865 protein-coding genes, 15 tRNA genes, 1 other RNA gene, 1 pseudogene and 1 riboswitch (2 of these 883 cut by a window edge) are annotated in these 904865 nt (G+C 67.5%); of the genes and pseudogenes, 407 read left to right on the forward strand and 475 right to left on the reverse strand.

The features are described 5' to 3' along the window. Together LDO27_RS08620 and LDO27_RS08625 are read left to right on the forward strand one after the other, a co-directional pair. Positions 1 to 222, forward strand: partial view of a UvrD-helicase domain-containing protein gene (locus tag LDO27_RS08620; RefSeq protein ID WP_224041152.1) — the end only. Its footprint begins 939 nt before the window's first position; 222 of the gene's 1161 nt are visible here — the last part of the coding sequence; the start codon falls outside the window, past its left edge; it ends in the stop codon at positions 220 to 222. A gap of 3 nt (positions 223 to 225) precedes the next feature. After that, positions 226 to 1623, forward strand: coding sequence for a hypothetical protein (locus tag LDO27_RS08625; protein WP_224041153.1), 1398 nt, complete (start codon positions 226 to 228; stop codon positions 1621 to 1623). Between the two features lie 359 nt (positions 1624 to 1982). Here LDO27_RS08625 and LDO27_RS08630 read toward each other — a convergent pair whose 3' ends face one another. After that, a complete protein-coding gene (locus LDO27_RS08630; RefSeq protein WP_224041155.1) occupies positions 1983 to 2237 on the reverse strand; it encodes a uracil-DNA glycosylase family protein in 255 nt (84 codons plus the stop codon). A 177-nt stretch (positions 2238 to 2414) separates the two neighbouring features. Continuing rightward, positions 2415 to 2972 carry a DUF4130 domain-containing protein gene (locus LDO27_RS08635; RefSeq protein ID WP_224041157.1) on the reverse strand — a complete coding sequence of 186 codons (558 nt, stop codon included), beginning with the start codon at positions 2970 to 2972 and terminating at the stop codon, positions 2415 to 2417. Between the two features lie 559 nt (positions 2973 to 3531). On the opposite strand from LDO27_RS08635, the gene LDO27_RS08640 reads away from it, so the two are divergent. Next, a complete protein-coding gene (locus LDO27_RS08640) occupies positions 3532 to 4281 on the forward strand; it encodes a hypothetical protein (protein ID WP_224041159.1) in 750 nt (249 codons plus the stop codon). Between the two features lie 132 nt (positions 4282 to 4413). Here the strand turns inward: LDO27_RS08640 and LDO27_RS08645 are convergent, their stop codons facing one another. Together LDO27_RS08645 and LDO27_RS08650 are read right to left on the reverse strand one after the other, a co-directional pair. Continuing rightward, positions 4414 to 4983, reverse strand: coding sequence for a DUF1439 domain-containing protein (locus LDO27_RS08645; protein WP_224041160.1), 570 nt, complete (start codon positions 4981 to 4983; stop codon positions 4414 to 4416). Between the two features lie 100 nt (positions 4984 to 5083). After that, positions 5084 to 5287, reverse strand: a complete 204-nt coding sequence (locus LDO27_RS08650) for a SlyX family protein (protein ID WP_224041162.1) — start codon at positions 5285 to 5287, stop codon at positions 5084 to 5086. A gap of 436 nt (positions 5288 to 5723) precedes the next feature. Here LDO27_RS08650 and LDO27_RS08655 point away from each other — a divergent pair, with 436 nt between their 5' ends. Both LDO27_RS08655 and LDO27_RS08660 read left to right on the forward strand, forming a co-directional pair. Beyond that, positions 5724 to 6626, forward strand: coding sequence for a DMT family transporter (locus LDO27_RS08655; RefSeq protein WP_224041164.1), 903 nt, complete (start codon positions 5724 to 5726; stop codon positions 6624 to 6626). A gap of 241 nt (positions 6627 to 6867) precedes the next feature. Next, positions 6868 to 7797 carry an amino acid ABC transporter substrate-binding protein gene (locus LDO27_RS08660; RefSeq protein ID WP_224041166.1) on the forward strand — a complete coding sequence of 310 codons (930 nt, stop codon included), beginning with the start codon at positions 6868 to 6870 and terminating at the stop codon, positions 7795 to 7797. Between the two features lie 3 nt (positions 7798 to 7800). Here LDO27_RS08660 and LDO27_RS08665 read toward each other — a convergent pair whose 3' ends face one another. Next, the gene (locus LDO27_RS08665; protein WP_224041168.1) at positions 7801 to 8718 is read right to left on the reverse strand and encodes a LysR family transcriptional regulator; all 918 of its coding nucleotides are present in this window, start codon (positions 8716 to 8718) and stop codon (positions 7801 to 7803) included. A 103-nt stretch (positions 8719 to 8821) separates the two neighbouring features. On the opposite strand from LDO27_RS08665, the gene LDO27_RS08670 reads away from it, so the two are divergent. The 4 genes from LDO27_RS08670 to LDO27_RS08685 all read left to right on the forward strand — a co-directional run bounded on the left by LDO27_RS08670 (position 8822) and on the right by LDO27_RS08685 (position 12577). Then, positions 8822 to 9976: a DSD1 family PLP-dependent enzyme gene (locus LDO27_RS08670; protein WP_224041170.1), complete on the forward strand. Its 1155-nt coding sequence runs from the start codon at positions 8822 to 8824 to the stop codon at positions 9974 to 9976. Then, the gene (locus tag LDO27_RS08675) at positions 9966 to 10367 is read left to right on the forward strand and encodes a RidA family protein (RefSeq protein ID WP_224041172.1); all 402 of its coding nucleotides are present in this window, start codon (positions 9966 to 9968) and stop codon (positions 10365 to 10367) included. Before LDO27_RS08670 ends, LDO27_RS08675 begins: the two co-directional genes overlap by 11 nt. A 248-nt stretch (positions 10368 to 10615) precedes the next feature. Next, positions 10616 to 10822 carry a hypothetical protein gene (locus LDO27_RS08680; protein WP_222201127.1) on the forward strand — a complete coding sequence of 69 codons (207 nt, stop codon included), beginning with the start codon at positions 10616 to 10618 and terminating at the stop codon, positions 10820 to 10822. A gap of 69 nt (positions 10823 to 10891) precedes the next feature. Continuing rightward, on the forward strand, positions 10892 to 12577 hold the full coding sequence (locus tag LDO27_RS08685; protein WP_224041174.1) for a RecQ family ATP-dependent DNA helicase: 1686 nt from the start codon (positions 10892 to 10894) through the stop codon (positions 12575 to 12577). 28 nt (positions 12578 to 12605) lie between these two features. On the opposite strand, the gene serA is transcribed toward LDO27_RS08685, so the two are convergent. After that, entirely contained in the window at positions 12606 to 13811 is a 1206-nt protein-coding gene (gene serA / locus LDO27_RS08690) for a phosphoglycerate dehydrogenase (protein WP_222201128.1), read from the reverse strand. Positions 13812 to 14010: 199 nt separating this feature from the next. On the opposite strand from serA, the gene LDO27_RS08695 reads away from it, so the two are divergent. Continuing rightward, a complete protein-coding gene (locus tag LDO27_RS08695) occupies positions 14011 to 14349 on the forward strand; it encodes a hypothetical protein (RefSeq protein WP_224041176.1) in 339 nt (112 codons plus the stop codon). Between the two features lie 37 nt (positions 14350 to 14386). On the opposite strand, the gene LDO27_RS08700 is transcribed toward LDO27_RS08695, so the two are convergent. Beyond that, positions 14387 to 14857: a RidA family protein gene (locus tag LDO27_RS08700; protein WP_224041178.1), complete on the reverse strand. Its 471-nt coding sequence runs from the start codon at positions 14855 to 14857 to the stop codon at positions 14387 to 14389. 118 nt (positions 14858 to 14975) lie between these two features. Here LDO27_RS08700 and soxR point away from each other — a divergent pair, with 118 nt between their 5' ends. Next, positions 14976 to 15500 carry a redox-sensitive transcriptional activator SoxR gene (gene soxR / locus LDO27_RS08705; RefSeq protein ID WP_224041180.1) on the forward strand — a complete coding sequence of 175 codons (525 nt, stop codon included), beginning with the start codon at positions 14976 to 14978 and terminating at the stop codon, positions 15498 to 15500. 12 nt (positions 15501 to 15512) lie between these two features. On the opposite strand, the gene LDO27_RS08710 is transcribed toward soxR, so the two are convergent. From LDO27_RS08710 to LDO27_RS08730, 5 genes are all read right to left on the reverse strand, one after another. After that, positions 15513 to 17048: an MFS transporter gene (locus tag LDO27_RS08710; protein ID WP_224041182.1), complete on the reverse strand. Its 1536-nt coding sequence runs from the start codon at positions 17046 to 17048 to the stop codon at positions 15513 to 15515. 11 nt (positions 17049 to 17059) lie between these two features. After that, the gene (locus LDO27_RS08715; RefSeq protein WP_224041184.1) at positions 17060 to 18235 is read right to left on the reverse strand and encodes an HlyD family secretion protein; all 1176 of its coding nucleotides are present in this window, start codon (positions 18233 to 18235) and stop codon (positions 17060 to 17062) included. A gap of 10 nt (positions 18236 to 18245) precedes the next feature. Then, entirely contained in the window at positions 18246 to 20363 is a 2118-nt protein-coding gene (locus LDO27_RS08720; RefSeq protein WP_224041186.1) for an efflux transporter outer membrane subunit, read from the reverse strand. 270 nt (positions 20364 to 20633) lie between these two features. After that, positions 20634 to 26141, reverse strand: coding sequence for an AAA family ATPase (locus tag LDO27_RS08725; RefSeq protein WP_224041188.1), 5508 nt, complete (start codon positions 26139 to 26141; stop codon positions 20634 to 20636). 292 nt (positions 26142 to 26433) lie between these two features. Next, entirely contained in the window at positions 26434 to 27471 is a 1038-nt protein-coding gene (locus tag LDO27_RS08730; protein ID WP_224041190.1) for a LysR family transcriptional regulator, read from the reverse strand. Positions 27472 to 27809: 338 nt separating this feature from the next. Between LDO27_RS08730 and LDO27_RS08735 the strand changes: the two genes are divergently transcribed. Then, positions 27810 to 28181 (forward strand): response regulator transcription factor, encoded by a 372-nt coding sequence (locus LDO27_RS08735; protein WP_222201137.1) that lies wholly within the window; start codon positions 27810 to 27812, stop codon positions 28179 to 28181. A 36-nt stretch (positions 28182 to 28217) separates the two neighbouring features. Here the strand turns inward: LDO27_RS08735 and LDO27_RS08740 are convergent, their stop codons facing one another. Beyond that, positions 28218 to 28892, reverse strand: coding sequence for a response regulator transcription factor (locus tag LDO27_RS08740; RefSeq protein ID WP_224041192.1), 675 nt, complete (start codon positions 28890 to 28892; stop codon positions 28218 to 28220). 587 nt (positions 28893 to 29479) lie between these two features. On the opposite strand from LDO27_RS08740, the gene LDO27_RS08745 reads away from it, so the two are divergent. Beyond that, positions 29480 to 30685 carry an NAD(P)/FAD-dependent oxidoreductase gene (locus LDO27_RS08745; protein ID WP_224041194.1) on the forward strand — a complete coding sequence of 402 codons (1206 nt, stop codon included), beginning with the start codon at positions 29480 to 29482 and terminating at the stop codon, positions 30683 to 30685. A 206-nt stretch (positions 30686 to 30891) separates the two neighbouring features. After that, on the forward strand, positions 30892 to 31332 hold the full coding sequence (locus tag LDO27_RS08750) for a PAS domain-containing protein (RefSeq protein WP_224041196.1): 441 nt from the start codon (positions 30892 to 30894) through the stop codon (positions 31330 to 31332). 333 nt (positions 31333 to 31665) lie between these two features. Here the strand turns inward: LDO27_RS08750 and purL are convergent, their stop codons facing one another. The 3 genes from purL to LDO27_RS08765 all read right to left on the reverse strand — a co-directional run bounded on the left by purL (position 31666) and on the right by LDO27_RS08765 (position 40433). After that, the gene (gene purL / locus LDO27_RS08755; protein ID WP_224041198.1) at positions 31666 to 35712 is read right to left on the reverse strand and encodes a phosphoribosylformylglycinamidine synthase; all 4047 of its coding nucleotides are present in this window, start codon (positions 35710 to 35712) and stop codon (positions 31666 to 31668) included. 315 nt (positions 35713 to 36027) lie between these two features. After that, the gene (locus tag LDO27_RS08760; protein WP_224041200.1) at positions 36028 to 39678 is read right to left on the reverse strand and encodes a hydantoinase B/oxoprolinase family protein; all 3651 of its coding nucleotides are present in this window, start codon (positions 39676 to 39678) and stop codon (positions 36028 to 36030) included. A gap of 77 nt (positions 39679 to 39755) precedes the next feature. Beyond that, on the reverse strand, positions 39756 to 40433 hold the full coding sequence (locus LDO27_RS08765; RefSeq protein ID WP_222201143.1) for a winged helix DNA-binding protein: 678 nt from the start codon (positions 40431 to 40433) through the stop codon (positions 39756 to 39758). 370 nt (positions 40434 to 40803) lie between these two features. Here LDO27_RS08765 and LDO27_RS08770 point away from each other — a divergent pair, with 370 nt between their 5' ends. The 8 genes from LDO27_RS08770 to pgi all read left to right on the forward strand — a co-directional run bounded on the left by LDO27_RS08770 (position 40804) and on the right by pgi (position 50911). Continuing rightward, a complete protein-coding gene (locus LDO27_RS08770; protein ID WP_224042494.1) occupies positions 40804 to 42168 on the forward strand; it encodes an amidase in 1365 nt (454 codons plus the stop codon). 86 nt (positions 42169 to 42254) lie between these two features. Continuing rightward, positions 42255 to 43244: a TRAP transporter substrate-binding protein gene (locus LDO27_RS08775; protein ID WP_224041201.1), complete on the forward strand. Its 990-nt coding sequence runs from the start codon at positions 42255 to 42257 to the stop codon at positions 43242 to 43244. Between the two features lie 102 nt (positions 43245 to 43346). Further along, positions 43347 to 43859: a TRAP transporter small permease gene (locus tag LDO27_RS08780; RefSeq protein ID WP_222201145.1), complete on the forward strand. Its 513-nt coding sequence runs from the start codon at positions 43347 to 43349 to the stop codon at positions 43857 to 43859. A 16-nt stretch (positions 43860 to 43875) separates the two neighbouring features. Continuing rightward, complete coding sequence (locus tag LDO27_RS08785; RefSeq protein ID WP_224041203.1) at positions 43876 to 45174, forward strand: TRAP transporter large permease; 1299 nt, start codon at positions 43876 to 43878, stop codon at positions 45172 to 45174. 22 nt (positions 45175 to 45196) lie between these two features. Next, complete coding sequence (locus LDO27_RS08790; protein ID WP_224041205.1) at positions 45197 to 46483, forward strand: D-amino acid dehydrogenase; 1287 nt, start codon at positions 45197 to 45199, stop codon at positions 46481 to 46483. After that, positions 46480 to 48162 carry an NAD(P)H-hydrate dehydratase gene (locus LDO27_RS08795; RefSeq protein ID WP_224041207.1) on the forward strand — a complete coding sequence of 561 codons (1683 nt, stop codon included), beginning with the start codon at positions 46480 to 46482 and terminating at the stop codon, positions 48160 to 48162. Before LDO27_RS08790 ends, LDO27_RS08795 begins: the two co-directional genes overlap by 4 nt. Next, positions 48159 to 49115, forward strand: a complete 957-nt coding sequence (locus tag LDO27_RS08800; protein ID WP_224041209.1) for a DMT family transporter — start codon at positions 48159 to 48161, stop codon at positions 49113 to 49115. Before LDO27_RS08795 ends, LDO27_RS08800 begins: the two co-directional genes overlap by 4 nt. A 134-nt stretch (positions 49116 to 49249) precedes the next feature. Further along, complete coding sequence (gene pgi, locus LDO27_RS08805; RefSeq protein ID WP_224041211.1) at positions 49250 to 50911, forward strand: glucose-6-phosphate isomerase; 1662 nt, start codon at positions 49250 to 49252, stop codon at positions 50909 to 50911. Between the two features lie 14 nt (positions 50912 to 50925). On the opposite strand, the gene LDO27_RS08810 is transcribed toward pgi, so the two are convergent. Further along, on the reverse strand, positions 50926 to 51624 hold the full coding sequence (locus LDO27_RS08810) for an ABC transporter ATP-binding protein (protein WP_222201151.1): 699 nt from the start codon (positions 51622 to 51624) through the stop codon (positions 50926 to 50928). On the opposite strand from LDO27_RS08810, the gene LDO27_RS08815 reads away from it, so the two are divergent. Then, on the forward strand, positions 51623 to 52297 hold the full coding sequence (locus LDO27_RS08815) for an arylesterase (protein ID WP_290368807.1): 675 nt from the start codon (positions 51623 to 51625) through the stop codon (positions 52295 to 52297). The two genes, LDO27_RS08810 and LDO27_RS08815, sit on opposite strands and share 2 nt — an antisense overlap. A 55-nt stretch (positions 52298 to 52352) precedes the next feature. Here LDO27_RS08815 and LDO27_RS08820 read toward each other — a convergent pair whose 3' ends face one another. From LDO27_RS08820 to mnmC, 9 genes are all read right to left on the reverse strand, one after another. Further along, positions 52353 to 53558 carry an ankyrin repeat domain-containing protein gene (locus LDO27_RS08820; RefSeq protein ID WP_224041213.1) on the reverse strand — a complete coding sequence of 402 codons (1206 nt, stop codon included), beginning with the start codon at positions 53556 to 53558 and terminating at the stop codon, positions 52353 to 52355. A gap of 268 nt (positions 53559 to 53826) precedes the next feature. Beyond that, complete coding sequence (locus LDO27_RS08825; RefSeq protein WP_224041215.1) at positions 53827 to 55764, reverse strand: SurA N-terminal domain-containing protein; 1938 nt, start codon at positions 55762 to 55764, stop codon at positions 53827 to 53829. Positions 55765 to 55902: 138 nt separating this feature from the next. Next, a tRNA-Asp gene (locus tag LDO27_RS08830) sits at positions 55903 to 55979 on the reverse strand. Positions 55980 to 56051: 72 nt separating this feature from the next. Further along, positions 56052 to 56127: transfer RNA gene (locus LDO27_RS08835), tRNA-Val, on the reverse strand. 195 nt (positions 56128 to 56322) lie between these two features. After that, entirely contained in the window at positions 56323 to 58737 is a 2415-nt protein-coding gene (gene lon, locus LDO27_RS08840) for an endopeptidase La (RefSeq protein WP_224041217.1), read from the reverse strand. 244 nt (positions 58738 to 58981) lie between these two features. Further along, on the reverse strand, positions 58982 to 60256 hold the full coding sequence (gene clpX / locus LDO27_RS08845; RefSeq protein ID WP_222201156.1) for an ATP-dependent Clp protease ATP-binding subunit ClpX: 1275 nt from the start codon (positions 60254 to 60256) through the stop codon (positions 58982 to 58984). A gap of 240 nt (positions 60257 to 60496) precedes the next feature. After that, positions 60497 to 61147: an ATP-dependent Clp endopeptidase proteolytic subunit ClpP gene (clpP, locus tag LDO27_RS08850; RefSeq protein ID WP_222201157.1), complete on the reverse strand. Its 651-nt coding sequence runs from the start codon at positions 61145 to 61147 to the stop codon at positions 60497 to 60499. Between the two features lie 84 nt (positions 61148 to 61231). Continuing rightward, a complete protein-coding gene (gene tig, locus LDO27_RS08855) occupies positions 61232 to 62590 on the reverse strand; it encodes a trigger factor (RefSeq protein ID WP_222201158.1) in 1359 nt (452 codons plus the stop codon). 130 nt (positions 62591 to 62720) lie between these two features. Beyond that, positions 62721 to 64757, reverse strand: coding sequence for a bifunctional tRNA (5-methylaminomethyl-2-thiouridine)(34)-methyltransferase MnmD/FAD-dependent 5-carboxymethylaminomethyl-2-thiouridine(34) oxidoreductase MnmC (gene mnmC, locus LDO27_RS08860; protein WP_224041219.1), 2037 nt, complete (start codon positions 64755 to 64757; stop codon positions 62721 to 62723). Positions 64758 to 64956: 199 nt separating this feature from the next. On the opposite strand from mnmC, the gene LDO27_RS08865 reads away from it, so the two are divergent. Continuing rightward, a complete protein-coding gene (locus LDO27_RS08865) occupies positions 64957 to 65814 on the forward strand; it encodes a 23S rRNA (adenine(2030)-N(6))-methyltransferase RlmJ (protein ID WP_224041220.1) in 858 nt (285 codons plus the stop codon). 213 nt (positions 65815 to 66027) lie between these two features. Beyond that, positions 66028 to 66114: transfer RNA gene (locus LDO27_RS08870), tRNA-Leu, on the forward strand. Between the two features lie 56 nt (positions 66115 to 66170). Here the strand turns inward: LDO27_RS08870 and LDO27_RS08875 are convergent. After that, on the reverse strand, positions 66171 to 66479 hold the full coding sequence (locus tag LDO27_RS08875; protein WP_224041222.1) for a hypothetical protein: 309 nt from the start codon (positions 66477 to 66479) through the stop codon (positions 66171 to 66173). Positions 66480 to 67094: 615 nt separating this feature from the next. On the opposite strand from LDO27_RS08875, the gene LDO27_RS08880 reads away from it, so the two are divergent. The 7 genes from LDO27_RS08880 (at position 67095) to LDO27_RS08910 (ending at position 74470) form a co-directional block, all read left to right on the forward strand. Next, a complete protein-coding gene (locus LDO27_RS08880) occupies positions 67095 to 68672 on the forward strand; it encodes an ABC transporter substrate-binding protein (RefSeq protein WP_224042496.1) in 1578 nt (525 codons plus the stop codon). A 109-nt stretch (positions 68673 to 68781) separates the two neighbouring features. After that, positions 68782 to 69732 carry an ABC transporter permease gene (locus LDO27_RS08885; protein ID WP_224041224.1) on the forward strand — a complete coding sequence of 317 codons (951 nt, stop codon included), beginning with the start codon at positions 68782 to 68784 and terminating at the stop codon, positions 69730 to 69732. Positions 69733 to 69741: 9 nt separating this feature from the next. Then, entirely contained in the window at positions 69742 to 70629 is an 888-nt protein-coding gene (locus LDO27_RS08890; RefSeq protein WP_222201163.1) for an ABC transporter permease, read from the forward strand. 5 nt (positions 70630 to 70634) lie between these two features. Next, complete coding sequence (locus LDO27_RS08895) at positions 70635 to 71699, forward strand: ABC transporter ATP-binding protein (RefSeq protein ID WP_222201164.1); 1065 nt, start codon at positions 70635 to 70637, stop codon at positions 71697 to 71699. A gap of 37 nt (positions 71700 to 71736) precedes the next feature. Next, positions 71737 to 72717 (forward strand): ABC transporter ATP-binding protein, encoded by a 981-nt coding sequence (locus LDO27_RS08900; protein WP_224042498.1) that lies wholly within the window; start codon positions 71737 to 71739, stop codon positions 72715 to 72717. Between the two features lie 84 nt (positions 72718 to 72801). After that, positions 72802 to 73992, forward strand: coding sequence for an amidase (locus tag LDO27_RS08905; protein WP_224041226.1), 1191 nt, complete (start codon positions 72802 to 72804; stop codon positions 73990 to 73992). 67 nt (positions 73993 to 74059) lie between these two features. Continuing rightward, complete coding sequence (locus LDO27_RS08910) at positions 74060 to 74470, forward strand: DUF3830 family protein (protein WP_222201166.1); 411 nt, start codon at positions 74060 to 74062, stop codon at positions 74468 to 74470. 54 nt (positions 74471 to 74524) lie between these two features. Here the strand turns inward: LDO27_RS08910 and LDO27_RS08915 are convergent, their stop codons facing one another. Continuing rightward, positions 74525 to 77638 (reverse strand): efflux RND transporter permease subunit, encoded by a 3114-nt coding sequence (locus tag LDO27_RS08915; RefSeq protein WP_224041229.1) that lies wholly within the window; start codon positions 77636 to 77638, stop codon positions 74525 to 74527. 13 nt (positions 77639 to 77651) lie between these two features. After that, positions 77652 to 78821 (reverse strand): efflux RND transporter periplasmic adaptor subunit, encoded by a 1170-nt coding sequence (locus tag LDO27_RS08920; protein ID WP_224041230.1) that lies wholly within the window; start codon positions 78819 to 78821, stop codon positions 77652 to 77654. A 265-nt stretch (positions 78822 to 79086) separates the two neighbouring features. On the opposite strand from LDO27_RS08920, the gene hpnC reads away from it, so the two are divergent. The 4 genes from hpnC to LDO27_RS08940 all read left to right on the forward strand — a co-directional run bounded on the left by hpnC (position 79087) and on the right by LDO27_RS08940 (position 83542). Next, on the forward strand, positions 79087 to 79968 hold the full coding sequence (hpnC, locus tag LDO27_RS08925; RefSeq protein WP_224041232.1) for a squalene synthase HpnC: 882 nt from the start codon (positions 79087 to 79089) through the stop codon (positions 79966 to 79968). A gap of 65 nt (positions 79969 to 80033) precedes the next feature. Then, positions 80034 to 80870: a presqualene diphosphate synthase HpnD gene (gene hpnD / locus LDO27_RS08930; RefSeq protein WP_224041234.1), complete on the forward strand. Its 837-nt coding sequence runs from the start codon at positions 80034 to 80036 to the stop codon at positions 80868 to 80870. Beyond that, the gene (hpnE, locus tag LDO27_RS08935) at positions 80843 to 82237 is read left to right on the forward strand and encodes a hydroxysqualene dehydroxylase HpnE (RefSeq protein ID WP_224041236.1); all 1395 of its coding nucleotides are present in this window, start codon (positions 80843 to 80845) and stop codon (positions 82235 to 82237) included. The genes hpnD and hpnE overlap by 28 nt, the downstream gene beginning before the upstream one ends. Before the next feature lie 42 nt (positions 82238 to 82279). Beyond that, positions 82280 to 83542, forward strand: a complete 1263-nt coding sequence (locus LDO27_RS08940) for a Zn-dependent hydrolase (protein ID WP_224041239.1) — start codon at positions 82280 to 82282, stop codon at positions 83540 to 83542. Between the two features lie 46 nt (positions 83543 to 83588). On the opposite strand, the gene LDO27_RS08945 is transcribed toward LDO27_RS08940, so the two are convergent. After that, the gene (locus LDO27_RS08945; protein WP_224041241.1) at positions 83589 to 84143 is read right to left on the reverse strand and encodes a hypothetical protein; all 555 of its coding nucleotides are present in this window, start codon (positions 84141 to 84143) and stop codon (positions 83589 to 83591) included. A gap of 155 nt (positions 84144 to 84298) precedes the next feature. Here LDO27_RS08945 and ompR point away from each other — a divergent pair, with 155 nt between their 5' ends. The 5 genes from ompR (at position 84299) to LDO27_RS08970 (ending at position 88572) form a co-directional block, all read left to right on the forward strand. Continuing rightward, a complete protein-coding gene (ompR, locus tag LDO27_RS08950; RefSeq protein ID WP_006576352.1) occupies positions 84299 to 85021 on the forward strand; it encodes an osmolarity response regulator transcription factor OmpR in 723 nt (240 codons plus the stop codon). 15 nt (positions 85022 to 85036) lie between these two features. Continuing rightward, positions 85037 to 86395: an ATP-binding protein gene (locus LDO27_RS08955; RefSeq protein ID WP_222201173.1), complete on the forward strand. Its 1359-nt coding sequence runs from the start codon at positions 85037 to 85039 to the stop codon at positions 86393 to 86395. A 217-nt stretch (positions 86396 to 86612) separates the two neighbouring features. Continuing rightward, complete coding sequence (locus tag LDO27_RS08960) at positions 86613 to 87161, forward strand: peroxiredoxin (protein WP_222201174.1); 549 nt, start codon at positions 86613 to 86615, stop codon at positions 87159 to 87161. A 130-nt stretch (positions 87162 to 87291) separates the two neighbouring features. Beyond that, positions 87292 to 87813: a carboxymuconolactone decarboxylase family protein gene (locus LDO27_RS08965; RefSeq protein WP_222201175.1), complete on the forward strand. Its 522-nt coding sequence runs from the start codon at positions 87292 to 87294 to the stop codon at positions 87811 to 87813. A 174-nt stretch (positions 87814 to 87987) separates the two neighbouring features. Next, positions 87988 to 88572 (forward strand): GNAT family N-acetyltransferase, encoded by a 585-nt coding sequence (locus LDO27_RS08970; RefSeq protein ID WP_222201176.1) that lies wholly within the window; start codon positions 87988 to 87990, stop codon positions 88570 to 88572. A gap of 38 nt (positions 88573 to 88610) precedes the next feature. Here the strand turns inward: LDO27_RS08970 and ispF are convergent, their stop codons facing one another. After that, complete coding sequence (gene ispF, locus LDO27_RS08975; RefSeq protein ID WP_224041243.1) at positions 88611 to 89120, reverse strand: 2-C-methyl-D-erythritol 2,4-cyclodiphosphate synthase; 510 nt, start codon at positions 89118 to 89120, stop codon at positions 88611 to 88613. Beyond that, positions 89117 to 89902, reverse strand: a complete 786-nt coding sequence (gene ispD / locus LDO27_RS08980) for a 2-C-methyl-D-erythritol 4-phosphate cytidylyltransferase (RefSeq protein ID WP_377747205.1) — start codon at positions 89900 to 89902, stop codon at positions 89117 to 89119. Before ispD ends, ispF begins: the two co-directional genes overlap by 4 nt. A 265-nt stretch (positions 89903 to 90167) precedes the next feature. On the opposite strand from ispD, the gene mfd reads away from it, so the two are divergent. The 7 genes from mfd (at position 90168) to LDO27_RS09015 (ending at position 99898) form a co-directional block, all read left to right on the forward strand. Beyond that, positions 90168 to 93650 carry a transcription-repair coupling factor gene (mfd, locus tag LDO27_RS08985; RefSeq protein ID WP_224041247.1) on the forward strand — a complete coding sequence of 1161 codons (3483 nt, stop codon included), beginning with the start codon at positions 90168 to 90170 and terminating at the stop codon, positions 93648 to 93650. Between the two features lie 136 nt (positions 93651 to 93786). After that, positions 93787 to 95013 carry an acetylornithine deacetylase gene (gene argE / locus LDO27_RS08990; protein ID WP_222201180.1) on the forward strand — a complete coding sequence of 409 codons (1227 nt, stop codon included), beginning with the start codon at positions 93787 to 93789 and terminating at the stop codon, positions 95011 to 95013. Positions 95014 to 95150: 137 nt separating this feature from the next. Continuing rightward, a complete protein-coding gene (locus tag LDO27_RS08995; RefSeq protein ID WP_224041249.1) occupies positions 95151 to 96557 on the forward strand; it encodes an amidohydrolase in 1407 nt (468 codons plus the stop codon). 116 nt (positions 96558 to 96673) lie between these two features. After that, positions 96674 to 97528, forward strand: a complete 855-nt coding sequence (gene serB, locus LDO27_RS09000) for a phosphoserine phosphatase SerB (RefSeq protein WP_222201182.1) — start codon at positions 96674 to 96676, stop codon at positions 97526 to 97528. A gap of 105 nt (positions 97529 to 97633) precedes the next feature. Beyond that, positions 97634 to 97978 carry a hypothetical protein gene (locus LDO27_RS09005; RefSeq protein WP_222201183.1) on the forward strand — a complete coding sequence of 115 codons (345 nt, stop codon included), beginning with the start codon at positions 97634 to 97636 and terminating at the stop codon, positions 97976 to 97978. Positions 97979 to 97983: 5 nt separating this feature from the next. Continuing rightward, the gene (locus LDO27_RS09010) at positions 97984 to 98262 is read left to right on the forward strand and encodes a hypothetical protein (RefSeq protein ID WP_222202260.1); all 279 of its coding nucleotides are present in this window, start codon (positions 97984 to 97986) and stop codon (positions 98260 to 98262) included. Positions 98263 to 98272: 10 nt separating this feature from the next. Next, the gene (locus tag LDO27_RS09015; RefSeq protein ID WP_224041252.1) at positions 98273 to 99898 is read left to right on the forward strand and encodes a PepSY-associated TM helix domain-containing protein; all 1626 of its coding nucleotides are present in this window, start codon (positions 98273 to 98275) and stop codon (positions 99896 to 99898) included. Positions 99899 to 99952: 54 nt separating this feature from the next. On the opposite strand, the gene LDO27_RS09020 is transcribed toward LDO27_RS09015, so the two are convergent. The 9 genes from LDO27_RS09020 to phaC form a co-directional block, all read right to left on the reverse strand. Then, the gene (locus LDO27_RS09020; RefSeq protein WP_224042500.1) at positions 99953 to 101131 is read right to left on the reverse strand and encodes a cystathionine beta-lyase; all 1179 of its coding nucleotides are present in this window, start codon (positions 101129 to 101131) and stop codon (positions 99953 to 99955) included. A 209-nt stretch (positions 101132 to 101340) separates the two neighbouring features. Continuing rightward, positions 101341 to 102003, reverse strand: a complete 663-nt coding sequence (locus LDO27_RS09025) for a hypothetical protein (RefSeq protein ID WP_222201186.1) — start codon at positions 102001 to 102003, stop codon at positions 101341 to 101343. A gap of 2 nt (positions 102004 to 102005) precedes the next feature. Further along, positions 102006 to 103190 (reverse strand): beta-ketothiolase BktB, encoded by a 1185-nt coding sequence (bktB, locus tag LDO27_RS09030; protein ID WP_224041254.1) that lies wholly within the window; start codon positions 103188 to 103190, stop codon positions 102006 to 102008. Positions 103191 to 103291: 101 nt separating this feature from the next. Then, positions 103292 to 104671 carry a 30S ribosomal protein S12 methylthiotransferase RimO gene (gene rimO / locus LDO27_RS09035; RefSeq protein ID WP_222201188.1) on the reverse strand — a complete coding sequence of 460 codons (1380 nt, stop codon included), beginning with the start codon at positions 104669 to 104671 and terminating at the stop codon, positions 103292 to 103294. 182 nt (positions 104672 to 104853) lie between these two features. Then, positions 104854 to 105822, reverse strand: a complete 969-nt coding sequence (locus tag LDO27_RS09040; RefSeq protein ID WP_224041256.1) for a tRNA dihydrouridine synthase — start codon at positions 105820 to 105822, stop codon at positions 104854 to 104856. A 202-nt stretch (positions 105823 to 106024) separates the two neighbouring features. Further along, positions 106025 to 106579: a polyhydroxyalkanoate synthesis repressor PhaR gene (gene phaR / locus LDO27_RS09045; protein ID WP_222201190.1), complete on the reverse strand. Its 555-nt coding sequence runs from the start codon at positions 106577 to 106579 to the stop codon at positions 106025 to 106027. 424 nt (positions 106580 to 107003) lie between these two features. Further along, complete coding sequence (locus tag LDO27_RS09050) at positions 107004 to 107750, reverse strand: 3-ketoacyl-ACP reductase (RefSeq protein ID WP_222201191.1); 747 nt, start codon at positions 107748 to 107750, stop codon at positions 107004 to 107006. Between the two features lie 65 nt (positions 107751 to 107815). Then, the gene (locus LDO27_RS09055; RefSeq protein ID WP_222201192.1) at positions 107816 to 108997 is read right to left on the reverse strand and encodes an acetyl-CoA C-acetyltransferase; all 1182 of its coding nucleotides are present in this window, start codon (positions 108995 to 108997) and stop codon (positions 107816 to 107818) included. 229 nt (positions 108998 to 109226) lie between these two features. Continuing rightward, entirely contained in the window at positions 109227 to 111080 is a 1854-nt protein-coding gene (gene phaC / locus LDO27_RS09060; protein ID WP_224041258.1) for a class I poly(R)-hydroxyalkanoic acid synthase, read from the reverse strand. A 317-nt stretch (positions 111081 to 111397) separates the two neighbouring features. Between phaC and LDO27_RS09065 the strand changes: the two genes are divergently transcribed. Then, on the forward strand, positions 111398 to 111631 hold the full coding sequence (locus LDO27_RS09065) for a hypothetical protein (RefSeq protein WP_222202261.1): 234 nt from the start codon (positions 111398 to 111400) through the stop codon (positions 111629 to 111631). 4 nt (positions 111632 to 111635) lie between these two features. Here LDO27_RS09065 and pgeF read toward each other — a convergent pair whose 3' ends face one another. Further along, the gene (pgeF, locus tag LDO27_RS09070) at positions 111636 to 112445 is read right to left on the reverse strand and encodes a peptidoglycan editing factor PgeF (protein WP_224041260.1); all 810 of its coding nucleotides are present in this window, start codon (positions 112443 to 112445) and stop codon (positions 111636 to 111638) included. Further along, on the reverse strand, positions 112435 to 113625 hold the full coding sequence (locus LDO27_RS09075; protein ID WP_224041262.1) for an RluA family pseudouridine synthase: 1191 nt from the start codon (positions 113623 to 113625) through the stop codon (positions 112435 to 112437). The genes pgeF and LDO27_RS09075 overlap by 11 nt, the downstream gene beginning before the upstream one ends. Before the next feature lie 16 nt (positions 113626 to 113641). On the opposite strand from LDO27_RS09075, the gene LDO27_RS09080 reads away from it, so the two are divergent. Further along, on the forward strand, positions 113642 to 114472 hold the full coding sequence (locus tag LDO27_RS09080; RefSeq protein ID WP_222201196.1) for an outer membrane protein assembly factor BamD: 831 nt from the start codon (positions 113642 to 113644) through the stop codon (positions 114470 to 114472). Positions 114473 to 114573: 101 nt separating this feature from the next. Here the strand turns inward: LDO27_RS09080 and LDO27_RS09085 are convergent, their stop codons facing one another. The 3 genes from LDO27_RS09085 to LDO27_RS09095 form a co-directional block, all read right to left on the reverse strand. Beyond that, positions 114574 to 116847 (reverse strand): ATP-dependent DNA helicase, encoded by a 2274-nt coding sequence (locus LDO27_RS09085; protein WP_377746956.1) that lies wholly within the window; start codon positions 116845 to 116847, stop codon positions 114574 to 114576. A 75-nt stretch (positions 116848 to 116922) separates the two neighbouring features. After that, positions 116923 to 117126 carry a DUF465 domain-containing protein gene (locus LDO27_RS09090; RefSeq protein ID WP_222201198.1) on the reverse strand — a complete coding sequence of 68 codons (204 nt, stop codon included), beginning with the start codon at positions 117124 to 117126 and terminating at the stop codon, positions 116923 to 116925. 39 nt (positions 117127 to 117165) lie between these two features. After that, complete coding sequence (locus LDO27_RS09095) at positions 117166 to 117996, reverse strand: hypothetical protein (protein WP_222201199.1); 831 nt, start codon at positions 117994 to 117996, stop codon at positions 117166 to 117168. A gap of 117 nt (positions 117997 to 118113) precedes the next feature. Between LDO27_RS09095 and LDO27_RS09100 the strand changes: the two genes are divergently transcribed. Further along, positions 118114 to 120468, forward strand: coding sequence for a Tex family protein (locus tag LDO27_RS09100; protein WP_224041264.1), 2355 nt, complete (start codon positions 118114 to 118116; stop codon positions 120466 to 120468). A 77-nt stretch (positions 120469 to 120545) separates the two neighbouring features. Here LDO27_RS09100 and LDO27_RS09105 read toward each other — a convergent pair whose 3' ends face one another. The 4 genes from LDO27_RS09105 to LDO27_RS09120 form a co-directional block, all read right to left on the reverse strand. Next, on the reverse strand, positions 120546 to 121352 hold the full coding sequence (locus LDO27_RS09105; RefSeq protein ID WP_222201201.1) for a sterol desaturase family protein: 807 nt from the start codon (positions 121350 to 121352) through the stop codon (positions 120546 to 120548). A 162-nt stretch (positions 121353 to 121514) separates the two neighbouring features. Continuing rightward, positions 121515 to 122894 (reverse strand): MFS transporter, encoded by a 1380-nt coding sequence (locus tag LDO27_RS09110; RefSeq protein WP_224041266.1) that lies wholly within the window; start codon positions 122892 to 122894, stop codon positions 121515 to 121517. A gap of 157 nt (positions 122895 to 123051) precedes the next feature. Continuing rightward, positions 123052 to 124317: an iron-containing alcohol dehydrogenase gene (locus LDO27_RS09115; RefSeq protein WP_224041268.1), complete on the reverse strand. Its 1266-nt coding sequence runs from the start codon at positions 124315 to 124317 to the stop codon at positions 123052 to 123054. Next, on the reverse strand, positions 124314 to 125072 hold the full coding sequence (locus LDO27_RS09120; protein WP_224041270.1) for an alpha/beta fold hydrolase: 759 nt from the start codon (positions 125070 to 125072) through the stop codon (positions 124314 to 124316). The genes LDO27_RS09115 and LDO27_RS09120 overlap by 4 nt, the downstream gene beginning before the upstream one ends. A gap of 193 nt (positions 125073 to 125265) precedes the next feature. Between LDO27_RS09120 and LDO27_RS09125 the strand changes: the two genes are divergently transcribed. Next, on the forward strand, positions 125266 to 125979 hold the full coding sequence (locus LDO27_RS09125) for a GntR family transcriptional regulator (protein WP_222201205.1): 714 nt from the start codon (positions 125266 to 125268) through the stop codon (positions 125977 to 125979). 45 nt (positions 125980 to 126024) lie between these two features. Here LDO27_RS09125 and LDO27_RS09130 read toward each other — a convergent pair whose 3' ends face one another. The 8 genes from LDO27_RS09130 to LDO27_RS09165 all read right to left on the reverse strand — a co-directional run bounded on the left by LDO27_RS09130 (position 126025) and on the right by LDO27_RS09165 (position 135540). Continuing rightward, positions 126025 to 127923, reverse strand: a complete 1899-nt coding sequence (locus LDO27_RS09130) for a potassium transporter Kup (RefSeq protein ID WP_222201206.1) — start codon at positions 127921 to 127923, stop codon at positions 126025 to 126027. 265 nt (positions 127924 to 128188) lie between these two features. Then, positions 128189 to 128899 (reverse strand): ABC transporter ATP-binding protein, encoded by a 711-nt coding sequence (locus LDO27_RS09135; RefSeq protein WP_224041272.1) that lies wholly within the window; start codon positions 128897 to 128899, stop codon positions 128189 to 128191. Further along, positions 128896 to 129750, reverse strand: a complete 855-nt coding sequence (locus LDO27_RS09140) for an ABC transporter ATP-binding protein (protein ID WP_224041274.1) — start codon at positions 129748 to 129750, stop codon at positions 128896 to 128898. The genes LDO27_RS09135 and LDO27_RS09140 overlap by 4 nt, the downstream gene beginning before the upstream one ends. Further along, entirely contained in the window at positions 129747 to 130802 is a 1056-nt protein-coding gene (locus LDO27_RS09145) for a branched-chain amino acid ABC transporter permease (RefSeq protein ID WP_224041276.1), read from the reverse strand. Before LDO27_RS09145 ends, LDO27_RS09140 begins: the two co-directional genes overlap by 4 nt. 17 nt (positions 130803 to 130819) lie before the next feature. Next, positions 130820 to 131686 (reverse strand): branched-chain amino acid ABC transporter permease, encoded by an 867-nt coding sequence (locus LDO27_RS09150; protein ID WP_222201210.1) that lies wholly within the window; start codon positions 131684 to 131686, stop codon positions 130820 to 130822. Between the two features lie 84 nt (positions 131687 to 131770). After that, on the reverse strand, positions 131771 to 132958 hold the full coding sequence (locus tag LDO27_RS09155; protein ID WP_224041278.1) for an ABC transporter substrate-binding protein: 1188 nt from the start codon (positions 132956 to 132958) through the stop codon (positions 131771 to 131773). A gap of 84 nt (positions 132959 to 133042) precedes the next feature. Then, positions 133043 to 133876, reverse strand: a complete 834-nt coding sequence (locus tag LDO27_RS09160) for an alpha/beta fold hydrolase (protein ID WP_224042503.1) — start codon at positions 133874 to 133876, stop codon at positions 133043 to 133045. 14 nt (positions 133877 to 133890) lie between these two features. Then, positions 133891 to 135540, reverse strand: coding sequence for a benzoate-CoA ligase family protein (locus LDO27_RS09165; RefSeq protein ID WP_224041280.1), 1650 nt, complete (start codon positions 135538 to 135540; stop codon positions 133891 to 133893). 221 nt (positions 135541 to 135761) lie between these two features. Here LDO27_RS09165 and LDO27_RS09170 point away from each other — a divergent pair, with 221 nt between their 5' ends. The 10 genes from LDO27_RS09170 (at position 135762) to LDO27_RS09215 (ending at position 145232) form a co-directional block, all read left to right on the forward strand. Next, positions 135762 to 136730, forward strand: coding sequence for a helix-turn-helix transcriptional regulator (locus LDO27_RS09170; RefSeq protein ID WP_224041282.1), 969 nt, complete (start codon positions 135762 to 135764; stop codon positions 136728 to 136730). A gap of 112 nt (positions 136731 to 136842) precedes the next feature. Beyond that, a complete protein-coding gene (boxC, locus tag LDO27_RS09175; protein WP_224041284.1) occupies positions 136843 to 138615 on the forward strand; it encodes a 2,3-epoxybenzoyl-CoA dihydrolase in 1773 nt (590 codons plus the stop codon). Positions 138616 to 138661: 46 nt separating this feature from the next. Then, complete coding sequence (gene boxB / locus LDO27_RS09180; RefSeq protein ID WP_224041286.1) at positions 138662 to 140086, forward strand: benzoyl-CoA 2,3-epoxidase subunit BoxB; 1425 nt, start codon at positions 138662 to 138664, stop codon at positions 140084 to 140086. Positions 140087 to 140162: 76 nt separating this feature from the next. Continuing rightward, complete coding sequence (gene boxA, locus LDO27_RS09185) at positions 140163 to 141407, forward strand: benzoyl-CoA 2,3-epoxidase subunit BoxA (protein WP_224041288.1); 1245 nt, start codon at positions 140163 to 140165, stop codon at positions 141405 to 141407. A 94-nt stretch (positions 141408 to 141501) separates the two neighbouring features. Next, the gene (locus LDO27_RS09190; protein ID WP_224041290.1) at positions 141502 to 141891 is read left to right on the forward strand and encodes an MbcA/ParS/Xre antitoxin family protein; all 390 of its coding nucleotides are present in this window, start codon (positions 141502 to 141504) and stop codon (positions 141889 to 141891) included. Continuing rightward, a complete protein-coding gene (locus LDO27_RS09195; protein ID WP_224041292.1) occupies positions 141851 to 142603 on the forward strand; it encodes an RES family NAD+ phosphorylase in 753 nt (250 codons plus the stop codon). Before LDO27_RS09190 ends, LDO27_RS09195 begins: the two co-directional genes overlap by 41 nt. Before the next feature lie 72 nt (positions 142604 to 142675). Next, positions 142676 to 142752: transfer RNA gene (locus LDO27_RS09200), tRNA-Met, on the forward strand. Between the two features lie 167 nt (positions 142753 to 142919). Continuing rightward, on the forward strand, positions 142920 to 143504 hold the full coding sequence (locus LDO27_RS09205) for an NUDIX hydrolase (protein WP_224041293.1): 585 nt from the start codon (positions 142920 to 142922) through the stop codon (positions 143502 to 143504). 36 nt (positions 143505 to 143540) lie between these two features. Beyond that, entirely contained in the window at positions 143541 to 144284 is a 744-nt protein-coding gene (gene aat, locus LDO27_RS09210; RefSeq protein WP_224041294.1) for a leucyl/phenylalanyl-tRNA--protein transferase, read from the forward strand. 90 nt (positions 144285 to 144374) lie between these two features. Further along, positions 144375 to 145232 (forward strand): arginyltransferase, encoded by an 858-nt coding sequence (locus LDO27_RS09215; protein ID WP_224041295.1) that lies wholly within the window; start codon positions 144375 to 144377, stop codon positions 145230 to 145232. A gap of 18 nt (positions 145233 to 145250) precedes the next feature. Here the strand turns inward: LDO27_RS09215 and LDO27_RS09220 are convergent, their stop codons facing one another. Continuing rightward, the gene (locus LDO27_RS09220; RefSeq protein ID WP_222201221.1) at positions 145251 to 145988 is read right to left on the reverse strand and encodes a GntR family transcriptional regulator; all 738 of its coding nucleotides are present in this window, start codon (positions 145986 to 145988) and stop codon (positions 145251 to 145253) included. A 206-nt stretch (positions 145989 to 146194) separates the two neighbouring features. Between LDO27_RS09220 and LDO27_RS09225 the strand changes: the two genes are divergently transcribed. The 11 genes from LDO27_RS09225 to LDO27_RS09275 all read left to right on the forward strand — a co-directional run bounded on the left by LDO27_RS09225 (position 146195) and on the right by LDO27_RS09275 (position 160450). Further along, complete coding sequence (locus LDO27_RS09225) at positions 146195 to 147415, forward strand: pyridoxal-phosphate-dependent aminotransferase family protein (protein WP_222201222.1); 1221 nt, start codon at positions 146195 to 146197, stop codon at positions 147413 to 147415. A gap of 146 nt (positions 147416 to 147561) precedes the next feature. Next, the gene (locus tag LDO27_RS09230) at positions 147562 to 150612 is read left to right on the forward strand and encodes an FAD-binding and (Fe-S)-binding domain-containing protein (RefSeq protein ID WP_224041297.1); all 3051 of its coding nucleotides are present in this window, start codon (positions 147562 to 147564) and stop codon (positions 150610 to 150612) included. A gap of 243 nt (positions 150613 to 150855) precedes the next feature. Further along, positions 150856 to 151800 (forward strand): Bug family tripartite tricarboxylate transporter substrate binding protein, encoded by a 945-nt coding sequence (locus tag LDO27_RS09235; protein ID WP_224042505.1) that lies wholly within the window; start codon positions 150856 to 150858, stop codon positions 151798 to 151800. Positions 151801 to 151870: 70 nt separating this feature from the next. Further along, positions 151871 to 152377, forward strand: a complete 507-nt coding sequence (locus LDO27_RS09240; protein WP_222201225.1) for a tripartite tricarboxylate transporter TctB family protein — start codon at positions 151871 to 151873, stop codon at positions 152375 to 152377. 10 nt (positions 152378 to 152387) lie between these two features. Then, entirely contained in the window at positions 152388 to 153899 is a 1512-nt protein-coding gene (locus LDO27_RS09245; protein WP_222201226.1) for a tripartite tricarboxylate transporter permease, read from the forward strand. A 250-nt stretch (positions 153900 to 154149) separates the two neighbouring features. Beyond that, on the forward strand, positions 154150 to 155184 hold the full coding sequence (locus tag LDO27_RS09250; protein WP_222201227.1) for a quinone-dependent dihydroorotate dehydrogenase: 1035 nt from the start codon (positions 154150 to 154152) through the stop codon (positions 155182 to 155184). Positions 155185 to 155241: 57 nt separating this feature from the next. Next, positions 155242 to 156300 (forward strand): aldo/keto reductase, encoded by a 1059-nt coding sequence (locus tag LDO27_RS09255; protein WP_222201228.1) that lies wholly within the window; start codon positions 155242 to 155244, stop codon positions 156298 to 156300. Positions 156301 to 156447: 147 nt separating this feature from the next. Continuing rightward, on the forward strand, positions 156448 to 157419 hold the full coding sequence (locus LDO27_RS09260; protein ID WP_222201229.1) for an ABC transporter substrate-binding protein: 972 nt from the start codon (positions 156448 to 156450) through the stop codon (positions 157417 to 157419). A 135-nt stretch (positions 157420 to 157554) separates the two neighbouring features. Further along, the gene (locus tag LDO27_RS09265) at positions 157555 to 158448 is read left to right on the forward strand and encodes an ABC transporter permease (RefSeq protein ID WP_224041300.1); all 894 of its coding nucleotides are present in this window, start codon (positions 157555 to 157557) and stop codon (positions 158446 to 158448) included. Between the two features lies 1 nt (position 158449). Further along, on the forward strand, positions 158450 to 159244 hold the full coding sequence (locus LDO27_RS09270; protein ID WP_224041302.1) for an ABC transporter ATP-binding protein: 795 nt from the start codon (positions 158450 to 158452) through the stop codon (positions 159242 to 159244). A 231-nt stretch (positions 159245 to 159475) separates the two neighbouring features. Further along, complete coding sequence (locus LDO27_RS09275) at positions 159476 to 160450, forward strand: Rpn family recombination-promoting nuclease/putative transposase (protein WP_222201232.1); 975 nt, start codon at positions 159476 to 159478, stop codon at positions 160448 to 160450. Between the two features lie 40 nt (positions 160451 to 160490). Here the strand turns inward: LDO27_RS09275 and LDO27_RS09280 are convergent, their stop codons facing one another. From LDO27_RS09280 to LDO27_RS09290, 3 genes are read right to left on the reverse strand one after another with little or no spacing between them, the layout of a single operon-like run. Next, a complete protein-coding gene (locus tag LDO27_RS09280; RefSeq protein ID WP_224041304.1) occupies positions 160491 to 160769 on the reverse strand; it encodes a hypothetical protein in 279 nt (92 codons plus the stop codon). Beyond that, positions 160766 to 162178 carry a LutB/LldF family L-lactate oxidation iron-sulfur protein gene (locus LDO27_RS09285; RefSeq protein ID WP_222201234.1) on the reverse strand — a complete coding sequence of 471 codons (1413 nt, stop codon included), beginning with the start codon at positions 162176 to 162178 and terminating at the stop codon, positions 160766 to 160768. Before LDO27_RS09285 ends, LDO27_RS09280 begins: the two co-directional genes overlap by 4 nt. Positions 162179 to 162195: 17 nt before the next feature. Beyond that, complete coding sequence (locus LDO27_RS09290; protein WP_224041306.1) at positions 162196 to 162921, reverse strand: (Fe-S)-binding protein; 726 nt, start codon at positions 162919 to 162921, stop codon at positions 162196 to 162198. A gap of 244 nt (positions 162922 to 163165) precedes the next feature. On the opposite strand from LDO27_RS09290, the gene LDO27_RS09295 reads away from it, so the two are divergent. Further along, positions 163166 to 163951 carry an IclR family transcriptional regulator gene (locus LDO27_RS09295; RefSeq protein WP_222201236.1) on the forward strand — a complete coding sequence of 262 codons (786 nt, stop codon included), beginning with the start codon at positions 163166 to 163168 and terminating at the stop codon, positions 163949 to 163951. 154 nt (positions 163952 to 164105) lie between these two features. After that, positions 164106 to 165518: an FAD-binding oxidoreductase gene (locus LDO27_RS09300; RefSeq protein WP_224041307.1), complete on the forward strand. Its 1413-nt coding sequence runs from the start codon at positions 164106 to 164108 to the stop codon at positions 165516 to 165518. An 87-nt stretch (positions 165519 to 165605) separates the two neighbouring features. Here the strand turns inward: LDO27_RS09300 and pbpG are convergent, their stop codons facing one another. The 3 genes from pbpG to LDO27_RS09315 form a co-directional block, all read right to left on the reverse strand. After that, the gene (gene pbpG, locus LDO27_RS09305; protein WP_224041310.1) at positions 165606 to 166784 is read right to left on the reverse strand and encodes a D-alanyl-D-alanine endopeptidase; all 1179 of its coding nucleotides are present in this window, start codon (positions 166782 to 166784) and stop codon (positions 165606 to 165608) included. 315 nt (positions 166785 to 167099) lie between these two features. Then, on the reverse strand, positions 167100 to 167549 hold the full coding sequence (locus LDO27_RS09310; protein WP_224041311.1) for an acyl-CoA thioesterase: 450 nt from the start codon (positions 167547 to 167549) through the stop codon (positions 167100 to 167102). 44 nt (positions 167550 to 167593) lie between these two features. Beyond that, a complete protein-coding gene (locus tag LDO27_RS09315) occupies positions 167594 to 168505 on the reverse strand; it encodes a DMT family transporter (RefSeq protein WP_224041312.1) in 912 nt (303 codons plus the stop codon). Between the two features lie 426 nt (positions 168506 to 168931). On the opposite strand from LDO27_RS09315, the gene LDO27_RS09320 reads away from it, so the two are divergent. Further along, positions 168932 to 169510, forward strand: a complete 579-nt coding sequence (locus LDO27_RS09320; RefSeq protein WP_222201241.1) for a phasin family protein — start codon at positions 168932 to 168934, stop codon at positions 169508 to 169510. A gap of 238 nt (positions 169511 to 169748) precedes the next feature. On the opposite strand, the gene lpdA is transcribed toward LDO27_RS09320, so the two are convergent. The 3 genes from lpdA to aceE form a co-directional block, all read right to left on the reverse strand. Beyond that, positions 169749 to 171566: a dihydrolipoyl dehydrogenase gene (gene lpdA, locus LDO27_RS09325; protein ID WP_224041313.1), complete on the reverse strand. Its 1818-nt coding sequence runs from the start codon at positions 171564 to 171566 to the stop codon at positions 169749 to 169751. A gap of 64 nt (positions 171567 to 171630) precedes the next feature. Then, entirely contained in the window at positions 171631 to 173301 is a 1671-nt protein-coding gene (gene aceF, locus LDO27_RS09330) for a dihydrolipoyllysine-residue acetyltransferase (protein WP_224041314.1), read from the reverse strand. A 163-nt stretch (positions 173302 to 173464) separates the two neighbouring features. Next, on the reverse strand, positions 173465 to 176155 hold the full coding sequence (gene aceE, locus LDO27_RS09335; RefSeq protein ID WP_222201244.1) for a pyruvate dehydrogenase (acetyl-transferring), homodimeric type: 2691 nt from the start codon (positions 176153 to 176155) through the stop codon (positions 173465 to 173467). Between the two features lie 554 nt (positions 176156 to 176709). Between aceE and LDO27_RS09340 the strand changes: the two genes are divergently transcribed. The 6 genes from LDO27_RS09340 (at position 176710) to LDO27_RS09365 (ending at position 186338) form a co-directional block, all read left to right on the forward strand. Then, positions 176710 to 179214: a PAS domain S-box protein gene (locus LDO27_RS09340; protein ID WP_377747206.1), complete on the forward strand. Its 2505-nt coding sequence runs from the start codon at positions 176710 to 176712 to the stop codon at positions 179212 to 179214. A 136-nt stretch (positions 179215 to 179350) separates the two neighbouring features. Further along, complete coding sequence (locus tag LDO27_RS09345; protein ID WP_222201246.1) at positions 179351 to 179983, forward strand: response regulator transcription factor; 633 nt, start codon at positions 179351 to 179353, stop codon at positions 179981 to 179983. A gap of 252 nt (positions 179984 to 180235) precedes the next feature. Further along, on the forward strand, positions 180236 to 181087 hold the full coding sequence (gene folD / locus LDO27_RS09350; protein ID WP_222201247.1) for a bifunctional methylenetetrahydrofolate dehydrogenase/methenyltetrahydrofolate cyclohydrolase FolD: 852 nt from the start codon (positions 180236 to 180238) through the stop codon (positions 181085 to 181087). Between the two features lie 113 nt (positions 181088 to 181200). Further along, a complete protein-coding gene (locus LDO27_RS09355; protein WP_224041317.1) occupies positions 181201 to 183336 on the forward strand; it encodes a M3 family metallopeptidase in 2136 nt (711 codons plus the stop codon). 53 nt (positions 183337 to 183389) lie between these two features. After that, the gene (gene xth, locus LDO27_RS09360) at positions 183390 to 184187 is read left to right on the forward strand and encodes an exodeoxyribonuclease III (protein WP_222202265.1); all 798 of its coding nucleotides are present in this window, start codon (positions 183390 to 183392) and stop codon (positions 184185 to 184187) included. A 258-nt stretch (positions 184188 to 184445) separates the two neighbouring features. Then, a complete protein-coding gene (locus tag LDO27_RS09365) occupies positions 184446 to 186338 on the forward strand; it encodes a SulP family inorganic anion transporter (protein ID WP_377746980.1) in 1893 nt (630 codons plus the stop codon). Between the two features lie 102 nt (positions 186339 to 186440). On the opposite strand, the gene LDO27_RS09370 is transcribed toward LDO27_RS09365, so the two are convergent. Then, on the reverse strand, positions 186441 to 186704 hold the full coding sequence (locus tag LDO27_RS09370) for a DUF1488 family protein (RefSeq protein ID WP_222201249.1): 264 nt from the start codon (positions 186702 to 186704) through the stop codon (positions 186441 to 186443). A gap of 256 nt (positions 186705 to 186960) precedes the next feature. Between LDO27_RS09370 and LDO27_RS09375 the strand changes: the two genes are divergently transcribed. Then, positions 186961 to 187036: transfer RNA gene (locus LDO27_RS09375), tRNA-Lys, on the forward strand. A 66-nt stretch (positions 187037 to 187102) separates the two neighbouring features. Here the strand turns inward: LDO27_RS09375 and LDO27_RS09380 are convergent. Further along, positions 187103 to 188482 (reverse strand): 8-oxoguanine deaminase, encoded by a 1380-nt coding sequence (locus tag LDO27_RS09380; protein WP_224042508.1) that lies wholly within the window; start codon positions 188480 to 188482, stop codon positions 187103 to 187105. Between the two features lie 163 nt (positions 188483 to 188645). On the opposite strand from LDO27_RS09380, the gene LDO27_RS09385 reads away from it, so the two are divergent. From LDO27_RS09385 to LDO27_RS09450, 14 genes are all read left to right on the forward strand, one after another. Then, positions 188646 to 188721, forward strand: a tRNA-Lys gene (locus LDO27_RS09385). A 264-nt stretch (positions 188722 to 188985) separates the two neighbouring features. Then, positions 188986 to 189966, forward strand: coding sequence for a Bug family tripartite tricarboxylate transporter substrate binding protein (locus LDO27_RS09390; protein WP_222201250.1), 981 nt, complete (start codon positions 188986 to 188988; stop codon positions 189964 to 189966). 310 nt (positions 189967 to 190276) lie between these two features. Next, positions 190277 to 190609, forward strand: a complete 333-nt coding sequence (locus tag LDO27_RS09395; RefSeq protein ID WP_222201251.1) for a hypothetical protein — start codon at positions 190277 to 190279, stop codon at positions 190607 to 190609. Positions 190610 to 190852: 243 nt separating this feature from the next. Next, positions 190853 to 195730 carry an NAD-glutamate dehydrogenase gene (locus LDO27_RS09400; protein ID WP_224041319.1) on the forward strand — a complete coding sequence of 1626 codons (4878 nt, stop codon included), beginning with the start codon at positions 190853 to 190855 and terminating at the stop codon, positions 195728 to 195730. Between the two features lie 375 nt (positions 195731 to 196105). Next, on the forward strand, positions 196106 to 197776 hold the full coding sequence (locus LDO27_RS09405) for an FAD-dependent oxidoreductase (RefSeq protein ID WP_224041321.1): 1671 nt from the start codon (positions 196106 to 196108) through the stop codon (positions 197774 to 197776). 24 nt (positions 197777 to 197800) lie between these two features. Then, positions 197801 to 198736 carry an aldo/keto reductase gene (locus LDO27_RS09410; RefSeq protein ID WP_224041323.1) on the forward strand — a complete coding sequence of 312 codons (936 nt, stop codon included), beginning with the start codon at positions 197801 to 197803 and terminating at the stop codon, positions 198734 to 198736. A 332-nt stretch (positions 198737 to 199068) separates the two neighbouring features. Further along, positions 199069 to 199935: an IclR family transcriptional regulator gene (locus LDO27_RS09415; RefSeq protein ID WP_224041325.1), complete on the forward strand. Its 867-nt coding sequence runs from the start codon at positions 199069 to 199071 to the stop codon at positions 199933 to 199935. 3 nt (positions 199936 to 199938) lie between these two features. Continuing rightward, entirely contained in the window at positions 199939 to 200994 is a 1056-nt protein-coding gene (locus LDO27_RS09420) for a cyclase family protein (RefSeq protein ID WP_224041327.1), read from the forward strand. A 29-nt stretch (positions 200995 to 201023) separates the two neighbouring features. Beyond that, on the forward strand, positions 201024 to 202286 hold the full coding sequence (locus LDO27_RS09425) for an ABC transporter substrate-binding protein (protein WP_224041329.1): 1263 nt from the start codon (positions 201024 to 201026) through the stop codon (positions 202284 to 202286). 16 nt (positions 202287 to 202302) lie between these two features. Then, entirely contained in the window at positions 202303 to 203445 is a 1143-nt protein-coding gene (locus tag LDO27_RS09430) for a thiolase family protein (RefSeq protein WP_224041331.1), read from the forward strand. Next, positions 203442 to 203861, forward strand: coding sequence for a Zn-ribbon domain-containing OB-fold protein (locus LDO27_RS09435; RefSeq protein ID WP_224041333.1), 420 nt, complete (start codon positions 203442 to 203444; stop codon positions 203859 to 203861). Before LDO27_RS09430 ends, LDO27_RS09435 begins: the two co-directional genes overlap by 4 nt. 78 nt (positions 203862 to 203939) lie before the next feature. Then, positions 203940 to 204944 carry a tripartite tricarboxylate transporter substrate binding protein gene (locus LDO27_RS09440; RefSeq protein WP_224041335.1) on the forward strand — a complete coding sequence of 335 codons (1005 nt, stop codon included), beginning with the start codon at positions 203940 to 203942 and terminating at the stop codon, positions 204942 to 204944. Positions 204945 to 204976: 32 nt separating this feature from the next. Further along, complete coding sequence (locus LDO27_RS09445; protein ID WP_224041337.1) at positions 204977 to 207121, forward strand: acetate--CoA ligase family protein; 2145 nt, start codon at positions 204977 to 204979, stop codon at positions 207119 to 207121. A 243-nt stretch (positions 207122 to 207364) separates the two neighbouring features. Beyond that, positions 207365 to 207823 (forward strand): hypothetical protein, encoded by a 459-nt coding sequence (locus tag LDO27_RS09450; RefSeq protein ID WP_224041338.1) that lies wholly within the window; start codon positions 207365 to 207367, stop codon positions 207821 to 207823. 46 nt (positions 207824 to 207869) lie between these two features. Here LDO27_RS09450 and LDO27_RS09455 read toward each other — a convergent pair whose 3' ends face one another. Next, on the reverse strand, positions 207870 to 208154 hold the full coding sequence (locus LDO27_RS09455) for a hypothetical protein (RefSeq protein ID WP_224041339.1): 285 nt from the start codon (positions 208152 to 208154) through the stop codon (positions 207870 to 207872). A 232-nt stretch (positions 208155 to 208386) separates the two neighbouring features. Next, positions 208387 to 208584 carry a hypothetical protein gene (locus tag LDO27_RS09460; protein ID WP_224041340.1) on the reverse strand — a complete coding sequence of 66 codons (198 nt, stop codon included), beginning with the start codon at positions 208582 to 208584 and terminating at the stop codon, positions 208387 to 208389. Positions 208585 to 208783: 199 nt separating this feature from the next. On the opposite strand from LDO27_RS09460, the gene LDO27_RS09465 reads away from it, so the two are divergent. From LDO27_RS09465 to LDO27_RS09480, 4 genes are all read left to right on the forward strand, one after another. Continuing rightward, on the forward strand, positions 208784 to 209011 hold the full coding sequence (locus tag LDO27_RS09465) for a DUF2188 domain-containing protein (RefSeq protein WP_222201266.1): 228 nt from the start codon (positions 208784 to 208786) through the stop codon (positions 209009 to 209011). A gap of 301 nt (positions 209012 to 209312) precedes the next feature. Then, positions 209313 to 209591, forward strand: a complete 279-nt coding sequence (locus LDO27_RS09470; protein ID WP_222201267.1) for a hypothetical protein — start codon at positions 209313 to 209315, stop codon at positions 209589 to 209591. Between the two features lie 151 nt (positions 209592 to 209742). Continuing rightward, positions 209743 to 210138, forward strand: a complete 396-nt coding sequence (locus tag LDO27_RS09475; RefSeq protein ID WP_224041341.1) for a hypothetical protein — start codon at positions 209743 to 209745, stop codon at positions 210136 to 210138. 3 nt (positions 210139 to 210141) lie between these two features. Continuing rightward, positions 210142 to 210567 carry a YkvA family protein gene (locus tag LDO27_RS09480; protein ID WP_456064374.1) on the forward strand — a complete coding sequence of 142 codons (426 nt, stop codon included), beginning with the start codon at positions 210142 to 210144 and terminating at the stop codon, positions 210565 to 210567. Between the two features lie 13 nt (positions 210568 to 210580). On the opposite strand, the gene LDO27_RS09485 is transcribed toward LDO27_RS09480, so the two are convergent. The 21 genes from LDO27_RS09485 to LDO27_RS09585 form a co-directional block, all read right to left on the reverse strand. Next, the gene (locus LDO27_RS09485; protein ID WP_224041342.1) at positions 210581 to 211156 is read right to left on the reverse strand and encodes a DUF2514 family protein; all 576 of its coding nucleotides are present in this window, start codon (positions 211154 to 211156) and stop codon (positions 210581 to 210583) included. Positions 211157 to 211210: 54 nt separating this feature from the next. After that, complete coding sequence (locus LDO27_RS09490; protein ID WP_224041343.1) at positions 211211 to 211543, reverse strand: hypothetical protein; 333 nt, start codon at positions 211541 to 211543, stop codon at positions 211211 to 211213. Positions 211544 to 211567: 24 nt separating this feature from the next. Then, complete coding sequence (locus tag LDO27_RS09495) at positions 211568 to 212074, reverse strand: glycoside hydrolase family 24 protein (protein ID WP_224041344.1); 507 nt, start codon at positions 212072 to 212074, stop codon at positions 211568 to 211570. A gap of 156 nt (positions 212075 to 212230) precedes the next feature. Next, positions 212231 to 212701 carry a phage tail assembly chaperone gene (locus LDO27_RS25680; protein WP_377746992.1) on the reverse strand — a complete coding sequence of 157 codons (471 nt, stop codon included), beginning with the start codon at positions 212699 to 212701 and terminating at the stop codon, positions 212231 to 212233. After that, complete coding sequence (locus tag LDO27_RS09505; protein ID WP_224041346.1) at positions 212652 to 213551, reverse strand: gp53-like domain-containing protein; 900 nt, start codon at positions 213549 to 213551, stop codon at positions 212652 to 212654. The genes LDO27_RS25680 and LDO27_RS09505 overlap by 50 nt, the downstream gene beginning before the upstream one ends. Next, entirely contained in the window at positions 213551 to 214213 is a 663-nt protein-coding gene (locus tag LDO27_RS09510) for a DUF2612 domain-containing protein (RefSeq protein ID WP_224041347.1), read from the reverse strand. The genes LDO27_RS09505 and LDO27_RS09510 overlap by 1 nt, the downstream gene beginning before the upstream one ends. Further along, on the reverse strand, positions 214213 to 215664 hold the full coding sequence (locus LDO27_RS09515) for a baseplate J/gp47 family protein (RefSeq protein WP_224041348.1): 1452 nt from the start codon (positions 215662 to 215664) through the stop codon (positions 214213 to 214215). The genes LDO27_RS09510 and LDO27_RS09515 overlap by 1 nt, the downstream gene beginning before the upstream one ends. A 21-nt stretch (positions 215665 to 215685) precedes the next feature. After that, positions 215686 to 216045: a hypothetical protein gene (locus LDO27_RS09520; RefSeq protein ID WP_222201279.1), complete on the reverse strand. Its 360-nt coding sequence runs from the start codon at positions 216043 to 216045 to the stop codon at positions 215686 to 215688. Further along, positions 216042 to 216731, reverse strand: a complete 690-nt coding sequence (locus tag LDO27_RS09525) for a Gp138 family membrane-puncturing spike protein (RefSeq protein WP_224041349.1) — start codon at positions 216729 to 216731, stop codon at positions 216042 to 216044. The genes LDO27_RS09520 and LDO27_RS09525 overlap by 4 nt, the downstream gene beginning before the upstream one ends. Then, positions 216728 to 217639 (reverse strand): phage protein, encoded by a 912-nt coding sequence (locus LDO27_RS09530; RefSeq protein WP_224041350.1) that lies wholly within the window; start codon positions 217637 to 217639, stop codon positions 216728 to 216730. The genes LDO27_RS09525 and LDO27_RS09530 overlap by 4 nt, the downstream gene beginning before the upstream one ends. Beyond that, complete coding sequence (locus LDO27_RS09535; protein ID WP_222201282.1) at positions 217623 to 217958, reverse strand: phage baseplate plug family protein; 336 nt, start codon at positions 217956 to 217958, stop codon at positions 217623 to 217625. The genes LDO27_RS09530 and LDO27_RS09535 overlap by 17 nt, the downstream gene beginning before the upstream one ends. After that, positions 217958 to 218533, reverse strand: a complete 576-nt coding sequence (locus LDO27_RS09540; protein WP_224041351.1) for a phage baseplate protein — start codon at positions 218531 to 218533, stop codon at positions 217958 to 217960. Before LDO27_RS09540 ends, LDO27_RS09535 begins: the two co-directional genes overlap by 1 nt. Then, complete coding sequence (locus LDO27_RS09545) at positions 218530 to 220326, reverse strand: tape measure protein (RefSeq protein ID WP_224041352.1); 1797 nt, start codon at positions 220324 to 220326, stop codon at positions 218530 to 218532. Before LDO27_RS09545 ends, LDO27_RS09540 begins: the two co-directional genes overlap by 4 nt. After that, entirely contained in the window at positions 220323 to 220460 is a 138-nt protein-coding gene (locus LDO27_RS09550; protein WP_222201285.1) for a hypothetical protein, read from the reverse strand. The genes LDO27_RS09545 and LDO27_RS09550 overlap by 4 nt, the downstream gene beginning before the upstream one ends. Positions 220461 to 220474: 14 nt before the next feature. Beyond that, positions 220475 to 220966, reverse strand: a complete 492-nt coding sequence (locus LDO27_RS09555; RefSeq protein ID WP_224041353.1) for a phage tail assembly chaperone — start codon at positions 220964 to 220966, stop codon at positions 220475 to 220477. Beyond that, entirely contained in the window at positions 220963 to 221394 is a 432-nt protein-coding gene (locus tag LDO27_RS09560) for a phage structural protein (RefSeq protein ID WP_222201287.1), read from the reverse strand. Before LDO27_RS09560 ends, LDO27_RS09555 begins: the two co-directional genes overlap by 4 nt. A gap of 11 nt (positions 221395 to 221405) precedes the next feature. After that, positions 221406 to 222761 (reverse strand): DUF3383 family protein, encoded by a 1356-nt coding sequence (locus LDO27_RS09565; RefSeq protein ID WP_224041354.1) that lies wholly within the window; start codon positions 222759 to 222761, stop codon positions 221406 to 221408. 81 nt (positions 222762 to 222842) lie between these two features. Further along, entirely contained in the window at positions 222843 to 223319 is a 477-nt protein-coding gene (locus LDO27_RS09570) for a phage neck terminator protein (protein WP_224041355.1), read from the reverse strand. 337 nt (positions 223320 to 223656) lie between these two features. Further along, a complete protein-coding gene (locus tag LDO27_RS09575; RefSeq protein WP_224041356.1) occupies positions 223657 to 224286 on the reverse strand; it encodes a hypothetical protein in 630 nt (209 codons plus the stop codon). A 105-nt stretch (positions 224287 to 224391) separates the two neighbouring features. Continuing rightward, positions 224392 to 225786, reverse strand: a complete 1395-nt coding sequence (locus tag LDO27_RS09580; RefSeq protein ID WP_224041357.1) for a replicative DNA helicase — start codon at positions 225784 to 225786, stop codon at positions 224392 to 224394. Continuing rightward, positions 225783 to 226607, reverse strand: coding sequence for a YdaU family protein (locus LDO27_RS09585; RefSeq protein ID WP_224041358.1), 825 nt, complete (start codon positions 226605 to 226607; stop codon positions 225783 to 225785). Before LDO27_RS09585 ends, LDO27_RS09580 begins: the two co-directional genes overlap by 4 nt. Positions 226608 to 226871: 264 nt before the next feature. Between LDO27_RS09585 and LDO27_RS09590 the strand changes: the two genes are divergently transcribed. Both LDO27_RS09590 and LDO27_RS09595 read left to right on the forward strand, forming a co-directional pair. After that, positions 226872 to 227780, forward strand: coding sequence for a S24 family peptidase (locus tag LDO27_RS09590; protein ID WP_224041359.1), 909 nt, complete (start codon positions 226872 to 226874; stop codon positions 227778 to 227780). A 10-nt stretch (positions 227781 to 227790) separates the two neighbouring features. Next, the gene (locus LDO27_RS09595; protein WP_224041360.1) at positions 227791 to 228216 is read left to right on the forward strand and encodes a hypothetical protein; all 426 of its coding nucleotides are present in this window, start codon (positions 227791 to 227793) and stop codon (positions 228214 to 228216) included. Positions 228217 to 228569: 353 nt separating this feature from the next. Here the strand turns inward: LDO27_RS09595 and LDO27_RS09600 are convergent, their stop codons facing one another. The 5 genes from LDO27_RS09600 to LDO27_RS09620 are packed head-to-tail and all read right to left on the reverse strand — an operon-like array spanning position 228570 to position 230468. Then, positions 228570 to 229115 (reverse strand): DUF2514 family protein, encoded by a 546-nt coding sequence (locus tag LDO27_RS09600; protein ID WP_224041361.1) that lies wholly within the window; start codon positions 229113 to 229115, stop codon positions 228570 to 228572. After that, entirely contained in the window at positions 229112 to 229306 is a 195-nt protein-coding gene (locus LDO27_RS09605) for a hypothetical protein (RefSeq protein WP_224041362.1), read from the reverse strand. The genes LDO27_RS09600 and LDO27_RS09605 overlap by 4 nt, the downstream gene beginning before the upstream one ends. Beyond that, positions 229300 to 229683 (reverse strand): hypothetical protein, encoded by a 384-nt coding sequence (locus LDO27_RS09610; protein WP_224041363.1) that lies wholly within the window; start codon positions 229681 to 229683, stop codon positions 229300 to 229302. The genes LDO27_RS09605 and LDO27_RS09610 overlap by 7 nt, the downstream gene beginning before the upstream one ends. Before the next feature lie 56 nt (positions 229684 to 229739). Next, positions 229740 to 230072: a hypothetical protein gene (locus tag LDO27_RS09615; RefSeq protein ID WP_224041364.1), complete on the reverse strand. Its 333-nt coding sequence runs from the start codon at positions 230070 to 230072 to the stop codon at positions 229740 to 229742. A 21-nt stretch (positions 230073 to 230093) separates the two neighbouring features. Next, positions 230094 to 230468: a lysozyme family protein gene (locus LDO27_RS09620; RefSeq protein WP_224041365.1), complete on the reverse strand. Its 375-nt coding sequence runs from the start codon at positions 230466 to 230468 to the stop codon at positions 230094 to 230096. Positions 230469 to 230662: 194 nt separating this feature from the next. Between LDO27_RS09620 and LDO27_RS09625 the strand changes: the two genes are divergently transcribed. Then, positions 230663 to 232921, forward strand: coding sequence for a hypothetical protein (locus tag LDO27_RS09625; protein WP_224041366.1), 2259 nt, complete (start codon positions 230663 to 230665; stop codon positions 232919 to 232921). Here the strand turns inward: LDO27_RS09625 and LDO27_RS09630 are convergent. Next, positions 232878 to 233267, reverse strand: coding sequence for a tail fiber assembly protein (locus LDO27_RS09630; RefSeq protein ID WP_224041367.1), 390 nt, complete (start codon positions 233265 to 233267; stop codon positions 232878 to 232880). The two genes, LDO27_RS09625 and LDO27_RS09630, sit on opposite strands and share 44 nt — an antisense overlap. Before the next feature lie 393 nt (positions 233268 to 233660). On the opposite strand from LDO27_RS09630, the gene LDO27_RS09635 reads away from it, so the two are divergent. The 5 genes from LDO27_RS09635 (at position 233661) to LDO27_RS09655 (ending at position 236531) form a co-directional block, all read left to right on the forward strand. Continuing rightward, positions 233661 to 233924, forward strand: coding sequence for a hypothetical protein (locus LDO27_RS09635; protein WP_224041369.1), 264 nt, complete (start codon positions 233661 to 233663; stop codon positions 233922 to 233924). A 319-nt stretch (positions 233925 to 234243) separates the two neighbouring features. Beyond that, positions 234244 to 234885, forward strand: coding sequence for an SOS response-associated peptidase family protein (locus LDO27_RS09640; protein ID WP_224041371.1), 642 nt, complete (start codon positions 234244 to 234246; stop codon positions 234883 to 234885). Between the two features lie 92 nt (positions 234886 to 234977). Further along, positions 234978 to 235199 carry a DUF2188 domain-containing protein gene (locus tag LDO27_RS09645; protein ID WP_224041373.1) on the forward strand — a complete coding sequence of 74 codons (222 nt, stop codon included), beginning with the start codon at positions 234978 to 234980 and terminating at the stop codon, positions 235197 to 235199. A 35-nt stretch (positions 235200 to 235234) separates the two neighbouring features. Then, entirely contained in the window at positions 235235 to 235819 is a 585-nt protein-coding gene (locus LDO27_RS09650) for an ATP-dependent DNA ligase (protein ID WP_224041375.1), read from the forward strand. A gap of 55 nt (positions 235820 to 235874) precedes the next feature. Next, the gene (locus LDO27_RS09655) at positions 235875 to 236531 is read left to right on the forward strand and encodes a hypothetical protein (RefSeq protein ID WP_224041377.1); all 657 of its coding nucleotides are present in this window, start codon (positions 235875 to 235877) and stop codon (positions 236529 to 236531) included. 68 nt (positions 236532 to 236599) lie between these two features. Here LDO27_RS09655 and LDO27_RS09660 read toward each other — a convergent pair whose 3' ends face one another. The 4 genes from LDO27_RS09660 to LDO27_RS09675 all read right to left on the reverse strand — a co-directional run bounded on the left by LDO27_RS09660 (position 236600) and on the right by LDO27_RS09675 (position 238626). Further along, positions 236600 to 237145 (reverse strand): DUF2514 family protein, encoded by a 546-nt coding sequence (locus LDO27_RS09660; RefSeq protein ID WP_224041379.1) that lies wholly within the window; start codon positions 237143 to 237145, stop codon positions 236600 to 236602. A gap of 199 nt (positions 237146 to 237344) precedes the next feature. Then, on the reverse strand, positions 237345 to 237785 hold the full coding sequence (locus LDO27_RS09665) for a hypothetical protein (protein WP_224041381.1): 441 nt from the start codon (positions 237783 to 237785) through the stop codon (positions 237345 to 237347). Continuing rightward, a complete protein-coding gene (locus LDO27_RS09670; protein WP_224041383.1) occupies positions 237769 to 238125 on the reverse strand; it encodes a hypothetical protein in 357 nt (118 codons plus the stop codon). The genes LDO27_RS09665 and LDO27_RS09670 overlap by 17 nt, the downstream gene beginning before the upstream one ends. A gap of 6 nt (positions 238126 to 238131) precedes the next feature. After that, positions 238132 to 238626, reverse strand: coding sequence for a glycoside hydrolase family 24 protein (locus LDO27_RS09675; RefSeq protein ID WP_224041385.1), 495 nt, complete (start codon positions 238624 to 238626; stop codon positions 238132 to 238134). Between the two features lie 121 nt (positions 238627 to 238747). On the opposite strand from LDO27_RS09675, the gene LDO27_RS09680 reads away from it, so the two are divergent. Then, complete coding sequence (locus tag LDO27_RS09680) at positions 238748 to 240118, forward strand: class I SAM-dependent methyltransferase (protein WP_224041386.1); 1371 nt, start codon at positions 238748 to 238750, stop codon at positions 240116 to 240118. 204 nt (positions 240119 to 240322) lie between these two features. Here LDO27_RS09680 and LDO27_RS09685 read toward each other — a convergent pair whose 3' ends face one another. The 34 genes and pseudogenes from LDO27_RS09685 to LDO27_RS09850 all read right to left on the reverse strand — a co-directional run bounded on the left by LDO27_RS09685 (position 240323) and on the right by LDO27_RS09850 (position 263725). After that, entirely contained in the window at positions 240323 to 241321 is a 999-nt protein-coding gene (locus tag LDO27_RS09685) for a hypothetical protein (protein ID WP_224041388.1), read from the reverse strand. Beyond that, positions 241321 to 241914: a YmfQ family protein gene (locus LDO27_RS09690; protein WP_224041390.1), complete on the reverse strand. Its 594-nt coding sequence runs from the start codon at positions 241912 to 241914 to the stop codon at positions 241321 to 241323. Before LDO27_RS09690 ends, LDO27_RS09685 begins: the two co-directional genes overlap by 1 nt. Continuing rightward, entirely contained in the window at positions 241905 to 242951 is a 1047-nt protein-coding gene (locus LDO27_RS09695; protein ID WP_224041392.1) for a baseplate J/gp47 family protein, read from the reverse strand. The genes LDO27_RS09690 and LDO27_RS09695 overlap by 10 nt, the downstream gene beginning before the upstream one ends. Then, positions 242944 to 243381, reverse strand: a complete 438-nt coding sequence (locus tag LDO27_RS09700) for a phage GP46 family protein (RefSeq protein ID WP_224041394.1) — start codon at positions 243379 to 243381, stop codon at positions 242944 to 242946. The genes LDO27_RS09695 and LDO27_RS09700 overlap by 8 nt, the downstream gene beginning before the upstream one ends. 11 nt (positions 243382 to 243392) lie before the next feature. Further along, positions 243393 to 243938, reverse strand: coding sequence for a phage baseplate assembly protein V (locus LDO27_RS09705; RefSeq protein WP_224041396.1), 546 nt, complete (start codon positions 243936 to 243938; stop codon positions 243393 to 243395). After that, entirely contained in the window at positions 243938 to 245110 is a 1173-nt protein-coding gene (locus LDO27_RS09710; protein WP_224041398.1) for a phage baseplate assembly protein, read from the reverse strand. Before LDO27_RS09710 ends, LDO27_RS09705 begins: the two co-directional genes overlap by 1 nt. Then, a complete protein-coding gene (locus LDO27_RS09715; RefSeq protein WP_224041401.1) occupies positions 245107 to 246351 on the reverse strand; it encodes a DNA circularization protein in 1245 nt (414 codons plus the stop codon). The genes LDO27_RS09710 and LDO27_RS09715 overlap by 4 nt, the downstream gene beginning before the upstream one ends. 1 nt (position 246352) lies before the next feature. Further along, complete coding sequence (locus tag LDO27_RS09720) at positions 246353 to 248086, reverse strand: phage tail tape measure protein (RefSeq protein WP_224041403.1); 1734 nt, start codon at positions 248084 to 248086, stop codon at positions 246353 to 246355. 141 nt (positions 248087 to 248227) lie between these two features. Further along, positions 248228 to 248548 carry a phage tail assembly protein gene (locus LDO27_RS09725; protein ID WP_224041405.1) on the reverse strand — a complete coding sequence of 107 codons (321 nt, stop codon included), beginning with the start codon at positions 248546 to 248548 and terminating at the stop codon, positions 248228 to 248230. Then, the gene (locus tag LDO27_RS09730; protein ID WP_224041407.1) at positions 248545 to 248904 is read right to left on the reverse strand and encodes a phage tail tube protein; all 360 of its coding nucleotides are present in this window, start codon (positions 248902 to 248904) and stop codon (positions 248545 to 248547) included. Before LDO27_RS09730 ends, LDO27_RS09725 begins: the two co-directional genes overlap by 4 nt. Positions 248905 to 248914: 10 nt before the next feature. After that, a complete protein-coding gene (locus LDO27_RS09735) occupies positions 248915 to 250399 on the reverse strand; it encodes a phage tail sheath subtilisin-like domain-containing protein (RefSeq protein WP_224041409.1) in 1485 nt (494 codons plus the stop codon). Continuing rightward, a complete protein-coding gene (locus LDO27_RS09740) occupies positions 250396 to 250590 on the reverse strand; it encodes a DUF2635 domain-containing protein (protein WP_224041411.1) in 195 nt (64 codons plus the stop codon). The genes LDO27_RS09735 and LDO27_RS09740 overlap by 4 nt, the downstream gene beginning before the upstream one ends. 10 nt (positions 250591 to 250600) lie before the next feature. Further along, complete coding sequence (locus LDO27_RS09745; protein WP_224041413.1) at positions 250601 to 251221, reverse strand: phage tail terminator protein; 621 nt, start codon at positions 251219 to 251221, stop codon at positions 250601 to 250603. After that, positions 251218 to 251661, reverse strand: coding sequence for a hypothetical protein (locus LDO27_RS09750; protein WP_224041415.1), 444 nt, complete (start codon positions 251659 to 251661; stop codon positions 251218 to 251220). The genes LDO27_RS09745 and LDO27_RS09750 overlap by 4 nt, the downstream gene beginning before the upstream one ends. Then, on the reverse strand, positions 251658 to 252002 hold the full coding sequence (locus LDO27_RS09755) for a head-tail adaptor protein (RefSeq protein ID WP_224041417.1): 345 nt from the start codon (positions 252000 to 252002) through the stop codon (positions 251658 to 251660). Before LDO27_RS09755 ends, LDO27_RS09750 begins: the two co-directional genes overlap by 4 nt. Positions 252003 to 252004: 2 nt before the next feature. Continuing rightward, positions 252005 to 252307, reverse strand: a complete 303-nt coding sequence (locus LDO27_RS09760; protein ID WP_224041419.1) for a head-tail connector protein — start codon at positions 252305 to 252307, stop codon at positions 252005 to 252007. Beyond that, positions 252307 to 252528 carry a DUF7302 family protein gene (locus LDO27_RS09765; protein ID WP_224041421.1) on the reverse strand — a complete coding sequence of 74 codons (222 nt, stop codon included), beginning with the start codon at positions 252526 to 252528 and terminating at the stop codon, positions 252307 to 252309. Before LDO27_RS09765 ends, LDO27_RS09760 begins: the two co-directional genes overlap by 1 nt. A 41-nt stretch (positions 252529 to 252569) precedes the next feature. Further along, positions 252570 to 253775: a phage major capsid protein gene (locus tag LDO27_RS09770; protein ID WP_224041423.1), complete on the reverse strand. Its 1206-nt coding sequence runs from the start codon at positions 253773 to 253775 to the stop codon at positions 252570 to 252572. Beyond that, complete coding sequence (locus LDO27_RS09775) at positions 253772 to 254416, reverse strand: HK97 family phage prohead protease (RefSeq protein ID WP_224041425.1); 645 nt, start codon at positions 254414 to 254416, stop codon at positions 253772 to 253774. Before LDO27_RS09775 ends, LDO27_RS09770 begins: the two co-directional genes overlap by 4 nt. Beyond that, positions 254400 to 255611 (reverse strand): phage portal protein, encoded by a 1212-nt coding sequence (locus LDO27_RS09780; RefSeq protein WP_224041427.1) that lies wholly within the window; start codon positions 255609 to 255611, stop codon positions 254400 to 254402. The genes LDO27_RS09775 and LDO27_RS09780 overlap by 17 nt, the downstream gene beginning before the upstream one ends. A gap of 2 nt (positions 255612 to 255613) precedes the next feature. Then, positions 255614 to 257308, reverse strand: coding sequence for a terminase large subunit (locus LDO27_RS09785; RefSeq protein ID WP_224041429.1), 1695 nt, complete (start codon positions 257306 to 257308; stop codon positions 255614 to 255616). A 2-nt stretch (positions 257309 to 257310) separates the two neighbouring features. Next, positions 257311 to 257622, reverse strand: a complete 312-nt coding sequence (locus LDO27_RS09790; protein ID WP_224041431.1) for a hypothetical protein — start codon at positions 257620 to 257622, stop codon at positions 257311 to 257313. A gap of 526 nt (positions 257623 to 258148) precedes the next feature. Next, positions 258149 to 258394 (reverse strand): annotated as a pseudogene (locus tag LDO27_RS09795) (HNH endonuclease); the annotation flags it as partial. Positions 258395 to 258831: 437 nt separating this feature from the next. Continuing rightward, positions 258832 to 259233, reverse strand: coding sequence for a hypothetical protein (locus LDO27_RS09800; RefSeq protein WP_224041432.1), 402 nt, complete (start codon positions 259231 to 259233; stop codon positions 258832 to 258834). Positions 259234 to 259261: 28 nt separating this feature from the next. Next, positions 259262 to 259558, reverse strand: coding sequence for a nuclease domain-containing protein (locus LDO27_RS09805; protein ID WP_224041434.1), 297 nt, complete (start codon positions 259556 to 259558; stop codon positions 259262 to 259264). Next, the gene (locus tag LDO27_RS09810; protein ID WP_224041436.1) at positions 259555 to 259896 is read right to left on the reverse strand and encodes a hypothetical protein; all 342 of its coding nucleotides are present in this window, start codon (positions 259894 to 259896) and stop codon (positions 259555 to 259557) included. The genes LDO27_RS09805 and LDO27_RS09810 overlap by 4 nt, the downstream gene beginning before the upstream one ends. Further along, a complete protein-coding gene (locus LDO27_RS09815) occupies positions 259893 to 260090 on the reverse strand; it encodes a hypothetical protein (protein WP_224041438.1) in 198 nt (65 codons plus the stop codon). The genes LDO27_RS09810 and LDO27_RS09815 overlap by 4 nt, the downstream gene beginning before the upstream one ends. After that, positions 260087 to 260341 (reverse strand): EVE domain-containing protein, encoded by a 255-nt coding sequence (locus LDO27_RS09820; RefSeq protein ID WP_224041440.1) that lies wholly within the window; start codon positions 260339 to 260341, stop codon positions 260087 to 260089. Before LDO27_RS09820 ends, LDO27_RS09815 begins: the two co-directional genes overlap by 4 nt. A 131-nt stretch (positions 260342 to 260472) precedes the next feature. Beyond that, positions 260473 to 260970 (reverse strand): RusA family crossover junction endodeoxyribonuclease, encoded by a 498-nt coding sequence (locus tag LDO27_RS09825; protein ID WP_224041442.1) that lies wholly within the window; start codon positions 260968 to 260970, stop codon positions 260473 to 260475. Beyond that, positions 260967 to 261182 carry a hypothetical protein gene (locus tag LDO27_RS09830; protein ID WP_224041444.1) on the reverse strand — a complete coding sequence of 72 codons (216 nt, stop codon included), beginning with the start codon at positions 261180 to 261182 and terminating at the stop codon, positions 260967 to 260969. Before LDO27_RS09830 ends, LDO27_RS09825 begins: the two co-directional genes overlap by 4 nt. Beyond that, complete coding sequence (locus LDO27_RS09835; protein ID WP_224041446.1) at positions 261179 to 262021, reverse strand: ATP-binding protein; 843 nt, start codon at positions 262019 to 262021, stop codon at positions 261179 to 261181. The genes LDO27_RS09830 and LDO27_RS09835 overlap by 4 nt, the downstream gene beginning before the upstream one ends. Then, positions 261963 to 262790: a replication protein gene (locus LDO27_RS09840; protein WP_224041448.1), complete on the reverse strand. Its 828-nt coding sequence runs from the start codon at positions 262788 to 262790 to the stop codon at positions 261963 to 261965. Before LDO27_RS09840 ends, LDO27_RS09835 begins: the two co-directional genes overlap by 59 nt. A gap of 19 nt (positions 262791 to 262809) precedes the next feature. Next, positions 262810 to 263286, reverse strand: coding sequence for a phage regulatory CII family protein (locus LDO27_RS09845; RefSeq protein ID WP_224041450.1), 477 nt, complete (start codon positions 263284 to 263286; stop codon positions 262810 to 262812). A gap of 217 nt (positions 263287 to 263503) precedes the next feature. Beyond that, positions 263504 to 263725 (reverse strand): helix-turn-helix domain-containing protein, encoded by a 222-nt coding sequence (locus LDO27_RS09850; protein ID WP_224041451.1) that lies wholly within the window; start codon positions 263723 to 263725, stop codon positions 263504 to 263506. Between the two features lie 40 nt (positions 263726 to 263765). Here LDO27_RS09850 and LDO27_RS09855 point away from each other — a divergent pair, with 40 nt between their 5' ends. The 23 genes from LDO27_RS09855 (at position 263766) to LDO27_RS09960 (ending at position 275611) form a co-directional block, all read left to right on the forward strand. Continuing rightward, complete coding sequence (locus tag LDO27_RS09855) at positions 263766 to 264725, forward strand: LexA family transcriptional regulator (RefSeq protein WP_224041453.1); 960 nt, start codon at positions 263766 to 263768, stop codon at positions 264723 to 264725. A gap of 30 nt (positions 264726 to 264755) precedes the next feature. Beyond that, positions 264756 to 265079: a hypothetical protein gene (locus tag LDO27_RS09860; protein ID WP_224041455.1), complete on the forward strand. Its 324-nt coding sequence runs from the start codon at positions 264756 to 264758 to the stop codon at positions 265077 to 265079. Between the two features lie 11 nt (positions 265080 to 265090). After that, entirely contained in the window at positions 265091 to 265612 is a 522-nt protein-coding gene (locus LDO27_RS09865) for a hypothetical protein (protein ID WP_224041457.1), read from the forward strand. A gap of 132 nt (positions 265613 to 265744) precedes the next feature. Then, positions 265745 to 265927: a hypothetical protein gene (locus tag LDO27_RS09870; RefSeq protein WP_224041459.1), complete on the forward strand. Its 183-nt coding sequence runs from the start codon at positions 265745 to 265747 to the stop codon at positions 265925 to 265927. Positions 265928 to 265930: 3 nt separating this feature from the next. Then, positions 265931 to 266221 (forward strand): hypothetical protein, encoded by a 291-nt coding sequence (locus LDO27_RS09875; protein ID WP_224041460.1) that lies wholly within the window; start codon positions 265931 to 265933, stop codon positions 266219 to 266221. Between the two features lie 22 nt (positions 266222 to 266243). Then, positions 266244 to 266534 (forward strand): hypothetical protein, encoded by a 291-nt coding sequence (locus tag LDO27_RS09880; RefSeq protein WP_224041461.1) that lies wholly within the window; start codon positions 266244 to 266246, stop codon positions 266532 to 266534. Between the two features lie 27 nt (positions 266535 to 266561). Continuing rightward, positions 266562 to 266933 (forward strand): hypothetical protein, encoded by a 372-nt coding sequence (locus LDO27_RS09885; protein WP_224041462.1) that lies wholly within the window; start codon positions 266562 to 266564, stop codon positions 266931 to 266933. Next, complete coding sequence (locus LDO27_RS09890) at positions 266930 to 267124, forward strand: hypothetical protein (RefSeq protein WP_222203997.1); 195 nt, start codon at positions 266930 to 266932, stop codon at positions 267122 to 267124. Before LDO27_RS09885 ends, LDO27_RS09890 begins: the two co-directional genes overlap by 4 nt. After that, positions 267121 to 267294, forward strand: coding sequence for a hypothetical protein (locus LDO27_RS09895; protein WP_224041464.1), 174 nt, complete (start codon positions 267121 to 267123; stop codon positions 267292 to 267294). Before LDO27_RS09890 ends, LDO27_RS09895 begins: the two co-directional genes overlap by 4 nt. Before the next feature lie 102 nt (positions 267295 to 267396). Further along, positions 267397 to 267717, forward strand: coding sequence for a hypothetical protein (locus LDO27_RS09900; protein ID WP_224041466.1), 321 nt, complete (start codon positions 267397 to 267399; stop codon positions 267715 to 267717). Positions 267718 to 267719: 2 nt separating this feature from the next. Next, entirely contained in the window at positions 267720 to 267851 is a 132-nt protein-coding gene (locus LDO27_RS25580; RefSeq protein ID WP_290368812.1) for a hypothetical protein, read from the forward strand. A gap of 1 nt (position 267852) precedes the next feature. Continuing rightward, positions 267853 to 268104 (forward strand): hypothetical protein, encoded by a 252-nt coding sequence (locus LDO27_RS09905; RefSeq protein ID WP_224041467.1) that lies wholly within the window; start codon positions 267853 to 267855, stop codon positions 268102 to 268104. 235 nt (positions 268105 to 268339) lie between these two features. Then, positions 268340 to 269002, forward strand: coding sequence for an AAA family ATPase (locus LDO27_RS09910; protein ID WP_224041469.1), 663 nt, complete (start codon positions 268340 to 268342; stop codon positions 269000 to 269002). An 11-nt stretch (positions 269003 to 269013) separates the two neighbouring features. Beyond that, a complete protein-coding gene (locus LDO27_RS09915) occupies positions 269014 to 269643 on the forward strand; it encodes a hypothetical protein (RefSeq protein WP_224041471.1) in 630 nt (209 codons plus the stop codon). Positions 269644 to 269655: 12 nt separating this feature from the next. Beyond that, on the forward strand, positions 269656 to 270153 hold the full coding sequence (locus tag LDO27_RS09920) for a siphovirus Gp157 family protein (RefSeq protein WP_224041473.1): 498 nt from the start codon (positions 269656 to 269658) through the stop codon (positions 270151 to 270153). A 750-nt stretch (positions 270154 to 270903) separates the two neighbouring features. Further along, on the forward strand, positions 270904 to 271674 hold the full coding sequence (locus tag LDO27_RS09925) for a DNA cytosine methyltransferase (RefSeq protein ID WP_224041475.1): 771 nt from the start codon (positions 270904 to 270906) through the stop codon (positions 271672 to 271674). After that, positions 271671 to 272198, forward strand: a complete 528-nt coding sequence (locus tag LDO27_RS09930) for a hypothetical protein (protein ID WP_224041477.1) — start codon at positions 271671 to 271673, stop codon at positions 272196 to 272198. Before LDO27_RS09925 ends, LDO27_RS09930 begins: the two co-directional genes overlap by 4 nt. Continuing rightward, entirely contained in the window at positions 272198 to 272536 is a 339-nt protein-coding gene (locus LDO27_RS09935; RefSeq protein ID WP_224041479.1) for a hypothetical protein, read from the forward strand. Before LDO27_RS09930 ends, LDO27_RS09935 begins: the two co-directional genes overlap by 1 nt. Continuing rightward, entirely contained in the window at positions 272529 to 273419 is an 891-nt protein-coding gene (locus LDO27_RS09940; RefSeq protein ID WP_224041481.1) for a hypothetical protein, read from the forward strand. The genes LDO27_RS09935 and LDO27_RS09940 overlap by 8 nt, the downstream gene beginning before the upstream one ends. Beyond that, positions 273412 to 273807, forward strand: a complete 396-nt coding sequence (locus LDO27_RS09945; protein ID WP_224041483.1) for a hypothetical protein — start codon at positions 273412 to 273414, stop codon at positions 273805 to 273807. The genes LDO27_RS09940 and LDO27_RS09945 overlap by 8 nt, the downstream gene beginning before the upstream one ends. 4 nt (positions 273808 to 273811) lie before the next feature. Beyond that, positions 273812 to 274042: a hypothetical protein gene (locus LDO27_RS09950; protein ID WP_224041485.1), complete on the forward strand. Its 231-nt coding sequence runs from the start codon at positions 273812 to 273814 to the stop codon at positions 274040 to 274042. 250 nt (positions 274043 to 274292) lie between these two features. Then, entirely contained in the window at positions 274293 to 274517 is a 225-nt protein-coding gene (locus tag LDO27_RS09955; RefSeq protein ID WP_224041487.1) for a DUF4224 domain-containing protein, read from the forward strand. Continuing rightward, positions 274514 to 275611 carry a tyrosine-type recombinase/integrase gene (locus LDO27_RS09960; RefSeq protein ID WP_224041489.1) on the forward strand — a complete coding sequence of 366 codons (1098 nt, stop codon included), beginning with the start codon at positions 274514 to 274516 and terminating at the stop codon, positions 275609 to 275611. Before LDO27_RS09955 ends, LDO27_RS09960 begins: the two co-directional genes overlap by 4 nt. Here LDO27_RS09960 and LDO27_RS09965 read toward each other — a convergent pair. The 14 genes from LDO27_RS09965 to LDO27_RS10030 form a co-directional block, all read right to left on the reverse strand. Beyond that, on the reverse strand, positions 275597 to 276223 hold the full coding sequence (locus tag LDO27_RS09965; protein WP_224041491.1) for a hypothetical protein: 627 nt from the start codon (positions 276221 to 276223) through the stop codon (positions 275597 to 275599). The genes LDO27_RS09960 and LDO27_RS09965 overlap by 15 nt on opposite strands. Positions 276224 to 276316: 93 nt before the next feature. Then, positions 276317 to 276393 (reverse strand) — tRNA-Pro (locus LDO27_RS09970). 55 nt (positions 276394 to 276448) lie between these two features. Continuing rightward, positions 276449 to 276886, reverse strand: coding sequence for a MerR family transcriptional regulator (locus LDO27_RS09975; protein WP_222201293.1), 438 nt, complete (start codon positions 276884 to 276886; stop codon positions 276449 to 276451). Positions 276887 to 277030: 144 nt separating this feature from the next. Next, entirely contained in the window at positions 277031 to 277492 is a 462-nt protein-coding gene (locus LDO27_RS09980; protein ID WP_224041493.1) for an integration host factor subunit alpha, read from the reverse strand. A 122-nt stretch (positions 277493 to 277614) separates the two neighbouring features. Further along, positions 277615 to 280062 (reverse strand): phenylalanine--tRNA ligase subunit beta, encoded by a 2448-nt coding sequence (gene pheT / locus LDO27_RS09985; RefSeq protein ID WP_224041495.1) that lies wholly within the window; start codon positions 280060 to 280062, stop codon positions 277615 to 277617. Positions 280063 to 280163: 101 nt separating this feature from the next. Further along, complete coding sequence (pheS, locus tag LDO27_RS09990; protein WP_224041497.1) at positions 280164 to 281195, reverse strand: phenylalanine--tRNA ligase subunit alpha; 1032 nt, start codon at positions 281193 to 281195, stop codon at positions 280164 to 280166. Between the two features lie 172 nt (positions 281196 to 281367). Then, complete coding sequence (rplT, locus tag LDO27_RS09995; protein ID WP_008650487.1) at positions 281368 to 281724, reverse strand: 50S ribosomal protein L20; 357 nt, start codon at positions 281722 to 281724, stop codon at positions 281368 to 281370. A 28-nt stretch (positions 281725 to 281752) separates the two neighbouring features. Continuing rightward, entirely contained in the window at positions 281753 to 281950 is a 198-nt protein-coding gene (rpmI, locus tag LDO27_RS10000; protein ID WP_006575466.1) for a 50S ribosomal protein L35, read from the reverse strand. A gap of 160 nt (positions 281951 to 282110) precedes the next feature. Further along, the gene (gene infC / locus LDO27_RS10005) at positions 282111 to 282662 is read right to left on the reverse strand and encodes a translation initiation factor IF-3 (protein ID WP_224041498.1); all 552 of its coding nucleotides are present in this window, start codon (positions 282660 to 282662) and stop codon (positions 282111 to 282113) included. Positions 282663 to 282677: 15 nt separating this feature from the next. Beyond that, entirely contained in the window at positions 282678 to 284585 is a 1908-nt protein-coding gene (gene thrS, locus LDO27_RS10010; RefSeq protein WP_224041500.1) for a threonine--tRNA ligase, read from the reverse strand. A 402-nt stretch (positions 284586 to 284987) separates the two neighbouring features. Further along, positions 284988 to 285064, reverse strand: a tRNA-Val gene (locus LDO27_RS10015). Positions 285065 to 285085: 21 nt separating this feature from the next. Continuing rightward, positions 285086 to 287308, reverse strand: a complete 2223-nt coding sequence (locus tag LDO27_RS10020; protein ID WP_224041502.1) for a RelA/SpoT family protein — start codon at positions 287306 to 287308, stop codon at positions 285086 to 285088. Positions 287309 to 287321: 13 nt separating this feature from the next. Beyond that, positions 287322 to 287684: a RidA family protein gene (locus LDO27_RS10025; RefSeq protein ID WP_224041504.1), complete on the reverse strand. Its 363-nt coding sequence runs from the start codon at positions 287682 to 287684 to the stop codon at positions 287322 to 287324. 61 nt (positions 287685 to 287745) lie between these two features. Continuing rightward, a complete protein-coding gene (locus tag LDO27_RS10030; protein WP_222201300.1) occupies positions 287746 to 288633 on the reverse strand; it encodes an alpha/beta fold hydrolase in 888 nt (295 codons plus the stop codon). Positions 288634 to 288829: 196 nt separating this feature from the next. Between LDO27_RS10030 and LDO27_RS10035 the strand changes: the two genes are divergently transcribed. Further along, positions 288830 to 289606 carry a 3-hydroxybutyrate dehydrogenase gene (locus LDO27_RS10035; protein WP_224041506.1) on the forward strand — a complete coding sequence of 259 codons (777 nt, stop codon included), beginning with the start codon at positions 288830 to 288832 and terminating at the stop codon, positions 289604 to 289606. Positions 289607 to 289633: 27 nt separating this feature from the next. Beyond that, positions 289634 to 290098 carry a DUF411 domain-containing protein gene (locus LDO27_RS10040; protein WP_222201302.1) on the forward strand — a complete coding sequence of 155 codons (465 nt, stop codon included), beginning with the start codon at positions 289634 to 289636 and terminating at the stop codon, positions 290096 to 290098. A gap of 10 nt (positions 290099 to 290108) precedes the next feature. Here LDO27_RS10040 and LDO27_RS10045 read toward each other — a convergent pair whose 3' ends face one another. The 3 genes from LDO27_RS10045 to LDO27_RS10055 all read right to left on the reverse strand — a co-directional run bounded on the left by LDO27_RS10045 (position 290109) and on the right by LDO27_RS10055 (position 293883). Continuing rightward, the gene (locus LDO27_RS10045) at positions 290109 to 292262 is read right to left on the reverse strand and encodes an F-box protein (protein ID WP_224041508.1); all 2154 of its coding nucleotides are present in this window, start codon (positions 292260 to 292262) and stop codon (positions 290109 to 290111) included. Between the two features lie 263 nt (positions 292263 to 292525). Next, the gene (locus LDO27_RS10050; protein WP_224041509.1) at positions 292526 to 293164 is read right to left on the reverse strand and encodes a CoA transferase subunit B; all 639 of its coding nucleotides are present in this window, start codon (positions 293162 to 293164) and stop codon (positions 292526 to 292528) included. 11 nt (positions 293165 to 293175) lie between these two features. Next, on the reverse strand, positions 293176 to 293883 hold the full coding sequence (locus LDO27_RS10055) for a CoA transferase subunit A (protein WP_222201305.1): 708 nt from the start codon (positions 293881 to 293883) through the stop codon (positions 293176 to 293178). A gap of 237 nt (positions 293884 to 294120) precedes the next feature. On the opposite strand from LDO27_RS10055, the gene LDO27_RS10060 reads away from it, so the two are divergent. Then, complete coding sequence (locus tag LDO27_RS10060) at positions 294121 to 294666, forward strand: PAS and helix-turn-helix domain-containing protein (RefSeq protein WP_224041511.1); 546 nt, start codon at positions 294121 to 294123, stop codon at positions 294664 to 294666. A gap of 16 nt (positions 294667 to 294682) precedes the next feature. Here the strand turns inward: LDO27_RS10060 and LDO27_RS10065 are convergent, their stop codons facing one another. The 5 genes from LDO27_RS10065 to LDO27_RS10085 all read right to left on the reverse strand — a co-directional run bounded on the left by LDO27_RS10065 (position 294683) and on the right by LDO27_RS10085 (position 299298). Next, positions 294683 to 295084: an acyl-CoA thioesterase gene (locus LDO27_RS10065; RefSeq protein ID WP_222201307.1), complete on the reverse strand. Its 402-nt coding sequence runs from the start codon at positions 295082 to 295084 to the stop codon at positions 294683 to 294685. A gap of 100 nt (positions 295085 to 295184) precedes the next feature. Then, positions 295185 to 296213, reverse strand: a complete 1029-nt coding sequence (locus LDO27_RS10070; RefSeq protein WP_222201308.1) for a DctP family TRAP transporter solute-binding subunit — start codon at positions 296211 to 296213, stop codon at positions 295185 to 295187. 86 nt (positions 296214 to 296299) lie between these two features. Further along, positions 296300 to 297604, reverse strand: coding sequence for a TRAP transporter large permease (locus tag LDO27_RS10075; protein ID WP_222201309.1), 1305 nt, complete (start codon positions 297602 to 297604; stop codon positions 296300 to 296302). After that, the gene (locus tag LDO27_RS10080; protein WP_224041513.1) at positions 297601 to 298212 is read right to left on the reverse strand and encodes a TRAP transporter small permease; all 612 of its coding nucleotides are present in this window, start codon (positions 298210 to 298212) and stop codon (positions 297601 to 297603) included. Before LDO27_RS10080 ends, LDO27_RS10075 begins: the two co-directional genes overlap by 4 nt. Positions 298213 to 298512: 300 nt before the next feature. Further along, entirely contained in the window at positions 298513 to 299298 is a 786-nt protein-coding gene (locus LDO27_RS10085) for an SDR family oxidoreductase (RefSeq protein WP_222201311.1), read from the reverse strand. A 295-nt stretch (positions 299299 to 299593) separates the two neighbouring features. Here LDO27_RS10085 and LDO27_RS10090 point away from each other — a divergent pair, with 295 nt between their 5' ends. The 3 genes from LDO27_RS10090 to LDO27_RS10100 all read left to right on the forward strand — a co-directional run bounded on the left by LDO27_RS10090 (position 299594) and on the right by LDO27_RS10100 (position 304722). Next, positions 299594 to 301279, forward strand: coding sequence for an electron transfer flavoprotein-ubiquinone oxidoreductase (locus LDO27_RS10090; protein ID WP_224041515.1), 1686 nt, complete (start codon positions 299594 to 299596; stop codon positions 301277 to 301279). A gap of 244 nt (positions 301280 to 301523) precedes the next feature. Next, positions 301524 to 303452, forward strand: coding sequence for a hypothetical protein (locus tag LDO27_RS10095; RefSeq protein ID WP_224041517.1), 1929 nt, complete (start codon positions 301524 to 301526; stop codon positions 303450 to 303452). A gap of 277 nt (positions 303453 to 303729) precedes the next feature. After that, the gene (locus tag LDO27_RS10100; RefSeq protein ID WP_224041519.1) at positions 303730 to 304722 is read left to right on the forward strand and encodes a Bug family tripartite tricarboxylate transporter substrate binding protein; all 993 of its coding nucleotides are present in this window, start codon (positions 303730 to 303732) and stop codon (positions 304720 to 304722) included. A 10-nt stretch (positions 304723 to 304732) separates the two neighbouring features. Here the strand turns inward: LDO27_RS10100 and LDO27_RS10105 are convergent, their stop codons facing one another. Next, the gene (locus tag LDO27_RS10105) at positions 304733 to 305737 is read right to left on the reverse strand and encodes a LysR substrate-binding domain-containing protein (protein WP_224041521.1); all 1005 of its coding nucleotides are present in this window, start codon (positions 305735 to 305737) and stop codon (positions 304733 to 304735) included. Between the two features lie 163 nt (positions 305738 to 305900). On the opposite strand from LDO27_RS10105, the gene LDO27_RS10110 reads away from it, so the two are divergent. From LDO27_RS10110 to LDO27_RS10130, 5 genes are all read left to right on the forward strand, one after another. Next, a complete protein-coding gene (locus LDO27_RS10110) occupies positions 305901 to 306923 on the forward strand; it encodes a tripartite tricarboxylate transporter substrate binding protein (protein WP_224041523.1) in 1023 nt (340 codons plus the stop codon). A gap of 7 nt (positions 306924 to 306930) precedes the next feature. Then, positions 306931 to 308472, forward strand: a complete 1542-nt coding sequence (locus LDO27_RS10115; RefSeq protein ID WP_224041525.1) for a UxaA family hydrolase — start codon at positions 306931 to 306933, stop codon at positions 308470 to 308472. A 122-nt stretch (positions 308473 to 308594) separates the two neighbouring features. Then, entirely contained in the window at positions 308595 to 310106 is a 1512-nt protein-coding gene (locus tag LDO27_RS10120) for an NAD-dependent succinate-semialdehyde dehydrogenase (RefSeq protein WP_224041526.1), read from the forward strand. 45 nt (positions 310107 to 310151) lie between these two features. Then, entirely contained in the window at positions 310152 to 310955 is an 804-nt protein-coding gene (hpaI, locus tag LDO27_RS10125) for a 4-hydroxy-2-oxoheptanedioate aldolase (protein WP_224041527.1), read from the forward strand. Positions 310956 to 311032: 77 nt separating this feature from the next. Then, complete coding sequence (locus LDO27_RS10130; RefSeq protein ID WP_224042513.1) at positions 311033 to 312433, forward strand: FAD-binding oxidoreductase; 1401 nt, start codon at positions 311033 to 311035, stop codon at positions 312431 to 312433. Between the two features lie 53 nt (positions 312434 to 312486). Here LDO27_RS10130 and LDO27_RS10135 read toward each other — a convergent pair whose 3' ends face one another. Continuing rightward, complete coding sequence (locus LDO27_RS10135) at positions 312487 to 313347, reverse strand: flagellar brake protein (protein WP_222201319.1); 861 nt, start codon at positions 313345 to 313347, stop codon at positions 312487 to 312489. 229 nt (positions 313348 to 313576) lie between these two features. Between LDO27_RS10135 and LDO27_RS10140 the strand changes: the two genes are divergently transcribed. From LDO27_RS10140 to LDO27_RS10150, 3 genes are all read left to right on the forward strand, one after another. Continuing rightward, positions 313577 to 314263, forward strand: coding sequence for a FadR/GntR family transcriptional regulator (locus LDO27_RS10140; protein WP_224041528.1), 687 nt, complete (start codon positions 313577 to 313579; stop codon positions 314261 to 314263). Between the two features lie 57 nt (positions 314264 to 314320). After that, complete coding sequence (locus tag LDO27_RS10145; protein WP_224041529.1) at positions 314321 to 315418, forward strand: NAD(P)/FAD-dependent oxidoreductase; 1098 nt, start codon at positions 314321 to 314323, stop codon at positions 315416 to 315418. 103 nt (positions 315419 to 315521) lie between these two features. Further along, entirely contained in the window at positions 315522 to 315875 is a 354-nt protein-coding gene (locus tag LDO27_RS10150) for a nuclear transport factor 2 family protein (RefSeq protein WP_224041530.1), read from the forward strand. 56 nt (positions 315876 to 315931) lie between these two features. On the opposite strand, the gene LDO27_RS10155 is transcribed toward LDO27_RS10150, so the two are convergent. The 4 genes from LDO27_RS10155 to LDO27_RS10170 all read right to left on the reverse strand — a co-directional run bounded on the left by LDO27_RS10155 (position 315932) and on the right by LDO27_RS10170 (position 320925). After that, positions 315932 to 317137 (reverse strand): MFS transporter, encoded by a 1206-nt coding sequence (locus tag LDO27_RS10155; RefSeq protein ID WP_224041531.1) that lies wholly within the window; start codon positions 317135 to 317137, stop codon positions 315932 to 315934. A gap of 1 nt (position 317138) precedes the next feature. After that, entirely contained in the window at positions 317139 to 318251 is a 1113-nt protein-coding gene (gene aroC / locus LDO27_RS10160) for a chorismate synthase (RefSeq protein ID WP_224041532.1), read from the reverse strand. An 85-nt stretch (positions 318252 to 318336) separates the two neighbouring features. After that, complete coding sequence (locus LDO27_RS10165; RefSeq protein ID WP_224041533.1) at positions 318337 to 320235, reverse strand: MFS transporter; 1899 nt, start codon at positions 320233 to 320235, stop codon at positions 318337 to 318339. Positions 320236 to 320478: 243 nt separating this feature from the next. Continuing rightward, positions 320479 to 320925: a CBS domain-containing protein gene (locus LDO27_RS10170; RefSeq protein WP_222201326.1), complete on the reverse strand. Its 447-nt coding sequence runs from the start codon at positions 320923 to 320925 to the stop codon at positions 320479 to 320481. Positions 320926 to 321167: 242 nt separating this feature from the next. Between LDO27_RS10170 and LDO27_RS10175 the strand changes: the two genes are divergently transcribed. Beyond that, positions 321168 to 322490, forward strand: coding sequence for an O-acetylhomoserine aminocarboxypropyltransferase (locus tag LDO27_RS10175; protein ID WP_222201327.1), 1323 nt, complete (start codon positions 321168 to 321170; stop codon positions 322488 to 322490). Further along, entirely contained in the window at positions 322490 to 323323 is an 834-nt protein-coding gene (locus LDO27_RS10180; protein WP_224041535.1) for an alpha/beta fold hydrolase, read from the forward strand. The genes LDO27_RS10175 and LDO27_RS10180 overlap by 1 nt, the downstream gene beginning before the upstream one ends. A gap of 34 nt (positions 323324 to 323357) precedes the next feature. Here LDO27_RS10180 and LDO27_RS10185 read toward each other — a convergent pair whose 3' ends face one another. Beyond that, positions 323358 to 324731 (reverse strand): YihY family inner membrane protein, encoded by a 1374-nt coding sequence (locus LDO27_RS10185; RefSeq protein ID WP_222201329.1) that lies wholly within the window; start codon positions 324729 to 324731, stop codon positions 323358 to 323360. Positions 324732 to 324876: 145 nt separating this feature from the next. Between LDO27_RS10185 and wrbA the strand changes: the two genes are divergently transcribed. Genes wrbA through LDO27_RS10200 form a run of 3 tightly spaced genes read left to right on the forward strand, consistent with a single transcriptional unit; the run spans position 324877 to position 327372 of the window. Further along, positions 324877 to 325488, forward strand: a complete 612-nt coding sequence (wrbA, locus tag LDO27_RS10190) for an NAD(P)H:quinone oxidoreductase (protein WP_222201330.1) — start codon at positions 324877 to 324879, stop codon at positions 325486 to 325488. After that, on the forward strand, positions 325485 to 325901 hold the full coding sequence (locus tag LDO27_RS10195; RefSeq protein WP_224041537.1) for a DUF2069 domain-containing protein: 417 nt from the start codon (positions 325485 to 325487) through the stop codon (positions 325899 to 325901). Before wrbA ends, LDO27_RS10195 begins: the two co-directional genes overlap by 4 nt. Positions 325902 to 325920: 19 nt before the next feature. Next, positions 325921 to 327372: an FAD-binding oxidoreductase gene (locus LDO27_RS10200; protein WP_224041538.1), complete on the forward strand. Its 1452-nt coding sequence runs from the start codon at positions 325921 to 325923 to the stop codon at positions 327370 to 327372. A 33-nt stretch (positions 327373 to 327405) separates the two neighbouring features. On the opposite strand, the gene LDO27_RS10205 is transcribed toward LDO27_RS10200, so the two are convergent. After that, positions 327406 to 327627: a hypothetical protein gene (locus tag LDO27_RS10205; protein ID WP_224041540.1), complete on the reverse strand. Its 222-nt coding sequence runs from the start codon at positions 327625 to 327627 to the stop codon at positions 327406 to 327408. Between the two features lie 273 nt (positions 327628 to 327900). Here LDO27_RS10205 and LDO27_RS10210 point away from each other — a divergent pair, with 273 nt between their 5' ends. Continuing rightward, positions 327901 to 328125: a DUF3563 family protein gene (locus tag LDO27_RS10210; protein WP_224041542.1), complete on the forward strand. Its 225-nt coding sequence runs from the start codon at positions 327901 to 327903 to the stop codon at positions 328123 to 328125. A gap of 145 nt (positions 328126 to 328270) precedes the next feature. On the opposite strand, the gene LDO27_RS10215 is transcribed toward LDO27_RS10210, so the two are convergent. The 6 genes from LDO27_RS10215 to cysS all read right to left on the reverse strand — a co-directional run bounded on the left by LDO27_RS10215 (position 328271) and on the right by cysS (position 334830). Then, positions 328271 to 328364: transfer RNA gene (locus tag LDO27_RS10215), tRNA-Ser, on the reverse strand. A gap of 134 nt (positions 328365 to 328498) precedes the next feature. Further along, positions 328499 to 329749 carry an aspartate kinase gene (locus LDO27_RS10220; RefSeq protein ID WP_222201335.1) on the reverse strand — a complete coding sequence of 417 codons (1251 nt, stop codon included), beginning with the start codon at positions 329747 to 329749 and terminating at the stop codon, positions 328499 to 328501. A 101-nt stretch (positions 329750 to 329850) separates the two neighbouring features. Continuing rightward, positions 329851 to 331320, reverse strand: coding sequence for a tRNA lysidine(34) synthetase TilS (gene tilS / locus LDO27_RS10225; RefSeq protein ID WP_377747043.1), 1470 nt, complete (start codon positions 331318 to 331320; stop codon positions 329851 to 329853). After that, positions 331286 to 332257, reverse strand: a complete 972-nt coding sequence (locus tag LDO27_RS10230) for an acetyl-CoA carboxylase carboxyltransferase subunit alpha (protein WP_222201337.1) — start codon at positions 332255 to 332257, stop codon at positions 331286 to 331288. The genes tilS and LDO27_RS10230 overlap by 35 nt, the downstream gene beginning before the upstream one ends. 222 nt (positions 332258 to 332479) lie before the next feature. Further along, positions 332480 to 333442, reverse strand: a complete 963-nt coding sequence (locus tag LDO27_RS10235) for a DNA-3-methyladenine glycosylase family protein (protein WP_377747046.1) — start codon at positions 333440 to 333442, stop codon at positions 332480 to 332482. Beyond that, positions 333439 to 334830, reverse strand: coding sequence for a cysteine--tRNA ligase (gene cysS, locus LDO27_RS10240; RefSeq protein ID WP_224041548.1), 1392 nt, complete (start codon positions 334828 to 334830; stop codon positions 333439 to 333441). Before cysS ends, LDO27_RS10235 begins: the two co-directional genes overlap by 4 nt. Before the next feature lie 214 nt (positions 334831 to 335044). On the opposite strand from cysS, the gene LDO27_RS10245 reads away from it, so the two are divergent. The 5 genes from LDO27_RS10245 (at position 335045) to LDO27_RS10265 (ending at position 339151) form a co-directional block, all read left to right on the forward strand. Beyond that, positions 335045 to 335869, forward strand: a complete 825-nt coding sequence (locus LDO27_RS10245) for a tetratricopeptide repeat protein (protein ID WP_224041551.1) — start codon at positions 335045 to 335047, stop codon at positions 335867 to 335869. Positions 335870 to 335970: 101 nt separating this feature from the next. After that, a complete protein-coding gene (locus LDO27_RS10250; RefSeq protein WP_222202282.1) occupies positions 335971 to 336561 on the forward strand; it encodes a peptidylprolyl isomerase in 591 nt (196 codons plus the stop codon). A 14-nt stretch (positions 336562 to 336575) separates the two neighbouring features. Further along, positions 336576 to 337076 carry a peptidylprolyl isomerase gene (locus tag LDO27_RS10255; protein WP_222201341.1) on the forward strand — a complete coding sequence of 167 codons (501 nt, stop codon included), beginning with the start codon at positions 336576 to 336578 and terminating at the stop codon, positions 337074 to 337076. A gap of 90 nt (positions 337077 to 337166) precedes the next feature. Continuing rightward, positions 337167 to 337967 carry a UDP-2,3-diacylglucosamine diphosphatase gene (locus tag LDO27_RS10260; protein ID WP_224041553.1) on the forward strand — a complete coding sequence of 267 codons (801 nt, stop codon included), beginning with the start codon at positions 337167 to 337169 and terminating at the stop codon, positions 337965 to 337967. Positions 337968 to 338098: 131 nt separating this feature from the next. After that, a complete protein-coding gene (locus LDO27_RS10265) occupies positions 338099 to 339151 on the forward strand; it encodes a hypothetical protein (protein WP_224041555.1) in 1053 nt (350 codons plus the stop codon). A 23-nt stretch (positions 339152 to 339174) separates the two neighbouring features. Here LDO27_RS10265 and cysE read toward each other — a convergent pair whose 3' ends face one another. The 3 genes from cysE to LDO27_RS10280 all read right to left on the reverse strand — a co-directional run bounded on the left by cysE (position 339175) and on the right by LDO27_RS10280 (position 342144). After that, entirely contained in the window at positions 339175 to 339918 is a 744-nt protein-coding gene (gene cysE, locus LDO27_RS10270) for a serine O-acetyltransferase (RefSeq protein ID WP_222201344.1), read from the reverse strand. Between the two features lie 185 nt (positions 339919 to 340103). Further along, complete coding sequence (prpF, locus tag LDO27_RS10275) at positions 340104 to 341252, reverse strand: 2-methylaconitate cis-trans isomerase PrpF (protein WP_224041557.1); 1149 nt, start codon at positions 341250 to 341252, stop codon at positions 340104 to 340106. A gap of 4 nt (positions 341253 to 341256) precedes the next feature. Beyond that, positions 341257 to 342144 (reverse strand): RNA methyltransferase, encoded by an 888-nt coding sequence (locus LDO27_RS10280; RefSeq protein ID WP_377747050.1) that lies wholly within the window; start codon positions 342142 to 342144, stop codon positions 341257 to 341259. Between the two features lie 181 nt (positions 342145 to 342325). Here LDO27_RS10280 and LDO27_RS10285 point away from each other — a divergent pair, with 181 nt between their 5' ends. The 3 genes from LDO27_RS10285 to LDO27_RS10295 all read left to right on the forward strand — a co-directional run bounded on the left by LDO27_RS10285 (position 342326) and on the right by LDO27_RS10295 (position 346992). Then, positions 342326 to 343144, forward strand: a complete 819-nt coding sequence (locus LDO27_RS10285) for an inositol monophosphatase family protein (RefSeq protein ID WP_224041559.1) — start codon at positions 342326 to 342328, stop codon at positions 343142 to 343144. 144 nt (positions 343145 to 343288) lie between these two features. After that, complete coding sequence (mutS, locus tag LDO27_RS10290; protein WP_407647368.1) at positions 343289 to 345949, forward strand: DNA mismatch repair protein MutS; 2661 nt, start codon at positions 343289 to 343291, stop codon at positions 345947 to 345949. Continuing rightward, the gene (locus LDO27_RS10295) at positions 345946 to 346992 is read left to right on the forward strand and encodes a hypothetical protein (protein ID WP_224041561.1); all 1047 of its coding nucleotides are present in this window, start codon (positions 345946 to 345948) and stop codon (positions 346990 to 346992) included. Before mutS ends, LDO27_RS10295 begins: the two co-directional genes overlap by 4 nt. A gap of 73 nt (positions 346993 to 347065) precedes the next feature. Here LDO27_RS10295 and LDO27_RS10300 read toward each other — a convergent pair whose 3' ends face one another. Further along, positions 347066 to 347590, reverse strand: a complete 525-nt coding sequence (locus LDO27_RS10300) for an FKBP-type peptidyl-prolyl cis-trans isomerase (RefSeq protein ID WP_222201348.1) — start codon at positions 347588 to 347590, stop codon at positions 347066 to 347068. An 11-nt stretch (positions 347591 to 347601) separates the two neighbouring features. Here LDO27_RS10300 and LDO27_RS10305 point away from each other — a divergent pair, with 11 nt between their 5' ends. Next, on the forward strand, positions 347602 to 348822 hold the full coding sequence (locus LDO27_RS10305) for a ribosomal protein uL16 3-hydroxylase (protein ID WP_224041563.1): 1221 nt from the start codon (positions 347602 to 347604) through the stop codon (positions 348820 to 348822). 189 nt (positions 348823 to 349011) lie between these two features. Then, positions 349012 to 349263: a hypothetical protein gene (locus LDO27_RS10310; protein WP_224041565.1), complete on the forward strand. Its 252-nt coding sequence runs from the start codon at positions 349012 to 349014 to the stop codon at positions 349261 to 349263. 83 nt (positions 349264 to 349346) lie between these two features. Here the strand turns inward: LDO27_RS10310 and LDO27_RS10315 are convergent, their stop codons facing one another. The 8 genes from LDO27_RS10315 to LDO27_RS10350 form a co-directional block, all read right to left on the reverse strand. Continuing rightward, positions 349347 to 350135 carry an MBL fold metallo-hydrolase gene (locus tag LDO27_RS10315; RefSeq protein WP_224041568.1) on the reverse strand — a complete coding sequence of 263 codons (789 nt, stop codon included), beginning with the start codon at positions 350133 to 350135 and terminating at the stop codon, positions 349347 to 349349. Positions 350136 to 350211: 76 nt separating this feature from the next. Continuing rightward, a complete protein-coding gene (bamC, locus tag LDO27_RS10320) occupies positions 350212 to 351423 on the reverse strand; it encodes an outer membrane protein assembly factor BamC (protein ID WP_222201351.1) in 1212 nt (403 codons plus the stop codon). Positions 351424 to 351470: 47 nt separating this feature from the next. Beyond that, a complete protein-coding gene (gene dapA / locus LDO27_RS10325; protein ID WP_222201352.1) occupies positions 351471 to 352355 on the reverse strand; it encodes a 4-hydroxy-tetrahydrodipicolinate synthase in 885 nt (294 codons plus the stop codon). Between the two features lie 137 nt (positions 352356 to 352492). Beyond that, positions 352493 to 353089 carry a class I SAM-dependent methyltransferase gene (locus LDO27_RS10330; RefSeq protein WP_224041570.1) on the reverse strand — a complete coding sequence of 199 codons (597 nt, stop codon included), beginning with the start codon at positions 353087 to 353089 and terminating at the stop codon, positions 352493 to 352495. 16 nt (positions 353090 to 353105) lie between these two features. Continuing rightward, entirely contained in the window at positions 353106 to 354308 is a 1203-nt protein-coding gene (locus LDO27_RS10335; protein WP_224041572.1) for a tryptophan--tRNA ligase, read from the reverse strand. A 78-nt stretch (positions 354309 to 354386) separates the two neighbouring features. Continuing rightward, positions 354387 to 355052, reverse strand: coding sequence for a site-2 protease family protein (locus LDO27_RS10340; protein WP_222201355.1), 666 nt, complete (start codon positions 355050 to 355052; stop codon positions 354387 to 354389). Positions 355053 to 355140: 88 nt separating this feature from the next. Then, a complete protein-coding gene (locus LDO27_RS10345) occupies positions 355141 to 355764 on the reverse strand; it encodes an L-threonylcarbamoyladenylate synthase (RefSeq protein ID WP_222201356.1) in 624 nt (207 codons plus the stop codon). A gap of 39 nt (positions 355765 to 355803) precedes the next feature. Next, complete coding sequence (locus LDO27_RS10350) at positions 355804 to 356649, reverse strand: 3',5'-nucleoside bisphosphate phosphatase (RefSeq protein WP_222201357.1); 846 nt, start codon at positions 356647 to 356649, stop codon at positions 355804 to 355806. Positions 356650 to 356861: 212 nt separating this feature from the next. On the opposite strand from LDO27_RS10350, the gene LDO27_RS10355 reads away from it, so the two are divergent. Further along, positions 356862 to 357977 (forward strand): NAD(P)/FAD-dependent oxidoreductase, encoded by a 1116-nt coding sequence (locus tag LDO27_RS10355; RefSeq protein WP_224041574.1) that lies wholly within the window; start codon positions 356862 to 356864, stop codon positions 357975 to 357977. A gap of 27 nt (positions 357978 to 358004) precedes the next feature. Here LDO27_RS10355 and LDO27_RS10360 read toward each other — a convergent pair whose 3' ends face one another. Further along, on the reverse strand, positions 358005 to 358898 hold the full coding sequence (locus LDO27_RS10360) for an alpha/beta fold hydrolase (RefSeq protein ID WP_222201359.1): 894 nt from the start codon (positions 358896 to 358898) through the stop codon (positions 358005 to 358007). Between the two features lie 196 nt (positions 358899 to 359094). Between LDO27_RS10360 and LDO27_RS10365 the strand changes: the two genes are divergently transcribed. Then, positions 359095 to 360831 carry an acyl-CoA synthetase gene (locus LDO27_RS10365; RefSeq protein ID WP_224041576.1) on the forward strand — a complete coding sequence of 579 codons (1737 nt, stop codon included), beginning with the start codon at positions 359095 to 359097 and terminating at the stop codon, positions 360829 to 360831. A gap of 24 nt (positions 360832 to 360855) precedes the next feature. On the opposite strand, the gene LDO27_RS10370 is transcribed toward LDO27_RS10365, so the two are convergent. Further along, entirely contained in the window at positions 360856 to 361707 is an 852-nt protein-coding gene (locus LDO27_RS10370) for a ferritin-like domain-containing protein (protein WP_224041578.1), read from the reverse strand. Positions 361708 to 361824: 117 nt separating this feature from the next. Here LDO27_RS10370 and LDO27_RS10375 point away from each other — a divergent pair, with 117 nt between their 5' ends. The 3 genes from LDO27_RS10375 to LDO27_RS10385 all read left to right on the forward strand — a co-directional run bounded on the left by LDO27_RS10375 (position 361825) and on the right by LDO27_RS10385 (position 363980). Next, on the forward strand, positions 361825 to 362349 hold the full coding sequence (locus tag LDO27_RS10375) for a gamma carbonic anhydrase family protein (protein WP_222201362.1): 525 nt from the start codon (positions 361825 to 361827) through the stop codon (positions 362347 to 362349). A 52-nt stretch (positions 362350 to 362401) separates the two neighbouring features. Further along, positions 362402 to 363445: an Hsp33 family molecular chaperone HslO gene (hslO, locus tag LDO27_RS10380; protein ID WP_224041580.1), complete on the forward strand. Its 1044-nt coding sequence runs from the start codon at positions 362402 to 362404 to the stop codon at positions 363443 to 363445. A 106-nt stretch (positions 363446 to 363551) separates the two neighbouring features. Next, on the forward strand, positions 363552 to 363980 hold the full coding sequence (locus tag LDO27_RS10385; protein WP_224041582.1) for a hypothetical protein: 429 nt from the start codon (positions 363552 to 363554) through the stop codon (positions 363978 to 363980). A gap of 72 nt (positions 363981 to 364052) precedes the next feature. Here the strand turns inward: LDO27_RS10385 and ftsB are convergent, their stop codons facing one another. The 12 genes from ftsB to edd all read right to left on the reverse strand — a co-directional run bounded on the left by ftsB (position 364053) and on the right by edd (position 376996). Beyond that, positions 364053 to 364388: a cell division protein FtsB gene (gene ftsB / locus LDO27_RS10390; RefSeq protein ID WP_224041584.1), complete on the reverse strand. Its 336-nt coding sequence runs from the start codon at positions 364386 to 364388 to the stop codon at positions 364053 to 364055. A 98-nt stretch (positions 364389 to 364486) separates the two neighbouring features. Next, entirely contained in the window at positions 364487 to 365776 is a 1290-nt protein-coding gene (eno, locus tag LDO27_RS10395) for a phosphopyruvate hydratase (protein ID WP_222201366.1), read from the reverse strand. 153 nt (positions 365777 to 365929) lie between these two features. Beyond that, positions 365930 to 366220 (reverse strand): DUF1330 domain-containing protein, encoded by a 291-nt coding sequence (locus LDO27_RS10400; RefSeq protein WP_222201367.1) that lies wholly within the window; start codon positions 366218 to 366220, stop codon positions 365930 to 365932. Positions 366221 to 366325: 105 nt separating this feature from the next. Further along, positions 366326 to 367195 (reverse strand): 3-deoxy-8-phosphooctulonate synthase, encoded by an 870-nt coding sequence (gene kdsA / locus LDO27_RS10405; RefSeq protein WP_224041585.1) that lies wholly within the window; start codon positions 367193 to 367195, stop codon positions 366326 to 366328. 45 nt (positions 367196 to 367240) lie between these two features. Further along, positions 367241 to 368896: a CTP synthase gene (locus LDO27_RS10410; RefSeq protein WP_224041586.1), complete on the reverse strand. Its 1656-nt coding sequence runs from the start codon at positions 368894 to 368896 to the stop codon at positions 367241 to 367243. A gap of 205 nt (positions 368897 to 369101) precedes the next feature. Further along, entirely contained in the window at positions 369102 to 369911 is an 810-nt protein-coding gene (locus LDO27_RS10415) for an alpha/beta fold hydrolase (protein WP_224041588.1), read from the reverse strand. Positions 369912 to 369930: 19 nt separating this feature from the next. Then, on the reverse strand, positions 369931 to 370749 hold the full coding sequence (locus LDO27_RS10420) for a peptidase (protein ID WP_224041590.1): 819 nt from the start codon (positions 370747 to 370749) through the stop codon (positions 369931 to 369933). Between the two features lie 139 nt (positions 370750 to 370888). Then, the gene (locus LDO27_RS10425) at positions 370889 to 371713 is read right to left on the reverse strand and encodes a transglutaminase family protein (protein WP_224041592.1); all 825 of its coding nucleotides are present in this window, start codon (positions 371711 to 371713) and stop codon (positions 370889 to 370891) included. A gap of 84 nt (positions 371714 to 371797) precedes the next feature. After that, positions 371798 to 372751, reverse strand: coding sequence for an alpha-E domain-containing protein (locus tag LDO27_RS10430; protein WP_222201373.1), 954 nt, complete (start codon positions 372749 to 372751; stop codon positions 371798 to 371800). A 40-nt stretch (positions 372752 to 372791) separates the two neighbouring features. Continuing rightward, positions 372792 to 374267: a circularly permuted type 2 ATP-grasp protein gene (locus LDO27_RS10435; protein WP_222201374.1), complete on the reverse strand. Its 1476-nt coding sequence runs from the start codon at positions 374265 to 374267 to the stop codon at positions 372792 to 372794. A 215-nt stretch (positions 374268 to 374482) separates the two neighbouring features. Then, a complete protein-coding gene (locus tag LDO27_RS10440; RefSeq protein ID WP_224041594.1) occupies positions 374483 to 374989 on the reverse strand; it encodes a gluconokinase in 507 nt (168 codons plus the stop codon). A gap of 135 nt (positions 374990 to 375124) precedes the next feature. Further along, positions 375125 to 376996, reverse strand: coding sequence for a phosphogluconate dehydratase (gene edd / locus LDO27_RS10445; RefSeq protein WP_224041596.1), 1872 nt, complete (start codon positions 376994 to 376996; stop codon positions 375125 to 375127). A gap of 276 nt (positions 376997 to 377272) precedes the next feature. On the opposite strand from edd, the gene LDO27_RS10450 reads away from it, so the two are divergent. After that, on the forward strand, positions 377273 to 378229 hold the full coding sequence (locus tag LDO27_RS10450; RefSeq protein WP_224041598.1) for a MurR/RpiR family transcriptional regulator: 957 nt from the start codon (positions 377273 to 377275) through the stop codon (positions 378227 to 378229). Between the two features lie 49 nt (positions 378230 to 378278). Here the strand turns inward: LDO27_RS10450 and LDO27_RS10455 are convergent, their stop codons facing one another. The 4 genes from LDO27_RS10455 to LDO27_RS10470 form a co-directional block, all read right to left on the reverse strand. Beyond that, positions 378279 to 380759 (reverse strand): DNA internalization-related competence protein ComEC/Rec2, encoded by a 2481-nt coding sequence (locus LDO27_RS10455; protein WP_224041600.1) that lies wholly within the window; start codon positions 380757 to 380759, stop codon positions 378279 to 378281. A 143-nt stretch (positions 380760 to 380902) separates the two neighbouring features. Beyond that, positions 380903 to 381742, reverse strand: a complete 840-nt coding sequence (locus LDO27_RS10460; RefSeq protein WP_224041602.1) for a TatD family hydrolase — start codon at positions 381740 to 381742, stop codon at positions 380903 to 380905. A gap of 25 nt (positions 381743 to 381767) precedes the next feature. Further along, complete coding sequence (gene lolD / locus LDO27_RS10465) at positions 381768 to 382472, reverse strand: lipoprotein-releasing ABC transporter ATP-binding protein LolD (protein WP_377747207.1); 705 nt, start codon at positions 382470 to 382472, stop codon at positions 381768 to 381770. A 34-nt stretch (positions 382473 to 382506) separates the two neighbouring features. Next, entirely contained in the window at positions 382507 to 383757 is a 1251-nt protein-coding gene (locus LDO27_RS10470; RefSeq protein ID WP_222201381.1) for a lipoprotein-releasing ABC transporter permease subunit, read from the reverse strand. Between the two features lie 159 nt (positions 383758 to 383916). Here LDO27_RS10470 and LDO27_RS10475 point away from each other — a divergent pair, with 159 nt between their 5' ends. Both LDO27_RS10475 and recJ read left to right on the forward strand, forming a co-directional pair. Next, the gene (locus tag LDO27_RS10475) at positions 383917 to 385011 is read left to right on the forward strand and encodes a hypothetical protein (protein WP_224041606.1); all 1095 of its coding nucleotides are present in this window, start codon (positions 383917 to 383919) and stop codon (positions 385009 to 385011) included. Positions 385012 to 385062: 51 nt separating this feature from the next. Continuing rightward, a complete protein-coding gene (recJ, locus tag LDO27_RS10480) occupies positions 385063 to 386760 on the forward strand; it encodes a single-stranded-DNA-specific exonuclease RecJ (protein ID WP_222201383.1) in 1698 nt (565 codons plus the stop codon). 19 nt (positions 386761 to 386779) lie between these two features. On the opposite strand, the gene LDO27_RS10485 is transcribed toward recJ, so the two are convergent. Next, complete coding sequence (locus LDO27_RS10485) at positions 386780 to 387505, reverse strand: peptidoglycan DD-metalloendopeptidase family protein (protein ID WP_224041608.1); 726 nt, start codon at positions 387503 to 387505, stop codon at positions 386780 to 386782. 248 nt (positions 387506 to 387753) lie between these two features. Between LDO27_RS10485 and prfB the strand changes: the two genes are divergently transcribed. The 3 genes from prfB (at position 387754) to lysS (ending at position 391363) form a co-directional block, all read left to right on the forward strand. Continuing rightward, positions 387754 to 388858, forward strand: a protein-coding gene (gene prfB, locus LDO27_RS10490) for a peptide chain release factor 2 (RefSeq protein WP_224041610.1) whose coding sequence is annotated in 2 segments (ribosomal slippage) — positions 387754 to 387834 and positions 387836 to 388858 — 1104 coding nt in all. Because the reading frame shifts where the segments join, the coding sequence is not laid out codon by codon here. 78 nt (positions 388859 to 388936) lie between these two features. Further along, on the forward strand, positions 388937 to 389731 hold the full coding sequence (locus LDO27_RS10495) for an SDR family oxidoreductase (protein WP_224041612.1): 795 nt from the start codon (positions 388937 to 388939) through the stop codon (positions 389729 to 389731). 90 nt (positions 389732 to 389821) lie between these two features. Further along, positions 389822 to 391363 (forward strand): lysine--tRNA ligase, encoded by a 1542-nt coding sequence (gene lysS, locus LDO27_RS10500; protein ID WP_224041614.1) that lies wholly within the window; start codon positions 389822 to 389824, stop codon positions 391361 to 391363. Positions 391364 to 391367: 4 nt separating this feature from the next. On the opposite strand, the gene LDO27_RS10505 is transcribed toward lysS, so the two are convergent. Next, complete coding sequence (locus LDO27_RS10505) at positions 391368 to 392369, reverse strand: LysR substrate-binding domain-containing protein (RefSeq protein WP_224041616.1); 1002 nt, start codon at positions 392367 to 392369, stop codon at positions 391368 to 391370. A 127-nt stretch (positions 392370 to 392496) separates the two neighbouring features. Between LDO27_RS10505 and LDO27_RS10510 the strand changes: the two genes are divergently transcribed. The 4 genes from LDO27_RS10510 (at position 392497) to LDO27_RS10525 (ending at position 397635) form a co-directional block, all read left to right on the forward strand. Continuing rightward, a complete protein-coding gene (locus LDO27_RS10510) occupies positions 392497 to 393846 on the forward strand; it encodes a D-serine ammonia-lyase (RefSeq protein WP_224041618.1) in 1350 nt (449 codons plus the stop codon). A 34-nt stretch (positions 393847 to 393880) separates the two neighbouring features. Next, entirely contained in the window at positions 393881 to 394861 is a 981-nt protein-coding gene (locus LDO27_RS10515) for a Bug family tripartite tricarboxylate transporter substrate binding protein (RefSeq protein ID WP_377747208.1), read from the forward strand. A gap of 79 nt (positions 394862 to 394940) precedes the next feature. Beyond that, the gene (locus LDO27_RS10520; protein WP_224041620.1) at positions 394941 to 396470 is read left to right on the forward strand and encodes an amidase; all 1530 of its coding nucleotides are present in this window, start codon (positions 394941 to 394943) and stop codon (positions 396468 to 396470) included. A 13-nt stretch (positions 396471 to 396483) separates the two neighbouring features. Further along, on the forward strand, positions 396484 to 397635 hold the full coding sequence (locus LDO27_RS10525; protein WP_224041622.1) for an NAD(P)/FAD-dependent oxidoreductase: 1152 nt from the start codon (positions 396484 to 396486) through the stop codon (positions 397633 to 397635). 184 nt (positions 397636 to 397819) lie between these two features. On the opposite strand, the gene iscX is transcribed toward LDO27_RS10525, so the two are convergent. From iscX to LDO27_RS10575, 10 genes are all read right to left on the reverse strand, one after another. Further along, positions 397820 to 398014, reverse strand: a complete 195-nt coding sequence (gene iscX / locus LDO27_RS10530; RefSeq protein WP_222201391.1) for a Fe-S cluster assembly protein IscX — start codon at positions 398012 to 398014, stop codon at positions 397820 to 397822. Between the two features lie 27 nt (positions 398015 to 398041). Beyond that, entirely contained in the window at positions 398042 to 398380 is a 339-nt protein-coding gene (fdx, locus tag LDO27_RS10535) for an ISC system 2Fe-2S type ferredoxin (protein ID WP_224041624.1), read from the reverse strand. Between the two features lie 35 nt (positions 398381 to 398415). Continuing rightward, positions 398416 to 400281 (reverse strand): Fe-S protein assembly chaperone HscA, encoded by a 1866-nt coding sequence (gene hscA, locus LDO27_RS10540; protein ID WP_224041626.1) that lies wholly within the window; start codon positions 400279 to 400281, stop codon positions 398416 to 398418. 137 nt (positions 400282 to 400418) lie between these two features. After that, entirely contained in the window at positions 400419 to 400937 is a 519-nt protein-coding gene (gene hscB, locus LDO27_RS10545) for a Fe-S protein assembly co-chaperone HscB (RefSeq protein WP_224041628.1), read from the reverse strand. 58 nt (positions 400938 to 400995) lie between these two features. Further along, the gene (locus LDO27_RS10550; protein ID WP_224041630.1) at positions 400996 to 401274 is read right to left on the reverse strand and encodes a DUF3565 domain-containing protein; all 279 of its coding nucleotides are present in this window, start codon (positions 401272 to 401274) and stop codon (positions 400996 to 400998) included. 26 nt (positions 401275 to 401300) lie between these two features. Further along, on the reverse strand, positions 401301 to 401621 hold the full coding sequence (iscA, locus tag LDO27_RS10555; protein ID WP_222201396.1) for an iron-sulfur cluster assembly protein IscA: 321 nt from the start codon (positions 401619 to 401621) through the stop codon (positions 401301 to 401303). A gap of 22 nt (positions 401622 to 401643) precedes the next feature. After that, a complete protein-coding gene (iscU, locus tag LDO27_RS10560; RefSeq protein WP_222201397.1) occupies positions 401644 to 402048 on the reverse strand; it encodes a Fe-S cluster assembly scaffold IscU in 405 nt (134 codons plus the stop codon). Positions 402049 to 402097: 49 nt separating this feature from the next. Further along, positions 402098 to 403321, reverse strand: a complete 1224-nt coding sequence (locus tag LDO27_RS10565) for an IscS subfamily cysteine desulfurase (protein WP_290368827.1) — start codon at positions 403319 to 403321, stop codon at positions 402098 to 402100. Between the two features lie 62 nt (positions 403322 to 403383). Further along, positions 403384 to 403935: a Fe-S cluster assembly transcriptional regulator IscR gene (iscR, locus tag LDO27_RS10570; protein WP_222201399.1), complete on the reverse strand. Its 552-nt coding sequence runs from the start codon at positions 403933 to 403935 to the stop codon at positions 403384 to 403386. A 242-nt stretch (positions 403936 to 404177) separates the two neighbouring features. Further along, positions 404178 to 404678, reverse strand: a complete 501-nt coding sequence (locus LDO27_RS10575) for a low molecular weight protein-tyrosine-phosphatase (RefSeq protein ID WP_224041631.1) — start codon at positions 404676 to 404678, stop codon at positions 404178 to 404180. 228 nt (positions 404679 to 404906) lie between these two features. Here LDO27_RS10575 and LDO27_RS10580 point away from each other — a divergent pair, with 228 nt between their 5' ends. The 5 genes from LDO27_RS10580 to LDO27_RS10600 all read left to right on the forward strand — a co-directional run bounded on the left by LDO27_RS10580 (position 404907) and on the right by LDO27_RS10600 (position 407092). After that, the gene (locus LDO27_RS10580; RefSeq protein ID WP_224041633.1) at positions 404907 to 405170 is read left to right on the forward strand and encodes a hypothetical protein; all 264 of its coding nucleotides are present in this window, start codon (positions 404907 to 404909) and stop codon (positions 405168 to 405170) included. Positions 405171 to 405177: 7 nt separating this feature from the next. Next, positions 405178 to 405492, forward strand: a complete 315-nt coding sequence (locus LDO27_RS10585) for a hypothetical protein (protein WP_224041635.1) — start codon at positions 405178 to 405180, stop codon at positions 405490 to 405492. Positions 405493 to 405552: 60 nt separating this feature from the next. Continuing rightward, complete coding sequence (locus LDO27_RS10590; RefSeq protein WP_224041637.1) at positions 405553 to 405777, forward strand: DUF2188 domain-containing protein; 225 nt, start codon at positions 405553 to 405555, stop codon at positions 405775 to 405777. Positions 405778 to 405812: 35 nt separating this feature from the next. Continuing rightward, the gene (locus LDO27_RS10595) at positions 405813 to 406394 is read left to right on the forward strand and encodes an ATP-dependent DNA ligase (protein WP_224041639.1); all 582 of its coding nucleotides are present in this window, start codon (positions 405813 to 405815) and stop codon (positions 406392 to 406394) included. Between the two features lie 113 nt (positions 406395 to 406507). After that, positions 406508 to 407092 (forward strand): hypothetical protein, encoded by a 585-nt coding sequence (locus tag LDO27_RS10600; RefSeq protein WP_224041641.1) that lies wholly within the window; start codon positions 406508 to 406510, stop codon positions 407090 to 407092. A 251-nt stretch (positions 407093 to 407343) separates the two neighbouring features. Here the strand turns inward: LDO27_RS10600 and LDO27_RS10605 are convergent, their stop codons facing one another. The 5 genes from LDO27_RS10605 to LDO27_RS10625 are packed head-to-tail and all read right to left on the reverse strand — an operon-like array spanning position 407344 to position 409374. Further along, a complete protein-coding gene (locus LDO27_RS10605) occupies positions 407344 to 407889 on the reverse strand; it encodes a DUF2514 family protein (protein ID WP_224041642.1) in 546 nt (181 codons plus the stop codon). Further along, entirely contained in the window at positions 407886 to 408092 is a 207-nt protein-coding gene (locus tag LDO27_RS10610; RefSeq protein WP_224041644.1) for a hypothetical protein, read from the reverse strand. The genes LDO27_RS10605 and LDO27_RS10610 overlap by 4 nt, the downstream gene beginning before the upstream one ends. Beyond that, positions 408089 to 408529: a hypothetical protein gene (locus LDO27_RS10615; protein WP_224041645.1), complete on the reverse strand. Its 441-nt coding sequence runs from the start codon at positions 408527 to 408529 to the stop codon at positions 408089 to 408091. The genes LDO27_RS10610 and LDO27_RS10615 overlap by 4 nt, the downstream gene beginning before the upstream one ends. Then, positions 408513 to 408845 carry a hypothetical protein gene (locus LDO27_RS10620; RefSeq protein ID WP_224041647.1) on the reverse strand — a complete coding sequence of 111 codons (333 nt, stop codon included), beginning with the start codon at positions 408843 to 408845 and terminating at the stop codon, positions 408513 to 408515. The genes LDO27_RS10615 and LDO27_RS10620 overlap by 17 nt, the downstream gene beginning before the upstream one ends. Before the next feature lie 22 nt (positions 408846 to 408867). Beyond that, positions 408868 to 409374, reverse strand: coding sequence for a glycoside hydrolase family 24 protein (locus tag LDO27_RS10625; RefSeq protein WP_224041649.1), 507 nt, complete (start codon positions 409372 to 409374; stop codon positions 408868 to 408870). Positions 409375 to 409492: 118 nt separating this feature from the next. Between LDO27_RS10625 and LDO27_RS10630 the strand changes: the two genes are divergently transcribed. Beyond that, positions 409493 to 410851, forward strand: a complete 1359-nt coding sequence (locus LDO27_RS10630; protein WP_224041651.1) for a methyltransferase domain-containing protein — start codon at positions 409493 to 409495, stop codon at positions 410849 to 410851. Between the two features lie 30 nt (positions 410852 to 410881). On the opposite strand, the gene LDO27_RS10635 is transcribed toward LDO27_RS10630, so the two are convergent. The 38 genes from LDO27_RS10635 to LDO27_RS10815 all read right to left on the reverse strand — a co-directional run bounded on the left by LDO27_RS10635 (position 410882) and on the right by LDO27_RS10815 (position 437842). Further along, positions 410882 to 411292 carry a tail fiber assembly protein gene (locus LDO27_RS10635; protein WP_224041652.1) on the reverse strand — a complete coding sequence of 137 codons (411 nt, stop codon included), beginning with the start codon at positions 411290 to 411292 and terminating at the stop codon, positions 410882 to 410884. Position 411293: 1 nt separating this feature from the next. Further along, positions 411294 to 412181 (reverse strand): gp53-like domain-containing protein, encoded by an 888-nt coding sequence (locus LDO27_RS10640; RefSeq protein ID WP_224041654.1) that lies wholly within the window; start codon positions 412179 to 412181, stop codon positions 411294 to 411296. 1 nt (position 412182) lies between these two features. Then, positions 412183 to 412845 carry a DUF2612 domain-containing protein gene (locus tag LDO27_RS10645; RefSeq protein ID WP_224041656.1) on the reverse strand — a complete coding sequence of 221 codons (663 nt, stop codon included), beginning with the start codon at positions 412843 to 412845 and terminating at the stop codon, positions 412183 to 412185. Next, positions 412845 to 414296 carry a baseplate J/gp47 family protein gene (locus LDO27_RS10650; protein WP_224041658.1) on the reverse strand — a complete coding sequence of 484 codons (1452 nt, stop codon included), beginning with the start codon at positions 414294 to 414296 and terminating at the stop codon, positions 412845 to 412847. The genes LDO27_RS10645 and LDO27_RS10650 overlap by 1 nt, the downstream gene beginning before the upstream one ends. A gap of 1 nt (position 414297) precedes the next feature. Beyond that, the gene (locus tag LDO27_RS10655; RefSeq protein WP_224041660.1) at positions 414298 to 414672 is read right to left on the reverse strand and encodes a hypothetical protein; all 375 of its coding nucleotides are present in this window, start codon (positions 414670 to 414672) and stop codon (positions 414298 to 414300) included. Beyond that, complete coding sequence (locus LDO27_RS10660; RefSeq protein ID WP_224041662.1) at positions 414669 to 415346, reverse strand: Gp138 family membrane-puncturing spike protein; 678 nt, start codon at positions 415344 to 415346, stop codon at positions 414669 to 414671. Before LDO27_RS10660 ends, LDO27_RS10655 begins: the two co-directional genes overlap by 4 nt. After that, positions 415343 to 416254 (reverse strand): phage protein, encoded by a 912-nt coding sequence (locus tag LDO27_RS10665; protein ID WP_224041663.1) that lies wholly within the window; start codon positions 416252 to 416254, stop codon positions 415343 to 415345. The genes LDO27_RS10660 and LDO27_RS10665 overlap by 4 nt, the downstream gene beginning before the upstream one ends. Further along, positions 416238 to 416573 carry a phage baseplate plug family protein gene (locus LDO27_RS10670; protein WP_224041665.1) on the reverse strand — a complete coding sequence of 112 codons (336 nt, stop codon included), beginning with the start codon at positions 416571 to 416573 and terminating at the stop codon, positions 416238 to 416240. Before LDO27_RS10670 ends, LDO27_RS10665 begins: the two co-directional genes overlap by 17 nt. 6 nt (positions 416574 to 416579) lie before the next feature. Further along, positions 416580 to 417140: a phage baseplate protein gene (locus LDO27_RS10675; RefSeq protein WP_224041667.1), complete on the reverse strand. Its 561-nt coding sequence runs from the start codon at positions 417138 to 417140 to the stop codon at positions 416580 to 416582. Further along, the gene (locus LDO27_RS10680; protein WP_224041669.1) at positions 417137 to 419020 is read right to left on the reverse strand and encodes a tape measure protein; all 1884 of its coding nucleotides are present in this window, start codon (positions 419018 to 419020) and stop codon (positions 417137 to 417139) included. The genes LDO27_RS10675 and LDO27_RS10680 overlap by 4 nt, the downstream gene beginning before the upstream one ends. After that, positions 419017 to 419145: a hypothetical protein gene (locus LDO27_RS25585; RefSeq protein ID WP_290368814.1), complete on the reverse strand. Its 129-nt coding sequence runs from the start codon at positions 419143 to 419145 to the stop codon at positions 419017 to 419019. Before LDO27_RS25585 ends, LDO27_RS10680 begins: the two co-directional genes overlap by 4 nt. Positions 419146 to 419171: 26 nt before the next feature. Continuing rightward, positions 419172 to 419660, reverse strand: a complete 489-nt coding sequence (locus tag LDO27_RS10685) for a phage tail assembly chaperone (protein WP_224041671.1) — start codon at positions 419658 to 419660, stop codon at positions 419172 to 419174. After that, positions 419660 to 420085 carry a phage structural protein gene (locus LDO27_RS10690; RefSeq protein ID WP_224041673.1) on the reverse strand — a complete coding sequence of 142 codons (426 nt, stop codon included), beginning with the start codon at positions 420083 to 420085 and terminating at the stop codon, positions 419660 to 419662. The genes LDO27_RS10685 and LDO27_RS10690 overlap by 1 nt, the downstream gene beginning before the upstream one ends. Positions 420086 to 420100: 15 nt before the next feature. Beyond that, positions 420101 to 421456 (reverse strand): DUF3383 family protein, encoded by a 1356-nt coding sequence (locus LDO27_RS10695; protein WP_224041675.1) that lies wholly within the window; start codon positions 421454 to 421456, stop codon positions 420101 to 420103. Positions 421457 to 421483: 27 nt separating this feature from the next. Further along, entirely contained in the window at positions 421484 to 422011 is a 528-nt protein-coding gene (locus tag LDO27_RS10700) for a phage neck terminator protein (RefSeq protein ID WP_224041677.1), read from the reverse strand. Beyond that, complete coding sequence (locus tag LDO27_RS10705; RefSeq protein WP_224041679.1) at positions 422008 to 422370, reverse strand: hypothetical protein; 363 nt, start codon at positions 422368 to 422370, stop codon at positions 422008 to 422010. The genes LDO27_RS10700 and LDO27_RS10705 overlap by 4 nt, the downstream gene beginning before the upstream one ends. After that, entirely contained in the window at positions 422367 to 422822 is a 456-nt protein-coding gene (locus LDO27_RS10710; RefSeq protein ID WP_224041681.1) for a globin family protein, read from the reverse strand. Before LDO27_RS10710 ends, LDO27_RS10705 begins: the two co-directional genes overlap by 4 nt. Then, positions 422797 to 423189 carry a DUF4054 domain-containing protein gene (locus tag LDO27_RS10715; protein ID WP_224041683.1) on the reverse strand — a complete coding sequence of 131 codons (393 nt, stop codon included), beginning with the start codon at positions 423187 to 423189 and terminating at the stop codon, positions 422797 to 422799. The genes LDO27_RS10710 and LDO27_RS10715 overlap by 26 nt, the downstream gene beginning before the upstream one ends. Positions 423190 to 423191: 2 nt before the next feature. Next, a complete protein-coding gene (locus LDO27_RS10720; RefSeq protein WP_224041685.1) occupies positions 423192 to 423464 on the reverse strand; it encodes a HeH/LEM domain-containing protein in 273 nt (90 codons plus the stop codon). Then, entirely contained in the window at positions 423464 to 424426 is a 963-nt protein-coding gene (locus tag LDO27_RS10725) for a DUF2184 domain-containing protein (RefSeq protein ID WP_224041687.1), read from the reverse strand. The genes LDO27_RS10720 and LDO27_RS10725 overlap by 1 nt, the downstream gene beginning before the upstream one ends. 76 nt (positions 424427 to 424502) lie before the next feature. After that, positions 424503 to 424952 carry a structural cement protein Gp24 gene (locus tag LDO27_RS10730; protein WP_224041689.1) on the reverse strand — a complete coding sequence of 150 codons (450 nt, stop codon included), beginning with the start codon at positions 424950 to 424952 and terminating at the stop codon, positions 424503 to 424505. A 2-nt stretch (positions 424953 to 424954) separates the two neighbouring features. Next, the gene (locus LDO27_RS10735) at positions 424955 to 426022 is read right to left on the reverse strand and encodes a DUF2213 domain-containing protein (protein WP_224041691.1); all 1068 of its coding nucleotides are present in this window, start codon (positions 426020 to 426022) and stop codon (positions 424955 to 424957) included. Between the two features lie 10 nt (positions 426023 to 426032). Continuing rightward, positions 426033 to 426842: a phage minor head protein gene (locus LDO27_RS10740; RefSeq protein ID WP_224041693.1), complete on the reverse strand. Its 810-nt coding sequence runs from the start codon at positions 426840 to 426842 to the stop codon at positions 426033 to 426035. Beyond that, positions 426826 to 428103, reverse strand: coding sequence for a phage portal protein (locus tag LDO27_RS10745; RefSeq protein ID WP_224041695.1), 1278 nt, complete (start codon positions 428101 to 428103; stop codon positions 426826 to 426828). Before LDO27_RS10745 ends, LDO27_RS10740 begins: the two co-directional genes overlap by 17 nt. 5 nt (positions 428104 to 428108) lie before the next feature. Then, the gene (locus tag LDO27_RS10750; RefSeq protein ID WP_224041697.1) at positions 428109 to 429650 is read right to left on the reverse strand and encodes a terminase; all 1542 of its coding nucleotides are present in this window, start codon (positions 429648 to 429650) and stop codon (positions 428109 to 428111) included. After that, positions 429580 to 430113: a hypothetical protein gene (locus tag LDO27_RS10755; RefSeq protein WP_224041699.1), complete on the reverse strand. Its 534-nt coding sequence runs from the start codon at positions 430111 to 430113 to the stop codon at positions 429580 to 429582. The genes LDO27_RS10750 and LDO27_RS10755 overlap by 71 nt, the downstream gene beginning before the upstream one ends. 191 nt (positions 430114 to 430304) lie before the next feature. Continuing rightward, positions 430305 to 431012: a hypothetical protein gene (locus tag LDO27_RS10760; protein ID WP_224041701.1), complete on the reverse strand. Its 708-nt coding sequence runs from the start codon at positions 431010 to 431012 to the stop codon at positions 430305 to 430307. A gap of 154 nt (positions 431013 to 431166) precedes the next feature. After that, positions 431167 to 431826 (reverse strand): hypothetical protein, encoded by a 660-nt coding sequence (locus LDO27_RS10765; protein ID WP_224041703.1) that lies wholly within the window; start codon positions 431824 to 431826, stop codon positions 431167 to 431169. A 194-nt stretch (positions 431827 to 432020) separates the two neighbouring features. Beyond that, entirely contained in the window at positions 432021 to 432365 is a 345-nt protein-coding gene (locus tag LDO27_RS10770) for a hypothetical protein (RefSeq protein WP_224041705.1), read from the reverse strand. Continuing rightward, complete coding sequence (locus LDO27_RS10775; protein WP_224041707.1) at positions 432362 to 432781, reverse strand: recombination protein NinB; 420 nt, start codon at positions 432779 to 432781, stop codon at positions 432362 to 432364. Before LDO27_RS10775 ends, LDO27_RS10770 begins: the two co-directional genes overlap by 4 nt. Before the next feature lie 115 nt (positions 432782 to 432896). Then, positions 432897 to 433277 (reverse strand): hypothetical protein, encoded by a 381-nt coding sequence (locus tag LDO27_RS10780; protein WP_224041709.1) that lies wholly within the window; start codon positions 433275 to 433277, stop codon positions 432897 to 432899. Next, positions 433277 to 433837 carry a hypothetical protein gene (locus LDO27_RS10785; protein WP_224041711.1) on the reverse strand — a complete coding sequence of 187 codons (561 nt, stop codon included), beginning with the start codon at positions 433835 to 433837 and terminating at the stop codon, positions 433277 to 433279. The genes LDO27_RS10780 and LDO27_RS10785 overlap by 1 nt, the downstream gene beginning before the upstream one ends. A 9-nt stretch (positions 433838 to 433846) precedes the next feature. After that, positions 433847 to 435217, reverse strand: coding sequence for a replicative DNA helicase (dnaB, locus tag LDO27_RS10790; protein ID WP_224041713.1), 1371 nt, complete (start codon positions 435215 to 435217; stop codon positions 433847 to 433849). Further along, positions 435214 to 436242 (reverse strand): hypothetical protein, encoded by a 1029-nt coding sequence (locus LDO27_RS10795; protein ID WP_224041715.1) that lies wholly within the window; start codon positions 436240 to 436242, stop codon positions 435214 to 435216. The genes dnaB and LDO27_RS10795 overlap by 4 nt, the downstream gene beginning before the upstream one ends. Before the next feature lie 48 nt (positions 436243 to 436290). Next, positions 436291 to 436530: a hypothetical protein gene (locus tag LDO27_RS10800; RefSeq protein ID WP_224041717.1), complete on the reverse strand. Its 240-nt coding sequence runs from the start codon at positions 436528 to 436530 to the stop codon at positions 436291 to 436293. 108 nt (positions 436531 to 436638) lie between these two features. Beyond that, on the reverse strand, positions 436639 to 436800 hold the full coding sequence (locus LDO27_RS10805; RefSeq protein ID WP_224041720.1) for a hypothetical protein: 162 nt from the start codon (positions 436798 to 436800) through the stop codon (positions 436639 to 436641). Between the two features lie 22 nt (positions 436801 to 436822). Beyond that, positions 436823 to 437299 carry a hypothetical protein gene (locus LDO27_RS10810; protein WP_224041722.1) on the reverse strand — a complete coding sequence of 159 codons (477 nt, stop codon included), beginning with the start codon at positions 437297 to 437299 and terminating at the stop codon, positions 436823 to 436825. Positions 437300 to 437608: 309 nt separating this feature from the next. Continuing rightward, positions 437609 to 437842, reverse strand: coding sequence for a transcriptional regulator (locus LDO27_RS10815; RefSeq protein ID WP_224041723.1), 234 nt, complete (start codon positions 437840 to 437842; stop codon positions 437609 to 437611). Between the two features lie 22 nt (positions 437843 to 437864). On the opposite strand from LDO27_RS10815, the gene LDO27_RS10820 reads away from it, so the two are divergent. From LDO27_RS10820 to LDO27_RS10900, 18 genes are all read left to right on the forward strand, one after another. Then, a complete protein-coding gene (locus tag LDO27_RS10820) occupies positions 437865 to 438920 on the forward strand; it encodes an XRE family transcriptional regulator (RefSeq protein WP_224041725.1) in 1056 nt (351 codons plus the stop codon). 87 nt (positions 438921 to 439007) lie between these two features. Next, complete coding sequence (locus tag LDO27_RS10825) at positions 439008 to 439235, forward strand: hypothetical protein (RefSeq protein WP_224041727.1); 228 nt, start codon at positions 439008 to 439010, stop codon at positions 439233 to 439235. Beyond that, positions 439232 to 439534 (forward strand): hypothetical protein, encoded by a 303-nt coding sequence (locus LDO27_RS10830; RefSeq protein WP_224041729.1) that lies wholly within the window; start codon positions 439232 to 439234, stop codon positions 439532 to 439534. The genes LDO27_RS10825 and LDO27_RS10830 overlap by 4 nt, the downstream gene beginning before the upstream one ends. Before the next feature lie 168 nt (positions 439535 to 439702). Next, positions 439703 to 440017, forward strand: a complete 315-nt coding sequence (locus LDO27_RS10835) for a hypothetical protein (RefSeq protein ID WP_224041731.1) — start codon at positions 439703 to 439705, stop codon at positions 440015 to 440017. Beyond that, on the forward strand, positions 440014 to 440319 hold the full coding sequence (locus LDO27_RS10840) for a hypothetical protein (RefSeq protein WP_224041733.1): 306 nt from the start codon (positions 440014 to 440016) through the stop codon (positions 440317 to 440319). The genes LDO27_RS10835 and LDO27_RS10840 overlap by 4 nt, the downstream gene beginning before the upstream one ends. Positions 440320 to 440410: 91 nt before the next feature. Then, positions 440411 to 440632, forward strand: a complete 222-nt coding sequence (locus LDO27_RS10845; protein ID WP_224041735.1) for a hypothetical protein — start codon at positions 440411 to 440413, stop codon at positions 440630 to 440632. Then, on the forward strand, positions 440629 to 440751 hold the full coding sequence (locus tag LDO27_RS25590; protein WP_290368816.1) for a hypothetical protein: 123 nt from the start codon (positions 440629 to 440631) through the stop codon (positions 440749 to 440751). The genes LDO27_RS10845 and LDO27_RS25590 overlap by 4 nt, the downstream gene beginning before the upstream one ends. Next, positions 440748 to 440888, forward strand: a complete 141-nt coding sequence (locus tag LDO27_RS10850; protein ID WP_224041737.1) for a hypothetical protein — start codon at positions 440748 to 440750, stop codon at positions 440886 to 440888. The genes LDO27_RS25590 and LDO27_RS10850 overlap by 4 nt, the downstream gene beginning before the upstream one ends. A 25-nt stretch (positions 440889 to 440913) precedes the next feature. Then, positions 440914 to 441192 carry a KTSC domain-containing protein gene (locus LDO27_RS10855; RefSeq protein ID WP_224041739.1) on the forward strand — a complete coding sequence of 93 codons (279 nt, stop codon included), beginning with the start codon at positions 440914 to 440916 and terminating at the stop codon, positions 441190 to 441192. Positions 441193 to 441219: 27 nt separating this feature from the next. After that, positions 441220 to 442284 carry a hypothetical protein gene (locus LDO27_RS10860; RefSeq protein WP_224041741.1) on the forward strand — a complete coding sequence of 355 codons (1065 nt, stop codon included), beginning with the start codon at positions 441220 to 441222 and terminating at the stop codon, positions 442282 to 442284. Further along, the gene (locus LDO27_RS10865) at positions 442285 to 443877 is read left to right on the forward strand and encodes a YqaJ viral recombinase family protein (RefSeq protein WP_224041743.1); all 1593 of its coding nucleotides are present in this window, start codon (positions 442285 to 442287) and stop codon (positions 443875 to 443877) included. Between the two features lie 24 nt (positions 443878 to 443901). Beyond that, positions 443902 to 444402 (forward strand): hypothetical protein, encoded by a 501-nt coding sequence (locus LDO27_RS10870; RefSeq protein ID WP_224041744.1) that lies wholly within the window; start codon positions 443902 to 443904, stop codon positions 444400 to 444402. 4 nt (positions 444403 to 444406) lie between these two features. Then, positions 444407 to 444814 (forward strand): zinc-finger-containing protein, encoded by a 408-nt coding sequence (locus tag LDO27_RS10875; RefSeq protein WP_224041746.1) that lies wholly within the window; start codon positions 444407 to 444409, stop codon positions 444812 to 444814. Then, positions 444811 to 445143 carry a hypothetical protein gene (locus LDO27_RS10880; RefSeq protein ID WP_224041748.1) on the forward strand — a complete coding sequence of 111 codons (333 nt, stop codon included), beginning with the start codon at positions 444811 to 444813 and terminating at the stop codon, positions 445141 to 445143. The genes LDO27_RS10875 and LDO27_RS10880 overlap by 4 nt, the downstream gene beginning before the upstream one ends. 1 nt (position 445144) lies before the next feature. Continuing rightward, entirely contained in the window at positions 445145 to 445792 is a 648-nt protein-coding gene (locus tag LDO27_RS10885; protein WP_224041749.1) for a hypothetical protein, read from the forward strand. Beyond that, a complete protein-coding gene (locus LDO27_RS10890) occupies positions 445792 to 446220 on the forward strand; it encodes an HNH endonuclease (protein ID WP_224042519.1) in 429 nt (142 codons plus the stop codon). Before LDO27_RS10885 ends, LDO27_RS10890 begins: the two co-directional genes overlap by 1 nt. Continuing rightward, positions 446210 to 447310 (forward strand): Lar family restriction alleviation protein, encoded by a 1101-nt coding sequence (locus LDO27_RS10895; protein WP_224041751.1) that lies wholly within the window; start codon positions 446210 to 446212, stop codon positions 447308 to 447310. The genes LDO27_RS10890 and LDO27_RS10895 overlap by 11 nt, the downstream gene beginning before the upstream one ends. After that, positions 447307 to 449103, forward strand: coding sequence for a DNA cytosine methyltransferase (locus LDO27_RS10900; RefSeq protein ID WP_224041754.1), 1797 nt, complete (start codon positions 447307 to 447309; stop codon positions 449101 to 449103). Before LDO27_RS10895 ends, LDO27_RS10900 begins: the two co-directional genes overlap by 4 nt. Before the next feature lie 3 nt (positions 449104 to 449106). Here the strand turns inward: LDO27_RS10900 and LDO27_RS10905 are convergent, their stop codons facing one another. Continuing rightward, complete coding sequence (locus LDO27_RS10905) at positions 449107 to 449343, reverse strand: DUF6566 family protein (RefSeq protein WP_224041755.1); 237 nt, start codon at positions 449341 to 449343, stop codon at positions 449107 to 449109. Between the two features lie 31 nt (positions 449344 to 449374). Between LDO27_RS10905 and LDO27_RS10910 the strand changes: the two genes are divergently transcribed. The 4 genes from LDO27_RS10910 (at position 449375) to LDO27_RS10925 (ending at position 451688) form a co-directional block, all read left to right on the forward strand. Continuing rightward, the gene (locus LDO27_RS10910) at positions 449375 to 450043 is read left to right on the forward strand and encodes a hypothetical protein (RefSeq protein WP_224041757.1); all 669 of its coding nucleotides are present in this window, start codon (positions 449375 to 449377) and stop codon (positions 450041 to 450043) included. A gap of 20 nt (positions 450044 to 450063) precedes the next feature. Continuing rightward, positions 450064 to 450273, forward strand: coding sequence for a hypothetical protein (locus LDO27_RS10915; RefSeq protein ID WP_224041759.1), 210 nt, complete (start codon positions 450064 to 450066; stop codon positions 450271 to 450273). A gap of 135 nt (positions 450274 to 450408) precedes the next feature. Then, the gene (locus LDO27_RS10920) at positions 450409 to 450603 is read left to right on the forward strand and encodes an excisionase (protein WP_224041761.1); all 195 of its coding nucleotides are present in this window, start codon (positions 450409 to 450411) and stop codon (positions 450601 to 450603) included. A gap of 2 nt (positions 450604 to 450605) precedes the next feature. After that, positions 450606 to 451688, forward strand: a complete 1083-nt coding sequence (locus LDO27_RS10925) for a tyrosine-type recombinase/integrase (protein WP_224041763.1) — start codon at positions 450606 to 450608, stop codon at positions 451686 to 451688. A 126-nt stretch (positions 451689 to 451814) separates the two neighbouring features. Here the strand turns inward: LDO27_RS10925 and uvrB are convergent, their stop codons facing one another. Next, positions 451815 to 453899, reverse strand: coding sequence for an excinuclease ABC subunit UvrB (uvrB, locus tag LDO27_RS10930; protein WP_224041765.1), 2085 nt, complete (start codon positions 453897 to 453899; stop codon positions 451815 to 451817). Positions 453900 to 454050: 151 nt separating this feature from the next. Between uvrB and LDO27_RS10935 the strand changes: the two genes are divergently transcribed. Together LDO27_RS10935 and LDO27_RS10940 are read left to right on the forward strand one after the other, a co-directional pair. Beyond that, positions 454051 to 455247, forward strand: coding sequence for an amino acid aminotransferase (locus LDO27_RS10935; RefSeq protein WP_224041767.1), 1197 nt, complete (start codon positions 454051 to 454053; stop codon positions 455245 to 455247). Between the two features lie 193 nt (positions 455248 to 455440). Next, the gene (locus tag LDO27_RS10940) at positions 455441 to 456682 is read left to right on the forward strand and encodes a polyhydroxyalkanoate depolymerase (RefSeq protein ID WP_224041768.1); all 1242 of its coding nucleotides are present in this window, start codon (positions 455441 to 455443) and stop codon (positions 456680 to 456682) included. Between the two features lie 47 nt (positions 456683 to 456729). Here LDO27_RS10940 and LDO27_RS10945 read toward each other — a convergent pair whose 3' ends face one another. Next, a complete protein-coding gene (locus LDO27_RS10945) occupies positions 456730 to 457419 on the reverse strand; it encodes a TetR/AcrR family transcriptional regulator (protein WP_224041769.1) in 690 nt (229 codons plus the stop codon). A 229-nt stretch (positions 457420 to 457648) separates the two neighbouring features. Here LDO27_RS10945 and rsxB point away from each other — a divergent pair, with 229 nt between their 5' ends. Both rsxB and nth read left to right on the forward strand, forming a co-directional pair. Further along, the gene (gene rsxB, locus LDO27_RS10950; protein ID WP_224042521.1) at positions 457649 to 458479 is read left to right on the forward strand and encodes an electron transport complex subunit RsxB; all 831 of its coding nucleotides are present in this window, start codon (positions 457649 to 457651) and stop codon (positions 458477 to 458479) included. Further along, entirely contained in the window at positions 458476 to 459123 is a 648-nt protein-coding gene (gene nth / locus LDO27_RS10955; protein ID WP_224041770.1) for an endonuclease III, read from the forward strand. The genes rsxB and nth overlap by 4 nt, the downstream gene beginning before the upstream one ends. Positions 459124 to 459156: 33 nt before the next feature. Here the strand turns inward: nth and LDO27_RS10960 are convergent, their stop codons facing one another. Further along, entirely contained in the window at positions 459157 to 459744 is a 588-nt protein-coding gene (locus LDO27_RS10960; protein ID WP_222201406.1) for a malonic semialdehyde reductase, read from the reverse strand. 84 nt (positions 459745 to 459828) lie between these two features. Further along, the gene (locus LDO27_RS10965; RefSeq protein WP_224041771.1) at positions 459829 to 460761 is read right to left on the reverse strand and encodes a DMT family transporter; all 933 of its coding nucleotides are present in this window, start codon (positions 460759 to 460761) and stop codon (positions 459829 to 459831) included. Between the two features lie 136 nt (positions 460762 to 460897). Between LDO27_RS10965 and LDO27_RS10970 the strand changes: the two genes are divergently transcribed. Then, a complete protein-coding gene (locus tag LDO27_RS10970; protein ID WP_222202301.1) occupies positions 460898 to 461329 on the forward strand; it encodes a DUF1841 family protein in 432 nt (143 codons plus the stop codon). A 119-nt stretch (positions 461330 to 461448) separates the two neighbouring features. After that, entirely contained in the window at positions 461449 to 462759 is a 1311-nt protein-coding gene (locus tag LDO27_RS10975) for a phospholipase A (RefSeq protein WP_377747099.1), read from the forward strand. Between the two features lie 37 nt (positions 462760 to 462796). Here the strand turns inward: LDO27_RS10975 and LDO27_RS10980 are convergent, their stop codons facing one another. After that, positions 462797 to 463213, reverse strand: a complete 417-nt coding sequence (locus LDO27_RS10980; RefSeq protein ID WP_222201408.1) for a thioredoxin family protein — start codon at positions 463211 to 463213, stop codon at positions 462797 to 462799. An 82-nt stretch (positions 463214 to 463295) separates the two neighbouring features. Beyond that, complete coding sequence (grpE, locus tag LDO27_RS10985) at positions 463296 to 463853, reverse strand: nucleotide exchange factor GrpE (RefSeq protein WP_222201409.1); 558 nt, start codon at positions 463851 to 463853, stop codon at positions 463296 to 463298. Positions 463854 to 464141: 288 nt separating this feature from the next. On the opposite strand from grpE, the gene LDO27_RS10990 reads away from it, so the two are divergent. Further along, positions 464142 to 464306, forward strand: a complete 165-nt coding sequence (locus LDO27_RS10990; RefSeq protein WP_222201410.1) for a hypothetical protein — start codon at positions 464142 to 464144, stop codon at positions 464304 to 464306. A gap of 21 nt (positions 464307 to 464327) precedes the next feature. Here LDO27_RS10990 and LDO27_RS10995 read toward each other — a convergent pair whose 3' ends face one another. The 3 genes from LDO27_RS10995 to hrcA all read right to left on the reverse strand — a co-directional run bounded on the left by LDO27_RS10995 (position 464328) and on the right by hrcA (position 467021). After that, a complete protein-coding gene (locus LDO27_RS10995) occupies positions 464328 to 464723 on the reverse strand; it encodes an RNA-binding S4 domain-containing protein (protein ID WP_222201411.1) in 396 nt (131 codons plus the stop codon). A 19-nt stretch (positions 464724 to 464742) separates the two neighbouring features. Further along, a complete protein-coding gene (hemH, locus tag LDO27_RS11000) occupies positions 464743 to 465858 on the reverse strand; it encodes a ferrochelatase (protein ID WP_222201412.1) in 1116 nt (371 codons plus the stop codon). A gap of 134 nt (positions 465859 to 465992) precedes the next feature. After that, positions 465993 to 467021 carry a heat-inducible transcriptional repressor HrcA gene (gene hrcA, locus LDO27_RS11005; RefSeq protein WP_222201413.1) on the reverse strand — a complete coding sequence of 343 codons (1029 nt, stop codon included), beginning with the start codon at positions 467019 to 467021 and terminating at the stop codon, positions 465993 to 465995. Between the two features lie 111 nt (positions 467022 to 467132). On the opposite strand from hrcA, the gene LDO27_RS11010 reads away from it, so the two are divergent. The 4 genes from LDO27_RS11010 (at position 467133) to mprA (ending at position 472303) form a co-directional block, all read left to right on the forward strand. After that, on the forward strand, positions 467133 to 468050 hold the full coding sequence (locus LDO27_RS11010; RefSeq protein WP_222201414.1) for an NAD kinase: 918 nt from the start codon (positions 467133 to 467135) through the stop codon (positions 468048 to 468050). Positions 468051 to 468145: 95 nt separating this feature from the next. Then, positions 468146 to 469876, forward strand: coding sequence for a DNA repair protein RecN (recN, locus tag LDO27_RS11015; protein ID WP_224041772.1), 1731 nt, complete (start codon positions 468146 to 468148; stop codon positions 469874 to 469876). 68 nt (positions 469877 to 469944) lie between these two features. Then, entirely contained in the window at positions 469945 to 470412 is a 468-nt protein-coding gene (locus LDO27_RS11020) for a hypothetical protein (RefSeq protein ID WP_224041773.1), read from the forward strand. Between the two features lie 175 nt (positions 470413 to 470587). Then, positions 470588 to 472303 carry an MprA protease, GlyGly-CTERM protein-sorting domain-containing form gene (gene mprA / locus LDO27_RS11025; RefSeq protein ID WP_224041775.1) on the forward strand — a complete coding sequence of 572 codons (1716 nt, stop codon included), beginning with the start codon at positions 470588 to 470590 and terminating at the stop codon, positions 472301 to 472303. Between the two features lie 13 nt (positions 472304 to 472316). Here the strand turns inward: mprA and rrtA are convergent, their stop codons facing one another. After that, positions 472317 to 472958 (reverse strand): rhombosortase, encoded by a 642-nt coding sequence (gene rrtA, locus LDO27_RS11030; protein ID WP_377747104.1) that lies wholly within the window; start codon positions 472956 to 472958, stop codon positions 472317 to 472319. Next, positions 472948 to 475725 (reverse strand): bifunctional [glutamate--ammonia ligase]-adenylyl-L-tyrosine phosphorylase/[glutamate--ammonia-ligase] adenylyltransferase, encoded by a 2778-nt coding sequence (gene glnE, locus LDO27_RS11035; RefSeq protein WP_456064376.1) that lies wholly within the window; start codon positions 475723 to 475725, stop codon positions 472948 to 472950. The genes rrtA and glnE overlap by 11 nt, the downstream gene beginning before the upstream one ends. Before the next feature lie 237 nt (positions 475726 to 475962). Between glnE and LDO27_RS11040 the strand changes: the two genes are divergently transcribed. From LDO27_RS11040 to aroG, 4 genes are all read left to right on the forward strand, one after another. Next, positions 475963 to 480282: a YhdP family protein gene (locus tag LDO27_RS11040; RefSeq protein ID WP_224041778.1), complete on the forward strand. Its 4320-nt coding sequence runs from the start codon at positions 475963 to 475965 to the stop codon at positions 480280 to 480282. A gap of 86 nt (positions 480283 to 480368) precedes the next feature. Continuing rightward, complete coding sequence (locus LDO27_RS11045) at positions 480369 to 481211, forward strand: carbon-nitrogen hydrolase family protein (protein WP_224041780.1); 843 nt, start codon at positions 480369 to 480371, stop codon at positions 481209 to 481211. Positions 481212 to 481292: 81 nt separating this feature from the next. Further along, positions 481293 to 482753: a metalloprotease TldD gene (gene tldD / locus LDO27_RS11050; RefSeq protein WP_224041781.1), complete on the forward strand. Its 1461-nt coding sequence runs from the start codon at positions 481293 to 481295 to the stop codon at positions 482751 to 482753. A gap of 384 nt (positions 482754 to 483137) precedes the next feature. Next, positions 483138 to 484217, forward strand: coding sequence for a 3-deoxy-7-phosphoheptulonate synthase AroG (aroG, locus tag LDO27_RS11055; RefSeq protein ID WP_222201421.1), 1080 nt, complete (start codon positions 483138 to 483140; stop codon positions 484215 to 484217). A 6-nt stretch (positions 484218 to 484223) separates the two neighbouring features. Here the strand turns inward: aroG and LDO27_RS11060 are convergent, their stop codons facing one another. The 4 genes from LDO27_RS11060 to LDO27_RS11075 all read right to left on the reverse strand — a co-directional run bounded on the left by LDO27_RS11060 (position 484224) and on the right by LDO27_RS11075 (position 485731). After that, complete coding sequence (locus LDO27_RS11060) at positions 484224 to 484520, reverse strand: DUF2442 domain-containing protein (protein WP_224041783.1); 297 nt, start codon at positions 484518 to 484520, stop codon at positions 484224 to 484226. Between the two features lie 3 nt (positions 484521 to 484523). Further along, the gene (locus LDO27_RS11065) at positions 484524 to 484784 is read right to left on the reverse strand and encodes a DUF4160 domain-containing protein (protein ID WP_224041785.1); all 261 of its coding nucleotides are present in this window, start codon (positions 484782 to 484784) and stop codon (positions 484524 to 484526) included. Positions 484785 to 484970: 186 nt separating this feature from the next. Next, complete coding sequence (locus LDO27_RS11070; RefSeq protein ID WP_222201424.1) at positions 484971 to 485369, reverse strand: c-type cytochrome; 399 nt, start codon at positions 485367 to 485369, stop codon at positions 484971 to 484973. Positions 485370 to 485383: 14 nt separating this feature from the next. Beyond that, complete coding sequence (locus LDO27_RS11075) at positions 485384 to 485731, reverse strand: c-type cytochrome (RefSeq protein ID WP_222201425.1); 348 nt, start codon at positions 485729 to 485731, stop codon at positions 485384 to 485386. A 316-nt stretch (positions 485732 to 486047) separates the two neighbouring features. Between LDO27_RS11075 and LDO27_RS11080 the strand changes: the two genes are divergently transcribed. The 4 genes from LDO27_RS11080 to LDO27_RS11095 all read left to right on the forward strand — a co-directional run bounded on the left by LDO27_RS11080 (position 486048) and on the right by LDO27_RS11095 (position 491071). Beyond that, on the forward strand, positions 486048 to 486923 hold the full coding sequence (locus tag LDO27_RS11080) for an AAA family ATPase (protein WP_224041787.1): 876 nt from the start codon (positions 486048 to 486050) through the stop codon (positions 486921 to 486923). A 25-nt stretch (positions 486924 to 486948) separates the two neighbouring features. Continuing rightward, the gene (locus tag LDO27_RS11085; RefSeq protein WP_222201427.1) at positions 486949 to 487554 is read left to right on the forward strand and encodes a GNAT family N-acetyltransferase; all 606 of its coding nucleotides are present in this window, start codon (positions 486949 to 486951) and stop codon (positions 487552 to 487554) included. A gap of 44 nt (positions 487555 to 487598) precedes the next feature. Continuing rightward, a complete protein-coding gene (locus tag LDO27_RS11090) occupies positions 487599 to 488774 on the forward strand; it encodes a vWA domain-containing protein (RefSeq protein ID WP_224041789.1) in 1176 nt (391 codons plus the stop codon). 296 nt (positions 488775 to 489070) lie between these two features. Continuing rightward, on the forward strand, positions 489071 to 491071 hold the full coding sequence (locus tag LDO27_RS11095) for a BCCT family transporter (protein WP_224042524.1): 2001 nt from the start codon (positions 489071 to 489073) through the stop codon (positions 491069 to 491071). Between the two features lie 19 nt (positions 491072 to 491090). On the opposite strand, the gene gcvA is transcribed toward LDO27_RS11095, so the two are convergent. Next, complete coding sequence (gene gcvA / locus LDO27_RS11100) at positions 491091 to 491993, reverse strand: transcriptional regulator GcvA (RefSeq protein WP_224041791.1); 903 nt, start codon at positions 491991 to 491993, stop codon at positions 491091 to 491093. 203 nt (positions 491994 to 492196) lie between these two features. On the opposite strand from gcvA, the gene LDO27_RS11105 reads away from it, so the two are divergent. The 3 genes from LDO27_RS11105 to LDO27_RS11115 all read left to right on the forward strand — a co-directional run bounded on the left by LDO27_RS11105 (position 492197) and on the right by LDO27_RS11115 (position 495121). After that, the gene (locus LDO27_RS11105) at positions 492197 to 493183 is read left to right on the forward strand and encodes a tripartite tricarboxylate transporter substrate binding protein BugE (RefSeq protein WP_222201431.1); all 987 of its coding nucleotides are present in this window, start codon (positions 492197 to 492199) and stop codon (positions 493181 to 493183) included. Positions 493184 to 493196: 13 nt separating this feature from the next. Further along, positions 493197 to 494072, forward strand: coding sequence for an N-formylglutamate amidohydrolase (locus LDO27_RS11110; protein WP_224041793.1), 876 nt, complete (start codon positions 493197 to 493199; stop codon positions 494070 to 494072). A 242-nt stretch (positions 494073 to 494314) separates the two neighbouring features. Then, positions 494315 to 495121 (forward strand): BspC domain-containing protein, encoded by an 807-nt coding sequence (locus LDO27_RS11115; protein WP_224041795.1) that lies wholly within the window; start codon positions 494315 to 494317, stop codon positions 495119 to 495121. A gap of 36 nt (positions 495122 to 495157) precedes the next feature. On the opposite strand, the gene LDO27_RS11120 is transcribed toward LDO27_RS11115, so the two are convergent. After that, on the reverse strand, positions 495158 to 496303 hold the full coding sequence (locus LDO27_RS11120; RefSeq protein ID WP_224041797.1) for a M14 family metallopeptidase: 1146 nt from the start codon (positions 496301 to 496303) through the stop codon (positions 495158 to 495160). A 40-nt stretch (positions 496304 to 496343) separates the two neighbouring features. Further along, a complete protein-coding gene (gene yaaA, locus LDO27_RS11125; RefSeq protein WP_224041799.1) occupies positions 496344 to 497129 on the reverse strand; it encodes a peroxide stress protein YaaA in 786 nt (261 codons plus the stop codon). A 50-nt stretch (positions 497130 to 497179) separates the two neighbouring features. On the opposite strand from yaaA, the gene LDO27_RS11130 reads away from it, so the two are divergent. Continuing rightward, entirely contained in the window at positions 497180 to 497743 is a 564-nt protein-coding gene (locus LDO27_RS11130) for a putative toxin-antitoxin system toxin component, PIN family (RefSeq protein ID WP_224041801.1), read from the forward strand. A 59-nt stretch (positions 497744 to 497802) separates the two neighbouring features. Further along, positions 497803 to 498975, forward strand: a complete 1173-nt coding sequence (locus LDO27_RS11135) for a pyridoxal phosphate-dependent aminotransferase (RefSeq protein WP_224041803.1) — start codon at positions 497803 to 497805, stop codon at positions 498973 to 498975. A 33-nt stretch (positions 498976 to 499008) separates the two neighbouring features. Here LDO27_RS11135 and LDO27_RS11140 read toward each other — a convergent pair whose 3' ends face one another. Beyond that, positions 499009 to 499650, reverse strand: coding sequence for a glutathione S-transferase (locus LDO27_RS11140; protein WP_224041805.1), 642 nt, complete (start codon positions 499648 to 499650; stop codon positions 499009 to 499011). A 182-nt stretch (positions 499651 to 499832) separates the two neighbouring features. Here LDO27_RS11140 and LDO27_RS11145 point away from each other — a divergent pair, with 182 nt between their 5' ends. From LDO27_RS11145 to LDO27_RS11175, 7 genes are all read left to right on the forward strand, one after another. Next, a complete protein-coding gene (locus tag LDO27_RS11145) occupies positions 499833 to 501380 on the forward strand; it encodes a 3-hydroxyacyl-CoA dehydrogenase (RefSeq protein ID WP_224041807.1) in 1548 nt (515 codons plus the stop codon). Positions 501381 to 501427: 47 nt separating this feature from the next. Beyond that, positions 501428 to 502207 (forward strand): oxepin-CoA hydrolase, alternative type, encoded by a 780-nt coding sequence (locus LDO27_RS11150; RefSeq protein ID WP_224041809.1) that lies wholly within the window; start codon positions 501428 to 501430, stop codon positions 502205 to 502207. A gap of 60 nt (positions 502208 to 502267) precedes the next feature. Next, the gene (locus tag LDO27_RS11155) at positions 502268 to 503344 is read left to right on the forward strand and encodes a phosphotransferase (RefSeq protein ID WP_222201440.1); all 1077 of its coding nucleotides are present in this window, start codon (positions 502268 to 502270) and stop codon (positions 503342 to 503344) included. 239 nt (positions 503345 to 503583) lie between these two features. Beyond that, the gene (locus tag LDO27_RS11160) at positions 503584 to 504570 is read left to right on the forward strand and encodes a Bug family tripartite tricarboxylate transporter substrate binding protein (protein ID WP_222201441.1); all 987 of its coding nucleotides are present in this window, start codon (positions 503584 to 503586) and stop codon (positions 504568 to 504570) included. A gap of 119 nt (positions 504571 to 504689) precedes the next feature. Continuing rightward, positions 504690 to 504872, forward strand: coding sequence for an oxidoreductase-like domain-containing protein (locus LDO27_RS11165; RefSeq protein ID WP_224041810.1), 183 nt, complete (start codon positions 504690 to 504692; stop codon positions 504870 to 504872). A 17-nt stretch (positions 504873 to 504889) separates the two neighbouring features. After that, complete coding sequence (locus LDO27_RS11170) at positions 504890 to 505732, forward strand: NAD-dependent protein deacetylase (RefSeq protein ID WP_224041812.1); 843 nt, start codon at positions 504890 to 504892, stop codon at positions 505730 to 505732. A gap of 383 nt (positions 505733 to 506115) precedes the next feature. Beyond that, positions 506116 to 507684 (forward strand): OmpH family outer membrane protein, encoded by a 1569-nt coding sequence (locus tag LDO27_RS11175; RefSeq protein ID WP_224041814.1) that lies wholly within the window; start codon positions 506116 to 506118, stop codon positions 507682 to 507684. Positions 507685 to 507740: 56 nt separating this feature from the next. Here LDO27_RS11175 and LDO27_RS11180 read toward each other — a convergent pair whose 3' ends face one another. Beyond that, entirely contained in the window at positions 507741 to 508673 is a 933-nt protein-coding gene (locus tag LDO27_RS11180; protein ID WP_224041815.1) for a LysR family transcriptional regulator, read from the reverse strand. A 184-nt stretch (positions 508674 to 508857) separates the two neighbouring features. Between LDO27_RS11180 and LDO27_RS11185 the strand changes: the two genes are divergently transcribed. The 3 genes from LDO27_RS11185 to LDO27_RS11195 all read left to right on the forward strand — a co-directional run bounded on the left by LDO27_RS11185 (position 508858) and on the right by LDO27_RS11195 (position 512344). After that, positions 508858 to 510120 carry an acyl-CoA dehydrogenase family protein gene (locus tag LDO27_RS11185; protein WP_224041817.1) on the forward strand — a complete coding sequence of 421 codons (1263 nt, stop codon included), beginning with the start codon at positions 508858 to 508860 and terminating at the stop codon, positions 510118 to 510120. 149 nt (positions 510121 to 510269) lie between these two features. Next, positions 510270 to 510962, forward strand: coding sequence for a glutathione binding-like protein (locus LDO27_RS11190; protein ID WP_222201445.1), 693 nt, complete (start codon positions 510270 to 510272; stop codon positions 510960 to 510962). A gap of 938 nt (positions 510963 to 511900) precedes the next feature. Beyond that, positions 511901 to 512344 carry a helix-turn-helix domain-containing protein gene (locus LDO27_RS11195; RefSeq protein WP_222201446.1) on the forward strand — a complete coding sequence of 148 codons (444 nt, stop codon included), beginning with the start codon at positions 511901 to 511903 and terminating at the stop codon, positions 512342 to 512344. Between the two features lie 97 nt (positions 512345 to 512441). Here the strand turns inward: LDO27_RS11195 and ureG are convergent, their stop codons facing one another. The 42 genes from ureG to LDO27_RS11405 all read right to left on the reverse strand — a co-directional run bounded on the left by ureG (position 512442) and on the right by LDO27_RS11405 (position 555066). Then, positions 512442 to 513065 carry an urease accessory protein UreG gene (gene ureG / locus LDO27_RS11200; RefSeq protein ID WP_224041820.1) on the reverse strand — a complete coding sequence of 208 codons (624 nt, stop codon included), beginning with the start codon at positions 513063 to 513065 and terminating at the stop codon, positions 512442 to 512444. Positions 513066 to 513078: 13 nt separating this feature from the next. Beyond that, the gene (locus tag LDO27_RS11205; protein WP_224041821.1) at positions 513079 to 513771 is read right to left on the reverse strand and encodes an urease accessory protein UreF; all 693 of its coding nucleotides are present in this window, start codon (positions 513769 to 513771) and stop codon (positions 513079 to 513081) included. Positions 513772 to 514128: 357 nt separating this feature from the next. Then, positions 514129 to 514713 (reverse strand): urease accessory protein UreE, encoded by a 585-nt coding sequence (gene ureE / locus LDO27_RS11210; RefSeq protein WP_222201449.1) that lies wholly within the window; start codon positions 514711 to 514713, stop codon positions 514129 to 514131. A gap of 34 nt (positions 514714 to 514747) precedes the next feature. Beyond that, positions 514748 to 516466: an urease subunit alpha gene (gene ureC, locus LDO27_RS11215; protein ID WP_224041823.1), complete on the reverse strand. Its 1719-nt coding sequence runs from the start codon at positions 516464 to 516466 to the stop codon at positions 514748 to 514750. Further along, positions 516466 to 516771 (reverse strand): urease subunit beta, encoded by a 306-nt coding sequence (locus tag LDO27_RS11220; RefSeq protein WP_224041825.1) that lies wholly within the window; start codon positions 516769 to 516771, stop codon positions 516466 to 516468. Before LDO27_RS11220 ends, ureC begins: the two co-directional genes overlap by 1 nt. 80 nt (positions 516772 to 516851) lie before the next feature. After that, positions 516852 to 517472, reverse strand: coding sequence for a HupE/UreJ family protein (locus LDO27_RS11225; protein WP_224041827.1), 621 nt, complete (start codon positions 517470 to 517472; stop codon positions 516852 to 516854). A 72-nt stretch (positions 517473 to 517544) separates the two neighbouring features. Continuing rightward, positions 517545 to 517847, reverse strand: coding sequence for an urease subunit gamma (locus tag LDO27_RS11230; protein WP_224041829.1), 303 nt, complete (start codon positions 517845 to 517847; stop codon positions 517545 to 517547). Positions 517848 to 517893: 46 nt separating this feature from the next. Further along, positions 517894 to 518799 (reverse strand): urease accessory protein UreD, encoded by a 906-nt coding sequence (locus LDO27_RS11235; RefSeq protein ID WP_224041830.1) that lies wholly within the window; start codon positions 518797 to 518799, stop codon positions 517894 to 517896. Between the two features lie 14 nt (positions 518800 to 518813). Continuing rightward, positions 518814 to 519506 (reverse strand): urea ABC transporter ATP-binding subunit UrtE, encoded by a 693-nt coding sequence (urtE, locus tag LDO27_RS11240; RefSeq protein ID WP_222201454.1) that lies wholly within the window; start codon positions 519504 to 519506, stop codon positions 518814 to 518816. Positions 519507 to 519534: 28 nt separating this feature from the next. Continuing rightward, on the reverse strand, positions 519535 to 520383 hold the full coding sequence (gene urtD / locus LDO27_RS11245) for an urea ABC transporter ATP-binding protein UrtD (RefSeq protein WP_222201455.1): 849 nt from the start codon (positions 520381 to 520383) through the stop codon (positions 519535 to 519537). Continuing rightward, the gene (urtC, locus tag LDO27_RS11250) at positions 520380 to 521624 is read right to left on the reverse strand and encodes an urea ABC transporter permease subunit UrtC (protein ID WP_222202310.1); all 1245 of its coding nucleotides are present in this window, start codon (positions 521622 to 521624) and stop codon (positions 520380 to 520382) included. Before urtC ends, urtD begins: the two co-directional genes overlap by 4 nt. Continuing rightward, positions 521624 to 523261: an urea ABC transporter permease subunit UrtB gene (gene urtB, locus LDO27_RS11255; protein ID WP_222201456.1), complete on the reverse strand. Its 1638-nt coding sequence runs from the start codon at positions 523259 to 523261 to the stop codon at positions 521624 to 521626. Before urtB ends, urtC begins: the two co-directional genes overlap by 1 nt. 251 nt (positions 523262 to 523512) lie before the next feature. Continuing rightward, positions 523513 to 524769 (reverse strand): urea ABC transporter substrate-binding protein, encoded by a 1257-nt coding sequence (gene urtA / locus LDO27_RS11260; protein ID WP_222201457.1) that lies wholly within the window; start codon positions 524767 to 524769, stop codon positions 523513 to 523515. A 299-nt stretch (positions 524770 to 525068) separates the two neighbouring features. Beyond that, positions 525069 to 525548, reverse strand: coding sequence for a MaoC family dehydratase (locus LDO27_RS11265; RefSeq protein ID WP_222201458.1), 480 nt, complete (start codon positions 525546 to 525548; stop codon positions 525069 to 525071). A gap of 35 nt (positions 525549 to 525583) precedes the next feature. Further along, positions 525584 to 526036: a MaoC family dehydratase gene (locus tag LDO27_RS11270; protein ID WP_377747122.1), complete on the reverse strand. Its 453-nt coding sequence runs from the start codon at positions 526034 to 526036 to the stop codon at positions 525584 to 525586. 84 nt (positions 526037 to 526120) lie between these two features. Next, the gene (locus tag LDO27_RS11275; protein ID WP_224041832.1) at positions 526121 to 527239 is read right to left on the reverse strand and encodes an acyl-CoA dehydrogenase family protein; all 1119 of its coding nucleotides are present in this window, start codon (positions 527237 to 527239) and stop codon (positions 526121 to 526123) included. A gap of 22 nt (positions 527240 to 527261) precedes the next feature. Further along, positions 527262 to 528464, reverse strand: coding sequence for an acyl-CoA dehydrogenase family protein (locus tag LDO27_RS11280; protein WP_224041833.1), 1203 nt, complete (start codon positions 528462 to 528464; stop codon positions 527262 to 527264). A gap of 86 nt (positions 528465 to 528550) precedes the next feature. Next, a complete protein-coding gene (locus LDO27_RS11285) occupies positions 528551 to 529012 on the reverse strand; it encodes a DUF1178 family protein (protein ID WP_224041834.1) in 462 nt (153 codons plus the stop codon). A gap of 134 nt (positions 529013 to 529146) precedes the next feature. Then, a complete protein-coding gene (locus tag LDO27_RS11290; protein ID WP_224041836.1) occupies positions 529147 to 529776 on the reverse strand; it encodes an NUDIX domain-containing protein in 630 nt (209 codons plus the stop codon). A gap of 48 nt (positions 529777 to 529824) precedes the next feature. Continuing rightward, positions 529825 to 530133: a DUF2818 family protein gene (locus LDO27_RS11295; RefSeq protein WP_222201464.1), complete on the reverse strand. Its 309-nt coding sequence runs from the start codon at positions 530131 to 530133 to the stop codon at positions 529825 to 529827. A 17-nt stretch (positions 530134 to 530150) separates the two neighbouring features. Further along, a complete protein-coding gene (gene nuoN / locus LDO27_RS11300) occupies positions 530151 to 531626 on the reverse strand; it encodes an NADH-quinone oxidoreductase subunit NuoN (protein WP_222201465.1) in 1476 nt (491 codons plus the stop codon). 18 nt (positions 531627 to 531644) lie between these two features. After that, positions 531645 to 533111 carry an NADH-quinone oxidoreductase subunit M gene (locus LDO27_RS11305; protein ID WP_224041838.1) on the reverse strand — a complete coding sequence of 489 codons (1467 nt, stop codon included), beginning with the start codon at positions 533109 to 533111 and terminating at the stop codon, positions 531645 to 531647. Positions 533112 to 533123: 12 nt separating this feature from the next. Continuing rightward, the gene (nuoL, locus tag LDO27_RS11310; RefSeq protein WP_224041840.1) at positions 533124 to 535226 is read right to left on the reverse strand and encodes an NADH-quinone oxidoreductase subunit L; all 2103 of its coding nucleotides are present in this window, start codon (positions 535224 to 535226) and stop codon (positions 533124 to 533126) included. Positions 535227 to 535296: 70 nt separating this feature from the next. After that, the gene (gene nuoK, locus LDO27_RS11315) at positions 535297 to 535602 is read right to left on the reverse strand and encodes an NADH-quinone oxidoreductase subunit NuoK (protein ID WP_222201468.1); all 306 of its coding nucleotides are present in this window, start codon (positions 535600 to 535602) and stop codon (positions 535297 to 535299) included. Between the two features lie 15 nt (positions 535603 to 535617). After that, a complete protein-coding gene (locus LDO27_RS11320; protein ID WP_222201469.1) occupies positions 535618 to 536274 on the reverse strand; it encodes an NADH-quinone oxidoreductase subunit J in 657 nt (218 codons plus the stop codon). Between the two features lie 142 nt (positions 536275 to 536416). After that, on the reverse strand, positions 536417 to 536908 hold the full coding sequence (gene nuoI / locus LDO27_RS11325) for an NADH-quinone oxidoreductase subunit NuoI (protein WP_222201470.1): 492 nt from the start codon (positions 536906 to 536908) through the stop codon (positions 536417 to 536419). A gap of 74 nt (positions 536909 to 536982) precedes the next feature. Next, positions 536983 to 538047 carry an NADH-quinone oxidoreductase subunit NuoH gene (gene nuoH / locus LDO27_RS11330; RefSeq protein ID WP_222201471.1) on the reverse strand — a complete coding sequence of 355 codons (1065 nt, stop codon included), beginning with the start codon at positions 538045 to 538047 and terminating at the stop codon, positions 536983 to 536985. A gap of 18 nt (positions 538048 to 538065) precedes the next feature. Continuing rightward, the gene (gene nuoG, locus LDO27_RS11335) at positions 538066 to 540420 is read right to left on the reverse strand and encodes an NADH-quinone oxidoreductase subunit NuoG (protein ID WP_224041842.1); all 2355 of its coding nucleotides are present in this window, start codon (positions 540418 to 540420) and stop codon (positions 538066 to 538068) included. Between the two features lie 12 nt (positions 540421 to 540432). Beyond that, the gene (gene nuoF / locus LDO27_RS11340; RefSeq protein WP_222201473.1) at positions 540433 to 541728 is read right to left on the reverse strand and encodes an NADH-quinone oxidoreductase subunit NuoF; all 1296 of its coding nucleotides are present in this window, start codon (positions 541726 to 541728) and stop codon (positions 540433 to 540435) included. After that, positions 541725 to 542225, reverse strand: coding sequence for an NADH-quinone oxidoreductase subunit NuoE (nuoE, locus tag LDO27_RS11345; RefSeq protein WP_222201474.1), 501 nt, complete (start codon positions 542223 to 542225; stop codon positions 541725 to 541727). Before nuoE ends, nuoF begins: the two co-directional genes overlap by 4 nt. A gap of 197 nt (positions 542226 to 542422) precedes the next feature. Beyond that, positions 542423 to 543676 (reverse strand): NADH-quinone oxidoreductase subunit D, encoded by a 1254-nt coding sequence (locus LDO27_RS11350; protein WP_222201475.1) that lies wholly within the window; start codon positions 543674 to 543676, stop codon positions 542423 to 542425. A gap of 19 nt (positions 543677 to 543695) precedes the next feature. Further along, on the reverse strand, positions 543696 to 544295 hold the full coding sequence (locus LDO27_RS11355; protein ID WP_224041844.1) for an NADH-quinone oxidoreductase subunit C: 600 nt from the start codon (positions 544293 to 544295) through the stop codon (positions 543696 to 543698). Between the two features lies 1 nt (position 544296). Continuing rightward, entirely contained in the window at positions 544297 to 544779 is a 483-nt protein-coding gene (locus tag LDO27_RS11360; RefSeq protein WP_151023252.1) for a NuoB/complex I 20 kDa subunit family protein, read from the reverse strand. A gap of 6 nt (positions 544780 to 544785) precedes the next feature. Beyond that, positions 544786 to 545145 carry an NADH-quinone oxidoreductase subunit A gene (locus tag LDO27_RS11365; protein ID WP_222201477.1) on the reverse strand — a complete coding sequence of 120 codons (360 nt, stop codon included), beginning with the start codon at positions 545143 to 545145 and terminating at the stop codon, positions 544786 to 544788. Between the two features lie 168 nt (positions 545146 to 545313). Next, positions 545314 to 545398: transfer RNA gene (locus tag LDO27_RS11370), tRNA-Leu, on the reverse strand. A gap of 198 nt (positions 545399 to 545596) precedes the next feature. Then, positions 545597 to 545962 carry a preprotein translocase subunit SecG gene (secG, locus tag LDO27_RS11375; protein ID WP_222201478.1) on the reverse strand — a complete coding sequence of 122 codons (366 nt, stop codon included), beginning with the start codon at positions 545960 to 545962 and terminating at the stop codon, positions 545597 to 545599. Between the two features lie 45 nt (positions 545963 to 546007). After that, entirely contained in the window at positions 546008 to 546745 is a 738-nt protein-coding gene (gene tpiA, locus LDO27_RS11380; protein ID WP_224041846.1) for a triose-phosphate isomerase, read from the reverse strand. A gap of 97 nt (positions 546746 to 546842) precedes the next feature. Continuing rightward, positions 546843 to 547847: an NAD(P)H-quinone oxidoreductase gene (locus LDO27_RS11385; protein WP_224041848.1), complete on the reverse strand. Its 1005-nt coding sequence runs from the start codon at positions 547845 to 547847 to the stop codon at positions 546843 to 546845. Positions 547848 to 547998: 151 nt separating this feature from the next. After that, positions 547999 to 550191, reverse strand: a complete 2193-nt coding sequence (gene pnp / locus LDO27_RS11390) for a polyribonucleotide nucleotidyltransferase (protein ID WP_224041850.1) — start codon at positions 550189 to 550191, stop codon at positions 547999 to 548001. A gap of 413 nt (positions 550192 to 550604) precedes the next feature. Next, positions 550605 to 550874: a 30S ribosomal protein S15 gene (gene rpsO / locus LDO27_RS11395; protein WP_222201482.1), complete on the reverse strand. Its 270-nt coding sequence runs from the start codon at positions 550872 to 550874 to the stop codon at positions 550605 to 550607. Between the two features lie 163 nt (positions 550875 to 551037). Next, on the reverse strand, positions 551038 to 552282 hold the full coding sequence (locus tag LDO27_RS11400; protein ID WP_224041852.1) for a branched-chain amino acid ABC transporter substrate-binding protein: 1245 nt from the start codon (positions 552280 to 552282) through the stop codon (positions 551038 to 551040). Between the two features lie 75 nt (positions 552283 to 552357). Continuing rightward, positions 552358 to 555066: an NEL-type E3 ubiquitin ligase domain-containing protein gene (locus LDO27_RS11405; RefSeq protein ID WP_224041854.1), complete on the reverse strand. Its 2709-nt coding sequence runs from the start codon at positions 555064 to 555066 to the stop codon at positions 552358 to 552360. A 199-nt stretch (positions 555067 to 555265) separates the two neighbouring features. Between LDO27_RS11405 and LDO27_RS11410 the strand changes: the two genes are divergently transcribed. Beyond that, complete coding sequence (locus LDO27_RS11410; RefSeq protein ID WP_222201486.1) at positions 555266 to 555790, forward strand: hypothetical protein; 525 nt, start codon at positions 555266 to 555268, stop codon at positions 555788 to 555790. 88 nt (positions 555791 to 555878) lie between these two features. On the opposite strand, the gene LDO27_RS11415 is transcribed toward LDO27_RS11410, so the two are convergent. From LDO27_RS11415 to LDO27_RS11445, 7 genes are all read right to left on the reverse strand, one after another. Next, positions 555879 to 557417, reverse strand: coding sequence for a 2-isopropylmalate synthase (locus LDO27_RS11415; protein ID WP_222201487.1), 1539 nt, complete (start codon positions 557415 to 557417; stop codon positions 555879 to 555881). Positions 557418 to 557743: 326 nt separating this feature from the next. Further along, complete coding sequence (gene lysM, locus LDO27_RS11420; protein ID WP_224041856.1) at positions 557744 to 558259, reverse strand: peptidoglycan-binding protein LysM; 516 nt, start codon at positions 558257 to 558259, stop codon at positions 557744 to 557746. Between the two features lie 70 nt (positions 558260 to 558329). Further along, the gene (gene pssA, locus LDO27_RS11425; RefSeq protein WP_222201489.1) at positions 558330 to 559217 is read right to left on the reverse strand and encodes a CDP-diacylglycerol--serine O-phosphatidyltransferase; all 888 of its coding nucleotides are present in this window, start codon (positions 559215 to 559217) and stop codon (positions 558330 to 558332) included. A gap of 23 nt (positions 559218 to 559240) precedes the next feature. After that, complete coding sequence (locus LDO27_RS11430; RefSeq protein ID WP_222201490.1) at positions 559241 to 559885, reverse strand: phosphatidylserine decarboxylase; 645 nt, start codon at positions 559883 to 559885, stop codon at positions 559241 to 559243. Between the two features lie 203 nt (positions 559886 to 560088). Continuing rightward, positions 560089 to 561105, reverse strand: coding sequence for a ketol-acid reductoisomerase (gene ilvC, locus LDO27_RS11435; RefSeq protein WP_222201491.1), 1017 nt, complete (start codon positions 561103 to 561105; stop codon positions 560089 to 560091). A gap of 115 nt (positions 561106 to 561220) precedes the next feature. Beyond that, positions 561221 to 561712 (reverse strand): acetolactate synthase small subunit, encoded by a 492-nt coding sequence (gene ilvN / locus LDO27_RS11440; protein ID WP_222201492.1) that lies wholly within the window; start codon positions 561710 to 561712, stop codon positions 561221 to 561223. Beyond that, entirely contained in the window at positions 561712 to 563475 is a 1764-nt protein-coding gene (locus LDO27_RS11445; RefSeq protein ID WP_222201493.1) for an acetolactate synthase 3 catalytic subunit, read from the reverse strand. The genes ilvN and LDO27_RS11445 overlap by 1 nt, the downstream gene beginning before the upstream one ends. Before the next feature lie 362 nt (positions 563476 to 563837). Here LDO27_RS11445 and LDO27_RS11450 point away from each other — a divergent pair, with 362 nt between their 5' ends. The 12 genes from LDO27_RS11450 to LDO27_RS11505 all read left to right on the forward strand — a co-directional run bounded on the left by LDO27_RS11450 (position 563838) and on the right by LDO27_RS11505 (position 572438). Next, positions 563838 to 564401, forward strand: a complete 564-nt coding sequence (locus LDO27_RS11450; protein WP_224041858.1) for an RNA polymerase sigma factor — start codon at positions 563838 to 563840, stop codon at positions 564399 to 564401. Continuing rightward, a complete protein-coding gene (locus LDO27_RS11455; protein ID WP_222201495.1) occupies positions 564398 to 564829 on the forward strand; it encodes a DUF3619 family protein in 432 nt (143 codons plus the stop codon). Before LDO27_RS11450 ends, LDO27_RS11455 begins: the two co-directional genes overlap by 4 nt. Position 564830: 1 nt before the next feature. Then, positions 564831 to 565601 (forward strand): DUF3106 domain-containing protein, encoded by a 771-nt coding sequence (locus tag LDO27_RS11460; RefSeq protein WP_224041860.1) that lies wholly within the window; start codon positions 564831 to 564833, stop codon positions 565599 to 565601. A gap of 99 nt (positions 565602 to 565700) precedes the next feature. After that, positions 565701 to 566015: a type II toxin-antitoxin system Phd/YefM family antitoxin gene (locus tag LDO27_RS11465; RefSeq protein ID WP_222201497.1), complete on the forward strand. Its 315-nt coding sequence runs from the start codon at positions 565701 to 565703 to the stop codon at positions 566013 to 566015. Then, entirely contained in the window at positions 566012 to 566410 is a 399-nt protein-coding gene (locus LDO27_RS11470; RefSeq protein ID WP_224041861.1) for a type II toxin-antitoxin system VapC family toxin, read from the forward strand. Before LDO27_RS11465 ends, LDO27_RS11470 begins: the two co-directional genes overlap by 4 nt. A gap of 148 nt (positions 566411 to 566558) precedes the next feature. After that, a complete protein-coding gene (locus tag LDO27_RS11475) occupies positions 566559 to 567125 on the forward strand; it encodes an RDD family protein (RefSeq protein WP_222201499.1) in 567 nt (188 codons plus the stop codon). Further along, positions 567122 to 568114 (forward strand): alpha/beta fold hydrolase, encoded by a 993-nt coding sequence (locus LDO27_RS11480; RefSeq protein WP_224041863.1) that lies wholly within the window; start codon positions 567122 to 567124, stop codon positions 568112 to 568114. Before LDO27_RS11475 ends, LDO27_RS11480 begins: the two co-directional genes overlap by 4 nt. A 259-nt stretch (positions 568115 to 568373) precedes the next feature. Beyond that, positions 568374 to 569432 carry a UDP-2,3-diacylglucosamine diphosphatase gene (locus LDO27_RS11485; protein ID WP_224041865.1) on the forward strand — a complete coding sequence of 353 codons (1059 nt, stop codon included), beginning with the start codon at positions 568374 to 568376 and terminating at the stop codon, positions 569430 to 569432. Between the two features lie 75 nt (positions 569433 to 569507). Then, complete coding sequence (locus tag LDO27_RS11490) at positions 569508 to 570638, forward strand: glycosyltransferase family 4 protein (RefSeq protein WP_224041866.1); 1131 nt, start codon at positions 569508 to 569510, stop codon at positions 570636 to 570638. Then, positions 570571 to 571041: a diacylglycerol kinase gene (locus LDO27_RS11495; protein WP_222201503.1), complete on the forward strand. Its 471-nt coding sequence runs from the start codon at positions 570571 to 570573 to the stop codon at positions 571039 to 571041. Before LDO27_RS11490 ends, LDO27_RS11495 begins: the two co-directional genes overlap by 68 nt. 108 nt (positions 571042 to 571149) lie before the next feature. Next, on the forward strand, positions 571150 to 571857 hold the full coding sequence (locus LDO27_RS11500; RefSeq protein WP_222201504.1) for a TetR/AcrR family transcriptional regulator: 708 nt from the start codon (positions 571150 to 571152) through the stop codon (positions 571855 to 571857). After that, positions 571854 to 572438, forward strand: coding sequence for an LOG family protein (locus tag LDO27_RS11505; RefSeq protein ID WP_224041870.1), 585 nt, complete (start codon positions 571854 to 571856; stop codon positions 572436 to 572438). The genes LDO27_RS11500 and LDO27_RS11505 overlap by 4 nt, the downstream gene beginning before the upstream one ends. Before the next feature lie 36 nt (positions 572439 to 572474). Here the strand turns inward: LDO27_RS11505 and LDO27_RS11510 are convergent, their stop codons facing one another. The 5 genes from LDO27_RS11510 to LDO27_RS11530 all read right to left on the reverse strand — a co-directional run bounded on the left by LDO27_RS11510 (position 572475) and on the right by LDO27_RS11530 (position 578072). Beyond that, positions 572475 to 573083, reverse strand: a complete 609-nt coding sequence (locus LDO27_RS11510; protein ID WP_224041872.1) for a DUF924 family protein — start codon at positions 573081 to 573083, stop codon at positions 572475 to 572477. Then, a complete protein-coding gene (locus tag LDO27_RS11515) occupies positions 573070 to 573519 on the reverse strand; it encodes a group II truncated hemoglobin (protein WP_224041874.1) in 450 nt (149 codons plus the stop codon). Before LDO27_RS11515 ends, LDO27_RS11510 begins: the two co-directional genes overlap by 14 nt. A 44-nt stretch (positions 573520 to 573563) precedes the next feature. Beyond that, positions 573564 to 576158, reverse strand: coding sequence for an ABC transporter permease (locus tag LDO27_RS11520; protein ID WP_377747142.1), 2595 nt, complete (start codon positions 576156 to 576158; stop codon positions 573564 to 573566). Between the two features lie 34 nt (positions 576159 to 576192). Continuing rightward, positions 576193 to 576831 carry a DUF4126 domain-containing protein gene (locus LDO27_RS11525; RefSeq protein ID WP_224041876.1) on the reverse strand — a complete coding sequence of 213 codons (639 nt, stop codon included), beginning with the start codon at positions 576829 to 576831 and terminating at the stop codon, positions 576193 to 576195. Between the two features lie 143 nt (positions 576832 to 576974). Beyond that, positions 576975 to 578072, reverse strand: a complete 1098-nt coding sequence (locus tag LDO27_RS11530; protein ID WP_224041878.1) for a substrate-binding domain-containing protein — start codon at positions 578070 to 578072, stop codon at positions 576975 to 576977. 148 nt (positions 578073 to 578220) lie between these two features. Between LDO27_RS11530 and LDO27_RS11535 the strand changes: the two genes are divergently transcribed. Further along, positions 578221 to 579057 carry an extracellular solute-binding protein gene (locus LDO27_RS11535; RefSeq protein WP_224041880.1) on the forward strand — a complete coding sequence of 279 codons (837 nt, stop codon included), beginning with the start codon at positions 578221 to 578223 and terminating at the stop codon, positions 579055 to 579057. Positions 579058 to 579084: 27 nt separating this feature from the next. Here the strand turns inward: LDO27_RS11535 and LDO27_RS11540 are convergent, their stop codons facing one another. Beyond that, positions 579085 to 580047 (reverse strand): LysR substrate-binding domain-containing protein, encoded by a 963-nt coding sequence (locus tag LDO27_RS11540; RefSeq protein WP_222201511.1) that lies wholly within the window; start codon positions 580045 to 580047, stop codon positions 579085 to 579087. 234 nt (positions 580048 to 580281) lie between these two features. Between LDO27_RS11540 and xdhA the strand changes: the two genes are divergently transcribed. The 7 genes from xdhA to LDO27_RS11575 all read left to right on the forward strand — a co-directional run bounded on the left by xdhA (position 580282) and on the right by LDO27_RS11575 (position 589952). Further along, positions 580282 to 581811 (forward strand): xanthine dehydrogenase small subunit, encoded by a 1530-nt coding sequence (gene xdhA, locus LDO27_RS11545; protein ID WP_224041882.1) that lies wholly within the window; start codon positions 580282 to 580284, stop codon positions 581809 to 581811. Positions 581812 to 581826: 15 nt separating this feature from the next. Then, entirely contained in the window at positions 581827 to 584235 is a 2409-nt protein-coding gene (xdhB, locus tag LDO27_RS11550) for a xanthine dehydrogenase molybdopterin binding subunit (protein WP_224041884.1), read from the forward strand. A gap of 83 nt (positions 584236 to 584318) precedes the next feature. Next, complete coding sequence (gene xdhC / locus LDO27_RS11555) at positions 584319 to 585329, forward strand: xanthine dehydrogenase accessory protein XdhC (protein ID WP_224041886.1); 1011 nt, start codon at positions 584319 to 584321, stop codon at positions 585327 to 585329. 33 nt (positions 585330 to 585362) lie between these two features. Continuing rightward, positions 585363 to 586409: an adenosine deaminase gene (locus tag LDO27_RS11560; RefSeq protein ID WP_224041888.1), complete on the forward strand. Its 1047-nt coding sequence runs from the start codon at positions 585363 to 585365 to the stop codon at positions 586407 to 586409. Positions 586410 to 586436: 27 nt separating this feature from the next. After that, positions 586437 to 587783: a guanine deaminase gene (guaD, locus tag LDO27_RS11565; protein ID WP_224041890.1), complete on the forward strand. Its 1347-nt coding sequence runs from the start codon at positions 586437 to 586439 to the stop codon at positions 587781 to 587783. Between the two features lie 198 nt (positions 587784 to 587981). Next, the gene (locus tag LDO27_RS11570) at positions 587982 to 589091 is read left to right on the forward strand and encodes a fatty acid desaturase (RefSeq protein WP_224041892.1); all 1110 of its coding nucleotides are present in this window, start codon (positions 587982 to 587984) and stop codon (positions 589089 to 589091) included. A gap of 58 nt (positions 589092 to 589149) precedes the next feature. After that, positions 589150 to 589299: riboswitch (yybP-ykoY riboswitch) on the forward strand. A gap of 77 nt (positions 589300 to 589376) precedes the next feature. Then, on the forward strand, positions 589377 to 589952 hold the full coding sequence (locus tag LDO27_RS11575) for a TMEM165/GDT1 family protein (protein ID WP_222201518.1): 576 nt from the start codon (positions 589377 to 589379) through the stop codon (positions 589950 to 589952). Between the two features lie 21 nt (positions 589953 to 589973). Here LDO27_RS11575 and LDO27_RS11580 read toward each other — a convergent pair whose 3' ends face one another. The 4 genes from LDO27_RS11580 to uraH all read right to left on the reverse strand — a co-directional run bounded on the left by LDO27_RS11580 (position 589974) and on the right by uraH (position 593875). Next, entirely contained in the window at positions 589974 to 590300 is a 327-nt protein-coding gene (locus LDO27_RS11580; RefSeq protein ID WP_222201519.1) for a hypothetical protein, read from the reverse strand. Between the two features lie 96 nt (positions 590301 to 590396). Beyond that, positions 590397 to 591968 (reverse strand): M30 family zinc metallopeptidase, encoded by a 1572-nt coding sequence (locus LDO27_RS11585; protein ID WP_224041894.1) that lies wholly within the window; start codon positions 591966 to 591968, stop codon positions 590397 to 590399. A 317-nt stretch (positions 591969 to 592285) separates the two neighbouring features. Next, on the reverse strand, positions 592286 to 593491 hold the full coding sequence (locus LDO27_RS11590; RefSeq protein ID WP_224041896.1) for a urate hydroxylase PuuD: 1206 nt from the start codon (positions 593489 to 593491) through the stop codon (positions 592286 to 592288). Between the two features lie 30 nt (positions 593492 to 593521). Continuing rightward, positions 593522 to 593875, reverse strand: coding sequence for a hydroxyisourate hydrolase (gene uraH / locus LDO27_RS11595; protein WP_224041897.1), 354 nt, complete (start codon positions 593873 to 593875; stop codon positions 593522 to 593524). Positions 593876 to 594172: 297 nt separating this feature from the next. Here uraH and LDO27_RS11600 point away from each other — a divergent pair, with 297 nt between their 5' ends. From LDO27_RS11600 to LDO27_RS11625, 6 genes are all read left to right on the forward strand, one after another. Continuing rightward, a complete protein-coding gene (locus tag LDO27_RS11600; protein WP_222201523.1) occupies positions 594173 to 594928 on the forward strand; it encodes a GntR family transcriptional regulator in 756 nt (251 codons plus the stop codon). Between the two features lie 163 nt (positions 594929 to 595091). Beyond that, positions 595092 to 596498 carry a nucleobase:cation symporter-2 family protein gene (locus LDO27_RS11605; RefSeq protein ID WP_222201524.1) on the forward strand — a complete coding sequence of 469 codons (1407 nt, stop codon included), beginning with the start codon at positions 595092 to 595094 and terminating at the stop codon, positions 596496 to 596498. Positions 596499 to 596579: 81 nt separating this feature from the next. Continuing rightward, entirely contained in the window at positions 596580 to 597530 is a 951-nt protein-coding gene (gene puuE / locus LDO27_RS11610; RefSeq protein WP_224041899.1) for an allantoinase PuuE, read from the forward strand. Between the two features lie 15 nt (positions 597531 to 597545). Continuing rightward, entirely contained in the window at positions 597546 to 598070 is a 525-nt protein-coding gene (gene uraD / locus LDO27_RS11615; protein ID WP_222201526.1) for a 2-oxo-4-hydroxy-4-carboxy-5-ureidoimidazoline decarboxylase, read from the forward strand. 134 nt (positions 598071 to 598204) lie between these two features. Further along, positions 598205 to 599275, forward strand: coding sequence for a porin (locus LDO27_RS11620; RefSeq protein ID WP_222201527.1), 1071 nt, complete (start codon positions 598205 to 598207; stop codon positions 599273 to 599275). 304 nt (positions 599276 to 599579) lie between these two features. Beyond that, entirely contained in the window at positions 599580 to 599825 is a 246-nt protein-coding gene (locus tag LDO27_RS11625) for a hypothetical protein (RefSeq protein ID WP_222201528.1), read from the forward strand. Positions 599826 to 599934: 109 nt separating this feature from the next. On the opposite strand, the gene LDO27_RS11630 is transcribed toward LDO27_RS11625, so the two are convergent. Together LDO27_RS11630 and LDO27_RS11635 are read right to left on the reverse strand one after the other, a co-directional pair. Next, positions 599935 to 602256 (reverse strand): NADP-dependent malic enzyme, encoded by a 2322-nt coding sequence (locus LDO27_RS11630; protein WP_222201529.1) that lies wholly within the window; start codon positions 602254 to 602256, stop codon positions 599935 to 599937. Between the two features lie 307 nt (positions 602257 to 602563). Next, positions 602564 to 603274: a DUF4136 domain-containing protein gene (locus LDO27_RS11635; RefSeq protein ID WP_377747151.1), complete on the reverse strand. Its 711-nt coding sequence runs from the start codon at positions 603272 to 603274 to the stop codon at positions 602564 to 602566. Positions 603275 to 603466: 192 nt separating this feature from the next. Between LDO27_RS11635 and pepN the strand changes: the two genes are divergently transcribed. From pepN to LDO27_RS11670, 7 genes are all read left to right on the forward strand, one after another. Next, a complete protein-coding gene (gene pepN / locus LDO27_RS11640; RefSeq protein WP_224041902.1) occupies positions 603467 to 606157 on the forward strand; it encodes an aminopeptidase N in 2691 nt (896 codons plus the stop codon). Between the two features lie 85 nt (positions 606158 to 606242). Continuing rightward, positions 606243 to 607256 (forward strand): class 1 fructose-bisphosphatase, encoded by a 1014-nt coding sequence (locus LDO27_RS11645; RefSeq protein WP_222201532.1) that lies wholly within the window; start codon positions 606243 to 606245, stop codon positions 607254 to 607256. A gap of 130 nt (positions 607257 to 607386) precedes the next feature. Next, positions 607387 to 607809 (forward strand): hypothetical protein, encoded by a 423-nt coding sequence (locus LDO27_RS11650; RefSeq protein ID WP_224041904.1) that lies wholly within the window; start codon positions 607387 to 607389, stop codon positions 607807 to 607809. Between the two features lie 120 nt (positions 607810 to 607929). Continuing rightward, a tRNA-Thr gene (locus tag LDO27_RS11655) sits at positions 607930 to 608005 on the forward strand. A 222-nt stretch (positions 608006 to 608227) separates the two neighbouring features. Beyond that, positions 608228 to 609022 carry a DUF899 domain-containing protein gene (locus tag LDO27_RS11660; protein WP_224041906.1) on the forward strand — a complete coding sequence of 265 codons (795 nt, stop codon included), beginning with the start codon at positions 608228 to 608230 and terminating at the stop codon, positions 609020 to 609022. 98 nt (positions 609023 to 609120) lie between these two features. After that, positions 609121 to 609570, forward strand: a complete 450-nt coding sequence (locus LDO27_RS11665; protein ID WP_224041907.1) for a hypothetical protein — start codon at positions 609121 to 609123, stop codon at positions 609568 to 609570. 141 nt (positions 609571 to 609711) lie between these two features. Then, on the forward strand, positions 609712 to 610452 hold the full coding sequence (locus tag LDO27_RS11670) for a YoaK family protein (protein ID WP_377747155.1): 741 nt from the start codon (positions 609712 to 609714) through the stop codon (positions 610450 to 610452). A 48-nt stretch (positions 610453 to 610500) separates the two neighbouring features. Here LDO27_RS11670 and LDO27_RS11675 read toward each other — a convergent pair whose 3' ends face one another. Continuing rightward, positions 610501 to 612186 (reverse strand): DUF342 domain-containing protein, encoded by a 1686-nt coding sequence (locus LDO27_RS11675; RefSeq protein WP_224041908.1) that lies wholly within the window; start codon positions 612184 to 612186, stop codon positions 610501 to 610503. 318 nt (positions 612187 to 612504) lie between these two features. Between LDO27_RS11675 and LDO27_RS11680 the strand changes: the two genes are divergently transcribed. Continuing rightward, positions 612505 to 613359 carry a class I SAM-dependent methyltransferase gene (locus LDO27_RS11680; RefSeq protein ID WP_224041911.1) on the forward strand — a complete coding sequence of 285 codons (855 nt, stop codon included), beginning with the start codon at positions 612505 to 612507 and terminating at the stop codon, positions 613357 to 613359. Between the two features lie 27 nt (positions 613360 to 613386). On the opposite strand, the gene LDO27_RS11685 is transcribed toward LDO27_RS11680, so the two are convergent. Next, entirely contained in the window at positions 613387 to 613971 is a 585-nt protein-coding gene (locus LDO27_RS11685; protein ID WP_224041913.1) for a DUF1415 domain-containing protein, read from the reverse strand. A gap of 170 nt (positions 613972 to 614141) precedes the next feature. Here LDO27_RS11685 and LDO27_RS11690 point away from each other — a divergent pair, with 170 nt between their 5' ends. Continuing rightward, positions 614142 to 615410: a TIGR03862 family flavoprotein gene (locus LDO27_RS11690; protein WP_224041915.1), complete on the forward strand. Its 1269-nt coding sequence runs from the start codon at positions 614142 to 614144 to the stop codon at positions 615408 to 615410. A gap of 13 nt (positions 615411 to 615423) precedes the next feature. Here LDO27_RS11690 and LDO27_RS11695 read toward each other — a convergent pair whose 3' ends face one another. From LDO27_RS11695 to LDO27_RS11705, 3 genes are all read right to left on the reverse strand, one after another. Beyond that, positions 615424 to 617043: an NAD(P)/FAD-dependent oxidoreductase gene (locus LDO27_RS11695; RefSeq protein ID WP_224041917.1), complete on the reverse strand. Its 1620-nt coding sequence runs from the start codon at positions 617041 to 617043 to the stop codon at positions 615424 to 615426. A 114-nt stretch (positions 617044 to 617157) separates the two neighbouring features. After that, positions 617158 to 618132 carry a threo-3-hydroxy-L-aspartate ammonia-lyase gene (locus tag LDO27_RS11700; RefSeq protein WP_222201541.1) on the reverse strand — a complete coding sequence of 325 codons (975 nt, stop codon included), beginning with the start codon at positions 618130 to 618132 and terminating at the stop codon, positions 617158 to 617160. Further along, a complete protein-coding gene (locus LDO27_RS11705; protein WP_224041919.1) occupies positions 618129 to 618563 on the reverse strand; it encodes a hypothetical protein in 435 nt (144 codons plus the stop codon). The genes LDO27_RS11700 and LDO27_RS11705 overlap by 4 nt, the downstream gene beginning before the upstream one ends. Positions 618564 to 618739: 176 nt before the next feature. Here LDO27_RS11705 and LDO27_RS11710 point away from each other — a divergent pair, with 176 nt between their 5' ends. After that, the gene (locus LDO27_RS11710; protein WP_224041921.1) at positions 618740 to 620179 is read left to right on the forward strand and encodes an aminotransferase-like domain-containing protein; all 1440 of its coding nucleotides are present in this window, start codon (positions 618740 to 618742) and stop codon (positions 620177 to 620179) included. A 221-nt stretch (positions 620180 to 620400) separates the two neighbouring features. Further along, a complete protein-coding gene (locus LDO27_RS11715) occupies positions 620401 to 621876 on the forward strand; it encodes a sensor domain-containing diguanylate cyclase (protein ID WP_224041924.1) in 1476 nt (491 codons plus the stop codon). Positions 621877 to 621978: 102 nt separating this feature from the next. Here the strand turns inward: LDO27_RS11715 and lpxO are convergent, their stop codons facing one another. The 3 genes from lpxO to LDO27_RS11730 form a co-directional block, all read right to left on the reverse strand. Continuing rightward, positions 621979 to 622881 carry a lipid A hydroxylase LpxO gene (gene lpxO / locus LDO27_RS11720; protein WP_224041926.1) on the reverse strand — a complete coding sequence of 301 codons (903 nt, stop codon included), beginning with the start codon at positions 622879 to 622881 and terminating at the stop codon, positions 621979 to 621981. A gap of 158 nt (positions 622882 to 623039) precedes the next feature. After that, positions 623040 to 623474: a DoxX family protein gene (locus tag LDO27_RS11725; protein ID WP_290368821.1), complete on the reverse strand. Its 435-nt coding sequence runs from the start codon at positions 623472 to 623474 to the stop codon at positions 623040 to 623042. Between the two features lie 76 nt (positions 623475 to 623550). Then, the gene (locus LDO27_RS11730; RefSeq protein ID WP_224041928.1) at positions 623551 to 624147 is read right to left on the reverse strand and encodes an NADPH-dependent F420 reductase; all 597 of its coding nucleotides are present in this window, start codon (positions 624145 to 624147) and stop codon (positions 623551 to 623553) included. Between the two features lie 197 nt (positions 624148 to 624344). Between LDO27_RS11730 and LDO27_RS11735 the strand changes: the two genes are divergently transcribed. Next, a complete protein-coding gene (locus tag LDO27_RS11735) occupies positions 624345 to 625256 on the forward strand; it encodes a LysR family transcriptional regulator (RefSeq protein WP_224041930.1) in 912 nt (303 codons plus the stop codon). Between the two features lie 41 nt (positions 625257 to 625297). Here LDO27_RS11735 and LDO27_RS11740 read toward each other — a convergent pair whose 3' ends face one another. Beyond that, positions 625298 to 625612, reverse strand: coding sequence for a hypothetical protein (locus LDO27_RS11740; RefSeq protein WP_222201549.1), 315 nt, complete (start codon positions 625610 to 625612; stop codon positions 625298 to 625300). Positions 625613 to 625732: 120 nt separating this feature from the next. Further along, positions 625733 to 626185 carry a carboxymuconolactone decarboxylase family protein gene (locus tag LDO27_RS11745; RefSeq protein WP_222201550.1) on the reverse strand — a complete coding sequence of 151 codons (453 nt, stop codon included), beginning with the start codon at positions 626183 to 626185 and terminating at the stop codon, positions 625733 to 625735. 183 nt (positions 626186 to 626368) lie between these two features. On the opposite strand from LDO27_RS11745, the gene pdxR reads away from it, so the two are divergent. The 3 genes from pdxR (at position 626369) to LDO27_RS11760 (ending at position 628566) form a co-directional block, all read left to right on the forward strand. Then, positions 626369 to 627823, forward strand: a complete 1455-nt coding sequence (pdxR, locus tag LDO27_RS11750) for a MocR-like pyridoxine biosynthesis transcription factor PdxR (protein WP_224041932.1) — start codon at positions 626369 to 626371, stop codon at positions 627821 to 627823. Between the two features lie 128 nt (positions 627824 to 627951). After that, the gene (locus tag LDO27_RS11755) at positions 627952 to 628251 is read left to right on the forward strand and encodes a hypothetical protein (protein WP_222201552.1); all 300 of its coding nucleotides are present in this window, start codon (positions 627952 to 627954) and stop codon (positions 628249 to 628251) included. Between the two features lie 42 nt (positions 628252 to 628293). Then, positions 628294 to 628566 carry a hypothetical protein gene (locus tag LDO27_RS11760; protein WP_222201553.1) on the forward strand — a complete coding sequence of 91 codons (273 nt, stop codon included), beginning with the start codon at positions 628294 to 628296 and terminating at the stop codon, positions 628564 to 628566. A 116-nt stretch (positions 628567 to 628682) separates the two neighbouring features. On the opposite strand, the gene LDO27_RS11765 is transcribed toward LDO27_RS11760, so the two are convergent. The 3 genes from LDO27_RS11765 to LDO27_RS11775 all read right to left on the reverse strand — a co-directional run bounded on the left by LDO27_RS11765 (position 628683) and on the right by LDO27_RS11775 (position 629455). Continuing rightward, positions 628683 to 628759: transfer RNA gene (locus tag LDO27_RS11765), tRNA-Met, on the reverse strand. A 127-nt stretch (positions 628760 to 628886) separates the two neighbouring features. Beyond that, positions 628887 to 629177, reverse strand: a complete 291-nt coding sequence (locus tag LDO27_RS11770; RefSeq protein ID WP_224041934.1) for a hypothetical protein — start codon at positions 629175 to 629177, stop codon at positions 628887 to 628889. A gap of 201 nt (positions 629178 to 629378) precedes the next feature. Then, a tRNA-Arg gene (locus tag LDO27_RS11775) sits at positions 629379 to 629455 on the reverse strand. Positions 629456 to 629578: 123 nt separating this feature from the next. Between LDO27_RS11775 and greB the strand changes: the two genes are divergently transcribed. Further along, on the forward strand, positions 629579 to 630148 hold the full coding sequence (gene greB, locus LDO27_RS11780) for a transcription elongation factor GreB (protein WP_222201555.1): 570 nt from the start codon (positions 629579 to 629581) through the stop codon (positions 630146 to 630148). A gap of 26 nt (positions 630149 to 630174) precedes the next feature. Here the strand turns inward: greB and LDO27_RS11785 are convergent, their stop codons facing one another. The 4 genes from LDO27_RS11785 to LDO27_RS11800 all read right to left on the reverse strand — a co-directional run bounded on the left by LDO27_RS11785 (position 630175) and on the right by LDO27_RS11800 (position 634730). After that, positions 630175 to 632562 carry a RelA/SpoT family protein gene (locus LDO27_RS11785; RefSeq protein ID WP_224042530.1) on the reverse strand — a complete coding sequence of 796 codons (2388 nt, stop codon included), beginning with the start codon at positions 632560 to 632562 and terminating at the stop codon, positions 630175 to 630177. A 260-nt stretch (positions 632563 to 632822) separates the two neighbouring features. Further along, positions 632823 to 633026, reverse strand: coding sequence for a DNA-directed RNA polymerase subunit omega (gene rpoZ, locus LDO27_RS11790; protein WP_222201556.1), 204 nt, complete (start codon positions 633024 to 633026; stop codon positions 632823 to 632825). A gap of 80 nt (positions 633027 to 633106) precedes the next feature. Then, complete coding sequence (gmk, locus tag LDO27_RS11795; RefSeq protein WP_377747209.1) at positions 633107 to 633703, reverse strand: guanylate kinase; 597 nt, start codon at positions 633701 to 633703, stop codon at positions 633107 to 633109. Between the two features lie 91 nt (positions 633704 to 633794). Continuing rightward, positions 633795 to 634730: a YicC/YloC family endoribonuclease gene (locus LDO27_RS11800; RefSeq protein WP_224041938.1), complete on the reverse strand. Its 936-nt coding sequence runs from the start codon at positions 634728 to 634730 to the stop codon at positions 633795 to 633797. Positions 634731 to 635019: 289 nt separating this feature from the next. On the opposite strand from LDO27_RS11800, the gene LDO27_RS11805 reads away from it, so the two are divergent. The 5 genes from LDO27_RS11805 (at position 635020) to hemW (ending at position 639677) form a co-directional block, all read left to right on the forward strand. Further along, positions 635020 to 636072, forward strand: a complete 1053-nt coding sequence (locus tag LDO27_RS11805; protein ID WP_224041940.1) for a serine/threonine protein kinase — start codon at positions 635020 to 635022, stop codon at positions 636070 to 636072. A 15-nt stretch (positions 636073 to 636087) separates the two neighbouring features. Then, positions 636088 to 637002 carry a PP2C family protein-serine/threonine phosphatase gene (locus tag LDO27_RS11810; RefSeq protein ID WP_224041942.1) on the forward strand — a complete coding sequence of 305 codons (915 nt, stop codon included), beginning with the start codon at positions 636088 to 636090 and terminating at the stop codon, positions 637000 to 637002. 93 nt (positions 637003 to 637095) lie between these two features. Continuing rightward, complete coding sequence (gene rph / locus LDO27_RS11815) at positions 637096 to 637815, forward strand: ribonuclease PH (protein WP_224041944.1); 720 nt, start codon at positions 637096 to 637098, stop codon at positions 637813 to 637815. A 12-nt stretch (positions 637816 to 637827) separates the two neighbouring features. Next, a complete protein-coding gene (gene rdgB / locus LDO27_RS11820; RefSeq protein ID WP_222201562.1) occupies positions 637828 to 638442 on the forward strand; it encodes an RdgB/HAM1 family non-canonical purine NTP pyrophosphatase in 615 nt (204 codons plus the stop codon). After that, positions 638439 to 639677, forward strand: coding sequence for a radical SAM family heme chaperone HemW (hemW, locus tag LDO27_RS11825; RefSeq protein ID WP_222201563.1), 1239 nt, complete (start codon positions 638439 to 638441; stop codon positions 639675 to 639677). The genes rdgB and hemW overlap by 4 nt, the downstream gene beginning before the upstream one ends. Before the next feature lie 144 nt (positions 639678 to 639821). Here the strand turns inward: hemW and LDO27_RS11830 are convergent, their stop codons facing one another. Further along, positions 639822 to 640310: an outer membrane lipoprotein gene (locus tag LDO27_RS11830; RefSeq protein WP_222201564.1), complete on the reverse strand. Its 489-nt coding sequence runs from the start codon at positions 640308 to 640310 to the stop codon at positions 639822 to 639824. Between the two features lie 222 nt (positions 640311 to 640532). On the opposite strand from LDO27_RS11830, the gene LDO27_RS11835 reads away from it, so the two are divergent. Next, a tRNA-Ser gene (locus tag LDO27_RS11835) sits at positions 640533 to 640622 on the forward strand. Positions 640623 to 640731: 109 nt separating this feature from the next. Here LDO27_RS11835 and LDO27_RS11840 read toward each other — a convergent pair. Further along, positions 640732 to 641757, reverse strand: coding sequence for a Bug family tripartite tricarboxylate transporter substrate binding protein (locus LDO27_RS11840; RefSeq protein WP_377747167.1), 1026 nt, complete (start codon positions 641755 to 641757; stop codon positions 640732 to 640734). Positions 641758 to 641958: 201 nt separating this feature from the next. On the opposite strand from LDO27_RS11840, the gene LDO27_RS11845 reads away from it, so the two are divergent. The 3 genes from LDO27_RS11845 to LDO27_RS11855 all read left to right on the forward strand — a co-directional run bounded on the left by LDO27_RS11845 (position 641959) and on the right by LDO27_RS11855 (position 645430). Continuing rightward, entirely contained in the window at positions 641959 to 642702 is a 744-nt protein-coding gene (locus LDO27_RS11845) for a FadR/GntR family transcriptional regulator (protein ID WP_222201566.1), read from the forward strand. Between the two features lie 180 nt (positions 642703 to 642882). Beyond that, positions 642883 to 643794: a 5-dehydro-4-deoxyglucarate dehydratase gene (gene kdgD, locus LDO27_RS11850; protein WP_224041946.1), complete on the forward strand. Its 912-nt coding sequence runs from the start codon at positions 642883 to 642885 to the stop codon at positions 643792 to 643794. A 58-nt stretch (positions 643795 to 643852) separates the two neighbouring features. Continuing rightward, entirely contained in the window at positions 643853 to 645430 is a 1578-nt protein-coding gene (locus LDO27_RS11855; RefSeq protein WP_222201568.1) for an aldehyde dehydrogenase (NADP(+)), read from the forward strand. A gap of 99 nt (positions 645431 to 645529) precedes the next feature. Here the strand turns inward: LDO27_RS11855 and LDO27_RS11860 are convergent, their stop codons facing one another. The 4 genes from LDO27_RS11860 to LDO27_RS11875 form a co-directional block, all read right to left on the reverse strand. Next, positions 645530 to 646720, reverse strand: coding sequence for an osmoprotectant ABC transporter ATP-binding protein OsmV (locus LDO27_RS11860; RefSeq protein ID WP_222201569.1), 1191 nt, complete (start codon positions 646718 to 646720; stop codon positions 645530 to 645532). Then, positions 646717 to 647367, reverse strand: coding sequence for an ABC transporter permease (locus LDO27_RS11865; RefSeq protein WP_224041948.1), 651 nt, complete (start codon positions 647365 to 647367; stop codon positions 646717 to 646719). Before LDO27_RS11865 ends, LDO27_RS11860 begins: the two co-directional genes overlap by 4 nt. Before the next feature lie 10 nt (positions 647368 to 647377). Continuing rightward, a complete protein-coding gene (locus tag LDO27_RS11870; RefSeq protein WP_377747210.1) occupies positions 647378 to 648292 on the reverse strand; it encodes a glycine betaine ABC transporter substrate-binding protein in 915 nt (304 codons plus the stop codon). Between the two features lie 65 nt (positions 648293 to 648357). After that, complete coding sequence (locus tag LDO27_RS11875) at positions 648358 to 649074, reverse strand: ABC transporter permease (protein ID WP_222201572.1); 717 nt, start codon at positions 649072 to 649074, stop codon at positions 648358 to 648360. Positions 649075 to 649787: 713 nt separating this feature from the next. Here LDO27_RS11875 and LDO27_RS11880 point away from each other — a divergent pair. The 6 genes from LDO27_RS11880 to LDO27_RS11905 all read left to right on the forward strand — a co-directional run bounded on the left by LDO27_RS11880 (position 649788) and on the right by LDO27_RS11905 (position 656340). Then, on the forward strand, positions 649788 to 650726 hold the full coding sequence (locus LDO27_RS11880) for a pirin family protein (RefSeq protein WP_224041950.1): 939 nt from the start codon (positions 649788 to 649790) through the stop codon (positions 650724 to 650726). A 322-nt stretch (positions 650727 to 651048) separates the two neighbouring features. Beyond that, positions 651049 to 652635 (forward strand): ABC transporter ATP-binding protein, encoded by a 1587-nt coding sequence (locus LDO27_RS11885; protein WP_224041952.1) that lies wholly within the window; start codon positions 651049 to 651051, stop codon positions 652633 to 652635. Next, the gene (locus tag LDO27_RS11890) at positions 652628 to 653719 is read left to right on the forward strand and encodes an ABC transporter permease (protein WP_222201575.1); all 1092 of its coding nucleotides are present in this window, start codon (positions 652628 to 652630) and stop codon (positions 653717 to 653719) included. The genes LDO27_RS11885 and LDO27_RS11890 overlap by 8 nt, the downstream gene beginning before the upstream one ends. 16 nt (positions 653720 to 653735) lie before the next feature. Beyond that, complete coding sequence (locus LDO27_RS11895) at positions 653736 to 654656, forward strand: ABC transporter permease (RefSeq protein WP_224041955.1); 921 nt, start codon at positions 653736 to 653738, stop codon at positions 654654 to 654656. A gap of 97 nt (positions 654657 to 654753) precedes the next feature. Next, positions 654754 to 655896, forward strand: coding sequence for a BMP family ABC transporter substrate-binding protein (locus LDO27_RS11900; protein WP_224041957.1), 1143 nt, complete (start codon positions 654754 to 654756; stop codon positions 655894 to 655896). 150 nt (positions 655897 to 656046) lie between these two features. Further along, positions 656047 to 656340: a YkvA family protein gene (locus LDO27_RS11905; protein WP_222201578.1), complete on the forward strand. Its 294-nt coding sequence runs from the start codon at positions 656047 to 656049 to the stop codon at positions 656338 to 656340. Positions 656341 to 656397: 57 nt separating this feature from the next. Here LDO27_RS11905 and LDO27_RS11910 read toward each other — a convergent pair whose 3' ends face one another. From LDO27_RS11910 to LDO27_RS11925, 4 genes are read right to left on the reverse strand one after another with little or no spacing between them, the layout of a single operon-like run. Then, positions 656398 to 657372 carry a quinone oxidoreductase family protein gene (locus LDO27_RS11910; protein WP_222201579.1) on the reverse strand — a complete coding sequence of 325 codons (975 nt, stop codon included), beginning with the start codon at positions 657370 to 657372 and terminating at the stop codon, positions 656398 to 656400. 59 nt (positions 657373 to 657431) lie between these two features. Continuing rightward, complete coding sequence (locus tag LDO27_RS11915; protein ID WP_224041959.1) at positions 657432 to 657833, reverse strand: methylglyoxal synthase; 402 nt, start codon at positions 657831 to 657833, stop codon at positions 657432 to 657434. Positions 657834 to 657888: 55 nt separating this feature from the next. Then, entirely contained in the window at positions 657889 to 658677 is a 789-nt protein-coding gene (locus LDO27_RS11920) for an SDR family oxidoreductase (RefSeq protein ID WP_224041961.1), read from the reverse strand. A gap of 58 nt (positions 658678 to 658735) precedes the next feature. Further along, complete coding sequence (locus LDO27_RS11925; protein WP_224041963.1) at positions 658736 to 659683, reverse strand: DMT family transporter; 948 nt, start codon at positions 659681 to 659683, stop codon at positions 658736 to 658738. A gap of 357 nt (positions 659684 to 660040) precedes the next feature. Between LDO27_RS11925 and upp the strand changes: the two genes are divergently transcribed. Next, entirely contained in the window at positions 660041 to 660691 is a 651-nt protein-coding gene (gene upp / locus LDO27_RS11930) for a uracil phosphoribosyltransferase (RefSeq protein WP_222201583.1), read from the forward strand. Positions 660692 to 660864: 173 nt separating this feature from the next. Here the strand turns inward: upp and LDO27_RS11935 are convergent, their stop codons facing one another. Further along, the gene (locus tag LDO27_RS11935; RefSeq protein ID WP_222201584.1) at positions 660865 to 662385 is read right to left on the reverse strand and encodes a helicase HerA-like C-terminal domain-containing protein; all 1521 of its coding nucleotides are present in this window, start codon (positions 662383 to 662385) and stop codon (positions 660865 to 660867) included. Between the two features lie 310 nt (positions 662386 to 662695). Here LDO27_RS11935 and LDO27_RS11940 point away from each other — a divergent pair, with 310 nt between their 5' ends. From LDO27_RS11940 to LDO27_RS11980, 9 genes are all read left to right on the forward strand, one after another. Next, on the forward strand, positions 662696 to 663421 hold the full coding sequence (locus LDO27_RS11940) for a YebC/PmpR family DNA-binding transcriptional regulator (protein ID WP_224041965.1): 726 nt from the start codon (positions 662696 to 662698) through the stop codon (positions 663419 to 663421). A 105-nt stretch (positions 663422 to 663526) separates the two neighbouring features. Then, positions 663527 to 664795, forward strand: coding sequence for a phosphoribosylamine--glycine ligase (gene purD, locus LDO27_RS11945; protein ID WP_222201586.1), 1269 nt, complete (start codon positions 663527 to 663529; stop codon positions 664793 to 664795). 170 nt (positions 664796 to 664965) lie between these two features. Further along, positions 664966 to 665877 (forward strand): oxygen-dependent coproporphyrinogen oxidase, encoded by a 912-nt coding sequence (hemF, locus tag LDO27_RS11950; protein WP_224041967.1) that lies wholly within the window; start codon positions 664966 to 664968, stop codon positions 665875 to 665877. A gap of 11 nt (positions 665878 to 665888) precedes the next feature. Next, positions 665889 to 666605 carry a nicotinate-nucleotide adenylyltransferase gene (locus LDO27_RS11955; RefSeq protein WP_222201588.1) on the forward strand — a complete coding sequence of 239 codons (717 nt, stop codon included), beginning with the start codon at positions 665889 to 665891 and terminating at the stop codon, positions 666603 to 666605. 58 nt (positions 666606 to 666663) lie between these two features. Continuing rightward, the gene (gene rsfS / locus LDO27_RS11960) at positions 666664 to 667422 is read left to right on the forward strand and encodes a ribosome silencing factor (RefSeq protein WP_222201589.1); all 759 of its coding nucleotides are present in this window, start codon (positions 666664 to 666666) and stop codon (positions 667420 to 667422) included. 61 nt (positions 667423 to 667483) lie between these two features. Continuing rightward, positions 667484 to 667954: a 23S rRNA (pseudouridine(1915)-N(3))-methyltransferase RlmH gene (gene rlmH / locus LDO27_RS11965; protein ID WP_222201590.1), complete on the forward strand. Its 471-nt coding sequence runs from the start codon at positions 667484 to 667486 to the stop codon at positions 667952 to 667954. Between the two features lie 170 nt (positions 667955 to 668124). Further along, positions 668125 to 668727 (forward strand): Maf family protein, encoded by a 603-nt coding sequence (locus LDO27_RS11970; protein WP_222202318.1) that lies wholly within the window; start codon positions 668125 to 668127, stop codon positions 668725 to 668727. A gap of 16 nt (positions 668728 to 668743) precedes the next feature. Then, positions 668744 to 670207, forward strand: coding sequence for a ribonuclease G (gene rng / locus LDO27_RS11975; RefSeq protein WP_222201591.1), 1464 nt, complete (start codon positions 668744 to 668746; stop codon positions 670205 to 670207). A gap of 90 nt (positions 670208 to 670297) precedes the next feature. After that, positions 670298 to 670831, forward strand: coding sequence for a hypothetical protein (locus tag LDO27_RS11980; RefSeq protein ID WP_224041969.1), 534 nt, complete (start codon positions 670298 to 670300; stop codon positions 670829 to 670831). A 21-nt stretch (positions 670832 to 670852) separates the two neighbouring features. Here LDO27_RS11980 and LDO27_RS11985 read toward each other — a convergent pair whose 3' ends face one another. The 4 genes from LDO27_RS11985 to LDO27_RS12000 all read right to left on the reverse strand — a co-directional run bounded on the left by LDO27_RS11985 (position 670853) and on the right by LDO27_RS12000 (position 675066). Then, on the reverse strand, positions 670853 to 671200 hold the full coding sequence (locus tag LDO27_RS11985) for a hypothetical protein (protein ID WP_222201593.1): 348 nt from the start codon (positions 671198 to 671200) through the stop codon (positions 670853 to 670855). A gap of 111 nt (positions 671201 to 671311) precedes the next feature. Next, a complete protein-coding gene (locus tag LDO27_RS11990) occupies positions 671312 to 671932 on the reverse strand; it encodes a peroxidase-related enzyme (protein WP_224041971.1) in 621 nt (206 codons plus the stop codon). 120 nt (positions 671933 to 672052) lie between these two features. Then, positions 672053 to 673819, reverse strand: a complete 1767-nt coding sequence (gene msbA / locus LDO27_RS11995) for a lipid A export permease/ATP-binding protein MsbA (protein ID WP_222202320.1) — start codon at positions 673817 to 673819, stop codon at positions 672053 to 672055. Further along, positions 673810 to 675066 carry an O-antigen ligase family protein gene (locus LDO27_RS12000; protein ID WP_224041973.1) on the reverse strand — a complete coding sequence of 419 codons (1257 nt, stop codon included), beginning with the start codon at positions 675064 to 675066 and terminating at the stop codon, positions 673810 to 673812. Before LDO27_RS12000 ends, msbA begins: the two co-directional genes overlap by 10 nt. A gap of 10 nt (positions 675067 to 675076) precedes the next feature. Between LDO27_RS12000 and LDO27_RS12005 the strand changes: the two genes are divergently transcribed. Continuing rightward, positions 675077 to 675868 carry a glycosyltransferase family 2 protein gene (locus LDO27_RS12005; RefSeq protein ID WP_224041974.1) on the forward strand — a complete coding sequence of 264 codons (792 nt, stop codon included), beginning with the start codon at positions 675077 to 675079 and terminating at the stop codon, positions 675866 to 675868. On the opposite strand, the gene LDO27_RS12010 is transcribed toward LDO27_RS12005, so the two are convergent. Then, positions 675798 to 677003 carry a glycosyltransferase gene (locus LDO27_RS12010; protein ID WP_224041976.1) on the reverse strand — a complete coding sequence of 402 codons (1206 nt, stop codon included), beginning with the start codon at positions 677001 to 677003 and terminating at the stop codon, positions 675798 to 675800. The genes LDO27_RS12005 and LDO27_RS12010 overlap by 71 nt on opposite strands. A gap of 49 nt (positions 677004 to 677052) precedes the next feature. Beyond that, positions 677053 to 680565: a DNA polymerase III subunit alpha gene (gene dnaE / locus LDO27_RS12015; RefSeq protein WP_224041978.1), complete on the reverse strand. Its 3513-nt coding sequence runs from the start codon at positions 680563 to 680565 to the stop codon at positions 677053 to 677055. 191 nt (positions 680566 to 680756) lie between these two features. Here dnaE and LDO27_RS12020 point away from each other — a divergent pair, with 191 nt between their 5' ends. Continuing rightward, the gene (locus LDO27_RS12020; protein WP_224041980.1) at positions 680757 to 681605 is read left to right on the forward strand and encodes a sulfurtransferase; all 849 of its coding nucleotides are present in this window, start codon (positions 680757 to 680759) and stop codon (positions 681603 to 681605) included. An 18-nt stretch (positions 681606 to 681623) separates the two neighbouring features. Here LDO27_RS12020 and LDO27_RS12025 read toward each other — a convergent pair whose 3' ends face one another. The 5 genes from LDO27_RS12025 to rpsP all read right to left on the reverse strand — a co-directional run bounded on the left by LDO27_RS12025 (position 681624) and on the right by rpsP (position 684706). Beyond that, complete coding sequence (locus LDO27_RS12025; RefSeq protein WP_224041982.1) at positions 681624 to 682304, reverse strand: CoA pyrophosphatase; 681 nt, start codon at positions 682302 to 682304, stop codon at positions 681624 to 681626. Between the two features lie 130 nt (positions 682305 to 682434). After that, positions 682435 to 682830, reverse strand: a complete 396-nt coding sequence (gene rplS, locus LDO27_RS12030) for a 50S ribosomal protein L19 (protein ID WP_222201601.1) — start codon at positions 682828 to 682830, stop codon at positions 682435 to 682437. A gap of 70 nt (positions 682831 to 682900) precedes the next feature. Next, positions 682901 to 683683 carry a tRNA (guanosine(37)-N1)-methyltransferase TrmD gene (gene trmD, locus LDO27_RS12035; RefSeq protein ID WP_222201602.1) on the reverse strand — a complete coding sequence of 261 codons (783 nt, stop codon included), beginning with the start codon at positions 683681 to 683683 and terminating at the stop codon, positions 682901 to 682903. A gap of 22 nt (positions 683684 to 683705) precedes the next feature. Next, on the reverse strand, positions 683706 to 684389 hold the full coding sequence (gene rimM / locus LDO27_RS12040) for a ribosome maturation factor RimM (protein ID WP_377747181.1): 684 nt from the start codon (positions 684387 to 684389) through the stop codon (positions 683706 to 683708). A 62-nt stretch (positions 684390 to 684451) separates the two neighbouring features. After that, on the reverse strand, positions 684452 to 684706 hold the full coding sequence (gene rpsP / locus LDO27_RS12045) for a 30S ribosomal protein S16 (protein WP_222201603.1): 255 nt from the start codon (positions 684704 to 684706) through the stop codon (positions 684452 to 684454). A gap of 144 nt (positions 684707 to 684850) precedes the next feature. Between rpsP and LDO27_RS12050 the strand changes: the two genes are divergently transcribed. From LDO27_RS12050 to LDO27_RS12070, 5 genes are all read left to right on the forward strand, one after another. Then, positions 684851 to 685969, forward strand: coding sequence for a PQQ-dependent sugar dehydrogenase (locus LDO27_RS12050; protein WP_377747183.1), 1119 nt, complete (start codon positions 684851 to 684853; stop codon positions 685967 to 685969). A 163-nt stretch (positions 685970 to 686132) separates the two neighbouring features. Beyond that, positions 686133 to 686537, forward strand: a complete 405-nt coding sequence (locus LDO27_RS12055) for a hypothetical protein (protein ID WP_222201605.1) — start codon at positions 686133 to 686135, stop codon at positions 686535 to 686537. A gap of 233 nt (positions 686538 to 686770) precedes the next feature. After that, positions 686771 to 686926 carry a hypothetical protein gene (locus tag LDO27_RS12060; protein WP_222201606.1) on the forward strand — a complete coding sequence of 52 codons (156 nt, stop codon included), beginning with the start codon at positions 686771 to 686773 and terminating at the stop codon, positions 686924 to 686926. 253 nt (positions 686927 to 687179) lie between these two features. Then, positions 687180 to 687668, forward strand: a complete 489-nt coding sequence (locus tag LDO27_RS12065) for an NINE protein (protein ID WP_222201607.1) — start codon at positions 687180 to 687182, stop codon at positions 687666 to 687668. Between the two features lie 152 nt (positions 687669 to 687820). Next, positions 687821 to 688057 (forward strand): hypothetical protein, encoded by a 237-nt coding sequence (locus LDO27_RS12070; RefSeq protein WP_222201608.1) that lies wholly within the window; start codon positions 687821 to 687823, stop codon positions 688055 to 688057. A gap of 18 nt (positions 688058 to 688075) precedes the next feature. Here LDO27_RS12070 and phaZ read toward each other — a convergent pair whose 3' ends face one another. Continuing rightward, positions 688076 to 689311, reverse strand: coding sequence for a polyhydroxyalkanoate depolymerase (phaZ, locus tag LDO27_RS12075; protein ID WP_224041984.1), 1236 nt, complete (start codon positions 689309 to 689311; stop codon positions 688076 to 688078). A gap of 146 nt (positions 689312 to 689457) precedes the next feature. On the opposite strand from phaZ, the gene LDO27_RS12080 reads away from it, so the two are divergent. Continuing rightward, on the forward strand, positions 689458 to 690543 hold the full coding sequence (locus LDO27_RS12080; RefSeq protein ID WP_222201610.1) for a PA0069 family radical SAM protein: 1086 nt from the start codon (positions 689458 to 689460) through the stop codon (positions 690541 to 690543). 171 nt (positions 690544 to 690714) lie between these two features. Here LDO27_RS12080 and LDO27_RS12085 read toward each other — a convergent pair whose 3' ends face one another. Next, positions 690715 to 691431 (reverse strand): LuxR family transcriptional regulator, encoded by a 717-nt coding sequence (locus LDO27_RS12085; RefSeq protein ID WP_224041986.1) that lies wholly within the window; start codon positions 691429 to 691431, stop codon positions 690715 to 690717. 312 nt (positions 691432 to 691743) lie between these two features. On the opposite strand from LDO27_RS12085, the gene LDO27_RS12090 reads away from it, so the two are divergent. Next, complete coding sequence (locus tag LDO27_RS12090; RefSeq protein WP_222201612.1) at positions 691744 to 692790, forward strand: serine hydrolase; 1047 nt, start codon at positions 691744 to 691746, stop codon at positions 692788 to 692790. A 48-nt stretch (positions 692791 to 692838) separates the two neighbouring features. Here LDO27_RS12090 and LDO27_RS12095 read toward each other — a convergent pair whose 3' ends face one another. Next, positions 692839 to 693342, reverse strand: a complete 504-nt coding sequence (locus LDO27_RS12095) for an Lrp/AsnC ligand binding domain-containing protein (RefSeq protein WP_222201613.1) — start codon at positions 693340 to 693342, stop codon at positions 692839 to 692841. A gap of 108 nt (positions 693343 to 693450) precedes the next feature. Between LDO27_RS12095 and LDO27_RS12100 the strand changes: the two genes are divergently transcribed. Then, the gene (locus tag LDO27_RS12100) at positions 693451 to 694743 is read left to right on the forward strand and encodes a D-amino acid dehydrogenase (protein WP_224041988.1); all 1293 of its coding nucleotides are present in this window, start codon (positions 693451 to 693453) and stop codon (positions 694741 to 694743) included. Between the two features lie 85 nt (positions 694744 to 694828). Here LDO27_RS12100 and LDO27_RS12105 read toward each other — a convergent pair whose 3' ends face one another. The 8 genes from LDO27_RS12105 to LDO27_RS12140 form a co-directional block, all read right to left on the reverse strand. Further along, entirely contained in the window at positions 694829 to 696613 is a 1785-nt protein-coding gene (locus LDO27_RS12105; protein ID WP_224041990.1) for an acyl-CoA dehydrogenase, read from the reverse strand. A 103-nt stretch (positions 696614 to 696716) separates the two neighbouring features. After that, complete coding sequence (locus LDO27_RS12110; RefSeq protein ID WP_222201616.1) at positions 696717 to 697652, reverse strand: electron transfer flavoprotein subunit alpha/FixB family protein; 936 nt, start codon at positions 697650 to 697652, stop codon at positions 696717 to 696719. A gap of 18 nt (positions 697653 to 697670) precedes the next feature. Further along, positions 697671 to 698420, reverse strand: a complete 750-nt coding sequence (locus tag LDO27_RS12115; RefSeq protein WP_222201617.1) for an electron transfer flavoprotein subunit beta/FixA family protein — start codon at positions 698418 to 698420, stop codon at positions 697671 to 697673. Between the two features lie 221 nt (positions 698421 to 698641). After that, positions 698642 to 699439 carry a MetQ/NlpA family ABC transporter substrate-binding protein gene (locus tag LDO27_RS12120; protein WP_222201618.1) on the reverse strand — a complete coding sequence of 266 codons (798 nt, stop codon included), beginning with the start codon at positions 699437 to 699439 and terminating at the stop codon, positions 698642 to 698644. 86 nt (positions 699440 to 699525) lie between these two features. Continuing rightward, a complete protein-coding gene (locus tag LDO27_RS12125; protein WP_222201619.1) occupies positions 699526 to 700179 on the reverse strand; it encodes a methionine ABC transporter permease in 654 nt (217 codons plus the stop codon). Then, positions 700169 to 701203, reverse strand: coding sequence for a methionine ABC transporter ATP-binding protein (locus LDO27_RS12130; RefSeq protein WP_222201620.1), 1035 nt, complete (start codon positions 701201 to 701203; stop codon positions 700169 to 700171). Before LDO27_RS12130 ends, LDO27_RS12125 begins: the two co-directional genes overlap by 11 nt. 191 nt (positions 701204 to 701394) lie before the next feature. Next, positions 701395 to 702222: an enoyl-CoA hydratase gene (locus LDO27_RS12135; RefSeq protein ID WP_224041992.1), complete on the reverse strand. Its 828-nt coding sequence runs from the start codon at positions 702220 to 702222 to the stop codon at positions 701395 to 701397. Between the two features lie 10 nt (positions 702223 to 702232). Then, complete coding sequence (locus tag LDO27_RS12140) at positions 702233 to 703156, reverse strand: histone deacetylase family protein (RefSeq protein WP_222201621.1); 924 nt, start codon at positions 703154 to 703156, stop codon at positions 702233 to 702235. A gap of 119 nt (positions 703157 to 703275) precedes the next feature. On the opposite strand from LDO27_RS12140, the gene mltB reads away from it, so the two are divergent. Further along, complete coding sequence (gene mltB / locus LDO27_RS12145; protein WP_224041993.1) at positions 703276 to 704391, forward strand: lytic murein transglycosylase B; 1116 nt, start codon at positions 703276 to 703278, stop codon at positions 704389 to 704391. A gap of 79 nt (positions 704392 to 704470) precedes the next feature. On the opposite strand, the gene cysM is transcribed toward mltB, so the two are convergent. From cysM to cmk, 11 genes are all read right to left on the reverse strand, one after another. After that, positions 704471 to 705373, reverse strand: a complete 903-nt coding sequence (gene cysM, locus LDO27_RS12150; RefSeq protein WP_222201623.1) for a cysteine synthase CysM — start codon at positions 705371 to 705373, stop codon at positions 704471 to 704473. Positions 705374 to 705470: 97 nt separating this feature from the next. After that, on the reverse strand, positions 705471 to 706769 hold the full coding sequence (locus LDO27_RS12155; protein ID WP_222201624.1) for a solute carrier family 23 protein: 1299 nt from the start codon (positions 706767 to 706769) through the stop codon (positions 705471 to 705473). 140 nt (positions 706770 to 706909) lie between these two features. After that, positions 706910 to 707302: a ComEA family DNA-binding protein gene (locus LDO27_RS12160; RefSeq protein WP_224041996.1), complete on the reverse strand. Its 393-nt coding sequence runs from the start codon at positions 707300 to 707302 to the stop codon at positions 706910 to 706912. Positions 707303 to 707481: 179 nt separating this feature from the next. After that, positions 707482 to 708492: an ADP-glyceromanno-heptose 6-epimerase gene (rfaD, locus tag LDO27_RS12165; RefSeq protein WP_224041997.1), complete on the reverse strand. Its 1011-nt coding sequence runs from the start codon at positions 708490 to 708492 to the stop codon at positions 707482 to 707484. A gap of 28 nt (positions 708493 to 708520) precedes the next feature. Continuing rightward, positions 708521 to 709468 (reverse strand): D-glycero-beta-D-manno-heptose-7-phosphate kinase, encoded by a 948-nt coding sequence (gene rfaE1, locus LDO27_RS12170; protein WP_222201627.1) that lies wholly within the window; start codon positions 709466 to 709468, stop codon positions 708521 to 708523. A 54-nt stretch (positions 709469 to 709522) separates the two neighbouring features. Beyond that, a complete protein-coding gene (locus LDO27_RS12175) occupies positions 709523 to 710896 on the reverse strand; it encodes a UDP-glucose dehydrogenase family protein (RefSeq protein WP_224041999.1) in 1374 nt (457 codons plus the stop codon). Between the two features lie 67 nt (positions 710897 to 710963). Continuing rightward, complete coding sequence (gene lapB / locus LDO27_RS12180; protein WP_224042001.1) at positions 710964 to 712205, reverse strand: lipopolysaccharide assembly protein LapB; 1242 nt, start codon at positions 712203 to 712205, stop codon at positions 710964 to 710966. Positions 712206 to 712208: 3 nt separating this feature from the next. Continuing rightward, positions 712209 to 712532, reverse strand: coding sequence for a LapA family protein (locus LDO27_RS12185; RefSeq protein WP_222202327.1), 324 nt, complete (start codon positions 712530 to 712532; stop codon positions 712209 to 712211). Positions 712533 to 712733: 201 nt separating this feature from the next. After that, positions 712734 to 713192 (reverse strand): integration host factor subunit beta, encoded by a 459-nt coding sequence (locus LDO27_RS12190; RefSeq protein WP_222201630.1) that lies wholly within the window; start codon positions 713190 to 713192, stop codon positions 712734 to 712736. Positions 713193 to 713222: 30 nt separating this feature from the next. Then, positions 713223 to 714917, reverse strand: a complete 1695-nt coding sequence (gene rpsA, locus LDO27_RS12195; protein ID WP_222201631.1) for a 30S ribosomal protein S1 — start codon at positions 714915 to 714917, stop codon at positions 713223 to 713225. Positions 714918 to 715060: 143 nt separating this feature from the next. After that, positions 715061 to 715723, reverse strand: a complete 663-nt coding sequence (cmk, locus tag LDO27_RS12200) for a (d)CMP kinase (RefSeq protein WP_222201632.1) — start codon at positions 715721 to 715723, stop codon at positions 715061 to 715063. Between the two features lie 138 nt (positions 715724 to 715861). Here cmk and LDO27_RS12205 point away from each other — a divergent pair, with 138 nt between their 5' ends. Further along, positions 715862 to 716116, forward strand: a complete 255-nt coding sequence (locus tag LDO27_RS12205) for a DUF2061 domain-containing protein (protein WP_224042003.1) — start codon at positions 715862 to 715864, stop codon at positions 716114 to 716116. Between the two features lies 1 nt (position 716117). Here LDO27_RS12205 and aroA read toward each other — a convergent pair whose 3' ends face one another. From aroA to gyrA, 7 genes are all read right to left on the reverse strand, one after another. After that, positions 716118 to 717422 carry a 3-phosphoshikimate 1-carboxyvinyltransferase gene (gene aroA / locus LDO27_RS12210; RefSeq protein ID WP_224042005.1) on the reverse strand — a complete coding sequence of 435 codons (1305 nt, stop codon included), beginning with the start codon at positions 717420 to 717422 and terminating at the stop codon, positions 716118 to 716120. 71 nt (positions 717423 to 717493) lie between these two features. Next, positions 717494 to 718432, reverse strand: a complete 939-nt coding sequence (locus tag LDO27_RS12215; protein ID WP_224042007.1) for a prephenate dehydrogenase — start codon at positions 718430 to 718432, stop codon at positions 717494 to 717496. A gap of 109 nt (positions 718433 to 718541) precedes the next feature. Further along, positions 718542 to 719657: a histidinol-phosphate transaminase gene (gene hisC / locus LDO27_RS12220; RefSeq protein WP_224042009.1), complete on the reverse strand. Its 1116-nt coding sequence runs from the start codon at positions 719655 to 719657 to the stop codon at positions 718542 to 718544. 57 nt (positions 719658 to 719714) lie between these two features. Next, positions 719715 to 720866, reverse strand: coding sequence for a prephenate dehydratase (pheA, locus tag LDO27_RS12225; RefSeq protein ID WP_224042011.1), 1152 nt, complete (start codon positions 720864 to 720866; stop codon positions 719715 to 719717). Positions 720867 to 720980: 114 nt separating this feature from the next. After that, positions 720981 to 722135, reverse strand: a complete 1155-nt coding sequence (gene serC, locus LDO27_RS12230; RefSeq protein ID WP_222201637.1) for a 3-phosphoserine/phosphohydroxythreonine transaminase — start codon at positions 722133 to 722135, stop codon at positions 720981 to 720983. A 102-nt stretch (positions 722136 to 722237) separates the two neighbouring features. Further along, entirely contained in the window at positions 722238 to 722801 is a 564-nt protein-coding gene (locus LDO27_RS12235) for a DUF2059 domain-containing protein (RefSeq protein ID WP_222201638.1), read from the reverse strand. Positions 722802 to 722882: 81 nt separating this feature from the next. Next, positions 722883 to 725546, reverse strand: a complete 2664-nt coding sequence (gyrA, locus tag LDO27_RS12240; RefSeq protein ID WP_224042013.1) for a DNA gyrase subunit A — start codon at positions 725544 to 725546, stop codon at positions 722883 to 722885. 433 nt (positions 725547 to 725979) lie between these two features. Between gyrA and ompA the strand changes: the two genes are divergently transcribed. The 5 genes from ompA (at position 725980) to LDO27_RS12265 (ending at position 729174) form a co-directional block, all read left to right on the forward strand. After that, positions 725980 to 726639 (forward strand): outer membrane protein OmpA, encoded by a 660-nt coding sequence (ompA, locus tag LDO27_RS12245; protein WP_222201640.1) that lies wholly within the window; start codon positions 725980 to 725982, stop codon positions 726637 to 726639. A gap of 113 nt (positions 726640 to 726752) precedes the next feature. Beyond that, entirely contained in the window at positions 726753 to 727499 is a 747-nt protein-coding gene (gene ubiG, locus LDO27_RS12250; protein WP_377747211.1) for a bifunctional 2-polyprenyl-6-hydroxyphenol methylase/3-demethylubiquinol 3-O-methyltransferase UbiG, read from the forward strand. Between the two features lie 2 nt (positions 727500 to 727501). Continuing rightward, entirely contained in the window at positions 727502 to 728176 is a 675-nt protein-coding gene (gene gph / locus LDO27_RS12255) for a phosphoglycolate phosphatase (protein WP_224042018.1), read from the forward strand. Positions 728177 to 728244: 68 nt separating this feature from the next. Beyond that, positions 728245 to 728603: a transfer-messenger RNA gene (gene ssrA, locus LDO27_RS12260) on the forward strand. Between the two features lie 238 nt (positions 728604 to 728841). Beyond that, positions 728842 to 729174 (forward strand): hypothetical protein, encoded by a 333-nt coding sequence (locus tag LDO27_RS12265; RefSeq protein WP_222201642.1) that lies wholly within the window; start codon positions 728842 to 728844, stop codon positions 729172 to 729174. Between the two features lie 12 nt (positions 729175 to 729186). Here the strand turns inward: LDO27_RS12265 and LDO27_RS12270 are convergent, their stop codons facing one another. Together LDO27_RS12270 and LDO27_RS12275 are read right to left on the reverse strand one after the other, a co-directional pair. Next, complete coding sequence (locus LDO27_RS12270; RefSeq protein ID WP_222201643.1) at positions 729187 to 729669, reverse strand: cyanophycin metabolism-associated DUF1854 family protein; 483 nt, start codon at positions 729667 to 729669, stop codon at positions 729187 to 729189. 9 nt (positions 729670 to 729678) lie between these two features. Next, positions 729679 to 731985, reverse strand: coding sequence for a cyanophycin metabolism-associated ABC transporter (locus LDO27_RS12275; RefSeq protein WP_224042020.1), 2307 nt, complete (start codon positions 731983 to 731985; stop codon positions 729679 to 729681). Between the two features lie 279 nt (positions 731986 to 732264). Between LDO27_RS12275 and cphA (LDO27_RS12280) the strand changes: the two genes are divergently transcribed. Both cphA (LDO27_RS12280) and cphA (LDO27_RS12285) read left to right on the forward strand, forming a co-directional pair. Beyond that, entirely contained in the window at positions 732265 to 734913 is a 2649-nt protein-coding gene (gene cphA / locus LDO27_RS12280) for a cyanophycin synthetase (RefSeq protein ID WP_224042022.1), read from the forward strand. A 60-nt stretch (positions 734914 to 734973) separates the two neighbouring features. Continuing rightward, positions 734974 to 737547, forward strand: coding sequence for a cyanophycin synthetase (cphA, locus tag LDO27_RS12285; protein WP_224042024.1), 2574 nt, complete (start codon positions 734974 to 734976; stop codon positions 737545 to 737547). 57 nt (positions 737548 to 737604) lie between these two features. Here the strand turns inward: cphA (LDO27_RS12285) and LDO27_RS12290 are convergent, their stop codons facing one another. Beyond that, a complete protein-coding gene (locus tag LDO27_RS12290; RefSeq protein WP_224042026.1) occupies positions 737605 to 738264 on the reverse strand; it encodes an amino acid ABC transporter permease in 660 nt (219 codons plus the stop codon). Positions 738265 to 738437: 173 nt separating this feature from the next. Continuing rightward, positions 738438 to 739250: a transporter substrate-binding domain-containing protein gene (locus LDO27_RS12295; RefSeq protein ID WP_224042029.1), complete on the reverse strand. Its 813-nt coding sequence runs from the start codon at positions 739248 to 739250 to the stop codon at positions 738438 to 738440. Positions 739251 to 739556: 306 nt separating this feature from the next. Between LDO27_RS12295 and LDO27_RS12300 the strand changes: the two genes are divergently transcribed. Further along, the gene (locus tag LDO27_RS12300; RefSeq protein ID WP_222201649.1) at positions 739557 to 740879 is read left to right on the forward strand and encodes a hemolysin family protein; all 1323 of its coding nucleotides are present in this window, start codon (positions 739557 to 739559) and stop codon (positions 740877 to 740879) included. Positions 740880 to 740905: 26 nt separating this feature from the next. Here the strand turns inward: LDO27_RS12300 and LDO27_RS12305 are convergent, their stop codons facing one another. Then, complete coding sequence (locus tag LDO27_RS12305; RefSeq protein WP_224042030.1) at positions 740906 to 741940, reverse strand: phosphatase PAP2 family protein; 1035 nt, start codon at positions 741938 to 741940, stop codon at positions 740906 to 740908. Between the two features lie 10 nt (positions 741941 to 741950). Further along, the gene (locus LDO27_RS12310) at positions 741951 to 742805 is read right to left on the reverse strand and encodes a DUF1653 domain-containing protein (protein WP_224042032.1); all 855 of its coding nucleotides are present in this window, start codon (positions 742803 to 742805) and stop codon (positions 741951 to 741953) included. Positions 742806 to 742988: 183 nt separating this feature from the next. Here LDO27_RS12310 and LDO27_RS12315 point away from each other — a divergent pair, with 183 nt between their 5' ends. The 3 genes from LDO27_RS12315 to LDO27_RS12325 all read left to right on the forward strand — a co-directional run bounded on the left by LDO27_RS12315 (position 742989) and on the right by LDO27_RS12325 (position 747787). After that, complete coding sequence (locus LDO27_RS12315; RefSeq protein WP_224042034.1) at positions 742989 to 745187, forward strand: S8 family serine peptidase; 2199 nt, start codon at positions 742989 to 742991, stop codon at positions 745185 to 745187. Further along, positions 745184 to 746497 (forward strand): MBL fold metallo-hydrolase, encoded by a 1314-nt coding sequence (locus LDO27_RS12320; RefSeq protein ID WP_224042036.1) that lies wholly within the window; start codon positions 745184 to 745186, stop codon positions 746495 to 746497. The genes LDO27_RS12315 and LDO27_RS12320 overlap by 4 nt, the downstream gene beginning before the upstream one ends. A 123-nt stretch (positions 746498 to 746620) precedes the next feature. Next, the gene (locus LDO27_RS12325; protein ID WP_224042037.1) at positions 746621 to 747787 is read left to right on the forward strand and encodes an AAA family ATPase; all 1167 of its coding nucleotides are present in this window, start codon (positions 746621 to 746623) and stop codon (positions 747785 to 747787) included. Positions 747788 to 747884: 97 nt separating this feature from the next. On the opposite strand, the gene LDO27_RS12330 is transcribed toward LDO27_RS12325, so the two are convergent. The 4 genes from LDO27_RS12330 to LDO27_RS12345 all read right to left on the reverse strand — a co-directional run bounded on the left by LDO27_RS12330 (position 747885) and on the right by LDO27_RS12345 (position 752158). Then, positions 747885 to 747974, reverse strand: a tRNA-Ser gene (locus tag LDO27_RS12330). Between the two features lie 89 nt (positions 747975 to 748063). Next, complete coding sequence (serS, locus tag LDO27_RS12335; protein ID WP_222201654.1) at positions 748064 to 749368, reverse strand: serine--tRNA ligase; 1305 nt, start codon at positions 749366 to 749368, stop codon at positions 748064 to 748066. A 193-nt stretch (positions 749369 to 749561) separates the two neighbouring features. After that, the gene (locus tag LDO27_RS12340) at positions 749562 to 750905 is read right to left on the reverse strand and encodes a replication-associated recombination protein A (protein ID WP_224042039.1); all 1344 of its coding nucleotides are present in this window, start codon (positions 750903 to 750905) and stop codon (positions 749562 to 749564) included. Between the two features lie 107 nt (positions 750906 to 751012). Next, positions 751013 to 752158, reverse strand: a complete 1146-nt coding sequence (locus tag LDO27_RS12345) for an ABC transporter ATP-binding protein (protein ID WP_224042040.1) — start codon at positions 752156 to 752158, stop codon at positions 751013 to 751015. A 137-nt stretch (positions 752159 to 752295) separates the two neighbouring features. On the opposite strand from LDO27_RS12345, the gene LDO27_RS12350 reads away from it, so the two are divergent. Further along, positions 752296 to 753930, forward strand: a complete 1635-nt coding sequence (locus tag LDO27_RS12350) for an ABC transporter permease (RefSeq protein WP_224042042.1) — start codon at positions 752296 to 752298, stop codon at positions 753928 to 753930. 155 nt (positions 753931 to 754085) lie between these two features. Then, complete coding sequence (locus LDO27_RS12355) at positions 754086 to 754799, forward strand: hypothetical protein (protein WP_224042044.1); 714 nt, start codon at positions 754086 to 754088, stop codon at positions 754797 to 754799. A gap of 126 nt (positions 754800 to 754925) precedes the next feature. On the opposite strand, the gene LDO27_RS12360 is transcribed toward LDO27_RS12355, so the two are convergent. The 4 genes from LDO27_RS12360 to LDO27_RS12375 all read right to left on the reverse strand — a co-directional run bounded on the left by LDO27_RS12360 (position 754926) and on the right by LDO27_RS12375 (position 759660). Next, positions 754926 to 755972 (reverse strand): Fe(3+) ABC transporter substrate-binding protein, encoded by a 1047-nt coding sequence (locus tag LDO27_RS12360; protein WP_222201658.1) that lies wholly within the window; start codon positions 755970 to 755972, stop codon positions 754926 to 754928. A gap of 204 nt (positions 755973 to 756176) precedes the next feature. After that, on the reverse strand, positions 756177 to 756584 hold the full coding sequence (locus LDO27_RS12365) for a hypothetical protein (RefSeq protein ID WP_224042046.1): 408 nt from the start codon (positions 756582 to 756584) through the stop codon (positions 756177 to 756179). An 8-nt stretch (positions 756585 to 756592) separates the two neighbouring features. Next, a complete protein-coding gene (lolA, locus tag LDO27_RS12370; RefSeq protein ID WP_224042048.1) occupies positions 756593 to 757231 on the reverse strand; it encodes an outer membrane lipoprotein chaperone LolA in 639 nt (212 codons plus the stop codon). Positions 757232 to 757341: 110 nt separating this feature from the next. Then, positions 757342 to 759660: a DNA translocase FtsK gene (locus tag LDO27_RS12375; RefSeq protein ID WP_224042051.1), complete on the reverse strand. Its 2319-nt coding sequence runs from the start codon at positions 759658 to 759660 to the stop codon at positions 757342 to 757344. A 199-nt stretch (positions 759661 to 759859) separates the two neighbouring features. Here LDO27_RS12375 and trxB point away from each other — a divergent pair, with 199 nt between their 5' ends. From trxB to LDO27_RS12390, 3 genes are all read left to right on the forward strand, one after another. Continuing rightward, the gene (gene trxB / locus LDO27_RS12380; RefSeq protein WP_222201662.1) at positions 759860 to 760807 is read left to right on the forward strand and encodes a thioredoxin-disulfide reductase; all 948 of its coding nucleotides are present in this window, start codon (positions 759860 to 759862) and stop codon (positions 760805 to 760807) included. A gap of 110 nt (positions 760808 to 760917) precedes the next feature. Further along, on the forward strand, positions 760918 to 761610 hold the full coding sequence (locus LDO27_RS12385) for a Smr/MutS family protein (protein WP_222201663.1): 693 nt from the start codon (positions 760918 to 760920) through the stop codon (positions 761608 to 761610). Positions 761611 to 761619: 9 nt separating this feature from the next. Next, complete coding sequence (locus LDO27_RS12390) at positions 761620 to 762261, forward strand: trimeric intracellular cation channel family protein (RefSeq protein ID WP_224042053.1); 642 nt, start codon at positions 761620 to 761622, stop codon at positions 762259 to 762261. A gap of 41 nt (positions 762262 to 762302) precedes the next feature. Here the strand turns inward: LDO27_RS12390 and glnK are convergent, their stop codons facing one another. Together glnK and LDO27_RS12400 are read right to left on the reverse strand one after the other, a co-directional pair. Further along, entirely contained in the window at positions 762303 to 762641 is a 339-nt protein-coding gene (gene glnK / locus LDO27_RS12395) for a P-II family nitrogen regulator (protein ID WP_222201665.1), read from the reverse strand. 70 nt (positions 762642 to 762711) lie between these two features. Next, positions 762712 to 764760 (reverse strand): NAD(+) synthase, encoded by a 2049-nt coding sequence (locus tag LDO27_RS12400; RefSeq protein ID WP_224042055.1) that lies wholly within the window; start codon positions 764758 to 764760, stop codon positions 762712 to 762714. 180 nt (positions 764761 to 764940) lie between these two features. Here LDO27_RS12400 and LDO27_RS12405 point away from each other — a divergent pair, with 180 nt between their 5' ends. After that, positions 764941 to 766176: a GNAT family N-acetyltransferase gene (locus LDO27_RS12405; RefSeq protein WP_224042057.1), complete on the forward strand. Its 1236-nt coding sequence runs from the start codon at positions 764941 to 764943 to the stop codon at positions 766174 to 766176. A 126-nt stretch (positions 766177 to 766302) separates the two neighbouring features. Here the strand turns inward: LDO27_RS12405 and ppa are convergent, their stop codons facing one another. Then, positions 766303 to 766830 carry an inorganic diphosphatase gene (gene ppa, locus LDO27_RS12410; protein ID WP_222201668.1) on the reverse strand — a complete coding sequence of 176 codons (528 nt, stop codon included), beginning with the start codon at positions 766828 to 766830 and terminating at the stop codon, positions 766303 to 766305. Between the two features lie 130 nt (positions 766831 to 766960). Between ppa and LDO27_RS12415 the strand changes: the two genes are divergently transcribed. The 4 genes from LDO27_RS12415 (at position 766961) to LDO27_RS12430 (ending at position 770905) form a co-directional block, all read left to right on the forward strand. Further along, on the forward strand, positions 766961 to 768397 hold the full coding sequence (locus LDO27_RS12415) for an aldehyde dehydrogenase family protein (RefSeq protein ID WP_224042059.1): 1437 nt from the start codon (positions 766961 to 766963) through the stop codon (positions 768395 to 768397). Next, positions 768390 to 768632 carry a hypothetical protein gene (locus LDO27_RS12420; protein WP_222201670.1) on the forward strand — a complete coding sequence of 81 codons (243 nt, stop codon included), beginning with the start codon at positions 768390 to 768392 and terminating at the stop codon, positions 768630 to 768632. The genes LDO27_RS12415 and LDO27_RS12420 overlap by 8 nt, the downstream gene beginning before the upstream one ends. Positions 768633 to 768694: 62 nt before the next feature. Continuing rightward, a complete protein-coding gene (locus tag LDO27_RS12425; protein ID WP_222201671.1) occupies positions 768695 to 769453 on the forward strand; it encodes an SDR family oxidoreductase in 759 nt (252 codons plus the stop codon). A gap of 144 nt (positions 769454 to 769597) precedes the next feature. Further along, positions 769598 to 770905: an MFS transporter gene (locus LDO27_RS12430; protein WP_222201672.1), complete on the forward strand. Its 1308-nt coding sequence runs from the start codon at positions 769598 to 769600 to the stop codon at positions 770903 to 770905. A 48-nt stretch (positions 770906 to 770953) separates the two neighbouring features. On the opposite strand, the gene LDO27_RS12435 is transcribed toward LDO27_RS12430, so the two are convergent. From LDO27_RS12435 to LDO27_RS12460, 6 genes are all read right to left on the reverse strand, one after another. Next, positions 770954 to 776902, reverse strand: coding sequence for a hybrid sensor histidine kinase/response regulator (locus tag LDO27_RS12435; protein WP_224042061.1), 5949 nt, complete (start codon positions 776900 to 776902; stop codon positions 770954 to 770956). Between the two features lie 70 nt (positions 776903 to 776972). After that, positions 776973 to 779183: a methyl-accepting chemotaxis protein gene (locus LDO27_RS12440; protein ID WP_224042064.1), complete on the reverse strand. Its 2211-nt coding sequence runs from the start codon at positions 779181 to 779183 to the stop codon at positions 776973 to 776975. Between the two features lie 70 nt (positions 779184 to 779253). Further along, positions 779254 to 779850: a chemotaxis protein CheW gene (locus LDO27_RS12445; RefSeq protein WP_224042066.1), complete on the reverse strand. Its 597-nt coding sequence runs from the start codon at positions 779848 to 779850 to the stop codon at positions 779254 to 779256. A 46-nt stretch (positions 779851 to 779896) separates the two neighbouring features. Further along, a complete protein-coding gene (locus LDO27_RS12450; RefSeq protein ID WP_222201676.1) occupies positions 779897 to 780265 on the reverse strand; it encodes a response regulator in 369 nt (122 codons plus the stop codon). 70 nt (positions 780266 to 780335) lie between these two features. Continuing rightward, positions 780336 to 780812, reverse strand: a complete 477-nt coding sequence (locus LDO27_RS12455) for a response regulator (protein ID WP_224042068.1) — start codon at positions 780810 to 780812, stop codon at positions 780336 to 780338. 388 nt (positions 780813 to 781200) lie between these two features. Further along, positions 781201 to 781383, reverse strand: a complete 183-nt coding sequence (locus LDO27_RS12460) for a rubredoxin (protein ID WP_222201677.1) — start codon at positions 781381 to 781383, stop codon at positions 781201 to 781203. A gap of 214 nt (positions 781384 to 781597) precedes the next feature. Here LDO27_RS12460 and hemL point away from each other — a divergent pair, with 214 nt between their 5' ends. The 4 genes from hemL (at position 781598) to LDO27_RS12480 (ending at position 785021) form a co-directional block, all read left to right on the forward strand. Beyond that, positions 781598 to 782890, forward strand: coding sequence for a glutamate-1-semialdehyde 2,1-aminomutase (gene hemL, locus LDO27_RS12465; protein ID WP_222201678.1), 1293 nt, complete (start codon positions 781598 to 781600; stop codon positions 782888 to 782890). A 96-nt stretch (positions 782891 to 782986) separates the two neighbouring features. Continuing rightward, on the forward strand, positions 782987 to 783622 hold the full coding sequence (locus LDO27_RS12470; protein WP_222201679.1) for a LemA family protein: 636 nt from the start codon (positions 782987 to 782989) through the stop codon (positions 783620 to 783622). A gap of 14 nt (positions 783623 to 783636) precedes the next feature. After that, entirely contained in the window at positions 783637 to 784494 is an 858-nt protein-coding gene (locus tag LDO27_RS12475) for a TPM domain-containing protein (RefSeq protein ID WP_224042069.1), read from the forward strand. Positions 784495 to 784511: 17 nt separating this feature from the next. Continuing rightward, positions 784512 to 785021 (forward strand): TPM domain-containing protein, encoded by a 510-nt coding sequence (locus tag LDO27_RS12480; RefSeq protein WP_224042071.1) that lies wholly within the window; start codon positions 784512 to 784514, stop codon positions 785019 to 785021. Between the two features lie 21 nt (positions 785022 to 785042). On the opposite strand, the gene LDO27_RS12485 is transcribed toward LDO27_RS12480, so the two are convergent. Both LDO27_RS12485 and LDO27_RS12490 read right to left on the reverse strand, forming a co-directional pair. Then, entirely contained in the window at positions 785043 to 786134 is a 1092-nt protein-coding gene (locus LDO27_RS12485) for a M48 family metallopeptidase (RefSeq protein WP_224042538.1), read from the reverse strand. Positions 786135 to 786154: 20 nt separating this feature from the next. Next, positions 786155 to 787237, reverse strand: coding sequence for a YjgN family protein (locus LDO27_RS12490; RefSeq protein WP_377747186.1), 1083 nt, complete (start codon positions 787235 to 787237; stop codon positions 786155 to 786157). Between the two features lie 1459 nt (positions 787238 to 788696). Here LDO27_RS12490 and LDO27_RS12495 point away from each other — a divergent pair. Then, entirely contained in the window at positions 788697 to 789485 is a 789-nt protein-coding gene (locus tag LDO27_RS12495) for a metallophosphoesterase (RefSeq protein ID WP_222201683.1), read from the forward strand. A 119-nt stretch (positions 789486 to 789604) separates the two neighbouring features. On the opposite strand, the gene groL is transcribed toward LDO27_RS12495, so the two are convergent. Next, positions 789605 to 791248, reverse strand: coding sequence for a chaperonin GroEL (groL, locus tag LDO27_RS12500; RefSeq protein ID WP_222201684.1), 1644 nt, complete (start codon positions 791246 to 791248; stop codon positions 789605 to 789607). Positions 791249 to 791353: 105 nt separating this feature from the next. Next, positions 791354 to 791644 (reverse strand): co-chaperone GroES, encoded by a 291-nt coding sequence (gene groES / locus LDO27_RS12505; RefSeq protein WP_222201685.1) that lies wholly within the window; start codon positions 791642 to 791644, stop codon positions 791354 to 791356. Between the two features lie 263 nt (positions 791645 to 791907). Here groES and LDO27_RS12510 point away from each other — a divergent pair, with 263 nt between their 5' ends. Beyond that, a complete protein-coding gene (locus LDO27_RS12510) occupies positions 791908 to 792237 on the forward strand; it encodes an SMR family transporter (RefSeq protein ID WP_224042541.1) in 330 nt (109 codons plus the stop codon). Positions 792238 to 792351: 114 nt separating this feature from the next. Here LDO27_RS12510 and LDO27_RS12515 read toward each other — a convergent pair whose 3' ends face one another. The 3 genes from LDO27_RS12515 to LDO27_RS12525 all read right to left on the reverse strand — a co-directional run bounded on the left by LDO27_RS12515 (position 792352) and on the right by LDO27_RS12525 (position 795531). Next, positions 792352 to 792642 (reverse strand): winged helix-turn-helix domain-containing protein, encoded by a 291-nt coding sequence (locus LDO27_RS12515; RefSeq protein WP_222201686.1) that lies wholly within the window; start codon positions 792640 to 792642, stop codon positions 792352 to 792354. Between the two features lie 186 nt (positions 792643 to 792828). Further along, on the reverse strand, positions 792829 to 795057 hold the full coding sequence (locus LDO27_RS12520) for a xanthine dehydrogenase family protein molybdopterin-binding subunit (RefSeq protein ID WP_224042073.1): 2229 nt from the start codon (positions 795055 to 795057) through the stop codon (positions 792829 to 792831). 15 nt (positions 795058 to 795072) lie between these two features. Then, positions 795073 to 795531, reverse strand: coding sequence for a (2Fe-2S)-binding protein (locus LDO27_RS12525; protein ID WP_224042075.1), 459 nt, complete (start codon positions 795529 to 795531; stop codon positions 795073 to 795075). 187 nt (positions 795532 to 795718) lie between these two features. On the opposite strand from LDO27_RS12525, the gene LDO27_RS12530 reads away from it, so the two are divergent. Beyond that, positions 795719 to 796876: an acyltransferase family protein gene (locus LDO27_RS12530; protein ID WP_224042077.1), complete on the forward strand. Its 1158-nt coding sequence runs from the start codon at positions 795719 to 795721 to the stop codon at positions 796874 to 796876. Between the two features lie 13 nt (positions 796877 to 796889). Here the strand turns inward: LDO27_RS12530 and LDO27_RS12535 are convergent, their stop codons facing one another. After that, on the reverse strand, positions 796890 to 797795 hold the full coding sequence (locus LDO27_RS12535; RefSeq protein WP_224042079.1) for a c-type cytochrome: 906 nt from the start codon (positions 797793 to 797795) through the stop codon (positions 796890 to 796892). A gap of 83 nt (positions 797796 to 797878) precedes the next feature. Further along, positions 797879 to 798289, reverse strand: coding sequence for a hypothetical protein (locus tag LDO27_RS12540; protein ID WP_222201690.1), 411 nt, complete (start codon positions 798287 to 798289; stop codon positions 797879 to 797881). A gap of 414 nt (positions 798290 to 798703) precedes the next feature. Between LDO27_RS12540 and LDO27_RS12545 the strand changes: the two genes are divergently transcribed. From LDO27_RS12545 to LDO27_RS12560, 4 genes are all read left to right on the forward strand, one after another. After that, the gene (locus tag LDO27_RS12545) at positions 798704 to 802102 is read left to right on the forward strand and encodes a diguanylate cyclase (protein WP_224042081.1); all 3399 of its coding nucleotides are present in this window, start codon (positions 798704 to 798706) and stop codon (positions 802100 to 802102) included. Between the two features lie 302 nt (positions 802103 to 802404). After that, complete coding sequence (locus tag LDO27_RS12550) at positions 802405 to 803709, forward strand: dicarboxylate/amino acid:cation symporter (RefSeq protein WP_222201692.1); 1305 nt, start codon at positions 802405 to 802407, stop codon at positions 803707 to 803709. A gap of 130 nt (positions 803710 to 803839) precedes the next feature. After that, positions 803840 to 805726 carry a sensor histidine kinase gene (locus LDO27_RS12555; protein ID WP_224042083.1) on the forward strand — a complete coding sequence of 629 codons (1887 nt, stop codon included), beginning with the start codon at positions 803840 to 803842 and terminating at the stop codon, positions 805724 to 805726. Continuing rightward, the gene (locus LDO27_RS12560) at positions 805716 to 807035 is read left to right on the forward strand and encodes a sigma-54-dependent transcriptional regulator (RefSeq protein ID WP_224042084.1); all 1320 of its coding nucleotides are present in this window, start codon (positions 805716 to 805718) and stop codon (positions 807033 to 807035) included. The genes LDO27_RS12555 and LDO27_RS12560 overlap by 11 nt, the downstream gene beginning before the upstream one ends. 35 nt (positions 807036 to 807070) lie before the next feature. Here LDO27_RS12560 and LDO27_RS12565 read toward each other — a convergent pair whose 3' ends face one another. Continuing rightward, the gene (locus LDO27_RS12565; protein ID WP_377747188.1) at positions 807071 to 807577 is read right to left on the reverse strand and encodes a GDP-mannose mannosyl hydrolase; all 507 of its coding nucleotides are present in this window, start codon (positions 807575 to 807577) and stop codon (positions 807071 to 807073) included. A gap of 343 nt (positions 807578 to 807920) precedes the next feature. On the opposite strand from LDO27_RS12565, the gene LDO27_RS12570 reads away from it, so the two are divergent. Next, the gene (locus LDO27_RS12570; protein WP_222201695.1) at positions 807921 to 808535 is read left to right on the forward strand and encodes a helix-turn-helix domain-containing protein; all 615 of its coding nucleotides are present in this window, start codon (positions 807921 to 807923) and stop codon (positions 808533 to 808535) included. 35 nt (positions 808536 to 808570) lie between these two features. Here LDO27_RS12570 and LDO27_RS12575 read toward each other — a convergent pair whose 3' ends face one another. Together LDO27_RS12575 and LDO27_RS12580 are read right to left on the reverse strand one after the other, a co-directional pair. Beyond that, the gene (locus tag LDO27_RS12575; RefSeq protein WP_224042545.1) at positions 808571 to 809671 is read right to left on the reverse strand and encodes an ornithine cyclodeaminase; all 1101 of its coding nucleotides are present in this window, start codon (positions 809669 to 809671) and stop codon (positions 808571 to 808573) included. A 26-nt stretch (positions 809672 to 809697) separates the two neighbouring features. After that, positions 809698 to 810597 carry a dimethylarginine dimethylaminohydrolase family protein gene (locus tag LDO27_RS12580; protein WP_224042086.1) on the reverse strand — a complete coding sequence of 300 codons (900 nt, stop codon included), beginning with the start codon at positions 810595 to 810597 and terminating at the stop codon, positions 809698 to 809700. Between the two features lie 214 nt (positions 810598 to 810811). Here LDO27_RS12580 and LDO27_RS12585 point away from each other — a divergent pair, with 214 nt between their 5' ends. The 10 genes from LDO27_RS12585 (at position 810812) to LDO27_RS12630 (ending at position 821472) form a co-directional block, all read left to right on the forward strand. Beyond that, positions 810812 to 811234, forward strand: coding sequence for an Lrp/AsnC family transcriptional regulator (locus LDO27_RS12585; protein WP_222201697.1), 423 nt, complete (start codon positions 810812 to 810814; stop codon positions 811232 to 811234). Positions 811235 to 811385: 151 nt separating this feature from the next. Then, entirely contained in the window at positions 811386 to 812042 is a 657-nt protein-coding gene (locus LDO27_RS12590; RefSeq protein WP_222201698.1) for a paraquat-inducible protein A, read from the forward strand. Further along, positions 812039 to 812842, forward strand: coding sequence for a paraquat-inducible protein A (locus LDO27_RS12595; RefSeq protein WP_224042088.1), 804 nt, complete (start codon positions 812039 to 812041; stop codon positions 812840 to 812842). Before LDO27_RS12590 ends, LDO27_RS12595 begins: the two co-directional genes overlap by 4 nt. Beyond that, positions 812835 to 814469, forward strand: coding sequence for a PqiB family protein (locus tag LDO27_RS12600; RefSeq protein ID WP_224042091.1), 1635 nt, complete (start codon positions 812835 to 812837; stop codon positions 814467 to 814469). The genes LDO27_RS12595 and LDO27_RS12600 overlap by 8 nt, the downstream gene beginning before the upstream one ends. Further along, positions 814466 to 815104 (forward strand): PqiC family protein, encoded by a 639-nt coding sequence (locus LDO27_RS12605; RefSeq protein WP_224042093.1) that lies wholly within the window; start codon positions 814466 to 814468, stop codon positions 815102 to 815104. The genes LDO27_RS12600 and LDO27_RS12605 overlap by 4 nt, the downstream gene beginning before the upstream one ends. Positions 815105 to 815491: 387 nt before the next feature. After that, positions 815492 to 816394, forward strand: a complete 903-nt coding sequence (locus LDO27_RS12610) for an amidohydrolase family protein (protein ID WP_224042095.1) — start codon at positions 815492 to 815494, stop codon at positions 816392 to 816394. 55 nt (positions 816395 to 816449) lie between these two features. Beyond that, the gene (locus tag LDO27_RS12615; RefSeq protein ID WP_222201702.1) at positions 816450 to 817364 is read left to right on the forward strand and encodes an amidohydrolase family protein; all 915 of its coding nucleotides are present in this window, start codon (positions 816450 to 816452) and stop codon (positions 817362 to 817364) included. A gap of 125 nt (positions 817365 to 817489) precedes the next feature. Further along, positions 817490 to 818941 carry a UbiD family decarboxylase gene (locus LDO27_RS12620; protein ID WP_224042096.1) on the forward strand — a complete coding sequence of 484 codons (1452 nt, stop codon included), beginning with the start codon at positions 817490 to 817492 and terminating at the stop codon, positions 818939 to 818941. A 229-nt stretch (positions 818942 to 819170) separates the two neighbouring features. Next, positions 819171 to 820562, forward strand: a complete 1392-nt coding sequence (locus LDO27_RS12625) for a nucleobase:cation symporter-2 family protein (protein WP_224042097.1) — start codon at positions 819171 to 819173, stop codon at positions 820560 to 820562. Positions 820563 to 820569: 7 nt separating this feature from the next. After that, entirely contained in the window at positions 820570 to 821472 is a 903-nt protein-coding gene (locus tag LDO27_RS12630) for a LysR family transcriptional regulator (RefSeq protein ID WP_224042098.1), read from the forward strand. Here the strand turns inward: LDO27_RS12630 and LDO27_RS12635 are convergent. Beyond that, complete coding sequence (locus LDO27_RS12635) at positions 821469 to 822365, reverse strand: LysR family transcriptional regulator (RefSeq protein WP_224042546.1); 897 nt, start codon at positions 822363 to 822365, stop codon at positions 821469 to 821471. The two genes, LDO27_RS12630 and LDO27_RS12635, sit on opposite strands and share 4 nt — an antisense overlap. 216 nt (positions 822366 to 822581) lie before the next feature. On the opposite strand from LDO27_RS12635, the gene LDO27_RS12640 reads away from it, so the two are divergent. The 5 genes from LDO27_RS12640 to LDO27_RS12660 are packed head-to-tail and all read left to right on the forward strand — an operon-like array spanning position 822582 to position 827967. Then, the gene (locus LDO27_RS12640; protein WP_224042099.1) at positions 822582 to 823454 is read left to right on the forward strand and encodes an FAD binding domain-containing protein; all 873 of its coding nucleotides are present in this window, start codon (positions 822582 to 822584) and stop codon (positions 823452 to 823454) included. Continuing rightward, positions 823442 to 823933: a (2Fe-2S)-binding protein gene (locus LDO27_RS12645; protein ID WP_224042100.1), complete on the forward strand. Its 492-nt coding sequence runs from the start codon at positions 823442 to 823444 to the stop codon at positions 823931 to 823933. The genes LDO27_RS12640 and LDO27_RS12645 overlap by 13 nt, the downstream gene beginning before the upstream one ends. Beyond that, positions 823930 to 826206 (forward strand): xanthine dehydrogenase family protein molybdopterin-binding subunit, encoded by a 2277-nt coding sequence (locus LDO27_RS12650; protein WP_224042101.1) that lies wholly within the window; start codon positions 823930 to 823932, stop codon positions 826204 to 826206. Before LDO27_RS12645 ends, LDO27_RS12650 begins: the two co-directional genes overlap by 4 nt. Beyond that, the gene (locus LDO27_RS12655; RefSeq protein WP_224042102.1) at positions 826203 to 826790 is read left to right on the forward strand and encodes a UbiX family flavin prenyltransferase; all 588 of its coding nucleotides are present in this window, start codon (positions 826203 to 826205) and stop codon (positions 826788 to 826790) included. Before LDO27_RS12650 ends, LDO27_RS12655 begins: the two co-directional genes overlap by 4 nt. 52 nt (positions 826791 to 826842) lie before the next feature. After that, on the forward strand, positions 826843 to 827967 hold the full coding sequence (locus LDO27_RS12660) for a CobW family GTP-binding protein (RefSeq protein ID WP_224042103.1): 1125 nt from the start codon (positions 826843 to 826845) through the stop codon (positions 827965 to 827967). Positions 827968 to 827982: 15 nt separating this feature from the next. Here the strand turns inward: LDO27_RS12660 and LDO27_RS12665 are convergent, their stop codons facing one another. Beyond that, the gene (locus tag LDO27_RS12665; protein WP_222201711.1) at positions 827983 to 828981 is read right to left on the reverse strand and encodes a helix-turn-helix transcriptional regulator; all 999 of its coding nucleotides are present in this window, start codon (positions 828979 to 828981) and stop codon (positions 827983 to 827985) included. A 287-nt stretch (positions 828982 to 829268) separates the two neighbouring features. Here LDO27_RS12665 and LDO27_RS12670 point away from each other — a divergent pair, with 287 nt between their 5' ends. Together LDO27_RS12670 and LDO27_RS12675 are read left to right on the forward strand one after the other, a co-directional pair. Beyond that, positions 829269 to 830627, forward strand: a complete 1359-nt coding sequence (locus LDO27_RS12670; protein WP_222201712.1) for a nucleobase:cation symporter-2 family protein — start codon at positions 829269 to 829271, stop codon at positions 830625 to 830627. Between the two features lie 4 nt (positions 830628 to 830631). After that, the gene (locus LDO27_RS12675; protein ID WP_224042104.1) at positions 830632 to 832044 is read left to right on the forward strand and encodes an amidohydrolase family protein; all 1413 of its coding nucleotides are present in this window, start codon (positions 830632 to 830634) and stop codon (positions 832042 to 832044) included. A 20-nt stretch (positions 832045 to 832064) separates the two neighbouring features. Here LDO27_RS12675 and LDO27_RS12680 read toward each other — a convergent pair whose 3' ends face one another. The 4 genes from LDO27_RS12680 to LDO27_RS12695 form a co-directional block, all read right to left on the reverse strand. After that, positions 832065 to 832568: a nucleoside 2-deoxyribosyltransferase gene (locus LDO27_RS12680; RefSeq protein WP_224042105.1), complete on the reverse strand. Its 504-nt coding sequence runs from the start codon at positions 832566 to 832568 to the stop codon at positions 832065 to 832067. A gap of 87 nt (positions 832569 to 832655) precedes the next feature. Then, positions 832656 to 833633, reverse strand: coding sequence for a Bug family tripartite tricarboxylate transporter substrate binding protein (locus tag LDO27_RS12685; protein ID WP_224042106.1), 978 nt, complete (start codon positions 833631 to 833633; stop codon positions 832656 to 832658). 121 nt (positions 833634 to 833754) lie between these two features. Continuing rightward, entirely contained in the window at positions 833755 to 835527 is a 1773-nt protein-coding gene (gene araD, locus LDO27_RS12690) for an L-arabinonate dehydratase (RefSeq protein WP_224042107.1), read from the reverse strand. 5 nt (positions 835528 to 835532) lie between these two features. Then, positions 835533 to 836453: a dihydrodipicolinate synthase family protein gene (locus tag LDO27_RS12695; RefSeq protein WP_224042108.1), complete on the reverse strand. Its 921-nt coding sequence runs from the start codon at positions 836451 to 836453 to the stop codon at positions 835533 to 835535. A gap of 235 nt (positions 836454 to 836688) precedes the next feature. Between LDO27_RS12695 and LDO27_RS12700 the strand changes: the two genes are divergently transcribed. The 6 genes from LDO27_RS12700 to LDO27_RS12725 all read left to right on the forward strand — a co-directional run bounded on the left by LDO27_RS12700 (position 836689) and on the right by LDO27_RS12725 (position 841535). Then, positions 836689 to 837735: a LacI family DNA-binding transcriptional regulator gene (locus LDO27_RS12700; protein ID WP_224042109.1), complete on the forward strand. Its 1047-nt coding sequence runs from the start codon at positions 836689 to 836691 to the stop codon at positions 837733 to 837735. Between the two features lie 136 nt (positions 837736 to 837871). Continuing rightward, positions 837872 to 838813, forward strand: a complete 942-nt coding sequence (locus tag LDO27_RS12705) for a 2-hydroxyacid dehydrogenase (RefSeq protein WP_224042110.1) — start codon at positions 837872 to 837874, stop codon at positions 838811 to 838813. A gap of 141 nt (positions 838814 to 838954) precedes the next feature. Next, entirely contained in the window at positions 838955 to 839149 is a 195-nt protein-coding gene (locus LDO27_RS12710) for a DUF1059 domain-containing protein (RefSeq protein ID WP_222201745.1), read from the forward strand. A 240-nt stretch (positions 839150 to 839389) separates the two neighbouring features. Further along, a complete protein-coding gene (gene modA / locus LDO27_RS12715) occupies positions 839390 to 840148 on the forward strand; it encodes a molybdate ABC transporter substrate-binding protein (protein ID WP_224042111.1) in 759 nt (252 codons plus the stop codon). Between the two features lie 27 nt (positions 840149 to 840175). Then, positions 840176 to 840850, forward strand: a complete 675-nt coding sequence (gene modB / locus LDO27_RS12720) for a molybdate ABC transporter permease subunit (RefSeq protein WP_224042112.1) — start codon at positions 840176 to 840178, stop codon at positions 840848 to 840850. Between the two features lie 16 nt (positions 840851 to 840866). Next, positions 840867 to 841535 carry a sulfate/molybdate ABC transporter ATP-binding protein gene (locus tag LDO27_RS12725; protein ID WP_222201760.1) on the forward strand — a complete coding sequence of 223 codons (669 nt, stop codon included), beginning with the start codon at positions 840867 to 840869 and terminating at the stop codon, positions 841533 to 841535. 23 nt (positions 841536 to 841558) lie between these two features. Here the strand turns inward: LDO27_RS12725 and LDO27_RS12730 are convergent, their stop codons facing one another. Further along, the gene (locus tag LDO27_RS12730) at positions 841559 to 842392 is read right to left on the reverse strand and encodes a TOBE domain-containing protein (RefSeq protein WP_222201762.1); all 834 of its coding nucleotides are present in this window, start codon (positions 842390 to 842392) and stop codon (positions 841559 to 841561) included. A gap of 108 nt (positions 842393 to 842500) precedes the next feature. Continuing rightward, entirely contained in the window at positions 842501 to 843013 is a 513-nt protein-coding gene (locus tag LDO27_RS12735; protein WP_224042113.1) for an RNA recognition motif domain-containing protein, read from the reverse strand. Positions 843014 to 843220: 207 nt separating this feature from the next. Here LDO27_RS12735 and LDO27_RS12740 point away from each other — a divergent pair, with 207 nt between their 5' ends. The 4 genes from LDO27_RS12740 (at position 843221) to LDO27_RS12755 (ending at position 847253) form a co-directional block, all read left to right on the forward strand. Beyond that, positions 843221 to 844765 carry a DASS family sodium-coupled anion symporter gene (locus tag LDO27_RS12740; protein WP_224042114.1) on the forward strand — a complete coding sequence of 515 codons (1545 nt, stop codon included), beginning with the start codon at positions 843221 to 843223 and terminating at the stop codon, positions 844763 to 844765. A 13-nt stretch (positions 844766 to 844778) separates the two neighbouring features. Next, positions 844779 to 845759, forward strand: coding sequence for an Ldh family oxidoreductase (locus LDO27_RS12745; protein ID WP_224042115.1), 981 nt, complete (start codon positions 844779 to 844781; stop codon positions 845757 to 845759). A gap of 232 nt (positions 845760 to 845991) precedes the next feature. Continuing rightward, on the forward strand, positions 845992 to 846687 hold the full coding sequence (locus LDO27_RS12750) for a transglycosylase domain-containing protein (protein WP_224042116.1): 696 nt from the start codon (positions 845992 to 845994) through the stop codon (positions 846685 to 846687). A gap of 95 nt (positions 846688 to 846782) precedes the next feature. Then, positions 846783 to 847253 carry an MgtC/SapB family protein gene (locus LDO27_RS12755; protein WP_222201770.1) on the forward strand — a complete coding sequence of 157 codons (471 nt, stop codon included), beginning with the start codon at positions 846783 to 846785 and terminating at the stop codon, positions 847251 to 847253. Between the two features lie 46 nt (positions 847254 to 847299). On the opposite strand, the gene ppk2 is transcribed toward LDO27_RS12755, so the two are convergent. Then, positions 847300 to 848217, reverse strand: a complete 918-nt coding sequence (gene ppk2, locus LDO27_RS12760; RefSeq protein WP_224042117.1) for a polyphosphate kinase 2 — start codon at positions 848215 to 848217, stop codon at positions 847300 to 847302. Positions 848218 to 848349: 132 nt separating this feature from the next. Further along, on the reverse strand, positions 848350 to 848682 hold the full coding sequence (fdxA, locus tag LDO27_RS12765) for a ferredoxin FdxA (RefSeq protein WP_224042118.1): 333 nt from the start codon (positions 848680 to 848682) through the stop codon (positions 848350 to 848352). 438 nt (positions 848683 to 849120) lie between these two features. Here fdxA and LDO27_RS12770 point away from each other — a divergent pair, with 438 nt between their 5' ends. Continuing rightward, complete coding sequence (locus LDO27_RS12770; protein WP_224042119.1) at positions 849121 to 849588, forward strand: Rid family hydrolase; 468 nt, start codon at positions 849121 to 849123, stop codon at positions 849586 to 849588. A gap of 8 nt (positions 849589 to 849596) precedes the next feature. On the opposite strand, the gene LDO27_RS12775 is transcribed toward LDO27_RS12770, so the two are convergent. The 3 genes from LDO27_RS12775 to xseA all read right to left on the reverse strand — a co-directional run bounded on the left by LDO27_RS12775 (position 849597) and on the right by xseA (position 852814). Further along, positions 849597 to 850589 (reverse strand): LysR family transcriptional regulator, encoded by a 993-nt coding sequence (locus tag LDO27_RS12775; RefSeq protein WP_222201784.1) that lies wholly within the window; start codon positions 850587 to 850589, stop codon positions 849597 to 849599. Positions 850590 to 850728: 139 nt separating this feature from the next. Continuing rightward, positions 850729 to 851310, reverse strand: coding sequence for a superoxide dismutase (locus LDO27_RS12780; protein WP_222201786.1), 582 nt, complete (start codon positions 851308 to 851310; stop codon positions 850729 to 850731). A 118-nt stretch (positions 851311 to 851428) separates the two neighbouring features. Beyond that, positions 851429 to 852814, reverse strand: coding sequence for an exodeoxyribonuclease VII large subunit (xseA, locus tag LDO27_RS12785; protein ID WP_224042120.1), 1386 nt, complete (start codon positions 852812 to 852814; stop codon positions 851429 to 851431). 977 nt (positions 852815 to 853791) lie between these two features. Here xseA and LDO27_RS12790 point away from each other — a divergent pair. The 8 genes from LDO27_RS12790 to ggt all read left to right on the forward strand — a co-directional run bounded on the left by LDO27_RS12790 (position 853792) and on the right by ggt (position 861079). Beyond that, positions 853792 to 854412 (forward strand): MotA/TolQ/ExbB proton channel family protein, encoded by a 621-nt coding sequence (locus LDO27_RS12790; RefSeq protein WP_222201790.1) that lies wholly within the window; start codon positions 853792 to 853794, stop codon positions 854410 to 854412. Between the two features lie 7 nt (positions 854413 to 854419). After that, on the forward strand, positions 854420 to 854857 hold the full coding sequence (locus LDO27_RS12795) for an ExbD/TolR family protein (protein WP_224042121.1): 438 nt from the start codon (positions 854420 to 854422) through the stop codon (positions 854855 to 854857). Between the two features lie 144 nt (positions 854858 to 855001). After that, the gene (lpxK, locus tag LDO27_RS12800; protein ID WP_224042122.1) at positions 855002 to 856114 is read left to right on the forward strand and encodes a tetraacyldisaccharide 4'-kinase; all 1113 of its coding nucleotides are present in this window, start codon (positions 855002 to 855004) and stop codon (positions 856112 to 856114) included. After that, positions 856095 to 856301, forward strand: a complete 207-nt coding sequence (locus LDO27_RS12805; protein WP_222201796.1) for a Trm112 family protein — start codon at positions 856095 to 856097, stop codon at positions 856299 to 856301. The genes lpxK and LDO27_RS12805 overlap by 20 nt, the downstream gene beginning before the upstream one ends. Positions 856302 to 856319: 18 nt before the next feature. Next, positions 856320 to 857129 carry a 3-deoxy-manno-octulosonate cytidylyltransferase gene (kdsB, locus tag LDO27_RS12810; protein WP_224042123.1) on the forward strand — a complete coding sequence of 270 codons (810 nt, stop codon included), beginning with the start codon at positions 856320 to 856322 and terminating at the stop codon, positions 857127 to 857129. A 337-nt stretch (positions 857130 to 857466) separates the two neighbouring features. Beyond that, complete coding sequence (gene adk / locus LDO27_RS12815; RefSeq protein ID WP_224042124.1) at positions 857467 to 858132, forward strand: adenylate kinase; 666 nt, start codon at positions 857467 to 857469, stop codon at positions 858130 to 858132. Between the two features lie 194 nt (positions 858133 to 858326). Continuing rightward, positions 858327 to 859085, forward strand: a complete 759-nt coding sequence (locus LDO27_RS12820) for a 3-hydroxyacyl-CoA dehydrogenase (protein WP_224042125.1) — start codon at positions 858327 to 858329, stop codon at positions 859083 to 859085. Positions 859086 to 859180: 95 nt separating this feature from the next. Next, the gene (ggt, locus tag LDO27_RS12825) at positions 859181 to 861079 is read left to right on the forward strand and encodes a gamma-glutamyltransferase (RefSeq protein WP_222201805.1); all 1899 of its coding nucleotides are present in this window, start codon (positions 859181 to 859183) and stop codon (positions 861077 to 861079) included. A gap of 66 nt (positions 861080 to 861145) precedes the next feature. Here ggt and LDO27_RS12830 read toward each other — a convergent pair whose 3' ends face one another. Continuing rightward, positions 861146 to 862051, reverse strand: coding sequence for a LysR family transcriptional regulator (locus tag LDO27_RS12830; RefSeq protein ID WP_222201807.1), 906 nt, complete (start codon positions 862049 to 862051; stop codon positions 861146 to 861148). A 93-nt stretch (positions 862052 to 862144) separates the two neighbouring features. Here LDO27_RS12830 and LDO27_RS12835 point away from each other — a divergent pair, with 93 nt between their 5' ends. Further along, positions 862145 to 863167 (forward strand): bile acid:sodium symporter family protein, encoded by a 1023-nt coding sequence (locus LDO27_RS12835; protein WP_222201809.1) that lies wholly within the window; start codon positions 862145 to 862147, stop codon positions 863165 to 863167. Between the two features lie 82 nt (positions 863168 to 863249). Here LDO27_RS12835 and LDO27_RS12840 read toward each other — a convergent pair whose 3' ends face one another. Together LDO27_RS12840 and tsaE are read right to left on the reverse strand one after the other, a co-directional pair. Next, positions 863250 to 864764: an N-acetylmuramoyl-L-alanine amidase gene (locus LDO27_RS12840; protein ID WP_222201811.1), complete on the reverse strand. Its 1515-nt coding sequence runs from the start codon at positions 864762 to 864764 to the stop codon at positions 863250 to 863252. Next, positions 864758 to 865270 (reverse strand): tRNA (adenosine(37)-N6)-threonylcarbamoyltransferase complex ATPase subunit type 1 TsaE, encoded by a 513-nt coding sequence (gene tsaE, locus LDO27_RS12845; protein ID WP_222201813.1) that lies wholly within the window; start codon positions 865268 to 865270, stop codon positions 864758 to 864760. Before tsaE ends, LDO27_RS12840 begins: the two co-directional genes overlap by 7 nt. A 16-nt stretch (positions 865271 to 865286) precedes the next feature. Between tsaE and queG the strand changes: the two genes are divergently transcribed. After that, on the forward strand, positions 865287 to 866480 hold the full coding sequence (queG, locus tag LDO27_RS12850; RefSeq protein ID WP_224042126.1) for a tRNA epoxyqueuosine(34) reductase QueG: 1194 nt from the start codon (positions 865287 to 865289) through the stop codon (positions 866478 to 866480). Positions 866481 to 866497: 17 nt separating this feature from the next. Here queG and LDO27_RS12855 read toward each other — a convergent pair whose 3' ends face one another. Beyond that, positions 866498 to 867391 carry an AEC family transporter gene (locus tag LDO27_RS12855; RefSeq protein ID WP_224042127.1) on the reverse strand — a complete coding sequence of 298 codons (894 nt, stop codon included), beginning with the start codon at positions 867389 to 867391 and terminating at the stop codon, positions 866498 to 866500. A 259-nt stretch (positions 867392 to 867650) separates the two neighbouring features. Here LDO27_RS12855 and LDO27_RS12860 point away from each other — a divergent pair, with 259 nt between their 5' ends. The 6 genes from LDO27_RS12860 to plsY all read left to right on the forward strand — a co-directional run bounded on the left by LDO27_RS12860 (position 867651) and on the right by plsY (position 872033). Next, on the forward strand, positions 867651 to 868184 hold the full coding sequence (locus tag LDO27_RS12860) for a chalcone isomerase family protein (protein ID WP_224042547.1): 534 nt from the start codon (positions 867651 to 867653) through the stop codon (positions 868182 to 868184). A gap of 97 nt (positions 868185 to 868281) precedes the next feature. After that, the gene (locus LDO27_RS12865) at positions 868282 to 869250 is read left to right on the forward strand and encodes a tripartite tricarboxylate transporter substrate binding protein BugE (protein WP_222201821.1); all 969 of its coding nucleotides are present in this window, start codon (positions 868282 to 868284) and stop codon (positions 869248 to 869250) included. A gap of 141 nt (positions 869251 to 869391) precedes the next feature. After that, positions 869392 to 869871 (forward strand): methylated-DNA--[protein]-cysteine S-methyltransferase, encoded by a 480-nt coding sequence (locus tag LDO27_RS12870; protein ID WP_222201823.1) that lies wholly within the window; start codon positions 869392 to 869394, stop codon positions 869869 to 869871. Further along, positions 869868 to 870803, forward strand: coding sequence for a site-specific tyrosine recombinase XerD (gene xerD, locus LDO27_RS12875; protein WP_224042128.1), 936 nt, complete (start codon positions 869868 to 869870; stop codon positions 870801 to 870803). The genes LDO27_RS12870 and xerD overlap by 4 nt, the downstream gene beginning before the upstream one ends. 26 nt (positions 870804 to 870829) lie before the next feature. Continuing rightward, entirely contained in the window at positions 870830 to 871321 is a 492-nt protein-coding gene (gene ybaK, locus LDO27_RS12880) for a Cys-tRNA(Pro) deacylase (RefSeq protein WP_224042129.1), read from the forward strand. Between the two features lie 100 nt (positions 871322 to 871421). Next, positions 871422 to 872033, forward strand: a complete 612-nt coding sequence (plsY, locus tag LDO27_RS12885; protein ID WP_224042130.1) for a glycerol-3-phosphate 1-O-acyltransferase PlsY — start codon at positions 871422 to 871424, stop codon at positions 872031 to 872033. A gap of 30 nt (positions 872034 to 872063) precedes the next feature. Here the strand turns inward: plsY and LDO27_RS12890 are convergent, their stop codons facing one another. Together LDO27_RS12890 and LDO27_RS12895 are read right to left on the reverse strand one after the other, a co-directional pair. Continuing rightward, a complete protein-coding gene (locus LDO27_RS12890; protein WP_224042132.1) occupies positions 872064 to 873368 on the reverse strand; it encodes an ATP-binding protein in 1305 nt (434 codons plus the stop codon). Beyond that, a complete protein-coding gene (locus LDO27_RS12895) occupies positions 873365 to 874096 on the reverse strand; it encodes a response regulator (protein ID WP_222201834.1) in 732 nt (243 codons plus the stop codon). The genes LDO27_RS12890 and LDO27_RS12895 overlap by 4 nt, the downstream gene beginning before the upstream one ends. Before the next feature lie 294 nt (positions 874097 to 874390). On the opposite strand from LDO27_RS12895, the gene LDO27_RS12900 reads away from it, so the two are divergent. The 4 genes from LDO27_RS12900 to LDO27_RS12915 are packed head-to-tail and all read left to right on the forward strand — an operon-like array spanning position 874391 to position 883757. Beyond that, positions 874391 to 875800, forward strand: a complete 1410-nt coding sequence (locus tag LDO27_RS12900; protein WP_377747189.1) for an MdtA/MuxA family multidrug efflux RND transporter periplasmic adaptor subunit — start codon at positions 874391 to 874393, stop codon at positions 875798 to 875800. 9 nt (positions 875801 to 875809) lie between these two features. Further along, complete coding sequence (locus tag LDO27_RS12905) at positions 875810 to 878959, forward strand: MdtB/MuxB family multidrug efflux RND transporter permease subunit (RefSeq protein ID WP_224042133.1); 3150 nt, start codon at positions 875810 to 875812, stop codon at positions 878957 to 878959. Beyond that, positions 878959 to 882288, forward strand: coding sequence for an efflux RND transporter permease subunit (locus LDO27_RS12910; protein WP_224042549.1), 3330 nt, complete (start codon positions 878959 to 878961; stop codon positions 882286 to 882288). Before LDO27_RS12905 ends, LDO27_RS12910 begins: the two co-directional genes overlap by 1 nt. 8 nt (positions 882289 to 882296) lie before the next feature. Further along, positions 882297 to 883757, forward strand: a complete 1461-nt coding sequence (locus LDO27_RS12915) for an efflux transporter outer membrane subunit (protein WP_377747212.1) — start codon at positions 882297 to 882299, stop codon at positions 883755 to 883757. A gap of 11 nt (positions 883758 to 883768) precedes the next feature. On the opposite strand, the gene LDO27_RS12920 is transcribed toward LDO27_RS12915, so the two are convergent. After that, on the reverse strand, positions 883769 to 884695 hold the full coding sequence (locus LDO27_RS12920) for a LysR family transcriptional regulator (protein WP_222201842.1): 927 nt from the start codon (positions 884693 to 884695) through the stop codon (positions 883769 to 883771). Positions 884696 to 884830: 135 nt separating this feature from the next. On the opposite strand from LDO27_RS12920, the gene LDO27_RS12925 reads away from it, so the two are divergent. Next, complete coding sequence (locus tag LDO27_RS12925; protein ID WP_222201844.1) at positions 884831 to 885304, forward strand: PACE efflux transporter; 474 nt, start codon at positions 884831 to 884833, stop codon at positions 885302 to 885304. Positions 885305 to 885383: 79 nt separating this feature from the next. Here the strand turns inward: LDO27_RS12925 and LDO27_RS12930 are convergent, their stop codons facing one another. Beyond that, complete coding sequence (locus LDO27_RS12930; protein ID WP_222201846.1) at positions 885384 to 885593, reverse strand: glycine zipper 2TM domain-containing protein; 210 nt, start codon at positions 885591 to 885593, stop codon at positions 885384 to 885386. 202 nt (positions 885594 to 885795) lie between these two features. On the opposite strand from LDO27_RS12930, the gene LDO27_RS12935 reads away from it, so the two are divergent. After that, positions 885796 to 886521, forward strand: a complete 726-nt coding sequence (locus tag LDO27_RS12935; RefSeq protein ID WP_224042135.1) for a hypothetical protein — start codon at positions 885796 to 885798, stop codon at positions 886519 to 886521. A 21-nt stretch (positions 886522 to 886542) separates the two neighbouring features. On the opposite strand, the gene LDO27_RS12940 is transcribed toward LDO27_RS12935, so the two are convergent. Then, the gene (locus LDO27_RS12940; RefSeq protein ID WP_224042136.1) at positions 886543 to 889791 is read right to left on the reverse strand and encodes a hypothetical protein; all 3249 of its coding nucleotides are present in this window, start codon (positions 889789 to 889791) and stop codon (positions 886543 to 886545) included. A gap of 936 nt (positions 889792 to 890727) precedes the next feature. Between LDO27_RS12940 and dacB the strand changes: the two genes are divergently transcribed. Further along, positions 890728 to 892374: a D-alanyl-D-alanine carboxypeptidase/D-alanyl-D-alanine endopeptidase gene (dacB, locus tag LDO27_RS12945; protein WP_224042138.1), complete on the forward strand. Its 1647-nt coding sequence runs from the start codon at positions 890728 to 890730 to the stop codon at positions 892372 to 892374. A gap of 24 nt (positions 892375 to 892398) precedes the next feature. Here dacB and LDO27_RS12950 read toward each other — a convergent pair whose 3' ends face one another. The 10 genes from LDO27_RS12950 to LDO27_RS12995 all read right to left on the reverse strand — a co-directional run bounded on the left by LDO27_RS12950 (position 892399) and on the right by LDO27_RS12995 (position 902760). Next, positions 892399 to 893385, reverse strand: a complete 987-nt coding sequence (locus LDO27_RS12950; RefSeq protein ID WP_224042139.1) for an L-threonylcarbamoyladenylate synthase — start codon at positions 893383 to 893385, stop codon at positions 892399 to 892401. 41 nt (positions 893386 to 893426) lie between these two features. Beyond that, positions 893427 to 894671, reverse strand: coding sequence for a 5-(carboxyamino)imidazole ribonucleotide synthase (locus tag LDO27_RS12955; RefSeq protein ID WP_222201857.1), 1245 nt, complete (start codon positions 894669 to 894671; stop codon positions 893427 to 893429). 59 nt (positions 894672 to 894730) lie between these two features. Continuing rightward, positions 894731 to 895228, reverse strand: a complete 498-nt coding sequence (gene purE, locus LDO27_RS12960) for a 5-(carboxyamino)imidazole ribonucleotide mutase (protein ID WP_222201859.1) — start codon at positions 895226 to 895228, stop codon at positions 894731 to 894733. A gap of 58 nt (positions 895229 to 895286) precedes the next feature. Further along, positions 895287 to 896195: a phosphoribosylaminoimidazolesuccinocarboxamide synthase gene (locus LDO27_RS12965; protein WP_222201861.1), complete on the reverse strand. Its 909-nt coding sequence runs from the start codon at positions 896193 to 896195 to the stop codon at positions 895287 to 895289. A 172-nt stretch (positions 896196 to 896367) separates the two neighbouring features. Beyond that, the gene (fba, locus tag LDO27_RS12970; RefSeq protein ID WP_222201863.1) at positions 896368 to 897432 is read right to left on the reverse strand and encodes a class II fructose-bisphosphate aldolase; all 1065 of its coding nucleotides are present in this window, start codon (positions 897430 to 897432) and stop codon (positions 896368 to 896370) included. 86 nt (positions 897433 to 897518) lie between these two features. Beyond that, entirely contained in the window at positions 897519 to 898955 is a 1437-nt protein-coding gene (gene pyk / locus LDO27_RS12975) for a pyruvate kinase (RefSeq protein WP_222201865.1), read from the reverse strand. A gap of 82 nt (positions 898956 to 899037) precedes the next feature. Beyond that, positions 899038 to 900234 (reverse strand): phosphoglycerate kinase, encoded by a 1197-nt coding sequence (locus tag LDO27_RS12980; RefSeq protein WP_224042140.1) that lies wholly within the window; start codon positions 900232 to 900234, stop codon positions 899038 to 899040. Positions 900235 to 900387: 153 nt separating this feature from the next. Continuing rightward, positions 900388 to 900711 carry an AzlD domain-containing protein gene (locus LDO27_RS12985; RefSeq protein ID WP_222201869.1) on the reverse strand — a complete coding sequence of 108 codons (324 nt, stop codon included), beginning with the start codon at positions 900709 to 900711 and terminating at the stop codon, positions 900388 to 900390. Continuing rightward, the gene (locus LDO27_RS12990) at positions 900708 to 901571 is read right to left on the reverse strand and encodes an AzlC family ABC transporter permease (protein ID WP_224042141.1); all 864 of its coding nucleotides are present in this window, start codon (positions 901569 to 901571) and stop codon (positions 900708 to 900710) included. The genes LDO27_RS12985 and LDO27_RS12990 overlap by 4 nt, the downstream gene beginning before the upstream one ends. 199 nt (positions 901572 to 901770) lie before the next feature. Continuing rightward, a complete protein-coding gene (locus tag LDO27_RS12995; protein WP_222201873.1) occupies positions 901771 to 902760 on the reverse strand; it encodes a Bug family tripartite tricarboxylate transporter substrate binding protein in 990 nt (329 codons plus the stop codon). Between the two features lie 243 nt (positions 902761 to 903003). On the opposite strand from LDO27_RS12995, the gene LDO27_RS13000 reads away from it, so the two are divergent. From LDO27_RS13000 to waaF, 3 genes are all read left to right on the forward strand, one after another. Continuing rightward, the gene (locus LDO27_RS13000) at positions 903004 to 903924 is read left to right on the forward strand and encodes a branched-chain amino acid transaminase (protein ID WP_222201875.1); all 921 of its coding nucleotides are present in this window, start codon (positions 903004 to 903006) and stop codon (positions 903922 to 903924) included. A gap of 41 nt (positions 903925 to 903965) precedes the next feature. Further along, positions 903966 to 904160, forward strand: a complete 195-nt coding sequence (locus tag LDO27_RS13005; RefSeq protein ID WP_222201877.1) for a zinc-finger domain-containing protein — start codon at positions 903966 to 903968, stop codon at positions 904158 to 904160. A 163-nt stretch (positions 904161 to 904323) separates the two neighbouring features. Continuing rightward, on the forward strand, positions 904324 to 904865 hold the 5' portion of the coding sequence (gene waaF / locus LDO27_RS13010; RefSeq protein WP_224042142.1) for a lipopolysaccharide heptosyltransferase II. Its footprint extends 481 nt past the window's final position; 542 of the gene's 1023 nt are visible here — the first part of the coding sequence; it begins with the start codon at positions 904324 to 904326; the stop codon falls past the right edge of the window.

Genomic DNA, 904865 nt, shown 5'->3' on the forward strand with positions numbered 1-904865 from the left:
CATTCGTCAAAGGGAACAGAATTCCGCGCTGTTCATATGTTCGGGATTGAAGAGTTGGCTACGCCCGGCCTGCAGCGAACTCGTCTCAGCTATACAGGCGTGACGCGCGCCAAGACGTCCCTTAACGCGTACAGGTCCGCTGACACGACAGTGAAGTTGGAGCATGCGTTTGCAGAACCCGCAGCGTTCACCCTAGAAGATCTTCTCCCGGACACGGACTAATTCATGAGTATCAAAAATCTCACGTGGCGTCTGTTTGCCCGAGAAGAATTGTCGGACGCTTTGTTCGCGAATCGACCTCAATACGGGCTTTCTTTGGAACCCCCCAATCAGTTCCGCCTGGGATTGGACGCCATCGGCGTTGGATATGCAGAAGATAGATGGAATCGCAGCTACACACCGCCGGGCATGGTGTTGCTCGACGACGATTCTCAATCTGAAATTCTTTCTTGGCTGAGAGTTAATTCTCCTGAGATTTTCCCCCTAAGCCAGTTTGCACGTGTTTTGACATGGGCGGATTGGTCTGCGTTCGGTGAAAGCGCGTTTTACAAAGGCGATCCCAAAGAATTCGGTAGAGAGGACCGATGGGCGTCGCTCATCACTGGAGAAATTATCGCGCAGGGCGACACCGACATTGATCTGAGCAAATTACCGCTTTCGCGAGCTGCCGGCTGCTTCTCGACTGCGGTGGCTCGTACGCATCTCACGTACGGTTCAAAGGAGGCATTGGCCGTATGTATCCAACGTCTGAAGGCGTTGGAGTTGGACCAGCGGTTTGTGCGCCGGCATGTTTCGGTGAAAGACCTGGAGCCCGTTTGGACAGTCGCAAAACGGGCAGGACATCAGGTCTTTAGTCACGAGGAAGCAATCGACTTGGTCTTCCATGCGCTTCTTCGAGATGCCGGTTCTAGTTCACAACTCAACTACTTCTCACGTGCGCACAACCTGAATAGCGATTCCATCGAGGAGCGAGTTGTCGCGTTTAACGCGTTGATAGAAGAGTTGAAGAAGCAGCCGGCCGAAATACGATGCAGCTCGGCCTGCTCTTCGGTTCTTGCCGTGGCAGCATTCCTCGTGGGAAGAAGCACTTCGCACGAGTTCCTGGTCAGAAGGAACCTTGAAGCGTTCCCGTATGGTCCAATTTGGTTTGGACTTCTTGCCGGCCTCGTTGGCTCAGCCCACTGGGATGCGACGTGGGCACGCGCAGCAAAAGGCGTCGAAAGACAACTACGTAGCAAGTTTCGATGGGACGAGTCTGCCGGCTTTGACCTGTGCTGGACTGAGTATGCGTGGTACGCCTCTACGTTCGAAGATAGCTATTTTTCGGCCATTCCGAAGCTGGCGCAACGTGTTCTCTCAGTAGAGGTGGTACCCGGTGCGAGTTGCCAACTGCGCATGGCAGCTGGGCATAGCCCCACCGCGACAGAGTCCAGGGAAATGCCGGTGCCTGCCGAGCTCGCCGGGATCACCTCTCAGCAGACGCTAGACATCTTCGCTCAACTAATCAAGTTGGCGGCCAAGGCTGAGGCGCTCACCCGTGACGAACACCGCCAGGCTAAATTGTTCGAGACGGTTCCCGCTTCCCCACGGAGTCGCTCAAAGCGGACCAAAGGAAATATCTAGTTTTGGGTGCGCTCGAACTCCGCCAAGGCGCCGACATGGGTGTCGAAACGCCGCGAGCGGCGACTGGGGGGCCGAGGCACCGATTCGCCTTCAACGGGCACCAGACAGTCCGCAGCGGCCCATGCCCGTGTCGGCTGTACCTTTAAAGCCGGCCGTCGAATCCGCGACAGCCATGCTTTCGGATGACGGCTAAGAGCAGCGACATGGGGTCGCTGCACCGCAACGGCCGGCAGGAAACGCAATCAGGCAGACAGCTACGGTGGTGATGCGAAGGCGGCTTCGGGTGAGAAGTAGACGATCGAGGCGGTCTTTGAACGGTGTCCCCTCCCCGCTTTGCCATCCGAAAATACTGCTCACGATCAGATATCCTCTGCCGTCATTGCCAGCAAGTCAGCCCGCCCCACCGTATCGGCAATGGCTCCAGCCACGTCCTTCCGCCCAATCGCATCCCCCACCCTCAGCGCATACGAAGGATGCCAGGTAACAAGCACCCAAACGTTCCCAAGCCGAATCGGCGCGCCTATCGCCTTCCCCATATCAACCTTGCGCCCAACAATGGCCCGTAGCGCCGTGGCGCCCAACGCAACGATCACGGCCGGACGAACCTGCTTCATCTCCTCTTACAGCCAATGCGCACAAACCTCGACCTCAAGCTGCCCCCGGCGTCTTAAGCAATCGCCGCTTTCCGAGCCACCCAGTTAAAATGCTTAACCGCATTTGTGATAAAAACGACGCTGTCCCGCTGTACATCGGCCCGCCGAAACGCTTCGTCAAGAACCTGTCCAGCCGGACTAACGAAAACGTCCCCGGGCCCAATCCTCCTGATCACCAGGCTGTTCGCCCACCATCAAGATCCGCGCGCTTTCCGGGCCGCTGCCTGGAACGGGACGCGTAGCGTGGCGCCATAGCTCGCAGCGGCGGCACTGGTCCAGTGAGGAAGGCGGCGCCCGTTGCGGCAGTGCGCGTTCGGCGGGCACTGGCACCTGCCGGCCCGGCATGTCGCCGATCGCGCCGGCTTGTGTTGCCCGGCGGGCGCCGTGTCTTGCGTTGGCGATCATGCCGGGTATCAACGTCCCTTCGGGCAGTCCTTTCCAGAAGCGCCCTGGCATATGCTGCCGAAGCGCTGATTCGTTCAGCCGTGCGGGGTTGAAGATGTTCCGGTCGTACGCGAGCCATAGCGGCTCCACGCCGTCAGTGGCGTCGTTCGCTCTCAGCACCGCGGCGTCCTCGGGGGCGTTCGAGAAGCGCAGCGTTTGACCGTCCCACAGGGCCGCGCCATTGGGGGTTCCGATGGACCACGTCGATGTCCCCATGCGTCGCGCGAAATGTTCGGCCGCATAGAGCAGCACGTCGCGATCGGGCTCGTACTAGGCGATGTACTCGAGCAGGCCGGGCGGGCTTCGCCGTTGAAACCGCGCGTAGGATCATGTCGTGCCTGGCGCGCCGCACGGATTTCGCCATGGCGTGGAGCCGTGCGCCGTCTTCATCGGCGGCGGAAGCCACGGCACGATCGTCGTGGGCCCAGCGCCAGAGGACGCGGTACAACGAGGCCCAGCGTTGCGGCGAGCGGTATTGCGCGGCGTCCTGCAGAAGTGTGGCGAGATCTTTGGAGATGCGAATCTGGGGGCCATCTTCCGCTCCATTCGAGCGGGAAGCAGGCACCGGTCCATCCGATGAATCGGGCGCAGCGATGGAACAGTCCAGCGCCAATGGCGCCGTGGTGGGGTCGGCCATCCCATCGGCATCCACCCACGCCAAGGCTTTAACCGGAGATTCGATCGCCCTTGTTACACTACCAGTTATGGACTCGACAGTGCTGAGCAGCGTTTCGCCAAGGCTCTTCTGGCATTGCGTTATGCATATGTGTCGAGTTTATTGACACATATGCAACCTATACTTATTCTTCCCATGCAACTGCACTATGGAGTTCTGCCGTTTGGTAGCGAGCCGGATACGCTCCTGCTCGTCAGTATAGATCAAGACAGGGACAAAAAATGGCATGCCATTGGGAGCGCCTTCCCGCTATATCACAATGGGAAGGTCTATTTAATCACCGCGGGGCATGTAGTCGCGAAATTGTCCGGCTTTCCGATCTATGTTCTAAATAGCAAAGAAAAGAGCCTGATTTCCTTAAGAGACGCACAGGTCAGTGTCGTTCGCGAGCTTGATCTTGCCGTAGTTGAGTGTTCCCTGAACGATTTAGCTTCGTTATTCGGACGTTGCAACTGTGTCAAGGCAGACTACCGTGTTCCCCGCACTGGTGTTGGGAACAATGGGGATATCTACCAAGTCTATGGCTTCCCAAAATCCAAAAACAAAATTAGTCGCTCAAAAGGCTTTGGGCCGAATCTCTTCCGCGTTTCGCTAGGCGCCCCACGGCAATTACCCAAAAGATCCAAATTGGCGGGCTTACCAATTCCGATGATGTGTTTCGAAATCGATCCCGATCGCCTTTTTGATGATGAATTTAAACCGACGTTTCAACTTGGCAAATTTGAGGGACTTAGCGGCGGCCCGGTAATCAGACATGCCGCCGAAATCGATTCCGGAGCCGGTAGCTTGGTCGGTATGTTTGTTGAATGGCATTCAACTGAAAAAGTAGCCGTGGTAGTCCCGATTGCGCTCATTACCTCATGGATTGAGGCTTGGTGTCAGTAGCGCATGCCTCGATCTCCTTGCCTCAAGATAGAGAGCATCTGCGCAGTCTGACATGCAACAATAGTGAGATAACGGTCTCCGACGGGCGCGCCCCTCCCCTGAGCGATAAGTCACCTCACCAGTGTCTCGACCTCACTTCGTATCCACCTTCACCTTGATTCCGTCCGCCACAACGGTAATCTGCCCCGGCACCATTTCCTTCCCACCCACGCGCAGCTCTTCCGGCTTGAAGGTATGCAGCGGGTAATCTTTCAACACCTGCTGTGCCACTAACGTCCCAATCGCACTCATCTGCTGCCCATATTGCGAAGGCACGCCGCTGACATCCATCCGCTCAACGCTTGGGTTGTCCAGCAACACAGCACGCTTGACAGGGTCATACCGAATCCCACTATTGACCGCCAACGTCCCGCTGATCGGCGGCGCCGGCAGCAGCGTGTTGGTGACCACCGCATCCACCTGCGTAGTAATCCGATTGTTCGCCTCGTCCATCACCAGATGCGGATTCGATAGCTGGACGTCGAGCACTTGCGCATAACGCAGCTTGGTCGGAAACCGCTGCTCGACAACCGTCTGCAGTTCCTTGGTGGTGAAGGTGTATTCGCCGGTCCAGATGTTGTAGCCGGCAATGGCGCTGGCGGCGGTGACCGCCAGCGCAGTGGCGGCGACGATTTGGCGGGGTGTGTGCCAGCTAATGGGCATGCTTGTCCTTTCCCTGGTTCTCGCGGCCAATGGCGCCGCGTTGCTCCTGATGGGACCGGTGGCGACGGAGGGGCGTTCCCTCGGGGTCCGCGCGCGCGGCTCAGTAATGCGGTGGCAGCTCCTGCAGCGGATCGCCCTCCGCCCCACCCGCGCTGCCGGCACGCATCTGCTGATACAGCACCTGCATTTGCTCCTGCAGCAAATCAATCTGTTGCTGCTGCCGCGCGACCGTGGTGTTGAGTGTTTCGAGCAGGTCTTCCTGGAACGCTAGCTTGATTTCCAGTTCGGTCAGGCGGGATTCCATCGGGTTCTCCGGGTGCATCTGCGTAGTCATCTGTGTTGGCCGGGCATTGTACGGGACGCGGCACAGCGGTTCGCCGCTCTTGCGGTGTCTGAAATCTCGGTGTAGCCTGCGAACTCGTCCGCTGCCTCGCAGCCGACTCAACCGCCATCGATCATGACCCATTCCGCGCGCGCCGCCAGTTCGTTCCGTCCGACCTCCCGGGTCGGCACGGTGCCGCGCGTGCCGGTCTCTCTGCTTAGCCCACCTGTCTCTCCCCCGGCTGCTCCGCCGACCGTCGTGGTCGCTGCTGTAGCCCCGCCGCCGGCCGTCTTCGGCTGACGGTCCGCTTCCTTCGCGTCTCCAGCTAGTCCGGCGATCTTCGATCGCAGCTTTCGGCCGCCCGTGCCCTGTGCCGGCGTGCCTGCTGGAGCCCGTTTCTCCTTGACAGGTGCTTCTCATGCTATTCAACCGTTCCGTGTGGATCGCGCACGGCTCGACCTCGCTCTTCGTGCTGCTGTGGAGCAGTGGCGCGATCTTCGCCAAATGGGGGCTGGAATATGCCTCTGCCTTTGCCTTTCTGACCTTGCGTTTTGCGCTCGCCATGGCGGTGCTGCTGCTCATTGCCCGCTATCGGCGGCGTTGGCTGCCGGCGCCGGGCACGCGCTGGCGCGTCGCGGCCGTGGGTGTGCTGCTTAGCGGCGTCTATGCGATTACCTATCTGCTGGCGCTGGACCATGGGGTGACGCCCGGGGTGCTGGCCACGGTGCTGGGCGCCCAGCCCATCCTGACGCTGCTGCTGGTGGAGCGGCGGTTTTCGCTGGCCCGGCTCGGCGGCCTGGCGCTGGCGATGACGGGGCTGGTGCTGGTGGTCTACCACGGCATCGGGCTGGCGGGCATGCCGGTGTTGGGCATGCTGTTCGCGTTCGCGGCGCTGGCCAGCGTGACCGTCGGCGCCATCCTGCAAAAGGGCCTGCAACAGGCGCCGATGGATCTGCTGCCGCTGCAATACGGCATCGCGCTGGCGATGTGCCTGCTGCTGCTGCCCTTCCAGCCCGTGCATGTGGAATGGACCGGCGGTCTGCTCGTGCCGCTGGTCTGGATGGCGCTGGTGATCTCGGTCGGCGCGACGCTGCTGCTGTACCGGATGCTGCAAACCGGCAATCTGGTCAATGTCACGAGCCTGTTCTACCTGGTGCCCGCGGGCACGGCGGTGCTGGACTATCTGGTGCTGGACAATCGCCTGGGTGAGCTGACGCTGGCGGGCATGGCGGCGATCCTGGCCGGCGTGGCGCTGGTGTTTCGCACCGGCACGGCGCCCGCCGGGCAGGCCGGACAGGCCGCCGAACGCGCCGCTGAATAATCCGCCGAACAGGCGTAGCGGCCTTGACCGAACCCACCGGGACGGGCCGGCACGCGGTGTTGCGCGCCGGCCCTGCCCCACGCCCGGGCGGGTTGTCGCGCGCGGTGCTGCCATGGAACAATGCCCGCGGGTCGGTCAACCCGGCAGCACCGTACAACAGCGAAATACAACAGCGAAAAAACACGGGATGCGCCCCGCGCGGGCGCTCCTCGCCTTTCCACTTCTTGCACGGGGATGGTCCATGTTCGATTCGGGTTCGCGCCGCCGCCTGCCGGCTGGCCTGCATGCTGTCGTCGCTCTCCTCGCCTGCATCGGCCTTATCGCGGCCGCGCCAGCGCCGGCGCACGCCGCGTCGCCGGTGCTGCAACGGATCAAGGAAGCCGGTGCCATCCGCATTGCCCATCGCGAGAGTTCGGTGCCCTTCTCCTTCGTGGCCGACGGCAAGCCGGTCGGCTATGCCGTGGATCTCTGCCTGCGCGTTGCCGATGCGGTGCGGGCCGCGCTGAAGCAGCCCAACCTGAAAGTCGAATGGGTGCCGGTGACCCCGGCGAACCGGATTCCGGCCATCGTCGATGGCAAGGCCGACCTCGAATGCGGTTCGACCACCAACAACCGCGAGCGGCGCGAACAGGTGGCCTTCACCATTCCGCACTACATCGCGGGCAGCCGCATGCTGGTGAAGACCGCGTCGAACATCCACAAATGGTCGGACCTGAAGGGCAAGACGGCGGTCTCGACCACCGGCACCACCCCGCTGACAGTGTTGCGCACGCTGAACGAGGGCAACGCCATGCAGCTGAAGATCGTCGAGGCGAAGGACCATGCCGAGGCCTTCCGCATGGTCGAGCAAGGCAAGGCCGATGCCTTCGTGATGGACGACGTGCTGCTCTACGGCCTGCGCGCCAACGCCGGCAAGCCGGCTGACTATGCGATCACCGGCGACCTGCTGACGATCGAGCCGTACGCGATCATGCTGCCTAAGCACGATGCCGAGTTCAAGAAGCTGGTGGACCAGACGCTGATCAATGCGATCTACGACCAGGACACGCAGAAGCTGTACCGCAAGTGGTTCCAGTCGCCGATCCCGCCGCGCGGTGTCAATCTCGATATCCCGATGAGCTATCTGCTGCGGGATTCGTTCAAGTTCCCGAGCGACAAGGTCGCGGACTGACCATCAGTCCGCAGCCCCGTCGCTGTCCTGCAGAAACGCCAGCAGCGCCTGGACCCGCGGACTCCGGCCCTTTCTGGTCGGCACCAGCACGCTGACGGGCGCGCTGTCGAACTGCCAGCCGGGCAGCACGCGCACCAGCGCGCCGGCGCGGACCGCTTCCTTGACGTCCCACTCGGATCGCAGCACGAGGCCGAGCCCCTGCTCGGCCCACATCCTCGCCACGCTGCCGTCGTTGGTGGTGAAGGCCGGCGCCACGCGCACCGCATCGCGCGCGGCGGCGCGCTGGTCGCCTTCCACCGGCGCACGTCGGAAGTGCCAGAGCGTGGCGTCGTCATCGTTCTCGCGGATGCAGATGCAGGCGTGATCGAGCAGGTCGCGCGGCTCGCGGGGCGTGCCGCGCGCCTTCAGATATGCCTTGCTCGCGCATAGCCAGCGCTCGTTGGGCGCGAGCGTATGGGCGACCCAGGATGAATCGCGCACCTTGCCCACGTGCACCACCAGGTCGGAATCGTGGCGGTCTGGCCACGGGGTCTCGAGCAAGTTCAATTCGATCTGCAAACCCGGATGGCGCTTGGCGAAGCGCGCGAGCCGCGGCGCGATATGGCGGCGCCCGTAGCCGAACGGCGCAGCCACGCGGACCACGCCGGTCAGTCCGGCCTCGCCCGGCTGGAATGCTTCGGGCAGCGCCTCGATGCGCGCCAGGATGGCGGCGGCCTCCTGCGCGAAGCGCTCGCCCTCGGCGGTCAGGCTCAGCCTGCGCGCACTGCGCGTGGCCAGCGCCACGCCGAGCGCCGCCTCCAGCTTTTGCAGGCGCGCGGACAGGGCCGGCGGCGTGACGTTGAGCGAGCGCGCGGCCGCGCTGAGCGACGGCGCCTGGGCGAGCCGGTCGAGCAGGCGGAGGTCGTCGATCTGGATGCGCATCGTTAACCAAAACTTAATGATTTATACGGCCGCATTTAACCATGGATGTGGCTGGCTTCCCTATACTTCGGCCATCGCCATTCGTTCCCACAGTTTCCCCACCATGCCCGACCCTGCCACCACCGCCGATACGCTGGACACCCTGGACACCCCCGCCGCCATCGTCGATACCGCGCGCATGCAGCGCAATATCGACCGCATGCAGGCGCGCATGAACGCGCTCGGCGTCGCCTTCCGCCCGCACGCCAAGACCAGCAAGTCGCCCGCCGTGGTCCGCGCGCAGATCGCGGCCGGGGCGCGGGGCGTGACGGTGTCCACGCTGAAGGAGGCGGCCCGCTTCCATGCGGAAGGCATCGACGACATCCTGTACGCGGTGGGCATGGTGCCCGGCAAGCTGCCGCAGGCGCTGGCGCTGCGGCGCCAGGGCTGCGACCTGAAGATCATTACCGACAGCGTCGCGTCCGCCCAAGCCATCGTCGCCTTCGGCGCGGAGCATGGCGAACGATTCGAAGTGTGGATCGAGATCGATTCGGACGGACACCGTTCCGGCATCCGCCCGGACGAGCCCGCGCTGATCGAGGTCGGGCGCGTGCTGCACGACGGCGGCGCCCGGCTGGGCGGCGTGATGACGCACGCGGGGTCCAGCTACGACCTCGATACGCCCGAGGCCCTTGCCGCCATGGCCGAGCAGGAGCGCGCGGCCTGCGTCGAGGCGGCCGAGGCATTGCGCGCGGCGGGACTGCCCTGCCCCGTGGTCAGCGTGGGCTCGACGCCCACGGCGCTTTCCGCGGCGCGGCTCGATGGCGTGACCGAGGTGCGGGCCGGCGTCTATGTGTTCTTCGACCTGGTGATGCGCAATGTCGGCGTCTGCACCGAGGACGAACTGGCGCTCAGCGTGCTGACCACCGTGATCGGCCACCAGGCCGAGAAAGGCTGGGCCATCGTCGATGCGGGCTGGATGGCGATGAGCCGCGACCGCGGCACGCAGAAGCAGAAACAGGACTTCGGCTATGGCCAGGTTTGCGACCTCGACGGCCGCGTGCTGCCGGGCTATGTGCTCAGCGGCGCCAACCAGGAACATGGCATCCTGTCGCGCGAGGGCAGTCACGACGAAGCCATCGCCGAACGTTTCCCCGTGGGCACGCGCCTGCGGATCCTTCCCAACCACGCCTGTGCCACCGGCGCGCAGTTTCCCGAATATCACGCGCTGAATGCGGACGGCACGCTGGCAACCTGGAGCCGCTTCCATGGCTGGTGACACGACCCAAGGCGCGCCGCGCGCCGTCTCTCCCGACACCCTCGCCACGCCGGGCGGACACTACAGCCACGCGGTGGTGGCCAATGGCTTCGTCTACGTGTCCGGCCAGCTGCCGATCACGCACGAAGGCGCCAAGATGATCGACGCTACCTTCGAGCAGCAGACCGAACAGGTGCTCGCCAATGTGCGGCACGCGCTGGTCGCGGCGGGCAGCGATGTCGACAGGCTGGTGCAGGTGCGCGTGTATCTGGACGACATCGCCAACTGGCCGTCCTTCAACGGCATCTATGCCGCCTGGGCGGGCGATGCGCGCCCTGCGCGGGCCATCGTGCCGACTGGGCCACTGCATTTCGGGTTCAAGGTGGAGGTGGAAGCGGTGGCGGTGCTGTAGCTGGCGCGCCGGCCGCATGGCGGACAATTTTTCCTTTGGTTGGTAGGACTTACGGACGGACGCGTCTGGCAGGCGCCGTCCCGCCAGCCACCGGCAGGGGAAAAATGGGGCCGCCGCGAGGCGAATCGCGCTCCAAGGGCCGCCGTGCAGCGGACCTCGCGCATGGCAAGGATCTTGCAGAATTGGCTCAAACCATGGCCGCCGGCATCTTCTACGCCGCGCGACCATCGGGCAACAAGGAGCACGCCATGACGCAACCGAACCAGAACCAGCAAGACCCGGTGCAGGCCGCCGCAGAACGCGAGCAGGATCCCAAGGCCGCGCCGCAGGACACCGTCAAGGTGGAGAAGAAGGAAAGCACGAACGAGCAGCAGGAGGGCAAGCTGTCCGGGCCCGTCGTGCTGGCCAACGAGAAGAACGGCGGCGAAGGCGACGAGGACTCCGCCAGCGCTTAGCGCCACCCGCGCGCTCATTAGGCAAGGCTCCCCCAAGCCTTGCCAAACTTCCACGGAGCCGGCGAACCTTTGACGCTACCTAACGCCATCACGAAAACGCTCCGCGAGCGCTTCGATATCGCCGAACTGCGGCCGGGACAGGCGGACGTGATCGAAAGCGTCCTGCGCGGCCACGACACGCTGGCCGTGATGCCGACCGGCAGCGGCAAATCCCTGTGCTACCAGGTGCCATCCCTGTTTCTGGAGGGACTGACCGTGGTCATCTCTCCGCTGATCGCGCTGATGCAGGATCAGGCGGAGAAGCTGGACGAACTGGACATGGAGGCCGCGGTGGTCAACAGCGCGGTGGGCGACGCCGCGGCCGACGAGGCGCTGGACAGCCTCGCGCGCCGCGACGAGCGCATCATGCTGACGACGCCGGAGCAGTTGCAGGATCCGGAAGTGCTCGCCTCGATCCAGCGCAACCGCGTCGCGCTGCTGGTCGTGGACGAGGCGCACTGCATCTCGCAATGGGGCCATGACTTCCGGCCGGCCTATCTCGGCATTCCCGAGGTCATCCGCGCGCTGGGCCGCCCTCCCGTGCTGGCGCTGACCGCCACGGCCACCGACACGCTGATCCACGATATCGCCGCGCAGCTCCAGCTCGAATCGCTCTGCGTGATCAAGGCCGCGCTGTACCGGCCGAACCTGATCTACGCCGTCAGGCATGTGTCCGGGGACGCCGAACGGCTCGACAACGTGCGCACGCTGGTGGCGGCCGAGAGCGGTCCCGGCATCGTCTACACCGCCACGGTGCGCGAGGCCGAGCGCCTGCACGCGGCGCTGCGCGAGGCCGGCGAGAACGTGGCGCTCTATCACGGCAAGCGCACCGCGGCGCAGCGGCGCGAGAGCCAGTCGGCGTTCATGTCGGGTGAGTGCCGCGTGATGGTGGCCACCAATGCGTTCGGCATGGGCATCGACAAGGGCGATGTCCGCTTTATCGTCCATGCCCAGCTTCCCGGCAGCCTGGACGCCTACTACCAGGAAACGGGCCGCGCGGGACGCGACGGAGAGCCGGCGCATTGCACGCTGCTGCACGACGAGAAGGACAAGAACGTCCAGCAGTTCTTCCTGGCGAACCGCTATCCGTCGGCGGCCACGCTGGAGCAGATCGTCGGCGCCTTGCGCAAGTCGAGGACGGGCGAGACCCTGTCGATGGACGCCTTGCGGGAACACCTGCCAAGGGTGGGCGCGCGCAAGCTGCAGGTCGCCCTCAAGATGCTGTGCGACGCCGGGATTGCGGAGCGCGCCAAGACCGGCCACTACGCCCTGCGCGACGGCCATAGCCCTTCCGAGGCGGTCGCCACGATTGCCGGCCAGTACGAGGAGCGCGGCCAGAAGGACCGCGCCACGCTGGAGGCGATGCTGCGCTACGCGCGCAGCGGGCGCTGCCGCTGGTCGATGCTGCTGGAGTACTACGGCGAACCCGGCGGCCCGGAACGCTGTGGCACCTGCGACAGCTGCGTGCGCGCCGCCGAGGCGGCGGCGATGCCGGCACCGCCGCCGGAGCCCGACACCACTGGCCAAAGCCAGCGGCAGGCGCCCGCCTTTACCGAGGGCGACACGGTGCGCGCTCGCCGCCATGGCGTGGGCACCGTGGTGGCGGTGACGCGCGAGCGGGTGGACGTGCGCTTTCCCGATGGCGGCGTGCGGCGCTTCCTGCCCCGCTATCTGCGCCGGGAAGCGCCGGTCACGGACACGGCGGCGGCGGCCTGAAGACCGGCCGCCGGCACCGCCGGCGGCCTTACGACTGCCGCGTCAGCAGCCGCGAACGGATCAGGCCGGGTTCGCTTGCCAGCTGGCGCATGATGTCGTCCGACGGCACCTTGTCCACATCGGTCACCACATAGCCGGTCTCGCCGTGCGTCTGCAGATGCTGGCCGGCGATATTGACGCCGCCCTTGGCGAGAATCGTGTTCAGCGTCGCCAGCACGCCCGGCGTGTTGTTGTGCACGTTCAGCAGGCGCGCCGGGCAATGCAGCGGACCGGGATCGACCTCGGGAAAGTTGACCGCGCCCAGCGTATTGCCGGTGGTCAGGAAGCTGATCAGCTTGGCCGCCACCTCCGCGCCGATGCTTTCCTGCGCCTCCTCGGTGCTGCCGCCAACATGCGGCGTGAGCAGGACGTTGGGCAGGTTCTGCAGCTCGCTGACGAAGGGATCGGTATTGCGCTTGGGCTCCTCGGGGAACACGTCGATGGCCGCGCCGCCGAGCCGCCCCTCGCGCAGCGCCGCCGCCAGCGCGGCGATATCGACCACCGTGCCGCGCGAGGCATTGATCAGCATCGCGCCGCGCTTGAAGGCGGCCAGCGCCTTGGCGTCGATCATGTTGCGCGTGCGGGGCGTGGCGGGAACGTGCAGCGTCACCACATCGGCATCCGCCACGGCCTCGACCAGCGACCCGGCCACCTGGGCCGTGCCCAGCGACAACTTGGCCTGCACGTCGTAATACACCACACGCATGCCCATGGCTTCCGCCAGCACGCCCACCTGCTTGCCGATATTGCCGTAGCCAATGATCGCGATGGTCTTGCCGCGCGCCTCGAACGAGCCCGCCGCGCCCTTGGCCCACTGGCCGGCGTGCGCCAGCGCGTTCTTCTCGGGAATCCGGCGCATCAGCAGCACCGCCTCGCTGACCACCAGTTCGGCCACCGAGCGGGTATTGGAGAACGGCGCGTTGAATACCGGAATGCCGGCGGCGGTGGCCGCGGGCAGGTCGACCTGCGAGGTACCGATGCAGAAGCAGCCGATGCCGAGCACCTTGGCCGCCTGAATGTCCTCGGCGTGCAGGTGCGTGGCCGAGCGAATGCCGATCAGATCGTGGCTGGCCAGCGCCTCGCGCAGGGCGTCGCCGGTCAGCGCCCCGCTGCGGCGCTCCACGGCCACGCCCGCCTCGTCCAGGCGGCTGACCGCCGTGTTGCTGATGTTTTCGAGAAGAATTGCCCTGTTCATACGACTACCCCAATGTGATGCATGCGTGCCGAGCCCTACACTTTGGCACCTTCCGGCCGCCGGCGCACCAGCAACCTTGCTGGCGAAGTGGGTGTCGGCCCCGCCTCCGGGTCGGGAGCCGTGGGCCGTGTCAGACGACGCCCGATGGTGAGCCAAGTCTGCGCTTGCAATACTGCGCCCATAACAGGGAGGGCGCGCGATGATCGCCAACGATGGTTTTGTGAATGCAGGCCGGTCCGCCACGCGCGCGGACGCGGAATCCGCCGTACCGGGCCAAGCCCCCAAGGAGCGGCACCGCTGGGCCGCGAGCCACTGGTGGCAGGCTGGCGTCTATTGCAGCGGCCCGGCCATCTTCCTGTGGATCGCCGCGCGCCTGCCCGAAGACATGCTGGTCCATCTCTTCCGCGGCGGCCCGAACATGCCGGCGGTGCTGAACAACCTGGGCGATGCGCTGTTCTTCTGCGGCTGGGCCATCAGCGGCATCCTGCTGTGGGCCAGTTGCCGGTCCGCCGCTGCCAGGGGCAACACCGCTTCCTGATCCTGCCGCCGAGACCGCCGCGCTCGATCCGCGCGGTTCAGAGCGGCAGCACCGCGGTCGCCTCGATCTCGAACAGCATGCCGTCGAGCGCCAGCCGCGGCACCGGGATCAGCGTGCAGGCGGGCGGCTCCCAGTCGCCCCACATCTCGCGCAGCGCCGCGCCGAATATCTCCAGCTTCTCCATCGAATGGTCGACGACCAGCACGGTCAGCTTGGCCACGTCCGGCACGTCGGCGCCCCCGGCGCGCAGGGCGATCCGCATGTTCCACATGGCCTGCCGGACCTGCTCCGCGAAATCGGCGGGCAGATAGCCGTGCATGTTCTCTCCGCCCTGCCCCGCCGCGTACACGATACGGCCCGGCGTGGTGACTACGGCCACGTGCGAATAGCCGTTCGGCACCGGGTCATAGAGCGCAGGCGGATTGATGAAGCGCAGGACGTTGGCACTGGCGGACGCATGATGCGATCGAGTTGGCTGCGAGGGAAGGGATTGCTGCGATGGCTGCATTGGCACTCTCCGCGATAAGGGAGCCGCAGTATCAAACCTCAAGCGTGGTTAAGGTCAAGCATCACCCTGCCGCCGACGCTGGTACGATGGCGGCCAGCCACCCCGCCCCTGTCGACCCATGCCCTCCGCCAAGCCCACCGCATCCAAACCCTCCACCGCTCGCGCCCAACCGATGCTGACGGTCGGCGAAGTCGCGCAGCGCAGCGGCCTCGCCGTGTCCGCCCTGCATTTCTACGAAACCAAGGGTCTGATCCACAGCGCGCGCAGCGAGGGCAACCAGCGGCGCTATCCGCGCGCGGTGCTGCGCCGGCTCGCGGTCATCCGCGTCGCACAGCGCATGGGACTGCCGCTGGCCTTGATTGCCGACGCCCTGTCGCAGTTGCCCGAGGGCCGCGCGCCCACGGTCGCCGACTGGCGCCGATTGTCGGCGGCATGGAGAGCCGACCTGGACGAGCGTATCGAGACGCTGACACGGCTGCGCGACCAGCTCGATGGCTGCATCGGGTGCGGATGCCTGTCGTTGAAGGCCTGTCCGCTGCGCAATCCGCAGGATGCGCTCGCGGGCGATGGGCCGGGGCCGCATTTCAGCGCGGCCGCAGAGCCCCGGCGGCCGCGAGCCGCACGCCGCCCGACCGCAGGATGACCAGACCCGGGCTTACCGCATCGTCCGCTGGTACAGGCTGACCCCGATCGCCACCACGGCGACCGCGGCCAGCGCCCGGAAGTGCTCCAGGTTCGCCAGCAACGCCGCCTGCTGCGCCAGCACCTGCGCGATCTGCGCGGTGGCCAGTTCCGCGGCGCGGGCCGGATCGACCGACGCGGAGAACACGGCGGTGTAGCGCGCGTGAGCCTCCTGGAAGTTCGGGCTGCCGGCGCGCACCGCGCCGTGCAACAGCCCGTAGTGCGCGGTGGTCAGCCACTGCTGCCCGACCGTGGCGATGGTCACGCCGAGCGCCATGCCCAGTTGGCCCAGCATGTTCTTGGTCTGCTGCGCGTTCGAGAACACCGATTCGTCGTGCGCCATGCCTTGGAAGGTCTGCATCGCCGTGACGGGAATCAGCGTCATGATGAAGACGCCGTATAGCGCCAGCGGCGGCAGCACATGAAACCACGGGTCGGGCGCGGGCGGCAGCCGGCTGATCAGCCAGGCGGACGCCGCCAGCGCGAGGAAGCCGCCGACGAAGTATTTGCGCGGGCTGGGCCAGCGCGGCAGCAGCCGCGACATCGTCAGCCACGTGACCACGCCGGCCGCAAGCCCGAGCGCATAGAGATGGCCGGTGGCGGCCCACGAATGGCCAAGCGAGCGTTGCAGCATGACGGGGAGCAGGTAGCCGTTGGCGCCCAGCGTGATATAGCAGAAGGTGAACAGCGCCAGCCCGCTCAGATAGCGCCGCTCGACCATGCTGCGCAGCCGCAGCAGCGGCCGCGCGCTTCCCGCCTCCAGCCAGACGAATGCCAGGAGGCCCGCCGCGCCGACCACGGCACCCGCCACGAGCCACAGCCGGTTCGAGTAGAAGTCGTAGCACGAGCGCTGCAGCACGTACAGCAGCAGGAAGCTGCCCGTCGCCAGTGCGGCAAGCCGCAGTGGATGGGCCGCGGAGCGCCGGGCAGGCTCGACCCGGACGGCGGGCAACGCCTCGCAGGCCGGCAGCATCGCCAGCGCGAGCGCGGCCACTACCCAGAAGATCAGCGGCCAGCGGTCGGCCGTGACGATGATCGAGGCGAGCCATGGCGCGAGCGCCATGCCGCCGCACACGCCGGTGGCGAGCGCGACGATGCCGCGAAAGCGCGCGGGGCCGGGCGGAATCAGGTTCACCGCCAGACGCGACGAGGTCACCATCCCCGCGCAGCCCAGCGCCATGACCATGCGGCCGACGAGAAACGCCGCATGGTTCTCGGCATGCGCGCACACGACCGCGCCGCCCGCGGCCGCGGTCAGTGCGAGGCGGACATAGTTGCGCCAGCCGATGCGCTCGACCATCCAGCGTTGCAGCGCGATCATCACGACCGCCACGCTGGCGTAGGCCGCCGCCACGGTGCTGTATTCCTCGGGGCTGGCGCCGATCTCGCCCATGATCGGCAACGCGGCGAAGGCGACCATGCCGTTCTGCAGGAAGTCGAGCGTCGTCAGCGCGCCGATGGCCAGCAGCAGCACGCGCGGCGATGCGGAGGCGCTGGTTCTTGCGTCCATGGCCCCGGCGCTCACAGGTTGGCTTCGACGATGCGACGAACCATGTCGTCGACGCGCGCAAGCTCGTCGGCGAATACCGTGGTGCGGTAGTGCTGGCCAGCGGCATCCACCGCCACCAGCCGCTTGCCGTTGCGCTCGCGCGTGTCGACGGTGACCTTCATCGACAGTCCGATCTGCAGCGGATGGGCGGCGACCTGCGCCGGATCCAGGGCGATGCGCACCGGCACGCGCTGCACCACCTTGATCCAGTTCCCAGTGGCGTTCTGCGCCGGCAGCAGCGCGAAGGCGCTGCCCGTGCCGGCGTCCTGTCCGATGACGCGGCCGTGGTACAGCACGCGGCTGCCGTACAGGTCGCTGGTGAGCGTCACCGGCTGCCCCAGGCGGATATCGCGCAGCTGCGATTCCTTCAGGTTGGCCGTGACCCACAGGTGGTGCAGCGGCACCACCGACATCATGGGCACGCCGGCATTGACGCGCTGGCCGACCTGGACCGAACGCTTGGTGACCACGCCGCCCACCGGCGCGGGGATGCGCGTGCGCGACAACGCGACGCTGGCGTTGCGCACCGCCGCCGCGGCCGCCTGCACATCGGGATGCGATTCCACCGAGGTGCGCTCGACCATCGCCTGGTTGCGCCTGAGCTGTTCATTGGCCATGGCCAGCGCCGCCTTCGCGCTGCGCACCGCGTGCGTGGCGTGCACCATCTCCTCGCCGGAAATCGCACCGCTGGCCGCCAGCGCCGAGCGGCGGGCCATGTCCTGCTGGACCTTGGCCAGTTCCGCCGCGCGCAGCTCCACGTTGGCGCGGTCCTGTCCCGCGACGGCGAACTGGCCGCGCACCTGCCGCACCGTGCGCGCCAGCTGCGCCTGCGCGGCAACCAGGGCCAGCCTGGCATCGACGCCGTTCAGCTCGACCAGCAACTCGCCGGTTTCGACGAGGTCGGTGTTGTCGGCGAGGATGGCGGTGACGACGCCACCGACCTGGGGCGTCACCTGCACCACGTTGCCCTCCACGTAGGCGTCTTCGGTGGACACCCAGTGGCGCGCGTGGTGCAGCCAGTAGCCCGCGGCCGTGGCAAAGGCGACTGCGGCCGCGCTCGCCCCCAGCACGCGCCAGCGCCATGCGCGGCGCACGGCCTGCTCCATCGATGCATCGTCCGGCGATTCCGGTTGGCTGGTGGGGGTCATGACGGTCTCCTTATCGGCGCGCTGGCGCCGTGTCCGGCGTGGCGCTGGTGACGGTGGTGGCGTTGGCAGCGGTAGTGGCGTTGGCAGCGGTAGTGCCGGCTTCCCCGAAGCCGCCACCCAGGGCACGCACGAGTTCGAGATGCAACACACGCTCCTGGGTTTCGATCTCGATCAGCAGCTGCCTCTGCTGCAGCACCTGCCCTTCCGCGGACAGCACGCGCAGATAGTTGCCGATGCCTTCGCGATAGCGCGCCACGGCCATGTCGTAGGCCTGCTGCGTCAGTTGCAGCGCCTGGCGCTGTTCGCCGGCGCGCTCGCCGAGCCAGTGCAGCGACACGAGCTGGTTGACCACGTCGTGCAGCGCGGTGACCAGCGTGGCGTTGTACTGCTCCACCGCACCGTCGTATTCGGCCTGCCGGGCGCCGAGGTTGGCGCGCAGGCGCCCGCCGTCGAAGATCGGCAGCGTGATCGCCGGGCCGATGCCCAACGTGCGGCTGCCCGCGCCGAGCAGGTCGGACAGGCTCAGGCTTTGCAGGCCGGCGAAGGCCGTGATGCTGATGTTCGGATAGAACTGGGCCTTGGCCGCCTTGATGTCATGGCGGCTCGCCTCCACGCGCCAGCGCTGCGCGACCACATCGGGTCGGCGGCCGATCAGTTCGGCGGGCAGCGCAGCGGGCACCGCGACCGCATAGCCGCTGCGCAGGCGCGGACGCCCGATCCCGACGCCGGCATCCGGCCCCTTGCCGGCGAGCGCGGCGAGCTGGTTCCGCGTCAGCGCGATCAGTTCGCGGATGGCGCCGATGCGCTCGCGCGTGGCCGGCAAGGCCGCCTCGGCCTGCTTCATGTCGAGCCGCGAATCGAGCTGCGCCTCCACGCGGCGGCGCGTGAGATCCAGCGTGTTCTGGCGCTGGCGGTAGGTCTGCTCTGCCAGTTCGAGCTGCGCGTGCGCGGCGTCCAGTTTCAGGTAGGTGCGCACCACGGAGGTCGTCAGCATGAGTTCCGCGGCGTGGTAGTCCACCTCGACGGCGCGCGCGCGGTCCAGCGCGGCGTCGAACGTCGCCTGGTTTCTGCCCCAGAAGTCCAGCTCGTAGCCCAGGCCGAGCATCACGTCGCTGGACCATTTCCAGCTGCCCGCCAGCGGCCGCGATACGGGGCCGTTCTCGCTGTAGCGCTGGCGCGTGGTGCGCGCCAGCAGGTTGGCCTGCGGGTACAGCGACGCTTCCGCGCCGCCCGCCAGCGCGTCCGCCTGGCGCACCCGCGCCGCGGCAGCGCGCAGCGTGGGCTGCCCGGCCAGAGCGGTGCGCACCAGCCCGCTCAGTTGCGGGTCGCCGAAATCCTCCCACCATGCCTGCCGGGGCCAGGCCGCGGGCGATACCGGCGTGGCTGCGAGCGAGGCGCTGGCGCCGAGCTGGTTGGCATCGTCCATGACCGCCTGCGTCTCGAGTCCCTTCATGCTGGCGCAGCCGGCCAGCATGCAGGTGACGGCGAGAATGCCCGCGCGGCACGCCGGCATCCACTGTGCGCCATGGCCGAGCAGCGCGGAAACACCAAGGTGGCAGAGAGCGACGAGACAGGCGAGCATGCCATTCACCGGGGCGACTGACCGTTGCCCGTTGCGCGCGGCGCACGCGCCTTGATGATGTGGGGGTTCCACGCGGGCGCGCTCCCGCATCGCGCCCCCCTGCGCCCGCGCCAGCGCATACAGCGTCCGGATGCCCTCCCACGGATTGCGCAGGCACCGGCAAACCTGCTCGCTGCGCGCCACGCCGCGGACGCACCAGGTACAGAAGTGCTCGCAGTTGTTGGTCAGCAACTGGTACCGGTCCTCGCCCAGCCGCGATTTCGCCCGTTCCACCACTTGCGCGCCCGCATACCGCGCATCGGGCTCGTTCCGCACGCTGACGCCCCTGCCGGCCGCGAAACGGCGCAATGGCACGACTTCGACGGGGCGCCGCCGGGCCGAAGCGTCGAAGCCGCCGTAGTGGATGACCTGGCCGTGACCGGCATAGATGCCGTGATGCATATAGCCGTCCCGGCCGGTGACGATGTGGGCGCCGATCTGGATCATGCGTTCCAGGCGCGCCCACTGTGGCGAGTCCGCGAGGCTATCGAGAGTCAGGGTTTCCATGGCGTGCCACCGAGCTTGAATGTCATGTACGAATCCATGGACGCAGGAACGCCGTGCGCCGGACGGCGGCAAGACGGGCCCCTCCGGGGAGGCATTTCCCCCGGAACGGCGTTCACTGCTTGGCGATGGATTTACTGCGAGACCGAAGCGGCCATGACTGAAGGGTAGGTACGCGGGCGCCGCGAGACCATGCTACGGACGGTTCGCGCCGCCCCTACATAGAGTTCGCCGGGTCATACCCGCGTATAGGCGCACCCCTGCCGACTTTGCTTACGAACACCGCGCGGGATGAGCAGGCACGGTGAACTGCACGATCGCGCCGCACGGCTCGGCGGCGCTGGCCCACAGCCGCCCGCCATGGGCGTCGATGATCGACTGGCAGATCGACAGCCCCATGCCCAGGCCCGTCGACTTGGTGGTGCAGAACGGCGCGAAGGCGCGCGCCGATATCTCGGGCGCGAAGCCCGGCCCCGTGTCGCGCACGGCGACCAGCACGCAATCGCCCTCTTCCCGCGCGGTGCTGATGCACACCTCGCGCGGACCTCCATCGAGACCGCCCATGGCCTCCAGCGCATTGACGATGAGGTTCAGCAGCACCTGCTGCAGTTCGACCCGGTCGCCCTCGATGCAAGGCAGGCCGGGTGTCAGCCTCGTCTGCACGGCGGCGCCGCACCTGGCGGCCTCGCCACGGGTCAGTTCCACCACGTCCCGGATCGCCTCATTCAGGTCCACCGCCGCCTTCTGCGGTGGTTCCTTGCGGATGAGGCCGCGAATCCGGCCCAGCACGTCGCCCGCGCGATTGGCGTCCTTGACGATGCGCGCAAGGATCTCGCTGACCTCCTCCAGCTCGGGCGGCTGCGCCCGGAGCCAGCGCAGCGCCGCCTGCGCGTTGGTCACCGTCGCGGCGATGGGCTGGTTCACCTCGTGGGCAATGGAGGCGGTCAGCTGGCCCATGGTGGCGACGCGGTTGGCATGCGCGAGTTCCGCATGGACCTGCCGATAGCGCTGCTCGCCCTCGCGTACCTTCTGCTCCGCCTGCTTGCGCTCGGTCAGATCGAGCACGAACGCCACGCCCTCCATTCCGCTGCCCTCGAACGTGGCCAGGCCCACGATGACGGGCACCCGGCTGCCGTCCTTCCTGATGTACTCCTTCTCGAAGGGCCGGGCGTGGCCCGTGCGCACGGCCTCGAGCAGGGCCTGCTCGCTTTCCTGCAGCAGCTGCGGCGGCGTCAGGTCGGTCCAGCGCACGCGCCCCGAGACGAGATCCTCCCGCTCGTACCCGACCATGCGCAGGAACGCGTCGTTGGCCTCGACGATATCGCCGCCGGCGTTCCAGACGATGATGCCGATGATGTTGGCATCCACCAGGCGCCGGATCTTGCCCTCGCGTTCCGCCAGATCGCGGTACAGGCGCGCGTTTTCCAGCGAGCCGGCGGCCTGCGCCGCGACCAGCTTGAGCACGGCGATGCGGTTGGGGCTGAAGACGCGCGGGGCCAGGTTGTTCTCGAGATAGAGCGCGCCCGTGAGCTTGGCCTGGTGCAGCAGCGGCAGGCACAGCACCGAGCGCGCGCGGTGCTCGACCACATAGGGATCGGTGGCCGACGCGGGCTCGGCTGCGGCGTCGTCCAGGAACACCGTGTCGCGGGTGCGCAGCACGTGGTAGAGCACGCTCTCCGGCAGCATGGCGCCGGAGACGGGATCGTCGCGCAACCGCAGCTGCGCCGGCTCCGCCCCCGTTGTCGCCTCGGCGGCGATGCGCGGCTCGCCGCCGTCGGACAGGATCAGCAGGCCGCGTTCGGCCCCGGCCTGCTCCAGCGCGGTACGCATCACCATCTCGATCAGCTTGTCGAGCACCAGTTCGCCGGACGCGGCCTGCGAGACCTTCAGCACGGTGCCCAGGTCCAGTTGCTCGACCGGCGTCGCGATCGTGCTGGTCGGGCCGGGCATGGGGTCCACCGTGCGCAGATGCGGGTAGCGCTCCTCCAGCTGCCGCGCCTTGCCGTTGGCGCCCCAGCGCAGATAGCCGTAGCGCGCATCCTGCAGATAGACGCGCGCGATCTTGCGCATGCCGCGCCCCGCGTAGAAGAGCGACGCAAGCTCGTTGGCCAGCGCCTCCGTGTGGACGAAGGCGCTGTCCTGCGCCAGTTCGATGGCCTGCTCGTACAGTTCCCCGGCATCGAGCAGGCGGCCTTCGAGCCGTGCGATCTCGGCCCCCACCAGCGCGGCGCGGTCGCCGAAGTTGGCGGAGCAGTTGTCCGCCCAGACGCGCAGCTGCCGGTGATGTTCCGCCATGGCGGCGAGGTGCGGCGGCCACTGGCCCGCGTCGGCCGCATCGCAGCACGCCGCATGCGAGAGCGCCGCGTAGAAGTGATATTCGGCTTCCTCGAAGAAGGACGCCGAGGTCCACAGATAGGTCTGCGCCCTCGCCGCCGCGCGGATCGCAGACACGTGATCGCCGGCGAGATAGCAGGACTGCAGCTTCCTGGTCCAGTACCAGCACGCGGCCAGCGCGAGGTCGGGATTGGCGGCCAGATGCGCCTCGGTGCGCTGTTCGTCGAAGTGCCGGTCGTCCAGGCAGCCGAACCGGGGCGACAGGCCGCGCAGCATGCGCACCAGCGCCAGCTGTGTCGTCATGAACGTGATGACCAGGCCGAAGCGCATTTTCTCGGCATAGGCCAGGCCGCGCTCGGCCTCCACCTGCACGTCGGCCAGCGGCTCGCCGGCGAACAGCTGGTCCGAGACGAGGCTGTTCCCGGCGTAGGCCGCATACGGCAGGTCGCCGACACGGTCGGCCGCCGCGAAGGCGCGGCGCAGCAGTTCGCGGCAGGTGCGCACGGGCCGCATCCAGCGCACGACAAAGATCGAGAAGCACAGATAGGTCTTGGCCTCGAAGCGCTTGAGCCCGTGCCGGTCGACCAGTTCGCAGCCGACCTTGCCGAAGCGGTAGCCCGCCTGATAGTCGCCGAAGCGGCGTCCGGCCACCCGGCCGACATTGGCATACAGCACGCACGAGGCATCGCAGTTGCCCCGCTCCAGGCTCAGGCTCACTGCCTTGCAGACGGCCAGGCAGCCCAGGTTGGCGTCGGTCTGCAGCGCGGGCGCGAAGAACTTGCTCAGCGCCTCCACCGTCCACAGCGCCTCGGCATCCTCCATCATCGGCATATCGACCAGCGCTTCGATCTTGCGGTCGCCGAGCCTCGTCCAGATCAGGTCGTACTCGCGCCGCACCTCGTCGTCGCCCGGATGCGGCGACCAGTCGATGCCGACATGCCGCAGAAACGCCAGGCACACCGCCACCGCCCGATCGCTGCGGTCCTGCACCAGGAAGACGTCCAGGTGCAGGCACATGACCGTGGCCTTCTCGACCGTCGTGCGGGCGCGCGCCGACAGCGCGGCCAGCCGCTCGTCCGCGGCCGAAAGCTGCCCTGTCAGGAACTCGCATTCGGCCCGGTTCAACTCCAGCGCGAAGCGCAGGTCATGCCGGCGCTGCCAGCCGTCGTCCTCGAGCAGCGCCGTGCCCGCGACCAGATAGGTCAGCGCGGACGCATAGGCGCTCGACGCCTTGGCGCGCTGGCCGGCCAGCAGGTTGAATTCGGCCAGCTGATCGCGCTCGTCGCGGTCGGCAATCAGCGCCGAGCCGCGGTTGAGCTGGCCCGCGATCTCGAAGATCGCTTCCGTGCGTTGCTCCGGCAGCGTCCGCGCCGCCAGCAGGCGCCCGATGCGCAGGTGCGCCTGGGCGCGCGAGCCGTCCGGGATCAGCGAATAGGCGCCCTCGTGGACCCGGTCGTGCACGAAGGCATAGGCGCCCTCGCGGCGCGCGACCAGTTCCTGGCGGATGGCCTCCCACAAGGCGGCATGGACCTGCGCCTGCGGCATGTCCAGCACGGTCGCCAGATCGCCGATGCCGGCGACGTTGCCCAGGCACGCGAGCTGCTGCAACGCCTGCTGGGTCTCGGCCGGCAGGCGCGTCAGCTTGCCGGCCATCAGGTCCACCACGTTGTCCGTATAGCCCTTGGCCTCGATGCGCTCGCGCTCCCAGCACCACTGCCCCCGATCATGATCGAAGACGAGCAGGTTCTCGTCGACCAGCGCGTGCAGGAACTGGATCACGAAGAATGGATTGCCCGCGGTCTTGTCGTGCACCAGCTGCGCAAGCGGCGCGATGCGTTCCGGCGGGCAGTGCAGCGCTTCGGCCACTAGTTGCAGGATGTGCCCGCCCGCCAGCGGCGCAAGCGCGATGTCGTGGACCCTGACCCCGGCCTTGCGGATGGACCGCAGCTTGATGGTCAGCGGATGCGTAGCGTCGATCTCGTTGTCGCGGTAGGCGCCGATCAGCAACAGGTGCCGCAGGTCCGGGCCGGTGAGCAGGTCCTCCAGCAGGTCCAGCGTCGCGGCGTCCAGCCACTGCAGATCGTCGAGCAGCAGCGCCAGCGGGTGCTCGGGACGGGCGAACACCCCGATAAAGCGGCGGAATACCAGGAGGAAACGGCTCTGCGCCTGCTGGGGCTCCAGCACCGGCACCGGCGGCGGCTCGCCGATGATCAGCCGCAGTTCGGGAATCAGGTCGGTCATCAGCCGCGCATTGGGACCCAGCGCCTCGCGCAGTGCCTCGCGCCAGCGCGCCAGTTCGGTATCGCGCTTGCCCAGCAGCGGCCGCACCAGGCTCTGGAACGCCTGCACCAGCGTCGAATACGGAATGTCGCGCTTGTACTGGTCGAACTTGCCGGCGGCGAACAGCGCCCTCGGCGGCACCAGCACCTTGTGCAGTTCGTTGACCACCGACGACTTGCCCATGCCGGAATAGCCGGAGACCAGCACCAGCTCGGGCACGCCGCTGTCGACCACACGTTCGAACGCGGCCACCAGCGTGCCTACCTCGTCCTCGCGGCCGTAGAGCTTCTCGGGAATCAGCAGGCGGTCGCGCGTGCCGTGCTCGTCCAGCGCAAAACCCGCGATATGGCCGTCGCGCTGCCACTCGGCGAGGCAGCGCCGCAGGTCATGCTCGACGCCCCCGGCGGTCTGGTAGCGCTCCTCCGCCGTCTTGGCGAGCAGCTTCATGACGATGTGCGACAGGACGGGCGGCACGCTTGCCATCCGCACGGCCGGGGCCACCGGCATTCTCGCGATATGGCAGTGCACCCATTCCATCGGCTCGGTCGCGGCGAACGGCAGCGTGCCCGTCAGCATCTGGTACAGGGTGACACCGAAAGCGTAGAGATCGCTGCGCGAATCGATGGAGCGATTCATCCGGCCGGTCTGCTCGGGCGCCATATAGGCCAGCGTGCCGGCGATGGTCTCCGGCGCCTCCGGCGCCTGGCGCTCCCGCGGCAGCCGCGAGGCGAGGCCAAAGCCGGTGAGGCGCACCCGTCCGTCGGTGCAGTTGACGACGATATGGGAGGGCTTGAGATCCTTGTGGACCAGCCCTTGCTGATGCAGCTTGCCCAGCGCCGCGGCGATGCCGACGGCGAGGCGCAGCGCGTGGCCGGTTTCCATCGGCGTGCCGAGCAGCGCCGCGAGGGGCTCGCCGCCCACGTCCTCCAGCACCAGCAGCGTCCGGCCGCCTTCGCGCACCAGCGCCAGCGGCCGCACGGCCCATCCGCCATCGAGTTGGTCCTTCAGGCCGTACTCGTGGGCGAGGCGGTCCAGGCTCGCCGGCGGCGGTTGTTCGGCGGCAGTGTCCGCCAACAGTACGGGCTGGCCGCCGCCGTGGCCGGGATGGTGTCCGCGACTGAAGACGCGTTCGCCGTCGTCCCACAATATCTGCCGTGTCTGTCCCATGGGCGCCGCAACCCTATGCAGGTGGTCATCTGCCGCACGCTGCCATCGGATTGCCGCGCCGCTCCGGTGCCGGACCATCGAAATGTCCATACAAAGCGGGCGGGGAGAACTCCGAAAGCGATCGACAACACGGCATCTCCGCGATCACTGACGCTGCCGAAGCAGCAATCGGAGCATACACCCCGCGCGTGACGACGGCGCGGCGAAGCGACGCGGACGCGGCCCGATGCGGATAGCGATGCGGATAGCGATGCCGGCGCAAGCGGCGTGGGCGGTACACCCGGGAACAGATTCAGGCGGCCATCCTTTGCGCCGGAGCCTGCGGATCGTCCGGCTGGAACGCGCGCAGATCGCCGGGATCGCGCGCGCGGATCTGCTCGGTGACGAAGTCGATCAGGACGCGGATGCGCGCGGGCAGGTGCTGGCGGCACAGGTAGCAGATGTAGTGGGCCTGACCCTGCGGCGCGTATTGCGGCAGCGCCATGACCAGCTCGCCGCGCTCGATATGCTCGCGGATCTGGTACCCCGCCATCTGCGCGATGCCCCGCCCCTCCAGCACGGCGCGCAGGACGAGGTCGGCATCGTTGAAGCTGAGCCGCGCGGCGGGCAGGTACTTGCGCGGCTGCCCCTCGGCCTCGAACTCCCATTCCGCCACGCGGCCGCTGGCACCGCGCAGATTGATGCAGTCATGCTCGCTCAACGCGTCCAGCGTGGCCGGCAGCCCGTGCCTTTCCACGTAGGCGGGAGACGCGCAAAGCGCGACCGGCATCGGGACCAGGCGTTTGGCCACGATGCTCGAATCGGCGATGCTGCCGTTGCGGAAGGCGACATCGATCTGGTCGGCGGCGAAGTCCGCCGGGCGATCGTCCAGCACCAGATCGACCGCGATATCGGGATAAGCGTCGTGGAATCGGGACAGCAGCGGCGCTACCACCTTGCGGCCGAAATCGACAGTCGAGCCGATGCGCAGCTGGCCGCGCGGCGGGCCCTGGCGCAGGTCGCGCAGGTCGTTCATCGCGTCGACGATATGGGTCACGCCGCGATTGCAGTTCTCGAAGAAGCGCTCGCCCTCGCGCGTCAGCCGCGTTGCCCGCGTCGTGCGGAAGAACAGGCGCGTGCTCAGTTGCGCCTCCAGCTTCTGCACGTTGCGGCAGACTGCCGAACGGCCGATGCCCAGCCGCTCGGCCGCGCGCGAGAAGCTGCCCTCGGTGGCCACCGCCATGAATGCGACGATGCCCGTATAGCTTGCCGCGAAGCAGGACGACAGCGCGTCGGTCGGATACGGCAGGCCGACATGAAATCCGCGCGGCGATACAGGCGACTGGTGCATGGCTGGCTCCCACCTCGATAGGCCCATCCCGGCGACGCGAATGCGATCGCCCCGGACATGAGACAAGGGTAGGCCGACGTGCGCCACAAGACCATTCTACGAACCGATGGCGCCGCCCCTACCAACGCGTCGCGCGCCTATACGCAGGTATGACACGGAGCCCGCGGCGCGCCGCACGCGCGCAGGGAACCCCGGCGCGGCAAGCGCCGCCCGGACTATACGTTCGTATGATTCTCGGCCGCGGGTGCGAGGATTACGCTTGGTTCGTAGGCGCGGGCCGACGGACGCGAAGGCGTTCCAGGAGCCCGCCCGCATCCTTTGAAGCCGAGGCCCGTCTCTTGTGCTCCGCCGAAGTAGTCTCGATTGTCGATGACGACGAATCCATCCGCCTGGCGACGGGAAGCCTCGTGCGCTCGTGCGGCTGGCCGACCCGGCTGTTCGCGTCCGCGGACGAGTTCCTGGCCTCCGGCCTGGTCGGCCGGACTTCGTGCCTGATCTCCGACGTCATGATGCCCGGCATGTCGGGCGTCGCGATGCACGACCGCGTGCGCGCAATGGGCTACGCGCCGCCGACCATTTTCATCACCGCGTTTCCCGCGGCCGAGCTGAAGGCCAGGGCATTGGCCAATGGCGCGCTGGCCGTGCTGGACAAGCCGGTGGATCCCGACGCCATTGCCTACTGGCTGGCCATCGCGCTGAAGACGCCTTAGGCCGCCCCCGGCCCCGGCCCCGGCCCCGGTCCCGGCTCAGGACGATTTGCGCTGCTGCGGGACGATCCCCAGCGATTCCGATTTCCTGACAAGGTCCGCGACCGAGCGCGCGCCCATCTTCTTCATGACCTGGCCGCGGTGGATCTTGACCGTGATTTCGCTCAGATTCAGTTCCGAGGCGATTTGCTTGTTCATCAACCCCGCCACCACGTACCCCAGCACTTCGCGCTCGCGGCCGGTCAGCTGGTCGTACGCCGCGCGGACCTCCGCCAGCGACTGCTCCGCCGCAAGACGTTCGCCGTCACGCGCGAGCGCATTGGCCACCGCGTCGAGCATGTCCTGGTCGCGGAAGGGCTTGGCAAAGAAATCGACCGCACCGGCCTTCATCGCCTTGACGGTCATCGCGATGTCGCCATGCCCGGTCACGAACACGATCGGCATGCGCACGCCGCTTCTCGCGACCTGCTCCTGGAAGGCCAGCCCGCTCTCGCCGCGCAGCCGCACGTCGAGGATGAGGCAGCTCGGACCGTCGTGCCTGGGCAGGGCAAGGAATTCCTGCGACGACTCGAACGTCTCCACGCGCAGGCCCACCGAGCGCAGCAGCCCGCGCAGCGCCAGCCGCATCGACTCGTCGTCGTCGATCACATAGACCACGGGCTCCTTGCGCTCGCGTGCACTGCTGGCCGGCGTCGGATGCGTTTCGCGAAACATATGGGCTCCTTCCCGCGCGGTGGCGGTGTAGCCATTCTAGGCAAGATTTCGCCGGCGGCACATCGGCTTCTTCCTGAACGGGGCCCCGGCGCAAAGCCGACGGCTGCCTGCGGGATCGCCATGTGGGCAGTCTGTCGATCACGCCGAGGGCCAAGGAGGCGGCCGGGCGTTCCGCACGTGGCGCCCGGCGTCCCGTACCACTGCCTGCGGCAGGTCAGCAAGGCGGAGTTCGACAAGCATTGTTGCCCGGCGGGAAACGGTGAGTGAGCCGCCGCGCCACTACTCCGGCGTCCATGCAATACCTACCATGCCGACATGGCGATGCGTCGGGCGTGATGGACGACAACAGCGCAGTGCCCGCCGAAGGAGAGCAAACATGCCTCGTCTGGAACCGCTGTTCGTGTTGGCCGCCTGGCTGCTGCTGACGGTGGCCAACGCCGGTCTGGCCGTTGCCGTGGCGTTCAGCGGCGCCGTGTGAAGCGGACCATCGGCCAACGCCCGCCGCGCAGCGCAATTCGCTGCGTCTCATTCGCTGCCGCACGTTGGGGGCGGCGATTTTCCCCCTAGGTAGTCGTAAGGAAACCACCATGAAACGAAGGATCCTGATTGTCGGCGGCGGCTTCGCCGGCCTGTGGACGGCGCTCGGTGCGGCGCGCGTTCTGGATATGGAGCGCGCCAGCTCGCTGGTCGAGATCACCCTGGTGTCGCCACGGCCCGACCTTCACATTCGGCCGCGCCTGCATGAGCCGCGTCCCGAGCAGATGGCGGTGCCCCTGCGGCCCGTGCTCGACGCGGTCGGCGTGAAGTTCGTCGAAGGCACGGTCGACCGCATCCATCCCGGCGACCATTGCGTGGAGATCACCACGGCGGCCGGCGAGACGACTACGCTGGCCTACGACCGACTGGTGCTGACCAGCGGCAGCCAGCTCTTCCGCCCGCCGCTGCCGGGGCTCGCGCAGCACGCCTTCGCCGTGGACCAGCTCGACGATGCCGTGGCGCTGCGCGAGCATCTGGAGGGACTGGCGTCCCGGCCGGACACCGCCGCGCGCAATACCTTCGTCGTCGTGGGCGGCGGCTTCACCGGCCTGGAGGTCGCGACCGAGCTGCCCGGACGGCTGCGTGCCATCCTGGGCGACGACGTGCGCCCGCGCATCGTCGTCGTCGAACGCTCCGAGGCCATCGGTCCGGACCTCGGTCCCGGCCCGCGCCCGCAGATCCTGGAGGCGCTGGCCCACCTGGGCATCGAGACGCGCGTCGGCGCGGGCGTGGTGTCGGTCGATGCCGGCGGCGTGGTGACCGCGACCGGCGAACGTATCGACGCCGGCACGGTGATCTGGACGGGCGGCATGGTGGCCAGCCCGCTGACCGTGCAGGTCTCGCCGAACGTGGACCGCCAGGGCCGCCTGGAGGTGTCCGGCGACCTGCGCGTGGTGGGCGTCAAGGACGTGTTCGGCGCCGGCGACGTGGTGCGCGCGCTGACGGACGACGAAGGCCACTACTCGCTGATGTCGTGCCAGCACGCCCTCTTCATGGGCCGCTTCTCGGGCCATAACGTCGCCGCCGATCTGCTCGGCCTGCCCACGATGGAGTACCGCCAGCCGTTCTATGCCACGTGCCTGGACCTGGGCGAGTGGGGAGCCGTTTATACGGAAGGCTGGGATCGCCAGGTGCAACTGACGCACGCCGAGGGCAAGGCGCGCAAGATCCTGATCAACACGCAGTGGATCTACCCGCCCGCGCCGGAGCGCGCGCAGGCCCTCGAAGCGGGCAATCCGCAGCTGAGCTACACGTAAGGCGCGGGACGCCGCGGGCCATGGGCCGGCGGCGTCCCCATTGATTCACGCCGTGACATAATCGGGCGGCACTCAGTGCCGCCGCGCATGGCGGCCCGCACTGTCTTCCTCCTGCCATTGCCGGCACGCGCGAACCGCGCTACCGTGGTTGCCTGACCGGGCGCCGGCGAAAGCGCCGGCGCTATCCCATGGACAGGAGACCCCACATGCCAGCCCCCATCGACCATGCGCAACTGGTGGCCGCCATCGGCGACGCCATCGTGATCGCCGACCCGCAGGGCGCCATCACGCTATGGAACCCTGCCGCGGAACGGCTGTTCGGCTACACGCAGGAAGAAGCCCTCGGGCAATCGCTGGACCTGATCGTTCCGGAACGCCTGCGCGGGCGGCATTGGCAGGGCTACGACAAGACCATGGCAACCGGCAGCACACGCTACGGCAGCGAACTGCTGAAGGTGCCGGCCGTGGGCAAGGATGGCAAGGCGATGTCGATTGCGTTCACCGTGGCGCTGCTCAAGGATGGCAGCGGCGCGGTGACGGGGATCGTTGCGGTCATTCGCGACGAGACGGCGCGCTTTCAGGAGGAGCGGGCGTTGAAGAAACGGCTGGCGGAGTTGGAGGGGGTGGTGAACGCTGGCGGGGGTTAGGTGGTCGGTTTGCGGCGGCTGCGTCTGCTGCGGGCGGTCACCCTCACCCCCGCCCCTCTCCCGCTGGCGGGAGAGGGGAGAAGACCGTCGGCCCGTGCAAGTGCTGTCGGTCTGCTCCCCCTCCCCTCCCCCACCGGCGGGAGACGGGAGAAGACCGTCGGCATATCGAACACCCGCGGTTCGCTCCCCTCTCCCGCCAGCGGGAGAGGGGCCGGGGGTGAGGGGGACCGCCAGCCGAAGCCCCCGACTCATCCCAAGCCAGTACAAAAAAAAAAGCCCGCGCCAAAGCGCGGGCTTTCTCACGGGCCACCAAAGTGGCCCGCTGCGACACCATCACCCCACCCACTTCCGCGCATTCCTGAACATGCGCATCCACGGGCTGCCGCCATCGGGCAGCTGCTTCCAGCCGTCCGGCGCCCAGCTCATGGTCGCGGTGCGGAACACGCGCTCGGCGTGCGGCATCAGCACGGTGAAGCGGCCGTCGACGGTGGTCACCGAAGTGATGCCGTCCGGCGAGCCGTTCGGGTTCAGCGGGTATGTCTGCGTGACCGCGCCGTAGTTGTCGACGAAGCGCAGCGCCACGTCGACCTTCGACTTGTCGCCCTGCTGCGAGAAGTCCGCGAAGCCCTCGCCGTGGGCCACGGCGACCGGGATGCGGCTGCCTTCCATGCCCTGGAAGAAGATCGACGGGGACTGCTGCACTTCCACGGTGACGAAGCGGCCTTCGTACTGCTCCGACTGGTTGCGGGTGAACTTCGGCCATGCGCCCGCGCCCGGGATGATCGGGGCGAGGTTGCTCATCATCTGGCAGCCGTTGCACACGCCCAGCGCGAAGGTATCGGTGCGGTTGAAGAACGCGGCGAACTGCTCGGCCATCGCGGCATTGAACAGCACCGTCTTGGCCCAGCCCTCGCCGGCGCCCAGCACGTCGCCGTAGCTGAAGCCGCCGCATGCGACGAAGCCGGTGAAGTCGGCCAGGTTGGCGCGGCCGGCGATCAGGTCGCTCATATGCACGTCGTGCGTAGCGAAGCCGGCCAGGTCCATGCTGTACGCCATTTCGATCTGCGAGTTGACGCCCTGCTCGCGCAGGATGGCAACGCGCGGCCGTGCGCCCGTGGCGATATACGGCGCGGCGACGTTCTCGGCCGGATCGAAGGTCAGCACCGGCGAGATGCCGGGGTCGGCCGCGTCCAGCAGGCGGTCGTACTCGCTGTCGGCGCAGGCCGGGTTGTCGCGCAGGCGCGCGATGCGCCAGCTCACCTCGCTCCAGATGCGCTGCAGTTCGCCGCGCGGCGCGCCGAAGACCTTCTTCGCGTCGCGGTAGATCTCGATCTGGTCGGTCGTGTTGGGCTTGCCGATCACGTGGCTGCACGACGACAGGCCGGCCTCGCGCAGCGCGCCGAAGACGGCGTCGCGCTCGTCCAGGCGCACCTGGATCACCGCGCCCAGTTCCTCCGAGAACAGCGCGCGCAGCGTCTGGTCGTTGCGGCGTTCCGCGATCTGCTGGGCCCAATTCTTGGCGTCGCCGTAGTCCTGCTCGCCGGTCGGGTCCAGCGTCAGCATGTCGACGTTGAGGGATACGCCGCAATGGCCGGCGAAGGCCATTTCGGCCACGGTTGCCATCAGGCCGCCGTCGGAGCGGTCGTGATAGGCGAGCAGCTTGCCTTCGCGGTTCAGGCGCTGGATCGCGTTGAAGAAGTTGCGCAGCTCCACGGCGTTGTCGACGTCGGGCGCGCTGTCGCCCACCTGCTGCGTGACCTGAGCCAGGATGCTGCCGCCCATGCGGTTCTTGCCGCGGCCAAGATCGACTGCGATCAGCACGGTATCGCCGCGGTCCGTGCGCAACTGCGGCGTGAGGGTCTGGTTGACGTCATCGACAGCCGCGAACGCCGAGATGATCAGCGACACCGGCGCCACCACTTCCTTGGCCTCGGCGCCGTCCTGCCACTTGGTGCGCATCGACAGCGAATCCTTGCCCACCGGAATGCTGATGCCCAGCGCCGGGCACAGGTCCATGCCCACCGCGCGCACAGTGTCGTACAGCTTCGCGTCCTCGCCCTCGACGCCGCACGCGGCCATCCAGTTGGCCGACAGCTTGACCTTGCCCAGGTCCTTGACCGGGGCGGCCGCCAGGTTGGTCAGCGCCTCGCCGATGGCCATGCGGCCCGACGCGGGCGCGTCGATCACCGCCAGCGGCGTGCGCTCGCCCATCGTCATCGCCTCGCCCGCCGTGCCCTTGTAGTCGAGCGTGGTCACCGCCACGTCGGCCACCGGCACCTGCCACGGGCCGACGAACTGATCGCGGGCATTCATGCCGCCCACGGTACGGTCGCCGATGGTGATCAGGAACGACTTGCTGGCCACCGTAGGGTGGCGCAGCACGTTGCGCACGGCCTCGTCCAGCGAGACGCCGGTCACGTCGACGGCCGGCAGCGCCTGCGCGACGCGCTTGACGTCGCGATGCATGCGCGGCGGCTTGCCGAGCAGCACGTCCATCGGCATGTCGACGGCATAGTGCTCCTTCAGCGAGGCATCGACGCTGGCGTCGACCAGTTGCAGCTGCTTTTCCTCGGTGGCGATGCCCACCACGGCGAACGGCGCGCGCTCGCGCTCGCACATCGCCTGGAAGCGCGGGAAGCTGTCCGGCGCGATGGCCATGACATAGCGCTCCTGCGACTCGTTGCACCAGATTTCCGCCGGCGACAGGCCGGATTCTTCGAGGTGCACCTGGCGCAGGTCGAAGCGCGCGCCACGGCCCGCGCCGTCCACCAGCTCGGGGAAGGCATTGGAGATGCCGCCCGCGCCCACGTCGTGGATCGACAGGATGGGGTTCTCGTCGCCAAGCTGCCAGCACGCGTTGATGACTTCCTGAGCGCGGCGCTCCATTTCCGGGTTGCCGCGCTGGACGGAATCGAAGTCCAGGTCGGCGGTGTTGGTGCCGGTCGCCATCGAGCTCGCGGCGCCACCGCCCATGCCGATGCGCATGCCCGGGCCGCCCAGCTGGATCAGCAGCGCGCCGGCCGGCAGCGGGTCCTTGTGCGTGTGCTTGGCGTCGATATTGCCGATGCCGCCGGCGATCATGATGGGCTTGTGGTAGCCGCGCACCGTGCCGCCCACGTTCTGCTCGTAGACGCGGAAGTAGCCGCCCAGGTTGGCACGGCCGAATTCATTGTTGAAGGCCGCGCCACCGAGCGGGCCCTCGATCATGATCTGCAGCGGCGAGGCGATGCGGTCCGGCTTGCCGGTCACGCCCGGCTGTTCGGCCGCATTGCGATGGGCCATCGGCTGGGCCGCGTCGCGCGCGTTTTCCCACGGCTCGACGGCGTCGGGCAGCATCAGGTTCGACACGGTGAAGCCGGTCAGGCCCGCCTTGGGCTTGGCGCCACGGCCCGTCGCGCCCTCGTCGCGGATTTCGCCGCCGGCGCCGGTGGACGCGCCGGGGAACGGCGAGATCGCGGTCGGGTGGTTGTGCGTCTCCACCTTCATCAGCGTGTGGGTCAGCGCCTCGTGGCGGTCGTACTTCTGGTCGTCGCCGCGCGGGAACCAGCGCTCGGCCACATCGCCCTCCATCACGGCCGAGTTGTCCGAATAGGCGACGATGGAGCCCTGCGGATTGAGCTGGTGCGTGTTGCGGATCATCGCGAAGAGGGACTTGTCCTGCTCCTCGCCGTCGATGGTCCACGTGGCATTGAAGATCTTGTGGCGGCAGTGCTCGCTGTTGGCCTGCGCGAACATCATCAGTTCCACGTCGGTCGGATTGCGCTCCAGCTTCGCGTAGGCATCGACCAGATAGTCGATCTCGTCCTCCGACAGCGCCAGGCCCATGGCCACGTTGGCTTCGGCCAGCGCGGCGCGGCCACCCGTCAGGTCGATGAAGCGCAGCGGCTTGGCCGGCAGTTCCTCGAACAGGCCCGCGGCGGCGTCGCGGCTCGCGACCACCGTTTCGGTCATGCGGTCGAACAGGTGAGCGGCGACGGCCTCGCGCGTGGCGGCATCCAGCGTCTTGCGCCCGCGCAGCAGGCCCTTCTTGCAGACCACGGTGATCTCGACGCCCCGCTCGATCCGGTGCACGTGCGACAGGCCGCAGTTATGGGCGATGTCGGTGGCCTTGCTGGCCCACGGCGAAATCGTGCCGAAGCGCGGAATGACCACGAAGCGGTCGCCCTCGGGCTGCTCGGCGAACGGCGCGCCGTAGGTCAGCAGCGCGGCGATGCGGTCTTGGTCGGCCTTGTCCAGCGGCGTATCGGTATCGACGAAGTGCAGGAACTGGCCGTGCACGGACTCGATATCGGCGTCGATCTGTTTGAGGGCGGTGAGCAGGCGTTGCTGGCGGAAGGCGGAAAGCGCCAATGCGCCGGGGAAGCACGAGAAATGCGCCATGATCTGAGCGGTCGGGAGGCGAAGGAGGTGGGGCTGCAGCCGGCGGCCCCGCTTTTGGCGGGCCGCGCGGCGGAAAACCGCTATTGTACCTTGCCGGGGGCGGGGTTTTGCGGTGCCGCAATGGGGGTGGTTTGGCGGCTGGAGGATGGCGGGCGGTCACCCTCACCCCCGGCCCCTCTGCCGCTGGCGGGATAGGGGGAGCAAACCCTCAGCGCTTGGAGTCCCGACGGTGTTCTCCCCTCTCCCGCGCGCGGGAGAGGGGCGGGGGTGAGGGTGACCGCCCCCAAGGGCCGACCCCCTCAACCCACCAAGACATCACCCTTCCCCATACCCGCCGCCGCCGGGCGTCTCGATGACGAACACGTCATCCACCGCCATCTCCGTGCGGGCCACATGGTCCAGGGCCTCGACCCGCCCATCCGCCCGCACCACCAGATTGCGTCCCCGCTCGCCCGGCTCGCCGCCGGCCATGCCGAACGGCGCATGTACCCGGTTGTTCGACAGGATCGACGCCGTCATCGGCTCCAGGAAGCGCACCTTGCGAATGCCTCCGTTGCCGCCGCGCCAGCGCCCCGCCCCGCCCGAGCCCGGCCGGATCTCGTAGCTGTCCAGCCGTACCGGAAAGCGCCATTCCAGCACTTCGGGATCGGTGAGCCGGGAATTGGTCATATTGGTCTGCACCACATCGCAGCCATCGAAGCCATTGCCCGCCCCGCTGCCGCCCGAGATGGTCTCGTAGTACTGGTAGCGCTCGTTGCCGAACGTGAAGTTGTTCATCGTGCCCTGGCTGGCCGCGACCACGCCCAGCGCGCCGTACAGCGCGTTCGTGATGCAGCTCGACGTTTCCACGTTGCCCGACACCACCGAGGCCGGATAGCGCGGATTGAGCATCGACCCTTCGGGAATGATGACCTTCAGCGGCTTCAGGCAGCCCGCGTTCAGCGGAATGTCCTCGTTGACCAGCGTGCGGAAGACGTACAGCACCGCCGCCATGCACACCGCGCGCGGCGCGTTGAAGTTGTTGGGCAGCTGCGCCGAGGTGCCGGTGAAGTCGACCACCGCTTCGCGGCGCTCGCGGTCCACCGTGACGCGCACCACGATGTGCGCGCCGTTATCCAGCGGATAGCGGTATTCGCCGTCCTTCAGCGCGGTGATCACCCGCCGCACGGCTTCCTCGGCGTTGTCCTGCACATGGCCCATATAGGCGCGCACGACGTCCAGCCCGAACTGCGCCACCATCTTGCGCAGCTCCTCCACGCCCTTGGCGTTCGCCGCCACCTGCGCGCGCAGGTCGGCCATGTTCTGGTCGGCGTTGCGGGCGGGATAGCGCGCGCCCGCCAGTAGCGCCCGCATGCCGGCGTCGTCCAGCACGCCGCCGTCGACGAGGCGGAAGTTGTCGATCAGCACGCCCTCCTCCTCGACCACCGTCGAGTCCGGTGGCATCGAGCCCGGCGTGATGCCGCCGATATCCGCATGGTGGCCGCGCGAGCCGACATAGAACAGCACCTCGCGCCCGGCCTCGTCGAACACCGGCGTGATCACCGTCACATCGGGAAGGTGCGTGCCGCCGTTGTAAGGGTCGTTCAGCACGAACACGTCCCCGTCCTTCATCCGGCCGGCATTGCGCGCGATCACGGTCTTGATGCTCTCGCCCATCGAACCGAGGTGCACCGGCATGTGGGGCGCGTTGGCGATCAGGTTGCCGTCGGCATCGAAGATGGCGCAGGAGAAGTCCAGCCGCTCCTTGATATTGACCGAGTACGCGGTGTTCTGCAGCCGCAGGCCCATCTGCTCGGCGATGGACATGAACAGGTTGTTGAAGACTTCGAGCATCACCGGATCGGCCTGCGTGCCCAGCGCGCGGCGCTGCGGACGCGGCACCGCGCGCGTGAGCAGCAGATGGTCGCGCTCGGTCAGTTCGGCCTGCCAGCCGGGCTCGACCACGGTGGTGGCGTTCTGCTCGGCGATGATCGCCGGCCCCATCAGCCGGTCGCCCGGGCGCAGCGCGTCGCGGCGATAGAGCCCGGTATCGTGCCACTGGCCGCCGCTGAACATGCGGACCTGCTCGGTCGCGATCGGCCCGCCCACGCGTGGGGGCAGCGCTTCCGGCTTTTCCTCGGGCGCCTGCGCCACGCCCACCGCCTCCACCGAGACGGCCTCGGCCACCAGCGGCTTGCCGGGCATCAGGAAGGCATAGCGCTGGCGATAGGCCGCCTCGAATGCGCCGCGCATCGCATCCAGCGTGCCGAACGGCACGATCAGCGCCGAATCGGTGCCCTCGTAGCGCAGGTGCACGCGGCGGATCAGTTCGATGCGGCGCTCGTCCTCGCCCTGCTCCAGCAGCTCGTTGCGGGCCTCGGCGCACAGTTCGTCCAGGTGGCCGGCGAGCGCCGCCACTGCCGCGTCGTCCAGCCGCGCCTCGATGGCGCGCTCGCGCATCGCGGTGCGGTCGGCCAGCCCCATGCCGTAGGCCGACAGCACGCCGGCGAGCGGATGCACGAACACGGTCTGCATGCCCAGTGCATCGGCCACCAGGCAGGCGTGCTGGCCGCCCGCGCCGCCGAACGTGGTAAGCGTGTAGCCCGTCACGTCGTGGCCGCGCTGCACCGAGATCTGCTTGATGGCATTGGCCATGTTGCCGACCGCGATCTCGATGAAGCCCTCGGCCACCTGCTCCGGGCTGCGCCGGTCGCCCGTGGCCGCCGCGATATCGTCGGCCAGCGCGGCGAAGCGCTGCGCCACCGCGTCGTAGTCCAGCGTCGCATCCGCGCGCGGGCCGAACACCGCGGGGAAATGGCGCGGCTGGATCTTGCCCAGCATCACGTTGCAGTCGGTCACCGCCAGCGGGCCGCCGCGCCGATAGCTGGCAGGCCCGGGGTTCGCGCCGGCCGAGTCCGGCCCCACGCGATAGCGGCTGCCGTCGAAATGGAGGATGGAGCCGCCGCCCGCGGCCACCGTATGGATGCTCATCATCGGCGCGCGCATGCGCACGCCGGCCACGCTGGTTTCGAACACGCGCTCGAAGTCGTTCGGATGGCTGCCGTTGAAGTGAGACACATCGGTCGACGTGCCCCCCATGTCGAAGCCGATGATGCGGCCGAAGCCGGCGCGCTGCGACGAGCGCACCATGCCGACGATGCCGCCGGCCGGGCCGGACAGGATCGCGTCCTTGCCCTGGAAGCGGTGGGCGTCCGTGAGGCCCCCGCTGCTTTGCATGAACTGGAGGTTGACGCCGGGCATCTCGCGCGCCACCTGCTCGACATAGCGCCGCAGGATGGGCGAGAGGTAGGCATCGACCACCGTGGTATCGCCGCGCGAAACCAGCTTCATCAGCGGCGAGACCTCGTGCGACACCGATACCTGGGCGAAGCCCGTCTCGCGGGCGATGCGCGCCGCGGCGGCCTCGTGCGCGGTGTAGCGGTAGCCGTGCAGGAACACGATGGCCACCGCGCGGATGCCGCTGTCGAACACCTGCCGCATCTGCGCGCGCAGGGCCGCTTCGTCCAGCGGCTGCACGACATCGCCGTGCGCGCCGACGCGCTCGTCGACCTCCACCACCTCGCGGTACAACAGTTCGGGCAGCACGATATTCAGGTCGAACAGCCGCGGGCGGTTCTGGTAGGCGATGCGCAGCGCATCGCGAAAGCCCCGCGTGGTGAACAGCGCGGTGGGCTCGCCCTTGCGTTCGAGCAGCGCATTGGTGGCGACGGTGGTTCCCATCTTCACCACCTCGACCTGCGCCGGCGTCACCGGTTCGCCCGCCGCGAGGCCCAGCAGATGGCGGATGCCCGCCACCGCCGCGTCCGCGTATTGCTCGGGATTCTCCGACAGCAGCTTGTGCGTCGCGACCGTGCCGTCCGGCCGCAGCCCGACGATATCGGTGAAGGTGCCGCCCCGGTCGATCCAGAACTGCCAGCGGCGGGAATCGAAGGGAACGGCGGTGCGGGATGACGGCGACGACGACACTGGCACTCCTTGCGGGGAAATTGCGGTTTGGGGCGGTCGGGGGCGGTTGGGGCGGTTCGGGTGTTGCTGCGCGGGCGCTACAGCGACGTGGCCGAGCGCGCGGCCTGCTCGTAGAGACCGGTCAGCACGCGCAACAGCCGTGCCAGCTCGCCGATCTCCAGGTTCTCCGCGCTGCCCGCGGTGAAATTGTTGGTCAGGCACTGCTCGCGGATCTCGCGATAGCGCGCGCAGGCATCGGTACCTGCCGGCGTGGTCGCGTAGGTGGCTTCCTTGCCGACCCGCTCGCCTTCCACCAGCCCGAGGCCCTGCAGCTTCTTCAGCGAGTAGGTGACCAGGTGGGTGTCCTCGACATTGAGTACGAAGCAGATGTCCGCGAGCCGCTTGGCGCGGCCACGGTGGTTGACGTGGTGCAGCACCAGCACGTCGAGGAAGGTCAGGTCGCGCACGCCGGCCGCGCCCATGCAACGCACCACCCAGCGGCTGTAGGCGTTGTAGGCCGTGTTCAGGCCGAACTCGAACTCCGACAGTTCCGGGCTACGCTCGGACACCAGGTGCGCCGACGAGACGATGCTGGGACCCGTGCCGCGGGACGGGCCACCGCCCGCCCTGCCCGCACCGCCGGCATCGGCGGCGTTGGCCGCGCCGTGCTCGTCGACGGCGCTACCGGCCGTGCGCTCGGGCCGCGCCGCGGTACGGGCGCCGGGCGCGCGGGCGGCGAGGGAAGACGCGACGTCCGTCGCGGGCTTGCGGGCCATGGCAACACTCCTGGTTGGTCATCCGGTGGGCATCGCGACAGGCAACTAGGTAGTTCCCCGTATCCGCCGGCGATAGATTTAGCTTGACAGTTTATAAACAAATTATGAGCATGAACACCCAATAATTACACCTATTAACCGGGGGAGCTTTCGGTGAAATCTGCACGAATTACGCGCATGAAGCGCCGTGGCCGCACTGCGGCGGGGCATGCCCCCTTGCCAGGATGCAGGGCTTTCACCGTTGCGACCGCGGCATCGGCTGGCTAGACTCGATCCGGCCACCGCCGCGCCCATGCGTATGCCTTCCAACGCGTTCGCCCCGAAACCACTGGCGGTCCCGCATTCCTCGCCCTGAACGACGCCCATGTCCATGCTGCCCGATATCGAATCCCTGAACGAGACGCTGCGCCCCGGTTCGTCGCCCGCCGGCGCGACACGCGTCGCCGCGTCCCGCGCCGAGCTGATCGCGCGCATCGCGGACGCGGCGGCGCAGGGCAGCGCGGCATCGGTCTTTCTCGGGACGAGCTTCGACACGGCCGGCGCCACCGCCCGCGCGGCGGATGCGGCGGCAAGCGCCGGCAAGCCGCTGCATCCGCTTGCCGGGCTGCCGGTGTCGATCAAGGACCTGTACGACGTCGCCGGCGAAACCACGCGCGCGGCCTCGCCGGTGCGTGACGACGCGGCGCCCGCCGCCGCCGACGCTCCCGTCGTGGCGCGGCTGCGCGCGAGCGGCGCCGCGCTGGTGGGCCGCACCAACATGACCGAATTCGCGTTCTCCGGCGTCGGCATCAACCCGCATTTCGGCACGCCGGTCAATCCGGCCGATACGCAGGTGCAGCGCATCTGCGGCGGCTCGTCGTCCGGCGCCGCGGCCTCCGTCGCGCTGGGGCTGTCGGTGGCCGCGCTGGGCAGCGACACCGGCGGCTCGATCCGCATTCCGGCGGCGCTGTGCGGGCTGACCGGCTTCAAGCCGACCGCGCGGCGCGTGCCGCTGGCCGGCGCCTTTCCGCTGTCCTACTCGCTCGACACCGCCTGCGCGATGGCGCGTTCGGTGGCCGACTGCGTGCTGGTCGACGCCGTGATCGCCGATGCGCCGGTGGTGCCGGTGGTCAAGCCGGCCGGCGCGCTGCGCCTCGCGGTGCCGCGCCAGGCCGTGCTGGACGAGGTGGACGACAACGTGGCGCGTGCGTTCGATCTCGCGCTCGGCCGCCTGTCGGCCGCCGGCGTTCGCATCGAGCAGATCGATGTGCCGGAGCTGGACGAACTGCCCGCGATCAATGCCGCCGGCGGCCTCACCGCCTCCGAGGCCTACGCCATCCACCGCCACACGCTGCCCGCGCGCCGCGATCTGTACGATCCGCGCGTGGCCCGCCGCATCGAGCGCGGCGCGGCGATGAGCGCGGCCGACTATATCGACCTGGTGCGGGCGCGCGCCGCGTGGATCGCCCGCGTGGAGGCCCGCATCGCCGGCTTCGACGCCGTGGCCTGCCCCACCGTGCCGATGGTGGCCCCGGCCATCGCCCCGCTGCTGGCGGACGACGACCTGTTCCTGCGCACCAACACGCTGCTGCTGCGCAATACCTCGATCTTCAATTTCCTCGATGGCTGCTCGATTTCGCTGCCGTGCCACCAGCCCGGTGAGCTGCCGGTCGGCCTGATGCTCTCGCACGGCGCCATGCGCGACGCGCAGGTGCTGGGCACGGCAATTGCATTGGAAGCCATCGTGAAGCGTTGACGGGCGAACCCGCCCATCGGCGCGATCCGCAGACGAAGCACCAGGTCCGCACGGGCCAAAGACAGTAACGACGACGGGAGAATGAGATGCAACGGAAGGGAATGCTGAAATCGGCTTTGCTCGGCGGCCTGATGGCCTCGGCCTTCGCGCTGGCGCCACTGGCGCACGCACAGGTCAAGTGGGATCTGCCCACCGGATATCCGTCCAACAACCCCCACACGATCAACCTGGACCAGTTCGCCAAGGACGTCGGCACGGCCACGCAGGGCAAGCTGGTCATCACGCTGCATCCGAACGGCTCGCTGTTCAAGGCCAACGAGATCAAGCGCGCCGTGCAGAGCGACCAGGCCCAGATGGGCGAGGTGCTGATGTCGCTGCTGGAAAACGAGAACGCGCTGTTCGGCGTGGATGCCGTGCCGTTCCTCGCGACCGGGTTCGATGCCTCGCAGAAGCTGTGGCAAGCGCAGCGCCCGGTGCTGGAGCGCCTGCTCGACCGCCAGGGCATCAAGCTGCTGTACGCGGTGGCATGGCCGCCGCAGGGCATCTACGCCAAGAAGGAGCTCAAGTCGGGCGCCGACATGAAGGGCCTGAAATGGCGCGCCTATAACCCGGCCACCACGAAGATCGCCCAGGCCGTCGGCGCGCAGCCGATGACCATCCAGGCCGCCGAGCTGTCGCAGGCCCTGTCGACCGGCGTGGTGGACAGCTTCATGTCCTCGGGCGCGACCGGCGTCGACAGCAAGGTGTGGGAAAGCCTGACGCACTTCCACACCGTGGACGCGTGGCTGCCCAAGAACATGCTGATCGTCAACAAGCGCGAGTTCGAGAAGCTGGACAAGGCGACGCAGGACGCCGTGGTCAAGGCGGCCAAGGACGCCGAGACGCGCGGCTGGCAGCGCATGCGCGAATACACGCAGCAGTCGCTCGATACGCTGGCCAAGAACAAGATGACGGTGGTCAAGCCCAGCGCGCAGCTGCAGGCCGACATGAAGAAGGTTGGCGACGAGCTGCTGGCCGAATGGGAAAAGAAGGCCGGCGCCGACGGCAAGGAAATCATCGCCGCCTACCGCAAGTAAGCGACCGACCAGCGGCCCGCGAGGCGCCGCGCTTCCGGCACGGTGGCCGCGCGCCGCCGTGCCCCCGGGCCCGCCCGCGGGCCCGCTCCTATTCCTAGCACCATGATTTCACGCTTCCAGTGGTTGTATCAGGGGCTTGCCGTGCTGGCCGCCGTGTTCATCTGCCTGACGCTGGCGATCGAGATCGCCATCATCGTCGGGCGCTTCGCCAACTTCCAGATCGACGGCGCGGACGCGTACGCAGGTTATTTCATGGCCGCGGGGTCGTTCCTCGCACTGGCCGCCACCCTGCGCCAGGGGGACCATATCCGCGTGACGCTGTTCCTGCAGCGCCTGACCGGCAAGAGCCGCGTCTACGTGGAGATCTTCTGCCTGGCGGTGGCGACCTTCCTGACCGGGTACTTCGCGTACTACTCCGCCAAGCTGGTCTACGGCTCCTACACCTTCCACGATATTTCGCAGAACACCGACGCCACGCCATTGTGGATTCCGCAGCTGTCGATGGCGATCGGGCTGTTCGGCCTGTTCGTCGCGTTTGCCGAGGAATTCGTCTACGTCGTCCGCACCCGCCGCCTGGCGCGCGAGGAGACCGACGAGATGGCCCGTACCGAATAGCGCCTGGAGCCAGCACATGGACTTGTGGATTACGTTGTTCCTGATCGTCGCCATCTTCGCCATCCTCGGCGCGGGCGTATGGATCGGGATCGCCATCCTGGGCGTGGCCCTGGTGGCAATGGAGCTGTTCACCAACAAGGTGGGCGGCGATTCGCTGGCGCTGACTGTCTGGGGCTCGCTGTCGAGCTGGACGCTGACAGCCCTGCCGCTGTTTATCTGGATGGGAGAGATCCTGCTCAAATCCAGGCTGTCCGAAGGCATGTTCCGGGGCCTGGCGCCGTGGCTCCAGGGCCTGCCCGGCCGGCTGGTGCATGTGAACGTGATCGGCTGCACCATCTTCGCCGCGGTGTCGGGCTCCAGCGCCGCGACCTGCGCGACGATCGGCAAGATCTCGCTGCCCGAGCTGCGCAAGCGCGGCTATCCCGACGAAATGGCGATCGGCTCGCTGGCCGGCGCCGGCACGCTGGGACTGCTGATCCCGCCGTCCATCATCATGATTGTCTACGGCGTGACCGCCGACGTCTCCATCGGCAAGCTGTTCATCGGCGGCGTGCTGCCGGGCATCCTGCTCGCCGGCCTCTTCATGGGCTACGTGGTGTTCTGGGGCATGCGGAACCGCGATGCGATCCCGGTGCCCGAGGGCCGCCTGACGCTGCGCGAAAAGCTGAGCGAATCGCGCCATCTGATCCCGGTGATGCTGCTGATCGGCGCCGTGCTGGGCTCCATCTACGCCGGCATCGCCACTGCCACCGAGGCCGCCGCGCTCGGCGTGGTCGGCGCGCTGATCCTGGCGGCCTGCCAGCGCACGCTGTCGTGGGCGGCGTTCCGCGATTCGCTGATGTCGGCGACGCGCCTGTACTGCATGATCGCGCTGATCCTGGCCGGCTCGGCGTTCCTGACGCTGGCGATGGGCTTTATCGGCCTGCCGCGCCATCTGGCCGAATGGATCATCAGCCTGCAGCTCTCGCCGTTCATGCTGATCATCGCGCTGATGATCTTCTTCATCATCCTCGGCTGCTTCCTCGACGGCATCTCGATGGTGGTGCTGACCATGTCGGTGCTGCTGCCGACCATCCAGGCCGTCGGCATCGACCTGCTGTGGTTCGGCATCTTCGTCGTGCTGGTGGTGGAGATGGCGCAGATCACGCCGCCGGTGGGCTTCAACCTGTTCGTGCTGCAGGGCATGACCAAGTACAACATCAGCTATATCGCGAAGGCGGCCTTTCCGTTCTTCGTGCTGATGGTGGTGGCGGTCATGCTCATCTGGGCGTTCCCGGGCCTGGTCACCTATCTGCCCGCGCAGATGAAGATGTGAGGCGGCACATGGCGAGAATGCGATGCACGTGATCGTCATCGGCGCCGGCGTGATCGGCGTCTGCTCGGCCTGGTATCTGCGCGAGGCCGGCTTCGAGGTCACGGTCGTCGACCGGCGCAGCACGCCCGCGCAGGAATCGAGCTTCGGCAACGCGGGCGTGATCGCGCCCGGCTATGTCACGCCCTGGGCCGCCCCCGGCATGCCGGGCAAGGTGCTGCGCAACCTGTTCGCCGCGGAATCTCCGGTGCTGTTCCGGCCCAGCGCCGATCCGGCCATGTGGCGCTGGATCGCGCGCTGGCTCGGCGAGTGCCGGCTCGACCGGTATCGCGTCAACAAGCTGCGCATGCAGCGGGTGGCCTTCTACAGCCGCGCCTGCCTGCACGAACTGCGCGACCGGCTCGGCATCGAGTACGAGCAATCGCAGGGCTATCTGCAGCTGTTCCGCACCCAGCGCGACCTCGACATGGCGCAGCCCGCGCTGGCGCTGCTCAAGGAAAACAACGTGCCGCACCGGCTGGTCGATGCGGACGTGTGCCGCCGCATCGAACCGGGCCTGGCCACGGATACTCCGCTGGCCGGCGGCCTGCACCTGCCCGAGGACGAGTCGGGCAACTGCCCCACCTTCACGCGCAAGCTGCGGCAGCTGGCGGAAGCCGCGGGCGTGCGCTTCGTGATGGACGCGACCGTCACGCGCATCGCACCGGCGGCGGCAGGACTGACGGTCGAACTCGACCGCAACGGCACGCGCAGCAAGCTCGACGCCGAACGGGTCGTGGTGGCCGCCGGCGTGGCCAGCGCCGCGCTGCTGCGGCCGCTGGGCCTGCGCATTCCGCTCTACCCCGTCAAGGGCTATTCCGCGACGGTGCAGGTCCGCGACGAACTGCAGGCGCCGCTGGCGGCGTTGATGGACGAGAGCTACAAGGTGGCCATCACCCGCATGGGCAACCGGATGCGCATCGCCGGCACCGCCGAGTTGGGCTCGCGCAAGCTCGACCTGCGCCGCGCCGCCGTCAACACCTTGCTCAAGGTCGGACGCGACTGGTTTCCGGCGGCCGGCAACTACAATGAGGCGTCGCTGTGGGCCGGCGCGCGCCCGATGCTGCCCGACGGTCCGCCTCTGATCGGACCCACCGCGATCTCCGGTCTCTATCTGAACCTTGGACACGGGTCCACCGGCTGGGCCATGTCGTGCGGATCGGGCCGGATCTGTGCCGCGCAGATCGCGGCTGGCATCGGGTCCGGCAGCGGGCCCGAGATCGACATGGAAGGACTGACGCCGGCCCGCTATGGGCTCGGCCCTCGTCTATGACCAGTTCCCCGGGGCAAACGCCCCATGCCGCGGACACCGCCACCGCCTTCCCGACCATCCCCCCGACCGGCTGGCTGCCGCTCGACGCGGCAAGCCGCGCCGCCATCCCACTGTATGACGTCGCCACGATCCGGCGCATCGAAGCCGCCGCGCTCGCCAGCCTGCCCGCCTTCACGCTGATGTCGCGCGCGGGCGCCGCGGCGGCCGACTGGCTGGCGCGCCATGCCCCCGCCGGCCCGCTGCTGTTCGTGGCCGGTCCCGGCAACAACGGCGGCGACGCGGTCGTGGCAGCCACGCTGATGCATCGTGCCGGACGCACGGTACAGGTGTGGCTGGTTGGCGGACAGCCCGACCGCCTGCCCGCGGACGCGGCGCGCGCCTGGCGCGATGCCGTCGCGGCCGGCGTGCCGCTGCGCGTGGTGGCCGACAGCGAGCCGCCAGCGAGCCTTGCCTGGGAATACGCGGCCGTGGTGGATGGCCTGCTGGGCATTGGCCTGAATCGCCCCGCCAGCGGCATCCTCGGGGACTGGATCGGCCATCTCGCCGGGCTGGCGGCGAAAGGGCTGCCGGTCTTTGCGCTCGACATTCCAAGCGGACTGTTCGCGGACACCGGGGCCGGCGCGCCCGCGGTCCGCGCGGTGCGCACGCTGACATTCCTCGCCGCCAAGCCGGGCCTGCTCACGCGGGACGGCCGTGATTGCGCGGGCACCGTCGATATCGCCCCGCTCGGGCTCGACTATCCGCCGCGCGAGCCCGCCCCGGCGCGGGTCAGCGGGGCCGGCGACTTTATCGCGGACCTGCCCTACCGGCACCACGCCGCGCACAAGGGCACCCACGGCTCGCTGGCCGTGGTCGGCGGCAGCGCCGGCATGGCCGGGGCACCGCTGCTCGGCGCGCGGGCCGCCCTCCATCTCGGCGCGGGCCGCGTCCATGTCGCCTTCCTCGCGCAGCCGGCGCCGCTGCTCGACGCCGTGCATCCCGAACTGATGCTGCGCCCGCTGGACGACCTCGATGTCGGCGCCATGTCGGCGCTGGTGGCCGGGCCCGGCATGGGCACCGGGCCGGACAGCGCGGCCCGGCTGGCCGCCCTGCTTCGCACCATTGCCGGGCTGACCGCGCAGGGCAACAGCGCGCCCGCGCTGGTGTTCGATGCCGACGCGCTGAACCTGCTTGCCGCCGACGCCGTGCTCGCGCAGGCCGCCCGCGATGCCGGCGTGCCGATCGTGCTGACGCCGCATCCGCTCGAAGCGGCGCGCCTTGCGGGCTGCGGCGTGGGCGAGATCCAGCGCGACCGGCTGGCGGCCGCGCGTGCGCTCGCGGCCAGATGGCGGGCCGTGGTCGTGCTGAAAGGATCGGGCACCGTCATTGCGGAGCCCCCGGCATCGGGTCCGGCATCGGGCCATGCCGAGCCCCCGCCCGGCCTCTGGATCAATCCCACCGGCAACGCCGGCCTCGCCACGGCGGGCACCGGGGATGTGCTCGCCGGCATGATCGGCGCCCTGCTGGCTCAGGGCATGCCGCCATCGGCCGCGGCACGCGCGGCGGTATGGATCCATGGCCGCGCCGCCGAGCACCTGGTGCAGGCGGGCACCGGCCCGGCGGGACTGACGGCCAGCGAACTCTATCTGCCGGCGCGGGCCATCCTCAACGCGCTGATGCGAGGCGACTTGCAGACATGAAGCCGCCGGCCACTCCTGTTCCGACCGCACTGGCCGCCGGGCCGACGCGCCGCGACCTGCTCACCGGCATCGGCCTGCTGGTGCTGGGCCAGTGGATCCTGACCCTGCTCGACGCCACCGGCAAGACGCTGACCCAGCAGGGCCTGCCCGTGGTGGCGGTGGCCTGGATCCGCTATCTCGGCCACGTGGTGGCGATCTTCCTGCTGCTCGGACCGACCCGCTTCAAGGCGCAGAGCCGCCCCGCCCTCCCCGGCCTGCAATGGCTGCGCGGCGGCCTGATGCTGCTGTCCACGCTGGTGTTCTTCTCGGTGCTCAAGCTGATGCCGCTGGCGCAGGCCACCGCGCTGAACTTCTGCGCCCCGCTGTTCGTCGTGGCGCTGTCGCCCTGGCTGCTCGGCGAGCGGCCCAACGCCCACGCGCGGCTGAGCCGCTGGGGCGGCGTGCTGATCGGCTTCGCCGGCATGCTGGTGGTGGTGCGCCCGGGCGGGCAGCTCACGCCGCTGGGCGTGGGGCTTGGCCTGACATCGGCGCTGCTGTTCGCGCTGCTGCAGATGCTGACGCGGCGCGTGGCGGCCCACGATGCGCCGATGACCACGCTGATCCAGAGCGGCATCACCGGCGCGTGCCTGACCACGCTGCTGGTGCCGTTCTTCTGGTTCGAGGCAATGCCCACTGCCCTGCAATGCGCGCTGCTGCTGTCGGCGGGCATCACCGGCTCCGTGGGCCACTACTTCGTGATCCGCGCCTTCCAGTACGCGGATGCCTCGTTCCTCAGTCCATTCCTGTACCTGCAGATCATCTCGGCCACCACCGTCGGCTATCTGGCCTTCGGGCAGCTGCCCGACTGGACCACCGCGCTCGGCATTGCCGTGATCTGCGTGGGCGGGGTCTGCGTGGCGGGCGGCGAGTCGGTGATGCGTGCGGTAGCGCGCGCATTCCGGCGCGCTCCGTAGGCGCGGCCGCAAAGCAACCCAATGTCGGCGTCCATCCGATAGAGACAGCCTAAAGTGCCGGGCTATACTAGCGCGACGATGGTTAGCCAACGCGGCGCAAGGCCGCGGCACGACTGAGACCTACCCGACAGCGCATGCCCACTGATCTCCACGCCTGGCACACCCTGCAGCAACACCACAGCGCGATCCGCGATCAGCATCTGCGCGACTGGTTCGCCCAGGAGGGCGGCCCCGATACCGGCAGCGCCCGCGCGGCCCGCTTTACCCTCGAGGCCGCGGGCCTCGTACTCGATTACTCCAAGAACCGCATTACGGCGCAGACCATGGACCTGCTGGTGCGCCTCGCCGAGGAAGCCGGCCTGCAGCGACGCCGCGAGGCCATGTTCGCCGGCGAGCATATCAACGCCACGGAAGACCGCGCCGTACTCCACGTGGCGCTGCGCGCGGCGCCGGATGCCGGCTTCCAGGTCGACGGCAAGCCCGTCATGCCCGGCGTGCACGATGTGCTGGCGCGCATGCGCGAGTTCTCGCAGCGCGTGCGCGGGGGCGAATGGACAGGCCATAGCGGCAAGACCATCACCGATGTGGTCAACCTGGGCATCGGCGGCTCCGACCTGGGTCCGCGCATGGTGTGCCGCGCGCTGGCCCACCTGCCCACGGCCGCCACCGCCGGGGGCACGGCGCCCCGCGTGCATTTCGTGTCGAACGTGGACGGCACCGAGCTGGCGGAAACGCTGGCCGGGCTCGATCCCGACCGCACCCTCGTCATCGTCTGCTCCAAGACCTTCACCACGCTGGAAACCATGGCCAACGCGCACAGCACGCGGCAGTGGTTTCTCGACCGTGGCGTGCCGGAGTCCGAACTGGCCCGGCATTTCGTCGCGGTCTCGACCAACCTCGACGCCGTGCGCGCCTTCGGCATCGATCCGGCCAACATGTTCGAGTTCTGGGACTGGATCGGCGGGCGCTTCTCGTTGTGGTCCTCGGTCGGACTGTCGATCACGCTGGCGCTGGGCTTCGAGGCCTTCGCCGAGCTGCTGGCCGGCGGCCGGGACATGGACGAGCATTTCCGCACCGCCCCGCTGGACCGCAACATGCCCGTGGTGCTCGGCATGCTCGGCGTCTGGTATCGCAACTTCTTCGGCCTGCCGACCAGTTGCATGGCGCCTTACGCGACCTCACTCGAACTGTTCCCTGCCTTCCTGCAGCAGCTGGAAATGGAGAGCAACGGCAAGTCGGTGCGGCGTGACGGCTCGCCCGTGCGCACGCATACGTCGCCGGTGGTATGGGGCACGGCAGGCACCAACGGGCAACACGCGTACTTCCAGATGATCCACCAGGGCTCGCAGATCGTGCCGGTGGACTTCGTCGCGCCGCTGACGCCGCCGCGGGGCCTGCCCGGCCATCACGCCAAGCTGCTGGCCAACTGCTTCGCCCAGGCCGAGGCCCTGATGCGCGGGCGCACGGACGAGGAAGTGCGCGCGGCCGGCATCACCGACGAGGCCCGCATCCCGCATCTGCGCTTCGAGGGCAATCGACCCAGCAATACGATCCTGATGGAAGGCGTGACCGCCCGCGCGCTGGGGGCGCTGATCGCCCTGTACGAGCACCGCACGTTCGTGCAGGGCGTGGTGTGGGATATCAATTCGTTCGACCAGTGGGGTGTCGAACTCGGCAAGCTGCTGGCCAAGCCGATCGAGCAGGAACTGCGCGGCGGCGGTGGCGCCGCGCACGACGCCTCGACCAGCACGCTGATCGCCCGTGCGCGCGCCGCGCTGGGCGGCGGACAAGGCTGAAGCGACCGCCCGTACTACACCTCGGCGCCCATCCACTCGTCGCTGGCCACCTTGCCCGCGTCGATGGTCAGGATGCGGCCGCAGCGGGCCGCCACCGAGCGGTCATGCGTGACCAGCACCAGCGTCGAGCCGGCATCGCGGTTCAGTTCGAACATCAGCTCGATCACCGCCTCGCCGGTGGCCGTATCGAGGCTGCCGGTGGGCTCGTCCGCGAACAGCAGGTCGGGCCGGGCCACGAAGGCGCGCGCCAGCGCCACGCGCTGCTGCTCGCCGCCCGACAGCGTGCGGGGATAGTGCGACAGGCGCGCACCCAGCCCCACCCGCTCGAGCATGGCCTTGGCGCGCTCGCGCACCCCGTCGGTCTCGCCGCGCAGCTCCAGCGGCAGCATCACGTTCTCGATGGCGGTCAGGTGCCCCACCAGCTGGAACGACTGGAAGACGAAGCCCACGTGCCTGCCGCGCAGCGCGGCGCGCTGGTCCTCGGTCAGCTTGAAGATGTCGTGCCCGTGCAGCGATACGGTGCCCGTGGAGGGCAGGTCCAGGCCCGCGAGCAGGCCCAGCAGCGTCGATTTGCCCGAGCCGGATGCGCCGACGATGGCCAGGGTCTCGCCCGGCGTGACGGAAAAGCTGACGTCATGCAGAATCGTCAGCGAACCCGTCGCGTCGGCCACGGTCTTTCCCAAGGAGTCGACAGCAAGAATGGATGAAGACATGAGCAAACGTATCCGGTGCGGAATCTGGAAGAAAATGGCGAACGCCTGGCGCGGTCTGGTATTGACCGCGATTGTCGGCATGGCGTTCCCCGCGGCGGCCCAGGCGGCGCAGACCATCCTGGTGCTGGGCGACAGCCTGTCGGCGGAATACGGCATCGCGCGCGACGCGGGGTGGGTCAAGCTGCTGGAAAAGCGCCTGCGTGAAGAGCGGCTCGATTATAACGTCGTCAATGCGAGCATCAGCGGCGAAACCACGGTGGGCGGCAAGACACGCCTGCCCGACCTGCTCAAGCGCCACCGTCCCGCCATCGTGGTGGTCGAGCTGGGCGCCAACGACGCGCTGCGCGGACTGCCGCTGAAGACCACCGAAACCAATCTGCGCGGCATCGTCACCAGCGCCACCGACGCCAGGGCGCGCGTGCTGCTGGTGGGCATGCGCATCCCCCCCAACTACGGCCAGGACTACGCCGAGCGCTTCCACGGCCTGTACGGCAAGCTGGCCGAAGAATACCGGCTGCGGCTGGTGCCCTTCTTCCTCGACAAGGTCATCGAGAAGCCCGAGTGGTTCCAGCAGGACCGCATCCACCCGACGGCAGAGGCGCAGCGCACGCTGCTGGACAATGTGTGGCCGCAGCTGAAGCCGCTGCTGACGCCGGCGGCCAAGCGCGGCTGACGCAGCTGCCGCGTTGCGCGCAGGCGCAGGCGTCCGTAGGGACGACCAAGCGCCCCTACTGCACCAGGCAGCTTTCCCGCGACAGCCGGCGCGCCCCAGGATAGTGGGTGCGCCTCGTCGCGGCTCCCTGCGCGGCCAGCAGCATGGCCATCTGCTCGTCGCCGCGCTCCACCGCGATATCGAGCACGGTGCCGCCATTGGCATCGGCAGCGCACGCATCGGCGCCCAGCGCGAGCAGCAGGTGAACCAGCTCGCGGCTGCCGGCGGCCACCGCCAGCGGCATCGCCTCGCGCATCGTGCGCGCATCCAGCCTGCCGCTGTACTCCAGGACCGCAAAGGCGAGTTGCGGCGCGCCGTTTCGCAGCGCCGCCAGCAACGCCGCGCCAAGATCGGCGTCATGCCAGGCCGGACGACGGCGCGCCGCGAGAACCACCGCCATCGCCTCCGGCACCGCGCCCATCGCCGCCACGTGCAGCACGGTCTGCGGCCGCTCGAACCAGCGCGCGGGCGGACGGTGCGGCTGCGCGGGTTCGGCACCCCAGGCGATCAGCAGCCGTGTCACCGCGGCGCTGGTAAGCCCGCACATCAGCGCGGAGACCTTGATGCCGGTGCGCCGGCAGTGGCAGATCGCGTTGACCTCGGCGCCCCGCTCCAGCAGCCACGCCACCAGGTCGGCGCGGCCGGCCTCCGCCGCACGCATCAGCACCGTCATGCCGCGCCCGTCCGCCGCGTTGACCCCGCCCAGTTCCATCACGTGATGCGTCAGGGTGCGCAGGGCGCCGCCATCCAGCGCCTCCGCGTAACCCACCCAGCGCAGACCGCTGGGGCCCTGCCCCCAATCCTCGCAACGTTCGAGCAGGTGGATGTCGGCGATCAATCCGTCCACCACCGCGGCCGATCCGTAGCGGCGCGCGCATTCCAGCGCGCCGCGGCCCTGGCGGTCGGCGCGGTCCGCGAGCGCGAGGCCGCCGGCGGACAATAGCGCGCTGACCGTGTCCGGCTGACCGGGGGCCCGCGCGACCGCGAGATGCAGGGCGGTATTGCCATCGCCATTGGCGCGCAGCGGATCGGCTCCGGCTTGCAGCAGCGCGCGCACGAAGGCGGCGCTGGCGCCGGCATGCACGGCAAGATGCAACGCGCCATTGCCCTTTCCATCGACCGCGTGGGCCAGGCTTGGCACACGCGCAAGCAGCGTGCGCGCGCCGTCCTCGTCGCGGTCGGTCAGCGCCCTGGACAACGCCGGCAGCGGGTTGGTCGGCATGCCCTGACCGGCAGAGGGCGTTGGCGGATGTCCACTGATTCGCATGCGATCGGTTCCGTTTATTGCCGCGCCAGCGGCGGGAGCAGGCGGCCAGCCTAGCGAGCCGATCGTTCAGTGTCTGTTACGCGGATGGCACCAATGTAGGAAATGGGAGCGCGGGAGAAACCGGGCGGCCATGGAAAAACACCCCAGGGCGGGACCGAAGTCCCGCGCCTGGGGTGCCACGGGACGGCGCGTACCGCTTGCGCCGTCATGGTGCCGCGGCGGTTCAGCCCGCCGGCGCCTGCTCCGGCGTGGCGGCAGGCTTCAGGACCTCGACCTTCGACCGGTCCTTCAGGCTTTCGTAGTAGGCCTCCAGTTCGCTCTGACCGGCAAGCTGCGACAGTTGCTGCTGCTCCGCCTGGCGCTGCGCGGCATCGGTGGCGGCGGCAGGCTGGCTCACCTTGGCGATGCGGTAGATGGCATAGCCGTCGGCGCCGAGGTCCACGCCAACCATCGCCGGCAGCTTGGTCGCGTCGGCACGCATGATGGCCTCCACGGCCTTCGGCGCGACGCCATCGGCCTTGCTGCGCGACACGGTGGTCGACGCGCCGAACCGCTCGGCGTTCGCGTTCTGCTTCAGCGCGGCCAGGCGCGCCTCGCCATCCTTCCTGGCAAGCTCCGCGGCCTGCTGGGCGATATACGCAGTGCGCACCTTGTCCTTCACCTCGTCGAACTTGCGCACCGTGGCCGGACGATGTTCGACGATGCGCGCCGCCACCAGCGTGTTCGGGCCCACCTGCACCGCCTCGGTGTTGCGCTTGTTCTTGAGCGAGTCGTCGCTGAACAGCGCCGCCAGCACCTTCTCGTTGTTCAGCGGATTGCCGGCGCCCAGCGCGGGGTTGGGCTGGCGGGTCACGTTGTCGGCGGTCTGGATCACCAGCTTGAAGCGATCGGCGGCCGGCTTGAGGCTGTCGGGCTGCTCGTAGACGACGTTGCCGAACGCGTCCGCCGTTTCCGCGTACTTCTTGGCCGCCAGCTGTTTGCGCAGTTCGGCTTCCAGTTCCGTCTTCACGGCCTCGAGCGGCTGCGTTTCGGCGGCCTTGATGCCGGTCAGCTTGATGATGTGATAGCCGTAGTCGGTTTCGACCACATTGCTGATCTCGCCATCCTGGAGCGCGTACATCGCGTCCTCGAACGGCTTGACCAGCGCGCCGCGGCCCATGAAGCCCAGGTCGCCGCCCTTCTCCGCCGAGCCCGGATCCTGCGACTGCTTGCCCGCCACGTCGGCGAAGGTGTTGGGCTGCTTGCGCAGTTCCTCCAGCAGCTTCGTCGCCTTGTCCTTGGCTGCCTGGCGTTCCGCGGCCGGACCGTCCTTGGGCGCGGCGATCAGGATATGGCTGGCACGGCGCTGCTCCTCGGTGCGGAAGCGCGCGATATTGCTTTCGTAGTAGGACTTGAGTTCTTCCGGCGTGACGGAGGTGGTCGCGGCAAGGGCGTCGCCCGACAGCACCAGGTATTCGACCTTGGCCTGCTCGGGCACGGCGAAGTCGCGCTGATGGCTTTCGTAGTACGCCTTCAGCGCGGCCTCGTCGGCGTTGACCTTGCCGGCGAAGTCCGCCGGCTTGATGACCAGGCCCTGCACTTCACGCTGCTGGTCGCGCACGGCGATCAGGCGATCGAGCAGCGACTTCGGCATGAATGCCGTGGCGCCGACCGCCTGGCCCAGTTGCTGGGTAGCGAGGTCGAAGCGCATGCGCGCATCGAACTGCTCGGGCGTCATGCCCTGCGCGGCCAGCAGTTCCAGATAGGCCTTGTCGTCGATGCCGCCGTCCGCCTTGCGCGGCAGCTGCGCGATTGCCGGAATGCTGCTGATGGCCTCGTACAGCCGTTCGTTGGACACCGTCAGATGCTCGCGCTCGACTTCGGCGGCGACCACGCGTTGCAGGATCAGCTGGTCCAGCACGGCCTGGCGCGCCTGCGGACCCTCGAACTGGCGCGGATCGTAGCTCGCCCCCAGTACCTGCCGCATGCGCTCGGACTGGTCGCGCAGCACGTTGTCCACTTCGGTCACGGTGATGGTGCGGCCGTCGACCTTGGCGGCGTCGAGCGAGCTGTCCATGAAGCGCGAATAGCTTTCCACGCCGAAGAATACAAACGACGGGAAAACGAGCACCAGCAGGATCAGAAGCATCAGGCGCCGGTTATTGCGAACGAAATCAAGCATGCTGGGTGGGGAGAAGAATTGGTCCGGAGACAAACCACGGATTCTATCAGGCACGGCCAGTCCGGCACGAAATTCGGGGTCGTGAGGATGAGGGGGGAAGCGCAAACAAAAACGCCTGCTTGCGCAGGCGATTTTATTTGGCGGAGTGGACGGGACTCGAACCCGCGACCCCCGGCGTGACAGGCCGGTATTCTAACCGACTGAACTACCACTCCGATGTCGGCACGCTTCGGCCGGAATACGGCCATTCGACGATGCGGCGCCCGGGTGTTCGTTGCGATGGGGAGTGGTGGGTGCTGAGGGGTTCGAACCCCCGACCTACGCCTTGTAAGGGCGCCGCTCTACCAACTGAGCTAAGCACCCGCTCGACATCGCAGCACCTTGCAGGCTGCATCGCCGCGCACGTATCAGAGAAATTACTGCCGTTTGCGTTGCGAGGCCGCGATTGTAATACGGGCTTTGTCGGTTTGCCAAGGCACGAATTCGCGACCCGCAAAAAAAAAACCGCAGGGTGCGACCCCTGCGGTTTTGTGCGACCGGCCTGCGGACGCAGCGACCTCAATGATGAATCATCTCGGGTTGCGCAGCCTTGCCCTTGTCCGCCACTTCGGCGGGGCTGGCCACCTCTTCCGGCAGCGGCTCCGGCTTGCGCTCGAGCGCCAGTTCCAGCACCTTGTCGATCCAGCGGACCGGCACGATCTCGATGCTGTTCTTGACGTTGTCCGGGATCTCCGCGAGATCCTTGACGTTCTCTTCCGGGATCAGCACCAGCTTGATGCCACCACGGTGCGCCGCCAGCAGCTTTTCCTTCAGGCCGCCAATCGGAAGCACCTCGCCGCGCAGCGTGATCTCGCCGGTCATGGCCACATCGGCACGCACCGGAATGCCCGTCAGCACCGACACCAGCGCCGTGGTCATCGCGCCACCCGCGGACGGACCGTCCTTGGGCGTCGCGCCTTCCGGCACGTGGATGTGAATGTCGCGCTTCTCGAACATCTCGTCCGTGATCCCCAGCCGGCGAGCCCGCGAGCGGACCACCGAACGGGCGGCTTCGACCGACTCCTTCATCACGTCGCCCAGGGAACCGGTGCGGGTGATGTTGCCCTTGCCCGGCATGATCGCGGCTTCGATGGTCAGCAGATCGCCGCCCACCTCGGTCCAGGCCAGACCGGTCACCTGGCCCACCTGGTTTTCCTTGCCGGCCAGGCCGAAGTCGTACTTGCGCACGCCCAGGAATTTGTCCAGGTTTTCCGAGTCGACCGTGATGGTGCCGGTTTCCTTCTTCAGCAGCAGCAGCTTCACGACCTTGCGGGCGATCTTCGACACTTCCCGCTCCAGCGAGCGCACACCGGCCTCGCGGGTGTAGTAGCGGATGATGTCGCGGATCGCGGCTTCCGTCACCTCGATCTCCCCTGCCTTCAGACCGTTGTTGCGGATCTGCTTGGGCAGCAGGTAGCGCTGGGTGATGTTGACCTTCTCTTCTTCCGTGTAGCCGGACAGCCGGATGACTTCCATCCGGTCGAGCAGCGGCGGCGGAATGTTCAGCGAGTTCGACGTCGCCACGAACATCACGTCGGACAGATCGAAGTCCACCTCGATGTAGTGGTCCTGGAACGTGTGGTTCTGTTCCGGGTCCAGCACCTCGAGCAGCGCCGACGACGGATCGCCGCGGAAATCCATGCCCATCTTGTCGATTTCGTCGAGCAGGAAGAGCGGATTGCGCACGCCGACCTTGGCCAGGCTCTGCAGGATCTTGCCGGGCATCGAACCGATATAGGTCCGGCGGTGGCCGCGGATCTCGGCCTCGTCCCGCACGCCACCCAGTGCCATGCGCACGAACTTGCGGTTCGTCGCGCGCGCCACCGACTGGCCGAGCGAGGTCTTGCCGACCCCGGGAGGTCCGACCAGGCACAGGATCGGCGCCTTCACCTTGTCCACGCGCTGTTGCACCGCGAGGTACTCGAGAATGCGTTCCTTGACCTTCTCCAGACCATAGTGGTCTTCGTCCAGCACGCGCTCGGCGTTCGCCAGGTCATTGTTGACCTTGCTCTTCTTGCGCCACGGCAGGCCGACCAGCGTGTCGATGTAGTTCCGCACGACGGTGGCTTCAGCCGACATCGGCGACATCAGCTTGAGCTTCTTGAACTCGGCCTCGGCCTTCTTCTTGGCTTCCTTCGGCATGCGCGCAGCCTTGATGCGCTTGTCGAGCTCTTCCAGGTCCGCGCCTTCCTCGCCCTCGCCCAGTTCCTTCTGGATCGCCTTGACCTGCTCGTTCAGGTAGTACTCGCGCTGGCTCTTCTCCATCTGGCGCTTGACGCGGCCACGGATGCGCTTTTCCACCTGCAGGATGTCGATCTCGCCTTCCAGCTGCGACAGCAGGCTTTCCAGGCGCTCGGTCACGTTGACCATCTCCAGGATCTTCTGCTTCTGCTCGAGCTTGATCGGCAGATGCGCGGCGATGGTGTCCGCCAGGCGCCCAGGCTCGTCGATGCCCGACAGCGAGGTCAGGATCTCCGGCGGGATCTTCTTGTTCAGCTTTACGTATTGGTCGAACTGCGACACGATCGCGCGGCGCAGGGCCTCGGTCTCGGCGCTTTCGACAGGACCCGGAGGCACCGGCACGGCTTCGCACATGAAGTGCGAATCGTCCTCGGTGACCTCGCGAATGTTCGCGCGCTGCGTGCCTTCGACGAGAACCTTCACGGTGCCGTCGGGCAGCTTCAGCATTTGCAGGATATTGGCGATGCAGCCTACCTCGTAGAGGTCGTCGGCGGTGGGCTCGTCCTTAGCCGCCGTCTTTTGGGCCACAAGCATGATGCTTTTGCCCGACTCCATCGCAGTTTCAAGCGCCTTGATGGACTTCGGACGTCCCACGAACAGTGGGATCACCATGTGCGGAAACACCACCACGTCGCGCAAGGGCAACAGCGGGAGGCGAATCGGCTCAGCCGGGAGGAGTTGCGTTCCAGACATCAGTTTCCCCAGTCAGTCATTTAAGGCGTAAATTGGGCCGCGGGAACCGATTACAAGATACCTATGACCTCGGTTCCTGCGCCGGCCAGTGCTTCGGCCGACACTTGCAAACCCTGCGCAAACAGCATACCCGCGTTTCCTCCCCGTCGTCGGCCGAAATGAAGAAAAAAAGCCGCTCGCTTCTCGCGAACGGCCTCGGGACTTGGCTGCCGGCAGGCAATCGCCAACTACGCCGGCGTTCGCATCAGTTGGAGCCAGCCACTTTGGGCTGGTCCTCGTACATCAGCAAGGGCGGCGCGTCACCGGTGATGGTGCTCTCGTCGATGACGACTTTTTGCACGCCCTTGTAGTTTGGCAGTTCGTACATCACGTCCATCAGCGATTGCTCGAGGATGGACCGCAGGCCACGGGCGCCGGTCTTGCGCTTGATGGCCTTGCGCGCGATGGCCGACAGCGCGGCGGGACGGATTTCCAGCTCCACCCCTTCCATCGCCAGCAGCTTCTGGTATTGCTTGACCAGCGCGTTCTTGGGCTCGACCAGAATCTGCATCAGCGCGGCCTCGTCCAGCTTGGCGAGCGTGGCAACGACGGGCAGCCGGCCGATCAATTCCGGGATCAGACCGAACTTGATCAGGTCCTCGGGCTCGGTCTGCGGCAGCACCTCGCTGACATCGCGCTCTTCCTTGCTTTGCACCTGGGCTGCAAAACCAATGCCAGTCTTGTCGGAGCGCTGCATGATGACCTTCTCGAGACCATCGAACGCGCCACCGCAGATAAACAGGATGTTCGTCGTATCGACCTGCAGGAAGTCCTGGTTCGGATGCTTGCGTCCGCCCTGCGGCGGCACCGAGGCCATGGTGCCTTCCACCAGCTTCAGCAGCGCCTGCTGCACGCCCTCGCCCGATACGTCCCTCGTGATCGAAGGGTTATCCGACTTGCGGGAGATCTTGTCGATCTCATCGATATAGACGATGCCGCGCTGCGCCTTCTCGACTTCGTAGTTGCAGTTCTGCAGCAGCTTCTGGATGATGTTCTCGACGTCCTCGCCGACATAGCCGGCTTCGGTCAGCGTGGTCGCGTCCGCAATGACGAACGGCACGTTGAGCAGCCTGGCCAGCGTCTGCGCGAGCAGCGTCTTGCCCGAGCCGGTCGGGCCGATCAGCAGGATATTGCTCTTGGCGAGTTCGACATCGTCCTTCTTGCCCAGATGCTTCAGGCGCTTGTAGTGGTTGTACACCGCCACCGCCAGAATCTTCTTGGCCTGCTCCTGGCCGATCACGTACTGATCCAGGCTTTCCCGGATCTCCTGGGGTGTCGGCAGGTCGGATTTGGTGGCCGCCGGCGCGTCCTTGTCGGATGCCGCAGCCTCGTCGCGGATGATCTCGTTGCAGAGATCGATACACTCGTCGCAGATAAACACCGACGGGCCCGCGATAAGCTTCTTCACCTCGTGCTGGCTTTTGCCGCAGAACGAGCAATACAGAAGCTTCTCGCTGGATGAACCTTTTTTATCCGCCATAAGAATCAGTCACATTAAGCAGGGTGCGTGCCGCGACACAGAAAGGGCCACGGCGATACGCTTGAAACGCATCATACGCCAAAACCATTGGCGCGTCGGGCGGATACCCCGCCTGTGGGGCAAACGCAAAAACGAGGCGCGAGGCCTCGTTCGGGTGTAGGCTCGGTCGTTTGAGGCCGAATCGTTACCTGCGCGGGCAGCGCCCCCAGGGTGCAGGCACCTCGGAAGCGGCCCGTGCCATCAGCCGCGCTTGGCAATGACCTTGTCGATCAGGCCATAGTCGGCGGCCTGTTCGCCGCTCATGAAGTTGTCGCGATCGGTATCGCGGGCAATCTTCTCGACCGGCTGGCCGGTGACTTCCGACAGGATGCTGTTCAGGCGCTCGCGCAGGTACAGGATCTCGCGGGCCTGGATCTCGATATCGGAAGCCTGGCCACGGGCACCGCCCAGCGGCTGGTGAATCATGATGCGGGAGTTCGGCAGCGCGAAACGCTTGCCCTTGGACCCGGCGGCCAGCAGGAACGCGCCCATGCTGGCGGCCATGCCCATGCACAGCGTCGACACATCCGGCTTGATGAACTGCATGGTGTCGTAGACCGCGAGGCCGGCCGACACCGAACCACCCGGCGAATTGATATAGAGCGACACGTCCTTGTCGGGATTCTCGCTCTCCAGGAACAGCAACTGCGCCACGATCAGGTTGGCGGTCTGGTCGTTCACTTCGCCGACCATGAAGATCACTCGTTCCTTCAGCAGGCGCGAGTAGATGTCATAGGCGCGCTCGCCCCGACCGGACTGCTCGACCACCATCGGCACCAGCCCGAGCCCCTGGGTTTCCAGGGCCGAGGCCTGCGTGGTGGCGAGACGGTCAAGCAAATCATTGCGGGTCATGCAGGTTCTCCAGGGATTCGATGAGAGGCAGGCGGGCCGGGTGAGCGGTCCGGCCGGCGTTTGGATCGCCGGCCGTGGCTACATTCAGCCTTGCTGCTGGTTGTTGCCTTCCGCAGTCAGCTCCTCGAAGGACACGGACTTGTCCGTGACCTTGGCCTTGCCGCACACGAAATTTACCACGTTGTTTTCGAGCACGTAGGCCTCCATCTCGGCCAGGCGCTGCTGGTCGCCGTAGTACCAGCGCATGACTTCCTTCGGGTCCTCGTAGCTCTTGGCGAAGTCCTCGATTTCAGCCTTGATCTGCTCGGGCTTGGCTTCCAGGCCGTTCGCCTTGACGATCTCCGCCAGGATCAGGCCCAGCTTCACGCGGCGCTCCGCCTGCTGCGCGAACATCTCGGCCGGAATCGGCATGTCCTTCGCGTTCGGCATGCCACGCTGCTCGAGGTCGCGGCGAGCCATTTCCACCAGGCGTTCCTGGTCCTGCTCGATCAGCGACTTGGGCACGTCCAGCTCGCTAGCCTTGATCAGCGCTTCCATGACTTCGTCCTTCAGCATGGAATGCGTGCGGCGCTTGACCTCGCGCTCGAGGTTCTCGCGGATGTCGGCGCGCATCTTCTCGACGCTGCCGTCGGTGATGCCCAGCGACTTGGCGAACTCGTCGTTGACTTCAGGCAGGTGGGCCCACTCGACCTTCTTCAGCGTGATGGTGAACTCGGCGGTCTTGCCGGCCACTTCCTTGCCGTGATAGTCCTCGGGGAAAGCCAGCGGGAAGGTCTTGCTCTCGCCGACCTTCAGGCCCAGCGCGGCCTGCTCGAACTCGGGCAGCATGCGGCCTTCGCCCAGCACGAACGCGAAGTCCTCCGCCTTGCCGCCGGCGAATTCGACGCCGTCGATGCGGCCGACGAAGTCCAGCGTCACGCGGTCGCCGTTCTGCGCGGCGGCTTCGGCGCCGCCATCACCATGCTCGCCGGCTTCGCCGCGGGCGTGGTAGTGGACGCGTTGCTTGCGCAGGATGTCGATCGTCTTGTCGATCTCGGCGTCGCTGATCTCGGTCTTGGTGCGGGTCACTTCGGCCGCGGCCAGATCGCCGATCTTGACTTCCGGGTAGACCTCGAAGGTCGCGTCGAACGCGACTTCGTCGTCGGCCACGCCTTCGGTCTTCACTTCGAACTTCGGCTGGCCGGCAACCTTGACGTCCTGTTCCTTCGTGATGTCGAAGAACTTGCGGGCGGCCTTGTCGAAGCGCACTTCGAATTCCACCTGCTGGCCGTACTGCTTCTCGACCATCTTCATCGGCACCTTGCCGGGACGGAAGCCCGACATCTTCACCGTCTTCGACAGGCGAACCAGGCGCTCCTGCTTTTCTTTCTCGACCTCGGCCCGGGGAATGGCCAGGGTCACTTTGCGGTCCAGTTTGCCGAGGTTTTCGATCACATTCGACATGGTCGTCTATCCAATCCAGAAATGTTGTTGTGTTCGCCAGCGCGCTCCGCTTGCATGCACGGCTACCGGCACGCCGAGGCGCGAACGAACAGCTCCGCGCAAACGGAAAACGCGGATTATCGCACGATTTCTATTCCGTTCCGGCAGTTTTTGCCCCATCCGGCGGCGAGGCATCGCTGGCAGGCTCGTCCGCCCGGGCGGTGTCGCCATGCCGCAGTGCCCGCACCAGCAGGCGCGCGGGGTCGAGGGCATCGACCAGATCGCCTTCCAGCGGCAGCGGCTCCCCTTCGATGTGGCTCGCGACGAGCTCGGCGGCGATGGCTGCCCACGTCAGTCCGCGCGAGCCGAAAGCCAGCGCGGCATAGAGCCCCGGCTGGCGTGGCACGTCGCGAAAGCGCGCGCCGCGCAGCGCGACGGCATGGCGCAGCGCCTCGTCCTCGTCGGCCAGCGGCCCGACCCAGGGCAGGCGGTGATGCGATACGGTGCGCTCGCCGACATAGCCGTCGAGGGAGGCGGGATCGATGCGGTCCAGCGCCGGCGCAGTGTCCGGCAGCATGGCGGCGAGGCGCTCCAGGTTGGCCGCATGCACTTCCGCCCGCGCCTCCAGCGGTCCGTCCGGCTCTTCGTAGCTCGATCCGATGCGTGCGATGCCCTGCGCATCGGTGGGCAGCAGATAGCCGGCGCCAGTGACCACGCAGTCGGGCCACCGGCCGAGCGCATCGACGTGGGCCGGCAGCAAGGTGGTCAGCTGACCGCGCACGCGGCGCATCGTCAGGAAGCGTTGCGGCATCAGCCGTGCGGCTTCGTGCGCGTTGGCCAGCACGAGGACCGGCGCGCGGGCCAGCAAGGCCCCCGCCTCGTCCCGCGCGATCCACCCGTCGCCGTCGCGCTCGATGGCGTCGATGCGGCATCCGAAGCGAGCCCGGACTCGGTCGCCGGCCATTGCCAGTTGGGCGCCGCAGATATCGGGCGGCGCGACCCAGCCGCCTTGCCCGAACCACAGGCCGCCACGCGGTACGCCGGCGCCATGGATCGCCGCGGCCTCTTCCGCGTCCATCCAGCGCACGAATGGCGCGGGGAAACCGAGCGCGGTCAGCGCCACGCGCTGCAGTTCGCTCTCCGCGTCGTCGGCGCCGAGCTGCAGCACGCCGCATTCATTCCAGCCGACGGCATGGCCGGCCTCGGACAGTGCCTGCCAGACGCGGCGCGAATAGAGGTTGCCTGCCCGGGACAGGCGCGAGAGCAGGCTGTCGTCCGCCGAGACATGCGGATGCATGGCCGCGGCGCGGTGCGCGCTGGTGACACGGGCGGGACCGTCCTGCGCCTCGAACAGCGATACGGTCCACCCGCGCGCGGCCAGCCGCTCCGTGACGGCGCAGCCGGCGAGCCCCGCGCCCACCACGATGGCGTGCCGCTCGGGCCAGTTCGCCGCGGCCGGGGGCGGATGCCGCCGGCGCGCCCAGTCGGACGGAAAGCGCGCCACCGTCATGTCGCGCTTGCCGCCGAAACCGGGGGCCTTGGCGACCTCGAAGCCCGCCGACGCGAGGCCCCGGCGCACGAAGCCGGCCGCGGTATAGGTCGCCAGCGTCGCCCCGGGGCGCGCCAGCCGCGCCAGCCGCTTCATCACGGATGGCGCCCACATCTCGGCATTGCGCGCGGGCGAGAAGCCATCGAGATAGAACGCGTCGGCGCCCACCGCCAGCTTGGGAAGCAGCGTGTCGATATCGCCCAATGCCAGCGTGAGCACCACGGCGCCCTCTTCGAACGCCATCCGGTGCAGGCCGGGCAGCGGCAACGGCCACGCGGCCCGCAGCTGGGCAGCCATCGGGCCGAGTTCCGGCAGCGCGGCATGGATCGTGGCGAGGCCGTCGCGGGTAAAGGGATGCTTCTCGATGGAGACGAAGTGCAGGCGGCCGCAGCGCCGCGGATCGTCGCGCCATGCCTGCCAGGTCGCAAGAAAATTCAGGCCCTGTCCGAAGCCGGTCTCGACGATGACGAACTGCTCGCGCCCCTGCCATCGCCCCGGCAGGCCATTGCCGCCGAGAAAGACATGCCGTGCCTGCGCCAGCCCGCCTTCGACGCTGTGATAGACATCGTCGTAGCGCGGCGAATAGGGCGTGCCGTCGGGCGACAGCACCGGCTCGGCGGGTTCCAGGGCGCGGGACATGGGACTGCGTAGGGAGTGGATGCGCGACGGCGCCGCGGGCGTCACGGCGCTTCGAAAACAAGGGGAAAGCCGCGGCGGCCGGATGGTAGCATGGCGCCCTGCGCGCGCCAGCGGGCCGGATTACGGGCCGCTGCAAGCACGGTCCCCCGACGCCTTTCGATGGCCCCGGACCGCTGCGCCGCCCCATACCCACCCCGCCATGCTCAGCTACCGTCACGCCTTCCACGCCGGCAACCACGCCGATGTCCTCAAGCACGCCATTGTCGTCGACCTGCTCGACTACCTGACCCGCAAGGACAAGCCCTTCTGGTATATCGACACCCACGCCGGCGCGGGCCTCTACGCCCTGGACCACGCCTACGCCCGCAAGAAGTCGGAGTTCGAGACCGGCATCGCGCCGCTGTGGCAGGCCGCGGCACAGAAGCAGCCGCTGCCAGACCTGCTGACGGCTTACCTCGACCAGGTCCGTGAACTGAATCCGGACGGCAACCTGAAGCACTATCCCGGATCGCCCTGGCTGGCCTGGCAGATGCTGCGCGATGCGGACAGGCTGCGCCTGTTCGAGCTGCACAGCACCGAGATCCAGGTCCTGCGGGACAACTTCCGCGGCGCTGGTCGCAAGGTCATGCTGTACGACGGCGACGGCTTCACCGGCATCAAGGCCATCCTGCCGCCGCCCCCGCGCCGCGCGCTGGTGCTCATCGACCCGTCGTACGAGGACAAGGACGACTATGCCCGCGTGGTCCAGTGCGTGCAGGACGGGCTGCAGCGCTTCGCCACCGGCACCTACGCCGTCTGGTATCCCGAGGTGCAGCGGCGCGAGTCCGTGCAGCTGCCGGTGCAGCTCAAGAAGCTGCCGCTCAAGAGCTGGCTGCATGTGAGCCTGACCGTCAAGCACCCGGTGGCCGGTGGCCTGGGCCTGCACGGCAGCGGGATGTTCATCGTCAATCCCCACTGGACACTGCGCGCCTCCCTGGAGGCAGCGATGCCGAAACTGGTCGAACTGCTCGGCCAGGATGGCGGCGCGCGCTTCACGCTGGAATCGGTGGAGACCTGACAGCCGACAGCCCCGCTTCCCGCGCCGCAGTGCGGCTCCGGGCACACAGTGGGGCTGGATTTCCTGCGCCGGCTTGCGCTACAATCCGCAGCCTCGTTGCGCGGCATGGCACGACAGATCAAGGCGGGCAATCCAGCCGCCTTTTTTGTTTGCGCCATCGTCCACGGCGCGACGGGCACAGCGGCGTCCCGACCGGGACCGCCCGCAAGGACCGCGAGGGTGGCGAAATTGGTAGACGCACCAGGTTTAGGTCCTGACGCCAGCAATGGTGTAGGGGTTCGAGTCCCCTCCCTCGCACCAATCGACTTCCCGATTTCGACAGTATTCCGCGACCCGGCAGGGACCGCGCGGCCATCCTACGGCCGGATGACGATCTGCGGGCTCACCACGATGGCCGGTTCCGCTTCGTAGTACACGGCGCCCGGCGCATGGTGGTAGACCGGCGGACGCCCCTTGCACTTGCGCTCCTCCTTGTACTCCCCGTTGCCCTTCCACTTGCGCTCCACCTTGCAGGGGCCGTCCCAGTACTTTTCCTTGTAGTCGCCGCCCTTCTGCTTGTGGCCATAGCCGTGGCCCGACTCGTCCTTCCATGGGTCGGCATGGGCGGACAGCGCAAAGGCGCCCAGCAGGCAGGACAAGAGCACGGGGACTAGCTTGCGGGTCATGGAGATCTCCTTTGGCGGAAAGGTACCGCCCCCCGCCCGCGAGGCCTGTATCCGAGAAGTTACATGGGTAACACGCCGGTGCCGCCCGCTTCCCTACGTCGAGCGCATCGAAGCATGCCCCGTCGCCCATTCGCGCAGGGCGCCGTGCAACCGGGACGGCCAACCAGGGCCCGTTCCCGAATGATTGAAAGCGGGCGCTGCCGGGATCAGGCAGCGCAGCCGATGCGCCGATGCACCGCTCCCGCGACATCCGACGCGTCTTGGTGCGATGCCGGAGAGGGATTTCTCATCCTGGTGCAGCCCTCCCGCGGATGGTGCCGCGGTGGTCCTGGACACCGCTTGGTAGTGCTTCGTGGGCTTCCCGCAGTGACGTTTGATGCAAGGCCGTGTGGCACATCGCTTGCTTTAGTGTCTCCGACGTCCCTTCCCCACTCAGGAGCCATGCCAGTGAACCGCTTCGCCTCCGCTTTCGCCGCCGTTTCCGACCCGGTTACGACCGCCGCACCACACGCTGCAACCCCCTCCGCCGCGGCGCGTACGCGTGGCGCCCTTCAACGGCGCACGGCAGTGGGCGCGGCCGTTGCGCTCTCGCTGCTTGCGCTGCCCGGTGCCGCGATGGCGGAGAAGGTGCTGCGCATCGGCATGACCGCGGCGGACATCCCGCGCACGCTGGGCCAGCCCGATCAGGGCTTCGAGGGCAACCGCTTCTCGGGCATTCCGATGTACGACGGCCTGACGCAATGGGATCTGTCCAAGAGCAACGGTCCCAGCCTGCTGATTCCGGGCTTGGCTACCGAATGGAAGGTGGACGCCAGCGACAAGACGAAGTGGGTGTTCAAGCTGCGTCCCAACGTGAAGTTCCACGACGGCTCGCCGTTCAACGCCGACGCGGTGGTATGGAACGTGGGCAAGGTGCTGGACAAGACGGCCAAGCAGTTCGATCCCAGCCAGGTCGGCGTGACGGCCTCGCGCATGCCGACGCTGCGTTCCGCGAAGAAGATCGACGACCTGACCGTCGAGCTGGTCACCTCCGAGCCGGATTCCTTTCTGCCGTACAACCTGACCAACCTGTTCATGGCCTCGCCCACGCAGTGGGAGAAGAAGTTCGCCGCGGTGCCGGCTTCGGTCACCGATCCGGTCGAGCGCTCCAAGCAGGCGTGGGTGGCCTTCGCCGCCGATGCCGCCGGTACCGGTCCGTTCAAGATGAGCCGCTTCGTGGCGCGCGAGCGCCTGGAGGTGGTGAAGAACGCGCAGTACTGGGACAGCAAGCGGGTGCCGAAGATCGACAAGGTGGTGATGCAGCCGATGCCGGAAGCGAACGCGCGCACCGCCGCGCTGCTGTCGGGCCAGGTGGACTGGATCGAGGCGCCCGCGCCGGATGCGATCGCGCAGATCAAGAGCCGCGGCTTCGAGGTGTACTCGAACGCGCAGCCGCACATGTGGCCGTGGCAGCTGTCGTTCGCCCCGGGATCGCCGTGGCTGGACAAGCGCGTGCGCCAGGCCGCGAACCTCTGCGTGAACCGCTCCGGCCTGAAGACGCTGCTGGGCGGCTACATGGCCGAGGCGAAGGGCATCGTCGAAGCCGGCAATCCGTGGTGGGGCAATCCGAAGTTCGACATCAAGTACGACCCGGCCGGCGCGCGCAAGCTGATGCAGGAAGCGGGCTTCTCGGCGGCCAAGCCGGTCAAGGTCAAGGTGCAGGTGTCGGCGTCGGGCTCGGGCCAGATGCAACCGCTGCCGATGAACGAGTACGTGCAGCAGAACCTGAAGGAGTGCTTCATCGACGTCGACTTCGACGTGGTGGAGTGGAACACGCTGTTCACCAACTGGCGCATCGGGGCGAAGGATCCCAGCGCGCACGGCGCCAACGCCATCAATGTCAGCTTCGCGGCGATGGACCCGTTCTTCGCGATGGTGCGCTTCGTGAGCAGCAAGACGCAGCCGCCGGTGTCGAACAACTGGGGCTACTTCAGCAACCCCGAGTTCGACAAGCTGATCGAGACCGCGCGCACCTCCTTCGACGAAAAGGGCCGCGACGCCGCGCTGGCACGCCTGCACGCCCGCATCGTCGAGGAAGCGCCCTTCGTGCTGATCGCGCATGACGTGGGCCCGCGCGCGATCTCGAAGAAAGTCAAGGGCGTGGTGCAGCCGCAGAGCTGGTTCATCGACATCGCGACCATGTCGATGGACTGAGCGACGCGCTCGCGCCGCTCCCCGAGCCGCCGCACCGCGGAGCCGGGGGCGGGAGCCCCATCCGCTCCCGTCCCCGTCGACGCCCTCACAACGAGACGGGCCACCCACCATGTCCTACCTGCTTCGCCGCGCGCTCTACGCGCTGCCCATCCTGCTCGGGGTCGCGCTGCTGTGCTTCTCCCTCGTGCATATCGCCCCGGGCGATCCGCTGGTCTCGGTGTTGCCGCCCGATGCCTCCGAGGAATTGCGCCAGCAGCTCGCCGCGCTGTACGGCTTCGACAAACCCTTCGTCGAGCAATTCGTGCACTGGCTGACGCGTGCGCTGCACGGCGACCTGGGCACCTCGATCGCCACCAGCCGTCCCGTGATGCAGGAGGTCGGCACCGCGGTGATCAACTCGGTGCGGCTGGCCGCGGTGGCCACCGTGATCGGCTTCACCTTCGGCTGCCTGTTCGGCTTCGTCGCCGGTTATCTGCGCGATTCGGCCATCGACCGCGCCGCCTCCTTCCTGTCGGTGTTCGGCGTCAGCGTGCCGCACTACTGGCTGGGCATGGTGCTGGCCATCGTGTTCTCCGTGTTTCTCGGCTGGCTGCCGGCCACCGGCGCGGGTCCCGGCGGCTCCGGCGACTGGAGCTGGAACTGGGAACACATCCAGTACATGCTGCTGCCGGCCATCACCATGTCGGTGATTCCGATGGGCATCGTGGCGCGCACCATCCGCGCGCTGGTGGCCGAGATCCTGTCGAACGAATTCATCGTCGGCCTGAAGGCACGCGGGCTGTCCGACCTGGCGGTGTTCCGCCACGTGGTCAAGAACGTGGCGCCCACCGCGCTGTCGGTGATGGGCCTGCAACTGGGCTATCTGCTTGGCGGCTCCATCCTGATCGAGACCGTGTTCGCCTGGCCCGGCACCGGCTTCCTGCTGAACTCGGCGATTTTCCAGCGGGATTTCCCGCTGCTCCAGGGCACGATCCTGATCCTGGCGGTGTTCTTCGTGCTGCTCAACCTGACGGTCGATGCGTTGCAGACGCTGTTCGATCCCCGCATCCAGCGCAACTAGGAGCCCCCCATGGAAATGACGCTCGACAAGTCCGCCGCGCCCGTCGCGGTGGAGCGCTCGCCCGGCTACTGGTCCACCGTTGGCCGCCGGCTGCTGCGCAACAAGCTGGCGATGGCGGCCGCGCTGATTCTGCTGGCGCTGATCCTGCTCGCGATCTTCGCGCCGCTGCTGATGCCGGCCGATCCCTACGCCTCGTCGATCCTGAAGCGGCTCAAGCCCATCGGCACCGAGGGTTATCCGCTGGGCACCGACGAACTGGGGCGGGACATGCTGTCGCGGCTGATCCTCGGGGGACGGCTGTCGCTGTTCATGGGCATCACCCCGGTGCTGATCGCCTTCGTGCTGGGCAGCGCGCTGGGCATCGTGGCCGGCTACGCGGGCGGCTGGACCAACACGGTGATCATGCGCGTGGTCGACATCTTCTACGCCTTTCCGTCGGTGCTGCTGGCCATCGCGCTGTCCGGCACGCTGGGCGCCGGCGTGGGCAACGCGCTGCTGTCGCTGACCATCGTGTTCGTGCCGCAGATCGCGCGCGTGGCGGAAAGCGTGACCACGCAGGTGCGCAACCGTGAGTTCGTCGATGCGGCGCGCGCCTCGGGGGCCTCGTCGCTGACCATCGTGCGCGCCCATGTGCTGAACAATGTGCTGGGCCCCATCTTTGTGTATGCCACCGGGCTGATCTCGGTGTCGATGATCCTGGCCTCCGGCCTGTCCTTCCTCGGCCTCGGCGTCAAACCGCCCGAGCCGGAGTGGGGGCTGATGCTGAACACGCTGCGCACGGCGATCTACACGCAGCCGTGGGTGGCCGCGCTGCCCGGCGCGATGATCTTTCTCACGTCGATCTCCTTCAACCTGCTCGCCGACGGCATCCGCTCGGCGATGGAAATCAAGGACTGACGACCATGCCGCTTTCCATTCCGAATGCCGACCTGGGCGGGCCCGCGCAACCGCTGGTCATCGCGCGCAACCTGGTCAAGCACTTTCCCCTCAAGGGCAAGATCCCCGGCCGCCGCGCCGGCGCGGTGCGCGCGGTCGACGGCGTCAGCTTCGACGTGCTCAAAGGCGAGACCCTTGGCGTGGTGGGCGAGTCCGGCTGCGGCAAGTCGACTACAGCGCGGCTGCTGATGCAGCTGACCGCCCAGGACAGCGGCGAGCTGATCTTCGATGCGCAGGGCGTGGGCTCGGCGCAGTTGCCGCTCAAGCGCTTCCGCAGCCAGGTGCAGATGGTGTTCCAGGACAGCTATTCGTCGCTGAACCCGCGCCTGACCATCGAGGAGTCGATCGCGTTCACCGCCCGCGTGCACGGCATTTCCGCGCGCGAGGCCAGCGAACGTGCGCGCTACCTGCTGGCGCGGGTGGGGCTGGAGCCCGCGCGCTTCGCGGGCCGCTATCCGCACGAGCTCTCCGGCGGCCAGCGCCAGCGCGTCAACATCGCCCGCGCGCTGGTGCTGCGCCCGCGGCTGGTGATCCTGGACGAAGCGGTATCGGCGCTGGACAAGTCGGTGGAAGCGCAGGTGCTGAACCTGCTGCTGGACCTGAAGGCCGAGTTCGACCTGACCTATGTCTTCATCAGCCACGACCTGAACGTGATCCGCTACCTGTGCGACCGCGTGATGGTGATGTACCTCGGCAAGGTCGCGGAAATCGGCGATACCGAGTCGATCTACGCGGACCCGGCCCATCCCTACACCCGCGCGCTGCTCGCCTCGATGCCGTCGATGGACCCGGACCACCGCACCGCCGCGCCGCCGCTGGCGGGCGATCCGCCCAACCCCATCGATCCGCCCTCCGGTTGCAGCTTTCATCCCCGCTGCAGCCTGGCAGAGGCGGTGTGCGGCCGGCGCACGCCCACGCTGTCGGACGCGATGGCGGGACACCCCGTGGCCTGCCTGATGGCCGAGCCCGCCAGCGGCCATTCGCGGCCGCTGGTGCGACAGCCGGCCGCGGCCTTCGCCCACGCCAGCTGAGGAGCGCAACGTGACCGCATCCCCCAACCCCAACGCGATGGTCGCCGTGCGCGACCTGCATGTCGCATTCCAGGCCGGCGGCCGCACCATCCGCGCCGTCAACGGCGTGTCGCTCGAGGTCGCGCCCGGCGAAGCGCTGGCGCTGATCGGCGAGTCCGGCTCGGGCAAAAGCGTGACGCTGCGCGCGCTGATGCGACTGCATCCGCCCCGGCGCACCGCGATGACCGGCGAGATCCGCGTCGAAGGCGCGGACGTGATGCAGCTGGACCCGCGTGGACTGGCGAAACTGCGTGGCGGCACCATGGCCATGGTGTTCCAGGAGCCGCTGCTGGCGCTCGATCCCGTCTACACCATCGGGCAGCAGATCGTCGAGTGCATCCGCACCCATGCCCGCGTGTCCGCGGCCGAGGCGCGCAAGCGGGCCTTGCAGGCGCTGGAGGCCGTGCGCATTCCGAGCCCGGAGCGGCGGCTGGCCGCCTACCCGCACGAGTTGTCCGGCGGCATGCGCCAGCGCGCGATGATTGCCCTGGCGCTCAGCGCGCAGCCGAAGATCCTGCTGGCCGACGAGCCCACCACCGCGCTGGACGCCACCGTGCAGATCCAGGTGCTGATCCTGCTGCGCGAGCTGCAGCGCGCGCTCGGCCTGTCCATCGTGTTCGTCACGCACGATATCGGCGCGGCCGTCGAGATCGCGGACCGCGTGGCGGTCATGTACGGCGGCCGCATCGTCGAGGAAGGCCCGATCCGCACGATCCTGCGCGACGCGCGCCACCCGTACACCATCGCGCTGCTGCAAAGCCGTCAGCACGGCATGGACCGCGGACAGCGGCTGGTCGCCATTCCCGGATCGCCGCCCGACCTCGCCGCCCTGCCGCCGGGCTGCAGCTTCGCGCCGCGCTGCGCGCACGCGCGGGCGGAATGCCTGCAGGGCGTGCCGCCCGCCGTATCGGTCGGCGACGGGCATCGCGTCAGCTGCGTGCTGGCCACCGCGCCGGAAGCGGCGCGGGCGGTAGCCTGAGCACCGTGCGGGCGGCCCGCTCCCTCACGTAGACATGCCACCCTCCGGCCCCACGGGCCGGACCGCAAACCCCATAGGACTTCCATGCGCTTCGCCTCCCACCCTTCCCGCTCCTTCATGCCCTTCCCCGAGGCCGAGGTGGCACACGCCGCCACGGGCCCGCTGCAAGGGCTGAGCTTCGCCGTCAAGGATCTGTTCGACGTGGCGGGCTACCCCACCGGCGGCGGCAATCCGCATGTGCTGGCGATGTCGGGCATCAAGACATCGACCGCGCCGGCGGTGCAATGCCTGCTCGATGCCGGTGCCGCCTTCGTGGGCAAGACCCAGACCGACGAGCTGGCCTTCTCGATGAACGGCAAGAACGCGCATTACGGCTCGCCGGTCAACGGGGCCGCGCCGGAACGCATCTCCGGCGGCTCCTCGTCCGGCTCCGCCTCGGCAGTGTCGCACGGACTGTGCGACTTCGCGCTGGGCACCGACACCGGGGGCTCGGTGCGCGCGCCGGCCAGCCATTGCGGCCTGTTCGGCATCCGCCCCACGCATGCGCGCGTGTCGCTGGCGCAATGCATGGCGCTGTCCGACAGCCTGGATACCTGCGGCTACTTCGCGCGGGATATCGGCACCTTCGCCCGCGTTGCGGACGTGCTGCTCGGCGCGGACCCGCGCGCCCTGCCGGCCGCGCCGCGCCTGCTGCTGGCCGAGGACCTGTTCCGCCTGCCGACCGAGGGCGCGCGCGAGGCGCTGATGCCGGTGGTGGCAAGCATCGAGTCCGCGCTCGGCAAGGGCACCGTGGTGACCGCGGCGGATCGCCCGATGGACGATCTCTACTGGGCCTTCCGCTATGTGCAGGGCTGGGAGGCGTGGGTCAGCGACGGCGAGAAGATCGAGCAATACGGCTTGCAGCTCGGGCCGGATGTCGCCGCGCGCTTCGCCTTCTCCAAGGCGGTGACGGCCGGCCAGTATGCGGAGGCGACCGAGGTGCGGCGCGCCTTTACCGCGCACCTCGCCGCGCTGCTCGGCCACGACGGCGTGCTGCTGATGCCGACGATGCCCGATATCGCGCCGCGCTCGGACGCCGCGGGGCAGACGCTGGAGGACTATCGCAACCTGTCGGTGCAGATGCTGTGCCTGGCCGGCCTGTCCGGCTTTCCGCAGGTCAGCCTGCCGCTGGCCCGCCGCGACGGCGCGCCGCTCGGCGTGTCCCTGCTCGGTCCGGCCGGCAGCGACCGCAGCCTGATCGCGTTCGCCGAACGCGTGGTCGCCGCGGTATGCTGATCGTGCGCCCGCAGGGCCCGACGCGCCAATAGACGACAGACGACAAACAACAGACGACAGGACCTCCATGACCCGCATCCGTATCCAGGCCGGTGGCTACCAGTTCATCGCCGAAACCAACCCCGACGCGCCGAAAACCGTCGAGGCGTTCATGAAGCTGCTGCCCTACCGGGAAAAGCTGATCCACGTGCGCTGGAGCGGCGAGGGCTGCTGGATTCCGCTCGGCGAATTCCAGCTCGGCGTCGACTTCGAGAATCACACCAGCCATCCGTCGGTGGGCGACATCCTGTTCTATCCCGGCGGCTACAGCGAGACCGAGATCATCCTGGCCTATGGCAGCTGCTGCTTCGCCAGCAAGATGGGACAGCTGGCGGGGAACCACTTCCTGACCATCGTCGAAGGCAAGGAGAACCTGCGCGCGCTGGGCACCAAGGTGCTGTGGGAAGGCGCGCAGGAGGTCGAGTTTTCGTTGCTGTGAGGACTTGACGCGCCTGTTTGCTCCCTCTCCCGCCGGCGGCAGAGGGAGCAAACCTTACCGTGCCAACACGCCTTCGCCGCCTTCCGGCTTCTTCACGCGGAACCACGCCGCGTACAGCGCGGGCAGGAACAGCAGCGTCAGCACGGTGGCGATGATCAGGCCGCCCATGATGGCGACCGCCATCGGCCCCCAGAACACCGAACGCGATAGCGGGATCATGGCCAGCACCGCCGCGGCCGCCGTCAGGATGATCGGGCGGAAGCGCCGCACCGCGGCCTCGACGATGGCGTTCCAGGCCGGCACGCCATCGCGGATGTCCTGCTCGATCTGGTCCACCAGAATCACCGAATTGCGGATGATCATGCCGACCAGCGCCGTGATGCCAAGCTGCGCGACGAAGCCCATCGGCGCGTTGAGCAGCAGCAGCGTCGCGGCGGCGCCGATCAGGCCCAGCGGACCGGTCAGGAACACCATCACCGAGCGCGAGAAGCTGTGCAACTGCAGCATCAACAGCGTGAAGATGATGAACACGCACAGCGGCAACTGCGCCGCGATGGACGCCCCCGCCTTGCCGCTTTCCTCCTCGGCACCGGCCACCGTGATGCGGTAGCCGGGCGGCAACTGCGCGCGCAGCTTGTCGAGCTGCGGATTGATCTGCGCGGTCACGGTGGGCCCCTGGATGCCGTCCACCACGTCCGACTGCACGGTCACGCCGAAATCGCGGTTCTCGCGCCATACCATGCCGGGCTCCGAACGGATGCCGATGCGCGCGACCTGGGTGAGAGGCACAGTCCGCCCGCTGGCGGTCGGCACCTGCGCGTTGTTCAGGTCGGTCAGCGCATCGCGCTCTTCCTTCGGCGCACGCATCACGATATCGATCAGCTTGTCGCCGTCGCGGTACTGCGCCACGGGCGCGCCGGTCAATACGGTCTGCGTGACGCGGGCGATGGAGTTGGTGGTCACGCCCAGCGCGCGCGCCTTTTCCTGGTCGATGTCCAGCCGCAGTACCTTGACGTTCTCGTTCCAGTTGTCGTTGACGCCGACCGTATTGGGATTCGCGCTCATCACCGCCTTGACCTCGTCGGCGAGCTTGCGCACCGTCGCGGCGTCCGGGCCGATCACGCGGAACTGCACCGGATAGGGCACGGGCGGCCCGTTGGGCAACAGCTTGACGCGGCCGCGCAGATGCGGGAACTCGCTGGCGAGCAGCGCGATGATGCGCTGGCGCACCGGCTCGCGCAGTTCCACGTCGTTCGGCAACACGATGAATTGCGCGACGTTGCTCTGGGGGAAGATCTGGTCCAGCGGCAGATAGAAGCGCGGCGCGCCGGTACCGATAAAGGCGGTGACGCTGCCCACGTCGGCATCGCGGCGCAGCGCGGCCTCGAAGCGCTTTGCCTCCGCTTCCGTCTGCGCGAAGCTGGCGCCCTCCGGCAGCCACATTTCCACCATCAGCTCGGGGCGGCTCGAATCCGGGAAGAACTGCTTCTCCACGAAGCGGAAGGCGAAGATGCCGAGCGCGAAGGCGACCAGCGTGATGGCGATCACCGTCTTGCGCCAGGTCACGCACCAGTCCACCGCGCGGCGGAAGCGCGCGTAGAACGGCGTGTCGAACACCTCATGATGTCCCGCGTCGCCGGCCGGGCGTGTCTTGAGCAGCAGATAACCCAGGTAAGGCGTGAAATACACCGCCGCCAGCCACGACAGCACCAGCGCCAGCGCGGTTACCGCGAAGATGGCGAAGGTGTATTCGCCCACCGTGGACCGCGCCAGGCCCACCGGCAGGAAACCCGCCGCCGTGATCAGCGTGCCGGTCAGCATCGGCATCGCGGTGGACGTGTAGGCGAAGGTCGCCGCCTCCATCTTGGAGAAGCCCTCCTCCAGCTTGCGCACCATCATCTCGACCGCGATGATCGCGTCGTCCACCAGCAGCCCGAGCGCCACGATCAGCGCGCCCAGCGAAATCTTGTGCAGGCCGATGCCAAAGATGTTCATGAACAGGAACGTCACCGCGAGCACCAGCGGGATGGTCAGCGCCACCACCAGGCCGGGCCGGATATCGAGCCGCAGCGGTTTGGTGTGCAGGCCCAGCGAGACGAAGCTCACGCCCAGCACGATCACCACGGCCTCGATCAGCACGCGCACGAACTCGCCCACCGAGCGCTGCACCGCCTGCGGCTGGTCCTGGACCTGCTCCATCTCGATGCCGACGGGCAGCTGGTTGCGCAATACATTGACCCGCGCGCGCAGGTTCTCGCCCAGTTCGATGATGTCGCCGCCCTTGGCCATCGAGATACCGAGGCCGATCACGTCCTTGCCGTTGAAGCGCATGCGCGTCTGCGGCGGGTCGATATAGGCGCGGTAGACGTGAGCGATGTCACCCAGGCGGATATTGGCCGCTCCGTTGGGGCCGCGCAGCACCAGATGCTTCAGGTCGTCGACATTGGCGAACTGGCCGGAGACGCGCACCTGCACGTTGTCGGTCGGGGTCACCAGCACGCCGCTGCCCGTCAGGTTGTTCTGCTGGGCGATCTGGTCGGCGATGCCGTTGATGTCCAGACCCAGCTGCGCAAAGCGCGTCTGGTTGAACTCGATGTAGATCTTCTCGTCCTGCAGGCCCAGCATCGCCACCTTGGCGACCGAAGGCACGCGCAGCAGCTCCTGGCGCACCAGGTCGGCGTACTCGCGCAGTTCCTTGTAGGTGAAGCCGTCCGCCGACAGCGCGTAGATCGAGCCGTAGACATCGCCGAACTCGTCGTTGAAGAACGGGCCGCGGACACCGGCAGGCAACGTCGAGGCGATATCCCCCACCTTCTTGCGCACCGTGTACCAGATCTGCGCCGTGTCCTTGGCGGGCGACGAATCCGCCAGCTGGAAGATCACCGTGCTCTCGCCGGGCTTGGAGAAGCTGCGGATCTTGTCGGCATAGGGCACTTCCTGCAGCTGCCGCTCGATCTTGTCGGTGACCTGCACAGCGATCTGCTCGGCGGTGGCGCCGGGCCAGTACGCCTGCACGACCATCGCGCGGAAGGTAAACGGCGGGTCCTCGTCCTGGCCCAGCTGGAAGAAGGCCAGCAGGCCGGCGAGCAGCAGCACCACCAGCAGATAGCGCGTGAGCGCCTGGTGCTCCAGCGCCCAGCGCGACAGGTTGAATCGGGAATGCTCCATCGCCGGTGCCCCTTCAACCGCCCGGGGCGGAGGCCGCCACGGCTTGCATCGGCCGGACCTTCTGGCCGGGCTTGAGCAGATGCACGCCGGCGGTGACGATGGTCTGGCCGGGGGCCAGGCCCTGCGTCACCACGATGTCGTTGCCCTGCGGCTCGCCCAGGGTGACGGGCACGGGGCGCACACTGCCGGACTGCGCGTCGTAGACCCACACCTGGTTGCGCCCCTGCTCCTGCAGCAGCGCGGTCAGCGGCACGCGGATCGCCGGCGTGGCGCCGTTGCGCACGAAGGTCACCACGGCGGTCATGCCGATCTTCAGGTCGGCGGGCGGGTTCGGCACGGTGATGCGGGCGGCGTAGGTGCGCGTGACCGGATCGGCCGCGGGAGAGATTTCCCGCACGCGTCCCGGCATGACGCGGTCGGGCGCGGCCCAGGTGCGCACGGTCACGTCCGCAATGCCCCGCAGCTGGTCGACCTGGTCCTCGGGCACGCCGATCGCAACTTCCTTTTCGGCGGTCTGCGCGACGCGGATCACCGACTGGCCGGGCGAGACCACCTGCCCGACTTCTGCATCGACGGCGGTCACCACCCCGTCCGCATCCGCAAGCAGCACGCCGTAGCCGGTCTGGTTGGCCTGGGTGCGCAATGCGGCCTCGGCCTGCTTCACGCGCGCCTCGGCCGCCTCGTAGGTCGCGCGGCGGCGATGCTGCTCGGCGGCGCTGATGAAGCCCTTGGCGAACAGATCGTTGTAGCGCTTCAGGTCGGCTGCGGCGAGGTCGCGATCGGTGCGCGCCGATTCGAACTGGGCGCGCGAGCCGGCCTCGGCCAGGGTCAGGTCGGTGGGATCCAGCCGTGCCAGCGGCTGTCCCCGGCGCACGGTGGCGCCGACATCGACCAGGCGCGCCGCGATCTTGCCGCTGACGCGGAAGCCCAGCCGCGATTCGATGCGGGGCCGCACCTCGCCGGAATATTCCCAGGCGGTCTGGCCGCGGGCCGGTTCCAGCTGCATCAAGCGCACCGGCCGGATCACGGGCTCGGGCTCGGATGTCTTGCCGCACGCGGCGAGCAGACCGGCAAGCCCCGCGAAAGCGAGCGCGGCGACGGCGGCGGCGCCGGGCTGGCGGCGATACGGTACGGAATGGGCAATGGCGGCCGCGACTTCCGGCCCTGGGCGAGGCACTGGCATGGGTTGCATCTGTTCCGGTGAAACGGCATGGCGGGGCGCGGCCAAACAGCAGGACGGCAATAAATAACCGGCCGGTCAGCAATATATCGAGCCGCTCCGTGTGCGTCAAACGCGGCGCGACAAACGGCGGGCGTAACGGCATGGGCGGCGCTCCGAGAGCGCGGATCGACCCGTGGGCGGGCATGGCAGCCGGCGCCCAGGCGCCCCGGGACACGTTCGTCGTGTGGTTAAATGCTCGCCCATATTGCCCGCCCCTGCAGCCCCGATGCCCCAGCCCCAAGCGCCCGCCAGTGCGGCGACGCCGGAATTCAACGTCGACCACTACGAGAACTTCCCGGTGGCCAGCATCCTGCTGCCCCGCCGCTTGCGGCGATCGGTCGCGGTGATCTATCACTTCGCCCGCACCGCGGACGATCTGGCGGACGAAGGCGACGCCGCCCCCGCCGAACGCCTGGCCGCGCTGGCCGACATGGCGGCCGCGCTGGACCGCATCGGCGCCGGCGAGGATCCCGGCACACCGGCGATGCGCGCGCTGGCCGGCGTCATCGCCGAACACGCGCTGCCGCTGCCGCTGTTCCACGATCTGCTGGACGCCTTCCGGCAGGATGTGACCGTACACCGCCACCCCGACTGGGACAGCCTGCTGGACTACTCGCGCCGCTCGGCCAATCCGGTGGGCCGGCTGATGCTCCATCTGTACGGCGCGGTCAGCGCCCAGCGGCTGGCCCAGGCCGATGCGATCTGCACGGGCCTGCAACTGGCCAACTTCTGGCAGGACGTGGCGATCGACCACGCGCGGGGCCGCATCTACCTGCCTGCGGACGCGATGGCGCGCCACGGCGTGGACGAGGCCGCGCTGGCCGCGCTGGCCGCGCAGCGCTGCGACGCGCGCTGGATCGCGCTGATGCGGGAGCTGCAGATGCGCACGAGGGCGATGCTACAATCCGGCGCTTCGCTCGCGCTGACGCTGCCGCCCACGCTGGAGAAGCGCATCGGCTGGGAGCTGCGGCTGGTCGTCCAGGGCGGCCTGCGCATCCTCGAACGGATCGAGATGGCCGGCTTCGACGTCTTTCGCCACCGGCCCAAGCTCGGTCCCGCGGACTGGATCGTGATGCTGTGGCGCGCGGCGCGGATGCGGCGGCCCTGACGGCGGCGCCGCCACCGGTTTCCCAGCGCGAACGACCGCCCCCACCTACCGAGCCAGAGACCGGCGTGACGCCCGATCAGTACTGCCAAGACAAAGCGGCCCAGAGCGGCTCCAGTTTCTACTACAGCTTCCTGTTCCTGCCGCAGGAGCGGCGGCGCGCGATCACCGCGCTGTATGCCTGGTGCCGCGAGGTCGACGACGTCGTCGACGATAACCACGACACCGGCGTCGCGCAGCAGCAGCTGGCCTGGTGGCGCGCGGAACTGGCCAGGCTGTTCTCCGGCGCACCCACCCATCCCGTCACCCAGGCCCTGCAACCGCATCTGGCTCCGTGCGGCCTGACCCAGCCGATGATGGCCGAGGTCATCGACGGCATGGAAATGGACCTGACGCAGACGCGCTATCTGGACGAAATCGCGCTGGACCGCTACTGCCACTGCGTGGCCGGCGTGGTCGGCACCATGAGCGCGCGCATCTTCGGCTATACCGATCCGCGCACGCTCGAGTTCGCCGAGAAACTTGGGCTGTCCCTGCAGCGCGTCAATATCATCCGCGACGTTGGCGAGGATGCGCGCCGCGGGCGCATCTACCTGCCGGTCAATACGCTGCAGCGCTTCCAGGTTCCGGCGTCCGAGATCCTCAACGGCAAGCATTCGGAGCGCTTTGTCGCGCTGATGCGCTATCACGCGGACAAGGCGCGCGAACTGTATCGCGAGGCCCTGGCGCTGCTGCCGCGCGAAGACCGCCGGGCCCAGCGCGCGGGGCTGCTGATGGGGGCGATCTACCAGACGCTGCTCGACGAGATCGAAGCCAGCAACTTCGAAGTCCTGCACCAGCGCATCTCGCTCACACCGATGCGCAAGTTGTGGATCGCATGGAAGACGTGGATCCGCAACCGCTGATCCCCGGCACCGGCGGCAGCATCGGCATCGTCGGCGGCGGCTGGGCCGGCATGGCCGCCGCGCTGGAACTGGCGCAGGCGGGGCGGCACGTGCATGTGTTCGAGGCCGCGCCGGTGCTCGGCGGGCGCGCACGCCGCGTCGCGCGCGCGCATCCGCAGGTGGCGGGCGAGCTGGACAACGGCCAGCATCTGCTGCTCGGCGCCTACCGCCACACGCTGGCGCTGATGCGCCGCGCCGGCGTCGATCCCGACGTCGCCTTCCTGCGCCTGCCGCTGCAGATGGCCTATCCCGACGGCTGGACCCTCGAAGCCCCGCGCTGGCCGGCGCCGCTGCATCTGCTCGGCATGGGCCTGCGGGCGCGGGGCATCTCGTGGTCCGAGCGCGCCGCGCTGGCGCGCGTGCTGAGCGAAGTGCGCGCCGGCGAACGGGGTGCACGGCCGCAAACGGTGGCTGCCTGGCTATCGACCACGCCCTGCGCGCTGCGCGATCGCCTGTGGTATCCGCTGTGCGTCGCCGCGCTCAATACGCCGCCGGAACAGGCCGACGCCGCCGTGTTTCGCCGCGTGCTGCGCGACAGCGTGTTCGCAGCGCGCAGCGACAGCGATATGCTGGTGCCTCGCCTGGACCTGAGCCGCGTCTTTCCGGAGGCCGCCGCCAACGTCGTGCGGCAGGCCGGCGGCACGGTGGCGACCGGCGCCACGGTACGGGCCCTGTCGCGCGATGGCGCCCGTGGCCACGGCTGGGTCGTGCATACGGCGAGCGGCGCCACGCACGTCGACAGCGTCGTGATCGCCACTGCGCCGCGCCCCGCCGCGCGCCTGCTGGCGCCGCTGCGGGAACAGGCGAGCGCGCTCGCGCCGACGCTGGCCATGCTCGACGGCTTTGCCTACGCGCCCATCGTCACGCTGCACCTGAACGTCGGCGCGCTGCGGCTGCCCCGCCCTTTCCTCGCGCTGGACGCCGGCGCCCAGGCCCCCGCCCAGTTCGTGTTCGACCGCGCGGCGCTGGGCAACGGCGGCGCAGCGCACGACAATGTCTGGTCGGTGGTGATCAGCGCCGCCGATGCCGAGGGCGATCTCGAACAGCCCGAACTCGCGCGGCGGGTGCGCGCGCAACTGGCACGGCAGCTCGCGCCCTGCCTGCCGCAAGCCAATCGCCTCGCGCAGCCGCGCGGCGACTTCGTCATCGCGGAGCGCCACGCCACCTTCCGCTGCGTGCCGGGGCTGGCGCGCCCGCACAACCGCACCGGCGTTGCCGGCCTGCTGCTGGCCGGTGACTACACCGACGGTCCCTATCCGGCCACGCTGGAGGCGGCCATGCTGAGCGGCTCCGCCGCGGCCGCGCTGTGCATGCAAGCCGAGCCCTGATCCCGCCGCTCATCCCGCCAACCTTCACGGAAACACATTGCCATGACCGCCTCCGCCACCCTGGGCCAGCTCATTCTTGACCGGGCCGACGAACTCGCCCGCTTCTCCGACATGGAGAACGGGCTGACGTGCGCCTTCCTGACGCCGGCGCATCGCGCGGCCGCCGCGCAGCTGGCGCAATGGATGGAAGCGGCCGGCATGACCGTGCGCGTGGATGCCATCGGCAATGTCATCGGCCGCTATGCCGCGGACCCGGCCGCCGGCGACGATGCCCGCGTGCTGATGACCGGCTCGCATTTCGATACCGTGCGCAACGGCGGGCGCTATGACGGACGGCTCGGCATCCTGCTGCCCATCGCGGTAATCGGGGCGCTGAACGCGCAGGGCATTCGCCTGCCCTATCACTTCGAGGTGGTGGCGTTCGCCGAGGAGGAAGGGCTGCGCTTCAAGACCAGCTTCCTGGCCAGCAGCGTGCTGGCCGGCCGCTTCGATCCGGCGCTGCTGGAGCGCACCGATACGGAGGGCATCACCCTGCGCGAGGCATTGCACGCCTCCGGGCTGCCCGGCGCCGGCGGCCTCGACGCGCTGCGCGCGGGCGCCGTGGACCCGTCGCGCCTGCTGGGCTTCGTGGAGGTCCATATCGAACAGGGACCGGTGCTGCTGCATCATGGCCTGCCGCTGGGCGTGGTCACGCAGATCGCCGGCAGCAGCCGCTTCCAGGTGCGCGTGCAGGGGCTGGCCAGCCATGCCGGCACGACGCCGATGACGATGCGCAAGGACGCGGCGGCCGGCGCGGCGGAAATGGTGCTGCTGGTCGAGCGCCGCTGCGGCGCGGTGCCGACGCTGGTCGGGACCGTAGGGCAGCTGCAGGTGCCGGACGGATCGAGCAACGTCATTCCGGCCGCCTGCCAGTTCTCGATGGATATCCGCGCGGGAGAGGACGGCATCCGCGAAGCGGCGATCGCCGATATCGTCGCGGGCATCCACGAGATCGCCGCCAGGCGGGGCCTGACGGCCGAGGTGGAACGGGTGCCGCCGGTGAACAACGCGCCATGCGCACCCTGGCTGATGCAGCAGTTCGCGGCCGTGCTGACCAAGCGCGGACTGCCGGCTTTCGAACTGCCCTCGGGCGCCGGGCACGACGCGATGATGATGCATCGCATCACGGACGTGGCGATGCTCTTCGTGCGCTGCGGCAACGGCGGCATCAGCCACAACCCGCTCGAGACGATCACGGCGGAGGACGCGCAGCTGGCGGCGGAAGTGTTCGTGGATTTCCTGCGGCATTTCAGGCCAAAGGCCTGATAGCGGGGAGGCGCCGGCGCCCCGGACCCGCAAGGCAAGGGCCGGCTCAGCCGCCCTTGTACATTTCGCGGCCCAGATCCTGCAGGCTTTGCCGCAGCTTGCGGCGTTCGTCGGGCGACAGCTTGGAGCCATTCGCGGGACGCAGCGCGCGTTCGTTCGCTTCGCGCTGCTCGGCCCGGTGCCTGAGCGCGCGGGCACGCGCTTCACGGTGGGCCTGGCGATCGCGCTCGGCGCGCGACGGCGCGTCGGCCTTGCGGCCGGCATGGGCGCTCGGCCGGCCGTTGCCCTGCCGCAGGAATTCGATGCCAGGAGATTGCGCGGCCGCCGGGGTGGCGGCCAGGAGCAGCGCGATCGCGCTGCCGATGGTGGCGCCGACCGCGGCGGCGACCGCACCGCGCCGGATGCGCGAACGATGCTGCGAAAATGTCCCCGGGCGGTCGCTTTTGACTTTCATTGATAATGGCGTACTTGGGATGGCGTACCCTGCTTGAATATCCGCGCGCTTAATACCCGCGTCTGCCGGCTGGCCGGGGCGCGGATCCTGGCGGTCCGCCTGCGGCGACGTGGCGAAACCATCGTGCGCCCCCCAACATAACAGCATCGCCGCACTGCCCGAAAGGCCCTGTTTCGTGGCAAAAATCAGCGAGCCCGCAGTGTAAGCGGAGCCTTGCCGTACGCCGCCGCGCGACCAAGGTAAAGTGTGTAATTTTTTGTTAAGCCATTTTGAGCGAAAGCGTTAATCGCTAAGATACCGCCATGGAAAATACCAGCCACAAGATCCTCGTCGTAGACGACGATCCCCGTCTGCGCGACCTGCTGCGCCGCTATCTTGGCGAGCAGGGCTTTACGGTGCTGGTGGCGGAAAACGCCACCGCGATGAACAAGCTCTGGCTGCGCGAGCGCTTCGACCTGCTGGTGCTCGACCTGATGATGCCGGGCGAGGATGGACTGTCGATCTGCCGCCGGCTGCGCGGCGCCAACGACCAGACGCCCATCATCATGCTGACCGCCAAGGGCGAGGACGTCGACCGCATCGTCGGCCTGGAAATGGGCGCCGACGATTACCTGCCCAAACCCTTCAATCCGCGCGAACTGATCGCGCGCATCCATGCGGTGCTGCGCCGCAAGGGACCGGCCGAAGTGCCGGGCGCCCCGTCCGAAACGCCCGAGACCTTCGCCTTCGGCGACTTCGTGCTGAATCTGGCCACCCGCACGCTGACCAAGAACGACGAGGAAATCACGCTGACCACCGGCGAGTTCTCGGTGCTCAAGGTCTTCGCCCGCCACCCCCGCCAGCCGCTGTCGCGGGAGAAGCTGATGGAAATGGCCCGCGGCCGCGAATACGAGGTGTTCGACCGCAGCCTGGACGTACAGATTTCCCGTCTGCGCAAGCTGATCGAGCCGGACCCGGGCAACCCCCGCTTCATCCAGACCGTCTGGGGCCTGGGCTACGTCTTCATTCCCGACGGCGTGAAATAAGGCACGGCCGGCATCTTGGCGACCGTCATCCGCCGTACGGCGACGCGCTTTTTTGGTTCGCTGTTCTGGCGAACCTTCATGCTGATCGCCCTGCTGCTGGCGATCTCGCTCGGTATCTGGTTCCAGAGCTACCGTCTGTTCGAGCGCGCGCCGCGCGCGCAGCAGATCGCCATGCAGGTGGTGAGCGTGGTCAAGCTCACGCGCGCCGCCCTGCTCTATTCCGACCCCGCGCGCCGGCGCTTCCTGCTGCTGGACCTCGTGCAGAACGAAGGCATCAAGGTCTATCCGCGCGAGGAGGACGACGAGTTCACCGTGCCCGGTGCCAATCCGTTCCTGACGCCGCTCGTGCAGCAGGAGATCCGCGGCCGGCTGGGCGACGACACCGTTCTCGCCACCACGGTCAACGATATTCCCGGCGTGTGGGTCAGCTTCGAGATCGAGGGCGACGACTACTGGGTCGCCATCAGCCCCGAGCGCTTCGAGCGGGTCACCGGCGTGCAATGGCTGTGGTGGACGATCGCCGCACTGCTGCTGTCCATCATCGGCGCGGCCTTCATCACCTCGCGCGTCAACCGGCCGCTCAAGCGGCTCGCCGACGCAGCGCGCGCCATCGGCTCGGGCGGCGCCCCGCCACCGCTGCCGGAACACGGCGCCAGCGAAGTCGCGCAGGCCAACCACAGCTTCAATCAGATGGTGCGCGACCTGCGCCAGCTCGACGATGACCGGGCCGTGATGCTGGCCGGCATCTCGCACGACCTGCGCACCCCCCTGACGCGGCTGCGCCTGGAGACCGAGATGTCGCCGGCCGACGAGACGACGCGCGACGCGATGATCACCGACATCGAGCAGATGGACGCCATCATCGGCCAGTTCCTGAACTACGCCCGTCCCGCGCAGGAAAGCTTCGAGCCGGTCGACCTCTCCGCGCTGGTCAAGGACGCGGTGAGCGTCTATGCCGCGCACGACGACGTGCGCGTCAACGTACGCGCGGACGAACCGGTGATGGCGGTGGCCAACCGCATGGAGGTGCAGCGCATCCTGGACAACCTGGTGGAGAACGCGCGGCGCTATGCCAAGGGCGCCGAGTCCGGCATCGCCGAAGTCGAGATCACCACGCACAACGCCGACAAGGAAGCCGTGCTGTGCGTGGCCGACCACGGCGAGGGCGTCCCGGAGGCGCAATTGCCGCTGCTCACGCGTCCCTTCTATCGGCTGGACGATGCGCGCAGCGAGGCCAAGGGCGCCGGCCTCGGCATGTCGATCGTCAACCGGATCATGCAGCGCAACGGCGGGCGCCTGCTGCTGGCCAACCGCACGCCGCCGGACAGGGGCCTGGTGGTGAAAGCCTTCTTCCGCGCGCCCAAGAAGGCTTGAAAACGACGCGGTGCGCCGCACCATCATCACAGCGTCATCGGCCCGCTCTATATTGCCGCTGCGCTCGCGCGGCCGGCGCGCCTATCGGCCTCTTTGAGATTATCAATTAGCCCCGGGCGGCGGCTTGCTGCATACTTCCCCTTCGTTGCGCTGCCGCCTTTGGCGCCGCCATTGGCGCACCGCTTGCGTCTCTGTTCAACCGTATCAGGAGAAGTCTATGAAGACCGTTGGTGACAAGATCGAAGCCTTCCACGTCGTCGGTGTCAAGCCGGGTTTCAACAACCACGAAGAGAACGGCCAGTCGGCCTTCGAGGACATCACCGAAAAGTCGTTCGAAGGCAAGTGGAAGGTCATCTACTTCTACCCGAAGGACTTCACCTTCGTGTGCCCGACCGAAATCGTGGCCTTCGCCAAGCTGAACAACGACTTCGCCGACCGCGACGCGATCGTGCTGGGCGGCTCGTCGGACAACGAGTTCGTGAAGCTGGCATGGCGCCGTGAGCACAAGGACCTGGACAAGCTGAACCAGTGGCAATTCGCCGACACGACCGGTTCGCTGATCGACCAGCTCGGCGTGCGCGAAAAGGCTGCGGGCGTTGCACTGCGCGCCACCTTCATCGTCGATCCGGACAACGTGATCCAGCACGTGTCGGTGAACAACCTGAACGTCGGCCGCAACCCGGACGAAATCCTGCGCCTGCTGGACGGCCTGCAAACCGACGAGCTGTGCCCGTGCAACCGCGCTGTCGGCGGCGCCACGCTGTAAGGACTGCATGTCGATGCGCTGTGAGCGACTCCGTCGCGACACCAGCGCCGCGAAATGCGCGGAGGGCCCTGCCCTCCGCATCCAACCCGCGAACGCGGGTTTTTTGAGCCCAACGCGATAGGAGTTTTCGATGGAATTCATCAGCACGATCAAAAATCTTGTTCCCGACTACGCCAAGGACATCCGCCTGAACCTGGACGGCACCATCGCCCGCTCCTCGCTCGAAGGCAACGATGCGGTGGGCGTGGCCCTGGCCGCCGCCTTCGCCGCCAAGAGCAAGGTCATCGTCGATGCCATCCGCAACGCCGGCGTGCTGACCCCCGAGGAAGTGACCGCCGTGCAGACCGCCGCGGCGCTGATGGGCATGAACAACCTCTGGTACCCGTACGTGGAGATGGCCGGCGATCCGGATCTCGCGAGCCAGCCGGCCGGGCTGCGCATGAACGCCTACGCCACGCACGGCGGCGTCGACAAGCGCCGTTTCGAGATGTACGCGCTGGCCGCGTCCATCGTGGGCAAGTGCCACTTCTGCGTGAAGTCGCACTACCAGCTGCTGAAGAACGAGCAAGGCATGACCGCGCAGCAACTGCGCGACGTGGGCCGTATCGCCGCCGTGATCGGCGCGGCGGCCAATGTGATCGCGGCGGAGTAATGGCCGCCGGGTGACGGCCTGACCGTGGTCTGCTCCTTCTCCCGCCCGCGGGAGGGGGAGCAGCATGCCCCTGTTGTTATTTTTACCCGCCCACCGCTTCGTCGGCGTTTCACCGACTGTCTTTGTGCACCGTCCGGCCTACAATCGACTCAGGCCATTGCAAATCGGACGATCATGAGCACGCTGCCCTCGCCGACCTCCCCCCGCTTCCACTACCGTCTCGCGACGGCGTCCGACTGGGGCGACATCGCGACCGTCACACAGGAAGCCTACGGGCAATACGAGCTGGAAATCGTCGAGGACTGCCGCGCGTCGTTCCAGCGCGGCATGCAGTCCGTGCTGGCGACCAGCAACGTCAATATGGAATGGTGGGTCGCAGAGACCGGCCACGGCATCAGCGGCGCGGTGCTGTTCTGCCATCCCGGCGCGACGCTGCAGGCGCTGGACGGCAGCACCGTCACGCTGACGCAGCCGGAAGCGCGGCTGCTGTCGGTCAGCCCGCAGGCCCGCGGTCTGGGCCTGGGGCATACGCTGATGCAGATCTGCATCCAGCGCGCCCGCGATATCGGCGCCGAAGCGCTGGTCGTGCGGACCATGCCGGAGATGGCGGCGGCGAACCGGCTGTGCGAGCAGATGGGCTTCACCAAGCGCACCGTCGCCGGGGCGCGCTCGGGTCCGATGGAGCGCCTGAACGACTACGTCTACGTGATCACGCCCGAGCCCCGCACGGAGAACCCCACGCTGTCGTCCGTCGTCTAGCCGCTCGGGCGTGCGGCAGCCCCCGCCGGCCCGCCGCTTCAGTCCTGCGGCGCCACGATCGAGCCGCGCCACAGCAGCACCACGGCCTGCGCGACGATTCCTTCCTGTCGCCCCTCGAAGCCCAGCTTCTCGTTGGTCTTCGCCTTCACGTTGCAGCGCCTGGCGGGCATGCCCAAGTCCTCGGCCAGGTTGGCCACCATGGCCGGAATGTGAGGCGCCAGCTTCGGCGCCTGCGCGATCACGGTGGCATCGACATTCGCGACCTCGAAGCCCGCCTCCCGCACGCGCTTGACCGCCTCGCGCAGCAGCACCCGGCTGTCCGCGCCCGCGAACTGCGGATCGGTATCCGGGAAATGCCGGCCGATGTCGCCCAGCGCCGCGGCGCCGAACAGCGCGTCGGTCACCGCGTGCAAGAGCGCATCGGCATCCGAATGGCCGAGCAGTCCCCGGTCATGCGGTATCTCGACGCCGCCCAGCACCAGCTTGCGGCCCGGAACCAGCGCATGGACATCGTAGCCCTGGCCAACGCGAATATCGAAAGGGGTCATGGTGCGGTCTCTCCTGAGCGGCCCCGGCCCGCCCCGAGCAGCACTTCGGCCAGGGCAAAGTCTTCGGGGTAGGTTACCTTGAAGTTGCGCAGCGACCCGTTGACGAGCCGCGGCCGCAGGCCAAGCCGCTCGATCGCGCTGGCCTCGTCCGTGACGACGGCGCCGCTGGCGAGCGCGTCTTCCAGCGCCTGGCGCAGGACGCCAAGGCGGAACATCTGCGGCGTCTGGGCCTGCCACAGCCCTTCGCGCGGCACGGTGGCGCCGATGCGGGCCAGCACCGTGTCGCCGGTGCCATCGGCGCGCTTGAGGGTGTCGGGCACCGGCACGGCGAGAATGCCGCCGATGGCCGCTTCGTCGCCATCGCCTTCGACCGCGCGCACCAGCGTGTCGATCATCGATGGGGTCACGCCGGGCCTGGCGGCGTCATGCACCAGCACCCAGTCCCGGTCCGTCGCGCCGAGCTGCGCCAGGTGATGCAGGCCGTTGAGCACCGAGACATGGCGCGAGTCGCCGCCGACGAAGGCCGTGTCGAAACGCAGGCCGGCGAAGGACGCGGCGCCGAAGCGCGCTTCCAGCGGCATGTCGTCCGGCGCCAGCACCAGCGCGGTGGCGCTGATGGCCTCGCTCGCGGCGAAGGCGGCCAGCGCGTACCAGATCATCGGCCGGCCGGCCACGGTCTGGTACTGCTTGGGCAGGGGTCCGCCGGCGCGGCTGCCGGTGCCGGCACAGGGAATCAGGGCAAAGCGTCGATCGGACACGGGCGTGGGGGGGAAGGAAAAAATATCAGGCCGTGAGGCAACGGCGGCGCCGGCGCGCCAGAAGACGGCGGCCGGCCGCAAACTGGAGCGCATTCTATAATACGGCCCTTGCCCGCCGACAGGGCTTCCCGCGGGAAGCCCGCCCGGGCCAGCCGGAAGCCACGCAACCGCAGTGCAAGAACAACACGGGGAACCACGCAAGCCGGCATGCCGTCTTCCCGCCGTTCCTCCCAACGATACCCCGCCCGCGCCGCCGGCGGGGCGTCGTCGTTTTACAGACCGCCCTCTCATGCCCCAAGCACGCAACGACTCGCCGACCGCACCGCTGTCCTCGCTGTCCATCTCCCTGCCGCTGGTCAAGCCGGGCCAGCGCCATCTCGTCACCGGCCTGCATGGCTCGGCCGATGCGCTGGCGCTCGCGGCCTATGCCCGCGAGCACCGTGCGCGCGTGCCGATGCTGGCGGTGATGTGCGCCAACGCGATGGACGCGCAGCGGCTGGCCGAGGAAATTCCGTGGTTCGCGCCCGAACTGCGCGTGCGCGTGCTGCCCGACTGGGAAACGCTGCCCTACGACAGCTTCTCGCCGCACCAGGACCTGGTGTCGGAACGGCTGGCGACCCTGCACGATATCCACACGGGCCAATGCGACGTGATGCTGGTGCCGGCGCAGACCGCGCTGTACCGGCTGGCCCCACCGGCGTTCCTGGCGGCCTACACCTTCTTCTTCAAGCAGGGCGAGCGGCTGGACGAGGCCGCGCTGAAGGCGCAGTTCACGCTGGCCGGCTACGAGCACGTCAGCGCCGTGATGCGGCCCGGCGAGTACAGCGTGCGCGGCGGCCTGATCGACCTGTATCCGATGGGCTCGGCGCTGCCGTACCGCATCGACCTGTTCGGCGACGAGATCGAGACGATCCGCGCCTTCGATCCGGACACGCAGCGCAGCCTCTATCCGGTCAAGGAAGTGCGGCTGCTGCCCGGCCGCGAGTTTCCGCTGGACGACCCGGCGCGCACCGCCTTCCGCGGCCGCTGGCGCGAGGTCTTCGAGGGCGATCCGACCAAGTCGCCAATCTACAAGGACATCGGCAACGGCGTGCCGTCGGCCGGCATCGAGTACTACCTGCCGCTGTTCTTCGAGGCCGCCGCCACGCTGTTCGACTATCTGCCCGCGGACACGCAGCTCGCATACGTCGGCGCCGTGGACGAAGCCATCCGCCGCTTCTGGACCGATACGCAGCAGCGCTACAACTTCATGCGCCATGACCGCGAGCGGCCGCTGCTGCCGCCCGCGGACCTGTTCCTGTCGGAGGAACAGTTCTTCGCCGCCGCCAAGCCGATGGCGCGGCTGGTGCTGCAGCAGGGCCCGGCCAAGGCCGACGATGCGCAGGCCGCGCCCTTCTCCGCCACCCTGCCCGATGTCTCGGTCAACCGGCGCGCGGAAGATCCGCTGGTCAATCTGGAAGCGCTGCTGCTGCGCAAGGAGCTGCGCGTGCTGATGTGCGCCGACTCCGCCGGTCGCCGCGAGACTCTGCTGCAGCTGTTCAACGAGAGCGGACTGCGGCCCCATCCGGCCGACAACTTCGCCGCCTTCGTCGCCGGCGAAGCGCATTTCTCGATCTCGGTGGCGCCGCTGCAGAGCGGCTTCGTGCTGCCCGAGGCGGGCGTCGCCTTCGTGACCGAGGCCGAGCTGTACGCCGGTACCGCGCGCCGTTCGGGACGCCGCAAGCAGGAGCAGGCAAGCACCGTCGACGCCATGGTGCGCGACCTGGCCGAGCTGAAGATCGGCGATCCGGTGGTGCACAGCGAGCACGGCATCGGCCGCTACCAGGGACTGGTGACGCTGGACATGGGCCAGGGCGAGGAAGAATTCCTGCATCTGGACTATGACAAGGGCAGCAAGCTGTACGTGCCGGTGCACCAGCTGCACGTGATCTCACGCTACTCGGGCGCCGATCCCGAGACCGCGCCGCTGCACCACCTGGGCTCGGGCCAGTGGGACCGTGCCAAGCGGCGGGCCGCGCAGCAGATCCGCGATACCGCGGCGGAACTGCTGAACCTGTACGCGCGCCGCGCGCTGCGCCAGGGCCATGCGTTCGACCTGTCGCCGAAGGACTACGAGACCTTCGCCGAGAGCTTCGGCTTCGACGAAACGCCCGACCAGGCCGCCGCCATCGCCGCGGTGATCGCCGACATGACCTCCGGCAAGCCGATGGACCGGCTGGTCTGCGGCGACGTGGGTTTCGGCAAGACCGAGGTGGCGCTGCGCGCGGCCTTCGTCGCGGTGATGGGCGGCAAGCAGGTCGCCATGCTGGCCCCGACCACCCTGCTGGCCGAACAGCATTTCCAGACCCTGTCCGACCGCTTCGCGGAATGGCCGGTGCGCATCGTGGAGCTGTCGCGCTTCAAGACGAAGAAGGAAATCGAGGCGGCCATCAAGCAGATCAACGATGGCACGGTCGATATCGTGATCGGCACGCACAAGCTGCTGTCGGACGACGTCAAGTTCCAGCGCCTGGGGCTGGTCATCATCGACGAGGAGCACCGCTTCGGCGTGCGCCAGAAGGAGGCGCTGAAGACCCTGCGCGCCGAGGTGGACGTGCTCACGCTGACCGCCACGCCGATTCCCCGCACGCTGGGCATGGCGCTCGAAGGGCTGCGCGACTTCTCGGTGATCGCCACCGCGCCGCAGAAGCGCCTGGCCATCAAGACCTTCGTGCGGCGCGAGGAAGACGGCGTGCTGCGCGAGGCCATCCTGCGCGAGCTCAAGCGCGGCGGCCAGGTCTACTTCCTGCACAACGAGGTGGAGACCATCGAGAACAAGCGCGCGCGGCTGGCCGAGCTGGTACCGGAGGCGCGCATCGCGGTTGCCCATGGGCAGATGCACGAGCGCGAGCTGGAGCGCGTGATGCGCGACTTCGTGGCGCGGCGCGACAATATCCTGCTGTGCACCACGATCATCGAGACCGGCATCGACGTGCCAACCGCCAACACCATCCTGATCCACCGCGCCGACAAGTTCGGCCTCGCGCAGCTGCACCAGCTGCGCGGCCGGGTCGGCCGCTCGCATCACCAGGCCTATGCCTACATGCTGGTGAACGATGTCGATGGCCTGAGCAAGCAGGCGCAGCGCCGGCTCGAGGCGATCCAGCAGATGGAGGAACTGGGCTCGGGCTTCTACCTGGCCATGCACGACCTGGAGATCCGCGGCGCCGGCGAGGTGCTGGGCGACAAGCAGTCCGGCGAGATCCACGAGATCGGCTTCCAGCTCTATACCGACATGCTCAACGCCGCCGTCAAGTCGCTGAAGGCGGGCAAGGAGCCCGACCTGATGGCGCCGCTGTCGGTCACCACCGAAATCAACCTCGGCACCCCGGCGCTGCTGCCCAACGACTATTGCACCGACGTGCACGAGCGGCTGTCGCTGTACAAGCGGCTCGCGAACTGCGAATCCGCCGAGCGCGTGGACGATATCCAGGAAGAGCTGGTGGACCGCTTCGGCCGCCTGCCGGTGCAGGCGCAGGCGCTGATCGAGACGCACCGCCTGCGCATCGCCGCACTGCCGCTGGGCGTGCGCAAGATCGACGCGGGCGAGGCCACGATCAGCATGCAGTTCGTGCCCAACCCGCCCATCGACGCGATCAAGATCATCGACCTGGTGCAGAAGAACCGGCACATCAAGCTGGCCGGGCAGGACAAGCTGCGCATCGAGGCCAAGATGCCCGACGTGGCCGTGCGCGCGCAGACCATCAAGCATGCGCTGCGCCAGTTGGCTTGAAACTTGCCTCCCGGGACCGCGATGTCCCGTCCGCCCGCATGCCGCGCCCGCATGGACCGAACCTGCACCGCGGTGTAGCATCGGGCGATCCCGACGCCGGCCTTCGCCGGCTCTTGCACCCAACGCGGCCCCCTAGATGCAAGCCCAATCCCTGACCCCACCTCTCGTCAACGATACCGATGGCACCGCCTACGACAAGGGCAGCGCCGTCGACTGGACCCGCCGGCTCGTGGAGTACGACACCACCAGCCGCCATTCCAATCTCGGCCTGATCGAGACCGTGCGGGACCATTTCCTCGCCAAGGGTCTGCGTCCCCACCTGAGCTACAACCCCCAGGGCGACAAGGCCAATCTCTATGTCACCGTGCCGGCCGCCGATGGCGGCACGCAAGGCGGCATCGTGCTGTCCGGCCACACCGACGTGGTGCCGGTGGATGGCCAGAACTGGAGCACCGATCCGTTCAAGCCGGTAATCCGCGACGGCCGGCTGTACGGGCGCGGCACCTGCGACATGAAGGGCTTCATCGGCACCAGCCTCGCGCTGCTGCCCACGCTGCTGCAGGCGAAGCTGCGCGAGCCGGTGCACTACGCGCTGTCGTTCGACGAGGAGATCGGCTGCATGGGCGCGCCGTACATGCTGGCCGAGCTGCGCGAGCGCGGCGTGCGCCCGTCGGGCTGCATCGTGGGCGAGCCCACCAGCATGCGCGTGATCGTGGCCCACAAGGGCATCAATGCGTACCGCTGCTGCGTGCAGGGGCATGCCGCGCATTCCTCGCTGACCCCGCATGGCGTCAATGCCATCGAGTATGCGGCGCGGCTGATCTGCTTCATCCGCGACGTCGCCGACGAGTTCAAGGCCAACGGCCCCTACGACCAGGCCTTCGACGTACCCTTCACCACCGCCTCCACCGGCACGATCCAGGGCGGCATCGCGCTGAACACCATCCCGGCGCTGTGCGAGTTCGTCTTCGAATTCCGCAATCTGCCCGGCGTCGATCCCGAGGCCATCTTTTCCCGCATCCAGGCCTACGCCAACGATGTGCTGCTCCCCCGGATGCGGGCCGAGCACGCCGATGCCTCGCTGAGCCTGAGCAAGATCGCCGCCGCCCCGTCGCTGGACGCCGCCGAGCAGGATGCCATCACGCAACTGGTGCGAGCGCTGACCGGCGACAGCGCGATCAGCAAGGTGGCCTACGGCACCGAGGCGGGCCTGTTCCAGCGGGCCGGCATCCCGGCCGTCGTCTGCGGCCCCGGCGATATCCAGAACGCGCACAAGCCGGACGAGTTCGTCGCGCTCGATCAGCTGGCCGCCTGCGAGGCGTTCCTGCACAAGGTCGTGGACAGCCTGCGCGTCGACGCCTGATCCCTACAATCGAAATGGCCTGACGGCCGGTCCCGCACGGGGCCGGCCGGCATCACAAGGGGCACGCAGAGGCCCCCTGCGGCTTGCCGGCGACCACGGCAACGCCATTCCAAACCACATCCGAAGGAGGAGTCTTCATGGCTGTCAGCCATCGCCACATCCGTGCGCGCATCGCACCGTTGCCCGCCGCCATTTCCACGCTCGCGCTTGCCGCGGGCCTGCTGTGCGCGCCCACGCCCTGGTCGCCGGCTCACGCCCAGGCCCAGCCGCCGCTGCAGACCGGCGATGCCGCGCTGCAGGCGCAGATCGAGACCCGCGCCAAGGCCGCCGAAGCGCGGCTGATCGCCTGGCGGCGCGATATCCACCAGCATCCCGAGCTGGGCAACTACGAAACGCGCACCGCGAAACTGGTGGCCGACCATCTGAAAAAGCTCGGCATGGAGGTGAAGACCGGCGTCGCCAAGACCGGCGTGGTCGGCCTGCTCAAGGGCGGCAAGCCGGGTCCCGTGGTGGCGCTGCGCGCCGACATGGACGCGCTGCCGGTCAAGGAGCGTGTCGACGTGCCCTTCGCCTCGAAGGCCAAGGGCAAGTACCTGGGCAAGGAAGTCGACGTGATGCACGCCTGCGGGCACGACACCCACGTCGCGATCCTGATGGCGACCGCCGAGGTGCTGGCCGGCATGAAGGACCAGCTGCCGGGCAGCGTGAAGTTCATCTTCCAGCCGGCCGAGGAAAGCCCGGCCGACTTCGAGCCGGACGGCACGAACATCTGGGGCGCCAAGCAGATGGTCGCCGAGGGCGTGCTGGACAACCCCAAGGTCGACGCCATCTTCGGCCTGCATGTGAGCAGCGGCATCGAATCGGGCAAGCTGGCCTGGCGCAGCGGCCCGGCCATGGCGGCGGCGGACCAGTTCTGGATCGACGTCAAGGGCAGGCAAACGCATGGCGCCCGCCCGTGGGGCGGCATCGATCCCATCGTCGTCTCCTCGCAGATCGTGCTGGGCCTGCAGACCATCCAGAGCCGGCAGGTCAATGCGATGCTGGAGCCCTCCGTCATCACGGTAGGCACCATCCACGGTGGCAACCGCATGAACATCGTCCCGGAAAAGGTCGAGATGATGGGCACGGTGCGCACCTATGACGAGGGCATGAAGAAGGACATCCATGCGCGCATGAAGCGCACCACGGAGTCCATCGCCGCCAGCTCGGGGGCCGAGGCGACCTTCCGCGTGGTGGAGCTGTACAACGCCACCATCAACCAGCCGGCGCTGACCGAGAAGATGGCACCCACGCTCAAGCGCGTGGCGGGCGACGGCAATTGGATGCTGGCGCCCAAGGCCACCGCCTCGGAGGACTTCTCGTTCTACCAGGAGAAGGTGCCCGGCCTGTTCTTCAATCTGGGCGTCACCCCCAAGGGCACCGATGTCACCAAGGCCGCCTCGAACCACTCGCCGGAGTTCTACGTCGACGAGCCGGCGCTGATCAACGGCGTGCGGGCGCTGTCCAACCTGACCGTGGACTACATGACGATGGCGCAGCGCTGACGCGCCTGCCGCCGCCGGCGTGGCCCGCGGGGCCGCGGGCGTTTACAATACGGGGCTTTCCGCCCAGCGCGGCTCGTATTGCAGACGTCCGCGCCCCGCCTTCCTGCCACCACGCCATGCCCCTGATTCTCCAGAGCCCCGACCCGCTTTCCGCCGACGATCTCGCCGCCATCGGCACGCTTGCCCAGGCGGCGGAATTTTCCCGGCGTGGCGACACGGTCGCCGTTGCCGCGCGCTGCGCTCCGCTCGATGCGGCACTGCGCGAGACGCTGGACGGCTATTGCGGCCCGCGCCGTATCGACTGGGCCGTCGTGCCGGACGGCTGCAACCTGTCCGATTTCCGGCTGGTGGCGATGGATATGGATTCGACGCTGATCACGATCGAATGCATCGACGAGATCGCCGACTTCTGCGGCCTGAAGGCCGAGGTGTCCGCGATCACCGAGGCCGCGATGCGCGGCGAGATCACCGACTTCAACGAAAGCCTGCGCCGCCGCGTGGCCCTGCTCAAGGGGCTGGACGCCAGCGTGCTGGACCGCGTGTACGAGGAGCGCCTGCGGCTGTCGCCGGGCGCCGAGCGCATGCTGGCGGGCGCGCGCGAACTGGGCATGAAGACGCTGCTGGTATCCGGTGGCTTCGTGCATTTCACGGAGAAGCTCAAGGCCCGGCTGCAGTTGGACTTTACCCGGGCCAATACACTCGAGATCGTCGACGGCAAGCTGACCGGCCAGGTGGTCGGCGAGATCGTCAACGCCGACGTGAAGGCGCGCATGGTGCGGGAGACCTGCGAGGCCATCGGTGCCCGGCCCGACCAGGCCATCGTGATGGGCGACGGCTCCAACGACCTGAAGATGATGGCCATCGCCGGCCTGTCCGTCGCCTTCCGGGCCAAGCCGGTGGTGCGGGCCCAGGCGAGCGTCGCGTTCAACTTCGTCGGCCTGGACGGGCTGTTCGAACTGTTTCCGCGGTAAGTCGGGCCGATTGCGGAGCGATGTGCCGCCTACGGCACTGAATGCCTTGCGGGATAAAATGCGAATCATTATTATTATGGCCTTTGCAACCAACCGAAAGCCGCCATGCAAGGATTCGCCGTCGTTCTGGGGCTCGCGGCAGCCGCCTGCCTCTATCTAGCGGCGCCCAACCAGGTATGGGTGGCGCCCGGCACGGCCGCCCACGCGCGCCTGCAGGCGCTGGGCACCCGCGTGCTGTGCTGGCTCGCGCTGGGCCTGACCGTCGCCAGCTTCCTGCTGTGGAGCGGGGTCTTCGGCTGGGGTGTCGCCGTCGTCGCGACCCTGATCACTGTCACCACGGGCACCAGCCTGTGGCCCTTCGTCGGCACCTACGCCGATGTGCGGCGCCGCCGTGCCGGGCGCAACAAGCGCCACGATGGCGCCGATCGCGCTTCGGGAGCCCAGGCATGACCGGCATGGGCACCAAATGGCTCGCCGGCGCCCTGCTCGGCCTTCCGCTCGCGATGGCGGTATGCGCGCTGTCGATCCTGTGGCTGCCCGGCGGCTGGCAGACCGGCGCCGTGCTCGCGATCGCCGCGTCCCTGCCGCTGTGGGTCGCCATCATCAGCGCCAGCCTGCTGTTCCGCTCCAGCAGCGCCGCCTGGCTGTGGCTCGCCGCCGCCAACGTGGTCTGCTACCTGGCCCTGTGGGCACTGCGCCTGACCGGCGTGCCCGCCGCCGTGCCGGGCCTGTAAGGAGAACGACATGAAACCCGCAACGTTGCGCCTGTATCAGACCCTGCATACCTGGGTGGGCCTGATGGCCGGCTGGGCCCTGTTCATCGCGTTCTTCGCCGGCGCGATCACCGTGTTTCACGGCGAACTGCATGCCTGGCAGTCGCACGCACGGATCGAAGGCACCGCGCACGGCGCGCTCGACACGGATCCCGCCGCCATCGATCGCTTCGTCAGCAAGCTGGTCGCGACGCATCCCACCGCCGCCAACAGTGTCTACGTCGTGCTGCCGACCGAGGGCGAGCCCGACATGTCCGCCTACTGGCAGGACGCCACCTTCGAATGGCAGGCCATTACCGCGGACAAGCTCGCCGCGGGCGGCCAGCAGGACACGTCGTTCGACCACATCAAGGGCGAACTGGCCAACTTCATGAACACGCTGCACTACACGCTGGGCATTCCCGGCATGGGCGGCATGTACTTCATGGGGGCGATCTCGATCCTGTACGGGCTTGCGCTGGTATCCGGCGTGCTGCTGCACCTGCCGCGCCTGAAGAAGGACCTGTTCGCGGTCCGGCCCGGGCGCAACCTCAAGCGCTTCTGGATGGACGCGCACAACGTCATCGGCCTGTTCAGCCTCCCCTTCCACCTGGTCTTCGCGATCACCGGTGCCCTGTTCAGCGTGGCGCTCATCCTCGCCATGGCGTTCAACGTGATGGTGTTCGACGGCAAGCTCATGGACGCGATGCCGCAGATGACCAGCGCGGTGCCGGAAGTGAAGGCGGCCGGACGCCCGGCCGAGATGCTGCCCGCCGAGAAGCTGCTGGCCATCGCCCGCCAGGAAACGGACGAGCGCTTCAAGCCCCATTCGATCCGCTATCAGCGCATCGGCGACGCCAACGCCATGGCCGAGGTGCGCGGCAACAGCGAGCAGTCGCTGGGCGGCTTCGGCTCGATCGGCATCCATGCCGCGGCGGGCGAGCCCAATGCCGGCAAGGTCGTGGCCGACCAGACGGCGGGCGCGCGCGATATCAACCACGCGGTGAACTCGGCGCTGTACTCGCTGCACTTCGGCAATTTCGGCGAACTCGGCGTGAAGTTCGTCTACCTGCTGGCGGGCCTCGCCGGTGCGTTCCTGTTCTACTCGGGCAATCTGCTGTGGATCGAATCGCGCCGCCGCATTCGGCAGACCGAACAGCCGCGCGTGCACCGTCTGCTCGCCCAGGCCACCGTCGGGGTCTGCATCGGTTGCTGCATCGGCGTGTCGGCGGCCTTTATCGGCGCGCTGCTGTGGCCGGAGCGCTCGTCCGCCTACACGTACTTCCCGGTGTTCTTCGCGGCGCTCGCCTGGGCGCTGGTGCGCCCGCCGGTGCGCGCTGCCGTCGAGCTGCTGTACACGGCGGCCGTCGTGTCGGTGCTGGTGCCGGTGATGAATGCCATCGTCACGGGCGATCACCTGTGGCAGACCGTGTCGCAGGGCGAATGGGCGGTGGCGGGCTTCGACATCGGCGCCCTTGCCTTCGCGGCCGGCTATGTCGCGCTGGCGCGCGCCACGCTGCGCCGCGCGGCCAATGGGCCGGCGGAATCGGTCTGGGCCACGCCCGCCGCCCAGCGCCGTGCCGCCACGCGGCCGGTGACGGTGGCGGACCCGTCGTGATGGCGCGGGGCTGAGGCCCCGCTCTTTCCCGCTTCCCCCGACCGCGCGCCTCGCCTAACCAGCGAGGCGCGTTTCCATTGCGGCGCGCAGATCGGCGATCAGGTCGCGCGTATCCTCCAGGCCGATATAGAGCCGCACCAGCTCGCCGGCGTGCTGCCAGCCCGCGGGCGGCCACGTGCCCTGCGGACGCATCGTCTGCACGTGGTACGGCACCGCCAGGCTGCGCGCGCCGCCCCAGGACCAGCCAATGGCGAACAGCCGCAGCGCCTCGACGAAGGCGTCGACCTGCGCGCGGCTGTAGCGCTCGTGCAGGATGATGGCGAACAGGCCGCTGGCGCCGCTGAAGTCGCGGCGCCAGAACGCATGGCCCGGGCAGTCGGGCAGCGCGGGGTGCAGCACCCTCGCCACTTCGGGCCGCTGCGCCAGCCATTCGGCGACCTCGCGGGCGGCGCGGTCATGGGCGGCCAGCCGCACCGGCAGGCTCGGCAGCGAGCGCAGCACCAGGTAGCAGTCGTCGGCGGACACGCCCCAGCCCATCAGCATGCGGGCGCGCTTCAGGCGCGCATCGAGCGCGCTGTCGGCGGTCAGCACCGCGCCCATCAGCACGTCGCTGCCGCCGGACTGGTACTTGGTCAGCGCCTGCACCGAGATGTCGATGCCCTTGTCGAACGGGCGGAAATAGACGCCGGCCGACCAGGTGTTGTCGATGGCGGTCAGCACCCCGCGCGCCTTGGCCGCGGCCACGATGGCCTCGGTGTCGGCCACTTCCATCGTCACCGAACCGGGCGACTCCATCCAGATCAGCTTCGTGTTCGGATGGATCAGGGCGGCGATGCCGGCGCCGATCATCGGATCGTAGTAGCGCACCGTGATGCCGAAATCGCGCGCCAGCCACTCGGCATGGTCGCGGTTGGGACCGTACACGTTGTCGGGCACCAGCACGTCGTCGCCCGCCTTGACCGTGCCGAAGTACACCAGCGAGATCGCGGCGAGGCCCGAGGGCAGCAGAAGGGTATGGCGGGCGCCTTCGATCTGCGCCAGATGCTGGCACAGCGCCTCGCTGGTCGGCGTGGCGTGCAGGCCGTAGCGCCAGTAGGTGGTGCTCTTGTCGCCGTGGGCGCGCAGCTCGGCGAGGTTGCGGAACACCACGGTGGAGCCGCGGTGCGTGGGCGGGGAGAACGATGCGAAGCCGGGCGCGATGTCCAGCGGCGGCTGGACGGCCAGCGTCTGCAGGAAAGCGGGCTGGGCGGTATCGGGCGTGGCGGTATCGTCCTGCGCGGACCCGTTATCGCGAGTGGAGTCAGAGTGAGGGTGATCGGACACGGCGGATTCCTTGTCTGGCGTCTACGGTGGAATCGTCCGAGCTTACCAGCAAAGGTGCGCCTCCCGCCATGCCGCGCACGGCGGATGAAGGGGTCAGGCGTGAGCGGCCCTGGCGCGCCCTAGCGGCCGATGGAGATCGAGGAACGGGGCGCCGGCGGGGCGTAGGTGATGCCGCTGTTGGGCGTCATGTCGAAGGGCGGGATCACCAGCACGCCCAGCGGCCGGATCATGAACGGCAGCACGATGGCGGGATTGTACGGATCGGTCCATTGCCCGCGCACGATGCCGGCCGGATCGATATTGCCCTCCCAGTTGCCCGTGACGCGCGTGCCGTCGGCGGACTCCTCCATCAGGAACGCGCCGTTCTCGTACTCGCCCGCCAGCAGGCGCACGCCGGAGGACGTGCCCAGGCTGTATTCGCCATGCACGCTGTCGCGCTCGTTGGGCTTCGGGCCGATGCGCAGACGCACCGGCTGGTCGCCCAGCGTGCCCACGTAGACCGGCAGGTTGGCGTATTCCGGATGGGGAGACAGCAGCCGGGCACCGGCGGGACCGGTGGACAGCTGCGTGCCGGCGCGTCGCGCCTCGCCCTCGCGGATGGCGCCGTTGATGCCGAACCCTTCGCGCGGCTGCGCTGCCGCCCCGGCCGCGCCACCGGCGCCCGGCGCGGTCGACAGCACGTTGCCGGACTGCGCGGCGGCTGGCGTTGGCGCCAGCCCCGCCGCGGCCAGCACGGCGACGGCAGACACGGCGGCAAGCTGGCGAAGGGACGGCGCGGCCATGGTCAGATCCGCTCGAAGATGGCGGCGATGCCCTGCCCGCCACCGATGCACATCGTCACCAGGGCATAGCGGCCCTGCACGCGCTGCAGTTCGTGCAGCGCCTTGACCGTGATCAGCGCCCCGGTGGCGCCGATCGGGTGGCCGAGCGAAATGCCGGAGCCGTTGGGATTCACCTTGGCCGGGTCCAGCCCGAGCGACTTGGTGACGGCGCAGGCCTGCGCGGCGAAGGCCTCGTTGGCTTCGATCACGTCCAGGTCCGACACCGACAGCCCGGCACGCTCCAGGGCCTTGCGGGTGGCTGGCACGGGGCCGATGCCCATGGTCTTGGGGTCGACGCCGGCGTGCCCGTAGGACACCAGGCGCGCCAGCGGCTTCAGGCCGCGCTGCTCGGCCACGCCCTTTTCCATCAGCACCACGGCGGCAGCGGCGTCGTTCAGGCCCGAGGCATTGCCCGCGGTCACGGTGCCGTTCTCCTTGACGAAGACCGGCTTGAGCTTGGCCATGTCTTCGAGCGTGGCTTCGTGGCGCACGTGCTCGTCCGTGTCGAACACCACCTCGCCCTTGCGCGTCTTGAGGGTGACGGGAACGATCTGGTCCTTGAAGTAGCCGGCGCGGATGGCGGCCGACGCGCGGCGATGCGACTCCAGCGCGGTGGCGTCCTGCTGGGCGCGCGTGATGTCGTATTCGCGGGCCACGTTCTCGGCCGTCACGCCCATATGGATCGCGTGGAAGGGGTCGTGCAGCGCGCCGAGCATCATGTCGAGCAGCTTGGCGTCGCCCATGCGCGCGCCCCAGCGGGCCGCGGGCGCCAGATACGGCGCGCGGCTCATGCTTTCCGCGCCGCCGCCGATGGCCGCATCGGCATCGCCCAGCATCACCGTCTGTGCGGCGCTGATGATGGCCTGCAGGCCGGACCCGCACAGGCGGTTGACTGTCATCGCCGGCGCGTCGATGGACACGCCGCCTTCGATCGCGGCAACACGCGCCAGGTACATGTCGCGCGGCTCGGTCTGGATCACGTTGCCGAAAGCCACGTGGCCGACTTCATCGCCCTTCACCTGGGCCCGGGCCAGCGCCTCGCGCACGACCAGCGCGCCCATTTCCGTGGGCGACAAATCCTTCAGGCTGCCGCCAAAGGTCCCGATCGCGGTACGAACGCCGCTCACCACCACCACTTCGCGCGTCATGTCTGCCTCCATGAATTTGTGTTGCGGCGCACAGTATAGCGTCGCATCCGGCGCGTCGAACGGTCGTACTTTTACCTAATCCGGCGCGCCCGGCACCGCTCTCAGACCTCGCCCCACAGGTCGTGGCCGTCCGCGCCGGTGATCCGCACGGAGACGAAGTCGCCGGTGCGATAGCGCTGCGACGGCTTGGCGGGCGGGGCGATATAGACGAGGCCGTCGATTTCCGGCGCATCGGCGGCCGAGCGTCCGATGCCGCCGTCCTGGTTCACCTCGTCCACCAGCACCCGCAGGGTCTGGCCGACCTTGCGCTGCAGGCGGCGCGCGGAGACCGCCTCGGCCACCTCCATGAAGCGCGCGCGGCGCTCCTCGCGCACCTCGTCCGGCAAGGCGCCCGGCAGGTCGTTGGCGGTCGCGCCGTCCACCGGCGAATAGGCGAAGCAGCCCACGCGGTCGAGCTCGGCCTCGGCGATGAAGTCCAGCAGCGTCTGGAATTCGGCCTCGGTTTCGCCGGGGAAGCCGGCGATGAAGGTGCTGCGGATGGTCAGGTCCGGGCAGATGGCGCGCCAGGCGCGGATCCGCTCCATCGTCTTCTCCGCGTTCGCCGGGCGCTTCATGCGCTTGAGCACGTCCGGATGCGCGTGCTGCAGCGGCACGTCGAGGTACGGCAACACATGGCCCTGGTTCATCAGCGGGATGATCTCGTCCACGTGCGGATACGGGTAGACGTAGTGCAGGCGGACCCACGCGCCGTACTGGCTGGCCAGTTCGCCCAGCGCCGCAACCAGCTCGGTCATGCGCGTCTTCAGCGGTCGGCCGTTCCAGAAGCCGGTGCGGTACTTGACGTCCACGCCATAGGCGCTGGTGTCCTGGGAGATCACCAGCAGCTCCTTGACGCCGGACTTGAACAGGTTCTCCGCCTCCAGCATGACCTCCGCCACCGGGCGCGACACCAGATCGCCGCGCATCGACGGGATGATGCAGAACGAGCAGCGGTGGTTGCAGCCCTCGGAGATCTTCAGGTAGGCGTAGTGCTTGGGCGTGAGCTTGATGCCGGCGGCCGGCACCAGGTCGATGAAGGGATCGTGCGGCTTGGGCAGATGCGTATGCACGGCCTGCATCACTTCGCCCAGCGCGTGCGGACCGGTTACGGCCAGCACCTTGGGGTGGACCGAAGTCACGATATCGTTGCCCCCGGCGTCCTTCTTGGCGCCGAGGCAGCCGGTCACGATGACCTTGCCGTTCTCGTTCAGCGCCTCGCCGATGGCATCCAGGCTTTCCTGCACGGCCTCGTCGATAAAGCCGCAGGTATTGACCACCACGAGGTCCGCGCCGTCATAGGTGCCGCTGATGGCATACCCTTCGGCGCGCAACTGCGTGATGATCTGCTCCGAATCGACCAGGGCCTTGGGACAGCCCAGCGATACGAAGCCCACGCGCGGGCTTTGGTCTTTTTGAGTGGTGGATTCTGCAGGGTTTTTCACTGTGCTACCTGAATGTGGGGCGAGCGGGCGGGACATGGCCGCCCGTCGAAAGGCGAATCGCGTATTTTACCTGTCCGGGGCCGTTTGACGCTCGGGGTGTCTCATTTTGGGCGGAGTGGCTGCCGGGGCCGGTGAATCGCCTGCCGAAACCCTCGGCCGGCGAGGCACCGTGGACCAACGCCCTACCCGGCCGCCGCGCGTCCGCCCGGCAGTCCTTCCAGCACCCGCTCGATCTCCACGGAATCCTGCATCCGCCGGATCGCCGCATGCAGCTCGCCCGCCTGCGGCCACGTCCGCTTCAGGTAGCTCAGCCACAGCTTGACGCGCCCATGCTCATGGCAGGACGAGATGCGCGCGTGCAGCTTGGCAAGGTAGTCGGAGATCTGGCGCACCACCAGCGGCCATTCCCCGGCCGATGGCGTGGCGTCCATCGTGCCCCGGATACGCTGCGCGAGGAAAGGGTCCGAGACCGCGCCACGGCCGATCATCACATCCGCGCAGCCGCTGACCGAGCGGCAGCGCTCCCAGTCCGCGACTGTCCATACCTCGCCGTTGGCGATGACCGGCACATCGACCTCGGCGGCAATGCGCGCGATCCATTCCCAGTGCGCCGGCGGCCGATAGCCATGGTCGCGGGTGCGCGCATGCACCACCAGCGAGGCGGCGCCGCCCTCGGCCAGCGCGGTCGCGCAGTCGATGGCCAGCGACGTGTCCGAGACGCCCAGCCGCATCTTGGCGGTCACCGGGATGGGCGCGGGCACGGCCGCGCGCACGGCGGCGACGATGCGGTTCAGCAGTTCGGGATCGGTCAGCAGCATGGCCCCGCCGCCGTGGCGATTCACCACCTTGGCGGGACAGCCGAAGTTCAGGTCGATACCGTGCGGCGACAGGGCCGCGGCAAAGGCGGCATTGCGCGCCAGCCATTGCGGATCGCTGCCCAGCAGCTGGATGACCATCGGCGTGCCGCTGCGGGTAAAGCCGCCGTCGAGAACTTCCGGGGTATCGCGCTCGTAGACCCGCGCCGGCAACAGCGATCCGGTGATGCGGACGAACTCGGACACGCAGCCGTCATAGCCCCCCGTGCTGGTCAGCACGTCGCGCAGCACATAGTCCGCCAACCCTTCCATGGGGGCGAGAAACAGGCGGCTCATGGCCGACCCGCGCACGGCGGCGGAAAAACCAACGGCATAGGGGATGGACGCGGTGAAGGGCGAACGCGAAGCACGCCGGGCCGGCCGGCCCCGACCGGAAACGGCCGGGATCGCCGGAACGACCGCGATTCTACTCTGAAGGCCCGTGGGGGGCGGACCGATGATACCGGGCCACGGCGGGTGACCCGGCTGGCGCTACGCGTTACTTCTTCGTATTGTCCGGATTGAACGGAAACGTCCCGAACATATTCTTCGCCTGGCTCTGCATCTGTTCCTGCATCTGCACGAACAGGTTCTTGCTCTGCTCGATGTAGTTGCTCATCATGCCCTGCATCATCGGGGCCTGCATGTTCATGAACTGGGACCACATGTCAGGGCTGAACGCCTCGCCCGAATACAGGCCCTTGGAGTTCTCGGCGAGCTTGTTCTGGATATCGATGAAGGCCTGGATATTCTTTTCCAGGTAGGTACCCATCATGCCTTGCATGGCATGGCCGTAGAAGCGGATGATCTGCGACAGCATGGCGCTGGAGAACATCGGCACGCCGCCGGTTTCTTCTTCCAGAATGATCTGCAACAGGATGCTGCGGGTAAGCTCGTCGCCCGACTTGGCATCGATGACCTTGAATTCCTCCGAATCCATCACGAGCTGCTTGACGTCCGCCAGGGTGATATAGGTACTGGTCTGGGTGTCGTAGAGCCGGCGATTCGGATATTTCTTGATCAGTCGCTCAGCGCCTTTCTTGGTGGTGGCCATCGGTGCTCTGTCCTTATGTGGTGCGGTGACGCACGCTATTGCACTCTGCTGCATCGCACGCTGTGCGGTGCGCAAACCCCCAACGGCTCGCGTGGAAAGAGCCCCGCCGGCGTGGCAAGGCGGGGTTTCGTCGCGAGGCGTTGTTTCACGATGCGCTGCGATGCAGGCGGCCGTGGATTGACCGCCGTGGCAGGCTGGTTCGCGTATGCCCGATATTGGTGCCGCTCGGGCCGCTATCCTGATTCTATGCTCAACAAAGCACTGTGAAAAGCCGCGGGCCGCTAAGGAAAACCCGCAGCAATTTCGCTTCGCGCGGGCATGCCGGCAAAAGATTGGCGGGCCCGCAGGCCCGCCAGTCAGGGTCATGGCTCGCTTGTGCGACGCGCCGAACGCGCCGCAGCAAGCGCGGCATGCGCGCCCCGCGTCAGCCCATATGCAGGCCGCCGTTGAGCGAGAAGTCCGCGCCGGTCGCGAAGCCCGATTCCTCCGACGCCAGCCATGCGCAGATCGACGCAATCTCCTCGGGCTGCCCCAGGCGCTTGACCGGAATGGTCCCCACGATCTTGTCCAGCACGTCCTGGCGAATCGACTTGACCATGTCCGTGGCGATATAGCCCGGGGACACGGTATTGACCGTGACGTTCTTGGTGGCGACTTCCTGCGCCAGCGCCATGGTGAAGCCGTGCAGGCCCGCCTTGGCGGTCGAGTAGTTGGTCTGCCCGAACTGGCCCTTCTGGCCGTTGACCGACGAAATATTGACGATGCGGCCGAAGCCACGGTCGACCATGCCGTCGATGACCTGCTTGGTGACGTTGAACAGCGACGTCAGGTTGGTGTCGATCACCGCGTCCCAGTCCGCGCGCGTCATCTTGCGGAACACCACGTCGCGCGTGATGCCGGCATTGTTGATCAGCACGTCGATCTCGCCGACCTCGCTCTTGACCTTGTCGAAGGCCGCCTTGGTCGAATCCCAGTCGGCCACATTGCCCTCGGAGGCGATGAAGTCGAAGCCCAGGGCCTTCTGCTGCTCCAGCCACTTCTCGCGGCGCGGCGAATTGGGGCCGCAGCCCGCGATCACCGTGTAGCCTTCCTTGGCCAGGCGCTGGCAGATGGCGGTACCGATGCCGCCCATGCCGCCGGTCACGTATGCAATGCGCTGAGTCTTGGTCATATCCACTCCTTTGAGTCTTTGTTATAGACGCCGGCGCGGAGCCCCTCCAACGGCCGGCACACCCCTCATTGACGCTCGACCGCCAGCGCAACGCCCATGCCGCCGCCGATGCACAGCGACGCCAGGCCCTTCTTCGCCTCCCGGCGCTTCATTTCGTGCAGCAGGGTCACCAGAATGCGGCAGCCCGACGCGCCGATCGGGTGGCCAATGGCGATGGCCCCGCCGTTGACGTTCACCTTGGAGGTGTCCCAGCCCATCTGCTGGTGCACGGCCAGGGCCTGCGCGGCGAAGGCCTCGTTGATCTCCATCAGGTCCAGGTCGTCCACGCTCCAGCCCGCGCGCGACAGGCAGCGCTGGGACGCCGGCACGGGTCCCATGCCCATCACCTTCGGGTCCACGCCGGCATTGGCGTAGGCGCGGATCGTGGCGAGCGGCGTCAGCCCCAGTTCCTTCGCCTTGGCAGCGGACATCACGACCACCGCGGCGGCACCGTCGTTCAGGCCGGACGCGTTGGCCGCCGTGACGGTGCCCGCCTTGTCGAAGGCGGGCTTCAGGCCGGACATGCTGTCCAGCTTGGCGCCATGGCGCACGAACTCGTCCGTCGCGAATGCCACCGGGTCGCCCTTGCGCTGGGGAATCATCACCGGAACGATTTCCTCGTCGAAGCGCCCCGCCTTCTGCGCGGCTTCGGCCTTGTTTTGCGAGCCCACCGCGAATTCGTCCTGCGCCTCGCGCGTGATGCCGTACTCCTTGGCCACGTTTTCGGCAGTGATGCCCATGTGGTACTGGTTGTAGACGTCCCACAGGCCGTCGACGATCATCGTGTCGATCAGCTTGGCGTCCCCCATGCGGAAGCCGTCGCGCGAGCCCGGCAGCACGTGCGGCGCCGCGCTCATGTTCTCCTGGCCGCCGGCCACCACGATCTCGGCGTCGCCTGCCATGATGGCGTTGGCGGCCAGCATCACGGCCTTCAGGCCCGAGCCGCATACCTTGTTGATGGTCATGGCGGGCACCATGTGCGGCAGCCCTGCCTTGATCGAAGCCTGGCGGGCGGGGTTCTGCCCGGAGCCGGCGGTCAGTACCTGGCCCATCAGCACTTCGCTGACCTGTTCCGGCTTGACCCCGGCGCGCTCCAGCGCGGCCTTGATCACGATGGCGCCCAGCTCGGGCGCGGGAATCTTGGCCAGCGAGCCGCCGAACTTGCCGACCCCGGTGCGGGCGGCGGAAACGATGACGACGTCAGTCATTGCAATGTCCTTTCGAAAGAGTCTGGATGTTCGCTGAAGGTATCGATGCTTGGATCGTTATTCGGACGCGTGCCTGGATCAATTGCCCGCGCACCGTGTTTGGTACTGCGTTGCCCCGGTGTCGGCGCGAACGAGGCGGCCCGGAGTGGACAGCGATACGGAGGGCCGGGTTCCATCCGTCCAGCTCTGTGTGGGCCTGGCCGGAGGCGCGCCGCTCCCCGGCCGCGCCCTATGCCTTGGCCTTGACGTACCGTCCCGGCGCCGGCTCGATGACCGGGTAGCGCTTGCTGCCATATCCGGTCGGCGCGGCCTTCCTTGCACCGCCCTGCTTGCCCAGCCATGCCAGCCAGTCCGGCCACCAGCTGCCGGGCTGCTCCTGCGCCCCGCCGAACCACTCGTCCGCGGTGGGGGCGATGTCCTCGTTGATCCAGTGCGAGCGCTTGTTCTTTTTCGGGTGGTTGATGACGCCGGCGATATGGCCCGACGCGCCCAGCACGAAGCGCAGCTTGTTGTTCAACAGCGCGGTGGACGCATAGGCGGCCGTCCACGGCACGATATGGTCCTCGCGCGAGCCGTACACATAGGTCGGCACGTCGATGGCGCCCAGGTCCACCGGCGCGTCGCACACGGTCAGCTTGCCCGGCACCTTCAGTTCGTCCTGCAGGTAGGTGTGGCGCAGGTACCAGCAGTACCACGGCCCCGGCAGGTTGGTCGCGTCGCCGTTCCAGAACAGCAGGTCGAACGGCACCGGCGCCTTGCCCTTCAGATAGCTGTCGACCACGTAGTTCCACACGAGGTCGTTGGGGCGCAGCGACGAGAAGGTGTTGGCCAGCTCCAGACCGCGCAGCAGGGCCGGCGGAGCACCGGCGCCGCCGCCGATGGTGGCCTCGCGCAAGGCCACGTGCGCCTCGTCGACGAAGACATCCAGCACGCCGGTGTCCGAATAATCCAGCAGCGTGGTGAGCAGCGTCAGGCTGGCCACCGGGCGCTCGCCCCGCGCCGCGAGCACGGCGAGCGCCGTGGCCAGGATGGTGCCGCCGACGCAGAAGCCCAGCGCGTTGATCTGGTCCTGCCCGCTGATCTCGCGCGTGACCTCGATGGCGCGGATGGCGCCCTCGCCCACGTAGTCGTCCCAGGTACGCGCGGCCATCGACATATCCGGATTGCGCCACGAGATCATGAACACCGTGTGGCCCTGCTCGACGACGTACCGCACCAGCGAGCTCTCGGGCTGCAGGTCGAGGATGTAGTACTTGTTGATGCAGGGCGGCACCATCAACAGCGGACGGGCATGCACCTTGTCGGTCAGCGGCTTGTACTGTAGCAGTTGGAAGTACTCGTTCTCGTAGACCACCGCACCTTCGGTCACCGCCACGTTGCGGCCCACCTCGAAGGCGGACTCGTCGGTCTGCGAGATCTTGCCGCGCCCCATGTCCTCGAGCATATGCATCATGCCCGTGCGCAGCGATTCGCCGCCGGACTCGATCAGGCGCTTCTGCGCCTCGGGGTTGGTGGCGAGGAAGTTCGCCGGCGACATGGCCTCGACCCACTGGCTCACCGCGAAGCGGATGCGCTGGCGCGTCTTGGCATCGGCCTCCACCGCGTTGGCCATATCGTTCATGGCCCGGGCGTTGAGCAGGTAGAAAGCCGCGGCGAAGCGGTACGGCGCGTTGCTGCGCCAGGCCTCGCCGGCGAAGCGGCGGTCGGCGAGCGGCACGCCCTCGCCATTGCCGCCCTCGGCCATGCTGCGCCACAACTGCGTGAAGTCGTTCAGATAGCGCTGCTGGATTTCCGCCAGCTGCGCGGGCGCGATCTTGAGCCCTGCCAGCGGCGCGCCGCCAATCCCGTCGAATCCGGGAACGTTCGGTATGCCGGGGAAATTTGCCATGCTGCCGGGCATCGGCGCGATTGGCGGCATGGGCGGCATGCCGCCTTGCGCGGACGCACCGAAGGCCTGCGCGGCCGCCTGGGCCTGACGGGTCCATTCCAGCCATGTGGCTGGATCAAGTGGCCCCGGCGGAGTTGAAAACGGTTTGGACTTGTCTTCCCGAGCGGAAGCTGCCGCGCCTTTGCCGGTCGCCATGATGTTCGTCTCTCTGCCGTGTGTATATGCGGGCTGCCCATGGACACATTGCGTCGTGACCACGCAACCGTCTCGCCAAGGACAACCGGAAAACCCGCCGCGCTGACTCCCTCGGCTGGTGAGGTCATGCGGTATGCTTGCCCAACGCTATCGAATGGCGCCAGACAACGCAGGATTTACAACGTTCGAGACCATTGTTGCCTCGCTATGTCTGGCCTGTCAATGCGGAATCGCGCGCGAGGGGAAATCTGCCGCGAACGCCGCCCGGCGCGGCCCGCGCGCCGGCGGGCAGCATGCACGACAAGGATGAAACGAAGATGTATATCGTGGCGATCGGCTGGATCTACGTCGCGCTGATGATGGCCATTACCGAGCATACGGTGGTCGCCGGCGTGGCGACCTTCCTGTTCTACGGCGTGGCGCCCGTCGCCCTGCTGCTCTACATCATGGGCACCCGCGGCCGGCGCCGCCGCCGCGCGCAGCGCGAACGCGAGGCGGAGCAGGCGCGGGCCGCGGAGGAGGCGCTCGGCCCCGGGCCCGACCCGCGCTAAGGCCCTACGGCTGCAGCCAGATCAGGCTGGCCATGCGCCCCGTGGTGCCATCGCGCCGGTACGAATAGAACGATTCGGCCTCGGCCACGGTGCAGCGGTCGCCGCCGAAGACCTGCGTGCAGCCCGCACGGGCAAGGCGCGTGATGGCCAGCCGATAGATATCGGCGAGGTACTTACCTTTCGCGCCCGCGCGGAAGGCGAGCTCCACGGCCTCGCGTTCGCCTGGCAACGCCGCTTCGAGAAATGCCGCCCTTACTTCGGCGCCGACTTCGAAGGCGTCGGGACCGATGGCCGGTCCCAGCCAGGCCAGCCACTCACTGCCATTCCCGCCCGCGGCATGGACGGGCTGGCTCATGCGGTCCAGGGTGGCTTCGATCACGCCGGCGCACAGGCCGCGCCAGCCGGCATGCGCGACGCCGACCACGGTGCCGGCCCGGTCGCACAGCAAGACAGGCAGGCAGTCGGCCGTCATGACCGCGCAGACCTGCCCCGCCGCGCAGGCGATGCTGGCGTCCGCGCGCGGCGCGTCCCCAGCGGGAGCCGCACCGCCCGTATCCGCGGTGACCACCGCGCAGCCATGCACCTGCTCCAGCCACCGCGGCGACGATGGCAGCGCCTCGGCAAGCCGTGCACGATTGCTCGCCACCGCTTGCGCGTCGTCGCCCACATGCGTGCCGAGATTCAGGCCGCCGGGCCGTCCACCGGCGAGTCCATAGGGGCCGCCGCTGACGCCGCCCTGCCGCGTGGTCGACAACGCCCGCACCCGTGCGGGCGCCGGCCACGAAGGAACGATCCAGGCCGGATCAGCGTGCATCGGCGTCCTCCCCGTCGTCCCATTCCTCGTCGTCCCAGTCGTCTTCGTCGTCCGGCTCGGGCTCGCGATCGAAGTCGAGCGCGTCGATGAGCGCTTGCAGATCGGCCGGCGGCGGCGCCTCCCACGACAGGCTCTTGCCGCTGACCGGATGCACCAGGCCCAGCCGATAGGCATGCAGCGCCTGGCGCTCGAACGGCACCGGCAGCGGCGCCTTGATCGCAGGGCGCTGGCCGCGCCGGGTAGCGCGGTGGTAGACCGGGTCGCCCAGCAGCGGATGGCCGATGGACTCGAAGTGCACGCGGATCTGGTGAGTGCGCCCGGTCTCGAGCTGGCACATCACCATCGACACGCTGCCGCGCCCGAGCGGCACCACGCCCAGCGTGCGGAAATGCGTGCGCGAGGGCTTGCCGCTGGACGTATTGACGATGGCCATGCGCGTGCGCTCGCGCGGGTCGCGGCCGATCGGGGCATCGATGGTGCCTTCGTCCGGCGTCTCGCCCCAGACCAGCGCCAGATAGGTGCGCTTGACCGTGCGGGCCTGCAGCTGGCGAACCAGGTCGGTCTGCGCGGTCAGCGTGCGGGCCACGACCATCAGCCCCGAGGTCTCCTTGTCCAGCCGATGGACGATGCCGGCACGCGGCAGCGCGGCCGCCGCGGGATAGCGGTGCAGCAGCCCGTTGAGCACGGTGCCGCCCCAGTTGCCGGCCGCGGGATGGACGACCAGCCCGGCCGGCTTGTCGATCACCAGCAGCGCCGCGTCCTCGTGGATGACTTCCAGCGGCACGGGCTCCGGCGCGAACGCCAGCGATTCGGGCTCGGCCTGCGGCTGCACCTCGATCCGCTCGCCCATCTGCACCGCATCGCGGGCGCGGCGGACCTCGCCGTCCACGCGTACCGCGCCGCTCTCGATCCACTGCTGCAGGCGGCTTCGGGAGAATTCGCTCAGGACCCGCGCGAGCAGCTTGTCCAGGCGCTCTCCGTGGGAGGCGCTGTCGACTTCCAGCACCACGGGAACCATGTCATGGGGAACGGCTGGCGTGGCGACCTCGTCCACGAGCTCGTCGAATTCGTCGATATCCGCCTGAACGGGCGCCTGGCGCGCGGCCTCGCGTGCGATGCCCCGGGTAGAGGGGTCGGCCGCGGGATTTGGTGGGCTATAATGCTTGACGCTATTTTTCATCCGGATTACGTTGCCCATGCAATCGATGAGCATGAAGCGCGCTGATTGGCGCGCAAGAGTTGGAGCGATTCTGCTCGCGGGCGGCTGCCTCATGCTGTCGGCATGCGGCCTGCTGTCAGAACAACCCGACGAGACCGCGGGCTGGTCGGCGAACAAATTATATTCGGAAGCCAAGGATGCCCTGGACGGGGGCGACTATACCCGGGCCGTGAAGCTGTACGAAAAGCTCGAGGGCCGCTACCCCTTCGGCCGCTTCGCCCAGCAGGCGCAGATCGACAGCGCCTACGCCAGCTACAAGGACGGCGAGACCGCCGCGGCGCTTGCCTCGGTCGACCGCTTCATCCAGTTGCACCCGAATCACCCCAATGTCGATTACGCCTACTACCTGAAGGGGCTGATCAACTTCAACGACAACCTGGGCTGGCTCGGCCGCTTTTCCGGCCAGGATCTGAGCGAGCGCGACCCGAAGGCAGCCCGCGCCGCCTACGACGCGTTCAACACGCTGGTGACCCGCTACCCGGACAGCAAGTACACCCCGGACGCCACCGCCCGCATGCAGTACATCGTCAACTCGCTGGCCCTGCACGAGGTCCACGCGGCGCGCTACTACTACCGCCGCGGTGCCTACCTGGCCGCGGTGAACCGCGCACAGCAGGCGCTGAAGGACTATGACGGCGCGCCGGCCAACGAGGAAGCGCTGTACATCATGATCCGCTCGTACGACGCGCTCGGCATGAAGGACCTGCGCGACGATACCGCCCGCGTGATGGAGAAGAACTTCCCGGACAGCGACTTCGTCAAGTACGGCGCCCGCCGGAAGGAAAAGGCGTGGTGGAACGTATTCTGATGTGCGCCGGCTGCCGGATTCTCCCCGGCGCCTGACAAGCAAAAAGCCCGACTTCGGTCGGGCTTTTTGCTTCTCGCCTGCGGCCGCATGGCCTGCGGCGCTTATTCCGCCTCGGGCTCCCCTGCGGACGCTGGCGCCGGAGTGGCGCCGCCATTCAACTCCCGCAGGAACGACACCACCGTTTCGGCCTCGCGCGTCCGCTTGAACGGCGGCAGGCTCTGCCAGATCTGGCGGCCATAAGGCTTTTCCACCAGCCGCGTATCGCAAATCACCAGCACGCCACGGTCCGTCTCGGAGCGGATCAGGCGCCCCGCGCCCTGCTTCAGCGTGATCACGGCGTGCGGCAGCTGGTGCACGGCGAACGGGCTCAGGCCCTTTTTCTGCAGCACCTCCATGCGCGCGGCCAGCACGGGGTCGTCGGGCGGGGCGAACGGCAGTTTGTCGATGATGACCAGGGACAGCGCCTCCCCGCGCACGTCCACCCCCTCCCAGAAGCTCTGGCTGCCCACCAGCACCGCGTTGCCCAACTGGCGGAAGCGGTCCAGCAGCTCGGTGCGGCTGGCCTGCCCCTGCACCAGCAGGGGCAGCTCCAGAGCCCGCTCGGCGAAGGCGTCATAGAGCATATCCGCCGCGCGCTGCACCGCGCGCAGCGTGGTGCAAAGCACGAACGCGCGGCCGCCCGCCGCCTCGATCAGCGGCAGCGCGGTCTCGACCACGGCCTCGGTGAACTGCGGCGACTGCGGGGCCGGCAGATCGCGCGGCACATAGAGCAGGCCTTGGTTCGCATAGTCGAACGGGCTGGGCAGCGACAGCGAACGGTCCTTGTCCAGCCCGAGCTGCGCGGCGTAGTGCGCGAAATTGCCCTTGACCGACAAGGTGGCCGAGGTGAATACCCAGGCGCGCGGGTGGCCGGCGCGCTGGCGCGAGAAGATGGGGGCGATGGAAAGCGGCGTCCTGTGCAGCTGCACGGTATGCGAGAACACCTCGACCCAGCGCACGGTCTCGGCCACCGCGGGTGCGGCGGCGGCGGCCGTGGCGCTCTGCCCGGCGTCATCGCCGGCCCCGCCATCGGCGCCCACCAGGTCGTCGGGCACGGGTTCGGGCGCCGCCGTATCGGTGCGCCAGGCGGCAAGGCGCTGCTCGATCTCGACGGCGCGGCGATGGCACTGCTCCAGCGATTCCGCGCGTTCGGCCTGCGTTTCGAGCAACGCCACGAAGTCGCCCAGCGCCTTGTCCACGGCTTCGAGCGTCTCGAAGAACGGCTCGCGGATGCGCTTGTCGGCCTCGATCTGGCTGACGGCGAGCCGCACGTTTTCCTTGCCGAAGGCCAGGCGCAGATCGCGCGCGGCGCGCTCCAGCGGCGCCGCGATGCCGACCCAGTCGGCGGCATCGCGCGCATGCGACAGGCCTTCGGCGACGGTATCGCGCGCCAGTTCGAGCAACTGGCTGGTGGAGAGGCTGTCGCCGAAGAACAGCGTCGCGGTATCGGGAAGCTGGTGGGCCTCGTCGAAGATCACGGTGTTGGCGGCCGGCAGCAGTTCCGCCATGCCGGTATCGCGCAGCACCACGTCGGCGAAGAACAGGTGATGGTTGACCACCACCAGGTCGGCCTGCTGCGCTTCCTTGCGCGCGCGCATCACGAAGCAGTCCTTGTAGTGCGGGCATTCCGCGCCGAGGCAGTTGTCCCGCGTCGAGGTCACCAGTTGCCAGACCGGCGCGTTTTCCGGCACGGCCGACAGCTCGGCCTTGTCGCCCGACGTGGTGACCTTGGCGAAGCGCTGGATATCGCGCAGCCACGCCGCGTCCTGGCGCGACGCCAGGCGGGCGTTCACCTGCGCGCGTTCGAGGTGGTAGTGGCAGACGTAGTTGGCGCGGCCCTTGAGCAGCGCCACCGAGACCGGCACGTTGAGCGCCTTGCGCACGGTCGGGATGTCGCGCAGATAGAGCTGGTCCTGCAGGTTCTTGGTGCCGGTGGACAGGATCACCTTGCCGCCCCACAGCATCGCCGGTACCAGGTACGCGAAGGTCTTGCCGGTGCCGGTGCCCGCCTCGACGATCACCGTGTCGTTGTGCTCGATCGCACCGGACACCGCCTCGGCCATGCGCGCCTGCGCGTCGCGCGGGCGGTAGCCGGGAATGCCCTGCGCCAGCGTGCCGCTCGGGGCGAAGATCTTCGCGAGCTCGGCGGCATGGGCCGCCACGGTCGCCGCCGCGTCGGCGGATACGGGCGGCCGCACGGGCCCGGCCGCGCCGGCCGTCGGAGCCGCCGGGGCCGGCGCACTGGCGGGTGGCGCCGCGTCGGCGTCATGGGTGGCGCCGGTCGCGGCGGAAGTGAGTTCGGAGTCGGACAAGGGGGACTTTGTTGCGGACCGCATCGGGGCGGCCCGGGCGCTTGCGCGCTAAGGTGTAACGAACGAAGTGGGCGGTCCCGGGGCGGCGGGACGCGCGGCTCAGGCCGGCACGTCGGGCTCGACCTGCAGTTGCAGCAGCGTGATGGCGTCCTTGAGCTTGAGCCGGCGCTTCTTCAGCCGACGCAATTGCAGCTCGTCATGGGTGGGATCGGCCGACATGCGGTCGATCAGATAGTCCATGTCGCGGTGCTCGATCTGCAGTTCGATGATCTGCCGCTCCAGCGTATTCAAATTGTCATCCATAGGCCTTCCTCCATGGCCGTGCGCCCGGCGTTGCGGCGCTCAGAAGCCAAAGGGACGCGGCGACGAAGCCGAACCCTGGTTCTTCTCCTGCGCCTTGGCCTTGCGCTCCTCGACCGCCTTGCGGCGCTCCTCGGCTTCGCGTTGCTTGGCCTCGAATGCCCTGGCGTTCTCTTCGCGCTGCCGGGCCTGCTGCGCGCCCTGCTCCTGGGCCTGCCGCTTGCGCGCCTCGAACTCCGCCTGCTTCTGGTCGTATGCCGCCGCGTTCGCGGCGCGCTGCGGGGCGTCTGCCTGGCGCTGCGCATCGCGCAGCTGCTGCTCCTGCTGCTTGCGCTCGAACGCCTCGCGATTGGCCTGCTCCTCGGCCGCGCGCGTGGGCTGGCTGGCCTCGTACTCAGCGCGGCGGATGGCCTGCTCGCGGTCGCGGGTCTCGGCGCGGAACGCCCGTTCGGCATCGCCGACCTCGAGCTCGCGCTTGCGCAGCGTCGCCAGTTCGGCGCGCTGGATTTCCTTGGCGTCGTCGATGCAGCTGGTGACGAAGAACTTGCTGTAGCACGCGCGCTCGGCCACCGCGAAGCGGTAGTTGGTCCACGCGCGCGAATCCCGGATGGCCTTGCGCTCGGCCTCGAAGTCGCGCCCTTCGCCGGCGGCAGCGGCCAGGGGCGCGGCGGGCGCATCGCCCGGGGGCGCGGAGGCCTGGGCATGGGCCGGTGGAAGCGCGAGCAGCGCCAGCGCCATGGCGGCCGCCATCGCTACCACGCCCGCCAGGGCGCGCCGCGGGCGCTGGCCGGAGACCGGCGAAACCACGCCGGACACGGCGCGCGGGGGCGAAAAAGTGGCCGCGGCGGCGGCCTGGTGGGGCTGGGCGATCATGGCGCGATTCTAGCACTCGGGCATGGGCGCCGCCCCGCATGGCCGGCGGATCGTTGCCGATTTGGCGGGGCTGGCGCTTGTGGCAAAATGCCCCGCTTTCGACCGACCGTTTCCCCGATGTCCAACCTGCCTGCTTCCGTCACGCAAAAGATCGTTTCGCTCATCGCGGCCGAGCTGTCCGTCCAACCCCGCCAGGTAGCGGCGGCCATCGAGCTGCTCGACGAAGGCGCGACCGTGCCCTTCATCGCCCGCTACCGCAAGGAAGTGACCGGCAACCTCGACGATACGCACCTGCGCACGCTGGAAGAGCGGCTGCTGTATCTGCGCGACATGGAAGAGCGCCGCGCCGCGATCCTGGCCTCGATCGAGGAACAGGGCAAGCTGACGCCGGAGCTGCGCGCCGCGATCGAAGGCGCGGAAACCAAGCAGACGTTGGAAGACCTCTACCTGCCGTACAAGCCCAAGCGCCGCACGCGGGCGCAGATCGCGCGCGAATGCGGGCTGGAGCCGCTGGCCCAGGCGCTGCTGGCCGACCCCACGCTGGACCCGCAGGCCGAGGCGGCGAAGTTCGTCAACGGCAAGCCCACCGCGGACGGCGGCGTGCCCGACGTCAAGGCCGCGCTCGACGGCGCACGCGACATCCTCTCCGAGCAGTTCGGCGAGACCGCCGAGCTGCTGGGCAAGCTGCGCGAGCACCTGTGGTCCAACGGCGTCGTGACCTCGACCGTGATGGACGGCAAGGAAACCGCCGAGGAAGAGAAGTTCCGCGACTACTACGGCTACAGCGAAACCATCCGCACGATTCCGTCGCACCGCGCGCTCGCCCTGTTCCGCGGCCGCAATGCCGGCGTGCTGATGGTCAAGCTGGGCCTGGGCGAGGAGCAGGACGCGCTGGTGCCGCATCCGTGCGAGGCCATGATCGCCCGCCATGTCGGCATCCAGAACCTGAACCGCCCCGCCGACAAATGGCTCGGCGATGTGTGCCGCTGGTGCTGGCGCGTCAAGGTGCAACCGCACCTGGAGACGGAACTGCTGACCCAGCTGCGCGAGACGGCCGAGAGCGAGGCCATCAAGGTCTTCGGCCGCAATCTGCACGAACTGCTGCTCGCCGCGCCGGCCGGCCCCAAGTCGGTGATGGGCATCGACCCGGGCATCCGCACCGGCTGCAAGATCGCCGTGGTCGATGCCACCGGCAAGCTGCTCGATACCGCCACCATCTATCCGCACGAGCCGCGCCGCGACTGGAACGGCTCGCTCGCGACGCTGGCCCGGCTGGCGAAACAGCACAATGTGGCGCTGGTCTCGATCGGCAACGGCACCGCGAGCCGCGAGACCGACAAGCTGGTGCAGGACCTGATGCGCCAGGCGCCCGAGCTGAAGCTGACCAAGATCGTCGTCAGCGAAGCGGGCGCATCGGTCTACTCCGCGTCCGAGCTGGCGGCCAAGGAATTCCCGGAACTGGACGTGTCGCTGCGCGGCGCGGTGTCGATCGCGCGCCGGCTGCAGGACCCGCTGGCGGAACTGGTCAAGATCGATCCGAAGTCCATCGGCGTGGGCCAGTACCAGCACGACGTGAACCAGCGCGAGCTGGCGCGGGCGCTGGACGCGGTGGTGGAGGACTGCGTGAACGCGGTCGGCGTGGATGTGAACACCGCATCGGCGCCGCTGCTGGCGCGTGTCTCCGGCCTGAACAGCGTGCTGGCGCGCAATATCGTCGACTTCCGCGACGCCAACGGCGCCTTCCCCAACCGCGAGGCTCTGAAGAAGGTGCCGCGGCTCGGCGACAAGACCTTCGAGCAGGCGGCGGGCTTCCTGCGCATCAACACCGGCGACAATCCGCTCGACCGCTCGTCGGTCCACCCCGAGGCGTATCCGGTGGTCAAGCGCATCCTCGACCATATCAAGAAGGGCCTGACCGAGGTGATGGGCAACCGCGAGGCGCTGCGCGGCCTCTCGCCCGCGCAGTTCACCGACGAGGCCTTCGGCCTGCCCACGGTGCGCGACATCCTGTCCGAGCTCGAAAAGCCGGGCCGCGACCCGCGCCCCGAGTTCAAGACCGCGACGTTCCAGGAAGGCGTGGAGGACGTCAAGGACCTGCAACCCGGCATGGTGCTGGAGGGCGTGGTGACCAACGTGGCCGCCTTCGGCGCGTTCGTCGATATCGGCGTGCACCAGGACGGCCTCGTGCATATCTCCGCGCTGTCGAACAAGTTCGTCAAGGACGCGCACGAAGTGGTCAAGGCCGGCCAGATCGTCAAGGTCAAGGTGATGGAGGTGGACGTCAAGCGCAACCGCATCGGCCTGACCATGCGGCTCGACGACGAACCGGGACAGTCGCCGGCGCGCGCGCCCGGCGGCGACCGCGGGGCCAATGGCGGCGCGCGCGCCGGCAAGGGCTTCCAGGGTGGCGGCCGCCGCGAGCCGGAACCGGCCGGCGCGATGGCCGCGGCATTCGCCAAGCTCAAGCGCTGACGCGTCGGCGCCCAATGGCCGAAGGGCTGAGTCCTGCTCTCGCAGGCTCAGCCCTTCTTGCTTTCGGAACGGCGCGCTCAGGCCGCCATCGCGCGCCGCTCGTCGTCGGTCAGTTCCGGGCCATCGAGCGTGACGCGCGAATGGTCGTGGCGGAACTTGTTGATGATGGGCTTGAGCTCGTCCTTGACATGAGCCTCGCTATAGCCGTTGAACAGATGTCCCAGCAGGCCGCGGCGCAGGTCGCTGGTGCCCATGAACCAGTCCGCGATCGGGAACGTCAGGTTCATGTTGTACTTCATCATGATGCCCATGTTGTGGTGCGCGGTGTGATGGCGGCGGATGGTGTTGATGAAGGGCACGTTGCGCACGAACCAGTTGTCGTGCACGTGGCAGCAGTAGTGGAAGGTCTCGTAGACCAGGTACTGCGCCACCATGGTCATGAATACGATATAGCCGGCATTGGCATTGAAGATCACCGAAGCCAGGTAGCCGAGCGCCCCGCCCCCCACGCCGAGCGTGGCCAGCACGCGCCACGGAAAGAACACGATGCGGAATTCGCGCGTGGTGTCGATGGTCGGTTCCTCGTCGGTGAAGTACTGGTGATGCTGGCGCGTATGGCGCTCGTAGATGGCGCGCAGCGCGAACACGTCGACCTTGCGGTGCATCACATACCGGTGCATGAACCACTCGACGAAATTGCCGGCGAGGAACACCGGCAGCACCAGCGCCCACTCCCACGTCGGCGCCTGCAGACGGGTAATGGCGTAGTACAGCGCCGCGGCACCGACGCCGTAGATCACGACGATATGCAGCAGGCCGTTGTAGAGCGGGCTGATGTCGGCCTTGTACTGTTCCCGGAATTTGCGCTGGCGTTCGGTCATCATGGCGGTCTCCTGATTCTTGGTGATACGTAACTAATATATTAGTGGGATACAGCATGATGTCAAGGCACGATTTTGCCTTGGCGCGCCGCGCGCGCACCGCACGAAAGAGAAAGGCCCCTGGCAAGCCAGGGGCCTTTCATCGTTGGCGGGGAGCCATGCGGGCTAGTGCGAGACCTCTTCCAGCGACTTGCCCTTGGTCTCTACGCCGAGTACCAGCACCGCCACCGCCGCCACGCCGAACGACAGCGCGCCGAGCGTGAACACCCCGCCCTGCCCGGTGACCGGCAGCAGCACGCCGACCAGGAACGGCCCCGCGAGCGACCCGATGCGGCCGATCGACGACGCGAAGCCGGAGCCCGTGGCCCGGGAACGCGTCGGATACAGCTCGGGGGTGTAGGCATACAGCACGGACCACATGCCGAACATGAAGAACTGCATGCAGAGCCCCGCCGCGATCAGCTGCTCCACGGGCAGGCGCAGCGCCGCGGCCTGTCCGTAGGCGTAAGCGGCGACGGCGCTGCCGATCAGCATCAGCGCGCAGGTCGGCTTGCGCCCCCATTTCTCCAGCAGCCAGGCCGAGAACAGGAAGCCCGGGATGCCGGCCAGCGAGATGTAGATGGTGTACAGCACCGACTTGGTGACCTCGTAACCGGCCTGCTGCAGCAGCGCGCCCAGCCATGAGGTCAGGCCGTAGTAGCCCAGCAGCGCGAAGAACCACACGGCCCACAGCATCACGGTGCGCTTGGCGTACGGCCCGTGCCACAGCTCGGAGAACAGCGCCTTGCGCGGGCGGCGCGCCGACACGGGGAAGTCGTCGGCCACCGGAGGCAGCGGGCGTCCGCTGGCGCGCTGCACCCGCTTCTCGATGTCCGCCATGATGGCGTCGGCCTCGTTGCGGCGACCCACCTCCTCGAGCCAGCGCGGGCTTTCGGGAACGCGCTGCCGCACCACGAACACGAAGACCGCGGGCACGGCCAGCGCGATGAACATGCCGCGCCAGCCGATATGCGGCAACAGCACGTAGGTCAGCGCGCCGGCGGCGATAAAGCCGATGGGCCAGAACCCTTCGAGGATCGCCACATACTTGCCCCGGCTCTTCGCCGGCACGATCTCGGAAACCATCGACAGGCCGATGGGAAACTCCATGCCCATGCCGAAGCCGAGCAGCACGCGATAGAGCATCAGCGCGGTCACGCTGTCCGCCAGCCCGCACATGAGACTGCCCACGCCCCAGAAGATCATGCTGACCTGGAATACCGGCTTGCGTCCGAAGCGGTCGGCCAGCATGCCGGCGGAGGCGGCGCCCAGGAACATGCCGAGAAAGCTGGAACTGGCCAGCAGCCCCGCCTGCGCCGCCGTCAATCCGAACTCCGCCTTGATCGAGCCGAGCACGAACGTCATCAGGCCGAGATCCATCGAATCGAAGAACCATGCGGTGGCGATGATGCCGAACAACGTGCGCTGATAGCCCGTCATGGGCAATCGTTCCAGCCGGGCTGCGATCCCGGCGTCCAGCCTGAGGCTGCCTGCCGACATATCCATGCTTGTCTCCTGTAAGGGTATGACGGCTTCCCTGTCGGCCGCTTGCTAATATGTTAGTTGCATCGCAGAAGCATTCAAGTGATAAACATTACTCCCCGGGAAAACCCCGAAGATGCGATGCAGGGCCGAAGGCCCTGCCCCCTGCATCGCCTCCGGCTCATGCCGCGCGCCGGCCTTCCCCGCCGGCCCCGGCCAGCGTGCCGCCCCAGGCGTTGCGGATGATGGCGGCGTAGCGCGACGGAACGTCGGCCACAGGAAACGCCTTGGCCAGCCTCGCCACGCCCAGCGCGTCGGAGGTCAGGCGCGGCAGTTGCGCCTCGCCGATGCCGAATGCGGCCAGATCGCCGGGAATGCCGAGCTCCTCCACCAGCTCGCGGATCACGACCGGCAGCCGGCGCACGGCCAGCGCCTCGTCGGCGTCCGCGATGCCGAACAGCCGCGCGACGTCGAGCAGTTCGCCGTGGCGCTCATGGCGCAGCGCGTCCAGCACATACGGCAGCACCACCGCATTGGTACTGCCGTGGGACTGGTGCGTGATGCCGGCCACGCCGTAGGCGATGCCGTGCACCGCGTTCAGGCCCGCGCTTCCGTACGACAGGGCCGCATAGAGGCTGGCGTAGGCCATGCCGATGCGGGCCTCGGTATCGGCGCCGTCGCGGTAGACCCGCCGCAGAAAGGTCGCGCACAGCCGGATCGACTCGCGGGCGAACAGCATGGTCAGGCCATTGCGGCCGCTGTAGCCCGGGTCCGGGTTGCCGGCCCGGTCGCAGGCCGCTGAATCCTGCGTCAGGTACGACTCGACCGCATGCGTCAGAGCATCGATGCCCGCGTCCGCGGTGACGCGCGGCGGGCAGGTGTAGGTGAATTCCGGATCGATCACGGCGATCGCCGGGCGCAGCCGGTTGTCCATCACGGCGATCTTGGTGGCATTGGCCGGATCGACCAGAATCGCGCCCGGCGTGGCTTCCGATCCCGTGCCCGCCGTGGTGGGCAGCGCGACCAGGGGAAGGACCGGCGTGTCCCGGCCGATGCCCGCCGCGAAATCGCCGATCGGCCTGCCCGCGGGCAAGGTCAGGCACAGCGCCTTGGCCAGGTCGATATTGCTGCCGCCGCCGAGCGCGATGACATGGTCCGGTGTGCGGCCGCCGAGTTGCGCGCGCACCGCCGCGGTCGCCGCGTCGCACAGCGTGGTGGTCGGATCGGCCATGCCGCCGTCATGGACCAGCGTATCGATGTCCAGCGCGCGCGCCGCCGCCAGGTACTCGTCCACCCAAGGCGTCCGTCCGGTGAAGAAGGTATCGGTCACCAGCACACCCGTGCGGTATCCCAGCCGATGCAGCAGGGCGGGCAGCCCACCCCGCGTACCGGGACCGACGACGAGGCGCCCGGGGGCGCAGAAAAAGACCTGATCTTCGATTCTCATTGGGACTCCTGGTGGGCAATGGATCCGGCGCGAGCGACGGGGCACAGATGGGGAAGACGCGCGGCGAACGCCTCGGCGACCTGCCGGGTGTGGGTCGAAAGAATGCCGTGGCCCGCATCGGGCAGCATCGCCAGCGTCGCGTTGGGCAGGCCCGCCGCCAGCGTTCGCGCATGCGCGGCCGGGCAATCCTCGTCGCGCTCGCCATGCAGCACGAGCGCCGGCAAGGCAATGCGGGGCAGCAGTCCGCGCTGGTCGGTGCCGCGCAATGCCTGCCACGTCCATGCCACGGTGGTGTGGTCCGCGGCTTCCGCCAGTCCGAGCCTGCGCTCGCGCTCGGCGATCTCCCGCAACAGCACGGTCTCGTCGGTGGCACGGAACCACGCCACCGCATCCAGCCGGGGGGTGCCGGACAGCAGCGCAAGACCGCAGGGCGCGTGCAGTCGCGGCTCGCTCATGCAACGCGCGGCATAGGCGAGCGCGACGGATACGCCCATGCTCCATCCCGCCAGCACGAAGGGACGCCCGCCGGTCTCGGCATCGATCACGTCGCGGAGCATCCGGGCATAGCTGTCCAGCGTGCAGGCGTCACGCGCCGGCGGCGGCGGCGCGTTGCCCCGCCCCCACAGATTCGGCAGCACGAAGGTGCATTGGCTGCCCAAGGCCTGCGCCACCGGCATCCATGACGCGCGCGTGCCCTGGATCCCATGCAGCGCCACCACCATCACGGGCCCCTGCCCGGCACGTACGACGTCCATCATTGTCTCCTTGTCGCGCGCCCGCCGGGCGTGAGACGTTGCTGTCGCCTTCTGATATATTAGTTGAATAATAGCAGCAGGCGGCACGATGGCAATCAAGGAATCGGCGATGGTGGATGGGAGGCCGGATGGGCGGCCGGAGGCGGTGATGGCGTCATATACAATCGGTATTCCGCGCACTTCACCGAACGCAATGACTGGCAAGACGGCAATCCGCAGCAAGGCAGCCCGCGACGACACGGCCGACGAGACGCCCGGCCAGCGCGGACGATTGACCGACCTCGCGTACGAGCAGATCGAGGAAGCCATCATTACGCTGCGGCTGGCTCCGGGCTCGTCGCTCTCCGAATTGCAGCTGAGCGAGATGACCGGCATCGGCCGCACGCCGATCCGCGAAGCCATCCAGCGACTCGCCCGCGAACACCTGGTGGTCGTGCTGCCGCAACGCGGCCTGCTGGTGCCGCCGATCGACGTGGCGAAGCAACTGCGCCTGCTGGAGACGCGGCGTGAAGTCGAACGGCTGATCTGCCGCAGCGCGGCGCGCCGGGCCAATGCGGAGGAACGCGCCCACTTCAAGCGGCTGGCAACGGAATTCGCGCAGGCGGGCAAGAGCGGCGACGACGTGTCCTTCGTGCGCGCCGACCGCGAGTTCAACGAGCTATGCCTCGCGACGTGCCGCAACGAATTCGCCGAGGGCGCGATGCGGCTGATGCACGGGCTGTCGCGGCGCTTCTGGTACCTGCACTACAAGGAGGCGGCGGACCTGCCGCAGATGGCCAAGCTCCACGCCAATGTGGCCGCCGCCATCGCCAAAGGCGATATCGACGGTGCCGGCAAGGCGCTGGATGCCCTCCTCGACAATATCGAGGACTTCACCCGCGCCACGGTACTGGGCGACCGGCGCTGACCCGAGTGCGGGTGGGCGGCGCGACCCTGCGCGCCGCCAGGGAACTCAGATCTCGACCTTGGTGCCCAGCTCGACGACGCGGTTGGCCGGAATGCGGAAGAAGTCGGACGGCTTGGCGCCGTTCTGATGCATCCACGCGAACAGCGTCTCGCGCCACATCGACATCCCCGGCAGCTTGGACGGAATCACCGACTCACGGGCGATGAAGAACGACGTGTCCATCAACTCGAATTCCATGTCGAGCATGCGCTTGGACAACTCCAGCACGCGATGCACGTCCGGCGTTTCCTTGAAACCGTATTCGGACTTGAGGATAAAGGCCCCGCCGCCGAGATCCTGGCAGCTCAGGCGGTGTTCGTCGTCGACGTAGGGAACGTCGCGCGTGACGAAGTTGAGAAAGACCACCCGCTCGTGCAGCACGCGGTTGTGCTTCAGGTTGTGCAGCAGCGACACCGGCACGAACTCGGTGTTGCCCGTCAGGAACACCGCGGTGCCCTCCACGCGGTGCGGGGGATGCGACAGCAGGCCCGCCATGAACGGCTCCAGCGGAATGCCCTCCTCCAGGCTGCGCGCGCGCAGCAGCTTGCGCCCGCCGTGCCACGTCATCAGCAGGAAGAACGCGAAGCTGCCGAGCAGCAGCGGGAACCAGCCGCCCTCGGCGATCTTGAGCAGATTGGCCGAGAAGAACGCGAAGTCGATCAGCAGGAAGGCGCAGCCGGCGGACACGAAGGCGACCGGATGCCATTTCCAGACATTGCGCATCACCACGATGGCGAGGATGGTCGTGATGATCATCGTCGTGGTCACCGCGATGCCGTACGCCGCCGCCAGGTTCTCCGACTTGCGGAAGGCCAGCACCACGGCGACCACCATGGCCAGCAGCGCCCAGTTGATGACCGGCAGGTAGATCTGGCCCATCTCCGCCTCGGACGTGTAGCGGATGCGCATGCGCGGGATGAAGCCGAGCTGGATGGCCTGGCTGGTCAGCGAGAACGCGCCCGAGATCACCGCCTGGGAGGCGATCACCGCGGCGCAGGTCGCCAGCACCACCATCGGGATCAGCAGCGGCTCGGGCACCATCATGTAGAAGGGGTTGCGGGTCGCGTCCGGGTTGCCCAGCAGCATCGCGCCCTGGCCGAAGTAGTTCAGCATCAGGCACGGCATCACGATAAAGAACCAGGACAGGCGGATCGGCTTGGCGCCGAAGTGTCCCATGTCGATATAGAGCGCCTCGGCGCCCGTCAGGACGAGGAAGACCGCGCCCAGCACGATGAAGGCCTGCAGCGAATGTTCGTACAGGAACAGGATGCCGTAGTGCGGGCTGATCGCGCGCAGTATCTCCGGCGACAGCAGCAGATGGTAGATGCCCAGGCCGCCCAGCGAGATGAACCACATCAGCATGATGGGGCCGAACAGCTTGCCGACCGAGGAGGTGCCCCGGCGCTGCAGCAGGAACATCACCAGCAGGATGGTGAGCGTGATCGGGATCACGAAATGCGACAGCGCGGGCGTGGCGATCTCGATGCCTTCCACCGCCGAGAGTACCGAGATGGCGGGCGTGATCACCGCGTCGCCGTAGAACATGCACGCGCCGAAGATGCCCAGCATCATCAGCAGCTTGGCCCGGCGCGAGCGGGCCGCGGCGGTGCGCAGGGCCAGGGCCATCAGCGCCAGCACCCCGCCCTCGCCATCGTTGTCGGCCCGCATCACGAACACCACGTACTTGATGGAGACCACCACGATCATGGCCCAGAACAGCAGCGAGATGATCCCGTAGACCGCGTCGCTGCTGAACGGAATGCCGTGCTCGGCGCTGAAGCACTCCTTGAGCGCGTAGAGCGGGCTGGTGCCGATGTCGCCGAACACGACCCCGATCGCGCTGAGCATCAGCGTGCGCATGGTCGGGCTTTCGACGAAGTAGTGGCTGGTGGTGGGTTGTGTCATGGATAGCGCTGAGGGGATGCGGCGGGTTGCCGCATGCATGGCTTATTGCGATGCACAAACGGCCGCCATTCTAGTGGAAGTTCCGGCACCCAGTCACTCGGAAAGTCCGACACAGGAGGATTTTTGCGCCGTGGCAGCGTCGGGAAACGCAAAGGATGCGAGCGAAGGCGGCCGCGGTCAAGCCTGCCGTATGGTGTAGCCGGCGGCGCGCAGAGGCCGGACCCGGGGGTGTCGCCGCGCTGGATGAGTTTTTTGGATCACTTTTTCAGAGACCGAGATAGCGATCCAGCGCCGCCGGGCTCTCCCTCAGTTCGGCCGCGGCGCCGGTCATGACCACCAGCCCCTTTTCCAGCACCACCACGCGGTCCGCGTGCGCCAGCACGGCGCGGGCATTGCGGTCCACCACCACCGAAGCGATGCCGGTATCGCGCACCGCCGCGATCACGGCCCAGATCTCCCGCACGATGCGCGGGGCGAGCCCTTCGGTCGCCTCGTCCAGGATCAGGCAGTCCGGGTTCGTCATCAGCGCGCGGCCGATGGACAGCATCTGCTGTTCGCCGCCCGACAACTGCTGGCCGCCGTGGGACAACCGCTCCTTCAGGCGCGGAAAGAGATCGAGCACACGCGCCTCGTCCCAGTCGCGCCGGCCATTGCAGCCCTTGCGCGCCGCCATCAGCAGATTTTCCCGCACCGACAGGCTGGGAAAGATGCCGCGACCCTCCGGCACGTAGGCCACGCCCATGCGGGCGACCTCGTGCGGGCGCGCTTTGGACGCGTCGCGGCCGGCGACCGCGATGCGCCCCTCGCGCTGCGTGATATGGCCGAGCAGCGTGCGCAGCAGCGTGCTCTTGCCCATGCCGTTGCGTCCCAGCAGGCCCACCGTTTCGCCAGTGCCAACGCGGAAATCGACGCCGCGCAGCACATGGCTGGTGCCATACCAGGCATGGATGCCGGTCGCCTCGATCATGGCCGTCATGCCGCCCTCTCCTTGCAGGCGCGCGGGCGGGCCTCGCCCGCGCCGCCGGTATTGCCGCCGGTAGTACCGCCGGTATTGGCCCCGATGTCGCCCTCGGCCGTGCCGTCGTCCTCCCCCAGATAGGCCTGCTGGACCTCGCTGTTGGTGCGGATCGCGGCGGGATCGCCGGAGGCGATCACATTGCCGTTGACCATGACCGTGATGCGGTCCGCCACCGCGAAGACCGCCTCCATGTCGTGTTCGACCAGCAGGATGGCGTGCCCGTCCCGCAACGATTGCAGCAGGGCCAGCATGCGCGCCGATTCCTCGGCGCCCATGCCCGCCAGCGGCTCGTCCAGCAGCAGGGCCACCGGCTGCGTGGCCAGGCACATGGCGACCTCCAGCTGGCGCTTCTGCCCGTGGGACAGGGCCATGGCGGGCAGCGCCGCGCAGGCGGACAGGCCGGCCCGCTCCAGCGCCTCGTCGCCCAGCGCGCGGCTGGTGCGGCAGGCCTGGGCGCTCTCCCACAGGCGCCACGCGCGCTGCGCGCGCGATTGCGCGGCGAGGCGGCAGTTCTCGCGCACCGTCAGCGGCAGGAAGATGTTGTTGCGCTGGTAGCTGCGCCCCACCCCGGCTCGCGCCAGGCGCGGCTGCGACCAGCCGGTGACCTCGTCGCCGTGCAGGAACAGCTGGCCCTCGCTCGGTGGCAGTTCGCCGGACAGCATGTTGATCAGGGTGGACTTGCCCGCGCCGTTGGTGCCGATCACGGCGTGGATCTCATGCAGATGCAGCGCCAGGTCAACGTCGCCGACCGCCGTCAGTCCGCCGAAGCGGCGCGTGAGCCGGCGCGCGGCCAGTACGGGTTCGCTCATCGCAGCTCTCCCCCGGCATCTCGCGACGGTGCGCCACGATGGCGGCCCGGCGCGCGCATGCCGGCCGTCATGCCCCACAGGCCGACCAGTCCGCGCGGCAGCAGCGCCACCGCGACGATGATGAAGCCGCCCATCAGCAGTTGCCAGTGCTTGGTCATGGTGCTGAACCACTCCGCCAGCAGCACGAAGGAAAAGGCGCCGATCACCGCGCCGGCCAGGCTGCCAACGCCGCCCAGGATGACCATCAGCATCGCGTTGCCCGACTGGTGCCACGACGCGATCTCCGGATTGACGAAGCCGAACTGGATCGCATAGAAGAAGCCCGCCAGGCCGGCGAATCCGCCGCCAACCACGAACGCGCCGAGCTGGTAGCGGTAGGTGGCATAGCCGGCCGCGCGCATGCGCTGCTCGTTATGCTTGATGCCGACCAGCGCATGGCCGAAGCGCGAGCGCAGCACCATCGCGAGCCCGGCCACCGTGAGCGCCAGCGCGCAGAGCACCACCCAGTAGAAGTGCGTGGGATCGTTGATATCGAGCGGGCGGCCGTCGAAGAAGCCGAACTCGGGCCGGAAATAGATATAGGTGCCGTCGCTGCCGCCCGCGATATCGGTGTCATGGAAGATGAAGTACACCATCTGCGCGAACGCCAGCGTGACCATGATGAAGTAGATGCCGCGGGTGCGCAGCACCAGCATGCCCACCAGCAACGCCAGCAGCGCGGCCGCGCCCACCGCCGCGAGCAGCAGCAGCCAGCCGTTGCCCGGCCCCGCCTCGGGGGCCAGCATCGCGGTGACGTAGGCCGCCATCGCGAAATACGCGGCGTGGCCCAGGCTCACCAGTCCGCTGTAGCCGATCAGCAATTGCAGCGACAGCGCGAAGATCGCCATGATCATCACCTTGCTGAGCAGCTCGACATAGAACTTGTCGCTCTCCCCCGTCAGCAGCAACGGCACCCCGGCCAGCACCGCGAACGCCACCAGCCAGCCGATGGTGACGCCCCAGGCGCGGGTAAAGCCCGCCACCTCGCCAGTCCCCGCGCCGGCCGCGCGCATGCTCGTTTCCATAAGCCTCAACCCGCCTTGAACAGACCCTGCGGCTTCCACAGCAGGATCACCGCCATCAACAGATAGATCAGCACGCCCGCCGCCTCCTGCCAGAACACCTTGCCGAAGGTATCGACGAAGCCAAGCAGCAGCGCCGCCACCATCGCGCCCTTGACCGAACCGATGCCGCCGATCACCACCACCACGAAGCAGACGATCAGCACCTGGTTGCCCATGCCCGGATAGACGGAGGACACCGGCGCCGCGATCATGCCGGCCAGCACCGCCAGCGCCACGCCGAGCGCGAACACCAGCCGGTACAAGCCAGTGATATTGATGCCAAGCGACTGCACCATCTCGCGATTGGTCGCGCCCGCGCGGATCATCATGCCAAGCCGCGTGCGGCGGATCACCCAGTACATCGCCGCGGCCACCACCAGGCACACCGCCGAGATGAACAGGCGATAGACCGGATAGGTCATGTCGTTGCCGATCGGCAGCGCGCCGGCCAGCAGCGCGGGCACCGTCACACCGTGCACGTCGTCGCCCACCAGCAGGCTGCGTGTCTCCTCGAACACCAGGATCAGCCCATAGGTCATCAGCACCTGCTGCAGGTGGTCGCGCTCGTACAGGTAGCTGAAGAACAGCCACTCCAGCACATAGCCGAACGCGACCGCCAGCACGATGCCCAGCGGCAGCGCGATCAGCAGATTGCCGGTCATGCCGGCCAGCGTGAAGGCGAGGTAGGCGCCCAGCATGTAGAAGCTGCCATGGGCGAGATTGATCACGCCCATGATGCCGAAGATCAGCGTCAGGCCGCTGGCCACGAGAAACAGCAGCAGGCCGTACTGCACGCTGTTCAGGCACTGGATCAGGAAGGAAACGATATCCATGCGAAGCGAGGGAAACGGATCGTCGAAGCGCGAATCATCGCGGCGCGGGCACGCCGGCCGGAATGCCGGACCGGCGCGCCGGCATCACAGCCGGCAGCCGCGCGCCGGGTCGGCCAGCGCCTTCACGGCCACCGAGCTGACCTTGTTCTCGCGGCCCTCCACCTTGCGCAGGTAGAAGTCCTGCACCGGGTTATGCGCGCGCGACAGGGTGAACACGCCGCGCGGGCTGTCCACGCGGGTCGCCTCGATGGCCTTGATCACCTCGGTCTTCTTGCTCATGTCGCCCTTGACCGCGCTGGCGCCGGCCGCCAGCATCTGCGCGGCGTCGTAGCCCTGCACCGCGTACACGTCGGGCTGCAGCTTGAATGCCTTGGCGTAGGCCGCGCGGAAGTTCCTGTCGCGCGGGGTTTCCAGTCCGTCGGCGTAGTGCAGCGTGGTCTCGAGGCCCTGCGCGGCCGCCCCCTGCGCCTCCAGCGTGCCGTCGGTCAGGAAGCCCGACGCATAGAGCGGAATCTTGTCCTTCAGGCCGGCGGCGGCCCAGTCCTTGACGAACTTGACCGCCCCGCCGCCCGCGAAGAACACGAACACGGCGTCGGGCTTGAGCGATGCCACCTCGGTGATCAGCGCCTGGAATTCGACATTGGGGAACGGCAGCGTCAGTTCCTTCACCACCTTGCCGCCCTTGGCCTCGAAGGCCTCCTTGAAGCCCTTGACCGACTGCTCGCCGGCGGCGTACTTCCAGGTCAGCGTGACCACCTTCTTCATGCCCCGCCCCGCCACCACCTGGCCCATCGCGTAGCCGGGCTGCCAGTTCGAGAACGACGAGCGGAAGATGTTCGGCCCGCACAGCGGCCCGGTCGCCTCGTCGGCGCCCGCATTGGGAATGATCACCAGCGTGTTGTTTTCCTTGGCGACCTTGACGATGCCCATCTGCACGCCCGAATGCACCGTGCCGATCACCACGTCGACCTGGTCGCGCTTGATCAGCTTGGTCGCGTTCTCCGGCGCCTTGGCCGGATCGGACTCGTCGTCTACCTTGAAGAACTCGACCTCGCGCCCGCCCAGCTTGCCGCCCTGCTCCTGCACGTACATCCGGAAGCCGTTCTCGATGGCATTGCCCAGCGCCGCGTAGGTGCCGGTGTAGGGCAGCATGAAGCCGACCTTGATCTTCTGGGCCGCGGCGGTCTGGGCGCTGGCGGCGCCGGCCATGGCAAGCGAGGCGGCGGCGGCCAGGCAAACCGGCGCGAGGCTGCGCGGAATGAAGCGGTGCATGAGTGTCTCCTCTGGTGGTCAAGCGTTCTGCATCGTCCCGGCCCCCGCGCGTGGGGCCTGCGTGCGAGGCCGGACGGCGCTTGTTTATTGTGTGGCGCCAGTGTGGGCGGATACAAAGCGCACCACGGCGTCCGTCAACGGCCCGGGCTGGTCGCGATGCGGCGAATGCCCGCATCGCGCGAGTTTAAGCAAGGCCGTTTGGGGCGCATATCGCTGGATACCCTCGATCTGGGCCATGGTCCCGTACTCGTCGTCCTCGCCCTGCACGGCCAGCACGGGGCATTGCAGGCGCGGCAGCAGCGGCCGCAGGTCCCACTGCCGGAAGGCGGGATCGAGCCAGATGTCGTTCCAGCCCCAGAAGGCGGAATCGACATCGGCGTGGTAACGCGCCAGCCGGGTGCGCAGGTCGGTGTCGAGATAGGCGGCGCGGGTGGCTTCGATGCTGCGCACCGACACGTCCTCGACCACGATATGGGGCGCCAGCACCACGATGCCGGCCACCGCTTCGGGAAATTCGGCCGCATGGATCAGCGCGATGGAGCCGCCGTCGCTATGGCCCAGCAGCCAGGGCGCGCCGTGGCGGCGGCCCGGCCCGATCTCCAGCGCGTCGAACAGCGCCGGCAGCGCCTCGCCGGCCTGCCGGTGCATGAAATCGACGCCCCACTTTTCCTCGGGCGGCCGGGGCGTGGAGCGGCCATAGCCATAGCGTGACACCACCAGCCCGCGGAAGTCGCCGGCCTCGCACAGCGCCCGGGGGAAATCCCGCCACATGGCGACCGATCCGAGGCCCTCGTGCAGGAACACGAGCAGCGGGCGTCCGTCGCGCCGCGGGCGCAACCACTGGATTTCGTTGACGATGCGCCGGCCGTCGAAGGCGATTTCGACGAGCTCGATGGGTTCGGCCGGATGCGGCGGCATGGCGGCGGCCGCGCTCACATGGCCGCCGGTGCGGCCGAGGCGTCGGCCGGCGCTGCCGCGCCAGCCGTGCGCGCCTCCGAGCGGCCCGCTTCGCGCTGGCGCAGGCGGAACCGCTGGATCTTGCCGGTGGCGGTCTTGGGCAGTTCTGGCACGCATTCGATCTGTCGGGGATATTTATAGGGAGCAAGACGCGATTTGACGAAGGCCTGCAGTTCGGCGGCCATGCCCTCGTGCCACCGATGGTCCGGGCGCAGCACCACGAACGCCTTGGGCTTGACCAGTTCGTCGCCATCCGTCACGCCGATCACCGCGGCCTCCAGCACCGCGGGGTGCTGCGCCAGCGCGGCCTCGACCTCGAACGGCGAGACATAGATGCCGCCCACCTTCAGCATGTCGTCGCTGCGGCCGGCATAGACGTAGTAGCCGTCGGCGTCCCGCAGGTACTTGTCGCCGCTGCGCGTCCACTCGCCGACGAAGGTGTCGCGGGTCTTGTCGCGATTGCCCCAGTACATCAGCGCGGCGGACGGCCCCTTGATATAGAGATCGCCGATCTGCCCCGGCGCGCACGGCTGGCCGGTTTCGTCGAGCAGCTTGACCTCGTAGCCCGGCACCGGCTTGCCCGTGGTGCCGTAGCGCACGTCGCCCGGCCGGTTCGACAGGAAGATATGCAGCATTTCGGTGGAGCCGATGCCGTCGAGGATGTCGCAGCCGAAGCGCGCCTGGAAGCGCTCGCCAATATCGCGCGGCAGCGCCTCGCCGGCCGACGTGCAGACGCGCAGCGCCACGGCGTCCCGCTCGGGCAGATCGGGCGCGGCCAGCATGCCGGCGAACAGCGTCGGCACGCCGCAGAAAACCGTGGGCCGCCGGCCGGTCAGCCGCTGGAACACCGCCTGCGGCGTGGGACGCTCGGCCATCAGCACCGTGGTGGCGCCGACCGACAGCGGGAAGGTGAGCGCGTTGCCCAGCCCATAGGCGAAGAAGAGCTTGGCCGCGGAGAACACCACGTCGTCCTCGCGCAGGCCGAGCACCTGGCGGGCGTACAGGTCCGCGGTATGGAAGAGATTGCCGTGGGTGTGGACCGTGCCCTTGGGCCGGCCGGTGGAACCGGAGGAATAGAGCCAGAACGCCATGTCGTCGGGCCCGGTCGGCGCCACGCGCGCCAGCCTGCCGTCGCCGGCCGCCATCGCGGCCACGGTGTCGGCCTGTGCCGGCGGCTCGCCCGGCGCGGCCACGATCCAGAGCGGGGAGGCGGCCGCCTTGTCCGCGGCCTCGCGCAGCATCGGCAGCAGCGGGGCGGATACCACGACGGCCCGCGCGCCGCTGTGGGACAGCATATAGGCGTAGTCGTCGACGGTGAGCAGCGTATTGACGGCCACCGGTACCACGCCGGCCAGCAGGCAGCCGAGGAAGGCCACGGGGAAATCGACGGTATCGAGCGCGCACAGCAGCAGGCGTTCCTCGGCCCGCAATCCGCGCGCGTGAAGCGCGGCGGCGAAGCCGCGGCTGCGGGCGTCGAGCTCGGCGTAGCTGAGGCTGCCGGTGTCGTCCAGATAGGCGGGCTTGGCGCCGCGCCCGGCGTGCAGGTTGCGCGACAGCAGGTCGTCCGCCGCGTTGTAGCGAGCCGGCAGCACGGTAATCGCGCCGGCATCATTGGGGGCCGTCATGTCTCCACTCCTCGTCGCCGGTCGGGGCCGCGCGTGGCGCGCTGCGAGCCGGCTGTTATGCGGATGGCGTGTATCTCTTGTTTTGTCGATGCATTTTATTTCATATGACCTAATATGCAAGCACCGGAATGCACTATATGACACCACCACGTGGCGACCGTATAATGCCGCCTTCCTCGCCGCGGCTTGCCGCCTCGCCGCCCTGAAGCCCCACCATCCCCATGCGCCGCACCCCAGACACGCAGACCGTTCCGCCGACCCATGCCGACGATCCTTCCGCGCAGAGCGGCCCCGGCGCGCGCGCGCCGGCCGAGCGCGAGCCGCGCGACCCCTATCTGACCCAGCTCGGCGAGCGCATCCGCTCGCTGCGCGCGGCGCGCGGCATGTCGCGCAAGGATCTGGCGCGCGGCGCCGACGTCTCCGAGCGCTATCTCGCCAATCTGGAAACCGGCACCGGCAACGCCTCGGTGCTTCTGCTGCGGCACGTGGCGACGGCGCTGGACGTGCCGCTGCCCGTGGTGCTGGCCGAGGTGGACGGGCACAACGGCGCGCGCGCCTCGGAATTCGGCCAGCTCGTGCAGTGGCTCGCCCAGCTGCCACCCGCGGATCTGGCAAAGGTGCGCGACGCCTGCCGGCTCGCGCTGGCGCCGGCCGAGCCGCAAGTTGCCCGCCACCAGCGGCTCGCGCTGATCGGACTGCGCGGCGCCGGCAAGTCCACCCTGGGCCGCGCCTATGCGCAGGCGCACGGCCTGCCCTTCGTCGAACTGAACAGCGCCATCGAGCAGGAAGCCGGCGCCACGCTGTCGGAAATCCATTCGCTGTACGGACAGGCCGCTTACCGGCGCTACGAAATGCGCGCGCTCGAGCGCGTGCTGCGCGAGCACGACCGCCTGGTGCTGGCCACGCCGGGCAGCCTGGTGTCCGAACCGGGCACCTTCAACCTGCTGCTGGCCCATTGCTATACGGTCTGGGTGCGCACATCGCCCGAGGAGCACATGGCGCGCGTGGTGGCCCAGGGCGATATGCGGCCAATGCAGGGCAACCGCGAGGCCATGGACGACCTGCGCCGCATCCTGACCGCGCGCACGCCGCTGTATTCGCGCGCGGACGCCACCATCGACACCAGCGGCCAGGACGAGGCGGCCTCGCTGCAGACGCTGGAATCGCTGCTGGCCCAGCGAACGGCCTGATCCGCCCCGCGCGTTCCGGACACGCCGAACATCGGCATTGCACCAGCCGCCTCGCTGCACTATAGTTCATGTCAAACACCAAGACACACTATAGTGCAGCCAGGAGACCGCGATGCCCCCCACGGCCCAGACCGATCCGATCGCTCAACCCGCAGCGACCGCCCAGACCGGCGGCAACCACCCCGCCACCCCCGTCAGCCCTGTCACCCCGCGGCAACCCGCCGCCGCCACGCCGTCCGCGCGCGTCACGTTCGAGCGCCATCCGGACCAGTACCGTCACTGGCGCCTGAGCTTCGATGGCCCCGTCGCCACGCTGACCATGGACGTCGACGAAGACGGCGGACTGCGCGAGGGCTATGCGCTCAAGCTCAATTCCTACGACCTCGGCGTCGACATCGAACTGCACGACGCGATCCAGCGCATCCGCTTCGAGCATCCCGAAGTGCGCACGGTGGTACTGACCAGCGCCAAGGAGCGCATCTTCTGCTCCGGCGCCAACATCTTCATGCTCGGCAAGTCGTCGCACGCCTGGAAGGTCAACTTCTGCAAGTTCACCAACGAGACCCGCAACGGCATGGAGGACGCCAGCCGCCATTCGGGCCTGAAGTTCCTGGCCGCCTGCAACGGCACCACGGCCGGCGGCGGCTATGAGCTGGCGCTCGCCTGCGACGAGATCGTGCTGGTGGACGACCGCTCGTCCGCGGTCAGCCTGCCGGAGGTGCCGCTGCTGGGCGTGCTGCCCGGCACCGGCGGCCTGACCCGCCTGACCGACAAGCGCCGCGTGCGGCGCGACCATGCCGACATGTTCTGCACTACCACCGAAGGCGTGCGCGGCACCCGCGCAAAGGACTGGAGGCTGGTGGACGAGGTCGTCAAACCCGCGCGCTTCGCCGACCACGTGCGCGAGCGCGCCGCGGCGCTGGCGGCCGGCAGCGACCGGCCGGCGAACGAAGCCGGCGTGGCGCTGACGCCGCTGTCGCGCCGCGAAGAAAGCGGCGGCTGGCGCTACGACACGGTGCGCGTCCATCTGGACGCGGCGGCGCGCAAGGCCACCATCACGGTGTTCGGCCCCGGCAAGCACGAGCCCGGGGATCTGCAGGGCATCGTCGCGGCCGGCGCGCAGTGGTGGCCGCTGAAGATGGCGCGCGAGCTCGATGACGCCATCCTCGACCTGCGCACGAACCACCTCGACATCGGCATGTGGGTGCTCAAGACCGATGGCGTGCCGGCCCAGGTGCTCGCTTGCGACGCGGCGCTGCAGCAGCACGCCGACCACTGGTTCGTGCGCGAGACCATCGGCATGCTGCGGCGCACGCTGGCACGGCTGGACGTGTCCTCCCGCAGCCTGTTCGCGCTGATCGAGCCGGACTCGTGCTTCGCCGGCACGCTGCTGGAACTGGCGCTGGCCGCGGACCGCAGCTACATGCTGCATCTGCCCGACGCCCCGGACGACGCGCCGCGCGTGTTTGCCTCCGCCGCCAACTTCGGCTGGTATCCGATGCCCAGTGGCCAGACCAGGCTGCAGGCGCGTTTCTACGGCGAGTCCGCGCCCATCGAGGCCGTGCACGACCATATCGGCGCGCCGCTCGATGCGCTCACCGCCGACTCGCTCGGCCTGATCACCGCCGCGCCCGACGACATCGACTGGGAAGACGAGATCCGTCTCGCGCTGGAGGAGCGCGCCAGCCTGTCGCCCGACGCCCTCACCGGCATGGAGGCCAACTTGCGCTTCGGTCCCGGCGAAAGCATGGAGACCCGCATCTTCGGCCGCCTGTCGGCGTGGCAGAACTGGATTTTCTACCGGCCCAACGCGACCGGCGAGCACGGCGCGCTGAAGGTGTTCGGCACCGGCAACAAGGCGCGCTTCGACTGGGACCGCGTCTGAGCGCCCGGCACGGACAGCGCAGCACAGAACAGCACAGGAGACCAACGTGAGCATCGACTACAGCCAGAAGATTCCCAACAACGTCAATCTCTCGGACGACCGCGCGCTGCAGCGCGCCCTCGAACACTGGCAGCCCGCCTTCCTGGACTGGTGGCGCGAGATGGGACCCGAAGGCTCGAACGACTACGAGGTCTACCTGCGCACCGCCGTGTCGGTCGACCCGTCCGGCTGGGCTCATTTCGATCATGTGAAGATGCCCGACTACCGCTGGGGCATCTTCCTGCAGCCGGCCGACCCGGCGCGCCGCATCCATTTCGGCGAGCACCTGGGCGAACCGGCGTGGCAGGAAGTGCCCGGCGAGCACCGCGCCAATCTGCGCCGCATCATCGTGACGCAGGGCGATACGGAGCCCGCGTCGGTCGAGCAGCAGCGGCACCTGGGCATGACGTGCCCGTCGCTGTACGACCTGCGCAACCTGTTCCAGGTCAATGTCGAGGAAGGCCGCCACCTGTGGGCGATGGTGTACCTGCTGCACCGCTATTTCGGCCGCGATGGCCGCGAAGAGGCCGAGGCGCTGCTGGACCGCCGCTCGGGCGACGACGACAACCCGCGCATCCTCGGCGCGTTCAACGAACGCACGCCGGACTGGCTGTCGTTCTTCATGTTCACCTACTTCACCGACCGCGACGGCAAGTTCCAGCTCTCGGCGCTGGCCGAATCCGGCTTCGATCCGCTCGCCCGCACCACGCGCTTCATGCTGACCGAGGAAGCCCACCACATGTTCGTCGGCGAATCGGGCGTCTCGCGCGTGATCCAGCGCACGTGCCAGGTCATGCGCGAGCGCGACATCCAGGACCCGGCCGACGTGCGCGCGGCCGGCGCGATCGACCTGGAGACGATCCAGCGCTACCTGAACTTCCACTACAGCGTGACCATCGACCTGTTTGGCGCCGACCAGTCGTCGAACGCCGCGACCTTCTACAGCGCGGGCCTCAAGGGCCGCTTCGACGAGGGCAAGCGCGACGACGACCATGTGCTCAAGGGCCAGGTCTACCGCATCCTCGACGTCAAGGACGGCCGCCTCACCGAGCGCGAGGTGCCGATGCTCAACGCGCTGAACGAAGTGCTGCGCGACGACTACATCAAAGATTCGGTGGGCGGCATCGCGCGCTGGAACAAGGTCATCGAAAAGCACGGCATTCCGTTCCGGCTGACCGTGCCGCACAAGGCCTTCAACCGCAAGATCGGCTCGTTCGCGAACCTGCATGTGTCGCCCGAGGGCGAGCTGATCTCCGAAGCGGCGTGGAAGGAAAACGAGCGCCGCTGGCTGGCCACCGACGAGGACCGCGCCTTCGTCGCGTCGCTGATGGGCCGCGTGGTCGAGCCCGGCGCCTATGCGGGCTGGATCGCGCCGCCCGCGGTCGGTGTCAATCGCCAGCCGATGGACTTCCGCTACGTGCGCTTCAACTAGCATCGACGCATCACGAGACCGGCCGGCACAGAACGGCCATGCCCGCGCCAACGGCACGAACACAGGAGACCGCGAGATGGGCGCCCCCGACATCATCAAGCAGCATCTGATCGACCCGGAAATCTGCATCCGCTGCAACACGTGCGAGGACACGTGCCCGATCGATGCGATCACGCACGACGATCGCAACTACGTCGTCAAGGCAGACGTCTGCAATGCCTGCGGCGCCTGCCTGTCGCCCTGCCCCACCGGGGCCATCGACAACTGGCGCACCGTGCTGCGCGGCCAGGCCTATCCCATCGACGAGCAGCTGCTGTGGGACGAGCTGCCCGGCGAACTGCCGCTGCCCGACGCGGGCGCGCTGGCGGCCGACGCCGAGGCTGCGGACGGCGCTGCTGGCGCCAACGACACCGCGGCGCCGATCCAGCAGGTGCAGACCAGCACCCATACCTCTGCCAGGGCCCCGTGGTCCGCCGCCCATCCCTACCTGAACCTGCACACGGTGCGCGAGCCGCTGAGCGCCACCGTGGCCGGCAACTACCGGCTGACGGCGGAGGATGCGTCGAGCGACGTCCATCACATCGTGCTGGATTTCGGCAACCACTTCTTTCCGGTGCTGGAGGGCCAGTCCATCGGCATCCTGCCTCCGGGCACCGACGCCGCCGGCAAGCCGCACTACGTGCGCCTGTACTCGATCGCCAGCCCGCGCGACGGCGAGCGCCCCGGCTACAACAATCTCGCGCTGACGGTAAAGCGCGTCACCGCCGATCACGACGGCAAGCCGGTGCGCGGCGTCGCGTCCAATTTCCTGTGCGACCTGGCCAAGGGCGACACCGTGCAGGTGGTGGGCCCCTTCGGCAGCACGTTCCTGATGCCCAACCACGCGGCAGCCAGCGTGATGATGGTCTGCACCGGCACGGGGTCCGCACCCATGCGCGCCATGACGGAGCGCATGCGCCGCAACCTCGACCACTTTACGGGCCGCCGCCTGCTGTTCTTCGGCGCCCGCAACGCGCGCGAGTTGCCCTACTTCGGCCCGCTGATGAAGCTGCCCAAGTCGTTCCTCGACATCCACTTCGCCTTCTCGCGCGACCCCGGACAGCCACGGCGCTACGTGCAGGACGCCATTCGCGAGGCCGGTCCCGCGGTGCTCGCCTTGCTCGACGATCCCGACGCGCACATCTATGTCTGCGGCCTGAAGGGAATGGAAGACGGCGTGCTGGCCGCCTTCGCGGCCCTGTGCGAGGGCAGCGCCCGGCCATGGGCGGAGCGCGAGGCCGCGTTGAAGGCGGAAGGCCGCCTGCATATCGAAACTTATTAGCGGCGCCGCTGCCCCACTGGGCAGGTAAGCATCGTTTATTTCCCCTTGCGAAACGTGCGGCCTATAATGTTTCCCGAGAAACCGGAGTATGACGATGCAGATGAGTCAGGTTCCCGAACAGATCCCGGCCGGCAGCCCGGATCCTGGCGTCACGCTGACCAAGGCGGTCATGCGCGCCGCGGGGTTTCTGGGCATCAGCCAGGCGGCCGTCGCCAGCGTGCTGGGCATCAGCACGGCGTCCGTCTCGCGCATGGCCTCGGGGCACTATGTACTCGACGCCCACCGCAAGGAATGGGAGTTCGGCGTGCTGTTCGTGCGCCTGTTCCGCTCGCTGGATGCGATTCTTGGCCACGGCGAGCAGGCGCGCCTGTGGCTCTCCAATGACAATCTCGCGCTGGGCGGCAAGCCGCTCGAACTGATCCGCAGCACGGAAGGCTTGGTACGTGTCGTTCACTACCTGGACGCCACCCGCGGTCGCGTCTGAGCGCAGGCACTTCGCGCAAACGCTGTGGCGGGCCATCGAGGCCCAGCACGTCGTATCGACCATGCCCCTGGTCGATGGCCTGGAGGAACAGGCCGTGCTGGAAGCCGTGCTCGATGCCGGCAAGCCCGCGGTGCCTCCCGAAGCGCGCCACCTGCACTATCTGCTGTTCACCCCTTTTCGCTATCCGCCCTCGCCTTGGGGGTCGCGCTTCCGCGGCCCGCAGGACCCCGGCGTGTTCTATGGCGCCGACGAGATCCGCACGGCGTGCGCCGAACTGGGCTACTGGCGCTGGCGCTTTCTCGCCGACAGCCCTGCGCTGCCGCGCATCGACGCGCGTCCGCAGACGTTGTTCCAGGTAGATATCCGCACGGAGGGCGTAGCCCTCGACGCCGCGCCCTTCGCCGACGACGCGGCACACTGGACCCACCCGCACGACTACGAGGCTTGCCAGGCCTTCGCCCGGGTGGCGCGCGCCGCCGGCCTGGGCATGATCCGCTACCAGTCGGTGCGCGACCCGCTGCATGGGCCGTGTGCCGCCATCCTGTCGCCGCGTGCCTTCGTCCATCCGCGGCCGCTGGTCACCACGACCTGGATGCTGACGGTGCGTCCCGACCGCGTCATCTGGCAGCGCGACGATCTGCTGCAACGCGACAGCTTCGAATTCGACGCCGCGCCCTGGCGCGCCATGTCGTCCGCGCCAGGCGGCTCGTGAGGCAGTTGCCATCTTCCGCAGATAAGTGTTGCATTGCGAAAACACCTGCCCTATAATCACCTCTTCGACGGACGCGGGGTGGAGCAGTCTGGCAGCTCGTCGGGCTCATAACCCGAAGGTCGCAGGTTCAAATCCTGCCCCCGCAACCAACCGATCGATCGAAACACAAGCCCGCACTCGCGGGCTTTGTTTTTTTTGGCGCGGCCGTTCCCGCCCCGCCGACCTCCTCCTTCCGTAGCATCCCTTCCGCGCCCATCCACGCCGGTATCCCGCAAGCGCGGTGATAAACTCGCGCTATTCTCCCCGGACGGCCTCCATGAAATTCTGCTCGAACTGCGGCCAAGCGGTCGTGCTGCGCGTACCCGCCGGCGACAACCGCCCGCGTCATATGTGCGATCACTGCGGCACCATCCATTACGTCAATCCGCGCAACGTGGTCGGCACCATCCCGGTCTGGGAAGACAAGATCCTGCTGTGCAAGCGTGCCATCGAACCGCGCTACGGTTTCTGGACGCTGCCGGCCGGCTTCATGGAGATCGGCGAGACGACGGCGCAGGGCGCGGCGCGCGAGACGCTGGAGGAAGCCGGTGCCCGGGTCCGGATGGGCGAGCTGTACTCGATCCTCAACGTCCCGCACGTGCATCAGGTCCACCTGTTCTATCTCGCCACGCTGGAGGACATCGATTTCGCTCCCGGCGAGGAAAGCCTCGAAGTCAGGCTGGTGGAAGAAGCCGACGTGCCGTGGGACGAACTGGCCTTCCCCACCGTCATCCACACGCTGCGCTGCTTCTTCGCCGATCGTGCCGCTGGCCGGATCGCGGCGGGAGACTTCCGGCTGCATACGCTGGATATCGACAGGCCGATGCGGCCGCTGGAAGCCCGGGCCACCGTGGCCCCCTGACGCACTGACGCCGGACATGTCCCAGGCGCCGCGCGCATGATCACCTGGCTGGATCCGCACGATCCGTTTCCGCCCGTGGACCAGGCGCTCGGCAGCGACTCCGATGCGCCCGGCCTGCTGGCGGCAAGCCGCGAGCTGTCGCCCCAACGCCTGCTGCTGGCCTACCGCCAGGGCATCTTCCCCTGGTACGCCGAGGGCCAGCCCGTGCTGTGGTGGAGCACCGATCCCCGCATGGTGCTGGTGCCGGACGCACTGAAGGTCTCCACCACCTTCCGCAAGACCCTGAAGCGCGTGCTGCGCGACGACGACTGGGAAATCCGCGTGGACGACGATTTCGTCGAAGTGATGGAGACCTGCGCGGCGGCGCCGCGCGAGGGACAGCACGGCACCTGGATCACCGCCGACATCGTCGACGCCTATGCGGCCCTGCACCGCGGCGGCATGGCCCACTCCGTCGAGAGCTGGTATCGCGGCGAACGCGTGGGCGGCCTGTACGGGGTCGCGCTGGGCACGATGTTCTACGGCGAGTCGATGTTTGCCCAGCGCACCGACGCCTCCAAGATCGCGCTCGCGGCGCTCTGTGCATTCCTCGCCGGCCACGGCGTCGCGATGATAGACTGCCAGCAAGAAACCGATCACCTGGCTTCCCTGGGCGCGTCCCCCATCCCGCGCGCAGAGTTCGTCGGCCACGTGCGGGTCGCCGCGGCGCAGCCAGCCATCGTGCCGTGGCGGTTCGACAAATCGGTGCTGGAATGGTGGACGCGACCCCCCGCAACCTGAGCGCCGGTCGTGGCCCGCCCGGGCGCGGCGCAGCGCTGGCGCCCCCCGGGCCGGTGCGCGGCGCTTGCTTGACCTGGCAGCAGCAAACCCATGAGCAAGCTCAAGGAATTGCCCCTCTCAGCGCTGCAGTTCTATGCTACGGCGCCCTACGCTTGCAGCTATCTGGAAGGCCGCATGGCCCGCTCCCAGGTAGCCACTCCCGCTCACCTGATCAACGCCGACGTCTATTCGCGGCTGGTGCGCGCCGGCTTCCGGCGCAGCGGCATCTTCACCTACCGACCCTATTGCGACGAGTGCCACGCCTGCACGCCGTGCCGGCTGGCGGTCGACCTGTTCGAGCCGGACCGCAGCCAGCGCCGCGCCTGGAACAGGCACAGCCGGCTCCAGGCGCTGGTGGCGCCGCTGACGTACGTGGAGGAGCACTACGCGCTGTACCTGCGCTACCAGTCGATGCGACATGCCGGCGGCGGCATGGATCAGGACAGCCGCGATCAGTACGAGCAGTTCCTGCTGCAGAGCCGGGTCAATTCGCGGCTGGTGGAATTCCGCGAACCGCCGGGCTCGCCCGAGGCCGGACGGCTGCGCATGGTCAGCATGATCGACGTGCTCGATGACGGGCTGTCATCGGTCTACACGTTCTACGATCCCGAGGATCAGAAAGCCAGCTACGGCACCTACAACATCCTCTGGCAGATCGCCCAGACCCGGGAACTCGGGCTGCCCCATCTCTATCTCGGCTACTGGATCGCCCAGAGCCGCAAGATGGCCTACAAGGCGCGCTTCCAGCCGCTGCAGGTGCTCGTCGGCAATCAGTGGCGCCCCTTCAGCGCCGCGCTCGACGATGCCGCGCAGGCGCAGCCGTGCGGCAGCCGCCCCGAGTCAGCCACTGCCGTGCCGGTCGCGCCGGCCATGCCCGCCATCCCGCCCGCCGGCAAGCTCGAGACCTAGCCGCTTCGCGGCGCGTGCTCAGGCGTTCTGCGCCGGCTTGTCGTCGATCGGGTCGGGGTGGATCTGCAGCACCGTATCGCGCTTCTCCAGCAGGTGGCGCCGCAGGATGGCGCCCAGCGCCTTGCCGTCGCGGGCTTCCAGCGCACGGACCATTTCCTCGTGATCGTGCACCGCGCGATCCCACTTCTCCGTCTGGTGGTTGGAGCGAAAGCGCAGCGCCTTCAGGCGCCGGTTGATCGCCTGGTAAGTCTGGCGCAGCACCGTGTTGCGCGCGGCCGCGTTGATGCGGTCGTGGATCTCCTGGTTGCGGCTGTAGTAGCCCGGCAGATCGTTCTGCACGCGGCAGGCCAGCATCGCGTAATGCAGCGCCTTGATCTCGGCCAGCTCGGCCGGGGTGATGCGCTCGCAGGCCAGCTCCCCTGAGAAGGCTTCCAGGCCGCTCATCAGCTCGAAGGTTTCCCAGATCTCGGCCTCCGTCATGCGCGAGACGCTGGCGCCCCGGTTCGGGGAGATCTCGATCAGCCCCTCCGCGGCCAGCACCTTGAACGCCTCGCGCAGCGGGGTGCGCGAGATGCCCAGCTTTTCGCACAGCTCGCGCTCGTTGAGCTTGACGCCCTGCGCCAGCACGCCCTCCACGATGAACTTGCGCAGGTGCTCGACCACGGTGTCGTGCAGTCGCTGGCGCTCGACGCGCGGCAGCACCGCCGCCCCGGCGGCGACGGGCGGAACCACGCCGCCATCGAATGAATTTTGCATGCAAACGTCCTCAACCCTGGGATTGACCTTATTCTACTTCACGCCCGCGAGCTCGCGTGTGGCCGCTCGCTGCCCGGGTAAACACTGGCGTCCGCGGTGCAATTTCGCCTTTTTCGCATGCTCTCCCTCTGCTACAGTATTTTGCATTCAATATCCAAACGACCAAACGAGCGTCGTTTGCCGACCACAACGAGAGGGGACACTGCATGCTCACTTTGGACTTCCACCCTGCCGGCCGCCACTTCCTCCAGATTCCGGGGCCGAGCCCGGTGCCCGACCGCATCCTGCGCGCGATGAGCTATCCGACCATCGACCACCGCGGCCGCGAGTTCGGCGCGCTGGGCCGCAAGGTGCTGGCCGATATCAAGAAGATCTTCAAGACCGAGCATCCCGTCATCATCTATCCGGCCTCGGGCACCGGCGCCTGGGAAGCGGCGCTGAGCAACACGCTGAGCCCCGGCGACGCCGTGCTGATGTTCGAGACCGGCCACTTCGCCACGCTGTGGAAGAAGATGGCGGAATCGCTGGGCCTGAAGCCCGAGTTCCTCGGCCTGCCCGGCATCGAAGGCTGGCGCCGCGGCGTGCAGCCCGACATGATCGAAGCACGGCTGCGCGAAGACACCGGCCATGCGATCAAGGCCGTGTGCGTGGTCCATAACGAAACGTCGACCGGCGTCACCTCCAATATCGCGGCCGTGCGCCGCGCCATCGATGCCGCCGGCCATCCGGCGCTGCTGCTGGTCGACAGCATCTCCGGGCTGGGTTCGGCCGACTACCGCCACGATGAGTGGGGCGTGGACGTGACGGTCTCTGGCTCGCAGAAGGGCCTGATGCTGCCGCCGGGCATCAGCTTCAACGCGATCTCGCCCAAGGCCATCGCCGCCAGCAAGCAGGCGAAGCTGCCGCGCGCCTTCTGGGGCTGGGACGAGATCATCGAATCGAACAAGAACGGCTACTGGCCCTATACGCCCAGCACCAACCTGCTCTACGGCCTGTCCGAGGCGCTCGACATGATCCTCGGGGAAGGGCTCGACAACGTGTTCGCGCGGCACCAGCGCCTGGCCGAAGCCACCCGCCGCGCGGTCCGCGCCTGGGGCCTGGAGATCCAGTGCGCCGATCCCGCGGTGTACAGCCCGGTGCTGACGGGCGTGATGATGCCGGAGGGCGTCGACGCCGACGCGGTGCGCCAGCGCATCTACGAGCGCTTCGACATGTCGCTGGGCCAGGCGCTGGGCAAGATGCGCGGCAAGATGTTCCGCATCGGCCATCTCGGCGACTGCAACGACCTGACGCTGATGGCGACGCTCGCCGGCTGCGAGATGGGGCTGAAGATCTCCGGCGTGGCGCTGGCCGGCAGCGGCGTGACCGCCGCGATGGACTATCTGGCCTCGCACACCGATACGCCGGTGCTCAAGGCGGCTGCCTGACGCGCCATCCATCCGGCGCTCGGGCGTACGGGCAAGCGCCCGCCTCCGCCCCCAACGGCGCCCGTCCTTCTCGGGACAAGGGCGGCACCGTGCGGTTGTCCGCGGCGAATCCGCCGCGGCGATCTTCCCAGCTTCAGTAGAACACCATGACGAACTCATCCCCGAGCTTGCTGGTCAAGCCCATTCATCTGGTGCCCTCGCAAAGCGGGGCGTCGACGCCGCTGGCCACGCGGCTGCGCAAGGAACTGCGCGGCGATGTGTTCTTCGACCGTGCCGCGCGGGGCCGCTATGCCACCGACGCTTCGATCTACCAGATCATGCCCATCGGCGTGGCCGTGCCGCGCGACCAGGACGACCTGTTGCTGGCCCTGGAGATCGCCCGCGACCTCGGCGCGCCGGTGCTGGCGCGCGGTGCCGGCACCAGCCAGTGCGGCCAGACCGTGGGCGAGGCGCTGGTGATCGACAACAGCAAGTGGCTCAACAACGTGATCGCGTTCGATGCCCAGGCCCGCACGGTCACCGTCGAGCCCGGCATCGTGCTGGACCACCTGAACGCCTGGCTCAAGCCGCACGGCCTGTGGTTCCCGGTCGACGTCTCGACCAGCGCGCAATGCACGATCGGCGGCATGGCGGGCAACAACTCCTGCGGCTCCCGCTCGATCGAGTACGGCAACATGGTCCACAACGTGCTCGCCATCGACGCGGTGCTCGCCGACGGCACGCGCTGCCATTTCGGCTCGCTGAAGGCGCCGCCGAAGGACACCCGCGTGGAGGGCCTGCTGCACGGCCTGCGGCGCATCGCCACGCGCGAGAGCGACGAGATCCAGCGCAACGTGCCGAAGGTGCTGCGCCGGGTCGCCGGCTACAACATCGATCTGTTCGACTGCCAGAATCCGCGCGCCTATACCGACGACGGCTACGCCAACCTGTCGCACATCCTGGTCGGCTCCGAAGGCACGCTGGCCTACAGCCGGCAGATCACGCTCAAGCTCGCGCCCCTGCCCGAGCACAAGGTGCTGGGCGTGGTGAATTTCCCCACCTTCTACCAGGCGATGGCGATGACCCAGCACATCGTCAAGCTGCAGCCGGTGGCGGTGGAGCTGGTCGATCGCACCATGATCGACCTGTCGATGGAGAACCCGTCGTTCCGCCCCGTGATCGAGCGGGCGCTGACCGGCGAGCCGCAGGCCATCCTGCTGGTCGAGTTCGCGGGCGAAGACCATGCCGCGCTGCTGCGCCGCCTCGACGAGCTGGCCGAACTGATGGGCGACCTCGGCCTGCCGGGCTCGGTGGTCAAGATGGCCGACGCCAAGGCGCAGAAGGCGCTGTGGGATGTGCGCAAGGCCGGCCTGAACATCATGATGAGCATGAAGGGCGACGGCAAGCCGGTGTCCTTCATCGAGGACTGCGCGGTGCCGCTGGAGCATCTGGCCGAGTACACCCGCCGCCTCACCGAGGTCTTCCACAAGCACGAGACCGAGGGCACCTGGTATGCGCACGCGAGCGTCGGCACGCTGCACGTGCGTCCCATCCTCGACATGCGCCGCGACGGCGCGGTGCGCATGCGCGAGATCGCCGAGGAAGCCTCGGCGCTGGTGCGCGAGTACAAGGGCGCCTACTCCGGCGAGCATGGCGACGGCCTGTGCCGGGGCGAATGGGTGGCCTGGCAGTACGGTCCGCGCATCAATGCCGCCTTCGCGGAAATCAAGGCGCTGTTCGATCCCGACAACCGCTTCAACCCCGACAAGATCGTGCGCCCCCCGAAAATGGACGCGCGCGAGAACTTCCGCTTCGCTCCCGGCTACGAGGCCCTGCCCATCCGCCCCGCGCTGGACTGGTCCGCGTGGAACGTCAGGCGCGACCCGCTGACCGGCGAGGAGACCCCGCCCGGCACCGGCACGGACAGGACAGGCGGCCTCGCCGCCGCCGTCGAGATGTGCAACAACAACGGCCACTGCCGCAAGTTCGATGCGGGCACCATGTGCCCGAGCTATCGCGTGACCAAGGACGAGCAGCACCTGACGCGGGGGCGCGCCAACACGCTGCGGCTGGCGGTGTCGGGCCAGCTCGGCGAGGAGGGGCTGGCGAGCGAGGACGTCAAGGCGGTGCTGGACCTGTGCGTCTCCTGCAAGGGCTGCAAGCGCGACTGCCCCACCGGCGTCGACATGGCGAAGATGAAGATCGAGGCGCGCCACGCGTGGGCACAGCGGCACGGCACCACGCTGCGCGAGCGCATGGTGGCCTTCATGCCGCGCTACGCGCCCTTCGCCAGCCGCATGCCGGCGCTGTTCGCCCTGGCCGACAACATCCCGGGCGTCTCGGCGCTGGTCAAGCGCGCGCTGGGCTTCGCGCCGCAGCGGCCCCTGCCGCGCTTCCGCTCCGCGTTCCTGTCCAGCGTGAAGGCTCCGGCCACCACGGCGACGGCACAAGGCAAGGAAGTGCTGCTGTTCGTCGACACCTTCAGCAACTACATGGAACCCGAAAACGCCCAGGCCGCGCAGCAGGTGCTCGAGGCGGCGGGCTACACGGTGCACTTCAACACCCGCGCCGGCGAACGTCCGCTGTGCTGCGGCCGCACGCTGCTGGCCGCCGGGCTGGTCGACGAGGCGAAGCAGGAAGCCCGGCGGATGCTCGACGCCTTCCGGCCATATGTCGAGCGCGGCGTGCCGGTGGTCGGGCTGGAGCCCTCGTGCCTGCTGTCGCTGCGGGACGAGTTCCTCAACTACGGTTATGGCGACGAAGCGGCGCGGCTGTCGGCGAACGCCTTCCTGTTCGAGGAATTCCTGGTGCGCGAACACAAGGCCGGACGCCTCGCGCTGGACCTGAAGCCGCTCGCCACGGGCGAAGCGCTGGTGCACGGCCATTGCCACCAGAAAGCCTTCGATGCCTTTACCCCGGTGCAGACGGTGCTGGGCTGGATCCCCGGCCTGAAGGTCTCGCCGATCGAATCGTCGTGCTGCGGCATGGCGGGCAGCTTCGGCTACGAGGCCGAGCACTACGAGGCCTCGCGCGCGATGGCGGAGCTGTCGCTGCTGCCCGCGGTGCGCAAGCGCGCCGCCGGTGCGCTGGTGGTCGCGGATGGCACCAGCTGCCGCCACCAGATCCGCGACGGCGCCGATGCCGAACCGGTGCATGTCGCCCGCGTGCTGGCGACCTCGCTCTCGGGCGTCGGGCAGGCGGCCGGCGTCGATCCGTAGCGGCGGCGGCCCGAGCGGTTCAACGGTTTCTGCAGTTCGTGTTCACAAGGCGCCGGCGGGGCATCGCCCCCGGACAGAGCGCCAGAAACGCCCCTTCGCCTCGGCCGATGCGCCGCCCGAAGGGGAATATTCGGCCACGTGCCCCAAGGCATGGGCTTGGTGAGTATCCAAAGGAGACAGGCAATGCAACAGCAACACAAGACGTGGAAGACGCTGGCCATCGCGGTGGGCGCCAATGCCCTGATGAGCGCGGGTGCGCTGGCATGGGAGCCCACCAAGCCGGTGGAGCTGGTGGTGCCGTTCAGCGCGGGCGGCGCCTCCGACCAGATGGCGCGCTCGATCCAGGGCATCATCGCCAAGCACAAGCTGATGAGCCAGCCCATCATCGTCGTCAACAAGGCCGGCGCCAGCGGCGCCGAGGGGCTGATGGACACCAAGGCCTCGCAGGGCAATCCGCACAAGCTGCTGGTCACGTCCTCGGCCCTCTACACGGTGCCCATGGTCAGCCAGCTGCCCTTCAGCTGGCGCGACCTGACGCCGGTGGCGCTGGTGGCGCAGGACGAATTCGTGCTGTGGACCAACGCGGCATCGCCGTCCAAGACCGTCACCGAGTTCATCAACGCGGCTAAGGCCAACGCGGGCAAGGTCAAGATGGGTGGCACCAGCTCCAAGCGCGAGGACCAGATCATCACCACGCTGGTCCAGAAGAAGACCGGCACCAAGTTCATCTACGTGCCGTACAAGGGCGGCGGCGAGGCGGCCACCCAGCTCTCCGGCCAGCATATCGACGCCAACGTCAACAACCCCAGCGAATCGGTCAGCCAGTGGCGCGCGGGCGAACACCGCGCGCTGTGCGTGTTCGCGCCCGAACGCATGAGCTACACGGTCAAGGTCACGCAGCAGCAGAGCTGGCATGACGTGCCGACCTGCAAGGAACAGGGGCTGGACGTGCAATACCAGATGCTGCGCGTGTTCATGATGCCGGGCGGCGTGACGCCGGACCAGCAGAAGTACTACGTGGACCTGATGCAGAAGGTCGTGGCCACGCCCGAGTGGAAGGAATACCTCGAGAAGAACGCGCTGAAGAACGACTTCCTGGTCGGCAAGCCGCTCACCGACTTCCTGACCAAGGACGAGAACTCGCATCGCGACATCGTGCGGGAAGCCGGCTTCTCGGCCGCGCGCTGAACCGCTCGTCCCGCCGCGCCCGCATGACGGGCCGGCGGGCTTCCAAGGAACCTGCGCAGGAGACGTCTTCATGGACGCGAAGCATGACGAGGTATCCACCACCGGCGGCGTCTCCGTACGGACGGTGGAGATTGTGGTGGCCATCTGCCTGCTCTCGCTGGCGATGGTGGTGATCTGGAGCAACTACCGCATCGGCGCCGGCTGGGCGCCGGACGGCCCCGAGGCCGGCTATTTCCCGCTGCGCATCGGCGTGATCATCCTGGTCTGCAGCCTGGCGGTCGCATGGCAGGCATGGCGCACCAGCGAGCACGAGACGTTCGTCTCGTGGCAGCAGTTCAAGCAGGTGTGCGTCATCTTGCTGCCGCTGTCGGTCTATGTGGCACTGATCGGCTTCCTGGGCATCTACGTGGCCTCGGCCATCTTCATGACCGGCTTCATGATCGCCGTCGGCAAGGCCGCCTGGTGGCGCGCCGTGCTGATCGGGGTCGGTGTCAACGCGGTGCTGTTCTGGATCTTCGAGATCCAGTTCCGCGTGCCGCTGCCCAAGGGTCCGCTCGAAGCGGCCTTCGGCTACTAGGAGACACGCGATGGAAGAAATGAATGCCCTGATGGGCGGCTTCGCGGTGGCCATGTCCTGGCACAACGTCGGGCTGATGTTCGTCGGCATCCTGCTGGGCATCGTGGTCGGCGTGCTGCCCGGCCTGGGCGGACCGAACGGCGTGGCGATCCTGCTGCCGCTGACGTTCTCGATGGAGCCGACCTCGGCCATCATCATGCTGTCCTGCATCTACTGGGGCGCACTGTTCGGCGGGGCCATCACCTCGATCCTGTTCAATATCCCGGGCGAGGCGTGGTCGGTGGCCACCACGTTCGACGGCTATCCAATGGCCCAGCGCGGCGAGGCCGGCCGGGCGCTGACCTCGGCCTTCACCGGCTCGTGCCTGGGTGCGATGGCCGGCGTGCTGCTGATCACCTTCCTGGCGCCGCTGGTCGCCAAGTTCGCGCTGCGCTTCGGCCCGCCGGAGTTCTTCGCGGTCTACCTGCTCACCTTCTGCAGCTTCATCGGCATGGGCAAGGAATCCAAGCCCAAGATCCTGATCGCGATGTGCATCGGCTTCGCGCTGGCGGCCGTCGGCATGGACACCGTGTCCGGCACGCTGCGGATGACCTTCGGCTCGCACGAACTGCTGCGCGGCATCGACTTCCTGGTGGCGGTGATCGGCCTGTTCGGCATCAGCGAGATCCTGATGACGATGGAGGAAGGCGTGGCCTTCCGCGGCAAGCAGGCACGCATCGACCTGAAGGTGGTGATGAAGACCTGGGCCGAAATGCCCCGCTACTGGCTCACCGTGCTGCGCTCGTCGGTCATCGGCTGCTGGCTCGGCATCACGCCGGGCGGCGCGACCGCGGCTTCGTTCATGGGCTACGGCGTGGCCAAGCGCATGGGGCGCGACCCGGAGTCGTTCGGCAAGGGCAATGTGGAAGGGGTGATCGCGCCGGAAACGGCCGCGCACGCCGCCGGCACCAGCGCGCTGCTGCCGATGCTGGCGCTGGGCATTCCCGGCTCGGCCACCGCCGCGGTGCTGCTCGGCGGCCTGATGATCTGGGGCCTGCAGCCCGGCCCGCTGCTGTTCGCCGAACAGGGCCCGTTCGTGTGGGGCCTGATCGCCAGCATGTACCTGGGCAATATCGTCGGCCTGATCGTGGTGCTGTCGACGGTGCCGCTGTTCGCCGCGATCCTGCGCATTCCGTTCTCGATCATCGCCCCGCTGATCCTGGTGATCTGCGCCATCGGCGCGTACACCGTGCACGGCGCGCTGTTCGATGTGTGGCTGATGCTGGGCTTCGGCGTGATCGGCTACGTGCTCAAGAAGCTGGGCTATCCGCTGGCGCCGCTGGTGCTGGCGCTGGTGCTCGGCGACCGGGCCGAGGACGCCTTCCGGCAGACCATGCTGGTGTCCTCCGGCGCGCTCGACGTGTTCTGGTCCAACGGACTGGTCGGCACCATCATGGGCCTGGCGATCTTCGTGCTGGTGTGGCCGCTGCTGAGCGACCTGCGCACCCGCATGCGGGCACGGACCGAGCGGCGCGCGGCCTGAAGCCCGGCGCCTGACGGGCACGGGGAGAAGAACCCAGGGGAGCGGGAAGCAAGCCGCGGGACAACAGCGACGGCAGTGAGGACAGAGGCGCGGATTCCAGCGCCCGCGACTCGAAAGGGCACCAGCCGCTACAATGCCGGCTTGGCTGCGATGCCCTTTCGAGTCTTTTTTTGCCCTGCACGCGGATGCCGCGCGGTCCGTACCGCGCCTTCCCCGGGCCTGCCTTCCCCCGATCCCACTCCACGCCAACGTGTTCAACGCGCTCTATCCCCTGTTTCGCCCCGCCCTGTTCTCCATGGACGCGGAGGATGCCCACCATTTCACGCTGAACAACCTGCGCCGCGCACAGCGCCTGGGACTGGCGGGCTGCCTCGGCAACCGGATCGCCGAGGATCCCCGCACCGTGATGGGAATCCGCTTTCCCAACCCGGTGGGGCTCGCGGCGGGGCTGGACAAGGATGGCGCCTATATCGACGCGCTGGCCGCCTTCGGCTTCGGCTTTATCGAAGTGGGCACGGTCACCCCGCGCGCCCAGCCCGGCAACCCGCGTCCGCGCATGTTCCGGCTGCCCGAGGCCGATGCGCTGATCAACCGCATGGGCTTCAACAACGGCGGCGTGGATGCCTTCGTCGCCAACGTCACCGCTTCGCGCTGGAAAGCCGAGGGCGGCGTGCTGGGGCTGAATATCGGCAAGAACGCCGATACGCCGATCGAGCGCGCGGTGGACGACTACCTGTATTGCCTCGAACGCGTCTATCCCCACGCGAGCTATGTCACGGTCAATATTTCCTCGCCCAACACCAAGAACCTGCGGCAGCTGCAGGGCGCCAGCGAGCTGGACCATCTGCTGTCGACGCTGAAGACCGCCCAGCAGCGGCTGGCGGACCAGCACCGGCGCTACGTGCCGCTGGCGCTGAAGATCGCCCCGGACCTGGACGCCGACCAGATCGGCAATATCGGCGACGCGCTGGTGCGGCACGGCATCGACGGGGTGATCGCGACCAACACCACGATCTCGCGCGACGCGGTCAAGGGCCTGCGCCATGCCGAGGAAGCCGGCGGGCTGTCGGGTCGGCCGGTGTTCGAGGCGTCGACCCGCGTCGTCGAGGGCCTGCGCGCGGTGATCGGCGAGGCGCTGCCGATCATCGGCGTGGGCGGCATCTTCGGCGGTGCCGACGCCCGCGCCAAGATCGACGCCGGCGCGCAGCTGGTGCAGGTCTACAGCGGGCTGATCTACCGCGGCCCGGCGCTGGTCGCCGAATGCGCGGCCGCGCTGCGCCGCTGACCCACCGCCCCGTCGATCCGCACTTCCCTTCCACCACTCCTGGACGACAACCACACCATGGAAACCATCCGTCTCGGCCAAAGCGACCTGCAGGTCTCGCGCATCTGCCTCGGCACCATGACGTTCGGCGAACAGAACACCGAAGCCGAAGGCCACCAGCAGCTGGACTACGCCTTCTCGCGCGGCATCAATTTCATCGACACGGCCGAGATGTATCCGGTCAAGCCGCGCGCCGAGACGTATGGCCAGACCGAGCGCATCGTCGGCACCTGGCTCAAGCGGCAGCAGCGCGACCGCGTGGTGCTGGCCACCAAGGTCGCCGGCCCGGCCCGCATGCCGTGGATCCGCGACGGCGGCGACCTCACGCCGGCCAGCATCCGCGCCGCGGTGGACGATTCGCTGGCGCGCCTGCAGACGGACTATATCGACCTGTACCAGATCCACTGGCCCGCCCGCAACGCGCCGATCTTCGGCCAGAAGAGCTTCGATCCCGCCCGCGAGCGCGAATGCACCAGCATCCAGGCGCAGCTCGAAGCGATGGGCGAGCTGGTTCGCGCCGGCAAGATCCGCTACGTCGGCGTCTCGAACGAAACGCCCTGGGGCATCGCCGAGTTCGTCAAGCAGGCCGAACTGCACGGCCTGCCGCGCATCGCCACCGTGCAGAACCCGTACAACCTGGTGAACCGCAGCTTCGAGCAGGGGCTGGACGAGGCGTGCTTCCGCACCGACGTGAGCCTGCTCGTCTACAGCCCGCTCGCCTTCGGCCAGCTCACCGGCAAGTACCTCAAGGGCGACGCCGCCGAGCCGACCTTCGATACCGCCGCGACCGGGCGCCTGAACCGCTTCTCGCCCGACTGGAGCCCGCGCTACATGCGCGCGGACACGCTGCGCGCCTCGGCACAGTACGTCGCGCTGGCGCGCGAGGCCGGCATGTCGCCCGCCACGCTGGCCCTGGCGTGGTGCTATTCGCGCTGGTTCGCAGCCAGCACCATCGTTGGCGCGACCAGCGTCGAACAGCTGCGCGAGGACATCGACGCGTGGCAGGTGCGACTGCCGCAGGACGTGATCGACGGCATCGAACGCATTCACACCCGCATCAACAACCCCGCGCAGTAAGCCCCTCGGCGCGGCCGTTCGCCGCACGCCGGTCCGCACCGCAACAGTGCGGACCGGCGCCGGACAGTGGTATCCTCGCGGCCTTGCCGCCGCCCGCGATCACACCGGCCGGGGCACCGAGACCAACAAGTTGGGGGACATCCGACAATGAAATCGCTGAAGCCAACCACCAGGACCCTGCTGGCCGCCGCCGTCGCGCTGGCCACCACCTACGGCGCCGCCGTGCAGGCGCAGACCGTGAAGGTGCTGTCCATCGTCGACCACCCGGCGCTCGACGCCATCCGCGACGGCGTGCGCGCCGAACTGAAGTCGGCGGGCTACGACGCCGACAAGAACCTGAAGTGGGAGTACCAGAGCGCGCAGGGCAACACCGGCACCGCGGCGCAGATCGCCCGCAAGTTCGTCGGCGACCAGCCCAACGCCATCGTCGCCATCGCCACGCCCGCCGCGCAGGCCGTGGTGGCCGCCACCAAGAGCGTGCCGGTGGTCTACTCCGGCGTGACCGACCCGGTTGCGGCGCAACTGGTCAAGGGCTGGACGCCCAGCGGCACCAACGTGACCGGCGTCTCCGACAAGCTGCCGCTGGACAAGCAGATCGCCCTGATCAAGCGCGTCGTGCCCAAGGCCAAGACGGTCGGCATGGTCTACAACCCCGGCGAGGCCAACTCGGTCGTCGTGGTCAAGGAACTGAAGACGCTGCTGGCCAAGGAAGGCATGACGCTGAAGGAAGCCGCCGCGCCGCGCACGGTCGACATCGGACCGGCCGCCCGCAGCCTCGCCGGCAAGGTGGACGTGATCTACACCAATACCGACAACAACGTCGTGTCGGCCTACGAGGCGCTGGTCAAGGTGGCCAACGAATCGAAGCTGCCGCTGGTGGCGGCCGATACCGACAGCGTCAAGCGCGGCGCGATCGCGGCGCTGGGCATCAACTACGGCGATCTCGGCCATCAGACCGGCAAGCTCGTGGTGCGCATCCTGAAGGGCGAAAAGCCCGGTGCCATTGCTTCGGAAACCAGCGACAAGCTCGAGCTGTTCGTCAATCCGGGCGCCGCCGAGAAGCAGGGCGTGACCCTGTCGCAGGACCTGCTCAAGGACGCCAAGCAGGTCATCAAGTAAGTTGAACGGACGGGCTGCCGCGCGGCGGCCCGCCGCCGTCCGGCCGGCTCCGATCGCTCGCTGCGCGCGCCACCGGTCCGCCATGCCCCGGCGGCAGGACCGAACGCCGCCCCGCCCCAGCCACAGGATTTCCCCATGTCCCTCTTCTCCCTGATGGGCGCGCTAGAGATCGGGCTGATCTTCAGCCTCGTCGCGCTCGGGGTGCTGATTTCCTTCCGCATCCTCAACTTCCCCGACCTGACCGTCGATGGCAGCTTCCCGCTGGGCGGCGCCGTCGCCGCCACGCTGATCGCCGCGGGACAGGACCCGTTCCTGGCCACCGCCGTGGCCATCGTCGCGGGCTGCATCGCGGGCCTGATCACCGGCTGGCTCAATGTCCGGCTCAAGATCATGGATCTGCTGGCCAGCATCCTGATGATGATCGCGCTGTATTCGATCAACCTGCGCGTGATGGGCCGGCCCAATGTGCCGCTGATCACCGAGCCCACCATCTTCACCATCCTGCAGCCCGAATGGCTGCCCGACTATCTGCTGCGCCCCGCGCTGCTGCTCGTGGTGGTGATCGCCGCCAAGCTGGGGCTGGACTGGTTCTTCGCCTCGCAGCGCGGCCTCGCGATGCGCGCCACGGGCGCCAACCCGCGCATGGCCCGCTCGCAGGGCATCGCCACCGGCCGCGCCACGCTCGCCGGCATGGCGCTGTCGAACGGGCTGGTCGCGCTGGCCGGCGCGCTGTTCGCGCAGACCCAGGGCGGCGCGGATATCTCGATGGGCATCGGCACCATCGTGATCGGCCTGGCGGCCGTGATCATCGGCGAAACCATCCTGCCCGCGCGACGGCTGGTGCTGACCACGCTGGCCGTGGTGCTCGGCGCCATCCTCTACCGCTTCTTTATCGCGCTCGCGCTCAACAGCGACTTCATCGGGCTCAAGGCCCAGGACCTGAACCTGGTCACCGCCCTGCTGGTGACCGTGGCGCTGGTGCTGCCCGCCACGCGCAAGAAGCTGTTCGGCCGCAAGGGAGGTGCCTGACATGCTGCGCGCACAAGACCTGAAACTGACGTTCAATCCCGGCACGCCGATCGAGACGCGCGCGCTGCGCGGCCTGAGCCTGGAGATTCCCACGGGCCAGTTCGTCGCCGTGATCGGCTCCAACGGGGCCGGCAAATCGACGTTCCTGAACGCCGTCAGCGGCGACCAGATGGTGGACGCGGGCAGCATCACCATCGACGACACCGACGTAACGCGCCAGCCCGCATGGGATCGCGCCCACCTGGTGGCCCGCGTGTTCCAGGACCCAATGGCCGGCACCTGCGAGGCGCTGACCATCGAGGAGAACATGGCGCTGGCGATGGCGCGCGGCACCCGCCGCGGCTTCCGTCCGGCACTGAACCGGGCCTCGCGCGAGCTCTTCCGCGACAAGCTGCGCCTGCTGAACCTCGGCCTCGAAAACCGCCTCACCGACCGTATCGGACTGCTGTCGGGTGGCCAGCGCCAGGCCGTCAGCCTGCTGATGGCATCGCTGCAACCGTCGCGTATCCTGCTGCTGGACGAACACACCGCCGCGCTCGACCCCAAGACGGCGGCGTTCGTGCTGGAACTGACGGCCCGCATCGTCGAGGAAAGCCAGCTCACGACGATGATGGTCACCCACAGCATGCGGCAGGCGCTGGACTACGGCACCCGCACGGTGATGCTGCATCAGGGCCAGGTGGTGCTGGATGTATCGGGCGAGCAGCGCAAGGGGCTCGATGTGCCCGACCTGCTGCGCATGTTCGAGCAGACGCGGCACGAACAGCTGGATGACGATGCGCTGTTGCTGAGCTGATCTGAGCTGCCTCAGGCGTCGGCGCCTGGCGCCCGAAGGCCGAGTCCCCTCGCAGGGGCTCGGCCTTTTTCTTTGGCGGCCGGTCTCCGGTATCGGAGGCGCTGAAGTGCGTTCCAGATCCCGAATTCGATAGTGCGGCAACTTTGACGGAATACCGCGTGCGGAACCGCAGGCAACCTTGCGGCTTCGGTGCCTTACGCACCGCTCTCCCCACCCTTCTATCGCCAGCTCATGACCAACGAATGCGATGCCTCATACAAGCTGCTCTTCTCCACGCCCGAATTTGTCCGGGCACTGATACGAGGCTTTGTTCCTCACCCATGGGTGCAAAGTCTGAACTACGGGACGCTGGAAAAAGTGGCCTGCCACTACGTCACCGACGACCTGCGCCAGCGTGCCAGCGATGTGGTGTGGCGTGCGAAGGTGGGTGAAGAATGGATCTATCTGTACCTGCTGATCGAGTTCCAGAGCACCGTGGACCAACATATGGCGCTAAGGATGAACGGCTATCTCACCCTGCTTTACCAGGACCTGCTGCGCGCCTGCGAGGCGCCGCGCGACCGCCTGTTGCCACCGGTGCTGCCTATCGTCTTCTACACCGGAAACCGGAAATGGACGGCGGCCACCGATACCGCCGCGCTGATTGCGCAGATGCCCGACGTGGTCGCAAAATATCAGCCGCGGCTGTCGTATCTCCTGATCGACTGCAGCCAGTATCGGAAAGCCGATCTGCTGGAGATGAACAACCTCGTGGCTTGCGTCATCGGGCTCGAACATCCCGCCAGCGAGAAGATGTTCTCCCGGCTGATCTCTCAGCTGAGGCGGATGATCGGCAGCAACGTTCCGCTCAAGGAGATTGCAGTCCGCTGGCTTCGCGGCCTCGCTACACGGCAAAGCAGGGTTGCATCGGTACCACGTGTGTTGACGGATAAAGCGCTAACTGAACTGGGAGATTTCAAGATGACTTGGGCAGAATGCTTTGACGAGGCAAGACGGAAGTCCAGGCAGGCCGGCCTGCGCGAAGGCATCCGCGAAGGCATGCGCAAGGGTGAAGCCATGGCGTTGCGCAAGCTGCTGGTTCGCCGCTTCGGGGACTTGCCCCCGGAAATCGCGGGCCGGATCGATGCGGCCGCGCAAGAGCAGATCGACCGGTGGATGGACCGCGTGTTCTACTCGGACAGTCTGGCGGAGATCTTCCGCGACTGATGCGTCGCGGGGCTGGCTATGGCGGGCAATCGGTGTCCGCCTATTTCGCCTGCCCCGCCTTTCTTAGCCAGACGATCATCTGGTCGGTGATCGCGCTGGCGGAGAAGGAACAGCTGTCCTGAGCGAACACCGCGGACATCTGCAGACGACGCAGCAGGTCGTCCAGCGCCGCCCCGTAGGGAGGCGGCAGTACCAGCGACTCGGCGGCCTGGCGCCACGACTGGACGAAGCCGTTGGTGTCGACTCCGCCCGCGACATAGGCGTCCAGGCTCTCTTGCATGCGCGCAAGGATCGCGCCGTTGGATTGGGTATCGCTCATGGGCGGGCCCGCCTTTCCTTGTAGAGATCGCGGAAGGTCCGCCCGGCCGGCGCCGGCATGTCGCGCGTATCGGTCCACCCCTTGCCGGCCATCGGCAGCTTCGCAATCAGATTGTCGCCGCCCCCCATCCGCGCGAGCAGGCGGGCGCCGATCCGCGTCGCAAACGCGTACAGGCCCGGCCGCCTGGCGGCATAGGCCCATACGCTCAGGCCGAAGCGCTCGCCCCAGGGCCGCAGGCCCCGCTCCATCTGCTTCTCGCGCAGCTTGCGCAGCAGGTCGGACAGGGGAATGGACGCGGGGCAGACGCGATTGCACTCGCCGCACATCGTCGCCGCCTGCGGCAGGTCGATCGCATTGGACAGGCCCACATAGCTCGGCGTCAGCACGCTGCCCATCGGGCCGGGATAGACCCACCCATAGGCGTGGCCGCCAATCTTCTGGTACACCGGGCAGTGGTTCATGCACGCGCCGCAGCGGATGCAGCGCAGCATCTCCTGGAAGTCGCCGCCAATCAGTCCCGTGCGGCCGCCATCGACCAGCACGAAGTACATATGCTCGGGTCCATCGCGCTCGCCCTCGGCGCGCGGCCCCGTCAGCAGCGAGAAATAGTTCGAGATGGCCTGGCCCGTGGCCGAGCGCGGCAGCAGCCGCATCACGGTGGCGAGGTCCTCCAGCGTCGGCAGCACTTTCTCGATACCGGTCACGGCCACATGCACGCGCGGCATCACGGTGCACATGCCCTCGTTGCCCTCGTTGGTGACGACCGCCACCGAGCCTGTCTCGGCGATGATGAAGTTGCCGCCCGTCACCCCCATGTCCGCGGACAGGAACTCGGGCCGCAGCACCTCCCGCGCTTCGCGGGTCATGTCCGGGATTTCGGTAAGCCTGGGCTTGTGGTGGACCTTGGCGAACAGGTCGGCGATCTCTTCCTTGTCCTTGTGCACCACCGGGGCAATGATGTGCGAGGGGGGCTCGGCATCGTTGATCTGCAGGATGTACTCGCCCAGATCCGTTTCGACGCTCTGCACACCCATTTCGCCGAGCACCTGGTTCAGGCGCATTTCCTCGGTGACCATGGACTTGCTCTTGATCACCTTCTTCACGCCGTGCTTCTGCGCGATCTCGGCCACCAGCCGGGCGGCGTCGGCGGTGGTCTCCGCGAACAGCACCGTGGCGCCGCGCCGCGTGGCGTTCTCCTCGAAGGTGGCGAGCCACACGTCGAGGTTCTCCAGCGCGCGGTTGCGGCGCTCCTTCAGCGCTTCCCGCGTGGCGTCGAAATCGATGTCGCGAATCGCCTCGGCCCTGGCCGTGACGAATTTGGTGGACAGCTTCTTCAGGTTCTGCTGGAGGCGCTGGTCTGCCAGTTTCTGGCCGGCACGCGCCTTGAATTCCATGCTGTGTACTTGCATGTGGTTCCCTTCGGCGTTCAGGCGTCGCCCGCCAGCACCTGCGCGATATGCAGCACGCGCGTCTGCGTATCGCCGGTACGGCGCAGGCGGCCTTCGATATTGAGGATGCAGCCCAGATCGCCCAGCACGACGGCGTCCGCCCCGCTGGCCTTGATGTTGGCGCACTTCTCGTCGACGATCGCCGTCGAGATATTGCCGTACTTGACCGAGAACGTGCCGCCGAACCCGCAGCAGGCCTCGCAGTCCTTCATCTCCGTCAATTGCACGCCGGGCAAGCGCGACAGCAGCGCGCGGGGCTGCTGCTTGACGCCCAGTTCGCGCAGCCCCGAGCAGGAGTCGTGATAGGTCACATGACCGCTGAAGGCGGAGTCGACGGCCTCGATCTTCGCGACGTTGGCCAGGAAGTCGGTCAGCTCGAACACCCGCGCGCGCAGGCGCTCGAAACGGCCGTTGAGCTCCGGATCGTCGCGCAGCAGGTCGCCGTAGTGTCCGACGATCATGCCGCCGCAGGAGCCGGACGGCACCACGACGTAGTCGAACATCTCGAATTCGCGCAGGAATTTCTCCGCCAGATCGCGGGCCGCGGCGCGTTCGCCGGAGTTGTAGGCGGGCTGGCCGCAGCACGTCTGCGCCTCGGGGACCATCACCTCATAGCCGGCGTTCTCGAGCAGCTTCAGCACCGAGAAGCCAATCTCCGGACGCATGATGTCCACCAGGCATGTGACAAACAGACCAACTCGCATCGCTAACCTTTCCAGACCCAAACCCCGAGATTATGCGCCCGCCGCAACGCGTTCGCGGAATAAACGGCTCAGCCTGCGCATGAAATCGGCTAATGACCTGCGGGGCGCCCCGCAGGCTGGCTGTGTTCCAGCGCACGCAGCAAACGCGCTCGCCTGCCCCATCATGGCGTTTCAGCTATTGAAATTTTCACAATGCGAGATAGAATCAGGCAATCGCTTAATTTGCCGCACGGCAACATTTCCCATGGCAGAGGTAGAGAAGGAACCTGGCAAGACGTCGATCCAGGTCATCGAGCGCATGATGACGCTGCTCGATGCGCTGGCCGAACACGCCGATCCCGTCAGCCTGAAAGAGTTGTCGCAGTCCACCGGGCTGCATCCCTCCACGGCGCACCGCATCCTCAACGATATGGTGGCGTGCCGTTTCGTGGATCGCTCGGACCCCGGCAGCTACCGGCTCGGCATGCGGCTGCTGGAACTGGGCAACCTGGTCAAGGCGCGGCTGTCGGTGCGCGACGCGGCGCTGGCGCCGATGCGGGCCCTGCACCGCGTGACCGGCCAGACCGTAAACCTGTCGGTGCGCCAGGGCGACGAGATCGTCTATATCGAACGCGCCTACAGCGAGCGCTCGGGCATGCAGGTCGTGCGCGCCATCGGCGGCCGCGCGCCGCTGCATCTGACGTCGGTGGGCAAGCTGTTCCTCGCCGCCGATGAAGTGGCGCGGGTGCGCAACTACGCGACCCGCACGGGCCTCGCCGGCCATACCCGCACGTCGATCACCGAACTGACCAAGCTCGAACGCGAACTGAACTGGGTCCGCACCAACGGCTATGCGCGGGACAACGAAGAGCTGGAGCTGGGCGTGCGCTGCATCGCCGCCGGCATTTACGACGACTCGCGCCGGCTGGTGGCCGGCCTGTCGCTGTCCGCGCCGGCCGACCGGCTGCAGGACAGCTGGCTGCAGAACCTGAAGGACACCGCGCTGCAGATTTCGCGCGGCATGGGCTACAGCGCCGAACCCGGCGCCTGAGCGATCCGGCGCGCCCGCGTTGCGGGCGTCCCCTTCCCCGCTGGTGCGGGAATCCGCATTCTTTCCCTCACGGGCGCCGCTATGCGCGCCGCCAGCCCGGCCGGCCCGTGATCCGACAATCCCTGCCCGCGGCAGGTCTGCCACTCGATACATCATGCAAGCTTCCAATTTCCTCCCCCGCCTGGTCGAAGCCCTCGGACCCGACGTGGTCGCCACCGGCGCGGACGAAGTCGCTCCCTGGCTGTCCGACTGGCGGGGACTGTATCGCGGCAACGCCCAGGCGGTGGTGCGTCCGCGCACCACGGAAGAGGTGTCGCGCTGCCTGGCGCTGTGCCAGGAGGCCGCCGTGCCGGTGGTACCCCGCGGCGGCAACACCGGCCTGTGCGGCGGGGCCGCGCCGGACAGCAATACGGCCAACGTGGTGCTGAGCCTGGATCGCATGAACGCGATCCGCTCGATCGACACGATCGCCAACACCATGGTCGCCGAGGCGGGCTGCATTCTGGGCAATCTCCGGCGCGCGGCAGAGGACGCGGCGCGCCTGTTGCCGTTGAGCCTGGCGGCCGAGGACTCCTGCCAGATCGGCGGCAATCTGGCGACCAACGCCGGCGGCGTCAACGTCGTGCGCTACGGCATGACGCGCGAACTGGTGCTCGGCATCGAAGCCGTGCTGCCGAGCGGCGAGGTGTTCCATGGCCTGCGCACGCTGCGCAAGGACAATACCGGCTACGACCTGAAGCAGTTGCTGATCGGCTCCGAGGGCACGCTGGGCGTGATTACCGCCGCCGCGCTGCGGCTGTTCCCGCGCACCGACAAGCGCTGCGTGGTGCTGGCCGCGGTGGAGTCGCCCCGCCAGGCGCTGGAACTGTTCGAGCTGCTGTTTGCGCAGTGCGGCGCCCGCCTGCAGGCGTTCGAGTTCTTCACCGGCGATTGCCTGGACCTGGTCCTCGCCCACGCCGAGGGCGTGCAGGAACCCTTCGCGCAGCGCTATCCCGCCTACGTGCTGATGGAACTGGCCGACACGGCCGACGAGGCGGCGCTCAACGCGCTGCTGGAAGACGCCATGGGCCAGGCGCTGGAGCGCGAACTGTGCCTGGACGCAGCGGTGTCCGCGTCGATGGCGCAACTGCAGGGCATGTGGAAGCTGCGCGAGGAAATCTCCGAGGCGCAGCGCGCCGACGGTCCGCACCTGAAACACGATATTTCGCTGCCCATCGAGCAGATCCCGGCGTTCATGGCCTCCATGCAGACCCGACTGGAGCGTCTGGACCCGTCGATCCGGCCCTTCATCTTCGGCCACTTCGGTGACGGCAATCTGCACTACAACCTCTCGCGCCCGGCCAATGCCGAACGCGACTGGGCACAGGCGCACGGCGAGGCCGTCACGGCCGAGGTGCTCGACGAGGTCATGCGCTACGGCGGCAGCATCAGCGCGGAGCACGGCATCGGTCAGCTCAAGCGCGAGTACTTCCAGCGCTACAAGGACCCGCTGGAGCTGCGCATGATGGCCGGCATCAAACAGTTGCTGGACCCGGCCGGCATCATGAATCCGGGCAAGCTGCTGTAAGGGGCGGCGCGGAAAAGAAAAAAGCCCGGCAGTCCAGACTGCCGGGCTTTGTTGTCCCAGGTCGTTCCGCGCTTGCGCGCGTGGCGATCAGATGCCGCGCGCCTGCTGCGAAGTGAGCACGTAGTGCGGCGAGGCGGGACCTTGCGTCAGGTTGGGCGACGACGGAAACGGACGCGAGTCGTGCGACGGCGAATGTTCCAGCCAGTCCTTGACGCGGTTCGCATCGGCGAAGCGCGAGAGCTTGCCGGCCGAGTCCAGGAACACCATCACCACATTGCGGCCGTGCACCTTGGCCTGCATCACCAGGCACTGTCCCGCCTCGGAGATGAAGCCGGTCTTCTGCAGGCCGATTTCCCAGTTGCCGCCGCGCACCAGGCGATTGGTGCTGACGTAATGCTGGGTGCGGCCCAGCACGTTGACCTCATGCTCGGTCTGCGTCGAGAACGCCCGGATGATCGGGTTGCGGTAGGCGGCATTGACCATGCGCACCAGGTCCACCGCGCTCGACACGTTGCTGCTCGACAGGCCACTCGAATCGACGAAGTGGCTGTCGTTCATGCCGAGTTCGCGCGCCTTGCGGTTCATCGCCTGCACGAACGCCGGCAGACCGCCCGGATAGTGGCGGCCCAGCGCCGAGGCGGCGCGGTTCTCCGACGACATCAGCGCCAGCAGCAGCATCTCCTCGCGTGTCAGCTGGGTGCCGAAGCGCAGCCGCGAACCGCTGTGCTTCTCGGTGTCGCGATCTTCCTCGGTAATGGTCAACACCTCGTCCAGCGGCAGGCGCGCGTCCATCACCACCAGCGCCGTCATCAACTTGGTGATCGAGGCGATCGGCAGGACCGCGGCGGAATTCTTCTGGAACAGCACTTCGTTCGTGTTCTGGTCCATCACCAGGGCCACGCTGGAGCGCAGCGCCAGCGCGTCGGCGGTGTCGCGCAGCCCGAGGGCTTCACCCAGAGACGGCTTCGACGGCGCGAACGACGCGCGCACAGGCGCCGCGTGGCGGCTGGCCACCGCCTGGCGCTTGCCACCCTTCAACACGACGACCTTGCGGGACGACTTGGAGGAGGCCTTGGCCTCCTTCACGGATTTCTTTTGGACCTTTACGACCTTTTCGGTCTTTTTGCCGGCTTTTGCCGACGATTTCTTGGCTGCTTCAGCAGCCGGCGATGCCATCAGCGACACGGAGACCAGCATGGTCACCGCCATCGAGCGAAAGGGCATCGAGCCGAAGAATCTTGAGAATGGGGAATCAGACCGGGACATGATTCATTCAGCGCGCATCTGGAATGGCGCCAGTGTAGGAAAAAAAGAAATTGTTAGCAAGATTAATGACTTACGAAGCCTTATTAAAGTTCGCCTGTCAGTGCATTTCGTCATGCAAAAAATAAAGCGGCTAAATCACATTCCGATCTTGCGTCCCCTGAACGAGTCCGCGCCACCGAGGCGCTACCCGCTCCTTCGCCAGCTAACGGCGCAGCGGGGCAAAGCTGAAGTCGGGATTAGCCCTAACCCCTTGCTTCCGCGGGCCTCCAGGGTCAACGCGCGACCCCGCGGTTTGGTTCACCTGAGCGGCGCAGTTCATTCCGCCGCCTGCGCCTCTGCCACCAGAGGCATCAGCGCGCGCCGCAATGGCGCCGGCAACGGCACAGGGCGGCGCGAGTGCCGGTCCACATACACGTGGACGAAGTGCCCCTGCGCCGCGGCGGTCTGCTCGTCGTTGCGGAACAGCCCGACCTCATAGCGCACGCTCGTATTGCCGACGCGGGCGACGCGCAGACCGGCCACCACCGTATCGGGAAAGCTAAGCGAGCCAAAGTAGTTGCACTGCGTCTCGATCACCAGCCCGATGGTCTCGCCCGCCTCCGGGTCAAGCACGCCCTGCTCGATCAGATATCGATTCACCACCGTGTCGAAATAACTGTAGTAGACAACGTTGTTGACATGGCCATAGACGTCGTTGTCGGCCCAGCGTGTGGTGATTTTGTCGAAGTGTCGATAGGACGAGCGCGTGTCCGGTTGCTGTTTCATGGCGTCGGGTTTTCAAGAAAATGGGAACGAGGCGCCGGTCCGATTTACCGGCGCATTACGAGAGCCACACCGGCGACGGCAACCACCATGCCGAGCGCGGCCAACGGCGGAAACCGTTCGCCGAACAGCGCCCATGCCATCACGGCCGTCGTCGGCGGCGTCAGGTACATCAGGCTGGACACCTTGGTGGCCGCGCCCTTGCGGATCAGCAGGAACAGCAGGGAAATGGCGCCGATGGACAGCGCCAGGACGGACCACAGCAAAGCGCCGATCATCTCCGCGTTCCACTCGACCTGCCGCGTCTCGTACAGATACATGAAGGGCAGACAGGCCAGCGCCGCGGCTGCGAACTGAATCAGCGAGCCCATGCGCAGATCGAACATCGGGCAATACCGCTTCTGGTACAGGGTGCCGACGGTGATCGACAGGAGCGCGCCCAGCGTCAGCGCAAGGCCGATTGGGGAGGCGGCACCACCGGACATCTTGTTGGCGACCACCAGCGCAACGCCCGCGACGCCCAGCAGCAGGCCGGCCCACTGGGAGGCCACCAGCCGCTCGCCCATGCGGGCGGAAGCAAGCGCGGTCAGTACGGGCTGCATGCCGACGATCAGCGCGGTCATGCCGGCCGGCATCCCCAGCTTGATGGCTGCCCACACGCCGCCCAGATATCCGGCCTGGAGGAACAACCCCGCGATGGCGATGTGGCCGACTTGGCGCCAGTCCGTGCGGCCGGCGCGCCGCGGCAACGGCACGCGCGCCAGCGCGACGAAAGGCGCCATGACCACCAGCACGCCGGCGAAGCGCAGAAACAGAAAAGTCATCGGCTCGGCGTGGGGCATGCCGTACTTGGCCACGATAAAGCCGGTGCTCCATATCAGCACGAACAGCCAGGGCATCGACGCCAGCCAGAGCGCGCGGGCGCCAGTGGCGCGGACGGTGTGGCCGGGGGCCGTCATGCCGGGGCCCATGTGCCGGTGACGGCCGCGGCGACGTGTTCGCTAGTGGCGGGAAGGGGCATCATCTGGGATGGAGGAAAAGGACGGAAAGGACGGCCGCCGCGCCTTCGGGAGCGACCCGCGATACTAGCACTGGCGCACGATTCGCTTTGGCCGCCGCCCGGGAGTGCGCGCCAGATAACAGTTTGCGGTTTCTTGATGGGTGTTTACCCTGCTTTGTTTGTGCGATGCACAAAACCCCTTGACAGGCAAACTCAGGCCCCTAGAATAGGCCTTGTTGCGACGCACCATTCACCGTTTCGGTGACGCCGCAGACACCAATCACGCCTGGGCTTGGCTGACGCAACGATGGGAGACCACCGTCACGGCTTCGACATCTAGGCGGCTTAATTTGCTCGAACTCGACGTCATTCAATGGAGACTCGCATGTCCTTTACCCCGGAACAAGTTGCAGCGGCTCAAAAGGCCAACCTCGAAACCCTGTTCGGCCTGACCACCAAGGCGTTCGAAGGCGTCGAAAAGCTGGTCGAACTGAACCTGCAAGTCGTCAAGACCACCCTGGCGGAGAACGTTGATCACGCCAAGCGCGTGCTGTCCGCCAAGGACGCGCAGGAAGTCATGGCCCTGCAGGTTTCGCTGATCCAGCCGGCCGCCGAAAAGGCCGTGGCCTATAGCCGCCACATCTACGAAATCGCCGCCGACACGCAGTCGGAATTCACCCGCGTCGCCGAAGCTCAACTGTCGGAAAGCACGAAGAACGTGCAGTCGATGGTCGAGAACATGGCCAAGAACGCCCCCGCCGGTTCGGAATCGACCGTAGCGATCGTCAAGTCGGCCATCACCGCCGCCAACAACGCCTACGAATCGGTCCAGAAGGCGACCAAGCAAGCCGTGGAAATCGCCGAAACGAACTTCCAGGCTGCTGCCACCGCCGCCACCAGCGCCGCGCAACAAGCCAGCGCCCAGGCATCCCGCTCGACCCGCAAGGCCGCTCCCGCGGTCTGAAGGAAAGCGCGGTAAGGACGTCCCAAGGACGTCCTGCAATACCCGAAAGCCCGGCTCTGCCGGGCTTTTTCGTTTCCGCCGCGCCCTACCTGCAAGCGCGATTTCGTGCGCGCGGGTGGATCCTGGCGATTAATTGCATCCCTCTCCGCCCATGAACGGCAGCCAACAATGAGAAAGGCCCGCCGGACAGGCGGGCCTTCTCGTGGCGTTCCGGCTTGCCTCTCGGCAACCGCTCCGGTCAGCGCTTGCGCGGCGGCGGCACGTCCGTGCAGACGCCCTCGTAGATCTCCGCAGCCATGCCGATCGACTCGCCCAGCGTGGGATGCGGGTGGATGGTCTTGCCGATATCCACCGCGTCCGCGCCCATCTCGATCGCCAGGCATACCTCGCCGATCAGGTCGCCGGCATGCGTGCCGACGATGCCGCCCCCGATGATGCGGTGCGTCTCTTCGTCGAAGAGCAGCTTGGTGAAGCCCTCGTCGCGGCCGTTGGCGATGGCGCGGCCCGAGGCGGCCCACGGGAACACGCCCTTGCCGTACTTGATGCCCTCGGCCTTGCATTGCTCCTCGGTCAGGCCCGCCCAGGCCACTTCCGGATCGGTGTAGGCCACCGACGGAATCTGCTTCGCGTCGAAGTACGCCTTCTCGCCGTGCGCGGCTTCGGCCGCCACATGGCCCTCGTGCACGGCCTTGTGGGCGAGCATCGGCTGGCCGACGATATCGCCGATCGCAAAGATGTGCGGCACATTGGTGCGCATCTGCTTGTCGACCTCGATAAAGCCGCGGTCGGTCACCGCCACGCCTGCCTTCTCCGCGCCGATGCGCTTGCCGTTGGGCGCGCGGCCGACGGACACCAGCACCATGTCGTAGCGCTCCGCCTCGGCGGGCGCCTGCTCGCCTTCGAACCTGACATAGATGCCATCGGGCTTGGCTTCCACGCCCACGGTGCGGGTTTTCAGCATCACTTTGTTGAAGCGATGCTTGTTCATCTTCTCCCACACCTTGACGAGGTCGCGGTCCGCGCCCTGCATCAGGCCATCGAGCATTTCCACCACGTCGATGCTCGCGCCCAGCGTGCTGTACACCGTGGCCATTTCCAGGCCGATGATGCCGCCGCCGATGACCAGCAGTTTCTTGGGCACCTCGGGCAGTTCCAGCGCGCCGGTCGAATCGACGATGCGCGGGTCCTCCGGGATGAACGGCAGCTTCACCGCCTGGCTGCCGGCCGCGATGATCGCCTTCTCGAAGCGGATCACCGTCTTCTTGCCATTGGTGCCCTTGCCGTCGCCCTCGGTTTCCTGCACTTCCATGTGGTGCGGATCGAGGAAGGTGCCGATGCCGCGCACGACCTGCACCTTGCGGGCGCGGGCCATGCCGCCCAGGCCGCCGGTCAGCTTGCCGACCACCGATTCCTTGTACTTGCGCAGGCCGTCCAGATCGATCTTCGCTTCGCCGAAGACGATGCCGTGCGCGGCCAGCGCGCGGGCCTCGTCGATGACGGCGGCGTTGTGCAGCAGCGCCTTCGACGGAATGCAGCCCACGTTCAGGCAAACCCCGCCGAGCGACGCATAGCGCTCGACCAGCACGGTCTGCATGCCCAGGTCGGCGCTGCGGAAGGCGGCGGAGTAGCCGCCGGGGCCGGCGCCCAGCACGAGCATCTCGCACTGGATATCGGCGGCGCCGGCGTGCGTGGCCGCGGCCGGCGCGGCGGCCGGCGCGGGAGCCGGTGCGGGAGCCGGGGCAGCCGCGGCCGGAGCCGGAGCCGGCGCGGCGGCCGGAGCGGCAGCGGGGGCCGGCGCAGGGGCCGCGCTGGCGCCCTGCTGCGATTCCACGGTGCAGATCAGAGCGCCCTTGGCGACCTTGTCGCCGACCTTGACCGCCACCGCAACCACCTTGCCGGCGGCGCTCGACGGCACGTCCATGCTGGCCTTGTCGGATTCCAGCACGATCAGCGACTGTTCCTCCTCGACCGTATCGCCCGGCTTGACCAGTACCTCGATCACTTCCACCGCGTCGAAATCGCCGATATCCGGCACCTTGACTTCGATCACACTCATGCTTTGCTCCTCTGCCCGCGGCCGCCATCACTGGCCGCGGTGTCGTTGTTCGGGGGCCCGGCGCTTACAGCAGGATGCGGCGGAAGTCCGCCAGCAACTGCGCGAAGTAGGTGTTGAAGCGAGCCGCCTCGGCTCCGTCGAGCACGCGGTGATCCCACGACAGCGACAGCGGCAGCGTCAGGCGCGGCACGAACTGCTTGCCGTCCCACACGGGCTTCTGATACGACTTGCAGACGCCCATGATGGCCACTTCCGGCGCATTGATGATGGGCGTGAAGTACGTCCCGCCCAGGCCGCCCAGCGACGAGATCGAGAAGCAGCCGCCCTGCATCTGGTCGGGCTTGAGCTTGCCGTCGCGCGCCAGCTTGGCCAGTTCGCTCATTTCCTGCGCGATCTCGATCACGCCCTTCTTGTCGGCGTCCTTGATCACGGGCACGACCAGGCCATTCGGCGTGTCGGCGGCGAAGCCGATGTTGAAATACTTCTTCAGCACCAGATTGTCGCCGTCGAGCGAGGCGTTGAAGTTGGGGAATTTCTTCAGCGCGGCGACGGTGGCCTTGATCATGAAGGCCAGCATCGTGACCTTGACGCCCTGCTTCTCGTATTCCTTGTTCAGCTGCACACGGAAGGCTTCCAGCTCGGTGATGTCGGCCTCGTCGTGGTTCGTGACGTGGGGAATCATCACCCAGTTGCGGTGCAGGTTGGCGCCCGAGATCTTCTTGATGCGCGACAGGGGCTTGCTTTCCACCTCGCCGTAGCGGGTGAAATCCACCTTCGGCCAGGGCAGCAGATTCAGCTCGCCACCGCCCGCGGGTGTGCCGGCGGCCTGCGAGGGCGCGGCGGCCTGGCCGCTCATCACGCTCTTCACATAGCGCTGCACGTCGTCCTGCAGGATGCGGCCCTTGGGACCGGTGCCGGGCACGCGCGAGACATCCACGCCGAGATCGCGGGCGAACTTGCGGACCGAGGGGCTGGCATGCGCGGCCTTGCCCGTCACGCCGGCGGGCGCAGCGGCGGGCGCGGGTGCGGCCGTCGGAGCCGGAGCCGGCGCGGGTGCCTGGGCGGCGGCCGGCGCAGGCGCAGCAGCGGGCGCGGGTGCCGGTGCGGGTGCCGAAGCCGCCGGCGCGGCGCCGGCGCCTTCGAGCAGCAGGATCAGCGTGCCTTCGGCGACGTTGTCACCGACCTTGACCTTGATTTCCTTGACCACGCCCGCGGCGGGGGACGGCACGTCCATCGTGGCCTTGTCGGATTCCAGCGTGATCAGCGCATCCTCGGCGTTGACCGTATCGCCCGGCTTCACATGGATCTCGATCACCGGCACCCCGTCGTAGTCCCCGATATCGGGCACCTTGACCTCGACCGTGCCACCGCCGCCGGCGGCCGGCGCGCTGGCCGGCGCGGGTGCCGGTGCCGGGGCCGCAGCGGCGGGAGCCGGCGCGGGCGAAGGCGAAGGCGCCGGAGCGGCGGCCGGTGCGGGAGCGGGAGCGGCGGCGCCCGCCGGCTCCAGCATGACCAGCACCGAGCCCTCGGACACGTTGTCGCCCACCTTGATGCGGACTTCCTTGACGGTGCCGGCCTGCGGCGACGGCACGTCCATGGTCGCCTTGTCCGACTCCAGGGTCACCAGCGCGTCCTCCGCGTCGATGGTGTCGCCGGGCTTCACATGGACTTCGATGACCGGTACGGCGTCGTAGTCGCCGATATCCGGCACCTTGATTTCAATCGCTTGACTCATTCAGTGTCTCCTGGTCAGGCCGGCACGCGCACAAGAACGCCAGCGCCGAGAGTAACCTCGGCGCCCGCTTCTGTCACGCCGCCGCGCCGCGGACGCGCCGGGCAAGCCCGGGGCGCCCGGGCGCGGCATCGCCGCGCCTGGGGGTTCGCGCAGTGCAGCCGGATCAGACCGACATCGGGTTCGGCTTGTTGGGATCGAGGTTGTACTTCTTGATCGCCTCGGCGACCTTGTCGCGGCCGATCGCGCCCTCGTCGGCCAGCGCCTTCAGCGCGGCCAGCGTGACCCAATGGCGGTCCACCTCGAAGAAGTGACGCAGCTTCTCGCGGGTATCCGAGCGGCCGAAGCCGTCGGTGCCGAGCACCACGTAGCGGCGCGGCACGAAGGGACGGATCTGCTCGGCGAAGGCGCGCACGTAGTCGGTCGAGGCGATCACTGGACCGCGCACCGACTTCAGGCTCTTCGTCACGTGCGATTCGCGCGGCGTCTCGGTCGGGTGCAGCAGGTTCCAGCGCTCGGCGTCCTGGCCTTCGCGGGCCAGTTCCGTGAAGCTCGGGCAGCTCCACAGGTCCGATTCCACGCCCCAGTCCTTCTTCAGCAGCTCGGCCGCGGCGATCACCTCGCGGAAGATCGTGCCCGAGCCCAGCAGCTGCACGCGCGGCGCATTGCTGTTCTCCACGCCCTTGCGGAACGCGTACATGCCCTTGACGATGTCCTGCTCCACGCCAGCCGGCATGACCGGATGCTCGTAGTTCTCGTTCATCACGGTCAGGTAGTAGTAGACGTCCTGCTGCTCCGCGTACATGCGGCGCAGGCCGTCCTGCACGATCACCGCCAGCTCGTACTGGAAGGTCGGGTCGTACGAGATGCAGTTCGGGATCGCGGCATGGAACACGTGCGAATGGCCGTCCTCGTGCTGCAGGCCCTCGCCGTTCAGCGTCGTGCGGCCCGACGTGCCGCCCAGCAGGAAGCCGCGCGAGCGCATGTCGGCGGCGGCCCAGCACAGGTCGCCGATACGCTGGATGCCGAACATCGAGTAATAGATGTAGAACGGGATCATCTGCACGCCGTGCGTCGAATACGACGTGGCGGCCGCGATCCAGTCGCACATGGCGCCGGCTTCGTTGATGCCTTCCTGCAGGACCTGGCCCGTCTCCGACTCCTTGTAGAACATGAGCTGGTCATGGTCTTCGGGAACGTACTTCTGGCCTTGCTGGTTCCAGATGCCGATCTGGCGGAACAGGCCTTCCATGCCGAACGTGCGCGACTCGTCCGGCACGATGGGCACCACGTGCTTGCCGATCTGCTTGTCCTTGAGCAGCGTGTTCAGGATCCGCACGAACGCCATCGTGGTGGACACCTCGCGGCCCTCGCCGGTACCCTTGAGCAGCGCATCGAACGCGGACAGTTCGGGCACCTTCAGCGGCTCGGCCTTCTGGCGGCGGGTCGGCAGGTAGCCGCCCAGCTCCATGCGGCGGGCGCGCATGTATTCCAGTTCCTTCGAGCCTTCGGGGAAGGTGATGTACGGCACTTCCTCCAGCTTGTCGTCCGGCACCGGAATGTTGAACTGATCGCGGAAGCGGCGGATCGCCTCCACCGGCATCTTCTTCTGCTGGTGGCTGATGTTCATGGCCTGGCCGGCATCGCCCATGCCATAGCCCTTGATGGTCTTGGCCAGGATCAGCGTCGGCTGGCCCTTGTGCTCGCTGGCGGCCTTGTAGGCGGCGTAGATCTTGTGCGGATCGTGGCCGCCGCGGTTCAGGCGCCAGATGTCGTCGTCGGACCAGTCGGCGACCATGGCCTTCAGTTCCGGCGTATTGAAGAAGTGCTCGCGCACGTAGGCGCCGTCCTTGGCCTTGAAGGTCTGATATTCGCCGTCGACGGCTTCCATCATCCGCTTCATCAGCAGGCCCTTGGTGTCGCGCGCCAGCAGCTGGTCCCAGCGGCTGCCCCATACCACCTTGATGACGTTCCAGCCCGAGCCGCGGAATTCCGACTCCAGTTCCTGGATGATCTTGCCGTTGCCGCGCACCGGACCGTCCAGGCGCTGCAGGTTGCAGTTGATGACGAAGACCAGGTTGTCCAGCCGCTCGCGGCCGGCCATGCCGATCGCGCCCAGCGATTCCGGCTCGTCGGTCTCGCCGTCGCCGAGGAAGGCCCAGACCTTGCGCTCGCCGAGCTTGGCGATCAGGCCGCGGCTTTCCAGGTATTTCATGAAGCGGGCCTGATAGATCGCCATGATCGGGCCCAGGCCCATCGACACCGTCGGGAACTGCCAGAAGTCCGGCATCAGCCACGGGTGCGGATACGACGAGATGCCCTGGCCGTCCACTTCCTGGCGGAAATTGTCCAGCTGGTTCTCCGTCAGGCGGCCCAGCAGGAAGGCGCGCGAATACACGCCGGGGGCCGAGTGGCCCTGCACGAAGACCAGGTCGCCGCCGTGCTTGTCGGACGGGGCATGCCAGAAGTGGTTGTAGCCGACGTCGTAGAGGGTCGCGGCCGAGGCGTAGGACGAGATATGGCCGCCCACGTTGGTGTGCTTGTTGGCACGCAGCACCATCGCCATCGCGTTCCAGCGCGAATACGAGCGGATGCGGTGCTCGATGTCCTGGTCGCCGGGAATGCGCGCCTGCTGCTCCACCGGGATCGTATTGATATACGGCGTCTCGGCGTGGAAGGGTTGCGTCACGCCATTCACGCGCGCGTACTCGATCTGCTTGTCGATCAGGAAGGCGGCGCGTTCGCTGCCTTCGGCGCCAAGCACGCCCTGCAGGGCTTCAAGCCATTCCTGGGTTTCCTGGGGATCGGCATCGTTGGCGCCGGCTGCGCCGAGGATCTGCTCTGGTACGGCTGACATGACTGTCTCCTGTGAATTCCTGCACCGCAGCCACGCTCTGGCGTCGGGACGGGTGTGACGGTATGACTGGCGACGCGGCGCGGGGTGCCGGACATTTGGAGTCGGCCAGGGAAGGCCATCCCGGTCCGGGCCTGCGCTGCCGGCACCGTCCTGCTGGCGCAGGGATCGGCGGGCGCGGCTGTGCCGTCCGCGTTGTTGGGTCGCACCGATTCTATGGAAGCACATTGAGCGGCACAAGCGAAATTTTCAAATTGCGATATGGTTTGTCACCATATGAAATAATGCGGCGACGCACCAAAGCCGCCCCCGCCGCCGCCGATAACGCCCCGGGGACGGCACCGCGCCGGACGATCCACATTGGCGCTTACCCGGAGCGACGCGGTGCAGCAATCCCGCTACACTGTTCGGTCAGTCGTCAATACCCATCCATGCCGTTCCTTCAACGCCTTCTCAAGCGCCTGCCCGGGCTGCGCTCCGCGATTCTTCCCGCCACCGTTGCGGAGACATCCCGGTCCGCGAACGCCACGCATCCGACCCAGGGCGGCTCCGCGGCCATGGACGGCATCACGCCGCTGGACTCGCTCGACGGGCTGGGCGCCGGCGACGACGGCACCGGGGAGGAGGCGGCGGCCTTCAACGGCCCGCCGCGCGGCCTGTGGTGGCTGCGCTGGCGCAACCTGGTCGCGACCAGCTGGTTCATGTTCATCCCCCTGGTCGCGATCGTGCTGTTTACCGCGGCCATGGGCGTCATCCTGTGGTCGCTGCACGAGACGGAGCGCCAGCAGCAGCATGACGCGCTGTACCGCGACGCGGCATGGGCGCAGCAGCGCGTGCGGCTGTCCCTGCTGAGCAACCAGGATCAGCTTGCCTCGCTGGCGCGCGACATCGCCGCCGCGCAGCTGGACCAGAACGCCTACCGCACGGCCGCGCAGGAAATCCTGCGCGAGAACCCCGAGATCGTCTTCGTCAACTGGCTCGACGCCACGCGCCGCGCGCGCTGGTCGCTGCCCTCCACCTCCGAATTCGCCAGCCGGCTGCGCGAGACACAGGACCAGCCCCTCGAGCCCGAAGTGCTCGACACGTTCGATACCGCCCGCGAAACGCAGCGCGTGGTGTATTCCCGCCCCATCGTCAACGAGCGCGGCGACAGCTTCATGCTGCTGCAGGTGCCGATCGTGCGGGACAACGAATTTCTCGGCACGCTCGGCGCGCTCTACTCGATCAACGGCATCCTGACCCACCTGCTGCCGCCCGAGCTCACCGAGCGCTACCGCTTCTCGCTGATCGACAAGAACAACCAGCTGCGCGCCAGCACCTCGCTGCGCCCGGTGCCGGCCACCGCGCTGTCGTACGAAGTCCTGCTCGATCCGCCGGGGCACTCGCTGTCGCTGCGCGCCGATGCCTATCCGCCCGCGTCCAACCTGCCGAACAACATGCTGCTGTGGCTGGTGGTGGGGCTGTCGTGCTTCCTGCTGTGGAGCCTGTGGAGCATGTGGCGCCATACCAGCCGGCGCTCCGAGGCGCAGCGCGCGCTGCTGGCCGAGACCTCGTTCCGGCGCGCGATGGAAAACTCGATGCTGATCGGCCTGCGCGCGCTGAACCTGAATGGCCGCATCACCTATGTGAACCCCGCCTTCTGCCGCATGACCGGCTGGCAGGAGCACGAACTGGTGGGCCGCGTGCCGCCCTTCCCCTACTGGCCGCCCAACGACCAGCGCGAGATGCAGCGCCAGATCGACCTGACCCTGCAGGGCAAGTCGCCGGCCAGCGGCTACGAGATGCGCGTGATGCGCCGCGACGGCACCAGCTTCTTCGCCCGCATGTACGTCTCGCCGCTGATCGACAGCCGCGGCCGCCATACCGGCTGGATGAGCTCGATGACGGACATCACCGAGCCCAAGCGCGCCCGCGAGGAACTGGCCGCGGCGCACGACCGCTTCACCACCGTGCTGGAGAGCCTGGACGCCGCGGTGTCGGTGCTGGCCACCGACAAGCCCGAGCTGTTGTTCGCCAACCGCTACTACCGCCAACTGTTCGGCTGGGAGGCCGAGGGTCACCTGAAGCTGGCCGGCGGCGACGTCGACCAGGAACAGGTCACCAGCGACCACACCGACTTCGTCGACGCCTATGCCGGCCTGCCGGCCTCCGAGCTGATGCCCTATGCGTCGGACGCACGGGAGATCTTCGTGCCCGACATGCAGAAGTGGTTCGAAGTCCGGCGCCGCTATATCCAGTGGGTCGACGGCCACCTCGCGCAGATGCAGATCGCCACCGACATCACCGTGCGCAAGGCCGCCGAGGAAATGGCGCGCCAGCACGAGGAACGCCTGCAGTTCACCAGCCGCCTGACCACCATGGGCGAGATGGCCTCGTCGCTGGCGCACGAGCTGAACCAGCCGCTGGCCGCCATCAACAACTACTGCATGGGCGCGGTGGCACGGCTGCGCTCCGGCCGCAGCACGCCCGAGGACCTGGTTCCGATCCTGGAGAAGACTTCGGCGCAGGCGGTGCGGGCCGGCACCATCATCAGCCGCATCCGGGGTTTCGTGAAACGCAGCCAGCCGCAGCGGCGCGAGGCCTCGCTGCACGAGATCGTGGCCGACGCGGTGGGCCTGGCCGACCTGGAAGCGGCACGCCGCCGGGTGACCATCCTGACCCGGCTGCCCGCGCCCCCGCTGTCGCTTTACGTCGACCCCGTGCTGATCGAGCAGGTGCTGGTCAACCTGCTGAAGAACGCGGTGGAAGCCATGGCCGGGCTGCCGGCCATGCGCGCCACGGGCGTCGTCAGGCTGCACGCGCGCATCGAGCCCGGCGAACTCGGGCAGACCATCCGCATCGATGTGATCGACCAGGGCCCGGGCGTGGACGAGGACACCAAGGAGCGGCTGTTCGAGCCGTTCTTCAGCACCAAGTCCGACGGCATGGGCATGGGGCTGAATATCTGCCGCTCGATCATCGAATCGCACCAGGGCCGCCTGTGGGTCGAAAACAATGCCGACGGCATCGGCTGTACGTTTAAAATCCTGCTGCCGTTGCAGCCGGAGACGGCGGAACAGTAGGCCGCGCCCGGTTCGCCGGGCGGCCCCGATCACGATAGCCGCCACCGAGCGGCACCCGACCTTGGTGGCGTGCCCGCGGCGCGCGGACGCGGTTACACTAGCCGGGATTGCAGACGATGCAGCATCAGGAGACTTCATGACCGTAGCGCCGAACCCCACACCCAATCGCGGCGAAACCGTGTTCATCGTCGACGACGATGAAGCCATGCGCGACTCGCTGACCTGGCTGCTGGAGGGCAATGGCTACCAGGTGCGCAGTTTCGCCAGCGCAGAGCAGTTCCTGTCGGCCTACGACGCCAGCCAGGTGGCCTGCGTGATCCTCGACGTCCGGATGCCCGGCATGAGCGGCCCGGAACTGCAGGAACGGATGATCGCCGAGAACATCAACATCCCCATCGTCTTCATCACCGGCCACGGCGACGTGCCGATGGCGGTCTCCACGATGAAGAAGGGCGCGATCGACTTCATCGAGAAGCCGTTCGACGAGTCCGAACTGCGCGCACTGGTCGAGCGCATGCTGCAGAAAGCCCGGGTGGACCACTCCGCCGCCCGCGAGCAGCGCGCCGCCAAGGACCTGCTGGGCAAGCTGACCACGCGCGAGCAGCAGGTGCTGGAGCGTATCGTGGCCGGACGGCTGAACAAGCAGATCGCCGACGACCTCGGCATCTCGATCAAGACGGTGGAGGCGCACCGCGCCAACATCATGGAAAAGCTCAACGTCAACACCGTGGCGGACCTGCTGCGCCTCGCGCTGTCGCGCAACAGCTGACCGCAACGACCGCGGCGCCGCCCGGCGCCGCGGTGTGGGGCCGGCGCCCCGCGCCCCTTCCCGCGCCCCTTCCCGCGCCCCTTCCCGTTCCCTCGCCGCTCCCCGGCGGCGCCGTCACCTCCGGCGTACCCCGCCATCCATCGGGCGCCCTCCCCTTATAATCTGACCTTTCCGGGTAACGCCCCCGCCCCGCACCCCGCGCGACGGCGCCCGCCCGTGTCCATTCATTCGCCGCTTCCTTTCGCCTCGCTCATGTCCGCCCAACTCATCGACGGCAACGCCCTTGCCACCCAACTCCGCACCGAAGCCGCCCAGCGCGCCGCCCGCCTGACCGAGCGCGGCCACCAGCCCGGACTCGCCGTCGTCCTGGTCGGCGAAGACCCGGCCAGCCAGGTCTATGTGCGCAACAAGGTCAAGGCGTGCGAGGACAACGGCTTCCATTCGTCGCTGGACCGCTATCCGGCCGACCTGTCCGAAGCCGATCTGCTGGCGCGCATCGACGCGCTGAACCGCGACCCGAAGATCCACGGCATCCTGGTGCAGCTGCCGCTGCCCAAGCACATCGACAGCCACAAGGTGCTGGAAGCCATCGCGCCCGAGAAGGACGTGGACGGCTTCCACGTCGCCAACGCCGGCGCGCTGATGACCGGCGCCCCGCTGTTCCGCCCCTGCACGCCCTATGGCTGCATGAAGATGCTCGAATCGATCGACTATCCGCTGCGCGGCGCCCGCGCGGTCGTCGTCGGCGCCTCGAACATCGTGGGCAAGCCGATGGCCATGCTGCTGCTGCAGGCCGGCGCCACGGTGACCATCTGCAACAGCAAGACCCGCGACCTGGCCGCGCACACGCGCGAGGCCGACGTGATCGTGGCCGCCGTGGGCCGCCGCAACATCATCACCGCCGACATGGTCAAACCCGGCGCGGTGGTGATCGACGTCGGCATGAACCGCGACGACAACGGCAAGCTCTGCGGCGACGTCGATTTCCAGGGCGTGAAGGAAGTCGCCGGCTATATCACGCCGGTACCCGGCGGCGTGGGGCCGATGACCATCACCATGCTGCTGGTCAACACGCTGGAAGCCGCCGAACGCGCCGCGGGCTGAGCCGTTTTCCGGCACGCTCGCCGGAAAAGGACGCCAGCCACTGGAAAACCCGCCGGCCGCCCCGATGTGAACACCATTGGGCCTTTGTTTTGCGCCAGACAACCGAGATCGCCATGAACCAACCAGTCAACGCCGCCGCCGACGCCACCACCGCCACCGGTGCCAATCCGCTGCTGGACTTCACCGACCTGCCGCGCTTTGCCGACATCCGGCCCGAACATATCGGCCCGGCGCTCGATACGCTGCTGGCCGACGCCCAGCGCGCGGTCGCGCAGGTCGCCGACCCGGCCACGCCGATCTCCTGGGCCACCGTGGTCGACGTGCTCGAGGCCGGCACCGAGCGGCTGGGCCGCGCCTGGGGCGTGGTTGGCCATCTGAGCTCGGTCGCCGATACGCCGGCGCTGCGCCAGGCGCATGCGGACAACCTGCCGCGCATGACCGAGTTCTGGTCCTCGCTCGGCCAGAACCTGGCCCTCTACGAAAAGTACAAGGCCCTGGCCGACAGCCCTGAATACCAGACCCTGAGCGCGGCCCGCAAGCAATTGCTCGACAACGAGTTGCGCGGCTTCCGCCTCGGCGGCGCGGAGCTGCCCGAGGACAGCAAGCCGCGCTTCGCGGCGATCCAGGACGAACAGGCCCAGCTGTCCAAGGCCTTCTCCGACCACGTGCTGGACGCGACCAACGGCTACGCGCTCTATATCGAGGACGGCGCCCGTCTGGCGGGCCTGCCGCAGGACGCCATCGACGCCGCCCGCGAAGCCGCGCAGAAGGACGAGCGCGCCGGCTGGAAATTCACACTGCATTTTCCGTCGTACTTCCCGGTGGTGCAGTACGCCGACGACCGCGCGCTGCGCCAGACCCTTTACGAAGCGAACGTGACACGCGCGTCCGAGCTCGGTCCGCAACACAGTCAGGGCAAGCCGGAGTGGGACAACACCGCCAATATGCGCGAGCAACTGGCGCTGCGCCAGGAAGAAGCGCGGATGCTCGGCTACGCCACGTTCGGCGAAGTCTCGCTGGTGCCCAAGATGGCCGAATCGCCGGCCGAGGTGCTGCGCTTTCTGGACGAACTCGCCGCCAAGGCGCGCCCGTACGCGGAACGCGACTGGACCGAACTGCAGCGGTTCGCGGCCGAGGAGCTGGGCATCGCGGCGCTCGCGCCGTGGGACATTGCCTATGCCTCCGAGAAGCTGCGCGAGAAGCGCTATGCGTTCTCGGAAAACGAGGTCAAGCAATACTTCCCCGAGCCGCAGGTGCTCAAGGGCCTGTTCGGCGTGGTCGAGAAGCTGTTCTCGGTGCGCATCGAACCGGACCAGGCCCAGACGTGGCACAAGGACGTGCGCTTCTTCCGCGTGGTGTCCGCCGACGGCGAACTCAAGGCGCAGTTCTATATCGACCTGTATGCGCGCGAAGGCAAGCGCGGCGGCGCATGGATGGACGACGCGCGGGGCCGCAAGGAGCGTAGCGATGGCGCGGTGCAGACGCCGGTCGCCTACCTGACCTGCAACTTCTCGGCGCCGGTGGGCGACAAGCCGGCGCTGTTCACGCACGACGAGGTGATCACGCTGTTCCACGAGTTCGGCCATGGCCTGCACCATATGCTGACCCACGTGGGCGACCTGGGCGTGTCCGGCATCAACGGCGTCGAATGGGATGCGGTGGAGCTGCCGTCGCAGTTCATGGAGAACTTCTGCTGGGAATACGAGGTGCTGACGGGCATGACGGCCCATGTCGACTCCGGCGCGCCGCTGCCCCGGGCGCTGTTCGACAAGATGCTGGCCGCCAAGAATTTCCAGAACGGACTGATGACGCTGCGCCAGATCGTCTACTCCGCGTTCGACATGCACCTGCACACCGACTTCGACCCGCAGGGCGGAAAGTCGGTGCTCGACGTGTCCCGCGAGATCAACGACCGCGTCCACGTGATTCCGCAGCACCCGCTGTCGCGCTGGCCCAACACGTTCAGCCATATCTTCGCCGGCGGCTATGCGGCGGGCTACTACAGCTACAAGTGGGCCGAAGTACTGTCCGCCGACGTCTATGCCGCCTTCGAGGAAGCGGCGCAGCTCAGTGGCAGCGTGCTGGACAGCGAGACCGGGGCGCGCTTCCACCGCGAGATCCTGTCCGTCGGCGGCAGCCGCCCGGCCATGGAATCGTTCACCGCCTTCCGCGGCCGTCCGCCGCAGATCGACGCGCTGCTGCGGCATGGCGGCATGGCGGGCGGCGCGGCCGACGGGATGGCGGCATGACGGATCTGCTGAGCGGGCTGCCGCCCGCGCTGCCCGCGCTGGCGCCTGCGACGCTGCGCATCGCCACCTGGAACGTCAATTCGCTGAAGGTGCGGCTGGCCCATGTGCTGGACTGGCTGATCGCGCAGGAAAAGGCCGACACGCCGATCGACGCGCTGTGCCTGCAGGAGCTGAAGCTGCCGGAGGACAAGTATCCGCTGGCCGAGCTGGAGAGCGCGGGCTTTCACAGCGTCTATATCGGCCAGAAGACCTACAACGGCGTGGCCATCCTCGCGCGCAACACCACGATGCCGCCGGCGGCCGACGTGGTGCGCAACATCCCCGGCTTCGAGGACGAGCAGCAGCGCGTGGTGGCCGCCACCTACGGCGATGTGCGGCTGGTATGCGCATACTTCCCCAATGGGCAGGCGCTGGATTCGGACAAGTTCGCCTACAAGCTCAGGTGGCTCGAAGCGATGACTTCGTGGCTGCGCGAGGAACTGGCGCGCTACCCCAAGCTGGCCCTGCTGGGCGACTTCAATATCGCGCCCGACGATCGCGACGTGCACGACCCCGCGAAGTGGGAAGGCCAGAACCTGGTCTCGCCGGCCGAGCGGGCGGCGTTCCAGGGGCTGCTGGAGCTTGGTCTCGCCGATGGATTCCGGCTGTTCGAGCAGCCCGAGAAGGCGTTCTCGTGGTGGGACTACCGGATGCTCGCGTTTCGCCGCAACGCGGGCCTGCGCATCGACCATATCCTCTTGTCGGAGGCGCTGCGCCAGCGCTGCACCGGCTGCGTGATCGACCGCGAACCGCGCAAGTGGGAGCAGCCGTCGGACCATACGCCGGTGGTCGCGACCCTGCAGCTCGGCTGACATCCGCCCGGCCGCCGCGCGGCCGGGATCCGGCCGCAAGCGGGTGACGCATCGCGCGCCTGTCCTGCCCCACGGCGGCCGCATCGCTTATCATGCCGGTCAGAGCTTCTTACCGACGCCGGCGCCACGTAGTGCCGGCGCATCCATGCACGCTCCCGCCATGCACATCGTCTCGCCTTTCGCCCAGCGCCACCGCGCGCCGGCTCCCGCACGACCCTCTCCCGAAACGGCACCCGCCCGCGGCGCGGTAAGCGCGTGGTGACCCCGCCCGCAACCGCCGGCCGCTGGTCGCGCCTGCTGCCCGCCTGGCGCGATCGCGTCAATGCCGCGACGCTGCGCGCCGACCTGCTGGCCGGCCTGCTGGGCGCGGTGCTGGTGCTGCCGCAGGGCGTAGCGTTCGCGACGCTGGCCGGGCTGCCGCCGCAGTACGGCATCTATACCGCCGTGGTGCCTTGCATCGTGGCCGCGCTGTTCGGCTCCAGCTGGCATGTCATGTCCGGCCCGACCAACGCCAATTCGCTCGCGCTGTTCGCCATGCTGAGCCCCATCGCGCTGGCCGGCAGCCCCGAATACATCAACCTTGCGCTGGCGGTCACCGTGCTGGTCGGGCTGTTCCAGCTCGCGGTCGGCACGCTGCGGCTGGGCTCGCTCGCCAACTTCATTTCGCCGTCTGTGCTGCTCGGCTTTACCTGCGGCGCGGCCGCGCTGATCGCGCTGTACGCCCTCAAGGACCTGTTCGGCCTTGACGTGCCATCGGGCACTAGCGCCTTCGGCGTGCTGCTGCATCTGGCGCGCCACGTGGACACCATCCACTGGGGCGCGGTGGCGGTGGGCGCGGTGACGTTGATCGTTACCCTCGCCGTCAAGCGCATGTCCCGGCGGCTTCCCTTCATGCTGCTGGGGCTGCTTGCCGGTTATGCGGTCGCCCTGGCGCTCAATCACCTGGCCGGCGGGGGCGCGCACGTCGAGGTGATCGGCGCCATTCCGGCCGCCATTCCGCCGTTCCATGTGCCCGACATCGCGTGGCGCACCGTGCCGGACCTGCTGGGCATCGCTTCGGCCTTGACCATCGTCGCGCTGGGGCAATCGATCTCGATCGCCAAGGCCGTGGCGCTGCGCTCGGGGCAGCATATCGACGCCAACCGGGAATTCGTCGGCCAGGGCCTGAGCAATATCGCGGGCGGCTTCTTCTCGGCCTACGTCTCCTGCGGCTCGCTGAACCGTTCGATGCCGAACTTCGAGGCCGGGGCGCGCACGCCGCTGGCCAGCGTCTTCTCGGCGCTGCTGCTGGTTGCGCTGGTCGCGGTCAGCGCCCCGCTGCTGGCGCAGATCCCGCTGGCCGCGATCGCGGCCATGCTGCTGCTGGTGGCCTGGGGGCTGTTCGACTTCGCGCGGCTGCGCCGCATCGCAACGATCTCCCGCACCGAATTCGCCATCGCGCTGGGGACCTTCGTGGCCACGCTGGTGATCCGGCTCGAAATGGCCGTGCTGCTCGGAACCATCCTGTCGCTCGTGGCCTACCTGTACCGCACCGCGCGGCCTGCCGTGCGCAGCCTGGTGCCGGACGCGGACGATCCCGGCCGGCGCTTCACACCGCTGGACGAGCTGCGGCGCCCGCAGCCCGAATGCCCGCAACTGAAGCTGCTGCGCATGGAAGGCGCGATCTTCTTCGGCGCCGTGCAGCATGTCAGCGACCGCTTGCACGACGCACGCCGCGACCATCCCGGCCAGCTGCATCTGCTGGCGATGACCAAGAGCATGAACTTCATCGATCTGGCCGGCGCCGAGATGTGGGAGGCCGAACTGGCCGAGCGCCGCGCCGCGGGCGGCGACCTGTATTTCCACCGGCCGCGCACGCAGGTGCTGCAGACCTGGGACCAGACCGGCTTTGCCGACAAGCTCGGCCAGGACCATATCTTCTCCACCAAGCGGCAGGCGCTACACACCATCGTGCGCCGGCTCGATCCCGACATCTGCGCGCGCTGCAACGTGCGCATCTTCGAGGAATGCGCGACCCAGCCGGGCGGCGTGCTCGCGCCCGCCGGCACGGCCGAGGCGGGCACGGCGGACACGGGCGAGCGCGCGCCGGGCACGGCAACGGCAGTCGCGGCAAGGCGCGAGACGCAGACGGAGAATCAGGGTGGGAACTGAGGGTGGAGAAAAGCGGGTATCGAGGAGTGAGACGGAAGACGACGGACGGTGTAGCAAAAACGCCGGCATGAAACCGGCGCCAGATGCAGGCGATGCCTTGCCTTATACAGGCGCCACGTGGGCGCGTTTGACGACGACTGGTTGCTGCACGCCTTGTTCGATCAGGACCACCGCGGCGCGTTCGATCGTATCGCGGCCCGCGCGGAATGCTTCTTCGAGCGACAGCACCTGGTCGGCACTGAAACCTTCCCACAACGCCTCGCGTGTCACCACGCAGGTCACCGGCTGACCATCGACGATCGCGTGGAACAGCAGGCCTTCGTTGTTGATGTCGTAGCGCTCTTGCTCTTGGAATTTGATATCCATCGGTAAAGCCCTCCATTGCAAGTGATGGGGCATCCTAACATGGGTCGACCAAGTCGCGGCAATGCCCCGCACGCGGACCCGTCATCACCCTGACACTCCGGCGGTTCGCGAGTTCCCACGGCGCCCGTGGCCGGCGTAGCGCTCGCCACGGCATCGCGCCGGCAGCACCCGCGGACGGCTGGCGGTCTCTCTGCAGAAACGCGACCCGGCAACATTTGACAAAAAGAAAAACGATGCTAGAATCTCGGACTTCGTTGGGGCGTTAGCTCAGTTGGTAGAGCAGCGGACTCTTAATCCGTAGGTCGAGTGTTCGAGTCACTCACGCCCCACCAGCGAATTCGAAAGGCCGGAAGCAGAGATGCTTCCGGCCTTTTTCATTGCCATCTCGCCGCGCGGCTTCAGCGCGCCGCCTCGAACAACTCCCGCGCCAATTCCCGGTGCCGCACCAGCACCTGCGGCAGAGAGGCCGTCAGCAGTTCGCCAGCCCGCACTACCACCCGGCCGTTGATCACGCTGGTCGCGACCTTGCCGGGCGTGCAGAAGACCAGCGCCGCGACCGGGTCGTGGCCGGCGCCGGCATAGCCCACCGCGGACATGTCGAAGGCAACGAAGTCCGCCGACATGCCGGGGGCGAGGGCCCCGATATCGTCGCGGTTCAGCACCCGCGCCCCGCCCAGCGTGGCGATCTCCAGCGCCTCGCGCGCGCTCATCGCCGCCGGGCCGTAGCCGACCCGCTGCAGCAGCATGGCCTGGCGTACCTCCCCCAGCATGTGCGCGCCGTCGTTGGACGCGCTGCCGTCCACGCCCAGGCCGACCGGCACGCCGGCGTCGCGCATCGCGCGCACCGGCGCGATGCCGGACGCCAGCCGCATGTTCGAGCATGGGCAGTGGGCGACGCCGGTGCCGGTGCGCGCGAACAGCGCGATGCCCTCCTCGTCCAGCTTGACGCAGTGCGCGTGCCAGACGTCGTGCCCGACCCAGCCCAGGTCTTCGGCGTACTGCGCGGGCGTGAGGCCGAACGCCTCGCGCGAGTAAGCGACATCGTTGTCGTTCTCGGCCAGGTGTGTGTGCAGGGAGACGCCGTAGTGCCGCGCCAGCACGGCGGACTCCCGCATGAGGTCGCGCGAGACCGAGAACGGCGAGCAAGGCGCCAGCACGATGCGCAGCATCGCGTGGCGGGAATCGTCGTGGTACTGCTCGATCAGCCGCTGGCTGTCCGCCAGGATCGCGGCCTCGTCCTCCACCACGGAGTCGGGAGGCAGGCCGCCCTTGGCGCGACCCACGCTCATCGAGCCGCGCGCGGCATGGAAGCGCATGCCCATCCGGGCCGCGGCCTCGATCGAGTCGTCCAGGCGCGCGCCGTTGGGGTACAGGTACAGGTGATCGCTGGTGGTGGTGCAGCCGGACAGCATCAGCTCGGCCATCGCCGTGCTCGTCGACACGCGGATCATCTCCGGCGTCAGGTGCGACCACAGCAGATAGAGCCCATTGAGCCACGCGAACAGCTCCGCATCCTGGGCCGCGGGCACCGCGCGGGTCAGGCTCTGGTACATATGGTGGTGGGTATTGACCAGGCCGGGGATCACCACATGGCCGCGCATGTCCAGCACCTGCGCACTGCCGTCGTCCATCCTGCGCCGATATGCCTCGGGCAACTCGGCGGTCGGCCCCACCCAGGCGATCGCCGGTCCCTCCGCCACCAGCGCGCCGCCGGGTATCTCGCGGCGGGCCGCATCCATGGTCACGAGTACGTCGGCGTTGGTCACGATCAGCATCACGGTGCGGGTCTCCTGCGCGGTTGGGATGGAGGACATGGCGGACACGGCCGCCGGCATTGTAGGGCGCCGCCGCGCGCCGCGGTCCGTCCGCGGCGGCATACCGCCTATTGTGGCGGGGGGCTTGCATTCATACTGCGGGCTGGGTAGAATCGCGGTCTTCGTTGGGGCGTTAGCTCAGTTGGTAGAGCAGCGGACTCTTAATCCGTAGGTCGAGTGTTCGAGTCACTCACGCCCCACCAGCGAATTCGAAAAGCCGGAAGCAGAGATGCTTCCGGCTTTTTTTATTGGTGCTTCCGGTCCGGCGCGCAGCAACGTGCGGCGGCGCGCGCGGCGCGCCGCTTCCCGGGGAAGATACCGATAGCCCGCGCGCCGCTTTCCGGGTTGAATGCCATCCAGGCTTATCGCGAAACATAGTTCCGCATTCCGGAACGCGGTCGCCGGTCAAAGGCAGTCCGACCGTGTGCGATAACGCCCTATCAAAACAGCAGAAGATGGAGGCACCCTTGAAAGCAGTATTGAACGCGAGCGCAATGGCCGTGATGGCCCTGGCCGGTCTGACCCATGCCACGCTGTCGCATGCCCAGGCCTATCCCACCAAGCCGATCCGCCTGATCGTACCGTTCGCCGCGGGCGGCACCACGGACATCGTCGCGCGCGCCGTGTCGGACGCGCTGGGCCGCGAACTCGGACAGCCGGTGGTGGTGGAAAACCGCGGCGGTGGCGGCGGCGCGATCGGCGCCGACGCGCTGGCCAAGTCGGCCCCGGACGGCTACGCGCTGGGCATCGCGACCGTGAGCACGATGGCCACCAATCCGGCCACCAACCCGAAGAATCCCTACGACCCGCTCAAGGACTTCGCGCCGATCACCAACCTGGTCAACGTGCCTAACGTGCTGACCATCAATCCGCAGGTGCCGGCCAAGAACCTGAAGGAGTTCATCGCGCTGGTGAAGGCAACGCCGGGCAAGTACAGCTACGCGTCCGCCGGCAAGGGCAGCATCTCGCATCTGGACGGCGAGCTGTTCAAGCTCGTGACCAAGACCGACATGGTGCACGTGCCCTACCGCGGATCGGGTCCGGCACTGAACGACACGCTGGCCGGCCAGGTCAGCGGCCAGTTCGACAACCTGCCCTCGTCGATGCCGCATATCCAGGCGGGCAAGCTGCGCGCGCTGGCGGTGGCCGCGCCCAAGCGCGTCGAGGGCCTGCCCGATGTGCCGACCTTCGCCGAGGAAGGCCTGAAGGACGTCAACAACATGGCCTGGTACGGCCTGGTCGCGCCGGCCAACACCCCGCCGGCGATCGTCGCGAAGGTGCATGACGCCGCCGTGAAGGCGCTGAAGGATCCGAACGTGCAGCGCCGCCTGAAGGACAGCGGCAGCTATACCGACGGCAACACGCCGCAGCAGTTCGCCGCGCAGATCAAGCGCGAGCTGGAATTGCGCAAGAAGATCGCGGTCGAGCAGAACATCACGCTGGAATAAGCCTCCGGCGAGTCCAGTGGAAGGGCAGGCTGCGCGCCTGCCCTTTTTCTTTCCAGGTTGCCACCCGGCGGCTTTGCCCCCCACAAGCCCGCCAAGCAAGCCCGCCATACTGACCGCAGCGCGCGCGCATCGTCCCCGCAGCACGGCTTCTTGATCTGACGCAAGGCAGCATGGCGCCCGGACGGTTTGAATTCTGGAATGGAAAACTTTCACTACGGCGGGCGCGGCCACGGCGCTACAGTCGTAGCTTGTGCCATCCACCCAAGGACCGCGCGGCCATCGCGTGGTCTGCCAACCTGCGAGGACGACCATGCTCAAGACCACCCTGACCGCCGTGACCGCCGCCCTGGCCTTCGCCGCCGCCACCGGGGCGCATGCGCAGCGAAACCTGACCGACGGCGGCGACATTCACAGCGGCGCCCATAGCGGCAAGCCGGCGGACCCACACACCGATGGCGCGCGGGCCGGCAGGTTCGACCCGTACACGCAGGGAGCAAACCAGTCCACCCGCTCCGATCTGGCACCGGCGGGCAAGGCGCGCGACCCGTACACCGAGGGCGCCAGGGCCGGCAAACCCGATCCCTATACCGACGGGGCGAAGGCGGGCAAGGCCGACCCCTATACGGACGGCGCCAAGAAGTAAGACCGGCTCGTCCTTCCGTCCTTCCGCCCCTGCGGATTTGGCCTAAAGTAAGAGCGCGCACCGGCACCCCGGGCCGCGCGCCGGGCCTTCGCCGGACGCCGCGGGGCCGCTCGCCCCTCCCCCGCCCTTGCTCCATGGCCCGGGGGCAGCGGGGCGAGACAACGCCCACGCGGCAAGCAACTCGCGCCAGGCCCGCAAGCCGCCGGGCGCCACACCCGCCGGCCCGCCCAGGAAGGAGACATCATGGAAGCGGAGACGGTCGACAGAATGACGCGGCTGCTGGCCGAGCTGGTCGAGTACGCACGCGGGCGCCTGCCCTCCACCACCTTTGCCCTGGTCGAGCCCTTTCTGCGGCACTACTACGACCTGACCGATATCGAGGAACTGCAGCGCCGCGAGATCGCGGACCTGTATGGCGCGGTCATGGCGCACTGGCAGACGGCGCAGCGCTTCGTGTCCGGCACCGCCCGCGTGCGGGTCTACAACCCCGACCTGGAACAACACGGCTGGCATTCGGACCATACGGTGGTCGAGATCGCCAACGACGACATGCCCTTCCTGGTCGACTCCGTCACCATGGAGATCAACCGGCACGGGCTGTCGCTGCATTCCGCCATCCATCCGGTGTTCCGGGTCTGGCGCGGCGCCGACGGCGCCATTGCCAAGGTCGCCCTCGGCGATCTGGGCGCGCAGCAGGATGGCGCGTCGCGGCTCGAATCCTTTATCCACTTCGAGGTGGACCGCTGCGGCGATCCGGCCCTGCTGGAAGCCCTGCGCAACGACATCGCCCGGGTGCTGGGCGACGTCCGCGCCGCGGTGGAAGACTGGCCGACGATGCTGGACATCGCGCGGGAGAGCATCGCGGACATGCGGCGGGGCCCCGCCGCCGCCGATCCGGAGACGGCAGAAGCGTGCGCCTTCCTGCAATGGCTGGTCGATGACCACTTCTGTTTCCTGGGACACCGCGACTACGAACTGGTGCAGCAGGACGACCGCTTCCTGCTGCGCGGCGTCGAAGGCTCCGGCGCGGGGCTGCTGCGCGAGGCGCGCCGCCCGCCCGATGCCGAAGCGCTGACGCCGCTGCCCGCGGCCGCGACCGCCATCATCGAAGGGGCATCGCCCATCTTCCTGACCAAGGCCAATTCGCGCGCCACCGTGCACCGGCCAGGCTATCTGGACTACATCGGCATCAAGCTGACCGACGCCAACGGCAAGCTGTTCGGCGAGCGCCGCTTCGTGGGGCTCTACACCTCCACCGCCTACACGGTCTCCACGGCCGAGATTCCGCTGGTGCGGCGCAAATGCGCCAACATCCTCGCGCGCGCGGGCTTCCTGACCAAGGGGCATCTGTACAAGTCGCTGGTCACGATCCTGGAGCAATATCCGCGCGACGAGCTGTTCCAGGCCGACGAGGACCAGCTCTACGACATCGCCTTCGGCATCCTGCGCCTGCAGGAACACCAGCGCATCCGGCTGTTCGTGCGGCGCGACCGCTTCGACCGCTTCATCTCCTGCCTGGTGTTCGTGCCGCGCGACAAGTACAACACCGATCTGCGCCAGCGCATCCAGAAACTGCTGATGCAGGCGTTCCGCGGCACCAGCTGCGAATTCACGCCGCAGCTGTCCGAGTCGCCGCTGGCGCGCATCCAGCTCACCGTGCGCGGCGAGCCGGGCACCATGCCCGACGTCGACACGCGCGAACTGGAGGAGCGCATCGTCGCGGCCACGCGGCGCTGGCAGGACGATCTGGCCGAGGCGCTGCTCGACCAGTCCGGCGAGGAGGACGGCAACCGCCTGCTGCGCCGCTACAGCGAGTCCTTCCCTGCCGGGTATCGCGAAGACTATCCCGCGCGCACCGCGGTGCGGGACATTGCGCTGATGGAGCAGGCGCGGCAAGACCCGGGCGGTCTCGCGATGAACCTGTACCGGCCGATCGAGGCGCCGCCCGGGGCATTCCGCTTCAAGGTCTATCGCGCCGGAGAACCCATCGCACTGTCGTCCAGCCTGCCGATGCTCGAGCATCTGGGCGTGCGCGTGGACGAGGAGCGGCCCTATCGCATCGAGCCCGGCGGCGCCGGGCCGGTGTGGATCCACGACTTCGGGCTGGAGATGGCCGATGCCGTCCCGGGCCAGCACCATGCCGCGGAGACGGTGCCGGACATCGAGCGCGCCAAGGTCCTGTTCGAAAACGCCTTCGCGCTCGCCTGGAACGGCGAGATCGAAAACGACGGCCTGAACCGGCTCGTGCTCGGCGCCGGCATCGCCGCGCGCGATGTCACCATCCTGCGCGCCTATGCGAAGTATCTGCGCCAGGTCGGCTCGACCTTCAGCGATGCCTATATCGAGCGCGCGCTGACCGGCAACCCGGCCATCGCCGCCCAACTGGTGGCGTTGTTCGCCGCGCGTTTCGATCCCGCCGCCGATGCCGGCCGCGACGGTCGCTGCCAGCAGCTGCGCGAGGCCATCGCGGCCGCGCTCGAGCGCGTGCCCAACCTCGACGAGGATCGCATCCTGCGCCTGTTCCTCGGCGTTATCGACGCGACCACCCGCACCAACTATTTCCGCCGGGACGCCGGGCAGCCACGGCCCTGCCTGTCGTTCAAGCTGGACCCGTCGAAGGTGGCGGGCCTGCCCGAGCCGCGGCCGATGTTCGAGATCTGGGTCTATTCCCCGCGCGTCGAAGGCGTGCATCTGCGCGGCGGCCGCGTGGCGCGCGGCGGGCTGCGCTGGTCCGACCGGCGCGAGGACTTCCGCACCGAGGTGCTGGGGCTGATGAAGGCCCAGATGGTCAAGAACACCGTGATCGTGCCGGTGGGCTCCAAGGGCGGCTTCGTGGTCAAGCGTCCGCCACCGGCAAGCGAGCGCGACGCCTGGCTGGAGGAAGGCGTGGCTTGCTACCAGACCTTCCTGCGCGGCCTGCTCGACGTTACGGACAACCGCTCCCCGTCCGGCATCGTGCCGCCGCCGGACGTGGTGCGCCACGATGACGACGACCCCTATCTGGTGGTAGCGGCCGACAAGGGCACGGCGAGCTTCTCCGACTACGCCAACGCCATCTCGGCCGAGTACGGCTTCTGGCTGGAAGACGCCTTCGCCTCGGGCGGCTCGGTCGGCTACGACCACAAGAAGATGGCCATCACGGCGCGCGGCGCGTGGGAATCGGTCAAGCGCCATTTCCGCGAGATGGGCGTCGATATCCAGCGCACCGACTTCACCGTGGTGGGCATTGGCGACATGTCCGGCGACGTGTTCGGCAACGGCATGCTGCTGTCGCCCCATATCCGGCTGGTGGCGGCCTTCGACCACCGCCATGTCTTTCTCGATCCCTCGCCCGATCCCGCCGCGAGCCTGGCCGAGCGCCGGCGCCTGTTCGATCTTCCGCGCTCCAGCTGGGCCGACTACGACAGCGCGCTGATCTCGCCCGGCGGCGGCGTCTTTCCCCGCACCGCCAAGGTCATCGCGCTGACGCCGCAGGTGCAGGCGGCGCTGGGCACCGACGCCGCCGCGCTGTCCCCGGCCGAGCTGATCCACGCGATCCTGATGGCCCCGGTGGATCTGCTCTACAACGGCGGCATCGGCACGTACGTCAAGGCCAGCCACGAGACGCACCAGCAGGTCGGCGACCGTACCAACGACGCGGTGCGGGTCGATGGCGCGCAACTGCGGTGCAAGGTGGTCGGCGAAGGGGGGAACCTGGGCTTCACGCAACTGGGCCGCATCGAATACGCGCGCCAGGGCGGGCGCATCTATACCGATGCGATCGACAACTCGGCCGGCGTCGATTGCTCCGATCACGAGGTCAATATCAAGATCCTCCTGGGCCTGGTGGTGGCCGAAGGCGAGATGACCGGCAAGCAGCGCAACAAGCAGTTGGCCGAGATGACGGACGAGGTCGGCGAACTGGTGCTGCGCGACAACTACTACCAGACGCAGGCGCTGTCCACCGCCCGCCGGCTGGCTCCCGAGCTGCTCGATGCCGAGGGGCGCCTGATCCGCTGGCTCGAACGCGCGGGCCGGCTCAAGCGCGCCATCGAGTTCTTGCCCGCCGACGAGGACATCGCGCTGCGCAAGGCCGCCGGCGAAGGCCTCACCTCGCCCGAGCGCGCCGTGCTGCTGGCGTACAGCAAGATGTGGTTGTACGACGCGGTGCTCGATTCGGACCTGCCGGACGACCCGCTGGCGGCGCGGCTGCTGGCGGATTACTTTCCGCAGCCGCTGCGGGAGCGCCACGCCGGCGCCATGCAGCGCCATCCGCTGCGCCGCGAAATCGTCTCGACCCACCTGACCAATACGCTGGTCAACCGGATCGGGGCGACCTTCGTGCACCGGATGATGGAGGAAACCGACGCGCGGCCGGCGGACATCGTGCGCGCCTGCCTGGTGGCGCGCGACGTGTTCGGGCTGTCCGACCTGTGGGGCAGCATCGACCGGCTGGACAACCGCGTGCCGGACGAGGTGCAGGCGCGCATGTTCGGGGCGCTGGCGCGGCTGCTCGAAGGCGCCTGCCTGTGGCTGCTGCGCGAAGCCGCCAACGGCGGCGGCGCCGGCCCCTCCGCGGAGGACCGCGCGCGCTACACCGAGGCGGTACGGTGGCTGATGCCCGAGCTGCCCACCGTGCTCGGACCGGCGGAGGCGGCGGCGCTGGCCGAGCGCCGCCAGGCGCTGACCGGCGCCGGTGTGGACGATGCCCTGGCGCAGGCAGTGGCCGCCGGCGATCTGGCGGCGGCGGCGTTGGACATCGCCCAGGTGGCCGCCGGGTGCGGGCACGATCTGCCGGCGGTGGCGGGTGTGTATTTCGCGCTGGACACGCACCTGAGCCTGGGCTGGCTGCGCGAGCGGGCCATGGCGCTGCCCGCGGATACGCACTGGGACATGCTGGCGCGCACCACCGCACTGGACGACCTTGCCAGGCTCAAGCGCGCGCTGACCGTCAGCGTGCTGGCGCAGGCCGCCGACGCCGGTTCGCCGCCCCGCATGCTCGAGGCATGGTGCCGGCAACGCCAGGCATCGCTCGAGCGCTTCTCGCAACTGCTGGCCGAACTGCGGGCGGCGGGGGCGACCGGGCTGTCGATGCTGTCGGTGGCGATCCGCGACATCGGCTTGCTGGAACGGGCGGGCTGACCCCTCGTTGGGAGGGGGCGGTCCGTTTCGCGCGCCCCTCCCTGCCTGCGGGGCCACCCGCCATATTGCGCCCCGGGCCCCGATTTCCCGCACGGCTTCGTTCCACGGTGGCATCCGCGCGTATGCGGTCCTGCCCGCATACGTCAATTTTTCCGACAGCGGCGTCCCCGCGGCCGAACGTGCGTGCGCGACCGCACGGAATGCCGGGGGCCGCCCCCTTAGATTCGTGCGTGCCGGGGCAAGCGAGTCCACGCCCCAATGTCCAGCGACGTTGTGTGGGCCCTGCTCCCCCGGGGATGCCGCGCATCGTCCGCGTCTGTGGCGCCGCGCGGGGCAGGCGGCGGTCAGGCTTTGCACGATACCGGAGAGTTACCCATGGTCATGTGTTCCCCGTCGCGCGAGGCGACCCTGAGTGCGAGCGTCTGCATCGTCGGCTCGGGTCCGGCGGGCATTACCTGCGCCATGGAGCTGGCCAAGCGCGGCATCTCGGTGATCCTGGTGGAAAGCGGCGGCGACGGCTTCGAGAGCCAGGCACAGGAAATGTGCGATGCCGAGATCGTCGATCAACGCCGCCATGCTCCCATGCAGGACGCCGTGCGGCGCGCGTTCGGCGGCACCTCGTGGCTGTGGGGCGGACGCTGCCTGCCCTTCGATCCGATCGACTTCGAGCCGCGCGACTACGCCCCCGGCACCGCCTGGCCGATTTCCTACGACGACCTGCTGCCGTACTACGAGATTGCCTGCGACTACGCCAACTGCGGCCGCCCCGCGTTCTCGCTGGAACGGCTGGAGGCCGCAACCGCCCGGCGCGCCATTACCGGCAACTTCCAGGCAGGCGAGGTGATCGCCTCGGACCTCGAACGCTGGAGCGGCGAGCCCAACTTCGCGCGGCGCTACCGCAAGTGGTTCCAGACCAATCCGAACGCGCGGCTGCTGCTGGAGTCCACGTGCGTGGCCATCGACCCCATACCCGGCACCGATCGCATCGGCAGCATCGTGGTGGCGCGCGGAGACGCCCGCACGCGCATCCATGCCGACCGCTTCGTGCTCGCGTGCGGCGGGCTCGAAGTCACCCGGCTGCTGCTGAACGTCAACGAGCGCCACGCCAACCGGCTCGGCAACCGGGGCGGCCACCTCGGGCGCTACTACATGGGCCATATCTCCGGCAAGATCGCCAGCGTGCGCTTCCGGGCCGAGGCCAGGAAGACCGTCTACCACTTCGAGCGCGATCGCCAGGGCTTCTACGCACGGCGGCGCTTCACCGTGCCCGCGCAGGCGCAGCGCCAGCACCAGCTGCTGAACACCGCGATGTGGCTGGACAACCATCCGCCGGCGGACCCCGCGCACGGCAATGGCATCCTGTCTTTCGCCTACCTGGCGCTGTGCACACCCGGCATCAGCCGGCTGCTGACGGCGCCGGCCATCGCCAAGGCCGTGGCCAGCGCGCACGCCCGCAACGACCGCGGCGCGCATCTGCGCAACGTCGGCAAGGACCTGGCCAAGATCGCCACGTTCGTGCCACCCTTCGTCTATCGCCGCTATCTGGCGCGGCCGCGGCTGCCGGGATTCTTCCTGCCGAGCCCGAAGAACGTCTATGCGCTGCACTATCACGCCGAGCAGTTGCCGTCGGCGAACAGCCGCGTGACGCTCGCCGACGCCCGCGACCGCTACGGCATGCGGCGCCTGAAGGTGGATCTGCAATACCAGCGCGCCGACGCCGAGTCGGTGGTGCGCTGCCACGAGCTGCTGGACAAGCACCTGCGCACCATTGGCGCCGGGCAGCTCGACTACTGGTTTCCGGAGGACCAACGCATCGATGCCGCCATGGCGCAGGCCGCCGATGGCTTTCATCAGATCGGGACCGCCCGCATGGCGGAGGACTGGCGTGGTGGCGTGGTGGACAGGCAGTGCCGGGTGTTCGGCACCGACAATCTGTTCGTCGCCAGCAGCGCCGTCTTCCCCTCTTCGGGACAGGCAAACCCGACTCTCACCATCCTGGCCTTGTCTGTGCGCATCGCAGACCATATCGCGGAATCGCTGGCGTGATCCGCACCGAAAATGGAGTGTTGAATGTCATCCCGATTGGGCTTCGGCTGCGCCCCCATCCTGGGCAGGGTGGGCAAGAAGGAATCGTTGCGCGCGTTGAGCGCCGCATACGCACACGGCATCACGCATTTCGATGTGGCCCGCTCCTATGGCTTCGGAGAGGCCGAAGCCTTGTTGGGCGAGTTTCTGGCGGACAAGCGTGGCAACGTCACCATCACGACCAAGTTCGGCATCGTGCCGCCGCGCAACAGCACCGCATTGAGCCTGGCCAAGGGCTTTGCGCGCCGCTGCATCAAGCGCATGCCTGGCGGCAGAGCCATGGTGCATGCCGTCTCCAAGGCGGCGCTGTCGCAGCGCAACTACGACGTCGCCTACGCGCGCACCTGTCTGGAGGCGTCGCTCAGGCACCTGCGCGTGGAGCAGGTCGACTACTACCTGATCCACGAACCCCCCAAGCCGGATGAGCTGACCGAAGAACTGCAGCGTTTTCTCGAAGACATGCAGGCCGCCGGCAAGATCCGCAAGTGGGGGCTGACCGCGGACACGCGCGAGATGCTGGAAACGCCGGTGGCGCGCGACGCGCAGGTCGTGCTGCAGGAGGCCAACCTGAACGTGCTGGACAACCTCACGCTGGACACGCCCGGCGACAAGGTGCGCTTCCTGTCGCGGCCCTACGGCGGCGGACCGGAAAGCCTCGTGGCGAGCGCCGAGCAGCAGGCGGTCCGGCAGGCCGTGCAGATGCTGGGCCTGGACGACCTGAATCACCACGAGATCTCGATGTTCTTCGCGTTGAGCCTGGCGGGCGATTCGGGCAAGGTCATCGCCTCGATGTTCTCGGAGAACCATATCCGCGAGAATGTCGCGCTGGCCGAGCGCTATGTGAGCGCGGCGGACCAGGCGCGCCAGCTTGCTCCGGCTATTCTTCGCAACGCGCACAGCGGCCAGCGCCAGCTCGCCTGAGCGCGCCACGGCGGGCCGCGGCGGCCCACCGGCGCACCTGGCCGGCCTGGCCGGCATGTCGACTCGCGCGGCCGGCGCGAGGGCCGTTGCGCCGCGCATCGCGCGGAAACGCACGCCCATCGCCTCTGCTTTCAGGTAGCGGGCGCCACGCCGCATCGGCGGCCGACCCACATGGCGGTTCGCTACGGGCGCTTTCGGCGACCCCACCTTTCCTCCCTTCGGTTTTATCCCGCAAAACTTTGATGCGACGCAGAATGACGCGTCACGGTGTGCCGTCTATAACGGCATCTGCGGTTTTATCGCGCAAAACATCAAAGACGGAGACGGCACGGATGGCAGCCCCCGGTTCTTCCCTGCGCAAGGCCTGCCAATTGCTGCGGGCCTTGTCCGACCCGCGCAATACACGGCTCACCGATCTCGCGCTGGCGGCGGGCGTCGACAAGGCCTCCGCGCTGCGGCTGCTCGACACGCTGGCGAGCGAGGGGCTGGTCGAGCGCGACCCCGGCACCAAGGCGTACGCGCCGGGCCCCGAATGGCTGGTCTTGCGCGCCGCGACCGTGCGCCGCGTAGACCCGCGCCCGCTGGTGAGGCCCGCGCTGATCCGGCTGGCTCACGCGTTCGAGGACACCGCGATCCTCTCGGTGCCAAGCGGCTGGGAGTCCATCTGTCTCGAACTGCGGCTGGGCAGCTTCCCCATCCGCGCCAATTACCTGGATATCGGCAGCCGCCGCCCGCTGGGCGTGGGCGCGGGCAGCCTCGCGCTGCTGGCCGCGCTGCCCGACGCCGAAGTCGAGGCGGTGCTGGACTGCGTGGCGCCCGCGCTCAAGCGCTATCCGCGGCTGTCGCGCGCCGCCCTGCTGCGCCATGTCCAGGCCACGCGCGAGCGCGGCTACGCGGTGCTGCTCGACGTCGTGGTGGAGCGCATGGGCGGCATCGCGATCGCGCTGCCCGGCCCCGACGGGCGCGCGCTGGGTGCCATCAGCATCGCGGCGCTGAACGAACGCATCACCGAACGCGAGTCCGCCATGGCGCGCGCGCTGCGGCGCGAGGCCGACGGCGTGGCCGCCGCGCTCGCGGCGCTGTCCTGCGGGGAGCCGGCCGCCCCCGCGCGCGGCGCGCGCCGCTCCGCCATGGCCGCCGCCGCTACCGGGTCCGCAACCGCATCGATCCCGACCACAACGACACCCAAGGAGGCATGACGCATGCGCTGGCAACAACGTCCGGAAGGTTCCACCTGGGGCGACTTCGGCCCCGACGACCAACTCGGCCGGGTCAACCTGATCGGCCCCGAGCAGGTACTGAAGGGCGCCCGCGAGGTGCAGGCCGGGCTGAGCTTCTGCCTGTCGCTGCCGCTGGACTATCCGGGCGGCAACAAGCTCAATCCGCGCCGCCATCCGCCGGTGCTGCGCCCGACCTTCCGCGACGACCTGCCCTACGTCAACTTCCCGCTGGCCAAGGTCGATGCCGCGGCCACCGATGTCATCAGCGACGACCAGGTACTGCTCTCGCTGCAGTACTCGACGCAATGGGATTCGCTGGCCCACGTGGGCGCGCTGTTCGATGCCGATGGCGACGGCCGCGCCGAACGCGTCTACTACAACGGCTATCGCGCCAACGAGCATATCGTCGGCCCTGTGGACTACGCCGAGGACGATCACTTCGCCGCGCACGGCTGCGGCCACGAGCACAGCGAGGCGCGGGCGCTGGGCATCGAGAACTTCGCGGTCAAGGGCATGCAGGGGCGCGGCGTGCTGGTCGACCTGGCCCACGCGTTCGGCACCGACTTCCGCAATATCGGCTACGACGACCTGATGCGCGCGATGGAAGAACAACGCGTGGAGGTGGAACCCGGCGACATGCTGCTGCTGCGGACCGGCTTCGCCGAGGTGGTGCTGTCGATGCACCGCGAGCCGGACGAGGCCGTGCTGCACCACAGCTGCAGCGCGCTGGACGGGCGCGACGACAGGCTGCTGCAATGGATCACCGACGCCGGCATCGCCGCGCTGATCGCCGACAACTATGCGGTGGAGCGCTATCCGGCGCGGCCGGCGCCCGCGGGCACACAGGGCCACCCGCTGCTGCCGCTGCACCACCATTGCCTGTTCAAGCTGGGCCTGCCGCTGGGGGAGCTGTGGTATCTGCACGACCTCGCGCAATGGCTGCGCGAGCATGGCCGCACGCGTTTCATGCTCACCGCGCCCCCGCTGCGCCTGCCCGGCGCGGTAGGCTCGCCCGCCACCCCGATCGCCACCGTCTGAGCGGCGACGAACCACCGGAAGGAGACACCATGACTTCGAGCCCTACCCTGCAACGACCCGCTCTGCGCCACCGCCTCGCCCGCGGCCTGTGCCTCGGCGCCGCGCTGCTGTGCGCCACCGCGGCCGGCGCGCAGCCGAAGGCCGCCGCGGTATCCGACGACGTGGTCAAGTTCGGCCTGATCCTGGACATGAGCGGGCTGTACGCCGACGTGACCGGACGCGGCAGCGCCACCGCCGCGCAGATGGCGGTCGACGACTTCGGCGGCAAGGTACTGGGCAAGAAGATCGAGGTCGTGGTCGCCGATCACCAGAACAAGGCGGATATCGCGGCCAACAAGGCGCGCGAGTGGTTCGACACCGACCGTGTCGACGCCATTCTCGACGTGGCCGCGTCGGCCCCCGCGCTGGCGGTGCTGGAGGTGGCCAAGCAGAAGAACCGCATCGTGGTGTTCTCCGGCCCCGGCACCGAGCGGCTGACCAACGACCTGTGCACGCCCCTCTCGGTACACTACGCCTACGACACCTACGCGCTGGCCAATACCACGGCGCGCGCGATGGTGCAGCGTGGCGGCAAGACGTGGTACTTCCTGACCGCCGACTACGCATTCGGCCATACGCTGCAGGAGTCGGCCACCACGGTGGTCAACGAGACCGGCGGCAAGGTCCTCGGCGCCGCGCGCCATCCGATCAACGCCAGCGACTTCGCCTCCTACCTGCTGCAGGCCCAGGCCAGCAAGGCGCAGGTGGTGGGCCTGGCCAACGCGGGCGGCGACGCGGTGAACGCCATCAAGGCAGCGCACGAGTTCGGCCTGACGCGCAACAACACGCAGAAGCTCGCCGGCCTGCTGCTTTACATCAACGACATCCACGCGATCGGACTGAAGACCGCGGCAGGGCTGGTGCTGACCGAGGCGTTCTACTGGGACATGAACGACCAGACGCGCGCCTGGTCGCGCCGCTACTTCGAGAAGATCAAGAAGATGCCGAACATGAGCCAGGCCGGGGTGTATTCGTCGGTGATGCACTACCTGAAGGCGGTGCAGGCGGCGGGCACCGACGAGACCGCCGCGGTGATGAAGCAGATGAAGGCCATGCCGATCAACGACTTCTTCGCGCGCAACGGCCGCATCCGTGAAGATGGACGAATGATCCACGACATGTACCTGTTCGAGGTGAAGTCCCCGGCGGAGTCCAAGCAACCATGGGACTACTACAAGCTGCTGGCCACGGTACCCGGGGACCAGGCGTTCACCCCCGTGGCGAAATCCAAGTGCCCGCTGCTCAAGCGCTGACCGCCGGAACCCGCGCATGGCATCCATCGCTTATCTCCGCGGCACCGGCAATACGCGTTTCGGCCGCCTTCCGGGCAGCGCGCCGCTGCCGCTGATGGCCGAGGCCGCGGACGCCGCGCTGGCCGAAGCAGGCCTGGCGCGCGGCGACGTCGACGGCGTGCTGTGCGGGTACGCGACCACGCTGCCGCACCTGATGCTGGCAGACCTGTTCTGCGAGTACGCGTCCCTGTCGCCCGCCTATGCGCACGGCATGGCCGCGGGCGGCGCCACCGGCGGCGCGATGGCGATGCTCGCGCGCGAACTGGTGCGCGGCGGACGCTGCGCCAACGTGCTGGTGGTAGCGGGCGAGAACCGCCTGTCGGGCCAGAGCCGCGACCAGTCGATCCAGACGCTGGCGCAGGTCGGCGAGCCGCATGTGGAGGTGCCCAACGGCGCGTCGGTGCCCGCCTACTACGCGCTGCTCGCGTCGCGTTATCTGATGGAGGCCGGCATCGCGCGCGATGCGCTGGCCGACTTCGCCGTGCTGATGCGCGAGCATGCGCGCGGCCATCCCGACGCGCATCTGCGCGAGCCGCTCAACGCGCAGGACGCCCGCGCCGCCAAGCCGGTGGCCTCGCCGCTGCTGCTGTCGGACTGCTGCCCGATCTCGGACGGCGCGGTGGCGGTCGTCGTCTCGGCGCAGCCGGGGCCGGGCCGGCCCGTGCGCCTGGCGGGGGCCGGGCAGGCGCACCGTCACCAGCACCTGTGCGCGATGGACAGCGTGATGGTCACCGGTGCCGGCGAGGCCGCCGCGCGGGCGCTCGGCGAGGCCGGCCGCACGGTGGATCAGATGGACTACCTGGCGATCTACGACTCCTTCACCATCACGCTGGTGATGCTGCTCGAGGAGCTCGGCGTCGCGCCGCGCGGCCGTGCGCATGCGCGCCTGCTCGCCGGGGACTTCGCGCGCGATGGCGCGATGCCGCTGAACACGCACGGCGGCCTGCTCGCCTTCGGCCACTCGGGCGTGGCCGGCGGGCTGATGCATCTGGCCGAAGCCGCGCGCCAGCTCGCCGGACTCGCCGGCCCCCGCCAGGTGGCACCGCGCCGGCGCGCCCTCTTCCACGCGGACGGCGGCGTGCTGTCGTCCCATGTCAGCCTGGTACTGGAGGCCGAATGACGAGCACAGCAACGCATGGCACAGGCGCTACAGCGCCAGGTCCGGCGACCGATGCCGCGACCGGTACGCATCCCTACACCGCCGGCCTTGCCGCGGGGCGCGTGCGCTACCAGCACTGCGAGGCTTGTGGCGCATGGCAACCGCTCGAGCGTCACGCTTGCCGCGCGTGCGGCGCCACCCGGCTGGCGTGGCGCGATGCCGGCGGACTGGCCACGGTCTATGCCGTCACGGAAGTGGCGCGCGCGCCGACCGACGCCTTTCGCGCCCTGGCGCCGTACACGCTGGTGCTCGCCACGCTGGACGAAGGACCGCGCGTGATGGGCCACGGCGAGCCGGGCCTGGCCATCGGCGATCGCGTGCGCGCCGGCTTCATGCGGCATGGCGAAGACACCCTGCTGCGCTTCCTGCGCGAGTAGCCCGTCGCGACGCTTCCCCGGCCACGACGCGACGATGCGGCTGGCCGTCGCGCACGACCACAACAACGGAGACCCATCATGCAACCGAACTTTCCGCGTCGGCGGGCGGCGCTCGCCCTGACGATTCCCTGCCTCTGGCTTGCCGGCGCGGCTGCCGTGCTCAGTCCCGCGCCCGCACTCGGCCAGACATGGCCGGACAAGCCGATCAAGCTGGTGGTGCCCTACCCGCCGGGTGGCCCCACCGACATCGTGGCGCGCGTGGTCGGGCAGAAGCTGGGCGACCGGCTGGGCCAGCCCGTGGTGGTGGAGAACCGGCCCGGCGCCGGCGGCAATATCGGCGCCGAGGCGGTAGCCAAGGCCGCGCCGGACGGCTACACCCTGCTGGTGGCCACCACCGCGCACGCGATCAACATGACCCTGTTCCGCAAGCCCGGCTACGACACCCGCAAGGACTTCGCGCCGGTCAGCCTGCTGACCCGGGGGCCACTGGTGCTGGTGACGGCCCCGTCGACGCCCGCCTCGACGGTGGCGGAGCTGATCGCGCTGGCCAAGGCCAAACCCGGCGCCGTCACGTTCGCCAGCTCGGGCAACGGCCAGTCCACCCACCTTGCCGCCGAGCTGTTCAACACGATGGCCGGCATCCGCATGACGCACGTGCCGTACAAGGGCAGCGCTCCCGCGCTGACCGACGTGATGGGCGGCCAGGCCACCGTGATGTTCGACACCATGCTGTCGGCCATGCCGTTCGTGCGCGACGGCAAGCTCAAGGCCCTGGCGGTCACCGGCGCGAGCCGCTCGCCCGCCGCCCCCGACGTGCCCACCGTCGCGCAGTCGGGACTGGCGGGCTACGAGGCCACGGCATGGAACGCGCTGCTGGCGCCGGCCGGCACGCCGCCCGCGGTGCTCGATGCCGTCGGCCAGGCGCTCAAGACCGTGCTGGACGACGGCGACGTGCGCGCCAGGTTCGCCACGCAAGGCTTCGCCGCCGAATGGACTGCCCCGCCGGCCACCGCCCGCTTCCTTGGCGACGAGATCGACAAATGGGCCAGGGTCGTCAAGGCGTCCGGCGCTACCATCGACTGACCCGCCCGTTTCGCACCACAAGGATCTTCACCATGGAACCCACCCTGCAGGCGCTGCTCGCCCCGCGCTCCATCGCCGTGATCGGCGCGTCCGACCACATCCACAAGATCGGCGGCCGGCCCATCCACTACATGCTGAACCACGGCTACGCCGGCACCCTGTTCCCGGTCAATCCGCAACGCGACAGCATCCAGGGCCTGCCCGCCTATCCGTCGCTCGACGCGCTGCCGGCCGTGCCGGAACTGGCGATCATCGTCGTCGCGGGAGACGCCGCGGTGCAGGCCGTGCGCGATTGCGCGCGGCTCGGTGTGGCGGCCGCCATCGTGATCGCCTCCGGGTTCGGCGAAGCCGGCCCCGAGGGCAAGCGCCAACAGGACGAGATGGTGCGCGTGGCGGCCGCCGCGGGACTGCGGCTGGTCGGCCCGAACAGCCAGGGTCTGGCCAACTTCGGCAGCGGCACCATTGCCAGCTTCTCGACCATGTTCATCGAGGTGCCGCCGCGCGACGGCCCGGTGGCGGTGGTCAGCCAGAGCGGCGGGGTCAGCGCCATGGTCTATGGGCTGCTGCGCGGGCAAGGCATCGGCGTGCGGCACATGCATGCCACCGGCAACGAGGCCGACATCACCGTCAGCGAGCTCGCGCTCGCGGTCGCGCACGACGAGGACGTGCGGCTCATCCTGCTGTACCTGGAAAGCCTGACCGATCCCGCCGTGCTGGCCCTCGCCGCCGCCACCGCCCGCGCGCGCGGCGTCCCCATGGTCGCCGTCAAGGCCGGACGCACCGGCGCGGGACAGCGCGCCGCCGCCTCGCACACCGGCGCCATCGCCAACGAGGACCGCGCCGTGGACGCCTTCCTGCGGCACCACGGCATCTGGCGCGTGGATGACGCCCATGCGCTGGCACGCTGCGCCCCGCTGTACCTGCGCGGGTGGCGCGCGGGCGGCCGGCGCCTCGTGGTGGTCAGCAATTCGGGCGCGAGCTGCGTGATGGCGGCGGACGCGGCCGATGCGCGTGGCCTCTCGATGGCCGCGCTGTCGGACGCCACGCAGGCCGCGCTGGCCGAGCGCCTGCCCGGCTTCGCCGCCACGGCCAATCCGGTCGACGTGACGGCCGCCCTGCTGACCAACAGCGCGCTGTTCGGCGACGTGCTGCCCGTGGTGGCGCAGGACCCGTCCACCGACATGGTGCTGCTCGATATTCCGGTGGCGGGCATGGGTTACGACGTCGAGCGCTTCGCCCGCGATGCGGCATCGTTCGCCGATACCGCCGGCAAGCCCATCGCGGTGGCCGCCTGGCAGGACCTTGTCGCCGCGCCGTTCCGCGCGGCGGACGTGCCGACCTACGACAGCGCGGCCGATGCGCTGTCCGCCTTCAGCCAGCTCGTATCGCACCAGGCGCTGCTGGATCGGATACGGACGGAGCCGCCCGCGATGGCTTCGGCGGCGCCGTCGTCTTCAGAGTCCGCGCCGCGAAAGGCGCTCCGCGAGGAACTGGCCACGGCCACGCTGAGCGAGGCCGCCAGCCTCGCGCGGCTGGCGGAAGCCGGCGTGCCCGTGGTTGCGCACCGCCTCTGCCAGACGGCGGACGAAGCCGTGGCGGCGTGGCGCGAGCTCGGTGGCCCGGTGGCCGTCAAGGCCAGTTCCCCGCAGGTGCCGCACAAGAGCGAGCACGGGCTCGTGGCACTGCACTGCGACGATGCCGACACGGTGGCGCAGGCCTTCGACCGCCAGACCGCCATCCTGGCGGCGATGGGCGCCGACTGCGAAGGCGTGGTGGTCGCGCGCATGACGCGCGGGCAGCGCGAATGCATGGTCGGCGCGCATTGGGACCCCGTGTTCGGCCCCGTGGTGGTGGTCGGCGATGGCGGCAAGTACGTCGAGGTGTTGAACGACTCGGCGGTGCTGCTCGCGCCTTGCAGCGAGGACGCCGTCGTGCGCGAGCTTGCGGGCCTGCGCATCGCCCCGCTGCTGCGCGGCGTGCGGGGCGAGCCCGCCGTGGACATGGCCGCGCTGGCCCGCATCGCGGTACTCGTGGGGCGGCTGATGCACGACGCCGGCGGCGCCATCCGGGCAATCGACCTGAACCCGGTAATGCTGAGCGCCGATGGCGCTGTGGTGGTGGACGGTCTGATGGAAGTGTCCGCCGAGCTTGCGCTGGAGCACGGGGCGCGCGTCTGAGGGCGGACTCTACGTCCGGACGCGGCCGGCATCCCGGCGGTTACCCCGATCACTGCGCATCGGCGGTAGTTCTTTCCGGGGGTTGAAGAAATGGGAATCGCGATCCGGCGGGCGCGTGGCCGGTGAGCCGCGCCGGGTGGCCCCGGACCGTCCCACGGGCAGGGCAGGCCCCATGCCGGCGCCGTCGTCCGCGCTGGTATGGCGCTTGCCTTGTCCCGATGAGGTTCACCACCGGACACCACCATGAAAATCCTGAAATTCACCTTGCTTACCGCACTGGCAGCCGCCACCGCACTGACCACCATGGCCAAGGTCAGGCGACAGGCAGCCGCCGAAGGCACCGGTTCCGTGTCGGGCTATGACGACGGCATGGAGGACAGCATGGCGTCGGGCACCGGCTCGTCGGGCTCGTCCTCCCGCATGGCGGGCGGTACCTCCGGCGGCAGCTCGTCCAACATGTCCCCCGGCATGGCCTCGACGCCGGGTGGGGGCGCCTCGTCGCCCTCGAGCGTCACGGTCACCAATGCCGGCATGCCGCCGGGCGGCGCCAGCTCTCCCGTCGTCGCGGGAATCGGGGGCGAAGACGGCGAACCGGCCACCGCGGATGTCACCGAAACCAGCAGCGTCGACGAGCCGCGGCCCAATCTGCGCTCGGTAGGCACCTCGGGCAACTCGGGCGATACGGGCTCCCGCCAGTCGTGACGCGAGCGCACGGACGCCGGCAGCGCCCCGGGACGACCGATCGTTCCTAGCCGTCCGAAAACGGATCGATCGGCGTCCCGGCCGCGCTGGGCGCCTCGGTCAGGTCGAACTCGTCGCGCACCTTGTCCACCACCGCGCGGATGGCCCGCTCGTAGCCCGCGGCGTTGCCGAACGCCTTCATGTCCCAGTTACGGCCGCGCGCATCGCGGGGATGCGGCTCGGGCTCGGGCACGCGGATCCGCGCGCCATCCTCGGCAATGTCTTCGATCTTGTGAATGCGCCGGCTCACTTCGTCCTGCAAGGCGCGGCGATTGCGTTCGCGCTTGGCCATCGGGCGGTCCTATGGAGGGAAACGTGGCCGATGCTAGCATCGCGAGCCGCAGCGGTCGACGACCGCGAAGGGATCTTTACCCCACCCTCAGGTGGGTTACAAGCGCCGCCGAATATTGAATACTTCGACTCAGAGAGATTGACCCCTCTCTGACATTTCCCGACGGCGGCCTGCGTGGCCGCCATTTTTTTTGTGGGCTCTATTTCGGCTCACAGCCGTCGGCCAGAAATGATCAGCAGCGACCCTTCTTCGCCTGGCCCGGCGGGCAGAACGATTCATTGCCGTATTGATCGACCCGGCAATTTCCTTTCTTCGCCTGTCCCGGCGGACAGCCGGGACCGTCGCCGCGATAGCCGTCGTCATATGGGGCGACGACACAGCCGGTAAGCAGCACGCCGCAGGTCATGCAAAGGGCAATCAAGGTTTTCATCTTTCTGGAAGTGTGGGTTGCAATTCCGCGAGGGTATCCCGCCTTATTCATCCGTCCTGTAAGAAGTTGTGACGTCGCCATGCAAGCGATTAATCCTGTCAGACGCAGCCGGATAGCGGACGCAGTCCGTAAAGACCGAAAGTAGCAGTACCCAGCGTCATACGCGAAAGTCATAGCCAGGTAAATCACAGGAGGCGATATGTCACTACCCAATATCCACGTCGTTCCAACGGACAAGAATGGCTGGGCTGTCGAAGTCGAAGGAACGGATGGCGCCACCTCGCACTACCCTTCGCAGGAGGAAGCGATTGCCGCCGGCACCGAGAAGGCCAAGCAGGACCGCGTGGAGCTCTTTATCCACGGTCGCGACGGGCAGATCCGCGAGCGCAACAGCTTCGGCAACGATCCCGCGCGAAGCAAGGGATAGGATCGCGACGGGATACCGGTCCTCTCCGCGATGGCCGGCACGACGCCGTAGATGTCGCGACAACTTCCGCACGGAACGCCCGATAACGGGTTGTCGGGATGCTTCCGCAATGCGAGCAAATGGCGCACGGTGGTCCCATCGCGCCGTCGATGAACCCTATGTGTGACGGTTTTGGGTTCGGACTTGTGTTATCCGCGCCGCCGCACTTTCCCATCGCACCAGACCGTCCGAACATTGCGGGGCCTTGCGCATGCAGGGTGGGAGCGGTCGCCCGACCCTCCCCATTCCCACAGGAGGATGGATGAAACGCGATGCCGATCTCGAATATCAGATCCTTGTGACTCTCGAACGAGCCGGCGGTTACCACCTGTACTGCCCTCACCTGATGCTGCACGCACTCGACGGCACCCTGGTGTCGTACGAAGCGAAGCGCGGCCATCTCTACTTGCTCGCCGATCGTGGACTGGTTTCGGAAACCAAATCCAACCATTGGCGACTGACGGCCGCCGGGCATGAAGAACTGGCGCGGCTCAGAGGGTTCCTCGACACAAAATCTCCGGCGGACTGCACCGAACTGTAGTCGCGCTTTCACCCCGCCGCGTCGACGGCGGACCTGAGAACGCCCGCCCAGCCAAGGACTGCGCGGGCGTATTTTGTTTTGTACGCCCGACTGAAGGCACGGCGCACCGACGCCGTTATACTGTACATCCATACAGTATATAGCCCGTCACATGCATTCCCGCGGCAACGAACATCTCTGGGCAAAAGCGATCGCCGCCGGCGAAGTCGACGTCCCGCCGCCGGGACAGCGCTTCCGGGTGCCGCTGACATCCGTGGAAATGCGCGCGATGTATCAACGCAACCGAACGCCGGAAGTGCGTGCCCTGCTATGGGAAGTGGCACGGCTTCAAGCCATCGTTCGCCGCGCCAATCAGCTTGCCGCATGTTTTCCGCTCTACGACAACCACGCCACTGCTTCCTCGTTCCATATCATCCTGGAAGCGCTGCGGCGCGAATTGGCGGTGGAGCCCTGCGTTCACATTGAGGCCCCGGCCATTCCCGGCGCGTGGCCCGAGGAAATGGTCGACGCCATCGGGCCGGGCAGGCAGAACAAGCGCCGACGATGACAGATGAAGGACAATGGCCGCTCAGACCACGCCTTCCAAATAATGCCGCTGCTGGAACGAATCAAAGCCTGGGCGCGACGGCTCAAGCGCGAGATCATCACCCTCTATTTCGTCTGCCGGCATCCCGGTACGCCGTGGCCGGTGAAAGCGCTCGGGCTGATCGTCGTCGCCTATGCGCTCAGCCCTATCGACCTGATACCGGACTTCATTCCGGTCCTGGGATTTCTCGACGAAGCGATTTTGCTGCCGGGGCTGCTCTGGATCGGTGTCAGAGCGACACCGGGTGAGATACTGGCCGAGTGCCGGGCAAAAGCGCTGGAGCGCGATGCTGCACGCGCGCGCTTGCCGAAAAGCTATTTGGGGGCGGCCACTGTCCTTGTTGTCTGGACAGCCTCCGCGTATGCCCTGTGGTGGTGGTTACAGCAGTAAGTGCGGAAACGCGTCACTGCACCGGGCCATGGCCAGTCCACCTCAATGCCGAGCCCTCCGCATTCAAGGCATCGTATGCTCTTTCGCACGCCTGTCCGGCAATGCGGGCGGAATCGGCGTACTCAGCCAGGATTCCCGCTCGACGGTCAGCGCGGCCGAGCACGTCGGCAAGCATGCCGACGGGATCGGCGGTTGACGCGCCAGCTGTGGCAGGGGAGGAATGGCCGGCGCTGTGACCGGCGGCGACCAGCTGGGCAACTCGCTGGCGCAGCCGGTCAGCAGCAGCATGAGCGTCGCGAGCAGCCGTTCTGGCCGACTCGGCATCCTTTGTGGCCGCATGGGCAATCTCCGTCTGAGCCGCGAAGCGGCGTTGTTCTTCCAGGCGGACCTTGTCGATCGCGAGTGCCATCGCATAGGCCTGCTCGCCGCGCTCGGCCGCTTGCTGGGCCTCAAGCCGTTTGATCTCACTGTTTGCGCGCCAGCCGTTAGTAACCCACCCCGCGGCGAAACAGCCCACTGCGATGGCCAGTGCTGCAGCGGCCCGCCAGGGTATTTCACCCGCTCCGCGGGATAGGGCGGTTCTGATCATCTGTGCTCCCCACTGACGAGGCGCAGTCGCGGACCGGGCCGCCGGAAGGCGCCGTCACGGAACAGGTCCATCCAGCCGCTCCTTGAGATACCGCACTTCGGCGGTAAGCTCGGCGATCGTGCGCTTCAGGTCACCGATTTCACGAAGCAGATCGTTCCGCTCCTTGTAAGCGACATCCGCGCGCTGCTCGGCCGAGTCGGCCCGTGCCGAAGCCTTGTCCAATTGCTCGGACAGACGTTGGATGATGTCGATCTCCGCCTTGCTTTGCGCGACTTCGACCCTGTCGTTGCGCCACACCTGCCGGATCAACCAGGCAGCGCCGCCGACCGCGGCCATGATGGCTCCGATGGCACCGCTCGCTCCTCCTGGCATCCCCCAATCGTTCATATCGCCTCCGCGTGCCGATCCGCGCTACGGCCCGATGTCGGTACCGCCGAACGCAACGTACTTCTCAAGAAGGACCTCGAGCGTGTGTTCGCGCTGACCGTAGCCCGCGCCTGGAAGGCTGGCCCATTCGTGCCGGCACTTCGCCACGGCAATTCGGAATCGTCCCTGAACGAGATCGGGCAAGGCCCCACGGCGGACCACAAGATACGCCGCCACCTTGTCCTGGGACAGTGGCGAAAAATCTGTCACACCGCATGCGCGGCTCGCCCAATCCCAGGTGTCGGTGAGAATCTTTCCGGGAATCGCGGCCATGATCTGGTATCGGCCGGCAGCGTTGCTAAGGCCCCATTTCGTCACAACCGCACGACCTGGATGTTGCGTGTAGCCATGGAACAGCGCCCCCCCAACATTTACGTTGTATCCGTCATCGCTGCCACGTACAGTAGACGTGCCTTCACTGAAAGCTATTGTGTCTAAAAATGCCGCCATGCTTTTGCCGCCCGGAAGGCTTTCTGGTTTGGTAAAGGGCATTGGAAATCCTGCGGTTCAAATCTCATGGAAACGCAATAAGGCTTCCAACCTAAAAAAGGGAGGACCGCGATTGGAGCCCTGAATAGCCTTCGCCATCCGTCCTCCGTAGCTCCACCCGCCCCGCAACGGCGCACGGCAGATCGCGGCTCTCTCTTCCTACGCGAAAACAGTCGGAAAAGTCGATTGATCCGGAAACCCCGGTTGCAACGGCAAATCGCGAAGCGCCTGTCGATACGAAAGCAGTGCGGCAAACGATTCAGGCGTAAGAGTCGTCGTGCCACTATTGGCGAGTTGATCGCGGTGTCGCAACACGAGCCAGTCCGTCCGACTCAAAAGACGATTCCTACGCTCTCTGACTTCGTTGCTCAGTTCCGCAGTGACTGCCTCACTCGTCGGAGGTGCCGGCGGAACCAGCCTTAGATCTGCGACGCGATACTGTTGAGAGGCGATGCAGGTAAGCCATTCGTCATAAGTAATAGCGATGACGTTAGCACCTGCCGGTGGAGGACTGTCCTCGGAATCATAAAAGGCAGTGATTGAGCCAGTCTCGTCATATCCCGCAAATTTCATCCCCATATCAATGCCCCAATGCCCATACATTGATCTGGGCTGCAATGCGCGCGCCATTGCCAGGGGCGTATGCCGCCACGCCAATAGCAGACGGACCGAACGCACCGAGCGACGCTATCGCCGCGTTGCTGCCGTTGAAATTGTGATACGTCGCCACTGCATTGCGCATTGCGTTGGGGAATCGCACCGGAAACGTGAAGCTAACATCCGCCACTGCCGACGTGGTGATGCTTCCCCACTGCACGATCCACCCACCTGGGAGCTTCTGGTAGCCGTTGTTTCCGAGCACGGCATCGAACTGACCAAGAGATACCGCCTGATGGGTGCGCGTGGCCGGTGGCACCTGGGCCGCGCCACCCGTGGAAACAGTAAGCACCCAGGCCTCCTGATCGGCGCGCCAGACTGCCTGACAGCGGCCGCCAGCCACAATCTCGCCGCCTTGCAGCGCAGCGTGGGGACCCACGAGCGGCTTCGGCCCCAAACCGTTTACATTAAGAGTCGAGACCCCCGTGTTCCCAGTACGTGCCTTGAACCACAGGACCATCCCGTCCTTCAACAATGCGACTGCCGGACTGTAATCGACGACATATGCGTTAGCAGTGCCTGAATCGCTCGCGGCAACGGGTGCTGCAGATTGAATCATGCTGGCGATGCCACTGGTCAGGCCATCAGTCGTATCCGAAGCCAGCGCAAGATTTTCCGTTCCTGCAAGGTTGCGGATCTGCGCGAACAACCACGCCGCCTTCTGATCGTTCAACTGCTGCACGCGGTTGAACTGCTCCACCGATGGCGGCGTGGATCCGATGAAGGCCCAACCCTGCCTGTACTGGTTCTCGTCGATGGTCTCGATACCACCGTTCTGCGCCCACTGCGTCTCGAAGTTGTCGAAGAAATTCACGTCAGCCATCAAATTCCCCTTGTCATTACACCTGCACCAAATCCGTAGAATCCCTGCCCGGAAAAGCCAAAAGGCGTCTCGGACGAGCCCGTGATGATCTTCACGCCCACGCCAGCCGCCTTCGGTACCCAGCGGTACGGGTTGTTCATCAGCACGTCAGTCGGCCCCGGAATCTTGCTCACCCAAATGCGGATCCGTGCGTTGCCCGCATCCTCGACAATCACGCGGCTCACATCGAAGATCGGCTTCAGCGCCGCCGCGATCTCGGGTGCCGTGCCATGGCCGTTGTTGAGCGCGATCTTCCAGTAGAGCAACTTGCGGTATTCCGGATCCTGCAATGTCGTGGACCCCACCAGCGGCTTCTCGTATGCGCGCCGGATGCGTGCCTGCCCGAAACCGTTGATGGCGGGCTGACCGACGAAGCCAAAGAAGGCCGTGAAAATCGCCTCGTCGATGACTCGGGGGAGCCCCACGATCTCTCCGATCCCGTCCAGTTGCCGGCCCTCGGCGGCGTCGAGCCATCGCCTGTCGAAAAGGTCCCTGAGCGCTCCCTGGATGCCCTGCGCCGGCTTCAGCAGGGCGCGAACCAACGCCTCGAGTTTTGGTTTGCCTTCGAACTGGCTGAGCCAGCGACCCCATCCTGTACCCGGATGATCCTGTTCCAGATCCATCACGACACCTCGATGCGGGAGAGATCGAACTTGGCCACCTCGAAGTCCTGGATCGGGATGTTGGCCGCGGAAAAATCCGCCGGCTGCGGTTCGAACGCCGGGTCGGCGGAATGGGCGAACGTCAGATCCACATGGGCGATACCGGGCGTCGCGTAGATTGCGCTGTAGAAGCGCTGTTGCACCACGTCCTGCCCGATGCCCAGTGCCGTGCCGGCGGCTGCGATACCTTCGGCGACCTGGCGGAATCCGTCCGGCGGAAAGGGCTGCTCGCTTGCCGGCAGCAGCGTGAGGCGCGCACGCACCGATACGTACACCGGTATCGGACGGTCGAACCGCACGACGTGGCGGTCGCCGTCGTCGCTCAGCACCTCCACCGCAATGGCGCCGTGCGTGTCGATGCCTGCGGCCTTGACACGGTAGATCGCACCGCCGATTTCATCATCCAGCCCACCATCCACCACCACGTGAATGCTGTGAGGCGGTCGACCCATGGCGTCGGTCGTATCCGTGTCGTTCTGGAAATCCTTGATGGCCGAAATGCCGGCGACGCGGTCGCGCACATTCGGGCCGATGCTTGGCTTCGTCGCCGCTCCCAGGCGGAATAGTCCTGTGGGGTAACGAGCGCGCAAGGCCGCATCGTTCTCCGTGAGCCGGCCCAGCGAGGCGGCCTGCAGATTCGTCACCGACTCCCACCCCGTCACCGTCGACACGATGCCGTCGAGATCGCCGACCGCGGCTGCTTCCGCCATGGGATTCGCCGTCTGGGCGAGCACGGGAGAACCCACCCGGGACAACGATAGCGGGCCGCCGAGCCCCACCGCGAACGCCACCCTGCCGTCCGAAGTGACCCGCAGCGAGGCACCATCGCTGGCGACTTTCAAGCCCGACTGGCTGACCGCGCCCACCAGGCCCGAGAGAACTTCCGCAATGGTCGGTGCCGCGTCCGAGGCGAACGTGTAGTCGGCGCCGTCGATGGCCACGCGATAGGTCTGGTTGGCGATGACCTCCGGAACGATGACTACGTCCGCGGCTGCCGCCGGGGTGATGGTGACGTCCGCCGTCGTGATCCAGTTCGACTGCGTCGTGCGATGCCGGATCTGTGAGCCGGCCGGCACCATTGTGGAGGCCGTGCCGTAGCAGACGACATAGCAGCGCGACGGCTCGGCGGCCAGGCGAGTCACACCCGTGAACGACACCGCATTGTCGAGGGACGTACCCGAGGCGGACCCGGGATACATCGCCAGATACACGGCTTCCGCGAGCTCCCACAGGGCGGCTTCGCGCTCGGCGAACGTATCGATGAGCAAGCCGGTGATCGAGTTCGGACGGGTTTCCACCTCGCCGGCATAGCCGGCGTTGCGCAGCCGGTCGTTGAGGTCCTGCACCACTTCCTGCCGCAGTTCCGGCAGTCGAGGACGAACGAATCCCTCCGGGGTTACACCGTAGGCCATATTGCGATTCCTTTTTGTTGGCTAGAGAAGGTACCGTCGGGCTATCAGCCCCTCGTCGGTATCGGCCTCGAAAGCGAGCGCCAGCGCGCGGCCCTGGTGGTCGATCAGCAGCTCGAGCCGGCGCACGAACTTCACCCCGGCCACCGCGGTGATGCGCGCTCGAAAGATCGCTTCGATTCCGGCGCGATCCGGCGACTTGACGAGAACGCGTTCGAGGTAGGGAACGCCCACAGTGACATCGAGGAACCACTCCCCCAGAACCGTTTGCAGCGAAACCTTGATCTGTTGGGCAATGCGCTCCGCGCCTTCCAGGAGCGATGCGTCGCCAGCGCGGGAGAGATCGAGATCATGGTCCGCCGCCAGTGCGAGGTCGAATGTCATGCGTGGGGCTCCGAGGTTTGTCCGCCCATGCTGTCGGTGTGGCGATGGCCATCTTCCACCACGCTGTCCGAGCGAATGGTTCCTCCGGCGTGGTGGACGTCGCCACGGATCGTCGTGCCGGCGGCGCCTGCTTCGCCGCTCAGACCTTGCGCATAGGTGAGCAGTCCCTCCACGCGAACCGTCTGCCGGAATACCGACTTCATGTCGACCGTGAACACACCCGGGCCGGCAAGCGTGGCATCGCCCGAGGGCGACAGCTTCAGTGCGCAACTTCCGTACTCCACGCTGACATTGTCGATGTCCGCCCTTGCCGTTCCCGGGCGCAGCACGGGGGTCGCAAACGCGTCCGACAAGTCGAACTGGCGAGGGTCGTCCGGCGCGCCGTCAGACCCGGACAACCAGCTTTCCAGCGCCCTTTCCGAGAAAGACAGCTTGACGGGATCGCCCGCCTTCAGCGGCACGGTGATCAGAGCCAACGATCCCCGCACATCGCCCGCCGGCCAGCACACCGGCACCTGGACGATCTGTGGGGGCGCGAGGAACTGGCCGCTTGCCAGTTGCTTCGGCAGCGCGGGGCGCACCACCGCGCTGCTGCCGTCGTAGGAGACGATGACGCCTGGCAGCGTGGTATGGATGTCCGCCAGTTCCGTGGCGATGAGTCTGCGCAGTTCGGTGATATTCATCATCGATTGCTCCTGGGGGAGGCATTGACGTCGATCAGCTGGAGCTCGGTCTGCCACTGCCCATCTTCGGTATCGCCGGTATGGCGCAGGCTTTCGACACGGTAGAAGCCGTCTGCCAGCCGGCTGCGGAGCCTGATCAGGTCGCCCGGATTGACTTGCGGCACAAGCAGCGATTGCACACGCCAGCCATCGCGCTGCTGCCCGGCACTGGCCATCTCGCGATTGGCTTTGGCCTTCTGGTCGTTCGCCTTGTCCTTCTCGCTCGCAGCAGCGCGGCTTCGTTCGGGATATCCCACAAGACCGGACTCGGCCGCGAGCTCCACGGCTCGGCGCCGGGTCGTGCCGCGCTTCGGTACGATCTGCAGCGTCTGGTTCTGGATCGACCATTCCAGGCCAGTCCCTTGCACGACCTTGTGCAGGGCCTGGCGCGCGGGCCCGTAGAACGAAAATCCGTTCCGCCATATGCGGTCCGGTACGTCATGCGCCATGATCAGGGGCAGTCCCATCTGCTTCGCCAGATCGCGGATGATGGCGGCAGCCGAAACACCCGCCCCATAGCCGAGCGTCACCGCGGTATCGCGGATCTCGACGTAGCCATCGTGGACCTCGAGTTCCGTTACCACGTCGCTGCCTTCGAAGCGGGTGTGGGCACCGGTGATCGATCCCGCCGCCAGCAGCATGGGACCGCCTTCCTCGGCATATCCGGCATAGAGCAGGCAGCGAAGATCCGGCTGTTCGATGCGGCTGCGTGTAGCCGGGGCAAGGTTGTAGAGGCTGATCTTGTGGCCATTGGGTTGTTCCCCGGCATCCTTCGCAATCTCGAACTGGATGCGAATAGGTAGTGCGATCTCTACCCCTTGCCGGCCCGCCTGTCCGATCTGCAATCGATAGACTCTATTGAAGCGTGCCACTGGCCGACTCCTGCGCGGGGATATAGACAAGCGCCACGTCACCGGACGGGAGGTCCTCACGGCCGATGGTGTCTCGCAGATCCGGCGACACGGCCACCAAGTCACCCGCGGGCACATGAAGATGGCGGTATCGCTGCAGCAACGGCGTATCGGGTACCACGGCGATGCCATCGACGATCGCGTCGTTGTAGGCGTTTTCGATGGAGAGCGTCCACAGCTCCCCCTCGCTATTCCACGACAGGCGCAGGAAGAACGTCTCGTCGTCCAGGACGATCTCGGTCAGGCTGTCGTTGGCGTCCAGCACCGGTATTCTGAACATTACTTTCCCCTTTGCAGATATCTGGATGCCAGCGAACGCTCGGTCCCGCTGGGCTGCACGCCGTTGACCTTCCCCGCCTTGGTCTTCGTCGCTCCGGCCTTGCCTTTGGCACGTCCGGCCTGCGGCGACACCAGATCGGGTGGTATCTCGGCGGTGCGCAACGTGGCCTTGCGGATCTGGCGGAAATCGCAGGCGACCTGGTAGAAGTCGCCCTTGCCATCCCGGCTGATCTTGCAGGACTCCATCACCATGTCGGGATACGTATCGAGCCCGGTCACCACCGTGATTGCCGTGCGTTCGCGGTGCAAGGCTCGCAAGGCGTCCTTGGCGGTGATCAGCTTGCTGCGACCGCCTGCACCGAACAACGTCGTATCGGCGGCGGTGACCCAGCCGGTAATCGAGAGCCGCTCCGACTCCGATCGCACGTGGTCCGAGATCGGCGCGCCTTCCTCGACGGCATATTGGGTAGCCTGGCCGCTCAGCTCGGTGCTTTCGTCGATCAAGGCATCCAGCGTGATGGCGCCGATGCTGGTCCGCGCCACACCGGCCGCAAAGACTAGGGATACGAAGCTCATGGCATGGCCTCCACCATGGGGACGCCGATCGGTGCGGCCGGGGATCTCGTGTTCGACAACGCGCCGTCGATGCCGCGTTGCGTGGCTGCGGCCACGGCGGCCGGATTGGCGCTGGGTGCGTTCACCGTGACGCCGGCAATATTGTTCTGCACGTTCACCGTCCCTCCGGCTCCACCGGCCCGCTGCACATCGGCGGCGCCCACATTGAGCACGTTCCTTCCGATCCAGGAGGCGCCGGACTTCACCCATTCCGGCATCAGGTCCGTGAACATTGCCTTCGCCGCTTCCAGCTTCCCGGTGATCCATGTCGAGATGCTTTCGCCCACGCCCTGGATCCAGCCCACCATCGTTTTGTAGGCGGCCGCCGCGCCGGACACGATGCTCGCCCACGCTTGCTCGCCGGCCGCCTTGATGGCGTCCCAGTTCTGATAGATCGCGACACCCGCGGCCACCACCGCAGCCACCACTGCCGCGACAAGCAGCGCCGGCCAACCCACTACAGCCGCAAGGGCGGAGACGAGCATCCACCCCACCCGGAGCACCATGCCCAAGCCTCGGGCCGCAGAGAACACGCCTCGGCCCAGTGATTGCATGAAGCCCGCCACCCGCATGACAGGAGGCACCAGACCGGTGATCAACACGGCCATTGTGCCCAGCGTGCTCGCCCAGGGCGCCAGAGCCTGCGCCGAGCCGCCCAGTTGGTCCACCAGCCAGGCCATGCCGGCACGGATTGCGTCGACCGTTCCCTGCCATTCCTCGAACGGGCCGATCAGCGATCCCGTGACCGACGTCCCTCCACGCATCCAGACCAGGATGTCCTCACCGATCAGGTACACGCTTCCCAGCAGCGCCGCCATCCGGAGATAGGGCCACAGCGCACGCGCCGACGCGCCGCGAAGTGCGCCCATCGCCCGCTGCAGCAGCGTTGCGGATCCCGCCGCCCCATCGAGCGCCCTCTTGCCCTGCACCAGGCCCCATGAAGCGCCGGCAATCCCGAACGTGACCAGGACGCCGTGCAGATTGCGCGCCAGCAACTCGACTGCCCCGCCGAACAGCTCTGCCGCGCCGGTGAGCCGATTGAAGCCGTCGATCTCCTGCCCCATGGCGTTGGTCAGCACCGCCATGGCGCCGCCAAACGTCTGCGGCATCCGACCGAACTCGCCGTTGATCTGCTCCCCCTGCCGCAATAGCCCCTGGGCGAGCCGAGCGCTGGTCAGCTCGCCAGCATCCGCCAGACCACGGAGTTCCTCCACGCCGACCCCGAAGGCCTGCGCGATGGTCCGCGCAAGCCCCGGCGCCTGCTTGGCGATCGCGTCCACTCCAGCGCTGTCGAGCCGGCCGGACGCCAGCGCCTGACCCACTTGCTCTCCCGCGGCCTGACGCGCCGCGGGATCGCTGGCGCCCATTGCCGCCGCCTTGCCGATCAGCTCTGTCAGTTGCAGCGAGTCTCGCAGTTCAAGGCCCAGTCCCTTGGCTCCGCGCTGCACCAGGCCGAATACGGTCGCGGTGCCGGCGTACGCCTGCCGCGAACGCTGGGATATCTGAAAGATCTCGTCCAGCGCGGTGCGCTGTTGCTCCAGGTCGTTCGTCGCCAGGCCGACCCGCGTCCGCACCGCAGCCCATTCGTCCGCAATCTTTGCGGCGCCGATGACGGAGACGTTGGCGGCGATGCCGCGGGCAAGACCCGCCAGGACCTGATAACCCTTCGCGATCTGCCGCACCTGCCCGGCATTGCCGACGTGTTGGACGACCTGCAGTTGCAGGATCCCGATCACTTGAGAAACGTTTGTCATCTTCTTCCCGCCATGCTGTTGGCCGCCTTCTGCTGCGCGGCCTCCTGTGCATCCAACAGCGCGTTCAGTTTCAGGATGTCGACCAGGTCCACGCCGCCGGCCCTCACCTCACTCACGCTGACCAGCCCCGCCATGACGGGGCGCCAGATCACGAGTTCCGCTTCGAAGTCGCGCCGGAATCGGCCGACAGCGTCTCCGCGAGGCCTTGGACCGAGCCAAAACGGCCGGCCCAGCGCAGAAAAAAATCCGCGAAGTTCAAGCGGATGATCTGAAACATCAGCTCGAGGATGTCCCCGGCGTCGGAGAATGCGAGCGCACGCATCTCCTTGGTAAGCCTGGACTCGCGGCCATTGATCGAGACCGCGACGAACTCCGGATCCAGCAGCCGGTTCGCCCAGGCTTCCAGCGATGCGCCGTCGAGTTTGGCCGACAGTTCTCGAATCGCCTCCGCGACAGTGGCATCCTGCCCGGCATTGCCCCCGGTACCCGCGCCGCCGCCGAACGCACCCTCCAGCAGATGCCCTACCGCCGGAAGAATGTCCCGCTGCAGATCGCCAAAAATCCGCAGCGCGAGGAAGGGATCCATCTTGCGAATCATGAATTCGGCGTCGCCGATCGTGACGTTGGTCGCCCGGCTCATGCGGCATTCCCCCCGACGAAGAACGCGCTGTTGCCGGTTTCGATGGTCCACTCCCGGCTACCTACCTCGGCGCCGAACTCGGCGGTCGGATACTTCACCACCCAGGCCTCGGACGAAGTGAACACCGTGCGACCACGCAGATCCGCCACGGCGATCGGGAACAGGTTTCCGCCGCCACTGAGGCGGTCCGCTTGCAGCAGGGCCGAGAGCACATCGTTGCCGGCGCTGGTCTGCTGGAGCGTGATCTTGACGCGGCAACGGCGGTCGGACGACATGGCCCGCGCGACCTCGCCATCAGCGCCGACCACGGAGGTAACGCCGTCGCCGACCTCCTCGATACTGATAAAGGTGTCCGCGGCGAAGCCGCTCAGCGTCGCTGCACCGACGGTGACGTTGACACGCGACGGGTCATAGGTACGAGTTGTCATGGAAGCTCCTGTCAGAGGGCGTAGGTCAGATTGCCGCGGATCGTCACGGCATGGATGGCGCCAGCCAGGCGCGCGGTGAACGACACGTCGTTCAGTACGCGATTGGCCTTGTCGTTGAAAGGCACGTTGGCGGCCAGAGGGGCGCTGATGGTGTAGGAGGGAATCTTGCGTCCGTCTTCGCCCAACTCCTCCGGCGCGATGCCTCCGCGCGAAACGCCGAGGTCCAGCGCCTTGCGCATGGCCGTGGTGATGATCTGGATGCCGCCGTCCGTGTATGGCACCTTGCCGTTGGCATTGACGAGGGCGGACATGACGTTGATCTTCACCTGCTCTGCGAGCCAGTCGCGAAAACGGATCACGTCGATCCACTCGCCTGCGGCAACCTTGCCGCCTTGCGTGATCGCGAAATTCCGGAACGGCTCGAAGGTGTTGGCGTTCTTGTTGCGCGCGGCGATCGACTGCCCCTCGCCGAGGTTGTCGAACGAGATGCCGGCGAGGCGCAGATTGGCCCAGGTCTCGCCGCCGGGGTAAAAGGTAAAGCGGTTGCCGGCAACCGCTGACTCCAGCCATTCCGTGGCCGCGGCTGCGTGGTACCAGACCGCCGTACGGAAGAACTGCTTCTGCTGCAGCTTGGATGCCAGATCGGTTTCGGAGCCGCTATCGATGATTGCTGCCTGGCTCGACGACACCCCCATCAGCTTGGCATTCGACTCGACCCATTCCGCAGCCGCAAGGATGTCGGCTTCGGCCCGGCTGGCCAGAACAACCCCATACCAGTCGTCGTTCTCCGCGCGGCAGGCCGCGAGTGCCTCGACGATGGACTCGGTCGCCACCATTGGCTGCAACGCGAGGTTGCCCTTGAGGGCGACGGCGATCGCAGTACCTTGCACGTCGGCCGAGACGGTGAGGGTCGCTCCCACCGCCGTGGCGGTGGCGGGGGCGGCCGTCGCATTCAGCGCGGTTGCCAGTCCCTGCGCGATCGCGGTGACACTGTCCGCGGCCGTCGCGGCGTATGTCGCCGTGGCGCTCTGCGTCTTCCCGGCCGCGTCCTTCCACTGCAGCGTGATGTCATATGCGGATTCGGACGCCACGCTCACCGCCACATCGAAACTGTCGGCGGCTTGCCGACCGATGAAGCATCGGGAGATGGTCGGGATCTGCTTGAACACGTCGCGCACCGCCATGTACAGCGGCGATGCGCTCGACAGGCCCAGTTCGAGCAGCTCGTCGGCCGTCGTCACGGCCATTACGCGGCCCAGACCGAGCGCATGCGGGCCGACGATGAGCAAGTCGGAGAAGGACTGTTCCTTGATTGCGGTTGTGTTCAGGCTGATCTGAACGTTGACGATACGGTCGAGTGTTGCCATGCAAGGCTCCCCAAAGAAAAAAGCCGCCCGGGGGCGGCTTTGGTTTTTTCCATTCCACGATGCCGTGGACATGGTCCAGCGTCAGGGGCGTTCCCCCTCCGCTGTAGTTCCATCGGCGTTCACCGTCTCGATCAGGCCAACGTCCTCCTCGAGCATGACGGTGTAGCGAACGCCGACTTCAATCCGCGTGCGCGGTTCGAAGGTACCGTCATCGAGCAGCAGCGGTACCTGCTCCGCCTTCCCCACGGCGAAGACAGCCAGGTCCAGCGCATCGGCGCGCACCAGCGCCCTCTCCATCTGGAGGCGTTGGGTCAGCGTGTCCATGGCCTCCATGCCGTCGGCGCCCAGGTACGTCAGCTGAATCAGCGCATCGCGGTGACTGCTGGCGGCGCGCACCCCATTCGGCGCGACGGGCCCGAGATGCGGCGGTAAGCGGGTGGACTCCTGCAGCTTCAGCGCGATATAGGGCTTTGGCGGCGCTGCGTCCCGTTCGGCGAATATCACGGGCACTGCGGCCTCGTTCGCGATCAATTCGTAGATGGCCTGCTCGGGTGTCATGGTTCGGTCTTCGGTATAGCAAGGCATCGCACGGGACTGGTTCGGGCACAGTCCCCGCGTGCGTCGCAGGCGCGCCGCCACGCAGACAAGAAGCGCGGGCGCAAAAAAAGCCCGCACGACGACATCGTGCGAGCTTGTGTGAGCATCAACGGTAATGTGGGTACGTCGCGTCCAACCACCTCCCACCATTTCTTCGGGGCGCTGCGGAAGCGCACGCGGCGCAAACTGCTCGCGCCAGAAATGCAAAAGCCCCCAGCGGGCTGGGGGCTTCAGATACATTGACTGCGAGTCTGGAAGAAATATACAAGGCTTGTCGCAAAAGCGCAAGCACTTTTCGTTAGGCGTGGACCGCCTTCGGCAACTCGTAGTCCGTCGACTCCGCGACGAGGCCATGGGCGATAAACATGGGCTCCAGACGCGACAGCGCGAGATTCTCCAGCGCGCGGAAATTCGCATCCATCCATTTGGCGGCCCGGAAGATCTTGTCCTTGCTGACCTCGTACTTCTCGCCGAGGGCCCGCACCGTCAAACCCTCGCGCTGCTCCCTTGGCAGATAGTGACGAGCGGCAAGCTCCAGCAGCAGCGCACCGGACGTCAACCCCGAAGAGCGCCTGGCGTACAGCGCGAGGCGCTTGCAACCTTCCAGCTTCTCCGGACCGACGGCGAAGCGCGCCTGCACAGCCGCCATTTCCTGGCTGGGCAACCGGTCGCGCGCGGCAGCTGTCACCATGCTGCACTGGGCCCTCACCTCGTTCGGCGCAAGACCGTCGAAGTTGACGGTACCGCTGCCGCCGTTCTCGCGCAATCGCTGCAGCCACGCCAATTGCTGCCCCGTCGGCCGCTCGAGATCCTCGAGCAGGCGAACGAGCATGTTTCGGAACGGTTGTCCGTGCCGCGGGGGCATGGACAGGATCAGATAAGACACGCGTAGCGCTTGCTCGGTGCTTGTAAAGATGGCTTCAGTCATTGCTTGGTTTCCCGGTTGAGCTCTCATGGCTGTCCGTAATGTCTGCGCTTGCCGTTGGGCAGCGCCTGTCTTCTGATCGTGCGGCACGATCCTTCTCTTCGTCATTCACAGGTCGGCAACGATGTCGCGCCTGCGCGGTGCGAACCGCGCGCCGGCCTGTGGCAGCGGACCACTCCACTCTTCGAATGTCGTCACCGCGCCTCGATACCGCAGCGGCACGTCACCGAGCGCGCCGTTGCGCTGCTTGCGGATCATCACTTCTGCATAGCCCTTCAACGCCATGTCCGCGGGCTGGTACATCTCCGGGCGATGCACGAGCAGCACCACATCGGCGTCCTGCTCGATGTCGCCGGAGTCGCGCAGATCCGCCAGTTGCGGCCGTTTGTCGGGCCGTTCTTCGCTCTTGCGGCTCAACTGCGACAGCACGATGACGGCAGCGCCCAACTCCTTGGCCAACGCCTTCAGGCCCCGCGAATACGCGCCGATCTGTTGCGTGCGCTGCTTCTCCTCCCCGCCCGTCATCAGCCCGAGGTGGTCGACGATCAGCACGTCCAGGCCATGTCTGCGCTGGAAAGCCTTGGCCTTCATCCGGATATCGAGCAGCGTCAGCGACGGTGTGTCGTCCACCGCGAATCGGAGTCCCTCGATGGCGGCAAACGCGGACCGCATGCCCGTCAGCGCTTTCTCATCGTTGGCGTCCATGCGACCGAGCAAGGTGGACAGCGGCACCTCGCCGCGGCTCGCCACAGCGCGCGATACGATTTCCTGATCGGCCATTTCCATCGACAACAGCAACACGCTGTGGTCCGCAGCGAGGTTCAGGCCGATATTCGTCGTCAGTGCCGTCTTGCCCATCGACGGCCGCCCGGCAACGACGACCAGATTGCCGCGGCGCAGCCCTCCATTCAGCGCCTTGTCCAGGGGCGGCAGGCCCGTTCTCAACGGCGCTTCCCCCATGCCCGCGATACGATCGTCCACACTTCGTGCGAATGCCGGCAGCAAATCCCGCAGCATGCTGGGTTCCCTGCGTCCACCCGCCTCGGCCAGTTGAGACAACGTGGTCTGCGCATGGTCGAGCATCTCCGCACCCGTCATCGCGCTCGGCGACAGGACCGACTGTTGTAGGTTTTGCGCGGCGGCGAGTATTTCGCGCAACAGCGCGCGGTCTCGCACGGTTTGCGCATAGCGGGCAATGTTGGCGGTGCCCGGCGTGCTTTGCGCCAATTCGGTCAGGTACACGAGATCAGCGACGTCGGTCGTGCGGCCGCGTTCCCGCAGCCTCTCGAACACCGTCACGACGTCGGCGGACTTCCCCTCTGCGACGAGCCCGAGAATGCAGGCATGGATCTGCCGGTGATCCTGTCGATAGAAATGTTGCGGCTCAAGGCCAGCGGTGCGGTCGATGGCATCGTTGTCCAGCAGCAGGCCGCCCAATACAGCTTGCTCGGACTCCACGCCCCACAGAGCCCTCCCGAAGCCAGCGTGATCGATCTGCTTCATGCACTCTCCTGACCGTGGTAGCGGCCCTCCCGGATCTTCGCGAAATTCTCCGCCTTGACGATCCAGTCCAGGCTCGCAACGAAGGGCTTTCTGCCATCGGCAGCGCCGGTGCGGCCAGTCAGGAAATCCGACTCTGCGACATAACCGAACAGACGTCGCCAGTAGTCCAGATGCTGGCGCTTCGTGTCCTCGCTCCACCGGGCCCGGAGAGCCTGCGCACGCGCCGGCGTCCATTCGCGGATCCCGGGGCACATCGGCAACAGCTGGTGATACAGCGCGATGATCGCCTGATGCGGGCACGCTGGTCCGGCCTTCCGTACCGCCACACGGCAAACCATCCGGTCTCTGTCGGCGTCGCCGCCGGCGACCACCACGCCAGTGGTGGTTACGGTTTCTTCTGGATCATGGCTAGTGGCTGATGGCTGATGGCTAGGGTTTTCTTCGCTTTGCGATTCCTTACCGAAAGGAAACCCGATGGGTTCGCTTTCGCTTTCGCTTTCCCGGCGCTTGGGCCTGCCTCCCCGCTTGCCGTTGGCTCGATTCGCCTCGATTTGCGCGCTGGCCAGTTCGATTTCCCGCTCGCATCGCGCTTGTCTCCACGTTTCGCCCTCCAGCTGAAAGAACTCGGACAGAACCGCCTCCACAGCCTTGAGTTCCTCCTCCGCGCGCGCACCGATGAGGCGGGCCGCCTGACTCGCCGGTATGCCGCCTTCGCGCGTGTAGTAGACATCCATCAGCCGCGCATACACGCCGTGTTCGAGCAGCGAAAGATGGGCTGCGTCCTTGATGTAGTCGCCGATATGGCGTTTGTAAAAGTTCATGGACAGTTGCGAGCCACGGAATCCCCGTCCAGCCCGCCCTTCTTTGTTTCATCGCCCGTTGCATCTCGGCTGGCACCGGCGGCCAGCCTTGTTTGTGCCCCGTGTCGCTTCTGGTCCATCGTCTCGTTCAATCTCCACTCCGTTCTCGCGGAGCCACGGCTCCGGTCCGGCTCATTCTATTACCCACTAGGTAACATATCAACGGAAATTTGTTACCATTATGGTCTCTTTACCTTTTTGGTCCGGACAGGTCCAATGGCGCCCATGAAATCGATCAAGGAAATCCGCCGGGAGAAGCTGGCGGTCGCGATACGGGAGAAGTGCGAGGGCAACCAGTCGAGGGCCGCGGAAGCGCTGTGCTATTCCACGCCGTCCCTCGTGAATCGCTATCTCAGCGGGGCGAAGGACATCGGCGACCGAACGGCGCGGAAGATTGAAGAAACGTTTGGCTACCCAACCTACTGGATGGACTCGGGTGCCGCCCCGATGGTGGCAGACGACCAAGCGGCAGCAGTCGCCGCTCGCGTAGCGCATCTCTTCCAGACGACGGGTGCGAGTCCCGCGGCGATCGCGCAGTTGGTGCGACTACCGGTGAGCGACATCGAAGAGTGGCTACAGGGCTCCCGTAAGCCGACGCTGGACCAGGCCATCGCCATCCAGGAGCGGCACCGGATCAATGCTGTCTGGCTCGTGACAGGCAAGGGAGAGCCATCGCCCAGCATCGCGCATAACGATGACTGGAACCCCATCCGCATATCCCAGGACGCGTACAAGAAGATCGCGGTCGTCGCCATGGCACAACTCGGGGACAACGGCAATTTCTGCGACCTCGAGTATCCGGTCGGTCATGGCGACGGCTATTTGCACTTCATCAGCACCGACCCCGATGCCTACGGCCTGCGTTGCGCCGGCCAATCGATGGAGCCTCGTATCAAGGATGGCGAGTTTGTGGTCGTCGCGCCTAACCATCCCGTCACTAACGGAGACGAAGTCCTCGTGAAGGCGAAGGACGGGCGCGTCATGGTGAAGGTGCTCGGTTACGCCAGAGATGGTTATACGACCCTGCTGTCGGTGAACCAGACGCACAAGCCTATCCGGATCGTTTCCGCGGAGATCGAAAGGATGTCGTTCATCGAGGCCATCGTGAAGCCGTCCGCATGGAGACCGGACTGAATAGGCGGCGGTGGCCCGGCAACTTGATGTAAATCTCAACCCCGATCCGCGCCGGGCGCCAAGAAGCGGTTTTCTTGATGTATCCATCAAGACCACGGAACACTTCAAGACCCTTGCACCATTCGGGTGGCGCGATATACTGTACATCCATACAGTACTCGAAGCCTCTCCGATGCCCGCCACTTTTCCCACCAAGTCCGTCTCTCTCGAGATTCAGTTCTTCGGCGATCTCCGTGACGAATTCCACGTACCGTGCGACGCCGTCACCGTCCACACCAACACCATCACGGTAAAAGGCCCGCAGGCCTGGCGCCTCGCATCGGTAGGTTGGACGCCCGATTCACTGACGTTCCATTGCTATGATCAGAGACATCGTTTTCCGGTGGGACGACCGACGATCGTGGATGATCGGACTGCGCGGTTTCCGTTGTTGTGAGCAGCCATGCCGGCAACCTGCGGTGCTGATTGTCGAGTACACCAGCGTTCCGCATTGCCGCCTGCCTTGAATCGTCATGCATGTCGCTGCAGCGGACGCGGCAGAGTCGAGTCTTGAACCAATCAGGAAGGTAGTTGGCTTTGTCTGATGTTGGTTCGCGCAGTGATGCATGACGGATGGGCGTCGGCGCGACTTCGCAAACAGCGGAGCGCTTCGAATGCGGTCGTTCCGCATTCCCGGACGGCCGTAACCCATATGAGCCGGCACGGCGGCCCAGGCACAGCGGCAAAGCGGCAAAGCGGCTACAACGATCGAGAAGAAGAAGCCGCCTTGAGCCAACAGTGGTGCCTTTCCTACGGCGAGGCCGCGTTCAGGGAGTCGTAGGAGCGCTCGCAAGCTTGGCCGGCGATTCGGGCCCCGTCAGCATATTCAGCCAGGAGCCCCGCTCGACGGTCAGCGCGCTGGAGCACGTCGGCAAGCATTCCGACGGGACCGCCGGTTGCCGGGCCTGCGCCGGCAGGGCCGGAATCCTGGCCGGCTCGACTGGCGGCGACCAACTCGGCGACTCGGTTGCGCAGCCGATCAGCAGCAGCGCCAGCATCGCGGGCGTTGCGGCGCGCGCCCTCCAGTTCTTTAGCTGCAGCATTCGCTATCTCCATCTGCGCCGCGGTGCGGCGTTGCTCTTCCAGGCGCGCCGCGTCCACCGCTCTGACGTGCTCATCGGCCTGAACCCTGCGCTCTTCGGCCTGCTGAGCCACGAGCCGGTCGATCTGGCTGTCCTTGCGCCAACCGTTGACTGTCCATCCGATGCCGAACGCCAGCACCGCCACGCCGACGGCTGCGACAGCGCGCCACGGGACCGCAGCCGCGGCGGCCCGCATTGCATTGGTTGGGATCATCGTTCCCTCGTTGCGCAGTCCGCGTACATCGCGGCGGTCTTGTCGATGTGGGCCAGCATCGCCTTGCGCCCGGAGCCGCGCGGTAGCGTCGGCAGTGGCGGGCATGCGTAGCGCGCGGCCGGCGCCGCAGTAGGCTGGGTCGGTGGCGGCGGCGCCGGCGCGGCGCAGGCGGTCACCAGCACGGTCAGCATGAGCGCCCTCGTCGGCTGCCCTCCTGCAGCTTGCGTTTCGCTGCTTCGATGGCGCTGTTGGCCCGCGCCCGCTCGGCCGCCGTCAGCGGCGCCGGCGTGGTCGGCTTGCCCTGCGCCACGCGCTTGGCGGTCTGCGCGACCTCCGCGGACGAGACGGCTGCCTCTGCCGCAGCGCCGGCCGCCGCCGATGCCGTCTCGGCAATGGCGGTTATCTTCGGCGCCAGCGCCTGGAGCGTCAGGGCGTACGTGCGCTGCATGCGCTCGATCTCGGCCACGTGGTCCGCCCGCAGCTGTATCACCGCTTCCTGTGCCTGCCACTGCGCCAGCGCGTAGCCGCCCACAGCGCCGCCCATGGCCAACACCAGCACCAGAGTCAACGGTCTCCAGCATGTGGGCCACGCGGCGGAACACCGTGCGATGCCGGTCCAGCCAATCACGAAGCTTGTCCATCCAACCTCTCCTTGAGATACCGCACCTCGGCTGTCAGCTCGGCGATGGTGCGCTTCAGGTCTCCGATCTCGCGCAGCAAGTCGTTCCGCTCCTTGTAGGCGAGGTCCGCGCGCTGCTCCGCCAGGTCGGCCCTCCCGTTGGCCTTGTCAAGCAGGCCCTCCAGCCGCTGGATGATGTCGATCTCGGCCTTGCTCTGCGCGCCTTCGACCTTGTCGTTGCGCCACCCTTTGCGGATCAGCCATGCGCCCCCGCCGATGGCGGCTAGAATCGCCCCCACCGCCCCGCTCGCGCCCCCCGGCACCATCCACTCGTTCATGTCGAATCCTTCCGTTGGGCCTTACGGCTCGATGTCGGTACCGCCGAAGGCGAGGTACTTCTCGCGCAGCAGCTCGAGCCGGTGCTCGCGCTGTCCGCCGGCGTGAAGTCGAACACTTGGCATGCCCGGCTGGCCCAGTCCCACGTGTCGGTCCGGATCTTCCCGGGAATGGCGGCCATGATCTGGTACCGGCCGGCTGCGTCGCTCAGCCCCCAACGAGTGAGCACCGCGCGCCGGGTGGTGCTGGCCATAGCCGGCGAACAGCTCGCCCACGGTGACGTTGTAGCCATCGTCGCTGCCGGCAACCGTGGTTGTTCCTTCGCTGAAGCCAAGCATGTCAAGGAAGGCCGCCATGTTCTGGCCGCCGGGCAGTTGGTCGGAAGGTGTGCGTGGCATGGTGCTCTCCAGAAAGGAGAAAGCCCGCTCGCGGCGGGCTACGGACATAACAAGAAAGGGACGGTCTACTGGTGTGGCATCATGCCGCCGGACGTCCGGCGGACGACAGCGGCGCAATTACCTAGAAAATGGAAAATCATTCGTATCGGGGCCCCGCCACAGAGCCGAGGCAGGCGAAGCTGGCATTCATACTGATGCTCGTGACCGTGCCGATCATCTACGCGGCCAACTCGACGCTGATATTCGACGACCCGGGCCTGTATGAGCATTTCGGGAAACTGCTCGGTCAGGACGGGCCCACGCGAACGCTCATCACGCTGCTCTTCAACCGGGACCTGCATGAGGGCTACTCGGAATACCGCACGTATGGCCTCTCGAAGGTGTTCCATTTCCTGATCTGGACCATCATCGGCCCGACGACCTGGGTCTACAGTGCGCTCATCGGCCTCACACAGGCCGTCAGCGGCGCGTTCCTCTATCTGACGGCGCGGCGCCTGGGCTGCGACGCGGTACAGGCATTGCTTGTCGCGATCGTGTGGATCGCCTGCCCGTTCGCGGTCACCACGTGCTTCCACCACTATTCCTACCTGATCCTGCCTGTGCAGGCGACCATCGTCGCGGCGTTCTTGCTGCAGTGGTGGCTGTCCGCAAAGGTCCGTGGCCGTCTTCTCGGGTACATCGCTATCGCTGTCGTCTCCGCATCGATCAGCCTGATGGGCGAGGCACACATACCTCTGACGGCGGTAGTGGTGCTGGGGATAGCGGCAGCGTCGGGGGCTGGCCTTCGTCGGAAGGCGGCCGTCGCCGCCACGTTCCTAGTCTCGACGCTCGCCGCGCTCGCGCTCCACCATCGCGGCTGGCGCGGACCACATGCGCTCGAAGGCGCGAATCGCTTCAACGTGGCCAGCTTGGGCCCGGAAGCGCTTATCTATCGATCCCGTGAGTTCTGGTCTTCGGTGCTTCCGGGGGCGGGCGACCAGATCGGGCAGATACTCAGCTTCAGCGGCGCCTCAGCAATGGGCGCGGCGGTGTTCTTTGCGGTCTCGGTGTTGGCCATTGGAAGGCTCTCCCTCGCGTTACAGGCATCTGGCCCCACCAGCGGCGACGCGGGTAACGCGACGCCGCGTTGCAAAGCGCGCTTCGCATGGCTGGTGGCCGCCTGCGCGGTCGTGGCGGCATCGACCTTCGTCGTTCCATGGGCGCTCGCCCTCGTGGTCGGTCCATACGGTAGTTCGCTGCCAAGACGCTATGGCTATGTCCCGTACACCATCCTGACCATGGCGGCAGTGGCCATACTGAGCGCCCCGTATCTCCGAGCCCGCATGTCTTTGGCCCCTGCGCTCACCGCGGTCAGCTCTGCAGTGGCGCTCTACGCAACCCTCGTCCTCGTGTGCCTTCCTACCGTGCGGGCTCAGGATGGTAAGGTGTGGGCGCAACTGGATGATCGGGTCCGGGCGGACAAGGCCAGCTCCATCCTATTCGCGAACGCATGGCTTCCAAGTTCCGCCCCCGACTACGTGAGCGGCCATGACACTCCGGGACTGCGGGGCCCCAACTTTCCAATCGTCTTCGAGTCCCCTCTGATGAGCCTGTGGTGGCAGTCGCTCTATGCCAAGGCTCGATATGGCCTGACCGCGACCGGCGACGGCTACGGGCGAACAACGCCCCAGAATGTCAGCCTCACGGGAATGGTCCGGGGCGTCCATTTCCTCAATGCCGGAGCGATCGAGACGCCGAAGTCATCGTTGCTTGTGGCATTTGACCCGCGCCTCGTGCCGCCACATTGGCGCGATGGGCCAGCGCCACTGAAGCTACTGGGATTCGATGAGTTCCCGGGCGCCCACGGCACGTATGCCCGCACGGACACCGGATGGGCTGCTCGGAGGTTCGGTTCGAGCCTCGGTACCGTGACTATCGACGTGGGCGGCGTTGTGAACGACGTCGCTACCGCGGGCACCCTGCCCGATAAGCGTTGGGCCAATCCGGCGACTTTGCACGGGCCGGTTTCGAACTACGGCCTGGAGTCCGGAGAGGACCGTGTGTATCGCCCCAACCCCATGCCGCGAAGCTATCGCGACTACTACGAAACGAACCGGCACGGCGACTTCACCTATCGGCTGGATTTCTCCGACGCTAGTCCCAAGCTGGTGGCCATCGACTTCCTGGACTTCTGGTCCAGACGCAGCAACACCCGCGTCATTTCGGTCGATGTCATGCTCGACGAACAACTGGTCGTTCTCGGCCAGATCGACACGTCAACTCCGTCAGGAAATCAGCCGGTCACTGTGCAGTTTCTGACCCGCGACGCGAAGTCACTTCGCATCCATCTTCGCAAGGCCTTTCCGGAAAGCGACATCCCCTTGATCAGCGGAATTCGCGTCACCGCTTCTTCCGGCGAACCCGTCACCGCTATCGAGCCGGTGGAATCGGCCAAGATAGGTTTCCAGCAGTGATCTCCATCCGGTTAAGTGCGATCCTGCACTGCTTCCACGCCGTGAGCCTTGCCACCTCTTCTGCCGTTGCCTCGTCAAGATCCACTGCGTCCTGAAGCGGGGCAATGGCCAACGTCGCGGCGGCCATAAAAGGCCGCGCGCGTTGACTCGTTCTCGAGCAGGGTCGGAGCGATAATCGGAGGCGGCGAAAACTGTCCGTCCTCATAGCGCCACCATCCGGCCGGCATGGTTTCATGTCTGTCACGTCGATCCAGACAAGATCGGGATGAAACATCTCCGCGATGTTGCCTTCGGTGTGGAGCAATTCCACGACGATCCCTTGATCGATGCGTGCATAGGTCTTCATTTACGCATACTCCCAGACAACCACGATTACCGGTGCGCCAACGCCTCCAGGCGTACCGGTATCCGCTTGGGGCGCCGCCCCTAGTTAGAAATCTTCTAACTAACTGGCATAACCGCGCTGCCTGCGCAAAAGACAAAGCCCGCATAACCTTCCGATTATGCGGGCTTCAATTTGGTCGGGGCGAGAGGATTTGAACCTCCGACCACCTGCACCCCATGTACCTACGCATGTGCGGCAAAACAAGCACTTACGCCCTTTTGTCTAACTTGGCGCTTAATTTTTAAGCACGGTAGCACGCGGCTTTCCGGGCGATTTTGACATCAAGTTAGACACCTTCTTGACCACTCCGGTGTACCGAGGTACTGTATATTCATACAGTACTTACAAAGTTCCATGCCCGCCACCTTTCCTGCCCAGTCCGTCTTCCTCGAAGTCCAATATTTCGGTGACCTGCGCGACGAGTTCCGCGTCCCCTGCGAGGCCGTCACGATCGGCAACAGCACGATCACGGTCAAAGGGCCCCACGCCTGGAAGCTCGGTTCGGTGGGTTGGACGCCGGACTCATTGACGTTCCAATGCTATGACCAGAGCCACCGGTTTCCGGTTGGCCGGCCAGCGATCCTCGATGACAGGACCGCGCGTTTTCCCCTGCTTTGAGCCATGGGCAACAGCAAACTAGCCAATGGCTGCCAAGTGCCGACCGGGCCGGCACCTGACGCGGACGGACTTCTATCCCGGGTTCCGGGCCAGCACGTCGCGGAGGCCAGCCTGACCCTACCGGACCCAGCGCCAGGCCAGCACGCGGAAGCGGAGATAGACGCCGGCCATGTGGGACGGGTTCGGATCTTCTTCGAGGTCAAGACAGCCCGCCGCGGCAAGCACTCCCACCAGTTCTGGGCTGCGTACCGGGCCGAGCCGATACACGGCGGGTGGGATTCCGACGTGTCGTAGACTGGCAGCACCAAGGAGACAGGCCATGTGCGTGAACTACGTCCCGCTTCAGCGGAAGATCCTGCGCGACATCTTCGGTGTCGAACCGCCAGAATTCGACTGGAAGCCGGAGACCTGGCCGGACTACGCCGCTCCAATAGTCAGAGCAACGGAGTCGGGCCGGGAATGCGTGCTTGGGTCATTCAGCATGGTTCCGAAAGCGCGTATTGGCCCGGGCGTGAGGTACTACCCGACGGCTAACGCGCGGGCGGAGACCATGGGTAAACTCAGTTCATTCGCGAAATACTGGAAGGCCGGGCAACTATGCCTCATCCCCGCTACAGCGTTCTATGAACCGAACTATGAGAGCGGCAAAGCAGTTCGATGGAAGATCGGCTTGGCCGGATGGGAGCCATTCGCAATCGCTGGCCTATGGCGCTCATGGCCGGACGGCGCCGTGTCTTTCACAATGCCGACGCTCAACGCCGATAGCCATCCGCTGATGCGTCGGTTTCACAAGCCGGGCGACGAAAAGCGCGGCATCGTGGTACTGCCGCGGGAAAGCTGGGACGACTGGCTCACGTGCCGCGACTCTGAGGTCGCCCGCACGTTCCTCCGGCTGCTGCCACCCGAGCAATTGGTTGCTGAGCCGGCGCCGATACCGCCGCGCGTCAAGGCCGCGCCCTAGCAGGCCAGCGGGTTCCGGCTGCTGTCGGACGTGTCCCTATACCGCTCGAGCCGTCGTCACTCTACAAAGAATGAAACGACAAGGAGAGAACCATGGCTGGAAATGTCCACGTAGTACCGAAGGACAATGGTTGGGCAGTCGAGATCGAAGGCGGCGGAGGCCCCCTCGCACACTTTGAGAAGCAGGAAGACGCGATCGCCGAAGGAACGGAGCGCGCTCAGATGTACAAGGTCGAACTGCTCATCCACGGCCGGGACGGCAAGATCCGCGAGCGCAACAGCTTCGGGAACGACCCGCGCAACATCAAGGGGTAGCTGTGGCCGCCCCTACCCTGGCCGATCTGTCCCCCATGCTGCTTACGGAGCGCAAGACCATCCCGACCACCGGGGACTGGCTGTACGAAATCAAGTACGACGGCTACCGGCTACTCGCCGCCACCGGTGACCCGCAATTGCGATCGCGCAACGGCCACGTCGCAACCAAATGGTTTCCCGAGATCGCAGAAGCGATGGCGACTTTGGCGCCGGGCTGCATTCTGGATGGGGAGATCTGCGTGCTGGACGACATGGGCCGCCCCGACTTTGACCGGCTCCACAAGCGGGCTGCGCGCCGGGGCCGACCTGGCGGCTCGGATCCAGTGGTCTATTCCGTCTTCGACCTACTGGTATTGCACGGTGAAGACATCCGCGACCAGCCAGTTGAGGACCGGAAGGCCGCCTTGCAGGATGTTCTGGACTGTTGCACGTCGGTGCTGCTCTACGTGCAGGATGTGGACGACGGCCAGGGGCTGTACCAGCATGCCTTGGCCCTCGGGCTGGAAGGGATCGTGGGGAAGCGGCTGGGGAGCGTCTACAACTGCGGCAAGAGGTCGCCGGACTGGGTGAAGGTGAAGCGGCCGGGGGCTGTGCCGCCGGAGAGGTTTAAGCGCGCCTAGAACGTAGAGGTTCGTCGAGTTAGTATCGAGGTGAGCCCACAACAACCCGACAGAAATGGCACAAAAACTGAGGCGCGGCGCTAACGCAGACGCAAGCGGATCATACCAACCCATCATCCTTATAAAGAACGCAAAAGTCAATCCGGGAGCAAGAATCGACGGCGAGATATTTATTACCGGCTATGGCGCAATAAGCAGTGCGAAGTTAGCCGTGTATTCATCGCTGGGACTGTTCGTGGATGAGGCGTCCACATATAAATCCGGATTCGGTGAACGGCGGGATGGGGACCGCCTGCACATATTGCAGGGCCATCAAGAGACCCAAGGAGGTGGCAACGTTCTTATTCTTTTCGAGGCTGCGGTAGTGAGGGAGGACAGTATCATTGCGGACCCGTTTTCCGATTCCACTAGGGACCTAGTGATTTTTTCAGAGACGCGCGCGCCGCAGGCTCCGCTCTCATTCTCTTTAAAACTGCATGAGCGGTGCTCACCGGGTACGTATCAACTCGCGTTCGGTTTCACGTATTTTAACGGAACCGAGTGGTGTTCCGAACGAGAAGAAAAGCAATTCGTAGTGCGCAGTTTGATAGATCGTATCGATTGGCGTGCGGCGGCGTTATTCCTTACTGCGGCCGCAGTATCGATGGTTGCGGATTTGCCGGGCGCTATTATCAGCGTTTCAAGATTACTTCATCTCATTTTTCCTTTATAGGCTAGGAGCGAGAATCGCGTATATCGCCCGCGGACCATCGAATCGTGGCACCCGGACGTAGCCCGCCCCTATTGCAAGCTTGCGTTCAGGGAGTCGTAGGAACGCTCACAGGCCTGGCCGGCGATACGGGCTGCGTCAGCATATTGAGCCAATAGCCCCGCTCGACGGTCAGCGCGCTCGAGCACGTCGGCAAGCATTCCGATGGGATCGTCGGTTGTCGGGCCTGCGCCGGCAGAGCCGGAATCCTGGCCGGCTCGGCTGGCGGCGACCAGCTCGGCGACTCGGCTGCGCAGCCGCTCAGCAGCAGCGCCAGCATCGCTGGCGTCGCGGCGCGCGCCCTCCAGTTCTTCCGTTGCAGCATTCGCTATCTCCATCTGCGCCGCGGTACGGCGCTGTTCTTCCAGGCGCGCCGCGTCCACGGCTTTCAGCTGCGCATCGGCCTGTGCCCGGCGCTCCTCTGCCTGCTGAGCCACGAGCCGGTCGATCTGGCTCTCTTTGCGCCAACCGTTAACCGTCCATCCGATACCGAACGACAGCACCGCCAGGCCGACGGCGGCGACAGCGCGCCAAGGGACTGCAGCAGCAGCAGCTCGGATTGCAGTGGTCTGGATCATCGTTCCCTCGTTGCGCAGTCCGCGTACATCGTGGCGGTCTTGTCGATGTGAGCCAGCATCGCCTTCCGGCCGGCTCCCCGCTCGAGGATCGGCAGTGGCGGGCACGGCGCCGCCTGTGCGGCCGGCACGGCCATATGCTGGATAGTTGGGCTGGGAGGGGCGGCGCATCCGGCCAGAAGCATTGCCAGCATTATCATCTTCACCGCACGCCCTCCCTCAGCTTCCGATTCGCAGCCTCGATGGCACTGTTTGCCTTGGCCCGCTCCGCCTCCGTCAATGGGGTCGGTCCGCTCGCCTTACCCTGAGCGACGCGCTTGGCAGTCTGGGCCACTTCCGCCGAAGTCACGGCGGCCTCGGCGGCAGCGCCCGCCGCCTCCGATGCGGTCTGCGCAATGTCATTGATCTTCGGCACGAGGGCGCGCAGCGTGATGCCGTAGGTTTCCTGCATGCGCTCTATCTCCGCCAGGTGGTCGGCGCGCTGCTCAATCATGGCTTCACGAGCCTGCCACAGTGCAATGCTGTAACCGGCCACGCCACCGCCCACCGCAATCAGCAGCACAAGGGACACCGCCTCACAGAGATGAGCGGCGCGGAGGAATGCCGCCCGATTCCGCTCCACCCATTCACGAACCTTTGACATCAAGCCTCTCCTTCAAGAATCGGATCTCGGTCGTCAGTTCGGCCACCGTCCGCTTGAGGTCGCCGATCTCGCGCAGCAGGTCGTTGCGCTCCTTGTATGCCATGTCGGCGCGCTGCTCAGCGAGATCTGCGCGCGCATTGGCCTTGTCTAGCTGACCCTCGAGCCTCGCGATGATGTCGATTTCAGCCTGGCTTTGTGCGCCTTCGACACGATCGTTGCGCCATACCTTCCGGACGAACCAAATTGCCCCTCCGATCGCCGACACGATCAGGCCAATGGCGCCGCCAGTGCCCCCCGGCACACTGCTCCCGAGCTCGTCCAAAACAACCCCCTTTCCCATGTGGCCTTACGTCTCGACGCTCTCGCCGCCTTTAGCCAGATACACGGCCAGCAGCAGGTCTAGCGCTTGTTCATGTTGGCCGTATCCGGCGCCAGGTAGGCTGGCCCAGATGTTCTTGCACTTCCTGACCGCCTCACTGATGCGACCCGCCTCGATGTCTGGGATTGCGCGCCGCTCTTTGATCTGCTGTACCGCGATCGCGTCCTGACTTGCCGGCGAGAAATCCGGCAGGCGGAGCTGCTTCTTATAGGCGTCGTAGTAGCGCGACAGCAGTTGATAGCGGCCCGCCGCCGTCGAGCTGATTCCAAGGCGAGGCAGGCGCACCAGCTTGCGGGGATGGTCTGCATAGCCATCAAAGAGGCCGCCGCCTACCAACACGTCATAGCCTTGATCTTTGGTCCGTTGCAGACCGTTGTCCGTCCCTTCGCTGAACGCCAACATGTCGAGAAACGCCGCCATGTTTTTGCCGCCGGGCAGTAGATCGGGATGCGTGATTGGCATGGGCCTCCAGAAACAGAAGCCCGCACGAGGCGGGCATACGATCGGCCACTGCAAAAAAAAAGTGGCCTAGGGATTGCAAAGTAGAATGGTGCCTCGGAGCGCGATAGCCCAAAGGTCAAGAATGAATAAGAAGATCGAAGCAGCTTTGCCCATCCTGCGTTGTCCCAGAACCGGCACTCGGCTTTTCCACGAGGGCGCAGAACTCGTATCCGAAGCCGGGGAGCGCTACCCCATCGTGAACGGGAAGCCCATCCTGGTGCGGAACATTCAGGCGTTGCACACCACTCCCCCGCCGGTCGACATCGTGTCGCAGAACTTCACGCAGTTTCTACCGCACATGGAGTCACGCCGCATCGACGGGTTCAAGCTGCACCTCGGCTCGGGCAACGTTCCTTGCCGCGACGCTCATGTACTGTCCGTAGACATCCTTCCGACGCCGAACGCTGACCTCGTTGCAGAGGCTGAAGCTCTCCCGTTCGCGGACAACTCTCTGGCATGGGTTGAATCCGATGCGGTGTTCGAGCACCTCTACGACCCGATGGCGGCGATAGCGGAGGTCCGCCGCATACTGAAGCCTGGCGGCGCAATGCTCATCGACACGGCGTTCATGCAGAGCTATCACGGCTTCCCTGGCCACTACCTGAACATGACGCCACAGGCGGTGGAAACGCTTCTCGTCGATGACTTCGAATTGCTCGAATCACGAGTACCCTTCAAAGACCGCCCCTCATTGAACATCGAGGTCAGCATCCAACGGCTGATTGATGGGCTTCCGCTGGCCCACCGCCATGAGCTTCTTGGCATGCCGGTATCTCGCTTGCTAGCCGCGTTGCGCGACCTCAACACGGCCCGCACATGGTTCGATGCATCATCCGAGTACACGAATCGCTCGCTTGGTGCCGGCACCATGGTTATCGCTGCAAAGCCGAACGATTACGAGGCCCGACGAGCAGCAATCATAGAGAAAGTGGGCGCTGACCAGTTCGCAAGGATGAAGCGCCACTACTACGCCAGCCGTGTTGCCGTACAGCAGCGTCACCATGAAGCCGAGTTCTACCGACGCCGGAGCTTTGAAGTGGAGCCGAGCCGGTCCGACGATCACCCGCTACCCGATCTGTCGCAATGCCTCTATGCCGCAGCTGTCCGAGACTCGCTGGACCCTAGGGAATGGCAGTCGGCGATTGACCGGCTCTCCGCCCTTGATGCGCAACTCACAGAAATCCGCGACTTCTGGATCCGCAGCTATCTGCCTCTTGCGGAGGCTTCTGCGCGGATCGACGCAGCGTTCACTGATCCGATCGACACCATCCATAAGCTCAATGCCGACTTAGATGCTATGCGCGAATTGGTACAAAGACTAGAGTCCGGAAACGCTAAGCTGCGCCGCGAAAACCAAGATGCGCACCGCGCGCTCGAAGCCATGCGAACAAGCACGTCATGGCGTATCACGAAGCCACTGCGGGGAATCGTCACTCGCCTGAGGATACGATAGAGACTACCACCTGTCCCACGGCCACACGACGAGATGAGGCCCCGCGCGCTCGCAGGGCTCCCACTCCGCTCCGGTCCACTGCCATGCCCCCGGCTGAAGGGAAAAGTCTTCGTTCTCTTCTTGGCTGATATCACCAGGATCGTTTGCTTCCATATAGCCAAACGCCTTCAGTACGTTGGTTTCAGGGTTTCGGAATGAGCGCATTTAGCACCCTCCATTTGGAACGGTGTAGCCAAAGACGCCGATACTCGCGGCCCGAAGTGAAATGTTTGCGGAATTGGTCTCAGAGAACCACAAATAGAAGAGGTTCTGGCCGACGTTGGGAACTTCCCATGTGCCGCCACTAAGGCCGGTGGCGTTTGCCAGAGGAGTGGAGATCGGAATCGTCCACGAGTCCAACCCCGAGTCAACCCGCACGGCGAGGAAGGTCTGCGCACTACCGCTTCCGTTCGTATTCATTTGCCCCCCCGCACCAACTAACACAGTAAGCGCATTCGGCGGTACGCTCGTAGCAAGTGATACGGGCGTCTCGGTCGTAGCGGATCCGCTCGAAACAATGCCCGTGCTTACGTAGTAATGTGCGCATGCGCCACGATAACGCGTTTTCACCAGCTGCGAACCGGCGTTGAAGTACAGCGCGCCGATGTATGCCCAGTGGGTGTATCCGCTCGGCAACGTCGGACCGGTCGGTGGTGCGACGGTGCTTGCGATGGTCGCCAGTGCAGTACCGTTCCAGATGTAGTACAGGTGTAGCCACGTCGAGGGTGGAAATACTCCCACTTGGTCACGGCCGTTCGCTGCGGGCCCCGCGACCGCAACGTCGCAGGTCAACGTCGCTGCCGAATAAACGCTCGCCAAGTTGCCGCTTGCCGGAGCCCGCAGCACCACCCCCTGTGCCGAAATGTCGTACTTGGAATTCGGCGTCGCGGTGTTGTTGCTTCCAAGCAGGCCACGAACGCTTGGCAAAGCGACGGCTCCCCGGACGAGCTTCTGGATGGCCTGCAGTACCTGATCGCGCGAAGAACCATTGACGACGCCTCCAGTGGCCTCCACGACGTTTGCCAGTTCCTCCTGGACGTGGTCGAACCAGACATCCTCCAGATCCGTCGCCGGAATGCCAGAGACGGCATCCCCATTGGTAAAGCCGTCCTTGCCTGCCCCGAACTTGTCGATTACTCGGGTTGCAGTTGAAATGCGTCGCATCAGGTATCTCCGTATCCAATGAATAGAATCGTGTGAGCCGGCTTGTATTGCGCCAGCAGGCAGTAGAGGCCCGGGTCGCCCCATGAGGCGAGTGGTTCGTTACAGCGGCTGTTCGCCTTCATCCGGCGGACGTCCGCCTCGGCCGGAACATTGACGCGCCAGGCGTTCCGCCAGCCGCCTTGGTTTAGCGCTGAATTGCACTTGCTGTTGGCGCGGAAAGGTCGGAACTCCGTCACTGTCACGCCGGCATAGCCCATGGCATTCAGCAGCCCAGTGAAGAACGCCATCGACTGTCCGCCCTGGAACACAATGCGCTGCAGCAGCCGGCCTCGACGGTCCGCAATGGATGTAGCCGGCGTCAGGCACGGATCCGGCAAGCCAAACAGCGCCTCCCACTGCCCCAGCAGCTGCGTGGTCGTGCGCGGGTCCGCCTCATCCAGCAGGTCGTCTACCCTTGCATCGATGCGCGCCAGTTCCGTACCGACCGCGTCCATCTGCTTGACCGTGATCGCGTCCCTCCCGCGCGGCCAAGCCGGGCCACGAGGCAGGAGCCCGAGCAGGTGATCGAGATAATCGGCCTCCGTCAGAGCCATGTGATGCTCCCGAAGGTCGACATCTGGCCTGTCGAATTCGTGACGTTGGCTGCGGGAGATACCAACACGTGGTCATCCTCGCCGGCCGCGATACTGATCGCCTCACGGATATGGCTGATGAGAATCGTCTTGCCGGGGGCCGCTTCCCTGAGAAGGAGGTCTCGCAGTTCCGCTTCTACCGAAGCCTTTACTGCCAACGTGGGCGGCGTGAGCTGAATCTGGAAGTTGATGGGCGCCGCTATCGGGGCCACGACGTACAGCTCTGCCGTGACGGGCCGCACCGTGTCGATGTGGGCTTGGACTGCCGCCACCTCGGCAGCGTCCGGGATCATCGACGCATCGTTGTCGCGCACGAACCGGACGGTCACGGTTCCTGCCCCCATTTCCAACGGATAGACCCACGCACGCGTGACGCCCGGGACCTCCAGCGCCCACGCGATGTAATCGGATGCCGCGCCGCCGCTGGCAGGCTTGCGGATGCGCTCCAAGAACCGGGCGCGAAGTTCGTCGACTTGCTCGACGTCGGAGCCATTCGTCATCCCAGCAACGTCAACGACACCGACAGACTGGGCGCCGGCTATTGGGGACAGAAGCGACAGCGGCGTTCCGGGCAGTGCGTTGCCCGCAGCGCCAGCCTCGACGGCTTGCACCGGGATAACAGTCACACCGCCACCGATTGCGGTGTCCGCAACCACCCGGTACTCGACACCGTCCGCTCTGCGGAGCACGGCCTCAGCCGGGACAATGGTGCCCGCAATGCCGCTCGTCGACCAGGCACCCGCAGCGAACTCTGCGGGCTTCGGCTCGATACCCCAGATGGACGCCCACCGGACAAGGATCTCGTCATCCGCGGTGTCGTAGATGATCTGGTTGGCAATCCAATCCAGGTATCCATGCAATTCGTGCGAGGTGCCGGCCAGAACCCGCGCGATCACCTCGGAATCGGACCGGCGCAGTAGTTCGTCAGGCGTGAGCCGGGCCAGCATGTCAGCGCGAGTGCGCGATACCAGCTCCGTCAGCGTCGGTCGGCTAAACATTCAATTGGCTCCAGACATTTGCGAAACGCAGATCAAGCTGCGGCCCGTCTTGGCGATCAATCACGACGCGCATCGCGAGCACGTCGAGCCCTTGGCGCTCCGCCTCAACTGTGACGCGAGTCGCTACGCCGTCCTCAACCAGGTGCGCCAGGGCCTCACGGCCGTACTCGATGGCGCGCTGCACTGTGGCGTTCGTCAGCTTCTCGCGGGACAACAGCCACAGGCGGGAACCAATGCGATCGCCTTCCTGCTCGGCAACGTTGTCGCCCCACCAGCCCCATCGCTCACCCTCTATCGGGTCATCCGCCTCTGCACGGCGCCAGGTGAAAAGCGCCATGATCACGGCGCGCACCAGCGGGTTGGTGACCGCCAGCAAAGAAGATTCGACACCGTCGATCGTGATCGACATGTCGTCGGCGTAGCCCGGCATTCGTGCTCCTGTTAATCGGGTATGGGCCCACCACCGTGGCGGTGGCCGAGGAAGGACTTGCCGCCGATGTTGGCGTCGCCGGTGACGGTGATGTCGCCGTCTACCGTTAGCCCGCCCGCTGGTGTCGAGATGCCGTCCATCGCGGTGAGCCGGCCCTCCACGGTCATATCGCCATGGAGTCGCGTGTGTTCCGAATAGACGTGAATGCCGTCCGCCTTCAGAACCACCGCTTGCGACTTGTCGTCGTGAATGGCGACCTCACCCTCCTCGAGCCCGGTCATCCGGTAGCGCCGGTCTGCGCACACGATCACGATGCCGTGAGAGCGGTCACCGTCGAGGAACAGGGTCACGACCTCAGCGCCCTTCTTCGGGCAACTGGTAAATCCGTAGGGCTCGAAGTGTTCAAGCGTGCCTGGAACGTCGTCCGCCAGAAGCTGGACCTGAAGCCCTTGCATCTTTGCCGCGGCGTTGGCGAGAACGACCGTGCCGCGCACGACCATGTTCTGCAGGCGCTGCATCAGCGGCCTGGCCAGACGCGAGAACGTCCTGTCGTCCATCAGCGAGCCCCCTTCACTTCACTCCAGCCGCCGCCCTTTGTCTTCGGCGCGCTGTTGTTGACCTTGGGTGCTCGGCTGTCGGCCGGTCGCACGTCGCCCCACTCTGCAACCTTCTTGTCCTTGGCATCCTTTTTTGCGGCACCCTTGGCCGGGTTGTTGACGTACCCGTCGGGCGGCCCAACCTGGAGCAGGGAAACCATGCCCTGATCGCTCAGGCGGTAAGTGATCTGGGCGATCACGAACTGATCATCGAAGCCGATTACCGGGTCGGTCACCCGTACCAGTTGGTTGTGCCGCCAAAGCGAGCCGTCAGCCTGCCGCCACCCTTGGACGGTGTAGGTCGTGGCGATTGCCTTGGCACGGCGGTTTGCGCGCTCGTACTTCACCCGATCGGCCGCAGTCCCGCCATCGGCCTGTCCGCTGGCCTTGATCAGCATTACCCTGCGTCGGCGCACTGTCGCGTCCGTGATTACCGCGCTTTCTTCGGCTACCGCGGCGCCAAAGTCTTCATCATTGCCCGCGCGCTGGCCCTTGCAGATGTATTCACTGAATACCTCCTTGTAGTCCAGAGACGCATCGGCACCCAAAATGTTCTCGCCGTGGCGCAACGCCGTCGCGGCCGAGCCAGCCGAGCCCACATGGATAAAGACTAGCCGCCCTTCCGCGTCGTCGGTCGCGAGCAGCTGGCGCAGGCGCAGCAGGCGGTCAATGGATTCGAATACCGTCTCGCCCTGCTCAATGACGTGGGACAGCGGCTTTCCGGGCTCGACTTCGCTCGTTACCTTGATGCCGTAGGTCGACGCCAGATCCCGAGCGATTCGCTCGACCGTCGCGCCGCTCCAGCTTCCTGGCTTGTGCATAGCCGCGCAGTCGACGAGATCCTGCGTCTTGCTGCGGCCCTTCACGCCCACGGACACCTGCCGACCGTCGTAGCGGATCGGGGTCGCGTCCACGTAGCCGGTAAGAACCCGGTCTGATCCGATGAAGACCTCGCACACATCCCCGGGCCGGATGCGCCGTGGAACGTCCGTCTGCCCCGGCCAACGGTCGGTCACCGCTAGGGTGAAGTCTCGGACCTGCCGCTCGATGCCAGCCGTGATCTCGACCTCTTTCCACCCGCCGTAGTCCGTGCCGTTGACCCGCAGCTTGACCGCGTTGATGTTCTCCGTCATGCCGACAGCACCTTCAGAGGACGGGGGGCGAGGAAGCCCGGCCGGCGAACTCTGTTCAGCTCCACGATTTCCGCCTCGCGCGACACGTCTTCGAACCGGTCGTAGGCAAGCGCCAACGCTGGTGTCACGGCCACCGGCGTTACAGTGGTCAGCCTGGCGCTTCCGGCAACGCGCATCGTGACGTCGCGATGCACGTTGCCGCGCAGCACCTGCATTTCGCGATAGACGGGATCCGACGCGGTCAGGCTGGCCTCATCGAGCGTCGCGACAAGATCGTCTCGCACCTGGACAGCGTCGTCGTAGACCGGAAGCGGCATAGCCGCCGTCATCCCGGCAGCCTGTACGAGGGTCGCCCGCGCAAACAATTCGTTCAGCGCCGCGGCGTTGGCGTTGATACGCTGGCGACTGGGGCTGGTGCTTGCTGTCGGATTCTCGACCGTCCCGCCAGCGGCGGCCGTGTTGGCACGCTGCTGGAAAGTGCGGGCAAGGGCCGTCAACGCCTGAACCGACACCCTATTTCGCGCAGCGGCGCCGCCACCGCCGATCACCCCGGCGATGCTCTCGAAGATCGATTCACCGCGGGCGAACATCCCAAAGACGGCGGAGGCCAAGCCCGCGGTATCGGGCAGGAGCGATAGTGCTTGCGCCTTCAGGAAACCAAGGGGGTTCGCCAGCAGATTCGTCAGGTTGCCCGCGCCGTTCTCGACCAGGTCAAAACCCTCGTTCAGCATGGAGAGCGCGTCCAGAGACACGAATGACGCCACGCCATCGAGACTAAATTTGCTCATGAAGTCAGTCGTCGCAACCTCCTGCAGCGTGTCCGCCGACAGAAGCGTCTTAGCCCCCAGCGACTCCATCGCGGAGGGGAAAGCCAGTTCTCCGGACTCGACGAAGGACATCTGCACGGTGCACATCCCGCCGTGCGACATGCTGTGCGTTACGCGGGCAGGTTCCTTCAGCGAGACGGTCATCTCGCCATACCAGGGATGCACCAGAGTCCCCGGGCCGGCCTTCTCGAGGGCCTCTAGCAGCCGGTCGCGCTGCTCGATGTAGTCGTCACCTAGCAGAAAGCCGGTGATAGAGAACTCCCTGGCTGCCCGGCCAAGGTCCTCCGCATACGGCTTGTCACGCTGGGGGTACTCATGCACCTGAACACGACGACCAAACGCGCCGTCGTCGGCCTCGACCTCAAAGGCGACCCCGCGGAACGAGGCCGCCTGCATCTTCTCTTTCCAGGCCATGTTAGAAGCTCAGTGCGCTGCGATAGCCGACATCGGGATTCACGGCGAGGCCCGGTTGGTTCGTCCGGCCCGGATCCACGCGCATGCCTTCAGGCGCGCCCTCGAACCGCACGCGCAGTTCGCCATTCAAGCGCGCCGGCTGCTGAGGCCCCGTCAAGGCTCCCCGGTTAGCCAGCGGGCTACCCATAGACGCCGCTGCAGGATTTGGTGACGCGGGCTGGCGCGCCAACGCGCTAGCCCCCTGCGCCACAGGCGTCGAGTCGCCGGAGCCGAATACCTTGCCAACGAAGCCGCCGACAGCCCGGGCACCGTTCATGATCGGCTCGATGAACCCCTTGACGCGATCCCACAGCGACGAGAACCATGTAACGATCGGTTCCCAGTTCCGCACGATGATGCCCAGCGGGTGGAAGCTCATAAGCGCATCAGCCACGAAGCCTAGGAATCCAGTGAGGGTAGCGGACACCGAATTCCACAGCTCTGCGAGCCACGCGCTGATTGCGGACCAAGCCGCGACAAGGTTCGACCTCACGGATGCCCATAGCGCGGAGAACCAGGTGCTGATGCCACCCCAGTTGTCATAGATCAGGTATGCAGCCGTAGCGATGGCCGCCACGATCGCAAGGATCGGATTAGCCAGCATCGCCCGGCCCACCGCGATGATTGCCGTCCCGACCATCGACAGCGCTCCAATGAGCAGCGGCGCTACGTAGGTCGCCATGCGCGCGAAGACCATCACGAGCTGCACCGCGGAGGAAAGCGGCCCGGCAAGGATCAAAGCCCCGATGCCGATGAGGACGTTGCGCATGCCGCCCATGGCATCGACGAAGTCGGAGATCCCATCTACGACGCGCACAATCCCATTCCCGAGCCGCTCGAACCCACCCGAATCCACCCAGCCTTGAAACGCAGTAGCGAGGCGGGTGATGTACCCGCCGACCTTCTGCTGCAGCAGCACCTGATTCGCTGCGATCCAACTTTCCAACGCCTTCAGCGCAGGCATGATGGCGGGCGCAGCGAAGGCGAACATCTCGGCCGTCTGTGTCCGGTACTGGGCGCCGATCTCGCCCAAGGTCTCGTCCAGCTTGTCCAGCCGTTCGACGGAATCCGCGGAGAGCACCTTGCCCATCGTCTGCTGGGCGCTCAGCATCTCGATCAGCGCGTCCTTGCCGCCGGTGAGCGTGGGGAGTAGCTTGGCGCCTGTCTTCCCGAACGCTTCCATCGCCATCCGGGTGCGTAGGGCGTGGTTCTCGTTCGCTTCAAGCCCTGCCGCGAACTCCGGCAGAATCTCGGTGATGGAACGGATCTCGCCCTTGGCGTTGCGCAACGGGATGCGCAAGCGGGTCATGAGTTCGGCGAATCCCTTGTCCTTCCCTGCCGCGGCGTCAGCGATGCCCTTGTTGAACTTCACGATGGCGTCGTTCGCTGCCTCCGCCTCCAGACCACCGAGGCGGAATGCGCCCTGCAGCCGCTGCAGTTGCTCGGCCTGGACGCCGGTCACGTCGACCGCGTCCTGTACCGATGCGGAATACTGCATCGCCGAGCGGGCGGCATTCAGCGCGCCCCACCCTATGGCACCGAAGCTGATAGCGGTGGGGAGGCCGAAGCTGCCAACCAGTCCTCGGCTTGCGCTGCCCAAGTCCCGAAAGCTCTTGTGCGTGGCGTTGATGCCGCCCCGGACCGTCTTCAGCGTCGGAGAGATCTTGTCCACCGCGCTGAGAATGGCCTTGAGCATGAAGCTATCCGCCATCTTCGTTCCTCATGTTCTCTGCGATTCGCAGCGCTTGGGATTCATACAAATCCAGCCGCGACATGGGCAAGGCCAGTGCCGCGGCGGGGTCCAACTTCCAGAAGTAGGCAACGTCGAATACGCGCTCTACGAATCGCTCTCGGTCGAGATCGTCGTCGCCGCTTCCTCCTGACCGAAAAAACCCATGACGATTCCCTGCAGCTTCTGCAGGTCGGCCAGGCCAATCTGCTTGACGGACGACATGGGGATCTGGGCCAGCTTGGAAACGTAGCGGGCGACCACCTTGGGGCGAAGTTCGACGCCCTGGCCGCCGGTGTCACTCTGGACCACGATGTACGGATAGCCGATCTCCATCAGATCCTCGCCGCTCGGCTCGCGCAGTTCGATCTCGCGACGTTCTTCGCCGTGCGCGGTGATGGCCTTGCTCAGGGTGACAGTCACGCTCATTGCCAGATCCCCTTGGAGCCCTCGAATTCGAGGTCGATTTCGCCTTCCTCGCCCTTGATAGTCGGTTCACCGATCAAGTAGGCGCCGGACAGCGTGAATACCTTGCCGTTGGCAAGCTCGGCGGTGATGGTCATGTCCGAGCCTTCGCGCAGGGTCTCCAGCGGGAAGTCATTGGTAAAGAGTGCCGTGACCTTCAGCGACGGGGCGCGAGGCATCTCCTTGAAGCCCGCGACACCCTTCGTGCTCATCACGGTTTCCCGCGTGACATCGGCGGCGGAGATTTCCACGCCGCCCTTGATTTCGAGCTGGTCGCCGTCCGTCTTGACGAAGCAGGCGCCGGCAATGCGTTTTGCCATGTTGGACTCCTTAGTATTGCAGACGGAATTGCGCCAGGACTGCGAAGACGCGAAGCTGATTCACCAGATCGGGCGGCAGCAGGACGTTGAGGCGGTTCGGGTCGTTGGCATCACGCTCGACGATCAGGTTGGCGGCGAATGCCCGGGAGTTCTCGACCAGACCCTCGTCCTCCATGGCCGCGTACTGGGCCAGGAGCTCGCCGCGGATCACGCTCGGCGTCACGATGGCGGCCCCGGCGCCGAACTGGGTGCCGTCGTCGGCCAGCTTGTGACGCGGGTACTTGGTCGTGATCGCGTTGCGCAGCCGGCGCAGGATCGCGGCCAGTTGGTGCATCGTCTCGCTGTCCAGGTAGGACGGGTCAGGCTGGCCCCACAGATTCTTCTGGTAGGTCGTGATCGCCCGCTCGATGCGCACCACGCCGCCGGAGACGAAACTGGTCGCAATCCCGGACGACAGCAGGGTCTGTCGCTCGGCCTGGACGAAGCGGTTGCCTGCCGGCGCCGGCAGAATGCCAACCAGTTCTCCGGTCTGCGTCGGCCGGGCCGGATCGGCGTTGATGAACACCGCATTCCGGGCGCCATAGGCTGCCGCGTACTCCCAGACCGGGTTGGGCACCAGCGTTTCAAAGCCGGCCAGGGTGACGTGCTGATCGTTGCGCAGGACGCCAGCCGCCTGGAGGCCCGAGAACGTACCACGCTGGGCGCTGTAGACGTGGCCGTAGATCTGGCGGTTCCATGCCCACCGACCGCTCACATCGTTCATCGTGGTGCGCCACAGGTCCAGCGTGGTGGTGTCGCTGTACGGGTTCACGATGAAGTCGAACTCTTCGTCGCCCATCGCTGGGACGGCGGCCGTCAGGCTGGGCGCCGCCGTGCCACCCGACATGGCGGTCACGGCTACGGTCAGGCCGGCCGGCGTGCTCTCGCCACCGGCGGCACCGTAGTAGTTCATCTGCAGCAGCAGGTCATTGCCCAGCGCGCCCTTGTGGCGGGCGCTCAGCGTGACCGTACCGGTAGCCGCGGCCGCGGTCACGGGCAGTTCGACGTTGGCATTGACTGCAGCAGCGAGCGCAGTCGCCAGGGTGGCTGCGGTGTCGCCCGCGGCGACGCCGATCTGTACGCGCTGAGCGCCGATGTACGCATTCAGGGTGCCGGCCTTGGTGGCCGTGCCGGAGATGGCGAACGAGCCAGTCGCGGCGGCGCCTGCGCCGGGGTCGTCCATGGCGATGCACCACACCTCGCCGAAGGGATCGCCGAGCCGGTAGAGCTCGTGCATGCGGGCCAGCATCGAGCCGACGCCGAACAGCTCTTTCGCTTGGTCAGTCCGGGCCACCAGCTGCAGCGTGTCGGCCGGCGACGTGCCCGCAGCCAGCTTCTGGCCGACCAGCAAGGTCCGGTTCTGTTGCGAGAAGTAGCCAGCCTGGGAGTTGTCGACCTCCGCGTAGAACAGAGGCACCCGGACGTTCTGCGGGATGTTCGAGAATGGTACGGTCATTGTTTCGCTCCCTTCTTGGCGGGCGCAGGTTCGTCGAGATCGGCGATGCCGGGCTGCACTTCGACCACGTCGCCATCACGAAGGCGGCGCAGCCAGTATTGGGACGGTTCCACCGCGCGGCCTTCCGCGGGCAAATAGCCGCCCTTCTCCGGATCCGGGACTTCCCGGCCGGAGGCTGGTTTCACATGCATGGGTAACTCCTTAGGGTTGCGGCAGGTCGATCGTCAGGCCGGACTCAGCGCGCCCGTCCGGGCCCGGCGATCCGCCCGGGTAGGCGCTGGGATCGTCGGGATGATCTTGTTTCGGATGGTTGGGGTCCGCTGGGTCGATGGCGTCAACGGTTACGTCCAGTCCTTCCAGATAGGGCAACTCATCGTCGCGGACAGACTTAAACGTGTCTTCGTAGCCGATGTCGTACACCGCCTTGAACTCAAACTGGTAATAGAGCCGCGCCCGGTCCAAGTGGAGCAGTGAGCCGCCGTCGTACTCGATCTGGTCGTAGTCATCGCCCGGCTGCCAGCCCACCAGTGCTCGTACCAGAATCTTCCGCATGTCATGCACGGTCGTAACCGCCGCCTGGCCCCGTTCGTCAACCGCGTTGCTCAGGACCACCACCACAGCGAATGAGTCTTCCACCGTCTGCCGATGGCCGTTCGTGCTTTTGTTCGGATCAGGGTTCTCGTCCAGCGGAATCACGTACGCGGCGGGGACGAGCAGGTTTGCACCTTCTGGCAGCACCTGGAACTTGGCGGCGCCTGCTACCCGGTTCTGGAAGATTCCCGCGCGTTGGCGCAACTGCGTAATGACGGCGTTCAGGTTCATCGCGGAATCAGCGCGTTTTGCAGCGCCGCCCTCAACGCCACCTCTGCCACAGGCCGGCGACGGTTCAGTGCCTCGACCATATAATTCGCTCGCGGCTCAATCCGCCACCCGCTCGGGCCACCCCCCTTTCCGTTCGGATTCGGGCGGACACCGTACTGGAGGAAGGCGGGATAGAAGTCTTGTCCCATCTCGGGGGTCTTTTGCGGTGCAATACGCACCAGGAACCCGGGCCGACTCAGCTTGGATTTGATGCTTCGAGAGAGCGCGCCCGTATCTCGGCCGGGAAATTCGCCTGGTGCCGAAATGGCACGGCGAGCCACCAGCCGGCGGGCCTCCTTCTGGACGCCGCGGCCCTCGACACGCAGGGCCTTCCGGATCTGCTTGCGGTCAAAGTCGATGCGGGTGTGCCCGGACAGCCGGACGCTTAGGTCGTTGCTCATGCGATCTTCGCGAGCAGTTCGACGTCGAGAAGGACTGCTTCGCGCTCGCCCTGCCAGGCACTCGCACGGCGAACGCGGTAGCGCAAGCCTTCCGCATCGACGACATGCTCACCGGTGATTTCCGTCTCTGTCAGGCCCGGCCGCCGACGAATCGTCACACGGTGCGTCACGCCTTCGCCGGTCTGCTTGGCACCGTAGAAGATCGCCGCGCCGACCGGGACGATGCTTGCCCAAGCTGGAATACCCGGGCCAAACTCCTGTTCGATGGCGAACCCCGTGTCAGGTTGATCTTGCCAACGTCGGATGAGAACTCGACGGTTCAACTTCCCCGCTTGCAACATGGTCAGAACTTTTTCCGATACCACAGCAGCCGCTCGACGCCTTGGTCAACCTGCGCTGACGTGGCGCCGATAACTACAGATTCGCGGTTGGTGTACCAATGGCCCACCAGGAGCAGAATGGCCTGCTGCACATCCTTGGTCAGAAGCATCTCGTCCGGTGTCACAGGATCCGCATCGACAATCACCCGATCGCAATGCTGCTCAACATGAGCAATCGCCGCATCGACGTACCCTTGGATGAGGTCGTCATCGTCCGTGAAGTCAGGGTCCAGACGCAGTTGCTTCTTGACCAGTGCAAGGTCCATTACTTCGTCTCTTTTGCCGCAGCCGGCTTCGTGGCCTTGGGCTCGGCCTTTTCGGCTTCCGGCTGACGGCCTTTGAGCTCTTCGGCCAGGCCCTTTCCGATCAGCGCATGCGCATACTCAGGGTCAACGTCCTTGAATACCTGACCCGCCTTGACTTGCACGTTGCCAGACTTGAGTAAATCCGCGTCATCGCGGAACCCCCACACAATTCTGATGTTCATGTCAGTCTCCTCAGCGGGAGGGGTTGCCCCCTCCCCACCGGTTACACGGCGAAGGTGCCCTTGACGAAGGCGTAGGGCCGGCGCACTGCCAGGCCAAGGCGCTCTTCCACCAGGATGACGCGCTGGTTCTTCACGAAGTCGTCATTGATCATGCCGACCTTGACCGTAAAGGCCATGCGGTCATAGATCCGGGCGCCCTGCGCGAACGAGCCGACGACGAACTCACCGCCGGTGCTCGTGCCGTCGCCTTCGTCCATGCTGTCGGACGCGACAACCGGACGACCCCACAGTACCGGGGTAACCAGGCCCTGCAGGTTCGCGAACAAGTAGCGGTTCTCGCCGTCCTTCTGGAGCTCAATGTTCATCCAATCCAGTTCGGACATGACGACCGCATCGGCCGCCCGCTTCGACTGCTTGCGGACCTGGTAGATCGCCCGGCGAATCGTGTCGATCGCCGTGTCACCGGCTTTTGCCAGCGCAGCGTCGAAGGTCGTCGCTTGGGTCATGATGCCGTTCAGGTTGTTGCCGGTGCCCGATCCCTTCAGGATCTGGCCTTCCTCGGCCAGCTTGAGGTCGTAGCGCAGCAGTTCCTGGATGTAGCTGTAGAGCTGCGGCACGTCGTCCAGCGCTTCGTCCGTGACGGGCATCCATACGGCGATCTTCTTGATCGTGTCGGTCTTTGCCTCGAACGTGACGTTGCTTTGCGGCTTGGCGGCACCTTCCGCTACCATGCCAGCGCCCATGGTATGCAGAAGCTCGACGAAATAGCTGAAGCTGTTGCCGGCCGTCACGGGCGTGGTCGGGATCAGGTCGCGGATCAGCAGCTCTTGGCGCGGCTTGTCCTGGATGATCGGGTCATAGACCGGGGGTACGATGCCGGCGCTTGTCACCTTGGTTTCGGACATGGCCGCCATGTCGCCCTTTGTGATCTCGATCTCCGCTGCGATCTGCTTCTTTTCGATCAGAGCCTTGTAGTTGTCGTCGCTCTTGACGAAGTCGACGAAGCCCTTCTTCTCGCCGCCGGGGGTGCGCAGACGGACGCCCTTCTCCTCGAGCTTCTGGACTTGGTCGATGACCTTTTGCAGCTCGCCCTGTTGGTTTGCGATCTGGCTCTTGATCTCGCCAGTCACGCCCTCGCCCTTTTCCAGCTTTTCGACGACTGCGTCGTATTTTTGCTGCAGGCCGGCAAAGCCGTCTTTCAGTTGACGCTCCAGACCTTCGCGCATTTCTTTCACATCGGTGGTCATAGTGATGCTCCAAATTTCGTGGTGAACAGTTGAGAGATTTGTTTCAGCTCCTCCACGATCTCCGTGGCCTCACTACCACCGTCTCGGTGGAGTGCGGGATAGCCGAGCGAAGCGACTGCCGCCGCTTCCTTCTGCGAGAGTCCCATGCGATCTCGCAGGGCGCCCTCGAAAAGACGAATGTCCGATTTGACGCTCGTGACTTGCGCATCCGGGTTCATGCCAAAGGGGACGACAGACGCCTCCCAAAGCTCAGCCTCTTTGATGACCCGAACAGTCCGGCCGCCGCGCTCTTCATACGCCGCGGTGATGGTGTTAAATCCGATGGACATGCTGTCCAGCGTGCCGTCCTTCATCAGCTCGTATGCGTCGACCGCGTAGGACACCTTCAGATTGACGCGGCCCTTTACGAACAAGCCGTGGTCGTCTTGACGAAAATCAGCCGCACCGATCAAACGGGTCAGATCATGAAAAAGGGCCAGCTTGAGCTGGCCCTTTCGGGTGGTCTTAACCTTGGTAAAGGCGCCTGGAAGGATGATGTCGTCACCAAGGTCCACGTTGTTGAATGCCGAGGCGTAGCCCTCGAAATTGCCCGCATCGTCGACAGCCTTGATGTCGAACGGGACTTCAAGCTTGCTGAGCATTGGTCTGCATCTCCCATCGTGTCACCCGGTCGTACTCGTCGCCGTCAAGAAGCTCCAAGTTTTCCTTTGCCCTTACTTCATTGATCGCCATCCAGCCCGAGCCATTTGAGCCACCTAGAGCGGCCTGGTAATAGGCGGCGCGGCCCGCACTGTCCGCGCGCAGCAGCCCCTCCACGATGAACTCGACGTACATCGGTCCATCACCGAAAAGCTTGTCGTTGAGCTCGTCTTCGATTGCGTCGATGTACGGCTTGAGGCCGAATGTCACGAATCCGCTCTTCTGCTGCTCCAGGTTCGATCCCATGATGGAGGTCTTCCCCGCCCGATTCGCCAGCCAAAGGGGGACCCCCCAGATGCCGGCAAGGGCCTCTTCCTGGAACTGCTGCGACTCAATGAATTGACTGTCTTTCTGGCTCAGCCCGGCGGGGATGATGCTCGGCCCACCTTGGAGGACTGCCATCTTGCCAATGTCCTCGACGTCGCCCTGCCGGATGTCGGGAAACTTCGCCATGATCTGCTCTTGCTGCGCGGCGGTCAGGAACTCCTTGTAGACCACGTAGCCGCCAGTGAAGCCACCCTTGCGCATGAAGCGCGCCGACCAGTCCTGGCCGGCCTTTGCCAGTCCCATCGACTCGGCTTGGTATTCAACGGGCGACATGCCGATGATCCCGTCGCAACTAAACAGCTTGAAGTGCAGCATGTTCTCGGGCGAGACCGGAAAGCGATCGTTTCCGAGCGTGACCCAGTAGAGCAGATCCTCTTCCGTCTCGACATCCACGCAATCCGTCGCGACGGGTACAAGGCCAATAGGGTCGCCGCTTCCGTTGCGCTCGATCAGCGCGTAGCCGTTGCCACGCAACGCCATGTTCATCACTGCGGCCTTCAAAAAGTTCAGGCGCGTCATGAAGGGATTCGGCTTGCGCAGCAGGCGCGTGAATCTTGCGTTCTTGGACGGCGCTTTGTCTCGGCCGGTGCCCTCGTAGAGCTTCAACGGCAGACCAGCAACGGACTCGCTGAGAATCTTCAGGCAAGCCCAGACGATAGGGATCGTCGGTGCGTTCTCAGCCGTGATCCTTACCCCGGCTTGCGTGCGTTTCCCGCCGATAGCCATGTCGACTTCGACATAGTTCCCCGTGGCGGGATCGGTGTACCCGAACATGCGCCAGGTCAGGGGGTTGTACCAGCGAAACGCCATTTTTAGCCTATGAGTCCAAAGAATCCGCCAGTGAGGTACTGATCGATACTGCCTTGTGCAGCCGGGTTCAGTGCCATCAGCGAGACGGCACACAGAGCCGCCATAAGCGGGTCGATCTTTGCTTTGCCTGACGCTGCCTTGGTGATCAGGATCGCGTTGCCTTTGTCCTCAACGCGGGCATTACTGATGCACCACGCCATCAGGGGGCGACCGCCGTGCAACAGATCGCGGCCTGCAACCTTCCGTTCCGTGGTCTTAATCGCGCCGTTCAGTCGGTAGCCCTGCGAGATCGCGATGATCTGTTCCATGGTGATACCGCGCTCTTCGGTGATCAGTTCGTCGACGATGTCTCCGATACCAGCCGCATCGACCCCGATTCCCTTTTCCTTGGGGAGGAGGCCCGAATCCCGTACCCTGCAGATGACGTCGGCCACCGCGGTGACGTCTTCCCCAGGCTGCTCCATGATGGTCAGATCGCCTTCCTTCTCGAAGTCCAGTAGGCGGGGTGCGATCTCCTTGCGCCTATCGAAGACGATCTTGTGAGCCCAGGCATGGCACCAAAGCAGCCATTTGCCGGTTCCCCGCTCGCGGCCCAACACGGCCAAGCCCAGCAAGTCGTCCAGTCCACCGCCGTCGATACCGACGACCGCGACCTCTGACCGTGCAAGTAGGGAGTCCAGCGTGATGGAGGTATCCGCCGCGGCTTCCCAGAAGTCCGCACCGGCCCACCGGTCCGACCGAAGGTTCAGACCGATCTCGACATTCAGATGTTTGGCAAGGAACTGCTGCAGCGTTCCGTCCGTCTTGGACTGGTTCTTCCGCAGTTGGTCCTCGAGCCATTCCGCGCTCACTGAACGTCCGATGTTCGGGTTCGTGACGTAGAAGTTGGCGGGGTCCGTGTACGCCTTGCTCTTGAGCATGGCTTCCGGGAACTCGTAGAGAATCCCCAGCGTCTTGCAGTCATCTATCCGACCGTCTCGGACGGCGCGCCAGTAGTCCAGGCGCTCCTTGAACACCCCGGCAGGCGGGTCATCGCTCTGCGTGGTCAGGTAAATCACCCAGCCCTCATCACGAGACACCTGGCCGCCCAGCGCTTCCATAAACATGGATTCGGCATTGGATCGCTTGCCAAACAGCCAAAGTTCGTCGACAAGGACCTTCCCAGACTTCTTGCCAGACACCGTGTCAGTGTCTGCCGCGACAACCTTGAGGCTGTTCCGATTCAGCCGGTGCGTGATGGTGCGGACGTGGTCCTGGATGTGGAACAGGGCCTTTAGCTCGTCGTCCTCCCGGACCATTGCTGCGGCAGGCTTGAAGCTGTTATCCGCTACCTCCTTGGTCGGCGCTAGGATCAGGTGTTCCTCTTCCTCTCGCCAGCACAGGATCAGAGCGGTCAGCATGATTCCGGCCGCGATCGTGGATTTCGTGTTCTTCTTGCTGATGAGCAGACCGTATTCGCGGATCAGTTGCTTGCCGCTCTCGGCGTCGTAGCCACCGAATATGGCGGACACGAAGTCGAATACCCATTGTTCGCTGCATTCCCCGAAGGTCGGCTTGCCAGGCAAGTCGACCACGCGGAGCTGCTTGAAGATGGCAAGCGCCTGTTCGGCCTGTTCCCGGTAGATCGGCGCGGGGATGATGGACTCCCGCGCCACCAACCTGCGCTCCCAATCCGCGCAGGCGGTCGACCATTCCATGGCTAAACCTTCTTCCCGCCTGCGGCCACCAGCTTAGGAGGCGCCGCCGCGGCGAACCGGCTGGCAACTTGTTTGGCCGCCTCCTGCCGCTGATCCTTCTTGCCGCCCTCGCCAAGCTTCTGATGGGTGTACGGCAACATTGCCTTCGCCGCATCGACACGCATCTTGGCGTCGGTCGACACGTCGTTCATGACTGCCTTGAGAAACTTCAGCGGGTCGTCATAGGTTGCCGCGATAGCCAGGATGTCCGGCTCCTTCGGCGGACGGCCGGCTCCCGGACGGGCACCGCCGCTTCGTCCGGGCTTGCCTGCCATTTGAATTCCTTTTGAATGAGGGAAATTTTCCGCGCGTGGGAGGGCGAGTGGTCTAGAGCCTATGGTGGCCCTATGTTTTCACCCCCCCCGCCACAAAAAACGGCCCGTCTATGGGCCATTTTCGATCTAGTACACGCCGAGCTTGATGTCGGACTGCGCCGTACTTACAAGCGCATCTACCGCCGAACTGCCGAGGACGGTCTCAAAGTCCGTAGCGTTCTCATGGGTCACAGTGTAAGTAACCCCGTTTGCTCGTTGATTTGTTCCACGCAGAAATACGGCGACATCTGCGCCGTGCGACTGGTTTGGTACGACTACGACATCGTAATCCTTACCGTTGTGGGAGAACTGGCTGGCGACTCTACGCATCTCTTAGACCCCAAAAAGCTAGAAGGATGCCATATGTCGGAGGCAACATCGAATACAGCGGCCGGCTTCAACGCTGTTCCTCCCGCTGTTTGGCACCGCTGTGGTGCGATGCGCACAGGGACTGCCAATTGGCCCTGTCCCAGAACACATCTCTGTCCCCACGGTGCGGCACGATGTGGTCAACCACAGTAGCCACCGTCACGTACCCTTCCCGCTCGCAATAGACACACACGGGGTTGTCCCGTAGGAATGCCTCTCGTGCCTTCTGCCACCGGTAGTCATACCCCCGCTGCGAGGACGTCTGCCCACTGGCGCGCCACGATCCTGCCTCCATGGTCTGGACGCGGCTTGCTGATAACAGGGCAATGGGCCGCTTCAGGGTTGCGAGCTTCTGCCTCGCCATGGTCAGCGTAGAAAGAACGAAGCCCCGTCGAGCGTTAGCAGGACAGGGCTTCTAATAGCGGTGGTGAGCCGCCAGGTGGAGACGGTTGAGGGAGCCTTCCTTCCGCCCCGTGCTCAGGCCACCCGCGGTCAATGGCACGAATGCCTCCGCTGCCGGCTCCTGCGGTCCATGGCCTCCAAGGCGTTGCCATGCCACAGCGCATCTCTGCGCATTTCCCTCACGACTGCCGACTGGATTTGAACCAGTTCCCTCTTAGGGCTTGGGCTTTTGACCCGTGTCCGGGCTTTTGACCCGGCGAAACCCCAAGCGCTCTATCCGATGAGCTACGGCATACGTGAAGGAAAGCAAAAAGCCGGTGGATTTCTCCGACCGGCTTTCTTTGGGCGCACTGTCCCGGCACCTATTAAAGCAGCTTTCTTTTCGGTTTACAACTCTTGTCACGCGGCTTCTGTCATTCGTACAACACCAAGCAGCCGAAGGGGCGGGAGCATCGTTTCCTTGGCCGCCTGGTAGACCGCGTGTACCTCGGCTACCCGGGCGCTGCGCCATACCGCATGGTCCCGGTTCATCAGATGCAGATTCACCGCGACCCTATGCTCCTGGCTCATCCCGGTGAGAAGGCGATCGACGATCTCCCCGATCGAGGCATCCAGGCGCCGGTCTGCCTCTTCTCCCATATCGGCAGTTTCCTCCCACAGGTCTGTGGATCGAAACTCCCGGCATGACGAATCGGCGGACGGATACCACATGCCGCGCATCTCGGCGAAGGACTGGCGCTGCTGCCAGCGGTGCCAGGCTTGCAGCGCTTCCTCTACCTGCTGGCTCTCGTCTTGTGTCATGGTCCTTCCCTCCCTCGTTCCCCGTACATCAAATCAGCCCCTCTCGCGCTAGGATCCGGATTGACCGGATATGTCCGACCAGCCAGTCCAGATCGACCTCTTCCTTCGTCATGCCTGCCGGCCTCGGCCGCTGGCCGTCATAGACCGCGTCGCACGCAGTGCAGGCATACGCCCCGCAGATGTCGTCCGACTTGATGGCGCCGCCCTTCCCGCCTGCCTCGCCACGGTAGTGGCTCCAGATGGTCGTAGCTGGGTCGAAGGTGCAGACGCCCGGCAATCTCACTTGGCAGTCCTTACCGTTGGCGGACTTGCGGATCTTGCTCATAGCGTTTTGGCCTCCGCTCGCCGATTGGCCTCGATAGTCCGCCAAACTTCGATCTTTGCTTGGGCCGCAACCATCTGCCACCTCAGCACTTCCTCTGCCTCTACGGCTTCACGCAGGCCGCTCAGCAGCTCCGCGTACTCAGGATGCCGATAAGCCTCACGCTCCTGGGCCACAGACGAGGGGTAATCTGGCTCGGCCGCCTTCATCAGCATGGCCTTCTTAGTCTTCCGAAACTCCTCCAGATAGACGCGATCGGCCTTCGCCTTGGCGTAGTGCTTGGCGTTGTCCCGGATGAAGTCCAACGCCCTGAAGATGTTGATTTCGCTCGGGTCGCTCATGGCCGACCCGTTACAGCAAACGCCATGACGGCGAACGGCAGCATGACTACGAACGCCGCCGACCAGAACAGCAAGCGACCGCCGGCACAGGCCCATCCGAGAACGCGATCGGCGACTTGACGTATTTCGCAAGCCTTGCCGCATTCTTTGCGCTCAGCAGCCGAATTCTTGATATCTGCGTCAACTGGTTTCATGCCGCTTCCTCCAGGCTGTCGTCCATGTTCATGCTGTGGCGCTGGTACGGGAGATAGATGTCCACTACCCGCATTCCCCATACCTGCATCAGGTGGTGGGACTCCGGCTCTGCCTTACGCTCACGCCGCGGCACGAATCGCGGCTTCGGAACCCACTTCTCCATAGCCTCGCGGTCCACGCACTCCCACAGCACCGCGTTTGCCATACCGGCGACCCGCCGCGCTTTCACGATCTCACCGAACTGCTTCATGGCGGAGCTGATACCCGCGCGCGTCCCGCCAATCCGTTCAGCGAACTCCGGCGCGCATATCCTTTCCCCGCGAAGGAACGCTTCTCTGAGCAGTTCCCCTACGCTCTTGTCTCTGCTATCCATCTGTCCCCCTATGCCCTTTCCAGTGCCAGCTCTTCGGCCACCACCGACACGCCCGGAACTGCCGCGTATCGCTTCACCAGCCTGATTTCCACCGCCTGGGCGTCGTCCAGATAGACCACGCCGTTCATTCCGTCCTTGACCGCCTTGAGCACGTTGTCGGCGTCCGGCTTCTTCGTCGCCGCCACCAGACCGTCGATTGCCTGCGCCTGCTTGCGCTTCGACCAGCTCGCCGGAATCTGAAGCAAGATCGACACGCCAAGCCGGATGGGCCCTTGCATCGGGCCAGCGCCTTGCATCGCTTCCATGGCGGCCAGCTTCACGAGGTTTTCGTACTTGGCCGTCTTCTCCGGGGTGTACGTGCTAACGAATGCGCCGCGGCGAGCGAATCGCGCCCTGCCCTTTGCTACCGGCTGGCCGGGAACGGTGAAGGCGCAGTACCGAGCCGTATTGCCCTCCGGTACCGGGTCGCAGCAGGTGGCAATTTCGATGACTTCCTCAGCGGTCATGCAAGCCCCCCAACGAAAGCCTCCGTGTAGCGCGCAAGCGCTTGGCTTGGATGCCCAATCAAGGCGTGGACGTGGTTCTGCAGGATCACCCTTGTGATCCACACGCCGTCCTCCTTAATTTCCAGATCGAGAACGTCGATATTCCTGAATTCACGCCCTAGCGTGCATTCACGGTCATACGCCGAGACGCCGGCAAAGGAGAACTTGCTCATGCATGCCTCCGGTAGCTGGGCCAATCGAAGGCGATAAGCTTCCCGCCGCCTTCGCGGAGCCGGTCAAATGCCCGCTCCCCGATGAACGACGCCAGGGCATCCTTCGCCAAATTGCTGATCACGATGGTGGGCTTGAGGCGCTCATAGCGACCGTTGATGATTTCGAAGAGGTACATCTTCTCGGTGTCGCTACCGAACTGGACCCCCACCTCATCGAGGATCAGAAGGTCTGGCTGGATGAATCCTTTGATGACGTCGGATTCGGTGTCCACGGAGTCTTTCCGGTAGGTCTCTTTGATCGCCCGGACAGCGCCCATGACAGAGGTGAAAACAGGCGCCATGTCGCGCGCCATGATTGCGTGGGCTATGCCGATGGCAAGGTGTGTCTTGCCAGTTCCGACGCCACCGCAAAGGATCAGGCTGGCCCCCGTCTCGCACGCAAGTTCGAAGTTGTCTGCGTAGGCTGTGGCGACTTCCAGAGCTCGGCGCGCGCCTTCGCACTGGGGGACGAAGTTGGACAGCCGGCGCTCAGAGAAGCGCGGCGGGATAGCAGCTCGTCCAAGCAGTTGTTGGAACCGGCGATCCCGGAATTCCTGCGCCTGCTTCGCTTGGCGCTCTTCATCCTCACGCTTGATCTTTTCCGACTCGCAGAGTGGGCATGTCGAAGCCCCGAACGGATACAGCGTGCATTGGTATTCGCCGTGCTCGTCGCACACGCGAGGCTCACGCTTAATCTCTCCGGCACGGCCGGCAAGAAAAGATTTCACCGCAGCAAATCGTTCAGAAGGAGCCATCTGCGGCAACGCCTGCTCGGTAGTCTTGCTGTGCGAAGTTTCCATGACGGTCGATCCCATTTTTTGCACTCCGTGCCTTCACCTCAAACAACCCTTGCCAACTGTTCATCGTGCTTTGGTTCAACACCGCTTCAGGGTCCTGCCCACAACTTCGAAACTTCTCCAGCTCGCCTACCGCCAACCGCTTTGCGTACTCGGTCATCGGCTTCTTGATCCGCTTCCGCATGTCGAGGTACGCGGACCATGCCTCTTCAGGAACCCAATCCGGGGGCTGGTAGGCACAGTGTTTTTCTGTCTTTTGGTTGTCTTTTGGATGGTTGTCTTTTGTGGTTACTGATTCGGTAACCGGAGGGGTTACTGGTTCGGTAACCCTTTCGCTACCGATTCGGTAACTACTTACCGATTCAGTAACCGTTACTGAATCAGTAACCCCGGTTACTGATTCGGTAACCGGCACCCGCGCTTTCTGTGACGTCTGCGGGGTTACTGATTTGGTAACCCCGGACCACTCTTGATGGCACTTGTTGATGCCTAAAACGTGACCAAACCGACCGACCGAACGCGTCAGAATCCCCCGCCCTTCAAGCTCGCGAATAGCGACGCTCACGTGCGACTTTGCTATTCCGGTCATCGAGGCGATCTGGCTGAGACCAATGTCGTCGGACTTCTTGTTGAAGCCATAGGTCTTCCGAATGACGGCCATCGCGACAGCCCACTGACGAGACGTCATCCCGGCGCCCAACAGAGCGTCCATAAGCTCGTTGGCGATCCTGGTGAAGCCGTCTTCAAGCTGCGGTGTGGATTGCTCGCTCATCGCCTTGTCTTCGAAGCGCCTAGGCTTGCCCTTCAGTAGCGGCGCTGTGAATGGCCTTGATGCGGGCCTTCCATTCCATGACGCACTGGATGATCTTGTCGGACGCGGCATCGAGAACGGCGTAGTCGCCGCTGTCGATCATTCCGTCCGCATAGCGAGTGGTGAACTCGCTGAACATTTGCCCTTGATTGGTCAGCAGGTTTCCGGCGAGCTCAACCAACGCACCGTCGGACAGGTCGCCGAGCTGAGGCACCGGCACTGTGATGCGGCCACACGAAGCCGCCAGGGCGTCCGCAATGCGGTGGTCGCCCGTCAGAGCCGTGATGGCCGCGGCTTCCTTCAGCGTCAGCTTGTGGTGTTCTTGTGAAGGGTTTAGCTTGTTCTGCAGCACGTTCGCGCTCTTTATCCCCATACGTGCGCCCAGTGCAGGCACGCCGCCCGGGTAGTCGTGGGCCACGTGATAGGCGGCGTCTTCAACCTGCATCAGCGCGGTCAAGTCGATTTCGTGTGAACTGTGAGTCATTCTGTTTCTCCACCGTTTTTTCTAAGGCGCCGTTGGCTGATACTTCGCTCACACCAAAAACAACGCCGGGTCGCAACATGAAAACCGCTACTGCTCGTCCTTCTCTTCGCTGCCTGCGCTCTCTTGCACTTCCCGCCGGACGCTCCTGCCGTCCCCAACCTAGCGCCTTCCGGCATCAACGCTGCCGCTGCTAGGCGGATACGGCGGTACGCATCTCTGTCTGCGGCTGAGGAAAGAGGTCGGGACGTAACAACTTGATCGCGGACGGAATGCCGCGCTTCTTCCAGTTGCTCACCCGCTGAACACCACCGCGCGCCTTGTCGAAGCCGAGCAATTCGGCAACCTTCGACGACCCGCCGAGGCGGTCGATCGCAACTCGGTCTTCCATAACGTCCCCGCTTCGGATATCCATGCCTCAATTACACACCACGTTTAAGCAAAAGGCAAACGCCATGTTTATCAACAACGCGTTTACGTGTGAGACCATCGCGCGCATGCATGAAACGATGGTTCGCCTCTACGAGGCCGCACGGAAGCTGAAAGACCTGGAGACGCCTACCGACGTCGCGCGGGCGCTTAACCAATCCCAGCAGACGATCAACAATTGGGAGCGGCGTGGCATGTCTCGGGCCGGGATGATCGAGGCTCAGAAGCTCATCGGATGCAGCGCCACTTGGCTGCAGACGGGGCAGCCTCCTATGACAACCGATGTAGGTTCGGCAGCTGAAGCGGCCCCCTCGGGAGGCCCGGGGCTAAGTGAGCGGATTGAACTGATACTTGACGAAACGAAGGCTGAACAGGCGGCGCTTGCTAAGGCGGCCGGTGTGACGAAGACCACGGTCAGCCAATGGCTCAGCGGACAGATCAAGTCCATGAAGCTTGAGTACGCCGCCGGCATCCAAGACGCGTTCGGCTATAACGCTGTGTGGCTTGTCATGGGCAAGGGGCAGAAGCGTGTAGCCGTACAGAAAGACGATTTCCAACCAGAGCCAATCCAGGCAAGCAGGTACAGGAAGATTCCTGTAGTAGCCATGGCGCAGCTCGGCGACAACGGCCACTTCTGCGACCTTGAGTACCCCGTGGGGCACGGCGACGGCTATCTGCACTTCATCAGCAACGACCCCGACGCCTATGGGTTGCGCTGTGCCGGTGATTCCATGGAGCCGAGGATCAAGGAAGGCGAGTTTGTGGTCATTGCTCCAAACCACCCTGTGCAGAACGGCGACGAGGTACTGGTGAAATCCAAGGACGGGCGAGTCATGGTGAAAATACTGGGCTTCACCCGCGACGGCTACACGACCTTGCTGTCCGTCAATCAGACTCACAAGCCGATAAAGATCCCAGCCGGCGACATCGAAAAGGTCTCGTTTGTTGAGGCGATTGTGAAACCCTCTGCCTGGCGACCCGAGTAGATCCGCAACCAAACACCAAGGTGCAAACAGATGAACAATGAAGATGGCACTAACAATGCCAACTCACAGGACGACCCCGCGCAAGGGATTCTGGGGCTCACCAACGAGCAGATCCTTAGCTTTCTGGAAAGTGTAGGGAAAAATCACGTCTGCCCCTACTGTACGTCGGAAAAATGGACCCTCATCCGGGACGAAGACTTGGTCCTTGCCGTATTGGGACTAAAAAAGGACGGCACCTTCCCGGCCCCGCCTACCAACGTCCCTGTTGCTTTGGTAGGATGTGACGTTTGCGGTTACCTACGCCACCACGCTCTCGGAGTGATCAAACGATGGATCGACAAGAATCCAGGATAACTGAAGGTGGGATGGCTTACCTCGACCAGATACTGGGCAGAAGGCAGCAGCCCCGCCGGCAGCATGTGACCTATGGAAAGGAAGATCTCCTGACTTTCCACATTGACAGACCCTCTGTCCGCCCCCACCATTCCTCCATGGACCCCGTTAGCCGCCCAGAACTTGAAGCGAAACTCGAGGCCATCGAAGCCAGGATGGATGCCAGAGCTGCACGCATCGAAGGAAAAATCGATGCGTTTCTAGCTCAGATTGCGGAACGCGATAAACGCTTCGAAACATCATTGGCTGATCGGGATGCTCGTATTGCGCTGATCGCGCAGCAAGCGGCAGACTCTGCTTCGCGCGCGGATGATGCTGCGCAAAAGGCCACCGGGATAAAGCTCCATTTTTGGGCCTCCGTCGGTGCGCAGGTTGCCGCGGTCATCGCCATTTGCGTCGGAGCGTATTACGCCAACCAGCAAAGCGTGATCGGCATAGGTCAGTTGCTCCAAGGACAGCAGGCGGGCGCCACATCGCCGCCGACGTCCAAGTAGGCGTTCAACCAAACAACCCAGCCCGCCACACCGGCGGGCTTTTTTTCGCCCAAAATTAAACATTTTGTTTGACACGAATCTAAACGTGTTGTTTAATGAATCCATCGAGGCAGCAAACCGACGGAGCAAGCGATGGCCCACTACCTGGCACAGAACAGCACCCTTCGAGCGAACGGATTTCTGTACTGCTCGAACCCGGAGCGGACGGTGTTCCGCTGGATCGCTCCGGGTCTGCGCCGGTTCTTCTACCGCGACTGGATCGACACGACCCACATGAGCGACGCCGAGTTCTACGCGTTCGCCACCGCGGAGTAAGCCATGGGCAGCGCAATCAAGACCATCAGCCAAGAAGTCCGCGAGTTGATCGACGGACTGACCCCGGCTCAGCAGGAATCCCTGCTGGCCGAAATGCTGGAAGTGCTGGCGACCGACCCGAAGGAATACGCGAACGTCAACGACTACCGCGTGGACACGGTGGAAATGCTGGTCGATCTGCGGGACTCGTACGAGCGCCTTGCCGGCGATCAGATGGCGCAGTGGGACCGCGCACCCAAGCCCGTGACGCGCTTCACGCCGATTGCAGATCTGGCCGAGCGCCGGTTTGCCTGACCAACGCACAAGGGGAAGCAAGATGAAGAAATTCGCCGGCAACAAGCCGCTCATCGAAATCAAGCGCCAATGCGAAGCGGCGGGCATCGACTACAACGACACGCTGTACCGGCGGGGTGGGGACTACGTGGTCATCACCACGGTCAATGGCGATAACGACTCGGGCCAGGTCCTCTACAACACCGTCAACGGCAAGTTCTTCGGCACCACGCCGGACGGCATCCAGTTCGACAGCAGCAGCACCAAGCACGAGAACGAGCCGTGGTTTCAGGCGCTGCTGTCGTTCTTCTACGTCGTAAAGGCAGCCGCCTAACGCAACCCGCCCGCTACGGAGAAAACGATGAACACGACATTTAGCGAAGCCGGGCTGGCTCGCGTGCTGGAGGCGGTGAAGAAGGAGCCGGGGCATACGCCGGGGCCGTGGACCGCTCGCTACCACCGCAGGTACAGGCAATGGAACCTGTTCGACAGCACCGGCTGCGGTGAGGCGATCGCCATCGTTGAAAACGTCGCCTGTACGCGCAGCGATGAAGAAGTCGCGGCCAACGCCCGCCTGATCGCCGCCGCGCCTTGCGTAACCGATCAGTTGGCGAAGCAGATTGAACTCCACTGTTGCGCGTTGCGGCTTCTGAAGTGCGACGAAGAATTTATCGAAAGGCAGGTGGCAGACGCACGCGCCGCCATCGCCAAGGCAACGGGAGAGCAATCGTGACCAATGAACAAGCGGCAGCGCGCCAAGCCGCGCACATTGCCACCGCTGCCGAGGTCTTCCACGCGCTGGATGAACTGGTGCTGGCACTGGATAACACGAACTGGTCCTCGTGGCAGACGACAGCCGGCTTCAGCGCTCAGCTTGAGGTTGCTCGGCATGTAGTGGCCCGCGCCAAGGAGCAACAGCAATGACCTACACGATTGAGTGCGTACGCGGCGTTTGGGACGCCACATGGCGGTACCGCGTGAAGTTGTGGTCGAAGCGAATGACCTACACCGGGACCACCACGTACAAAAACCACCGCGATGCAGAGCGCGCGGCAAAGGCAGCCGGCGCCGTACCGAAGGAGCAACAGCAATGAGCCGCCGCGAGTTTTACCTAGCCCTCGCCTACCCGCTTACCGTCCTTGCAGCCATTGCCATCGTGGGCATCGCTGTGTGGGCCACCAAATAAGGAGAGACACATGGCACAGACCATTGAAATCAAAGGGCATGTGTATGCCCGCAAGGATTGGGACAACAAGCTGCAGTACGCGTTCTTTGACTTCAACCCGGAGAGCGATTGGTTCCCCGTATGCGAGCACACGATCAACGCGACGCAGGCCGACGACTTTGACCCACTCCTCGCGCAAATTCGGTCGCTGGAGCAACAGCGCGAGAGGCTCCGCGCCGAACTCGGCAAGCGCATCACCGAGATCAACGAACAGATCCAGTCGTTGCAGGCACTGCCGTTTGAGCAGCCCATCAGCGACGTGGACGGACTACCGGGTCACATCCCGTTTTGATCATGCTGCATCCCGACGATCCGATCTATATGCGCGTTCGACAAGAGCGCAACTGCCTGTGGCTGCGTCGCGTGACGTGGGCATGCATCGGCGTGCTGTTGGCTGTGGGCGTGAACCAGGCGATGGGAGGGTGAGGTGAAAGTTTGGATAACGAAATACGCGCTCTCTGTTGGGCTCTATCAGGCAGAGGCTGAGCGGTGCAGCAGCCGGATGATCGAGGTGAGGGACAGTTCTGTCGGGCTGCCCCAGTACTTCCATGGCGCCGAATGGCACGAAGACCGCGATGTGGCCGTGGCGCAGTGTGAAGCGATGCGGAACAAGAAGCTGGAATCGCTGCGCAAGCAAATCGCGAAGTTGGAGAAACTGACCTTCGGGGAACAAGCATGAACCTGTTCGAACGATTCGACGCAGCACACCCCCGGGCAGCCGAGGCGCTGGTGACGGTATTCCTGTTCGCTGTCGTGTGCCTGGGCAACTGGCTCGACGGGCCGATGGTGGCGTGACATGGACCCGGCTTACTGGCAACAAGTCGGCCAGTGGGAACAGGCCGAAATCATCGAACTGATGGAGTGGTACGAAGCACGCCGCGATCAGTTCAGCCAATCAGACGAGGAATCAGAAAATGAGCATCGCAACCATGATTATCGGAGAGAGCGGGACTGGCAAGAGCACCAGCCTGCGCAACCTTGACCCGGACGAAACGCTGCTGATCCAGGCAGTAAAGAAGCCCCTTCCCTTCCGATCTGCTGGCTGGAAGCCGGTAGTAAAGGGGCAAGGCGGGTCGGTCTACGTAACCGACAACAGCGCCAACATCGTCACGGCCATGCAGAAGACGAGCAAGGAGATCATCGTGATCGATGACTTCCAATACGTCCTCGCTAACGAGTTCATGCGCCGCGTCACGGACGTGGAGACGGGCAACGCGGCCTTCGCCAAGTACAACGAGATCGCACGCCATGCGTGGGATGTGCTGATGGCGGCTAGCTCCCTGCCCGACTACAAGCGGGTCTACATCCTGAGCCACACCAGCACCGACGACTTCGGCAAGACCAAGATCAAAACCATTGGGAAGCTGCTGGACGAAAAGATCGTCATGGAGGGGCTCGTAACCATCGTTCTGCGCACCGCGGTCCAGAACGGCGAATACACCGTCAGCACCAAGAACAACGGCCAAGACACCGTAAAGGCACCGCTTGGCCTCTTCGAATCCGACCACATCGAGAACGACCTCGCCATGGTGGATGCGGCAATTGCCGACTACTACGACCTCAAGCAAGTAGCGTAAGGAAATCAGACATGTATCAACTCGACAAGCAAGCCGCGATGAATGCCGATTCCACCGGAAAGTGGCTGACGGAAACTGGCAAGTACATCGGCAAGATCCTCTGCGCGGAGGATATCAAGGCGTCGTCCGGCACGCGCGGTATCGCCCTGACTCTGCAAGCTCAGGATGGCCGCGAGACTCGCCAGTTCATCTACACGGTGAAGACTGATGGAACGCAACTGTCCGGCTATGACCTCGTGATGGCCCTGATGACTTGCCTGAAGCTGCGCGATATCAAGCCGGTGACCGGCACGGTAAAGCGCTGGAACAAGGACACCCGCCAGGAATACCAAGAGCAGGCCACCGTCTTCCAGGAACTCGCGGGCAAGCCTATCGGCTTCCTGCTCCAGAAGACCGAGGAAGAGAGCCGCAAGAACCCGGGCGAAACCGCATGGACCGCAAAGCTGGTCGGCGTGTTCGAGGCTGGCACCGAACTGATGGCGTCCGAGATTCTGACCGGCAAGAAGCAACCGGAGGCACTGGCCCTGCGCGTCGCTCAGTTGGCGGACCGCCCGCTGAAGAAGCGCACGGGCACTACATCGGCACACGACTACGCGCCTGCCGGGGGCGACAGCTTCCAAGACGCGGATATCCCGTTCTGATAGGAGACGACCATGAGCGCCCTCACCCTCTACCAGATCAGCCAAGAGCATCGCGCGCTGGCCGAGAAGCTCCAAGACATGGACTTGGACGAGCAGACGATTGTCGACACGCTGGAAGCCGAATCCGGCCTCGTGGAGAAGTCGCAATCGGTGGCGTTCGTGGTCCGCAACCTCGAAGCCTTTGCCGATGCGATCAAGGCCGAAGCTGACGCGATGGCGGACCGTGCCAAGCGCGTGCGCAACCGGGCCGATGCCGTCCGCAAGTATCTGCACACCTGCATGAACCTCGCGGGCGTCCAGAAGATCGAGCACCCGCAATTCACGATCAGCGTGCGGAAGAACCCTGTCAGCGTCCAGATTGACGGCGTGGACCTGATCCCGAAGGACTACATGCGCGAGATCCCGGCCAAGTACGAACCGGACAAGAAGCTCATCAAGCAGGCCATCGAAGAAGGCTTTGCGGTGCCAGGCGCGAGCCTCACGCGCACCGAATCGCTCCAGATTAAGTGACTGCGACTTGCGGCTGCATCAATCCACCCCGGCAGGTGCGGCCGCCTTTTTACACGAGTGAGAAGTGGCGGCCTACTACAACGAGATTGAGCCATACGCAGCTCAGTGGCTGCGAAACCTGATAGCCGCCGGCCACATCGCGCCAGGCGACGTAGACACGAGGGATATTCGACCTATGCGAGTCCAAGGTCCGACGGAGGGTAGTTCATTCGGTCTAGCAGTCGATGGCACGTTGGACAAAGGACCCAAACCATTGTCGGCCACACCATATTTGCCGCAGACCTACGTTGCCCGAGCCTCTCATGGCCAGGCTTATGCGCAATCTCAGTCACGCGCGCCTCTCCGCATGCCTCGCAAGCGCGCGGCGCGTCCGGATTCAGGAAGTAGAAGCGGCGATTTTGGGTATCAGGCGGCAGCTTTTCTTTCGTGCGAGCGCGGTAGATCGCCTCCATTTTTGGCCGTCGCTCATGGAAGTTTCGTGCCGCCGCTGCGTTGCTTGCGCGCCGGCAATCATCCGAGCATAGCCACTTGTTGTGCTGGCCAGGACCGATCGGAAACAAAGCTCCGCAGACCCGGCAATTGTGCCCAGCCTCCCGTGGGAGTCCAGGATTCTTCTTGCGCCATCGGGCTTTGCATCGAGTTGAACAGTACTTCCTATGAGAGTGGGACCCTGGCAATTCGATTCCGCACTCGACGCAATGAGGCTGCAATTCGCTCATCCGCTCTCCACTTTTTTGCCACGGAACTCTAATGCAAAAGTGGGCTTACTACAACGAGATTGACCCGTTCGCAGCGCAGTGGATTCGGAACCTGATTGCTAAAGGCCATGTTGCCCCAGGCGTCGTTGATGAGAGGGATATAAGAGATGTTCGACCTGATGACGTCAGAGAGTTCGCTCAATGTCATTGGTTTGCGGGAGTTGCAGTCTGGTCCCATTCGCTCCGGCGTGCCGGTTGGAGCGACGATCGACCTGTTTGGACTGGTTCCTGTCCGTGCCAACCTTTCTCCGCGGCAGGCGCAGGACTTGGCTTTGCTGACGAGCGGCACCTTTGGCCGCACTGGCACCACCTCATCCGCGAGTGCCGCCCTGCAGTCGTCCTTGGAGAGCAGGTTGCGAGCAAGGACGCAGACCCTTGGATCGACCTTGTACACGATGACCTGGAAGCCTTGGGTTACGCCTTCGGGGCGGTCCCGTTCCCGTCTGCGAGCATCGGTGCGCCGCACATCCGAGACAGGCTCTACTGGGTGGCCCACGCCAACGACGCGCGACTGGAAGGACGGGGCGAGTGCCGGGGCCAACGTACCGTTGAACGGTCTCCTTGGTCGCGTGGCGTGGCTGTACGGGGACGGGACGGCCGCGAGCGGTTCATTGAACCCGGCATTCAGCCGCTGGCTCATGGGGCTCCCTCCCGAGTGGGACGACTGCGCGCCTATGGCAACGCGATCAACGCCGAAGCGGCGCGCGTCTGGATCGAATGCGTGATGGACTCGCTGGAACAACAACAAGGACAAACGACATGACCGAACAGGACAAGCAGGGAGCGGAGCCGGACCTGCGCAACGCCCCGCCCGCTGGACTCACGCCCCGCCAGAAGGAAATTCAGCGCCGTCAGTTTGCATCTGAGCAGCAGGGAGCGGAGCGCGAGGCGTTCAAGACGTGGTGGTGCGCCTCCGACGAGTACAACTACGCCCACACCGGCTCGGCCGCCTCAGCATGGGAAGCCGGACGCGCCGCCCTGCGCGCCGAGCAGCAGGGGCAGGAGCCGGAGGGGTACTTCGTTACCACGGATGACGGGCGCTGGATCGAAGCGGATAAGGGCGTGAACCGAGCACATACCACGCCGCTCTACACCCGCCCCGCCCCCGCATCGCAGCCGGTGGGCGAGGTGGCGCAGGCGGGGCTGTCGGACGTGGACAAGAAGCGCATCGCGCATAACGTGCACGTGCAATGCAGCCTCATCCCTGGCGCCACCTTTTACAACGCGGCCGACATAGCAATCGACGCCATCCTCGCCCGCTCCGGCCAACCCGCGCAGGAGGGGTAATGGAAGCCGCACGCCTTTCAGCCAAGCAAGTCGAGGACTGCCTCGCGCTAAATCCGTTCGATGGCGACTTCGGCTCGCCCGGCGACATGGTCTTTGCGGATCGCGTCTGCCTCGCGCGGAAGCCGGGCACGTGCAACGACTGTTTAGGCGCAATCAACGCAGGGGAACAGCAGCGCCGTCTCGACGCAAAGTTTGACGACACCATGCGGTCCTACCGCTGGTGCGCCCTCTGCTGCCACGCGATGGCGCTGAGCTGGCATGACAATGGTGCCGCCCTACAGGCGCGATGGATATTGCGCGCCCGCGCCAACCAACAGGAGGGCCGCGACAATGGCTGAGTTGAAATCCTGCCCGGAGTGCCGGGAGCCGACCCGCATCATCATGAACGGCACGGTCGAGATGTGCTCGCGCTGTGCGTGGGCGGCCGAAGTCCCGAACCGCGCCGCGCCGGCTGACAAGCAAGGCGGCGGGCTGACAGATGCGGAAGCCGGCACGCTGTTCCGCTCCACCGCTGCCAAACTCGGTGCAGATACCATGTGCAGCGACAAAACCGCAGGCGCCTTCGCCCGCGCCGTTCTCGCCCGCGTTGCGCCGAGCGACCAAATCGTAACGGCTTTGCAAGACATCAAAGAGAACGCTAGCAAATGGCATCCGTTGCACACCCCGCAGTCTAGCGAACAGCAGGCCGAGCGAGTTACTGACTGCTCCACCGCCGACTGCCAGTGCGATGAATGTTCTATCGGGCGCGGAGATTGGGCGCCAGTGAGCGAGCAGCCCGCCGAGGAAGCGCGCGGGGTGGTTCTTACGGCAGAGCAAGCAGCAGAGATTCACGACATCATGCGCGCGTGCCATCGGTGGCATGGGGGAGACAGCCATTCAAAGGAACGACGCGAGCGTGCTATGGCCCTACTCGCCGCGCCCGCCGCTGCGACGGCGCAGGACTATGAGGCAGTTCTGGCAGACCATCGCCGCCTTGTGCGCGAACTGGACGTGCTGTTGAACGGCGACGCGGCGGCGAAGCAAGCCAGCCTTTGCGACATCGTTGCTCAGGTGCGCCGGGGTGGGATCAAAGCCGCTACCGGGGCGCAGGGGCTGACGCCAGAACAGATTGCCATGGTCGCCGCGCCCTATATCCGTCCGGTGCAGCGCGGCATGTTTGCCCAAGACCTTGCGGCCGCCCTCGCCGCCTCGCAACCGCATGGAGGGAAGGAACGTGGGTGAGTTCGACCTGGAGGTATCCGAGCGCATTGCCGAACGCACGCGCGATCCGATCCTGCGCGCTGCAAATGCCCACATCCGCGACCTAGAAGCCGACCGCGACTCCTGGCGCGATCAAGCATCCGAGCGGCTGAAGGACTGGGTCGACATGCGCGTGCGGGCAGAGACGGCAGAACAACGCATCCGCGAGCTGGAGCAGGACGCGGCGCTGTTGGATTGGCTGGCCGCCCGATGTGCCCCGGGTCCAGGCGCGAAGGACTTGTTGGGGCGGCACGTCTACGTTCATTTCATGCGTTTCCCTGTCATCGAGTGTGAGGAAGGGGCGCCGCTGCGCGAAGCGATCACCGCCGCCATGGCCGCCAGCGCGAAGGGAGGGAAGGATGCAGGCTGACCAGATGCAAGCCGCCTTCGACGCGATCATGGGCGACCGGTCGATGCCGGACCAGAACGACCCGGGATACGACCGCTGGCTGTTCGACCGCGCCTACGCCGCTGGCATGGAGCGGGCAGCGGTGATCGCAATGGAGCAGGCGAAGCGCCAAGGAACGCTAGGCAGGATCTTGGCAGCCGAATCATGCGCCGCCGCTATCCGCGCCGAGATCAAGGAGACGACATGGACCAAGTAACCCGCAAGCGCATGCACAAGGGGCTGTGCAAGGCGTTCGATGACCTCACGGCCAATCTCGAGGGCACCACCCTAATGCCGGCCATGGCAATGCGCGCCCGATAGACGTGATCCACATCAACGGCGAGCCCTACGAGGTTCGCATGGTGCTGGCAACGCCGGATGACGAAGAGGATGAGGAAACGTAGTGGAGCAAGCAGCAAAACGCATCATCGAGACAACGCGCAAGCTATGGGGGTTGGGAGGATAGGATGGAATCGCTTACCTTGAGTCAGGAAGAGATCATCGAGGCGACCGGATACAGGCGTGCCGCGGAGCAGCTTCTGGCTTTGCAGAAGGCCGGCATTCCGGCTGATCGCCGGCCGGATGGCAGTGTTCGGGTCTGGCGGCATCACATCGCCGGCGTCGGCGCGCCAAAGCAGCAGAAGGCGCCACGTCGGCGTCCAGAGCTCGCATCAGATAGGAAGGCCGCATGATCGGTAGGAGAAAGAAGGCGTCTCCCCTGCCCGCCCGGGTCTATGAGAAGAACGGAGCGTGGTTCTTCGTGGACATTCGGCGGAAGTGGCACAAGCTGTGCCGGGTGAGCGAGGGGCTGACCGAACTGTACGCCCGCCTGGCAGCCTTCAGCCGGGATGCTGACGAGCGGCCGAAGGACACGATGCCGGACCTGGTGGACGCTTGGCTGCTAGCCAAGCTGCCCTCCTATGCCCCAAAGACGCAGGAGGAATACCGCCGCATGGCGACGTTCATCCGGTCGGAATTCGACCATCAGTGGCGGGTGGAGGACGTGGAGCCGAAGGACATCGCCCGGTTCTTGGACAAGCATTTTGACGGCAAGCCTAACGCCAGCAACAAGTACCGCGCCCTGCTGTCAGTCATGTTCACGTATGGGGTTCGAAAGGGCCTGCGCAATACGAACCCCGTCAGCGAGGTAGCCGGCGCGGCCGAGGGTAAGCGCGATCGCTACATCACGGATGCCGAGCTGGCCGCTGTCCGCGCTGCAGCCTTGGTCGGCAACGACGGCCGGCCTACCCCTTCAGGCGCGGCAATCGTCGCCTTGATCGACCTGGCGTATCAGACGGCACAGCGGATCGGGGATCTGCTGGCTCTGAACTGGTCGGATGTCAGCAACGAAGGGATCATGTTTCACCCCGCCAAGACGGTGAACAGCTCAGGGGTGCGGATGCTGGTGGAAACGACGCCCGACCTGCAGGCAACCTTGGACGGCGCAAAGGCCGGTAAGGTCAAGGCCATCGGGCCGGTCATTTGCACGCAGACCGGAGGACGCTTCACTTACAGCGGAGCGCAAACGGCATGGAAGCGTGCGTGCCTGCGAGCGCGGCAACAGTATGAGAAGGACTGCAAGAAGGAAGGGAAGGAGCCTAGCGACCGGCACCTAGTCGGAATGCACTTCCACGACTTGCGGGCGAAAGCTCTCACGGATAAACGGAGGCAGGAAGGCGCCGCGGCGGCCCAAGCTCTCGCCGGGCACACCACTGCGGAAATGACGGCGCACTATACAAAGGCACGGGAGATTGAGCGAGTGCGCCCTGTATCAAAGCTCCGTTGAAGTGGCTCGCCTCGCGGCGTCTGCTTCTTCCCTGTCAATGATCTCGACAACCTCGTGCAGAGACACAAGCGGCGACCAATTCCCTTGATTGACCGATTCAATAGGAAGACCGGCGTGCTTCCTCAAACGTGAGGCGGTATCGTAAACACGGAGTCCTAGTTCAGCGTATTTCCGGCGCCGTGGTCGAAAGTACTCAACGTAGTTTGGAGGAAACGCTACAAAGTCGGCAAGCACCCGCAGCTCCGCCTGTATTCCATCAATCTCATCGGGGAATCTCAGGATTTTATACAGCAGTTCCGTAGGCAACGCCTTCCACTCAACGTCAATATCCAGCGGTCTAAACACGGGTGCCGCCACAGTGGGCACGTGCTCGCCCGCATCTCTCCCTGCTGGCTGACCTTCCGCGGTCCCATCGTCGTGCGCAAGGTCGACGCAGGCGTTGAAAAGGCGGTCAAGATGAGATCCAACAATGATGCCCAGATACGTCAGATCCTGCTTCCTCTTCGACCTGCCTACAGCCCATTCCTTTACCGCTGTAAGGGACGTCCCTAACAGCACGCCGACGATGCCCGAAGTGGCAGAGATGACGGCTGATGTGGTTGCAGCTTCCATGCACGACAGTAACCAAAGGCGCGCAAGTTAGACAAACGCACTCAAGTTAGACAAAAGGCCTAGCGAGTAAAACCCGCTAGGCCTTCTATTTACTGGTCGGGGCGAGAGGATTTGAACCTCCGACCACCTGCACCCCATGCAGGTACGCTACCAGGCTGCGCTACGCCCCGAAGCAAAAGATTATATCAGAGAGATTTCCCAGATGACTAGTCGGTCGCGCGAATTTTAGTTCTCTCGCGCGATCTCCTTGAGTTGACTGAGGACGTGTTGGACCTCGACGAGTTCGTTGCGTAGCGAGGCCAGGTCGATGGACATGACGGGCGCTTCCGTCGCGGCCTCGGCAATGGGCTGTGCCTGTTCTATCTCGGCGGCGTGGGTGTGGCTGTGGTGGCGGCCTTCGTCGAGCCGGTTGCGTGCGCCGTTGATGGTGAAGCCCTGCTCGTACAGCAGGTCGCGGATGCGGCGGATCAGCAGGACTTCGTGATGCTGGTAGTACCGCCGGTTGCCGCGGCGCTTGACCGGTTTGAGCTGCGTGAATTCCTGCTCCCAGTACCGCAGCACATGTGGCTTGACGGCGCAAAGCTCGCTGACTTCACCGATGGTGAAGTAGCGCTTGGCGGGGATGGGCGGCAACGTAATGCGCTCGCTGGATTTTTCCGACATTCGGTGAACGGGCGGGCTTCAGGCCGTGCCGGCGGTTGGGTTGCCGCGCGCCGATGCGCGCGGGAACAGCAGGATACAGACAGGGAATTCCGGACGCAATCCAAAGCGCGTGGACTGCTGGCGATACCGCTGGCCGGACAGATATTAGCCGGCTAACGCGACACCGGGCATGACACTGCGGGCGTCCGCGACCGCGTCGCCGGCGAGGCCGGCACGTTCTTCAACCAGGCTCTTGAGCTTCTGGCTGGCGTGGAAAGTCACCACGCGGCGTGCGGTGATGGGGATGATCTCGCCGGTCTTGGGATTGCGGCCGGGACGCTGCGGTTTGTCGCGCAGTTGGAAATTGCCGAAGCCGGAGAGCTTGACGCTGTCGCCCTGCTCCAACGCTTCGCGGATCACGTCGAAGAAAGCTTCGACCATATCCTTGGATTCGCGCTTGTTGAGACCGACCTGGTCGAACAGCATTTCGGCGAGTTCGGCCTTGGTCAGCGTCGGGACCTCGTTGGCGCGCGGGTCGGGCGACTCGTCTACCGGAGAGGCCGCCCGCCGGTCGCCCGGTTCGTCCGAGGCTGCTGCGGTCATGAGAGTCGCGTGTCGATCGTTCATGTCTTCAGTCCGTCGATGCACCCGGATGCGATCCGGGTGTGCCGATGTCGTGTCGTGGCCGTATGGTGGTCTGTGGTGGTTTGCCGTCGCCGTGCCGCGGTCCCGTGTGCCGGACCGCTGGCTCACCCGCGCAGCCGGGCATCGAATGCCGCGGCCAGGGAATCGACCATGCAACGCACCGCGCTATCGACGGTTTCGTCCTGGAGGGTCGCCCCAGTATCTTGCAAGGTCAGGCGGAACGCAAGGCTTTTCTCGTCCGCGCCAATGGCCGTGGAAGCGGCCTTCGGACGGAATTCGTCGAACAGCACGAGGCTCTGTACGTAGCGTCCGGCGCCCTGTTTGTCGAGGGCCTGGCGCATCGTGTCGAGCATGTCCTGCACGCGTATCGATTGCTTCACCACTACCGCGAGATCGCGTACCGCGGCCGGGAATTTCGAGATCTCGGCATAGGAAGGCAAGCCCGTTTCGCGCAACGCCTGCAGGTCCAGTTCGAACACGACCGGCGCCTGCGGCAGCTCGTACGCCTGCAGCCAGCGAGGATGCAGTTCACCGATCACGCCGGCTTCCTTGCCGTCGATCAGCACCCTGGCGGCGCGTCCGGGGTGCAGCGCGGGATGCGCGACCGGCTCGAAGCGCGCGCTGCGCGGATGCAGCAGCGATTCCACATCGCCCTTGACGTCGAAGAAGTCGACAGCGCGGGTCGGGACGCCCCACTGCTCTTCGAGTGCGGGTCCGCAGGCAATGCCGGCCAGGCGCAGTGGCTGCTGATAGCCGGCGACGGTCAGGCCGCCGTCCGCTACGTTCGCGTCGCGCAGGAACACGCGGCCCGTTTCGAACAGGCGCACGCGCGCAGCCTTGCGGTTCAGGTTGTAGCGCACCTTGTCGACCAGTCCGCCGATCAGCGAGGATCGCATCACGGCCAACTGGCTGGCGATCGGGTTGAGCAGCCGGATCGGATTGTCGTTGCCGGCGAAGTCGCGCTCCCACTTCTCTTCGACGAAAGCGAAGTTGATGACTTCCTGGTAGTCGCGCGCGGCGGTGGCGTGCCGCAGCGCGTGCGCCGAGCGGCGTGCCTCGTCGGTCGGGCGCATCTCGCTTTGCGCGACCGGCGGGCGGGCCGGAATGCGTTCGAAGCCGTAGATGCGCGCGACTTCCTCGATCAGGTCTTCCTCGATCTCGATGTCGAAGCGATAGCTTGGCGGCGTGACCACGAACACCTCGCCGTCGGCGCCCTGCTCGCGGGTGAACGACAGGCCGAGCCGCTGGAACACGTCGGCGATCTCCGCGGGCGCCAGTTCGATGCCGAGCACGCGCTCGGCGCGCGCCACGCGCATGGACACCGGCTTGCGCTCGGGCAGGTTGACGATGTGATCGTCCACCGGACCGGCCTTGCCGCCGCAGATGTCGAGGATCAGGGCGGTGATGCGCTCGATATGCTCGACCGTGGTGGCGTAGTCCACGCCGCGCTCGAAGCGATGCGCAGCGTCGGTCGAGAAGTTGTAGCGGCGCGCGCGGCCCTGGATCGCCTCGGGCCACCAGAACGCGGCTTCGAGGTAGATGTCCGTGGTGTCGAGCGTGACGGCCGTGCTGTCGCCGCCCATGATGCCGGCAAGGCTTTCGATTTCCTTGTCGTCGGCGATCACGCCGACGGTCTCGTCGATCTCGATGGTATTGCCGTTCAGCAGCTTGAGCTGTTCGCCCTTGCGGCCCCAGCGCACATCGAGCCCGCCGTGGATCTTGTGCAGGTCGAACACGTGCGAGGGCCGGCCCAGTTCGAGCATCACGTAGTTCGAGATATCGACCAGCGCGGAGATGCTGCGCTGCCCGGAACGCTCGAGCCGCTGCACCATCCAGGCCGGCGTAGCCGCGCGCGCATTGACGCCGCGGATGATGCGGCCCGAGAACCGGCCGCACAGGTCGGGCGCCGACACCCTGACCGGCAGCTTGTCGTCCAGCAGCACCGGCACCGGCGGCATGGCCGGCACGTTCAGCGGCGCGCCGGTGAGTGCGGCCACTTCGCGGGCGACGCCATGGATCGACAGGCAGTCGGCCTTGTTGGGGGTCAGCTTGATCACGAAGACCTGGTCGTCGAGATCGAGATACTTGCGGATGTTTTCGCCTACCGGGGCATCCTCGGGCAGGATCAGCAGCCCGCCATGGTCCTCCGACAGCTTGAGCTCGCGCGCCGAGCACAGCATGCCGTGGCTTTCCACGCCGCGCAGCTTGCCGACCTTGATGCGGAAGGGCTCGCCGCCGGCCTCTGCGGGCGGCAGCTCGGCGCCGACCAGCGCGCAGGGCACCAGGATGCCGGCCTTGACGTTGGGCGCGCCGCAGACGATCTGCAGGGTCTCACCGGTGCCTGCGTCCACCGTGCAGACGTTGAGCCGGTCGGCATCCGGATGGCGCTCGGTGGACAGCACCCGCGCCACCACGATCTTGTCGAACGGCGGCGCCACCGGACCGACCTCTTCCACCTCCAGCCCAGCCATGGTGAGCCGGTGCGAAAGCGCGTCCGTGGAGATCTTGTCGGGATTGACGAAACTGCGAAGCCAGGATTCCGAGAATTGCATGACGCTTCTGATCCGGTAAGTATGCTGTGGGTCTGTAACGATGGCCGCGGCGCATGCCGCACGGCGGGTTCAGGCGAATGGGCGCGACAACGCGTGCGGCTTCAGGCGAACTGGCGCAGGAAGCGCACGTCGCCTTCGAAGAACAGGCGCAGGTCGTTGATGCCATAGCGCAGCATGGTCAGCCGCTCGAGGCCAGAGCCGAAGGCAAAGCCGATATAGCGCTCCGGATCCAGACCCATGTTGCGCAGCACGTTCGGGTGCACCTGCCCCGAGCCCGAGATCTCCAGCCAGCGGCCGCTGCCGAACGCCATGTCGATCTCGGCCGACGGTTCCGTGAACGGGAAGTACGACGGACGGAAGCGCACCTGGATATCGTCGCGCTCGAAGAACTTGCGCAGGAAATCCGTATAGACGCCCTTCAGGTCCGCGAAGCTTACGTTGTCGCCGATCCACAGGCCCTCGACCTGGTTGAACATCGGCGAATGCGTGGCATCGCTGTCCACGCGGTAGGTGCGGCCCGGGCAGATCACCTTGATCGGCGGCATCTCCCGGCCCTTGTACTTCTCCACATGCATGCGCGCATAGCGGACCTGCATCGGGCTGGTGTGGGTGCGCAACAGCAGCAGCTTGTCGTCGGCATCGCGGCCGTCGACGTAGAAGGTGTCCTGCATCGAGCGCGCCGGATGATTGTCCGGGTTGTTCAACGCGGTGAAGTTCATCCAGTCCGTCTCGATCTCGGGACCGTCGGCCACATCGAAGCCGATCGAGCCGAAGATCTGCTCGACGCGCTCCCACGTGCGCATCACCGGATGCAGGCTGCCTTTGGTCACGGCGCGGCCGGGCAACGTCACGTCGATGGCCTCGGCGGCCAGTCGCGCGTTCATCAGCGCATCGGCCAGCGCCTGGCGGCGCGCGTTCAGCGCGGCCTCGACCTGCTGCTTGGCCTGGTTGATGCGCGCGCCTTCGCTCTTGCGCGTCTCGGGATCGAGCTTGCCGAGGCTTTTCAGCAGTTCGGTGAGGGCGCCGGTCTTGCCCAGGAAGCGCGCCTTCTCGTTTTCGAGCGAGGCGTTGTCGTTGGCTGCGGCGAAGGCAGCCTGGGCGTCGGCGACGATTTGATCCAGATCCAGAGACATGGCGGCGGCGGGTGGAAGATTCTTGGCATCAGGGTCGTGCGCTGGGCAGGACCCGCAAATAAAAACGGGGCTCGGTGAGGAGCCCCGTTTCAACAGCCCCCGGAGGGGCCGCGGTCGACCTTGCGGTCGGTGCATGCGCCCAGCCGCGCTTCTCGCGCGGCCGGAGCCGGCATCAGGCAACGGTGGCTTTCACCTGGTTGACGATGGCGGCAAAGGCAGGCTTGTCGTGAATAGCCATGTCCGACAGCACCTTGCGGTCCAGCTCAATCGAAGCCTTCTTCAGGCCGTTCATGAACACGCTGTAGGTCATGCCATGCTCACGCGTTGCAGCGTTGATACGCGCAATCCAGAGCGCGCGGAACACGCGCTTCTTGTTGCGGCGATCGCGGTATGCGTACTGGCCAGCACGCATGACCGCCTGCTTGGCGATGCGGTAGACATTATTGCGACGGCCGCGGTAACCCTTGGCAGCGTCGATGACTTTCTTGTGGCGGGCCCGTGCAGTGACCCCACGTTTTACTCGAGGCATGTAATTCTCCTTTCGTTTTCGTCAGGGGTTATGCGTAGGGCATCATTGCGCGAACGGACTTCAGGTTCGTCTCATGGACGTCCTGAGTGCCACGCAGTTGACGCTTGTTCTTGGTGGTCTTCTTGGTCAGGATGTGACGCTTGAAGGCCTGGCCACGCTTGAACGAACCATTCGGACGCGCAGTAAAGCGCTTGGAAGCGCTTTTCTTGGTCTTCATCTTCGGCATGAAAAACTCCAGCTCTATGACATGCATGCAGGTGGACGGCTGTTCGCCGACGCTTGCAAGACCCGCATCCACTTGTTGTTGCGCGTAGCCGCGAGCGGCCCGCGCTGCTTTGCGTTCCGCACGCCCCGGTGGTCGCCACCGGGCCGCGCGTCGCGCAAAATTACTTCTTCTTCTTGGGTGCCAGCACCATCACCATCTGGCGGCCTTCCATCTTCGGCATCTGCTCGACCTGCGCGTATTCCTCGAGATCCGCCTTCAGGCGTTCGAGCACGCGCGCGCCGATTTCCTGGTGCGCCATTTCGCGGCCGCGGAAACGCAGCGTGATCTTGGTCTTGTCGCCGTCGTCGAGGAAGCGCTTCAGATTGCGCAGCTTGACGTTGTAGTCGCCGTCATCCGTACCCGGCCGGAATTTGACTTCCTTGACCTGGATGATCTTCTGCTTCAGCTTGGCGTCATGTGCCCGCTTGGCTTCCTCGTACTTGAACTTGCCGTAGTCCATGATGCGAACGACGGGCGGAGCCGCATTGGGTGCGATCTCCACGAGATCCAAGTCCTTGTCCTCAGCCATGCGCAAGGCGTCCATGAACTTGACGATGCCGAGCGGCTCATTGTCAACCCCGACCAGACGCACTTCGACGGCGCTGATCTCGCGGTTGATGCGGTGACCTTTGTCTGTAGCGATGTTTCGTACCTCAAGAAGACAAAAAAACAAGCCGTGCTTGACCCATCAGGCTTTGCTGGCAACGTCGTTCTGCAGACGTTCCACAAACGCGGAAACCGGCATCACGCCAAGATCCACGTTGCCACGGGCACGCACGGCCACTTGATTGGCATCCCGCTCCTTGTCCCCGACCACCAACAGGTAGGGAACCTTCTGGAGCGAATGCTCGCGGATTTTATACGTAATTTTCTCGTTACGCAAATCAGCTTTTGCTCTAAACCCTTGTTTTTGCAGCAGTTGCACGACGCCTTCGGCATATTCCGCCTGGGAGTCGGCGATGTTGAGCACGACGACCTGATCCGGCGCCAGCCAGGCGGGCAGCGCGCCGGCATGGTTCTCCAGCAGGATGCCGAGGAAGCGCTCGAAAGAGCCCAGAATGGCTCGGTGGAGCATGACCGGACGCTTGCGGGAGTTGTCCTCGGCGACGTAGTCGGCACCCAGGCGCTCCGGCAGCACCATGTCGAGCTGCAGCGTGCCGCATTGCCAGGAGCGGCCGATCGCGTCCTTGATGTGGTACTCGACCTTGGGACCGTAGAAGGCGCCCTCACCCGGCAGCTCTTCCCACTCCACGCCGCAGGCGCGCAGCGCCAGGCGCAGCCCCTCCTCGGCGTGGTCCCAGACCTCGTCCGAGCCGGCGCGCTGGGCCGGACGCAGGGACAGCTTGACCGACACGTCCTTGAAGCCGAAGTCGTCATAGACCGCGAACGCCAGTTCGTTGAACGCCTTGGCCTCGGCCATGATCTGCTCTTCCGTGCAGAAGATGTGCGCATCGTCCTGGACGAAGCCGCGCACGCGCATCAGGCCATGCAGCGCGCCCGACGGCTCGTTGCGGTGGCAGGAACCGAACTCGGCGAGACGCAGCGGCAGATCGCGGTACGAACGCAGCCCGTGGTTGAAGATCTGCACGTGGCCCGGGCAGTTCATCGGCTTGATCGCGTAGTCCCGCTTCTCGGACTCCGTGACGAACATGTTTTCCTTGTAGTTCTGCCAGTGGCCCGACTTTTCCCACAGCGAACGGTCCATGACCTGCGGCGTGCGCACTTCGCTGTAGCCGGCGTCCTTCAGCCGGACGCGCAGATACTGCTCGACGGCCTGCCAGATCTCCCAGCCCTTGGGATGCCAGAACACCATGCCCGGCGCCTCTTCCTGCAGATGGAACAGGTCCAGCAGCTTGCCGAGCTTGCGGTGATCGCGCTTTTCCGCTTCCTCCAGCATATGCAGGTAGGCGTCTTGGTCTTCCTTCTTCGCCCAGGCCGTGCCGTAGATGCGCTGGAGCATCTCGTTGTTCGCGTCGCCGCGCCAGTAGGCGCCGGCCACCTTCATCAGCTTGAAGACTTTAAGCTTGCCCGTGGACGGCACGTGCGGGCCGCGGCACAGGTCGACGAAGTTGCCTTCGCGATAGAGGCCGATTTCCTGGTCGGCCGGGATCGAGCCGATGATCTCGGCCTTGTACTTCTCGCCCATCGACTCGAACAGCTTCACCGCTTCGTCGCGGCTCCAGACCTCTCGCGTCACCTTCTCGTCCTTCTTGGCGAGCTCGGCCATCTTCTTCTCGATGGCGGCCAGATCCTCGGGCGTGAAGGGGCGCTTGTAGGCGAAGTCGTAGTAGAAGCCGTTGTCGATCACCGGCCCGATCGTCACCTGGGCTTCGGGATAGAGCTCCTTGACCGCATAGGCCAGCAAGTGCGCCGTGGAGTGGCGGATCACGTCGACGCCGTCGGCATCCTTGTCCGTCACGATGGCGAGCTGCGCATCGCGCTCGATCGTGTAGCTCGTGTCCACCAGCTTGCCATCGACCTTGCCGGCCAGCGCGGCCTTGGCCAGGCCCGAGCCGATGCTCTGCGCCACTTCGGCAACCGTCACCGGGCCGGGAAACTCGCGGCGGGAACCATCCGGCAGCGTGATTGCGATCATCTTGCACCTCATCAGGGTTCCGCCCCGCCGCCGAAGAGTCGGCCGGGCACGGGCGGATCAAACAGCATCTTGTGGCGCCGGCCGTCGCGTGCAGCGCGACAACCGGCAGCGGAAACATCACGGACGCCCACTTCGCGCGGGAGGCGAGGCGTGGGCGCACGGCAGCATAACAAGCGGCTGACAATCGACAGACGAAAAAAAACGCGGCCAAGGCCGCGTTTTTCCGAATTCAACCCGGGACATCCGGGACCGAAGGGCGCACCTCGACTACTGTCGCTTGTCAGCGGTAGTAGTTCGCGGTGTCATAACCATGGCGCCTTTCCGTTCCTTGCTGTGGGCTGAACTGAAACCGACAGCCCGGGTTGAACGTTACTGCTCTGATACGTCTTTACTGCAATTCGTTGGTAGGCTCGATTGGACTCGAACCAACGACCCCCACCATGTCAAGGTGGTGCTCTAACCAGCTGAGCTACGAGCCTAGCGAAGACGCGAGTATAGCATCACCTTCTTTTTGCCTGCAACACCCCCGACACATCTTTTATCAAACCGAGGGCGCGTTGCAGTTGCGTGGCCTCGCCCACCTCGGCGGTGAACTGCATGCGGGCCACGCCCTTGCTCGACAGCGTCTTGACTCCGGTCACATTGATCTTCTCGCGCGACAGCACTTCGGAGATGTCGCGCAGCAGGCCCTGGCGATCGACCGCCTCGACCTGGATGTCGACCGGATACACGGCGTCGCTCTTCTTGCCCCACTCGGTGTGGATGACTCGTTCCGGCGCGCGCGCGGACAGCTGCTGGAAGGTGTGGCACTGCCGGCGGTGGATCGATACGCCGCGCCCGCGCGTGACGAAGCCCACGATCTCGTCCGGCGGCGCGGGCTTGCAGCAGCGGGACATCTGCGTCATCAGCGAATCCACGCCCACCACCAGGACGCCGCTCTTGGCGCCGCGCGCCACGCTGGTCGCGCGGCTCTTCTTGGTGAACGCCTCTTCCTCGCTGACCTGCGGCGTGGCCTCGCCCTCGGGATGGCGCAGCGCATGCTCGACATGGCGCAGGCTGAACTCGTCCTTGGCCACCGCGGCGAACAGGTCGTCCGGGGTCTTGAAGCCCAGCCGCGCGGCAAGCGCGTCCAGGTTGACGGCCGTCTTGCCTTCGCGCTGCAGCGTCTTGTCGATCAGCGACCGGCCCTGCGCGATGGTTTCCGCGGAATCCATCGCGTTGAACCAGGCGCGCACCTTGGCCCGCGCCCGCGTGCTGGCCAGGTAGCTCAGTTCCGCGTTGAGCCAGTCCCGCGACGGCCCGCCCTGCTTGACCGCGACGATCTCGACGGTCTGTCCATTCTTGAGCGGGGTGTTCAGCGGCACCATGGCGCCGTCGACGCGGGCGCCGCGGCAGCGATGCCCCAGGTCGGTGTGCAGGTAGTACGCAAAGTCCAGCGGCGTCGCGCCCTGAGGCAGCGCCACCACGCGTGCCTGCGGCGTCAGCACATAGATGTGGTCGTCGATGGCCGCGTGCTTGAGCTGCTCCCACGGCGATTCGTCGTGCGCGACGGTGTGGTCGGCCTCGTCCTTCCACGCCAGCAGCTGGCGCAGCCAGGCGATCTTCTCGTCGTAGCTCTCGCTGGCCGCGAACTGGCCACTGTAGCCCTTGCTGCCCGCCTCCTTGTAGCGCCAGTGCGCGGCGATGCCGTACTCCGCGAAGTGGTGCATTTCCTGCGTGCGGATCTGGACTTCGAAGGCGCGGCCATCGTCCCCGATCACCACCGTGTGCAGCGACTTGTAGCCGTTGGCCTTGGGCCGCGAGATGTAGTCGTCGAACTCGCGCGGAATCGGCTGCCACACGTGGTGGACGATGCCGAGCACCGTATAGCAGTCCTTGATGTCGTCGACGATCACGCGAAACGCGCGCACGTCGTACAGGTCGGCGAAGTCCAGGTTCTTGCCGCGCATCTTTTTCCAGATGCTGTAGATATGCTTGGGGCGCCCGGTGACCTCGGCGCGGATGCCGGCGGCGGCAAGCTCGGACTGCAGCCGGGCGATGGCCTGCGCGATATAGCCCTCGCGCTCGATGCGCTTTTCGTCGAGCAGGCGCGCGATGCGCTTGTAGGTATCGGGCTCCTCGAAGCGGAACGCAAGGTCCTCGAGCTCCCACTTCATCTGCCAGATGCCCAGCCGGTTGGCCAGCGGCGCATAAATGTCCAGCGTCTCGCGCGCCACGCCGGGCAGCGGCGCGGTCTTGGTCTGCGCCATCCAGCGCAGCGTCTGCAGCCGCGACGCCAGCCTCACCAGCACCACGCGGATGTCCTGCGCAAACGCCAGCAGCATCTTGCGCAGCGCCTCGACCTGTTCGTGCCGGGCCTCGATCTGGCTTTTCGACGGTGCGGCAGGCTCGTCGCGATTGACCGCCATGGCGCCGATGCGCAGCAGCTGGCGCACCCCGCCCACGAGCCGCGTCACCTCCTCGCCGAAGCGGGGTTCGATTTCGGGCTCGGTGTCCGGCACGAAGGCGGCCAATGCGAACAGGGCCGCGGCGGCGCGCGCCGCGTCGTCGACGCGCAGCCCGTCGAGGATGCGCAGCATGCCCTCCGCATGCGAGAGCACCGTCTCCCCGGTGGGCAGGGTCGCGTCCTGTCCGCGCTCGCGCACGAAAGCCAGCGCCCGCTCGACCAGATCGGCGTCGGGCGTACCCGCCATCTGCCCCGTTACGTCCGTCGACGTCACCATGTCCAGGAACGCCTTACTTCTGCGCGGCGGTCACCACCACTTCGATCAGGTACTTGGGATTGGCCAGGCGCGCCTCGACCGTGGCGCGCGGCGGCGTGTTGCCCTGCGCCACCCACTCGTCCCACACCTCGTTCATGGCGCCGATCAGGTCGACGTCCTTGAGGAAGATCTGGCACGACAGGATGCGCGTCTTGTCGCTGCCGGCCTCGGCCAGGAGCCGATCGATGTGGCCCAGCACCTCGCGCGTCTGGCCGCGGATATCCGCTTCCGGATCGAGCTCGGGTACCTGGCCCGCCAGGTACACCACGCCGTTGTAGACGGCGTATTCGGACAGGCGCTTGCCCACGTGGGCGCGTTGGAGTTCTGCGTTGCTCATGCTGCCTTGTTCAGGTTGATACGGTAAGAAAGCTGCCGCGCGGTGCGGCCTCATGCGTGCCTCAGGCGCCGGTCCCCACGAAGAACTCGCGGGCAATGGCGACCTGCGACGGGTCGACGAAGGTGGGCGCGTGCCCCACGTCCGGAACCTCCACGGAGCGCACCTGCTTGCCGCGCGCGACCATTTCCGCCGTCGTTTCGCGCGTCAGCAGATCCGAATGCGCGCCGCGCACGACCAGCGTCGGCCCCGGAATGGCCTGGAACAGGTTCCACATCGCCGCCTCGCCGGCCGCCACCATGTCCGCCGTGGTTTCCCGAAACGGCACCGCCATGGCGGGATCGTAGTGCAGGCCCCACTCCAGCCCTTCGGCGCCCTGCACCGGCTTGAGGATGGCGCTGTTCAGCTCGCGCCATTGCTCCGGGGTATGGCGGCCGAACGAGGCGCCGATGGTCTGCAGGTAGGCGAGCCCTTCCTCGAAGGTCTTGAAGCGGACCGGCAGCCCCAGATAGGCACCGATGCGCTCGACCGCCGATGGCGCGATGCGCGGGCCCACGTCGTTGAGCAAAAGCTTGCGCACGGGGCTCTTGGGCAGGCCCGCGAGGCTCATGCCGATCAGGCCGCCCATCGAGGTGCCGAACCAGTCCACCTGCTCCACGCCCAGCCGCGCGATCAGCGTCACCATGTCCGCGACGTACTGGGGCACGACATAGCCGCGCGGATTGAGCAGCCAGTCGGAGCGCCCGCGCCCCACCACATCGGGACACACCACCCGGTATTCGCCGGACAGCGCGCGCGCCACCGTATCGAAATCGCGGCCCGTGCGGGTCAGGCCATGCACGCACATCAGCACGCGCGGATTGGCGGGGTCTCCCCACTCGTGGTACGCCATGCGGTGCAGACCCGCGGGGCTGATGCACTGGACGAAGCCGAGGCGCGGACTGGCGGACATCTTGAGGACTCCTGCGAAGCGGTGGGACGGGGTCGGAAGCGGTCCCCAGCGATGGCGGCCGGGGTTGGACAAGCCTCGATTGTACGCCGCGAAGGTTACAATGCCACTGCTCCCCAGGGTGCCCCACGGCACCGCATCCAGGCAATCCCACCGGGCACGCCGAACGCGCGGCCCACCCTTTCCGACGGAGGCATCCATGCTTAAAGGCAAGACGGCGCTGGTAACGGGCTCGACGAGCGGTATCGGTCTCGGCATCGCGCAGGCGCTGGCGGCGCAGGGCGCGAATATCATCGCCAACGGCTTCGGCGACGCCGAGGGCGCACAGCGCCAGATCGAGAGCGCCGGCACGGGCATCCGCGTGGGCTATCACGGCGCCGACATGAGCAAGGCCGCCGAGATCGAGGACATGATGCGCTATGCGGACAGCGAGTTCGGCGGCGCCGACATCCTGGTCAACAATGCCGGCATCCAGCATGTCGCCAACATCGAGGACTTTCCGGTCGAGCGCTGGGACGCGATCATCGCCATCAACCTGACCTCCGCCTTCCACACCACGCGCCTGGCCCTGCCCGGCATGCGCAGCAAGGACTGGGGCCGCATCATCAATATCGCGTCCGCGCACGGGCTGGTCGGCTCGGCGCAGAAATCCGCCTATGTCGCCGCCAAGCACGGCATCGTCGGCCTGACCAAGGTCACCGCGCTGGAGACCGCGCAGACCGGCATCACCGCCAATGCGATCTGCCCGGGATGGGTGCTGACACCGCTGGTGCAGAAGCAGGTCGAGGCGCGCGCCGCGCGCGAAGGCATCGCCGTGGAACAGGCCAAGCGGGAACTGGTGCTGGAAAAGCAGCCGTCGGGACAGTTCGTCACGCCCGAAGAGCTTGGCGCGCTGGCGGTGTTCCTGTCGGGCGAAGCCGCGCGGCAGGTGCGCGGCGCGATCTGGAACATGGACGGAGGATGGGTCGCGCAGTAATCCTGCCACCCCGCGGATCAATTCATCATGAAACGACGTAATTTCCTGGCGGCCGCCGGCGCGGCCCTGTTCGCCGGCCTCGGCACTGCCGCCCTTGCGCAGGCCGAGGCCGCCATCGTGGTCTACAAGAGCCCGACGTGCGGCTGCTGCGAGGCGTGGGTCAAGCATCTGCGCGACAACGGCTTCGCCGTCACCGTGCACGATGTCGAGGACACCGGCGTGCATCGCGCGCGGCTGGGCATGCCCGACCGCTTCGGCTCCTGCCATACCGGCCGCATCGCCGGCTATGCCATCGAGGGCCACGTGCCGGCGGCGGATATCCGCAAGCTGCTGGCCCAGCGGCCCAAGGCCGTGGGCCTCGCGGTGCCGGGCATGCCGGTCGGCTCGCCCGGCATGGAACAGGGTCCGCGCGCCGATCCGTTCGATGTACTGCTGGTGCGCGCTGATGGCGGAGCGCGGGTGTTTTCGAGCTACAACAAGCCGCGCGGCTGAAGAGCCGTTCTCAACCGCCCGACCTCGCGGCCGGATCGACGGCCACGAACACGGCCTGCAGGTACGCGCGGCGCTGGGCATGGAACGCCTGGAAAACCGCCTGCTCCTCGAGCTCGCAGGAACGCCACGCGGCGGTGGCAGCCTCCCGCCCCGCCGGGGCCACGGAAAACCGCTGCCGGTCCAGGCGGCGAAGCGGCAGCGTGCGCGTTCCCGCCTCGAGATCGGTGACCGCGGACATCAGCTCCCACCATGCCGTGTCCTCCTCGCCCGCGCTGCGCGCCGCGTCGAAGTGCGTGGCGTCTGCCAGGGCAAACAGGATCATGGGGGTAAACGGGACCATCGGAAGGTCGTCCATCCGATGGCGATGCCGTGCCGCATCGAGTTGTCGCGACATCCTCAGCACCCAGGCCCGCTCTTCGGAGGCTCTTGCTTTCTCTCCCAGCCCCACGAGCACATGCGCCCTGCGGACCAACGGCAGGTCTGCGAGGCACGCCTCCAGCTCACGCCGGCAGGCCGCCCTCTCCTGCTGCGGCAACCGCGCGATGGCGCCGCCCAGTTCCTTCAGCATTGCCGTTCTCTGCGCGGCGGGAAGCTCCTTGGCGGCCTGCACCAGCGTCCACCACTGATCCGCGGGACGTGCCCACGCAGGCAATGCGCAAAATTCCTCGGCAAGGGCCAGCAGCGGTTCTCCGCGCACGTGGGCCGGCAATTGCACGATCGCCAGCAACAAGGTCGCCCAGTGCGTGCAGGAAGCCGCGAGCCACTCTGCGCAGGCCGTCAGCAGCGCCGCGCGGATCGCGTCCGGGAATGGCGCCACCAGGCGCAATGCCTCGCGCAGGCTGGCCGCGTCGAGACTGCCCTCTTTCCCCCCCACTACGCTCAACCCCTCCAGCCACCGCTGCAGCGGTGCCAGCTGCGCCTGCGGCGGCGAGATCTCGCGAATCAGCGCCAGCGCCGATTTGCGCAACGCCTCCCAGGCCGGCCGGTCCGCATCCTCGTGCCTGTCCGGATTGAAGAACTCGTCCTCGAAGGCGTTCAGCAGCCGGGCGCGGGCGGCATCGTCCAGCTCGCGTATGTCCTCCAGGAACGACGACCACTCCGGCGCCTGCAACTCGAACCGGCGCAAGCTGATTGCCGATGCGCGAACAAAGATCGCGAGTTCCCGGCATGGCGTCACCACCTCGTTCAGGCGCGCCCGGATCCGGCCCGCGGCGGCGGGCGGCAAATCGTGCCTGACCAGGGCCGGCAGCAGCCGGGCCAGCAGACGGCCGGCTTCGTGGCCAGGGAAGCCGCGCGCGGCCTCGATCAGTGCATGCCAGATGTCCCACGCCGGGTCCTGGGGGTGCAGATGCTCCCAGTCGATCACCGCCGCCAGCCGCTCCAGCACGCGCAGCTGGCAGGGCAGCGGACTTCCGTCGGCACCGGTCAGGGTCTGCGCGCCGCGCAGCACGGCGCCGACCTGTTCCATGCGGGCGCCGGTATCGAACGCGAAGGCAACCTCCTCGAGCATTCGCGCCCTGGGCTTGGGCGCAAAGCGCGTTGCATAGCCGACCCAGAACTGCACTCTCGCATCGGTCAACGGCGCCTCCAGATGCCGACCCAGTTCCACGTGCCACTGCACCGCGTCCGGATGACTCGTTTCGAACATCGCGCCGACCAGCGCGTTCGCCCATTGGCGTATGGCGTCTTCGCACGGTCCCGTGGCGGTCCGGATGCCACGCACCGCCGCGAGCAGCGGCGTTGGCCGCAGATCCGGCGGCAGGCCGCCGATGCCCTGTAGCACCCACAGCAGGCATTCGCGGCGCAGTCCATTGTCGAATCCGTCGAGGCGCTTCGCCAGGGCATGCAGCACCACGGCTCGCGTGGACGGCGGCTCGAAGGCGATCGTGTCGAGCAACTGGCACACCTGCGTCTCCGATGCCGCCCACGCCGCCCATGCGATCAGCCGGTGCCGCCGGCAGTCCGGCGCCAGCAGGTTGCGCACGTTGCGATTCACCCGGGCGAACCGATGCCTGTCGTCGAAGCCGAGATGGCGGGCCACCTCGAGCTGCAACTCGTTCGGTAACCGCGCCATGTGGCTGGGCGGCCGGGCGTGCTGGTCAGCGCCCGGCGGCAACGGTGCACTGGCGGCGGACGGACCAGCCCCATGAATGAATCGCGGCATTCCCGATCTCCTGGTCGGCATGGCGGGTGGGCGCCGAAGCGCGGCTTTCCGCGCCTGAAGGACGCTTCCGGCCTCGGCGCCTCGTATGCGAGGACAAGCCTATTCGTGGGGATGCGGCAGTGCGATCCGGAAGACGCCGCGGCTTGAGAATCTGCGCAGGGTCGCGGAAAGCCGACCGGCCCCGGATCGCCAAACGAAAAAAGCCCCGCCGGCAATGGCGGGGCTTTCCCTGCGGCGCGAGGCCGCCAACGGGGCCGGTGCGCTCAGCGCAGCGGCACGCCGGTCTTGCTCTCGATTTCCTCGCGGCTCACGCCGGGCGCGGTCTCGACCAGCTTCAGACCCTCGGCCGTCACGTCCAGCACCCCCAGATCCGTGATGATGCGATCGACCACGCCCACGCCCGTCAGCGGCAGAGAGCACGACGGCAGGATCTTGATGTCCTCGCCGCCATCCTTGCGCTTGGCGGTATGTTCCATCAGCACGATCACGCGGCCCACGCCGGCGACCAGGTCCATCGCGCCACCCATGCCCTTGACCATCTTGCCCGGAATCATCCAGTTGGCCAGGTCGCCCTTCTCGCTGACTTGCATCGCGCCGAGGATGGCGAGGTTGATATGGCCGCCGCGGATCATCGCGAAGGAATCGGCCGAGGAAAAGATCGACGAGCCCGGCAGCGTCGTCACGGTCTGCTTGCCGGCATTGATCATGTCGGCATCCACCTCGTCTTCGGTCGGGAACGGGCCGATGCCCAGCAGGCCATTCTCGGACTGGAGCCAGACCTCCATGCCCTCGGGCACATGGTTGGCGACCAGGGTCGGCAGGCCGATGCCCAGGTTCACGTAGAAGCCGTCTTCCAGTTCGCTGGCGGCGCGCGCCGCCATCTCGTCACGTGTCCATGCCATGATCTGTCTCCTTAGCGGGCTGCCGCGGCACGCACGGTGCGCTGCTCGATGCGTTTTTCGGGGCTGGCGTTCAGCACGATACGCTGCACGAAGATGCCTGGCGTATGCACGTCGTCCGGATCGATCTCACCCGTTTCGACGATCTGCTCGACCTCGGCGATGGTGACCTTGCCGGCCATCGCACACATCGGGTTGAAGTTGCGCGCGGTGCGGCGGAACACCAGGTTGCCGGCCTTGTCGGCCTTGTAGGCCTTGACCAGCGCCACGTCGGCCGTCAGGGAGCGTTCCATCACGTACTGCTCGCCGTCGAAGTCGCGGATTTCCTTGCCCTCGGCCACGATGGTGCCGACGCCGGTCTTCGTGAAGAAGGCGGGGATGCCGGCGCCGCCGGCGCGCAGCTTCTCGGCCAGCGTGCCTTGCGGCGTGAATTCCAGCTCCAGCTCGCCGGCCAGGTACTGGCGTTCGAACTCCTTGTTCTCGCCCACGTAGGACGCGATCATCTTGCGGATCTGGCGGGTGGCCAGCAGCTGGCCCAGCCCGAAGCCGTCCACGCCGGCGTTGTTGGAAATGCAGGTGAGTCCCTTGACGCCGCTGTCGCGCAGGGCCGCGATCAGCGCTTCCGGAATGCCGCACAAGCCGAAGCCGCCGACGGCAAGCGTCTGCCCGTCGCGCACCACGCCCGCGAGCGCCTCCGCGGCACTGGCGTAGACCTTGTTCATGCTTATCTCCTTCCTCGATGGGTTCCCGATCCGGACGCCGCCGAAAGCGGCAGGCGATGCCGGGAAGCATTATGACGGCTCGGCGGGGAAGCCGATATCGCGCCAGCCGGCGCAACCGCCGACGGTACAATCGGCAGGACCGGGCACGATCAGGCACGTTCGCCGTCCGCCGGCCGCGCACGACAGCATACGCAAGCGCCGCGTAATGCGCCAATACGTAGAAATACATAAGGACTCATGCCAGCCATCGACTACCAGACCGCCTTCCAGATGGCGCCCGTCGGCCTTGTGCTGTCGCGCGAGCGGATCATCGAGGACTGCAATGAAGAGGTGTGCCGGATCTTCGGTGCCACGCGCGAGGCGCTGCTCGGGCAATCCTTCCAGGTCCTTTACCCCACCCCGGACGAGTTCGAGCGCACCGGGGCGCGCATCGTGCCCATCATGAACGCCAAGGGGCTGTACTCGGACGAACGCATCATGAAGCGGGCCGGCGGAGAACTGTTCTGGTGCCACGTCACGGGGCGGGCGCTGGACCGCAAGCGTCCGCTGGGCGCCGGCATCTGGACCTTCGAGGACCTGTCGCAGAAGCGCGCCGTCACGGCCGAGCTGACCGCGCGCGAACGGGACATCGCGGCGCAGCTGGTGGAGGGCAAGACCAGCAAGCAGATCGGCAAGCTGCTGGCGATCAGCCCGCGCACGGTGGATATCTATCGCGCGCGGCTGATGAAGAAATACGGGGCCAGTACCTCGGTGGACCTGGTGCAGCGGCTGATCCACCAGTAGGCCAGCGCGGCCGCGCTCAGCCGGCCATCAGCTGGCGCAGCGCATCGGGCAGCGGCACCGATTTCTCGGCCGCGAAGTCCGACCATACGACCTTGGCGCCGCCCCTGGCATAGAGCACGTCGGGCTGATCGACGCGGCGGATTTCCGCTTCGGTCTCGAAACTGCTGCGCCCGGGCTGGCCGGCATACAGCCGGATCTCGATATCGCCGGGATAGCGGAGCTGGCGCAGGAAGTCCATCCGCGCATTGATGATCACCGGTCCCTGCCCGTTCGCGTCTCGGCCGCTGCGGCCGACGGACTCGAACCACGAGATGCGCGCCTGCTCCAGATAGCGGAAATAGACGGTGTTGTTGACATGGCCCATGGCGTCCATGTCGCCCCAGCGGATGGGCATGCGCAGCGTGAAGACGTGTTGCATGGCGGCTCGCTCCGGAAATTCGGGACAAAAAAAGTGGCGCGTCGCGCCACCCTGACTGCGGCCAAGGCGCGGCCGAGCGGCCGCGCCCCGCACCCTTCGCTCAGCGCTTGGCGATGGCCGCCTCGGCCTTGCCGACCAGGTCGGCGCCGATCTGCTTCTTCCACTTGTCGTAGACCTTGACGGTCGCCTTGCGGAAGGCATCGTGTTCGGCCGGCGTGAGCTGGGTCACCTTGACGCCATGCGCCTCCATGTCCTTCCATGCCGGCGCGCCCGGCTCGACCAGTCCCTTGCGGGCCAGTGCGATCTCCTGCTTGCCGGCGTCGATGGCGGCCTGCTTGACGATCTCGCGGTCGGCCGGCGTCCAGCTCTCCCAGATCTGCTTGTTGACCACGAAGATCAGCGGGTCGGCGACATAGCCCCAGGTCGTCACGAACTTCTGGCCCACGGTGTAGAGCTTGGCGGCGGCGAACACCGACTGCGGGTTCTCCTGGCCATCGACCGCGCCGGAGGCCATCGCCGGCTGCGCATCGGCCCAGCTCATCTGCGTCGGGTTGGCACCCAGCGCGTTGAAGGTCTCGATATACAGCGGGGAGCCCACCACCCGCAGCTTCAGGCCCTTGAGGTCTTCCGGCTTGCGGATCTCGCGCTTGGAGTTCGACACCTCGCGGAAGCCGTTCTCGCCCCAGGCGAGCGGCACCACGCCGGCCTTCTCCAGCGTCGTGAACAGCGACTTGCCGACTTCGCCCTGCGTCAGCGCGTCCAGCGCCTTGTAGTCGGGCATCAGGAACGGCAGCGAGAACAGGTTCAGTTCCTTGACCTGCGGCGACCAGTTGATGGTCGAGCCGATCGCCATGTCGATCACGCCCTGGCGGATCGCGGAAAACTCGCGGGTCTGGTCGCCGGCCACCAGCGAGGTGCCCGGGTACAGCTTGATATTGATGCGGCCGTTGGTGCGCTGGCGCACCAGGTCGGCCCAGATCTCGCCGCCCTTGCCCCACGGGAAGGCGGGGCCCAGCACCAGCGACATCTTGTATTCGGCCTTGTAGGTCTGCGCCATCGCGCCGGCGGGCGCCAGGGCGGCGGCGGCCAGCGTGGCGGCCAGGGAAAGCATCAGGGCACGGCGTTTCATTGTCTTCGTTCTCCTCTTGCGGATCGTCGTTGTCGGACTTGTTGGTTTGGGTTCGTTTGGTGCTGGTGCAGGCCCTTGCGGGCCGGTCAGTAACCGAGCTTCTCGGGCAGCCACAACGCCAGCGGCGGATAGGCGAGCACCATCAGCATCGCGATGAACATGGCGAGCAGCATCCAGATTACCCACGGCACGGTCTGCTCCATGCGCACCCGGGCGATCCGGCACGACACCATCAGGTTGACCGCCAGCGGCGGCGTGAACTGGCCAAGTGCCACCTTCAGCGTCAGCACCACGCCGAACCAGACCGGATTCCACTGGAAGGCATTGGCGATGGGCAGCAGCAGCGGCACGAAGATCAGGAAGATGGAGATGCCGTCGAGGAACATGCCGACGGTCATCAGCAGCAGCACGATCAGCGCGAGCACGCCGTATTCGCCCAGCCCCGACGTGGCGATGGCCTGGGCCAGCGGATCGATCACGCCGAGCGTGGACAGCGCGTAAGCGAAGATGCCGGCCAGCGCGACCACCAGCAGGATCACCGCCGAGGTCTCGGCGGCTTCCTGGAAGATCACGAACAGGTCGCGCATGCCGATCGAGCGATAGACGACCATGCCGACGAACAGGCCATAGACCACCGCCACCACCGCGGCTTCGGTCGGCGTGAACCAGCCGGCACGCATGCCGCCGAGGATCAGGAACGGCGCGAACAGGCCCCAGGCCGCCTCGCGCAGGCTGCGCCAGAACGGCGGGCGCGGCAGGTCGGCCTCGATGGCGCCCATCCGGTGCCTGCGCGCGAGCCAGACGGCCGGCACGATCAGCGCCACGCCAGCGAGGATGCCGGGGATCATGCCGGCAGCGAACAGCGCCGGCACCGACGCGCCCGGCACCAGCACACTGTAGATGATGAAGGCAACCGAAGGGGGAATCAGGATATCGGTGGCGGCCGCGGCGCCGACCACGGCCGCGCTGTAGGCGCCCGGATAGCCGGCGCGCGACATCGCCGCGATCATCACGCCGCCCACGGCCGCCGCATTGGCCGGGCCCGAACCGGAGATGCCGCCGAGGAACATGGCGACCAGGATGGCCACCAGCGGCAGCATGCCCGGGCCGCGTCCGACCACGGCGATGGCGAACGTGACCAGCCGCTGCGCCACGCCGGAGCGATCGAAGATCGACCCCACCAGCACGAACATCGGGATGGCCAGCAGCGGATACTTGGCCAGGCCCGCGTAGAAATTCTGCGGCACGGCCAGCAGGCCGAACATCTGCGTATCGAGATTGGACAGGCCGATGGCGATCAGCCCGCCCAGGCCCAGCGCAACGCCGATCGGCACGCCGAGCAGCATCAGGCCAATGAAGACGACGAAGAGGACGATGGCGACCAGCGTCATGGCCGGCCTCCCGTGGTGGTGTCGCCGGCCACGCGCGCGGCATGCAGCGCCTTGAGCGCCCGCACGTTGCGCAGCGCCAGCGCCAGCGCCCGCAGCGAGATGCCCGCCGAGAGCACCGGCAGCCAGACCGAATACCACCAGCTTGGCACGCCGATGCCGGGAGTGGTCTCGCCGAAGGTGTATTCGTCCCACGTCACGCGCGCGCCGAGCACCGCCAGCGCGATGAACATCACCGCCACGGCCAGCGCCGACACGATGGCCAGGCGCTTCTGGCGCGCGGCGCTGCCACGTTCGAAGAAGTACTCGATACGGATATTGCGATCGCGCGCCACGGCGGCGCTGCCGGCGACCAGGGCCAGCACGATCATCAGGAAGACCGAGAACTCCTCGGTCCAGGCGAAGGACTCGTCGGTCAGGTAGCGCACCACCACGTTGGCGAACGTGATGGCCACCAGCAGCGCCATCACGATGACGCCGATCCAGTCCTCGATGCGCGGGCTGATCCTGAACTCGGCGTCCCGCGCCTCATCGGCGGCTTCGGGGATGACGGCCGAGTCGACCAGGTGTTGCGGCACGGCTTCGCGCCGTGGCTCCCGTTGTTGCTCCATTTGCCCGGCCTCCGGTCCGGTTCGCGCGTGCCGGCGTGCGGCCGCGTCGATTGTCGTTCTGTGCCACGCGCGAGGCGTGAAAATGCCAGTGAATTATGCCCAAGCTGGATGGGCGCGCACACCTCCATAACCCTGACGGGATGGCAGGCAAGGGAGATGGCGTAGCGCAATGGCCGGAAAGCCCGAGGGGACCGGATAAGCCCCGGGCCGAGACCCTGCCCCGCTTCTGACGGGGCAATGGCGGGCCAATTCGCGCGATTGGCGCGCTGCGGCGCCCTGTGGCGGACAGCGCGGCCCGCTTTATACCATACCGTCGTCGGCAGTGATCACGGCGCCGTTGATGAACTGCGACTGGTCGGAGGCGAGCAGCAGCAACAGGCCGTCGAGGTCTTCGGGCTTGCCCAGGCGCTTGCGCGGCAGCATCTGGATCAGCTTCTGGCCGGCGTCGCTTTCCCAGTGGTGATGGTTGATATCGGTGTCGATATAGCCGGGGCAGATCGCGTTGGTATTGATGCCGTGGCGGGCCCACTCCAGCGCCATCGCCTTGGTCATATGGACCACCGACGCCTTGCTCATGCAATAGACGCCGATCTGCGACAGCACCTTCAGGCCCGCCACCGAAGCGATATTGACGATGCGCGACTGCGGCAGCGGATTGCCGTTCTTCTCCGCGCCCTTGGCGCGGGCGATCATGCGCTTGGCCACTTCCTGCGCGACGAAGAAGGCGCCGCGCGTATTGGTGTCGAAGACGAAATCGAAGTCGTCGGGCGTCACCTCGGTGAGCCGCTGCGTGGTGGAGACGCCGGAGTTGTTGACCAGGATATCGATCGCGCCGGCCTCGGTCTCCGCATGGGCGACCGCGGAGCGGATGCTGTCGAAGTCGGTGACATCGAGCCGCACCACATGGGCGCTGCCGCCGTCGGCCTCGATTTCGGCGCGCAGCTCCTTGAGCCGCTCGGTACGGCGCGAGGCCAGCACCACCTTGGCGCCGGCCGCGGCCAGCACATGGGCGAAGCGCGTGCCCAGCCCGCTCGACGCGCCGGTGACCAGCGCGACCTTGCCTTCGAGATTGATCGACAAACCCATATTGACCTCTGCTTTGGAGAGGCGCGCCGCCCGGCTTCGGACCGCCCGCGCGCATGGCTCTCCGGGGAAAAACCGGCTACGAAAATCCGAAGCCAGCATATCAAAAAAAAGAACGAGCGTTCCAAAAAATGTCTTGCCTGAGGGTGTCGACTCCCGGACAATGCCGGAGATTCTAAGAACTCGGGCCACAAAGGGGAAGCACAAATTGCTTCGAACCCGCCCGGTTCGGCGGCAAAGAACACCGCATCTCCCACAATCGCTACCAAGCCAGAATACATAGAAGGGTTTAGAGACAATGGATCAGCAACAGCTCGTCGAGCAGTTCGGCCCCCGCGAATCCATGGAATACGATGTCGTCATCGTCGGCGGTGGTCCCGCCGGCCTGTCGACCGCCATCCGCCTGAAGCAGCTTGCCCAGGAAAAGGGCACCGAGGTCAATGTCTGCGTGCTGGAAAAAGGCTCGGAGCCGGGCGCGCACATTCTCTCGGGCGCGATCATGGACCCGCGCGCGCTGACCGAACTGCTGCCGAACTGGAAGGAACTGGGCGCGCCGCTGAACCAGCCCGTCACGGAAGACAAGTTCCTGTTCCTCGACGAGACGAAGTCCAAGAGCACCCCCAACGCCCTGCTGCCGGAGTGCTTCCATAACGAGGGCAACTACATCGTCAGCCTCTCGAACTTCGTGCGCTGGCTGGGCCAGCAGGCCGAGGCGCTGGGCGTCGAGATCTTCCCCGGCTTCCCGGCCGCCGAGGTGCTGTACAACGAGGACGGCTCGGTCAAGGGCGTGGCCACGGGCAATCTCGGCATCTCCAAGGAAGGGGAGCCCACCGACAACTTCCAGCTCGGCATGGAGCTGCACGCCAAGTACACGATCTTCGCCGAAGGCTCGCGCGGCCATCTGGGCCGCCAGCTGCTGGCCAAGTTCCAGTTGGAGGCCGGCAAGGACCCGCAGAGCTACGGCATCGGCCTGAAGGAGCTGTGGGAGATCGATCCGGCCAAGCATCAGCCCGGCCTGGTGGTGCACACCGCCGGCTGGCCGCTCGATCCGGCCACCTACGGCGGCTCGTTCCTCTATCACATGGAGGACAACAAGGTCGCGGTGGGCTTTGTGGTGGGCCTGGACTACACCAATCCGTGGCTGTCGCCGTTCGAGGAATTCCAGCGCTTCAAGACCCACCCCGAGATCCGCACGTACTTCGAGGGCGGCAAGCGCATTGGCTACGGCGCGCGCGCCATCACCGCGGGCGGCCTGCTGTCGCTGCCCAAGACCGTCTTCCCGGGCGGCGCGCTGGTCGGCTGCGACGCGGGCTACCTGAACGCCTCGCGCATCAAGGGCAGCCACGCCGCGATCAAGACCGGCATGCTGGCAGCCGAGGCCGCGTTCGACGCGCTGCAGGCGGGCCGCCAGCACGACGAACTGACCGCCTACCCGGCGGCCTTCGAGAACAGCTGGCTGTACAAGGAACTGCTGCAGGCAAAGAACTTCAAGCAGTGGTTCAAGAAGGGCCGCACCACCGCCACGCTGATGACCGGCATCGAGCAATGGCTGCTGCCCAAGCTCGGCATCCGCAATCCGCCGTGGACCCTGCATCGGGAAAAGGCCGACCACCTGTACTTGAAGCCGGCGGCGGAGTGCGAGCGCATCGCCTACCCGAAGCCCGATGGGAAGTTGACGTTCGACCGCCTGAGCTCGGTCTTCATCAGCAACACCAATCACGAGGAAAACCAGCCGGCCCACCTGACGCTGAAGGACCCGAGCGTGCCGGTGGAGATCAACTGGGACAAGTTCGCCGGCCCCGAGAGCCGTTACTGCCCGGCGGGCGTGTACGAGTTCGTGCAGAACGAGGAAGGCAAGGAGCGGCTGCAGATCAATGCCCAGAACTGCGTCCACTGCAAGACGTGCGATATCAAGGACCCGACGCAGAACATCGTGTGGGTGACGCCGGAAGGCGGCGGCGGGCCGAACTACGTCGGCATGTAAGCGCCACCGTCCCGCTCCCAAGGCACCGCTCGCGGTGCCTTTTTTATTGCACGGACCGGCCGTTGGCGCGCACGCAACAGTGTCCGCCTTTCCCCTCTTTTCTCCGTATTTGCCCGCGCGGGTGCCGTGCTACGCTTCGCGCCGACCCTGGTCAACGGGTGATCCCGGGTCGGTACTGCACGACGACGAGCGTCCGCGAAAAGGACGCCGCGCAACATCGAAGCGCTTCAGACGGGAGTGAGGGATGAGAACGATCCAGCAATGGTCGCTGGCCATGGCGATGGCCGGCGCAGTGGCGGGCTGCGGCGGCGACCGCGACAGGAATGAGCCGGCACCGGTGCCGCCGGAAACCGCGCCGGCGCAGCGCACCGTCGCGGTGCAGCCCCATCTGGGCTCGGTCGCGAACGCCCCTGTGTGGGTGACCAACCTCTCGGGCGTCCTGCTGGGACAGGGCACGGTCGGCAGCGATGGCCTGGCCGCGATCGTGCTCACGCCCCCCGCCAACACCGACCCTTGCGGCCCGGCCTTCATTACCGTGGGCGGCGCCGACTCGGCGACCTACTTCAACGAGGCCACCGGGCTGCGCGAGGCCCTGCCGTCGAGCTTCCGCATGCAGACGGTGGCGCCGGACGTATGCGGCATCCAGGCCCCGGTGTCGGTGTCGCCGCTGGACGAGATCGCGCTGGGACTGGCCAACGAGAAGGCCGTGCGCCTGCAGGAACTGCGCGCGCGGCAAGAGGAGGCGATGGCCGCGCACCGGGAGGAAGCCGCCGCGCTGCGCCAGCAGATCTCCGACCTGATCGCCCAGGTCATGGGCGAAAACCGTCTCGTGATCGCTGGCGTGCTCGGCCTGACGGGCGGCGCCGGCATGCTGGCGCCCACGCCGATCGGCGCGCCGGTGACCCACCTGCCCAGCACCGCCGCGGGCGAAGCCGCCGCGGTACTGCACGCCATGGCGCAGGCGCGCCAGAAGATGGCCAGGCTGTCGGCACCCCTGTCGAATTCCCCGATGGTACCCACGTCCATTTCCGAGTGGACCCCCAAACTGGTGGAAATGCAGGTCGCGCTGCTGATCCAGGCGATGCAGAGCCAGAACACGGGCACGGCGGACCGGCAGTCGCTGCTCGCCCTCGCCGGCCGTCTCGAGGCAGGGCAGTATCTGGCCAAGGCGGGGCCGAGCCTGGCCGCGGCGAATATCGGTTCCAGCATCAAGGGCATCGTGGACGATTCCAATGCGCTGATGCTGGCCACCATGGACAACCCGCCCGACCTCGCGGCCCGCGCCGCCGGCGCCGCGGCGCTGGAGCCGGTCGCCAGCATGGACCTGGGCGCGGTGATGCGGGGCGCGATGGCGCCGCTGCTGCTGCGCACGGAGCCGGCATCGCGGTGGGAGGCGGCGCTGGCACAGGGCCACGTCGAGTACACATGCGCCGTCGGCGCGCTGTCCCAAGGCAAGGTGGCCATCGACTATCTGGACATGGACAACAGCGGCACGCTGAACAACGGCGACCGCTTCGACATCGCCTATGACAACTGCCTGACGGCGGATCCGCTGGCGGGCCTGACGGTGGCCAGGCAGGGCACCATGCAGGTCGTCTACCACGCCGCCGACCCGGGCGCGCCGGTGCCTGACGTGCGCGGCCATGTCACGTTCGACGTGGTCTTCAACGCGCCGCATGCGGAAGGCACGATGCCGTCGATGCTGTTCGCCGCGCGCGGTTCGTGGATCGACCGGCTGGCCTTCGCCAATCCGGGCGACACGGGCACGCCGCTGACGCCGGGCGCTGCGCCGGCGGTCATGGTGCAGAGCTCGTACTTCGAGATCATGCAGGCCGGCAACTACATCATGACCCAGGGCATCTCGGCGCGGCTCGACACGACGCCGGGCTTCGGCGACGGCACGGGCGCGGCGGCGCTGGACGTGCGCGGCATGAGCGGCGGCGTGGTGTTCGACACGGCCACGCCGATGGTCTTCACCGCCACGCCGACGAGCGGCGCCACGCTGACCAGCGGCGGGCTCGAATACCATCGCGAGTTCGGCGTGCCGGGCAGCGGCACGCTCGGGATCGGCACGGCGGGCACGATTCGCACCGCTCTGACCGACAGCGCCGGCACGACGACCGTGCGGGCGCTGCCGTTGACGACGTTGTTGACGGCGTATCTGACGCGGTAAGCGCAGGTTGGTGGGATTGGGGGCGGTCACCCTCACCCCCGGCCCCTCTCCCGCATGCGGGAGAGGGGAGAACACCGAGAGCATTGGCAGCGCTGGTGGTTTGCTCCCGTCTCCCGCCAGCGGGAGAGGGGTCGGGGGTGAGGGTGACCGCCACCACGACGCAGGTCCTTCCCCCAACCAACACCGTCTGGAAAACCCGGGGTTAAATCGAACGGACACCCGCCGTACCATAGCCTCCACTAAAAAAACCACGCGCCCGGCGCGCACAGGAGGCAACATGGACCGTCGACAGTTTCTCGTCGCCGCGGGGGCCTCGGCCACCGCGGCCATTGCACCGCAGGCCTGGGCGCAGGCACCCGAATGGCCCGGCCGGGCGATCCGGATGGTGGTGGCCTATCCGCCCGGCGGCGGCACCGACGTGGTGGCGCGGCTGTTCGCCGACTACCTGGGCAAGGCCATCGGCCAGTCCGTGGTGGTGGAAAACAAGCCCGGCGGCGCCACCATTCCCGCGACGCAGGACGTGATCCGCGCGAAGCCGGACGGCCATACCCTGCTGGTCACGCTCGGTTCCTCCGCCACCTCGGGCGCCCATATCAACCGCGTTCCCTACGATCCGCTGACCGACCTGACGGCCCTGGCGGAGATCGGACGCGCGCCTGTCGTGTTCGTCGCCAACAAGGACGCGCCCTATTCCTCGCTGAAGGAACTGATCGCTTACTCGAAGGCCAATCCCACCAAGCCGATCCATTCGGCGTCCTACGGCCCCGGCACCTCGTCGCACTTCGGCCCGCTGCTGTTCAACCGCCTCGCCGGCACGCATCTGGAGCCGGTGCTGTACAAGGGCTCGGCGCCCGCCACCCAGGATCTGGTCGGCGGCGTGGTGCCGCTGATGATCGACGGGCTGACCACCGGCGTGCCGCTGTACCAGGCGGGCAAGACCAAGGTGCTGGCGACCACCATACCGGAGCGCTCGGACCTGGCGCCCGGCGCACCGACCTTCCGCGAACTGGGCTTTCCCGAGATGGAACGGCTGAGCGGCTACTTTGCGCTGTTCGGTCCCAAGGACATGCCCAAGGCAACCACCGATGCGGTGTCCGTCGCCGCGCGCAAGGTGCTGGCCGATCCCACCTATCACCAGCGCCTGGCCGGCATCGGCGTGCTGCCGCCCAAGGCCATCACGCCCGAGGCGTTCGCCGCGCAGATCAAGACCGACCATGCGCGCTGGGGCCAGTTCATCAAGGACATCGGCTTCAAGATCGAAGGCCAGTAGGACGCTGGCCTCAGGGGCGCGCCGTTTTGCGCGCCGGCGTCTTGCGCGGCGCCTTGCGCGCCGCCAACCGGGGCCGCCCCGCCACCACCTCCGCGGACGCGGCGCGAAGGCATTCGATCAGCTGCTCCGCGCTCGCGGTCAGGTGCCGCCCGCGCAGCGTGATGATGCCCAGCGGCGGCAGGCTGAGCGGCACGTCCAGGGCCAGCACCTCGAACATGCCCTCGCGCGCGAAATGCCGCCCCACCGATTCGGCGAGAAACCCCGCCGCACCGCGCTGCGTGACATAGCTGGACAGCGCCAGATACGACGAAGACTCCATCAGGTCGGCCGGGGGATGCACGCCGTGGCGGTAGAACTCCTGCTCGATCTTGACCCGCAGCGAGGCCCACGGCGGCGGCAGCACGCACGGCATCGCCGCGAGGTCGGCCCAGCCGGGCCGGGCCTTGCGCGCCAGCGGATGGCCGCGCCGGACCACCGCCACCATCGCCTCCTCGTAGAGCGGCTCGGTCAGCAGGTCCGGCGCCGCATAGCCCGGCTCCAGCCGCGCCACGATCACGTCCAGTTCGGCCAGCCGCAGCTTGGGCAGCAGATGGGTCAGGTCGCCCTCCTCCACCAGCACCGTGGCCTGCGCGGCGCGTTCCTTCAGCAGTCCGATCGCTCGCATCAGCAGCACCGGCAGCGCGGCCCCCATCGAGCCGATGCGCGTGCGCCCGGTGGCGCCGCTGGCCACCGCCTCGATCTCGTCGCGCGTGGTCTCGTACTGCGCCAGCACCGTGCGCGCGAAGCGCACCAGCGAATCGCCGGCCGGCGTGGGCTCGGTGCCGCGCGTCGAGCGCGTAAACAGCGTGAGCCCCAGCATCTTCTCCACTTCGGTCAGCACCTTGGAGACCGCGGGCTGGCTCACCGACAGAAATTCCGCGGTGCGCCCGAGGTGGCGGAATTCGTCCAGCGCCACCAGCAGCTGCAGATGGCGTAGCTTGATGTTGGAGCGCAGCGCGCGGTCGATATGGGCCATGCGGCAGTCTACCTAACCGAAAGGTTATGAAGCAATTCCCATCTTTGATTGGATTGTTATGTGGGCGCTGGCGACAATCCGGGCACGGCGGGCGACCCACGGCAACTCGCGTGCATCGCAGTACGTCCGCCCCACGATATCTATAACGATGCGAGGAAGACACATGACGCAACGATTCCCCACCGATGCGGGACGCCGCCGCTTTCTGATCGGCAGCGCGGCCACCGCCGCCGCGGCCGCCACCGGCACCGCTGGCCTGATGCTCCCGTTCTCCAGCCGCGCCGGCCAGTATCCCGAACGCCCCATCACGTTTATCTGCCCGTGGGCCGTCGGCGGCACCGCCGACCAGTCGATGCGCGCGCTGTGCCAGGTCGCCAGCGGCATCCTGAAGCAGTCCATCGTGGTGGAGAACCGCGCCGGCGCGTCGGGCATGATCGGCACCAAGGCGTTGGCGCGCGCCACGCCCGACGGCTACACCATCGGCCAGATCCCGATCTCGGTGACCCGCTTCTCGCAATTGGGCATGCTGCAACTGGACCCGCGCACCGAGCTGACCTATCTGGCACGCACCTCGGGCCAGACCTTCGGCATCGCGGTGCCCGCCGCGTCGCCCTACAAGACGCTGCGCGACGTGGTGGCCGCGGCCAAGGCCGACCCCGGCAAGCTGACCTATGGCCACGCGGGCATCGGTGGCGCCACGCATGTCGGCATGGAGGAATTCGCGCTGGCCGCCGGCATCAAGTTCAATGGCGTGGCCTACAAGGGCGGCGCCGCCGCGCTGCAGGACGTGCTGGCCGGACAGGTCGACATGCTGGCCGACTCCAGCTCGTGGGCCCCGCATGTGGAGGCCGGCAAGATGCGCCTGCTCGCGACCTGGGGCGAGCAGCGCACGCCGCGCTTCAAGGACACGCCGACGCTGAAGGAGCTGGGCTTCAACGTGGTGGTCGAAGCGCCCAACGGCATCGGCGCGCCCAAGGGGCTCGACCCCGCCGTGGAAAAGACGCTGCGCGACGCGTTCCGCGCCGCCGTGGCGAGCAACGAGTTCAGGCAGGTGGCGGCCCGCATCGACGCGCCGATCATGTACCTGGACGGTCCCGACTACAAGAAGTACGTCAGCACGGTCTACGACCAGGAAACTCAGCTGATCCAGCGCCTCAAGCTCAAAGAGATGCTGCAACAAGGTTGATGGCAACGTGAATCCGACTCCCGCGAACTCCGCGAATGCCGTAGTCCGGCTGCACCCCAACGACAACGTGGTGATCGCCAAGGGCGATCTGTCGCTTGGGCAGACCCTTCCCGAGCTGGCGCTGCGCGTGCGCGCGCAGGTGCCCGCCGGCCACAAGATCGCCGCCTGCGCCATCGCGGCCGGCACGCCGGTGCGCAAGTACGACACCGTGATCGGCGTCGCGGACCGCGATATCGCGCCGGGCGACCATGTGCACTCCCACAACCTGAAGCTGGTCGATTTCTATCGCGATCCGGCGTTCTGCCAGGACGTGCGCCCGGTCGACTACGTGCCCGAGGCCGAACGCGCGCGTTTCATGGGCTTCGTGCGCGAGGACGGGCGCGTGGGCACGCGCAACTTCATCGGCATCCTGTCGTCGGTGAACTGCTCGGCCACGGTCATCAAGCATATCGCCGCCCACTTCACGCCGGAGCGGCTGGCGGCCTATCCCAACGTCGACGGCGTGGTCGCGTTCGCGCAGACCAGCGGCTGCGGCATGTCCTCGCCCAGCGAGCACTTCGACGTGCTGCGCCGCACGCTGGCCGGCTATGCGCGCCATCCGAACCTCGCCGGCGCGCTGATCGTGGGGCTGGGCTGCGAGCGCAACCAGGTTGCCTCGCTGGTCGAATCGCAGGGCATGGTGCCGGGCGAGCGGCTGCGCACGCTGGTGATGCAGGATTCCGGCGGCACGCGCGAGACCATCGCCGCGGGCATCCGCGCGGTCGAGGCCATGCTGCCGGCGGCCAACGCGGCGGTGCGCCAGTCGGTGTCCGCCAGCCACCTGAAGATCGGCCTCGAATGCGGCGGCTCGGACGGCTTTTCCGCGATCACGGCCAACCCCGCGCTGGGCGCCGCGATGGACCTGCTGGTGCGCCACGGCGGCACCGCCATCCTGTCGGAAACCCCGGAGATCCACGGCGTGGAATTCATGCTCACGCGGCGTGCGGTAAGCCCCGAGGTGGGCCAGAAGCTGCTCGACCGGCTCGCCTGGTGGGAGCGCTACACCGCCGGCCAGAACGCGCAGTTCAACGGCGTGGTCGGCCACGGCAACCAGCAGGGCGGCCTGGCGAACATCTTCGAGAAGTCGCTGGGCTCCGCGATGAAGGGCGGCACCACGCCGCTGCAGGCCGTCTACGAATACGCCGAGCCGATCGACAAGCCGGGCTTCGTCTTCATGGATTCGCCGGGCTACGACCCGGTGGCCGCAACCGGGCAGATCGCCAGCGGCGCCAACCTGATCTGCTTCACGACGGGCCGCGGCTCGATGTTCGGCTCCAAGCCCGCGCCAACCATCAAGCTCGCGTCCAACACGCGCATGTACGAGAAGCTGCGCGACGACATGGACATCAACTGCGGCCTGGTGCTCGACGGCGCGCTGTCGATGGAGCAGATGGGGCAGCATATCTTCGACCATATCCTGCGCGCGGCCTCGGGCGAGCCGACCAGGAGCGAACTGCTCGGCCTGGGCGACCACGAGTTCGTGCCCTGGCATCTGGGCATCGTCAGCTGAGCGCGCCGTTCCACCTCGAGACCGGGCCATCGATGGCCCGGCCGGCATCCCTGCACGCTTTCATGCACGCCCCCATGTCCGCTTTCCAGTCCGCTTTCCAGTCCGCCTCCATGTCAGCCTCCATGTCCGCATCCCCGTCCGCTTCGACGCCCGCTCCCCCGGCCCTCACCCTCGCCAACCCCGCGCTGCTGCGCGCGCGGAACTTCATCGGCGCGCAATGGCGCGATGCCGGCCGGGGCGCTCGCATCGATGTCCTCGATCCCGCCACCGACACCGTGTTCGCCAGCGTGGCGGACAGCGATGCCGACGACGCCCGCGCCGCGGCGGACGCGGCCCACGCCGCGTTTCCCGGCTGGAGCGCGCGCCCGGCGCGCGAACGGGCGCAGGCGCTCAAGCGCTGGCATGCGCTGATGCTCGAGCATCGCGACGACCTCGCGCGCCTGATCTCCACCGAGCAGGGCAAGCCGCTGCACGAGGCCCGCGGCGAGGTGCTCTACGGCGCTTCCTACGTGGAATGGTTCGCCGAGGAAGCCACGCGCATCTGCGGCGATATCGTCGAGCCGGCCGTCACCGGCCGCAGCATGCTGGTGCTCAGGGAGCCGGTAGGGGTGGTGGCGGCGATCACGCCGTGGAATTTCCCGCTGGCGATGATCGCGCGCAAGATCGCGCCGGCGCTGGCCGCGGGCTGCACCGTGGTGGCCAAGCCGGCCGAGGACACGCCGCTGACCGCGCTCGCGCTCGTGTACCTGGCCGAGCTCGCCGGCATGCCGGCCGGCGTGCTCAATATCGTCACCGCCTCGCGCGCCAACACGCCCGCGGTCGTCGACGCGTGGCTTGCCGACAGCCGCGTGCGCAAGATCACCTTCACCGGTTCCACGCCGGTCGGCAAGCATCTGGCGCGCGAATCGGCAGGCACGCTCAAGAAGCTGTCGCTGGAACTGGGCGGCAACGCCCCCTTCATCGTGTTCGAGGACGCGGACCTGGATGCGGCCGTCGACGGCCTGATGGCGTCCAAGTTCCGCAATGGCGGCCAGACCTGCGTCTGCCCCAACCGCGTCTACGTGCACGAGGCCGTGCACGACGATTTCGTCGAACGGCTGGCGCGCCGCGTCGGCGCGCTGCGCGTGGGCCCCGCCACCGAGGAGAACGCGCAGATCGGCCCCATGATCAATGCGCGCGCGGTGGACAAGATCGCCCGCCATGTCGAGGATGCCGTCGCCCTCGGCGCGCGCATCGTGACCGGTGGCGAGCGGGTGCGCCGCGACGATGGGCCCAACTACTACGCGCCGACCGTGCTGATCGACGCGACGCCGGCCATGGCGCTGTCGTGCGAGGAAACCTTCGGCCCCGTCGCGCCGATCTTCCGCTTCCGGCACGAGGACGAGGTCGTCCGCGACGCCAACGACACGCCCTTCGGCCTGGCGGCCTACTTCTACTCCAACGACGTGCGCCGCATCTGGCGCGTCGCGCGGGCGCTGGAGACCGGCATCGTGGGCATCAACGAGGGCGCCATCGCGTCCGAGGCCGCGCCCTTCGGCGGCGTCAAGGAATCGGGCTATGGCCGCGAGGGCTCGCGCCACGGCCTCGACGATTACATGCACACCAAGTATCTTTGCCAGGGGCTGCTGGCGTGATGCCCGCCTGACCCCCATCGCCCTTCCCCTCCGACACCGAACACGATGCCCGCACAGAACCCTTTCAAGGCCGCGCTGGCCGCCCGCCAGGCGCAGATCGGCCTGTGGATGTCCATGGCCACGCCCTACCTTGCCGAGGTCTCGGCCACCGCCGGCTTCGACTGGCTGCTGATCGACGGCGAGCACGCGCCCAACGATCTGCGCGTCACGTTGCAGACCCTGCAGGCGGTGGCGCCCTACCGCTCCCATCCCGTCGTGCGCGCCGTGGCCGGCGACGTGCCGCTGATCAAGCAGCTGCTGGACATCGGCGCCACCACGCTGCTGGTGCCGATGGTCGATACCGCCGAGCAGGCCGCGACGCTGGTCAGTGCCATGCGCTATCCCCCGCGCGGCATCCGCGGCGTGGGCAGCGCGGTGGGCCGCGCCTCGCGCTGGAGCCAGCGCACCGACTATCTCGACGTGGCCGACGACGAAGTCTGCCTGCTGGTGCAGGCGGAGACGGTCACGGCGATGGACAACCTGGAGGCCATCTGCGCGGTCGACGGCGTCGATGGTGTCTTTATCGGCCCGGCGGATCTCGCCGCGTCGATGGGCCATCGCGGCCGGCCGGCCCATCCCGACGTGCAGGCCATGATCGAGCGCGCGATGGCGACCATCATCGCCAGCGGCAAGGCGGCCGGCACGCTGACGTCCGACCCCGCGCTGGCGCGACGCTACCTGGAGCTGGGCTGCACCTTCGTCGCCACCGGCGTGGACGTGCTGCTCTATGCGGGCGCCGCGCGCAAGCTGGCCGCCGACTTCCTCGGGGGCGAGCGGCCCGCCGCCACGCCGCCCTCCGCCGCGTACTGATGATCTCCAGCGACGATTCCCTCCAGCGACAAGCCATGCCTCGACCCCTTCCCGACGCCGACACCACCCTGAAGGCCATGCAGGCCATCGTCGGCGACAACGCCTGCCTCAGCGGCGAAGCGGATACCGCCGCCTTCGTCACCGACTACCGCCGCATCTACCGCGGCAAGGCCCGCACCGTGGTGCTGCCCTCCACCACCGAACAGGTCAGCCAGGTGCTGGCGTGGTGCCATGCGCACGATGTGCCCGTGGTGCCCCAGGGCGGCAATACCTCGCTGATGGGCGGCGCGGTGCCCGACGACAGCGGCGCCGCGGTGGTGATCAATCTGCGCCGCATGAACAAGGTGGTGGCCATCGACACCATCAACGACACCATGACGGTGGAGGCCGGGGTCACGCTGAACGCCGCGCGCACCGCCGCCGAGGCGGAGAACCGGCTGTTCCCGCTGCGCATCGGCTCGGAGGGCTCGTGCCAGATCGGCGGCAACCTGTCGACGAACGCGGGCGGCACCGCCGTGCTGCGCTACGGCAATATGCGCGACCTGGTGCTCGGCATCGAGGCCGTGCTGCCGGACGGTCGCGTCTATTCCTCGCTGCGCGGCCTGCGCAAGGACAATACCGGCTACGACCTCAAGCACCTGTTCGTCGGCGCCGAAGGCACGCTGGGCATCATCACCGGCGCGGTGCTCAAGCTGATGCCGCAGCCGCGCTCCAGCGCCGTCGCCTTTATCGCGGTGCACAGCCCGCAGGCGGCGGTGAAGCTGCTGAGCGAGGCCAAGCGCATGGCCGGCCCGGCGGTGACGGCGTTCGAGCTGATCTCCGCCCCGGCGCTGACGCTGGTGCTGGACTACCTGGGCAATGTCGCCTCACCGCTGCCCGACAGGCACGACTGGATGGTGCTGATCGAGCTGAGCTCGGGTTCGGACGCCGACACGCTGAATGCCAGCCTGATGGAGATCCTCGAAGCCGGCCTCGAAAGGGGCCTGGTGGTGGACGCGGCCGTGGCGTCGAGCCTGTCCGACGCCCAGACCTTCTGGCGCATCCGCGAGGAAATCTCGGACGCACAGACGCGCGAGGGCGGCAGCATCAAGTGCGATGTGTCGGTGCCGCTATCGCGCATCGCGGACTTCATCGAGAACGCCTCGGCGCGCGTGCTGGAGCGCGAGCCCGCCGCGCGCATGGTCATCTACGGCCATATGGGCGACGGCAATGTCCACTTCAATCCGCTGCGGCCGAAGGACCGCGCCGCCGCCGACTTCCTCGCGCAGTGGTACACGCCGATCTCGGAACTGGTGGACTCCATGGCCCATGCCGAGCATGGCTCCATCTCCGCCGAGCATGGCATCGGCGTGGCCAAGCGCGACGACCTGAAGCAATACAAGTCGCCGGTCGAGCTCGAAGTGATGTGGCAGATCAAGCGGGCGCTCGATCCGAAGAACCTGATGAATCCGGGACGGGTGCTGCCCCGGATCGACTGAGCGGCAGGGGGCCGGGCCGCGCGGCCTGCCCCTGCCCGTCCCGCGCCGCGCCGCTAGACGCGCATGCTGGCGCTCGCCAGCATCTGTTCGTAGATGAAGCACTGCAGCAGCGCGGCTTCCCTCTCCTCCAGCACATCGAAGGCCACGCCGAAAGCCGGAAACTCGGCATCGCCCTGGTCGGCGACCGCGCCGCGGGCCCACGCGTCCACCGTCAGCTCGCTGTCGCCGGCGGCGGTACGCAGGGAAAAACGCAGGCGCAGCGCCGCGCCGACCGGCGGCGCCGGAAAGGATGTATGGACCTGCGCCCCGCCCGCGCTCAGGTCGGACAACACCGCGAGCCGGCCCTTGCCTTCGGCGTCGTTCGGCTCCGCGGCCGGGTCGATGATGTAGGCGGCCAGGCGCGTCGGCACGCGGGCGCTGCGGCGCACCGGCAGTTGCTGCACCTGTTCCGGGGCCGACAGCACCAGGTAGCGGAACGGCGTGCGGCACACGGCGGTGACCGTGCAGCTGAAGCTCTGGATCGCCTGGCCGGAGAAGCCGCGCAGCAGCACCGTCTCCCCCGCCTGGAACTGGATCTCGCGTCCGCCCAGCTGCGGCCAGCTGACGAACAGGCCCTGGTCGATGAAGCCGATCAGCCGGCTGGCCGCGGCGCGGCCGACATCGTCGGGAGACTTGATCTGCAGGAGCGTGCCGACCTGCAGCCCGAGCGGCCCGGCCTTCGTGCGGCCGGACGCCTCCTCGCCCTCGGGTTCCGCGTCGGGCCGGCATACCGAGCCATGGCGGAACACCAGCGCCACGTCGCGTCCGTCGGGAATCACGCTGCCGCTGCCCAGCAGCAGGTTGCCCTCTCCATCGAGCAGGGACCAGGGCAGCGGCTGGCCCACGGGCAGGTCGTTTGGTGTCAGGGTAATCATGGCCTTCCGAATTGAAACGCCTTGGGGGCAAGGCGCGACGTTGGCTCCCCGGGGTTGTGTCGAACGTTGCGACGCAGTGGAAATCCATTTCTCTGCTCCCTGCTATCGGCGCGAAACGGCGAAGGTTTAACGCGAAGGTGGGGACACCCCACTTGACGGGGGCATGGGGCGGTCGGCACAATGCCGAAGCTGTCAGACAGCCTGACATATCCCCTGATTCCCTTTTACGTTGGAAACCCTCAGCCGCCCCTCCTCCCTGGCAAGCCGCATCGCGGACGCGCTGCGCGCCGATATCGCCGCGGGCCGCTTCACCGCGGGCGCCCGGCTGCCTGCCGAAACCGGACTGGCCACCGCCTTCGGCGTCAGCCGGCCGATCGTGCGCGAGGCCATCGCGCAGTTGAAGGCCGATGGCGTGCTGGTCACGCGCAAGGGATCGGGCGCGTACGTCTCGGAGACCCCCGGCGGCATGGTGTGGCGCCTGCCGGGCGGCCCCACGCTGGCGCAACTGTTCGAGCTGCGGATGACGGTGGAGACGGCCTGTGCCGGCATGGCCGCGCGGCGCCGCACGGCGGCCGACCTGCGGGAGATCGAGGCGGCACTGCATGCGATGCACGACCATGCCGGCGACTTCGCCGGCGCGGCCGCGGCCGATGTGGCCTTCCACCATGCCATCGCCCAGGCCGCCCACAATCCCTGCTTCACCGGCCTGACCGATTTCGTCGGCCAGCACCTGCTGGCCGCGCGCCAAGCCGCCTGGGAAAACGCGGCGCGCTTTCGCGGCGGTTCGCACGAGGCCGATGCCGAGCACGCGGCGGTGGTGGCCGCCATCGCGAAGGGCGACGCCGAGGGCGCGCGGCAGGCCGCCTGCCGGCATCTGGAGGGCGCGGCACGCCGCATGGGCCTGACGCTGGACTGACACTGAATGACACCGACTGACACTGGACGAACGCTAGCCAAAGACATGACAACAGCCATGGAACAAGTCGACTGCGTCGTGATCGGCGCCGGAGTGGTAGGACTGGCGGTGGCCCGGGCGCTGGCCCTGCGCGGTCGCGAGGTGGTAATCCTCGAGGCGGAGAACGCCTTCGGCACCATCACCAGCGCGCGCAACAGCGAGGTCATCCATGCCGGGATCTACTACCCCACCGGCTCGCTGAAGGCGCGGCTGTGCGTGGCCGGCAAGGCCATGCTGTACGACTACTGCGCCTCGCACCACATCGCGCACCAGCGCTGCGGCAAGCTGATCGTGGCCACCAGCGAGGCGCAGGTCGCCACGCTGGAGGGCATCCGTGCCAAGGCCGCCGCCAATGGCGTGGACGATCTGCGGCTGCTGACCCGGGACGAGGCGCAGGCGATGGAGCCGAACCTGCAGTGCCATGCGGCGCTGCTGTCGCCGTCCACCGGCATCGTCGACAGCCATGGGCTGATGCTGGCGCTGCTGGGCGACGCCGAAAACGCCGGCGCGATGCTGGCGGTACAGTCGCCGGTGCTGTCGGGCGCGGTCACAGCCGAAGGCATCCAGCTGGAAGTCGGTGGAGACACGGCCACCACGCTGCTCGCGAACACGGTCGTCAACTGCGCGGGCCTGACCGCACCGGACATGGCGCGGCGCATCGCCGGCATGCCGGCTGACCGCATTCCGCCGCAGTACTACGCCAAGGGCTGCTATTTCACGCTGGCGGGCCGGGCGCCGTTTTCCCGGCTGATCTACCCCGTGCCGGAAGCCGCGGGCCTGGGCGTACACCTGACCATCGACCTGGGCGGACAGGCGCGCTTCGGCCCCAACGTGCGCTGGATCGACGACATCGAATACCACGTGGACCCGGCCGACGCCGACAGCTTCTACGGCGAAGTGCGCCGCTACTGGCCGGGACTGGCCGACGGCGCGCTGCAGCCGGGCTACGCCGGCATCCGGCCGAAGATCAGCGGACCGGACGAGATCGCGGCGGACTTCCGGATCGATGGCCCCGCGGCGCACGGCGTGCCGGGGCTGGTGCATCTGTTCGGCATCGAATCGCCGGGGCTGACGTCGTCGCTGGCGATCGGCGAGATGGTCGCGGGCATGGTATAGAGGCCCCGACGCGACCAGTCGAAGTACCGCCCACTGATTGGCGAACAGGCACGTCGATGCGATGCATGTCCCTCCATAGCACTTCAAGCAACGGAGAACCTACATGTCTGAACTGAACAAGTCTGTTCTACGCAAGGCCAATGCAGCGGTCACCGCCGGCGATATCGAAGGCTTCCTGTCGTATTGCGCGGAGGACATCGTGTGGACTACGGTGGGCGCGGAGACCCTGTCCGGAAAAGAGGCCGTCCGGAAATGGATGGTGGAGGCGTATGTGCAACCTCCCAAGTTCACGGTGGACCGCCTGATTGCGGAGGAGGAATTCGTCGCGGCTCTCGGCCACATCATGTCGAAGGACGAGACGGGCAAACCCGTTACCTATTCCTATTGTGACGTCTGGCGCTTCAAGGACGGCAGGATGGTGGAGCTGAAGGCCTATGTCATCCCGGTAGGCGAATGAGACTTGAGGCGGCGATGTCGCCATGCCGGGCCGGGACGCCCGTACCGGCGCCACGCCTACGAAGGGCGTGTATGCCCTGACGGCTCGGCCCGGAAGCTCATCCACGCGCAGGCGGCGCCGGCCAGCGCGGCGAGCGCGGCCAGGCCGAACGTATGCGCGGGCGCCAGCGCCTTCCAGGTCCAGCCCATCGCCAGACCGCCCAACGTCCCGCCGACGCCGTAGGAAATGCCGGTATAAAGCGCCTGCCCCCGACCCTGCAAAGGTCCGGCAAACCAGTGCTGCAGCCGCTTCAGGCTGGCGCTGTGGTGCGCGGCGAAAGTCGCCGCGTGCAGCACCTGCACCGGGGCCATCAGCCACAGCAGTTCGGCGAGGTAGCCGGTCAGGCCGAAGCGGATCGCGGCCAGCACGAAGGTGCCGGCCAGGATCCAGCGCAGCGGCCAGCGCGCGAACATCTGGCCCTGATAGAAGAAGAACACGATCTCGGCCACCACGCCGATGGTCCACATCGCGCCGATCGCCACCTTGCTGTAGCCCAGCGTCTCCAGATAGAGCGAATAGAAAACGTAGAGCGCGGCGTGCGCGAACATCATCAGGAAGGCCGATGCCAGGAACCACGCCACGTCCGGGCGGCGCAGCAGCGGCAGCGCGGGCGGCGGCTTCACCCGGGGCCCCTCGGGCTCGGCGTCGCGCATGCCGAACACCACCACGGCGAACAGGCCCAGCATGGCGCTGGCGAACCACGGGAACGCCGCCATGCCCGCATGCTCGAACAGCACCCCGCCCAGCAGCACCGCGGCGACGAAGCCCACCGAGCCGAACATGCGGATGCGCCCGTAGCGATGGTCGAACGCCGCGTGGCGGCGCAGCGTGGAGATGGTCAGCGCATCGCCCAGCGGCGACATCGCGCTGGTGATCAGGTTCAGGCCCACCATCAGCGCCATCATGCCGCCGTAGCTGGTCACGCCCGGCACGGTGAGGAACACCAGCACCGAGGCGACGGCCGTGAAACGCAGGATGCGCACCCGTGTGTGCATCACGTCGGACAGCCAGCCCCACAGGTAGGGACCGACGATGCGGCTGACCTGGAAACAGCCCATCAGCACGCCGATCTGGACCGGCGTAAAGCCGCGATGGGCGAAGAACAGGCTCAGGTAGGGAGAAATGACGCCGACGTAGCCGTAGTACCCGAGATAGAACAGGCCGAAGCGCGTGATGGGCACGGCGTGCGCCGGCGCCGCGGGCGCCACGGTCTGGCCGCCCAACTCAGCGCGGCTGCTCGGGGGACTGCGCCGGAATCTTCGGGGTATCGACCTTCACGTCGCCGCATTGCGCGCGATGGCGCAGGGCGTGGTCGATCAGCACCAGCGCCAGCATGGCCTCGGCGATGGGCGTCGCGCGGATGCCCACGCAGGGATCGTGGCGGCCGAAGGTCTCCACCGTGGCCGGTGCCCCCGCCTTGTCGATCGACTCGCGCGGCGTGCGGATGCTGGAGGTCGGCTTGATCGCGAGCGACACGGTCACGTCCTGCCCGGTCGAGATGCCGCCCAGCACGCCGCCCGCGTTGTTGCTGCGGAAGCCCTGCGCGGTCAGCTCGTCGCCATGCTGGCTGCCGCGCTGCGCGACGCTGTCGAAACCGGCGCCGATCTCGACGCCCTTGACCGCGTTGATGCCCATCATCGCATGCGCGATATCGGCGTCCAGGCGGTCGAACAGCGGCTCGCCCAGGCCCACCGGCACCTTGCTGGCCACCACCTCGATGCGCGCGCCGACCGAATCGCCGTCATGGCGCAGCGCGTCCATATAGGTCTCGAGCTGGGGCACGATATCGGCATTGGGCGCGAAGAACGGATTCTCCGGCACGTGCGACCAGTCGACGAAGGGCACCTGGATCTCGCCCAGCTGCGACATATAACCGTGGATCTCGGTGCCGTACTGCTCGCGCAGCCACTTCTTGGCGATCGCGCCGGCCGCAACCACCGGCGCCGTCAGCCGCGCCGACGAGCGGCCGCCACCGCGCGGGTCGCGGATGCCGTACTTCTGCCAATAGGTGTAGTCGGCATGGCCGGGGCGGAAGGTCTCGACGATATTGCCGTAGTCCTTGCTGCGCTGGTCGGTGTTGCGGATCAGCAGGCAGATCGGCGTGCCGGTGGTCCGGCCTTCGAAGACGCCGGACAGGATCTCGACCTGGTCCGGTTCCTTGCGCTGGGTCACGTGGCGGGACGTGCCGGGCTTGCGGCGGTCCAGGTCGATCTGGATGTGGGCCTCGGTCAGCGCCATGCCCGGCGGGCATCCGTCCACCACCGCGCCGATGGCCGGGCCGTGCGATTCCCCGAAGGTGGTGACAGTGAAGAGCAAGCCGAGGGTATTGCCGGACATGATGGGACCGCACAGGAATTGGAAACGGCCTCCATTGTAAGGCCATTGCCGCGCGCGTCCGGCCGGCGCGTTCGCCGGCCCCGCCCTAGCGCCACTCGCCGCGCAGGCTCTGCACCACCTGCCGCAGGCCCTCGGGCGTGGCCAGTTCCGGTGCGATGGGCTCGCCGACCACCAGTTCCAGCCGGCTGAGCACGCCACGCCGGAAGGGCCTTGTCATCGCCGCCCCGCCCTTGCGCGAGAAGAAGCTGCCCCACAGCCCGCGCAGCGCCATCGGCACCACGGGCACCGGGGTGCGGCGGATGATCTGCTGCACGCCCTGGCGGAAGGGATTCAGATCGCCGTTCGCGGTGATCTTGCCCTCCGGGAAGATGCAGACCAGCTCGCCTTCGCGCAGGGCCTCGGCGATGCGGTCATAGGCCCGCGCCAGCATCTGCGGGTCTTCGTGCGCGGGGGCGATGGGGATGGCCTTGGCCTGGCGGAAGAACCACGACAGCAGCGGCACGCCGAAGATGCGGTAGTCCATCACGAAGCGCACGGGACGCGGGCTCGCCGCCATCAGCACCACCGCGTCGGCAAAGCTCACATGGTTGCAGACCAGCACCGCGGCGCCCTGCGCCGGAATCCGCTCCGCATTGACGCGCTTGAGGCGGTACACGGTATGCACCAGGATCCAGGCGACGAAGCGCAGCAGGAATTCGGGCACCAGCGAGTAGATGTAGACCGCCACCAGCGCATTGAGCAGGCCCACAGTCAGGAACAGCTCGGGAATGGTGAAGCCGAACTGGAACAGCACCATCGCCATCACCGCCGAGGCGATCATGAACAGGCTGTTCAGGATATTGTTGGCGGCGATGATGCGGGCCCGGTGCGTGGGCATGCTGCGGCTCTGGATCAGCGCGTACAGCGGCACGCTGTAGAAGCCGCCGAACATCGCCAGCAGGAACAGATCCGCCAGCACGCGCCAGTGGCCGGGCTGGGCCAGGAAACCGGCCACGCCGCTGAGCGCCGCATGGCTTTCCCCGCGGCTGGCGAAATACAGGTCCACCGCGAACACCGTCATGCCGATGGAGCCGAACGGCACCAGCCCGATCTCCACATGGCGGCCGGAGAGCCGCTCGCACAGCAGCGAGCCCACGCCGATGCCGATGGAAAACACCGCGAGCAGCAGCGTCACGACGTTCTGGTCGCCGCCGAGGATGGTCTTGGCAAAACTGAAGAACGACGTGAGAAACGTCGCGCCCAGGAACCACAGCCACGAAATGCCGAGCAGGCTCAGGAACACGGTGCGCTCCGTGCGCGCCAGCTTCAGGTTGCGCCAGGTCTCGGTGAACGGATTCCAGTTGATGCGCAGCGCCGGCTGCGGCGCCGGCGACAGCGGCACGCGGGCGCAGACCAGGCGGCCCGCCACGGCCAGTGCAAGGCAGGCCGCGCCCACATAGGCCGGGCCGACCAGCGCGCCATCGCGCTCCCACCCGGCCAGTTCGCCGCCCACCAGCGTGCCCAGCAGGATGGCGACGAAAGTGCCCATTTCGACGAGGCCGTTGCCGCCCACCAGCTCCGTGCGGTCCAGGTGCTGCGGCAGGTAGGCGAACTTGACCGGCCCAAACAGGGTCGAGTGCAGGCCCATCAGGAAGGTGCCCAGGTACAGCAGCGGCGCGCTGTGCCAGACGAAGCCCGCCATGCCGAGCACCATGATCGCGATCTCCAGCGACTTGACCAGCCGGATCAGCCGCGACTTCTCGATCTTGTCGGCGATCTGCCCGCTGGTGGCGGAGAAGAGCACGAACGGCGCGATAAAGATGGCCGAGATGAGGAACGCCGCGCTCTGCGCCTGCACGCCCTCGAACAGCGCCGTGTGGTACGTCACCAGCGAGGTGAAGGCCACCTTGAACACGTTGTCGTTCATCGCGCCGAGGAACTGGGTCCAGAAGAACGGCCCGAATCGGCGCTCGCCCAACAGGCGGAACTGGCTATGTTGGCTCATGGGGGGATGACAGGGAAGATGCGGGAGCGGGATGGTTTGCTTCCCGCTCCCGCCCGCGGGAGAGGGGCGCAGGGGTGAGGGTGAATGGTCGCAAGGATGCGGGCTTTCGATCCGTCGCGGACACGAACGCATTTTCAGCCGTGGGCGAAACCGATCGCACCGGTCATGCGTTGACCCCCACCCCCCGCCCCTCTCCCGCGGGCGGGAGAGGGGAGTACTCAGTGGCAATGCTGACGCCGGATCCTATTCGGCCTTCTCCTCCGGCCAGTCGCGGATATACGCCTTGAGCATGCGGTTCTCGAAGCTCTGCTCCTCCACCACCGCCTTGGCGACGTCGTAGAACGAGATCACCCCCATCAGCGTGCGGTTGTCCAGCACCGGCAGATAACGGGTGTGTCGCTCCAGCATCATCCGGCGCACCTCGTTGACGTCGGTCTCCATCGTGCAGGTGAGCGGCGCGTCGTCCATCACCTTGCGGATGCTGGTATTGCCGACCGAGCCGCCATTGGCCGCCAGCACCCCGATGATCTCGCGGAACGTCAGCATGCCGACCAGTTCGCCGTACTCCATCACCACCAGCGAGCCGATGTCGTGCTCCGCCATCGTGCTGATCGCGAGCAGCAGGGACGAATCCGGCTTGACGGTATAGAGCGTATTGCCCTTGATCTGCAGGATGTCGCTGACTTTCATGGTGGTCTCCCCTCGCTGGCGCGGCGGCGTGGCCGCGCCCTGCTGCTTGCTGTCCGGTGGTGAAGGCGGGGCAACCGGCAAACCGCCAGGCCGCCCCGCTGGGCCGATGCTAGCCGAAAGCGCCCATTCTAGTAAAGCAAGCGCCACGGGTCCGCCCCGATGCCCCGAATGCCGCGCCGGTGCTAGCATGCCGACGAACGCCCCGCTGCACGGCGCCGCCCCCAACCACGGAACAGACGGCCATGTCAGATACCCGCTTCGATACCCTCGCGCTGCACGCCGGCGCCGCGCCCGACCCGACCACGGGAGCACGCGCCACCCCCATCCATCTCACCACGTCCTTCGTCTTCCGCGACAGCGAGCACGCCGCGTCGCTGTTCAACATGGAGCGCGCGGGCCATGTGTATTCGCGCATCTCCAACCCCACCGTCGCGGTGCTGGAGGAGCGCGTGGCCGCGCTGGAGAATGGCGTGGGGGCTATCGCCACCGCCTCCGGACAGGCCGCGCTGCATCTGGCCGTGGCCACGCTGCTGGGCGCGGGCTCGCACATGGTCGCCTCCACCGCGCTGTATGGCGGCTCGCACAACCTGCTGCACTACACGCTGCGCCGCTTCGGCATCGAGACGACCTTCGTCGATCCGCGCGATATCGACGCCTGGCGCGCGGCCATCCGGCCCGAGACGCGGCTGCTGTTCGGCGAGACGCTGGGCAATCCGGGCCTGGACGTGCTGGACATTCCCACGCTCGCGGCCTTGGGCCACGAGCATCGCATTCCGCTGCTGGTCGATTCCACCTTCACCACGCCCTACCTGATGCGCCCGTTCGAACTGGGGGCCGGCCTGCTATACCACTCGGCCACCAAGTTCCTCGGCGGCCATGGCACCACCATCGGCGGCGTGCTGGCCGAGGGCGGCACCTTCGACTTCCAGGCGTCCGGCCGCTTCCCCGAGCTGTCGGAGCCCTATGCCGGCTTTCACGACATGGTCTTCACCGAGGAAAGCACCGTGGCGCCCTTCCTGCTGCGCGCGCGGCGCGAGGGCCTGCGCGATTTCGGCGCGTGCATGAATCCGATGGCCGCGTGGCAGCTGCTCCAGGGCATCGAGACGCTGCCGCTGCGCATGGCGCGCCATGTCGAGAACGCGCGCCGCGTGGTGCAGTTTCTGGTCTCGCATCCGATGGTCGCCTCGGTGGCCTACCCCGAGCTGGAGTCGCATCCGGACTACGCCCTCGCCAAGCGGCTGCTGCCGCGCGGATGCGGCGCGGTGTTCAGCTTCGACCTCAAGGGCGACCGCGTCGCGGGCCAGCGCTTCATCGAAAGCCTCGCGCTGTTCTCCCATCTGGCCAACGTGGGCGACGCGCGCTCGCTGGTGATCCATCCCGCCTCGACCACGCATTTCCGCATGGACGCCGCTGCGCTCAAATCCGCCGGCATCGGCGAAGGCACCATCCGGCTGTCGGTCGGACTCGAGGATCCGGACGACCTGATCGAAGACCTGAAGCGCGGCCTGAAGGCCGCGGAACGCCAGATGAGCGGACAAGCGAAAGGCAAGGGAGGGCAAGCCTGATGGAACTCGTGATCCGCGCCCACGGCGGCGCCAAGGCGTATGCCTATACCGGCGGCAAGCCCTTCAACCCCGCCCTGCCCTGCGTGGTTTTCGTGCACGGCGCGCAAAACGACCACAGCGTCTGGGGGCTGCAAAGCCGCTGGTTCGCCAACCACGGCTACGCGGTGCTGGCGGTGGACCTGCCCGGGCACCAGCGCAGCGAGGGCCCCGCCCTGCAGACCGTGGAAGACATGGCCGACTGGGTCATGGCGCTGGTGAAGGCCGCCGGCGTGCAGGCCCCCGCGCTGGTCGTCGGCCACAGCATGGGCTCGCTGATCGCGCTGGAATGCGCGGCGCGGCATCCCGACGCGGTGCGGGCGATCGCCCTGCTCGCCACCGCCTATCCCATGAAGGTCTCCGATGCGCTGCTCGATGCGTCGCTCAACGACGAGCGCCGCGCCATCGGCATGGTCAACGCCTGGTCGCACTCCAGCCTCGCCAACAAGCCCTCGGCGCCGGGGCCGGGCTCGTGGCTGCACGGCATCAACCAGCGGCTGATGGAGCGAATCGCGCAGCGCGACCCCGACGCGCACGTGTTCCACAACGACTTCCAGGCGTGCAACCGCTATGCCCATGGCGACGAGGCCGCCGCCGCGGTGCGCTGCCCCGCGCTGTTCGTCAACGGCAGCAAGGACCTGATGACCTCGCCCAAGCTCGCCGCCGCCCTCGCCGCGAAGATTCCCACCGCAAGCACGGTCAACGTGCCGTGCGGCCACAACCTGATGGGGGAAAAGCCGGACGAAGTGCTGGACGCGCTGGCGTCCTTTGCCGCCAAGGTGGTGGCCGCGCGCTGATCCGGGCGGGGACAGTCTCGGCGGCCGGGCCGCCTCAGACCTGCCCGTGCCAGCCCGGCGGGACCACTTCCAGCGGGCGCCGCGGCACGTCCGGCGTCGGCGGTGCCGGCTGCGCGGCGGATGCCGCGGCCTGCCGCTCGGCGGCCTGCGCCGGACCGAAGACCGAATCGAGCGATTCGTCCAGGCGCGGGTTGTCCAGCACGCCACGCAGCGCATCGGCGCCGTTGAGCTGGTGCGCGAGCGCCGTGCGCGGCAGCCGCGGCAGGTTCAGCACCAGCCGGTCGTACAGCAGGCGCAGCGGTACCTGCGCCGGATCGCACAGCAGCGCCCAGTGCGCCTGCCCGCGCTCCTGCTGCAGCCGGCCCACCAGATGCATGGCCTTGAGCTTGCCGAGCAGCGCGGCCAGGTAGTCCGCCTCCATCCGCAGCTTGCGCCCCAGGTCCAGCTCCCCCACGCTGCGCGGCGTCTGCTCGCGCGCCTTGTACAGCAGGAACAACACCCCCAGCGCATCGTAGAACTCGCTGCCGGCGAACGTGCGCCGCCGCCAGTAGCCCTGCCGGATCACCGGCAGGTTGGCCGCCACCGTCGCGCCCAGCAGCGTCACCAGCCAGCTCAGGTAGATCCACAGCAGGAAAATGGGCAGCGCCGCGAAGGTGCCGTAGACCGCCGTGTACGAGGGGAAATTGGTGATGAAGGCACCGAAGCCGCGCTTGGACAGCTCGAACGCGAGCGCGGCGATCAGGCCCGCCGCGATGGCGTCGCGCCATTCGACATAGGCGTTGGGCACGGCGGTATAGAGAAAGGCGAAAGCCACCGCGGACAGCAGCACGGGCGTGACATTGATCAGCAGGCTCAGGCCCATCGGCATGTTGCCCACATAGCCGGCGCCCACCGAGATCAGATAGGAACTGATCGACAGGCTCGCGCCGATCATTACCGGGCCGCAGGTCAGCACCGCCCAGAACACCAGCACCCGCTGCGCCATGCGGCGCTTCGTCTTGACCCGCCAGATCGCGTTGAGCGCGTCCTCCACCGTCAGCATGGTCAGCACCGAGGTCACCATCAGGCCGACCAGACCGATCGCCGTCAGTCCCCGGGCATTGCGCGCGAACTGGCCGACGTACCCGGTAATCGATTCGCTCAGGTTGCCAGGGATCAGGTTCTGGAACAGGAAGGCCTCGATCGCGCTGCGAAAGGTCTGGAACATCGGAAACGCGGCCAGCAACGCGAAGGCCACAGTCAGCACGGGCACGACCGCCAGCACGGTGGTGAACGTCAGGCTCGCCGCGACCTGCGGCAGGCGATCCTCGCCGGCGCGGCGGGTCACATAGCGCGCGAGCGCGCGCAGCTTCTGCAGATTCCATTCCCTGCGCAGGCGCGCGATGCGGTCGAGGCGGGCGTTCAGCATGCGGGTTCGAACTCCTGGACAAAACAAGGCCCGTGGCCGGAAGAGGCCGCAACTATAATACGCGCATTGATTTTTGCCCCGTCGGCTCAGTCAAGGCGCGCCGTCCCCAAGCGGCGTTGCCCGAGCCCGGCCCCTCCCGCCCCCGATGACCGATATCCTCGTCCTGTACTACAGCCGCCATGGCAGCACCCGCAAGCTGGCCGAACTGATCGCCACCGGCATCGACAGCGTGCCTGGCGCGCAGGCCCGGCTGCGCACGGTGCCCCCGGTATCCACCGTCAGCGAAGCCACCGCGGCCGACATTCCGGCCGAAGGCCCGCCCTATGCCGAGCTGCGCGACCTGCAGGAATGCGCCGGCCTCGCGCTGGGCAGCCCCACCCGCTTCGGCAACATGGCCGCGCCGATGAAGTACTTTCTCGACGGCACCATCGCCGAGTGGCTGGCCGGCACGCTGACCGGCAAGCCCGCCTGCGTCTTCACGTCGACGGGCAGTCTGCACGGCGGGCAGGAAACCACCCTGATCTCGATGATGCTGCCGCTGCTCCATCACGGCATGCTGCTGATGGGCCTGCCCTATGCCCTGCCCGGGCTGATGACCACCACCGGCGGCGGCACGCCCTACGGCCCCAGCCACCATGCGCGCGTGGACAACAGCCGCCCGGTCAGCGAGGACGAGGCCGTGCTCGCCGTCGCCATGGGCAAGCGCCTGGCCGAGACCGCGCTGCGCCTGGCGGCACCTGGGGAGGGCCGCGCATGAGCGCCGCCGATCTTCGCGACGTTGCCACGGCGACCGACGGCGCCCTGCACAACGCCACGCTGCACCGGCTGGCGGTCGCCAGCCTGATCGGCCTGATCGTGCTGAGCATCGCATGGGAGTGGTTTCTCGCGCCGCTGCGGCCGGGCGGCTCGTGGCTCATCATCAAGTTCGTGCCGCTGCTGCTGCCGCTGCCGGGCGTGCTCCGGCGCGACCGCTACACCCTGCAATGGTCCTCGATGCTGATCCTGCTGTTCTTCACCGAAGGCGTCGTGCGCGCCACCAGCGACCGCGCGCCCTCGTCGTGGCTCGCCTGGGGCGAGGTCGCGCTGAGCCTGCTGTTCTTCTTCAGCGTCATCTTCTATTTGCGCCCCTTCAAGCGGCGCGCCAGGGCCGCCGCCAGCGCCGGCAAGTAAGCCTCCCAACGAGACCGCCATGACCACCGCCACTTCCACTCCCTCCGCCCTCTCGCCCACGCGCCTGCATTCCTTCATCGAGCTGTGCCGCGCCGCGCTCGGCGACAGCCATGTGCTGGTCGACGGCGCCGACAAGGCGCCCTACCTCACCGACTGGCGCCGGCGCTATCGCGGCGAGGCGGTGGCCGTGCTGCTGCCGGGCACCACCGAGGAAGTGGCCGCGGTGGTGCACGCCTGCCACGCGCATCACGTGAGCATCGTTCCGCAGGGCGGCAATACGGGCCTGTGCGGCGGTGCCACGCCGCTGGAGGCCGGCACCTCGGTCGTGATCTCGCTCAAGCGCCTGAACCGCGTGCGCCAGATCGACCCGCTGAACAACACCGTCACCGTCGAGGCCGGCGTCATCCTGCAGCAGCTGCAGGAACTGGCGCGCGAGCATGGCCGGCTGTTCCCGCTGAGCCTGGCGGCGGAAGGCAGCTGCACCATCGGCGGCAACCTCTCCACCAACGCGGGCGGCACCGCGGTGCTGCGCTATGGCAATACGCGCGAGTTGTGCCTGGGCCTCGAAGTCGTGACGCCCCAGGGCGAGATCTGGAACGGCCTGCGCGGCCTGCGCAAGGACAACACCGGCTACGACCTGCGCGACCTCTTCATCGGCGCGGAAGGCTCGCTGGGCATCATCACCGCCGCCGTGATGAAGCTGTTCCCGGCCCCGCGCGCCCGCGTCACGGCGCTGGCCGCCGTCGCCAACCCGCGCGCCGCGCTGGCCCTGCTGGCGATCGCGCAGTCGCACGCCGGCGCCATGCTGACCGGCTTCGAGCTGATGTCCGCCACGTGCCTGTCGCTGGTCACCAAGCACTTCCCGCAGCTGCGCTATCCGTTCTCGCAAAGCCATCCGCAAGTCGTGCTGCTCGAGCTGTCGGACAGCGAGAGCGAAGACCACGCGCGCGGCATCTTCGAGAAGCTGATGGAGGTGGCGTTCGACAACGGCGTCGTGCTCGACGCGGTCGTCGCGGAATCGGTGCAGCAGTCGCGCGACTTCTGGAACCTGCGCGAGCATATTCCGCTGGCCCAGGTCGAGGAAGGCAAGAACATCAAGCACGATATCGCCGTGCCGGTGTCGCGCGTGGCCGACTTCATCGAGGCCACCGATGCGAAACTGCTGTCCGAATTCCCCGGCGCATGCATGGTCACCTTCGGCCATCTGGGGGACGGCAACCTGCACTACAACGTCTCGCCGCCACCGGGCGTGGACCATGACCAGTTCCTGGCCAACCAGGACGCCGTCAACCGCATCGTCCATGACAGCGTCCACGCGCACAGCGGATCGATCTCCGCCGAGCATGGGCTGGGACAACTGAAGGTGGAAGACAACCGCCGCTACAAGAGCGAGGTCGAGATCGGCATGATGCGCGCCATCAAGCTGGCGCTGGATCCGGCGGGACTGATGAATCCGGGGAAGGTGGTGTAGTGGCGCCCCGGGGGCGCCACCGGGCCGTGCAGGTCAGGCGAACTGGCCGCCGTAGTGCGCCAGCACTTCCATCGGCTCGGACGCCCTGACCCTCTCCAGCAGGTCGACGCGGAAGTCCATTTCGGCCGGCTCCGGCTCGACCGGCGACGTGGCGGCGGCCTCGGTCTGCGCGGCCCGCTGCTGCGCCGCCATCTGCGCGGCCATCTGCGCGGCGTAGGCGATCAGCGTCGAATTGACAGTCGATGCGAGATTCATGATGTCCTCCGGTGGTTTGCTACGACAGTGCGGCAACGCAAGCCCGCGAGGACATCGTAAGGGCATGAAGCAGTGCAATGCTGTTTCGAAAATGCGCTGAAGCTTAGGAATCCTGCAATTGGTTGGGCGAAACGCGGTCCCTGATCGACGGCCTCGGGCGTTGCACTCCGAACACGCGGTCAGCTTTCCGCAAGGTATGACCCGCGCTGCAAAACCATCGCATTTCGACGAGCCTAAAACCGGCAAACGATTATCCCGAACCGGAGTCTCGTCATGCCGATTCCACATCCCTTCGCCCGTCCTCATGCAAGACTCGCCCTCCGCGCGGTGTTGCGGCGAATGTACCGGCGAATCACTCATGCATTCGTTCTCGCCGCCGAACGGCTGTGCGCCTCGTGGGTTCATCAGCGCCGGCAGGAGGCGGAAGAATATCTGGCGGCCGCGACGGATCTCGCCGATCTGGAACGGCGGCTGAAGGAAGTGGAGCGGCGGGGATAAGCGAAGCGGCGGACAGCCATTGGTGAAGCCGAAATCGGGCTCACTGGCGCGGCCCAATACGGAAGTGCGGAAAATCCGAAGCACAAAAAACAAAACCCCGGAAGACCGCAATCTTCCGGGGTTCCGCCGCCAATACGATTTGTAGTGGCGGAGACGGAGGGATTCGAACCCTCGATCCAGGTTTTGGCCCGGATGCTCCCTTAGCAGGGGAGTGCCTTCGACCTCTCGGCCACGTCTCCCAAACTTGACGTTGTGCGAGGGAGGCCGCACAACGAAGCGCGTATTCTAGCGGGGGCGAATCGATTGGTCAACGACGAAACGGTGACAAATCGAAGGTACCGCCGGACTCCCGCCAGATGGATTTACCGCTGGATTACGCCTGTTCCAGCTCGAACACCTTATGCAGCGCGCGCACGGCGAGCTCCATGTACTTCTCGTCGATCAGCACCGAGATCTTGATTTCCGACGTGGAGATCATCTGGATGTTGATGCCCTCTTCCGACAGCGTGCGGAACATCTGGCTGGCGATGCCGACGTGCGAACGCATGCCGACGCCGACCACGGAGACCTTCGATACCTTGGGGTCGCCCGTGACACTCTGCGCGTTGATATGGTCCTTCACGGTGTCGTTCAGGATCGCGAGGGAGCGCTGATAATCGGCGCGCGGCACGGTGAAGGTGAAATCGGTCTTGCCGTCGACGGACTGGTTCTGGATGATCATGTCGACGTCGATATTGGCGTCGGCGATCGGGCCCAGGATCTGGTAGGCGATACCGGGCTTGTCGGGCACGCCCAGAACGGTGATCTTGGCTTCGTCACGGGCAAAGGCGATGCCCGAGATGACGGCTGCTTCCATGGTGGAGTCTTCCTCAAAAGTAATCAGCGTGCCCGAGTGCATTTCGTCTTCGAGCGGCATCATGGGGTCGGTCAGCGACGACAGCACGCGGGTCTTCACGCGATATTTGCCGGCGAATTCGACCGAGCGGATCTGCAGCACCTTGGACCCGAGGCTGGCCATTTCCAGCATTTCCTCGAAGGTAATGCGGTCCAGCCGGCGGGCGTCCTCGACCACGCGCGGATCGGTCGTGTACACGCCGTCCACGTCGGTATAGATCAGGCACTCGTCCGCCTCGATGGCGGCAGCGATGGCGACGGCGGAGGTGTCCGAACCGCCCCGGCCCAGCGTGGTGATATTGCCCTTGCTGTCGATGCCCTGGAAACCGGTGATGACGACCACGCGCCCGGCGTCGAGATCGGACAGGATGCGTTCGTCGTCGATCGATTCGATGCGGGCCTTGGTATAGGCCGAGTCCGTCTTCACGGGAACCTGCCAGCCGGTGTAGCTGACGGCGTCGATGTCTTCGGCCTGCAGCGCGATGGCCAGCAGTGCCACGCTGGCCTGCTCGCCGGTCGAGGCCAGCATGTCCAGCTCGCGCGGCGACGGCTGCGCCGAAATGTCCTTCGCGAGTCCGAGCAGGCGATTGGTCTCGCCCGACATGGCCGAAGGCACCACGACTACGCGGTGGCCGGCGCGGTGCCATTTCGCAACGCGCTTGGCGACATTCTTGATGCGTTCCGTGGAACCCATCGAAGTGCCGCCGTATTTGTGAACGATGAGAGCCATCTTATTGTCGACGCCAGGGATTGTGCAAAACCCCTGAAAATACACGAAGGCATGGCCACAGGCAAGGCGCGGCGGCCAATGCGGGGCCGCGCGCAACGCTGTCAGCGGCCTTCGCCGCCGTGTTCGGGCGGCGTGCAGGCACGCCGTTCGTCGCACCATTCGACGCGCCAGCGTGGCGCGTCCGGCGCCTGCGGCCAGCGTCGGTGCATGCCCAGTCCGGCGGCCATCACCAGCTGCCCGCCCGCCCACAGCAACGGCAGCGCGGCGCGGCGCCAGGCGGGAACGCCGGCCTCCTGGTAGGCCTGCTTCAGCGCGCGAGCCGGACCGCCGGGCCGCAGCACGATGCGCTCGCCGCCGCGGCGCGGCGCCAGTTGCAAGGGCTGGCGCAGCACGGACTCCGGCACGCCGGACGCGTCATCGCGGAAAAACCGCAGTTCGCCGTGCCAGGCCGGGACCGCGATACGCGCCTGTCCCTGCCAGTCCAGCGCGACCGTCACCGGCTCCCCGTTCACCGGCGGCCGGCAGGCCAGGATATGGCCGCGGAAGCGCCGCAGCACCAGTTCGCCGTGGCGGATGGCCGGCTCGCCGCCGTCCCCTTCTATCAACTGGCCACGCATCGCCGCAAGCCGTGCGGTGGACGGTGGCTGCGCGCCCAGGTCGCGCAGCCACAGGCGCAGCACCGCGTCGGCCTCGGCCGGCGCCAGCGCGCGCAGGCCGGCCACGTCGAGCTCGGCATGGGTATCGGCGTCGCGCCCGGGGCGCACGAGCGTCGCCAGCCGGCTGCCGGCCTGCGCGTCGAGCAGACGGGCCGCCTCGGACAGGTGCGCGGCGGCCTGCGCCACATTGGCCCGCAGCGCGGGAAAGGCGTCGTCCAGCGCGGGCAACTGCCTGCGCAGCGCATTGCGGGCGAAGCGGGTGTCGTCGTTCGAGGGGTCGTCGATCCAGCGCAGGCCGTGGGCTTCGCAGTAGGCGTCGATCTCCGCGCGACCGATCTCCAGCCATGGCCGCAGCAGCAAGGTGGGGCCGTCCGGCCCCAGCCGGCGCATCGGCGGCATGCCGGCCAAGCCGTGGACGCCGCTGCCGCGGAACAGCCGCAGCAGCACGGTCTCGACCTGGTCGTCCAGGTGGTGCGCGAACAGCAGCAGTTCGGCCGCGGTGTCGCGGCACAGCGAGGCCAACGCGGCATAGCGGGCGCGGCGGGCTGCGGCCTCCACGCCCTCGCCCGGGCGCGGCGCCACGGTGGCGCGCGTGCAGTGGTAGTCGACGCCCCACTCGCGGCACAGGCCGGCGCAGAAGTCGTCCCACGCGTCGGCCTCCGGTTGCAGGCCGTGATGGACATGCAGCGCCACCACGGGCACCGGCATGGCGGAGGCCGCCACCGCGGCGCGCGTGGCGTGCAGCAGCGCGACCGAATCCCGCCCGCCCGACAGCGCCACCGCGATGGCGCCCGGCTTCGGCATGCCGTCCGCCAAAACAACAAAGGCCGCACCGGCCTGCAATGCCTGTGCGACCTTGTCGGTCAAGCGTGCGGTGGAATCAGGGCTGGACGCCGGTTTCCTTGAACTTGCCATAGGCCAGCAGCCGTTCCAGCCGGCGTGCCTGCAGTTCCTTCACATTCATGCCCTGGAACTGGCGCAGCGACTCGGCCAGCGAGCGCTTGAGCATGGCTGCCATCCCCTTGGGATCGCGGTGCGCGCCGCCCAGCGGCTCGTTGACGATCTTGTCGATCAGGCCCAGCGCCTTGAGACGGTGCGCGGTCAGGCCCAGGGCCTCGGCGGCCTCGGGCGCCTTCTCGGCGGTCTTCCACAGGATGGAAGCGCAACCCTCGGGCGAGATCACCGCGTAGGTGGCGAACTGCAGCATCTGCACCACGTCGCCGACCGCGATGGCCAGCGCGCCGCCGGAACCGCCTTCGCCGATGATCGTGGCGATCAGCGGCACCTTCAGGCCCGACATCACGTACAGGTTGTGCCCGATGGCTTCCGACTGGCCGCGCTCCTCGGCGTCGATGCCCGGGAACGCGCCCGGCGTGTCGACGAAGGTGAAGATGGGCAGACCGAACTTGTCGGCCAGTTCCATCAGGCGCTTGGCCTTGCGGTAGCCCTCGGGCTTGGACATGCCGAAGTTGCGCAGCGCGCGCTCCTTGGTGTCCCGGCCCTTCTGATGGCCGATGACCATGCACGCCTGGCCGTTGAAACGGGCCATGCCGCCCACGATCGACAGATCGTCGGCGAAGGCGCGGTCGCCATGCAGTTCGTGGAAATCGGTGAAGATTTCCCGCACATAGTCCAGCGTATAGGGACGCTGCGGATGGCGGGCAATCTGCGCCACCTGCCAGGGGGTCAGGTTGGCGTAAATGTCTTTGGTCAGCTGCTGGCTCTTGCCGGCCAGCCGCGAAATCTCTTCGGAAATATCGACCGCCGAATCATCCTGCACGAAACGCAGTTCTTCGATCTTTGCCTCAAGTTCGGCAATCGGCTGCTCGAAATCCAGGAAGGTGGTTTTCATAAATCACACGTACCTGTCTGTGAAGGGGCGCATTCTACCGGAATTCGGTACGCGGCCGACAAACCGGCGCGCGCCCGCCTGATTCGCTTGTTTTTCGCTGATTCGCTTCACGCTGCCTGCCGATGCGCCGGGCCGGTCCGCACATCCGTTCCCGCATCCGTTCGCGGGTCCGATCCCGCTTCGGCCCCCGAGGCATCTGCGGCGATTCTAACGCCGCCGCCCTCAATAAGTCACTGGCAGCGGATCGAGGCTACGCCACATGTACCAGGTGGCCACGGTGCGCCACGGCTCCCAGTTGGCCGCGACCTCGCGGGCCTCGCTGCGGGTCACCGGCTCGCCGCTGAAATAGTTGGCGGAGATGGCGTTGATCAGGCCGATATCGTCCAGCGGCAGCACGTTCGGGCGCATCAGGTTGAACATCAGGAACATCTCGGCGGTCCAGCGGCCGATGCCGCGGATCTGCGTGAGCTCGGCGATGACCGCCTCGTCGTCCATCTCGGTCCAGCTGTTCACATGCACGCGCCCGGCCTTGAAATGCTCCGCCAGGTCGATGATGTACTCTGCCTTGCGGCGCGACAGGCCGCAGGCGGCCAGTTTCTCGGTACCCGCCTTGAGCAGTTGTGCCGGCGTCAGCCTGGGGCAGGCGGCGGCCAGCCGGTCCCACACCGCCTGGGCGGCCTTGACGGAGATCTGCTGGCCGACGATGGAGCGCGCCAGCGTGATGAAGGGATCGCCGCGCGAAACCAGATGCGCCGGCCCATAGGTCGGGATCATCTTGCGCAGGATGCGGTCGCGCTTCATCAGGTCGGCGCAGGCCTCGTCCCAGTAGGCCGGACGCACGGCGTCCACCACGGTCTCGACCGGCAGCGGCAGCGATTCGGCTTCCGGCAGCGCGGGCTTGGCCGCACGCGTCGCTTTCGCCTTCGCCGCCGGCTTGTCGCTAGGGCCCTTGGCCGTGGGGGCCGACTTCGCCGCCGGCTTGCCGGCTGCCTTGCCGGCAGGAGCCTTCGCCGCGACCTTTACCGCGGCCTTCACCGCGGCCTTTTCCGCAGCCTTCTCCACGGTCTTGTCCGCGGCCTTGGTCGCGACCTTGGCCGCTGCCCTGGTGCCCGTCCTGGTGGCGGCTACCTTGGCGGTGGACTGGCTGGCGACCTTGGCGGCGGGCTTGCGCACGGCAGCGTTCAAGCACGCCTCCATTCGGTCACGCCACCCGGCTTGTCCTCCAGCACGATGCCCGCTTCCAGCAGCTCGGCGCGAATGCGGTCGGCCTCGGCGAAATTGCGGTCAGCCTTCGCTTGCTTGCGCGCGGCGATGCTGGCCTCGATCTGCGCCGGGTCGATGCCATCGGCGCCGCCCGTGGCGGCCTGCAGGAATGCGTGCGGATCACGGCCCAGCAGCCCGAGCGTGCCGGCCAGTCCGTGCAGCTGGCGCGCGGCCTCGGGCGAGCCGCTGCGGTTCACCTCGCCGGCGAGGTCGAACAGCACCGACATCGCGATCGGCGTATTGAAGTCGTCGCTCATCGCCTCCGCGAAGCGGCGCGCATGCGCCTCTTCCCAGTCCAGCGCCGCGCCATCGGGCCGCACGTCCTTGAGCGCCGTGTACAGGCGCGTGAGGGCGTGGCGCGCGTCGTCCAGGTGCGCGTCGCTGTAGTTCAGCGGGCTGCGGTAGTGGGCGCGCAGGATGAAGAAGCGCACCACTTCCGCGTCGTACTCCTTGAGCACCTCGCGGATGGTGAAGAAGTTGTTCAGCGACTTGGACATCTTCTCGTCGTTGATGCGCACGAAGCCGTTGTGCATCCACATATTGACGAAGGGCTTGCCGCTGGCGCCTTCCGACTGCGCGATCTCGTTCTCGTGGTGCGGGAACTGCAGGTCGGCGCCGCCGCCGTGGATGTCGAAGTGCTCGCCCAGGAGCGCGCAGCTCATGGCCGAGCATTCGATATGCCAGCCGGGCCGGCCCTTGCCCCACTTCGATGGCCACTTGCTTTCCTCGGGCTCGCTGTCCTTGGCGGACTTCCACAGCACGAAGTCGAGCGGGTCCTGCTTGGCGTCGTTGGCGGCCACCCGCTCGCCGGCCCGCAGGTCTTCCAGCGACTTGCCGGACAGCTTGCCGTAGCCGTCGAACTTGCGCACCGAATAATTCACGTCGCCATCGCTCGCGTGGTACGCCAGGCCCTTGGCCTCGAGCTTGCCGATGATGTCGAGCATCTGCGGCACGTACTCGGTGGCGCGCGGTTCGTGGTCCGGACGCTGGATGCCGAGCGCGTCGGCGTCCTCGTGCATGTAGCGGATGAAGCGATCGGTCAGCGCGCCGATGGTCTCGCCATTCTCGGCCGCGCGGCGGATGATCTTGTCGTCGATGTCCGTGATGTTCTGCACGTACGTCACGTCATAGCCGGTGGCGCGCAGCCAGCGCTGCACCATGTCGAACACCACCATCACGCGCGCATGGCCGACGTGGCAGTAGTCGTACACCGTCATGCCGCAGACATACATGCGGACCTTGCCGGGTTCGATTGGCACGAAAGGCTGTTTCTCACGCGCGAGCGTGTTGTAGATATTCAGAGGGTGCATGAAACGAGGTGAACGGAAGGAAGACCAGCCGGTGCGCCGCGAGCCGGCACCCCGGGAAGGCGTGGGATGCCATATTGTCGCGTCATCCGCGAGACCGACGACTTGCGCCCGCTCAAAGCGCGGGCGCGGCCCATATCTTACCGGAAGCGCATGCGCGGGTCCGGCCCCTGCGTGCTTTGCTAGAATGCCGCCGAGTATAAAGGACCACACCTACATGAGCCTGCTCCAGTCCAACGCCACGACCCTTGCGGCGTGCGCCGCCAAGCCGTCCGCCACCCCGGGACGGGCCCGGCGCGCCACCGTCGCCGCGACCCTGGCCGCAAGCGTCGCCGCCATGCTGGCGCTGCTGCCCGCAGGCCCCGCCCACGCCCAGACCGGCGCGACGGCTCCGGCCGGCGGCCCGAAGCCGCTCAGCAGGACGGGCTCCGCCGACCCGGGCATGGTGGAGGCGGAAAACGCCGCGGCGCAGAAGCGCTACCAGGAAGCCATCGAGCGCTTCGACCGCGTGATCGCCGCCAACCCGCGCAATGCGCAGGCACGCTTCGAACGCGCGTGGGCCATCGCCCAGTCCGGCCGCGACGACGAAGCCATCCAGGCCTTCCACGAAATTGCGCAGGATTTCCCCGAACTGCCCGAGCCGCACAACAATCTCGCGCTGCTGTACGCGCGCCGCGGCGACCTGAAGCGCGCCGAGGCCGAACTGCTGCTGGCGCTCGACGCGCGGCCGGGCTACGCCATCGCGTACACCAATCTGGGGGATGTCTACCGCGCGCTGTCCGAACAGGCCTACGCCGCCGCGCTCAAGCGCAATCCGGGCGATGCCCGCGCCAAGGCCGGCCTGGCGCAGGTGCGCACGAGTTCGTCCAAACCCGCCGTGAAGCCTGCCGGCAAGGGCGGCCAGAGCGCCGATCCGTCGCAGCAGGAGCGGCGCGAGGGCGACAACGCCTCGTCGGCGTCCGGCACCGAGGGTTCCGGCACCGCCGACGTGCCGCCGCCCCGATCGCTCGAGCCGGTGCGCGGCATGCCCAGCCTCGACTGACGCGGCCCCCGGCGAGCGCGGCCACGGCCGCCGCGGTCAGCACGCGCTTGCCTTCCCCGCCGCCAACCGCTTTCCATTGCAGGAGTCCGACCATGTCCCTGATGTCCCCTACCCGCCGCGTGCTGCTCGCCAGCCTGGCCGCCGGCGCCCTCGCCTTCGGCGCGCTCGGCTCGTTCGCCGCGCATGCGCAGCAGAAGACCGAGCGCGTGCAGTTCGCCACCAGCGCCGGCAAGTTCACCATCGAGCTCTATCCGGACGCCGCGCCCAAGACCGTCGCCAACTTCATGGAATACGTGCGCAGTGGCTTCTACAGCGGCACGATCTTCCATCGCGTCATCAACGGCTTCATGGTGCAGGGCGGTGGCTTCGACCGCGACATGAAGCAGAAGCCCACGCGCGCGCCGATCGGGCTGGAGTCGCAGAATGGCCTGAAGAACAAGGCCGGCACCGTGGCCATGGCCCGCACCAGCGATCCGAATTCGGCTACGGCGCAGTTCTTCGTCAATGTGGTGGATAATCCTAGCCTCGACTATCCGCAGCCGGACGGACACGGCTACACCGTGTTCGGCAAGGTGGTGGAAGGCATGGACACGATCGAGCGCATCAAGCGCGCCCCCACTACCGCCTATGGCCCGATGCGCAACGTGCCGGCCAGCCCGATCCTGATCGAGTCGGCCACCATCGTTCAATAAACAGAGGAATTCCCATGTCCAAGGTTCAGCTCCAGACCAACCACGGCAACATCGTCATCGAGCTCGACGCGGAAAAGGCTCCGGCCACCGTCGAGAACTTCCTGGCGTACGTTCGCAAGGGTCACTACGACAACACCATCTTCCATCGCGTCATCAAGAACTTCATGATCCAGGGCGGCGGTTTCGAGCCGGGCATGAAGCAGAAGCCGACCGACGCCCCGATCGACAACGAGGCCGGCAACGGCCTGAAGAACGACCGCTACACGGTGGCGATGGCGCGCACCAACGCGCCGCACTCGGCCACGGCGCAGTTCTTCATCAACGTGACCGACAACGACTTCCTGAATTTCAGCTCGCCGACGCCCCAGGGCTTCGGCTACGCGGTGTTCGGCAAGGTCGTCGAGGGCACCGAGGTGGTCGACGCCATCAAGGCCGTGCGCACCGGCAGCTCGGGCTTCCACCAGGATGTGCCGCTGGAAGACGTGGTGATCCAGAAAGCCGTCGTGCTGGAATAAGGCGCCCCGTTTGCCCTTGATGCATTTGCAAGCCAAGCCGGCGGCCTACGCCGGCTTTTTCATGGCGGCACGCAACGCAAGCCTTCGCCCATGAGCGCAGGCGGAAACCCCTTGCCGGCCGACGTACCGGCCGTCCATGAGGTCCAGGTCCCCGCGCCGGCATGGTTCGTCTCGGACCTGCACCTGACGCCGGGCATGCCGCGTACGCTGGCGGCGTTCGAGCAGCTGCTCGAACGCGCCGCGCGCGAAGCGCGGACGCTCTTCATCCTCGGCGACTTCTTCGAATTCTGGGTGGGCGACGAGGAGACCGCCGCGCCCTTTCCGGCGCGCGTGGCCGCCACGCTGGCGCGGCTGTCGGCCGCCGGCGTGCACATATACCTGATGCACGGTAATCGCGATTTCCTGCTCGGCGAGCGCTTCGCGCGCGCGGCGGGCGCGACCCTGTTGCCCGATCCCACGGTAATCCGCTGCGCAGGCGAACGCGTCGTTCTGACGCATGGCGACATGCTGTGCACCGACGACGTCGGCTACATGCGTTTTCGCAACTGGACGCGCAAGCGCTGGGTGCAGCGGCTGTTCCTGGCGCTCCCGATGCCGGTGCGACTGGCGGTCGCGCGCAAGCTGCGCGGCGACAGCGAGGCCGGGCGCGCGCGCCCCGTGCCGGCGGACTATGGCGACGTCTCGCCCACCGCCGTTCGCGCCCTGCTGCGCGACACCGGCACCACCGTCATGATCCACGGCCATACGCATCGACCCGCGCGCCACGAGACCGAAACCGGGGTGCGCTGGGTGCTGACCGACTGGGACCTCGATGGTCGCAAGCCCCGAGCGGCCGCACTGCGCCTGGACGCACATGGCCTGAGCACCATCGACGCCGCCGTGCCCGACTGAAGCCAGGCTCCGCACAGTCCGGAGCGAAGCAAAAGCCGCAGCCGGATATCTCAAGCCCGGGCGGCAACCGAAAACTAGCATCGGCCGTTTTCCACGCCGGCGTTCGCCGGCTCCCGCTCCCGGAGGACGCCATGCTTCACGCCATCCATATCCACCGCCGCCCGGACATATCGCCGCTGGCACCTTTCGCTGGCCCGCCCCGCCTTGCCACGTCGCAAGTCCAGGCGCAGACCGTCATCCGGCACAGCGGTGACATCTGCGAGCGCTACCTCGGCGCATTGTCCTGGATCGAGCACGCGGAACTGGCGTCGCTGGAAGCCCGGGTCGAGTTCATCAACCGGCTGTGCGACCGCGTCGAAGAGGTGGTCATCGAGCGCGGCCGGCCGCTGACGCTGGTGTCCCTGGGCCCGGGCGGCCTGCTGACCGAAGCGCTGATACACGACCAGTTGCAGCAGGCGGGCTACACCGATATCCGCTGGCGCATCATCGACCTGAACTATATGGACGGCGGCTTCCGCGCCCCCCGCCTGGCCTTTGCACAGCGGGTCGGCGAGAAGGTGGCCGCCTTCACCACCGAACAGGCGTACCTCAACAAGGAGGTGGGAGGGGACAGGCTGGCGATGAGGGATCGGGCCGCCGGCACATCCATCATCCTCTGCATCGATCCCCCATCCTCGCCCGGCATGCTCGCGAGAATCGCGCCCGACGCCAGCGGCGGCACCGTGATCGGCGTGCGGGGCCGGGTCATGCAGGATGTCACCAAGGCCAACGCCGTGGCGCTGTACATTGGCCTGACACCGCAACAAACACAGGAAGCGTTGAGCGGGATGTACCGGCAGATCTGCTGGACGAACGGTCTGCTGCGCCTGTATATCGAGGGCGGCAACATTGCCGTGGATGCGGCCGACGGCGAGATGGGCAACGAACTGCAGCGGATGATCCGGCCGCACATCGCGCAGGTGGTCGCCAGCGTCCCGGCCGGGCAAGCCGTCGGCCTCTCGCATGCCCATCGCGCGGCCGCCTCGCTAGCCCAGGCGTTAGAATCGATCGGGGAGCCGGCAGTGCACACGTATGTGTCGGACTACGACGTCGCCTGCACCCATCTGCGCGCCCATTTCGCCGACAGTCCACGCACGGTCTTCGCCTGTCTGTCGTACAACCGCAGCTGGATCCTGGACCGCTAGGCGCGCCGGCCCTGCGGCGAGGGCTATTTCATCAGCTTGCGCAGCTCGCTCGCGTCGAAGCGGTCGTTCGGCGTGTTCTCGAGATGCTCGCCCAGCCGGTCCAGCGCCGCGAGCACGGCCTCGAGCCGTTCGTGCTGCTGGGCCGCGTTGTCGATCAGGCTTTTGAGCGCCAGCGACACCGGGTCGTCGGCATTGGGCGTGATGCCGTAGGCCGAGAATTCCTGCTTCGCGCCCTGCTGCGCCACCGGCGCGTCCGGCAGGATGATGCGGGCCGGAATGCCGACCGCCGTCGCGCCCGGCGGCACGGGCTTGAGCACCACCGCGTTGGAGCCGATGCGCGCGCCGTCGCCGATCGTGTAGCCGCCCAGCACCTTGGCCCCGGCGCTGACCACCACGCCGGCGCCCAGCGTCGGATGCCGCTTTTCCCCCTTGTAAAGCGAGGTGCCGCCCAGCGTCACGCCCTGGTAGATGGTGCAGTCGTCGCCGATCTCGGCGGTCTCGCCGATCACGACGCCCATGCCGTGGTCGATGAACACCCGGCGGCCGAGCTTGACCGCCGGATGGATCTCGATGCCGGTGAAGAAGCGCGACCAGTGCGATATCCAGCGGCCCAGCCAATGCAGGCCGCCGTTCCAGCATGCGTGGGCGATCCGGTGCAGGACGACCGCGTGCAGACCCGGATAACAGGTCAGGACCTCGATCCGGCTGCGCGCGGCGGGATCGCGGCGCATGATGGTGTCGATATCTTCCTTCAGGCGAGTGAACATCTTGGTCGTGTGATGGTGCCGGGCCGTGCGCCGCGCCGCCGTATCGACGGAATGCACGGTCGCCGGCGCGGTCGTTTGCCGGTGAAACGGATCAGGGAGTGTAAGAGATTTGCCGCCCTGCTGCTGTCAGGGCCATCGGCCGCCGCGTGCGGTGCCTCAGCGCCACGGGCGGCGGGCCGACGCGCTCAACATCGCTCGGGCACGTGCACCAGGCCGGTCATCAGCCGGCGCGCGCTGCGGCTCATCACGGCCCGCTCCATCACCCACACGCCATCGCGCTGGACGGTGACGGCGCCGACGGCGAGCGTCCCGGAGACATGGCCGATGCGCGTCTGCACGCCCTGCGCGACGGGCCCTGGCCGCAGCGCTTCGCGCACCACCGACCCTGGCAGCGTGGCGGCCACCGCGAGCGCGATCGCCCCGGTGCCGGTGAAGGCATGATGGGCCCGGCCCATCGACACGATGCGGGCCAGCACGTCGATGTCCGCGGCACGGATCTCGACGCCCGCGCTGGTGCGATACGACGCCGGCGCGGCAACCCACGCGATCTTGGGCGTGCCGGGCCGCTCCCGCGTCGCGGTGGCGGCATCGGGGGCGAGCCCCATCGCCACGGCGCCATGCGCGCGGATCGCTTCGAGCCGCACCAGCAGCGCGGCGTCACCGTTGATGCGCTCGGGCAGCTCCGTGCCATTGAGGCCGAGGTCAGCCGCGTGCACGAAGACGGTCGGGTTGCCGGCGGTCACCAGCGTCACGCGCAGCGTGCCCACGCCGGGCACGTCCAGCGTGTCGATGCAGCCGCCGGTCGGGCACAGCCGCATCGGCGAGTCGCCCGGTTCGAGGTAGTCGAGCACGATCTCGGCGCCGCCAAAGGGCACGCCATCCTCGCGGAAGTCGCCATCCTCGAGCGGATGGCCGTTGCGGCAAGGCACGTGGGCGACGATGCGCTGGCCGATGTTCTGCTGCCAGATTCGCACCGTGGTGGTCCCCTCGCGCGCCGGCACGAAGCCGCGCCAGATCGCGAACGGTCCCACCGCGGCCGACAGGTTGCCGCAGTTGCCGGACCAGTCGATCAGCGGCTCGCCGATGGCGACCGCGCCGAACAGGTAGTCCACATCGCAGTCCGGCCGCTTCGAGGCACGGATCAGCACCACCTTGCTGGTGCTCGACGTGGCCCCGCCCATGCCGTCGGTGTGCCGCGCATACGGGTCGGGCGACCCGATCACGCGCAGCAGCAGCGCGTCGCGCTCGGCGGCATCGGCTGGCAGGTCGTCGGCCAGCAGGAACACGCCCTTGCTGGTGCCGCCGCGCATGTAGTACGCCGGGATCTCCGCCATCGCCTCAGTCCTCCGCCTGCCGCGGCCGCGCGGGATCGCGCCGTCCGCCCTGCCCTGCCTGCCCCGCTTCCGCGGCCAGCGTCATGTGCTTGGCGATGCCGCGCAGGATATTGACTTCCTCGCGCTCCAGGCCGCTGCGCGCCAGCAGCCGGCGCAGGCGCGGCATCAGCTTCTTGGGATTGGCGGGATCGAGAAAGCCGATGGCTTCCAGGCCGGCCTGCAGATGGCCGAACATCGCCTCGATCTGTTCCGCCGTCGCGCTTTCCCCGGCGTAGCCGATATCGCTGGGCGCCGCCGCCCGGTCCTCCAGCAGCGCCAGCCGCAGTTCGTAGGCCACCAGCTGCACCGCCTGCGCCAGGTTCAGGGAGGCATAGGCCGGGTTGGCGGGAATATGGGTCACCACCGAGCAGCGATCGACGACGTCGTTGGGCAGACCATAGCGCTCGTTGCCGAACACGAAGGCGATGCGAGCCTCGGGCGCGGCCGCCAGGCGCGACAAGCTCTGGGCGGCGGCCTCGCGCGGCAGCATCCGCGGCGGGCCGAACTCGCGCTGGCGCGCGGTCATCGCGACCACGAAGGAGGCGCCGGTCAGCGCCGCCTCGATATCGTCCACCACCACGGCGCCGCGCAGCACATCGTCCGCACCGCTGGCCATGGCGACCGCCTCGGGGTGCTCGCGCACGGCCGGCTCGCGCGGGTCGACCAGCACCAGCGAGCCCGCCTCGGCGCCGAAGCCCATGGTCTTGATGGCGCGCGCCACGGCGCCCACGTTGCCCGGGTGGCTGGTCTGGACGAGCACGAAGCGCACACGGTCGAACAGCGGTGGCGGGCTGGGGGAGGCGGGGGTCTGGCTCGTGTCCATTGCCGGGTTCATATACAATTCAGGCTTCATTTTGTCGTGCCGGTCGCCGCGGATATGCCGCGGCCGCATGCAGCGCCGCTGTCCCAGCCGCCCCGCATGCCCTTCCGGGGCCGATCGCCGGCACGCCCGTTCTTCTACAATCCGTTGTGTTGTTCGCCGCCAGCGCGCGCATATTGCATGCCGCATGAGTCTGGCCGGCGTGGAGAGATTCATGCATCCGATGCTCAATATCGCCATCAAGGCCGCCCGCAAGGCTGGCTCCGTCATCAATCGCGCCTCGATGGACGTCGAGCTCCTGCGCGTCACCCGCAAGCAACACAACGATTTCGTCACCGAAGTGGATCGCGCCGCCGAGGCCGCGGTCATCGAGATCATCCGCACGGCCTACCCCGAGCACGGCATTCTAGCGGAAGAGTCCGGCCAGTCCTGGCCCGAGGGCGAGGAAAGTCCCGAATTCGTCTGGGTCATCGACCCGCTGGACGGCACCACCAACTTCATCCACGGCTTTCCGCAATACTGCGTCTCCATCGCCCAGATGCACAAGGGCACGCCGGTGCAGGCCGTGGTCTACGATCCGACGCGCGACGAGCTGTTCACCGCCAGCAAGGGCGCGGGCGCGTTCCTGAACAACCGCCGCATCCGCGTGAGCCGCCGCGACCGGCTGGCCGACTGCCTGATCGGCACCGGCTTCCCTTACCGCGACCTCGAGGGCCTGGCCGAATACACCGAACTGTTCACCACGATCACCCAGAACTGCGCCGGCCTGCGCCGTCCGGGCGCCGCCGCGCTGGATCTGGCCTATGTGGCCTGCGGCCGCTTCGACGCCTTCTTCGAGCAGGGCCTGAAGCCGTGGGACATGGCCGCCGGCATGCTGCTGATCACCGAAGCGGGCGGCCTCGTGGGCAACTACTGCGGCGAAGCCCGCCAACTGGAACAGGGCGAGGTGCTGGCCGGCAATCCGAAGGCCTTCGCGCAGATGGTGCGGCTGCTGACGCCGTTCTCGAAGGACAGCCGCCAGGACGCGAGCTGAGCGTCGGGACTGCGGACGCCGCCCGGCGCCCGCAGTAGAATGCCGGTTTGCCCGCGCCGCAAGGTGCCGGCCTGGCCTCGCATCTTGACGGCCGGGACCACCGGCAGCCCGCCGCTTGCGCCCCAGGCAGCTTGAGAGGATTGCATGTCCGCAGAACTCCCACAGACCGTACTTGCCGGCGCCCCGCCGGAGAAGCACACGCCGATGATGCAGCAGTACCTGCGCATCAAGGCGGACCACCCCGACACCCTGCTGTTCTATCGCATGGGAGACTTCTACGAGCTCTTCCATGACGACGCCGAGAAGGCCGCGCGCCTGCTCGACATCACGCTGACCGCGCGCGGCGCGTCCAATGGCGTGCCGATCCGCATGGCCGGCATTCCCTTCCATTCGGTCGACCAGTACCTGGCCCGCCTCGTCAAGCTGGGCGAATCCGTGGCGATCTGCGAGCAGATCGGCGATCCGGCTGCCAGCAAGGGCCCGGTCGAGCGCAAGGTCGTGCGCATCGTCACGCCGGGCACGCTGACCGATTCCGCGCTGCTGCCGGACAAGGCCGATACCTACCTGATGGCCGTGCACCGGCAGACCACGCGGCGCGGCGTCGGCAAGACCGGCCTTGCGTGGCTGAACCTGGCCAGCGGCGAACTGCGGCTGATGGAGTGCGAGGGCGCGCAACTGGCGCGCGAGCTCGAACGCATCCGCCCGGCCGAGCTGCTGCACGCGGACGGCATGGACCTGCCCGCGGCAGCGTGCGCGCGCACCCGCCTGCCGGAATGGCACTTCGACCAGGATGCCGGCGCGCGCCGCCTGCGCGAGCAGCTCGGCGTGGCGAGCCTCGATCCGTTCGGCTGCCGCCCGCTGGGCGCGGCGCTTGGCGCCGCAGGGGCGCTGCTGAACTACGCGGCCACCACGCAGGGCCAGTCGCTGCGGCACGTGCAGGGCCTGACGGTCGAACACGAGTCCGAGTTCGTCGGCCTGGACATGGCCACGCGCCGCAACCTGGAACTGACCGAGACGCTGCGCGGCGGGGAATCTCCCACGCTGTTCTCGCTGCTCGATACCTGCGCCACCGCGATGGGCAGCCGGCTGCTGCGCCACTGGCTGCACCATCCGCTGCGCGACCGCGCGATTCCGCAGGCGCGCCAGCAGGCCATCGGCGCGCTGATCGCGCAGGGCACCAGCGAACTGCGCACGAAGCTCCGCCGGCTGGCCGATGTCGAGCGCATCACCGCGCGCCTGGCGCTGCTCAGCGCCCGTCCGCGCGACCTGTCCTCGCTGCGCGATACGCTGCAGGCCCTGCCCGACGTGCAGGGCTGCCTGCGGCCGGACGATGCCGCGCCGCTGCTAGCGCAGACCCTGGGCGAACTGGCCATTCCGGCGGAATGCGCAGCGCTGCTGGCGCGCGCGGTGATGGCCGAGCCCGCCGCGGCGCTGCGCGATGGCGGCGTCATCGCCCGCGGCTTCGATGCCGCGCTGGATGAACTGCGCGATATCTCGGAAAACTGCGGCCAGTTCCTGATCGATCTGGAAACGCGCGAGCGCGGCCGCACCGGCATCGCCAACCTGCGCGTCGAATACAACCGAGTGCACGGCTTCTATATCGAGGTGACTAACGGCCAGGCCGACAAGGTCCCCGAGGACTATCGGCGCCGCCAGACGCTGAAGAACGCCGAGCGCTATATCACGCCGGAGCTGAAGGCGTTCGAGGACAAGGCGCTGTCCGCGCAGGACCGGGCGCTGGCGCGCGAGAAGCAACTCTACGAGGAACTGCTGCAGCAGCTGCTGCCGCATATCGGCGAGCTGCGGCGCGTGGCCGGCGCGCTGGCGCGGCTGGACGTGCTGGCCGCGCTCGCCGAACGCGCGCAGACGCTGGACTGGACCCAGCCCGAGCGCGTGGACGAGAACGTCGTCGACATCGTGCAGGGGCGCCATCCCGTGGTCGAAGGCCAGCTGGCCGCCGATTCAACGCCGTTCATCGCGAACGACTGCCTGCTGAACGAAGCGCGCAAGCTGCTGCTGATCACCGGCCCCAACATGGGCGGTAAATCGACGTTCATGCGCCAGACCGCGCTGATCGTGCTGCTAGCCTGCGTCGGCGCCTATGTGCCGGCACGGCGGGCCGTGATCGGCCCCATCGATCGCATCTTCACGCGTATCGGCGCGGCGGACGACCTGGCCGGCGGCCGCTCCACCTTCATGGTGGAAATGACGGAGGCAGCCGGCATCCTGCACAACGCCACGCCGTCCAGCCTGGTGCTGATGGACGAGATCGGCCGCGGCACCTCGACCTTCGACGGCCTCGCGCTGGCGTGGGCCATCGCGCGCCATCTGCTCGCGCACAACCGCAGCCACACGCTGTTCGCCACGCACTACTTCGAACTGACGCAGTTGCCGCAGGAGTTCACGCAGGCGGCCAACGTGCATCTGTCCGCGGTCGAGCACGGGGACGGCATCGTCTTCCTGCACGCCGTCCAGGATGGCCCGGCGAGCCAGAGCTACGGCCTGCAGGTGGCGCAACTGGCGGGGGTGCCGCAGCCGGTGATCCGCGCCGCGCGCAAGCATCTGGCGTGGCTGGAACAGCAATCGGCCGAGGCGACCCCGACGCCGCAGCTGGACCTGTTCGCTGCACCATCCGTGCCCTGCGACGACGAAGACACGCCCGCGGCCGACGGAGCGAGCCGGGAACACGCCGCGCTGCTCGAGGCCATGGGTGAGCTGGATCCGGACAGCCTGACGCCGCGCGAGGCGCTGGATGCCCTCTATCGGCTGAAGGCCCTGGCCGGGGACGCCAGTCGCACGGCATGAGCCCCACGCGCCGCACCCGCCTGTCGCGCCTCGCGGGCCTGCTATGCGCGGTCGCGTTCGCGGTCGGCGCGGCGCGGCCGGACGAGGCGCAGGCGACCGCCCGCGACAAGGCGCGCCCGGGACCGCGGCCGGTGCGCATCGCACTGATTGCCGACATCCCCCAATGGCCGGATGCGGAAGCCCGCACCACCCGCCTGCTGGAACTCTTCGCGGAACGCAAGCTGTCGTTCGTGATCCATGCCGGCGGCATCAAGGGCGATACGGAGTCTTGCGCCGACGCCGTGCTGAGCGCGCGCTTCCGCCTGCTGGACCAGTCGCCGCTGGCGCTGGTCTACGTGCCGGGCGAGCCGGACTGGGCGGAATGCCAGCACCCCGTCAACGGCAGCTTCGACGATGTCGAAAGGCTCAACAGGCTGCGCGAACTGTTCTACGCGGACGACGACGCGCTGGGCCAGCGGCAACTGGCGCTGACGCGGCAGTCGGACCAGGCCACCTTTCGCGCCTATCGCGAACACGCGCGCTGGGTCGCGGCCGACGCGCTGCTGGTGACCATCAATCTGCCGGGCAACAACAACAACTACCGCAAGGAGGGCGGCCGCAACGGCGAGTTCGAGGACCGGCGCGAGGCGATCCGCCAATGGCTCTCGCGCGCCTTCTCGCTGGCCAGGCAACAGGGCCTGTCGGCCATCGTGCTGATCGCGCACGGCGACCCGCAATTCGGCAACGGCTGGGAGCAGCGCGGCAAACCGACGTTGCTGGACGGCTTCATGCGGCGGGGCACGCGGGACGGCTACCTGGAATTCAAGCGCCAGCTGCGCGAGCTGGCCAGCCGCTATCGCGGCCAGGTGCTGGTGGTCCACACCAGCCTGGGCGGCTTCGGCATCGACACGCCGCTGCGCGATGCCAACGGCAAGGTGCTGCGCAACGTGACGCGCGTGGCCCTGCCCGTCGGCTCGGCGAGCCAGTGGACCGAGCTGGTGATCACGCCCGACGCGTCGTCCCCGTTCACCGTCACGCTCAAGGACGGACCCCCACCCGATTGACGGCGCCGCGAGCCATGAAAAAAGCCGGCATGTTTCGATGCCGGCTTTTTGTCTTTCATGATGCGAGAAACGATCAGTGCAGCGTGTGCTTGCCGTCGTCCTCGTCCTCGTCGACCACCTCGATGCCCGAGGCGCCGTGCGCGTGGCCGTGTTCGACCTCGTCGGCCGTGGCCTCGCGCACTTCCGAGACCTTCAGCCAGAACCGCAGCGCCATGCCGGCGAGCGGGTGGTTGCCGTCCAGCACCACCTTGTCCTCGGCCACATCGGTCACGGTATAGACGATGGAGTCTTCCTCGTCGCCGTCCTCCGGCACGCCTTCGAACTGCATGCCGACTTCGAGCGGCTCGGGAAAGCGGTTGCGCGGCTCGACCTTGACCAGCTCCGCATCGTAGTCGCCAAAGGCATCGTCCGGTTCGAGCTGCAACTGCGTTTCGAACCCTGCGGCATGCCCGTCGAGCGCTTCCTCGATTTTGGGGAACGTGCCATCATAGCCGCCGTGCAAATAGACCATCGGCTGATCCGATTCCTCGAGCAGATTGCCTTGCGCATCCGAGAGCTTGTACACCACGGACACGACCGTGTTCTTAGCGATTTTCAATTCTTCACTCCATGAACGATTCCGCATTATACGCGCAGGCATTACCTCCTGGCCCCGTCGACCCCGACACGCCACTGCAACTGCTGGGAGGCATGACGCCGGCCGAGTTCATGCGGGACATCTGGCATCAGAAGCCCCTGCTGATTCGACAGGCGATTCCGGGAATTGTGCCCCCAGTAACCCGCGAAGCGCTTTTCGAGCTGGCCGACCGCGACGAAGTGGAATCCCGCCTGATCACCTACTTCCGCAACCGCTGGAAGCTGGAGCAAGGCCCGTTCGCACCGGACAACCTGCCGACACGCAAAACCCGTCAGTGGACCCTCCTTGTCCAGGGTGTGAATCTGCACAATAGCGCAGCGGCCGAGCTGATGGGACAGTTTCGCTTCGTGCCGGATGCCCGGCTCGACGATGTCATGATCAGCTATGCCACCGATGGCGGCGGTGTGGGACCGCACTTCGATTCCTACGATGTGTTCCTGCTGCAAGTGTCCGGCAGGCGCCGCTGGCGGATTTCCGCGCAGGCCGATCTGGAAATTTTGCCAAACCTCCCTTTGAAAATACTCGCCGATTTCAAAGCCGAGGACGAATGGGTCCTCGAACCAGGCGACATGCTGTACCTGCCACCCCAGTACGCCCACGACGGCGTGGCCGACGGCGAGTGCATGACCTGCTCGATCGGCTTCCGCGCCCCCGCCTACCGCGAGCTGGCCGGCCATTTCCTCGCCTGGCTGTCCGAAACGGTGGAGGACAACGAAGCGCTCTCCGGCCGCTACGCCGACCCGGGCGAGCCCGCCACGGCACGTCCCGCGCAGCTTCCGGCCGGCATGGCGCGCGCCGTCTCGGAACGGTTGCAGGCGCTGCGCTGGTCCAACGCCATGGTTTCCGAGTTTATCGGCACGCATCTGTCCGAACCTAAGCCCGGCGTCGAGTTTGCGACCCCCGCGGAAATCCCGTTGCGCAAATATGGCAGCCTCGCCCGCTCGCTTGGCATTGTGCTTGCTCCGGGTTCGATTGCGCTCTATGACCGCACGCATTTCTTCATCAACGGCGAAGCTTATGAACCACCGCCGGAACTGGCCCGCTGGCTACGCCGCCTGGCGGACCGGCGCCAGCTGACGGCCGCCGAAGTGGGGGAATGCGCCGACCTGCCGGACATGATGGAGACCTTGCATCATTGGACGCTGGAAGGGTGGTTGCAGCTCGCTCCGCAGTCGCACTGTAATAATGCGTAACAGTGGCATCTACATTTCTTCGTGCTACACAAGCCGGGGAAACGCGGATATAATCGCTGGCTGGCTAGTACTGTGTACCGTCGCATTATGGGAACCGGGAGAGCCATTATTGAGCAGTACACGAGCGATAATTACCGGTAATTATTTCATCGCCTGTTTTCTCGTTTATTACAAGTTAAAGGACGAACAATGAAGAAATCTCTCCTGATCGCATCCCTGCTGGCTGCCGTTGCTGTCGCTGCTTGCGGCAAGAAAGAAGAAGCTGCCACCCCGGCAGCCGACTCGGCAGCTCCCGCTGCTGTGGCGCCGACGACCCCGTCGACCGACGCTTCGGCTCCCGCAGCTGGCTCGATCGCTCCGTCGACCGACGCAGCTTCGGCTCCCGCAGCTGACACGACCGCTCCCGCTGCCGACGCTTCGGCACCCGGCGCAAAGCAGTAATCGGTTCACTCCGATAAAAAAGCCGACCTTCGGGTCGGCTTTTTTGTTTTCTCCATTCGCCTTACCGCGGCGGGCGCGTGCGGTCAGCCCTTGACCGCCTGCCAGTCGAGACCTTCGTGCTGGTCCGCCACCAGGATATGGTCCGGCGTGGTGGCCAGCACGGCCGCCAGCGCGCCCGTGGCCAACGCGCGCGTATTGTTCTGCTGGCTCAGATGCGCGGCCACTACCCGGCCCAGCTTCGGATGGGCGAGTTGCGACAGGATCGAGGCCGCGATTTCGTTGGCGAGGTGGCCGAAGTCGCCGCCGATGCGCCGTTTCAGCGACGGCGGATAGATGGAGTTGCGCAGCATTTCCCGGTCGTGGTTGCACTCCAGGACCAGCGCGTCGACGCCTGCGAGGCGGTTCACCAGATACGGGGTTTCCATGCCGGCGTCGGTCAGCACGCCCAGCCGCGCATCGCCATCCGACAGCACGAACTGCAGCGGCTCGCGGGCGTCGTGGGGAACGGTATAGGGAAGGATGTCGAGGTTGCCGATGGCGAAGGCATAGTCCGCGCCGATCACCCGGATATCCGCCTTGTCCGACCCGCGCAGATGGGACGTCGCGAGCCAGGTCCCATGGCTGGTATAGACCGGGAGCCCATGCCGGGCGGCAAAGGCGTAGGCCGAGCCGACGTGGTCGCTGTGCTCGTGCGTGACGAGCAGGCCGTCCAGTTGCTCCGGCGTGACACCGAGGCGCTCCAGCCGGCGCGCGGTCTCCCGGATGCCGAAGCCACAATCGAGCAGCACGCGCGTGGTACTCGTGCCGTCGTGCGCCTCGATCAGCAGCGAGTTGCCCTCGCTGCCGCTGCCGAGAAAGGCGAAACGCATCATGCGCGCCGCCCTTCCCTTGCGGTCCGACCAGGCGGCGCGGTCCGCGCCGCCTGCGACACCGCTGTCACCGCGCCGTTCAATGCAGTTGCTCGTCGAGCAGCGACAGGATGCGCTTGCCGACTTCGGTGCTTTCCGGCTGGCCGGCGTCGTTCAGCACCGTCACGGTGGTGCCCGAGCCGTCGCCCTTCAGCGAGACGCGGTACTTCTTGGCGCGCTTGGCATCGTCGCCGCCGGTCTTGGTGAACAGCTTGGAGAAGAAGCCGCGGTCGTCCACGGTATCGCGCGTGTCGACATAGCGGACGTAGTACAGGCCCTGGGCGCGGTCGCGGTCTTCCACCGTGAAGTTAACCCGGTCCAGCGCCAGACCGACCGTGCGCCACGCGCGGTCGAACGGCTCGGGGAGCTGCAGGGCCTGGGTACCGTTGACCTGCGTCAGGTAGCTGGCGTTCGCAGCGGCGCCCCCAGCCGCGGGGGCGGCCGCAGCGGCGGCGGCAGGCGCGGCGGCCGGGCTCTTGGCCATGCGGTCAGCCTGCTCCTTCTGCACGCCCATGCGCTGCGCCAGGCGCGAGAGGAATTCCGCCTCGAGCTCAGGGTCCGCCGGGCGGGGCGTCCATACGGTGCTGGACTTGTCCAGCCCGGTCAGCTGTTCCTGCGCGCCGCGGTGGCTGATGAAGACTTCCAGCGTGCCGTTCTGGCCGCGCTCCACGCGCGTGCGGAACTTGTCGCGCTCGGACGTGGAATACAGGCTGTCGAACACCTTGCCGATGGTATTGCGGATGAAGTCCTGCGGAATCTTCGCGCGGTTCTCGGCCCAGTCGGTTTCCATGATGCCGGTCTCGGGCGAATCCTGCGTCAGCAGGAAGCCGTTCTCCTGCCAGAACTCGCGCAGCGTTTGCCACAGTTGTTCCGGGCTGGTGCCGTTGGTGATGACCAGCCAGCGCTGGTTGCCGTCGCGCGCCATGCGCACGCCTTCGGCGGAAGGCAGCACGTTGGTGCCCGTGCCGGCCTGCGGGTTCGCGGCCTTGGTGGCCTGCGTGTAGCCCGACAGCGTCGACGTGCCGTTCTGGTCGGGCACGGAATAGCGGCGATCGCCTTCGAGCTTGGTGAGGTCCGGCGGTACTTCCAGCGTCGAGGTCCGCTTGGCGGCGGACTTGTAGTCGATCTTGTCGGCCTGCATCATGTCGCTGACGCTGCTGCAGCCGGAGATCAGAGCCGCGGCCACGATGGGCAAGGCCAGGGCAGCACGGCGCAGTTGCGTCGCGCCGTGACGGTTAAGCTTGAGTTTCATTGACACGCAATCCTAGTTGATGGGATGACGGCAAACAGCGGCGAGGGTCAGGCGAGCAGACCCGCGCCGGAGAGCGCCTTGCGAACGACCTCGTGGTAGTCCGTCGACAGCGGGGTCAGCGGCAGGCGGATACCGCCCTGCATCCGGCCCATCTGCTGCAACGCCCACTTGACGGGAATCGGGTTCGCCTCGACAAACATGGCCTTGTTCAGCGACACCAGTTCCATATGAATGCGCCGCGCGGTGATGGCGTCGCCCTTGAGCGCGGCCACGCACAGCTCGTGCATCTTGCGCGGCGCCACGTTGGCGGTCACCGAGATATTGCCGTGGCCGCCCAGCAGCATCAGCGCGATCGCCGTGGGGTCGTCGCCGCTGTAGATCGCGAAGCCTTCGGGCGCATCCTTGATCAGCTGGGCCGCGCGATCGATATTGCCGGTGGCTTCCTTGACGCCCACGATGCCCGGCACCTGCGCCAGGCGCAGGATCGTCTCGTTGCTCATGTCGGCCACCGTGCGGCCCGGCACGTTGTACAGCAGCACCGGCAGGTCCACCGCTTCCGCGATGGTGCGGAAATGCTGGTACATCCCTTCCTGCGTCGGCTTGTTGTAGTACGGCACGACCTGCAGCGAGGCATCCGCGCCGACTTCCTTGGCGAAGGCGGTCAGCTCGATCGCCTCCCTGGTGGAGTTGCCCCCGGTACCGGCGATGATGGGGATGCGCTTGCCGGACTGTTCGACGGCGACGCGGATCAGCTCGCAGTGCTCGTCGACCGAAACCGTCGGCGATTCGCCGGTGGTGCCGACGATCACGATGCCGTCGGTCCCCTCGGCCGCGTGCCAGTCGATCAGGGCACGCAGCGCCGGGTAGTCCAGGCTGCCATCCTCGAGCATCGGGGTGACGATAGCCACGATGCTGCCGGTAATCTGTGTCATAGCGTTAGGATTTTTCGGGATGCGAATCCCGGGATTGTACCGGATACGCAAGGGCATTCGGCCGCTTGCGGGACCCCACGCAGGGATAGCACCAACAACGCGCGAGCCGGCTTTCCGGCTGACGTGGCGCCCGGGTCTCAGCCCCTGGCGGCGCCGTCCAGCGGATACCGGGGCGGCAGGCCGGCGCCGGCCCCTTCGGTCACCTCGCGCACCGCACAAAGGCGCTGCACAAAGGCGGTTTTGGGCACTTCGACGACCCCGTCCTCATAGGCCACCACGCGCAGCCGGCCGTGGACCGCCTCGAGCAGCTCGCCCGGACGCAGCAGGAAGGCGGGGTTGGACGGCTTGCCCACCGTCTCGTTGCCGGCGGCAAAGGTTTCGTACAGCAGCACGCCCTGCGGCGCGAGCGCGTCCAGCAGATGCGGCCACAGCGGGCGATGCAGGTAGTTGGTGACCACCACGGCGTCGAACGGCGCAAACCCGGACAGCGGCCAGTCGCCCTGCTCCAGATCGGCGGCGAGGCGACTGACTTCGTCCGGCAGCCCCGCCAGGGCCTGGGCGTCACGGTCCACGCCCAGCACGGCGTAGCCGCGCGCGGCCAGCCAGCGGGCATGCCGGCCGCCCCCGCACGCGAGGTCCAGCACCCGGCCGCCCGGCCGGATCAGGTGCGCCCAGCGCGCGATCCACGGCGAGGGCTGGCTCAGGGCCGCGTGCGTGGGAGCGTTCGTCTGCATGACCGGCAACGTCCGCTCAACGATAGCCGAGGCCCATGGCGTCGCGCACTTCGGCCATCGTCTCGCGCGCGGCCTGGCGCGCCTTGTCGCAGCCGTCGTCGACGATCGCGCGCAGCAGCGCCGGGTCGTCCATGTATTTCTGCGCGCGCTCCAGCATGGGCTGCTGCTCGCGCAGGATGCCGTCGATCACCGGCTGCTTGCATTCGATGCAGCCGATGCCGGCGCTACGGCATCCCTGCTGCACCCACTCGCGTGTCGGTTCATCCGAATACACCTGGTGCAGTTGCCACACCGGGCAGCGCGTGGGCTCGCCGGGATCGGTGCGGCGCACGCGGGCCGGGTCCGTCGGCATGGTGCGCACCTTCTTTTCCACCGAGGCCTTGTCCTCCCGCATGCGGATGGTGTTGCCGTACGACTTGGACATCTTCTGGCCGTCCAGGCCTGGCATCCGCGACGCGGCGGTCAGCAGTGCCTGCGGCTCGACGAGAATGGTCTTGCGCGAGCCGGTCAGGTAGCCCAGCAGCAGTTCGCGGTCGGCGCCCGAGAGGCTCTGCGACTGCTCCAGCAGCGCGCGGCCCTCGTCCAGCGATTCGGGTGCGCCCTGCTCCTGGTAGGCGCGGCGCAGGTCCAGGAACGCCTTGGTGCGCTTGCCGCCAAGCTTCTTGGCCGCTTCCTGCGCCTTTTCCTCGAAGCCCGGCTGCCGGCCGTACAGATAGTTGAAGCGGCGGGCGATCTCGCGCGTGATTTCCACGTGCGGCACCTGGTCTTCGCCCACGGGCACGCGGCCGGCGCGATAGATCAGGATATCGGCCGCCTGCAGCAGCGGGTAGCCGAGGAAGCCGTAGGTGGCCAGATCCTTGTCCTTGAGCTTCTCGATCTGGTCCTTGTAGGTCGGCACGCGCTCGAGCCAGCCCAGCGGCGTGCCCATGGCCAGCAGCGTGAACAGTTCCGCGTGCTCGGGCACCCGGCTCTGGATGAACAGCGTGGCCTGCTGCGGATCGACGCCGGCCGCCAGCCAGTCCGTCAGCATCTCCCACACCGACTCGCCGATGACCTCGGTCGATTCGTAGTGCGTGGTCAGCGCGTGCCAGTCGGCGACGAAGAAAAAGCAGGGAAACTCGCCTTGCAGCTGGACCCAGTTTTTCAGCACGCCGTGATAGTGGCCGAGATGCAGTGCGCCGGTGGGGCGCATGCCGGAGAGAACGCGGTCGGGAAACATATTGTTGGAATCAGTGTTTCGGGGGGAGAGGTTGCGGCGGCAGCGCCGGCGCGGCGCGCCGCGATGCCAGGGTCCGGATCATTGCACCAGCGCGAGGATCGGTTGCAGCATGAACTGCACCACGGAGCCGAGCAGGCCCATCACCGGCTGCATCCACACGCGCGTGATCACGCCGGCTGCCAGCAGCGCCAGCACCACGAAGATGCCGTACGGCTCGATGCGGGACACGGCATAGGCGATACGCTGCGGCAGCAGCGCGGTCAGTACGCGGCCGCCGTCCAGCGGCGGCAGCGGGAACAGGTTGAAGGCGGCCACGACCAGATTGACGAGCACGCCGGCGCGCGCCATCTGGCTGAAGAACGGTTCCTGCACCTGCGCCAGCACCAGGCCCAGCGCCACCAGCGCCCAGGCGAATGCCTGCGCCAGATTGCTGCCCGGGCCGGCCAGAGCCACCCACATGCCGTGCCAGCGCGGATTGCGCAGCCGGCCGAAGGCCACCGGCACCGGCTTGGCATAGCCGAACACGAACGCGCCGTTGGTCAGGAAATACAGCAGCAGGGGCACGGCGATGGTGCCGATGGGGTCGACGTGCCGGACGGGATTCAGGCTGACGCGGCCCAGCATATAGGCCGTGTTGTCGCCGAAATGCTTGGCCACGTAGCCATGCGCGGCCTCGTGCAGCGTGATGGCGAACAGCACGGGCAAGGCGTAGACCGCGAAGGTCTGAATCAGAGAGGAATCCATGGGGGGCTATTGTAACGGGCTGGCCGCCCGGAAAGCCGCATGGCGTCGCCGGCGCGGCAAAAAGGCTGGCGCCGCGCTCAGGCGCGCCTCACAGTCCGAAGCGTTTCATGTCGCCGCAGCCTTCGCGCACCAGCACCGGCTCGCCGCTGGTCAGATCGACCACGGTGCTGGGCCGTCCCGGCGCCGGCCCGCCGTCGATCACCAGGTCCAGCTGCTTCTCCAGCCTGGCGCGGATCTCGGCGGGGTCGTTCAGCGGTGCCTCGTCGTCCGGCAGCTGCAGCGTGGCGCTGATCAGCGGCTCGCCGGTCTCGTGCAGCAGGGCCAGCGGAATGGCGTGGTCGGGCACCCGCACGCCGATGGTCTTGCGCGCCGGATGCGACAGGCGGCGCGGCACTTCCTTGGTCGCCTCGAGGATGAACACGAAGGGGCCGGGCGTCGCGCCCTTGATCCAGCGGTACTGCCGGTTGTCGACGCGCGCGAAATTGCCCAGCTCCGACAGGTCGCGGCACATCAGCGTCAGATGGTGCTTGTCGTCGATGCCGCGCAGCCGGCGCAGCCGCTCCACCGCGGCCTTGTCGTCGAGCCGGCAGGCGAGCGCATAGCTGGAGTCGGTGGGCAGGGCCAGCAGCCCGCCCTTGGCGATGATCTGCGCGGCCTGCTTGATCAGCCGCGTCTGTGGATTCTCGGGATGGAGCTCGAAGTACTGGGACATGGACGGTCGGGATCGGTCTGGAGACTGGCGGTGCGTGCCTTACCAGTCGTGCCAGACCGGCGTGACGGAGGGCGGCAGCGGCGGCAGCGTGCCGATCTCCACCCGGCCTTCGCCCGGCCCGTGGAAATCCGAGCCGCGCGAGGCCAGCAGGCCATAGTGGCGCGCGACCACGGCGTAGCGCTGGTACTGGTCGGGCGTATGGCTGCCGGTGACCACTTCCACGCCGGCGCCGCCGAGCTGCTTGAACTCGTCGAACAGCGCATCGTGCTGCAGCGGCGAATAGTTGTAGCGCCCCGGATGCGCCATCACGGCGATGCCGCCGGCGGCGCGTATCCAGGTGATGGCCTCGGACAACGTGGCCCAGCGGTGGCCCACGTAGCCCGGCCGCCCTTCCGACAGGTATTCGCCGAACACCTCGCCCACGCTGGCGCAGATGCCGCGGTCCACCATCCAGCGCGCGAAGTGCGTCCGGGAGATCAGGTCCGGATTGCCGACGTACTGCAGCGCGCCCTCGTAGGCGCCCTCGATGCCGACGGCCTGCAGGGCCTCGCCGATATCCTGCGCCCGGCGCGCGCGGCCCGAGCGGGTGGCCGCCAGTCCCTCGACCAGGGTCGGGCAGAACGGGTCGATCTGCAGGCCGACGATATGGACGGTCTGGCCGGCCCAGGTCACCGAGATCTCGACGCCAGGCACATAGCGCATGCCCAGCGCCTCGGCGGCGGCGCGGGCGGCCGCCTGGCCGCCGACTTCGTCGTGGTCCGTCAGCGCCCAGTACGCGACGCCCGCGGCATGGGCGCGGGCGGCCACGTCCTCGGGGGCCATGGTGCCGTCGGAAACGACGGAATGACAGTGCAGGTCGGCGTTGATGGCGTGTGGATCTCGCATGCCGCCATTCTACTCCCGGAGTTTCGTGCGTTCCCGCGCGATGCGCGCCACCGGGCGCGCCGCTATGTGCGCCAGCGCGCAGGCGGGCCCGCCCGGCATGCGGCGCGATAGCCCTTTCGCCAACGCTGGCGTGGGGCGCCGGCGCGCCATCGCGCGGTATAGTGGGCGCCTCGAATCCCCCGTCGGCGGCGCCGCGCGCCGCCTGCCAAGTCATGCAAGCCTCTGCCCCGCCCTCCCGCCCCGCCGATTCCGCCTCCCCGCACCACAGCGATGCCAGCACGATCCGCACCGACGTGCTGATCGTCGGCGCCGGCCCTGTCGGCCTGTTCGCCGCATTCCAGGCTGGGGTGCTGGGTCTGCAATGCCAGATCATCGACGTGCTGGACCGCGCTGGCGGCCAGTGCACCGAGCTCTATCCCGAAAAGCCGATCTACGATATTCCCGCCGTGCCGGGCTGCCTCGCGCAGGAACTGGTGGACCGGCTGCTGGAGCAGTGCGCGCCGTTCGCCGTGCCCATGCATTTCGGCGAGCGCGCCAACAGCGTGCAGGAACTGCCCGACGCCGCGCCGGAACAGGGCGAGCACAAGCCCCTGCACCGGCTGCTGGTGACCACCGACGCGGGCAAGCGCTTCGACGTGGCGGCGGTGCTGATCTGCGCCGGCGCGGGCGCGTTCGCGCCCCAGCGCGTGTCGCTGCCCGAGGCCGCCGCGCTGGAAGACCGTCATCTGCACTACGCGGTGCGCGACGTGTCGCGCTTCGCCGGCAAGCGGGTGATCGTGGCCGGCGGCGGCGATTCCGCGCTCGACTGGGCGCTGGCGCTGCGCAAGGTGGCGGCGCGCGTCACGCTACTGCACCGGCGCGAGGGCTTCCGCGCCGCGGACGGCACCGTGGCCGAGATGCGCGCCGCCGTGGCCGCCGGCGAGATGGACTTCGTGGTGGGCATGCTGGGCGCGCTGGACACCGACGGCGGCAAGCTGACCGCCGCGCGGATCCGCACCCGCGACGACACGCTGACCGTGCCGGCCGACGAGCTGGTGGCGCTCTATGGGCTGGTGTCAGAGCCAGGCCCGATCGCCCACTGGGACCTGGACATGCGCGCCGGCCGCATCATGGTGGACACCACCACCTACGAAAGCTCGCGGCGCGGCATCTTCGCCGCGGGCGACATCGCCTTCTACAGCAACAAGCAGAAGCTGATCCTGTCGGGCTTCCACGAGGCCGCGCTGGCGCTGCGTCGGGCCTATCACTATGCCTTCCCCGAGAAGGCGCTGGTGCACGTGCACACCAGCAACAACGCGGCGCTGAAGGAAAAGCTGACCCACGCCTGACCCGGTCCGGCCCGGCACCCCGGGGCCTCAGGCGCAGAACGACTCGATCATCTCCGCGACGATTTCGGGCTGGTCGTGGTGCAGCATATGGCCGGCGTCGTCGATCACGGCCTCGCGAAAGTCCCGGAAGGCCGAGAAGCGCTGCCGGAATTCATCCAGCGGTTGCTTGTGGGCGATATGGCGCAGGGTTTCGGAATCGCGCGCCTCCACATGGAGCACGGGCGCGGTGACCGCGGCCCAGATCGCCATCACCTCGTCCAGGCGGTACAGCATGGGGTTGACCAGCTTGTGCGCCGGGTCGCCGAGAATCTCCCAGCGGCCCGCCTCGTTGCGGCGCGACCAGTGCGCCGCCAGAAACGCCGCGCGGTCGTCGCGCAGGCGCGGATTGGTCTTCTTGAGCCGCGCCGCGACCGCCTCCACGCTGTCGTAGGTCTTCAGCGGCGGCGGCTCGCGCAGTTCGTCGAGCCAGCGCGCGTAACGGCCCGGGGCCTGGGCCGCGCGCGTCGCCGTCATGCCGAATCCTTCGAGGTCCACCACGCGCCGCACCCGCTCCGGGCGGATGCCGGCGTACAGGCATACCGCGTTGGCGCCCATGCTGTGACCGACGAGGTTGACCGCGCCGCGCGGTGCGTAGTGGTCCAGCAGCCCTTCGAGATCGGCAAGGTAGTCGGGGAACCAGTACGAACTCGTGCCGGGATAGCGGGTGGGCCGGTCGGTTTCGCCGAAGCCGCGCCAGTCGGGCGCGATCACGTGCCAGTCGCCGCGCAGCGCGTCGGCCAGGAACTGGAACGAGGCTGCCACATCCATCCAGCCGTGCAGCAGGAACAGCTGCGGGGCGCCGGGCTTTCCCCAATGCCGCACGTGGTAGTTCAGCCCGCGCAGCGTGATAAATTCCGAGCGCGAGGTCTCTTTGATCGTCATGGTCTCCCCCGATTTTCGACCACTTGTTGGCCGTTGGTGTCGGGGTCTGCCGCCCACGACGACGGACGCCCCGATATTGTTTCGAACATCCTAAAAGAACGATCGTTCGGTTGCGGCGATTATAGCGAGTCGGGCCACAGCAGGCCGCCCGGCGCTGATCCCGCCTGCCGCCGCCGCGCGACAAAGGGAGACAAGCATGGCCGTATCCGCGTTGCCGGCGAGCCGGCGCGACGACTATTCCGCGCTGTACCAGGACTTCCGCTGGCATGTGCCCGAGTATTTCAACCTCGCCGAGGTGTGCTGCGGACGGTGGGCGCGCGACCCCGCCACGGCGACCCGCGTGGCGGTCCATACCGAGCACGAGGACGGCCGGCGCGCGAGCTACCACTACGGATTCCTGCAGGCGGAGGCGAATCGCCTGTCGCGGGCGCTGCAAGAGCTGGGCGTGCAACGCGGCGACCGGGTCGCCATCGTGATGCCGCAGCGCATCGAGACCGTAATCGCGCATCTGGCGATCTACCAGCTCGGCGCCATTGCCATGCCGCTGTCAATGCTGTTCGGCCCCGAGGCGCTGGCCTATCGCCTGGAGCACAGCGATGCGCGCGTCGCCATCGCCGACGAGACCTCGCTGGACAACGTGCTCGCCGCCCGCCCGGAATGCCCGGCGCTGGCCACGGTGATCGGCGCCGGCGGCGCCGCGCACCGGGCCGACCATGACTGGAGCGCCCTGCTGGCGGCGCAGTTGCCCGAGTTCACCGCGGTACGGACCAAGGCCGACGAGGCCGCGGTGCTGATCTACACGAGCGGCACCACCGGGCCGCCCAAGGGGGCCGTGATTCCGCACCGGGCACTGATCGGCAACCTGACCGGTTTCGTCTGCTCGCAGAACTGGTATCCGCAGGACGACGACGTGTTCTGGAGCCCCGCGGACTGGGCCTGGACCGGCGGCCTGTGGGACGCGCTGATGCCGGCGCTCTATTTCGGCAGGCCCATCGTCGGCTACCAGGGCCGCTTCTCGGCCGAGCTCGCCTTCGAGATCCTGGAGCGCTACCGCGTCACCAATACCTTCCTGTTCCCCACCGCGCTCAAGCAGATGATGAAGACCTGCCCCGAGCCGGCGGGGCGCTACGACCTGCGGCTGCGTGCGCTGATGAGCGCCGGGGAGGCGGTCGGCGAGACGGTGTTCGACTGGTGCCGCGACGCGCTGGGCGTGGTGGTCAACGAGATGTTCGGGCAGACGGAGATCAACTACATCGTCGGCAACTGCACCGCGCAGAACGACGATGGTCAGCCCGGCTGGCCGGCCCGCCCCGGCTCGATGGGGCGCCCCTACCCGGGCCACCGCGTCGCCGTGATCGACGACGACGGACGGCCGTGCGCGCCTGGCGAAGACGGCGAGGTGGCCGTCTGCACCACGGACATCCACGGCCATCCGGACCCGGTCTTCTTTCTCGGCTACTGGAAGAACGAGGCGGCCACCGCGGGCAAGTTTCTCGAAGCCGACGGCCTGCGCTGGTGCCGCACCGGCGACCTGGCGCGCGTCGACGAGGACGGCTACCTGTGGTACCAGGGCCGGGCCGACGATGTGTTCAAGTCCTCCGGCTACCGCATCGGCCCGAGCGAGATCGAGAACTGCCTGCTCAAGCATCCGGCGGTGTCGAACTGCGCCGTGGTGCCCTCGCCGGACGCCGAGCGGGGCGCCATCGTCAAGGCCTTTATCGTGCTGACGCCCAGCGTCGTGCGCTCGTCCGAGGCCGACGCGGCGCTGACCGCCGAGCTGCAGCGCCATGTGCGAGGCCAGCTTGCCCCCTACGAATACCCGAAGGCAATCGAGTTCATCGACCAGTTGCCGATGACCACCACCGGCAAGATCCAGCGGCGGGTGCTGCGCGTGCAGGAGGAAGAGCGCGCCCGCGCGCGGCAGGCCGGTTGAGCGCCGCCGGCGGCGCGGGCCCGGCTAGCCCGCGCTGGCCTCCAGCCACGCGAGTTCGTCGTCGTCGAACCCCGCCGCGCGCCGCGCGCTCAGATTGAACGGCGGCCGCAGCCGCGGCGCGCCGTAGCGCGAGGCCAGCTCGGGATAGGTCGCGAGCGGATCCAGGCCCTGCCCCGCGCAGAGCCAGCGGTACCAGCGGTTGCCGATCGCGACATGGCCGACCTCGTCGCGCAGGATGATGTCGAGGATGGCGGCCGCGGCATGGTCGCCGGCGTCCGCCAGCTTGCCGCGCACGGCCGGCGACGCATCCAGCCCCCGCGCCTCCAGCGTGCGCGGCACCAGCGCCATGCGCGCGAGCACATCGGCCGAGGTCTTCTCGGCCATCTCCCACAGGCTGTTGTGCGCCGGAAAGTCGCCGTAGGCGGCCCCCAGCCCGGCCAGATGCTCGGCCAGCAGGCTGAAATGCAGCGCCTCCTCGTCCGCCACGCGCAGCCAGTCGCGGTAGTAGTCGGCCGGCATGCCGGGGAAGCGCCAGGCCGCGTCGAGCGCGAGGTTGATGGCGTTGAACTCGATATGCGCCAGCGCGTGGATCATCACGGCGCGGCCTGCGGGGGTATGAAGCGCGCGCCGGCGGGCGGCCCGCTGGGGCGGCACCAGCTCGGGCCGCGCCGGGCGGCCCGGCACGGGCGAAGCGGCCACGATGGCGTCGCCGATGCCGAAGGCATCGTCCGCCGCCTCCCGGCTCAGCCGGCCCAGGGCACGTGCGGCGCCCGCCTTGGCGGCAGGATCCGTCATGGTCAGCACATCCAGCGCCTGGCGGCGCAGCGACGGGAACGGGAAAGCGGGGTTGGGGTCGGCGGGAGGGCTGGCGGGCATGGGCGTAAAATCCGGGATGCCGCCATTGTAGAGCCGGGCAGCGGCCCTGCCCGTCCTCTGCCCTTTAACGGGCGGCGGCCATCCCCATATTCCAAAGATTCTTGTGCAGGAGACCTCATGGCGCTTTACCAGCTCGGCGATATCGCCCCGACCATCGATGCCGAGGCCTATGTGGCGCCGGAAGCCACCATCATCGGCAACGTGACCCTGAAGGCCCGGGCCAGCGCCTGGCCCGGCGTGGTGATCCGGGGAGACAACGAGCCCATCGTGGTCGGCGAGTCGAGCAATATCCAGGAAGGGTCGGTGCTGCATACCGACCCGGGCTGCCCGCTGACCATCGGCGACAAGGTCTCCATCGGCCACCAGGCCATGCTGCATGGCTGCACGGTGGGCGAGGGATCGCTGATCGGCATCCAGGCGGTGGTACTGAACCGCGCGGTCATCGGCAAGGAATGCCTGGTGGGCGCCGGCGCCGTGGTGACGGAGGGCAAGGTCTTCCCGGACCGCTCGCTGATCCTGGGCGCGCCCGCCAAGGTGGTGCGCGAGCTGACCGACCAGGACGTGGCCAACCTGTACCGCAATGCCGAGACCTACGCCACGCGCCAGGCCATGTACAAGACCGAACTCAAACGTATCGACTGAAGCCTCGGCTGGGGCGCCCGCGGGCGCCTGCCGGCCTCACTGATGGACTATCGTGACTGACACCCCCACCCTTACCCCGACCCCCGCCTCCGACATCCTGCAGAAGTTCGTCTTCGACGCCGCGCCCGTGCGCGGCGAGCTGGTGCGGCTGGACGCCACGTGGCGCGAGGCGCTGAACCGCCAGGCCTACCCGACGCCGGTGCGGCGCCTGCTGGGCGAAATGATGGCGGCCGCGGCGCTGCTGTCGGCCAACCTGAAGTTCAACGGCGCGCTGGTGATGCAGGTGCACGGCGACGGACCCGTGCGGATGCTGGTGGTGGAGTGCCTGTCCGACCTGTCGATGCGCGCTACCGCCAAGCTGGCCGAGAACGCCGAGATCCCCGACGACGCAACGCTGCGGCAGATGGTCAACGTGCACGGCAAGGGCCGCTTCGCGATTACGCTGGACCCGCAGGACAAGCTGCCGGGCCAGCAGCCCTACCAGGGCATCGTCCCGCTGTCGGACCGCGACGGCCCGCTGTCGTCGATGAGCGCGGTGCTGGAGCACTACATGCACGCCTCCGAGCAGCTCGACACGCGCCTGTGGCTGGCGGCCGACGACCATATCGCCGCCGGCATGCTGCTGCAAAAGCTGCCGTCGTATGGCGGCACGCTGGAAGGCCAGCCGGGCCGCCCGCCGGCCGAGGTCGGCGAGACCGGCGCCCCGCTGTCCGAACACGGCCGCGCGCAGGACCTGGACACCTGGGACCGCGCCTGCCAGCTCGGCGCCACGCTGGGCGACGAGGAACTGCTGGCCGAGCTGCCGGAAACGCTGCTGCACCGGCTCTTCTGGGAAGAGGTCGAGACCACCGGCCTGCGCGTGTTCGAACCGATGACGCCGCACTTCCACTGCTCGTGCTCGCGCGAGAAGGTGGCGGGCATGCTGCAGTCGCTGGGCCAGCCCGAGATCGAGAGCATCCTCGAGGAACGCGGCGCCGTGGACATCCAGTGCGACTTCTGCGGCCAGGACTACCACTTCGACCCGGTCGACTGCGCCCAGTTGTTCATGCCGGCGCACGCGGTCTCCGGCGCGGGCGGCACCGGGCACCAGCACTGAGCACGCCGGCCGCATCGCGGCCCGGCGCACCCGCGGAGCCGGAACTTTTCGGCTACATCTTGGCGTCCAATGCAAAGACCGGAATAACTCGCAGAAGGTGACGATCATGTCCGCCAGCCTCAGCCGCCTCGACTCATTTCGCCGGGCCCTGCCCTCCGCCCTGGCCCGCCGCGGGCTGGCTGCAACGCTGGCACTGGCCGGCGCCGCGCCGCTCGGCGGCTGCGCCACCGAACTGCCGCGCGACATCAACGGCTCGCCGCCCACGGCGCGGCTGGTTCCGAACGCTGTGCCGCCGGCGCCGCTGTCTGCCCAGGAACGCGAGCGGCTGGCGGCGCTGAACGAACAGGTGCTGCGCGACCAGGAGGCTGCCATCGCGCGCGACCAGCAGGCGGCGGCGTGGGCGCGCGCCTACTCCTATCCGCGCACGAGCTACAGCCTGTATTACGGCGGCTGGGGCGGCGGTGGATGGGGCGGAGGGGTCAGCGTGGGATCCCCGGGATACTGGGGCTGGGGTGGCTATCCGTACTGGTGGTGACCGGGCGGAAAGCGGCGGATCGGCCGTGCCGGTCGGGCCTGGGGGAACAGGCCGGCGATGTGAACTGCCGCCCTACGGCTTCCTGGCCGGTGCCGGCGCGGGCGGCGGCAGGGGCGGCGTGGCGCTGACCTTGGGCGCCGGGGCGACGAACTGCACGAACACCTCGCCGTCCTTGACCATGCCCAGCTCGTAGCGGGCCCGCTCCTCGACGGCGCCGGTGCCGTCCTGCAGATCCTGCACTTCCCCTTCCAGCTTGGCGTTGCGCAGCTTGAGCGACTGGTTCTTTGCAGCCTGCTCGTTCACCTGCTTGTTCAGGTCCCACACGCGCAGCCAGCCGCCCTTGCCAAGCCAAAGCGGATACTGGATAGCGAGCAGCACCACGAACAACAACAGCGAAATCAGGCGCATGGCAACGGTCTTGCGAAAAACGGGGAAGGCGGTCGCAGCAACACTGCGAAAGCGGCAAGCGCCGGCCGGCGGTCAGGCCAGCCAGCGCCGGACATAGCTTAACGCAGGTTGTAGAACGCGCTCTTGCCGGGGTAGCTGGCGATATCGCCGAGATCTTCCTCGATGCGCAGCAGCTGGTTGTACTTGGCGATGCGATCCGAGCGCGACAGCGAGCCGGTCTTGATCTGGCCGGCGTTGGTGCCCACCGCGATATCGGCGATGGTGCTGTCCTCGGTTTCGCCCGAGCGGTGCGAGATCACGGCCGTATAGCCGGCGCGCTTGGCCATCTCGATGGCGGCGAAGGTCTCGGTCAGCGTGCCGATCTGGTTGATCTTGATCAGGATCGAGTTGCCGATGCCCTTCTCGATGCCTTCCTTCAGGATCTTGGTGTTGGTGACGAACAGGTCGTCGCCCACCAGCTGCACGCGCTGGCCCAGCTTGTCGGTCAGCACCTTCCAGCCGTCCCAGTCGCCTTCGGCCATGCCGTCCTCGATCGACACGATCGGGAACTTGTCGCACAGATTGGCCAGGTAGTCCGCCCACTGGGTCGAGTTCAGCGTCAGGCCCTCGCCTTCCAGGTGGTACAGGTCCTCGCCCTCGCGGAAGAACTCGCTGGAGGCGCAGTCCAGCGCCAGCAGCACGTCTTCGCCGGCGCGGTAGCCGGCCTTCTCGATGGCCTGCAGGATGGTGTTCAGGCATTCCTCGTTGGAGGCGAAGTTCGGCGCGAAGCCGCCTTCGTCGCCCACCGCGGTGGACATGCCCTTGTCGGCCAGGATCTTCTTCAGTGCGTGGAAGATTTCCGCGCCGCAACGCAGCGCTTCGCGGAAGCTGCCCTGCGACACCGGCATGATCATGAATTCCTGGATGTCCAGGCTGTTGTTGGCATGCGCGCCGCCGTTGACGATATTCATCATCGGCACGGGCATCTGCATGGCGCCCGAACCGCCGAAGTAGCGGTACAGCGGCAGGCCGGCTTCCTCGGCGGCGGCCTTGGCCACGGCCATCGACACCGCCAGCATGGCGTTGGCGCCCAGGCGGCTCTTGTTCTCGGTGCCGTCCAGGTCGATCAGCGTGCGGTCCAGGAACGCCTGCTCGGACGCGTCCAGGCCCATGATGGCCTCGGAGATCTCGGTATTGATGTGCTCGACGGCCTTCAGCACGCCCTTGCCCAGGTAGCGCGACTTGTCGCCGTCACGCAGTTCGATGGCTTCGCGCGATCCGGTGGAAGCGCCCGACGGCACCGCGGCCCGGCCCATCACGCCAGACTCGAGCAGAACGTCGCATTCGACCGTGGGATTGCCGCGCGAGTCGAGAACCTCCCGACCGATGATATCTACGATTGCACTCATGGATTCCTCTTGGACTGTTGATGCTGGATTAACCTTGGGACGCGGGCCGATCCGCGGTGCCTGCCAGACCTGCGCGGCGGCCGGGCTCTACCTTGCCTCGCGACCGTGACAGGCGCCCGTACGGTGGCGCACCGAGGCGGGCCCGGGAAGCGCTCAGACGCCCTCGACCACGATCATGTTCATGCGCGCGGCATTCTCGCGCGCCTTGCGGGCGGCGCGGTACGTCTCGCCCTCGTAGAAGCCCCTGGCGGCCTCGACGCTGGGAAACTTCAGCAGCACGACGCGCGTCGGGTTCCATTCGCCCTCGAGCTGCTGGACCTGGCCGCCGCGCACCAGCACCTCGGCGCCATGCTCCTGCATGGCCTTGCTGGACAGGACCTTGTACTGCTCGTATTGCTGGGGATCGGTGACGTCGATGTGGGCGATGATGTAGCCGGCGGGCATGCTTCTATCTCCGGAGTTGTCTCGGTTTGGATCGGATCCGCTTGTCGTTGTCGTCGGTCCCGCGGGACCATCGCCACCGCCGTCGCGGCGGTGGCGGGGCCGGGCTCAGGCGCAGGCCGGCCAGGCGAAATTGTCTTCCAGGAAGCCGGCGCGCTTGACCAGGGAGTCCAGGTCCTTGAGCACCGACAGCAGTTCCTTCATGCGCGACAGCGGCACCGCGTTGGGGCCGTCCGACATGGCCTTGCTCGGGTCCGGATGCGTCTCCATGAACAGCCCCGCCACGCCGACCGCCACGGCCGCGCGCGACAGCACCGGCACGAATTCGCGCTGGCCGCCGGAGCTGGTGCCCTGCCCGCCCGGCAGTTGCACCGAGTGGGTGGCGTCGAACACCACCGGCGCGTTGGTCTCGCGCATGATGGCGAGCGAACGCATGTCCGAGACGAGGTTGTTGTAGCCGAAGGACACGCCACGCTCGCAGGCCATGAAGCTGTCTTCCGGCAGACCGGCTTCGCGGGCCGCGTCGCGCGCCTTGTCGATGACGTTCTTCATGTCATGCGGCGCGAGGAACTGGCCCTTCTTTATATTGACCGGCTTGCCGCTCTGCGCGCAGGCGCGGATGAAGTCCGTCTGCCGGCACAGGAAGGCGGGGGTCTGCAGCACGTCCACCACGGCCGCCACCGGCTTGATCTCGTCCACCTCGTGGATGTCGGTCAGCACCGGCACGCCGATCTCGCGCTTGACGGTGGACAGGATCTCCAGACCCTTCTCCATGCCCAGCCCGCGGAACGACTTGCCCGACGAGCGATTGGCCTTGTCGAACGACGACTTGTAGATGAAGGGAATGCCGAGCGCAGACGTGATCGCCTTCAGCTCGCCGGCCGTATCGAGCGCCATCTGCTCGGACTCGATCACGCAGGGACCGGCGATCAGGAAAAACGGCTTGTCGAGACCGACGTCGAATCCACATAGTTTCATGGCGAACTCCTCTGTTCCTTCTGTTCCTCGTTGCCGCGCAATGGCTCAGGCGCCCTTGCGCCGCTGCTGGGCGGCCAGCGCCGCTTCCACATAAGCCTTGAACAGCGGATGGCCGTCGCGGGGCGTCGAGGTGAATTCGGGGTGGAACTGCACGCCGACGAACCACGGGTGCATGGATGCCGGCAGTTCCATCATTTCCGGCAGGTTTTCGGTCGGCGTACGGGCCGAGATCACCATGCCAGCCTGTTCGAGCTGCGGCACGTAATGGTTGTTCACCTCGTAGCGGTGGCGGTGGCGCTCGTTGACCTCGGGGCCGTAGATTTCCGCCGCCTTGGTGTCCGCCTTGACCGGCACGCGCTGGGCGCCCAGGCGCATCGTGCCGCCCAGGTCGGAGTCGGCGGAGCGCTGCTCCACCTTGCCCTCGCGGTCGACCCACTCGGTGATCAGCGCGACCACCGGATGCTCGGTGTCGAGATTGAATTCGGTCGAGTTGGCGTCGTTCATGCCGGCAAGGTGGCGGGCAATCTCGATCACGGCCAGCTGCATGCCCAGGCAGATGCCCAGGTACGGCACCTTGTTCTCGCGGGCGTACTGGATCGCCCGGATCTTGCCCTCGGTGCCGCGCTTGCCGAAGCCGCCGGGCACCAGGATGGCGTCGAGCGGCTTGAGCACTTCGAGGTGGCCCGATTCGAGTTCTTCCGAATCGATGTACTCGATGTTGACGCGGGTCGCGGTGTGCATGCCCGCGTGGCGCAGCGCCTCGATCAGCGACTTGTACGACTCGGTCAGGTCGACATACTTGCCGACCATGCCGATGGTGACTTCGTGCTGCGGATTTTCCTGGGCGTTGACCAGCTTCTGCCACATCGACAGGTCGGCCGGCCTCGGGTCCAGGCGCAGTTCCTCGCAGATCAGGCGGTCCAGCCCCTGCTCGTTGAGCATCTGCGGGATCTTGTAGATGCTGTCGACGTCCCACACCGAGATCACGGCGTCCTGCGGGATATTGGCGAACAGCGAGATCTTGGCGCGCTCGTCGTCCGGAATCGGCCGGTCGGCGCGGCACAGCAGCGCCGTCGGCGAGATACCGATCTCGCGCAGCTTCTGCACCGAATGCTGGGTGGGCTTGGTCTTCAGTTCCCCGGCGCTGGCGATGAAGGGCACCAGCGTCAGATGCACGAAGGCCGCGTGGTTGCGGCCCATGCGCAGGCTCATCTGGCGGGCGGCCTCCAGGAACGGCAGCGACTCGATGTCGCCGACGGTGCCGCCGATCTCGACCAGCGCCACATCGGCCTTGCCGCCGTGCGAGGCGGCCGCGCCCTTCTCGATAAAGGCCTGGATCTCGTTGGTGATATGCGGAATCACCTGCACGGTCTTGCCCAGGTATTCGCCCCGACGCTCCTTGCGGATCACAGATTCGTAGATCTGGCCGGTCGTGAAGTTGTTCGACTTGCGCATCTTGGCCGATACGAAACGTTCGTAGTGGCCGAGATCCAGGTCGGTTTCCGCGCCGTCTTCCGTGACGAACACCTCGCCATGCTGGAAGGGGCTCATCGTGCCGGGATCGACGTTGATGTAGGGATCGAGCTTGAGGAGGGTGACTTTGAGGCCGCGCGACTCGAGAATTGCCGCGAGCGAAGCGGCGGCGATGCCCTTGCCTAGCGAAGAGACGACGCCACCGGTGACGAAGACGAATTTGGTCATAAACCGAGCTTGCCGGGGAAATCGGGATTATACACATGCCCGGTGTCGGCCGGCCTCTGAAAATGTCGGCGCAGGCTTCGTCGATGGCGTCATGAGCGGCCCGTTCGATGGTCGCGGCGGCGCTTCCCGCACATGGCGTCCGGCGCCCCTGCCACCGCTGGCCCTCACCCCGGGCTTCTCCCGGTGGCGGGAGAGGGAGCGAACCTCAGATCTGGCGATTTGCACGCATGTCGTCGATCAGGCGGGCCACCACCTGCGCCGTCTCCAGCGGCCGCTCCATCGGATAGAGATGCCCGCCCTCGATGAACCGCAGCCGCTCGCCCACCAGCTTGCGCGTGGCGCCAAGCCCGCACTGCCGGATCTCGCGCGACTGGGTCCCCGCCACGAAGCCCACGGGCACCGGCGCGCCATTGGCCACACCGTTGCCGAGCGTGGTGGGCAGCGTGCGATAGATCCAGTATTCGACCTCGCGGTCGAAGCGCAGCCGCCGCTCCGCGTCCTTGCCGGTGGGTTCGGTGCCATGCAGCGCATAGTCGCGCAGCACGTCCTCGTCCCAGACCGAAAAGCCCGGCTTGCTCTTGAAGTGGGCCCAGACCGCCTCGGCGTCGGGCCAATGGGTGCGCCGGCGCCTGGTCACCGCGGCCGGGCTGTGGCGTTCGTCCATGCCCAGGCGCTGCGCGACCTTGAGCAGCGAGGCGCGCCAGCCGCCGATGATCGGTGCATCCAGCATGACCACGCCGCGCACGCGCTGCGGCTGGCGCAGCGCCGCCATCAGCGACAGGAAGCCGCCCAGCGAATGGCCCACGAGCCAGACGGGCTCTCGGTAGCCGCGCTCCACCGAGGCCAGCAGCTGGTCCACCAGATGCGGCCATTCGCGCGTCACCGGATAGTCCGGATCGTGCCCGTAGCGGTCGACCGCGCGGATCTCGAATTGCTGCTCGAGCGCGCCGAACAGCTTGCGGTAGGTGGTGACCGGAAAACCGTTGGCATGCGAAAAATGCAGGACGTCCCGCATGGCGTCGCCCCGTCCCGCCCTACTGCGAACGCGGGCGCTCGCGGCGCGCGCGCACCGGCTGGCCCCAGCGGTCGGCCTCGCCCTGGCGCGCAAGCGGGAATTCCGCCGGCACAGTCGCATCCCATTCGGGATCGCCGATTTCGCCGAACACCTGGCGCAGGCGCTGGCCCCAGGTGTCGCGGATCATGCGGAAGTAGGCGTTCTTCTCGTCGATATTGACGAAGCGCGTCACGCGCAGCGTATCGGCCTCGTAGACCAGCAGGTCGAGCGGCAGACCCACCGAGATATTCGACTTCAGCGTGGAATCCATCGAGATCAGCGCGCACTTGGCGGCCTTGTCCAGCGGCATGCCGGGATGGATCACGCGGTCGATGATGGGCTTGCCGTACTTGGCCTCGCCGATCTGGAAGTAGCAGTTCTCGGGCGTGGCCTCGACGAAGTTGCCGGCCGCGTAGATATTGAACAGGCGCACCCGCTCGCCGCGCACCTGGCCGCCGAAGATCAGGCTGACATTGAAGTCGATGCCGGCATCGCGCAGCGCCGCCGCGTCGCGCCGGTGCACCTGCCGCACCGCCTCGCCGACGATGGCCGCGGCCTCGAACATATCGCGGGCGGTCCACAGCGAGCGCTTCTCGTCGCGGCCCTCGCACAGGATCTGGCGCACCGACTGGCTGATCGCGAGATTGCCCGCGGTCAGCAGCACCATCACGCGATCGCCCGGCTCCTCGAACACCGTCAGCTTGCGGGCGGTGGAAATGGCGTCCACGCCGGCATTGGTGCGCGAATCGGAGAGGAATACCAGGCCGGCGTCGAGCCGCATGGCTACACAGTACGTCATGATCGTGTCTTGTTCTTGGGGCGTGGGCGTGGCGCCGCGGGACGGCGCGCGGATCCGGCATTCTAGCGCCATGGGCGCCGGCATGGTCCACGCTGGTGCCATCCCTCTAATGGTGCGCCGCGCACCGCGGCAAGACATCTCAGTCCAGCGGGACGATGGAGATGCTCACTTCGAGGGTTTCGGCGCCCCCGCCCTCGCGGATGCCACGGATGGGCGCGGCCGAGCGGTAGTCCCGGCCCACCGCCAGGCGGATATGGCGGCCGTCGGTGAAGCAGCGATGGGTCACGTCGATGCTGCACCAGCGTTCGCGGGCCACATCGAGGCACACATCGGCCCACGCATGGCTGGCCATTTCGGTGGCCGCGGGGTCGTAGAAGTAGCCGCTGACGTAGCGCGCGGGAATGCCGAAGGCGCGGCAGCAGGCCACCATCACCTGGGCCTGGTCCTGGCACACGCCGCTGCCCAGCGCGAACGCTTGGGCGGCGCTGGTGCCCACATCGGTGGTGTTGGGCTGGTAGCGCACGCGCTCGGCGATGGCGTCGGCCAGCGCCAGCAGCGCCGGCGCCTCGTAGCCCGCCGCCAGGTAGGGCGCGGCGAAGGCGGCCAGCTCCGGCGGCGCGGTGGTCAGCGGCGTGCCGCTGCGAAAGTACAGCGGCGAGACGCGGATCTCGCCGTCGAGCGGTGCATCGCAGAAACTCATTTCGCCATTTGCCGTCAGCGGCCGGCATTCGACCTCGCCGCTGGCGGTGATGGCGATGCTGTCGGAGGGCGCCGCCAGCGTGAAGTGGTGGACGATGTTGCCGAAGCCGTCGCGCGCCTCCGACAGGTTGCCCGGCACGGCGAGATGCCAGCCGCCGACGGTCTGCAGAGGCCCCGAGCGCGGCGCCAGCCGCAGCTCGTGCACGCTATGCCTGACGCGGTCCGCGTAGCGGTAGATGGTGCGGTGGTGTATCTGGTATTTCACAATCGTGGGGGCGTCGCGCGGCCCGTCTCGCCGGCACCGCCGCCCGCGGGCGGACTGCCGGCCGGTGGACGCCGGTGCCAACGCTCAGGCGGCAAGGGGCGGCACCAGGAAGTCCCTGCTGATGCCGCTGCCCAGGTCGCCGATGCGCTCCAGGAAGCTGGTCAGGAAGGCGTGCAGGCCGACGGCGAAGATATCGTCGATGCGCGCGTATTTCAGGTCGGCGTGCAGTTTACCAGCCTGCCGCTCGGTCTCCGCCGATTGCTGGTTGCTGACCAGCGCGAGGATGCACATGACCTCGTCCATGCTGGAGACCAGCGAACGCGGCATGTCGGTGCGCAGGATCAGCAGTTCGGCCACGCGCTCGGGCGTGATCACCGCGCGGTAGATCTTGCGGTAGACCTCGAAACCCGACACCGACCGCAATACCGCCGCCCAGTGATAGAAGTCCTTCTCCGCGCGCGCCGGGTCGCTGTCGTCCGAGCCGGTCGACTGGAACTTCACGTCCAGGATGCGCGCGGTGTTGTCGGCCCGCTCCAGGAAGGTGCCCAGCCGCATGAAGTGGAAGGCGTCGTCCTTGAGCATGGTGCCGAACTGCACGCCGCGCGCCAGGTGCGAACGGAACTTGACCCACTCGAAGAACTGAGAGGGATCCTCCCGCAGCATGCCGTCGGCGATCAGGCGCTGCACGTCGAGCCAGGTGGTGTTGATGGTCTCCCAGACCTCGGTCGTCAGCGAGCCGCGCACCGCGCGCGCGTTCTCGCGCGCCGCGCGCAGGCAGCTCATGATCGACGACGCATTGGTCATGTCGCGCACCATGAAGTCGATCACGTCGTCGCGCGACAGCAGGCCGTACTTGTGGTCGAACACATGGGTCAGCTCGGAGATATCCAGCATGGCCCACCAGCCCTGCTCGGCCACCTCCACCGACTGCGGCAGCAGCGAGGTCTGGTAGTTCACGTCGAGCATGCGCGCGGTGTTCTCGGCGCGCTCGGTATAGCGGGCCATCCAGAACAGATGGTCGGCGGTGCGGCTGAGCATGGTGGCTCCTTGTGTTCGGGTCGATCTGCCTGCGGTGCGCTCAGCGCTCCAGCACCCACGTGTCCTTGGTTCCGCCGCCCTGCGAGGAATTGACGACGAGCGAGCCCTCGCGCAGGGCCACGCGCGTCAGGCCGCCCGGCACCATGCGCACCTCCTTGCCCGACAGCACGAAGGGGCGCAGGTCGATATGGCGCGGCGCGATGCCGGCTTCCACGTAGGTCGGGCAGGTCGACAGCGCGAGCGTCGGCTGGGCGATGTACTGCCCCGGGCGCGCCTTGACGACTTCGCGGAACGCGTCGATCTCCGCGCGCGTCGCCGCCGGGCCCACCAGCATGCCGTAGCCGCCGGCGCCGTGGGTTTCCTTGACCACCAGCTCGTGCATATGGTCCAGCACGTACTGCAGGTCCTCGGGGCGCCGGCACATGTAGGTCGGCACATTCGAGAGGATCGGTTCCTCGCCCAGGTAGAAGCGGATCATGTCCGGCACATACGGATAGATCGACTTGTCGTCGGCCACGCCGGTGCCGATCGCGTTGCAGATGGTCACGTTGCCGGCGCGATAGACGGACAGCAGACCGGCCGCGCCCAGCGTCGAATCCGGGCGGAACACGAGCGGATCGAGAAAATCGTCGTCCACGCGGCGGTAGATCACGTCGACCCGCTGCGGACCCTGCGTGGTACGCATGTACAGGTGCTCGTCCTGCACGAACAGGTCGCTGCCCTCCACCAGCTCCACCCCCATCTGCTGCGCGAGGAAGGCGTGCTCGAAATAGGCGGAGTTGTACATGCCGGGCGTGAGCACCACCACCGCCGGATCGGCGATCGACTGCGGCGCGACGCTGCGCAGCATGTCGAGCAGCAGGTCGGGGTAGTGAGCCACCGGCGCGACCCGGTTGCGCGCGAACAGGTCCGGGAACAACCGCATCATCATCTTGCGGTTCTCGAGCATGTACGACACGCCGGAGGGCACCCGGAGGTTGTCCTCGAGCACGTAGAACTCACCCTCTCCGGCGCGCACCACGTCGATGCCGGCGACGTGCGCGTAGATGTCGCGCGGCACGTCGATGCCCAGCATTTCCGGCCGGTATTGCGCGTTGTCGTAGATTTGCTCCGGCGGAATCACGCCGGCGCGGATGATGTCCTGGCCATGGTAGATGTCATGGACGAAGCGGTTCAGCGCCGCCACGCGCTGGCGCAGCCCGCGCTCCAGCGTCTCCCACTCGCTGGCGGGGAAGATGCGGGGAATCACGTCGAAGGGGATGGTGCGCTCGGTGCCGCTGTTGGCCTCGTCCTTGTCGCCGTAGACGGCGAAGGTGATGCCCACGCGCCGGAAGATCAGCTCCGCCTCGGCGCGCTTGTTGCCCATCGTCGCCTCTGACTGGCGGGACAGCCATTCCGCGAAATGGCGGTAGTGCGGCCTTACCCCGCTGGCCGGCAAGACCTTGCCCGCCTCGACCGCCATGTCCGCCGGTCCGCCCTGCCAGTCCAGCATCTCGTCAAAAAACCGCGCCGCCATGATGGCCGCTCCTCCGTTGTGGGCGCCGCGCTGGCCGCCTCGCCGATCTTGTTGTCCCTTCAAGGATAGGCCGCCCGCGCGCCGCGTCACGGGACAGGCACCGAGCCTTGGTACCGACAAAGCAAGATGCCTGCCAGGCATTGGCGGCCGGCTGCGCCCCGCTCAAGGCGTGCGGGCCCGCGACGCCGGTACAGGCGGGACGCCGGCCTTGCGCGTCAGCGCCCCGGCGCGCCGGTCTCCGGCGGAGCCTCGGCCAGGATCTGGTCGACCAGCCGCTCCGGCGGCTGGCGGATGTCCAGCACCACCGCGTCGCGGGGCTCTTCCAGCGTATCGAACTGGCTTTGCAGCAGGGCCGGGTTGAAGAAGTGTTCGCTGCGCTCGGACAGGCGTGCGGCGATGGTTTTCGCGTCGCCCTTCATGTAGACGAAGGTCACGCCGCCGTCGGGCGGGGTCAGGCGATCGCGGTAGACCTGCCGCAGGGCGGAGCAGGTGAAGACGTGCGGGCGCCCCTGGGCGCGCGCGTCGTCGATCGCCTCCCGCATGGCATCCAGCCATGGCCAGCGATCCTCGTCGGTCAGCGCGATGCCGGCGTGCATCTTGGCCTTGTTGGCGTCGCTGTGGAATTCGTCGGCGTCACGAAAGCCGCAGTGCAGCCGTTGCGCAAGCAGGCCGCCGACCGTGGTCTTGCCACTGCCGGACACGCCCATCACGATGTAGATCATGTCTGCTCCATGTTCATGGTCGGGTGGTGTCGCCACCCTTGTCGGTAGGCCGCGCCGATGTCGCGGCGCGGCAAGCCCGGGCGCGGCCCGGCGGCCGTCCCCGGTCGGAATGCGTGGATCCGGCTCGAGCGGGATTTATTTTGCGACGGCCGGCGCCGTTTGGACAGCGGCATCGGCTTCGGACAGGTCCAGCGCGCTGCCGCCCTGCTCCGCGCCGCGGGCGTGGCGGCGGAACAGGCCGAACAGGCCGCGTCCCACGCTGAAGCGATCGAACAGGTCGTCCGGGGCCGGCGCGGCGGCACGCGCGGCGAACTCGGCCTCGTCGCCCAGCCACGTGAGCGTGCCGGCCACGGCGTCGACACGCAACCGGTCGCCGTCGCGCACGCGGGCAAGCGGCCCGCCGGCCAACGCCTCGGGACCGACGTGGATCACCGCCGGCACCTTGCCCGAGGCTCCGGACATGCGGCCATCGGTCACCAGCGCGACCCGGTGGCCGGCGTCCTGCAGCGCGCCCAGCGCGGGGGTCAGCCGATGCAGTTCGGGCATGCCGTTGGCGTTCGGCCCCTGGAACCGCACCACGGCGACCACGTCGCGATCCAGTTCGCCGGCCTCGAACGCGGCCTGCAGCCCTTCCTGCGTATCGAACACGCGCGCCGGCGCTTCCACCACGCGATGCTCGGGCGCGACCGCCGACACCTTGATCACGCCGCGGCCCAGGTTGCCGTCCATCAGCCGCAACCCGCCCTCCGGCGAGAACGGCGCCGGGGCGGTGGCCAGCACCTCGGGGTCGCCGCTGACCAGCGGGCCGTCGCGCCAGCGCAGCGCGCCGTCGGTCATCACCGGCTCCTGCGTGTAGCGGGCCAGGCCGCGCCCTGCCACCGTCTCGACGTCCTCATGCAGCAGCCCGGCCTCGAGCAGTTCGCGAATCACGAAGGCGACGCCGCCAGCGGCATGGAAGTGATTCACGTCGGCCGCCCCGTTGGGATAGACGCGGGCCAGCAGCGGCGTGACGCGGGACAGTTCGTCGAAGTCGTTCCAGTCGATCAGCACGCCGGCCGCGCGCGCCATCGCCACCAGATGGATGGTGTGGTTGGTGGAGCCACCGGTCGCCAGCAGCCCGACGATGGCGTTGACCACGGCGCGCTCGTCGACGATGCGCGCCAGCGGCAGATAGCCGTCGCCGCGGGCCGCCAGCGCGATCGCGCGCTGCGCGGCCGCCGCGGTCAGCGCGTCGCGCAGTCCGCTGTCCGGATGCACGAAGGCCGCGCCCGGCAGATGCAGGCCCATGATCTCCATCAGCATCTGGTTGCTGTTCGCCGTGCCGTAGAACGTACAGGTGCCCGCGCCGTGATAAGCCTGCGATTCGGCTTCCAGCAGCGCGTCGCGCCCCACCTGCCCGGTCGCGTAGAGCTGGCGCACGCGCGCCTTCTCCTTGTTGGACAGGCCGGTCGCCATCGGTCCGGCCGGCACGAAGATCACTGGCAGGTGGCCGAACTGCAGCGCGCCCATCAGCAGGCCCGGCACGATCTTGTCGCACACGCCCAGCATCAACGCCGCATCGAAGGTGTTGTGCGACAGCGCCACCGCCGTGCTCATCGCGATGGCGTCGCGCGAGAACAGCGACAGTTCCATGCCGGGGTTGCCCTGCGTGATGCCGTCGCACATGGCGGGCACCCCGCCGGCGACCTGCGCCACCGCACCCACCGCGCGGGCGGCCTCGCGGATCACGCCGGGGAAGCGCTCGTAGGGCTGGTGCGCCGACAGCATGTCGTTGTACGCGGTGACGATGCCGAGGTTGGGCGCCTGTTCGACCCGCAGTTTCAGCTTGTCGTTGGCCGGCAGCGCGGCGAAGCCGTGCGCGAGATTGGCGCACGAGAGGCCGCGCATCGGGCCGAGCTCGCGCTGGGCGCGCTCGCAGCGGTCCAGATAGGCGGCGCGGCTGTTGCGGCTGCGGGCCTGGATCCGTTCCGTGACGGCGCGGACGGTGGCATGGAGGGATGGCGGCATGCGGGGACCTTTCCTTGCTGGCGTCGGAGCCCCCGGCGCTGCATGGCGCAATGCCGGCGGGTCGCGATTGTAGAATTTCTACATTATAGCCACGTCCGCTGTTGGCCTCCCTTAGGGTCTACCCGTCGGCACGGCCGGAGCGGGCCGATTCGCGGAGAAAAATGGGGCACATGGCGAGCCCTCCGTACAAGCCCTGACTGATCCCAGGTCGATTCGGGGGCATGATGCCGCCTCCATTTATGTAGAATCTCTACATACCGCCTCTTTATCCTTGCCATGCGCGACCGAATCCTCGCCGTCTACGACACCCTGCGCCCCTCCGAGCGCCGCCTCGCCGACTATGTGACCCGCCACGGCGCCAGCGTGATCCGTCTGTCCATGCCCGAGTTGGCCGAGCGCGCCGGGGTGTCGCAACCCACCATCGCGCGCTTCTGCGCGGCGCTCGGCTACGACGGCTTCCGCGAGTTCAAGCTGCAGTTCGCGCAGAACGTGGGCGGCGGCATGCCGTTCGTGCATCAGGACGTGGATCCGGGCGACCGGCCGGCCGATATCGCGGGCAAGGTCTTCGACCGGACCATCGCGACGCTGATGAGCGTGCGCAACGCGCTGTCGTCCGACCAGCTCGAGCACGGCATCCGGCTGCTTTCCAACGCGCGCCGCATCGAGTTCTACGGCTGCGGCAATTCGGGCATCGTGGCGCTCGATATCCAGCACAAGTTCTTCCGGCTCGGCATACCGACCACCGCCTACTCCGACTCTCATGTGTTCAGCATGTCCGCGGCCTTGCTGGGGCCAGGCGACGTGGCGGTGCTGGTATCGAACACCGGGCGCACCTGGGACATGCTCGCCGCCGCCACGCTCGCGCGCTCCGGCGGCGCCAGCGTGCTGGCCCTGACGCACAGCGGCTCGCCGCTGGCCGCGCTGGCGGATGTCTGCGTGTTCTCCGACGTCGAGGAAGACAGCGAGGTCTATACGCCGATGACCTCGCGCATCAGCCATCTGGTGCTCGGCGACGTGCTCGCCGCCGGCGTGGCGCTGGCGCGCGCGGACCGCGTCGCGCCGGGCATGCAGCGCGCCAAGGCCCATCTGCGCGAACGCCGCATCGCTTCGGCCGCCGAGGCACCGGCGCCCGCCCGCAAGGCCGCCAAAACCGGGCCCGCCCGCAAGGCAACCACCGGCGGCAATGCCACCGGCACGGGCACGGCGCGCCCGCGCCCCCGCCGCAAGACCTGAGCCGGGCTGTTCCGTTCCTGCTCCTCCCCTGCCCTTCCCCGGCCGCTCCCTATTCCGGCGCGGCCGGCGCCTCGCGCCAGTAGCGCCGCTGCGTCTGGCGGAAGGGCGCCAGCCGGTAGCCGCCCGACGCCGTGATCATCTCGACCGCGCCCGTGGCATCGGCACGGTACCGGGCGACCCCGTGCCGGGCATACCGGCGCCACACGTCGGGATGCGGATGGTGGTAGCGATTGCGGTAGCCGAGCTGGAACAGCGCCGCCTCGGGCGCCACCGCGGCGAGAAAGGCGTCGGTGGACGACGTCGCGCTGCCGTGATGCGGTGCCAGCAGGACCGTCGCGCGCGATTCGGGCCCTTCCCCGCGCTCGCCCCGGCCGATGATGGCCAGCTCGCTGGCGCGGTCGATATCGCCGGTCAGCAGCAGGCTGGAGGCGCCCGTGGCGATGCGCAGCACGCAGCTGCGCGCGTTGCTGCCGATGGCGGCATTGCCCGCGTCGCCCGGGGCGGGATGCAACACGTCGAAGCGCACGCCATCCCATTCCCAGCCCATGCCGGCCTCGCACGGCGCCGGCATGGGCGCGGCCGTCCCGGCCGGCGGCAACAGCAGCGGATGGCGGGCCGGCGCACCCGTCAGCAGCCGACCCACCGGCACGGCCGCCATCACGTCGCGGACTCCGCCGGCATGGTCGGCGTCTTCGTGGCTGACCATCAGCACGTCGAGCGAGCGCACGCCGGTCGCGCGCAGATAGGGCACGATCACCCGCTCCCCCGCGCTCGATGGCGGCGCGGACGCGACGCCTTCGCGCTTGCGATCAGGCGCCGGTTCCGCCGGCGGCCCGTGGATGGGCCCGGCATCGTAGAGCAGCGCATGTGCGCGGGTCAGGACCAGCACGGCGGTGCCCTGCCCCACGTCGAACGCGATCGCGCGGAACTCGCCGGCGGCCACCGGTTCGCGGCCCGCGCACAGCATCGGCAGCAGCAACAGCAGGCCATGCAGCCGCGCGCGCAGGCCGAAGGCTGCCGGTGCGAGCATCAGCAGCGTGCCGACCGCGGCCAGCAGCAGTTCCGACAGGCGCGGCGCGCGCGCCTCCCACACGGCCCAGGCCGGCTGCGACAGCCAATGCAGCAGCCACGCCAGCCATTCGAGCAAGGCATGCGCGGCGCCCAGGAGCAGCCCCGCGAGCGGCGACGGCGACAAGGCGCCCACCAGCGCGGCCGGCGTCACCGCAAGGCTGACCACCGGGATCGCCACGGCGTTGGCCAGCGGCGATACCACCGAGATCTGCTGGAACAGCGCCAGTGTCAGCGGCACCAGTCCGATGGTCACCGCCCACTGCGTGCGCCCCGCCGCCGCCAGCGTGGCACGCAGACGCGCCCACGCGCCCTGCCCGGCAACACCGCGCTCTTCGGACGCCGCCAGGAAGATCACGGCGACCGCGCCGAACGACAGCCAGAACCCGGCGGACAGCACCGCCCACGGATCGAGCGCGACCGCCGCGAACGCGGCCCACGCCAGCACCAGCGACGCCGGCGGCGCGCGATCGCGCCACAGCGCGATGGCGCCCGCCGCCACCATCGCCACGGTGCGCTGCGCCGGCACCTCCATGCCCGCCATCAGCCCGTAGCCGAAGGCGCCGCCGACGGCGGCGAGCAGTGCCACGCGGCGCGCCGGACAGCGCAGCGGCAGCGGCCGGCGCAGCCGGTGCGCCAGCCCGAACGAACGGCGCCACAGCGCCTGCGCCAGTGCCGCGACCAGCCCGGAGATCATCGTGATATGCAGGCCGGAGATGCTGATCAGGTGACCGATGCCGGTGCGCGTGAACAGCCGCCAGTCGTCGGGCCCGATGCCGCGCTGGTCGCCGACCACGAGCGCCACCAGCACGGGGGCGAAGCGGGCATCGGCCGGCAGCGCCGCGCGGATACGCTGGCGCAGCCGCGCACGCCAGCGCGCGATGCGCCAGGCGAAGGAGCCGGCGACCGCTTCGCGCGCCGGGCCGTGCACCGCGCGCACGTGGCCGGTGGCACCGATGCCCCGCTGCAGCAGCCACACTTCGTAGTCGAAGCCGTGCGGATTCGCCAGCCCATGAGGACGCCGCAGGCGCACGGTGAAGTCGTAGCGCTGGCCCGGCAGCAGGTCGGGAGGCGCGTCATACCAGGCCAGCGACAGCTGCGCCGGCACCGGCGTTGCCGACCGCTCCACGGCAAAGAGAAAGCGCACGCCTTGCGCGGCCGCCGCGGGCAGGCCCGACACCACGCCGGTCACCTCGATGTCGAGCCCTTCCGCCGCCGGGTCGAGCCGCCCCGCCAGACCGTGCTCGGCGCGCCAGGCCGCCCAGCCGAAGCCGCACAGCGCGGCAAGCATCCACTGGCAGGCAAGGCGCGGCCAGGGCGACCCCCGATACCAGCGGCCTGCCACCAGCATCAGGCATAGCGGCAGCAACGCCGCCGCGAGCAAAGCCACCGTGCCGGGCAGCGCCGCTTGCCCTTGCAGCCACCAGCACCCCGCGACAAACGCAAGCAGCGTCAGCCGCATGGGCGCGCGAGCTCCGGCGGGAATATCGAAGGCAACCCGATGGCACACGAGACGGACAAACCCATGGCGGCGAACGCGGCGGCCCACGCCGCGATGGAGTCAAGACGGCTCGTTTATACGGCGGGACGAAGCGGAAATACTTGTCAGGCTGTGACGATGGCGGGCGCCATCGTGGCCGCGAAGGCGGCGAGCCGCGGCAGCGCCGCGACCGAGTTGCGCCACATCGCCGCGGCCAGCGCGTCGGGGGCGATGCCACGCAGCGCGCCCAGCTCGCGGGCGACACCGGCGACTTCGGCCGGCGTATTGCGGACCTTGCGCTGCTCGCCGAACTGGCCGTCGGTCAGCCAGGCGGGCGCGATATCGGGCGCGTCGGTCTCCAGCACGATGGCTTCCAGCGGCAGCTCCAGAGCCAGCCGCCGGATCTGCCGCGCGCGCTCGAACGTCATGTTGCCGCCGAAGCCCAGCTTCAGGCCATGGTCGATGAAGCCCTGCGCCTGCTGCAGGCTGCCGTTGAAGGCATGGGCGATGCCCTGCCGCACGCCCGCGCGGCGCAACTGCGCCAGCACCTGGTCCTGCGACTTGCGCACGTGCAGCAGCACCGGCAGGTCGAACTCGCGCGCGATCTTCAGTTGCTGCGCGCAAACCCAGGTCTGGTGCGCCGGGTCGAGGTCGCGCACGAAGAAATCGAGGCCGATCTCGCCGATGCCGACAAAGCGCGGATCGCCCAGCGATGCCTCCACCTCGCGCGCCAGCGTATCGATGTCCGCCTGCGTCGCGCTGCCGCTGCACAGCGGATGGATGCCCAGCGCATAGACGCAGCCCGCATGGCGCCTGGAGAGCGCGCGCACGGCGCCGAAGTTGCTGACCGCGACCGCCGGCAGCACGATGCCGCGCACGCCGGCCGCTTCCGCCGCCGCGACCACGGCATCGCGGTCGGCGTCGAACTCGCCGGCGTCCAGATGGCAATGGGTGTCGATCCACATGGCGGCGGCTGTCGCTGGCGCGCGCTCAGCGCTCTTGGTGCAGATGGCCGTCGCGCAGGCGCAGCACGCGGTCGCAGCGGGCGGCCAGGTCGACGTCGTGCGTCACGATCACGAAGCTGGTGCCGAGCGTGCGCGACAGCTCCAGCATCAGGTCGTAGACGCCGCCCGCGGTATGGTCGTCCAGGTTGCCGGTCGGCTCGTCGGCCAGCACGCAGGCCGGCTGCCCCACCAGCGCGCGCGCGATGGCCACGCGCTGCCGCTCGCCGCCCGACAGCTCGCCGGGCCGGTGCTGCGCCCGCCCGCCGAGGCCCACGCGCTCCAGCATGGCCTGCGCGGCATCGCGCGCCGGGCCCTGCTTCAGGCCGCGGATGCGCATCGGCATGGCCACGTTGTCGAGCGCGGTGAATTCCGGCAGCAGATGGTGGAACTGGTAGACGAAGCCGAGCGCCCGGTTGCGCACGATATTGCGCTCGCTCTCGCGCAGCGCGGTGAAGGGCTTGCCCTGCAGCGCGACGCGGCCGCTGTCGGGATTGTCCAGGCCGCCCAGCACATGCAGCAGCGTGCTTTTGCCGGAGCCTGAGGCGCCCACGATGGCGACCTTCTCGCCGGCATCGACGCGCACATCCACGCCCTTGAGCACCTCGACATCGAGCCCGCCCTGGCGGAAGCGCTTGCACAGCGCTTCGCCGGACAGTACGGGCACGGCATCGGCGTTCGCGACGCGCGGCATCGAGGCCGACGTCTCGGGAAAGTTCACGAGGGTCTCACTCATAGCGCAGCGCCTCCGCGGGGTTGACGCGGGCGGCGCGCCAGCTCGGGTACAGCGTGGCCAGCGTGGCCAGCACGAAAGAGATGATGCCGATGGTGGCGATGTCGTTCACGCGCGGGTCCGAAGGTAGTTCGCTGATGAAGTAGATGTCGCGGGGCAGAAACTGCACGTTCAGCATCCGCTCGATGAAAGGCACGATCACGTCGATGTTGTGCGCGATCAGCGCGCCGCCGGCCACGCCCAGCAGCGTGCCGATAAAGCCGATGGCGATGCCCTGCACGATGAAGATCTTCATGATCGAGCCGGGCTGCGCGCCCATGGTGCGCAGGATGGCGATATCCGCCTGCTTGTCGGTGACCGTCATCACCAGCGTGGAGACGAGATTGAACGCGGCCACCGCGATGATCAGCGTCAGGATGATGAACATCATGCGCTTCTCGGTCTGCACCGCGGCGAACCAGTTGCGGTTCTGCTTGGACCAGTCGCGCAGGTACAGCTCGCCGGACATGGTGCGCGCCAGTGCGTCCGCCACCTGCGGGGCGCGCTGCATGTCGCTCAGCTTCAGGCGCACGCCGTTGGGGCCGTCCAGGCGGAACAGCACCTCGGCGTCCTCGATGTTGATCAGCGCCAGCGCGCTGTCGAACTCGTAATGACCGGACGAAAAGATGCCGACCACGGTGAACTGCTTGAGGCGGGGCAGCACGCCGGCCGGCGTGATCGTGCCCTGCGGCGCGACCAGCGTGACTTTGTCGCCGAGCCGCACGCCCATCGCGTTCGCCAGCTCGCCGCCCAGCGCGATGCCGAATTCGCCCGGGATCAGGCTCTTCATCGTGCCGGCCCGGAACTGGCCGCCGACATCGGAGACCTTGGGTTCCTCGGCCGGATCCACGCCGCGCAGCAGCACGCCGCGCACCGCCTCGTCGCGCGTCAGCATGGCCTGCGCGGCCACGTACGGCGCGGCGCCGACCACTTCCTTGTTGCGCAGCGCCTCCTCGGCGGTGCGGCGCCAGTCGGGCAGGGTCGTCGGGCCGATCACCTCGATATGCGCCAGCACCGACAGCATGCGGTCCCGCACCTCCTTCTGGAAGCCGTTCATCACCGACAGCACCACGATCAGCGCGGCCACGCCGAGCGCGATGCCGAGCATGGAGATCATCGAGATGAACGAGATAAAGGTATTGCGGCTGGCGCGCTTGCTGGCGCGCGTGTAGCGCCAGCCGATTTGCCACTCGTAGGGAAAGTTCAAGAGGGTTCCTGTTGTTTCGGTTCACGGCGCGCCCGGGGCGGGACCGCGCGTCCCCGGGCGTTGCCTGCGGCCTGGCGGCCGGCGGGCGACCACATGTTACGCATTGCCGGGCAGCGATTTCCGCCGGCGGCCAGCCGCGAGTTTACAATCTCGCCAACCATGATGACGCACCTGACCCTGATTGTGCCCTTTTCCGTGCCGCCGGGCGCCGGCGACGACGCCGACGACGTCGTGCCGGCCGCGCTGCTGCGCCAGTTGGAGTTGCCGGCCCTCGGAAAGTTGCTGACCCGCGCCACGCCCGGCGCGCGCGAGCGCCACGGCGCGGGCTTCGACCCCACCGCGCTGCGCTCCCTGGCGCACGAGCGCTGGCTGGCCGCCCGTGCCGGACTCTCGACGGCCAGCGTGCCGAGCGCCCCGTACATGCGCCTGGCGGACGGCGGCGCCCCCGACGAGCGGGCATGGGTCTGCCTGCAGCCGGTGCATATCCATGCCGCGCGCGACCACCTGGTGCTGATGGACCCGGCGCGGCTCGCCATCCGTGCCGAGGAGGCGGCGGCCCTGCGCGCCGCGATCGAGCCCCTGCTGGCGGAGTCCGGCATCGCGCTCGAGGCGCCCCACCCCGCCCGCTGGTATCTGCCCGAGGCCGTGTTCGGCCCGCTGGAGGCCACCGCGCCGCTGCGCGCCACCGGTCGCAACATCGACGTGTGGATGCAGGCCGGCGCGCGGGCGCGCGACTGGCGCCGCTTCCAGAACGAGATCCAGATGACCTGGCACGACCATCCGGTCAACCAGGCGCGCGAGGGCGCGGGCGAGCTGACCATCAATTCGGTCTGGCTGCACGGCGGCGGCACGCTGGCCAAGGTGCCGCGGCTCGCCGACACGGTGCTCTCGGACGACGCCTTTCTCCGTGGCCTTGCCACCGCTGGCGGCGCCGCCTGCCTGCCGGTGCCGCCGCGCTTCGAGACGCATGCCGGCAGCGCGCTGGCTTTGCTCGACCACGCCGCCGAGGCCCATATCGGGCAGGACTGGGGCCTGTGGATCGAGCGCATGCACGCGCTCGAGGCCGAGTGGTTCGCCCCCGCTTTGTCGGCGCTCGAATCCGGTGCCCTGCAAACCCTGACGCTGGTGCTGGGCGGCGACCACCACTACGCCGAATTCACGGTCGGCCGCGGCGACCTGCGCAAGTTCTGGCGCGGCTTCGGCGGCCGCGGCGACTGGCGCGCGGTGCTCTCCGACCTTGCACTGGCCGCCTGAGCGCCCCCATCGAGGCTTTCCACACGACCCCATGACACCCGCCCGCTCCGCATGACCCGTATCGCGATCCGCCCCCATCTGCCCGAATGCGCCAGCGCGCTCGCCGCGCACGGCCTGCACCCCACGCTGGCCCGCATCCTGTCCGCGCGCGGCGTTACCCACGCGGGCGAACTGGCGACGGACCTGCCGGGGCTGGCGCCGCCCGCCGCGATGAAGGGCATCGACCATGCGGCGCGCTACCTGGCCGACGCCATCGCCGCCGGCCGCCGGCTGCTGATCGTGGCGGACTACGACTGCGACGGCGCCACCGCCTGCGCGGTCGGCGTGCGCGGCCTGCGCATGCTCGGCGCAAAGGTGGACTACATCGTGCCGAACCGCTTCGAGTACGGCTACGGGCTGACGCCGGAGATCGTTGCACTCGCGGCGCGGCACGAGCCGGACGTGATCGTCACCGTGGACAACGGCATCGCCAGCGTCGACGGCGTGGCCGCGGCCAATGCGCGCGGCATCGACGTCGTGGTAACCGACCACCATCTGCCGGGCGACCGCCTGCCGGACGCCGCGGTGATCGTGAACCCCAACCAGCCCGGCTGCGGATTCCCCAGCAAGAACCTGGCGGGCGTGGGCGTGATGTTCTACACGCTGCTGGCGCTGCGCGCCGAGATGCGCGGACGCGGGGTGTTCAGCGCCGAGACGCAACCGCGGCTGGATGCGCTGCTGGACCTGGTGGCGCTGGGCACGGTCGCCGACGTGGTCAAGCTCGACAGCAACAACCGCATCCTGGTCGCGCAGGGCCTGCGCCGGATGCGCGCGGGACGCATGCATCCGGGCGTTGCCGCGCTGTTCCGCGCCGCCGGCCGCGAAGCCTCGCGCGCCACCACGTTCGACCTCGGCTTCGGCCTGGGGCCGCGCCTGAACGCGGCGGGCCGGCTGGCCGACATGTCGCTGGGCATCGAATGCCTGCTGACCGACGACGCCAACCGCGCCTGGGAAATCGCGCAGGAACTGGACGGCATGAACCGGGAGCGGCGCGATATCGAAGCCGGCATGCAGCAGGAAGCGCTGCGCCTGCTGGAGCAGCCGCTGGACGGCATGGACGCCGCCTCGCGCTTCACCGTCAGCGTGTTCAACGACACCTGGCACCAGGGCGTGATCGGCATCGTGGCCTCGCGACTCAAGGAGAAATTCCACCGCCCGACGATCACGTTCGCGCCGGGCGACGAGCAGACCATCAAGGGCTCGGGCCGCTCGATCCCGGGCTTTCACCTGCGCGACGCGCTGGATCTGGTGTCCAAGCGCCACCCCGGCCTGCTGGTCAAGTTCGGCGGCCATGCGATGGCCGCCGGCCTGACGCTGCGCGCCGGCGACTTCGAGCGTTTCATGGACGCGTTCGAGACGGTCGGCCGCGAATGGCTGACCGACGAGCAGCTTGCGCGCGTGATCGAGACGGACGGCGATATCGAGGACCACTGCTTCGACCCGGCCTTCGTCACGATGCTCGAAGGCCATGTGTGGGGCCAGGGCTTTCCGCCCCCCACCTTCTGCGGCGAGTTCAACGTGCTGCGCCAGAGCGTGCTCAAGGGCAAGCACCTGAAGCTGCAGCTGGGCCGCGGCAACCGTCAGTTCGACGCGATCTGGTTCAACCACGCCGATACGCTGGGCGCCAGCGCGATGGTGGCCTACCGGCTGGACAACAACACCTTCAACGGCGTCACGCGCGTGCAGATGGTGATCGAGCACGCGCAGTAGCGCGCGCCCCCTCTCCCGTTCAGCCCCGCGCCGGCAGCAGCCCGGTCGGGTCCACCGGCTTGCCGTTGCCGCGCACCTCGAAATGCAGCTCGCTGGCCGCGGCGCCCATGCGACCGACCTCCTGGCCCGCGGCGATCTGCGCGCCTTCCTTGACGGTGGGCTTGTCCAGGTTGCCGTAGACCGTCAGCCAGTCGTCGTTGTGCTTGACGATGACGAGCATGCCGTAGCCGCGCAGTGTGCCGACATGGATGGCCCATCCCGCCGCCGCGGCGCGCACGCTGGCGTTGGCCGGCGTGGCGATGGTCAGCCCCTTGCTGCCCGGCGGCGCATACCCCTTGGTGACGGCCCCCTCCACGGGCCATTGCAGCCGGATGCTGCTCGCCGGCGGGCGCGACGCCGTGCGCGGCTCGCTGCGCGGGGTCTCGGCGACCGCCGCCGGCTGACCGGTGGACGCCGTCGACGACGCGGCCGCGCCATTTGGCTGGATCCGGATCAGCTGGCCCACCTCGATGCGATCGGCGCTGGGCAGATCGTTCCAGCGCGTCAAGTCCCGCACGGAGCGCTTGTGGCGGCGTGCGATCGAGTAAAGCGTGTCGCCCGACTGCACGCGATAGAAACCGGGCGGGGCCGGCTCGCTTGCCAGCGTGCCGCAGCCCGCCGCCACCGCGGCGGCGGCGGCGGCCAGAAGGACGAGCGCGCGACGGCGGCCCGGCGCCCCGTCCCACGGCATGGGGCTCTGTGTCATTGCCTTGTTCATTGCTGTTGTCTGCCGCTCCCGATATCTGCTTGAGGTTCCTGCCTGCGGTGGCCCTGCGCGGCGCCATCGAGGGGCCGCCTGGCGACGCATGATGCCGCATCCTGCCAATGTAACGGCCGCCGCACCCGCAACTGTAGACTGCGGCAAGGCCGCCGGGTTCGGGTTTACCGCGACGGGCGCGGCGAAATCAAGCCTCGATCCGCTATAATTCACGGTTTTCAAAGCGCAGGGACACCATGGAAGCAGAACGCCTCAACGCCATCTCCGGCGCCATCTCCGATCTCCGTTCGCGAACGGAAGATCTACGGGGGTATCTTTGACTACGATGTCAAAGTAGGACGCCTGGACGAAGTCAACGGCGAGCTGGAAGACCCCGAGGTCTGGAACAACCCCAAGCGGGCCCAGGATCTCGGCAAGGAAAAGAAGATGCTCGAGGGCGTGGTCGGCGTCCTGGGCAAGCTGACGGAAGACCTCGATAGCGCGCAGGAGCTGTACGACCTCGCGCGCGAGGAAGGCGACGACGACACGCTGGCCTCGATCGAGAGCGATGTCGCGGGCTTCGAGGCCATCGTGGCCGACATGGAATTTCGCCGCATGTTCGCCGGCGAGATGGACCAGGCCAACGCCTTCATCGATATCCAGGCCGGCGCCGGCGGCACCGAAGCGTGCGACTGGGCCTCGATGCTGCTGCGCCAGTACCTGAAGTACTGCGAGCGCAAGGGCTTCAAGGCCGAGGTGCTGGAAGAATCCGAAGGCGACGTGGCGGGTATCAAGAGCGCGACGATCAAGGTCGAGGGCGAATACGCCTTCGGCTACCTGCGGACCGAGACGGGCGTGCACCGGCTGGTGCGCAAGTCGCCGTTCGACTCGTCGGGCGGCCGCCATACGTCGTTCTCGTCGGTGTTCGTGTACCCCGAGGTCGACGAATCGTTCGAGGTCGAGGTCAATCCCGCCGATCTGCGCGTCGATACCTACCGTGCCTCGGGCGCGGGCGGCCAGCACATCAACAAGACCGATTCCGCCGTGCGTATCACCCATATCCCGACCGGCATCGTGGTCCAGTGCCAGAACGACCGCTCGCAGCACCGCAACCGCGCCGAAGCGATGTCGATGCTCAAGTCGCGCCTGTACGAGCACGAGATGCGCAAGCGCCAGGCCGAGGCGGACAAGCTGGAATCGTCCAAGACCGATGTGGGCTGGGGCCACCAGATCCGTTCCTATGTGCTGGACCAGAGCCGCATCAAGGATCTGCGCACCAACGTGGAAATGTCCAACACGCAAAAGGTGCTGGACGGCGACCTGGACCCGTTCATCGTAGCCAGCCTGAAGCAGGGGCTGTAAGCAGTGCAGCGCCCGCGGCACCCGTGCCGCGGGCTTTCATGTTTCCACCTCTGTGCCCATCCGCACCGGCGAACTTCCATGACCGCAGCCCCGATGTCCGCAACCTCGTCCGCAAACCCGTCTGCAACCCACCTGATCGTCGTGACCGGCGCCTCTCGCGGCCTGGGCGCCGCGCTCGTGCGCGCCCTGCTCGTGCCGGGCAATCATCTGGTCTGCGTCTCGCGCAGCCGCAATCCGGAACTGGAACAGGAGGCCGCGGCCAGCGGCGTGCCGGTGGCCTGGCACCTGCAGGACCTGTCGCAGCCGATGCAGGCCGCGACGTGGCTGGCCAGCGTGCTGGATGCCGTCGACGAACCCCATGCCAGCGCCACGCTGATCCTGAACGCGGGCGTGATCGAGCCGATCGGTCCGATCACGCAGCTGCATGAATCGACGCTGGTGCCGCATCTGCTGACCAACCTGGCCGCGCCGATGACCATGACCGGCGCCTTCCTGGAGCGCAGCGAGCGCTATGGCTGCCCGCGCAAGGTGCTGGCCATCTCGTCGGGCGCGGCGCGCCGGCCGGTCGAGGGCTGGAGCGCGTACTGCGCCGGCAAGGCCGGACTGGACATGTTCATGCGCTCGGTCAACGCCGAGTACGCCGGCGCCGACGCCGCGCGTGCGGTGCGCGCCGTGGCGCTCGCCCCTGGCGTGGTGGACACCGGCATGCAGGCCACGATCCGCGACGCGGACTTCGCCCAGGTGCAGCGCTTCCGCGACCTGAAGGAGAACGATCAGCTCGCCAGCCCCGACGACACCGCCAAACGGATTGCCGCCTACCTGAACCGCCCCGACTTCGGCGCGACCGAGATCGACGACATCCGGAACGCGTAAGCAGCGCGCGCGGGACCGCCTCCCGTCCCGCCGCCGACACGCAGTACCAGACCTTCGCGGCCCACGCGCCGCCAGCATCATCAAGACATCATGACCGAACCGACCCGCGCGCCCGCTGCGCCAGAATCCGCCAACGGCGCCGCCGACGAGAACAAGATCATGGCCGAGCGCCGCGAGAAGCTGCAGGCGCTGCGCCAGCAGGGCGTGGCCTTCCCCAACGATTTCCGCCCGACCCACCAGGCCGCGGCGCTGCACGCCGCCCATGGCGAGTCCGACCAGGCCGCGCTGGAAGCGCAGCCGGTCGAGGTTGCCATTGCCGGCCGCATGATGCTCAAGCGCGTGATGGGCAAGGCCAGCTTCGCCACCGTGCAGGACGGCAGCGGCCAGATTCAGTTCTACATCACCCGCGACAAGGTCGGCGAGGACGTCTATGCCGCCTTCAAGCACTGGGACCTGGGCGACATCATCAGCGCGCGCGGCCTGCTGTTCCGCACCAACAAGGGCGAGCTGTCGGTGCAGGTGCAGGAGCTGCGCCTGCTGTCCAAGTCGCTGCGCCCGCTGCCGGACAAGTTCCACGGCCTGGCCGACCAGGAGACGAAATACCGCCAGCGCTATGTGGACCTGATCGTATCGCCGGAGACGCGCGCCACCTTCCGCGCCCGCACCGCCGCGATCTCGTCGCTGCGCCGGCATATGGCAGAGGCGGGCTTCATGGAAGTCGAAACGCCGATGCTGCATCCGATCCCGGGCGGCGCGACGGCCAAGCCCTTCATCACGCACCACAACGCGCTGGACATGCAGATGTTCCTGCGCATCGCGCCCGAGCTGTACCTGAAGCGCCTGATCGTCGGCGGCTTCGAGCGCGTGTTCGAGATCAACCGCAATTTCCGCAACGAGGGGGTCAGCCCGCGCCACAACCCCGAGTTCACGATGATGGAGTTCTACGCGGCCTACACGGACTACCGCTGGCTGATGGACTTCACCGAAGACCTGATCCGCCGTGCCGCCATCGATGCGCGCGGCAGCGCCACCGTGACCTACCAGGGCCGCGAGCTCGACCTGGCCAAGCCGTTCCACCGCCTGACGATCTGCCAGGCCATCCAGAAGTTCGCGCCGCAATACACCGACGCGCAACTGGCCGATGCCGACTTCCTGCGCACCGAGCTGAAGAGGTTCGGCGTCAACACCAGCGCGCCGCAGTTCCTCAACGCGGGCCTGGGCACGCTGCAACTGGTGCTGTTCGAGGAAACCGCGGAAAGCCAGCTGTGGGAGCCGACCTTCATCGTCGACTACCCGGTGGAAGTGTCGCCGCTGGCGCGCGCCTCGGACACGACGCCCGGCATCACGGAGCGCTTCGAGCTGTTCATTACCGGCCGCGAGATCGCCAATGGCTTCTCGGAGCTGAACGACGCAGAGGACCAGGCCGACCGCTTCCGCCGCCAGGTGGAGCAGAAGGACGCGGGCGACGAGGAGGCGATGTACTTCGACGCCGACTATATCCGCGCGCTCGAATACGGCATGCCCCCGACGGGCGGCTGCGGTATCGGCATCGACCGCCTGGTCATGCTGCTGACCGACAGCCCCAATATCCGCGACGTCATCCTGTTCCCGCACCTGCGGCGCGAGGACTGAGCGTTCACCCCTGCCGCCGCGTGGCCCTGCGCCGCGCGGCCGGCGCCGGCCTCGCCGGGGCGAGGTCGAGCACCCTGCCCCGCTGCGCCTCGAAGCGGGCGCCCTCCGCCACCAGCCATTCCTCCACGGTCGCCACCTGCGGCGACTGCCCGTGCGCCGAGACGAAGTAGTACGACGCCTCGCTGCGCACATGGACGCCGAACAGGTCCACCAGCCGTCCCGTCTCGATATCCTCCAGCACCAGCGCGGTGCGGCCCATCGCGATGCCCTGCCCCGTCAGCGCGGCGCTGATCGCCAACTGCGAGAGATTGAAGCGATGGCCCTGCTCGAAGTCCGGCACCTCGACGCCGGCATGCGCCAGCCACCGCCGCCATTCCGCGAATTCCCCCGCGCCGTCCCACGGGCTGACGTCGTGCAGCAGCATCGCCCCGCGCAGGTCGCGCGGCGTGCGCAGCTCCGGATGCGCGGCCACGAACGCCGGGCTTGCCACCGGCAATAGCCATTCGTCGAGAAACTGCCGCGCCTTCAGGTCGGCATAGCCGCCCGGATCGAAGCGCACGGCGGCCTCGATGCCGTCGCGCACCATCCGGGTGCGATCGAGCGCATGGAATTCCCCGTACACCCGCAGCCCGATGTCCGCATGGTCGCGGAAGAACTCGCTCAGGCGCGGCGTGAGCCAGCGCATCGCGAACGACGGCGAACACGACAGCGCAATGGGGCCCGCGTGGTCCTGCCGGCGCAGCTGCGTCAGCGTGCCTTCGATCGCCTGGAACGACTCGCGCAGCACGAAGCGCAGCCGCTCGCCGTCCGGGGTCACCACCAGCGCGCGCGGCGTGCGCAGGAACAGCGGGCGTTGCAGCCACTGTTCCAGTTGCTTCACCTGCTGACTGACAGCGCCCTGCGTGATGCACAACTCGCGGGCGGCGAGCGTGAAGTTGCTGTGGCGGGCCGCTGCCTCGAAACAGCGCAGCCATCCCAATAATGAGGAAGAGAGCACGGTAGCCATTAGTAGCGCTAATGCATGGATCAGTACAAATGGTTTGTCACATTGGCACGCGGCGCCAACAATGTGTCCACGATGTCCGACGAAAAGGCTTCGTCGACCGACTGCTGACCACGAGGACCCTACCGGCATGACCGCCCACTCCGCCCCGTTTCCGCACGACACCGAGGCGCATCTGGCCGCGCTTCGCGGCGCCCGGCCCACGCTGTGGCTCAATCCCGACCTTTCCCGCGAACGTCCGGATGCGCTCGCGGCGGGCGGCAAGAGCATTAGTCTAGCTGATGTGCAGCAGGCCCGGGCGCGCTTCCGGCGCTTCGCACCGCTGCTCGCGAGGCTGTTTCCCGAACTGGGCGCCACCGGGGGCGTCATCGAATCCGATCTGGTCGCCGCGCCGGCGCTGCAGCGGGCGCTGGACCTGCCTTCCGCACACGGCGTGCTGTGGCTCAAGCAGGATCATCTGCTGCCGGTGGCCGGCTCCATCAAGGCCCGCGGCGGCATCCACGAGGTGCTCGAGTTCGCCGAGACGCTGGCGCTGGAGCATGGCCTGATCACGCTCGAATCCGACTACACCGCGCTGGCCGGCGACGCCGCGCGCGCGCTGTTCTCGCGCTACGAGGTGGCGGTGGGCTCCACCGGCAATCTCGGACTGAGCATCGGCGTGATGGCGTCGGCGCTGGGTTTTCGCGCCGCCGTCCATATGTCGTCCGACGCCAAGGCATGGAAGAAGGACCGCCTGCGCGCCCGCGGCGTGGAGGTGGTCGAGCATGCCGGCGACTACGAGGAGGCCGTGGCGGCCGGACGCCGCCAGGCCGAACAGGATCCCTTCTGCTATTTCGTCGATGACGAGCGCTCGCTGTCGCTGCTGCTTGGCTACAGCGCCGCGGCGCTGCACCTGGGCGAGCAGCTGCGCGAGCGCGGCCTCGCGCCCGATGCCGCGCATCCGCTCTTCGTCTACCTGCCGTGCGGGGTCGGCGGGGCACCGGCCGGCATCGCGTTCGGCCTGAGGCAGCTCTACGGCCCGTATGTGCACTGCTTCTTCGTGGAGCCCACGCAATCGCCCTGCTTCGTCGTGCAGATGATGGCCGCCGGCGAAGGCAATCCGTCAGTCTACGACTACGGCCTGACCAATCGCACCGAGGCGGACGGGCTTGCCGTGCCGCGCGCCTCCGAACTGGCCGCGCAGGTCATGCGCCAGCAACTGGCCGGCGTGCTGACCGTCGAGGACGACACGCTGTTCCGCCTGCTGCATCTGGCCGCGACCACCGAAAACGTGCGCGTCGAGCCGTCCGCGGCGGCCGGCATCGCCGGCCCCGCGATGCTGACCGGCACCGCGGCCGGACGCGCCTACCTGGCGCGCCACGGCCTCGATGCGGTCATGCATCAGGCCGTGCACCTGGCCTGGACCACCGGTGGACTGTTCGTTCCCGAAGACGAATACCAGCGCTTTTTCGCCCGCGGCGCGGCACTCGCCGCCGCCTGAACCGTATCCCCTCTTCAGCAGGAGAATCATCATGATGTCGACCGTTTCCAAGTTCACATACCTGGCCGCCGCCTGCTGCATCGCGGTGCTGGGCAGCACCGGCGCCATGGCGCAGGCGTATCCCGCCAAGCCGATCCAGCTGGTGATCCCTTTCCCGCCGGGCGGCGCCACCGACGTGATCGGCCGGCTGCTGGGCAAGCAGCTGAGCGACCGCCTGGGCCAGAGCGTGGTGATCGACAACCGGCCCGGCGCGGGCACCATCGTCGGCGCCAGCTACGTCGCCAAGGCGGCACCGGACGGCTATACGCTGTTCATCAGTTCCGGCACCACCTTCACGGTCAACCCCGCCATCCATGCCAAGCTGCCCTACGATCCGGTCAAGAGCTTCGAGCCGATCGGCCTGACCGGGCGCACCGGCCTGATCCTGCTGGCCAACCGCGACGTGCCGGTCAACAACATGAAGGAACTGGTGGCCGCGGCCAGGGCCACGCCAGGCAAGTACTCCTATGGTTCGTTCGGCACCGGCACCACCGCCCACTTCGCCGGCGAGATGCTGTTCCACACGACCGGCATCCAGATGCTGCACGTGCCGTACAAGGGGAGCTCGCCGGCCATGACGGATCTGATCGGCGGGCAGATTCCGTTCACCGTGGATACCGTCGCCGCCGCCGTGCCGCAGGTCAAGGCAGGCAAGGTCAAGGCCATCGCCGTGACCACGGCCAAGCGCTCGACCCTGCTGCCCGACGTGCCGACCGTCGCCGAGAGCGGCTACCCCGGCATGGACGCCGACACCTGGCTCGCCGTGGTCGCGCCGCGCGGGCTGCCGCCGGAGGTGAAGGCGAAGCTGGAGAAGGCCCTGGAGCAGACCATGGCCGACCCGGACACGCGCAGCAAGCTGCTGGCCAATGGCTTCGAACCCAGCTTCGGCACCAGCGCCGAGCTGGCAAGCCTGATCACGCGGGAATTGCCGAAGATGCGCGCAGTCGCGCAACGTGCCAACATCACGGCCGACTGAGGCGGCCCATCACTGACCGAGCCCCCGGGGCCCGCGGCGCGAATGCCGGCGGGCCCTTCGGCGTATGAGGAGAACGACAATGACGACATCGGACGATCTGGTAAGCCGCTCGGCGGTGGAATTGCGGCGGCTGATCGGTGGCAAGGAGATCTCGCCGGTGGAATTGCTGGAGGCTTGCATCGCGCGCATCGAGGCGGTGAACCCGTTCATCAACGCGGTGACCGCCACCTGCTACGAACGCGCCCGCGCCGAGGCGCGCGCGGCCGAACGCGACGTGATGGCGGGCGGCGCGCTCGGCCTGCTCCACGGGCTGCCGCTGGGCGTCAAGGACCTGGAGGCCACGGCCGGCCTGCTGACGACCTATGGCTCCCCGCTGTATCGCGCCAATGTGCCGGCCGAGGACAACGTGCTGGTGGCGCGCCTGCGCGCGGCTGGCGCGGTGGTGGTGGGCAAGACCAATATCCCGGAAATGGGCGCCGGCGCCAATTCGCGCAACGTGGTGTGGGGCGCCACCGGCAATCCCTTCAACCCCAACCTGAACGCGGGCGGCTCCTCGGGCGGCTCGGCGGCGGCGCTGGCCACCGATATGCTGCCGGTGTGCACAGGCTCGGACACCGGCGGCTCGCTGCGCATCCCGGCATCCAAGTGCGGCGTGGTCGGGTTCCGGCCGTCGCCGGGCGTCGTGCCGAGTTCGCGCAAGCTGCTGGGCTGGACGCCGATCTCGGTGGTCGGCCCGATGGGCCGCACGGTGGCCGATGCCTGCCTGCAGCTGGCCGCGTCGGCGGGGCTGTCGGCGGGCGATCCGCTGACCTACGAACTGGACCCCGCGTCCTTCCTGGTGCCGCCGCAGGTCGATCTCGGCTCGCTGCGCGTCGCCTGGACCGAGGACTTCGGCGCCTGCGCCGTCGATGACGGGATCCGCCGCGTCTTCCGCGGCAAGATCGACGCGATGAAGCATCTGTTCCGCAGCTGCGACGAGGTGAAGTTCGAACTCGGCGACGTGCACCGCTGCTTCGACGTGCTGCGCGCCGAGAGCTTCGTCGCGGGCATGAACGAGGCCTACCAGCGCGATCCGGCCAGCCTCGGGCCCAACACCCGCGCCAACTACGAAATGGGCGCGAAGATGTCGCTGGTGGACAGCGCCTGGGCGCAGGCCGAGCAGACGCGTATCCTGGCGCGCTTCCAGCAGGTCTATCGCGACTACGACGTGGTGCTGTCGCCGACCACGCCGGTCTCGCCTTTCCCCTGGACCGAGCTGTACGCCGACACCATCAACGGCGAGAAGCAGGAGAACTACTATCGCTGGCTGGCGCTGACCTACGTGGTCACGCTCGCCACGCACCCGGCCATCACGCTGCCCTGCGGGCTCGACCACGCCGGCATGCCGTTCGGGCTGCAGGTGGTCGGCGGCTTCCGGCGCGACCGGCATACGCTAGGCGTGGCGCAGGCGATGGAGCAGGCGTTCGCCGCGTCGCCGGCGCTGCGCCGCCCGCTGCCGGACGTGCGCAACCTGCGCGCGCCGGAGCCCGCGCTGACATCGATCGTCACGTCGCCGCCGGTGCTCGACGGCACGGGCGCCACTGCCGGCGGCAACGCCTCCGCAGTCTGACAGGAGTCATGGCATGACCGCATCGCACGCATCGACCGATACCGTCTTCGACTTCGCCGTCATCGGCGCCGGCATCGCCGGTGCCTCGGTGGCGTACCGCCTGGCCGCCGAGGCCGGCACCGTGCTGCTCGAGCGCGAATCGCAGCCGGGGTATCACACCACCGGCCGCTCGGCGGCGATGTTCATGGAGACCTATGGCACACCGGCGATTCAGGCGCTCACGCGCGCCAGCCGCGCGTTCTACGAGCACCCGCCGGCCGTATTCGGCGACGCGCCGATCCTGACCCCGCGCGGCGTGCTGTACGTCGCCGCGCCCGGCCAGGAAGCGATGCTCGACGCCGCTTACGCCGAGGCGCGCAGCCGCTCGCCGAATGTCGAGCGCATCGGCCGCGACGCCATGCTCGCCGCGGTGCCCTGCCTGCGTCCCGAGGCGACGGCGGCCGGCATGAGCGAGCCGGACGCCTGCGACGTCGACGTCCACCACCTGCACCAGGGCTTTCTGCGCGGCTTCCGCCAGCAGGGCGGCGCGCTGCGCGCGCAGGCCGAGGTAGCGGCGCTGAACCGGCGCGATGGCGTGTGGGAGATTGCGCTGGCGGACGGGGACATCGTGCGCGCCCGGCGCGTGGTCAACGCGGCCGGCGCATGGGCCGATATCGTGGCCGCGCAGGCGGGAGTCGCGCCGATCGGCCTGCAACCGTGCCGGCGCACCGCCTTCACCTTCGCCGCGCCCGCGGGCATGGACATCTCGCGCTGGCCCGCCGTGGTCGGCATCGACGAGAGCTACTACTTCAAGCCGGACGCCGGCCAGCTGCTGGGCTCGCCCGCCAATACCGACCCGATGCCGCCGCACGACGTGGTGCCGGAGGAGATCGATGTGGCCACCGGCATCTGGCATATCGAGCAGGCCACCACGATGACCATCGTGCGGCCCAGCCACACGTGGGCCGGGCTACGGTCGTTCGTGCCGGACGGCGATCTGGTGATCGGCTGGGACAACCGCGTGGAGGGATTCTTCTGGCTGGCCGCGCAGGGCGGCTACGGCATCCAGTCCGCGGCGGGGGCGTCGTCGCTGGCGGCGAGCCTGCTGCTGGGCAGGCCGCTGGAGGAGGCGCTGGTGCGTGAGGGGATTGAGGCCCTGACGCTGGGGGTCGGGCGGATCAGGTAGTGGCGATGCGGGCCGCGTCGGGATGGCCGGCGGTCACCCTCATCCCCGGCCCTTCTCCCGCGTGGGGGAGAAGGGAGCAGACCAGCAGGGCTTCAAACGGCGGCGGTGTGCTCCCCTCTCCCGCGCGCGGGAGAGGGGCGGGGGTGAGGGTGAGCGCCCGCCATCCTGCCAGCGCTGGACCGACCTACTCCGCTTCCTCGATCCACGCCGCCTGGATCGCCTCCAGAATCTTCTCCCCCGAGCGCTCGGGCGCGTCGGCGAAGCCTTCCAGCTCCATGACCCAGCGATGCAGGTCGGTGAAGCGCACCGTCAGCGGGTCGACGTCGGGATACTTGTCGTACAGGGCCGCGGCAATGGCGTAGGTGTCGGTCCACTTCATCAGCGTTCTCCGGTCCTTGGCGAGGCCTCAGTGGCCTTCCTTCGCATGGTTGATGGTGTACTTGGGGATCTGCACGGTCAGGTCCTCATCGGCGACGATGGCCTGGCACGACAGGCGGGAGTTCGGCTCCAGCCCCCAGGCCTTGTCGAGCAGGTCCTCTTCCTTTTCCTCGGCCTCGTTCAGCGAGTCGAAGCCTTCGCGCACCACCACGTGGCAGGTCGTGCAGGCGCACGACTTCTCGCACGCGTGCTCGATCTCGATACCGTGCGACAGCAGTGCGTCGCAGATGCTGATGCCGGGCTCGGCTTCGATGACGGTGCCCTCGGGGCAATACTCGACGTGGGGCAATACGACGATCTGTGGCATGGGTTGTCCTGAATGATCCGATTCCTGCCTCGGCCTCAGCCGAGTTCCTGCACCTTGCGGCCGGCCAGCGCCTGCTTGACCGAGCGGTCCATGCGGCGGGCGGCGAAGTCGTCGGTGCCGCGCGAGAGCGCGTCCACCGCCGCCTTGATGGCCACGTGGTCGTCGCCCGCGGCGATCTCGCGCACCTCGGTGCGCAGCGCTTCGATGGCCGCGCGTTCGTCGTCGCTCAGCAGGTCGCCGTCGGCCTGCAGCGCGCTGCCGGTCGCCTCGAGCAGACGCTGCGCTTCGACGCGTTCCTCGGCCAGCGCGCGGCTCTTCATGTCGTGTTCGGCCTCGCGGAAGCTGTCCTGCAGCATGCGCGCGATATCGTCATCGGCCAGGCCGTACGACGGCTTGACGGAGATCGATGCCTCCACGCCCGAATGCGTCTCGCGCGCCGACACGGCCAGCAGGCCATCGGCATCGACCTGGTAGGTCACGCGGATGCGCGCGGCGCCCGCCACCATCGGCGGAATGCCGCGCAGCTCGAAGCGCGCCAGCGAGCGGCAGTCGCTCGCCAGCTCGCGCTCGCCTTGCAGCACATGAATGGCCATCGCGGTCTGGCCGTCCTTGAACGTGGTGAACTCCTGCGCGCGCGCCACCGGAATCGTGCTGTTGCGCGGGATGATCTTCTCGACCAGGCCGCCCATGGTCTCGACGCCCAGCGACAGCGGGATCACGTCGAGCAGCAGCCAGTCGTCGCCCGGCGCATGGTTGCCGGCCAGCAGGTTGGCCTGCATGGCGGCGCCCAGCGCCACCACCTTGTCCGGATCGAGATTGGTGAGCGGCGTCTGGCCAAAGAACTCGCCAACCGCCTTGCGGATCGACGGCATGCGCGTGGCCCCGCCCACGAGCACCACGCCCTGCACCTCGCTCGCCTCGACGCCCGCGTCGCGCAGCGCCTTGCGCACCGGCGACAGCGTCTTCTGCACCAGATGCGCGGTCATCTCGCGGAACTGCGCGACGGTCAGCTGCAGGTGCACGATCTCGCCGCTGGCCAGCACCGCGTCGATCACCGTGCTGTCCGAGTCCGACAGGGCCTCCTTGGCGGCGCGCGCGCGCACCATCAGCAGGCGCATGTCCTCGGCGGACAGCGGCTGCAGGCCGGCCTGCTCGACGATCCAGCACATCAGGCGCTGGTCGAAGTCGTCGCCGCCGAGCGCGGAATCGCCGCCGGTCGCCATCACCTCGAACACGCCCTTGGTGAGCTTGAGGATGGAGATATCGAACGTGCCGCCGCCCAGGTCATAGACGGCGTAGATGCCTTCCGACGCGTTGTCGAGCCCGTAGGCGATGGCCGCCGCGGTCGGCTCGTTCAGCAGGCGCAGCACTTCGACGCCGGCCAGGCGGGCGGCGTCCTTGGTGGCCTGCCGCTGCGCGTCGTCGAAATAGGCGGGCACGGTGATGACCGCGCCGACAAGGTCGTCGCCCAGCGCATCCTCGGCGCGTTGGCGCAGCGTGGCCAGGATCTCGGCCGATACCTCGACGGGGCTCTTGATGCCGGCCACGGTCTTGATCTGCACCATGCCGGGCGCCTCGACGAAGTCGTAGGGGCTGTGCTCGACATGCGCGACATCGCGCAGGCCACGCCCCATGAAACGCTTGACCGAGACGATGGTGTTCTTGGGATCGCGCACCGCCTCTTCCTGCGCGCGATAGCCGATCTGCGCGGTCTTGTTCGGCAGGTAGCGCACCACGGACGGCAGCAGCGTGCGGCCGCTCTCGTCGGCCAGCACCTCGGGAATGCTGTGGCGCACGGCGGCCACCAGCGAATTGGTGGTGCCGAGGTCGATGCCGACCGCGAGGCGTCTCTGGTGGGGCGCCGGCGACATGCCGGGCTCGGAAATCTGGAGCAGTGCCATGATGAATCTTGGTTATTCGGCCGGTATTTGTGGGGTCGCGGCGGATGTCGGGGGCGGACGCGACGGGGATACGACAATGCAGGCCAACCGGCGCCGGGGCGACATTGTGTCACGTCGCCGGCCTGCGCGCCGGGCGCCTACCCTTCCAGCCGGTCGATGGCCTCGCTGGTGTCCCGCTCGATCTTCTCGATGAACATCAGCTGCCGCGCGGCCGCGCCGGCGGCCTCGTTGTCGCCGGCGTCGAGCAGCGCGCCGATCTCGGCGTGGCGCGCCTGCTTCTCGGCGCGCAGCTCGCGCAGGAAGGCGTCCAGGCGGGCCACGTCGCGCGCCGCGGTGGCGTCTTCCAGCGTCTCGCGCCATTCCATCTGCTGCATCAGGAAGGCAGGCGCCATCGCGGTATTGCTCTCGGCCTGGATATCCACGCCACGCAGCGACAGCAGATAGATCGCGCGCTTGAGCGGCTGGCGCAGCGTGCGATAGGCCTCGTTCGCGTGCGCGGCCCACTGCATGGCCACGCGCCGCTCGGCATCGCCTGCATTGGCGAAGCGATCGGGGTGCGCCTGCGACTGCACCGTGCGGTAAGCGGAATCGAGCGCGGCCTCGTCCACCGCGAACTGCGCGGGCAGGCCAAACAGCGCGAAATAGTCGTCTTTCAACACCACGTCCTTCAACAACACACCATCCAACAAAAAGAGCGGCCATGCCGCCCCTTTGTCATGCTTCCGGCGCCGCATCCGGTGCCGGCCCTGGTTCCGCGGCGCCGCCGCGGTCCTTGCCGCCCTCGTGGCTCCAGGGGGCGCGGGGCTCGCCCCGCTCGCACTTGCGGCAATACAGCGCGGTGCCCAGCTTCGACGCCCTGCCCTGCGCTGTCGTGGTCCACGGCCGCGACTGCCACGGCGGATCGTGCCGCATATGCTGGCCGTGGCCGCAGGCCAGTTCCGCCACCCAGTCGCCGTGCTCGTCGCGGTGAAAACCCACGATGACGCTTTCCACCGCAGGTTCTCCGCGCTGCCGGCCGCTCAGACCCGGAACGACTCTCCGCAGCCGCACTCGTCCTTCACGTTCGGGTTGTTGAAGCGGAAACCCTCGTTCAACCCTTCGCGCGCGAAGTCCAGCTCGGTGCCGTCGATATAGGCCAGGCTCTTAGGGTCGACGATCACCTTGACGCCATGCGATTCGAACACTTCGTCCTCGGGCATCAACTCGTCGACGTACTCGAGCTTGTAGGCCAGGCCCGAGCAGCCGGTGGTCTTCACGCCCAGGCGCAGGCCGATGCCCTTGCCCCGGCGATCCAGATAGCGTGCCACGTGCTTGGCGGCTTTTTCGGTGAGTGTGATCATCGCTGCAACGTCCTTCGATCGTTCAGGCGGCCTTCTGCTCGGCGGCGCCCGGGTGCTTCTTCTTGTAGTCCTCGACGGCCGCCTTGATGGCGTCCTCGGCGAGGATCGAGCAGTGGATCTTGACCGGCGGCAGCGCCAGTTCCTCGGCGATCTGCGTGTTCTTGATCTCCAGCGCCTGGTCCACGGTCTTGCCCTTGACCCACTCGGTCACGAGCGACGACGAGGCGATGGCCGAGCCGCAGCCATAGGTCTTGAACTTCGCGTCCTCGATGACGCCGGCCTCGTTGACCTTGATCTGCAGCTTCATCACGTCGCCGCAAGCCGGCGCGCCGACCATGCCGGTGCCGACATCGCCGTCGTTCTTGTCGAACGAGCCGACGTTGCGGGGGTTTTCGTAGTGGTCGAGTACCTTGTTGCTGTATGACATTTGGCTACCTCTGTACGTATCTTTTGTGGAGTGAGCGGGTCGGCGCGGCTTAGTGCGCGGCCCACTGGATGGAATTGAGGTCCACGCCGTCCTTGAACATTTCCCACAGCGGCGACAGGTCGCGCAGCTTGTCGATCTTGCTCTTGAGCAGCTCGACCGTGTAGTCGATCTCCTGCTCCGTGGTGAAGCGGCCCACGGTGAAGCGGATCGAGCTGTGCGCCAGTTCGTCGTTGCGGCCCAGCGCGCGCAGCACGTACGACGGCTCCAGGGACGCGGAGGTGCAGGCCGAGCCCGACGACACCGCCACGTCCTTGATCGCCATGATCAGCGACTCGCCTTCGACGAAGTTGAAACTCACGTTCAGGTTGTGCGGCACGCGGCGTTCCAGGTCCCCGTTCAGGTACACCTCTTCCATGCTCGACAGGCCGCGCCACAGGCGGTCGCGCAGCATGCGCACGCGCTCGTTCTCGGTGGCCATTTCCTCGCGGGCGATGCGGAAGGCTTCGCCCATGCCGACGATCTGGTGCGTGGCCAGCGTGCCCGAGCGCATGCCGCGCTCATGGCCGCCACCGTGCATCTGGGCCTCGATCCGCACCCGCGGCTTGCGCCGCACGTACAGCGCGCCCACGCCCTTCGGGCCATAGGTCTTGTGGGCCGAGAACGACATCAGGTCCACCTTCAGCTTCGACAGGTCGATCTCGACCTTGCCCGTGGCCTGCGCGGCGTCGCAATGGAAGATGATGCCCTTGGCGCGGCAGATCTCGCCGATCTGCTCGATGTCCTGGATCACGCCGATCTCGTTGTTCACGAACATCACCGAGACGAGGATGGTGTCCGGGCGCAGCGCCTGCTGGAACACCTCCATGTCGATCAGGCCGTTGTCCTGCACGTCGAGATAGGTGACCTCGAAGCCCTGGCGCTCCAGCTCGCGCGTGGTGTCCAGCACGGCCTTGTGCTCGGTCTTCACCGTGATGATGTGCTTGCCCTTGCCCGAGTAGAAGTTGGCCGCGCCCTTGATGGCGAGGTTGTTCGACTCGGTCGCCCCCGACGTCCACACGATCTCGCGCGGGTCCGCCCCGACGAGCGCCGCCACCTGCTCGCGCGCCTCTTCCACGGCGCGCTCGGCGGCCCAGCCATAGGCGTGGCTGCGCGAGGCCGGATTGCCGAACTGCTCGCGCAGGTACGGAATCATCTTGTCGGCCACGCGCGGGTCCACCGGGGTGGTGGCCGAATAATCCATGTAGATCGGGAAGTGAGGGGTGCTCATCGTTATGACTGCCTTGTTTGGGACCGCTATCTTTTGGTTCGCTTGCTACCTTGGTGTCCGCCGCCCGCTCAGGACTGGGCCAGACTGAAAACCGAATTCACCACGCGCGGCCGCGGCGCTTTTTCCTTCTCGGCCTTGGACCGCGCCACCGCGGGGGCCTGCGTCACCGGTTCCTCGCGCATGTCGTGCAATACCGCCGGCTGACGGGCGCGCTGCTGGTCGACCAGATGCTTGAGCGAAACGGAGTCGAGATACTCCACCATCTTCTGGTTCAGCGTCGCCCACAGCTCGTGCGTCATGCAGCGGCCGACATTCTCGTCGCCGTGGCAGTTGCCCTTGCCGCCGCACTGGGTCGCGTCGAGCGGCTCGTCCACCGCGATGATGATGTCCGCCACCGTCACGTCCTCGGCCTTGCGGGCCAGGCTGTAGCCGCCGCCGGGGCCGCGCACGCTTTCCACGATTTCGTGGCGGCGCAGCTTGCCGAACAACTGCTCGAGATAGGACAGCGAGATTTTCTGGCGCTGGCTGATGCCGGCCAACGTGACGGGCCCCTGGTCCTGGCGCATGGCCAGATCGATCATGGCGGTTACCGCGAAGCGGCCTTTCGTCGTCAGTCTCATGATTCGGGGGCTTTGTGATAGCTTTTTTGAAAAGCTAATACCTGATGAATTTCGTCAAGTATAAATATCCCGACTAAATCAGTCAACTACCCTGCCGACTGTGGGGCCGAGGCGCTCTCTGCGCTTTTGGTGTATGGAAGTGGCGGCGGAGGCTGAAACTCAAGCCCCGGAGCGTGCCGGACGCCGTGCGCCTGTGGCGGCAAGGCCGCATGGAGGAAGGGCGTGGACGGGCTCGCCGCCCCCTACCGCCCCGCCTCGTCCGCCACCAGCCCGCGCTGCCGCAGGTCCGCCACCAGTCCGTCGCAGGCGTCCTCGATGTAGTCGAGCACGCGTTCGAAGCCGTCGCCCTCGCCGTAGTAGGGGTCGGGGACTTCCTCGGCGTCGTGCCGGGTGGCGAACTCCATCAGCAGCCGCACCTTGTGTCGGCTCTCCGGAGGGCACAGGGCGCGCAGCCGTTCCAGATTGTCGCGGTCCATCGCCAGCACGAGATCGAACTGAGCGAAGTCCTCCCGCAGCGCCAGCCGCGCACGCAGGCTCGACAGATCGTAGCCCCGGCTCAGCGCGCAACGTTGCGAGCGCGCGTCCGGGGCGTGGCCCAGATGATAGGCGTGGGTGCCGGCGGAATCGACATGCACATGGTCCGCGAGGCCCGCGTCCATCAGCCTGGCGCGCAGCACGCCTTCGGCGGTGGGGGAACGGCAGATATTCCCCATGCAGCACATCAAAACCGAAAATTTCTTCATTTAAATCAAAGTGTTATGACGCTTCCGAGCACCGCAAAATGCGGCAAAAAGCGTCGGACACGTCCTAATAAAATCAGTCACTTACGGTTGGTTTTGAACAGCCGCAGCGGCGCACCTGCCATTTTACCCGGCAGCAGTCGGCGCCGCAGGGGCTCGGCGGCCAGTCGTTTACTCATCGCGCGGCACGTCGATATACTGTACATCCATACAGTATTCCCGGAGCCCGCCATGCCTGCCACCTACCCCGCCAAGTCCGTCTTCCTCGAAGTGCAATATTTCGGCGACCTCCGCGACGAGTTCCGAGTCTCCTGCGACGCGGTCACCGTCCGGTCCGGGTCGATCACGGTATCCGGAGGCGAAGCGCGGCGCCTGGGCGCCATCGGCTGGACGCCCGACTCCCTGTCCTTCAGCTGCTACGAGCAGAGCCACCGCTTCCCCGTCGGCCGCCCTACCGTCCTCGACGACGGTTCCGCCCGCTTCCCGCTCCTCTGAGCCTGCCATGGGCAACAGCAAACTCGCCAACGGCTGCCAGGCCGCGTCGGGCACCGACGCCCCTGCCGCCCCTTCCCTGAACGGCATCCTCGCGCAAGTGCCCGGCGACTACGTCGCTGCGGCCAGCCTCACGCTCGCGCCGCCGACGGCCGCCGGGCCGCTCCACCAGGAGGTCGAGGTCGACGCTGGCCATGTCGGCCGGGTGCGCCTGTTCTTCGAGCAGAAGGTCGCGCGCCGCGGCCGGCATTCCCACCGGTTCTGGGCGGCGTATCGCGCCGAGCCCGTCCACGGCGCCTGGGATTCGGATACCCGTCAGACGTAGACCTATACCGCCCCGTAGGTGGCCCGCGTACAACGGAAGGGCAACCCATAGGAGAAAACCATGGCTGGGAACGTGCATGTGGTGCCGGCAGACGGCGACGGCTGGGCGGTAGAGATCGAGGGCGGCGACGGCCCACTCGCGCGCTTCGACACGCAGGAAGAAGCAATCGCTGAGGGCACCGAGCGCGCCCAGCAGTACAGGGTCGAGCTGCTGATCCATGGCCGCGATGGGAAGATCCGCGCGCGCAACAGCTTCGGCCACGATCCGCGCAACATCAAAGGGTAGCCGTGCCGGCCCCTGCCTTGGCCGACCTCTCGCCCATGCTCCTCACGGAGCGAAAGACCATCCCCACCACAGGCGACTGGCTCTACGAGATCAAGTACGACGGCTATCGCCTGCTGGCCGCCACGGGCGACCCGCAGCTGCGATCCCGCAACGGCCACGTGGCGACGCGCTGGTTTCCTGAGATCGCGGAGGCGATGGCGACGCTGGCGCCCGGCTGCGTCCTGGACGGCGAGGTGTGCGTGCTCGACGAGCTCGGCCGGCCGGACTTCGATCGGCTGCACCGGCGCGCGGCGCGGCGCGGCCGGCCCGCCGGTTCCGATCCCGTTGCCTATTCCGTGTTCGACGTGTTGGTGCTGGACGGCCAAGACATCCGCGACCAGCAAGTAGAGGACAGGAAAGCGGCGCTGCGCGAGGTGTTGGACTGCTGCGCGTCGGTGCTGCTCTACGTGCAGGATGTGGACGACGGCCACGGGCTGTATCAGCATGCCTTGGCCCTTGGGCTGGAAGGGATCGTGGGGAAGCGGCTGGGGAGCGCCTACCAGTGCGGCAAGAGGTCGCCGGACTGGGTAAAGGTTAAACGGCCCGGAGCGGTGCCGGCGGAGCGGTTCAAGCGCTAGCTCCGACAGGATATTCACGTAGAGTGCAAAGGCGCCCGCTCTCTTAAGGAAAGCGGCCCATGGCAATATATGTCGCCCCACCCATCAACGTCCGCTCTCCTTATAGGGCAAAAATGACCGAAGCCAGTATTGAGATCTACCTTTCCGAACTGCGCGCTCAGTGTCTAATGACATACGTTGGCACTCAACAACTGGAATTGGCTTTGCAAAACGGGCTGCAGAATATGCAGGCAGGGTTCGGGACGGCGCCGGTTTTTGCCAACTGCCACAGCATACTGACCCATGCAAGCAACATTTCCAGACTGCTTTGGCCGATCCCCGGCAAGCGAAACGATCCACATAGGGAGTCCAGAGCTGAAAGGGGAGCAAAGTTGCGAGAATTGCTAGGGGTCGGCGATGATCACCCGCTCCGCAATCGCGCGCTGAGGGACCATCTCGAACACTTTGACGAGAGGTTGGATGACTGGGATCGCACAAGCGAACACGGAAATTACTTGCAAGACAACGTGGCCCGATGGGGTGCTATCCCCGGACTCGCTGAGGGCGACTATATGCGCTGGTATGATCCCACGACCCATGAGGTTCGCTTCCGCGGCGAAGCGTGGAGCATCGTCGACCTAGTTGAATCGGTGCGCCGTTTGCTGGCCACCATCGAACGTGTCAGCGAGGAACGCCAACAGCCACGGACGGCTCGCTAAATCTCGAAACGGCGGTACCCTTAGACGGCGGTCCCCGTAGCACAATTGCCACATGAAGAGCCTCATTTCCCATCTCGCAATGCTCCTAGGCATTTCTCGCCGACCGCAGACCGCGTATGAGCGCGGCCGTTCCGCATTCCCCCATGGCCACAATCCATATGAGCCCGGCACGGTGGCCCAGGCCCAGTGGCAGCGCGGCTACAACGAGCGAGAAGAAGAAGCTGCCCTGAGCCAGCAGTGGTGATCCGTCCCTACGGCGAACCCGCGCTCAGGGAGTCGTAGGAGCGCTCGCAGGCCTGTCCGGCAACTCGGGCCGCGTCAGCATATTGAGCCAAGAGCCCCGCTCGACGGTCAGCGCGCTCGAGCACGTCGGCAAGCATTCCGGCGGGATCGCCGGCTGCCGCGCCTGCGCCGGCAGGGCCGGAATCCTTGCCGGCTCGACTGGCGGCGACCAGCTCGGCGACTCGGTTGCGCAGCCGATCAGCAGCAGCGCCAGCATCGCGGGCGTCGCGGCGCGCGCCCTCCAGTTCTTCCGTTGCAGCATTCGCTATCTCCATCTGCGCCGCAGTGCGGCGCTGTTCTTCCAGGCGCGCCGCGTCCACGGCTTTGAGCTGCGCATCGGCCTGTACCCGGCGCTCCTCGGCCTGCTGAGCCACGAGCCGGTCGATCTGGCTGGCCTTGCGCCAACCGTTGACTGTCCAGCCGATGCCGAACGACAGCACCGCCAGGCCGACGGCGGCGACAGCGCGCCAAGGGATCGCAGCCGCGGCGGCCCGGATTGCAGTGGTCTGGATCATCGTTCCCTCGTTGCGCAGTCCGCGTACATCGCGGCGGTCTTGTCGATGTGGGCCAGCATCGCCTTGCGGCCGGAGCCGCGGGGTAGCGTCGGCAGTGGCGGGCATGCGTAGCGCGCGGCCGGCGCCGCGGTTGGCTGGGCCGGTGGCGGCGGCGCGGGCGCGGCGCAGGCGGTCAGCAGCACGGTCAGCATGAGCGCCCTCATCGGCCGCCCTCCTGCAGCTTGCGGTTCGCTGCTTCGATGGCGCTGTTGGCCCGCGCCCGCTCGACCTCCGTCAGCGGCGCCGGCGTGGTCGGCTTGCCCTGCGCCGCGCGCTTGGCGGTCTGCGCCACCTCCGCGGACGAGACGGCCGCCTCTGCCGCAGCGCCGGCCGCCGCCGAGGCCGTCTCGGCAATGGCGGTGATCTTCGGCGCCAGCGCCTGGAGCGTCAGGGCGTACGTGCGCTGCATGCGCTCGATCTCGGCCACGTGGTCAGCCCGCAGCTGGATCACCGCTTCCTGCGCCTGCCACTGCGCCAGCGCATAGCCGCCCACGGCGCCGCCCATGGCCACCACCAGCACCAGGGTCACGGTCTCCAGCATGTGGGCCACGCGGCGAAACACCGTGCGATGCCGTTCCAGCCATTCACGAAGCGTGTCCATCCAACCTCTCCTTGAGATACCGCACCTCAGCCGTCAGCTCGGCGATCGTGCGCTTCAGGTCCCCAATCTCGCGCAGCAGGTCGTTGCGCTCCTTGTAGGCGACGTCCGCGCGCTGCTCGGCGAGGTCGGCCCTCGCGTTGGCCTTGTCGAGCAGCCCCTCCAGCCGCTGGATGATGTCGATCTCGGCTTTGCTCTGCGCCCCTTCGACCTTGTCGTTGCGCCATCCCTTGCGAATCAGCCACGCTCCGCCACCAATGGCCGCGAGGATCGCCCCCACCGCCCCGCTCACGCCCCCCGGCACCATCCACTCATTCATGTCCAATCCCTTCCGGTGGGCTTTACGCCTCGATGTCGGTGCCGCCGAAGGCGAGGTACTTCTCGCGCAGCAGCTCGAGCCGATGCTCTCGCTGGCCATACCCGGCGCCGGGCAGGCTGGCCCACTCCTTCCGGCATTTCTCCACCGCGGCGGCGAACCGGCCTTCGAGCAGATCGGGCAGCGCGCCGCGCCGGGTCACCAGGTAGGCGGCCACCTTGTCCTGCGACGCGGGCGAGAAATCGAACACCTTGCACGCCCGGCTTGCCCAGTCCCATGTGTCCGTCCGGATCTTCCCCGGGATGGCGGCCATGATCTGGTACCGGCCGGCCGCGTCGCTCAGCCCCCAGCGCGTGAGCACCGCGCGGCGCGGGTGCCTGTCGTAGCCCGCGAACAGCTCGCCGCCGACGTTCACGTTGTAGCCATCGTCGCTGCCGGCAACCGTGGTGGTGCCTTCGCTGAAGCCAAGCATGTCGAGGAAAGCCGCCATGTTCTGGCCGCCGGGCAGTTGATCGGAGTGTGTGTATGGCATAGGCGCCTCCAGAAACGAAAATGCCCGCTCGGGGCGGGCTACACAGCGGCCATCCAGTCGGCCGGGAATTGCAAAGTAGAATGCGGGCTCAGCGCGTCGTTTGGCGAAAAGACCACCAATGAACAAGAAAATCGAAGCAGCTCTGAATATCCTCCGTTGTCCCCGCACCGGCACCCGTCTCCACATCGAAGTCGACGAACTTGTGTCAGAGGCCGGAGAGCGTTATCCGATCGTAGATGGCAAGCCGATTCTCGTGCGGCGCATTCAGCCACTGCACATCACGCCGCCGGACGCCGCGGTGGTATCGCAGAACATCGCCACCTATTCACTGCCGCCGGAGATGGCCACGCGCCCGGGTTTCAAAATCCACATCGGTTCGGGCAACGTGCCCTGCGATGACCCGAGCGTGATCTCGATCGACATCCTGCCGAACACCAACGTCGATATGGTGGCGGAGGCAGAGGCGCTGCCCTTTGCTTCAGACGCCATCACCTATGCCGAGTCGGGCGCTGTTTTCGAGCACCTTTACGACCCTCTGGCTGCGGTCAGGGAAGTGCGCCGCGTGCTGAGGCCGGGCGGCCGGTTCTACATCGACACGGCTTTCCTGCAGGGCTACCACGGCTTCCCGTGCCACTACTTCAATATGACTCCGCAGGCTGTGGAGACATTTCTTGTCGATGACTTCAAGCTGGTGAAGTCCGTAGTCCCTGCGAGCGGCAGCCCTGCTATTGCCGTCGAGAACCTGCTGCGCAAGTTCATCGAAGCGCTGCCCCGGACGGACCGCGAGCGATTGCTGACCATGCAGACAGCAGACCTGCTTGGCGAGCTTTCGGACGAATCAAGGCGGGCTCCACTGGTGGCTGCCATGTCGGAGCATATGCGCCGCTCGATGGCCGCCAGCGCGTACGTGGTCGCGGAAAAGCCCAGCCACTACGCCAGCAGACCGGCCGAATCCGAGGCGTTCGCTGAACTGAAGCGCAACTACTACGCCGCCCGGGTCGGACTGATGCAGCGGTTCTACGAATTGGAGCACTACCGCGGCCGTGTCTTGGAGATGGATGCCACGATCACTGGCGTGGCCCCCTCGCAATCCCTCGATACCCTTCTTCAGGAATCGCTCGTCGACGACACGCTCAGTCCCCTAGCATGGGAGAAGGCCACGCAATCACTGGCCCGAGCCACAGCGGAGGTCTCTATCGTCCGGGATGACTGGATCAGGAAGTTTCTGACCATGGAAATTCAGCCGGACAAGGTGACGGTCCTAACCTATGTTGATCCTGAGCAGGAGGCCGCCAGGGAGGCAGAGGTGCTCCGACTGAAAGATGAAAAGCGAGCGGCGTGGGCCCGCGCGCATCAACTCGAGGTGGCGCTGCAAGCGACGTACGCAAGCAGTTCGTGGCGCATCACGGCGCCGCTACGAAAACTGATGAGCTTGCTACGCGGACGATCGGCTGCCGAAGCCAACGTGCAGCGATGATGCTCTTAGCATATGCCGCCTCCGCCAACATTAAGCCGGGGGTGTCGGCCAGACTACGTCGCCACCGGATATGTTCATGCGGTTGAGTGCAATCCGGTACTGCTTCCATGCCAAAAGGCTTTCCACCTCATCAGTGGTAGCCATATCCAGATCGACAGCATCCTGAAGGGGCGCGATCCGCGTTGCCGCTTCGCGCAAGAGCATGTCGCGCTTCTGACTCGCAAGAGCCAGCATTGCCTCGTCTGATGGCGCTGGCGGCGGCACTGCCACAGGAAACCCATCCTCACCGGGATGAATCTCGAATCCGGAGGCAGAAGCAGAGATGAGCGCCTCATACTGGTCCATTGGCACCTCGATCGCGTCTTCGGGGATATTGGAACCATTAACTTCCCGGCAGTAGAAGCCGAGCTTGCTAGGCGAATAGAGCATTTGGTTTTCCATTTCAATTCCCGAGTTCGATCCAGTGGATGACGGATGTCTGTGAAAAATTGTGCCGCAGCGAGAGTTGCGAGTTACTGATCGGACTTGCCACCGCATTGACCGTCGCGTCGGTGCCAGCATGGCTGCACACGGCTACCATCCAAGTATTCGGAAACGTAATGGGAAGGGTGATTGTCTGCGTCACACCCGCAGGGACGGCCGTGCCACCCCATTGCACGATGAGACCTGGGTTGCCGGGAAATTTCTGGTAGCTGATCGACTGATTTGCACCAGTGAATTGTCCCAACTGGACCGGGTGGCCACTCTTCGTTGCAGCAACCACCTGGGGGGCGCCTCCAGAACAGCTGACCAGCACCCACGAATTGGCATCGGCCTTCCACACCACCAATGCCTTACCATTCGCCGCCATTTCCCCACCCTGGAGGGGCGCGTGTCCCATGCCAATCACCGGACGCGCGCCGATGCCGTTGACGTTCAGTGTCGAGGCACCCGTGTTTGCCGTGCCGACCCTAAACCATAGCGCCATTCCGTCAATCAGCGTGGCAACCGGGGGCGCATAGTCAACGACATATGAGTTTGCGGCGCCGGTGTCTACGCCGGTGATCGCGTCGCCTCGCTGAATGCTGTACCCGATACCAAGCGCCAGCGCATCATCAGCGGCGCTCGACAACTCGTAGCCACCCTGCTGGGCCAGCGTCTTCATTTGTGCGAATAGCCAGGCCGCCTTCTGGTCGCTGACCTGTTGCACCTTGTTGAACTGCTCGACCGAGGGCGGCGTCGCACCGATGAAGGCCCACCCCTGGTCGTACTGGTTCTGGTCGATCGCCTCGACGTCCCCGTTCGTGCCCCAGACCCGCTCAAAGTCGTCGAAGAAATTCACGTCTGCCATTTCAGATACCCCTTGCCATAACACCCACGCCAAAGCCGAAAAAGCCTTGATTGCGGAAACCGAACGGCCGGTCGTTGGACGCGGTGATGATGCGCACGCCAACGCCGGCCGCCTTCGGCACCCACCGATACGGATTGCTGAGCAGCACGTCTGCCGGGCCCGGAATCCGGTTGATCCAGACCCGAATGGAGGCGGTGCCAGCGTCCTCGACGATGACCTGATCCACGCCGAAAATGGGCTTCAGCGAAGCAACGATCTCAGGCGCCGTGCCGTGGCCGTTGTTCAGGGCAATCTTCCAGTACAGCAGCTTCCGGTACTCCGGATCCTGCAAGGTCGTCGGCGCGGCCAGCGCGTTCTCGTGCGCGCGCCGGATGCGCGCCTGCCCGAACCCGGCCACGTTCGTCTGCCCGACGAAGCCGAAGAACTTCACATAGACAGCTTCGTCGATGACCCGCGACAGCCCGACGATTTCGCCGATGCCATCGAGCTGGCGCCCCTCCGCCGCGTCCAGCCAGCGCTTCTCGTACAGGTCCTTCAGCGCGCCCTGCAGGCCCTGCGCCGGCTTGAGCAGCGCGCGCACCAGCGCCTCCAGTTCCGTCTTGCCAACGAACTGGCCCAGCCAATTTCCCCAGGCGATGCCGGGATGGTCCTGTTCCAGATCCATCAGGTCACCTCGATGCGGGACAGGTCAAACTTCGCCACCTCGAATTCCTGGATGGTGATGTTGCCGTCGCTGTAGTCACCGGGCCCCGGTACGAATGAGGGGTCGTCGGAATGGGCAAACGACAGTTCCACGTGAGCGATCCCGGGGGTGGCATAGATGCCACCGAAGAACCTCTGTTGCACCACGTCTTGCCCGATGTCGAGCGTCGCGCCAGTCGCTGCGATCGCCGCCGCTACCTTCTCGAAGCCGTCCGCCGGAAAGGCTTGCTCGATCGGCGGCAGCAGCGTGAGCACCACCCGCACCCAGACATAGACGCGCTCCGGCCGATCAAACCGCACCAGGTGCGTCTTCCCGTCGTCCCCGACGACTGCCACCTCGACGGACCCATGCGACGCAATCCCGGCCGCCTTGACGCGGTAGATGGCGTCCGCGATCTCGTCGTCCAGGCCGCCATCTACCACCACATGAATGCTGTGCGGCGGGCGGCCGACCGCGTCAGTGACGTCGGTGTCGTTTTCGAAGTCTCGGATGGCCGTGATGCCGGCCACGCGATCTCGGATGTTTGGCGCGATGCTGGGCTTCGTGGCAGCGCCCAGCCGGAACAGGCCGGTCGGATACCGGGCCCGCAGTTGCGCGTCGTTCTCGGCGAGCCGCCCAGGAGAGCCCTGCTGCAGGTTGTTCACCGCATCCCAGCCCGCCACCGTGGTGACGATGCCATTGAGGTCGCCCACGGCGGCCTCCTCGCTGCCGGGCTCTACCGTCTGCGCCAGCACCGGCGAGCCGATGCGGGAGAACGTGAGCGGGCCGTCGAGCACCACGGCGAACGCCACACGCCCATCCGACACCAGGCGCACCGCCGCGCCGTCGCTCGACACCCCCAGGCCGGTCGCGCTCAGGGCGGCCACGAGGCCAGCCAATACCTCCGCGATGGTGGCCGTGCCGTCCGACGTGTAGCTGTGGTCGGTGCCGTTGACCCGAACCGTGTAGACCGTACTGGCCATGACCGTCGGCACAATGGTCACGTCCGCTGCTGCGCCGGCCTGGATGGTCACGTCGGCCGCCGTCGCCCAGATGGTCTGCGTGATGCGGTGGCGAATCTGCGAGCCGGCCGGCACGGTAACGCCCGCACCGCCGTAGGCGACCACATAGGCGCGGGAGCGCTCTGCCGCCAGCCGCGTCACGCCCGTGAAGGAGACGGAATTGTCCAGCGATGTGCCCGAGGCCGATCCGGGGTACATGGCGAAGTAGATGCCCTCGGCCTGTTCCCACAGCGCCGCCTCACGCTCGGCGAACGTGTCGATCAGCAGGCCGAAGATGGAATCCGGCCGCGTCTCGATGTCGCCGGCGAATCCGGCGTTGCGCATGCCGGCCACGAGGTCTTCGACGATCTCCTGCCGGATCTCCGGCAAGCGCGGCCGCACGAAGCCGTCTGGGGTTACGCCGTATGCCATATCAGGCTACCTTTCCAGAAAGGGTGTAGCGGCGGGCCACCAGTCCTTCGGTGGTGTCCGCCTCGAATTCGACCTCGAGCGTGCGGCCCGCGCGGTCGACCAGCAGGTCGATCCGGCGCACCAGCGTCACGCCCGGCACCGCGGCGATGCGCGCGCGAAAGATGGCTTCCAGCTGGGCCCGGTCCGGGCTCTTCACGAGGACGGCGTCCAGATACGGCACGCCGAACGTCTCGTCGAGGAACCACTCGCCAAGGAAGGCCAGCAGCGTCACCTTGATCTGCTGCGCAATGCGCTCCGCCCCGTCCACCAGCACCAGGTCGCCAAGCGGCGATATCTCCAGCGTGTGGCCGGGTGTCAATGCGATGTCGATGGTCATGAGTGCGGGAGCGACGTATTGCCGCCCATGCTGTCGGTGTGTCGGTGGCCATCCTCGATCGGAGCGGTCGATGTGATCACGCCGCCGGTGTGGGCAACATCGCCCACCAGCTGCATGGCCGGCCCGCCGCTGACACCACGGCCCGCCATGCCCTGTTCGTAGGTGAGCAGCTTCTTGAAGAGGGCCGGCATGTCCACGATGAAGGTGCCCGGGCCGAGGAGGATGGCATCGCCCCCGGGGGTCAGCTTCAGCGACAGAGCGCCGTACTGCACGCTGACGTTGTCCGTGTCAGCCGCGGCGGTGCCCGGCCGCAGCATCGGCGTGGCGAAAGCGTCCGACAGATCGAACTGGCGGGGATCGTCCGGCGCCGTGTCGTTGCCCGCCAGCCAGCCCTCCAGCGCGCGCTCGGAAAAGGACAGCATGACGGCGTCGCCCGGCTTCAGCGGCACGGTGACCAGCGCCTGCTGGCCGTTCATGTCGCCGCACGGCCAGCACACCGGCACCTGCACGATCTGGGGCGCGGCGAGGATCTGGCCGTTGGCCAGCTGCTTGGGCAGCGCGGGGCGCACCACCGCCGCCGTGCCGTCGTAGGAGACGATCACGCCGGGCAGCGAGGTGTGGACCTCCGCCAGCTCGGCGGCGATGAGTTGCCTCAGTTCGGTGACGTCCATCATTTCTTCGCCTTGGGAGGTGCGTACCGGTCAACCAGCTCGAGCTCGGTCTGCCAGTCCCCGCCCTCCGAGTCACCGACATGCTTGACCGACTCGGCCCGGTAGAAGCCTTCCGTGGTGCGGCTCTCCAGCTTGACTAGGTCTCCGGGGTTGATCTGCGGCAGCAGCAGCGACCGCACGCGCCAGCCGTTGCGCTGTTGCGCCGCGCTGACCAGGTTCGCCCGGTCGCCGGTGCGCTCGTCCCTGACCCGCGCTTTCTCGCGGGCGCCCTCCCGGGTGCGCTCGGGGTATCCGATCAACCCGCTGTCGGCAGCCAGCGCTACGGTGGTGCGCATCGTGGTGCCGCGCTTGGCAACCACCTGCAGCGTCTGGTTCTGGGTCGACCATTCCAGCCCGGTGCCCTGCACCACCTTGTGCAGCGCCTGGCGCGCGGCGCCGTAGAACGAAAAGCCGTTCTGCCAGACCCGGTCCGGTGCGTTGTCCGGCATCACCAGCGGCAGGCCCATCTGCTTGGCGATGTCGCGGATGATCATGCTGGCGCGCGCGCCAGGCCCGTAGCCGAGGGACACAGCCGTGTCGCGGATCTCCACGTAGCCGTCGCGCACGTCCAGCTCGGTAACCACGTCCGGGCCGTCGTAGAAGGTGTGGCCGAACGTCACGGCGCCGGCGGCCAGCAGCACCGGCCCGTCTTCCTCGGCGTAGCCGGCATACAGCAGGCAACGGACGTCCGGCTCCTCCAGCGCGCGCCGCGTGTCCGGCTTGAGGTTGTAAATCCGGATCTTGTACGGGTTCGGCTGCTCGCTTGCGTCCTTGGTGATGTCGAAGGTGATGCGGATGGGGGGGCGAATCTCGACGCCCTGCTGGCCTGCCTTGCCGAGTTGCAGCCGGTAATCCCTATTGAAGCGTGCCATCGACCAGGTCCTGTTCATCGAGATACACCAGCGCCACCTCACCCGCCGGCAGCGCTTCCCTGCTGATGTGGTCCCGGCCATCCGGCGTCAGCGCAACGAGCTCGCCGGCCGGGACATCCAGATGGCGGAACCGGTTCAACAGCCGGGTGTCCGGCACCACGGCCACGCCGGCGATCACGACCTCGTTGTTCGCGTTTTCGATGGTCAGCGCCCACAGCTCAGCTTCGCTGTTCCAGGACAGCCGCAGGAAGAACGTGCGGTCATCCAGCACGACCTCGGCCAAGCTGTCGTTCGCGTCCAATACGGGAATGGTGAACATCTGGGATCAGCCGAAAATGCGTTTAAGGTCGGACCGCTGGCGCGGCGTGGCGTCCTTGGGCGTCACCTTGCCGGCGTTCGTCTTGGTGGCGCCGGCCTTCTGCTTGGCTTTGCCGGCGCGCACCTTGTCGGGCGGTATGGCCACCGTGCGCAGCGTGGCCTTGCGGATCTTCCGGAAGCCAGCCGCGATGTGGAAGAACTCGCCCTTGCCGTCGCGGCTGATCTTGCAGGTCTCCATCACCATGTCGACATACATGTCGATGCCCGTCATCACGGTGAGGGTCGAACGCGCGGCATGGATGGCGCGCAGCGCGTCCTTGGCGCTGATCAGCTTGCTCCGCCCGCCGGCGCCAAAGAGCAGCGTTCCGGCACCCGTGATCCAGCCGGACAGGTCCAGCCTCTCCGATTCCAGGACAACGTGATCGGTAATCGGTGAACCCTCCTCGACCGCATACTCGGTCGCCCGGCTGGCCAGCTCGGTGTTCTCGTCGAGCAGCGCGTCGAGCATGATGGCGCCGACGCTGGTCTGGGCCACCCCATCCTCGAAAACCAGCGATACCGTGCTCATGCCCCTGCCTCCACCATTGGCAACGCGGCCGCTGCCCGAGGCGCGCGGGTGCTGGCCATAGCGCTGTTGATGCCGCGCTCGGTGGCTGCCGCTACCGACGCCGGATTGGCGTTGGGCGCGTTCACGGTCACGCCGGCGATGTTGTTCTGGACCGTCACCGGCGCCGACGACGGCGGCACGCGCTGTACGTCCGCCGCGCTTGCACCGCCGCCGAGCTTGTTGCCCACCCAAGATGCGGCATTGCGAAGCCAGTCAGGCGCCAGGCCGGCCAGCATGCTCTTCGCCTGCTCAACCTTTGCCAGCACCCATGTGGAAATGGCCTCGCCGATCGAAGCGAAGATCTGCCGCCCCACCTCGCCGATGCTCAGCAGCCATTCCTTCCATTTTCGGAAGCCTTCCTGCAGGTGGAACCACGCCGCATCCCAGTCGCCGCGGAACGCCGCCGCGACGGCGCTGATGAGCGACGACAGCGTCGACAGCGCCGCGCCGACGTAGGCCAGGATGCCGGCGAACACGGCACGCGCCACGTCGCCCCAGCTGCCAAACACGGTACCGAGGCCTGCGGCCTCCGCGATCCAGTTGCCGAGCGCGGTGATGCCATCGCCAATAGATCCGGCGATGGACTGCATGCCCTCCCAGATGAGGCGCAGCGGTGTCGTGATGCCGTTGAGCGCGCCGCCCCACTCCTCGACGCCGCCCACCAGGTCGCCAAGCAGCGAGTCACCACCGCTCAGCCACGTGTAGATGTCTTGACCGATCAGGTAGATGACGCCAAGAGCGGCCGCAATCGCGACATACGGGCCCAGAGACGCCCACGAGGCGACCGCCAGCCGCCGGAACATCGCCAGCAGCCCGCCCGCGGCGCTCGTGGCCGAGCTCAGCGCAGCGTTCAGCCGCACGATGGCCACGCTCGCGCCGATCAACGCCAGCACCTTCAGCACGTCCGTCAGGTTTCCCGCAAGGAATTCCACACCCTTGGCAAACCGGGCGGCCGCGCCCGTGGCGCTGTTCAGGCGGCTGATCTCTCGGCCGACGGCGTTGCGCAGCACCACCATCGCCCCGCCGAACGTGCGCGGCATGCGCTCGAACTCGGCGTTGATCTTGTCCGCCTGCTTCAGCAGTCCCTGCGCCAGCCCCTTGCTGGTGAGCTTGCCTTCCTTGCCGAGGTCCTTCAGCTGGCCGACCGTCACGCCGAAGGAGTCGGCGATCGCCTGTGCGAGCCGCGGCGCCTGCTCAATGATCGAGTTCAGCTCATCGCCGCGCAGCCCGCCGGCGCCGAGCGCCTGGCCGAGTTGCATCAGCGCCGCCTGCTGGGCGCCGGTGTCGCCGCCGCCGATGGTCATCGTCTTGCCGATGATCTCGGTCAGGTTCAGCGAGTCGGCCATGGCAAGGCCGAGGTCGCCGGCGTTGCGCTGCACCTTCTGGAACAGGTCGCCGGTGGCCGTGTATTCCTGCCGGGTGCGCTGGGCGATCGCGTAGATCTCGGCCAGCGCCGTCCGCTGCTCCTCCACGCTCTTGGTGGCCAGGCCGACGCGCCCTTCGACGCTCGACCACTCGTCCGCGATCCGGGCGGCCGAGATGATCGAATAACCGGCCACCAGCTGGCGCACAACGCTCGCGATGCCGGTATAGCTCTGGCCCATCTGCGCCGCGCTCTGCACGCCGCGCGCCTGCGCTGTGTTCAGCGAGCGCTGCGCCGTCAGCACGTCCTGCAGCCCCTGCCGCGCGCCGTCGAAGAAGCCAGCCGTGAACTCCCGCACGTTCGTGGCGCCGGTCCGTAGGCGGCCCATCGCCGTCTTGTAGATGCTCTGGTACCGCCGCAGACCGGAGTTGTCCACCTGGTACCGCAGGACGGTGACCAGTTCTCGAATGGCGTTCATGTCTTTCCCCGGGCGGCCTGCGCGGCCTTCTCTTCAGCCGCCGCAACCGCGTCCAGCAGTGCGTTGGCCTTGAGCACGTCGACCAAGTCGATATGCCCCTGTCTGGCAGCCTCAAGGCTGTACATCCCCGCCTTGATGGGCCGCCAGATGATCAGCTCAGATTCGAAGTCGGCGCGGAACCGTCCGACAGCTTGCCCAGCAGCTTTTGGGCCGACCCAGAAAGGCCGACCCACCGCGCCAAAAAATCGGCGAAATTGTGGTGGATGACGTGTGCCATCAGTTCCAGAATCTCGCCGGCGTCGCGGAACACCAGGGCACGCGTGTCCTTGGTCAGCTTCGTGTCACGGCCGTTGAGGGAAACGGCGATGCACTCGGGATCGAGAAGCCGGCCGGCCCACATCTCCAGCGAGGCGCCATCCAGCCGCGCGGACAGCGCCGTGATGGCCTCGGCGATCGAGGCATCGGACAGGTCCGCCGACGCGGGCCCCGGCTTGCCCTCGTCGCCCACGGCGGCCTGCAGCAGGCGGCCCACCGCGGGCAGGATGTCGCGCTGCAGATCCCCGAACACGCGCAGTGCCGTGAACGGGTCCATCCGCTGGATGAAGTACTCGGTCTCGCCGATGGTGACTTGCTTGCGCATCAGGCGTTACCCCCGACGAAGTAGTTGCTCTTGCCCGTCTCGATCACCCATTCACGGTTGCCGACGGTGATGCCAAACTCGGCGTTCGGAAGCTTCGTCACCCAGGCCTCCGAGGCGTTGAAGACCGTCCGACCGCGCAGGTCCGCCACCGTGATCGGGAAGATCCCGTCGCCGCCGCTGATCCGGTCCACTTGGAGCAGCGCGGACAGGATGTCGTTGCCTGTGCTGGTCTGCTGCAGCGTGATGGTGACGCGGCACCGGCGGTCCGAGGACATCGCCCGGGCCACTTCTCCGTCCGCGCCGGACACCGAGGTCACCCCGTCGCCGACCTCCTCGATGCTGATGAAGGTGTCCTCGGCGAAGCCGGACAGCACCGCCGCGCCGACGGTCACGGTCACCCGCGACGGGTCATAAGTTCCAGTCATGTTCGTCTGCTCCGATTAGAGGGCGTAGGTCAGCGTGCCCTTGATGTTGACGGCGTGGATGGCGCCGGCCAGGCGCGCGGTGAAGCTGACGTCGTTGAGCACCCGGTTCGCCTTGTCGTTGAACGGGACGTTGGCCGCACGCGGCGCGCTGATCGTGTACGACGGGATCTTCCGGCCGGTGTCGTCCAGTTCCTCCGGAGCGATGCCCCCGCGCGTCACGCCAAGGTCCAGCGTCTGGCGCATGGCGGTGGTCACCACCTGGATACCGCCGTCGGTGTACGGCACCTTGCCGTTCGCATTGATCAGCGCCGACACGACGCTGATCTTCATCTGCTCGGCGAGCCAGTCGCGGAAGCGGATCACGTCGATCCACTCGCCCGCGGCAACCCGCCCGTTCTGCGTGATCGCGAAGTTGCGGAACGGCTCGAACGTGTTGGCGTTCTTGTTGTGCGCAGTGATCGCCTCGCCCTCGGCCAGGTTGTCCGCCGTGATGCCGGTGAGCCGGACGTTCGCCCAGGTCTCGCCGCCGGGGTAGAAGGTGAACCGGTTCGCGGCTACGGCCGCTTCCAACCACTCCAGCGCCGCGCGCTCGTGATACCAGACGGCCGTGCGGAAGAACTGGCGCTCCTGCAGCTTCGATGCGATGTCGGTGTCCACGCCGGCGTCGAGGATGCCTGCCTGCGCCGAGCCGACGCCCATCAGCTTGGCGTTGGACTCGACCCACTCGGCAGCGCTCAGGACGTCCGCCTCGACCCGGCTGGTCAGCACCACGCCATACCAGTCGTCGTTCTCGCGGCGGCACGCGGCCAGGGCGTCGGTCATCGACTCCGTGCTGGTCGGCACCTGCAGCGCCAGGTTGCCCGCGACGTCCACCGAGAACGCCGCACCGTCGACATCGGCCGTCAGGGTGATGACCGCGCCGGCCGCCACGGCTTCGACCGGCGCCGCGGTGGCGGCGATGGCGCCCGCCAGCCCGGTTGCGATCAGCGCCGGGGTATCCGCCGGCAGCCCGGTATAGGTGGCGGTGGCCGACTGCGCGGCGCCGGTCTCGTCACGCCACTGCAACGTCGCGCGATAGACGCTCTCCGACGCGCGCGTGACGTCAATATCGACGGTGTCGACGTGGCGCCGGCCCACGAAGCAGCGGTTCAGCGTCGGGATCTGCGCGAACACGTCGCGCACCGCCATATAGAGCGGGTCCGTGCTGGAGATGCCCAGCTCCAGCAGCTGGTCGGCGCCGGTGACGGCCATCACGCGCGGCAGCGCCACCGCGTGTGGCCCGATCACCAGCAGGTCGGAGAAGGACTGCTCCTTGATCGCCGTGGTGTTCAGGCTGATCTGAACGTTGACGATACGGTCGAGTGTTGCCATGCGTGGCTCCAATGAAAAATGCCGCCCTCAGGCGGCTGGTGTCTGTTCCACGCTGGCGTGGATCGTGATGGTTGGGCCGGGCAGTGCCGCGCCTTCGGTTGTTCCTTCCGCGTTGACGGTCTCGATCAGCCCCACGTCGTCGGCCAGCGTCAGGGTGTAGCGGATGCCCAGCTCGAGCACCGCGCGCGGCTCATATGTCGTCGCGTCGCGCAGTACCGGCGCGTGCCGCACCTCTCCGACCTGGAATACGGCGAGGTCCAGCACCTCCGCCCGCTGCGCCGCGTCATTCATGTGCAGCCGCTGCCCTAGGGAGTCCAGCACGTCGAAGCTGCCCGCTCCGAAGCACTGCAGTTCCACTTGCGCATCCCGGTGGCTGGACACCGCCTGCATGCCATCCGTATCGACGGGGCCACGATGCACGGGCAGGCGTGGCGCGGCAGCGACGCGCAGCGCGATGTAGGGCTTCTCGGGCCGGCGGCCGTTCTCGTTCGCGAAGATGACGGGCACGGTCGCCGTCAGGCTTACCAGCTCGTAGATGGCCTGCTCGGGGGTCACGGTTCCACCTCCAGCACCGCCAGGTAGCGGTAGTGCGGGATCACGCCGGACTGCCACGGGCTCACCGCGCGCACCAGGTAGTCGCCCGGCCGGGGACCGTGCGGCCAGACGATGCGATCGCCGTTGCCGTCGTCGGCGCCGGCGACGTCGAGCACCGCGTCCGTGTAGACGCGCACCATCGCCTCGATGCGCCGGCCCTCCGGGAACGCCTGCAAGGTGTTGTAGTCGGACAGCGTTGCCGGCTGGACGGACGCCATGATCGTCTGCGCCGGCACGTCGCCGCCGTCCACCCACCGGCCGGCCAGCCATTGCCCTGCCGCGCGCCGCTTCACGGTGACGGGTCTGCGAAAGCTGCTCATAGCTTCTGGTACCGGATGGCGTTGACAAGGGTGCCGTGGTCGATGAGCGGCGTGCTGCTGCCCTTCTGCTGGACCGTGGCGGGTGCGTTGGGCACTGCCCACGATCGGGACTGCTGGACATGGCGCCGCTGGTGCTTCTCGACCCACAGGCCGAGCGAGTCCATGGCCTGGCCCGCACTGGCGCCGCCGGCGACGGCATCAGCCTGCCGGTCCATGGCCGTCGCCAGCACGGTGCGGTTGCGCTCGAAGAAGTCGCGAACGAACGGGCGGGCCGGGATGGTCTCGGTGCCGTATTCGTTGAAGATGGCGATGTCGAGCAGGTCCACGCCACTGGCGGCATCCTTCCCGGCATCGGCCTGAACCCCGACCTTTACGCCGCGGCCGGCCAGCTTCGACATGCCGCGCACGTACTTGGCCAGCCCTCGATCAATAACCTTCACATCCGCAGCCATAGGCGTGCCTCCCGACGGTGATCGCGCCGGCGCCGCAGAGGTCGGCCAGGCGCTTGTACTGGCCGTAGAAGCCGAGCGGGTCGACGACGCCGCTGCCGCCGGTGGTGTCGCCGAAGGTCCGGGACAGGTCCCCTTCCTTCTCGCTCACCACGCCCGCGACAATGACGCCGCCGCCGCCGGCCGTCTGCTGCTTGCGCCCGTACAGCAGCCAGGCCGCATACCATGCCTGCGCCTCGTCCTGCTTTGGCGCGGACAGGCAGGAAGGTCGATAGGCGGCCGCCATCTCCAGCGCTCGGGCCTTGTCTGCCTCCGGCACGTCAGCGACCGCCGGCGCGAGAAAGTCGAGCAGTTCGATGGTGGCCGCCATGCTCACTTCCCGGCGTCGTACAGCGCCTGCAGGTCAGGCTTCTTCGCGTCGTCGGGGTACTCAACGCCCATGGCGGCCAGCGCCTCCTTCAGCTCCGCCACCGTGCGCGGCTCGTCGCCTGCCGCCTCGCCGTCGCCCACCTGCTCGAGCACGCCGCGCTTGATCAGCACGTCGACGCCCTTGGACTTCTCGGGCACCTCGCGCACCGCCAGCGGCGGGATGACGATCTTGCCGGCGATGGTGACGACGAACGCCTCCTTGTTTCGGACTTTCATCACAGGCCCTCCGCCTTGGTGAGCGCCAGCGGGTAGTACACGGTCACGCCCGCGGTGCGGGCGAGGCACGGCACGACCAGTTCCAGGTTGCGCGCCTGGGCCGGCAGCTGGTTGAACGGCATGGGGTTCTCCATGCTCAGGTTCTCCTCGCCGAACTCGTACATCACGGCCAGGCTGGTGCCGCCGGTGCCGGCAGTGGCCAGCTCGGGCGCTTCCTCGTACTGCATCTGCGGGTACTTCCGCTTGAAGAACTCGGCCACCGTCAGGCCGTTCGAGTCCGGCAGCCGCTTCGACGTCATGGCTGCGTACTGCTCGTTGGGCAACGCGAAGCGGTTCGGCGTGTGGATTCCGCTCGACTGCACGCGGACGGCGCCGTAGAGCGCGTCCAGATCCGCCAGCATCTGGTCAGCGGTGGTGGCCGGATTCGCCCAGTCGCCGTTCAGACCGACCGTCAGCCCGATGTTCGGGTGGTTGGTCAGGCCGAACAGGCCGTACTGCACGTCGCCCACCATCGCGATCTGGTTCAGCTTCACCTCGATGGCGCGGCGCGCGGCGCTGGCCTTGCGGGTCGGCAGATTGGCGCCCAGCGCAGTGCTGGCGCGCAGCTCGGCGATGTTGTAGCCGTAGCTGTCGCCGATGTCCTTGATGCGGACCGTCTTCTCGGCGCCCTTCACGTCCGCGCGCGGCAGGTCATCCGCGTAGTTCGCCACCACCTTGGCCATGCCGACCTGGTCGTAGTAGCGGTAGGTGAAGGTCTCGGCCCATTCGGGGACCTCGGAGGTCTGCGGAACCAGCGTCAGGCCCTTCATCGGGGGCAGCTTGCGGTCGTAGGTGCGCGCCTTGACATAGTCCAGCTGGCGCGCGGCGAAGACCGACTCGTCCTCGCGCAGGCCGCCCATCTGGGGCGAGAACGCCTGAACGGCCGCCAGATCGGCTTCGTCGTAGTGCTCGTGTTGATCCATGATTTCCTCGTGGAAATGAAGAAGGCCCGCGCTATGGCGGGCCTTTCTTGCTCGATTGCGTGAAGGTGGTGGGCTGTCAGGCGGCCGGCGGCACCGCGAACGGGTTGTGCAGCTCCACCGCGGCGATGGCCGTGCCGTCGAGGAGCGTCACCTTGGCGCTGCGGAACACCGCATTCGCCAGCGTGTTGGCGCCCGCGTCCGCGACGGTGCCGTCGGCGGCGTACTTCACCGGCCCGTCCTTCGTCACCGCGCCGGCGGCCGTGACCTTCCCCCACACCAGGCCGCGCGTCATGACAGACGCGCAGTCGGTCGCGATGTACTTGTTGACGTCGAACGGGATGGTGTGGGTCTGCAGCGAGATGCCGCGGACCTTGGTGCCCGGGCCGGGGACGACGAGTCCCTGCGCGTTCGTGCCGCAGACCAGGCCAAAGCCCAGATCGGCGCCCACGGGGAACGACTCGACGCGGTCATCGCCCGAATCGACCTTCATGCCCGCGAAGGCGGGTTCCATTTGCTCTTCGTACATGCTCAGCCTCCGCGTTGTTGCTTGATCATCGCGGCGCGGGCTGCGGAAGCCGACTGGCTGCCACCACCGTTACCGTCCTTGCCGTCCTGGCGCGCGCCCGGCGGCGTCATTTCCTTGCGCTGGCGGCCCAGCGCATCCGCGCGCGCGCCTTTCTCGGCCACGGCCATGTCGTAGGCCACCTCGAGATAGGCGTCGGACTTGCCCGCCACGTGGAAGCCGTCGCCGCGCACCGCCTTGATCACGGCCACGCGGATGTCCTTGTCCGCCATGTCCTGCTTGACCTCGACGCCGAGCGCCTTGGCCTGGCCCTCCAGCGCCGTGCGCGCCAGCGCAGCAGCCCGGGCCTCGGCCTTCGCCTTCTCGATATCGGCGGTCGCTTGGTCGGCGCGCGCCTTCTCGGTGTCGGCACGGGCGTCGGCGGCGTCGGCGCGGGCCGTCTCCGTCTTCAGCTTGCCGCGCAAGGCCTCCAGTTCCTGGGCTACCTCGGGCGCGGCGTCGTACGACAGTCCCGAGTCCAGCCGCACTTTGACAGTCGTCATGTCGCTTTCCTCATCGTTGGTCAAATCGGCATCCGCCGCGTCCAAATTCAAGCGGGCATTGCCTGCCCGCCCTGCTCGCACCAGGGCTTGGTGGTTGTACCTGATGTTCCGTTGCACAGCGTGGTAGCGCTGGCCATTCCACTCACCGGGCGTCTCGTCCAGCGTCAGGGTGTAGCCGGACGACAGCTCTTTCTTGCCAGCTGCAATCGGGCCCGTGTCGTAGATCACCACGTCACCGACCACGTTGTCGCCGTCTTGGCGCCCTTCCGACAACACGGAGCCGACGGTGTGCTGCTTGGCGTTCTTCGCGTTGACCAGTCCCGGGTGGCCGTCCGTGATGGGGATGCCCTTCAGACTCGCGAGGGTGTCGGGGTGAAACACTTCCTCGGGCGGCCGCAGCTCATACCGCGTGCTGCCGTCCGCGCGCTTGTAGGGGAAGACGCCAACCCGCGTCAGCACCGGCGTGTCGCGCAAGAACCCCTCCGGCGTGCTCGTCGCCTTGAGCGGCACGGTGTCGAATCGCATTTCCATCGGTGTTTCCTCAGTGGACGATCAGGGCGTCCAGGTCGTCGAGATCCGGAAGCACCGGCTCTGCCCAGCAGCGGCACCGGATCGGCTCGCCGGGGTGGCCGTCGTCGGGCGGCGCATCCCAGGCGATCACCTTGCCCTCGCGCGCCACGTGCGCATCGCGCTCCCGGGCATCGAGCGTGCCGCGCCACCGGTATTCGGTGACGCCGACATTGGCCTGGCGGTAGCCGGTCAGCCGGCCGTTCAGCTTGCCGACCTGGTCGCGTGCGATCAGCTCCGCGCGCTCGGTCGGCAGCCGGTAGGTGTCCCGCACGAAAGCGGTCAGGCTGCGCAGCGACTCGCCGCGCGCGACGGCAGCGACAATCCGCCCCTGCAGCGTGTCCAGATACTGGACCGGGATGGACTTGATCAGCCGCAGGTTCTCCGCCTCCCAGACTCGCAGCAGCGCCGCAATGCGCGGCTCAGCCGTCACGATGTCGACGCCGTAGGCGCCGCGCAGAAGCGCGTGAAACTGCGCACTGTTGAAGGCGTCCACGCGGCCGGCGAACAGCGCGATCACGTTGCGCACGGCCTCGTCCGACACTGCGGCGGCGGCAAGCGCCTCGGTGAAGGCCAGTTCCAGCGCGTTGTACCAGCGGTCATCCTCCGGCGGGCGGTTCAGATCGTCGCCTCGCACGGCCGACAGCGCCGGGATGACGAAGCGCTCGACCGCCTGGACGGTCTGGTCCGCCACGCCGCGCACCGCGCGCACATATTCGCGCTCGATGGCGGCCGGATGCAGCCACTTCTTCGGCTTTCGCGGCCGGCTACGTCTGCGAGGCATAGCTCGTTGCCGCTGCGCGCGTGCCAGTAGTGCGTTCCAGTCCATACCTGCCCTTCTCGGCCAGATAGTCCTTGGCCTCTTCCTCGCTGACCACGCTGCGATCAACCAGTGCGCCGAGCGCGTCAGCCTCGGCCTTCGCTGCGTCGGCCCTCGTCTTGTCGACGTCGGCCTCTTCCTTCGCCGTCGGGCTATGCAGGGGCGGCCACGTGACCGACCACTGCTTCGGCGGCGCCGTGAACTGCTTCTGCGCGACGATCAGCGATACCAGCCGCTCCATCGCCGGCGTAGCGCGGTTGCGCTGGATGTTCTCGACCAGGTCGTAGTAGCCCTCGAAGTCGGACTCGCCGGTGGCGTTCTGCCCGGCCGGCGAGCGGCCGAACAGCAGGGTCACCGGAATGCCGGTCTCGACCGACAGCGCGATCTGGAACTCGGCGATGATGTCCTTGACGCCGCTGACGTTGGTGTCCTCTATGCGGTAGGTGTCCTCGCTGTCCACCGCCACGGTGTTTAGGATGTTCCGAGCAGCGTCGACCAGGCCGATGCGCTTCTGCACCACCGGTTCCATCTCGGCCACGATCAGGTCGGCGAGCCCTTTCATGCCGTAGATGGCCTGCTGCTTGCGCTCGAGGATGCTCAGCGCCCACCTCAGCGACTGGCGGTACTGGCTGACCACGCCGAATGCGCGGCTTACCGCACTGCGGCCGGCCCACGGCACGCCCTTGATCGCGGCAATGCGCCGCGGCACAGGGTCGCCCGGGATGGGGATGAGGCGGGTCTCGTGCACGATGAATTCGGCATCGGTCCCGGCTGTCGCGCCAGTGCGCACGCGGTAGCGCTCCGGCCGGCCGAAGTTCGCTTTCGTCGCGTCGCGGTACCGGTCATCCGTGGCGCTGATGTCGTCCAGGTCGAAGACCTTCAGCTCCTCGATACGCTGCAGGCGGTCGGTGCTGAGCGGGTCACGCAGCAGGCCGCCGTCGTCCGCCACCAGCAGGATGGCCGCGCCGCCGGTCAGCCGGGCCCAGCGGATGCCATCGGCCAGGGCCGGCAGCACCTTCAGGCGGTCCAGTTCGTTGGCAATGCCCTTGTCCGCATCGCCCTCGATCACCACACCGCGCGCGACAGCACTGTCGGCCGGCATGTCGACGATTCGGCCATAGATGCCGCCGGTCGCGTACAGCTGCACATCGGTCTGCGCCGGGACCGCCTGCGCCGCCAGGGCGCGGTGCCCGAGCAGCGCTGATTCGTATCCGTCGTGTCTCATGTGTGTCAGCTTGCGAGTGCCAGATGGCGGGCCAGCAACGCCGTGGCGCCGCCCTCGGCCAGCGCGTAGACAGCGCTGTCGCCCTTGTCGGGGCTGCGGCCGATCCGCTTCTTGATTTCGTCCTTCGATTCGACCTGAATGCCGCGCGCGGTCATCTTCCACCGCGGCGCGCACAGGTCGGCCGTAAGCTGCGGGTCGGGCGGTAGGGCCAAGTCGTCGCCGTGCACCGGGTCCAGCGCTTCACGCATGTGCCACCACCATTCCGCGCGCCTGTTCACGAAGCCCAGATGCCCGGTGCGGTCGGTGGCGTCGCTGCCCTCGGAGCCGTTCAGCGCGACCGCATACACCTTGATCTTCCCCTTCAGGATGTCGTACGGGCTGCTGCCAACGCCGATCACGTCGATGTTGACCGCCGTGCGCGCCTGGCGCAGCAGCAGGACCTGCGCAGCGACCGCCTCGCCGTCGGGCGTTTCCGTGCCAGGCATCGAGACCTGCGGGGCGAACCAGTTGCCGTGCCGGGGCGAAAGGATCGTCTTGTCCTGTCCGCCGCGCGCCACGTCGACGCCGAGCGCCGTCATCGGCGCCGCGCACTCCGGCCGCTCCACCCAGCGCTTTTGCGCCAGCCGAACCCATTCGCTGGGGATGATCTGCCAACGATCGTCCTGCCGGCCGGCGCCAAAGTCGCCGTACAGCATCTTGCTGCGCAGCGGCTCAGGTAGCGCCTGAAGCTTGGCCACGTAGCCGGAGTCCGCGTAGAACGGGTTGTCCGTCACGCGCGCCGGGATGAACGTTCGGGTCAGCGGCCGGATGATGTCGACCTTCTTAACCTGGCTGGCGTCGAAGTCGTAGACGCGCCGGCCATCCACGAGGATGAACGGGTCGCCCGTCTCGCACTCGTGCTGCTCGCCCTCGATAGAGGCGAACCACCGCAGCTCGCCGGGCGCCGCGGGCCGGGGGTGCGCCGGGTCGAGCCAAGGCGCGAACCACTTGATCAGCCAGTCGCCGGTGGCGTCCGTGGGCGGATTCGAGCAGAGCAGCACCTGGCAGTGCTGGTCCGGATCCTCGCTCCGGTTCCAGCCGGCGATGAACTCGACTTGCGACTCCAGGAAGTTGGCCGCCTCGTCGAATACCTTCAGATCGTGCGGCCGTCCCTGGAACTTGTTCTTGTCAGCCTCGTGCTGGACAGAGCCAAACTCGACGATACGGCGCTTGCCGGCGAACTCGCAGCGCCAGACCTTGTCGCCGTAGCTGCCGTATTCCCCATAGAGGTCTTCCGCCCGCTGCAGGATGCCCTTCAACTGCGGGAACTCGCGGCGCAGGATCAGCGATCGCTGGTGCTGCGTGAGCGCCTTGCCCAGCGCGAGGTCAGTCTTGCCACCGCCCGCGGCGCCGCCGTACAGCAGCACGTCCGCTCGGCAGGCGTAGGCCATGGACTGCGGCCCGGGCAGCGGCTTCCAGTTCAGCCGGTTGCGCGCTTTAAGAGTCTGGAGCAGCGCCAGTTTGTCGGCCGCGCCCCAGTTGCGCCAGTTCTGCCTCGATTGCTGCATCGATGTCTTTCATGTCCGCAGGCGTAGCCGCGTCGAGGCCTCGAATCTTTCGGATCGCTGCCACGGCTGCCGATGCCGCTTCCACGATGGTCCTGATCTCTTTCGGGTCTGCCGCCTTCGTGGCGACCGTCTCAAGGTTCCGCAGGCAGGACCGATGGATGCGCAGGCCGCGCTCCATGTCGTCGATGTCCTGGCGGGCGGCATCGGCAATAGTTTCACGGGTTAAACCTGAAACCTCGGCTGAAACTCCAGGCGCCGGCTCGCCGCCCGCCCCGCTGAAATGCGCCTCCACCAAGGCCCGCTTGGCGGTGCCCGGGTTGCGAATCCAGCCTTGCGTCTTCGCCCGCTTGTTCACTGCGGTATGGCTGATGCCGTGCTTCGCGGCAATGGCGGTCACTGGCTCAGTGCCGGCGCGATACGCCGCCTCGACTGCGACCCAGTCGATGTCCTTTGCCTTTGCCATGGTGTGAATGAGGTGAGATGCCGTCGCCCGTCGCCGAAAATGCCCGCACGGGGCGGGAGGAGACCGGCTTACGCTACGTCGGCTGCTGCGGGAGTTTTGCCCCACCGCCGGCCGGGGCTGGGCATTACGAAGAATATTCTGGTGCTAGGGCGAAACTCATCCCGCCCCGCCCTACGCAGCCGCAGGTGCCCTCACGTCGTCTGGCGTCTGCGCAAAGCCGCCCTCGCCATTGACTTGGCCGTTCTGATGGCCGTCTGTCGCCAACGAGCAAGCAAAGGCGTGGATGGGAGGTGCGGGCGCCAAAAAGCTTCCGCGCTACCCACGATCGAGTCCATTCGTGGCGTCACCTTATCCTTGGCGCCGTGCCACCAAAAAAGCTCCTCGCGTTCGCGCTGCCCGTCCCGATGGACCTTGAGTTGTTCCGCTTCGGCGGATTGAAAGCCATAGTCTTGAGCCGCCATGACATAGCTTTGGGCCGCCACCAGTATCTCGTTCACGAGGGACACCAGGTCTTTGAAAGGCTTCTCCGACGCAGGTCCGAGGAGAGCCATGGCCTTATACCGCGTCGTCCTCAGTGCAGCGAACAGTTCGCTATGCTCGTTGTAGCGTTTGAAGAGAGGCGCCACAGCTTGACGTGCCCGAAACCTTGTCTCGGACTCCTGATCGCCGCGGACAACATGGTTAGACTCACCATCGAAAGCCACGGGGCTTCGCATGTGTGCGACGGCGTCCGCGGCCTGATAGAACAAGCGCAAAGACTCCTCCGCTAATTCGATCTTGCGCTTTCCGGTGAAATCCCGCCGCCATGCGTTAATGCCATATACAGCAAGGGCCGCTGCTACCAGCGTAGCCCCCTTGCTGAGCATTTCTATCCAATCCTTTGCGGTAGTCAGATCCATTCCGCCTCTCCCATAAAAAGCACGCCGAGTATGGTAGCGAAATGGGGAGACGCAAGGTACGCGGATGAGCAAAAAGCCCGCGCGGCGGAAACCGTGCGGGCTTTGGTGGCATTTCTGGAATTTGGGAAAATTCTAGGGCCGCTGTAACACGGTGTCAAGCGACACTTTCCTCCGCCTCGATCAGCCCCGTCCTCTCGAAGTATGGCGTCAGCCGGCCGACCGCAACCTTCTCCAGTTCGATCAGCCGCGCGCGCAGCTTCGGGTATGCCCGGGCGTAGGTCATGTGGTTGCCGCCGAACGCGGTGGCCATGTCCCGGAAGCTGATGGCCAGCTTCTCGCCGTCGGCGAACACCCGCGCGGTCAGCATGTCCAGCGCCAGGCCGGTAACCGGGCACAGCCCTTCAGGGAGCCAGCGGGCGAGCTGGCGGATCGCCTCGAGCCGGTCCCGGCTGTAGAAATAGCGCTTCGTCCGAGACCCGTGCGCCCCGACGTCCTCGTGCTCGGTCGGGATGAACCGGGCCCGCACTACCCACTGCTCCGGCGCCGGCAGCTTCGAATTGACCGCCGAGATGACCGCCGAGCATTGCGCGCGCACCTCGTCGCTGGTCAGCCCGCCGAAGTTCACCGTGCTCTCCGCCGGCGTGCCGCGGAGCTGGGCGAGCCAGGCCTCCTGCTGGCCTGTCAGATGTTCCTGGGCCTCCATGGCCCGGATCAGCGCCTTGCGGAACGGCGCCGGCTGGCGCGGCTCCAGTGCGCTCACCATGTAGGCAATCAGCAGCGCCTGCCTCGTGTCTGCGAAAACCGCGTCGCTCATAACTTCTCCCCGAAAAACTGGCATCGTTTGCCGTGATTCCGCCGCTTGCCGTTGGGCAGCAGCTTGGTGCAGACCCTAAGCGTGGTGCCGAACAGCCGGGCGGTCTTCTCCCAGCAGCATCCTTTGCAGCTGCGCGCCTCCGCGCGCTCGTAGACCTCGGCGGGGTCACGGTAACAGTGGCTCGGCAGCGCCATCTATCGCCCCCTGCTGATGCGCGTCATCTCGCCGCAGTGCTCGCACTTCGTTCGGCTGCGCTCCGCCAGGCGCTTCATCTCGTCCTGATACTGCGCCGCGTGGTTGTGCCAGCGCGTCTCCATGCGCGAGAGCTGCTGCAGCACCCACATCGGATTCAGGCGCTCCCCGCACGCCGTGCACTCGACCGTGTCCAGCTTCTCGTCGATGGTGAAGCCCGCGCGGTGCTGGCAACCCGGCTGGTAGTGGACCTGGCGCAGGTACGGCCCCTCGTCGGCCGGCGCCTTCTTCTTGCCCGGGAAGGAGAGCACCGCGGCCTTGTCGTCCTCGTTCAGGTCCACGATCACGCATGCACCCCGTCGAAGCTGACGCCGAACTCGTTGGCCGCGTGCGCCTGCACCTTGGCCACGTACTCGCTGAACTCGCCGACGGTGAATTCCGACGTCGACTTGCGCCGCGTGCAGAGCCGGCCGTCGGGCAGCCGGAATTCCGCCTTGGGCGCGAACAGGTCCGCGTAGTACTCGTGCCACGTCGCGCGCTTGAACTGCTGGCCGTCGACCCATGCCTGCTCCTCGATGTCACGCAGCACCGGGCCAAAGTAGAAGGCGTTCTGCTCGGCAGTGCGCCGGCGCTCCTCCGCGGTGACGATGATCCGTAGCGGTCGACCCTTCTCGATGCACGCAGCGGCGTTGGCCTTGACGAATGCAACGACGGTCGGCCACACGCGCGGGCCTGTGAGTGGGAATTCGCGATAGAGAGCCATCACCGCCCTCCCCGCGCCAGGGCCTTGTCGACCGCGGCAAACGGCAGCAGCACCACCGCAGCGGACAGCCACAGGGCGGTCATCAGCGCTCGGGCCCCAAGTTCCAGGAACGTTGTCATGCGACCTCCAGTTCGTCTTCTTGCGTCGCCATGCGGTGATGGCGGGCGGGCAGCGCGATGTTGACCACGCGCATGCCCCAGGCTTCCAGCAGCGCAGATGCCGCGTGCGCTTTGCTCGGGCGGGTGCGGATCGGGATGAATCGGCGCTTGGGCTTCCACAGCCGCATCGCGTCGGTGTCGACGCAGGCCCATTCGGTGCCCTTTGCCGTGCCCGCCACCGCGCTTGCGCGCACCATGGGGCCAAACTGCTTCAGCGCCAGCGACACGGCCGTGCGCGAAACGCCGATGCGTGCGCCGAACTCCGGCGGCCGGACGGTCTCGCCGCGCAGGAACGCCGCCCGGAGGTGCTGACCCACGCTGATCTCGGTGGCGGACATCACGCGGCCTCCTGCTGCCGGGCATACTCGAGCAGCGCCAGCGCGTCGGCGTGGTTATCGTCGTCCACGCGGTAGCCGCGCGCCTTCATCTCGCCGATCATTGCGAACTTGTCGGCGTTGCCCTTGCCGGTGGCCGACTTCTTGATGACCGGCACCGGCACGCCGACCAGACGGATGCGGTTGCGGTCCGCCCAGGCTTGCAGGTGCGCTTCGAAGCCTCCGTAGACGTGGGCAGCCTGGACGGCGGTATGGCGGAGCACGCGCTCGTAGTAGACGACCTGAATCTCGCCCGCCTGCCGCGCGCGCTCGCCGAGCCAGGCCCCGAACTTCAGCCAGCGCTGGCCGGGGCCGTCGTCGCGCCGCGGAGCGAAAGATTGGCTGCCGCCGTGCACCGCACCGTCGCGCATGCCGAGCGCCCAGCCGGTGGTGGTGCCGATATCGATGGCCAGGATGGTCATGTTGCAGGCCGGCGTACCCAACGCTGCGAGGCCATTGCCTTTGCAATCAACAGCTTCGACTGCGGCGTCGCGCGCGGTCACGGTGTCGAAAAAGTCAGTCATGGAGTGCTCTCATTCAAAGCCGCGCGTCGTGGTGGCAGCGCGCCGTGGAGGGGCCGGGTGCCAAGTGCTCGCCAGCGTTTCGAACCGGGTCTGTGCGCCGATGTAAGCCAGCGCAACACGACCCGGCTGTCCCTGACGGTTCAGCGCCACGTCGACCTCACAGATGCCCTTGTCATCGGTGTCGGGGTGGTAGACCTCGTCGCGGTACAGGAACATCACGACGTCGGCGTCCTGTTCGATCGCACCGGAGTCACGCAGATCGGACGGCTGCGGCCGTTTGTTCGGGCGGCGCTCCAGCTCGCGGTTGAGCTGTGACAGCAGCACGATGGCGATGTCCAGCTCTTTGGCCAGCGCCTTAAGGCCGCGCGTGATGCCTTCGATCTGGGCGTTTCGGTTGTCGCCCTCTCCTTCCATGAGCTGGAGATAGTCGACCACCAGCACGTCGAGACCCGCCCGGCGCTTGACCTGCTTAGCCTTCATGCGCACGTCGAGCAAACGCAGCCCACCCTGGTCGTCGAGCCACAGTCCCATGCCCTCAAGCACGCTCATCGCCTGGGAAAGTCGGCTCCACTCGGCATCGGCCATGCTGCTCGGGGTAAGCAGGTGGGATAGCGGGATCTGCCCTATCGCGGCGAGGTTGCGGTCGTCCAGCTGCGCGCGGGGCATCTCCATGGAGAGCACCAGCACCTGATGCCCACGAGCGGCGTGGCGAGCGACACCGAGTGCGAAGGCGGTCTTGCCCATCTTCGGGCGCGCGGCGACAACAACCAGCTCGCCGGGGCGGATGCCGCCATTGAGCAGCGCGTCGATATCGCGGAATCCTGTGGAGATCGCACGCGCGCCTTCGGTCTCTCGCAGTTGCAGCTGCTTGGCGTACTCGATCAAGCTCTGCGACACATGTGTCGGCTCCTTGCGAACGCGTGCCTGCGCCAACGCCTCCAGGCGGCTGGTAGCTCGGTCGATGAGAGCGGCCGATTCGTCGGCAGATGACTTCGCTTCCTGGGCGAGCTCGCTGCCAAGCGCCAGCAGCGCGCGGCGCACTGCCCTCTCGCGCACGATGGCGGCGTGCCGCGAGACGCTGGCGGTGCCCGGTGTGTTCTGTGCGAGCGCCGTCAGGTATGCCAAGTCCGCCGCGCCCTGGCCGGCCGCCTTGAGGCGCTCGAAGACCGTGACGCAGTCGGTGGCCTTCCCCGCTTGGATCTGGCGCGACAGCTCGGCGAAGACCGCGCGGTGGTCCCCGACGGTGAAGTGCTCAGCCTGAAGGTCACCTACGCGATCGAAGCACTCGCTGTCGATCAGCAACGCGCCCAGCACGGCCTGCTCGGACGCAACCGCCGTCATGCGGTCGTCGTGGGCGGCGGGGGAGACGGGCGCGTTCATGCCGCGTCTCCGTGCAGGCGGCGGGCCTGCTCGCCGACTGTCGTGAGGCTCACAGTGCCGTCACCGGCGATGTACCAGATCCGGAACCAGTTGCCACGCACCGACTTGCGATGCACCGCGGCCCAGTCCTTGTACCGCTTGGCGTCCGGTTGGCCGTAGCGTGCCTTGAACTCGAGCCAGTGCAACCGCAGGAATTCCAGCGGGATCCCGACCTGGTCGGCGTAGGCGAACACGGCATCGCCCTCGGCGATGGGCTTCACGCCGGACTGCCTGCAGGACTGCAGGTAGGACAGCAGACCGACCGCAGATCGCTTGGGCTTGCCCGGTTTCTCGATCGCCGTGGGTTGGCCCCCTTGGGGGGTATGGGGGGTTCTGTTACTCCCTTCTTTATCCTCTCCCTTCCTCTCCGTAGGCGAGTCACCATCGAGACACCTTGCGTCACCTTGCGTCACCTGCGCGTCACCAGATTGAGTTTTGCGCTTGCACGATGCGCACACCAACCGGAACCCTTTGAATTCATTGGCTTCGTCGGGTGACACGTCGGTGACGCGAGCCAGCGTGACACCTTGCGCGTCACCACACAGGTGACACACGTCACCCTTTGCCTCGCGCAATTTCTTCAGGAGCAATTGACGCTGCTTGCCACCCAGCCTTTTATGGTGACGCGTGTCACCTGCGTCACCATGCGCGTCACCCGTGTCACCGATTGGGTGCCGCAACGTTGGTTGGTCGATGCGTTGGTGGTGCCAGCCGGTGACGTGCCAGAACTCCTTGCCGTCCGCCTCATACTCGACGACGAGTTGCTGTTCGATCAGTTCGTCGATCCACTGCATGACAGTGGAAGCGGTGACATCGTCGTCGCCGGGAAATACCTCGGCCTTGAGCGTCTTGGGGCTGGCGGGATGATTGCCGCCGTCGTCGGAGAAGGTCCAGAGACCGATGAAGAGAAGCCGCGCGTCGCGCGACACTTCCATGACCTGCTCGGAGGTCCAGTACTCGGGCTTGATGGAGCGGATGCGGGCCATGTCAGACCCCCACCCACAGTGTCGCCGGCGCGAACGGCCGGCAGTGGCTTAGAGCCCGGTGAACTTCTTCGCGATGTTGATCAGTGCCGTACCGACCTGCTCGGCACAGTCCAGCGGTATCTGAACCACGTCCGAGTCCACTGAATCCCGCTCGTCGCGCATCTGGGTTACCACGATCGAAATTTTCTCGTTCTTGGCGATGAACACCTGGATTTCCGGCCGCGCCTCCAGAATGAACGTGTGGTGACCCTGATCCGGCATATCGTCGTGCGCTTCCTTCTCTGCCATTGCTTGCCTCGCATCCTGCCTGGTTGATGGGTCGGGCGAGCGCGACATGGCAGGCGTCTGCCGCGCGCTGGTGGCCACCAGCTGCCCGAAAGCGAAAAGTGTAGTCCATTACTGCTTGCTCCCCGCCCGGCTGTCCAGCAGCTCGGCGATCGCCTGTTTCGTCTCGGTGCACAGCTGCACGCGCACGGCCTTGGTGTCGGCCACGGTCATGTGGTGCAGCAGCTCGTTCACCCAGGCGGCCTGCGCCGCTTCCTGTTGCTGTGCGTCCATGGTGTTCATCCGGGCCGGGCCGTCAGGCCACTGCCTTGAGACCAGTGGCGCGCGCGGCGGCTGCAGCCACGTCAGCGCGCGCACGCCGGATCGTCTCCTCTGCCTCGGCCAATTCGCGGTCCGCGGTGTGGAGCTCGGAAGCCGTGGCGCCGTCGATCAGGTTCGCAACCGCGGTCTGCGCTTCGGCCGTTTCCTTGGCGATGGCAATCAGGTGCTGCGTCGCGTTCAGACCGCTGCCATCCGACCCGTCCACGCCGCGCACGCACAGACCGAACTTCGCCAAGCGCTCGTTCTCGTAGGCGATCAGCAGATCCCGCGGCATGGCGGCCAGGATCGAGTCCTCGAAGTTGGCCGGCATGAAGTTCGTGTCCTTGGACTTGTCGTCCAGCCAGCGGAAGATGCGGTCCGCGGCGTTCTTGGCCAGCGTGAAGTGGTCGCCGGCTGTCTCGAAGGCCAGCTTCGGCAGCCGGTCCAGACCCAGCTTCCGATGCGCGGCCACGATCTCGATCGCTACCGTCTCCCGGCTCCCTGCCCTGTCCCGCCAAGCGCAAACCGCGTCCATGAGGCGCGCAAGTCTCGTTTTCTGCGATTCGCTTCGCATGCTTTTCTCTCCACCTTCGCCAATACTGGCTTCACATCAAAAACAACACCGGGTCACACATGAAAACCGCTTCTCACCCGCCTCACGGTTACCCGCAATGGCCATCTTTTAGGGCTTGGCTTTCGTGGCCGAGCCGGTACATGCCGCGCGGAAACCTTGCAGCGACACGCCGCTTGGAAAGCCGAGGCCATAGCGCAGATCTCGGACCTAAGCGGGCTCGCGTTCGCGCGAGCTGCGGATAAACGCCCAATCCACCTTCGAGTTCAGCTCTTCGCAGGTCACTGCTCCATCCGTGAGCCGCTCGATGGACGGGCATTGCTCCGCCGACACGGGCCGTTTGCCAGTGATCCACTGATGCACGAGTCCCTGTGTGACGCCCAACCGCTTGGCAAAGGCCGCTTGACTGGTCTTGGTCGAGTCGAGGTATTCAGCGAGTTTCATACCGCAAATACTAGCATTGCTTATGGATAAGTCAACAGCTTTGCTTGTTGCTGAAATTAATAGCATTGCTACACTCGCGCGCATGATCCGGCCCTCCTACACACTCGAGCCATGGCAAGTCGAAGACGCTCAGCGTCTGAAAGGTCTTTTCGCCGCCCGAAAAGGCAAGATGAGCCAGGAGGAGTTCGGTAACCGCTACTCGCTCGGCAGCCAGTCGATGGTGTGGCAGTACCTCAACGCTAAGCGCCCCCTAAACATCCGAGCGGCGACCGCCTTCGCGCGCGGGCTGGGCGTCGATGTGGACGACTTCAGTCCCCGGCTAGCCGCAGAGATTCGGCGCGCTTCCGCCGAGGTCGTCGATACCGTGCCCACCGCAAAAACAGCCGAAGGAACCACTCCCGCGGGCCGGCTCGCACAGGTCATGGCCGAGCAGAATCTTGACGTGGAAAGAATGGCAGAGGTGCTGAAGGTGGAACCCGCTGTCGTCCGGGGATGGCTCGAGGGAGAAGGAACGAAGCTGCCCGTACACCACGCGATTAAGCTCCATGAGATCTACGGTTACAGCCCTCCGTGGCTTGTGAACGGAAAAGGCGATCGCCTGGCAAAGGGCGTGGAAGCGGATCTGGATGAGCCAAGCCTGTCGCTCGACACAATCCGCATCCCGGCAGAGGCCTTCAAACGAATACCGGTAAGAGGAATGGCGCAACTCGGGGACAACGGGCATTTCTGCGAGATCGAATATCCGGTCGGTGATGGCGATGGCTTCTTGTACTTCCCTACCCGGGACCCCGACGCCTATGGCTTGCGCTGCAATGGCGACTCCATGCGCCCTCGCGTAAAGCATGGCGAATTCGTTGTCGTAGAACCGAACACCCCCGTAACCAACGGCGATGAGGTCCTTGTTAAATCCCAGGACGGGCGCGTCATGGTGAAAGAACTCGCCTACATACGCGACGGCAGTCTGCACCTCGCGTCTGTCAACGAAAAGCACGGCATGCTCAGGATCCCGCAGGCGGAGGTGGAACGCCTCCACTTCGTGGCTGGAATTGTGAAGCGGTCGGCCTGGCGGCCGGATTGAAGGGCTCCATGGGCAGCTTGCCTGTGGCCGCCTCACCGGCCTAAGAGGGCTCGGGGAGTCGGACGATTTTTTGGATGGAGCTAAGCTGTGACAAAGACTGAATTGGAACTGCTACGCGTGTGCATCTACCAGAACTCGATGCTGGTCGGGCTGCGGGCAATGGCAGTGCAACTCTATGAGCACGCCATAAGCGGGAAGACTATAGACCTCGAAGAATTTAAGGAGCTCGGTCAGGAGTTCACCGAGGATCGCCGCATCGTATCTGAATCGATCGACAACCTCATTAAGCAAGCCGAAAAAGGGGTAGGCGAATGATTCATGATCGGTTTGTCGAGCGGATAGAGCAGTTGCGCGCCCAGAGAGGCAACGTTGACAACGGCGGCGAGCCGCCCGATGATGGTGCCATGGAAAAGCGTGTGAAGGCTCTCGAGGACTCAATCGCGGCGGTCAAGACAGACCTTGCCGTGATCAAGGCTACCCACGCTACCAAGGCTGACATCGAGGGCACGAAAGCCAGCATCGCCGATGCAAAAGCCACCATCATTCTGTGGGTCGTGACAGCGATCTTCCTCGCACAGCTGCTGCCTGGGGTGCTGAAAAAGTTCGGCCTCTGATCTCCCCTGCCTCACAAAGAGCCCGCCCATGGCGGGTTTTTTTTCGCCTAGCTACTATTAGAAAAAGCAACGCTATTAATACAATCAATCGCAAATAACAGCATTGCTGTTGAATCCATCCAAAAGCATTGCTAGTATTCCTCCATCGACACACCGATGGAGCGAGCGATGGATCACCACCAAGCAGTTGACGCGATCGAGCAAGACCTCCGCGCTGGCGCGGTGGACGCCTATCTCTCTGGCGACGACGCCCTCGAGATCCTGGGCGACCTCTTCCTCCTGCACTTGCAGCGCGCCGAGCCTGGCGAAGGGCTGGTCGAGCACCTGCGTCGCAACGCGGCCGCCGTCGGCAACTACCTCGACACCAAGTTCGGGAAGATCGTGGCCGACAACGTCGCCTTCGTGATGGAGGAAGCCGCGAAGGCCAAGCAGCACGCCCGCAGCGACTACCGCGAGCTCACCACCGAACGGGTGGCGGCATGAGCGCGCCCGCAAACCAGTGGAGCGACGCCGGGCTGGCGCGCCTGGCAAAGGCGGTGAAGAGCAAGGCCCCGACCGCCGACCAGTGCGCGTGCCGGCAAGCGGAGCGCGACAACCTCGTTTCGGAGCTGGCGACTTCTTTGAAGTGGGCCGCCGGCGCCCTGCAGACGGTCTCCAACGAGTTGCCAGCGGCCCACGAGTTCGACCGCATCACCAGGCACGACATCGGCCAGACCATGACCATCGGGCAGATCCTCGACAAGGCGGATTCGCTGCTGGCCCGCGTCAAGGAGCAACAGCGATGAGCCGTGACGCGATTTTCCTCGCCGTGCTGGCGTACTTGGCCGGACCGTTCCTCGCGCTTCTATTCGTCGCGCTCAGCGCATGGTGGCCGCTATGAGCCGGCGCACCCTCGTCCGCGAATGCAGCGACGGCCCGGCGATCTGCCCTGACTACGAACTGGTCGTCGACTTCGAGGACGAGGGCGGCCACATCGACATTCTGTCCGTGGCCGTGGTCTTCCCCGGCAGCAATACCGAAGCGCGGCTCGGCCCGCGCAACTACGACCGCGCGGCTGTGCTCGCGCTGTGCCTCGATCAACTGGAGCGCCAATCGTGAAGATCCTTTCCGCCCTCGCCTTCTGGTTCGCTGTCGCCGCCGGCGCCATTGCTCTGTCGGGCCTGTACGCGTGGATGAACGAAGACGCATCGGCCACGGCTGTCTGGAGGTCGGCATGACCTACGACCCGGCATCCAACACCCTGCTGGCCGTGGCGAAGTGCTCGCGCGGCCGGCAGTGGGCCGCCATGGCCGCCACCGGCATCGCCGTGGGCGTCTTCTGGTATCTCGCCGTCGCGCTGCGCGTCGGCACCTGACCTGTCCTACCAACTGGAGAACAACATGGACATCGAAATCAAGCCGCGCACGATCAACCTCGACGCCGTCGAGTCGTCGCAGATCCACAGCATCGGCCACGACGCCGGGAGCAACACGCTGGCGATCCGCTTCAAGAACAAGGCCGGCCAGCCCACGTCGCTCTACCACTACAGCCACGTCAGCGCGGAAGACTTCGCGGCGTTCCGCGGCGCCGAGTCCATCGGCTCGCACTTCTACGCGCATATCAAGCCGCACGCCGAGAAGTACCCGTACGTGAAGGTCGAGTCGTCGCCGGCCGCCTGATCACCCACACCCACCGGAGAACCCGTAATGTCCAATGCCCTCGCTGTGCGCAACGAGTTTGGAGCGCAGCAGACCACCACCGCCCTTGTCGAGACCGCCTCGACGGCCGTCGCCGCGCAGGCGAAGGCAATGGTCGAAGCCCGATACATCATGGCGATGCAGCGCCCGCGCAACTGGGACCAGGTGCGGCAGACCCTGCTCCGCGAGTGCCGCCGGCCGTCGTTCGCGCACAACAAGAGCGCCTACTACCGCAAACCGATCGGTCAGGGCGTCGAGGGCCTGGGTATCCGCTTCGTCGAGGTGGCACTCCGCTGCATGACCAACGTCTTGGTCGAGACGACCATGATCTTCGAGGACGACAGCAAGGAAGTCCACCGCGTTTCGGTCACCGATCTGGAATCGAATTTGACCTACCCGCTGGACGTGCGCGTCTCGAAGACCGTCGAGCGCTCCAAGCCGGCCGACGACGGCAGCTATATCTCGGTGCGCAAGAACAGCTATGGCAAGGACGTCTACACCGTCCCGGCGAACGACGATGACCTGCTGAACAAGCGCGCCGCACAGATCTCGAAGGCGATCCGCACGCTTGGCCTGCGGATCATCCCGGGCGACATGCAGGACGAGGCCGAGGACATCATCAAGAGTGTCCGCATGGACGAGGCAGCGCGCGACCCCGACGCCGAGCGTAAAAAGGTGGCCGACGCGTTCGCTGGTATCGGCGTGAAGGTCTCCGACCTGGTCGCATACCTGGGCCATCCGCTGGACAGCTGCTCTCCGGCCGAGCTTGTCGATCTGCGAGGCATCTACGGCGCGATCAAGGATGGCGAGGCCACGTGGAAGTCCGTCATGGACAACAAGGCCGAGCAGTCTGGAGGAACGCCCGCTGACGCGCCGGCCGCCCGCGGCGATGGCAAGAAGCCCGCCTGCAGCCCCGATTCCTTTGCAAAGAAGGCACCCGGCTGGAAGAAGGCGATCGAGGCCGGCAAGCCGGTCAACGACCTCATCGCCATGATCGAAACCAAGGAAACCCTGACCGCGGACCAGAAGATCGAGATCGCGTCGTGGGCGCCTGCCGCCTCGGAGGGCCAGTAAGTGCAGATCCACAACCTCACGCAAGGCAGCCCGGACTGGCAGCACTTCCGCCTCTCGTATCACGGCGCCAGCGAGGCCGCGGCCATGTTGGGCCTGTCGCCGTACATGAAGCGCACCGAGCTGCTGCACATCAAGCACACCGGCACGCCGAAGGAATTCAGCGACTTCGTGCAGGAGCGCATTCTCGACCGTGGCCACGAGGTGGAGGCACTGGCCCGCCCGCTGGTCGAGGAAGACCTGTGCGAAGACCTGTATCCCGTCACCTGCTCGGACGGCGACCTGTCAGCGTCCTGCGACGGCCTGACGATGGCCGGCGACATCGCCTTCGAGCACAAGCAGTGGAACGAGGAACTGGCGGCCAGCGTGCGCGCCGGCCTCGTTCCGGACAGCCACATGCCGCAGTGCCAGCAGATCATGCTGGTGACCGGCGCCGAGCGCGTGCGGTTCGTGGTGTCGGATGGCACCCGCGATCGCTTCGTCTGGACCGACGTCACGCCCGACCCGGGATGGTTCGATCGCATCCGCGCCGGCTGGGACCAGTTCCGCAAAGACCTGGCCGAGTACGTGCCACAGCCGGCGGAGGTGAAGCCCGTCGGCCGCACGCCCGAGACCCTGCCGGCACTGCTGGTGGAAGTCACCGGCCATGTGACGGCCAGCAACCTGACGGAATTCCGCGACCATGCGGTCGCCGTGTTCCGCGGGATCAATCGCGACCTGTCGACCGATCAGGACTTCGCTGATGCCGAGAAGACGGTGAAGTGGTGCGGCGAGGTGGAAAACCGGTTGGCAGCCGCCAAGCAGCACGCCCTGTCGCAAACCGCGAGCATTGACGCGCTGTTCCGCACCATCGACGACATCAGCGCCGAAGCACGGCGCGTGCGGCTCGACCTGGACAAGCTGGTAACCCAGCGGAAAACGGAGATCAAGGAATCGATCATCCGCGGCGGCCGTCAGGCGTACGACAAGCACGTCGAGGCGCTGAAGACCGAGACCGGTGGCGCATGGCTGCCGCTGGGCATGCCGGACTTTGCCGGCGCGGCGAAGGGCAAGCGGTCGGTGGCAAGCATTCAGGACGCCATCGACACTGTCCTGGCGAACGCGAAGATTGAAGCCGACGCGGCGGCGAAGCGCATTCGCGCCAACATGGTCTTCCTGGACGGCGCGACCGCCGGGCACGAGTTCCTCTTCGCGGACCGCATCTCGCTGGTCACGAAGCAGCTGGACGACCTGCGCCTGGTGGTATCGAGCCGCATCGACAAGCACAGGGCAGACGAACAGCGCAAGAAAGAAGCTCAGCGCGAGCGCATCCGGGCCGAGGAACAAGCAAAGCTGCAGCAGGAGGCCGCTGCCGCCCGAGCGGCGCCCCCTGCAGCCGCGGCGCCTGACCGAGCACCGAGCCTTGGCGGAACGCCTGCACCGGTTCGCCGGCAAGCCGCAGCTGTCATGCCGATCGCCAGCCGGCCGCGCCCGCCGGCTCGCCCCACCGACGCAGAGATCGTAGACGCGCTGGTCAGCCACTTCGAGTCCACCGAGGCCGAAGTCATCGGCTGGCTTTGCGAACTGGACCTGTCGGCGCTCGATCACGCCGCCTGATCACCTAACTACCGGAGCCACCGAATGCTGGAACTCGATACCGAACTGGTCAAGATCAACCACATCAACACCCGCAACGAGAAGCACGGCGACGACAACGTGCTGGGCGTCGACCTGAAGCTGCAGGCGCGGCTGTCGAACGACGTCCTGTCGTTGTTCGCCCCCTCGCTGAAATTCAGCCTTTACCACAAGGACGAGTCCGTGCAGGGCGACCTGGTGACCGATGCCGGCTATGTGCCCAACCTGAAGTTCCCGAGCCTGGGCGTCCTGAAGTGGGATGGCGACTGGGAGCACCAGCGCTTGGCCATCCACAACGGCGTGCGCGCGGCCGACGACATCGTGCTGAGCGACGCGCGCATCAACAAGCTCCAGTTCGACCTGCAGGAAGGCGGCACGGTGTTCGTCAACTTCCGCGTGCAGGCGCACCCCGACGAGAAGACTACGGCGCGGCTGCTCTCCCTGCTCGGCCAGGAAGTGCATATGAGCCTGACCGCCGAAGAGCCGGCGCAGCAGGAAGCGGCGTAGCGCCATGCCGAAGGAGAAGCTCTGCCGCTACTGCAAGCAGCCCGCACGCCTCACTGCAGCTGGCGACCAGGGCTATCCCTATCAACGCAACTACGGGCCTGTGTGGAGCTGCTCTCCATGCGCGGCATGGGTCGGTTGTCACCCGGGCACCACGAAGCCCCTCGGCGGCCTAGCAAATGCAGAGCTGCGTGAATGGAAGGTCAAGGCACATGCAGCCTTCGATCCTCTCTGGAAGCGAAAGATCGCCAAGGAGGGATGTTCGAAAGGGTATGCGCGGCGCGCCGGATATCGATGGCTCTCTGAGCAGCTCGGACTGCCGATCGAGAAGACCCACATCGGCTACATGAGCGTCGACGAATGCCGCCGCGTGGTCGAGGTTTGCGCAGCAGTCCAAGGAGTAACGAAACCATGAGCTGGCCCATCGGAACCCCCGTCCGCGCCGCGCAGCACGTCGATGCAGACATCGTCGACCTGGCGCGCGAGTCCACCGAGCTGAAGCGTCAGAACGCGGAACTGCGCCGGCAGCTGCTGGCCGCCGAGCGCGCGGCCGCCACCGCGGACGAAGCGCGACAGATCGCGCACCAGGCGCACGCCGTCATGTCGCTGCAGATCGCGCAGCTCGAAAAGCTGGCCATCGAGGTAAAGCGCGCAGCGGTGAAGAACCCGCACTGGCCAATCTCGCGCTGGGTGAAGTTTGGGCCGATGGCCGGCCTGCTGGCAACGATCAAAGAGGAAAGCTGAGATGCACGACGACAACCGAGCCGCGCACATTGCCGCAGTGGCGTGGGTTCACGAGGATGACCCGGCCCGCGTCATTTCTGCCGCACAGAAGGCCCAGGCGTTGAAGGACGGAGGCGCCAGCGCGTCGTCCGTCCGCCCCTACTCGCTCGCGGCCGTGCTGGCTGGCGCCGAGCAGCAGGGGCGGGAGCGGGTGGCGTGGAAAGGGCTGAGCCAGGAAGAGCAGTTGCGGTTCGTTAACGAGATTCTGGATTACGGCATGGGCTTCGTCGCGCCGCTCCATGGCGTGGTGGTCTCCATCGAAAACACGCTGCGCGAACGGAATGGCACCCCCGCCCCCGCATCGCAGCCGGTGGGCGAGGCTGTGGCTGAACTGTTCCGAGAAGCCATCGCGTGGGGCAGGGCCTACGGTGCCGTTCTGGCGGACCCTTTGTGGTCGGAAATGCGGGACAAGGTGGCCGGCGATTTTGCCGACAGGCTCGCACAAGCCGCCCCATCGGTGGCGCAGGCGGGGCTGTCGGACGCCGAGATCATGGACATTGCGCGCCAGCACTTCCGTGAAGGGCATAAACCGGAGGCAGAGGCTGCGTTCCTCGCGTGCGTTCGCGCCATCCTCGCCCGCTCCGGACAACCCGCGCAGGAGGGGAAGTGATGGCACGCCTGAGCAAAGCCGAACGTGAGCAGGTGCGCCGCATGTTCGACGGCCGGTGCGCCTACTGCGGCGAGCCGCTGCCCGCACGGTGGCACGTCGACCATATCGAGCCCGTCATGCGCGCTGCCGTATCCGTGAAGACGCCGGCCGGCTGGCGGCTGCGCGCCGGGCCGATGCTGAACCCCGAGCGCGACACGGCGGACAACTACATGCCGGCCTGCCCGCCGTGCAACATCAGCAAGAGCACCTTTTCCGTCGAGCAATGGCGCCAATCGCTTCAGCGGCATCTGGACTCGCTGAGCAGCTACACGCCCATCTATCGCATGGTGAAGCGGTTCGGTCTGATCGCCGAAACAGGCGCCGCTGTGATCTTCTACTTCGAGCGCGCCCGCGCCAACCAACAGGAGGGCCGCGACAATGGCAACTGACCTGAAACCGTGCCCGTTCTGCGGGTCTGATGAAATCACCGTAGGCAGCTTCGCATCGGCGGAATTCGAGCGGCACTACGTGAAGTGCGAGGAATGCGACTGCGCGGCCCAGGGACACGACTGCGAGGCCGACGCCATTGCCGCCTGGAACCGCCGCGCCGCGCCGGCTGACAAGCAAGGCGGCGGGCTGATGCTGCACGCCAGCGATGTGGATTTCCTCGCGGAACGGTTTCGTCGGCTGTTCGACGCCTGCGGATACCCGTTGCCGAAGTTTGCGGACAATGGCGTCGCGCTGATCGAAATCGCCGGCTCCTGCATCGGCGGCGTCCTCGCCAATGCCGAAATGCTCGCCCGCGTTGCGCCGAGCGTGCCGGAGGCGACGGTATATGCAGAGTGCCGCGAATGCAGCAACTGCTTGCATATCGGGATCAACGACGCGCACAACGAGGATGCATCCTGCTCGAACTGTGACTGGACTGGTCCGTCACCGAAAGAGGATGTCTGTCCCGGCTGCGCTCAAACCGGAACAATGGGCGCAGCCTGCCCGAAGTGCAGCAGCGCATATCGTCTTCTTTGCGACACGAACATCGCCGCCCCGCAGCCGAGCGAGCAGCAGGCCGACTGCAAGTGCCGTCGTCTTGGCGGATGGACTGGCACGCATCACCCGTTGTGCGACTCGGCCGAGCAGCCAGCCGAGGAAGCGCGCGGCTACGAGTTCAAGCCGAGCCGGCACGACAAGGGCGCCGTGATATGGGCCGTCGCAACGATGCTGCGCAAATGGAGCGCATTGGGCGATAACCTCGCCGCGCACGACGATTTCACTACGGCCATGGCGCAAACGATGATCGAATACGATTCCGTTGCGAAGACCGCCGAGGAAGCGCGCGGGGTGGATGCGGTGAAGGCGCTGACGCGCCTGATCGACGCCGTCGAGAACGCGCATAGCGACCTGTTCGCGCAGTGCGCGTCCAACCCGATCCGCAACGCATGGGGCAAGGAAGTCAGCGTTGCGAAGCTGAACGAGGCGGCAGAGCTTGCGCTTTCCCTGCGCGCCGCCCTCGCCGCCTCGCGGAAGGGAGCCAGCGTATGATCCGCGACCAATTCCTCCTCGACATCAGCCACGAACTGATCGTCGACAACTTCGCCGGCGGCGGCGGTGCGAGTTGCGGCATCGAGCTGGCGCTCGGCCGCCACGTCGACATCGCCATCAACCACGACCCCGAGGCCGTGGCCATGCACGCGATCAACCATCCGCAGACGGAGCACCACTGCGAATCCGTATGGGACGTGGACCCGTTGGCGCTGACGCGCGGCCGCCCCGTCGGCCTGGCGTGGTTCTCGCCCGACTGCAAACACTTCAGCAAGGCGAAGGGCGGCAAGCCGCGCGACAAGAACATCCGCGGCCTCGCTTGGGTAGCCATGCGCTGGGCGGCGCTGGTGCGCCCGCGCGTGATCATGCTGGAGAACGTCGAGGAATTCAAAACGTGGGGCCCGGTGCTCGCCGACGGCAACCCGTGCCCGAAGCGCAAGGGCGACACCTTCCGCTCGTTCGTGCGGCAGCTGCAGGAGAAGGGCTACGCCGTCGAATGGCGCGAGCTACGCGCCTGCGACTATGGCGCGCCCACCATCCGCAAACGCCTCTTCCTGGTCGCCCGCTGCGATGGCCAGCCCATCGTCTGGCCGGAGCCGACCCACGGCGCGCCGGACAGCGCCGCGGTGGTGGCCAAACAGCGCAAGCCGTGGCGCACCGCCGCTGAGTGCATCGACTGGTCCATCCCGTGCCCGTCCATCTTCGAGCGCGCGAAGCCGCTGGCCGAGGCCACGCAGCGGCGCATTGCGCGCGGCCTGCAACGGTATGTCATGGACGCAGCGGACCCGTTCATCGTAGGCATCGATCACCGCGGCTCAGGCACGGCCCCGGTGTGGCCCGGCCGGCAGCTGATAACCACGATCACCGCCGAGGCGCGGCACGCCGTCGTGGCGCCGCACCTCACGAAATTCCGCACGGGCAGCACCGGAGCGGACCTGCGCACGCCGATGCCGACGATCACGGCGGGGCCGAAGGAGAACCCCGCTGGCGCGCCGCACGCGCTCGGCATCGTGGCACCCACGCTGGTGCAGACCGGATACGGCGAGCGCCCGGGCCAGGCGCCGCGCGCGCCGGGACTCGACAAGCCGCTCGGCACGGTAGTGGCCGGCGGCGCCAAGCATGCGCTGGTGTCCGCCTTCATGGCGAAGCACTTCACAGGCGTGGTCGGCCACGAGCTGCGGGACCCCCTGCACACCGTGACGGCGACCGACCACCACGCGCTGGTGTCGGCGCAGCTGGTCGGCTGCGGCGGCCGCGCGGGCCAGAGCCGGCCCCGCGACGCTGGCGAGTCAATGCAGACCATCACGGCCAAGGGCGACACGGCCATCGCGACGTCGCACCTGGTGAAGCTGCGCGGCGAATGCACCGGCAGCGCGACGGCCGAGCCTGTGCCGACCGTCACCGCCAGCGGCACGCATATCGGCGAGGTCCGTGCTTTCCTCGTGAAGTACTACAGCGAGGGAGGACAGGATCAGGACTGCCGCGACCCGATGCACACCATCCCGACCAAGGACCGGCTGGGCCTGGTCACTGTGGCGGGCGAGCAGTACCAGATCGCCGACATCGGTATGCGCATGCTTGAGCCGCACGAGCTGTACGCCGCGCAAGGGTTTCCCAGCAGCTACGTGATCGCGCCAGTCATCAACGGCCGCCGGCTGCCGAAGCACGCGCAGGTCCGCATGTGCGGCAACAGCGTGAGTCCGCCGATGGCCGCGGCACTGGCGCGCGCAAATGTGCCGGAGTTGGCGAGCTGGTCGGCGCGAGAAGCGAAGCGGATTAAGGAAGCTGCGTAAATGCTACCTGCGCAAATCGTCAACGAAGCGACGACCTTGGTCGATCCCAACCTTGGCCGCTTCTTCAAAGGTCGGCTTTCCGCCATCGTGCGAGCGGACTGGAGGAAGCACCTGACGCCCGTCAGGGTCGCGCACAGTAACTTCGTACTCCCAGGGCCCGGACTGCCGATGCTGAATGCACTCGACGGCGATTTCGAACCCGTGGAAGTCGTCAATTTTGGTCTTGCTGTCGTATGGCATAGCTATCGCTCCAAAGTGAGGCAATCGTAACATGACGAACTACCCCCTCTCCTGGCCCTCTGGCTGGCCGCGCAAGACCGACGCCCAGCGCGCGGACGCACGCTTTGGCCGCAAGGACCGCCGGACGGTGCAGTACACCAACGGCGCCAGCTCGTCGTGGACCACCACCAAGGCCCTGACCGTCGCCGACGGCGTGAAGCGCGTGCAGGACGAGCTCAGCCGTCTCGGCGCGCGGCCCGGCTCGGCCATCATCAGCACCAACGTCGTGGTCCGGCTGGACGGCCTGCCACGCTCGGGCCAGCGCGAGCCCGCCGACCCGGGTGCCGCGGTCTACTGGACGGACCGCGCCGGCGCGCCGCGCGTCATGGCGATCGACCGGTACCGCGCTGTGGCGGACAACCTGGCCGCCATTGCGGCTACGCTGGAAGCGCTGCGCGCGATCGAGCGGCACGGCGGCGCGCAGATCCTCGACCGGGCCTTCACCGGCTTCACCGCCCTGCCCTCGCCCGCTGCCGGGATCTCGTGGCGCGAGGCCATCGGCGTCGGCCCGGGCGAGCGGGATATTGCCGCGGTTCGGGCGGCTTACCGCCGCCACGCGCAGGCCGCTCACCCGGATCGCCCGGGCGGCTCGCACGACGAAATGGCGCGGCTCACCGCAGCGATGCGGCAGGCGGAGCGGGAACTCAGCGCAGCACCATGACCATGCAGACGGAGACGCATATGGACCAGGTAACACGCAAGCGCATGCACAACGGCCTGATCACCCAGTTCGATCGGGCCGTCTCGAACATCGAAGCAACGACGCTGATGCCGGCGCGCGCCATGCACCCGGTGGGCATGGTGCGCATCAATGGCGAGGTCTACCGGGTGCAGGTCGTTCTGGAGATGCCGCGCGCGGATGGCAACTATGAGCCCGACACCGCCGCTTGACGCATACATCAAGAGGGACGCCCCCGAGCGCCGGCGATGCGCCGGGACTTGACGCAAATATCAAAATCGAATGGAAGCAGCAGCAAAACGCATTATCGAATTGACCCGTCTGGCATGGCGGATCGGAGCAAAGGAATGAAGAAGCGCCTCGATGAATGGCTGAAGACCCAGTTTGACCCGCCGCCGGCCGTGCGCACCGCGCGCCTGTGGATCAAGGACGGCAAGATCTACCCGCCACCGGTGAAGGTTGGCAGGGCCTACTACGTCGAAGAGACTGCCGTATTCCAGGACGGCGCGAAGCCGCGCCTTGCACAACGGGTGTTCGGATAGCAATGGCCGCCAGACCGAGAATCAGGAAGCGGGCCCATTTCCCGCCGCACCTCCACGAGCCCCGCACCGGGTATTACACCTGGCGCAATCCCTTGGACGGAAAGACGCACGTGATCGGCCGCGTGCCGCTCGCGCAGGCCATTCAGGAAGCGAACGAGGCGAATGCGCACGCGGACCGCGTCGCGCCGCGGCGATCGCTGGTCGAGCGGATGGACATGTCAGCGGAGACGGTGGCCGATCTGCTGGGCCGGATGCCAAAAGGCGATCTCGCTGCGAACACCCTGCGCGCTCACAAGGCGCAGGACAAGGCGATCGCCGCCGCGCTCGGCGAGAAGCGCTGTGCAGAGCTGACGACCAAGGATATCGCCGATTTTCTGGAGACCGTAAAGGCTGAGGGAAAACTACGGTGGGCGCAATCCCTGCGGAGCAGGCTCATTTCGGCGTGCACGAAGGGGGTCGCCCTCGGATGGATGCAGACGAACCCCGCTCAGGTGACGGAAGCCCCGCGGGTCAAGGTCAAGCGCGGCCGGCTGACCATGGAGGCGTTTCAGGCGATCTACGCGCGCGCGCCGGAGGTGGCGGAGTGGCTGCAGAACGCGATGATGCTGGCGCTCATCAGCGGCCAGGATCGCGTCACGATAGCGACGCTGGAACGGACCGCGGCGCGCGACGGCGTGCTGAATGTCGTGCGCCCGAAAACCGGAGTAGCGATCGCTATCCCGCTCGAACTGCGGATGGATGCCGTCGGCGTCAGCTTGGCGGAGGTGGTGGCGAACTGCCGCACGTCAGTGGTGAGTAAGTACCTCGTCCACCATGTGCGCGTGTGGGGCAATGCGCCGCGCGGGTCGAAGGTTCATCCGGACCGCATCACGCACGCCTTCAGCGAAGCGCGAGCCCTCGCCGGCATCACCGGCGAAGACGCCCCGACCTTCCACGAGATCCGGAGCCTGTGCAAGCGCACGTATCTGGAGCAGGGCAACGTCGACACCAAGGCGCTGCTGGGGCACAGCACCGAACGTATGGCAGCGCTCTACGAGAATCCGCGGGGCATCGCGCCCATCAAGGTCCGCATTTCGGCCGCCTGAGTTTCGAACGAATTTTGAACAAGTATTGAACACCCCCCGGTGCCATGCGGGTTTCCGGGAGGTGTCAGATGTTCCCCATGCAGCACATCAAGATGGAAAAGCGCTTCATGGCAACGGCTCCGCGGCTCAGTCGGGCAGCAGCCCGGTATCCCCACCTGTGCCGAACACCTGCGCCTTGAGCTTGGCCAGCTGGTCGCGCACCTGCGCAGCTTTCTCGAATTCGAGGTTGCGGGCATGGTCGAGCATCTGCTTTTCCAGCTTCTTGATTTCCTTGGCGACCTGCTTCTCGCTCATGTCCTCGTACTTCGCGCGCTCCTCGGCGGCGAGCAGCGTGGCCTTGACCTCGTTGGGATCGTAGACGCCGTCGATGATGTCCTTGATCCGCTTGATCACGCCCCGCGGCGTGATGCCGTTGGCTTCGTTGAAGGCGATCTGCTTGGCACGGCGCCGCTCGGTCTCGTCGATGGCCTTGCGCATGGAGTCGGTGATGCGGTCGCCGTAGAGGATGGCGGTGCCGTTGACGTTACGCGCCGCGCGGCCGATGGTCTGGATCAGCGACCGCTCGGCGCGCAGGAAGCCTTCCTTGTCGGCATCGAGGATCGCGACCAGCGAAACCTCGGGAATATCGAGGCCCTCGCGCAGCAGGTTGATGCCCACCAGCACGTCGAAGGTGCCCAGGCGCAGGTCGCGGATGATCTCGACCCGTTCGACGGTGTCGATGTCCGAATGCAGGTAGCGGACCTTGATGCCGTTTTCGGACAGGAATTCCGTCAACTGCTCGGCCATGCGCTTGGTCAGCGTGGTCACCAGCACCCGCTCGCCCACCTTGAGCCGCAGATGGATCTCGGACAGCAGGTCGTCGACCTGCGTTGCCGCGGGGCGGACATGGATGATCGGGTCGACCAGCCCGGTCGGGCGCACCACCTGCTCGACCACCTGGCCGGCGTTGGCCTGCTCGTAGTTGGCCGGCGTCGCGGAGACGAACACCACCTGCCGCATCTTGCGCTCGAATTCCTCGAACTTCAGCGGGCGATTGTCCATCGCCGACGGCAGCCGGAAACCATATTCGACGAGCGTCGTCTTGCGCGCGCGGTCGCCGTTGTACATCGCGTTCAGCTGGCCGATCAGCACGTGGGATTCGTCCAGGAACATCAGAGAATCGGACGGCAGGTAATCGACCAGCGTCGGCGGCGGGTCGCCCGGCCGCGCGCCGGACAGATGCCGCGAATAATTCTCGATGCCCTTGCAGAAACCCAGTTCGGAAAGCATTTCGAGGTCGAACCGGGTGCGCTGCTCCAGCCGCTGTGCCTCGACCAGCTTGTTGTCCTTGTAGAACGTCTCCAGCCGCTCTCGCAGTTCCGCCTTGATATTCTCGATGGCGCGCAGCACCGTTTCGCGCGGCGTGACGTAATGGCTGGACGGATAGACGGTAAAGCGCGGGATTTTCTGCTTGACGCGGCCGGTGAGCGGATCGAAGAACTGCAGCGAATCGACCTCGTCGTCGAACATGTCGACGCGCACGGCCACTTCGGCGTGCTCCGCCGGAAAGATATCGAGCGTGTCGCCGCGCACGCGGAACGTGCCGCGCTGGAAATCCGTTTCGTTGCGCGTGTACTGCATGGCGATCAGCCGCGCGATGACGTCGCGCTGGCTGATCTTGTCGCCCGCGCGCAGCGTCAGGATCATCTGGTGGTATTCGCTCGGATTACCGATACCGTAGATCGCCGACACCGTCGCCACGATGATGGTGTCGCGCCGCTCCAGCAGGCTCTTGGTCGCCGACAGCCGCATCTGCTCGATATGCTCGTTGATCGACGAATCCTTCTCGATGAACAGGTCGCGCTGCGGGACGTAGGCCTCTGGCTGGTAATAGTCGTAATAGCTGACGAAATACTCGACCGCATTGCGCGGAAAGAACTCCCGGAACTCCGAATAGAGCTGCGCCGCCAGCGTCTTGTTGGGCGCGAATACGATGGCCGGCCGGCCCATGCGGGCGATCACATTGGCCATCGTGTACGTCTTGCCGGACCCGGTCACACCGAGCAGCGTCTGGAACGACAGCCCGTCCTCGATCCCTTCGATCAGCTGGCGAATCGCCTCGGGCTGGTCGCCGGCCGGCGGATAGGGCTGATAGAGCTGGAACGGCGAATCGGGAAAGCTGACGAACCTTTCTTCGTCCAGGGCGGGCGCGACTTCGGCAAGATTCGACATAAGGACTAGGGGAAAACCTCAGGAAAACGGGCGGATACGCTAGAATCTCGGGGCTGACGCGGCCAAATTCAAGCCAATTTCGCCCGAGCCAGCGCAGTGCGAAGCATTCTACGCCTACCGATTTCTTTCATAGCCGACCACGAGATCCCAAATGAGTTTGTTTTCTGCCGTCGAGATGGCCCCGCGCGACCCGATTCTGGGCCTGAATGAAGCTTTCAATGCCGATACCCGCGCCAACAAGGTCAATCTGGGCGTTGGCGTGTACTTCACCGACGAAGGAAAAATCCCCCTGCTGCGCGCCGTGCAGGAAGCGGAGAAAGCGCGCCTGGCCTCGGCCACGCCGCGCGGCTATCTGCCCATCGAAGGGATCGCCGCCTATGACCAGGCCGTGCAGACCCTGCTGTTCGGCAAGGAGTCGCCGCTGATCACCGAAGGTCGCGTGGTGACGGCTCAGGCACTCGGCGGTACCGGCGCGCTGAAGATCGGCGCCGACTTCCTCAAGCGCCTCTACCCGGACGCGAAGGTCGCCATCAGCGACCCGAGCTGGGAAAACCACCGCGCCCTGTTCGAATCGGCCGGTTTCCCCGTGGTCAACTACGCCTACTACGACGCCGCCAGCCACGGCCTGAATTTCGCCGGCATGGTGGAGTCGCTCAAGTCCTACCCGGCCAATACCATCGTGGTGCTGCACGCCTGCTGCCACAACCCGACCGGCGTGGATCTGTCGACCGAGCAGTGGAAGCAGGTCGTGCAACTGATCAAGGAACGCAACCTGATCCCGTTCCTGGACATGGCCTACCAGGGCTTTGCCGACGGCATCGCCGAAGACGGCGCCGCGGTGCGCCTGTTCGCGGAATCGGGCCTGCCCTTCTTCGTGTCGAGCTCGTTCTCGAAGAGCTTCTCGCTGTACGGCGAGCGCGTCGGCGCGCTGTCCATCGTCACGACCGGCAAGGAAGAATCGCAACGCGTGCTGTCGCAGGTCAAGCGCGTGATCCGCACCAACTACTCGAACCCGCCGACGCACGGCGGCACCGTGGTTGCGGCCGTGCTGAACAGCCCCGAGCTGCGCGCGATGTGGGAACAGGAACTGGCCGAGATGCGCGACCGCATCAAGCAGATGCGCCATGCGCTGGTCGACAAGCTGGCCGCCAAGGGTGTGTCGCGCGACTTCTCCTTCGTGAAGGCGCAGCGCGGCATGTTCTCCTATTCAGGCCTGAACGCCGAACAGGTCGATCGCCTGCGCAACGAGCACGGCATCTATGCAGTGGGGACGGGCCGCATCTGCGTGGCGGCGCTCAATACCCGCAACATCGATGCAGTCGTGGACGCCATTGCTGCGGTGCTGTAACCCCGCGCTGCACGATATACCAACAAAAAAGCGGCCTCCGGGCCGCTTTTTTGTTGTACTGCGGAAATACAGCCATTGTCCTACTGTTTTTTTGCCGTTTGATTAGTAACGTAGGTCTATATGCTGCAAGCGCACGACCGTTCGATTGCGCGCATAATCCGTAACATCCTCGAATTGCAAGGCAGGTTTAGCGATGCTCTATCAACTCCACGAATTTCAGCGCACGATTCTCAATCCGCTGACGGCATGGGCCCAGGCGACCGCCAAGACCTTCGCAAACCCGCTGAGTCCGCTCTCTTTGGTGCCCGGCGCCACGCGTCTGGCCGCGGGCTACGAACTGCTGTACCGGCTCGGCAAGGAATATGAAAAGCCGGCCTTCGACATCAAGTCGGTGCGCTCCAACGGACGCGATATCCCGATCGTCGAACAGACCGTGGTCGAGAAGCCGTTCTGCAAGCTGGTGCGCTTCAAGCGCTATGCCGACGACTCCGAAACCATCAAGCTGCTCAAGGACGAACCGGTGGTGCTGGTCTGCGCGCCGCTGTCGGGCCACCATGCCACGCTGCTGCGCGACACCGTACGCACGCTGCTGCAGGACCACAAGGTCTATGTGACGGACTGGGTCGATGCCCGCATGGTGCCGGTCGAGGCCGGGCCCTTCCACCTGTCCGACTACATCCATTACATCCAGGAATTCATCCGCCATATCGGCGCGGACGAACTGCACGTGATCTCGGTCTGCCAGCCGACCGTGCCGGTTCTCGCGGCGATTTCGCTGATGGCGTCGGCTGGCGAGAAGACGCCCAAGACGATGATCATGATGGGCGGCCCGATCGACGCCCGCAAGAGCCCGACCGCGGTCAACTCGCTGGCGACCAACAAGTCGTACGAGTGGTTCGAGAACAATGTCATCTACACGGTGCCGGCCAACTATCCCGGCCATGGTCGCCGCGTCTATCCGGGCTTCCTGCAGCACGCCGGCTTCGTCGCGATGAATCCGGACCGCCATCTGACCTCGCACTACGACTACTACCTGAGTCTCGTGCAGGGCGATGCCGACGACGCCGAAGCCCACGTGCGCTTCTACGACGAATACAACGCGGTGCTCGACATGGCGGCCGAGTATTACCTCGACACGATCCGCGAAGTGTTCCAGGAATTCCGCCTCGCCAACGGCAACTGGACGGTGGACGGCGAACTGGTGCGACCGCAGGACATCGCCCGCACGGCGCTGCTGACCATCGAAGGCGAACTGGACGATATCTCGGGCGCCGGCCAGACCGCCGCGGCGCACGACCTGTGCAGCGGCATCGCCAAGACGCGCAAGCACCATATCACCGCGGCCCGCTGCGGCCACTACGGCATCTTCTCGGGACGCCGCTGGCGCGAGGACATTTACCCGCAGCTGCGCGACTTCATCCGCAAGTATCACTGAGCCCGCGGGCCCGCCGCCGCGCGACGCGGCGGTCCTGCCAGCGTGGCTCAGCGCCGGGTGAGATAGGACAACAGCATGTCCGAATGCAGGCTGGCAAAGCGCGCGTGCTCGTCCTGCGAGGCCACGTCGCGGCCGATCACCGCGCTGATGGTGTAGCGGTTCGAGAGCACGTAGTACCCCAGCGCGGAAATGGTCAGGTAGAGCTGCGAGACATCGACGTCGTCGCGAAACACGCCCTGCCGCTGCCCCCGCCGCACGATATCCTCCAGCACCTTCACCACCGGATTGATCAGCTGGTGCAACTGCGTGGATTTCTTCAGGTGGCGCGCCTCGTGCAGATTCTCGCTGTTGACGAGGCGAATGAAGTCGGGATGCTCGTAGTACCAGTCCCACACGAAGCGGGCCAGCGTACGTACCGCGTCCTCGGGGTTCTCGTCGACGATATGCAGTTGCTCCTCGGCGGCGCGAAAATCGGCGTACTGCCGCTCGAGCACCGCGAGAAACAGACCTTCCTTGCTGCCGTAGTAGTAATACAGCATCCGCTCGTTGGTCTCGGCGCGGCGAGCAATCTGATCGACGCGCGCGCCCGCGAGACCGCCGCGGGCGAATTCCTCGGTGGCGGCGGCGAGGATACGCCGGCGCGTGCCCTCCGGGTCGCGCCGTGCGCGCGGCTCCCTGGCGTCCCTGACCGCGTTGACCTCTTGGCTTTCTTTGGCGTCTTGGCTGTCGTTTGGCATGCGATACCGGCTCGAAGGTTGGCGGATTATGGCACAGGCGGTCGCGGGCCCCGCCGGTGCGCTGACCATTGGACAGGCGGTGCGCTGCCGGGCAAAGCGGGCATCATCGCCGTTACTGCCTGCCGTTGAAAATCGGGGATAATCCCTGCCGCGCGCCGCGTCGCCGCCCAGTCTGTCCAGGCCCGGCGCGCCTGATTGTCGCCATTCAAAACAAGTTGTCGTGATCCCCATCCCGCCGCCCACCGCCGGCCACACCGAACCGGCCCCGCTCGCCGATCGCCTCGAAGACCTGCTGCCGCAGACCCAATGCACCAAGTGCGGGTTCCAGGGCTGCCGGCCGTATGCCGAGGCCATGGCGCGCGGCGAGGCGGCCTGCAACCGTTGCCCGCCCGGGGGCGCCGCGGGGATCGAGCGCCTCGCACGCGTGCTGGGCGTCGCGCCGCTGCCGCTCGACACCAGCCACGGCACCGAGCAGCCGCGCGCGGTGGCGGTGATCGACGAGACGCTGTGCATCGGCTGCACGCTGTGCATCCAGGCCTGCCCGGTCGACGCCATCGTTGGGGCCCCCAAGCAGATGCACACGGTGCTGCCGGACTGGTGCACCGGCTGCGACCTGTGTGTGGCGCCCTGCCCGGTCGATTGCATCTCGATGGTCAACGTGACGGGCGCGCGCACGGGCTGGGATGCCTGGTCGCAGGTGCAGGCCGATGCCGCCCGCGCGCGCCACGAGTCCCGCACCGCCCGACTGCGGCGCGAACAGGCCGAGAACGAGGCGCGCCTTGCCGCCAAGGCGGCGGCCAAGCTCGAGGCGCTGCAGCAGGAGCCGGTGCTGTCGGACGCGGAGCGCGAGGCGCAGGCCCGCAAGAAGGCCATCATCCAGGCCGCCATCGAACGCGCCCGCCAGAAGCAGCAGTCCGTGCAGCCGCGCAACGTGGACAACGTCTCGCCAGCGGTGCAAGCCCAGATCGACGCGGCCGAGGCCCGGCGCGCCCGCATGCGGGCAGACCGCCAGGCCGATACGCAGGACGGCGCCCTCCCCGACTCCAAGCCCAAGCCATGAACGCCGCCAAGAGACGCGCCCTGTTCGAAACGCTGCGAGAGAACAATCCCACGCCCACCAGCGATCTGGAATACAGCTCGCCTTTCGAGCTGCTGATCGCGGTCCTGCTGTCAGCGCAGGCCACCGATGCCGGCGTCAACAAGGCGACGCGCAGGCTCTTCCCGGTGGCCAACACGCCCGCCGCGATGCTGGCACTGGGCGAGGACGGGCTGATCGAGTACATCAAGACCATCGGGCTCTATAAAACCAAGGCCAAGCATGTGCTGCAGACCTGCCGCATCCTGGTCGAGCAGCACGGCGGCAAGGTGCCGGCCGACCGACAAGCTCTGGAGGCGCTGCCCGGCGTTGGGCGCAAGACCGCCAACGTGGTGCTGAACATCGCGTTCGGCCACCCCACCATCGCGGTCGACACGCACATCTTCCGCGTTGGCAACCGTACCGGCCTCGCGCCCGGCAAGACGGTGCAGGCTGTCGAGATGAAGCTGCTGAAGGTGGTGCCGGAGGAGTTCCTGCAGGATGCGCACCACTGGCTGATCCTGCACGGCCGCTACGTCTGCAAGGCGCGCCGCCCGGAGTGCTGGCATTGCGTGATCGAGCCACTGTGCGAGTACCGCGACAAGGTGCTGACGCCGCCGGACGCATAGGTCCGGCGGCGGAGCCGGGACGGGCGTCCCGCGTCAGACGATGCGGCAGGCCTCGTCGAACGACAGGCGCGGCCCCCGCGGATGGAGCTTGTCCGCTTCGCCATACCCCAGGTTGCACAGGAAGTTGACCGACCACTTGCCGTCGGGGAAAAACGCGGCGTTGACCTTGGCCGCGTCGAAGCCGCCCATCGGACCGCAGTCCAGCCCCAGCGCGCGCGCCGCCAGGATGAAATAGCCGCCCTGCAGCGAGCTGTTGACCAGCGCATCGCGGGCGATCTTCTCGGCATTGCCGGCGTACCAGGAGCGCGCGTCGGCGTGCGGGAACAGCTTGGGCAGCTGCTCGTGGAAGGCGTTGTCGAAGGCGATGATCGCGGTGATCGGCGCCGAACGGGTCTTGTCGACATTGCCGGGCGCCACGCACTCGACCAGCCGCGCCTTCTCGGCGGCGCTCTTGACGAAGACGATGCGGGCCGGCGAGCTGTTGGCGGCGGTCGGACCGAACTTCATGGCCTCGTAGAGCTGGTGCAGCAGGGCGTCGTCCACCTTGCGGTCCTGCCAGACGCTGTGCGTGCGGGCTTCGGTAAAGAGCTGGGCCAGCGCGGCCGGGGCGATCTGCGTCATGCGCTCGTTCCTGAATGGGAAAAGGAAAGCGCGAATTCTACCGATGCCGCAACGTCGTCCCCACAGCGCTTTTGACGGAGCCGTTCAATTCCATTGATCGTCTTCGGGTGCCGTGCCGCGCCGGGTCAGCCACAGCACGCCGGCCAGGATGAGCACCCCGCCGAGGGTCTGCGTCGGCCCGATGTGTTCCCCCAGCAGCAACGCCGCCAGCACCACCGTCACCACCGGCTCCAGCGTCGAGAGCATGGAAGCCCGTGCGGCCCCCAGCCGCTGCAGTCCGGCGAAGAACGTCAGGATGGCCAGCACGGTCGAAAGCAGCGCGATCGCGACCAGCGCCAGCCAGCCCGGCGCGGTACCGGGAAACGACGGCGGCACGCCCGCGGCGGTGCGCAGCACCCCCACCGCCGCGTAGACCAGCGCCGCCGCGCCACAGACGATGGCGGTCGTCGCCACCGGATGCACGCCCGGGGTGAGCCGGGCGCCGACGATGATGTAGACCGAATAGATCAGCGCCGACGCCAGGCCAAGCGCGATGCCGAGGGCGCTGCCCTCGCCGCCGCCCACCGTCAGCCCGGCGCCCAGCGAGCACAGCACCAGCGCCGTGATGGCGGCGCCGGTCAGCCGCTCCTTCAGGAAGATCGCCGCCAGCACGGTGACGAACAGCGGATACAGATACAGCAGCAAGGCCACGAGGCTCGCCTGCGCATGGTTCAACGCCGAAAAGAAGCAGAACGACTGCCCCACGTAGCCGATGCCGCCCATCGCCGCCAGCGCCAGCACGCGCCGCCAGGGCGGCAGCCGTATGCCGCGTACCCGCATCACCGCCGCCAGCGCGGCGGTGGCCAGCACGAAGCGCACCGCCAGCAGCCCGTAGACATCGGCCCCGGCCTCGTAGGTGAAGCGCGCGAAGATCGCCATCGCGCCGAAGGCGCTGGCCGAAATCGCGATCAGCAGCACGCCGAGCAGCTTGTCGCGGGCGTAGGCCTGTCGGGCGGTCGTGGCTTCGGGGACGGTCATCGTGATGGCGGCGCGGCGCGCATTGGAACGGAATCCGGCATTCTAGTGCGGGATGTGGTGCCGAAGGCGGGAGCGCCAGGGCTCGGCCGACCGACCGGCGCCGCGCCGGTCCCTGGCTTACAATACCGCCACCATGATGTTCAATCCCTCCCGAGAAGAAGTCCGCCGGTTTTTCTGCGATGCCTGGCAGAAGCAACTGGCCGGCGGCGTGCTCACCCCGCTCGAAATCATCGCCACCGACTGGATCCGCGAGCATCCCGAGTACCACGAGCAGCTCACCGATACGGACTCGTCGCTGCAACAGGACTACACCCCGGAACGCGGCCAGACCAACCCCTTCCTGCATTTGTCGATGCACCTGTCCATTGCCGAACAGGTGTCGATCGACCAGCCGCCCGGAATTCGCGCGGCGTACGAAACGCTGGCCCGCAAGCTGGATTCCCCGCACGAGGCCCACCATCACATGATGGAATGCCTCGGCGAGATGCTGTGGCAGGCGCAGCGGACCGGCCAGCCGCCGGACGGCGAGCACTACATCGCCTGCGTCCAGCGCCGCGCACGCGGCTGAAAGCGGGCGCTTCAGGCGCCCAGGCCGTCACAATGCCGGCGTACAAATCGTCACAGTCCCCGTCCGAGCGGGCATGGTAGCCTTGCCCGCATCGCCAAATCCGGCCCCGCCTTTCCCTCATGACCGATCCCAAGCCGTTTCCCGCCGGCGCGCCGAGCGCCCCTTTCCGTGCGCGCCACCTGGGCAGCCTCGTGCTCCTCGCCGGCGCCTGTGCGGCCACGATGCCCAATGCCGCCAACGCCGCCATCGCGCTGCTGCAGCCCGCACGCGTGGTGGACGGCACCAAACCCCTCGTGCTGAAGCTGCTGGTCAGCGCCGACACGGCGAACCGCAACTATCTGGTACCGGACGACATTACCGTGACGGCGTCGGCCGGCATGCAGCCGCCGGTGCGTATCGTCATGCGACGAGTCGGCCCCGGCCCGGACACCATCCGGCTGCGGCAGGGACAGCATCGCACCATCGAGTACAGCGGCGAGATCCCGGCCACGCTGCGCGGCGAGGTCCGGCTCGATCCGGTGGATATCGACGCGGCTCCCGTGCTCGTCACGCTCAATCGCGCTCCGGAGGCACAGCCGGCCGACCGCGCCGTTGCACAGACGCGGGCCGCTGACAAGGCGGCCGAGGTCGCTGCGGCCACGGGCGAGGAAGCGGTGATTCCCGTGGTGCCCCCAAGCGCTGCGACGGCGCCGACGGTGGCCGAAACCGACCTGCGCGACCGCGACCGCCTGTCGTTCAACGAGCCGATGTACTTCCTCGTGGGCGCGCACGGCGGCGCCAATGCCAAGTTCCAGCTCAGTTTCAAGTACCGGGTCTTCCAGGGCGAAAACCCGGCATCGAAGGGCCTGCTGGACAACCTGTACCTGGGCTACACCCAGTTCTCGCTGTGGGATCTGTCCAGCGAGTCCAAGCCCTTCCGCGACACCAATCTGCGGCCCAGCGTCTTCTATTACCTGTCGGACGTCGGCGTGCGCAACAGCGCCATCAGCCGGCTGTCGGTGGCGACCGGCCTGGAGCACGAATCGAACGGCCGCGACGGCGAAGATTCGCGCAGCGTCAATACCGTCTTCGTCAAGCCGACCTTCTACCTGGGCGACCAGACCGACTGGCACTGGACGGTCACGCCGAAGGCCTACTACTACCTGTCGAAGAACAATAACGCGGATATCGCCCACTATCGGGGCTACATGGACCTGAAGCTCGCCTACGGCAAGCCGGACTCCTGGGAGTTCGCGGCCACGCTGCGCAAGGGCACGCGCAAGTCCTACGGCAGCGTGGATGCCCAGGTCACCTACCCGCTCGCGCGGCTGTTGCCCGGCACGGCGGGCTACCTGATGGCCGGCTATTTCGTCGGCTATGGCGAGAGCCTGCTGGACTACAACCGCAAGCTGCCGTGGCAATTCCGTCTCGGCTACGCCTTGAACCGCTGACGAATCGGGCCCCGGCGCCCTCCGGGGGGTTCGCAACTCATCCGGCCAGCGGCTTGCCCTCGGCCTTCAGACGTGCGTTGGCGACCGCGGCGGCGAACTGGCCATGGCCGTGCCAGCCCGTGGCCCGGCCAAGCTTCTTGCCCTTGTGGAAGAACATGAACACGGGGATGCCGTAGAGCCCATAGCGGCGACCCAGCGCGGGATACGCGTAGACGTTGCCGTGCAGCCAGTGCAGATCCAGTTCGCGCAGCGGATCCGGGTTGAGCAACATGGCCTTCTTGGCCATCTCGCAGTTGTAGCAATCCTCGCCCCAGAAGAACACGCAGACCAGCTTGTCGCCCGCTTCGGCCAGGGCCTGCTCGATGCTCTCGTGCGTGACCTCCCGCATGTGGAAGGCCTCGAAAGCGCGGTAGTCCGTATGTGGCGCCGGGGCGGCGCCGAACGGGTAAGGCATGGCATCCCTCCAAAAATGAAGACGCCCGGTCCTTGGGGAACCGGGCGTGGTTGCACTTGGCTACACCGCGATTGCGCCGTGCTTACTTCGGTGCCGCCACCGTCACCAGCGCCGGCCGCAACACGCGGTCCGCGATCAGATAGCCGCGCTGCAGCACGGTGACCACCGTATTGGCATCCTGGTCTGAAGGCACCATCGAAATGGCCTGGTGCCGGTGCGGGTCGAACTTCTCGCCGACAGGGTTCAGCTCGACGATGCGTCCCTTGTCGAAGGCACTGGACAGTTGCCGGGCGGTCAGTTCCACCCCTTCGCGCAGCTTGTTGATGTCGCCCGAGCTGTCGGCCAGCGCGGCCTGCAGGCTGTCCATCACCGGCAGCAGGTATTCGGCAAAGCTCTCGATGGCGAACTTGTGGGCCTTGGCCACGTCTTCCTGGGCGCGGCGGCGGATGTTCTCGCCTTCGGCGGTGGCACGCAGGAACAGATCGTAGTTTTCGCGCGCCTTGGCTTCCAGGGCGGCAAGCTGGGCAGCGGCATCGTCCCGCGGGGCATTGCCGGCTTGCTCGACCGGCGCATTGGCGACCTCATCGACGACGGTATCCACCGGCGGCGTGTTGGATGGCTTCTGATTCTGTTCTTCCATGTCGATCCGTATCAGTACAAAATCGCGGCCCGCAAAGGGTCACGGTTGGTAAATCGGCAAAGCTAGCCCTGAATTGGGACCCGCGCTGCAGATTTTCAAGAGTCTCTCTTCGTTCTCGTGACACACATGGTTACAAAGATCCCATGCGGGTTCCGGGAACCTGCATTGCTCTGCTGCAGTGCAGCTTCTAAGATGAAACCTAAAACTTCCACAATAACAACAACGTAGCGCTGTCCGGTGCCCTAGGCGACCGTGCGCCGCGCTTCGCTCTTTCCGCCGGGGCTCGCCATGCCAAAGCTGCCTGTTTTGACGTTCCTGACGTTCGTCCTGCTGGCCGCGCTGGCCATGATGACCGTCTTCATCTGCCTGTCCGGGGTGCTCACCCCGCGCGACACCGAGTATGGCAGCGGCAAGGCGGTCTTCAAACACTATCTCGTCCAGTACGTGCGCTGAGCCGGGGCCCCTCGGGCGCCGCTACTCCTTCACGCCGTCGATGCGGCGCCGGTCCCGCTTGGTCGGACGCCCCTGCAGCTGGGCTGTCGGCTCCACATGCAGACGCCGGCGCTCAGCCTCCGCGCGGCGCCCCTGCTGGCTGGCCTCGGTTTCCTCATAGAGCGTCTGAGCGACCGACGCCGGGCCGCGGGCCTGCGCGATCCCCTTGACCACCACTTCCCAACGCTGCTGGTGCGCCTCGAGCACGACCGTGTCTCCGGGCTTCACTTCGCGCGAATTCTTGCATGGTTGCCCGTTGATCTCCACCCGTCCGCGATCGACCGCTTCGGCGGCCAGCGAACGGGTCTTGAAGAAGCGCGCGCACCACAGCCATTTGTCGATCCGCAGCCGGGCATCGGGCTCGAACGATACGTTCATCTGTTCTCCTGCTTGCCGCTCAGGCGGCGGCGCCCCGGGTTTGCGCCAGCGTGCGCCGCGCCTCCAGCTCGTGCGGATGGGGCAGCCGCAGCGGCCAGCCCTGCAGATGCTGCAGGCAGATCTCGGAAAGCGCCGTAATCCAGAACGGCTTGTCGTTCAGGCACGGGATGTAGTGGAACTCCTTGCCGCCCGCCATCTTGAATTCGGCCTGCCCTTCCATCGCGATTTCCTCCAGCGTCTCCAGGCAATCGGCCGGAAAGCCGGGGCAGAACACATCGACCCGGCCCGTGCCGACCTTGCCCAGTTCCTGCAACGTCGGGGCCGTGTAGGGCTGCAGCCATTCGGCCTTGCCGAAGCGCGACTGGAACGTGACCTGGTACTGCCCCGGTTGCAGGCCGAGCGCCTCGCCCAGCAGCCTGCCGGTCTTGACGCACTCGCAGTGGTAGGGATCGCCCAGCTCCAGCGTGCGCCGGGGCACGCCGTGGAACGACAGGATCAGCTTGTCGCCGCGCGCGAAGTCCGGGGCGCCATGCTGCGCCCAGTACGCGCCGACCTGCTGGTGCAGCGCGCCGAGATACGCCGGATGGTCGTGGAAATGCTTGACCAGCCGGAACTCCGGCTGGTTGCGCCATTGGCCGAGCACCCGGAACACCTCGTCCGACGCGGTCGCCGTCGTGGTGCCGGAGTACTGCGGATACAGCGGAACCATCAGCAGGCGCTCGGTGCCCTGGCGCCGCAGCGCCTCCAGCACCGACCCGATCGACGGGTTGCCGTAGCGCATCGCGCAGGCGACCGTGACCTCGTGGCCCTCCTGGTTCAGCAATTGCTGCAGCGCATGGGCCTGGCGCTCGGTATAGACGAGCAGCGGCGAGCCCGTCATGTGCGCCTCGCGCAGCCAGATCGACTCGTACTTGACTGCCGACGCCCGCGAGCGCAACGGCAGGATGACGCCATGCAGCAGTGGCAGCCAGGCGGCACGGGGAATCTCGACCACGCGCGGATCGGAAAGGAATTGCTTCAGGTACTGCCCCACCGCCTTGGGCGTCGGGGCGTCGGGCGTGCCGAGGTTGACCAGCAGGATCGCGGTCCGCGGCGCCTGGCCGTGGTGGTAAGCCGGTTCTTGGCTGAACGTCATGTAGTTTCCGGTAAGGCGATGCGGCGGGCGGCGCGCGGGGGGACGGCGCATGTGCCGGCCTTGCGGGCCCGCGCCGTGCCAGTGGGACGATCCCCGGGCGAGCGTGCCGTCGTTGTGACCCTGGCCACCGCCGCCTAGTTCTGGCTCAGCGCGCTGGACAGCAGCCGCGCGGTGATGTCCACGATGGGAATGACGCGATCGTAAGCCATCCGCGTGGGCCCGATCACGCCGAGCGTGCCGACGATCTTGCCGTCGACCTCGTAGGGCGCCGTGATGACGGCCATGTCCTCCAGCGGCACCAGCTGGCTCTCGCCGCCGATGAAGATCTGCACGCCCTCGGCATGGCTGGACACGTCCAGCAGCTGCAGCAGGCTGGTCTTCTGTTCGAATACGTCGAACAGGCGCCGCAGCTTGTCCATGCTCGACGCCAGGTCCTCGACCTCCAGCAGCTTGCGCTCGCCCGAGATCAGCACATGGTCGTCGTCCTCGTCCATCACCGTGCTGCCCGCCTCCACGGCCGCCTGCATCAGCTGCGACATGTCGATGCGCAGCGCCTGCAGTTCGCCGCGCAGATGCTCGCGCACCTTGTCGAAGCGCATGCCGGCATAGTGGGTGTTGATGAAATTGGCGGCCTCGACCAGCTGCGAGGGCGTATAGGGCAGTTCGGTCTGGATGATGCGATTCTGCACATCGCCCTCGGGGGTGACGATGATCAGCAGGATGCGCTTCTCGGACAGCCGCATGAATTCGATCTGCCGGAACGACTGCGCGCGGCGCGGGGTCATCACCACGCCGGCGAACTGCGACATGTTGGACAGCGTTCGCGCGGCGGCCGAGATCATGCGCTGGGGCCCCTGCTGCTGGCCGCCCAGTTCGCCCTGGATGCGGCCGGCCAGCGCCGTGCGGTCGCCATCCAGCGGCTGCGCCGTCAGCATGCTGTCGACGAACAGCCGATAGCCGCGGGGCGTGGGAATGCGGCCCGCCGACGTATGCGGACTGGCGATAAAGCCCATTTCCTCGAGGTCGGACATGACGTTGCGGATCGTCGCCGGCGACAGGTCCAGGCCGGAATACTTCGACAGGGTCCGCGACCCGACGGGCTGCCCTTCGGCGATGTAGCGCTCGATGAGGGTCTTCAGAAGGGTTTTCGCGCGTTCGTCCATGGTGCCCCGATTTTACGCAAGTTTTGCGCCCTCCGGCTGTCGGTGCGCCGCTGGCAAGGGCCGCCGCCCGGCTTGCTGACAATGGTCATGGCGGTATGGTCTAATCCCGGCATGTCCGCCCCTCCCAAGTCCAGCGCCCCGGGCGCGCCCTTTCGCACGGTCGCCCTGATCGGCAGGTACTCGACCGCCGGTATCGAAGGACCGCTGGAAAACCTTGCCTCGTGCATTCTGAAGAACGGGCAGGACGTGGTCTTCGAGCGCGAGACGGCGCTGGCCACCGGGCTGACCGACTACCCGGCGCTGTCCGCCGAGGAAATCGGCCGGCAGGCCGACGTGGCCGTGGTGCTCGGCGGCGACGGCACGCTGCTCGGGCTGGCGCGCCAACTGGCGGGCTTCGACGTGCCGCTGATCGGCGTCAATCACGGCAGGCTCGGCTTCATGACGGACATCCCGCTGGAAGACGTCCACAACGTGTTGCCCGAAATGCTGCAGGGCCGCTACGAGTGCGAGACGCGCATGCTGCTGGAGTCCCGCGTGGTGCGCGACGGCGCCGACATCTTCTCGGCGCTGGCCTTCAACGACGTGGTGGTCAACCGCTCGGGCATTTCCGGGATGGTCGAACTGGCCGTGTCGGTCGATGGCTACTTCATGTACAACCAGCGCTCGGACGGTCTGATCGTGTCGACGCCGACCGGTTCGACGGCCTACGCGCTGTCCGCCGGCGGTCCGATCCTGCATCCCACGCTGTCGGGCCTGGTGCTGGTGCCCATCGCCCCGCACGCGCTGTCCAACCGGCCCATCGTGCTGCCGCACGACGCCGAGGTATCGATCGAGGTTGCCACAGCGCGCGACGCCAGCGTGAACTTCGACATGCAGTCGCTGACCTCGCTGCTGCCCGGCGACCGCATCGTGGTACGCCGCGCCGCCAAGACCATCAACCTGCTTCACCCGGTCGGGTACAACTACTACGCCACGCTGCGCAAGAAACTGCACTGGCACGAGTATCCGACCGAGGACAACCGTCTCTAGGTACGCCCCGCCGGCGATGCGTCAGCTTCCACGCCGCACGCCAGGCGCCGCCTCGCCACCGCCCGAAACCGCTTACCGCCAATCCGTCGCCCAAGATGCTGCGCAGTCTGTCCATCCGCGATTTCGTCATCGTCGATAGCCTCGACCTGGATTTCTCGTCCGGCTTCACCGTGTTCACCGGCGAGACCGGCGCGGGCAAGTCGATCCTGATCGACGCTCTGGCCCTGGTCCTCGGCGAGCGGGCCGACGCCGGCGTGGTGCGCGAAGGCGCGGCGCGGGCAAGCGTCAGCGCCACCTTCTCCACCCACCCGGCGCTGGACGCCTGGCTCACCGAGCATGCACTGAACGGCGACGACGACACGGTGCTGCTGCGCCGCGCGGTCGACGCCAACGGCCGCAGCAAGGCCTTCATCAACGGCACCGCCGCCACGCTCACGCAGCTGCGCGAGGTCGGCGACCAGCTCGTCGACATCCACGGCCAGCACGCGCACCAGCTGCTGCTGCGCCCGGACGCGCAGCGCCTGCTGCTCGATGCGCATGCCGGCCTGACGGCGCAGGCCGCCGCGGTGGCGGAGGCCTGGCGCTCGTGGCGCGAGTGCGTGCGCCAGCGGGAGATGGTCGAGCGCCAGTCGCGCGAGATGCAGCTAGAGCGCGAACGGCTGGAATGGCAGGTGGGCGAGCTGGACAAGCTCGCGCCCCAGCCGGGCGAATGGGAAGAGATCCAGGCCGAGTACAACCGCCTGTCGCATGCCGCCGGCCTGATCGACGGCAGCCGCGCCGCGCTGGACGCGCTGTCCGAGGCCGACGGCTCGCTGCTGTCCGCCCTTGGCGGCATCATCCACAAGGTCCGCCAGCTGGCCGAAGTCGATCCCGCGCTGCAGGACGTGCTGGCCGCGCTCGAGCCCGCCCAGGTGCAGGCCGAGGAAGCGGCGCACAGCCTGAGCCGCTACGTGGACCGGCTCGAGCTCGATCCGGAGCGCCTGCAGGAGGTCGAGGCTCGCATGCAGGCGCTGCACACCGCGGCGCGCAAGTACCGGCTGCCGCCCGAGCAGCTGCCCGATGAACTGCTGGACCGGCGCCGCCAACTCGACGAACTGCAGTCGGCGCAGGACATCAACAAGATCGCCGCGCGCGAAGCGGCGGCCCGCGCCGCCTACCTGACACTGGCGCAGCATCTGAGCGGGGCCCGCAAGGAAGCGGCCGACGCGCTGGGCGTGGCGGTGACCGAGGCGATGCAGGGCCTGTCCATGGCCGGCGGCAGCTTCTCGGTGGCGCTGCATCCGCTGGAGGAAGGCCAGAGCCACGGGCTGGAACAGGTCGAATTCCTGGTCGCCGGCCATGCCGGCGTCAGCGCGCGACCGCTGGCCAAGGTCGCCTCCGGCGGCGAATTGGCGCGTATCAGCCTGGCCATCTCGGTCATCACTAGCGAAGCCGCGCCCACGCCGACGCTGATCTTCGACGAGGTCGATACCGGCATTGGCGGGGCGGTGGCCGAAGTGGTGGGGCGCCGCCTGCAGGAACTGGGCAATGCGCGCCAGGTCCTGTGCGTGACGCACCTGCCGCAGGTCGCGGCGCAGGCCGGCAGCCATCTGCTGGTCAGCAAGGAGACCACCGGCGACGGCAAGGACTCCGTCACCCGGTCGCGCATCAAGCTGCTCGACGCCGCTGGCCGCGTGGTCGAAACCGCGCGCATGCTCGGCGGCGCCACGGTCACCGCGACGACGCTGCAACACGCCGAGGAAATGCTGGCGCAGGGCCTGGCCCAGGGGGCACGCCGCAGCGGCGCCGCCAAGGAGCCGCGCCGCTCGCGCCGCGCGGCCAGCTAGCCGGCGCGCCGCCCGCCTCACCGATACCCAAGCGGCCGCCGCCGGCCGTCACTGACACGGAGCCTTTCATGTTTACCGCCAACCCTTCGCCGGACATGCCGCGCGCCGTTCGCCGCGCCGCGCGGCATGGCAACAGGAACGCGGCGCGGCTGCTGCTGGCCGGCGCCGTCCTCGGCGCCCTCGCCCTCGCCGGCTGCCAGTCGCAACGCAAGCCGCTGGCGCCGCCGGCGGGCAGCATCACGGACGACCGTTCCATTGGCGACATCATGGTGCGCTTCGAACCGCCCGAGGTGACCACGTCGCTGGAGGCGGGGCGCCTGCTGGAGGCGGCCACCGGGCCGATCCGCTACGTGGTCAAGCGCCCGCTGTCCGGCGGCGTGTGGCTGGTCACCGCGATCTCGCCGGCGCCGGACGCCGACATGGCGCAGGCGGTGGCCACGCTGCGCACCGTGCCGCGCGTGGCAATGGCCGAGCCGGACGACCTGCGGGCGCCGAGCCGGCAGTTTCCCATCGGCCGCGACATGCCAGCCAAGTGATCGCGGGCCTTCGGCCGGTCAGCGGATGAGTCCCGGCGGCACGCACGAATGCAATGGCGCGTGCCCGCCAATAGGTCCGGCGAGGTATCGGGCAAGCAATATTCCGGTGTATCGTGAGCGCTCCGAACGATGATCGCGCCGGGCGCCGCCCCGGCACGCCAGAGGAAGCCCGCCCATGCCACGCCCGATCTTGCCGGCCGCATCGTCCCGCCTTTCCCGCACCACCCCCGCCCCGCTGATCTGCACATTGATGGCCGCGCTGGCCGCCACCGCCTGTCTGGCGGTGGCGCCGGTGGCCCTGGCCGCGCCCGCACCGGACGCGCGTCCGGCGCCGGTCTACACCGGCAACTTCATCGTGCGGTGGCGCGAGCCGGGCTCGACCACGGCGGCTACCACGGGCCCGATCACGGCCGAGGCCGAGCGCATGCGGCAGGTGCGCGACACCACCGGCGTGGACCTGGCCGTCAGGCGGCGGATGGGCGGCGACTTCCAGTTGCTGGGTTTGGCCAAGGGCGTGGGCACGGCTGGCCGCGCCGAGATCGAAGCGACCGCGGCACGCCTGCGCCAGGATCCGCGCGTGGCGGACGTGGTGCCGGACCGCTGGCTGCGCCTGCACGATACCGTGCCCAACGATCCCGAGTTCGCGAAGGCGCAGCCCTACCTGGGCTCGCCGGGCCAGCTGCGCGGCGCGGCCAATCTGCCGCCCGCCTGGGACCGCACGCAAGGCAGCGGCGGCGTGGTGGTGGCGGTGGTCGATACCGGCTACCTGCCCCATCCCGATCTCGCCCCACGGTTCGTGCCGGGCTACGACTTCATCGCCGACGTGAACATTTCGCTCGACGGCGACGGACGCGACGCGGACCCGACGGATGCCGGCGACTTTGCGCCGGCGGGCCACGTCTGCCCGGGATCCAGCACGCCGATCGCCCAGGCCACCGTCAACAGCTGGCACGGCACACGCGTGGCCAGCGTGCTGGGCGCACTGACCAATAACGGCCAGGGCATCGCCGGCGTGGACTGGAACGCGCGCATCCAGCCGGTACGCGTCTCGGGCCGTTGCGGCGCGCTGCTGTCGGACACCGTCGACGGCATGCGCTGGGCCGCGGGCCTGCCGGTGCCGGACGTGCCGGCGAACGCCACGCCCGCCCGCGTCGTCAATGTCAGCCTCGGCGGCGGTACTTGCACGTCGGTGGAACAGCAGGCCGTCAACGACCTGGCGGCGCGCGGCGTGGTGGTGGTGGCCGCGGCGGGCAACAATGCCGGCGCGCCCGAGGCACCGGCTGACTGCAGCGGCGTGGTGGCCGTCACGGCCCATGCCAACGATGGCGACAACGCCAGCTATGCCAGCGTCGGGCGGCAGATCACGCTCAGTGCTCCCGGTGGCGGCTGCGGCAACAGCAGCGTCCAGCCCGACGGCACCTGCCGCGGACCGGTGTCCCTGATTCGCACGCTGTCCAACACCGGCACCACGAGCCTCGGCGACTACACCATCACCAACTCGGCGGGAACCAGCTTCGCCGCGCCGATGGTCTCCGGCGTGGTGTCGCTGATGCTGGCCGCCCGCAGCGAGCTGACCACGCCGCAGGTCATCAACGCGCTCGCATCGACGGCCCGGCCGCATCCGTCGGGCACGTATTGCACGCAGGCTAGCAACCCCGGCGTTTGCGGCACGGGCATGCTCGACGCCAACGGCGCGGTAACCCTCGCGGCTACCGGCAGTCCACCGGCCGGCGGCAGTAACGGTGGTAGTGGTGGTAGCGGCGGCGCACCGGTGGTGGACGACGGCGGCGGCGGCGGCGCGGCGGCGCCATGGCTCGCGGCGCTGCTGGCGCTGGCCGGCTTGCTGGCCGGGCTCCCCGGGCTGGCCTACCGGCGCTCGCGCGCGAACTGACGCGTCCCCCGGCTCAGGCGGCCGGGGCGGGCCGGCGCCGGGCCCACCATTGCTGCAGCAGCCACAGTGCAAAGCCGGCGATCGCGCCGGCGGCATGGGCGCCGCGCACCACGCCGAATCCCCAGTCCGGATCGAACACCACCGGCGCAAGCCAGGACTGTTCCAGCCACACCTTGACCAGTCCGCCAATGGTCAGCACCACGCCGATCGGGCGCGAACCGGCATCGCCATGCATCAGGCGCAAGCCGCCCCATAGCGCCAGGCCGTGCAGCGCGCCCGACAGTCCGCCATACCAGTGCACCGAGGGAACGAACAGCAGGCAAACCTGTACCGCGACGCCCAGCACCACCATCGCCGCGACCATGGCGGCCGGCCGTGTCTCGCGACCGACCAGCAGCAGCAGGCCCGCGGCGGCCAGCACATCGGCCAGCCAGTGGGCGGCATTGACGTGCACCCACATGGCCGTCAGCAAGCGCCACCATTGGCCGCTGCCGCCGTGGCCCGTGACCGCATCGCGCAGGTACAGGCCGTGGGCGTGCAGCCACGGCACGAAGGTAAAGAGCGACGACAGCAGGACGACGGCGCCGATCGCGGCGAACGTGCCGACCACCCGCCGACGGTAAGCCCCGGGCGCCGGCGTCGCGTCAGGCGTCACCGAAGACCGCGCGCCACAGGGCGCGCACCTGTTCCGCCTGTACGGCCACGGTATCCACCGGCACCCGCGCCTGCGCCTGCCCGTCAAGGCGCAGCTGGTGCTGGCGGGCGCGGAAGGTGCGATAGGCGTCGCCCACCGCGGCCGCCAGCCCCGCATCGATCAGATCCAGCGTCGCGGCCATGCGCAAGAGCGCGATATTGCCCGCGTTGCGGGTCAACTCCGGATGGGCGCGGCTGTGCAGCAGCACGAGGTATTGCACGGTGAACTCGATGTCCACCATGCCCCCGCGGTCGTGCTTCAGGTCGAACAGCGTGCCGTGGTTCGGATGCCCCTCGGCCACCTTGCGCCGCATGGCGACGATCTCGTCGCGCAGGGCCGCGGCATCGCGCTCCTGGCACAAGACCTCGTTGCGCAGTGCCTCGAAGCGCGCGCCCAGTTCCGTGTCGCCGGCGCCGAACCGCGCGCGCGTCAGCGCCTGGTGCTCCCAGACCCAGGCCGTGTTGTCGCCCTGCCGCCGCTGGTAGCGCTGGAACGAAGCGAAGCTGGTGACCATCATGCCCGCCGCGCCGTTGGGCCGCAGCCGCGTGTCCACGTCGAACAGCATGCCCGCCGCCGTATGCGTGGTCAGCCAGGTGATCAGCCTGCGCGCGAAGGCGGCGTAGATCTCCGGCGCGCCGTCGTGGTCGTCGTCGTACAGGAAGATGATGTCCAGGTCGGAGGCGTAGCCGAGCTCCTTGCCGCCCAGCCGACCGTACGCGATGACGGCAAAGCGCGGCACCTCGCGGTGCCGGTTCGGCAGCTGCTGCCAGACGGCGGCCAGCGTGATGTCCAGCACGGCGTCGGCGAGGTCCGACAGGCGGTCGGCGATCTGTTCGACGGTCAGCATGCCTTGCAGGTCCTGCAGCAGGATGCGGAAGGTCTCGGCATGGTGCTCGCGGCGCAGGATATCCATCTGCGTCTCGACCTGGCCGTGGGCGGCGGCCATGCGTTCGGACAGGCGCTGGCGGAACGCCGGCCAGTCCGGCGCGCCGGCCAGTGCCTCGCTGTCGAGCAGCTCGTCGAGCAGCTGCGGATGGCGCGTCAGGTAGGCGGCCGCCCAGCGCGACGCATGCAGCGTGTGGGCGACGCGCTCCATCGCCTGCGGGTATTCGGAGAGCAGCGACAGATAGGAGGCCCGCCGGCTGATCGCGTCGAAGAAATCGAGAAAGCGCGTGATCGTGCGGTCGGCGTCGCCCTGCCGCGCCGCCAGCTCCAGCGCGCGATTGACCAGCAGATCGAAGCGCGCGCGGTTCTGCTCGGTCAGGGCCCGGTAGCGGACCGAGCCGGCGGTGGCGCGCAGGCGATCGAGCAGGCCGGCGCAGTCGTGGTAGCCGGCGTTCTCCAGCCGCTCGCAGGCGGGCTCGTCCTCGTCCTCCTCGACCAGCGAGGGCCACAGCGCCTCGGCCGGCGCGTGGCCCTCCTCCGGATCGGAGAAGGTGGCCTCGAACTGCTGCGCGACGGGGTCCTGCAACGCGGCCAGCCGCGCGAGCAACGCGTCCCAGTCGGGACAGCCCATCAGCAGCGCCACGGCCTGCTGCTCCTCCGGCGTGGTCGGCAGGTGATGGGTCTGGGCATCGTCGCGATATTGCAGGCGGTGCTCCAGCTGGCGCAGGAAGCGGTAAGCGTCGGCCAGCTGCTCGGCCTGCCCCGCCGGCAGCAGCCCGCGTTCGACGGCGACCGACAGCACCTCCAGCGTGGGGCGCACCCGCAGCGCGGGGTCCTGGCCGCCGCGGATCAGCTGGAATACCTGCGCCATGAACTCGATTTCGCGGATGCCGCCACGGCCCAGCTTGATGTTGAAGGAGCGCTGGTTGACGCCGTGCGCGGCCAGCCCGCCGCTGCGCTTGGCCGCCTCGGCGCGGATCTGCGCATGCAGCGAGCGGATCGCCGCGATCACGCCGTAGTCCAGATAGCGGCGGAACACGAAAGGGGTGGTCAGGCGCTCCAGCATCTTCGCGGTGCGCTGCGCATGGGGTGTGTCCAGCGCCGACACCACGCGGCCCTTGATCCAGGCATAGCGCTCCCACTCGCGCCCCTGCACCACCAGATATTCCTCCAGCATGCCGAAGCTGCATGCGAGCGGCCCGGCATCGCCATTGGGACGCAGGCGCATGTCGACGCGGAACACGTAGCCGTCCGCGGTCACGTCGGCCAGCACGTTGTTCAGGCGCCGGCCCAGGCGGATGAAGTACTCGTGGTTCGACAGGCTGCGCCGTCCGCCGGCGGTCTCGCCGTCCTCGTCGTAGAGGAAGATCAGGTCGATGTCGGACGACACATTCAGTTCGCGGCCACCGAGCTTGCCCATGCCCACCACCACCAGCTCCTGCGTCTCGCCGCTGTGCTCGCCGACCGGACGGCCATAGCCGGGCGCCATGTCCTCCGTCAGCACGGCGATGGCGTGCTGGATGGCGAGCTCCGCAAGATCGGTCATGGCGCCCGTGACCTCGGCCAGCGTCGCATCGCCGCGCAGGTCGCGCTCGATCACCACGCACAGGACCTCGGCGCGCAGCCGGCGCAGCGCCTGCTTGAGCGCGTCTTCCACATCGGCCGACGGCGCGCGCAGCGCAGCCAGCCGTTCGTCCATCCACGCGCGCGTCAGCGGCTGGCCGCTGGCCGCCGCCACCACGGCGGCCATTTCTGGCCTGGCCTGGAGCATGCGCCTGACGTAGTTGGAGCCGGCGGGCGAGTACAATGCCCCGCTTTCGCCCGCCACCGGGACGAGCCCCATAGCCGCCGTCGTGGCATGGGGGCCGCTGCGCATATCGAAGACCGTCGGCGCGACGTCTTCACGGTCCGACATATTGCTTGCGGGGGCGGGGGAACTCGCCGAATCTGAAGAAGTCATTCCTGTCACTTGAAGCGCGGATCGCCGGCTCTGCCCGCACCGCTTGATAGCCGTGGCGCCGGCCGCGCACGGCCCACGCACCAAATTGGAGAGCGGCTAGTATTGTCGGATAATCTGCGCATGTCCAGCCGCGCCCTCCCGCCCTCCGACGGCCCCGTCGACGCGCCCGCCGCGTCCACTCCGGGCACCGGCCGGAAGGAGGCGAACGACGGCTCCCCCCAGGCTGCTTCCGCTGCCGACGGCACGGGCACGTCCGCGCGCCATGGCGGCATGGCCGCGGCGCGGGGCATCTACCACCGACTGATCCGCAAGACCGTTTCCTGCGCCCGCCATCCCGGGTGGCGTGCGTTCGCCCGCGCGCTCGTGCGCGTGGCGCTCGCGCTGCTCGGCCTGATCGTCGTCGCGCTGCTGCTCGTGCGCTTCGTCTTCTGGCCGCAGGCATCCACCGCGAAGGCATGGCTGGAAGAGCGCGGCTCCGCGGCGCTGTCGGCCAGCTTCACCATCGGCACGCTCGCGACCTCGTGGGACGGCTGGCATCCCGCCTTCCGTGCCGGCGATGTCAAGGTGGTGGACGCAGACCGGCGCGTGCTGCTCGCGGCCGACCACATCGAGGGGCAGCTGTCCTGGCGCTCCCTGCTGACGCTGGACCTGCAGTTCGCCGCGCTGTCGGCCGACCGGGCCGACCTGCTGATCCGCCGTACCGCGCAAGGCAGGATGCTGGTGGCCGGGATGCCGCTCGATCCGGTCGGCGCGGCGCCGCGCGACAATCGCTTTCTGGACTGGCTGCTCGCGCAGGGCAAGGTCGACCTCGTCAACGGCAAGGTACGCTGGCTCGACGAAAAGCACAGCCTGCCGCTGCTCGAAGTCGGCGACATCCATCTCCTCTCCCGCCGCGAAGGCGCGCGCCACACGGTCAAGCTCGAGGCGCGCTCGCCGACCCTGTCCCCGCAGCCGCTCGTCATGCAGGCCGATTTCCGCAATGCCTACCTGACCAGCGCCGGCAACTGGCGCAACTGGAACGGCATGGCAAGCTGGAACTTCGGGCAGCTCCGGCTTGCCGCCGCGCAGCGCTATCTGGCCATCTTCGACAAGGTGGATAGCGGCGTCCTGAGCACGGACGGCACCATCGCCTTCAGCGATGGCAACGTGGCGCGCAGCCAGCTGCGCCTGCGCGGCAGCGGCATCGACCTGCGGCTCGACGGCGCCAGCGAGGCGCTGCAGCTCGCCAACGTGCAGGCGCTGCTGCTGCACAACGCCAACAGCGCGGGCGACAACGTGCTGACCATCGACACGCTGCTATGGGAGCCGGGCACGCGCGACGGTGCGGCCGGCAACGCGCCTGCCAGCGAGGCGGCCTGGCGCGAGGGCATGCGCAAGGTCACGATCGGTTGGGCCCTGGACGGGCGCGGCGAGCTGCGCAAGTTCTCCCTGAAGGCGCCGTCGTTCGACCTGAACACCGCGCGGGCGGTCGCCGCGACCCTGCCCGTCGAGATGTCCATCGCCCGGCAGCTACGCGCGCTGCAGCCGTCCGGCCATATCGACAATCTCGACATGCGCTGGGCCCGCGCCCGCGGCGGGCTGCTGAACCGGCAGGACGGCAGGCAGGACTACAGCGTGCAGGGGACGCTGCGCAACGTCTCCGTGCGCGAACAGCCGGCCGAGGCGCGCAACGATGGCCGCCCGCACGCCGGCGTGCCCGGCTTCAGCGGGCTGTCGGGGAGCTTTCGCTTCGACGACCGCCAGGGCACGGCGCGCTTCGAGGGCAACGGCGCCACGCTGGTGTTCCCGGGCGTATTCGAGGAGCCGCGGCTGTCGTTCGACGAACTGGGCGGCGAGCTGACATGGCGCCATGACAAGGACCAGTGGATCGTGTCCACCGACGGCGTGCGCTTTGCCAATGCCGACACCGCCGGCACGTTCCGCGGCACCTGGCGCAGCGGCGGCGACGGCGCCGCCGGGCTGGCCGACCTCAAGGGCGAACTGTCCCGCGCGCAGGCCAGCCGCGTGCCGCGCTACCTGCCGCTGCACATTCCGGGCGGCACCCGGCGCTACCTGCACGGCGCGCTGGTCGGCGGCGAAGCACGCGACGTGACTTTCCTGGTCAAGGGCGACCTCCAGCATTTCCCCTTTCACGGCGACTACGCCAAGGCGGGAGACTTCCGCGTCGACGTACCGGTGCACCAGGTCAGCTACCAGATCGCGCCCCATGAAACCACGTCGGCCGGCCAGCCCGCGTGGCCGGTGTTCGAAGGCATCGACGGCAAGCTGCTGTTCGAGCGCTCCGCCATGTCGTTCGTCGCGAACCGCGCCACGGTGCGAGGCATTGCCGGCGTGACGCTGCATGAGGTCAACGGCCGCATCTCGGAACTCGACAGCCACGGCCGCCTGCTGCTCGACGGCATGGCCGAAGGCGCGATGCATGGCTTCCTGCGCTATGCCGCCACCAGCCCGGTGCGGGAATGGGTCGGCCACCCCAGCCCCGACGCGCGCGCCCAAGGCAATGCCGAACTGAAGCTGAAGCTGGACATGCCGATCTCGGACGCGCACGCGACCCGGGTCAGCGGGCAGTTCCGGCTGGCCGGCGCAGACCTGATGCTGGCGCCCGGCGCGCCCGCCATCGGCGGTGCGAGCGGCACCATCGCCTTCGACGAACGCACCTTCCGCCTGGAGAACGTGCGGGCGCGCTTCCTCGGCGGGGACGTGCGCCTGAGCGGCGGCACCCAGCCGGACGGCACGGTGCGCGTCACCGCCGGCGGCACGGTCACGGGCCAGGGCATCGGCGAGGCGCTGGCCGCCTCCCCCCTCGGCCAGATCGGCAAGCAGTTCGAGGGCGGCACCGCCTACAGCGCGGTGGTGACCGTGCACGACCGCCAGCCGCAGATCTCGATCAGCTCCGAACTGAACGGCATGGCTATCCATCTGCCGCAGCCGCTCGCCAAGCCGGCGGCGCAGGCCGTGCCGCTGCGGCTGGACCTGCGCCCGGTGCCGGGCCGCGCCGGCAACAGCGAACTGGCGATGCAATATGGCGGCCTGCTCAACGCGCGCTATCTGCTCAGGCGCGGCGCCGACGGGGTCGAAGTCCTGTCCGGCGCCATCGGCATGCAGCAGACCGCCTCGATGCCGGCCAGCGGCGTGAGCGCCGCGCTGACGATGGACCGCTTCGACCTGGACGCGTGGCGCGCCGTGGTGGCCGGCATCGGCACACCGGGCGCCGGCAGCGCCAGCGCGGCCCGCGGCGGCAGCACGGGCAACGACCATGGCCGCGGAGACAACCCGGCGATGGCGTTCGTGCCGGACCGCATCACCGCCCGCTCGCGCACCCTGCGCGCCTTCGGCCGCGATCTGGACGAGGTCACGCTGGAGGCCAACCGCGGCTCGTCGCCAGAGAGCGGCAGCTGGCAGTTCCGCCTCGATTCGCGTCAGATCGCCGGCGCGATGCAGTGGCGCGAGGACGCGGCCAACCCGGCCGGCGCGATGACGATGCGCCTGTCGCGGCTGAATATTCCGGACAGCCAGGACGAAAGCAATGTCGTGGACGCGCTCGCGCAGAACATCGACCAGTTGCCGACCATGGATCTCGTCGCCGACCACTTCCAGCTGCGCGGCCACGATCTGGGCCGGCTGGAGGTCAAGGCCCGCAGCGCCCAGGACGGCGGCGAGCCGGTATGGACGCTGGAAAAGCTGGTCATCGACCAGCCCGGCGCCACCCTGACGGGCTCCGGCAGCTGGCGCGTGCCGCGCCGCGTGCGCGAAGGGGCGGTGGCGCAGCGGCGCACGCTGCTCAGCTTCCAGCTCGCCATCCGCAACGCCGGGGACGTGCTCGACCGCATGGGCATGACCCATACGCTGCGCGACGGCAAGGGCAAGCTCGAAGGACGCGTGGCGTGGATCGGCTCGCCGCTGTCCATCGACTACGCCACGCTGAACGGCAGGCTGGTGATGAACCTGGAAAACGGCCAGATCCTGACCGTGGAGCCGGGCGCCGCCAAGCTGCTGGGCGTGCTCAGCCTGCAGGGCCTGATGCGCATCGCCACGCTGGACTTCCGCGGCATCGCGGGCGAAGGGCTGGTGTTCGACGAGGTCAGCGCCACCAGCACGATCGAGAACGGCATCGCCAGCACGCAGGATTTCCGGCTCAAGAGCCCGCAGGTGAGCGCCACCATGACCGGCTCGGCCAATATTCCGCGCGAGACGCAGGACCTCGAGGTGGCGCTGGTGCCACGCATCAATGCCACCTCGGCGTCGGTGGCGGCGGCCTTCGTCAATCCGGTGCTGGGCATCGGCACGCTGGCCGCGCAGCTGCTGTTCGCCGACGAATTCTCCAAGGCCTTCACCCAGCACTATCGCGTGAGCGGCGGCTGGGCGAATCCGCGCGTCACCAAAGTGGGCGACAATAAGCCCAGGATCCGCGAACCGGGCGAGCGATCGCTGGTGCAGTAGGGATAGCACCCCGACCGCCGGCCCGACCGCTGCCCCCTTCGCCCCTTTCCGCCCCGTTCCGCCCCTTTCCGCCACCGAGGAATGCCATGACCGCTCCCTCTCCTTCCGGCCCCGCCCCGGGACAGTTCCGCGTCGCCGCCATCCAGACCGTGACCGGGGTCTCCCTGGACGCCAACCTGGAGCGCGCCGGGGCGCTGATCGACGAAGCCGCGCGCGATGGTGCCGAACTGGTGCTGCTGCCCGAGTACTTCTGCATGATGGGCATGAAGGAGTCAGACAAGGTCGCCATCCGCGAGCGCGACGGCGACGGGCCGATCCAGCGCTTCCTCGCCGACACGGCCCGGCGGCACCGGATATGGCTGGTGGGCGGCACGCTGCCGATGTGGTGCGACGACGACGCCCGGGTCTACAACACCTCGCTTGCCTTCGACCCGCGCGGCGAACGGGTGGCGCGCTATGACAAGATCCATCTGTTCGGCTTCACCCGCGGCACCGAGCAATACGACGAATCGCGCACCATCCTGGCCGGCCGCACGCCGGTCACCTTCGAGGCGCCGTGCGGCAAGGTGGCCATGTCGGTCTGCTACGACCTGCGCTTCCCCGAGCTGTACCGCAACCTGGGCGGCCCCGAGGGCGCGAGCTTGATTCTGATGCCCGCCGCCTTCACCTACACCACGGGACAGGCGCATTGGGAAATCCTGCTGCGCGCCCGCGCCATCGAGAACCAGTGCTATGTGCTGGCCGCGGCCCAGGGTGGCAAGCACGAAAACGGCCGCCGCACCTGGGGACATTCCATGCTGGTCGATCCCTGGGGCGAGGTGCTGGCCGTGCTGCCCGAGGGCGAAGGCGTGGTGGCGGGCGTGCTCGACACCGCCCGGCTCGCCGATGTCAGGCAGAACCTTCCGGCACTGCGCCATCGTGTGTTGTAGCATGTGCCCTCAATACCCCAGGCGTCGCCGCACCGGTCGCTGACCCGCGACGGCGCCGCCGATTCGATACAAAGGACCTCCATGAACGCCGGCGAACTCGGAATTCGCAATCTCGCCACCGCACAGCAGCTGCTGCTCACGCCCTATGGGCTCGATGAAGCGAAGCTGCAGCACGTGCTGGCGGACATCTTCACGCATCGGGTCGACTACGCCGACCTGTACTTCCAGTACACCCGCAGCGAGGCCTGGAGCCTCGAGGAAGGCATCGTCAAGTCGGGCAGCTTCAATATCGACCAGGGCGTCGGCGTGCGCGCCGTCTCCGGCGACAAGACCGCCTTCGCCTATTCCGACGACATCAGCCTCGAGGCCCTGCTCGAAGCCGGCGCCGCCACCCGCACCATCGGCCGCATCGGCAGCGGCCGCACCAAGGTGGCCGGGGCGATGGCCTCGCAGACCGGGCGCAACCTGTACACGCCCAACGACCCGCTCGAATCGATGCCTGCGGCGGAAAAGGTGGCCCTGCTCGAGCGCGTGGAAAAGATGGCGCGCGCCAAGGACCCCCGCATCGTGCAGGTGATGGCGGGACTGGCTGGCGAATACGACGTAGTGCTCGTCGCGCGCAGCGACGGCGTGATGGCCGCCGACGTGCGCCCGCTGGTGCGCGTCTCCGTCACCGTGATCGCCGAGCAGAACGGCCGCCGGGAGATCGGCACCTCGGGCGGCGGCGGACGCTACGCCTACGGCTACTTCAGCGACGAACTGCTGCGCCAGTATGTGGACGAGGCCGTCGCCTCCGCGCTGGTCAACCTCGAGGCGCGCCCCGCCCCGGCCGGCGCGATGACCGTGGTGCTCGGCCCGGGCTGGCCCGGCGTGCTGCTGCACGAGGCGATCGGCCACGGCCTGGAAGGCGACTTCAACCGCAAGGGCTCGTCGGCCTTCGCCGGCCGGCTGGGCGAGCGCGTGGCGGCCAAGGGCGTCACCGTGGTCGACGACGGCACGCTGGCCGACCGCCGGGGCTCGCTGAACCTGGACGACGAGGGCAATCCCACCCAGTGCACCACGCTGATCGAGGACGGCATCCTGCGCGGCTATATGCAGGACACGCTCAATGCCCGCCTGATGAAGATGCCGGTCACGGGCAATGCGCGCCGCGAGAGCTACGCCGCGCTGCCGATGCCCCGCATGACCAACACTTACATGCTCAACGGCGACCGCGATCCGCAGGAGATCATTGCCAGCGTCAAGCGCGGCCTCTATGCGGTCAATTTCGGCGGCGGCCAGGTCGATATCACCAACGGCAAGTTCGTGTTCTCGGCCAGCGAGGCGTATCTGATCGAAGACGGCAAGATCACCGCGCCGGTCAAGGGCGCGACGCTGGTCGGCAACGGGCCCGAATCGCTGAAGGACGTCACCATGATCGGCAACGACATGCGCCTGGATTCCGGCGTGGGCGTGTGCGGCAAGGAAGGCCAGAGCGTGCCGGTGGGCGTCGGCCAGCCGACGCTGCGGATCGAGAACATGACGGTCGGCGGCACCGCCTGATGTCGCAAATGCGGGAAGCCGGCGCTTGCCAAGGCCGGCAAAACCCGCTATAAAGTGGCTTCGCCAGGCGCCACCGCGTCGGCGAAGCCGGTTTTCTCCCGGTTCGGCGGCAGATTCCACTGCTGCTGTCCATGGAACACCTAGCGCAACAACGAACTTCGTACCCGCCTCGATTCATGTCCGCCAAGTTTTACTTTTACTTTTTTAGCGATCTCACACCGCTGGCGGATGGAGAGGGGCGATCGTAAGCGCCCCCAAGATTGCAAAAAAGCCGCCAGCGACCCTGGCGGCTTTTTTTATCGCCGTGCCCTGAATACCCGAACACCCGAATACCCGAATACCCGAACCGAACAACTCAAGACCTCACAAGACCCTGGAGCCATCATGCTGAAGAACACCGACGACCTGCGCATTCGCGAACTGAAGGAATTGTTGCCGCCGGCGCACCTGATTCGCGAATTCTCCTGCTCGGAGAAAGCGTCCGACGTGATCTACGGCGCGCGCCAGGCGATGCACCGGATCCTGCACGGCATGGACGACAGGCTGATCGTCATCATCGGCCCCTGCTCCATCCACGACACCCGCGCCGCGCTCGAGTACGCCAAGCTGCTCAAGGTGCAGCGCGACCGCTTCGCCAATGAACTGGAAGTCGTGATGCGCGTGTACTTCGAAAAGCCGCGCACCACCGTGGGCTGGAAGGGGCTGATCAACGATCCCCATATGGACGGCAGCTTCAAGATCAACGACGGCCTGCGCACCGCCCGCGAACTGCTGCTCAACATCAGCGAAATGGGACTGCCGGCCGGCACCGAATACCTCGACATGATCAGCCCGCAGTACATCGCCGACCTGGTGAGCTGGGGCGCGATCGGCGCCCGCACGACGGAATCGCAGGTGCACCGCGAACTGGCCTCGGGTCTGTCGTGTCCGGTGGGATTCAAGAACGGCACCGACGGGAACGTCAAGATCGCGGTGGACGCCATCAAGGCCGCCTCGCAGCCCCACCACTTCCTGTCGGTGACAAAGGGCGGCCATTCGGCCATCGTCTCGACCTCCGGCAATGAAGACTGCCACCTGATCCTGCGCGGCGGCAAGGCGCCCAACTACGACGCGGCCAGCGTGCAGGAAGCCTGCGACGCGATCGCCAAGGCCGGCCTGGCCGCGAAACTGATGATCGACGCCTCGCACGCCAACAGCAGCAAGAAACACGAGAACCAGATCGGCGTCTGCGAGGACATCGGCCGGCAGCTGGCCGCAGGCGACGACCGCATCATCGGCGTGATGGTCGAATCCCACCTCGTCGCGGGCCGCCAGGACCACGTGCAGGGCATGCCCGTGGAAGACCTGACCTACGGGCAATCGGTGACGGACGCCTGCATCGGCTGGGACGACTCCGCCAAGGTGCTGGAGACGCTGGCCAACGCGGTGAAGGCTCGCCGGATTGCCAAGGGCAGCGGGAACTGATCGGGCTTAGCGCCACATTGCGGTCGATGGACCGCTGTCTTGGCGCCGCGCCGCCCCGTTCGCCTGTCCGGCCGCGACCTCCTGGTAGATGGCGTCAGACGCAATGTCGGCGCCGTTCGGCCACACGACAACGCCATCACGAAGCGTAGCCAGCGCGAAGTAGGCTTCATCCGCCAGCGGCGCAAATACGCCGCTGAAGTCATCGTGGGACATATCGACCGTCCCATGCAGACCATCGGCAAAGGTCACTTGCAGGCGGTGCCCCGGCAAGACTTTCAGTTTGGCTACGTGCCACGGGATCATGTCTCACTCCAGCGGAGGAATCGGTTCAGGGTGGGCATGCTGCAGGCAAAGCCGCCAGTTTTCCTTGAGCTTCGCCCGGTGAATGGATGCCCATTCCACTACCAGGGCGAGCGCATGCGGTGGCAGGGAGCCGGCCAGGACCTTCAGCGTATCGATTCGGATGATCGCTTCGCGATCGCCATAGCGCGCATGGAAATGGGCCGGATCATGGTCGCGCCAGTACATGCTCACGAAGATACCAAAGAACACGCTAATAGTTGGCACAACCGCCTCCGAATCTGCCTGAAGACGGCATCGTATTCGCGCACGCCCAGCACGTCGAAGCAGCGCGGTACGTTCGCGACAAGGCGGCGACGATATCGAAAGGGCTACGAGCGCCCCGCTTCCGGTCAAACAAAAAAGCCGCTTCTCACGAAGCGGCTTTCTCGTTTTCGACGGACTGCAGCCAGCTTACTTCTTGATCACCAGATCGCCAGGCAGCGAATGGATGTAGGCGGCCATGTCCTTCAGTTCCTGACGGGTGAAAGGACGGGGCTTGCCGTTCTTGTCCGTCACGCCCGGGTTGGCGTTGACCTGCCCCTGCATGATCGCGTTGGCGCGGCCGACCTGGGGGTTGCCCGAGATCTGGTACGCGACCAGCGCGTGGTACAGGTAGTCCGCGTGCTGGCCGGCCAGCTTCGGGTAGTCCGGCGTGATCGGCGTGTTCATGTTGGCGCCGTGGCAGGCCACACAGTTGCCCTTCTCGACCAGTGCCTTGCCGGCGGCGATGTCGGCGGCGAAGGCCGGCATCGCGGAGGCACCCAGCACGAGTGCGCCGAGCGCGGACGAAAGCGTCTTGAGCGTCTTCATGTCAGGGAATCCTCTTACTTCTGCTTATTGTCGGGGGTGCCGGACTTCTGCTGCGCGTAGTAGGCGGCCACGTCGGCGATGTCCTGATCGTTCAGGGTCGCGGCGATGCTGCGCATGGTCGGGTGCTTGCGGTTGCCCTTCTGGTAGTCCTTCAGCGCGTTTTCGATGTACTTCGCGGATTGGCCACCCAGCATCGGGACTTCGTACACTTCCGGGAACGACGCACGGTAGCCGGGGATGCCGTGACAACCGATACACATGGCGACCTTACCCTTGGCGGCGTCTACATTGCCCTTGACTTCCTGGCCCTGGGCGGCCATCGCGGTCGCGCCCAGCACCACCATCGTGAGGAGCTTTTTCATTTTCGTAGCTGATTGGAAGTATTAAACGCTGCGTGACCTGCCCATCCAACCAGACATGGATCTCACGGCGAGACACCGCGTCTCCGGGCGGAGCCTTCGGCCTCTGCAGGAAGCATCTCTCGTGATCGCCGGCCTCCGGAACGGCGCCGAGTGGGAACCGGGCGGCCGGGAGGAAGGCTAGACGTGGGGGCGCGTCAAACCGCCGCATTGTACAGCAGCCGGCACGTGGCAGTCCAGCGGACCGCCTCCCGCGCCCGCGAACGGAAAAGCTCTTTTATACTGGCCCATTCCCGACTCGCAAACCTCCAGGCTGCCCATGTCCAATCAAGCCAACGCCACAGCGCCCGCCGCACGTTTCGAGGGCACCGACCAGTATGTCGCCACCGACGACCTGAAGCTGGCCGTCAACGCCGCACGCACGCTGCAGCGCCCGCTGCTGATCAAGGGCGAGCCGGGCACCGGCAAGACCATGCTGGCCGAGGAAGTGGCGGCCGCCCTGGGCATGCCGCTTCTGCAGTGGCACATCAAGTCCACCACCAAGGCGCAGCAGGGCCTGTACGAGTACGACGCGGTCTCCCGGCTGCGCGATTCGCAACTGGGCGACGACCGCGTCCACGATATCGCCAACTACATCGTCAAGGGCGTGCTGTGGCAGGCGTTCGAGGCCGATCAGCCGGTGGTGCTGCTGATCGACGAGATCGACAAGGCCGACATTGAATTCCCGAACGATCTGCTGCGCGAGATCGACCGCATGGAGTTCTACGTGTACGAGACCCGGGAGCTGATCCGCGCGAAGCACCGTCCGCTGGTCATCATCACGTCGAACAACGAGAAGGAGCTGCCCGACGCCTTCCTGCGCCGCTGCTTCTTCCACTACATCAAGTTCCCCGACGCCGAGACGATGCAGCGCATCGTCGACGTGCACTACCCGGGCATCAAGCGCGAACTGGTGTCCGCGGCGCTGGAGTCGTTCTACGAGATGCGCAACCTGCCCGGCCTGAAGAAGAAGCCCTCGACGTCGGAGCTGATCGACTGGCTCAAGCTGCTGATGGCCGAGGACATTCCCGCCGAGGCGCTGCGCAGCCCGGACAAGAAGGCCGCCATTCCGCCGCTGCACGGGGCGCTGCTGAAGAACGAGCAGGACGTGCATCTGTTCGAGCGCCTGGTCTTCATGAACCGCGCCAACCGCTGATCGGACCCCGACCCGGAGCCATTGCATGACCCGCCTGATCGAACCCGTCGTGCTGGAAGGCCGGCACGCGATGCTGGAGCCGCTGACCGCCGCGCATGAAGACGAGTTGCGCGCCGCGGCGGCCGACGGCGAGCTGTGGAAGCTGTGGTACACGTCCGTCCCGTCCCCCGACCAGACCCGAGCCTGGATCGAGACGGCCCTGGACCAGCGCGACCGCCTGGGTGCCATGCCGTTCGTGGTGCGGCGCGTGCGCGATGGCGTGGCCGGCCCGGTGGTGGGCGCCACGCGCATGTTCAATGTCGACGAGACCCATCGCCGGCTGGAGATCGGGCATACGTGGTATGCGGCCAGCGCGCAGCGCTCGGCCGTGAACACCGAGTGCAAGCTGCTGCTGCTCGCCCACGCCTTCGAGCAGCTGCGGTGCATCGCGGTGGAATTCCGCACGCACTGGATGAACCACCAGAGCCGCGCCGCCATCGCCCGCCTGGGCGCCAAGCAGGATGGCGTGCTGCGCAGCCATCAGGTGATGCCGGACGGCACGCTGCGCGACACCGTGGTGTTCTCCATCATCGCGTGCGAGTGGCTGGCCGTGAAGCGTCACCTGCACCACCGGCTGGAAACGCCGCGCTAGGGTCGGCCCGCCGCGCCCTCTCCCAGCTTCCCTGAGAACGGACCATGCTGATCGATTTCTTTTTCTCGCTGCGCCACGCCAAGCTGCCGGTCTCGGTCAAGGAATACCTGACCATGCTGGAAGCGCTGAAGGCACAGGTCATCTCGCCGTCGATCGACGAGTTCTACTACCTGTCGCGCATGACGCTGGTCAAGGACGAGAAGCACTTCGACAAGTTCGACCAGACCTTCGCCGCGTATTTCAAGGGCGTGGAAAACCTGGTCGACTGGAAGTCCGATATCCCGCTGGACTGGCTGCAGAAGACGCTCGAGCGCGAGCTGTCCGCCGAGGAAAAGGCCAAGATCGAGGCCATGGGCGGGCTCGACAAGCTGATGGAGCGACTCAAGCAGCTGCTGGAGGAGCAGAAGGAAAAGCACGAGGGAGGCAACAAGTGGATCGGCACGGGCGGCACCTCGCCCTTCGGCCATGGCGGCTACAACCCCGAGGGCATCCGCATCGGCGGCCCGTCCAAGGGCAACCGCACCGCGATCAAGGTGTGGGAGACGCGGGCCTACAAGGACTACGACGACCAGGTCGAACTGGGCACGCGCAATATCAAGGTGGCGCTGCGCCGGCTGCGCCGTTTCGCGCGGGAGGGTGCGGACACCGAACTGGACCTGGACGACACCATTCACTCCACCGCGGCCAATGCCGGTCTGCTCGACATCAAGCTGCGGCCCGAGCGCCATAACAAGGTCAAGGTGCTGATGCTGATGGATGTGGGCGGCTCGATGGACGACCACATCAAGCGCGTGGAGGAACTGTTCTCGGCGACCAAGACCGAGTTCAAGCACCTGGAGTACTACTACTTCCACAACTGCGTCTACGACTACGTGTGGAAAAACAACCGCCGCCGCCACGCCGAGAAGATTGCCACCTGGGACCTGATCCACAAGTACACGCCCGACTACAAGGTGATCTTCGTCGGCGATGCCACGATGAGTCCCTACGAAATCCTGCAGCCGGGCGGCTCGGTTGAATACAACAATCCGGAAGCCGGCGCGGTCTGGCTGAACCGGCTGATCGAGCAGTTTCCGAAGTTCGTCTGGCTGAACCCCGAGCCGGAGGGCCTGTGGCAGTACCGGCAATCGATCACCGTGATCAACCAGATCATGAAGTCGCGGATGTATCCGGTGACCATCGCGGGGCTGGAGCAGACGATGAAGGTGCTGTCGAAATAGGTGTGCCGCGTCTTTCGACGTTGCGAATCGGGATAGCGGGCGGGCCGATGCGGAGTCGGGTGGGATAATGCCGCTTCGTATTGCCGCGGTCGGCGCCATTGCGCGCCGGCGCGGCAATGTCGCTCGGCCTGGCCGGGCTGGCCAACATGAGGATTCCGATCATGCCAGACCACCCACGCAACACCGCCAATCCCGCGCGTACTGATTCCCGCGCCGCAGACTCCGCTGCCGCCGCGCCCCCGCCTCCCGATTCCCCCGCCACCCCGCCTTCCGCCCCGTCCCGCACGACCTTCGACATGCAGGTCGTCGTGCCCGCCCTGCTCCTGGTGGGCGCGCTGCTGGCGCTGTGCACATTCCTGCCGCAACGCGCCGATGCCTTCTTCTCCGGCGCGCAGGCCTGGGTCACCAGCCACTTCGACTGGTTCTACACCCTGGCGGTCACTCTGTTCCTCGTTTTCCTGGTGCTGATCGCATCGAGCCGCTACGGCGACATCAAGCTCGGGCCCGACGACGCGAAACCGGAATTCAGCTTTCTGTCGTGGACCGCCATGCTGTTCGCCGCCGGCATGGGTATCGGGCTGATGTACTTCGGCGTGGGCGAGCCGATGCAACACTTCCTGAACCCGCCGCTGGCCGACCCGGGCACGCCCGCCGCCGCGCGGGAGGCCATGCAGATGACCTTCTTCCATTGGGGCTTCCATGCCTGGGCCGTCTACGGCGTGATGGGGCTGGTGCTGGCCTACTTCGGCTTCCGCTACAACCTGCCGCTGACGTTGCGCTCCGGGCTCTATCCGATCCTGCGCGGGCGGATCGACGGCGTGCTGGGCCATGCGGTCGATACGTTCGCCGTGGTCGGCACCATCGCCGGCATTGCGACCACGCTGGGCTACGGAGTGCTGCAACTGAGCGCCGGCTTGGGCGACGTGGCGGGCTGGGACACGTCCTCCTCGGTGTTCCGCGTCGGCCTGATCGCCGTGGTGATCTCGCTGGCCGGCATCTCGGCGGCCACGGGCCTGGACAAAGGCGTGCGCCGGCTCAGCGAGACCAATCTGGTGCTGGCGTTCGTGCTGCTCGCGTTCGTCGTTGCCAGCGGTCCGACGTTGTTCCTGTTCGAAGCACTCAGCAACAATATCGGCAACTATCTGTCGGGCCTGATCGATCTCTCGTTCCGCACCTACGCCTACGAACCTACCCGCGAGCCAGGCTGGTTCGGCGGCTGGACCATCCTGTACTGGGCATGGTGGATTTCCTGGTCGCCCTTTGTCGGCATGTTCATCGCGCGGATCTCGCGCGGGCGCACGATCCGCCAGTTCGTCGTCGGCGTGCTGCTCGTGCCGACCGCCTTCAATCTGCTGTGGATGACGGTGTTCGGCAACAGTGCGATCTGGCTCGACACCCATGTCGCGGCCGGCGCGCTGGCGCAGTCGGCCACCAACGTCGATGCGCTGCTGTTCCGCTTCTTCGACTACCTGCCGCTGACTGGCGCCCTGTCGTGGCTGACCATCGCCCTGATATCGATCTTCTTCGTGACCTCGGCGGATTCGGGCGCCTTCGTGATCGACACCATCGCCTCGCGCGGGGCCACGCAGTCCCCGGCATGGCAGCGGCTGTTCTGGGCGGCGGTGCTGGGCGTGACCGCGGCCGTGCTGATGGTGGCCGGCGGCCTCAAGGCCCTGCAGGCCATGACGCTAGTTGCAGCGCTGCCGGTCGCGCTGATCATGCTGGCGCTGTGCTACGGCCTGTGGCGCGGCCTGCTGGCGGACCGGGCGCACTACTCGCAGGAACTGGCCCCGGCCACCAGTTTCTGGAGCGGCCAGCACTGGCGGAAGCGGCTCGCGCAGATCGTGCATGAACCGGACGAGCGCGACGTGCGTCGGTTCCTGCGCGAAACGGTCCTCCCCGCCCTGCGCGATGTCAGCGAAGAACTGCGCCACCGCGGCGTGACGTCAGCCGTGCACCACGACGAAGACGGCGATGGCGGCGTGCGCCTGACCATTCCGGTCGAGGGTCTGCGCGATTTTGTCTATGGCGCCAAGCCGGTACGGCGGACCCTGCCGGCCTTCCTCGTGCGCGAGGCCGCTGAACCGAGCGAGCGCCGCTCCCACGTGTACGAGCCCATCACGTTCTTCGAGGACGGGCGCGAGGGCTACGACATCCAGTACCTGCGCAGCGAGGAGATCATCGCGGACATCCTGCGCCACTACGAGCGCTACCTGTCGTTGAGCGCCGATCGGCGGACGCTGCTGCTGAACCGCGCCCCGGGCCATGTCGATCCGGTCGATGGGACCACCGGCTGAGCCGAACCTGCCGCGGGCCTCACACCACTACGTCCACACCCTCCATGACCCAGGCCCGGAATGTCTGCAGCGCTGGCAGGTGCTGCTTTTGCTCCGGGTAGCACAGGTAGTAGCCCTTGCGGCTGAGCACACGGGCGGGGTGGGCGACGACCAGCGCGCCAGTGGTCAACTCCTCCTCGATCAGGCAGCGCGGAATCAGGGCGATGCCCAGGCCCGAGACCGCCGCCTGCGTCAGCAGCGAGAACTGGTCGAAGCGGGCGCCGCTCCACGCCTCGCGCGTGGACACGCCGAGCTGGCCGAGCCAGTCGGACCAGGCCTCGGGCACGGTGGTGTGATGCAGCAGCGGATAGCGCAGCAGGTCGGCGGGGTCCTTCGCCATGCCGCCCGGTTCCGCGCCCAGCAGCCCGGGCCGGCACACCGGCAGCACTTCGCGGCCCGTCATGTAGTCCGCGAGACTGCCGGGCCAGACGCCGTCGCCGAAGCGGATGGCGGCATCGAGGTCCGGTTCCGAGAAGTCGTAGCTCTGCGCGTGGGGCACGAATTCCAGCGTGACTTCCGGATGCCGCTGGAAGAACTGGGGCAGCCGCGGAATCAGCCATTTGGCCCCGAGCGTGGGCAGGCTGGCGATATGCAAGGTGCCGCCCCGGCCCTGGGTGGAGATCAGCTCGACCGTCGCGGCCTCGATCTCGTTCAGGCTGGGACGGATGCGCTCCAGGTAGCGCAGGCCCGCGTCGGTCAGCATCAGGCGCTGGCGCACGCGTTCGAACAGGTCCACGCCAAGGAATGCCTCCAGGCTGCGCACCTGTTTGCTGACGGCGCCCTGGGTCACGTGAAGCTCGCGGGCGGCCAGCGTAAAACTGTTATGACGGGCGGCGGCCTCGAAGGCCTGCAGTTCCGTCAGCGACGGACATAGGCGTCGCATAGATGACTCCGGGTTCACGACCAATTGGAATGACCCCGGGATTTTATTTCGTTTGCTATCCGGCTGCACGATTGAGCAGAATCGCGGAAGCGCTGTTATTTCTCCGTTGCCGCTCTTTCCCCCTTTTTGCCGGTCCTTTTTCCGGCCCTGGCCGCCAGGCCAGTTCCATTGTCCCCAGCCGTATCCAATACTCAGGAACCACCATGCAACGCCGCAACATGCTTCGCCTAATCGCCGCCGGTACCGCCACCCTGGCCGCGGGCCTGTCGTTCCAGGCCGCCGCGCAAGGCGCGTACCCGACCAAGCCGATCACGCTCGTCGTGCCCTTCCCCGCCGGCGGCACCACCGACATCGTGGCGCGCATCGTGGCGGACAAGCTCGGCCAGCAGCTGGGCCAGGCCGTGGTGGTGGATAACCGTGGCGGCGCCGGCGGCAGCATCGGCACCGGCTTCCTGGCCAAGGCCGCCCCGGACGGCTACACCATCGGCGTGGCCACCGCCTCGACGCACGGCATCAACCCGGCCGTGTATCCGCGCCTGCAGTACGACGCCACCAAGGACTTCACCACCATCACGAACCTGGCTTCGGTGCCCAACGTGATGAGCGTCAATCCGTCGGTCAAGGCCAACGACATGAAGGCCTTCATCGCACTGGCGCAATCGCAGCCGAACAAGCTGGCCTATGGCTCGGCGGGCAACGGCAGCGTGTCGCACATGATGGGCGAGCTGTTCAAGATGAGCAGCAAGACCGAACTGCTGCACGTCCCGTACAAGGGCGTGGGCCCGGCGCTGAACGACACGCTCGCCAACCAGGTCCAGATCCTGTTCGACAACCTGCCGTCGTCGCTGCCGTTCATCGAAGGCGGCAAGCTGCGGGCGCTGGCCGTTGCGGCGCCCAAGCGCGTGGCCGCGCTGCCGAACGTGCCGACCTTCGCCGAGCTGGGCCTGGGCGAAGTCAACGATGCCTCGTGGTTCGGCCTGATCGCGCCGGCCAACCTGCCCGCCGACATCCAGACCAAGCTGCACGACGCCACCGTCAAGGTGCTTGCGCAGCCGGACGTCAAGGCGCGTTTCGAAAAGCTGGGCGCCACGCCGGTCGGCAATACGCCGGCGCAGTTCGCCAACCAGATCAAGGCCGAAGTGGCGAAGAACAAGCGCATCGCCGCCGCCGCCAAGATCTCCCTGGACTAACCAACGCCGTACCATGACCGAAGCAGACCGAAAGACCGCGGAAAGCCCCTACTTCCTGCACCTGCCGGAAGGGGCGGGCAGCCCGCTCTTTCTCGACTCTCCCCATAGCGCCACCCGCTACCCGGCCGACTTCCGGCCGGCCGCGGGGCTGCCGCTGAACCTGCTGCGGCAGGCCGAAGACACCTTCGTCGACGAGCTGTATGCCGACGCGCCTGCAAAGGGCATCGCGCTGTTGTGCGCGAATTTCCCGCGCAGCTATCTCGATGCCAACCGCGGCATCGAGGAGATCGACCAGGCGTTGCTCGACGCGCCGTGGCCGGGTCCGCAGCAGGAAACGTCCAAGACGCGCCTGGGCAAGGGGTTGGTCTGGCGCGTGCTCGATACCGGCGAGCCGATCTACGACCGCAAGCTGAGCGTGGCCGAAGTGCAGGCCCGCATCGAGCGCTGCTACCTGCCCTACTACGCCCAGCTGCAGAAGCTGGCCGAGCGCGCCCAGGCGGCGCATGGCAGCGCATGGCACATCAACTGCCATTCGATGCCGAGCGAGGCCGCGCAGTACGCGACCGAGCATCCCGGCCTGCAGCATCCCGACTTCGTGGTCGGCGACCGCGACGGCACGACCTGCGACACGCGCTTCACCGACCGGGTCGAAGGCGTGCTCAAGGAGATGGGCTACGACGTGTGGCGCAATCATCCGTACAAGGGCGTGGAGATCGTGCGCGTGGTCGGCCAGCCGCAGGCCGGCCGCCACAGCCTGCAGCTGGAGATCAACCGCAAGCTGTACATGGACGAGGCAGGCCTGGCCCACAACGCCGGCTTCTCTCGCCTGAAGGCGAACCTGAACGCCCTGCTGGACGATCTCGATCGCTTCGTGCGGTCGGTGCGCTAGGTCGCGCGCGCCCGCGCGCGTCGTCTGCTCGACCGCGGCGTGGTGGCCCCGCCCACCGCGCCGCGTGCCACGGGCCGGACCTTTCCGGACCGGGCCCCGTATCCCTCACACCGCGTCGATTCATCGCCGCGCGACATCCGTGCAGACCCTGAGGCGCCCGCCTCCAGGAACTTTGCGCGCCGGCTTTCCTCTATCATGGCAATCTTTTGCCACCCATCCTGCCCTCGAGGCACGACGATCCCGTGATCCGACGAATTTCAGACCTGATCGGCAGCCGGTTCTGCGCACTGGCCTCCGCCGTCGCAGGAGCGATCGCCCTGTCGGCCTGCGCGAATCTTCCGGCCGACGACAGCGGCGCCGCCGCACCGTCCGCCACGCCCGCCGCGGTCCCGACACCGACTCCCGCGCAGCCCGCCACCACCACGCCGGCTCCCGCCCTTCCCGCGGTTTCCCAAACCCCGCCCACCAATACCGTCACCCTGCCTCCGCGCGGCAAGGTGAGCCTGTCCGAATATCGCGCCCGCATGCGCGAGCAGCTGATGCGCAGCGAGAACACGACCGCCGACATCGCCGACTGCGCCGCGCATGCGAGCTGGGTGGTGCCGCGCTCGGCCACCTACGACGCGCTGCGCATTCCCACCGGCGCGCTTGGCGCCGGCCAGGCCACGGTCGAGCGTTGGGATGGCCGCTTCTCGCAGGTCAAGCAGGCCGTGCCGGTCAATTCGGTGGTGACGTTCCCCGCCGCCGCGCACAAGCGCAAGGGCGAGGGCAACTGGGAAGCGGTGAAGGTGCGCTGCGGCTATGACGACGGCATGATGCTCGCCTACGAGCTGCTGGACGCCAGCGGCGCGGTGATCGCCGAACCCGCCGCCGCGCCGGCCGTGCCGCTGCCCCAGCAGCGTGCCACCGGCAAGAGCCGCAAGGGCGCGAAGGCGACGAGCAAGTCGTCGGCCAAGAGCACGAAGTCGACGGCATCGAAATCGGGCGCCAAGTCGACCAAGTCCGGCAGCGGCAAGGCCAGCACCTCCACCAAGAAGAAGACCCGCTAGGCCGGCCGCGCCGCGACCGGCGTGCCCGCGCCCGCCTCAGTCGAGCTGGGCGAGGATGGCTTGCAGCATGGCCGCGCCCAGCAGCGCGCTGCGCTGGCCGTTCCAGCCGACCGCGGGCTGCGGCAGGTCGGCATTGTCCTTGAACGGCATCTCCAGCGTCAGCGACAGGCAGCCAAAGGCGTTACCGATGTACTTGGAGGCGAGCTTGAGCGCATCCGCGTTGTACTTGCTCGCGGCATAGCCATGCACGTCCTGGAAGTCCGGCGTGGCGCGCTTGAACGCTTCGACGAAGCGCTGCTGCGCCACGCGCTGCGCTTCGGTGAAGCCGGGCAGCATCTCGCTGCCGGCGACGAAGTTGTAGGGCAGCCCTTCGTCGCCATGGATATCGAAGAACATGTCGCAGCCCGTCGCTTCGATGGCCCGCCGGACGTGAAAGACCTCGGGGCTGGTCCGCTCGCTGGGCTCCATCCATTCCCGGTTCAGGTTGGCGCCGGCCGCGTTGGTGCGCAGATTGCCGCGCGCCGAGCCGTCCGGGTTCATGTTCGGCACGATATGGAACACCGCGCGCTCCAGCAGGCGGTGCGCGACCGGATCGCCGGCCCACATCCCCGTGCCCGTCAGCCGCTGCAGCACGCCCTCGCAGAACCACTCGGCCATGGTCTCGCCCGGATGCTGGCGCGCGATCATCCAGATCGTCTTCTTGCCAGCACCGCCCTCGCCCACCGTCACGAGGGTCATGTCCCGGCCCTCGACCGTGCTGCCCAGATGCGACAGCCGCGCCAGCGGCGAGCGCTGGCACGTGGCCAGCAGCGACAGGTGGCGCTCGTCCGGATAGGGCTCGAAGTAGGCGAACCAGACGCTGTCGTGCTCCGGCGTGAAATCGACCGTCATCACGCGGCCATCGAAGGTCGTCGACACGCGGAACCAATGCGCGCGGTCGTAGGACGCCACGGCCTGGTAGTCCCGCCAGCCGTCGGGATAGGTGCAGTCGCCGGCGTTGAGGAATTGCAGGCGGCACGCCAGGCCCGCCGCGCCCTGCAGGCGGAAGTGGAACCACTGCCGGAAGTCGGCGTGGGAATCGGCGCGGATGCGCAGGCGGATATCGTCGGCGCGGTCCAGCGCCTCGACTTCGATGGCGCCGGAATCGAACTGGCTGGAGATATGAAGGGCGGAGGCGGTCATCGGCGTGCTTGGGTAGGGGGCCGCGCGGCGGCCAGTGGCATCAGTCTTCCAGGCGGCGGCGGAAGACCCAGCGGGTCGGGTCCGAGGCGGCCGCGTCGTAGGCATAACCGTCTTCCCGGAAGCGCTTGAGCTTGCCGGCGTCGGTGATGCGGTGGGTCACGGCGTAGCGCGCCATCGTGCCGCGGGCGCGCTTGGCGTGGAACGAAATGATCTTGTAGCGGCCGCCCTTCCAGTCCTCGAACACCGGCGTGATCACGCGCGCGGCCAGGATTTTCGGGCGCACCACCTTGAAGTACTCCTCCGAGGCAAGGTTGACCAGTGTCGCCGGCCCCTCGGCCTTCAGCGCGGCCATGTCCTCGTTGAGCAGGCGCGTCACGTCGTCGCCCCAGAACGCGTACAGGTCGCGGCCATGCTCGGTATCGAGCCGGGTGCCCATCTCCAACCGGTAGGGTTGCATCCAGTCCAGCGGGCGCAGCACGCCATAGAGTCCCGACAGGATGCGCACGTGCTTTTGGGCGAAGGTCAGGTCGGCGGCGGGCAGGCTGGGCGCGTCGAAGCCGTCGTAGACGTCGCCGTTGAAAGCGAGCGCCGCCTGCTTGCTGTTGGCCGCCGTGAACTCCGGCGACCAGTCCGCGTAGCGGGTGGCGTTGAGCACCGCGAGCTTGTCCGAGATGTCCATCAGCGCGCCGATATCCTGCGGCGCCAGCTTGCGCAGCCGCTCGATCAGCACCGCCGAGCGGTCGATGAAACGCGGCAGCGTATGGGTCTTTACACGCGCCGGAGTCTCGTAGTCGAGCGACTTGGCGGGGGACAAAACGATGAGCATGGCAGAATTGCGCGAAACCAAAGCCACGATTGTAGCGAATGCCAACTGGAATGCCCCTCGATCCCGCCGCGCCACCGGCCCTCTTTCCGCCCGCATCCAGGGGGGCCGCGCGCGCGCCGTTGCTCCGCATCGGTACGGCGAGAGGCGATGCGCCGCGCGTGGTGCTGGACTCCAATATCTGGATCGACCTGCTGGTGTTCCAGGATCCGCACGTGCAGCCGATCCGCGCCGCGCTGGAGTCGGGCGCCATCGCCGCGCTGATCCGCGCGGACTGCCGGGAGGAGTTGCGCCGCGTGCTGGCCTATCCGCAGTTCGCCCGCTTCGCCGTGGATATCGACACCGCGCTCGACACCGTCGACGGCCTGACCGCGCGCATCGAGCCGCCTTCCCCGGCCGAGTTCGACGCCATCCGCCTGCCCCGCTGCCGGGACACGGACGACCAGAAGTTCATCGAGCTGGCCCATTTCGCGCAGGCCGCCTGCCTGGTCTCCAAGGACCGGGCGGTGCTCAAGCTGCGCGGCCGCCTGCGCCGCTCCAGCGGCGTGGAAGTGCTGGCGCCGCCGGCCTTCGCGCCCTGGCTCGCCGCCTACGAGGCGCAGTCCGCGGCGCGTTAGAATCGCCCTGCCGCGGACAGCCCGCGGCTTCCGAATCCCGTCAATCCCAACCGTCCGACATGTCCGCCGACTCCACCCTGCCCCCGCTGACGCCCCCGCTGTCCCGCCTGCCCAAGGTCGGCACCACCATCTTCACCGTGATGTCGGCGCTGGCCGCCGAGAAGAACGCGGTGAACCTGGGCCAGGGCTTTCCGGATTTCGACTGCGATCCGCGCATCGTCGATGCCGTGACCGAAGCCATGCGGGCAGGCCTGAACCAGTATCCGCCGATGGCCGGCGTGCCGCGCCTGCGCCAGGCCATCGCCGGCAAGATCGCCGCGCTGTACGGGCACGACTACGACTGGGACAGCGAGATCACCGTGACCGCGGGCGCCACCCAGGGCATTCTCACGGCCATTCTGTGCGCGGTGCATCCCGGCGACGAGGTCATCGTGCTGGAGCCCTGCTACGACAGCTACCTGCCCGCGATCGAGCTGGCCGGCGGCAAGGCCGTGCCGGTCACGCTGGAGGCGCCGGACTTCCGCATTCCGTTCGACCGGCTCGCCGCCGCGGTCACGCCCCGTACGCGCATGATCCTGATCAACACGCCGCACAACCCCACCGGCACGATCTGGCGCGCCGACGACATGCAGCAGCTGGCCGCGCTGGTGACGGGCACCGACATCCTGCTGCTGTCGGACGAGGTCTACGAACACATGGTCTACGATGGCCAGCAGCACCAGTCGGTGTCGCGCCATCCCGAGCTCGCGCGCCGCAGTTTCGTGGTGTCCAGCTTCGGCAAGACCTATCACGTGACGGGGTGGAAGGTGGGTTACGTGGCCGCACCCGCGGCGCTGACCGCGGAATTCCGCAAGGTCCACCAGTTCAATGTGTTCACGGTCAATACGCCGGTGCAGCACGGGCTCGCCACCTACATGGCCGACCCCGCTCCCTATCTCGAGCTGCCGGCCTATTACCAGGCCAAGCGGGATTTCTTCCGCACCGGGCTGGCCACCACGCGCTTCAAGCTGCTGCCCTCGGACGGCACCTATTTCCAGTGCGTCGACTATTCGGCCATCTCGGACATGAGCGAGGCGGACTTCTCGATGTGGCTCACGCGGGAAATTGGCGTGGCGGCGATTCCGGTATCGGCCTTCTACTCGCAGCCGAAGGAATCGGGGGTGGTGCGGTTCTGCTTCGCGAAGAAGGAGGACACGCTGGCGCTCGCGCTGGAGCGCCTGAAGCGCATCTGAAGCGCGCGGCGGGCCAGCCCGCCGCGGGCCGGCTTACTTGCGCCGGCTCAGCATCACTTCGGTATTGGCCTTGCGGTCGGCGTTGACCTTCTGCACCGTCGGGCGCTCGGCCATCCGCTTCAGATAGTCCTTGACCGGCAGGTCCGCCAGCATGTCCGCGCCGTAGATGATCTTGGTGCACGAGGACACCAGCGGCAGGTGGACCACCGCCGAGCAGTCCGCCAGCGTGAAGCTGTCCCCGCCGATATACGGCGAGAACTTCGCCAGCTTCGCGAACGCCGGGATATAGCGCGTCAGCAGCTTGTGCTGCCGCTCCTTGACGCCATCGCTCACCTTGCCGCCGAAAAACGCTTCCGCATACAGCTCGCGCGCGGTCAGCTCCAGGTACAGTTCGAGAAAGGTCACGAGTTCGCGCACCTTGCCGGCGGCGAGCGGATCGGCCGGGATCAGCGGATTCTGCGGGTATTTGGACTCGATGTACTCGGCGATCACCTGCGACTCGCACAGCGCGCCCTCATCGGTCAACAGATACGGCACCTTGCCGAGCGGCGAGGCCTCCAGGTCGGTCTCGCCGATCCAGGCCAGCACTTCCTCGAACGGTACATTCTTTTCCAGCAGGGCCAGCTTGGCCTTGTTGTAGTAGTTGCTGGCGGCAAAGCCGCAGAGTTTCAGCATATTGTCTCGCTCCGTTGTGTAGTTTGATGAGGCAGTCGATTGTGCGCCTTCCCGGTGTCCCGGGACACCTCTCCCGGCACCTGCTGGCCGATCAGCGCACGCAGCTTGCACGGCGCCGGTCACGCAGTTGATGCAAGAAGCGTACGAGCGTGCTAATTTAACCACAACTTTTTGGAAGCACTATGAGCACATCGACCTCCCCGTCCTCCCCGGTTCAGACCATCAACACCCTGGGCATCGTCGGCACCGGCGCCATGGGCCGCGGCATCGCGCAGATCGCCGCGCAGGCCGGTCTGACCGTCAGCCTCTACGATGCCAATCCGCAGGCCGTCGACGCCGCGCGCCAGTACCTGCAGGACACTTTCGCCAAGCTCGCCGACAAGGGCAAGATGAGCCAGGACGACGCCAAGGCGGCGCTCGCCCGCGTGGTGCCGTGCAGTGCGCTGGAAGACCTGAAGGCGGCCGACATGGTGCTCGAAGCCATCGTCGAGCGGCTGGACGTCAAGCGCGAACTGATCGCCAAGCTCGAGGCCATCGTGCGGCCGGAGGCGATCATCGCGTCGAACACGTCTTCGCTGTCCATCACGGCCATCGCCGTGGGATCGAAGCATCCGGGCCGCATCGCCGGCTACCATTTCTTCAACCCGGTGCCGCTGATGAAGGTGGTCGAGGTCATCGACGGCCTGTCGGGCGACCCGGCGGTGGGCGATGCGCTGATGGCGCTGTCGCGCCGCATGGGCCATACGCCGGTGCGCTGCAAGGACATGCCGGGCTTTATCGTCAACCACGCCGGCCGCGGCATGAACATCGAGGGCCTGAAGGTCGCCCAGGAAGGCGTGGCCGAGTTCGCCGACATCGACGCCATCATGCGCGAACAGGCGGGCTTCCGCATGGGTCCGTTCGAGCTGATGGACCTGACCGGCCTGGATGTGTCGCACCCGGTGATGGAGTCCATCTACAACCAGTTCTACCAGGAACCGCGCTACCGTCCGTCGCCGATCACGGCGATCCGCTCGGTGGGCGGCCTGATCGGGCGCAAGGCCGGCGCCGGCTTCTACCGCTACGCCGATGGCCAGAAGCAGTTGCCCGCCGCGGCCACCGTGCCGGCGGCGCGCCCGGCAAGCGTCTGGGTCAGCCCCGCCCACGAGCGAGGCCACGCCATGGTGCTCAAGCTGCTGGCCGCGCTGGGTGTCACGCCCGAAGGCGGCAATACCCCTTCGGCCCAGGCGCTGATCGTGGTGACGCCGCTGGGGCTGGATGCCACCACCTGCGCCGTGCAGCAGGGGCTGGACGCGAGCCGCGTGGTCGCCATCGATACGCTGCTGCCGTTCGAAGCCACCAAGCGCCGCACGCTGATGACCACCCCCGCCACCACCCCGGAAATGCGCGACGCCGCGCACGGCCTGTTCGCCGGCGACGGCGTGCCTGTCACCGTGATCCGCGATTCCGCCGGCTTTGTCGCGCAACGGATCGTGTCCTGCATCGTCAATATCGCCAGCGATATCGCGCAGCAGCGCATCGCCACGCCGTCGGACATCGACCTTGCCGTCAATCTGGGCCTGGGCTATCCCAAGGGACCGCTGGCGCTGGGCGATGCCATCGGCCCGCAACTGGTCCTCGAGGTACTGCGCAACCTGGAACGCCTGTCCGGCGACATGCGCTACCGCCCGAGCCCGTGGCTGTGGCGCCGCGCCAGCCTCGGCATGTCGCTGCTGGCCGAAGAAAGCTGAAGCTTCCCTCCTCCTTTCACGTTCCACCGCGCTCCAACGAGGCCGCCATGACCGCACAGCTGTTGTCCGAACGCGTCGATGCGACGCTGGTACTGACCATCTCGAATCCGGAGGCGCGCAACGCGCTGCACCCGGACATCTACGCGGCCTCGCTGGAAGCGCTGAACAACGCGGCCACCGATGACGGCATCCGCTCCGTCATCATCACCGGCGCGGACCGCGTGTTCTGCGCCGGCGGCAACCTGAACCGGCTGCTGGGCAACCGCGCCAAACCCGCCGAGGTGCAGGCGCAGAGCATCGAGACGCTGAACCACTGGATCGAGACGCTGCACGCCTTTCCCAAGCCGATCATCGCGGCGGTGGAGGGACCGGCGGCGGGCGCGGGGTTCTCGCTGGTGCTCGCCTGCGACTTCGTGGTGGCCGCGGCCGACGCCAAGTTCGTGATGGCCTATGTGAAGGTGGGGCTGACGCCGGACGGCGGCGGCTCCTACGAACTGGCACGCGCCCTGCCCCGGGCCCTCGCTTCCGAACTGATGATCGAGGGCAAGGCCGTGGACCCGGCGCGCCTCGCGCAGTTCGGCCTGGTCAACCGCGTGGTGCCGCCGGGACAGGCGCTGGACGAAGCGCTGCGCCTGGCCGAATCGTTGGCAGCACAGTCCTCCCATGCGATGGGCCGCATCAAGGGCCTGATCAACCATGCCGCCACGGCGTCGCTGACCGAGCATCTCGCCCGCGAGCGCGACAACTTCGTGGCCGCCCTGCACCACCGCGATGGCGGCGAAGGCATCAGCGCCTTCCTGGAGAAGCGCAAGCCCAGCTATCGCTAGCGCGGCGCCGCGGCACCGCGCGACCAATAGACAGACAACGAAAAAACAGACGGAGACAGCATGAGCAACGTTTCACATTTCGAGGGCACGCGCCCGGTGGCGGAGCAGCAGCGCTTCGACACCGCCGCGCTCGAAGCCTGGATGCGCGAGCATGTCGAAGGCTTCGCCGGCCCGCTGACCATCGAGCAGTTCAAGGGCGGCCAGTCCAATCCCACCTTCAAGCTGATCACGCCGGGCCAGACCTACGTGATGCGCGCCAAGCCGGGACCGAAAGCGAAACTGCTGCCGTCTGCCCATGCCATCGAACGGGAGTACCGGGTGATGGCCGCCCTGGCGAAGACCGACGTTCCCGTGGCGCGCATGTACGCGCTGTGCGAGGACGAGAGCGTGATCGGCCGCGCCTTCTACATCATGGAGTTCGTCAGCGGCCGCGTGCTGTGGGACCAGTCGCTGCCCGGCATGACGCCGGCCGAGCGCGGCGCCATCTACGACGAGATGAACCGCGTGATCGCGGCCCTGCACAGCGTCGACTACCAGGCCATCGGCCTGGGCGATTACGGCAAGCCGGGCAACTACTTCGCCCGCCAGATCGAGCGCTGGACCAAGCAGTACAAGTTGTCGGAGACGGAAACGATCGAGGCGATGGACTCGCTGATCGAATGGCTGCCCCGGCATATCCCGGAGGAAGCGGCGGACCTCACGTCGATCGTCCACGGCGACTACCGGCTGGACAACCTGATGTTCCACCCCACCGAGCCGCGCGTGCTGGCCGTCCTGGACTGGGAGCTGTCCACGCTGGGCCACCCGATGGCCGACTTCGGCTACCACTGCATGAGCTGGCACATCGCTCCCGGCCAGTTCCGCGGCATCGCCGGGCTCGACTATGCGCAGTTGGGCATTCCCGACGAGGCCAGCTACCGGCGCCTGTACGAACAGCGCACCGGCCGCCCGATCACGGGCGACTGGAATTTCTATCTGGCCTTCAGCATGTTCCGGATCGCCGGCATCCTGCAGGGCATCATGAAGCGCGCCGTGGATGGCACCGCCTCGTCGGCACAGGCCATCGACGCCGGCAAGCGTGCGCGTCCCATGGCGGAGATGGGCTGGCAGTACGCGCAGAAGGCCCGCCAGCGCTGATCTGGCGCGCCCGCGACAGCCGTCCGGAAAAGCCAAGGGCAAACCCCTCGGCTTTTTTTGTGCGGCGAATCATCGTATGACAGGATGACCGGCGTGTCCCGAGAAACCCGCCGACCTAGGTTATTCCCTTATTTCCGCGCGGTTTTCCTCTGTGGCTCTGGACCACCGCGCGACAGTCGATCTATCATCCGGCATCGTTGTATGACGACTGACAAATAAGACCCTTCTCGGAGACTTGCATGACTGCACGCCGCGACTTCCTCAAGCTGGCTTCCTCCATGGCCGTGACCGCCGCCGCGGGCACCGTGGCTGGACGCGCCTTCGCCGCCGCCGAAAAATGGCCGACTCGCCCGATCCGGCTGGTGGTGCCCTACCCCGCCGGCGGCTCGTCCGACATCATCGCGCGCCTGATCAGCAAGCAGCTGGGCGAGGCGCTGGGGCAGCCGGTCGTCGTGGACAACAAGCCGGGCGCCAATGGCAACGTGGGCGCCGCACTGGTGGCGCAGGCCAACGACAACCACACCGTGCTGCTGTGCGACGTGGGCGCGCTGGCGATCAGCCCGTCGGTCTATACCAAGCTGACGTTCGATCCCGCCAAGGACCTGAAGGGCGTCTCGATGCTGGCCTACTCGCCGCACATGCTGGTGGTCCACCCGTCGGTGCAGGCCAACACGCTGAAGGAACTGGTCGAGATGTCCAAGCGCGGCCAGATGAACTTCGCCGTGACGGCCATCGGCAGCGCGCCGCACCTGGCTGGCGTGGCCGTCGAGCAAGCCACCGGCGCGAAATGGCAGTACGTGCCCTACAAGGGCGGCGCCCAAGCCATCGCCGACACCGTGGGCGGCACCGCGCAGATCCTGATGAACGGCATGCTGGCCACGCTGCCGCACGTGCAGTCGGGCAAGCTCAAGGCCATCGCGATTTCCAAGCGCACGCGCATGCCGCTGGTCGGCCAGCTTCCCACCATCGCCGAACAGGGCGTGGCGAACTTCGAATCGGGCACGTGGCAGGGCGTGATGGCCCCGGCCAGCATGCCCGACGCCATGGTCACCCGCCTGAACGCGGAACTGATCCGCGTCATCCGCTCGCCGGAAGTGCGCTCGCAGCTCATCGGCCAGGGCGCCGAGGTGGCGACGATGACGCCGGCCGAGACCGCGCGCTTCTTCAACACCGAGAAAACGCGCTGGGCCGGCGTGGTCAAGCAGGCCGGCATCAAGCTGGAATAAGCGGCACGGCAAGCGTTGCGCGGCCGGCTTCCCGCCGGCCTGCGGTCTTCGAGGCGCGGACAACGCCCCCGCGCCCCGGGCGTATACTGGCTGCCTCAGCGTTACGAGCCACACCCGCCGTGCCCCCAGCTTCCCCCGACGACCCGCGCCCCCTGCCGCCCAACCGCCCCGACGACGAGGATTGCTGCGGGGGCGGCTGCAATCCCTGCATCTTCGACTACTACTACGAAGAGATGGAGCGCTACCGGGACGAACTGCGGGCGTGGCAGGCCCGGCATCCCGAACAGGCCGCATCGGCCTGAAGGCGGCGGCATCCACCATGGTCCTGTCCACCCCGCCTGACACCCTCCGCCTCGATGCCTCGCTGGAGCACCTGCAAGCGCTGGTGCGCCAGCACCCCCGCCTCCTCGTGCTGACCGGCGCCGGCATCAGCACCGACTCCGGCATACCCGGCTATCGCGACGCCGATGGCCAATGGCGCGGCAACAAGCCGATCCAGTACAAGGACTTCGTGTCATCGCATGCCACGCGCCAGCGTTATTGGGCGCGCAGCATGGCCGGCTGGCCGCTGATGTCGCGGGCCCAGCCCAATGCCGCGCATCTGGCGGTGGCGGGGCTGCAGCGCGCAGGCCAGGTCGAGGGCCTGGTCACGCAGAACGTCGACGGGCTGCACCAGCGCGCCGGCAGTACCGACGTGATCGAACTGCACGGCAGCATCGGTTCGGTGGTATGCCTGGAATGCAGACGACGGTATCCGCGTGCCGACATCCAGGCTCGGCTCGAGCGCGACAACCCCGGTTTCATCGGGGGCACGGCAGCACCGGCCGCCGATGGCGACGCGCATGTCGAACGCGAAGACTTCCATACGCTTCGCGTACCCCTCTGCACGGACTGCGCCGGAATGCTGAAGCCGGACGTGGTCTTCTTCGGCGAGTCGGTCCCAAGGGAACGGGTCGATGCCGTACGCCAGGCGCTGGATCACGCCGATATGCTGCTCGTGGTCGGCTCATCGCTGATGGTGTATTCCGGCTACCGCTTCTGTCTCCATGCCGCGCAGCTTGGCAAGCCTGTCGTCGCCATCAACCTCGGCCGCACGCGCGCGGACGACCTGCTGACGTTGAAGGTGGCCGCGCCTTGCGCGTCGGTCCTCGCCGCGCTGTAAAGACCGGCAGGTGCCCGCGGCACGCGGGCACAGACCGACCACGTCTCGGGATTGCCGCGCCGGCCGGCAACCCGCACCCATCCCACTTTCACGACGCAGGTCACCACACAATCGCGCCGCCAAGGTCGCGGCAAATTCGATACGAATAAGTCGCAAATCGGAAACGAATGTATGGCGCCGACAATTGCGGCACCGGTTCAGTAGCAGCATGCGACCCGTCGTCGGTTGTGCCGCCAGCGTCGCCAATAGTCGCTGACCACGGGCGCTGACTCCAGTTGCTTGTCGCGTCAGTGCGAGCCGACCGCGACGTACGAATCGTCCATTGCGCCTCTGGATGCCATGCCGGCCATGGACGTCGGATCCATCCCCCTGAGAGAAACACCATGCCAGTCTCTTACCTGAGTTCAATCGCGACCAGTCAGAGCTATGCCGCCAAGGCCCTGTTCGACTCGGAGTTGCATTTCCCCGAACTGACCGCCGAGCAGCTGCCCGTCTTTCTCGACAATGCCGAAAGGCTGCTTCTGCTCGATCAGAAGATCAAACTCTCGGTCGATGGCTCGCGGCTTGACCTGTTGGAGATGGCGCGCCATGGCATTGACCGGGAGGGCGCGGTCATCCTGACAGGCATCGCCGACGCCCTGCCTCGCGCATTCCAGGACCGGCCCGATGTGGAAGTGCGCGATATGGCGTTCTACGAAGTCGCGGGGTTGATCTGCAGTCCAGACTTCTGGCAGGCGGCGGAACAGGCGTTGAAGGAGACGGTGAACCGCGGTACCACCGGGGGCGACAGACGGCTCTCGGACGCGTCCCAGCTGGGCATGAATGTCACGCTCGCCAAGGACGGAAACAGCCTGGAGTGCCATCTGAGCGCCACGTGGAAGGAATTCACCGCCGGCGGAAAATGGCACGCCATGACCGATCTGGCCCCGGTCGTGAAAGCCAACGTCAGAATGCAGATCCCGTTGAAGCGCAAGGGAGACAGCGAAGAACTGCAGCCTCGCTTCGTGTCTCTGCATACCACCAGTCCCGTACCGGAAATCGCGGCCAAGCTCAGGGAACAGAAGGCCACGCTTGGCCAGAGCCTTCTCAATGCCTTGGCCCGGATTCCGCTGCTTGGCCGCCTGTTCCGCGGCGTGCAGATCAAGGTGCGTGTCGGCGCGGACTTCCGCGGCCATGGGATTGCCTGCATGCCGGCCGATCTGAGCGACATGGCATGGCTCGGCGCAGCACATGAACGAAAAAAGGAAGATTGTCTGGCGGCGTGCACGCACATCACGATGAAGCGGCTGACGCGCCAGCCAAACGGCATCCGACAGCTGACCGGCGCGATGGCCGTGCAGCAGGCGGCCGACGCGGGACCGCTGCCGCTGAAAGTGTTGTTGAACAACCGGCCGGCCGAAGCCAGAGTCAAGGCGCACCTGCTCGGTGCCGCGTACCAGGGCGGCTTGAATCCCCCCGCCGGGAACCCGGACCGCTTGCGGCCGCAGCAGGACGCACCATTCCCCCCGGACGACATTCCCCCGCCGCCGATCGAGATTCCTCCGCCGATCGATGCCGTACCCAATGCACTCGAGTCCCAGTTGCAGGCATTGCAGCGATCGTTGGAGATGGAACAACAAGCGCGGCAGCAGGCCGATACCGACCGCGAGGCGCTCCGTACGACGGCGGAGGAACTGCGGCAGCAACTTAGCGCTCTGCAGCAGGAACGACTGAAGCTGCAACAGGACTTCGAGGCGGAGCAGTCGAAATTTACGAAGGCGCATACCGCGCTGATCGCGTCGCAAACTTCGCTGGTCGACATGCCCCCGGGTACCCTCGGCAAGATCTCCGGGACCGGTGTCAGGGAGCGCGCACAATCTTTCTCCGCTTCCCGTCATACCAAAACCATCCCGCCGGCGTCGAATACGACCACCACGACAACGTCCACTGCCGACGCTACGCCGAACACCTAGACGGTTCCCATCGCGCCCTGAACAAGGCCGCGGCTGCCGCAACGGCCGCCGCCTTGTCAGGCAGTAGTCTCGGCCGCGCCGCGACCCAGTCCCCCGATCACCTCCCCCAACTGCTCCCGCAACCACCGGTTCGCCCCGTCGTTCTCCCCGCCCGCATGCCAGTACAGATGCAATTCGAGCGTCGGGACCTTGAACGGCAGTGACAGCAGGCGATTCCCATAGGCCTCGTTGGCGATGCGCGCATAGCGCAGCGGCAGTGTGGCCAGCAGATCCGTACAGCTGACGACGCGACAGGCCGCCGCATAATGCTGGCAGCGCAGCCGCACCCGGCGCGTCAGGCCCATGCGGTGCAGGGCCTGGTCTTCCAGCCCCGCGCCGCGCCGGCGCGACGACACATGCACATGCTCGGCCGCCAGATAGCGGTCCAGCGTCAGTTCCTTTCTGATCAGCGGATGATCCTTGCGCGCCAGCACGACCATGGGATCGGCCATGAACGGCGCGTGGTGGATGGCCGGCGATACCGGCAGCAGGATGTCGATGGCGGTATCGAGCGTGCCGGCCAGCAACTCGGACTCCATCTCGCGCCGGTCGAAGCGCACCGCTGCGATATCGACCTGCGGCGCGACCGCCGCGACGCGGGACATCAAGGGCGGCAACAGCGTCGATTCGAGCGCGTCGCGCATGCCGATGGTGAAGCGTCGCACCGTGGCCCCGGGCTCGAAGTGCGGCGTATCCTGCAAGGTGCGCGCGAACGACTGCAGCGCGGTGCGCACTTCGCCGGCCAGCGAGCGGGCCAGCGGCGTCGGGGCCATGCCCTGCCCCCGCCGCTCGAACAGCGGATCGTCGAACAGCGTGCGCAGCCGGCCCAGCGCGTGGCTGACCGCGGGCTGCGTCAGGTTGAGCTGGCGGGCGGCCGCGGTGATGCTGCCTTCGGTATAGATGGCGTCGAAGACGACGAAGAGATTGAGGTCGATGCGGGCGAGCTGCATGGCGGCATTCTGGCATGAAAATGCAGGACATTGATACCAGCCAATCCAGAGAATTCATTTTTCTTATTACCTGAGTTCGGCTACAGTGCTTGCAGTCGGCGCGTCCCGCGCCAGCCGAACCGCGTCCCGAAGTTCCGCCGCGGCCAGGCATCGAAGCCAATCCACGGGGTTGTGAGGAGACACCATGCAATTCGAATACTCGCCCAAGGTCAAGGACATGCAAGCCAGGCTGCTGGCCTTCTTTGACGAACACATCTATCCGAACGAGAAGCGCTTCTACGAAGAGATCCAGGCCAACCGGCAGGCCGGCAACGCCTGGGTGCCGAGCCACCTGATCGAGGAACTGAAGCCCAAGGCGCGCGAAGCTGGCCTGTGGAACCTCTTCCTGCCCCGCTCCAAGCGGGCGCCCGAAGGGCTGTCCAATCTGGAATACGCCCCGCTGTGCGAGATCATGGGCCGGGTGCCCTGGTCGCCGGAAGTCTTCAACTGCGCCGCGCCCGACACCGGCAACATGGAGACGCTGGAGCGCTACGCCTCCGAAGAGCTGAAGGACAAGTGGCTGGAGCCCCTGCTGCGCGGCGAGATCCGTTCGGCCTTCCTGATGACGGAGCCGGCCGTGGCCTCGTCGGACGCCACCAATATCTCGTGCAGCATCGTGCGCGAGGGCGACGAGTACGTGATCAACGGCACCAAGTGGTGGTCCTCCGGCGCCGGCGATCCGCGCTGCAAGATCTATATCGTGATGGGCAAGACCAATCCCGATGCGGGCCGCCACGAACAGCAATCGATGATCCTGGTGCCGGCCGAGACGCCGGGCATCACCATCAAGCGCTTCCTGCCGGTGTTCGGCTACGACGACGCGCCGCACGGCCACATGGAGATCGAACTGAAGAACGTGCGCGTGCCGGCGGCCAACATGCTGCTGGGCGAAGGGCGCGGCTTCGAGATCGCGCAGGGCCGCCTCGGCCCGGGCCGCATCCACCACTGCATGCGCAGCATCGGTGTGGCCGAGCGCGCGCTGGAGCTGATGTGCAAGCGCAGCCTGGAACGCGTCGCCTTCGGCAAGCAGATCGCCCGCCAGGGCGTGACGCAGGAGCGCATCGCCGAGGCACGCTGCGAGATCGAGATGGCGCGCCTGCTGACGCTGAAGGCGGCGTACATGATGGACACCGTGGGCAACAAGGTGGCCAAGGCCGAGATCGCGATGATCAAGGTGGTGGCGCCGAACGTGGCGCTGAAGGTCATCGACTGGGCGATCCAGATCCATGGCGCCGCCGGTGTGTCGAACGACTTCCCGCTCGCCAACTGGTGGGCGCACCAGCGCACGCTGCGTCTGGCCGACGGTCCGGACGAGGTGCACCGCAACGCCATCGCCAAGCTGGAACTGGCCAAGCACATGAGCCTGAATCCGGACGACGTCCGCATGCCGGTGACCCGCGGCTCCTGAGCCGTGGCTCGACGCGGGGCCCCCGCCGGGTGGCCTTGCCGCCGAGAGGGAAAACGCGCAGCCCGTCTGCGCGTTTTTTTCTTCTGTGCTTAAATTCGCCGGTCCTTATCAGTCCGGTTCGTTACGCAAATCGCAGGAGCCCTACCCCGATGATCGACGTCTATAGCTGGGCCACGCCCAATGGCCACAAGGTCCACATCATGCTCGAGGAGTGCGGCCTGGAGTACAGGGTCCACCCCATCAATATCGGCGCCGGCGACCAGTTCGGCGACGACTTCCTGAAGATCAGCCCCAACAACAAGATTCCCGCCATCGTCGACAGCGACGGCCCCGATGGCGAGCCGATCTCGCTGTTCGAGTCCGGCGCCATCCTGCTGTACCTGGCCGGCAAGACCGGCCGGTTCCTGCCCGACGATGTGCGCGGCAAGTACGAAGCGCTGCAATGGCTGATGTTCCAGATGGGCGGCGTCGGGCCCATGCTCGGGCAGGCCCATCATTTCCGCATCTACGCGCCGGAGAAGATCGAGTACGCGGTAAATCGCTACACCAACGAGGCGAAGCGGCTGTACGGCGTCATCGACAAGCGGCTCGGCGAAACGCCGTGGCTTGCCGGCGATCAATACACCATCGCCGACATCGCTACCTTCCCGTGGCTGCGCAGCTGGCAGAACCAGGGCGTCGATCTGGACGACTACCCGAACTTGAAGCGCTGGTTCGACACGATCGCCGAACGGCCCGCGGTGAAACGTGGGGTCGAGGTGCTGGCCAAGGAACGCAAGCCGATACACGACGACAAGGCGCGGGAGATGCTGTTCGGCGCCTCGCAATACATGCGCCGCTGAGCCGCGCTGCGCGGCTGCATGAAGCAGAGCATGCCGGTGGTGGGATCGAGCGGCTCGATCGTGTAGGCCTGCCGCGCCCCTGGCGCGAAAGCCATGCCGGGCTGCAGGCACGCCACGCGCCTGCGGCCCTTCGCCCGGCCGCCCCACTGCAGCCGCGCGGCGCCCGTGCAGCAGACCGCCCAGCGCATGCCGTGCGCGCGTAGCCGCGCCGGCCAGGCATCGTCGCCGGGGGCCAGCTTCGCAAACGCCGCCCCTGCCGGCGCACCGCGTTCGATACCCTCCTTCTGCGCCGGCCCTTGCCGCGCACCGGCCGCCGCGTTCGGCGCGCCCTCGACCAGCGTCATCCTCACCAGCACCGTCTCCTCGACGGCCGTCACCCCGAAACGCTCGCCGCGGCGGGCGGCAAACGTATAGCCCTGTCCGATGCGGCTCGGCGGCTCTCCTTCCTGGACGATCTCGAGCAGTCCCCGCAGGCATGTCCACCATTGCGCGTGGCCTGCGACTATCAAAGGCTGTGTCTCGCCCGCCTTCAGATGGATATAGTCCCCGGTGCTGCCGAGTCCCGCCGAAGCCGGCACCAGCCGATGCCGGATGCCGATATCGAGTTGTTCCTCCGGGGGCTCGCCGCTGTCCTGGGTGAAACGCGCACCGATGCGCGCGACGTTGGGTTCGATCCGAGCGAGAGTCTCGCCCGAGCTGCCGGAGGGGTGAACCGGCACCTCGATCCGCGTGAAAATCTGCATGACGTCGTGTGTCTCCATGTTGGAAAAATAGAAGCAAATTTCCCGTTTGTCGGAGCGCCCCTGCGGTTTCAACGCTATGGTTCCTACCTTCGTTTCATCTGGACTGGCACCGATGGTGCGACGGACTATAGGTTGTCGTTCGGGTGCAGGTCAATCACTTAACTTCCGTCGAACTCTCACTCCACCCCCTCTCCCATGGACGGCGACCCACTCAAGCAATTCGGACAGCGACTTACCTCACTGCGCAAACAGCGCGGCTGGTCCCAGGAAAAACTGGCCCTGGAGAGCGGTATGGCGCGTTCCTACCTAAGCGGCATCGAGCGTGGCCTGCGCAATGTCGCGTTGATCAACATCTGCACGCTGGCCGATACACTCGGGCTTCCTCCGTGCGAAATGCTGAAGTTTGAAGACGAAAACGGTGTATTGATGGTCGAGGACGGACGTGCGCCGTTCAATGTGCAGGAGAGCGTTGCCCTGCGCAGCGCACGCCGATACATGTCCCGGCTGGACGATGACGATCAGAACGTCGTCGCGTCCGTGGCGCGTGCCCTGGCCAGGAAGCGCACACAGGGCAACGGCAAGGACGACAAGGATGGGAAGGAACTGAGGCAGCGGAGCGCCAGCGCCGCGGCTTCGTAGGCGACCCAGTTGGTCGTCGCCTGGCGCGGTCGCCCGGACCTGCCGTCGCGACCGCGCCGAACATCTGCATGACGTCCGCCAGACGTCCGCACGATGCCTAAAGGGCCAGCATGCCCTGCTTCTCGATGAAGCGAATGACTTCCTCCAGGCCCTTGCCGGATTTCACGCTGCCCATCACGAATGGGCGCGCGCCGCGCATCTTGCGGGCATCGCTTTCCATCACGTCCAGGTTCGCACCCACATACGGCGCAAGGTCGGTCTTGTTGACGACCAGCAGGTCCGACTTGGTGATGCCCGGCCCGCCCTTGCGGGGGATCTTCTCCCCGCCGGCGACATCGATCACGTAGATCGTCAGGTCCGACAGTTCGGGGCTGAAGGTGGCCGCCAGATTGTCGCCGCCGGATTCGATGAAGACCACGTCGGCATCCGGAAACTTCGCCAGCATGCGGTCGACCGCCTCCAGGTTGATCGAGGCGTCTTCCCGGATCGCCGTATGCGGGCACCCCCCCGTCTCCACGCCCATGATGCGCTCCGCGGGCAATGCACCCGACACCGTCAACAGGCGCTGGTCCTCCTTGGTGTAGATGTCGTTGGTGATCGCCACCAGGTCGTAGCGATCGCGCATCGCCTTGCACAGCATTTCGAGCAGGGTCGTCTTGCCGGAGCCGACGGGGCCGCCAACGCCAACGCGCAGCGGAGGGTTCTTTTTGGTACGGGTCATCATCGATACTCGCTCAGGATCGGAACAGGCGGGAATACTGGGTTTCGTGCCGGGCCGACAGCAGGCCCAGCATCGGTGAAAAGGTGGACAGCTCGGGCGGCTGCGCCTGCGCGCGCCGCACGGCTTCCTCGACGGTGGCCAGCACCGGCTCGTGCATGGCGCGCAGGATATGCTGGCCGGCCACCTGCCCCAGCGGCACCGCCTTCAGCGCGGCCGCGACCTGGTTCTCCACCCAGTTGAAACAGTAGGCGGCCAAGCCGTCGCGCTCGTCGATGCCGAGCGCCACGCAGGCCGCCGCGAACGCCGTTGGCAGGCATGCCGGCGACAGGCCTTCGAGCTGCGCGCGCAGCGCCACATCGCCCCATGACATCTGGCCGATCAGCCTGGCCAGCGACCATCCCATCTGCTCCGTCTCCAGCCGCAGCTCGGCCGTTTCGCGCGTGGCGTGGAACCACCCGTTCCAGTGCTGCACGCCCTGCCAGTCCTGCGCGCTCCAGCAGCGATGCAACAGCAGCCACAGCGGCGCTTCGGCGTGCGCCTGGACGTGGCTCAGGTTGTCCCCGATCCAGCGTTGCGCATCGTCCGCGTTGCGAACGAGCCCGTTGTCGATGGCGGCCTCGAGTCCCTGCGAGTAGCTGAAGCCGCCGATCGGCAGGGCCGGCGATGCGAGATGGAGCAGCGAGATCAGTTGACGGAGCTGGCTCATGGAAGCGTTGAATGTCGCATTGCGGTGACCGGGGCCGGTCTGAACGTTAGCATTTCGGTAAAGGCTTGTGTTCTTGGTCCGGCCTGAGCGCTGGAGAGCGTGGGCAACGGGCGAGAAATCAGGATTTTTTCGGCGGAAATTTTTTGATTGTCTGCCGGGGCGTTAGGTTTGTTGGTGGCGTGCGAGGCACGAATACGGGTCTCGCGTTGGGATCGTGAGTTCAGGATTTTTGCCGCGGTTTTTGGATTCGCAGTTTCGGTTGGTTGGGGGTATGCGGGGATTCGGGTGACGGGTGTTTTGATGGTTTGGGCTCCTGGATGCGGTCACCCTCACCCCCGCCCCTCTCGCCACCCCCGTTCAATGCTCGTGATCGCACCCCGGCCCATGATGATGGTGGTGGGAATGCCCATGCCCATGGTCATGCCCATGATGCTCCCGGAACACCGTCTGGGCCGCCGCATAGTCCTCCGCGAAGGTGGCGTCGTGTCCGTGCTTGTGGCCGCCGCCATAGGCGCCCGCTTCGGGCTCGAACGGCAGCTGCGCACGTTCGGCGCGCACGCCCAGCCGGCCCAGCATATCGGCCAGCACCGGATCGTATTCCAGCCGCAGATAGTCCCGCCCCACCTCCACCGGCGTATGCCGGTTGCCGAGGTGATACGCGGCCCGCATCAACGCATGCGCATCGTCGGCGCGCACTTCCAGCACCGACTCGGGTGCCGCTACCACTTCAACGAAGATGCCGCCGTCGGTGACCAGCAGGTCGCCGCCGCGCAGCACCGTGCCGCGCGGCAGGAACAGCGCCATTTCCTCGCCGGTATCGAGCACCGCGCGCAGGCGGCTCTTGCTGCGGTCGGTGAAAGGCAGCACCAGCTTGGGCGCCCGCCGCACCAGCACCGGCGCGATGCCGTGCGGGGCGGGCAAATGCTTGTCGATCTTCTGCATGCAGGTATTGATTTGGAGGCGCGGGCGGCGCGCCTCAGAACAGGAAGTAGCGCTGCGCCATCGGGAGCGATGTGGCAGGCGCGCACGTGAGCAGTTGCCCGTCGGCCACGACCTGATAGGTCTCCGGGTCCACCGTCACGGTCGGCTGCCAGTCATTGTGGACCATGTCGCGCTTGCTGACCGTGCGCGTACCCTGCACCGCGGCCAAGGTCTTGTGCAAGCCATAGCGCTCGCCCACGCCGGCGGCAAGCGCGGCCTGCGAGACGAAGCTGAGCGAGCTCCTGTGCAGCGCGCCGCCGGCCGAGGCGAACATGGGGCGGTAATGCACTGGCTGCGGGGTGGGAATGGAGGCGTTGGGGTCGCCCATCGCCGCCGCGGCGATCATGCCGCCCTTCAGGATGAGGCTGGGCTTGACGCCGAAGAACGCCGGCTTCCACAGCACCAGGTCCGCCCACTTGCCCACTTCGACCGACCCCACCTCGTGTGCGATGCCGTGCGTCAGCGCCGGGTTGATGGTGTACTTGGCGACATAGCGCCGGACGCGGAAGTTGTCGTGCCCGCCGCGCGCGTCGTGCGGATCGCCGGGCAGCTTGCCGCGCTGCGCGGCCATCTTGTGCGCCGTCTGCCAGGTGCGGATGATGACCTCGCCCACGCGCCCCATGGCCTGCGAATCGCTGGAGATCATCGAGAACGCGCCCAGGTCGTGCAGGATGTCCTCGGCGGCAATGGTCTCGCGCCGGATGCGGCTCTCGGCGAAGGCGATGTCCTCGGCGATCGACGGGTCCAGGTGGTGGCACACCATCAGCATGTCCAGATGCTCGTCGATGGTGTTGACGGTGTAGGGCCGCGTGGGATTGGTGGACGAAGGCAGCACGTTGGACTCGCCGCACACCTTGATGATGTCCGGCGCATGTCCGCCGCCGGCGCCCTCGGTATGGTACGTATGGATCGTGCGGCCCTTGAAGGCGGCGATGGTGGTCTCGACGAAGCCTGCCTCGTTCAGCGTATCGGTATGGATCGCGACCTGGGTATCGGTGGCGTCCGCCACCGACAGGCATGCGTCGATCGCCGCCGGCGTGGTGCCCCAGTCCTCGTGCAGCTTCAGCCCGATGGCGCCGGCCTCGACCTGTTCCAGCAGCGGCGCCTGCTGGCTGGCGTTGCCCTTGCCGAGAAAGCCGATATTCATGGGATAGGCATCGGCCGCCTGCAGCATCCTCTCCATGAACCAGGGCCCCGGCGTGACCGTGGTCGCATAGGTGCCGGTGGCCGGACCGGTGCCGCCGCCGATCATCGTGGTGACGCCGCTCATCAGCGCCTCTTCGATCTGCTGCGGGCAGATGAAGTGGATATGGCTGTCGATGCCGCCGGCGGTGACGATCATGCCCTCGCCCGCGATGACCTCCGTACCGGGTCCGACCACGATGGTCACGCCCGGCTGGATATCCGGATTGCCGGCCTTGCCGATGCCCGCGATGCGCCCGTCCTTCAGTCCGATGTCGGCCTTCACGATGCCCCAGTGGTCGACGATCAGCGCATTGGTGATCACGGTGTCCACGCAATCGCGCGCCATCCGCTGGCTCTGGCCCATGCCGTCGCGGATGACCTTGCCGCCGCCGAACTTGACCTCCTCGCCGTAGATGGTGAAGTCCTTCTCGACTTCGATGACGAGTCCGGTATCGGCCAGCCGCAGGCGGTCGCCCGTGGTGGGGCCGAACATCTCGGCATACGCCTGCCGCGAGATTCGCAATGTCATCACAGCGCTCCCATGATCTTGCCGTTGAAGCCGTAGACGATGCGGTCCCCGGCCAGCGCCACCAGCTCGACGGTGCGCGATTGCCCGGGCTCGAAGCGCACCGCGGTGCCCGCGGCGATGTTCAGGCGGAAGCCGCGCGCCGCCTCGCGGTCGAACGACAGCGCGGCATTGGTCTCGTGGAAGTGGAAATGCGAGCCCACCTGGATGGGCCGGTCGCCGGTATTGGCCACCGTCACCGAGACGGTGGCGCGTCCCACGTTCAGTTCGATCTCGCCGTCGGCGGGCATCAGTTCACCGGGAATCATCTGGCCTCCTTGCCGCGCGCGCGGGCGCGGTCGAGCGTTTCAACAGTGCAGGCATCGTCTGGTGGCAGCCGCACGGCAGGTCAACCGATCAGCAGCGCGGCGCCGTACAGGGCCACGCCCGCGCCGGCGCCACGCGCCAGCCAGCCCTCGCGCTCGCGCAGCGCGGCGCCGATGCCGATGCCCGCCAGGTGCAGCGCGAACGTCGCCAGCACGAAGCCGCCGGCATACGCGAGCACGCCGGGCAGCGCGTCGGCGCTGGCGGGCAGCTCGGCGCCATGCGCGAAGCCGTGGAAGATGGCGAACGCGCCGACCAGCGCCATGCCCGCGCCGGCGGGCAGGCGCGCCCGTACCGCGAGCAGCAGGCCGACCACCAGCAGCGAAGCCGCGATCATCGGCTCGACCGCCGGCATCGCGACGCCGCCGAAGCCCAGCGCCGCGCCGACCAGCATCAGCGCCACGAAGGCGAGCGGCGGGCGCAGGGCGTCGGCCACGCTGCGCGCGCCCAGCGCGCTCCACACGCCCACGCCCAGCATCGCCAGCAGGTGGTCCATGCCGGCGACCGGATGCGTCAGCCCCGACCACAGGCTGGCGCTGACCGAGGCGATATCGTGCCCGGGGTGCGCGAGCACCGGACCCGATGCGGCGATGGCCAGGGGAAGCGCCGCGCGGCGCAGCGTGCGTGACAGGACAGTGCGATTCATCTTGGATCTCTCTTTGTCGTTCTCGGATGCGGAAAAGCGGTGGGATGCGGTATTGGCCAACGCGCTCAAGGCTCAGACGATGGGATGATGGACGGTCACCAGCTTGGTGCCGTCGGGAAAGGTGGCCTCGACCTGGATCTCGGGGATCATCTCCGCGACGCCGTCCATCACGTCGTCGCGGCCCAGGACCGTGGTGCCCTCGTGCATCAGCTCGGCCACGGTACGGCCATCGCGCGCGCCCTCCATGATCGCGGCGGTGATCAGCGCGACCGCCTCCGGATAGTTCAGCTTCAGCCCGCGCGCGCGCCGCCTCTCGGCCAGCAGCGCGGCGGTAAAGATCAGCAGCTTCTCCTTCTCGCGCGGCGTCAGTTCCATTTCGCTTTCCTCATTGTCCTTTCCGGTGCTCCGGTGATCGTTCGTCTCACGTCGCCCACAGCCGCAGCGGCCGCGCCGGCACACCGTGGATCGGCTCGCGCAGCGCCGTCCATGCCGCCACCATCAGCGCGCGCACCGGCTCGATGCCATCGCCCAGCACCCGCAGCAGCAGCATCGGGGTGCCGCCGTGCTGACCGCCGTGGGCCAGGCAGGTCACGCCTGCACGCAGCTTTGCCTCATACGGCAGCTGCGCCGCCAGTTGTTCGGCCAGTTCCTGCGTGGCGCCCGCGCCGACGGCCCACAGCGTCGCCATCACCGGCAAGCCGTCGAGTCCCGCGCGCGCGTGGCGCAGCGGCGAGTCGGCCTCCAGCAGGGACTGTTCGACCCACAGCGGCCGCCCTGCCGCGAGCACGCGCGTATCGAGGCGCACCGCCCCGCGCGACCATTGCTCGCCGGACGCCTGCCGGCCCAGCACCACCGCATCCCAGCCAATGGCGCTGCCGCCCGGCATGACGGCGACCGTGGTGTCGAGATGCGCGCGCGCATCGTCGAAGACGATATTCTCCTGCGGCAGCCAGTCCAGCTTCGCGCCCTCGGCCACGGTGATGCGAACGGTCTGCGCCGCGTCGCGGCCCAGCGACTTGTACCACTTGGTAGCGCCCGGCGTGGCCAGCACCGCGTGCGCGCCTTCCTCGACGGCCACGTCGATGTCGAGCGTATCGCCACCGGCGATGCCCGCGGGCGGATGCAGCATCACGGCATGACAGATGCCGCCCTCGGGATACAGCGCCTTCTGCACCGACAGCGGCCCGCAGTGGCGGCGCTCGACCAGCGTGCTGCGCGCTGCGCGCTGCGCAAAGCGCAGGCGCAGGCTGGCCGGCCACGGCGGCGGCGCGACGGGTGGCACTGCGGATGGCGCGACGGCGCCCGCCGGAAACTCGGGATGACGCATGGATTCCGCAGCGCTCACACAGCGATCAGCTCGCGCACGCCATCGTCCTCCATCCGCGCGCCCTCGCCCCGCGCCACCACCTCGCCGCGGCTCATCACGACATAGTGGTCCGACAGATGGCGGGCAAACTCGTAGTACTGCTCCACCAGCAGCACGGTCATGCCGAACTCGTCGACCAGCAGGCGCAGCGCGCGGCCGATGTCCTGGATGATCGACGGCTGGATGCCTTCGGTGGGCTCGTCCAGGATCAGCAGCCGGGGATCGCTCATCAGCGCGCGGCCGATCGCCAGTTGCTGCTGCTGTCCGCCGGAGAGATCGCCCCCGCGGCGCTGGCGCATGGTGCGCAACACCGGGAAGAGCTGGTAGATGCGGTCGGGCACGCCATCGGGCTTCTTGCGGCTGGCTGCACCGATCAGCAGGTTTTCCTCGACCGTCAGGCGCGGAAAGATCTCGCGGCCTTGCGGCACATAGGCCAGGCCCGCGGCTACCCGCTCGTAAGGCGGGCGCTTCTCCAGCGCCTGTCCCGCCCAGCTGATGCTGCCCGTGCGCGTCGGCACCACGCCCATCAGGCATTTGAGCAGGGTGCTCTTGCCCACGCCGTTGCGGCCCAGCAGCGTGGTCAGCTTGCCTTCGGGCACCTCGAAGCTGACGTTGCGCAGGATGTGGCTGCCGCCGTAGAACTGGTTCAGTGCATTGACTCGAAGCATGGTGGTTCCGGTTACCTCAGCGTCCCGTTCAGCGTCCCAGATAGGACTCGATCACGCGCTCGTCGCGCTTCACCGCGTCCAGCGTACCCTCGGCCAGCACGCTGCCCTCGGCCAGCACGGTGACGGTACCCTCGTCGCCGGCCAGTGCCGCGACGAACTCCATGTCGTGCTCCACCACCATCATCGAGCAGGTGCCGCGAAGACTGTTGAGCAAGCGCGCCAGTTGCATGGTTTCTTCGTCCGTCATGCCGGCCACCGGCTCATCGAGCAGCAGCAGCTGCGGCTGCTGCATCAGCAGCATGCCGATCTCCAGCCGCTGCTTCTGGCCGTGCGACAGCAGCCCGGCGGGCCGATAGGCCTCGGCTTCGAGGCCCGTCACCGCGAGCGTTTCCTCGATGCGGCGCCGGCCTTCGGCGTCCAGCACCGCGCGCAGCGACGACCACCAGCGCTTGTCGGCCTTCATCGCCAGCTCCAGGTTCTCCCACACGGCGTGCTGCTCGAACACCGTGGGCTTCTGGAACTTGCGGCCGATGCCGGTCTGGGCGATCTTCGGCTCAGTCATGCGCAACAGGTCGATGGTCTGGCCGAGGAACACCTGGCCGGTCACGTTGGCGTTGCGCGGCCCCGTCTTGCCGGTGATTACATCCATCATGGTGGTCTTGCCCGCACCGTTGGGCCCGATCACGCAGCGCAGCTCGCCATGCTCGATGGCCAGCGTCAGCTTGTTCAGCGCGCGGAAGCCGTCGAACTGCACCGTCACGTCTTCCAGATACAGGATGGGGCCGTGCGAGACATCGATCTCGCCGCGCTCGACGAGTCGGCCCAGTCCGGTGGCGTCTCCGCTTTCGGCTTGCTGGCGGTCGTGGGCGGCGTTCATGCTTCGGCTCCGGTGCGGGTGGCCGCCTGCGCGGCGGCGGTTGGCGCCGCTTGCTCGGCTACGCGGCGGGCGGCGGCACGGTTCTCGCGCGCCTGCTTCAGGTTGGCGAGGAGCCCGACCACGCCGTTGGGCAGGTACAAGGTCACCAGCACGAACATCGCGCCCAGCAGGAACAGCCAGTATTCGGCGAAATACGCCGTGAACATGGTCTTGGCACCGTTGACGAGGAAGGCGCCGATGACCGGGCCGATCAGCGTGCCGCGACCGCCCACCGCCACCCATACCGCCATCTCGATCGAGTTGGCGGGCGACATCTCGCCCGGGTTGATGATGCCCACCTGCGGCACGTACAGCGCCCCGGCAATGCCGCACAGCACCGCCGAGAACGTCCAGACGAACAGCTTGTAGCCGAGCGGGCTGTAGCCGGAGAACATCACCCGCATCTCGGCGTCGCGCACGGCGGTAACCACGCGGCCAAGCTTGGACGTGACGATATAGCGGCAGGCGACCAGCCCCGCGAGCAGCGCAAAGCCGGTCAGCACGAACAGCGCGGTGCGCGTCTCTGGGGCGGCCACCGCGAAGCCGGCGATGCGCTTGAAGTCGGTGAAGCCGTTGTTGCCACCGAAGCCCGTCTCGTTGCGGAAGAACAGCAGCATCGCCGCATAGGTCATGGCCTGCGTGATGATGGACAGGTAGACGCCCTTGATGCGCGAGCGGAAGGCGAAGTAGCCGAACAGCCAGGCCAGCACGCCGGGCACGAGGATCACCAGCAGCAGCGCATAGCCCAGATGATCGGTGCCCTGCCAGAACCACGGCAGCTCCTTCCAGTCCAGGAACACCATGAAGTCCGGCAGATCGCTCTTGTACACGCCCTCGCGGCCGATCGAGCGCATCAGGTACATGCCCATCGCATAGCCGCCGAGCGCGAAGAACAGGCCGTGGCCCAGGCTCAGGATGCCGCAGTAGCCCCACACCAGGTCCAGCGCGATGGCGGCGAGCGCGAAGCACATGATCTTGCCGATCAGCGTCAGTGCGTAGGCCGACAGGTGCAAGGGATGGCCCTCGGGCAGCAGCAGCGCGCAGACGGGGGCCGCGATGCCGAGCACAACGGCGGCGATGGCCAGCGCGAGCCATCCGCGGCGGGTGAACAGCGGCTGGCGCGCGGGCACCGCCAGCGCGAACGGCTTCGAGCCGGGGGCGCCGGTGCGCGACGCGGCCAGGGTATGGATGGGATCCTGCATCATGCCTCCGCGCTGCGCCCCTTGAGCGCGAACAGTCCCTGCGGCCGCTTCTGGATGAACAGAACGATCAGCACCAGGACGAAGATCTTGGCGAGCACCGCGCCGTAGAACGGCTCGATGAACTTGTTGATGATGCCCAGGCCGAAGGCGCCGACGATAGTGCCGGCCAGCTGCCCCACCCCGCCCAGCACCACGACCATGAACGAGTCGATGATGTAGGCCTGGCCCAGGTCGGGTCCGACATTGCCGATCTGCGACAGCGCGCAGCCGCCCAGTCCCGCGATGCCGGCGCCGAAGGCAAAGGCATAGCTGTCGACCTTCCAGGTGCGCACGCCGACGCAGGCCGCCATCGTGCGGTTCTGCGTGGTGGCGCGCACGAACAGGCCCAGCCGCGTGCGGTTCAGCACGGCCCAGGCCACGGCCACCACCGCCAGCGCGAACAGGATGATCACCACCCGGTTGTAGGGAATGACCAGCCCGGGCATCCAGGCGATGCCGCCGCTCATCCAGCTCGGATTGGCAACTTCGACGTTCTGCGCGCCGAACAGCATGCGCACCGCCTGCATCAGCAGCAGGCTCACGCCGAACGTGGCCAGCAGCGTCTCCAGCGGCCGGCCGTACAGATGGCGCAGCACCAGGCGCTCCAGCACGAAGCCGACCACCGCCGAGGCAAGGAAGGCGGCGGGCAGCGCGGCCAGCAGATACCAGTCGAAGGCATCGGGCAGCCAGGCGCGGAACAGCGTCTGCACCAGATAGGTGGCGTAGGCGCCGATCATCAGGAACTCGCCGTGCGCCATGTTGATGACGCCGATCAGGCCATACGTGATGGCCAGGCCGAGCGCCGCCAGCAGCAGCACGCTGCCCAGGCTCAGGCCGGCGAACAGATTGCCGACGACCTCGGCCTTGCGCTGGTTGCCATGCAGCGCGTCCAGCGCCTGGCTCGCGGCGGCGCGCACCTGCGCGTCGGGCTCCCGGTATTTGCCCGCTTCGTCGCGCTCGACGAACGGCTGCAGCTTCAGGCGCGTCGAAGGGTTGCTGTCGCGGCCGAGGATGGCGATGGCTTCGAGGCGTTCGTCTCGGCTGCCCTCCGCGAGCACGGTGTTGGCCCAGATCACGTCGAGCTTGGCGCGCAGCGCGGCGTCGGCCTCGGACTTGCGCGCCGCCTCCACGGCTTCGCGCGGCGCGGCGTCGGGCTGGTCCAGCAAGGTATCGATGGCTTGTGCGCGCACCGCGATATCGGGCGACATCAGCAGCAGGCTGCTGGCCGCGCTGTCTACCTGTGCGCGCAGGCTGTTGTTCAGGGTGAGGGATTCGAGCGTGTCACTGGCCGCGGCGACCGGCTTGCCGCTGACGGCATCGGTCAGCTTGTCGCCGTCCTGCAGCACCATGCCGATGCCCGGTGCGTATTGCAGCGTGTCGTCCTGCAGCGCCTTCAGAATGGGACCGGCCTGCGCGGGCGGCGCCTTGGCGAGCGCCGCGATGGCGGCGGTCTTCGCATCGAAGTCGTCTTCCGCGAGCGGCTTCAGGTCGGCCTGGGTCAGCGCGGTTGCGGCCCAGAGCGCGGGCGCGACGGCCAGCAGCAGCGCGGCGAGCAGTGCGCGCAGCCACGGGGCGCAGGCGAACGATGGTCGGGGCATGGAGGTCTTGGTCAGGGGTGGTGGATGCGGTAGCGGTACGGATGGACGGCTGGGGCGGTGGGGATTCGGACCGCGTTGGTTTCTGCGGGGGGTCACCCTCACCCCCGCCTCTCTCCCGCGGGCGGGAGAGCGGAGAAGACCATCGGAATGCGAATGGCTGCCGGTTTGCTCCCCTCTCCCGCGAGCGGGAGAGGGGCCGGGGGTGAGGGTGAGCGCCCGTCATCCTGCAAGCGCCCGCACTCACCCACCCATCACATCGCCTTGTCCGGCTTCCCTTCGTTACCCGCGATGAACGGGCTCCACGGCTGCGCGCGCACCGGCTTCGGCGTTTTCCACACCACGGAGAACTGGCCGTCGCCCTTGACCTCGCCGATCATCACCGGCTTGTACAGGTGGTGGTTCTCGCCCATGGTCAGCGTGAAGCCGCTCGGCGCCTTGAACGTCTGGCCGTACATCGCGGCGCGAACCTTGGCCGGGTCGGTGGTGCCGGCCTTCTTCACGGCCTGCGCCCACATATGGATGCCCACATAGGTCGCCTCCATCGGGTCGTTGGTCACGCGCTTGGCGCCGCCCGGCAGGTTGTTGGCCTTGACCCAGGCCGCCCATTGCTTGCGGAACGCCTCGTTCTCCGGGTTCTTGACCGACATGAAGTAGTTCCAGGCGGCCAGATGGCCGACCAGCGGCTTGGTGTCGATGCCGCGCAGCTCTTCCTCGCCCACGGAGAACGCCACCACTGGCACGTCCTTGGCCTTCAGGCCCGCGTTGCCCAGTTCCTTGTAGAAGGGCACGTTGGAGTCGCCGTTGATCGTCGAGATCACCGCGGTCTTGCCGCCCTGCGAGAACTTCTTGATGTTGGCGACGATGGTCTGGTAGTCGCTGTGGCCGAACGGCGTGTAGACCTCTTCGATGTCCTTGTCCGCCACGCCCTTGCTCTTGAGGAAGGCGCGCAGGATCTTGTTGGTGGTGCGCGGATAGACGTAGTCGGTGCCCAGCAGGAAGTAGCGCTTGGCGCCGCCGCCTTCCTTGCTCATCAGGTATTCCACGGCGGGAATGGCCTGCTGGTTGGGCGCCGCGCCGGTGTAGAAGACGTTCTTGGACATCTCCTCGCCTTCGTACTGCACCGGATAGAACAGCAGCGCGTTCAGCTCCTCGTAGACCGGCAGCACCGACTTGCGGGACACGGAGGTCCAGCAGCCGAAGGTCACCGCGACCTTGTCGTTGGTCACGAGCTGGCGCGCCTTCTCGGCGAACAGCGGCCAGTTGGAAGCCGGGTCCACCACCACGGGCTCGAGCTTGCGGCCCAGGACGCCGCCGCTCTTGTTGATCTCGTCGATGGTCATCAGCGCGACGTCCTTCAGGGACGTCTCGGAGATTGCCATCGTGCCGGAGAGCGAATGCAGGATGCCGATCTTGATCGGTTCCTTCGATTGCGCCATGGCCAGCGGGCTGGCACCGATCATCGCCGCGGCGGCGACAGCCGTCAGCTTCAAGACATCACGTCGTTTCATTGCAGCTCCCAGATTTGTCGTGTGATAAGGAACAACGCACCCCGGGTGATGCTTCTGCAACTAGTGTGCCACCGCCATTGGCGCGTCAGCGTGGCGCACGGAAGACCATCGCGCCGCGCGCGCACCACGACGGTGCCCATGCCCCGCGCACCAGCGGGGTGCCGCGACGCAAAGCTGTGCATGGCGCCGCGTCGTGCGCCGAGTCGGTGCCTGCGCCGGCCGCCATCACCGCACGCCCAATGAAAAACGCCGCCGGCCCGAAGGCGCGGCGGCGTTCTGCGCGCGAAGCGCTCGCGCGGTCAGGAATAGCGGCGGCTGATCGATTCGGCCACGCACACCGGGCGGTCGCTGCCTTCGCGTTCGATGGTGACCTCCCACGTCGATTGCGCGCCGACCAGCTCCGGCGCGTTCGGCAGCGGATCGAGACGCTCGACCTTCAGCAGCTTGATGCGTCCGCGCACGCGGCTGCCCACGGGCACCGGCGCGGGGAATCGCACCTTGTTCAGGCCGTAGTTGACGCCCATCTTGACGCCCGGCATATGCAGCGCGCTCTGCATCAGCGCAGGCAGCAGCGACAGCGTCAGAAACCCGTGCGCGATCGGCGCGCCATACGGGGATTCGCGCCTGGCGCGTTCCACGTCGATATGGATCCACTGGTGGTCGCCGGTGGCTTCGGCGAACAGGTTCACCTGCTGCTGCGTGATCTCGCGCCAGTCGCTGACAGCGACCTCCTGTCCCTGCAGGCTTTCCAGTTCTTCGAGCGAAGCGATGGTGCGCATCTTGTCTCCTCGTTGGTTGTCCGCGACGCCGTATTCTATGCCGGTCGGCGGCCGTACATGCCCATGCCCTTGACCGTGCAGACCAGCTCGCCGCGCTGGTTGACGGCCTCCCACTGCGTCATCACCACGCCGCGGTCCGGCTTGGAGGCCGAAGGGCGGGCATCCAGCACCGACAGCGATACGGTCAGCGTGTCGCCCGCATAGACCGGCTTGAGCCAACGGATCTCGTCGACGCCGGGCGAGCCCATGCTGGCCGCCTTCGAGGTCATGTTGTCCACCAGCATCCGCATCATGATGGAACAGGTCATCCAGCCGCTGGAGATCAGGCCGCCATAGATGCTCTTGCTGGCGGCTTCCTTGTCGACGTGGAACGGTTGCGGGTCGTACTGCTTCGCAAAGCCCACGATCTCTTCCTCGGTCACCGTGCGCGAGCCCAGCTCGCGCTTGCTGCCCACGACGAAATCTTCGAAATACAGGGTGGCGGACATCATCGCTCCGTCAGGAAAAAGTTTGGTCCCGGTACCGGGCAAAAAAAACCGCGCCGGACATCGGGCGCGGTTTTCGCGGGGCGCTCAGGCAGCCTGCTGGAAGGCTGGCTGCGCGGCGAAGCGGCCAAGGTGGTGGTCGACGTCGCCGAAGGTGGTGTTGATCAGCGTCAGCCGCTTGAACATGTGCGCGGCCGGCAGCTCGTCGGTCACGCCCATGCCGCCATGGATCTGCACCGCCTCCTGTCCCACCGAGCGGGCAGCCTGCCCCACCCTCGCCTTCGCCGCGGACACGTAGCGGCGGCGCTCCTCGGGGCTGGCGTCGTCGAAGCGCGCCGCGGCCAGCAGCGTGATCGAGCGCGACTGCTCGGCGTGGATGAACATCTCCACCATGCGGTGCTGCAGCGCCTGGAAGCGCGCGATGGGCACGCCGAACTGCTGGCGTGTCTTCGCGTACTCGACGGTCGCGGCCGACAGCGTGTCGATCACGCCCACGGCTTCCGCGCACAGCAGCACGGCGGCGTAGTCGGCGACCTGCTCCAGCAGCGGCCAGCCCTGCCCCTCGGCGCCGAGCAGCTCGCCCTGCGCGTCCTGGAACGTGATATCCGCCGCGCGCAGATTGTCGATCGTGCGGTAGTCCTGGATCGAGACACCGCTGGCGCCGGCATCGACCAGGTACAGCGAGATGCCGTCCGTGTCCGCATCGGCGCCGCTGGTGCGGGCCGAGACGATCAGCTTGCCGGCCTGCGCGCCGTGGATCGCCACCACCTTGCGGCCGTTGAGCTTGCCGCCCTTGGCCGTCACGCGCACGTCGTTCAGCGCGTAGCGGGCATGGGGCTCGTTGAAGGCCGTGGCGAGCTTGAGTTCGCCGCCGGCCACCTGTTCCAGCACGGCATCCTGGCCGCCGGCGAGGCGCAGCGCATAGGCGCCGGTGACGGTCGCCAGGTACGGCTCGACCACGAGGCCGCGGCCCAACTCCTGCATCACCACCATCATGTCCACGGCGGTGCCGGAGAAACCGCCCTGCGCTTCGGGCACGGGCAGGGCCGTCAGGCCGATCTCGGCCAGCGCGCCCCAGGCGCTGTCGCTGTAGCCGGCCGCGCTCTTGATGCCGGTCTTGCGGGTTTCGAAGTCGTAGCTCTTCTCGACGAAGCGGCGCACCGCGTCGGCCAGCTGCTTCTGTTCGTCGCTCAGATTGAAGTCCATGTTCCTTATCTCCTCCCGCCCTTTACAGACCCAGAATCATCTGGCTGATGATGTTCTTCTGGATTTCGTTGGACCCGCCATAGATCGAGGTCTTGCGATAGTTGAAGTAGTACGCGGCCAGCGGCGCGGCGTCGTCGTAGCCGGTCACCGCATGCTCGGTCTCGCATTCGAGATAGGGCTTGTCGAACGGCTGGGCGTAGGGGCCGACGGCTTCGACCATCAGCTCGGTCAGCATCTGCTGGATCTCGGTGCCCTTGATCTTGAGCAGCGATGCCTCGGGGCCGGGGCCCTTGCCGGCGCTCTCGCTCGACACCACGCGCAGCACCGTGATCTCCAGCGCCATCAGCTCGATCTCGAGCGCGGCGACCTTGGCGCCGAATACCGGATCCTCCAGCAGCGGCTTGCCGTTCTTCTGCTGCTGGCGCGCCACGCGCTTGAGGAAGCCCAGTTCGCGCTTGGAGGCGCCCACGCGGGCGATGCCGGTGCGCTCGTGGCCGAGCAGGTATTTGGCATAGGTCCAGCCGCGGTTCTCGTCGCCCACGCGGTTTTCCACCGGCACCTGGACGTTGTCGAAGAACACCTCGTTCACCTCGTGCTCTTCGTCGAGCATGATGATCGGACGCACCGTGATGCCGGGCGACTTCATGTCGATCAGCAGGAACGAGATGCCTTCCTGCTTCTTGGCCTGCGGGTCGGTGCGGACCAGGCAGAAGATCATGTCGGCGTGCTGGCCGAGCGTGGTCCAGGTCTTCTGGCCGTTGACGATGTAGTGCTTGCCGTCGGCAGTCAGCTCGGCGCGCGTCTTGACCGAGGCCAGGTCGGAACCCGAGCCCGGCTCGGAATAACCCTGGCACCACCAGTCGGTGCAGTCGAGGATGCGGGGCAGGTAGTAGCGCTTCTGCTCTTCGCTGCCGTATTTCATGATCACGGGCGCGACCATCGCGACGCCGAACGGCAGCACGCCGGGCGCGCCGACGCGGGCATTTTCCTCGTCCCAGATATGGCGCTGCGTGGCGTTCCAGCCGGTGCCGCCAAACTCGACCGGCCAGTGCGGCACGGACCAGCCCTTGGCGGCGAGGATCTTGTGCCAGCGCACCAGATCGTCGCGGTTCGGCCGGCGGTGATTCAGAATCTTGTCGCGGATGTCCGCCGGCAGGTTGGCCTCCAGCCAGCTACGCACTTCCTCGCGGAACGCGTTGTCGGACGCCGAGTAGTTGAGATCCATGCCCGTCTCCAGTGATGCCGGCGTGGACCGGCAATTGTTCTCTCTTGCGCGCCTTGCGCACCAGAGAGGCGGGCACAGGGCGCTGTTCAGTGAGCCGTCTGCTTCAACGCAGCCGGCACCACGAGCGGAAACGTATCGATGCCCTCGTCGGCCAGCGCCCTCACCTCTTCGGGGGACGCCGTGCCGCGGATGCCGCGCTCGGGCGCTTCCTCGTAGTGGATGCGCCGCGCCTCTTCGGCGAAACGCTCCCCAACGTCCTCGGTCCTGGCCAGCACCGGCCCCCCCCCCTGCAGATCCCGCGAGGGCCGCGCCGCGGGGCCCGCGCGGGCCGCGCGGCGGGGGGCGGCCGGCGCGGCGCTGGCCTTCGGTTCCGTGGCGGCGCCCCGCAGGTTCAGCCGCGGTGCGCTCGGCAAGCGGGACACCGACTGGTCGCCGCAGACCGGACATTGGACGAGTTCACGCGAAATCTGCGATTGCGCATCGTCTTCCGAAGCAAACCAGCCCTCGAAACGATGGTCATGCGCGCAGCGCAGGTTGAGCACCTTCATGATGTTTCCAGCCCGTCGAAAGCAATATTAGCCGTGATTGCAAGTTTTGTGAACGGTCGTTCTAATTTTTGTTCGACCCGAGTCATGGCCATCCCGCGCGCCGCCCCGCGGGCCCGCGGGACCGAGGGTTTCCCCTAGGCCGGGACCGGCTGCTCGCCCGGCTGCCATTGCCCGGAGAGTACCTTTTCCAGCCAGAAGGCGCCGATGATGGTCTTCACGTCGGAAATGCGGCCGGAACGGACCCAATCAAGGACCTGGCCGGCCGGCACGAGAAACGTCTCGATGAATTCGCCGTCGTCGAGCGCCGCGGCGCCGGCGGTCAGCTCGCGCGCCAGGAAGATATCGATGAATTCGGTGGAGTAGGAGATGACCGGATGAATGCGCGTCAGATAGTCCCAGCGCGCCGCGACGTAGCCGGTCTCCTCGCGCAGCTCGCGCTCGCCGCAGCGCTGGGCGCCCTCGGCGGGATCCAGCTTGCCGGCGGGAAACTCGAGCATGACCTGCCCCATCGGATAGCGGAATTGGCGCTCCATCAGCACCGTGCCGTCGTCGAACAGCGGGATCATCATCACCGCACCGGGATGCAGCACGTACTCTCGTCCCGTGTGCTTGCCGTCCGGCAGCTTGACGATGTCCTGCTTCAGTGTGAGGAATTTGCCCTGGTGAACGGTGGCCGAGGCGACGCAGACTTCCTTCAGCGCGTCGTCGTTGGCGGCGTCGGCCGCATCGGCGGCGTGGCTCTGTTGTGTCGTCTTGTCGACCATGGAAGCTCCGGGTGGGCGTGGCCGCGGAATGCTGTCCCGGTTCCGGCTTCAGGCCGCGCGATGTTTGACGAGGTATTGCCAGGTGTAGCCGGGGAAGGCGAACACCAGCATCATGCAGGCGGTAATGGCATAGAACTGCCAGCCCTGCGGAAAGACCGTGCCCAGCCCCGCTTCGACCGCGAAGCCTGCCACACCGACCACGGCGTAGCACACCAGCAGTTCGGCGGCGCGGATCCAGATCGACTTCCTGGCGCCGCGCAGCGGAATGATGCCGAACAGGCGCTGGTTGACGAACGGCAGGTTGGCACAGGCCAATGCCAGCAAGATGACAAACCAGCCGCCCGTCGATGCGTTCATGGTGCTGCGGTGCCGGCTCAGGAGCCCAGCGACGCGCGAATCGCCTGGTAGCACAGGTTCATCAAGGCGGCCGGGAAGATGCCCAGCGCGATGATGACCAGGCCGTTCAGGCTCAGCAGCGATTGCAGGCCGCCCGAAGCCTCGAGCTTTTCCTCGCCGGCCGGCACATCGAAGTACATCAGCTTGATGATGCGCAGGTAGTAGAACGCGCCGATCAGCGAGAACAGCACGGCCACCACGGCCAGCCAGCTCATGCCGGCCTGCACTACCGCCTGCAGCACCGCCAGCTTGGCGTAGAAGCCCATCGTCGGCGGCAGGCCGGCCAGCGAGAACATCATCACCAGCATCAGCAGGGCGAACCACGGGTTCTTGCGCGACATGCCCTTCATGTCTTCCAGCGTCTCGGCCTCGAAACCCTTGCTGGTGCGCAGGAGGATGATGCCGAAGGTGCCGAGCGTGGTCAGCACGTAGGTAACCGCGTAGAACATCGAGGAGCCGTAGGCGCTGGCGGCACCGTCGACCTTGCCGCCGGCCACGCCGGACAGCATGCCCAGCAGCATGAAGCCCATGTGCGAGATGGTCGAATAGGCGAGCATCCGCTTCAGGTTGCTCTGCATGATGGCGGTCAGGTTGCCGATCGCCAGCGAGATCACGGCCAGCACGGTCAGCATCACCTGCCAGTCCACCGCCAGCGGCAGCAGGCCTTCGACCAGGATGCGCAGCATCATCGCGAACGCGGCCAGCTTCGGCGCGCCGGCGATCAGCAGCGTCACCGCGGTCGGCGAACCCTGGTACACGTCGGGAATCCACATGTGGAACGGTGCCGCGCCCAGCTTGAAGGCGATGCCGGCGACCAGGAACACCACGCCGAAGGCCAGCATGCTGGCGTTGACGCGACCCGACTCCACCACCTGGAAGACCGTGTTCAGGTCCAGCGAGCCGGTGGCGCCATACAGCATCGACATGCCATAGAGCAGGAAGCCCGACGACAGCGCGCCCAGCACGAAGTACTTCATCGCGGACTCGGAGGTCACGCGGGAATCGCGGCGCAGCGCGACCAGCGCGTAGGACGACAGCGACAGCAGTTCCAGGCCCAGATACAGCGTCAGGAAGTTGTTGCCGCTGATCATCACGAACTGGCCCAGCATCGTGAACAGCGCCAGCATGTAGAACTCGCCGGCGAACATGTCACGGTCGGACAGGTAGCGGCGGGTATAGACCAGCGTGACGAACATGGCGGCCGCCGAGAACGACGACAGCACATTGGCCATCGGGTCCACCACGACCAGCCGGGCGAAGCTGTAGTGCGTTTCACCGCCTGCCGCGTTGATGCCGAACCAGACGGTCAGCACCAGCGTGATCAGCAGCGACAGCGGATAGGCGACGCTGGAGCGGTTCTTGCCGCGCGCCAGGTCGATCCAGTTGACCGCCGCGATGGCCAGCGCCGTGAAAATGATCGGGGCGACGGATGCCCAATTCGTGGACGATTGCATGTTTCGTTCTCTCCCTGCTTACAGCTTGGACTGCGCCACGTGCGACAGCAGGTTGACGACCGACGCGTGCATCACGTCGGTAAAGGGTTTCGGATACAGGCCCATGTACAAGGTCATGGCGGCGAGCAGGCCGAGCATGAAGAACTCGCGCTTGTTCAGGTCGATCAGGTCGGCCACGTGCTGGTGGCGCACCTCGCCGAAGATCACGCGCTTGACCATCCACAGCGAGTACGCTGCGCCCAGGATCAGCGCGGTGGCGGCCAGCAGGCCGATCCAGAAGTTGAACTTGACCGCGGCCAGGATCACCATGAACTCGCCGACAAAGCCCGAGGTCGCCGGCAGGCCGCAGTTGGCCATCGCGAAGAACACCGACAGCGCGGCGAACTTCGGCATGGTGTTGACCACGCCGCCGTAGTCGGCGATCTGGCGCGAATGCACGCGGTCATACAGCACGCCGATGCAAAGGAACATGGCGCCCGAGATGAAGCCGTGCGAGATCATCTGCACGATGCCGCCCTCGATGCCCAGGTCGCTGAAGATGAAGAAGCCCAGCGTCACGAAGCCCATGTGCGCGATCGACGAGTACGCGACCAGCTTCTTCATGTCCGCCTGCACCATGGCGACCAGGCCGATATAGATCACGGCGATCAGCGAGATGGCGATGATGAAGGCGGCCAGCGAGTGGCTCGCATCCGGCGCGATCGGCAGCGAGAAGCGCAGGAAACCGTAGGCGCCCAGCTTCAGCATGATCGCGGCCAGCACCACCGAGCCGCCGGTCGGCGCCTCGACGTGGGCGTCGGGCAGCCAGGTGTGCACCGGCCACATCGGCACCTTGACCGCGAAGGCCATGAAGAAGGCCAGGAACAGCGCGATCTGCTCGTTCATGGTCAGGCGGACCTGATGCCATTCGAGGATCTCGAAGGTGCCGGTCTTGCTGTACAGGTACAGCAGCGCGACCAGCGTCAGCAGCGAGCCCAGCAGCGTGTACAGGAAGAACTTGAAGGCCGCGTAGACGCGGTTCGGGCCGCCCCAGACACCGATGATGATGTACATCGGGATCAGCGTGGCCTCGAAGAACACGTAGAACAGCATGCCGTCGAGCGCGGCGAACACGCCGATCATGATGCCCGACAGGATCATGAACGAGGCCATGTACGAGGCCACGCGGTCGGTGATCACTTCCCACGCGGCGATCACCACGATCACCGTGATGAAGGCGGTCAGCACCACGAACCACATCGAGATGCCGTCGACACCGAGGTGGTAATTGATGTTGAAGCGCTCGATCCAGCTCCACTTCTCGACGAACTGCATGTTGGCGGTCGATCGGTCGAAGCCGAACACCAGCGGCAGCGTGACGAGGAAGCTGACCACCGAGCCGAACAGCGACATCCAGCGGACGAAGCCGGGGCTGCGATCGGAGCCGAAGGCCAGCACCAGCAGGCCGAAGAAGATTGGCAGCCAGACAGCGAATGAGAGAACCATTTCTTGTTTTCCTTACTTGGTGCCCACAGCGCTAAACGAGCCAAACACCGTCATCGAGAGCAGGATCAGCATGCCCAGGATCATCGCAAATGCGTAGTGATAGATATAACCGGACTGCAGGTGGCGGCTCGCCGCGGCGAACCAGCCGACCACACGGGCCGAGCCGTTGACGAACAGACCGTCGATCAGGCTCTGGTCGCCGCCCTTCCACAGGCCCGTGCCGAGCGCGCGGGCACCGCGGGCGAACACGGCCTGATTGAAGGCGTCCATGTAGTACTTGTTGTCGAGCAGGCGATACAGGCCCGAGAAGCGCTGCTGGATCGCGGCCGGAATATCGGGGCGCTTCATGTAGAAGAACCACGACAGCACCACCCCGGCGATCGCCAGCCACAGCACCGGCGTCTGCAGCGAATGGATGCCCATCGCTACCCAGCCGTGGAAGGCTTCGCCCAGCTCCTTCATGGCGTGATGGTTCTCGCCGACGTAGATCACATCCTGGAACGCCACGCCGTTCTTGAAGAAGTCGCCGAACAGCATCGGGTCGATGGCGATGGCGCCGATGATCACCGACGGGATCGCCAGCAGCACCAGCGGCAGCGTCACCACCCACGGCGACTCGTGCGGCTTCTGGCCCGGGGCCAGGCCGTGGTGATGGTCGTCGCCGTGCGCTTCTTCCTCTTCCTCGTGGTGCGTCTCATGGCCATGGTGCGCATGGGCCTTGCCGAAACGCTCCTCGCCATGGAACACCAGGAAGTACATCCGGAACGAGTAGAACGCGGTCACGAAGACGCCGGCCAGCACGGCGAAGTAGGCGAAGCCCGAGCCGGCGATATGCGATTCGGCCACCGCCTCGATGATCGAGTCCTTCGAGTAGAAGCCCGAGAAGAACGGGGTGCCGATCAGCGCGAGCGAACCGACCAGCGACGTCAGCCAGGTGATCGGCATGTACTTGCGCAGACCGCCCATGTTGCGGATGTCCTGGTCGTGGTGCATGCCGATGATCACCGAGCCGGCTGCCAGGAACAGCAGCGCCTTGAAGAACGCATGCGTCATCAGGTGGAACACGGCGACCTGGTAGGCCGAGGCGCCCAGCGCGACGGTCATGTAGCCCAGCTGCGACAGCGTCGAGTACGCGACCACGCGCTTGATGTCGTTCTGGATGATGCCCAGGAAGCCCATGAACAGCGCGGTGATGGCGCCGATCACCAGCACGAACGACAGTGCGGCGTCCGACAGCTCGAACAGCGGCGACATGCGCGCCACCATGAAGATGCCTGCCGTCACCATGGTCGCCGCGTGGATCAGCGCCGAGATCGGCGTCGGGCCTTCCATCGAGTCCGGCAACCACACGTGCAGCGGGAACTGCGCCGACTTGCCCATCGCGCCGATGAACAGGCAGATGCAGGCCACCGTCAGCATCATCCAGTCCGTGCCCGGAAAGGTGATCGTCGCCAGGTTGTCGCGCGCGGCGAACACCTCGGTGTAGTTCAGGCTGCCGGCGTAGGCCAGCAGCAGGCCGATGCCCAGGATGAAGCCGAAATCGCCCACCCGGTTGACCAGGAACGCCTTCATGTTGGCGAAGATGGCGGTCGGACGGGTGTACCAGAAGCCGATCAGCAGATACGAGACGAGACCCACCGCTTCCCAGCCGAAGAACAGCTGCAGGAAGTTGTTGCTCATCACCAGCATCAGCATCGAGAAGGTGAACAGAGAGATATAGGCGAAGAAGCGGTTATAGCCGGGATCGTCCTGCATGTAGCCGACGGTGTAGATATGCACCATCAGCGACACGAACGTCACCACCACCATCATCATCGCGGTCAGCGAATCGACCAGGAAGCCGACCTCCATCTTCAGGTCGCCGACCACCATCCACTCGTACACCGTGCCGTTGAAGCTGGCGCCGTTGATCACGCCGTCCAGCACCATCAGCGACAGCAGGCACGAGATGGCCACGCCGAGGATGGTGACGGTGTGCGCGACCGCCCTGCCTCCACGGGACTCGGAGGAGATCAGGCCGAAAAACTTGGTGCCGAACAGCCCCGCGATGGCGGCGCCGACGAGCGGCGCCAGCGGAATCGCGAGCAGCAGGTTGGGGTTGAGCGTGGTTGCCATAGGACGCTTATTGGTGTGCGGTCGGTGAGCGGTCGGTGTGCATTGCTGGATTTGACATGGACGTCGGGCGTCAGCCCTTGAGCGCGTCCAGGTCGTCGACGTTGATCGTGTCCAGGTTGCGGAACAGCACGACCAGAATCGCCAGACCGATTGCCGACTCCGCGGCGGCCACCGTCAGGATGAAGAAAACGAAGATCTGTCCGGCCAGGTCGCCCAGGTAATGCGAGAAGGCGACGAAATTCATGTTGACCGCAAGCAGCATCAGTTCGAGCGCCATCAGCAGCACGATCACGTTCTTGCGGTTCAGGAAGATGCCCACGATGCTGATGGCGAACAGGATGGCGCCGAGCACGAGGAAATGAGCGAGAGAAAGCACGTCGGTCTCCGTTCTTCAGTTCTTGGTGGCCGCGCCGGCGGACGCGTCGGCGCCCGCATCGGTGGCGGCCGGATTGGCGACGGACGGCATGGAGACCAGGCGCACGCGGTCCTCGCGGCGGGTGCGCAGCTGCTCGGAGATGTCCTGTGCGCGGGTGTCCTTGCGGCGACGCAGGGTCAGCGCCACGGCGGCGATGATGGCGACCAGCAGGATGATGCCGGCCACTTCGAACGCGTAGATGTAGTCGCTGTAGATCACCTTGCCCAGCTCGGCGGTGTTCGACACGTCCGGGCCCATGGCACCGTTCATCAGCGGCTGCGTGGTGCCCATGAAGTTGCGCACCAGCACGATGGCCATTTCGGCGATGATCAGCGCACCGACCACCGAAGCGAGCGGCACGTAAGTCCAGAAGTCCCGGCGCAGGTTGTCGATGTCGATATCGATCATCATCACCACGAACAGGAACAGCACCATCACGGCGCCGACGTACACCAGCACCAGCAGGATGGCGAGGAATTCAGCCTGCAGCAGCATCCACAGCGCGGCGGCCGTGAAGAACGACAGCACGAGGTACAGCGCGGAGTGCACCGGGTTCCTCGCGGTGATGACTTTCAGTGCGGAGAGCACCAGCACCAGCGCAAAGACGTAGAAGATGGTGGTCGTGAGTTCCATGGTCCTCGTCGGGCCTTCCGGCACAAGCCGCCCCTGGCGGCCTGCCCTTGCGGCATCCTTCTATTGGCCCCTCGCGGAGCCCGATTCAAATTCGTCGAAGCGAAGGCGGGCAGTCAAGCCTGCGCCCGCCACCGCGGGTGGATCAGCGGTACTTGGCGTCCGCGGCCTTGGCAGCCGCGATCTCGGGTTCGTAGCGGTCGCCCACCGCCAGCAGCATGTCCTTGGTGAAGTACAGGTCGCCGCGCTTTTCGCCGTGGTACTCGAGCATGCTGGTCTCCACCACCGCGTCGACCGGGCACGCCTCTTCGCAGAAGCCGCAGAAGATGCACTTGGTCAGGTCGATGTCATAGCGCGTGGTACGGCGCGTGCCGTCGGCGCGCACATCGGACTCGATCGTGATGGCCAGCGCCGGGCAGACCGCCTCGCACAGCTTGCAGGCGATGCAGCGCTCCTCGCCGTTCGGGTAGCGGCGCAGCGCGTGCAGGCCGCGGAAACGCGGCGACAGCGGGGTCTTCTCTTCCGGGAACTGCACCGTGATCTTGCGTGCGAAGAGATAACGCCCGGTCAGCGCCATGCCCTTGAAGAGTTCCCTCAGGAGCAGGCTGTTAAAGAATTCCTTGATGGCGAGCAGCATGACGATTGCTTCCTAGTAAATCCACCGGACGCATCCCGCGGGATGCGTCCCGGCTCGGCCCTCGCGGGCCATTTTCAGTGCCAGATATTCCACGGCGACTTGATCCAGATCGCCACGATGATCAGCCAGCCCACCGTCAGCGGAATGAAGACCTTCCAGCCCAGACGCATGATCTGGTCATAGCGGTAGCGCGGGAACGAGGCGCGGATCCAGATGAATACGGACAGCAGCAGGAAAACCTTGATCACCAGCCAGAAGAAACCCGGAATGGCGTTGGTGAGGAAGCTTTCGAACGGGGGCGCCCAGCCGCCCAGGAACATCAGCGCGGTCATCGTAGAGATGACGATCATGTTGATGTACTCGGCCAGGAAGAACAGCGCGAAGCCCATGCCCGAGTACTCGATCATGTGGCCGGCCACGATTTCCGATTCGCCTTCCACCACGTCGAACGGGTGACGGTTGGTTTCGGCCACGCCCGAGATGAAGTACACGCCGAACATCGGCAGCAGCGGCAGCCAGTTCCACGACAGGATGTTGATGCCCATGTCGGCGAAGTAGCCGGTGTTCTGGCTGTTCACGATGGCCGACAGGTTCAGGCTGCCCGCCACCATCAGCACCGTGACCAGGGCGAAGCCCATGGCGATTTCGTACGACACCATCTGCGCGGCGGCGCGCATCGCGCCGATGAAGGCGTACTTCGAGTTCGAGGCCCAGCCGGCCAGGATCACGCCGTACACGCCCACCGAGCTGATCGCCATCACGTACAGCAGGCCGGCGTTGACGTCGGCCATCACGACCTCGGCCTGGAACGGAATCACCGCCCAGATCGCCACGGCGGGCATCAGCACCATCAGCGGGGCGATCAGATACATGCCCCGGCTGACCTGCGTGGGCATCATCACTTCCTTGAGCAGCAGCTTCAGCACGTCGGCGATCGGCTGCAGCAGGCCGAGCGGACCCACGCGGTTCGGACCCACGCGCACGTGCATCCAGCCGATCAGCTTGCGCTCCCACAGGATCAGGTAGGCCACGCACAGCAGCAGCGGCACCACGATGACCACGGCGCGAATCAGGATCCACAGCGGCGTCCATGCGCCGCCGAATACGGCCTGGCCTTGCGAGGTAATCCAATCGATCATGTTCTCTTCTCGCTCTACTTATGCCACGGCCACCGGGGCCAGATCGACCGCCTTCTCGACGGTGACGGCACCGAACAGGCCGCCCAGCGCGAGCGCGGCCTCGGTCGCAGCCGAGACGCGCACCGTTCCCGGCGGCAGCGCTGCTTCCAGCACGGCCGGCAGCACCACGCTGCCCTGCCCCTGCGTGACGCGAACCGGGTCGCCCGCCTGCACGCCCAGCGAGGCGAACAGGTCGGCCGACAGGCCGGCCTGCATCGCGCGGCGCGCGGCGGCGGTCAGCTGCAGCGACTCGGCGCGGCGCACGATCGGGTCGGCGTGATAGATCGGCACGTCGGCGATGCGCTCGATGCCACGCGCGGTCGGCTCGTTCACGCGAATGGACGCGTCGGTCGCGTTGTTCAGCTGCGGCGCCACCGGCTGGGCCAGCACGGCGTCGCGCACGGACTCGGCGGTATCGAAGTCGAAGCCCGGCACGTCCAGCAGGTTGCCCAGCACGCGCAGCACCTTCCAGGCCGGACGGGTCTCGCCCAGCGGACGCACCACGCCGTTGAAGCTCTGCGGCACGCCTTCGCAGTTGACGAAGGTGCCGGCCGTTTCCGAGAACGGCGCGACGGGCAGGATCACGTCGGCGTACTGCATGGCCGCTTCCGAACGGAACGGCGACAGCACCACCACGGTGCTGGCCTGGCCCAGCGCGGCCAGGGCCTTGCGCGGGTCGGCCGTGTCGAATTCCGGCTCGGTGTTGAGCAGCACGTAGGCCTTGCGCGGCGTGTCCAGCATCGCCTGCGCGTCGGCGCCGGCGTTCTGCGGCAGCGCACCGGCGATATGGCCGCCGACGGTATTGGCAGCTTCCGTCAGGAAGCCCAGCGTGGCGCCCGTTTCCGTGGCGATCCACTGCGCCAGTGCGTGCAGCACGGCGAACTGCGGATGGCGCACGGCCTCGTTGCCGAGGAACACGGCGCGGCGCTCGCCACCGATCAGCGCATCGGCGACTGCCTTGGCGGCGTCACCGCCGTCGAAGCCGTCGGTGCCGGCCGGGGCGGCCACGCCCTTGGCGGCGGCCACGGCACGGGCCACGCCGGCCAGTGCCACGGTCCACGACGACGGCGCGGCGTCGATACGCGCGGCCAGCGGCATCAGCAGGTCCTCGGCGCTGGCGCCGACCAGGGCGACACGCGCGCCCTTCTTGGTGGCGTGGCGCAGGCGCGCCGCCAGCAGCGGATGGTCCTTGCGCAGCGACGAACCGATGACCAGCACGCGTTGCAGCGTGGAGACGTCGGCGATCGGCATGCCCAGCCACGGCGCGCCCTTCGGCGTTGCCGAGAAATCGGACTGGCGCAGGCGGAAGTCGACATTGTCGCTACCCAGGCCGCGCACCAGCTTGCCCAGCAGATGGAGTTCCTCCAGCGTGCTGTGCGGGCTCGCCAGCGCGGCGATCTGGTCCGCGCCATGCTCGCGCTTGATGCTGGCCAGACCGTTGGCAACGTACTCCAGCGCGGTCTGCCAGTCGGTTTCCATCCACTGGTTGTCCTGCTTCAGCATCGGGCGCGTCAGGCGCTCGGCGCTGTTCAGGCCTTCGTACGAGAAGCGGTCGCGGTCCGACAGCCAGCATTCGTTGATGGCTTCGTTGTCGAGCGGCAGCACGCGCATCACGCGGTGATTCTTGGTCTGCACCACCAGGTTGGCGCCCAGGCCATCGTGCGGCGACACCGACTTGCGGCGCGTCAGCTCCCACGTCCGCGCGGAATAGCGGAACGGCTTGCTGGTCAGCGCGCCCACCGGGCACAGGTCGATCATGTTGCCGGACAGTTCCGAATCGACGGTGTGGCCGACGAAGGTCGTGATTTCCGACTGCTCGCCGCGGCCCAGCATGCCCAGCTCCATCACGCCGGCCACTTCCTGGCCGAAGCGCACGCAGCGGGTGCAGTGGATGCAGCGGGTCATCTCTTCCATCGAGATCAGCGGGCCCACGTTCTTGTGGAACACCACGCGCTTCTCTTCCTTGTAGCGCGACTCCGATGCGCCGTAGCCCACGGCCAGATCCTGCAGCTGGCATTCGCCGCCCTGATCGCAGATCGGGCAGTCCAGCGGGTGATTGATCAGCAGAAATTCCATCACCGACTTCTGGGCCTTGACCGCCTTCTCCGAGTTGGTGAAGACCTTCATGCCCGCGGTGACGGGGGTCGCGCAGGCCGGCAGCGCCTTGGGCGCCTTTTCGACCTCGACCAGACACATGCGGCAGTTCGCCGCGATGGACAACTTGCGGTGGTAGCAGAAGTGCGGGATGTACGTGCCCAGCTTGCGGGCGGCCTCCATCACCAGGCTGCCTTCCGCAACCTCCACCTTCTTGCCGTCGATCTCGAGTTCAACCATGTTCTGCCACGCTTAGGAGTACGCCGGAACCATGCACTGCTTGTGTTCGACGTGATACTCGAACTCTTTCCAGTAGTGCTTGAGCATGCCGCGGACCGGCATCGCCGCCGCATCGCCGAGCGCGCAGATGGTGCGGCCCATGATGTTTTCGGCAACGTTGTTCAGAAGGTCCAGGTCTTCCTGGCGCCCTTCCCCATGCTCGATGCGGTTCACCATGCGGTAGAGCCAGCCCGTGCCTTCGCGGCACGGCGTGCACTGGCCGCACGATTCTTCAAAGTAGAAATACGACAGGCGCAGCAGCGAGCGAACCATGCAGCGCGTCTCGTCCATCACGATCACCGCGCCCGAGCCCAGCATCGAGCCGGCCTTGGCGATCGAGTCGTAGTCCATGTCGGACGCCATCATCAGGTCGCCCGGCACCACCGGCGCGGACGAGCCGCCCGGGATCACCGCCTTGATGCGCTTGCCGCCGCGCATGCCACCGGCCAATTCCAGCAGCGTGGCGAACGGCGTGCCCAGCGGAATCTCGTAGTTGCCGGGCCGCTCGACATCGCCCGAGACCGAGAAGATCTTGGTGCCGCCGTTGTTCGGCTTGCCCATCTTCGCGTAGTTCTCCGGGCCGACCGCCAGCAGGAACGGCACCGCGGCGAACGTCTCGGTGTTGTTGATCGTGGTCGGCTTGCCATACAGGCCGAAGCTGGCCGGGAAAGGCGGCTTGAACCGCGGCTGGCCCTTCTTGCCTTCCAGCGATTCGAGCAGCGCGGTTTCCTCGCCGCAGATGTACGCGCCGTAGCCATGGTGGGCATGCAGCTGGAAGCTGAAGCCGGAGCCCAGGATGTCGTCACCGAGGAAACCGGCGGCGCGCGCTTCCTCGAGCGCCTGCTCGAAGATCTTGTATTCGTTCCAGATCTCGCCGTGGATGTAGTTGTAGCCCACGGTGATGCCCATCGCGTACGCACCGATGGCCATGCCTTCGATGAGCGCGTGCGGGTTGTAGCGGATGATGTCGCGATCCTTGAACGTGCCGGGCTCGCCCTCGTCGGTATTGCAGACGAGGTACTTCTGGCCGGGGAACTGACGCGGCATGAAGCTCCACTTCAGCCCCGTCGGGAAGCCCGCGCCGCCGCGCCCGCGCAGGCCCGACGCCTTGACGTCCGCGATCACCTGCTCGGGGGCGATCTTCTCGGTCAGGATGCGCTTCAGTTGCTGGTAGCCGCCACGCTTGACGTAGTCTTCGAGGTGCCAGTTCTGGCCATCCAGGCCCGCCAGGATCAGCGGCTTGATATGGCGATCGTGCAGAGAGGTCATTGCTTGTCCCCCTTGGCCGCTTCCAGCTTCAGTTCGTCCACCAGCGCATCCAGCTTCTCGTCGCTCATGAAGCTGCACATGCGGGTGTTGTTGACTATCATCACCGGCGCGTCGCCGCAGGCGCCCATGCATTCGCCTTCCTTCAGCGTGAAGGTGCCGCACGGGGTGGTTTCGTTGTAGTCGATGCCGAGCTTGCGCTTCAGGTACTCGCCGGCGCGTTCGCCGCCCGACAGGGCGCAAGGCAGGTTGGTGCAGACGCTCAGCTTGAATTTGCCGACCGGCCTGGTGTCGTACATGTTGTAGAACGTGGCGACTTCCTCCACCCACACCGGGGGCATCTGGAGGTAGCTGGCCACGAACTGCATGACCTCCGGGGAAACCCAGCCCACTTCGCCCTGCGCGACGGCCAGTGCCGCCATCACGGCCGACTGCTTCTGGTCGGCCGGATACTTGGCGATCGCGCGATCGATTTCCTTGAGAGCTTCTGCTGATAGCATGGTCGTTGCCGTAATACGCCGAATCACGAGCGGGGCACGTCGCTGATGGCGCGCCTCGCAGAGTTGCAGCCGTCGCTGCGTTGTCCTTGCCCGCATGCTGCGCGCATGCCGGTGTGCCGCATCTGCGCGCCGCGGCCCGATGGCGGGCTGCGGGCGCCGGCGTCCGGATCGTCGTCCGGGGCCGGCGGCCTGTGTCCTTAGCGGTCGATCTCGCCGAAGACGATGTCCTGCGTGCCGATGATCGTGACCGCATCCGCGATCATGTGGCCCTTGGCCATTTCATCGAGCGCCGACAGATGCGAGAAACCCGGGGCGCGAATCTTGAGCCGGTACGGCTTGTTCGCGCCGTCCGAAATCGCATAGATGCCGAACTCACCCTTCGGGTGCTCGACCGCCGCGTAGGTCTCGCCTTCCGGCACGTGCGCGCCTTCGGTAAAGAGCTTGAAATGGTGGATCAGCTCTTCCATGTTCGACTTCATCTCGACCCGCGACGGCGGCGTAACCTTGTGGTTGTCGCTCATCACCGGGCCGGGATTGCGCCGCAGCCATTCCACGCATTGCTTGATGATGCGGTTGGACTGGCGCATTTCTTCCACGCGCACCAGATAGCGCGCATAGCAGTCGCCGCCCACGCCGACCGGCACATCGAAATCCATGCGGTCGTACACCTCGTAGGGCTGCGTCTTGCGCAGGTCCCACGCGATGCCCGAGCCGCGCAGCATCGGGCCGGTAAAGCCCAGCTGCAGCGCGCGTTCGGGACTGACCACGCCGATGTCCACCAGACGTTGCTTCCAGATACGGTTATCGGTCAGCAGCGTCTCATATTCATCGACGTACTTCGGAAAACGGTTCGTGAAGTCCTCGATGAAGTCCAGCAGCGAGCCGGAGCGCGCCTCGTTCATCGCCTTGATCGCGCGCTCGTTATGGACTTTCGACGCCTTGTATTGCGGCATCGTGTCGGGCAGGTCGCGATAGACGCCGCCCGGGCGGTAGTAGGCCGCGTGCATGCGCGCGCCGGACACCGCCTCGTACATGTCGAACATGTCCTCGCGTTCGCGGAAGGCGTAGAGGAAGACCGCCATCGCGCCCACGTCGAGGGCGTGCGAGCCGATCCACATCAGGTGGTTCAGCAGGCGCGTGATCTCGTCGAACATCACGCGGATGTACTGCGCGCGGATCGGCACGTCCAGGCCGATCAGCTTCTCGATCGCCATCACGTAGGCGTGCTCGTTGGCCATCATCGACACATAGTCGAGACGGTCCATGTAGGGCACGCTCTGGATCCAGGTCTTCTGCTCGGCCAGCTTCTCGGTGGCACGGTGCAGCAGGCCGATGTGCGGGTCCGCGCGCTGGATCACCTCGCCGTCCAGCTCCAGCACGAGCCGCAGCACGCCGTGCGCCGCCGGGTGCTGCGGACCGAAATTCAGGGTGTAATTCTTGATATCTGCCATCGCGGGTTCTCAGTGCGGGTCAGTGCTTCAGGCCGCCGTAGTTTTCCTCGCGGATCACGCGCGGCGTGAGCTCGCGCGGCTCGATGGTGACCGGCTGGTAAATGACCCGCTTCTGCTCGGGGTCGTAGCGCATCTCGACATAGCCCGACGTCGGGAAATCCTTGCGGAACGGGTGTCCGACGAAGCCATAGTCGGTCAGGATGCGGCGCAGGTCCGGGTGGCCTTCGAAGATGATGCCGAAGAAGTCGAACGCCTCGCGCTCGAACCAGTTCACCGAATTCCAGACGTCGATCAGCGACGGCACCACCGGCACGTCGTCATCCGGCGCGAACACGCGCACGCGCAGGCGCCAGTTGTGCGTGATCGACAGCAGATGCGTGACCGCGGCGAAACGGGGACCGTCCCAGGCACCGTCGCCGTAGGCGGAATAGTCCACGCCGCACAGGTCCAGCAGCAGTTCGAAACGCAGCGAAGGTTCGTCACGCAGGATGCGGGCTGCATCGAGATAGTCCTCGGCCTTGACGATCAACGTCAGTTCGCCAAGGTTCTCGACCAGCGTCTGCACACGGTTGCCGAGGGCTTTTTCCAGCGCGGCCTTGAGGGTATCGAGCTTTGCCATGTCAACCCTTGCGCGCGATGGTGTTGGTGCGGCGGATCTTGTTCTGCAGCTGGATGATGCCGTAGATCAGCGCTTCGGCCGTCGGCGGGCAGCCCGGCACATAGATGTCGACGGGCACGATGCGGTCGCAGCCGCGCACCACCGAATACGAATAGTGATAGTAGCCGCCGCCGTTGGCGCACGAGCCCATCGAGATGACCCAGCGCGGCTCGGCCATCTGGTCGTACACCTTGCGCAGCGCCGGCGCCATCTTGTTGCACAGCGTGCCGGCAACGATCATCACGTCGGACTGGCGCGGCGACGGACGGAAGATCACGCCGAAGCGGTCCATGTCGTAGCGCGACGCGCCCGCGTGCATCATTTCCACGGCGCAGCAGGCAAGGCCGAACGTCATCGGCCACAGCGACCCGGTGCGGGTCCAGTTGATCAGCTTGTCAGCGGTAGTCGTGACGAAGCCTTCATTGAGAACGCCTTCGATTGCCATATCACATCACTCCCAATCGAGCGCGCCCTTTTTCCAGATGTAGACGAAGCCCACGATGAATTCCAGCAGAAACACGCCCATGGCGATGAAACCAGGCCAACCGATATCCTGGAGCGCGACGCCCCACGGAAACAGGAAAGCGGTTTCGAGATCGAACAGAATGAACAGGATAGCGATGAGGTAGTAGCGCACGTCGAACTTCATGCGCGCGTCCTCGAACGCTTCAAAGCCGCACTCGTATGGCGACAGCTTCGCCGAGTCGGGCTTGTTCGGGCCGAGAATACGGCCGATCGACATCAGTGCAACGCCGAGCACGACGCCGAACACGATGAAAATAAGGACGGGGAAATAGGCTTCGAGATTCAAGGTACGGCCAGCCTTATCTGGAATGTTGTCAACAGCACCAGCTCAAGCGGCGTCCTGTTGCCCACCCCAAGCGCCCAGCGCCATTGCGCAGAACCACGGCGCCGCCTTGCGGACTGCCGGAACCCCTCGTCGGGGCATTGCCCGGGAGCGGATTCCGATCAAGTTGTTTGGTGCCGACGGCGAGACTCGAACTCGCACAGCTTTCGCCACTACCCCCTCAAGATAGCGTGTCTACCAATTTCACCACGTCGGCTGGGGGAGAAACAATATTGCCTGGCGCCGGGTTTCAAGCCCTTCGGAACTCTGACTTGCGGCGCATTTTAGCGCAACCGCATGGCCGGGGAACCGTCGCTGGGGAATCGTTTCAAGCCTCGCATTCTAACCCATGAAACCCGTTTTGTTCAACGCACAATCGCAAAAATCTTCGGGAATGCAGGGCCGCGAAGCCGGATTATTTCGGTACTGCGGGAGCGCCCGGAGCCGATGCCGCAACGCCCGAAGCCGCCGGCGCCGAAGCAGCCTGCGGGGCCGGCGCGACCTGCGGCGCGGCGCCCATCACACCCAGCGAAGCGGCCGGCTTGTAGTTGCCCAGCAGCGTCAGCGCCAGCGTGCAGATGAAGAACAGCGTGGCCAGCACCGCCGTGGTACGCGACAGGAAGTTGGCCGAGCCGGTGGCGCCGAACAGGCTGCCGGAAGCGCCGGAGCCGAACGCCGCGCCGACGTCGGCGCCCTTGCCGTGCTGGAGCAGCACCAGGCCGATCACGCCCAGTGCGGAGAGCACCTGCGCGACCATCAACAGAGTCTTGAAAATTGCCATTTGATTCGATTCACTTGCCTGATCAGACGATCGGTACGGCCGGCATCAGGCGTTGCCGATCGCGAGAAAATCTTCCGACTTCAGCGAGGCGCCCCCGATGAGGCCCCCGTCGATGTCGGGCATGGAAAACAGTTCGGCGGCATTGTCGGGCTTGACGCTGCCGCCATACAACATGGCCATTCGCTCGGCCACGCCGGCATCGCGGGCGGCCACGCGGGAACGCAGGAAGGCGTGGACGGCCTGGGCCTGCGCGCTGCTGGCGGTCTTGCCGGTGCCAATGGCCCACACCGGCTCGTAGGCCAGCACGATGCGGCCAAGCTGCTCGACCGACAGCGCATCGAGCACGGCCTGCAACTGGCGGCCCACCACGGCCTCGGTCTGGCCAGCCTCGCGCTCGGCCAGCGTCTCGCCGACGCAGACCACCGGAACGATGCCGAATTCCAGCGCCCGCAGGGCCTTGGCGGCAACGGTGGCATCGGACTCGCCATGATAGGACCGGCGCTCGGAGTGCCCGACCAGCGCATAGCTTGCGCCAAATTCGGCCAACATGGAGGCGGCCACCTCGCCGGTAAATGCGCCACGCGCCTCGGCGGACACGTCCTGCGCACCCCAGGCCACCTGAGTGCCCGTCAGCAACGCCTGGCATTGGCCCAGATACGGGAACGGGGCGCACACCGCAAGGCGGGCGCTGGCGGAGGCCGCCTTGATGCCGTTCAGCAGGGCTTCGTTGGTGGCCAGGCTGCCATGCATCTTCCAATTGCCGATGACGAGCTTTTGTCTCACGGGAGCGCCTCTCAGGATCAAACCCGCTATTGTAGCGCGGCGAATACTGGGGCGCTACGGCGGCGGGTCGAAAGACCCGCGCCAAGGCAGTTGCCACTTACCAGGTCAGCACGATCTTGCCGATATGCTCGCTCGACTCCATCAGCCGATGCGCGTCGGCCGCCTGCGCGGCCGGGAAGACCTGGTGGATCACGGGCTTGATCTCGCCCGCCGCGAGCAGCGGCCACACCTGCTCATGCAGGGCCTTGGCGATCGCGCCCTTGAACGACGCCGGACGCGGACGCAGCGTGGAGCCGGTGATCGTGATGCGGCGGCGCAGGATGTCGCCAAGCGGAATCTCCGCCTTGGCGCCGCCCAGCAACGCGATGACGACGATGCGGCCGTCGTCCGCAATGCACGACAGTTCGCGCGCGAGGTACGAGCCGGCCACCATGTCGAGAATCACGTCGACACCCTTGCCGCCCGTCAGTGCCTTGACCTCGGCGGCGAAATCCTGGGTCTTGTAGTTGATGGCATGATCGGCGCCCAGGTCCAGGCACGCCTGGCACTTTTCCGCGCTGCCGGCCGTCACGAAAACCTTGAAGCCCAAGGCCTTGGCGATCTGGATCGCGGTCGTGCCGATTCCGCTCGAGCCGCCCTGGATCAGCAGCGTCTCCTCCTTGCCGCGCGGACCGCGACCCAGATAGCCGCGGTCGAACACATTGCTCCACACCGTGAAGAACGTCTCGGGCAGCGCCGCCGCCTCGATATCGCCAAGCCCTTCCGGCACCGGGAGGCACTGGGCCGCCGGCGCGACGCACAACTGCGCATAGCCGCCGCCCTGAACCAGCGCGCAGACGCGGTCGCCGACCTTCAGGCCGAAGCGGTTGTCGGCGTGCGAGAGATCGCCGCCAACCACCTCGCCGGCCACTTCGAGGCCGGGCAGGTCGGAGGCGCCCGGCGGCACGGGATAGTTGCCGGTGCGCTGGAACACATCGGGACGATTGATGCCCGCGGCGGTCACGCGAATCAGGATCTCGCCCGGGCCCGCGACCGGGTCGGGACGCTCGGTAAGTTGCAGGACTTCGGGGGCGCCGTATTCTCGGATCTCGATGGCTTGCATTGCTGCTCCTGGCTGATGCGGCGCGGCGCGGCGCGGCCGCATGATGATGTGTCTGGAATCGTGGACAGTGGGGCCCCTGAGGGACTCGCGGCAGTGTAAACAAAAAAACGGCTGGACATCGCCAGCCGTTTTTCCCGCAGCAACCGCGTACTTACTGTTGCTGGTCCTGCTCGGATTGTTGCTGCTGTTGCTGCTCGCCCGGCGCGGCGGCCGGTGCGTCGCCGCCGGCGATCGGGGCGATGGTGCCGCCCTCGTCCGCCATCGCGGCCTTCAGCGACAGGCGCAGACGGCCCTTCTCATCGGCCTGGATCAGCTTGACGCGCACCTGCTGGCCTTCCTTCAGCCAGTCCTTGATGTCCTTGACGCGCTCGTTGACGATCTCGGAGATATGCAGCAGGCCGTCCTTGCCCGGCAGGATGTTCACGATGGCGCCGAAGTCCAGCAGCTTGAGCACGGTGCCGCTGTAGATCTTGCCCACCTCGGCTTCCGCCGTGATGCCCTCGATGCGGCGCTTGGCCTCGGCCATGCCTTCGGTCGAGGTCGAGGCGATCGTGATCGTGCCGTCTTCCTGGATGTCGATGGTCGTGCCGGTTTCCTTGGTCAGCGCCTGGATGGTCGAGCCGCCCTTGCCGATCACCTCGCGGATCTTGTCCGGATGGATCTTCATGGTGATCATGCGCGGCGCGTGCTCCGACAGCTCGGTGCGCGCGTGGCCCATCGCTTCCTGCATCTTCGACAGGATATGCAGGCGCCCTTCCTTGGCCTGCGCCAGCGCGACCTGCATGATTTCCTTGGTGATGCCCTGGACCTTGATGTCCATCTGCAGCGCCGTGATGCCGCTGTCCGTGCCGGCCACCTTGAAGTCCATGTCGCCGAGGTGATCCTCGTCGCCCAGGATATCGGTCAGCACCGCGAACTTGTTGCCTTCCAGGATCAGGCCCATCGCCACGCCGGCCACATGGGCCTTGATGGGAACGCCCGCATCCATCAGCGCCAGCGAACCGCCGCAGACGGACGCCATCGACGAGGAACCGTTGGACTCGGTGATTTCCGAGACCAGGCGGATCGTGTAGGCGAACTCGTCGTCCTTCGGCAGCACCGGGATCAGCGCGCGCTTGGCCAGGCGGCCGTGACCGATTTCACGGCGCTTGGGCGAGCCCACGCGGCCCGTTTCGCCGGTGGCGAACGGAGGCATGTTGTAGTGGAGCATGAAGCGGTCGCGGTATTCGCCGGACAGCGCGTCGATGATCTGCTCGTCGCCCTTGGTGCCGAGCGTGGCCACGACCAGCGCCTGCGTCTCGCCACGGGTGAACAGCGACGAACCGTGGGCGCGCGGCAGCACCGAGGAGCGGATCTCGATCGGGCGCACCGTGCGGGTGTCGCGGCCGTCGATACGCGGCTCGCCGGCCAGCACCTGGCCACGGACGATCTTCGCCTCGATGTCGAACAGGATATTGCCCACCTCGACCTTGTCGGCTTCCACGCCGGCTTCGGCCAGGCGCGTCTGCACGGTCGCGTAGACTTCCTTCAGCTTCTGCGAACGCGCGGCCTTCTGGCGCAGCTGATAGGCTTCCTGCAGCAGCGGCAGCGCAACCTCGCCGACCTTGGCGATCAGCGGTTCGTTCTTGGCCGCGGCTTCCCACACCCACTCCGGCTTGCCGCCTTCGCGCACCAGATCATGGATGGCGTTGATTGCGACCTGCATCTGCTCGTGGCCGTAGACCACGGCGCCCAGCATCACTTCCTCGGACAGCTGGTTGGCTTCCGATTCCACCATCAGCACGGCGCGCTCGGTACCGGCGACCACCAGGTCCAGTTCGGAGCTGGCCAGTTGCGAGCGGGTCGGGTTCAGCAGGTACTGGCCGTCCTGGAAGCCGATGCGGGCGGCGCCCACCGGGCCATTGAACGGAATGCCCGACACGGCCAGCGCGGCCGAGGCGCCGATCAGCGCGGGGATGTCGGCGGGCACTTCCGGGTTCAGCGACACCACGTGGATCACCACCTGGACGTCGTTGTAGAAGCCTTCCGGGAACAGCGGACGCAGGGGCCGGTCGATCAGGCGCGAGGTCAGCGTTTCGTTTTCCGACGGGCGGCCTTCACGCTTGAAGAAACCACCGGGAATCTTGCCGGCGGCATAGGTCTTCTCGATGTAGTCGACGGTCAGCGGGAAGAAGTCCTGGCCCGGCTTGGGCTGCTTGGCGGCCACGACGGTCGCGAGCACCACGGTATCTTCCACATCGACCAGCACAGCGCCGCCTGCCTGGCGGGCGATTTCGCCGGTTTCCATGCGGACCGTATGCTGGCCCCACTGGAATTCCTTGACGACCTTATTGAACATGGTCATGAGCGTTCCTTTGATCTGCTTGCACTAGCGTGCGTAGCCCGCGTTTTCAGCCGCGGGCAAACTGCCGGATCGCTGTCGGACGCAGTCACAGGGAAGTGCTATGCCATTCCAGCGCGCCACCGAGGGTGCCGATAACGCGTTGGAATGACACAAAGCCCCGATTCCTTGGCCGACTCCGGTGTCAAAAAACGAAAAGAACGAAATAAATTACTCCGTCGCACACCCTGGCGCAACGGGCGACGGACCGTGCGGTCCATTGCCTAAAGTGAAACGACCATCACAGCAGGAAGGCGGCGCCGGGGCGATGCGGGCGCCAGAAAAGCAAAATGCCTGCATCAGCAAGCTGACGCAGGCATCGTGGCTTCACGCGAAGGCGTGCGGTGCTTCGACTCGTGCCGCCATCCGACTGGTCCTTACTTACGCAGGCCCAGTGCTTCGATCAGAGCGCGGTAGCGGTCCGCATCGTTGGACTTCAGGTAATCCAGCAGGCGACGACGACGGCTCACCATGCGCAGCAGACCGCGGCGGCTGTGGTGATCCTTCATGTTGGCCTTGAAGTGGGGGGTCAGTTCGTTGATGCGCGTGGTCAGCAGGGCCACTTGCACTTCCGGGCTGCCGGTATCGTTGGCTGCGCGGGCGAACTTCTTGATGACGTCCGACTTTTTGGTATCTGCAATCGACATGATGTTTCCTTTCACTTGCGAACGCTGCAGCGCGGGATGCGCCGCATGCGTCGTGCTCTGTGCCGCCGGAGCCACTGCCCGAAAATCGGGCGGCGCTGTCTGACGACAAGCCGCGGATTATAGCCCAACTCTTTCCCGCAGGGAAAGCCGGGCGTCCGGCCGGCTAGAAGCGCTCCATCTTGCAGGTCGTCGGCAAGGTGGTCTGCGCCGCCTTGAGCCGCTTCACGGTACGGAAGCCGTAGCCCGAGCCCTCGTTGTCGAAGCGAACTTCCCCGCCCTGCCGCCCCATCACCGATACGTAGAGCGGCTGGATGACCTGATGGTCGGACGCGCGCACGGTGGCTTCATGGAATTCATTGACGAAGCGCATATCCTCCAGCGCCCGCGCGACCTTGACGGCATCGGTGGAGCCGGCGCTCTCGATCGCCCGCGCCAGCATCTCGACCATCATCTGCATGCGCAGGTGGACATAGTCGTCCTTCGGGTCGGGATAGCGCGTACGGAAGGCCTGGTAGAAGGCATCCGAGGCCGCCCCGCCGACATTGGGATGCCACTCGGCGACCGCCAGCACCTTGTCGACGCCCGCGTCCCCCATCGCCGCCGGCGCGCCAAGGCCGTTGCCGTAGAAGGTATAGAACTTCGCGCCCAGCCCGCCCTCGCGGGCCGCCTTGACCATCAGCGTCAGGTCGTTGCCCCAGTTGCCGGTGATCACGGCGTCCGCGCCGCTGGCCTTGATCTTCGCGATGTAGGGAGCGAAGTCCTTGATCTTGCCGATCGGGTGGAATTCGTCGCCGACGATGCGGATGTCGGGCCGCTTGGCGGCCAGCATGTCCCGCGCGAAGCGCGAAACCTGATGGCCGAAGCTGTAGTCCTGCGCGATCAGGTAGACGCGGCGAACGCTGGTGTCCGCGCGGATCACCTCGGCCAGCGCCTGCATGCGCATGTCGGCGCTCGCGTCGAAGCGGAAATGCCAGAAGCTGCAGTTCTCGTTGGTCAGACTCGGATCCACGGCCGAGTAGTTGAGGTACAGCACCCGGGCGTCGGGCTGGCGGGCATTGTGGCGATTGACCGCGCCGACGAGCGCGCCGGCGACCGCAGAGCTGTTGCCCTGGAGCACGAAAGGGATGCGCCGGTCGACCAGGCCGCGAAACTGGATCAGGCTCTCGTCGACATTGCCCTTGCTGTCGAACAGCACCAGTTCCATGGGCCGCTGGCCCTCGGCGGTCTTCACGCCACCGCGTGCGTTGACCCGGTCCACCGCAAGCCGAAGATTGCGCACCACCGCCTCGCCCGCGTTCGCGAACGCGCCCGACATGCCTTCCACCACGCCAAGCCGGATCGGCTCCTGCGCCGAGGCGCTGGCCGCAAGAGCCAACAGGCATGCGCCCAGCCATCCCTTCCAATACATCGATCGACCTCCGCCAAAGCGCTGCATGGTAAGGCAGCGGCCAGGGCGTGGCAATGGATGCGGCCATGGCCAGGGTCAAAGCAATTCCGTCGACAGTTTCATATAGAGGTCCGCCTTGATCTGTTGCTCGCGGGCGTTGATGGCATCCAACACGTCGGCGTACTCGGCCTCCGACAGCCGGGTCGGATCCGGATGGTGCGGCGGGAAGGCCCGCCCACTCCCCCCGTTCGCCGCCGCTGCGCCTTGCAGGTAGGTGCGCCGGAAATACGCGGCGTCCTTGCCCGGGCGCGCGTCGGCGGGAGCGGTGTCGCTGCCTTCGCCATCCGCGCCCAGCGCGGCCAGGGCGGCCATTTCCTCCTTGACGGTCACGGTCGCGGCGGCGAATTGCCCGGCGTACGCGCTTTCCAGGTGCCGACGCCAGAACGGCAACTCCATGGCGAAGAAGCGGGCGAGCTGGCGCTTGTCGTTCTCTCCTTCGCGGATGTGGCGCATGGCCGCGTCGACCTGCTGTTCGGTCACATCGGCACGGTAGAGCATTCTTGCGATCGGGACCGGAAAATCGACGCCGCGCCCTGCGCACTCCAACTGGTATTTCAGCCGAACCTCGATTTCATCGACGTAGCCGCGCCGTTCGGCGAGATCCGCGGCCACCGACTCCTCCAGACGGCGCGCCCGAAAGTACTTCTTTCCGATCTCGATCCTCGCGCGCTCGAGGCTTTGCGCGCCGCGGTCGGCGTACTCCTTGTCCAGCGCGTGGACCAGACACTGGCTCTCGATCTCGTTGAATGCGAGCGCAACGCGATCGCCACACGATCCCAGGCCGTCCGCCGCCAGCTGGAAACACTCGGCCCGCAGCGCCGCGTCCTGCCGAACGGCCTCCAGCACGCGTTGCACCCGCGATACGTAGTGGTTCCACTGGGCGCAGTCGACGCCCGGCGGCGTGCGGTCTCTCGCCTTGGCGGCATCCTCGTATTCCGCCGTCATTGGCAGCCGCTCCAGCAAGGCCGCGAAGGAGTCCGCCGTCCTTGTCTGCACCATCTCGTTCGCGCTCCCTACCCGTTGTTGGTAGGCCGAGTTCCAGATCCGGTGCCTGGTTTCCTCCGTCGTGGCAGCCGGCAGCCACCTGACGCGGCGGTCGGCCTCCGCCTTTGCTTCCGCGAGCATCTGGGCCTTGACCGGCGCCGCATCGGCCATCAGGGCGGCATCCCAGGAGCCGCACAGCGTCTCGAGGTCCACGTCGCTCATGTCGGGATACCAGGCGGCCAGCGCGCCGCTCAGCCCGCATTTCGGCGTAAACCGCAGCTGTCGTGCCGGAGGCGGCGGGGCTAGATCGGTCTCCCATGGGGCCCGCATGGCGCCGCGGACCGGCCGGTTGGCCTGTGGAGCCCGATCATAGTGAACCCGTGCGCGCGTGGCAGGCATGGCCGGTACGCCGTTCGGTCCCGCGAACGAAATGGGATTGGCCGTCAAATCCACTTGGCACAATTCGTTCAGGCCGGACAGTGCTTCGGGAAACGCGGTGAAGCTGTTCCCGCGCAAGCCGAGGGAGACCAGGCGCGACAGGCGTCCGATGGACGCCGGCAGCGTAGCGAGCCGCTGCATCGCCAGGTCGAGTTCGCGCAGCGACGGCAAGTCGCCTATCGTGTCCGGCAATTGTGTGATCCGGGGGTGATCGTCCAACGCAACCGCTCGCATATGGATGACCAGGAGCCCTTGCGCGAGCGAAATGGAAGCCGGCAACGACGAGAATCGGTTGTAGTCGAGTTTCAGCACGGTGAGATGCGGAAGATGCCGGAAGACACTGTCGGGCAACGACGTCAACTGGAAGTAAGCCAGGTCCAGAACCTTCGACCCGCCCGAGCATGCCCATATTCTCGATACACCAAGAAGCCGTTTGCCTCGCTGCTCCGGCGATTCGGCCCCCTCGACCCATGGAACCAGATCGTTGAGCAGGGATAGCGACGAGCACAGGTCTTCGAACTGCGGTCCGGTGTCGATCGCCGAAATTCCGTCGACCATTCGCAGCGCCCATGCGGCAAAGGAACGCGCTACGGCGGCCGCTTCCGGCTCGGCCGGCTCCGTGGCAGCGGCCTGGAAGAACGCATGGAGTCGCGACAATTGTTCGGCGAGCAACGGCATTCGTGCGCGCTGCTCTGCGGTGGGCGGCAACGGTGCGCCGGTATCGCGCGTGCCCTCGGGCTCGCCCAGCCGGTAGTCGCGGGCAAGCGCCGGGATGTCGAACATGGCCTTCACGCCGTTGAAGCAGGCGAAATCACGATTTGCCGTGGTTCCCGAGACGCCATGACAGAGGAAACGCAGGAACCGCCTCCACGAGGGCAGCCTCGCCTCCGTGACGTCGACCCACTTTCCGTTCGAGCCGTCCTTTGCCCAGTCGATCCGGAGCAGGCGTTCCGCCCCGTCCGCGCCCAGGACCTTCAGCAGTCCTCCGCTCGCGAGGTGGCGGCCGACGGTGGCGCGGTCAATATGGTCGCCATTGACCGACAACGTTGCCGCGCTCAGCAATGCCCCGAACCGGAGCGCGGACGCAATGCTCCTTTCGACAGCGCGGACGCCGGCTTCCCGGCGGCCTTCCGTCAAGGGCTTGACGTAGGCGGCGGTATAGTCGCGCGCCCATTTGATCTTGAACGTCAGATCTCCCACCCTGAACGGCACGCCCTTTGCCATTGCCGCGATATGGCAGCGTAGGGCCAAGCCGGTGCTCAGCGCGGCGACATCTTGGAAAACTGGAATGTCCGGCATCGGGTTTTTTGTCTGTTCGGTCACGTTAGGGGGGCGGGACAGAGCCGCGATGCGCTGACCGGCCGGTCGCGGCATCGCACGCCGCAAGGGCACGAGTGTGTGCCGCGATTCCATCCGGGTCTTACGGAAACTGCCGTGGTCTTTGCGGGCCCGACATGGGCACGGAAAATCTTCGGCGCTACACTGTCGGAAATCGGACAAAGCAACCGTTTGAGGAATCGCCATGAACGGATTCGAACGCGCTCGCCGCTGGCTGGCGCTCGCCGTGGCAGGCACGGCCCTGTCGGCCTGCGTATATTTGCAACCGGTGCAGGAAGCGCAAAGGCTGGTCGGCGCCCCAGAGAGCGCCGTGCGCGCAAGGTTCGGGGAGCCCACCGACATCTTCAAGCTGTCGGACGGCCGGGTCCGCTGGATCTATTCCAAGCAGCCGCTGGGCCGCCAGGCCTATGCCGCGGACTTCGATACCGCAGGCAATCTCGTCAGCTTCCGCCAGATGCTGACCACGCCGGAACTGTACAAGGCGCAGATCGGCACCTGGACCAAGCGCGACGTGGCGGAGCATTTCGGCCTGCCGCGCGAGCCGACGTCGTACTTCCCCCTGATGCGCCGAGAGGTCTGGTCCTACCGCTTCCTGCACGAGGACAACTGGCCCTCGATGTTCAACTTCTACTTCGACGACGGCGGCGTGCTGCGGCAGACCCAGATCACGCCGGATCCGCTGGCGGACCCGCGCGAAAGCCGGCGCTGACAGCGCTTTGCCCGCGTAGCGGACGCCCCAATGAAAAAGGCCGGGCAATCGCCCGGCCTTTTTCGTGCCCTTCCCCGCTACCCGCGCATCAGATCTGCGGGTTGATCTTCTGCACCGCCTTGTCGTGCAGCTTGTTCAGGGCGGCCAGGTACGCCTTCGCCGTGGCGGCGACGATGTCCAGGTCGGTGCCCACGCCGTTGACGATACGGCCCGCCTTCGACAGCCGCACCGTGACCTCGCCCTGCGCCTGCGTGCCGGTGGTGATGGCGTTCACCGAGAACAGCACCAGTTCCGCGCCGCTGTTGACCTTGCCTTCGATCGCATGCAGGGTCGCGTCGACCGGACCGTTGCCCTCGCCTTCGCCGCTGTACTCCTGGCCGTCCATATTGAACACGACGCGCGCCTTGGGCCGCTCGCCGGTCTCCGAGTGCTGCGACAGCGAGACGAAGCGGTAGTGCTCGTTGGCATCGTGGGCCTCGTCCGAGACGATGGCCATGATGTCCTCGTCGAAGATCTCGGCCTTTTGGTCCGCCAGTTCCTTGAAGCGGGTGAAGGCGGCATTGACCTCGGTCTCGCTCTCCAGCGCGATGCCGAGTTCCTGCAGGCGCTGCTTGAACGCGTTGCGGCCGGAGAGTTTGCCGAGCACGATCTTGTTCGCGGTCCAGCCCACATCTTCCGCCCGCATGATCTCGTAGGTATCGCGCGCCTTGAGCACGCCGTCCTGGTGGATGCCCGAAGCATGCGCGAAGGCGTTGGCGCCCACCACGGCCTTGTTCGGCTGCACCACGAAACCGGTGATCTGCGATACCAGCTTGGAGGCCGGCACGATCTGCGTGGTGTCGATGCCCACATCGAGGTCGAAATAATCGCGGCGGGTCTTGACCGCCATCACCACCTCTTCGAGGCTGGTGTTGCCGGCACGCTCGCCCAGGCCATTGATCGTGCATTCGATCTGGCGCGCGCCGCCCAGCTTGACTGCGGCCAGCGAGTTGGCGACGGCCATGCCCAAGTCGTTATGGCAGTGCACGGACCAGACCGCCTTGTCCGAATTCGGAATGCGCTCGCGCACCGAGCGGATCAACGCGGCGTAGCCCTCCGGCACCGCGTAGCCCACCGTGTCGGGCAGGTTGATGGTGGTGGCGCCTTCGTCGATCACCGCCTCGAGCACGCGGCACAGGAAATCCATGTCCGAGCGGCTGCCGTCTTCCGGCGAGAACTCGATATCGTCGGTGAACTGGCGCGCGAAGCGGACGGCGAGGCGGGCCTGTTCATAGACCTGGTCCGGCGTCATGCGCAGCTTCTTCTCCATATGGAGCGCCGAGGTTGCGATAAACGTGTGAATGCGGAACGAGTTCGCCGGCTTCAGCGCCTCGGCGGCCCGCGCGATGTCCTTGTCGTTGGCGCGAGCCAGCGAGCAAATGGTCGAGTCCTTGACGGCCTGGGCGATCGCCCGGATCGCCTCGAAGTCACCGTTCGAGCTGGCGGCGAAGCCGGCCTCGATCACGTCCACCTTCAGGCGCTCCAGCTGACGCGCGATGCGGATCTTTTCCTCGCGGGTCATGGACGCACCGGGCGACTGCTCGCCGTCGCGCAACGTGGTATCGAAAATAATGAGTTTGTCGGACATGGTGGGGCTCCTGGCTAGTCTTTGTGTCTTGGCCTGTCTCTCGCATGCCGCCAACACTCGGTGGCAAAAATCGCGGGCGAAAAACAAAACGCCCCGGCGTGCGAGATGCAGGCCGGGGCGTGAATGAATCCTGTGTGACTTTACGCGAGGTCTGTGAATTCCCTCAGCGCGCACGCGTCCCGACCTGATGGCTTAGTAGGCCACCTAGGAGGATGCTGGCGAATAGGGATTGCATGGACTGGCGCGAAATCATGCCAGCGAATATAGCCGAGATGCCAGCGGCACGCAACACGGGTTTTCGATCGGACCGATAGGCCCGGCCGGCGTCATGGCTGCGCCGGAATGCGCAGCTTCTGCCCCGGGTAGATCTTGTCCGGGTGCGACAGCATCGGCTTGTTGGCCTCGAAGATCGCGTTGTAGGCGTTGGCATTGCCATAGAACTTCTTGGCGATCGCGGACAGGGTGTCGCCCTTGGCCACGGTATGCCACTGCGACGCCGTCGATTCGATATTGACCGACATCTTGTCCTCGACCCGCTCCACGCCCTGCACATTGCCGGCGCACAGGACGATCTTCTCCCGCGTAGCCTGGTCCGGGGCCACGCCGAATACCGTGGCCAAGCCCTGGCCGCCGTCCACCTGCACCATCAGGCCCGTCGCATCCAGTCCCATCTTCCGGATATAGGCTTCGATGGCGTCGCCGGCCGCGCGGTTGGCGGCATCGGCAGTGGCCGCCGCATCGTTGGCCGGCGCGGGTGCGGCCGGGGTCGACGGCTGCGCCGCCTTGGCGTGACCGCCAAACAGCTTTTCGCCTGCGTCCTTGATGAAATCGAGCATGCCCATGATCGTCTCCTGTCAGTGAATGCACCAAAAAGCAAAAAGGCGCCGAAGCGCCTCTTCCCTTACCACGTCGTCACGACACCTTGCCGGTGTCGCGCGCCTTCGACACCCCGGCCGGGTCGCCATGCATGGCGCGCCAGCCCCACAGCACGTAGCCAGAGATCGCATAGCCGACGAACAGGCCGAACAGCGCCACCGGCGGATCGCTGGACACCACGACGAACAGCACCAGGACCAGCACCATCACGCCGAAGGACACGCGGTGCCGCACATCCAGCGCCTTGCCGCTGTAGAACGGCGCGTTGGTCACCATCGACAGCCCGGCGTACAGGGTGATGGTGAACGCCACCCACGGCATCCACAGCTCCCGCACCGGCAGCTTGTTGTCGATGGCCAGCCAGACGAAGCCCGCGACCAGCGCGGCCGCGGCCGGGCTCGGCAAACCCTGGAAGAAGCGCTTGTCGACCACCCCGATATTGGCGTTGAAGCGGGCGAGCCGCAGCGCGGCGCAGGTGCAATAGACGAAGGCGGCAATCCAGCCCCACTTGCCCAGGTCCTTCAGGATCCATTCGTACATCACCAGCGCGGGCGCGACGCCGAACGAGGTCATGTCCGACAGCGAGTCGTACTGCTCGCCGAAGGCGCTCTGGGTGTTGGTGATGCGGGCCACGCGACCGTCCATGCCGTCGAGCACCATCGCGGCGAAGATGGCGATGGCAGCCGCGTCGAAGCGCATGTTCATCGCCTGCACGATGGCGAAGAACCCGGCGAACAGCGCCGCGGTGGTGAATGCGTTCGGCAGCAGATAGATGCCGCGCCGGCGGGGACGCACATATTCGATGTCCGGATCGTCGACGTCGTCGAGATCGTCATCGTCGGCGCGCAGCTGGTTGTGGCGAAACGGACGCAGATGCGTCACGTTGCCGGCTCCGCGCTTGTTGCGGCGATTGAAAGCACCCATGCCGAGTCTCCCGTGAATCGCGCTTAGTCGAGTTCGGCCAGGATGGTCGACGACGCCGACACCTTTTCACCGATGGTGACGCGCGGGCGGGCCTCCAGCGGCAGATACACATCCACGCGCGAACCGAAGCGAATAAAGCCGTAGCGTTGGCCGCGCGATACCATCTCGCCCGGCCGGGTGTAGCAGAGAATGCGGCGGGCGATCAGGCCGGCCACCTGCACCAGCGTCACGACCTTGCCGTCGGCCGTGCGGCGGATCACCACGGCATTGCGCTCGTTCTCGGTGGAGGCCTTGTCCAGGTCGGCGTTGACGAACTGGCCCGGAAAGTAGTCGATCTTCTCGACGGTGCCATCGACCGAGACGCGGTTCGAGTGGACGTTGAACACGTTCATGAAGACGCTGATCTTCAGCGCCTCGCGGCCGGCATAGGGATCCTGCGTTTTCTCGACCGACACGATGCGACCGTCGGCGGGCGCCAGGATGGCGTTGGGCTGGGTCGGGATCGGGCGCGGCGGATCGCGGAAGAACTGAAGGATGAACACCGTGATGATCCACAGCGGCAGCGCCCACCAGAATCCCGCGCTGGCGTGCACCAGCAGGGTAATGACAAAGGCGCCGCCAAGAAACGGCCAGCCTTCACGGGCAATCAACGGATGAGGGTAGTTCATGCAGTGGAGGTGATTCGGTGATCAAAGTCTGACAAGGATAACAAAAAGCCGTCCAGCCTCCCCCCGGAAGCGATCCCGTTCGCCGGAATCGCGGGAAAACGCTGAACGGCTCGGGCTGGCCCGGTGTTCCGGGCCAGCCGTGCGCGCGGCGGGCGCCGCGTGCCAACGCTGCAGGGCGGCCGTTGCGCACGGCCGCCGGACCATCAGTTCTTCGACTGGTCGACCAGCTTATTCTTGGCGATCCACGGCATCATCGCGCGCAGCTTCGCACCCACTTCCTCGATCTGGTGCTCGGCCGTCAGGCGGCGGCGCGAGATCAGGGTCGGCGCGCCGGCCTTGTTCTCGAGCAGGAAGCTCTTGGCGTACTCGCCGGTCTGGATGTCGGTCAGGCACTGCTTCATGGCCTTCTTGGTCTCCTCCGTCACCACACGCGGGCCAGTGACGTACTCGCCGTATTCGGCGTTGTTGGAGATCGAGTAGTTCATGTTGGCGATGCCGCCTTCATAGATCAGGTCGACGATCAGCTTCAGTTCGTGCAGGCACTCGAAGTAAGCCATTTCCGGCGCGTAGCCGGCTTCCACCAGCGTCTCGAAGCCGGCCTTGATCAGCTCGACGGTACCGCCGCACAGCACGGCCTGCTCGCCGAACAGGTCGGTTTCGGTCTCTTCGCGGAAGTTCGTCTCGATGATGCCGGCACGGCCGCCGCCGTTGGCGGTGGCGTACGACAGCGCGATGTCGCGTGCGGCGCCCGACTTGTTCTGGTGCACGGCGATCAGGTGCGGCACGCCGCCACCCTGGCTGTACGTCGAACGCACGGTGTGGCCCGGGGCCTTCGGCGCGATCATGATCACGTCGAGGTCGGCGCGCGGGATCACGGCGCCATAGTGCACGTTGAAGCCGTGGGCGAAGGCCAGCGCGGCGCCTTCCTTGATGTTGTCGTGCACTTCGTTCTTGTACACGTCGGCGATCTGCTCGTCCGGCAGCAGGATCATGACCACGTCGGCGTTCTTGACGGCCTCGGCCACTTCCTTGACTTGCAGGCCGGCGTTGACGGCCTTGTTCCACGACGCGCCGTTCTTGCGCAGGCCGACGGTCACCTTCACGCCAGAATCGTTCAGGTTCTGCGCATGGGCGTGGCCCTGCGAACCGTAGCCGATGATGGTGACGTTCTTGCCCTTGATCAGGGACAGGTCGGCGTCCTTGTCGTAAAACACTTTCATGATGATTCCTTCGCTCTATTTGTATATGTGGAGGGCGGCGTCGCCGCGTGCTCGTGGCACCGCGGCGTCGCCACTGGATACTGCAATGATGGGTATCGGTGCTTCGACTTCGGACTCAGACCTTCAGGATGCGCTCGCCGCGGCCGATGCCCGAGCCGCCGGTACGGACGGTCTCCAGGATGGCGGTGCGGTCGATGGCGTCCAGGAACGCATCCAGCTTGCTGCCGTTGCCGGTCAGCTCGATGGTGTACGTCTTCTCCGTCACGTCGATGACGCGGCCACGGAAGATATCGGCGGTGCGCTTCATCTCCTCGCGTTCCTTGCCGACGGCGCGCACCTTGACGAGCATCAGCTCGCGCTCGATATGCGCGCCTTCGGTCAGGTCCACGACCTTGACCACTTCGACCAGCCGGTTCAGATGCTTGGTGATCTGCTCGATCACGTCGTCGGAACCGGAGGTGACGATGGTCATGCGGGACAGCGAGGCGTCCTCGGTGGGCGCCACGGTCAGCGTCTCGATGTTGTAGCCGCGCGCGGAAAACAGGCCCACCACGCGCGACAGGGCGCCTGGCTCGTTTTCCAGCAGGACCGAAATGATGTGTCGCATCACAGGTCCTCCGCGCCGAGCAGCATTTCGGAAATGCCCTTGCCGGCCTGCACCATCGGCCACACGTTTTCGGTGGGGTCGGTCTGGAAGTCGAGGAACACCGTGCGGTCCTTCAGGCGGAAGGCCTCGCGCAGCGCCGGCTCGACGTCGGCCGTGCGTTCGACGCGCATGCCGATATGCCCGTAGGCCTCGGCCAGCTTGACGAAGTCGGGCAGCGCGTCCATGTAGGAGTGCGAGTAGCGGTTGTCGTACTCGATCTCCTGCCACTGCCGCACCATGCCGAGATAGCGGTTATTGAGCGCGCAGATCTTGACCGGGGTGTCGTACTGCAGGCAGGTCGACAGTTCCTGGATGCACATCTGGATCGAGCCTTCGCCGGTGATGGTGACGACTTCCTTGTCCGGAAACGCCTTCTTGATGCCCATCGCGTAAGGCAGGCCCACGCCCATCGTGCCCAGGCCGCCGGAATTGATCCAGCGGCGCGGCTCGTCGAACTTGTAGAACTGCGCGGCCCACATCTGGTGCTGGCCCACGTCGGAGCAGACGAAGGCGTCGCCCTTGGTCAGTTCCCAGATTTTCTCGACCACATACTGCGGCTTGATGATCTCGGACTTGCGGTCGTACTTGAGGCAGTCCACCGAACGCCATTGCTCGACCTGGTCCCACCACTTGGCGAGCGGCTCGCGCTTCGGCTTGGTCTCGCTGGCCTGCAGCTGGCTGATCATTTCCTGCAGCACGTCCTTGACGTTGCCGACGATTGGAATATCGACCTTGACCCGCTTCGAGATGGACGACGGATCGATATCGATATGGATGATCTTGCGCGGCTGCGAGGTGAAATGCGCCGGATTGCCGATCACGCGATCGTCGAAGCGCGCGCCGATGGCGATCAGCACGTCGCAGTTCTGCATCGCCATATTGGCTTCGTACGTGCCGTGCATGCCCAGCATGCCGACGAACTGGCGGCTGGTGCCGGGGAACGCGCCCAGGCCCATCAACGTGTTGGTCACGGGATGGCCGGTCAGCGCGGCGAACTGGCGCAGTTCCTCGCTGGCATTCGCCAGGATGACGCCGCCGCCCGCGTAGATCAGCGGGCGCTCGGCGGACTGCACCAGCGCCAGCGCCTTGCGGATCTGGCCGGAATGGCCCTTGTTCACCGGGTTGTACGAGCGCATGTCGACCGCCTTGGGGTACTCGTACTTGCAGGCGTTGCGCGATACGTCCTTCGGGATGTCGACGACCACGGGGCCGGGACGGCCGGTGGCGGCGATGAAGAAGGCTTTCTTGATGGTGGCGGCAAGATCCCGCACGTCCTTGACCAGGAAGTTGTGCTTGACGATCGGGCGGGTGATGCCGACCGTGTCGCATTCCTGGAAGGCGTCCTGGCCGATCGCGTGCGTGGGCACGTTGCCGGTAATGACGACCATCGGAATCGAGTCGAGGTAGGCGGTGGCAATGCCGGTGACGGCATTGGTCACGCCCGGGCCGGAAGTCACCAGGGCGACGCCGACCTTGCCCGTGGCGCGCGCATAGCCATCCGCCGCATGGACGGCAGCCTGCTCGTGGCGCACCAGGATGTGCTCGATTTTCTTTTGCTTGTAGAACTCGTCGTAGATATACAGCACTGCGCCGCCGGGATAACCCCAGACGTACTCGACGCCTTCTTCGGCAAGTGCGTGAACGAGAATTTCCGCCCCGATCATTTCGGGTGCGGCAGATGAATTGCTGTCTGCGTGGGAGAATTCCGCGCTGGGCATGTTCATTTCAGTCCTTTGCAATTTTCGGCAAAAAATTGTTCGGATGCTCTCTACCGGGCTTGTGGCACGGGTTCAAGCGGTGCGCGTCTGCATGAGAGACCGCCTCATAAGCGGCCAATTGAGACAACCACTGATGTCGTGAACCGCCGATGATACTTCATCGATACAGCGTGGTCTACGGTCTCGTGTCGTAATGGGGCCACCCGCCGCCGAACCGGCGTATCCGCGCATCGCGGCTGACGCGCGGACGCCACAACCGCCGAATCTTTGCTAGCATCGCCGCACTTTGTGATTCCGGGACGCCACCGAAGGCACCCGCACGCCGCGCCCTGCCCGCGTGCCGCCGGCCCCACCCAGCGCCCCCCTGCATGGCAACCGAACAGGAACTCTCCGACTTTCTCGCCGCCGTCGAACGGCGCGCCTTCAAGCAGGCCGTATTCGCGGTGCGCGACGACGAAGCCGCGCTCGATATCGTCCAGGACGCGATGATCAAGCTGGCCGAGAAATATGGCGACAAGGGCGCTGGCGAGCTGCCGCCCCTGTTCCAGCGCATTCTCCAGAACACCATCCACGACTGGTTCCGCCGCCAGAAGGTGCGCAATACCTGGGTTTCGCTGTTTTCCAGCCTGCGCGACGAGCGGGACGACGACGGCGACCTGCTGGAGACGCTCGAGGGTCAGCCGGGCTCGGCGGCCGCCGAGAGCAGCGCCGACCAGTTCGAGCGCACGCAGACCATGCAGATCATCGAGCAGGAAGTCCAGCGCCTGCCGGCGCGTCAACGGGAGGCCTTCCTGCTGCGTTACTGGGAGGATATGGACGTCGCGGAGACGGCCGCTGCCATGGGTTGCTCCGAAGGCAGCGTCAAGACGCATTGCTCCCGCGCGACGCACGCGCTTGCGCAGGCATTGCGCACGCGGGGATTCCGACTATGACCAGCAGACACCAGACCGATATCGAGCAACGCCGGCTGGCCCAGCACGTCCGCACCGCGCTGGACGCCTCCGCCGACCAGATCCGACCAGACATCGCCGAACGGCTCGCCGCCGGGCGGCGCATCGCGCTCGCGCGCCGCAAGGTGACCGCCACGGTCCGCGCGCCGCAACTCGCGGCCGCCGGTGGACGCGGCACCCTTGGCGACGAATCGTTCGGCTTGCACCGGGTGGGCGACTGGCTGCGCCGCCTTGGCCTGCTCTGGGCCGTGGCCGCCCTGGCGGCGGGCCTGGCCGGCATTTACGACTGGCAGCAGCAGCAACGCGTGGACGAACTGGTGGACCTGGATGCCGCCATGCTGCTGGACGACCTGCCGCCGTCGGCCTATGCCGACCAGGGCTTCCACATGTTCCTGAAGGACGACGAGTGAGATGAGCGCTCGCCCGACCGACGCGTCCGACGCCCCCCGGCCCGCCTCGCCGGCCGCCCGCACAGGCGGCGCGGCCCGGCTGCCGTGGTGCGCCACCCTCGCCGCCGCCGTGTGGTGCGGACTGGCGGCGCTGGCGCACGCGCAGCCGGCGGGCGGCAGCGGGACCGGCGCCGGCGCGTCCGGCAAGCCGGCGCAAGCGGTCGCGGCGCGCCCAACCTGGGCCGAACTGAGCGCCGAGCAGCGGCATATCCTCGCCCCGCTGGCCGGGCAGTGGGACAACCTGGCCGAAATCCACCGCCGCAAATGGCTGCAAATCGCGGTGCGCTACAAGCGCATGGCGCCCGCGGAACAGCAGCGCCTGCAGACCCGCATGGGCGAATGGGCGGCCATGACGCCCGAGCAGCGCCGGCTGGCGCGCGAGAACTACCAGATCACGCGGTCGCTGCCGTCCGACGTCAAGGCGCAGGCGTGGGACAAGTACCAGCAGTTGCCCGACGAGAAGAAGAAGGAACTGGCCGACGCGGCCCGCGTGCCCGCCCGCCCCGGCGCGGTCAGCGCCCTGCCGTCGGCCAAGCCGCTGTCGGCCCAGGCCAGCCGCAAACGCGCGCCCGAACCGGTGGCCGCGGCCAGCCATGCCACCCCCGCGCCCGCGTCCGATCCGGCCGCCGTGGAGACGGCCCAGACCGAAACCGCCCCGGGTACCGACGTGCCGCGCGAGGCGGTCACCGAAGGGGTAGCGGCGCCGGCGGACGCCGTACCGGTGCGGCAGTAAGGCGACTTGAGGTTATCGGCTGCTCGTCCGCTGCGCCCCGGGGACACCACGCCACCTTGGTAGTTATACTCGTCGAACTTGTGAGCGAAGAGGCGAGGTATGTCGACGGTCAATTTGCAGAAGGCGCAGTCCGAGCTGCCGTCGCTGGTCGACGCGGTTGTAAGGGGCACGGAGGCCGAAGTCATCATCGAGGGCCGTGACGGCGCCCCCGCCGCCGTGCTGTTGGCTTTCTCTCCGGCACTGAGGGCCGCGCTCCATCACCTCACCGCCGCCCCGGCACTGCGGGAACCGGCCGCGGCGCCACCGGAGGGCAAGCGCCGCCTTGGCGTAGCGGCCGGCAAGTACCGGATTCCAGCCGACATTGATCGAGCCAATGAAGATATCCGAAGGATGTTCGAAGGGGAATCGGATTGAATCTCCTGCTCGACACCCACATAGCCCTCTGGGCGCTTTATCAGCCATCGTCTCTTCCCGCGACTGCCCGTTCGTATCTGGAGGACCCCAGCAACGACCTCGCCGTCAGCGTCGCGGCGGTCTGGGAAGTCGCAATAAAGAACGCCAAGGCGCCAGACAGCATGCCGGCCCACCCCGCCGAATTCACGGCTGACATCGATGCCGCCGGCTGGAAGGTACGGTCCATCGAGGTGGGCGACGTGATCCGGTTGCATGGCTTGCCGGCCATCCACAGCGACCCGTTCGATCGGCTGATGATCGCCCAGGCCATGTCGCACGGACTGGAACTGTTGACCGCAGACACCAAGATCGCCGCATACCAGAGCCATCCGGACACACGCATCATCGCGGTTTAGCGACACCGCGCCCCATCCGGGGAGGCGCGCCGCGGTCTTCGGATTCCACGTTTGGCATAATGCCGCTGCCCCGATGGCGCAGCCTCGTCGCGCCCTGCGTTGGCGGCAGGTTCGCCGCTGCGCTGCCTAGCTCCTCTGCCTTGTCCCGATGCCTGCCAATTTGCCCGCTGACTCGACTACCACTACCACCGCCGCCTCGCCCGCTGGCGACAAGGCCGTCTCGTCCGGGGCCCCGACCATCCGCCGCCGTATCGCCTGCATGCTGTACGAGGGCGTGCTGCTGTTCGGCGTGCTGGCCGCCTCGACGGCCCTCTACCTGCTGGCGCGTCCGCTGCTGCAGGCGCTGCGGCTGGACAACACCTACACGATGCAGATCTGGACCTTCCTGGTGATGGGCTGCTATTTCACCTGGTTCTGGCAGCGCAGCGGCCAGACGCTGCCGATGCAGACCTGGCGCATCCGGGTGGAGACCGCGCGGGGCGTGCCGCCGCGCTGGCCGCAGGCCGCGCTGCGCTTCGTGCTGGCCTGGCTGTGGCTGCCCCCTTCGGCCGCCGTGGGCCATGCGCTGGGGCTGGTCAAGGGCCCCTTCGTCGGCGTGCTCGCGGCAGGTCTGGCGCTCTGGCTGCTGCTTGCCTTCGCCGATCCTCGCCGGCAATTCGTGCATGACCGCCTGGCGCGTACCAGGCTGGTGGATCTGCGTTCGCGCCAGCCATGATTCCGTCGGCCGCCGGGCTGCGCCAGACCGCCGTGGCGGTCCAGGTCGCGGGCGCGCTCGGTTGCGCCGGCCTGCTGATCAACCTGGCCGACTGGCCGTGGTATGCGGCGTTCGCCGGTGGGGTCCTGATCGTGCTGGCGCTGTTCGCGGTGACCGTGGCGCTCGCCTTTGCGGTCACGCTCAGCGGCCTCGGTACGGGCGGCGCACTGGCGCTGCCTCCGGCAGCGGTGGCGCTGCGCCGGGAGACCGCGCCGCTCGGGCCGAGGCGCGCCCTTTCCTGCTACGCGCACGAATGCGTGGCCGTGTTCCGCATGTTCAACTGGCTGCAACCGTTCCGCTCCCGCGTGCCCGTCGCCGCGGAGCCCACCAATGCTCCGGGCGTACAGCGCCCGCCGCTGCTGCTGGTGCACGGCTACGGCTGCAACCACGCGATCTGGCTGGACATGCTGCCGGCGCTCGCCGCGGCGGGGTACCGCTGCGAAGCCATCGACCTCGAACCGGTGCTGGGCGATATCGATGACTACGGGCGCGCGTTGCTCGCGCGCATCGATACCATCCACCAGCGCGAAGGGCGCGCCCCGCTGCTGCTGTGCCACAGCATGGGAGGCCTGGCGGCGCGCGCCGCGCTGGCCCGCGCCCGCGAGCGCGGCGTGCCGGCTCCCTGCGCCGGCATCGTGACGCTGGGCACGCCGCACCGCGGCTGCGCGCTGGCGCGCTATGGCAGCGGGATCAATGCCACGCAGATGCGCTGCGGCAGCGGCTGGCTGAGCGCGCTGGCCACGGCGGAGACAGCGCCGGAGCGGGCCCGCATGGTCTCGGTGTTCAGCTGGCACGATTCGATCGCGGGCCCGCCGGGCACGGCATGGCTCGAAGGCGCGCGGCATGTTGCGCTCTCCGGCGTCGGGCACGTGTCGCTGCTGCGCGATGCGGGGGCGACACGCGCGGCGCTGGAGGCGTTGGCGGGCTTGGAGGTCTCCGGTCCGGGGTGAGTGCACGGCGGTGGCGTGGTGGACGTTCACCCTCCCTCGCCCTCTACCGCTGGTGGGAGAGGGGAGAACACCTCCGCTGTTCCAGACATCGCAACGTTATTTGCTCCCTCTCCGGCGGGAGAGCGGCCCGGGGGGAAGGTCACCGCCACCATGACGCGGACATCAGGCAGCCCCCCGCATTCACATGTCAGTCATGTTTCGGTCATCGCCCCGTCACGCGATGCAGGCTCAATGAGCCATCGTCGTCAACGGGGCCGCCATGGTTCAAGCACTTCGTACCGCCAGGGGACTGGCATGGGTTGCGCAACGCTTGCGCGGCGGTCCGCTCGGCGCGGCGCCGGGCGTATCGGGGGCATCGCCCGGATGCGCCGCCTCGGCGGCCTCGATGTCCGTGCTGCTGTCGGCCCTGCCGGCGGGCTTCATGCCTCCCTCCGAAGTCCGCACGCCGCCACGCAGCAGCCCGCCTTCGACACCGGCAAACCCGCCCGCCCTGACCTGCCCGCCCGACCCCACCCCCGAACCGCATCCCCTGCATACCTATCGCGCCATCTGGCTGTCCGACGTCCATCTCGGCACGCCAGGCTGCCAGGCGGACTACCTGCTCGATTTCCTCAAGCACAACGATTCCGAGAAGCTCTACCTGGTCGGCGACATCATCGACGGCTGGCAGCTGCGGCGCGGCTGGTACTGGCCGCAAAGCCACAACGACGTGGTGCAGAAGCTGCTGCGCAAGGCGCGCAAGGGCACCGAGGTCATCTACGTGCCGGGCAACCACGACGAAGTGGCGCGCCAGTTCGACGGCCTGGCGTTCGGCGACATCGCGGTGCGCGAGGAAGCCATCCACGTGACCGCCACCGGCCGCCGCATGTGGGTCGTCCATGGCGACCTGTTCGACGGCGTGGTGCAGCACGCGCGCTGGCTGGCCTACCTGGGAGACTCGCTGTACACGCTGATCCTCGCGCTGAACCGGCATTTCAACAGCATCCGGGCGCGGCTTGGCTTCCCCTACTGGTCGCTGTCGCAGTACCTGAAGCACCAGGTCAAGAACGCGGTCAACTACATCAGTTCCTTCGAGCACGCGATGGTCGAGGAAGCGCGCCGGCGCGGCTGCGACGGCGTGATCTGCGGCCATATCCACAAGGCCGAGATCCGCGAAGTGGACGGGCAGCTCTACTGCAACGATGGCGACTGGGTAGAAAGCCTGTCCGCGCTGGTGGAGACCATGGAAGGCGAACTGAAGATCGTCTACTGGACGCAGGTGCTCGACCGCTCGTCCCTGACCACGCGCAAGACCCGCAGGACCGCCGCCACCGTTTGACGCCAATCCGCGGACCGGGCGCCGTCCCGGTCCGCGCGCCAACATCCACGCGGCCATGCCGCAAGGGGGACAAGCATGAGAATCCTGATCGTGACCGATGCCTGGGAGCCGCAGGTCAATGGCGTGGTGCGCACGCTCAAATCCACGCGCCGAGAACTGCAGGCCATGGGCCATACCGTGGACCTGATCACCCCGCTCGAATTCCGCACCGTCCCCTGCCCCACCTATCCGGAGATCCGGCTGTCGCTGATGCCGGGCCCGCGCGTGCGGGCCCGCATCCGCGAGTTCCGTCCCGACGCGCTGCACATCGCCACCGAGGGCCCGCTGGGCCTGGCGGCACGACGCTACGCGGTGCGGCACAAGCTGCCGTTCACCACCGCCTACCACACGCGCTTTCCCGAGTACGTGCAGGCGCGCTTCGGCATTCCGCTGGCCTGGACCTATCGCTTCCTGCGCTGGTTCCATGGCCCGGCGCGCGCCGTGATGGCGCCCACGCCCGTGGTGCTGCGCGACCTGCACCAGTACGGCATCTCGCACGGCGTGCTGTGGACGCGGGGCGTGGACCTGGACGTGTTCGTGCCGCAGCAGGCCAACGTCCTGAACACGGCGCATCCGATCTTCCTGTACGTCGGACGCGTCGCCGTGGAGAAGAACGTGGAGGCGTTCCTGGCGCTGGACCTGCCCGGCTCGAAGTGGGTGGTGGGGGACGGTCCCGCACTGGCGTCGTTGCGTGCGCGCTATACCAACGCCAACTATCTGGGCGTGCTTAGCCAGCCGGAGCTTGCCAAGGTGTATGCTTCCGCCGACGTTTTCGTGTTCCCGAGCAAGACCGATACCTTCGGCCTGGTTCTGCTGGAAGCGCTGGCGAGCGGGCTGCCCGTCGCCGCGTATCCCGTCACCGGCCCCATCGACGTGCTCGGCGACGGCCCGGCCGGCGTGATGCACGAAGACCTGCGCGAGGCCTGCCTGGAAGCGCTGCGCATCGACCGCGCCACGGCGCGGGCCCATGCGGAGCGGTTCTCGTGGCGCGCGGCCTCGGAGCAATTCCTGAATCATCTGCGGCCGCTGGCCGGCAGCCAGCCCGGGGGCCAATCCGGCGCCCCGGCCGCCAGCGGATCGTCAGCACGCTCACAACAACATGCCGAAAGCCCCTCCTCGCTCCGAAGTGCCCATGCCGACCCCGCCGTCCGACCCGGCGAACGCTGACTACACGGTCGAGCAGAACCCGCACAAGGGCAACCGGGGCCTGGTCCGCGCCTGGCGGGCCGCGATCAACTCGATGTCGGGCCTGCGCTTCGCGGTGCTGGAGGAAAGCGCGTTCCGCCAGGAACTGACGCTGGTGGTGCTGCTGACCCCGCTGGCGTTCGTGCTGCCGGCCACCGTGGTCGAGCGCATCCTGCTGCTCGGCACGCTGCTGCTGGTCTTGATCGTCGAGCTGCTGAACTCCAGCGTGGAGGCGGCCATCGATCGCATCTCGCTGGAGCGCCACAGCCTCTCCAAGCGCGCCAAGGATTTCGGCAGCGCGGCCGTGATGCTGGCGCTGATCCTTTGCGGCGGCACCTGGATCGCCATCGCCGCGCCCTACGTCCTGGCCTGGATACGCCAGTGAGCCGCGCCGCGGCGCGCTGACGCGGCGCGCGGCCCGGGCCGGGTCCCGGGGCACGATTGCTTATAATCGCAATCCGCTGCCCCGAATCACCGCCTTGCCCGGTCGCTCATGGAATCCAAACCGCAAACCGGTCCCCGCCGTACCCGGGATCGCATCCTCGACGTATCGCTGCGCCTCTTCAACGAGGTAGGCGAGCCCAACGTCACCACCACGACCATCGCGGAGGCCATGGAGATCAGCCCCGGCAATCTCTACTACCACTACCGCAACAAGGACGACATCATCACGTCCATCTTCGTGCGCTTCGAGCAGGAGATGGAACGCCGGCTGAAACTGCCGGACGACCACAAGGCAACGCTGGGCGAGAGCTGGGGCTATCTGCAGTACATGTCGGAGTTCCTGTGGAACTACCGCTTCCTCTATCGCGACATCAACGACCTGCTGGCCCGCAACCGCATGCTGGAGACCAACTTCAAGCGCATCGTGGGCCAGAAGAAGCGCTTCGCGATGGAGATCTGCCGCCAGTTCCTCGACGACGGCGAGATGGAGGCGACGCCGGAGCAGGTCGACGCCATCTGCACCAATATCGTGGTGATCGCCACTTACTGGCTGTCCTTCCAGTTCGTGCAGCACCCGCGCCAGTACAACGATCCCGAGCTGATCCGCGGCTACCTGCACAGCGCCAGCTACCATATCTTTTCGATACTCGCGCCGTATCTGCGCGGCAACGCGCGCGTGGCCTTCGACGAGCTGGCGCGCGACTTCGCCGCCGAACGCGCAGCGTCCCAGATCCAGACCGAACAAGGCAAGCCGTGAAATCCGTTTGCATCTACTGCGGTTCCAGTACCGGCAACCGTCCCGAATACGCCGAAGCGGCCCGCGCGATGGGCCGCGCGCTCGCGGACAGCGGGCTCGCACTGGTCTATGGCGGCGGCAAGGTGGGCCTGATGGGCATGGTCGCGGACGCGGTGCTCGCGCATGGCGGCACGGCCATCGGCGTGATCCCGGACGCGCTGATGCAAAAGGAAGTGGGCCACATGGGCCTGACCGAGCTGCACGTGGTGCGCAACATGCACGAGCGCAAGCAGATGATGGCCGATCGCTCGGACGCGTTCATCGCCATGCCGGGCGGCGTGGGCACCTACGAGGAACTGTTCGAGACGTTCACCTGGCTGCAGCTGGGCTACCACGCCAAGCCCGTGGGTCTGCTCAATGTGGCAGGGTTCTACGACGGGATGCTGGGATTCCTGAACCACGCGGTCGGCGAGGGCTTCCTGAAGACGGAGCACGCCGACCTGCTGCATGTGGCCGACACGCCCGCGGGCATCCTCGCGAAGCTGGCCAGCGCGCCGCGCGTGCGCGTGGACAAGTGGGAGCAGGCCCGCGACAAGACCTGAGCCGCCGGCGCCCCCGGCGCCGGACGGCCACCCCGCTCAGAACGACGAGCCGGGTTCGCGCAGGAAGACTTCCTCTTCGGGCGTGCTGACGCGGCCCAGCACCCGGTTGCGGTGCGGAAAGCGTCCGAAGCGGTCGATCACGACTTGATGCTTCACGGCCCATTCCACCACGTCGACACGGCCAGCCGTGTCGTCCCGCAGGGCCGTCATCAGCCTGACCGCGCTGCGCTGCGCCTCGGCCGATTCCGCATGCTCGAACGGCATGTAGCAGAACATGCGGTGCCATGGCGTGGGCTGGCGCAGATCGTCGCCCGACTCCACCATCCGCGTCGCCAGCGCCAGCGCCTGCGCGTCGGTGGCGAAGCTGCGCGGATCGCCGCGGAACATGTTGCGGGGAAACTGGTCGAGCAGCACGATGCGCGCGCACCGGGCTTGCGGCGATGCGGCCGTCTCGTCCCAGCCGTCGGTGCCCGCGTGCGCCGCTTCCCACGCCCCGAGAAAGCGTTCGCGCACGACCGCATCGAACGCCTCGGACTTGGTGAACCACACGGACCGCACCGCGTCCCATTCCGCCGAGCCCGGTTCGCCGAACCAGAAGCCCAGCACCTGCGCGGCCGTCCCGGCGAAGTCGTCAGCGCGCGACATTGCGCATCCAGTCCGCGGTTTCGAACAGCGCCTTCATCAGCCGCATCTGCAGATCCTCGGACAGGCCGACATCCTGCATCGCCAGCGCCATGCAGCGCATCCACTGGTCGCGCTCGCTGATGCCGATCTCGAACGGCAGGTGCCGCGCGCGCAGCCGGGGGTGGCCAAAGCGCTCGATGAAGTGGTTGGGGCCGCCCAGCCAGCCGCACAGGAACCAGAACAGCTTGTCGCGCGAGCCATCGAGCGAGGCCGGATGCAGCGCGCGCAGCCCGGCGAATTCGGCTTCCAGGTCCATCAGGTCGTAGAAGCGGTCGACCAGCTCGCGCACGCGCGCCTCGCCGCCGATCAGATCGAAGGCGGTGACGGCCGGGGCATCCTGCTGTTGGGGTTGTTGTTGCGCTTGCTGTTGCGCTTGTTGTTGCGATTCGTTGGACATGCAGATTCAGTCAGATTGGCGCGCGGCGGCGGGGCCGGATGCCGTCAGGCTTCGCGCAGGGTCGCCAGCGCGGGCTGGCGCAGCACCTCGCGCAGGCCCAGCCAGCCGCCCGCGAAAGCGCAAAGCATGCCAGAAACCACGCCCACCGGCAGGATCCACGGGTTGAACACGTAGGGAAAATCGAAGGCAAATTCCGCCAGACCCCAGCCAACCGCCAGCGCGCCGATGCTGGCCAGCAGTCCGGCCAGGCCGCCCACCACCAGGAATTCCGCGTACTGCGTCTGCCTGACCATCGCGGCCGACGCCCCCAGCGCCTTGAGCAGGCCCGCGTCGCGCTTGCGCTCGTCGCGCGCGCCGGACAGCGCCGCGTACAGCACGGTCACGCCGGCCGCCAGCGTGAAGACGAACAGGAACTGCACCGCGGCGATGACCTGGTCCAGCACGCCCTGCACCTGGCGCAGGATCAGATCGGTATTGACCACCGTGATATTGGGAAAGCGCGCGATCAACTCGTTGCCCAGCGCCGCGCGCTCCGGCGGCAGGTGGAACGCGGTGATATAGGTCTCGGGCATGCCCTGCATCGACGCCGGCGGCAGGATCACGAAGAAGTTGACCCGCATCGAACTCCAGTCGAGCTTGCGCAGCGAGGTGACCGGCGCCTCGACCGACTGCCCCGCCACATCGAAGCGCAGCGTGTCGCCCAGCTTCACGCCCAGCGTCTTGGCGATGCCCTCCTCCATCGACGCCTCGGGCCGGGTACCGTCCAGCCATTGGCCGGCCACCACGCGGTTGCCCTCCGGCAGCACGTCCGTATAGGACAGATTGAATTCGCGCTCGACCAGCCTGCGCGCGCGGTCGTCCTCGTAGCGATCGCCGGCCACCGGCTGGCCGTCGATATGCGTCAGGCGTCCGCGCACCATCGGGTAGAGCAGACCCTGGATGCCGGCCCCCTTCAGCATCTCCTGCAGCGGCGCGCGCTGGTCCGGCTGGATATTGATGATGAAGCGGTTTGGCGCGTCGGCCGGGGTGGCGTTGCGCCAGGAATCGATCAGGTCGTTGCGCGTCATGCCCAGCAGCAGCAGCGCCATCAGGCCCACGGCCAGCGCCACGGTCTGCAGCACGGTGATGCCGCGCCGGCGCTCCAGCACCGCCAGCGCGAAGCGCCAGCCCACCGCGCTGCCGCCGGCGGCACGCCCGCGCATCGCGCGCGAGAGCAGCGTCAGCAGGCCCAGCGCCAGCAGCGCGAACACGACGCCCGCGCCGGCGAAACCGCCGGCGGTCAGCAGGCCGAGCTTGAGGTCGCGGGCCGCCACCAGCAGCAGCGCGACGAAGGCGCCCAGCCCGAGCGCGTAGGCGATCCACACGGATACCGGCGGCATGCCCACGTCGCGGCGCAGCACCCGCAACGGCGCCACGCGTGTCAGGGCCAGCAGTGGCGGCAGCGCGAACCCGACCAGCAGCACCAGCCCGGCCAGCAGGCCCACCACCAGCGGCAGCGGCGAGGGCTGCGGCAGCGACACCTTGAGCAGATCGCCGAGCGACGCCAGCAGTCCATAGTGGCCGAGATAGCCGATCAGCACGCCCAGCGCGGCACCCAGCGCGCCGACCAGCAGGAATTCCAGCCCGAAGGCGAGCAGGATGTCGCGCCGGGACAGTCCCATGCACTTGTAGACGGCGCACGCGTCGGTATGGCGCTGCATATAGCGGCGCGCCGACATGGCGATGGCCACGGCGGCGATCATCGACGACAGCACCGCCACCAGCGACAGGAAGCGCTCGGCGCGGTCCAGCGTGGCGCGCATCTGCGGCTGGCCGGAGTCCAGCGACTCGATGCGCGTGTTGCGCAGCTTGCGCGCGTCGATCTCTTCCTTCGCCCACTTCTGGAAGGCCGCCGCGCTGGCATCCGGCCCCGCCACGAGCAGGCGGTAGGTGACCCGGCTGCCCCAGCCGATCAGTCCCGTGGCCTCCAGGTCCGACAGCGGCATCATCACGCGCGGGGCGAAGTTCATGAAGCCGGTGCCGCGGTCGAGCTCCTGCGTGATCACGCGATCGATGCGGAACGTGCGGCTGCCCAGTTGCACGCTGTCGCCGACCGCGACGCCCAGCGCGCCGAGCAGGGCCTCGTCGACCCACACCGTGCCGGCGGCCGGGATGCCCTTGGCCGGCTCGCCCGCGGCCCCGGGCGCCGCGGCCGTCCTGAGCTCGCCCCGCAGCGGATACCCCTGCCCCACCGCCTTGAGCGCCGCAAGCTGCGACGGCGCCTCGTCGGCGGACGCCCCGGGCTTGCGGGCGGTCGCCATGCTGGGAAAGGCCACGGTCTGCGTGGTGACAAGACCCATCTGCGCGGCGCGGGCGGCGAAGGCAGCGTCGAACGGCTGGTCGGCGACCAGCAGCACGTCCGAGGCGATCATCTGGCGCGCGTCGCGCTCCAGGCCCAGGCGCATGCGGTCGGCGAGAAAGCCCACGCTGGTCAGCGCCGCCACCGCCAGCACCAGCGCGAACAGCAGCAGGGTCAGCTCGCCCGCGCGCCAGTCCCGCTGCGCCATCCGCCATGCCTGGCGCCACGCGGAGAAGCCGGCGTGCCGCGCAGGCGGCGCGAGCGTGGGCGCAAGGGTCGGCACAGCGGATTCGGTCGGCATCGGTTCGATTCTGGAAAGGATTGGATTGACGTTGTCAGTACTGGCGAGGCGGTCTGCCACGCCGGCCCGGCGGCTCCGTCACCACCGCGCCGCTCGGCCGCCCGGTCAATGCCCCGTGCAGCCGGCGCACCGCGCGCCACAGCTTGGGCAGCAGCCAGACGGCCAGCAGCAGGCAGATCGCCAGCACGACGAGGAACAGCACCGGCAGGAAGAAGGCCAGCAGCAGGCTGCCGGTGGCCGTCACGTCCTCGGTGAATGAGGCCGCCCAGTTCGAAAAGGGTTCCGGCGACACGTTGATCAGCGCGCGGGCTCCGGACTTGGCGGCGTGGGCGGTGCCGGCCAGCGTGCCGCCGACCAGGCCCGCGGCGACCATCCACTGCGGGTCCAGTTCGCCGAAGGCGGCGGCCGCCAGGATGGCCCCGGCCGGGATGCGCACGAAGGTATGGATGCCGTCCCAGACCGAATCGAAGCCCGGCACCTTGTCCGCGACGAATTCCGCCACGGCCATCGCCGCCGCGATGCCGATGACCCACACCGATTGCAGCGGCTCCAGCCCCGCGGGCAGATCCAGCCAGCCCGCGCGGGCGAGCACGCCGGCGGCGAACACGGCCAGGTAAAGACGGAAGCCGCTGGCCCAGGACATGCCTGCGGCCAGCGCGGCGGTTTCCAGCATTGCGGTGTCGGCGGATGCCGTCGGGAGTCGGGGCCGGGCCGCGGACGCGGCGGCCTATGGGCGCAGTGTAATACGGAGCGCAATGGGCGACCGCCCCTCACGGTTTCCCACCTCCTCCGCCTGCGGTGGAAAGGAGCGAAGCGTCAGGCGCCTTCCTTGCCGTCCGCCCCATACCAGGGCAGCGCCTCCTCCGGCGCCATCAGGCCGCGGGCCTCCACCATCGCGTAGCCGGGCAAGGCATGGATGCGTGCGGCGAAGGCCGGGTCGGCCAGCAGCGCCAGCATGGCATGGACCCATGGCGCCAGCTGATCGGTCTTGCGCAGCGCCAGGTAATAGATCTCGCGCGTGAGCGGCACGAAGCCCAGGCCGTGCGCCTCGGCGTTCATCCGCAGGCCGAAGCCGACCTGCGCACGCCCGGCATGCACGGCTTCGGCGACCTTCTCGTTGCTGAACTCGGGATCCTCGTAACCGACGATCTGGTCCGGATACAGGCCCTGCGTGGCCAGCAGCTGGTCGAACAGCAGGCGCGTGCCCGAACTGCGCTGGCGGTTGACGAAGCGGGCACGGGTGCGCGCCACGTCCCGCAGCTCGCGGATCTCGCGCGCCATGTCGGGCGCGACCAGCAGTCCCTGCTCGCGCGAGGCAACCCGGATCAGGCGCACGCCGGCCGGGCGCAGCCATTTGCGCAGCGTCAGGTGGGCGACCGAACCGGCCGTCTGGATCGGCGACAGGTAGAAGCCGGCGAGCTCCGACTGGCGCTCATGCAGGCAGATCAGCCCTTCGACGCTGCCGCAGAACACCGTATCCAGGTGCAGACCGGACGGGCTTTGACGCAGAGCCTCGGCCAGCACCTCCATGGCGGGATCGTGGCTGCCCGAGAAATGCAGCCGGGTTTGCGGCCGCGCGGCATCGTCCAGCTCCGCCATGAATTCGGCCATGGCCTTCTGCATGGTCGGCGCGACCGCCTCGCGCAACCGCGCCTCGGCGCGCAGCAGGCGCTCGCCATAGCGCGTCAGCGAAGCGCCCCGCCCGCGCTCCATTTCCAGCACCGGCCGGCCGAGCATGGCTTCCCAGGCCCGCATGACGCCCCACGCATGGCGGTACGACAGGCCGATATCGGCCGCGGCCCGGTGCAGCGAGCCGCATTCCCGCACGGCCTTGAGCAGCTGGAACACCTTGCCGTTGGCGCGCGGATTGTCCTCCGCGGAGATCACCGGAAACAGGTCAAAGCCGAACGACATATGTTCTTCCCTTCTTATTTACTTCGCGCGGGTGGCTCACCGACAATGCCTCCCGGTTCACCATCAGTTACGGCCAGCCGCATTCTCCACGACACGGGCACGCGATGGCAATTATGTTTCCGAGAACATAACTTCAAGAGGAAAGTCCATGCTCCCATCCATCCCCATGCGCCGCCTCGCCGGCGTCCTGCGCGCCGCGGGCCTTGCCTGCCTGCTGGCGGTATCCGCAGCCCATGCCGGCGAGCTGAAGCTGGCCACCACCACGAGCACCGAGAATTCGGGACTGCTCAAGGTCCTGCTGCCCCAGTTCGAGCGCAAGACCGGCGTCACGGTCAAGGTGATCGCGGTCGGCTCCGGCAAGGCGATGAAGATGGGCGAGATGGGCGACGTGGACGTGCTGCTCGTGCATGCCCGCAAGATGGAGGACGTCTTCGTGGCCGCCGGCTACGGCATCGACCGGCGCGACGTCATGTACAACGATTTCGTGGTGGTCGGCCCGGCCAACGATCCGGCGGGCCTCAAGGGCGGCAAGGACGTGATCGCCGGTTTCAGGAAGATCGCGGGCAGCGGCGCCAAGTTCATCTCGCGCGGCGACAACTCCGGCACCGACGTGATGGAAAAGGACTACTGGAAACAGGCGGGCATCGAACCCAAGGGCCAGCCGTGGTACGTCAATGCCGGCCTGGGCATGGGCGAAGTGCTGACCATGGCGGCGCAGATGCCGGGCTACACCTTGTCCGACCGCGCCACCTACGGCGCCTACCGGGCCAAGACGGGCCTGGCCATCGCGCTGCAGGGCGACCCGAAGATGTTCAACCCGTATGGCGTGATCGCGGTGAACCCGGCCAGGCACCAGGGCATCAACTACACCGACGCCAGGAAGCTGATCCAATGGCTGACCTCCGCCGAGGGCCAGGCCGCGATCAGCGCCTTCAAGGTCGACGGCGAACAGTTGTTCTTCCCCAACTACAAGACCGGCTCCTGATGCGGTCGCGCCGCGTCGGCCCGGGGTTCAGGCCGACGGCTGCGGCTCGGCCAGCATGTCGAGCCGCGGCAGCACCGGCAGGTCGGCCGCCACCTCGGCGATCATCCGCCGCAGCCACATGACATCGGGCGCCGCATGGCAGCGCTCGTGCCATAGCTGGTAGAAGCGCATGCGTGGAAACTCCACCGGCGCGGGCACCATCCGGATCGGCAGGTACTGCGCATAGTGCGCGGCGAACTGCCGGCCCGTGGTGAAGACCATATCGGTCTTCATCAGCACATACGGCACCAGTCCGAAGTACGGCAGCGTGACCTGGATATTGCGCTTGTAACCCTGCTCGGCCAGCGCCTGGTCGATCATGCTGCGCTGCATGGAGGCATACGGCGCGGGCGCCAGATGCGGCATCTCCAGATAGTGCTTCAGCGTCAGCCCGTTGCGCGCCAGCGGGTGCTGCGCGCCCAGCATGCACACCACCTCGTCTTCGAACAGCGGGGAGATATGCAGGTGCTCCGGCGGCGACAGCCAGTTGCCGACGACGATATCGAGCTTGCCCTGCTCCAGCGACTCCAGGAAGTCGTTGCCGCTGGTCATCGGGTGCACGAACAGCTTGGCCCCGGGGGCCAACCGCCGCACGCGCTCGACGATATTGGGCAGGAAGAACGCATCCAGATAATCCGGCGCGCCCAGATGGAAGACCCGCGTGGTGGTGGCCGGCTCGAAATGCTGCGGCGGGCGCGCGATGCGGTCCATCGCGTCGAGGCTCTGCTCGGCCAGCGCCAGCAGCTCGCGCCCGCGCTCGGTCGGCACCATGCCGTTCTTGCCGCGCACCAGAATGGCGTCGCCCGTGATCTCGCGCAGGCGCTTGAGCGTATTGCTGATCGCGGGCTGCGACTGCCCCAGCCGAACGGCGGTGCGGGTGACGCTCTGCTCGGTCAGCAGGGTATGCAGTACCCGCAGCAGATAGGTATCGAGATGGTCGCGTCCATGCATGGGGAAATACGCGCGGCTTGATATGGGCAAGACCGCATGACGTGAAGGCCGGGAACGGCGCATAGTGTATGCCAGCGCATCGGGCGCCGGCCATATGGGAATTTCCCCGTTGGCCGCCGCCGCGGCCCGGCCGCCGGACCACGCCGCGGCTTGATGGGGCATATCACCTGGGCCGAATATTGCTTCCTCGGCGGCGGTGCTATGTTTGTCCCCATCACCCAAAAGAGAGAGACCATGGAGACGCAACCCATCCGCTTTTTCCATCGCGGCCAGGTCCGCGAAGTATCCGGCGCCCCCATCACGCGCACCGTCCTGCAGTACCTGCGCGAGGACGCGCGCTGCACCGGCACCAAGGAAGGCTGCGCCGAGGGCGACTGCGGCGCCTGCACCGTGGTCCTCGGCGAACTGGGCGACGATGGCGAGGTTGCGTTCAAGGCGGTCAACGCCTGCATCCAGTTTCTTCCCACGCTCGACGGCAAGGCGCTGATCACCGTGGAGGACCTGCGGCAGGCCGATGGCGCGCTGCACCCGGTGCAGGAAGCCATGGTCGAATGCCACGGCTCGCAATGCGGCTTCTGCACCCCCGGCTTCGTGATGTCGCTCTGGGCCCTGTACCAGCGCCACGTGCCAGCGGGCGACAAGCCCTCGCGCCAGACCATCTGCGATGCGCTGACCGGCAACCTGTGCCGCTGCACCGGCTATCGGCCGATCATCGAAGCCGGCCAGCGCATGATGAGCCTGCCGGCGCCCAAGACCGACCGGCTCGATCCGCGCGCCATCGCCGATACGCTGCGCGCGCTGCGCCGCGACGAAACCTTCCACTACAGCGCGGACGGCCAGCACTTTCACGCGCCCCGGACGGCGACCGACTTCGCCGCCATCAAGGCCGCCGAGCCCGGCATCCGCATCCTGGCGGGCAGCACCGACGTTGGCCTGTGGGTCACCAAGCAGTTCCGCGAGCTCGGCAACCTGCTCTATGTGGGCCAGGTGGACGAGTTGCGCGGCATCGCGCAGCGGGACGGCGCGATCGAGATCGGCGCCGCGGTATCGCTCGAGCGCGCCTACGCGGCGCTCAACGAGGCGCATCCCGAGCTCGAGGAAATGTGGAAGCGCTTCGCCTCGCTGCCGATCCGCAATGCCGGCACCCTCGGCGGCAACATCGCCAATGGCTCGCCGATCGGCGACTCGATGCCGGCACTGATCGCGCTCGGCGCCGAAGTGGTGCTGCGCCACGGCGACAACAAACGCACGCTGCCGCTCGAAGACCTGTATCTGGCCTACCAGAAGACCGCGATGGCGCCGGGCGAATTCGTCGCCGCGCTGCGCGTGCCGCTGAAGGCCGCGCAGGGCGGGCGCCAGCACTTCCGTACCTACAAGCTGTCCAAACGTTTCGACGAGGACATCTCGGCGGTCTGCGCCGCGTTCTCCGTCGGGGTCGAGGACGGCACGGTGCGCGAGGCGCGCATCGCCTTCGGCGGCATGGCCGCCACCCCCAAGCGGGCGTCCCACGCGGAAGCGGCGCTGCTTGGCAAGCCGTGGGACGAAACGACGGCCACGGCCGCGATGCGCGCGCTCGCCGACGACTACCAGCCCCTGACCGATATGCGGGCCACCGCGGCCTACCGCATGCGCGGCGCGGCCAACCTGCTGTACCGCTTCTGGCTGGAGACCCGCGACGGCGCGCTGCCCGCCGCCGCGGTCAATGTGCGCGCCGCGGGCGCCGGCGAGCCGGCCGCCACGGCCGCCACCGCCACCGTGGCCTAACGAGGAGCGCCCGGCATGAACAAGCAAACCGACACCTTCCTGCTCGACAGCGGCGCCGCCGCGCGCATCGTGGCCGATATCGGCGCCGATATCGCCACCGATACCCCGCCGCAGGTCGGCATCTCGCGCCCGCACGAATCGGCGCATCTGCACGTGGCCGGCACCGCCACCTACACCGACGACATTCCGGAGCTCGCCGGCACGCTGCACGCGGCGCTCGGCACCAGCGCGCGGCCGCACGCCCGCATCCGCGCCATCGGCCTGGACAAGGTCCGCGCCGCGCCCGGCGTGGTGGCGGTACTGACGGCGGACGACATCCCGGCCGTCAACGACTGCGGCCCCATCCTGCACGACGATCCCATCCTGGCGCGCGAGACCGTGCAGTTCGTCGGCCAGCCGCTGTTCCTGGTGGTGGCCAGCTCGCACGATGCCGCCCGCCGCGCCGCGCGCCTGGCCGAGGTCGACTACGAGGACCTGCCGCCGGTGCTGACGCCCGAAGCGGCGCACGCCGCCGGCAGCTATGTCCTGCCGCCGATGCACCTGTCGCGCGGCGAGCCGCACCGGCATCTGGAGACGGCCGCGCATCGCGACAGCGGCCAGATCCGCCTGGGCGGGCAGGAGCAGTTCTATCTGGAAGGCCAGATCGCCTATGCCGCGCCGAAAGAAAACGACGGCATGCACGTCTGGTGCTCGACCCAGCATCCGTCCGAGATGCAGCACGTGGTGTCGCACATGCTGGGCTGGCAGGCGCACCAGGTGGTGGTGGAATGCCGCCGCATGGGCGGCGGCTTCGGCGGCAAGGAATCGCAGTCCGCGCTGTTCGCCTGCTGCGCGGCGCTGGCCGCGTGGAAGCTGATGTGCCCTGTCAAGCTGCGCCCGGACCGCGACGACGACATGATGATCACCGGCAAGCGCCATGACTTCGTGTTCGGCTACGACGTCGGCCACGACGACGAGGGCCGCGTGGAAGCGGTGGCGGTGGAGATGGTGTCCCGCGCCGGCTTCTCGGCCGACCTGTCCGGCCCCGTGATGACCCGCGCCATCTGCCATTTCGACAATGCCTACTGGCTGCCGAACGTGCAGATCGACGGCTATTGCGGCAAGACCAACACGCAGAGCAATACCGCGTTCCGCGGCTTCGGCGGCCCGCAGGGCGCCTTCGCGATGGAGTACATCCTGGACAACATCGCCCGCACGGTAGGCCGCGACGCGCTCGACGTGCGCCGTGCCAACCTGTACGGCAAGGGCGAGCGCAACGTCACGCCCTACGGCCAGACCGTCGAGGACAATGTCATCCACGAGCTGCTGGACGAACTCGAGGCGAGCAGTGCCTACCGCGCCCGCCGCGCCGCGACACGCGCGTTCAACGCGGCGAGCCCGGTGCTCAAGAAGGGCATCGCCATCACGCCGGTCAAGTTCGGCATCTCGTTCAATGTGGCGCACTTCAACCAGGCCGGCGCGCTGGTGCATGTGTACAACGACGGCTCGGTGCTCGTGAACCACGGCGGCACCGAAATGGGCCAGGGGCTGAACACAAAGGTAGCGATGGTGGTGGCGCACGAACTGGGCATCCGGCTCGAGCGGATCCGGGTGACGGCCACCGACACCAGCAAGGTGGCCAACACTTCGGCCACCGCCGCATCGACCGGCACCGACCTGAACGGCAAGGCGGCGCAGGACGCCGCGCGCCAGATCCGCGAACGGCTCGCGCAGTTCGCCGCGCGGCAGGCCGGCGTCGATGCCGCCACGGTGCGCTTCGGCGACGACCTCGTGGTGGCCGGCGAGCTGCGGCTGTCGTTCGCCGACCTCGCGCGCCAGGCATACATGGCGCGCGTGCAGCTGTGGTCCGACGGCTTCTACACCACGCCCAAGCTGTACTGGGACCAGAGCAAGCTGCAGGGCCGGCCGTTCTACTACTTCGCCTATGGCGCCGCGTGCTCCGAGGTGCTGGTCGACACGCTGACCGGCGAATGGCGCCTGCTGCAGGCCGACGTGCTGCACGATGCCGGCCGCTCGCTGAACCCCGCCATCGATATCGGGCAGGTGGAAGGCGCGTTCATCCAGGGCATGGGCTGGCTGACCACCGAGGAACTGTGGTGGAACGACAAGGGCCGGCTGATGACGCATGCGCCGTCGACGTACAAGATCCCGACGATCAACGACTGCCCGGAGGCGTTCCACGTGCGGCTGTTCGACAACCCCAACGTGGAGGACAGCATCCACCGCTCGAAGGCGGTGGGCGAGCCGCCGCTGCTGCTGCCGTTCTCGGTGTTCTTCGCGATCCGCGATGCGGTGGCGAGCCTCGGCGACTATCGCACCAACCCGCCGCTGCGGGCGCCGGCCACGTCGGAAGCGATTCTCGATGCGGTCGATGCGGTCCGCGCGGCGGTGGCCGCGGGGGCGACGGCGGTGCCGGCGGCCTGAAGGCGGGGCGGGTGGCGGACTGTCGCATTTGCGAGCCGCCCGCCATCCTGAAGACCCAAACTCTGCCCGACAAAGAAAACCCCATGCAAGACGCCCCGCTCCAACCCTTCCACTTCCGCGACGCCGCCCGCCTGGTGCGCGCCGGAGTGCCCGTCGTCATGGTCACCATCGTGGAGGTCGAGGGTTCCGCGCCACGCGAGCCGGGAGTGCGCATGCTGGTCACCGCCGACGCCTTGACCGGCACCATCGGCGGCGGCCACCTGGAGTGGCGCGGCATGGCGATCGCGCGCGAGATGCTGGCGGCCGGCACCGATGCGCGCGCGATCGTGCGCATCCCGCTCGGCCCCGCGCTGGGGCAATGCTGCGGCGGCGTGGTGCAGCTCGGCTTCGAACGGCTGGGCGGAAACGATCTGGGCTGGCTCGATGCCATCGAGGACGCCTTCGCCGCGCGCGAGGCGCTCACCCGTACCGTGCCGGCCAGCGGCCCCGTCCGCCATGCCCGGGCCTGCGCCGCGGTCGCCAGCGTCGCGCTCGGCGCCAACGGCGAATGGCAGGACACCGTCGTGCCCGACGCGATGCACGTGGTGCTGTTCGGCGCGGGCCATGTCGGCCACGCGCTGGTGCGGGTGCTTGGCACCCTGCCCTGCACCGTGCATTGGGTGGATGAACGCGACACGCTGTTTCCGCCGGGTCTGCCGGCCAATGTGACCGCCGAAGCCACCGACACGGCCGAGGCCGTGGTCGATGCCGCGCCGCCTGGCAGCTATTTCCTCGTCATGACGCACAGCCATGCGCTGGACCAGGCCCTGTGCGAGCGGATTTTCAGGCGGACGGACTTCGCCTACTTCGGACTGATCGGCTCGAAGACCAAGCGCGCGCGCTTCGAGCACCGGATGGCCGAGCACGGCATCGACCCCGCGCGCTTCCCCGAAATGGTCTGCCCGATGGGCGTCGCCGGCATCACCGACAAGGCTCCGGCTATGATTGCGGTAGCCATCGTCGCCCAGCTGCTGCAGGTCCGCGATCAGCGCCTTGCCGCGCTGACCGCCGCCCAGGACCCGCACGGCGCGGCGGCGCACCCCGCAATCCGGTGAACCGCCACCGGCAGACCAAGACGAGGATTCCCCATGACGCTCGACGCCGCGCTGGCTGAACGCATCCGCCGCTCCCCCAAGGCCGAACTGCACGTCCATATCGAAGGCACGCTCGAGCCCGAGCTGATCTTCCGGCTTGCGCAGCGCAACCAGGTCAAGCTGCCCTACGCCAGCGTCGACGCGCTGCGGCAGGCCTATGCGTTCACCGACCTGCAGTCCTTCCTCGATATCTACTATGCCGGCGCAAGCGTGCTGCAGACCGAGGAAGACTTCTTCGACATGACGATGGCCTACGTGCAGCGCGCGGTGGCCGACAACGTGCGCCACGCCGAGATCTTCTTCGACCCGCAGACGCATACCGCGCGCGGCGTCGATATCGAGATCGTCATCGACGGCATCGCCGATGCGCTGGCGCAGGCCCGCACCCAGTACGACTTTTCCAGCCGCATGATCCTCTGCTTCCTGCGCCACCTGTCGGAGGAAGATGCGTTCGCCACGCTGGAGGCCGCGCTGCCCTACCGCGACCGCTTCGTCGGCGTGGGACTGGATTCGTCCGAACGCGGCAATCCCCCCGAGAAATTCGCGCGCGTGTTCGCCCGCGCCCGCGAACTGGGCCTGCATCTGGTGGCGCACGCCGGCGAGGAAGGCCCCGCCCAGTACGTGGCCGACGCGCTGGACATCCTGCACGTCGAGCGCATCGACCACGGCGTGCGCGCCATCGATGACGAGGCGCTGGTCCAGCGCCTCGCACGCGAACGGATCGCGCTGACCGTATGCCCGCTGTCGAACCAGAAGCTCAAGGTCTATCCGGACCTGCGCGACCATTCCCTCAAGCGCCTGCTGGACGCCGGGGTTGCGGTCACGCTGCACTCGGACGATCCGGCCTATTTCGGCGGCTATATGAACGCCAACTGGGAGGCCGTGTTCGAAGCCCTGCCGCTCGATGCCGCCGATGCGCACCAGCTCGCCCGCAACAGCTTCGAGGCGTCCTTCCTTTCGCCGATGCACAAGGCCGAGTACCTGGCCGAAGTGGACCACTTCTGGCAAAGCGCCTTGCCAACCCAACCGGCCGCCGCCTGAGCGGCGCCCGCCTCCCGATCCATGCCCATGACGACCTCGCCTGCCACCCAGAACCTGACCCGCGCCATTCGCGGCCGCGTGCTGCATTTCCTGCGCGATCCGCAATTCCATGACGACGCGTACCAGTATTGGGAGGACGGCGTGCTGATCGTCACGGCCGGCCGCATCACCGCGGCCGGCGACTACGCGCAGCTTGCCGACCGCATTCCGGCGGGCGCGCAGGTGATCGACCATCGCGGCAAGCTGATCGTGCCCGGCTTTATCGATACGCACGTCCACTATCCGCAGACGGACATCATCGCTTCGCCTTCGCCGGGCCTGCTGCACTGGCTGGACACCTACACCTTTCCCGAGGAGCGGCGCTTCAGCGAACCGGCCTACGCCGCGGGCGTGGCGGGCTTCTTCGCCGACGAGCTGCTGCGCAACGGCACCACCAGCGCCATGGTCTGGAGCACCGTGCACGCGGCCTCCGCCGAGGCGCTGTTCGCCGAGAGCGAACGCCGCAATATGCGGATGATCACCGGCAAGGTGCTGATGGACCGCAACTGCCCCGAGTTCCTGCGCGACACCGCGGAAACCGGCGTGCAGGAGTCGGCGGACCTGCTCTCGCGCTGGCACGGGCGCGGACGGCTGGCCTACGCCATCACGCCGCGCTTCGCGCCTACCTCGACCGATGCGCAACTGGCCGCCTGCGGCGAACTCGCCAGCGCGCATCCCGACGCCTACATCCAGACGCACGTCGCCGAGAACCGCGACGAGGTCAAATGGGCGGCCGAGCTGTTTCCGACCGCGCGCAGCTACCTGGACGTGTACGATCGCCACGGCCTGCTGCGCCCCGGCGCGTTCTACGGCCATGCCATCTATCTGGACCAGGACGACCGCAAGCGGCTGGCAGACAGCGGCGCGGCCGTCGCGCACTGTCCCACGTCCAACCTGTTCCTGGGCAGCGGCTTCTACGACTTCCACGAGTCGGACGCCAACCGGCTGCACCTGACGCTGGCAACCGACGTGGGCGGCGGCACGTCCTTCTCGATGCTGCGGACCATGAACGCCGCGCACAAGGTGGCGCGCATGGGCGGCTACCACCTCAGCGCGCTGCGCATGTTCTTCCTCGCCACGCGGGGCGCCGCCGAGGCGCTGGGCTGGGCCGACCGCATCGGCAGCTTCGCCATCGGCAACGAGGCCGACTTCATCGTGCTGGACCCCGCGGCCACGCCGCTGCTGGCGCGCCGCAGCGAACGCGCGGCGACGCTGGAGGAGCAGCTGTTCGCCTTCGCCATGCTGGGCGACGACCGCGTGATCGACACCGTCTACGTGATGGGCGAAACGGCCGGCGCCGGCGCGGCGACGGCTGCCAAGATCGCCGTCCACTGAGCTGGCTCCCGGGGTTCCGCGCCCTTGGGGCGGGACCGCGCCCAAAGGCATCCCGCGCCTTCCGCTCGCCTCTTGACCGGCGTCAACACGCCTGTCGCAAAAGCCGCCTACTCTGTCGTGCCCGGCCCGCCCGCGCTTGCAGCGCGCGGCCGGACCTTGTTCGCCTGTTCTCCCTGTCCGACTACAGCAGGATCACGCATGACCGCTTCCCTGAAGGCCGACGGAGCCTTGCTTCCCGACCCCGTACCCGCCGACGAACCGCTGCCGCCGCGCAAGATCATCCGCGGCTGGCTGATTCCGCTCGGCAAGCGCAGCACGCCCCGCGCGCTGGCGCTGTTCGCGCTCGATACCGCGCTGTTCGCGGCCGCCCTGGCGGGCGTGGCCATGGCCGGGCACTGGCTCGCCAAGCTCGCGATCGGCGTGCTGGTCGGCCTGATCATCGCCCGGCTCTTCATCATCGGCCACGACGCCTGCCACCAGAGCCTCACGCCGAACCGCCGGCTCAACAAGCTGCTGGGCCGGCTGGCCTTCCTGCCGTCGCTGACGCCCTACAGCCTGTGGGAAGTCGGCCATAACGTGGTCCATCACGGCTATACCAACCTGAAGGGCTTCGACTTCGTGTGGGCCCCGTACTCGCTCGAGGAATTCCAGGCCCTGCCCCGCTGGCGCCGCGCGCTCGAGCGCGTCTATCGCAACGGACTCGGCGCGGGCCTGTACTACCTGATCGAGATCTGGTGGCTGAAGCTGTTCTTCCCCGGCCGCCGCCAGATGGCGACGCGGCGCCCGATCTTCCTGTGGGACTGTCTGCTGAACGCGGCCTTCGGCGCGGCGTGGATCGGCGCGCTGGCCTGGATCGCCGTCGCCAGCGGGCAATCGGCCGCGCTGCTGATCGTGGCCGGCTTCGTGGTGCCCTTCCTGGTATGGAACGCTACGGTCGGCTTCGTGCTCTACGTGCACCACACCCACGCCAGCGTCGCGTGGTACGACACCAAGGCCATGTGGGCACGTGCCCAGCCGTTCGTCTCGACCACCGTGCACCTGCGCTTCCGCTACGGGGTGGGCGCGATGCTCCATCACATCATGGAACACACCGCCCACCACGTCGACATGAGCGTGCCGCTGTATCGCCTCAAGCGCGCGCAGGCCATGCTGGAGCACGCGCTGCCGGGCCGCATCATCATCGAGAACTTCACGTGGCGCTGGTACTTCGACACCGCCCGCCGCTGCAAGCTGTACGACTTCAAGGCCCTGTGCTGGACCGATTTCCGCGGCCGCCAGACCACCGAGGCTTCGCCCGTGCCGGCCTGATGCGCGGCGCGCGGGCACGTCCGCGACTGGACGGCCCCGCGCGGCGCCGGTTATACTGCGCGCTTCCATTGGGGAGTAGCCGCCCCGTTCGCATCGGAATACGAACGAACGGGGGCGTACGTCAACAGACTTGACCGCTTGCGGTTATGGCGTGCGCAGCTTCGGGATCGGGTGCAATGCCCGTTTCAGGCCTGGCGAGACCGATGACGTCGCCTTTCCGGCTGGGCCGGGGAAAGGCGCGCGTCATTGGCATCTCGCGATGCGCCGGCCCGTACACCAATAACAATGGATTCGTTCCTCATCTCCACAGGTATCGTCGCCCTTGCCGAAATGGGCGACAAGACGCAACTGCTCTCCCTGGTGCTCGCCGCGCGCTACCGCAAGCCACTGCCCATCATTGCCGGCATCCTGATCGCCACCCTCGTCAATCACGGCCTCGCCGGCGCCCTCGGCGGCTGGATCACGCAGGTGCTTGGCCCCGACGTGCTGCGCTGGATCCTCGGTGTCGGCTTTATCGCCATGGCCGGCTGGATGCTGATCCCCGACAAGCTCGACGACGCCGAGCAGCCCAAGCCGGCCAAGGGCGCCATCGGCGTGCTGGCCACCACCACGGTCGTGTTCTTCTTCGCCGAGATGGGCGACAAGACGCAGATTGCCACCGTGGCGCTGGCCGCGCGCTACTCCACCGAGGTGCTGGCCGTCGTCGCCGGCACGACCTTCGGCATGATGCTGGCCAATGCGCCCGCCGTGATGCTCGGCGAACGTTTCGCCAAGCGCATGCCGATCGCGCTGGTGCACAAGATCGCCGCGGGGATCTTCCTGGTGTTGGGGGTGCTGGCGCTGTTGGGCGTGGGCGGCTGACGCGAAGTCCGACGCCCCTGTTCAGCGCTCGACGGGCGTCAGCGTCTCCACGCGAATGGCGCGCAGCTGCGGTCCCGTGGTAGCGGCACGTTCGATCGTGCCGCTGGCCTCCACCATCGTGCCCTGCAGGCCCGACGCGCGCTCCAGCGGCACGCCAAGCAGTTCCCACCGCTGTTCGCCTGGGGTGTGCAGCACCACCGCCGGGCGCGGCATATTGCCGGACAGGCGCAGCTCGCCGCGTGCGGTGATGCGCTCGCCGGCTTGCCGTGCCGGTGCTGCACAGGCCGCGCACGCCATGGCGCCGGCCACCATCATGGCCATGGCGGCCATCGTCGATCCAAACCGCATGCTGTTCTCCTGAATCCCAATGGAAAATGGCGCGGCCGTGTCACCGGCCGCGCCATCGTTCTCGCGCGCTGACGCTACCTTGTCAGCGCCACGATATCAGCGAATCACCACCGACAGCGTGGTGTTGGCGGGTACCGTCACGGTTTCGGAGAACGTCCCCGATACCGCGGGGCGCAGCACCGGGAAGCTGGCCATCGCCTTCAGGAACGGCGGCACCGAGGCCGGCAGCGTGCGCGCGGCGCTGTACATCGACCCCTCGATCGGAATGATCGTGAAGTCGGTCTCGACGCGGCCGGGATACCCGAAGCCCGCCGGGGACGTGCCGGCCGGCAGCAGCGCTGCCGTCGTGCTCCAGCGGCTCAGCGCCTCTCCGAGGCCCGGACCGCCCGCTGCCTTGATCGACGCATCCAGCACTGTCTGCGAATCGTCGGAGGACTTGTTGGCCAGCAGGTGCTTGTAGAAAGCCAGACCGTACTGGCGCAGCAGGTAGCCGCCGAAGCTGCCCGAGACGCTATAGCCGTCGCACACCAGGCCCGCAACAAACGACGTCAACGTGCAGTTGTAGTTGCCGGCGCTCAGATAGGTAGCAAGCCGCACGTCGCGGATCTTGTTGTAGGTCGCATCGATGCGCGTGCTCAGCAGGTCTTCCATCACCATGGCCGTCATTTCCTCAAGCCACGTATCGTTCAGATAGTCCTTGCCATCGGTCGGCACCACGCCTCGCTGGTAGAAGTTCGCCATATGCGTCGCCTCGTGCGCCATGGTGGACTTCATCAGCTTACGTCCCGTCGTGCCGGCGAGGTACAGCGTTTCCGCGTCCAGGAACAGCGCCACCGCTTCGTTGCTGTCCGGCTCCGCCGTGCGCTTGAAGTTGTTCAGGCCCCAGAAGTAGCCGAGCGTGCCGTAGGCCTGCCCGTCATTGTTGAAGTTCAGCACCACGATGTCGATGGTCTGATTGTCCGCAATCAGATTGGTATAGGCATGCGGACCCCACGCCTTGCCCGCGACCTGCTCGACCATGCTGTGGATCGCGTTCGGGGCGGACGTGTAGGCGGCCACCAGCCCGCTCAGGATCGTCGGCGAGACCTTGGCCAGATCGAATTCGCCGTCCTCCACCCAGAAATTGATCACCGTGCCATCGCCCATGTTGACGTACTGACGCAGCGTGGTGTTGCGCACCTCGACGACGTTGCTGTCGTTGAGGTGATTCCAGGGACGGGGATCGCCGACTGCGTAGCCGGCAGCCCGCAGCGGTTGCGGCGTCACGGCCAGCACGTCGCGACGCTGGCGGCTCTGGCGCAGCAGTTCGGCGGCGCCCTTGCTGTTGAACTCGGCGATGCGCACCTTGGCGGCGGACTCTACCGTCTTGCCGTCGAGCACGCTCTTGAGCAGCGCGTTGCTTGGCTGGCGCTGCACGTCGGCCAGGGCAATGGCTGGCATCGGCTGAGGCGTGGCGCCCGTGTTGGTCAGCACCAGCATCACGTCCTGACCGGACAGGCCGCCGATATTGACCGGCACCTGCATCGGGGCGCCGGACGTGTTGGCCAGCTTCCACGTGCCCACGCCGGAGCCGGCGTACGTGTTGGCGGTCGTTGCCGAACAGTTGGCGCCATTGCAATCGGTGACCAGGCCCGTCGTGACGACCGGGGTCTCCGGAGTTTCCGGCACCGAGGGGGTCTCCGGGACCGCGGGGGCCGCCGGCGTCGTGACCGGCGGGTTTGCGGCAGCTGCCGGCGCGGCGTCGTCGCCGCCACCACCGCACGCGGCCATCAGACCGCTCATCAACATTGCCGCCGCGGCCGCAACGATACGCTTTTGTTCTGGATACGCCATGAATTGACTCACTTGCTTGGACTAAGAGGGGTGTCGCAGCAGGAGATAACGGCAGTACCGTTCGCATATGTAGTCGCCCCCTACCGAAGCAGGGCATGAAAAAACGGGGCTTTCGCCCCGTTTCGGTCAACCGGCCTGATGCCCCACGAAGATCAATTCGCCGTCCGCGCCCCACCCTCGAACCACTGCCCCAGCAAGGCCCGCTCGTCATCGGTGATCTGCGTCACGTTGCCCAGCGGCATGGCCTTCTGCTGCACGGCCTGCTGGTAGATCAGCTGCGCATGCGCCTTGATCTCTTCGGGCGTCTCCAGCTTGATGCCCTTGGCGGCGGTCGGCATCATCTTCGGCGCCTCGGCGTGGCACTGCACGCAGCGCGCGTTCATGATCTCCTGCACCTTGGTGAAGCTGACCTGCGTCGGCGCGGCGCCGCCGGGCTGCGCCGCCACCGGCGGGCGCGGCTGGGGCGCGACCATGAAGGCCACCAGGCCCAGCGCCGCGACGCCGGCCGCGGGCCACGCGATGTTGATGCGGCCCTTGTGCTTGAGGATGAAGAACTGGCGGATGAGCACACCGGCCAGCATGATCAGCACCAGCACCACCCAGTTGTGCTTGTGCGCGTAGGTCATGCTGTAGTGGTTCGACAGCATCGCGAACAGCACGGGCAGCGTGAAATAGGTGTTGTGCACACTGCGCTGCTTGGCGTTCTTGCCGTGCACCGGGTCCACCGGCTTGCCCTCGCGCAGCGCCGCCACGGTCTTGCGCTGGCCCGGAATGATCCACACCAGCACGTTCGCGCTCATGATGGTGGCGATCATCGCGCCGGTCAGCAGGAATGCCGCGCGGCCGGAGAACAGGTGGCACGCCACGTAGGCCGCCACCACCACGTAGAGCGCGACCAGGATGCCTACCACGCGGTCGTTCTTGAACATCCGGCAGATGCAGTCGTACACCACCCAGCCGGCGCCGAGATAGGCAAGCGCGAGTCCGACCGCCGCGCCGGGCGACATGTCGTAGACGTTCTTGTCGATCAGGAACGTGCTGGCGTTGAACAGGTACAGCACCACCAGCAGGCCGAAGCCGGTCATCCACGTCGAGTACGACTCCCAGTAGAACCAGTGCAGGTTCTGCGGCAGCGTCCTGGGCGCCGTGAGGTATTTCTGCGGGTTGTAGAAGCCGCCGCCGTGCACGGCCCACAGCTCGCCGCCCACGCCCTTGTCCTGCAGCTCCGGGTCGACCGGCTTCTGCAGGCTGTTGTCCAGCCAGACGAAATAGAACGAGGAACCGATCCACGCGATCGCTGTGATCACGTGCGCCCAGCGCAGCAGCAGATTGGCCCAGTCGAGGATATAGCCTTCCATCGTTGTCTCCTTGTGTCTCCGGGTCCGGTATCAGCTACCGCGGTAGGTCGAGTACGACCAGGGGGAAACGAGAAGGGGCACGTGGTAGTGCGCCGCGGTATCGGCGATGCCGAAGCGCAGGGTCACCACATCGAGGAAGGCCGGTTCGGGCAGCGAGACGCCGCGGGCGCGGAAATAGTCGCCGGCGCCGAACTCCAGTTCGTAGACGCCGGGCTGGAAGCTGTCGCCCTCCAGCAGGGGACGGTCGCAGCGGCCGTCGTCGTTGGTGCGGACGGTGGCGAGCGTTTCTCGCTGATTGTCGACAATTTTATGCAGGGCAATCGACATGCCCTTGCCGGGAATGCCGGCAGCGGTGTCGAGCACGTGGGTGGTCAAGCGTCCCATGGTTGTGTTCCTTCGCACTGTGGGTGGTGAAAGGCGCCGCTGCCTTCACTAGCACCATTTTCGGGATGGTGCCCGCTCGGTACGTCGTCTCGACGCATCCCGGCGCTGCCGTGGTGCATGGGACGATGCCTTGCACCAGGCTGGATATCAACTGCGGGATTACCCGCGGTTGTCAAAAACCTGCTCAGGTTTTGTTGACAATATTGAATCGCCATCCAAATAATTGTCAACAATTTTCGGAAAGGCCTCACCCGATCCGAACTCCCGCTTCGCATCTCCTTTCGCCGGGGTGTCCCGATGTCAAAGAATCTCAAGCTGATCGCCGCCGCGGATGACAACGCCGCCACCGGTGCCCTCGCCGCCGACGGCAAGCCGCTGCGCAAGGGCTCCACCGAGGAGCGCATGTACCACGAGATCTACGACGCGATCATGGAGCACCGGCTGCCCCCGCGCACCAAGCTGACCGAGCACTCGCTGTGCGAGATCTATGCCACCGCGCGCCACACCGTGCGCAAGGTACTGGCGCGCCTGGCGGCCGACGGCATGGTGGACCTGGAACCGAACCGCGGCGCGTTTATCGCCAGCCCCTCCACCGACGAAGCGCACGACATGTTCGAGCTGCGCCAGATGCTGGAGCGCGCGGTGCTCGACAAGCTGGCCGCGATGCGCGACGTCAAGGCCGTGATCGCCCCGGTGCGCAAGATGGTCGCCGCCGAGCGGCAGGCGTTCCTGAACCATGAGCGGCCCAAATGGATCCGCCTGTCGGCCGAGTTCCATACGGCCCTGGCCGAGTTGTCGGGCAATGCGCTGCTGGTGACGATGATGCGCCGGCTGGTATCGCGCACCACGCTGATGATTGCCAGCGTGGAAGCGCCCGGCAACAACGCGTGCTCCTTCGACGAGCACGAGGAAATCCTCGATGCGCTCGAGCGGGGCGACGCCGCGCTGGCGCAGGCGCGCATGGCGCACCACCTCGGCGCATGCGCCGACCGCGTGCAGCCCGACGAACCGGGCAACTTCGATCTTCGCAGCGTGCTGGGACGCTCCACCTAGCGCAATGTTTCAAGCCGCGGCATGCGGCAGAAAGGCTCACCCCCGCTCGGGCAAGGTCACGTCGTTCCCGAAGCGGACCCGCTGCAAGCGATTGCCGCCACCACCATAAAGGGCCCCCGTCATGCCGCGTTCCCATCCAACCAAAGGAGAGGAGACAACCCCAATGACAAGCGCAAGCACAACGGTCCCCGCGGACCTGACCAATGAGCGGCTTCCCTCCGGGCGGCTGCTGGCGCTCGGATTGCAGCATGTCCTGGTGATGTATGCCGGCACGGTGGCGGTGCCGCTGATCGTCGGCGGCGCGCTGAAGCTGCCCAAGGACCAGCTCGCGTTCCTGATCAACGCCGACCTGTTCGCCGCGGGCATCGCCACGCTGATCCAGGCCATCGGCTTCTGGAAATTCGGCATCCGGCTGCCGGTGATGATGGGCGTGACGTTCGCTTCGGTCGCGCCGATGATCGCCATCGGCTCCGACCCGAATATCGGCCTGCTTGGCATCTATGGCGCGGTGATCGCGTCGGGCATTTTCGGCATCGTGATCGCGCCGATGATGGGCCGCATGCTTGGGCTGTTTCCGCCGGTCGTCACCGGCACCGTCATCACGCTGATCGGCGTATCGCTGATGCGGGTGGGCATCAACTGGGCCGCCGGCGGACAGCCGACCACGCGCGCGGTGATCGACGGCGTGGTCAAGGACGTGCCCAACCTCGCCTATGGCGACCTGGGTTCGCTGGGCATCGCGGGGCTGACCCTGGTGACCATCCTGCTGCTGACCAAGTACGGCCGCGGACTGGTATCGAACTGCGCCGTGCTGCTGGGCATCATCGTCGGCACGCTCGTGGCCATGGCGCTGGGCAAGGTGTCGTTCGAAGGGCTGAACGAGGCGAGCTTCGTGGCGGTCATCACGCCGCTGCATTTCGGCATGCCGACCTTCCACCTGTCCGCCATCCTGTCGATGTGCATCGTGATGGTGATCACGCTGGTGGAATCGACAGGCATGTTCCTCGCGCTGGCCGACATCACGGGCAAGCGGCTGTCCAACGCCGACCTGACGCGCGGCCTGCGCGCCGACGGCCTGGGCACGGTGATCGGCGGCGTGTTCAACACGTTCCCCTACACGTCGTTCTCGCAGAACGTGGGACTCGTCACGGTGACCGGCGTGCGCTCGCGCTATGTGGCGGCGGCCGGCGGCATCATCCTGATCGCCTTCGGTCTCTTTCCGAAGATGGCCCATGTGGTCGCGTCCGTGCCGCAGTTCGTGCTCGGCGGCGCCGGCATCGTGATGTTCGGCATGGTCGCGGCGACCGGCATCCGCATCCTGGGCTCGTGCGATTTCAACCGCAACCGGCACAACCTGTTCATCGTCGCCATTTCCATCGGCGCCGGCATGATTCCCACGCTGGCACCGACATTCTTCCAGTACCTGCCCGCCTGGACCACCCCGTTCACGCATAGCGGCATCGTGCTGGGCACCATCGTGGCGGTCGCGCTGAACCTGTTCTACAACGGCATGCAGTCCGCCGACCAGGCCATGCGCAACGCCGCGGCCAATACGCACGGCACCGAGTAAGGCTGGGCCGGGCAAGAGCCCGGCCATGCCAGCACGAGGCGGCCGCGAGAGGATCCGTTCCTGTCAACCCAAGTGACCCTGATGACTACCAACAACTATCCACGCGATCTCATCGGTTACGGCAAGGCGCCGCCCCATGCGGCATGGCCGGGCGGCGCCCGAGTCGCGCTGCAGTTCGTCCTGAACTACGAAGAGGGCGGCGAGAACAACGTCCTGCACGGCGACGCGGGCTCGGAGCAGTTTCTGTCCGAGATCATCGGCGCGGCGGCCTACCCGGATCGCCACATGAGCATGGAGGGCATCTACGAGTACGGCTCGCGCGTGGGCGTCTGGCGCATCCTGCGCGAGTTCGAGCAGCGTGGTCTGCCGCTGACCGTGTTCGGCGTCTCCATGGCGCTGCAGCGCCATCCGGAGCTCACGCGCGCCTTCGTCGAGCTCGGCCACGAGATCGCGTGCCATGGCTGGCGCTGGATCCACTACCAGGGCATCGACGAGGCCACCGAGCGCGAGCACATGCGCATCGGCATGCAGATCATCAAGGATCTGACCGGCGCGGCGCCGCTGGGCTGGTACACCGGGCGCGACAGTCCGAACACGCGGCGGCTGGTCGTCGAGCATGGCGGCCTGCTGTACGACTCGGACTACTACGGCGACGACCTGCCCTTCTGGACCGAGGTGCAGACGCGGGACGGGGAGGTCCGGCCGCATCTGGTGGTGCCCTACACGCTGGACACCAACGACATGCGCTTCGCCACGGCGCAGGGCTTCAACACCGGCGAGCAGTTCTACCAGTACCTGAAGGACGCGTTCGACGTGCTCTATGCCGAGGGCGATCCGGCCGGGCTGAACCAGCCGAAGATGCTGTCGGTCGGCATGCACTGCCGCCTGCTCGGCAGGCCGGGGCGGCTGCGCGCGCTGCAGCGCTTCCTCGACTACGTGCAGTCGCACGACAGGGTCTGGATCTGCCGCCGCATCGATATCGCGCGGCACTGGATCGAGACACATCCCTACCAGGGCCGCGCGGCCCGCTGAGCGAGATATCACGACGTGACACAAGCAACCACCTATACCCTGTCCCAGCTCAACGACCTGCCTGCCGCGCAATTCGTGCAGGTGCTCGGCGGCATCTACGAGCATTCGCCGTGGGTGGCCGAGCGCGCCGCGGCACTGCGTCCCTTCGACAGCCTCGCCGCGCTGGCCGCGGCGATGCGCGACGCGGTGGACGACGCCGGCGAAGCGGCCCAACTCAAGCTGGTGCGCGCCCACCCGGAGCTTGCCGGCAAGGCCGCCGTGCGCGGCGAGCTGACCGCCGAGTCCACCCGCGAGCAGGCCGGAGCGGGACTGGACCAGTGCTCCGCCGAGGAATTCGAGCGGTTGCAAGCGCTCAACGCGGGCTACAACCAGAAGTTTGGCTTTCCCTTCATCCTCGCCGTGCGCGGCTACGATCGCGCCGGCATCATCGAGCAGTTCGCCCGCCGCATCGAGAACGACCCCGCCACCGAGTTGCAAACTTGCATCAACCAGATCCATCGCATTGCGCAGTTCCGGCTCGACGACTTAGTATCCGGCTGAGCCAAAAAATGGCGCCCCGCATGCCGGGCATCGCGACCCGGCAACGGCATCGAGGCGGCGCGCCAAACGACGAGAAGCGTCCTTCAGGACCTCGCAGGCAACGACCACAACGGAACTATCACGGAGGTTTTTTCATGCAGAAGCAGTTCAAGCCGGCGCTCAAGCTGGCGGCGATGGCGGCGGCCCTGTGCAGCGGCGCGGCCATGGCACAGTCCAGCGTCACGCTCTACGGCCAGGTCGACATGTTCGTCGGCGGGATCAAGAGCCCGGGCACCGGCGAGCGCGCCTATGTCGCCAACTCGGGCGGCATGCAGACCTCGTACTGGGGCATCAAGGGCACCGAGGACCTGGGCCGCGGCCTGAAGGGCATCTTCGACCTGAACGGCTTCTATCGTACGGACAACGGCCGCTCCGGCCGCTTCGACGGCGACGCGATGTTCAGCCGCAATGCCTACGTCGGCCTGCAGAGCGAGACGCTGGGCACGATCAAGCTGGGCCGCAACACCACGCCCTACTTCCTCTCCACCATCCTGTTCAACCCGCTGGTCGACTCGTATGTGTTCGCGCCGTCGATCTTCCACACGTATTTCAGCGCCACCAGCGGCTCGGTGTTCGACCCGGGCGTCATCGGCGATTCGGGCTGGAGCAATTCGGTGCTCTACTCCACGCCGAAGTTCGGCGGCCTGACCGCCAACCTGATCTACAGCTTCGGCGAAAGCGCCGGCGAAGTGGGCCAGAACAAGTGGGGCGGCAACCTGATGTACTTCAATGGCGCCTTCGGTGCCACGGCGGCGTTCCAGCAGGTCGACTTCAACAGCGTGCCCAACGATCTGGACACGGCCGGCCTCGAACGCCAGGACGCGACGCAGATCGGCCTCTCGTACGACTTCAAGGTGGTCAAGCTGTTCGCGCAGGGCCAATACATCAAGACCAAGGCGCTGGCCGGCGCGCCGTCGGGCGATATCAAGCACACCAACGGCCAGATCGGCGCGGCGGTGCCTATCGGCGCCGGCAGCCTGCTCGCTTCGTATTCCTACGCAAAGGCCGAGAACGACCTGGGCGACTTCAAGCGCAACACCATCGGCATCGCCTACGACTACAACCTGTCCAAGCGCACCGACGTGTACGCCGCCTACTACTACGACAAGATCACCGGCCTCGAGCACGGCGATTCGTTCGGCGTAGGCGTGCGCCACAAGTTCTGACGCAGCGCTCCACAGCTTCGGTGTGCGCCCCTCTCCCGCCAACGGGAGAGGGGCGGGGGTGAGGGTGAACGCCCGCCATCCTGCACAAGCTGACACCACCTCTGCCCCCCACCCTCGCCCGTGCGGCGAAACCAAAGCACCAGCACCAGCAACTACCGTCGCCCTGCTGCGTCGCAACGCATTGAAATCAGATTTATGCGGGATTGAAAGACAAAGCCCAATAGCCCTATTCAATTGGCGACCGGTTCTGGCCGTGCATACATTAGTTTTCCATGCAACGACTCGCCAAGCGAAGGGGTGACTCATGCGGCGGAATGCGAAAACCCGGTCGGAGTTGATGGCAATCCTCAACCAGTGTCTCAACAACAACCCGGAGTGCGGGGAATGCGAGTTGCACGCCATGCGCGTGCATCAGCCGGACCATACCGGCTGCAACTGGAGCGCGGAGGTGGACTTCCCGTTCGAGCCAAGCGATAACCTGTCGACGCAGCTTGCCGCGGCGAAATCCATCATCGTGGACATACGTCTGCAGTACAACGTGCTCCAATAGGAACGCATCGGATCGTCTTCGGAACGTCCGCGACACGGCAATGCTGCCGTGCCACAAAGAAAAAAGCCGGGTTCTCACCCGGCTTTTTTCATTTGCCCGTCGACTGCAATCAGCGCACCGCACCTGCCTCGGCTACCGCCACCGCCGTCATATTGACGATGCGGCGCGTGGTGGCCTGCGGGTTCAGGATATGCACGGGCTTGGCGGCGCCGAGCAGGATCGGGCCGATCGTCACGCCTTGCCCGCCGGTGATCTTCAGCAGGTTGAAGGCGATATTGGCCGCGTCCAGCGTCGGCATCACCAGCAGGTTGGCCGAGCCGGTCAGCTTGGTGCCCGGCAGGAAATGCCGGCGCACGTCCTCGACCAGCGCCGCGTCGCCCTGCATCTCGCCCTCGACTTCGAGCTCCGGCGCGATGCGGTGCAGGATCTCCTGGGCCGCGCGCATTTTGCGCGCCGAGGCACGGTTGGACGAACCAAACATCGAATGCGAGACCAGCGCCACCTTCGGCTGCAGGCCGAAGCGCTGGATTTCCTCCGCCGCCAGCTGGGTGATCGCAGCCAGTTCCTCGGCCGTCGGATCTTCGTTGACGAAGGTGTCGGTGATGAACAGCGTGTACTTCTCCAGCATCAGCGCGTTCATCGCGGCCAGCACATTGGCGCCCGGCGCCATGCCGATCACGTCGCGCACATGCTCCAGATGGGCCTCGAAGCGGCCGACCGTGCCGCACAGCAGTGCATCGGCATCGCCCATATGCATCAGCATGGTGCCGATCAGCGTGTTCGAGCGGCGCAGCGCCACCTTGGCCATGTCGGGCGTGACGCCGTCGCGGCCGCGCAGCGCGTGGTAGGCCTCGTGGTAGGCGCGATAGCGCGGATCGTCTTCGGGATTCACCAGCTCGAAGTCCACGCCGGGTTTCAGGCGCAGGCCTGCCTTGTCGATGCGCATCTGGATGACGTGCGGACGGCCGATCAGGATCGGACGGGCCAGGCCTTCATCGACCACGCTCTGCACGGCGCGCAGCACGCGCTCTTCCTCGCCCTCCGCATAGGCCACGCGCTTGGGCGCGGCCTTCGCGGCGGTGAACACCGGCTTCATGATCAGGCCGGTGTGATAGACGTACTGCGTCAGTTGCTGGCGATACGCTTCCAGGTCCTTGATCGGACGCGTCGCCACGCCGGACTCTTCCGCGGCCTTGGCCACGGCCGGCGCGATCTTCTCGATCAGGCGCTGGTCGAACGGCGTCGGGATGATGTAGTCGGGACCGAACTTCAGCTCCTGGCCGGCGTAGGCGGCGGCCACGGCGTCGTTCATCTCGGCTTCCGCCAGATCGGCGATGGCCTTGACGCACGCGAGCTTCATTTCCTCGGTGATCTTCGTGGCGCCGCAATCCAGCGCGCCCCGGAAGATGTACGGGAAACACAGCACGTTGTTGACCTGGTTCGGATAGTCCGAGCGGCCGGTGGCGATGATGCAGTCGGGGCGCGCGGCCTTGGCGACTTCCGGGCGGATTTCCGGCTCGGGGTTGGCCAGCGCCAGGATGATCGGCTGGTCCGCCATGGTCTTGACCATGTCGCCGGTCAGCACGCCGGCGGTGGAGCAGCCCAGGAACACATCGGCGCCGTTGACGATATCGGCCAGCGTGCGGGCCGAGGTGTCCTGCGCGTAGCGCGCCTTGTTCGCTTCCATGTTGGCGTCGCGGCCCACATAGATCACGCCCTTGGAATCGACCACCGAGATGTTCTCGCGCTTCACGCCCAGGCTCACCATGGTGTCCAGGCACGCGATGGCCGCGGCGCCCGCGCCGGACACGGCGAGCTTCACCTTGGCGATATCCTTGCCCACCACCTTCAGGCCGTTGAGCAGCGCGGCCGCGGAAATGATGGCCGTGCCGTGCTGGTCGTCGTGGAAGACGGGGATATTCATCCGCTCGCGCAGCTTCTTCTCGATGTAGAAGCACTCGGGCGCCTTGATGTCTTCGAGATTGACGCCGCCCAGCGTCGGCTCGAGCGCGGCCACGATCTCGACGATCTGGTCGGGGTCGCGTGCGTCGAGCTCGATGTCGAACACGTCGATGCCGGCGAACTTCTTGAACAGGCAGCCCTTGCCTTCCATCACCGGCTTGCCGGCGAGCGGGCCGATATCGCCCAGGCCCAGCACCGCGGTGCCGTTGGTGACCACCGCCACCAGATTGCCGCGCGAAGTGTATTCGGCCGCCATGGCCGGATCCTTGGCGATCTCCTCGCAGGCGTAGGCCACGCCCGGGGAATACGCCAGCGACAGGTCGCGCTGGTTCGACAGCGCCTTGGTGGCCGTTACCTGGATCTTGCCTTTGGTGGGACTGCGGTGATATTCCAGCGCGGCGAGACGCAACTGCGCTTCGGGACTGTTGGGGGCTTGCTGCGTTGCATCACTGCTGGTCTTGCTGCTCATGTCGCTCGTCCGGAGTTGGGCCCTGGCACGCGAGGCCGTTCATCGTGCCTGCATTGCGATGGTCTCGCGATGCGTTGCGCCGCAGTGCAACATGCAGGAAGGATGCATCGATGCGAGACAGGGCCGGAAAAATTCGAGGAGCTATTCTAGCCTACGGATGCATGCAAAAGGCGCTGTGGAAGCGTGCCGCAAGGGTTATTCGGAGAGCCGCCCTGCGACCGCCATCGTCGTGGCAATGGAAAAGGCCCGCGCATGCGGGCCTTTCGTCCGGCGCGGACCGGTCATCGGATCGGCAAGAAGGCGGCCGTCACCGCGGCTTGTCCACCTCCAGCGTCACGCGCCGGGGCCTGCCGCTCTCGATCGGAAAATCGGTGAAGGCGCTGCGGATCAGATACGGCATGACCGCCGGCAGCGCACCGCCCTCGCTCATGTTCTGCGCGGTCACCTGATAGACCCGGCGATTGGTGGCGGCCTCGTGGAAGTAGACGCGCAGCGTCGACAGCGTCGCGGGCACGTCGCGCACCACCGTCTGCGGCGGCCAATAGCCCGGGCCCCAGGGACCCCACGGCCCCCAAGGGCCCCAGCCCCCCATGCCGTAGTAGCCCGGCGGCCCCCAGTAGGGTCCCCACGGACCCCACGGGTCGGCGTAGGTCTCCTGCACGCGCACCAGCCGCGGATCGGAGTCGAACTCCACGCGCACGAGATAGCGCGCCTTTGGCCGCGGAACCCGCTCGAAGCCCAGGGTGCCCAGCTTCTCGGCGACCCACCCTTCGTAGGTATCGCGATCGAGCTGCGCTTCCTCGCCCTTGGCCCGGTCGAACGCGTAGGTGCGCGGCGGGTCGTTCTGCCAGTCCGGCTGCCGGAACGCGGTCACATCCGTCGTGATGGTGCTGGCGCAGCCCGAGAGCACCACCACGCCAAGCGCCGCCAGTCCGCCCGCCAGCCTGCTCCGTGCTTCGCGTACCAGGCGCAGGCACCTGTCCAGTGCCTGCCGGCCACCCCCGTACCACTGCCTCATGATGTCGTTCCTTTCCTTCGAGAAGGCCGGCCCCCGTGCACCGCCGGCGTACTGCTGTGACCGTGGCGCGGCACCCGGAATTCCCGGCGCCAGCCGCGGCCGGTGGGCTTGGCTACAATGAATTCCTTGGCGCCATGTCCCGCTACCTCGCCGGACGCCCGGCGCTCCACGGACCTCCGAGGATAGGATTCCATGCTTCGCACCGATACGCCCGTCACCGTCTACCGCAAAGACTATACCCCGCCCGCGTTCACCATAGACCATGTCGATCTGCGTTTCGAACTGGACCCGCGGCGCACGATCGTCACCAGCACGCTGCGCTTCAAGCGCACCCAGGCGGCCGTGCCGCTGGTGCTGGCCGGACAGGAACTGGAACTGCTCGCCGTGACCCTGGAGGGCGAGCCCTTCGAAGGCTTCCAGCAGGACGACGAGACACTGACGCTGCCCGGGCTTTCGACCGAAGGCACGCTGCAAATCGTCACCGCCTGCAAGCCGGACGCCAACACCTCGCTGTCGGGTCTCTACGTCTCCAACGGCAATTTCTTTACGCAGTGCGAGGCCGAGGGATTTCGCAAGATCACCTACTTCCTGGACCGGCCCGACGTGATGACAACCTTCCGCGTCACGCTGCAGGCCGACCGCGCAGCCTATCCGGTGCTGCTGTCCAACGGCAACCTGGTCGCCGAACGCGATCTTGGCGACGGCCGCCACGAAGCCGTGTGGGAAGACCCGTTCAAGAAGCCGGCCTACCTGTTCGCGCTGGTGGCAGGCAAGCTCGAGCGCATCGAGGAGACCATCACCTCCGCCTCGGGCAAGGAAAAATTGCTGCAGGTGTGGGTGGAAGCGCAGGACCTGGGCAAGACCCGCCATGCGATGGACTCGCTGATCCATTCGATCCGCTGGGACGAGCAGCGCTTCGGCCTGGAGCTCGACCTGGACCGCTTCATGATCGTCGCGGTCGGCGACTTCAACATGGGCGCGATGGAAAACAAGGGCCTGAACATCTTCAACACCAAGTACGTGCTGGCGAATGCCGAGACGGCGACCGACGCCGACTTCGCCAATATCGAATCGGTGGTGGGCCACGAGTATTTCCACAACTGGACCGGCAATCGTGTGACCTGCCGCGACTGGTTCCAGCTCTCGCTCAAGGAAGGCCTGACCGTCTTCCGCGATCAGGAATTCTCCGCCGACATGATGGGCGACGAGTCCGGCCGCGCGGTCAAGCGCATCGAGGACGTGCGGGTGCTGCGCCAGGTCCAGTTCCCGGAGGACGCCGGCCCGATGGCGCATCCGGTGCGTCCGGACAGCTACGAGGAGATCAACAACTTCTACACCGTCACCGTCTACGAAAAAGGCGCCGAGGTGGTCCGCATGTACCAGACCCTGCTGGGCCGCGAGGGCTTCCGCAAGGGCATGGACCTGTATTTCGAGCGGCACGACGGCCAGGCCGTGACCTGCGACGACTTCCGCGCCGCGATGGCCGATGCCAACGGCCGCGACCTCGCGCAGTTCGGCCGCTGGTACAGCCAGGCCGGCACCCCGGTGGTCGATGTGCGCACCGCCTGGGACGCGCAAGCCGGCAGCCTCACGCTGACGCTGACGCAGCAGTGCCCCAAGGTCGGCATCGAGACGCGGCCCGGCACGCCCGACAAGCTGCCCTTCCACATCCCGTTCGCGCTCGGCCTGGTGGGTGCCGATGGCCACGACCTCCCGCTGCAGCTGGCCGGCGAAAGCCAGCCCGGCGGCACCACCCGCGTGCTGGACTTCACCGAGGCCGAGCAGACCTTCCTGTTCGTCAACCTGCCCAAGGGCGCGCGCGCGCCGCTTCCCTCGCTGCTGCGCAATTTCTCCGCGCCGGTCATCGTCGACGTGGAGTACACCGATGCCGAACTGACGTTCCTGCTGGCGCACGACAGCGACGCGTTCAACCGCTGGGAAGCGGGGCAGCGTCTCGCCACGCGGGCGCTGCTCAAGCTGGTGGCCGACGTGCAGGAAGAGCGCGAGCTGACGCTGGACCCCGCCCTGATCCAGGCCTTCCGCGCGGTGCTGGTGGACCGCACGCTCAGCCCGGCCTTCCGCGAGCAGGCGCTGATGCTGCCCGCCGAAGCCTATCTGGCCGAACGCATGGGCGTGGCCGATCCGGCCGCCATCCATCGCGCCCGCCAGTTCATGCGCGAGGCGCTGGCCCACGCGCTGCAGGCCGACCTGCTGGCCGAATACGAGGCCAACGCCACGCCCGGCGACTACAGCCCCGACGCGATTTCGTCGGGCAAGCGCGCGCTGCGCAACCTGGCGCTGGGCTACCTGGCTGACTCCGGTTCGGCGCAGATGCAGGCGCTGGCCGGCGAGCAATACCAGCAGGCCAACAACATGACGGACCGCTTTGCCGCGCTGGCCGCGCTGGTCAACAGCTTCGCGCCGGGCCGCGAGGCCGCGTTGGCAGACTTCTACCGGCGCTTCGAGAACGATGCGCTGGTGGTCGACAAATGGTTCGCGCTGCAGGGCATGCAACGCGGCTCGGTGGGCCCGCACGGTGGCAAGCGCACCATCGATACGGTGCGCGCGCTGATGCAGCATCCCGCGTTCAACCTGCGCAACCCCAATCGCGCCCGCTCGCTGATCTTCAGCTTCTGCTCGGGCAACCCGGCCCAGTTCCACGCCGAGGACGGCTCGGGCTACGAATTCTGGGCCGACCAGGTGCTGGCGCTCGATTCCATCAATCCGCAGGTGGCCGCACGCCTGGCGCGCGTGATGGACCGCTGGCAGAAGTACGCGCTGCCGCTGCGCGAGCGGATGCACGCGGCGCTGCAACGGGTGGCCGCCGCGCCGAGCCTGTCGCGCGACGTGCGCGAGATCGTCGGCAAGGCGCTGGCCGCCTGAGCGGGCTCGCGCCCCGGTTCATCCCTTTGGAGATGGCCGGGGCAAACCGGCCGCCTGTAGAATGGCGGCCGTCCAAGGAGAAAACATGACCCGCATCAGTCTCACGCGCTATCTGGTCGAGGAGCAGCGCCAGCACAACACGATCGAGCCCGAGCTGCGGCTGCTGATCGAAGTGGTCGCCCGCGCCTGCAAGGCCATTTCCAACGCCGTCAGCAAGGGCGCGCTCGCCGGCGTGCTCGGCTCGGCCGGCACCGGCAACGTGCAGGGCGAAACGCAGCAGAAGCTCGACGTGATCGCCAACGAAGTGCTGCTCGACGCCAACGAATGGGGCGGCCACCTCGCCGCCATGGCTTCGGAGGAAATGGACTCCTTCTACGAGATCCCCAACCGCTATCCGAAGGGCGAATACCTGCTGCTGTTCGATCCGCTGGACGGCTCGTCGAACATCGACGTCAACGTCTCGATCGGCACCATCTTCTCGGTGCTGCATATGCCCAAGCCGGGCCAGACCGTCACCGAGGCCGACTTCCTGCAGCCCGGCGCGCGCCAGGTCGCGGCCGGCTATGCGGTCTACGGCCCGCAGACCACGCTGGTGCTGACCGTCGGCAACGGCGTGCACATGTTCACGCTGGACCGCGAGGCCGGCAGCTTCGTGCTGACGCAGTCGGACGTGCAGATTCCCGCGGACACCAAGGAGTTCGCGATCAACATGTCCAATATGCGCCACTGGGCCCCGCCCGTGCGCCGCTATATCGACGAATGCCTCGCCGGCGAGGAAGGTCCGCGCGGCAAGAACTTCAATATGCGCTGGGTCGCCTCGATGGTGGCCGATGTGCATCGCATCCTCACGCGCGGCGGCATCTTCATGTATCCCTGGGACAAGCGGGAACCGGAGAAGGCCGGCAAGCTGCGCCTGATGTACGAGGCCAACCCGATGGCCATGCTGGTCGAGCAGGCCGGCGGCGCGGCCACCAACGGCGTGCAGCGCATCCTCGATATCGAGCCGGAGAAGCTGCACCAGCGTGTGGCCGTGGTGCTGGGCTCGAAGAACGAGGTCGAGCGCGTGACCCAGTATCACCGGGAAGCGCAGCAGGGCTGACGTCCTTCGGCGCACGCCCACACGACGGCCGGCGAGACATCGCCGGCCGTTCTGCTTTCAGACACGGCTGACGCCACAGGCGGCTGGCGCTCCCTAAGCTGCTGTTTCCATCGACTCCCGAGGAACAGCCATGCCTGCCATTTCCGCGGCCGCCCCGCGCCGCTCGCCTTGGATGCCCGATAGCGGCCACGACGTCCCGCTGCCCCACCGGCCCGGCTGCGGCTTCGCCCCTGCCTCCGAGAGCGTCGTCGCCGTCGTCGCCGGGCGGTTGCGCAGCGCGCTGGACACGGCCGACGCGCTCGGCCTGGGCCCGGCCGACCCGATCGACCTGCACGTCTGCGAACTGCGCCAGCTCGCCCGCTGGGGCATCGTTGCGGGGGCGCAGGATATCCGCCCGTACTTCCAGCGCTGGACCATCGACGACGCCGACCCGGTGTTTCCGGTCGCGGTGGCCGAGCTGCGCGGGATGCTGGCGCGGCTTGACGCCCTGCACCCGATGGAAGATCGATCCGGGGCGATCGCCCCGCCGCCCCTGGGCCGGACGTTCTGCTGACGCTTGCGCCGGTCCCATGGCCATGGGACCGGCGCCCCAGAAAAGTGGCAGCAGGGGCTTCCCAACCGCAAAAACCGCTGCTATTATTGCGGGCTCTATCCGGCTCCGCCCGGAAAGGTCGCCGAAGTAGCTCAGTCGGTAGAGCAGCTCATTCGTAATGAGAAGGTCGGGGGTTCGATTCCTCTCTTCGGCACCAACGGATCCAAACGCAAAGCCCAGCCCTCCGGCTGGGCTTTGTCGTTTCCGGGCGCGGCGCTTCTGACGCGGCCGCAATGCCGCCACACTTGTTACTCCCCGCGTTCGCTGCACGGTGCCAAACTGGTTCACGCCCCACCACGGGCCATGAGCAGCGAAGGGCATTGCCATCTCCCCGCGAGCCGCAGGCGCCTTCGCTCCAACCCAGGAGATCGCAGACGCCATGACTACCTCAGCACAGAACGGAAACAAGGGCGGAACGTCCGCCATGCACACGCCACCCGTGGTCTCGCCCCAGGCATGGGAGGCCGCGCGCCAGCAGTTGCTCGTCAAGGAAAAGGCCCACACGCGCGCCCGCGACGCGCTGGCGTCCGAGCGCCGCCGCATGCCATGGATGGCGGTGGAGAAGGACTACGCCTTCGAGGGTCCGGCGGGCAAGCTCAGCTTGCGCGAGATGTTCGACGGCCGGCGCCAGTTGATCGTCTACCGCGCCTTCTTCGAGCCGGGCGTGTTCGGCTGGCCCGACCATGCCTGCCGCGGCTGCTCACTGGTGGCCGACCAGGTGGCCCATGTCGCGCACCTGAACGCGCGCGACACGACGCTCGCGTTCGTCTCGCGCGCGCCGCAGTCAGACATCGCGCGGCTGAAAGCCCGCATGGGCTGGACGATGCCATGGTTCACGATCACCGACGACTTCGACACCGACTTTGGCGTCAACGAATGGCACGGCACCAACGTGTTCTTTCGCGACGGCGAACGCGTGTTCCGCACCTACTTCCTGAACAACCGCGGCGACGAGCAGATGGGCGGCACGTGGAACTACCTGGACATCACGCCGCTAGGCCGGCAGGAGGTCTGGGAGGATTCGCCGGAGGGCTACCCGCAGACACCGCCCTACAAATGGTGGAACTGGCACGACAGCTACGTGGCGGGCGCGGAGCCGGACAGGAAATGGGTGGAGATTTCCGATGCCGGGGAGAAGGCGTTCCGCAACCAGCAGGCTGGCGCCAATCCATGATGCAAGCGGGGGCGCAGCACATTCAGACTTCCCTCATGCCCGCCCCGCGGCGGGCGCCATAACCTGTCTCCTCCCACTGACTCTCTACGGAGGAAACCATGAGTCTGAACGTCATTCCCTGCATCGACATCAACAACCGCCTCGCCCCCGAGGCCGCGCCAATTCCCGCGGACTGGCGGCGGCCCATCGCGGCGGACGTGGCCTACAACACCCTGCTGCCCGCCGACAAGGACGAGGTCGGCGAGGTCGCCGCGCTGCTGGACAACTTGCTCCGCGAAGCGCGCGGCGATTTCTCGACGATGATGCATACGGTGCCGCTGGACGTACTGCGCAAGCTCGACAGCTGGGGCATCAAGATCAGCGGCGAACTGGTGGGCGACTACTTCGACCTCGGTTCGATCGACGACCGCGATCCCACCTATCCGATCACAACCGACGAACTCCGTGCGCTGCGCGGGGCGCTGGCGCGCCTCGAGCATGCGGGCGACCGACTGCTGTGTCCGCGGGGGCGAACGGCGGGGCTCAGGGTGGTGAGCGGCGGGGTCTGAGCCTGACGCCCGCGGCATCGCGGTGACGGCCGGTCGCCCCGGAATTTCCCTGGGCGACCGGCCGTCAATAGCGAATCAGCAGGGATCTCGGCAACGCCGGGCTGTGTCAACATGGGTGCGTTCTCCCTACGGAGCACCGCCATGCCCATCCGTTTCCTGCGCGACATCTCGGGTAAGGACCGATCGCAGCCATCGAACCGCCGGCTCGGTCTGTCGCTCGCCTTCGTCGCCGGCGCCACCAATGCCGGCGGCTTCCTGGCCGTGCAGCAATACACGTCGCACATGACCGGAATCGTCTCGCATATGGCCGACGAACTCGCGGTCGGCGACATCGCCACTGTCACGACCGGTCTCGGCGGGCTGCTCTGCTTTCTCGGCGGCGCCGCGACCACTGCAGCGCTGGTGAACTGGGCCCGCCGCCAGAACCTGCAGAGCGCCTATGCCGCCCCGCTGATGCTGGAGGCCGCGCTGCTGCTGCTCTTCGGCCTGCTCGGCCACGCCTTCGTCGACCGCAACTGGATGTTCGTGCCGGCCACCGTCGCGCTGCTGTGCTACATCATGGGCCTGCAGAATGCGCTGATCACGAAGGCGTCGAACTACGAGATCCGCACGACCCATGTGACCGGCATCGTTACCGACTTGGGAATCGAGCTGGGCAAGCTGTTTTACTGGAATGTCGCCACGCACGAACACAGGGTGCTGGCGAACCGGCCCAAGCTGCGCCTGCTGGGCGGATTGCTGGCCATGTTCTTTGTCGGCGGCGTGGCCGGTGCGCTGGGCTTCAAGCGTATCGGTTTCGTGACCACGGTGCCGCTCGCCCTGATCGTTTCGCTGCTGGCGGTGGTGCCCATCGTCGACGACCTGCGGGACCGGCTGCGCTGAGGGCCGGCATCACGGAGCACGGCCCCGCTCCGCCGCCCGTCCCGCACGCTACACAAACCCGATCCGGTCATCCACCAACCGCAGCTCGCCCCCGTTCATGTCCTCCATCACCCGCATCGACTTCTGGCCGATCCACAGCGTCACGCCGCCATGGATCTTCTTGCCGACGACCACCGCCGCCTCGGGATAGGGCTGCAGCTGCTCGGTCAGCTGGACCAGCCGGGCGTCGATGTCGAGCGTTTCGCGCGTGTATTTGAACAGGGTGGCGCGGGCCTTTTCGCGCAGTTCCGGCGTAGCCTTTTCGGGATGCTTGGCGAAGAAGGCGATCAGTTGCTGCACCTTGGCCTGGTCCTGCTCCATGCGTTCGCGCGTGGATTCGAGCGCGGCCTTCTCGGCGCCCATGTAAGGATTCAGGCCGACATGGATGACCGTCGCGGTGCCCGCATGCGCGCCCAGCGTGGCGGCGCGTACCGCATGCCAGGCGCGGCAGCGCCCGCCCGTGATATTGCCGGCGCCGACGGCGGGATCGCCAGCGGTGATGGTCTCTCCGGCCGCGACATCGCTCTGGCGGATGCCGCTCTCCACCGCAATGCTGGTGCCCGCTTCGACCACCGCGTTTTCGATGAAGCGCGCATGGACCGCGCCCTTGCAGTGGATGCGCGCGATCGCGCTGGCGGGATCGTGCTGGCCGGTCTCGGACTTGCCGATGATGCCGCCGCTGACCATCACGTTGCCGCCGGCCTCGACGTGGGCGGCCTCGATGGTGCCGCTGACGATGACATCGCCCGCGACCTTTACGGTCATGCCCGTCTTGATATCGCCGTTGACGCGCAGCGTGCCGTCGAAGGCGATATTGCCCGAATGCATGTCGACGGCCTCGACGTCGACGACCGGATTGACCGAGATGCCGTTGGCGATGACCGACGGCATGCCGGCCACCGCGGCCACCAGCACGTTGGGATCCTGCGGGTCGGGCGCGACGCCGCTGACCCGTTCGGAGAACGGCGGGTCGGCGACCTCGGGGGCCGGCAGCGTGCGGCCGTAGACGTCCTTGCCCGCCGTGCCCGGCACCGCGGGAACGCGGCGCATCAGCGGCGTGCCCGGCTTGACCAGCAGCAACGAGCCGAGATCGCGAAAGTCGATGCGTGCGGTCTTGCTGTCTTCCGCGGGCCGCCGGTCCTGCAGCAGGTTGACGAAGCGCGCCGGCGTGCCCGGCTTCGGCGCGATGCCGGTCACGATGGGCAGCCCGTCGCAAACGCCCGCCTCGAAGGCGCGGTTCAGCGCGTCCTCGTCCGGCTCCGCCACGATGGCGCGCGAGGCCAGCGCCGTGCGCACGTCGATCGGCGTGACCGGCTTGCCGCCCTGCGCGGCCAGCAACGTGAGCCGCACCGTCAGTTCGTCGCGTTCGATCTCCAGCTCGAAATAGCCGTCGAGCAGTTCGCCGACGACGGCCTCCACCGGCTCGCTGCCGCGCTGGCACGCCAGCAGCCATTTGCCGATGGCGCCATCGTCGAGGCTCGCCTCGTGCCAGCCCTTGGCCGCCAGCGCGTCGAGCAGCTCCGCCCGATCCGGCGGCATGCGGCCGTCGTCCGGCACGAACGTCGCGATGATTGTCTTACCCGTTCCGTCCAACCCTACCGTCAAACCCCGCGCGGTGTCGCTCCCCGGCTCCGCGCTTGTGATGCCCGCCGTGGCGGCACCGATCACCGCCATATTGTCGGTCTCGATGTTCATGGGTCCCCCTGTTGTTCTGACTTCGTGTACAGGCAGACGGCGCCAAGACATGCCGCCCTGTCGTAAACCACGGCGGATTGTCCGCAAAGTTTAGGGCTCTGGGGGGCTCACCCCCCTTCATGGGGGTCGTTGCACGCTGCTGGTGCTAGGGGATTACCCCAGGATGCCGGTCAACGTGACCGAACGCACGGACGGCATGGGCGCAGTCGGGCCGTGCGGGAATTCGGTAAACTGTCGGCCTCATCGCGCAGGCCTGGCCTTCGCGCCGGGCCCCGGCCCTCCCGCCTTCCTGCTGCTGCCCCGCCGCAAACTGCCATCATGTCCGACCACCACGAAATCCGTCCCGGCCAATCCATCGAACTGCTCAAGGCGCTGCACATCCTCACGCGCGACGGCAAGATGAACCAGGACAGCCGCCGCAAGCTCAAGCAGGTCTACCACCTGTACCAGTTCATCGAGCCGCTGCTGCAGGACGTCATGCGCGAGCGCGGCGCGGTCACATTGGTCGACCATGGCGCCGGCAAGTCTTACCTTGGCTTCATCCTGTACGACCTGTTTTTCAAGGCGCAGCAGGAACAGCAGGAACAGCAGGACCTGGCCGACGGCTCGCACATCTATGGCATCGAGACCCGCGAGGCGCTGGTCAAGTCATCGGGCGAGCTCGCACAGCGGCTCGGCTTCAAGGGCATGTCCTTCCTGAACCTGTCGGTGGCCGACTCCATCGTGTCGGACCGGTTGCCCGCGACGGTGGACATCGTCACCGCGCTGCACGCCTGCGACACCGCCACCGACGACGCCATCCGCTTCGCGCTCGAGAAGAAGGCCCGCCATATCGTCGTGGTGCCCTGCTGCCAGGCCGAGGTGGCCGGCGTGCTGCGGCGGAACAAATCGAAGGCGCTGGCGAATCCGCTGACCGAGATCTGGCGCCATCCCATCCATACCCGCGAGTTCGGCAGCCAGGTGACCAACGTGCTGCGCTGCCTGCAGCTCGAAGCGCACGGCTACCAGGTCACCGTCACCGAACTGGTGGGCTGGGAGCATTCGATGAAGAACGAGCTGATCGTGGCGCAGTACAAGGACCTGCCGCGGCGCCGGCCGGCGGAGCGGCTCGACAACGTGCTGGAGACGCTGGGCCTGGCGGAAATGCGGGAGCGCTTCTTCACCACCCCGTGAGGGCGGCCACGACCGGGCTTGGCCCGCTCATCCGCCCCCGCTCTCGTCTTCCTCGCGCATCCACCGGCGCCAGCCCTCATGGCCTAGGCGGCGCATCGTCTCCGCGTTGCGCTCGTAGATGTCCGCGGCATCCGGAAACGCCTCCACGGCCCGCGCGATGCTGTCCTCGCGCAGCAGATGCAGGATCGGATACGGCGCGCGGTTGGTGTAGTTCTCGATATCGTCGGCGTCGCTGCCGCTGAACTGGTAGTCCGGATGGAAGCTGGCGATCTGCAGTGTGCCTTCCAGCCGCAGGCTCTGCAGCAGGCGCTCGGCGAGGTACAGCACATCGTTGTATTCGGCGAAGTCGGCCAGGGCATGCGGCACGATCAGCAGCGTGGTGTCGATCTGCGCGGGGTCGGCCTCGGCCAGCGTCCGCAATTCGCTCTCGAGCTGTTCCAGCACACCCTCGGCGTCGCGCGCCTCGCACACGGCGTAACGCACCTGGTCTTTGACATGCACGCTCTTGGCGAAGGGGCACAGATTCAGCCCGATCACCGCGCGGGTCAGCCAGTGCCGTGTGGCGGCGATCACGGCGTCGTTGGAGGCTTGCGTGGAAGGGGCTGGCGACATGGAAAGGCGGCGCGGTCGAGGCGCCGGAGCGGCGTTGAAACAATGCAGCATTCTACTTCCCGCGCCGTCCCGTCTCGCAGCCCGCCCGGACCCGGGCCGCGCCCCGCCTTATAATCCGCCGCTGATCGCGCGCGCGTCGCGCGCTTCGTCACCCGACACATCCTCTTCCCATGCCGCTTTCCCCCAGCCCTGCCTCGCCCCCCACCGTCGCCGTCATCGGCGGCGGCCCGGCCGGCCTGATGGCGGCCGAGGCGTTGGCCGGCGCGGGCATCGCCGTCGATGTCTACGACGCCATGCCGTCGGTCGGCCGCAAGTTCCTGATGGCGGGCAAGGGCGGCATGAATCTCACGCACTCGGAGCCCGCCGAGCGCTTTGTCGGCCGCTATGGCAAGCGCGCCGCGCAGCTTGCGCCGCTGCTCGAACGTTTCGACGCGGCGGCGCTGCGCGCCTGGGTGCATGGCCTGGGCATCGACACCTTCGTCGGCAGCTCCGGCCGCGTCTTTCCCACCGACATGAAGGCCGCGCCGATGCTGCGCGCGTGGCTGCACCGGCTGCGCGAGTCCGGCGTGCGCCTGCATATGCGGCATCGCTGGATCGGCTGGGATGACGCCGATACCCCTGGCAGCGTGCCGGCGCTGCGCTTCGCCACGCCGGACGGCGAGCGCCGGGTCGCGGCCGACGCGATCGTGCTCGCCCTGGGCGGCGGCAGCTGGGCCCGGCTCGGATCGGACGGTGCGTGGGTGCCGCTGCTGGCAGCGCGCGGCGTGGAGGTCGCACCGCTGCGTCCGGCGAACTGCGGCTTCGATGTGGCATGGAGCGAGCATTTCCGCGCACGGTTCGCGGGGCAGCCGGTCAAGACCGTGGCCATCGGGCTGACCGATGCCGACGGCAACGCGCACTATCGCCAGGGCGAGTTCGTGGTGACGGAAAGCGGCATCGAGGGCAGCCTCGTGTATGCGCTGTCCGCGCCGATGCGCGATCTGCTCGATGCCGGGCAAGAGGGAACCATCGTGCTGGACCTGGCGCCGGACATGGACGCCGCGCGCGTGGCCGCCGACGTTACCCGCCCGCGTGGCGCGCGCTCGCTGTCGAGCCATCTGCAGAGCCGGCTGGGCATCGCGGGGGTAAAGGCGGGGTTGCTGCGCGAGTGCCTGGCCAAGGAGGCCGTGCAGGAACCGGCACGGCTTGCCGCCGCGATCAAGGCCCTGCCGCTGCGGCTGGCGCGGCCGCGGCCCATCGATGAAGTGATCAGCAGCGCGGGCGGCGTGACGTTCGACGCCATGGATTCGCGACTGATGCTGTCGGCCATGCCCGGCGTGTTCTGCGCCGGCGAGATGCTGGACTGGGAAGCGCCCACCGGCGGCTATCTGCTCACCGCCTGCTTCGCCAGCGGCCTGGCCGCGGGCCGGGGCGCGGCGCAGTGGCTGGCGCGGGGCTGAAACTCCGCCGTCCTCAGGCCGGCTTGCCGTTGACGATGCTCAGCGCGACGGCCTCGGCCACCTCGATGCCGTCGATCGCCGCCGAATAGATGCCGCCGGCATAGCCGGCGCCCTCTCCCGCCGGGTAAAGGCCCTCGACATTGATGCTCTGGTAGTCGTCCTTGCGGCGGATGCGCAGCGGCGACGAGGTGCGCGTCTCCACGCCCGTCAGCACCGCGTCGTCCATGGCAAAGCCCGGCACCTGGCGCTCCAGCTGCGGCAGCGCCTCGCGGATCGCCTCGATCACGTAGTCGGGCAGCGAGGTGCTCAGGTCGGTGGGCGTCACCCCCGGCTTGTACGAGGGCTCGACCGTACCGAGCGAGGTCGACGGCCGGCCGGCGATGAAGTCCCCCACCAGCTGGCCCGGCGCGCAGTAGTTGCGCCCGCCCAGCTCGAAGGCCCGCTCCTCCCAGTGGCGCTGGAAGGCGATGCCGGCCAGCGGTCCGCCCGGATAGTCTTCCGGCGTGATGCCCACCACGATCCCCGAGTTGGCATTGCGCTCGGCGCGCTTGTACTGGCTCATGCCGTTGGTCACCACGCGACCCGGCTCGGATGCCGCCGCGACCACGGTGCCGCCCGGGCACATGCAGAAGCTGTACACGGTACGCCCGTTGTTGCAGTGATGGACCACCTTGTAGTCCGCCGCGCCCAGCAGCTTGTTGCCGGCGAACTTGCCGAAGCGGCTGCGGTTGATCATGCCCTGCGGATGTTCGATGCGAAAGCCCAGCGAGAACGGCTTGGCCTCCATGAAGACGCCCCGCTGGTGCAGCATCTCGAAGGTATCGCGCGCGCTGTGCCCCACCGCGAGAATCACGTGCTCGCAGGGCAGGTAGTCGCCGTTGGACAGCTTCAGGCCGCGCACCTTCCCCTGGTCGATATCGATGTCGTCGACGCGCGTGCCGAAGCGCACCTCGCCGCCGAGCGCGAAGATCTCGGCGCGCATCTTCTCGACCATGCTGACCAGCCGGAAGGTGCCGATATGCGGGCGCGCCTTGTAGAGGATGTCGTCCGGCGCGCCGGCCTTGACGAACTCGTCCAGCACCTTGCGGCCGTAGTGCTTCGGGTCCTTGATCTGGCTGTAGAGCTTGCCGTCGGAGAAGGTGCCCGCGCCGCCTTCGCCGAACTGCACGTTCGACTCGGGATTGAGCACGCTCTTGCGCCACAGGCCGAACGTGTCCTTGGTGCGCTCGCGCACTTCCTTGCCGCGCTCCAGGATGATCGGGCGAAAACCCATCTGTGCGAGAAGCAGGCCGGCCAGCAGGCCGCACGGTCCCATGCCGATCACCACCGGCCGCACCGCCTGCCCCTGCGGAGCCTGCGCGACGAAGCGGTACGCCATGTCCGGCGTCGGGCCCCAGTTCGGCTTGCCCGCCATGCGCTTGCGGGCGGCGGCCTCGTCCCTGACCTCGATATCGAGGATATAGGTCAGCTTGATATCGGAACGCTTGCGGGCATCGTGCGCGCGGCGGAACACCGTATAGCGCACGAGATCCTCCGCCTTGACGCCGATTTCCGCCAGGCGCGAGCGCACGACGGCGTCGAGATCCTGTTCGGTATGGTCGAGGGGGAGTTTGACTTCACTGAGACGTAGCATGGGAACCTGGGGAATCTGGAACCGGCGCCCCCGCGGATCGGCACGGCACGATCCGGGCGGGCCGGGACCGCAATTCTATAGCGTTTCCCGTCCGCCCCGGCCCCGCGCTGCCGCCTACGCCTGCTGCTGGCCCAGCAGCGTGGCGAAGCGCGCCAGATCCACGTTGCCGCCGGAGACGATGACCCCCACGCGCTTGCCCCGCACATCGACCTTGCCCGTCATGGCGGCCGCGGCTGCCAGGCAGCCGGTCGGCTCCACCACCATCTTCATGCGCGCGGCGAAGAAGCGCATCTGCTCGATCAGTTCGGCGTCGCTGACCGTGACCACGCCGTCCACCAGCTCGCGCAGCACGGGAAACGTCAGTTCGCCCAGGTGCTGGGTCTGGGCACCGTCGGCGATGGTGCTGGGCGTGTCGATATGGACGATCCGCCCTTCGCGCAGGCTGCGCTGCGCGTCGTTGCCGGCCTCCGGCTCGACCCCGTAGACCTTGCAGTTCGGGTTCATCGCCTTGGCCGCCACCGCGCAGCCGGACAGCAGGCCGCCGCCGCCCAGCGGGGTGATCAGCACGTCCAGCGGGCCGGCCTGCTCGATCAGTTCCTTGGCCGCGGTGCCCTGCCCGGCCATCACGTGCGCGTGGTCGTAGGGCGGAATCATGGTCAGGCCCTGGTCGCGCGCCAGCGCCTGCGAGATCTCCTGGCGGTCCTCGGTATAGCGGTCGTACAGCACCACCTCGCCGCCATAGCCGCGCGTGGCCGCGACCTTGGCGGCCGGCGCGTCCTTGGGCATCACGATCACCGCGCGCACGCCGAACAGCTTGGCGGACAGCGCGATGGCCTGGGCATGGTTGCCGGACGAGAACGCCACCACGCCGGCGGCCTGCTGCTGGGGCGTGAGCTGGGCGATGGCGTTGTAGCCGCCGCGGAACTTGAACGCGCCCATGCGCTGGAAGTTCTCGCACTTGAAGTGCAGACGCGCGCCGGTCATCTCGTCCGCGGTGGCCGAGGTCAGCACCGGCGTGTGGTGCGCCACACCGCTCAGGCGCCGGTGCGCCGCCACCACATCGCTGAACGAGATTGCCAGGTTGGTCATGTGTTTGCTCCTTGGATTGCTTGGGGGGATCGTGGGGCTTGCGGGGGCGGGGCGGGCGTCGTGCCCGGGGAGGGACACACGGGCCGGCGGCGCCACGCGCGCAGCCAGGCCGAAAGTATGCCCTTGATTCGCTCCGCAGCGGAGGCCTCGGCGGGCGCGAGCCACAGAAACGTGGTCGCCCGGGCCGCCCGCAGCGCGATCCGGCCGGGGTCGCCGATCCGATGGCAGTGCCCCGCGGGCACGGTCGTTCGCAGGCAATGGACTTCGCCCGCCAGCAGGCTGGGCGCCGCCGCCAGCAGCAACTCGCCGTCCGCGACATAGAGCCGGGCGCCGCGCCGCGCATAGCATTCCAGTACCTCGCCGCGACGCAGGCGATGAACTTGCGGGCCGTGCGCCGGCGGGGCGGCGTCCGGGGTGAATGGGTCGGGCATGGCGGCCTCCGGCTGCGGAACAAAGAGGCCTCCAGCGTAGCCACGCGCCGTTTGCCGGTACAGGCACAGGCCCGGGCGCCGGCGTCGATAACAGAGATGCCGGAATCGCTCTGTTACGATACAGCGCCACCCTTTCTGTATCTGTTGCGTGCCGCCCGGGCGCGCGATCATGCCGCATGGAATCCGCCCCGCTCTACCGCAAGCTGGCCAGCCACTACCAGCGGGCCATCGAGGTCGGCACCCTGGTGCCCGGCGATCGCATGCCGTCGGTGCGCACGCTGATGGAGCTGCACAGCGTCAGCCTGTCGACCGCGCTGCAGGCATGCCGGCGCATGGAGGCCGAAGGCTGGCTGGAGGCGCGCCCGCGTGCCGGCTACTTCGTGCGGCAGCCGGCCTCGGCCCGCAGCCGTGCGGCGCTCATCGAGGAACCCCCGGCCGCGCTGCCCGATCCCGCCCAGTATGTAGGCATCCACGCCCGCATCTCCGCCATCGTCGCCACCGGCCGGCACCCCGTGGAGGTCAACCTCGCGGCGGCCTGCGGGGCGCCCGAGCTGTATCCCACCGAGCCTTTGCGCCACGCGGCGACGCGGGCCCTGCGCCAGCATCCGGCGCTGTTCGGCTGCCCGGCCGAGCCGGGCGGCCATGCGGCCTTCCGCGCCGTGCTCGCGCGGCATGCGCTGCTGTCGCGCATCGCGGTCGCGCCCGAGGAGATTCTCGTCACCCATGGCTGCACCGAGGCGCTCAACCTGGCCCTGCGCGCCGTCGCGGTGCCGGGCGACGTGATCGCCGTGGAGTCGCCCACCTACTATGGCCTGCTGCAGATCCTGGAAAGCCTGGGCATGCGGGCGCTGGAGATCCCCACCAGCCCGCATACCGGCATCTCGCTGGAGGCGCTGGAGCTGGCCGCGCAGACCTACGACAACATCCGGGCCGTGGTGGTCGTTCCCAACCTGCAGAACCCGCAGGGCAGCATCATGCCGGACGAGCACAAGGCCCGCCTGGTGCAGTGGTGCGAGGCCACCGGCGTAGCGCTGATCGAGGATGACTGCTTTTCCGCGCTGAGCGACGACGACACGCCGCTCGCCGCGGCCAAGAGCTGGGATCGCTCCGGCAACGTCATCCACTGCGCGTCCCTGCACAAGATCATGGCGCCCGGCATGCGGCTTGGCTGGATGACGGCGGGCAAGTGGCAGGCGCGGGTGGAAATGCTCAAGTTCAGCCAGTCGCGCCCCAACGAGGTGCTGACGCAGATGACGGCGGCCGAGTTCATGGCCAGCGGCGAGTTCGAGCGCCATCTGCGGCGGCTGCGCGTGCGGCTGCGCCACCAGCGCGAATGGACGGCGGAGACCATTGCCGCCGGCTTTCCGGCCGGCACGCGGCTGTCCGCACCGCGCGGCGGCGTCCACCTGTGGGTGGAATTGCCGGGAGGCATCCCCTCGGAGGCCGTATTCGACCGCGCACTGGAAGCGGGGGTCCGCGTGCTGCCCGGCGTGGTGTTCTCCAACTCCAACCGCTTCGACCACTGCCTGCGGATCAATACCGGCATTCCCCGCTCGCGCACGCTGGAACAGGGCTTCGCCCGCCTGGCCGAGGTGGTGCGCCGGCTTGCCGGCTGAACCTGCCGGGCGCACAGTCTGCCAATCTCCCAACCCGCCGCGGGCGCGCGTTTTGCGTCGGCCCTCTCCCATTTGTGGCGCCGCTGCCCTATCCTACGGCTGCGTGCGGCGCCGGCGCCGCACGGCGGCAACACAAACAGCCCGCCGGGAACTGCACAGACCGCGCAGCCTATGCCGGCGCCCCTCAACGGCGCCTTTGAAAACCGGGAGAAATCGTTTTGATGGGATCATCCGCCGCGTCGCGCATCGTCGACGACTACCAGACGTTGTTCGACCTTGCGCCAGTGTCGCTATGGCTCGAGGACTACAGCGCCGTGCGCCAGTGCCTCGAAGCGCTGCACCGCGACGGCATCCGCGACCTGCGTGCGCACCTGCGGGCGAACCCGGACGTGGTCCGGCACTGCTCTTCGCTGATCCGCGTGGTGGACGTGAACCAACGCACCCTCGAGCTGTTCGGGGCCGACGACCTGGACGACCTGATCGCCAACCTCGGTGCCGTGTTCCGCGACGACATGTTCGAGCAGCACGTGGAGGAGCTGGCCAGCCTGTGGGACGGCGAAGGCGGCTTCGGCGGGCAAACCGTCAACTACACGCTGGACGGCAACCGTCTCGACATCCTGCTGAAGGCCACCGTGATGCCGGGTCATGAACAGACCTGGGAACGGCTGCTGATTTCGATCGAGGACATCACGCAGCGGGCGCGCGCCCAGCGCGAGCTCCGGCGCAGCGAGCAGTACGCGCTCGGCCTGTTCGAGCATTCGCCGGTGTCGCTTTGGGTCGAGGACTTCAGCGCGGTCAAGCTGTTGCTGGAAGAGGTGCGCGGGGCCGGCATCACGGACTTCCGCACCTTCCTGAACGTGCATCAGGACTTCGTCTCGCGCTGCATGCAGGAAATCCGGGTGCTGGACGTCAACCAGCAAACCCTGCTGATGTTCGGCGCGCCTTCCAAGGAGGTGCTGCTGTCACGCCTGGGCGACGTGTTCCGCGACGATATGCGCATCCATTTCGCCGAGCAGCTCGTGGACCTGTGGAACGAAAAGCTGTGGCAGCAGCGCGAGGTGGTCAACTACGCGCTCGATGGCCGGGCGGTGGACGTCTTCATGCAATGGTCCGTGTTCCCGGGGCGCGAGGCCGAGTGGGACCAGGTGCTGGTTTCGCTGACCGACATCACCGCGCGCAAGAAGGCCGAGGCGTATGTCGAATTTCTCGGCAAGCACGACGTGCTGACCAAGCTGTACAACCGCGCGTATTACGAGGACGAACTGGCGCGCCTGGGCCGCAAGGGCCCGTGGCCGGTGGGCGTCATCGCGATGGACCTGAACGGGCTCAAGCAGGTCAACGATCAGCTGGGGCACGGCGACGGCGACGCGCTGCTGCGCCGCGCCGGCGAGGCGCTGAAGAAGGCCGTGGGCGACCAGGTGTGCGTGGCCCGCGTCGGCGGCGACGAATTCATGGTGCTGCTGCCCGGCAGCGACGAGCGCGGCGTCGCCACGGTGATCGAACAGATCAAGCAGGTGGTGGAGCTGAACAACCAGTTCTATCCCGGCGCGGCGCTGAACTTCGCCATCGGCGGGGCCTCGTGCAGCCAGTGCGACCGCCTGAGCGACACGGTGAAGCTGGCGGATGCGCGCATGTACGAAGCCAAGCGCGCCTATTACGAGGCCCAGCGGCTCGAACGCGACCGCCGGCGCAAGTAGCCGCGCGGGTACGCTGGAACGCAACAAACGACAAGGCCGGGAGCTCGCGCATCCCGGCCTTGTCGCGTCCATGCAGCGACCGCCGTGGCGGCGCGGCACGCCTTACAGATAGACGATCAGCCCCACGCCGGCCACGATCAGCCCGAACTTCACCACGTAGTACGCCTGCCGGTTCCAGGCCTTGAAGCGACGGCGGTACTGGCCGCCCAGCCACACGATGCGGAACAGCCGGTTGATCATGCCGGTCTGGTCCGCGTCGTCGTTCGGCGAACTGGCGGCCGTCATCACCTTGCGGCCCAGCCAGCGATTGATCTTGCCGGCCCAGCCGTAGCGCATCGGCCGCTCGATATCGCAGAACAGGATCAACCGGTTTGACTCGCTCTTGTTCTCCGCCCAGTGCAGATAGGTTTCGTCGAACACCACGCCGAGGCCGTCGCGCCAGCTATGGCGCTCGCCGTCCACGTCGATATAGCAGCGATCGTCGTTGGGCGTGGCCAGGCCGAGGTGGTAGCGCAGCGAGCCAGCGAACGGGTCGCGGTGCGGATTCAGCTTGCCGCCCGGCGGCAGCTCCGCGAACATCGCCGCCTTCACGCTGGGCAATTCGCGCAGCAGCGCCACGGTACGCGGGCACAGCTGCTCGGCCGAAGGATGGTGCGCCTCGTACCACTTCAGGTAGAAGCGCTTCCAGCCGTACTTGAAGAACGAATTGAAGCCGGCGTCATCGTTCTTTTCCGCCGCCTTGATCTTGCGCATGGCAGCCAGCGCCAGGCCCTCGTCCCGGATCACCGGCCAGGCGGCCTGCAGCTTCTGCAGATCGGGGAAGCGTTCGACCGGGATATACGGCGTGCGCGGCACACCGGAAAACGCATACATGAAGCAGTTGACCGGGGCCACGAGCGCGGAATGGTCCAGCAACTGGCGCCAGATGCGCAGCCGTACCTTGCCGCGGAAATGCACATACAGAATCGCGCCCAGATAAGCCGCGACGATAATCCACTTGATCACCCCAATACCCTCCTGGACAGCCTGGGCTGCGCTTCCGCCGCTGGACGCCGGCATGAGGCCATGCCGTGCCGCCGGGGGCGGGAAAGCCGGTAGTTTACCGAAACGGCAAACGCCGTGCATATCGCACGGCGGAATGCCGGCTGGCACGGCGCCCGGGCTCAGCCGCGGCGGGCGTCGAGACTGAAGCGGCCGGCGCCGAACACCACCACCTGCAGCAGGCCACCGGCCATGGCGATGTTCTTGAAGAAGTGGATGAACTGGTTCTGGTCGGCCAGGTTGGCATGGAAACCCAGCGCCGTCGCGACGCTGAATGCGGCCAGTACCGCGGCCACGGCGCGCGTCCGGTATCCGAGGATCAAGGCGAGGCCGCCGGCGATCTCGACCGCGATCGCGATGCCCAGCGCCAGTTGAGGGAACGGCAACCCCACCGACTGGATATAGCCCACCATCGCCGCCGGCGCGGCCAGCTTGGAGGCGCCCGAGAGCAGGAAGATGGCGCTGAGCATCACGCGGCCCAGCACGGCCGTGGCGGCCTGCGCGGTGGATCCCGCAACGTTGCGGGTGGAAGCGTCGACTTGGGTAGCTTGGGACATGGCGAAAACTCCTTTGCGGGCGGCCGCCACCATGGCAGGCCGCGTCATGAACAGGGAAATGGCTAGCGAGCGGGCCTTACGCCTGCTTGACCAGGTTGTGGACCACGAGCGCGCCGCCGAACTGCTGCAGGCGGCCGCCTTCCGCCAGCTTGCCCAGGTCGATCGCGGCAAAGCCCAGACGGCCGATCAGCGCGGCGACCTCCCGGTTGGCCTGCGCATGATTGCCGGACAGGAAGACCACGCGGGCGCCGCCGCCCTGCTCCGGATCCGCGGCCAGCACCGCGGCCGGCAGGGTGTTGAAGGCCTTGACCACCCGGGCGCCGGGCAGCAGGTCTTCGACGAGCTCGGAGGACAGCCGTCCGCCGAGGTCCGACGGCGTGAAGGCGGGAAAGTCGATGGCGTTGGTCGCGTCCACCACGATGCGGCCATCCCACCCGGCGGCCGGGCCGACTGCATCGGCAATGGCGCGATAGGGCACGGCGAGGATTACCACGTCGGCGCCGAGCGCTTCGGCCACCGGCACCGGCTTGATGGAAGGCCCGAGCGTCCGGGCCAGGTCCGCCAGCGACGCGGGGCCGCGGCTGTTGGAAACCAGTACGTCGATGCCCTTGCGGGCGAACTGCTTGGCAAGTGCTTCGCCGATGGCGCCGGAACCGATGATTGCGTAAGTCATGATGTCTTGTCCTTTTCAGAGTCCGAGGCGGCTGAACGTTGTGTTGTCCGCCATGGGCGCCGGGCTGGTAAGCCCGTCGCCACCCTTGGCAGCCCCGTTGCACCGCAGCGCGGCAGCCGATGGACGAACTGTAGACGCGACTTGGCTTTCGCAAAACTGGGATAATATCGTCCGATACATTCGAGAAAATCGATAAGATGGCCAATCCGGGCACGCCCACGCTGGACCAGTTGAAGGTATTCCTCACCGTCGTCGAAGTCGGCAGTTTTGCCGCCGCAGCCCGCAAGCTAAGCCGTGCCACGTCGGTCGTCAGCTACACCATCGCCAATCTCGAAAACCAGCTCGGCGTGGAGCTGTTCGACCGCAAGACCACCCGCAAGCCGCAATTGACCGATGCCGGGCGCACCGTGCTTGCCGAGGCCCGCACGATCTACAGCGGCATCGACGGCCTGCGCGCCAAGGTGCGGGGCCTGTTGCAGGGCTTGGAGGCGGAACTGCACGTGGTGCTGGACGTGATGCTGCCCACGGCTCGCGTGGTCGACGCGCTGAAGGCGTTCCGGGAGCAATTCCCGACCGTGCTGCTGCACCTGCATGTGGAAGCGCTGGGGGCGGTGACCCAGCTGGTGCTCAACCGGGGCGCCACGCTCGGCGTCAGCGGACCGGTAGGCGCGCCCGCAGCCGGCATCGAACGGATCGCCATCGGCAATGTCGCGTTGCGGCCCGTGGCCAGCCCGGACCATCCGCTGGCGCGCGCCGGCATCAACGCGCCGGGCGCTGGCCGCAATCATGTGCAGCTCGTCTTGTCGGACCGCTCGCCCCTGACGGCGAACGTGGATTTCGCGGTGCTGGGGACGCGCACCTGGCGGCTGGCCGACCTCGGGTCGAAACACATGCTGCTACGCGAAGGGATCGGCTGGGGAAACATGCCACTGCCGATGGTCCAGGAGGATCTGGACGCCGGGCGGCTGGTGTTGCTGGACATGCCCGATTACCAGGGCGGCATCTATTCGTTCGAGGCGATCTACCGGACGGACACCCCGCCGGGACCGGCGGCCGCGTGGCTGATCGAGCGGTTCGCCGCGCAGGCGGACAGCGCGTCGGCCGCGTAAGGGCGCCGCCGTGCCGAACGCGGCGTGGTGCCGCTGGCGGCCTAGGCGTCCGAGCCGCGCGAGCGGCGAGCGATCCGGTCGATCAACGCGCGCGCGTCCTCTGGCATGCCCTGCAGGGTCAGCAGCCGGGCGTTGAGCACCATGTTCTCGAGCAGCAGCTTGGCCGTCGATACCCACATGGTGGCGAGCACCGCGTCGGCCGACATGCCCGCGCCTTCCATCTCGCGCGAGCGCTGCGCCAGCAGGCGGCACACCAGCGCGCGCAGCGCGACATCGTCGAACGGCAGATTGGCGTAGTCGATCGGGTCTTCCTTCTCGACTTCCACCATCAGTTGCAACAGCATGTCTTCGGTCATCGGCAATCTCCCTGGCTGGATCCTGCGAGCCGGATGGCTGGATTCAAGCTAAAGGAACGCCGATGCCGTGTCAATGCGGCGGCCAACGCCCGGCGCGAGCGCTGCCGGACGCCGCCGGGCTCACGACGCGTTCAATGCGGGGGGCTGCTTGCGCAGGCCCACGCTGAGGCGGTTCCAGCCGTTGATGGTGACGATCAGCAGCGTCAGGTCGGCGATCTCCTTGTCGGAGAACACCTTGCGCACCGCCTCGTAGTCGGCGTCAGGGGCCTGCGTCTGCGCCACCAGCGTCAGCGATTCGGTCCAGGCCAGCGCCGCCCGCTCGCGCTCGTTGAACCAGGACACTTCGCGCCAGGCCGGCAGCACGTGCAGCCGGCGGGCGCTTTCGCCGTGCTTGATCGCGTCCGCCGAATGCATGTCCAGGCAGAAGGCGCAGCCGTTGATCTGCGAGGCGCGCATCTTCACCAATTCCACGATGGTGTGGTCCAGCCCGCTGCGGGCGATATAGGTCTCCAGGCCGAGCATTGCCTTGTAGCCGTCGGGCGCGGTCGCGTAGATGTCGAGTCGTTGTTCCATGAGTTGGCTCCTTGCCGGTGTGATCCAGGGTGATTGGAAGTTGCGGTCAGCGGCCGGTGCACTGAGGTGCTGAGGTGCCCGCCGCGATGTGTCTACGATATGCTTGCGCAATGGCTCCGTACACCGCCAATTTCCCGCCAAAACGGTAGACCAATCCGACGCCCCCCTTCCTTTGTCCCCCTCATGGAATTGCACCTGACCCTCGACTCGCGCCGCGACGTGACCGGCCAACTGGTCCATCAGATCCGCGCGGCCATCCAGGCCGGGCGCCTGCGCGGCGGCGACCGCATGCCACCGTCGCGTCTGCTCGCGCAGCAGGTAGGGGTGGCGCGCAAGACGGTGACGACCGTGTACGAGCGGCTGGCCGCGGACGGCTGGCTGGAGTCCCGGGTGGGAGATGGCACCTATGTCGGCACGGGCCTCGCCGACAAGCCGAAGGGACTGGCGCCCGCACCCGCGCTGCCCGCGCAGGCGCTGCGCTGGCGGGATGCCCAGACCCCGTTCCTGCAGCCTCCAGGCGAAGGCACCCCGCGCTTCGCCTTTCAACCCGGCCAGTCCGATCCGACCCGCTTTCCGCTGGCGGAATGGTCCCGCTGCGTGCGCGCGGCACTGGCCGATGCGCCCCGCCATATGACGACGCTGGCCGACCCGGCCGGCGACCCTGAGCTGCGCGCCGCCATCGCCCGGCATGTGGCATACACCCGCGGCGTGATGAGTACCCCGGATATGCTGATGGTCACCGCGGGCGCGCAGCAAGGCATCGACCTCGCCGTGCGGCTGCTGGTCGCACCAGGCAGCGTGGTGGCGATGGAGGACCCCGGCTACCCGATGGCGCGCGCGCTGTTCCAGGCGGCGGGCGCGCGCGTGGTGCCGGTGCCCGTCGACGGCGAAGGGCTCGTGGTCGACGCGCTGCCGCCCGAGGCGGCGCTGGTCTACGTCACGCCTTCGCACCAGTCGCCGTTGGGCATGTCGATGAGCCTGGCGCGCCGGCTGGCGCTGCTCGACTGGGCCGCGCGCCGCGAAACGCTGATCGTCGAGGACGACTACGACAGCGAATTCCGCTACGGCGGCCATCCCGTCGACGCGCTGCAGACCCTGGACCGGCACGAGCGCGTGATCTACCTCGGCACCTTCTCCAAGACCTTGACCGCCAACCTGCGCTGCGGCTACCTGATCGCCCCGCCCTGGCTCATGCCGGCGCTACGCAAGATCAAGCATCTGGTGGACTGGCATACCGTCACGCTGACACAGCGCGCGCTGGCGACGTTCCTGCGCGAGGGCCATCTGCTGCGCCACATCCGCCGGTCGCAGCAGCGCCATGCGCAGCGCCGCAGCCGTCTGCTGAGCCGCCTGCATGGCGACCTGCTGCCGTGGCTGGAGCCGGTGCCCTGCCATGTCGGCTTTCACCAGGCCGCCAGGCTGCGCGTGCCGATCCGCACCGAAGAACTGCTGGGCCTGGCCCGGCGGCTCGACCTTGCCCTCGCGCCCCTGGATCCGTTCTTCGCCGCGCCGCCCGCGCACTGCGCCGGCCTGCTGTTCGGCTTCGGCGCGATCGACCTGCTCGATATCGATCCCGCCCTGGACCGGCTGGCGACCGTGCTGTCCGAACTCGCGCCCGCCGCCGCGGCGCCACGATGACAACACTGTCATGCGAGTCGGCATGAGATTCGGGAAACCGATAGGAAAGTCTGCGCGAAACAGGCTGAACGCCGGGTGTAAGCTGTGGTCTGAACCGCATCTCGTTATCAATGGAGACCGGTTAGTCCATGACTAAGCTCTTGCTGTCGGCCATGCGCCAGTACGTATGGTTCCAGGGTGTGAAGCACCATATCGTCCAGGGCGTCGAAGCCCTCGCCGAACTGCTCAAATCCCCTTCCGTCGCGGCGCGTGCCGTGGCGGCGATCATCGCCGAGACCGAACACGGCGTACAGGTGTGGGTGTCGTACTTCGGCAAGCCGCTGGACCCGCATACCAACTACATCCTCTGGCCGCAGCGAGCGCTCAAGCCAGCGCGACGACGAGCCTCACCGATTCCGTTGCCGCATTCCGTTCGACGCGACCGTTAGCTGTCGCTGGCCGGTCGCGCCATTGCCCGATGGGAGATCGACATGCAAGAACCCGAACATGACGAAGCACTCGTCAACCTCCATCTCGAACGCATCTCCGCTCTCTCCATCAGCGCCTTCGATGGCGCCGATGTCGATGAGGAACTGCGGCAGGTGGTGGGCGAGGCAGTGCGGCAATGCGGAGGGGGCGGCAATCGCGAGGTTCTGATTGCACGCCTGCGCGATCGCGCCACGGCGGCGCAGCGCGAAGGGCAAGCCGAAGTCAGCGACACGTTCGACAAGGCAATCCGCCTGGCCGGCGCGGCAGGCAGTTGAAATCGTTGCTGGGGACGTGGCAGGAACTCTGCCGGCGAAGGCCGCGATGCCCGGAATCGGTGATCCGGTATCGCGACTGCCTCGATGTCGCCACGAACGTGGCGTCCATCCTGATTTGGTTGCGGGGGCAGGATTTGAACCTGCGACCTTCGGGTTATGAGCCCGACGAGCTGCCAGACTGCTCCACCCCGCGTCTGAAGGGAACGGATTATGGACGATACCCGCGTCCATTGCAAGACCTTTCGGCCGCGCGCCGCGCTTTTTCCCGCTATCGCCGGCACCGCGCCCGCTACATCACAACGTGATATGTACGGCCGCTACTACGTTTGCGGACCCTGCAATTTGTCGACCTGCATATAGGCCGCATTGAACGCGGCGACCTCGGCCGCATGCCGCGTGGTAAAGCGATATTCGCCGCTGGACAGCACTTCGGTATCGCCCGCATCGGAAGGATCCGCACCCTCCTGGGCGATCCGCACCTCGTAGCCCCACTGCTGCTCATCGCCCCGCACCGCCGACACGAGCACATAGACGTCGAGGCCGCGATAGGATTCCACGCGCCATTCGTCCTGAGGATGCGGAGTGCCCTGCGTGGTGTCCTTGCCATTCATGCCAAGCTCCTGAGCCGATTGATGCATTTCAGCCTAGGCGCAGTCGCGCCCGGCCGCAAGGCAAAGGAGATCGTAAGGAACAGCGGCCATGGTGGCGAGTCCCACAGGAGAGACCACCGGAGATTGCCCGGGGACGTCCGCGAGCCAATGACGCGGGCCCAATGAAAAAGGGCTTCCGAAATCGGAAGCCCTTTTAATAGGTGGCGCGGCTGGCAGGATTCGAACCCACGACCCCTTGGTTCGTAGCCAAGTACTCTATCCAACTGAGCTACAGCCGCACGCGAGAACGAAATTATATCGAAATTTTTCAGTATGGGAACCCCCTCGGCGCAGATTTTTGCTTTTGGCCTTGCCGATGCCCATGTTTCTATAATGTCAGCCCAACAGAAGTGATCCGCACCATGAGCAAGGCATTTGTTAAGGAATCGACCGAGGACGACGAGGACGACCTGCCCGAAGGCGCGACCGCGCTGCCAGCCGGCACCAAGAACTACATCACCGCCGAGGGCTATCAACGGCTGCGCGACGAGCTGATGCACCTGATCGACGTGGAGCGGCCGGAAATCGTGCAGATCGTGTCGTGGGCCGCCTCCAACGGCGACCGCTCGGAGAACGGCGATTACCTCTATGGCAAGAAGCGCCTGCGCGAGATCGACCGGCGCATCCGCTTCCTGACGCGGCGCCTGGACAAGGCAGAGGTCGTCGACGCCTCGCTGCAGGGAGACAACGACCAGATCTTCTTCGGTGCCACGGTGACCTACGCCAACCAGGCGGGCGAGGAGACCACCATCACCATCGTCGGCATGGACGAGGTCGACCTGGATGCGCATCGGGTCAGCTGGATCTCGCCGATCGCCAAGGCGCTGATCAAGGCGCGCGAGGGCGATACCGTGCCGCTGCGCACGCCCAATGGCGTGGAGCAGATCGATATCCTCGAAGTGAAATACCCGCGCCGCGCCTCGGCGGCCTGAGCGCAGACGGGCCGAAGCCGCGGGCTTCAGCCGTCGTTGCGGTCGCGCACGATGCGGATGACGTCCGTGTTGCGGCGCAGTGCCCGCATCACGTTGGCCAGGTGCAGACGGTCCTGGACCTGGATGACGAACTGCATGTAGGTGGCCTCGTGCGGGCCGCTGTCCTGGTGCTCCATCGCGACGTGGGCCACGTTGGCATCGGCCGCGGTCAGGTCGGCCGCGACGCGCGCCACGATGCCCTTCACGTTGCGCACCAGCACCTTGATCGACACATCGAACGCGCGCGTGGTCTTGCGCGCCCACATCACGTCGATCCAGTGCTCCGGGTCCTTGCTGTGCAGGCGCTTGGCGATCTTGCAGTCCTGCACGTGGATCTGCAGCCCTTCTCCCTTGCCGAGATAGCCGACGATGGAGTCGCCCGGGATCGGCCGGCAGCATGCCGAGAACACGATGGACATGCCCTCGTCGCCGGTGACCGGCACCGCCGGCGCGTCCTCGCCGGCGAAGGTCTGCACCGCGGCCATCAGCGCGGAATCCACGTCGCCGGAGATTTCCGCCAGCACGATTTCCATGCGGCGCGCCACCACGGCGGGCACGCGCCGGCCCAGCGCCAGGTCGGCGAAGATTTCCTCGCGCTGCTTGTTGCCGGTCCACTGGATCATGCGGTCCCACACCACCTGCGGCACCGACTTCATCTCGATGCCAAGCTGTCGCGTGGACTGCTCCAGCAGGCGCTCGCCCAGCTGGATGGCTTCGTCCAGCTTGGTGGTCTTCAGATAGTGCCGGATCGCGGCACGGGCCTTGCCGGTGCGCACGAACGAGAGCCACGCCGGGTTGGGCTTGGAGTACGGCGCCGTCACCACCTCGACGATATCGCCGCTCTTGAGCTCGGTGCGCAGCGGCAGCAGCTCGTTGTTGATCTTGACCGCGACGCACTGGTTGCCCAGATCGCTGTGCACCGCGTAGGCGAAGTCCAGCGCCGTGGCGCCGCGCGGCAGCGCGCGGATATGGCCCTTGGGCGTGAAGACGTAGACGGCGTCCGGGAACAGGTCGATCTTGACGTGCTCGAGGAACTCCTGCGAATCGCCTGTCTGGCTCTGGATGTCGAGCAGCGACTGCAGCCACTGGTGCGCCTGCTGCTGGATATCGTTGATCTGGTCGGCGTGGTGCTTGTACATCCAGTGCGCCGCGACGCCGGCCTCGGCGATCTGGTGCATCTCGCGCGTGCGGATCTGGAATTCCACCGGCGTGCCGAACGGCCCCACCAGCGTCGTATGCAGCGACTGGTAGCCGTTGATCTTCGGAATGGCGATGTAGTCCTTGAACTTGCCCGGCATCGGCTTGTAGAAGCCGTGCAGGGCGCCCAGCGCCATGTAGCAGTGCATCTGCGTGTCGACCACCACGCGGAAGCCATAGACGTCCAGCACCTGCGAAAACGACAGCTGCTTGTCGTGCATCTTGCGGTAGATGCTGTACAGCGTCTTCTCCCGGCCGGACAGCTCGGCCACGATGCCGGCATCGGCCAGCGCCTTCTGCGCCGCCTCGAGAATGCGCTTGACCACCTCGCGCCGGTTGCCGCGCGCGGCCTTGACCGCCTTCTCCAGCGTGGCGTACCGGAACGGCGAGCCAACCTTGAAGGACAGCTCCTGCAGTTCGCGATAGGTGGTGTTCAGGCCCAGGCGGTGCGCGATGGGAGCGTAGATCTCCATCGTCTCCAGTGCGATCCGCCGCCGCTTCTCCGGCGGGACGAAATCGAGCGTGCGCATGTTGTGCGTGCGGTCCGCCAGCTTGACCAGGATCACGCGCACATCGCGCGCCATCGCCAGCAGCATCTTGCGGAAGCTCTCGGCCTGCGCCTGTTCCTTGCTCTGGAATTCGAGCTTGTCCAGCTTGGTCAGCCCATCGACCAGTTCCGCCACCTTGGGGCCGAACTTCTCGGCCAGCTCGCTCTTGGTGATGCCCTGGTCTTCCATCACGTCGTGCAGCAGCGCGGCCATGATCGACTGCACATCGAGCTTCCAGTCGGCGCACAGTTCGGCCACCGAGACCGGATGCGTGATGTAGGGCTCGCCGCTCTGGCGATACTGTCCCAGATGCGCTTCGTCGGAAAACTGGAAGGCCTCGCGCACGATGGCCTGGTCGGCCGGCTTGAGGTAGCTCAGCTTCTCCATCAGCGGGGCGATGGAGATGACCTGTTGCCGCGGCGGAACGGCCGGCTGGGAGGTCGGCCCGAAGAAATGGCGGTAGGACTGGGCGAGTACCGCGTCGATGAAGAGGCCTTCGCCCGCGGGCGCCGGCGCGGCGGTGCCGCCGGCGGCGGGCGCCGACGGTGCCGGCGGATGTCCCCCGGCACGTGCCTTGGCAGGCACCACGGCACGCTCACCCACCACGTTGTCGCCGAGCGGGTCCGGCATGTTGGGCGCGCCCGTGCGGGCGGTATGGCTGGCGTGGCCGCCGTGGGCTGGCTTCGAGCGCTTGCGCGCTACGGCCACGCCGTGTTCGTGCGCATCGCCGGTCGCATCCGTGTCAGGCCGTGCGGACGCGTTGGCCGCGCCGGCTGGAGCGAGAGGCGTTTGCGACGACGAGGAAGGCATTGGAGCGGCCTGTGGTGTGCGACTGTAAAAACCGATGCTGCTGGAAAGCTGGAGCCGCTGGTGGCCTGAAGCTCAGGCCCTCAGGTCGGTACCTTCTTGAGCATCTCGATGCCGACCTGGCCCGAGGCGATCTCGCGCAGCGCCACCACGGTGGGCTTGTCCTTGGCCTCGACCTTCGGGGTATGCCCTTGCGCCAGCTGGCGAGCCCGGTACGTTGCGGCGAGCGCGAGCTCGAAGCGGTTCGGGATGTGTTTCAGACAATCTTCGACGGTAATACGCGCCATATCAAATCTACCTTGGACAGAACCTTGCGATCGCCGCATTTTACAGCACGCGGCGCCAACCCTTCCGGCAAGCCGGCCGGCTAGTGAATTCCCAGCTCGATGAACAGATCGGTGTGCCGGGCCTTCTGCGAGGAAAAGCGCAGACGGGTCGCACGCACGACGCTGCGCAACTGCTCCAGCGCTTCCTCGAACACCTCGTTGATGATGACGTAGTCGGACTCCGAAGCGTGGGCCATTTCGCTGCCGGCGGCCAGCAGCCGGCGCACGATGACATTGGGCTCGTCTTGTCCGCGCTTGCGCAGGCGCTCCTCCAGCGCCGTCAGCGACGGCGGCAGGATGAAGATCTCGACCGCGTTGGAGAAGCGCTCGTGCACCTGCTGCGCGCCCTGCCAGTCGATCTCCAGCAGCACGTCGTTGCCCTGCTCCATCTGTTTCTCGATCCACACGCGCGAGGTCGCGTAATAGTTGCCATGCACCTCGGCCCATTCGAGGAAGTCCCCGCGATCGCGCGCGATGCGGAACTCGTCGACCGTGGTGAAGTGGTATTCGCGGCCGTTCTGCTCGCCCGGGCGCGGCTGGCGCGTGGTGTGGGAGATCGACAGGCGGATGGCCGGGTCCTGCGCCAGCAGCGCATTGACCAGCGTGGATTTGCCCGCGCCGGACGGGGCCACCACCATGAACAGGTTGCCGGGGTAGGCGGTATCGATGGCGATATGGGATCCGGTGTGGGTCCCGGAGTGAGACGTGTCGCTCATGGTCGTGGGTTCGTTATTCGAGGTTCTGGATCTGTTCGCGCATCTGCTCGATCAGCAGCTTGAGCTCCATCGAGGCGTCGGCCAGTTCCTTGGCCGCGGCCTTGGAGCCCAGCGTGTTGGCCTCGCGGTTCAGCTCCTGCATCATGAAGTCCAGCCGCTTGCCCACCGGTCCGCCCTTCTTCAGGATGTGGCGCGTCTCGTTCAGATGCGCCTCCAGACGCGACAGCTCCTCGGCGATATCGATGCGGATGCCATAGACGGTCGCCTCCTGGCGGATGCGCTCGCCGATTTCGTCGCGGCTCATCGACGGCATGCCGCTCGGCGCGACCAGGTTGAACGCTTCCTGCAGGCGCTCGGTCAGCTTTTCCTGATGATGGGCGATCAGTTCGGGGATGGTCGGCACCAGGCGCTGGACGATCGCCAGCATCGCTTCGATGCGCTCAACCAGGGTGGCCTTGAGCGCCTCGCCCTCGCGGCGGCGAGCCTCGAGCAACTGGGCCAGCGCCTCCTTGGCGGCGTCCATCACCGCGTCGCGCAGCGCGTCCTGGGACAGCTCGGGCTCCACCAGCACGCCGGGCCAGCGCAGGATCTCGCCCATGCGCATGGTGCCGGCGTCCGAGAAGGTCTGCGCGACCGTAGCCTCCAGACCGCGGATCTGCGCCAGCAAGTCCAGATTCAGCGCCAGCGTGGCGGCGCCCGCCTCGGCGCGTTGCAGGTTGATGCGGCATTCGAGCTTGCCGCGCGACAGCTGGCCCATCAGCATCTCGCGCAGCGCAGGTTCGAACGCGCGGCATTCCTCGGGGGCGCGGAACAACAGGTCGAGGAAACGGGAATTGACCGTGCGGAATTCCACCGACACCGCGACCGTCCTGCCGGTTGCCTTGCCTTGCGCGTCCGTGAGCGCCGCCTGGCGCGTCGCCGCGCCATAACCTGTCATGCTGTGGGCCATTGAATGTTCTCTCGAAAATGCCGGCCGCCGTTGCCGGGCGGAGCCGGCGGCCGGTGGCGGGCGCGCGCTGGCGCCGTTGCCGTGGCTGAAGGGCGGCCGCGGAACCGGCCGCCGGTCAGGCAAAAACGGAACCGATGCCGCGTCCCGATCGAGGGGCTGTCCGGCTGGAAATTCCGCATGGGAATCGCGCCGGATCGCGCTCGAAATGGGGCCCGACATGGTCCCTATTGTGTTCTTTACAACTCACCGATTAGTCAGGACAATCCGGAGCATCCAGGCACCGAATCCTATGACAGAGTCCAAGGGCGCTTCACAACCGAAGAGTGCACCGCTGCCCGTCGGCACGCTGCTGTCCAACTATCGCATTGTAAAGAAGTTGGCCAGCGGGGGGTTCAGTTTCGTCTATCTCGCCACCGACGATGCCGGTGCTCCCGTCGCGATCAAGGAATACCTGCCGTCCGCACTCGCGCGCCGCGAGCCCGGCGCACTGATCCCGGTGGTGCCCGAGGAGAACGCTGCATCCTTCCGTCTCGGCCTGAAGTACTTCTTCGAGGAAGGACGCTCGCTCGCCCGCATCTCCCATCCCAACGTGGTTCGCGTGGTCAATTTCTTCCGCGAGAACGCCACCGTCTACATGGTGATGAACTACGAGCTGGGCAAGACGCTGCAGGAGCATATCCTGCACGCCCGCCAGCAGGGACGCGCCAAGGTCCTGCGCGAGCATTTCATCCGCCGCGTGTTCCACGCGCTGATGAGCGGCCTGCGCGAAGTCCATATCCACAAGCTGCTGCATCTGGACATCAAGCCGGGCAACATCTACCTGCGGGAGGACGAGTCGCCGATCCTGCTGGACTTCGGCGCGGCGCGGCAGACCTTGACGATGGAAGCCGCGCGCTTCCAGCCCATGTACACGCCCGGCTTCGCGGCGCCCGAGCTTTATGGCAAGCACAGCGAGCTGGGTCCGTGGACCGACATCTACAGCCTGGGCGCGACGCTCTACGCCTGCATGGCCGGCATGGCGCCGCAGGAAGCGAACCAGCGCGAAAAGGACGACCGCATGGGCCAGGCGCTCGACAAGCTGCGCGCAAGCTATACCGACGGGCTCGTCGACCTGGTGCAATGGTGCCTGCAGCTCGCGCCGTCGGCGCGGCCGCAGAGCGTCTTCCGCCTGCAGAAGGAACTGCGCGACCAGACCAATGCGCTGAGCGATTCCGCCGTGGCCGCGCCGGTGGCCGCGCCCGCGCCGGAGCGCTCGGCGGCAAGCCGGCTGATGACGCTGTTGCGGCGCCGTGAAGACCTCGCCCCGGTCGCGCCGCCACAGCCGCTGCCGCGCAGCGACTAGACAGGACCCAGCAAGATGCGATTTTCCGTCTACCAGGAAAGCAGGAAAGGAGGCCGCCGCATCAACCAGGACCGCATGGGCTATTGCTTCACGCGGGACGCGCTGTTGATGGTGCTGGCCGATGGCCTGGGCGGCCATGCGCTCGGCGAGGTCGCCGCGCAGCAGGCGCTGCAGACGCTGGCGCGGCAGTTCCAGTCGCAGGCACGGCCGGCCATCCGCCATCCCGCGGACTTCCTGCAGGACACCATCATGCTCGCGCATCGCGAAATCCATCGCTACGCCGAGCTGAACCGGCTCGACGACGTGCCGCGCACCACGATCGTCTGCTGCCTGGTGCAGCAGGGGCAGATCCACTGGGCACATGCCGGCGATTCGCGGCTGTACCTGATGCGCCAGGGACGCCTGCTCACGCGCACGCGCGACCATTCCAAGATCGAGAACCTGCTGCAACAGGATCGCGTGCTGCCCATGCACGTGGCCAACCATCCCGAGCGCAACAAGATCTACAACTGCCTGGGCTCGCCGAACCTGCCGCTGATCGATATCGGCGGGCCGCTGCGGCTCGAGCCCGGCGATGTCGCGCTGCTGTGCTCCGACGGCCTGTGGGGCAGCCTGGACGAGCCGACGATCGTCGACACCATCAGCCGGCTGTCCGTGGTGCAGGCGATCCCCGACCTGATCGAACAGGCGCTGGACAGCGCCGGCGAGGGCGCGGACAACACCACCGCGATCGGCATGATGTGGGAGCTGGACGCGGCCGCGGCGGCCGACGAAGCGGTGCTGACCGACACCCTGCCGCTGAACGCGTTCACCACCTCCATTCTCGAGCGCACGGAGGGCGAAGGCGACCTGCTGTCCGAGGAAGAGATCGAGCGATCGATCGCCGAAATCCGCGCCGCCATCGACAAGAGCAGCAACCTGATGCGCTGACGGCAGGGCCGTCCGCATTCCCGCCCGCGCCGGGCGCAGCGGGGTCGCAAGGGTTAGAATCCGGGTCTGTTCCGATTCCACAAGACAATCCCCATGCGACCTAGCGGACGCGCTGCCGATGCGCTGCGCCCTATCACCCTGACCCGCCACTACACCCGCCATGCCGAAGGCTCGGTACTGAGTGCCTTCGGCGATACCAAGGTGCTGTGCACGGCCAGCGTGCTGACCAAGGTGCCGCCGCACAAGAAAGGCAGCGGCGAGGGCTGGGTCACGGCGGAATACGGCATGCTGCCGCGCGCCACGCATACCCGCTCCGACCGCGAGGCGGCGCGCGGCAAGCAGACCGGCCGCACGCAGGAGATCCAGCGCCTGATCGGCCGCGCCATGCGCACGGTGTTCGATCTGGGCGCGCTGGGCGAGCACACCATCCATCTCGATTGCGACGTGCTCCAGGCCGACGGCGGCACCCGCACCGCCGCCATCACCGGTGCCTTCGTGGCCGCGCATGACGCGGTCGCGCGCATGCTGCGCGAGGGCATGATCGCAGCCAGCCCGATCCGCGACTTCGTCGCCGCCGTCTCGGTCGGCATGGTCGCGGGCGTGCCCGTGCTGGACCTGGACTATGCCGAGGACAGCGGCTGCTCTACCGACATGAACGTGGTCATGACCGGCAGCGGCGGTTTCGTCGAAGTCCAGGGCACCGCGGAAGGCGCGCCCTTCGATCGCGCCGAACTGGAGGCGATGACGCGCCTCGCCGAGAAGGGCATCGCCGAACTGATCGGCTACCAGCGGCAGGCGCTTGCCGCATCCTGAAGGGAGATTGCGATGCAACGCCTCGTCCTCGCTTCCAACAACGCCGGCAAGCTGCGCGAATTCGGCTCTCTGCTCGCGCCGCTCGGCCTGGAAATCGTGCCGCAGGGCGAGCTTGGCGTGAGCGAGGCGGAAGAACCGCACGCCACCTTCGTCGAGAACGCGCTGTGCAAGGCGCGCCATGCCAGCCGCCTGACCGGCCTGCCGGCGCTGGCCGACGACTCCGGCATCTGTGTTGATGCGCTTGAGGGTGCACCCGGCGTGTATTCCGCGCGCTATGCGCAGATGGCCGGACAGGCAAAGTCCGACGCCGCCAACAACGCCTACCTGATCTCGCAACTGGCGGGCAAGGTCAACCGCCATGCGCACTACTACTGCGTGCTGGTGATGGTCCGCCATGCCGACGACCCCTGTCCCATGATCGCCGAGGGCACGTGGGACGGCGAGGTGGTCGATGCCCCGCGGGGCACCAACGGCTTCGGCTACGACGCGCACTTCCTGCTGCCCGAACTCGGCAAGACCGCCGCCGAACTGTCGGCCGAGGACAAGAACCGCATCAGCCACCGCGCGCTGGCCCTGCAGACGCTGGTGGCACGGCTGCGCGCCCGCGGTCAGGCACGGCGCCCATGATTCCCATCGTCCCGGTCTCCGCCTCGCCCGCCGGCGAGGCGACCCAGCTCTGGCTCAAGCCGGGGCAGATCTCGCTGCCCGCGCTGCCGCCGCTCTCGCTGTACGTGCACATTCCGTGGTGCGTGCGCAAATGCCCGTATTGCGATTTCAATTCGCATGCGACGCCGGGCGGCAACGGCGACCAGGCCATCCCCGAAGACGCGTACCTCGACGCGCTGCGGGCCGACCTCGAGCAGTCGCTGCCGCTCGTGTGGGGGCGACCCGTGCATACCGTCTTCATCGGCGGCGGCACGCCCAGCCTGCTGTCGGCGGCCGGCATGGACCGCCTGCTTTCCGATATCCGCGCGCTGCTGCCGCTGGATGCCGACGCCGAGATCACGATGGAAGCGAACCCAGGCACCTTCGAGGCGGAGCGTTTCGCCAGCTATCGTGCGAGCGGCATCAACCGCCTGTCGATCGGCATCCAGAGCTTCAACGACCGGCACCTGCAGGCGCTCGGGCGCATCCACGGCGGCGACGAGGCTCGCGCCGCCATCGAGATCGCGCTGGCGAACTTCGACAACGTCAATCTGGACTTGATGTATGCGCTGCCGGGACAGACGCTGGACGAGTGCATGCAGGACCTGGAAACGGCGCTGTCCTACGACACGACCCATCTGTCGCTGTATCACCTGACGATGGAGCCCAATACGCTGTTCGCCAAATACCCGCCCGAACTGCTGCCCGACGAGGACCTGGCCTTCGACATGCAGGACAGCATCGAGGCACGCACGGCCGCGCACGGACTGCGCCACTACGAGACGTCGGCGTATGCCAAGCCGCGGCGCGAGGCGCAGCACAACCTGAACTACTGGCGCTTCGGCGACTATCTGGGAGTCGGCGCCGGCGCGCACGGCAAGATCTCGTTCGCGCATCGGGTGCTGCGCCAGATGCGCCACAAGCATCCCGCCACCTATATGGCGCAGGCGATGGCCGGCAACGCCGTACAGGAAGCGCACGATGTGAGCGCCGCCGACCTGCCCTTCGAGTTCATGCTCAATGCACTGCGGCTGACCGAGGGCGTGCCCGCGAGCACCTTCCACGACCACACGGGCCTGCCGCTGCATACGATCAGCCGCGATCTCGCGGCCGCGGAAAAGAAGGGACTGCTGGAGGCGGACCCGACCACGATCCGCCCGACCGAACTGGGCCGTCGTTTCCTGAACGATCTGCAGCAGATGTTCCTGAAGGGATAGCGCGTCGGGACGGCCGACGCGCTCGGCGCAGCAACGGGCCGGCCGGTGCGCGACCGGGGCTCGCGCGATAACGGCCGGCAGCGACTCCCTCAGAAACAATTCGGGCCCGGAGAACCGGGCCCGAATGCCATCAGTCGCGGGAAATCAATACGGCGTCGCCATGTCGTTTGCCACGCGGGCACGGTCGCCGACGCGCAGATTGCCCAACTGGCGCTGGGTCACCGTGGCGAGGCGTCCATCGTCCAGACGCACGTTGACGCGATAGACCGTCTCGGTGCCGCCGCTGGTGCGCTTCTCGATCTGGTTGCCGGCGACGCCGCCGGCCACCGCGCCACCGATGGTCGCGATGGTCTGGCCGGAACCGCCGCCGATCTGATGGCCCAGCAAGCCGCCGGCGACGCCACCGATCACGGTGCCCAGGATGCCGGAGCTGCCGGACTGATGGGTGATCGGTTCGATCGACTCGACGCGGCCGACGAACACCGAGCCCGCCGGTGCCTGATAGGTGCCCGACGTGTTCTGGTAGCCCGGCGCAGGCTGCTGGGCGCCATAGCCGCCCCCTTGCGCCGCACATCCGGCCAGTCCGATTGCCGCGGCCAGCGCGCCGGCGCTCAGCAGTGTCTTGCCATTCATCGATTATTCTCCTCAAGAAGTGCGAAAAAACCGGGGCGCCACGCGCTGCCGGCGGGGCCCCACCACCTCTAGGAGGCGGCGCTTGCGTCGAAGGTTCCTCCGTGTCGGACAAACGCCGACACTGCCGGCCAGCCCTCTGCATGGGATCGGCGCATGCCGGCGTGAGCGGGATGAGCCCTTGCTATAATGCGCGGCGCGGCTCGCTGGGGCCGCGGCAATGCTGGAGGTGTGGCCGAGTGGTTTAAGGCAGCAGTCTTGAAAACTGCCGATGGGGTGACCCATCCGTGAGTTCGAATCTCACCGCCTCCGCCAGCAAGCCTGTACAGGCAACACAGACAAAAAAGCCCGCGCATAGCCGATATGCGCGGGCTTTTGCTTTGCGGCCGTCGCGGCGGCCATGCGGTGGCATGCCGGTCCGGCTTTACTCCGCCGTGATGTTGCCGGTTTCGATCACCGTCTTCCAGCGTTGCAGTTCCTGGTTCTCGAACTTTGTGAACTCCTCCGGCGTATTGGCCACGACCTCGAAGCCGCTCTCGGCCAGCTTGGCGCGCATCTGCGGATCGTTCAGCGATGCCACCAGCGCGCCGTGCAACTTGCTCTTGACGTCCTTGGGCAAGCCGCGTGGGGCGGCCACGGCCTGCCACGAATACACCTCGACGTCCTTGACCCCAGCCTCGGCCAGCGTCGGCACGTTGGCAAGCAGGTCCGAGCGCTTCTCGCCCGTCACCGCCAGCGCCTTGAGCTTGCCGGCCTTCACGTGCTGCACGATCGCGTTGATGTTCTGGAACGAGACGTTGGTCTGCCCGGCCAAGAGGTCGGATACGGCGGGCGCGCCGCCCTTGTATGGCACGTGCAAGCCCTGGGTGCCGGTCTTCTGCCAGAACAGCGCCGCGGTCAGGTGGTCCGACGAGCCGGCGCCCGACGAGGCGAAGCTGACCTTGCCCGGGTTCTTCTTCAAATGAGCGATCAGCTCCGCGACGGTATTGGCCGGGAACGAGGGATGGGCCACCAGCACGTTGGGCGCGCGCACCGCGACCGTCAGCAGGTCGAAGTCCTTGGCCGGATCGTAAGGCAGGTTCTTGTGCAGGAAGGGGTTGATCGCATACACCGATATCGGCGCCACCAGCATGGTGTAGCCGTCGGCCGGCGCGCGCTTGACCATGGCCGCGCCGATGGAGCCCGTCGCGCCTGGCTTGTTTTCGATCACGAAGGGCTGGCCCAGCTTCTCGTTCAGCGGTGGCGCCAGCATGCGGGCAATGGTGTCGGACGAGCCGCCCGCCGGGAAAGGCACGATCACCGAGACCGGCTTCTGCGGCCAGCTCTGGGCGACCGCGGCGGTCGTGACCATCAGGCCGGCGGCGATGGCGAACAAGGCGTTGCGCAAGCGCCGGGCGGTGCCGTTCAGCACGGCGGGGCGCTGCCGGGTCGGCGGATATGGCTGGGTCATGTGTCGTCTCCTGTATCAATATGTGCGACCCGCTGCGGGGCCGTCCGCCAGGGGGCGACCACGCCCCCCATACGCGACGACCGTCCGACGATCCGCGCGACGTTGCCTCTGTCGCGCCGTCATATCTGTTATCAGTCGTCATATGACTTACGAGGGCAGTATAATAACGCCACCGCGAACCGGTCAAGTCTCGTTACCCCCATGAAAAACCCCTCGCTCGCCAATCCCGCCCCCCTGCGCCGCCGCGGCCGCACGCTTGCCGAAGAGGCCGTGAACAGCCTCACCGAGAGCATCCAGGAAGGCAAGCTGCAGCCCGGCGACAAGCTGCCGACCGAGTCGGAGATCATGGCCGCGCTGGGCGTAAGCCGCACGGTGGTGCGCGAGGCGCTGTCCCGCCTGCAGGCGAGCGGGCTGGTCGAGACGCGGCACGGCATCGGTACCTTCGTGCTGGCGCCACCGGCCGATTCGCAGTCCCCTTTCCGCATCGACACGGCCGCCATGGGCACGGCGATGGACGTGCTGGCCATGCTGGAATTCCGGGTCAGCCTCGAGGCGGAGGCCGCCAGCCTGGCCGCCTCGCGCCGCACCGACGAGCAACTGCGGGCCATGCGCCGGGCGCTGGACGATCTGAAGCGCACCGCCGGCGAAGGCAAGGATTCGGTGGGGTCGGACTTCGAGTTCCACCTGGCCATTGCGCGCGCCACCGGCAACCGCTATTTCACCGACTTCATGGGCCATCTGGGCACCATGGTGATCCCGCGCAGCCGGCTGCATGTCAGCGCCGTGGAGCGCGAGCAGTATCTGGAGCGGGTGAATTTCGAGCACGAGAGCATTTACGACGCCATCGAACGCCGCGACCCCGAGGGCGCGAAGGCCGCGATGCGCATGCACCTGACCAACAGCCGCGAACGGTTGCGCAAGGCATCCGCCGCGGCGGCAAGCTGAGCGCGCAGGCCGGCTATCCCATAGGCAGCCGAAAAACGCTTGCCCGTCGTATCGCCTATGTCGTATGATGTCCTATAAGAAACGACCGTAACGACACGGTCCGTGTTCCCCGGCCCGCGGCGCGCCAACACCGCAACTCCTTTCGACTCTCCGGATCCCTTCCGACCGTTCCTCAGCGACATGACGCCTCAAGACCTCAAGACCATCATCAGCTCCGGCCTGCTTTCCTTCCCGGTCACCGACTTCGACGCCCAAGGTAACTTCAACGCCGCTTCGTATGCATCGCGTCTGGAATGGCTCGCTCCCTACGGCGCCAGCGCGCTGTTCGCCGCGGGCGGCACCGGCGAGTTCTTCTCGCTCGAGCCGAAGGAATACACCGACATCGTGCGCACGGCGGTGGACACCTGCCGTGGCAAGGTGCCGATCATCGCCGGCGCTGGCGGCCCCACCCGCGTCGCCATCGCCTATGCGCAGGAAGCCGAACGCCTCGGCGCGCATGGCGTGCTGCTGCTGCCCCACTACCTGACCGAAGCGAGCCCGGAAGGCATCGCCGACCACGTCGAGGCCGTGTGCCGCTCGGTCAAGTTCGGCGTGATCGTCTATAACCGCGCCGTGTGCCGCCTGAACGCGACGCAGCTGGCTCGCCTGGCCGAGCGCTGCCCCAACCTGATCGGCTACAAGGACGGCCTGGGCGACATCGAGCTGATGGTCTCGATCCGCCGCAAGCTGGGCGACCGCTTCGCCTACCTGGGCGGCCTGCCTACCGCCGAGGTCTACGCCGCGGCCTACCGTGCCCTGGGCGTGCCCGTGTACTCGTCGGCCGTGTTCAACTTCATCCCCAAGACGGCGATGGACTTCTATCACGCCGTGGCCAACAACGACGAAGCGACGGTCGGCCGCCTGCTGGACACCTTCTTCCTGCCGTACCTGGAGATCCGCAACCGCAAGCAAGGCTACGCGGTGAGCATCGTCAAGGCCGGCGCCAAGCTGGTGGGCCACGACGCGGGTCCGGTGCGCGCGCCGTTGACCGACCTGACCGAGGAAGAATGCGGGATGCTGGCCCGGCTGATCGACCGCGCGGGCGCACAATAACGCCTGTGGCGGCGCGCACCCCGCCCGCCGCCATCCAACCGTCTAGCAGGAACGAGCTATGAATATCACCGGCGACATGCTGATCGGAGCCAGCGCGGTGCGCGGCACCGAAGCGAAGCTCCAGGCCATCGATCCCGCCACCGGCGACGTGATCGGGCCGGATTTCCACGGCGGCGGCGCGGCGGAAGTGGAGCGCGCGTGCGCGCTCGCGGAAGCCGCATTCGACGAATACCGTGCCATTTCTCCAGAGCGCCGCGCGACGTTTCTCGAAGCGATCGCCAGCGGCATCGAAGCGCTGGGCGATACGCTGATCCAGCGTGCGCAGCGCGAAAGCGGCCTGCCCGTTGCGCGCCTGCAGGGCGAGCGCGGCCGCACCGCCAATCAGCTGCGCCTGTTCGCCAGCGTGCTGCGCGATGGGCGCTGGCAATCGGCCACGCTCGACAGCGCGCTGCCCGAGCGCACGCCGCCGCGGCCCGACCTGCGCATGCAGAAGATTCCGGTGGGCCCGGTCGCCGTATTCGGCGCGAGCAATTTCCCGCTGGCGTTCTCGGTGGCGGGCGGCGATACCGCGGCCGCGCTGGCCGCGGGCTGCCCCGTCATCGTCAAGGCGCACTCCGCGCATCTGGGCACCTCGGAACTGGTCGGGCGCGTGATCCAGCGCGCCGTGGCCGATGCCGGCCTGCCCGAAGGCGTGTTTTCGCTGCTGGTGGGCGCAGGCGTCAATATCGGCACCGCGCTGGTGACGCACCCGGTCATCCAGGCCGTGGGCTTTACCGGCTCGCGCGCCGGCGGACTGGCGCTGGTCCAGGCTGCCAACAACCGTCCGCAGCCGATTCCCGTCTATGCGGAGATGAGCAGCATCAACCCGATGTTCCTGCTGCCCGATGCGATGTCGAACCGCGGCCCGCAGATCGCGCGCGATTTCGTCGAATCGCTGGTGCTGGGCGTGGGCCAGTTCTGCACGAATCCGGGCCTGGCCATCGCCATGGAAGGTCCGTCGCTGGACGCGTTCCGCGAAGCCGCCATCGCGGCGCTGACGGAAAAGGCCGCGGCCACGATGCTGACGCCCGGCATCCACGCCGCGTATGAAAAAGGCGTGGCGCAGTTGGGCGATATCGAGGGCCTGAAGCAGATCGGCGCCGGCAAGGCCCCGGCGGGACCGAACCAGGCGCGTCCGGTGCTGTTCGAGACCACGGCGCAGCGTTTCGCCGAAGACCATCGCGCCCAGGCCGAGGTGTTCGGCCCCTCGTCGGTACTGGTGGTCTGCCAGGACCAGGCCGAGATGGTGGCGCTCGCCACCAGGCTGGAGGGCCAGCTGACGGCCACCATCCAGGCCGATGCGCCGGACTACGAGTCCGCCGGCCGCCTGCTGACCGTGCTGGAGCGCAAGGCCGGACGGGTGTTGTTCAACGGCTACCCGACCGGCGTCGAGGTCTCGCACGCGATGGTGCATGGCGGACCCTTCCCCGCCACGTCGGACACGCGCGCGACGTCGGTGGGCGCCACCGCGATCGAGCGCTTCCTGCGCCCGGTGTGCTATCAGAACGTGCCGGCGGCCCTGCTGCCGGAGGCGCTCAAGGACGGCAATCCGCTGGGCCTGTGGCGCCTGCAGGACGGCAAGCTGTCGCATCGTTGACGCGGCAGGTGTGCCAACGACAAAGCGGCGACCATCCGGTCGCCGCTTTGTCGTTGCGAGGACGGGTCAGCGGTGCCGCCCCGTGCCGCCTCCTTGCCGTCAGGCTGCCGCGCGCAGCGCCTCCAGCTCCGCCACCGCGGCCGCCGGGGGCGCGATGGTGGTGGTGCCGCGCGAACGGCCCGAGCTCAGATAGCCGGCGATCGATTCCTGCGTCACCTCGCCCAGATAGGCGCCGTCGGCATCGAGCACCGGCAGCCAGCTGGTGTTGTGCTGATACATGCGGGAGAGCACGATGCGCAGATGCTCGTCGCACTGCGCCGTCGCCGGGAACGGCTTCATTACGTCGGCGCAGGTGCGCTGCTCCGGCCGCGGCGCGCGCGCGTCGCGGCGCGCGACGTAGCCGATGGCGCGCTGCTCCCGATCCACGACCGGCAGGTGGCGCACGTCGTTGTCGTCCATCAGCGCCACGGCCTGCGCCAGCGGCGTGCCCGGCAGGCAGGTCGGCGGCATGGTGGCGGCGTCGCCGGCGCTGACCAGCAGCAGGCGCTTGAGCGTGTTGTCGTGACCGACGAAGGCCTGCACGAACTCGTCTGCGGGGTGCGCGAGCAGCGCGTCCGGATGATTGAACTGCACGAGCTGTCCGCGGCGGAACACCGCGACCTTGTCGGCCAGCTTGATGGCCTCGTCGATGTCGTGCGAGACCATGATCACGGTCTTGCCGAGCTGGCGCTGCATCTGCAGGAATTCGTTCTGGATGCTCTCGCGGTTGATTGGATCCACCGCGCCGAACGGTTCGTCCATCAGGAGCACCGGCGCGTCGGCCGCCAGCGCGCGGATCACGCCGATGCGCTGCTGCTGGCCGCCCGAGAGTTCGCGCGGGTAGCGCGACAGCATCTTGCCGGGATCGAGCTGCACCATGGCCAGCAGCTCGCGGGCGCGCTCGCGGCAGCGCTTCTTGTCCCAGCCCAGCAGGCGCGGCACCACCATGATGTTTTCCTCGATCGTCATGTTGGGGAACAGGCCGATCTGCTGGATGACATAGCCGATCTTGCGCCGCAGGCTGACCTCGTCGATGCCCGCGGTGTCCTCGCCGTGGATGCGCACCGTGCCGGAGGTCGGCGCGATCAGCCGGTTGATCATCTTCAGCGTGGTGGTCTTGCCGCAGCCCGAGGGGCCGAGGAACACGCAGATCTCCCCGGCCGGCACGGCCAGCGATACCGAGTCCACCGCGCGCACCACGGTGCCGTCCTTCTGCGTGAACGTCTTTGTCAGTTGGTCCAGTTCGATCATGTCCGTAGTCCTTTAGGTGTCAGTGCCCGCTGCAACCACTGCAGGCAGGCGTCGGCGACGATGGCGAGCACGCTGACCAGCACAGCGCCCACGGCGAGCTTGCTCATATTGCTTTGGCTGATGGCCTGGAGGATCAGCACGCCCAGCCCGCCCGCGCCGATGATGGCCGCGATGGTAGCCACGCCGATATTCATCACGACCGCGGTGCGCACGCCGCCCAGGATGACCGGCACTGCCAGCGGCAGGTCCACCAGCCGCAGGCGTTGCCACGTCGTCATGCCGATGCCGCGGCCGGCTTCCTGAATGCCGGCGTCGACATTGGCCAGCGCCACATAGGTGTTGCGCATGATCGGCAGCAGCGAATACAGGAACACCGCCGTCACCGCCGGCACATATCCCAGCGAGTGGCCGAAGTTGGCGAAGATCGGGATCATCAGGCCGAACAGCGCGATCGACGGCAGCGTCAGCACGACCGTGGCCAGCGTCAGCAGTGGGGTCGCCAGCCAGCGCTGGCGCGTAATCAGGATGCCGAGCGGCACGCCGATGGCGATGGCCAGGCCGACGGCCGTGCCCACCAGCGCGAGATGCTCGGCGGTGAGCTTGAGCAGCGTGGGCCAGCTGTGTTGCAAATAGTGGATCAGGTCCATGGCGTCCTCCTCAGATCAGGCCGTGGCGCCGGAGAAAATCCCCGGCCACCTTGTCGACCGGCTGTTGCTCGATATCGACCTGATAGTTCATGTCCGTCATCGCCTCGCTGTCGAGTCTGGCGGCCAGCGCGTTCAGCAACTCGCCCAGTTGCGGATGCGCGTCCAGCACCGCGCGGCGCACCACCGGCGCCGCCTGGTAGGCGGGGAAGAAACCAAGGTCGTCTTCCAGCAGCACTAGTTCGAAGCCCTTGACGCGACCGTCGGTGGCGTAGACCAGGCCCGTCTCCACCTGGTCGTTCTTCAGCGCCGTGTAGACCAGGCCCGGATCGAGCTGGATCACGTCGCGGCGGGTGAGCGGCAGCTTGTACACGGCCTTGAGCGGCTCCAGCCCGTCGGGACGCGCGGCGAACTCCATATCCACCGCGAACGGATGCCGCGCGCCTTCCTTGCCGGCGCGCATCGCGGCCGCGAGCGCCGACAGCGTCTTCACGCCGGTGGCCTGCGCGCGCCGCTTGGGCATGGCCAGCGCATAGGTGTTGTTGATGCCCGACGCGTCCAGCCAGACCAGGCCCTTGCCGGCATCCATCGCCTTGACGCGCGCGTAGCTCGCCGCCGGGTCCAGCTTCTCGTTGACCTTGTTGAAGACGATCAGCGCCGTGCCGGTGTAGTCCCACACCACGTCCAGCTGCGCGCTTTCCATGGCTTGCCGCATCAGCGTGCTGCCAAGGCCGGACGTCAGCTCGGTCTGGAAGCCCTTGGCGCGCAGGTACTGCTCCGTCATCGACGAGAGAATCAGTTGCTCGGTGAAGTTCTTGCCGCCGATGCGCAGTTTGTCGGCAGCGTGCGCGGCCGGTGCCAGCAGCAGCATGGCCGCGGCGATGGCGGCCATCGCGCCGCCTGCGGCGGTGCGGGCCATGCGGGCCATGCGCGTCGTCAGTCCAGGTATGGAAGTCATTGCACTCTCCTTCGGTGTCGTTCCGCGGTCGGCGCTCATCGGGCGAGTCCCCGCCGGCTCAGGTAGAACCGGCCGCACGCGGCAAAGATGCCGTCCAGGGCCAGGGCCAGCAGCGCGGTGGCCGCGGCGCCAAGCAGCAGCAACGGCTGGTCGTTCAGGTAGATGCCGGGGAAGATCAGCTCCCCGAGGCTGTTCGCGCCGATCAGGAAGGACAGCGGCACGGTGCCCACGTTGATCACGAGGCTGGTGCGGACGCCGGCGAGAATTACCGGCAACGCGTTGGGCAGTTCCACCTTGAACAGCTGCTGGCGCGCCGTCATGCCCACCCCGCGTGCCGCCTCCCGCAGCGCGGGCGACAGGGTGCGCAGCCCTTCGCAGGTGTTGCGCACGATGGGCAGCAGCGAGGCCAGCCACAGCGCAAGGATCGCGGGACGCTCGCCGATGCCGAGCACGGCCAGCGACAGCGCCAGCACGGCGAGCGAAGGCACGGTGTTGCCCACGTTGAAGATCTGCATCAGCCGGTCGGCCCAGCGGCGCATGCACGGACGGCTGAGCAGGATGCCCGCGGGCAGGCCGGTGGCGAGAGCCAGCGTCATCGACCAGCCGACCAGCCGCAGGTGATCGGCCACGTCGTACAGCAGGCGTTCGCGATGGCGCTGCAGGACATCGGGGCCGACCCAGGCGATCAGGCCGGCCAGGCCGGCCAGCGACAGCGCGGTCCACGCCGCGATGCGGACGGATTGTTTTGACATGCTTCCTTCCCTCTCCAGGGCCGCCAGGGCGGCGCGCGGGCGGTTGCGCGCGGCAAGGCGCGGCCCGCACCGGCGCCGGTGGCGACGGATGGCAAACAGGACGACGGCGCGACGATGGCCGATGTGGGCAATCGGCGCCGGCCCGGACTAGATTGGCTTGCCGCCATGACCGGCGAAGGAGCCGGCGGACGGGCGAAGGTCCGTGCCGTGACGGCGGGACCCGATTGACGGAAGGTCCGCGATGCGGGCGGACGCCTCCTGAAGCGGCGCAAGCCTTGCCGGCAGGCAGGGCGATGGCCAAGGGTGACGGCGCTGTATGTGGATTGCGGCGCGCCGTCGGATTGATTCGGCCGTGCTGGGAAGACCCGACGCCGGTGACGGCGCGATAACTTTCAGCAACGGATGGCAATGCGGCCGCTATTCTAGCCAATTTCTGGCATCTTGTCACCACCTGATTGCGCCGCCGGAGTTTCGCCGGCAATTTCCTGCGAAATCCGGCGTTGCCGGCACTCCCGGTCGCGCGCCGGTGCGCGCCCCGTTCCGCCAGGCGTCGTTTCGTTTTCCGCCTCACTCATGCCACTGCCGTTCCATCAGCAGAACAATGAGTTGCCTCCCGTCCCCCTACTGTTTTCGCGCCAAACCCGTACATTGGATGCATGCCAGGCCGCCGCGCGAATGCCGCGGGGGCCGTTCCCCTTACCGGAGAAGACAACATGGAAACCACTCGCCTCGCCGACCACCCCACCGCGACCGCCGTTCCCGCCAGCGCCGAGGAAACCGTGCGCCGCTCGCGCACGGTCGATCGCGTGGTGCGCGGCATCGCGACCTCGGACGGTGCGGGCGTCAAGCTCACCCGCGTGCTGACGCAGAATCTGCAACGCCGGCTCGACCCCTTCCTGATGCTCGATGCCTTCGGCACCGACAGCAAGGACGACTACATCGGCGGCTTTCCCGACCACCCGCACCGCGGCTTCGAGACCATCACCTACATGCTGGCCGGCCGCATGCGCCATCGCGACAGCGCCGGCAACGAGGGCCTGCTCGAGAACGGCGGCGCGCAGTGGATGGTGGCGGGCTCGGGCGTGATCCACTCGGAGATGCCCGAGCAGGAAGACGGCAGCATGGAAGGCTTTCAGCTGTGGCTGAACCTGCCGGCGTCCGACAAGATGACCACGCCTTGGTACCGCGACATTCCGTCGGATGCGATCCCCGCGGTGGCCCTGCCCAATGGCGCTGTGGCCCGCGTGCTGGCCGGCCGGTCCCACGGCGTGGAGGGTGCGATGACGCGTCCGGTGACCGAGCCGCTGTACCTGGATATCGCCTTGCCCGCGGGCCAGACGTTCTCGCAGGCGTTGCCGGCCGGACATAACGCGTTCGTCTATGTCTATCGCGGCGAGGTCACTGTCGGCGAAGGCAGCGACGCCATCGTGCTGGAGCCGCAGCGCATGGGCGTGCTGGACAACGATGCGCAGGCGGACGGCGTCACGCTGACCGCCTCGGCCGACGCGCGCCTGCTGCTGATCGCCGGCAAGCCGCTGGGCGAGCCCATCGTGCAGTACGGGCCGTTCGTGATGAACACGCAGGAGCAGATCTACCAGACCCTGGCCGACTTCCGCGAAGGCAGGTTCAACGCGGCGGCCCCCGCGGCCTGAGGCCACCGCCATCGCGGCACCCCGCGGGGTGACGGCCCTCTCCTCTCCCACGCGCCCGTCCGGGCGCGTTTTTTTTTGCGCCCCATCCTCGCGTGCCTGCCCCGGCATGCGACTTGCAACCACCGTGCAGGCATTGCGGGGCCGGCATCCGCGTCGTCAACCGGTCGCCAGCCCCCCGCCCGCTTATATAATCGCGGGCGAATAACGGGCATCACATGGTCATGATGAATGGCGCAACGCCGTGCGGCAAAACAGGCCGCACGCGCATTGCGCCTCGTTCGGAAAGACCACGGGTGCCGACACCAACAATCGAGCCGCTTCAGTGACACCACAGACCCCTCCCAGGTTGGCGCTATCGCACATCGTCAAGCGCTATCCCGGCGTGACCGCGAACGACGACGTATCGCTGGCCGTCGCCCCCGGCGAAATCCATGCCGTTCTCGGCGAAAACGGCGCCGGCAAATCGACGCTGATGAAGATCATCTTCGGCGCGGTCAAGCCCGACGCGGGGCAGATGCACTTCAACGGCGCGCCCGTCATCATCGGCAGTCCGCACGATGCCCGCAACCTCGGCATCGCGATGGTGTTCCAGCATTTCTCGCTGTTCGATACGCTGACCGTCACCGAGAACATCGCACTGGGCCTTCCCGGCGGACGGCTGCCCGATGCCGAAGGCGGCAAGGGCGCGTCGATGAGGCAGCTGGCCGAGCGCATCCGCGCCACCGCGCAGCGCTATGGCCTGCCGCTGGAGCCGGACCGTCATGTCCATACCCTGTCGGTGGGCGAGCGCCAGCGCGTGGAAATCGTCCGCGCGTTGCTGGCCCGGCCTCAGCTGCTGATTCTCGACGAGCCGACTTCGGTGCTGACCCCGCAGGCGGTGCAGACGCTGTTCGTGACCCTGCGCCAGCTGGCCGCCGAAGGCACCAGCATTCTCTATATCAGCCACAAGCTCGACGAGATCCGCGAGCTGTGCCACCACGCGACCGTGATGCGCATGGGCCGGGTCACCGGCGTGTGCGACCCGCGCGAGGAAAGCGCGGCCTCGCTGTCCCGGCTGATGATCGGCGGGGAGCCGCCGCGCGAGACGCGCGTGAGCGCCGAGCCGGGCGCCGCGCGCCTGACCGTGCGCGGACTGAGCCTGCCGCGCTCGCACGCGTTCGCTACCGAGCTCGACGGCATCGCGCTGGACGTGCGTGCGGGCGAGATCGTCGGCATCGCTGGCGTATCGGGCAACGGCCAGCAGGAACTGCTGGCCGCGCTCTCCGGCGAGGACGCGCGCGGCGCGCGCGATGCGGTCGCGCTGGACGGCAAGCCCGTCGGCAAGCTCGATGCACGCGCGCGCCGCCGCGCCGGCCTCGCCTTCGTGCCGGAGGAGCGCCTGGGCCGTGGCGCGGTGCCCGGCATGAGCCTGGGCGCCAATACGCTGCTGTCGCACCAGACCGCCCCCTTCGTCCGGCGCGGACTGATTTCGCCGGCCGCCGCCGCCGGGCTGGCCGCGGCCATCATCCAGCGCTTCCGCGTCAAGGCGAGCGGCCCGGATGCGCTGGCGAAAAGCCTGTCGGGCGGCAATCTGCAGAAATTCATCGTGGGCCGCGAGATCGAGAGCGGTCCGAAGGTGCTGATCGTTGCCCAGCCCACCTGGGGCGTCGACGTCGGCGCCGCGGCGCAGATCCACAACGAGATCCTGGCGCTGAAGGCCACGGGCTGCGCGGTGCTCGTGGTCTCGGAAGAGCTCGACGAGCTGTTCGCCATCTGCGACCGCCTGCACGTGATCGCCAAGGGCCGCCTGTCGCCATCGATCCCCACGGAGGCGGCCACACGCGAACAGATCGGGCTGTGGATGAGCGGCCTGTGGACCGGCGGACCCGCCGGCCAGGGCGCGCACGCGGAGGGCCTGACCCATGGCTGACTGGATGCCCCTGTCGCTGGCGCCGCGCGGCCTGCCCTCGCGCCGCATGGCTTATGCCTCTCCGTTTATTGCGCTGGCGCTAACGCTCGCGTTTGGCGCGCTGCTGTTCCTGCTGTTGGGCAAGGACCCGGTCGCGGGCCTCAAGGTCTTCCTGGTAGACCCGCTCAAGGACAGGCGCGCCATCGGCGAGGTCCTGCTCAAGACCGTGCCGCTGGTGCTGGTCGCGCTCGGCCTGTGCGTGTGCTACCGCGCCAATGTGTGGAATATCGGCGCGGAAGGCCAGCTGGTGGTGGGCGGCATCTTCGCCGGCGCCACGGTACTGTGGTTCGATGTCCCGGACCATGGCATGAGCGGCCCGCTGGTGCTGGTGCTGGCCGCGCTCGCCGGCGTCGTCGGCGGCATGCTGTGGGCGGCCATCACCGCCTTGCTGAAGGACCGCTTCAACGCCAACGAGATCCTCGTCTCGCTGATGCTGACGTATATCGCCCAGCAACTGATCCTGTACATGGTCAACGGGCCGCTGAAGGATCCGCAGGGCATGAACTTCCCGCAGTCCAAGGTGTTCTCGTCCGAATTCCTGCTGCCCAACCTGCTGTCGGGCTCGCGGCTGCACGCCGGCTTCGCCGTGATGCTGGTGCTGGTGGCGGTGATGACGGTGTTCATCTTCCGCAGCTTCGCCGGCTACCGGCTCCAGGTGGGCGGCACCGCGCCCGCGGCGGCGCGCTATGCGGGCTTCTCGGCGCGCTCGTCGCTGTGGAGCGCGCTGCTGATCTCGGGCGGCTTCGCGGGCCTGGCGGGCGCGTTCGAGGTGACCGGCCCGATCGGGCAGCTGCTGCCCTCGATCTCGCCGGGCTACGGGTTCACCGCGATCATCGTGGCCTTCGTCGGGCGGCTGCACCCGGTCGGCGCGGTGTTCGGCGGCATCGTGATGTCGCTGTTCTATATCGGTGGCGAGATGGCGCAGTCCCGGCTGGGCCTGCCCTCCGCGCTCGGCTGGGTGTTCCAGGGCATGCTGCTGTTCTTCCTGCTCGCCTGCGACTCCCTCATTGACAACCGCCTGCGCTGGCGCGCCACCGCGGCCTGACGAGGCCGCCCACGCTATGGAACAATTCGCTCCCCTCATCGCCACGGCGATCAACGCCGGCACGCCTCTGCTGCTGGCCGCCCTGGGCCTGCTGATCAACGAGCGCGCCGGCGTGCTGAACCTGGGCGCCGAAGGCATGATGCTCGTGGCCGCGGTCTTCGGCTTCATGATCGGCTACCAGACCCAGTCGCCGCTGATCGGCTTCGCCGCGGGCGCGCTCGCCGGCATGGCGATGGCCGCGCTGTTCTCCTGGCTCGCCCTGGTGCTGGCCACCAACCAGGTCGCCACCGGCCTCGCGCTGTCGATCTTCGGCACCGGGCTGTCTGCCTTCATGGGCCAGCGCTTCGTGGGCCTGGCCATGCCGGCCCAGGCGCGCGCCATTCCAGGACTGGCGGACCTGCCCTTCTTCGGGCCGGCCTTCTTCCAGCATCACTGGATGGTCTATGTCAGCGTGCTGCTGTGCGGGGCCATCATGTGGTTCCTGTTCCGCACGCGCGCCGGCCTGACGCTGCGCGCGGTGGGCGAGTCGCCCGAATCCGCCCATGCCCTCGGCTATCCGGTGCGCCTGATCCGCTTCGGCGCGCTGCTGTTCGGCGGCGGCTGCTGCGGGCTCGCGGGCGCCTATCTGTCGCTGGTCTACACCCCGATGTGGGTCGAGAACCTGGTGGCGGGGCGCGGCTGGATCGCGCTGGCGCTGACCACCTTCGCCACCTGGCGGCCGGGACGCGTGCTCGTGGGCGCGTGGCTGTTCGGCGCCGTGACCATCCTGCAGTTCTACCTGCAAGGCATCGGCGTGTCGGTCCCCTCGCAGATCCTGTCGATGCTGCCGTATGCGGCCACCATCGTGGTGCTGGCGCTGATCTCGCGCAATCCCGCCTGGATCCGCCTGAACATGCCGGCCTCGCTCGGCAAGCCATTCCGCCCGGGCAATGCCTGACGCCCGGGCGCTACCATGCCACGGCGCGCGAGAACAACGGGCCAGCGCGCGCCGGGCGTTTTCCAGCCTTGAACACCATCATCACCCAGGAGAAATCATGATCGTCACCCGCAGGCAAACCCTGGCGGCCCTTGCCGCCACCACCCTGCTGGCCCTCGCCGGCTGCGGCAAGAAGGACGCCGACAAGCCGGCCGAAACGGCCGCGCCCGGCGCACCGGCCGCCGAGCAGAAGGCCGAGCCGCTGAAGGTTGCCTTCGTCTATATCGGACCGGTGGGCGACGCCGGCTGGACCTACGCCCACGACAACGGCCGCAAGGCCGTGGAAGAAAAGTTCGGCGACAAGGTCAAGACCACCTACGTCGAGAACGTGCCCGAGTCGGCCTCCGACGCGGAACGCGTGTTCCGCGACCTGGCCAGCCAGGGCAACAAGCTGATCTTCGGCACCACCTTCGGCTACATGGAATCGATGCTCAAGGTCGCCAAGGAATTTCCGGACGTCAAGTTCGAGCACGCGACCGGCTTCAAGACCGCCGAGAACGTCGCCCAGTACGACGTGCGCACCTACGAGGGCGCCTACCTGGCCGGCGTGGTCGCCGGCAAGATGAGCAAGACCGGCAAGATGGGCGTGGTGGCCTCGGTACCCATTCCCGAAGTGATCCGCAATATCGACTCGTTCGCGCTGGGCGCGCGCAGCGTCAATCCGAACGCCACGGTCAAGGTCGTCTGGGTCAACAAGTGGTTCGATCCGGGCAAGGAGCGCGAAGCCGCCACCACGCTGATCGGCCAGGGCGTCGACATGCTGATGCAGAACACCGATTCCGCCGCCGTGGTGCAGACCGCGCAGGAAAAGGGCGTGCATGCGTTCGGCTGGGACAGCGACATGACCCGGTTCGGCGAGAAGGCGCACCTGGCCGCCTCGGTGATCACGTGGGGCGTCTACTACAACAAGGTCGTCGAGGACGTGCTCAACAACCAGTGGAAGACGAACACCACCTGGTGGGGTCTGAAGGAGAACATGATCGACCTGAAGGCGTACAACGGCGACGTGCCCGAGGACGTCAAGGCGCTGGTCGCCGAGCGCAAGAAGGGCATCGTCGATGGCACCGCGCCGATCTGGAAGGGCCCCGTCAAGGACAACACGGGCAAGGAACAACTCGCCGCCGACCAGGTCGCCGACGACAAATTCCTGCACAACGTGAAGTTCTACGTCGAGGGCGTGGAAGGCAAGATTCCGGGCTGACCCGGGGGCCCGCTGCCATCCCGCGCTGGCGGGATGGCGGCGATTGCGCGCCGGCCGGATCGCATTGACTTGAACCGATCCGCAACGGCCCAACCTAAACTGGCATGGCTGACCATTGCAGGATCAGACCACCCGTGAAGGAGGCCTCACATGTGGAAGAAATTTTCGGCGCTATGGACGCTCGTGCGGCGCGACGGCCGCTTGCTGTGGTACGCCCTGCGGCACCCCGATGCGCCGGCATGGCTCAAGCCCGCCGCCCTGGGCCTGCTGTTCTACGCGATCTCGCCCATCGACCTGGTGCCGGATCTGGTGGCCGGCCTGGGGATCGTCGATGACGTGGTGCTGATCCCGCTGGCCGTCCACTTCATGCTCAGGCGCCTGCCACCGCATATCCTGCGGCAGGCGCAGATGCGGGCGACCGCCACCCGCGTGCGTCCGCACTGAACGCTTACCCGCAAGAAAAAGGGCCGCGACGCGGCCCTTTTTCCATGCTCCGCTGCCTTACGGCAGCAGGATCGTCGAGCCGGTGGTCTTGCGGCTCTCCAGATCGCGGTGCGCCTGCGCCGCGTCCGACAGCGCGTAGCGCTGGCGGATCTCGATCTTCACCTTTCCGCTGGTCACCACATCGAACAACTCCGCCGCCATCGGCTCCAGCAACTGGCGCTGCGTCACATAGGTCATGATCGTCGGGCGTGTGAGCCGCAGCGAACCCTTGCTGCCGAGCAGGCCCACGTCGAACGGGGGCACCGGGCCGGAGGCGTTGCCGAAGATCACCATGGTGCCGCGCGGCGACAGGCAGTCCAGCGAGTCGTTGAAGGTGTCCTTGCCGATCGAGTCGTAGACCACCGGCACGCCCTTGCCGCCGGTAATTTCCTTGACGCGCTCCAGGAACGGCTCGCGCGAATAGACGATGGTGTGGTCGCAGCCATGTGCCTTGGCCAGCGCGGCCTTGTCGTCGCTGCCGACGGTGCCGATCACGGTGGCGCCCAGCGCCTTGAGCCACTGGCAGGCGATCAGTCCCACGCCGCCCGCCGCCGCATGCAGCAGCACGGTGTCGCCCGGCTGCACGCGATAGCTGTCGCGCACGAGGTATTGCACGGTCAGGCCCTGCATCATCATCGCGGCGGCCTGCTCGAACGACACCGCGTCCGGCAGCTTCACCACGATATCGGCCGGCATCACGCGCGCCTGCGCGTAGGAGCCGGTCGGGCGCCCCGCGTAGGCGACGCGGTCGCCCGCCTTGAGATGCGTCACGCCGGGCCCCACGGCCTCGACCACGCCGGCCCCTTCCATGCCGATGCCGCCGGGCAGCGGCTGCTTGTACAGGCCCGTGCGGAAATACACGTCGATATAGTTCAGGCCCACCGCTTCGTGCCGCACGCGGATTTCGCCGGGACCGGGCTCGCCGATTTCCACGTCGACCCACTGCATGACCTCGGGTCCGCCGTTCTCGTAGATGCGAATGGCTTTGCTCATTGCGTTGCTCTCCTGACTTCGCGAATGGGGATGGTGTGTTGGTGCCGCGCGGCGTGCGGTCAGTCCGGCTCGCCGCGGGCCTCGCTGCGCCTGCGCAGTTCGGCGATCAGCAGTTCCGCGGTGGCGACATTGGTCGCGCACGGCACGTCGTGCACGTCGCAGGCACGCACCAGCGCGTTGATATCGGGCTCGTGCGGCTGCGGGGTCATGGGGTCGCGCAGGAAGACCACGGCGCCGACGCGGCCCTCGGCCAGCTGCGCGCCGATCTGCAGGTCGCCGCCCCACGGGCCGGACAGCATGCGCGTGACCGCGAGCCCCACCTCGTCGACCAGCCGGCCACCGGTGGTGCCGGTGGCCAGCAGTTCGCAGCGCGCGAGGAAATCGCGGTGCCGCGCGGCGAACGCGACGATCTCGTCCTTCTTGCGGTCATGCGCGATCAGCGCGATGCGGGGATAGGTCATGGTGCGGCTCGCCGGAACGTTGGGACGGACAGTTCTTGCCAGGAAACGCGCCGGCTCAGAACGTGCCGGGATAGGCGCCGCCATCGAGCAGCACGTTCTGGCCCGTCATGTACGCCGCCTGCTGGCTGCACAGGAAGGCGCAGGTGGCGCCGAACTCGGCGGGGTCGCCGAAGCGGCGGCTCGGATTGGCGGCGGCGCGGCGCTGGGCCACCTCGTCGATGGGCAGGCCGGCCTTCTTGGCCGCGCCTTCCATGGTCTTGAACAGGCGGTCGGTATTGAACGGTCCCGGCAGCAGGTTGTTGATGGTCACGCCATGCTGGGCGACCTCCCGCGCCACGCCGGCGACGAAGCCGGTCAGGCCCGAGCGCGCGCCATTGGACAGGCCCAGCACGTCGATCGGCGCCTTGACCGCGCCGCTGGTGATATTGATGATGCGGCCCCACTTGCGGGCGATCATGCCGTCCACGGTGGCCTTGATCAGTTCGATCGGCGTGAGCATGTTGGCATCGAGCGCGGCGATCCACGTGTCGCGGTCCCAGTCGCGGAAATTGCCCGGCGGCGGCCCGCCCGCGTTGTTGACCAGGATATCCAGGTCGCCCAGCTTCGCCGCCGCTTCGAGCGCCAGCTTGCGGCCTTCCGGCGTGGTGATGTCCGTCGCCACCGCCAGCACGCGCCGGCCGTGCCGCGCGCGCAGATCGGCCGCGGCCTTCTCCAGCGCCTCGGCGCCGCGCGCCACGATCACCACATCGACACCCTCGGCCGCCAGCGCATCGGCGCAGGCAAAACCCAGGCCCTTGCTGGCACCGCATACCAGCGCATGCTTTCCGCGCAATCCAAAGTCCATTTCCGTTTCTCCTTGCTTGTGATCGTGACGGGCGACGCGCCGTCCTTGCTTGATGACGTTATCGGGCTGGCTGCGCGGCAACCCGCGGCTTGACCGACAGCAGATAGATGCCGCCCATGACGAGCGCGCTGCCGACCAGCTGGACCCACGTCATGGGTTCGCCCAGCAGCCAGAATCCGAGGAACAGGGTCGATACCGGGCCGATCATGCCGGCCTGCGAGACCATCGGTGCGCCGATGCGCGCCACGGCCATCATGGTCATGGATACGGGCAACACGGTGCAGAACACGGCGTTGACCAGCGACAGCCACATCACCGGCGCGGGTTGCAGCAGTTCGGCCAGCGGGCGCCGCAGCACCAGGTACTGGATGATGCAGCAGGCGGTGGACACGCACATCGCATACGCCACCAGGCGCAGCGAGCCGACCCGGCTGACCAGTTCGCCGCTGGCGATCAGATAGATCGCGTAGGTCAGCGCGCTGCCCAGCACCAGCGCACCGCCCAGCCATACCTGGCTGCCGCTCACGTCGAGATCGTGCACGAATACCAGCACGATGCCGGCATAGGCCAGCAGCAGCGACAGCCACTGGCGAGCGCTGATCGGGCGTTTGAGCCAGAAGGCGGTCGCCAGCAGCACGAAGGACGGCGTCAGGAAGAGAATCAGCCGCTCCAGGCCCGCGGTGATGTACTGGAGACCAATGAAATCGAGGAAGCTCGACAGGTAGTACCCGATAAAGCCCAGCATCACGATGCGGCCCCGGTCGGCCCACGACAGCGGGGGGAGCTTGCGCGACTGCCACCAGCCGATGGCCATGAACAGCGGCACGGCGAACAGCATGCGCAGCGTCAGCACCATCACCGCATCGACGTTGTAGCGGTACATCAGCTTGGCGACGATGGCCTTGCCGGAGAACAGCACCGCGCCGATGGCGGCGACGGCCAGCCCGGCGCGCTGCCCGGACACGGACGCGGCGGGAAGGGCAAGGGATTTCTGGGAAGCGGACACGAGAGAAACGGAATGACTGCGAACGGAGTGGCGGCGCCACGCCGGGCGTGATCGGGCGGCATGGAGGTCAGCGCGCAGCGCCGAGGGGCGGCGCGCGACGCGACGATTGTATGCCAAAAGCCGCATGCGCATCGGCGGGCACCGGCGCGGGCGACGGAGCAGCGGTGCAGGCGGCGGCTTCCATTACAATCCCGCTCCATTGGAGTCGAAGGCTTCGTCGGCGGCGCGAGCCGCCTGCGCCGGTTTCGCGCACGATCGCGCTGGACGGCGCCTTCCCCTCTCTCGCCCCGTTGCCGCCCTTTCGCCGCCCTTTCGTCGCCCCTTTTGCTGCCCATTTCCCGCCGAGCCGCTACCGCCATGAAGCAAGACCCGCGCTTTCCCAACCTGTTCATCCTCGACCACCCGCTGATCCAGCACAAGCTGTCGCACATGCGGGATCGCGATACCTCGACGCGCACGTTCCGCGAGCTGCTGCGCGAGATCACGCTGCTGATGGGCTATGAAATCACGCGCAGCCTGCCGCTGACCACGCGCCGCATCGAGACGCCGCTGGTCGAGCTGGACGCGCCGGTGATCGCGGGCAAGAAGCTGACCATCGTGCCGGTGCTGCGCGCCGGGGTCGGCATGAGCGACGGCCTGGTCGAGCTGATTCCGTCGGCGCGCATCGGCCATATCGGCGTGTACCGCGACGAGCAGCATCGCCCCGTGGAATACCTGGTGCGCCTGCCGGACGTAGAGGACCGCAGCTTCATCCTGTGCGATCCGATGGTGGCCACCGGCTACTCGGCGGCCCATGCGGTCGACGTGCTCAAGCGCCGCGGCGTCAAGGACGAGGCCATCACGTTCGTGGCGCTGGTCGCCGCGCCCGAAGGCGTCGAAGTCTTCCAGAAGGCCCATCCCGGCGTGAAGCTTTATGTGGCATCGCTGGACAGCCATCTGGACAGCCATGCCTACATCATCCCGGGGCTCGGCGATGCCGGGGACCGGTTGTTCGGGACGAAGAACTGAGAAAACAGTCGCGCTTGGCGACCGGTCACCCTCACGCCCGGCCCTCTCCCGCTGGCGGGAGAGGGGAGGAACACCGTCAGCCTGTGTATTGCAATCGGTTTGCTCCCCTCTCCCGCACGCGGGAGAGGGGACGGGGGTGAGGGTGACCGCCTGCCATCCCGCAAGCCCTCACATCATCGCCGACCCTTCTTCCCCGTCCCCAGCAGACTTCCCAGCACCCCGCGTACCAGCTCGCGTCCCACCTGCGAGCCAACCGTACGCGCGGCCGTCTTGGCCATCGTCTCCAGAATCGAATCGCCCCGCCCGGTCTTGCCCGTGCCCTTGGTCAGCCCGCCGAACAGATCCCCTGCCTGATCCAGCCAGCCGCGCTCGCCCGCCTCCGCGTCCTGCGGCGCCGGTGCGGCTTCGCCCGCCGGCGCGGCCGCCCGGCCCTTGAGGCGCTCGTACGCCGACTCGCGGTCCACGGTCTTTTCGTAGGTTCCCGCCACCAGCGAGCCGGCGATCAACTGCTGCCGCTCCTGCTCGTCGATCGGGCCGATACGGCTGCCCGGGGGCAGGATCCACGCGCGCTCGGTCACCGTGGGCGTGCCCTTGGCGTCCAGCAGCGACACCAGCGCCTCGCCCACGCCGAGTTCCCCGATGGCGGTCTCCAGGTCCAGCTTCGGGTTCGCCCGCATCGTCGTCGCCGCGACCTTGACCGCCTTCTGGTCGCGCGGCGTGAAGGCCCGCAGCGCGTGCTGCACGCGGTTGCCGAGCTGCCCCAGCACGGTGTCCGGAATATCGACAGGGTTCTGCGTGACGAAGTACACGCCCACGCCCTTGGAGCGGATCAGCCGCACCACCTGCTCGATCTTGTCCAGCAGGGCCTTGGGCGCGTCGTTGAACAGCAGGTGCGCCTCGTCGAAGAAGAACACCAGCCGCGGCTTGTCCAGGTCGCCTGCCTCGGGCAGCTTCTCGAACAGCTCCGAGAGCATCCACAGCAGGAAGGTCGCGTAGAGCCGGGGCGAATGCAGCAACTGGTCGGCGGCCAGGATATTGACCACGCCCATGCCCTTCTCGGTCTGCATGAAGTCGTCCAGGTTCAGCATCGGCTCGCCGAAGAACGCGTCCGCGCCCTGCGATTCGAGCGCGATCAGCCCGCGCTGAATGGCGCCGACCGACGCGGCCGAGATATTGCCGTACTCGGTGGTGAACTGGCTGGCGTTCTCGCCCACGTGCTGCAGCATCGCGCGCAGGTCCTTGGCATCGAGCAGCAGCAGGCCGTTGGCGTCGGCGATGCGGAACACCAGGTTCAGCACGCCCTGCTGGGTATCGTTGAGCTCCAGCATCCGCGCGAGCAGCAGCGGGCCCATGTCCGACACGGTGGCGCGCACGGGGTGGCCCTTCTTGCCGAACACGTCCCACAGCGTGGTCGGACAAGCACCCCACTGCGGCTCGGGCAGGCCCAGGTCGTCGAGCCGGGCCTTGAGCTTGTCCGACAGCTTGCCGGGCTGCGAGATGCCGGTCAGGTCGCCCTTGACGTCGGCCATGAACACCGGCACGCCCAGCCGCGAGAAGCCCTGCGCCAGCGTCTGCAGCGTCACGGTCTTGCCGGTGCCGGTGGCGCCGGTGATCAGGCCGTGCCGGTTGCCCATCTGGGGCAGCAGCGCGAGTTCTTGTTCGGCATTGCGGGCAATCACGATGGGGTCGGCCATGGCGGGTCAGGTTGCTCTGTGGTGGACGGGGAACGGGCAGCGGCACGGCCGGCTGGCCGCGAGCGCCCGCGACGCGCCGGAAATCGCCGTCTCGGGCGGCCGGCGGCGCAGGGGCGCGTGATAAAATCTCCGGCCGATTATAGCCAGCGGCAAGCCGGACCAGCAGCACCATGACGGGTCCCCTTGCCGGGCGCGCGGGGCATCCGGTGCCCATGCCGCGCCAGCGCATCGTACTTTGGCAGACAGCGGCCAGGCCGCACCCGTCCCGCCCTTACGCACACATCGCAGGTATTCCGCTTCGGAGAGAATCATGGCCGGTCATTCCAAATGGGCCAATATCAAACATAAGAAAGCCGCCGCCGACGCCAAGCGCGGCAAGATCTGGACCCGCCTGATCAAGGAAATCACCGTGGCCGCCAAGCTCGGCGGCGGTGATCCCGACTCCAATCCGCGGCTGCGCCTGTCCATGGACAAGGCGATGGACGCGAACATGCCCAAGGACAATATCCAGCGCGCGATCCAGCGTGGCGTGGGCGGGCTCGAGGGCGCCAACTACGAGGAAATCCGCTACGAGGGCTACGGCCTGTCCGGCGCGGCCATCATCGTCGACTGCCTGACCGACAACCGCACGCGCACCGTCGCCGAAGTGCGCCACGCCTTCTCGAAGCACGGCGGCAACATGGGCACCGAAGGCTCGGTCGCCTTCATGTTCACGCATTGCGGCCAGTTCCTGTTCGGCCCGGGCACGCCCGAGGACAAGCTGATGGAAGCGGCGCTCGAAGCCGGCGCCGACGACGTGGTGACGAACGACGACGGCTCCATCGAGGTGCTGTGCCCGCCCAACGACTTCGGCACGGTCAAGGCCGCGCTGGAAGCCGCCGGCTTCAAGGCCGAGCTGGCCGACGTCATCATGAAGCCGCAGAACGAGGTGGTCTTCACCGGCGACGACGCGGCCAGGATGCAGAAGCTGCTCGACGCCATCGAAAACCTGGACGACGTGCAGGAAGTCTTTACCAACGCGGTGATCGAGGACTGACGGTCCCCGGCGCTTCGTTCTGCATCACCCTACCGCGGCGTGCCGCGATCCGCTTCGCCGGGTCCGGCCGCCGCTTCGCATGCGACTCTTTTCTGGCAGTGGATCATGAAAGTATTGGTTGTCGGCTCCGGCGGACGTGAACACGCGCTGGCCTGGAAACTGGCCCAGTCCCCCAAGGTGCAGGTCGTCTACGTGGCGCCCGGCAATGGCGGCACGGCGCTCGACAAGCGCCTGCAGAACATTCCGCTGACCGACCCCGAGGTGCTGGCCGCCTTCGCCGAGCGCGAAGGGGTCCACTTCACCGTGGTCGGTCCCGAGGCCCCGCTGGCCGCCGGCATCGTCGACATCTTCCGCGCCAAGGGCCTGCGCATCTTCGGGCCGACGAAGGCCGCGGCGCAGCTCGAATCGTCGAAGGACTTTGCCAAGGCGTTCATGCAGCGCCACCAGATCCCGACGGCCGCCTACCAGACCTTCACCGATGCCGCGCAGGCGCATGCCTATATCGACGCGCAGGGCGCGCCGATCGTGATCAAGGCCGACGGCCTGGCCGCCGGCAAGGGCGTGGTGGTCGCCACCACGCTGGAAGAGGCCCACGGCGCGGTCGACATGATGCTGGCCGACAACAAGCTGGGCGATGCCGGCGCGCGCGTGGTGATCGAGCAGTTCCTGGAAGGCGAGGAAGCGAGCTTCATCGTGCTGGTCGACGGCAACAACGTGCTCGCGCTGGCCACCAGCCAGGACCACAAGCGCCTGCTGGACGGCGACGCCGGCCCGAACACCGGCGGCATGGGCGCGTACTCCCCGGCCCCGGTGGTCACCCCCGCCCTGCACGCGCGGGTGCTGCGCGAGATCATCATGCCGACGGTGCGCGGCATGGAGAAGGACGGTATTCCGTACACCGGCTTCCTGTACGCCGGCCTGATGATCGACAAGGAAGGCACGCCGCGCACGCTGGAATTCAACTGCCGCATGGGCGATCCCGAAACCCAGCCCATCATGGCGCGCCTGAAGACCGACCTGTTCGACGTGATGGAGCATGCCGTGAACGGCAAGCTCGACAGCATCGAACTGGACTGGGACCGCCGCACCGCCCTGGGCGTGGTGATGGCCGCCCACGGCTATCCGGATTCCCCGCGCAAGGGCGACGCCATCACCGGCATTCCGGCCGAGACCGACGACAGCGTGACGTTCCACGCCGGCACCACGCTGGCCGACGGCACGCTGCGCACCTCGGGCGGCCGCGTGCTGTGCGTGGTGGGTCTGGCAGATACGGTCCGGGCCGCGCAGCGCGCGGCCTATGCCGCCATCGAGCAGATCCAGTTCGACGGCATGCAGTACCGCACCGATATCGGCTACCGCGCCATCAAGCGCTGATCGTGTCGTGGCGCAGGTCGGCGGATGCGGGGAAAACCCCTGCATCCGTCACCCAGTACAATGACAGCGCCGTGACGTCGCCATGACGGCGGTGCATCGGCTCGCGTGCCGGCCGTCTTCGATGGCGACCGGTCCGGCCATGCCGGCCTTTTGATCCCGATCCGCACACCATGATCGATTCCCAGGCAGTCCGTGCCTACCTGCTCGGTCTTCAGGACCGCATCACCGACGCAGTCGCCGCCATCGACGGACAGCCGTTCGCCACCGATGCCTGGGAGAAGCCCCCCACCGAACGGCTGCGCGGCAGCGGCCGCACGCGCATCCTCGAGGAAGGCGCGGTGATGGAGCGGGCGGGCGTGGGCTTCTCGCACGTGATGGGCGACACGCTGCCGCCCTCCGCCACGGCCAACCGGCCTGAACTGGCGGGCCGCAGCTTCGAAGCCATGGGCGTGTCGCTGGTGTTCCACCCCCGCAATCCGTACGTGCCCACGGTCCATATGAACGTGCGCTGCTTCCTGGCGGTCAAGCCGGACTCGGAGCCGGTCTGGTGGTTCGGCGGCGGCATGGACCTGACGCCCTACTATGGCCAGGCCGAGGACTGCGGGCATTTCCACCGCACCTGCAAGGACGCGCTCGACCCGTTCGGCACCGACCTCTATCCCCGCTTCAAGCAGTGGTGCGACGAGTACTTCTACCTGAAGCACCGCGGCGAGGCGCGCGGCATCGGCGGCGTGTTCTTCGACGACTTCCAGGCGCTCGGCTTCGAGCGCAGCTTCGCGATGATGCGCGCGGTGGGCGATGCCTTCCTGCCCGCCTACCTGCCCATCCTCGCGTCCCGCAAGGACCAGCCGTACGGCGAACGCGAGCGCGACTTCCAGGCCTACCGGCGGGGGCGCTATGTCGAATTCAACCTGGTGTTCGACCGCGGCACGCTGTTCGGCCTGCAGTCGGGCGGGCGCACCGAATCGATCCTGATGTCGATGCCGCCGCGCGCCGCGTGGCGCTACGACTGGCAGCCGCAGCCCGGCAGCGCGGAGGCGGCGTTGTACACCGACTACCTGCCCGCGCGCGACTGGGTGTGAAGCGCGCATCCATGGACCGCAATCCTTCGAGCCCCGCGCCCGCCGGCGCGCCCGAAAACCCGGCTCCCTCCCGGCCCTACCGCCTGGGCATCCTCGGCGGCACCTTCGATCCGCCCCATGTCGGCCATCTGGCGCTGGCGCGGCTCTATATCGGCCATCTCGGACTGGACGAACTGGTGTGGATCCCCACCGGCCAGTCGTGGCAGAAGGGCGCCGACGTAACCCCGGCGAGCGATCGCCTGGCCATGACGGAACTGGCGGCCGCGGCGCTGGCGGACGCGCCGGCGCGGGTCCATGTCAGCCGCATGGAAGTGGACCGCGCCGGCCCCAGCTACACCGTCGATACGGTACGGCAGTTGCGCGAGCAATACGGGCCGGCCACCTCGCTGGCCTGGCTGATGGGCGCCGACCAATTGCTGCGCCTCGATACCTGGCACGGCTGGCAAGACCTGTTCGACTACGTGCACCTGTGCGTGGCCACGCGACCCGGTTTCGACCTCGCGCAACTGGACGGTCCGGTGCGGGAAGCACTGGGCGCGCGGCAGGCGGACACCCGCCTGATACAATCCACGCCCTCCGGCAGGATGTGGATCGACCAGACGCTAGCCGTCGACCTCTCCTCCACCGCCCTGCGCCAGCGCCTCGCCGCCGGCGCGCCGGCGGATGACCAACTCCCCCCGGGCGTGGCAAACTACATTGCCGCCCACGGTCTCTATCGCCATGGCTGAACAGCGCGGGCGGCAAGGGCCAGAGCCCGCAACCGATCACAGCTGAAAGAACAACCACATGGATATTCGCAAACTGCAGCGCGCCATCGTCGACGGCCTCGAAGATGTCAAGGCGCAGGACATCAAGGTCTTCGACACCTCCCACCTGACGGAGCTGTTCGACCGTGTGGTGATCGCCAGCGGCACCTCGAACCGCCAGACCAAGGCGCTCGCCGCCTCCGTGCGCGATACGGTCAAGGACGCCGGCGGCCATATCGTGGCGGTCGAGGGCCTGGAAACCGGCGAGTGGGTGCTTGTCGATTGCGGCGACGCGGTCGTGCATATCCTGCAGCCGCAACTGCGCCTGTACTACAACCTCGAGGAAATCTGGGGCGACAAGCCGGTGCGCATCAAGCTGGCCTCTGCCCGTGGCCTGGCCAAGGCCAGCGAGCCGATGGACGGCGAAGACGATGACGCGCCGCGCCCGCGCACCCGCCGCGCCGTGGGCGAGCGCCCGTCGCTGGCGCGCCTGCCCGAAGGCATGAAGGAACCCTCCCCGCCGATGGGCCACGAGGATACCGACCCGGACGCCATCGCCACCATCCGCAAGCCGGCGCGCACGCGCACCACCAGCAGCAGCGGCGCCGCGCCTTCGCGCACGGCAGCGGCCAAGTCGGCGCCGCGCAAGACGGCCGCCACCGGCACGGCGCGCAAGACCGCCACCAAGGCCACGGCCAAGACGGCGGGCAAGACGGCCACCAAGACCGCGGCGAAAACCGCCACCAAGTCCGCCGCCAAGACCGCCGCGCCGCGCAAGCGCACCACGCGTTCGGCCTGAGGCCGGCGGCACATGCGGGAAAACGGCATCTTCGGCATCCGGCCGGCACGAGCATGACACCATGCAACTGCTGATCGTCGCGGTGGGCCACAAGATGCCAGGCTGGATCGAGGCCGGCTTCGCCGAGTATGCCAAGCGCATGCCGCCGGAGTTGCGCATCGAACTGCGCGAGATCAAGCCCGAGACCCGCTCCTCCAGCAACAACGCCGCCACCGTGATGCAACGCGAGGCGGCGCGCATCGAGGCCGCGCTGCCGCGGCAATGCCGCATCGTCGCGCTCGACGAGCGCGGCCGCGATCTCACCACCGTGCAGCTGGCCGAACAGCTCACCGGCTGGCAGCGCGAAGGCGGCGATGTCGCCTTCGTGATCGGTGGCGCGGACGGGCTCGATCCGTCCATCAAGTCGCGCGCCAACACCCTGCTGCGCCTCTCCAGCCTGACCCTGCCGCATGGCATGGTCCGCGTGCTGCTCGCCGAGCAGCTCTACCGGGCCTGGTCGGTCACGCAGAACCACCCCTACCATCGCGCCTGAATTCCCGCATGCCGGCGCCGCCCCGCGCCGGCATGCGCTCCCGCGCTTGCGGTGCACTAGGCCACGCGTACAATGCGACTCATCCGGCCAGCGCCATCGCGACGCGAGGCGCGGCATTGCGGCATCGCGATGCCGCCCGGCCATCCCGCTGACTTCCGCCATCCGCCGTGATCCATCCCTACGTCTATCTCGCCTCCCAGAGCCCGCGCCGGCGCGAACTGCTGAGCCAGCTCGGCGTCAGCTTCGAACTGCTTCTCGCCGATGACGACGAGGATGCCGAGGCGCTCGAAGCCGTGCTGCCGGGTGAAACGCCCGACGACTATGTCCAACGCGTGTGCGCGCTGAAGGCCGAGGCCGCGCTGCGGCGCCGCGAACGGCGCGCGCTGCCGGAGGCGCCGATCCTGACGTCGGACACGACGGTGTGCCTCGGCGGCGCGATCCTGGGCAAGCCCGACGATGCCGACCACGCCACGCGCATGCTGACCGCGCTTTCCGGCATGACGCACCGCGTGCTGACCGCCGTCACCGTGGTCTCGACCTTCGGCGCCCACCACGCGCTGTCCGTTTCCGAGGTCACCTTCCGCCCGATGGACGAGGACGAAATCGCGCGCTACGTGGCCAGCGGCGAGCCCGTCGGCAAGGCCGGCGCATACGGCATCCAGGGCCGCGCCGCCGAGTTCGTGCAACGGATCGCGGGTAGCTATTCGGGTATCATGGGTCTGCCCCTGTTCGAGACGGCCGCGCTGCTGCGACAGGCGCGGCTGCGGTTCTGACCGGCGGCCTCCTCCTATGACCGAAGACATCCTCGTCAATATCACTCCGCAGGAAACCCGTGTCGCCATCGTGCAGCAGGCCGCCGTCCAGGAGCTGCATGTCGAGCGCACGCTGACCCGCGGGCTGGTCGGCAATATCTATCTCGGCAAGGTGGTGCGCGTGCTGCCCGGCATGCAATCGGCCTTCATCGATATCGGCCTCGAACGCGCCGCCTTCCTGCATGTGGCCGACATCTGGCACCCGCGCGAGGCGGAGCGCAACGGCACGCCGCAACTGGCCATCGAGAAGACGCTGTTCGAAGGGCAGGCGCTGACCGTGCAGGTCATCAAGGACCCGATCGGCACCAAGGGCGCGCGCCTGTCCACCCAGATCAGCATTGCCGGCCGCACGCTCGTGTACCTGCCGCAGGACCCCCATATCGGCATCTCGCAGCGCATCGAAGGCGAGGTGGACCGCGAGGCGCTGCGCGCCCGCGTGCAGGGCCTGGTGCCGCCCGACGAACGTGGCGGCTTCATCGTGCGCACCATCGCCGAGGAAGCCAACGACGACGAACTGGGCAACGATATCGCCTACCTGCGCAAGATCTGGAGTGCGATCCGCCTGAACGCCACCACGCAGCCGGCACCGAGCCTGCTGTACCAGGACCTGAGCCTGGCGCAGCGCGTGCTGCGCGACTTCGTCAACGACGCCACCGGCGTGATCCAGGTCGATTCGCGCGAGAACTTCCAGAAGCTGCTGGAGTTCGCGCAGGAATACACGCCGGCGGTGCTGTCGCGCCTGTCGCACTACACCGGCGAGCGGCCCATCTTTGACCTGTTCAATATCGACGCCGAGATCGAGCGCGCGCTGTCGCGACGTGTCGACCTGAAGTCCGGCGGCTACCTGATGATCGACCAGACCGAGGCGATGACGACGATCGACGTCAACACCGGCGGCTATGTCGGCGCGCGCAACTTCGACGACACGATCTTCAAGACCAACCTCGAAGCGGCGCACACCATCGCGCGTCAGCTGCGGCTGCGCAATCTGGGCGGCATCATCATCATCGACTTCATCGACATGGAGAATGTCGAGCACCGCGACGCGGTGCTGTCCGAGCTCAAGCGCGCGCTGGCCCGCGATCGCACGCGCATCACGGTCAACGGGTTCTCGCAGCTGGGACTGGTCGAGATGACGCGCAAGCGCACGCGCGAGTCGCTGGCCCACGTACTGTGCGAACAATGCCCGGTCTGCACGGGCAAGGGCCAGGTCAAGACGCCGCGCACGGTCTGCTATGAAATCCTGCGCGAGATCATGCGCGAGTCGCGGCAGTTCAATCCGCGCGAATTCCGCATCCTCGCCTCGCAGGAAGTCATCGACCTGTTCCTCGAGGAGGAAAGCCAGCATATGGCGATGCTGGGCGACTTCATCGGCAAGCCGATCTCCCTGCAGGTCGAATCGACCTTCCATCAGGAGCAGTACGACATCATCCTGATGTGATGGCGCCCCCGGTCTCGGGGTAAGCCCTCCGCGCGGCCCGTGGCCGCGTCCGCTATAACGGAATCAGCAAGCCCGACGACAGGAGCGACGATGAAAGCGGACCGCCCCACCCCTCTGCTGCTCGTTCTTTCGCTGGTGCTGGGAATCGCCGCGATGGTGCCGGGCTGCGCGCCGCTGCCCGTCCCCGCGGGCCCCACCGCCGCGGCCACTCCCCCCGCCCCCGCCGGCGAAGCGCCGCGCATTGCCCCACCCACGCCCATTCCAACGCGCGTCATCGAGATCACTGGCGAATGCAGCCAGACCGAGGACGACGGCTTTCGCGAGGAAGCGCGCGTGCATGTATCGAATAACGAGGTGCGCAGCCTGACCTGGCGGCTGTGGGTGCCGAAGCAGCGGGGGCAGTGCAGCTTCGATCTGGCCGAATTCCGCCAGAGCCGCAGCGCTCCCCATATCGAACTGAAGGCGCTCGATGGCAGCAGCTGCACGCTGATGGTCTGGCAGGATCCCCGGCGCGTGACGCTGGCCCATGCGGGCTGCGAGAAGCGCTGCACGCCGGGCATCTACGAGCAGGCGTGGCCGGTCATGTTCGATCCGGCGAGCGGCCGTTGCGCGCGGCTGCGCTAGCGTGCCGTAGCCAGGCCCGGATCAGCCGCGCCTGACCCAGACCACGATGCCGCCCGCGATACCGAGCGTGCGGCGGTCGGGGTTGTAGTCCATGGTGCCGGGATACTGCTGTGCATCGCGCTGGCCGATGCGCCAGGGGCAACCCTTGAGCAGCGCGACGGCCTCCGCCTCGGGCTTTCCGACCAGCGCATCGTCGGACATCTTGTTCGCCTCGCAACCCTGCTCCGTGCCGGGAGCGCCTTGCGGCCCCGCGTTGGGCGGCGCGCCGGGGTCGATCATCGGCCGGCTGGCGCAGGCGGCCAGCGCGACGGCGCAGGAGGTGAGGCACAGCAGCCGGGCAAGCAGTCGTGAACCGAAGAACGAGGGCATGCGGAATCCTTTGTCGTTTTGGGGTCGATCTCGGGGAGCCATGTCGGGGACCATGTGCTGGGCCGATTTGGTGTCGATCCAGCGGCAGGCGCCCCGGCACCGCCCGCGAGCTTACTTCGCCTTGGGCACGCGGCCTATCAGAAAGAACTCATCGTTGGGGCGCATGCCGATGGTGTTGGCCATGCGGTTCGACAGCCCGAAGAAGGCGGTGATGGCCGCAATATCCCAGGCGTCCTCGTCGCTGAAGCCGTGTTCGCGCAGCGCCGCGAAGTCGTCCTCGTCGATCTGGTGCGAGGCCTCGCACACCTTCATCGCAAAATCCAGCATGGCGCGCTGGCGCGGGCTCAGGTCCGCCTTGCGGTAGTTGACGGCAACCTGGTCGGCCAGCAGCGGCTGCTTTTCGTAGACCCGCAGGATGGCGCCATGGGCCACCACGCAATACAGGCACTGGTTGGCGCCCGAGGTGGCCACCACGATCATCTCGCGCTCACCCTTGGTCAGGCCGCCCTCCTTGAGCATCAGCGCGTCGTGATAGGCGAAGAAGGCGCGGAATTCGTCCGGGCGGTGCGCGAGCGTGAGAAAGACGTTGGGCACGAAGCCCGCCTTCTCCTGGACTTCCAGCATGCGCTGGCGGATATCGTCCGGCAGGTCGGCCAGCGCCGGCACCGGGTAGCGGCTGATGGGGCGGGCGCCGGTCTGCGGCGCGGATGCTGCGCGAGGCTGGGCGGTCATGGCTGTCTCCTGCGGGAAGCCGTGCGTGCGGCTCCGTCTGGTTGGCATCTTCCACCCGCCGCGGGACGGCGGATGGCCCCTCAACGCGCCGCGTTCGGCCAGCCGCCCGAAGGCGCCGGCCTATTGCGTCGCGAACTGAATCCGGTGCAGGCCGGCATAGAGGCCGTTGGCCTCGATCAGCGCGGCATGCGTTCCTTGTTCGGCAACCCGGCCATGGTCGAGCACGACGATGCGGTCGGCGTTCTCGATGGTCGACAACCGGTGCGCGATCACCAGCGTGGTGCGGCCCGCCATCAGCGACTCCAGCGCCTGCTGGACCTGGCGCTCGGATTCCGAATCCAGCGCCGAGGTCGCCTCGTCCAGGATCAGAATCGGGGCGTCCTTGTAGATCGCCCGGGCGATCGCCATGCGCTGCCGCTGGCCGCCCGACAGCTTCATGCCATTGTCGCCGATATTGGTCTGCACGCCCTGGTCCAGGCGCGCCACGACGTCGGTGAGGTACGCCGCGGCCAGTGCGCGCTCGACGCGCGCCAGGTCGATCTGGTCCGCCGAATGCACGCCGTAGGCCACGTTCGCCGCCACCGTGTCGTTGAACAGCACCACGTCCTGGCTGACGAAGGCGATCTGGCGGCGCAGGTCCTTCAGCGACAGCGCGCTCAGCGGCTGGCCATCGAGCAGGATGCGGCCTTCGGTGGGGTCGAAGAAGCGCGGCACCAGATTGACCAGCGTGGTCTTGCCGCTGCCGGAGGGACCGACCAGCGCCACCACCTCGCCCGCCGCCACGCGCAGATCGACCTTCTCCAGCGCGGCGCGACCTGCGTCGCCGTAGCGGAAGCCGACCTGCTCGAACGACAGCTCGCCGTGCGCGCGCTCCAGCGGCAGGCCGCCTTCCTGCGGCTCCACCGGCTCGTCGATCAGGCGGAAGATCATCTCTGCCGCCGTCAGCCCGCGCGTGAGCGGCTGGTTCAGGTCGGTCAGGTGCTTCAGCGGCGAGATCAGCAGCAGCATGGCCATCACAAAGCCAGTGAAGGCGCCTACCGTGGTCTGGTTGGCCTGCGACTGGATCATCGCAATGGTCAGGATCACCGACAGCGCGACCGAAGCCAGGAACGCCGTCACCGGCTGGTTCAGGCCGCCGGCCACCGCCATGCGCATCGCATAGCCGCGCAGCCGCTCGGCCATCGCATGAAAGCGCGAGGTCTCGTAGGCCTCGCCGCCATGCAGCTTGACCACCTTGTAGCCGCCGGCGGCTTCCTCGACCACGTAGGCGGCGGTATTGGTCAGCGTCTGGTGCTCGCGGTTCAGGCGGCGCAGGCGCCGGTTGACCTTGGACATGATGAATCCGATCACCGGCAGGATCACGGCCACCACCAGCGTCAGCTGCCAGTTCGTGTAGAAGAGGTAGATCAGCAGGGCCACCACGGTCAGCGAGTCGCGCACCAGCGTGATCAGCACGCCGGTCAGGATCTGCATGACCTGGTTGACCTCGAAGATCACCGCGTTGATCAGCGAGGCCGCCGTATTGCGGTGAAAGAACATGGCCGGCGCATGCAGCATGCGCTCGAACATCTGCATGCGCATCTTCAGCAGCACGCGGTTGGAGATGGCCGCGAGCAGATAGCCCGAGGCGAACTGCGCGAGGCCGCGCAGCAGTGCCACGCCAATCAGCAGCGCCGGCACGTGCCACAGCTTGCCGGCATAGGAGCCGCCGAATCCCTTGTCGAGCAGGTCGTTGACCACCTTCGGGATGGCACCCTCGCAGGCGGCAACCACGGCCATGGCCAGGATGGCCAGGGCGAACACCCGCACTTCGGGACGCAGATAGGACCAGACGCGCTTGAGCGTGTCGGTCTCTGTGGGGGATTGCAGTGGCTTGTTCACAGTGATTCGTTGTTGTTCCGAGGTTTGCCCTGGTTGACGATGGCCAATCCCAGCAGCAGGCCGACGGTGCCGGCATAGAAGACGATATTGGCCTGGTGCGCCATGGTGACCTGGGTCAGGCCGCCGATCACGCTGGTCAGCACCACGGCCAGCCCCGCCGCGGCGAGGCTCAGCCCCACCGGGTGCTCGTCACTACTGCGACGCAGCAGCCGCCAGAACAGCGCCGCCGGCACCAGGAACATGCCCATCAACGCCAGCAGGCCGGGAATGCCCGTGGTCGCGAGCGCCTCCATGACGTCGTTGTGCGCATGCTCCAGGCAGAACTCGTGCCGCTTGTGGCTTGCCTGGCAGGCCGGCAGCTCGCGCGTGAGCCGGCTGAACCGGCCCAGGCCCACGCCGGTCCACGGGTGTTCCTTCACCGCCGAGGCGGCCAGCTGCCACATCAGCAGCCGCGCGCCGGTCGAGGAATCGGGATTGCCTTCCTTGAACTGCGCGATGTCCTGCCCGACCTTGTCCACGCGCTTGGCCACCGGGCTGTCGGGCAAGGCGTACAGCGCCGCCGCCGCGGCCACCAGCATGGCGACCAGCGCGACGAAGGCCACCGGCCGGATATGCCGATGGCGCACGGGCAGCATCACCACGGTGGTGACCATCAGCGCCAGCCAGGCACCGCGCGAACCGTTGACCACCAGGATCGCCACGGCCGCGATCAATACGCCCCAGCCCAGCAGGTGATCGACCGCCCGCTGCCCGGGCCGAACGAAACCGATCAGGCCGAACGCCGCCACCATGTTGCCGAAGGCGATCGGCTGCACCCATGCCGCCGGTCGCGCCTCGCCCAATGCCAGCTTCTGGTAGCTCACGATCACCAGCGTCAGCGCGATCGCGACCGGCACACCGTACCAGAGCCAGCGGCTGTCCGGCCGGTAGCGCAGTATCACCAGGCAGGCGAGCCAGGCGAGCAGGATGCGCGAGGGATTGTCCAGCGACGACCACTCGAGGTCGAAGTACACCTTCGAGGCCAGGCACACGGCGCCTACCGCTAGAATGGCAAGCCCGAGCGGCTTGAGCCACTCGCCGTGCTCCGCCAGAATGCGGCCGGCGCCGCGGAAGCTCAATATCGCACCGACCAGGATGGCGGCGAGAAACACGCCCGAGCCCCTTGGCACGCCAAGCAGCAGGACGGGAAACGCCAGCACTAGTCCATTGGCCAGCCAGCTTTGGCCGGTGGCCGCGGTCGCACGAAACACCATAAGAAACTCTATGAAGATCTCAGTCGTACTGATTACAAAAAACGAGGCGCACAATATCCGAGCGTGCCTGGAGAGCGTGTCATGGTGCGACCGCGCGATTATAGTGGATTCGGGTAGCGAGGACGGCACCGTGGAGCTGGCTCGCAGCATGGGCGCCGAGGTTTTCGAAACCACGTCCTGGCCCGGTTTCGGTCCTCAGAAAAACCTCGCGCTGGCCCACGTCGACAGCAACACCGAATGGGTGTTTTCCATCGACGCGGACGAGCGCGTCACGCCCGAGCTGCGCGACCAGATCCTGGCCGCCGCTGCCTCGGGCGCGGCCGATGCCTACGAAATGCCCCGGCTGTCCCGCTTCTGCGGCCGCTTCATCCACCACGGCGGCTGGTACCCGGACTACGTCACCCGCCTGTTCCGGCGCGGCCGTGCCCGCTTCTCCGACGATCTGGTGCACGAGCGCCTGATCGTCGACGGCGCCACCGCCCGCCTCGCCTCGCCGCTGCTGCACTACACCTACGACGACTATTCCCAGGTCCTGCGCAAGATCGACCAGTACTCGACGCTCGGTGCGCGCCAGGGCCTGGCGCGCGGCAAGACCGCCACGCCGGCGAGCGCCGTGCTGCACGGCGCCTGGGCGTTCCTGCGCACGTACCTGCTGCGGCGCGGCTTCCTCGATGGCGGCCAGGGGCTGGGCGTGGCGTTGATGAACGGTCAGGCCAGCTACTACAAATACATCAAGCTCTGGCATCTGCAGCAGCAGGCGCGGGATGGCGCGCCGCCAGCAGGTCCGCAACACAGTCGCTGAACGCGCGGGCGGTCGGGCCGAAGCCCATCTGGGCGATATGCGCGGCAGCGTAAGCCAGCAGTTGCTGGCGCAGCGCCTCGTCGCGCAGCCCGCGCGCCATCGCATCGGCCAGCGCCTCGACGTCGCCCACCGGGGTCAGCATGCCGGCGCGGCCTTCGTCCAGGATCTCGCGCGGGCCCACCGGGCAATCGGTGCTGATCACCAGCTGTCCCACCGCCATGCCTTCGAGCAGCACGTTCGGCAGCCCTTCCATCTTGGAGCTGTACGCCATCAGCCGCGCATGGCGGATCCACACATAGGGATTGGCCTGAAAGCCGACAAAGCGCACGCGCGCGGCCAGGCCGAGCTCGCGCGCCAGCCCCTCCAGCGCCTTGCGGGACGCGCCGTCGCCCACGATCACCAGCGCCTCCGGCGCACCAGTGCGCTCGACCAGCAGCGCGTAGGCCTTGAGCAGCGTGGTGAAATCCTTCTGGCTTTCCTCCAGCCGGCCCACCGACACGATGTACGGTTCGGGCGCCCCGTCGAAGGGCTGCGCCGCGAGCGCGCGGATATGCTGCAGGTCGATGGCGTTGTAGAGGCGCACGAACTTGTCCGCCGCCTCGGGGATCAGGGCGCGCGCATCGCGCAGCATGGTGTCGTTGAGCACCACGATGCGGTCGTAGTGCTCGCGGCATTGGCGCTTGAGCTTGCGCAGCTTGCGGCGATGGCCCTGCGCCAGATGGGCGACGCTGAAATGCGAATAGCCGAGCATCGGCACCGGCAGCGGACCGGTCAGGCGCGACAGCGACATGTCGTAGTCCACCACCACGTCGTAGCCGGCGGCGATACGGCGAAAGCGCTGATTGAAGATCGGCTTGCGGATCGCCGGCAGCAGCAGGTCTTCGCAGATCTTGCCAAGCGGTCCCAGCTGGCCTGCCTTTTTCAGCTGGCGCGTGCGCGACAGCCACGCTTCGGGGCCCAGCACGTGAATGCTTACCTGCGGCGCGATGCGTGCGCGGAAATGGGTCTCCAGCGCCTCGGTCGGAAAGGCCACCGTCAGTCCCACGTCGACGCCCTCGCCGGCGAGCGCGTTCATCAGCGACACCAGCGAAGTCTCGATCCCGCCGCGCAGGAACTGGGTGATGTGAAACAGCACCCGGGGCCGGGATCCCGGCGAGCGCGCAGACTGGCGAGCGGCTTGCCGTTCAGCCATAAATCACACGCACGCTGTCACCCGGCAGCGCCGCGCGGAAACTGCCCAGCGCATCGTCGGACGGCGTGACCTGCCAGTCCTTGCCAAGCATCGCATCGCACTGCGCGCCCGCGGTGACATAGCTGATGCGCACCGGCACGCCCGGCGTATTGGTCGTGCCGGCCAGATACGGCGTCAGCAGCTCGCGCAGCAGCGCGGTCGAGGCATTGCCGTTGAACGACAGCTGCACCGCCTCCGCATAGCGGGCGCGCGCGGCCACCAGGTCCATCACCGACTCCGCGGTGAAACGCACACCGCCCGTGAAGGTATCGTGGCGGGCATTGCCCTGGGCGATGAGCATCTCGTCCTCCCGGAACATGTGGCGGTTCGCGTCGAACAGTTCGTTGAACACCGTCATCTCGACCTGCCCGGTGCCGTCGTCCAGCAACACGATCAGCATCTTGCCGCGCTGCGTCATCTGGGTGCGGATGCCGGTGATCACGCCGGCGACGACCTTGTTGCGCACATCGCGGCCGAAGCCGCCACCGTTGCCCTGCACTTCCTTTTCCAGCGCCGCCAGCGTGCCCTTGACGAAGCGCCGCACCTCATCGCGGTACGCGTCGAACAGATGGCCCGAGAAGTAATAGCCAAGCGCCTGCTTTTCTTCCTGCAGCGTGCGCTTCGGCGTCCAGCGCGGTTCGTCCAGCAGTTCGGGGCGATGGGCGTCGCCCGCGTCGCCCATCAGGTCGAACAGCGACACCTGGTTGGCGGACTCGGCCTTCTGCTCGGCCGCTTCCATCGCGCGCGACACCGAGGCCAGCAACTGCGCGCGGTTGTCGTTCAGGCTGTCGAAGGCCCCGGCGCGGATCAGCGCCTCGATGGTGCGGCGGTTCACCTGGCGCCGGTCCACGCGTTCGCAGAAGTCGAACAGGTCGGTGAACGGCTGCTCCGCGCGGGCGCGCAGGATGTCCTCGATCGCACCCTGGCCGGAGCCCTTGATGCCGCCCAGGCCGTAGCGGATGGTCTTGGCATCGGTCGGCGCGAAGCGGTACTCGCTGGCGTTCACGTCGGGCGGCAGCACCTTCAGGCCGTTCAGCTTGCAGTCCTCGTAGAGGATCTTGACCTTGTCGGTGTCGTCCATGGCGAGCGACATGTTCGCCGCCATGAATTCGGCCGGATGGTGTGCCTTGAGCCAGGCGGTGTAGTACGCCAGCAGCGCGTACGCGGCCGCGTGCGACTTGTTGAAGCCGTAGCCCGCGAATTTCTCCATCAGGTCGAAGATGTCGTCGGCCTGCTGGGCGGTCAGCCCGTTCACGGCGGCGCCCTCGCGGAACAGCTCGCGGTGCTTGGCCATCTCCTCGGGCTTCTTCTTGCCCATGGCCCGGCGCAGCAGGTCAGCGCCGCCCAGCGAATAGCCGCCGATGATCTGCGCCATCTGCATCACCTGCTCCTGGTAGACCATGATGCCGTAGGTCTCCTTGAGCACGGGCTCGACGCGCGGGTCCGGATATTCCACTTTCTCGCGGCCATGCTTGCGGGCGCAGAAGCTGGGGATCAGGTCCATCGGGCCGGGACGATAGAGCGCCACCAGCGCGATGATGTCCTCGAAGCGGTCGGGCTTGGCGTCCTTGAGCATGCCCTGCATGCCGCGGCTTTCCAGCTGGAACACGGCCACCGTGTTCGCCGTCTTCAGGATGTCGAAGGCGGGCGCGTCGTTCAGCGGAATCTGGCTGCAGTTCCAGTCCGCCTTGCTCGGGTCGAGCCGGCGGATATAGCGCTCGGCCCAGTCGAGGATCGTCAGCGTGGTCAGGCCCAGAAAGTCGAACTTGACCAGGCCTGCGGCCTCCACGTCGTCCTTGTCGTACTGGCTGACCACGCCGCTCATGCCGTCGTTCTGCGCGCCTTGCGTGTAGAGCGGGCAGAAGTCGGTCAGCTTCCCGGGCGCGATCAGCACGCCGCCGGCGTGCATGCCGACGTTGCGGGTCATGCCCTCCACGCGCTGCGCGAGTTCGAGGAGCTGGCGCACCTCCTCCTCGTTGCTCTCGCGCTCGCCGAGCATCGGCTCTTCCTTCTTCGCCTCCTCGATCGTCACCAGCTTGCCCGGCTTGAACGGGATCAGCTTGGCCACGCCGTCGACGAAGTTGTACCCCAGGTCCAGCACCCGGCCCACGTCGCGCACCGCGGCCTTCGCCGCCATGGTGCCGAAGGTCGCGATCTGCGACACCGCGTCCTTGCCGTATTTCTCCTTCACGTACGTGATCACGCGATCCCGCCCGTGCTGGCAAAAGTCGATGTCGAAGTCGGGCATCGAGACCCGTTCCGGGTTCAGGAACCGCTCGAACAGCAGCGCGTACTTGAGCGGATCGAGGTCGGTGATGCCGAGCGCGTAGGCCACCAGCGAACCGGCGCCGGAACCCCGTCCGGGGCCCACCGGCACACCGTTGTTCTTGGCCCAGTTGATGAAGTCGGCCACGATCAGGAAGTAGCCGGGAAAGCCCATCTTGATGATGGTGTCGGTCTCGAACTTCAGGCGCTCGTAATATTCGGGCCGCTTGCCTTCGCGCACGGTCTCGTCGGGGAACAGCACCTCCAGCCGGCGCTCCAGCCCTTCCTTGGCCATATGGACGAGGTAGTCGTCGAGCGACATGCCGTCCGGCGTGGGAAACAGCGGCAGGCGCGGCCTGCCAAGTTCCAGCGTCAGGTTGCAGCGGCGCGCGATCTGCACCGCGTTCTCGAGCGCGGACGGGATGTCGGCGAACAGCGCGCACATCTCGTCCTGCGTCTTGAAATACTGGTCGGTGGTGAAGCGGCGCGTGCGCCGCGGGTTGGCGAGCAGCTCGCCCTCGGCGATGCACACGCGTGCCTCGTGCGCGGTGAAATCGTCCGGGGTCATGAACTGCACCGGATGCGTGGCCACCACCGGCAGCTGCAGCGAGGCGGCAAGCTGCACGGCGCGCTGCACGTAGGCCTCGGTGCCTGGCAGTTCCGCGCGTTGCAGCTCGATGTAGAAGCGCTGCGGGAACACGCTCGCCCAATGGCGGGCCGCGCGTTCGGCGCCGGCCTCGTTGCCGTTGGCAAGCGCCATGCCGATATCGCCGCCCATGGCGCCCGACAGCGCGATCAGGCCGGCCGACAACGGCAGTCCGTCCGCCCCGGCCTCCTCGAACCAGGCGGGCTCGATTTCGGCTCGCCCGCGATGCTGGTTCGCCAGCCACGCGCGCGACAGCAGCATGCAAAGGTTCAGGTAGCCCCGCTGGTCCTGCACCAGCAGCAACAGCCGCGTGGGCTTGTCGCGGTCGTCGCCATTGGTGAGCCACACGTCGGCGCCGACGATCGGCTTCACGCCGCCGGAGCGCGCCTCCTTGTAGAAGCGGATCAGGCCGAAGGCGTTGGCCAAGTCGGTCAGCGCGAGCGCGCCCATGCCATCGGCGGCGGCGGCCGAAACGGCATCGTCCAGGCGCACGATGCCGTCGACGATGGAGTATTCGGAGTGGAGGCGGAGGTGTACGAAGCGGGGCGAAGACATGGCCGCCATTGTAACGGCTCACACCGCAGCGAGCGGCCTCCTTTCCGTAACCGCATGTGTGTGGCGCCCGCGCGCGATACGCCGAAAGAGCCGCCGGCAAGGCCCGGATCGCGGCCCGAAACGGCTATAATTTCGCCTTTCCAATCAGGCAGTTACTGCGCGCTTCACCGCGCAGGCCAGGCTCGCGGCACATGCAGATCGTCAATATTTCCGCCTATCTCTTCGTCACGCTCGACGATATCGAAACCCTGCGACCCGCGATGCGCACGCGGTGCGAGGCGCTGGGTCTGAAGGGCACGATCCTGCTGGCCCCCGAAGGGATCAATCTGTTCCTCGCCGGCACGCGCGAGGCCATCGACGGCTTCGTCGCGTGGCTGCGCGACGATCCGCGTTTTGCCGCCATCGAGCCAAAGGAAAGCCTGTCGGACACGCAGCCCTTCAAGCGCATGCTGGTGCGCCAGAAGAAGGAAATCATCACGATGAAGATGCCGCTGATCCGGCCCGAGGAAGGACGCGCGCCGTCGGTGCGGCCCGTGGACCTGAAGCGGTGGCTGGACCAAGGGCACGACGACGAGGGCCGGCCGGTGGTGATGCTGGACACGCGCAATGCCTTCGAGGTCGCGGTCGGCACGTTCGAGCAGGCGGTGGACTACGACATCGCCAAGTTCAGCGATTTCCCGCCCGCGGTGGCGGCGCGCCGCGCAGAGTTCGAAGGCAAGACCGTGGTGTCGTTCTGCACTGGCGGCATCCGCTGCGAAAAGGCCGCCATCCATATGCACCAGGCCGGCATCGAGAACGTGTACCAGCTCGAGGGCGGCATCCTGAAGTACTTCGAGGAAGTGGGCGGCAGCCACTACCGCGGCGACTGCTTCGTCTTCGACTACCGTACGGCGCTGAATCCCGAACTGCTGCCGGCGGGGCCCAAGCAGTGCTTCGCCTGCCGTGCGGTGGTCACGCCGGAGGAACAGCAGCGTCCCGAATACGTGGTGGGCAAGAGCTGCCCGCACTGCCACGCGGGGCAGCAGGCCACGGCAGCCTGACTGCGCGCTGGCAGCCGGTCAGGCCGCCAGCAGGTGATACAGGTTGCGCAGCATGCCGGCGGTGGCGCCCCAGATAAAGCGATGCCCGCCGTCCTCGCGCGGGAACGGCATGGCGTAGAACAGCCGCTCGCCGTCGATCCAGCGGAACAGGCGCCGCTCGTGCCGCGACGGGTCCATCAGGAAGGCCAGTGGCACCTCGAACACATCGGCCACTTCCCGCACATCGGGCCGCAGCACGAAGCCATCGCGCACCAGCGCCACCACGGGGCTGACGTGAAAGCCCGTCCCGGTGATGTAGTCCGGCAACGCGCCCAGCACCTCGATAAAGCTGCGGTGCAGGCCGACCTCCTCCTCCGTTTCCCGCAAGGCCGTCTCGACGCGGTTCGCGTCCGTCTCCTCCCACCGCCCGCCCGGAAAGCTGATCTGGCCGGCGTGGGCCGTCAGGTTGGCGTTGCGCTGCGTGAGCAGCACAGTCAGCCCGTCCTCGCGTTCGACGAGCGGAATCAGCACCGCCGCGTCGCGCAACGCCATGCTGCGGTCGTACAGCTTCGATTCGTCCGTCAGCTCGGGCGCCCAGGCCGGGGGCGAGCGGAAGCGATGGCGGATGAAGTCCGGCTGCAGCCGCGGTTCGCCCAGTGGCGGCCGCTGCGAGTCGACGGAGAGAACGGGAAGTGATTCGGGGTCGAAGACGGGACGCATAACGGCAAAGTATGACAGAAGCCCGATAGACAAGCCGGCGCATACGGTCTGGCCGCATCAAGCAAAAAGGGCACCCGAAGGTGCCCTTTTTGCGCAGCGACGACCGGCGAACCGGTCATCCAGCCTTGGCTTACTCCGCCGCGGCGGCCTTGGCAGGCGCGGCCTTGTACGCCAGCTTTTCCTTGATCCGCGCGGACTTGCCCGAACGCTGACGCAGGTAGTACAGCTTGGCGCGGCGCACGTCGCCACGGCGCTTCACTTCGATGCCGGCGATCAGCGGCGAGTACAGCTGGAACGTACGCTCCACGCCTTCACCCGACGAGATCTTGCGCACGATGAAGGACGAGTTCAGGCCGCGATTGCGCTTGGCGATCACGACACCTTCGTACGCCTGGACGCGCTTGCGGTTACCTTCGACCACATTCACGCTGACGATCACGGTGTCGCCGGGTGCGAATGCGGGGATGGTCTTGTTCGCGGTCAGACGCGCGATCTCTTCCTTCTCGATCTGCTCGATGATGTTCATCGTTTTCTCCTTGACCATCATGCCGGCGTTGTGTGCCCAGGTCTTCCTGGCCCCGGCAGAGGATGGGGTTTCAACCGGCGGGAGCGAACTCCCGCCCTTCTTTCGCCAACCATTCCGACAAGAATTTCTCGTCGGCACGAGATAGCAAACCTTGACTGCGCGCCGCCACGATCAGATCGGGCCGCTTCTTGGCAGTGTTGACGAGCGCCTGCTGGCGCCGCCATTTTTCAATCTCGGCATGATGGCCACCGAGCAGGATGTCGGGGACCCGTACGCCTTCGTATTCTTCCGGCCGCGTGTAGTGCGGACAGTCCAGCAGGCCATTGACGAAGCTGTCCTGCACCGCGGACTGGGCATCGCCCAGCACGCCCGGCAACAGCCGCACCACGGCATCGATCACCGCCATCGCGGGCAGCTCGCCGCCCGACAGCACGAAATCGCCGAGGCTGATTTCCTCGTCGACACGGCGGTCGATCAGCCGCTGGTCGATCGCCTCATACCGGCCGCACAGCAGCACCAGACTCGGCTTGCGCGCCAGCTCCACCGCCTTGGCATGCGTGAGCGGCGCGCCCTGCGGCGACATCAACACCACGTGCGACGGCGCAGCCCCGGCTTCGGCCTGGGCCGCGCAAGCCGCGTCCAGCGCGTCTTCCAGCGGCCTCGCCAACATCACCATGCCAGGGCCGCCGCCGTAGGGGCGATCGTCGATGGTCCGGTAATTGTCGGTGGTGAAATCTCGCGGATTCCAGGTACGCAACTGATAGCGCTGCTGCTTGGCCGCCCGGCTGGTGATACCCCAGTCGGTCAGGGCGCGAAACATCTCGGGAAACAGCGTGATTACATCGAACTGCATCCGCTTCCCCTTCTCCACGGCCTCAGTAGTCCAGCCCCCAGTCCACCACGATCTTCTTGCCCGCGGTGTCCACGGTGCGCAGATACGCGTCGACGAAGGGGATCAGCCGCTCGTCGGCCTTGCCATCCGGCTGCACGTAGGCCACCTGCAATACCTGGTGCGCGCCGTTGTCGATCAGCCCGGACACTTCGCCGAGGCTCTCGCCCTGTTCGTTGAACACGGCGCAGCCGATCAGATCGACCCAGTAAAACTCGTTGTCGGCGGGCGCCGGGAAGTCCGCGCGCCGGATCCAGACGCGGCGGCCCTTCAGTGCCTCGGCCAGATTGCGGTCCGATATGCCCACCGCCTGCGCCACCACCGTGCCGCTATGCTCGCGCGACTGGGCGATCTTCACGCTCAGCGCCTCGGGCTGCCCGGATCCGGCAGCCTGCACGCCGGTGCGCGGGGGCATCAACAGCCACCAGCGGCCCGCATTCAGCAGCCCGCCCGCGTCGTCGGCATGCGGCTGGACCTTGATCCACCCGCGAATGCCATAAGCCGCGCCGACATAGCCCACCTCGACCAAATCGTCGGGCAGGCCCTCCGTGCAGACAACGGCCGCCGGAAACTTCGCGACCTGCTTCGGCGTGGCGCGCGTGGACGCGGGCGGCACATTCAATGGCCGCCTGTTCACGGCACCCGGCTTGTCGCTCGGCTTTTCGCTCACGTAGCGCTATCGCACTTCAACCGGCATCGGCCACATCGCGCCGCTGCCAGTGGGGATGCCAATCAGGCGGCGGCCTTGGCGGCGCCTTGCTTGACCAGGCGAGCCACGGTCGGCGACAGCTGCGCGCCAACGCCTTGCCAGTAGGTCAGGCGGTCTTGCGCCAGGCGCAGGCCTTCTTCGGATTCCGAAGCGAGCGGGTTGTAGAAGCCAATACGCTCGATGAAACGGCCATCGCGACGGTTACGCGAATCGGCTGCAACGATATTGAAGAACGGGCGCTTCTTGCTGCCACCACGAGCCAGACGGATTACGACCATGGGATTGATTCCTCAGAAAACTTGGTGTTCGAACACGAAACGCGAGAGTATAGCCCAATACCCGAGCCCAAACAAACACTTAGGGTGGTTGACGCGTCGTGACGCCGCGGGCATCGTGGCGAAAACCCCAATGGAGAAGAAACCGTGCGTCACCATCGCCGCTTTTCTATCGTCCAGGCCCTGCTTGCACTGAGCGTCTGGCTCGCTTTGGCCAGCCCCGCCAACGCACAGATCGCGCTCGAGCAGCTCAAGCTGCCGCCTGGATTCCGCATCGAACTGGTGACGGACAAGGTGCCGGACGCACGCGGCATGACGATCTCGCCGGGCGGCACGCTCTTCGTCGGAAGCCGCGCCGCGGGCGCGGTCTACGCCGTCACGGAACCGCTGGGGAAACAGCCTAAGGTGCACAAGGTGGCCACGGGCCTGTCCCAGCCGGTGGGTGTCGCGTTCCGCGACGGCGCATTGTATGCCTCCTCGATGTCCCGGATCGTGCGGATAGACGATGTGGAGGCCCGGCTGGAGAACCCGCCCAAGCCGGTGGTGGTAAGTGACCGCTTCCCCACGGAGACGCCTCACGGCTGGAAGTTCATCGCCTTCGGCCCCGACGGTTACCTCTATGTTCCGGTCGGCGCGCCCTGCAACATCTGCCAGCGCGACGAGAACCGCTATGCCAACCTGATGAAGATGAAGCCGGACGGCTCCGACTTGCAGGTCGTCGCCAAGGGCGTACGCAACACCGTGGGCTTCGACTGGCATCCCGCCACCCGCGAGCTCTGGTTCACCGACAACGGCCGCGACTGGATGGGCGACGACCAGCCGGATGACGAACTGAACCGCGCGCCGCGGGCCGGCCTGCATTTCGGCTACCCGTACTGCCACGCCGGCAGCGTCGTCGACCCCGAGTTCGGCAAGGGTCGGGGCTGCAACGGATTCGAGCCGCCCGTGGCCAAGCTGGGCGCGCATGTGGCCGCGCTGGGCATGCGCTTCTACACCGGCAAGCAGTTTCCGGCGGAATTCCGCAACAACGTTTTCATCGCCGAGCATGGCAGCTGGAACCGCAGCGAGCGCGTGGGCTATCGCGTCAAGCGCGTGGTGCTGGACGACGCCGGCAAGGCGGTGCGGCAGGAAGTGTTCGCGCAGGGCTGGCTTGGCAGTGGCGGACCGTGGGGCCGGCCGGCAGACGTGGAGGTCGCGCCGGACGGCTCGCTGCTGGTCAGCGACGACCTTGCCGGCGCCGTCTATCGCATCCGCTACGCCCCGTGACCGGGCCGTGCCCGAGGCCCGTTGACGGTGCGCCAGGGCCACGCCGGCGGGCGAAACAATCCGTTACACCGGTAACGGGATTGGCATAGGCTCCCCAAATAGCGGTAAGTACCATGGTCGAAATCGCCACAACGAACAACACGCGACAGGACCTGGATTCCGCATGCTTTTCCGCTCTCCCCTGCGCGACATGGTGGCTGGCGTACTGCTGGCCGCGTCGCTGCTGGTCCTGACGGCCGGCAGCCACGCACAAGTCGCCCTCTGGAAACAAGGCAACGCCGGCGGCGTCATGCCGGCCACCGAGCGCCTGTCGGAAAGCGATATCAAACCCATCGTCATGCGAACGCAGAGCGCGGACCATGTCCGCGCTCAGATAGAGCGCATGGAAGCCCGCGCCCGCGCCGACGATCGGCTCAGCGGCCGCGGCGTCCCTTCCCAGCCACTGCGCAACGATGAACGGGGCAGGCCGGCCGAACGCGACAACCAGGCCGACAATGCCCGCCCCGAGGCGCGCCAGAGCCACGCCGGCCCCGGCTGGCAGGCGCGGGAACGCGAAGGCGTACGCTGATCCGGGCGCCCGCTCGGCGGGAGACGTGCCGGAACTTGCCCAATTGGTCAGGAGTCGAAAAGTCGTGGCTCCGGTTCGCCGGACCATACTGGCTGCCGCCCGGCGCTGACCGGTGATCAGCAGCGTGCCGTCGTGCGCAGACGGCAGACGCGTACTGACATGCCTCTCCCCGGCACCTTCTGTATTGCCCCGGCGACGGGCGCGGCCTCCGTTCCCCAACCAACGAGGTCCTTATGTTCTCCCTATTTTCCGATCTGGCCCGTCACGCCGGTCAACTGACGCTGGCCGTGCTGTTCATGGCGCTGCTGTCCATGGTGCTTTACGGCGAAACCACCGCCGGCGAACACGCCAAATCCCTGTTCAGCCTGTTCTCCACCGCGCCCCGATGACGCATTCCGGACGTTGCTGCAAGACATTGCGCGTTTTGCACCAGCGCCCTGGCTGCGGGCACGGCCTGACGGTCCGATACACGAACCGCCACCGGTCCTTGCACGGGCAGCCCATGTCTCGCAAGCGGCCCGTCGCTCATGGGTGACGGCGTACAATGGCGGCGTCGCGGGCCATACGCTCGCGTGCCCGCCGCTTTCCACGGTTTCACACCCATCGCCGGCGCCTTGCCGGCGTTTTTCATTGCTACCGCACATGTCCGCTACCGCCTCCGCCCCCGCTCGCCCTGCCCGCCCAGCCGCGTCTGGCCGCAAATCGAAATTGCTGACGGTGGCCCTGGCTTTTCTGTTCGGCTCGCTGGGCGCGCATCGCTTCTATCTTGGCGGCGCGGGCGACAAGTACGCGTGGCTCCATCTGCTCGCCACGCTCGCCGGCGCGATTGGCATCGCCTCGATGGTGGTCGGCGCCGGCGCTCCGGCATTGAACTGGACGTTCGCCGTAGCAGGCGGCACCTCGCTGATCAGCGCCTTTCTTGCCGCGATCGTCTATGGCCTGCGGCCGGACGACAAATGGGATGCCCGCTTCAATCCGCAGGGCCGGCCGACGCGGTCGGGCTGGCCGGTGGTCATCCTGGTGATTCTGTCGCTGCTGATCGGCACGGGCCTGCTGATGGCGGGCCTGGCGATCAGCTTTCAGACCTTCTTCGAATCGCAGGTCGAAGCGGCGCGCGAACTGTCGCAGTGAAGGCCGCCGCACCCGGCCTGCAGTTCCGGTTCGGCAAGCCCGCGCTTATTTGACACACGTCATCCCACTGGGCCGACTGTGGACCATACTGTTGTCACTGCCCGCGCGCGGCAAGGCGGCGGCGGGCCATGCGGTCACTGCCAGGAGTGGAGATGAATACCCCAAGCTACGAGGTGGGCCGGCTCGCGGCCCTCACGGTGCGGATGGTCCTTTCGTCCGGACTGTCGCGCGACGAAGCAAGCGCCGCGCTGAGATTGGCGCGAACGATGATCGAGGACGACAACGAAGCCGGCACGGCGAAGGACGACCGGAAGATACCGCGGCCGATGTATGCAACCCCGGCGGCCGCGGATCGCGGCGCCGGCACCATGTCCACACCGCGCGGCTGAGCCGCGCCGCATCCCATACTATGCCTGCGGCTCCGTGGCGGCCATCCAGCCTCGTACGACAGGATGGACCTTGTTCCGCCACGGATCGCCGCTGAACAACCCGTAGTGATCGCACCCCGGCACCGTCACGCGCCGTCTGCGCGCCAGCGGCAGGCCGGTGCAAAGCCCGTGCGCGGCGTGGGTCTGCCCCGCCCCGGAAATATCGTCGAGTTGTCCTTCGATCGTCAGCAGCGCGGTGCGGCGCAGGCATTCCGGCCGCACGGCCTGACCGGCGACCGACCACGTGCCCCTCGCCGGCAGCATCTGCTGGAACACCACGCGGAGCGTGTCGAGAAAGAATTCGGCCGGCATGTCGAGCACCGCGCCATATTCCGCCACCGCGCGGTCGATGCCGCGCGCGGTCTCTGCATCGCATCGGGGGCGGCGATACAGGTAGTCGGCCATCAGCTTGAACTGCCGGTCCGGATGCGCGGCGACCAGTGACGGATATTGCAGGAAACCGGGATACACCCTGCGCCCCGCGCCCGCATAGCCGGCCGGCACGGTACCGATGGCGCTGGCGTCCAGCCACGGCAGCCACATGCTGACCGCCATGCGGTTCAAAGCGGTTGGCGACAGCCGTGCGTCGACGGGGCCGCCGACCAGCGTGAGGCTGCGTGCCTCCTCCTCGCCGGCGTTCGCCAATCGCGAAACCGCCGCCAGGGCCGGCACGGTGGCCTGGCAAACGGCAATGACATCGAGCCTGGCGGCGCCAAGCTCGCGCATGAAGCGCTCCAGCAGCAGCACGAAGTCGTCGAGGCCAAACCGGCCGGCCGACACCGGGACGTCCCGGGCATCCATCCAGTCGGTGAGATAGACGTCGGTGTGCTGCAGCAGAGCCAGCACGGTGTCGCGCAGCAGTACGGCGCGGTGGCCCGCCAGCGGCGCGCACAGCAGTACACGCGGGCTGTCGGCGCCGACGACGGCCGGATCGCGCCGGAAGGCGAGCAGCTTGCAGAACGGCGTGTCGATGGCGACGGTCTGTTCCACCGCGACCGACTTTCCTTCCACCGCGACGCCGTGGATATCGAAGCCCGGCACGCCCAGCGCCTCCATGCCCTTCTGAAACCACTGGTAATACTGCTCGAACTGCTGCCGTCTGCTCAGCAGCGAAAACGGATAGGGGGCGACCGCCCACGCCGCGTCGGCCGCCTGACCCCAGGCGGCAAAAGGATTGAACGTGGCGAGGTGGTTTGCGCGCGTGCCATGCCGCATAGGCTCTCCATGGGACGGCCGCGGACGCGGCTCCAATCCGCATTATGGATACCGGGGCGCGAGCGACCAAGCTTTGGGACTGGCGGAACAGGCCGTCGACACTGTACATTCATACAGTACCAGCAGCCATTCCCGGACAGGCAAAGATGTCGTCACTAATTCCCAAGTTTCACAAGGGCAGAGGCGCCCTGACCAGTTCGGAGTCCCGTTTCGAGGCCTGGTCGCGCGAAGCCGACGACGGGGCGTTGTCAGAACTCGAGGAGCTCCATGGCGCCCGCGCCGCACCGAAGACTACGCTGGTGCTGGAAGACGCGCGGACGATCATCACCCGCAATCAGTCGCCCGATGTTCCCTTCGACCAATCGATCAACGCGTACCGCGGTTGCGAACATGGCTGCTCCTACTGCTTCGCGCGGCCCACGCATGCCTATCTCGGCCTCTCTCCCGGGCTCGACTTCGAAACGAGGCTGTTCGCCAAGCCCAACGCCGCGCAGCTGCTCGCGCGGGAGCTGGGAAGAAAGTCGTATGTGCCCAGCGTCATTGCGATCGGCACCAATACCGACCCGTACCAGCCCGTCGAACGCAAGCTTTGCATCACCAGGGAGATACTGGCCACGCTGGAGCGCTTCCAGCATCCGGTGGCGATCACCACCAAGTCCGCGCTGGTGACCCGGGATATCGACATCCTCGAAAGGATGGCGGCCAAAGGGCTCGCGCGGGTGTTCATGTCGGTGACAACGCTGGATGCCGACATCGCGCGGAATATGGAACCCCGGGCCAGCACGCCCACGCGGCGGCTCGAAGCCATCCGGAAGCTGGCGGATGCGGGCATTCCCACGGGGGTGATCTTTGCCCCCGTCATCCCCGCGCTGACCGACTACGAACTCGAGAACATTCTGAAAGCGGCGTCGCAGGCCGGAGCGTCTTCGGCGGCCTACGTGCTGCTGCGGCTGCCACTGGAGGTACGCGACATTTTCGCGGAATGGCTGGAGCAACACTACCCGGGCCGCAAGAAGCACGTGTTGAGCGTGATCGAGAACATGCGTGACGGCAAACTCTACGACGCGCAATTCGGCACCCGCATGCGCGGGACCGGCATCTTCGCCGAACTGATCAGCCAGCGCTTCCGGCTCGCTTGCCAGAAATTCGGGCTCAACGCGGAACGGCCGCCGCTGCGCACGGATCTGTTCCGGCGCCCCGGGGAGGACAGTGGGCAAGGCGTGCTGTTCTAGCGACCGCCATGCCCTCCCGCAGCCATCACGTCGCCGCGCCTATCGACCACCCCGCGGTCGAGCAGCACCCGCAGGCCCATCGGTTCGCCGAACTGCGGGCGATAGGCCGTCGCACGAAAGGTCCTGGCGCGTAGCCACAGGAAAGACGCCACGGCCGCCCGCGGTGCGCCGCTAGCGCCTGGCCAGCAGGCCGATGCACAGGCTCATCAGGCCGAGGCGGCCTTTGACGCCCAGCTTGCGGTAGATGCCGGTCGCATAGGAATGCGTGGTCGAGACCGCCAGCTCCAGCCGTTGCGCAATCTGTTTCTCGCTGGCTTCCGTCAGCAGCAACTGCAATACCCGGCGCTCATACGGTGCCAGGCACCACAGCAATTCAAGCGGCGGCAGGAGTTCGCCGCCCGCAATCGGCCTGGCGTGCAGCGCGGTGGTGTTGCGCGCCACGCCGATGCGCAACCGCTGGGGCTCGAGCCATGACGCGGACCACGAAAAATGGACGTCGCTCCCGTCCTTGTGTCGATAGCGGTTCTCGAAACCCACGCGGCTCGCGCCGGCCAGCACCTTGGCTGCTTCGGCGCGCGTGCGTTGCCGGTCGGCCGGCACCACCAGATCCATGATCGCCTGGTCGACGATATCGCCGCGCGGAAATCCCAGCGTGTCGACGCATGCCCTGTTGATGTACTGGATCTTCCCAACCTCGTTCACGAGAAAGACGGCATCCGGCACGCTGTCGGCAAAGCGGACGATGGCCTCTTCGGTAGCGGACTTGGTCATTTCGTGTCCCGGCGCGAGTTTGGAAGTCTCCAAAACAGACGCCGACACATTGCCACAGCGCCGCAACGGTGGCAAACCCCGCTCGCCAACCGCAAATTGGCGCGGAATCGGCGCCACGCCGGCCGCTCCCCCTCTTGTTCCTCCCGCGTTGCGGAAGGCATGGGACAGATCCGAGCCACCATGGCGCCTCCGTTCGCGCGCACGCTCCCCTGATCGCCGGCACGCCGCGCATGCGCGCATGCATTGCCGTCTCTCACCCTGATACGGGAACAATGCTGGCGGGAGACCAGGCGTGGACATAGCCTGCTATTCAGCAGGCTATTGGGCACACCCTCGTTTTGCTAAGGTCGAGCCCGCGACCCTGCGACATGCCGGGCCCATACGGGGAACAGGCATGGGAACTGCGCAACCTGACAAGGACATCCACCCATGAAGCTCTTCGACCGCGCACTCCACACCCCGATGGGTCGGCGCCAACTCCTGCGCGCCGCCAGCGCGGCCGTCGTGGCCCCGGCCCTGGCTGCCTGCAGCGATTCATCGATGGCGCAGACCGCCCCGGTGGAGCTGCAGAACGCGATCCACGATTTCGCCCGGCTGGAACCGGACATGACCGGCGCACTGGTCCGCGCGGACGTACCGGACAGCCCGTGGGCCGCGAGCTATTTCCCGGAACGGCAGCTGTTCGTGGGGAGCGCCATCAAGACCTTCATCCTCGGGCAATTCCTGCGGGACAGCGAAGTGTCGCGCAACGGCATTACCGGGGACAGTACCGTGGAAGTGAGCGATCTGCGCCGCTCGCCCGGCGGCGGCGTATTCGAAGGACTGACCGGCACCACGCACTATCGCAATGTGCTGGAGGCGATGATCGCCCACAGCGACAACACCGCGACCGATATCGCCATCGCGCAGGCGGAACCGGCCCGGGTGCGCGCGTTGATCGCCGAGGCGGGCCTGGCGCAGACGCAGATCCCCGACTCCACCCGCATGGAGTTCTCGTATCTGGCCGGAGCGCCACTGGGAGTGGACATCGGCTGGGCCGGCACCCAGAACATCGACGGCCTGGGCTACACCGCCCGCTCGACCGTCATCAATCCGGACGTGGCCATGCTCAGTTCGCCGAACGATATGGTGAGCTGGTACCAGCAGGCGCTCAGCGGCAAGTTCTTCGCCAAGCCCGCCACACTGAAGGAATTCAAGCGGATTTCGGCCATGGCCAACGCCATGCCGGTGATCGTGCCGGACGACACGGTCGCGTACGGCAAGGGCGGGAGCATCGACTGGGCCGGCTTTCACTGCATCTGCGTGGCGGGTCAGATGCGCGTACGGGATGTGCCGGTAACCTTCTGCTTTGTGCTGAACTGGAAGAGCGAGTCCAGCAATTCGATGACGCGCTCGGGCGAATTCGTCGCGCCCATCGTCAGGGCGCTGGAAGCGGTATCGACATCGATCAAGCAGATGTATCCGCGCAAGGCCTGAGCGGGCCGCGATGGCGTTCCGTCCCGCGCGGCGCCGGCCGCGCCGGCCTCAGCCCGCCTGGCCCCGCTCGTCCACCGAGATGGCCAGCGTCTCCTTGATCTCCTCCATCACCACATAGCTCTTCGACTGGGCCGCGCCGGGCAACTGGAGCAGGATATCGCCGAGCAGCCGCCGGTACTCGCCGATCTCCCGGATGCGGGCCTTGAGCAGGTAGTCGAAGTCGCCCGACACCAGATGGCATTCGAGCACCTCGGGAATCCGCAGCACCTCCCGGCGGAACTGCTCGAACATGTTGCCGGCCTTGTTGTTCAGCGAGATCTCGACGAACACCAGCAGCCCGCTGCCCAACAGCGCCGGGTTGAGGCGGGCGTAGTAGCCCATGATGATGCCGTCGCGCTCCAGGCGCTTGACGCGCTCGATGCACGGCGTGATGGTCAGCCCGACCGCCTCGGCCAGGTCCTTCATCGACATCCTGCCGTCGCCTTGCAGCAGCGTCAGGATCCTGCGGTCCAGCCGATCCAGGCCGCGCTGCGGCAGTCGGGTCGTTCGCATGACTATTTACTGTTTCCGTGAATTATTCGTGAATTATGACTGGATGAGTTCCAATAACATAGACGGAAATCCTATACCCACCTGACATTCCGGTCGGAGTTCCGAAAGATGCGTGTTCTAGTTCTCGGTAGCGGCGTCATTGGCGTGACCAGCGCCTGGTATCTGGCCAAGGCAGGCCACGACGTCACCGTCGTGGATCGCGAAGCCGCGCCCGCGCTGGGCACCAGCTTCGCCAACGCCGGGCAGATATCGCCGGGATATGCATCGCCCTGGGCGGCGCCGGGTGTGCCGCTGAAGGCCATCAAGTGGATGTTCCAGCAGCATGCGCCGCTGTCGATCCGGCCGGACGGCAGCCTGTTCCAGTTGCAGTGGATGTGGCAGATGCTGATGAACTGCAACGCGCGCAGCTATGCCACCAACAAGGAGCGCATGGTGCGCCTGGCCGAGTACAGCCGCGACTGCATCCGCGCGCTGCGGGCCGATACCGGCATCGCCTACGAGGGCCGCCAGCGGGGCACCTTGCAGGTGTTCCGCACCGAGGCGCAGCTCGAAGACGCGGCCAAGGACATCGCCGTGCTGGAAGAGGCCGGCGTGCCGTACGAGCTGCTGTCGCGCGAGGAACTCGCCCTCAGCGAACCGGCGCTGGCCGCGGCCGGCGACAAGCTGACCGGCGGCCTGCGCCTGCCCAACGACGAGACCGGCGATTGCCAGCTGTTCACGCAGCGGCTTGCCGCGATGGCCGAGGGCCTTGGCGTGAAATTCGTCCAAGGCCGCTCCATCGACAGCCTCCTGACCCAGGGCGATGCGGTGACCGGCGCGGTGATCGCCGGCGAGCCGACCTTCGCCGATCTGGTGGTGGTGGCGCTGGGCAGCTGGTCCACGCCCTTCGTGCAGAACTTCCTGCGCATCCCGGTCTATCCGCTCAAGGGCTTCTCGATCACGGTGCCGATGACCGACGCCGCGCGCAGCCCGGTGTCGACGGTTCTTGACGAGACCTACAAGGTGGCGATTACGCGCTTCGACGACCGCATCCGCGTCGGCGGCATGGCGCAGATCGTGGGCTACGACAAGACGCTCGATCCGGCCAAGCGCAAGACGCTGGAGCACGTCGTCACCGACCTGTTCCCGGGTGCCGGCGATGTCAGCCGCGCCACGTTCTGGACCGGCCTGCGCCCGATGACACCCGACGGCACGCCCATCGTCGGCCCGACCCCGGTAAAAGGACTGTGGCTGAACACCGGACACGGCACGCTGGGGTGGACCATGGCGTGCGGGTCCGGCAAGCTGCTGTCGGACCTGGTCTCGGGCACCTCGCCCGCGATCCGCGCGGACGACCTGTCGGTGGCGCGCTACCAGCGGCAGACGCAGCGGCACCCGATGCCGCGGCCGGCCACGGCGTGATGCTGGCGGCGACTCAACGCAACGGCACTGAAACGAAAAGACGGCCCCTCGGGGCCGTCTTCTTTTTTGGTGCCCGCTCAGCCGGTCAGAACTGTGCCTCCGACAAGGCAACGGTCGCCGCGCCGCCGGCCACGATCGCGTCGCGCAGGCCGCCGGCCTGGGACAGGATGTGTTCGGCGAAGAAGTGGCCGGTCGCGATCTTGGCGGCGCAGAATGCCGGATCGTCCGCCATGCCCGCATCGGCCGCCAGCATCGCGCGGCCCATTTGCCAGCCGCTGAACACGATGCCGCACAGTTTCAGATACGGCACGCTGCCCGCGTAGGCCGCGTTCGGATCGGATTTTCCATTGGCGACGATAAAGTCGATCGCCTCCACCAGCGCTTCCCGAGCCTTGGCCAGCTGCCGGCGCATCGCGCCGAACGCGGCGCCGCCGTGGTCGCCCAGCCGCGCCTCCGTTTCCGCGATGCGGGCGCACAGCGCGCGCGCCACCGCGCCGCCGTCGCGCACGGTCTTGCGGCCGACCAGGTCGTTGGCCTGGATGGCCGTGGTGCCCTCGTAGATCGGCAGGATGCGCGCATCGCGGTAGTGCTGCGCGGCGCCCGTTTCCTCGATAAAGCCCATGCCACCGTGCACCTGCACGCCCAGGCTCGTCACGTCGATGGACAGTTCCGTGCTCCACCCCTTGACGATGGGCACCAGGAATTCGTACACCGCCTGGCTTTCCTTGCGCACCGCTTCGTCGGGATGCTGGTGCGCCGTATCGCTCTCGGCCGCGGCCACATAGGCCACCGCCCGCCCGCCTTCGGTGAGCGCACGCATCGTCATCAGCATCCGCTTCACGTCGGGATGGTGGATGATCGTTACGGCCTGGCGCGCCGAGCCGTCCACCGGCCGGCTCTGCACGCGCTCCCGGGCGAACGCCACCGCCTGCTGGTAGGCGCGCTCGGACACCGCGATCCCCTGCATGCCGACCGAGAAGCGCGCGGCGTTCATCATGATGAACATGTACTCCAGACCTCGGTTCTCCTCGCCGACCAGCGTGCCGATGGCGCCGCCGTGGTCGCCGAACTGCAGCACCGCCGTCGGGCTGGCCTTGATGCCGAGCTTGTGTTCGATCGAGACGCAATGCACGTCGTTGCGAGCGCCGAGCGAGCCGTCGTCGTTCACCAGGAACTTCGGGACAATGAACAGCGAGATGCCCTTGACGCCCTCGGGCGCATTCGGGGTGCGGGCCAGCACGAGGTGGACGATGTTGTCCGCCATGTCGTGCTCGCCATAGGTGATGAAGATCTTGGTGCCGGACAGCTTGTAGGTGCCGTCGCCCTGCGGCTCGGCGCGCGTGCGCACCGCGGCCAGATCCGAGCCGGCCTGCGGCTCGGTGAGGTTCATGGTGCCGGTCCACTCGCCCGAAATCAGTTTGGGCAGGAACGTCGCCCGCTGCGTTTCGGTGCCGGCCGTGAGCAGGGCCTCGATCGCGCCATCGGTCAGCAGCGGACACAGCGCGAACGACAGGTTGGCCGAGTTCAGCATTTCGTTGCAAGCGGTTGCGATCAGCTTGGGCAGCCCCTGCCCGCCGAACTCCTGCGGATGCAGCACGCCCTGCCAGCCGCCTTCGCCGAACTGGCGGAAGGCGTCCCGGAATCCGGCCGTCGTGCGGACCTCGCCGTCGTGCCACGCGCTCGGCTCGATGTCGCCGGCCCGGTTCAGCGGCGCCACCACCTCTTCGTTGAAGCGGGCCGCCTCTTCCAGCACGGCCTGCGCGGTGTCGGGCGTCGCATCTTCGAACCCGGGCAGGCGGCTGACGGCATCAAGACCCGCAAGCTCGTTCATCACGAACAGCATTTCCTTGAGCGGGGCACGGTAGGTCATCGAAGTCTCCGTTGTAGGTATGAAAAAGCCGTTCGCGGGCGGCGCCCGGAACGGCTTGCAATGCTGTCCGCACCGCCCCTTGCCGGGCGGTGCCCCGGGCCTGTCAGCCCAGCGCCGCGACCAGTTCCGGCACGACCGTGTTCAGGTCCCCGACCAGGCCGTAGTCGGCCACCGAGAAGATCGGCGCTTCGGCATCCTTGTTGATCGCCACGATCACCTTGGAGTCCTTCATGCCGGCCAGATGCTGGATCGCGCCGGAGATGCCGACGGCGATATAGAGCTGCGGCGCGACGATCTTGCCGGTCTGGCCGACCTGATAGTCGTTAGGCACGAAGCCCGCGTCCACCGCCGCGCGCGAGGCGCCCAGCGCGGCGCCCAGCTTGTCGGCCAGCGGCGTCAGCACCTTGGTGTAGTTGTCCCCCGAGCCCACGCCGCGGCCACCGGAGACGATGATCTTGGCGGCGGTCAGTTCGGGACGATCGCTCTTGGTGACTTCGCGCGACACAAACTGCGAAACGCCCGCGTCGGCGGCGGCCGGCACGTTGTCGACCGAGGCGGAGCCGCCTTCGCTGGCGGCCGGGTCGAACGCCGTGCCACGCACGGTGATGACCTTGACCTTGTCGGACGACTTGACGATGGCGATCGCGTTGCCGGCGTAGATCGGACGCTCGAAGGTATCGGGGCCGTCGACGCGGGTGATGTCGGACAGCTGGGCCACGTCGAGCTTGGCGGCCACGCGCGGCAGGATGTTCTTGCCGTAGGCGGTGGCGGGGGCCAGGATGTGGCTGTAGTCGCTGGCGACGGCCAGCACCTGCTCCGCCACGTTCTCGGCCAGGCCGTCGGCGAAATGCGGCGCGTCGGCCAGCAGCACCTTGGAGACGCCGGCGATCTTCGCGGCGGCGGCGGCAGCGGCAGCGGCATTGGAGCCGGCCACCAGTACGTGGACATCGCCGCCGGTCTGGGCGGCGGCCGTCACGGTATTGAGCGTGGCGGCCTTGATCGATTGATTGTCGTGTTCAGCAATGACGAGTGCAGTCATGTTCTATCTCCTGGCCGCTCAGATGACCTTGGCTTCGTTCTTCAGCTTTTGCACCAGCGTCGCGACGTCCGGCACCATCACGCCAGCGCTGCGCTTGGCGGGCTCGACCACCTTGACGGTCGACAGGCGCGGGGCCACGTCGACGCCGAGGTCTTCCGGCTTCACGGTTTCGAGCGGCTTCTTCTTGGCCTTCATGATGTTGGGCAGCGTGACGTAGCGCGGCTCGTTCAGGCGCAGGTCGGTCGTCACGACGGCCGGCAGGGTCACCGACAGGGTTTCGAGGCCGCCGTCGACTTCGCGGGTCACCGAAGCCTTGCCGTCCGCGACCACGACCTTCGAGGCGAAGGTGGCCTGGGGCAGGTTCGCCAGCGCGGCAACCATCTGACCGGTCTGGTTGGAGTCGTCATCGATGGCCTGCTTGCCGAGGATGACCAGTTGGGGCTGTTCCTTGTCGATCAGGGCCTTGAGCAGCTTGGCGACGGCCAGCGGCTGCAGGTCCTCGTTGCTCTCCACCAGAATGCCGCGGTCGGCGCCGATGGCCATGGCAGTGCGCAGCGTCTCCTGGCATTGCGTTGCGCCGCACGACACGGCGATCACTTCGGTGGCCACGCCCGCTTCCTTCAGACGCACCGCCTCTTCCACGGCGATCTCGTCGAACGGGTTCATGCTCATCTTCACGTTGGCCAGATCCACACCCGAGCCATCGGACTTCACACGGACCTTCACGTTGTAGTCCACCACGCGCTTGACTGCGACAAGTACTTTCATGCGCTACTCCACTGATAGTCAGAAATTGGTTCGCCCGCCATTATAACCACCGGGTCGATGGCCCTCTTGCTTTTCGAACGACCGTACTATTTTATCGGCAAAGAATTGCCGGGCAAAGCCCGGCAATGAAAAATCTGGCGCCTATTGTGCCGCAGGAATCGCAGCGGCACACGGATTTCGACGTTTTCTTCGGTTTGCCCGCGTCAGCCCGGGCACGCCGCTTACCAGGCGGTGATGACCGATTCCTTGTACGTCTTGGCGACGTAGTCCTTGATCTCGGCCGAGTGGTAGGCCTTGATCAGCTTGGCGACCCACGGCTTGTCCTTGTCCGCGGCGCGCACGGCGATCAGGTTGGCGTACGGACCCTTGGGGCCTTCCGACGCGATGGCGTCCTTGGTCGGCGACAGGCCGGCGGACTCGGCGTAGTTGCCGTTGATCGCGGCGGCGTCCAGGTCGTCCAGCGAGCGCGGCAGTTGCGCGGCGTCCAGCTCGACGATGCGGATCTTCTTCGGGTTCTCCACCACGTCCAGCGGCGTGGCCTTCAGGCCCGCGTCCGGACGCAGCTTGATCACGCCCTTGCTCTGCAGCAGCAGCAGGCCGCGGCCGCCGTTGGTCGGATCGTTGGGCACGCCCACGCGCGCGCCCTGCTTGAGCTGGTCGAGCGACTTGATCTTCTTCGAATACACGCCCATCGGGAACGTGACGGTGAAGCCGACATTGGCGAACTTGTAGCCACGGTCCTTCATCTGCGCCTCGAGGTACGGCAGATGCTGGTAGCTGTTGGCGTCCAGGTCTCCGGCGGCCAGCGCCGCGTTCGGCTGGATGTAGTCGCTGAACTCCACCACCTGGATGTTCAGGCCATCCTTGGCGGCGACCTTCTTGACCTGTTCCATGATCTGGGCGTGCGGGCCGCCGGTCACGCCGATCTTGATCGGCTTGTCCTGGGCGGTGGCGCCCGTCGCGAGGGTGGCGCCCACGGCGACACCGGCAATCCATTGCAGCAAGCTACGACGTTGCATGTTGTGACTTCCTTCCTTGACTCTGGAGTTGATGCTTGTGTTGATGTTGTATGCGACCGGGAAACTCTCTGCCGGGCGAACCCGGTTCAACGATGGCTGATCCGGCGCACCAGCCAGTCGCCAAAGCTCTGCACCGCCTGTACCAGCACGATGAGGATCACCACCACCGCCACCATCACCTCGGTAATGTAGCGCTGGTAGCCATAGCGGATGCCGAGGTCGCCGAGCCCGCCGCCGCCGATGGCGCCGGCCATGGCGGAGTAGCCCACCAGGCTGACGAAGGTGATCGTCAGGCCGGCCACGATGCCGGGCATCGCCTCGGGCAGCAGCACCTTCCACACGATCTGGCGCGTGGTGGCGCCCATGGCCTGCGCCGCCTCGACCAGGCCCTTGTCGACCTCCCGCAGCGCGCTCTCGACCAGCCGCGCGATAAACGGAATGGCGGCGATGGTCAGCGGCACCACGGCCGCCGCCGTGCCGATCGACGAGCCGGCGATGAAGCGCGTGAACGGAATCACCACCACCAGCAGGATGATGAACGGAATGGACCGCACCGCGTTGACCACCACGCCGATGGTGCGGTTGAACAGCGGATGCGCCAGCACCCCGCCGCGATTGGTCAGGTGCAGCACCACGCCGAGCGGCACGCCAAGCAGCGCCCCGACCACGCCGGAGATGCCCACCATCAGCATGGTTTCGCCGAACGACACCAGGAACAGATCAAGCAACTCAGACCACATGTTCGATCTCCTCCACCACCACGCCCTGCTGCTGCAGATATTCCATGGCCGCCTTCACATCGGCCGGTTCCCCGGTGGCCATGATGGCCAGCGAGCCGAACGCCTGGCCCTGGATCTCGTCGATATGGCCATGCAGGATATTGAAGTCCAGCCCATAGCGGCGGATGGCCTGGGCCAGCACGGGCTGGTCCACGCCCTCGCCGGTGAAGGCCAGCCGATATACATGGTCGCGGCCGTTGCCGAGCCGGCTTTCCACGCGCTTGAGCACGCTTTGCGGCAGCTCCTGCGCGATGACGTCGCCGATCATGGCGCGGGTGACTTCGTGCTGCGGGCGCAGGAACACGTCGATGACGCGGCCCTGCTCGACCACGCGGCCGGACTCGAGCACCGCCACGCGGTCGCAGACCTGCTTGATCACTTCCATCTGGTGCGTGATCAGCACGATGGTCAGGCCCAGCTCGCGATTGATCTTCTTGAGCAGATCCAGGATGGCCCGCGTCGTTTCCGGATCCAGCGCCGAGGTGGCTTCGTCCGACAGCAGTACCTTGGGCTTGGACGCCAGCGCGCGCGCAATGCCCACGCGCTGCTTCTGGCCGCCGCTGATCTGCGACGGGTAGCGATCCTTGAGCGCGGTCAGGCCGACCAGGTCGAGCAAAGGCAGGACGGTGGCGGCGATGGTGTCCCGACTCTGGCCGGCCAGCTCCAGCGGCAGCGCCACGTTCTCATAGACCGTGCGCGAGGACAGCAGGTTGAAGTGCTGGAAGATCATGCCGATGTCGCGGCGGGCGCGGCGCAGGGCATCGTTGTCCAGCGTGGTCAGGTCCTGGCCGTCGACCACGACGCGGCCATCGGTGGGCCGGTTGAGCAGGTTGATGGCGCGCACCAGGGTGCTCTTGCCCGCGCCGCTTCGGCCGATGATGCCGAAGACCTCGCCCGCCGCAATGGACAGGCTCACATCCCGCAGCGCATGCACATCCCCCGACCCGCCGGGAAAACGCTGCGACAGACCTTGCAGTTCGATCATGAGAAGGCGAAAAGAAAACGGCAACAGGCGAGATTTGGGGTCTCCAGCGCTGTTGCCGCATTTTTATGTTCTTGTGGAAGCGTGCATTTTAAGCGATCCGCTTCATGCCAGAAACGACTTTTTACCGATGTCCTTAGAAGTACAGGGAATATAGACGGCCTGAGAGGCCACTTTCGACGCCGGCCGGCGCCTCAGGCGCCACACCAGGCAGGCGGGCGCTTGTCCAGGAACGCCTGGACACCCTCCAGCGCGGCGTCGTCCATCATGTTGCAGGCCATGGTCTGGCCGGCGAGCTGGTAGGCCGCCTCGACGCCCATTTCCAGCTGGCGGTAGAACAGCCCCTTGCCCGCCGCGATGGCCGCGGCCGGCTTGGCCAGGATGGCCGCGGCCAGTCGCGCGACCTCGGCATCCAGTTCCGCGGCCGGCACGACCCGGTTGACCAGCCCGCGCGCCTGGGCCTGCGCCGCGTCGATCATGTCGCCGGTCAGCAGCATTTCCAGCGCCTGCTTGCGCGGCAGGTTGCGCGACAGCGCCACGCCGGGCGTCGAGCAGAACAGGCCCAGGTTCACCCCGGACACCGCGAAGCGCGCATCGTCCGCCGCCACGGCCAGATCGCACATCGCCACCAGCTGGCATCCGGCCGCGGTGGCGATGCCGTGCACGCGCGCGATGACCGGCTGCGGCATGCGCTGGATGGCCATCATCATCCGCGTGCAGCGCTCGAACAGGCCGCGGTAGTAGTCGTGCGACGGGTTGGCGCGCATCTCACGCAGATCGTGGCCGGCACAGAAGGCCTTGCCGGCACCGGCAATCACCACCACCCGCACCGTCGGGTCCTGCGCGTGCCGCGCCAGCGCCGCGGTCAGCGCGTCGAGCATGGCTTCGGACAACGCGTTGAAGGCATCGGGCCGGTTCATCGTCAGGCGGACTACGCCCGCGCCGTCCCGGCTCTCGCCGACGGTTTCGGACTGGTTCCCCGCCGCGGCACCCACCACAGCGCCAGCATCGTTCTCGGCCATCGCGCCCTCCCTAGCCTTCGAGCAGTACCTTCAGATGGGCGAGCACGCTGCGGCCCAGCGCGCTCAGGTTGTATCCGCCTTCCAGGCAACTGACGATCCGCCCCTGCGCATGGGCGCGGGCCACCGCCATCAGTTCCCCCGTGATCCAGGCGTAGTCCTGCTCCACCAGGCCCATCTGGCCCAGGTCGTCCTCGCGATGCGCGTCGAAGCCGGCCGAGATGAACAGCATCTGCGGCTTGAACTCGTTCAGGCGCGGCAGCCAGATGGTTTCGACCACCTCCCGCACCACCATGCCGTTGCTGTAGGCGGGGAGCGGAATGTTTGACATGTTCGCGGCCACGTGCTCGGTGCCGCTGTACGGGTAGAACGGATGCTGGAAGAAGCTGCACATCAGCACGCGGGAATCGCCGCGGAAGGCGGCCTCGGTGCCATTGCCGTGGTGAACGTCGAAATCGATCACGGCCACGCGTTCCAGCCCGTGGGCTTGCAGCGCATGGCGGGCCGCCACGGCCACGTTGTTGTAGAAGCAGAAGCCCATGGCGCGGTCCGGCTCGGCGTGATGGCCGGGCGGGCGGACGCAGCAGAAGGCATTTTCCAGCTCGCCCGAGATCACGGCGTCGGTGGCCGCCACGGCGGCGCCCGCCGCATGCACGGCTGCGGCGAGGGTGTGGGCGTTCATCGACGTATCGGGGTCGATCGCGTGATAACCGCTGGCCGGGCTGCATTCGGCCAGCGAGGCGACGTAGTCGGGCCGGTGAACGCGTTCGAGCTGCTCCGTGGTGGCCGCCGGCGCTTCGCGCCGGTCCAGCAGCCCGTCGATGCCATGGGAGATCAGATGGTCTTCGATCGCGGTCAGGCGTTCCGGGCATTCCGGATGGAAGTGTCCCATCTCGTGAAGCAGGAACTCGGGGTGCGTGTAGTAGCCCGTTGGCATCTTGTTTTTTCGCGATGTTGTCTCCAGTCGCTACGGTAGCACAGGAGATGGCCGCCGCCGCCCTCGTCCGGACGGCGGGAGGCATCCGCTATACTCGGTCCCGACTTGCAAAGGACACCATGACCGACATCGAGCGCTCCCTGCGCCGCCCGCTGCTGGGCGCCGCACTCTCCGCTGCCGCCCTGGGCCTGTGTGGCATCTCCCCCAACTTGCTCGCCGCCGGCAAACGCCGCGTCAGCATCCGTGAAGAAGAAATCGATCCCGGCCGCTATCGCGCCGACGGCGGCAATGCGCAAGCCCGCGCGTTTATCGACGAGATGGTCGTCAGGCACGGTTTCGAGCGCGCCGCGCTCAACGACTGGTTCAGCCAGACCGCCTACTCCGCCACCGTGGCGCGCCTGATCATGCCGCCCTCGACGCCGGGCCGGAAAAGCTGGCGCGCCTATCGCTCGCGCTTTATCGAGCCGATCCGCATCAACGCCGGCGTGCGCTTCTGGCAGGAGCATCGCGACACGCTGCGCCGCGCGGAAGCCGAGTTCGGCGTACCGGCCTCGGTCATCGTCGGCATCATCGGCGTCGAAACCATCTACGGCCGCGACATGGGCACGTTCCGCGTGATGGACTCCCTGTCGACGCTGGCATTCGACTATCCCGACACGCCCAACCGCGCCGCGCGCACCACGCTGTTCCGCAACCAGCTGCAGGACTACCTGCTGTGGTGCCGTGAAACCCGCACCGACGTCTTCTCCGTGCTGGGCTCGTATGCCGGCGCGATCGGCATCCCGCAGTTCATGCCGACGAGCCTGCGCGAGTATGCGCTGGACTACAACGGCGACGGCCGCATCGACCTGCGCAACAGCGCGGTCGACGCCATCGGCAGCGTCGCGCGCTTTCTGCAGCTGCATGGCTGGGAACCCGGCAGGCCCGTGGCCTGGCGCCTGGGGCAGGACGAGGGCAGCCGCGGCGTAGCGGCCGCCGCGGCGGATGGCGAACCGTGGCCGACGCGGACCCTGAACCAGTTGCTCAAGGCGGGACTGCGCGTGGACGAGCCCATCGACATCGCGCGCGAGGGAGAGACGGGCGTGCTGGTGGTCGACCTGCCGACGCCGGACGCGCCCACCGAGTACATGATCGGCCTGCGCAATTTCTATGTGCTGACGCGGTATAACCGCAGCTTCTTTTATGCGCTGTCGGTGTATCAGCTGGGCGAGGCGGTGAAGGCGGCGATGGTTTGAGGTTTTCTGGCGTCCTGACACCCCATACGAAAAAAGCCGCGAAATCCGCGGCTTTTTTCTTGCCCCTGGGAAGAACCCCTCACGCCGGAAACACCCCCGTCGACAGATAGCGGTCGCCGCGGTCGCAGACCACGAACACGATCGTCGCGTTCTCCACCTCTTCGGCAATCCGCAGCGCCACGCACAGCGCCCCGGCGGCCGAGATGCCGCAGAAGATGCCTTCCTCGCGCGCCATGCGGCGGGCCATATGTTCGGCGTCCGCCTGGCTGACCGGCTCGGTGCGGTCGACATGCCGGGCATCGTAGATCTTCGGCAGATAGGCCTCGGGCCACTTGCGGATGCCGGGGATCCGCGAGCCTTCCGCCGGCTGCGCGCCGACGATCTGCACCTGCGGGTTCTGCTCCTTCAGATAGCGCGACACGCCGGTAATGGTGCCGGTGGTCCCCATCGCGGATACGAAATGCGTGATGCGGCCTTCGGTGTCGCGCCAGATTTCCGGGCCCGTGGTTTCGTAATGCGCCTGCGGATTGTCCGGGTTGGCGAACTGGTCCAGGATGATGCCCTTGCCTTCGCGCTCCATCGAGTCGGCCAGGTCGCGGGCGTATTCCATGCCGCCCTTGACCGGCGTGAGCACGATCTCGGCGCCATACGCGGCCATGCTCTGGCGGCGCTCCAGGCTCAAGTCCTCGGGCATGATCAGCACCATGCGGTAGCCGCGAATGGCGGCGGCCATGGCCAGCGCGATCCCGGTATTGCCGGAGGTCGCTTCGATCAGGGTATCGCCGGGCTTGATGCGGCCACGCGCTTCGGCGCGCGCGATCATCGATACGGCGGGACGGTCCTTGACCGAGCCGGCCGGGTTGTTGCCTTCTAGCTTGCCGAGGATGACATTGCCGCGCTCGGCATTCGCCGCGCCGGGGATGCGCTGCAGTTGCACCAGCGGCGTATTGCCGATGGTGTCTTCGATCGTCTTGTAGGCCATGGTGCAGTGGGTTCCGATGTCGGCGCCCATTGTAATCCAGTCACCATGCCCTCGTTGGCGGCAGGGCGGCAGCGCGCCGCCCCCGGCCGCCGCCGGTTCACTGTTCCGATCGGCGCTTGCCCAGCAGGTGGTACAGCAGGATGCAACCAAAGGTGGCGGTCCCGATGCCGCCCAGCGTCATGCCGCCGAAGCGCAGCGTGAGGTCGCCGGCGGCCACGGTCAGCGTCGCGCCCACCGTGATGAGGTTGCGCGAATTGGAGAAATCTACCTTGTTCTCGACCCAGATCCGGCCCGCCGTGGCGGCGATCAGGCCGAAGACCACGATGGTCAGGCCGCCGATCACGGGGCCCGGGATGGTCAGGATCAGCGCACCAAACTTCGGCGAGAATCCGAGCAGGATCGCGACCAGCGCCGCCACCACGAAGATCAGCGTGGAATAGATGCGCGTCACCGCCATCACGCCCATGTTCTCGGCATAGGTGGTGACGCCCGTGCCGCCGCCGCCCGCCGACAGCATCGTGGCGATGCCGTCGCCGATAAAGGCGCGGCCGATATACGGGTCCAGGTTGCGGCCCGTCATCACGCCGATCGCCTTGATATGGCCCAGGTTCTCGGCCACCAGCACGATGGCCACGGGCGCGATCAGCAGCATCGCGCTCATCTCGAACACCGGGGTGGTAAAGGCCGGCATGCCGAACCAGCTGGCCGACGCCACGCCGGAGAAGTCGATGGCCTTGCCCATGCCCAGCGTGTTCGCGCAGACATAGTAGGCGAGATAGCCGATCAGGCCGCCGATCAGCACGGGCAGGCGCCCCGCCATGCCCGGCGCGCGCACCGCCACCAGGCCGACCGCCACCACCGTCAGCAGGCCGATCCAGGTGTCCAGCGGCGCGGCGCTGACCGCCTTGACCGCCACGGGCGCCAGGTTCAGGCCGATCGCCGCGACGATCGCGCCGGTCACCACGGGCGGCATCAGCCTTTCCACCCAGCGATAGCCGACCGCCTGCACCACCAGGCCGATGACCGTATAGAGCGCGCCGGCGGCGACGATGCCGCCCAGCGCGACCGGGATGTTCGGATTGGGACCGCTGCCGGCATAGCCGGTGGCCGCGATCACCACGGCGATGAAGGCGAAGCTCGAACCGAGATAGCTCGGGACGCGCCCGCGCACGCACAGGAAGAAGATCAGCGTGCCGATGCCCGAGAACAGGATGGCGATATTGGGATTGAAGCCCATCAGGATGGGCGCGATCGCGGTCGAGCCGAACATCGCCACCACGTGCTGGATGCCGGCGAGGATGGTCTGCCCCGGCGGCAGCATCTCGTCCGGTCCGATCACCCCTTCGGTCTTCAATCGCCATTTCGGCAGGAAGCCCGTGTCCTCGCCATTTGCCATCGTTGCACTCCCGTTGTGTCGCCGGGCTTCGGCCTGACGCCGCCCGGCATGGTTATGGTGTTGAGTTGGCGGGACCGACCCCGCGCAGCGCCCGCATCATACCGCGCGGTATGGGCGCTGCGAAGGCGCTCGGACCGCGGTCACCGCGCCGGCTTCGCGGCGTGCCGGTCTGCCCCGCCGGCCTTGCCGCCGCGCACCTCGACCGGGCCGGCGGCACTCTTGACGCCCTTGCCGTCCTTGCCATCCTTGCGGCCGGCACTGGCCGTCCCCGCCCTGCCGATGACCAGGCCCTCTTCCTGCAAATGCGCGATGGACTTGGGACCGAGTCCCTTGACGCGGTGCGCGAGGTCCTCCGCGTCCTTGAAGGCGCCCTGCTTGCCGCGCTCCTCGACGATGCGCCGCGCCATGGCCGGGCCGATGCCCTTGACGTCGTTCAGCGCCGCCTCGTCCGCGCTGTTGACGTCGACGGACGCGAACGCGGTTCCTGCCAGCGGCAGGCAGCATGCCGCGGCCAGCAATATGTGCTTGATCATGAAAGAGGGCTCCTATCCGTGAGATTGCGGTTGTGGTGACCTTGCCCGACTGTCTCGGCAAGGGAGTCCGCAGGATAAGAGCCCCGTCTGGCGCCGGCGCGCGCCGCAACAAATGTTGACGCCGATCGCACGCGATCGTGTCCGCCGGGTCCGGCGCGAGGCCGGTGTCGTGCCCCGCGTCAGCCGTTGCGGTCGCCGCCGTTGCGCTCCATCAGCCAGCGACAGTAGCGCGACACGCCTTCCTCGACCGTGTAGAACGGCGCGGTATAGCCTGCGCCGCGCAGCCGCGACACGTCGGACTGGGTGAAGCTCTGGTACTTGCCGCGCAGCGCGTCCGGAAACTTGATGTACTCCACCAGCCCTTCCTGGACCATGTCCTCGAGCGTCAGCGGCGGCCGGCCTTCGGCCGCGCGCAACGTGTTGACCACCGTCGTCGCGATATCGTTGAACGGCTGCGCCCGTCCGGTGCCCAGGTTGAAGATGCCGGACTTCTCGGGATGGTCCAGGAAGAACAGGTTGACCTTCACCACGTCCTCGACCGACACGAAGTCGCGGCTGTGGCCACCGGGACCGTAGCCGCCGTATTCGCCGAACAGCTTGACCGTCCCGTCCGCGCGGAACTGGTTGAAGTTGTGGAACGCCACGGACGCCATGCGTCCCTTGTGCGCCTCGCGGGGCCCGTACACGTTGAAGTAGCGGAAGCCGACGATCTGCGACAGCGCGTTGGGCAGCGTGCGGCGCACGACCTGGTCGAAGAGGAACTTCGAATACCCGTACACGTTGAGCGGCTGCTCGTGGGCGCGGTCTTCCTTGAAGGTCTGCGAGGCGCCGTAGGTCGCCGCCGACGACGCGTACAGGAACTGCGTGCCCTGCTCCAGGCAGGACGCCATCAGCGCCTTCGAATAGCGGTAGTTGTTCTCCATCATGTAGCGGCCGTCGGTCTCCATGGTGTCCGAGCAGGCGCCTTCATGGAAGATCGCACGCACCTTGCCGAAATCCCCGCGCGCGTAGCGCTCCAGGAATTCGGTCTTGTCCAGGTAGTCGGAGATCTCGCAGTCGACCAGATTGTGGAACTTGTCGGCGCGCGTCAGGTTGTCGACGGCGATGACGTTGTCCTCGCCGCGCTCGTTCAGCCCCTTGACGAGATTGCTGCCGATGAAGCCGGCCGCGCCGGTAACGATGATGGTCATGGTGAATCCAGCAGGACGAAAGGCGCGCTCACGCGGAGGCGCCGAACAATTCAGGATAGGTGACGACGGCGGTGCCGAGCTTGCCGACGACGATGGCGCCCGCGCGGTTGGCGTGCTGCACGGCCTCCTTCAGCGGCACGCCGGCCCCCAGCATGGTCGCCAGCGTGGCGATCACGGTATCGCCCGCGCCGGATACGTCATAGACCTCGCGCGCCTGGGCGGACACATGCAGCACCTCGGCCTCGGTGTACAGCGTCATGCCCTCCTCCGAACGCGTCAGCAGCAGCGCCTCGAGCTGCAGCTGCCGGCGCAGGTTCTGCGCGCGGATGGTCAGGTCCGCCTCGGTCTTCCAGGCCCCCACCACATGCCGCATCTCCGCCCGGTTCGGGGTGATCAGCGTGGCGCCGCGATAGCGCGAATAGTCGTCGCCCTTCGGGTCCACCAGCACGGCCTTGCCGGCGGCCCGGCCGGCCTCGATCATGCGGGCGACATGGGCCAGCCCGCCCTTGGCATAGTCGGACAGCACCACCACCTCGTAGTCCCTTACCAGCCCGTTGAAGCGGTCGAGCACAGAGGCCAGGGTCTCGTGCGCGGGCGGGTTTTCGAAGTCCACGCGCAGCAACTGCTGCTGGTGCGCGATCACGCGCAGCTTGATCGTGGTGTTGACGCTGGCATCGCGGTGCAGGTAGGGCTGCACCTTGTCGGCGGCCAGCAGCGCTTCGAGCGTGCGGCCGGGCTCGTCGTCACCGACCACGCCGAGCATGCCAACCTGAGCGCCCAGCGCGGAGGCATTGCGCGCCACGTTGGCCGCGCCGCCCAGGCGCTCGTCGCTGCGCTTGACCTGCACCACCGGGACCGGAGCCTCGGGCGAAATGCGGTCGACATCGCCGAACCAGTAGCGGTCCAGCATCATGTCGCCGACCACCAGAATGCGCGATTGCCGGATCTGTTCCAGCGGAATTGCGTTCTTGCTCATGCACGTCCTTTCGGCAGCGCCGCCGTCGAGGGCGGGCTGCGTGTCATTGGCGCATCAGGGCGTCACCTGCGGACGCCCGATCGCATGGTATTCAATGCCGACGTCGCTCATCATCGTCGGCTCGTACAGGTTGCGCCCGTCGAAGATCACGGGCGACTTCAGGCGCCGCTTGATCTGCGTGAAGTCCGGACTGCGGAAGACCTTCCACTCGGTCAGGATCACCAGCGCATCGGCGCCATCCAGCGCTTCCATCTGCGCCTCGCAGAACTTCAGGCGGCCATAGCCGCCATCGATGCCGGCGAGGTCTTCCTCCAGCACGCGGCGCGCCTCGGGCAGCGCCACGGGATCGTGCAGGCGCAGCGAAGCGCCGCGCGAGACCAGTTCGCGCGCCAGCACGCGCGACGGGGCCTCGCGCATATCGTCGGTGTTGGGCTTGAACGCCAGGCCCCAGAAGGCAAACGTATGCCCGCTCAGGTCGGCGCCGAAGCGCGCGGCCACCTTGTTGCCCAGCACGCTTTTTTGCGCCTGGTTGACCGCCTCGACCGCCTCCAGCACGCGCATGGTCTTGCCGTGGGCGGCGGCGGTGCGCATCATCGCCTGCACGTCCTTCGGAAAGCACGATCCGCCATAGCCGGCGCCGGCATAGAGGAAGCTGTAGCCGATGCGCGGGTCGGAGCCGATGCCCAGGCGCACCAGTTCGATGTCGGCGCCCACCTCGTCGGCCAGGTTGGCCAGCTCGTTCATGAACGAGATGCGCGTGGCCAGCATCGAGTTGGCGGCGTACTTGGTGAACTCGGCGGAGCGCACGTCCATGTAGAAGGTGCGCTCGTGATTGCGGTTGAAGGGCGCGTACAGCGAACGCATGATGGCCTTGGCATGGCGGCCGTTCGCATCGCCGTTGCACCCGAGCACGATGCGGTCGGGGCGCATGAAGTCTTCGACCGCGGCGCCTTCCTTCAGAAATTCCGGGTTGGAGACCACCGAGAACTGCAGGTCTTCCAAACCTCGCTGCGCGAGCTCCTCGCGAATCACCGCCGCCACACGGTCGCCGGTGCCCACCGGCACGGTGGACTTGTCCACCACGATCTTGAAGCCCGTCATGTGGCGGCCGATGGCGTGCGCGGCCGCCAGCACATAGCGCAGGTCGGCGGAGCCGTCCTCGCCGGCGGGGGTACCGACGGCGATGAACTGCACGTCGGCGTGATCGACGGCGGCGGCCACGTCGGTGGAAAAGACGAGGCGTCCCGCGTCGCGGTTGCGCTGGATCAGCTCCTTCAGGCCGGGCTCGTAGATCGGCACGGTGCCTTCGTTCAGCTGCGCGACCTTGCTTTCGTCCACATCGAGGCAGAACACGTCATTGCCGAGTTCCGCCAGGCATGCGCCGGTCACGAGGCCGACGTAGCCGCTGCCGATGATGGTGACTTTCATTGCTCGAGCTCCGTAACGGTGACAGTAACAGTGACAATGACAGTGACGAAATCAGGCGCGGACCCGCTCAGCCCAGTGCCTCGGTCCGGCGTGGGGCATAGGTTTCCCAGCGATTGCAGCCGGGGCATTGCCAATAGAACAGTCGCGCGCGGAAGCCGCATTCGCGGCACGTGTAGCGGGCCAGGTTGCGCGTGCGCAGCTGCAGCAGGTCGCGGATGGCCGCAACTTCCTGCGCCTGTTCCTGTCCGGCCGCGGTGGCGACAGGCGCGTCGGTAGCGGCGGCTTCGCCCGCGCCGGCGATGGCAACCTCGGCGCTCTGGCTGGCCTGGGCCGCCTGGGCATCGAAATAGCGCGTCAGCGCGAGCAGCGACGGCTGGCGGCGCAATTGCTCGCGCATCACCGCCACGGCCGCCTCGGCGCCATTGAGTTCGAGTTCGGCGCGGTAGGCCGTATCGAGCAGTTCGGCGGCCAGGCCGGTCTTGAGCAGGCCGCGCAGCCAATCGATGGCCTGCCCCGCTTCGCCCAGCTCGCGATAGGCCTTGACCACGCGGTCGGCCACCAGCGGCAGGAACGACGCATCCTGCGTCTCGATCGACAGCCAGTGGCGCAGCGCGCCGCGCGCGTCGCCGGCGGCCATCGCGACATCGCCGAGCAGCATGCGCGCACGCACGTTCTTCGGATTCTCGCGCAGGGCCTGCTCCAGCCATTCGACCGCCGCCTCGGGCTCCTTGCGCTGCAGCGACTCCTGGGCCAGCTCGCAGCAGAACTGGGCGATCTGCACGCTGTAGTCCTGCCGGTTCAACGCCTGGATCTCGCGGGCCGCGTCGATGGCCTTGCGCCATTCCTTCTCGACCTCGTACAGCTCCAGCAGCACGCGCTTGGCCGACGCCTCGTAGGGCCCGGACATCAGGCGGCGCAGCGATTCTTCCGCGCGGTCGAGCAGGCCGGCACGCAGGTAATCCTGCCCCAACTCGTACAGCGCATGCTCGCGCTCCGGGTCCGGCAGGTCCGGCCGCGTGGCCAGGTTCTGGTGCACGCGGATGGCGCGCTCGGTTTCGCCGCGGCGGCGGAACAGCGCGCCCAGCGCGAAATGCAGTTCAGTGGTTTCGGGATCGAGCCGCGCGACCTCGATAAAGGCGTCGATGGCCTTGTCGGGCTGCTCGTTCAGCAGGAAATTCAGGCCCTTGAAGTAGGAGCGCGGCAACGCGCCCTGCTCGCTCATCAACTGGCGCACATCGAAGCGCGCCGCCATCCAGCCTAGCCCGAATACGAGCGGAAGCGCCAACAGCCACCAGGTTTCAAAGATCATTGCTCAGACTTTCGGGCCGATTGCGTTATAGGGCACCGGCGCTTGACGGGAGGGCGGCGCCGGTTCGGTGGCCGTCGCCGCGCGAACCGCGCCCAGCGACCGGCGCAGGCGCGCAATCTCCATCCGCTGCCGCATCAGGCCCGGCGCGACCGCGGCCAGCGCGGCGACGATGCCCAGGCCGAAGGCCGCCAGCAGGATCAGGATCAGCGGCGCACGCCACACCATGTCGAAGAACAGCTGCAGCGAAGCCTCGGCCGTATTGCGCAGCGCCAGCACGAACAGCAGCGCGAACAGGACGATACGAATAATCCAGGCGACAAGTTTCATGCAGGTGACCAGATGCGGATGAATCGGACGGCAGGACACGCCGGCAGCGTGGCACCGCGGCGAATTCCCGGCATTGTAGCGGATCGATTCCGCCACACGGCGATTGGGCCGGCCACGAAATGGAAACAAAAAAAGCGCTCCCGAGGGAGCGCTTTCCGAATACAAGCTGCTGCTGACCGCAGCCGTGGAACGTCTGGCCCGTCAGGACTGGACCAGATTGAGTCCCCCGGCCTCGTGCATGGCACCGGCGGCGTTCGCCGCCTGCAAGCCATGCGCGTGCGCGGCGGCATGCGTGGCATGCCCGTTGGCGAGGGCCGCGCCGCCGTTATCCGGCGACGGCGAACCCGATGCGTCGGGAGATGCCGGCGCCTGCGCCAGCGGACTGCGGTCCACCCGCTCGCGCAACTCCTTGCCCGCCTTGAAGTGCGGCACCCGTTTTTCGGGCACCAGCACACGTTCGCCGGACTTGGGATTGCGCCCCACACGGGGCGGACGCCGGTTCAGGCCGAAGCTGCCGAATCCACGAATCTCGATGCGGTGGCCATCGGCCAACGCCTCGGACATCGCGTCGAGGATCGTTTTCACCGAGATGTCCGCATCCCGCAGCAGCAACTGCGGGAAGCGGGCAGCCAGTTTCTCGACGAGCTCGGACTTGGTCATGGGCATCCGCGCGGGCGTTCGAACAACCGATTACTGGTTGTCCTGGCCGAGCTTGGCCTTGAGCAGCGCGCCCAGGTTGGTGGTACCGGCGGCACCGGTATCGGCCTGGAACTTCTGCATGGCTTCCTGCTGCTCGGCCGAGTCCTTGGCCTTGATCGACAGGTTGATGTTGCGCGACTTGCGGTCGACGTTGACGACCACGGCCGTGACCGACTCGCCTTCCTTCAGCACGTTGCGGGCGTCTTCCACGCGGTCGGCCGAAATCTCCGAGGCGCGCAGGTAACCTTCCACATCGTCAGCCAGCTGGACCACGGCGCCCTTGGCATCCACGGTCTTGATGGTGCCGGTCACGACGGAACCCTTGTCGTTGGCCGAGATGAAGTTGTTGAACGGATCGCCCGACAGCTGCTTGATGCCCAGCGAGATGCGTTCCTTGTCGACGTCGATGCCCAGTACCACGGCTTCCACTTCGTCGCCCTTCTTGTACTTGCGCACGGCTTCTTCGCCGGTTTCCTGCCAGGACAGGTCCGACAGGTGCACAAGGCCGTCGATGCCGCCGGGCAGGCCGATGAACACGCCGAAGTCGGTGATCGACTTGATCTGGCCCGTCAGCTTGTCGCCCTTCTTGTGGTTGCGGCTGAAGTCGTCCCACGGATTGGCCTTGCACTGCTTCATGCCCAGGCTGATACGACGCTTGTCTTCGTCGATATCCAGCACCATGACTTCGACTTCGTCGCCCAGCTGGACAACCTTGGACGGGGCCACGTTCTTGTTGGTCCAGTCCATTTCCGACACGTGCACCAGACCTTCGATGCCGGCCTCGATCTCGACGAACGCGCCGTAGTCGGTCAGGTTGGTCACCTTGCCGAACAGGCGGGTGCCTTGCGGGTAACGGCGCGAGATGCCGACCCACGGATCTTCGCCCAGTTGCTTCACGCCCAGCGAGACGCGATTCTTTTCCTGGTCGAACTTGAGGATCTTGGCGGTGATTTCCTGGCCAACCGACAGCACTTCGCTCGGGTGACGCACACGACGCCATGCCAGGTCGGTGATGTGCAGCAGGCCGTCGATGCCGCCCAGGTCCACGAACGCGCCGTAGTCGGTGATGTTCTTGACGATACCGTTGACGATGGCGCCTTCCTTCAGCGTCTCCATCAGCTTCTGGCGCTCTTCGCCCAGGGTCGCTTCGACCACGGCACGACGCGACAGCACGACGTTGTTGCGCTTGCGGTCCAGCTTGATGACCTTGAATTCCAGGGTCTTGCCTTCGTACGGCGTGGTGTCCTTGATCGGACGCACGTCGACGAGCGAGCCCGGCAGGAAGGCGCGGATGCCATTGACCATCACGGTCAGGCCACCCTTCACCTTGCCGGTGACGGTACCCGAGATGATCTCGCCGTCTTCCAGCGCCTTCTCGAGGTTCAGCCACGATGCCAGGCGCTTGGCCTTGTCGCGGGAGAGGATGGTGTCGCCATAGCCGTTCTCGAGAGCGTCGATGGCCACGGAAACGTAGTCGCCGGCCTGCACTTCGAGTTCGCCCTGGTCGTTCAGGAACTCCTCCACCGGCACGAAGGCTTCAGACTTCAGGCCGGCGTTCACGACCACGAAGTTGTGGTCGATGCGCACCACTTCGGCCGAAATCACTTCACCAGCCTTCATATTGGAGCGGGCGACGGATTCCTCGAACAGTGCAGCAAAGGATTCGTTATTTTGCAGGTCGGACATAAACGTAGGTTCTCAGTCCGCAATACGCTGGCCGGCGCGACGATCGCGCTCAGTCTGCCAAGGTAGCGGGGTTAGGTTGAACAACACCGCCAGCGATGCAAAAGGCATCCGCTCGCGGCACTCACAGCGGGAAAGCCGTCGGGTCAGCGACCCAGTTCGGCATACCACCGCAGCACTTGCGCGACCGCCTGGTCCACCGTCATGTCGGAGGTATCCAGCAGGCGCGCATCCTCGGCGGGGCGAAGAGGCGCCGCGGTGCGGGAACGATCCCGTGCGTCGCGCGCTTCCAAGTCACGCAAAAGGTTTTCGATATTAGCAGAAATACCCTTATCAATCAATTGTTTATACCGCCTGCGAGCGCGGGCCTCGACACTCGCGGTGAGGAAAACCTTCAGGCAGGCGTCGGGAAAAATGACCGTGCCCATGTCCCGGCCGTCGGCGACCAGGCCCGGGAGCTTGCGAAAGCCGCGCTGAAGTGCGGTAAGCGCATCGCGGACCGGCTGATGCACCGCGAGGGCCGAGGCCCGGTTGCCGACTTCCTCGGCGCGGATCAGCAACGTCACTTCCTCTCCGTCCATCCAGACGCGGTCCGGTCCGAAGCGAACGTCCAGGCGGCGGGCGAGATCCGCGAGCGCGTCCACGTCCGCCAGATCGACGCCGGTGCGCGCGCTGGCAAGGGCCACGAGCCGATAGAGGGCGCCGCTGTCGAGCAGGTGAAAGCCGAGTCCGTCAGCCACCTTGTGCGCCACCGTTCCCTTGCCGGATGCGGTGGGCCCGTCAATGGTGACAACATCAGCAATAGTCATTTTGTATTGATGCAAAAGAAACTATCGATTTCTACAGTCGATTGAGAATCATTATTATTTGGCCATGGGATGCCGCTCGAGGCCGCACTGGCGGGCAGAGGCGGAAGGACATCCGGCAACATTGCGAGGCAATCTAACATGGCAAAGACCCTGTCGTTCGGCATCATGCACCTTGGCATCGCGTTCAGCGTGACGTATGCGCTGACCGGCAGCCTGGCCATCAGCGGTGCCATCACTTTCATCGAACCGGCGGTGAACACGGTCGCCCACTATTTCTTCGACCGCTACTGGGAACGCCGCCAGGCCAGCCGCCGGAACGGCGGCCACGATGCGCCCGCCGCCCGCGCCGAAGCCCCACAGGCGGTGCGGCCCGCCTTCGCCATCAGCCACTGAGTCAGCGCGCCACCTGGCCGAACACCTCGAAATATTCGGGAAAGGTCTTGCCTACGCAGCGCGGATCGTTGATCCGGACCGGCACGGGCCCGAAGCACGCCAGCGAGAAACACATCGCCATGCGGTGGTCGTCATAGGTGTCGATGCCCTCCGCCGGCGACGTCCATTCTGTCGGCGGCGACACGCGCAGGTAGTCGGCCCCCTCCTCCACCGTCGCGCCCAGTTTGCGCAACTCGGTCGCCATGGCCGTCAGCCGGTCGGTTTCCTTGACACGCCAGCTGCCGATATTGGTCAGCGTGGTGGCGCCTTCGGCGAACAGCGCCGCGACCGCCAGGGTCATCGCGGCATCCGGAATATGGTTGCAATCGAGTTCGATGCCATTGAGCCGGCCATCGTCGCGCTCGGTGCCGCGCACCTCGATCCAGTTGCTGCCCGCCATCACGTTGGCGCCCATGCGATTAAGCGCCTCGGCAAACTTCACGTCGCCCTGGATGCTGGACATGCCGACCCCCTCGACCCGCACGGGGCCGCCGCCGATGGCGCCCGCCGCGAGGAAATACGAGGCCGAGGACGCATCGCCCTCCACGAAGATCTCGCCCGGCGAACGGTAGCGCGAACGCGCCGGCACGATAAAACGCGACCACCCTTCGCGCTGCACGTCGATGCCGAAGCGGGCCAGCAGATTCAGCGTGATTTCGATATACGGCTTCGAGATCAGCTCGCCGACGACCTCGATCTCGATGCGCCCGCCGGGGCCGTCCGCCATCGGCAGCGTCATCAGCAATGCCGTCAGAAACTGGCTGGAGACGTCGCCGCGCACGCGGATCGGCGCATCGATGCGGATCGTGGACGGGCGCAACTGCAACGGCGGATAGCCCTCGGTGCCCTGGTATTCCACCTGCGCGCCGATCTGGCGCAGGCCATCGACCAGATCGCCGATCGGCCGCTCGTGCATGCGCGGCACGCCGGAGAGACGATAGCTGCCGCCCTGCAGCGCGAGCGCCGCCGTCAGCGGACGGATGGCCGTGCCGGCATTGCCCATGAAGAGATCGGCCGACTTGTTCGGAAACGCCCCGGCCGCGCCGGTGACGACATAGTCGTCGCCATCCTTGCGCCAGGCGACGCCCAGCGTGCGCAGCGCCTCGAGCATGACCCGGGTGTCGTCGGAATCCAGCAGGTCGCGGACCCGCGTCTCGCCCTCGCTCAGCGCCGCCAGCAGCAGCACCCGGTTCGAGATGCTCTTGGAGCCGGGCAGGCGCACCGTGCCAGTGGCGCGGGTGAAAGGTCCGAGGGTAAGGTGTTCCATGATGGGCTGATCAGTGGGTTTCGCTGCGGGATTCGGTACGAAGCTGGCCGTGCCGGACGGCCGCGGCACGATTACGGCTCGACGTCGGTCGCCGTCGCCTGCCGGGCGCCCCATTCCAGCCGCGCCTCGCTCGCACGGCGCAATACGCGCTCGAGTGCTTCTCCGTCGCCCGCCTCGATCTGCTTCTTCAGGTGCGCGAGAATGGTCTGGTAGGTGCCGAGCTCGCGCAGCATCGCGTCACGGTTCGACAGAAAGATGTCGCGCCACATTTCGGGCGACGAGGCGGCGATGCGCGTGAAGTCGCGAAAGCCCCCGCCGGCGAAGCCGAGCTTGAGCGGTCCGTCCTCGGCGTTCGCCACCTGCGCCACCAGCGCGTAGGACAGCAGATGAGGCAGATGGCTCACGGCGGCGAACACGGCATCGTGCTGCACCGCCGACATGACGTGGCATTCGGCCCCCGCCGTCTCCCACATCGCGCGCACCGCGGCGACGTCGTCGCGCAGGTTCTCCTGCAACGGACACAGGATGGTCTTCTTGCCGACATAGAGATCGGCCAGCGCGGCTTCCACGCCGTTGAGTTCGCGGCCGGCAATGGGATGCCCGGGCACGAACTGCGATACCTTGTCGCCCAGCGCCGTCTTGGCCGCCATGATCACGTCGGACTTGGTGCTGCCCGCATCGGTGACGATGGTGCCAGCCTCGAGATGCGGCTCCAGCGCGTGCAGCAGCGCAAAGGTCTGCGCCACCGGCGCGCACAGCACGATCAGGCTGGCGCCTTTGGCGGCTTGTTCCAGCGTGGCGGCCTCGTCGATCACGCCGAGCGCGATGGCCTTGTCCAGCGATGCACGCGAGCGGCCCACGCCGACGACCGTGCCGACCGCGTTGGCGCCCTTCAGCGCGCGTGCCAGGGAACCGCCGATCAGGCCGACGCCAACGATGACGACACGGGAAAAATAAAGAGCGCTCACGGCAATACGCGGTCTGGAGACGAGATTCGGGGAAGTCGGCATTGTAGCCGCTCCGACGTTGGCCAGTCCCTGGCCCCCAAATGCAAGGGGCGAAAAAAACCGCCAGCGGCGCTTTCGCACCGGTGGCGGCCTTGCAGGCGCGTCGGCCGGCTTACTGCAGCGCCGCTTCCAGCGCCTTGATGAATGCCTCGTTCTCTTCGGGCAGGCCGATCGTCACGCGAAGCCATTGCGGCAGCTTGTAGTTGCCCACCGGCCGCACGATCACGCCCTGCTTGAGCAGCGCGAGGTTGATCCGCGCGCCCGCGTCGTCGTCGTCGCCCACTCGCACCAGCACGAAATTGCCGGACGAGGGCACATATTGCAGGCCGAGCCGGTCGAACGCGGCAACCAGTTGCGCCTTGCCTTCGCGATTCAGTTCGGCGCTCTTGCGCAGGAAGGCCGCATCGCCCAGCGCCGCGACGGCCGCCGCCTGCGCCATGCTGTTGACGTTGAACGGCTGGCGGATGCGGTTCAGCAGGTCGGTCAAGGCCGGCTGTGCGACCGCATAGCCCACCCGCAGGCCAGCCAGCCCGTACGCCTTGGAGAAGGTCCGCGAGACCAGCAGGTTCGGATACTTGCGCACCCAGCTCACCGATTCGTACTGCTGTTCCGCGTCGAGATACTCGTTGTAGGCCTCGTCCAGGACCACCACCACGTCAGCCGGCACCTTGGCCAGGAAGCGTTCGATCTCGGCCGCCGGCAGGAACGTGCCGGTGGGATTGTTCGGATTGGCGATGAAGACCAGCCGGGTGTCCGGGGCGATGGCCGCCGCCATGGCATGCAGATCGTGGCCGTAGTCGCGCGCCTTGACCTCGATCGCGCGCGCGCCGACTTCCTGGGTGGCCAGCGCATACACCGCGAAGGAGTATTCGGCGTAGACGATCGATTCGCCCGGCTTGACCAGCGCATGCGCGGCGATCTCCAGGATGTCGTTGCTGCCGTTGCCCAGCGTCAGCCAGTCGGCCGGCACGTCGTACCTGGCCGAGAGCGCGGCCTTCAGCTCGAAGCCGTTGGCGTCCGGATAGCGACCGAGCTCGCCGATGGCCGCCGCCATCGCGGTCCGCGCGGATTCCGGCATGCCCAGCGGATTCTCGTTGGAGGCCAGCTTGACGATCTTCGCCTCGTCCAGCCCAAATTCCCGCGCGACTTCCGCAATCGGCTTGCCGGCCACGTACGGGGAAATCGCGCGCACATATTCCGGACCGAATTGCTTGCCCTGTTCAGCCATATCCACTCCTTGCTCAGGCTATTGCTCTGTCGCGGACGACACGCGCCCGCGAGCGTATTACGTACTGGCCGGGTACGAACCCAGCACCTTGAAATAGGCGGCGTTGCGGCGCAACTCCTCCAGCGCGCGGCCCACCGCGGCATCGCGCTGATGGCCCTCCACGTCGACGTAGAAGTAGTACTCCCACGCGCCGCTGCGGGCCGGCCGCGACTCGAAGCGGCTCATCGACACGCCGTTGTCGGCCAGCGGCGCGAGCAGCTGGTAGACCGCGCCGGCCTTGTTCGGCACCGACAGGATCAGCGAGGTCTGGTCGCTGCCCGAGGGGTCCGTCTCGTAGCGTCCGATCACGGCGAAGCGCGTGCGGTTGTGCGGATCATCCTGGATATGCGAGCGCACGATATGCAGGTGATACCGGTTCGCCGCGGATTCGCCCGCGATGGCCGCCACCGTCGGATCCTCGCTCGCCATGCGCGCGGCTTCCGCGTTGCTCGATACCGCCTGGCGCTCCAGGTGCGGATAGTTTGCCGTCAGCCAGTGCTGGCACTGCGCCAGCGCCTGCGCGTGGGCCCGCACGACCGTCACGCCCTTCATGTCCGGCGTCGACGCCATCAGGTTGTGATGCACCTTCAGCGCGATCTCCCCGCTGATCTTCAGCGAGGTCTGCAGGAACAGGTCCAGCGTGCGGGAGACCGCTCCCTCGGTCGAGTTCTCGACCGGCACCACGCCGTACTCGACCGTGCCCGCCTCGACCGCGCGGAACACCTCGTCGATGCTGGGGCAGGCGACGCCCGACACCTCGTGCCCGAAATGCGCGTATAGCGCCTGCTCGGAAAATGTGCCCGCGGGCCCGAGGAACGCCACCTCCAGCGGCTTTTCCAAGCCGCGGCAGGCCGACATCACCTCGCGCCAGATGGCGGCCACGCTGTCGTCGAGCAGGGGACCGGGATTGGCGCCCTGCACCTTGCGAATGACCTGCAGTTCGCGCTCGGGACGAAACACCGGGGCGCCGAATTTCTTCTTCACCTCGCCGACGTCCAGCGCCAGCTGTGCGCGGCGATTCAGCATGGCCAGCAGCTCGCGGTCCAGCGTATCGATCTGCTCGCGCAGCGGAGCCAGCTCAACGGAAAGCGCGCGTTCCTGCTCGTCCGGCTGCGCGGCGTGGTCCGGCTGCGCCGCGGCAGTCCTGATCTGTTTGTCTTGACTTGTCATTGTATTAATCCGGTGCGCCACTGGATTGCGAACCGGCCGCGCAAGAGGCGGCCGCACGCAATATCTGCGCAGTGTCTCCCCACATTCCGCCCATGGCGACTCCCAGCGGCAGGGTCAGGCGCTGGTGCGCTCGAACTCGCGCATGAACTCGATCAGCGCGGTCACGCCCTCGAGCGGCATGGCGTTGTAGATGCTGGCCCGCATGCCGCCGACCGACTTGTGGCCCTTCAACTGCACCAGTCCGTTGGCGCGCGCCTGCGTGAGGAACGCCTCGTTGCGCGATTCGTCGGCGAGGAAGAACGGCACATTCATGCGCGAGCGGCAGCTCGGATCGATTTCGTTGCGATAGAAATCGCTCTGATCGAGGAACGAATACAGCGCCGTCGCCTTGGCGATATTGCGCTGCTCGATGGCGGCGACGCCGCCTTGCCGCTTGAGCCACTGGAACACCAGCCCGGACACGTAAATGGCATACGTGGGCGGGGTGTTGTACATGGAGTTGTTTTCGTCGACCAGGCGCCAGTTGAACGCCGACGGGCACAGCGGATGCGCCGCGCCGAGCAGGTCCTCGCGCACGATCACGATCGTGACGCCCGCCGGCCCGATATTCTTCTGCGCACCGCCATACACCACCTGTACCCGGGACCAGTCGATGGGACGCGACAGGATATGGCTCGAGGCGTCGGCCACCACGATGCGGCCCTGGTCCTGGCCGATGTCCGGGATCTGCTGGAATTCCACGCCAACGATGGTTTCGTTGGTGCACAGGTGCACATAGGCAGCGTCATCGGACAGATTCCAGCTCGCGGCATCGGGAATGCGCGAATACTTCTGGTCCTGGCTGGTGGCCGCGACATTGACTTCGCCGTAGCGCCGCGCTTCCTTCTCCGATTTGACGGACCACGTACCGGTAATGACGAAATCGGCCTTCGGCTGCTTTGGATCGACGCGGTTGATCAGATTCAGCGGCACGATGGCGTTCTGGCCGATCGCCCCGCCCTGCATGAACAGGATGCGGAAATTCTTCGGGATCTGGAGCAGTTCGCGCAGATCCGCCAGCGCCTGCCCATGGATGCTCTCGAATTCCTTGCCGCGATGGCTCATTTCCATCACGGACATCCCGGTGCCGCGCCACGACAGCATTTCCTGCGCCGCCTGTTGCAGCACCTCGGCGGGCAGCGTCGCCGGTCCCGGCGAGAAGTTATAGACGCGTTCCGCCAAGGCATTCTGCATCATGGCGGCGAGGCCGGGATTCTGGGGATCGTTCATGAACTGAAATGGAAAATGGCTGCCGGTTAACCCAAGCAGCCATTATCTCTCAAACACACAGGCGATTGGCGCGCCGCAGTGACGCGGGCGCCAGAGGCAACATTACTTGGCCGCGGCGGCGACTTCCTTCTCTGCGGCGTCGCGCATCGACTTGCCGACCTGCGGGCCGTACTTCTGCATCATCGAGCCCCAGATCTCCTGGGTGGCCTTGCCCTGGTTGGCCATGAACTTCTGGCCCGTGGGCGACTTCAGGAACGTGGTCAGATCGCGGAGTTCCTGTGCGCTGTAGTACTTGCCGAAGGCATCGTAGTGCGCCTTCAGCGCGTCATTCTTGAAGGCGTCGGTGCTGAACTGCTGGCCCGCGCTGTCGACCATGCGTTGCACGGCGCCATTCTTCTTCAGCTTCTCGACGGCAGCCTGCTTCTGCTTGTCGTTCAGCGTCTTGTTTTCCACCAACACCTGCTCCAGCACCAGCGGCGCTTCCTGCTTGGCGCCGGCTTGCCAGTTCTCGGCCTGGCCCTTGACTGCCTGGTCGGCCTGCATGACGGTCAGCAGTTCCTTGATGGCCGCGGTCTTGTCCGCGTCCTGCGCTTGCGCCTGCTGCGCAGCCATCAGAACCGGGACAAAAGCAGCCAGAACGGCGATACGTCGGTAAGTGCTAAGCATTGTGACTCCCTGAAAAGATATCTGTTTTAGTCCCGAGGGATTCCGGCCTAGTTCCGGCCGGCCATCCACTGTTGCAACTGATTACGATTCGGCGTTCGCCTCGGCATCGCCCTGCTCGTCGCCGTTCCCGGGCTCTTCCTCGCCCTCGGGCTCGTCGCCGGCCGCATCGGTTTCCACGATGCGCTGCAGGCCCGACAGCTTGGTGCCTTCATCGACATTGATCAGCGTCACGCCTTGCGTGGCGCGGCCCATCTCGCGGATTTCGCCGACACGGGTGCGAATCAGCACACCGCCCGTCGTGATCAGCATGATCTCGTCTTCCGGCGCGACCAGGGCCGCGGCCACGACCCGGCCATTGCGCTCGCTGGTCTGGATCGCGATCATGCCCTTGGTGCCGCGTCCGTGTCGAGTGTACTCGCTGATCGGCGTGCGCTTGCCATAGCCGTTCTCGGTGGCGGTCAGCACGCTGCCCGTCGGACCGGCGTTCTCCTGCTCGGCACTTTCGGCCGGGGCGACCAGCATCGCGATCACGGTCTGGCCGTCGTCCAGGTTCATGCCCCGCACGCCGCGCGCCTGGCGGCCCATCGGCCGCACATCGTTCTCGTCGAAGCGCACCGCCTTGCCGGCATCCGAAAACAGCATCACGTCATGCTGGCCGTCGGTGATCGCGGCACCGATCAGGTAGTCGCCCTCGTCCAGGTCGACGGCGATGATGCCGGCCTTGCGCGGGTTGGAGAACTCGGTCAGCGCCGTCTTCTTGACCGTGCCGCGCGCCGTCGACATGAAGATGAAATGCTCGGCGTCGAACTGGCGCACCGGCAGGATCACCGTGATCTTCTCGCCTTCGGACAGCGGGAACATGTTGACGATCGGCCGGCCGCGCGAGCTGCGCGAGCCTTGCGGCACCTCGTAGACCTTCAGCCAGTAGAGCCGGCCGCGGTTCGAGAAGCACAGGATGTAGTCGTGCGTGTTGGCGACGAACAGGGTGTCGATCCAGTCGTCGTCCTTGGTCGCCATCGCCTGCTTCCCGCGCCCGCCGCGCTTTTGCGCCCGGTATTCGGAGATCGGCTGGCTTTTCATATAGCCGGTGTGCGACAGCGTGACCACCATGTCCTGCGGGGTGATCAGGTCTTCGGTGTCCAGTTCCGTCGCGTTCAGCTCGATTTCGGAGCGGCGGTCGTCGCCGAACTCGGCGCGGATCGCGGTCAGCTCGTCGGAGATGATCGTGGTGATGCGCTCCGGGCGCGCCAGGATATCGAGCAGGTCGCTGATCGTGTTCATCACGTCGCGGTATTCCTGCACGATCTTGTCCTGCTCCAGCCCGGTCAGGCGCTGCAGGCGCATCTGCAGGATTTCCTGGGCCTGCGCATCGGACAGGCGATACAGGCCGTCGGCCTGCATGCCGAAGATCGCCGGCAGACCGTCCGGGCGATACGCCGCTCGGCCGCCGGGCGTCTCCCCTTCGGCGCGCGACAGCATCTCGCGCACCAGCTGCGAGTCCCAGGCCTTGGCCATCAATTCCTGTTTGGCGATCGGCGGCGTCGGCGCCGCCTTGATCAGGGCGATGAACTCGTCGATATTCGCCAGGGCGACGGCCAGGCCCTCCAGCACGTGGCCGCGCTCGCGGGCCTTGCGCAGTTCGTACACCGTACGGCGGGTCACCACCTCGCGGCGATGCGACAGGAAGCAGTCCAGCATCTGGCGCAGGTTCAGCAGACGGGGCTGCCCGTCCACCAGCGCCACCATGTTCATGCCGAACGTGTCCTGCAACTGGGTGTTCTTGTACAGATTGTTCAGGACGACTTCGGGGACTTCGTTGCGCTTGAGCTCGATCACCACACGCATGCCGGACTTGTCCGACTCGTCGCGGATGTCCGAGATGCCCTCGACCTTCTTCTCGGTCACCAGCTCGGCGATACGCTCGAGCAGCGTCCGCTTGTTCACCTGGTACGGCAGTTCGTCGACGATGATGGCCTGACGCTGGCCGCGGTCGATATCCTCGAAGTGCGTCTTGGCGCGCATCACGACGCGACCGCGACCGGTGCGGTAGCCTTCGCGCACGCCCTGGATGCCGTAGATGATGCCGGCCGTCGGGAAATCGGGCGCCGGGATCAGTTCGATCAGCTCGTCCACCGTCGCCTGGGGATTGCGCAGTAAATGCAGGCAACCGTCGACGATCTCGTTCAGATTATGCGGCGGGATATTGGTGGCCATGCCGACCGCAATACCGGACGAGCCATTGACCAGCAGGTTCGGAATACGCGCCGGGAGAATCTGGGGCTCGGATTCGGAGCCGTCGTAATTCGGGCCAAAATCGACCGTTTCCTTGTCGATGTCCAGCAGCATCTCGTGGGCGATCTTGGACAGCCGGATTTCGGTGTACCGCATCGCCGCGGCGTTGTCGCCGTCGACGGAGCCGAAATTGCCCTGCCCGTCGACTAGCATGTAGCGCAGCGAGAAATCCTGCGCCATGCGCACGATCGTGTCGTACACCGCGGTGTCGCCGTGCGGATGGTACTTACCGATCACATCGCCGACAATACGGGCCGACTTCTTGTAAGGCCGGTTCCAGTCGTTGTTCAGCTCATGCATCGCAAACAGCACACGCCGATGTACGGGCTTCAGGCCGTCCCGAACGTCGGGGAGCGCCCGGCCCACAATCACGCTCATCGCGTAATCGAGATACGAGCGGCGCATTTCCTCTTCGAGGGATACCGGAAGGGTTTCTTTGGCGAATTGATCCATTGCGGCGTGGCTTATACGGTTAAAACACCCGTGAAATCGCCATTCCCCGGAGGGGGTTTGGGCGTTGGGTAACGTGGCATTCTACCATGCGCGGCCAGCCTTCCCTGCGCTGCCGGAGCCACCCGCGAACAGCCCCGAACGCACATCCGCGCGCTTTGACCAACACCCGGGAAGCCTGATCTGACAAGGGTTTCCGGGCATCGCAAGGGTCATGTTGCACAAACACCACAGGCCCCAAACCCATGGATTGAATCGAATATATTTACTTCTTAGGAAACGGGCCTTGTGGCACAATTCCCCAGCGAAGAGCCAGACATTGTTCGAAGTGGAGCATCCACCACATCGAGAATGTTATACTCCGAAGAATGTATGACTTGTTTTCGTCCATTTGCTCGCAGTAACCCTGCGGTGATCTCATCCTGAGAGGAGAAATATGAAAAAATTTGCCAAGCTCGCGCTCGTTGCAGCTACCGCAGTAATGGCCGCATCCGCTCAAGCCCAGTCCGTCCCCTATGAAAAGAAGGCAGTAAATGACAACTGGGGCAACGGTACGAGCGAGTACGTGTGGAAGAACGGCACGAACGAGCTCTGCTGGCGGAATAGCTCCTGGACGCCCGCTACTGCGAACGCGCAGTGCGACGGCGCCCTGGCTCCGGCTCCGGCTGCTCCCGTAGCACCTCCGGCCGCGGCCGTTCCGCCCGCCGTGACGAGCGAGAAGGTCACCTTCGCCGCTGACACCCTGTTCGACTTCGACAAGGCTGTCCTGAAGCCGGAAGGCCGCGCCAAGCTGGACGATCTGGTCTCGAAGCTGTCGGGCATCACCCTGGAAGTGATCATCGCCGTTGGCCACACCGACTCGTTCGGTTCGGACAAGTACAACGATCGCCTGTCGATCCGTCGTGCCGAAGCCGTGAAGGCCTATCTGGTGAGCAAGGGCGTGGAAGCCAACCGCGTCTACACCGAAGGCAAGGGCAAGCGCCAGCTGAAGGTGGATCCGAAGTCGTGCAAGGGCAACCGCACCGCTCAGATCGCCTGCCAGCAGCCGAACCGCCGCGTGGAAGTCGAAGTGGTCGGCACCCGCAGCGCCCGCTAATCGGATCTTTTCCGATGGTGAGAAGCCCAGCGCAAGCTGGGCTTTTTTTTTGGTAGAGTTCCTGCAACTCCTCCCGCCCGGGAGCCGCCTTGTCCCGGGCCACACACATCCTGATGACGCCGAATTCCACTCCACCGCTTCCCGTCTCCATGTCCCAACCAGTCCGCAATGCGGATCTGAAAGAGATCGACAAGTTCAGCGAGCTCGCTCACCGCTGGTGGGATCCGAACAGCGAATTCAAGCCGCTGCACGAGATCAATCCCCTGCGTCTTGGCTGGATCGACGGGATCGCCGCGTTGTCGGGCAAGCATGTGGTGGACGTGGGGTGCGGCGGCGGCATTCTCGCGGAAAGCATGGCGCGCGCAGGCGCGGTCGTGCGCGGCATCGATCTCTCGACCAAGGCGCTCCGCGTGGCCGATCTGCATAGCCTCGAGTCCGGCGTAGCGGTGACTTACGAGGAGATCGCGGTGGAAGCGCTCGCCGCCAGGATGCCGGGCAGCGTCGACGTCGTCACCTGCATGGAAATGCTGGAGCATGTGCCGGATCCCGCCTCCGTGGTACGGGCCTGCGCGACCCTGGTGCGGCCCGGCGGTCATGTGTTCTTCTCGACCATCAATCGCAACCTGAAGGCTTATCTGCTCGCCGTGATCGGCGCCGAGTACGTGCTGAACATGCTGCCGCGCGGCACGCACGACTACGACAAGTTCATCCCGCCCGCGGACCTTGCCCGCTACGCCCGGCAGGCGGGCCTCGAACTCATCCAGTTGCAAGGGATGACCTATCGCCCGCTGTCGCGCACCTATGAGCTCGGTACGGACACCGACGTCAACTATCTGATGGCATTTCGCCGCCCGGCCTGACCATGCATCGTTTCGACGCAGTCTTCTTTGATCTCGATGGCACGCTGGCCGACACGGCGCCTGACCTGGCCGCGGCCGCCAACCGCGTGGTGGCGGACCACGGTCGTCCGCCGGTCGACTACGCATTGCTACGGCCGGTGGCCTCCCATGGCGCGCGCGGCCTGATCGGCGCCGCCTTCGGCAAGGCGCCCACCGATCCCGACTTCCCGGCGCTGCGCGACGCGTTTCTCGACTATTACGAGGCGGACATCGCCGCCCGGACCACGCTGTTCGACGGCATGCCGGAGGTCCTGTCCGCGCTCGAGGCGGCCGGCATCCGCTGGGGCATCGTCACCAACAAGATCGCGCGCTTCACGACGCCGCTGGTGGCGGCGATCGGGCTGACGCCTCGGGCGTCGGCCGTGGTGAGCGGCGATACCACGCCGCACGCCAAGCCCCACCCTGCCCCGCTGCTGCATGCCGCCGAGGTCAGCGGCGTCGACCCGCGCCGTTGCGCGTATGTGGGCGACGATCTGCGCGATATCCAGGCGGGCAAGGCCGCCGGCATGGTGACGGTGACGGCCGCCTATGGCTATTGCGGCGAAGGGGACCCTCCGGAGCAATGGGGCGGCGACCACCTGGTCCGTCACCCGGGCGAACTGTTGGCCCTGCTGACCGCGCCGGCCCGTATCTCTTGAGCGGCAACTCGTGGGAACTCATCCACACACCTCGCGTCCAAGCGGGTACAATCCGTTTTCTTCGCACTGGGACCGACCTGGTTTCGACGTGGGTTGCAAAGCAGTGGAGGGCATACCGAGGACCCGTCACCTCGTAAATCAATGGGAATGCAATAACTGCTAACGACGAACGTTACGCACTGGCAGCCTAAGGGCCGCCGTCCTCGCACTGGCTCGCTGACGGGCTAGGGTCGCAAGACCAAGCGAGGTCATTTACGTCAGATAAGCCCTGGTGGTGTCACGACGCCGGGGACGAAAACCTAGTGACTCGCCGTCGTAGAGCGTGTTCGTCCGCGATGCGCCGGTTAAATCAAATGACAGAACTAAGTATGTAGAACTCTCTGTGGAGTGCTTGCGGACGCGGGTTCGATTCCCGCCGGTTCCACCAGTCACTCGTCGTTGGAGGATATCCAGCGACACCAAAAAGCCCGGTTTCCGCCGGGCTTTTTCTTTTGCCAAGTGGGGATTAATACCCCCCTTCCCGACGTGCCTCTCACCCAACAGTTGGATTGCCAGCGCAGAGCGGGCCGTTATGATTCCCCTATCGACACGCCATGAAGCCAGCGCGCGCATCCATGCCGACGTGGGCACCAAAATAACCGGCGGTCGAAACAGGGGTCCGACCGATGGATAAGGGAAACAAATACAGCCTGTGGCGCCGCCGCTGGCTGTGGTGGCACTCGCGCTCGCTGCTCGCCAACGCACTGGGACAAACCCCGGCCGCCCGGCATGCCTACATCCGGGAGATGCGGCTGGCATACCGCGACTACGGCGACTTTTCCGAGAGCGAGATCGAGTTCATTTTCCGGCGGGTCTCGCGCGGCATCTGCCGCCTGTCCCGCCATCCGCGCGCCAGCGAACTCGCTCGCCGGGCCCGGCGGCCCATCCGCGAGCAAGGGCACCGCCTGCACCGCGAAGTCTCCCAGTTGCTGGAACCGGGCCTCGCGGCGATCGACTGAGCGCGGCCTGCCTTACAGGAACCGGTCGAGCAGCTTGCGGCTGGCCTTGTCCAGGGCCTGGGGGTCGCGAATCAGATACTGGATGCCGTGACTGTCGGAGATGAGCAGCGTGTTCCCGGCCAGCCGGCGGATATCCTCTTCGCCGCGCAGCACCAGGCTGGTCGGGCCGCGGTCGGTTTCGACTTCCCAGGTGCTGGGCGTGGCGAAGGTAGAAACGCCGACGATGCGCCGGATCACGGGCATGAATTCGCGCGAAGCGAGTTCTGCCTCGATGATCGTGCGCAGCTCGGCGGGCACCGCGGAGAGCCGCGGAATCCACGCCAGCTCGCGGCCTTCCGCGCTGACCAGGCCGATGCCGTCGTCCGGCGCGGCGATTGGAAAGGCGCGCACCGGCACCACCCCCTCGTGCACGACGCCGTCGGCCGTGGTCATCAGCAGGCGTCCGAACGGGTTGCGGGTCAGCCTGAAGTCGATGTTCCGATTGTCGTTGTCCATGCCCGCTCCTTATTGCACGACCGCTTCGGCGATCTCGGGTACATCGTCGAGATCCGTATCGACGTTGCGCGCCTGCGCCTGGTACAGCTTGTAGTAGGCGCCCTCGCGCGCCAGCAGTTCGTCGTGGTTGCCCACCTCGACGATGCGGCCGCGGTCCATCACCACCAGCCGGTCCGCCTTGCGCAGCGTCGAGAGACGGTGCGCGATGGCGATCGTGGTGCGGCCCTGCACGAGGTTGTCGAGCGCCTTCTGGATTTCCTTCTCGGTCGCCGTGTCCACGGAAGAAGTGGCCTCGTCCATGATCAGGATGCGCGGGTTGATCAGCAGCGCGCGGGCGATCGAGATGCGCTGGCGCTCCCCGCCCGACAGGGCCTGGCCGCGCTCGCCGACCAGCGAGTCGTAGCCGTGCGGCAGCCGCAGGATGAACTCGTGGGCATGCGCGGCGCGGGCGGCCGCGATGATGTCCTCGCGGCTCGCATCCGGCTTGCCATAGGCAATGTTCTCCGCGATGGTGCCGAAAAACAGGAAGGGCTCCTGCAGTACCAGGCCGATATGGCGGCGGTATTCCGAGACCGGCAGCGAACGGATATCGACGCCGTCCACGCGGATGGCGCCTTCGGAGACGTCGTAGAAGCGGCAGATCAGATTGACGAGCGTGCTCTTGCCCGAGCCGCTGTGGCCGACCAGGCCGATCATTTCGCCCGGACGGATCTTCAGGTCCAGGCCGCGGATCACCGCGCGGTTGCCATAGCGGAAGCCCAGGTCGCGCATTTCGATGGCGCCCTCCACCCGTTCCAGATGGGCCGGCCGGGCCGGCTCGGGAACGCTGGAGACATGGTCGAGAATATCGAAGATGCGCTTGGCGCCGGCGGCGGCCTTCTGGGTCACCGAGACGATGCGGCTCATCGAATCGAGCCGCGTGTAGAAGCGGCTGATATAGGTGAGGAACGCCACCAGCACGCCCACGGTGATCGCGTCGTTCGCGACCTGCCAGACGCCGAAGATCCACACGACCAGCAGCCCGACTTCGGTCAGCAGCGTCACCGTCGGCGTGAACAGCGACCAGATCTGGTTGACGCGGTCATTGACCTGCAGGTTGTGCCGGTTGGCCTCGCGGAAGCGCTCGACCTCGCGCTTTTCCTGCGCGAAGGCCTTGACCACCCGGATGCCGGGAATGGTGTCGGCCAGCACATTGGTGATTTCCGACCAGTTGCGGTCGATCTTCTCGAAGCCGTGGCGCAGGCGGTCGCGCACCTGGTGGATCATCCAGGCGATAAAGGGCAGCGGCACCAGCGTGACCAGCGCCAGCCACGGATTGATGGAAATCAGGATGACCGCGGTCATCAGGATCATCAGCACATCGGTGGCGAAGTCCAGCAGGTGCAGCGACAGGAAGACGCAGATGCGGTCGCTCTCGTTGCCGATGCGCGCCATCAGGTCGCCGGTGCGCTTGCCGCCGAAATACTCGAGCGAGAGCTTGAGCAGATGCTCGTAGGTGGTGGTGCGCAGGTCCGAGCCGATCCGCTCGGACACGCGGGCGAGCAGATAGGTGCGCGCCCAGCCCAGGCTCCAGGCGACGAGCGCCGCGCCGAGCAGCCCGCCCAGATAGAGCCGCACCAGCCCGTAATCGATCGGCACGCCGTTCTGGAACGGGATCAGCACGTTGTCCATCAGCGGCATGGTCAGGTACGGCGGCACCAGCGTGGCACCCGTGGACAGCAGCGTCAGCACGAAGCCTGCCAGCAGCTGCAGGCGGTACGGCCGCGCGAAGCGCCACAGACGCAGCAGCGACCATGTCGAGGGCGGGGTCTCCAGCTGGCGGCTGCACTGCGGGCATTCGTCCTCGCCCGGGGGCAGCGGTGCGCGGCAGGTCGGGCACACCCCTTCGTCGTCCACGGCCGCCGTCACGGCGCCGCTGGCGATGCGGTCGCGCCGGGCGTGGAACTGGTCGATCAGGCGCAGCGCCTCGGGGTTGTGGCCGAGCGTGTAGTGCCATGCGCCCAGGCGCTGGCGCCCGTCCTGCAACTCGAGCGTGCCAACCCCGGCATGGTCGCCGTGATGCAGTTCGAGCCCGGGCGCGATGAGCCACTGCTGCCACGACGTATCCGTGCCCGAACGGGCCAGGATGCGGCGGTCGGTGACAACCAGCGCGCCTTGAGTAAAATGCAGCGTTTTGTCGAGATCGATGGCCACCCAGGCCAGGATCGCCTCGTCAGGTTCCCCGCCTTGTAGTCGTTGAAGTTCGGCGCCGACTTCCGAGCGCCAGGGCTCGGGAAGCGCGACGGCGGAGGGATGCTGCGGGGTGGGTTGCGTCATGTTTGGCACGGCATGCGTCGCCCGGTCGAGCGGGGCGGCAGGGCCGACCACGGCATGGAGAACGCTCGGAACGAAACGACAGGTCTTGAAACGGAGGCGGTTCCGGCATTTCGGCCCGCCGATCCGGCGCAAGTATACATAAGCCACCACGCGGCGCAGGCGTCTTCCGCACCGCACAAAGGCTTTTTCTTCGGGAAGTCAACCGGGATTTTGCTGTAACGTTATTGAAAGGTTAGGCTTCCGACTCCCGGGCGTTTCGCCCATGCCTTAAGTCAATTCATGAAAAAAAAGGACATTGAGATTTTCGATGTCATGTCGCTGCGCGGCCCGAGTATGTGGACATACGGGCCGGTGCTGGAGGCGTGGGTCGATATCGGCGAACTGGAGGAATATCCCTCCAACCGGATTCCGGGTTTCTACGAGCGCCTGTCGACGTGGCTGCCTTCGCTGATCGAGCACCGTTGCAGCATCGGCGAGCGCGGCGGCTTTCTGCAGCGGCTGAAGGAAGGCACCTGGCCCGGCCACATCATGGAGCACGTGACGCTGGAGCTGCAGAGCCTGGCGGGCTTGCCCGGCGGCTTCGGCAAGGCACGCGAGACGCCGGAGCGCGGCGTCTACAAGGTGGTGGTGACCGCCTGGGACGAGCGCGTGGCCCGCGCGGCGCTGTTCATGGCGCGCGACCTGGTGATGGCCGCCATCGAGGACCGCCCGTTCGACGTCGATGCCGGCGTGGCCGAACTGCGCCGGCTGATCGACCGCCACTGGCTGGGCCCGAGCACCGCTTCCATCGTCTACGCCGCCGACGATCGCCGCATCCCCGCGCTGCGGCTGTCGGACAGCAATCTGGTCCAGCTCGGCCATGGCGCGCGCCAGCGACGCATCTGGACCGCCGAGACCGACCGCACCAGCGCCATCGCCGAGAGCATCTCGCGCGACAAGGACCTGACCAAGTCGCTGCTCGAATCCTGCGGCGTGCCGGTACCCGAAGGCCGGCTGGTGGACAGCCCCGCCGACGCCTGGGATGCCGCCGAGGACATCGGCGTGCCGGTGGTGGTCAAGCCCTACGACGGCAACCACGGCCGCGGCGTGTTCACCAACCTGATGACCCGCGAGGAAGTCGAGACCGCCTACGCGGTCGCCCTCGACGAAGGCAGCGGCGTGATCGTCGAGCGCTTCGTGCCCGGCAACGAACACCGCCTGCTGGTGGTGGGCGGCCGGCTGGTGGCCGCCGCGATGGGCGAGTCGGCCAGCGTGGTGGGCGACGGCAAGTCCACCATCGACGAACTGATCGATCTGCAGATCAACTGCGACCCGCGCCGCGGCAACACCGAGGACCATCCGCTGAACAAGGTGCGGCTGGACTCGGCCGCGCGCCTGGAACTGAAGCGCCAGGGCTTTACCGCCGAATCGGTGCCGCCCGAGGGCCGCAACGTGCTGATCCAGCGCAACGGCAACGTGGCGTTCGACGTCACCGACCGCGTGCATCCGAGCGTGGCGGCGCACGCCGCGCTGGCGGCGCGCGTGGTGGGGCTGGACATCGCCGGGATCGACATGGTGGCGGAGGACATCTCGCGTCCGCTCGCCGAGCAGGGCGGCGCGATCGTCGAGGTCAATGCCGGCCCCGGCCTGCTGATGCATATCAAGCCGGCCGCCGGCAAGCCGCGCCCGGTCGGGCGCGCCATCGTCGACCATCTGTTCCCGCCCTCCCCTGACGGCGACCCGCTCGCCGAGGACGGCCGCATTCCGGTGGTCGGCATTACCGGCACCAACGGCAAGACCGTGGTGGCCAAGCTGGTGGCGCGGCTGCTGCAGCTCTCCGGCCGCCATACGGGCCTGGCCTGTAGCGACGGCCTGTACCTGGACCGCCGGCTGGTGGAAGGCGGCGACTGCGCCAACTGGGAGGCTGGCACGCGCATCCTGAAGAACCGCGCGGTCGAGGCCGCGGTGTTCGAGAACGACAGCGGCACGATGCTCTCCGAAGGGCTCGCCTACGATCGCTGCCTGGTGGGCGTGGTGACCAATATCGATACGCCGGACCACCTGGGCCAGTACTACATCGAGGACGCCGACAAGATGTACAGCGTGCTGCGGACGCAGGTCGACGTCGTCCTCAAGCATGGCGCCGCGGTGCTGAACGCGCGCGACCCGCTGGTGGTCGAGATGGCGGACCTGTGCGATGGCGACGTGATCTTCTTCGGCCTGTCCGCCGACCTGCCCGCCATCGCCGCGCATCGCGCGGCCGGCAAGCGCGCCGTGTTCGTGCGCGACGGCAAGGTAGTGCTCGCCACCGGCGCGACGGAGACCCCGCTCGCCGCGGTGGCCTCGATTCCGCTGACCTATGCGGGCCGCGTGGGCTTCCAGGTCGAGAACGTGCTGGCCGCCGTGGCCGCCGGCTGGGCGCTGGGCATCTCCAACGACCTGATCCGCGCCGGCGTGGTGACGTTCGACGTGGGCCAGGTCGACGTGCCGGGCCGCTTTACGCTGTTCGAGCGCAACGGCGCGACCGTGGTGGTGGACGACGCGCACAACGCGCCCGCGCTCGAGGCGCTGGTCAAGGCGCTGGACCGCTTCCCCGCCGAGCGCCGCATGGCCGTGTATGGCGCGGGCGTGGACCGCCGCGAGCAGGACCTGGTCGACCAGGGCAAGGTGCTGGGCGCCGCCTTCGATCGCGTGTTCCTGTGCGAGGACACCTCGGTGCGGCGCAAGCTGCCGGACAACGAGGCGCGGGCGCTGCTGAAGAAGGGTCTGTACGAAGGCCGCCGCGTCACCAAGCTGATCGACGACACCACGCGCCGCAACGCCATCGAGACGGCGCTGTCGCAACTGGTACCCGGCGACCTGCTGTTCCTGCAAAGCGACGAAGGCGCGACCGTGCAGACGGTCGACCTGGTACACCACTGGATGGGCCAGCCGGCGCGACGGGCCTGAACGGTCCCCGCCTGCGGTCGACAAGGCTCCCCGGGGGGGCCCCATGAGGAAAACTGATTGATGGAAGTCTCACGTATCCGGGCCCTGCGCGGCCCCAACCTGTGGTGCCGCCATACGGCGATCGAAGCGATCGTGGCGTGCTCGGACGAGGCCCATGCCGTGGCGGAGCTGCCCGGCTTCGAGGATCGGCTGCGCGCGCGCTTCCCCGGCATCGGCCCGCTGCATCCGGAAGACGCCCAGGGCGTGGTGTCGTGCGCCCACGTGCTCGAATGCGCGGCGCTGCGCCTGCAGGCCGCCGCCGGCTGCCCGGTCACCTTCAGCCGCACGGCGGCCACGGTCGAGCCCGGCGTCTACCAGGTGGTGGTGCAGTACAGCGAGGAGGAAGTCGGCCGGCTCGCCTTCGACCTCGCGCAGCAGCTGTGCCGCGCCGCGCGCGAGGACGCGCCGTTCGATCTGGAAGACGCGCTGCACCGGCTGCGCGAGCTCGACGAGGACGTGCGCCTGGGCCCCAGCACCGGTTCGATCGTCAATGCCGCCGTGGCCCGCGGCATTCCGTATCGGCGCCTCACGCAGGGCAGCATGGTGCAGTTCGGCTGGGGCAGCCGCCAGCGCCGCATCCAGGCGGCGGAAACCGACATGACCAGCGCGGTGGCCGAGTCCATCGCGCAGGACAAGGAACTGACCAAGAGCCTGCTGCACGCGGCCGGCGTGCCCGTGCCGCTCGGGCGCTCGGTGACCGATGCCGAGGAGGCATGGGCGGTCGCGCAGGAAATCGACGCGCCGGTGGTGGTCAAGCCGCGCGACGGCAACCAGGGCAAGGGCGTGGCCGTGCGCATCCGCACGCGCGAGGAAGTCGTCGCCGCCTTCGAAGTCGCCGCCGAGATCAGCTCGGACGTGATCGTCGAGCGCTATATCGCCGGGCACGATTTCCGCCTGCTGGTGGTGGGCAAGCAGCTGGTGGCGGCCGCGCGCCGAGATCCGCCGCAGGTCACCGGCGACGGCGTGCATACCGTGCGCCAGCTGGTTGACGAGGTCAATCGCGACCCGCGCCGCGGCGAAGGCCATGCGACCTCGCTGACCAAGATCCGTTTCGACGAGATTGCCCTCGCCACGCTCGCCAAGCAGGGCCTGACCGCCGATGCGGTGCCGGCCAACGGCGCGCGCGTGATCCTGCGCAACAACGCCAACCTGTCGACCGGCGGCTCGGCCACCGACGTCACCGACGACGTGCATCCCGAGCTGGCCGCCAGCGCGGTGGCCGCCGCGCAGATGGTCGGACTGGACATCTGCGGCGTGGACGCGGTCTGCGAGACCGTGCTCAAGCCGTTCGAGGAACAGGCGGGCGGCATCGTCGAAGTCAACGCGGCCCCGGGCCTGCGCATGCATCTGCAGCCCTCCTACGGCAAGGGCCGCGCGGTGGGCGAAGCGATTGTCTCGACCATGTTCGCCGACGGCGACGATGGCCGCATTCCCGTGGTCGCGGTGTCCGGCACCAACGGCAAGACCACCACGGTACGGCTGATCACGCATCTGCTCGCCACCAGCGGCCTGCGCATGGGCATGACGGGCACCGACGGCGTCTATATCCAGGGCCAGCGCATCGACACCGGCGACTGCAGCGGCCCGCGCAGCGCGCGCAATGTGCTGATGCATCCCGACGTCGATGCGGCGGTGTTCGAGACGGCGCGCGGCGGCCTGCTGCGCGAGGGCCTGGCGTTCGACCGCTGCGATGTCGCGGTGGTCACCAACGTCGGCGAAGGCGATCACCTGGGACTGTCCTATATCAGCACCGTGGAGGATCTGGCGGTGCTCAAGAGCGTGATCGTGCAGAACGTCTCGCCGCATGGCATGGCCGTGCTCAACGCCGCCGATCCGATGGTGGCGCGCATGGCCGACGCCTGCCCGGGCAGCATCACCTTCTTCGCCCACGATGCGGACCACCCCGTGATGGCCACGCACCGCGCGCAGGGCAAGCGCGTGGTGTTCGCCGAGGATGGCCATATCGTGGCCGCAGAGGGCGACACCGAAGTGCGCATCGCACTGGCGGAGATTCCGCTCACGCGCAATGGCGCGATCGGCTTCCAGGTCGAGAACGCGATGTCGGCCACCGCCGCGGCATGGGCGCTGGGCGTGGACTGGAGCGTGATCCGGCGCGGCCTGGCCACTTTCTCCAGCGACGCCTCGACCGCACCCGGGCGCTTCAACGTGTTCGACTACAAGGGCGCCACGCTGATCGCCGACTACGGGCACAACCCGGACGCCATCCAGGCCCTGTCGAACGCCATCGAGACCATGCCCGCCAGGCGCCGCATGGTGGTGATCAGCGGTGCCGGCGACCGGCGCGACGTGGATATCCGGCGCCAGACGCAGATCCTGGGCGGCGTGTTCGACGACGTGATCCTGTACCAGGACCAGTGCCAGCGAGGCCGTGCCGATGGCGAGGTGCTGGCGCTGCTGCGGGAAGGTCTGGAGGGCGCGAGCCGCGCCCATGCGGTGGAGGAAATCCGTGGCGAGTTCCTCGCCATCGATACCGCGCTGGCGCGGCTGCAACCTGGCGACCTGTGCCTGATCCTGGTGGATCAGGTCGAAGAAGCGCTGGACCATATCGCCAAGCGCATCGCGGAAGCGGCCTGAGGGGCCGGCCGGACGCCGCCCGGCATGCGGGGCATGCGGGCGGCGGCCGAGGCCGCTTCAGTGCCGCCCGGGCAGCGCCAGGCGCCGCTCCAGCACGCGCTGGCCCATCGACAGCACGGTGCTGAGCACCCAGTAGATGGCCGCCGCGGCCAGATACAGCGGCAAGGGCTGGTAGGTGGCGGCGATCACCTCCTGGGCGGTGCGCAGCAGTTCGGTGACGGTGATCACCGAGACCAGCGACGTGTCCTTGATCAGGCTGATCAGGCTGTTCGACAGGCTCGGCACCGCGATGCGCAGCGCCTGCGGCCCCACCACGTAGCGCAGCGTCTGCGCCGGCGTCAGTCCCAGGCTGTACGCTGCCAGCCACTGACCGCGCGCGATGCCCAGGATGGCGCCGCGCATGCTCTCCGACAGATACGCCCCCACGTTCAGGCTCAGCGTCAGCACGCCGGCCGGCGTCGGATCGAGCGCGATGCCCACGCCGGGCAGGCCGTAATACACCACGAAAATCTGCACCAGCAGCGGCGTGCCGCGCATGATGCTGACGTAGACCCGCGCGATCGCCTTCAGCAGGCGGTTGCCGCCGATGCCCATCAGCGCCACCACCAGCCCGATCACGAGGCCGAACGCCATCGACCACACGGCGAACTTGATGGTGAGCAACATGCCTTGCAGCAGCACGGGCAGCGAGTCGATAACCAGTTGGAGAGCGGGCATGGGCGATGGCGGTAAGGAAGTTCGATGCGGCCGGCGGCCAGGACGGAATCATAAGCGCCTGGCGCCGGCGTGCGGCGGGAAATGAAAACGGCAGCGGAAAAGCGCTGCCGTTTTCATTTGTGTCGTCGTCCCCGCGCAGGCGGGAACCAAGGACGTTACACGATGCTGCTGCCCTACGACTTCGCCGGCTTGGTTACGTCCGAGCCGAACCACTTGGTCGACAGCTTGGCCAGCGTGCCGTCGCGGCGCAAGTCGTCCAGCGCCTTGTCGATGGCCTGCTGGAACTTGGGATTGTTCTTGCGGAACGGGATCGCGACCTCGGCATCGCCGCCCTGCACCACCGCGCCGGGACGCAGCGGCAGGTTGGAGGTCTTGATCAGGTAGCTGATCATCAGCCGGTCGTTCAGCGCGGCGTCCACGCGCTGCGACGCGAGGTCGCGCAGATATTCCGGCGCGCCCGGATAGGTCTTCACGTCGATACCCGGCACCGACTTGGCCAGGTCGTTGTAGTTGCTGCCCAGGCTCACGCCCAGCTTCTTGCCCTTGAGGTCCTCCAGCGACTTGAACTCGCGCTTGTCGTCCTTGCGCTGGATCAGCTGCGCGGCGGAGTAGACGTACGGCGTCGAAAAGTCGAGCACCTGCTTGCGCTGCGGCGTGACCGAGACCTGGTTGACGATCACGTCGAACTTGCCGGCCTGCAGGCCGGCGATGATGCCGCTCCATTCGGTGGTGACGAACTCGGGCTTGACGCCCAGCTTGGCGGCCACGGCGCGCGCCACGTCGACGTCGAAGCCGTCGAGCTGGTTGTTGGCGCCGCGGTAGCCAAACGGGGGATAGGTGCCCTCCATGCCGATCTTGAGCACGCCCGCCTGCTTGACGGTATCGAGCAGATCGGCGGCGTGGACGGCGCCGATGCCTGCGGCGCCAGTGGCAAGGAGCGAAGCGGCAAGGACATTCCTGATCCAGCCGGCACGAAACACTCGCATAGGTTCTCCAGTCATCTTGTTCGTTGAACGGGTCCAGCGCCGGACATGGCCGCAAGCGATGCCGCGCCGCGTTGTGCGACGATCATAGCCCACGCACCGGAGCGCGGCGGACCCAACGACGCTAGCGTATCGCACTGCCTATCGGCGTCAAAAGATTGATTCAGCATGGCTATATAACGGTGCACCGCAGACCGCTTTCCGTGGCCGGTCGGGGCCGATAGTTGCTGCCCCGGCGCATTTGACAGCCTCCATGCGCGGGACCATCATCGAAGCCGCCCGCCAGTCGCCTGGCGCCCTACCTGTCCCATGTTCGCCTTCATCCTGCTTCTTCTCGTGCTGGTCAGCGCCTTTTTCTCGGTCTCCGAGATCGCCCTGACCGCAGCCCGCCGCACCAAGCTCCAGGTTCTGTCGGAGCGCGGCGACCGGCGTGCCACCAAGGTCATGCTGCTGAAGGAGGAACCGGGCAACTTCTTCACGATCGTGCAGATCGGCGTCAACAGCGTCGCCATCCTGGCCGGCATACTCGGCGAGAAGCACGTGTCGGACCTCGTCTACGCCGGCCTGCTGCCGTACCTGTCGGACACCGTCGCCCAGCGCACGGCCAATATCGGTTCCTTCCTGATCGTCACGCTGCTGTTCATCCAGTTCGCCGACCTGATTCCCAAGCGCATCGCCATGACGTTTCCCGAGGCGTGCGCGCTCGCGGTGATCGGGCCCATGCTGTTCCTGCTCAAGGCCTTCAAACCGCTCGTCTACCTGTTCAATGGCGCGGCCGACATCGTGCTGCGGCTGTTCCGGCTGCCGACCAAGCCGATGGACCAGATCACGTCCGAGGACATCGCGGCCATGGTCGATGCCGGCGCCGAAGCGGGCGTGCTGCACAAGCACGAGATCCACCTGATCGAGAACGTGTTCGAGCTCGATTCCAAGAGCGTCACGGCGATCATGACGCCGCGCGACGAGGTCGTGTTCCTGACGCTGACCGAGACGCCGGACAGCGTGCGGGCCAAGCTGGTGACCCATCCCCATGCCCAGTACCCCGTCTGCGGCCACGACCTGGACGACGTGCTCGGCTATATCGATTCGAAGGACATCCTGCAGCTGCTGCTGGCCTCCGAGTCCGCCGCGGTGCTTGCCAATATCGGCAAGCACCAGGACAAGAACGTACTGGTGATTCCGGACACGCTGACGCTGTCCGAGGCGATGACGCGCTTTCGCGAGATGCACCAGCGCTTCGCCGTGGTAATGAACGAATACGGGCTGGTGGTGGGCATCGTCACGCTGGACGACATCGTCGGCGCGCTGATGGGCAACATCCTGTATTCGGCGGCCGAAGACGAGCAGATCGTGCGGCGCGACGAGGATTCCTGGCTGGTCGACGGCGTGACGCCGCTGGTGGACCTGAAGAAGGCGCTGGAGCTCGACACCCTGCCCGCCGAGGACTATGTCGATACCGCCGGCGGACTGGTGATCTACACGCTCAAGCGCATCCCGAAGAAATCCGAGTTCATCGAGACCGCGGGCTACCGCTTCGAGGTGCTCGACATCGACCACCACAAGATCGACCAGCTGCTGGTGTCCCGCCTGCCCGCGGAGCGCGCGGCGCGCGCCGCCCCGGGCACGGCCTGACGCCCGCGCCCTGCCCCCGTGGCGGCTCAGCCGCCGTGCGCCGGCACGGGAAGGCGGGGAGACAACGCGAGGACGCGGTGCGGCGTCCCGCCAATCACGGCATTGCGGTAGCGCTCGACAATGCCGTCGAGCCGGAACGCGAACAGCCATGCCGCGACGAGCAACGCCGCGCCCGCCGCGACCGCGGCAAGCTGCCCGGCCGGGAGCCTGCGTGGCCCATGCAGGGTCAGATAGGCCGTGCCCAGCAGCACGATCCACGCCAGGGCAAGCGCATAGCCGGCCAGCACGTCCGACAGCCAGTGCATGCCCAGGTACAGGCGCGACAGTCCGATCAGGACTACCAGCACGCCCAGCACCGCCACCACCGGAACCCGCACGCGCCAGCGCTGGCCGATGCACAGCAGGAAGGCGAGAAAGCCGTAGGTGACCATGCTGCTGGTGGCGTGTCCGCTGGGGAACGAGAACGACTCGATGCCGCCGTAGATGCTCGCCGGGCGCGAGCGTTCCACCGCGTACTTCAGCACCACCACGCACACCCGCGCGCCCAGCAGCGCCCCGGCCCAGTACGCGGCCGCCGCCCACTGCCTGCGCCATGCGAGCCAGGCGAACACGGCCACGCCGACGGCCAGCGCGATGCGGAATCCGCCGAACTCGGTCAGCGCCACCATCGCGATATCGAGCCACGGGGCGCGCAGGCGCTGCAGCGCGTCGAACACGGCGTGGTCCAGGCGCACCAGCGGCGCACCGGCGGCGATCTGGTGCTCCAGCCAGATCAGCGCGCCGCCGCACGCGAACAGCGCGGCGGCGGCCGCCGCCAGCAACAGCAGCTCGGCGGCGTCGCGCTCCAGCACGCGCACCAGATAGCTGCCCTCGCCCCGGCGCCGGCCCAGTGCGTCGCGCGCGGACAGGCGCAGCCCGTCCAGCCCGCGCACCACCGGGCGCAGCACGGCCAGCACCGCGCGCATCAGCAGCAGCGCCAGCATCGACAACAGCAGCAGCAGTACCAGGGCGGCCAGCGCCACCGCGGGCGTGGGGCCGGCCCACTGCGTCAGCAACGACATGGACATGGCGTCAGCGATGCACCGCGAGGCGCGCGAGGTTGGCGCGCGCCGGCGCCTCGCAATCGGCGAACGCGGCGGTGTGGAACAGGCGCGGGCGCGCGGCCAGTTCGGCCATGAACGCCTGGCGGCGGGCGTCGAACGCGGCGCGCAGCGCCGTGCCATGCAGGCCCGTATGCGCGGCCAGCACGCCGGCGTTCTCGGCGAACACGTCGTCGCTGTAGCGCTCGAACTCCTCGGCGGGAGCTGCCAGCCGGTACAGGTCCAGATCCAGCACGGGGCCGCCGTCGGGGGCGACCGGCGCATGGGTGCCGGTATCGAGCACGATGCGGGCCGCGGCCTGGATCACGTCGGGCGCGACGCCGGCGGCCATGGTGGAAATCAGCGCGGCGGAGGCGGCCTCGTTGTGCGGGCTGCCGGGCACGTAGACAGCGTCGTGGAACAGCACGGCCAGGGCCTGCGCGGGCGTGAGCGCGAGCCCGCGGGCCTGCGCGAGCTCGAACATCTCCATGACGTGGCGGCGGTCGTGGTAGCGCCGATACGGCGCGTCGTACAGCGCCAATACCGCCAGCACCGCGGCGCGCGGCAGGAAGTCCAGGCAGCGCAGGCACTGGGGCCAGTCCGGTGCGAAGCGCGGCTGCATGCCCGACCCCGTGGCCACCGGCTCGCGGAATACCGTCAGCGGACGGACCCACAATGGGCCGGGGTCACGGTCGGCGCGATAGACCACCACCTCGGACAGGTCCGATTCGATGCGGCCGCGGCCGGCCAGCGTATAGCTGCCGCCCTTGTAATGGCGCCAGCGCATGCCAGGCAGCCAGTCGTCGCCGGCGGCGGCAGGGGAAGCGGCAGGTTGCTCGCTCTTCATGGCGTCTCCTTCGATGTCAGGCGCACATCTTAGTCCACGCGGCCCGCGGAAACGGCGGCGCGACGGCATCCCGGTTGAAATCGCCATTCAAAGAAATGCATTGGCCAGGACCGGCGCCAGCCGGTAGGCTTATGCCAGCACAGGCCGCGCGGCCCGCCGCGCATGGCGACCAGGAGACGATCGATGCCCCAGGCAACCATCAAGCAACTCCACCCGAAGCTGCGGCTGGTCAGCAACGGCAGCGAGCCCGTCAACCTGCTGCGCGCCCAGTATTCGCAATGCGTGGCCAGCCGGCTGCCGCTGCTGCCGAGGACCGCCGACCGGCGCATGGTGGTCGAGCGCGATACGCGCGACGCCTTCGCCTCGGGCCTGTCCGACTTTTCCTGCCTGGAGATCGACCGCGGCGAGGTGGCGCGGCCCAAGCAGGACGCGATGCCGCCGGCCGACGACGTCTTCGTGAACGTCATCATCGAAACCGAGCCGCGCGAGGGCGATGCCGCCATGCTGGCCGCCGCGGCGGACGCGATGATGCAGGCCATCCGCGCGGCGGTGTTGGCCTGCACCTCGCGCCGGCGCCGCCCAGGGCTCATGCTGCCGCGCGGCAACTATATCGCCGCCACCGTGCCCATCTCCGCGCTGCGCGCCATTGCGGCGCTCGAGGGCGTGCGCTATGTCCACCGCAGCGAATCGCTGGCCATGCGCTTTCCGCTGCCGTCCGAGGCGAGGGTGTCCACGCCCACCGAGCGGCGCGTCACCGTCGAAGGCGAGACGCAGCCCGGCGCCGGCGTGCTGGTCGGCATCATCGACGTCGGCGGTTTCGACTTTGCCCACGAGGACTTCCTCGACGCCAGGGGCAATACGCGCTTCGTCTCGATCTGGGACCAGGGCGGCGACTTCCGGCCGCCGCCGGCCAGCATGGGCTACGGCTCGGAGCTGACCGCGGCGCGCATGGACGCGGCGCTCGCCGCCGCGCGCAAGGGCGGGCCGCCCGCCACCGAGATCGAGACCCAGTCGCAGCAGGAGCCGGGCTCGCATGCCACCCACGTGGCCAGCATCGCCGCCGGCAACCGGGGCGTCTGCCCGGGCGCGAAGATCGCCGGCGTGCTGATCAGCATCGAGGCGCCCGAATCCGACTACGAGGCGCGGCGCTGGACCTTCAGCGATGCCTCGCGGATCATCCACGCCGTCGAATACCTGCGCGGCGTCGCCGAACGCGAGGGCCTGCCGCTGTCGATCAACGTGAGCCTGGGCACCAACGGCGGCTCGCACGACGGCGCCAACGGCACCTGCCGCTGGCTCGACGCGTTCCTGAGCACGCCCGGCCGCGCCATCTCCATCGCGGCCGGCAATGCCGGGCAGGAGCGCCCCACGCCGGAGGACCGCTTCGGCTGGATGATGGGGCGCATCCACACCAGCGGCCATATCCGCTCCAAGGGCCTGACCGTCGAGCTCGAATGGGTCGTGGTCGGCGACGGCATCGCGGACTTCTCCGAGAACGAGCTCGAGATCTGGTACGGCGCGCAGGACCGCATCACGGTGGCGGTGCAGCCGCCCAACAGTTCCGCGTGGTACGAGGTGGCGCCGCGCGAGTTCATCGAGAACCGGCGCCTGCCCGACGGCACCGTGCTGTCGGTCTACAACGAGCTCTATCACCCGGCCAACGGGGACAACTACATCGGCGTCTACCTGTCGCCGTTCCTGGACCCCGGCGCGTATGTGCCGGTGACCGCCGGCGTGTGGAAGGTGCGGCTGCACGGCGACGAGATCCGCGACGGGCGCTTTCACGCCTGGATCGAGCGCGACGATCCGATGGAGCTGCAACGCCGGCGCGAACTGGCCGCCTACCGCTTTCCGTCCTTCTTCGCCGAGGCCAGCAACGTCGATTCGCATTCGATCAACTCGCTGGCCTGCGCGCACTGGGTGATCGGCGTGGCCAACGCCGATACGCGGCTGGGGCGCGTCCATATCTCCAGCAGCCAGGGGCCGACGCGCGACGACCGCAGCAAGCCGGACCTGTGCGCGCCCGGCACCGATATCGTTGCGGCCAGCGGCTTCTCCGCCCCGGGGGAATGGGTGTCGATGACGGGCACCAGCATGGCCAGCCCCTATGTCTGCGGCGTGATCGGCCTGCTGCTGGCCAACAAGCCCACGCTGACCGCGGCGCAGTGCCAGGGCATCCTGCGGCGCACCGCGCGGCCCCTGCCCTCGCACGACTACGCGTGGCGCAACGATGCCGGCTACGGCCTGATCGACCCCGTCGGCGCGATCCTCGAGGCGCGCGCCTTCGACCAGCGCACCGAGCGGCGCGATGGCGGCGACCCGCCTGCGCGCGCGGCGGTCCGCGACACGGTGCGCCGGCCACGCCGCAAGGAGCGCGCATGAAACTGCAGATCTTCCAGTCCTACCAGGGCGACTGCCTGCTGGTGGAGGCCCGCTCCGGCCACCGCATGCTGTGCGACGGCGGCACGGCGGCGGCGATGAAGACCTTCGTCGCGCCCGCGCTGGAACGGCTGCACCGCAACGGCCATGCGCTCGATCTGGTCTACGTCTCGCATATCGACGACGACCATATCGGCGGCGTGCTGGCGCTGCTGGAGGCCGCGCTCGACTGGCGCGTCTACGACTATCACGCCGCCAACGGCGACGCCCCGCGCGAGCCCGAAGCGCCGCGGGTGCCCGAGATACGCGGCCTGTGGCACAACGCCTTCCATGACCAGATCGGCGCCAACACCGGCGCCATCCGCAATCTGCTGGCCGCGAGCGCGCGCGCGCTGCGCGCGAGCCACGTCGACATGCTGGAGCAACTGGGCTACGAGTACGCGCGCATCGCCACCTCGGTCTCGCAGGCGCTGCGCGTCTCGCGCCTGCTCAAGCCCGACCTGCTCGGCATACCGCTGAACCGGCTCGAAGCGTCGCCCGCGCACGACGGCAAGCTGCTGATGGCTCGCGCCGGCATGGCGCCCGAGGCATTGGGTTCGCTGCGCCTGCACATCCTGTCGCCCACGCAGGCCGAACTGGGCAAGCTGCGCGAGGGCTGGAACAACTGGCTGCGCGACCCCGCCAACCGCCTGAAGGCCATCGCCATCCGCGAGCGTTATCTGGCCGGCGTACAGGCGATCACCGCGGGGCAGGCGATGAACCCGTTCGACCTGCACGACTGGGAAGGCATCGCGGCCTACGAGGGGGTTACCACGCCCAATGTCGCCTCGCTGGTGTTGCTGGTCGAGGAAGACGGCAAGACGCTGCTGCTGACCGGCGACTCGCATCCCGACATGATCCTGCGCGGACTGGAGGACGGTGGCCATCTGCACGACGGTGCCATCCATGTGGACGTGCTCAAGGTCCAGCATCATGGTTCGGAAAACAATATGACCGAAGCCTTCGGGCGCGCGGTCTCGGCCGACCACTACATCTTCTGCGGCAATGGCGCGCACACCAATCCGGAGCTGTCCGTGCTCGACGCCTTTCTGGCCGCGCGCGTCGGCGCTCCGGCGCTGCGTGCCCGGGCCGCGCGCGCGAGAGACCGGCCCTTCACGTTCTGGTTCAACACCACGCCGGAAGCGCAGACCGCGCGGGCCAATATCGAACATATGACGCGCGTTCGCGCGTGGGCCGAGGCCAGGCTGGAACGCTACCAGCCGCTGCTGAAGGTGCGTTTCGTGGACAAGGCGTCCGCCTCGCTGACGGTCTGACGCGCGCTGGCAGGCGGGCTTCGGCGGCCCCGCCGCGGTATGGCTTCCGTTCGCGCCATGGCGCCCGGATGCCGGGCGAACAGTCGGATAAGCTACGGGCTTCGCCAGCCCCTCCCATGTCCGATGCTCACCACGCTTGCCGTCGGCAACTACCGCTCGATCCGCGAGCTGATCGTCCCGCTCTCGCGCCTGAACGTGATCAGCGGCGCCAACGGCGCCGGCAAGTCGAATCTGTATCGCGCGCTGCGGCTGCTCGCCGCGACGGCGCAGGGAGGCGTGATCGCGGCGCTGGCGCGCGAGGGCGGCCTGAGCTCGACGCTATGGGCCGGACCGGAGCGCTTTTCGCGGGCGATGCTGGACGGCGACGTGCCGGTCCAGGGCACGGTGCGGCGGCACGTCATCAGCCTGCGGCTGGGCTTTGCGGGTGATGAGCTGGGCTACACCATCGATCTGGGCCTGCCCACGCCCGTGGCGGGCACGATGTTCGGCGGCGACCCGGAGATCAAGCGCGAGACGATCTGGCACGGCGCATCGCCGCGCCCCGCCGCGACGCTGGTGAGCCGGCGCGGCGCGATGGTCGAGGTACGCGACGACGTTGGCAAATGGAGTGCGATGCCGAAGCCCATTCGCCCCTTCGACAGCATGCTGACGGAGTACGCCGACCGTCGCAGTGCGCCCGAGATGATCGCCGTGCGCGACACCATCCGCTCGTGGCGCTTCTACGACCATTTCCGCACCGACGCCGCCGCGCCCGCGCGGCAGCTTCATGTCGGCACGCACACGCCGGTGCTGGCCGAGGACGGGGCCGACCTCGCCGCCGCGCTGCAGACCATCCGCGAGATCGGCGATGCCGAGGCGCTCGCCGCCTGCATCGACGATGCCTTCCCCGGCTCGCGTTTCGAGATCGCCAACCGCGACGGCCGCTTCGAACTGCTGCTGCGCCAGCCCGGCATGCTGCGGCCCCTGTCCGCGGCGGAACTGTCCGACGGCACGCTGCGCTACCTGCTGCTCGCCGCCGCGCTGCTCACCCCGCGCCCGCCCGCGCTGATGGTGCTCAACGAACCGGAGACGAGCCTGCACGCCGACCTGTTGCCGGCATTGGCGCGGCTGATCGGCAGCGCCGCGCGCCAGACCCAGATCATCGTGGTCTCCCACGCGGCACGGCTGATCGCCGCTCTGGAACGGGAAGACGACTGCCACTCGATCGTGCTCGACAAGGTATTGGGGCAGACGCAGGTGGCCGGCGTGGACAAGACCGAGGCCCCGGGGTGGCACTGGCCGGCACGTTGAGGCGCTCGGCAACAACGCGATCGCGCGCGGGCGGGCAACGCGCGGCCAAAAACAAAAACCCCCGAAAGCGTGGGCTTTCGGGGGCTTCTGATACTGCTGGCGGAGAGGGTGGGATTCGAACCCACGGTACCGTCGCCGGTACGCCTGATTTCGAGTCAGGTACATTCGACCACTCTGCCACCTCTCCTGAACTGGTCGCTTCGCGGCGAAACCGAGATTATAGGGAACTCAATCAGCGCCCGCAAGAGGTTTGCCGCGCTTTTTTGCAGCGAAGACTTACGCCTCCGGCTGCAGCCGCGTGATGCCGCCCATATAGGGCTGCAGCGCGGCGGGCACGGTCACGGAGCCATCCGCGTTCTGGTAGTTCTCCAGGATCGCCACCAGCGTGCGGCCGACCGCCAGGCCCGAGCCATTGAGCGTGTGCACCAGTTCGGGCTTGCCCTGGCCGGCGCGGACGCGGGCCTGCATGCGGCGGGCCTGGAAGTCGCCCATGTTCGAGCAGGAGCTGATCTCGCGGTAGGTGTTCTGCGCGGGGATCCACACTTCGAGGTCGTAGGTCTTGGTGCTGCCGAAGCCCATGTCGCCGGTGCACAGCACGATGGTGCGGAACGGCAGGTCGAGCTTCTTCAGGATGGCCTCGGCGTGGCCGGTCATTTCTTCCAGCGCCTCGAACGAACGGTCGGCGGGCACCACCTGCACCATCTCCACCTTGTCGAACTGGTGCTGGCGGATCATGCCGCGGGTGTCCTTGCCGTACGCACCGGCTTCCGAGCGGAAGCACGGCGTATGGGCGACGAAGCGCAGCGGCAGCTTGTCGCCGGCCACGATGGCGTCGCGCACGATATTGGTCAGCGGCACCTCGGCGGTGGGGATCAGGTAGAAGTTCTCGATGCGCTCGCCTTCCTCGCTGCCCACCTTGCGCGGAACCTTGAACAGGTCTTCCTCGAACTTCGGCAGCTGGCCCGTGCCACGCATCGATGCGGCATTGACGATGTACGGCACGTACATCTCGGTGTAGCCATGCTCCAGCGTATGGGTGTCGAGCATCATCTGCACCAGCGCCCGGTGCATGCGGGCCACGCCGCCGCGCAGCATGGCGAAGCGCGCGCCAGTGACCTTGGCCGCGGTCTCGAAATCCAGGCCCACCTTCTCGCCCACATCGACGTGGTCGCGCGTCTCGAAGTCGAAGCTGCGGGGCGTGCCGACGCGGCGCACTTCCACGTTCTGCGTCTCGTCCTTGCCCACCGGCACGCTCTCGTGCGGCAGGTTGGGGATCGACAGCATCAGGTCGGACAGCTGGTTCTGGATCTCGTCCAGGCGGGCGGCGGAGGCCTTCAGCGTGTCGCCGATGCCGCCCACTTCCGCCATCACGGCCGAGGCATCCTCGCCCTTGCCCTTGAGCATGCCGATCTGCTTGGACAGGCTGTTGCGGCGGGCCTGCAGTTCCTCGGTCTGGGTCTGCAGTTGCTTGCGTTCGGCTTCAAGCGCCTGGAACGCGGCCACGTCGAGTTGGAAACCGCGCGTGGCAAGGCGTTGCGCCACGGCGTCGATGTCTTTGCGGAACAGCTGGATGTCGAGCATGTTGCGGAATCTGGGAGGTGCCGAGGCCGGCGAGATTGCCGGCGAAGCGGGCATTTTACTGTACGGCGGGGGGTGGGCTGGTGGAGAACTGAGGGGGAATAGCTGGCGTTCGGCGTTTCGGCGCTTGGCGGGGGGTACCCTCACCTCCGGCCCCTTTCCGCCGGCGGGGAAAGGGCAGAAAACCATGAGCCGTTCAGGCACCGTCGGTTTGCTGCCCCTTCTTTTGCCGCCTGCGCCACGCCTCGTCCAGCTCGCGCAGGTGCCGCATCTTCTCGCCGATCTTGCCCTCCAGCCCACGCGGGGTCGGCTGGTACCAGGCCTGCGGCTTCATGTCGTCCGGGAAATACGTCTCGCCCGCGGCATAGGCCTCCGGCTCGTCGTGCGCGTAGCGATACGCATGGCCGTAGCCGAGCTCCTTCATCAGCTTGGTCGGCGCATTGCGCAGGTGCACCGGCACGCCGCGCGACTTGTCCTTGGCGACGAAGGCGCGCGCCGCGTTGTAGGCGTTGTAGCCGGCATTGGACTTGGGAGCGACCGCCAGATAGATGAGCGCCTGCGCCAGCGCCAGTTCGCCTTCCGGCGAGCCCAGGCGCTCGTACGTTTCGGCGGCGTCCAGCGTCATGCGGGCGGCGCGCGGGTCGGCCAGGCCGATGTCCTCCCACGCCATGCGCACGATGCGGCGGGCCAGGTAGCGCGGATCGGCGCCGCCGTCGAGCATCCGGCAGAACCAGTAGAGGGTGGCGTCGGGGTCCGAGCCGCGTACCGACTTGTGCAGCGCGCTGATCTGGTCGTAGAACGCATCGCCGCCCTTGTCGAAGCGGCGCAGGTTTTCCGACAGCGCGCTGCCCAGCAAGGCCTTGTCGATGCGCTCCGCATTGGCGTTGCGCGCCGCGCGCGCGACGATCTCGATATTGTTCAGCAGCTTGCGGCCATCGCCATCGGCCGATGCGACGATCAGCTGCAGCGCCTCGTCGTCCCACCGCAGGCCGCCAAGCTCGGCGCTGGCTCGCAGCGCAAGCTGCCCCAGCTCGGCGTCGTCCAGGCTCTTGAGCACGTAGACGGCGGCGCGCGACAGCAAGGCGCCGTTGACCTCGAACGACGGGTTTTCGGTGGTGGCGCCGATAAAGGTGAAGAGCCCGCTCTCCACATGCGGCAGGAACGCGTCCTGCTGGCTCTTGTTGAAGCGGTGCACCTCGTCGACGAACACCAGCGTGCTGCGTCCGTGCGCGCGATATTGCTCGGCGCGCTCCACCGCCTCGCGGATGTCCTTGACGCCGGACAGCACCGCCGACAGCGCGATGAACTCGGCGTCGAAGGCATCGGCCATCAGCCGCGCCAGCGTGGTCTTGCCCACGCCCGGCGGGCCCCACAGGATCATCGAATGCGGCTCGCCGGATTCGAATGCCACGCGCAGCGGCTTGCCGGGGCCGAGCAGATGCTGCTGGCCGATGACCTCGTCGATATTGCGGGGGCGCAGGCGCTCGGCGAGCGGCTGGCGCGAGGAGTCGGGAGCTTCGGAGAAGAGCGTGTCCGCCACGGTGTCAGGCCTTCGAAATCTGTGCGGTCAGGCGGGATGCCGGCAAGGGCGAAGCCCCGGCCGGGCGCCGCCCTGCCAAAGCGCCAGTGTAGACGATGCCCCCGAGGCTATGCGACGGTCGCGGCGCCGTGCCCGCGGGCGAACGTCACCACGTCGTCGACTTCGATGCGGATGCCGATCCAGTCGCCAAGGCCATGGTCATGGTGGGACGGCACCAGCGACAGCACCTTGCCGCCGCTGGTCAGGCGCAGCGTGTACAGGATCTCCGCGCCGCGGAACGCCTTGTGCAGGACCTGCGCCCGGAGCGGGCTGGCGTCGTCGTGCAGGATGTCGTCCGGGCGGATCAGCACGTCGACCTCGCCGCCGCCGGCGCCATCCCCGCGCCCGTTCACCGGCACGCACAACGGCTCGCGGCTGCGCAGCGTGCCCAGTTCCAGCGTGACCTCTCCCGGCCCGGTCAGCCGGCCCGGCATCAGCACGCCCTGGCCGATGAAGTCGGCAACGAAGCGGCTCGCCGGCCGGTGATAGAGCTGATGGGCGGTGCCCCATTGCTCGATCACGCCGGCGTGCATGACGCCGATCTCGTCGGCCATGGCGAACGCCTCGTACTGGTCGTGGGTCACGAGGATGGCGGTGGTGCCCTGGGCCTTCAGGATCTCGCGCACCTCCAGGCTGAGGCGTTCGCGCAGGTCCACGTCGAGATTGGAGAACGGCTCGTCCAGCAGCAGCAGCCCCGGGCGCGGAGCCAGCGCGCGCGCCAGCGCCACGCGCTGCTGCTGGCCACCCGACAGCTCGTGCGGAAACTTGCGGCCGGCCCCGTCCAGGCCCACCAGCCGCAGCACCTCCTGCGTGCGCGCCGCGCGCTCCGCGCGCTTGTACGCGCGCAGGCCGAAGGCGACGTTGTCGGCCACATCCAGGTGCGGGAACAGGGCGTAGTCCTGGAACACCATGCCCACGCGCCGGCGCTCCGGCGCGAGCGCGAAGCCGGGCGCCGACACCACAGCCCCTTCCAGCAGGATGCGCCCGTCCTGCAGCGGCTCGAAACCGGCGATGGCCCGCAACACGGTGGTCTTGCCGCAGCCGCTGGGGCCCAGCAGGCACGCGATGGTGCCGCGCTCGAGCGCGAACGACAGCCCCCTGATGACGGACTGGCCGTCGTACCCGTGATGGATGCGGTCGATCTCGATGACCGTGTCGGCACGGTGGCGTCCGGGCGCGTGGGCGGGGATGGTGTCGGGGGCGGTGGCTCGCATGCCGAGCATTATAGAGAGCGCGTCTTCCGCGGCGGCAACGCCCGCGCGATTGGTAGAATGCGGGGCTTCTCGCGCCACGTCGGCACCGGCGCGGCAGCGGTCCGCCTCGCCCTCCCTCCGGCCTTTCGATTGCCCGCATGCCCCTTGCCCGTCTCGCGCATCTGAACCCCTTGTCCGTGATCGCGGGCGTGGTCGCCCTGCTGATCGCGGTGCCCATCGTGGTGGTCGGCGCCAGCGTGCTGACGCCCAGCACGCAGACATGGCGGCATCTGGCCGATACCGTGCTGGCCGAGTACGTCGTCAATACGCTGTGGCTGCTGGCGGGCGTGTCGGTGGGCGTGCTGCTGCTGGGCGTGACCACGGCCTGGCTGGTCGCCACGTACCGCTTTCCGGGGCGCGCGCTGATGGAATGGGCGCTGGTGCTGCCGCTGGCCATGCCCGCCTACGTGATCGCCTACGCCTATACCGACGCGCTGCAGTTCGCCGGCCCCGTGCAGACGTGGCTGCGCGAGGTGACCGGCTGGCGCGCACGCGACTACTGGTTTCCCGATATCCGCTCGCTGGGCGGCGCCATCGTGCTGTTCGCGCTGGTGCTCTATCCCTATGTCTACCTGACAGCGCGCGCGGCCTTCCTGCAGCAGACGCTCAATACGCTGGAGGCGGCGCGCCTGCTTGGGTACGGCACGGTCGGCAGCGTGCTGCGCGTGATGGTGCCGCTCGCCCGGCCCGGCATCGTGGCCGGCACGGCGCTGGCGATGATGGAAACGCTGGCCGACTTCGGCACCGTGGCCTACTTCGCCATTCCGACTTTTTCCACGGGCATCTATCGCGCATGGTTCTCTCTGGGCGACAAGAGCGCGGCGGCGCAGCTGTCCGCCTGCATGCTGGCCTTCGTGATCGGCATTCTGGTGCTGGAGCGCGTCTCGCGGGGGCGCGCGCGGGTGCATGGCGGGCTGCGCCGGGCGCCCGCCTACCAGCTGCGCGGCTGGCAGGGCTGGGCCGCGCTGGCCGCGTGCGCGCTGCCGGTGGTGCTGGGCTTCGCGGTGCCGGCCGCGATGCTGTGCCGGATGGCCTTCGTCGACGGCGACGCGCAGTTCGGCCCGCGCTTCGTCGCGCTGGTGCGCAACAGCTTCGTGCTGGCCAGCGTCACGGCGCTGGCCGCGGTGCTGATCGCACTGGCCGTCGGCTATGCCGGCCGCCTGACCGGGGGCCTGGTCATGCGGGCGCTGACGCGGCTGTGCGGCATGGGCTATGCCCTGCCCGGCTCGGTGATCGCGGTGGGCGTGCTGGTGCCGGTGGCGCGGCTGGACAACGCGCTGTCGGCCTGGCTGCAGCAGCACGCCGGCATATCCGCCGGGCTGCTGCTGACCGGCACCATTGCCGCGCTGGTCTACGCGTATCTGGTGCGCTTTCTCGGCGTGGCGCTGCAGACGGTCAACGCCGGGCTGGCCAAGATCACGCCGAGCATGGACGCGGCCTCGCGCAACCTCGGCCATGGCCCGGCGTCGACCCTGCGGCGCGTGCATTTCCCCATGCTGCGCGGCACGCTGCTGACCGCGGCGCTGATCGTCTTCGTCGACGTGATGAAGGAATTGCCGGCGACCTTCGTCATGCGGCCGTTCAACTTCGACACGCTCGCGGTGCAGGCCTACAATCTCGCGTCCGACGAGCGGCTGGCCGAGGCGGCGACCGCCTCGCTGGTGATCGTGCTGGTCGGACTGCTGCCCGTGGTGGTGCTGTCGCGCGAGATCCGCCGCAGCGGCCGCGAATAGGGCGAAGCATCGCGGGCCGGCAGGCGCGGGCTACGGGAAAACGCGGACACACGCGGCCCTCAAGCCATGCGGCGCGATGCCGTTAGTACGTCATGGGTCATTGGGCCGGCGCCTTTGCGCCGGCATCCTTGCAAGTCTTCGTGGACGGGAGCCGTATGCAGTTTCGTTATCGGATGCTGGTGTTCAAGATGTCGCGACTGGCCAACCAGGACAAGCTGACGGCCGTACAGGAGATCGGCTTCGCGACCGAATTCGCGGAGCTCGTCGCCAAGGAAGACGTGGCCGGACGGATCGTCGCCGAACTGTTCGACCACGAGCATCCGCAGGTGCGGCGGATCGCGGTCAATGCCATCCGCCGCACCGGGCGCTACGACGTGCCGGGGCTCAAGCCCGCGCTGCTGCGCCGGCTGACGGACCCGGAGCCGTGGCTGCGGCACGATGCGGTATGGGTGGTGCAGGATGCCGCCATGGATGGCGGCATGGTGCGCGCCGAGCTGCGGCGCCTGGCCGGCAAGGTGCAATTGCCGCAGGACGCGGTGCGGGCCAAGGCCAACCCGGCGGACGGATTGCTGCACGCCCAGGTGCGGGCGCGCCAGGCGCTCGATGCGCTGCTGAAGAAGGACGCGGCAGCCGCGATGGCCGCGGTGCGGGCGGCCATGGCCGCGTTCAGCGGCCTGTCGAAGGAACCCTACAACAACGGCACGGTGGGCCAGCTCAATATCGTGCGCCGCGAACTGCAGCGCCGCATCGCCTCGCGCGCGCTGTCGAGCAGCACGCGGCTGACGTTCCGCCGTGTCGAGAAGGCGGAAGACGGCAAGGGTGGCGGCGGTTTCGCCGTGACCGCGGAGACGGGCGGCGAAGCGCAATAGGCCGGATGGCGTTGCCCCGCCCCGCCGGGGAGGCAGGGCGAGGAGCGGTCTGCGAGGCCCCTGCTTCGTTGGGGCGGTCACCGTCACCCCGACCCTCTCCCGCTGGCGGGAGAGGGCGTCCTCGGCTTACTTGTACCCGGCCTTGTCGGCGAGCTTCTGCGCCACGGGCTGGTACTTGCCCAGTTCCGACACATTGATCTTGTCGGCCTTGAACGCGCCCAGCGCCTCGAGCGCGGGGTTGCCGACCTTGACCGTCGGCACCACCGGCCACTCGTTGTTCCCATCGGCGAAGTAGGCCTGCGCCTCGTCGCTCGCCAGGTACTCCAGGAACTTGACCGCCGCCTCCTTGTTCGGCGCGTGCTTGAGCATGCCGCCGCCGGAGATGTTCATGTGCACGCCCTGGCTGGACTGGTTGGGCCACACCACGCCCAGCTTGTCGGCCACCGCCTTGTCTTCCGGCTTGGTCGACTTCATCAGCCGCGCGATGTAGTACGTGTTGGCGATCGCCACATCGCACTCGCCCGCGGCCACCGCCTTGAGCTGGTCGGTGTCGCCGCCCTTGGGCGTGCGCGCGAGGTTGGCCACCATGCCCCGCGCCCACTGCTCGGTCTTGGCCTCGCCATCGTGCGCGATCAGGCTGGAGATCAGCGACAGGTTGTAGACATGGCCGCTGGAGCGCGTGCAGACCTTGCCCTTCCACTTCGGGTCGGCCAGTTCCTCGTAGGTCTTGATCTCGCCGGCCTTGACGGCGTCCTTGTTGTACGCGATGACACGGGCGCGGGCCGAGAAGCCGAACCATTCGCCGTTCGGATCGCGATAGTTGGCGGGAATGCGCGACTCCAGCACCTTGGACTTCACCGGCGCGAACACGCCCGCCTGTTGCGCCCGCCACAGACGGCCGATATCGACGGTGATGAACACATCGGCCGGGCTGTTGGCGCCCTCGCTCCTGATGCGCTCCAGCAGCGGATCCTCCTGGCCTTCGATGCGGTTGATCTTGATCCCGGTCTGGCGTGTGAAGTTGGCGTACAGCGCGTCGTCGGTCTGATAGTGGCGGGCCGTGTACAGGTTCAGCACCTTTTCCTGGGCGGAAGCGGCAAGCGGCATGGCGAGCACCGCGATGGCGGCCAGCGGGGCTGCGGCGCCGGGCAGCAGACGGCGAAATACCTTCATGAAGTCTCCTCGTGAATATCGGATTCGGCACCGGAGCGGCCGGCTGGCCGCCGCGCGCAACGCGCGGGCCGCGGCGCAAACAGTAGTCATTCTCGTTTCCGACGTCAACGTTGGCAACGTAGGGTTTCCCGCCACCGCCCGCGCAAACGAAAAGCCAGCCCGAAGGCTGGCTTTGTCGATCCGGCGCCGCTTCCTGGCGGGCGCTCAGGCGCCGGTGCGCTCGATCAGCGCCTGCACCGCATCGGCGGGCAGCGGGCCGTGGCAGCTGCGCTCGCCGCTCGCCTTGCTGGCCACCAGCCAGACCCGGGCGGGCGTCGCCGTCGGGCGCAGCAGCCACGCCTGGCCGCGCACCGTGCGGGGCAGGTCTTCGAGCGTGCCGCTGCGCTCCGACTGCAGCATGGTCGCGCATTCGTTGGCAGGCACGCGCGTGGCGGCGAGAAAGTCCGGGTTGGTCAGGACCTCCGGCAACGCGGTATCGGGCGCGCGCAGGAAGGCATCGACGTCGAACTGGCGCGAGGCGCCGGTCTGCGCGCAGGCGGCCAGGGCCAGCGCCGCCGCGGCGATGCCGGCGCCGGCTGCCCGAGCGCGCCATGGAGAGGATTGGTGGGTCATGTCGCGGCTCACTGCTTCATCACATCGGCGCCCTTGGGCGCCGTAAAGCGGAAGGCATCGGCCGCCATCGGCGGGTTCTTCTGCATGCCGGTGAACGTCAGCAGCGTGGTATTGCCGAAAGCGTCGCGCAGCTCCATCGCCTCGAGGTTGCCGCCCTTGAAGCCGATGCCGATGCGCTCGAACTGCGTGTCCTTGGCCTTGGGCGTCAGTTCCAGCCACTCCACGCCATCGCGCACCGGTCCGTTCTTGACCACGAAATTCTTCTCCAGGTCGTTGCTGCCGAACAGGATGGCCGCCGGGCTGGAGCCGAGCGCGTTGTCGAGCCTGCGTTCGGTGACCTGGTTCAGGTCCTTGTCGTAGATGAACAGCGTCTGACCGTCGGCCTGCAGCAGCTGGTCGTAGGGCTTGGTGTAGCGCCAGGTGAATTTGCCGGGACGGGAGAAGGCGAAGGTGCCGCTGGAAGTGCCGGTGACCTTCACCGCATCGCCGCTGCCCTTGACCTGCCGCTGCGTGAACTCGCCGGTGGCCGTCTTGACGGTGGTGACGAACGTCCGGAGCTGGTCCGTGGCCGCGGCGTGCGCGGCGGACGCCGCGAAGGCGGACACGGCAACGGCGCTGGCAACAGCGGCAAAAAAGCGATGTCGCATGAATGGCGTTCCTTTGCGTGTTGGATAACGACAGGTTAGAGGCCACGCCGGCGCGCGGATTCCGCGCCGGTGTGCAATCCGGGTAACGGCATGTTACCCGGCGTGCGCAATCATTCCTCGCGCGCGCTGGCCGGCACCAGGATGTCGCGGTTGCCGTTGCCGGACATGGCCGAGACCATGCCGGCCTTTTCCATGTCCTCGAGCAGCCGCGCGGCGCGGTTGTAGCCGATGCGCAGATGGCGCTGCACCAGCGAAATCGAGGCGCGCCGGTTCTTCAGCACGACTTCCACCGCCTGGTCGTACAGCGGGTCGGCCTCGCCGGCGCCCCCGATGCCGGCGCCGCCGCCAAAGCCGTCGCCACCGGTCTCGCCCTCGACCAGGCCACCTTCGAGGATGCCCTCGATATAGTTGGCCTCGCCGGCCTCCTTCAGCTTGCTGACCACGCGGTGCACCTCGTCGTCGGAGACGAAAGCGCCGTGCACCCGCACCGGGAAGCCGGTGCCCGGCGCCAGGTACAACATGTCGCCCATGCCCAGCAGCGCCTCGGCGCCCTGCTGGTCCAGGATGGTGCGCGAGTCGATCTTGCTGCTGACCTGGAACGCGATCCGCGTCGGCACATTGGCCTTGATCAGGCCGGTGATCACGTCGACCGACGGGCGCTGCGTGGCCAGCACCAGGTGGATGCCCGCCGCCCGCGCCTTCTGCGCGATACGTGCGATCAGTTCTTCCACCTTCTTGCCGACCACCATCATCAGGTCGGCCAGCTCATCGATCACGATGACGATCATCGGCAGCTTGTCCAGCGGCTCGGGCGCGTCCGGGGTCAGGCTGAACGGGTTGGGAATCTTTTCCTCGCGCGCCGCCGCCTCCTCGATCTTCTTGTTGTAGCCGGCCAGATTGCGCACGCCCAGCTTGCTCATCAGCTTGTAGCGGCGCTCCATCTCGCCCACGGCCCAGTTCAGCGCGTTGCCGGCCTGCCGCATATCGGTCACGACGGGACACAGCAGGTGCGGAATCCCCTCGTAGACGCTCATTTCCAGCATCTTCGGGTCGATCAGGATCAGCCTGACCTGCTCCGCCTTGGCCTTGTACAGCAGCGACAGGATCATCGCGTTGATGCCGACCGACTTGCCCGAGCCCGTGGTGCCGGCCACCATGCAGTGCGGCATGCGGGCCAGGTCGGCCACCACCGGCTTGCCGGCGATGTCCTTGCCCAGCGCCATCGTCAGCTGCGAGGCGCTCTCGTTGTACACCTGCGAGCCGAGGATCTCGCCCAGCCGCACCGCCTGGCGCTTCGGGTTGGGAAGCTCCAGGCCCATGTAGTTCTTGCCCGGAATGGTTTCCACCACGCGGATGGACATCAGCGACAGCGACCGCGCCAGGTCCTTGGCGAGGTTGACCACCTGGCTGCCCTTGACGCCCATGGCGGGCTCGATCTCGTAGCGGGTGATCACCGGCCCCGGATACGCGGCCACCACCTTGACCTCGACGCCGAAGTCCTTGAGCTTCTTTTCGATCAGCCGCGAGGTGAATTCCAGCGTCTCGGCGCTGACCGTTTCCTGCGTGGCGGGCACCGGGTCCAGCAGCGACAGCGGCGGCAAGTCGGCATCGTGCAGGTCGGCGAACAGCGGCTGCTGCTTCTCGCGCTCGACGCGCTCGTGCTTGGGCACGGCCTGCGGGCGCACGATCTGCACCGGCGCGGCCTCCTCGATGCGCACGCGCTGCACCTCCACCGTCTCGGTGCGCTCGACCTTGGCGGCCTCGCCGATGATGCGGTCCTGCTTGCTCTCGCGGCGCGCCTTCAGCCGCAGGAACAGCGTCTCGGCAAACCCGCCCACGTGCTCGGCGACGGACAGCCAGGAGAAATGGAAGAACAGCGACAGGCCGATCGCCAGCATCAGCAGCAGCAGCAGCGTGGCACCGGTAAAGCCGAGCGCGCCCTGCAGCCAGCCGCCCAGCGCGTCGCCCAGCACGCCGCCGGGCGCGCGCGGCAGCGAGGCACGCAGCGGATACATGCGGATGGCCTCCAGGCCCATGCTGGAGACCAGCGTCAGCACGAAGCCGATCCAGCTGACCACCACGCCCTGGCGCGCCTGCTCGATGCGCTCGGGCAGCTCGGCGGTCAGCTCGCGCCAGCCGCGCCAGCAGCGGCGCACCAGCAGCGCGCCCCACCAGTAGGCGGAAAAGCCGAAGACGAAGAACAGCACGTCGGCCACCCACGCGCCCACGCGACCGCCCAGGTTATGGATATTGGCCACCTGGTTGGCGTGGGACCAGCCGGGATCGGCCTTGCTGTAGCTGACCAGGATGCTGATGAACGCCAGCGTCACCGCCAGCAGCAGGAACCAGCGCACCTCGCCCAGCAGCTTGCCGATGCGGGATGGCAAGGCGGAAGGATCGGTGCGGGTGGTCGTCGTGGTTCGTGCCATGCGTGGGGAAGCGTGGAAAATCGGGGCGCGGGCGCGCGGTGGCGCGCCGGGCCGGGTTGCGGATGGCGGCCATTTTACCCTTGGCAGGTGCTATCGCTCCCATTGGAATTTGCAACAGTGCCCCCGCGCCGCTCCACTTATAATGCGGCTTTCGAGTTTACGCCGGTGCGCGGCCCGCCCACCGGTCACAGGAAGCATCATGGCCAAACACGCAAAAGTGCTGATTCTGGGTTCCGGTCCCGCCGGCTATACCGCCGCCGTCTACGCGGCCCGCGCCAACCTGCAACCGGTGCTGATCACCGGCCTGGCCCAGGGCGGCCAGCTGATGACCACCACCGACGTCGAGAACTGGCCCGCGGATGCCAACGGCGTGCAAGGCCCGGAGCTGATGCAGCGCTTCCTGGAACATGCCGAGCGCTTCAACACCGAAATCATCTTCGATCACATCCACACGGCCAAGCTGACCGAGCGGCCGATCCGCCTGATCGGCGACGCGGGCGAATACACCTGCGATTCGCTGATCATCGCCACCGGCGCGTCGGCCCAGTACCTGGGCCTGCCGTCCGAGGAAAACTTCATGGGCCGCGGCGTCTCCGCCTGCGCCACCTGCGACGGCTTCTTCTACAAGAACCAGGAAGTGGCCGTGGTCGGCGGCGGCAACACCGCCGTGGAAGAGGCGCTGTACCTGTCCCATATCGCCAGCAAGGTCACCGTGATCCATCGCCGCGACAAGTTCCGCGCCGAGCCGATCCTGGTTGACCGCCTGCTCCAGCGCGAGAAGGAAGGCCGCGTCGAAATCCTCTGGAACAACGTGCTGGAAGAAGTGGTCGGCGACGACTCGGGCGTGACCGGCGTCAAGCTGCGCAACGTGCAGACCGACGCCATCGAGGAGCGCAAGCTGGCCGGCGTGTTCATCGCCATCGGCCACAAGCCCAACACCGACCTGTTCACGGGCCAGCTCGAGATGCACGACGGCTATATCGTGACCAAGAGCGGCCTGCGCGGCGACGCCACCGCGACCAGCGTGCCGGGCGTGTTCGCCGCGGGCGACGTGCAGGACCACGTCTACCGCCAGGCCATCACCAGCGCCGGCACCGGCTGCATGGCCGCGCTGGATGCCCAGCGCTACGTCGAAGCGCTGAAGTAAGGCGGCGCAACGCCGGGCGGCCGGCGCGGGAATTCCGTGCCGGCCGCCGCCCTGCTCCACAGGGGTGGCGTGCGCAGTCCGATGTTCCACACCGCGCCCTGGAGACGCTCATGAAGCACGGTGCCAGCAAGCCGGGCGCCGCGCCACGCGGGGCCAAGCCCGACACCCGCCTCGGCCTGACCGACCTCGCCCGGCTGCGCGACGCCCTCAAGGCCGACGCCGAGCGCCGCGAGGCCGAACGCCTGGCAGCCGAGGCCGCCGCGCGCCGGGCCGATGAAGAAGCCAATGTCTTTCGCGCCAGCGTAGGCCAGGTCAGCGCGCTGCGCGACCGCAACCGCGTGGTGCCGCCCCCGCTCCATCCCGCCCCCATTCCCGTCCAGAGCCGCCTGAACGACGAGGCCGTGCTGCAAGCCTCGCTGTCCGACGAGTTCGACGTCGAGAGCATGCTGGAGACCGACGACACGCTGTCGTTCCGCCGGCCCGGCATCGGGCTGGACGTCGTGCGCAAGCTGCGCCGCGGCGAGTGGGTGCCGCAGGACCAGATCGACCTGCATGGCCTGCGCCGCGACGAAGCGCGCGAGGCGCTGGCCGAGTTCCTGCGGCGCGCCGTGCGCCGGGGCGTGCGCTGCGTGCGCGTGATCCACGGCAAGGGCCACGGTTCGCCGGGCAAGGAACCCGTGCTCAAGGGCAAGGTGCGCAGCTGGCTGGTGCAGAAGGAAGAGGTGCTGGCCTTCGTGCAGGCCCGTCCCACGCAGGGCGGCGCCGGCGCGGTCATGGTGCTGCTGAGGCAACCCTATGCGTGAAGCCGGCTGATGGTCGTGCCGGTCGATATTCTCGCGAGCCAGCTACCGCTGATCCTCCATGCGATGGAGGTGATCGGCATTCTCGCCTTTGCCGTGTCCGGCGTGCTGGACGCGCGCCGGCACCAGTTCGACGTGGTGGGCACCTTCGTGGTGGCGTTCGGCACCGCCTTCGGCGGCGGCACCCTGCGCGACGTGCTGCTGGACCGCCGTCCCTTCTACTGGGTCGAGCACGAAGGCTACGTGATGATGATCTTCGCGATGTCGGTCGGCGCGGCGGTGGTGTTCCGGCTGGTCAGACGCGTGGCGTCCGAGCGCACCCTGGTGGTGGCGGACGCGATCGGGCTGGGCCTGTTCTCGGTCACCGGCACGTCGCTCGCGCTGGTGGCAGGCATGACGCCGCTCGTGGCGGTGATGATGGGCATCATCTCGGCGGTGGCCGGCGGCGTGCTGCGCGACGTGCTGTGCAACGAGGTGCCGATGATCATGCGCGACCGCTCGCCCTACGCCACCTGCTCTTTCATCGGCTGCTGGATCTATATCGGCCTGACCTGGTGGCAGGCGCAGCCCGAGGTCGGCTTGCTGGTGGGCGCGCTGTCGATCATGCTGATGCGCCTGCTGTCGTACGAGTTCGGCTGGAAACTGCCGAACTGAGGCGGCGCCGGCGCGGCGCCCGCCACGACGCCATCCATCAATTACACCGCCGCTTCGTCCTGCTCGCCCGTACGGATGCGGATCACGCGTTCGATCTCGGTCACGAAGATCTTGCCGTCGCCGATCTTGCCGGTATGCGCGGCCTTGACGATGGCGTCGAGCACCGTATCCAGCTGCTGCTCGGCCACCACCACTTCGATCTTGATCTTGGGCAGGAAGTCCACCACGTATTCCGCGCCCCGGTACAGCTCGGTATGGCCCTTCTGCCGGCCAAAGCCCTTGACCTCGGTCACCGTCAGGCCGGTCACGCCCACATCCGCCAGCGCCTCGCGCACTTCGTCCAGCTTGAACGGTTTGATGATCGCGGTAATCTGCTTCATGGCTTGCCCCTTGTATATTTTGGTTGATGAGTGATTCTAGCGCCCGGCCACCGGCTGCACCCCGGAATCTTCAGCCCGGAATCCTCTCCAGGTCCTTCATCCAGACGGTTGACTCGGAGTCGCTGGGCGCGCGCCAGTCGCCGCGCGGCGACAGCGACCCGCCGGAGCCCACCTTCGGCCCGTTGGGCACGCAGGAGCGCTTGAACTGGCTCTGGCGGAAGAAGCGGTCCAGGAAAATGCCCAGGTTGTGCTTGATGTCGGCCAGCTCGTACTGGTTGCGCGCGACATGGGGCCCTTCCGGCCAGCCGCCGCGCTCGCGGTCGCCCCAGGCATGCAGCGCGAGGAAAGCGATCTTGGTCGGCGCGAAGCCGAAGCGCAGCGTGTAGAAGAGGTTGAAGTCCTGCAACTCGTAGGGCCCGATGACGCTTTCGGTCTTCTGCTCCGGACCCGCCTTGGACTTGCCCGGCACCAGTTCGGGGCTGATATCGGTACCCAGCACGTTCTCCAGCACGTCCGAGCCCGCCTCGCCGATCTGGTTCGTCTCCGCGACCCAGCGCACCAGGTGCGAGATCAGTGTCTTGGGCACGCTGCCGTTGACGTTGTAGTGCGACATGTGGTCGCCCACGCCATAGGTGCACCAGCCCAGCGCCAGCTCGCTCAGGTCGCCGGTGCCGATCACGATGGCGCGATGGTGGTTCGCCAGCCGGAACAGGTGGTTGGTGCGCTCGCCGGCCTGCACGTTCTCGAAGGTGATATCGAACACCTCCTCGCCCTCGGCGTAGGGGTGCCCCAGGTCCTTGAGCATGGCCATGCAGCTTGGCCGGATATCGATCTCGCGGGCGGTGCAGCCCACCACCTCCATCAGCTCGCGGGCCTGCTTCAGCGTCCGTTCGCTGGTGGCGAAGCCCGGCATGGTGAAGCCCAGGATGTTCGCGCGCGGCAGGCCCAGCCGGTCCATCGCCTTGGCGCAGACCAGCAGCGCATGGGTCGAATCGAGCCCGCCCGAGACGCCGATCACCACCTTGTCGATGCCGGAGGCGGACAGCCGCTGCACCAGCGCCTGCACCTGGATGTTGTAGACCTCCATGCAGCGCTCGTCGCGCCGCCGGGCGTTTGCGGGCACGTACGGGAAGCGCTCGACGGTGCGCTCCAGCGGCAGCGCACGGGTGGTCGGGGCGTCGATATCGAAGCGCACCACCCGGAACTTCGCCACTTCCTCGCTGTGCCGGCGCACCGAATGCCCGAAGGTCGTCGAGTGCATGCGCTCGCGCGAGAGCCGCTCCAGGTCCACGTCGGCGTAGATCAGGTGCGAGTCGTCGGCGAAGCGCTCCGATTCGCGCAGCAGCTCGCCGTTCTCGTAGATCAGCGCCTGGCCGTCCCACGCCATGTCCGTCGAGGACTCGCCCTTGCCCGCCGAGCTGTACAGGTAGGCGGCCAGGCAGCGCGCGGACTGCTGGCCCACCAGCTGGTGCCGGTAGCCGGATTTGCCGACCACGATATTGGAGGCGGACAGGTTGACCAGCACGGTCGCACCGCCGAGCGCCGCATAGGACGACGGGGGAATGGGTACCCAGACGTCCTCGCAGATCTCCACGTGGAAGCGGAAGAACGGAATGTTTTCGATCTCGAACAGCTGCTCGGCGCCGAAGGGCACGGTCTCCCCGCACAGACGGATGCTGTCGGTCGTGGCGCAGTCCGCCGCGTTGAATTGCCGGGCCTCGTAGAACTCCCAGTAGTTCGGCAGATAGCTCTTGGGCACCACGCCGTGGATGCGTCCGCCCGCCACCACCACGGCGCAGTTGAACAGCAGATGGTCCACGCGCAGCGGCATGCCCACGATCAGCGCCGCCGACAGCTTCCGGGACGCTTCGACGATGCTGGCCAGCGCTTCCTGGCAGGCGTCGAGCAGCGCGCGCTGGTGAAAGAGGTCGTCGCAGGTGTAGGCCGACAGCCCCAGCTCCGGAAAGGCGACCAGCACGGCGCCCTGCTCGGCCGCCTGCCTGGCCAGCGCGATGGTCTGCTGGGCGTTGTACGCCGGATCCGCCACCTTGCAGCGCGGCACGCCGACCGCCACGCGGGCGAAGCCATGGGAGTAGAGATTGAAGAATCGGTTCGTCATGTCAGGTCGTCCTTGCGTTCCGTACAGCGCCCGCGGAAGCAGGTGCAAGTAGGGTGCTGCGGTGCGTCGCAACACCGATTCCGGTAGACTCGACCGGCCGTCCCGGTCCCGCCGATGCCGCGGACACACCAGGCCAGACGCAAGGCGAAACACAGGTAGAACGGGAGTCGATCGAGCGCAATGCCATTGAAAGCATGCAAGTCGGAGGCCAGCTCCGCGGCCCCCTCCGGGGACGCCGCGAGCCATGGCGGCCAGCCGGGCCATTATCGCACGCGTATCGTGGACGACCTGGCAAGCGTCCCGGCCGCCACCTGGGACGCCCTGGTCAGGGCCCAGCCGGGCGCCACGCCCTTCCTGCGCCACGCCTTCCTGGACGCGCTGCATGCCAGCGGCAGCGCCACCGCCGAGACCGGCTGGGAACCCCGCTACCTGACCCTGTGGGCCGACGGCCCCGCCGGCGAGCGCCTCGCGGCCGCGATGCCGCTGTACGCCAAATCCCACTCCTATGGCGAGTACGTGTTCGACTGGGCCTGGGCCGATGCGTATGCCCAGCACCGCGTGCCCTACTACCCCAAATGGCTCAGCGCCGTGCCCTTCACGCCCGTGCAAGGCGCGCGGCTGCTGGCCGAGGACGGACTCGCGCGGCGGCACCTGCTGCGGATCGCGCTGGCGCTGGCCGAGGAAAGCGGCCTGTCCTCCTTGCACGTCCTGTTCCCGACCGACGACGAGGCCGCGCTGATGGACGAGGCCGGCATGCTGATGCGCCAAGGGGTGCAGTTCCACTGGACCAACCCCGGCTATGCGGATTTCGAGGCGTTTCTTGCCACGCTGTCGCAGAAGAAGCGCAAGAACATCCGCGCCGAGCGGCGGCGGGTCGAAGAGGCCGGCATCTCGTTCCGGCACGTGCTGGGGCCGCAAATCGGGGCCGACGACTGGCGCCTGTTCCACCGCTGCTATCGGCAGACCTATCGCGAGCACCATTCCACGCCGTATCTGAACCTGGACTTTTTCGAGCGCATCGGCGCGGCGATGCCCGAAAACCTGCTGATGGTCGTCGCCTTGCGGGAGGGACGGCCGATCGCGGCGTCGCTGCTGGTCTACGACGCGGACCCGGCGGTAAGCACCCTGTACGGGCGCTACTGGGGCGCGCTGGAACACCACCCGTGCCTGCATTTCGAGACCGCGTATTACCAGCCGCTGGCGTTCTGCATCGCCCACGGCATCCGCACGTTCGAGGGCGGCGCCCAGGGCGAACACAAGATGGCGCGCGGCTTTCTGCCCGTCGCCACGCGCTCCGCGCACTGGCTGGCGCATCCCGCGTTCGCCGATGCGGTGGAGCGCTTCCTGGCGCGGGAGCGGCAGGGAATCGATGCCTATCTGGATGAGTTGGGGGAACGGACGCCTTATGCGCGGTGAGGTTTTACAACTGTCGTGCTGACCGGGCGGTCACCCTCTGCCCACGTCCAAACAAAACATCCCCGCAAGGCCAAAGCCATGCGGGGATGTTTTCCACCAGAGAACGCGCCAGACCGGCGCGCCCGCTCACTTCTTGTAATTCGCCACGCCGTCCGAGATTTCCTTGTGGGCTTCCTCGATGCCGGCCCAGCCTTCGACCTTGACCCACTTGCCGGCTTCGAGCGCCTTGTAATTCTCGAAGAAGTGCTTGATCTGGTCCAGCGTGTTCTGCGGCACGTCCGACAGGCCCTTCATGAAGGCGGTGGCGGGGCACAGCTTGTCGACCGGCACGGCGACCAGCTTGGCGTCCACGCCAGCCTCGTCCGTCATCTTCAGCATGCCCAGCGCGCGGCAGCGCACGACGGCGCCGGCCAGGATCGGGAACGGCGTGAGCACCAGCACGTCCACCGGGTCGCCGTCGCCCGACAGCGTCTGCGGAATGAAGCCGTAGTTGGCGGGATAACGCATGCCGGTGCCGATGAAGCGGTCGACGAACAGCAGGCCGGTGTCCTTGTCGGCCTCGTACTTCACCGGATCGCTCTGGGCGGAAATCTCGATGATGACGTTGAAATCGTTCGGGATGTCCTTGCCCGGCGAGACGAGATTGAAGCTCATGCGATTCTCCAGAATGCTCTGTTTGCGGATGGCCGGCATTATAGCGGGTCGGCCCTGACCGCAAGCTGACGGCGACGCCCGGCCGCCGGGCTGCGCGATAATGCCGGTTCGTTGACGCCGGAGCCCCCCGATGCATGCCCAGCATTTTGTCGCCAATCGCCTGATCGCGCCGGATTCCGGCATGCGGATCAAGGTGTTCGACCCCTCCACCGGCGAGCCGTTCGCGGAGATCGCGCGCGGCAACGCCACCGATATCAACGCCGCGGTCTACGCGGCCCGGCAGGCCGCCGAGGGCGCCTGGGGCGCGATGTCCCCCGCCGAGCGCGTGCGGCTGCTCAACCGCGTGGCCATCGTGCTGATGGAGCACGAGGACGAGCTGGCCGCGCTGGAAGCGCGCGATACCGGCAAGCCGCTGCGCCAGGCCCGCGCCGACGCGCGCGCCGTGGCGCGCTATTTCGAGTTCTACGCCGGCGCCGCCGACAAGCTGCACGGCCAGACCATTCCCTACCAGACCGGCTACACGGTGCTGACCGTGCGCGAGCCGCATGGCGTGACCGGCCACATCATCCCGTGGAACTATCCGTTGCAGATCTTCGGCCGCAGCGTGGGCGCGGCGCTGGCCGCCGGCAATGCCTGCGTGGTCAAGCCCGCCGAGGATGCCTGCCTGTCGCTGCTGCGCGTGGCCGAGCTGGCCGCCGAGGCGGGCCTTCCCGACGGCGCGCTCAATATCGTGACGGGCTACGGCCACGAGGCCGGCGCGGCGCTGGCCCGCCACGCCGGCATCGACCATATCTCCTTCACCGGCTCGCCGCAGACCGGCAAGCAGGTGGCCCAGATGGCCGCCGAGAACCATGTGCCCGTGACGCTGGAACTGGGCGGCAAGTCGCCGCAGATCGTGTTCGCCGATGCCGACCTCGATGCGCTGGTGCCCGTGGTGGTCAACGGCATCGTGCAGAACGCCGGCCAGACCTGCTCGGCCGGCAGCCGCGTGCTGGTCGAGCGGCCCATCTACAATGCGCTGCTGGACCGCCTGGCCTCGGTGTTCGAGTCGCTGCGCGTGGGCCCGTCCGAGCTGGACCTCGAATGCGGCCCGCTGATCAACCGCAAGCAGCAGCAGCGCGTATGGGACTTCGTCTCCGACGCGCAGCACGCCGGCATTCCGGCCATGGCACAGGGCCAGATCGTGGCGGAGGCGCCCGAGACCGGCTACTACCAGGTGCCGATGCTGTTCCGCGACGTGCCGCCCAAGCACCGGCTCGCGCAGGAAGAGGTGTTCGGCCCGCTGCTGGCCGCCATGCCGTTCGACAGCGAGGCCGAGGCGCTGACGCTGGCCAACGGCACCGCCTACGGCCTGGTGGCGGGCGTATGGACGCGCGACGGCGGGCGCCAGCTGCGGCTGGCGCGCAAGCTGCGCGCGGGGCAGGTCTTCATCAACAACTACGGTGCCGGCGGCGGCGTGGAGCTGCCCTTCGGCGGCACCGGCCAGTCCGGCTACGGACGCGAAAAGGGCTTCGAGGCCCTGTACGGCTTCACCATTCTGAAAACCATCGCCATCAACCATGGGTAATATCAACTTCCTGTCCGTCGCCTTCGCCATCTTTTTTTTCTGGATGGGCTGGCACGTCAGAAACAAGCGCGCGACCAACCCGTCGGGCATGCCGCGCCTGCAGGTCTTCAAGCGCAAGTGGGGCGACAACGTGGGCGACCGCGTGCACTGGGCGCTCTACGTGGCCCTGCCCTTCCTGCTGGGCATCATGATGGTGGCCAATGCCGTGCGCGGCCGGGGACCGTTCTCCGGCTAGGCACGCGGCGCCGGCGCCCGCAGCGGCGCGCATCGACAACCAACAACACAACGGAGACATCGATGAGACTGGCGAACAAGGTGGCGGTGGTGACGGGCGGCGGTTCCGGCTTCGGCGAGGGCATCGCCCACGCCTTCGCCCGCGAGGGCGCGCGCGTACTGATCGCCGACCTGCGCGAGGACGCGGCGCGGCGTGTGGCCGACGCGATCCGCGGCGCGGGCGGCGAGGCGGCGGCGTGCCGCGCCGACGTCTCGCTCGGCGCGGACGTGGCCGCGATGCGCGACGAGGCGCTGCGGCGGTACGGGCATGTCGACATCGTGGTCAACAACGCCGGCACCACCCACCGCAACAAGCCCATCCTCGAGATCACCGAGGAAGAGTTCGACCTCGTCTACGCGGTCAACGTCAAGAGCATCTACTGGTCGGCGCGGCACTTCATCCCGCATTTCCGCGAGCGCGGCGGCGGCGCCTTCGTCAACATCGCCTCGACCGCCGGCATCCGCCCCCGCCCCGGCCTGGTCTGGTACAACGGCAGCAAGGGCGCGGTGATCACCGCGAGCAAGGCCATGGCCGCCGAACTCGGCCCGGACAAGATCCGCGTGAACTGCGTCAACCCGGTCATCGGCGCGACCGGCATGCTCGAGCAGTTCATGGGCGTGCCGGACACGCCGGAGAACCGCGCACGCTTTCTCGCCACCATCCCGATGGGGCGCATGTCGACCCCTGCCGACGTCGCCAACGCCTGCCTCTACCTCGCATCGGACGAGGCGTCGTTCATCACCGGCGCCTGCATCGAGGTCGATGGCGGCCGCTGCGTCTGAGCGCCGCCTTTCCGGTTTTTTCGCTTCCCCGCTTTTCCGCTTTTCCGCTTTTCCGCTTTCCCGCGTCTTTCCTCGCCGCGCGCGATGGCTTATCCCGCGGCACCCGATGGCAGCATCCACAAACAGAATTGCCAAGGAGACAGCATGACAAGCACCGTGGTGAACGCCGGCACGAACGCCGCCGGCTACGAAGACGCGCTCTACCGCAAGGTGAGCTGGCGCCTGATTCCCTTCCTGCTGCTTTGCTACGTGGTGGCCTACCTGGACCGCGTCAACGTGGGCTTCGCCAAGCTGCAAATGCTCAGCGACCTGCAGTTCAGCGAGACAGTCTACGGGCTCGGCGCCGGCATCTTCTTCATCGGCTACTTCCTGTTCGAGGTGCCGAGCAACGTGATCCTGCACAAGGTGGGCGCGCGCATCTGGATCGCCCGCATCATGATCACCTGGGGCGTGATTTCGGCGGCGATGATGTTCGTCACCACGCCGACGATGTTCTACGTGCTGCGCTTTCTGCTGGGCGTGGCCGAGGCGGGCTTCTTTCCCGGCATCATCCTGTACCTGACCTACTGGTATCCGGCGGACCGGCGCGGGCGCACCACCACGTGGTTCATGACCGCGGTGGCGCTGTCCGGCGTGATCGGCGGCCCGCTGTCGGGCTGGATCATGCAGAACTTCGACGGCCACAACGGCTGGGCCGGCTGGCAGTGGATGTTCCTGCTGGAAGGGCTGCCGTCGGTGCTGGTGGGCCTGTGGGTGCTGGGCTTCCTCGATGACCGCATCGCGCACGCGAAGTGGCTCACCGCCGAGGAAAAGGCCGTGCTCGAGCGCAATATCGCCGCGGAGGCCGTCACCAAGGAAGACCTCCCGATCCGCCGCGTGATGTCGAGCCCGCGCGTGTGGCTGATGAGCGCGATCTACTTCAGCTTCGTGATGGGGCTGTACGGCGTGAGCTTCTGGCTGCCGACCATCATCAAGCAGACCGGCGTCAAGGGCGCGCTGGACATCGGCCTGTTGACCGCCATTCCCTACGGCGCCGCCGTGATCGGCATGGTGCTGGTGGCGCGCAGCGCGGACCGCACCGGCGAGCGCCGCTGGCATATCGCCATTCCGGCGGTGCTCGGCGCGCTGGGTCTGGTGCTGTCGGTGCACTGGCACGGCAACACGGTGCTGGCGATGGTGGGACTGACGCTGGCGACCATCGGCATCATGACCACGCTGCCGCTGTTCTGGAGCCTGCCTACGGCGTTCCTCGCCGGCACCGGCGCCGCGGCCGGCATCGCCATGATCAACTCGCTGGGCAACCTCGCCGGCTTTATCAGCCCCTATGCGGTGGGCTGGCTCAAGGACCTGACGCAGAGCACCAACTCGGGCATGTACCTGCTGGCGGTATGCCTGGTGGTGGGCGGCGCGCTGACGCTGTCGGTGCCCGCCGCGAGCGTGAACCGGCGCTGAGCCTGGGCGCGGCGCGCGGCGGGCGTTGCCCGCCCGCGCCGCCGGCGCTCACTCGCGGGAGCCCTCCAGCATCTGCGCCACCGAACCGGCCGTGCCGGCGGCACGCTCGCCGATCAGCTGGTGCAGCGTCATCAGCAACTCGTCCTCGTTGTAGGGCTTGCCCAGGAACACGTTGACGCCGATCTCGCTGGCATAGCGGCGATGCTTGTCGGCCGTGCGCGAAGTGATCATCACGAGCGGCATGTGCGCGGTGCGGGCGTCGGCGCGCACGTTGCGGGTCAGGTCGAAGCCGTCCATGTGCGGCATCTCGATATCGACCAGCATGATGTCGGGCATCGTCTCCTGCAATTGCCTGAGCGCGTCCACGCCATCGCGGGCCAGCACCACCTGGTAGCCGGCGCGGGTCAGCAGCCGGTGCGCGGCCTTGCGCACGGTCAGCGAGTCGTCCACGACCATCACGGTCGGCTGGGTCTGCAAGCCGTCCACCGGCGTCGCCGCGCCGCCGCCCGTGGCGCCGCCGAACTCGGCCACCGCGCCGTTGCCCTGCAAGGCGAACGGCAACGCCAGTGGCGCGGCCTCGCCCCGCTCGCGCACATGGCGCTGCGCCAGCACCACCGGGTTGTAGATCAGCACGATCTCGCCGTCGCCCAGCGTGGTGGCGCCGGCAATGCCTTCGAGCCGGGCCAGGTGCGGGCCGATATGCTTGACCACCACTTCGCGGTTGCCCACGATCTCGTCCACGTGCACCGCCACGCGATCCGCGCCGCTGCGCACGATGACGATGGGCGAGTACTTGCGGCCGGCGGCGATGGCCGAGGCCTCCTCGATCAGCGTGCCGAAGTAATGGAACGGCACGTCGCCCGCGGCGGTGGGAAAGCGGCCGCTGTTGTAGGCGTCCAGCAGCGCCGGCGAGCGCAGCTGCTGCACCTGCTCGATCATGCCGCTGGGCACCGCGAACAGCCGGCCGCCCTGCGCCACCAGCAGCACCTGCGTGATCGCGGTCGTCAGCGGCAGATGCATGGTGAAGCGCGTTCCCCGCCCCGGCTCGCTGGCCAGCGCGATGCGCCCGCCCAGGGCCACGGTCTCGGCACGCACCACGTCCATGCCGACGCCGCGTCCGGCCAGTTCCGACACCTGCTCGGCGGTGCTGAAGCCGGGCGAGAAGATCAGCTCGGTCAGGCGCGCATCGCTGGCGTCCTCGCCGGCCGCCAGCAGGCGGCGCTGCACCGCGCGCTCGCGGATGCGCGCGAGGTCCAGTCCGCCGCCGTCATCGACGAAATGCAACACCACTTCGTTGCCTTCCTGTTGCACCTCCAGCGTCAGCGCGCCGGTGGCGGGCTTGCCTGCGTGCCGGCGCACCTCGGCCGGCTCGATGCCGTGCACGACCGCATTGCGGATCAGATGCTCGATGGGACCGGCCATGCGGTCGAGCACCGAGCGGTCGATCTCCACGGTGCCGCCCCGGATCAGCAGCCGCACTTCCTTGCCGGTTTCGTTGGCGGCCTGGCGCGCCACGCGGTACAGCCGCTCGGCCAGCGCATCGAACTGCACCATGCGTGCCTGCATCAGGCTGCGCTGCAGGCCGCGCGTCAGACGCGCCTGCGCCTCCAGGTCGCCGGCGGCGCGATCGAAGCCGCGTTGCAGGTTCTGCTCGACGGTGGCCACGTCGCCGACCGATTCCGCCATCAGGCGCGTGAGTTCCTGAAAGCGCGTGAAGCGGTCGAACTCCAGCGGATCGAAATCGCGCCGGTGCTCGACGTCGGCAATGCGCGAGGCCATCTGCGTCTCGGCCTGGATCTCGATCTCGCGCAGCTGGCCGCGCAGCCGCGCCACATTGGCGTTGAGTTCGCCCAGATAGGAGCGCAGCGCTTCCAGCTCGCTTTCCACGCGGGCGCGCGAGGCGCCCACTTCGCCGGCATCGGTGATCAGCGTATCGAGCGTGCGGGCCTGCACGCGCACGAGCGCGCGCTGGCGCTCCGCGGGTTCGGGGGCGATGGCCGTTACCGCGGCGGCTTGCGCAGGGACGGTGGCGGGAAGGCGAGTGGCCGAGGCCGGCCCCGTCTCCACGGACGCCGCGGATTCCGCCGGCTCGGCGGCGTCCACGTCGCCGCCGGACATCTCGTCGCCTTGCGGCTGCCGCAGGCCGTTGACCGCATCGGCATCGTCCACCGGCAACAGCCGGCCCGCCTGCAGCGCTTCCGCATGGGCCAGCAGCCGGTCGTACCAGGCATACAGCCGCGCGAACACGGGCTGCCCCATGCGCTGCCCGCGCACCGACGATTCCAGCAGGCTCTCCATTTCGTGCGCGGCCTGGCCCAGCGCCATCGCGCCCGCCATGCGCGCGCCGCCCTTGAGCGTATGCAGCGCCCGCAGCATCGGGCCGGCGTGCCCGGCCTGCGCGGGGTCGGCTTCCCACGCGCGCAGCAGCTTGCCCAACTCGGGCAGGCTGCCGTGCGCCTCTTCGAGGAAGATGTCGACGAGCGCCTGGTCCAGCGGCGCGGCGGCGGCCGATGAGGACGCGGCGTCCGGAACGTCCGGAGCCGCAGGACCGTCCTGCGCGGCGGACGGTTTCAGTGCGATCACGTCGGCGGACCGCGCAGCCGGCCCGACGGGTCCGAACAGCATGGCGACGGGCGCGCCCGCTTCCGCCGGTGTCGCGGCCGGCGCCGCGGGCATGGCGATGCGCGGGCGCACCAGCGCGCGCTCCCCGAAGCCCGCGAGCTCGCGGCACATCACGGCGTCGGCCTCCGGCCAGATGCCGGCCGCGAACCGATGCAGCATGCCGCGCATGCGCTCCAGCGCCTGTTCCAGCAGCCGGAAATCGGCGGGATGCAGGGCGACGGGATGGGTGCTCAACTGCACCAGCAGGCGCTCCAGCGCCTCGGCCAGTTCGCGCACCGGCTCCAGTTCCACGGTGGCGGAGCTGCCCTGCAGCGTGTGGATCACGCGCAGCGCCAGCTCGCTCGGGCAGGGACGCCCTTCGTGCCGCCACTCGGACAGATCGGTGGCGAACTGCCGCACCAGCGTGTCCGCTTCCTGCAGATAGACGTTGTAGAGCGGCAGGCCGATGCGCAGGTGCCCGATACGCTTGACGTCTTCGTCCTCGGTGCCGGGTGCCGCGGCCAGCCGGAACGGCAGGACGGTGGCGTCCTCGGCGTCGTCCTCGGCGCCTTCCTGGGCGCCGTCATTGGCCTCGGGCTGTGCGTCGGCCTTTTCGTCGGCCGGTACATCCGCCTCGGCTTCGTTCCGCCCGCGTTGCGCATCGGCGCCAACCCCCACGGCGTTGTCGGCCACCGGCGCCTCGCCCGCGCGCACGGCCTGCGCTTCGGCCAGCAGGCCGCCGATGTCGCGGACGCTGCCGGGATCGCCGCGCAGCGCGACGGCCCACGCCGACAGCTCGCGATGCGCGCGCTCGAGCAGCGCCTGCAGCGCGGTGGCCGGGCCACGCGCTTCGGCGATCCACAGGTTCAGCACCTGCTCCACCGCCCACGCCGCCTCGCCATAGCGCTGCAGGCCCACCATGCGGCTCGACCCCTTCAGCGTATGGAAGGCGCGCCGCAGGGTGTACACGGCCTCCTCCTCGCGCAGCCGGGCCGGGCCGGCGGCGAGGATGGCGCCGACGCCGGCGAGCATCGTCCCGGCCTCGCCGAGAAAGATCTCGAGCAGTTCGGCGTCGACGGCGTCCCCATCCGGGGGCATGGCCGCGGTCATGGCGGGTGCGATCGTGGCCTCGGCCGGCAGCGGCCCGCTCGGGGCGAGCGCGGCGGTCAGGCGCGCCGCGGCGCCGCTGCTGCCGGCGAGCCAGGCGTTGAGTTGCGTCACCGCTTCGTCGGCCTGGCGGCGCAGCGCGATGTCGTCGTCGATGGACGCCTGCTCGGCCAGCGCGCGCAGCGCGGCCCGCAGCGCGGCCACCCCGGCGGCGTCCGCGGCGGGGGACTGCTCCAGCGCCACGCGCGCGGCTTCGCGCGCCCGGGACAACAGGCTGTCCCCGTCCGCGGGAGCGGCCGCTGCGGCGACGGGGCTCAGCAGAGGCTCGGCGGCGGCCTCCCCCTCCACGGCCACGATGCGGCCGCGCTCCGGCGCGGTCTCGTTCGCCCCGAACTCCAGCGCATCGACGAAGGCATGCACTGCGCCCAGTTCGCCCGCGATGGCCGCCAGTTGCGGACCGCGCTCCACGGCGGATTCCCGCAGCGTGGCCAACCGCGCCGTCACGCCCTGCACCGCAGCCGCGACTGCGGCCGCCTCGGCGTGCAGCGCCGCGGGCAGCGCGCGCTGCTCGCGCAGGGTCCGCAGCGTGTCGTGCAGCGACGCGAAGGCCTGGCAGGCATCGCGCAGATGATCGGCCGCCTCGGCGCGCGGCGCCTCGCGGTCGTACGCATCCAGCCACGACTCGCCGCCATCGAGCAGGCCCCGCAGCTGCGCCACCGCGCTGGCGCGCAGCGCGTGCACCTGCGCCTGCTCCACCAGTTGCGCGAGCCATGCTGGCGCCCTGCCATGCGCACCGCCGGCCAGGCATTGCGACAGCTCGCGGCAGCGCGCGGCGAACTGCCGGGCCGCGGGATGGGCGGTGTGGCCGTGCACCCGCCACGGCAACGCGAGCGCCCGCGACAGGAACAGGGCGACGCCGGACGCGGTGACCCCGGCCGGCACAGCGGCATGGTCCCCGCCGCCATTGCGCCGCGCTTCGCCGGCGCCGGCCGGCAGCGCGGCCACGGCATACAGGCATTCGAGCAGGTCGGGTTGCGCCAGCGGCTGGGCCGCCTCGGCCAGCGCCGCCAGCGCGGTCTGCCAGCCGTGTTCGTCGCCGCTGCGGGCATTGGCGGCCTTGTCCAGCGCGGCCGCTGCCTGCTGCAGGTTGCGGGTGTCGATCGGGTCCAGCCAGCCGTGGTACCGCCGCGCCGGATCGGCGCGCACGACCGCATGGTCCGCATCGATGCGGAAAGCCTGCAGGCATTGGCGGATATCGGAGCGCAGCGCCAGCACGGCGTCGGTTTCGGGCAGCGCCGCCGGCCGCGCGAGCCCGGTGCGCACGAGCAGGAACACCGCGTCGTTGAGCAGGGCCTGCGGCACGCGCATCTGCCCCTGCAGGTAGTGCCGCAGCTGCAGGTGCGCGCGCGCGGCGAAGCGCTTGGCCAGCAGGTCGGCGGGCAGCAGGCCGTGGCCCAGCGCCGCGAACGCCAGCGCCATCACGTGCCACAGGTCGCGCTCGCCCTGCCCCTCCTCGCCGCGTTTGTCCTGCTCGCTGGCGCGAACGTCTTCCAGCGCCGATTCCAGCGGCAGGAACGCCTCGCGCAGCAACGCGGCATCGTCGCACGGCGACGGCAGCCGCAGCGCCTGCAGCAGCGCCGCCTCGAAGCGCTGTCGCGCGCGCGTGACCGAACCCTGCATGCGCGTACCCACCAGCACGCCGGGCAGCATGCGCAGTTCGTCCACCCACAGGTCGGCCGGATGCACGCGGTCTTCGCCCAGGCGCCCGAGCACGTCGGCGTAGGACTGGAACAGCCGCAGCGGCTCCTCGGCGTCGCCGGCCATCAGGTCGTCCACATACTCGGCCAGCGCCAGCACACCGCGCTGGAACACCGCGAAGGTCGCCTCGTCCGCGGGCACCGCGCCGCCATCGAGCGCCTCGAGCAGACGGCGCAATGCCTGGCAGTAGGGGTCCAGGCCGCGCAGGCCGACGATATGGACGGCGCCCGCGGCCTGGTGCAGATGCTGGCCGGCCAGCCGCAGCGACGTGGTATCGCGCGCGCCCAGCGCCTCCGGCGCCTGCCGGACTTCCTCAATGAAATGCCGCAGCTCTCCGGCCGCGTCGTCGAGCGCGGCGCGCAGGCTCGGTGCCAGCCATGCCAGCACCGACAGGTCGCGCCGCAACGCCGCCCCGTCGCCGGCCTGCGCCACAGTGCCGTGCAGCGGATGCGGGCCGGCTTGCGGCAGGACCGCAAGGTCCGGTTCGAAGGGGCTGTCCGCCGCTGGCGGGGCCGGGTGATTCAGTGGCATGACGGCTTCCAGTGCAGTCGTGGCGTTCCGGGGCAGCCGCCGCCGGCGCCCCGCGCGACGACGCTAACGCTCAGGCGATCTTGAATCGCGACACGGAATTGCGCAGTTCCTCGGTCAGCAGCGTCAGCTGCCGGACCGACAGCGCGGTCTGCCGCGTGCCGGACGACGTCTGCTCGGTGACCTGCAGGATCCGTTCGATGTTGCGCGCCAGCGCCGTGGCCAGGCCCGCCTCGTGCGAGGTGGTCTGCGAGATCTGCTCGATCAGCTCGGCCAGCTGGCGCGACACGCGGCCGATCTCGACGAGCGCCGTGCCTGCGTTGTCCGACAGCGCGGCGCCCTCCACCACGCCCTGCGTGCTGCGCTCCATCGCATGCACCGCGTCCTGCGTATCGGTCTGGATGGTGCGGATCAGCGCGCCGATCTGCTTGGTCGCCTCCGCCGAGCGCTCGGCCAGTCGCTGCACTTCCTCGGCGACCACCGAGAAGCCGCGGCCCGCCTCGCCGGCCGAGGCGGCCTGGATGGCCGCGTTAAGCGCCAGCACGTTGGTCTGCTCGGTGATGTCGGAAATCAGCTCGACGATCTCGCCGATTTCCTGCGACGACTCGCCCAGCCGCTTGATGCGCTTGGCGGTCTCCTGGATCTGGTCGCGGATATCGTTCATGCCGACGATGGCGTTCTGCACCGCGTGCTGGCCCTGCTCGGCGGCGGCCAGCGAGGCGCGCGCCACGTTGGCCGACTCGGCGGCGCCGCGCGAGACCTGCGTGATGCGGTCCGCCATCTCGACCACCGACTCGCCGGTCTGGCGGATCTGGCGCGACTGCTCCTCGGACGCGGCCACCAGCCGCGTGGAGGTCTCCTGCACCTGCCCCGATGCCTGCGACACCTCGCCGGCGGTCAGCTGCACGCGGCCCACCAGTTCGCGCAGTTCCTCCACCGTGTAGTTGACCGAGTCCGCGATCGCGCCGGTGATGTTCTCCGTCACGGTGGCCTGCCGCGTCAGGTCGCCGTCGGCGATGTCCTGCAACTCGTTCATCAGCTGCAGAATGGCCTGCTGCGTAGTCTCGTTGGTGCGGTGTTCTTCCAGCCGGCGCGCTTCGGCCTCGCGCTCGCGCGCCTCGGCTTCCAGCGCGCGCAGCCGCGAGTCGCGCAGGTACAGCGCGGCCAGGCCCGCCAGGAACAGCAGCGTGAACACCGCCGAGGCGATGGTCGCGCCCAGCGTCACCGGCCGGTAGCGCGCGGCCTGCGCATACGCGCCCTGCAACGCGGCCAGTTCGCCGCGCAGCGCCTCGTTGTCGTTGAAGATCTGCTGCTGCGCACGTTTGGCGGCGATCAGGCCGGGCAGGTTCTGCAGGATCGTCTGCGTCGTCTTCTGGACTTCGTCGAAGCGGCGGGACAGCTGCTCCAGATAGCTGCGCGTCTCCGCATCGGTGGTGGCCGACAGGCGCAGCGCCTCGCTGCCGTTGGTCAGCCCATCCAGCGTTTCGCGGAAGGTGTTGGTGTCCTTGCCCAGCAGGAATGCCGTTTCCGGATTGACGCCCTCGCCCGCCAGGAACTCGTTCAGGTTCTTGCCCAGGCGCTGCGTCAGCATCACCAGTTGCGCGGAGGCCGCCACCTCGCGCGCGTTGGCGCCGGATTGCAGCTTGATCGCGGCCACCTGCTCGGCGGACTCCAGCAGCTCGGGGTTGGAGGCGTTGAAGATCTGCAGCGTCTTGCCGATGGTGATCAGGGTGGGCTGTTGCAGCAGCACGTCGGCGGCGCTCTTCTCGGTGCGCTGCCACGAGCCCATGGCTTGGTCCAGCAGGGGCGCGGCTTCTCCGGTGGTGGCCCGCACGCGCCTGTCGCCGCTGCCGTCGCGCAGCGCCTGGAGGTCGGTGGCCAGCTGCTCCTTGGACTGGCGCAGCTGGACGAAGGCTTGCGGATTGCCCAGCAGGGCCACGGGCACCGCCTTGGCCAGTCGCTGCGAATGCATCAGCATGTCGCCCGCGATCTCGATCTGCGCGGCCGCGTTGTTGGCCTGGCGATTGTCGAAATAGACGGACGCGAGCAGCGTCAGCAGCGACAGCACCACGCCGGCGGTCAATGCGCGCTGCCGGGTGGCGAACGGCAGGCGGGACAGCATGGCACCGACGCGGTCGGCCGCCGCGCGGCGCGGCTCGCGCGGTCCGCGCTTCGGCGCGGCATCGGCGGCCGCGCCGGCGGGTGCGGCGAACGCGCCCCCCACGTCGGCGGCGACGCTGGCCGCCGGCGCGCGGCGTCCCAGGCTCAACCCTTTGAAACCCATAGCACCCTCTGTCCGTTGTCGTTGTCGTCTTGATCGTTGCGGGGCGGCCGCCGTATGGTCGCGGCGCTCGCTACGCCGCGTGCGGCGCGCCGTGCCGGCTTACCTGCAGGAACGGCGGCGCGTCGAGCAGCCTGCGCACGTCGAGCACCTGCCAGTGCCGGCCATCGCGATCCGCGAGCCGCGGGCCTTCCCATTCGAGACCGGAGCCCGCCGTATCGCGGTACTGGCCCGGCGGCCCGCCTTCACCGTCCTGCACCGGCTCGGCCAGATCGGCCGCATGGCGCAGGCCCACCACGCGGGTGGCGAGGATGCCGCAGGCGCGCTCGACCTGGCGCGAGAGCACCACGATCTTGCTGCCCGGCAGCACCGGCGTGGCGCCTTCGCCGCAGAACAGCCCGAAGTCGATCACGCCGAGCAGATTGCCGCGCGCGTTGACCAGGCCCGCGTACCACGCCTGGGTCAGCGGCACGCGGCTGGGCTGGCGCATCTCGAGCACCTCGCCGGTATCCGCCAGCGGCAGCAGCCAGTGGCGCTGGCCGATCTGCAGGCCCAGGTAGCTGTCCGCGGCCGGCAGGCTGCGCGCCTCGCGCAGCTTGCGCGCGAGCATGGCCTGGTAGTCCTGCAGCCGGGTCTGGCGGGCGCGAATGTCCTGGCGCGGCGCGGTCATGGGCGGCTCCGTGGCGGGATGAGAAGGCATCCGGTAGGCGCGTCGCTCAGTGCGACAGCGCGGCGATCTTGGTGAGCAGCTCGTCGCCGTTCACCGGCTTGACGATGTAGTCGGCGGCGCCCTGGCGCATGCCCCAGATGCGGTCGGTGTCCAGGCCCTTGCTGGTGCACATGATCACGGGGATGTCCTTGAAGCGATCGTCGCGCTTGATCGCGCGCGTGGCCTGGTAGCCGTTCTGGCCGGGCATCACCACGTCCATCAGGATCAGGTCGAAGGGCTCGCCCTCAAGCCGGGCGAAGGCCTGGTCGCTGTTGCCGGCCACCGACACCTTGAAGCCGCTCTTGCCGAGCAGGTCCGACATGAAAAGCGCCTCGGTGGGCGAATCGTCGACGATGAGAATCTTGTGGATGGTCATGATGGATCGAGGTGGCGCTGTCGAATCGTGGTCGTGAACCGGCTGGTGCGCGGCGCGCTGGCGAGCAGCACTACACCGGCATGGCAGCCTGCGCCGGCGTGCCCAGGCAGGCGTCCACCGCCCGCATCAGCGAGTCGCGGGTGAACGGTTTGGCGAGATGGTCGTGCGCGCCGACCAGGCGGCCGCGCGAGCGGTCGAACACGCCGTCGCGGGAGGACAGCATGATCACGGGGATGGCGTGAAAGCGCGGGCTCTTCTTGATCAGCGAACAGGTCTGGTAGCCGTCGAGCCGCGGCATCAGGATGTCGCAGAAGATCAGGTCCGGCCGCATGTCGCCGACCTTGGCCAGCGCCTCGAAGCCGTCCTCGGCCAGCAGCACCTGGCAGCCGGCCTGCAGCAGGAAGATCTCGGCGGTGCGGCGAATGGTGCTGGAATCGTCGATGACCAGCACCTTGCGCGGCGCCGGATCGGCGCCCCTTGCCACCGTGGACCCGGCATTGACCACCGGGGTGACCCGAAAATAGTGTTCTGTTTGAGCGACCCGCATAGTGTTCCCGCGACCGGCTGGGCCTGACGGCATGCCGGCATGCATTGGAGAACATCCGCTCGCACCCGGCGCCCGAAGGAGCCTGGGGCGCGGACCCCGACTAGCACTTCCCAGAAAACACGCCGATAACCGCCGGCGCCATATCGGACGGCGCGTATTGCCGCGCCTGTCCCGCTCCGGTCTGTCGCGAGGGCGGACCTGCCCTTGCCGGCAGGTCTTTGCCTGCCAGAACCTGAAGCGTTATCAGTTTTGTAAAAGAGTGTGACAAGTCACCGGGGGGCCGTCAATGCGGATGTTCCGTATGGGGCGCTCCATCTGTCGCATTGGCGCGACGGGCGGCCGTTTGCGGGGCGGCCGCTTCGGCCGGGCATTGCGCCCGGCCACGGGCTCAGATGGCGACCATCTCGAAATCTTCCTTGCGCGCGCCGCACTCGGGACACGTCCAGTTGATGGGCACGTCTTCCCATTTCGTGCCCGGCGCGATGCCATCTTCCGGCGCGCCCTGTGCCTCGTCATAGATCCATCCGCAGATCAGGCACATCCAGGTTTTGAATTCCGTGTTCTCGTCCATAAGGCAGGCAGTCGTCGACTCTCTATTAAAATCAGCGCAGATGGTACAGAAACGGCGCCCGGCACGCCAGCCGCACGGGTTGCGCTGGCGCAAACTTGGCGCCTGTTCGACGGCAGATGTCAGGTCGTTGCGCGCCGTTTGACGGCGTGGACCTCCATCCGCCGCACCCGGCGGCCGACCGGCCCCCTCCCACTTTTCACGACTCCGCGACCACATGTCCAAAAACCAACAGCTCTTCGACCGCGCCCAGCAAACCATTCCCGGCGGCGTCAATTCGCCCGTGCGGGCCTTTCGCTCGGTGGGCGGCACCCCGCGCTTCATCACGCGGGCCGAGGGCGCCTATATGTGGGACGCGGACGGCCAGCAATACATCGACTACATCGGCTCCTGGGGCCCGATGATCGTCGGCCACGCCCACCCCGAGGTGGTCGAGGCGGTGCGCCGCACGGCCTCGCAGAGCTTCTCCTTCGGCGCGCCGACCGAGGCCGAGATCGAGATGGCCGAGGAAATCTGCAAGCTGGTGCCGTCCATCGAACAGGTGCGGCTGGTGTCTTCCGGTACCGAAGCCACCATGAGCGCGCTGCGGCTCGCGCGCGGCTTCACCGGCCGCGACCTGATCGTCAAGTTCGAAGGCTGTTACCACGGCCACGCGGACAGCCTGCTGGTCAAGGCCGGCTCGGGCCTGCTCACCTTCGCCGACACCACGCAGAACGCGCCGTCGTCGGCCGGGGTGCCCGCGGACGTCACGCGCCACACCATGGTGCTCGAGTACAACAACGTCGCGCAGCTGGAAGAAGCCTTCGCCCGGCACGCCGGCGAAATCGCCGCGGTCATCGTCGAACCGGTGGCGGGCAACATGAACCTGGTGCGCGCTAGCCAGGCCTTCCTCGATACCATGCGCGCGCTGTGCAGCCGCGACGGCGCCGTGCTGATCTTCGACGAGGTGATGACGGGCTTCCGCGTGGCGCTCGGCGGGGCCCAGGCCCACTACGGCATCACCCCCGACCTGACGTGCCTGGGCAAGGTCATCGGCGGCGGCATGCCGGCGGCGGCCTTCGGCGGCCGGCGCGACATCATGGCCCGCCTGGCGCCGCTGGGCAGCGTGTACCAGGCGGGTACGCTGTCGGGCAATCCGCTCGCTGTGGCCGCCGGCATGACCACGCTGAAGCTGATCCAGGCGCCCGGTTTCCACGACCGCCTCGCCGCGCAGACCCGCAAGCTCGCCGATGGCCTGGCCGGCGCCGCGCGCGCCGCCGGCGTGCCGTTCGCCGCCGATGCCATCGGCGGGATGTTCGGCCTGTATTTCCGCGAGGGCGTGCCGGCGAGCTTCGCCGAGGTGACGCAATGCGATACCGCGCGGTTCAACCGCTTCTTCCACGCCATGCTGGCCGAGGGCGTGTATCTGGCGCCGTCCGCCTTCGAGGCGGGCTTCGTCTCGGCATGCCACGACGACGCGATCCTGGACGCGACCATCGAGGCGGCCCGCAAGGCGTTCGCGGCCGGCTGACGCCCCGGCGGAAACCGGTCGCGCCCGGTGCCGCCGACTCCGGAAGCCGGCGGAGCGTGCGCTACACTGGCGTTCCGATGATTTCCGGAGTCACCGATGCACGCGTCCCCTTCCCTGTCGTCGTCCGCCCGCGCCACCGCCGTACTTGACCGGGTATTCCGCGGGCTGCTGCTGGCGTGCCTCGCCAGCCTGCTGACCGCCTGCGGCTACAACGACTTCCAGGCCAAGGACGAAAACGTCAAGGCGGCATGGGGCGAGGTCATCAACCAGTACCAGCGGCGCGCCGACCTGATTCCCAATCTCGTCAACACGGTCAAGGGCTATGCCTCGCACGAGCGCGAGACCCTCGAGGCCGTGACCCGCGCCCGCGCCACCGCGACCAGCATCCAGGTCACCCCCGAGACCCTGAACGACCCCGAGGCCTTCAAGCGCTTCCAGCAGGCGCAGGGCGAGCTGAGCGGCGCGCTGTCGCGGCTGCTGGCGGTGGCCGAGAACTACCCCCAGCTCAAGGCCGATGCCGCGTTCCGCGACCTGCAGTCGCAGCTCGAAGGCACCGAGAACCGCATCACCGTGGCGCGCCAGCGCTATATCGCGGCGGTGCGCGACTACAACGTGCTGGCCCGCAGCTTCCCCACCAACCTGACCGCGATGATGTTCAACTACGACGTCAAGCCGTCGTTCACCGTCGAGAACGAGAAGGCCATCTCGACGCCGCCTGCGGTCAAGTTCTGACGACGGGCACGCCCATGCGCCACGCATTCGCACGAGCGGCCCGTCCGGCGGGCTGGACGGTGCTGGCCCTGCTGCTGTGGCTGTTCGCCCTGCTGCCGCACACGGCGCGGGCGCAGGACGGCTTCGTGCCGGTGCCGGCGCTGACGCAGCGCGTGACCGATCTGACCGGCACGCTGTCGCCCGACCAGCGCGGCGCGCTCGAGAGCGTGCTGGCCGAATACGAGCAGCGGCGCGGCAGCCAGATCTTCGTGCTGATGGTGCCCACCACCGAGCCGGAAACCATCGACGCCTACAGCATCCGCGTGGCCGACGCCTGGCGCGCCGGACGCAAGGGCATCGACGACGGCGTGATCGTGCTGATCGCCAAGGACAATCCCGCGGGGCTGCGCAAGATGCGGCTGGAGGTGGGACGCGGCGTGCAGGGCTCGCTCACGGACGCCATGTCGCGCCGCATCCTTCAGGACGTGATGGCCCCGCACTTCCGCCAGAACGATTTCTACGGCGGCCTCGCGGCCGGCATCTCGGCCATCCAGGCCACCATCGACAAGGAAGCGCTGCCGGGCCCGCAGCCACGCCGGGCGGCGCAACAGGACGACCTGTCCGACTGGGTGCCGGTGCTGTTCCCGCTCGCCATCATCCTGTTCTTCTTTGTCTCCGCCTCGCGCCGGCGCGGCCGCGGCATCGTGGTCGGGCGCGGCCGCGGGCGCGGCTGGGACGCCGCGGCCGGTGGGCTCGGCGGCCTCGGTGGGCTGGGCGGCTTGGGCGGTGGTTGGGGTGGCGGCCATCGCGGCGGTGGCGGCGGCGGATTCGGGGGATTCGGCGGCGGCGGCGGTGGCGGCTTCGACGGCGGCGGCGCCTCCGGCAACTGGTAACCCGACGGAGCACGACCATGCCCTCCATCGCCCGCGCCTGGCGCCATCTGCGCACCTCGCCCCGCACCGCCGGCAGGCATTTCCCCGAAGAGGCGCTCGCCCGGCTGCACGAGGCCATCACCGCTGGCGAAACGCGCCACCACGGCGAAGTGCGGGTGGTCATCGAGTCGAGCATGCCGGTGTCGCTCGCATGGTCCGGCACCACGCCGCGCGAACGGGCGCGCGCGCTGTTCGCGGCGCTGGAGCTGTGGGACACCGCCGACCATACCGGCGTGCTGCTCTATATCAACCTCGCCGACCACGCCGTCGAACTGCTGGCCGACCGCGGCATCGACGCGCGCGTCGACAAGGCGACCTGGCGCGCGCTGTGCGATGAACTGGCGCGCGGACTGGCCGCCGGGTTGTCCATCGAGCCGGTCCTGGCCACGGTGGGCAAGATCAACGATCTGCTCGCCCACCACTTCCCGCATGTGGACGAACACGGCCACAATCCGAACGAACTGGACGACCGCCCGATCGTGCTGTAGTGCCGCGGACGCGGCGTCCGCCTAACGGCCGGTGGCGGCGGCGCCGCGCAGCGCCTCGATGCGCTCGCGCGTCAGCGGGTGCGTGGAGAAAAAGCTGCCCTCGTCCGCTGCCTGGCTGTCCTTGGCGCCGGCCGCCGCATCGCCGCGGTGATGCCGCTCCAGTCGTTCCAGCACGTCCGCCAGCGCGGTCACCGGCAAGCGGTTGCGACGCATGACGTCGACGGCATAGGCGTCGGCGGCGCGCTCGTGGTCGCGCGAGTAGCGCAGCGTCAGCAGGGCCGCCGGCACGCCCGCGAGCAGCGTCGAGACATCGCCGAACACATAGGCGGTGAAGGCCCCGATCGCCGACGCCTGCACCGCCTGCTGCAGGCCATGGCGCCCGGCGACGTGGCCCGCCTCGTGCGCCAGCACGCCCAGCAGGCCGGCACCGCTGCCGACGAGCGCGACCAGTTCGTCGGTGATGACGATGGTGCCGCCGGGCAGCGCAATGGCATTGGCGCCGAGCCGGCCGCCCTGGCGGAACAGCAGCCGATAGTCGTGGCCCGGGTCCGCCGGCAGGCTCAGCGCGGCGAACGCCGCGCGGATCTGCTGCTGCCGGGCCGCCGGCAAGGTGCTGGCTGTCAGCAGTCCTTCATCGAGGCTTCGCAGCGTGGCCTCGCCCAGGCGCGCCTCGACTGCGGCCGGCACGCTGAGCGCCACCGCGGCGGCGGTCCACGGCAGCAGCACGTAGTAGCCGAGCAGCAGCGCGACGATCAGCCCGGCCAGCGCCATGCCGACCAGCTTCCAGCTGTTCTGCGCCCGCGCGACCCAGCCCTCGCGGTGACCGGTGGCCGCCAGCAGCGCGTCGAGCGCGGCATGGTCGTGGATCTCGCAGAATGCCCCATCGTCGAACGTCACCAGCCGCGGCGCGCGCCGCACGCGCTCGGACACGCGCAGCGCCGACAGCGGCGCGCGGCGCAGTTCGCGGCCATCGAGCGACTCCACCACCGCCGTCTTTCCGGCGACGGACACCGTGACGGCATGCGCGCGGGACGACTTGCCGTCGAAGTACGTGGCGGCGACGGGTGCGACAGGTGCGGCGGATGCCGCGGCCTGGGACGGTGGGCCTTGCATGTCTTGCGTCATGGGCGCGATCAGAGCGCGATATCGATGTCGTACCAGTCCGCGGCGGCGTCGCCCAGCGCGCCTACCTGCGCGGTTTCCTGCGCCACGAAGGCGTCGAGCGGGCCCGCGGCCATCATGGTGACGGCCTGCAGGCGGTAACGCGCGGCGCGCACCCGCGCGAACGGCAGGAACAGACCCAGCGTCAGCGCGATGCCCAACAGGTTGGTCACGTGGATCAGGAACAGGCGGCCGGCATTGACCTCGCTGCGGAACGTATGTGGCCCCAGCGTCGTGCGGTTCCACACGAGGTTCTGCAGCCGCGCGCCGAACACCGGCCCCACCGCGAAGATGGCCAGCATCAGCGCCGCCACCGCGCCGGCGGGATGCACCGCCGCACCCGTTCCCAGGGCGCCCGCGACCACGGCCTGCAGCAGCAGCAACGCGGCCGCGATGCCGATCACCACGCCGGCCACGCCGAGATACATGACATAGAACTGCCGCGCGGTGGCCGAGAACGCGAACGGCGCGGTGCCGAAGCGGGTGTGGCCGTGCTGGAATTGCTTGAAGCGCTGGTGCGCGAGCGGCGCCAACGTATAGAGCGACAACATGGTCAGCAGCGGCCACAGCAGAATGACCCGATAGCCGTCGCGGTCGCCGCCCGAGAAGGAAAAGCGCAGGCCGCGGTAGCTGGAGTTGGCCATGCGGAAGCGCAGCGAGCGCACCAGCAGCAGCGGAAAGGCCACGGCCAGAGCGAGCGCCAGCACCACCGTGAGCCACGGGGAAACCTGGCTGCTGGACTGGAACAGCACGGCCAGCACTAGCACGATGGCCCGCCCCTTCAGGATCGCGAGCGGGCGGCCGTGGTAGTCGAACGTCGCGCCGTCGAGGCGCGTGTTCCGATAGAAATACTGCAGCGTGCGCACCTTGGCCCAGGCCGAATAGATGCCCAGCGTGACGATCGTCAGCAGCGTGTTGACGATCCAGATGCGGAAATACTCCGACCCGGAGCCGGTAAAGGCCATACGCAGCGGCCGGGGAGCGGCATTTGCCGCGGTGGCGGACATCGGTTCCGCGCCGGCGGGTGAATCGCTGGCGAATGCGGTGTCGTTCATTGTTGTTTTCTCCCTGTTCGAATGGTCGGCCGACGCGCCCGCATCGGCGCTGGTCTTGGCGCTTGTATCGATGATGCAACCGGGTTCGGCCCACGCTTCTGCGAGACCGAAAGTTCCCGCCTCTCATCCAACTGGACGAGGCCGGCCTCGCGCTGTGCGCGGGGCGCCGCGCGGGCGGGCGCATTTTCCTACGCCATCTGGCGGCTTGCGCCGTGTCCATGCGGCGCGCGCTGCCCGGCGACGTCGCTGGCCGTCCCTTGGACCGCTCTTGCCACCGGAGCGGCGGACCCTCGCCCAGTATCAGACGTGCAACCTCGACGCTCTTCCACCAACGTGCCGGGCGGCAGCGGCGCGCGACTTTTGGACGCTTCGCAGCCGCCATGCGCCGAGGCCGGCCAGACGGGTTTTTACGTGACATTCCGTCCACTCCGCAAGTGCCAAAGCCGCCCCCGAATCACAAAACCGTCATGTGAACATGCCGCTACGGTCATAAAAGTGACGGCCTGTCGTAACGCCAAGGAAACATCCTGTTACATCCCATCGGCACTGTAACAAGCCGGCGAAAGAGATCGGCCAGAAATTCAAGGACTTATGGTCGATGGCACGTTCGTCGCTCTATGCATCGTTACAACCTGAAGGGGTTCCAACGAGGCCCTCCACCACCGCCGACACGGAACGGGCGCGAAAAGATGGCGACGGTGACGACGACGTGCATGGAAACCGGGGAAGTGAGGCGCCAGGCCAGGGCGACAAGACATGGCCCACACCAGCGCGACCGCAGCGGCGCGACGGCGATGACAGGGAGCACGCTGTGTTCAGGACGCGACTGGATTTCCTGGGGAGGACAAATCGAGCCGCGGCGTCCGACGCGAAAGAATAAGCCGCTCAGCGGTGAACCGTCGCGGCGCGATGGTGCCAGCCGGCAAGCCGGCGGGCGCGTCACTGAGATCGGATGGCGCCGGGAGGTGCATCCGAGCGTTCCAACCGGGGGCGGCCGACATCCAGTCGGCCGTGCCCGGGTTCGTTCTTCCCCACAGCGCCCAACGCGCCGCCGACCGGCGCGGCACAACCACAAAACGTCCTGCCACCGGGGATAGCACCCCGCGCTGCCCAGGGCAACAAACGGGGAGCTAGCATCATGACCACGAACAGACATCGCGGCGGCCAAATCGCGGCGCGCACGTCCTGCCCGCTTTCCACGGTACGGCTGGCCCGTCGCCGGGACGGCATTGCGGTCACCCTCGGCGCGCGCGCCGCCACCGGGACGCGCGCCAGCCTGCGCGCGGCGACCGCCAGCACGACAGCCTGGCATAGACGGTGCCGCCGCCCGGCCGCCGCGGCCGCCGTGCCTTGTCACCCGCCGCGGCGCGGCAGCGTGCCGCGCCCCTGCCGGCCCGCTTGACCGCGCGCCCGGCCTGCTGAACACTGCCATGCAGCCCACGCCCTGCATGGAGAGCCGATGCGGATTCGAATCCTCAGTGACCTGCACCTGGAGCACAACCGCCCCGCCGACATTCCGCACTGCCCCGCGGACCTCGTCATCCTCGCGGGAGACATCGCCAACGGCGGAGCGGGCATCGACTGGGCCGCCCTGACCTTCGACTGCCCGGTGATCTACGTACCCGGCAATCACGAGTACTACGAGACCACGTTCCACCACGCCGACGCGCTGATGGCGGCCGCCGAGCAGGCCACGCGCCGGGTACGCCTGCTCAACGGTGGGGTGGCGACCTTCACCCCGCGCGGCGGCACGCCGGTGCGCGTGATCGGCACCACCTGGTGGACGGACTACATGCTGTTCGGCGCGGACCGGCGCGAGGCCAGCATGCTCGCCTGCCGCGACGTGATGCTGGACCACCGGATGATCGGCATCGAGGACGAGGCCGGCCGCAAGCGGCGCTTCGCGCCGGCCGATGCGCTGGCGCGCCACGAGGCCGCCACGGCCTGGCTGGCCGCGCAGCTGGCCACGCCGTTCGACGGCAAGACCGTGGTGGTCACGCACCATGCGCCCGACATCGGCAGCCTGGACCCGCGCTATGCCCACGATCTGGTGTCCGCGGGCTTCGTGTCCCGCCGGCCCGACCTCGTCGCGCAGGCCGACCTCTGGGTGCATGGCCACACCCATACGAGCTTCGACTACCGGCTCGACGATGCGCGTGTGGTCTGCAACCCGCGCGGTTACATCCACCGCCAGAGCGGCGCGGCCGAGAACACGCACTTCGACTGGTGCAAGGTCGTGGAGCTCTGAGCGGCCCCGGCGTCCGGGACGCGCGCCGAACGGCAACGCCATGAAAAAACCCCCGCGGGTTCGCACCCGCGGGGGTTTCGTTACTGCCAGCTACTGGTCGCCGGAAGGCGGACCGGCAATTACATCATGCCGTCCATGCCGCCCATGCCACCCATGCCGCCCGGCATTGCCGGTGCCGACTCTTCCTTCGGCGTTTCGGCGATGGCGCAGTCGGTGGTCAGCATCAGCGCGGCCACGGAGGCAGCGTTCTGCAGCGCGGTGCGGGTCACCTTGGTCGGGTCCAGCACGCCCATTTCCACCAGGTCGCCGTACTCGCCCGAAGCGGCGTTGTAGCCGTAGTTGCCCTTGCCTTCGATGACCTTGGCCACCACGACCGAGGCTTCCTCGCCGGCGTTCAGCACGATCTGGCGCAGCGGCTCTTCCATGGCGCGCAGCACGATCTTGATGCCGGCGTTCTGGTCGGGGTTGTCGCCGGTCAGCGACGAGATCGCAGCGCGGGCACGCAGCAGGGCCACACCGCCGCCGGGGACGATACCTTCTTCCACGGCTGCGCGGGTCGCGTGCAGTGCATCTTCCACGCGGGCCTTCTTTTCCTTCATTTCGACTTCGGTGGCAGCGCCAACCTTGATCACGGCAACACCGCCGGCCAGCTTGGCCACGCGTTCTTGCAGCTTCTCACGGTCGTAGTCCGAGGTGGCTTCCTCGATCTGGGCGCGGATCTGCTTCACGCGGCCTTCGATGGCTGCTGCGTCGCCGGCACCGTCGATGATGATGGTGTTTTCCTTGCCGATCTCGATGCGCTTGGCCTGGCCCAGGTCCTGCAGCGAAGCCTTTTCCAGCGTCAGGCCGATTTCCTCGGCGATCACCGTGCCGCCCGTCAGGATGGCGATGTCTTCCAGCATGGCCTTGCGGCGGTCGCCGAAGCCCGGGGCCTTGACGGCGGCGGTCTTCAGGATGCCACGGATGTTGTTGACCACCAGGGTCGCCAGGGCTTCGCCCTCGACGTCTTCGGCGATGATCAGCAGCGGGCGGCCAGCCTTGGCGACTTGCTCCAGCACCGGCAGCAGGTCACGGATGTTCGAGATCTTCTTGTCGAACAGCAGCACGAACGGGTTGTCCAGCTGAACGACTTGCTTCTCGGGCTGGTTGATGAAGTACGGCGACAGGTAGCCGCGGTCGAACTGCATGCCTTCCACGACTTCGAGCTCGTCGGCCAGCGACTTGCCGTCTTCCACGGTGATCACGCCTTCCTTGCCGACCTTGTCCATCGCCTCGGCGATCAGCTTGCCGATCACTTCGTCGCTGTTGGCCGAGATCGAACCGACCTGGGCGATTTCCTTGCTGGTCGTGGTCGTCTTGGTCAGCTTCTTCAGCTCTTCCACGGCGGCGCCGACAGCCTTGTCGATACCGCGCTTCAGGTCCATCGGGTTCATGCCGGCGGCAACGTACTTCATGCCTTCGCGCACGATCGACTGGGCCAGCACCGTGGCGGTGGTGGTGCCGTCACCGGCGTTGTCGCTGGTCTTGGAAGCGACTTCCTTGACCATTTGCGCGCCCATGTTCTGCAGCTTGTCCTTCAGCTCGATTTCCTTGGCCACGGACACACCGTCCTTGGTCACGGTCGGGCCGCCGAAGCTGCGCTCGAGCACGACGTTGCGGCCCTTCGGGCCCAGGGTCACCTTCACTGCATTGGCGAGAATGTTCACGCCTTCGACCATCTTGGCGCGCGCGGCGTCGCCGAACACTACGTCTTTAGCTGCCATGTTCTGAATCTCCTAAATCGGTACAGGGGGTATTTCGACAAGTTGCCGGGTCCCGCCTCGGGGATGCCCCGGCTGGCGCCGGACGACTGGCGTCCGGCCTTCGCCTTACTTGTTCACCACGGCCATGATGTCTTCTTCGCGCATGACCAGCAGTTCCTGGCCATCCACCTTCACGCCTTGGCCGGCATACTTGCCGAACAGCACGCGGTCACCCACCTTGACGTCCAGGGCGATGTTGGCGCCCTTGTCGTCCTTCTTGCCCGGGCCGACGGCCAGCACTTCGCCTTGATCCGGCTTTTCGGCAGCATTGTCGGGAATCACGATGCCGGAAGCGGTCTTGGTTTCATTGTCCAGACGCTTGACGATCACGCGGTCGTGCAAAGGACGCAGATTCATACGGACTCCTTAGTACTTGTGAGCAATGGTTCGCAAAAATGACCCGACAAGAACTGCGGGCCATTAAAATGGGACGTCGGGCAGGCGCTGTTAGCACTCTCACCCGACGAGTGCTAATTATAGGGACGGCACATTGCCTTTTCAAGACACGAACTTGAGAAGGGTTTACCCTAGGCCGCGCAAAATCATCGCCGCGGGCCCTCTCCGGCCCCTCGCGCGCGCCCCTCTTTCCTTCCCTGCCGAGCCGAACGGTGACCGTTTCCCTGTCCTACGCCTATCTTTCCATCGCCATCGTCGCGGAGGTCATCGCCACCTCCGCGCTCGGCGCCTCCGCCAATTTCTCGCGGCTGTGGCCTAGCGTGGTGACCGTCGCGGGCTATGCCACGGCGTTCTGGTTCCTGTCGCTGGCGCTGCGCGGCATGTCGATCGGCGTCGCCTACGCGATCTGGTCGGGCGTCGGCATCGTACTGATCTCGCTGGTGGGGTGGCTGCTGTTCAAGCAGCGGCTGGACGTGCCGGCCATCGTCGGCATCGGGTTGATCATCGCCGGCGTGGTGGTCATCAATGTGTTTTCCCGCTCCGTCGCGCACTGAGCGGCACTGAGCGGCACCGAGCGGCATTGAGCGCCGGACGGCAAAAACCGCGGACGGGCCGCGGTTCGGCGTGCATCGGAAGCGAGGGAGCGAGCGGCGCGGCGGCCGCCGTGGCTAGGACAACAGGCCGGAGCTGTCGAGGTAGCCGAGCGCCTCGCGCACCGCGCGGCGCGCCTTCAGGCTGTACACCACGCGCCGATCCTTGACGGTCAGCGCGAGGATATCGGCCTGCAGCAGCTCCTGGAAGACGCGGCTCGCGCGCGGCAGGCTCAGGCCCAGCGAGGCCGCCAGGTCCGCGGCGGGCACCCCTTCGTCGCCGGCCTCGAGCAGCGCGCGGCAGATGCCGACCCGGGCGGGTTCGGTCAGAAGGGCGTAGGTGAGGGTGCTTTCCTGGCTGGCGTCCATGTTGCTACATTAAGCGCGGCACACCTTGAAATCAACCGGGGAATCCCGGCCCGGCCCGGGCTTTGGCTTCGCAGCAACAGCCTCCGACCACCCCCGCTTTTCCACGCATCGACGCAAAAGGCCGCGTGCTAGGCTGTCGCGGCCCTGTCCCCGTCCGCCGTACGCGGTGTCGGCCGCGCCCCGGATTCAGCCGAGCACGAACGGCAACTGCCGCTGACGGACGCCGGTGAGCCGGAACAGCGCGTTGGCCACGGCCGGCGCGATGGGTGGCACGCCCGGCTCGCCCAGGCCCGTGGGCGGGTCTTCCGACGGCACGAAATGCACGTCGACCACGGGCGCGTCGCCGATGCGCGGCGGCTCGAAGTCGGTGAAGTTGCTGTTCTTCGCCGCGCCGTTCTCGATCTCGATGGCAAACCCCGGGCGGATCATCGCCAGCCCGAACACGCAGCCGCCCTGGATCTGCGCCTGCGCCGAGAGCGGGTTGACGATGCGGTTGGCATGCACGCCGGCGGTGACGCGGTGCACGCGCGGCTGCCCTTTCGCCAGCGAGACCTCGGCGACGTAGGCCACCGCCGAGTCGAACGATTCATGCACCGCCACGCCCCACGCGCGGCCTGCCGGAAGCTTGCGCGTGCCGTAGCCCGACCTGGCCACTGCCAGTGCCAGCGCGGCCCGCTGGCGTGCCTGGCGCGTCCCCGACAGTCGCGCAAGCCGATAGGCCACCGGGTCCTGCCCGGCCATCTGCGCCAGTTCGTCGACCAGCGTCTCCTTGACGAACGCCGTGTGGGTATGGCCCACCGAGCGCCACCACAGCACGGGCACCTTCACCTCGGGATGGTGCACGGCCAGCCGCAGCGGAAAGCCATAGTCGTTGCCGACAATGCCCTCGGTCATGGTGGCGTCGATGCCGTTCTTCACCATGAAGCGCTCGAAGGGCGTGCCCGCGAGCAGCGACTGGCCCACGATGGTGTGGTCCCAGCCCAGCACCTCCCCGCTGTCGTCGACCGCGATGCGGGCCCGGTGCAGATGCAGCGGCCGGTAGTAACCACCGCGGATATCGTCCTCGCGCGACCACATCACCTTCAGCGGTTCGCTGTGGCCGTTGCCGATCCAGACGCGCATCACGTGCGCCGCCTCGGCGACGTAGTCCGATGTCGCCACCGCGCGCCTGCCGAAGCCGCCGCCGGCCATCGTGGTGTACAGCGTCACCTGGGCCGGATCGAGCTCGAACACGCGCGCGATCGCGGCGCGGTCGACGGTCTGGAATTGCGAGCCGACCCACGCCTTGACGGACTGCGCGCGATTGCCGGCGATCCCGGCCTGCAGCGTGCAGTTCAGCGGCTCCATCGGCGCGTGGGCCAGATACGGAAAGCGGTAGTCCGCCTCGATGCTGCGCGAAGCGCCAGCCATGGCCTTCAGGTCCGCCGCCAGCGCGACGAGGCCGGGCAGCCCGGCCAGGCGCTCGTATTCCTCGAACAGCTTCGCGCTGGAAACCGTTGAGCCGCTGTCCTCCCATTCGATCTTCAGCGCGTCCCGGCCCAGCTTGGCGGGCCAGTACCCATCGGCGACCACCGCCACGCCGGTGCCGCCGCCGTCCACCGGCACCAGCATCACGTCGGCCACGCCCCTGATCTTGCGCGCGGCGTCGCCGTCGAAGCGGGCGACCTTGCCGCCGAAGCGCGGCGGCCGCGCCACCAGCGCGACCATCGCGTCGCGGATCTCGACATCGATGCCAAAGCCCAGCGCGCCCTCCAGCTTGGCGCGCGCATCGAGCCGCGGCACCGGCTTGCCGACCAGCCGGAAACGGGCCGGGTCCTTCAGCACGACCTCGGCCGGCACGGGCATCTCCATGGCCGCCGGCGCCAGTTCGCCGTAGGTGGCACGGTTGCCGCCCGCGGTGACCACGCCCTGCGCGGCCACGCAGTCCGCCGGCTCCACGCCCCATTGCCGCGCCGCCGCGGCGATCAGCATGGCGCGGGCGCGCGCGCCCAGTTCGCGGTATTGCTGGAAGGAATGCCTGATCGCCGAGGAGCCGCCGGTCATCTGCAGGCCCATCAGCGGGTCCTTGTACGGGTCGCCGGCGGGCGCCAGCACGGCACGGACGTTGCGCCAATCCGCGTCGAGCTCTTCGGCCAGCGCCATCGGCAGGCCGGTATGCACGCCCTGCCCGAACTCGAGCCGGTTCACCGCGACCGTGACCGTGTTGTCCGGCGCGATCGAGACAAAGGCCTGGGGCGGTGCAGGCGCGGCCTTCGCGCCGGCAGCGGCCACCTGGTCGGCCGACGCCGGCACCGCGCCGAGTGCGAAGCCGCCGCCCGCCAGGCCGGCGAGCTTGAGGAAGCTGCGTCGATCGAGCGTGGCCGGCGCCGCGGCATCGTCGCCGCCCGCCAGTGCCTGTAGCCGTTGCATGCGCATGGCAGTCCGCGGCGCTCAGGCCAGCCTTCGCGCGGCGTCCTTGATGGCGGCGCGGATGCGTTGATAGGCGCCGCAGCGGCACAGGTTGCCCGCCATCGCGCGGTCGATGTCCGCATCGGTCGGCCGTCGCTTGCCGCGCAGCAGGCCGACGGCGCTCATCACCTGACCGTTCTGGCAGTAGCCGCACTGCGCCACGTCGTGGCGTATCCAGGCCTCCAGCACGGCGCGGCCGACGCGATCGTCGGGCATCGCCTCGATGGTGACCACCCGGGCGCCCTGCAGCGCCGAGATCGGCGTGACGCAGGCCCGGACCGGTTGGCCATTCACATGCACGGTGCAGGCGCCGCAGGCCGCCACGCCACAGCCGTACTTCGTGCCGGTCATGTGCAGATCGTCGCGCAACGCCCACAACAGCGGCGTGGAGGGGTCGGCATCCGTCTGCTGCGGCTTGCCGTTGATGTCGAGGGTGATCATGGGCGGGCTCCTTGGCGGAAGGGCGGGACGCACCGAAAACTGTAGTCAGTTTCCCGCCGCCCGGCGGTGCCCCGGCCCCCACGTGGCGTCCCGGATGCGGCCTGGGAGACAGACTTTGAAACATCTTCGCGCCGAACTTCGCGGCCCGCGGGCGTGTCCCTTCCTGATTACTTCCGCCACGAGCGTAGTGTCAACGTCACTTTCCGTGCCCTCCGCGTCGGGCCCGCCGGGCCGCATCGCCACCCTCGACAGCATCCAGGCCCTGCGCGGCCTGGCCGCCGCCTTCGTGGTGCTCTATCACTCGGGCCTGCGGCTTGGCGGCGAGGGGAACGGCGGCGGCGTGCTGGCGTGGCTGACCACGCACGTGATCCAACGCGGCCATGTCGGCGTCGACGTGTTCTTCGTCATCAGCGGCTTCATCATCGCGTGGGTGGCCGTGCTGGCGCCGGCCTCGCCCGAGACGCCGGGCCGTTTCGCGATCCGCCGCCTGTGCCGGCTGGCGCCACCGTACTGGGTCATGTCGGCGGTGCACGCCGCGCTGCTCAATCCCGTCAGCCTGGCGGTGTTCGCCAGTTCGCTGGCCTTCCTCCCGGTCGCGCAGTCGGACGCGCCCTACTACGGCTACCCGGCGCTCTACGTGGGCTGGTCGCTGAACTACGAACTGGCCTTCTACGCGATCTTCGCGCTCGCGCTGTGGATGGCGCGGCGGCGCGCGCTGTGGGTGGTCGCCGCGGTGCTGGGCTTGACCACCATCGTGCTGCCGTGGCTGCGCTTTGGCGCGGTCGACCTGGATCCGACGCATCTCCACCCCTTCGCCTCGACCTGGCTGTCGATGATCTCGAACCCGCTGGTGCTGGAGTTCCTGATGGGCTGCGCGCTGGCGTGGCTGTACGCGCGCACCCGCGACTTGCTGACGCCGGCGGTGGCGGCGCTGCTGTGCGCGGCCGGCACGACGGCCTTTGCCTGGTCGGTGGTGGCGGTGGAGCCGACCTTCAGCCTGAGCGGGCGCGGCCTGCCCGCCGCGGCGCTGCTGTTCGGCGCGCTGGCGGCGGAGCATTGCGGCCTGCTGCGCGTGCCGCGCGGGCTGATGCGGCTGGGCGAGCTGTCGTATGCCCTGTATCTCGTCCATCCGACCGTGATCGAAGGCATCAAGCGCATGACGCCCGAGCTGCGGCCGGACCAGCCGGGCTGGCAATTGCTGCGCTTCGGCGTCAACGTGGCGCTGTCGCTGGGGCTGGCGATGCTGCTGCACCGCTGGGTCGAGCGCCCCGGCATGGCGTTCGGCAAGCAATGGGCGCTGCGCATGGGCGAGCCGCAGCCGGCACTGGCGCAGCGCGGACGCTGAAGCGCCCCGCCCCTCAGCGCGAGGCCTGCGTGACCGGCAGCGCCTTCAGGTGCAGGTAGAGCGCGGTCAGATCGGTATCGCTCATCTTGGCAAGGCTCTCGAACGGCATGACCTTGCTGACCGGCGAGCCGTTGGGACGCATGCCGGTGCGCATCATCGCGATGAAGCGCTCCGGCGTGCCATAGCGCAGCATCACGGCACCGGGGCGCAGGTCGGCCGCCGGCGGCCAGTCCGGCGGCGCGCCGGGAATCTTTCCGCCGGCGAGATTGGCGCCATGGCAGCCGATGCAGGCGTTGGCCACATAGGCGCCGTAGGCAGCCGTGGGCGCGGGCGCCAGCGGCGGCGAGGGCGGCCGCCCGTGGTCGATCTTCTCCGCCGCGTCGGGAATCTTGCCGTAGCCATAGAGCGCGCGCACGAGCAGCGGCAGACGCACCTCGCCGCGCCCGTCGCCCTCCGCGCCGTTGCCGGGCGGCAGGCTCCTGACATAGGCGATTACCGCGCCCAGGTCCTCGTCGCTGAGCTGGTTGTAGTCCTCGCTCGGCATGATCAGCAGCGGCCGGCCCGATGGCGCGACCCCGTGGCGGATGGCGCGGACCCAGTCGAGGTCGCCATAGCGGGCGATCTCGGGATTGCCGGCGGTGATATTGGTGGCGCGCACGAACACGCCGCCCGGATCGTCGATCACCACCCGGCCCCGGCCGTCGGTGCCGTGGCATTCCATGCAGCCGCGCGATTCGTACAGATACTGGCCGCGCGCCAGCGATGCCGCGTCGGAGCGGTAGGCCACCGGCGCCACGTCGACCGCGATGTTGCGCATCGCCTTGCGCTGTCCCAGCACCACGCCGGTGGCCAGCACCAGTCCGGCGGCCAGCGCCAGGCCCGCCACCGCCATCAACCCGATTCGCACCACACGCTTCACGGCCCGCTCCCGCCCTGGCAAAGCCGACATTGCAGCGGGTGCGGCCGGCCTTCGTCTGTGGCCGACCGCACATAGCCGAGGCGCTACAGGGCAAGCGCCCGGCCGCGCGTCGAGCGGCGCAGTCCGATCCACTGCAGCGCGCCGAACAGCAGCACGCCCCATGCCTGCACCATGACGAAGACCCGTCCCGGCAGGGTCGGCGCGAGCCACCCGCCCACCAGCAGCAGCACGCAGTCGAGGGCCCACATCGCATTGCACGCGACCACCGCCCACACGGCGGCGCGCGGCAGCGCCGGGCGCGTCGCCAGGAACGCCACGATGGCGGCATACGGCAGCAGCGCCAGGCCCGCGTAGCGCAGCCAGGAAGCCGGAATGGCGAACCAGTGCTCGAGCAGCGGGGCGTCGAACACCATGGCCAGGCCCATCAGGCCCGTCACGGCGGCATCGGCGAGCAGCGCGTGGCGCAGCAGCGGGGCGGGAACGAAGCTTTGCATGATGATTCTCCTGTCAGGTGGCGGCCAGGCCGCCTCGGTTGGAACGTCATGGCTGCATGATGGCCGGCGCCATGGCGCCGCGCGATGACCAGCGAGGTAATCGCCATGCCTCTCATGCGTCCGTGTCCGGCCGCTTTCCGACCTTCCTTTGCCCTCCCTTTGCCCCTCCACCGCCCCTCACGCGCCCCTCACGCGCCGGTGCCTAGCGCAAATCGCGCCCGCGCGCCATCCCCTTAAGTGCAAACGTTTGCCCGCCTATTCGGGGGCTCGCTTTTCTGCCGGGCCGCTATAGTCGCCTGTCTGAAGATGGGCAAGGGCCCGCAACCGCCGCTCTCGCGCTCTTTGGCGTTGCGCCGTTTACCGCGCCCAACGAAGGCACCACCCCGTCCATACGCAGCACCAGCCCCACGCTTCATGACGCCAGACCAGGAAGTCCTGCCGCTGTCCGTAACCGCCCCGCTCACCACCGCCATGCCGCGCTGGCAGCGTGTCGCCCTTTCGTCGGTGCTGTTCTTCCTGCTGGCGCTGGGCTGCATCGCGCTGTCGCGCTATCCCGGCAACGCCGCCATGCTGTGGCTGGGCACCGCGTTCGGCATGGGCGTGGCCCTGCACCAGCCGCGCCGCGACGAACCCGCGGTGCTGGCCGGCATGCTGCTGGCCGGCCTGGCCGCCAACGCGGTCTACGGCGACCCGCTGTGGGTGGCGGCGCTGCTGGCCGTCGCCAACGTGGCGGAGATCGTCTTCGCCACCCGGCTGGTGCGCGCGCTGGGCGCCGGCCTGGGGCACACGGGACCGGTCCGGCTGGCGCGCTTCGCGCTGATGATCGGCGCGACCTGCACGCTGGCGCCGGTGATCGGCGCCACCGTCGGCAGCCTGGCCGTGTCCTTCGCCTACGGCAGTCCTGTCGCCCGCGTGTGGTCGACGTGGTGGACCGCCGACGCGATGGGCATGCTGCTGCTGTTGCCGCTCGCCGTGTCGTACAACGCCGAACGGCTGAACCAGACCTTCCGCACGAGCGCCTGGCCCCGTCTGGCCGGGCTGCTGCTGCTGTGCGCCGTGGTCGGCGGCCTCGCACTGCAACGCACCGAGGCGCCGTTCGTGGTGCTGTCGCTGCCGCTGGTGATCGTGGCGCTGCTGACGAATCCGTTCGCCACCGCCCTGCTGACGCTGCTGTCGATGGCATCCACGGTGCTGCTGGGGCTGCTGGCGGCGCGCATGGGACTGGTCGACGCGCACGCGTTCCTGGCCAGTTCCGTCGAGCTGTCGACGGGGCTGATCCTGGTGTTCCCGATCTGCGTCGCCTACCTGACCGAGCAGAACCGGCGCGACCGGGTGGAGCTGCGCGTGAGCGAACGGCGCTTCCGCCAGGCCATGGAGCACTCCGCCATCGGCATGGCCCTGATCGGCCTGGACGGCCGCTGGCAGCAGTTCAACCGCGCCATCTGCGAGCTGACCGGGTACGACGCCGAGGAACTGGCCCGCATCAGCTTCCAGGACATCACGCATCCCGACGATCTCGAGGCGGACCTGCGCCAGGTGGCGCGCCTGCTGGCCCGCGAGATCGACTCGTACCGCATGGAGAAGCGCTTCCGCCGCAAGGATGGCAGCTTCGTGTGGACGCTGCTCGCGGTATCGCTCGTGCGCGACGAGCACAGCGGCAAGCCGCTGCATTTCATCAGCCAGCTCGAGGACATCGACGCGCGCAAGACCGCCCATCAGCAGTTGCAGGCCCTGTCCCGGCGCACCGAACTGGCGGTCGAGGCCGGTGGCGTCGGCATCTGGGAATGGACCCTCGAGGGCGACGCGGTGCTGTGGGACACACGCATGCATGCGCTGCACGGCACCGATCCGGCAAGCGGCCATCCCACGCTCGCGCAGTGGCGCGCGATGATCCACCCGGCCGACCTGGGCGGCACGCTGCGCGACATGCGCCGCGCAATGAAGGGCATTGCCCGCTTCGACACCGAATACCGGATCCGCCGGCCGGACGGCGATCTGCGCCATATCCGCGCGATGGCGGTGGCGTCGCGCGCCGCGGACGGCTCCACCCACTCGCTGGTCGGCACCAACTGGGACATCACCGAGCAGCGGCGCCTGACCGATGCGCTGTTCGAGGAAAAGGAGCGGCTGCACATCACGCTGCGCTCGATCGGCGATGCGGTCATCTGTACCGACGCGGCGCTGGGCATCACGTTCATGAACCCGATCGCCGAGCACCTGACCGGATGGACCATGGCCGAGGCGATGGGCCAGCGGCTCGAATCGGTGTTCCGCGTCGTCGACGAGCTGACCGACGCGCCCATCACCAATCCCGTGGCGCAATGCCTGCAGACGCTGCGGCCCGTCTACCTGCAGGATGGCGCGGTGCTGCTCAGCCGCAGCGGCGAGCGGCACGACGTGCAGGATTCCGCCGCCCCCGTGCGCACCGCCAGCGGCCACGTGATCGGCGCCGTGCTGGTGTTCCAGGACATCACCGGCGCGCGGGCGCTGCAGCGTGAACTGGCGCACTCGGCCACGCACGATGCGCTGACGGGGCTGCCCAACCGCGTCTGGTTCGAGAAGCACCTGCGCGACGCCTGCGACAGCGCCCGCCAGCACGGCCAGCACCATGTGCTGTGCTTTATCGACCTGGACCGCTTCAAGATCGTCAACGACACCGCCGGCCACGCGGCGGGCGACGTGCTGCTGCGCGAGCTGGGGCACGTCATCCGCAGCCAGGTGCGCCCGCGCGACCTGCTGGCGCGCCTGGGGGGCGACGAATTCGCGTTGCTGCTGCTCGACTGCAGCATCGACCAGGGCGAGCGCGTCTGCCGCAAGGTCATCGACGCCATCAGCGACCGCCGCTTCCCTTGGGACGGGCGCGTCTACGACGTCGGGGCCAGCGTCGGCATCACCGCCATCGACAGCGAGGCGGCCCCGGTGGGCGAGCTGATGAGCCGGGCCGACGTGGCGTGCTACGCCGCCAAGGCCGCGGGCCGCAGCCGCGTCTCGGTGTACCGCCGCGACGAAAGCGACGCCAAGCGGCACCACCAGGAATTGCAGGTGGCCGCCGGCATCCACTCGGCGCTCGACGGCAACCGCTTCCGTCTGTTCGCGCAGGAGATCCGCGCGCTCAAGCCCGGCGAGGCGCACACGGTCCATATCGAGATCCTCGTGCGCATGGTGGACGAAGAGGGCGAGCTGATCATGCCGGGCGCCTTCATTCCCGCGGCCGAGCGCTACGACCTGATGGGGCACATCGACCGCTGGGTGATCCACCACGTATTGCGCGACTACGGCGCGGCGCTGCAGGCGGTGCCCGGGCTGACGGTGGCGGTCAACCTGTCGGCCAATTCGCTGGGCGAGCCGTTCCTGCTGCCCTTCCTGCATGCCGAGCTGCGCGCCTCGCCGCTGCCGGCCAGCCGCATCCAGCTGGAGATCACCGAGACCGCGCTGATCAACAACATGGCCGCGGCCAGCCGGCTGGTGGGCGACATGCGGCGCGCGGGCTGCACCGTGGCGCTGGACGACTTCGGCGCGGGGCTGTCCTCGTTCGCCTATCTGAAGCAGTTCCCGGTCGACTACCTGAAGATCGACGGCAGCTTTATCCGCCAGCTGTCGATCAGCGCGGTGGACCGGGAGATCGTCAGCTCGATCAACGACATCGGGCGGCGCCTGGGCATCCGCACCGTCGCGGAATCGGTGGAGGACGAAGCCACGCTGGACGTGCTGCGCGCGATCGGCGTCGACTACGCCCAGGGCTATGCCATCGGCCGTCCGATGCCGCTGGAGCAGTACCTGGAGCAGCACGGGGCGCTGCCCCCCGCCGGCTGACGGGAGCGCCCCGGACTCGGGTCCGGGACTCAAGCGCCTCCCTCCCTCGTTTTCCCTCTTCGCAACGGACTCTGCCGTTCGGTTTTCCGAACGGCGACGCGTCACGCCCGTTCGGCCAGCCGAACGGTCCTTTACCTTCCCGCAACATTTTCCTTTTGATATCAACCGGTTGCGTATCGCTTCCCGGTCCGGTGCGGCTGGCACAGCTCCTGCGATAAAGGGCGCCACCAAGGCCCCGGCGCCGTCCTGGCGCCGCCATAACAGGCCGTTCCCGCCCAAAACAGCCACGACACCGAGGAAACATGCCCCGACTGCCCACCCTGATCCTGCTGGCGATGCTCGCCGGCGTGCTCGCCGGCACCGCCGCGCATCACCTGGCCCCCGACGCGGCCGCCGCCAAGGCCATCGCCGATCATCTGTCGATCCTCACCGACATCTTCCTGCGCATGATCAAGATGATCATCGGGCCGCTCGTGTTCGCCACGCTGGTGTCCGGCATCGCCAGCATGGGCGACGGCAAGGCGGTGGGCCGCATCGGCATCAAGGCGATGGGCTGGTTCGTGGCGGCCTCCGTCACCTCGCTGCTGCTCGGCCTGGTGATGGCCAACCTGTTGACGCCCGGCCACGGCATGGCGCTGCCGCTGCCGCCGGCGGACGCCACGTCGAACCTGAAGACCGGCGCGCTGAACCTGCGCGACTTCATCGCGCACATGTTTCCCAAGAGCTTCGTCGAAGCGATGGCGCACAACGAGATCCTGCAGATCGTGGTGTTCTCGCTGTTCTTTGGCTTCGCGCTGGGCACCGTCAAGGACGGCATCGGCAAGCCGCTTCTCGCCGGCATCGAGGGGCTGGCCCAGGTGATGCTCAAGATCACCAACTACGTGATGGCGTTCGCGCCGGCCGGCGTGTTCGGCGCCATCGCGGCGGTGATCACGGCCCAGGGCCTGGGCGTGCTGGTGGTCTACGCCAAGCTGCTCGGCAGCATGTACGTGTCGCTGGCGCTGCTGTGGGTGGCGCTGATCGCCGGCGGCTACTGCTTCCTCGGGCGCGACGTGTTCCGCCTGCTCAAGACCATGCGCGCGCCGCTGATGATCGGCTTCGCCACCGCCAGCAGCGAATCGGCCTATCCCAAGGTGATCGACCAGCTCACGCGCTTCGGCGTGAAGGAGCGCATCACCAACTTCGTGCTGCCGCTGGGCTACTCCTTCAATCTCGACGGCTCCATCATGTACACCTCGTTCGCCGCGCTGTTCGTCGCGCAGGTGTACGGCGTAGAGCTGAGCCTGGGCCAGCAGATCACCATGCTGCTGGTGCTGCTTGTCACGAGCAAGGGCATCGCCGGCGTGCCGCGCGCCTCGCTCGTGGTGGTGGCCGCCGTGCTGCCGATGTTCGGGCTGCCGGAGGCCGGCATCCTGCTGGTGCTCGGCATCGACCATGTGCTCGACATGGGCCGCACCGTGACCAACGTGCTCGGCAATGCGATTGCCACGACCGTCGTCGCCAAGAGCGAGGGCGCGATCGGCGCGCCGGTGGCCGAAGAGGTGGACGAACCCACCGCCGACGGCCACCCTGTCCTGACACCCGTTCAGGTCGTCGCGAGCAAGTAGCCTCCCTGCTGTCTCGCCAGCGTGCCAGGGCCCGGCCGCCGATCAGGCGGCGGGGCCTTTTTCATTGCAGGGCCCGCGAACGGCGCTGTGGTAAAAGATATGGGCATCGACCCCGGTCCCGCACGGGACCATGAACGCAACACGCCACACCGTGCCTCACTCCCCGTTTTTCCACGGCCGCCGCGGCCTCGCCGCCCTGGGCCAGCTGGCCGCCCTGCTCGCGCTCGCGGGCCTGGTCGCGCTGGCAGGCTGGCTCGGCTACCGCAATACCTACGACAGCGCGCTCGCACGCCAGGCCGAGCGCGGCCAGGCCCAGCTGCGCCTGTACAGCCAAACCCTGTCGAGCGAACTGGCCCGCTACGATTTCGTGCCCAGCCTGCTGTCGCTGGACGAGCGCATCGGCGCGCTGCTGGCGCGGCCCACCGATCCCGCCCGCGTGGCCGCGGCCAACGCGCACCTGGCCGCGGTCAACGCGCGCGCCGGCACGCTGGTGGTCTACGTGCTGGACCGCGGCGGCATCGTGCGCGCCACCAGCAACTGGCAGCGCCCCGACAGCTATCTCGGCGAGGACCTGGGCTTTCGCCCCTACTTCCAGGCCGCCATCGAGGGACAGCTTGGCCGCTTCTACGGCGTGGGCACCACCAGGGGCGAGTCCGGCTACTACCTGTCCGCGCCGCTGGGCGAGCGCGACCGGCCCAGCGGCGTGGCGGTGGTCAAGATCGCCCTCGAACCGCTCGAGCAGCGCTGGCAGGGCGCGGACACGCACATGCTGCTGTCCGACGAGAACGGCGTGATCATCCTGGCCTCCGAGCCGTCGTGGAAACTGTCCGCGCGAGAGCCGCTGTCCCCGGCCCAGCGCGAGCGGCTGGACCGCAGCCTGCAATACAACCGCGCGCCGCTGCCTCTGCTGGAACTGAAGCCGGTGCGCGAACTGGCGAACGGCGATGCGCTGGTGCGCCTGCGCGGCGGCCCGCCGATGCTGGCGCAGAACACCATGCTGCCGGGCACGGAGTGGCGCCTGACGCTGCTGTCCAACACCGCGCAGGCGCGCATGGCCGCGCTCAACACGGCGGCGCTGTGCGCCGTTCTGGCCGCCTTCGTGCTGCTGCTGGCGGCCGCGTGGAACGTGCGCCGGCGCATCGTCAGCGAACGGCTGGCGGCGCGCGCGGCGCTGGAAGCCGCCAACAGCGAGCTGGAACGCAAGGTGGCAGAGCGCACCGCTGACCTGACCGGCGCCAACGCGCGCCTGCAGGCCGAGGTCGCCGAGCGCATCCGCGCGGAGGCGACCCTGCGCCAGGCGCAGGACGGCCTGCTGCAGGCGGGCAAGCTGGCGGCCGTGGGCCAGATGTCGACCGGCATCGCGCACGAGCTGAACCAGCCGCTGGCCGCGCTGCGCACGCTGTCGGGCAACACGCAGAAATTTCTCGCGCGCGGCGACCACGACAGCGCCCAGGCCAACCTGACCACCATCATCGGACTGGTCGAACGGATGGGGCGCATCACCGGCGCGCTCAAGTCGTTCGCGCGCAAACCCCGCAACGGCCGGCGCAGCGCAGTGCTGGCCGAGGCGGTCGACAACGCGCTGTTCCTGCTCGATACCCGCGTGCAGGCCCTGCAGCCACGGCTGGTGCGCGACATCCCCGCCGACCTGGTGGTGGCGTGCGATCCCAACCGGCTCGAACAGGTGCTGGTCAATCTGATCGGCAACGCACTCGATGCCATGGCCGGCCACCCCGATCCGCAGCTGGAAATGCGCGCGCTGCTCGCCGGCGGCATGGTCCGCTGCACGATCCGCGACAACGGCGGCGGCCTGACCGAGGAAGCATTCGCACGCCTGTTCGAACCGTTCTTCACCACCAAGCCGGCGGGCCAGGGGCTGGGCCTCGGGCTGACGCTGTCGGCCGGCATTCTGGACGAATACGGCGGCACGCTGTCCGCCAGCAATCATCCGGACAGCGGCGCCTGCTTCACGCTGGTGCTGCCGCCCGCCAACCAGGAGCACGCACATGCCGGCTGACCTTTCGGTGCTGATCGTCGAGGACGACCCCGATGTGCGGCTCGGCTGCGAACAGGCGCTGCGCCTCGAAGGCATCGCCACGCGCGGCGTGGGCCATGCCGAGGCGGCGCTGCGCGAGATCGGGCCCGGCCATGCCGGGATCGTGGTCAGCGACATCCGCCTGCCCGGCATCGACGGCATGGCGCTGCTGCGCGAGCTGAAGGCGCGCGACGCCACGCTGCCGGTGGTGATGATCACCGGCCACGGCGACGTGGGGCTGGCGGTGGAGGCGATGAAACAGGGCGCCTACGATTTCCTGGAGAAGCCCTTTGCCCCCGAGCGGCTGGTCGACGTGGTGCGCCGCGCGCTGGAGCAGCGCCGCCTTGCGCTCGAAGTGGCGGACCTGCGCGCGCGGCTGGCCGGCCGCGACAAGGTGTCGGCCCAGCTGATCGGCAACTCCCCCGCCATCGAACGCCTGCGCAAGCTGATCGCGGACCTGGCCGACACCAGCGCCAACGTGCTGATCCACGGCGAGACCGGCACCGGCAAGGAACTGGTGGCCCGCTCGCTGCACGAAGCCAGCGCCCGCCACGCGCGCCACTTCGTCGCCGTCAACTGCGGCGGCCTGCCCGAGCAGTTGTTCGAGAGCGAGATCTTCGGGCACGAGGCCGGCTCCTTCACCGGCGCGGCCAAGCGCCGCATCGGCAAGATCGAACACGCGGAAGGCGGCACGCTGTTTCTCGACGAGATCGAGACCATGCCGATGGCGATGCAGATCAAGCTGCTGCGCGTGCTGCAGGAGCGGGTCGTGGAACGGCTGGGCTCGAACACGCCGCTGCCCGTCACGGCCCGCGTGGTCGCGGCGACCAAGGCCGACCTGAAGGCGATGTCGGACGCGGGCCGGTTCCGCGCCGACCTCTACTACCGGCTCAACGTGATCACGCTGGAGCTGCCGCCGCTGCGCGAGCGGCGCGAGGACATTGCGCTGCTGTTCGGGCATTTCGTCGCCCAGGCGGCGCTGCGCTTCGAGCGCGAGGCGCTGCCCCCGACGCCCGCCGAGCTGGCCCGGCTGGTCGCGTGGCCGTGGCCCGGCAATGTGCGCGAGCTGCGCAACCTGGCGGAGCGCCACGTGCTGGGCCTGGGCTGCAATCCCGAGCATGGCACCACCGAGCCGACGGCGTTGCCGCTGGCGCAGGCGGTGGAACAGTTCGAGCGCGCGCTGATCGCCGATGCGCTGCGCCGCCACGACGGCAACCTCAGCCGCGCGGGCGAGGCGCTGGGCGTGGCCAAGACCACGCTGTTCGACAAGGTGCGCAAGTACGGCCTGTGAGTGGCGGGTCGGGGCGCACCGCCCGCACTCGCACGTCAGCGCTCGAAATAGGCCCGGGTATTGGCGTGCACCTCCGGGTCGGCCAGCAGCTCGGCCGGCGCCATCCAGCGATAGGCGCCGTGCTGCGCCTCGGGCAGCGCGGCCGTGGCCTGCTCCAGCGCCATCTCGTAGGCAAGCACCACATAGTGGGTCGAGGCGCCCTCCTCCCCGGCGAAATTGATGTCGTAGAAGTGCTCGTAGGCGCCGCGGAACACGGCCGCGCCCACGCGCGTGCCGCCGCCCAGCTCCTCCTCGCACAGCCGTTGCAGGGCCTGGGCCAGGCGCTCGTCCTTGCGGATCCTGCCGCCGGGCACGAACCAGCTGCCGCGGGCGGGCGGATTGCGCCGCCGGCCGACCAGGTAGCGGCCGTCGCCATCGCGGACCAGCAGATCGATGGCCACCAGCGGCGTGCTGGCCACGACGGTGCGGAAGGTCTCGGGGGGCAGATGGGCGGGGGACGGATGGGCGGGACGGGCGGCCGGCTCGGCGGACATGGCGGTCATGGATTTGGCGGATGAGCGGGAAAACGGGACGGACGGTGGACGGACAATCCCGAACGATACCCCGATGGCACGCCCCAAAGGCGTCGGAGATGCGCGTTTAGCTACAGAAATGTCTGGCAACCCACAGAAGCGCGGCACAGCGGCCGGAACAATCTGACCCGTGGCGTCCATGCGCGTCCGTCCCGCATGCCGCTCGCCCGCCCCGGCCGATCACGCCGGCCCATCACGCCGGATTCCGATCGACACGACCCTGTAATACCCGCCTCCGATGCGCCCGCATGCCAGCGCCGCGCCGGTCGCTGGCTTTGGCGCATTTCACCGCGAGCCTGTCCGCGAGACCATCATGATCACCAAGCTCCAACCCGCCGACAAAACCTACTACACCACCCGCGCCGCGGCGCGCCTGCTGAACGTGTCGCCGGGCACCGTCCAGAAGATGGTCGAGCGCGGCGAACTGGGGGCATGGAAGACCAACGGGGGCCATCGCCGCATCCACAAGGAGACCGTGCACCGGATGCTGATCGCGCGGGCCGAAGCCCACATTCCGCCCACGCGCCACGACCTGGACCTGGTGGTGTTTCATCCCGACCGCGTCGAGGCACAGCGCATTCCGGCCCAGCTGGCGCGCTGGGGCATGCCCGTCAGGAGCACCGTGGTGGCGGACGTGCTCGACACGGTCATCGCCTCGGTGAGCGCCCGTCCCCGCGTCGTGCTGTACTACGTGCACGAACTGAGCGACGCCGAGACCGAGGTCATCCAGAAGCTGCAGAACTTCTTTCACGCCCAGGGCGTCGTATTCGCGGTGATTACGGACCGCCAGGCCTACGACGGCGTGGCCGACGCCCTGCAGCACTGGGGCATCATGGTGTTCCTGAAGACCCCCACGCTGGACGAGATCAAGGGCTTCCTGCGCGCGCAGATGACCATGCGCGGTGCGGCGCCTCCCAATATCCTCTGAGTCCCGCGGGGAATGCCGGCGGGGAAACGGCGCCGCTAGCCCGCGGCGACCCCCTGCCGCCGCAACGCGCACGCCACCGCGGCGGTCGCGTCCCTCGCGGGGCCCGCGCCCATCATCCACCCATACAGGTCCCGCGAATCGGCCGGGGCCGCCACCAGTTCGATGCGCCGCCCGGCGTCCCGCGCGCTGGCGCAGGCGTGCAGCCAGCGCAGCGCGGCATAGTCCTCCAGCGCGAAGCCCACCGAATCGAAGAGCGTGATGTCGTCCGCCGCCGTGCGTCCGGGCTCGTCGCCGGACAGGATGCGCCACAGCTCGGTCACCGGAAAATCGCCGGGCAATTGCTGGATCTCGCCCTCGATACGGGTCTGCGGCGCGTATTCGACCGCCACCCGCGCGTGCCGGACGACATCGGCATGCAGTTCCGTCTTGCCGGGACAGTCGCCGCCCACGGCGTTGATATGCACGCCGGGCGCGATCATGTCGGGCGTCAGAATGGTGGCGCGCGCCTTGTCGGCCGTGACCGTGGAAACGATGTCCGCGCCCGCGACGGCCTCGCGCACGGAAGCGGCGGGCACCACCGCCAGCCCGGGCACATGGGCGAGATTGCGCCGCAGGCGCGCGGTGGCGGCGGCATCGACGTCGTAGGCGCGGACCTCGCGGATGCCGAGCATGCCGTGAAAGGCGAGCGCCTGGAATTCTGCCTGCGCGCCGTTGCCGATCAGCGCCATCGTGTCGGCGCCGGGACGCGCCATCGCCCGCGCCGCCAGCGCGCTCGTCGCCGCGGTGCGCAGCGCGGTGGCCAGCGTCAGGTCGGCCAGCAGCACCGGCAGGCCCGTGGAGACCTCGGCCAGCACGCCGAACGCCATGACGGTGGGCAGACCATGCCGTGCGTTGCGCGGATGGCCGTTGACGTACTTGAACGCGTACTGCGTGCCGTCGGTGACCGGCATCAGCTCGATCACTCCCACCGGCGAATGGCTCGCCACGCGCGCGGAGGTTTCGAACTCCCGCCAGCGCAGGAAATCCGTGCGGACCTCGTCGGCCAGCTGCGCCAGCGCCTTGTCGGGGCCGATGCCGCGCACCAGGGCGGCAACGTCTCCCGCATCGAGAAAGCGTGTCATCGCGGTCTTGCTCATCATGGTCCCCTCCTGCGGCCGGTCGCTCATGCCGCAGCCGTGGCGACAGACGGCATCGCCATGGGGGCGACGTCCGCGCTGCGGCGGTCCAGCCGCAGCGTCATGCAATACGCGCCGCCGCCGGACAGCATGAACGGCGTCAGATCCACCTCGCGCAAGCGGTAGCCGCGCTCGCCCAGCGCCGTGCGCAGATGCGGCGTGGTCCGGGTCATCACCACCTGGTCGTGCAGGTTGACCGCATTGACGCTGAAGTGGCGCAGGTCGTCGGCATCGGCCTCGATGCGCAGGTGGGCCGGCACGCGCGCGCGCAGTTCGCGCAGCGATGTCTCGGCCAGCGCGGGCGGGTAATACAGGATCTCGCCGCCGGCCAACGGGCAGAAGCAGACGTCGAGGTGGTAGCTCTGCGCGGTCGCCAGCTCCAGCGCGACGACCTCCTTGCCGAAGTAACGCGCCATCACGCCGGCGGCCTCGCGCGACGAACGCGGGCCGAAGCCCGCCCAGAAATGGCCGCGCGCGGCATCCCAGATGCAGTCGCCCGCGCCCTCCTGGTAGCAGCCTTCGGGCAATACGCTGACGTGGTCGAGCACCCCGCGCGCGCGCAGCCCCTCGAACACGCGGGCGAACGGCACTTCCTCGCCCTGGCGCTGCGGATAGCGAAAGCGCGCCAGCATGGCGCGGCCGTCGAGCACCACGGCGGCATTCGCCGGAAACACCATATCCGGCAAACCGGGTTCGCCACTGGCGATTTCGAGCGCGAAGCCGGCCCCCTCCAGCGCAGCGCGCAGCTGGTCGAAGGCGCGCAAGGCGCTGCCATGCATGCCGCGCGGGTCGCTGGCCCAGCGCGACGGGTCCATCCACGGATTGATGCTGTAGGAGACGTCGTAGTGGGTCGGGGCGACCAGCAGGATGGTGGGACGGTCGATCACAGTGGCTCCTTAGGTATCGCTTGCCCCGGGCGGGGCGGCACGGTATGCATTGTGGGAGACACGCGCGCCAGCCAAAAGCCAGCAGACTGACCATATTGCCGCGGGGATGTGCCAGAATGCGAGCGCAAACTGGCGAAACGCCAGTACGTCACGTTTTTGTTGATTCTGGCGACTCAAGCGGATTTGTCGCTTTTGCGCCCTACCCGCCCCGGCCATGGACGATATCGACCGGCAACTGCTCGCCCTGCTGCGCGACAACGCGCGCACCCCGGCCACCGCGCTGGCCAAGTCCCTGCGCGTATCGCGCGCCACCGTGCAGAACCGGATCGACAAGCTGGAGCAGGCGGGGCTGATCGTGGGCTATACCGTGCGCCTGAAGCCCGAAGCGGAGGCGCACCGCATCCGCGCCTGGACCACCATCGCGGTGGAGGGCAACAAGGTGGGCAAGGTCCTGCAGGCCTTGCGCGGCGAGCCCAACGTGCAGACGCTGCACACCACCAACGGGCGCTGGGACATCATCGCGGAGCTGCGGGCGGACACGCTGGAAGCCTTCGACCGGACCCTGGACCGCATCCGGCTGATCGACGGCATCGGCGCCACCGAGACCAGCATCCTGCTGTCGACGTACAAGCTGTGATTCGGTCCCCGCGGCGTTTTCCGATATATTCGGGAAGTCCCCGGGCCGGGACGGCCGCGGGGAACGCTTTTCGACGATGCCCGCTCCAACCGGGCGAGCCAACCGTCAGCGGGCTCCCCGCCCGCCGCCCCGCCCGGCGGACCCGCCAAGCATGAACGAGACTGCCGCCACCGCATCCGACCCCCGCCATCCCGAGCGCGCCGAACTGGACCGCCTGGTGGCCTGCGAGTATTGCGACGCCGTGTACCGGCGCATGCCGATCTCGCCGGGCGAACGCGCGCAGTGCGTGCGCTGCGGCGGCGAGCTGTACCACGAGAGCCGCCGCGCCTACCGGCGACTGCTGCCGCTCGTGGTGACCGCGCTGATCCTGTTCATCGTCTCCAACGCCTATCCGATCGTCGAGATGGACCTGCGCGGCGTGCGCACGCAGACCACGCTTTGGGGCGCGGTGCAGGCGCTGTACGCCGACGACATGACGCTGGTCGCGGTGCTGGTCTTCGCCACCACGATCCTGTTCCCGCTGACGGAAATGCTGATGATGCTCTATCTGCTGGTGCCGATGGCGGAGAACCGCATGCCGCGGGGCTTCGACCGCATCGTGCGCGGCATCCGCCAGACCCGTCCGTGGGGCATGATCGAGGTCTTCATGATCGGCGTGCTGGTGTCGCTGGTGAAGCTGTCGACCATGGCCGAGGTGCTGCCCGGCATTGCGCTGTGGTCGTTCGGCGCGCTGGTCGTCGTGCTCGCCGCGATGCTCTCGTTCGATCCGCGCGACCTGTGGCGCTATCTGGAGCGGCCGCCGCGATGAGCGCACCGCCGCCACCGCAACAGAGCCGCCGCGACCGCGCCGCGGCGCGGCAGGCCGCGCTGCGCCGCTCGCGCGAGCTGGCCGCCGGCGTCGTGGCGGGCCTGGCCGACGACGACGAGCGCGTACCCATTCCCAACGTTCCGACCGCGACCTCGATGGGCCTGGTGTCCTGCCACGCCTGCGACGCGGTCAGCCCCCGAGAGCTCGAGGGCACGCCGTGCCCGCGCTGCGGCGCGACGCTGCACCGGCGCAAGACCGACAGCCTGGCGCGCACCTGGGCCTTCCTGCTGGCGGCATTCATCCTCTATATCCCGGCCAACGTGCTGCCGATCATGGTGACGCAGTCCATCCTCGGCACGCAGGAGGACACCATCATGTCGGGCGTGATCTATCTGTGGGTCACGGGCTCCCATCTGCTCGCCATCGTGGTGCTGATCGCCAGCATCGTGGTGCCGCTGCTGAAAATGATGATTCTGACGTTCCTGCTGTTGTCGGTGCATTTCCGCTCGACGTGGCGACTGCGCCAGCAGACGCGGCTCTACACCCTGGTGGAGCTGATCGGCCGCTGGTCGATGCTCGATATCTTCGTGGTCGCGCTGCTGGCGGCGCTGGTGCGCGCCGGCGCGCTCGCCACGGTCATTCCGGGCAGCGGCGCCGCCGCCTTCGGCATGGTGGTGGTGCTGACCATGCTGGCGTCCCTGTCCTTCGATCCGCGCCTGCTGTGGGACGCGCACGACGCGCGCGCGACGCTGCCCTCTCCGACGAGCTCCGGCTCCCATCCCCATCCCAACGATGCCTGATCCCGACCTGAACCCGTCCTTTCCCCCGCCGGTACCCGACCCGGTGCGCCGGCGCCGGGCGCGCTGGCTGCCCTCGGTGGTCTGGCTGATTCCGATCGTGGCCGCGGTCGTGGGGCTGTCGCTGCTCGCGCGCACCCTGTCCGAGCGCGGGCCGGACATCCAGGTCACCTTCCGCACCGCCGAGGGCCTGGTCCCAGGCAAGACGCCGGTGCGCTACAAGGATGTCGATATCGGGCTGGTGAAATCGGTGCGGCTCGCGGCGGACCGTTCGTATGTGGTCGCCAATATCGCGCTGACCAAGGACGCGGAAGGCTTCGCCGTCAAGGACTCGCGCTTCTGGGTGGTGCGTCCGCGGCTGGCCGTCAGCGGCGTATCGGGGCTGGAGACGCTGCTGTCCGGCTCCTACGTCGGGGTCGACGCGGGCAAGTCCGAAGAAGAGGTCAGCGTGTTCACCGGCCTGGAGGAACCGCCGGTGGTCACCACCGATTCGTCGGGCAAGCAGTTCGTGCTGCGCGCGGCGGACCTGGGCTCGCTCGATATCGGCTCGCCGGTCTACTACCGCCGCGTGCAGGTGGGCCAGGTGGTGGCCTACCAGCTCGAGCCCAACGGCCGCGACATCACGCTGCGCGTGTTCGTGAACAAGCCGTACGACACGCTGGTGACCGCCGACACGCGCTTCTGGCACGCCAGCGGTGTGGACCTGAAGCTGGACGCGGGCGGCTTCAAGCTCTCCACGCAATCGCTGGTGACGGTGCTGCTGGGCGGCGTGGCCTTCCAGGCCCCGGACGATTCGCCCGCGCGCGATCCCGTGGCGGAGAACACGCAGTTCCTGCTCGCTGGCGACCAGACCGAGGCGATGCGCGCGGCCGACGAACTGGCTCCGACCCTCGCGGTGCTCAACTTCGACCAGTCGGTGCGCGGCCTGTCGCCGGGCGCGCCCGTGGACTTCCGCGGCGTGGTGGTCGGCCAGGTGCGCTCGATCGGCATCGACTATGTCCGCGAAACGCGGTCGTTCCGGCTCCCCGTGGTGGTCGAGCTCTATCCGGCGCGCATGGGTTTCAAGCTGGACGACGTGGAGAACCAGCAGCGCGCCCGGGTCATCGTCGAGAACATGATCAAGCGCGGATTCCGCGCGCAGCTGCGCACCGGCAATCTGCTCACGGGGCAACTCTACGTCGCGCTGGACTTCTTCCCGAAGGCCGGCCCGGCTAACGTCAACCTCGACGCGCCGATCGCCGAACTGCCGACCACGGCGGGCGCGCTCGACGAACTGCAGGCCAAGCTCGGCGACATCGTCACCAAGCTCGGCAAGGTGCCGTTCGACGAGATCGGCCAGGACCTGCGCAAGACGGTCGCCTCGCTGAACACCACGCTGGCCAGCGCGGACAAGCTCGTGCGCCAGTTGCAGGGCGACGTCGCGCCGGAGGTGCTGGCGGCGCTGCAGGATGCGCGCAAGACGCTGAACGCGGCCAACGGCACGCTGTCCTCCGACGCGCCCCTGCAGCAGGACACGCGCCGCATGATGCAGGAACTGACGCGCACCGCGGTCTCGCTGCGGGCGCTGACCGACTACCTCGAACGCCATCCCGAAGCGCTGCTGCGCGGCAAGACGGAGAAAGACAAGTGACCCATCGCATCGTTTCGCCGCTGCCGCGCCACGCCCGCTGGCTCAGCGCCATCGCGGCCGCCACGCTGCTTGCCGCGTGCGCTTCGCCGGAACCCCGGCTCTATACGCTGGCGGCCGGCGCCGAGCCTGCGTCCGCGGCCGCCACGGCAGCGTCCCCCACAGCCGCGCAACCGGTCTGGATCGAGGTCGCACCCGTGCGCGTGCCCGAGCGCCTCAACCGCAAGCAGCTGGTGGTGCGGGACGGAGGCGGCGATGCGCTGACCCTGCTGGAGCAGTCGCGCTGGTCCGCGCCGTTGCCGGACGAACTGCGCGATGCGCTGTCGCAGCGCCTGCAGGTGGTGCTCGGCGCGGTCGATGTCTATCAGCAGGGTCTGTCGGACGTGCAGCCGCTGTACCGCGTCACCACCGAGGTCATCCGCATGGACGCCGAGCTGGGGCAGCGCGCGGCGGCCACCATCAACTGGACCGTGCGGCGCCTGCCGGACGGCAAGATGGTCGCGGGCCGCACGCAGGCCGACTTGCCCGCGCCCGGCGGCGCGGAAGGCGTGGTGGCGGCGTATCGGCAGGTGGTGAACAACACGGCCGCCGATATCGCTGCGGCGATGGACGGGTTGCGATTGAACGCGGCGCGTTGAGCGGGCGTTCGGTTTGCTCCCCTCTCCCCCTCGCGGGAGAGGGGCGGGGGTGAGGGTGACGGCGCGCCACGCCGCAAGCGCCGAGCCCACCCCCGCCCACCTCCCGCATCGCAACACACAACCTCCTTGACGCACCATCGACGCGCTATGTATAAAGAGCGCGTGGGTAGAAGCGGTCGATTGAACAGCAGCGGTGCAATGCCGCGACGTTCAACTGGAGATTGCTCACTGACGGAGTGTTTCGTCGGTGGCGCGATTTCCCAACGGCTCCCCTGACAAAGACTCCCGATAGCAGCATGCACCGACGACCCGTCCGGATGCCCCCTGGCCTCCGGCGCGCGCCATCGCGCATGCGTGTCCAACCTAGTCATTGTTAGGGGATCTCCCATGATCATCGACACCAGCTGTTATCCGACGAACCTGGTGGACCTGGCCTGGCGCCACGATGGCGACCCGTTCACCGGCGAGCGCCTGATCCAGATGATGGATGGCCCGTTCACGATCAACGGCAAGCCGCGCCGCATCGACAAGGCCTTTATCCAGCCGCCGCAGGGCAACACGATCTACACCTTCACCGACGGCGAGAAGTCGGGCGCCGAATCGATCGACGCGTACATGGCCTACACCGTCGAGATGGTGCGCAAGTACCCGGACCGGCTGATCGGCTGCTTCGTCTACAACCCGCGCTGCGGCGTGGAGAACGGCGTCAACGCGATCGAGCACTACGTCACGAAGCTCGGCTTCAAGATGGTCCAGTTCCAGGCCAACATGCACGCCTACCGGCCGGATCGCGCGCTGGACTGGCTGCGCCCGGCGCTGCAGAAATGCGCCGAGCTCGGCGTGCTGGTCAAGCTGCATACCGGCGACGGTCCCTACAGCATTCCCACCGAATGGGTGCCGATGATCAAGGAATTTCCCACGGTCAATTTCATCATGGCCCACTTCGGCGTGCAGACCGGCGGCGTCTACTGCTTCGAGCCGTTCCAGATGGCGATGGACATGCCCAACGTCTATTGCGAATCGGCCTGGTGCCTGCAATCGCGCATCGTCGAGTTCGCCAAGGTGCTGCCCAAACACAAGATCCTCTTTGGTTCCGACACCCCGCCCAACGAACCGGGCATGTGGCTGCGCCTGCTGGAAGTGCTGTGTTTCGAGCCGCCGCAGGGCCTGAACCTGGACGAAGACACGCTGGAGGACTACCTGGGCAACAACCTGGCCCGCATGATCGGCCTGGAGCCGACGCCGGTACCGCGCACGCTCGAAGAAGCGCAGGCGCGCCTGGCGGCGTGAGGCCGGCGCACGTGCGCCACGCCCGCGCCAACGACAACGGATCCGGAGACACGACATGATCATCGATACCCATCTGCACCCCACCAATCTCGTCGACGAGGCCTGGCGCCACACCGGCGAGCCCTTCACCGGCGAACGCCTGCTCAAGATGATGGACGGCCCGTACATGATCAACGGCAAGCCGCGCCGCATCGACATGGGCTTTATCCAGCCGCCGCCGGGCAACACCGGCTACCGCGACGGCAACCGCCGCGGCCGCGAAGGCATTCGCGACTACATGGCCTATGTCGCCAGCCTGTGCCAGAAGTACCCCGACCGCTTCATCGGCAACTTCACCTTCAACCCGCGCTGGGGCCCGGAGGAAGGCGCGCAGGAGCTGGAATTCCATATCCGGGAATATGGCTTCAAGATGGTCAAGCTGCATGCCAACATGCACGGCTACCGGCCGGACCGTGCGCTGGACTGGCTGCGTCCCGCGATGAAGGTCTGCGCCAAGTACAACACGGTCGTGCTGATTCACACCGGCGACGGGCCCTACACCATCCCGACGATGTTCTACCCGGTGATCCGCGAATTCCCGATGGTCAATTTCATCATCGGGCACTTCGGCATCCAGACCGGCGGCAACTATTCGTTCGAGGCGTTCTGGATGGCGATGGACACGCCCAATGTCTATTGCGAATCGGGCTGGTGCTTCCAGTCGCGCATCGTCGAGTTCGCGCGGCAGCTGCCGCGCAACAAGATCGTGTTCGGCACCGACACGCCGCCCAACGAGCCGGGCATGTGGCTGCGCGAGCTGGAGATGCTGTGCGGTCCGGCGCCGCAGGGCATGGACCTGGACGAGGACGGGCTGGAGGACTACATGGGCAACAACATCGCCCGGCTGGTCGGCATCGAGCCGACCGCTCCGCCGAAGACGCAGGAGGAGGCCCAGGCACGGCTCAAGGACACCTACGCCAGTACGCGGTAGCCCTTCTCGCCGCTCCAGCAGTTCCTTTCGCAGTTCTTTCCGCAGGCAGGCATGGCACGGTGGCCGGGCGATCCGGCCGCCGGGGCAGCCTTCGCCCCGGCAACCCCAGAGCACAGGAGCCGAGCATGAACTCGCCCACCGCGCCTCGCCCCGTCCAGGCCCCGCCGGCCGCGGCATCCCCGCCGTTCCGCGATACCTCGCAGGACTTCCATCAATTCCTCGCCGCCTATCGCGAGGCCTTTCCCGACGACGTCCTGCATATCCGCGAGCCGGTGGGCGCCAACCAGGATCCCACCGCACTGGTGTGGGCGCTGGCCGCGCAGGGCCGCCATCCCGCGCTGGTCTTCGACCGCGTCGACGGCCTGGGCGCGCCGCTGGTGACGAATCTGTTCGCCTCGCGCGAACGCGTGGGCCGCATGCTGGGCGGCGTGCCGCCGGCGGGCATCCACGCGGAATACCAGGCGCGCAGCCGCCGCATGGTGGCGCCGCGCGTGCAGGACAGCGGCGCGGTCACGGCGCGCGTGCAGACGCACGACATCGACCTGCGCGGCATTCCCGCGATCCAGCATTTCGCCAGCGATCGCGGGCCGTACATCACCAACGCCATCCTGATCGCCGAGGACCCGGACACGGGCATCGGCAACGCCAGCTATCACCGCTCGATGCTGCACTCGCCGACGGAGATCGCCACCAGCCTGCATTCGCGCGGCCACCTGTGGCGCATGTTGCAGCGGGCCACCGAACTCGGGCGGCCGCTGCCGGTGGCGATGGTGATCGGGGCCCATCCGCTGTTCATGCTGGCCGGCGCCGCGCGGCTGCCTTTCGGCGTCGACGAGCGCCACGTGGCCGGCGGCCTGTTCGGCGCGCCGCTGGAGGTCGTGCGCACGCCGTGCCACGGCATCCTCGTGCCGGCGCACGCGGAGATCGTGCTCGAAGGCGTGATCGATCCGCACGCGCGCGTCGACGAAGGTCCGTTCGGCGAGTTCACCGGCTATTCGTCGGACCGCTCCACCAACAATCTGCTGCGGGTGCAGAGCGTGATGCGGCGCGCCGATGCGTGGCTGGTCGACGTGGTCGGCGGCAATTCCGCCGAGCACCTGAACCTCGGGCGCATTCCCCGGGAATCGGAGATGGTGGAGAAGCTGCGCGAGCGCTTCCCCGGCGTCACCGCCGTGCACTACCCCAGCTCGGGCACGCATTTCCACGCCTACGTCGCGCTGCGGCAGACGCGTCCGGGCGAGGCGCGCCAGGTCATGCTGGGCCTGCTGGGATGGGATCCCTACCTGAAGACGGTGGTGGCGGTCGACGAGGACGTGGACATCACGCGCGACGAGGAAGTGCTGTGGGCCATGGCCACGCATCTGCAGCCGCACCTGGACGTGGTGGTGATCGACGGCCTGCCCGGCAGCGCGCTCGACCCATCCGCCTCCGGCGTGGGCACCACGTCCCGCATGGGGCTGGACGCCACGCGCGGGCCGTCGTTCGACGGCGTGCGCGCGCGCATCGACGGGGCGGCCATGGAACGGGCCGCGGCGCTGCTGGCGCGGCTGGACCGTGGCGGCGCGCACGGACCCTAGGGATAACCCCCTTGAAACGGCGGATTCATCGTTAAACCCGATCGATAAATCCGCCGCGACCGTTGTACCCTCCCGCCGCGGCTGCAATGCTGGACTCAGCGACGACACAGGCGCGGGCATCGCGACAAGGATGGCGACGACCATCCCGCACAGGAAACCGCCGGCGATACCGAAGGGCGACGAGACGCACCGCGGCGCGACCGGCGTGGTACCGACCAAAGGAGACAGCATGAACCCCACCATGCCCGCGCAAGGGACGAGCCCCGTGCATCCCGTCGACGAAGTCCTGCCACCCACCCGGTTGCTCGCCCTCGGGTTGCAGCACGTGTTGGTCATGTACGCCGGCGCCATCGCCGTGCCCATGATCATCGGCGGCGCACTCAAGCTGCCCAAGGACCAGATCGCCTTTCTGATCGCCGCGGACCTCTTCTGCTGCGGCCTCGTGACGATGATCCAGAGCATCGGCATCTGGAAGGTCGGCATCCGCCTTCCCGTGATGATGGGCGTGACCTTCACCGCCATCGCCCCGATCATCGCCACCGGCTCCAACCCCGCGCTGGGCCTGCCGGCCGTCTTCGGCGCGGTGATGGTCGCCGGCATCTTCACCTGCATCGCCGCGCCGTACGTCGGCAAGATGGTGCGCTGGTTCCCGCCGGTGGTGACGGGCACGGTGGTGCTGGTGATCGGCATCTCGCTGATGCGCGTGGGCATCAACTGGGCCGCGGGCGGCAATCCGACGCTCAACACGGCGGCCGGTCCCGTGCCCAATCCGGAGTTCGGCGTGCCCGCGAACATCGCCATCGCCACCGCGGTGCTGTGCACGGTGCTGGCGCTGGTGGCCTTCGCGCGCGGCTTCCTGTGCAACGTGGCGGTGCTGATCGGCATCGGCGTGGGCTTCGCCATCGCGCTGTCGCTGGGCAAGGTCAGCTTCGACGGCCTGCACAACGCGCGCTGGGTCGAGTTCATCACGCCCTTCCACTTCGGCTGGCCGACCTTCGACGCCATGACTGCGGTCACGCTGTGCGTGGTGATGATGGTCATCATGATCGAGGGCGTGGGCCAGTTCCTCGCGCTGGGCGAGATCGTCGGCCGGCGGATCGGGCCGGACGATCTGGCACGCGGGCTGCGGGCGGACGGGGTGGGCGCGCTGGTCGGCGCCGTCTTCAACACCTTCACCTACACCTCCTACGCGCAGAACGTGGGACTGGTGCAGGTCACCGGCGTGCGCAGCCGCTGGGTCTGCGCCACGGCCGGCGGCCTGCTGGTGGTGCTGGGGTGCCTGCCCAAGCTGGCTTTCTTCGCCGCCTCGATCCCGCAGTACGTGCTGGGCGGCGCGGCGCTGGTGATGTTCGGCATGGTGGCGGCGACGGGCGTGCGCATCCTCGGCCATGTGGACTTCGTCGAGAACAAGAAGAACGCCTACATCGTCGCGGTCAGCGTGGCGCTGGGCATGATCCCGCTGGTCTCGGACAAGTTCTTCTCGAAGATGCCGGAGCTGCTGGCCAAGTTCTGCCAGAACGGCATCCTGCTCGGCACGCTGACGGCGGTGCTGCTGAACCTGCTGTTCAATGCGCGCTCGCCCGCGCCGCAGCCCCACGCGCTGGCCAAGGAAGCGGCCTGAGCGCGCCATGCTGCATCCGCCCCGTGTGTATCTGTACCTGGACGCCGTCGCGCGCTGCGGCTCCATCCGCAAGGCCGCCGAGCAGCTGCACGTGGCCTCGACCGCGCTGAACCGCAAGATCCTCGAGGTCGAGGAACACGTGGGCACCGCGCTGTTCGAGCGGCTGCCGCGCGGCGTGCGTCCGACCGCCGCCGGCGAAGTGCTGGTGGCCACCATCCGGCGCGGGCTGGCCGACCTCGATGCGGCGGCCACGGAGATGGAGCAGTTGCGGGGACTGGTGCGCGGCACCGTGCGGGTGGGCTCGGTGGAATCGGTGGCCGCCGACTTCCTGCCCGAGGCCATCGGCTGTTATCAGGACCAGCATCGCGGTGTGCGATTCCACGTCGCCGTCGGCGGCACCGCCGAGCTGCTGGCCGCGCTGCGCGAGGACGAAGTCGACCTGCTGCTGGCGCACGACCCGCCTCCCTCGCCCTTCCTGCACGAGCTCGCGGTCTCGTCGCAGCCATTCTGCGCGATGATGCGGCCCGACCATCCGCTGGCCGGCCGGCGCGGGCTGCACCTGGCCGACTGCCAGCCCTATCCGGTGGCGCTGGGCCCGGAGTCCTTTGGCAGCCGCCGCGCGATCGAGGCCATCTGCGCGCGCAACCGGCTGAACCTGCGCGTCATGCTGGAGGCCACCACGGTGGAAATGCTCAAGGGCTTCGCGCGCCGGACCGGCGCCATCTGCTTCCAGTTCCACGCCGGCACCCTGCGCGAGGCGCGCCAGGGCACGCTGATTTCGGTGCCGCTGTCCGACCCCGAGCTGTCGATGGGCCGGCTGGTGCTGGGCGCACGCACCGGGCGCGCATTGCCGCCCGCCGCGGCCGCGTTCGCCGAGCACCTGAAGGCCGCGATGGAGGGGCTGCGCTAGCGCAGCCGGCCCCGTTCGCGCATCAGCAGGTCGCGAAAGCGCTGCGCCGGCGGCGACAGCGAACGGTCCGCGTGCACCAGCAGCGAGATCTCGCGCTCGATCACCGGGTCGCTCGGCATGACGGTGGCCAGCCCCAGCGCGGACGTCAGTCGCGTCACCGCCGCGCTCATCACGGCGATGCCCAGGCCCGCATCCACCATGCCCACCATGGTCAGCGGCAGCAGCACCTCGTGCAGGCGCGACAGCGTGATGCCGCGCGCGGCGAGCGCCGCATCGAGGCAGTCGCGGATCGGGTTGCCCTTGTGCGGGCCGATCACCGGAATGGCCGCCACATTCTCCCAGCGCAGCGCCTTGCGCCGCAGCAGCGGATGGTCCGCCGGCATCACGATCACGAAGGGGTCGGTCATCAGCCGGTGCGCGCTCAGGTCCGGCTGCCCTTCCGGAATGGTGCCGATGCCGAAGTCGACTTCGCCCGAACTGACCATCTTGGGCACCTCGTGCTCCGACACGTCGTGCAACTCCACCTTGACGCCGGGATGGCCCACGCAGAACTCGCGGATAAAGCGCGGCAGCATGAGCGCCGCCTGGATGGACGAGGCCGCGATCGACACGCGCCCCCTGCCCAGCGTGCGCAGCTCGCTGGAGTTCTCGATCACGCTGTCGATATCGGCCACGGCCTTCTTGACCAGCGGCAGCAGCTCGGCGCCGGCCTGCGTGATATGCAGCTGGCGGGTATGGCGGTCGAACAGCCGCAGTCCCAGATTGCCTTCGAGTTCGTGGATGAGCGCGCTGACCGAGGACTGCGACAAGTCCAGCCGCTCCGCCGCGCGCGTGAAATGGCGCTCCTGCGCCACGGCGATGAACGCGCGCAGCTGGCGCAGCGACACGTTCATGTTGCTCAGTTGGGGCACGGTGTCTCCTCCGTGGTATCGGGATGCGCGCTCTGTGCGGGCGAATGCCATATCGCGCGGCGCGTCTGATTCAGAGGGTAACACGATCAATTAATCCGTTTCGCTCCCTTTACCGATGTAGCGCGCCCGCCCATCATCGACTCGACGGTGCCCGGCGACATACCACGCCGCGCCCGGCGGCAACGAGGGGGAGAAGCGATGAGAGCGTTTGACTATTTCGAACCGGCAACGCTGGCCGAGGCCTCGGCCATGCTGCACCGGAGCGGCGGCCGGGCCAGCGTGCTGGCGGGCGGCACCGATCTGCTGGTGCAGATCAAGGAGTCGGTACGCGCGCCGGCGCAGGTGATCAACATCAAGAAGATCCCGGGCATGGACATGCTGGCCTTCGATGCCGCCGCCGGGCTGCGCATCGGCGCGCTGGTGACCACGCGCGCGGTCGAGACGAGCGGCTTCGTGCAGCGCCACTATGCCGGCCTTGCACGCGCGGTAACGGACTTCGCCTCGATCCAGGTGCGCCATCGCGCGACCGTGGTGGGCAACGTCTGCCGCGCGTCGCCGTCCGCGGATTCGCTCGCGCCGCTGATCGCCGATGGCGCCTCGGTCCATCTGTACGGCCTGTCGGGCTCGCGCGCGATGCGGATCGAGGACTTCGTCACCGGCGCGGGCCGCACCGCCATCGCCGCGGACGAGATCGCGACGCGCCTGACCGTGCCGGCACCGGCGCCGCATACCGGCAAGGTCTACCTCAAGCATGGGCGCCGCGTGCAGATGGAGCTCGCGACGGTGGGCGTGGCGGTATCGCTGACTGTCAACGAAGGCCGCTGCACCGAGGTCGGCATCGTGCTGGCCGCCGTCGGGCCCACGCCGGTACGCGCGGTCCACGCCGAGCAGTTGCTGCGCGGACAGCGCGTGACCGACGCGCTGATCCTGCAGGCGGCACACGCCGCCGCCGGTGACGCGCGACCGATCAGCGACGTGCGCGCCAGCGCATCGTACCGGCGGCAGATGGTCGGCGTGCTGACCCGCCGCGCCCTCGAACAAGCCATGGAGGCCGCCACATGCGCACCATGATCCAGCTGGTCATCAACGACGAGCCGCGCGAACTGGCGGTGGAGCCCCACGGCACGCTGCTGGACGCGCTGCGCAACGACGCGTGCCTGACCGGCACCAAGAAGGGCTGCGACGTCGGGGAATGCGGCTCGTGCACCGTCATCGTGGACGGCCGCCCGGTGAACGCGTGCCTGATGCTCGCACCCGAGGCGCACGGCTGCCACGTGACCACCATCGAAGGCGTGCAGCCCGCGCCCGGCGCCGTGCATCCGATCCAGGAGCAGTTCATGCAATGCGGCGCGGCCCAGTGCGGCTTCTGCACGCCGGGCTTCGTGGTCATGTCCAAGGCACTGCTGGACGAGAACCCGCATCCGACCCGCGACGACATCCGCTTCGCCATCGCCGGCAATATCTGCCGCTGCACCGGCTACACCAAGATCGTCGAGGCCATCGAGAAGGCCGCCGCGGCGATGGCCGGCACCGGCAAGGAGGCATCATGAGCCACGCCGTGATCGGACACAGCGTCAAGCGCACCGACCTGCTCGACAAGGTCACCGGCAACGCCAAGTACGTCGCCGACATGCCGTTCCCCGGACTGCTGTTCGGCAAGCTCAAGCGCTGCGACGTGGCGCACGCGCGCATCCGCCGCATCGACGCCACGCGCGCGCTCGCGCTGCCGGGAGTCAGGGCGGTGCTGACGCACGAGAACGTGCCACGCGTGCTGCATGCGGGCTCGCCCCACCCGCGCTCCGCGTCGGTGACATGCGACCAGTACATCCTCGACGACAAGGTGCGCTACTGGGGCGAGGGCGTGGCCGCGGTGGCCGCCGTCAGCGAGGAAGTCGCCGCGCGCGCCGTCGAACTGATCGAGGTCGAGTACGACGTGCTGCCGGCGGTGTTCACCACCGACGATGCCGAGCGCCCGGAGGCGCCGCGCATCCACGACCGCGAACCGGGCGGCAACCTGGTGCTGCCGCCGGTGATCGTGCGTCGGGGCGACGTCGAAGCGGGCTTCGCCGAGGCCGACCTGATCGTGGAAGGCGTCTACGAAGGCGGCCGTCCCACGCCGGCCTACATGGAGCCCAATGTCTGCACCTGCAACTGGGACGGCAACGGCAACCTCACCGTGTGGATCTCGACGCAGACCGCCTTCATGGTGCGCGGCATCATGGCCGAGGTGCTGGGCCTGCCGCTGCACAAGGTGCGCGTGCTGGTCGACCACATGGGTGGCGGCTTCGGCGCCAAGCAGGACCTCTTCCAGCACGAGTTCCTGTGCGCGCTGCTGGCGCGGGAGACGCGCCGGCCCGTGCGGATGGAATACACGCGCGAGGAAACGTTCGTCGGCGGACGCACGCGCCACCCGGCCAGGATCTGGCTGAAGCAGGGCTTTCGCCGCGACGGCACCATCACCGCGCGCCAGGCCAGGGTCGTCTTCAACTCCGGCGCCTACGGCTCGCATGGTCCCGGCGTGACCAATGTCGGCACCGCGGCGCTGGTGTCGCTGTACCGCTGCGACAACGTGCTGCTGGAGGGGCGCTGCGTCTACACCAACAGTCCCATCGCGGGCGCGTTCCGGGGCTACGGCGTGGTACAGACGTATTACGCGCTCGACGTGCAGATGGACGAGGCCGCCGCGCAGCTCGGCATGGATCCCGCCGAGCTCAAGCTCCGGAACGCGGTGCGCGATGGCGATATCGCACCGTCCAACCATCCGCTGATCGGCCACGGGCTCGAAGCCTGCATCCGCAAGGGCATGGAGATCGTCGACTGGCCCGCGCTGCGGCGGCGCCCGCGCGAGACCGCGGGGCCCATCCGCACCGGCTGGGGACTGGGCTGCGAGATGCATGGCAGCAGCGCCTACCCCGGCATCAAGGAGCAGGGCAACGCCATCATCAAGATGAACGAGGACGGCACCGTGGTGCTGCTGACCGGCGCGGCGGGCCTGGGCACGGGCGCCCATACCGCGCTGGCGCAGATCGTCGCCGAGGAACTGACGCTGCCGTTCGAGGCGGTGTCGGTGGTCCACGGCGACACCGACGTGGTGCCGTGGGACATCGGCGCCTTCGCCAGCCACACCACGTACATGGTCGGCAAGGCAGCGCAGATGGCGGCGGGCGAGATCCGGCGCCAGCTGTTCGAGCGCGCGGCGAAGCTGCTCGAGTGCGAACCCGACGCGCTGACGCTGGCCGCCGGGCGGATCGCGGTGCGCGACCGCGAGGGGCCGGCGCTGACGGTGCGCGAGGCGGTGATGCCGCGCAAGGGCATTCCGGCCGCGCAACTGGTGGGCACCGCGACCTACCATCCCACCAAGTCGTACTCGTTCGCCGCGCACTTCGTCGAGGTGGCCGTCGATACCGAGACCGGTTTCATCACCGTGCGCCAGGTGGTGCCGGTGCACGACGTGGGCAAGGTCATTCACCCCGTCGCCGCCGCCGGCCAGATCGAAGGCGGCATCCAGCAGGGCATCGGCCATACGCTGTACGAGGACTACCAGATCGACATGCGCACCGGCCGCTCGCTGAACGCCAACTTCGTCGACTACAAGATGCCGCTGGCGATGGACATGCCGCCCATCCACACCGTGCTGCTCGAGGCAGCCCCCGACCCCGGCGGCCCGTTCGGCGCCAAGGGCGTGGGCGAGGACCCCATCGTCGCGATCGGCCCGGCCATCGCCAACGCGGTGTTCGATGCCATCGGTGTGCGGTTCCGCCACTACCCGATCCGGCCGGAGCAGGTGCTGCAGGCGCTGGCCGAACAGGCGGGCGCGCGATGAACCGCCTGGTGGTGGCCATCACCGGCGCGAGCGGCGCGGTCTACGGCGTGCGGCTGCTGCAGGCGCTGGCCGCGCTGGACGGCTGGCAGACGCATCTGGTCTGCTCGCCGTCCGGCCTGCTGACCGCACATCACGAGCTGGGCATGCAGCGCCCGCAGATCGAGGCGCTGGCCGATGTGGTGCACAACGTGCGCGATATCGGCGCGACCATCGCCAGCGGCTCGTTCCGCTGCGACGGCATGGTGGTGGCGCCGTGCTCGATGCGCACGCTTGCGGCCATCGCCACCGGCATGGCCGACAACCTGGTCACCCGCGCCGCCGACGTCATGCTCAAGGAGCGGCGCCGCCTGGTGCTGCTCGCGCGCGAGACGCCCCTTCATCTGGTGCACCTGCGCAACATGACCACCGTCACCGAGATGGGCGCCATCGTGCTGCCGCCGGTGCCGGCCTTCTACGCGCACCCGCGCACCGTGGACGACATCGTCGACCACACCGTGGGGCGGGTGCTCGATCTGTTCGACGCGCCGCACCAGGGACTCGTGCGGCGCTGGCAGGGCCTGCGGTCCGAGGCCGGCGCAGCCTGAACAACCTTTCGCCTCGCCGCGGCGAGGAACGCAGCACCAACCGGGAGATCCCATGCAACCCTCCACCGTCGCCACCCAGCGGCCCGTCCCCGTCACGATCCTCACCGGCTTTCTCGGCGCGGGCAAGACCACGCTGCTGAACCACATCCTGACGCAGAAGCACGGCCACCGCATCGCCGTGATCGAGAACGAGTTCGGCGAGGTCGATGTCGATTCCGATCTCGTGATGACCTCCGACGAGGAGATCTACCAGATGACCAACGGCTGCATCTGCTGCGTGGTGGACGTGCGCACCGACCTCGTGCGCATCCTGCAGACGCTGCTGGAGCGCCCCGAGCGCTTCGACCACATCCTGGTGGAGACCAGCGGACTGGCCGACCCCACGCCGGTGGCGGCCACCTTCTTCATGGACAACGAGGTGGCGCGGCAGGTAGCGCTCGACGGCATCCTGACGCTGGTGGACGCCGTCCATATCGAGGACCATCTCGACGATCCGCAACTGAGCGGCTTCGACAACCAGGCGGTGGACCAGATCGTGGCCGCGGACCGCATCATCCTGAACAAGACCGACCTGGTCGACGCGGACCGGCTCGATGCGCTGGAGGCGCGGCTGCACCGGCTGAACGAAGGCGCGCACATCCTGCGCTCGAACTACGCGCAGGTGGACCTCGGAAAGATCCTTGGCATCGGCGGATTCATGCCCGGCACGGCACCGGTGCAGGCGCACGGCGGAGCCGATGATCACGATCACGAACACGAACACGATCACGACGACCACGACCACGACCACGGGCACGTCTGCGACGAGCATTGCGCACACGCCGGGCACCTGGACGGCGACGACGAACCCCATGGCCATCGCCATGACCCCTCGGTGACCTCCGTCTCGCTGGTGTTCGACCGGCCCTTCGACCGTCAGCGCCTGGAACACGGCCTGAAGGCGCTGCTGGCCGCGCAGGGCGACGATGTGTTCCGCATGAAAGGCATCGTCGCCATCGAGGGCGATGAACGCCGCCATGTGCTGCAGGCCGTCCACCGGCTGATGGACTTCCAGCCGGGCGCGCCTTGGGGCGGCGAAGCCGCGCACAGCAAGTTCGTCTTCATCGGCCGGCATCTGGACAGGCTGCGCCTGCAGGCGCTGCTGCAGGTGTGCCTGCCGGTGGCGCAAGCGGCCTGAACGGCGCGGCGGCGGTCAGGGGCGCTGCGCGAGCAGCGTCTGCGACGGCAGCTCGCCGAACTCGCGCCGGTACTCGCGCGAGAACAGGCTCAGATGGGTAAAGCCGTGCGCCAGCGCGATCGCGCTGACCCGCCCCTTCTCCGGACGCGAGCGCAGCAGGTCCGCCCGCGCGCCATGCAAGCGCAGCAGCCGCAGATAGGCCATCGGCGAGGTGTTCTTGGTCTTGCGGAAGCCCAGTTGCAACGTGCGCGCGGAGACGCCGCAGTGCGCGGCGATCTGTTCCAGCGTCAGCGGCTCGCCCAGGTGCGCGCGCAGATAGGCGATCGCGCAGCGCATGTAGTCGGGCAGCACCGCCTCGAAACGGCGCGGCAGCAGATCGCCGTCGGCGGCGAAGCGGTCCAGCAGCAGCGTCGACAGCACGATGCGCTCGATGCCGCCGTCCAGCGCCGGCATCTGCTTGCCCAGCTCGCCTTGCCTGAGCGCGCTCTCCGCGCGCAGGTAGTCCACCAGCGCGCGCCAGCGCGCCGCCCGGCCATCGTCCGCCACCGGCTGCATCGCGAATTCGATCGGCGCGGGCGGATCGAAGCTGAAGTGCTCGCGGAACGCCTGCTCGATCGCCTGCCGGCGGATCACTACGCTGAAGCGCTCGCAGCCGGCATCCAGCGACAGCCGGGCCGGCACGGTCGGCGAAAACACGAAGGTCGCGCCGGGCGGCATCGCCATGGTCCCGCACGCGGTCTCGACGCGGCACGTTCCCGCCAGCACGGTCTGGATCACGAACTCGTCCTTGCCCCACTGCGGCTCGATCTGCACCGCCTGGTTGTAGGCGATGGTGACCAGCCGCAGCCGTCCAATGGCGCAGGCATCGATGCGCGCATCGAGCGCGGCGTCGGCCTGCGCAGCGCGCAGGCGCACCGGCCCGAACACGCGCCCGGACAGCGACTGCACGCGCTCGACATCGCCCGCGCGGGGGGCGCCATGCCGTGCTGCGGACGGGGTGGAGACTGGAGTCATGTGGGGGGCACCGGTAGCGTCGCCATCCTAGGGTCGGGAGGCCGCCGCGCGCAAGTTGAGGGAAACCCCTGAGGCGATTTCCGGGCCAATGCGCCGCCCCGTTGCGGACGGATTCCATCGGCTTCGCTTTCGCGCTATCCGCACGCGGCGCGCCTCCCTATCGTCCATCCATGCGCCGGCCAGCGTGCCGCGCATGGCACCGTGACGGATCGAGCCCGGCGACGCAAGACCGGGCCAGCCGCCGCCGGCACGGCGCCCTTTTCCCCGGACGCGGCAGGAGACGAAACATGCAAACAACGGTTCACCCCGTCGATGAAATCCTGCCGGCGCGCGCGATGGCGTCGCTCGGCTTCCAGCACATGCTGGTCAGCTACCTGGGCGCCATCGCCGTGCCGATGATCGTGGCCGGTGCCCTCAAGATGACGCCGGCGCAGACCACCATGCTGATCAGCACGGCGCTCTTCACCTCCGGCATCGCCACGTTGCTGCAGACCGTGGGCTTCTGGAAGTTCGGCGTGCGGCTGCCGCTGATGCAGGGCGTGGCGTTCAGTTCCGTCGGCCCAGTGATCGCCATCGGCAGCGATCCGTCGCTGGGCTTCAACGGCGTATGCGGCGCGATCATCGGCGCGGGCGTGATCGCGATGTTCCTCGCGCCGGTGATCGGCAAGCTCAAGCGCTTCTTTCCGCCCGTGGTCAGCGGCTGCACCATCACCGCCGTGGGCCTGTCGCTGCTGCCCGTGGCGTTCCACTGGTTCGGCGGCGGCCGCGGCGCGCCCGACTTCGGCGCGCCCGTGTTCTTTCTGGTGGCCTTCGGCGTGGTCGCGCTGATCCTGCTGATCAACCGGCATGGCGGCGAGCTCATCCGCAGCCTGTCGGTGGTGATCGGCCTGCTGGTGGGCGGCGTGGTCGCCTGGCTGCTGGGCATGGGCAGCTTCGACGAAGTCGCGCGCGCGCCGTGGTTCACGATGGTGACGCCGTTCGCCTTCGGCATGCCGACGTTCAACGCCGGCGCCATCGCCACCATGGTGATCGTGATGGTGGTGCAGATGGTCGAGTCGATGGGCCTGTTCGTCGCCGTGGGCGATATCGTCAAGCGGCCCATCACCGAGCGCGACGCCACCCGCGGCCTGCGTGCCAACGGCCTTGCCAGCGCCATCGGGGGCATGTTCGCGGCGTTCCCCTATATCGCCTTCATGGAGAACGTGGGACTGGTGATCGTCACCGGCGTGCGCAGCCGCTGGGTGGTGGCCACCTGCGGCGTGATGCTGTGCGCGGTGGCGCTGGTGCCCAAGATCGGCGCGCTGTTCGCGTCGATCCCCGGCGCGGCGCTGGGCGGCGCGGCAATGGTGATGTTCGGCGTGGTGGTCGCCGCCGGCATCAAGACGCTCGGCCAGGTCGAATACGAGCGCAACCCCAACAACCTGACCATCGTCGCCATTACGCTGGGCTGCGCGATGATGCCCGTGATGCTGCCTTCGATGCTGGAGAAGCTGCCCGGCTTCCTGCAGCCCTTCGTCCACAGCAGCGTGATCATCGCCTGCGTGGTCTCGGTGCTGCTCAATCTGATTCTGAACGGCGTGCCCGCGCGCGAGGCCGACGAGCCGCCGGCCAACGTCGCCAACGCCGATAACGTACAGGGGGTCTGAATCCATGGTGCCGAACACGACGAACCTCAACACCCACGCCGCGCGCGGCAGCGCGCTGCTGATCCGCGGTGCCGCCGCCGTGATGACGGGACGCGCCGGCGACGCCGCGCGCGCCGGGGCCGCCGACATCCGCATCCGCGACGGCCGCATCGCGGAGATGGGACCTGCGCTGCCCCGCCTCGACGACGAGGAGGTGCTCGATGCCTCGGGCTGCGTGGTGTATCCCGGCTGGGTCAATACGCACCACCATCTGTTCCAGAACCTGCTCAAGGCCGTGCCCGGCGGCATCAACGCGGGGCTGGAGCAGTGGCTCGCCAGCGTGGCGTACCCGCGTCTCGCCCGCTTCACGCCCGAGATCTTCCGCATCGCGGTGCGGCTCGGCATGGCCGAGCTGCTGCTGTCGGGCACCACCACCTGCGCCGATCATCACTACCTGTACCACCACGGCGAGGGCGCGGACACCGGCGACGTGCTGTTCGAGGTCGCCGAAGAACTGGGCATGCGGCTGGTGCTGTGCCGGGGCGGAGCCATCCAGTCCGCCGCCGAACATCCGGGCATGCGCGCCACCGCGCTGGTGCCCGAGACGCTGGACCAGATGCTCGCCGACATCGAACGGCTCAAGGCGCGTTATCACGACGCCGCGCCGGACGGCCTGCGGCGCGTGGTGGTGGCGCCAACCACGCCCACGTTCTCGCTGCCGCCCGGGCTGCTGCGCGAGCTGGCCGCGTTCGCGCGCGGCATGGACCTGCGGCTGCATACGCACCTGTCAGAGACCGACAACTACGTGCGCTTCTGCCGCGAGAAATACCAGTGCACGCCGGTGCAGTTCGTCGCCGACCACGACTGGCTGGGGCCGGATGTCTGGTTCGCGCATCTGGTCACGGTGAATCCCGAGGAGATCCGCATGCTGGCCGTGACCCGCACCGGCATGGCCCATTGCCCGGTCAGCAACGCGCGGCTGGGCAGCGGCATCGCCCCCGTGCGCGCCATGGCGGACGCCGGCGTGCCGGTGTCGCTGGGCGTCGACGGCGTGGCGTCGAACGAATCGGGCAGCATGGTCAACGAGGCCAACTTCGCCTGGCTGGTGCATCGGGCGCTGGGCGGCGCGGCGCAAACCCGCGTCGAGGAAGTGATCCACTGGGGCACGGCGGGCGGCGCGCAGGTGCTGGGGCTGCCGGGCATCGGCACGCTCGCGCCGGGACAATCGGCGGACCTTGCCATCTACGACGTGGGGGGGCTGCGCTTCCATGGCTTCCACGACATCGGCACCGCGCCCGTGGCGGCCGGCGAGCCGACCCCGGTGCGCGACGTGCTGGTGCGCGGGCGCCGCGTGGTGCGCGACGGCGCGGTGGTGGGGCTCGATCTGGAGCGGCTGCGCCGCGAGGCGCGGCAGGCGCTGGCGGCGCTGGTCGACTAGCGCGGGCGCCGCGCGCGGGCTCAGCCGCGCAGGGCGGCCGCCATCGCGGCCAGGCACGCCTGCGGGCCGCCCTGCACCATCCGCGCGGGGCAGGCGAGCATCAGGTTCTTGCCCAGGCCGAAGTCCTCCACGAGGAAGCCGCGCGCGTCGCGCGCGCGGCCCTCGCCGTTCACGCTGGCGGTGGCGCGGTCGACGATGGTGCCGGCATCGGTGGTATAGCCCCACACCGGCTTGCCCAGCGCCACCGCGAAGCCCACCTCGAAGGCCGTGCCCGAGTCCGCTTCGCCGGGCCCGCGGAAGTCGTCCAGGTTGGCCATCACCAGGTCGGCGCCGCGGATCAGCGCGACATTGGCCTCGTAGATCCATTGCGCGGCGCGCGGGCCGGTCAGCCCGTCGGGCAAGGCATTGTCCAGGGGATAGACGCCGGCGAAGCCGTGGTCCGCGCACAGCTGCTTGAGCCGCTCGCCGTGGGCGAGGGCATCGTCGCGAAACACATCGGGACCGGCAAGGTAGACACGCAGCATGGGGACGGCAGCGGAAGTTCGGCGTCCCGCGAGGATAGCGCAACGGCGGCGGCCACCCGGGCCGACGCCGTCACGCGGCCACCCGGATCAGTCGATGCGGATGTTGGCGGTCTTCACCACCTTGGCCCACTTGGCGATCTCGCCCTTCTGGAAGGCCGCGAACTGTTCCGGCGACATCCCGGACGGCTCCATGCCCAGCTTCTCCAGCCGCTCCTGCATGTCGGGCGACTTGATGATGGCCGAGATCTCGCGGTACAGGCGGTCCACCACGGGCTTGGGCGTGCTGGCCGGCGCGAAGATGGCCTGCCACGATTGCAGGTCGTAGCCCTGCACGCCCGCCTCTGCCATCGTCGGCACGTTGGGCATGCTCTTGATGCGGCGCGTGGAGGTCACGGCCAGCGCGCGCAGCTTGCCCGAATCGATATGCTGCGCGGCGACCACGGTGGTGTCGAACATCATCGGCACCTGCCCCGCCATCACGTCCTGGATCGCCGGACCGCTGCCCTTGTAGGGCACGTGCGTCAGCTTGATGCCGGCCAGCTCCTTGAACAGCTCGCCCGCCAGATGCTGCGAGGTGCCGTTGCCGGCGGACGCATACGACAGCGTCTCGGGCTTGGCCCGGGCCGCGCCCACGATGTCCTGCACGGTCTTGAACGGGCTGGCCGCATTGACGACCAGCACGTTGGCATTGGTGCCGATCAGCGTGATGGGCGCGAAGGACTTGACCACGTCGTAGGGCATCTTGGGATACAGGCTCGCGTTGATCGCGTGCGAGCTGATGGTGCCCCCGAGGATCGTATAGCCGTCCGGCGCGGCCTTGGCGGCGTAGTCCGAGCCGATGTTGCCGCCGGCGCCCGGGCGGTTCTCAACCACCACGGTGACGCCCAGCGCCTGGCCCAGACGCTGGCCGATCAGGCGCGCCAGCGTATCGGTGGTGCCGCCGGGCGGGAACGGCACCACATAGGTGATCGGCTTGGCGGGCCAGTTGTCCTGCGCCTGGGCGGGCAGGCCCAGGGCGGCGAGCGCCAGCGTGGCGGCGCCCAGCAAAGTGTGCAGCGGCTTCATGATTGTCTCCTGCTGGCCGGATCGGCGGCCATCGTTGTCATTGCTATGGTTGATGCAAAACTCTGTCGTGCCCGCGAAAGCGGGTATGACGGCATGCGTTCGTCGTCCCGTGCGGCACGCCTCAATGGATCTCGGGATCGCCACCCGCCCTCACCTCCACCGGTTCGAGGAAATCGAAATCGCAGCCCTTGTCCGCCTGGCTGATATGGCGCAGGTACAGCTTGCCGTAGCCCCGCTCGAACTTCGGCACGGGCGCGCTCCAGGCGGCGCGGCGGCGCGCGAACTCCTCGTCGTCGATCAACAGGTTCAGCTTGCGCGCCGGCACGTCCAGCTCGATCAGGTCGCCGTCGCGCACGAAGGCCAGCGGCCCGCCGACATACGATTCCGGCGCCACGTGCAGCACGCAGGCGCCGTAGCTGGTGCCGCTCATGCGCGCGTCCGAGATGCGCACCATGTCGCGCACGCCCTGGCGCAGCAGCTTCTGCGGAATCGGCAGCTGGCCCCACTCCGGCATGCCCGGCGCGCCCTGCGGCCCGGCGTTCTGCAGCACGATCACGCTGTCCGCGTCGATGTCGAGGTCCGGGTCGTCGATGCGCGCGGCCATGTCGTTGTAGTCGCGAAAGACCACCGCGCGGCCGGTATGGCGCAGCAGGTGCGGTTCCGCGGCGGGCGGCTTGATCACCGCGCCGTCCGGCGCCAGGTTGCCGCGCAGCACCGCCAGGCCGTCGTGCGCGACCAGCGGGTTGTCGCGCGAGCGGATCACGTCGTCGTTGAACACGCGGGCGCCTTCGATGCATTCGCCCAGCGTGCGGCCATCGACGGTCAGGGTCGTCGTGTCGATCAGATCGCGCAGTTGCGCGAGCATGCCGCGCAGGCCGCCGGCGTAATAGAAGTCCTCCATCAGGTACTTGCCCGATGGCCGCACATTGGCCAGCACCGGCGTGCCGCGCGCCAGTTCGTCGTAGCGGTCCAGCGTCAGCGCGTAGCCGGCGCGGCGCGCCATGGCGATCAGGTGGACGATGGCGTTGGTCGAGCCCGACAGCGCCAGCGCCGTGCGCACGCCGTTGTCGAAGGCGGCCGGCGTCATGATCTCCGACGGCTTCCAGTCCTCCCACACCATCTCGACGATGCGGCGGCCCGACAGCGACGCCATCTGCGCGTGGCGCGAATCGGGCGCTGGAATCGACGAGGCGCCGGACAGGCACATGCCCATCGCCTCGACCACGGCGGTCATGGTCGACGCCGTACCCATGGTCATGCAGTGGCCCGGCGAGCGCGCGATGCCATCCTCGATGCCCTGCCAGTCGTGCTCGGTGATATTGCCGGCGCGCAGCTCGGCCCAGTATTTCCAGGTGTCAGAGCCCGAGCCGAGCGTCACGCCGTTCCAGTTGCCGCGCAGCATCGGCCCGGCCGGCACGAAGATGGTCGGCAGGTCCATCGACATCGCGCCCATCAGCAGCGCCGGCGTGGTCTTGTCGCAGCCGCCCATCAGCACGCAGCCGTCGGCCGGATAGGAGCGCAGCAGTTCCTCGGTTTCCATCGCCAGCAGGTTGCGATAGAGCATCGTGGTGGGCTTCTGGAACGGCTCGGACAGGCTCATCGCCGGCATCTCCACCGGGAAGCCGCCGGCCTGCCAGATGCCGCGCTTGACCTCCTCCACGCGCTGCCGGAAATGGCTGTGGCAGGGGTTGATGTCGCTCCACGTGTTGATGATGGCAATCACCGGCTTGCCGGCGTAGTCGGCGCGGTGGTAGCCCATCTGCGCGGTGCGCGAGCGATGGCCGAAGGAGCGCAGGTCGTTGACGCCGTACCAGCGGTGGCTGCGCAGTTGCTCCGGTGTCTTGCGGGGGCGCGCGGGCGAGGGGGACTCGGGTTGCATCGTGTAGTCGGCCATGGCGTTCAGCTCCGGCGTTCGGCGTCGAGCAGCGCGCGCGCCGCGGGGCCGACACGCTCTCGCGCGGCGGCGTCCAGCCCGGTCAGCATCGGCAGCATCGGGCCCATGTCGGCCACGCCGGACAGCGTGACGGCATCGTGCAGCACGCGGATCGGGCTGATCTCGTCGCGGCAGTCCTCCAGCGGCAGGAACAGCGCGCGTACCGCCTCGGCCTCGTCGTAGCGCTGCTCGCGCAGCAGGCCAAGCAGCCGCATCGACAGCGCGGGCGCCACGCAGCCGGAGCCGGTGGTGAAGCTGGTCAGCCCGAAATCGCGCACGTGGACGATCGCCGGGCGCTCGCCGATGCCCGAGACCAGGTAGCGCCGGTCCACCTCCTGCGCCAGCGCGCGCAGATAGGGATCGGCGGCCGGGTCCTGCTTCACCACCGCGTACTTGACGCAGGCGATGCGGCGCTCCTCGATCAGCGCGGCCAGCGTCTGCGGGCGGATGTAGTTGTCCGACTTGATGTACAGCACGGCGGGCTTGTCCAGCGCGTCGGTGAAATGGCGCACTGCGGTGGCCAGGCCCTCGTCGGTGAACGGAAAGCTCATCGGCAGCAGCATTGCCGCCGGAAAGGCGCGCTCGCGCAGGATGCGGGCCTGGTCCAGCAGCTTGCCGTAGTCGGGGCCGGCCGACGGCAGTACCCAGGTATCGGCGCCGGCCAGCTCGGCGAGCATGTCCACCGTCTCGGCATAGGCCGACACCGGCAGATGGTAGAAGTTGGCATTGCCACCATACATCAGGCTGCGCACCCCGCCACCTTCGAGATGGCGGATCAGCGCGGCGTTGGCGGCGCGGTCCAGCGACAGGTCGGGGCGGCGCGCGAGCGGCGGCACGGCGATGACGGAACGCAGCAGATCGGCCGTCTCGACGGGCGTAGTCTTCATGGGGTGTCTCCTCCGGTTTCCGCGGGGTCGGCAGGCTTGAGCCGCCCTCCTGGCCCGTGGCATGATAGCGCTGTCATCGGGTAGCGACAATGCGCCGGGGATCGGGGTTTACCCAACGGCAACCCCCGCGTTTGCCTCGCCCCCGGGGGCGCCGCGCGCCGCGGCGCTATCATTCGGCCTCGACCGGGCGCATCGCCCGCAACGCCGCTTCCTCCGCCTCACCCCGACCACGCTCATGGCCCGCTCCCGTCCCACCGCCGCCCTGCCCACCCCCGCCGTCAGCGGCCGCGCCACGGGTAGCGTCACGCTGGCCGACGTGGCCAAGATCGCGGGCGTCTCGCCGATTACGGTGTCGCGCGTGGTGAACCAGCCGGACCTGGTCTCTGCCGAGACGGTGGCGCGCGTGCAGGAAGCCATCCAGCGCACCGGCTATGTCCCGAACCTGCTGGCCGGGGGCCTTGCCTCGCGCCGCAGCCGGCTGATCGCGGCGATCGTGCCGACCATCGCCAACTCGATCTTCGCGGACACCATCCAGGCGCTGACCGACCGCTTCTCGCAGGCGGGCTACCAGGTGCTGCTGGGCCTGTCGGGCTATGCCGCCACGCGCGAGGAGGAACTGCTCGGCGCCATCCTGTCGCGGCGGCCCGACGGCGTGGTGCTGACCGGCATCGCCCATACGCCCGACGCGCGCCGTCGCCTGCTGGCCGCGCGCATTCCGGTGGTGGAAACCTGGGACCTGACGCCCACCCCCATCGACATGCTGGTCGGCTTTTCGCACGAGAAGGTCGGCCATACGCTGGCCGAGTACGTGCACGCCCGCGGCTATCGGCGCCCGGCCATCCTGTCGGCCAGCGACCAGCGCGCGGAGTCGCGGCGCCTCGGTTTTCTGGCGGGCATCGGGCGCCACGGCATCACCGACGTGCCGAGCAGCATCGTGCCCGCGCCTTCGAGCCTGGGCCTCGGCCGCGAAGGACTGGCCAGGCTGCTGGACGGCGGCGCGCGGCCCGACGTGGTGCTGTGCAGTTCGGACACGCTGGCGCAGGGCGCGCTGTCCGAGGCGCGGGCCCGCGGCATCGCGGTGCCGGACCAACTGGCCGTGATGGGCTTCGGCGACCTGAACTTCGCCGCGCATACCTACCCGGCGCTGTCCACCGTGCGCATCGACGGCCCGGCCATCGGGCGCCGGGCGGCCGAGAGCCTGCTGGCCCGCATCGATGGCAAGCAGGTCGACGAGCCCGTTGTCGACCTCGGCTTCGAGGTGATCCGGCGGGACAGCGCCTGAGCGAGCCAGCCGCGCAAACGGCCCAAGCCGCCAGCTTGCCGCCGATCCGCTGATTGCGCTACCATCGGCAGCGGGCCGCCGCCTCCCGCGGGCCGCCCGCCCTTCCTTCCACCGTCTTCCCAGCCTCGCCACGTCCATGTCCCAGCTCCAGCTCGTCCAGATCGGTTCGCTCGCCCCCCACGTCAACACCGCCCTGAAGGAGCGCCACGGCGCCGGAGCGCTCTGGGAGCAGGCCGATCCGATCGCATGGCTGCGCGAGCATGGCCAGGACGTGCGCGTGGTGGTGACCTCCGCGCGCTACGGGTGCAGCGCCGCGGTGATCGAGGCACTGCCGCGCCTGGAGGCCATCGTCAGCTTCGGCGTGGGCTATGACGCCATCGCGCTGGACGCGGCCCGCGCGCGCGGCATCCAGATCAGCAACACCCCGGACGTGCTCAACGACTGCGTGGCCGACCTGGCCTTCTCGCTGCTGCTCGACGCCTCGCGCAAGCTGGCGCACGCAGACCGCTTCGTGCGCGCCGGCCAGTGGGGCAAGACGCAGTTCCCGCTGGCCACGCGGGCCTCGGGCAAGAAGCTCGGCATCCTGGGCCTGGGCCGCATCGGCGAAAAGGTCGCGCAGCGCGCCACCGGCTTCGACATGGAGATCGCCTATCACAACCGCCGTCCGCGCGCGGGCGCCCCGTGGCGGCATGAGCCGGACCTGAAAGCGCTGGCCGCCTGGTGCGATTTCCTCGTGGTGACCTGCGTGGGCGGGCCGGAGACGGTGGGCCTGGTGTCGCGCGAGATCATCGACGCGCTCGGACCCAAGGGCATTCTGATCAATGTCTCGCGCGGCACCGTGATCGACGAGCAGGCCATGGTCCAGGCGCTGCGCGACGGCCGCCTGGGCGGCGCCGGCCTGGACGTGTTCCGCGACGAACCCAACGTGCCGGCCGAACTGCTGACGCTGGACAACGTGGTGCTCGCCCCGCATATCGCCAGCGGCACGCACGAGACGCGCGCGGCCATGGAAGGGCTGACGATGGACAACCTGAACGCCTTCCTGACCACCGGCAAGGTGCTGACGCCGGTGCTGTAACGCCTCCCCCGGGGCCGCGGCGCGCCGCCGCGAACCTATACTGAAGCCAGCCCGCCGGCCTGCGCCGGCGGCGCCCGCGCGAGACCCGGAGAGCCGGGGGACTCCCGTCCCGCTGATGACATGCCGCGTCAGGAGGACACCATGGGACGCAAATACGTCGATTGCCGCGAGGTTCCCAGCGACATCCGCTGCACGGTCGCGATCAGCGCCGACAGCGAGGACGAGCTGCTGGAGGCCGCGGTCCAGCACGCCGTGACGGTGCACCAGCACGAGGACAGCCCGCAACTGCGCGAGCAGCTGCGCGGCATCATCAAGGAAGGCGCGCCGCCCGCCTGACCGGCGCGGCGCGCACCGGCACGCACGCCGTGCCGTCTGGAGCCCCGCCAGGGGCTCCGGTGCCCTCTCTTTCCCCGCCCGTTGTCACTGCCAGGACGGCATCCCGCCCGATTGACGCTCGCTATATACGCGCCTATATTGCGGTGGTCGCTTCGCCACAAACCGCGGCCGGCAAGTGCCCCGGCCCCACCGCCAATGTCCTTCCGTCCCACCCTCCCGCGCCGTATTTCAGGGCCCGCAATGAAAGCGAGGACTAACCTCGCCATCTCGCTTTGCGCCGCCCTGTGCCTGTGGGCACCCGGCGCTTGGGCCGCGGACCTGGTCGTCTCGGCGGCCTCGAGCCTGACCAACGCCTTCCGCGCGGTGGCCGAGCGCTACGAGAAGGAACATCCGGATACGCGCGTGGTGCTGAACTTCGGCGCCTCCGACGTCCTCATGCAGCAGATCGTCCAAGGCGCGCCGGCCGATGTGTTCGCCTCGGCGGACCAGCGCGCGATGGACAAGGCCGCGGCCGAGGCGGTGATCGTGCCCGCGTCGCGACGGGACTTCGCCAGCAACGCGCTGGTGCTGGTGGTACCCGCCGACAGCCGGCTGGAGATCGCCAAGCCCCAAGACCTGACGCGGCCCGCCGTGCGGCGCGTGGCCTTCGGCAACCCGGGCGCCGTGCCCGTCGGCCGCTACACCCGCGACGCGCTGGCGGCGGCCGGCCTGTGGGACGCGGTCAGCGCCAAGGGCGTGCCGGCGCAGAACGTGCGCCAGGCGCTGGCCTACGTGGCGCGGGGCGAGGTGGACGCGGGCTTCGTGTTCGCCACCGACGCGGCCACCGTGCCGGATAGCGTGAAGATCGCCGCGCGCATTCCGACCACGACGCCGGTCACCTATCCGATCGCCTTGACCGCGCGTGCGCGCAACACGCCCGCCGCCAGCGGCTTCGTGGCGTTCGTGCTGTCCGCCGAGGGACAGGCGATCCTCGCGCGGCACGGCTTCGGCAGGCCCTGAACGGACACCCGGAACCCGCACGACGACATGGAAGCGGTCTGGACCCCTCTGGCCCTCTCGCTCAAGGTGGCGGGCTGGGCGACCGTGCTCAACGCCGTGCTCGGCGTCGGCGCCGCATATGCGCTCGCGCGCTGGCAATCGCGCCTGCGCGACGTGGTCGACGCGCTGCTGACCCTGCCGCTGGTGCTGCCGCCCACGGTGCTGGGCTACTACCTGCTGGTGCTGATCGGCCGACGCGGCGCGCTCGGCCAGTGGCTGGCCGGCATGGGCATCGAGCTGGTGTTCACGTGGCAGGGCGCGGTACTGGCCTCGACCATCGTCGCCTTTCCGCTGGTGCTCAAGTCCGCGCGCGCCGCCTTCGAGGCGGTCGACCATCGGCTCGAGAACGCCGCGCGGGTCCTCGGCACCTCGGAGACCGGCATCTTCTTCCGCGTCACGCTGCCGCTGGCCGCGCGCGGGGTCACCGCCGGCGTGCTGCTTGCGTTCGCGCGCGCGCTCGGCGAGTTCGGCGCCACGCTGATGGTGGCGGGCAACCTGCCCGGCCGCACGCAGACGCTGTCGGTGGCAATCTACGAGGCGGTGCAGGCCGGGGACGACCGCACCGCCAACCTGCTGGTGCTGGTGACCTCGGTCACCTGCGTGGCGCTGCTGGTGGCCGCGGGCCGGCTGACCCGCCCCGCCGCCCGGCGGCCGGCCCGATAACCCGCCCAAGCGCGCCATGGCCATCGAAGTCGCCGTCGCCAAACGCCTGGAAGCCGCCGACCGGCATTTCGCGCTCGATATCGCCTTTGCTTCGGACAGCCACCGCATCGCGCTGTACGGTCCCTCCGGCGCGGGCAAGACCTTGACGCTGCATGCCATCGCGGGCCTGCTGACGCCGGACCGCGGCCGCATCGAGCTCAACGGCCGCACGCTGTTCGACTCTGCCGCGCGCATCGACGTGCGGCCCCAGCAGCGCCGCGTCGCCTACCTGTTCCAGGACTACGCGCTGTTTCCGCACCTGACCGTGGCGCAGAACGTCGCCTTCGGCCTGTCCCGGGGCTGGCTCAATCCCGGCCGGCATGGCCGCCACCCGGACGCCGACCGCTGGATCGACGCGTTCGGCCTGCGCAACATCACGGGCCACTACCCCGGCGAGATCTCGGGCGGGCAGAAGCAGCGCGTGGCGCTGGCCCGCGCCCTGGCCACGCGGCCGGACATCGTGCTCCTGGACGAGCCGTTTTCCGCGCTGGACCCCGCGCTGCGCGTGCGCATGCGCGCCGAGCTGCGCGCGTTGCAGGACAGCCTCGATGTGCCGATGCTGACGATCTCGCACGACCCGGACGATGTGGCGGCGCTCGGCGAGCATGTGCTGGAGATCCGCGACGGCCGCATCCACCGGCCGTGAGTCCTCGGTCGTGTCGTGCCCGCTCAGTCCATCGTGCCCAGGATCACGCTCGATGCCTTGAAGATGGCCAGCACCCGCACGCCCTCGGCCAGGCCCAGCGCCGTCACGCTCGCATTGGTCACGATGGCCGCCATCGTGCCGCCGCCATCGAGCTCCATCACCACCTCTGTGTTGACCGCGCCGGGCACGATGCGCGAGACCGCGCCGGGCAGCTGATTGCGCGCGGACAGGCGCAGGCCCGGATCGGCGACGCCCACCAGCACGGACGACGCCTTGATCAGCGCGAAGGCCTCGACGCCCGGACCCAGCCCCAGCGTTTCCACGCTTTCGTGCGTGATGGTCGCCACCACCTGCTGCCCGCCCGGCAGCGCCAGCGCGACCTCATCGTTCACCGCGCCGGCGCGTACCGCCGCGACCCGGCCGAACAGCTTGTTGCGGGCACTCGTCTTGACCATGATCCGCCTCATCAGTTGAAGGTCCGCGGCCGCATCGCCATCGCCCGCATTGCCCCCACCGTCGCCCCCCAGGCGCTGGCCCGCGGCCGCGAGGTGCGCGAGAAAGAGGCGGTGCTCGGCCTCCAGCGCGCGGAAGGTCCGCACCAGTCCTTCGCCGCGCGGCGTCAGCATGGTGCCGCCCCCGCCCTTGCCGCCGGCCGCGCGAATCACCAGCGGCTCGCCGGCGCTGTTGTTCATCGCATCCACGGCGTCCCATGCGGCCTTGTAGCTCAGCCCCACGGCCTTCGCGGCCGCGGTGATCGAGCCATGCTCGGCGATGGCAGCGAGCAGCGCGATGCGGTCCTTGCCGCCCAGCGTCTGGCTGCCTGCGCGGAACCAGATCGCGCCTTCGAGTTCTAGCATCGGAAGGAAAGGCACCGTCGCGCTAGCGCGGCGCACAGCTGTATCGATGCGGCTATGTTAGCGGCAAACCGCGCCGGCCCCGGGGCCTGGGTCCGCCCGGCCCCGCGCTCAATCGCTGCTCTGATGCGCCGGGATATACCAGCGCATCATGCCGCCCGCGAAATACTGGCGGTCGAAGCGGCGCAGCAGGCGCCATGCGGAAAAGATGTCGATGTCGAGATCGACCCATGCCCACGGCCGCTCGGGGTCGCCGTCGCGCACGATCTCCACCGAGCGCACCGGCGCGTGCGGCGAGATCTTGTCGCGCAACTGCTGCTCGGTGATATCCCGATGAAGGCCCCGGATCAGCACCTGCATGTCGATCTCCTGAAGGGGAAGTCGCCCGCGTTGACGCGGCGAGCATTCGGCAAGCCAGGACGATTGTAGGCGGCCGGCGGTCTTTCCGGCGCAATCGCCCGCCACGGCGCGGCATCGATCTCGCCGCGCACAAAAACTTTCAGCACGGGTTTCCAAACCATGCAGATCGCGCCCGCCCGGGCGGTGCGAGCCGCGCGCGGCCACCGTGCGCACCGTCCCGCCACGGCCCCGCAGACGCGCGCAAACACGCGGATCGCCAGGCATGCGGCATCGCCACCGCCCATTGGACCGCGTTCGCCGCGCACGCGCACGGCGGCGAGACCGACCCTTGATCTGGCGCAAGCGATGGCCTCACCGCGGTCGACAGCCGCGTGGAGGCGGGCGGATAATGCGCGCCATGTCGATGCGGCGGACCCGCGTGGCGGGACCGCCGGCATCTTGGCATCGCGCTGCACTGAACGGAGACCGGCAATGACAGACCTGCGCAGCAACGCTTCGTCCGCGCCATCCGCGCCCTCCGCCCCGCCTCCGCCGGCCGGTCCGGCCGCCAGCGTGGCCGCCGCGAGGAACGCGCCGCCGTGGGGGCTGTACGCGGCCGCGCTGGTACTGATCGGCGTGCTGCTGCTGCCCACCCCGGCGGACCTGCCGCTGGCCGGGCATCGCATGCTCGCCATCCTCGCCTTCGCCGTGGTGGTGTGGATCACCGAGGCGGTGTCCTACGAGGCCAGCGCCATCATGATCACCGCGCTGATGGCCGCGCTGATCGGCTTCGCGCCCGTGGTGACCGACCCCTCGACAGACTACGGCACCTCGCGCGCGCTCGGCATGGCGCTGGCGGGCTTCGCCAATACCGCGCTCGCGCTGGTGGCCGCCGCGCTGTTCATCTCCGCCGCGATGACGGTGACCGGGCTGGACCGGCGCATCGCACTCGTCACGCTATCGGCCATCGGCACCAGCACCCGCCGCATCCTCGTGGGGACCATCGCGGTGACCATCGCGCTGTCGCTGGTGGTGCCCAGCGCCACCGCGCGCAGCGCGTGCGTGGTGCCCATCATGATGGGCGTGATCGCGGCGTTCGGTGTGGACAAGCGCTCGAACATCGCGGCCGGCATCATGATCACGGTGGCCCAGGCCACCAGCATCTGGAACGTCGGCATCCAGACCGCGGCCGCCCAGAACCTGCTGACGATCGGCTTCATGGACAAACTGCTCGGCGAGCGCGTGACGTGGCTGCAATGGCTGATCGCCGGCACGCCGTGGGCCATCGCGATGTCGGTGGTGCTCTATTTTCTGGTGCGCTGGCTGCTGCCCGCGGAGGCCGAAGCCATCCCGGGCGGCAAGGAGGCCGTGCAGCGCGACCTGGCGGCGCAGGGTCCGATGAGCGGGCCGCAGAAGCGGCTCGCGGCCGTCTCGGTCGGGCTGCTGCTGGCGTGGGCCACCGAAGGCAAGCTGCACGACTTCGACACCGCCACCGTCACCTTCGTCGGGCTCGTGATCCTGATGCTGCCGCGCCTGGGCGTGATGGACTGGAAGACCATGCAGCAGCGCACGCCGTGGGGCACGCTGATCGTCTTCGGCGTCGGCATCAGCCTGGGCACCGCGCTGCTGACCACGCAGGCCGGGCAATGGCTGGGCCGCTTCGTGGTGGCGAATTCCGGCCTTGCGACCCAGGGCCCCATCATGGTGTTCGCCATCCTGGCCGCCTTCCTGATTCTGATCCACCTCGGCTTTGCCAGCGCCACCGCGCTGACCGCCGCGCTGCTGCCGATCCTGATTTCCGTGCTGCAGACGCTGCCGGGCGATATGAACAAGGTCGGTATCACGATGCTGCTCGGTTTCACCATGAGCTTCGGCTTTATCCTGCCGATCAATGCGCCGCAGAACATGGTGTGCCTGGGCACCGATACCTTCAATGGCCGGCAGTTCGCGCGCATCGGCATTCCGGTCACGCTGGTGGGCTATGCACTGATGCTGCTGTTCGCGGCGACCTACTGGCGCTGGCTCGGCTGGATCTGACACGGGGGCGAACATGAACATCACCTTGGAAGACGCGCACCGGCTGGCGCACGACATCCTGGTCGCGCTCGGCGTGCCGACCGATATCGCGCACGACGTGGCCGAACATCTGGTCGAGTCCGATCGCTGCGGCTATGTCAGCCACGGCATCTCGATCCTGCCCAGCTACCGGCGCTCGGTGGAAACGGGCAACGTCAATCCCGCGGGACGCGCGAGCTGCGTGATGGACCGGGGCACGCTGATGGTGTTCGACGGCGACGGCGGCTTCGGCCAGCACGTGGGCAAGCAGGTCATGCAGACCGCCATCGAGCGCGTGCGCGAGCACGGGCACTGCATCTTCACGCTGCGACGCTCGCACCATCTCGGCCGCATGGGGCACTACGGCGAGATGGCCGCCAATGCCCGCATGGTGCTGCTCAGCTTCACCAACGTCATCAACCGCCCGCCCGCGGTGGCGCCCTACGGCGGCAGGGTCGCGCGGCTGACCACCAATCCGCTGTGCTTCGCGGGGCCGATGCCCAACGGCAGGCCGCCGCTGGTGGTCGATATCGCGACCAGCGCCATCGCCATCAACAAGGCCCGCGTGCTGGCCGAGAAAGGCGAGCCCGCGCCCGAGCGCAGCATCATCGACGCCGAGGGGCTGCCCACCACCGACGCCGGCGCGATCTTCGCCGATCCGCCCGGCGCGCTGCTGCCCTTCGGCGGGCACAAGGGCTATGCGCTGGGCGTGGTGGCGGAACTGCTGGCGGGCGTGCTGTCCGGCGGCGGCACCATCCAGCCGGAGAACCCGCGCGGCGGCGTGGCCACCAACAATATGTTCGCCGTGCTGATCAACCCGGAGCTGGACCTTGGCCTGCCATGGCAGAGCCAGGAAGTCGAGCGTTCATCCGCTACCTGCAGGACACGCCGGCGGCGCCGGGCTTCGACCGCGTACAGTACCCCGGCGAGTACGAAGCGGAGAACCGCGCGCGTGCCGCCACCGCGCTCGATGTGAATCCGGCCATCTGGGCCAACCTGGCGAAGCTGGCGGGCGACCTGGGAGTGGCATTGCCTGGGAAGTAGTTTCCTTGCTCCCCTCTCCCGCCAGCGGGAGAGGGCCGGGGGTGAGGGTGACCGCTTGCAGGCCCCCAAACCCGCACGCTCCCGCACACGAAGAATCAGGCACCATCACGGCAGCGGCAGCCCGCGCATCGCTTCCATCCTCCCGCGCTGGCACAATACGCGCCATGAAACGCCTCTTCTCGCTGCTGTTCGGCTTTCTCGCCGTCGTCGTGCTGACCTGCGCGCTGCTCGGCACTCTCGCCGTCATCGTCGCCAGCCGGCAGTTGCCCACGCTGGATGCCATCGTCGCCTTCCGTTCGACGCCGGACTACGTGCCGCTGCGCGAGATCCCCGCGACGCTGACGCAGGCCGTGGTCGCCATCGAGGACGAGCGCTTCTACCTGCATGACGGCATCGACTATGTCGGTGTCATCCGCGCCGGCATCGCCAACCTGTCCGACGACCTCTCGCAGGGCGCCTCGACGCTGACCATGCAGGTCGCCCGCAATTTCTTCCTGTCACGCGAAAAGACCTATACCCGCAAGCTGTACGAAGCGATGCTGGCCTACCGCATCGAGCGGGCGCTGTCCAAGGACGAGATCCTCGAGATCTACATGAACAAGGTCTACCTCGGCCAGGGCGCCTACGGTTTCGCCGACGCCGCGCGGGTCTACTTCGGCAAGCCGCTGGGCAAGCTGACCCTGGCCGAATCCGCGATGCTGGCCGGCCTGCCCAAGGCCCCGTCGGCCAACAACCCCGTGGTCAATCCGCGCCGCGCCCGCCAGCGCCAGGCGTACATCCTGCATCGCATGCTGGAGCTGGGCCGCATCACGCGGCCGCAGTACGACGCCGCGCTGCTCGAGCCGCTGCGCCTGCGCTAGTGCGCCCTGGCGCGCATTTGTCAGTACCCGCCCGACTGCCCCGGCCCCGCGCCGCATGATACGCTGGCCCGGTCAGGACCACGGGAGACACGACGATGGATGGCCTTTGGGCGGACGTCTACAGCACGGTGCGGGCGGAATTCGCCGACATCCCCAATGTGAAGGAGGTCACGCGCGTGCTTGTGCGCCTGACCATGGCCGCCGTGCTCGGCGGACTGATCGGCTACGAGCGGGAATCGGCCGGCAAGGCTGCCGGCCTGCGCACCCATATGCTGGTGTCGCTCGGCTCCGCGCTGTTCGTCCTCGTGCCCCTGCAGGCGGGCATCAAGGTCGAGGACCTGAGCCGGGTGCTGCAAGGCATCGCCTCCGGCATCGGCTTCCTGGGTGCCGGCGCCATCCTGAAGCTGAACTCCGAGGAAAGCATCAAGGGCCTGACCACCGCCGCCGGCATCTGGATGGTAGCGGCAATCGGCGTGTCGGCGGGCATGGGCCGGGAATCGACCGCGGTCATCGCGACGATCTTCGCGCTGGTGATTCTGACCGTGCTGCAGCGACTGTCGAAATAGCCCGCGGGCAGTCAGCGGGGCCGCGTTCGCCGGCCCCGTGCCGCAATCAATAGACCTCCGGCACCACCATGCTGTCCGGCACCGGCTGGCGCGAGTAGTCGTCATGCCGTTCGCGCTCGGGCAGCACGATGGTCGGCGTCTCGATCTCGCGATACGGTACCAGCGTCAGCAGATGGTGGATGCAGTTCAGCCGTGCCTTCTTCTTGTCGTCGGCCTGCACCACCCACCACGGCGCCTCGGGAATATGCGTGCGCGCGAGCATGATCTCCTTGGCCTTGGTATAGGCCTCCCAACGCCGGCGCGACTCCAGGTCCATCGGGCTGAGCTTCCATTGCTTGAGCGGATCGTGGATACGGCTCAGGAAGCGCAGATGCTGCTCGGCATCGGAGATCGAGAACCAGTACTTGACCAGGCGAATACCCGAGCGCACCAGCATCTTCTCGAACTCGGGCACGGTGCGGAAGAACTCCTCGTACTGCTCGTCGGTGCAGAAGCCCATCACGCGCTCGACGCCGGCGCGGTTGTACCAGCTGCGGTCGAACAGCACGATCTCGCCGGCGGCGGGCAGGTGCGAGACGTAGCGCTGGAAATACCACTGCGTGCGTTCTCGGTCGTTGGGGGCGGGCAGCGCCGCCACGCGCGCCACGCGCGGATTGAGCCGCTGCGTGATGCGCTTGATCACGCCGCCCTTGCCGGCCGCGTCGCGCCCCTCGAACAGGATCACGACCTTCTCGCCCGTGGCCACCACCCAGCTCTGCAGCTTGACCAGTTCGCCCTGGAGCCGGAACAGCTCGCGGAAATAGCGGCGGCGCTCGGCCCGCGCCGGATCGTCCAGCGGCACGCCATCGTCGCCGAACAGCGTCTCGGCGTTGTCGTCCTCCAGCGCCAGTTCGAGCTCTTCGTCATAGTGGTCGGCCACCTCGCGGTGGATGCGCCGAACCAGTTCCTCGTCACCCGGTGTCATCGTTCGCTCCTTCTTGCGTCCCCGTGCTCGCAGCCGGGCTGCGACATGCTAGCCGCGCCTTGTGGCAATCGTGTGAACGATGGGGCCACAAGTCAAGGGGATGCGCCCGAGAGGGGCCGATGCGGGACGGCCTCAGTCGATGACGAGTTGGCCGAGCTTGCCCTTGCGGCCGGCCCACTCGGCGTGATCGGGCAGCGGCCCCTTGGCCTTGAGCAGAGGCTTCCAGCCGGGATGGCGCGAAAGCTCGGCGTTCAGCGCCACGAAGTGGCGCTGGTCCGCGGGCAGGTCCTCCTCGGAATAGATGGCCCCGACCGGGCATTCCGGCACGCACATCGAGCAGTCGATGCATTCGTCCGGATTGATGGCGAGGAAATTGGGGCCTTCGTGGAAGCACGACATGGGACAGACGTCCACACAGTCGGTATAGCGGCACTGGATGCAGGCATCCGTTACGACAAACGTCATGAGGCAACAGCGGGAGAACGGCGAACTACCGGAAGGGAACATGGTAGCGGCCGCGAGCGCGGCGGGGCGGGTCGTGCTTTGACCGAGTCGGTCAAAATCCTTCGTCGGGGGGCACGCCGCGGCGCAACCGGGCGCAAATCCCCCTGCGCCGCCGCCTGCCCATGGACAACGCCGCGTCTACCGCCATTGCGCTACTCAGACGCATGCTGATGTCACCGCGATCGCATCGCCGGCGCGGCTGTCCGTGCCGACCGTTGGCACGGTTACGGAGTCACGGCTTCAGGGAATCGCCTTGGTGCGCATCTGCCGAACGCGCAAATTTGCGCTGTCGAAGCGCACGAATGCGCCCTTCCCTTTCACTCGCGATGATAGTCTGGAACCCTTCTGACGACGCGGGATCGCCGATCCCGGCGATCCTTTTTCACGTGGAGGTACAACATGGTCGACCAGCCGGATTCGCTCGAAAAGAAAACCGCCTATTGGGGCGTTCCGTGGGAAGAAGCCTATGGCTATGCGCAGGCAGTGCAGGTAGGAAACGAGATCTACGTGTCCGGGCAGCTGAGCCACGACAGCCAGGGCAACCTGGTGGCGCCGGCGGACGTCGACGACGCGGGAAAGCCGCGCGAATTTTCGACGATGGAAGCGCAGATGCGTACCACCTACGAGAATCTCGCCACGCTGCTCGGGCGATTCGGCGCGACGCTGGACAACGTCGTGGAAGAAACGCTCTATGTGCTGGATGTCGACGCGGCTTTCGCCGTGGCCGGCAAGGTCCGCAAGGCGGCGTATGGCAAGGAACGCCCGCAATGCGCCAGCAACCTGATCGGGGTCTCGCGGCTGGCGATGCCGCCGCAATTGATCGAGATCGCCTGCAAGGCGGTACTACGTCCGCGCAAGGATGACTGAGCGAAGATTCACTTCTTCGCGGCGTGAAGCGGTTCGCGGCCTTCGATCAACGCCTTGCGCCGCGCGACCGCCGTTGCGCAAAAGCTCATGAAGGCCTGAACGCGCCGGGACCGCCGGATATCCGGGTGGGTGAGCAGCCAAAGCTCGTCCTGCAGCTCGGGCACGACAGGTCCCACGCGTATCAGCTCGGCCATCGCATCGCCGAGCATGCAGGGAAGAAACCCCAGGCCGAGGCCCGCCGCGATGGCGGCGGCGACCGCGGCGACCGAGTCGGACCGGTATGCGATGTCGACCGGTGCGACTCGGCTTTCGACGTGGTGAAATGCCCTGAGTCCGGAGAGGCGGCCGGCATACGACACCCACGTCATGCCGTATAGATCGTCCGCCGCGGGCCGCTTGCGGCGGAACTGCGAGGCGCTGCCGTAAGGCGCCCACGCGATGTTCGCAAGCTTGCGGCCCACCAGGGTCTCCGATGGGGTCCGTGTTGCCCGGATCGCGATGTCGGATTCGTCGCGTGCGAGATTGAGGGTGTCGTTGCCGACGAGCACTTCCACCGACAACGACGGATGGCGTGTCCTGAAGTCCGCAATGATGGGCGTCAGGAAATGCAGCAACAACGAATCGCTGGTCGTCATCCGCAGCGTGCCCAGCGGCCCTTGCAGGCCGCCCGATACACGCCTGGCCACGCTGACGACATCGAGTTCGACCCGCTCGCTCAACGCGCGAAGCTCCATGCCTTCCGGCGTCAGCTTGTAGCCTGCACGGCGGCGGTCGAACAGCGCCACGCCCAGTGCCGCTTCGGCTTGCGCCACCCGGCGCGATACCGTGGAGACATTGATGCCCAGCTTCGCGGCGGCAATCGATCGGCTGCCACACTCGCTCAGCGTCTTGATGATGCGCAGATCGTCCCAGGAAAAGCGGAAGGCCCCTTCCGCCGCTGGCGGGAGGCCGCTATCCGGCGCGCCCGCTGCCGCCAGGGTCTTCTGGAATGTCGACTGCACGTTGACGTCTTTCCAATGCGGTACGCAAAAAGAGAGCCCTCGTTCGGAGGGCTCTCTTTCGCGTCTGTCTACGCTCGAGCGTGGCAGTCGGACCGTCGCGCACGATCGCGCCATGTCGGGCTGCCTGTCACGCCCAGGATCAGCCAGCGAAGTTCTTGCTGACGAAGTCCCAGTTCACCACGTTCCAGAATGCCTCGACGAACTTCGGACGGGCATTGCGGTAGTCGATGTAGTAGGCATGCTCCCACACGTCGCAGGTCAGCAGCGGCTTGGCATCGGTGGTCAGCGGGGTGGCCGCGTTGGAGGTGGACACCAGGTCCAGCGAGCCGTCGGCCTTCTTGACCAGCCAGGCCCAGCCCGAACCGAAGGTGCCGATGGCGGTCTTGCTGAACTCTTCCTTGAACTTGTCGAAGGAACCCCACTTGGCGTTGATGGCATCGGCCAGGGGGCCGGTGGGCTGGCCGCCGCCGTTCGGCGACAGGCAGTTCCAGAAGAACGTGTGGTTCCACACCTGGGCGGAGTTGTTGAAGATGCCGCCGGAGGACTTCTTGATGATCTCTTCAAGGTCGTAGTTCTCGAACTCGGTGCCCTTGATGAGGTTGTTCAGATTGGTGACGTAGGCCTGGTGGTGCTTGTCGTGGTGGAACTCCAGGGTCTCCTTGGACATGTGCGGGGCGAGCGCATCGTGGGGATACGGCAACGGGGGGAGAGTATGTTCCATTGTTCTGTCTCTGTGGGGTTGCGGGAAGGGAGTCACCGATTGTAGGGGACTTGCCAAAGCGGCGCAAACGAGGGGCTATTCCCCTGATCGCCCTGGCAGTTTGAGCGACTTGGGTGCTTCACACCTCGGGCAGCTTGGCCTGCACGCTGGCCACGCCGATATCGGCCGCGCCCTGCGCGAGATGGACTTCGAGCACGCTGCCCGCGCGCAGTTCCGCGGGCGAGCGCAGCGCGCGGCCGCGTTGGTCCAGCAGCACCGCGTAGCCGCGCTCCAGCGTGCGCTGCGGCGCGAGCAGCTCCAGCGCGCCGGCGGTCCGGTGCAGGCGCTGCCCGGCGCGTTCGTGCTGGCGTTCGGCGGCCGCCTGCATGCGCAATGCCAGCCGCCGCAGGTCAGCCTGCGCGCGCACGGGATCAGGGCGGCTTGCGCCCCAGCGCATCGACAGCACCTGGACGCGATGGCGCTGCGCGACCAGCGTGTCGCGCCATGCCGAGCGCAGATGCCGCGCGAGGTTCTCGACCTGGGCGCGCCGCTCCTGCAACTGCGCCTGCGGGCTGCGCACGCGCCGCGCCAGCCAGTCCAGCTGCTGCGCCCGTCCTTCCAGCCGGCGCTGCATGCAGCGGCCCAGCGCCTCGCGCAGCCGCATCGCCTGCGCCAGCAGATGGGCGCGGTCGGGGCTGACCAGCTCGGCCGCGCCGGTCGGCGTGGGCGCGCGCACATCGGCGACGAAGTCGGCGATGGTCACATCGGTCTCGTGGCCCACACCGGCCACCACCGGCACCGCGCAGCGCGCGATGGCATGGGCAACCGCTTCCTCGTTGAACGACCACAGGTCCTCGATGCTGCCGCCGCCCCGGCACAGGATCAGGACATCGCATTCATTGCGCGCGCTGGCCACGTCCAGCATGGCGGCGATCTTGTCCGCCGCGCCCGCGCCCTGCACCGGCACCGGATACACCACCACCGGCACGTGCGGCGCGCGCCGGCGCAGCGTGGTGACCACGTCGCGCAGCGCGGCGGCCTGCAACGAGGTCACCACGCCGATCACGCTCGGATGGCTGGGCACCGGCCGCTTGCGTTCGGCATCGAACAGCCCCGCCTGCGACAGCTTTTCCTTCAGGCGCAGGAAGGCTTCGTACAGATTGCCGACGCCGGCGCGGCGCATGCCGTCCACATTCAGTTGCAGTTCGCCGCGCGCCTCGTACATCGACACCAGCGCCCGCACCTCCACCGCCTCGCCCTCCCGCGGCGCGAAGTCGACATACTGGTTGCGCCCGCGAAACATCACGCAACGGATCTGCGCGCGGGCATCCTTGAGCGAGAAATACCAGTGGCCGCTTGCCGCGCGCGTGAAGTTGGAGATTTCTCCCCGCACCCAGGCGAGCGGGAAGTTGCGCTCCAGCACCGAGGCGATCGCGTGATTGAGCTCGCCCACCGGGATCACTTCGCGGCCGCTTCCGCGCGCGGGAGACGGTATTTCTCGGGAAACGTTCAACGGCTCGGACATGGAAGGCCTTTGCGGGAGCGGCGGAAGATGGACATGTCCACAGCATAACCGCTCTGTCAAGCGCTTCGCGGTGGGGTGCCGTTGCGCGGCCGCGAGCCGGGGGACTTGACACAAGCCATTGATTCTTAAGTGAATTCGCTGGCATCACTTTTTAGGCAATGTAAGCAAAACCCTTACGCGTCAACGACTTAAGGATCGCCATCCGGCCTTTGTTCACAAAGTTATCCACAGGAAATCTGGACAACTCGGTGGCGGAAGTTTCGACAAGACCGTGCAAAAGCTGCGCTGCCCCTGCACCGCGCTCCCACCGGCGTCACGGATAAGCGACAGCTTGCCGGGACGGGCACGCGGCGGCGGCAGTAACTGCTTAAATTTTGGTCACGGCTTTCCTTTTCCAATGGCATCAATGACTTACCGCGGTTGCCCGCGCGTTGTCCACAGGGCGTCCACAAGACTGTCCCGTTTCAATGTGGAAACAAGTCGACTTTTGAAAAATGTGCGCCGGCAGGGCGAAAACCCTCCCCCGCGGCGTCTACTGCTCAAAAATCGAGCAACAAGGCAAATCCTTATGGCATTCAAGGACTTGCACGCACTTCCAGATGGCTGTCCACACGCCGTCCACAATCCTGTCCCTGTTCTCTGTGGACAGCGGAGAGGGCGCGGCCGGACGCCGGCCCGGGCATTCCGCACGGCTTCCCGCCAAGCGAAGTCCTGCCCGAAAATTGAGCAGCACTTAATAAAGCGTTTCTGCTCAAGGGCTTAGCTCTCTTGTCAGCGGGCTGTCCACAATTCATCCACAGCGCTGTCCCGCATCCGTGTGGAAATCGCGACGCCGCGCCGGGACGGCCTTGCCCCCGGGGCCATTCCCTTGCCGGGTGCCGGGCGCCGCGTTAGAGTGGCGCCTGCATTTTTCGGGCGGGACGGGCGCGTCGCGGTGATGCCGCCGTCCCGCAATGCCGTCGAACCGGGGTCCTCTCTTGTTTTCCATCATTCAAGCGGCCGGCTGGCCGATCTGGCCACTGTTGCTCGCCTCGGTCCTGGCGCTGGCGCTGATCGTCGAGCGCTTTCTGACGCTCAAGCGCAGCAAGGTGCTGCCTGCCCGGCTCTACGACGAGGCGCTGTCGGTCGCCCAGCAGCGCCGGGCCACGCCCGAGGTCGTCAACACGCTCGAGCGCAATTCCCCGCTGGGGCGCGTGCTGGCCGCCGCGCTGCGCCACGTGACGCTGCAACCCCACACTTCCCGCGACGCCGCCAAGGAAGTCGTCCAGGAAGCCGGCCGCGCCGTGGCGCACGATCTGGAGCGCTACCTGAACGCGCTCGGCACCATCGCCTCGGTGGCGCCGCTGATGGGGCTGCTCGGCACGGTGATCGGCATGATCGAGATCTTCGGCAGCCAGGGCGGGACCGGCGCCAATCCCGAACAGCTCGCGCACGGCATTTCGGTGGCGCTGTACAACACGGCGTTCGGCCTGGTGGTGGCGATTCCCGCGCTGATCTTCTGGCGCTATTTCCGCCGGCGCGTGGACGACTATGTCGCCGAGATGGAAGCGCGCGCCGCGGCCTTCCTCGACGCCATCCTGCCGCAGCGCCGCGCCTGAAGCCGCCATGCAATTCCGTCCCAGCCAGCGGCGCGAGGAGCCGGAGATCAATTTGATCCCGCTGATCGACGTGCTGCTCGTGATCCTGATCTTCCTGATGATCACGACCACGTACTCGCGCTACACCGAGCTGCAGATCCAGCTGCCGACCGCCGAGGCCGAAAAGGCGCAGCAACGACCCGCCGAGATCGTCGTGTCGGTGTCGGCCAAGGGGGTCTATTCGATCAACCGCCACGTGCTGGAGCAGCGCGACGTGCCGAGCCTTGCGGAGCAGTTGCGCGGCGCGGCCGGCGCGGGCGCTGGCCCGGCGGCGCAGCCGCCTGTGCTGATCGTCAATGCCGACGCGCAGGCGAGCCACCAGTCGGTGGTCAATGTGATGGAAGCCGCGCGGCTGGCGGGCCTGCCGCGCATGACCTTCGCCACGCAGAGCAGCCACGCCCGCTGAGCCGGGCTTGCGGCCGGGCTTGCGACCGGGCTTGCGACATGCGCCGCGCGCTCCCCATAATGCGGGATGCCGCCGCGCCTCAGCGGGCGCGGCCGGCGGCATCAGCGCCCGGCCCTGGCCGCCCTTCCCTTCTTCTCCGCGTCCATGCCCGCTCCCCGTCACGCCCTGACCGATTTCATCACCGCCCAATGGCAGCGCCGCGGCTGGTTCGCCTGGCTGATGCTGCCGTTCTCCGCCTTGTTCGCCCTGATCAGCGGCGCGCGGCGCCTGGCCTATCGGCGCGGCTGGCTCGCCTCGACGCGCATGCCGATGCCCGTGGTGGTGGTCGGCAACGTGACGGTGGGCGGCACCGGCAAGACGCCGGCGGTCATCGCGCTCGCCCACGCGCTGGCCGAGGCGGGCCTGCGCCCGGGCGTGGTCTCGCGCGGCTACGGCGTCAAGCTGAAGCACCCGCGCCGCGTCAAACCCACGTCGCGGGCCGAGGAAGTCGGCGACGAACCGCTGCTGATCGCGCGCGCCACCGACGTGCCGGTATGGGTGTTCCCGGACCGGGCGCTGTGCGCGCAGGCCATGCTGGTCTCGCATCCCGGGGTCAACGTGCTGCTGCTCGACGATGGCCTGCAGCACTACCGCTTGCAGCGCGACTTCGAGATCGTGATGTTCGATGGCCGCATGGGCGGCAACGGCTGGCTGCTGCCGGCCGGCCCGCTGCGCGAGCCGCTCTCGCGCCGGCGCGACGCGACGCTGATCAACGATCCCTATTTCCGCGCGACGCCCGACAAGCCCGACGTCTACGGCATGCGGCTCGAACTGGACGAATGCTGGCAACTCGCGGACCCGACCATGACGCGGCCGCTGTCCGCCTTCGCCGGGCGGCGCGTGCTGGCCGCCGCCGGCATCGGCAATCCCGAGCGCTTCTTCGCCAGCCTGCGCGCGGCGGGCCTGCAGCCCGCCACCATGCCGCTGCCCGACCACTACGATTTCGCGGACGATCCGTTCGCGGCAGACGCCGACGCGCTCGCCGCCGATGTCATCCTGATCACCGAAAAGGATGCCGTAAAATGCGACCGGCTCCGCGAGCCGCTCGACCCGCGCATCTGGGTCGTCTCCACCACGCCCGTGATCGACGCGGGCCTGATCGACAATATCCGCCGCGTCGTCGTTGCGCGCTGCCAGGCCGCTCCGACCGCGCCCGGCGCCGCCGCCGTCGCGGCCAGCCTCACCAAGGAACGCGAAGATGGACAACCGGCTGCTTGAAATCCTGGTCTGCCCGCTGTGCAAGGCCAAGCTCGAATACGACCGCGCCGCGCAGGAACTGATCTGCCACGCCGACAAGCTGGCCTACCCGATCCGCGACGGCATTCCCGTCATGCTAGCGGACGAAGCACGGCAGACCGTTCCCGGTCGCGTCGTCACCGCCACCACGCCGGCATCGCCCGTCTGAGCTCGGCGGAGCTGCACGATGTCCCTGCCGCCGTTTACCGTCGTCATTCCCGCCCGGCTCGCCTCGACGCGGCTGCCCGACAAGCCGCTCGCTGATATCGGGGGCAAGCCGATGATCGTGCGGGTCGCCGAGCGCGCGCACGCGTCCTCGGCCACCCGCACGGTGGTCGCCACCGATGCGCCCACCGTGGCGGCGGCCTGCGCGGCGCATGGCATCGAGGCGGTGCTCACGCGCGCTGACCATGCCTCGGGCACCGACCGGCTGGCGGAAGTCGCCACGCAACTGGGTCTTGCCGACGATGCCATCGTGGTCAACGTGCAGGGCGACGAGCCGCTGATCGCCGCGCAACTGATCGACGAAGCCGCGCTGCACCTGGCCGCCCACGGCGACTGCGCCATCGCGACCGCCGCCCATCCGCTGCACGATCCGGCCGAGGTGTTCAATCCAAACGTGGTCAAGGTGGTGTGCGACGCGGCCGGCCGCGCGCTGTACTTTTCCCGCGCGCCCATCCCCTGGGCGCGCGACGCATGGGCCGACGTGCCGTCCGCCCCCGCCGCGCAGGCGCGTCCGCAGCTGCCCGCGATGCCGGTGCTGCGCCATATCGGCCTGTACGCCTATCGCGCCGGCTTCCTGCGCCGCTTTCCCACGCTGGCGGCGGCACCGCTGGAGCAGACCGAGGCCCTGGAGCAGTTGCGCGCGATGTGGCATGGCGAACGGATCGCGGTACTGGTCACCGACGCCGCGCCGGCGCCGGGCGTCGATACCCCGGCCGATCTCGAACGCGTGCGCGCGCTGTGGGCGGAGTCGATGGTCCAGGAAGGACCCTGAGCGCACGCCGTCGGCGGCCCGCGCCGATGTCCCGCCCGGCGCGAATTCGGCGCCGCCGCGGGCCGGATGGGCGCCGCCTCATGGCATAATGCTCGCCGATAAAGAGCCGTCGGCCGCCGCAGGCGCCGACCAAGGCTCGGTGGGGAGATGAAGAACGAGCCCGTCAGGTATCCGCCCGCTGCCATGGGGCCGGGATGCCGGCGACAGCCGGGCCGACTCGACATCGTCGGTCGCGTTCCGGCCGCAGGGCGTACCGCGGTAAGCCTTGCGTCAAGTTTCGCCGGTACCCTCCTTCCGTTCCCCGCCACACCGGATTCAAAAACCTGAGGACTCCTAAATGCGTTTGATCCTGTTGGGCGCACCCGGCGCCGGCAAAGGCACGCAAGCCAAATTCATCTGCGAGAAATTCGGCATCCCCCAGATCTCCACCGGCGACATGCTGCGCGCCGCGGTGAAGGCGGGCACGCCGCTCGGCGTGGAAGCGAAGAAGGTCATGGACGCGGGCGGCCTGGTCTCCGACGACATCATCATCGGCCTGGTCAAGGACCGGCTCAAGCAGGCGGACTGCGCCCAGGGCTATCTGTTCGACGGTTTCCCGCGCACCATTCCGCAGGCCGAGGCGATGAAGGAAGCCGGCGTGGCGATCGACTACGTGCTGGAGATCGACGTGCCGTTCGACGCCATCATCGAGCGCATGAGCGGCCGCCGCGTGCACGTGGCCTCGGGCCGCACCTACCACGTCAAGTTCGCGCCGCCGAAGACCGAGGGCATCGACGACGTGACCGGCGAAGCGCTGATCCAGCGTGACGACGACAAGGAAGCCACGGTCCGCAAGCGCCTGGACGTGTATTCCGAGCAGACCCGTCCGCTGGTGGACTACTACTCGAACTGGGCCAGCCAGGGCGACGCCACCGCCAGGGTCGCGCCCCCGCAGTACCGCAAGATCAGCGGCCTGGGCGGCGTGGAAGACATCACGCAGCGCGTGTTCGAGGCACTGAAGTAAGTCGGGGCACCTGCCCGGCAACCAAAAAAAGGCGACGTCATGTCGCCTTTTTTCATGGCGCTTGCACCCGCGCGCCATCCCCTTACAATACCTTCCGCGCTTGACGTTTACGTAAACGTTACGACGCCGCCCGACCGCCAGAGTCCACCCGGCACGCGGCCGCCGCGCCGCTGCCTCCACCGAGGAAGACATCCATGCAGATCCAGAACAACGTATTCATCGTTACCGGCGGCGCCTCGGGCCTGGGCGCCGGCACCGCGCGCATGCTCGCCGGCGAAGGCGGCAAGGTGGTGATCGCCGACCTGAACGAGGCCGCCGGCGTGGCGCTCGCCGAGGAAACCGGCGGCCAGTTCGTGCGCTGCGATGTCACCTCGGAAGCCGACGGCCAGGCCGTGGTCGCGGCCGCCACCCAGCTGGGCCGCCTGGCCGGGCTGGTCAACTGCGCCGGCATCGCGACCGCCAGCAAGACCGTGGGCAAGAACGGGCCGCATCCGCTGGATGCGTTCGAGAAGACCATCCGCATCAATCTGATCGGCACCTTCAACATGATCCGGCTGGCCGCCGCGGCCATGGTCGGCAACGAGCCGGACGCCGAGGGCGAGCGCGGCGTCATCATCAACACCGCGTCGGTGGCCGCCTTCGACGGCCAGATCGGCCAGGCCGCGTACGCCGCCTCCAAGGGCGGCGTGGTCGGCATGACGCTGGCGGTTGCCCGCGACCTGGCGCGCGACGGCGTGCGCTGCATGACCATCGCGCCGGGCATTTTCGAGACGCCGATGCTGCTCGGCATGCCGCAGGAGGTGCAGGACGCGCTCGGCAAGATGGTGCCGTTCCCCTCGCGCCTGGGCCGCCCCGCCGAGTACGCCAGCCTGGCGCGGGCCATCATCGGCAACCCCATGCTCAACGGCGAGGTGATCCGGCTCGACGGCGCGATCCGCATGCAGCCCAAATAGGGCGTCGAGCCCGGAGCGGAACTCCGCCGTGCCACTGGGCGCCAAGAGCAGCAAGGCCTACAATCCCGGGATTCCCCTTTCCTGAGAGAACCAGCATGCCTTCCAGCCCGCCGGCCGACCTGCCTGGCCGCGCCCACGCCGCGCAGCCGTCCAGCCTTCCCCGCCGCGCGCGCTGGCTGTCCGCGGTGCTGGGCACGCTGCTGCTGAGCGCGGCCTGCACCACCACCGAGCCGCCCTCGCCGCCGCCCTCGCCCCAGGCCGCGGCGAGCGCCCTGCCCCCGCCCCCGGAAGGCGCCTCGGGCTGGACCGACAAGCCGGGCTGGACCGCCAAATCCTTCATGGTGGCGGCGGCCAATCCGCTCGCGACCAAGGCCGGCTACGACATGCTCAAGGCGGGCGGCTCGGCGATCGACGCCGCCATCGCCACGCAGATGGTGCTGAACCTCGTGGAGCCGAACTCGTCCGGCATCGGCGGCGGCGCCTTCCTGCTGCATTTCGACGGCGCCCGCGTGCAGGCCTTCGACGGCCGCGAGACCGCGCCGGCGGCGGCCACCGACCGCCTGTTCTACGGCCCCGACGGCAAGGTGCTGGCCTTCCATGACGGCGTAGTCGGCGGCCGTTCGGTCGGCGCGCCGGGCGTGCTGCGCATGCTGGAAGCGGCCCATCGCCAGCACGGCAAGCTGCCGTGGCGGCGGCTGTTCCAGCCGGCGATCCAGCTTGCCGAAAACGGCTTCCCGATCAGCCCGCGGCTGGCGACGATCATCGCGCAGGACAAGTACCTGATGAAGGATCCGACCGCGCGCGCGTATTTCTATCAGGCCGACGGCTCGCCCAAGACCGAAGGGATGGTGCTGCGCAACCCTGAGCTGGCGGCCGTGCTAAGGCGCGTGTCCGTGCGCGGCGCCGATGCCTTCTACAAGGGGCAGGTGGCGCGGGACATCGCCGCGAAGGTGAAGTCGCATCCGACCAATCCCGGCCTGCTGACGGAAAAGGACATCGCCAACTACCGGCCGCGCATCCGCGAGCCGATCTGCACCGACTATCGCCAGTGGACCGTCTGCGGCATGCCGCCGCCGTCGTCGGGCGGCATCGCGGTGGCGCAGATGCTCGGCATCCTGGAGGCGCAGCCGGCCAGCCGGCAGATCGGCATCGCCAAGCCGCTGGAGAACGGGCTGGGCTGGGAGCCGTCGCCGCTGGGCGCGCATCTGTTCGCCGAGGCCGGGCGCCTCGCCTATGCGGACCGCAACCAGTTCGTCGCCGATACGGACTTCGTGCCGCTGCCCGGCGGCAGCTGGAAAAGCCTGGTCGACAAGGACTACCTGGCCGGCCGCGCCGCCTATATCGACGACCGCAGCATGGGCAAGGCCAGCCCCGGCAACCCGGACGGCGTCAGGCTCGCGCTGGCCGCCGACCGCTCGCCGGAGTTTCCGTCCACCTCGCACATCTCGGTGGTGGACAAGTTCGGCAACGCGATCTCGATGACCACCACGATCGAGGACCAGTTCGGTTCGCGCCAGATGGTGCACGGCTTCATGCTGAACAACCAGCTGACCGACTTCTCCTTCGTCGCCGAAGAGAACGGCAAGCCGGTCGCCAACCGCGTGCAGGCCGGCAAGCGCCCGCGTTCGTCGATGGCGCCCACGCTGGTGTTTGCCAAGGGCACGCGGGAGCTGGTGATGACCACCGGCTCGCCGGGCGGCTCGGCGATCATCAACTATGTCGCCAAGGTGATGGTGGGCACGCTGGACTGGGGCATGACCGTGCAGCAGGCCATCTCGCTGCCCAACGTGGGCTCGCGCAACGGCCCCACGGAGGTGGAGAAAGGGCGCGTGTCCGAAGCGCTGATCGAAGGGCTGAAGGCGCGTGGCCACGATGTACGCGTGATGGAGCAGACCTCGGGCCTGCAAGGCATCATGCGCACCACCGTCGATGGCCGGCCGGCATGGTTCGGCGGCGCCGATCCGCGCCGCGAGGGCATCGCCATGGGCGACTGAGCCCGCCTCCATCCGGGCAGATCGCGGCCGCGTGGACCTCGTCCCGCGGCCGTTGTTTCATCGGGATCAGGACGACGCGAGCCGGCCCGGAATCTGCAGCTCCTGCACCAGTTCCCACACCGCCGCGGCGGACGGCGACAGCGAGCGGTCCTCGCGCCGCACCATCACGATGCGGCGCTCCTCGGCCGGCGTCAGCGCGCACGAAACCAGCGACGATGCGGCCGGCAGCGGCAGCGAGAACGACGGCAGCACCGACGCGCCGATGCCGGCCTCGACCATGCCGAACACGCTGGCCGAATGGCCCATCTCCTGCACCACATGCGGGGCGATGCCGTGCCTGGCGAAGATCTGGTCGATCAGCGGCCGGCTGCCGGAGGCCGAGTCCAGCAGCACCAGCGGCAGCCCATCCAGGGCGGACCAGGGCACGGAGCTCTTGCCGGCCAGCGGGTGGTCGCAGCGGCAGACGAAACAGAAGGGATCGGTGGCCAGCGGCGCGGTGGTCAGGCCCTCGCGCGCCATTGGGTCGATCAGCACGCCGAAATCCACGGCGCCGGCTCGGATCTGCTCGAGTCCATCGGCCTGCACGTTGTCGCGCACCGACAGCCGGATATCGGGGTAGCGGCGGGCACAGGCCGCCACATAGAGCGGCATCAGCCGGGCCGAGATCGTCGGCGCGCTGGCGATCACCACCCGGCCGCGGTAGCGCTCGCCCAGTTGCCGGGTTTCCTCCAACGTGTCGTCCAACTGGCCCAGCAGCCGTTCCAGTGCCGGCACCAGCGCCTCGCCGGCGTCCGTCAGCAGCACTTCCCGCGTGGTGCGATCCAGCAGGCGCACGCCGAGCGCCTCCTCGAAGTCCGCCACGGCGCGGCTGACCGCCGGCTGGGTCAGGCCGACCGCATCCGCAGCGCGGCTGAAACTGCCATGGCGGGCGACCGCGAGAAAGACCCGTAACTGGCGCAGGGAGTAATTCATGCCGGGTGAATATAGATGAATGCGATAAATGAATTTGCATTCTAAGCGGAGGAGGCGTCCAATACTAGGCAAAACCCTTAGTCCACCGCTGTCATGACATCCATTCTGTCCCCCTTCAAGAAAATCTACGACCTGATCGACGGCTTCGTGCTGATCATGCTCGCCGCCATCGGCGTCGCACTGCTGGCGCCGGAGATCGGCACCGGCAACGGCCCGCTGCACCTGGGCCTGATCACCAGCATCGGCGTGGCGCTGGTCTTCTTCCTGCACGGCGCAGCCATGTCGCGCGAAAAGCTGGTCGCCGGCGCGAAGCACTGGCGCCTGCACACCTTCGTGCAGTCCTTCACCTATATCGTGTTCCCGGTGATCGGCGCCGTCCTGTTCCTGACGCTGCGCAACGTGCTGCCGGCCGATCTGCTGCTGGGCATCTTCTTCCTGTGCGCGCTGCCCTCCACGGTGTCGTCGTCGGTGGCGATGACCTCGATGGCGCGCGGCAACGTGCCCGGCGCGATCTTCAATGCGACCGTCTCCGGCCTGATCGGCATGGCGCTCACGCCGTTGCTGATGGGGCTGGTGATCAGCGCCAGCGGCGCCTCGATGCCGCTGGGCAAGGCGCTGATGGGCGTGGCGATGCAGCTGCTGCTGCCGTTCGCGCTCGGCCAGCTCGCGCGTCCGCTGATCGGCGACTGGCTCGCCAAGCGCAAGAAGATCACCACCAAGATCGACCGCGGCGTGATCGTGCTGATCGTGTACTCGTCGTTCTGCGACGCGACGGCCGCCGGCCTCTGGCACCAGTACGGCTGGGAGACCATCGGCGCGGTGATGGGGATCTCGGCGGTGATGCTGTTCGTGGTGCTGGGCCTGACGACCTTCACCGCCCGCCGCTTCGGCTTCTCGGTGGAAGACGAGATCACCGCGGTGTTCTGCGGCTCCAAGAAGAGTCTGGCCAATGGCATCCCGATGGCCAAGATCCTGTTCGCCGGCCACCCCGCGCTCGGCCTGCTGGTGCTGCCGCTGATGGTCTACCACCAGCTGCAGCTGATCGTTTGCTCGGTGATGGCATCGCGCTATGCGAACCGCGACCAGTTGTTGGAGGGAGCGCCGGCGCGGGCTTGATCGGCGTTCCTGGCTTCGGCGGAAGCTCACCCCAAAACAAAAAGGCCGGGACGAATATCCCGGCCTTTTTTGCATTCCCCGCCTACACCGACGGATTCTTCGCCAACGGCGGATTGCGCGCGAAGTAGCTGCGTATCCCGCGCAGGATCGCGTTGGCCAGCTGCTCCTGGTGCGCTTCGTCGTTGAGCTTGCGCTCCTCGTCGGGATTGCTGATAAAGGCCGTCTCGATCAGGATCGACGGAATGTCCGGCGCCTTCAGCACCGCGAAGCCGGCCTGCTCGACATGCGGCTTGTGCAGCCGGTTGATGCCGCCGATCTGCGACAGCACGGCCTTGCCCACCTGCAGGCTGTCGTTGATCTGGGCCGTGGTGGACAGGTCCAGCAGCACCCGCGCCACCTGCGCATCCTTGCTGCGCATGTTCACGCCGCCGATCTGGTCCGCCGCGTTTTCCTTGTTGGCCAGCCAGCGCGCCGCCGAGCTGCTGGCGCCGCGCTCGGACAGCACGAACACCGACGCGCCGTTGGCTTCGGGCTTGAGAAAGGCGTCCGCATGGATCGACACGAACAGGTCGGCCTGCACGCGGCGCGCCTTCTGCACGCGCACGTTCAGCGGCACGAAGAAATCGGCGTCGCGCGTCATCATGGCGCGCATATTGGGCTGGGCGTCGATCTTCGCGCGCAGGCGTTGCGCGATCTTGAGCACCACGTCCTTCTCGCGCGAGCCCGCCGCGCCGATGGCGCCGGGATCCTCGCCGCCGTGGCCGGGGTCGATGGCCACCGTCAGCAGCCGGCGCATCTTGAAATTGCGCTCGGGCACGCTGGCCTGCTCCGTCGGCGGCGGCGCGGACGGTGCCGGCGCGGATGGTGTGGGGGCCGTGGGCTTGGGCTTGGCCGCCACCACGGGCGGCGGCGCGCCCGGGGTCGGCGTGCCCGGGGGCAGCGTGCCCTGGCTGTCGAGCTTGCGCACGATCGCGCCGATCAAGTCTTCCTCGTTGCTGGCGGGCGCGCCCGCGACACCGTCGGCGCCCTCGGCGGGCGGCGCGGCGGCGAAGCGCAACTGCTTTTCCTCGGTATCGCGCACCAGCTTCCACAGGGGATCGGGCGGATTGACCGGGTACAGGTCGAACACCAGCCGGTTGCGGTAGTCGCCGATCGGCTTGAGCGTAAAGACCTGCGGCGCGACGTCTTCCTTCAGGTCGAACACCAGACGGACCACGCGCGGCCGGTTCTGGCCCACGCGCACGCTCTGGATATAGGGATCGTTGGGGGTGATCTTGGCCACCAGCTCGCGCAGCGTGGCCGACAGGTCCAGACCATCGATATCGACCACCAGCCGGTCTGGATTGCGCACGATCTGGTGGATGGCGGCGAGCTGCGTGTCGGACTCGATGGTGACCCGCGTGTAGTCCTCGGCGGGCCAGACGCGTACCGCGACGATGCCGGCGCCGGCCGCGAGCTGCGGGCCGGCCAGCGTCAGCACCACGGTGCCCGCCCCGGCCTTCAGGCATTGCGCCATCCATTTGCGGCGGGCCGCCAGCTTGCGCTGCGCGTGGCGCTGTTCGTCGGGGCGGTCGGTGGCTAGGCGCTTGATCAGCATGCGTGTAGCAGATGGAGTCCGGTTGGAGTATAGGCGCGCAGCGTGGCGATACGCCGCTGTCCGGCGTCGTCGGCCGGGTCGGTGTCCGATTGGAGCAACAGGTGGAGATCGGGTTCCCCAAGCAGGGCGCCGGCCTTCTCGGGCCACTCGACCAGATTGAGGGCCGGCTCGGCGAAGCAGTCGCGAAAACCCGCGTCGATCCATTCCTCGGGATCGGCGAAGCGATAGAGATCGAAGTGATAGACCGTCAGCGGCGAACCATCGGCACGCGCGACCTCGTAGGGCTCGCACAACGTGTAGGTCGGGCTGCGGACCTTGCCTGCATGGCCGAGCGCGCGCAGGACGGTGCGCGACAGCGTGGTCTTGCCCGCGCCGAGATCGCCCGAGAGCTGCAGATGCACGGTGCGCGGCGGCAGCGCGGCGACGGCCGCGGCCAGGGCCGCGCCGAGCCGGCCAGTGGCGGCTTCGTCGGCGAGCGTCAGTGTGCGTTCTTCGAGCAGGGGCATTGCGTACAATTCAGGGATGATCGACCGAGCAGCACAGGCGGCGGGCGCGGCTTGCGCCGCGGCCCCGATATCCCGCACCCATCCGGATTCCGGACCCGACCCCGCACCGAACCGCGGGGCGCCGGCGGACCTGCCGGCGCTGGTGCGCGAGATTCGCGCCTGGGGCAGCGAGCTGGGCTTCGACTCGGTGCGTATCGCCGATGTGGACCTCAGCCATGCGGAGGCCGGGCTGCAGCGATGGCTCGCGCAGGGCTATCACGGCGACATGGATTATATGGCGAACCATGGGCTGAAACGCGCGCGGCCCGCGGAACTCGTGCCCGGCACCGTGCGCGCGATCGTCGCCCGCATGCCCTACGTGCCGGGCGCCGACGCCCCCGGATGGCGCCAGCGCGAACTGGCGCGGCTCGACGATGCCGGCACCGCGAACATCTCCCTGTACGCCCGCGGCCGCGACTATCACAAGGTATTGCGCAACCGCCTGCAGCAGCTGGCGGCCCGCATCGAGGCGGCCATCGGGCCCTTCGGCTATCGCGTGTTCACCGATTCCGCGCCGGTGATGGAGGTCGCGCTGGCGGCCCAGGGCGGCCTCGGCTGGCGCGGCAAACACACGCTGCTGCTGGACCGCGACGGCGGCTCGATGTTCTTTCTCGGCGAGATCCTGGTCGATGTTCCCTTCCCGCCGGACCCGCCGGGCGAGGCGCATTGCGGCAGCTGCCATCGCTGCATCGACGTCTGTCCCACCCAGGCCATCCTTGCCCCCTACCAACTCGATGCGCGCCGCTGCATCTCGTACCTGACCATCGAGCACAAGGGCGCCATTCCCGAGGCGCTGCGCGCGCCGATGGGCAACCGCGTCTACGGCTGCGACGACTGCCAGCTCGCGTGCCCGTGGAACAAGTTCGCCCATCGCGCCACGCTGCCGGACTTCGACGTGCGCAACGGCTTCGACGCGCCGGACATGGTGGAGCTGTTCCTGTGGAGCGAGGACGAATTCAACCGCCGCCTCGAAGGCAGCCCGATCCGGCGGATCGGCCATGAACGCTGGCTGCGCAATCTGGCGGTGGGACTGGGCAACGGCCTGCGCGCGGCCACCGACCCCGCCCTCGCGCAGCGCATGCGCGCGGCGCTCGCCGCGCGTCTGGCCGATGCCAGCCCGCTGGTGCGCGAACACATCGAATGGGCGCTGGCGCAGCAGGCAGGGGCGTGAATGGGCCCTGAGCCGCCTCAGCTCACCAGCGCCAGCCACAGCGGCGCGGTGAGCACGGCCAGGATGGTCATCACCGAGATGGCCGCGGCCACCATCGGGCCATTGCCGCCCATGCGCACCGCGAGGATATAGGCGCTCGACGCGGTCGGCATCGAGGCGTACAGCACGGCGATCTGCAGTTGCAGGCTCGACAGCGGCAGGTTGCGGCCCACCGCCCACGCGAAAGCCGGCATGGCCAGCAGCTTGACGCCCGTCCACCAGGCCACCGGCCCGACGGTACCGACGGCGCCGCTCATCTGCAGGCCGGCGCCCACGGTCATCAGTCCCAGCGCCGTCGAGGCCGAGCCCAGCCGGCCCAGGATCATGCCCACCACCTCGGGCGGATGCAGGCCCAGCAGATTGGTCACCAGCCCGCCCGCGGTGGCCAGGATCAGCGGATTGCGCGCCAGCTCGCGCCACAGCCGCGCCTCGCCGTGACGGGCCAGCGCCCACACCGCGGCCACATTGCACATCGGCACCACCACGCCGACGATCACCGCCATCATCGCCAGCCCCTCGCCGCCGCCCAGGCGCGCCGCCAGCGCCAGCGCGATATAGGAGTTGAAGCGATAGGCCGTTTGCAGGCCGGAGGCGAAGTCGATGGGGTCCGGCCGCAGCACCCATTTGACCGCGTAGCCGGCCGCCATGCCGAACAGCGTGGTCAGCACGGCCAAGCCGAGCATGGTGGAGGTGGTGGAGAAATCGAAGGCGGCGCTGTTGGTGGCCTGCACCAGCAGCGCGGGAAACAGCACGAAGTAGACGAGGCGCTCGATGCCGGACCAGAACGCGCGGTCGAACGGGGTATAGCGCACGAGCAGCCAGCCGATCAGGATCAGGCTGAAGTCCGGCACCATCAGAAGGGCAGGCGACATTGTCTTTTATTGTTATGGCGGCGGTCCGGCGGGGCCGCGATGGCACCGTGCCGACACGCCACGGTGTGCGCCCTAGGGCAGATACGGATTGGTATTGTTTCAGAAATCGCACAACATGGCACGTTCCATCCGTCCGCCGATGTATCGCCTGACCATGCAGCCCCGCCGTATTCACCGCCCCGCGAGCGCGTTTTTCGCGTCCGCCACGCGCCGCTTCCGCCCGATCCTGGCCGCCTGTGGCGCGGCCCTGGTGCTCGGCATGCCGGCCTCCGGGGCCGGCGCCGCGGAAATCGAGGGCCTGCGCATCGACGAGGCCACCCGCGTGGCCGGCAAGGAACTGCAGCTCAATGGCGTGGGCCTGCGCACGGTGTTTATCGTCAAGGGCTACGTGGCGGCGCTGTATCTGCCGGAAAAGGTCCGCAACGCGGCCGTGGTGCTGGGCGCCAAGGGGCCCAAGCGCCTGCAGATCCGGCCGCTGCGCGAGGTGGAAGCCGACACCTTCGTCAAGGCGCTGAACGAAGGCATGCGCGAGAACCATACCGACGTCCAGCTGGAAAAATTCGCCGATCGCATGGCGCAGCTCGAACAGGCAATGAACCAGGTCGGCACCGCCCGCAAGGGCGACGTGATCAATTTCGACTATTCGCCCGACAGCGGCACCGTGATCGCGATCAACGGCACCCCGCGCGGCCGCCCGATCCCGGGCGAGGACTTCTACCAGGCGGTGCTGCGCATCTTCCTGGGCGACCGGCCGGTGGACCGCGACCTCAAGCGCGGACTGCTGGGCGGTTAAGCTATCGCCGCCGGGCGCCGCGCCATCCGCGTGGCACCCGGCATTCCAATCCAGGGCGGACCATCCCGCCCGGTTTCCCGACCGGAGACACGATCTCATGCAGAAAAGCAAAATCGCACTGGCCCTGAGCCTGGCCGCCGCGGCGTCCTTCGCCCAGGCGCAGAGCTACCCCACCAAGCCCATCAAGCTGATCATCCCGTTCGCCCCGGGCGGCACCACCGATATCGTGGGCCGCGGCGCGGCCGACCAGATGAGCCGCATCCTGGGCCAGCCCGTCGTGGTGGAAAACCGCGCCGGCGGGGGCGGCTCGATCGGCGCGGACGCCATCGCCAAGTCGGCGCCCGACGGCTACACCATCGGCATCTCGACCGTGTCGACGATGGCGGTGAACCCGGCCTGCAACCCCAAGCTGTCGTACGACCCGATCAAGGACTTCAAGCCCATCACGAACCTGGCCAACGTCGCCAACGTGATCGCGGTGAACCCGAACTTCCCGGCCAAGGACTACAAGGAGTTCCTCGCCACGCTGAAGGCCAATCCGGGCAAGTATTCCTACGCGTCGTCGGGCACCTGCGGCTTCGGCCATATGCTGGGCGAGCAGTTCAAGGTCTCGACCAAGACCTTCATGGTCCATATCCCCTACCGCGGCGCGGGCCCGGCGCTGAACGACGTGCTGGCCGGCCAGGTGCCGATCATGGTGGACAACCTGCCCTCGTCGATGCCGCACATCAAGGCCGGCAAGCTGCGTCCGATCGTGGTGGCGGCCGACAAGCGCCTGGAGTCGCTGCCCAACGTGCCCACCTTCGGCGAGATGGGCCTGAAGGAGCCCAACGATCCGGCCTGGTACGGCCTGGTCGCGCCCGCCGGCACGCCGGACGACATCATCAAGAAGCTGAACGATGCCGCCGTCAAGGCGCTGCAGGACAAGGGCTTCCGCGAGCGCCTGCTCGCCGCCGGCGCCGAGCCGTCGGGCAATTCGCCCGCGGAGCACGCCGCCGAGATCAAGAAGGAATTCGACAAGATGCGCAACCTGGTCAAGGTGCAGAACATCAAGCTCGAACAGTAAGGCGTCCGCGCGGCGGCGCCGCCGCCGCGCAATACACCGCAGGGGCCCCGCTTGGGGCCCTTTGCTTTTCCGCCGCCGGGCGAAAGCACTAGAATTCGCTATTTCCCGCATTTCGCCGCCTTCCCGCACGGCCAACCCGCCATGGACTCCCACTACGACGCCATTCTCGCCGCGCCCTTCGGCCGGGTCGGCGTGCGCACCGCGGGCGAGGCGATCCGCGCCATCGTCTACCTGCCCGAGCGGTACGCGTTGATCGCGCCCGCCACGCCCGTGGCACGGCTGCTGGCGGACCGGCTCGACGCCTACTACGCCGACCCCGACGCCCCGCTCGACGTGCCGCTGGCCAGCGCCGGCACCGCCTTCCAGCGCCGGGTGTGGGACGCCATCCGCGCGGTGCCGCGCGGCGCCATGGCGACCTATGGCACGCTGGCGACGATCGCGGGCGGCACGCCGCGCGCGGTGGGGCAAGCCTGCGGCGACAACTGTTTTCCGCTGGTCATCCCGTGCCATCGCGTGGTCGGGGCCAAGGGCATCGGCGGCTTCGCCCACCATGGCGAGGACGGCTTCCATCTCGACGTGAAGCGCTGGCTGCTGCGCCACGAAGGAGCGATGCTGATATGACGGCGGCTCTCGACACCGTCGAGCCCGATACCGCGCCCGCCGTGGACCTGGCCCTGGTCGACCGCTTCTGCGATGCGCTGTGGCTGGAGGACGGGCTCTCGCGCAATACCATCGACGCCTATCGCCGCGACCTGACGCTGCTGGCCCGCTGGCTGCACGCCGAGCGCGCCATGGCGCTGCTCGAGGCCGACGACGGCGCGCTGTCCGGCTACTTCGCGCAGCGCCACCATGACACCCGCGCCTCGTCGGCCAACCGGCGCCTCGCGGTGTTCCGGCGCTTTTTCCGCTGGGCGCTGCGCGAGCACCTGATCAGCGCCGATCCGTGCCTGCTGATGCGGCCGGCCAAGCAGCCGCCGCGCTTTCCGAAGACGCTGTCCGAAGCCCAGGTCGAGGCATTGCTGGCCGCGCCGGACACCGACACGCCGCTGGGGCTGCGCGACCGCACCATGATCGAGCTGATGTATGCGAGCGGGCTGCGCGTGTCCGAACTCACGCAGATGAAGACCGTGGAGATCGGCCTGAACGAGGGCGTGGCCCGCGTGGTGGGCGGCAAGGGCAACAAGGAGCGGCTGGTGCCGTTCGGCGCCGAGGCCGGCGACTGGCTGCGCCGCTACCTCGCCACGGGCCGTCCCGCCCTGCTCGCCCGGCGCTCCAGCGACGCGCTGTTCGTCACGCAGCGCGGCGAGGGCATGACGCGCCAGGCCTTCTGGTATCTGATCAAGCGCTATGCGAAGGCAGCCGACATCCATGCCCCCCTGTCGCCCCATACGTTGCGCCACGCGTTCGCGACGCATCTGCTGAACCACGGCGCGGACCTGCGCGTGGTGCAGATGCTGCTGGGGCACGCGGATATCTCGACCACGCAGATCTATACCCATGTGGCGCGCGAACGGCTGCGCGTCCTTCACCAGCAACACCATCCGCGCGGCTGAAGGCGCGCGGCCGATTACGAATCACGATGAGCAAGTCCAGACACGTCTCGGAGACCCAGGCCACGCAGATGCTGCGCAAGCACGGCATCGCCTTCGGCGAGCACCCCTACGACTACGTGGAGCACGGCGGCACCGGCGAGTCGGCACGCCAGCTCGGAGTCGACGAGCATCATGTGGTCAAGACGCTCGTGATGGAGGACGACAAGGCGCAGCCCTGCATCGTGCTGATGCACGGCGACCGCACCGTCTCCACCAAGAACCTGGCGCGGCAGATCGGCTGCAAGAGCGTGCAGCCGTGCAAGCCCGAGGTCGCGCAGCGCCACAGCGGCTACCTGGTCGGCGGCACCTCGCCGTTCGGCACGCGCAAGCGCATGCCGGTGTACGTCGAGGCGAGCGTGCTGGCGCTGGAGCGCATCTATATCAACGGCGGCCGGCGCGGCTTCCTGGTGAGCATCGCGCCGGCGGTGCTCACCGCGCTGCTCGGCGCGAAGCCGGTCGAATGCGCGCTGGCCGAATGAGCGCACCGCGCGCCATCCGGAAAGATGCGGAGGCGGCGAGGCCGTGGCAGCCCGGCTGGCGCGCTACAATCGCGGCCAGCCTCCAAACCCCCTATCCCACATGGCAAATCTGCTTTTCGCGCTGATCGCTTATCTGATCGGATCCATTTCTTTCGCGGTGGTGGTCAGCAAGGCCATGGGCCTGCCCGATCCGCATTCGTACGGCTCCGGCAATCCGGGCGCGACCAATGTCCTGCGCACGGGCAACAAGAAGGCCGCGATCCTCACGCTGCTCGGCGACGGCCTCAAGGGCTGGCTGGCGGTCTGGCTGGCGCAGCGCTTCGGGCCGGCCTACGGCATCGACGACACCGGCATCGCGCTGGTGACCGCCGCCGTTTTCCTCGGCCACTTGTTCCCGGTGTTCTTCCGCTTCGCGGGCGGCAAGGGCGTGGCCACCGCGGCCGGCATCCTGTTCGCGATCCATCCCATCCTGGGCCTGGGCACGCTGGCGACGTGGATCATCATCGCCGTGTTCTTCCGCTACTCGTCGCTGGCCGCGCTGGTGTCGGCGCTGTTCGCGCCGTTCTTCTACGTGCTGATGTTCCGCGCCGACGTGATCGCCGCCGCCATCACGGTGATCAGCGCGCTGCTGATCGTGCGCCACCGCCAGAACATCGCCAAGCTGCTGGCCGGCAAGGAAAGCCGCATCGGCGAAAAAAAGAAGGCGCAGTAAAGCGCCTTCTTTTGCCGTGCCGTTGCCGGGTCAGGCCGTCTCTGTCGCCGGCACCCCCGCCGCGACGGGCGGCACGGCGCTGAACGGAAACACCATCTCCGCCCGCAAGCCGCCCTCCGGCCGGTTCGACAGGATCAGCCGCCCGCCCGCCTGGCGCACCAGCCGCTCCACGATCGACAGCCCCAGCCCCGAGTGCGCATTGCCGCCGCGCGCCGGGTCCAGCCGCACGAACGGCAGCGTGACCTTTTCCATCGCGTCTTCGGGAATGCCGGGGCCGGCGTCCTCCACGGTCAGGTGCCAGCCGTCGGGCATGCGCGCGGTGGCGATGCGCACCGGCGGCGCGCCGTAGTGGAAGGCGTTGTCGACCAGATTGCCGATGATCCGGTCCAGCTGCGTGGCGATGATCCGGAAGCCGTCGCCGGCCGCCAGCGACAGCGTCACGGGCCGCTCCTGCTCGGCCAGCGACGCCGCCAGTTCGTGCATGCGCCGGTCCACCGGCACCGGCCGCGCCACGGGCGCGGCGGTCTGGGCGAAGCTGAGGAACTGCTCGACGATGGCGGACATCGATTCCACATCGCGCGTCACGCCCGCCGCGGCCTTGGGATCCGCCAGCATTTCGGCGCGCAGGCGCAGCCGCGCCAGCGGCGTCTTCAGATCGTGCGCGATTCCGGCCAGCATGGTGTTGCGCTCCTGGTCGATACGCGCCAGGTCCGCCACCATGCCGTTGAAGCGCTCCACCAGCTGCCGCAGCTCGCGCGGCCCCCGCTCGCGCAGCGGCTGCACCGGCTGCTGGCGCGAGAGCTGCTGCGCCGCCGCGGCCATGTCGCGCACCGGCCGCTGGATCTGCCAGACGATCAGCAGCGCGAACACGATGGCGATGCCGACCACCAGCATCGCGCCGGGCACCAGCCGGTTATCCGTCGGCGGGTTGTGCACCCACAGGATCGGCATCGCGATCCAGTCCGCCCGGTTCGGCAGCTTGATCCAGATGCGCGGCGTGCTTTCGTCCTCGATGCGCACCTGGGTGCCTTCGGGCAACCGCCTGGAGAAACGCTCCACCAGCCGGCGCGAGCGCTCGGTCGGCGCGCGCGCATGCTCCTCGGCCGTGGCCTCGCCGGCCACCTCCACCAGGCTGGGCAGCGCCACCGGCGGCTTCGCATCCAGCGCGCGCTGGATGCTGTCCAGCTGGAACAGCATCTGCTCCACCGAATAGTCGATCCGCTGCTCGCGCCGGTCCATGCGCAGGATGGCCAGCCACGAGAAATGGCTGATCACCAGCACCGCCGCGATCAGCAGCGCGATGCGGCCGAACAGGGTATCGATACGTAGCTTCATTGCGGGACTTCGCTGGCCTCGTCGGGCACAAAGGTGTAGCCGCGCCCCCGCACGGTCTGGATGTAGCGCGGCCGCTGGGCGTCCTCGTCGAGCAGGCGGCGCAGGCGCCAGATCTGCACGTCGATGCCGCGGTCGCTGACGCCGCTGGCCGCGCCGTACATCAGCTCGACGATGCGCTCGCGCGTGAGCACTTCGAGCGGATGCATCAGCAGCAGCTTGAGCAGCGCGAACTCGGTGTCGCTGATCGACAGCGACTGGCCCGAGCGCACCAGCGTGCGCTGGCGGAAATCGACGCGGAAGGGCCCGAAGCTCGCGCAGTCGCGGTCCTCGGGCGCGGCGGCGGGCCGGGCCAGCTTGCGGCGCAGCACGGCATTGATGCGCGCCAGCAGCTCGCGCGGCGAGAACGGCTTGCCGAGATAGTCGTCGGCGCCGATCTCCAGGCCGACGATGCGGTCGATCTCGTCGCTGCGCGCGGTCAGCAGGATCACCGGGATATCGTCGTTGCGGGCGCGCAGCTTGCGCAGCGCGGTCAGGCCGTCGACCTTGGGCATCATCAGGTCCAGCACGATCAGCGCGGGGCGCTCGCGCTCCAGGCGCGCCTGCAGGCCATCGCCATCGTGCAGCACGGACACCGCGAAGCCCTGGCTGGTGAGGTATTCGCGCAGCAGGTCGCGCAAGTCGGGGTCGTCGTCGACGACCAGGATCTGGGTGGGCTGATTGGTTCGCATAGCCGAATGATAATCAGCCATGTCACTCGTATTGCCGGCTTTTATGTTTCCGCAAGTTACATGCGCGGCGCTCGTAACGCGCTGTAATCAAGCCGCGACTGACCGACACCAAGGCGCCCCGCCCCGCGCTTTATCCTTGCGCCTGTCGCTGGCACAGCGCGACGGCCGCCCCGCCCCAGCCCCCGACCGCCCCTGAGCGGAAAGGACTGAAGCGTCATTGCGGCATACTTCTGTGCTTCCCGCTTCCGACCAACCCGCATACGCGTCGCCACGCGTCGCCCAGGATTCCGGTAAATGACCCACCCCGACGATCATCAGCAGGTCAACGCATCAGCAGGCCGCGAGCCGCAGCGCTCGCCCGGCACGGCAAGGCCGCGCCGGATGACGCGGCGCAGGTGGATCGTGGCGGCCGTGGTCCTGCTGCTGGCCGGCGGCGCGTGGTACTGGTACAGCCAGCGCCAGGCGCCGCCCGCGCCGGGCGCGGCGCCCGGCAGCCGCATCCCCGCCGGTCCGGGCCGGCCCGGCGGCCCCGGCGGCTTCGGCGCACCGAGCGCGCCGGTGGTGGTCAGCACGGTGGCCCAGCGCGACATGGACGTCGTGCTCAACGGCCTGGGCAACGTCACGCCGGTGTCCAACGTGACCGTGCGGGCACAGGTCTCCGGTCCGCTGCAGAAGGTGCTGTTCCAGGAGGGCCAGATGGTCAAGGCCGGCGACGTGCTGGCCGAGATCGACCCGCGCCCGTTCCAGGCCGCGCTGGACCAGGCGCTGGGGCAGCTCGCCCGCGACCAGGCGCTGCTGCAGAACGCGCGTATCGACCAGCAGCGCTACCGCACCCTGCTGGCCCAGGACTCGATCTCCAAGCAGGAGGTGGACACCCAGGACGCGCTGGTGCGCCAGTACGAGGGCGTGGTCAAGACCGACCAGGCCAACGTCGATGCGGCCCGGCTGCAGGTGGGCTACACCCGCATCAAGGCGCCCGTGTCCGGCCGCATCGGCCTGCGCCAGGTGGACCCCGGCAACATCGTGGGCACCAGCGACACCAACGGGATCGCGCTGATCACCCAGGTCGCGCCCATCGCCGTGCTGTTCACCATTCCCGAGGACAACCTGCCCGGCGTGCTGCGCAAGCTGAACGCGGGGGACAAGCTGACCGTGCAGGCCTGGGACCGCCAGGCCCGCAACAAGCTGGCCGACGGCACGCTGCTGACGACCGACAACCAGATCGACACCACCACCGGCACCGTCAAGCTCAAGGCCGTCTTCCGGAACGACGACGGCATGCTGTTCCCCAACCAGTTCGTCAACGTGCGCATGCGCGTCGATACGCTGGCGGACGCCACGGTGATTCCGGTGGCGTCGATCCAGCGCGGACAGCAGGGCACCTTCGTCTATGTGGTCGACGCGAACAACAAGGTCAAGGTGCAAGTGGTGGCGCTGGGGCCGAGCGATGGCGAACGCACCGCCGTGCTGCGGGGGCTGCAGCCCGGCCAGCGCGTGGTGGTGGACGGCGCCGACCGCCTGAAGGAAGGCATGACCGTGGAGGCCGTCGATCCGGCCGCGCGCGAAGCCGCGGTGCAGCCGGCCAGCCAGCCCCGCGCCCGCGGTCGCCGCCGCGACGGCGCGTCCGCGCCAGCAGCGGCCAGTGCGCCTGCAGTGGGGGCCAGCGCCCCGGCGGCGGCGGGCGCACGCCAGGGCGCGCAGTAAGGATTCGCCATGAACCCATCACGCCTTTTCATCGAGCGGCCGGTCGCCACCGCGCTGCTGATGCTGGCCATCCTGCTGTCCGGCCTGGTGGCGTACCGGCTGCTGCCGCTGTCGGCGCTGCCCGAGGTCGACTATCCGACCATCCAGGTCACCACGCTGTACCCGGGCGCCAGCCCCGACGTGATGACCTCCGCGGTCACCGCGCCGCTGGAGCGGCAGTTCGGCCAGATGCCGGGGCTCAAGCAGATGTCCTCGTCCTCGTCGGGCGGGGCCTCGGTGATCACGCTGCAGTTCGAGCTGACGCTGCCGCTCGACGTGGCCGAGCAGGAGGTGCAGGCGGCCATCAATGCCGGCAGCAACCTGCTGCCGTCCGACCTGCCGATGCCGCCGGTCTACAGCAAGGTCAATCCGGCCGACGCCCCGATCCTGACGCTGGCCATGACCTCCGACACCCTGCCGCTGCCCAAGCTGCAGGACATGGTGGACACCCGCGTCGCGCAGAAAATTTCGCAGATCCAGGGCGTGGGGCTGGTCACGCTCAGCGGCGGGCAGCGCCCCGCGGTGCGCATCCAGGCCAATCCGGCCGCCCTCGCCGCGCTGGGCATGTCCATCGACGACCTGCGCACGGCGATCGGCAGCGCCAACGTCAACGGCGCCAAGGGCAGCTTCGACGGGCCCGCGCGCGCGTCCACCATCGACGCCAACGACCAGCTCAAGTCGGCCGACGAATACCGCCAGATCATCATCGGCTACCAGAACGGCGCGCCGATCCGCATCACCGACGTGGCCACCATCGTCGACGGCCCGGAGAACGCCCGGCTGGCCGCCTGGGCCAACGCCAAGCCGGCCATCGTGCTCAATATCCAGCGCCAGCCTGGCGCCAACGTGATCGCCGTGGTGGACCGCATCAAGGCGCTGCTGCCGCAGCTGCAGGCCTCGCTGCCGGCCTCGGTCGAGGTGCAGGTGCTGACCGACCGCACCACCACCATCCGCGCCTCGGTGCACGACGTGCAGTTCGAACTGTTCCTGGCCATCGCACTGGTCGTGATGGTGATCTTCCTGTTCCTGCGCAACGTGCCCGCCACCATCATTCCCGGCGTGGCGGTGCCGCTGTCGCTGGTGGGCACCTTCGGCGTGATGTACCTGGCCGGCTTCTCGATCAACAACCTGACGCTGATGGCGCTGACCATCGCGACCGGCTTCGTCGTGGACGACGCCATCGTGATGATCGAGAACATCATGCGCTACATCGAGAAGGGCGATACTCCGATGGCGGCGGCGCTCAAGGGCTCCAAGCAGATCGGCTTCACCATCATCTCGCTGACGTTCTCGCTGGTGGCAGTGCTGATCCCGCTGCTGTTCATGGGCGACGTGGTGGGGCGCCTCTTCCGCGAATTCGCGGTGACGCTGGCCGTCTCCATCCTGATCTCGGCCGTGGTCTCGCTCACGCTCACGCCGATGATGTGCGCGCGCCTGCTGCGCCATGTACCCGAGGAGGAGCTGCCGCGCTTTCACCGGGCCACGGGCCGCTTCTTCGACAACGTGATCGAACGCTACGGCCGCGCGCTGAACTGGGTGCTGGCGCGGCAGACCGCCACGCTGCTGGTGGCGATCGGCACGCTGGTGCTGACGGTGCTGCTCTACCTGGCGATTCCCAAGGGCTTCTTCCCGGTGCAGGACACCGGCGTCGTGCAGGGCATCACCGAAGCGGCGCAGAGTACCTCCTTTACCGCGATGGCGGCCAAGCAGCGGGCGGCGGCGGAAGCCGTGCTGGAGGACCCGGCGGTGCAGAGCGTGTCGTCGTTCATCGGCGTGGACGGCTCCAACACCACGCTGAACGCGGGCCGCATGCTGATCAATCTCAAGCCCAAGGGCGAGCGCGACGACATCGAGACCGTCACGCTGCGCCTGCAGGAAGCGGTGCGCAAGGTGGGCGGCATTTCGCTGTACACGCAGCCGGTGCAGGACCTGACCATCGAGGACCGCGTCTCGCGCACGCAGTACCAGTTCACGGTGGAGGACCCCGATCCGAACACGCTGGCCACCTGGGTGCCGCGCCTGGTGGAGCGCCTGCGCCAGGAGCCCGAACTGCGCGACGTGGCCAGCGACCAGCAGAACAACGGGCTGCGCGCCTACGTCGACATCGACCGCGACGCGGCCGCGCGCTTCGGCATCACCACCGCCGTGATCGACAGCGCGCTGTACAGCGCCTTCGGCCAGCGGCTTGTGTCGACGATCTTCACGCAGGCCAGCCAGTACCGCGTGGTGCTCGAGGCCATGCCGGAATTCCGCGACGGGCCGCAATCGCTGGCCGAGCTGCGGCTGCCATCGTCCTCCGGCGGGCAGGTGCCGCTGGGGGCGTTCGCGCGCATCAGCGAGCGCACCGGCCCGCTGGTCATCAACCACCAGGGGCAGTTCCCGGCCGCCACCATCTCGTTCAATCTCGCGCCGGGCGTGGCGCTGGGCCACGCCGTGGACAAGATCACCCAGGTGGAAGACGAACTCGGCCTGCCGATCTCGATGCAGACCACCTTCCAGGGCGCGGCGCTGGCGTTCCGCGCGTCGCTGTCCAATACGCTGTGGCTGATCCTGGCGGCGGTGGTCACGATGTATATCGTGCTGGGCGTGCTGTACGAGAGCACCATCCATCCGGTGACGATCCTGTCCACCCTGCCCTCGGCCGGCGTGGGCGCGCTGCTGGCGCTGCTGCTGGCGGGCCACGACCTGGGGATCATCGCCATCATCGGCATCATCCTGCTCATCGGCATCGTCAAGAAGAACGCCATCATGATGATCGACTTCGCGCTGGAGGCCGAGCGCGAGGGCGGCATGACGCCGCGCGAGGCGATCTTCCAGGCCTGCCTGCTGCGCTTCCGCCCGATCCTGATGACGACCATGGCGGCGCTGCTGGCAGCGCTGCCGATGATGCTGGGCACCGGCATCGGCTCCGAGCTGCGCCGGCCGCTGGGCATCACCATGGTGGGCGGGCTGCTGGTCAGCCAGGTGCTGACGCTGTTCACCACGCCGGTGATCTATCTGGCGTTCGACCGCACCGCGACGCGCATCAAGGGCTGGCGGCGCCGCCGTTTCGGCAATCCCGACGCGGACCCGCGCGATGAGCCGCTGGACCGCGACGGCAATCCGGTGGCGCGCCGATGATGAACCTGTCCGCCGCGTTCATCCACCGGCCGGTCGCGACCGCGCTGCTGACGCTGGGCATCCTGCTGGCGGGGCTGGCCGCGCTGCGCATGCTGCCGGTGTCGCCGCTGCCGCAGGTCGACTATCCGACCATCTCGGTCTCGGCCTCGCTGCCCGGCGCGAGCCCGGAGACCATGGCTGCCACGGTGGCTACGCCGCTGGAGCGCGCGCTGGGCACCATCGCCGGCGTCACCGAGATCACCTCCAGCAGCTCGCTCGGCTCGACGCGGGTCACGCTGCAGTTCGACCTGTCGCGCGACATCGACGGCGCCGCGCGCGACGTGCAGGCCGCCATCAACGCCTCGCGCTCGACGCTGCCCAGCAGCCTGCCGGGCAACCCGACCTATCGCAAGGTCAACCCGGCCGATGCGCCGATCATGATCCTGGCGCTGACCTCGCCCACCATGACGCGCGGCCAGCTCTACGACGCGGCCTCGACCATCCTCGCGCAGAAGCTGTCGCAGGTGGAGGGCGTGGGCCAGGTCACCATCGGCGGCGCCTCGCTGCCGGCCGTGCGCGTGTCGCTGAACCCCACCGCGCTGAACAAGTACGGCATCTCGCTGGCGGACGTGCGCAACACCATCAGCGCCACCAACGCCAACCGGCCGCTCGGCTCGCTGGAGAACGACACCAGCAACTGGCAGGTCTACGCCAACGACCAGGCGATGAAGGCGTCGGACTACATGCCGCTGATCATCCGCTATGCGGCGCCGGGCACCTATTCGTCGACCTCGGCCGGGGCGCTGATCGCCAGCACGGCCAATGCCACCTCCGGCGGCAACGTCAGCACGCGCACCGTCAACGGCGTGACCACCACCACGCTGACCACCGGCGGCAGCACCACCACCATCACCACCGGCGCGACGGGCGTCGGCAACGGCGCCATCGGGCCGAACTCGCTGCCGGTGCCGGTGCGCCTGTCGGACGTCGCCACGGTGACCGACTCCGTGCAGGACGTGCGCAACGCCGGCTCGGCCAACGGCAAACCCTCGGTGCTGCTGGTGCTGAACCGCTCGCCGGGCGCCAACATCATCGAGACGGTGGACCGCGTCAACGAGATGCTGCCCACGCTGCGCCAGATGATTCCCGCGGCCATCTCGATGGACGTGATGATGGACCGCACGCCCACCATCCGCGCGTCGCTGCGCGAGGTCGAGCACACGCTGCTGATCTCGGTGGCGCTGGTGATCATGGTGGTGTTCCTGTTCCTGCGCAATGTGCGGGCAACGATCATTCCCGCGGTGGCGGTGCCGGTATCGCTGATCGGCACCTTCACGGTGATGTACCTGGCCGGCTTCTCGCTGAACAACCTGTCGCTGATGGCGCTGACGATCGCCACCGGCTTCGTGGTGGACGATGCCATCGTGGTGCTGGAGAACATCGCCCGCCATATCGAGGCCGGCATGCGGCCGGTGCAGGCGGCGCTGCGCGGCGCGCGCGAGGTCGGCTTCACGGTGATCTCGATGAGCCTGTCGCTGATCGCGGTCTTCATTCCCCTGCTGCTGATGGGCGGCATCGTGGGCCGGCTGTTCCAGGAGTTCGCGATCACGCTGTCGGTGGCCATCCTGGTGTCGCTGGTGGTCTCGCTGACCACCACGCCGATGATGTGCGCGCGCCTGCTGCGCGCGCCGCACGAGGAAAAGCGCGGCCGCTGGTATCTGGCCAGCGAGCGCGTGTTCGACGGCATGCGCGACCGCTATGCCCGCTCGCTGTCGTTCGCGCTGCGCCACGGCAAGTGGGTGTGGGCGATCCTGCTGGCCACGGTGGCGCTCAATGTGTGGCTCTACATCATCGTGCCCAAGGGCTTCTTCCCGCAGCAGGACACCGGGCGGCTGATCGGCTTCATCCGCGCCGACCAGGCCACCTCGTTCCAGGCGATGCGCGGCAAGCTCGACAGCTTCGTCAAGATCGTCCAGGCCGATCCCGCGGTGGTCAACGTCACCGGCTTTACCGGCGGCTCCCAGCGCAATACCGGCCAGATGTTCGTCACGCTCAAGCCGCTGGCGGAGCGCAAGGAGAGCGCCGATGTCGTGATCGCGCGCCTGCGCATCGCGCTGGCCAAGGAACCGGGCGCGCGGCTGTTCCTGATGCCGGTGCAGGACATCCGCATCGGCGGCCGCCAGAGCAGCTCGGAATTCCAGTTCACGCTGCAGTCGGACGACCTGGAGGTGCTGCGCGAGTGGGAGCCCAAGGTACGCAACGCGCTGGCCAATCTGAAGGGGCTGGAGGATGTCGATACCGACACGAACGACAAGGGCCTGCAGACCTCGGTGATCGTGGACCGCGATACCGCTTCGCGGCTGGGCGTGACCATGCAGCAGGTGGATGCCGTGCTCAACGACGCGTTCGGGCAGCGGCTGGTCTCCACGATCTACCACCCGCTGAACCAGTACCGCGTGGTGATGGAGCTGAGCGAGGAGTACCTGCAGGGCCCGCATGCGCTGAAGGACATCTACGTGGTGACCGGCGCGGGCAACCGCGTGCCGCTGTCGGCCTTCGCCCGCGTGGTGCCGACCAGCACGCCGCTGGGCGTGAGCCACCAGGGCCAGTTCGCCGCGGCCACCATCTCGTTCAACCTGGCACCGGGGGTGTCGCTGTCGCAGGCCACCGAGATGGTGCAGCGGGAGGTGGCGCGCATCGGCGCGCCCGAGACCCTGCAGGCGAACTTCCAGGGCGGCGCCAAGGCGTTCCAGGATTCGCTCAAGAGCCAGCCCATCCTGATCCTGGCCGCCCTGATCACGATCTATATCGTGCTGGGCGTGCTGTACGAAAGCTATGTGCACCCGATCACGATCCTGTCCACGCTGCCGTCGGCCGGCGTGGGCGCGCTGCTGGCGCTGCTCGCCTCGGGCACGGAGTTCAGCATCATCGCGCTGATCGGCGTGATCCTGCTGATCGGCATCGTCAAGAAGAACGCGATCATGATGATCGACTTTGCCATCGACGCCGAGCGGCGCGAGGGCCTGTCGCCGCGCGAGGCCATCTACCAGGCGTGCCTGCTGCGTTTCCGCCCGATCCTGATGACCACCATGGCCGCACTGCTGGGCGCCGTGCCGCTGGCCATCGGCCGCGGCGACGGCGCCGAGCTGCGCGCGCCGCTGGGCATCTCCATCGTCGGCGGGCTGGTGGTCAGCCAGTTGCTGACCCTCTATACGACACCGGTGGTCTACCTGACGCTGGATCGCTGGCGCCTGAAGTGGCAGCGCTGGCGCGAACGGCGCGCGGCGCCGAAAGACCGCGGCGGCCCCGGCGGCTTCGGCACGCCCGCGCCCATCCGCCACGAACCCTGATGCGAAACATGACTGTGAATGCCCGCCTTTGCCTCGTTCCCCGTACCCTCGCGATGGCCTGCGCGCTCGCGCTGGCCGGCTGCGCGGTGGGGCCGGATTACCAGCGGCCCGAGGCCCCCGTCACGCCGACATTCAAGGAGGCACCCGCCGAGTGGGGACGATGGAAGCCCGCCGACCCGCAGGACGCGGTCAACCGCGGCGACTGGTGGACGGTGTTCGGCGACAGCCAGCTCGATGCGCTGATGGCGCAGGTCCAGGTCTCGAACCAGAACATCCGTGCGGCGGAAGCGCAGTACCGCCAGGCCCAGGCCATTTTGCAGGCCTCGCGCTCCGGCTACTTCCCCTCGGTCGGCGCGCAGGGCAGCGTGGACCGCTCCCGCGGCAGCAGCGGCCAGATTTCCAGCGGGCAGGCCGCCACGCTGTCGGCCGTCTGGGAGCTCGATGTGTGGGGCCGCGTGCGGCGCGAGGTGGAAAGCAGCGAGGCGCAGGTCCAGGCAAGCCAGGCCGACCTCGCCTCGACGCTGCTGTCCACGCATGCCGCGCTGGCGCAGACCTATTTCCTGCTGCGCGTGGCCGATGCGCAGCGCGCGCTGCTGCAGCGCACGGTCGCCGACTACGAGAAGTCCCTGCAGCTGGTGCGCAACCAGTACGCCGCCGGCACCGCGCAGCGCTCCGACGTGCTGCAGTCCGAGACGCAGCTCAAGACCGCCCAGGCGCAGCTGATCGATATCCAGATCACGCGGGCGCAGTACGAGCACGCGCTTGCCGTGCTGATCGGCAAGCCGCCCGCTGACTTCGCGCTGGCGCCGGTGGACTTCGCCGAGCGGGTGCCGCGCGTGCCGGTGGCCGTGCCGTCGGAGCTGCTGGAGCGGCGGCCCGATATCGGCGCTGCGGAGCGCCGCATGGCGTCGGCGAACGCGCAGATCGGCGTGGCGCAGGCCGCCTACTACCCGTCGCTGTCGCTCTCGGCCACCGGCGGGCTGACATCGAGCTCGCTGTCCCAGTGGCTGTCGCTGCCGAACCGCATCTGGTCCATCGGTCCCGACCTGGCGCTGACGCTGTTCGACGGCGGCCTGCGCAACGCCGCCAAGGCGCAGGCGGTCGCGGTGTACGACCAGACCGTGGCCAACTACCGGCAGACGGTGCTCAACGCATTCCAGGAGGTCGAGGACAACCTGGCGGCCGCGCGCCTGCTGGAGGAGGAAGCGACGGTGCAGAACGAAGCGCTGCGCTCCGCGCGCGAGGCGCTGGCGCTGGTCAACAACCGCTATCGCGCCGGCACCGCGGGACTGCTGGACGTACTGACCGCGCAGACCGCGGCCTATACGGCCGAGCGCAACGCGCTGTCGCTGGCCGGCCGTCAGCTGACGGCGAGCGTCACGCTGGTCAAGGCGCTGGGCGGTGGCTGGCAGCTGCAACCGGTCGGCGCCGCGCGCCAGCCGGACGCCGGGGGCGCGACCGCCCGCTAGGCGCGTTGGCCTCAGGCCCCCGGCGGCATCGCGGCCGCCGAACGCGGCCAGGGCTGGGGCAACGCCTGCTGGCTGACCCGCTCCTTCAGCCAGGTGCCGGCCTTGCCGAGCGGACGCTGCTTGAGCCAGACCAGCTCCATCGGCACCGGCCAGTCCTGGTCGTCGAACTCCAGCACCGGCGAGACCAGCTCGGCCGCCGCCGGCGAATTGGCCACGACATGCCAGGGCACGAAGGCCCAGCCGAGCTTGCGCTTGACCAGTTCGACGATCACCCACTGGCTCTCGACCCACCAGACCTCGGCCGCGACCCGCAGGCGTTTCTTCTCCTCGCTGTCGCTGCGCACCGCCACCATCAGCTGGCGGTAGCGCTTGAGCTCCTCGAAGCCCACCCGCGGCTGCCGCGCCAGCGGGTGATCGGGCGCGCAGACGATGGGCATGGGTACGCGGCCCAGCACCCGAAAGCCCAGCGCGGGCGGCAAGATCTCCTGCCGCCACATGATGCCCAGGTCCGCGCAGCCCTCCAGCACCAGGCGGCTGACGTCCTCCATCAGCGGAAACAGCAGCTCCAGCTCGACGGAAGGAAAGCGGTGCGAGAACTCCTCCAGCAGGGAGCCGAGCGTTTCCTCCGGATACAGCTCGTCGACCGCCAGCACCAGCCGGCTTTCCACGCCCTCGCCCAGGCTCTTGGCGACGCCGCGGAAATGCTCGCAGCGCTCCAGGATGACCCGGGCCTCGACCAGCAGCCGTTCGCCCGCCGGCGTCAGCGTGGGATAGCGCCCGGCGCGGTCGAACAGCGGACTGCCCAGGTCGATTTCGAGGTTGGACACGGCCATGCTGACCACGGACTGCGCCTTGCGCAGCCGGCGCGCGGCCGCCGAGAACGACCCGGTTTCCGCGGCGGCGACGAAGGCCTGGAGTTGTTCGAGAGAAAGGCTCATGGCGGGACACCCGCTCGGGCGGGGCGATGGCGGTCGATGCGGGCCAATATATCGCTTTTTGCGATACGTCCCAACTTGTCTGTCTCATCCAGACCGATAGACTGCCCCATATTGAAGCAGCAAGGAGAACACGCAATGCGCACCACCTGGGACAGGGTCCGGCACACCGTCGGCTTCGAGGTCATCGGCCTGCTGATGTTCGCCCCGCTCGGCAGCCTCGTCTTCGGCTACAGCCTGCACGACATGGGCATCATCGCCGCGGTCGCCTCGCTCATCGCGGCGCTCTGGAATTACGTCTACAACCTGATGTTCGACAAGGGCATGGTGCGGCTGACCGGCAGCGTGCGCAAATCGACGGCGGTCCGGGTGCTGCACGCCGTGCTGTTCGAGCTCGGGCTGCTAATCGTGTTCCTGCCTTCGGTGGCGTGGTACCTGAAGATCAGCCTGCTCGAAGCCCTGATCATGGATATCGCGGTGGCCGGCTTCTACGTGGTCTATGCGTTCTTCTACAACCTCGCATACGACGCGGTGTTTCCGGTCCCGGCGGCCCGCAAGAGCGACGCACCGGCGGCGAAGGGCAAGGCCATGGCGGAAGGCGAGTGCGTCTGACGCCTGGCAGTCCGTAGCAAAAAAAGAAGCGCCCGGTCCGAAATGGACCGGGCGCTTTTTTTTCGTGGGCTGCGGCGGCTTACTTCCGGTCGTCGGTCAGCACATTGCCGACGACACCGCCCAAGGCCGCGCCGCCCAGCGTGGCGCCGGGTCCGCCGATCACGGCGGCACCCGCGACGCCGCCGACACCCGCACCAATCGCGGTGTTGCGCTGTTTCGGGGTCATGTCGGCACAGCCGGCGGTGGCCATGATCGCGGTAAGCATCAGGGAAAGCGTGATTGTTCGCATTGTTGGCTCCTCGTCTGCCTGCTAGGGGATAGCTGTAGTCTGGCCGACGCGTCGCATGCCCGACAGGGGAGCCGCGCCGATGCCTTTGTCAGCGCATTCCGACTTGGGCTTCCCGCCAAGATGTCATCGAACGACGCTACACTTGCGGCGCCCGCCGACGTCGCGCGATTCCGCCGCCGCTCCGCAGACCCATCCCACGCCCATGAACACGACTCCATTGCCCGTCCGTGCCCTGGTCCTCGCCGCCCTGGCCTTGCCGATGGCCGCGCCATGGCAGGCCGCGCAGGCCGCCCGGCCGCTGGTGACCGACGATGCCAGGATCGTTGACCCGCAGTCATGCCAGCTGGAAGCGTGGCTGCGCTTCCATCGCGATGGCACGGAACGCTGGGCGCTGCCCGGCTGCAACGTGACCGGCAACTTCGAACTGACGTTCGGTGGCGCGGTCCAGTCCTATGGCGACGGCACCGCGCTGACCGACATCCAGCTCCAAGGCAAGACCGTGCTCAAGCCGGTCCAGGCGAACGGCTACGGCGTCGCCCTGGTGTTCGGCGGGGTCAACCATCCCAAGGCCGAAGACCGCAAGGCGCTGGGCACCGCCTATGCCTACGTACCGCTGACCGTGTCGTTCGCCGACGATCACTACCTGCTTCACACCAATCTCGGCATCAGCCGCGACCGCGAAGCGCGCGAGACGCGTATGACCTGGGGCATCGCCACCGAGGCGGTACTGAACCAGCGCCTGACCGCCATCGCGGAGAGCTTCGGCGAGAACCGCGGCAACCCCTGGTATCAGCTCGGCCTGCGGATATGGCTGGTGCCGAACCGGGTCCAGCTCGATGCGACCTACGGCAGCCGCCTGGGCAACCAGGCCGCCGATCGCTTTGTTTCCGTGGGACTGCGGCTGCTCTCCCCGCCATTCCTGCGATAGGGCCGCCCGCGCTGCGCGCGATCAGCCTTCGACCAGCGCGAATCCCAGCCGGGCCGAACCGACGGGCACGGTCGGCTTTCCTCCGGCAACTTCCACCGCCAGCGCGTACCGCGCGACGGAGTACTCCCGTTCGAGGAGGCGGTTGGCCCCGCCCGGGCGCCCGCGGGGGCCGGGCTGCGGCGCGATCATCGAAACGAATTCGTCTTGCCGCAGGTCGATCCTGGCGACACCGGCACGCGCTTTCCCACAGCGGTATTCGACGTCGGTATCGCCCTGTCTCTTGATGAACGCGCCCTTGCCGAACCATCCATAGTCCACCTCCCCGCCCATCGTTACGCTGGTCAACGCCGCGGGAAGCGCCTGGCTCATCAGTGCGGTCACGGCATGGAACTGACGCTCGAACTGCCAGGCGTACTGCCAGTTGCCCTTGCCGCAGATCGATTGCAGCGTGGCGAGGAATCGGTAGAGATGCGGGTTCTCCGAGACTACGAAGGACGTCCCGCCCGCTTCCTCGGTGACATCCAACGATTCCTCCACCGCGAAGCTGTTGCCGGACAGCCTGACATCGTCGGCAACGAAGCGCGCCCGATGGATGTCCATCCAAATCAGCTCGCTGACGACTACGGTTTCCGGATTGCCGCTGGCCGTCACGGCGCCGCGAAACCGTACTTCGACGGGCTTGCCGCGCAGCGTGCGCGGATCGGTGGCAGTCCTGCTGCAGACCGCGAACGGCTTGCCGGCGAGGGCGTAGTCGGACATCACGGCGCGGCGCGGCCAGCCGCCATGCAGCGCATAGAATTCGGCATTCTCCAGCGCGACGATCTCGACGCCGTCTTCCGCGGGCGCCGCGCGTACGCCGACTGCGGCGCCAATGACGGCGTAGGCGGTCCGCCACTGCGCGTCCGTGATGCGCGCATGCACACGTTCCGCCGTGTCCGCACTCACGCCGGACACCGCTTCGTGCAGGCCGTCGAAGGCGATGGCCCACAGCGCAATGGCGGCCTTGAAGCCGTCGGCGACCACGCGATGGGCGAAGCCGCCCACGGGCGCCCCGGGCCCCACGCCGCGCAGCGCCGGCGGCAGCCGCCGTACGATCCGCCGGCATGCCTGATGGTCCTGCCTCGCGAGCCGCGAGCGGAGCGCGATGTGGCGGCGCCGGCCGAGTGCGGCCACCGCGTCGTTGAGCATGCGGCGGACGGCACCGGCCGCGTGTTGGCGGACGCCATCCACGATCTCCTGTTCCGACTGCGCCTGCGCCGCCGGCGCGCCTACCGCATTGGCGCGGGCCAGGCAGGCATGCATGGCGAGCACGCTGTTCGCCAGGTTCCGCATGCCGATGGCGAGCGCGCCGGGCGCGCATGGCGTGACGCACGCCGACAGGGCATCGCGGATCGACGCCGCCAGTTCGCAGATGCGTGCCATCGGCAGACCAATCTCGCCGCACCGGGCAAGCCGCGCCAGCTGCGCCTTCGACAGCCAGTGCGATCCCTTCCCTAGCAGCGCGGTCAGGCTCGCGCGTAACGGGCGCAGCGGTTCCGGCTTCCATCCGGTCCCAGCCACGCTGGACACGACGACCAGGTCGTCGATCAGCCGGTCCAGCGCCGCGCGCACATCGAACGGTTGCGGGGCCGGGGAATTGGGACTGGTGGCCGGTCCAAGCCAGTGGTCCAGGTCCGCCGACACCGCCTGTGCGCGCTGCAGGCGAACGAGGGCCTGGTCCTGCAGCGTCTGCCGCGCGGTGGCCAGCTCCCGCACCATGCATTGGACGGCCGTCGCCATCTCCCGCTGGCGCAGCCACAACTCGCGCTCCGTGCGCGGCGCACCGCGCCGCGCAATGGACAGCATCTCGTTGCAGCGATACATGACGGTATCGCCCAGCCGCATCGCCATATCGGGGGGATCGAACGTCGCGAGCGTGCCGGCGCAATGCCGGAACAGCAGGCGCAGATCGGCATGGAAACGATGAAAGTCGCGGGCGCATGCCGCCGGGACCAGCGGCTCCTGCAGATGGCCGAGCACCGCGTGGAGCTGCTCGATGCCCGCCTGCACCCGCATGAAGCCGGCCGTGCCCTTCCCCCCGGCGACCTGCCGGCCGGCGGCGACGAGCCGTTCGACGAGCGGCACGCAGCGTGCGGCCCGCCGCTCGAAATACAGCCTGAAGTGCGGCGTGGATAGCGGGCCGTCGCGCGGATCCTCCCGCGCCAGATCCTCCACGCGGTCATGAAGCGCCAGCAGTTCGGCCGCGGCGTAGCTGTCGTGGCAGATGAAGCCGGCCAGCAGCGCGGGGGACCGTCTGCCGTCTGCGTCCTGGCTGACGCGAAACGATGCCCGCAAGGCCTGCAATTGCGCAGGGTCGAGGTCCGCGAGCACGTCGTCGATGGCGTGGCGGCGCATCCCCCGCATCGCCGGATCCGGCCCGCGTACGACCGCACCGGTTGCCACTACGCTGTCCACCGCGCTTGCCAGGGCGGCGGCGCCAGGGGCTGCGTCGTGCGGCGCGACGATGCGGTCCACCAGCGCCCTTAGCGCGACCCTGTACCCATCGGCATCGAACCCGCCCCGGCTCGTCCGGTAGTCCTGCGCCGCCAACGATGCCAATGCCGATTGCACGGCAGCCAGCTGGACACAGGCGGCATCCGCGGGCGTCGGTCTCTCGCACCGTCGTCCCGCCTCGCGGGACGACGGCCCCGGTTGTCCGGCGGCGAGGTCCTGCAAGGCCTGGGACATCTCGCGCCCATGCCTGGCGAGCCACGACCGCAGCATCCGCCTGCTGGTGCACGGCATGTCGGCCAGCTGCTTCGCCACCATGGCCCCGACCGACGGGAGCGGCATGGCATCCAGCCCGGGCAACGCCAGCAGGGCCCGGAGCACCTTCGCGGCCCTTGCAGCCCGGGGCGCGTTCGCGGCTTGCGCGCGTTCCGCGCTGCTGCGGCCGCATGCCTGGAGCGAGCGGTGCACGGCGCGCGCCTCCTGCCGGGTCGCAACTTCCGTGTCCGCGAAGACGGCGTCGCACAGGATCTCCAGCGTCCCGCGGACATGCCCGTGGGCGCGCAGCCGCGCTTCGGTGAGCGTCTTGAGCTTGGCCAGTTCGCGCTCGGCATAGGCATCCGTCACCGCGCCAAGGCCGGCAGCCGCGCCCGCGGACGTCGCCAGGACGCCGTGATCCCGCGCGGAAAGCGCCTGCCCGATGGCCTCGAGGGCCGTGGCCTCGAACTGGCCGAGCGTCCCGGCAATGGCATCGTGATACGCGTCCAGTTCCGTCTCGCTCAACGCGCGGCGGGCGCCGCCCGCGGCCACGACTGCGTCGAGCAGCCCCGCGAGGCCTGTCGTGCCACCCCCGCGCGACGGCTCCGCAATGCGCGTCAGGAACGATCCGAGCGCATGCCGATAGGCTGCCGGGTCGAAGGGCGCCGCGGTGCCGGCGATATCGCTCTGCGCCGGCGACCAACGCGGCGCCGATGGCGCTCAACGGCACGCTGACCGCATGGATGGCCCGCAGGGCAGGTTGGCCAGCGTCGCCCTCGGGCCCCGCCTCGGCTTGCGCCTGCTCGGCCCGGCGCCGCAATTCGGCGGCGAGCTCGCGCTGTCGGGCCGCGTACCAGGACGCGACCATGCGCCGGTCCGCGGTCGACATCCCGGCGAGCTCGCGGGCCACGACGTCCTGCACCTGTGCCAGCGCGTCGCCGTCGGGCACCGGAATGCCCGACAGCACCTCCAGCGTGGCGAGCACCTCGGCGGCGGTCGCCGGCGCCCCGGCGCCCTGCTCCTGCGCCAACCCCTTCACGGCGGCCAGTACCGTTGCCGCGAATGCATGGCAGCCGCCCTGCCTTGCGCGAGGCGCCGGCGCCGCGAGGGGCACGCGTGCCGGCTGGGAATGGCGGGGCGACAGGCGGGACAGGAAAGGCATGATGGCGGGCGCCCGAAGGGTCCGACGGATTCGATGGAATCGAGGGAGCCGGCGGATCGGTTGAGGGGAACGGGATCCGGTGCCACCGGGCAGAGACGGTGCGGGCCGGCGGCGAATGCGAGGCGGCAGGAAAACGGCGCCCGCGGATGCCGGCCAGCATGCCGGGCCCGCCCGCCTGGGCTTGCCTTCTTTGTCCGGAGTTTTTCGTTTCCGGCGCATCAGCACACGAGGCACGCGGACGGCTGTGCGGTGGCGAACCGACGCGCAACGCCGCACAGGCATGCGCTACCATTGCCGCCATGCCGATTTCCTTCGCCCCTTCGCTACGCCACTGCCTGCTGCTCGCCTGCATCGCAGGCCTCCCGACAGTCGCAGTCCCTCCCGCCCTGGCCGACACCAGGCCGCCGGCCAAGGCAAGCAAGACGTCCAAGGCAAGCAAGGCGAAGACGCCCGCTTCGGCCAGGGCCGTGCGCGGCGACGGCCCGGCATCTGCGCAATCGGCACAGTCGGCACAGTCGGCGCGGCCGATGCGCACGGCGGCGCCGGACACCGCCCAACAACTCGCGCTGCGCTCCGGCCTGCCCGCTGCGGTCACCACCGCGCTCGGCCGCGCGCACGTGCCGCTGTCGGCCAGCAGCTTCTACGTCGTCAAGGTGGGCGCGCCCACCGCGCGGGCGAGCTGGAATCCGCAGACGCCGATGAATCCGGCGTCGACCATGAAGGTGGTGACCACCTTCGCGGGGCTGCAGTTGCTGGGCCCGAACTACCGCTGGCAGACCGCGCTCTACGCCGACCGCGAGCCCGACTTCAACGGCACCGTCGACGGCAATGTCTATCTGCGCGGCCACGGCGATCCGAAGTTCGTGCCGGAAGAAATGGTCAAGCTCGTGGACAAGGCGCGCCGCGCCGGCGCCGTCACCATCAACGGCGACCTGGTGCTGGATCGCACCTACTTCGACGCTGGCCTGGACAACGGCAGCACCATCGACGGCGAAACGCAGCGCGCCTACAACGTCAGCCCGGACGCCCTGCTGTACGCCTTCAAGACGCTGTCGTTCACGTTCGCGCCGGATGCCGCGACGCAGACCGTCGCGGTCACGGTCACGCCCCCGCTGGCGCAGCTGCGGCTCGATAACCGGCTGAGCCTGTCGAACGGCCGCTGCGGCGAGTGGAAGTCGCGCGCAAACCCGGCGCTCAGCCCGCAGCCCGACGGCTCGGTAATCGCCGCCTTCGATGGCAGCTATGCCGCCGAATGCGGCCAACAGGTACTGAATCTGGCGGCGCTGTCGCACAACGACTTCGTCGCCGGTGGCTTCGTGGCCGAATGGCAGGCGGCGGGCGGGCGCTTCGCCCATCCCCCGGCGGTGCGCACGGGCAAGGTGCCGCGCGGCGCGATCCTGCTCGCGCGCCATCACGGGCTGCCGCTCACGGATATCGTCCGCGACATCAACAAGTATTCGAACAACGTGATGGCGCGCCAGCTATACCTGACCATCGGCGCGGAGATGGACCGCGGCGGTCCTGCCAGCACCGCGCGCTCCGACCGCGTGGTGCGGCGCTGGCTGGCGCGGCAGGGGCTCGAGATGCCGGGGCTGGTGCTGGACAATGGCTCGGGCCTGTCGCGCGACGAGCGCATCAGCGCCTACGACATGGCGCGCCTGCTGCAACAGGCACTGGCGAGCGACGTGGCCGCGCCGCTGGTGGACTCGCTGCCGGTCCTCGGCGTGGACGGCACGCTGCGCAACCGGCTGACGCGCTCCGCGGCGGCGGGCAGCGGCCATCTGAAGACCGGCACGCTGGCCGATGTGCGCGCGCTGGCGGGCTATGTGGATGCGGTCGACGGCGGCCGCTACGTGGTGGTCAGCTTCATCAACCACCCCAATGCGTCGCAGGCCCAGGAGGCGCACGACGCGCTGCTGCAATGGGTCTACAAGGGCGCGCCGTAGGAAGGCAACGGCCGCGGCTGGCGCTTACCCCGAGAAGGCGGCGGCGGCGCGCTGCAGCCGGTCCCTGACGCCGGCCCACTCGTGGCCGTCCGGCAGCGGCGCCACGCACAGGCGGGCGTAGCCTTCGCGGTCGAGGCGGCGCAGCAGGCGATACAGTTCGCGCGCATAGGCCGCGGCATCGGCCGGCGCCTCGACCCAGACACAGCGCGAATCGGCCACCGGCTCGCGCGCCACCCAGGCGACGCGGGCGTCGGCCGGCAGGTCCGCCAGATGCGCCGCGAGGTCGTGCGGCGCGACCAGGAACAGCGGCGTGCGGGGCGCGTAGTGTGCCTTCAGGGTGCCGGAGGCGCGCGGCGCGGCGGCGTCGGGCGGCAGCGGCGCGGCGCCGAGCACAGCCTCCATCATCGCCGGCGTGATCGCGCCGGGCCTGAGCAGCACCGGGCCGACGCCACGATCCACGCGCGACAGGTCGACGATGGTCGATTCGATTCCCACCTCCACGCCATCGCCCTCCAGCACGAACACGGCATCGCCGAATTCGTCGCGCACGTGCTGCGCCGTGGTGGGGCTCACCTGGCCGAACTTGTTGGCCGAGGGCGCCGCGATGCCGCCGCGCCCGCGCTTGAAACGCGACAGCAGCGCCTGCGCGACGGGATGGGACGGGCAGCGCAGGCCCACGCTGTCTTGCCCGCCGGCCACGGCGGCCGGAATATGCGCGGCGCGCTTGAGGATCAGCGTTAGCGGGCCGGGCCAGAAGGCGTCGATCAGCCGCTGCGCGGCCTCGGGCACGTCGTCCACCCAGTAGCCGATGTCCGCGCCGTCCACCACATGCACGATGATCGGGTGGTTCGAGGGACGGCCCTTGGCCGCGTAGATGCGGGCCAGCGCCTGCGGGTTCTCGGCATCGGCACCGAGGCCGTAGACGGTCTCGGTGGGAAAGGCGACGAGCTGGCCGGCCTCGAGCAGGCGCGCCGCCTCGTCGATCTCGGCGGCCGTGGGCATGCGCGACATGTCGATTCTCAGATGCGTGGGTGAGAGGAAAACGCTTTATATCAGGGCGTGATATGCAACGCGCGCAGCGCGGCGTCGAATGCCCGCTCGGCGTCCTGAGCCTGCGCACCCACACAGTTGACGTGGCCCATCTTGCGCGCCGGGCGCGCATCGTTCTTGCCGTACAGATGGAGCTTGGCGCCGGTTTGCGCCACCACCTCGTCCCAGGCCGGCGTGCGCTCCAGGCCGAACTCGAACCAGACGTCGCCCAGCAGGTTCAGCATCTTGCCGGCGGAATGCTGGCGCGTGCTGCCCAGCGGCAGGCGGGCCATCGCGCGCACCTGCTGCTCGAACTGGCTGGTTTCGCAGGCGTCCATGGTGATGTGGCCGGAGTTGTGCGGGCGCGGCGCCATTTCGTTGGCGACCAGCGAGCCGTCGGTCAGCACGAAGAACTCGATGCACAGCACGCCGACATAGCCCATCTCGGTCGTGATCGTGGCAGCGGCGGCGCGCGCCTTGTCGGCAATCTCGGCCGACACACTGGTCGAAGGCATCACGGTCGAAAACAGGATGCCGTCGCGATGCACGTTCTCCGCCAGCGGCCACGTCGCCGTGGCGCCGTCCGCGGCGCGCGCGGCCAGCACCGACACCTCGTAGGCGAGCGGCAGCATCTTCTCGAGCACGCACGGCACGTGCTGCATCGCGTTCCATGCGGCACGCACGTCCTCGCGCGTGCGCACGCGCGCCTGGCCCTTGCCGTCGTAGCCCATGCGCGCGGTCTTGAGAATGCCGGGCAGCAGCGTCTCGGGCAGCTGGTCGATATCCGCATCGTGCTGGATCACCCAGTGCGGCGCGGGCGAGACGCCGGTGCGTTCTGCGCAGGAGGCGAAGAACTTCTTCTCGCCGATGCGGTTCTGCGCGATCGACACGCAGTAGCCGCGCGGCGCGACAAAGGCGCCCAGCTGCTCCAGCCGGTCCAGCGACATCGACGGCACGTTCTCGAACTCGGTCGTCACCGCCGGGCACAGCCGAGCCATCTCGGCCAGCGCCGCCTCGTCGGTATAGGCGGCGCACAGGTGCTTCTCGGCCACCGTCCCGGCCGGGCTGTCCTGGTCCGGGTCCAGCACGCAGACCTTGTAGCCCATGGCCTGGGCCGCATGCGTGAACATGCGTCCGAGCTGGCCGCCGCCGAGCATGCCCAGCCATGCGCCCGGCAGGATGGGCGCGTTGGGATTGTCCACGCCGAACTCGGCACGCGATTCGGGCGTATGGGCTTCGGCCAGGGAAGGATGGATATCGGTGGGCATGCTCGAATGGGTATTGGCTTGTTGCGGCAGGGCCGGCGCCGCAGCGCCGGCGGGGCGACTTACAGGGGCAGCGTCATCGCGCGTGCCGCCTCGGTCTGGCGGGCGCGGAAGGCTTCCAGTGCCTGGGCCAGGGCCTCGTCGGTGGTCGCCAGCGTGGCGATGGCATGCAGCGCGGCATTGGCCGCGCCGGCCTCGCCGATGGCGAAGGTGGCCACCGGCACGCCCTTGGGCATCTGCACGATGGACAGCAGCGAATCCTCGCCGCGCAGGTATTTCGACGGCACCGGCACGCCGAACACCGGCACGATGGTCTTGGCGGCGATCATGCCGGGCAGGTGCGCGGCACCGCCGGCACCGGCCACGATCGCGCGCAGGCCGCGCGCGCGGGCGCTTTCGGCATAGTCGAACATCTCGTCGGCCATGCGGTGGGCGGAGACCACCTTCGCCTCGAACGGCACGCCGAAATCCTTCAGCATGGCCACCGCGTGCTGCATCACGTCCCAGTCGGAACTGCTGCCCATCACCACGCCGACCAGCGGCTTGTCTGTGTTGCTCACGTCCAATCCTCGATGGATGCCGCGGCGGCCCGCCTTTCGCGGGGCCGGCCGCGCAAGATCATTGCAGTTCCTGACCGGTCAGGCGCGTCAGCGCCTCGCGGTACTTCGCGGCGGTCTTCTCGACCACGTCCGCCGGCAGCGCGGGCGCCGGGGCGGTCTTCGGCCACGGCTTGCCGTCGATGCGCACCGCTTCGAGCCAGTCGCGCACGAACTGCTTGTCGAACGACGGCGGGTTCGTGCCGACCTGATACGAGTCGGCGGGCCAGAAGCGCGACGAATCGGCCGTCAGCACCTCGTCCATCAGCGTGAGCGTGCCGTTCTCGTCCAGCCCGAACTCGAACTTGGTGTCGGCGATGATGATGCCGCGCGTGGCCGCGTAGTCGGCCGCTTCCTTGTACAGGCGGATCGAGATGTCGCGCATCTGCGCGGCCAGGTCCTTGCCGATGCGCGCTTCCACTTCGGCGTACGAGATGTTCTCGTCGTGCTCGCCCATCTCGGCCTTGGCGGCCGGCGTGAAGATCGGCTCGGGCAGCTTCTGCGCGTTCTGCAGACCCGCGGGCAGCGCGATGCCGCACACGCTGCCGGTCTCCTGGTAGTCCTTCCAGCCGCTGCCGGCCAGATAGCCGCGCACCACGGCCTCGACCAGGATCGGCTTCAGGCGCTTGACCACCACCGCCCGGCCCTTCACCTGCTCCACCTCGTCGGCGCTCACCACGGTCTCGGCGGCGATGCCGGTCTCGTGGTTCGGCACGATATGGGCGAGCTTGCCGAACCAGAAATTGGCCATCTGGTTCAGCACGCGGCCCTTGCCGGGAATCGGCTCGCCGAGGATCACATCGAAGGCGGACAGCCGATCGGTGGTGACGATCAGCAGCTTGTCGTCGCCGACGGCGTAGTTGTCGCGCACCTTGCCGTGGCCGAGCAGCGGCAGCGAGCGGATGGAGGATTGGTAGAGAGCGTTCGACATGAAGGTTCCGATATGGCTCGAGGCCGGCCAGGCCGCGCATACGAAAAAGACCCTGGCCTAAAAAAGCGTCGTCCCCGCACAGGCGGGGACCTTGTCACTGTACCGTTGTCGCCGCGGCCCTGGCCGCGGCAGGCCGGCACGCGCCCCGCCGCAGAGCGGGACGCGCATGGCCTTACTGCACCACCTGCGCCAGCGCGCCCGACTGGTACTTCGCGGCGATGTCCTTCAGGCCGATCGGCTTGATCTTGCCGGCCTGGCCTTCGCAGCCGAAGGCGACGTAGCGGGCCTTGCAGACCAGCTTGGCGGCTTCGCGGGCCGGCTTCAGGTACTCGCGCGGATCGAACTTGCTGGGGTTCTCGGCGAAGAAGCGGCGGATCGCGCCGGTCATGGCCAGGCGGATATCGGTGTCGATATTGATCTTGCGCACGCCGTACTTGATCGCTTCCTGGATTTCCTCGACGGGCACGCCGTAGGTTTCCTTCATGTCGCCGCCGAACTGGCGGATTTCCTCGAGCAGTTCCTGCGGCACCGAGGACGAACCGTGCATCACCAGGTGGGTGTTGGGGATGCGGGCGTGGATTTCCTTGATGCGGCTGATCGCCAGGATGTCGCCGGTGGGCTTGCGGGTGAACTTGTACGCGCCGTGCGAGGTACCGATGGCGATGGCCAGGGCGTCGAGCTGGGTCGCCTTGACGAAGTCGGCGGCCTGCTCGGGGTCGGTCAGCAGCATCGAGTGGTCGAGCTTGCCTTCCGCGCCGATGCCGTCTTCCTCGCCGGCCTCACCGGTCTCGAGCGAGCCCAGGCAGCCCAGTTCGCCCTCGACGGTCACGCCCACGGCGTGCGCCATCTGCACGACCTTGCGGGTCACCTCGACGTTGTAGTCGTACTCGGCCGGCGTCTTGCCGTCTTCGCGCAGCGAGCCGTCCATCATCACCGAGGAGAAGCCCAGGTCGATGGCGCCCTGGCAGATCGCCGGGCTCTGGCCGTGATCCTGGTGCATCACCACCGGGATATGCGGGTAGGCCTCGACCGCCGCCTCGATCAGGTGGCGCAGGAAGTGTTCGCCCGCGTATTTGCGCGCGCCTGCCGACGCCTGCATGATCACCGGCGCGTTCACCTCGTCGGCCGCCTGCATGATCGCCTGCACCTGTTCCAGGTTGTTGACGTTGAAAGCGGGCAGGCCGTAGCCGTTCTCGGCGGCATGGTCCAGCAGCTGGCGCATCGATACGAGTGGCATGTCAGACTCCTAAATGAAAATTGGGGGTTCTCGGTATTCTTTACTGGCTCTCGCGGGGCCGTATGTTTGCGGGCGCACCGGCGCGCTTACGCGCCCACGCGGACGATCTTCAGCGTATTGGTGCCGCCCGGCTGGCCCATCGGCTCGCCGATAGTCAGCACGATAAAGTCGCCGCGCTGCACCACGCCTTTGGCCAGCAGCAGCTCCTCGGCCTGCTCCAGCGCGATGTCGCGGTCCACGCTTGCCTCCAGCGGCAGCGCCACGACATTGCGGTACAGCTGCATCTTGCGCTGCGAAGCCAGATTGGGCGTCATCGCGTAGATCGGCACGTGAATGCGGTGACGGCTCATCCACAACGCGGTGGCGCCCGAATCGGTCAGCGCGGCAATGGCCTTCACCTGCAAATGATAGGCCGTGAACAGCGCGCCCATTGCGATCGACTGGTCGATCCGCGAGAACGTCTGGTTCAGGAAATCGGTGTCCAGCTGCACCACCTCGGATTTCTCGGCCTCGACGCAAACCGCCGCCATCACTTCGACGGTCTCGACCGGGTAGCGGCCGGCCGCGGTCTCGGCCGACAGCATCACCGCGTCGGTGCCGTCCAGCACGGCGTTGGCCACGTCGGAGACCTCGGCGCGGGTCGGCACGGGGTTCACGATCATGCTTTCCATCATCTGCGTGGCCGTGATGGTCAGCTTGTTGGCCTCGCGGGCGAGCCGGATCATGCGTTTCTGCAGCGCCGGCACCGCGGCGTTGCCCACCTCCACCGCCAGGTCGCCGCGCGCGACCATGATGCCGTCCGAGGCGGCCAGGATTTCCTCGAGCACGCCCGGGCGGATCGCCTCGGCACGCTCGATCTTGGCGATCATGCGCGCCTTGTGGCCGAACGACTGGCCGGCCACCGCGGCCAGTTGGCGCGCCATTTCCATGTCGGTCGCGTTCTTGGGAAAGCTGACGGCGATATAGTCCGCGCCCAGGGCCATGGCGGTCTTGATGTCGTCCATGTCCTTGGCGGTCAGTGCCGGGGCCGACAGGCCGCCGCCCTGGCGGTTGATGCCCTTGTTGTTGGACAGTTCGCCGCCGACCTTCACCGTGGTGAAGATCTCGCTGCCGATCACGCGCTCGACCACCAGCACGATCAGGCCATCGTTGAGCAGCAGCAGGTCGCCGGGGCCCACGTCGCGCGGCAGGTCCTTGTAGTCCAGCCCCGCGCGCTCGCTGGTGCCGATCTCGCACTTGGAGTCGAGCACGAAGGAGTCGCCAGCGCTCAGCATGACCTTGCCCTGCTCGAACTTGCCGACGCGGATCTTGGGGCCCTGCAGGTCGGCCATGATGGCGACCTCGCGGCCGCAGGCCTGGGCGGCCTCGCGCACCAGGCGCGCCCGCTCCAGATGGTCCTCGGCCTTGCCGTGGGAGAAATTCAGGCGCACCACGTCGACGCCGGCCGCGATCATGCGGGTGAGCATCTCCAGCGTGCTGGAGGCGGGGCCGATGGTGGCGACGATCTTGGTCGAGCGAGTCATGACTATCTGTTCCTTATCCTGGTCCAAGGCGGCGCGCAGTGTGCGGGCGACGCCGGCGGCCATGGCGGCCGGCGCTGCGCCTTCAGCCGGCGGCGCGTTGTTCCAGGACTTCGAAGGCCGGCAGCGTCTTGCCTTCGAGGAATTCGAGGAAGGCGCCGCCGCCGGTGGAGATATAGCCCACGCGCTCGGCAATGCCGTACTTGGCGATCGCGGCGAGCGTATCGCCGCCGCCGGCGATCGAGAATGCCGGCGAGGCGGCAATGGCCTGCGCCAGCACCTTGGTGCCGTTGCCGAACTGGTCGAACTCGAACACGCCGACCGGGCCGTTCCAGACGATGGTGCCGGCGGCCTTGAGCTGGTCGGCCAGCTGCGCCGCCGTCTTCGGGCCGATGTCCAGGATCATGTCGTCATCCGCCACGTCCTTGACGTCCTTGACCGTGGCGGCCGCGGTCGCGCTGAATTCCTTGGCGCAGACCACATCGACGGGGATGGGCACCGAGGCGCCGCGGGCGGCCATGATGTCGATGATGGCGCGGGCCTGGTCCAGCAGGTCCGGCTCGGCCAGCGACTTGCCGATCTTCAGCCCGGCGGCCAGCATGAAGGTATTGGCGATGCCGCCGCCGACGATCAGGTTGTCGACCTTGTCGGCCAGCGCCTTCAGGATGGTCAGCTTGGTGGACACCTTGGAGCCGGCCACGATGGCCACCAGCGGACGGGCCGGCTGGCCCAGCGCCTTGCCCAGCGCGTCGATCTCGGCGGCCAGCAGCGGGCCGGCGCACGCCAGGGGCGCGTATTTCGCGATGCCGTGCGTGGTGGCTTCGGCGCGGTGCGCCGTGCCGAAGGCGTCGTTCACATAGACATCGCACAGCTTGGCCATCTTCTGGGCCAGTTCGTCGCTGTTCTTCTTCTCGCCCTTGTTGACGCGGCAGTTTTCCAGCAGTACCACCTGGCCGGGCGAGACTTGCACGCCGTCGACCCAGTTCTGCACCAGCTGCACGGGCTTGCCCAGCAGCTCGGAGAGGCGCTGGCCGATCGGCGCCAGCGAATCCTCGGGCTTGAACTCGCCCTCGGTGGGGCGGCCCAGGTGGGAAGTCACCATCACGGCGGCACCCGCGTCGAGGCAGGCCTGGATGGCCGGCACGGAGGCGCGGATGCGGGTGTCTTCGGTGATATTGCCTGCGTCGTCTTGCGGCACGTTGAGGTCGGCGCGGATAAACACGCGCTTGCCGGCCAGTTTGCCTTGGGAAATCAGATCGGTGAGACGCAGGACGGTGGTCATGGCGATGGAGGGCGGGGAAATCGGGAAAGCGGCCATTTTACCTGATCGCGAAAGCGGTTTTGCCGGTTACGGCCACCGGGAAGGTGCCCGGGACCGCTTTCGTGCCCGCTTTGGTGTACGCTTCCGCCGCGCCCGCCCCGCTCCCCCGGCCCCTCAGCCCAGCAGGCGCAATGCCGTGTACACCGCCATGCCCACCGCGATCATGCCGACCATCTTGCGCGTGGCCAGATAGAACAGCGCCGCGGCGATGCCCGCCACCAGCTTGTAGTTGGCCGGCGACAGCGTGAAATGGCCCTGCCACGTCATGAGGTCGGGCACCACGATGGCCGCCAGCGCGGCCGCGGGCGCATAGCGCAGGGCGCGCTGGATGCGGTCCGGGAGCGTCACGCGCTCGCCCGCCATCAGGAAGAAGGCGCGGGTCACGATGGTGACCACGGCCATGCCGATCAGCGCAATCCAGATCTCGAGATGGCTCATGGGCGGTCTCCACCGGGCGGCTCGGATGGCGGGGATTGCTCCGGCGCGATGACGGGCGTGGCCGGCGTGGCCGGGGAAGAAGGGCCACGCGAGCGCGATTTGCGCAGGCCGCGCAGGGTCGCGCGGGCGGCCAGCTCGTCGGTCACCATGCCGGCCGCGATGGCGCCGATCACGGCCACCACGAGGCCGAGCCGGTAGGGCAGGTCGAAGCAAAGCAGCGCCAGCACTGCCGAGACCGCCACCGCCATCATCACCGAGCGCGAGTTGATCGTGGAAATCATCACCGGAATCAGCGCCAGCGTGCCGGCCAGCGCCAGGCCCCAGCTGTCGGGGAACAGCGCGGCGAGCAGGATGCCGATCAGCGACGAGACCTGCCACATCAGGAAGTTGGTCAGCGCCATGCCCCAGAAAAAGCCCTCCTTGCCGGGCTCGTAGCCGTTCGGCACGGGGTAGCGCTGCATGAAGTAGACGAAGTGCAGGTCGCCGTTGAACGACCCCAGCAGCGTGCGCCGCCACAGCGGCAGGTAGCTGAAATGCGGCTGCAGCGCGGCGCTGAAGATGACGAAGCGCAGATTGACCACGGCAGCCGTCAGCCACACCGTCCAGATCGGCAGCCCGGCCGCGAACAGCGGCAGCACGGCCAGCTGGGCAGAGCCGGCATAGACCAGCAGCGACATGCCGATGGCCTCGGGCACGGTCATGACCGACTTGCTCATCGCCACACCGGTGACCAGCCCCCAGGAAAACGTGGCCGGCAGCGAGGGCGCGAAACGGATCAGGCCGGCGACCAGCCCGGCGCGCTCCGCGGGAGGAATACGGAGGAAATGGCGCAACCAGGCCGGCGGCTGTCGGGAAATCATCTGAAAGGGCTATGAATGGCGACCTGCCGGACCGCGCGGGGCGGCCGATTCGGGTCAGGTCAGGCGGGACCCGCGCCACGGGACGTGGCGGGCAAGGCGCCATTATAGTGCCAGCAGCGGCCGGTAAGCGGCCGCTTAAATGCGCAGTGTCGCCGGCGCGACAGGGCGGCCGCGGCCCTCTGGGCCGGGCCGCGCGCCGTCAGTCGATCGAGGCGCCCACCGTCTTGACCACGTTCGCCCACTTCTGGCGGTCGGCCTTGACCGTGGCGCGGAACTGCTCGACCGACTCGATGCGGGGGCTGTTGCCCGCGTCGATCAGCTTCTGGCGGATGGCGGGGTTCTCCAGCGCCACGCGCACCGCGTCGTTGACCTTGCGCGCGATCTGCGGATCCAGGCCCTTGGGGCCGAAGAAACCGAACCAGATCGTGCTGTTGAAGCCCGGCAGGCCGCTCTCGGCGATGGTCGGCACATCCGGAATCACCGCCACGCGGTTCTTGGTGGTCACGCCCAGCAGCCGCACCTTGCCGGCGCGGTACTGCGGCAGCACGCTCTGCACCTGATTGAAGATGCAGCAGACCTCGCCCTTGAGCACGGCCTGCAGCGCGTCGGGGCCGCCCTTGTACGGCACATGCACCATGTCGAGCCCGGCGCGGGCGTTGAATTCCGCGAAGGCCAGGTGCGTGCCGGTCCCGTTGCCGGTGGAGGCGAAGTTGTACTTGCCGGGGTTGGCCTTGACCTTCTCGATGAACTCCCGGACCGACTTGACGTCGATCACGGCCGGATTGACGGTCAGCACGTTCGAGACATCCACCAGCGGCGCGATCGGGGTGAAGCCGGCCTCGGCGTCGAACGGCAGGGACTTGTACAGCGCCGGGTTGATGCCATGGGTGGCGGCGGTGCCGAGCAGCAGCGTGTAGCCATCCGGCTTCGCGTGCGCGACGACTTCGGAGGCCACGTTGCCGCCCGCGCCCGGCCGGTAGTCGTACAGGATGGTGGTCTTGAGCGATTTCTGCAGCGAGTCCTGCAGCGTGCGCCCGACCATGTCCACGCCGGAGCCGGCGGTAAAGCCCATCAGGATGGTGACCGGCTGGGTCGGCCATTCGGGGCCCTGCGCCCCGGCCGGGGCGGCGAAGGCGGTCAGCGCGGCGAGGCAGGAAGCGGCGGCGAGGCGAAAGGCGGAGCGGGACATGGAAACGAGGCGTCGGTTGGTAGGGACGGCGACCAGGGAGGCCGTTTCAGCGAAGCAAGTACGATACCAACGAACCGGCACATTCCAAACGACTGAGTTCGCTTGAAGGTATGCCGGACGGGCATAAGGAGGCCGCCGCCGCCCACCGGGCACGGGCGTTCGCCGGCCGCCCGCGTTGGCACGCCCTGGCGCGCGGCATACAATGTCGCCTTTGCACCTTTTGATGTCAGCGGGGAGACGAGCATGTCGATGGCGGATCGCGACGGAAAAATCTGGATGGATGGCCAGCTGATCGAGTGGCGCGACGCCAAGATCCACGTGCTGACCCACACCCTGCACTACGGCATGGGCGTCTTCGAGGGCGTGCGTGCCTACAAGACCCCCCAGGGCACGGCGATCTTCCGCCTGAAGGAACACACCCGCCGGCTGTTCAACTCCGCCAAGATCTTCCAGATGGCGATCCCGTTCGACGAAGCCACGCTGGAAGCCGCGCAGCGCGAGGTGGTGCGGGCCAACGGCCTGGAGTCCTGCTATATCCGCCCGCTGGTGTGGATCGGCTCGGAAAAGCTGGGCGTCTCCGCCAAGGGCAACACCATCCACGTGGCCATCGCCGCCTGGCCGTGGGGCGCCTATCTGGGCGAGGAAGGGCTGGAGCGCGGCATCCGCGTCAAGACGTCCTCGTTCACCCGCCACCATGTCAACGTCTCGCTGGTGCGCGCCAAGGCCAGCGGCTACTACATCAATTCCATCCTCGCGAACCAGGAGGCCACCAGCCTCGGCTACGACGAGGCGCTGCTGCTCGATACCGACGGCTACGTCAGCGAAGGCTCCGGCGAGAACGTGTTCGTGGTGCGCAACGGCGTCATCTATACCCCCGACCTGGCCTCGTGCCTGGACGGCATCACGCGCGACGCGACGCTGACCATCGCCCGCGACCTGGGCATCGAGGTGCGCGAGAAGCGCATCACCCGGGACGAGGTCTACTGCTCGGACGAGGCCTTCTTTACCGGCACCGCCGCCGAGGTCACGCCGATCCGCGAACTGGACGACCGCATCATCGGCGAAGGCCGGCGCGGTCCGGTCACCAAGCAGATCCAGGACGCGTTCTTCGCCGCCGTGGGCGGCACCAACGAAAAATACAAGCACTGGCTGACCCTGGTCTGAGCCTGCGCATCCTTTCCACACAAGTCCGTTCCCGCATCACCATGACCCAGACCGCGAGCGTCATCGAAATCGGCGCTGAAGACATTCCCCTGCACTGCCCCACGGCCAAGACCCCGGCCTGGAGCTACCATCCCCGCGTGTATCTCGATATCGGGGATACCGGCGAGGCCAAGTGCCCCTACTGCGGCACGGTGTACAAGCTAAAGCCCGGCACCGTGCTGAAGGGCCACCACTGACGCAGCCGCCGCGCCCGCACCGCACACCGAAACCCCGGCACGCCCTGGCGCGCGCCGGGGTTTGCGCATTCATCGCGCGCCAGCCGCAGGCCGGTGGCGGGCGCTCATTCCGCCCCCTCATTTCGCGACCGGCGGATCCCGTCCGCCCGGCCGCGCACCGCTCATGAAGAAAGCCCTCGTCATCGCTCCGAACTGGATCGGCGACGCCCTGATGGCGCAGCCGCTGTTCTCGCTGCTCAGGCAACGCCATCCCCGCCTGGTCATCGACGCCCTCGCCCCGAAATGGGTGGCGCCCGTGCTCGCCCGCATGCCGGAGATCGGCCGCGTGTTCCCGAGCGACCTCGCGCACGGCAAGCTCCAGTTGTCGGCCCGGCTGCTGTTCGCCCAGCAGTTGAAGAACGAGGGCTACGACGTGGCCTACGTCCTGCCCAATTCGCTGAAATCGGCGCTGATCCCGTGGCTGGCCGGCATTCCGCTGCGGGTGGGCTATCGCGGCGAGGCGCGCTTCGGCCTGCTCAATATCCGCCACCGCAATCCGCCCCGCGACAAGCGGCCGCCGATGGTGGAGCACTACGCCCGCCTGGCGCTCAAGCCCGGCGCCAAGGTACCGGAGAACATCCCCGAGCCGCGCCTGCGCATCGACCCGGCGCGCATGGAGAAGACCGCGCAGCGCTTCGGCATCCCGCCGCAGACCCGGCTGATCGC

Origin of the sequence: Cupriavidus respiraculi (assembly GCF_914271545.1) — a bacterium.
GTDB lineage: Bacteria > Pseudomonadota > Gammaproteobacteria > Burkholderiales > Burkholderiaceae > Cupriavidus > Cupriavidus respiraculi.

Bases quoted from the DNA above. Each gene is read 5' to 3' on its own strand.
- LDO27_RS10090 (WP_224041515.1), top strand. From the start codon at position 299,594: ATGGATCAGCAACAGCTCGTCGAGCAGTTCGGCCCCCGCGAATCCATG.
- LDO27_RS10100 (WP_224041519.1), top strand. From the start codon at position 303,730: ATGGACCGTCGACAGTTTCTCGTCGCCGCGGGGGCCTCGGCCACCGCG.
- LDO27_RS10800 (WP_224041717.1), bottom strand. From the start codon at position 436,530: ATGGCAGAGAAGGAAGCGCACGACGATATGCCGGATCAGGGTCACCAC.
- LDO27_RS10265 (WP_224041555.1), top strand. From the start codon at position 338,099: ATGCTTCACGCCATCCATATCCACCGCCGCCCGGACATATCGCCGCTG.
- LDO27_RS09570 (WP_224041355.1), bottom strand. From the start codon at position 223,319: ATGACACCCGAGCAGGCCATCTACGAATTGATCGCGAACGAGGCCGCA.
- LDO27_RS10575 (WP_224041631.1), bottom strand. From the start codon at position 404,678: ATGAAGAAATTTTCGGTTTTGATGTGCTGCATGGGGAATATCTGCCGT.
- LDO27_RS09535 (WP_222201282.1), bottom strand. From the start codon at position 217,958: ATGTTCAGAATACCGGTGCTGGACGCCAACGACAGCCTGACCGAGATC.
- LDO27_RS11175 (WP_224041814.1), top strand. From the start codon at position 506,116: ATGCCAGTCTCTTACCTGAGTTCAATCGCGACCAGTCAGAGCTATGCC.
- LDO27_RS08650 (WP_224041162.1), bottom strand. From the start codon at position 5,287: ATGGAATCCCGCCTGACCGAACTGGAAATCAAGCTAGCGTTCCAGGAA.
- LDO27_RS09815 (WP_224041438.1), bottom strand. From the start codon at position 260,090: ATGAAACCAGTTGACGCAGATATCAAGAATTCGGCTGCTGAGCGCAAA.
- LDO27_RS09910 (WP_224041469.1), top strand. From the start codon at position 268,340: ATGAGCATCGCAACCATGATTATCGGAGAGAGCGGGACTGGCAAGAGC.
- LDO27_RS11875 (WP_222201572.1), bottom strand. From the start codon at position 649,074: ATGTCAAAACAATCCGTCCGCATCGCGGCGTGGACCGCGCTGTCGCTG.
- uraH (WP_224041897.1), bottom strand. From the start codon at position 593,875: ATGGGACGCTTGACCACCCACGTGCTCGACACCGCTGCCGGCATTCCC.
- LDO27_RS08680 (WP_222201127.1), top strand. From the start codon at position 10,616: ATGACGCAACCGAACCAGAACCAGCAAGACCCGGTGCAGGCCGCCGCA.
- LDO27_RS11480 (WP_224041863.1), top strand. From the start codon at position 567,122: ATGATTCCGTCGGCCGCCGGGCTGCGCCAGACCGCCGTGGCGGTCCAG.
- LDO27_RS09835 (WP_224041446.1), bottom strand. From the start codon at position 262,021: ATGGAAACTTCGCACAGCAAGACTACCGAGCAGGCGTTGCCGCAGATG.
- pbpG (WP_224041310.1), bottom strand. From the start codon at position 166,784: ATGTCCCGGTCTGATTCCCCATTCTCAAGATTCTTCGGCTCGATGCCC.
- edd (WP_224041596.1), bottom strand. From the start codon at position 376,996: ATGCCGCCATCCCTCCATGCCACCGTCCGCGCCGTCACGGAACGGATC.
- xdhA (WP_224041882.1), top strand. From the start codon at position 580,282: ATGGAGACGCAACCCATCCGCTTTTTCCATCGCGGCCAGGTCCGCGAA.
- LDO27_RS11185 (WP_224041817.1), top strand. From the start codon at position 508,858: ATGCAATTCGAATACTCGCCCAAGGTCAAGGACATGCAAGCCAGGCTG.
- LDO27_RS09655 (WP_224041377.1), top strand. From the start codon at position 235,875: ATGGCACAAAAACTGAGGCGCGGCGCTAACGCAGACGCAAGCGGATCA.
- LDO27_RS12925 (WP_222201844.1), top strand. From the start codon at position 884,831: ATGCGCACCACCTGGGACAGGGTCCGGCACACCGTCGGCTTCGAGGTC.
- clpP (WP_222201157.1), bottom strand. From the start codon at position 61,147: ATGACCCGCAATGATTTGCTTGACCGTCTCGCCACCACGCAGGCCTCG.
- LDO27_RS10440 (WP_224041594.1), bottom strand. From the start codon at position 374,989: ATGATCTACATCGTGATGGGCGTGTCCGGCAGTGGCAAGACCACGGTC.
- LDO27_RS09805 (WP_224041434.1), bottom strand. From the start codon at position 259,558: ATGAGCAAGATCCGCAAGTCCGCCAACGGTAAGGACTGCCAAGTGAGA.
- LDO27_RS10335 (WP_224041572.1), bottom strand. From the start codon at position 354,308: ATGTTTCCCGACCGCGTTCTCTCCGGCATGCGCCCCACCGGCGCACTG.
- LDO27_RS10415 (WP_224041588.1), bottom strand. From the start codon at position 369,911: ATGCGGGACGTCCTGCATTTTTCGCATGCCAACGGTTTTCCGGTCACC.
- gmk (WP_377747209.1), bottom strand. From the start codon at position 633,703: ATGGTGGTGGCCCCGTCCGGCGCGGGCAAATCCACGCTGGTCAATGCG.
- LDO27_RS10615 (WP_224041645.1), bottom strand. From the start codon at position 408,529: ATGGACACGCTTCGTGAATGGCTGGAACGGCATCGCACGGTGTTTCGC.
- tsaE (WP_222201813.1), bottom strand. From the start codon at position 865,270: ATGCCCCTGCTCGAAGAACGCACACTGACGCTCGCCGACGAAGCCGCC.
- LDO27_RS09260 (WP_222201229.1), top strand. From the start codon at position 156,448: ATGAAATCGCTGAAGCCAACCACCAGGACCCTGCTGGCCGCCGCCGTC.
- LDO27_RS10025 (WP_224041504.1), bottom strand. From the start codon at position 287,684: ATGAGCAACGCAGAACTCCAACGCGCCCACGTGGGCAAGCGCCTGTCC.
- LDO27_RS09280 (WP_224041304.1), bottom strand. From the start codon at position 160,769: ATGAGCGATACCCAATCCAACGGCGCGATCCTTGCGCGCATGCAAGAG.
- LDO27_RS11040 (WP_224041778.1), top strand. From the start codon at position 475,963: ATGTCCAGCCGCGCCCTCCCGCCCTCCGACGGCCCCGTCGACGCGCCC.
- rplT (WP_008650487.1), bottom strand. From the start codon at position 281,724: ATGCCTCGAGTAAAACGTGGGGTCACTGCACGGGCCCGCCACAAGAAA.
- LDO27_RS10030 (WP_222201300.1), bottom strand. From the start codon at position 288,633: ATGTCCGCCAGTCCGCGCCTCGGCTTCGTCCAGTGCATCAGCCCCGCG.
- LDO27_RS12405 (WP_224042057.1), top strand. From the start codon at position 764,941: ATGCCATTGAAAGCATGCAAGTCGGAGGCCAGCTCCGCGGCCCCCTCC.
- uvrB (WP_224041765.1), bottom strand. From the start codon at position 453,899: ATGTCGAATCTTGCCGAAGTCGCGCCCGCCCTGGACGAAGAAAGGTTC.
- LDO27_RS12565 (WP_377747188.1), bottom strand. From the start codon at position 807,577: ATGACCGCCATGTCCGCCGAGCCGGCCGCCCGTCCCGCCCATCCGTCC.
- LDO27_RS09475 (WP_224041341.1), top strand. From the start codon at position 209,743: ATGCATTCCCGCGGCAACGAACATCTCTGGGCAAAAGCGATCGCCGCC.
- LDO27_RS10475 (WP_224041606.1), top strand. From the start codon at position 383,917: ATGATGACGCACCTGACCCTGATTGTGCCCTTTTCCGTGCCGCCGGGC.
- LDO27_RS12600 (WP_224042091.1), top strand. From the start codon at position 812,835: ATGCCTGATCCCGACCTGAACCCGTCCTTTCCCCCGCCGGTACCCGAC.
- LDO27_RS11910 (WP_222201579.1), bottom strand. From the start codon at position 657,372: ATGAGCAAAGCCATTCGCATCTACGAGAACGGCGGACCCGAGGTCATG.
- LDO27_RS12000 (WP_224041973.1), bottom strand. From the start codon at position 675,066: ATGGTGTTTCGTGCGACCGCGGCCACCGGCCAAAGCTGGCTGGCCAAT.
- LDO27_RS10495 (WP_224041612.1), top strand. From the start codon at position 388,937: ATGACCGCAGCCCCGATGTCCGCAACCTCGTCCGCAAACCCGTCTGCA.
- LDO27_RS09430 (WP_224041331.1), top strand. From the start codon at position 202,303: ATGGCATCCATCGCTTATCTCCGCGGCACCGGCAATACGCGTTTCGGC.
- mnmC (WP_224041219.1), bottom strand. From the start codon at position 64,757: ATGTCCCGCGCCCTGGAACCCGCCGAGCCGGTGCTGTCGCCCGACGGC.
- LDO27_RS10870 (WP_224041744.1), top strand. From the start codon at position 443,902: ATGCTGGAACTCGATACCGAACTGGTCAAGATCAACCACATCAACACC.
- LDO27_RS09800 (WP_224041432.1), bottom strand. From the start codon at position 259,233: ATGACACAAGACGAGAGCCAGCAGGTAGAGGAAGCGCTGCAAGCCTGG.
- LDO27_RS11660 (WP_224041906.1), top strand. From the start codon at position 608,228: ATGACTACCTCAGCACAGAACGGAAACAAGGGCGGAACGTCCGCCATG.
- LDO27_RS10805 (WP_224041720.1), bottom strand. From the start codon at position 436,800: ATGGACGCACAGCAACAGGAAGCGGCGCAGGCCGCCTGGGTGAACGAG.
- LDO27_RS10915 (WP_224041759.1), top strand. From the start codon at position 450,064: ATGGACCAGGTAACACGCAAGCGCATGCACAACGGCCTGATCACCCAG.
- rplS (WP_222201601.1), bottom strand. From the start codon at position 682,830: ATGAACATCATCGAGCAGATCGAGAAGGAAGAGATCGCGCGTCTGACC.
- LDO27_RS10645 (WP_224041656.1), bottom strand. From the start codon at position 412,845: ATGGATCTGGAACAGGACCATCCCGGCATCGCCTGGGGAAATTGGCTG.
- xseA (WP_224042120.1), bottom strand. From the start codon at position 852,814: ATGTCCGAGCCGTTGAACGTTTCCCGAGAAATACCGTCTCCCGCGCGC.
- LDO27_RS09240 (WP_222201225.1), top strand. From the start codon at position 151,871: ATGGACGCGAAGCATGACGAGGTATCCACCACCGGCGGCGTCTCCGTA.
- LDO27_RS08940 (WP_224041239.1), top strand. From the start codon at position 82,280: ATGACCGCCTCCGCCACCCTGGGCCAGCTCATTCTTGACCGGGCCGAC.
- LDO27_RS11770 (WP_224041934.1), bottom strand. From the start codon at position 629,177: ATGAATGGCAAGGACACCACGCAGGGCACTCCGCATCCTCAGGACGAA.
- LDO27_RS10135 (WP_222201319.1), bottom strand. From the start codon at position 313,347: ATGATTACCCTGACACCAAACGACCTGCCCGTGGGCCAGCCGCTGCCC.
- LDO27_RS10820 (WP_224041725.1), top strand. From the start codon at position 437,865: ATGGATAAGTCAACAGCTTTGCTTGTTGCTGAAATTAATAGCATTGCT.
- LDO27_RS12840 (WP_222201811.1), bottom strand. From the start codon at position 864,764: ATGCTGATCAAGCGCCTAGCCACCGACCGCCCCGACGAACAGCGCCAC.
- LDO27_RS08875 (WP_224041222.1), bottom strand. From the start codon at position 66,479: ATGACCCGCAAGCTAGTCCCCGTGCTCTTGTCCTGCCTGCTGGGCGCC.
- LDO27_RS12360 (WP_222201658.1), bottom strand. From the start codon at position 755,972: ATGAAGGTATTTCGCCGTCTGCTGCCCGGCGCCGCAGCCCCGCTGGCC.
- LDO27_RS12320 (WP_224042036.1), top strand. From the start codon at position 745,184: ATGAAACTGCAGATCTTCCAGTCCTACCAGGGCGACTGCCTGCTGGTG.
- pnp (WP_224041850.1), bottom strand. From the start codon at position 550,191: ATGACCATGTTCAATAAGGTCGTCAAGGAATTCCAGTGGGGCCAGCAT.
- LDO27_RS10685 (WP_224041671.1), bottom strand. From the start codon at position 419,660: ATGCGCAAGCAAGTCACCATCGGCGAGACCGAGTACTTCATCCAGCGG.
- LDO27_RS08655 (WP_224041164.1), top strand. From the start codon at position 5,724: ATGCTATTCAACCGTTCCGTGTGGATCGCGCACGGCTCGACCTCGCTC.
- LDO27_RS09700 (WP_224041394.1), bottom strand. From the start codon at position 243,381: ATGCCGGGCTACGCCGACGACATGTCGATCACGATCGACGGTGTCGAA.
- LDO27_RS09785 (WP_224041429.1), bottom strand. From the start codon at position 257,308: ATGGAATGGTCGACCGCCTGCGCGGATTGGGAGCGCAGGTTGGTGGCG.
- adk (WP_224042124.1), top strand. From the start codon at position 857,467: ATGCGTTTGATCCTGTTGGGCGCACCCGGCGCCGGCAAAGGCACGCAA.
- LDO27_RS11700 (WP_222201541.1), bottom strand. From the start codon at position 618,132: ATGACCAACCTGGCAATCTCGTTCAGCGATGTGGTGGCGGCGCACCGG.
- LDO27_RS12415 (WP_224042059.1), top strand. From the start codon at position 766,961: ATGCATGCCCAGCATTTTGTCGCCAATCGCCTGATCGCGCCGGATTCC.
- nth (WP_224041770.1), top strand. From the start codon at position 458,476: ATGAACGCCGCCAAGAGACGCGCCCTGTTCGAAACGCTGCGAGAGAAC.
- LDO27_RS10760 (WP_224041701.1), bottom strand. From the start codon at position 431,012: ATGGATCTGACTACCGCAAAGGATTGGATAGAAATGCTCAGCAAGGGG.
- LDO27_RS10750 (WP_224041697.1), bottom strand. From the start codon at position 429,650: ATGCAGCAATCGAGGCAGAACTGGCGCAACTGGGGCGCGGCCGACAAA.
- LDO27_RS09120 (WP_224041270.1), bottom strand. From the start codon at position 125,072: ATGGACGTCGTACGTGCCGGGCAGGGGCCCGTGATGGTGGTGGCGCTG.
- LDO27_RS12620 (WP_224042096.1), top strand. From the start codon at position 817,490: ATGAACTCGCCCACCGCGCCTCGCCCCGTCCAGGCCCCGCCGGCCGCG.
- LDO27_RS12640 (WP_224042099.1), top strand. From the start codon at position 822,582: ATGAGAGCGTTTGACTATTTCGAACCGGCAACGCTGGCCGAGGCCTCG.
- LDO27_RS09615 (WP_224041364.1), bottom strand. From the start codon at position 230,072: ATGAACGAGTGGATGGTGCCGGGGGGCGCGAGCGGGGCGGTGGGGGCG.
- LDO27_RS12680 (WP_224042105.1), bottom strand. From the start codon at position 832,568: ATGCTGCGTGTCTACCTTGCCGGTCCCGATGTGTTTCGCGACGATGCC.
- nuoG (WP_224041842.1), bottom strand. From the start codon at position 540,420: ATGGTTGAACTCGAGATCGACGGCAAGAAGGTGGAGGTTGCGGAAGGC.
- LDO27_RS12185 (WP_222202327.1), bottom strand. From the start codon at position 712,532: ATGAAACTTGTCGCCTGGATTATTCGTATCGTCCTGTTCGCGCTGCTG.
- LDO27_RS10295 (WP_224041561.1), top strand. From the start codon at position 345,946: ATGAGCCCCACGCGCCGCACCCGCCTGTCGCGCCTCGCGGGCCTGCTA.
- ubiG (WP_377747211.1), top strand. From the start codon at position 726,753: ATGACGCCGAATTCCACTCCACCGCTTCCCGTCTCCATGTCCCAACCA.
- fba (WP_222201863.1), bottom strand. From the start codon at position 897,432: ATGCCACTCGTATCGATGCGCCAGCTGCTGGACCATGCCGCCGAGAAC.
- LDO27_RS12475 (WP_224042069.1), top strand. From the start codon at position 783,637: ATGCGCCACGCATTCGCACGAGCGGCCCGTCCGGCGGGCTGGACGGTG.
- LDO27_RS11510 (WP_224041872.1), bottom strand. From the start codon at position 573,083: ATGTCGCGCGCTGACGACTTCGCCGGGACGGCCGCGCAGGTGCTGGGC.
- LDO27_RS09960 (WP_224041489.1), top strand. From the start codon at position 274,514: ATGATCGGTAGGAGAAAGAAGGCGTCTCCCCTGCCCGCCCGGGTCTAT.
- nuoN (WP_222201465.1), bottom strand. From the start codon at position 531,626: ATGCAATCGTCCACGAATTGGGCATCCGTCGCCCCGATCATTTTCACG.
- LDO27_RS09170 (WP_224041282.1), top strand. From the start codon at position 135,762: ATGCGCCGCACCCCAGACACGCAGACCGTTCCGCCGACCCATGCCGAC.
- LDO27_RS12655 (WP_224042102.1), top strand. From the start codon at position 826,203: ATGAACCGCCTGGTGGTGGCCATCACCGGCGCGAGCGGCGCGGTCTAC.
- LDO27_RS08825 (WP_224041215.1), bottom strand. From the start codon at position 55,764: ATGCTTGATTTCGTTCGCAATAACCGGCGCCTGATGCTTCTGATCCTG.
- LDO27_RS11130 (WP_224041801.1), top strand. From the start codon at position 497,180: ATGCCCCTCGATCCCGCCGCGCCACCGGCCCTCTTTCCGCCCGCATCC.
- LDO27_RS09880 (WP_224041461.1), top strand. From the start codon at position 266,244: ATGAAGAAATTCGCCGGCAACAAGCCGCTCATCGAAATCAAGCGCCAA.
- LDO27_RS10905 (WP_224041755.1), bottom strand. From the start codon at position 449,343: ATGCCATACGACAGCAAGACCAAAATTGACGACTTCCACGGGTTCGAA.
- LDO27_RS12930 (WP_222201846.1), bottom strand. From the start codon at position 885,593: ATGCGAACAATCACGCTTTCCCTGATGCTTACCGCGATCATGGCCACC.
- LDO27_RS12745 (WP_224042115.1), top strand. From the start codon at position 844,779: ATGAACATCACCTTGGAAGACGCGCACCGGCTGGCGCACGACATCCTG.
- LDO27_RS11045 (WP_224041780.1), top strand. From the start codon at position 480,369: ATGACCGCTCCCTCTCCTTCCGGCCCCGCCCCGGGACAGTTCCGCGTC.
- LDO27_RS09565 (WP_224041354.1), bottom strand. From the start codon at position 222,761: ATGGCAACACTCGACCGTATCGTCAACGTTCAGATCAGCCTGAACACA.
- LDO27_RS08670 (WP_224041170.1), top strand. From the start codon at position 8,822: ATGCCCGACCCTGCCACCACCGCCGATACGCTGGACACCCTGGACACC.
- boxA (WP_224041288.1), top strand. From the start codon at position 140,163: ATGGGCGCCCCCGACATCATCAAGCAGCATCTGATCGACCCGGAAATC.
- LDO27_RS12980 (WP_224042140.1), bottom strand. From the start codon at position 900,234: ATGACCACCGTCCTGCGTCTCACCGATCTGATTTCCCAAGGCAAACTG.
- LDO27_RS09820 (WP_224041440.1), bottom strand. From the start codon at position 260,341: ATGAAGCAGTTCGGTGAGATCGTGAAAGCGCGGCGGGTCGCCGGTATG.
- LDO27_RS09940 (WP_224041481.1), top strand. From the start codon at position 272,529: ATGGCTGAGTTGAAATCCTGCCCGGAGTGCCGGGAGCCGACCCGCATC.
- nuoH (WP_222201471.1), bottom strand. From the start codon at position 538,047: ATGATCGATTGGATTACCTCGCAAGGCCAGGCCGTATTCGGCGGCGCA.
- LDO27_RS09920 (WP_224041473.1), top strand. From the start codon at position 269,656: ATGAGCGCCCTCACCCTCTACCAGATCAGCCAAGAGCATCGCGCGCTG.
- kdsA (WP_224041585.1), bottom strand. From the start codon at position 367,195: ATGAAACTATGTGGATTCGACGTCGGTCTCGACAAGCCGTTTTTCCTG.
- LDO27_RS08740 (WP_224041192.1), bottom strand. From the start codon at position 28,892: ATGTTTCGCGAAACGCATCCGACGCCGGCCAGCAGTGCACGCGAGCGC.
- lolD (WP_377747207.1), bottom strand. From the start codon at position 382,472: ATGCCGCGCGTCGCGAACGCCGATGCCGTGCCCGTACTGTCCGGCGAA.
- LDO27_RS12375 (WP_224042051.1), bottom strand. From the start codon at position 759,660: ATGGCACGAACCACGACGACCACCCGCACCGATCCTTCCGCCTTGCCA.
- pepN (WP_224041902.1), top strand. From the start codon at position 603,467: ATGCTTCGCACCGATACGCCCGTCACCGTCTACCGCAAAGACTATACC.
- LDO27_RS12700 (WP_224042109.1), top strand. From the start codon at position 836,689: ATGGCCCGCTCCCGTCCCACCGCCGCCCTGCCCACCCCCGCCGTCAGC.
- LDO27_RS09425 (WP_224041329.1), top strand. From the start codon at position 201,024: ATGACTTCGAGCCCTACCCTGCAACGACCCGCTCTGCGCCACCGCCTC.
- LDO27_RS09285 (WP_222201234.1), bottom strand. From the start codon at position 162,178: ATGCAAGTACACAGCATGGAATTCAAGGCGCGTGCCGGCCAGAAACTG.
- LDO27_RS12160 (WP_224041996.1), bottom strand. From the start codon at position 707,302: ATGATCAAGCACATATTGCTGGCCGCGGCATGCTGCCTGCCGCTGGCA.
- LDO27_RS11890 (WP_222201575.1), top strand. From the start codon at position 652,628: ATGGCTGACTGGATGCCCCTGTCGCTGGCGCCGCGCGGCCTGCCCTCG.
- hemH (WP_222201412.1), bottom strand. From the start codon at position 465,858: ATGACGTTCAGCCAAGAACCGGCTTACCACCACGGCCAGGCGCCGCGG.
- LDO27_RS10095 (WP_224041517.1), top strand. From the start codon at position 301,524: ATGAGAACGATCCAGCAATGGTCGCTGGCCATGGCGATGGCCGGCGCA.
- LDO27_RS09235 (WP_224042505.1), top strand. From the start codon at position 150,856: ATGAGCGCGGGTGCGCTGGCATGGGAGCCCACCAAGCCGGTGGAGCTG.
- LDO27_RS12140 (WP_222201621.1), bottom strand. From the start codon at position 703,156: ATGCCAACGGGCTACTACACGCACCCCGAGTTCCTGCTTCACGAGATG.
- LDO27_RS09355 (WP_224041317.1), top strand. From the start codon at position 181,201: ATGAACCAACCAGTCAACGCCGCCGCCGACGCCACCACCGCCACCGGT.
- LDO27_RS09085 (WP_377746956.1), bottom strand. From the start codon at position 116,847: ATGCGGTCCGCAACAAAGTCCCCCTTGTCCGACTCCGAACTCACTTCC.
- LDO27_RS10875 (WP_224041746.1), top strand. From the start codon at position 444,407: ATGCCGAAGGAGAAGCTCTGCCGCTACTGCAAGCAGCCCGCACGCCTC.
- LDO27_RS12450 (WP_222201676.1), bottom strand. From the start codon at position 780,265: ATGACCATCCACAAGATTCTCATCGTCGACGATTCGCCCACCGAGGCG.
- xdhC (WP_224041886.1), top strand. From the start codon at position 584,319: ATGCAAGACGCCCCGCTCCAACCCTTCCACTTCCGCGACGCCGCCCGC.
- LDO27_RS11285 (WP_224041834.1), bottom strand. From the start codon at position 529,012: ATGAAGGTGCTCAACCTGCGCTGCGCGCATGACCATCGTTTCGAGGGC.
- LDO27_RS12575 (WP_224042545.1), bottom strand. From the start codon at position 809,671: ATGAGCAAGACCGCGATGACACGCTTTCTCGATGCGGGAGACGTTGCC.
- aroA (WP_224042005.1), bottom strand. From the start codon at position 717,422: ATGGAACACCTTACCCTCGGACCTTTCACCCGCGCCACTGGCACGGTG.
- LDO27_RS12725 (WP_222201760.1), top strand. From the start codon at position 840,867: ATGGCCATCGAAGTCGCCGTCGCCAAACGCCTGGAAGCCGCCGACCGG.
- LDO27_RS10590 (WP_224041637.1), top strand. From the start codon at position 405,553: ATGGCTGGGAACGTGCATGTGGTGCCGGCAGACGGCGACGGCTGGGCG.
- LDO27_RS10895 (WP_224041751.1), top strand. From the start codon at position 446,210: ATGGCAACTGACCTGAAACCGTGCCCGTTCTGCGGGTCTGATGAAATC.
- LDO27_RS09965 (WP_224041491.1), bottom strand. From the start codon at position 276,223: ATGGAAGCTGCAACCACATCAGCCGTCATCTCTGCCACTTCGGGCATC.
- LDO27_RS12935 (WP_224042135.1), top strand. From the start codon at position 885,796: ATGAACACGACTCCATTGCCCGTCCGTGCCCTGGTCCTCGCCGCCCTG.
- LDO27_RS12915 (WP_377747212.1), top strand. From the start codon at position 882,297: ATGACTGTGAATGCCCGCCTTTGCCTCGTTCCCCGTACCCTCGCGATG.
- LDO27_RS08765 (WP_222201143.1), bottom strand. From the start codon at position 40,433: ATGGCCCGCAAGCCCGCGACGGACGTCGCGTCTTCCCTCGCCGCCCGC.
- LDO27_RS12595 (WP_224042088.1), top strand. From the start codon at position 812,039: ATGAGCGCACCGCCGCCACCGCAACAGAGCCGCCGCGACCGCGCCGCG.
- LDO27_RS10260 (WP_224041553.1), top strand. From the start codon at position 337,167: ATGAGCGCAGGCGGAAACCCCTTGCCGGCCGACGTACCGGCCGTCCAT.
- phaR (WP_222201190.1), bottom strand. From the start codon at position 106,579: ATGGCCACCACCAAGAAAGGCGCTGAGCGACTGATCAAGAAATATCCG.
- LDO27_RS09065 (WP_222202261.1), top strand. From the start codon at position 111,398: ATGTATATCGTGGCGATCGGCTGGATCTACGTCGCGCTGATGATGGCC.
- LDO27_RS08745 (WP_224041194.1), top strand. From the start codon at position 29,480: ATGAAACGAAGGATCCTGATTGTCGGCGGCGGCTTCGCCGGCCTGTGG.
- yaaA (WP_224041799.1), bottom strand. From the start codon at position 497,129: ATGCTCATCGTTTTGTCCCCCGCCAAGTCGCTCGACTACGAGACTCCG.
- LDO27_RS11270 (WP_377747122.1), bottom strand. From the start codon at position 526,036: ATGTCCGCCACCCTGTATTTCGAAGATTTCGTCGTGGGCAGCAAGCGC.
- LDO27_RS10105 (WP_224041521.1), bottom strand. From the start codon at position 305,737: ATGGCCCATATCGACCGCGCGCTGCGCTCCAACATCAAGCTACGCCAT.
- grpE (WP_222201409.1), bottom strand. From the start codon at position 463,853: ATGGAAGAACAGAATCAGAAGCCATCCAACACGCCGCCGGTGGATACC.
- ureC (WP_224041823.1), bottom strand. From the start codon at position 516,466: ATGACATTGCGAATCTCGCGGCAGGCGTATGCCGAGATGTTCGGCCCC.
- LDO27_RS10745 (WP_224041695.1), bottom strand. From the start codon at position 428,103: ATGAGACACGACGGATACGAATCAGCGCTGCTCGGGCACCGCGCCCTG.
- LDO27_RS10780 (WP_224041709.1), bottom strand. From the start codon at position 433,277: ATGTCCGCCACCGAGATCAGCGTGGGTCAGCACCTCCGGGCGGCGTTC.
- LDO27_RS11675 (WP_224041908.1), bottom strand. From the start codon at position 612,186: ATGAACATCGAGACCGACAATATGGCGGTGATCGGTGCCGCCACGGCG.
- mfd (WP_224041247.1), top strand. From the start codon at position 90,168: ATGCCCCAAGCACGCAACGACTCGCCGACCGCACCGCTGTCCTCGCTG.
- LDO27_RS10330 (WP_224041570.1), bottom strand. From the start codon at position 353,089: ATGCAGACGAACGCTCCCACGCACGCGGCCCTGAGCCAGCCCTCGCCG.
- LDO27_RS12635 (WP_224042546.1), bottom strand. From the start codon at position 822,365: ATGAACGTGTCGCTGCGCCAGCTGCGCGCGTTCATCGCCGTGGCGCAG.
- LDO27_RS10595 (WP_224041639.1), top strand. From the start codon at position 405,813: ATGCTCCTCACGGAGCGAAAGACCATCCCCACCACAGGCGACTGGCTC.
- LDO27_RS10720 (WP_224041685.1), bottom strand. From the start codon at position 423,464: ATGAAAGTCCGAAACAAGGAGGCGTTCGTCGTCACCATCGCCGGCAAG.
- mprA (WP_224041775.1), top strand. From the start codon at position 470,588: ATGCCACGCCCGATCTTGCCGGCCGCATCGTCCCGCCTTTCCCGCACC.
- LDO27_RS12455 (WP_224042068.1), bottom strand. From the start codon at position 780,812: ATGCGGGTCGCTCAAACAGAACACTATTTTCGGGTCACCCCGGTGGTC.
- dnaE (WP_224041978.1), bottom strand. From the start codon at position 680,565: ATGTCTTCGCCCCGCTTCGTACACCTCCGCCTCCACTCCGAATACTCC.
- LDO27_RS12545 (WP_224042081.1), top strand. From the start codon at position 798,704: ATGACGCCAGACCAGGAAGTCCTGCCGCTGTCCGTAACCGCCCCGCTC.
- hemL (WP_222201678.1), top strand. From the start codon at position 781,598: ATGTCCAAAAACCAACAGCTCTTCGACCGCGCCCAGCAAACCATTCCC.
- LDO27_RS11145 (WP_224041807.1), top strand. From the start codon at position 499,833: ATGAGCACATCGACCTCCCCGTCCTCCCCGGTTCAGACCATCAACACC.
- aceE (WP_222201244.1), bottom strand. From the start codon at position 176,155: ATGTCAGCCGTACCAGAGCAGATCCTCGGCGCAGCCGGCGCCAACGAT.
- plsY (WP_224042130.1), top strand. From the start codon at position 871,422: ATGGCAAATCTGCTTTTCGCGCTGATCGCTTATCTGATCGGATCCATT.
- LDO27_RS08915 (WP_224041229.1), bottom strand. From the start codon at position 77,638: ATGGAGCATTCCCGATTCAACCTGTCGCGCTGGGCGCTGGAGCACCAG.
- gyrA (WP_224042013.1), bottom strand. From the start codon at position 725,546: ATGGATCAATTCGCCAAAGAAACCCTTCCGGTATCCCTCGAAGAGGAA.
- LDO27_RS10690 (WP_224041673.1), bottom strand. From the start codon at position 420,085: ATGACTGGAACTTATGACCCGTCGCGGGTGACCGTGACCGTCGGCGCG.
- LDO27_RS09590 (WP_224041359.1), top strand. From the start codon at position 226,872: ATGAAATCGATCAAGGAAATCCGCCGGGAGAAGCTGGCGGTCGCGATA.
- LDO27_RS08710 (WP_224041182.1), bottom strand. From the start codon at position 17,048: ATGGACGCAAGAACCAGCGCCTCCGCATCGCCGCGCGTGCTGCTGCTG.
- LDO27_RS11905 (WP_222201578.1), top strand. From the start codon at position 656,047: ATGTGGAAGAAATTTTCGGCGCTATGGACGCTCGTGCGGCGCGACGGC.
- LDO27_RS10145 (WP_224041529.1), top strand. From the start codon at position 314,321: ATGGAACAAGTCGACTGCGTCGTGATCGGCGCCGGAGTGGTAGGACTG.
- LDO27_RS09055 (WP_222201192.1), bottom strand. From the start codon at position 108,997: ATGACTGACGTCGTCATCGTTTCCGCCGCCCGCACCGGGGTCGGCAAG.
- lon (WP_224041217.1), bottom strand. From the start codon at position 58,737: ATGTCTGGAACGCAACTCCTCCCGGCTGAGCCGATTCGCCTCCCGCTG.
- hemF (WP_224041967.1), top strand. From the start codon at position 664,966: ATGATCGATTCCCAGGCAGTCCGTGCCTACCTGCTCGGTCTTCAGGAC.
- rfaD (WP_224041997.1), bottom strand. From the start codon at position 708,492: ATGACCATCATCGTTACCGGCGCGGCCGGCTTCATCGGCAGCAATCTC.
- LDO27_RS10675 (WP_224041667.1), bottom strand. From the start codon at position 417,140: ATGAGCACGGTATCGCTGGTTTTCGAGGATGGGGTGGCCCAGACCAGC.
- mltB (WP_224041993.1), top strand. From the start codon at position 703,276: ATGACCGACATCGAGCGCTCCCTGCGCCGCCCGCTGCTGGGCGCCGCA.
- LDO27_RS10620 (WP_224041647.1), bottom strand. From the start codon at position 408,845: ATGAATGAGTGGATGGTGCCGGGGGGCGTGAGCGGGGCGGTGGGGGCG.
- LDO27_RS10085 (WP_222201311.1), bottom strand. From the start codon at position 299,298: ATGGGTTTGTCGATCAATCTCGAAGGCAAGGTCGCGCTGGTCACCGGC.
- LDO27_RS11415 (WP_222201487.1), bottom strand. From the start codon at position 557,417: ATGTCCGACAAACTCATTATTTTCGATACCACGTTGCGCGACGGCGAG.
- LDO27_RS10850 (WP_224041737.1), top strand. From the start codon at position 440,748: ATGACCTACGACCCGGCATCCAACACCCTGCTGGCCGTGGCGAAGTGC.
- rlmH (WP_222201590.1), top strand. From the start codon at position 667,484: ATGCAACTGCTGATCGTCGCGGTGGGCCACAAGATGCCAGGCTGGATC.
- LDO27_RS10505 (WP_224041616.1), bottom strand. From the start codon at position 392,369: ATGGCTACCGTGCTCTCTTCCTCATTATTGGGATGGCTGCGCTGTTTC.
- urtB (WP_222201456.1), bottom strand. From the start codon at position 523,261: ATGCCCCGACCATCGTTCGCCTGCGCCCCGTGGCTGCGCGCACTGCTC.
- LDO27_RS09190 (WP_224041290.1), top strand. From the start codon at position 141,502: ATGCAGATGAGTCAGGTTCCCGAACAGATCCCGGCCGGCAGCCCGGAT.
- LDO27_RS11570 (WP_224041892.1), top strand. From the start codon at position 587,982: ATGACCGCTTCCCTGAAGGCCGACGGAGCCTTGCTTCCCGACCCCGTA.
- LDO27_RS09270 (WP_224041302.1), top strand. From the start codon at position 158,450: ATGCTGCGCGCACAAGACCTGAAACTGACGTTCAATCCCGGCACGCCG.
- rpmI (WP_006575466.1), bottom strand. From the start codon at position 281,950: ATGCCGAAGATGAAGACCAAGAAAAGCGCTTCCAAGCGCTTTACTGCG.
- LDO27_RS09485 (WP_224041342.1), bottom strand. From the start codon at position 211,156: ATGATCAGAACCGCCCTATCCCGCGGAGCGGGTGAAATACCCTGGCGG.
- LDO27_RS11630 (WP_222201529.1), bottom strand. From the start codon at position 602,256: ATGAGCAGCAAGACCAGCAGTGATGCAACGCAGCAAGCCCCCAACAGT.
- LDO27_RS08640 (WP_224041159.1), top strand. From the start codon at position 3,532: ATGCAACTGCACTATGGAGTTCTGCCGTTTGGTAGCGAGCCGGATACG.
- LDO27_RS09810 (WP_224041436.1), bottom strand. From the start codon at position 259,896: ATGAGCGACCCGAGCGAAATCAACATCTTCAGGGCGTTGGACTTCATC.
- LDO27_RS10785 (WP_224041711.1), bottom strand. From the start codon at position 433,837: ATGACTGACTTTTTCGACACCGTGACCGCGCGCGACGCCGCAGTCGAA.
- cphA (WP_224042022.1), top strand. From the start codon at position 732,265: ATGAAAAAAAAGGACATTGAGATTTTCGATGTCATGTCGCTGCGCGGC.
- LDO27_RS10890 (WP_224042519.1), top strand. From the start codon at position 445,792: ATGGCACGCCTGAGCAAAGCCGAACGTGAGCAGGTGCGCCGCATGTTC.
- rsfS (WP_222201589.1), top strand. From the start codon at position 666,664: ATGGATATTCGCAAACTGCAGCGCGCCATCGTCGACGGCCTCGAAGAT.
- LDO27_RS08960 (WP_222201174.1), top strand. From the start codon at position 86,613: ATGAAGACCGTTGGTGACAAGATCGAAGCCTTCCACGTCGTCGGTGTC.
- LDO27_RS11665 (WP_224041907.1), top strand. From the start codon at position 609,121: ATGAGTCTGAACGTCATTCCCTGCATCGACATCAACAACCGCCTCGCC.
- trxB (WP_222201662.1), top strand. From the start codon at position 759,860: ATGGCCAAACACGCAAAAGTGCTGATTCTGGGTTCCGGTCCCGCCGGC.
- LDO27_RS12895 (WP_222201834.1), bottom strand. From the start codon at position 874,096: ATGCGAACCAATCAGCCCACCCAGATCCTGGTCGTCGACGACGACCCC.
- LDO27_RS09290 (WP_224041306.1), bottom strand. From the start codon at position 162,921: ATGCGAGTTGGTCTGTTTGTCACATGCCTGGTGGACATCATGCGTCCG.
- LDO27_RS10715 (WP_224041683.1), bottom strand. From the start codon at position 423,189: ATGGCGGCCACCATCGAACTGCTCGACTTTCTCGCGCCGGCGGTCGCT.
- LDO27_RS09445 (WP_224041337.1), top strand. From the start codon at position 204,977: ATGGAACCCACCCTGCAGGCGCTGCTCGCCCCGCGCTCCATCGCCGTG.
- LDO27_RS08645 (WP_224041160.1), bottom strand. From the start codon at position 4,983: ATGCCCATTAGCTGGCACACACCCCGCCAAATCGTCGCCGCCACTGCG.
- glnE (WP_456064376.1), bottom strand. From the start codon at position 475,725: ATGGGGCTCGTCCCGGTGGCGGGCGAAAGCGGGGCATTGTACTCGCCC.
- folD (WP_222201247.1), top strand. From the start codon at position 180,236: ATGTCCGCCCAACTCATCGACGGCAACGCCCTTGCCACCCAACTCCGC.
- LDO27_RS10345 (WP_222201356.1), bottom strand. From the start codon at position 355,764: ATGTCCCAGTACTTCGAGCTCCATCCCGAGAATCCACAGACGCGGCTG.
- LDO27_RS09205 (WP_224041293.1), top strand. From the start codon at position 142,920: ATGAAATTCTGCTCGAACTGCGGCCAAGCGGTCGTGCTGCGCGTACCC.
- hisC (WP_224042009.1), bottom strand. From the start codon at position 719,657: ATGGCTGAACAGGGCAAGCAATTCGGTCCGGAATATGTGCGCGCGATT.
- LDO27_RS12095 (WP_222201613.1), bottom strand. From the start codon at position 693,342: ATGCGAACGACCCGACTGCCGCAGCGCGGCCTGGATCGGCTGGACCGC.
- LDO27_RS12710 (WP_222201745.1), top strand. From the start codon at position 838,955: ATGGGACGCAAATACGTCGATTGCCGCGAGGTTCCCAGCGACATCCGC.
- LDO27_RS10120 (WP_224041526.1), top strand. From the start codon at position 308,595: ATGTCCGCATCCCCGTCCGCTTCGACGCCCGCTCCCCCGGCCCTCACC.
- LDO27_RS09345 (WP_222201246.1), top strand. From the start codon at position 179,351: ATGACCGTAGCGCCGAACCCCACACCCAATCGCGGCGAAACCGTGTTC.
- LDO27_RS08725 (WP_224041188.1), bottom strand. From the start codon at position 26,141: ATGGGACAGACACGGCAGATATTGTGGGACGACGGCGAACGCGTCTTC.
- bamC (WP_222201351.1), bottom strand. From the start codon at position 351,423: ATGAAACTCAAGCTTAACCGTCACGGCGCGACGCAACTGCGCCGTGCT.
- LDO27_RS11810 (WP_224041942.1), top strand. From the start codon at position 636,088: ATGCGATTTTCCGTCTACCAGGAAAGCAGGAAAGGAGGCCGCCGCATC.
- urtC (WP_222202310.1), bottom strand. From the start codon at position 521,624: ATGCAGGATCCCATCCATACCCTGGCCGCGTCGCGCACCGGCGCCCCC.
- phaZ (WP_224041984.1), bottom strand. From the start codon at position 689,311: ATGCGGCATGGCACGCGCGCAAACCACCTCGCCACGTTCAATCCTTTT.
- LDO27_RS12300 (WP_222201649.1), top strand. From the start codon at position 739,557: ATGTTCGCCTTCATCCTGCTTCTTCTCGTGCTGGTCAGCGCCTTTTTC.
- LDO27_RS11715 (WP_224041924.1), top strand. From the start codon at position 620,401: ATGGGATCATCCGCCGCGTCGCGCATCGTCGACGACTACCAGACGTTG.
- LDO27_RS10130 (WP_224042513.1), top strand. From the start codon at position 311,033: ATGCAGGCCATCGTCGGCGACAACGCCTGCCTCAGCGGCGAAGCGGAT.
- LDO27_RS09635 (WP_224041369.1), top strand. From the start codon at position 233,661: ATGCCCGCCACCTTTCCTGCCCAGTCCGTCTTCCTCGAAGTCCAATAT.
- LDO27_RS11060 (WP_224041783.1), bottom strand. From the start codon at position 484,520: ATGATCCCGTGGCACGTAGCCAAACTGAAAGTCTTGCCGGGGCACCGC.
- LDO27_RS09770 (WP_224041423.1), bottom strand. From the start codon at position 253,775: ATGACCACCGATGTGAAAGAAATGCGCGAAGGTCTGGAGCGTCAACTG.
- LDO27_RS08715 (WP_224041184.1), bottom strand. From the start codon at position 18,235: ATGACCCCCACCAGCCAACCGGAATCGCCGGACGATGCATCGATGGAG.
- LDO27_RS12490 (WP_377747186.1), bottom strand. From the start codon at position 787,237: ATGAACGACACCGCATTCGCCAGCGATTCACCCGCCGGCGCGGAACCG.
- LDO27_RS11305 (WP_224041838.1), bottom strand. From the start codon at position 533,111: ATGGTTCTCTCATTCGCTGTCTGGCTGCCAATCTTCTTCGGCCTGCTG.
- rfaE1 (WP_222201627.1), bottom strand. From the start codon at position 709,468: ATGAGCAAGAACGCAATTCCGCTGGAACAGATCCGGCAATCGCGCATT.
- LDO27_RS11680 (WP_224041911.1), top strand. From the start codon at position 612,505: ATGTCCGACCACCACGAAATCCGTCCCGGCCAATCCATCGAACTGCTC.
- LDO27_RS10650 (WP_224041658.1), bottom strand. From the start codon at position 414,296: ATGGCATACGGCGTAACCCCAGACGGCTTCGTGCGGCCGCGCTTGCCG.
- LDO27_RS10845 (WP_224041735.1), top strand. From the start codon at position 440,411: ATGAGCCGGCGCACCCTCGTCCGCGAATGCAGCGACGGCCCGGCGATC.
- LDO27_RS12890 (WP_224042132.1), bottom strand. From the start codon at position 873,368: ATGAAGCTACGTATCGATACCCTGTTCGGCCGCATCGCGCTGCTGATC.
- LDO27_RS10710 (WP_224041681.1), bottom strand. From the start codon at position 422,822: ATGGCTGCGGATGTGAAGGTTATTGATCGAGGGCTGGCCAAGTACGTG.
- LDO27_RS09370 (WP_222201249.1), bottom strand. From the start codon at position 186,704: ATGGATATCAAATTCCAAGAGCAAGAGCGCTACGACATCAACAACGAA.
- LDO27_RS12400 (WP_224042055.1), bottom strand. From the start codon at position 764,760: ATGACGAACCGATTCTTCAATCTCTACTCCCATGGCTTCGCCCGCGTG.
- LDO27_RS10280 (WP_377747050.1), bottom strand. From the start codon at position 342,144: ATGAAGCCTGAATTGTATATGAACCCGGCAATGGACACGAGCCAGACC.
- LDO27_RS11740 (WP_222201549.1), bottom strand. From the start codon at position 625,612: ATGACCGAAGACATGCTGTTGCAACTGATGGTGGAAGTCGAGAAGGAA.
- LDO27_RS08730 (WP_224041190.1), bottom strand. From the start codon at position 27,471: ATGCACCAGTCGCCTGTATCGCCGCGCGGATTTCATGTCGGCCTGCCG.
- LDO27_RS09710 (WP_224041398.1), bottom strand. From the start codon at position 245,110: ATGACGGAGAACATCAACGCGGTCAAGCTGCGGGTCAACGGCACGGAC.
- LDO27_RS12735 (WP_224042113.1), bottom strand. From the start codon at position 843,013: ATGCCTGGCGATCCGCGTGTTTGCGCGCGTCTGCGGGGCCGTGGCGGG.
- LDO27_RS10990 (WP_222201410.1), top strand. From the start codon at position 464,142: ATGCCAAAGCTGCCTGTTTTGACGTTCCTGACGTTCGTCCTGCTGGCC.
- purD (WP_222201586.1), top strand. From the start codon at position 663,527: ATGAAAGTATTGGTTGTCGGCTCCGGCGGACGTGAACACGCGCTGGCC.
- ureG (WP_224041820.1), bottom strand. From the start codon at position 513,065: ATGACCCGTACCAAAAAGAACCCTCCGCTGCGCGTTGGCGTTGGCGGC.
- LDO27_RS12215 (WP_224042007.1), bottom strand. From the start codon at position 718,432: ATGCCGACTTCCCCGAATCTCGTCTCCAGACCGCGTATTGCCGTGAGC.
- LDO27_RS09685 (WP_224041388.1), bottom strand. From the start codon at position 241,321: ATGCGACGCATTTCAACTGCAACCCGAGTAATCGACAAGTTCGGGGCA.
- LDO27_RS10340 (WP_222201355.1), bottom strand. From the start codon at position 355,052: ATGGATTCCTCTCTGATTCAGACCTTCGCGGTCTACGCCTTGCCCGTG.
- LDO27_RS12110 (WP_222201616.1), bottom strand. From the start codon at position 697,652: ATGACTGCACTCGTCATTGCTGAACACGACAATCAATCGATCAAGGCC.
- LDO27_RS09645 (WP_224041373.1), top strand. From the start codon at position 234,978: ATGGCTGGAAATGTCCACGTAGTACCGAAGGACAATGGTTGGGCAGTC.
- kdgD (WP_224041946.1), top strand. From the start codon at position 642,883: ATGACGCCTCAAGACCTCAAGACCATCATCAGCTCCGGCCTGCTTTCC.
- LDO27_RS12650 (WP_224042101.1), top strand. From the start codon at position 823,930: ATGAGCCACGCCGTGATCGGACACAGCGTCAAGCGCACCGACCTGCTC.
- LDO27_RS09470 (WP_222201267.1), top strand. From the start codon at position 209,313: ATGAAACGCGATGCCGATCTCGAATATCAGATCCTTGTGACTCTCGAA.
- LDO27_RS12610 (WP_224042095.1), top strand. From the start codon at position 815,492: ATGATCATCGACACCAGCTGTTATCCGACGAACCTGGTGGACCTGGCC.
- LDO27_RS09125 (WP_222201205.1), top strand. From the start codon at position 125,266: ATGACTGGCAAGACGGCAATCCGCAGCAAGGCAGCCCGCGACGACACG.
- LDO27_RS11400 (WP_224041852.1), bottom strand. From the start codon at position 552,282: ATGTATTGGAAGGGATGGCTGGGCGCATGCCTGTTGGCTCTTGCGGCC.
- LDO27_RS09150 (WP_222201210.1), bottom strand. From the start codon at position 131,686: ATGGATATCGTTTCCTTCCTGATCCAGTGCCTGAACAGCGTGCAGTAC.
- LDO27_RS09460 (WP_224041340.1), bottom strand. From the start codon at position 208,584: ATGAAAACCTTGATTGCCCTTTGCATGACCTGCGGCGTGCTGCTTACC.
- LDO27_RS10910 (WP_224041757.1), top strand. From the start codon at position 449,375: ATGACGAACTACCCCCTCTCCTGGCCCTCTGGCTGGCCGCGCAAGACC.
- LDO27_RS12430 (WP_222201672.1), top strand. From the start codon at position 769,598: ATGACAAGCACCGTGGTGAACGCCGGCACGAACGCCGCCGGCTACGAA.
- LDO27_RS11135 (WP_224041803.1), top strand. From the start codon at position 497,803: ATGTCCGCCGACTCCACCCTGCCCCCGCTGACGCCCCCGCTGTCCCGC.
- LDO27_RS09435 (WP_224041333.1), top strand. From the start codon at position 203,442: ATGACGAGCACAGCAACGCATGGCACAGGCGCTACAGCGCCAGGTCCG.
- clpX (WP_222201156.1), bottom strand. From the start codon at position 60,256: ATGGCGGATAAAAAAGGTTCATCCAGCGAGAAGCTTCTGTATTGCTCG.
- LDO27_RS10840 (WP_224041733.1), top strand. From the start codon at position 440,014: ATGAGCGCGCCCGCAAACCAGTGGAGCGACGCCGGGCTGGCGCGCCTG.
- wrbA (WP_222201330.1), top strand. From the start codon at position 324,877: ATGACCGATATCCTCGTCCTGTACTACAGCCGCCATGGCAGCACCCGC.
- LDO27_RS12080 (WP_222201610.1), top strand. From the start codon at position 689,458: ATGTCGTCACTAATTCCCAAGTTTCACAAGGGCAGAGGCGCCCTGACC.
- LDO27_RS09025 (WP_222201186.1), bottom strand. From the start codon at position 102,003: ATGGCCGCGCCGTCCCTTCGCCAGCTTGCCGCCGTGTCTGCCGTCGCC.
- lysM (WP_224041856.1), bottom strand. From the start codon at position 558,259: ATGGGCATGCTCGATTTCATCAAGGACGCAGGCGAAAAGCTGTTTGGC.
- tldD (WP_224041781.1), top strand. From the start codon at position 481,293: ATGAACGCCGGCGAACTCGGAATTCGCAATCTCGCCACCGCACAGCAG.
- LDO27_RS11495 (WP_222201503.1), top strand. From the start codon at position 570,571: ATGCCGAAAGCCCCTCCTCGCTCCGAAGTGCCCATGCCGACCCCGCCG.
- aroC (WP_224041532.1), bottom strand. From the start codon at position 318,251: ATGTCCGGCAATACCCTCGGCTTGCTCTTCACTGTCACCACCTTCGGG.
- LDO27_RS10640 (WP_224041654.1), bottom strand. From the start codon at position 412,181: ATGGCAGACGTGAATTTCTTCGACGACTTTGAGCGGGTCTGGGGCACG.
- LDO27_RS10635 (WP_224041652.1), bottom strand. From the start codon at position 411,292: ATGGAAAACCAAATGCTCTATTCGCCTAGCAAGCTCGGCTTCTACTGC.
- LDO27_RS12460 (WP_222201677.1), bottom strand. From the start codon at position 781,383: ATGGACGAGAACACGGAATTCAAAACCTGGATGTGCCTGATCTGCGGA.
- araD (WP_224042107.1), bottom strand. From the start codon at position 835,527: ATGGCCGACTACACGATGCAACCCGAGTCCCCCTCGCCCGCGCGCCCC.
- modA (WP_224042111.1), top strand. From the start codon at position 839,390: ATGAAAGCGAGGACTAACCTCGCCATCTCGCTTTGCGCCGCCCTGTGC.
- LDO27_RS10725 (WP_224041687.1), bottom strand. From the start codon at position 424,426: ATGGATCAACACGAGCACTACGACGAAGCCGATCTGGCGGCCGTTCAG.
- LDO27_RS09865 (WP_224041457.1), top strand. From the start codon at position 265,091: ATGGCTTACCTCGACCAGATACTGGGCAGAAGGCAGCAGCCCCGCCGG.
- LDO27_RS12920 (WP_222201842.1), bottom strand. From the start codon at position 884,695: ATGAGCCTTTCTCTCGAACAACTCCAGGCCTTCGTCGCCGCCGCGGAA.
- LDO27_RS12305 (WP_224042030.1), bottom strand. From the start codon at position 741,940: ATGTCGTTGCTGACGCAGTGGGCCGGCCCCACGCCCGCGGTGGCGCTG.
- LDO27_RS12740 (WP_224042114.1), top strand. From the start codon at position 843,221: ATGACAGACCTGCGCAGCAACGCTTCGTCCGCGCCATCCGCGCCCTCC.
- LDO27_RS08775 (WP_224041201.1), top strand. From the start codon at position 42,255: ATGCAACGGAAGGGAATGCTGAAATCGGCTTTGCTCGGCGGCCTGATG.
- LDO27_RS11900 (WP_224041957.1), top strand. From the start codon at position 654,754: ATGATCGTCACCCGCAGGCAAACCCTGGCGGCCCTTGCCGCCACCACC.
- LDO27_RS11020 (WP_224041773.1), top strand. From the start codon at position 469,945: ATGTTTACCGCCAACCCTTCGCCGGACATGCCGCGCGCCGTTCGCCGC.
- LDO27_RS12905 (WP_224042133.1), top strand. From the start codon at position 875,810: ATGAACCCATCACGCCTTTTCATCGAGCGGCCGGTCGCCACCGCGCTG.
- pheS (WP_224041497.1), bottom strand. From the start codon at position 281,195: ATGTCTCTGGATCTGGATCAAATCGTCGCCGACGCCCAGGCTGCCTTC.
- LDO27_RS10375 (WP_222201362.1), top strand. From the start codon at position 361,825: ATGGCGCTTTACCAGCTCGGCGATATCGCCCCGACCATCGATGCCGAG.
- LDO27_RS10050 (WP_224041509.1), bottom strand. From the start codon at position 293,164: ATGGCATGGACACGTGACGAGATGGCGGCGCGCGCCGCCAGCGAACTG.
- LDO27_RS10210 (WP_224041542.1), top strand. From the start codon at position 327,901: ATGCCGATTCCACATCCCTTCGCCCGTCCTCATGCAAGACTCGCCCTC.
- pgi (WP_224041211.1), top strand. From the start codon at position 49,250: ATGCCCACTGATCTCCACGCCTGGCACACCCTGCAGCAACACCACAGC.
- gph (WP_224042018.1), top strand. From the start codon at position 727,502: ATGCATCGTTTCGACGCAGTCTTCTTTGATCTCGATGGCACGCTGGCC.
- LDO27_RS25585 (WP_290368814.1), bottom strand. From the start codon at position 419,145: ATGTACAGCCTTGAGGCTGCCAGACAGGGGCATATCGACTTGGTCGAC.
- LDO27_RS10315 (WP_224041568.1), bottom strand. From the start codon at position 350,135: ATGATGCGTTTCGCCTTTCTCGGCAGCGGCAGCGAGGGCAACTCGCTG.
- pyk (WP_222201865.1), bottom strand. From the start codon at position 898,955: ATGACTCGCTCGACCAAGATCGTCGCCACCATCGGCCCCGCCTCCAGC.
- LDO27_RS09600 (WP_224041361.1), bottom strand. From the start codon at position 229,115: ATGATCCCAACCAATGCAATGCGGGCCGCCGCGGCTGCGGTCCCGTGG.
- cphA (WP_224042024.1), top strand. From the start codon at position 734,974: ATGGAAGTCTCACGTATCCGGGCCCTGCGCGGCCCCAACCTGTGGTGC.
- pssA (WP_222201489.1), bottom strand. From the start codon at position 559,217: ATGGGTGCTTTCAATCGCCGCAACAAGCGCGGAGCCGGCAACGTGACG.
- dacB (WP_224042138.1), top strand. From the start codon at position 890,728: ATGCCGATTTCCTTCGCCCCTTCGCTACGCCACTGCCTGCTGCTCGCC.
- LDO27_RS09100 (WP_224041264.1), top strand. From the start codon at position 118,114: ATGTCCAACCTGCCTGCTTCCGTCACGCAAAAGATCGTTTCGCTCATC.
- LDO27_RS08795 (WP_224041207.1), top strand. From the start codon at position 46,480: ATGACCAGTTCCCCGGGGCAAACGCCCCATGCCGCGGACACCGCCACC.
- LDO27_RS09560 (WP_222201287.1), bottom strand. From the start codon at position 221,394: ATGACAACTCGTACCTATGACCCGTCGCGTGTCAACGTCACCGTCGGT.
- LDO27_RS12445 (WP_224042066.1), bottom strand. From the start codon at position 779,850: ATGACCGCGCCGCGCCAGGACATTCGCGCCCGCCAGACCCGGCTGCAG.
- LDO27_RS08750 (WP_224041196.1), top strand. From the start codon at position 30,892: ATGCCAGCCCCCATCGACCATGCGCAACTGGTGGCCGCCATCGGCGAC.
- LDO27_RS12630 (WP_224042098.1), top strand. From the start codon at position 820,570: ATGCTGCATCCGCCCCGTGTGTATCTGTACCTGGACGCCGTCGCGCGC.
- LDO27_RS10420 (WP_224041590.1), bottom strand. From the start codon at position 370,749: ATGACGTACTGTGTAGCCATGCGGCTCGACGCCGGCCTGGTATTCCTC.
- LDO27_RS12820 (WP_224042125.1), top strand. From the start codon at position 858,327: ATGCAGATCCAGAACAACGTATTCATCGTTACCGGCGGCGCCTCGGGC.
- ppa (WP_222201668.1), bottom strand. From the start codon at position 766,830: ATGAGCTTCAATCTCGTCTCGCCGGGCAAGGACATCCCGAACGATTTC.
- LDO27_RS12480 (WP_224042071.1), top strand. From the start codon at position 784,512: ATGCCCTCCATCGCCCGCGCCTGGCGCCATCTGCGCACCTCGCCCCGC.
- LDO27_RS12870 (WP_222201823.1), top strand. From the start codon at position 869,392: ATGGACTCCCACTACGACGCCATTCTCGCCGCGCCCTTCGGCCGGGTC.
- LDO27_RS10515 (WP_377747208.1), top strand. From the start codon at position 393,881: ATGTCGACCGTTTCCAAGTTCACATACCTGGCCGCCGCCTGCTGCATC.
- LDO27_RS09955 (WP_224041487.1), top strand. From the start codon at position 274,293: ATGGAATCGCTTACCTTGAGTCAGGAAGAGATCATCGAGGCGACCGGA.
- LDO27_RS08945 (WP_224041241.1), bottom strand. From the start codon at position 84,143: ATGCTGTTATGTTGGGGGGCGCACGATGGTTTCGCCACGTCGCCGCAG.
- LDO27_RS10885 (WP_224041749.1), top strand. From the start codon at position 445,145: ATGCACGACGACAACCGAGCCGCGCACATTGCCGCAGTGGCGTGGGTT.
- LDO27_RS11095 (WP_224042524.1), top strand. From the start codon at position 489,071: ATGCAGGTCGTCGTGCCCGCCCTGCTCCTGGTGGGCGCGCTGCTGGCG.
- LDO27_RS10600 (WP_224041641.1), top strand. From the start codon at position 406,508: ATGACCGAAGCCAGTATTGAGATCTACCTTTCCGAACTGCGCGCTCAG.
- LDO27_RS10020 (WP_224041502.1), bottom strand. From the start codon at position 287,308: ATGGTGACGTCGACGGACGTAACGGGGCAGATGGCGGGTACGCCCGAC.
- LDO27_RS12855 (WP_224042127.1), bottom strand. From the start codon at position 867,391: ATGTCGCCTGCCCTTCTGATGGTGCCGGACTTCAGCCTGATCCTGATC.
- LDO27_RS12020 (WP_224041980.1), top strand. From the start codon at position 680,757: ATGCAGATCGTCAATATTTCCGCCTATCTCTTCGTCACGCTCGACGAT.
- LDO27_RS12065 (WP_222201607.1), top strand. From the start codon at position 687,180: ATGTCCGCTACCGCCTCCGCCCCCGCTCGCCCTGCCCGCCCAGCCGCG.
- pheT (WP_224041495.1), bottom strand. From the start codon at position 280,062: ATGCAATTCTCGGAATCCTGGCTTCGCAGTTTCGTCAATCCCGACAAG.
- LDO27_RS10485 (WP_224041608.1), bottom strand. From the start codon at position 387,505: ATGACACAGAGCCCCATGCCGTGGGACGGGGCGCCGGGCCGCCGTCGC.
- LDO27_RS10410 (WP_224041586.1), bottom strand. From the start codon at position 368,896: ATGACCAAATTCGTCTTCGTCACCGGTGGCGTCGTCTCTTCGCTAGGC.
- LDO27_RS12835 (WP_222201809.1), top strand. From the start codon at position 862,145: ATGACATCCATTCTGTCCCCCTTCAAGAAAATCTACGACCTGATCGAC.
- hpnE (WP_224041236.1), top strand. From the start codon at position 80,843: ATGGAAGACGTGGATCCGCAACCGCTGATCCCCGGCACCGGCGGCAGC.
- LDO27_RS11980 (WP_224041969.1), top strand. From the start codon at position 670,298: ATGAAAGCGGACCGCCCCACCCCTCTGCTGCTCGTTCTTTCGCTGGTG.
- LDO27_RS11410 (WP_222201486.1), top strand. From the start codon at position 555,266: ATGAACGGATTCGAACGCGCTCGCCGCTGGCTGGCGCTCGCCGTGGCA.
- LDO27_RS10995 (WP_222201411.1), bottom strand. From the start codon at position 464,723: ATGAACGTATCGTTCGAGCCCGATGCCCGGCTGCGGATCGACAAATGG.
- trmD (WP_222201602.1), bottom strand. From the start codon at position 683,683: ATGCAGTTCGATGTAATCACGCTGTTTCCCGAGATGTTTCGCGCCCTG.
- LDO27_RS12485 (WP_224042538.1), bottom strand. From the start codon at position 786,134: ATGCAAGGCCCACCGTCCCAGGCCGCGGCATCCGCCGCACCTGTCGCA.
- LDO27_RS09870 (WP_224041459.1), top strand. From the start codon at position 265,745: ATGGCCCACTACCTGGCACAGAACAGCACCCTTCGAGCGAACGGATTT.
- LDO27_RS11860 (WP_222201569.1), bottom strand. From the start codon at position 646,720: ATGATCGAACTGGACCAACTGACAAAGACGTTCACGCAGAAGGACGGC.
- LDO27_RS12645 (WP_224042100.1), top strand. From the start codon at position 823,442: ATGCGCACCATGATCCAGCTGGTCATCAACGACGAGCCGCGCGAACTG.
- LDO27_RS11500 (WP_222201504.1), top strand. From the start codon at position 571,150: ATGGAATCCAAACCGCAAACCGGTCCCCGCCGTACCCGGGATCGCATC.
- LDO27_RS09825 (WP_224041442.1), bottom strand. From the start codon at position 260,970: ATGACCGCTGAGGAAGTCATCGAAATTGCCACCTGCTGCGACCCGGTA.
- LDO27_RS11635 (WP_377747151.1), bottom strand. From the start codon at position 603,274: ATGAGGCAGTGGTACGGGGGTGGCCGGCAGGCACTGGACAGGTGCCTG.
- LDO27_RS09490 (WP_224041343.1), bottom strand. From the start codon at position 211,543: ATGAACGATTGGGGGATGCCAGGAGGAGCGAGCGGTGCCATCGGAGCC.
- lapB (WP_224042001.1), bottom strand. From the start codon at position 712,205: ATGATCTTTGAAACCTGGTGGCTGTTGGCGCTTCCGCTCGTATTCGGG.
- LDO27_RS11010 (WP_222201414.1), top strand. From the start codon at position 467,133: ATGTCCGCCCCTCCCAAGTCCAGCGCCCCGGGCGCGCCCTTTCGCACG.
- LDO27_RS12365 (WP_224042046.1), bottom strand. From the start codon at position 756,584: ATGACCCACCAATCCTCTCCATGGCGCGCTCGGGCAGCCGGCGCCGGC.
- LDO27_RS11295 (WP_222201464.1), bottom strand. From the start codon at position 530,133: ATGAACGCATCGACGGGCGGCTGGTTTGTCATCTTGCTGGCATTGGCC.
- ilvN (WP_222201492.1), bottom strand. From the start codon at position 561,712: ATGCGACACATCATTTCGGTCCTGCTGGAAAACGAGCCAGGCGCCCTG.
- LDO27_RS11710 (WP_224041921.1), top strand. From the start codon at position 618,740: ATGGAATCCGCCCCGCTCTACCGCAAGCTGGCCAGCCACTACCAGCGG.
- LDO27_RS08880 (WP_224042496.1), top strand. From the start codon at position 67,095: ATGGCGGAGAAGGTGCTGCGCATCGGCATGACCGCGGCGGACATCCCG.
- LDO27_RS10200 (WP_224041538.1), top strand. From the start codon at position 325,921: ATGACCACCGCCACTTCCACTCCCTCCGCCCTCTCGCCCACGCGCCTG.
- LDO27_RS10245 (WP_224041551.1), top strand. From the start codon at position 335,045: ATGAGCCTGCTCCAGTCCAACGCCACGACCCTTGCGGCGTGCGCCGCC.
- LDO27_RS09520 (WP_222201279.1), bottom strand. From the start codon at position 216,045: ATGACATTCGACCTCGCACTGGCGGCGGACCATGATCTCGATCTCTCC.
- LDO27_RS09320 (WP_222201241.1), top strand. From the start codon at position 168,932: ATGTCCTTTACCCCGGAACAAGTTGCAGCGGCTCAAAAGGCCAACCTC.
- groL (WP_222201684.1), bottom strand. From the start codon at position 791,248: ATGGCAGCTAAAGACGTAGTGTTCGGCGACGCCGCGCGCGCCAAGATG.
- LDO27_RS12270 (WP_222201643.1), bottom strand. From the start codon at position 729,669: ATGGACAACGACAATCGGAACATCGACTTCAGGCTGACCCGCAACCCG.
- LDO27_RS08720 (WP_224041186.1), bottom strand. From the start codon at position 20,363: ATGGAAACCCTGACTCTCGATAGCCTCGCGGACTCGCCACAGTGGGCG.
- LDO27_RS09515 (WP_224041348.1), bottom strand. From the start codon at position 215,664: ATGGCCTACGGTGTAACCCCGGAGGGATTCGTTCGTCCTCGACTGCCG.
- LDO27_RS10735 (WP_224041691.1), bottom strand. From the start codon at position 426,022: ATGGAAATGCGATTCGACACCGTGCCGCTCAAGGCGACGAGCACGCCG.
- LDO27_RS09550 (WP_222201285.1), bottom strand. From the start codon at position 220,460: ATGGCGGGGCTGGTCAGCGTGAGTGAGGTGAGGGCCGGCGGCGTGGAC.
- LDO27_RS11755 (WP_222201552.1), top strand. From the start codon at position 627,952: ATGACTAAGCTCTTGCTGTCGGCCATGCGCCAGTACGTATGGTTCCAG.
- LDO27_RS11160 (WP_222201441.1), top strand. From the start codon at position 503,584: ATGACTGCACGCCGCGACTTCCTCAAGCTGGCTTCCTCCATGGCCGTG.
- dnaB (WP_224041713.1), bottom strand. From the start codon at position 435,217: ATGAACGCGCCCGTCTCCCCCGCCGCCCACGACGACCGCATGACGGCG.
- LDO27_RS11485 (WP_224041865.1), top strand. From the start codon at position 568,374: ATGGTTCAAGCACTTCGTACCGCCAGGGGACTGGCATGGGTTGCGCAA.
- LDO27_RS10205 (WP_224041540.1), bottom strand. From the start codon at position 327,627: ATGAATCTCGCATCGACTGTCAATTCGACGCTGATCGCCTACGCCGCG.
- LDO27_RS10220 (WP_222201335.1), bottom strand. From the start codon at position 329,749: ATGGCTCTCATCGTTCACAAATACGGCGGCACTTCGATGGGTTCCACG.
- LDO27_RS10935 (WP_224041767.1), top strand. From the start codon at position 454,051: ATGAGTTTGTTTTCTGCCGTCGAGATGGCCCCGCGCGACCCGATTCTG.
- LDO27_RS11730 (WP_224041928.1), bottom strand. From the start codon at position 624,147: ATGACTTACGCAATCATCGGTTCCGGCGCCATCGGCGAAGCACTTGCC.
- LDO27_RS09895 (WP_224041464.1), top strand. From the start codon at position 267,121: ATGACCTACACGATTGAGTGCGTACGCGGCGTTTGGGACGCCACATGG.
- LDO27_RS10580 (WP_224041633.1), top strand. From the start codon at position 404,907: ATGCCTGCCACCTACCCCGCCAAGTCCGTCTTCCTCGAAGTGCAATAT.
- rpoZ (WP_222201556.1), bottom strand. From the start codon at position 633,026: ATGGCGCGTATTACCGTCGAAGATTGTCTGAAACACATCCCGAACCGC.
- LDO27_RS12265 (WP_222201642.1), top strand. From the start codon at position 728,842: ATGGATAAGGGAAACAAATACAGCCTGTGGCGCCGCCGCTGGCTGTGG.
- serS (WP_222201654.1), bottom strand. From the start codon at position 749,368: ATGCTCGACATCCAGCTGTTCCGCAAAGACATCGACGCCGTGGCGCAA.
- LDO27_RS09115 (WP_224041268.1), bottom strand. From the start codon at position 124,317: ATGAGAATCGAAGATCAGGTCTTTTTCTGCGCCCCCGGGCGCCTCGTC.
- guaD (WP_224041890.1), top strand. From the start codon at position 586,437: ATGACGACCTCGCCTGCCACCCAGAACCTGACCCGCGCCATTCGCGGC.
- LDO27_RS09860 (WP_224041455.1), top strand. From the start codon at position 264,756: ATGAACAATGAAGATGGCACTAACAATGCCAACTCACAGGACGACCCC.
- LDO27_RS11685 (WP_224041913.1), bottom strand. From the start codon at position 613,971: ATGTCGCCAGCCCCTTCCACGCAAGCCTCCAACGACGCCGTGATCGCC.
- LDO27_RS09660 (WP_224041379.1), bottom strand. From the start codon at position 237,145: ATGATCCAGACCACTGCAATCCGAGCTGCTGCTGCTGCAGTCCCTTGG.
- LDO27_RS08905 (WP_224041226.1), top strand. From the start codon at position 72,802: ATGCGCTTCGCCTCCCACCCTTCCCGCTCCTTCATGCCCTTCCCCGAG.
- LDO27_RS11205 (WP_224041821.1), bottom strand. From the start codon at position 513,771: ATGAGCCAGCTCCGTCAACTGATCTCGCTGCTCCATCTCGCATCGCCG.
- LDO27_RS09440 (WP_224041335.1), top strand. From the start codon at position 203,940: ATGCAACCGAACTTTCCGCGTCGGCGGGCGGCGCTCGCCCTGACGATT.
- LDO27_RS12055 (WP_222201605.1), top strand. From the start codon at position 686,133: ATGCTTTTCCGCTCTCCCCTGCGCGACATGGTGGCTGGCGTACTGCTG.
- LDO27_RS11460 (WP_224041860.1), top strand. From the start codon at position 564,831: ATGAGCGCTCGCCCGACCGACGCGTCCGACGCCCCCCGGCCCGCCTCG.
- LDO27_RS11075 (WP_222201425.1), bottom strand. From the start codon at position 485,731: ATGAAAAAGCTCCTCACGATGGTGGTGCTGGGCGCGACCGCGATGGCC.
- pheA (WP_224042011.1), bottom strand. From the start codon at position 720,866: ATGACAAGTCAAGACAAACAGATCAGGACTGCCGCGGCGCAGCCGGAC.
- LDO27_RS10195 (WP_224041537.1), top strand. From the start codon at position 325,485: ATGAGCGCCGCCGATCTTCGCGACGTTGCCACGGCGACCGACGGCGCC.
- aceF (WP_224041314.1), bottom strand. From the start codon at position 173,301: ATGAGTCAAGCGATTGAAATCAAGGTGCCGGATATCGGCGACTACGAC.
- LDO27_RS11915 (WP_224041959.1), bottom strand. From the start codon at position 657,833: ATGACCTATCCCCGCATCGCGCTGATCGCGCATGACCGCAAGAAGGAC.
- LDO27_RS12125 (WP_222201619.1), bottom strand. From the start codon at position 700,179: ATGTGGTCTGAGTTGCTTGATCTGTTCCTGGTGTCGTTCGGCGAAACC.
- hemW (WP_222201563.1), top strand. From the start codon at position 638,439: ATGATTCCCATCGTCCCGGTCTCCGCCTCGCCCGCCGGCGAGGCGACC.
- LDO27_RS10670 (WP_224041665.1), bottom strand. From the start codon at position 416,573: ATGTTCACCATTCCCGTATTGGACGCGAACGACAGCTTGGCCGAGGTC.
- LDO27_RS10355 (WP_224041574.1), top strand. From the start codon at position 356,862: ATGCAAGCCTCTGCCCCGCCCTCCCGCCCCGCCGATTCCGCCTCCCCG.
- LDO27_RS09015 (WP_224041252.1), top strand. From the start codon at position 98,273: ATGAAACCCGCAACGTTGCGCCTGTATCAGACCCTGCATACCTGGGTG.
- LDO27_RS10970 (WP_222202301.1), top strand. From the start codon at position 460,898: ATGTTCAATCCCTCCCGAGAAGAAGTCCGCCGGTTTTTCTGCGATGCC.
- LDO27_RS12120 (WP_222201618.1), bottom strand. From the start codon at position 699,439: ATGCAACGTCGTAGCTTGCTGCAATGGATTGCCGGTGTCGCCGTGGGC.
- LDO27_RS10665 (WP_224041663.1), bottom strand. From the start codon at position 416,254: ATGGCACGCTTCAATAGGGATTACCGGCTGCAACTCGGCAAGGCAGGC.
- LDO27_RS12350 (WP_224042042.1), top strand. From the start codon at position 752,296: ATGCCCCTTGCCCGTCTCGCGCATCTGAACCCCTTGTCCGTGATCGCG.
- LDO27_RS11180 (WP_224041815.1), bottom strand. From the start codon at position 508,673: ATGCAGCTCGCCCGCATCGACCTCAATCTCTTCGTCGTCTTCGACGCC.
- LDO27_RS10880 (WP_224041748.1), top strand. From the start codon at position 444,811: ATGAGCTGGCCCATCGGAACCCCCGTCCGCGCCGCGCAGCACGTCGAT.
- LDO27_RS10940 (WP_224041768.1), top strand. From the start codon at position 455,441: ATGCTCTATCAACTCCACGAATTTCAGCGCACGATTCTCAATCCGCTG.
- LDO27_RS09215 (WP_224041295.1), top strand. From the start codon at position 144,375: ATGAGCAAGCTCAAGGAATTGCCCCTCTCAGCGCTGCAGTTCTATGCT.
- fdx (WP_224041624.1), bottom strand. From the start codon at position 398,380: ATGCCACAGATCGTCGTATTGCCCCACGTCGAGTATTGCCCCGAGGGC.
- LDO27_RS10305 (WP_224041563.1), top strand. From the start codon at position 347,602: ATGAACGATTCCGCATTATACGCGCAGGCATTACCTCCTGGCCCCGTC.
- LDO27_RS08995 (WP_224041249.1), top strand. From the start codon at position 95,151: ATGGCTGTCAGCCATCGCCACATCCGTGCGCGCATCGCACCGTTGCCC.
- LDO27_RS08780 (WP_222201145.1), top strand. From the start codon at position 43,347: ATGATTTCACGCTTCCAGTGGTTGTATCAGGGGCTTGCCGTGCTGGCC.
- LDO27_RS09690 (WP_224041390.1), bottom strand. From the start codon at position 241,914: ATGGCTCTGACGGAGGCCGATTATCTCGATCACCTGCTCGGGCTCCTG.
- LDO27_RS09495 (WP_224041344.1), bottom strand. From the start codon at position 212,074: ATGCCCTTTACCAAACCAGAAAGCCTTCCGGGCGGCAAAAGCATGGCG.
- LDO27_RS12290 (WP_224042026.1), bottom strand. From the start codon at position 738,264: ATGCCCGCTCTCCAACTGGTTATCGACTCGCTGCCCGTGCTGCTGCAA.
- LDO27_RS12705 (WP_224042110.1), top strand. From the start codon at position 837,872: ATGTCCCAGCTCCAGCTCGTCCAGATCGGTTCGCTCGCCCCCCACGTC.
- LDO27_RS11110 (WP_224041793.1), top strand. From the start codon at position 493,197: ATGACCGAAGCAGACCGAAAGACCGCGGAAAGCCCCTACTTCCTGCAC.
- LDO27_RS09455 (WP_224041339.1), bottom strand. From the start codon at position 208,154: ATGGCCAAGCGCGAACGCAATCGCCGCGCCTTGCAGGACGAAGTGAGC.
- LDO27_RS08665 (WP_224041168.1), bottom strand. From the start codon at position 8,718: ATGCGCATCCAGATCGACGACCTCCGCCTGCTCGACCGGCTCGCCCAG.
- LDO27_RS12730 (WP_222201762.1), bottom strand. From the start codon at position 842,392: ATGCTAGAACTCGAAGGCGCGATCTGGTTCCGCGCAGGCAGCCAGACG.
- lolA (WP_224042048.1), bottom strand. From the start codon at position 757,231: ATGCGACATCGCTTTTTTGCCGCTGTTGCCAGCGCCGTTGCCGTGTCC.
- LDO27_RS11445 (WP_222201493.1), bottom strand. From the start codon at position 563,475: ATGAACATGCCCAGCGCGGAATTCTCCCACGCAGACAGCAATTCATCT.
- LDO27_RS09010 (WP_222202260.1), top strand. From the start codon at position 97,984: ATGGGCACCAAATGGCTCGCCGGCGCCCTGCTCGGCCTTCCGCTCGCG.
- LDO27_RS09510 (WP_224041347.1), bottom strand. From the start codon at position 214,213: ATGGATCTGGAACAGGATCATCCGGGTACAGGATGGGGTCGCTGGCTC.
- nuoE (WP_222201474.1), bottom strand. From the start codon at position 542,225: ATGCTATCAGCAGAAGCTCTCAAGGAAATCGATCGCGCGATCGCCAAG.
- urtA (WP_222201457.1), bottom strand. From the start codon at position 524,769: ATGAAACGACGTGATGTCTTGAAGCTGACGGCTGTCGCCGCCGCGGCG.
- LDO27_RS10110 (WP_224041523.1), top strand. From the start codon at position 305,901: ATGACGCAACGATTCCCCACCGATGCGGGACGCCGCCGCTTTCTGATC.
- LDO27_RS10310 (WP_224041565.1), top strand. From the start codon at position 349,012: ATGAAGAAATCTCTCCTGATCGCATCCCTGCTGGCTGCCGTTGCTGTC.
- LDO27_RS11735 (WP_224041930.1), top strand. From the start codon at position 624,345: ATGGCCAATCCGGGCACGCCCACGCTGGACCAGTTGAAGGTATTCCTC.
- serA (WP_222201128.1), bottom strand. From the start codon at position 13,811: ATGAACAGGGCAATTCTTCTCGAAAACATCAGCAACACGGCGGTCAGC.
- hscA (WP_224041626.1), bottom strand. From the start codon at position 400,281: ATGGCACTGCTCCAGATTTCCGAGCCCGGCATGTCGCCGGCGCCCCAC.
- LDO27_RS12525 (WP_224042075.1), bottom strand. From the start codon at position 795,531: ATGATCACCCTCGACATCAACGGCAAGCCGCAGCAGACGGATGCCGAC.
- LDO27_RS12275 (WP_224042020.1), bottom strand. From the start codon at position 731,985: ATGACGCAACCCACCCCGCAGCATCCCTCCGCCGTCGCGCTTCCCGAG.
- LDO27_RS09275 (WP_222201232.1), top strand. From the start codon at position 159,476: ATGACCAACGAATGCGATGCCTCATACAAGCTGCTCTTCTCCACGCCC.
- LDO27_RS09575 (WP_224041356.1), bottom strand. From the start codon at position 224,286: ATGACTGAAGCCATCTTTACAAGCACCGAGCAAGCGCTACGCGTGTCT.
- LDO27_RS12675 (WP_224042104.1), top strand. From the start codon at position 830,632: ATGGTGCCGAACACGACGAACCTCAACACCCACGCCGCGCGCGGCAGC.
- LDO27_RS08800 (WP_224041209.1), top strand. From the start codon at position 48,159: ATGAAGCCGCCGGCCACTCCTGTTCCGACCGCACTGGCCGCCGGGCCG.
- LDO27_RS08920 (WP_224041230.1), bottom strand. From the start codon at position 78,821: ATGCCAGTGCCTCGCCCAGGGCCGGAAGTCGCGGCCGCCATTGCCCAT.
- LDO27_RS08910 (WP_222201166.1), top strand. From the start codon at position 74,060: ATGACCCGCATCCGTATCCAGGCCGGTGGCTACCAGTTCATCGCCGAA.
- LDO27_RS12755 (WP_222201770.1), top strand. From the start codon at position 846,783: ATGGATGGCCTTTGGGCGGACGTCTACAGCACGGTGCGGGCGGAATTC.
- modB (WP_224042112.1), top strand. From the start codon at position 840,176: ATGGAAGCGGTCTGGACCCCTCTGGCCCTCTCGCTCAAGGTGGCGGGC.
- LDO27_RS10365 (WP_224041576.1), top strand. From the start codon at position 359,095: ATGGCCGTATCCGCGTTGCCGGCGAGCCGGCGCGACGACTATTCCGCG.
- LDO27_RS11275 (WP_224041832.1), bottom strand. From the start codon at position 527,239: ATGGACTTCAATCTGAGCGACGAACAGAAGCAGCTGGCCGACGCGGTG.
- LDO27_RS12780 (WP_222201786.1), bottom strand. From the start codon at position 851,310: ATGGAACATACTCTCCCCCCGTTGCCGTATCCCCACGATGCGCTCGCC.
- LDO27_RS09585 (WP_224041358.1), bottom strand. From the start codon at position 226,607: ATGAACTTTTACAAACGCCATATCGGCGACTACATCAAGGACGCAGCC.
- LDO27_RS09605 (WP_224041362.1), bottom strand. From the start codon at position 229,306: ATGCTGACCGTGCTGGTGACCGCCTGCGCCGCGCCGGCGCCGCCGCCA.
- serB (WP_222201182.1), top strand. From the start codon at position 96,674: ATGCCCCTGATTCTCCAGAGCCCCGACCCGCTTTCCGCCGACGATCTC.
- LDO27_RS12130 (WP_222201620.1), bottom strand. From the start codon at position 701,203: ATGATCGAACTGCAAGGTCTGTCGCAGCGTTTTCCCGGCGGGTCGGGG.
- LDO27_RS10900 (WP_224041754.1), top strand. From the start codon at position 447,307: ATGATCCGCGACCAATTCCTCCTCGACATCAGCCACGAACTGATCGTC.
- LDO27_RS08890 (WP_222201163.1), top strand. From the start codon at position 69,742: ATGGAAATGACGCTCGACAAGTCCGCCGCGCCCGTCGCGGTGGAGCGC.
- LDO27_RS11230 (WP_224041829.1), bottom strand. From the start codon at position 517,847: ATGGAACTGACGCCGCGCGAGAAGGAGAAGCTGCTGATCTTTACCGCC.
- ybaK (WP_224042129.1), top strand. From the start codon at position 870,830: ATGAGCAAGTCCAGACACGTCTCGGAGACCCAGGCCACGCAGATGCTG.
- LDO27_RS10510 (WP_224041618.1), top strand. From the start codon at position 392,497: ATGACCGCCCACTCCGCCCCGTTTCCGCACGACACCGAGGCGCATCTG.
- glnK (WP_222201665.1), bottom strand. From the start codon at position 762,641: ATGAAGCAGATTACCGCGATCATCAAACCGTTCAAGCTGGACGAAGTG.
- rpsA (WP_222201631.1), bottom strand. From the start codon at position 714,917: ATGTCCGACCTGCAAAATAACGAATCCTTTGCTGCACTGTTCGAGGAA.
- LDO27_RS11920 (WP_224041961.1), bottom strand. From the start codon at position 658,677: ATGGACTTTGGATTGCGCGGAAAGCATGCGCTGGTATGCGGTGCCAGC.
- LDO27_RS09730 (WP_224041407.1), bottom strand. From the start codon at position 248,904: ATGGCAAAACGCATTGCCGGCGCCTGCTTCGTCAAGACGGACGGCGAC.
- LDO27_RS10150 (WP_224041530.1), top strand. From the start codon at position 315,522: ATGTCTGAACTGAACAAGTCTGTTCTACGCAAGGCCAATGCAGCGGTC.
- LDO27_RS11955 (WP_222201588.1), top strand. From the start codon at position 665,889: ATGGACCGCAATCCTTCGAGCCCCGCGCCCGCCGGCGCGCCCGAAAAC.
- cmk (WP_222201632.1), bottom strand. From the start codon at position 715,723: ATGACTATTGCTGATGTTGTCACCATTGACGGGCCCACCGCATCCGGC.
- LDO27_RS09925 (WP_224041475.1), top strand. From the start codon at position 270,904: ATGCAAAAGTGGGCTTACTACAACGAGATTGACCCGTTCGCAGCGCAG.
- LDO27_RS25680 (WP_377746992.1), bottom strand. From the start codon at position 212,701: ATGGCGCGCGCATTGCAGCCCAGATCAATGTATGGGCATTGGGGCATT.
- LDO27_RS12590 (WP_222201698.1), top strand. From the start codon at position 811,386: ATGAACGAGACTGCCGCCACCGCATCCGACCCCCGCCATCCCGAGCGC.
- LDO27_RS09780 (WP_224041427.1), bottom strand. From the start codon at position 255,611: ATGGCGTTTCGCTGGTACAACCCCCTGACCTGGCGCATGTTCGGGTAC.
- LDO27_RS12665 (WP_222201711.1), bottom strand. From the start codon at position 828,981: ATGACTCCAGTCTCCACCCCGTCCGCAGCACGGCATGGCGCCCCCCGC.
- LDO27_RS12860 (WP_224042547.1), top strand. From the start codon at position 867,651: ATGCCGGCCTCCGGGGCCGGCGCCGCGGAAATCGAGGGCCTGCGCATC.
- LDO27_RS09255 (WP_222201228.1), top strand. From the start codon at position 155,242: ATGGAAACCATCCGTCTCGGCCAAAGCGACCTGCAGGTCTCGCGCATC.
- nuoF (WP_222201473.1), bottom strand. From the start codon at position 541,728: ATGACCTCTCTGCACGATCGCCATATCAAGCCGCTGATCCTGGCGGGC.
- LDO27_RS09405 (WP_224041321.1), top strand. From the start codon at position 196,106: ATGGTCATGTGTTCCCCGTCGCGCGAGGCGACCCTGAGTGCGAGCGTC.
- LDO27_RS10775 (WP_224041707.1), bottom strand. From the start codon at position 432,781: ATGGCTCTCTATCGCGAATTCCCACTCACAGGCCCGCGCGTGTGGCCG.
- LDO27_RS09765 (WP_224041421.1), bottom strand. From the start codon at position 252,528: ATGAACATCAGAATTGTGTGGGGGTTCCGCGATGACGCGGATTTACTC.
- LDO27_RS08630 (WP_224041155.1), bottom strand. From the start codon at position 2,237: ATGAAGCAGGTTCGTCCGGCCGTGATCGTTGCGTTGGGCGCCACGGCG.
- serC (WP_222201637.1), bottom strand. From the start codon at position 722,135: ATGAACGATCCCCAGAATCCCGGCCTCGCCGCCATGATGCAGAATGCC.
- LDO27_RS08965 (WP_222201175.1), top strand. From the start codon at position 87,292: ATGGAATTCATCAGCACGATCAAAAATCTTGTTCCCGACTACGCCAAG.
- LDO27_RS09935 (WP_224041479.1), top strand. From the start codon at position 272,198: ATGGAAGCCGCACGCCTTTCAGCCAAGCAAGTCGAGGACTGCCTCGCG.
- LDO27_RS10705 (WP_224041679.1), bottom strand. From the start codon at position 422,370: ATGAGCAGCTTTCGCAGACCCGTCACCGTGAAGCGGCGCGCGGCAGGG.
- ompR (WP_006576352.1), top strand. From the start codon at position 84,299: ATGGAAAATACCAGCCACAAGATCCTCGTCGTAGACGACGATCCCCGT.
- LDO27_RS11805 (WP_224041940.1), top strand. From the start codon at position 635,020: ATGACAGAGTCCAAGGGCGCTTCACAACCGAAGAGTGCACCGCTGCCC.
- tig (WP_222201158.1), bottom strand. From the start codon at position 62,590: ATGTCGAATGTGATCGAAAACCTCGGCAAACTGGACCGCAAAGTGACC.
- LDO27_RS10175 (WP_222201327.1), top strand. From the start codon at position 321,168: ATGTCAGATACCCGCTTCGATACCCTCGCGCTGCACGCCGGCGCCGCG.
- LDO27_RS09155 (WP_224041278.1), bottom strand. From the start codon at position 132,958: ATGCACCGCTTCATTCCGCGCAGCCTCGCGCCGGTTTGCCTGGCCGCC.
- LDO27_RS12955 (WP_222201857.1), bottom strand. From the start codon at position 894,671: ATGCCCACCGATATCCATCCTTCCCTGGCCGAAGCCCATACGCCCGAA.
- iscR (WP_222201399.1), bottom strand. From the start codon at position 403,935: ATGAGACTGACGACGAAAGGCCGCTTCGCGGTAACCGCCATGATCGAT.
- LDO27_RS09300 (WP_224041307.1), top strand. From the start codon at position 164,106: ATGCAAGCTTCCAATTTCCTCCCCCGCCTGGTCGAAGCCCTCGGACCC.
- LDO27_RS12990 (WP_224042141.1), bottom strand. From the start codon at position 901,571: ATGATTTCCCGACAGCCGCCGGCCTGGTTGCGCCATTTCCTCCGTATT.
- ppk2 (WP_224042117.1), bottom strand. From the start codon at position 848,217: ATGACACCGGGTGACGAGGAACTGGTTCGGCGCATCCACCGCGAGGTG.
- LDO27_RS12435 (WP_224042061.1), bottom strand. From the start codon at position 776,902: ATGCCACTGAATCACCCGGCCCCGCCAGCGGCGGACAGCCCCTTCGAA.
- LDO27_RS12135 (WP_224041992.1), bottom strand. From the start codon at position 702,222: ATGGCCGAGAACGATGCTGGCGCTGTGGTGGGTGCCGCGGCGGGGAAC.
- LDO27_RS11745 (WP_222201550.1), bottom strand. From the start codon at position 626,185: ATGGAACAACGACTCGACATCTACGCGACCGCGCCCGACGGCTACAAG.
- mutS (WP_407647368.1), top strand. From the start codon at position 343,289: ATGTCCGCAGAACTCCCACAGACCGTACTTGCCGGCGCCCCGCCGGAG.
- ggt (WP_222201805.1), top strand. From the start codon at position 859,181: ATGCCTTCCAGCCCGCCGGCCGACCTGCCTGGCCGCGCCCACGCCGCG.
- LDO27_RS09400 (WP_224041319.1), top strand. From the start codon at position 190,853: ATGGAAGCGGAGACGGTCGACAGAATGACGCGGCTGCTGGCCGAGCTG.
- LDO27_RS10960 (WP_222201406.1), bottom strand. From the start codon at position 459,744: ATGACGCAGATCGCCCCGGCCGCGCTGGCCCAGCTCTTTACCGAAGCC.
- LDO27_RS08675 (WP_224041172.1), top strand. From the start codon at position 9,966: ATGGCTGGTGACACGACCCAAGGCGCGCCGCGCGCCGTCTCTCCCGAC.
- LDO27_RS11880 (WP_224041950.1), top strand. From the start codon at position 649,788: ATGGAAACCACTCGCCTCGCCGACCACCCCACCGCGACCGCCGTTCCC.
- xdhB (WP_224041884.1), top strand. From the start codon at position 581,827: ATGAACAAGCAAACCGACACCTTCCTGCTCGACAGCGGCGCCGCCGCG.
- LDO27_RS10585 (WP_224041635.1), top strand. From the start codon at position 405,178: ATGGGCAACAGCAAACTCGCCAACGGCTGCCAGGCCGCGTCGGGCACC.
- LDO27_RS11280 (WP_224041833.1), bottom strand. From the start codon at position 528,464: ATGGATCTCAACTACTCGGCGTCCGACAACGCGTTCCGCGAGGAAGTG.
- LDO27_RS09665 (WP_224041381.1), bottom strand. From the start codon at position 237,785: ATGTCAAAGGTTCGTGAATGGGTGGAGCGGAATCGGGCGGCATTCCTC.
- LDO27_RS12550 (WP_222201692.1), top strand. From the start codon at position 802,405: ATGCCCCGACTGCCCACCCTGATCCTGCTGGCGATGCTCGCCGGCGTG.
- LDO27_RS11830 (WP_222201564.1), bottom strand. From the start codon at position 640,310: ATGAATGGCAAGACACTGCTGAGCGCCGGCGCGCTGGCCGCGGCAATC.
- LDO27_RS09040 (WP_224041256.1), bottom strand. From the start codon at position 105,822: ATGAGCCGCCTGTTTCTCGCCCCCATGGAAGGGTTGGCGGACTATGTG.
- LDO27_RS10065 (WP_222201307.1), bottom strand. From the start codon at position 295,084: ATGCAACACGTCTTCACGCTGCGCATGCCCATCCGCTGGGGCGACATG.
- LDO27_RS12520 (WP_224042073.1), bottom strand. From the start codon at position 795,057: ATGCGCATGCAACGGCTACAGGCACTGGCGGGCGGCGACGATGCCGCG.
- LDO27_RS09545 (WP_224041352.1), bottom strand. From the start codon at position 220,326: ATGACAAACGTTTCTCAAGTGATCGGGATCCTGCAACTGCAGGTCGTC.
- LDO27_RS09505 (WP_224041346.1), bottom strand. From the start codon at position 213,551: ATGGCTGACGTGAATTTCTTCGACAACTTCGAGACGCAGTGGGCGCAG.
- LDO27_RS10400 (WP_222201367.1), bottom strand. From the start codon at position 366,220: ATGCCCGCCGGCTACATCATCGCCCACATCGACGTCACCGATCCCCAG.
- LDO27_RS09110 (WP_224041266.1), bottom strand. From the start codon at position 122,894: ATGGATATGTCGGCAGGCAGCCTCAGGCTGGACGCCGGGATCGCAGCC.
- LDO27_RS09620 (WP_224041365.1), bottom strand. From the start codon at position 230,468: ATGCCACGCACACCTTCCGACCAACTGCCCGGCGGCCAGAACATGGCG.
- LDO27_RS12865 (WP_222201821.1), top strand. From the start codon at position 868,282: ATGCAGAAAAGCAAAATCGCACTGGCCCTGAGCCTGGCCGCCGCGGCG.
- LDO27_RS12315 (WP_224042034.1), top strand. From the start codon at position 742,989: ATGCCCCAGGCAACCATCAAGCAACTCCACCCGAAGCTGCGGCTGGTC.
- LDO27_RS09480 (WP_456064374.1), top strand. From the start codon at position 210,142: ATGAAGGACAATGGCCGCTCAGACCACGCCTTCCAAATAATGCCGCTG.
- LDO27_RS10180 (WP_224041535.1), top strand. From the start codon at position 322,490: ATGGAACTCGTGATCCGCGCCCACGGCGGCGCCAAGGCGTATGCCTAT.
- LDO27_RS11220 (WP_224041825.1), bottom strand. From the start codon at position 516,771: ATGATTCCCGGTGAACTGATGCCCGCCGACGGCGAGATCGAACTGAAC.
- recN (WP_224041772.1), top strand. From the start codon at position 468,146: ATGCTGCGCAGTCTGTCCATCCGCGATTTCGTCATCGTCGATAGCCTC.
- LDO27_RS09225 (WP_222201222.1), top strand. From the start codon at position 146,195: ATGCTCACTTTGGACTTCCACCCTGCCGGCCGCCACTTCCTCCAGATT.
- xerD (WP_224042128.1), top strand. From the start codon at position 869,868: ATGACGGCGGCTCTCGACACCGTCGAGCCCGATACCGCGCCCGCCGTG.
- LDO27_RS09885 (WP_224041462.1), top strand. From the start codon at position 266,562: ATGAACACGACATTTAGCGAAGCCGGGCTGGCTCGCGTGCTGGAGGCG.
- LDO27_RS11645 (WP_222201532.1), top strand. From the start codon at position 606,243: ATGACCCGCATCAGTCTCACGCGCTATCTGGTCGAGGAGCAGCGCCAG.
- LDO27_RS10655 (WP_224041660.1), bottom strand. From the start codon at position 414,672: ATGACCATCGACATCGCATTGACACCCGGCCACACGCTGGAGATATCG.
- LDO27_RS09735 (WP_224041409.1), bottom strand. From the start codon at position 250,399: ATGACCGTACCATTCTCGAACATCCCGCAGAACGTCCGGGTGCCTCTG.
- LDO27_RS12695 (WP_224042108.1), bottom strand. From the start codon at position 836,453: ATGAAGACTACGCCCGTCGAGACGGCCGATCTGCTGCGTTCCGTCATC.
- LDO27_RS11070 (WP_222201424.1), bottom strand. From the start codon at position 485,369: ATGAAGACGCTCAAGACGCTTTCGTCCGCGCTCGGCGCACTCGTGCTG.
- LDO27_RS12060 (WP_222201606.1), top strand. From the start codon at position 686,771: ATGTTCTCCCTATTTTCCGATCTGGCCCGTCACGCCGGTCAACTGACG.
- LDO27_RS12965 (WP_222201861.1), bottom strand. From the start codon at position 896,195: ATGTCGAACGCTCTCTACCAATCCTCCATCCGCTCGCTGCCGCTGCTC.
- LDO27_RS11840 (WP_377747167.1), bottom strand. From the start codon at position 641,757: ATGACCCAGCCATATCCGCCGACCCGGCAGCGCCCCGCCGTGCTGAAC.
- LDO27_RS10455 (WP_224041600.1), bottom strand. From the start codon at position 380,759: ATGCGGCTGACGCTGCTTGCGTTTGTCGCGGGGTGCTGGTGGCTGCAA.
- LDO27_RS10040 (WP_222201302.1), top strand. From the start codon at position 289,634: ATGAAACGACGTAATTTCCTGGCGGCCGCCGGCGCGGCCCTGTTCGCC.
- LDO27_RS11525 (WP_224041876.1), bottom strand. From the start codon at position 576,831: ATGCTGGAAACCGCCGCGCTGGCCGCAGGCATGTCCTGGGCCAGCGGC.
- LDO27_RS11120 (WP_224041797.1), bottom strand. From the start codon at position 496,303: ATGACCGCCTCCGCCCTTCATATCTCCAGCCAGTTCGATTCCGGCGCC.
- dapA (WP_222201352.1), bottom strand. From the start codon at position 352,355: ATGACACAGATTACCGGCAGCATCGTGGCTATCGTCACCCCGATGCTC.
- eno (WP_222201366.1), bottom strand. From the start codon at position 365,776: ATGAGTGCAATCGTAGATATCATCGGTCGGGAGGTTCTCGACTCGCGC.
- LDO27_RS12090 (WP_222201612.1), top strand. From the start codon at position 691,744: ATGAAGCTCTTCGACCGCGCACTCCACACCCCGATGGGTCGGCGCCAA.
- LDO27_RS11575 (WP_222201518.1), top strand. From the start codon at position 589,377: ATGGATTCGTTCCTCATCTCCACAGGTATCGTCGCCCTTGCCGAAATG.
- LDO27_RS11155 (WP_222201440.1), top strand. From the start codon at position 502,268: ATGAGCAACGTTTCACATTTCGAGGGCACGCGCCCGGTGGCGGAGCAG.
- LDO27_RS08885 (WP_224041224.1), top strand. From the start codon at position 68,782: ATGTCCTACCTGCTTCGCCGCGCGCTCTACGCGCTGCCCATCCTGCTC.
- LDO27_RS09540 (WP_224041351.1), bottom strand. From the start codon at position 218,533: ATGAGCTTCGTATCCCTAGTCTTTGCGGCCGGTGTGGCGCGGACCAGC.
- LDO27_RS09750 (WP_224041415.1), bottom strand. From the start codon at position 251,661: ATGAGCAACGACCTAAGCGTCCGGCTGTCCGGGCACACCCGCATCGAC.
- LDO27_RS10610 (WP_224041644.1), bottom strand. From the start codon at position 408,092: ATGAGGGCGCTCATGCTGACCGTGCTGCTGACCGCCTGCGCCGCGCCC.
- cysS (WP_224041548.1), bottom strand. From the start codon at position 334,830: ATGCACCCTCTGAATATCTACAACACGCTCGCGCGTGAGAAACAGCCT.
- LDO27_RS09725 (WP_224041405.1), bottom strand. From the start codon at position 248,548: ATGAGCGTGACTGTCACCCTGAGCAAGGCCATCACCGCGCACGGCGAA.
- rdgB (WP_222201562.1), top strand. From the start codon at position 637,828: ATGCAACGCCTCGTCCTCGCTTCCAACAACGCCGGCAAGCTGCGCGAA.
- LDO27_RS12155 (WP_222201624.1), bottom strand. From the start codon at position 706,769: ATGGCAAATGGCGAGGACACGGGCTTCCTGCCGAAATGGCGATTGAAG.
- LDO27_RS12770 (WP_224042119.1), top strand. From the start codon at position 849,121: ATGGTCGACCAGCCGGATTCGCTCGAAAAGAAAACCGCCTATTGGGGC.
- LDO27_RS09900 (WP_224041466.1), top strand. From the start codon at position 267,397: ATGGCACAGACCATTGAAATCAAAGGGCATGTGTATGCCCGCAAGGAT.
- LDO27_RS12295 (WP_224042029.1), bottom strand. From the start codon at position 739,250: ATGCGAGTGTTTCGTGCCGGCTGGATCAGGAATGTCCTTGCCGCTTCG.
- LDO27_RS12555 (WP_224042083.1), top strand. From the start codon at position 803,840: ATGAACGCAACACGCCACACCGTGCCTCACTCCCCGTTTTTCCACGGC.
- LDO27_RS10975 (WP_377747099.1), top strand. From the start codon at position 461,449: ATGACCGATCCCAAGCCGTTTCCCGCCGGCGCGCCGAGCGCCCCTTTC.
- cysE (WP_222201344.1), bottom strand. From the start codon at position 339,918: ATGTTCACTCGCCTGAAGGAAGATATCGACACCATCATGCGCCGCGAT.
- LDO27_RS09315 (WP_224041312.1), bottom strand. From the start codon at position 168,505: ATGACGGCCCCCGGCCACACCGTCCGCGCCACTGGCGCCCGCGCGCTC.
- LDO27_RS11520 (WP_377747142.1), bottom strand. From the start codon at position 576,158: ATGCCGACCGAATCCGCTGTGCCGACCCTTGCGCCCACGCTCGCGCCG.
- nuoI (WP_222201470.1), bottom strand. From the start codon at position 536,908: ATGCTGCTCGCCATCAAGGAATTCTTTAACAGCCTGCTCCTGAGGGAA.
- LDO27_RS08770 (WP_224042494.1), top strand. From the start codon at position 40,804: ATGCTGCCCGATATCGAATCCCTGAACGAGACGCTGCGCCCCGGTTCG.
- LDO27_RS10765 (WP_224041703.1), bottom strand. From the start codon at position 431,826: ATGAGCGACGCGGTTTTCGCAGACACGAGGCAGGCGCTGCTGATTGCC.
- nuoL (WP_224041840.1), bottom strand. From the start codon at position 535,226: ATGGCAACCACGCTCAACCCCAACCTGCTGCTCGCGATTCCGCTGGCG.
- LDO27_RS12470 (WP_222201679.1), top strand. From the start codon at position 782,987: ATGCACGCGTCCCCTTCCCTGTCGTCGTCCGCCCGCGCCACCGCCGTA.
- LDO27_RS11940 (WP_224041965.1), top strand. From the start codon at position 662,696: ATGGCCGGTCATTCCAAATGGGCCAATATCAAACATAAGAAAGCCGCC.
- rng (WP_222201591.1), top strand. From the start codon at position 668,744: ATGACCGAAGACATCCTCGTCAATATCACTCCGCAGGAAACCCGTGTC.
- pgeF (WP_224041260.1), bottom strand. From the start codon at position 112,445: ATGCACGCTGATCCGGCCTGGATCGTTCCTTCGTGGCCGGCGCCCGCA.
- LDO27_RS11670 (WP_377747155.1), top strand. From the start codon at position 609,712: ATGCCCATCCGTTTCCTGCGCGACATCTCGGGTAAGGACCGATCGCAG.
- LDO27_RS10250 (WP_222202282.1), top strand. From the start codon at position 335,971: ATGTCCCCTACCCGCCGCGTGCTGCTCGCCAGCCTGGCCGCCGGCGCC.
- LDO27_RS10170 (WP_222201326.1), bottom strand. From the start codon at position 320,925: ATGAAAGTCAGCGACATCCTGCAGATCAAGGGCAATACGCTCTATACC.
- LDO27_RS10285 (WP_224041559.1), top strand. From the start codon at position 342,326: ATGCATCCGATGCTCAATATCGCCATCAAGGCCGCCCGCAAGGCTGGC.
- LDO27_RS08900 (WP_224042498.1), top strand. From the start codon at position 71,737: ATGGTCGCCGTGCGCGACCTGCATGTCGCATTCCAGGCCGGCGGCCGC.
- cysM (WP_222201623.1), bottom strand. From the start codon at position 705,373: ATGGCCTACAAGACGATCGAAGACACCATCGGCAATACGCCGCTGGTG.
- LDO27_RS11225 (WP_224041827.1), bottom strand. From the start codon at position 517,472: ATGAATCGCACTGTCCTGTCACGCACGCTGCGCCGCGCGGCGCTTCCC.
- LDO27_RS10060 (WP_224041511.1), top strand. From the start codon at position 294,121: ATGCCAGCCATCGACTACCAGACCGCCTTCCAGATGGCGCCCGTCGGC.
- LDO27_RS09310 (WP_224041311.1), bottom strand. From the start codon at position 167,549: ATGAAACAGCAACCGGACACGCGCTCGTCCTATCGACACTTCGACAAA.
- LDO27_RS10055 (WP_222201305.1), bottom strand. From the start codon at position 293,883: ATGAACAAGGTCTACGCCAGTGCCGCGGAGGCGCTCGCGGGCGTGGTG.
- LDO27_RS11530 (WP_224041878.1), bottom strand. From the start codon at position 578,072: ATGTCGTTCGGCTTTGACCTGTTTCCGGTGATCTCCGCGGAGGACAAT.
- LDO27_RS09295 (WP_222201236.1), top strand. From the start codon at position 163,166: ATGGCAGAGGTAGAGAAGGAACCTGGCAAGACGTCGATCCAGGTCATC.
- LDO27_RS11865 (WP_224041948.1), bottom strand. From the start codon at position 647,367: ATGGACCTGATCCACTATTTGCAACACAGCTGGCCCACGCTGCTCAAG.
- LDO27_RS08625 (WP_224041153.1), top strand. From the start codon at position 226: ATGAGTATCAAAAATCTCACGTGGCGTCTGTTTGCCCGAGAAGAATTG.
- LDO27_RS11140 (WP_224041805.1), bottom strand. From the start codon at position 499,650: ATGCTGAAACTCTGCGGCTTTGCCGCCAGCAACTACTACAACAAGGCC.
- LDO27_RS12190 (WP_222201630.1), bottom strand. From the start codon at position 713,192: ATGACCAAGTCCGAGCTCGTCGAGAAACTGGCTGCCCGCTTCCCGCAG.
- secG (WP_222201478.1), bottom strand. From the start codon at position 545,962: ATGGCAATTTTCAAGACTCTGTTGATGGTCGCGCAGGTGCTCTCCGCA.
- LDO27_RS11990 (WP_224041971.1), bottom strand. From the start codon at position 671,932: ATGACCGCCCAGCCTCGCGCAGCATCCGCGCCGCAGACCGGCGCCCGC.
- LDO27_RS08970 (WP_222201176.1), top strand. From the start codon at position 87,988: ATGAGCACGCTGCCCTCGCCGACCTCCCCCCGCTTCCACTACCGTCTC.
- LDO27_RS11620 (WP_222201527.1), top strand. From the start codon at position 598,205: ATGCAGAAGCAGTTCAAGCCGGCGCTCAAGCTGGCGGCGATGGCGGCG.
- LDO27_RS08865 (WP_224041220.1), top strand. From the start codon at position 64,957: ATGCTCAGCTACCGTCACGCCTTCCACGCCGGCAACCACGCCGATGTC.
- LDO27_RS11855 (WP_222201568.1), top strand. From the start codon at position 643,853: ATGAATATCACCGGCGACATGCTGATCGGAGCCAGCGCGGTGCGCGGC.
- LDO27_RS09050 (WP_222201191.1), bottom strand. From the start codon at position 107,750: ATGACCAAGACTCAGCGCATTGCATACGTGACCGGCGGCATGGGCGGC.
- LDO27_RS09790 (WP_224041431.1), bottom strand. From the start codon at position 257,622: ATGGCAGGCAAGCCCGGACGAAGCGGCGGTGCCCGTCCGGGAGCCGGC.
- LDO27_RS10075 (WP_222201309.1), bottom strand. From the start codon at position 297,604: ATGACGCTGGTCGCCATCGTCCTCTTCGTCGTCTTCATTGGCCTGATG.
- LDO27_RS09165 (WP_224041280.1), bottom strand. From the start codon at position 135,540: ATGACGGCCCCCAATGATGCCGGCGCGATTACCGTGCTGCCGGCTCGC.
- LDO27_RS12685 (WP_224042106.1), bottom strand. From the start codon at position 833,633: ATGAAGCCGCTGCACACTTTGCTGGGCGCCGCCACGCTGGCGCTCGCC.
- phaC (WP_224041258.1), bottom strand. From the start codon at position 111,080: ATGGCGACCGGCAAAGGCGCGGCAGCTTCCGCTCGGGAAGACAAGTCC.
- LDO27_RS11465 (WP_222201497.1), top strand. From the start codon at position 565,701: ATGTCGACGGTCAATTTGCAGAAGGCGCAGTCCGAGCTGCCGTCGCTG.
- LDO27_RS09695 (WP_224041392.1), bottom strand. From the start codon at position 242,951: ATGTTTAGCCGACCGACGCTGACGGAGCTGGTATCGCGCACTCGCGCT.
- LDO27_RS09420 (WP_224041327.1), top strand. From the start codon at position 199,939: ATGCGCTGGCAACAACGTCCGGAAGGTTCCACCTGGGGCGACTTCGGC.
- LDO27_RS09450 (WP_224041338.1), top strand. From the start codon at position 207,365: ATGAAAATCCTGAAATTCACCTTGCTTACCGCACTGGCAGCCGCCACC.
- LDO27_RS08895 (WP_222201164.1), top strand. From the start codon at position 70,635: ATGCCGCTTTCCATTCCGAATGCCGACCTGGGCGGGCCCGCGCAACCG.
- LDO27_RS12310 (WP_224042032.1), bottom strand. From the start codon at position 742,805: ATGAAGAGCGAGCAACCTGCCGCTTCCCCTGCCGCCGCCGGCGACGAC.
- LDO27_RS12420 (WP_222201670.1), top strand. From the start codon at position 768,390: ATGGGTAATATCAACTTCCTGTCCGTCGCCTTCGCCATCTTTTTTTTC.
- LDO27_RS12515 (WP_222201686.1), bottom strand. From the start codon at position 792,642: ATGGACGCCAGCCAGGAAAGCACCCTCACCTACGCCCTTCTGACCGAA.
- LDO27_RS09525 (WP_224041349.1), bottom strand. From the start codon at position 216,731: ATGATGAATATCACCGAACTGCGCAGACTCATCGCCACGGAACTGGCG.
- lpdA (WP_224041313.1), bottom strand. From the start codon at position 171,566: ATGAGTGTGATCGAAGTCAAGGTGCCGGATATCGGCGATTTCGACGCG.
- LDO27_RS12495 (WP_222201683.1), top strand. From the start codon at position 788,697: ATGCGGATTCGAATCCTCAGTGACCTGCACCTGGAGCACAACCGCCCC.
- rph (WP_224041944.1), top strand. From the start codon at position 637,096: ATGCGACCTAGCGGACGCGCTGCCGATGCGCTGCGCCCTATCACCCTG.
- LDO27_RS11170 (WP_224041812.1), top strand. From the start codon at position 504,890: ATGGTCCTGTCCACCCCGCCTGACACCCTCCGCCTCGATGCCTCGCTG.
- groES (WP_222201685.1), bottom strand. From the start codon at position 791,644: ATGAATCTGCGTCCTTTGCACGACCGCGTGATCGTCAAGCGTCTGGAC.
- LDO27_RS09220 (WP_222201221.1), bottom strand. From the start codon at position 145,988: ATGCAAAATTCATTCGATGGCGGCGTGGTTCCGCCCGTCGCCGCCGGG.
- LDO27_RS13000 (WP_222201875.1), top strand. From the start codon at position 903,004: ATGTCGATGGCGGATCGCGACGGAAAAATCTGGATGGATGGCCAGCTG.
- LDO27_RS12950 (WP_224042139.1), bottom strand. From the start codon at position 893,385: ATGTCGCGCATGCCCACGGCCGCCGAGATCGACGAGGCGGCGCGCCTG.
- LDO27_RS09875 (WP_224041460.1), top strand. From the start codon at position 265,931: ATGGGCAGCGCAATCAAGACCATCAGCCAAGAAGTCCGCGAGTTGATC.
- LDO27_RS10660 (WP_224041662.1), bottom strand. From the start codon at position 415,346: ATGATGGACGTCACCGAACTGAGGCAACTCATCGCCGCCGAGCTGGCG.
- LDO27_RS25580 (WP_290368812.1), top strand. From the start codon at position 267,720: ATGCTGCATCCCGACGATCCGATCTATATGCGCGTTCGACAAGAGCGC.
- LDO27_RS10460 (WP_224041602.1), bottom strand. From the start codon at position 381,742: ATGTGGATCGACACCCATTGCCATCTGGACGCCGGCGAGTTCGACGCC.
- LDO27_RS12325 (WP_224042037.1), top strand. From the start codon at position 746,621: ATGCTCACCACGCTTGCCGTCGGCAACTACCGCTCGATCCGCGAGCTG.
- LDO27_RS09855 (WP_224041453.1), top strand. From the start codon at position 263,766: ATGTTTATCAACAACGCGTTTACGTGTGAGACCATCGCGCGCATGCAT.
- boxC (WP_224041284.1), top strand. From the start codon at position 136,843: ATGCCCCCCACGGCCCAGACCGATCCGATCGCTCAACCCGCAGCGACC.
- LDO27_RS10965 (WP_224041771.1), bottom strand. From the start codon at position 460,761: ATGACCGTCCCCGAAGCCACGACCGCCCGACAGGCCTACGCCCGCGAC.
- LDO27_RS12440 (WP_224042064.1), bottom strand. From the start codon at position 779,183: ATGGGTTTCAAAGGGTTGAGCCTGGGACGCCGCGCGCCGGCGGCCAGC.
- LDO27_RS10350 (WP_222201357.1), bottom strand. From the start codon at position 356,649: ATGCGAGATCCACACGCCATCAACGCCGACCTGCACTGTCATTCCGTC.
- LDO27_RS10070 (WP_222201308.1), bottom strand. From the start codon at position 296,213: ATGAAACGCCGTGCCCTGATGCTTTCCCTGGCCGCCACGCTGGCCGCC.
- ilvC (WP_222201491.1), bottom strand. From the start codon at position 561,105: ATGAAAGTGTTTTACGACAAGGACGCCGACCTGTCCCTGATCAAGGGC.
- LDO27_RS12345 (WP_224042040.1), bottom strand. From the start codon at position 752,158: ATGCGAGCCACCGCCCCCGACACCATCCCCGCCCACGCGCCCGGACGC.
- ureE (WP_222201449.1), bottom strand. From the start codon at position 514,713: ATGCAGAAGATCGACAAGCATTTGCCCGCCCCGCACGGCATCGCGCCG.
- ispF (WP_224041243.1), bottom strand. From the start codon at position 89,120: ATGACCCCTTTCGATATTCGCGTTGGCCAGGGCTACGATGTCCATGCG.
- purL (WP_224041198.1), bottom strand. From the start codon at position 35,712: ATGGCGCATTTCTCGTGCTTCCCCGGCGCATTGGCGCTTTCCGCCTTC.
- LDO27_RS12615 (WP_222201702.1), top strand. From the start codon at position 816,450: ATGATCATCGATACCCATCTGCACCCCACCAATCTCGTCGACGAGGCC.
- LDO27_RS09555 (WP_224041353.1), bottom strand. From the start codon at position 220,966: ATGAGCCGGGCGACCAACGTCACGATCGGCGACGCCGAATTCATGATT.
- LDO27_RS10730 (WP_224041689.1), bottom strand. From the start codon at position 424,952: ATGTACGAAGAGCAAATGGAACCCGCCTTCGCGGGCATGAAGGTCGAT.
- LDO27_RS10830 (WP_224041729.1), top strand. From the start codon at position 439,232: ATGATTCATGATCGGTTTGTCGAGCGGATAGAGCAGTTGCGCGCCCAG.
- LDO27_RS08790 (WP_224041205.1), top strand. From the start codon at position 45,197: ATGCACGTGATCGTCATCGGCGCCGGCGTGATCGGCGTCTGCTCGGCC.
- LDO27_RS12560 (WP_224042084.1), top strand. From the start codon at position 805,716: ATGCCGGCTGACCTTTCGGTGCTGATCGTCGAGGACGACCCCGATGTG.
- aat (WP_224041294.1), top strand. From the start codon at position 143,541: ATGATCACCTGGCTGGATCCGCACGATCCGTTTCCGCCCGTGGACCAG.
- LDO27_RS12805 (WP_222201796.1), top strand. From the start codon at position 856,095: ATGGACAACCGGCTGCTTGAAATCCTGGTCTGCCCGCTGTGCAAGGCC.
- LDO27_RS09415 (WP_224041325.1), top strand. From the start codon at position 199,069: ATGGCAGCCCCCGGTTCTTCCCTGCGCAAGGCCTGCCAATTGCTGCGG.
- LDO27_RS11785 (WP_224042530.1), bottom strand. From the start codon at position 632,562: ATGCCGGACCCGCTCGGCGACAACGTGGTGGGTGAGCGTGCCGTGGTG.
- LDO27_RS12105 (WP_224041990.1), bottom strand. From the start codon at position 696,613: ATGACCTACCGTGCCCCGCTCAAGGAAATGCTGTTCGTGATGAACGAG.
- LDO27_RS11385 (WP_224041848.1), bottom strand. From the start codon at position 547,847: ATGCAAGCCATCGAGATCCGAGAATACGGCGCCCCCGAAGTCCTGCAA.
- LDO27_RS09670 (WP_224041383.1), bottom strand. From the start codon at position 238,125: ATGGGAAAGGGGGTTGTTTTGGACGAGCTCGGGAGCAGTGTGCCGGGG.
- LDO27_RS11190 (WP_222201445.1), top strand. From the start codon at position 510,270: ATGATCGACGTCTATAGCTGGGCCACGCCCAATGGCCACAAGGTCCAC.
- LDO27_RS10370 (WP_224041578.1), bottom strand. From the start codon at position 361,707: ATGCCCGCCAGCCCTCCCGCCGACCCCAACCCCGCTTTCCCGTTCCCG.
- LDO27_RS11235 (WP_224041830.1), bottom strand. From the start codon at position 518,799: ATGCGTCATCCCGAGTTTCCGGCGGGCGCCGTCGCGCCATCCGCAGTG.
- LDO27_RS11150 (WP_224041809.1), top strand. From the start codon at position 501,428: ATGACCGCACAGCTGTTGTCCGAACGCGTCGATGCGACGCTGGTACTG.
- LDO27_RS11540 (WP_222201511.1), bottom strand. From the start codon at position 580,047: ATGCATGGACGCGACCATCTCGATACCTATCTGCTGCGGGTACTGCAT.
- LDO27_RS12115 (WP_222201617.1), bottom strand. From the start codon at position 698,420: ATGAAAGTACTTGTCGCAGTCAAGCGCGTGGTGGACTACAACGTGAAG.
- LDO27_RS10230 (WP_222201337.1), bottom strand. From the start codon at position 332,257: ATGAAAACCACCTTCCTGGATTTCGAGCAGCCGATTGCCGAACTTGAG.
- LDO27_RS11430 (WP_222201490.1), bottom strand. From the start codon at position 559,885: ATGAACTACCCTCATCCGTTGATTGCCCGTGAAGGCTGGCCGTTTCTT.
- LDO27_RS09340 (WP_377747206.1), top strand. From the start codon at position 176,710: ATGGACGGCATCACGCCGCTGGACTCGCTCGACGGGCTGGGCGCCGGC.
- LDO27_RS09465 (WP_222201266.1), top strand. From the start codon at position 208,784: ATGTCACTACCCAATATCCACGTCGTTCCAACGGACAAGAATGGCTGG.
- LDO27_RS09140 (WP_224041274.1), bottom strand. From the start codon at position 129,750: ATGAGCGAACCCGTACTGGCCGCGCGCCGGCTCACGCGCCGCTTCGGC.
- recJ (WP_222201383.1), top strand. From the start codon at position 385,063: ATGACCCGTATCGCGATCCGCCCCCATCTGCCCGAATGCGCCAGCGCG.
- pdxR (WP_224041932.1), top strand. From the start codon at position 626,369: ATGGAATTGCACCTGACCCTCGACTCGCGCCGCGACGTGACCGGCCAA.
- LDO27_RS10360 (WP_222201359.1), bottom strand. From the start codon at position 358,898: ATGACGATCAAAGAGACCTCGCGCTCGGAATTTATCACGCTGCGCGGG.
- LDO27_RS10035 (WP_224041506.1), top strand. From the start codon at position 288,830: ATGCTTAAAGGCAAGACGGCGCTGGTAACGGGCTCGACGAGCGGTATC.
- LDO27_RS10755 (WP_224041699.1), bottom strand. From the start codon at position 430,113: ATGGCAAAGGCAAAGGACATCGACTGGGTCGCAGTCGAGGCGGCGTAT.
- ftsB (WP_224041584.1), bottom strand. From the start codon at position 364,388: ATGCGCCTGATTTCGCTGTTGTTGTTCGTGGTGCTGCTCGCTATCCAG.
- LDO27_RS11455 (WP_222201495.1), top strand. From the start codon at position 564,398: ATGACCAGCAGACACCAGACCGATATCGAGCAACGCCGGCTGGCCCAG.
- fdxA (WP_224042118.1), bottom strand. From the start codon at position 848,682: ATGACGTTTGTCGTAACGGATGCCTGCATCCAGTGCCGCTATACCGAC.
- LDO27_RS08660 (WP_224041166.1), top strand. From the start codon at position 6,868: ATGTTCGATTCGGGTTCGCGCCGCCGCCTGCCGGCTGGCCTGCATGCT.
- aroG (WP_222201421.1), top strand. From the start codon at position 483,138: ATGCTGAAGAACACCGACGACCTGCGCATTCGCGAACTGAAGGAATTG.
- LDO27_RS09640 (WP_224041371.1), top strand. From the start codon at position 234,244: ATGTGCGTGAACTACGTCCCGCTTCAGCGGAAGATCCTGCGCGACATC.
- LDO27_RS12585 (WP_222201697.1), top strand. From the start codon at position 810,812: ATGGACGATATCGACCGGCAACTGCTCGCCCTGCTGCGCGACAACGCG.
- LDO27_RS11560 (WP_224041888.1), top strand. From the start codon at position 585,363: ATGACGCTCGACGCCGCGCTGGCTGAACGCATCCGCCGCTCCCCCAAG.
- LDO27_RS10630 (WP_224041651.1), top strand. From the start codon at position 409,493: ATGAACAAGAAAATCGAAGCAGCTCTGAATATCCTCCGTTGTCCCCGC.
- upp (WP_222201583.1), top strand. From the start codon at position 660,041: ATGAAGCAAGACCCGCGCTTTCCCAACCTGTTCATCCTCGACCACCCG.
- LDO27_RS12750 (WP_224042116.1), top strand. From the start codon at position 845,992: ATGAAACGCCTCTTCTCGCTGCTGTTCGGCTTTCTCGCCGTCGTCGTG.
- greB (WP_222201555.1), top strand. From the start codon at position 629,579: ATGAGCAAGGCATTTGTTAAGGAATCGACCGAGGACGACGAGGACGAC.
- LDO27_RS09980 (WP_224041493.1), bottom strand. From the start codon at position 277,492: ATGAACGATCGACACGCGACTCTCATGACCGCAGCAGCCTCGGACGAA.
- LDO27_RS10165 (WP_224041533.1), bottom strand. From the start codon at position 320,235: ATGAGCCAACATAGCCAGTTCCGCCTGTTGGGCGAGCGCCGATTCGGG.
- LDO27_RS12985 (WP_222201869.1), bottom strand. From the start codon at position 900,711: ATGAGCCATCTCGAGATCTGGATTGCGCTGATCGGCATGGCCGTGGTC.
- LDO27_RS12175 (WP_224041999.1), bottom strand. From the start codon at position 710,896: ATGAAAGTCACCATCATCGGCAGCGGCTACGTCGGCCTCGTGACCGGC.
- LDO27_RS09705 (WP_224041396.1), bottom strand. From the start codon at position 243,938: ATGGACGACAGGACGTTCTCGCGTCTGGCCAGGCCGCTGATGCAGCGC.
- rpsP (WP_222201603.1), bottom strand. From the start codon at position 684,706: ATGGTCGTAATCCGTCTGGCTCGTGGTGGCAGCAAGAAGCGCCCGTTC.
- LDO27_RS09650 (WP_224041375.1), top strand. From the start codon at position 235,235: ATGCTGCTTACGGAGCGCAAGACCATCCCGACCACCGGGGACTGGCTG.
- LDO27_RS13005 (WP_222201877.1), top strand. From the start codon at position 903,966: ATGACCCAGACCGCGAGCGTCATCGAAATCGGCGCTGAAGACATTCCC.
- LDO27_RS09135 (WP_224041272.1), bottom strand. From the start codon at position 128,899: ATGACGGCCATGATCGAGGCGACCGGCATCCATGCCTGGTATGGCACC.
- LDO27_RS10435 (WP_222201374.1), bottom strand. From the start codon at position 374,267: ATGGCGGCGCGGTTTTTTGACGAGATGCTGGACTGGCAGGGCGGACCG.
- LDO27_RS11475 (WP_222201499.1), top strand. From the start codon at position 566,559: ATGCCTGCCAATTTGCCCGCTGACTCGACTACCACTACCACCGCCGCC.
- LDO27_RS12425 (WP_222201671.1), top strand. From the start codon at position 768,695: ATGAGACTGGCGAACAAGGTGGCGGTGGTGACGGGCGGCGGTTCCGGC.
- LDO27_RS10855 (WP_224041739.1), top strand. From the start codon at position 440,914: ATGGACATCGAAATCAAGCCGCGCACGATCAACCTCGACGCCGTCGAG.
- LDO27_RS12005 (WP_224041974.1), top strand. From the start codon at position 675,077: ATGAAGATCTCAGTCGTACTGATTACAAAAAACGAGGCGCACAATATC.
- LDO27_RS09760 (WP_224041419.1), bottom strand. From the start codon at position 252,307: ATGGACCTTGCACTGGTCAAGAAGCAACTGCGTCTGGACCCTGACTTC.
- LDO27_RS09090 (WP_222201198.1), bottom strand. From the start codon at position 117,126: ATGGATGACAATTTGAATACGCTGGAGCGGCAGATCATCGAACTGCAG.
- urtD (WP_222201455.1), bottom strand. From the start codon at position 520,383: ATGAACGCCGCCCACGACCGCCAGCAAGCCGAAAGCGGAGACGCCACC.
- prpF (WP_224041557.1), bottom strand. From the start codon at position 341,252: ATGGCGGAGATCCCGGCGTACTACATGCGCGGCGGCACCAGCAAGGGC.
- LDO27_RS10080 (WP_224041513.1), bottom strand. From the start codon at position 298,212: ATGGAGCAACAACGGGAGCCACGGCGCGAAGCCGTGCCGCAACACCTG.
- LDO27_RS09075 (WP_224041262.1), bottom strand. From the start codon at position 113,625: ATGAAAAATAGCGTCAAGCATTATAGCCCACCAAATCCCGCGGCCGAC.
- LDO27_RS09580 (WP_224041357.1), bottom strand. From the start codon at position 225,786: ATGAAGCAGATCGATCACGCTGGCTTCGGGAGGGCTCTGTGGGGCGTG.
- LDO27_RS11580 (WP_222201519.1), bottom strand. From the start codon at position 590,300: ATGCGGTTTGGATCGACGATGGCCGCCATGGCCATGATGGTGGCCGGC.
- LDO27_RS10385 (WP_224041582.1), top strand. From the start codon at position 363,552: ATGTCCGCCAGCCTCAGCCGCCTCGACTCATTTCGCCGGGCCCTGCCC.
- LDO27_RS11105 (WP_222201431.1), top strand. From the start codon at position 492,197: ATGCAACGCCGCAACATGCTTCGCCTAATCGCCGCCGGTACCGCCACC.
- LDO27_RS12995 (WP_222201873.1), bottom strand. From the start codon at position 902,760: ATGTCCCGCTCCGCCTTTCGCCTCGCCGCCGCTTCCTGCCTCGCCGCG.
- puuE (WP_224041899.1), top strand. From the start codon at position 596,580: ATGACTACCAACAACTATCCACGCGATCTCATCGGTTACGGCAAGGCG.
- LDO27_RS11870 (WP_377747210.1), bottom strand. From the start codon at position 648,292: ATGGCCCGCATGGCCCGCACCGCCGCAGGCGGCGCGATGGCCGCCATC.
- LDO27_RS09410 (WP_224041323.1), top strand. From the start codon at position 197,801: ATGTCATCCCGATTGGGCTTCGGCTGCGCCCCCATCCTGGGCAGGGTG.
- LDO27_RS08810 (WP_222201151.1), bottom strand. From the start codon at position 51,624: ATGTCTTCATCCATTCTTGCTGTCGACTCCTTGGGAAAGACCGTGGCC.
- LDO27_RS10680 (WP_224041669.1), bottom strand. From the start codon at position 419,020: ATGAACGCCATTCGAGAACTGGTCACCGTCCTGCGGTACCAGGTGGAC.
- LDO27_RS11600 (WP_222201523.1), top strand. From the start codon at position 594,173: ATGTCAAAGAATCTCAAGCTGATCGCCGCCGCGGATGACAACGCCGCC.
- LDO27_RS10945 (WP_224041769.1), bottom strand. From the start codon at position 457,419: ATGCCAAACGACAGCCAAGACGCCAAAGAAAGCCAAGAGGTCAACGCG.
- LDO27_RS09145 (WP_224041276.1), bottom strand. From the start codon at position 130,802: ATGCGCGCGGCCGGCGCGGGGACTGGCGAGGTGGCGGGCTTTACCCGC.
- bktB (WP_224041254.1), bottom strand. From the start codon at position 103,190: ATGACGCGCGAAGTGGTGGTGGTGAGCGGCGTTCGTACCGCGATCGGG.
- LDO27_RS10625 (WP_224041649.1), bottom strand. From the start codon at position 409,374: ATGCCATACACACACTCCGATCAACTGCCCGGCGGCCAGAACATGGCG.
- iscX (WP_222201391.1), bottom strand. From the start codon at position 398,014: ATGAAGTGGACCGACACCTACGCCATTGCCGCGGCCCTGTACGACAAG.
- LDO27_RS10525 (WP_224041622.1), top strand. From the start codon at position 396,484: ATGACCGCATCGCACGCATCGACCGATACCGTCTTCGACTTCGCCGTC.
- LDO27_RS10185 (WP_222201329.1), bottom strand. From the start codon at position 324,731: ATGCTGAACGCCCGCCTCGACCGCATCGCGCGCCTGCGCAGGGAATGG.
- LDO27_RS09245 (WP_222201226.1), top strand. From the start codon at position 152,388: ATGGAAGAAATGAATGCCCTGATGGGCGGCTTCGCGGTGGCCATGTCC.
- LDO27_RS09160 (WP_224042503.1), bottom strand. From the start codon at position 133,876: ATGCCGCCGCATCCGGCCGAACCCATCGAGCTCGTCGAAATCGCCTTC.
- tilS (WP_377747043.1), bottom strand. From the start codon at position 331,320: ATGGCAAGTTCAAGGAAACCGGCGTCCAGCCCTGATTCCACCGCACGC.
- gcvA (WP_224041791.1), bottom strand. From the start codon at position 491,993: ATGCGACGCCTATGTCCGTCGCTGACGGAACTGCAGGCCTTCGAGGCC.
- LDO27_RS11450 (WP_224041858.1), top strand. From the start codon at position 563,838: ATGGCAACCGAACAGGAACTCTCCGACTTTCTCGCCGCCGTCGAACGG.
- LDO27_RS11080 (WP_224041787.1), top strand. From the start codon at position 486,048: ATGTCCAATCAAGCCAACGCCACAGCGCCCGCCGCACGTTTCGAGGGC.
- soxR (WP_224041180.1), top strand. From the start codon at position 14,976: ATGCCCTCCGCCAAGCCCACCGCATCCAAACCCTCCACCGCTCGCGCC.
- LDO27_RS11195 (WP_222201446.1), top strand. From the start codon at position 511,901: ATGGACGGCGACCCACTCAAGCAATTCGGACAGCGACTTACCTCACTG.
- LDO27_RS11090 (WP_224041789.1), top strand. From the start codon at position 487,599: ATGCTGATCGATTTCTTTTTCTCGCTGCGCCACGCCAAGCTGCCGGTC.
- LDO27_RS11800 (WP_224041938.1), bottom strand. From the start codon at position 634,730: ATGGCCCACAGCATGACAGGTTATGGCGCGGCGACGCGCCAGGCGGCG.
- LDO27_RS11490 (WP_224041866.1), top strand. From the start codon at position 569,508: ATGAGAATCCTGATCGTGACCGATGCCTGGGAGCCGCAGGTCAATGGC.
- LDO27_RS09720 (WP_224041403.1), bottom strand. From the start codon at position 248,086: ATGCTCAAGGCCATTCTCAGCGCGGTGGACAAGATCTCTCCGACGCTG.
- LDO27_RS11705 (WP_224041919.1), bottom strand. From the start codon at position 618,563: ATGCCCGACCCATTCACCCCGGACGCCGCCCCGCCGGCGCACGGCCCG.
- LDO27_RS10740 (WP_224041693.1), bottom strand. From the start codon at position 426,842: ATGCCTCGCAGACGTAGCCGGCCGCGAAAGCCGAAGAAGTGGCTGCAT.
- LDO27_RS10430 (WP_222201373.1), bottom strand. From the start codon at position 372,751: ATGCTCAGCCGCACCGCCGACCATCTGTTCTGGATGGCCCGCTATACC.
- LDO27_RS10835 (WP_224041731.1), top strand. From the start codon at position 439,703: ATGGATCACCACCAAGCAGTTGACGCGATCGAGCAAGACCTCCGCGCT.
- LDO27_RS09130 (WP_222201206.1), bottom strand. From the start codon at position 127,923: ATGACACAACCCACCACCAGCCACTACTTCGTCGAAAGCCCGACCATG.
- LDO27_RS12100 (WP_224041988.1), top strand. From the start codon at position 693,451: ATGCGTGTTCTAGTTCTCGGTAGCGGCGTCATTGGCGTGACCAGCGCC.
- kdsB (WP_224042123.1), top strand. From the start codon at position 856,320: ATGTCCCTGCCGCCGTTTACCGTCGTCATTCCCGCCCGGCTCGCCTCG.
- LDO27_RS08695 (WP_224041176.1), top strand. From the start codon at position 14,011: ATGATCGCCAACGATGGTTTTGTGAATGCAGGCCGGTCCGCCACGCGC.
- LDO27_RS11265 (WP_222201458.1), bottom strand. From the start codon at position 525,548: ATGCGCACCATCGCTTCGCTCGAAGAACTGGAAAGCCTGCAGGGACAG.
- LDO27_RS09715 (WP_224041401.1), bottom strand. From the start codon at position 246,351: ATGGCCTGGAAAGAGAAGATGCAGGCGGCCTCGTTCCGCGGGGTCGCC.
- LDO27_RS10795 (WP_224041715.1), bottom strand. From the start codon at position 436,242: ATGGCCCGCATCCGCTCCATCAAGCCCGAGTACTGGACCTCCGAGCAG.
- LDO27_RS11895 (WP_224041955.1), top strand. From the start codon at position 653,736: ATGGAACAATTCGCTCCCCTCATCGCCACGGCGATCAACGCCGGCACG.
- LDO27_RS12570 (WP_222201695.1), top strand. From the start codon at position 807,921: ATGATCACCAAGCTCCAACCCGCCGACAAAACCTACTACACCACCCGC.
- LDO27_RS11650 (WP_224041904.1), top strand. From the start codon at position 607,387: ATGCCTGCCATTTCCGCGGCCGCCCCGCGCCGCTCGCCTTGGATGCCC.
- LDO27_RS09230 (WP_224041297.1), top strand. From the start codon at position 147,562: ATGACGAACTCATCCCCGAGCTTGCTGGTCAAGCCCATTCATCTGGTG.
- LDO27_RS09950 (WP_224041485.1), top strand. From the start codon at position 273,812: ATGCAAGCCGCCTTCGACGCGATCATGGGCGACCGGTCGATGCCGGAC.
- LDO27_RS11935 (WP_222201584.1), bottom strand. From the start codon at position 662,385: ATGGCCGACCCCATCGTGATTGCCCGCAATGCCGAACAAGAACTCGCG.
- LDO27_RS11350 (WP_222201475.1), bottom strand. From the start codon at position 543,676: ATGGCAGATATCAAGAATTACACCCTGAATTTCGGTCCGCAGCACCCG.
- LDO27_RS08815 (WP_290368807.1), top strand. From the start codon at position 51,623: ATGAGCAAACGTATCCGGTGCGGAATCTGGAAGAAAATGGCGAACGCC.
- LDO27_RS08785 (WP_224041203.1), top strand. From the start codon at position 43,876: ATGGACTTGTGGATTACGTTGTTCCTGATCGTCGCCATCTTCGCCATC.
- LDO27_RS11085 (WP_222201427.1), top strand. From the start codon at position 486,949: ATGACCCGCCTGATCGAACCCGTCGTGCTGGAAGGCCGGCACGCGATG.
- lpxK (WP_224042122.1), top strand. From the start codon at position 855,002: ATGCCCGCTCCCCGTCACGCCCTGACCGATTTCATCACCGCCCAATGG.
- LDO27_RS09105 (WP_222201201.1), bottom strand. From the start codon at position 121,352: ATGATGACCGAACGCCAGCGCAAATTCCGGGAACAGTACAAGGCCGAC.
- LDO27_RS11360 (WP_151023252.1), bottom strand. From the start codon at position 544,779: ATGGCAATCGAAGGCGTTCTCAATGAAGGCTTCGTCACGACTACCGCT.
- queG (WP_224042126.1), top strand. From the start codon at position 865,287: ATGATCGACCGAGCAGCACAGGCGGCGGGCGCGGCTTGCGCCGCGGCC.
- LDO27_RS09675 (WP_224041385.1), bottom strand. From the start codon at position 238,626: ATGCCAATCACGCATCCCGATCTACTGCCCGGCGGCAAAAACATGGCG.
- LDO27_RS12900 (WP_377747189.1), top strand. From the start codon at position 874,391: ATGACCCACCCCGACGATCATCAGCAGGTCAACGCATCAGCAGGCCGC.
- LDO27_RS10695 (WP_224041675.1), bottom strand. From the start codon at position 421,456: ATGGCAACACTCGACCGTATCGTCAACGTTCAGATCAGCCTGAACACC.
- LDO27_RS09850 (WP_224041451.1), bottom strand. From the start codon at position 263,725: ATGGATATCCGAAGCGGGGACGTTATGGAAGACCGAGTTGCGATCGAC.
- LDO27_RS10450 (WP_224041598.1), top strand. From the start codon at position 377,273: ATGCGCGACCGAATCCTCGCCGTCTACGACACCCTGCGCCCCTCCGAG.
- LDO27_RS11695 (WP_224041917.1), bottom strand. From the start codon at position 617,043: ATGCTACGTCTCAGTGAAGTCAAACTCCCCCTCGACCATACCGAACAG.
- LDO27_RS12660 (WP_224042103.1), top strand. From the start codon at position 826,843: ATGCAACCCTCCACCGTCGCCACCCAGCGGCCCGTCCCCGTCACGATC.
- urtE (WP_222201454.1), bottom strand. From the start codon at position 519,506: ATGCTTCGAGTCAATGCACTGAACCAGTTCTACGGCGGCAGCCACATC.
- LDO27_RS10920 (WP_224041761.1), top strand. From the start codon at position 450,409: ATGAAGAAGCGCCTCGATGAATGGCTGAAGACCCAGTTTGACCCGCCG.
- LDO27_RS12830 (WP_222201807.1), bottom strand. From the start codon at position 862,051: ATGAATTACTCCCTGCGCCAGTTACGGGTCTTTCTCGCGGTCGCCCGC.
- LDO27_RS09625 (WP_224041366.1), top strand. From the start codon at position 230,663: ATGCTCGTGACCGTGCCGATCATCTACGCGGCCAACTCGACGCTGATA.
- LDO27_RS11605 (WP_222201524.1), top strand. From the start codon at position 595,092: ATGACAAGCGCAAGCACAACGGTCCCCGCGGACCTGACCAATGAGCGG.
- LDO27_RS11515 (WP_224041874.1), bottom strand. From the start codon at position 573,519: ATGTCCAACGAATCGCAACAACAAGCGCAACAGCAAGCGCAACAACAA.
- LDO27_RS12390 (WP_224042053.1), top strand. From the start codon at position 761,620: ATGGTCGTGCCGGTCGATATTCTCGCGAGCCAGCTACCGCTGATCCTC.
- LDO27_RS12355 (WP_224042044.1), top strand. From the start codon at position 754,086: ATGCAGTTTCGTTATCGGATGCTGGTGTTCAAGATGTCGCGACTGGCC.
- thrS (WP_224041500.1), bottom strand. From the start codon at position 284,585: ATGATCGCAATCACGCTGCCGGATGGTTCCCGCCGCGAGTTTCCCGGC.
- LDO27_RS12795 (WP_224042121.1), top strand. From the start codon at position 854,420: ATGCAATTCCGTCCCAGCCAGCGGCGCGAGGAGCCGGAGATCAATTTG.
- LDO27_RS11290 (WP_224041836.1), bottom strand. From the start codon at position 529,776: ATGGTCGACAAGACGACACAACAGAGCCACGCCGCCGATGCGGCCGAC.
- LDO27_RS12625 (WP_224042097.1), top strand. From the start codon at position 819,171: ATGAACCCCACCATGCCCGCGCAAGGGACGAGCCCCGTGCATCCCGTC.
- LDO27_RS10045 (WP_224041508.1), bottom strand. From the start codon at position 292,262: ATGCCGCGATTCATTCATGGGGCTGGTCCGTCCGCCGCCAGTGCACCG.
- LDO27_RS11590 (WP_224041896.1), bottom strand. From the start codon at position 593,491: ATGGAAGGCTATATCCTCGACTGGGCCAATCTGCTGCTGCGCTGGGCG.
- LDO27_RS12070 (WP_222201608.1), top strand. From the start codon at position 687,821: ATGAATACCCCAAGCTACGAGGTGGGCCGGCTCGCGGCCCTCACGGTG.
- LDO27_RS09915 (WP_224041471.1), top strand. From the start codon at position 269,014: ATGTATCAACTCGACAAGCAAGCCGCGATGAATGCCGATTCCACCGGA.
- iscA (WP_222201396.1), bottom strand. From the start codon at position 401,621: ATGATCACACTCACCGAAAAAGCCGCCAAGCACGTGGCACGCTATCTG.
- LDO27_RS12910 (WP_224042549.1), top strand. From the start codon at position 878,959: ATGAACCTGTCCGCCGCGTTCATCCACCGGCCGGTCGCGACCGCGCTG.
- LDO27_RS12205 (WP_224042003.1), top strand. From the start codon at position 715,862: ATGGCAAAGACCCTGTCGTTCGGCATCATGCACCTTGGCATCGCGTTC.
- LDO27_RS09680 (WP_224041386.1), top strand. From the start codon at position 238,748: ATGAATAAGAAGATCGAAGCAGCTTTGCCCATCCTGCGTTGTCCCAGA.
- hpaI (WP_224041527.1), top strand. From the start codon at position 310,152: ATGCCCGCACAGAACCCTTTCAAGGCCGCGCTGGCCGCCCGCCAGGCG.
- LDO27_RS11355 (WP_224041844.1), bottom strand. From the start codon at position 544,295: ATGGCAAAGCTCGATACCCTCAAGGCCGCGCTGGAAAAAGCCCTCGGC.
- LDO27_RS09840 (WP_224041448.1), bottom strand. From the start codon at position 262,790: ATGAGCGAGCAATCCACACCGCAGCTTGAAGACGGCTTCACCAGGATC.
- LDO27_RS12670 (WP_222201712.1), top strand. From the start codon at position 829,269: ATGCAAACAACGGTTCACCCCGTCGATGAAATCCTGCCGGCGCGCGCG.
- hpnC (WP_224041232.1), top strand. From the start codon at position 79,087: ATGCCCCAGCCCCAAGCGCCCGCCAGTGCGGCGACGCCGGAATTCAAC.
- iscU (WP_222201397.1), bottom strand. From the start codon at position 402,048: ATGTCATACAGCAACAAGGTACTCGACCACTACGAAAACCCCCGCAAC.
- LDO27_RS08820 (WP_224041213.1), bottom strand. From the start codon at position 53,558: ATGCCGACCAACCCGCTGCCGGCGTTGTCCAGGGCGCTGACCGACCGC.
- LDO27_RS09745 (WP_224041413.1), bottom strand. From the start codon at position 251,221: ATGAACCTGAACGCCGTCATTACGCAGTTGCGCCAACGCGCGGGAATC.
- LDO27_RS10255 (WP_222201341.1), top strand. From the start codon at position 336,576: ATGTCCAAGGTTCAGCTCCAGACCAACCACGGCAACATCGTCATCGAG.
- LDO27_RS09395 (WP_222201251.1), top strand. From the start codon at position 190,277: ATGCTCAAGACCACCCTGACCGCCGTGACCGCCGCCCTGGCCTTCGCC.
- lysS (WP_224041614.1), top strand. From the start codon at position 389,822: ATGACCGAACCGACCCGCGCGCCCGCTGCGCCAGAATCCGCCAACGGC.
- rpsO (WP_222201482.1), bottom strand. From the start codon at position 550,874: ATGTCGATTGCAGATACCAAAAAGTCGGACGTCATCAAGAAGTTCGCC.
- argE (WP_222201180.1), top strand. From the start codon at position 93,787: ATGCAAGCCCAATCCCTGACCCCACCTCTCGTCAACGATACCGATGGC.
- LDO27_RS09080 (WP_222201196.1), top strand. From the start codon at position 113,642: ATGCAATCGATGAGCATGAAGCGCGCTGATTGGCGCGCAAGAGTTGGA.
- LDO27_RS11690 (WP_224041915.1), top strand. From the start codon at position 614,142: ATGCCGCTTTCCCCCAGCCCTGCCTCGCCCCCCACCGTCGCCGTCATC.
- LDO27_RS12385 (WP_222201663.1), top strand. From the start codon at position 760,918: ATGAAGCACGGTGCCAGCAAGCCGGGCGCCGCGCCACGCGGGGCCAAG.
- LDO27_RS09630 (WP_224041367.1), bottom strand. From the start codon at position 233,267: ATGAAGACCTATGCACGCATCGATCAAGGGATCGTCGTGGAATTGCTC.
- LDO27_RS10925 (WP_224041763.1), top strand. From the start codon at position 450,606: ATGGCCGCCAGACCGAGAATCAGGAAGCGGGCCCATTTCCCGCCGCAC.
- LDO27_RS09930 (WP_224041477.1), top strand. From the start codon at position 271,671: ATGACCGAACAGGACAAGCAGGGAGCGGAGCCGGACCTGCGCAACGCC.
- LDO27_RS10980 (WP_222201408.1), bottom strand. From the start codon at position 463,213: ATGCCTTACCCGTTCGGCGCCGCCCCGGCGCCACATACGGACTACCGC.
- LDO27_RS09005 (WP_222201183.1), top strand. From the start codon at position 97,634: ATGCAAGGATTCGCCGTCGTTCTGGGGCTCGCGGCAGCCGCCTGCCTC.
- LDO27_RS12025 (WP_224041982.1), bottom strand. From the start codon at position 682,304: ATGCGTCCCGTCTTCGACCCCGAATCACTTCCCGTTCTCTCCGTCGAC.
- LDO27_RS10605 (WP_224041642.1), bottom strand. From the start codon at position 407,889: ATGATCCAGACCACTGCAATCCGGGCCGCCGCGGCTGCGATCCCTTGG.
- LDO27_RS09775 (WP_224041425.1), bottom strand. From the start codon at position 254,416: ATGCTCAGCAAGCTTGAAGTCCCGTTCGACATCAAGGCTGTCGACGAT.
- hrcA (WP_222201413.1), bottom strand. From the start codon at position 467,021: ATGGACGAACGCGCGAAAACCCTTCTGAAGACCCTCATCGAGCGCTAC.
- LDO27_RS11625 (WP_222201528.1), top strand. From the start codon at position 599,580: ATGCGGCGGAATGCGAAAACCCGGTCGGAGTTGATGGCAATCCTCAAC.
- LDO27_RS09975 (WP_222201293.1), bottom strand. From the start codon at position 276,886: ATGTCGGAAAAATCCAGCGAGCGCATTACGTTGCCGCCCATCCCCGCC.
- LDO27_RS10520 (WP_224041620.1), top strand. From the start codon at position 394,941: ATGACGACATCGGACGATCTGGTAAGCCGCTCGGCGGTGGAATTGCGG.
- LDO27_RS09755 (WP_224041417.1), bottom strand. From the start codon at position 252,002: ATGTTGCAAGCGGGGAAGTTGAACCGTCGAGTTCTCATCCGACGTTGG.
- LDO27_RS11985 (WP_222201593.1), bottom strand. From the start codon at position 671,200: ATGCCCTCGTTCTTCGGTTCACGACTGCTTGCCCGGCTGCTGTGCCTC.
- LDO27_RS09265 (WP_224041300.1), top strand. From the start codon at position 157,555: ATGTCCCTCTTCTCCCTGATGGGCGCGCTAGAGATCGGGCTGATCTTC.
- LDO27_RS12235 (WP_222201638.1), bottom strand. From the start codon at position 722,801: ATGCTTAGCACTTACCGACGTATCGCCGTTCTGGCTGCTTTTGTCCCG.
- LDO27_RS09830 (WP_224041444.1), bottom strand. From the start codon at position 261,182: ATGAGCAAGTTCTCCTTTGCCGGCGTCTCGGCGTATGACCGTGAATGC.
- LDO27_RS12540 (WP_222201690.1), bottom strand. From the start codon at position 798,289: ATGCAAAGCTTCGTTCCCGCCCCGCTGCTGCGCCACGCGCTGCTCGCC.
- LDO27_RS08700 (WP_224041178.1), bottom strand. From the start codon at position 14,857: ATGCAGCCATCGCAGCAATCCCTTCCCTCGCAGCCAACTCGATCGCAT.
- LDO27_RS11725 (WP_290368821.1), bottom strand. From the start codon at position 623,474: ATGTCCCAAGCTACCCAAGTCGACGCTTCCACCCGCAACGTTGCGGGA.
- LDO27_RS11760 (WP_222201553.1), top strand. From the start codon at position 628,294: ATGCAAGAACCCGAACATGACGAAGCACTCGTCAACCTCCATCTCGAA.
- LDO27_RS11845 (WP_222201566.1), top strand. From the start codon at position 641,959: ATGAAAAACCCCTCGCTCGCCAATCCCGCCCCCCTGCGCCGCCGCGGC.
- LDO27_RS11535 (WP_224041880.1), top strand. From the start codon at position 578,221: ATGCTCCCATCCATCCCCATGCGCCGCCTCGCCGGCGTCCTGCGCGCC.
- LDO27_RS09095 (WP_222201199.1), bottom strand. From the start codon at position 117,996: ATGATCGCCCAGCCCCACCAGGCCGCCGCCGCGGCCACTTTTTCGCCC.
- LDO27_RS10815 (WP_224041723.1), bottom strand. From the start codon at position 437,842: ATGAAACTCGCTGAATACCTCGACTCGACCAAGACCAGTCAAGCGGCC.
- ompA (WP_222201640.1), top strand. From the start codon at position 725,980: ATGAAAAAATTTGCCAAGCTCGCGCTCGTTGCAGCTACCGCAGTAATG.
- LDO27_RS09740 (WP_224041411.1), bottom strand. From the start codon at position 250,590: ATGCATGTGAAACCAGCCTCCGGCCGGGAAGTCCCGGATCCGGAGAAG.
- LDO27_RS11320 (WP_222201469.1), bottom strand. From the start codon at position 536,274: ATGGAACTCACGACCACCATCTTCTACGTCTTTGCGCTGGTGCTGGTG.
- LDO27_RS10860 (WP_224041741.1), top strand. From the start codon at position 441,220: ATGTCCAATGCCCTCGCTGTGCGCAACGAGTTTGGAGCGCAGCAGACC.